Here is an 895116-nt window from a genome sequence, read left to right as displayed (position 1 = left end):
GCTCACGCAGGCCGAGATCGAGCGGGTGGATGCCGGGCACGGATCGCCGGCCTCCGAGCCGGGCGGCGAGATCGAGGGGGACGGGCGGACGCATGGGTCGGATCACGGCCGCTGACCCCCGGGCGCTCCGCGGCGTCGGCGTCGCCACCGGCCTCGCGGTCGTGGTGGTCGCATTCCTCCTCGCCGGTGTTCCCGCGGCCGGAGGTGCGCTCGCCGTGGTCGGCGGGATCGCCCTCGTCCGCCGTTCCTCTCGGGCGCAGCGGGCGAAGGAGGGGGAGCCGACCTTCCTGTTCGTCCTCCTCGCCCACGGAGACCGCTCCGCCCCGGGTCTGCTGCTGCGGCTGCCGTCCGGTGGAGGGGATGCCGGCCGACTGCGGGCCGGCGGATGGCGGGTGCTGGAGCCTCCGGTGAACGGTCCGCTGACGCCGCTCGGGCGGGTGGCGGTGGAGTTCGACGGCGACGACCGCCTGCGGGTGCGCGACCTCGCGGGGGTGCGGGGCGCGCACACCGAGGCGGCGCGGGAGAACGCCGTACCCCGCGGGTGGGGGACCGCCGCGCAGGAGCTCGGCTACGTCGTGCTGCTCGCGGTGCCCGAGGGGGAGGAGCACCCGCTCCGGCAGGACGGCACGGTGCGGGCGCCCACCCTCGGCGCGTATGCGCTCCTCCGCGGCACGCCGCCGGGGCGTCCGCGAGGCTGACCGGGAGGACTCAGCTCTGCGGTGCGTCGTTCCAGGACCAGATGTCGTCGCCCCGCAGCACGGCGTCTGCCCCGCCGTCGCAGTAGATCGTCTGCCCCGCCATGTGGGTGTTGGCCGGGCTCGTCAGCCAGACGAGCAGCTCGGCGATGGAGGACGCCGGCTGGTGGTAGTTCAGCGGCATCGGCACAGCGGCGTCCACCATGGCCAGGCCCTCGGGCGAGTCGAGCAGGCCGGCCGTCATCGCCGTGGTGACGGTGCCGGGGGCGACGGCGTTCAGCGGGATGCCCGCGCCCGCCCACGCCGGGGTGACGCTCTCACGACGGACCCAGCGCGACAGGGCGCGCTTGCTGGACGAGTAGTTGAGGAACCCGGCCTCGGGGGTTGCGGCCAGGCGGTCGCCGATCTCGATCGCGCGCGCCTCGTCGCCGGCGAGGGCGGCGTCGACGAGCTCGGGCGACACCGGCTGCAGCGAGGCCATCGACGACACCACGGCGGCGCGCGGTGCGTCGGCCAGGCTCAGCGTGGGCTGGAGCGCGGTCAGGAACTCGGTCACGCCGAAGAAGTTGATGGACATCGTCTTCGAGATCGGAGCCGAGATGCCCGCGCAGGCGATGACGGCGTCGATCCCGTCGTCTGCCGCCTCGACCACGGCGCTCGCCGCAGCCAGACGCCCCTCGTGGGTGGACAGATCGCCGTCGACCTCGACCCCGGCGAGGTCGACGCCGATGACGGTGTGGCCGTGCGAGCGGAGCAGCTCGGTGGTGGCGGCGCCGATGCCGGATGCGGATCCGGTGACGACATAGGTGCGGGTCATGAGGTTTCCTCCTTGATGGACACGACCGGCGGCGTGCCGGACAGTGCGGTGACGAAGCGGCCGAGCTGGCGGCGGAATCCGTCGATCTCGTCCGGTGACCAGCCCGCGAGCGCATCGTCGACCATGCGATGGCCGGCCTCGACTAGGCGCGCATAGGCCGTCCGGCCCGCGTCCGTCAGTCGAACCTCGACGGTGCGACCCGAGCGCACGGGGTCGACGACGCCCTGCGTCGCCATGCGGGCGACGAGCTTCGACGTGGTCGGCCGCGACAGCGTCGCATGCGCGGCCAGGTCGCCGAAGCCCATCGCGCCCCCGTTCATCCCGAGCAGGTAGAGCGCGCGGATGGCGGACGGGTCGAGGGCGACGTCGACGGCTTCAGCGACCTGGCGTTGCAGGTCGCTCTCACTCCATTCCGACACCACGCGGACGAGGGCCAGGTGGATGCCGGCGACGTCTTCGCCGGTGGTCATGTGTCCAGGGTACGCCTCAAAGTTGCCTCAGGCAACAGTCGTGATGTATCCCGCGCTGGCCGTGTCCTCCGCGAGCGTGAAGAAGTGCCGACCGCCCGCGCGCCGGGCGCGCCGCCACCGGCGCTGCTGCCCGTCGGCGTAGTCGAGCACGATCCACGCGGGCGGAGGTGTCCCCTGCGGGCCGAGCACGAATGAGCACGCGCCCAGGCCGGGGGAGGCGAGCTCGGCGACGAAGCGGTCGTCACCGGGGGCGAACGGCGCCGTGTCGTGAAGCTCCGCGGGCTGCAGCCGCAGCACGGCGTCGGCGTGTTCCTGGGTCTCCGTGCGGAGCCGGCGCCTCATGCGGCACCGCCCTGGCGCGCAGCCCACTCCCGGGTGTCTCGAAGGCCGTGCGCATCGAGGTAGGCGCGGATCACGTCCGCGGTCAGGCGGATCTGGGCCTCCGTGCCCATCGCCGCCTGCATGACGCCGATCGCGGGCGCCGGCTTGCCGTCCACCCGCTCGAGCGCCTCCCAGACGATGTCCTCGCGGCCGCCGCGGCCGAGAGCGTGCGGCATCGAGGTGAACCCCGTCCTCCGCTGGTCGGTGGGTCGTGTCTCTGGCATGGTGTTCCTCTCTCGGGGCGGGTGGGCAGGCTCGCGCCGAGGGACGGGGTCCCTCGCGAGGCGCACGCCGGACGGCGGGGTGGTCTCCCGGGGTCGGTGCGCGTGGTGCGGCGGCGCGCCCCGCGGGCGGCCCGGTGACGGGTGTGCGGAGCGGTCGGCCTGGCCGGTTGCTGTCCTCCGACGGTATCACGTTATTTTGAGTCATTCAAAAGAAGTGCGGGAGTGTCCACCCCGACGCGTGGGGTTCCGAGCGATTCCCGCGACCGTTTTTCTCCCGTTCAGCGGGAAATTTGACTTCCCTGTGCTTCCGAGTATGGTCGGGGGTTACGCCAGCCAGTCACAAAGGGGAAGCGCCATGTCAGGAAAGTCCACACCGGGTCGCGCAGGGAAGAAGGAGCCGCAGCTCTCGCTCAAGGAGAAGCGGGCGGCGAAGCGCGCGAAGAACGCACCCGACGAGTTCCTCAAGCCTCGCAAGGGCGCGAAGAGCTGAGGGCTCCGGCCCGGTGGGGGTGGCGGTCCTCCGCTGCGCCCACCGGGGATACCGGGGCGACGGCGAGCTGTCAACGGGCCTTGTCCTGAGCGCGGATCCGGCGCACTCTGGAGTCTCCGCCACGAGAGGAGCGCGTGATGTCGAACCCGGAAGCCTTCATGTACCCGGATGAGCCCCTGCTGTCGGAGGAGGCTCTGCGGCTCGCGGAGGAGGACGCCGCCGCCGAGTCCGAGGAGGAACCGTCTCGCGAGGGCGTCGCGGCGCACCTCGCCGAACGGGGCGGCGACGACCCCGATGCCCTTCAGGACGTGCCCGCCGGTGGCGCCGGTGCGGACGCCGGAGCCGGAAACGCGGCCCGCGTCGACCCGGCGTCGAAGAACCCCCCCGAACCCGCCTACGAGTCGACCCACAGCAAGGAGCCGGGCGTCGGTCCGCGGCACGCAGGCGACTGAGCCGCCACTCACCGGAAGATGCGGCTGATCCCGCTCTCGACCTGCGCGAGCTGGATGAAGACGAGGCCGCGCCACAGTGGAAGCAGCGGTGCCCGCAGTGCCCGCCGCACCGGACCGCGGGGCCTGGTCTCCCACGTCATCGTCGCGCGGAGCTGCGTCCCGCCGGCGGCCGGTTCGAGTGCCATCGTGAGGACGCGCGGATTCGCCTGGGGCGCGTCGGGGTACTCGAAGCGCCAGGTCACCGCCCCGGACCGCTCCTTCTCCTGCGTTACGTGAAGGCGATGGAACTCCGGCTTGCGATGCAGGGGTCGTCCGTCCGGGGTCGTCGTCGGGGCGAACGCCTCCCAGGGGCCGTCGTCCCCGGCGGGGAGGACGGTCGCGACGCTCTGCTCCCATTCCGGGAGCCGTTCAGGATCGGCGAGCACCGCCCGAACCTCGGTTTCCGCGGCCGGCACGAACATCGAGCGGGACCCGGTGATCCCCCCGGCCGCCCGCTCTTCGCCCGGTTGGGGGGAGCGCGCGGTGCCTTCGACCTCGTCGAGCTGCGCCGTGAGGTCGTCTTCCGTCACGGCGAGACGAGCGAGGATGGCGGCGATCAGGCCGCTGGGTTCTGCGAGCAGGGCCCGAAGCACGGCGGCGGAGTCCCCTCGCCGACCTCCCTGGGACGCGGCTCGGAGTACCGCGAGGGCACGCTCGGTCCAGTCGTAGCCGTCGGTCTCATGGAACACGATGCGGCCAGGGCCCACCGCCGGGGCATCGATCCCCATGGCCAGGAGCTGCCCTGCGTGCTGCGCCGCGACAGCGGCCCGGGTGGCATCGAGGCGGATCCCGGCCCGCCGGAGCACCTGCCCGCCGGTGTCGGCGTCGATCGTGAGCGCGAGCAGCAGGTGGTCGATGTCCGCGTCATGCACGCCGAAGCGCGACGCCTCCTCCATCGCCGCGAGCGACAGCGTGTGCATGGTGGCGGCGGCCTGCGTGAAGCGACTCATGCGTTCCTCCGCGGCACGGGGATGGTCGGATCGATGCGGCGGCTGTGCTTCTTGTGCACGGCCTGTCGCGTCACGCCGAGAGCGTCTGCGATGGTCTGCCAACTCATTCCGGCGCGGAGCGCGGCCTCCACCTGACGCAGCTCGAGCGCGTCGGCGAGGGTCCGGAGGGAGGCGACGGCGCGCAGGCCGGCGCGCGGGTCGGTCGTGTCCGCCGCAGCGCGGGCGATGTCGAGGGACTCCATACTGTCAACCTAGGTTGCTGACGCGCGGATTGTCAACCAGGGTTGCTCGAAGAGCCCCTCGACCGACCCGTCAGGCGGCGGAGGGGTGCAGTACGGCCTTGATGCAGCCGTCCTTCATCTCCTGAAACGTCCGGTACAGCTCCGGTGGGTGAGATCCGGTGGCTCAGTGGAAGGGGCAGCCGCGCCCGGATCCGGCACTGCGCACCCGTCCTCCGGACGCGGGCTTGGTGGGGAGGCGGCGGCGATTCACGTTGAGCCCCTCGTCGAGCACAGCCAGTTCCGGGTCGCTCAGGACGGCGACAGCGGCGGAGAGTCCCGCGATGACGAGCTTCTCCCCGGGGCAGCGGTGACCGGTGGCGACGTCGCCCCCACCCTGGGGGACGAAGGTCGTGATCTCCTCGTAGTCCTCCACATCGGTGAACCGCTCGGGGGCGAAGCGCTCCGGGTGGGACCACGACCGCTCGTCGGTGTTCGTGCCGAGGATGTCGAGGACGACCCGGCCGCCCACCGGGACCGTGACGCCGTCGATCTCGACCTCGGCGATGGTGCGACCAGGCAGCATGGGCACGAACAGTCCGGTCCGCCGCACCTCCTGCGCGAACATCGTCGCGAGCGTTCCCCCCACGAGCGATCCCCGCTCGGCGGTCTCGGCGGCGATCCGGGTACGCCACTCGGGATGGTCGTGCAGCTGCTTCGCGGCGAAGGCTACGAAACGTGCGGCGGCGATCATCGGACGGATGCTGTTCTGCAGCTCGACCCCGGCGACCCGGGCAGGCAGCAGCTCGCCGTGCTCGTCGCGATGCGCGGCCCACAGCGCGAGCGCCGTGCCCTCGGCGGACGGGAGCCGGCCCTCGCGGACCGCTTCGATGAGCCGACGCGCATGCCGGTCCGAGAAGACCCGGTTCGCGAAGGCCTCGACGTAGGCGGGGGAGTAGGGGGCGCCGAAGCCGTCGACGATCTGCGCGAGGCGCGCGGCCCAGCTGGTCTGCGCCGCCGGCGTGCCCGGGAGCCCGGCCCAGCGCATCATCGCGCGCCCGAACGCGCCGACGGCCGCGTCATAGGCGCTGCGGGTGCCGCCGGCGCGCCAGTCCTCGCGCTCGGCCGCCCATTCCCGTTCGAGGAACGGCGTGAGCCGCTCGACCTGCGCATCCTCGTACGCCGCCTCGACGAAGGTCGCCTTGCGGTGGCGGTGAGCGGTGCCGTCGAGCGCGTGCACCGACCCGTGCCCGAACAGCGGTTCGCGGATGATCCCCGGCATGGCACCGGCACGGGCGATGCGGCTCTCGTCGTAGAACAGCTCGACGCCCTCGGCGCCGCGGACGAACGCGGCCGGGTGCCCGAGGAGGCGCATCGGAGCCGACCGGGCGCCGGGGCGGGCTCGGCGCCAGATGCGCTCGCCGAAGTCATAGCCCCGGGTGAGCAGTGACGGCGAGTCCTCGTGCAGGATCGCGTCGACACCGCCGGACAGTCGGGAAGTCAGTCGCTGAAGCATGGTCCGACCCTGTCACGGGAGCTCGACGGGCCCCAAGGGGGCGGCGTCCTCGAGGCGTTTGTGCTAGCCGGGCGGTCGGGCAGGCCGATGTCAAGCACCTGTCCGACCGTCGTGCGGATCGCGCAGGATGGGACCGGAACGGAGGAACCATGGCCACCAACACCCGCGACCTGACGTGCAGCACCCATGACGTGTTCCACGTGCTGGCGAACGGCTGGCTGTACCCCGCGTGGGTGGTCGGCGCCTCTCGCATGCGCGATGTCGACGACTCCTGGCCGGCGGCGGGCGCCCAGCTGCACCATTCGGTCGGTACCTGGCCCGCACTCCTGGACGACACGACCGAGCTGGTGGAGTGGCACCCGCCGCACCGCGCGGTGATGCGGGCGCGCGGCTGGCCGGTGGGCGAGGCGCAGGTGACGATCCGTGCGCGCACGACCCCGACGGGGTGCCAGGTGCGCATTGATGAGGAGCCGGTCAAGGGCCCGGCGACGGTCCTGCCCCGGTTCCTGACCACGCCGATGCTCCGCTGGCGGAACGCGGAGACGCTGCACCGGCTCGGCTACCTCGCCGAGGGCCGCGCGTCCTGACACGCGTTCAGCGCGTCACGCTCCGGCGCGCATGAACTCCTCGGCGGCGCGCACCTGCTCCGCGGACGGACGGATGCCGGTGTAGAGGACGAACTGCTCCAGCGCCTGCCGCGTCGCGACCTCGGCGCCCGTGATCACGGTCTTGCCCGCGGCTCGACCGGCGGCGATGAGCGGTGTCTCGGCGGGCAGGGCGACGACGTCGAACACGACGGCGGCGGCGGCGATGGTCGGCTCCGGGAAGGCGAGCGCGTCGGCCTCCGCACCCCCGGCCATGCCGATGGGGGTGACGTTCACGATCACGTCGGCCGTCGCGTCTCCGGCATCCGCGCGCCAGGCGAACCCGTACAGCTCGGCGAGGGCGCGGCCGGCCGTCTCGTTCCGGGCGACGATCGTCACGTCCGTGAAGCCGGCGTCGCGGAACGCGGCTGCCGTGGCCTTCGCCATGCCGCCCGAACCCCGGAGGAGGACGGAGGACGCGGGGTCCAGGTCGTTCTCCGCGATCAGCTGCGCGATCGCCGCATAGTCGGTGTTGTGGGCCGTGAGCACGCCGTCGTCGTTCACGATCGTGTTCACGGAGTCGATGGCCTGCGCCGAGGGGTCCATGCGGTCGACGAGAGCGATGACGTCCTCTTTATAGGGCATCGAGATCGCACACCCGCGGATGCCGAGGCCGCGTACTCCCGCGATGGCCTGGGTGAGGTCGGTCGGGGCGAAGGCCTTGTAGATCCAGTTCAGACCGAGGGCCTCGTACAGGTGGTTGTGGAAGCGCGTGCCGTTGTTGCTCGGTCGTGCGGACAGCGAGATGCAGAGCGTCATGTCCTTGTTCAGCAGGGTCACCGAATCAGGCTACCGCCGCATCTGTCAAGGTCCATGGCGGCAGATCATGTCCTCCCCTATGGTGAAAGTGCATGCAAGGGGATCGATCGTCTACGCCTCTCCCCAGGAGGCGGAGGCCCTCCCCACGGGCCGGACGATCCGTGCATGCGATTGGGCCCTCTCGAGTAGTTCAGTCCCCAATGGACTCCTCGAGAGGGCCGCTCTCCGGCTACTCGCTACGAAGTTTTTTCAGATTTGTCCCCCAAAAGGGGGACAAGAAGGTCCCGGAGGGGTTAGGCTGTTTCTGACGCACCCTCCGGTCGTCTTCGGCCCTCATCGCTCCCCCCGCGGTGAGGGCCACACCATTTTCCGGGCGCATCCGCTCATGCAACATTTGGATTACCTTCTCGCAACGGCTATTCCGCCGGGGGTCCCCTCCACTAGCGTTAGCGATGTCGGTGCACCCCTGCGTCGGCTTCTACATCAGCAGAACAGGCAGTACATGAGCACCCAGGGCACGGTCAAGTGGTTCAACTCGGAGAAGGGCTTCGGCTTCATCTCCCCCGACGACGGAGGCGCTGACGTCTTCGCGCACTACTCCGCCATCCAGTCATCCGGCTACCGCTCTCTCGAAGAGAACCAGCGGGTCGAGTTCGATGTGGCGCAGGGCCCCAAGGGCCTGCAGGCAGAGAACATCCGCCCCGTCTGAGGCGGAAGCAACACCGGGAACTCCCCGTCGGATCCACGCGCAGGCGCTGACCCGGCGGGGAGTTTCGTCTTCCCTGACGGCCCTGGAGCCGGTCAGGGAAGCAGGAGTGCGCGCAGCTCGTCCACCGTCGTGACGCGGAACGCCGCGTCGTCACCCTCGTGCGGGTCGCTGAAGCCCCAGCCGACGAAGATCACGGGTACGCCGTTGGCGAGACCGCCCTCGACGTCGTGGTGCCGGTCGCCCACGAGGACCGGGCGGGAGGTGTCGGCACCGAGCGCGCGCAGCCGTCGCAGCGCCTCGGCCACGATGTCGGTCTTGGACGCGAGCGTGGCCTCGTCCGGCGTGGCACCAACGGTCGTGAGGAACGACGGCCGGAGTCCGAAGTGATCCACCAGGGCGTCGACCTGATTCTCCGGCTTCGAGCTCGCCGTCGCCTGGGGGACGCCCGCCGCGTGAAGGTCATGGATCAGCTCGGCGACCCCGGGGTAGGTCTGCACGTCGGTCGTGTACCCGTCGGCCTTGCCGAGGGTGCGGTAGAACGCCACCGCCTCGGCCGACTGCTCCGGCGTCATCCCGGCCTGGTCCTGGAAGGACTGGAACATGGGAGGGCCGATCCAGTGCACGAGCTCCTCGCGCGTCGGCGCCGGGTGGCCGAAGTGCGTCAGGGCGATGTTGAGGCGACGCAGGATTCCGACCGAGGCGTCGACGATGGTCCCGTCGACGTCCCAGAGCACACACGAGTAAGGCGAAGAGGGCATGCCTCCAGCCTAGGGTCCCGCGAACGGGTGCCCGCCCGTCCTGCACAGGTGTGCACGAAACGAGTTCGTCCACCGAACGCGGGAAGGCCCTTCACGCCGATCTAGAGTCGTGACAGCGGCGGGATCACGGGTGAGAATGGGGGCATGTACGTGTCGGTGGAAGTCATCACGATGCTGGCGACGGCCGCGACGACTCTCGTCGCGATCATCAGCGGATTCGGCTGGATGATCGGTCGGATGGACACGCGGTTCGCCGCGGTGGACGCGCAGTTCGACCGGATCGAGCACGAGCTCACCGAGGTGAAGATCGCGATCGCGCGGCTGGAGGGGCCGCAGCGCCGCCTGGTCTCGACGCGCTGAGGTCAGAAGAGGCGGGGGATGCCCGACTCGATGCCCTTCATGTCGTCGTAGTCGAGCACGAGGCAGCGGATGCCGCGATCCTCGGCGAGGACGCGGGCCTGCGGCTTGATCTCCTGGGCGGCGAACACGCCCTGCACCGGGGCGAGGTGGGGGTCGCGTCCCAGGAGCTCGAGGTAGCGGGTGAGCTGCTCGACGCCGTCGATGTCGCCGCGCCGCTTGACCTCGACCGCGATCGCCACGCCGTCGGCGTCGCGCACCAGCAGGTCGACCGGGCCGATGGCCGTGGGGTACTCGCGACGGACCAGGGTGGCGCCCTCGGCGACGCGGTCCACCTGCTCCGCGAGCAGGCGCTGCAGGTCGGCCTCGACACCGTCCTTCTGCAGGCCGGGGTCGATCCCGAGCTCGTGGCTGGAGTCGTGGATGACCTCGTAGATCTGCACACGGAGGGCATCGCCGGTCTTCTTGTGGGTCACGCGCCACACCTCGACCACGCCGGCGCCGGCCTCCTCCTCGCCCGGTTCCTCGGTCGCGAGCACGCACGGCGGGCTCATCCAGTTCAGCGGCTTGTAGCTGCCGCCGTCGGAGTGCACGAGCAGACTCCCGTCACCCTTGTGCACGAGCAGGCGGGTGGCGAGCGGAAGGTGGGCATTGAGCCGACCGGTGTAGTCGACCGAGCAGCGGGCGATGACGAGACGCACCCGACGAGCCTACTTCGTCGTCGCCGGTCACGCGGTCAGAGGAACGCGTCGAAGAGTCCGAGCTCGGTCGCGGCGGAGCGGGCGATGAGGAAGCCGATGATGCCGATGATCCACGCCGTGTTCTCCGCGCCCGTCCGCTCCATCCAGGCGGCGAAGCGCTCCAGCGGACGCTGCACGAGCGGGGCCGCCACGAGCCGGAGCACGAGGAGCACGAGCGCCGGGAGGATCATCAGCGCGCAGTATCCCGCGAGGGAGAGCACCCGGAGCGGCGTGTCGACGCCGGCGTCCGCGAGCATCGTCATCGCGACGATGTAAGGGAGCATCGTCGCGACCTCCACGAGTCCGGCGGCGATGGCGACGGCCATGACCGCGAACCCCCGGGTCTGCGGGTCGAGCAGACGTTCCCGCCATCGAGTGATCCGACCGGGACGCGGTGCGTTCGTCGCGGTGGCGGTCGAGGGAATGGGCGGTTCGCTGCCCGGCACGCCGTGGACGGTCGCCACAGTGGCCGCGGGCGCTCCGACCGGCGCCGGTTCCGCAGGCTTCGTCGGCATCACGAAGGCGGTGACGAGCAGCGCGGCGCCGACGACGAGGCGGGTGATCATGCCCGCGGGAGAGCTCAGGAAGTCGGAGGCGACGTCGACGAGGTTCACCAGGCCCCAGAGGAAGAGGAGGCCGACCACGAGATAGAACACCGCGATCGTCGCGAGGTAGAGGAGGATCCGCCCGGCGCGCACGCGTCCGGGGTGCAGGAGGAGGAAGACCGGGATGAGCAGCGTCCCGACGCTCAGACCGTCGATGAGCGCGAGCACGGCGAGGGAGAGGGGCAGCGGCAGCCCGCCGAAGAGTTCCATGCGTCCACGATCCCCGCGGCACGCCGAGCGCGGATCGGGCGAAAGTCGGGGTCGTCCGGATGCCCTCATCCTTTGGTCGGATGCGACACCGTCCGGGCCGTGGTTGCATGAGGGCATGCACGATCCCGCCGACGGAGGGCCCGCCGCCTGGTACCGGCGGCATCGGTGGTGGGTGGACCCGTTGGCCATGGCCGCCCTCGCGACGGTCATGGCCGCTCTCGGGTTCCACGGCCTCTGGGGGCCCTTCTCCCTGCTGTCGGAAGACGTCTCGCCGTGGTGGGCGCTGGTCCTCGCGATCCCGGCCTGCGCTCTGGCCCTCGGCAAGCGCCGTCGTCCGTGGACCGTGCTCGCCCTCGTCGCCGTGCTCTTCGTCGCGGACCTGCTCACGGTCGGCGGCGTCGGGACGCTCGTGGTGCTGCTGGACGTGCTGTGGACGGCGGCCTTCCTCGCCGGCCCACGCGGGCGCCGCGTGCTGCTCGTGCTCCTGGGCGCGGCGACCGTCGTCCTCTTCCTCGCCGCCCTGCTCTTCTCGGCGGCGACGCCCGCGGTCGCGGTGCTGTTCGCGGTGCAGTTCGGCGCGATCTTCGGTACGGACTACTGGTGGGCGGTCGCGGTGTCGCAGGCGCACGAGCTGGCCGACCTGCACCGTCAGCGGGCGGAGGACGCCGCAGCGACCGCCGCCCGAGATCGGGCGCAGGCCGTGCAGCGCGAGCGCGAGGCGATGGCGCGCGAACTCCACGATGTGGTGGCGGGGCACGTGATGGCCATGGCCATCCGGGCGGAGGCGGCGCTCGCCGCGCCCGCGGCACGGTCGGACGATCGCGCCGCGCTGCAGGCCGTGCGCGATGCCGGGCTGGACGCGCACGGAGCCCTGCGCACCATGATCGGGGTGCTGCGCCGCGGCGACGGGGCGCTCGCGCCGACCCCGGGATGGGCCGACCTCGAGGGCCTCGCCGCGGAGGCCCGACGCTCGGGCTTGGACGTGCGCCTCGCCGTCGAGGATCCGGGTGCGCTCGGCGGCGGCGGAGAGCAGGCGGTTGTGCGGGTGGTGCGTGAAGCGTTGGGGAACTGCGTCCGCCATGCGAACGGCGCCGTGGTCGACGTGGCCATCGGCCCTGTCGACGGTCAGGCGCACGTTACGGTGCGGTCGCGGGGCGGCGCGGCGACCGTCACCGCCGGGCAAGGCGGCGAGGGGTGGGGGCTGCAGATGCTGCGCGAGCGCATCACCGCGCTGGGCGGGACGTTCCGGGCCGGTCCGGAGGTCGACGGCTGGCTGGTCGAGGCGCGACTGCCGGTGGGGGGCCGGGCATGACCGCACCGACCGTGCTGCTCGCCGACGACCACGGCGCGATCCGCGCCGGCCTGCGCATCATGCTGGACACGCACGACATCACGGTCGTCGGGGAGGCCGCCGACGGCGAGGTGGCCGTGCGCAACGCCGCAGCGCTCCGGCCGGATGTCGTCCTCATGGATCTGCGCATGCCGGGACGCGACGGGGTCTCGGCCACCCGCGAGATCGTCGAGCGCGGACTGGGGGATGTGCTTGTCCTGACGAGCTTCGACGAGGACGAGCTCGTGCTCGCGGCGATCCGGGCGGGAGCGGTCGGATTCCTCCTGAAGACGGTCGACGCGCCGACTCTCGTCCAGGCGGTGCGTGCTGTCGCCGCCGGAGAGGGAGCGCTGGATCCGCGGGTCACCCGCCGCGCGCTCGCCGCGGTGGCGGCGTCCACCCCGGAGCCGGCGCCGATGACGACGTTCGCGCTGCCGGAGCTGACGCCCCGGGAGCGCGACGTCCTCGACGGGATCCTGCAGGGGTGGTCGAACGCCCAGCTCGCCGCGCGCCTGCGGATCTCCGTCCCGACGGTGAAGACGCACGTCTCGAACGTCCTCACCAAGCTCGGCGCGCGCAGCCGGTCGCACGCGGCCGCGCTCGTCCGCGGGGTCGAGGACTGAGTCAGCGCTGGCCGCTTAGATCTGAGCGTTGGAACGGTCCGGTTCTCCTACAGCGGCGCTCGGCGCGCTCTTGTAGCCCCTGCTCACAAGCAGGACACGCCGCCAGTACGACTGGGCTAGGAACACGGGGTCGTCTCGGCGTAGGGAAGCCCCTACCATCACGTTCGTAACGAACAGCGCGAGCAGGAAGAGGGGCCCGATCCACACAGCCTGCGCGCCGATGATGAGGCCAGCGACGACGACAACGCCCAGGACCAGGAGCCCCGCCACCCGACCCAGCCAGCGAAACGGTCCGACCGCGGTCGACGCGAAACTGATACCCACGCTCGCTCCGAGAAGCACGGTGAGGAGGTAGATGATCGGTTCGTTCACCATCAGCGGTTCTCCGTTCCCGGGCTGGACATCTCCGTTGTCGGCGCAGCGGCTTCGATCGTCGCAGCCACCACTTCGGCGTGGTCGACTGAGCCATCCGCCGCATTGGCCGGTGAAACCATCGTCACCGTAAGCGCAGCAACCGCCGTGACAGCGCCGACGATCCCAAGCTTCCTTCGCAACATCCCATTCGTTTCTGGCGCCAATGCCGAAGGCTGACGCGGAGCCACGGTAAGCAGCCGCCAACGGCACTGTCTGTCCACCATTCGGGGGACAGACTCTTGAACCCCTGAAAGGACGCGCTTCGTCACCGATATGAAGCATCCAGAGAACTGAAGTCCGGCCCCAACGCGGACACGCTCGGCACGCGCAGCCGGTCGCACGCGGCCGCGCTCGTCCGCGGGGTCGAGGACTGGGTCAGCGCTCGACGGTAGGAACCGCCGGAGCCTTCTCCTCGGCGCGCAGCGGTCGGGCGGCGCCGGAGAAGAGACCCGAGAGCACCACGAGCGCGACGAGGATGAAGAGCGTGTTGAGCAGTCCGATGTGCTCGCTGATGACCCCGAGCACCGGCGGGCCGCCGAGGAATGCCACGTAGCCGATGGTCGCCGCCGCGCTCACCCGTGCGGCGGCCTTGGCCGGGTCGTCCGCCGCGGCCGACATGCCGAGGGGGAAGCCGAGCGACGCACCGATGCCCCACAGCGCCGCGCCGACGAGGACCAGCGGCAGCGTGGGCGCGAGGATGAACAGCAGGATCCCGGTGGCGGCGGTCGCGGCCAGGATGCGCAGCACCAGCACCCGGCCGAAGCGATCGACCAGCGGTCCGCCGAAGAGGCGCACCACCGTCATGCCGACGGAGAACACCGCCAGGGCGACGGCGCCTGTGCCTTCCGCGAAGCCGTGTCCCTGCTCGGTGCCCAGGGCGATCCAGTCGTTGGCGCCGCCCTCCGCGAAGGACATGCCGAGCATGACGGTTCCCAGCAGGTACGTGCGCGGCTCGCGCCAGGCCTCGAGCGCGGTGTGCATGCGCTGGCGGAACGGGGGCTTCTCGTGATCCTCGGGGTCGAGCGCGGCCTCGCGCACGGGCACCTGGAAGAAGCAGACGACGGCGATCACGGCGATGAGGACGCCCATCGACACCGCGTGCGTGCCGACGTCGACCTGGAGGGACGCGGCGAGGGCGCCGATGCCGGCGCCGAGCACGGTGCCGAAGCTGAAGAACGCGTGGAACACCGGCAGGATCGTGCGGCCCATCTGCTGTTCGATGGCGGTGGCCTCGACGTTCATCATGACGTCGACGCAGCCGTTGCCGAAGCCGAAGAGCACCATGCCGATGAGGACCACGGGCACCGACCCGAAGACGGTCGCGCCGAGGCCGACGAGCGCGATGCCCGAGGCGAACGTGAGCATCGCCAGGAGCATGCCGCGCCGCGCACCGGTCCGCGCCATGACGGCGGGGCTGGTCGAGATGCCGAGGATGGACGCGACGCCCATGCCCAGGAGGATCAGGCCGACCTGCGCGTTGTCGAGGTCGAGTGCCTCCTTAATCCCCGGCACGCGGGAGGCCCAGGTCGCGATCGAGAGGCCGCTGGCGAGGAAGATGGCGAAGATCGCGGTGCGCCAGCGCACGAACTGCGAGCGGGTGAGGGCGGTGTCCATGGCGAACAGCCTATCGAATCGATTCGACCCTGCGTGACCGAACCGGGCTATCCTCGGAGTATGACCAGGGAGACGCCACGCCGGCCCACGATCGCCGATGTGGCTCGCGAGGCGGGGGTCTCCACCTCGACCGCGTCCGTCGTCTTCAGCGGCAAGGCCAAGGTCGCGCCCGCCACCAGGGACCGGGTGCTCGCCGCCGCGACCGACCTCGGCTACACGGGGCCCGATCCGCGCGCCGCCTCCCTCCGTCGCGGACGGAGCGGCATCGTGGCGGTGGTCCTGGAGGGGCATCTGCGCGCGGCCTTCCTCGACCCGGTGACAACCGCGATGATGGACGGCCTCACCGACGGGCTCGCCGATCTCAGCGCCGGGATCCTCCTCATGCGCGACGAGCCGGGCGAGGACGGCTCGGCCATCGCGAGCGCCCCCGTCGACGCCGTCGTGCTGATCGGATGCTCCGGACGCACCCGCGCGTCCCTGGAGATCGTGCTCGGACGCGGTCTCCCCGTCGTCGTCATCGAGGGGGACGCGGGGCTCGACGTCCCGCGCATCACCCTGGACAACGTCGCGGCCTCCGCCGACATCGCGCGGCACGTGCGCGACCTCGGGCATCGGGACGTCGCCCTCGTCACACTGTCGCTGGACGCCGAACGCGAGCGCACCCTCATCACACCGGAGCGTCTGGCGAACGCCACCGTCGATGTGACGGTCGATCGGCTCGCCGGCATGCGGGAGGTGTTCCCCGATGCTCCGGCGATCTCGGCGTCCGGCAGCCTGATCGACGAGGGCATCCTCGTCGGGCGGATGCTGCTCGCCGATCCGGACACCCGCCCGACCGCGGTGCTCGCGCAGAGCGACCTGCTGGCGGTGGGCGTGATCCGCGCCGCGGAGGAACTCGGGCTCCGGGTTCCCGAAGACCTCTCGGTCGCCGGGTTCGACGGCATCCCCCTGGACGGCCTCGGCGAGCTCACCCTCACCACGAGCGTGCAGCCGGCGGTCGAGAAGGGGAGGGCTGCGGGGGAGCAGGTCGCCAGGATGCTCCGCGGGGAGCCCGGCGTCACGCAGGACCTGCACTGCGTGTTCCGCGCCGGCACGACGACCGCGCCGCCCCCGTCGCGCTGACGGCGAGCACCGGTCAGGAGCGGGCGGGGCCGAGAGGAAGCGCCGCCGGCGCGTAGTCGAGGATGCGATACCGCCCGCACGCGATGACGGCTGTCGGGGCCGCAGTGGTCGGCACGTTCCAGGCCACCGTCTGCGCGTCCTCGATGAGGAACGACACCTCGCCCACCGCGAAGTCGCGACGATCGACGAGCCACGCGTAGCCGCGGAGCTCATGATCGACCTGCACGAGCCGGGCAGGGTCCGCCGCGTGCAGCTTCGGGAGCCGGACCGTCCAGAACTGTCCGGCACCGGTGCGCCCTGACGAGTCCACCCAGGCCGTGACGCACGCGAGGTCGGCGTCGGGCGCGCTCGCCGCCTGCACGATGCGGGGTACGGATGCGACGCCGCCGATGAGGAGGGCGGTGGCGACGACGGCGGAGACGACCTGCGCCAGCGTGGCTCGCCGCATCCGGACACGCGGCAGGGTGAGGAGGACGAGGACCGGGGCGAAGGCGAGCGGCTGCAGGTACCGCGCCGCGTGGGTTCCCGCCGCGATGCCGCCGAGGAGCACGACGAGCGGGAGTGCCCAGGCGGCCGTGGCCACCAGTCGGTCACCGGTGTCCGACGCGTGGGTCGTCCGCACGACTGCCAGGACCGTGAGCGCCAGCACGGCCACCGTGCCGAGCACCCCGCCGGGGGACGACAGCCGATCGATCGTGAGGCCGCCGTAGTACGCGGCGGAGTGAATCCATTCCGCCGGCTGGATGTAGCCGGCGCCGGAGTTCGCGATCCATGCCGAGAAGGGAATGCGACCGAGGAAGCCCACGATGCTGCCCCCGACCAGCGCAGCGATCAGCGCGAGACCCCGCCGCCTGACCGCGGGCGTGGTGAGACAGAGCCCGCCCAGGACGAGGGAGAGGGGCACCGTGGCCCAGGCGGCGAACAGCGGGTTGCTCAGGGTCGCCACCGCCGCGACGATCCCCAGGGACACCGGCAGCGCCGCACCTCCGCGGGGGCGATCGAGGAACCGCCGACACAGGCCGATGGCGAGGACCACGGCCACGACGGTCGCGGAATAGTACGTGGTCGTCAGCATCAGCGACGCGAGCTCGAGCGCGTCGCGGGACGGCCCGGACTCGGTGAGGACGAGGATCGCGAACGCCGCGAGGGCCGCGACCGACCAGGCGACGGGGGCTCTGCCGACGGCATGCCGCCCGGCGACGAGGCGGATCGCCCCGTAGAGCGCGAGGACGTTGACCACCGCGTTGGCTGCGAGCACGCCGTTCACGTCGAGAGGCACGACCGCGTCGAGAGCCGTGAAGACGGCGATCTCGGGGAGGAAGAGCACGCTGGACAGCGCCCAGTCGCCTCCGCCCCCGTCGAGGATCGATCGGCCGACGAGGGCCACGATCAGCGAGTCCCCGTCGTCGAACATCAGGACCGAGCGCGGCGAGGAAGCGAGGTGTCCGACGGTGACGAGCGCCAGGGCCAGCGCGGCCGCCCAGCCCGCCAGTTCGCGTCCCCAGACCCGCCGCATGCGACCACTCTGGCACGCGATCTCGAAGCTCGCGGGGCCGACAGGCGTCTCGGCCCGGTAAACTGGTCGGACACCGCCCGCCTGAGCCGTACGGCCGACGAGCCCCGAGGAGCCGCGTATATGCTGATGCTCCTCGCAGTGTTCCTTCTCGGGTCGCTCTTGATGCCCGTCCTGGTGCGCTGGTTGGGAGCTCAGGCTTTCGCCGTCGCCGCCCTCGTCCCGGCTGCCGCGTTCGTGCACGCGCTCGTGCTCACGCCGCAGGTGCTCGACGGTCCCGTCCCGTTCGTCTCCGTGCCGTGGATCCCGCAGCTCGGGCTGAACCTGTCCATGAACATGGACGTCCTCGGGTGGGTGCTCACGCTCATCGTCACGGGCGTCGGCGCCCTCGTGCTCCTCTACTGCCGCTGGTACTTCCATGACGAGGCCGCGGGCATCGGGCAGTTCGCCGGCGTCCTGCTCGCCTTCGCCGGCGCGATGTACGGCCTCGTCCTCACCGACGACCTCGTGATGCTCGTGATGTTCTGGGAGGCGACGAGCATCCTCTCCTACCTCCTGATCGGCCACTACCGACGCCGTGCCGCCAGCCGACGCGCCGCGTTGCAGGCGCTCCTGGTGACGACGCTCGGCGGACTGGTGATGTTCGTCGGCGTCGTGCTGCTCGTCGTCGACACCGGGACGTCGAGCATCCGCGAGATCCTCGCCATCGCGCCGACCGGCCCGATCGTCGATGCCGCGATCGTCATGCTCCTGATCGGCGCCATCAGCAAGTCGGCGCTGTTCCCCTTCCACTTCTGGCTCCCCGGCGCGATGGCGGCCCCGACTCCGGTCAGCGCCTACCTGCACGCCGCCGCCATGGTGAAGGCCGGCATCTACCTCATCGCCCGCTTCGCACCCATCTTCGCGTTCAGCCCGACGTGGCGGCCGATCGTGCTCACGCTCGGCATCCTCACCATGCTGCTCGGCGGCATCCAGGCGCTGCGGGAGACCGACCTCAAGCGCGTGCTCGCGTTCGGCACCGTGAGCCAGCTCGGCTTCTTCGCGGTCGTCGTCGGCTACGGCACGCAGGCGGCCGCCCTCGCCGGCCTCGCGCTGGTGATCGGGCACGCGCTGTTCAAGTCGGCGCTGTTCCTCATCGTGGGCGTGATCGACCGGCAGCTCTCCACGCGTGACGTGACCGAGCTCTCCGGCGTCGGCCGGCAGGCACCGGTCATGGCCACCGCCGCGTTCATCGCCGTCGCGTCGATGGCCGGCGTGGCTCCGACCATCGGATTCGTGGCGAAGGAGTCGACGCTGACGGCGCTCCTGGACGATGCGCTCGGCGGCTCCGTGTGGGGCCTCGTCGCCCTGATCGGCGTGGTCCTCGGATCCATGCTGACCGCGGCATATGGTGTCCGCTTCCTCTGGGGCGCGTTCTGGACCAAGCGCGATGCCGACGGACAGCGACAGCCGGACACGGTCTGGCCAGACCCACCCGTCGGTTTCCTCTCCGCGCCGATCATCCTCGCCGGCGTGACGCTCGCCGCAGGGATCGGCGCCCCGGCCCTCGACGTCGCCCTCCAGCCCTACGCGCTGACTGCCACGCCGGGACTCGACCACGAGGGGGCAGCCGTCGAGGGTCCGGGGCACCTCGCGCTCTGGCACGGCTTCGAGCCCGCCCTCGGCATCTCGATCCTCTCGATCCTGCTCGGCATCGGGCTCTTCCTCCTCACGAGGCGGACCGGGTGGGACCGTCGTCCGCGACTGCTGCCGTTCACGGCGGCCGACGCCTACTACGTGGTGATGCGCGGCATCGACCGGCTGTCGGTGCTGAGCACGACGCTCACCCAGCGCGGTTCGCTGCCGGTCTACGTCGGGACGATCTTCGTCGTCTTCGTCGCCGCCGAGGTCACCGCGCTCGTGGCGAGCGACATCGACCGCTATCAGCTCTCGCTGTGGCACACGCCGGCGCAGCTCGCCGTCGCGCCGATCATGGCCGTCGCGGGCGTCGTGGCGGTGCGTGCGCGCAAGCGCTACACCGGCGTCGTGCTTGCCTCCGTCACCGGCCTGGGCATGGTCGTGCTCTTCGCGACCAGCGGGGCACCGGACCTCGCGCTCACGCAGATCCTCGTGGAGACGGTGACGATGGTGACGTTCGCCCTCGTCCTCCGCCGTCTGCCGGCGCGGATGGGCGAGCACAACGAATCCGTCAGCCGGATCCCGCGCGCGCTGCTCGGCATCGGCGTCGGTCTGACCATGGCGTTCGTCGCGGTGGTCGCGACCCAGTCCCGCGTGGCCGATCCGATCTCCGCGATCTTCCCGGAGATCGCGTATGAGATCGGCCACGGCAAGAACGTCGTCAACGTGGCGCTGGTTGACCTCCGCGGCTGGGACACGATGGGCGAGCTCTCGGTGCTCGTGCTGGCCGCGACCGGTGTCGCCTCGCTCGTGTTCGTCACGCATCGCGCCGACCTCCTCGCGGCCACGAAGACCCTGCCGCGCTCGGTGCGCAAGTCGGCCCGGAGCCGGCCGCTCGTGGAGACCACGGACGGCGTGCGCTTCCAGACCGCGGAGAACCGATCGGCGCCGCGCGCCTGGCTCGTCGGCGGCCAGAAGATGAAGCCGGAGAACCGGTCGATCCTGCTCGAGGTGATCGTCCGCATCCTGTTCCACACGATCATCGTCGTCTCGATCTTCCTCCTCTTCGCCGGGCACAACCTCCCCGGCGGCGGCTTCGCGGGCGGACTCGTCGCGGGCATGGCCCTCGTGATGCGCTACATCGCCGGAGGGCGCTGGGAGCTGGGCGCCGCTGCGCCGACCGATGCCGGTCGTCTCCTCGGCGCGGGCCTGATCCTCGCCGTGGGCACCGCGGTGGTGCCGCTGTTCTTCGGCCTCGCACCGCTCACCAGCACCTTCTGGGAGTGGGAGATCCCCGGTATCGGGCACATGGAGTTCGTCACCTCGACCATCTTCGACATCGGCGTGTACCTCGTCGTGATCGGACTCGTCCTCGACGTGCTCCGCAGCCTCGGTGCGGAGGTCGACCGGCAGGCCGCGCTCCGCCCCGGCGAGAGCACCGCCGTCGACTTCTCCTCGCGGACCGGGGGGAACGGCTGATGGACGTCTCGCTCGCCCTCATCGCGATCATGGCCGTGCTCTTCGCCTGCGGCGTGTACGCGATGCTGGAGCGCAGCCTCACCCGCGTCCTCATCGGCTTCCTCCTGCTCGGCAACGCCACGAACCTGCTGCTGCTGATCGTCATGGGCGTGCCGGGCAACGCGCCGTTCTTCGGCACCGAGGGCGACCTGAGCGACCCGTTGCCGCAGGCCCTGACGCTCACGGCGATCGTCATCACCTTCGCCGTCTCGGCCTTCCTGCTCGCGCTCATCTACCGGTCGTGGCAGCTCGGCCAGGCGGACACGGTCGAGGACGACGAGGCCGACATCGCGCTGCGCGAGCGCACCGATGAAGACGAAGACCTCATGGACGACGAGTCGGAGACGGACGACGACGACGCCACGACCGACTTCGTGGGCGTGCAGACCGCGCCGATCACCGTCCTGCACATGCGCGACAACCCGGCGATCCACGATGACGCCCCGTACGACGCGCCGTACGTGCCCGAGCCGGAGCCCGAACCCGACGGCGCCGCCGACGGCGCTGCGGACCGGGACGACGACACGACAGACGGGGAGGGCAGGCCATGACCACGCTCGTCCCGCTCCTCGTCGCCCTGCCGCTCCTCGGCGCCGCGATCACCCTCGTCTTCGGACGCAATGCGCGCCTGCAGGTGTTCGTCACCGTCGCCACGCTCGCCGTCGTGTCCGTCATCGCGGCGGTGCTGCTCGTCGTGGTCGACGCGGGCTCCCCACTCGCGGTGTCCGTGGGCGGGTGGCCGGTGCCGTTCGGCATCGTCCTCTACGTCGACCGTCTCGCCGCACTCCTGGTTCTCGTCTCCAGCGTCGTGCTGCTCGCGGTCCTCCTCTTCTCCATCGGTCAGGGTGTGGCCGACGGGGCGGACGAGACCCCGATCTCGATCTTCAACCCCTCCTACCTGATCCTCGCCGCCGGAATCTTCAACGCCTTCATCGCCGGTGACCTGTTCAACCTGTACGTCGGATTCGAGATCCTCCTCGTGGCCTCGTACGTGCTCATCACCCTGGGCAGCACCGAGTCCCGCATCCGCACCGGCGCCGTCTACATCGTCGTCTCGCTGGTGTCGTCGATCCTGTTCCTCGCGTCGATCGCGATGATCTACGGCGCCCTCGGCACGGTCAACATGGCCCAGATCGCCGAGCGGATGTCGGAGCTCCCGCAGGACACGCAGCTCGTCCTGCACCTCATGCTCGTGGTCGCCTTCGGGATCAAGGCGGCGATCTTCCCCGTGTCGTTCTGGCTGCCCGACTCTTACCCGACCGCCCCCGCGCCGGTGACGGCCGTGTTCGCCGGCCTGCTGACCAAGGTCGGCGTGTACGCGCTGATCCGGACGGAGACCCAGCTCTTCGCCTCGAACAGCATCGACACGCTGCTGCTCATCATCGCGCTGGCGACGATGATCGTCGGAGTGCTCGGCGCCGTCGCGCAGGCCGAGCTCAAACGGATCCTGTCGTTCACGCTCGTCAGCCACGTCGGCTACATGATCTTCGGCCTCGCGATCGCGACCCCGGCCGCCATCGGCGCGACGGTGTACTACATCGTCCACCACATCGTCGTGCAGACCACGCTGTTCCTCGCGGTGGGACTCATCGAACGCCGGGCCGGCAGCACCTCCATCCTCAGGGTCAAGGGCCTGCTGAAGATCGCCCCCGTCATCGCGCTGCTGTACTTCATCCCCGCGATCAACCTCGGTGGTCTGCCACCGTTCTCCGGGTTCATCGGCAAGTTCGCCCTGTTCGAGGCCGCGGCCTCCGTGGGCACTCCGCTCATGATCGTGCTCATCTTCGGCGGCATCATCACCTCGCTGCTCACGCTGTACGCGCTCATGCGCGCCTGGAACCTCGCGTTCTGGCGTGAGGAGGAGGACTCGACCGAGACCGAGGGCCGCATCTCCTACCTCACCGGAGCCCCCGCCGCGGATGAGCAGCAGGAGCGCCGGCACATCCCGAGGATCATGACCGTGGCCACCGCGGGCATGGTCACCGTGACGGTGGCCCTGACGATCTTCGCGGGACCGCTGTACGCTCTGTGCGACCGTATCGGGGCGGGCCTGCTGCAGCCGGTCAACCTCGTCCAGCTGGAAGACGAGGTGGAGGGATGAGCCCCGAGACCAAGAGCGTCTGGCGGGACATCGGCATGCAGCTGCCGTTCCTCGCCTGGCTGATCGTGCTGTGGATGCTGCTGTGGGCCCAGTTCACGGTGCTGTCCTTCCTCACGGGGCTCGTGGTGGCGATCTTCGTGACGCGGGTGTTCCGCCTGCCCACGGTAGAGCTCTCCGGGCGCATCAACCTCTGGTACGGCGCGCTGTTCGTCGTGCAGTTCCTGTTCGCGATCCTCCGGGGCGCGCTCTCGGTGACCGTGCAGGTCTTCGACTTCCGCCGGCAGCCCGGTACGGCCATCATCGCGGTGCCCCTCCGCTACGCCGACGACCTCGTCCTGACGCACGTCGCCGTGGTGTCGTCGCTCATCCCGGGATCCCTCGTCGTCGAGGCGGATCGGGACCGCGGGATCCTCTACCTGCACGTGATCGGCGTGCGCAGCAAGGAGGATGTCGAGACGCAGCGGCAGGGTGTGCTCGGCTGGGAGAAGCGCATCGTCCGAGCGCTCGGCAATCCGACCCAGTACCGGGCGCTGAAGGCCGACGAGCGTGCCGGCCGCATCGACCCCGCGACGATCGGCGGTGCCCGATGAACACCTTGCTCCTCATCATCCTCGCCGTGTTCGGTGTGGCCGCGATCCTCGCCGTGATCCGTATCGTCCGCGGTCCGTCGATCCTCGACCGTGCCGTCGCCGCCGACGTGCTGCTGACCGAGGTCATGTGCGTGCTCGGCGCCGAGATGGCCATCAACGGCCACACCCGCAACATCCCCGTGCTCCTCATCATCGCGGCGGTCGGTGTGTTCGGATCGATCGCGGTGGCCAGGTTCGTCGCGAGAAGGGACAACACGACACCATGAACGTGTTCGGTCTGATGATCCCTGACGCCGTCGTTGACGTGGCGGTGCTCGTGCTCATCTTGCTCGGGGCGATCCTCTGCCTCTCCGCCTCCGTGGGCCTGCTGCACTTCCGGGACGTGCCCACGCGACTGCACGCCGCGACGAAGCCGCAGGTGCTCGGGCTGCTGCTGATCTGTGTGGCGATCGCCCTGTCGCAGCGGTCGATCGGCGGCGTGCTGTTCGGCCTCGTGCTCGTCGCCCCCGTGGTGCTCATGCAGTTCGCGACCGCGCCCCTGTCCGCGCACATGGTCGGGCGCCAGGCCTACCGCAACGGCACGATCGAGCAGCGGGGTCTCGTCGTCGACGAGCTCGCCGAGTCGAAGCAGACCCCTCCCGCCGCCGGCTGACCGCCTCGCCGCCGACGTAGCCGGTTTCGCCCGCTGTCGGTTCACAACTCAGGAGATCTGCGGCGTCATCGGGCCGCGCGTGCGCTCAGGTCGGATGGGGGACGGATAATCCTGAATTGTGTACGCCGTGCGCGGCCCCCACTTCTCCTCCACCGCCTCGCGATCCGGAGCGGACACTCCACATCCGGCCTCACTCCCCGTCCCGCCGTGTCGCGCCGGGCATCCTCCGGGATGTGATCGCCCACTTCGGACCCCGGTGCGCAACAGAGGTCTTCGACTCCACGGTCTTGACTCGAGCGGATCTTCGCTCCGCGGGGCTGAGGGGGCGCGAGCTGACCGCCCTGGTGCGGAGCGGGCGGCTTCTGCGACTGCGCCGGGACCGATACGCCCGCCCGGATGTGGATCCTGTCGTCGCGGAGGCCGTGCGCATCGGAGGTCGCGTCACCTGCGTCTCCCTTCTTCAGCTGCTCGGGGTGTTCGTGCTCGCGGCTCACGGTGTGCACGTTCAGGTCGATCCCCATAGCTCGCGGTTGGGGCGTCGAGACGCGGAGGCTCACAGGGTGCACTGGGCAGAGGACGGCGCAGCGAGTGCGCTGCACGTCACGTCCCTGGATACGGCCGTACGCCATGCCGTCCGATGCCAGTCGCCTCGGGCGTCGGTGGCCACCCTGGACAGCCTCCTCCATCAGCGCCTCATCACGATGGACGAACTGCGCGCGATCTTCGCTCGGCTGCCGCAGCGGTTCGGCGCGGTGCTCGCCCTGGCCGACGCGTCATCCGAGTCGGGGCCGGAGACGTTCGTGCGGCTCCTCCTCCGGTCGCTCGGTGCCTCATTCGAGACACAGGTCCACATCCCCGGCGTGGGTCGAGTCGACTTCGTCGTCGATGGATGGCTGATCGTCGAGTGCGACAGCCGCGCCTTTCACGAGGGATGGGCGAAGCAGCAGCGGGATCGTGCGCGGGACATGGCGGCTGCTCGTCTCGGCTATGTCACGATCCGGCCGCTCGCCGCTGACATCCTCTCCGACCCCGCAGGCACGCGAGAGGCGCTGCGGGAGGTTCTGGAGGCGCTCGGCCCCCGGCTCGTCGGCGCTGGCCGTTCACAACTCAGGAGAAAGGGCAGCCGCAGCCTGCCTCAGCCGCCGAACCGTCCCAACGCGCCGCGATCTCCTGAGTTATGAACGGCCTACGGACCCAAGGGGCGCGGTGAGCGATGCGAAGGGCTAGGTGCGGGCGGCGAAGGCCTCGATGAGGCGGGCGGCGGGCTCGGAGTCGCTGATGAGGGTGCCGTGGCCGTGGTCGGGGATGACGGCCAGCTCCGCGCCAGGGATCGCATCCAGGATCACCTGGCACCAGCTCATCGGGGCCAGCGGGTCGTCCTCGCCGCGCAGCACCAGGACCGGGCAGGCGATGCGGACGAAGGCCTTCTCCGGCTGGTGGACGATGGTCGCGCGCATCTTGCGGATGAGGTGCGGGCCACCGCGGAGGTACTCGCGGGCGCCGCGCCAGATCACGAGCGGCCGTTCCCCCACGAGATCCTGGAGCAGGTATCGGGCCTGCGCGCCGACGTTCCTGGCCGCCTTGTCGACGGTGGGTCCCGCCAGCACGACGCCGGCGACGAGCTCGGGATGCCGGGCGGCGAGCTCCGCGGCGATCTGACTCCCCATCGAGTGCCCGATCACCACGACCGGATCCGCGTCGACATGACGGAGATACGCGGCCACGAGGTCGGCGTGCCGCTGCATGGTCAGCGTGCGCGTGGGCTCCGGGGCCTCGCCGAAGCCGGGGAGGTCGAGCGCGATCACCCGCCCCTGCAGCCGCTGGGTGAGGTCGAGGTAGACGCTGCGCCCCATGCCGATGCCGTGCAGCAGGAGGTAGGTGGGCGGTCCGTCGCCGAAGGTCTCGGCGATCAGGGTCGCTCCGGCGTGCTCGAACTCGAGGAGGGTGGCCGGCGTCCCCTTCGGGGCGAGGTAGCTGGTGGGCACCTGTCCACGCTAGCCGAGCACCCTCCACGCGACTCTCAGCCGGCGGGGGTGAGCGTCAGGGTGTCGACCGCGGCCGCCGTCACGGCCTTCGGAGTGAACGCCCAGGGCCGCTGCACTCCCGTGGACCAGTCCTTCGTCTGATCGACGTAGTGCTCGTGGAACGCGTGACCGGAGGCGCCGGTGAGGTGGATCCAGGTCGAGTCGTCGAAGTCCGCGAGGTCGACGACCATGCGCATGGACGGGACGGTCGTGGTCGCATACGAGACGCCCAGCTGCCATCCCGTCGCATCGACCACGGACGCACCGCCCCCGACGGGGTAGGGGCCACGGTTGAACAGGGCCTCGATCGGCGCGATGCCGGACGACCCGAACGTGTCGCTGGTGAGGGTCAGGGCGTGCAGGCCGCCCCAGTTCCACCGGGCGACATCCGTGCCCTGGAGCCCGGACAGCTCGTCGTACGCCTCCTCGGCCGACAGCGCGAGCATGGCGTCTCGTCCCTCGACGTCGAGGCCGGGGTTGCTCCACAGCGGGTCCTCGGGATCATCGAGCATCGCCCCGACGACGGTGAACAGGCGGCCCTGGCCGTCGATGGGCAGGGGCTGCTCCCGCTCCACGAAGATGTTCTGCACCAGGTTCGACCACAGCACGTTCGCGTACGCGGCCCCGGCCGAGGAGGCGCTGTTCTGCGCGTCCCAGCCCCGGAGCAGCTCGACGGCCTGCTGCGGCCCCTCGCCCTCGACCTCGATGTCCCCCATCGCGGCGGCGAGCTGTTTGCCGATCCACATCTCGCCGTCCATCTGGATCTCGCGCATGTCGTCGGCCGTCAGCGGCCCGGCGGCGGCTCGGCGCTCGATGAGGTGGGCGATGCGGGCGGCGCGGTAGCCCTGGTCCCAGTCCCGGGAGAGGAAGTGCTCGTAGTCGTCGGTGACGATGGCGTTGTTGGCGGTGACGATGTACCCGGAGCTCGGGTTGTACGACACGGGCAGCTCCTCGAACGGGATGTAGCCGGTCCAGTCGTAGCTGCTGTCCCAGCCGGGCTGCGGCATCCAGCCGTCGCCGGCCCCGCGGATCGGCAGGCGGCCGGGGGTCTGGTACCCGATGTTGCCGTCGACGTCGGCGTAGATGAGGTTCTGCGCCGGGACGTCGAACAGGGAGGCTGCGCGGCGGAAGTCCTCGAAGTCTTGAGCGGTCGACAGCGCGAAGATCGCGGTCGCGGTGGTGCCGGGGTCGAGCGCCGTCCACCGCAGGCTCACGGCGTACTCGGCATCGTCGGACCCCGGGGCATCCGGCACGGTGCCCTCGGCGGTGAGTCCGGGGGTCGGGTCGTCCGCGATCGCCGTGAAGTCGTCCGTGAGGCCGGAGATGATCGGTCCGTGCACGGTGGACCGGATGGTGAGCTCGATGTCTTCGCCGCCGGCGACCTCGATGGTCTCCGTGCTCTCCTCCAGCGGCACGAGCTCGCCGTCCCGCCAGTAGGAATCGCCCTCGATGCGCTCGACGTACAGGTCGGTGACATCGGTGGTGAGGTTCGTGAAGCCCCACGCCACGCGCTGGTTGTGGCCGATGACGATGCCGGGGAGGCCGGAGAACGAGAACCCGCCCACGTTGAACGGGCAGTCGTCGTCCACCGTCGAGCACGTGAGCTGCACCTGGTACCAGACCGAGGGGAGGGAGGCGCCGAGGTGCGGGTCGTTGGCGAGCAGCGGCATGCCGGATTCGGTGAGGTCGCCGGAGACCACCCAGGAGTTGGAGCCGATGCCCTCGCCGACGTCGCCCACGAGCGCGCTCGCCGCTTCGATGACGGACGACGTCTCCTTCCACTCCACTGTGGTGAGAGCCTGCTGCGCCTCCCCGTCGTCCTCGGGCACGGTGAACGCCGCGGGCTCGGCGCCGGGCTCCAATGGCGGGACGGTGGAGATGGTGGGCACGATCACCGGGTTCCGGTCGAAAGGGTAGTCCGGGTAGAGCGTGCCGAGAAGTCCGTCCACGTCGGCCTCCGGATCCTCGGCGAGCTGCCCCGCGAGGAGCGCGCGCTCGGTCTCGTCCTCGACGTTGGTGCGGAGGTCCCAGGCCATCGCCTTCAGCCACGCCACCGAATCCGCGGGTTCCCACGGCTCCGGCTCGTAGTCGGGGTTCTGCAGCCCGAGCACCGCGTACTCGAGAGACAGCTCCGCTCCCGAGCGGGAGGACAGGTAGGCGTTGACGCCGTCCGCGTAGGCCTCGTAGTAGCCGCGGGTGACGTCGTCCATCGCCTCGACCTCGGCCTCTGCGGTGGTGCGCCAGCCCAGCGTGCGCAGGAAGGCGTCGGTACCGGCCTGGGAGGCGCCGAACAGCTCGGCGACCCGGCCGGAGGTGACGTGGCGGCGGAAGTCCATCTCGAAGAACCGGTCCTGCGCGTGCACGAAACCCTCGGCGAAGAAGAGGTCGTCGGAGGAGTCGGCGGTGATCGTGGGCACGCCGCTGGCGTCGCGCTGCACGGTGACGTCCGCCTTCAGCCCTGCGAGCGCGGTCGAGCCGGAGGTCTGCGGGAAGGAGCGCTGGATGGTCCAGGTCACGAAGAACGCGCCTGCGACGGCCACCACCACCAGCGCGGCGATCACGACGAACGCGATGCGTCCGATGCGGGCGCCCAGAGAAGGACGCGGGGAATCAGCGGACGCCGTCGAATCGGTCATCATCGTCGAGAACTCTTTCGGGTAGCCAGGTGGGACTCAGTCCCACCGAGCCCCAGTGCGCGTTTCACGGGTGCGCGCTCTCGCATCATAGCCGCCCCGCGCTCGCCGCGGGACGGTCCGCGGCGAGCGGAGGGCTCAGCCGATGAGGCTGGGCTGCAGATCGCGGAGCGTCCGGCGGTGCGTCATCCGGGTCACCCCGATCATCGCCAGCAGCAGCGCCCCGAGGAGCCACGCGCCGAGCACCGCCAGGTCCCAGCCTGCGCGGGCGGAGTCCCCGCCGTACATGAGCTGTCGCATCGCGTCGACGACGTAGCCGAGAGGCAGCACATGGTGCAGCGCGGCCAGGGGCGCGGGCAGCGTCTGCCAGGGGAATGTGCCACCCGCTGTGACGAGCTGCAGCACCATGAGCACGAGGCCGAGGAACTGCCCCACGGAGCCGAGCCAGACGTTGAGGGCGAGGATGATCGCGGCGAACGTGGCCGAGGCGAACATCATCACTCCGAGCGTGCCGAGCGGATGGTCGAACGTGAAGCCGAGCGTCAGCGCCAGGATGCCCATCAACCCGAGCATCTGCACGGCACCGAGCATCGCCGGGGTCAGCCAGCCCGCCAGCGTGATCCGGATCGGGGAGTGCAGCGCCGTGACGGCGCGACGGGAGATCGGCTTCACGATGAGGAACAGCGCATAGATGCCGATCCACGCGGAGAGGGCGGCGAAGAACGGGGCGAGGCCCGCGCCGTAGTCTTCGGCGGAGGCGACCTTGTCGCTGGACACCTTCACCGGGTCCGCGATCGTGTCGGCTTGCAGGGAGCGCAGGTCGGGGGTGGAGGCGGGGATCGCCTGCACGCCGTCGGCGAGCCCGTCGCGCAGCTCCGCGGTCCCGGAGGACAGCTTCTGCAGGCCGTCGCGCAGTTGCGCGGCGCCTGAGTTCGCCGCGGCCGCTCCCGTCGCGAGGGTGCCGGCGCCCCCGGCGAGCTCGCTCGCCCCCGACGCCAGGGACGCAGACCCGGCGGCGAGCTGGTCGACCTTCCCGACGGCGTCCTGCACCTGGGCGTTGCCCTCCTCGATCCGGGTGCCGAGAGGATCCAGGCGGGCGAGCACCGCATCGATCTCCTCGGGCGCGAGGCCCTGCTCGGTGAGGACGTCGGTGATGTCCGCGCGCACCTGCGGCAGCGCATTCGTCGCTTCCTGCACCGCGGCTCCGGCCCGATCGGCGACGTCGGCGAGTTGGCGGTTGCCCGCGCTCACCTGCTGGGCACCGTCGGCGAGCGTCTTGGCCCCGGAGGCGAGCTGCGCCGAGCCGTCGGCGAGCTTCGCGGTGCCCTCGGCGAGCGTCGTGCTCCCGGAGGCGGCGCTGCGTGCGCCGTCGACGAGCTGTGTGGCGCCGTCTGTCGCGGAGATCAGATTGTCGCGCACGTCGCTGAGGCCCGTCAGCAGTCGCTCCGCGGCCTCGCTGCCGACCATCTCGGCGACGGAGCTGCGGATCTTCTCGACGGCCTGCGATCCCATCGACGAGGCGAGGTAGTTGTTCGCGTCGTTGGTCTCCAGCTCGATCCTGGCCTGATGCGGATCGTCGCCCGCGGCGGAGGTGAGGGCGGCGGAGAAGTCCGAGGGGATCGTCACGGTGAAATCGACCGCGCCGTGGCGCAGCGCATCGGCGGCCTCGTCCTCGGTCATACGCTGCCAGTCGAAGGCGTTCCCCTCGATGAGGTTCTCCGCCACGTCCTCGCCGTAGTTGACGGTCTCATCGGTCGCCGGTTGCGTGCCGGTCGTCGGGGCGGGAGCGCCCTCGTCGTCGACCACGAGGGCCACGGGGACCTCGGAGAACTTCGCATACGGATCCTGGTTCGCCCAGAGGTAGAGGCCGCCGTAGAGGATCGGCACGCAGATCAGCGCCACCAGGGCGAGGATGCCCATCCGGCTCGCGGTCAGGCGGCGGAGCTCGGCGGCGATCATGGCGGGAACCTTCATCGCGCTTCTCCTTCCTCGTCGGTCGTGGGTTCGTCGTCGGTCGTGGGTTCGCTCTCCTCAGGGTCGTCGGTCGGTTCCGGACGCTCGAGCACCAGGGGCTCGATCGGTCCGGACGCGTTGATCGCATCGAACTCGTGCATACGCTCGAGGGCGACGGCGGCGGAACCGCCGACGATCACGAGCATCGCGTACCCGCGGTCCGCGAACTCGGCGGCGATGCGCCACCATCCGTCCGGGCTGCCGCCGTGACGATCCGGGGCGACGAGGACGATGCCCTCGACGCCTTCGCGGAGCACGGCGAGCTCGCACAGGATGCGCACGCGGGCGGCAGGGTCGACCGAGCCGATGGGGACGGAGGCGAGCTCCTGGTATCCGACCCGCGCGAGCCAGCGGCGGGCGTGGAGCGGGGTCGCGCCGCGTCCGGCGAACATCAGCTCCTCGCCGACCACCCCGGCGAGGGTGATGTCCGGGTGCGGGTCGCTGACGTCCGGGGCGTCCACGAGGGCGACGCGGCGGCGCAGCTCCTTCGGGTTCGCCGCCGCGTCGATCGTGACGCGGCCCGTGTCCGGGCGCATCCGCCCGCTCGCGATGAGGCCGAGCACGGTCGGCCGCTGCTCGGTCTCCGCGAGCGCGTAGCGGACGGCGCCGGAGTGGAACTCGAGACTCATGGACGGAAGCGCCTGGCCGGCGCGGCCCTTGCTGACGTCGTGCAGTGTGATCCTCATGCGCGGACCTCCTCGTGGTCGGCGGCGATGTCCGGGTGGGCGCTCAGCAGTTCGTCCGCCTCGCGCCAGGAGAGTCCGGCGATGCTGAGCACGGCCCGGACCGCGAGGTCCTCGGCGCCGCTGCTCTGCACGTCGGTGCGGGAGACCACGGTGCGCGCCATCTCCTCGATCAGCCGGGCGAGGGTGGGGCCGGCGAGGTCCGTCCGGAAGCTGCCGTCCTGCTGCCCCCTCCGCACGAGGGCGGCGACACTCCGGCGCAGCGGCGCGAGTGCCGCGGCGGTGTGCTCCACATGCGCCTCGTCGAGGGCGAGCGCAGCGGCGACCTGGATGTGCGCCGCCTCCTCCCAGAGCCGGGCGGCCAGTCGGGCCAGGGCGAGGCGGGCGTCCGGCTCGTCGATGGAGGCCGCGATGGCGTTGAAGCGCTGGGCGCCGCTGGAGACGAGTTCCCGGATCAGAGCGTCCCGATCCTCGAAGTGCCCGTAGAGGGTGCGGCGGGACAGGCCCGCGGCCCGGGCTATCGCGTCGAGGGAGGCGTGCGGGTCGGTGGCGAGGGCGCTGCGGGCCGCGGACAGGATGCCGGCGCGGTTCTCCGCGGCGTCGCGACGAAGAGCGCGAGTGGTCATCCGTCTATGGTAATAACGTGCACAAGACTGTGCAAGATAATTCAGGAACCTCGCAGTCTGCTGCTCCCGCGGCCGGCCGTCGAGGCTCCTCCGGGGCGGACCGTGGTATGTTACGCGTCGCGCTTCGGCGCATCCTCAGAGGAGAGACCGGTCCGGACCGGGACTCCGGCGGGATCGGTCATGGAACGGCGGGGGGACGCCATGATCGAGAAGAAGAACGATGTGCCTGCCGGGAGCGAGGCACTGGCGGGGGGTCGGCACGGTGGTCTGCAGGGCAGGCTGACCGATGCGATCGTCTCGGGCGCGCTCGCTCCGGGGACACGGGTGGACGAGCGCGGGCTCGCGGCAGCCTTCGGTGCCGGGCCGGCAGAGGTCCTCCGGGCCCTGGACGGCCTTGCCGCCGCCGGCCTCATCGCGGTGCGCCGCGACGGCACGCGGAGGGTGACCGCGCTCGATGGAGACCGAGCGCGCGATGTGGTGGCCCTGTTCGGTGACGTCTGGATCGGCTCGGTCCGCCGCACGATGGCACTGCTCCGCACCGACGACCTCGCGTATCTGGACGAGCTCGTCGACGATGTGGCGCTGGCGGTGCGGTGGCGCGACGGCTCGGCCTTCGGTGGCGGCCTGCGCGCTCTCGCCGTCGCTTTCGCCCGGATCGAGGGCAACACGGAGCGGGCTGAGCTGGTCGGGAGTCTGGGGACGCTTCTCGAGTGCGTCGCCCGTCGTGCCGGGAGCGTCTTCGACTGGACGGATGTGCGTACGTCGGTCGCCCGGATCGCCGTCGTGCTCTCCGAACGCGACGCCACGGCGATGCGCGTCGCCCTCATGGACCTGTTCGACGACGTGCTGCCGGGAATCGTGGACCGCGCGGTGACGCCGGCGCGTCCGCTCGCCGCGACGTCCTGATCGCCGGACGCGGGGCGGGCGCCCGGTGACCGGGAGCCCGCCCCGCGTGCTCAGTCGGTACCGGAGTCGAAGGCCGCGCGCTCGGAAGCGGTGTCGACGGCGTCCGCGAGGTTCTCGTCGGCCTCCGAGATCGAGCCGTGCACCGACTCGGTGATCTCGGCGGACTCGCCGGCGGTCACCCGGCCGACGAGCTCACCCGTCGCGCCGCCGACGAGGCCGAGGCCCGCGTACTGCTCCAGGCGCGCGCGGGAGTCGGCGATGTCGAGGTTGCGCATGGTGAGCTGACCGATCCGGTCCACCGGGCCGAAGGCGGCGTCGCCGACGCGCTCCATCGACAGCTTCTCCGGCCCGTATGACAGGTTCGGGGAGACCGTGTCGAGGATCGTCCAGTCGTCGCCGCGGCGCAGGCGGATCGTCACGGTGCCCGAGATCGTCGAGCCGACCCAGCGCTGGATGGACTCGCGGAGCATGAGCGACTGCGGCTCGAGCCAGCGGCCCTCGTACATGAGGCGGCCGAGGCGGCGACCCTGCTCGTGGTACGTGGCGAGGGTGTCCTCGTTGAGGATGCCGTTGACGAGGCGCTCGTACGCGATGAAGAGCAGCGCCATGGCCGGAGCCTCGTAGATCCCCCGCGACTTCGCCTCGATGATGCGGTTCTCGATCTGGTCGCTCATGCCGAGGCCGTGCCGCCCGCCGATCGCGTTCGCCTCCTGAACCAGGGCCACCGGGTCGCTGAATTCGACGCCGTTGATCGCGACCGGACGGCCGCCCTCGAACGTCACCGAGACGTCCTCGGTCTCGATGTCGACGGACGGGTCCCAGAACTTCACGCCCATGATCGGGTCGACGGTCTCCAGCGACACGTCGAGGTGCTCGAGCGTCTTCGCCTCGTGGGTCGCGCCCCAGATGTTCGCGTCCGTCGAGTACGCCTTCTCGGCCGAGTCGCGGTACGGGAAGCCGTGCGCGACGAGCCACTCGCTCATCTCCTGGCGACCGCCGAGTTCGGTGACGAAGTCCGCGTCGAGCCAGGGCTTGTAGATGCGCAGGCGGGGGTTGGCGAGCAGACCGTAGCGGTAGAACCGCTCGATGTCGTTGCCCTTGTAGGTCGAGCCGTCGCCCCAGATGTCGACGCCGTCCTCGCGCATCGCGCGCACGAGCAGCGTCCCGGTGACCGCGCGGCCGAGCGGCGTGGTGTTGAAGTAGGTCTTGCCGCCGGAGCGGATGTGGAAGGCGCCGCAGGAGAGCGCGACGAAGCCCTCCTCGACCAGCGCCGTCTTGCAGTCGATGAGGCGCGAGGCCTCGGCGCCGTACTCCAGCGCGCGTCCAGGGATCGAGGCGATGTCGTCCTCGTCGTACTGCCCGAGGTCGCCGGTGTAGGTGAAGGGCACAGCGCCCTTGTCGCGCATCCAGGCGACGGCGACGGAGGTGTCGAGTCCTCCGGAGAAGGCGATGCCGACGCGCTCGCCGACGGGCAGGGACTGGAGGACCTTGGACATGGCTCCCAGTCTATCGGCGGCGGCGTGTCGTCCCGTCTCGCCTCAGACGAGCCGCGTCATGACGCCCAGCGCCGCATAGGTGCCCAGCGCGCGGCGATCGCACGTGACGAGCGGGACACCGGCATCCCGTGCGGCGAGGCCGACGAGGCCGTCATAGACCGCCCCGCCGGAGATCCCCGCATCGGCGAGAACATCGACGGCGGTGAGCGCGGTGTGCTCCGAGAGTGACACCGAACGGGGAAAGGCGGTGCGGATGGCGAGCGCGGCGGCCGACGGGGTCAGTCGATCGGGCGGTGGCAGGCGGGTCAGGACGGAGTACGTCTCTGCCGAGGCGTGTCCGGCGAGGCCGAGGGTCGCACCGGCGCAGAAGGTCTGCACCGCGCCGTGCGCCGTGTGGTCTTCCACGACAAGAGCGACCGCCGCACTCGTGTCGAGGACGAAGTCAGCGCTGGTCGGCAAGGCGGAGCTCGCGAACGTCATCGGGTGTGAGGGTGGAGCCGGAAGAGCGGACGACGAGGCGGCCGTCTTTCTCGACGAGGTTGTCGGGGGCCTCGATCTCGATCCGGATGCCGTTGCCGTCGAGGACGAGGTCCACCGGGCCGGGAACCAATCCGACACGCTCGCGGAGTGTGGCAGGGATCACGATTCGACCTGCCTTGTCCATGGTTGCCTTCATGCCGAGAGAATACCATTCGGATGGGCGGCACGAGTGTCGGCTGCGTGAAGTGAGAGAGTGGGCGCACGGGAGGTCGGACATGGGTGGAGCGATTCTGTGGGGAGCCGTCGCGGCGGCTCCGCTGTTCGTCGGCGCGGTGCTCGCGATGCTGCGCACCTGGCCGCCGCGGTGGCTGGGCGTCGTCCTGGGGTTCGGCGCCGGAGCGCTGATGGCCTCGATCGCGTTCGAACTCTGGGAGGAGGGGCTCGACCGCGGCGGTCCCCTCCCGCTCGTCACCGGCGTCGCCCTCGGAGCCCTCAGCTACTACATCGCCGCCCGCATCCTCGACGCCAGGGCCGCGAGGAAGAAGGGCGAGGCCGGGGGAGGTCAGCTCGCGGTGGGGGCCCTCCTCGACGGGATCCCGGAACAGCTCGTCCTCGGCATCGGTCTCGCCTCGGGGGAGCCGGTGAGCATCGCGCTCGTCGTCGCCATCCTCGTCTCGAACCTCCCGGAGTCCATCGGCTCCGCCGCCGACCTGCTCGACGGTGGCATGCGACGGAGCAGGGTGCTGCTGCTGTGGGCCGGAGTCGCCGTACTGTGCGCGGCGGCCACCGTCGCCGGCTTCGCGCTGGCCAGCGTGACCGGCGAGGTCTTCCGCTCCGGGGCGAGCGGTTTCGCCGCGGGCGCCCTGCTCGTCATGCTGGTGGACTCGATGGTCCCGGAGGCGCAGTCGAAGGCGAAGGAGTCCACGGGGCTGGCGACCGTCCTCGGATTCGCGCTCGCCGCCGGTCTCGCCTTCGCGTCCTGAACGGATCGGCGGCTGGGCCGGCTCAGAGGCCGCTGTTGCGGGCGTCGCGACGGACGCTGCGCCCCGTGATGCGCTCGATGCGGAACGACAGCGGGAGATCCCGGTCTTCTCCGGCCCACGGATGCACCCGCGCCGACGCCGCGGCCGCGTGCTCCTCGGGTACCTGCGACAGGACACCGTGCATCAGCACGCTCCAGCCCAGGCCGCCGATCGGATCGTGGTAGTCGACCTCGAACGCGACCTCGGCCGACTCGCGGGAGAGGGCCGCCAGGTGGCCGTCCGGTGACGCGCGCAGGAGCAGCTCGTGCCCCGAGACGACGAAGTTCACCGGATGGATCTGCACCAGGCCCTCGTCGACGAATCCGATGCGGCCCACCGTGGTGGTCGCCAGCAACTCGTACGACTGCTGCTCGTCGAGTTCGTTGATCATGCGAACACTCCCTCCCCGTGTGCCGCCAGTGTAGCCACGGCGCCGCAGATCATCGAGGGCACCGGATCGGAATCACCCGGTGAGGTGTCAGGACGACCATGCCTCCAGCTCGACGGTGAGCTCGTCCCGTCATCCTCGCGCCGGGCGGGTGGTCACTCGAAGCCGGGGTAGTCCTGCAGTCGTTCCTCGAACTCCGCGCGGTCGGCCTCGCTCAGCACCTTGCCGGCGATGACCACGAGCTGGAGCCCCTCGACCGGCTCGCCGGTGCGTGCACTCTGCGCCTCCCGCGAGGTGCGGAAGCCGCCGTCGGCATCGTTCGACAGATCGTAGATGTTGGCGTAGAAGCGCAAGGGGTCGGGGTAGTTCTCCGTGTAGTACTCCCATGTCGTCTGCATCTGCGGGTCGTCGCTGCCGTAGAGCTTGGCGATCATGGACGGGTCGATGCCGGAGTTCGCGGGGTCGTTGAACGAGTAGAGATTCCACAGGCCGTGGGCTGCCACGACCTCGTCGATCGCGGCCATCACCTCGAGCTTGCGCGCATAGCCCTGCACGGGCTGCTCGGTCGCCCAGGCCGCGGTCGTGTACTCGGACAGCATCGACTCCCCGCCGTAGCCGTTGCGCTCCGGCCGGAGGTCCTCGTCGCCCACCTGAACCCACGTGAACCCGAAGTCGGCGGAGAGCCGCTCCCGGATGTCGGTGAAGAGAGCGTCGGCCTCGGCGCGCACCTCCTCCAGGGACTGCTGGGTGAGCGCCTCCTGCGGGGCCGTGCCCTTGATCCCCGGGTAGGCCTCCGCGTGTCGCTGTTCCGCGGTCTTCACGCCCTCGTAGTTGCCGGATGCCGAGGTGCGCAGCGCGCTGAGCCCCCCGACCGTCGCGACGTTGAACAGGACGGTCAGGACGAGGGCGACGATGCCCAGGCGGCGCCCGCCGGTGGTGAACAGCGCGGCGACGATCACGCCGAGCACCACGAGCTGCAGTGTGATCATCGTCACCCCGTACAGCAGGTCGGTGCCGCCGGCCACGAGCGTGCCGAACAGGATCAGGACGAAGAGGATGGCGGCCACCAGGGCGATCCAGCCGAGGGCGTTCGCCGCGGGCTTCTTCTCCTCGGTCGCCAGCAGGGAGGGGACGGGCGGCGTGGGACCGACCGGCTGCTGTCGCCGGGCGCCGCGGTACCCCCCGGGCGGCGGGACCGGCGGGGCGCCCTCGGTGCCGCCGACATAGCGGGCGCGCTGTCGCTCGCGATCGCTCACCACGGCTTGTCCGCTCCGGTGCCGCCGGGTTCGTCGCCCTGCTGCTGATCGCGTTCCTGCGTCCCCTGCTCGAGCTTGTCCTGGAGGTCCTGCAGCTTGTCCTCGGACGGCTGCGGCTCCTCCTGCTGCTCCTGCTGCTCCTGGGGCTGCTGTTGCTGCTCCTGTTCTTGTTGCTTCTGCTTGAGGCGGTCCTCGGTGCTGTCGAGGGTGTCCGTCATGTCGCGCTCGGGATCGGGAGACTGCTGCTGCGCCTCCTCGCTGTGGCACTCCTCCGGAGTCTCGACGGTGATCGTCAGCGCCTCGCCGTAGAGAGCCGTCGCGGCGGCGCCGTCTCCCTCGGCCCTGGCGGCATCGCCCATCCGCTCGATGACGAGGGCGAGGTTGACCCGGACCGGGCAGACCTCGAGCCCGGTCGCGAGGTCGAGTGAGCGCTCCAGCTCCGCGCGGGCGGCAGGGAGCTCCTCGGCACCAGCCAGTGCGGTGCCGACGTTGTACGGCGCCTTGTACGGTTCGAACCAGTTCAGGACGTCCTGTCCGCGCGCCGAGGCCTCGGAGCCGGCGAAGTCGTCGATGACGTACGCGGTGATGGCCTGGTGGGCGAACGCGTACATGCTCAGCAGTTTGCCCACGAAGAGCAACGCAGCGAGGGTGAGCGGGATCGTCCCGATCGCGACCCAGCGGCGGATGAGGCGCCGACGGCGGTTCGAGCGGAGGAGGGCTGCGGCGGCGTCGTCCTGCGCAGGCGTCACGACCCACCTCCTCCCCTGTCGTCGGCGTCTGAACATCCTATCCGCGACGATCGGGCGCGACGGGTACGGCGATACGAAGAACGCCGACCCCAACTGATCGAGGTCGGCGTCCGTCGCGTGTGCGGTCCGGTTACTGCGCAGCCGTGACGCGGAACGTGTCGAAGGCCACGCCGAGCGGCGCGGTCGCGCTCGCGGAGCGGCTGCCGCTCAGGCCCACGCCACCCGCCGGCAGCGGGGTGGTGTCGGTCGCTCGGAGCTGCCAGTCGGCGGGCTCCGCGGCATCGCTCGCCCAGAGCTTCGCGACGAGGGAGACCTTGTCCGTCCCCGTCACGGCCGCCCTGAGCGTGTAGGCGGTGCCCGGGGTGACCGTGACGCCGTTCAGTGCCCGGGTCGCGAGGACGGTGCCGTCGCGGTGGGCCACGAGCCAGACCGTGCCGTCCGGCCGGAGCCAGGCGCGGACGAGGTAGCGACCCGCGGAGGAGTCTCGGGCGATGACCCCGATGTAGGAGCCTCCTGTGCTCGACGGCTGATCGACGCGGAAGGTCGTCTCCAGCGCCGGGTTCGGCACCGACGGTGCGTTCAGCGTCGCGTGACGGGTGCCCCCTGCGGCCAGCTTCAGCTGTCCGGAGCCGTCGGCGACGCTGGCCGCGGCTGCGGACCCGCCGGCGATCTTCCACGCTCCGCCCGTGAGGGCTTCACCCCAGCCGGGACCGGCCGTGCGGTCGAACTCGTCGCTCGCGAGCGGCGCGGGTTCCGCCACCACGGCTTCCCGCGTGGTCGTGGCAGAGCCGCCGATGTCGTCCGTCACCGTGAGGGTGACGGTCCGCGTCCCGGCCGTCGCGTACGTGTGCGTCGCCGATGCTCCGTCACCGGTCGTGCCATCACCCCAGTCCCAGCGGTAGCTGCGGATGGTGCCGTCGGCGTCCGTCGATGCCGACGCGTCGGCCGACACCGTCAGCTCCGAGGCCGAGAGCGTGAACGAGGCCGTGGGCAGGGTGTTCGCCCCCTGCACGACGATCTGCTTCGTGACCGATCCCACGAGGTTCTGGCTGTCGGTGACCGTGAGCGTGACCGCGTACGTGCCGGGCTTCGCGTAGGCGTGCGACGGCGTCTTGCCCGTACCGGTCGTACCGTCGCCGAAGTCCCAGCGATAGTCCGAGATCGTGGTGGTCCCCGGCGGCACGGAGGTGCTCGCGTCGAACGCGACGTCGAGCCCGGTGACGGCTGCCGTGAAGGCGGCAACCGGAGCCGTGGAGCCCGTGCCGACGGCGTAGTGGGTCTTGACCTGTGCGGCGCTCAGTCCGTACGGGTAGACCGCGAACTCATCGACATTGCCGACGAGGTGGGCATCGCCGGCAAGGTTGGCAGGGGCGGCAAGAGTCTTGGTCGGCGCATTCGGCCAACCCTTCAGCCGGCCACCGCCAATCTTCCAGAACCCGGTGAAGTCCTGCGCTTTGGTGACGTTAGGGAGCTGGCCGTCGAGCTTCCCGTCGATGAAGAGCTTCATTCCCTCGGGGCTCACCGACGCCACGACATGATGCCAGCGGTTGTCGTTGTATGCCGTCGCGGTCGTGAGCACTTTGGTGCCGTCGTTGTAGACCCCGAAGTTCAGGCGGCCATCGTCTGACATGTAGACGGTTCGGTCGTAGTTCCTCGAGTAGAAGCCAGCGGCCGAACTCTCGAAGTCGAACAACACGCCGCCCGCGGTCGTCGAGGTCTTAAACCACATCTCGGCCGAGAACGATGACGGCGCCGCGGCTTTCGTGGTCGTGTCGACTCGTCCGGTCTCTGTCCCGTCGAGGGCTGTCGCCCCGGCCACGCCCTTCGGCACGCCTGATGACTGAGGCGTCGCTCCTGAGCGGAAGATGGGGTTGTTCGTACCTGCCACATCCTGCGCGACGGTTCCCAACGGGTAGTACAGCTGGGGTCCGTCAGCGAGCACGGCGTCGGAGTACGGAGGTGTCGAACCAGCCACCGTGACGGTCGCCGTCTTGCTCGTGACGGTGTTGCCGTTGCCGTCCGTGGCTGTGAACGTGTACCTCTGCTGCGAACCGGCCGGAGCCGTGTCTTCGAAGGTGATGGCGGGCAGGTTCCACCAGGTGGAGTCCGCCTTCGTGGTGAACAGCGGCGCGGTGGAGCCTTCGCGGCGCAGTTCATAGGTGAGCGTGAGGTCGTCCCGGTCCCAGTTGGACGGGATCGAGACCTTCACACGCCCGGGGGTGAGCGAAGTCGCTGTCGGCACCCACTTGTCGCCGGAGAGGCGGGGTCCGTCCTTCGGGCCGCCGGGAGGAGTCGTCGAGAATCGCACGAGTCCTTCGAACTGTCCGTTGTTGACCGAGCGGAACTCGCCGCCGATGGAGACCATGTTCCCGGTGCCGGTGATGGACAGTCCGGCCTGGCCCAGACCGGTGGTCGTGCCGACCGCCCAGTCGGGCGACCAGGCGTACGGCGACGGTGCCGGAGTGCCACCCCAGTCCTTGCGGCCCGGTGCCGTGGGCTGCGGAGCAAGCGTCCCCCTGGCATCGGCGGTGTAGGCCTCGGAGTACCGGTGGACGCGCGGACCCTGCTCCGGGTGGAGTCCCAGAGTTTCGCATGAATGCGTGTGGCTGGTCGTGTAGACGACCTTACCCGTGGAGTAGACGCCGTAATGGTCGCCGAGGCAGTCCGCGATCCAGCGCACCTTTCCGGTGCCGGCCTCGGCGGCGAAGGTGCCTTCCAGATTGCCCGTCGCCGCGTCGGCGTACCCCCAGCCGGTGCCGTACACACCGGTCGCGTCGGTGGCGAGACCGAAGGTTCCGGCCTTGCCGGCGTAGATGCCCGATCCCGCGCCGTTCTTGACCGTCTTAGCAAACTCCCACTCGGTGTTCAGCGCTCCGGTGGTCTTGTCGACGGAGGCGCTGCCGCGCATCTCGGTGTTGCCGTTGACCTGCGAGAAGCGCCCGCCGATGATCGTGTCCTCGCCTGCCGGATCCATGACCATGGCATCGACCTGGAGGTCGGTCTTCGGGGCCCAGGGCCGGAGCGCGCCGTTGGTGGTGTCGAACGCGGCCAGGTTCTTCCGCGGCGTGCCGTTGGCCTGGGTGAAGAGGCCGCCGGCATAGACGGTCGTCCCCGACGTCGCCAGCGCGTAGACGCCGGATCCGCCGATGGAGGGGACGAAGCCCGGGACGAGCTCGCCGGTCTTCGCGTCGATCGCGGCGATGTTCCAGCGGTCCTTGCCGTTGACCTTGTTGAACGAGCCGCCGATGTAGATGCGAGACCCGTCGGGCGAGGCGGCGACGGCCTTGATCACGCCGTTGACCTGCGGGGCGAACGGCAGCAGCGCTCCCGTGTCGATGTTGTAGGCGAGCACGTTCGAGCGAGCCGTCAGCGCGGTCCCCGGAGCGGCCTTGGGCTCGCGGGCGTTGTCGAACTTGCCGACCGCGTACACGATGGACCCGATCGTCGTCTGCGCCCACACGTACCCGTTGTCGATCTGCACGGTCGGGATCGGATCGGACGTGACGACGTTCTCGTCCCGCTGCAACAGCGGAGGCAGCCCCCCCGGATCGTCGGCGGCCGCCGCCGCGGCGGCACCCCCACCGAGGGCGACCAGGCCCGCGGCAACCATCACCCCCGCGATCGCTCCGGCCACGCCCGTGCGCGCGCGCTTCCAGACAGCACTCTTCCCCATGTGTGTTCCCCAGTCATTCCATGGCCGACCCCACGTCGGCACGACATCGTCGGACGATCGACCGCGAGAGCTCCCCCAGAGATGCTCGGACCGCGGCGGTTCGTACCGACGAACCCCCGCCGAAGGCACAGAAGCCCTCGGCAGGTAACACAATACCATCGCCGGGCGCGGAGTACACGCCGTGCCCGCACGGATGCCCGGGGTCTCGGGCGCTGTCAGGGGGTGTCGAGGGGAGCGGGCCGCGCCGCGCGGGGAGCGCGCAGGCCTCGGAGTCGCGCGACCAGGATCGTGGCGCGGGTGAGCTCCACGCCGAGAGCGGCGAGGACGACCAGCGCGGCGACCCAGTACAGCTCGACCACGTTCCCCACCTCGCCGGCGTCGGCATAGGCGGTGGTGCTCGACGGTGCGGCGGGGAGGGTCGGGGCGGCGTCCGCCTCCCGGTGCTCGTACCCGACGCCGAGCTGCCCGGCGATCGTCTCGAGGTTCCCCTCGTCGATGACGGAGAGGGCGTCCGCTCCCTGGTACTGGATGTACTCGGAGCCGTTCTGGTCGAGCCCGCCCGTCGTGACGCGCATGGGACCACCCTCCGTCGTGCCGTACCCGAAGACGGCACCCGCGTCGGTGTAGCGTGCGCTGTCGGCGAAGGACTCCGGGGTGGACCCCGTGGTCTGCTCGCCGTCGCCGAAGTAGAAGACCATGCGCGAACGGTCCGGCGACGACTCCGCCGCCGCGGCGAGGGTCTCGCTCAGCAGCGGAGCGGCCACGCCGATCGAGCTGCCGCGCGACTGGCTCGTGACCTCGGGGCGCAGCACGTCGAGTGAGCCGAGCAGGGCGGTGGTGTCGGTGGTCAGCGGGATCCGCAGCTGGGCTGCCGCATCCGAGGTGAGGAGGGCGAAGCGGGCGCCGGGGTACTCCTCTACGAGCGCGCGCGCGTCGGCGCGCACACCGTCGAGGCGGGGAGAGCCGTCGTCCCAGTCCTCGGCCACGATGCTCGCGGTGGTGTCGACGACGAGCACGATGTCGGTGTCGGTCGCCAGGGTCTGCGTGGAGCCTCCGGGCAGCCCCGGCCGCAGCAGCATCACGGCGCAGGCGAGCACCATCACGAGGCGCAGCGCCCAGAGGGACCGATGTACGGCGAGAGCACGTCGGTCGGTCACGACCTCGCCCCCGGCCCGCGGAGCGCGGACGAGCATCCAGACGGCCACGCCGGCGACGCCGGCGCACAGCAGCAGGATGAGGAGTACAGGGAGCACGGGCTGGAAGATCACAGGCGCACCCTCCAGACCAGCACGACGAAGCCGAGCGCGAGGACCGACAGGACGGCGATCCACAGGTTCGGGGTGTCCGTCCAGACCACCTGCGCCTCGCCGCGCAGCGCCGTGGCCTCCTGCTTCTGGACCTCGTCGATGATGTCCCCGACCGTCGTCGTGTCGCGGAGCCCGTACGCGGCGCCTCCCGTGGCCTCGGCGGCGGCGGCCAGCTCGGCGCTGACGTCGGCGTCCTTGCCCTCGACCGGATTGATCGCGAACACCCGCACGTCCTTCGAGGCCGCATACGCCGCGGCCTCGTCGAGCGACACGATCGAGGCGCCGTTGATCTCGTTGTCCGTCGCGAAGATCACCGATCGCGACCGGTCGTCGTCCGGGTGATCGAAGCCCATGGTGCAGGCCGCGAGTCCGTCGCCGATGAGGGAGGCGCCGTCGCCGTTCAGGGTGCCCAGCCAGTGCTCCGGGATCTCGTCCACGTAGTCGAAGCTCGACATCATGCTCGCCAGGTGTTCGCGGATGAAATCGTAGTCGTCGGTGAGGGGGAAGATCTGCACGGGGGAGCTGTTGAAGATCGTCAGGCCGATGCGCTCGCCCTCGAAGCCGTCGAGCAGCTCGTCGAACACCGAGAGCACCTCGACGTCGACCTCCGACATCGAACCCGACACGTCCAGGCAGAGCATGATGTCGCGGCTCGTGTCGACGGGTTGGATCGTCTGGGCGGACATCGGACGCGCGGCCACGACGCCGGCCGCCAGCGCGGCAACCGCCCCGAGGGCGAGCACGCCGGTCAGAGCGACGGCGCGACGGGACAGCGCCTGGCGGAAGGACGGCAGCGCTCGCAGCCGCTCCGCCCTGGCCACGCGAGCGGTATCCGCCGCGCGCCGGTCCCGATGACGGCGCAGGCCGACCGCGAGGCCGATCGCCACCGCGACGATGACGACCGCCGCAGCCAGGACCAGCATCCAGACGTTCGCTAGTGCCACGCGCGCACCACCGTCCTGGCGGCTTCGGCGCCGGCGACCGGATCGATGGCGGGTCCCTGCCGGAAGATGCTCGGATAGTAGTGGCGGCCCATCGCGTCGATGAGCGCCGGGTGCACGCCGCGGGAGACGAGGTCGTCGAGGGCGAGCACCGGCGCTTCCAGGCCGCTGTACTCATTGACGAACGTGCGCACGACGCGGCTCAGCTCCAGGTTCGCCTGCCGCGCGGAGAGACGGCGGTCCCGGTAGTCGTGCTCGACGCGGTCGATGCGGTCGAGGTACTCCGAGCGCAGAGCGGACAGCACGTCGAGCGTGGACGGCTGACCGGCATCCGAGGACGCTCCGGAGGCGGCGGTGCGGGGGCGCGTGAGCCGGAACAGCAGCCACGCACCGACGATCAGCAGGGCCAGGATGCCGAGCGCGAGCAGCATCCATCCCCACCCGTACTGCGCGGGCGGGTAGAGCTCGTCAGAACCGGGCATCGGACCTCCGGTTCAACAGGTGCAGAAGCTGCGGAACAGCGTCGTCCTGACCGTCGAGCGCGGCGTGACTGATCTCCATCCGTGTGAGCAGATCGGCGAGCCGGGCGGCGTCGGCCGCCCGCTGCGCACGGAGCTCGTTCACGATCGTGCGGTCGCCCTGGATGAAATCGGGGACCTCCCAGAGACTGTCGACGTCGGCGCGCAGCCGGGCGGAACGGTGGTCGAGCACCGGTTCGGCGTCGCGCAGGGTGAGCCAGAGCACGTCGTGCTGCACGCGCAGGCGGCGCAGCAGGCGCTCTGTCTCGGTGGTGACGGGGGCCTCGTCGGTGAGCACGACGACGATCATGCGCCGGGCGATCGTCCGCGTGACGAAGGACAGCAGGGCGTCCCGATCGCTGGGGGCCGCCGCGTCGTCGACCGCGCGGTCGATCGTCCGCAGCGCGTGTTCGAGGGCCCCTTCGCTGCGCCCCGGCGCCAGCCGGCGGACGCGGGAGGCGTCGCCGTAGACGACCGTGAAGTCGTCGCCGTGCCGGAGTGTCAGCACCCCGAGTGCTCCGGTCGCCAGGATCGCCAGGTCCTTCTTCGAGCGCTCGTCCGCGGCGAGAGCGGTCATCGAGCGTCCCGTGTCGACGACGAACATCACCGTGTGCATACGCGTGGCCCGTGACCGCTTGACCAACGGCATGCCGAGGCGGGCCGTCGCGCGCCAGTCGATGTCGCGCACCTGGTCGCCGTACTCGTACTTGCGCAGGTCCTCGAAGTCGAGGCTCCGCCCGTGCAGCAACGACGCGTAGGCGCCGTCGAGCGCGTGCAGCGACTTGCGGTTCGAGTGGATGAAGAGCTTGCTCTTCACCTGCGTGATGAGGCTGGGCATCGGGCGCGGGATCCCTGGACGTGTCGACGGGTCAGGGGGTGGGCACGGCGGCGAAGATCTGGTCGATGATCTCCTCGCTGCGGATGCCCTCGGCGTCGGCCTCGAACGTCAGCAGCACGCGGTGTCGCAGCACGAGGTGGCGCAGGGCGCGGATGTCCTCGGGGAGGACGTGGGTCCGGCCGCTGAGGAGGGCGAGGGCGCGGGAGGCCTGGAGGAAGGCGATGCTGGCCCGAGGGCTCGCGCCGTACTTGATGAAGCGGGCGCGCTCGTCCCCGATGTACGGCGCGGGATTCCGGGTCACATACGCGATCGACACGATGTAGTTGCGGATCGCGGGGTCGACGTAGATGCGGCTCGCGACGTCCTGCAGCAGGTGCACGTCGTCCAGCGTGACGGCGCTGTGCACGTGCCGGTCGGGGTCGAGCACGCCCGAGTCGATGCGGCTGAGGATCTCGAACTCCTCCGCCGGGCTCGGGTACTCCACGATCTCCTTGAGGAGGAACCGGTCCATCTGCGCCTCGGGCAGCTCGTAGGTGCCCTCCTGCTCGATGGGGTTCTGCGTCGCGATCACGAGGAACGGCTTCGGCAGCGGGTGGATCTCGCCGCCGATGGTGGTCTGGTGCTCCTGCATCGCCTCGAGCATGGCGCTCTGGGTCTTGGCGCTGGAGCGGTTGATCTCGTCGAGCAGCACGAAGTTCGCATGCACGGGACCGAGCACCGTGCGGAAGCTGCCCGTCGCGGCGTCGTAGATCTGGTTGCCCGTGATGTCGCTCGGCAGGAGGTCGGGCGTGCACTGGATGCGCTTGAACTTCGCCTTCACGGTGTCGGCGAGCGTGCTGGCGGCGGTGGTCTTGGCGAGGCCGGGCACGCTCTCCAGGAGGATGTGGCCGCCGGCGATGAGCGCCACGAGCAGGCTGGTGCGCAGACGTTCCTGGCCCACCATCTTGGCGGAGTAGGCGTCGGAGATCGTCTGCAGCACGGCACCGGCGCGCGCCATCTCGGCGTCGGTCGGAGCGGCGGCGGGGGCCGCGGCGGCGATCGGCGCGCCGGACGCGGGGGGCGGCGGGGGCGCGGAGATCGTCGGCGGGGTCTGCGCGTCGGCGTCGGTCATCGGTCTTCGTCTCCCTCGGTCACACGCGGGCCCGCACGGCGCGCCCCTCCGCCGACCAGCGTAATCGCATCCGCGCGGACCGACCTCGACCCGCGCGGGCGGCGCGCTCAGCGCGAGCGCCGCCCGCGCATGCGCGTGATGAGCACGCCGAGCAGGCACAGCGCGCCACCCACGAACATGAGCGGGGTGGGCACCTCCCCGAGGATCAGCCACGACAGGAGGATCGCGAGGGCCGGGACCACGTATGTCGTCGCGGAGGTCTTCCCCGCGGAGCTGCGCTGCAGCACGTACGCCCAGGTGGTGAAGGCGATGGCGGTGGGGAAGATGCCGAGGTAGACCACCCACAGCGTCGCGTCGAGGGGCGCCGTCTGCACGTCGGCGATCAACGCGCCGAGCCAGGGAAGCAGCGCGATCGTGCCGGCGGCCGCCCCGAGCCAGGTCAGCGTGGTGGCGTCGACCCCCGAGGTGAGCAGGTGCTTCTGCAGCAGGGTGCACCCCGCGTACATGACCGCGGCGAGAAGGGCCAGCAGGAGGCCCGTGAGGTCGGGGCCGGTGCTGCTGGTGGAGTTCATGCCGATGAGGACCACCCCGAGGAAGGCGATGGGGGCGCCGATCACGAGGGGGCGGGGGAATCCCTCCCGGAGGAAGAGACCGCTGAAGACGACGACCATGAGCGGCGCCAGGTTGACGACCATCGCGGCGGTCCCGGCGTCGAGGGTCCGTTCGGCGCTGTTGAGGGCCAGGTTGTAGACGCAGAACCATCCGACACCCCACGCGGCGATCAGCAGCCAGTGGCGGCGCTCCGGGAGCCGGATGCCGTGCCGCAGCGCAATGATCGTCAGCACGAGGGTGCCCACGGCCATGCGCAGCAGCGCCAAGGCCCCGGGGTCGTAGTGCGGCCCCGCGCCCCGGATCCCGATGAAGGCCGAGGCCCAGAGCACCACCGTCACCGCGGCCGCGAGCAGGACCAGGGCGCCGCGCGATCGCGCCGGCGAGCCCTGCGGGTCGAGCCGCTCCGATGCCCTGATGTCCTGTCGCACCGTCCGATCCTGGCACCGGCCGCCGACATCGGCGATGCGCGGAAGCGACAGCCGTCGTCGCATTCCCGCCAGCGTCGCCGCGGGGCGCTGCTAACGTCGAAGAGCAGCCACTGTCCGGGCAGGTCGAGCGTTCCGCTCCCACCGGGGAAGAACTGTCCTCCTCTCCCGGATACGGCTGCGCCCGATACATGACGGAAGAGTTTGAGGACGATACGTGACGAACAGTGAACGAGTAGCGATCATCGGCGCCGGCCCCTCGGGGATGGCGCAGCTGCGGGCCTTCGAGTCCGCGGCCCGCGCGGGGGCGGAGATCCCCGAACTGGTCTGCTTCGAGAAGCAGGCCGACTGGGGCGGCCAGTGGAACTACACCTGGCGCACCGGGCTGGACGAGTACGGCGAGCCCGTGCACTCCAGCATGTACCGCAACCTGTGGTCGAACGGCCCGAAGGAGGCCCTGGAGTTCGCCGACTACACCTTCGACGAGCACTTCGGACGGCCGATCTCGTCGTACCCGCCGCGTCCGGTGCTGTGGGACTACATCGCCGGGCGTCTCGCGAAGACGCAGGTGCGCGACCTCATCCGCTTCGAGACCGCGGTGCGCTGGGTGGAGTTCGACGAGGACCGTGAGGTTTTCCGTCTCACCAGCGAGCACCTGCCGACCGGACGCACGACCACGGAGGAGTTCGACCGGGTCGTCGTGGCCAGCGGGCACTTCTCCTTCCCGAACGTGCCGCACTTCGACGGCATCGAGACCTTCCCCGGATCCGTCGCCCACGCGCACGACTTCCGGGGCGCGGAGGCCCTCGCCGGGCGGGACGTGCTCGTGATCGGGTCGAGCTACTCGGCGGAGGACATCGGCAGCCAGGCCTTCAAGATGGGCGCCCGCTCGGTCACCGCGAGCTACCGGACCGCGCCGATGGGCTACGACTGGCCGGAGGGCTTCGAGGAGCGTCCGTGCGTCGAGCGCTTCGAGGGCCGCACCGTGCACTTCGCCGACGGCACCTCGAAGGAGGTCGACGCGGTCATCCTCTGCACCGGCTACCTGCACAAGTACCCGTTCCTGCCCGCGGAGCTCGCCCTGTCCTCGCCGAACAACGTCTACCCCGACGGGCTGTACCGGGGCGTGCTCTGGCAGGGCAACCCGCGCCTCGCCTACCTCGGCGCGCAGGACCAGTGGTTCACGTTCAACATGTTCGACGCGCAGGCGTGGTTCGTGCGCGACGTCATCCTCGGCCGCATCGCCCTGCCAGACGCGGGTGAGCGTGCCGCGTCCATCGCCACGTGGCGGAAGCGGTTCGCGGAGATCGACTCGGCGGCGACGGAGATCCGCTTCCAGGCCGACTACATCCGCGACCTGCTGGAGTGCACCGACTATCCGGCGTTCGACCTCGATCGCGTCGTGGAGATCTTCCTCGCATGGAAACACGACAAGAAGGCCGACATCATGGGCTACCGCGACCGCGTGTACCCCTCGGTCATGACCGGGACGCTCGCCGCCGCACACCACACCCCGTGGCTGGACGAGCTCGACGACTCTCTCGAGCGCTACCTCGAGGCCGACGCGCTCCTCGTCTGATCGCCGACCCACCCCCTTCCGGCCGTCCCACCCCTTTTCGTACGTTCGCAAGGGGGTGGGGCGCACGGGAAGGGGTGGGTCACAGCCGGGCCCGACGCCGCCCGATCCCCACGACGAGCGCGGCAGCGGCGAGGATGATCGCGGCGATGAGGAGGACCCAGAGCGCGACGCCGCCGTAGCCGCCGTTCAGCGCGGGATCGAGGAAGGGGTAGGGGTACCACCAGGGGTTGCCGGTCGCGGGTGCGGTCACGAGGTTCGCGCGGAGCAGCGTGTAGATCACCCACACGATGGGGAAGATCGCGGCGATCCCCACAGTGCCCCAGCTGAGTGCGCGACGACGCGGCGCGAACAGCACGTCGGCGAGCAGGACGAGCGGGATGACGACGTGCAGCACCTCGTTCGACCAGGCGACCGTGGCTCCCTGCGGCAGCGCGATCCCGCGGAGCAGCGTGTTGTAGACGACGCCCGTGACGATCATGTAGGTGCTCGCGCACACGAGGAGTGTCGCCAGCCACGTCGGCTCGACTCTCGCGTCGCGGTGCGTCAGCGCCCAGATCCCGCCGACGGCCAGCACCACCGCGGCCAGCACGTTGGAGAGGATCGTGAAGAAGCTGAAGAAGTTTGCGAACACGGTGGGCAGGTGCGCGCCCCACGCGGTGTCCGCGGCGAGGGCGATCTCCAGCGTGCGCACGAGCTGCGCCACGATCGCCGCCACCGCGAGCGCCGCCGCCGCGAGTCGGATGTAGGGCCACCACCGCGTCATCGCCACCTCCGTCGACACTGTAGCGGGATGGGAACCGCGCCCTCCCGGCACGATGCGGGATTAAAACCGTGCTTCCGACAGCCGGATCAGGAGCATATTCCGTCCCGTATCGAGCTTCCCGGAGGCTGTCGGAGGCCTGCCGATAGGATGGGAGCGCCCGAAGAGGGCCAGCTCATCGGCCGGTGCAAACCCGGCGAAAGCCAAGGGGTTACCCATGCCAGGAATCGTTATCGTCGGCGTGCAGTGGGGCGACGAAGGAAAGGGCAAGGCCACCGATCTGCTCGGTGAGCGCACCGACTGGGTGGTGAAGTTCAACGGCGGCAACAACGCCGGGCACACCGTCGTCGTGGGCGACGAGAAGTACGCCCTGCACCTGCTGCCCTCCGGCATCCTGTCGCCCGGCGTGAACCCGGTCATCGGCAACGGCGTGGTCATCGACCTCGAGGTGCTCTTCTCCGAGCTGGAGGCCCTGTCCGCCCGCGGCATCGACGTCTCGCGGCTCAAGGTCAGCGCGAACGCGCACATCATCACCCAGTACCACCGCACGCTCGACAAGGTCACCGAGCGCTTCCTCGGCAAGCGCAACATCGGCACCACGGGCCGCGGCATCGGTCCGGCCTACGCGGACAAGATCAACCGGGTCGGCATCCGCGTGCAGGACCTCTTCGACGAGAACATCCTGCGCCAGAAGGTCGAGGGCGCCCTCGACCAGAAGAACCACCTCCTGGTGAAGGTCTTCAACCGCCGCGCCGTCACCTGCGACGAGATCGTCGACGACCTGCTCTCCTACGCCGAGCGTCTGCGTCCGATGGTCGCCGACACCGGCTACCTCATCGACCAGGCCCTGAGCCGCGGCGAGGTCGTCGTGTTCGAGGGCGGCCAGGCCACGATGCTCGACATCGACCACGGTACCTACCCGTTCGTCACCTCGTCCTCGGCCACGGCCGGCGGCGCCTCGACCGGCTCCGGGGTCGGCCCCGGCGCCCTCGACCGCATCGTCGGCATCGTCAAGGCCTACACGACCCGCGTCGGCTCCGGTCCGTTCCCGACCGAGCTGTTCGACGAGCAGGGCGACTGGCTGCGCAAGCAGGGCTTCGAGTTCGGCACCACGACCGGGCGTCCCCGCCGCGTGGGCTGGTACGACGCTCCCATCACCCGGTACGCCACGCGCATCAACGGCATCACCGACCTCGTGCTCACCAAGCTCGACATCCTCACGGGCCTGGAGCAGATCCCGGTGTGCGTCGCCTACGACGTGGACGGGGAGCGGTTCGACGAGGTGCCGGTGAACCAGACCGACTTCCACCACGCGAAGCCGATCCTGGAGTACTTCCCGGGCTGGAGCGAGGACATCTCGACCGCGCGCACCTTCGAGGACCTTCCGCAGACGGCGCAGGACTACGTGCTCGCGCTGGAGGAGATGAGCAACACCCGCATCTCGGTGATCGGCGTCGGTCCGGAGCGCGATCAGGTGATCGTGCGCCACGACCTGCTCGACTGACCGGCATGACGCGGTTCTGGCTCGGGGGCTACGGCCCGGCGATGGAGGGCTCCGCCGAGGGGATCGGCGTGCTGGCAGGCGACGAGGGCCGTGAGGCCGCGACGCTCGCCTACCGCGGACCCGTGACGCAGACGCCGTCGCCGTCGTGGCTCGCGGCGCATCCGTCCCTCGATGTCGTGTACGCGGCGTTGGAGGGCGATGCCGCCGTGCAGGCGTTCGCGCGCACCCGGGAGCTGGCGCTGACGCCGCTCGGCGATCCGGTGGCGACGGGGGACGGCGTCTGTCATCTCGCGGTGTCGCCGAACGGCCGGACGCTCGTCGCCAGTTGCTACGGCGACGGACGGGTCGTCCGGTTCGCACTCGCCGCCGATGGTCGTCTCGTGCCGGCGAAGGAGGATGCGGCCGCGGCCCTGCGTGCCGCCCTGTTCGGCGACGGTGATCCGGAGGCGGCCCCGGCCACGCCCGCCGGGGACGGCATCGCCGCGGTCGACCCGTACGGCGACGCGGGCCGCGCATCTCACGCGCACGCCGCCGCCTTCCTGCCGGACGGCCGTGTGGCGACGACCGACCTCGGCTTCGATCTCGTCCGGTTCTGGCGCCTGCAGGGCACCGGGCTCGTCCTCGACCAGGAGGTCGTGCTTCCGCGCGGCACCGGTCCGCGCCACATGGTCGTGCATCCGAGTGGGCACCTGCATGTCGTGACCGAGTACTCCTGCGAGGTTTTCACGCTCGCCGCCGCCGCCGACGGCACCTGGGGCGTCGTCTCCTCGGCTCCGGCCAGCCCCATCGCGCAGGTCGGCGTGGACTTCCCCGCCGAGCTCACCCGCTCCAAGGACGGTCAGTTCCTCTACACCGCCCTCCGTGGCAGCAACACCATCGCGGCGCTGCGGGTGCGCGGCAGCGGCGAGGCCCTGGAACCGGTCGCGCTCGCCGACTCCGGAGTCGACTGGCCGCGACATCACCTCGTCTACCAGGGCAAGCTCCTCGTCGCCGGTCAGCGCTCCGACACCGTCACGCTGCTCGACCTCGATGAGCGGACGGGAGCGCCGCTCGGAGTCCGGCACGAGGCGCAGGCTCCCGCGCCGACAAGCATCCTCCCGCTGCGCTGACTCCCTGCCGGACCCGCGTCCATCCGGGACTTGACCTCAACCATTCTTGAGGTTCTAGCGTCGTCCTCATGACGACCGAGACCGGGCGCACCGCGCCGTCCACGCCCGCCCCGTCCCGCATCCTCGGCGGCGAGTTCGTCTGGATCACGATCGGCGCGTGCGCCCTCGTGTTCCTCGGCGCCTTCGAATCGCTGGCGGTCACCACGGTGATGCCGGCGGTCAGCGCCGACCTCGACGGCGAGCGGTTGTACGCGCTCGCCTTCGCCGGACCGCTCGCGACGAGCGTGATCGGCATGGTGGTCGCCGGCAACTGGTCCGATCGGCGGGGTCCCGTGGTGCCGCTGTACGCCTCCGTCGCCCTGTTCACCGTGGGGCTGCTCGTCGCGGGGCTCGCGCCGACCATGGAGGTTCTCGTCGCGGGCCGTTTCGCGCAGGGGCTCGGCAACGGCGGACTCATGGTGGCTCTCTACGTCGTGGTCGCCCGGGTGTACCCGACGTCCCTGCATCCGGCGATCTTCGCGGGGTTCGCCGCCGCGTGGGTCGTCCCCTCGCTGATCGGTCCGACGATCGCGGGTGCGGTCACGGAGGTGTGGAGCTGGCACTGGGTGTTCCTCGGGGTCGTGGTGCTCGTCGTGCTCGCGCTGCTGATGGTCGTCCCGGCCCTGCGCGGCCTCGCGCGCAGCGGAGACGCCGCCACGCCGTGGGCTCTCGGGCGGCTGGGGTGGTCGGTGCTCGCCGCCTCCGCCGTGCTCGCCCTCGACCTCGTCGGAGAGGTCCCGGTCGCCGGTCCGTTCCTGTCGGCGGCCGCGGTGGTGGTCGCGATCTCGGCGGTACGCCCACTCGTTCCCCGGGGCGCGCTCGTCGCCCGCCGGGGCCTGCCGTCGGTGATCCTGGTGCGCGGTCTGGGGGCGGCGGCGTTCTTCGGGGCGCAGATCTACCTGCCGTACCTGCTCACCGATCGGTACCTGCTGTCGCCGACCCTCGCCGGGCTCGCGCTGACCGGGGGTGCGCTCGCCTGGTCGGCGGCGGCGACCGTCCAGGGGCGGATGGGCGAGCGCCTGTCGAGCGTGACCGCGGTGCGGGTGGGGACGGTCCTCGTGGTCATCGGGATCGCCCTGATCCTGGTGATCACGGTCACGCAGGCCACCCCGCTGCTCGCCGCCCTCGCCTGGGTCGTCGCGGGTGCGGGCATGGGGTTGATGAGCCCGCGATCCAGCGCGCTCGTCCTCGCGATGTCCTCCCCGGCGGAGCAGGGGTTCAACAGCGGTGCGATGACCGTGGCCGACTCCTTCGGAAGCGCGCTCGCCCTCGCCGTCACAGGCTCGCTCTTCGTCGCGCTCGGGGCCGTTGCCGGAGTGGATGCGTTCGCGGGAGTGTTCGCGCTCGCCGCGGTGATCGGTGCGGCGGCGGCCGTCCTCGCCCCGCGGACGAGGAGTGTGGAGCCCGCTGGGGAGTGATTTGCGCGGGCTGTGCGGGCACCCCTACCCTGGTGAACGGTGTTCAGGTGAACACCGTTCAGGAAGGAACACCCGATGGCATCCACCTCCCGCGACACCTCCGCGACCCTCGGCCGCGTCGCTGTCTTCGCCGCGCTCATCATCGTGCTCGGCACGGTCGTCGTCCCGCTGCCCGGTGGGGTGCCCATCACCGGACAGACGCTCGCCGTCATGCTGGCTGGTCTCGTCCTCGGCCCCCGGGTCGCGCCGTGGTCCGTCGCCCTCGTCCTCGTGCTCGCGGCGGTCGGCCTTCCCGTCCTCGCGGGCGGACGCGGAGGTCTCGGGGTCTTCGTCGGCCCCACGGCCGGGTACCTGCTCGGCTGGATCGTGGGCGTCGTCGTCATCGGACTCCTGATGCGCACCGGTCGCCCGACCTGGTGGCGTGCCGCGCTCGCGGCCTTCGTCGGCGGTGTGCTCGTCGTCTACGCCTTCGGCATCCCCGTCCAGGCTCTCGTCACCGGCGTGCCGCTCGACCTCACGGCGCTCTCGACCCTGGCCTTCCTCCCGGGCGACCTCATCAAGGTGACCGCGGCGACCCTCATCGTCGTGGCCCTCCGTCGCGCCTACCCCCGGGCCTTCGCCGACCGTCGTCCCGTCCCGTCCGTCGTCGCCTGACCCTCGGACCGCCCCTGCCCGTCCCGTCGACTCCGGTCGTCCATGTTCCAGATGCACGACCGCGGCACGTCTGCCGGCGGATCGTCTCGTCCCTCTCGTGCGGCCGTCCCCAGGTCGTGCATCCGGAACGACGGATCCGGACCCGGATCCGAAACCGAAACCCGACGTCGGGAAGGACGGGCATATCGGCGGACGGGAACAACTCACCCGTGACTCGACGTTCCTCATGAGCGAGACTGGGCCACGGACCGCCGCGGCCACGAGAGGGGCGAGCATGACTGCTGCCGAGAAGACCGACGAATACGACCTCATCGTGCTGGGCGGTGGTCCGGTCGGGGAGAACGTGGCGGACCGTGCCGTGCAGGGCGGTCTCACCGCGATCATCGTGGAGAGCGAGCTCGTCGGCGGGGAGTGTTCGTACTGGGCGTGCATGCCGTCGAAGGCGCTGCTCCGGTCGGCCCAGGCGCTCCGTGCCGCGCAGCACGTCTCCGGCGCCGCGCAGGCCGTGACCGGCTCGCTCGACGTGCGCGCGGTGTTCGAGCGTCGCGACTCCTTCACGAGCAACTGGTCCGACGACGGACAGGTGAAGTGGCTGGAATCCGCTCACATCGACCTCGCCCGGGGTCACGGCCGGCTGACCGGGGAGCGCGAGGTCACGGTGACCGACCAGGACGGCGGCACCCGGGTGCTGCGCGCGCGTCACGCGGTCGCCATCAGCACCGGTTCGGATGCGATCATCCCGCCGATCGAGGGCCTGCGGGAGGCGTCGCCCTGGACAAGCCGCGAGGCGACCAGCGCCGAGGAGCTGCCCGACAGTCTTGCGGTCATCGGCGGCGGCGTGGTCGCGGTCGAGATGGCCACCGCGTACGCGGCGCTCGGCTCGTCGGTGACACTGCTCGCCCGCAGCGGGCTGCTGGGCGGAATGGAGCCCTTCGCCGGAGAGCGCGTGGCCGACGGCCTACGTGAGCTCGGCGTCGACGTCCGCACCGACACCGGCACGACGGCGGTGCACCGCGACGGGGACCGGGTGACCATCACCCTCGACAACGGGGAGACGGTGACCGCGGCGGAGGTGCTCGTCGCGACCGGACGCTCTCCTCGCAGCGCCGACATCGGGCTCGACGCGGTCGGACTCGAGCCGGGTCGCTGGATCGCGACGGACGACACCCTCCGCGTCCCCGGGCACGACTGGCTCTACGCCGTCGGCGACGTCAACGGCCGCGTGCTGCTGACCCACCAGGGCAAGTACCAGGCGCGTGCCGCGGGCGACGTCATCGTCGCGCGGGCGCAGGGCGACGCGGTGGACGACGCGCCCTGGGGCCGTCACGTCGCCACGGCCGACCACGCCGCGGTGCCCCAGGTCACCTTCTCGATCCCGGAGGTCGGGTCCGTCGGACTCACCGAGGCGGCGGCGAAGGATGCCGGGACCGCCGTCCGCGTCGTCGACTACGACCTCAGCTGGGTGGCGGGCGCGAGCCTCTATGAGGACGGCTTCGCCGGGCAGGCGCGCCTGGTCGTCGACACCGACCGGGACGTCGTGATCGGTGCGACGTTCGTCGGTCCCGAGGTCGCCGAGCTCGTGCAGGCCGCGACCATCGCGATCGTCGGCGAGGTCCCGATCGCCCGACTCTGGCACGCCGTCCCCTCCTACCCCACGATCAGCGAGATCTGGCTGCGGCTCCTGGAGGGCTACGGCCGCGACTCCGCCTGATCCGGGCAATCCGATTCCGGACGCGTGACGAACAGAACGCGCATTGTGTCCCAGATTGACGACCCCGCGCGCAACCCGGTGCCGGATGTCGCACCCGTCTTATACGCTCGTACCCACATCCGAGGAGGCAGGACCATGAAGGCTGTACTCGCAGGAAGCGTCATCGCCGAGGCCGACCAGGACGACCTCATCCGCATCGAGGGGAATTGGTACTTCCCGCCGGCAGCCGTCGCGCCGGACGCGCTCGTCGAGAGTCCCACCCCGTACACGTGTCCGTGGAAGGGCGAGTGCCAGTACTACTCCGTCCAGGTCGACGGAGAGCTGCACAAGGATCTCGCGTGGTCGTACCCGCACCCGTACCCGTCGGCGTTCGACCGGGTCGGCAAGGACTTCTCCGGCTACGTCGCCTTCGCCCCGGGCGTCGAGGTCTCGGCCTAGTCCGCCACGACGAACGACCGCACGTCCGCACGACCGTCGGAGAGACACCCTCATGATCGAGTTCCGCAACGTCACGAAACGCTTCCCCGACGGGACGCTCGCCGTCGACGACTTCAGCCTCGTGCTGCCCTCCCGCAAGACCACCGTGTTCGTCGGCTCGTCCGGCTGCGGCAAGACCACCCTGCTGCGGATGATCAACCGCATGGTGGAGCCGACGTCGGGGGAGGTCGAGATCGACGGGGAGAGCGTGCTGTCTGGCGACCCGGTCGCGCTGCGCCGGCGCATCGGCTACGTCATGCAGAACTCCGGGCTCATGCCGCACTTCACCGTGATCGACAACGTGGCCACCGTGCTGCGGCTGAACGGGGTGAAGCGCAAGGAGGCGCATGAGCGGGCCCGTGAGCTGCTCACGACGGTCGGCCTCGACCAGGCGCTGGCCGAGCGGTACCCGAGCCAGTTGTCCGGCGGCCAGCAGCAGCGCGTCGGGGTGGCCCGCGGGCTCGCCGCCGACCCGAACATCCTCCTCATGGACGAGCCGTTCGGTGCGGTCGACCCCATCGTCCGCGCCGACCTCCAGCAGGAGACCCTGCGACTACAGCACGAGCTCGACAAGACGGTCGTGTTCGTCACGCACGACATCGACGAGGCCTTCCTCCTCGGCGACCAGGTCGTCATCCTCGACAAGGGCGCCCGGATCGTGCAGGTGGGCAGTCCGAGCGAGATCATCGAGAACCCGGCCGACGACTTCGTCTCCTCGTTCATCGGAGCCGACCGCGGCCGCCGGGCGCTGCACCTCAAGCAGACCGCGCGCGGGACCGTGGTCGTCGACTCGGAGGGCCGCACGCAGGGAGCGATCGTCGATGCGCCGGAGGGCGTGGTCGACGGAGCCGACGCGCTGAAGGCGGCCCCGTGAACTGGGTCGGCGACAACCTCGGGCTGATCCTCGATCTGACCGCAGCTCACCTGCGCCAGAGCGTCATCCCGATCGTGCTCGGGTTCGTCCTCTCTCTTCCTCTCGGCTGGGTGGCATGGCGCTATCGGCTGGTGCGGGGACCGATCATCGCGCTGACCGGTCTGCTCTACACGATCCCGTCGCTCGCGCTGCTGATCCTCCTTCCCGCGGTGCTCGGCTACTCCGCGATCAACGAACCGAACCTCATCGTCGCCCTCACGATCTATGCGATCGCGATCCTCGTCCGGGCCGTCGCCGACGGCCTGGACTCGGTCGACGACGACGTGCGACAGGCGGCGACCGCGACGGGCTTCGCCGCCTTCCGACGGTTCTGGGCAGTGGAGTTCCCGCTCGCCGGACCGGTCATCCTCGCCGGGCTCCGTGTCACCGCGGTCAGCACGATCTCGCTGGCGACGGTCGGTGTGCTGATCGGCGTGCGAAACCTCGGCTATCTCTTCACCGACGGCCTCCAGCGCCGCATCATCGAGGAGGTGTTCGCGGGCGTCGTCGCCGTCGTCGTGATCGCTCTGATCGTCGATCTTCTTCTCGTGCTGGCCGGGCGCGCGCTGATGCCGTGGACGCGCACGGCGACGAAGACGGCGACCAAGGCCGCCGTGAGCCGGACGGCGGCGATGGGATCGGCCGCATGAATCTTTTCACCGATGCCTTCATCTGGCTTTTCTCACCCGACCGCTGGACAGGCCCGTACGCGCTGCCGGTGCTGTTCGGTCAGCACATCTTCTACACGGTGATCTCGGTCGCGATCGCGGCGGTCATCGCCGTCCCGCTCGGGTGGCTGATCGGGCACACAGGCCGCGGACGCGAGGTCGCCGTAGCGATTTCCGGTGCCGCACGCGCCATCCCGTCGTTCGGTCTCCTCATCCTCCTGGTGCTGCTGCTCGGGGTGCTCCGCACACCGGTCGCCGCCGTCATCACGTTCGTCCTCCTGGCGATCCCCTCGCTCCTCGCAGGCGCCTACACCGGGCTGGAGGCGATCGACCGCCGAGTCCTCGATGCCGCCCGAGCCATGGGAATGACAGAGTGGCAGGTGTTCTGGAAGGTCGAGGTGCCGCTCGGTCTCTCGCTGCTCATCGGCGGGCTCCGCTCGGCGCTGCTGCAGGTCATCGCCACCGTCACCATCGCGGCCTACGTGAACCTGGGCGGCCTGGGATGGCCGATCATCCAAGGTCTCCCCCTCCGCCGCTTCGATCAGGTGCTCGGCGGCGCGATCCTCGTCGCGGTGCTGGCGCTCCTCGTCGACCTCCTGCTCGCTCTCGCTCAGCACGCCGCAGTGCCCCGCGGCGTGCGCACGCGTCCGCAAAGACGCCGAACTCGGTCGACCGCTCGCGCGGTCGCGACCGCCTGACCCACAGCATCGTCCCCCAGAGAAGAGGAAGTCCCATGTTCACCGCACGCACATCTCGTTTCGCCCTTGCCGGCGGCGTCGCTCTCACCGCCGCGCTCGTGCTGGCCGGATGCTCCAGCAGCAATCCCCTCGACACCCCGACCGAGGAGTCCGGCTCGGGCGGCAGCGAGACCATCGTCATCGGCTCCCAGGCGTACTACTCCAACGAGATCATCGCCGAGATCTACTCCCAGGCACTCACCGCCGCCGGGTTCGACGTCGAGGAGAAGTTCAGCATCGGCCAGCGCGACGCCTACATGCCGGACGTCGAGTCCGGGGCGATCGACCTGTTCCCGGAGTACACGGGCAACCTGCTCGAGTACCTGGACAAGGATGCGACGGCCACCAGCCCGGACGACGTCTACGCCGCCCTGAAGGACGCGCTCCCGGACGGCCTCACCGCGCTCGACTACGCGGAGGCATCCGACCAGGACACCTACACGGTGCTCAAGAGCTTCGCCGAGGAGAACGACCTCACCTCGATCGCCGACCTCGCAAACGTCACCACCCCGGTCACGATCGGCGCGGCGCCCGAGTTCGAGCAGCGTCCGTACGGCCCTGCTGCGGCCAAGGAGGTCTACGGCGTCGACCTGGCGTTCTCGGCCACCGGTCCCACGACGCTGGAGTCGCTGCTCGCCGGCGAGATCCAGGTGGCGGACATCTACTCCGCCGACCCGGCATTCCAGACCGAGGACATCGTGGCGCTGGAAGACCCGGAGAACATCATCCTCGCCTCGAACGTCGTCCCCATCGCGTCCAGTGACGTGGCCGACGAGATCGCCGACGTGATCAACGGCATCAGCGCCAAGCTGACCGCCGAAGAGCTCGTCGCCCTCAACGTGCAGAGCACGGTCGACCAGAAGTCGGCAGAGGACATCGCGAAGCAGTGGCTCACGGACAGCGACCTCATCTGAGTCGTCTCCCCGCGAAGCGCCCGGCCCTCAGGGGTCGGGCGCTTCGTCGTCCCCGCCTGCCGGTGTGCACAGCTTCGGAGATCTCGCCAGACACGCCGTGGAGGACCCCCGGCTGACGGTGTGTCGCCCCGGGTCTCCGAAGTTGTGCCCGGGGGTGAGGCCCGGGGTCAGGTGCGGGAGTCCTGCTTCGGCACGACCACCTGCTTGACGATGATGAGGATCGAGGCGGTGACGGGAACGGCCACGAGGGCGCCGAGCAGGCCGAGGAGCGTGCCGCCGGCGAGGGCGCCGATGACGACGAGCGAGCCCGGCACGGCCACCGCCTTGTTCATGACCCGGGGGGTGAGCACGTATGCCTCGATCTGCATGTAGACGAGGTAGATCGCGGCGAAGACCAGCGCGGCGATCGGGTTCGTGAACAGCGCGAGGATGGTGCCGATCATCCAGAACAGCACCGAGCCGACGAGCGGGATGAGCGTGACGCAGAAGGCGATCGCGGCCATGAGTGGCGGGAACGGCAGGCCCAGCACGGTGTAGAGGATGAGGGCGAGGGTCGCGTTGCAGAAGGCCAGGACGACCATCCCCATCACGTAGCCGCCCACCGAGTCGGTGATCTGCTGGGAGATGTCGCCGGCGCGGTCGCGGTCGCGGGCCGGGACCAGACGCAGCAGACCCTGGCGCATGGCCGGCAGGGTCGCGAGGAAGTACAGCGTCAGCACGAGCACCACGATCGCGCCCGAGATCCCACTCGCGATGGACGCGCCCACCTGGAGCGCGCCGCCGCCGATCGTCGCGAGGTTTCCGAAGTCGGAGAGGAACTTCTGCACCTCCGAGACGAGGTCCTGGAACTGGTCGCCGAACTGGTTGTTGAGGGTGGCGTAGAGGTCGGACTTCGTGAAGTCCTCGATCATGCCGGGGACCGACTTCACGAACCCGGCGATCTGATCCACGACGATGGGCACGATCATCCACAGGACGAGGGCGACGACGACGATGAGAGCGAGGATCGTCACCACGACGGAGAGCGCGCGGGAGATGCCGCGGCGTTCGAGGAAGCGGACGGCCGGGTCGAGGCCGAGCGCGGCGAACAGGGCGAGTGCGATGTAGATGAGGACGGTGGAGAGGCTGTAGAGCGCGCTGCCGATCACGATCGCCCCGAGACCGCCGAGGGTCACGAGGAACCCGAAGACGAACGGCCGATCGATCCGCGTCCAGAACGAGCGGCTCGGCGTGGTCGGCTCGATCACCACGGGGACGGACGGCTTCGCGACGGCGTCGGGCGCCTCCACCGCGGCACCGACGAGCGCGGCGTCGACGGGGGCGGGGACGGAGTCCGGGGCGGGGCCGCGCTGGCCGTCGTGCGGAGCGGAGGCCGGCGACTGGTCGTTGCTCATGAGCACACGATAGCGGTGCCCCTCGTCGGAAGCCGGGTGATCTGCGGCTCTAGAGTAGGGGCATGACTGCCGCTGAGGATCCGAAGGCCGAACTGCTCCGGCTGCGTGCGAGCATCGACAACATCGACGCGGCCCTGATCTTCCTGCTCGCGGAGCGGTTCCGCGCCACGCAGCAGGTGGGCCACCTCAAGGCCGAGCATGAGATGCCGGCGTCCGACCCGAACCGCGAGGAGCAGCAGGTCGCCCGGCTCCGCGCGCTCGCGGAGGACGCCCACCTCGACCCGGAGTTCGCGGAGAAGTGGTTCAACTTCGTCGTGGCCGAGGTCATCCGCCACCACACCGAGGCCGCGGAGGGGCGCTGAGCCCGCGCGTCAGGCCCCGCGTGCGGCGAGCAGTCGATCCCGCACCTCTCGCCGCAGCACCTTGCCGATGAGCGACCGGGGGAGGTCGTCGACGGCGGTGATCCGGCGCGGCACCTTGTAGGCGGTCAGCCGCGTGCGGCAGAAGTCGCGGAGGCCCTCCATGTCGTCGGCGGCACCCTTCCGGAGGACCACGGCGGCTGCGACCTCTTCGCCGCCGCTCGACCGGGGAAGCCCGACGACGGCGGCCGCCACGACATCCGGGTGCGCTTCGAGCGCGTTCTCGACTTCGCTGGGTGAGACGTTGAAGCCGCCGGTGATGATGAGCTCCTTCCGGCGGTCGACGATGGTGACGAACCCGTCGGCGGAGACCTCGGCGATGTCTCCAGTGCGGAGCCAGCCGTCCGGCAACAAGGCCTCGGCTGTCTCTCCGGGACGACCCCAGTAGCCCTGGAACACCTGCGGACCGCGCAGCAGCAGCTCGCCGGGCTCGCCCGTGGGCACCTCGACATCGGGGTCGTCGGGGTCGACGATGCGGATCTCGGTGCTCGGGAACGGGACGCCGACGGTGCCGGGCCGCCGGGTCGGGCCCATCGGGTTGCCGAGGGCAACGGGGGAGGCCTCGGTCATCCCGTACCCCTCCACGAGCAGTCCCCCGGTCGCCTCCTCCCAGCGCCGCACCGTCTCGACGGGAAGGCTCATGGCTCCGGAGATCGCGAACCGCACCGTGGAGAGGTCCACCGTGCCGCGTCCGGCCGCGCGGGCCAGCTGATCGTAGATCGGCGGGACGGCGGGGAGGAAGGTCGGCGGGCTCGTGCGGGCGGCATCGGTCACGAGTCCGAGGTCGAACGTCGGGAACAGCACCACCTTCGCCCCGATGCTCAGGGCGAACGTGAGGCACAGGGTGAGTCCGTAGGCGTGGAAGAGCGGGAGCACGGCGTAGAAGGTCTCTTCGCCGTCGCGGAGCCCGGGCACCCAGGCCCGCCCCTGCATCGCGTTGGCCCGCAGGTTCGCATGGGTGAGGATCGCCCCCTTGGGGATCCCGGTCGTCCCGCTCGTGTACTGCAGGACGGCGGTGTCGCCCAGCGACGGCCCAGGGGTGCGGCGGGGGAGCCGGCGGTGCGACACGAGCTTCTTCCACGGCGTCAGGTGCCGCGCGCGTGGCGTGCCGGTCAGCTTCGCCCGCGATGCCCGGGCCTTCGGGACCGGGAGTCGCAGCAGGAGGCGCTTCGACAGGGGCATCGCCGCCGTGAGGTCGACGCTCACGATGTGGCCGACCCGGAGGTCGTCGGGGAACCCCGCGACGGTGTCGGCGACCTTGTCCCACACGATCGCGACGCGGGCCCCGTGGTCCTCGAACTGGTGGCGCAGCTCCCGCGCGGTGTAGAGCGGGTTGTGCTCGACGACGATCGCCCCGAGACGCAGGACCGCGTAAAACGCCACGACGTGCTGCGGGCAGTTCGGCAGCACCAGTGCCACCCGGTCGCCCTTCGTGACCCCGAGATGGCGGAGTCCTTCCGCGGCGCGGTCGATCTGCTCGCCGAGCTCCCGGTAGGTCGTGACGGCGCCGAAGAACTCGAGGGCGGGGCGGCGCGCATACCGCCGGATGCCGCCGGCCAGCATCTGCGGCAGGGTCTGCGTCGGCTCGTCGATATCGGCCGGCACGCCCTCGGCATAGGAGCGGAGCCAGGGACGGGAAGACAGCGGCGCGTCGGTCATGCCCTCATCCTCCGTCACGGACCTGTGCTCCGCCTCCCCCTTGCGCTCCCGCCCGTCCGGCGTGCAGTCACTCGTCTGCGAGGATGCCCATGACGATGGCGTCGACCCACTCGCCGTCCCAGCGCAGCGCCTCCCGACGCCGGCCCTCGACGACGAAGCCCGCCTTCTCGTAGGCGCGCTGCGCCCGCGGGTTGAACGCGTACACCTCGAGCTCCACCCGGTGCAGTCCCACGGTGTCGAAGGCGTGACGGATGACCGCGCGCGTCGCCTCCGTCCCGTATCCCGCGCCGAACCACTGCGGCCCCGCGAGGGCGATGCGGAACCCTGCGGAGAGGTTCTCCTCGTCCAGATCGCTGAGGACCACCTCGCCGATGTGCGCGACGTCTTCGCGACGGAGGATCGCCCAATCCGCCCGGTCGTCCCGGTCGGCGAGCGACCGGAGCCAGGTCTCGACGCCCTCCCGGGTGAAGCGCGCGTGGGTGCCGGTCAACCGCAGCACCTCGGGCTCCTGCAGGGCCGCCCAGGTGCCGTCGAGATGCTCGGGTCCGAGCGGCACGAGGTCCAGCCGCTCGGTCGCCAGGGCGGGGACGGGAGTGAGGGAGAGCGCCATCAGACGGTGAGCACCCGCCCCGTGACGATCCCCTCGACCGCGCGCACGTACGCCTGGCCGACCTCGTCGTCGGTGACGGGCCGGTGGCCGGGGAAGGTCGAGAAGTACCCGGGGGAGTTCGCCAGCACGTCGGGGGAGACCGCGTTGATGCGGATCCCCCGCGGGGCCTCGGCCGCCGCCGTGATCACGAACGACTCCAGGGCGCCGTTGGCCATCGCCGCCGCCGCTCCCGTCGCGATCGGCTCCCGCGCGAGCACGCCGCTGGTGAGGGTGACGGAGCCGCCGTCGGTCACGTGGTCGAGGGCGACCCGTACGACGTCGAGCTGCGCGAGGGTCTTCCCGGTGAAGGCGGCCAGATAGTCGTCGCGGTCGAGGTCGGCGAGCGGCTTGAAGGGCACCGAGCCCACCGCGACCACGACGGCGTCGACGGGGCCGACCCGCTCGAAGAGGCTGCGGATGGAGGCCGGATCGGTCACGTCCACGCTCTGCTCGCCGGAGCGGGAGGCGCGCACGACCTCGTGTCCGCGGACGTCGAGGGTGGCGGCGGCGACTCCGCCGATGCTGCCGGTTGCGCCGATCACGAGTGCCTTCATGCGGATTCCTCCCAGGACGGATCGAGACGACGGACGGCCGCCTCGCGGGATCGAGTCTCCCATCCCTTCCGGGCGGGAGGGGACGGATGACGGGCGCGTCCGTCAGCGCGGGCTGAACTCGGCGGCCACCACGCGGGTCGCCGCGCCCAGGAGGACGGCGTCGTCGAGCGCGCTCGGCACCACGGTCGGTCCGAGGGAGGGGTGCGAGGCGGCACGGACCGCGGCGGCCGTCGCGTCCACGAACTCCGGGGAGACGATCTCGTCGGGACCGCTCAGGACGATCGTGGGAAGGTCGACGGCGGCGGCGATGACCGAGAGCGACGTGCCGAGTCGGGCGCCGGCGGCGGCGAGCACCGCCCCTCGGTCCGCGCCCGGGGTCTCCAGGCGCCGGGCGATCGCGGGAGCCGCGGCCCACGCATGGACGCAGCCGTCGCGCCCGCACAGGCAGAGCTCACCGGGGTCGCCGCCCGCACCGACGTGCGCGAGCTCGCGGGCGCCGATGGAGCGTTCCACGGGGGCGCCGTCGTCGCCGACGACGCGGATCGCGGTGCCGATGCGGGTGCCGATGCGGACGAGGAGGAAGTCGGTGCCGACGGAACCGAACCGCTGCTCGGCGTCGGCCACGAGATCGGCGTCGTCGAAGAGGTGCACGGGGGCGTCGAGGATCTCCGCGAGTCGCGGTCCGAGACCGAGCAGCGCGGAGGAGCCGGTGGGCACGCCGATGCCGATGCCGAGCGCGGGACCGTCGGCGAGGGCCCGCAGCTCGGCGACGAGACCGGCGATTGTCCCGGCGACGTCCGGGGTGCGCGGCCGGTGGAGGCGGTGCGTGATGCGGCCGTCGGGTGAGGCCAGCGCGCCGACGATGTCGTCGGGCGCGGAGAGGTCGAGCGCAATGACCTGGACCGCGCGCTGGTCGAACTCGAGCATCACGGCGGGCTTTCCCGGCCGGGACTCCTGGCTCGGGCCGCTCTCCCGGATCACGCCGTCGGCGAGCAGGTCGCGCACGACCTCGGAGACGGTGGGGCGGGCGAGGCCGGTGAGGCGGGACAGATCCGCGCGACTCAGGGCCGCCTGCTCCATGAGCGTGCGGAGGACGAGGGCGCGATTGCGCTCCCGGATGCCGCGGGCGTGACCGTTGCCCGGTGTCTGCGCGGCTCGTGCCCGATCGGCGGGGCGCTCTAGGATCTGGGGGTAGCGCACGATGCTCCTCCCGATCGACGCTCGGGCTGACTAAGTTCAATGAATAAACTAACGGACCGAGCGTACGGAGCGGTACGCGCGCTGTCAATCGACGCCACCTCGGCCCCGAGAAGGAACTCGCAGATGTTCACCCACGACGACGCGCTGGACACCCAGGCGGCGGTTCGGCGAGCGAATCTGCGACGGGCGCTGCAGCTGGTCTTCCAGGCCTCTGGTTCCCAGACCCGCGCCGGCATCGCGCGGACGACGGGCCTCACGGCGGCGACCGCGTCGTCCCTCGTCGCGGAACTCATCGAGCACCGGCTCATCGCCGAAGGTGAGCAGGCGGTGAGCACGGGGGGCAAGCGCGCGACCACACTCAGCATCGACGCGGAGCACCATCTGATCCTCGTGCTCGTCGTCCAGCCGACCAGTGCGTACCTCGCGCTCGTCGCCCTCGACGGCTCCGAGGTCGAACGACGCAGCATCTCCTACACGATGCAGACCCGGGACCGGGTCCTCGACGAGACGGTCGCGGATGTCGTCGCCGCATACGGGTCGCGGCTGCTCGCGGTCGGTGTGCAGGTCCCGGGGACGACCGACGGGCGCACGGTCCTGGAGAGCGTGCAGCTGGAGTGGCACGAGGTGCCGCTGGCGGAGCGCTTCGAGAGCATCGCGGGCGTCCCGGTCCTCCTCGTCAACGACGTCGATGCCGAGGCCATCGCGGAGGCCGGACTCGACTCCGCCCCCTCGGGCTACCGGCTGTTCATCCACAGCGGCGGAGGCATCGGCGCCGCGGTCACCCTCGACGGGGAGCTCGCGCCAGGCCCCCGAGACCGTGCCGGGGAGATCGGTCATGTGCAGGTGGTGTTTGGCGACGCCGCCCGCCCGTGCCGCTGCGGGCGTCGCGGCTGCCTGGAGTCGGCGGCTGCGATGGGACCGATGCTCGGAGAGGAGTTCTCGGATGCCCTGGACGCCTCGGCGGTCCGTGCCCTCGTCGCCCGGGCGGATCAGACCCTGATCGACGACGGCGCGCGGGCACTGGCCCGGGCCATCAAGCTCATCGGGGCGCTGCTCGATCCGATCGAGATCGTCATCGGCGGCCCCGCGACTGAGCTCGGCCCTCGGTTCCTGGAACGGGTCCGCGCTGAGAGCGGCTACCCCGCGCGCGGCACCGCCGACGTGCCGATCCGATATGCCGACCCGCGCGTGGCCCCCTCCGCCGGTCCCGCGCAGGCCGCGCTCACCGCGGTCCTCGGCGTGCGATGGAGCCCGGAGCAGCTCCGCGCCGGCGGCCACCGCTCCTGATCCCGCCCCCTGACCTCTCCCCTCGGATGTTCCGGCTGCACGATCCGGGTGGGGGTGCACGCCCGGATCCGCCCGGACCCCCTGCACGCGCGCCGCGGTCGTGCAGGGGTGCCGGAGGGGAACCCGGGGACGGGAACCCGGACGGGCTACTTCACGCTGCCGGCGGTGAGGCCGCCGACGAGACGCTTCTCGATGAGCATGAAGAGGATGATGACCGGGAGGATCGCGACGATCGAGACGCCGAACACGTACTGCCAGCTCGTCTCGTACTGACCGACGAACTTCGTGAGCGCGACCGACAGCGGCTGGTTCTTGTCCGTCGACAGGATCACCAGCGAGGCGGCGAACTCGTTCCAGCAGGCCACGAACGTGAAAACGATCGCGGTGACGATGCCCGGCCAGACGAGCGGGAGGTTGATCCGGAACAGGACCGTCAGGCGTCCGGCGCCGTCGATCTGCGCCGCCTCGTCGACCTCCTTGGGGATGCCGGCGAAGAACGAGTGCATGATCCACACGGCGAACGAGAGGTTGAAGGCCGCGTTGATGAAGATCATGGCGGTCCAGGTGTCGCCGAGGCCGAGGACGGTGAACTGCCGGAACAGGCCCGACGTGAGCACAGCCGGCTGCAGCATCTGCGTCACGATCACGAGGAACAGGAACACCATGCGGCCGGGGAAGCGGAACCGGGCCGTGTAGTACGCCGCGGGGAGCGACACGAGCAGCACCAGGAGCGTCGCGAACACGGAGATGACGATGGTCGAGACGAGGTTGTACGGCAGCGGCGTCTCGGGTGTCGACCACATCGTGAGGTAGTTCTCCCAGTGCCACTCCACCGGGAGGTAGGTCGGATCGACCGAGCGGATCTGCGCCTTCGTCTTCACCGATCCGAAGAACATGATGAGGTACGGCAGCACGAAGATCGCGAGCACGAGGAACCCGGCGGCGGTGCGCAGGATCACCCGAGGCAGCGTCACCTGATCCGCGGTGTAGCGGCGCCGGCGGCCGGGGATCGGCGGGGTTCGTCGTCCGCGGGAGTCGGCGGTGGTCACGAGGGCGGTCTCGGTCACGGTCATGATCAGACCTCCTTCATGGGCTTGACGATCTTGACGTAGGCCGCGACGATCGCGATCACGATGAGGAAGGCCACGACCGACAGGGCGCTCGCGACGTCGACCTTCTTCTGCAGCTCGATGTACTTGAAGATGAGCGTCATGATCGTGTCGGCGCCGTAGCCCGGGATCGACCCCGTCATCACCTTCAGGATCGGCAGCGAGTTGAAGACGTTGATGATGTTGATGAGGATCGCCACGGCGAGGGCGCTGCGCAGCTGCGGCAGGACGATCGACCAGTAGGTGCGGGCGGCGCCGGCGCCGTCCATCTTCGCGGCCTCGATCGCGTCGGCGGGGACCGCCTGGAGCCCCGCGAGGATCGTGTAGGTCGTGAAGGGCAGCGACACGAACACCGCGATGACGATGGACCAGGCGAACGCCGTCGTCGGGTTCTTCGTCCAGCCGTAGCCCACCGCGTCGTCGGAGAGCCCGATGTCGTAGAGGAACTTGTTGAAGACCCCGAAGTACGGCTCGAGGCTGTAGTAGAAGACCATCGTGGTCATCACCACGGACGCGGCCCACGGCACGATGACCGCCATCCGCACGAGCTGGCGCCCCGGGAACGCCTTGTTGAGGATCTGCGCGAGGCCGAGCGAGATCACGACCGTGAACAGCACCACCGACACGACCCAGACGATCGTGCGGACGAAGATCGGCCAGAACTCCGGGAACGTGAAGACGGTCACGAAGTTGTCGAAGCCGACCGAGCCCTTGTCCAGGCCCGAGAGCGAGATGTCACGGGTGGAGTTGAAGAACATGACGCCGGCGGGGAACAGCACCACGCCGATGATGAGCACCAGCGCGGGGGCGATCCACGGCAGCGCTTGCAGGAGGTCCCGTCCGCCGGGGCGACCGCGCACGGCCGTCCCGGCGTCCGGAGTGCGGGGGCGGCCGGTGGCCGCCCCCGCGAGGTTCGAGGATTCTGTCGTCTGGCTCATGGGGGATTCCCGAACCTCTCCGTTCCGCGGGTCAGCCCGCGTCCACCTGGTCCTGGATCTGCTTCAGCACATCGGCCGCCGGCTGATCCTGGATCTGTCCGAACAGCGACTTGAAGGCGCCGTCCGCTGCCGACCACTTCGGGTTGGTCGACGGGTAGAACTGCGCGTCGGGCAGCACGTCGAGGAACGGCTTGAGGGACTCCTCGCCGGACAGCTCCTCGGCACCGGACTTCGTGACGGGGAGGAAGCCCTCCGCCTGCACCCACGGCACGTAGACCTCGGGCGAGTAGAAGTAGTCGAGGAACTTCGTGATCGCCTCCTGCTTGTCGCCGTCGTTCTCGAACGCCATGAGCTGGTCCATGACCCCGAGGGTGAACGGCGAGCCGTCCTTGGTCGGGATCGGCACGATCGAGTAGTCGAGGTCCGGGTTGTTGTCGGCGATCTGGCCGACCGTCGGCGGCAGGCCGACCTGCATGCCGATCTTGCCCTGGATGAAGATGTCCATCAGCGGGGAGCGCTGCGTGGAGCCGGGGTCGGCCTGGGTCGCCCCGGCGTCGATCATCTTCTTGATCTGCTCGGCGCCGACGAGGTTCTCCGGGGTGTCGATGGTGATCTCGGACGCGTCGCCGAAGGATCCGCCGCCGCCCCAGAGCCAGACGGCAGCCTCGGCCTGCGCCTCCTCCGAGCCGAGCGGCATGCCGTAGCCCGCGACACCGCCGCCGAGGGCGGACACCTTGGTCGCCGCGTCGAGCAGGGAGTCCCAGTCGGTCGGCGCCTCGACGCCCGCCTGGGAGAGGAGGTCGTTGTTGACGAACAGGGCGCGTGCGGAGGCGATCATGGGCAGGGCGTAGGCCGTGCCGTCGACCTCGGCGTTGGCGAGGAAGGAGTCCTGGAAGTCGGAGTAGACGTCGTCGGACACGACCTCCTCGACGGGGTAGAGCAGCTCGTCCTCGACGAAGCCCGCGAAGGGGCCGCCGTTGTAGATGTCGGGCGCCTCGCCGGCCTGGACCTTCGTGGAGATGACCTTCTCGAGGTTGTCCCACGACTGCACCTCGAGGTTGACCTTGATGTCGGGGTTGTCCTTCGTGAAACCGTCGATGACGTCTTCCCAGAGACCCTTCGTGGCGTCGGAGTAGCTGGGGACGAGCAGGTCGAGCGTGCTGGCGTCGTCGCCGCCGCCGCTGTCTCCTCCCGATCCACCGAAACCGCAGGATGCGAGCGACAGCGTGGCGACGGCCGCGACCGCTGCGGCCCCGTATCGCCGTGACTTGTTCATGGGCATTGCATTCCTCACTGTGGGTGCTGCTCCAGCGGGCGGGGTCCGCTCTCCGGAGAGGGGGGTGGTGCACAGTCGCAGAACACTCCACGCGACGGTGCGTGATGATCACGCCGCCGAGGTGGTCGCGATCGTCCGAGCGGGGGCTCGGGGGAACTCGTCCTGATTATTTGTCAGGCAAACAAACAAATCAAGATGTTGCTCTCTTGGGACGAAATACTATGATCGGATTACGCCCGAAACAATCACAAGTACGCAACAACTCGTCCGAAAGGCCTCATCATGACCGATTCGCTGCCCGGCGCGCACATGCGCGAAGAGCTCCGCTCCCAGCCGCAGATGTGGGCCACCGCCGCCGAGCTCACCGCGGAGCAGGCGCTGCTGCCGGCTCACGGGGCACGGGTCGCGGTCGTCGGCTGCGGCACCTCGTGGTTCATGGCCCAGTCGTACGCCGCCCTGCGCGAATCGTCCGGTCACGGCGAGACCGACGCGTTCGCGGCCTCCGAGGCCTTCGTGGACCGCGGCTACGATGCCGTCGTCGCCCTCACCCGCTCCGGCACCACGACCGAGGTGCTGGAGCTCGTCGACCGCATCAAGGGGCGCACCCGCACGATCGGCGTGATCGGCGACCCCGACTCCCCGCTCGTCTCCCTCGTCGACGACGCCGTGCTGCTGCCGTTCGCCGACGAGCAGTCGGTGGTCCAGACACGCTTCGCCACGACCGCGCTCGCCCTCTTCCGGGCGTCGCTGGGCGAAGACCTCTCCGGGGCCATCGCCGATGCGACGGCCGTGCTCGCCGAGGAGGGCGACGACATCGCGCTGCGCGACGCCGAGCAGTACACGTTCCTCGGGCGGGGCTGGACGATCGGCCTGGCCCACGAGGCCGCGCTGAAGCTGCGCGAGTCGTCGCAGTCCTGGACCGAGGCGTACCCGTCGATGGACTACCGCCACGGTCCGATCGCGATCGCCGCCCCGGGCCGGGTGACGTGGCAGTTCGGAGAGGCGCCGGAAGGACTGGCCACGGAGGTGCGCGCCACGGGCGCCCGATTCGAGCACCGCGCGATCGACCCGCTCGCCGACCTCGTGCGCCTGCACCGGACGGCCCTCGACCGTGCCGTGGCCCGCGGGCTCGACCCCGACCAGCCGCGCAACCTCACGCGATCCGTCATCCTGGATGCATGACGCCAGCGATCCCCGGAGCCGAGCGATGACCCCGAACGACGCCGGCGAGAAGCTCGCCGCGGTGCGCACGCTCGGTGCCGGGTCACCCGTCCTCGCCTTCGACGTCGGCGGGACGGACATCAAGTCGGCGCTGTTCGACGCGGACGGGCGGGCGCTCGGCCTCCGCCGCACGCCCACCCCCACGGCCGACGGCGACCGCACCCCCGCGCTGCTCGACCGGCTGGAGGTGCTCGCCGCGCAGCTCCGCGACGAGCATCCCGACGTGGTGCCTCGCGCCGCCGGCCTCGTGGTGCCGGGGATCGTCGACGCAGCCGCCGGGATCGGCGTGTTCGCGAGCAACATGGGCTGGCGGGACGCGCCGCTGCGCGCGCTCGCCGCGGAGCGTCTCGGCCTCCCCGTCGCGTTCGACCACGACGTGCGCGCCGCGAGCTGGGCCGAGCACGAGCTGGGCGGCGCGCGGGCCTACGACGACGCGGTGATCCTCGTGATCGGCACCGGCATCGCCGGGGCCCTGCTCGTCGGCGGCCGCCCCTACACGGCCGGGGGCTACGCCGGCGAGATCGGGCACTCCCCGATCGCCGACGGACCGGTGTGCCCGTGCGGTGCCCGTGGCTGTCTGGAGGCCGTCGCCTCGGCGGGCGCCATCGCGCGCCGCTACCGGGAGGCCACGGGGACGACCCCGGACGGCGCCAAGGACGTCATCGCCCGGGCGGCCGCCGGGGATCGGGTCGCCGCCGACATCTGGGACTCGGCGCTGGACGCGCTCACCCTGTCGCTCGCGCAGCTGACCGCCGTGGTCGCCCCTGAGGCCGTGGTGATCGGCGGCGGACTGTCGCGGGCGGGCGGCGCGCTCTTCGACGAGCTGCGCACCCGACTCGCTGCCCGCCTCAGCTTCCACCGCCTCCCCGCGCTCGTCCCTGCCGAGCTGTCCGGCAACGCGGGACTGATCGGCGCCGCCCTCCGCGCCAGGGAGCTGGCATGATCCTCACCGTCACCCCGAACCCCGCGCTCGACCTCACCTGGCAGGTCGACCGGCTTGCGGCAGGCGGGACGCACCGCGCCGACACCGGGGCGTCCCGCGCCGGTGGCAAGGGCCTCAACGTCGCCAGGGTCGCGCACGCCGAGGGGGCATCCGTCCTCGCGCTGACCACGGCCGGCGGTCCGGTCGGCGCGGAGTTCGCCGCGGAGCTCACGGCCAGCGGCGTGCCCCATGTGCTCGTGCCCGTCGCGGCCGACACGCGTCGCAGCATCGCCCTCGTCGACGAGGCCGCGGGCGACACCACGATCGTCAACGAGCGAGGGGTGAACCCGACAGATGCCGAGTGGGGCGGGCTCCTCGCGGAGGTCGTCGACCGGCTTCCCGGTGCCGCGGTCCTCGTCGTCTCCGGGAGCCTTCCGCCCGGGGCGCCGGAGTCGCTCGTGCCGATGCTCGTCGCGGTGGGTGCGGACGCCCGCGTCCCCGTGATCGTGGACACCTCCGGCCAGGCCCTCCTGAGCGCTGCCGACGCCGGAGCGACCGTGCTCAAGCCCAACGCCGCGGAGCTCGCCGAGGCCACCGGCATCGACGACCCCGTCGAGGGCGCGCGGTCGCTGCTGGCCCGGGGCGCCGAGCTCGTGCTCCTGTCGCTCGGGTCCGACGGCATGCTCGCCGTCACCGCGACCGATCTCCTGCACGCCCGACTCGACGAGCCGCTGGCCGGCAACCCGACCGGTGCCGGAGACGCCGCGGTCGCGGCCTGCGCCGTGCTCTCCGCCGAGGGTGAGCGCGATCCCGAGCGCATCCTCCGTCGCGCGACCGCGTGGTCGGCAGCCGCCGTCCTCATGCCGCTCGCCGGCGACATCTCCCCCCGCTGGCGCGCGCTCGAGGAGCAGCTCCGCGTCTCCCGCCCCGACCCTGCCTCCTTCCGGAAGGACCCTTCGTGACCCTCGTCTCCGCTCGGGAGCTCGTCTCCGCGGCCGCCACCGCCGGCACCGGCATCGGTGCGTTCAACGTCATCCACCTGGAGACCGCAGAAGGCCTCGTGCGGGCCTCCGCGCTCGCCCAGCTCCCCGTGATCCTGCAGATCTCGCAGAACTGCGCCGACTACCACGGCGGTCTGGAGCCGGTCGCCCTCGCGACGCTCGCCGCGGCGCGACGAGCAGAGACCCCGGTGGCGGTGCACCTCGACCACGCGGAGCGGCCGGAGCTCGTCGACGAGGCCGTGGCCCTCGGGTTCGGCTCGGTCATGTTCGACGGCGGCGCGCTGCCCTACGACGAGAATGTGGCGCTCACGGCCGAGGTCGCCGCCCGGGCCCGCGCGGCGGGAGTGTACGTGGAGGGCGAGCTCGGCGAGGTGGGCGGGAAGGACGGCGCCCACGCCCCCGGTGTCCGCACCGATCCGGACGAGGCGCGGGCGTTCGTGGCCGCGACGGGAGTGGACGCGCTCGCCGTGGCCGTGGGGTCGTCGCACGCCATGACCGACCGCACGGCCTCCCTCGACCTCGACCTCATCGCCCGCCTGCGTGCGGCTCTGCGCGGAGCCGCCGCGGACGGCACCGACGTCCCCCTCGTGCTGCACGGCTCGTCCGGGGTGGCCGACGCCGTGATCGCCGATGCCGTGCGCGCCGGCATGACCAAGGTCAATGTCTCCACCCACCTCAACGGCTTCTTCACGCGCGCGGTCCGCGAGGTGCTCGCCGCCGACGAGCGTCTGGTCGACTCCCGCAAGTACCTCGCTCCCGCCCGCGCCGCCCTCGCGGACGAAGCCGCCCGGATGCTGCGGCTGTTCGCCCTGCTGCCGTCGCAGAATCCCGCTCCGGTCGCAGAGGTTCCGGTCACGGCTGCGACCTCGACGCGAAACGACGACCGGTGAAGCGCGCGGCCCGACTGCACGCGATCCTCGACCTCCTCGCGGCGGACGGAGAGGTGACGGTGGAGGAGCTGGTGGAGCGGTTCGGGGCCTCCCCGGCCACCACCCGCCGCGACCTCGACTCCCTCGCCGAGCAGCGGCTGCTCACCCGCACGCACGGCGGTGCCGTGGCGCAGACCGTCGCCTACGAACTGCCCCTCCGCTACAAGAGTCATCTCCGCACGCACGAGAAGGAGAGCATCGCCCAGACCGCGGCGGCGCTCGTCACCCCCGGCATGGTGGTCGGGCTCTCCGGCGGCACGACGACCACGGCCATCGCGGCTGCGCTCGCCGCGCGCGAGGATCTGGCGGCGGAAGGCGGGATCACGGTGGTGACGAACGCGGTGAACATCGCCGCCCAGCTCGCCACCCGACCGGAGATCAAGGTGGTCGTCACGGGCGGGGTCATCCACGCGCGCACGTATGAACTTGTCGGCCCGTTCGTCGAGCAGCTCCTCCGCGGCGTGCGGCTCGACCTCGCCTTCATCGGCGTGAACGGGATGGATGCGGTAGCCGGGGCGACCACGCAGGACGAGCGCGAGGCGGCGGTGAATCGCATGATGGCGGAGCGGGCGCGACGGGCCATCGTCGTGACCGACGGCAGCAAGCTCGGGGCCGAGGCGTTCTCCACCATCGGCGGGGCGGACCTCTTCACCACGGTCATCACCGATCGAGGAGCCGACGAGGCCGCCCTCGACGCGCTGCGCGCTGCGGGCTACACGGTCCACCTCGCCTGAGGCACCCCGGACGCCCCGAGGGCCTCGGCGTCCCCAGATCGCCGAGGCCCTGCAGGAGCATCGCGGCTGCATACCGCGACGCTCCCGGAGCAGATGGTGTCCGTCTCGTCTTCCCGCTCCCCAGCGGCGTTTCCCCAGAACCGACGGCGCCTCCCTCGTGCCTCTCCCTTCGAGGCCTGTCGCTCGACACCTTCCGAAGAACAGGAGAAGGCCGGTGCGGTTCTGATACCTCGATCCGGGAAAAAAGTCAGAATCCGTTGCCGTGACACTGGAACGGGGCGGAAACCCCCGTCGTGAGCGCGGCGCTCGCCAGGGCGTCGGCGGCAGACGCGCCGGCAGAGAGGCCGTCGTGGACCGCGGTCAGGAGCTCGCACGCGTCGTCATCCGGCACCGTGACGGGGGCCGCGATCACCGCCTCCGCGCCCGCATGCAACCAGACGCGCGTCATGCCCAGGGCCTCCTCGCCCCAGCGCACGGAGGACCGCCCCAGCTCGCACGCTGAGAGGATCACGGTCCGCGGCACCCGGGCGATGAGGTCGACGTCGTAGCCGAAGAGCACCCCGTCGGCGAGTTCGAACCCGGAGAACAGCGGATTGTCGACCGCGTGACGCCCGTGCGCGGCGATATGGAGCACGTCGACGGAGGCCGCCAGCGCGGTGACGGCGGTCACGGTCGCGGTGGTGTCCTGCAGCATCCGGGTCGTCCCTCGTCCCGCCCACGACTCCGCCGCGCGCTGGACTTCTTCCGCCGCCCGCGGCACGCGCGGTCCCGCCGCGAACCCGACGCTGGGGGCCGAGGAAGCCGAGGCCTCCCCGTCGAGCCAGCGCGAGACCGAGGTCGCGAGGGTGAACGGCACTCCGTGCATGCCGGGGAGCATGGCCCACGGCACCCCGCCGAGGATTCCGGGAACGGTGATCACGAACCGCGCGGCACCCGCGGCGGCCCGACGCATCGGCGCGAGCAGCTCCTCGTCGAGGACCGCGAGGCGCGCCGCCAGAGCGCGCGCGGTCACCGGACCCATCGCGCCGTCCCGCGTGAGCGCGGCCATGTCGAGGTCGGCACGCAGGCCGTCGAGAGCAATCCGCACCTGCGGCCACGACAGGTCGACGAGGGTCGCGGCGTCCGGCTGCACCACCACCCCGTGCAGGCCGGTGCCGGTGTAGACGTAGGCCAGAACTGCCGTGTCGGCCGGCAGCAGGGCGGCGGCTTCGGCCAGCGTCCGGCGCTCCCTCGTCGCCCCGGAGCCCGTGGCGGACCACTGCCGCTCCCGCACCCGGTCGCGGAGCGCACGGACGGTGGGGTCGGTCGTCCAGTCCGCCCCCGCGAGGTCGGCGCGCAGCATCCGCAGCTCGGCGAGGTCGGCGGCGAGGGCGTCGTCATGCGGCGGGCGCACCGGGGCGACCTGCTGACTGAGGTGCCGGGCGCGCTCGGACCACTCGAAGAGCGTCGCCGGGTCGCGGCGGCGGACGGCCGCCGCGAGTCCCGTGAACACGAGGTCGCTGGCATGCATGGCGACGGAGGCCTGCAGGTCGAGGGCGCCGAACGACCGCTGCCACGCCGACAGCAGGTCGAGCCCGGTGGCCGCGGCGCGCAGCGCCTCGCCGTCGCGACCGCGTCCGGCGGCGCGGGCCGCGCGCACCTCCTGTGCGCGGAGTCGCAGCGGCGTCGGAGCCGAGGCGGGGACGCGCGGGAGGCGACCGGTGCCCTCACGACGAGCGGTCAGCCGCAGGGCCGTTGCCTCGGTGCGGAAGCCGCTCCGGTCGAGCTCCTGCGCCACCCGCTCCCACGCGGCGGCATCGAGGGGACGATCGGACCGGATCCGCTGTCGCGCTTCCAGCTCCACCGCCGCGGCGCGGGCCGCCCAGCCGCTGCTGCCGAGGGAGGTGAAGCGGCGGGCGGCCGTCCTCGCGGTGCGCGCGGCGGCCCGGGGATCGTGCCGGACGAGCGAGCGGGCGAGGTGGAACTCCGCTTCCCCGCGGGCCTGGCGCATCCGCTGGGCGCCGAACTGCACGGCCACCTGGGCGAGCAGGGCCTCTGCCTCGGTCGTCAGCCCAGCGTCGCGGAGTACCTCGGCGCGGTCGAGGTCGCTGATGGCGGTGGCGAGGGCGCTGGTGGCGGCGAACGTCGGCCGGGACTCGGCCATCAGGCGCAGCGCCGACACGAGGTCGCCGCCGAGGAGTGCGGCATAGCCGAGGTTGTGCGTGGCCTCCGCGAGGGAGTCCCGTTCGTCGTGCGCCTCGTAGATCCCGATCGCACGACGGAGATCGGCCATGCAGGAGTCGAGCTGGTGGCGCTGCATCCGCACCACCGCCCGGTTCATCAGGCAGTTGGCGAGCGCGGGGGTCTCAGCCCCGGCGCCGAGGGCATCGATCGCGGCGGTGAGGCTCGCCTCGGCCTCCTCCAGCCGTCCGCCGTGCATGAGGAGGGCGCCGAGCTGCCCGCCGAGGAGGGCGACCGTCTCGGCCTGCAGCCCGTCCCTTGCCAGCGCCTCCCGGCACAGCGCCTCCGCGGCCGCGGGCTCGCCGGTCTGCGCGAGCACGTAGGCGGTCGTCCCGTCGATGCGGGCGCGGAGGTCGGCGTCGTCGGTGCGGGCGGCGGCCTTCTCCAGTTCCCGTCGGGCGCGGGTGAACTGCCGGGCGTTGGCCGCCTCGACGCCGCGTCGGTGCAGCGCGCTCGCGGACAGGGGCATCCGTCCAGGATGCCGTGCCGGAGTGGCCGTGCGGAAGGGTGCGAGGTGTCAGGACCCCTCGTGCGGCGTCGGCAGCGACGTCAGGACGGCGGCGACGGCCTTCGCGGCGACGGCGGGCTTCACCCCCTCGGCCGGGACGGCGCCGAGCTGGGCCGCGACTCGGCCGGCGATGTACGGAGCCGCGAAGGAGGTGCCGCTCCACACCGCGAAGCCGCCGCGGTAGTCGTCCGGGTCGAGCGTCTCGCGCGGCAGCCCATCGATGTCCGCGCGGGTCGCCGCCTGCGCGCCGCCGACGAAGGCCGGCGAGGTGCTGACCACGGCGGCGCCCGGGGCGTACACCTGCACCCACGGGCCGACGTTCGAGAACAGGGCGACAGAGTGCGCCGACGGGTTCAGGGCGCCGACCGACACGTGCGGAGCGCCGTCGTCAGACGGCAGCCCGTTGTCGGCGCCGGGCCACGGCCACAGCGAGGCGGGGAACGAGGGCCGGTCGATCGCGTCGTTGCCGGCCGAGCAGACGACCACGCAGCCGAGCTCTCTGGCCTTCGCGAGCAGCTCGTACAGGGTCGTGCTGAAGAGTCCGTCGGTCGGGGTCTCGTGGTAGTAGCTGAGGGAGAGGTTGAGCACGTCGATCGGGAAGCCCGTCTTCGGGTCCTCGCGGTGCCGCCGCAGCAGTTCCACGACCTGCGCCACGGTCTCCAGGAGCGTGCTCTCGTCGACCACCCCGAGCGCGCCGGCGACACGGATGGAGAGGATGTCGGCGTTCGGTGCCGCCTGACGCACGAGGCCTGCGATGAAGGTGCCGTGCCCGGCGACCGCGTCGATCTCCCCGTCGAGCTGCCCGTACAGGTCGGGGTAGCGTTCGGGGTCGGCGTCGTCCGTGAAGCCCACGGGGACGCCGTCGAGCTCGACGTGCCGGGTGACGATGTCGGACGGCAGCCAGGCGTGCTCGCCGCAGCCGGTGTCGAGGATCGCCACGACCGGCCGTCGTCCGCGCTTCGGAGCGGCGGCGCGAGCCGGTGCGGGTCCGAGCCAGGTGACCGGCTGCCGCGCCCCGCGTCCGGGCTCCAGGTAGTCGTCGCTGCCGCCACCGCCGGGAGCGGCACCCCGGACGGGATTCGTCCGGGTGAACGGGTTTGTCCGCGTGAACGGGTTCGTCCGGGTGAACGGGTTGAGTCCGACCGGATCGATCGAGAGCACGTGCTCGAGGCTGGTCCGCGGCATGGTCGAGCGTGACAGCCGGCGCGCGCGCTGCAAGACCCGCCAGGCGTCGGGTGCCACGGGGGATTCGCCCCTGGTCGGCTCATCCGGCGTGGTCAGGCGCGCCCGCAGGAACCCCGCGACGCCCGGCACGAGCTCGCCGTTCCCGATCTCGCGCTCCGGAGACTCCAGTTCCAGCCGCCAGCCGAAGGAGTCCGCGGCATCCCTCAGGGCGCGCAGCTCGCGGTCGTACGCCTCCTCCTCGCCGAGGGCGCGCGTGATGAGCAGGCGCTCCGGCAGGTACGCGGTGGGGAACGCCCGGATCCCGTCCACCGGTTCCGTGCTGGGGTCGAGGGCGGTGCCACGGCGGATCGATCCCTCCGCGCGGTCCTGCCAGGTCCATCCCTGGGGCTGATCCATCGGTCATCCTCTCCGTGGGCATCGACGGCGACGGCGCCGGCGATGCGGGGTCACAACTCGAACTGCGGGGTCTCCAGGGTGCGGGTCTCGTCGCCGACCGTCGCGGTCAGGCGCACGCGGCTGAGCCCGGACGGCACCTCGTCGAACACGAATCGGCCCGTCTCCGCCGGGGTCGTCCGGCGCTCGCGCTCGCCCTGCAGCAACAGGATCTCCGCGGCGGCGGTGTCCACCCAGCCGTCGATCCGCCGTCGCCCGGACGCGGTCGTCGTGACGTGGAGGAGGATGCTCGTGCTGCCGTCGCTGAACTGCAGGGTGAGGGCGTCGGTCTCGCCGCGGACCGCGCCGCGCTGGCCTTCCACGAGCGTGAGCAGCGCGTACTCGCGGTTGAGCCCGTCTGCGGCGACCGCGGCGACCATCCGGTCGATCAGCCCGGCAGGGACCGGATCGACCTCTCTCCAGAGGCTGCGCAGGCGGGCGAACAGCCGGGCGTCGTCCTCATCGCTCATGATCGTCCCTCCGTCCGAGTGGCCGGGGCGTCGAGGAGGTCGCGGAGCTTCGCGAGGCAGCGGCTGCGAGTCGGGCCGATGCTGCCGACCGGCATGGAGAGGTCGCGCGCGAGGCGCGCGTAGTCCGGACGATCCTCGAAGGCGATCACCCGGAGCAGGCGCTGACACCGCTCGGCGAGGCGGCGGACGGCGGCCCAGAGCCGTCGGTTCTCGTCGTCGAGCGCGGCGTGCTCCTCGGCGGACGCTTGCTCCGGAAGGAGGGCGTCCAGGTCGTCGGACTCCGCGGTGTCGACGCGACCGTTCGCCTTGCCGACCTTCCAGGCCTCGCGGCGGGCGGTGGTCGTCAGCCAGGCGGAGACGGCGCGCGAGTCGGCGATGGCGCCGTGGCCGCGCACGAGCTGGAGCCAGGTCGTCTGCACGACGTCTTCCGCGAGGGTGCGTTCGAGGCCGTAGGCGCGCACGACGTGCCAGAGCACGGGCGTCATCAGCCGCACCAGGTCGTCCATCGAGCGGCCGTCGCCATCGCGCCACGCATCGAACAGGTCCGCGGCGCGTTCCCAGCGTGCGCGCCCGTCGTCGGATGCGGGATCGAAGGCGGCGCCGGGGGCACCGTCGATCATGAAGCCCATTGTGATCACACCTACCAGGAGCACGGCAAGGGCTCGGTGATACATGTCGCCGTCCAAGAATTCCGACGGCCCGATCCGTGGTGCCACGCCGCCCTCGCTAGCGTGGAGGGGTGATCGCTCTCGTCGTCGTGCTGTTCCTCAACGCCGGTTTCAACGTGCTCGTCTGGCCGCGGTTCTACACCCGCGTCGCGAAGGACCCGCGTGCCAGGGACGAGAACGGCAAGGCCACCCCGTTCCTCCGTGTGCACGTCATCCTCATCGCGATCGCGCTTGCGCTGGTCGTGGCCTCCGCGGCGGCAGGCATCACTGTGCTCGCGCTCGCGCCATGAACCGGTGGTCTCCTATCGGCTCTGATGTGACGGCCACCGACATCGATCGCGACCACTGTCCCGGGTGAGCCGCCGGCGAGATGTGTTCAGCTCTACGCGTTAGACGTCTCTGAACAAGACGAGAATCGGGAGAATCGGCACGGCGGTTGTCGCAGGATTGGTTGCTGAAGGGTGATTCGTGCGGATCGGTAGCCTGGGAGCATGCCGGAACTCTTCCGAAGTGCCGCCGGAAGCTTGCAGGAAGCCGGGTGGACGTTTGAGCCGCCGACGTCGATGGAGAACGGCGTTCCCTCCCCGCTGCGCGCGGCACCCGAAACGGTGATCCGCTGGGTGTCCTCGTTCTCACTCCTGTCGAGCTCAGACGAGACGGTGTGGTTCTTGTCCCGCGACGACTACTCGACCGGCGCGGAGGGGGCGTTCGCGTGGAACGAGTGTGAACTGCTGAGCATCCAGGCTGCGACGACGGATGATGAGGCGGTCGCGGTCTCCCGTTTCTGGAGGCGCCACGCACCCATCCTGCTTTCCGTTCGCAACGGATACGAGTACCTGGCGGTGCGAGACGACGGAGCAGTCGTCCACGGTTCCGAGCCAGAGTTCGAAGAAGCGGTCGTCGTGTTCTCTCACTTCGAAGATCTGCTGAGGTACACCACCGCGCGGCCGGCCCGGCGCGACCAGGTCGTCGACAGCTTGCTGTTCGGTGCCGCCGACGTCACTGGCCCGACGCCAGGCGACTAGCGCACTGTCTCCCGCTCAGTCCCCCTCGTACCGGGCGGCGTGCGCGGCCCAGCGAGACTCGACCGGGAGGCTGCGGAGGGCGCGGTTCCCGATCGCGAGGGCGGCGGCCACCACGCAGAGGGCCGCGCAGATGAGGATGGTGCCCTGTCGTCCGAGCCCGGCGAGGCCGAAGCCGGCGATGAGCGGGGCGAGAGGCATCGCGCCCATCGCGAGGACCCCCATGGCGCTGTTCGCGCGTCCCAGCAGACGTGACGGCGTGGCCACCATGAAGTAGCCCATCATCCCGGCGTTCAGGGCGGGGACGAGGAGCACCGTGGCACCGAGGACGGCGGCGACGGTCCACGGTGCCGACGCGAACGACAGCACGACGGCGCCGAGGGCGACCACTGCGAGCCCGCCGATCGTGAGCACGCCCGCCGGGATCCGGGGCACGAGGAGCGGGGCGACGATCGCGCCGACGAGCATCACGGCGCCGATGGCCGCGCTGACGGTTCCGATGAGGAGTTCGGAATGGCCTGCCTGCTGCAGCGCATAGACGGCCGTGGTGATCGCGGCGTTGAAGCCGAGGTTGACGATGGTCATGATGAGCATGACGCCGCCGAGGTCGGGGCGGGACAGCAGCCAGCCGAAGCCCTCGCGGAACTCCCGCCAGGCGTTCGGGCGCGCGGAGGGCGCGCCGCCGTCGTCCTCGTCCAGAGCGCCGACGTCGGCGATTCCCGCGCGCCGGACCTGTCGCCCGAGGAGCCCGGCGGTCACGGCGGCGACGAGGTGGCACAGGGTCATGGCCGCGCCGACGAGCCAGCCGCCCACCCCGAGGAGCAGGCCGCCCAGCGGGCCGCCGGTGAGCTGAAGGGCCGCATCGCGCCCCTGGTTCGCGGCCTGCGCGCGCCCCATCGCGTCGTCCGGGACGATCTCCTTCAGCGCGCTCTCGCCGGCGACGTCGAAGAGGCCGCTCCGCGCGGCCAGCAGCACGTCGATCACGAGGAGGGTCGCGAAGGTGAGGGAGCCGCCGAGGGCGACGAGCGTGAAGGCGCCGGCCAGCACGATCCCCAGAATCGAGCCGACGAGCATGAGCACGATGCGCCGGTGCCGATCCGCGATGATCCCGCCCACGAGCGTGAGCAGCACACGCGCCACCGTCCCCGCCGCCGCGATGATGCCGGCCTGTGCGGGGTCGTTCGTGATGACGAGCGCGAGGAGAGGGACGGCGAACCCGAAGAGCGCCGAGGCGAGCCCCTTGCTCGTGTCGCTGACGAGCCAGGTGAGGTAGCGCGTGTTCTGCCACAGGCGGTGGGGCGGGGTCGTCGTGCTCATGGCTCGACGATAGTTTCGCAAGAATAATTGCGCAACTGTTCGTGCGCATTTGCGTGACTAGGATCGGGGAATGGCTGACGACGCGGAGAAGACCTCTCGGGAGGACGCCGCCTTCATGACGTCGGCGATGCTCAAGGCCTACTCACACCCGCTGCGCCGGCAGATCCTGCGCCTCATGGCACGCCGTGGTTTCCTGCGCGCCGCGGACATTGCCGGCGAGCTCGACGTGCCGGCCAACAGCGCCAGCTTCCACCTGCGGGTGCTCGCCGAGGCAGGGCTCATCGAGGAGGCTCCGGAGCAGGCCAGGGACCGCCGCGACCGCGTGTGGACGGGACGCAAGGGGGCCCTCAACGTCGGCGGTCCGGAGAGTCCCGTCGCGGATCAGGCGCTCGGCGATGCGGTGGTCGCCGCGCTCGCGGAAGACCACGTCGACCTGCTGCGTCGGGTGGTGGCCTGGACGCCCGAGTACGTCTCCGGTCGCACCGCCGAGGTGCACGCGTCGTTCGTGCAGCGCACCATCCGGCTGACCGAGGCCGAGTTCGACGACGTGATGCACAAGATCAACGACGTGCTCTCCGCCGCCGACACCGCGCACGACGACACGGATCCCGCGGGGCGTCACTGGCAGCTGGACATCGTCGTCGCCGACGACACCATCTGACTCACTCGTCGTCCTCGCCCGGGCGCTCGCCGCTGAGGATGAGGATGCGGCGGAGGTGCATCGCCGTCAGCACGCCCGGTCCCATCGAGCTGCGCGCGTCGAACGTACGGTCGTCGACGCGCTCCAGCAGGAGTCGGATCGCCCGTGCCGCCTCCCCACGGCGGCGGTGCGCCGCGCTCGAGGCGGGGTCCTCCTCCGCGATGACGTCGGCGACGGCATGGCAGGCCGCCGACAACGGCTCAGGCAGGGCCGGGTCCAGGGGCATGGCCGCCGGACGCTCCCAGATCGTGTCGGCCGTCGCGTCGGCGATGTCCCGGATGAGGTGCGCGATGCGGTCGAGGGTGGAGAGCTGCTCGTGGATGGGGGCGGTGCCCGCCTGCCGGCGGCGCGCGCGCGGGTTGTAGCGGACGCTCTCGTCGGCCTCGGCCAGGGCGGCACGGAGGTCGGCGGTGGTCTCGGCGAGCGCTGCGGCATCGCCCGCCCACTGCGCGGTCTCCGGGGGCCAGGATTCCGAGACCGCTGAGCCGATGTCGTGGAGGTGCCCGGCGAGCTGTCGTCGGAACTCCTCCACCCGGGCCTCGGCCGATCCGATGAGCGGTGCGGGGGCGAAGAGGAGGTTCACCGCCAGACCGATCACGATCCCGACCCCCATCTGGGCCAGGTAGCCGAGGGAGTAGTCGTCCGCGTTCTGACCGCCGATGATGAGCACGAACAGCGCCGCCATCGGGACGTACTCCTTGCCGACGCCGAACCAGCCGGTGCCGGAGACGAGGACGCCGAGGCCGACGACGAGGGGGATCGTCCACCACGTCGGCCCGACGGTGAGCACGATCAGCGCGGCCAGACCGATGCCGGTGGCCAGACCGAACAGGGTCTGCAGGCTCGACCGCATCGACCCCATGAGCGTGGGGTACATGCTCACGAGCGCGCCCAGGGGTGCGTAATACGGGTACTCGTCGGTGACCCCCGGCATGTGCGGCGCGATCGTCCACGCGAGCCCGACGGCGAGCGCCGTCTTGACCACGAGGAGCAGGCGCGCGGGGCGGACGGCCTCACGGAGGGTGCGGGCGAGGTACGAGCGGCGTTCGCGGACGCGCAGGCGCGAAAGGTCGGGCGTCACGTCATCCTCTCCTCGCGGCGGTCGGGTGGTCCTGTCCGGCGAGGATAGGGCGGCGCGCGGCGTGCGGCCACCGGGTTGCCTCGGCTCCGGACGCCGGGTAGAGGGCGGCCGGACGCGGATGCCGCGACCGCGCGGGGTGCGCGGCCGCGGCATCCGCGGATTCCGGTCGTCGCGTCAGGGAGTCGCTCGACGGAACGCGAGGAAGGAGACGACGCTGAGGACAGCGACGACCACGAGTCCCCAGAGGGCGAGGCCCACGGCCCCGAGGTCGAGGATGCCGAGCCACACGTCGCCCCACAGCTCGAGCCGCGTCACGAGGAACACGACCCCGACGAGGAGGAGCGCCAGGGCGACGCCGACGATGGTGAGCACCATCGGGCCCCAGCTCTTGTAGATCGTCGCGCCGGTGAACCCGACCACGAAGAAGAACAGGGCGAGTGTGAAGTAGACGACGAAGGCGCCGAGCGGGCCGGCCTCCCACAGCCACGGCAGGTGGAACACCCAGCCGTTCACGCCGTAGCCGTTCGTGGCCAGCTCGATCGCGCCGCCGAGGAGGAAGAGGATCCCGAGCAGCGCGCTGCCGAGGATCGCGGTCAGCAGCGTTCCGATGAAGAACTCGCGCCGGGTGACGCTCATGGCCTGCGAGAAGGGGAAGGTCAGGGTCATGGCCGACAGCCCGATCGCGAAGAAGTACCACAGCGGCGCCTGGCCGCCTCCGCCGTACTTGGGGGCGTCGCCGGGGATCATCGCGTAGATGAGGACCGAGATCACCACGGCCGAGGCGAGGATGATCAGCGGCACCCAGACGAAGGTCTGCCGGTTGATGAGCTGCAGGCGGATGACGTTGAGTGTGCGTCGCATCAGCGGACTCCTTCCGTTGCGGCCTCGGCCCTCGTGGCGGCGCGGGTCTCGGCCTTCTGGGTGAGGCGGACGATGAGCTGCTGCAGGGACACGGGGGCGAGGTCGAGGCCGGCGGCCCGCACCTCCGCGCGGTCGTCGGCGGTGAGCGCACCGAGCACGGTGACCGAGGCGACGCGGCCGAGCTCGTCCCGGTGCAGCACCTCGCGATCGCCGACCCAGGCGTCGACCTTGGCGGCGTCGCCGACGACGGTCACGGCGCGGTCGCGGACGGCATCCGTGTCCTCGTTGAGGAGGATCTGGCCGTTGTCGATCACGATGACCTTCTCGATGAGGTTCGCGACCTCGTCGATCAGGTGCGAGGAGAGGATGATCGTGCGCGGGTGCTCCGCGTAGTCCTCCACGAGGCGGTCGTAGAAGATCTGCCGGGCGACGGCGTCGAGCCCGAGGTAGGGCTCGTCGAAGAACGTGATCTCGGCGCGGGAGGCCAGGCCGATGATCACGCCGACCGCGGAGAGCTGCCCGCGGGAGAGCTTCTTGATGGTCTGCTTCATCGGCAGCTGGAACTCCGCGATGAGCTCGTCCGCGAGGCTCTGGTCCCAGTGCGGGAAGAACAGGCGCGCGGCGGCGAACGCGTGCCGCGGGGTGGCATCGTCCGGGTACTTCTGGCTCTCCCGGACGAAGCAGATCCGGCCGAGCACATGGGCGTTCTCGTACGGATGCTCGCCGAACACCTTTACGGTGCCGGAGGATTCGAAGTTCTGGGCCGTGAGGATCGACATGAGTGTCGTCTTCCCGGCGCCGTTGCGGCCGAGGAGCCCGTAGATCGAGCCTCCCTCGAGAGCGAGCGACACGTTGTCGAGCGCCCGCTTCTCCTTGTAGCGCTTGGTGAGGTTCTGCACCTCGATGACGGCGGTCATGCGGGGTTCTTCCCTTCTGGGGTGGGGGCGGATGCGGCGCGCTGACGGAGCAGGTCCGCGAGGTCTTCCGCGCCGAGGCCCAGCGTGCGGGCCTCCGCGAGGAGCGGGTCGATGTAGCGGTCGGCGAAGGCCGCGCGGCGCTCGCCGAGGAGCAGTTCCCTGGCGCCTTCCGAGACGAACATGCCGATGCCTCGGCGCTTGTGGAGCACTCCCTTGTCGGTGAGCATGGCGACTCCCTTCGCGGCGGTGGCGGGGTTGATGCGGTAGAACGCGGCGAGCTCGTTCGTCGAAGGGGCCTGCGCCTCCTCGGCCAGCGAGCCGTCGAGGATGGAGTCCTCGATCTGCTCGGCGATCTGGAGGAAGAGCGGCTTGCCTTCTTCGATCACGAGTCCTCCGCGGTTGCTGGGTTACTTACTTGACTAAGTAACCACGGAACCAGGGCGGTGTCAAGCAACTGCTGCCTAGGCTGCGGGGGCGAGCTCGCGGCGACGCATCAGGGTCAGGGCCCCGGCGCCTCCCGCGACCAGGGCGAGCACGAGCCACCACAGGCCGCGTATATCCACGCCGCTGCCGTCCACCACCGGGGTCACGCCGAAGGGCGAGAGGTTCATCGTCCAGTCCGGCAGTCCGAACAACGGGCCGAACAGCCCGAACAGGGTCGCCAGCAGGACGAGGCTCCACGCGACGGCCGTCGTCGCGCGGGGGAGCAGCACGAAGACGAGCGCGGTGAGCACGGCGAAGACCGCCGCCGCGAGGGCCTGCCCCGCTCCTGCCACGGCGACGATGCGGTACAGCGGATCCGCGCCGCCGTTCACCCGGATCCCGACCCAGCCGGCGAGCACCGCGGCGGCGACCACGATCAACACCGCGACTACGCCAACAATCACGTAGTCGGCGAGCCAGCGCACACGACCGACCGGGGTCGCCAGCACGGCTTCGGCAGTGCCGCGCGCCTCCTCCTGCCGTGCGCGCACCACGATCTGCACGGCGCAGCACGCGGCGAGGATGCCGAGAAGGGTGAAGAACACGGTGACCACGACCTCGTCGAGCCCGCCCGTCGCTCCGCCGATGGTGGTAAGGATGTCGGCCACGGCCGGGTTCTCGCCCGAGATCCGGTCGACCAGTCCGCTCAGGGTGGTGGCGAGGATGCCGGTGATCGCCCCGCCGACCGCCCATCCCACGATCGCTCCGGACGTGAGCCGCCACACCAGCGCGTGAGGCGAGGCGAGCGCGGGCCGTGCCGATACCCGGCCGGGGCGCTCCGCGACGAAGCTCGCGTCGATGTCGCGCAGCGACTGCAGGGCGACGGATGCGCCGGCGAGCACGAGCCCGAAGGCCAGGCCGAGCAGCATCGGCCCGTCCAGGTCGGCGTCGTAGGGGCGGCTCTGCTCCACCCATCCGAAGGGGGACAGCCACGCCGGCCACGCGCTCGTCATGCTCGTGAGATCGTCGCTCGGTGTGCCCGCCGCGTTGCCGATCCCGCGGATCAGGAACGTCGCCACGAGCACCCAGACCGTCAGCGAGTTCGCGCCTCGGGAGGTGCGAATGAGCTGCGCGGCGAGGAGGCCGATGCCGAGGAACGCGACGCCGCACGATGCCGCTGCGGCCCCCGCCAGGACCGATCCTGCGAGCGGAAGGCCGGTGGCGACCAGCGCGAGCGCCGTGAGTAGGGCCAGGGCGACGTTCGCGAGGACGCCGTGCACGAGGGTGGCGATCGTCGGAAGGCGGCGCCCGGCCGGGGTGGCCCAGACGAGCTCCGCCCGTCCCGCCTCCTCGTCGCCCCGGGTGTGCCGCATGGCGAGGAATGTGCTCATGAGGGCGGCGAGGAACGCCAGCCACGGCAGCACCTCGAAGGCCAGGAACGCCCCTTCGGACGTGCCGGACGGCAGCCCGCGGAACATCAGGATCACCGGATTCGCGAGCGCGGCCGCGAGGATGTTCTGCCGGTCGGCGAGGGTGGAGTACGACTGGCTGACTCCGGCGTATCCGGCGAAGGCCATCAGCGCCGTGCCGACGATCCACAGCGTGAGCTGCAGCCGATCACGCCGCAGCCGCTGTCCCAGCAGCACGCCGAAGGCGGTCATCACGCACGATCCTTCAGTGCGCGGCGGGTGGAAGGCGCTTCGTGCTCCGTCTCGCCGTCCTCGGCCGCCTCGAGGCCGGCGAGGTCATCGCCGTAGTGGCGCAGGAACAGCTCCTCGAGCGAGGGCGGGGCGACGCGGAGATCGCTGATGCCCAGAGTGGCGAGGGCGGGAAGCACCGTCGCCGTGTGATCGCTGTCGACGGAGAGGCGGAAGCGGTCGCCGTGCTGCGCGGGGTCGTGCACGTCCGGGATGCGGCCGACCTGTTCGAGGGTCGCTCCGGCGGAGGTGAACGACACGTCGCTGCGGGTGAGATGACGCAGCTCCGACAGGGTCCCCGTCTCCACGACGCGGCCGGCGCGGATGATCGACACCCGGTCGCAGAGCTGCTCGACCTCGCTCATGATGTGGCTCGACAGCAGCACGGTCGCGCCGTTCGCGTGGGCGCGGGCCACTTCACGCTGGAAGATGACCGCCATCAGGGGATCGAGTCCGCTGGTCGGCTCGTCGAGGATGTAGAGGTCGGCAGGCACGGCGAACGCCGCAATCAGAGCGACCTTCTGCCGATTGCCCTTCGAGTACGCGCGGCCCTTCTTGCGCGGGTCGAACTGGAACGCGTCCATCAGACGCTTCTTCTCGTGCTGGTACGAGGCGTCTCTCGTGTGTGCGCCGCGGAGTCGGGCAAGCAGGTCGACGGCCTCGCCCCCGGACAGGTTCGGCCAGACGCTGACGTCTCCTGGCACGGACGCGATGCGTCGATGCAGGTCGACGGCGCGATCCCACGGGTCTTCGCCGAAGACCTCGACCTCACCCCCGGTGCGCCGCGCGAGGCCGAGGAGGATACGGATCGTGGTCGACTTGCCGGCCCCGTTCGGACCGAGGAAGCCGTGCACCTGACCCTGCTCGACGGTGAGGTCGAGGCCATCGAGGGCATGTACGTGCCCGTAGTGCTTCGCGAGGTCGCGGGTGGCGATGACGGTGGTCATGCGCGGAGCGTACGCCCGATCCACGACGTTGTGAATCGGGCGAAATCGACACATGCGAGATCCTTACGTGCCCCGCGTACAGTGGGCTGGTGCCGGAGTTCCCCTACAGCCGCCTGCGTCGCTGGCCCGACGTCGAGGCAGACAACCTCCAGGCCCACGATGCGACCGACCTCCTGCTCGTGGAACGCGCACTCGCGCTCGACGTGCCGGGGTCAGAGACGGTCGTGATCGGAGACGAGTACGGCGCGATCACGCTCGCTCTCACGGCGGCCGGGCGCTTCGGGATCCGGGTGCACCAGGACCTCGCGACCGGACGCCGCGCCCTCGCCCGCAACGCCGAGGAGCTCGGAATCGGCGGGTTCGCGCCGCACGAGCTCGATGCCGATCTGCTCGCCGGAGCGAGACTGGTGCTGCTGCAGCTGCCGAAGGCCCTCGCCGAACTGGAGGAGATCGCCGACGCCGTGGCTCGCTGGGCCGCCCCGGAGGTGGTGCTCGTCGCGGGAGGCCGCGTGAAGCACATGTCCCTCGGTCAGAACGACGTCCTGGCGCGGAGCTTCGCGCACGTCCAGGCCCAGCGGGCGGAGCGGAAGTCGCGGCTGCTCGTCGCCACCGAACCCCTCCCCGTACCGGGGTCCCCGCCGTTCCCGGTGTCGGCGCGGCACGGCGACCTCGTCCTCGTGGCCCACGGCGGCGCCTTCGCCGGACCCCGTCTCGACATCGGCACCCGCGCGCTGCTCGATGCGCTCGACCTCGACGGGAACGCCGGGCGCCGCGTGCTCGACCTCGGCTGCGGGACGGGAGCGCTCGCCGTGTCCTGGGCGCGTGCTCGCCCGCAGGACCGGGTCGTCGCCACGGACCGCTCGGCCGCCGCCGTCGCCTCCGCCCGTGCCACCGCGTCGGCGAACGGGGTGGCCGATCGGGTCGAGGTCACCCACGACGACGCGGGGTCGGCGCTCGCCGCGGGGAGCTTCGACACGGTGCTCCTGAATCCGCCGTTCCACCTCGGCGCCAGCGTGCACACCGGCGCCGCGACCCGCCTGTTCGAGGCCGCCGCGCGCCTGCTCCGACCGGACGGGGAGCTGTTCACGGTGTACAACTCGAGCCTCGGCTACCGGGCCGAGCTGACTCGGCTCATCGGCCCCACCGAACAGCTCCGGCGCACCCCGAAGTTCACCGTGACGCGTTCCGTCCGTCGCGCGTGAGCACGGTGCGCCGAGATTGCTAGACGCTCGTACTATCCCCCGGTCAGCGCCGGAAACCTGGGCACGTCCGCAGTGCAGGATTTGCCGCTGACCGGCCATTTCGTTACGTTGGTCTGCGGGCCTGACGGCCCATAGACCAGTCCGCGGTCACGTCCTTCCTTCGATGAGCTGTGCGGCGAAGAGGCGTGGGCGTACGGTCGATCCCCTCTGCGGCGGATCCGAAATCCGCCGCCTGTGCCGCCACAGCGAAGACGTCGAACGGCCTCGTGAGGATCACCCGGGCGTGACCGAAGCAGGCTCAGCCACCCGAAGGCCGAGCCGCAGGGGAAACGTGTCCGAAACAGCACTCGAAGCGCGCCATCTGTACAAGGTGTTCGGGAGGAATCCGAGCGCCGCCGTCCGCAGGCTGAAGGCTGGAGAGAGCCGCGCCGCCGTCGCCGACGCGGGGACCGCCGCCGTCATCGACGCCAGCTTCACCGTCAACCGCGGTGAGATCTTCGTCATCATGGGCCTGTCCGGATCGGGCAAGTCGACCATCATCCGCATGCTCAATGGCCTGCACGACATCACCGCCGGCACCGTCACCGTGGGCGGCGACCCGATCACGGGCATTCCGGCCGCGCGCCTCCGGGAGATCCGCCGCGACCGGATTTCGATGGTATTCCAGCACTTCGCGCTGCTGCCGCACCGCACGGTCGCCGCGAACGTCGCCTACCCGCTCGAGCTCAAGGGCGTCGGCAAGGCCGAGCGCCAGGCCAAGGCGGAGGAAATCCTCGCTCTCGTCGGGCTCGAGGGTCAGGGTGACAAGCTGCCGTCCGAGCTCTCCGGCGGTATGCAGCAGCGCGTGGGCATCGCCCGCGCCCTCGCCGCCGACAGCGACATCCTGCTCATGGACGAGGCCTTCAGCGCGCTCGACCCGCTGATCCGCCGCGAGATGCAGGAGCAGCTCCTGGAGCTGCAGCAGAAGCTCCAGAAGACCATCGTCTTCATCACGCACGACCTCAACGAGGCCATGTTCCTCGGCGACCGCATCGCCGTCATGCGCGACGGTCGCATCGTGCAGATCGGCACGCCGGAGGACATCCTCATGGACCCGGCGAACGACTACGTCGAGCAGTTCGTGCAGGACGTCGACCGTGCCCGTGTGCTCACCGCCGCGAATGTGATGGAGCGTCCGCGCCCCGTCGTCGCCGAGTCGGCCGGTCCTCGCACCGCGCTCCGCCAGATGCGCGACGCCTACATGTCGGCGACCTACGTGGTCGGCAAGGACCGTCAGCTCGTCGGCGTGGTCACCGACCGCGACGCCGTGAAGCTCGTGCGGCAGGGCGCCACGCGCCTCGACTCGATCATCAAGCCGGTGCTGCAGAGCGTCCGCGAGGACGACGTCCTCATGAACCTGTTCGTCCCGGCCGTCGAGTCGCCGTTGCCCCTCGCGGTGACGGATGCCGACGGCCGCCTCGCGGGTGTGATCCCGCGCGTCACGCTGCTCGCGGCGCTCGGTCCCGGGCCCGGAGCGACCGAGGAGATCCTGCTGCCGATGACCCCCATGCCCCAGGCCGAGATCGACGCCGTGCTCGACGACGGATGGACGGCCGAGCCCGGCCCTTCGACGAGCTCAGGGACCCAGGGCGGGTTCGCCTCAGGGACCCAGGCGGAGGAGGTGCGCTGATGGACGGTTTCCGCATTCCCGTGGGCGACTGGGTCGCCGCCGGCGTCGACTGGATCACCGCCAACCTCGACGGCCTGCTCGACGCGGTCTCGTTCGTGGTGAGCTTCCTCGTCGACGGCCTCACCCGTCTGCTCCTCACGCCGCACTTCGCCGTCATCATCGTGATCGCGGCGCTGATCGCCTGGCTCGTGCGCTCGTGGCAGCTCGCCATCGGCACGATCCTGTCGTTCGGGCTCATCGTCGCCATGGACCTCTGGGTGCCGGCTATGCAGACGCTCGCCCTGGTGCTCGTCGCCGCCGTCGTGGCCGTGCTTATCGCGGTGCCGCTCGGCATCTGGTCGGCGCGCAATGCGACCGTGCGCGCGACGCTCAAGCCGGTGCTCGACTTCATGCAGACCATGCCGGCCTTCGTGTACCTGATCCCGGCGATCGTGTTCTTCGGCATCGGCGTGGTGCCCGGACTCGTCGCCACCGTGATCTTCGCGCTGCCTCCCGGTGTGCGCCTGACCGAGCTGGGCATCCGAGGCGTCGACGCGGAGACCGTCGAGGCCGGACACGCCTTCGGAGCGACGCCGGGGCAGATCCTCCGCGGGATCCAGCTTCCCCTCGCGATGCCGACCATCATGGCCGGCGTCAACCAGGTCATCATGCTCGCCCTGTCGATGGCGGTCATCGCCGGCATGGCCGGTGCCGACGGGCTCGGGAAGATGGTCGTCGAGGCGATCTCGACGATCAACATCCCCAAGGGTGTCGAGGCCGGACTGGGCGTCGTGCTCATCGCCGTGTTCCTCGACCGGGTGACCGCCGCTCTGGGCGCGCCCGGCGAGAACCGCTCGTCGCTGCTCGGCATGCTGAAGCGTCGCGGTTCGTCCCGGCCCTCCGCTCCCGTGGCGTCGGAGCCCGCAGCCTCCGCGCCCGCCGAGGAGGCGTCGACCGAATCCGAGCTCGCCCGCGCCTGAGCCCGCGCGTCCCCGTCTCCGTCCCACCCCCTTTCGTCCGGTGCGGGACGGAGATGGGGCGCCGGGGCGCGGATCCCGGCACGGTTTCGATCCCGGCACAGCTGTCCCGCGGCCTCGTCCGCACCTCCTGAATCACATACGGAACGCAAGAGAGAGAGTCACATGAAGAAGAAGAAGATCCTGACCATCACCGCCCTCGGGGCTGCCGCAGCGCTCACCCTCGCCGGATGCAGCGGCGACGGCGCCGGCGGCACGAGCGGCGGCGGCGACGGCGCCGAGGACAAGGGCACCATCACCCTCGGGTTCCTGCCCTCCTGGACCGACGGCCTCAGCACCGCCTACCTCCTGCAGGACCAGCTCGAGAAGATCGGCTACACGGTCGAGATGAAGACGCTCACCGAGGCCGGCCCGCTCTACACCGGGCTCGCGCAGGGCGACGTGGACATGTACCCGTCGGCGTGGCCGGAGCTCACCCACGCCTCCTACATGGACAAGTACGGCGATGACATCGAAGACCTCGGCACGTACTACGAGAACGCCAAGCTGACCCTCGCGGTGCCGGAGTACTCCGAGCTCACCTCGATCGAGGACCTCGCGGGCAAGGGCGCCGACTTCGACGGCAAGATCTACGGCATCGAGCCGGGTGCGGGCCTGACCGCTCAGACCCAGAAGATGATGCCCGAGTACGGCCTCGACGGCGAGTACGAGCTCGTCACCTCGTCGACCGCGGCGATGCTCACCGAGCTGAAGACCGCGACCGACAAGAAGGAGGACATCGTCGTCACGCTGTGGCGTCCGTTCTGGGCCAACGACGCCTTCCCCGTGAAGGACCTCGAAGACCCGAAGGGCGCCATGGGCGAGGCCGAGGGTCTGCACTTCCTTGGCACCACCGGTTTCGCGGACGAGTTCCCCGAGGCGGCCGAGCTGATCAAGAAGATCAAGCTCGACGACGAGCAGTACGGCGCGCTCGAGGACCTCGTGGTCAACGAGTACGGCGAGGGCAAGGAAGCCGACGCGGTCGACGCGTGGCTCGAGGAGTACGGCGACCAGTTCGACTGGACCGTCACCAGCTGACACCCGTCGCACGTCTCGAAGGAGGGTCTCCCGCACCGGGAGGCCCTCCTCCGTCATGGGTGACCCTTTTCGCTCGCGGTCACGGTCATGGTCGCGCTCAGCTATTACGACAGCCCGGGTACTGTCCTGTATAGGCGGGATGTTGAACTAGATACAAGAAGAGGTATCTGATGAATCGACAGAACCGCTTCCCGCGCGTCGGTATCGCGAGCGTCGTAATTGTCGCCATGCTCGCTTCCTCCGGGGGTGTGGCAGCGAACGCGTCTGAAATCGACGGCACGGAGGAAGCCGTGGACGTCGTCTCAATTAGCGTGAAAGGGTCTCCTTGCGGTGGAGAAAACCATGACCAATTTGATGTTAGCGGCGCTGATGGTCGTGTCCACGGGCGCCTTGATGTCGACCGACCTTCGCCATATACGAGTGGTGCACGTAACGCTGTGGGGGCTCATGCTCTCAGAAGTCGCCCTCCTCGCTCTGCTGGTCTTCGTCGATGGAGCGAGTGCTGCGGGGTGGATGCCGCTGATCCTCTGTATCGCCGCGGGAGTGAACGTCGCATTGTGGATCGGAGCTTTCGTCCGGTCGTCGGGAGGAGCCGGTAGCGAGATCTGACACCCGTCACACGTCTCGAAGGAGGGTCTCCCGCACCGGGAGGCCCTCCTCCGTCATGGGTGACCCCCCTTACATTCCGGTGCCGAAGGTGGAAGCATGGCGCGGAACCGGCGGGTCGACCGGCCCGCGGACAGGGGGGTATGACCATGTGCACAGGGCTGAGCTTCACGACGGCCGACCACTACTTCGGGAGGAATCTCGATCTGGAGTTCTCGTACAACGAGACCGTGACCGTCACACCGCGGAACTTCCCGCTCCCGTTCCACCGGCTGCCGTCGCTGCCGACACACCACGCGATCATCGGGATCGCCACGATCGCCGACGGCTACCCGCTCTACTACGACGCGGTCAACGAGAAGGGGCTCGGCATGGCGGGGCTCAACTTCCCGGACAACGCGCACTATCCGGCGCCGGGGTCGGGGGACACCGAGGTCACGCCGTTCGAGTTCATCCCCTGGGTCCTCGGACAGTTCGAGACGGTGGCCGAGGTGAAGGAGGCCCTGCGGTCGGTGAGTCTCGTCGATATCAACTTCAGCCCGGAGTTCCCGCTGTCGCCGCTGCACTGGATCATCGCCGACAAGAGCGCATCGATCACGGTCGAGAGCGTGCGCGGCGGCCTCAAGGTCTACGACAACCCGTGGGGCGTGCTCACGAACAACCCCACGTTCGACATCCAGAGCTTCCGGCTCAACGACTATCAGCACCTCTCGAAGCGGCAGCCGGAGAACACATTCGCCTCGGACATGCCGCTGGACCTCTACAGCCGCGGCATGGGCGGGATCGGGCTGCCGGGAGACCTGTCGTCGTCGTCCCGGTTCGTGAAGGCGGTGTTCACGCGCATGAACTCGGTGTGCGGGACGTCGGAGTCGGAGTCGATCAGCCAGTTCTTCCAGATCCTCGGCTCTGTCGCCCAGCAGCGCGGGTGCGTGCAGGTCGGCGACGAGGAGAAGTACGAGATCACCATCTACTCGTCATGCGCCAACACCGCGACGGGCGTGTACTACTACACGACCTACGAGAACAGCCAGATCACCGGTGTGGACATGCACAAGGAGGATCTCGACGGCTCCGAGCTCGCGGCATACCCGCTCGTGAAGGGGCAGCAGATAGCGATGCAGAACTGATCTCCGCTCCGCGCAACCCCCTCATCGGGCGGGCGGCCGCGGCGTAGCCTGTGGCCGTGGACGGGTTCGCAGCGGTCGACTTCGGGTTCGCCCGTGAGGTCCTGCAACGGGGCATCGCGGCGCTGTACCTCGTCGCGTTCGTCTCGACGCTCAACCAGTTCCGCCCGCTCCTCGGTGAGCACGGGCTCCTGCCCGCGCCCGTGCTGCTGGACTGGGTGGCGCAGAAGCGCGAGCGCCGGAAGCTGCTGCACCCCACGCTCTTCACCCGCGTCCGCTACACGGACCGGCGCCTGGTCGCGCTGTGCGGGGCGGGGATCGGCATCGCCGCCCTGCTCATCGCCGGGGTGCCGCAGCTCGGACCGCCGTGGGTGCCGATGCTCGCCTTCCTCGCCCTGTGGTTCGGCTACATGTCGGTGGTGAGCATCGGGCAGACGTTCTACTCCTTCGGGTGGGAGATGCTGCTGCTGGAGGCGGGGTTCCTCGCGGCCTTCCTCGGCTCGAACGACCAGCCGCCGCCGACCGTGGTGATCGTGCTGTTCTGGTGGCTGCTGTTCCGGCTGGAGTTCGGCGCCGGGATGATCAAGATCCGCGGCGGACGCGAGTGGCGCGACCTCACCGCGATGACCTTCCACCACGAGACCCAGCCGATGCCCGGGCCGCTGAGCCGCCAGGCGCATCTGCTGCCGCGGTGGTTCCACACGCTCGAGGTCGTCGGGAACCACGTCGCGCAGCTCGTCGTGCCGTTCTTCCTCTTCGCCCCGCTGCTGTCCCTCTGGCTCCCCGGTCCGGTGCCGCAGATCGTCGGTGCCGTCGCGGCCGGCATCGTGATCGCGACGCAGCTGTGGCTCGTGCTCACCGGGAACTTCGCGTGGCTGAACTGGGCGACGATCGTGCTCGGGTTCTCCGCGATCGGCCTCCCCGGCATCGGGGCTCCGGAGCGGGTGCCGGAGACCTCGCTGCCGTGGACGGTGTCGGGCATGCCGCTGTGGTGGGTCATGACGACCTCGGCGGTCGGGGTGCTGTTCGTCGTGCTGAGCGTGCCCGCCGTGCGCAACCTCTTCGCGCGACGACAGCTCATGAACGCGAGCTTCCACCGCTGGCAGCTCGCCAACGCCTACGGAGCCTTCGGCACGGTCACGCGGGAGCGGATCGAGATCGTCGTGGAGGGATCGGACGACGAGGAGGGCCGGCACTGGCGCGAGTACGAGTTCCGCGGGAAGCCGGGGGACGTGCGGCGGATCCCGCGGCAGTTCGCCCCGTATCACCTGCGGCTGGACTGGCTGATGTGGTTCCTGCCGCTCGGGCACTCGCTGGACGACTGGTTCTCGGTGTTCCTGGTGCGGCTCCTGGAGGCGGATGCCCCGACGCTGCGGATGCTGCGCGTGGACCCCTTCCACGGGGAGCGGCCGCGATGGGTGCGCGCCGTGTCGTACCGCTACCGCTTCACGACCCGCGCCGAGCACCGTGTCGACGGCGCCGTCTGGGTCCGGACCGGTCGCCGCGTGGTGCTCGGTCCGGTCGGCCTCCGCTGACTTCGAGTCGCCCACTTTGCGGCACATCCCGGCCGGATGGAGCCATTCAGGCGATTCGAACGGCCGCCGAGCGCGGCGAAACGCCCCGGCCGGGGAGAAGTCCCCGGTCGGAGCGTTCCGTCTCGCTGGACGTCGATCAGCTGACCTTCTTCCGGTACGAGATGATCGCGAACACGTAGGCGACCACGAGGATCCCGACGCACCAGGCGAGAGCGACCCAGATGTCGGACCCGACCGGCTCCCCCGCGAACAGCGCCTGGATGGAGTTGACGATCGAGGTCACCGGCTGATTCTCCGCGAACCACTGCACCGGTGCCGGCATGGTGTCGGTCGGCACGAACGCCGAGCTGATGAACGGGAGGAAGATCAGCGGATACGAGAAGGCGCTCGCGCCGTCGACCGTCTTGGCGTTCAGGCCCGCGATGATCGCCAGCCACGTGAGTGCCAGTGTGAACAGCATCAGGATGCCGATCACTCCGAGCCAGGCCCAGACGCTCGCCCCGGTGCGGAAGCCCATGAGGAACCCGACCCCGAGGATGATCGCGAGGGTGATGGCGTTCGCCGTGAGAGACGTCAGCACGTGGGCCCACAGCACGCTCGACCGCGCGATCGGCATGGAGTGGAACCGCTCGAAGATGCCGCTCTGCATGTCGGTGAACAGCCGGAACGCCGTGTAGGCGATGCCCGACGCGATCGCGATGAGCAGGATGCCCGGCAGCAGGTAGTTCACGTAGTTCTCGGCGCCGGTGCTCTGCTGGAGCGCGCCGCCGAAGACGTACACGAACAGGAGCATCAGGGCGATCGGGGTGACCGCGGTGGTGATGATCGTGTCGGGGCTGCGGAAGATGTGCCGCATCGAGCGGCCGGTGAGCGTCGCCGTGTCGGCGGCGAAGTGCGTGGTCATGCTGCCTTCTCCTTTCCGGATGAGGGGCCGATGAGGGTGAGGAAGATCTCCTCGAGGGTGGGCTGCTTCTCGACGTACTCGACCTTCGCGGCCGGAAGCAGGCGCTTGAGCCCGGCGAGGGTGTCGTTCGCGATGATGCGGCCCTCGTGCAGGATCGCGATGCGGTCGGCCAGCTGCTCCGCCTCGTCGAGGTACTGCGTGGTGAGCAGCACGGTCGTGCCGCTGCCCGCGAGGTCCTTGACGACGTCCCACACCTCGATGCGCGACTCAGGGTCGAGGCCCGTGGTCGGCTCGTCGAGGTAGATGACCTCGGGGTCGCCGACCAGGCTCATCGCGATGTCGAGCCGGCGTCGCATCCCGCCGGAGTAGGTGCCGACCTTGCGGCCCCCGGCGTCGGTGAGGCGGAAACGCGCGAGGAGCCGATCGGCCACCGCACCGGCGTCGGGGAGATGCCGCAGCTTCGCGACCAGCACCAGGTTCTCGCGTCCGGTGAGGATCTCGTCGACCGCGGCGAACTGTCCGGTGAGGCTGATGCGCTCGCGCACTCCGACCGGGTTCGCCGCGACGTCGATGCCCTGCACCGTCGCCGTGCCCGCGTCGGCCCTCAGCAGCGTGGAGAGGATGCGCACCATGGTGGTCTTGCCCGCGCCGTTCGACCCGAGGAGGGCGAAGATCGATCCCCGCTCTACCTCGAAGTCGACGCCGCGCAGCACGTGCAGATCCTTGTACGACTTCTCGATGCCGTGCACCGAGAGGGCTGGCGTCGTCATGATTCCTCCTTCTTCTTCGCGTCGTCGAACGCCTTGATGAGGCGGGCGCGCTCCTTGTCGATCCACTGCGTCCCCCCGTAGGCGCGGGCGTACTCCTCGGCGTACTCGACGGGGTCGTCGCCCACGATCGCGCTGACCGGCGTGCCGTCGAGGGCGGCGCGCTCCCAGAGGTCGGCGAGGTCGAGGAACATCGTCACGATGGTGTCGCCGTCGGTGATGCCGCCGTAGTACAGGTAGTACCGGTACTGGGCGTTGGCGACCGTGCGGTACGGCTCCGGCAGAGCCTCGATCCGCGCCTTCGCCTGCTTGTACTGCTTCTTCTGCTCGAGCGATCCGGTGAGCGCTTCGATCCACTTGGCGGCCATATCAGTTCTCCTTGTTCGTGGTGTTCGTGGTGTGCAGTCGTTCGATGTGCGTGCGGAGGAAGTCCCAGGTCGTCCAGAACTCCTCCAGCTCCTGGCGGCCCTGCGGGTTGAGGGTGTACACCTTGCGGGGCGGGCCCTTCTCGCTCGGCACCTTCTCGACGTCGACGAGCTTCTTCTGCTCGATCCTGACCAGCAGGGCGTAGACGGTGCCCTCGGCGGTGTCGGTGAAGCCGTGCTCGCGCAGCCGGCTGGTGATCTCGTATCCGTAGGCCGGCTGCTCGGCGAGGAGGGCCAGCACGATGCCCTCCAGGGTGCCCTTGAGCATCTCGGTCATCTGCTTGCCCATCGTCCCCTCCTCTCGTTCTCGGTTTGGTACTCAGTGTTGCTGGGTACCGGTACAAAGTAACACTGAGTACCGGTACTTAGCAACACCGAATACTGAACTTCCTCATCCCTCTTCTCGCCGAGACCCCGGGTACGCGGCGAGACCCCGGGCTGCAGACGCGAAGGCCCCGGGGTGTCGACGACAACACGGGGTCTCGGCGGGACGGAGGGGGTTTAGGGGAAGAGGCGGCGGAGCAGGGGGAGGTCGTCGTCGTGGAGAGCCTGGGTGATCACGGCAGCCGTCTCCGGGGGCATGTCCTTCTCCAGGCGCTGCCACAGCCACCGCGCGGCACCCAGGTCAGCGGTGGCGACGGCGGTCGAGAACGCGGCGACGCCGTCGTAGTACGGGATGGTGGACGAGCCGGGCGGGGCGTTGTACGGCGAGTAGATGTCGACGAACGGAAGAGTCGGGTCCGGGCGGAGGTAGAGGACGTCGCCGGGTGCGATCGGCTCGAAGCCGCGCACATGGTTGAAGCTGCCGACAGTGACGTAGTCGACGCAGAAGCGCTCGCCGATCGCGATCAGACTGTCGCCGGACTGGACCTCGTAGGAGAAGATCCGCCCGTCCGCATCCTGGGTGACGGGACCGCGCGCCAGTTCCGACGCGCCCATGTCCACGAGCTCGCCGAGAAGCTTCGCATGATGCGCGGAGCCGTCGTCGCTGCCGATGTTGATGAACGCTTTGGTGGAGCAGTCCCCCGGTCCGCCGGCGGGCACGCTGATGCCGTCGCCCAGGTCGACGAGGTCGTCCTCGGCCGTGTCCTCGGCTTTCAGGGCCGCCGGGGTGGGGGTCGGGGACGGTGCGGCGGCGAAGCGCTCCGACGCCCACGAGGTGACGTCGAACACGGCGGACGCGGCGCTGACCACGACAGGAGCGGCCGCGACGACCAGGCCGGCGACGGCGACGGCGACGACGGCGGCGGTGATCGTGGTGGAGCGCTTCATCCCGGTCAGCATGGCATCGAAGCGTGCCGAGCACCAGAGGGGGAGGAGGCCCGGAGTGGTGGTGAAGGTCAGGGGCATCCGCACGCCGCCCGGGGTGAAAAGGAGGGGTGAATTCCCCGGAGATGGCCGGAGGGCTCCGTGGCGGCCGGGCAGGCTGGCGGAGGCCCGGACCGAGTCCACCCTGCCCGAAGGGTGCTCGGCGGTCGCCTGAGGGGGCGGGGGCTTCCGTGTGCGCGGATGCGTGCCGGAACGCGATGAATGGGGAGAGCAGTCATGGGATTCCGTGTTGCCCGCAAGGACCGCACGTCCGATGTCCTTCCGCCGGAGCGGCACAGCCGCCGGCGGGGCCGGACGAAGAGGCTGATCGGCGGTGTCGTGAGCACGGCGCTCGTCGCGTCGTCGATGGTCGTCGTCGGTGGGGCGCTGACCGCCGCACCCGCCGCCGCGGCCGAGCCGTTCCTCTGCACGCCCGGAGCGGTGTACGTGCAGAGCGCCACCGAGGTGCGCGAGTTCGCCGTGAACGAGCAGGGGGGTGCCCCCGGCGACGGCGGCACGCTCGGCTCCATCAACCTCGGCACGAACCACTCCAACAACGCCCTCGGGCTCTCGTCGACCGGGCGGTACGCCTACACGGTCACCAACGCCGCCGGTACCAAGACGCTGGCCAAGCACGACCGCGTCACCGACACGACCGCGCAGACGACGTTCACGCTGAACTCCTCGGTGCTGCGCGGTGCCGTGCACCCCGTGACGGGCGTCTACTACTTCGCCAGCGGCACGGTGAACGGCGCCATCAACCTCTACGCGTGGAACGAGAAGGTCACGCCGCAGGACTACGTGCAGGTCGGAACCCTCCGTCCGACCGCGGGCAGCAGTGCGTTCGGCGCCAACGGCGACATGGCCTTCAGCGCCTCCGGTCAGCTCGTGCTCGTCGCCGACAACTTCATCTACTCCTCCGACCTCCCGGCCACGCTCGAACCCAGCACCGCGACGATCGACGCCAAGCAGGTGCACGACATGGGTGCCGGGGTGCAGGGCAACGGCATCGCCTTCGGAAACCTCGGCCACATCTTCGTGTCGGTCTCCGGCGGCGGCAACCGCATCATCGAGGTCGACCTGCCGCGCGGGCAGACGGTCAACACGACCCAGCTGGGCACGTTCTCGCCGACCGATATGGCGAGCTGCACGTTCCCGAACACGCTGACGCTGAAGAAGGACCTCCCCGAGGGCCGTCACGCGGCGACCGATCAGTTCGGCCTCCGGGTGCAGTCGCCGGCCGGCTACCAGGTCGCGCAGACCGACGCCGTCACCCGCGGCGACCGCTCCGGTCTGCAGCCGGACTACGCCGGCCCCGTCTTCACGAACCAGGGGGACACCTTCCGGCTCTCCGAATCGGCGGCGGGCTCGACCGACCTCACGAAGTACGACGCGTCACTCGTCTGCCGGCAGGTGAACGCCGACGGCTCGACCACCCCGGTGGCCGTCACCGCCGACGGACAGGTCACCCAGCCGGCCGGCCCGCTCGGCACCGACGTCACGTGCACGTACACGAACGTCCGCCTCGCGCCGGACCTCGCGCTCCGCAAGACGTCCGACCCCGCCGACGGCACTGCCGTGCAGGCCGGCCAGCGACTGACCTACACGGTGCAGGCCGAGAACACCGGCAACACGCGCCTCGACCCGGTCACCGTGACCGACGACCTGTCCGGCGTGCGCGCGTTCGCCGAGTACCAGGGCGACGTGGCTACGGCGATCGACGGCGACCCGGTGCCGTCCGGCGCCGCCACCGTCACGGGCGACGACCTGGCCTGGACCGGCGCCCTCGAGCCCGGTCAGGTGCTCACGATCACCTACTCCGTCGTCGTCGACGATGGTGTGGAGGGCGAGCGCATCGCGAACCGCGTCACCGCATCCGGCACGCCGCCCGGGGGACTGCCTCCGATCACCCCTCCGGCCGTCACCACCGAGCACCCCGTCGCCGGCTTCGAGGTCGCGAAGACCTCCGATCCCGCATCGGGCACCGTGGTGGAGCCGGGCCAGACCATCGAGTACACCGTCACCGGCACGAACACCGGGGCGACCGTCCTCAACCCGGTGACCGTCACCGACGACCTCTCCGGTGTGCTCGCGAACGCTGCCTTCAACGACGACATCACGACCACGGTCGGCGGCACCGCCGTCACCACGGGCGGCGCGACCCTCACCGGCAACGCCCTCGGCTGGACCGGAACGCTCCAGCCCGGACAGACCGTGACGATCACGTACTCGGTGACGGTGGGCGACGACACGTCCGGCGAGATCCTGCGCAACAGCGTGACCGGAACGGGCACGCCGACCACCCCGAACCCGGGCGACCCGACCGGGCCGCAGGTTCCCGGTGAGCCGATCGTCCCGCCGACGGTCACCACCGAGCACCCCGTGATCGGCTCGGGCTTCACCATCTCGAAATCGGCCGACCCCGCCTCCGGCACGGCCGTGTCCGCGGGCGACACGATCACCTACACGATCACCGGCACCAACACGGGCGACACCGACCTCGATCCCGCGGAGATCGTCGACGACCTGTCGGGCGTGCTCGGCTCCGCCGGCTACAACGACGACGCCACGGCCGACCGCGGCTCCGTGCGGGTCGCCGACGCCACCCTGACCTGGACCGGCGCCATCCCGCGCGGGGAAGCGGTCACGATCCGCTACACGGTGACGGTGGACGCGGGTGTCGAGAAGGCCCTGCTGCACAACGTCGTCACCGGATCGGCCACGCCGCAGATCCCGACCGACCCCGCCGATCCCTCCGGTGCGAAGACCCCGGGGACCCCGATCGTCCCGCCGACGGCGGAGACGGAGCACCCCGTCGTCGACACCGGCTTCGAGGTCTCGAAGTCGGCCGACCCGGCCTCCGGCACCGCCGTCCGCGCGGGTGACACGATCACCTACACGGTCTCGGGCGTCAACACCGGCAACACCGTCCTCGACCCCGCGACGATCGTCGACGACCTCTCGGCCGTCCTCGCGAACGCGGAGTACGGCGGCGACGCGAAGGCCTCGGCCGGATCCGTCGCGCTCTCCGGCACGACGCTCACCTGGACCGGGACGCTCGCCCCCGGCGACCGCGTCGACATCACCTACACGGTGACCGTGGACGAGGATGCGACCGGCGTGCTGCTCCGCAACACGGTGTCCGGTGAGGGCACCCCGCTGATCCCGACCGACCCGACCGACCCGGAGAGCCCCACCACGCCGGGCACCCCGGTCGTGACCCCGCCGGCGACGACGGAGCACCCCGTCGCGACCCCCGGGTTCACCGTCACCAAGACGGCCGACCCGGCGACGGGCACGCGCGTCGACCCCGGCAGCGTGATCACCTACACCGTGACCGGCCGCAACACGGGCGACACCGTCCTCGACCCGGTCGAGATCGGTGACGACCTGCGCGCGGCGCTGGCCCACGCGTCGTACAACGACGACGTGTCCGCCACCCGCGGCGACGTCCGCGTGGCCGACGGCGCCCTCTCGTGGAACGGCGTGCTGCGCCCCGGCCAGGACGTCGTGATCACCTACTCGGTGACTGTCGATCCCACCGCCGGCGGCGAGACCATCGCGAACACGGCGACCGGAGAGGCGACCCCGCTGATCCCCGCCGACCCGAGCGACCCCGAGAGTCCCACCACCCCCGGCACGCCGATCACGCCGCCGCCGTCGAGCACGGAGCACCCCGTGAACGAGCCCGGCTTCAGCTTCGCCAAGACGGTCGACCCCGCCGCCGGTACCGCTGTCGACCCGGGTGCCGTGCTCACCTACACGCTGACGGCCGCCAACACCGGCCAGACGGCGCTCGACCCGGTGACGATCACGGACGACCTGTCGGGTGTGCTGCCGTACGCGACGTTCAACGCGGACGCCGTGGCGAGCATCGCGGGTGCCGCTGCGGGTGCCGCGACCCTGGACGGCACGGAGCTGTCGTGGACAGGGGCGCTCGCGGTCGGCCAGACCGTGACCGTCACCTACTCCGTGACCGTGAGCGCCGACGGCGTCGGCACCGTGATCGAGAACGCGGCGTCCGCGACGGCGACCCCGCCGGGAGGATCGACGATCACGCCGCCGCCCGGTGTCACGACCAACCCGGTCAACGAGCCCGGATTCTCCGTCTCGAAGCGCGTCGACCCGGCTGCGGGCACGGCGGTCGACCCGGGCAGCGTCCTCACCTACACGGTGACCGGTGTGAACACGGGCGAGACGGCTCTCGACCCCGTCACCATCGCCGACGACCTCTCCGGTGTCCTGGCGCACGCGGAGTTCAACGACGACGCGACGGCGACGATCGGCGGCACGGCGACGACCGCGCCGACGGTGGTCGAGGACCGGCTGTCCTGGACGGGTGCGCTGCAGGTCGGTGAGAGCGTCACGATCACGTACTCGGTGACCGTGCGCGCGGATGCGGGCGGCGCCGTCATCGAGAACTCGGCCTCCGGCTCGGCGACCCCGCCGGGTGGGGTGCCGCCGATCGAGACGCCGCCGGCGACGACCGAGAATCCCGTGAACGAGCCCGGCTTCGAGCTGCGCAAGTTCGCCGATCCCGCGTCCGGCACCCGGGTCGACCCGGGCAGCGTCGTCACCTACACGGTGACCGGCGTGAACACGGGCGAGACGGCTCTGGCTCCGGTCCGCATCCTCGACGACCTGTCGGGCGTGCTCGCCCACGCCGCCTACAACGGCGACGCGACGGCGACCCTGAGCGACGGCACCGCCCCTGAGCCCGTGGTCGTGGGCGACGAACTCACCTGGGCCGGTGACCTCGCGGTCGGCCAGCGTGTCACGATCACCTACTCGGTGACCGTGCACGGCGACGCCGGCGGTGCGATCATCGCGAACGCCGTCGAGGGCACGGCCACGCCTCCCGGCGGCGCCGAGCTGACCCCGCCGCCGGTGACGACGGAGAACCCCGTCGGCACCCCGGGCTTCACGTTCCTCAAGTCGTCCGACCCCGCGTCCGGCTCCGCCGTGGCGACGGGTAGCGTCGTGACGTACACCCTCACCGGCACCAACACCGGCGAGACGGGTCTGGACGAGGTCGTCGTCACGGACGACCTGACCGGAGTGCTGCGGCATGCCGACCTCCGCGGAACGGCGACCGCCACGGTGGGTGACCGTGCGGTGGCCGCGCCGACGATCGACGGCACGACGCTGCGCTGGACCGGCAGCCTTGCCGAAGGGGAGCGCGTCGTGATCACCTACGCGGTGATCGTGCACGCCGACGCGGCGGGTGCGACGCTGCGGAACGTGGCCACCGCCTCGGCCACGCCTCCCGGCGGTGAGACGATCACCCCGCCGACGAGCACGACCGAGAACCGGGTGCTGACGCCGCTCGCCCTCACGGGCGGACAGCTGGCCCCGTGGATCCTCGGGCTCGCGATCGCCCTGCTGATCGGCGGCGCGGTGCTGCTGCTGGTGCGCCGACGCCGCATGCAGAGCTAGCGGTTCCGGCAGAAGGCCCCGCCCGTCGTCTCCGACGGGCGGGGCCTTCGTCATCCGGGGAGGAGCCCGTGCCGGGCGGCCTGCTCCAGGGCTTCGGTGCGGTTGGCTGCGTCGAGCTTGCGATAGATGCTGCGGAGCTGCGTCTTCAGGGTGTTCGGCGAGACCCGCAGCTCCGCGGCGATCTCGGGCAGCGGCGCCCCTGTCGTGAGCGCATGCAGCACCACCTGCTCCCGTGAGGAGAGCTTCGGGCGCGCCGCGAACGAGGGCAACGCCGAGCGGATGGGCAGCGGCGGGTCGCCGACCGGAGCGAGGTCGGCCCGGACGGCGGCGAAGTCCTCGGCGCCGAGCAGGGCCAGCGGAGTGCGCAGACCTCGGTCGGCGAGCTGGGCGTGCAGCGCCTCGGTCACGGCCTGTGCGGCGGCGGGACTGACGCGGTGGAGGGCCGCACTGTGCACCGCCGCGGCCTCCGCGCGCTCGCGGGAGGTCGTCGGCTCGAGGCGCGTGGCGGCGAGCAGCCGCACCGCATCCGGAGCGCGACCGTCGATCAGGGCGATCCTGGCTCGTTCCAGGAGGGTGCCGAACCGGTCCGTCCCGGCGTCGCGCTGCTTGATGCCGCGCGCGGCACGGACATCGCCGAGCGCCAGGTGCAGCAGGATGCGGGGGCGGCTCAGCGCCTGGCGCGCCGACGTCGACCCGGCCTCGCGCCCGCGCATCCGGGCGAACGACTCCAGCCGCTCCAGTCCGCCGGCGGCCTCGCCGTCGTGTAGCGCGATCCAGGCTTCCACGGTCGCCATCGTGGTCCAGTGCTCGCTCGTCGCCCGGTGCGGCTCGAAGGCGCGCACGTGCTGCTTGGCCGTGGCGAGGTCGCCCTCTTCCACGGCGAGTATCGCTTCCGCGACGCGGTAGAACGTGCCGCGGTACCCGTCCAGCAGGGCGGGGTCCCACGAGCCGTCCCGGATGATCTCGACGTAGTGCCGCGCCTCCGGTAGGTCGCCGTTGAGGGCGTGGATCCCGCTGAGCAGGCTCACGGCGTGGAAGGCGTTGCCCGTGCCCTGGGACGAGGCGAGCGCAGCGGCCTCGTCGAAGAGGCGGACGGCCTGCTCCCGGCGACCGCCGTAGTACAGCGAGATCCCGAGGTGCGTGCACAGCAGCGGCATCTCGATCGCGTACTGCTGCCACTGCGACTCCGAGGTCTCCGTGTACACCGCCAGCGCGCGGGCTGCGACCTGCCCGGCCCGCTCGGGCATCCCGACCACCCGCAGCGCCGCGCTCTCGGCGGTCCAGATGAACAGGCGCTCCGTCGGCGAGAGGGCGCTCCGCCGGGCGTTCGCGGCGGAGATCGCCATCCGCAGGAGCTGCAGGCCGCGTACCCGTCGGAGTCGGTTGGCGTTGAGGCAGATGCCCAGCAGCATCGCCACCAGCGGCTCCTGCTTGAGCCGCGCGAGGGGCAGGTCGCCCAGCAGCGCCACGACCCGGCGACCGTCGTGATCCAGAAGGTGGCTCCAGCCCGACATGATGACGTGGGCGGCGAGGTGGAGGTCGTCCTCCTCCATCGCCAGGCGGAGCCCCTCGAAGGGGTCGTCGCGCCGCAGCGCACCCTCGATCGCGAGGCGCCGGAGCAGGCGGATCTCGGCCGGGAAGCGCTCCAGGAGATCGCGGCGCAGAAGGGCGCGAGCCGGCGCGGCGATCATGAAGGTCCCACGCCCGGATTCCGTCGACCACCGGCCGAAGCCGAACGCCTCGGCCTCGTCGAGGGCGGCACCGATGTCCGGATCACTGCTCAGAGCCTGCGCCAACGGCAGATCCACCGTGTCCGTGATGCTGATCCGGATCAGGCCCTCGAGGACGCCGGCGCCGAAGGTGCCCTCCTCCATGCGGCTGCGGAGGTAGTCGTCGACCGCCGCCGTCGCGACCTCCGCGATCGCCGTGTCGTCGGGGACACGGCCGCGGAGGGCGACGGCACGGATGACCGCCGCGAACCCGCCGGTGGTCTCGCGCACGGCGACGGCCGTGTCCTCATCGACGTCGAGCGCGCGGCGGATCTCATCCGTGTCGAAGGCGAGATCCTCCGGAGAGATCAGAGCGGTGTCGAGAACGAGGGCGATCCCGTCGCTGTCGAACGGGCTGGGGCGGTTCGTGGCGACGATCAGGCGGACGTGCGCCGGGACGGCGACCGTGCGGCACAGGTCGAAGACCGCATCCCGGTCGAGTGCGGCGGCGTCGTCGAGCACGACGACGAGAGGCTCCTCGTGGTCGCACAGGTACTGGGCGACGGCGGACCACCCCTCTCCGACGTCCGGGGCGGGGTGAGGGCTGCCGACGGCCTCGCCCGCGCCGCTCAGCACCCGCAGCAGAGCGGCGGCGAGGGCCGCGCTCGTCGCCAGCGCGGGCGTGACTGTGAGCCACACGACGCGGTCGGCGGAGGTGAAGGCCCAGCCCACCAGGGCGGTGGTCTTCCCGGAGCCCGCGGCTCCGCGCAGCAGCGTGAGCGGAGCTCCGTCGTCCAGCGCGGCGTTCACCCGCGGACGTCCGATGACGTGCGCGGAAACCCGCGGCAACCTCTTGTCCCCTTGCGCGCCGAAAGCCGGCATCGTCCCTCCCCAGGTACGCATCCCCACCCCTACGATATCCAACCCCCGCGTATGCCTGGTCGCGGCCGCGCACACCGCGCTGCCGTTCCGGCGCGACGCCCCCGTCCGCCCGGCCCGTGTCCTGCGTGCCGGGTCGCCCGCGGAGCCGGCATCGAGATCTGCATACCCCCACGGGGTACCATGAGCACATGGCCGGTCGTCGCGTGCTCCAGGGGGCGCTGCTCGTCGTCGTCCTCGTGGGCGGCGTCGTGCTCGGACTCCTCGGCATGCATGCGCTCGACACCCATGGCACGGCCGGAGCGCACGCGATGGCAGGCCACGCGGTCATGGCCCCCGAGAACCCGTCGGGGTCGTCGGCGCACGCCGCAGGTGGCGCCGAGACGGCTGTCGCCCCCGGAGACCCCGCGGGCGATGGCGGCGCGGCCTGCGTCCTCGCGCTGCTCGGCGGGCTGCTCGTGCTGCTCCGTCCCGCACGCAGTGCCCTGACCGGACCTCTCCTCCGCGTTCTCCGCTCGCCCGCGGAGGCGGCCGCCGCCCCCCTTCGTCCGCCCTCGCTCCACGTCCTCTGCATCAGTCGGACCTGATCGGCGCCGATGCGCCCGGGCTCCGTGTCCGCGGACGCCCTTCCGACAGACAGAGATGAGAGAGAAATGACGAATCGAACCACTGCCGCCGCTGCCCTCGTGCTGGCCGGAACCCTCGCCCTCGTCGGGTGCGCCTCGACCGCACCTGCCGGGCCGGCCGACCATTCCGGCATGGATCACTCGACCTCGGACGCCCCGCTGACCGGAGCGAACGAGGCCGACGCGATGTTCGCATCCATGATGATCGTCCACCACGAGCAGGCCGTCGAGATGTCCGACATCGTGCTCGCGAAGGACGACGTCGACCCCCGGGTCGCCGACCTCGCGGAACGTATCAAGGCCGCTCAGGGCCCGGAGATCGAGCAGATGCAGGGCTGGCTCGACGACTGGGGGGCCGAGGCGGGCGACCCCGCCGACATGGATCACGGCGACGGCATGATGAGCGACGACGACCTCGCCGCGCTGGAGGCCGCCGCGGGCCCGGAGGCATCCCGGCTGTTCCTGGAGCAGATGATCGCGCACCACGAGGGCGCGGTCGAGATGGCCGAGGCGGAGGTGGCGGACGGCGAGAACGCCGACGCCGTCGCCCTCGCGCAGGACATCGTCGACGCGCAGACCGCCGAGATCGCGGAGATGAAGGAGATCCTCGCCACGCTCTGATCCGGCACCGGGCCCCGCGTCGCCTCCGCGGCGCGGGGCCCATCGCCCGTCCGCGATCTGTCCTTTCCGCGCTGCTCTGTGCGTTTCGCACCACGTCGTGCACGCCGGCCACCGTCGCGAGGTCTACTGCTAGCGACGGGGGCGGCGCAGGCGGCGCAGCGGGGCAGACAGGCGGTGCCACAGCGTCGGGGCGGGCTCCTCGTCCTCCGCGGGCGGCGGGGCGACGGCGAACTGGACGAACTCCTCCGCGCCATGGTGCACGACGCGGTAGAGCGCCGTGCCGATGAGCACTCCGAGCGCGATCGACATGACGGAGACGAGGGCCGCGGTGAAGTCGGCGAGGCCGTTGTCGGTCGCCACCGCCTCGGTGAGCCCCACCAGCCCGGCGGCTCCGGGCACCAGCAGCCAGAAGGCCGGGAGGAACGTGAGCTGCGACGGGGCTCCGTGACGCAGCCCGGCGATCCAGAACACGACCGGGGTGACGGCGACCGCACCGACGAAGCCGCCGACCGCCGGGTCGATGAACTCGGTTCCCGCCCACTGGCCGAGGTACGCGACGACCAGGGCGAGCAGCACCCACCCGAACGTGGACGGCGGGGAGGAGAAGTGCAGGTAGTTGCCGAGCGCGAACACGAGGATGCCGAGCAGCGGCACCCACCAGGGGAGGTACGACGAGGAGGCGTCGAGGGCTTCGTACGAATCGCTCGAGACGCCCACCACAGCCCCCGCGGCGAGGATGCCGAAGGCGAGGAGCGCGAGCTGCACGAACCCGTAGATGAGGCGGGACGCGCCGGAGATCATCTGGCCCGCTGCGAGCTCCACCGTCGCCGTGGTCAGCACACCACCGGGGAGGAAGGTGACCAGCGGGGCGATCAGGAGGCGGATCGGGTCGCCGATCTCGATGACCTCCGCGAGCAGGAACACCGCGGCCGCGCACACGAAGGCCGCGGCGATGGGCATGACGAGCTGCAGGGTGGGAGAGCGCACGAGTTTGAGCAGGCCGATCCCGAACCCGAGGACGAAGGCGACGAGCGCCCCCTGCCAGGTGGGCGCGAGGAGGAGCGCGAGACCCGTCGTGAGGATGGCGTGCCCGAGCGTCCGGGTGAACCAGCCGAGGCGCGGACGCATCGCGCCGATCTCGTTCAGCCGGCGGATGCCGTCGAGCGGGTCGACCTCGCCGGTCTTGGCCTGCGCGATGAGGTCGTACAGCGCGGCGATCTGATCGAAGCGGAACGAGGCGTTCGTGGCCGAACGGAACGCGACCCGCTGCTCCTCCGCATCCCCCGTCTCCACGATGATGATGGTCGGCAGGACGACGAAGTCGGCGCCGTCGCCGCCCGATGCCGTGGCGACCTCGGCGATCGTGTCCCGGATGCGGTCGACGGACTCCGCCGACGCGTTCATGCCCTGAGCCAGTCCCAGCAGGAACTGTCGCAGCGCCGACCGGTCGACGACGTCGGTCATGTCACGTGAACAGGAACGACAGTGCCACCCCGACGACGATGGCCGTACCGACGTAGACGAGGTTCGGCAGCTGGAACGAGTGATCGAAGACGAACTTGCCCATCTTCGTCGTCCCGGTCTGGTCGAACGCGACGGTCGCCACCTGGCTGCCGTTGGCGGGCAGCGTGTAGATGCCCATCGCCGCCGGCCACAGTCCCACCAGCAGGGAGGCGGGCAGACCGATCGTGATGCCGATCGGGACGATCGCGTTCGTGGCGCTCGATTGGCTGGTCGTGAGCATGGCGACCGCGAAGAGCGCCAGTGCGAACAGCAGGGCCCCGAGGAAGGCGGACGAGCCGGAGACGACCGACCCCAGCCCGTCGACGATGAGGGTCTGGTTCGCGGCGACGAACGTGTTGGCGAGCCACGCGATGCCGAACAGGGCGATGGCGCCGACGATGCCCGCGGGGAAGGTGGACTGCTTCGGCACGTCGGCGGCCTTCACCTTGCAGAACACGAAGATCAGCGCGGCGATGATGCCCATGACGACCTCGATGATCACCGTGACGCTCAGGCGCAGCGGATCGCCGTTGTCGTCGGTGCCGATGACCGGACGGAGGTTCTCGAACAGGCCGAAGAACACGATCACCGCGACGCCGGCGAGGAACAGCGAGGCCGACAGCACGGCGGTCGGCGGGAGCTTGTTCTCGTGCGCGTCGACGGTGGGCGGCTTGATCTGTCCCTCCGCCAGGCGCTTCTGGTACTCCGGGTCGTCCTCGAGGTCCTTGCCGTGACGCATCATGACCAGCGCGGCGACGAGGAGGCCCGCGATCGATGCCGGCCACATGATGAGGAGCAGACCGCCGAGGTCGACGCCCTGCGGCGCCAGCAGCACGACCATCGAGGCGGTGGCCGCGGAGACCGGCGAGCAGAGGATGCCGACCTGCGAGGCGACGGCCGAGACCGACAGCGCCCGCTCCGGCCGGATCTTCTGCTGGTAGGAGACGTCGTAGATCACCGGCAGCAGCGGGTAGAAGATGTTTCCGGTCCCCGCGCCGACCGTGAAGAGGAACGACATCGCCGGTGCGAGGAAGACGACGGACTTCGGCCGTTTGCGGATGACCTTCGCCGCCACCGACACCATCCAGTCGATGCCGCCAGCGGCCTGCATGGTCGAGGCGGCGGTGATGACCGTGATGACGATGAACACGGCGTCGACCGGGGCGTTGCCGGGGGCCTCCCCGAACACGAACACGAGCACCGCGACGCCGACGAGGCCCCACACGCCCAGGCCGATCCCGCTCGTGCGGGTGCCCATGAAGATCGCCAGGACGACGACGATGAGCTCGGCGACGAGGATCCAGACGTTGTCGTTCACGACGACGGCCCCTTCACGATCGGTGCCGATCCGGAGAGGATCTGCACGGGCAGCTCGGTCTCGACGATCTCCCCGTCGACCGCCTCGACCTTCAGCGCCAGTGCGTTCTCGACCGGGCTGACCGCGGTGACGAACTCGCCGTTCTCGAAGTGGAGCGACTGCAGATTGCCCACCGCATAGCCGGTGGACAGCTCGCCGCTGAGGAGCGAGGCGTGGAAGAGCGGCCGGCGCTGGTCCTCGGCGTCGTAATGCGGACAGAAGCTGCCGTGCAGGAACCCGAGGCCCTCGGGGAGCACCTGCAGGGTGGGGCCATAGCTGTCGGTCGTGCCGCCCTCGAACCAGCAGATGCCGCCCGCGCTGCCGCCTGTGAACACGACGTTCGAGGAGGGGTCCTCCCACATCTCGCGCATGATCTCATCGAGGCCCTGACGCTTCCAGACGTCGAGCATGTTGGCGGTGTTCCCCCCGCCGACGTGGATGACGTCGAAGCCCTTCACGAAGCCGGCGAGGTCGTCGACCGCCCGATGGAAGAGCGGCAGGTGATGCGGCGCGCATCTGTCGGAGTCGTACGTGGAGTAGAAGCTCACGATGTAGGCGGTGTCGTCGCCGGTCGCGGTGCCGACGAAGAGGACTCGTGGTCGCTCCTTGCCGGTGAGCTTCAGGATGTACTCGTGCGTCGGATCGTTCCGACGTTCCATCATGGCCTTGCCGGCCCCCGTTGCGACGATGTGCGACATGCCCCCACCTCACTGTCGAGTGTGAATGCGCTCAACCTAGCGTCGCGGTGCAACCGCCGTCCAGAGCGGTCACCCTGGCCGGGTGAATCCGGGCCTCTCAGCCGAAGATGCGGGCCGTGCCCACCATGCCTTCCAGAAGGGCGATCGTACGGGCGCGGGGGCCCTCCGGCGCGATGCCGAGCACGCGGGCGAGCTCCAGAGCGAGGGCGGCGTGCCCGACCGCGCTGGGGTGGAACGGGTCGTTCATGAGGCCCCACGGCACGCCGCCGTTCCCCAGCTCCGCGAAGTGCGCGTGCTGGTCGACGAGGATCACGTCCTCCGCGGAAGCGACCCGGCGGACGGCCTCGGCGAAGTCGGCGATCCGCGCTCGCTCCGGCGCATTGCGGACGTCGATGGCGGGAGGCGTCTGGAGCACCGGGATGGCGCCGAGCCCGCGTACCCGGCGCACGAAGTCGTGCAGAGACGCGGCGTAGTCTTCTGGCGAGATGACCGGTCGCGGTCCGCCGTCGGAGGCGTCGTTGGTGCCGACCATGAGGGTCACGACATCCGGCTGCCAGGCCGCGACCCGACGCTCCCAGTCGTCGAGGATGTCGACGATCCGGTTGCCGCTGATCGCGGTGTTGAGGACGATGTCCCGGACGCGCTCGAGCTCGCCTCGGACCAGCTCGTGGAGGTGCTCCGGGTAGCTGCGCCCACCCTGGGTGTGCACCAGACCGTGGGTGATCGAGTCGCCGGTGATGACCCAGTTCAGCGGTGCGGGGTCGCGGAGGGCGGCGGCGAGGCGGCTCAGGTCGTCGGACGCGGTGGCGGAGGAGGCGGAGGGGGCGATCGGCACGTCTCAGAGCTTATCCGCCGCCAGCGCTCTGCTTCCGGACAGGGTGGCGTAATGCCCTGGCATCGTTCCCGTCCTGTTTCCCGAGGGGCGAGGCTGGGCACGTGAGCGCGGACGGGATCCGCGGCCCAGGACATCGTCGAATCCCCAACCAGACGATGTGGAGAAATCGAGTCCCTCGTGCGGCGGGCTGCTCCCCCGGCCCGCCGCACATCCCCGGTCCGGGAGACGTTCCGTCGGCCCATTCCGGAACGCCGATATACGCGCGGCTGCGAACACCGGCGACCCGCCGCATGAGGGGTACCGTCGTTCGCGGCCCGTTTGAGGGAGGGGAACCTTGCGGGCCGGGGGAGAGCTCCGCGGCATCGCCGCGAGCAAGGGTGCGCCGCTCCGTGCGGCGTGGAGACGCGCGGCGTGCGTCGTCGAGATCCGCAATCCGGCGGAGTCCGCGTAGTACGCCGGGCTTCACCGTGTCTCATCTTCGACCGTGCCCACGTCGCGTGCGCGCGGCTGTCACCGGAGGAACACATGCTGACCCATTTGCCACCCGTCCGACCCCGCTCGGGACGGAGGAGCCGCGTCGCCCGCCGCGTCGCGGCCTTCGTCGCGATCGTCGGAGGAATCGTCGGAGCCCTGCTCGCGCCCGTCGTCGCGACGGCGGCACCGCCGTACACGACCAGCGCCGCGGTGTCGTCGCTCGCCTTCACGGAGAAGGCCGTCGCGAGCGGTACCAAGGCCGAGCTCACCGGCACCTGGTCCCTGCCGGACAACCCGGTGGCACCGGCCGGGTTCGTCGTCGATCTCCCCGAGGATCTCCGCGGGCTGCCCGACGCGTTCCCGCTGCTCGACGCCGATGACCAGGAGGCGGGGAGCTGCGTGGCGACCGCCACCCAGCTCGTCTGCGACATCGACAGCACGTACCTGCAGGAGCACCCCGTCGGTCTCTCCGGGGGCTTCTCCTTCTGGGTGACCGTGACCACCGAGGTGACGGAGACCACCACGGTCACCTATGACTTCGGCGACGTCACGGCCGCCGTGGACGTGAAACCGGACCCCTTCGCCTGCTCGACGGACTGCGACTTCCGCGGTCGGACCAACTTCAAGAGCGGGGAGTATCAGAACTCGTCCGACACCATCGCCTGGGACGTCGCCGTCGGTGCGGGAGCGAAGGGCATGGTCGCGGGTCAAGAGGTCGTCGTCACCGACGTCATCGGTCCGGATCAGGAGCTCCTGCGCGAATCCGCCGCCGGCGAGCGCTACCCGTCGCTCTGGGTGGCCACCGGCCTGGAGACGCTCCCCAGCGGCCTGGTCGTGCCGGGGCCGATCACCGAGGTCCCGGCCTCCGATTACACCGTCTCCGCGGACGGCACCACCGTGACCTTCACCGCGCGCGAGGGGGCCTTCTACAACGTGCACTACCTCTCGCGCGTGACCGACGACGGCGCAGCCGGCAGCTACCGCAACGCCGCCGAGATCCGGGTCGGCACCGAGACCTCGTCGACGGTCACGTCAGAGGTCACCCGCCACGGCGGCTCGGGGACGGGGAACGGCACGCGGGTCGGGCGGTTCACGGCGCTGAAGACCCTCGCCGGTGAGGCGGCCGCGACCGAGCGGATCCCTGCCGAGACCCGGTACGTGCTGGAGTACGCGTATCCGGCGGGCCGGGGCTTCCCGGCGGGGTCCGGGGTGCTCACGCTCGAGGCGGGATCGTCGGTGACGAGCCCGGCGCTGCCGGTCGGTGCGGAGGTCACGGTCCGCGAGCGCGCGCCCGAGTCGGTGGCCGGCATCGCCTGGGGGACGCCGACGATCAGCCCGGAGCGGTTCACGGTAGGGAACGAGACCGTCGCCGTGAGTGTGCAGAACCCGGTGTCCGTCGTGCCGCCGCCGACGCCGAGCACGCCGCCGACGCCGGGCACTCCGACCACGCCGCCGACGCCGGGCACTCCGACCACGCCGCCGACGACGCCGGGCACTCCGACGACGCCCACCACGCCGGGAACTCCGGGCAGATCGCTGGCGTCGACCGGTGGCGAGATCGCGGTCACGGGTCTGGTCGCCGGGGTGCTGCTGCTGGGGATGGGGGGTGCACTGGCGGCCGCGCGACGCGCACGCCGCGGCAACCACTGATCGCACGTGCCGTGCGGGGTGCTGCCGATGTCTGTCGGCCGCACCCCGCATCGGCGCGAGAACGCACGGGCGAGGTCTGTCACCTCGCCGACTGATGCCCTGGGGGAAGGGAACACCATGAGCGACGAACGCAGAGACGAAGAGAGGGAACGCGATGCCGATCTGCTGGACCGCGTCCGTGGGGGGGACGAGCAGGCCTATGCGGAACTGTGGGAGCGGTACGCACCCGCGGCCGCGGCTGTGGCGCGCAGCTACTGGTGGTCGGCCGATGCCGACGACCTCGTCGCGGAGTCGTTCACCCGCATCTACCAGGCGATCCAGGCAGGGAAGGGTCCGACGGCCGCGTTCAAGCCGTACCTGTTCGCCACCATGCGCAACCTCGCCATCAGCTGGGGGCGTGCCCGTCGCGAAGTGCCGATCGAGTACATCGAGGCAGTGGAGGATCCGAACAGCACCGACGCCGCCGCGGACGCCGACTTCGACGCCTCCCTCGTCTCCCAGGCCATCCTGGCCCTGCCGGAGCGCTGGCAGGACGTGCTGTGGTTCGGCGAGGTCGAGCACCTCTCGATGCACGAGATCGGCAAGCGCCTCGACATCAGCGAGCGAGCCGCCGCGGTCCTCGCCTTCCGGGCCAGAGAGGGGCTCCGGCAGGCCTGGATCACCGCGCACGTCGCCAGCCGTCCGCCGGCATCGCGAGAGTGCCAGTGGACGATGGGGAAGCTGGGCGCGCACGCCCGCCAGCGACTCACCCCTCGAGACACCGCTCGCGTGCACGCCCACCTCGACGAGTGCGCCGAGTGCCGCGCGAAGGCTGACGAAGCCCGTCACGCCAGTTCGCGCATGTTGTCGGTCCTGTTCCCCGCCGGCATCGCCGTGGGGGTGGGCGCGCAGATCTGGCAGTCGTTGACCTCGGCGGGACTCTCCGCCAGCGCCGCACCGCTGCCGCCCGCGATCGCTGCCCCGGTCGCGGGCATCGCCGCGGCGAAGGCCACTGTCGCCATCGTGACCGCGGTCGCCACGACGACGCTGGCAGCGAGCGTCGTCGCCACCGTCGTTGGCGGCACCGCGGTGGACGCGACCCCCGCCGCCCGTCAGGTCGTGACGTGGACCGTGCCGACCCCGACGGCATCGCCCTCGGCGGCCCCCGCCCCGGTGGCGACGCCCGTCGAGACGACGAAGCCTCCGGTGGAATCCGAGCCGCCCGCCCCGGCGGAGCCTCCGGCGAATCCGGATCCGGAGCCGGCGCCGGACCCGGTTCCTGAGGCGACCGTGCCGAGTCCGCCGGTCCTCATCTCCGTCCCGGGCCAGGTCTCACGCACCAAGCTCCTGTCTGTCACCGTGGCCTGCGAGGCGGGCGCCGACCTGACGGTGTCCGCGTACGGCGCCACGCTCGCGGCGGGAACCTGCGCGGCGAACGAACGGTGGCAGGCGAGCTTCGAGGTCGACGCCTACCCGGTCCCGGCAGGGACCGCGGTGACCCTGAGTTTCGCGCAGTCCAACATCGCCGGAGTCTCCGGGGGCGCGATAGCTGAGGTGGTCATCGTGGATTGAATTTTGGACCGCGCGTAATAACCCCCGCGCAGTGCTGTCCCATAAGGGTTCGCCATCTCCGGATACCAGCGGATGAAGAGATCGAGATTGGAATCACACCGCCATGAGGAAACGATCGGGCGCCTTCGTGCTCGGATTGCTGCTCGCCCTCGGTGCCGTCGTCGCTGCGGCCCCCGCGACCGCTGCGACGGGAGCGGCGACCATCGTCGACGCGAACACCGGCAGGTTCACGCTGCCGGACGGCACGGTCGCCACGGCGACACTGTCGGGTGGCTCGCGCATCTTCGGGGGCGAGGGCAAGACGCTGAGCTCTTGGAGCGGCACGGACGCGATGTACGCCCCCGGCGTCTCGGCGAAGGACCTCGCGACGCTCAACGTGCATTCGAAGGCGAACTGCGGCACGGCGTCGCGGTGCGGTGAGGGGCAGCTCACGATCACGTTCGACCGCCCCGTCGACGACCCCGCCATCCACATCGCCGAGTTCGGCGCCGGGACCGGAGGTACCGGGATCGCCATCGCGGACGGCATGCGCTTCGCCTCCGCCGACGGCGGCGCCACCCGCGCGGTCGTCTCCGACGGCGCGACCTTCGTGGATGGAGGCGACGGGTACGTCCGTGGCGACCTCCGCATCTCCTGCACCGCGGCCTCGCGCCCCGGGGGCTGCGGAAGCTTCACCGTCCCGGGCACCCAGATCACGCGCATCGTCTTCGACGTCGCCCGCTTCGCCCTCGGCGGCACGCAGACGACCGCGACCGACGGCTACGCGCTCGGGATCACGGCCACCGCCACACCGGACCCGAAGCTCGCCGGTCTCTCGATCGCGAAGGTCGTCGACAAGGCGGCCGCCGCGCCCGGCGACACCCTCGACTACACCCTCACCGTCCGGAACTCCGGCGAGGCGGACGCCGGGCAGGTGCCCGTGACCGACACCCTTCCCACCGGGCTGCGTGATGTGACGGCCGATCAGGGCGGCGTCGTCGCGGACGGCACGGTCACGTGGACGATCGACTCCCTCCCCGCCGGCGGCACGAGCACGCTGCACGTCCGCGGGACGGTCGATCGCGCGGGTGCGGGCAGCACGCTCGTCAATCGCGCCGTGGTGAAGAACCCCGCCGATGCCGCGGCCGAGACGCCCGCACCCACGTCGGCGACGCCGTGTGCGGACGACGCGGGTGCCGCTTGCGCTGCCACGACGGTCGCCGCCCTGCCGGCGTTGTCGCTCGCGAAGACGGTCGACAAGCAGGTCGCCGGCCACGACGAGGTGCTGACGTACACCCTCGTCGTCGCCAACGCCGGCACGGGTCCGGCGACCGACGTCCCGGTGACCGACCTCCTGCCGCCTGCCCTGACCGCGGTCTCGGCCGATCAGGGCGGCGTGGTCGCCGACGGGACCGTCCGCTGGACCCTGCCCGAGGTGCCCGCCGGGGGCGAGGTCGCGCTGCACGTGACCGGAACGACCCCGGGAGGCCGGGACGAGGCGCAGCTCCTCAACCGCGCCACCGTGCAGAACCCTGCGGATGCGCCCGCCGGGACTCCGGCGCCGACGGTGACCACGCCGTGCCCCGACGACCCGCGGCAGGCGTGCGCCCTGACCGCGGTGGCCGCGCTCGCCTCGCTCGAGATCGACAAGACGGTCGCGCAATCCGCGGCGGTCGCCGGATCCATCCTCGACTACACGATCACCGTGTCGAACGTCGGCCCCGGCACCGCGGCCCAGATCCCCGTCGTCGACGACCTCCCGGACGGCGCACGGTTCATCGCCGCCTCGGCCGGGGGCGTCGCCGTGCAGGACCGCGTGGGCTGGGTGGTGCCGGAGCTCGGACCAGGGGAGTCTGCCACGATGACCCTGCGTGCCCAGCTGCCGCGCGACGCGGAGGGCACCATCGTCAACCGCGCCACCGTGGCCTACGACGAGTCGATGATCGCCGGTCTGCGGGCGGCAGCGGTCCAGGCCGGGATCGCCGTCCCGGGCGATCTGTCCGGCCTCCCCGCGCTGCCGCCGCTGTCGGCGGCGCACGCCTGCGCGGACGACGCGCAGTGGTCGTGCGCGGCGACCGTCGTCCGTGCCCCTGCGGCCGCAGGGCTCGCCCAGACCGGCGGCACGCCGCTCTCCGTCCTCCCCGCGATCGCGCTGCTGGCAGGTGGGGCTCTGCTCCTCATCGTCTCCGCGCGTCGCGCGACCCACCGATAACCACTGATCGCGTCAGCCACGGGGGACCTCCCTCCGGGGGCTGATCGAGGTACCCAGAAATGCACTTCTCACAGTCCACTTCGTCCGTTCCGCTGCCGAAAGGCTCCGTCATGATCGTCTTCGGGACCCGTCCCGAGATCATCAAGCTCGCCCCCCTCGTCCGGGAGTTGGGAGACGCCGCCTTCGTCGTCCATACCGGTCAGCACTACGACCCGGGGATGTCCCGGGTGTTCCTCCGAGCCTGCGGGATCGAGCGGGTCGACCTCCAGCTGCACGTCGGAGGTCTCCCGCGGGCCGCCCAGATCGGCCGCGCCGCCGAGCAGATCGCCGAGGCCATCACGCGCTTCGAGCCGGGGTACGTCGTCGTCCAGGGGGACACGAACGCCACCTTCGCCGCCGCTCTGGCCGCGAACGCCGCCGGAGTCCGCCTCGGGCACGTCGAAGCAGGACTCCGGGCGAACGATCGCCGGATGCCAGAGGAACACAACAGGGTGATGGTCGACCACATCGCCGACGACCTGTTCGCGGCGACCGAGGCGAACCGCGCCAACCTCCTCGCCGAGGGCATCGATGATGCGCGCATCCTGGTCACCGGCAACCCGGTGGTGGAGGCGGTGCGTGCGCAGCGCGCCGGGGCGGAGGGCGATGCCGAGGCGCTCGCCGAGCTCGGACTGACTCCCGCAGGCTACGTCCTCGCGACCGTGCACCGACAGGAGAACGTGGACACCCCGGAGAACCTCCTGGCCACGCTCCGTGCGTTCAATGCCATCGCGGCATCGGGGTGGCCCGTCGTGTTCCCGGTGCACCCGCGCACCAGGGCGATGCTCACCACGCTGGACGCCACGCATCTCCTGGACGCGCTGATCGCCGAGGAGCCGCTCCCCTACGAGCGGTTCCTCGCGCTCGCCGCGCATGCCGCCCTACTGGTCTCCGACTCCGGAGGCATCCAGGAGGAGGCGACGGTGATCGGGCGCCCCGTCCTCGTCGTCCGGGACTCGACCGAGCGCCCCGAGGCGCTGGGCTCCTTCACGCAGCTGGTCTCACCGCAGGAGCTCGCCGCTGCGGCAGCCACCCTGCTGGATGCGGTGGAGCCGACCCTCGCCCGACTCGCCACCGTGCCGTCGCCCTTCGGTGACGGCCAGGCCACTGCGCGCATCGCGGCGCACATCCGCACCACCGTCGTCCCGTCCCGCACCGAGGAGTCCTGATGTACAGCAACGCCCTGACCACCCCGCTCGCCACGGTCGGCGCCCTTGCCGCCACCGGGCCGGAATCCATGACGACCGTGGTCATGGCGGCGGGGATCGCGGTGACCGTGGGGGCGGGACTGCTCCTGCGCACCCGCCTGCTGCGACGATCGTCGCCGGCTCCTCGCCCGATCCGCCGATCCGTCGCACCGGAAGAGGACCCCGTGCAGGGGAGGACTCCCTGATGTTCCCGGTGCTCAACGCGTTCACGGTCCTGCTCGGCGTCGCGTTCGTCACGTACGTCCTGTTCATCCTCATCCCCTATCTGCGTTATCCGAAGACCGTTCCCGGTGACCCGGCGCACTTCGAATGGCACTTCTTCATCCCGTGTCGGGACGAGGAGGCGGTCATCGACACCACCGTGTCGCGGGCGCGGCGGGACTTCCCCGGGGCCCACGTCTGGGTGATCGACGACGACAGCGAGGATGCCACGGCGGCGATCGTCACGCGCTGGGCCGATGCCGACGAGCACGTGCATCTCGTCCAGCGACGGCGGCCCGAGGCGCGGACCGGCAAGGGCGACGCTCTCAACGCCGCCTACCATCAGCTCCTCGCCTGGCTTCCCGCCGACGCCGATCATGATCGGATCGTCGTCGTCGTCATCGACGCGGACGGCGAGATGGAACCCAACGCCCTCGAGATCTGCGCGGCCGACGACATCTTCGGCGACGAGAGCGTGGGGGCGGCGCAGATCGCGGTGTGGATGAAGAATCGCGACGACCCGAAGCCGTACCCGCACGGTGGTCGGTTCGCCAACATGTTTGCGCGGTTCCTGCTGCGGATGCAGGATCTCGAGTTCCGCACCACGATCGCCGCGATGCAGTCGCTGCGAGCCAAGACGGGGACGGTCGGGCTGGGAGGCAACGGGCAGTTCACCCGGCTCTCCGTGCTCGACGCGATCGGCGACACGTTCGGCGAACCGTGGCACGGCGCCCTGCTCGAGGACTACGAGCTGGGCGTGCACGTCGTGCTGGCGGGCTACCAGGTCCGCCACGTCTACGACACGCACGTGAACCAGGAGGCGCTTCCGTCGATCCGCCGCCTGCTCACCCAGCGCACCCGGTGGGCACAGGGGAACATCCAGTGCGTCAAGTACATCCGCGAGGTGGTGAAGTCGCCGTACGTCGACAACGCCGGGGTCATCGAGACGGTGTACTACCTCGTGCTGCCGTTCCTCCAGATGCTCGGCGGACTTTCGTTCCTCATCCTGTTCGGAGCTCAGGTCGGGTACTGGGTGCAGCAGCCGGAGCTCTTCCGGGTCGCGCTCGGCGACACCCTCGGCGTCCTCGGGCTGCTGTTCGCCTTCTCCGTCGCCCCGTTCGCCGTCTGGGGGTTCGTCTACAAGATCCGCTGCGAACCCCAGGCGAGCTGGTTGACGGCGCTGGGGTGGGGGCTCGGGGTGTGGCTCTACGTCTACTACATGTACATCTGCATCGCGCGGGCGTTCCTGCGCATCGTCCGGGGCAAGAACGGCTGGGCCAAGACACGCCGCAATGCGGAGGCCCACGTCGTCGTCAACGGATCCGTCGCCGTGGAGGCCTGATGACCACCGTCACCGAAACCCTGCCCCTGCTCCGCGCCCGTCGGCTGGATCGGGTGTCGCCGCCGAACCGTGCCGCGCGCGTGGTCGTGGCGCTGCTGATGCTCGCGGCGGGGGGAGCGCTCCTGGCGGTCAACACCACCTTCCGCGCCATCGAGGCGGTCGTCGCGACGTGGTTGCTCTCGCCGTTCGTCGAGGGTCAGCGTGCAGCGATCGGCGAGCACTACCTCGTGTGGACCCCGACCGGAGACCTGATCGCCCTGCAGGTCACGGTCGAGTGCACGACGCTGCTGATCGGACTCCCGCTCACGGCCGTCGCGGCGGTGATCCTCGCCTTCACCCGCGTGCGGTGGAGCCGGCTCTTCGGCGGGCTCGCGGCGATGTGGGGCATCGTCTTCGCGGTCAACATGCTGCGGCTCGTGCTGATCGGCTGGGCCACGCAGACCTGGGGCCTCGATCCCGGATACAAGGTGAGTCACGTCTTCGTGGGATCGCTCGTCGGCGTGCTCGGCTACGTCGTGGGACTCGTCGTGATGCTCCTCATCATCGGCGTCCGCGCACCGCAGCGCCGGTATTCCCGCCGCGCACGGGCGTAATCGTCCGTCATCGTCTCTGTCTCATCCGCGGCGAAGCACTCTGCTCGTCGTGTCCACATCAAGAAGAGAGGCTCATCATGAAGAGCATCCTCAAGACCGCATGCAGCGCCGGCGTCGGCCTGCTGATCGTCGGGGGCTCGATCCTCGGCGCGCAGGGGGCCATGGCCGCCGACGAGCCGGACTCCCCGAGCACCACGTCCAGCGGCGGGGTCTCCTCGGTCCGCAGCACGGAAGACCTCGACGGTCAGGTCTCGACGCGCGGCTACCTGGGTCGAGCCACCCAGACGGCCGCGACGGGCGTGACGCCGGGATCGGAGATCAAGGAAGGCGCGATCGTGCAGCTCGTCAACGACGAGCAGATCGACGGCGTCTACAAGGTGATCCTGCCGGTGCCGGAGCACACGACCTTCGTGTCGGCGACCAGTGGAGGCCAGCTCATCGGCAGCAATGTCGTCTGGACCTTCAACGTCGCGCACGACGGCGGCACCAGAGCCGTCACGCCGATGGCGACGTTCACCGTCGACGCCGACTACTGGGGTCCGCAGATCACCAACAACGCCACGGTGCTCTACACCGGTGGTGTCTTCACCGACGACCACCGCTTCACGTACAACTACAGCCACAGCTTCGCCGAGCGTGCTGCGGTGCCGGTGGCCGATCCGACCGTCGGACTCGCGGGGGCCGGGGTGATCGCGGTCGGAGCCGCGGGCGCGTTTGCACTGCGCCGTCGTTCCTCGGCGACCCGGTGACGGGCGCCGGACAGAGACGGAGGACGAGAGACCTGTGAAGAAGACATCCTTTCTTCGGGGTGCGCTGACCGTGGGGGTGCTCACCGCTCTGGCGGCGGGCGCCCTCGCGGGCGCCCCCGCCGCCTCGGCCGCCGACGTCAACGGCTGGAGCGGATCGGGAGACACCCGTACCGCGTCGGCCGCCGGCGCCACGGCCCGCATCACCACCACCGACAAGGTGCAGATCAAGAGCTCGGGGAACGTGGTCAACCTCGCCACGGTCCGCGACGGCGGAGAGCTCGGGCTCAACGTCATCGGCCTCAACGAGGGATACCCCTGCAAGAACGGCATCGAGTGCGTCCGCGGGAACGTCGTGATCGACTTCGGACAGAAGGTGACGAACCCGAAGATCACCCTCGCCAACCTCGGCGGTGACGTCTACTCCCTCGGCGGCGTGGTGCAGAGTTCGGCGAAGTACACGCTGAAGACCTCCGGGGTGAGCCTGCGCGCTGTGAGCGGGAACCTCGATGTGACATCGAACACGATCACCTCGACCTCCTTCGCCGCCAAGACCGGCACGGTCCAGGTCACCGGCACGGTCTCGAAGGTCGAGTTCCAGCTCAGCATGCGCTCGAAGGGCGCGTTCCTCGGACTCGTGCCGACGTGGACGAAGGTGCCGAGCGACCTGCACAGCATCGACATCGATGTGGACAAGCCCACGGCGCCCGCGCTGACGGTGGACAAGAACGACCACCGCGACTCGGCCGTGATCGGCGACCAGCTCTCGTACGACATCGTGGTGCGCAACACCGGCACCGGTGCGGCGAGCAACGTCGTCGTCAGCGACGACCTGCCTGCCGGGCTCACCGGGATCACCGCGGCGTACACCGCCGGCACGACCGGGACGGTCTCGATCACCGGGCAGCGCGTCCAGGGGACCATCCCGTCGCTCGCTCCCGGGGCGTCCTCGACGATCACCGTGAAGGCCACCGTCGGCGACGCGACGCCGATCGGGAACCTGCGCAACAACGCGTGCGCCGTGGCGACCTCCACGAACCAGGCGTGCGACTGGGACGACACCACCATCACGAAGAAGACGACGCCGGTGCTGACCATCAGCAAGGACGACGGTCAGGGTGATGTGAAGCTCGGCCAGAACCTGACGTACGACATCGTCGTGCGGAACACCGGAGACGGCGCAGCCACGAACGTCGTGGTCAGCGACCCGCTCCCGGCCGGTCTCGACTTCGTCTCGGGCAGCGGCCCGTCGGGAGTGACGGTGAGTGCCTCCGGGCGCACCGTGACCGCCAACCTCGGCACGCTGGCGGCCGGGCAGTCGGTCACGCTGAAGGTGAATGCCACGGTCAACCAGTCGGCGCCTCCCGGGGCGCTGACCAACCAGGCCTGCGTGGTCGCCGGGAACGCCGCGAACGTGTGCGCGACCGACACCGACACCGTCAAGCGCGAGTTCTTCCAGTACACGTTCAACTCGAACCCGACCGACCCGCAGCCCGGGCAGGTCGTGACGTACCGGCTGGAGTACGGCAACAACGGCAACGTCGACTCGGCGAACGCGGAGATCGCGTACGCGCTGGCCGGCATCCTCGATGATTCCAGCTGGAACCCGTCGAGCGTGACCGCCGATCGCGGCACCGTCACCGTGAGCGGCGACAGCATCGACTGGAAGGGACCCCTCGCCTCGGGTGAGACGGTCGTGATCACCTTCACCGGTGTCTGGAACGGGAACGGCGACGGCTTCGCCTTCCCCGACGTCACCTACTACGGCAGCGCGCGCTAGCCGGAACTCAGGCGGACGCGCGGGTGCAGGCCCCTCCTCTGGAGGTGGCCTGTGCTCGCGCGTCCGCCTGTTTCCGCGTGTGGCGGGTCAGTCGCGGTCGGCGCGACTGATGAGGTCCATCAGCTCGTCGAGCGTGTCGACGTCGATGACCTCGGTGCCGTCGGGCTCGCGCACCTCGATGCCGTCGACCTCCAGCTCCTCATCGAGCTGCACCAGGATGCGCGACTCCGGGAACTGCTTGGGGGCGACGAACGCCAGCAGCACGGCATCCGCGAACACGACGACCGACGTGGCCTCGAGGTCGTCCCGCAGGTCGATCTGTTCGACGACGGGCTCGTCGTGCACCGCATCCTCGATGTCGAGCGCGACCTCCTCGACGATCGCCCGCCAGCGCTTCTCGCTCATCGAGAGCACGCGCGCGATGGCCGCGACGAGCTCGTCCGGATCCAGGTCCTCCGCGCTCTCGTCGCCCTCCAGTTCGGGGTCGACGTTCACGGTCACGACGGTGCCGGCGGCATCCAGGCTCGCCCGACCGTAGACGAGACCGTTCTCGGACACGGGGTCTTCGAGCAGACCGCTCTCGACGATGCGGGACAGGAGGAGATCGAGCGCCATGCTTCCAGTCTCGCGCATCTCGCCCGCCGCGGCCCCTGGTTCTTTCGCGACCCGGATCGGGACCGCGCGTAACGGAACGCCCCCACCCGCCTCTTGTTCACCGGACCATCCCGACTCGACGGCCCCCGGCCGCGTTCGAAAGGCAGGCTGCTGTGACCCGTCGTCCCCTCTCCCGCGGCATCGGCGTGGCGCTCGCCGTCGGTGCCGCTCTCGCCCTGGCGATCCCGTCATCCGTGCTTCCGGCGGCCGCTGAGGTCGCCCCCGACGCCCCGGCCCTGAACTGGGTCGTGAACACCGCCCCCGGCGGCCCGAGCGAGGAGACGCTGCGCGCGGCCATCGCCGATGCGGGAGGGACGCTGCTGATCTCGTACCCGGAGATCGGGGTCACCGTCGTCCGGGCGCCCGAAGGGGCGTTCGCGACGCAGCTCCGCGCTCAGCCGTGGGTGCAGTCCGTCGGCCCCACCCGCACGTCGACCGCGCCGGACCGTCTCCCGGAGCCCGCGGCGTCGGCGGCGGGGGGCACGGAGGAGCCCGAGGCCATGCCCGCGGAGGGCACCGCGTGGGACACCGTCGCCGTCGGCGCGACGACCCCCGGCGGAGCCGGAGTCGTCGTCGGGGTGGCGGACAACGGCATCGACGCCGGGCATCCCGACCTCGCCGACCGCATCGACCCCGCACTCTCCGTCGGCTGCGGGATCAACGGCGTCCCTGACACCCGGCCCGTCGCATGGCAGCCGGCCGCAGGGCTCGTCGGAGCCCACGGCACCCATGTGGCAGGGAGCATCGCCGGCGCCGCGAACGGCTCCGGGATCCGCGGCATCGCCCCGGATGCGCGCGTCGCCGCCATCAAGGTCGACAACCAGGCAGGGCACATCTACCCCGAGGCCAGCATCTGCGCGACGATGTGGGCGGTCCGACACGACATCCCCGTCGTGAACCACAGCTACTACGTGGACCCCTGGTACGTCTGGTGCGCCGGTGAGGAGACACAGTCCGCCGCCCTGGAGGCCCTCCGCCGCACGTACGCCTATGCGCACGAGCAGGGCGTGGTCAGCGTCGCCGCCGTGGGCAACGAGGCGCAGGACCTCGCCACCATGACCACGGACGTCCTCAGCCCAGACGACGGCGCACCGGAACCGCGCCCCGTCGACTCCTCCTGCCTGAAGGCCCCCGCCGGACTGCCGGACGTGATCTCCGTCGCCGCCGCCGATCAGGACGAGACCAGCGGCACCGTCGTCATGGCCGGATTCTCCAACTACGGAGCGGGCAAGGTGACCGTCACCGCGCCCGGTGTGGTCTGGTCCGCGGTGCCTCGCCAGGATGACGGCTCGATCTACGCTCTGTTCCCCGGTACATCCATGGCCTCGCCGCACGTCGCGGGGCTCGCTGCTCGCATGCTCGCCGCCGACCCGACGCTCACTCCCGACGAGGTCACGCGTCGCATCAGGGCCACGGCCGACGGCGTCGCCGACGAGGGACCGGATCGGGTGGGCGCCGGACTCATGGACGCCGACATCGGCGCCTCCGTCCCCGCCGTCGGGGTCTACTCCCGCGTGGCGCTCACCGGGCAGTCCTTTCGGGTGACCGGCAGCGGACATCCGCCGCGGAGCACCGTCGAGCTCCGCGTAGGCACCGCCACCATGCCGGTGCAGACCGACGCGCAGGGACGGTTCGCGACCGTGTTCCCCCTCCCCGCGGATGCTCCAGCCGGGCCGAGCACCCTGATCGCCGGCGAGGCCAGTGCCCCCATCGTCATCCGCACCTCCCCGGCCACGCCGACCATCCTCACCCCGAAGACCGGGGCCACGGTCACCGCGACCACGACGACCATCTCCGGTACCGGCGTCCCGGGCTCCCGGGTCCGGGTGCACGTGCGCGACCGGGAGCTGACGCCGTTCCTGCGGTTCGTGACTGTGCGCGACGACGGCACCTGGACCGTCAACGCGCCGCTGACGCAGGGGACCTACGAGGTCGTGGCCAGGACGATCGTGGGCAGCGACACCTCGGCCACCACTGCGCCGGTCCGGTTCTCGGTGCACACGAAGTCGGCGATCGGCTACTCGGTCGAGCTCTCCCCGCAGCCCGGGGCTCCGCACGACACGCTCATCCTCCTCGATCTCGCGAATGCGGGGGCGGCGGGCGGACGAGCGGTCGTCGACATCGATCTGACGACTTTCGGGGACGTCGAGGTCCCGGTGCCGTCGGTGGGCGAGGTCGAGCGGACGGCCCGCGGGCTGCGGTGGACCCTCACGCTGGACTCGGCGGAGAAGGCCCAGCTGCAGATCCCCGCGGCCTCCGGCGACGTGCCGGCCTTCCCCGTGATCGCCGTGCGGTGAGACAGGCGGCCACGCCGGTTCAGGCGCTTTCCGGAAGCGATTGCCTGAACCGGCGTGACCGCCTGCGCGTCAGAGCCACCTCTTGTACTTGAACACCCCATAGAGCCCGACCGCGAACGCGGCCATCGCCCCGATCGCCATCGGATAGCCGAACGTCCAGTGCAGCTCGGGCATCACGTCGAAGTTCATGCCGTAGACGGTGCCGACGAGCGTGGGTGCGAAGATGATGGCCGCCCACGAGGAGATCTTCTTGATCTCGTCGTTCTGGGCGAGCCCGGCCTCCGAGTGCCGGCGTGCGACGAGCGCCGACTGCACCGTCAGGGCATTCTCCAAGATCGCGCGGAACGAGTCGACGCGCTCGTTCACGCGGATCGTGTGGTCGAGCACGTCCCGGAGGGAGCGCTGCAGCTCCTCGTCGATGCGGTACTTCTCCGACCCGCGGCGCAGCCATTCCAGCATGCCGCTCAGGGGGTGCACCGCGCGCTGGAAGTTGATGACCTCGCGGGAGAGCTCGTAGATGCGGCGGGAGAGGGCGTCGTCGTCGCTGTCGCCGAAGAGCTGGTCCTCGATCTCGTCGATGTCGTTCTCCAGGCCCGCCACCACGGGCTCGTACTCGTCCACGACCTCGTCGAGGATCGCGTAGAAGACCGCTTCCGGTCCCATCGCGAGCAGCTCCGGGTTGGCCTCCATCCGGCGGCGGACCGCGGCGAGGTTCGGCGACTCCGCGTGGCGGATCGTCACCACGAAGTCGGGGCCGATGAACAGGTGCAGCTCACCGAACTCGATCGACTCCTCCTTGTCGCGGTAGCGGGCGGGGCGCAGCACGGCGAAGAGTGTGTCGCCGTAACGCTCCACCTTCGAGCGCTGATGCCCCGAGAGCGCGTCCTCGACGGCGAGCGGATGCAGATCGAACTCGCGGGCGACGGAGGCGACCTCTTCCGGACTCGGTCGGTACAGGCCGATCCACGCGATCCCGCCGGCGGCGTCCAGCATCCGGTAGGTCTCGTCCAGGTTCTTCGGGGTCTCCACGCGACGTCCGTGGACGTACACGCCGTTGTCGATGAGCGCCATGATGCGGCTCCGTTCTCGCGGGCGCACGGAGACGCGTGTCTCGCGTGCGGGTTCGTCAGGGGGCGGGAGACGCCGCCGATGACTGCGAGGCGAGAGGCACGGACGCGGAGCAGGAGCTCAACGCGTGGGTGCCGGGAAGCGCGACGCAGCGAGGGCGGCGCCGTTACTATCGTCGGACATCGCCATCACCGCCTTTCCGTGCTTCTCCGGGGGCCAGCTTACCCCTCCGTTTCGAATCGCCCGAATGGCCCCATTCCGGCCGCAGATGCCGCCAAGTGCGCGATTCGAAAGGTCAGGGGACGATCGCGTCGATGTAGCCGCCGTCGACCCGGACCGCGGCGCCCGTCGTCGCCGAGGCGAGCGGGGACGCGAGGTAGGCGACCATGCTCGCGATCTCCTCCGGTTCGATGAGCCGCTGGAGCAGGGACTGGGGGCGGTGCACGCGCATGAACTCGCGCTGGGCCTCCTCCCACGACAGCTGCGGATCCACGAGCGAGTACACGAAGTCCTCCACTCCGCCGGTGTGGGTCGGCCCCGCGAGCACCGAGTTCACCGTCACGCCCGTGCCGGCCGCCTCTTTCGCGAAGCCCCGGGAGACGGCGAGCAGCGCGGTCTTCGACATCCCGTAGTGGATCATCTCCGCGGGGATCACGACCGCCGAGTCGCTGGCGATGTCGAGTACCCGACCCCAGCCGCGCTCCGTCATGCCGGGCAGGGTCGCGCGGATGAGCCGGACGGCGGCGAGCACGTTCACGTCGAAGTACCGGCGCCACTCGTCGTCGGAGATGTCGAGCGCGGGGGTCGCCCCGAAGATGCCGAGGTTGTTGACGAGGATGTCGACGTCTCCGGTGGCGGCGAGCACGCGGGCGGCGCCGTCCTCCGTGGTGACGTCACCCGGCGCGGCGACGAGGCCTCTGTCCGGATTCTCCTCCTGCAGCGCGGCGATGACCGACGACACCGTCTCGGGACTCCGGCCGTTGACGGCGACCCGTGCTCCCGCGTCGGCCAGGGTCGTGGCGATGGTGAGTCCGATGCCCTGGGTGGATCCCGTGACGAGGGCGGTCTTCCCGGCGAGGTCGATGCGCATGATGTCTCCTCCGTGTCGCTGCGGCCCCGGCTACAACGCCCGTCGCGTCGGTTTCATGCCCGCGCGCTCTCCTGCCATGGAAGGGGCCGGGAGTCGGGCGTGCGCGCACGGTCCGCGTGTGGAAGGCCCGAGTCTCGGACATGCCGTCTCCGTGCGGGACGGGAAACGGGCCCGGGACAGGAGCGGGAGGCGCAGGTTTGATCCTGCACCGCGGGACGCGGCGCGTGCGGGATGGGAAACGCGCCGGGGGTGAGCCGGGGAGGTGCTCTTCTGATCCCGCACCGTGGCGGGGGTGGGCGGACGGGCGAGGACGCACCCGGGACAGCGGGCCTGGCTTCGAGACCGCGTGCGGGACGGGAAACGGGCCTCGATGGACGGAAGTGGGGGCGTTTTTGATCTCAGGAGGTGGGTGCCCGGCGCGGGGGCGTGGGCGCGGGGGCGTGGGTGCGGGACGGGAAAGGTGCCGGGGGAGACGGGAGTGGGAACGTTTTCGATCCCGCACGGAGGGGGAGGAGGGTGGCGGGGGCGGGGGTCAGAGGGGGATGGGGGTGCCGGCGCGGGAGGCGGACTCCTGCGCGGCCTTCACGATCTCGACGGTGCGGATGCCGACACCGGCGTCGGGCTGAGGCTGACGGCCCGCGCGGACAGCCTGCACGAACTCCTCGAGCAGCAGGGCGTCGAGGTCGGCCCCGACCGGGGTCCAGGTCTCGCCGTGGGCATCGTGTCCGGCCACGCCCTTCGCGAAGGGGCTCACGGTCACGGTCCCGCGCTCGGCCACGACCTCGAGGGTGAGGCCGCCCCAGGTCGGCGAGCTCAGCGGCCAGCTCCACGAGCAGTCGATCGTGGCGATCACGCCGCTCGGGTACTGGATCGTCACGAGGCCCCCGGTCTCGACCGCGAGGTCGCGCTCGGCGTGCAGGATGCTGTTCGACACCGCGCGGACGGTCTGCGCCCGCTCACCCAGGAGATCGTCGAGGAGGTCGGCGCAGTGCACGACGTGGTCGACCAGGGCACCCCCGCCGGCGAGGGCGGGATCGGTGAACCAGGCCCGGTCCTGCGGGAGCTTGCCGTTGTTGATGCCGGTGACGCCGAGGATCTTCCCGAGGCGTCCGCTGCGCAGCTCGGCGACGGCATCGCGCACCGCGGGGGAGAAGCGCACCGGGTACGCCACCATGAGCAGCACGCCCGCCCGGTCGCAGGCGTCGCGCATCGCGATCGCGTCCTCGACCGTCGTCGCCAGCGGCTTCTCGCACAGCACGTGCACGCCGGCCGCGGCAGCCTGCTCGACGAGGGCGCGGTGACGGGAGTTCTCGGCGGCCACCACGACCGCGTCCGGACCCCAGGCGAAGGCCTCGTCGTAGGTCTCCACATAGGCCACCCCGAGTTCCGCGGCCAGGGCGGCACCGCGCGGAGCGTCGTCCGGGGCGGAGGCGCCGTCGGGATCGGCGGCGATCAGCTCGACATCGGGCATCTGCTGCAGCGCGTGCACGTAGCTGAGGGCGTGCGTGTGCGCGAAGGACAGCACGGCGATCCGCAGCGGACGGGGAGCGGTCATCGGGTGGCCTCCTCGGCGACGGCGACGGCGGGGGACGAAGCGGGGAGGGCGACCGGGGCTCCGGAGGCGATCGAGGCGTAGGCGGCCTCGGCGACCGCGACCGCCTGGATGCCGTCCTCCGGGGTGACGGCGGCCTCGCGTCCTTCCGCGATGGCGGCCACGAAGTCGGCGATCTCCGCGTAGTACGGGCTCTCCTCGGGTGACATCGGCGGCAGGTAGTCGGTCGCGCCCTCGACGAGCACGGCGTCGGTGCGCAGCGTGTGGTCCTCGGCGCTGTCGTAGCGCAGGCGCCCCTCGGATCCGGCGACCTCGACGCTCGTGCGGAACGGCATGCCGGGCTGCACCCAGCTCGCGTGCACGTGGCTGATGACCCCGTTGCGGTGGGTGAGCACGACATGCGCCGTGACCGGGGCGGGCACGCGGTCGTCGACCGTCGGCGGGTTCTGCACGGCGTAGACGCTGTCGACCGGCCCGGCGAACCACAGCGCCTGATCGATGTCGTGGATCATGAGGTCGCGGATGACGCCGCCGCCCGCCCGCTCCGAGAAGAACCAGGGGGCCTGCGGCGCGGCGCCCAGACGACGGAAGCGCTGCACGGCGGGGGTACCGATCTGCCCGGCGTCGATGCCGGCCTTGATCCGCGCGTACTCCCCCATGTAGCGCACGACGTGGGCGGGGAACAGCCGCACTCCCGCGGCGGCTGCGGCGGCGGTCACCTCGGCGGCGGCCTCCGCGGTCGCGGCGAGCGGCTTCTCGCAGATCACGTCGACCCCGCGGGCGATGGCCCGAAGGGCGAAGTCGGCGTGGGTGCTGCTCGGCGTGACGATGTCGACGACGTCGACCTGCTCCAGGAGTGCGTCGACGTCGGCCACGACCTCGAAGCCGTACTCGGCGGCGATCTCCTCCGCGCCCTCCTTCGAGGTGACGAAGCCCTGCACGCCGAGCGCCCGCCAGGCGTCGGCGTGCACGCGGGAGATCCCGCCCGCGCCGATGAGTCCGACCTTCAACGTGCTCACTGCTTCTCCTCGGGGTCGTCGCCGGCCGCGGGGTCGTGCGGCAGGGGGGTGATCGGTGGGGCGGGCATGTCCTCGATGCCGTAGATGTCGCCCGGATGCCGCTGGAACGCATGCACGACGGCGCCGTGGGCGGCCGCCTCCGCACCCAGCCGGGCCTCCGCGACGGGCACCTGGAACGGCAGTCCGAGGTGGCCGGGCAGGGCGGCGCGCAGGGGGTCGAGCAGCTGCTCGTGCGCGGCCGAGAGTCCGCCGCCGATCACGACCATGGCGGGGTCGACCGTCATGATCAGGGTCGCGATCCCATGGGCGAGCTCGTCGATGAAGCCGTCGAGCTCCTCCCGGGCGGCCTGCTCCCCGCTGCGCGCCAGGGCGAACACCTCGGCGGCCGTTGGGGCGGTGCGCCACGAGATCTGCCCGGTCTCGGTGTTCAGGCCCCGGAACGCGAGACGGCCGATGTCTCCCGCCGCGTTGTGGATGCCGCGTCGCGGACGGCCGCCGAGGATGAGTCCCATGGCGATGCGGTTGCCGACCGAGAGATAGATCACGTCGTCGACGAGCTGCGCGACGCCGAGGTGATGTTCCGCGACGGCCGCGAGCCGCACACCGTTGTCGACGGCCACGGGGCAGCCGAACGCCTGGCGCAGCTGCGAGCCGATGTCGATGCCGGACCACTCCGGGATGACGACCGAGGTGGTGACCCGCCCGTCGTCGTCGACGATGCCGGGCAGGGAGACGCCGATCGCCCGCAGGCCGGTCCGCGGCAGCGAGAGCGGGGCGAGCGTGCCCCGGACGTCGTCGATCACGGCGGCGAGCTTGGCCGGGCCGTCGGGTTGCTCCGCGACGCCGGGGAACGCCCGCTGGGCGATGACCACGCCCGCGAGGTCCGCGACGACGACCCGCACGCTCGCGACACCGATGTCCACGCCCACCACCACGCCGGCGGCGGCGTGGAAGGAGTAGCGGCGGGCCGGGCGTCCTGCGCCGCCGCCGTTCTGCGCCGGGGCGTCGACGAGGAGTCCGGAGTCGGAGAGCACCGCCACGGCGTTCTCGACGGAGGTGCGGGAGACCTCGAGCGACCGGGAGAGGTCGCTGACGGTCGTCGGTCCGGCGTCGCGCAGCCGGAGTGCGGACCGCGCCACGATCGAGAGCGTGCTGGTCGCGCCCATCGGGTCCCTCCTTCGTCTCCGCCGTTGGTGCGATCAAATTAGCACACCCGATTCTCAGATAGGGGATTGTTGTTCACGGCCGAGAAACACGGCCGAAACAAGCCTTTGAGAACTTGTGCTTGACGAATTATCCAAAGCCAATGTCATAATGAACCGTACTCAGCACGGTTTACGCAAAGGAGCACCATGCGCGTCAGCAAGATCACCGGCGTCGTCGCGGGAGTCGCGGCCGCCACCCTGTTGGCCGGATGTTCGGCCGGCGGAGGCAACACCGCAGAGGGCGAGCAGGACATCACGGTCTGGCTCTACCCCGTCATCGCCGACGAGGCGGTGCACAAGGACTTCTGGGACTCGACCATCGAGGCGTTCGAGAAGGAGAACGAGAACGTCACCGTGAAGTACGAGATCTTCCCGTGGGCGAACCGTGACGAGGCCCTGCAGACGGCGATCGCCGCCGGCAAGGGACCGGACGTCGTCTACCTCATCCCCGACCAGCTCGCGGCGTACCAGAAGTCGATCGCCCCGCTGAACGACCTGCTCAGCGAGGAGCGCCAGGGCGACCTGCTCCCCAACGTCAAGGAGTCGGTCACGCTCGGCGGCGACATCCTCGGCGCCCCGATCCTCACCAGCGCGCAGCCGCTCATCTGCAACGCGGCCGCGTTCGAGGCGGCCGGGGTGACCGAGTACCCGGAGACGTGGGACGACATCGCCGCGATGGCTCCGGCGTTCGTCGACAAGGGCATGTACGCCCTCAACTACCCGGCGTCGGCCGAGAACACCCTCAACCTCACCTACTACCCGCTGCTCTGGCAGGCCGGCGGCGAGGTCTACACCGAGGACGGCGAGGTCGGCTTCGACAGCAAGGCCGGCGAAGAGGCGCTCACCTTCCTGACCGACCTGGCCGAGGAGGGCGCACTCGACCCGGAGGCCCTCACCACCAACGTCCCGCTTGAGCAGACCGCCATCGCGCAGGGCAAGGTCGCCTGCACCTGGAACAACGCCGTGACCGAGGTCGCGCCGTTCTGGGGCGAGGAGAACGTCACGGTCCTCGCGCCGCTGACGGACAAGGAGTCCGTGGCCTACGGCACCGTCGGCTCGCTGTCCGTGCTCAAGGGCTCGAAGGCCCCCGAGGCCGCAGCCGCGTTCGCCGAGTTCGCGACCGGCGCCGACGTCGTCGAGCCGTACCTCAAGGCCGCCGGCTACTTCTCCGCGCTCAGCACCACCGAGCCGCTGTACGCCGACGACCCGCTCCTCGGCGAGGTCGAGAAGTACGTCCCCGACACCACGGTGGGCGAGCTCGACGCCAGCTCCCGTGCGCTCATGGGCGTGCTCTCGCCCGAGATCCAGGCCGCCCTGCTGGGCCAGAAGTCCCCGGCCGACGCCCTGAAGGACGCCGCGGCCGCCGCAGTCCCGCTGCTGCAGAAGTGACACCCCGGGGGCGTGCGGGTACCCGCCGCACGCCCCCTCTCTCCCGCCCCCCACGTGAGGAATCGACAATGACGACGGCCACCACGGCGCCGAAGCCCGCAGGGCGGGTCGCCCGGGTGCTCGCTCGACGGGAAGCGCGCGTCGCGTTCCTGTTCGTGCTCCCCGCCTTCCTGCTGTTCATCGCCTTCCGCTTCGGCCCGAGCATCGCGGGTGTGGCGCTGAGCTTCTTCGACTACGACATCTCCGGCGAGATCGCCTGGCGCGGCCTCGACCACTTCCAGCGCCTCGTCGCCGACCCGCTGTTCTGGCGGGCGCTGGGGACCACCCTCATCTACACGGTCTTCGCGGTGCCGATCGCGCTCGTGCTGTCGACGATCATGGCCCTCGGCGTGCGCCGCGCCTTCCGCGGCGCCCGGTTCTTCCGCTCGATCTTCTTCCTCCCCGTCATCACCTCGCTCGTGCTGGCCGGCTCGATCTTCGTCTGGATCTTCTCCGCCAACGGTCCCTGGTCCGCGCTGATGACCCCGCTCGGCCTCGGCGGCTCCTGGCTCGGCAGCACCGTGCTCGTGATCCCCGCCATCGTCGTCGTGGGCGTCTGGTCCCGGTTCGGCTACGGGATGATGATCCTCATCGCCGCCCTGCAGGACGTGCCGCGCGAGCTGGAGGAGGCGGCGCTGGTCGACGGCGCGAACGCCTGGCAGCGCTTCCGGTGGATCATCCTCCCGCACCTGCGCCCGACGTTCTTCTTCCTCGCGGTGATCGAGACGACGGCCGCCTTCCAGGTCTTCGACGTCATCTACGTGATGACCCAGGGCGGGCCGGCGAACGCGAGCTATTCGCTCGTCTACATGCTCTACGACCAGGGCTTCCGCTACTTCGACTACGGCTACGCGGCCGCGGTGGGCGTGGCCCTGTTCCTCATGACCCTCGTGGTCGCCCTCATCCAGCGCCTCGTGATCGGAAAGCAGAAATGACCGCCCTCCTGCAGCCGCCGACGCAGACGACCCCGCCCGCGACGCGTCCCGCCGCGCGGAAGCGCCGCTCATTCCGCGCGCTCGAGCCGACCGGCTGGGGCATCGCCGTCCGCTGGATCTGGCTGAGTCTCGCCGGCATCCTCAGCTTCTTCCCCTTCTACGCCATGGTCGTGCTGAGCCTGAAGCCGGGCATGCTCGTGGAGCTCCCCGGCTCGCTGCTCCCCTGGAACGACATCTCGTTCGAGGCGTACGAGCAGGTGCTCGCCGGGCAGAACATCCTCGTCTGGCTGTTCAACACGCTCGTCTACTCGCTCGTCTCGGTCGTGGCGGTGCTGTTCCTCTCCGCGCTCGCCGGCTACGCCTTCGCCAAGAAGCGCTTCCGCGGCAAGGAGGTCATGTTCTGGTCGTTCCTGGCGATGGTCATGGTGCCGTTCCACGTGACGCTGATCCCGACGTTCATCCTCATGGCGAACCTCGGCGGCATCGACACGTACTGGGGGCTCATCCTGCCGACGCTCGCGAACGCGCAGGCGGTCTTCCTCATGCGCCAGTTCATCCAGGGCCTGCCCGACGAGCTCTTCGAGGCCGCCCGCATCGACGGGGCCGGCGAGTTCCGCATCTTCCTGCGGATCGTGCTGCCGCTGTGCAAGCCGATCCTCGCGACGCTCGGGATCTTCGTCTTCCTCTGGCACTGGAACGACTTCCTCTGGCCGCTCATCATCGCCAAGTCCAACTCGATGTTCACCCTCACCGTGGGCATCTCGTCGCTGCAGCAGCAGGATGTGCCGCTCAGCACCATGCTCGCCGGCTCCGTCGTGGCGCTGCTGCCGATCTTCCTCGCGTACCTCATCGCTCAGCGGTACGTGCAGGAGGGCGTCACCGGCACCGGGATCAAGGGCTGAGAAGAAGGGAACCGCACGACCATGACGCAGTATGCTTTCGCCTCCGAGGCCGAGCTCGAGGAGGCGCTGGCCACCCCGAGCGACGGGCTCGTGGCCGACCTCGCCCAGGGCTCCGGAGACCTCGTGATCCTCGGCGCCGGCGGCAAGATGGGACCGACCCTGGCGATGCTCGCCCGGCGCGGCCTGGACGCCGCCGGCCGCACGGACGACGCCGTGTACGCGGTCTCCCGCTTCGGCGACGCCGCCATCCGCGAGCGCCTGGAGGCCGCGGGGGTGCGCGTCGTGCCGTTCGACCTCATCGAGAACGACGACCTCGCCGGTCTCCCCGATGCCCCGAACGTGGTGTTCATGGTGGGCGCGAAGTTCGGTGCCGCGACCAACGCCTCCTGGGCGTGGGAGGTCAACGCGGCTCTTCCCGACCGCATCGCCCGCCGCTACCGCGACAGCGCGATCTCGGTGCTCTCCACCGGGAACGTGTATCCGTTCGTCCCTGCCACCTCGGGCGGTGCCGCCGAGGAGACCACGCCCGCGCCGATCGGCGAGTACGCGCAGTCCTGCCTCGGTCGGGAGCGCGTGTTCGAGTTCGGGGCGCAGGAGCGCGGCACCAAGGTCGCGATCATCCGCCTGAACTACGCCGTCGACCTCCGCTACGGGGTGCTCGCCGACATCGGCAGCGCCGTGCACGCGGGGGAGCCGGTGTCCGTCGCCACCGCCAACGTCAACGTGATCTGGCAGGGCTACGCGAACGAGGTCGTGCTGCGGAGCCTGGTGCACGCCTCGACCGACCCCTTCGTGATCAACCTCACCGGTCCGGAGCTGCTCAGCGTCTCCTCGATCGCCCATCGTTTCGGCGAGCTGTTCGAGCGGGAGGTCGAGATCGTCGACGAGCCGCAGCCGACCGCGCTGCTCAGCGACGCCCGCCGCTGCATGGCCCTGTTCGGCTACCCGTCCGTCTCCGCCGAGGAGCTCATCCGCATGCAGGCAGGCTGGATCCGCGACGGGCTGCCGATGATCGCCAAGCCCACGAAGTGGGCCGTGCGGGACGGGAAGTTCTGATGACCGACGCCGCTTCGCACCCGGCGACCGTGCCGTCGCTGCGCCCTGAGGCCGCCGCGACCCTCGCCCGCGGTGCCGTGATCCCGGCCCATCCGCTCGCCCTCACCGCCGCGCGCACGCTCGACGAGCGGCGGCAGCGGGCGCTCTCCCGCTACTACCTCGACGCCGGGGCTGGCGGCCTCGCCGTCGGCGTGCACACGACGCAGTTCGAGATCCGCGACCCGGAGCACGCGCTCTTCGAGCCGGTGCTCGCGCTGGCCGCGGAGGAGATGGACGCCCGCGACGACGCGACCCTTGTGCGCATCGCCGGCGTGGCGGGCGACACGGCCCAGGCGGTCGCCGAGGCGGAGCTCGCCCGCTCCCTCGGCTACGACGCCGTGCTGGTGAGTCCCCGCGTCGCGGGTGCGGACGAGCGTGCCCTGCTCGACCGCGCCCGCGCCGTCGGCGAGGTGCTGCCGCTGGTCGGCTTCTACCTGCAGACCGCGATCGGCGGACCCGTGCTCGACCGCGAGTTCTGGCGCGAGTTCGCCGCGATCCCGTCCGTCGTCGCCGTGAAGGCCGCTCCCTTCGACCGCTACCGCACGCTGGAGCTCGTGCGGGGCGTGGCCGCCTCGGGGCGCGCCGACGAGATCGCGCTGTACACGGGCAACGACGACGCGATCGTCGCCGACCTGCTCTCCGAGTTCCACGTGCACTCCCCGTCCGGGCGGCGCACCCTCCGGTTCGTCGGCGGGCTGCTCGGTCAGTGGGCGGTCGGCACGCACGCGGCGGTCGCGCTGCTGGAGCGTGTGCACCGCGCCCTGGCGGGAGACGCGGAGGCGTACCGCGAGGTGGGACGCCGTGCCTCGGACATGGTGGACGTGAACCAGGCCGTGTTCGACCCGGGCAACGACTTCCACGGGGTCATCGCCGGGGTGCACGAGATGCTCCGCCAGCAGGGCCTCCTGGAAGGCATCTGGTGCCTCGACCCGGCCGAGGGCCTCTCCCCGGGACAGGCGGAGGAGATCGCCCGCGTCCGGCAGGCGTACCCGGAGCTCAACGACGACGCGTTCATCGCCGAGAACCTCGAGGCCTGGCTGCGATGACCGCCGGGACGAGCGCTCCGACCGTGGTCGCGGCATGCTCCGCGGAGCTGTTCGCCGAGTTCTTCTCGGCCGAGGACGCGGCCCGGCTGGAGACCGTCGCGGCGCGGCTCGGCGGGACGTTCGCGCGGGTGGACCGGCTCGCGGATGCGGTGCTCGACGAGGCGCGCGTCGTGGTGACGAGCTGGGGCGTGGGTCCTTTCGACCACGCGGTGCTCGCCACCCTTCCGAAGCTGGAGCTCATCGCGCACACCGGAGCCACGATCAAGCCCTTCGCGACCGACGCGCTCTTCGACCGCGGCGTGCGGGTGACGCAGGCCGGGGCGGGGATGGCCCGGTCGGTGGCGGAGGTGTCGCTGACGTTCACGCTCGCCCTGCTGCACCGGGTGCCGGAGATGCACGACGCGTTGCGCGCCGGCGACGGCTGGTGGGACGCGGAGGCCGTCGGGGTGCAGCACGAGATCCTCGGCGCTCCCGTCGCGGTCATCGGCGCCTCCCGGACCGGGCGGGCGTACCTCGACCTGCTCCGGGCGCTCGGCGCCGAGCCGCTGCTCGTCGACCCCACGCTCGACGCGGCCGAGGCGTCGTCCCTCGGTGCGGAGCTCGTGACGCTGGACGAGGCACTCCGCCGTGCGCAGATCGTCGCGGTGCACGCCCCCACCCTGCCGGAGACGCATCACCTCATCGGAGCGCGGGAACTCGCACTGATGCCGGACGGTGCCGGCCTGGTCAACACGGCGCGGTCCTGGCTGGTCGACGAGGCCGCCCTGCTCGCCGAGCTCCGTCGTGGCCGGTTGAGTGCCGCGATCGACGTGTTCGACGAGGAGCCGCTGTCCGCGGAGAGTCCCTTCCGCTCGGCACCGCGCGTGCTGCTCACCCCGCACCGTGCGGCAGGCACCAGGGAGGGCCGGCTGCGGCAGGGGCGCATCGTCGCCGACGAGCTCGACGCCTTCGCCGCGGGGCGCCCGCTCGTACACGCCGTCGACCGCGCCCAGCTCTCCTCGATGGCATGAGCGCCGTGGTCGTGCGGTCGGCGCGTGCGGAGGACCAGCCCGCTCTCGCGGCGCTGTGGGCGGCCGCCTTCACACCGCCCCTCGCGCCGGACCAGTGGCTCGTGGACGACGAGCGGCTGAGCCACACGCTCGTCGCGGAAGACGACGAGGGCGTGTGCGGGTCGATCTACGGCCTGCCGAAGCGCCTGCGGGAGTCGGGCGGCGGGGTGGCGCAGGTGCACGCGATCGGCAGCGTCGCGGTCGCCGAGCGGGCTCGTGGCCGGGGACTGGCCCGCCGACTCGTGGCCGCCACCCTGGACGCGGCGGGCGACGCCGACTGGGCCCTGCTGTTCACCGGAACTCCCGACGTGTACCGGTCGAGCGGCTTCACGACCTTCTCGATGCCCCGCACGATGGCCGGGCCGTGGGCGGCGTCGGCGACGGCCGTGGAGCCCGCCTCGGTCGCGCGCGAGTCCGTCGGACTCGGTGTCCTCGCCCCGCTCCGCGAGGTCTACGAGCGCTCCCGCACGGGTGTGGTCGTGCTCGCTCCGGTGCGCGGCGACCGCGACTGGACGATGGCGGAGGTGCGGCTGCGGGGCGCGACGCTGTACCGGGTCGCCGAGGCGCAGGCGACGGTCGGCTACGCGGTGGCGGAGGTGCGCGACGGCGTCGGGCTGCTGCACGAGAGCGCGACCGATCCCTCCGTGGCCGATCCGGACGCGGTGCGTCGCGTGGTGCTGGAGGCCGTGACCGCGGACTGGGCTGCGGCGGGCGTCCGCACCTGCGAGCTGGCCGTCCCCGCGCTCGCCGCGGAGGAGCGCGCCGTCCGCGCGTTCGCTCCGGCGGCCGTGCGGCAGGACGACCGCACCGGGATGATCCGCCCGCTGCGCCGCGAGGCCCGGGTGGACGGCATCCGCCACTTCACGGCGGGCGACTACTTCTGAGCATCCGCTCGGAGAGCGCTGGGGATCGGGGACTGATCGGTGACCGCGATCCGGCCGAGGGCCGGACGCCTGACCGCGGCGAGGACGCCGCAAGGAGGATGAGCATGACCCAGCTGGACACCACCACCGAGACCGCGGCGATGCGCAGTCGACGGATGCTGCTCGCCGGTTTCGGCGCCGCCGCCCTGGGCGGGGTTGCCGCGATCGGCGCCCCCGCCGCGGCTCAGGCCGCCGGACCCGTCGTGCCGCAGGAGTCGTCGGGCTCGAAGAACGTCGCGCACGGAGGCGTCGCCACCGCCCTCGCGACACGCAAGGGCAAGGACGGCGACCTCGTGCGCACGAGCGGCTACGCGACCCCCGGCGACGGCGGTGACGGGCTCTACCGCTTCGTGAAGAAGGACGCCCCCGCGGCCAACGGCGGCACGGTGCTCGCGGGGCCGAAGGGCGGCGCCTGGGTGCTCGTGCACGACGGCACGGTCGACTTCCGGAAGTTCGGCATCATGGACGCCTCCGCGCCCGCGGACGACGCGCTCGACGCGATGGTGGGCGACGCCGGGGTGCGGCGCGTGGAGGCGCACACCGACCTCAACTTCGTCCGCCGCCACAAGTTCTCCCGGTCGAACATCGCGTTCGACTTCGGGAATCACCTCATGACGACCGAGGGCATCGAGAACGCCGGGAAGGACGACCCCTTCGCGGCCGTCATGTTCTTCCGTGGCGAGGTGACCGACGCGGTGCAGGAGGCGAAGCTCGGCGAGGACGTGCCCGACCTCGCCGACATCTTCCCCGTCGCCGACTCGTCGTTCTTCGCGGTCGGGGAGTGGTACGCCGCCGAGGTCAACGCGCTGTCCGGTCGCTGGGAGCGCGAGCTGCAGCGGCTGGTCCAGGTGACCCAGATCGTCGACGGTCGGCACATCCGCGTGAACTACAAGAACGGCTGGCCGCTCGGCAAGGACCGCACGATGACGTGGCGGCACGTGAAGCCGGTGCAGGACGTGACCGTGTCGAACCTCAAGTTCCTCGGCAAAGGGACGGACGAGTACACCGGGTCGCACCCGCTGGCCTTCGAGTACGCGGTGCGCTGCGACGTGGACCACATCGACGGCACGGCGACCTTCTGGCCCCTGATCCAGCGCCGGTGGAACACGTACTTCACCACGGAGAGCTGCACGCTGAAGAACCCGACCTCCGTCACGTGGGGTGGAGCCGGCTACCTGACGCAGCAGATCTACTGCCTGTACGGGTATGTCGCGAACTGCCACACCGCCAACGCCCGGCACCTCAACGACTTCACCGCGAGCGCCTACTGCCTCGTGGAGAACTGCCACGGCGACGGCGACGACCAGGGTCCCTTCGTCACCCACGGCCAGTACGAGCACGACCTCACCTACACGGGCAACTCCGGTCTCATGACGTTCGCGAACTCCGGGGCGGCGTGGGGCTCGGCGGCCAAGCGCATCACCGTCCGCAAGCACGTGTGCTCGTGGTTCGTGGCGCGGGTGCGCATCACCGACCTGACGCTGGAGGACGTGCAGGTGATCGGCAAGCCCTCGCTCACGGGCTCCGGGATGCTGTGGATCAACGCGGACGGTGCGCAGCTGCGCGGCTGCACCGCCTCGGACACGCTCGTCATCACCCAGGCCTCCGACAACTCCGCCCGGCCGACCGTGATCGCCGACTCGCACTTCACGTTCGTCGCTCCCGGCGAGCTCACCAACGCGACGGTGAAGACGCCCGTGACCTTCGTCGACACGGTGCTCGACCGCGTCGGCGGCATGAAGATCAACGGGCCTGGAGCGGTCACCTTCCGCGGCTCGACCCTCAGCGCGGCGGACGACGCCGCCCCTATCGCCTCCGCGACGGGGAAGCTGCGTGTCGAAGGCTCCACGCTCCGCAACGCCCGCATCGCGGCAGCATCGAAGGACCGTCAGGTCGTCGAGATCGCGGGTTCCGAGGTGTCGGCGAAGGGCGGGACGACGGTGTCGCGGTCGGGCGCCGGGGAGCTGCACCTGACGCTCGCCGACAGCACCTTCCGGGCGGAGGGATCGACCACGCACGTCGCCGTGACGAGCGGCGCGACCCACTATCGCGCGGTCGGCAACCGGTTCGAGGGCGGCGCCCTGGAGCTCCGCGACGACGCGTTCGGGTCCGGCTCGACGCTGCTGCACACCGGCAACGTGGAGGCCGGCGTCACCCGCACGGCGTTCCCCGGCGAGGGCGACCGCGTCGTCGACACCGCCAACCTCGTCGTCGGCTGATCCTCCCGGGCACGACTTCGGAGCTGCGGCGCGACCCGCCGCCTCCCCGGCCCCGCCTACGGCGTGTCGCCGGGGGTCTCCGAAGTCGTGCCCGGGCGGTGCCGGGGGCTGTCCGGGTTCAGGAGCGAGTGCCGACGGCTGTAGGCGAAGTACACGACGAGTCCGATCACGAGCCAGACCCCGAACCGGAGCCACGTCTCGGGGTGGAGCTGCGAGATGAGGACGAGCGAGAAGCCCACGCCGACGATCGGGACCACGGGCATGAACGGCAGCCGGAACGTCCGCGGCGCATCCGGCTTCGTGTAGCGGAACACGATCACGGCGACGCAGACGACGACGAAGGCGGCGAGGATGCCGATGTTCGTGAGGTCGGCGACGGCGCGGATGGGGAACACCCCCGCGAAGAACGCCGCGCCCAGCCCCGCGATCCAGGTGACCCGCTGCGGGACGCCGCGGCGGTCGACCCGCGCGAACCAGCCGGGGAGCAGTCCGTCGCGGCTCATGCTGAACCACACGCGAGTGGCGCCGAGCAGGAACGTGAGCATCACGGTGAGGATCGACACGACGGCGAACACCGAGATGACGGAGGCGACGACCGGGAGCCCCACACCCGTGAACGCCGAGGCGAAGCCCGCCTTCGGATCGATGTCCTGGTAGTTCTGCATGCCCGTGAGCACGAGCGTCGCGGCGACGTAGAGCACCATCGCGATCACGAGGGACAGGATGATCGCCTTCGGCATGTGTCGACGCCCGTCCTTCGCCTCCTCGGCGGCCGTGCTCATCGCGTCGTAGCCGAACACCGCGAAGAACACCGTCGCGGCACCGGTGAAGACGGGGCCAAAGCCGTTCGGCAGGAACGGGTCGTAGTTGGCGGGGTCGATGAAGAAGACGCCGAGGACGACGATGAACACCACGAGGAGGATCTTGATAGCGACGGCGACGAGCTCGAAGCGGCCGAACGTGCGGGTGCCTCGGCTCAGCAGGAACGTCACGAACAGGCAGATGAGGATGGCCGGGATGTTGACCACGCCGCCCGGCTGGTCGGCGGTCTCGGTGATCGCGGTCGGCAGCTCCAGCCCGAAGCCGGAGAGGAACGCGTCGAGATAGCCGGAGATGCCGATCGCGACGACGGCGACGATGGCGACGTACTCCAGGAGCAGGTCCCAGCCGATGAACCAGCCGACGAGCTCGCCGAGCGCGACGTAGCCGTAGCTGTAGGCGGAACCGGCGCGCGGGATCATGCCGGCGAACTCCGCATACGACAGCGCGGCCGCCGCCGACGCGAGCCCGGCGATGAGGAAGGAGAGGACGACGGCGGGACCCACGGCGGGAGTCGTCGCGTCGCCGTGGGCGACGAGCCCGGCGAGCGAGAAGATCCCGACACCGACGATGCCGCCCACGCCGATCGCGGTGAGCTGCCAGAGCCCGAGCGTCCGGAACAGACCGCTCCCGCCCGACTCCTCTGTCATGTCGCTGACGGGCTTGCGACGCCACACGGACGTCGTGGGACGGGGTCGATCGGTCCGGGGCATCGTCGCCTCTCTCGTCAGGAACGGTAGAACGTTACCTCCCTGGATGAGGGGCCACAAGGCTCCGCCGGGATCAGTGGACGAGCTCGGCGATCCAGTCGGTGGCGATGACCGCTTCCCGGCGCTGGAAGTCGCGGAGCGTCGTCATCCCGTCCGGCGCGGGAAGACGGCACTTCTCGAACCAGGCGCCGCCCGCGGCGGACAGGAGGGCGACATGGTCCTGCGTGGTCGATCCGGCGAAGACGGGGTGATCGAGCAGGGGACCGACCTCGGCCGCGGCGTCCTCCACGCGGAGATCGAGCAGGTAGAGGAGGGCGTCCTCCCACCCCGCGCCGCGGGCCGCCCACGGCCAATCGAGCAGCCGTGCGCGGCCGGAGGCCTCGATGAGGATGTTGTCGGCCCGGAGGTCGGCGTGCAGGAACCGGTCGCCCGCGACCGCGGCGCCCACGCGTTCCGCCGCCGTGCGGAGGAGGTCGACGTTCTGCGCGCACCACGGCGTGGTCGTCTCCAGGAGCCCTGCCTCCTCCAGCCGTCGCCAGGATCCGGAGTCCTCGTGCAGCTCGTCGGCGAGGCGGGGAAGCGCGCGCGGCGCCTCGGCGGTGGCCAGGGCGGCGATCGCATCCAGGACATGCGCGGTGTCGGGCGCGGTGGCCGAGCGTTCCGGATGACGACCCTCGACGTCTTCGATGAGAAGCACCGCCCATCCGTCCGCAGTGAAGGCGTCGACGAGGTGCGCGGCGGGGAGGGAGCGGGGGATCGCGCCGAGCACCTCGGCCTCTCGCACGTAGAGCGCGAACGTCCCTTCCGCGGACTCCTGCACCGCCTTGACGAACAGCCGCCGTCCGTCGGCGAAGGTCAGCCGTGAGGCCAGTCCCGCGGAGAAGCCGCCGTCCTGCGACTGCGCCCGTGCCACCGGCGAACCGGCGAACTCCTCGACCCGGGCTCGGAGAGCGGGAGGGAGCTGGGTCCAGTCGAGGCGCGCCATCGCCCCAGCGTAGACGGCGGGCGCTCAGCCCCCGGACACGCCGACGAGCGCGGCGCTGCGCTGCCAGAGGGCCTCGGCGAGAGCCGGGTCGTGCACCTGCGGGTTCACCCGGGTGCTGAGGACGCGCTCGTCGTAGTAGCCGCCGGAGATCCAGGTCTCGCCCGGCGTTCCCTCGAGGAACCAGCGCAGCGTCGCGCCGCCGCGGTCGCTGCCGATGAGGACGAGGCGGCGCAGCGGGGTGCGGTAGACGAGGCGCATGATGCTCGACGACTCGGCGGCGAAGTTCGTCGCCACGGTGCCGGGGTGGAAGGCCACCGCGCTGAGACCCTGCGCATGGAACTTCTCGTGAAGGCTCTTCGCCATCAGGACGTTGGCGAGCTTGGCGTCGCCGTAGGCCTTGTTCGGCGAATACCGGCGGGTGTTGTCGAGATCATCGACGTCGAGGTGCCCGAAGAGGTGATGGGCGACGCTGGAGGTGTTCACGACCGCGCCGCGGGCGGCGAGCAGCTGCGGGAGCAGGAGGTTCGTCAGCAGGAACGGGGCGAGGTGGTTCACCTGCATCGTCTTCTCGTGCCCGTCGACCGTGGGGGTGCGGTCGCCGAAGATGCCGCCGGCGTTGTTGGCCAGCACGTCGATGCCCGCCGCTCCCACGGCGTCCGCGAGCTGCGCGGCGAGGGCGCGCACGTCGTCGAGGCGCGCGAAGTCCGCGGTGAACCACTCCGCGCCGGTCTCCGCCGCCACGGCCCGCATCTTGTCGGGCGAGCGGCCAACGAGGAGCAGGCGGTGCGGGGAGCCGGCGAGCTGGCGGGCGGTGGCGGCGCCGATCCCGTCCGAGGCTCCGGTCAGCACGATGGTGCGTGCGGCCACGGCGGCGCTCACTCGGCCGACGGCGTGATGCGGCGGACGGCCCTGGTCACGTGCTCGGCGATCACCGCGCGCGCCTGCTCCGGATCGCCGGTCGCGATGGCGTCGACGATCTGCTGGTGGCTGCGCACGTGCTCCTCCTGCTCGGCGGGGTCGAGGGCGGAGTTGGCCGCCTGGATGAACCCGGCGATCCGGCCGCGGAGCTGGGCGCTGAGCTCATCGAGGAACCGGTGTTCGGCGAGGTCGGCGAGGGTCTCGTGGAAGAGGCGGTCCTGGCGCAGGACCTCGGCCACATCGCCCGGAGCCGCCGCCGCCATGGCTTGGATGATGGCTTGCAGCCGCGCCGCCGACTCGTCGTTCCACCGCTCCTGCACCCGGATCGCCATGAACTGCTCCAGCACGATCCGCAGGCTCGAGATCTCCTCCAGGTCCTGCGCGCTGAGCTGGGCGACGCGGGCGCCGCGGCGGGGCTCGCGGGTGATGAGGCGCTCCTCGGCAAGCCGGGTCAGGGCCTCGCGCACGGGGATGTGGCTGACGCCGAGACGGTCGGCGAGCTTGCGCTCCACGAGGCGCTCGCCCGGGGCGAGCTCTCCGGAGTGGATCGCCGCCCGGAGCTCGTCCGTGACCTGCTCGGCGATGTTCTGATCCGACACGCTGCGCATCCGGGGCCCTTCTCGATCTCGCGCGGCCCGGTGCTCGTCGAGCGGGGGCTCCTTCGCTCGGTCGATGCTATGGCATGAGGGTGGGACTGGACAGGAAACCCGCGGTGCTAGATGCTATAGCAAAACCCGAAACCGATGACGAAGGAGTTGTCATGTCCGGCAGAGAGACCCTCGCGCAGGCGCGCGCCGCGGAGGACGCGGTGGGAGCCGCCGCCATGAAGAAGGCGATCTGGAGGCTGGGTCCGTTCCTCGGACTGCTCTACCTCGTCGCCTACATCGACCGGAACAACGCGGGCTTCGCGAAGCTGGAGATGACCGCCGCCCTCCAGATCACCGAGGCCGCCTTCGGCTTCGCGGCGGGCATCTTCTTCATCGGCTACCTGTTGTTCGAGGTGCCGAGCAACCTGCTGCTGGAGAAGTTCGGCGCCCGCAAGTGGATCGCGCGCATCATGATCTCGTGGGGCATCGTCGCCGCGCTGACCGCCTTCGTGCAGGACGCGACGCAGTTCGCGATCGCGCGCTTCATCCTCGGGATCGCGGAGGCCGGATTCTTCCCCGGGGTGCTGCTCTACCTCACGCTGTGGTTCCCGCGGCAGTACCGCACGCAGGTGCTCGCCGTCTTCGTGCTCTCGAACCCGATCGCCAACGCGGTCGCCGCGCCGCTGTCCGGCTGGATGCTGGAGCTGCACGGCCTGTGGGGGCTCGAGGGGTGGCAGCTCGTCTTCCTGCTCCAGGGCGTCCCGGCTGTGCTCCTCGCGTTCGTCGTGTTCTTCTGGCTCCCCGACCGTCCGCAGGACGCGCGCTGGCTGAACCCCGCCGAGCAGCGCTGGATCACCGACACGCTCGCCGCCGAGACCCAGGCGACCGAGCAACGGCACGGACGCCTCCGTCTGGGCGAGGTCTTCCTCAACGGCCGCCTCTGGACGCTTATCGTGCTGTTCTTCGGCGTCGTGTTCGGTGCGTACGGCCTGGGGATGTGGCTGCCGACGATCGTGAAGAGCATGGGCGACTTCTCGAACTCCACCACGGGGTGGCTCGTGGCGCTGCCGAACCTGTGCGCGGCCCTCGTGATGCTGCCGTGGGAGCGCGCCGCCCGGAGGCAGGGCAACATCCCGCTGCAGATCGGCATCACGCTCAGCATCACCGCCCTGTCGCTCATCGCGGCGGTGGCGGCGCAGGGCACACCGGTGCTCGCGCTCGCGGCGCTGTGCGTCGGGATGTCGGCGCTCTTCTCGACCACCCCGCTGTTCTGGAGCCTGCCGCCCATGGTGCTCACCGGCACGGCGGCCGCAGCCGGCCTCGCCTTCATCAACTCGGTCGGCAACCTCGCCGGCTTCGCGGGACCCTACGCGATCGGCTGGATCAGCGAGACCACGGGATCGGCGGTGTGGGGCCTGCTCCTCATCTCGGGGCTCACGCTGCTCGGGGCGACGATCGCCTTCGTGCTCAGCCGCCGCTCGGACTTCACGACGGCGCCCGACCTCGCCGTCGAGGCGTCCACCGCCCGGCGATGACCGGGCCGGGTCGGCGGTCGTGACGAGAACGTGACCCCGCCGGCCCGGTTCGCTCTAGACGCCCCTCCGCTTTTGCTACATGCTATAGCGTAACACCCTTACCCGAAGCACCACCCGACCTTGGAGGCACCCATGTCGCGTCGTCGTGTTCGGCTCGGCGGAGCAGCAGTGCTGCTGACCGCCGCGCTCACCACCGCTGGTTGCAGCACCTCATCCACCCCCGACGGCCAGGCGCAGGAGGGCGGCACGCTCACCGTCGCCGCCGCGCAGGGCATCCCGCAGCTCAATCCCGCCATCCGCACGTTCGCGTGGGAGGAGGTGCTGTTCCCGCTGCTGTGGAACGGCCTCACCAAGACCGACGAGTCCGGCGAGATCGTCGGCGATCTCGCCGAGAGCTGGGAGGCGTCCGCCGACCAGAAGACCTGGACGTTCACCCTCCGCGACGGCGTGACGTTCTCGAACGGCGAGGCCTTCACCGCCGACGACGCGGTGGCCGCGTTCGACTACTACCTCGACCCGGAGACGGCGACGCAGGAGAAGAACAAGATCTCGATGGTCACCGACGTCACCGCCCCGGACGAGAAGACCGTCGTGGTGACCCTGTCCGAGCCCATCGCGACCTTCCCCGCGGGCATCGTCTGGGTGAAGATGATCGACGTCGACGCGCTCGACACCATCGACAAGGAGCCCATCGGCACCGGTCCGTACGTCGTGGACGCCTTCACGCCGGACGACAGCCTCACCCTCGTCCCCAACCCGGAGTACTTCGGCGAGGCGCCGGCGCTCGACGAGATCACGATCGTGAAGGCCGCCGAGTCCACCGCCGCGGTCACCGGCCTCCGTTCCGGCGACATCGACGTGCTGTGGTCCGTGCCACAGGGCGACGTGGCGGGTCTGGAAGGCGGCGACATCGCCCTGGTGAAGCCCGAGAACCCGAGCCAGTGGCCGTCGTGGGAGATCGACACGACGTCGCCGCCCTTCGACGACGTACGCGCCCGGCAGGCCCTCGCCTACGCGACCGACCGCGAGGCCATCCTCGACGCGGCCTACTACGGCCAGGGCACGGTCTCGCCGACGAACAACGCGCTCGGCGAGGTGAACCCCTGGTTCGGCGGCGAGCTGACCGACTACTCCTACGACCTGGACAAGGCGAAGGAGCTGTTCGCCGCGGCCGGGGTGACCGAGGGCAGCACGCTCACCTGGTGGGGCGTGGCCGGTCAGTACCCCGAGTGGAACACGAGCGGCGAGATCCTGCAGGCGAGCCTGAAGGAGATCGGCATCACGCTGATCATCGACAACAACGACATCGGCACCTGGGTCGACGCGTTCTACCCCGCGGGCAAGAGCTACCCCGGGTACATCGTGCCGAACTTCCAGTCCACGCCGCCCGAGCCGGCCTACTCGCTGAACTTCTACCTGGAGGGGCGGTGCGAGTGCAACTGGGTCGACCCCGACTTCCAGACCGCGTTCGCGGATGCTGTGGCCGAGCCGGACGAGACCGCGCGGGCCGAGAAGTGGGGCACCGTGCAGACCATCATCAACGAGCAGGTGCCGCTCATCGTGCCCCTGCAGTCGACGGTCGTCACCGCCACCAGCACGGCGGTCGACGGCGTGTGGGTCGAGGGCGGCGGACAGCTGCACCTCGAGGGCGCGCAGCTGAAGGGCTGACGTGGTCCTCTCCGTCCTCCGGCGGGTGGCGATCAGCATCGCGATGCTGATCGCCACCTCGCTCCTCGTCTTCGTCGTGCTCCGGCTGCTGCCGGGCGACCCCGTCATCACCCGCCTCGGCTCGACGCCGGGCGTGGATGCCGAGACCATCGCCCGGCTGCGGGAGGAGGCCGGCCTCGACGCCCCCGTCATCGAGCAGTACCTGCGCTGGATCGGCGGCGTCTTCACGGGCGACTTCGGTCAGTCCTACTTCAACCAGTACTCGGTGACGGAGCTCATCGCCCAGCGCCTGCCCGCGACGCTGGAGCTCACGCTCATCGGCGTGCTCCTGGCCGTGCTCATCGCCACCCCGGCCGCCGTGTTCGCCTCGCTGCGTCCGCTCGGCGTGGTCGACCGGGTGCTCACCGCGATCTCGACCGCGGGCATGGCTCTTCCGCAGTTCCTCATCGGCATCGTGCTCATCGTCGTGTTCGCCGTGCAGCTCAAGGTGCTGCCGGCCCGCGGCTACACGCCGTTCGCGGAGGATCCAGCCGAGAACCTCGTGCGCATGATCCTCCCCGGCCTCACCCTCGCCTTCGCGGCGGCGCCGCTGCTCATGCGGTTCCTCCGGGCGTCGATGGTCGAGGTGCTGGACGCCCCCTACATCCGCACCGCGAAAGGCAAGGGACAGTCGGCGAGCGGCGTCGTGCTCGGCCACGCGCTCCGCAACGCCCTGATCCCCGGGCTCACGATGCTCGGCCTGATCGTCGGCTACACCCTGGGCGGCGTGGTGATCGTGGAGTACGTGTTCGGCGTCCCCGGACTGGGCTCGCTCGCCATCGACGCGGTCTTCAAGCGGGACTACGCGGTGCTGCAGTCGGTCGTGCTGCTGATCTCCGCGATGTTCATCCTCACCACGCTCATCGTCGACCTCCTCTACGGGGTGCTCGATCCGCGTCTTCGTGCAAGGAGCAGCCGTGGCTGACACCCTCACCCTCGCACTGCGCTCCGCGCGTCCCCGTCGCAGAATCGCGTTCGCGTCGTGGATTCCGGTGGCACTTCTTGCGCTGATCGTGCTGATCTGCGTCCTTGCCCCGCTCCTGGCCCCGTACGACCCCGCGGCGCAGTCGTCCGACCGGTTCGCCGGTCCCTCGGCGGCGCACCTCTTCGGGACCGACGAGCTGGGCCGCGACCTCTTCAGCCGCGTGCTCTACGGCGGCCAGCTCACCGTGTTCATCGCCGGGGGCGCGACCCTCGTGGCCATGGTCCTCGGCATCGCCTGGGGTATGGCGGCGGCGTTCGCCCGCGGCTGGGTCGACGAGATCCTCATGCGCCTCGCCGACACGGTCATGGCGATCCCGCAGATCCTCTTCGCGCTCGTCTTCATCTCCGCGTTCGGTGCCGACCCCGTCAAGCTCGCCGTGATCATCGGGGTGCTCCTCACGCCGACCACCGCGCGGCTGGTGCGGTCGTCGGTGCTCAGCGAACTGCAGGAGGACTACTTCACGGCCGCGGTGGCCTTCGGATCCACCCGTCGCCGGCTGCTCTTCGCCGAGGTGCTGCCGAACGCCAAGGGGCCGATCGTCGTGCAGGCGGCCATCAACGCCGCCAACGCGATCCTCCTGGAGGCGTCGATGAGCTTCGTCGGGCTCGGCATCGCGCCGCCCGAGGCCACCTGGGGCACGCTCGTGCAACAGGGCTACCAGAAGATGTACCAGTCCATCGGGTACGTGCTGTTCCCCGCCCTGTTCATCTTCGTCACCATCTGGCTGCTCAACGTGCTCGCCGACCAGTTCGGCGGCGATCGGAAGGGGAGGGGCCGATGACCGACCTCACGCCCGTCCTGCAGGTGCAGGACCTCACCGTCTCCTACGGCGACGTCATGCCCGTCCAGGGCATCACGTTCGCGGTGCGGCCCGGTGAGCGCATCGGCCTCGTCGGCGAATCCGGCTCCGGCAAGTCGCTCACGGCGCTGTCGATCATGCGGCTGAACGACGGGGCGACCCTCGGCGGCAGCATCCGGCTGCGCGACCGCGAACTGCTCACGCTGAGCCCGCGGGAGATGACCCGCGTGCGTGGCGGCGAGATCGCGATGGTCTATCAGGACCCGATGTCGTCGCTGAACCCGGTCCGCACGATCGGTCACCAGCTCGTCGAGGCGATCCGGCTGCACGACCGGGTCTCGGCGGCGGCCGCCCGCGCGCGGGCCGTCGAGCTGCTGACCGAGGTCGGGGTGCCGCTGCCCGAGGAGCGTCTGGGCCAGTACCCGCACGAGTTCTCCGGCGGGATGCGGCAGCGCGTGATGATCGCGATGGCCATGTCCTCTCGGCCCGCCGTGCTCATCGCGGACGAGCCGACCACGGCCCTCGACGTGACGACGCAGTCCCGGATCATCGACCTGCTCGACCGGCTCGCGGAAGACCACGGGACCGCGGTCGTGCTCATCACGCACGACCTCGGCGTCGCCGCCGGGTTCTGCGAGCGCATCCACGTGATGCGGCACGGGCGCGTGGTCGAGGAGGGCCCGGTCGACCGCATCTACGCGACCCCCGAGCACCCGTATACCCAGGCGCTCCTCGGCGCGGTCGTCGACCTCACAGTCGACGTGCAGCAGCCCATCCGCACCGCCGCGGAGGTGCTCGAACGCGGGACGGAGCCGCTCGCCGAGGCCGGATCGATCAGCGCGGTGGATCGGGCGCGGGAGTCCGGCGACGTGCTGGTGGACGTGCAGGGCGTGTCGAAGGTGTTCACGCTCGGCTCCGGGCGCCGGGTGACCGCGGTCGACGACGTGTCGTTCCAGATCCGGCGCGGCGAGACGGTCGGGCTCGTCGGCGAGTCGGGCTCCGGCAAGTCGACCGTGTCGAAGGCCGTGCTCGCGCTCGGCGGCATCGACGGAGGGTCGGTCGTCTTCGACGGGCAGCGTCCGCACGACCTCCGCGGCGAGGAGATGCGGCGGCTGCGCAAGCGCATGCAGATGGTGTTCCAGGACCCGTTCTCGGCGCTGAACCGGCGGCAGACCGTCGCGCAGATCATCGAGGCGCCGCTGCGCGCCCACGGCATCGGTACCCGGGCCTCCCGCGCCGAGAAGGTGCGCGAGACCATGCACCGCGTGCGCCTGGACGAGGAGTTCGCGCACCGGCTGCCGCGCTCGATGTCCGGCGGGCAGTGCCAGCGCGTGTCCATCGCCCGGTCGCTCGTGCTGGAGCCGGACTTCCTCGTGCTCGACGAATCGGTGTCGGCGCTGGACGTGTCGATCCAGGCGCAGGTGCTCAATCTGCTCCGGGAGCTGCAGGCCGAGCTCGGCCTCACGTACCTCTTCATCAGCCACGACCTCGCGGTGATCCGGTACATGTCCTCGACGGTCGCCGTGATGCAGCAGGGGCGCATCGTGGAGATCGGCGCGCGCGACGCGCTCTTCGCGAATCCGCAGCACGAGTACACGCGCGGGCTCATGGCGGCGATCCCCGTCGCCGACCCGGTCCTCGAGCGCCGACGGCGTGCGGAGGCCGCGGCGCTCTGGCAGGCCCAGGGCGGGCAGACGGGCGCGGTCCCCGCCGCGCTCGCCGGACGAGGAGGACGACGATGACCACCATGGATCAGGGGACGGGGTCCGCGGCAGACGCCGCCGGAGGCGCGGCGGTGCGGTCGACCGGCCGCCGGGCGCTCATGGCCGGGCTCGGCGCGGTCGCGCTCGGCACGGCGGGCGCGCTCGCGAGCACGGCACCGGCGCAGGCCGCCCTGGTCGCCGCCGGTGCCAAGGACGTCACGCGAGCGGAGTCCGTCGCCGACCTGGCCCGTCTCCGGGCCCGCGACGGCGAGATGGCGGTCGTCGCCGGGTACCGGAAGCCCGGCGACGCCGGGCTGCTGGTGTACGTGGGCAGCGAGAACGCGAAGACCGCGCCCAACGGCGGCACCGTGATCGCGGGGAAGCACGACACCCGCTGGGTCCTGCAGCACGACGGGACGGTCGACTTCCGGGTCTTCGGCATCACGGGACCGGAGAAGCCGGCCGACGATGCGCTCGCCGCGATGGTGAACGATCCCCGCATCCGCCGGATCGAGGCGAGCACCGATCTCCTGTTCCGGCGCCGGCATCGCTTCACGCGGTCGTACGTCGAGATCGACTTCGGCGGACACCTCATCACGACCGACGGCATCGAGAAGAACACGCACGACAACCCGTTCGGCGCCGTGATGTTCTTCACCGGGGTGTCGAAGGACGTCACGGTCGAGCATGCGCTGGTCGAGGCCTGGCCCGAGCTGACCGATGCGGTCGCCGTGCCGGATGCGTCCCGGTTCCCCGTCGACTCCTGGTGGGCGGTGCAGTGCGATCCCGTCGCCGGCGGAGGGGCGGACGAGCGCGAGCTGCAGCGCTTCGTGCAGGTGACGCAGCAGATCGACGCCACCCACATCCGCATCGACTACCTCAACGGCTGGCCGCTCGACAAGGGTCGGAAGCTCCTCTGGCGGCAGATGGAACCGGTCGCGGGCGTGCGCATCGCGAACATGCGGTTCCTCGGCGCCGGGCCCTTCGACGGTCCCACCGACGGCTCCTTCCCCGACTCCCGCGAGCTCACCGGCTCCCACCCCATCGCCTTCGAGTACGCGATCCACTGCGACGTGGCCGACGTGCACGCGAGCCGCACCTGGTGGCCCGTGATCATGCGGCGCTGGAACACGCACTTCACGACGGAGCGCTGCTCGGTGGAGAACCCGCCGACCGTGTTCTACGGTGGCGCGGGCTACCTCACGCAGCAGATCTACAGCCTCTACGGGCGCGTGAGCGACTGCACCTCGTCGAACGCCCGGCACCTGAACGACCTCACTGCCAGCGCCTACTGCCTCGTCGAGAACTGCCACGGCGACGGCGACGACCAGGGCGGCAACCCCTTCACCACGCACGGCCAGTACGAGCACGACCTCACCTTCATCGGCAACTCCGGGCTCATGGACATCGCCAACTCCGGGGCGCAGTGGGGCACCGCCGCCAAGCGCATCACGGTGCGCGACCACGTCTGCTCCTGGTTCGTCGCCGGCACCAAGATCAGCGATCTGACGCTGGAGAACGTGCGGGTCATCGGCCGCTCGACCTTCGACCCGCAGGCGACCATGACCATCAACGCCGACGGTGCCCAGGTGCGCGGCTGCACCGCGGGACTTTTGGCGATCGGACAGCGGTCGCAGCGCTCGTCGCGGCCGACCGTGATCGCGGACTCCACCTTCGCGCTGCCGAAGGACCAGGTGCTCGTGCAGACTCCGGTCACGGCTCCCGTGCGCTTCGTGGACTGCACGATCACCGGGATCGACGGGGTCAAGGCCCGTGGGTCCGGGCCGGTCGAGTTCGTGGACTGCCGCCTCAGCGGCCCGGCGGCGGGTGCGCCCTTCGAGCTCGGCGCCGCCACGGTCACCATCCGCGGCGGTTCCGTGCGCGACGTGCGCCTGACCGCGACCGCGGTGCGCGATCAGCTCGTCGCCCTGGACGGGGTCGACCTCTCCACGGAGCGGACGGACGGCGCGCTGCTGAGCAGGGCTGCCGGTGCCGGGGTCGTCACCTGGCGGGTGAGCGGGGTGACCTCGACGGTGCCGAAGGGCGCGGCGCACCTCGATATCGGGACCGGCATCAACCACGCCCGCGTCACCGGCAGCCAGTTCGTCGGCGGAGGACTGCGGCTGGCGGACGGGTTCGCCGAGCCGTCGACGCTGCTGTACAGCGACACCGTCGAGCGCGGCGTCGAGACCGCACTGCCGGAGGCCGCAGTCCGCGTCGTCATCGCGGACGTGCTGGCGAGCGCGTGACGGACGGCATCATGGACATCAGGGAGGACCACGCGTGAATCACACGGCAGCGGCGACGCACCTCGGAGACCGCATCCGCATCCCCCGCACGCGGGCGCGCATCGGCGTCGCCCGGCGCGACATCACGCCGCCCGTCGGCATCCGCGCCAAGAACTGGGGCCCGGCCGACTGGGAGCGGTCCGAGGGGGCGCATCGGCCGTTCGCGCTGACCGCGCTCGCGGTGGTGGCCGCGGACGAGCGGCCCCGGGTGCTGCTCGCCGTGGACGGCACGTGGTGGCGCCGAGTTGCCGATGAGCAGGGCGTGCGCGGGGCGATCCTCGACGGTCTGGGCCTCGAGCCCGATCAGCTCATGCTCTCCCTCTCGCACACCCACGCCGGGGCCGTGCTCTGCGCCGCGGATGCGCATCTGCCGGGCGGCGAACTCATCCCCGGGTACCTGGAGGCTCTTGCTGCCGCGGGCATCGCCGCCGGGCGGGAGGCGCTGGAGGCTGCGCGACCGGGACTGATCGAGTGGACCACGGGCACCTGCACCCTCGCGGCGGAGCGCGAGCTCGACCTCGACGGCCGCGCGCTCGTCGGCTACAACCCCCAGGGCACCGCCGACGACACGGTGACCATCGGCCGGATCAGCATCGACGGGGAGGTGCGGGCGACGCTGGTGAACTACGCCTGCCACCCGACCACCCTGGCCTGGCAGCACCGCGAGGTGTCTCCGGACTACGTCGGCGCCATGCGCGAGATCGTGGAGGCCGCGACCGGCGCACCGTGCCTCTTCGTGCAGGGGGCCTCGGGCGAGCTGGCCCCTCGGGAGCAGTACACCGGCGACGTCGCGGTGGCCGACCGGCACGGACGCTCACTCGGGCACGCGGTGCTCGCGGCGCTGGACGGGCTCCCGGTACCCGGCGAGGAGCTGACGCTGAACGGGGTCGTGGAGTCGGGTGCTCCGCTCGCGATCTGGACCGGGACCCCGGCGGACGGCGGCGACGGGGCGGCGGGAGTCGTCTCGGCCGTCGAGCTGCCGCTGCGCGACCTGCCCACCCTGGACGAGCTCGCCGAGGAGTGGAGGGACATCGACCCCCGGTCGCGGGAGGAGCGCCTCGGACGGGCGCGGAACCTCCGCGACGGCTACATCGACGGTCCGACCGTGTCGCATCCCGTGTGGGCGTGGCGGCTCGGAGACGCCGTGATCGTGGGGCATCCGGGCGAGGCGTACTCGCGGCTGCAGACGACCCTGCGGGAGCGGTTCCCCCAGACGCCGATCGTGGTGATGAACCTCACGAACGGCCCGGGCTTCGTGTATCTCCCGACGCGCGAAGCCTACGACCGCGGTGCCTATCAGTCCTGGCAGACGCCCTTGGCTCCCGGCGCCCTGGAGCTCCTGGAGTCCCACGCCGTGTCGGTCGTGGCCGGGTTGCTGGGGTAGTTCCCCGTCCGAATCGCCCACTTTGCTCCATTTCCGGCCGAGATCGAACCAGTTGCGCGATTCGAACGGGCTAGAGTTGCTATAGCAAATCCCCGAGGTAGAGGAGAGACATGACCACGCGCCCCGTCGCCATCGTCACCGGAGGCTCGGCCGGCATCGGCTGGGAGATCGGACAGCGACTCTCCGCGGACGGCTACCTCGTCGTCGCGACCGACCGCGTCCCCGGGCTCACCGCGGGCGAGAACCCCGCCGGGATCCTGTGGCGGGAGCTCGACGTCACCGACCATGCCGCCGTCGACCGGGTCTTCGGCGAGATCGAGGCGGAGCTCGGGCCCATCGAGGTGCTCGTGAACAACGCCGGCATCCAGCGGCACCGCGGGATCGAAGACCTCACGTGGGACGAGTGGTCCGCGGTCGTGAACGTGAACCTGCACGGGGTGTTCTCCGCGCTCCAAGCTGCCGGGAAGCGCATGCTCGACCGGGGCGAGGGCCGCATCGTCAACATCTCCTCCATCTCCTCGCGCGGCTCCGCGGGGCGGGCGCCGTATGCCACGACCAAGGCCGCCGTCATCGGACTCACCTCCACGGCGGGAGCGGAGTGGGCGTCGCGCGGTGTGCGGGTCAACGCGGTGGCCCCGGGCTACGTCGACACCGGGGTGTTCCGGCAAGGCGTCGAGCAGGGCACGCTGAGCCTCGACACGATCCTGTCCCGCATCCCCGCGAAGCGCCTGGCCGACGCGAGTGAGATCGCCGCGGCCGTGAGCTTCCTCGTGTCGGACCAGTCGCGCTACATGAACGGGCAGACCCTGTACGTCGACGGCGGGTTCATGGTGGACTACGGCGTGCCCCTCGCGAAGAAGCCCGAATGACCGCCGTCGCCCGGATCGACACGGCCACGGCGGTCCTCCCCCTTCCCGCGCCGCTGCAGCTCGGCGCGATGACGGTCACGCGGCGGGAGTATTCCGCGGTTCGGGTGACGGCGGACGACGGCACCACCGGGATCGCCTACTGCCTGTCGCGCGAAGCGCCGATGGCGGAGATCGTCGAACGCCTGGTGGCTCCGCACGCGGTGGGGCTCGACGCCGACGACCCGGCGGCCGCGTGGGACCGGATGCTCCGGGGCAGCGCGATCGTCGGACGGGTGGGACTCGTGCGGCGGGCGATCGGTCTCGTCGACATCGCCCTGTGGGACGTCGCGGCCCGTCGCGCCGGCGTGCCGCTGTGGACCCTGCTCGGCACCGGTGACGCCCCGCGGGAGGGGATGCTCGTCGCCGCGTATCCCTCTCCGCAGCGGCCGCCGCGGGAGATCGCGGACGAGGTGCTCGCGCAGGCGGAGGGCTGGGCACAGGTGAAGATTTCGCGCATTCCCGATCCGGCATACATGCGCGAACTGCTCGCGATCCTCGGCGCGGAGCTGCCGTCATCGACCGGACTCGTCGTGGATGTGGGCTTCGGCTGGCCCGACGCGGAGTCCGCTGTGGCGGAGGTCGCGCAGTGGGGCGAGCCGCGCCTGGCCTGGCTGGAGGATCCGCTGCTCCCCGAGGACGCGGCCGGTGTCGCCCGCATCCGCCGGGAGACCGGGCTGCCGGTGGCGGTGGGCGACGAGGTGACCGACCCCGCGGTGCTCCGGGGTCTCGTCGAGGTCGGCGAGGTCGACGCGCTGCGCCTCGACGTCGTCGCGATCGGCGGCATCACCCCCGCGCGCGAGCTCATCGGCTGGGCGACGGCGCGCGGTGTCCCCGTGTCCGGACACGTCTATCCCGAGGTCACGGCGCACCTCGGCATCCAGGTGGAGACCTTCGCCCGCGGGGTGAATCCCTACGACCCCGCACCCTCGTTCGTCACGGGCGGGCCGCAGTTCGCCGGCACCGTCACGCCGACCGCTGCTCCGGGGCTCGGCTTCGGCCTCGATCCCGCCGTCTTCCGATTCGAGAGGGACTGACATGACACCTTCCCCGCGCAGCGTCGTCGTCACCGGCAGCGGCAAGGGCATCGGCCGCGCCGTGGCCGCGCGGCTCACCGCCGACGGCTGGATCGTCGTCGGGCTCGAACGCTCGCCCGGCTCCGGGACCGTGGAGGAGGGCATCGTCGCCGAGGTCGTGCTCGGCGACGCCTCCGACCGCACGGCCCATCAACGCGCGGCGGCCGCGGCGCGCACCAAGGCTCCGCTGGCCGGCTGGGTCAACAACGCCGGCATCACGAAGCGCACGCCGCTGCACGAGCTCGACGAGACCGTCGTGCGCGAGATCATCGACATCAACGGCTTCGGCTACCTCTGGGGCTGCTCGACGGCCGTGTCCGCGTTCCTCGATCAGGGCGTGGCCGGGGCGATCGTGAACATCGGGTCGATCCACGGTCGCTCGAGCTTCGTCGACCACGCGGCTTACGAGTTCACGAAGGGCGGGATCGACGCCCTCAGCCGGAGCGTCGCCGTGACATATGGCGGAGTGGGCATACGGGCCAACACCGTCGCACCGGGCGGCGTGCGCACTCCGCATCTGGAGGCGCAGATCGCGCGGGCGGCCGATCCTGCGGCGGAGGAGCGCCTGCTCGCGGAGGGTCCGCCCATGGGACGCATCGCCCGGGCGGAGGAGGTCGCCGCGGTGACGGCGTTCCTGCTCTCCGACGAGGCCCCCTACCTCTCGGGCCAGTCCATCGCGGTCGACGGCGCCTGGACGGCGTCGTTCGGGGACATCACCCTCGACCCCGCGCTGCGGGAGCGGTTCGCGGCGCCCCCGGCCTCCTGAACTCCGGCCACGCCGATGTCCCCGGTCCGTGCGACGATCCGCTCGTCGACGGGAGAACGGGATGCGCGGGGAAGCGACGGTTCTGCACGCCGATCTCGATGCGTTCTACGCCTCGGTCGAGCAGCGTGATGCGCCGGAGCTCCGCGGGCGTCCGGTGATCGTCGGCGGCGGGGTCGTGCTGGCCGCGAGCTACGAGGCGAAGGCGCGGGGCGTCCGCACCGCGATGGGCGGCCGGCAGGCGCGGGAACTGTGCCCCGACGCCGTCGTCGTGCCGCCGCGGATGGAGGCCTACTCCGCGGCCAGCAGGGATGTCTTCCGCATCTTCCGCGACACCACCCCGCTGGTGGAAGGGCTCTCCATCGACGAGGCGTTCCTCGAGGTCGGCGGGCTGCGACGCATCGCCGGCACTCCCGAGGCCATCGCCGTCGGGCTGCGGGAGCGCGTGCGCGCCGAGGCGGGCCTCGCGATCTCGGTCGGCGTCGCCCGCACGAAGTTCCTCGCCAAGGTGGCGAGTGCGGTGAGCAAGCCCGACGGACTCCTCGTCGTCGAGCCCGACCGGGAGGAGGAGTTCCTGCTGCCGCTTCCCGTCGAGCGGCTGTGGGGAGTCGGCGCGGTGACGGCGGAGAAGCTGCACCGTTACGGCATCCGCACGGTCGGACAGCTCGCGGAGCTCGAGGCCGCGACCGCGGAGCGCATGCTCGGAAAGGCGACCGGAGCGCACGTCCATGCTCTCGCCCGCCTGCGGGACCCCCGCCCCGTGGACACGACCAGGCGCCGGGGATCGATCGGGTCGCAGAGAGCGCTCGGCGTCCGTCCGCGGTCGCCGGAGGAGCTCGACGTGATCCTCACCCAGATCGTCGACCGGCTCGCGCGGCGTCTCCGCGACGGTGACCGCGTGTGCCGCACGGTGGTGCTGCGGCTGCGCTTCGGCGACTTCACGAAGGCCACCCGTTCCCGGTCGCTGCGGGCGCCGACCGATCGCACCGCGCTGCTGCTCGCCGTCGCCCGCACGCTCCTCGCCGCGGCACAGCCCGAGATCAGCGGTCGCGGCATCACCCTGCTCGGCCTCTCGTTCACCCAGCTCGACGCGGCGGACAGCGTCCCGCCCGAGCTGCCGATCGACTGGGGCGACGAGTCCCGCCTCGACACCGTGCTCGACACGCTCCGCGACCGCTTCGGCTCCGCCTCGGTCTCCCGCGCCGCCCACCTCGGCCGCGACCCCGGTTGGTCGTCCCCGGTCCTCCCGGAGCATCACTGACCCCTTTCGAATCGCTTGACTGGTCCCATTTCGGCCGGAAACACAGCCAATCGGGCGATTCGAAGCGGGTCAGGCCTTGAGCATCGACGCCCGCGAGATCACGCCGTCGACCACGTCGAAGGTCGCGATGGTCTCCGTGGCGACGCCGGCGTTGATGACCCGCTCCTGTGCGACGAGCCAGCGGGAGCCGAACAGGACGCTCGTGTCGATCACGCAGGAGAGCTCCGGGTTCTGCAGCCGCGGTTCGTAGAAGGCGCGGATCGCGGCCGACCCGACGAGGGGCTCCGGCGCGACCCCGGTGACCACGGCATCCTCGGCATAGGTCGCGACGAAGGCGTCGAGGTCGTGGGCGTTGAAGGCGTCGAGCTGCGCCTGCACGGTGTCGAGGGCAGAACGGTCCTGGGCGGTGCGGTCAGTCAATGCGAACTCCTCCGTTGACGTCGTAGGTGGCTCCGGTGATGAAGCGGGCCCGCTCCGAGGCGAGCGACGCGATGATCCAGGCGACGTCCTCCGGCTGCCCGAACGCGCCGAGCGGGATGCCCGACTCGAGCTTCGCGCGGCCCTCGCCCTGGAGCTGATCCGTGATCGCGCTGGCGACCGGGCCGGGTGTGACGGCGTTGACGCGGATGCCCTCGGCGGCGAGGTGCCGGGCGAAGCTGCGGGTGATCGCGAGGATCGCCCCCTTGCTGGCCGCGTAGTGGATGCCCGTCTGCAGCGCGCCGACCTGCCCGGCGATCGAGGCGATGTTGATGACGGAGCGGTCGCCGCCCGCGGCGCGGAGCAGGGGGAGCGCCGCGCGGGTGAGGAGGAAGGTGCCGCGGGCGTTGGTCTCCAGGACGAAGTCCCACTCCTCGATGTCGATCTCGGGGTACGGGGTGTAGGGGCAGACGCCGCCGTTGTTGACGAGGACGTGCAGGTCGTCCCACGCCGCCGTGATCTCAGTGATGAGCGCCGCGATGGAGTCGGGATCGCGGAGGTCGAGGCGCGACACGTGGACGTCCGGGGAGCCCGCCGCGCGGCACTCCTCCGCCGCGCGGACGGCTTCGGCCTCGCGTCCGGCGTAGGTGATCCAGAGGGCGACGCCCTCGCGGGCGAGTTCGAGGGCGGCGGCGGTTCCGATGCCGGAACTGGCGCCCGTGACGAGTGCGCGGCGAACAGTCATGCCTAAACGCTATAGCAAGAAGCGGTCTCGCGACAGCGCTGTACGCGAGCTTGCTAGATGCTATAGCATCGCATCCATGACCGCGCCGCTCATCCTCGTCACCGACTGCGACCTTCCGGGAACCGTCATCGAAGACACCCTCCGCGCCGCCGGCCTCCGTGCCGAACGGGCCGCCTCCGGGAGCCCGGACGACATCGCCGCCGCCGGAGCCGACGCCGAGGCGCTGGTCGTGCAGTGGGCGCGCATCGACGGCCCCCTCATGGATCGCCTGCCGAATCTCCGCTTCATCAGCCGTGTCGGCATCGGCTACGACATGATCGACGTCGAGGCCGCCACGACCCGCGGCATCGCCGTCGCGAACACGCCGAGCTACTGCATCGAAGAGGTCGCCGCGCACACGGTCGCGATGATCATGACCCAGGCCCGCGGCCTCTCCGCCTACGACCGGGCCGTGCGGGAGGGCGTCTGGAAGGCCGTCGACGCCCGGCCGCTCGCCGTGCGGCCGTCCTCCACCACCGTGTCGGTCCTCGGATTCGGGCGCATCGGATCGATCGTCGCCCGCGGGTGCCGGGCGCTCGGCTTCCGCGTGCTGGTGGCCGACCCGTATGCCTCCGACGACGCCGTGCGCGACGCGGGCTGCGAGCCCGTCGACATCCCGTCGGCGATCGCCCGCGCCGACGTCCTCACGCTGCACGTGCCGCTGACGGACGAGACCCGCCACCTGATCGACGCGGCGGCCCTGGCGACGATGAAGCGGGATGCCGTGATCGTGAACACCTGCCGGGGACCGCTCATCGACGAGGACGCCCTGGCCGCGGCGCTCCGCGACGGCCGGCTCGCCGGTGCCGCTCTCGACGTCTTCGCGGAGGAGCCCCTCCCCGGCAGCTCCCCGCTGCGCGCGCTCGACACCGTGCTGCTCACGCCGCACGCCGCCTGGTACTCCCCGGAGGCTCTGGCGGATCTTCCCGTGCACGCCGCCGAGAACGTGATCCGCTCGCTCGCCGGCGAGGCCGTGCCCATCGTCAACCCGGCCTTCGCCGCCGCGCGCTGAGAGGACTCCCATGGAACTGCTGCGACTCGGCGCGATCGGCCAGGAGCGTCCCTACGTCCGCGATGACCAGGGAGTGGTGCGTGATCTCAGCTCCCTGACCCGCGACATCGACGGCGCCTTCCTCGCCGCGGACGGCATCGCCCGCGTGCGCGCGGCACTCGCCGACGGCTCCCTGCCGCAGGTGGAGACCACCGGGCTGCGCGTCGGTGCCCCTGTGGCGCGGCCGACCGCGGTGATGTGCATCGGCCAGAACTACGCGGCGCACGCGGCGGAGTCCGGCGCCGAGCCGCCCGCACACCCGGTGGTGTTCTTCAAGCACCCGAACACGGTCGTGGGTCCGGACGATGTCGTGCTCCTGCCGCCGGGAGCTGAGAAGGTCGACTGGGAGGTCGAACTCGCGGTCGTCATCGGCCGCACCGCGCGGTACCTGCCCTCCGTCGAGGCCGCGCGCGACGTGATCGCCGGCTACACCATCTCGAACGATGTGTCCGAGCGGGCGTATCAGCTCGAGGTCTCCGGCGGGCAGTGGTCGAAGGGGAAGTGCTCCGAGACGTTCAACCCCCTCGGCCCCGCGCTGGTGCCCGCCGACGAGATCGACCCCCAGTCGCTGCGCCTCCGGTCCTTCGTGAACGGCGAGCCGCGGCAGGACTCCTCCACCGCCGACATGATCTTCCCCGTGCTGCAGCTGGTGCATGAGCTCAGTCACTACCTCGTGCTCGAACCCGGCGACGTCATCAACACCGGCACTCCGCAGGGTGTCGCGCTGTCCGGACGCTTCCCCTACCTGCAGGACGGCGACGAGATGACCATCGAGATCGAGCGGCTCGGCCGCCAGCACCAGCGCACGGAGCGGGTCCGTCTCGGGTGAGGCCTGTGCCCGGGGCACGGTTCCTTTCGCTGAGTGCAACCGTGTCCCGGGTAGAGGCCTCTCCCACCGCTGTCGTCCGTGAACTCAGGCATCCGCGCGGGCTCAGGCGAGGGGAGGGGAAAGGTGCCTGATGCCGCGCGAGCGCCTGAACCCGCGGGCGGGTCAGCCGGCGAAGGGGAGGACCGGGAGGCCGTGCACCCCGGGACGCACCGCGAACACCGAGCCCGCGGCGGTGCCGTGATCGGACGGCAGGCCCTGCGCGGAGGTCGTGATGAAGAGCGTGCCGAGGTCGTCGCCACCGAACGTGCAGGCACTGACCTGGGGCACCGGCAGCACGATGTCCTCGCGCACGGCCCCGGACGGCTCGAACCCCCGCGCGCGGCTCCCGCCCCACAGCGCGACCCAGACACTGCCGTCTGCGGCGACCGTGAGGCCGTCGGGCACGCCGTCGTCTTCGGGGATGTGCGCGAACACCCGGCGCCCGCGGAGGTCGCCCTCGGTCACGTCGAACACGTCGATCCGGCCGGTGTCGGTGTCCACGTAGTAGACGCGGCGACCGTCCGGGGAGTAGCTGACGCCGTTGGACGAGGTCACGCGGGGGAGCACCGTGGTCACGTCGAGGGCGGCGTCGATGCGCAGCACGGTCCCCGCGCCTTCGGTGGAGTCCGTGGACATCGATCCGGCCAGGAGCCGCCCTCGGGGGTCGCAGCAGCCGTCGTTCATGCGCACCGGGCCGTCGTCGAGCAGCGTCGCGACGGGACGGGCCTCCGCGTCGGGGCTGTCGGCGAGGTACAGGGTGCGCGCGCCCACCGCCACGAAGCCCCCCGACGTCCGCGGGCGGAAGAACGCGAGGTACTCGTCGTCGACGTGCTGGCGGACGATCTCGTCGCCGCGGAGGGTGAGCAGGTCGCCCGCGTCTCCGTCGACCCAGCGCAGGCCGCCCCACCCGGGCCACCAGACCGGGGCCTCGGCGTGGACGGCGACCGGGCCGGTCACGTTCTCGGGAGTCATGCGCCCTCCGCCGTCCGCCGCGGGTCGGTCACGGGCAGCGGCTCCGGAACGGGGTCGGCATGATCCGCCGAGGCGGCAGGGGCGGACGGGAGCTCCTTCGCCACCTGCTTCTCGAGCACGGTCACGGCCTCATCGGAGAGCAGGATGAGGCCGTCGAGCTCCTCGCGCACCCGCTTGTAGGCGATGTTCCGCTCGGACTGCGTCGCCGACTCGTCCACGGCGACCTTGAGGAGCTGCTGCGCGCGGTCGAGGCGCTTGCGCTCGGCCTCGGTGAACGACGAGTCGCGCAGCCGCCGGGCGTCCTTCTCCGCGATCTCGAACGCGACCGCGTAGTCGCCCACGGCCTGCAGGTACTCTGCGATCTGCTGCTCCGTGAGCTTCGCGTCGGCGGCGGCCGGACGCAGCGCGTCCGCGGTCTTCTTCGCGCGCAGGAAGGCGGCCGTCAGCGGCTGGCGGCCGTCGCTCATCGCAGGGAAGGCGATGAGCTTGGCGACGTCGAGCTCGTAGTCCAGCCACCGTGCGGTGATCTCGTCGTGCTCGGCGAAGAGGCGGGCGAGCAGGTCGTCGGGCGCCGCGGAGGCCGTGGTGTCGACGACGGTAGGACCCCCGTGCTTCGCCTGCCGGGCGGCCGCGCGCGCCTCGATCTCGGCGGTCTTGACCTGCGCCTTCATACGCAGGGCCTCCAGCCGGCGCTCGTGCCGACGCTTGGAGCCGCGCTCCCAGGCCTTGGCGACCCCGCCGGCCATGCCCATGATCGGGAAGACGAGCCACCAGTAGTCACCCGCGAAGTTCCAGAAGCCCCGGATGAACTCGTCCATGATGGGTTCAGCCTACTGCGCGACCGCGGGTCGCCGGGGGCCCGCACGAGAGGGAGGACGGCCGCATGAAGAGCGTCGGCATCGTCGGGATCGAGAACAGCCATGCCACGGAGATCGTCCGCTTCCTGAACGCCGAGGCCGCGGACGTGCCCGTGCGGATCACGGCCCTCGTGGCAGGGGTGCCGGAGCGCACGCGGGAGCTGGCGGCACTCGGCGGCATCGGACGCGTCGTCGACGAGGCGGCCGCACTCTTCGGCACGGTGGACGCGCTCATCGTGACCGCCCGCGACGGTGCCGATCACCGCGCCCTCGCCGTTCCCTTCCTGGAAGCCGGGGTGCCGGTCTGGGTCGACAAGCCGCTCGCGGCGACCGTTGCCGATGCCGACGCGATCCTCGCCGCCGCGCAGCGTGGGCGGGCGCCCGTCACCTCTTCGTCCACGCTCCGCTGGCTCGCCGACACCGCGGAACTCGTGGCGGAGGCGGACCGCATCGGCGAAGTCCAGGCGGTCACCGTCACGGGGCCGGCCGATCCGGACGGCCCGTACAGCGGCATCTTCTTCTACGGCATCCACCTCGCCGATCTCGCCCAGGTGCTGCGGCCCGGCACCGCGGAGGACGTCGAGGTGCAGTTCCTGCCGGCCGGCGTCGTCGCCCGCTACCGGGTCGGCGGCGTGCCGGTGACGTTGGAGTTCGTCCGGCCGGAGGACGACCGGCAGGTGCCGTTCCGGGCTACCGTCGTTGGTCGCCGGGGCATCGCGAGCCGGGAGATCCCGATCGGCCCCGGGTATGTGCGACCCGGCGTCCGGGCCTTCGCCAGGATGCTGAAGACCGGCGAGCCTCCGGTTCCCGGGTCCGAGATGCGCGCTTCGATCGCCGTGCTCGAGAAGGTCGCCGAGGCCCTCGCCTCCCGCTGATCCGGGCACAGCTTCGGAGATCGGGCCCGGCGCGCCGTCGACAGGCCCTGGGCGACGGCGTGTCGCCTCCGGGTCTCCGAAGCCGTGCCCGGGGTCGGAGTCAGGCCTTCGTGAGGTCCTGCGCGAGCATGAGGATGATTCCGCTGGGGCCGCGGAGGTAGGTCAGCCGGTAGATGTCCCGGTAGTTCGCGACGCCGCGCAGGGGATGGAATCCGTGCCGGGCGGCGATGGCGAGGGAGGCGTCGATGTCGTCGACGGAGAAGGCGATCCGGTGCATGCCGATCTCGTTCGGCCGCGTCGGCTCCGTCTCGATCGCCTCGGGGTGGATGTACTCGAACAGCTCGATCTGCTCGTGCCCGTCCGGGGTCTGCAGCACGGCGATCCGCGCGTGGTTCCCGTCGAGACCGACCGCGGTGGACGCCCACTCGCCGCTGACCTCGTCCCGTCCGGCCACGGAGAGCCCCAGGTCGGTGAAGAAGGCGATGGTGGCGTCGAGGTCGCGCACGGCGATCCCGATGTTCTCGAGGGCGATGGCCATGCCCGCGATGCTACTCCGGCGTCAGCGACCCCGCTTTTCGGCGCAGGCCACGCAGTACTCCGCGAACGGGCGCACCTCCAGGCGCTCCGGGGGGATAGGTCGCCCGCAGTGCGCGCAGATGCCGTAGGTCCCGGCGTCCATCCGCACCAGCGCCTCGTTCACCTGGCGGAGCTCCGCCTGCGCCGCCTCGGCGAGCCCCGACAGCCGGGACCACTCCGACGAGAGCGTCACCCCCTCCGGGTCGTGCTCATCGTCGTCGTTCGAGCCCTCGCGGTCGTGCATGAGCTCCGCGAGCGTGGCCGCCGTCGCCGTGACGCGGGTTTCGGCCTCGGCGCGGCGCTCTTCCAACAGCGCTCGCAGATCCATCCGCCCACTCTAGGCCCGGGCGGCGACACTGGCGTCGCCCCCCGATCAGGCATCCCCGCGGATTCAGGCGACATCGACAGCAGGTGCCTGAACTCCCGCGCCTGCCTGCCCTCGCCAGAGAGCCTGCCCCGCGACTGCTCGCGCAGGATCAGGCATCCGCGCGGGTTCAGGCGACCCTGGTGACAGGTGCCTGAACCCGCGCGAATGCCTGTCCCGCGCGAACCAGACTCAGCCGCGGGTGCGCGGAGCCTCCACGGTGGGCACGGAGTCGGTGTGCACGCTGGGGTGGTCCCGCTCCAGCGCCGCGCCCTCCATGTCGACGTTCGGGATGATGCGGTCGAGCCAGGTCGGCAGCCACCAGGCCGAGCGTCCGAGCAGGTGCATGAGCGCGGGCATCAGCAGCATCCGTACCACGAACGCGTCGAGCAGCACGCCGAACGCGAGACCGAACCCGATGGAGCGGATGATGGTCGACTCCGAGAACACGAACCCGCCGAACACCGACACCATGATGAGCGCGGCCGCGATGACCACCGAGCGCCCGGCCCGGAAGCCCTGTGCCACGGCATCGCGCGCGGAGGCGCCGTGCACATAGGCCTCCCGCATCCCCGAGGCGAGGAAGAGCTGGTAGTCCATCGCGAGCCCGAACAGGATGCCGACGAGGATCACCGGCAGGAAGCTCAGGATCGGACCGGTGCTGTGCAACCCGATGAGGTCGGCGCCCCACCCCCACTGGAACACCGCGACGATGAGCCCGTACGTCGCGAAGAGTGACAGCACGAACCCTCCCGTGGCGATGAGCGGCACGAGCAGCGAGCGGAACACGACGATCATGATGAGCAGCGACAGGCCCACGACGACCACGAGGTACAGCGGGAGCACGCTCGCCAGAGCCTCGGAGATGTCGATGTTGGTGGCGGCCTGACCGGCGACGCCGAGGGTGATGCCGCCGTCGATCTCGGGGAGACCCCGGAGGTCCTGCACCAGCTTCTCGGTGGAGGCGCTGTTCGGGCCTTCGGCGGGCAGCACCTGGAAGGCGAGGAGCGTGTTGTCGTCCGACGTCGCGATGGGGGCCACCGCGACCACGTCGTTCTGCTCGGCGATCTTCTCCGCGACGGTCACCTGCGTGGCCAGCAGGTCGTCGTCGCTCACGGCGTCGTCGAGGGTCGCCGTCACCAGGAGCGGACCGTTCGCGCCCTCGCCGAACTGCTCGTCGACGGTCTGGAACGCGCGGTAGCTGGTGGAGTCGGCGGGTTCGCTCGACCCATCGGGGAGGCCGAGGCGCATCGACATCGCGGGGATCGCGATCACGAGCAGCGCGACGACGCTGACGAGGGCGGTGACGACCGCGCGCAGCGTCGACATCCGGCGCACGGGCTTCCCGGCCGCGTGCTCCTGGCCGATGGTCGCCCGCGCCGTGCGGCCGAGCAGACGGGTGCCGACGAGGCCGAGGATCGCCGGGGCGAGGGTCACGGCCACGAGCACGGCGACCGCGACGCAGACCGCGCCCACCGTGCCCATGAGGCCGAGGAACGGCACGCCCGTCACGTTGAGGGCGAGGAGCGCGACGATGACCGTGGTCCCCGCGAACACCACCGCGGTCCCGGAGGTACCCGTGGCGAGACCGATGGACTCGCGCACGGGCGACCCCGCCAGCAGCTGCTTGCGGTGCCGGTTCACGATGAAGAGGGAGTAGTCGATGCCGACCGCGAGCCCCAGCATCACGCCGAGGACGGGAGTGACCGAGGCCATGTCGACGACGCCGGAGAACGCGAGGGACGCCGTGACGCCCACGCCGACGCCGACCACGGCGGTGACGATGGGCAGGACCGCACCGATCAGCGAACCGAGCATGACGATGAGCACGACCGCGGCGAACGCGAGGCCGATGGCCTCGCCGACACCGAAGATCTCCGGCACGCCCTGGGCGATGTCGGTGCCGAAGTCGACCGTGACGCCGTCGATCTCCTCGTCCTGGAAGTGGGCGATGGTGCTCTGCTTGGTCTCCTCGGCGAGCTCCAGGCGCGGGTCGACGAAGGAGACGTTGACGATGGCCGTGGAGCCGTCCTCCGAGACGACGCCGATGCCGTCCGCGAGGTCGAGGAGGGATGTACCGAGCTCGAGCTGCTCCGCGTTGTCGGCGAGCTCGTCGCGGTTCGCGTCGATGGTGGCCTGCTGGGCTTCGAGCTGCGCGAGCTGGGCGTTCAGCTCCGCGAGCTGCGCGTCGAGCGCGGCGGTCTGCTCCGGCGGCGCGCCGGCGGCCTCGGCCTGAGCCCGCGCGCCTTCGAGCTGGGCGATCCCGGCCTCGAGCTGTGTCCGACCGTCGTCGAGCTGCGCCTGGCCGGCGTCGAGCTGGGCCTGCCCGTTCTGGAGCTGGGCCTGGCCGTCGGTCAGCTTCTTCGCCTGCTCGTCCTGCTGCCGCTGGGCGTCGAACGGGTCGACGACGGAGGCGACGCCGTCGAGGTCTTCCGCGCTCGCGGCGAGGTCGGAGATCGCCTGCTTCTGCTCGTCGGTGAAGGGCTCGCCGTCGTCCGTCCGATAGACCACCGTCCCGGTGCCGCCGGCGGTGTCCGGCAGCTTGTCGGCAAGCTGATCGGTGACCTCGCCGGAGGCGGTGCCAGGGATGTCGAAGCTGTTGCTCAGCGTGCCGCCGAAGGTGAGGAAGGCGCCGACGCCGAGCCCGAGGATCAGCACCCAGGAGACGATCACCGTCCACGCCTTGCGCGCAGCGAAAGAACCCAGACGGAACAGCAATGAAGCCACGTGATCTCCTTCAGACGAAAAGAGCATACGGCACGTCTCGTCTAGGGATCTGTGGCTATCCTGAACGCATGGTGAACGAGCATCGCAGCGGCCCGGTGCGCAGCACGGCGGCCCGCGAGGCGATCCTCGACGCGACGGCCCGGCTCTTCCACAATCAGGGATACGACCGGCTCACGATCGAGGGCATCGCCAAGGAGGCCAAGGTCGGCAAGCAGACCATCTACCGCTGGTGGCCGTCGCGCGGCGCCCTCATCGGGGAGTGCCTGGCCGAGGGACGCCTCATCCCCGTGGACTTCGTCGTGCCGGACACCGGAGACCTCTCCGCCGACGTGGAGACCTGGCTGCGGAGCGTCCTGTCGATCCTCGAGAAGCCCCAGGGCGGTGTGCTGCTGCGGTCTCTCGTGGCCGCGGCCACGGAGGATGCCTCGGTCGGCGCGCACCTCGGCGAGAGCCTGGGGGTGGAGAAGTACCTGTCGGAGCGTCTCCGCGGCGGCATCCGCGACGGTCAGCTGCCGGAGGACGCCCCGGTCGATCAGCTCGGTCGCGCCATCCTCGGGGCCATCATCGTGGAGTCCCTCGGCCGCGAGGCCCACGATCCGGGCTCCGTCGTCGCCCTGACCCGCTACCTCCTCGCTCACTGAGGTCGCGGATTCGCACGAGGTCGCACGGATTCAGGGAATCCCCGCGACCCGGGCGCGAATCTGCGACGCGGCCCGGATCAGCCGAGGAGCAGAGTGAGCACGGTCGCGCCGCCGCCGCCGAGGATCAGCGCCACGATGACGGTCCACGCGATGATGCGGATGCGCCGGTTGCGCTTCTCGCCGAGGTCGCCGTAGTCCTCGCTGAGGCCGTCGTTGCTCATCAGGCCACCGGCTCGGTGACGGTCGGACCGAAGTACGACGGCAGCGTGGCCCGGGAGCGCTCGCGGAGCTCGGCGGCCGAGACGGTGAAGACGTCCTGCACCTCGAGCTGCGGCTCGCTGTCCGTGACGCCGATGCGGGTGACGGGGTAGCCGCGTCCCTCGCAGAGGCCCCGGAACTTCACGTCGTCCTCGCGCGGCACGGTCACGATCACGCGGCCGGTCGACTCGGAGAACAGAGCGGTCGCGGCGTCCACGCCATCGCGCTCGATGATCTCGTTGAGCCAGACGCGGGCGCCGACGCCGAAGCGCATGACGCCCTCGGCGAGGGCCTGCGCGAGACCACCTTCGGAGAGATCGTGTGCGGAGGAGATGAGCCACTCGTCACGGGCCGCGGCGAGCAGTCCGGCGAGGCGCTTCTCGCCCGCGAGGTCGACCTTCGGCGGGCGGCCGCCGAGGTGCTGGTGCACGACCTCGGCCCATGCCGAGCCGGAGAGCTCGGTCGACGTGGTGCCGAGCAGGTAGATGTTCTGCCCCTCGTCCTGCCAGCCGGACGGGATGCGGCGGGAGACGTCGTCGATGATGCCGAGCACGCCGACGAGCGGGGTCGGGTGGATCGGCACGTCGCCGGTCTGGTTGTAGAACGAGACGTTGCCGCCGGTGACGGGGGTGCCCAGCTCGTAGCAGCCGTCAGCGAGGCCGTCGACGGTCTGGCCGAACTGCCACATGACCTCGGGGTTCTCGGGAGAGCCGAAGTTCAGGCAGTCGGTGATCGCGGTCGGCACGGCACCCGTGACGGCGACGTTGCGGTAGGCCTCGGCGAGCGCGAGCTGTGCGCCGGCGTACGGATCGAGCTGGCAGTAGCGGCCGTTGGCGTCGGTCGCGATGGAGAAGCCCAGGCCGGACTCCTCGTCGACGCGGATCATGCCGGCGTCGTCGGGGAAGCTCAGCGCCGTGTTGCCGAGCACGTAGTAGTCGTACTGGTTGGTGATCCAGCTCGTGTCGGCGAGGTTCGGGGAGGCGACGAGGGCGAGGAACTGCTCGCGCAGCGTCTCCGCGTCGTTCGCGCGCGGCAGGTTCTCCGCGGCGTCGGCCTGCAGGGCGTCGATCCAGGTCGGGTAGGCGACCGGGCGGTCGTAGACGGGACCGTCGACCGCGACGGTCGACGGGTCGACGTCGACGATGCGCTCGCCCTGCCAGTCGATGATGAGTCGTCCGTCGCCGGTGACCTCGCCGAGCACGGAGGTCTCGACCTCCCACTTGTTCACGACGGCCAGGAAGGCGTCGAGCTTCTCGGGGGCGACGATCGCCATCATGCGCTCCTGCGACTCCGACATGAGGATCTCCTCGGCCGTGAGCGTGGGGTCGCGCAGCAGCACGTTGTCGAGCGAGACGTGCATGCCGCTGTTGCCGTTGGCCGCGAGCTCGCTGGTCGCGCAGGAGATGCCGGCGGCGCCGAGGTCCTGGATCGCCTCGACGAGCTCGCCGCGGTACAGCTCCAGGCAGCACTCGATGAGCACCTTCTCGGCGAACGGGTCGCCCACCTGCACCGCCGGGCGCTTGGTCGGGCCGCCGTCGGCGAACGTGTCGGAGGCCAGGATGCTCGCACCGCCGATGCCGTCGCCACCCGTGCGGGCGCCGAACAGCACGACCTTGTTGCCGACGCCGGTCGCGTTGGCGAGCTTGAGGTCTTCGTGCCGCAGCACGCCCACCGCGAGCGCGTTGACCAGCGGGTTCGCCTGATAGACGCTGTCGAAGACCGTCTCGCCGCCGATGTTCGGAAGGCCGAGGCAGTTGCCGTAGAAGCTGATGCCGCTGGTCACGCCGTGGACGACGCGGGCGGTGTCCGGGTGGTCGATGGCGCCGAAGCGCAGCGCGTCCATGACGGCGACCGGGCGGGCGCCCATCGAGATGATGTCGCGGACGATGCCGCCGACACCGGTCGCCGCACCCTGGAAGGGCTCGATGAACGACGGGTGATTGTGCGACTCGGCCTTGAAGGTGACGGCCCAGCCCTCGCCGACGTCGACGACGCCCGCGTTCTGGCCCATGCCCACCATGAGGCGTTCCTTCATCTCGTCGGAGACCTTCTGGCCGAACCGGCGCAGGTAGTTCTTGCTCGACTTGTAGGAGCAGTGCTCCGACCACATCACCGAGTACATCGCCAGCTCGCCCGAGGTGGGGCGGCGGCCGAGGATCTCCTTGATGCGCGCGTACTCGTCGTCCTTGAGCCCGAGGGCGCCGTACGGCTGCTCCTTCTCGGGCGTCGCGATCGCGTTCTCGACGGAGTCGGGGACGTGCTGGGGGGAAGGTGCAGGGGCGGTGGTCACGCGCACTCCAAAGGAAGGGGCCGGCGGGGCGTCTTCAGTCTACCGGCGCGGTCGGGGCCGTTCTCTCGTGCGTGCCGTCGGACGTTGTCGGGGCGGGGAGGCGGCGGCGTCATGGCAGCTCGGCGATGGTCAGGCCCTGCGCGCGTGCGGCAGCGGCCAGCTCGCGGTCGAAGGTGAGGAGCGCAGTGACCACGTCGCCGAGTTCGAGCGCGGCGGCGAGGTGGAGAGCGTCCAGAGTGCGGAGCCCTGAGCCTGCCCGGATGGCCCCGGTCAGCGTCTCGTCGTCGAGGGAGACGAGCGCGACGCGGTCGAGGAGGTCGACGACGGCTTCGCGGTCGAGGGAACGGCGGTCGGCGATCGCGTGCAGCTCGACGGCGAGCAGGCGCGAGGAGACGAACTCGCTGCCGTTCGCGAAGGCGCGGACGACCGCTTCCGACCCCTCTTCCTCGATGAGTGCCTTCGCGGCCGCTGAGGTGTCGAGGTAGATCACGACCGGTCGGCTCGAAGCTCGCCGAGGATCTCCGTCACGGACAGCGAGTCCGGCACGGGGGCGTGGCGGAGCGGACCGCTGGCGCGGGGCAGCGTCACCCGCCCGTTGGCGATCATGCGCGTCCAGGCTGTCTCGGCGGGCGGCGACAGCTCGGCGATCGGGCGCCCGCGGTCTGTCACCGTCAGGTGCTCGCCGGCGGTGACACGCGCCAGAACCCGCGCGGTTTGCTGATTCAGTTCGGTCTTCGACACGGTGCCCATCTCCTCAGGGTAGGTCCAAAGTAGTAGAACTACTAGTTCTCGGATTCGTGGGTCCAGTGAACCATCGCTCGGCGACATTGCGAGGCTGCACGGACGGAGCTCCCCGAAGGCTCTGGATAACTCCCCCGCAGGGCGGCGTCAGGAGGAGGAGTGCGCTGCCGCGAACCGCTGCGCCAGCATCCCCGCCGCCTCGCGCAGCGCCTCGGGCCCGACCACCGTGAACGGTGCGTCGAACCGGGTCACCGCGGCGAGCACACCCGTCCACGACCAGGAGCCGACCGTGACGCGGCACGAGTCGTCCGACAGCGGCACCACGGCTCCGTCTCCGACCCACGGCGCCACGTCCCGCGCGGGCAGGGCGATGTCCACCACACCCGTGCACGGCCAGCGGTCCTCGGTCGTCGAGCCCTTGGCGCGGGCGGCGAGGAAGGTCTGCGCATCCGCGGCGGGCAGAGGTCGCGGCGTGAAGGAGGGGCCGGTCGGTGTCCGCGGCCGCAGTCGATCGAGGCGATACGTGCGCCAGTCGGCCGCGTCGAGGTCCCAGGCCAGCAGATACCACCGGCCCTCGCGCGCCACGACGGCATGGGGCTCGGTGCGCCGTGGCGGGCGGTCCCGCTCGGAGCCGTAGTCGAAGCGGAGCACCTTCCGGTCGCGTACCGCCGCGCTCGCCGCCTCCAGCACGGCCGGGTCGGCGCGGACCTCGGCAGGCGCTCCGGTGAAGCGGATCCCGTCGATGCGGTGGCGCAGGCGTGAGGGCATGACCTGACGGACGGTCGCGAGCGCGCGCTGGGCGGCCTCGGTGACCTCGACCCCGGTCGCGCTCTGCAGGGCCACGGCGATCGCCACGGCCTGCGCGTCGTCGAACAGGAGCGGCGGCATATCCGACCCTGCTTCGAGGCGGTAGCCGCCGTACGGGCCCTTGCTCGAGCCGATGCGGTAGCCGAGCGCGCGCAGTCGATCGACATCGCGGCGCACCGTGCGCGGCGTGACGCCGAGACGGTCGGCGAGTTCCCCGCCCGGCCAGTCGCGCGTCGCCTGCAGCAGGGACAGCAGCGCGAGCATGCGCGACGAGCTTCCGGTCATGGCTCCATTCTGCGACGGAAAGAGGACAAAAGCCGACCTCTACTGCTGTGAGGGTGGGGTCACACGGTCCGATCGGCGGACCGGGACACGGAGGACACCATGACTCTCACGACCACCACCCACCTCAACTTCCGCGGCACGGCTCGACAGGCACTCGACTTCTACCGCTCGGTCTTCGGCGGCGAGGTGACCGCGGCGACCTACGGGCAGTTCGGGATGCCGGACGGGGTCCCCGGGTTCGACACGCTCGTGTTCGGGCAGCTCGACGGACCCGTGCGGCTGATGGCGTACGACATCCCGGGCGCGGACGACGCCGCCGCGACTGCCGGCACCACCCGTCGCGAGAACGGGATGACGATCACGGACCGCTCCTTCTTCCAGTCGCTGCGGGCGGACTCCCTGGATGAGCTGCACCCCGTCTGGGACGTCCTCGCCGAGGGTGCGACCGTGATCGAGCCTCTGGCCGCCTCCGCGTGGTCCGCCGGTTTCGGCATGCTCACCGACCGCTTCGGCGTGACCTGGGTCCTCGACGTCGCCTGATCCCGTCGGAAGCTCGACCCACCCCCTTGCGCTCGTCCGCAACGGGCCGGGATGCGCGGAAGGGGGTGGGTCAACGAACGGCGCGCCTCCTGCAGCCGACCCGGCCCCTTGCGGTCGACCCGGCCCTCTGCGCTCGTCCGCAACGGGCCGGGCTGCACGCAAGGGGGTAGATCGGCGCCGCCGCGTGGCGGGACACGGCATGTCAAGGGGGTCTTGGTCGTCGGGTGCCTCCCGTAGAAAGGAGGAGACGAAAGGCAGGGTATGGCCGCAGGAGACATCGAGACCTTCTCGCGCAACGGCATCTGGTTCAACCGGATCCAGGGCGAGTCGCACACGCTGGGCAGCAGCTTCGAGTCGATGGAGGAGGCGGTGAAGGTCGGCCGTGGCGCGGCGACGGCGCGTCAGGTGCAGCATTTCGTGCGCACGGAAGAGGGGCCGTCCGACGACGTGGCCCCGAACGAGGCGCACCCGCGCGACCTCATCTGGTGAGTCGCGGATGATCCTGCAGGCCTGCGTGAACGGTGCCAGGGACGTCGCGGAGCATCCATGGCTGAGCGCCGACGAGACGGTGGTGGCCCAGGATGCCGCGGCGGCCGTCGACGCCGGCGCGACCGAGATCCATGTGCACCCGAAGGATGGCGGCGGCCGCGATTCCCTCGCCCCCGAAGACGTGCAGCGCTGGCTGGGTGCCGTCCGGGCCGCGGCGCCGGGCGTGCCCGTGGGCGTGACGACCGGAGCATGGGCCGAGCCCGATGTGGCTCGCCGGATCGAGGCCATCGAGGGCTGGACGGAACTCCCCGACTACGCCTCCGTGAACTGGCACGAGGCCGGAGCGGACGAGGTTGCCGCGGCGCTGCATCGACGGGGGATCGGCGTGGAAGCGGGCATCTGGGACGCGGCGGGGCTCGAGGCGTGGCGGGTCTCCCCAGTCCGCGGCGCGTGCCTGCGCGTGCTCGTGGAGCTTCCGGCGGAGGCCGCCGACATCGTTCGTCCGCACGCCGAGGGGCTGATCGCCCACGTGGCGCGCGAAGAGCCCGACCTGCCGATCCTCCTGCACGGGGAGGACCTGTCGGCCTGGCCCGCCCTCGATCTGGCCGCAGAGCGCGGACTCGACACGCGCATCGGCCTGGAGGACACGCTCCTCCTGCCGGACGGCGCCGCCGCTCCGAGCAACGCCGCCCTCGTCCGCGCCGCCCGCTCCCGCCTCCCCCGCTCCTAGCCCCGTCGCCCCACCCCGCCTGCCGTCGCATGGCGCCGGTGCGGGTGCAGATTCGTCCCTCTTTCCGCGGTTCCCGGTCCCTTTTCGCACTCCACATCTCAGGCCCGCTCGTGCGAGTGCAGAACCGCGCCTCACCGCGCGGACTCCCGCCCGTTTTCGCACTCCCCACCGCCGGAGCTGCCCCTGCCCCTCGAGTGATAGTGCAGAACCGCACCCCCGTCGCCGGTTCCGGGGCGTTCTCGCATTCTGTTCGGGAGGCGGCGGTCCGAACCGTGTCAGGACCTTCCCGGCGAGTACGAGCGCCCCTACGCTGGAGCGATGTTCGCCGGTGCCTCCGTCTACTTCCTGCTCGTCTACGTGGTCGTCCCGCTCCTCGCGCTGCTGCTCCTGTGGTTGATCATCTACTCGGCGGTCCGGGCGGCACTGACGGCGCATCGCCGCGCCCTCGCCGCGGAACGCACCACCGCGCCGGATACTCCCTGATCCTGCGCTTCCAGAGACCGCGCGCCGAATGCCTCGCCCTGGCGCCGGGTGCAGGTGCAGAACCGCTCCTCACGCTGGCGCGGCTCTGGCACGTTTCTGCGCTTCCGTGCCTGGGTCGCACCCCGGACCCCGGTGCGGGTGCAGAAACGTCCCTGGCCTCGCCCACCCCGGAGCGTTTTCGAGCTCGCCAACGGCGTGCGCGCCACTCTGCCCCGGTGCGGGTGCAGAAACGTCCCTCCCACCGCCCACCCCGGAGCGTTCCGCACTCCGCACCCGCATCCGCACCCCCGGGATCCCACGCGAGCGCCCCGGACTCACCCGGCACTCCACCCGCGCCAGTCAGGTCGGTCCACGATGCAGAAGCGGTTGCCCTCGGGGTCTTCCATGATGATGAAGTCCGCGTCGTCGTGCGGCGCGGACCTTCCTCGCCGATGCCGAGCTCACCCGCGAGGTTCTCGATGGGAACCTGACCGTCACGGAAGCCAGCCGGCGCGCCCGACGTGACCGTGCGGGCGTAACGGCAGCACGATTGGAGACCATCCGCACGTCAGCGACGGATGAGTGGCTCACACCAGCGTGGCTCATCCGCCGCGTGGAGTCGGTACTGGGGCAGATCGACGGAGACGTGGCGGCCGAACCGGGGCGGAGCGTTCCCGCTCGGTGGCATCTGACGGCCGAGGATGATGCGCTCTCGGTCGCCTCGTGGGCCAATCCGCCGACAGCCTCGACGCTAGGGCCTACGGACGGAGCGAATGATGATGTCTCTCCGTCGCGACTCTGGATGAACCCGCCCTGGGCGAAAGCGTCCCACTTCGTCCGGCGGCTTCTGCGTGAGGTCGATGCCGGTCGTGTCGAACGGGCCGTCGTTCTCTTGCCCGCCCGTCTCGGCGCCGAGTCTGTGGCGAATCTCACCGAACGCGGGTATCCCCGGGTCGAGCTGACGGGCCGCCTGCGGTTCGAGCCCGGGAGAGGCGCCGCACCGACGGCGCGGGGAGAGGCGCCGTTCGCGAGCATGCTTATCGGGGTGGGTATCGATGCGGATGCCATGCACGCGGCGTTCCATGACGTGGGAGTGGTTGTTCAGGCGGTCCGGCCTCGACGGGGCGAGGGCATCGCTGGCGGCTGATAGCCGGGGAGAGCTTCCTTCGCGATCTCGCAGAGCAGCTTCAGGATGTCGAGGCCGAGTGGAATGCAGCTCTCCAGCGTGCGTCCGGAAGGTGACGTGAGTTCAAGAAGCCCGATGCCGATGTCGAACAGCAGCTCAGCATGCGGGGCGAAAGGTGATGATGTGGTGGAAGCGGAACCATGTGGTCGTCATGCCACCCATATGCGCGGTGGGCTCCGGGCGGGTGTCCTCTCCGTTGTTGGAGGGCCCGCCGCCGCACTCGATGCGGCTGAAAGCACCACCCCGTGCGAGATATCGCTCCGATGCAAGCCGTCCGCGGCACCGTCGCTAGCCTCGAAACGGGCGGCTACGAAATCGGAGGAGTGTTCAGCATGCAGTGGGGTTGGAATCCGGACTCGTTCGCGGCGATGATGACGGTGCTCGCGTCAGTGGCCGCATTCTTCGCGGGCTGGGCCGCTTGGCGCGCGTACAGGCTGGAGCGGGCCCGCGAGGATCGCGCGTCAGCGGCGATGAAACGTCAGCAGGCTGAGATGGTCTCGGCGTGGACCGTGGTCCGCCGGAACGAGGATGGTGAGAACTACGTCGAACTGCGGGTTCAGAACCTCGGGTCCGCGCCGGTGTACGAGGTGACGCTCGGCATACAGCTCGGCAGCGTCTGCTCTTACGCGGCGAAGACGCGAGTGGTTCCGCCGAGCGGGCGGAACCCGATGGAGGTCCGGCTCACCGAGCGGGGGCTCGAGCGCTGGCTCACCTGGGCAAAGGGTCCCGCGCGGAAGCTCGCGCCGTATGTGGAGCTCACGTTCTGCGACTCGGCGGGAGCGTGGTGGTTCCGCGATACGCGAGGCGCCCTGGTCGAGATCGAATCCGGAAAGAGCTATCTCTACGACGAGTCGAAGACGAGAGTGCTCACGCCGTAGGCGTCGTCACCCTGTGAGCTTTCCGTCCCACCCCCACGTCCCTCAGGATGAACGCGACCGCCCGCTAGGAGCCGCGCACATCGACGCTCGCCCCGTCCGCCTCCCCGGACATGGCATCCACCGCACTTCCCGGGGCCGTGGTCATCGCCGCGATCCGCCGCGTCCTCCTCTGGTGGCTGGTCACCGCGTTCCTCTACCCCGTGTTCATGACGGTGCTGCTCGCGCTCGGTCGCGTGATGAGGTGGCCGGCGAGCGCGCGGCGCTGAGGACGCTGGAGTGGATGCTGCGCGGAGTCGGACTGTCCGTCGTGGTCGCGGTCGTCGTCTCGCACGTGTGGTTCGCGTTGATCCCGATCGATCAGTTCACCGGCGACTCCTGGGCCGTCTTCAGTCCGTTTCCGTTCGGCTCGATCGACGTCGAGACGACATCGACGGCGACCTCCTGACCGCTTACGCCCAGGTGACCGGGCGTGGGCAGTCCCGGTGCGGGCGCGAGGGCCTTTGCCACCCCGCGGAATGCCGGCATTTATTAGAACAAATCTTCGAAAGTCGAGCCTCTCGGAGATACAATGAAGCATGGCGAAAATGTCCGGGTTGCGCGAGGCGATGGATCGCCTCGACGAGGCGTGGGGCGCCTCGGGCGATGCGCTGGAGCTCTCCCGCGCGCAACTCGTCGACGTCGTCGACGCGATCGGACTTCTGCGGCGCCGACTCGATGCGCTGCACGTCGACGTGGCGGCCGGCATCGCTCGGGAGTCGCGCGCGGAGCTCGGGGCCGACAGCCTGGCGAAGCAACGCGGGTACCGCACGGCGGCGAAGCTCATCGCCGCGGTGACGGGCATCTCGACGGGAGAGGCGCAGCGCCTGGTGAAGGTGGGAGAGGCGACGTCACCGCGGAGTGATCTGCTCGGCGTGCCGCTGCCCGCGCGGTACCCGCTCCTCCGGGAAGCGCTCGCGTCAGGTGCGCTCGGAGCGCCGGCGGCGGCACTCCTCGTCGCCCTTCTGGATCGCTGCCGCGTGGCCGCCGGGATGGAGCGCATCACCGAGGCGGAGCGCGTGCTGACCGGTGCAGCCGAGGGCCTTGAGCTCGATGCAGTGCGCAAGCTCGTTCTCCGCGCCGAAGCGTGGCTCGACCCCGACGGCGTGGCGCCACGGGCGGAGGAGCAGCGCGCTCGGCGCGGACTGCGCATCTTCGAACGGGACGGCATGGTGCACCTGCACGCGCAGCTCGATGCCGAGACCGCGGCGCCGGTCGTCACCGCGATCCGGGGGCACGTGTCCGCCGTCTTCGCGGCCCGCCTCGACGCCCCGGACGCCGGTGCGCCGGACGCGGATCGGCGGACTGTCGCGATGATCCAGGCCGATGCGCTGGCCCTCTTCTGCGGGCATGTGCTCGGGTGCGAGCGCGATCGCGTGCCGCTCGCCGGGGCGACGGTGGTCGTGCGCGTGTCCCTCGAGGACCTGCAGGCCGGCACCGGGTCGGCGACGATCGACGGGCTCGACCAGGTGATCGACATCGGCGCTGCGCGGCGGATGGCGGCCAGCGGCGGCGTCATCCCCTGCGTCCTCGGCGGGGCGAGCGAGGTCCTCGACTGGGGTCGCGAGAAGCGCCTCTTCACGCGAGCCCAACGCCTGGCGCTGGTCGAGCGGGACGGCGGGTGCGCGATGTGCGGGCTTCCCCCGGGGATGACGAAGGCTCACCACCTCCGCTGGTGGCAGCGCGACCGAGGTCCGACCGATCTCGCGAACGGGATCCTGCTCTGCGAGACCTGCCATCACCGCATCCACGACAACGGGTGGGAGATCGTCATCGAGGGTTCCGGTGTGGCCGGCCGGCCGTGGTTCCTTCCGCCGCGGTGGGTCGACCCGCGGCGAACGCCGCGGCTGGGCGGACGGGCGCGCTTCGATGTCGCGGCGTGAGTGGGTAGCGGCTGCTCGCGATGCCGGGCGTCGGGGTCTCGGGCGGACGGCGCCCGAAGGGGGAGGGGTGCGCTGCGCTCGCCTGTCAGCGGCGAAGTCGGGAGCGGACGCGGCGGGCGGCACGCGCCAGGGCGTCGCGCCACGCGCCGCCCGGCCACTCGCGGCGCAGCCGCAGGCTGCCGTCCTCGTTGCGCACGAGTTCGACCCGCCGGCCCGCGAGGAGCGGCGACCTGCCGAGGTGTGCCGTCACGTCGGGAGCCGCTGTCAGCGGAGCGGTGAACATCCAGCCGGCGTAGCGCACGGCGACGGTGAGGTCGGCTTCGCGCGCACCGTCCTCGCGGAACACCTTCATGGGGTCCACGGCGATGGGCACCGCGTCGAGGCGCTTCGGTCGGCGCCCGCCGACCTTGCGCTCCGAACCCGCGGTGGACTCCGCGGCCTGGCCCGGCCCCGGGGTGTCCTGCGCGACCACGTCGACCCGGTCGGCGCGACGCTCCTTGCGGGCGTTCAGGAGGCCAGCCGGAAGATCCTCCGTCGTCGACAGCGGGAGGGACACCAGCCGGTCGGCGGAACCGACGGTCTCGAACACGAACGCCTCCTTGCCGTCCCGGAGCAGACGGACGCGCACCGTGAGCTGCAGGCCGCCGCGCGACCAGCGCGCCGCGGTCACGGTGGCGGTGCAGGTCGTCTCCGCTTCGAAGGCGGCGAAGGCGAGCAGGTCATCTCGGCGATCGGCGCGCAGCAGAGCGGCGCGGATGCGCTGCGGGAACGACAGCCCCGCGTCCACGCCGGGTCCGAAGCGGCGCTGCGCAAGCGGCACCACCACGTCCAGGAGGCGGTCGCGGTACTCCGCCGGATACTTCACCATCCGTCGCCCGGCGATCCGGTTGAGGATCTTGCCGCGGAACCAGTGCCGCAGCAGTCGATCCCGCACCTTCCCCGGTTCGGTGTTCGCCTCGACCACGTCGAGCACGGTCTCCAGATGCGGGAAGTACGACTCCGGCTCGATGCGGGCCGAGCTCGCGCTCCCCGGCTCCTTCACCCATGCGTAGCAGGGCTCGCTCGCCAGGACCGAGATCGTGTCGGCGGCGAAGTACGCCTGCATCACGAAGAGATGGTCTTCGAGTCGCACCTTCCCGTCGGGGAAGCGGATGCCGTTCTCCCGCAGGAACGCCGTCCGGAACATCTTGTGCGGCGTCAGCATCTCCAGGATCGGGTCTTCCCCGAGCACGGCGTGCGGGATGTCGCGCTGGAAGATCTTGGCGGGCAGCTTGCGTCCGATGCCCACCTCTTTGCCGGCCACGACATCGGATCCGTGCTGATCCGCATAGTCGCACAGCCGCTCCAGTGCCCGCGGGTAGAGCCAGTCGTCCTGATCGACGAACTGCACGTACGTCCCCCTGGCCTCTTCGACGCCTCGGTTGCGCGGAGTGCCCGGCCATCCGGAGTGCGGCAGCGAGAGCACGCGCACATGGGGGCGATCCTTCGCGATGCTCTCGAGCCGCGCGGCCGTGTCCTCCCCGGAGCCGTCGTCGCAGAGCAGGACCTCGAACGCCTCCCGCTCCAGTGTCTGAGCGTCGAGCGAGGCGATGAGGTCGTCGAACGAGGCCTTCGGCCGGAACACCGGCACCACCACGCTCACCCGCACGCGGCCGCCGGCCGCCTCGTCCCCGGTCGCACTGCTCATGGACGTCGTCCCCCTGTGATCATGGCTGGCCCGAATCTCCCCCGCCGGAGGTTCCAGCCAACCATCCCTTCCTGTGGAGCGCGCCAGGCTCGCGGTGGTCCCGGGTGTATGCCGACGCCGCGGAGGATCAGTGCAGGGTGAGACCGATCTCGAACGAGCGCCGCCAGGGGAGGGTCAGCTCCGCGATCCGCACGTCATCGGCGGGCAGCATCGACTCCAGCAGGGCCGTGAGCTCCGCACGGATGACGCGCTCCGCCGTCGCGACCTGCGCATCCTCGGCCATCGGGTAGATGTCGGGGAAGAGGGAGGGGCCCGCATCGGTGCGCACCACGGCCTGGTAGGCGAAATCGTCGAGCAGCCGCGTGAGCAGGGCGATCCGCGCGGCGCGCTCGTCGAAGGAGCCGGTGGCCCGGCCCACCACTCCGGCGGCGGCCACCGCGACGACGCTGCCGAGCGTGTTCCCGGCGGTGTTCCACCCGCCGAAGGCCTCCAGGCGCCCGAGCAGTCCGGCCTCGGACAGCGCGCGCACGAGCGCCTCATCCGCGCCGTTCGGGTAGCGCACGTCGGCCAGGGCCACGTGCTCCCCGGTGTCCAGACGCTCCCGCACGAGTGCGACCGTCCCCGCGACGGCCTCCGCGTCGACGACCTCCGGGCGCCCGCGGAACATGTCGTGCCGGTCGGGGTCCGGGGCGTGCAGCACGAGGGTGACATCGCCTCCCGCGGCGACCTCCTCGGCGCCTGCCGCGCGGATCTGCCGGCTCGCCGACGCCGCGAGCGACATGTTCTCGTAGGGCGGGATGCGCTCCATGCCGGCGGCGTCCGCGCAGGCGACCGAGAACGAGGCGGTCACCCCGGCGTTCGCCGCGAGGGCCCGGGCGACCAGCGCCGCGCCCACTTCGTCCGCCCCCGGGTACATCAGCACCTGGCGGCCCGACGGCAGCATCCGCATCCAGTGCCGGAGCCATACCTGCTCTGCACTGCCCGCGGCGAAGGGCGCGGTGTCATCGGCGGTGATCGCCAGGAAGTCGAGGGTCTCATCCTCCACGAGGCCGAGCGTGGAGAGGTTCACGATGTGGTTGCGCAGCCGCCGCGACGAGTAGTCGGAGACCACATCGGCCGGCACCGGGGTCAGTTCGTCGAGCGGCAGCACCTCGGTCTCGCCGAGCAGCCGGTGCGCGTCGCCGCCGAGCGCGTGGATCTCCTTGCCGTGCTCCGTCCAGTAGGTCGGCTCCTCGGCCGCGGAGTAGGAGTTGCTCGCCCGGGTCACCAGCGACACCGCCGAGATCGTCAGGTCGGGCCGCATCCGCCGCACCTCGCGCAGCACGTCCAGGCGCGCCAGCACGTCGCGGGTGGTGTCGTGACTCGTGCGGCTCGCGATGAGTCCCCCGTAGAGCAGCATGTCCACCGACACCACCAGGTGCACCGTGGCCGGGTCCGCGGCACGCTCGCGCAGCCAGGCACCCAGCCCGTCGGCGTCGCCCGCGGTCCGGTAGGAGGGGAGGATCGCGGCAGGCGGAACGTCGAGGGTCACCCCGGCAACGGCCGCGACGTCTCCCGGGAGCTTGACGTTCACTGGGCGGTCGTCGAGGGGCAGCAGCGCGATGCGCGGGCGGAGGATCGGGTCGGACACGAGGAGCCTTTCGTCGGTGAAGGGGTCGCAGATCGGGGATCAGGGGCGGGCGATGGAGACGAGATACGAGTAGCGGTCGCCGCGGTACACCGACTCGGCGTACTCGATCGGACGGCTGCGGGCGTCGTAGGTCGTGCGCTTCACGAGGAAGGCGGGGGAGAACGGCGGCGTCTGCAGCGCGGCAGCCTGCTCCTCGTCGAGGACGACCGCGTGGATCTCCTGGTCGGCGCGCACGGCGGTGATGCCGAAACGGGTGCGCAGGTCGTCGTAGAGCGAGTCGCCCTCGATGCCGTCCTCCAGGCCCGGCACCGCGTCGGCCGCGATCGAGCACACCTCCAGGCAGATCGGGATGTCGTCGGCGGTCCGCACCCGGCGGATCCGGACGACGGGCGACTGCGGGCTGAGGTTCAAGGCGTATCCTGCGGTCTGCCCGGCCGCCGCGGTGCCGACGTCGACGGAGAGGGAGCCGGGCCTCATGTTCCGGGCGAGCATGTCCTCCGAGAACGAGGTCAGCTCGAACGCCTTGCTGATCCGCGAGGCGCTCACGAAGGTGCCCGCCCCCTGCAGCCGGTACACGAGGCCGTCCCGTTCGAGCTCGTCGAGGGCGCGGCGCACCGTCTGCCGGTTCACCTCGAGCGACTCCGCGAGCTCGCGCTCCGTGGGCAGCTTCTCGTGGGGTGCGAGCCCCTGGTCGATGACCTCCTCCAGATGCCGCCGCACGCGTTCGTGCTTCGTGACGCCCTCGATCGCCGCCATGGTTCCCCCTCGTTTGGACTAACCCAATCTTGACGATCACGCGGGATTGTGTCAATGTCTCCTCTCAGCGGTTCTTAATTGGTCTATTCCAATCCTTTGCACGGTCAACGATGAGCGGAGAATCCCCATGCACGTGAAGCACAACATGCGCCGACGCGTCCTGGTCGCCGGGGCGGTGGGCACGGCGACGATCGTCGCCCTGAGCGGCTGCGCCGGCGGCGGCGGTGACGCGGACGGCCCCACCGAGATCACGTTCTCGTACCTGTGGGGAGGGGAGGAGGCGAAGGCGCTGGAGGCGATCATCGCCGACTTCAACGCCAGCCAGGACGACATCGTCGTCACGGGTGTCTCCAGCCCCGACACCCAGAAGCAGCTCACGTCGATGTCGTCGTCGAACGGTTCCTTCGACATCTCCGACAACTTCGGCAACACCGTCGGCGCCTGGGCTTCGAAGGGCATCCTCGCACCGCTCGACGAGGCGATCGCCGCCGAGGGCATCGATGTCGACGACTTCGTCCCCAGCGCCATGGAGCAGATGACCTACGACGGCACGATCTACTCGCTGCCGATCGCCATCCACAGCTTCCAGCTGCTCTACAACCCGCAGCTCCTGGAGGAGGCCGGGGTCACCCCGCCGACCACGATGGACGAGCTCGCCGCCGCCATCCCGAAGCTCACCAAGAAGGACGCGTCGGGCAAGATCACGCAGCTCGGACTCGGCTCGGCGAACGACAGCACCACCCTCACGACCCTCGGCTACGCGTTTGGCGGGAGCTGGGACGGCGACGACGGCCCGACCCCCGCGGAAGACGGGAACATCGAGGCCCTGCAGTGGTATCAGGACAACGTGATCGAGCCGGTCGGTGCCGACGCCATGGCCACGTTCGTGTCCGGTCAGGGCGAGTACCTCTCCGCGCAGGACCCCTTCTTCAGCGGCCAGGTCGCCATGATCATCGACGGCGAGTGGCGGTCGGCCAGCGCCGCCAAGATCGCCCCCGACTTCGAGTGGGGTGTGACCGCGATCCCCGCCGCCTCACCCGACCTGGAGAACAGCACGCAGGTCACCGCGAGCACCCTCTTCATCCCCGCGAACTCGAAGCACAAGGAGGAGGCGGCCACCTTCCTCGCCTACCTCGTGAGCGACGAGCCCATGGAGAAGTTCGCCGTCGCCCTCGGCAACCTCCCCGGCCGCTCCTCTCTCGCCGGCAGCGCCGCGTTCGACGAGCTGCAGGACTTCGGTGTCTGGGCGGAGGCCGCGTCCTCCCCGAACGCGAAGTCCCTGGCGAGCCGTCCGTACAGCGCCGAGTACGCGACCGACCTCGCGACCGCGTTCGACGAGGTCGTGCGACTGACCGCCACCCCGGAGGAGGCGATCGCGACCGTCGAGGAGCGCATGGCCTCCTACGCCTCGAAGTGAGCCGGTCCTCGTGACCACGGCAACAGCACCCCGGGTCCGGCAGGAGAACGCTCCTGCCGGACCCGGCGCTCCCGTCCGGCGGCGCCGCAGCCGCCGGACCACGCTGATCGGCCTGGCCTTCGCGTCGCCGTTCATCGTCGGCTTCCTGTTCCTGTTCGCCTATCCGATCGCGGCGTCGGCGTACTACAGCTTCACGGACTTCAACCTGTTCCAGGCGCCGGAGTGGGTGGGGCTGGACAACTACACCCAGATGTTCGCCGACGGGGTCTTCTGGAAGTCCCTCGCCAACACGGCCGTGCTCACGGTGTTCGGCGTGCCGCTCGCGATCGGCATCGCGCTCGCCGGCGCGCACCTGCTGAACACCCCCGTGCGGGGCCAGCCGCTCTATCGCGCGCTCGTGTATCTCCCGTCGATCGTGCCGGTCGTCGTCGGCGGCTACCTGTGGCGCTGGCTGCTGAACGCCCAGTACGGCTTCATCAACCACTTCCTGTCGTGGTTCGGCATCGAGGGGCCGGCCTGGCTGCAGCAGCCGGAGTGGACGAAGCCCGCCATCATCCTCATGTCGCTGTGGACCGTCGGCGGCACCATGATCATCTACCTCGCCGCCCTGCAGGAGGTGCCGAAGGAGCTGTACGAGGCGGCCGAGCTCGACGGTGCGGGGGCCTGGCGTCGCTTCACGAACGTCACCTGGCCCACGGTCTCCCCGGTCACCCTGTTCCAGGTGATCGTGAGCATCATCGGGTTCCTGCAGATCTTCACGCAGCCCTACATCCTGTCGCAGGAGCGCCTCAATCAGGCGGGCTCGGGGCCGGGGCAGTCGATGCTCTCCTACGCGATGTACCTGTACCAGAACGCGTTCGTGTTCCTGAAGATGGGCTACGCCTCCGCCATGGCGTGGACGCTGTTCATCATCACGCTCGCCGTGAGCCTCATCGTGCTCGCGACCTCGAGGAAGTGGGTCCACGATGGTGCACGCTGACATCTCCGCACCGGTGCGCCGGCCCCGCCGCACCCGGCGCACGCTCCGCCGCGTCCGGCAGCAGATCGCGGTGACGCTGCTCGCGCTGCTGTTCCTGTTCCCGCTGCTGGTGATGCTGTCGACCGCGTTCAAGACACCAGGCGACGTCTTCTCCTCCCCGCCCACCCTGCTTCCCGCGGAGTGGACCACGGCCAACTTCGCCGAGGCGTTCGCGCAGATCCCGGTGTGGCGCTACCTCGCCAACACGCTCTTCGTCTCGGGCATGAGCATCCTCGGCACGGTCATCTCCTGCCCCCTCGTCGCCTACGCGCTGGCGAAGGTGAAGTGGCGCGGTGCTCGTCCGCTCCTGATCCTCGTGCTCGCCACGATGATGCTGCCGCCGCAGGTCACGCTGATCCCGCTGTTCCTCGTGTGGAACGGGCTGGAGGCGACGAACACCTACCTCCCGCTCATCGTCCCCGCGTTCCTGGGCACGCCGTTCTTCATCTTCATGATCCGGCAGTTCCTCCTCGCGGTGCCGGACGAGCTGATCGAGGCCGCCCGTCTGGACGGTGCGTCCGAGTTCCGCACCTATGCGACGATCGTGCTCCCGCTGGCGCGTCCGGCCATCGTGACCGCCGCGATCTTCCAGTTCGTCTGGGCGTGGACCGACTTCCTCAATCCCCTCATCTACCTCAACGACCAGTCCACGTACACGCTGTCGATCGGTCTGTACGCCTTCTTCGGGGAGAACGACGTGGCCTGGGGGCCCCTCATGGCTGCGTGCGTGATGTTCACCCTCCCGGCGGTGGCGATCTTCCTCCTCGGACAGAAGTTCTTCATCGGCGGTGCCAGTGCAGGAGCCCTCAAGTGACCCATGAATCCCTCGCCCTCCTCCGCGGCCGGCTCGTCGCCTCGGTTCAGGCCTCCGCTGGTGCCCCCGCGAGAGACACCCACGTCATCGGCGCGCTCGCCGAGTCGGCGCTGCTCGGCGGCGCGAGCGGCCTGCGGCTGAACGGGCCGGAGGACATCCGTCGGGTGCGACCGGTGACCGATGCGCCGATCATCGGGCTCCACAAGGTCTGGAACGGCGTCCGCAACGTCATCACCCCGGAACGCGCGCTCGCCGCGGGGCTGGCGGAGGCCGGGGCCGACATCATCGCGGTGGACGCCACGACGGAGCAGCTCGGCACGGACTTCCGGCTCATCGGGGAGATCGCCGCGGCGACGGGGCGACCGGTGATGGCCGACGTGTCGACGGTCGCGGAGGGCGAGCGCGCCTGGGCGGCGGGGGCGGCGGTCGTCGGCACGACCCTGTCCGGCTACACCCCGCATTCGCCGCGTCAGGACGACCCTGACCTCGACCTCGTGGCCGCGCTCGTCGCCGCGGGGATCCCGACCATCGCCGAGGGGCGCTACCAGACCCCTGCGCAGGTGCGCGCGGCCTTCGACGCCGGGGCCTTCGCGGTCGTCGTCGGCGGAGCGATCACCGACCCGATTGCCCTCACGCGTCGGTTCGTCGCGGCGACGCCGGCCGCCCGGGAGCGGGTGTGATCGTCGGGGTCGACATCGGCGGCACGAAGATCGCCGTCGCCGGGTTCCGTGCGGAGCCGGGCGGGGCGCGCCGTCGCGCCACCGCCGTGCACACCCTGCCGACGCCGGCCCGGGAGGGTGGCGAGGCCATCGTGCGGGCGGTCGTCGAGGCGATCGATGCGATCCGCGGCGGGGAGCGGCTCGCGGCGGTCGGCGTGGGCACCGCGGGCGTGGTCGATCAGGACGGCGGCATCACCTCCGCGACCGATGCGATCAGCGGCTGGGCGGGCTTCCCGCTGCGTGCGGCGCTCGTCCGATCCCTCGATGCCCCGGTGGCGGTCGTCAACGACGTGCACGCGGCGGCGGTCGCGGAGGCCACGGCAGGGGCGGGTCGGGGAGCGCGCGGTCTGCTGATGGTCACAGTCGGCACCGGTATCGGGGGAGCCGTCGTCCTGCCGGACGGTCTCCGCGCGGGTGTGACCGGCACGGCGGGATCGGTCGGGCACACCGAGCTCTCCCTCCCTCCGGAGCTGGCCGGGCGTCGCTGCGGCTGCGGAGGGGTCGGGCACGTCGAGGCCGTGGCCTCCGGTCCGGCATTGGAGCAGACGTACCGCGAGCGCACCGGCGTGGCGCGCACATTGCGGGAGGTGGACGCGGCCGCTCGTGCCGGGGATGCGGTCGCCGAGGAGGTGATCGCGGAGGGTGCGGCGTTCCTCGGCCGCTCGCTCGCCGGGGCGCAGGCGCTCCTGGACATGGAGGTCGTCGCCGTCGGCGGCGGCGTGGCGGCCATCGGGGAGCGGTATCTCGCCGGGGTCGCCCGCGCCTACCGCGCGGCGGCGATGCCGGGGCCGTCGACCGCCCACGTGCGATCCGCGGAGCTCGGGGTCGATGCGACCGTCACCGGGGCCGCGGTGCTGGCACCGGTCTGAGTCCGGGTTCCCACCCCGCATTCAGCGTTAACGATATATCGTTGAGTATCGTTCACGACTGGGAGGTCATCATGAACAACGCATTCCCCTCCACCCCGTTCGGCGGCAGCGGCAACGGCAGCAACGGCGGCGACTTCGCCGGCGGCCTCGGCAACCTCTTCGGCGGCTCGCAGGGTCCGGCCGGAGCGCTGTTCGAGGCGATGGACCAGCTCCGCAAGTCGTTCGAGTCGCGTCCGTCCGGCGGGTCCCGCATGGCCCGCGGCGACGTGCGCGCCGCCGTCCTCTCGCTCCTCGCCGAGCGACCGATGCACGGCTACCAGATCATCAACGAGATCGCCGAGCGCAGCGGCGGCACCTGGAAGCCGAGCGCCGGCTCCGTCTACCCGACGCTCCAGCTCCTCGCCGACGAGGGCCTGATCGAGGCCGAGGAGCAGAACGGCCGCAAGACCTACGCCCTCACCGAGGCCGGCCGGGCCGTCGCCGCGGAGAGCACCGAGACCCCGCCGTGGGTGCCGTCCTCCGACAAGGACCGCAGCCGCGACGCCCGGTACAGCGCTCTGCCCAAGGCCGGGGTCGACCTTGCCGCCGCGGCCGCGCAGGTCGGGCGCAGCGGCTCGCCGGAGCAGGTGCAGCAGGCCATCGAGGTGCTCGACGAGGCCCGCCGTAGGCTGTACACGATCCTCGCTCAGGACTGACCGCGTCGTGCGGCCTCCGGCGCGGAACGGCGGAAGGATGACGCGATGACGGCAGCGGCGGCACAGGGTCCTCACCGAGCCCGGTACCGCCGCATCCTGTCGTTCGCGAGCCGTGAGTTCCTCAAGATCTGGTGGTTCGAGCTCGTCCTTCCGCGGTTCGGGCTGTCGTCCGTCGCGGATCGCACGCGCGCCCGCCGCATGCAGCGGTTCGCGCGCCGATTCCACACGCTCGCGATCGAGCTCGGCGGCCTCATGATCAAGGTCGGGCAGTTCATGTCCTCGCGCCTCGATGTGCTCCCGCCGGAGATCACGGCCGAGCTGGAGGGGCTGCAGGACGAGGTTCCCGCCGTGCCCACCCCGCAGATCCGGGCGCTCGCGGAGGCCGAACTGGGCATGCCGCTCGAGCGTGTGTACACCTGGTTCGACGACACCCCCGTCGCGGCCGCCTCCCTCGGCCAGGTGCACCGTGCCCGCCTCTCCGCGCTCGACGCGGAGGACACCGGGCTCGACGAGGTCGTGGTCAAGGTGCAGCGCCCGGGCATCGACGAGATCGTCGCCGTCGACCTCGCCGCCCTCCGCCGGGTCGCGCGATGGCTCACGCGGGTCCGGATCGTGGCCGACCGCGTGGACGCCCCCGCCCTCGTGGAGGAGTTCGCCGTCACGAGCCTCGAGGAGATCGATTACCTCCACGAAGCCCGCAGTGCCGAGCGGTTCCGCGAGAACTTCGCCGACGACCCGCGCGTGGCCGCTCCGGAGATCGTCTGGGAGCGCACGACCCGCCGGGTGCTCACGCTGTCCGACGTGACGGCGATCAAGATCAACGACACCGCGGCGCTCCGGGCGGCGGGCATCGACCCCTCCGCGGTCGCCGATGCCTTCGCCGAGGTCATGTTCGACCAGGTCTTCACGCACCGGTTCGTGCACGCCGACCCGCACCCCGGCAACATCTTCGTCACGCCCGTCCCTTCGACAGGCTCAGGGACCCCGGGGGGCTTCCGTCTGACGTTCATCGACTTCGGCATGATGGCCGAGGTCTCCGACAACCTCCGGCAGGGACTGCGGACCCTCCTCATCGCGGTGACAGCGCGGGACAGCCGCGGCCTCGTCCGCGCTGCGAAGGAGATCGGCGTGCTGCTCCCCACGGCCGACACGGGCGAGCTGGAGCGGGCGCTGACCGCCCTCTTCGCGCGCTTCGGCGGGATGGGGTTCGCGGAACTGAGCCGGGTCGACCCGCGGGAGTTCACCGACTTCGCCGAGGAGTTCGGCGACATGGTGCGGCGGCTTCCGCTGCAGCTCCCCGAGGACATGCTGCTCCTCATCCGGGCCGTGTCCCTCACCTCCGGCATGTGCAGCAGCCTCGATCCGGCGTTCAACGTGTGGGACGCGGCCGAGCCGTATGCCGCGCGGTTGCTCCGCGACGAGTCCGGCACCCTCATGCAGGACATGGCGGAGCAGGCGATGGCGAACGCGGCCACGACCTGGCGGCTCCCGAAGCGCATCGACGACATCATCACCCGCGTCGACGACGGCAACGTCTCCTTCGACACCTCGCGTCTGGAGCGCCGCCTCGACCGGCTGGAGGGCATCGCACGGCGGATCGCCTCCGGCGTGCTGTTCGCCGCGATGCTCATCGGCGGGGCGCTGCTCGTCGGTCCGCTCCCGCCGCTGGGCATCACCCTGCTGTGGGTCTCGGTGCTCCCGCTCCTCGGTGCCCTCTTCCTGGGCCGCCGCCGCCCCCGCTGACCCCCGCCAGGCCCCGCCCGGCGGCCCCGCCGGAACAGGCGAACGCGCGGAATCAGGCGCTCCTGCGCGGGAGCGCCTGATCTGCCGCGTTCGCCTGAGCCCGCGCAGGTGGAAAGATGGTCTCTCATGGACACGCCTGACGAGAAGCCCACCGAACGCTCCGCAGGATCCCCGACCCGTCCGCGCACCGACGCCGTCGTGACCGGGACGCACCGCCAAGCCGCGAAGGCCTCCGAGACGGCGCGCAAGATCGTCCGCGACATCACGACGGTCCCGCCGCGCAGCGTGCACCCGGCGCTGGTTCCCGGGGTGTCGGTCGAGGAGACGGGACGCACCTACCGCACCGATCCGCTCGTCTTCGGCGTCGCCGCCGCCTTCGCCCTCGCCTTCATCGCGTGGGGCGTGTTCGCGGGGGACAACCTCGCCGGCACCACGAGCACGGTCCTCGCCTGGGTGGTCGAGTACTTCGGCTTCTTCTTCACGACGATCGCCACGATCATCCTCGTATTCATGCTGTTCGTCGGCTTCAGCAAGTACGGGCGCATCCCGCTCGGCCGCGACGACGAGGAGCCCGAGTTCTCGATGTTCTCGTGGATCTCCATGCTCTTCGCGGCGGGCATGGGCATCGGCCTGGTGTTCTGGGGCGCCGCCGAGCCGCTGACGTTCTTCGAGAACCCGCCACCGGGCACCGTCGAGGCGAACACCCTCGAGGCCATGCACACGGCGCAGGCCCAGGTGCTCTACCACTGGGGTCCGCAGGCCTGGGCGTTCTACGCGCTCGTCGGTGGCGCCATCGCCTACGGCGCCTACCGCCGCGGGCGCACGCCGCTGATCTCCTCGATCTTCGCCCCGCTGCTCGGCGAGAACCGCACGACGGGTCCGGTCGGCCGCACGATCGACATCTTCTCCATCATCGTGACGCTGTTCGGCACGGCCGCCTCCCTCGGTCTCGGGGCGCTGCAGATCGGCCACGGTGTCGAGCTCGTCAGCGGCATCGGCCCGCTCGGCAACGGCATCCTCATCGCGGTGATCGCGGTGCTCACGGCGTGCTTCATCGCCTCCGCTGTCTCCGGCGTCTCCAAGGGCATCCGGGCGCTGTCGAACATCAACGCCGTCGTCGCGATCCTGCTCGCGTTCTTCGTGTTCTTCGTCGGTCCGACGCTGCTGATCCTCAATGTGATCCCGTCGGTCGCCGTGCAGTTCCTCGGCGATCTGCCGACCATGATCGGCCGCTCCGCATCGCAGGGCGAGGCCGCGCAGGCCTTCCTGTCGAGCTGGACGATCTTCTACTGGGCGTGGTGGATCTCCTGGTCGCCGTTCGTCGGCATGTTCATCGCGAAGATCTCCCGCGGACGCACCCTCCGTCAGTTCGTGTCGGTCGTCATCGTGGTGCCGTCCGCCATCTCGCTCGTGTGGTTCGCGATCTTCGGGACCACGGCGATCCAGCAGCAGATGGACGGCGCAGGGCTCACCGTCGACCCGCCGGAGGAGGTGCTGTTCGGGGTGTTGGAGAACCTGCCGTTCCCGCTCATCACCAGCATCGTCCTCATCCTCCTCATCGCGATCTTCTTCATCACGGGCGCCGACTCGGCCTCGCTCGTCATGGGCACGCTGTCCCAGCAGGGCCGCCCGGAGCCGTCCCGCTGGGTCGCGGTGGTCTGGGGTGTGCTGGTCGGTGTGATCGCGGCGGTGCTGCTCGTCAGCGGCGCCGAGGGCAGCGGACTGCAGTCGCTGCAGAACGCCACGATCATCGCGGCGCTGCCGTTCGCGATCATCATGACGTTCATGATGATCGCGTTCATGAAGGACCTGCGACGCGATCCGCTGATCCTGCGCGACCGCTACGCCCGGGCCGCCGTCCGCCACAGCGTCATGGCCGGGCTCGAGGAGTACGGCGACGACTTCGCCCTCGTGCCCGTCGAGTACGACCACTCGGAGGACGACCTCGCCTGGATCGACGAGGACACTGTCGATGACACCCTCGCCGAGGTGTACGAGGCCGCGACCGAGGCGATCGACATCATCCCGCCGGCCGAGGTGGACGCCGCCGTCGATGCCGCGATGGACGCCCCTGCCGACAAGGACTGAACGCGAGAGCTCAGGCGCTCACGCCGGGTCAGGCATGTCCTCTCGCAGGACGCCTGAAGCGGCGTGGTCGCCTGTCTCGGCGGCCGCGGTGATCCGGGCGGCCATGCCGGAGAAGATGAGCCCGTGGAAGGGCAGCACGGCGAGCCAGTACAGCCGGCCGAGGAGCCCGCGGGGGAAGAACACGGCACGCTGCTCGTAGCGGGCACCGTCGCCTTCGGGCACCGCGCGCAGTTCCAGCCACGCCTCGCCCGGCACCTTCATCTCGGCGCGGAGCCGCAGCAGATGGCCGTCCTCGGTCTGATCGACCGCCTCGACGCGCCAGAAGTCGATCGCATCCCCGACCCGGGCGGCGGTGCGGCTGCGGCGTCCGCGGCGCAGGCCCACGCCGCCGACCACGCGGTCCATGAGCCCCCGCACCGCCCAGAGCAGCGGCGACGAGTACCACCCGTTCTCCCCGCCGATCCCGAGGATGACGCGCCACAGCTCCGTGACGGACGCGCGGGTCGCGACGGAGCGCTTGTCCGTGAACACGGTGCGTCCGGCCCAGTCCGGGTCGCTCGGCAGCGGGTCGCTCGGGGCGCCGGTCACCTCGGCGTCCTGCCAGCTCGTCTCCACGGCGTCCGCGTCCACCCGGCCGAGGGCCAGCGCCACGGAGCGGCGATACGGCGTGAGTCCGCCCTCGGGCCGCGGGATGAGCGTGTCGACGGCGTGGTCCTTCATGATGCACTCGTTCTGCAGCGAGGCGACGAGGGGCCGGGCGATGGAGCGCGGCACCGGCGTCACGAGGTTCACCCAGTGCGAGGCGAGCTCGGGGGTCAGCACCGGAAGGGCCGCGATGGCGCGCTGCCGCAGTCCGGCCTCCACCGCGTACCCGTTCATCATCTGGCCGTAGCGCAGCACGTCCGGGCCGCCGATGTCGACCGCGCGATTCACCCGGTCGTCGACCCGTGCCGCACCGAGCAGGTAGTGCAGCACGTCGCGCACGGCGATGGGCTGGATGCGGTTGCGCACCCACTTCGGCGCCGGCATGTAGGGCAGCACATCGGTGAGGTGTCGGATCATCTCGAAGGACGCCGACCCGGAGCCGATCACCACGCCCGCCTGCAGGACGAGGGTGGGCACCCCGGACTCCAGGAAGATCTCGCCGACGTGGACCCGGGAGCGGAGGTGCGGGGAGAGCTTCACGTCGTCTGGATGCAGGCCGCCGAGATACACGATCCGCCGCACCCCGGCCCGGGCGGCCGCGGTGGCGACGGTGGTCGCCGCGCGCTCGTCGCTCTCCTCGAAACCCTTGCCGGCCGACATGGAGTGGATGAGGTAGTACACGACATCGACCTCGTCCATCGCGGAGGCCACGGCGTGCTCGTCGTCGGCGGACCCCTCGACGATCTCGCACTCCTCGCCCCAGCCGAAGGAGGCGGCGCGGACGGCGTCCCGCGCGAGGACCCGGACCCGGTAGCCGGCGTTCAGCAGGCGCGGGGTCAGACGGCCGCCGATGTATCCGGTGGCGCCGAGCACGAGGGCGCGGGGCGCGGAGCCGTCGTCGCGGGGGACCGCCCGCAGGGCGTCTTCGCGACCGGTGGGCTGGGTGAGCTCGCTCATGCTCCGAGCGTAGATCCCGGGGCCGACATGCGGTACGGGCTTGCGCCCCGGAGCGTCGCCGTCACGACATGGTCGCGGGCTTCCTGGACACGCGTCGTCCGCGGAAAGCGTCGGACTAGGCCGGCTCGTCCGCGAGGTCGGCGCCACCGTGCACGGCGTCCGCCTCGGCGGCCTCCTGGATCGCGGCGGTCATCCCGACGAGGAACCGCATGACGACCACACGCTCCTCATCGGAGAGGTCGTCCACGAGGGAGAGCATCCGACGGTGCATCGCACCGAGTGTCGCGCGCACCTCGTCGTCGCTGCTGACAGTGGGCACGACGATCCCGGCGCGGCGGTCGGTCGGGTGCGGTTCGCGGCGGGCGTGCCCGCCCTTCTCCAGCCGGTCGATGAGCGTGGTCGTCGACGCGGTGGAGATGTCGAGCATGCGCGCCAGATCGATGGGCCGCACGATGCGCCCGGCCTTCTGCTCGCGCAACAGGAACCGGAGGGCGACGAGGTCGGTCTCGTTCATCCCCATGGACGCGCGCGTGCGGGCGCGCATCGCCGTCTCGGCGCTGCGGTACCGCCGCAGCATGTTGAGCACGTCGACCGTGGTGGCGCGCTCGCTGTCGGGGTACCAGTACCCGGAGGCGTGGAACTCGCCGGTGCTGTCGGTCACGCGACCTCTCCTTCGTCGCTGGAACCGGCCTCCCGCTCGAGCATCTCCATCGCGCCGGTCTCGACCTCGGCTGGGACGATGCGCAGAAGCCCGCCCGTGATCGCATCGGTCTCGGCGCCGATGATCTGCTCGATCCGTCGTCGCGGGACGGAGGGGAACAGTTCCTCCAGACGTGCGAGCAGATCGGCGTAGCGGATGTACGACGCCTCCTCGAGACTCAGTGGCTCGGGCATGGCATCCTTTCGGGGGCAGGGTTTCCATCATCGCACCTCCGGAAGTCCCTGGTCGCACCCGATATCGCTAGACAGCCTTACTGTCAGGTTGTCGAGGTACCATGGGGGTTCGGGGAAGGAGGAACTCTGCATGGGAAACACGAGCACCGACGTCACGACCTCAGCGCTCGCGCGCGATGTCGATGACTTCCGTCGCGCCGACGCGCAGTTGAACCGCCGTCTCGCCGCACGGCGCGAACCCAACGATACCGACCGTGCGGCGATGCACTTCATCAGCACCGCGCCCGTCGAGAAGCCCGTCACTCCCCGTGAACTCGCCACCTACCTCGGCATCAGCACGGCCGCCGTCACGAGCGTCGTGCGACGGATGTCCGAGCGTGGGCAGATCGTCGTCGCGCCGCACCCCCTGGATGCGCGGTCCAAGGTCCTCCGGCCGTCCCTTCGCGATCTGCACGGACAGGGCGACGAGCTGGCGCAGCGCGTGGCCGCCATCGAAGGCGAGTTCACCGCAGAGGAGGCGACCGTGATCTCCCGCTTCCTGCGCCGCCTGACCGACGAACTCGGCGATCTCCCCTGATCGATTTGATTTAACTAGTTAAACTAGTAAACTATCCTCGTCCAGCTTTTCTGCCACGAGGAGAAGATCATGGGAACCCTCACTTACGCGAACCTCGCCGAGCCGATCGAGATCGACGACGAGCTGCTCGCCCACCTTCGCGCGGCCACCGTCACCAAGTTGCGTCGCAACGAGCCGTTCGCGCTCACGGTACAGACGGGCGCCGACCGCACCGAGACGCTGTGGATCCACGCGTCCATCCCGATCCGCTTCGTCGTCGAGACACCGGTCACCCTCCAGCGGCCGCTGCTGGCCCGTCTCATGCAGGCCGCGGGTTCGACCGGCGGGCTCGACCTCACCGACCCCGAGCTCGCGCTCGATGCGGTATCGCGCGAACTGCACGCGCTGTCCGCCTGATCACGGAGGGGTGCAGACCTGCCTCACCGCCTCGGGATCCTCTTCAAGGGCTCTCGGATTCCCGGACGGTGACGGCTACGGCGAGAACGGAGCGGGGGCTCTCGATCGCCGACCGCGGCATCCGGCCGCCGGGATTCGGGTTCCCGGCAGCCGGATGCCGTTTCTTCGTCAGAGGGCGGTGTAACCGCCGTCGACCAGGTGGTAGCTGCCGGTGATGAAGCTCGCGGCGTCGCTCGCGAGGAACACCACGAGGTTCGCGACCTCCTCGGCCTGGCCGAGGCGCCCGATCGGGTGCTTCGACACGAGGAAGTCCTTCGCCTCGTCGCCCATGTTCGCCAGGAGCGGGGTGTCGATGAAGCCGGGGCCGACCGAGTTCACGCGGACGCCCTGCGCCGAGTACTCGAGGGCGGCGGTCTTCGTCATGCCGACGACGCCGTGCTTGGCGGTGACGTAGGCGGGGGAGCCTGCGAAGCCGACGCTGCCGAGGATCGAGGCGATGTTCACGACCGAGCCGCCGCCATTGGAGAGGATCGACGGGATCTGCGCCTTCATGTTGCGGAACACGGCGTTGAGGTTGATGGCGATCACCTTGTCCCACGCGTCTTCCTCGTAGTCCGCGGTGGGTGCCGTCGCGCCGCCGATGCCGGCGTTGTTGACGCCGATGCGGAGCGGAGCGAGCGAGTTGGCGAGCTCGACCGACGAGGCGATCCAGGCCGGGTCCGTCGCGTCGCCGACCGACGCCTCCGCGGTGCCGCCGGCGGCGCGGATCTCCTCGACGACCGCGTTCGCGTGCTCCGCGTTCAGGTCGTTCACCACCACCGCCGCGCCGTTCTGCGCCAGCAGCAGGGCGACCGCGCGGCCGATGCCGCTGCCCGCTCCCGTCACGATCGCCGAGCGGTTCGAGACGTCGTACTGAGCCACTTTCGGGCTCCTTCCCGGGCGGGCGCGGTGCCGGGAGATCTTCTCGGACGGTCCGTCCTTCCCTCCAGCCTACGCCCGGAATACCGGTGTGGATTCATGTGAATGGAGATGCTCGGCCGCCTGGCTACGCTGTGGGAACCGTCTGCCGCGGGAGGACCGATTCCGGCGGGACGAATCCCGAGGAGGCGACCAGTGCACCCGCTCGCAGATGATTCGGAAGGCTCTCCGAGGGTCGACGTGTTCTCGCCCCTCGCTCTGGTCGTCGTCGGGGAGGGTCATGGCGCGGTCGTGCGCCGCCTGCGTGCGGCGCGGCCCGATGCGGTCGTGACGGGACTCGGGCCCGTCGATGCGGCTGCACTGGCGCACGCCTCCGCAACGGCTCATCTCGTGCTCGGCGTCGGCGATGTGTCTGGCCCCGCCTGGTGCGACGGGCTTCTCGCGGACGGCGACGAGGAGGGCCTGTCCCGCTTCCTCGCCCGAGCGGCGGAGGTCGAGGAGCGCCGGAGGGCTCGGCGACTCCCTCCAGACACGCCGCCGATCCTCGAGTCGTGGTCGCCGCGCTGGGCGGCGGATGCCGCTCGCCTCGGCGCCCGCGTCGCCTCGGCGTTCGACGGCGTCCCGGTGCGGGTCGATCACATCGGCTCGACGGCCGTGCCAGGGCTGCGCGCCAAACCGATCATCGACCTCCAGGTGGGGGTGCGCGACCTCGCGGACGCGGATGCCGCGGAGCAGCGCCTCGGGGACGCCGGCTTCGTGAACGTGCAGCGCATCGTGCCGGACGCGCCGGGCGTCTCCCGCGACAACGCGCGGTGCGGCGGCAACCAGGACGAGTGGGCGAAACGCCTGTTCGCGAGCGTGGACGCCAGGGCGCGGGCGATCGTGCATGTGCGGCGCGTCGAGGCGTCGAACGCGCGGTACGCCCTCCTGTTCCGGGACTGGCTGCGGGCGGACCCGGAGGCGCGCGACGAGTACGCGGCGCTCAAGACCGCGCTGGCCTCCGCGCACCGGGACGACCGCGACTTCGACGACTACGCGCGGGCGAAGGACCACTGGTTCGACCGGGCGCAGGGGGAGATGGAGGCCTGGGCGCGGGCGACCGGGTGGGTGCCGGGCAGGGCTGGGGCGTGAGTGCCGCGAAGCACTCTTGACACGCCCGCGACGCGGGTCTAACGTACAACCAAATGGTTGCACAAACGGAGTTGAGCGAAGCGGAGGTCGACCGTGTGTTCCACGCACTGGCGACGTCGACCCGGCGGGACATCCTGCGCCGGACGATCGAGCGGGAGCAGTCCGTCTCGACACTCGCCTCCGAGTACGAGATGTCGTTCGCCGCGGTCCAGAAGCACGTGGCCGTGCTGGAGGCGGCGAACCTCATCGTCAAGCGCGCCGAGGGACGCGAGCGGCTCGTCCGCGCGAACCCCGAGATGATCGCCCGCGCCAGGGCGCTCCTCGCCCGATACGAAGAGCTGTGGCGTTCGCGTATCGCCCGGCTCGACGATCTCCTGGCCGAGCCGTCCCCGCCCGCGGGGAAGCCGGCCTCCACCGACCCCACCAGCAGTCAACGCAACGAATCGCAAGGAGACTGACATGCCTGTCACGGACATCATCACGGATGCCGAGAACCTCACCATGACCGTCGTCGCCGACCTCGCCGCGCCCGTCGAGCGCGTCTGGGCCGCCTACACCGACCCGCAGCAGCTCGAGCGGTTCTGGGGTCCTCCCGGCTGGCCGGCCACCTTCACCCAGTGGGACCACACCGTCGGCGGCCGAGCCGTGTACACGATGAACGGCCCCCGCGGGGAGAAGGCCTCCGGCACCTGGGAGTTCCTGGAGATCGACGCGCCGCGCAGCTTCACGGTGCTCGACTCGTTCGCCGACGAGGACGGCACGCCGGACGCGAACCTCCCCTCCATGCGCATGACCTTCACGTTCGAGCCGACGGCCGAGGGCGCGCGCATGGTCAACACGAGCCATTTCGCGTCCGCCGAGGCGCTCGAGCAGGTCGTCGCGATGGGCGCGGTGGAGGGCACCCGGATGGCCATGGCCCAGCTCGACGCCGTGCTGCAGGACCTCCGCGACTACGCGCAGGGCAAGGGCACGCGGGTGGAGCTGCTGGATGACACGCACGTGCGCATCACCCGGCTCGTCGAGGGTCCGCGCGAGCTGGTGTGGCGCGCCCATTTCGAGCCCGACCTCATCCGGCAGTGGATGCTCGGCCCGGACGGGTGGGAGATGACCGAGTGCGTGTCGGCGACCGAGGTCGGCCAGTCGTACCGGAACTCCTGGGCGCCCGTGGGCGACACGGAGGGTGAGCCGTTCGGATTCGAGGGGGAGGCGCTGCTGATCGACGCCCCGAAGCGCGCCGTCACCACCGAGCGGATGCAGGGCATGCCGACCGAGACGCTCAACGACCTCAACCTCTACGAGGAGGACGGCGCGACCCTCGTCACGGTGCTCATCGAGTACCCCGACAAGGAGACGCGCGACATGATCCTCGCCACCGGCATGGCCGACGGCATGGAGGCCTCGTTCGCGCGACTGGAGCGGGAGCTGCTGTCCGTCTGACACCCAGGCACTCGCGCCGGAACAGGCGGTTCTCCTGGAGAGCCGCCTGTTCCGGCGCTTCTGCCTGTGCGAAAGCGGGATAAAGTGGCGGCACGATGAGGATCACGCGCCGTACCCTGCTCCTCGGCGCCGGAGCCGGTGCCGTCTCGGTGCTTCTCGCCTCCTGCACCCCGGAGCCGGAACCGACGCCGACTCCCACCCGCACGCGCGAACCGGAGCCGCCGCCCGGTGTCCCTGCCCCGAGCGGGAGCGTCCGCAGCACCTGGACCACCGACCCCTTCGCCCGGGGCGCCGCGAGCTTCACTCCCGTGGGGGTGCTCGCCGCGACCCGCGCGGCGCTCGCGCAGCCCGTCGACGACCGGCTCTTCTTCGCGGGCGAGGCGACCGACGACGAGGCGCCGGGTACCGTCCGGGGAGCCCTGCGCTCGGGCCGCCGTGCCGCGCGGGAGCTCATCGTCGCCGCCGAGGACGGCGAGCGGGTGGCCGTGATCGGCGCCGGGATCGCCGGGGCGACCGCGGCCGCGCAGCTCGCGGAGGGCGGCCTGGAGGTGACGGTGTTCGAAGCACGCGACCGCGTCGGCGGTCGGATCCTCTCCCACGCGGAGGACGACTGGCCGGTTCCGGTGCAGCTCGGCGCGTGGCTGTTCGGCGAGGCCGACGCGGAGCTGCTCGAGACGATCGACGAAGGGGACATGGACCTCGTCGACCTCGACGGCGCGCGGTGGCGCTCAGCCGAGGGTGACGTCGACCCCGTGGATCCGCAGCCCGTGGATGCCGCGGTGACGACGGCGCAGTCCGCCCCGCAGGACTCTTCCGTGGCGGACGCCCTGGTGGCGGCCGGCATCGACCCGGAGGACCCCGCGACCGCCGCGCTCCTCGCGCTCCTCGCGGCACGGACGGGTGCGGACGCCGCCGACCTGTCGAGCTGGTTCGCCCCGCCGCTTCCCGACGCGGCGCTGCAGGGAGTCGGCGACGACCTGACCCCGTTCATCGAGAGTGCCCTGGACGGGGTGAAGGTGGGGCTCAGCTCGCCGGTCACGCGCCTTGCGTGGGACGACACCGGGGTGAGTGTGCGCCTCGGCACCGGGGAGGCCCTCTCCTTCGACCGGGTGCTGCTGACGGTGCCCCTCGGGGTGCTGCAGGAGCAGGCCATCGAGTTCGATCCGCCGCTGCCGTTCGACAACCGCGGCGCCGTGTCCGCGCTCGGCATGGGCGCGATCGAGACGGTGTGGCTGCGATGGGACGAGCCCTTCTGGGACGGTGATGAGGCGATCTGGCACGCGGTCGGCGACGACATCGCGATCCCCACGTGGATCAACCTCCGCCCCTCGACCGGCGAGAACGTGCTCGTCGGGATCGTGGGCGGTGCGGCGGCGCGGGACTTCGCGGAGCTCGGGGACGCGGAGGCCGTCGAGGCGGCGCTCGCGTCGCTGGCGCTCTACGCCTGAACCGTCTCGCGTGCGGCCTCGGCCGGGGCACGCTCCTCGGGCGGAGGCTCGGTGGGTGCGCGATCCCACGGGTCCGGCAGGCGGCTGATGAGCACGAGCGCGGTCGCCACGGTGGCGAAGGCGGCCAGCGCGATCGCGCAGGAGACGGTGAACTCGACGGGACCGCTCACCTGCCGCGGGTCGAGGAAGTAGTACGGGTACCAGCCGATCAGTGGTCCGCGGATAAGCGTCGCGACGCCCCACAGCACCGGGTAGGCCAGGGTCACCGGGATCACGCGCCACGGCACCGCCCGATGTCCCGGGGCCAGGGCCCAGGCGGCGACCGTCACTGCGGGCAGCCAGAAGTGCAGCACCTGATCCGACCACGGCACGTCGATGCGGATCCCCCGGACTCCGGCCTGCCAGACGAGGATCGCGAACACGAGCCCCGCCGTGATGGTCCAGGTGAGCACGAGGGCGAGCGCCACCGTGAGCCACCGCGGGTCGCGGGCCCGACGCAGCGCGAGGACCCCGGCGACGGTGAGGAGGACGACGAAGGCGATGTTCGACTGGTTCGTCAGGTACGCGAAGAAGTTCTGGCTCGCGATGGTGTTCGACGCGAGTCCCCACGCGAGGCGGTGGATCAGCGCGATGAGGCAGACGGCGGCGGCGGTGAGCCGGAGCAGGCCGAAGACGGTGCGCCTGCTCACCGTCGCCTCGTCCTTTCCGCCATCCGCCGAGTCTACGGAGCCGACCCGGGGTGACGCCGCATCAGGCCGTCGCGCGGGTTCAGGCGCGGGCGGACGTGGGGGCCTGTTCTCGCGCGAGGGCCTGCTGTGGCGGAGCGGGTCAGCGGCGCGGGGCGCGCGTCGACCACAGGGCCAGCGCGATGAGCGCCGGCTGGAAGAACAGTCGCACGAAGCGCTTCATGTCGGTGTCGAGGCCGAAGCCGTCGCGATGATGCATCCACTGCGCCACGTTGCCGGGGAAGACCGCCGCGAAGAAGAGCGCGGCGACGGTGCCGACCGTGCGACGGCGGCGACGGGTGAAGAGGAGCGCGGATCCGAGCGCGACCTCCGCGACGCCGGACGCGAGCACCGTGGTGTCCGGATCGAGCGGCAGCGATTCCGGAACCTGCGCCTGGAACTCCTCGCGGGCGACCGTGAGGTGGGAGACGCCGGCGAACACGAGCGCGGCGCCGAGGAAGATCCGGCCGATGGTGCGGGGAGTCGACATGGTGCGAGTGTACGCCTCGCGGTCTCCGTCAGATCAGGCGGCGGAGCGCTTCTTCCAAGGCGATTCCCTGTGCCTCGGCGCGGTCGCGGAGACGGGCGTGCTCGTCGGGGGACAGCGGCACCTGCAGCACGATGGGGTCGTCCTGCGCGAGGTCGAGTCCGTCGAGGAGATCGGAGGTCTCGGCCCACAGCGGCGCGGCGAACTCCGCCTCCGCGACGGGGTTCGGGGTGCGGGACGAGGCTGCCGTCGCGGAGGATGCCGGGGCTTCCGCGGCGGCAGCGGCGACAGGGGCGGAGGCGGCGACGGCGGCTCCGGCATCGGTCGCGCGGGTGAACCCGGGGCCTCGACGCGGCTCCTGCTTCTGCTGATAGGCCTTGGCGGCGGCGTTCGCGCGCTCGTCGGCGGCTTCGTTCAGCGGGTGCCCGGCGTGGCCCTTGACCCAGGAGAACTCGACGTCGCGACCGCGCAGGGCCTCGTCGATCCCTTCGAGGAGGTCGCGGTTCAGCACGGGCCCGCCGTCGGACTTCCGCCATCCGCGGCGCTTCCAGCCCGGCATCCACTTCGTCACGGAGTCGATCACGTAGCGGCTGTCGCACTCGATCAACAGCTTCTCGTCGGTGCCGGCCGTCGCCCGGAGCAGTTCGAGGACGGCGCGGAGCTCGCCCTGGTTGTTCGTGCCGTGCGGGGAGCCGCCGGCCGCCCAGTTCGCGTCGTCGATGTACCAGGCCCAGCCGTTCGGGCCGGGGTTGCCCAGGGCGGAGCCGTCTGCGGCGGCGGTGATGGTCATCCGTCCACCGTATCGCTGGCCGCGGACGCCCTTTCGCGCCGCGGTCGCACGGATTCCCGCGGAACCTGCGACGGGAGTGCGAAACAGCGATGCCGTGCGGGCGTCAGTCCTCGGGGTCGGCGTTCTCGGTGCTCGCGGCCTCGGGGGCGGGCGGGGCGACGGGGAACACGATGGAACTCACCGAGGACGGGGTGTCGAGGCCGAGGGTCAGCGGGTCGACCGTCGGCGCGGCGTCGAGCGTGTCTGCGGCCGAAGTCTCGAGAGGCTCAGAGGGGAGTCCCCACTGCTTCTCTTCTTCCTCCGGCCGGTGCTGGAAGAGTCCCATGTGTCCATTGTCACCCCAGGGCGGCGCGAGGTCGCAGTTTCCCACCGAGGTCGCAGGGATCGGGCGGCATCCTGCGACGGGGGTGCGACTCTGCGATCGCGGCTCACTCCGCGCGCGCGGCCTCCCGCACGGCGTCGACGAGGGTGCGCCACGGACCGTCCACGGCGGAGTCGGGCAGCTCCCGCTCCCGGCGCTCGGACGGGGTGCGGGCGCGGATGCTCCACACGAACCGGTCGGCCCCGGGCTCCGTGTCGACGTCGTCGTCCCAGGGGCAGCTGTCGATGAGGCCGATCCATTCCTCGGCGTCCGGCGGCTCGGCCTCCACACGCCACTGGCGACGGATGCCGGCGAGACCTCCCGAGCGCACGACGGCGATGACGACGGGGGCGTCAGGCGGCGTCGGGTCCTCGGTCATCCTCATAGACTCCCACGGTCGTCCACGCGCGTCGAGCGGCGGCGACGGTCTCCTGATCGACCGTGGCTGCCGCGGCGACCGTGGCGTCGGCGAAGGCGGTGAAGGTCGCGGTGCTCGACAGCCCGCCGGTGAGTGCCCGGTACCAGACCATGCCGGCGCGCTCCCAGGCGTTGCCGCCGAGGTCGAGGGCGAAGAGGGCGAAGGCGCGGTTCGGGATGCCGGAGTTGATGTGCACGCCTCCGTTGTCCTCGGTGGTGCGCACGAATCCGCTCATGTGGTCGGGCTGCGGGTCTTTCCCGAGTTCATCGTCGTCGTAGGCCGTGCCCGGCGCGATCATGGAGCGCAGGGCCGACCCCTCCACCGCATCCGTGAAGATCTCCGCCCCGATGAGCCAGCTCGCCTTGTCGGCGGACTGCCCCAGGGCGTACTGCTCGGTGAGGGCGCCGAACACGTCGGCCACGGACTCGTTCAGTGCGCCCGGCTGGCCCTGATACTCCAGGTTCGCCGTGTGCTGCACGACGCCGTGGGCGAGCTCATGCCCGATCACGGTGAGCGAGCCGGTGAAGTGCTGGAACACCTCGCCGTCGCCGTCGCCGAACACCATGCGCTCGCCGTCCCAGAAGGCGTTGTCGTAGTCGACGCCGTAGTGGACGGTCGCGTCGAGAGGAGCGCCGGCGTCGTCGAGCGAGTTGCGGCCGAACGCGGACAGCAGCATCTCGAACGTCGCGCCCAGGCCGTCGAACGCCTCGTTGACCGCGGTGTCGGCGACGGGCTCGTCGTCTTCCGTGCGGACCACGGCCCCCGGGAGCTGCTGCGTGTTGCCGGCGTCGCTGATCGTGCGGTTCGGCGCATCCGAGAGCTGCGCGACGAGGTCGCCGTTCTCGTCGATCGAGAGGTCGATGCGGGCGCGGAACGGCGGGCGGCCCGCGGTGAGCGTCTGCCGGGCGGCGGCGGCGGCCTTCGGGAACCGACCCGACTCCGCCAGGCGCGCGAGCAGGTAGGAGGGGACGACGCCGGGATGCGGGAAGGATTCTGCGCTGCTCATGCGTCGACCCTACGCCGGGGATCGGACACGGCAGGAGACCCCCAGGACGGTCGCGTAAAATCGGCCTAATGACCGACGCGCCCGACGCCACCCCCGACCTGGGCCCCGGCATCGACCCCGACGACCTCGCCACGACGCTGCGCGTCCTCGCCGAGCTGCACACGATCGACAACGAGCACCCCGACTTCGTGGCCGTGCGCCACGCGACCGCGGCCATGTTCAAGGCGGTCAAGCGCGTGCGGCGCAAGGAGATCCGGGATGCGATCGCCGAGGCGGACAAGGCCGTCGTCGCCCGCACCGCCACCGGTGCCCCCGACCGCATCGACGACGAGACCCGCGGCAACGACCTCGCCACGAGCGTGGTGGACGCGCCCATCGCCGGCGAGCTCCTGAAGCCCCGCAACTGCTACATCTGCAAGCAGCCGTACACGCTCGTCGACGCCTTCTACCACCAGCTCTGCCCGGACTGCGCGCGCTTCAGCCACGGCAAGCGCACCGCCCGCACCGACCTCACCGGCAAGCGCGCCCTGCTCACGGGCGGCCGCGCGAAGATCGGCATGCACATCGCGCTGCGCCTCCTCCGTGATGGTGCGCACACCACGATCACCACCCGGTTCCCGCGGGACGCCGTGCGCCGGTTCTCGGCCCTGCCGGATGCGGGCGACTGGCTGCACCGGCTGCGCGTGGTCGGCATCGACCTCCGCGACCCCGCCCAGGTGATCGGGCTCGCCGACTCGGTCGCCGCGCAGGGCCCGCTCGACATCCTCATCAACAACGCCGCGCAGACGGTCCGCCGCTCGCCCGGGGCGTACTCGCTGCTCGCCGACGCGGAGCTCCAGCCGCTGCCGGACGGTCCGCTGCCGGAGATGGAGACCTTCGGGCACACCGTCGACCCGCACCCGCAGGCGCTGCAGGCGTCGGTCGACGCGCACCCGCTGCTCTCGGTCGCGGCGCTCGGCGGCACGGTCGCGGAGCAAGGCGGACAGGCGCTCACGGCCGAAGACCTCGCCCGGCTCGCGATGGCCCCCGGCTCCTCCTCGCTCGAGAAGCACGCGGACGGCACGGCGATCGATGCGGGCGGCCTCGTGCCGGACGTGAACCGCGTCAACAGCTGGGTGCAGTCCGTGGATCAGGTCGATCCGCTGGAGATGCTCGAGGTGCAGCTCGCCAACACCACCGCGCCGTTCCTGCTCATCAGCAGGCTGCGGGCGTCGATGGCCGCGTCGTCGTCGCGCCGGAAGTACGTCGTGAACGTCTCCGCCATGGAGGGGCAGTTCTCCCGCCGTTACAAGGGCCCGGGCCACCCGCACACGAACATGGCGAAGGCCGCGCTGAACATGCTGACCCGCACGAGCGCGGGAGAGATGCTGGAGAAGGACGGCATCCTCATGACCGCGGTCGATACCGGCTGGATCACCGACGAGCGCCCGCACTACACGAAGGTGCGACTGGCGGAGGAGGGCTTCCACGCCCCGCTCGACCTGGTCGACGGCGCCGCCCGGGTGTACGACCCCATCGTGCGCGGCGAGGCCGGCGAGGACATCCACGGCGTCTTCCTCAAGGACTACGAGCCCAGCCCCTGGTGACGCCCGTTCGAATCGCCTGAATGGTTCCATCCGGAGCCGGAAAGGGGCCAATCGGGCGATTCGAAAGTGGTCAGCCGGGGTAGGGGTGCGGGAACCAGACCGTCACGATGAGACCTCCGCCGGTGCGGGGCGTCAGCACGAGGGTGCCGCCGTGGGTCTGGGTGATGCGCTGGACGATCGCGAGGCCGAGGCCCACCCCGGCGTGCTCCGCCCCGCGCGTGCGCTCGGTGCCGCGCTGGAAGGGCTCGACGAGCGTCGCGACCTGGGAGGCGTGCAGTTCCGCCCCGGTGTTCTCCACGACGAGGGCCACCGCGTGCGGCAGGGAATGCGTGCGCACCGCGATGGATCCGCCGCCGTCCGCGCGGTTGTGGACGATCGCGTTGGCGACGAGGTTCATGACGAGCTGCGGCAGCAGAGCGGAGGAGCCGAGCACGGTCGCCGGCACGCCGGACACCTCCACCTCGACCCCGCGGCGGTCGGCGAGCGGGAGGAGGGCCTCGACGGATTCCTCCGCCAGGAGCGACAGATCCACGAGCGTCCGCGGGAAGGTACGCTGATCCGCTCTGCTCAGCAGCAGCAGCGCCTCGGTGAGGTCGATCGCGCGTGTGTTCACCTCGCGGAGCCGGTCGATCAGGGCGTCGACGTCGCGGTCGGGATCGGTGCGGGCCACGTCGAGGAGCGTCTGCGAGATGGCCAAGGGTGTCCGCAGTTCGTGCGAGGCGTTCGCGGCGAAGCGCTGCTGCTCGGCGACGTGTGCCTCCAGCTGCTCCAGCATCGTGTCGAAGACGTCGGCGAGGTCGCGGAACTCGTCGCTCGGGCCCTCCATGCGGATCCGGTGCGACAAGGAGCCCTGCGCCGCGAGCCGCGCGGCGTCGCCGATGCGGTCGAGAGGCGCCAGCATCCGTCCGGCGAGCAGCCAGCCGCCGCCGAGACCGATCGCGAGCAGGGCGACCATCACCAGCACGGCGACCGGCACGAACGCCCGGATCAGATCCGAGCGGTTGGGGACGAAGAACTCGACGACGGGGATCTGCACATCCGGCACGTACCTGAGGAGGTAGAGCGCCACGGCCCCGAGCAGCAGGAGCCCGGAGACGACGACGATGCCCGCGTAGCTCAGCGTCAGCTTGAAGCGGACGCTCAGCCCCCGCCGCCTAGGCATCCGCGTCGGCCCCGATCCGGTAGCCGACGCCGGGCACCGTGAGGATCAGCCACGGCTCGCCGAGGCGCTTGCGCAGCGAGGAGACGGTGATGCGGACGGCGTTCGTGAACGGGTCGGCGTTCTCGTCCCACGCCCGCTCCAGCAGCTCTTCGGCGCTGACCACCCCGCCCTCGGCATCGACGAGCACCTCCAGCACGGCGAACTGCTTGCGGGTGAGGGCGACGTAGCGGCCGTCGCGGTAGACCTCGCGGCGGAACGGGTCGAGGCGCAGCCCCGCGATCTCCAGCACCGGCGGCCGCGCGCGCTGTCGGCGGCGGTCGAGGGCACGCAGCCGCAGCACCAGCTCCCGCAGCTCGAAGGGCTTGGTGAGGTAGTCGTCGGCACCGAGCTCGAACCCGGAGGCCTTGTCGTCGAGGCGGTCGGCGGCCGTGAGCATGAGGATGGGGATGCCGCTGCCCGAGGCGACGATCCACCGCGCGATGTCGTCACCGGACGGACCGGGCACGTCGCGGTCGAGGATCGCGATGTCGTACGCGTTGATGCTCAGGAGCTCGAGCGCCGTGTCGCCGTCGCCGGCGATGTCGGCTGCGATCGCCTCCAGTCGCAGTCCGTCGCGGACCGCCTCGGCGAGGTAGGGCTCGTCCTCGACGATCAGCACACGCATGGCAGCGATCCTACGCAGTGCGGTATATCGCCGGCGTATGGAAAAGGGCATACGCCGTGGCAACCGCGGCCTCTCTTCGCTGGAAGCATGAACGACCTCCGCACCCCCCGAGCCGTCCGCGCCCGGCGCCGTCGGCGGATCGCCGCCACGGTGTCCGTGCTGGCGCTCGCCGTGGTCGCCGCCGTCGCCGTGCAGCAGTCGCTGTCGGCCGCGTTCGCCGAGACCGCCCCGATCGTCGCACCCGCCACCACGGGTTCCGATCCCGAGCCGCACGCGCCGACCGGGTCGGTGCTCGCCCCGAGCGAGGCCGACGGCGTGATCCGCGACGGCGACCAGCCCACGGTGTTCGACGTCGACAGGGTCGCTGTCGGCAACCTCGACCCCGCCCTGCTCGACGCCCTCCAGCGCGCCGCCACCGATGCGGAGGCCGACGGGGTGACGTTCCTCGTGAACAGCGGATGGCGTTCGGCGGCGCTGCAGGAGCAGCTGCTGCGCGACGCGATCGACGACTACGGCTCGGAGGAGGAGGCGCGCCGCTGGGTGGCGACCGCGGACACCTCGGCGCACGTCTCCGGTGACGCGGTCGACCTCGGTCCGCTCCCGACCCTCGACTGGCTCACGCAGCGCGGATGGCGCTACGGCCTCTGCCAGACCTACGGCAACGAATCCTGGCACTACGAGCTGCGACCGGAGGCCGTCGAGGACGGCTGTCCCGCACCGTACGCCGACCCCACCGAAGACCCGAGGATGCAGCGATGACGGCTCTGCTCGCGGAGGGGATGACCCTGTCCCGCCTCCACGCACCGACACTGTCCACCCTTCCGGCCGCCGTGGCCGAGAACCTCCGTCGTGTGCGGACCGCCGCCGCGGTGCCCGTCATGGCCGTGGTGAAGGCCGACGCCTACGGTCATGGCATGGTGGCCGTGGCGACCGCCGCCGTGGCCGCGGGGGCCGAGTGGCTCGGGGTCACCGACGTCGCCGAGGGGGTCGCGCTGCGCGAGGCCGGACTGCGCGTGCCGATCCTCGCCTGGCTGCACCCCGCGGGCATCGACGCGCCGCGCGCGGCCGCCGCCGGGGTCGACGTGGCCGTGGGTTCCGTCGAGGAGCTGCGTCAGCTCGCGGCCGATGCCGCGGCTCCGGTGCGCGTGCATCTGCATCTCGACACCGGGATGGCGCGGGGAGGGTGCCCTGTGGAGGACTGGGATGCGCTGCTGCGCACGGCGCGGGCGGCCCGGAGCCGGATCGAGGTCGTCGGGGTGATGGGACACCTCCCCCGCGCCGACGCCGCGGATCCGCGGGCGAACGCGGCCGCGGTGCTGCGGATGCGCCAGGGGAGGGACGCGGTCCTGCGCGCCGGCTTCGGACCGCTGCTCGTGCACCTCGCGGCTACCTCGGGTGCCCTGACCGATCCCGCGACGCACTTCGACATGGTGCGCGTGGGGGCCGCGCTCGTAGGGATCGACCCGTCCGAGACGGTCTCTCTGGTCGGGGCTTCGCGTTTCACCGCCCCGGTCGTGCACAGCGCCGCCGTGCCGGCCGGCACCGTCGTGGGCTACGGCGGGACGCACACGACGGCAGCGGCCACGCACCTGAGCGTGGTGGGGGTCGGATACGCCGACGGCATCCCGCGGGAGATCGCGCCGGGAGCGGGCGTGGAGATCGGAGGGGAACGGCATCCGATCGTCGGCCGGGTGTCGATGGATCAGATCGTCGTCGACACCGGGGGGAGGGCGTTCCCCCGAGGAGCGGTCGCGACGGTGTTCGGGCCGGACGGCGGCGCGGTGCCGTCGGTGCAGGAGTGGGCACGGTGGGCGGGCACCATCCCGCACACCGTCGTCACGGGCATCGGCCCGCGGGTGAAGAGGAGCGTGGCATGACGATGAAGGTCCTGGTCATCGGAGGGGGACAGAATCCCGAGCACGAGGTGTCGCTCGCCTCGGCGGCCGCGGTCGCCGCGGCGCTGCGGTTGGGGGGACATGCCGTCACGACCGCGACGATCGACCGCGACGGCGTGTGGCGGGCCGACGGCATCCCGCCCGGCGTGAGTCCGGCGGCATCGTTGCAGCAGGCCCTGCCGCTGCTCGCGGCGAGCGACGTCGTGTTCCCCGCGGTGCACGGTGCGCTGGGGGAGGACGGCGCCCTCGCGGCGCTGTGTGCGCTCGCCGGGGTGCCGGTCGTCGGCTCCGCGCTGGGGGCGGGCGCGCTCGGCATGGACAAGTGGGCCACGAAGCTCGTGGCCGAGGCCGTGGGGCTGCGCACCGCCCGGGGGCGGCTGGTCGCCGCGGAGGACATCGGCGACGTGGAGTTCGAGGGCGCCGTCGTGGTCAAGCCGGTGACGGCCGGCTCGAGCCACGGCGTGAGCCTGGTGACGGAGGAGGGCGACCTGCTCATGGCGCTGCGGGGGGCGGCGCGCTTCGACCGGCGGATCCTGGTCGAGGAGGTCGTGCACGCGCGGGAGATCGACGTCGCCGTGCTGCGGGAGAAGGGCGGGGTGCGGTGGGCCGCCCCGCCCCTGGAGATCCATGCCCCCGGGCTCTTCGACACCGCGACGAAGTACGACGGCACGGCCCGGTTCACGGTCCCGGCGCAGCTCGATGCGGCCGCCACGTCGGCGCTCAAGAGAGCCGCGATCGCGATGTTCGACGCCCTGGGGTGCGACGGGGTCGCCCGCATGGACTTCTTCCTCACGGACGACGGCCCCGTGCTCAACGAGGTCAACACGATGCCGGGGCTGACCGCGGCCTCCCAGGCGCCGCGGATGTTCGCGGCGGCCGGGGTGGACTACGTCGACCTCGTGGGCCGGCTCGTGCGCGCGGCCGTGTGAGAGGGCCTCGACACGGCGCCCGCGGAGGCGGATGCTGGGGACATGGCAGCCTTCGCAGCGGAGAACGCGTTCAGCGGTTTCAGCGTCGACGACATCGACGCGGCGAGAGAGTTCTACGGCACGACCCTCGGGCTCGATGTCGAGGTCAACGCGATGGGGTTCCTCGACCTGCGTCTGCCCCGCGGCGGGTCGGTCCTCGTCTACGCGAAGCCGAACCACACCCCGGCGAGCTTCACGATCCTGAACTTCCCGGTGGCGGACGTCGATGCCGCCGTCGAGGAGCTCAACGAGCGCGGGGTGCAGACCAAGATCTACGGCGACGACGAGTTCCCGTCGGACTCCCGCGGCATCGTCCGCGGGAACGGGCAGGGACCGGACATCGCGTGGTTCCGCGACCCGGCGGGCAACGTGCTCGCCGTCATGCAGGCCTGACGGGGCCCGCCTCGCTCACAGCCGGTCGACCGCCGTCACCGTCACGACCGCCTCGCCGGCCTCGTCCGACGCGGCGAGGTCGACCGTGGCGCTGATGCCCCAGTCGTGGTCGCCGGCCGGGTCGTCGATGATCTGCCGCGTCGTCCACGCGGTCGGCCCCTCCGTGAGCAGCAGCATGCGGGAGCTCCGGGCGTCCGGGCCGGTGCCGATGTCGTCGTGCTCGGCGAAGTACGCGTCCAGCGCGTCGGACCAGGCGGCGGCGCCGAACGTCGGGTCGAGCTCGGCCAGCGCGTCCACGTCCTCGCGGGCGGCGAGCTGCACCCGCCGGAAGAGCTCGTTGCGGACGAGCGTGCGGAAGGCGCGGGTGTTGCTCGTGAGGCGCTTCGGCGCCGGCGGCACGATCGGCTCGTCGGTCTCGCCGCGGGCGGCGGTCCCGGCGGTCAGCTCGCTCCACTCGTCGAGCAGGCTGGAGTCGATCTGGCGCACGAGTTCGCCGAGCCAGGCGATGAGGTCGTGGAGGTCCTCGTCCTTCCGCTCCTCGGGGATCGTCTGGGAGGCGGCGCGGTACGCGTCCGACAGGTACCGCAGGACGACGCCCTCGGAGCGGGCGATCTTGTAGAACGCGACGTACTCGCCGAACGACATGGCCCGCTCGTACATGTCGCGGACGACGGACTTCGGGTGCAGCGCGAAGTCGCGGATCCAGGGCTGCGCGGCGCTGAAGGTCTCGAAGGCCGCGTCGAGGAGCTCCTCCAGGGGCTTCGGGTAGGTGATCGCCTCGAGGAGCTCCATGCGCTCGTCGTACTCGATGCCCTCGCGCTTCATCGCGGCGACTGCCTCGCCCCGCGCGAGGAACTCCTGCTGGCTGAGCACGGCGCGGGGATCGTCGAGCGTCGCCTCGACGATCGAGATCATGTCGAGCGCGTACGACCCCGTCCCCACCCCCTGGTCCCCCGAGCCCGCCTGGTCTCCCGAATGCGCCTGCGTCCCTGAGCTTGTCGAAGGGTCCAGCAGGTCGAACGCCGCGAGGGCGAACGGCGACAGCGGCTGGTTGAGCGCGAAGTTGGGCTGCAGGTCGACCGTGAGCCGGACGCCCTTCGGCGCTCCGGGCACGCCCGTGTCGAACGTCTCCACGACGCCCGATTCCCGGAGCGTGCGGAAGATCGCGAGGGCGCGGAGGGCGAGCGCGCGCTGCCGGGTGCGCGGCTCGTGGTTGTCGAAGACGAGCCGGCGGACGTTCCCGAACACATCCCCGCCCCGGGCGATCACATTGAGCAGCATCGCGCTGGTGATCTGCATGTGCGAGGTCAGGGTCTCCGGCGTCGCATCGATGAGCTTCCGGAACGACGGCTCGCCCCACGACACGAAGCCGTCGGGGGCCTTCTTGCGGATGATCTTCCGCTTCTTCTTCGGGTCGTCGCCGGCCTTGCGGATCGCGGCGAGGTTCTCCGTCTCGTGCTCCGGGGCCTGGGCGACGACGGTACCAGCGGTGTCGTAGCCGGCGCGCCCGGCCCGGCCCGCGATCTGGTGGAACTCCCGAGCGTTGAGCTGCCGCATCCGCGTGCCGTCGAACTTCGTCAGCGCGGTGAGCAGCACGGTCCGGATCGGGACGTTGATGCCCACGCCCAGGGTGTCGGTGCCGCAGATGACCCGGAGGAGACCGCGCTGGGCGAGCTGCTCCACGAGTCGGCGGTACTTCGGCAGCATGCCGGCGTGGTGCACGCCGATGCCGGCCCGGAGGAAGCGCGAGAGCGTCTTGCCGAACGCCGTCGTGAAGCGGAAGCCGCCGATGAGGGCGGCGATCTCGTCGCGCTGTTCACGCGTGGCGACCTTCGTGCTCGACAGGGCCTGCGCCCGCTCCATGGCCGCCGCCTGCGAGAAGTGCACGATGTAGATCGGGGCCTGTCCCGTGTTGAGCAGGTCGTCGATGGTCTCGTGGATGGGCGTCGTCTCGTAGAAGAAGTGCAGGGGGACGGGGCGCTCGACCCCCGTGACCGAGGCGGTCTCCCGTCCGGTGCGGCGCGTCAGGTCGGCGGCGAGGGTGGTGACGTCGCCGAGGGTGGCCGACATCAGCACGAACTGCGCCTGTGGGAGCTCGAGGAGCGGCACCTGCCAGGCCCAGCCGCGGTCGGGGTCGCCGTAGAAGTGGAACTCGTCCATGACGACGAGGCCGACGTCGGCGGCATCGCCCTGGCGCAGGGCCAGGTTCGCGAGGATCTCCGCGGTGCAGCAGATGATGGGGGCATCGGCGTTCACGGCGGAGTCTCCCGTGACCATCCCCACGTTCTCGGCGCCGAACACGTCTGCCAGCGCGAAGAACTTCTCGCTGACGAGGGCCTTGATCGGCGCCGTGTAGTAGCTGCGGCGTCCGCCGACCATCGCCGCGAAGTGGGCGCCGACCGCGACGAGCGACTTCCCGGTGCCCGTCGGCGTGGACAGGATGACGTTCGCGCCGGAGACGATCTCGATGAGCGCCTCGTCCTGCGCCGGGTAGAGGCGGATGCCGGTCGACTCCGCCCACTCCACGAAGGTCAGGTACACCGCATCGGCGTCCGCCGCGTCGGGAACGAGCGAGGGTTCGAGCCGCGGCGAGGGAGTCATGGTCCTTCGATCATCCCATCTGCGTCATGTCGACGATCCCGTCACCCCGAGCGCGGTGAGCAGCTCGTACGCCGTGGAACGCGCATGCACGATCACGGTGCCGAGCTGCGACGACGAGGCCGACACCGAGAGCAGGAGCTGGCCGTACGGCGCGAGGATGAAGCTCAGCAGGGCCATCTGGTTCTCGCCGATGGACAGCGACACGATGGCCGACAGCGTCGGCTCCGTCCCTCCCGCGATGATCTCGGCTTCGGCCCGCGCGACCCCGAACAGCGAGCCGTTCATCGCTGCGAGCTGCTCGCCGCCGTCCTGGTCGACGCCGAGGGAGGCGATGTGGAGGCCGTCCGCGGTGCCGAGGACCGCGGTCGTCAGCTCCGGGAAGCGCTCCTCCAACTGCTGCAGCCTGGTCTGGGCCGAGGGGCCGACGATCCGCGACCACAGCGCCCAGTTGCCGGCGACGTCGGGGTGCATGCGGGACGGATCGGGCGTCGTGGCGGCGTCCTGCCGCCCGGCGGGTCCGGTCATGGCTTCTCCTCCGGAAGATCGAGAGCGGCACCGGCGACGCGCATCACGCTGTCGCGGTCGCGCGCGTCGGCCGCGAGCACGCGCGAGGCCGGGATGCCGTGTCGCGCGAGCACGGGGGCGAGATCGCGGCGGATGTCGCCGATCGTGCGTCCTGCCGCGTGGCTGACGGCGATCGCGACGCGATGCTCCTCACCCGCGAACACGCCGAGCCAGTCCTCGGCGTCGGCGACGAGGGTGTCGCGGTCGCCGCGCAGCCAGAGCAGCACCCGGGTGCCGGGGATCGAGACGCGCTGTCGTGCCGAGGCGAACCGCTCCTGCCCCGGGATGCCGACGAGTGCGATGGAGACCTCCGGCGTCGGCCGCCACGTCCCGTAGTCGAGCCCGACGGTCGTGGTGGTCTTCCCGTCCCCGCTCGCGAGCGACATCGGCACGTCGGTGTCCACCGGCGGCACGTCGCTCAGGGCGCGGACCGCGGTCGTCTTGCCCGCGCCCACCGGACCGGCGAAGATCACCCGGTACCGCTGAGGCAGGTCGGTCCGTCGCCGACGCGGGCGCCTCATCGTCCGCTCCACGGGACCGCTCGTCCGCTGTCGCCCTCTCCCGAGGCCGCTCCCCACGGCCCCATGGATCACGCGCCGAGGGCGGCGACCCGGCGGTTCACCGAGGAGCGCAGCAGGGCGAGGTTCGTGGCCTGGCGATCGGCGGCCAGGTAGATGAACAGGTCGTCGTCGAGCATCTTGAGCAGGTGCAGCTGCGTGTTCAGCGTCAGCAGCATGTCCTCGAGCTCGCCGTCGATGCCGAGGGCGTCGATCGTGCGCTTCTTGTTCTTCACGATCTCGCTGTTGAACGCGCTCGCGACCTCGAGGTCGAAGTCCGGGCGGACGGAGCTCGAGGCGAGCGGCAGCCCCGATTCGAGGTCGACGATCGACGCCCCGATGAATCCGTTGATGTCGCGTTCGATGTCCGCCAGCAGCGCGTTGAGCTGATCTTGCGTGGCCATGGTTCTCCCCAGTCGTCTTCGTCGCACGCAGCAGCGACCGCCCTGTGCGGTCGTCCCCAGCGCCGCGCGACCTGTGAAGTGTATAACGTTACTCGGGGGGCGGGTCAATCTCAGATCGAGGTTGCCGCGCGGAGGGCGATGCGGACCATGTCGCCGAACGTCTGCTCGCGTTCCTGGGCCGTGGTCTCCTCACCCGTGACGATGTGGTCGCTGACGGTGCAGATCGCGAGGGCGCGGCGTCCGTGGAAGGCGGCGAGCGTGTAGAGCCCTGCTGCCTCCATCTCCACGCCGAGGATGCCGTGCTGCACGAAGGGCGCGGTGAGCTCCGGCCGGGTGCTGTAGAACTGATCGCTCGACAACAGCGGCCCGACGTGCACCGTGGACGAGAGGGGCTCGGTCTCGCTGGCCTCCACCGCCGCGCGCAGCAGGGCGAAGTCGGCGAGCGGGGCGTAGTCGAGGCCGTGGAAGCGCACGCGGTTGATCCCGGAGTCGGTGCTCGCGCCGTTCGCGATGATGATGTCGCGTACCGCGAGCCTCTCGGTCAGCGCGCCGCAGGACCCCACGCGGACGATCGTCTGCACGTCGTACTCCGTGAACAGCTCCGTCGCGTAGATCGCCATCGACGGCTGCCCCATGCCCGAGCCCTGGACGGAGACCCGGTGCCCCTCCCAGGTGCCGGTGAAGCCCAGCATCCCGCGCGTCTCGGAGTACAGCTCGGCGTCGTCGAGGAAGGTCTCGGCGATCCACCTCGCCCGCAGCGGGTCGCCGGGGAACAGCACGATGGGGGCGATCTGACCGGGTTCCGCGGCGATGTGGGTGCTCATCCGCTCAGCGTACTCAGCCCTCGCGACGGCGGACGATCTCCCCGATCCAGAGGGGCGCGAAGGGGGAGGTGCAGCCCGGGGCCGTGGGGTAGTCGGCCAGGACCTGGAGCCGCTCGCCGATCTCCACCGCCCGCGCTCGCAGGTCCGGATGGAAGATGCCGATGTTCGCGAGGGTCTCGTTCATGGCCCACTGCAGGCGCGGCGGGGCCTGCTGCAGGTCGCGTTCGATGAGGTCGAGGAGGTGCGACAGGTCGAGGCCGGCGGCGTCCTTCGTCACCCGGACCGTCGTGAGCGACCACGCGGCCGCGGCGACGGTGGGATCGGCGTCGTCGAACCAGCGCCGGCGCAGCTCCTCGGCAAGGGGCGACTTCTTGAGCACATAGTTCACGAACCAGTCGTTCACCTTGGGTGGACGGGTCTCGCGCAGCATCGTGTCGAGCTCGTCGGCGGTGAAGTCGGCCGGGCGGCACACGAGCAGGGCCAGCAGCCGGGCGGACGTCTCGCCCGTCGCCCAGAGCTCCCGGGCGAGGGGCTGGTCGGTCTTGATGCGCTTCGCGAGAGCGCGCATCCGACTCAGGTTGATGCCGTGGTCGTCGCCGCGCTTCTCGTTCGCCGCGCGCTGCTTCGGGTCTTCCAGCGCCGCGAGCTCCGCCAGCGCCTCCTCCACTGTCATCCCGCCAGGGTAACCCCCGTCGACCCACCCCTTTCGGTGCGTCCCGGCCCGTTACGGACGCACTTACGGGGCCGGGAGGCGCGAAAAGGGGTGGGTCGGCGGGAGGTCAGTCCTCGTCGAGCAGTTCGCCGCGGATGCGACGGAGGTCTTCCATGAGGGAGCCGACGAGGATCCAGTGCTGCGAGGACGGCGGACGGATCACGAGCGGAGCGGTCAGTGCGGGGATGGCAGAGGTCAGCGTCTCGGGCTCCGCGGAGGGCGCCGTGGTCTGCACCGCGAGACGCACGTCGTGTCCGGCCCGGCGGAGCTGCTCGGCGATGGCGGCCACCGCGGGCTCCTCGCCGAGCCGGTCGTCGTAGTGGTCGAAGTAGGCGCGGGTCATGCCGATGGTCTGCGTGACGATGGGCGAGAGCCGGTCGAGCAGCGCCTTCAGCTCCTGCAGGTCGGCGCGATGGGTCGAACGCCGCGGATTCAGCGTGAGCGATTCCTCTCCGGCGGCGATGGCGGCGGCCGCGGCATCCTTCATGGGCCGCAGCAGTCGCACCTCGAGCATGAGCTCCTGCAGCCGCGCCGGCGTCTGCGGGGCAGGCAGGGCGTCCGCCAGGCGGTCGAGGCTCGCGGCGAGCTCCCGCCCCAGCAGCCCCACGTTCCGCCGCGCCGGCTCGACGAGCACCGGCGGCACGATCAGCGCGTTCACGACGATCCCGATGACCACCCCGATCAGGGTCTCCCCGATCCGCGCGACCGCATACTCCGGACTCGACGACCCGAGCGCCAGCACGAGCATCGCCGAGATCGCGACCTGATTGCCGGTGCCGGGGGACGCCCGGAAGATCCACGCCACGAGCATCGCGACGACGATCGCCAGCAGCACGATCCAGCTCGGCGAGCCGAGGAGCAGGCCGAGACCGACCGCGATGACCACCCCGACGATCACGCCGATGCTGCGCTCGAGCGCCTTCGACAGCGACTGGTTGACGCTCGGCTGTACGACCAGCAGCGCGGCGATGGCGGCGAACACCGGCAGCTGCCCGGGGAAGACCCAGCCCGCGATCAGCCACGCGGCGATGGTCGCCGCGGCCGACTTCACCACCTGCAGCAGGGGGGAGCGCTGGGAGGCGCGGATCGCGGCGGGGATGCGCATGACCTCCACGGTAGTCGCGCCGATGTCAACCCCATCGCCCTTCTCGCGCGGAGCAGGCTGAATGGAGGCACACGAACGACGAACAAGTGAGGAGCATCCCCATGGTGCAGATCATCGAGACCATCGACGTCGACGTTCCCGTCCGCACGGCGTACAACCAGTGGACGCAGTTCGAGAGCTTCCCGAAGTTCCTCGACGAGGTCGTCTCCATCACGCAGATCGACGAGACCCGCTCGCACTGGAAGGTGAACGTGGGGGGCGCGGAGCGTGAGTTCGACGCCGAGATCACCGAGCAGCACCCGGATGAGCGCGTCGCGTGGAACAGCGTCGGCGGCGAGACCGAGCACGCGGGCGTCGTGACGTTCCACAAGCTCGACGACAACACCACGCGGGTGACCGTCCAGCTCGACTGGGAGCCGGAGGGGCTGCTGGAGAAGGTCGGCGCTCTGGTCGGCGCGGGATCCCACGCGGTGAAGAAGGATCTGAAGAACTTCAAGGAGTTCATCGAGGGCCGCGGCGTCGAGACCGGCGCCTGGCGCGGTGACGTGGACGCCTGACGCCTCTGCGTCGAGGCCCGGGACCGCAGTCTGCGGCCCGGGCCTCGTCGCGTGTGGGGCTGCGGACGTCGGACGCGCGTGCTTGCATGGGCGCATGGACACGACGGAGCGTCTGCGCGGCGAGGGGCGGGCCGTCCTCGCGACCGTCGTCTGCTTCGTCGGGGGAGCCCTCGCCGGGGCGCTGCTCCTCGCCGGTCCGCCGCGGCCGCTGACCGGTGAGGGAGGTCTCGCGTTGCCCGCCGCGGGAGTCGCCGGCGGCATCGCGGCTCTGGCCTTCGTCATCAGCACGCTTCTGCACCGTCGGGGGGAGGCGACGGGGATGCCGCGCTGGCAGCGGGTCGTGTCCCGCCTCTCCGCCGCCGCTCTCACCGTGGCGCTCGGGGCCGTGACGGCGATGGGCGTGCTGCTCACCGCGGAGGTGCTCGCGGCGGGCCTGCGCGGTCTCGCGCTCGGAGCGATCGGCGGCGGGCTGCTCACGGGGGTCGCGGCGGCGGTCGGCGGACGACTCGCGTTCGGTGCGGGGATCGGCCTCCGGACCGCCGATCTCGCCGGGCTCCTGTTCGGGTTCCTCGTGATCGGCACGCTGTTCGCGATGGTGACCGCCGTCGACCCCCGGTGGTGGGCGGAGAACTTCTCGCAGCTCGGGGTGGGCTGGGCGTTCAACGGCACCCTCGTCGTGGCCGGGCTGCTGGTCGTCACCGTCGGCGCGTACATCGGCCGCGACCTGCATCGGCTGCGCGGCGACGACGCGCTGTCCAGGATCGCGACCGTGGTCGTGCTGTGGGCCGCGGCCGGACTCGCGCTCGCCGCCGTCGGGCTCCTGCCGCTGTATCGGGCCCCCGTTCCGCACGATATCGCGGCCGTCGCGGCGCTACTCCTCTTCCTCGGGGCTGCCGCCGCGACGACGCTGACCGTTTCCGGCCGACCACTGGCCCTCGTGGTGACCTCCGTCGCGGTGGGGGTGCTCGTGGTCGCGGCCGTGCTGCTGTGGTGGCCGCTCGGCTTCTTCCCGGTGACCGCAGTGGAGGCGGTCGTCGTCGGGCTCGGGCTGCTGTGGATGACGACGCTCGTCCGGGTGCTTGCGATCCTCGTGCCGGAGGGGACCCGTCCGTCCGCGCGGCCCTCGCTCTGGCAGGGCAGGCGGTCGCGCGAGCTCAGGCGGGTTCGCGCGCCAGGAGCCTGATGCGGCGTGGAGGCCTGCGTCAGCGTAAGGAAGGGAGGGCGGAGGGGGCGCGGAAGATAGGGCATCCGTCCGATGCCGAGGGGACACCTCAGAGCGGAGTGTAGGGATACACCGAACCGTCGAGGAGACACCATGTTCGAGCACCCCTATCTCAGCCACCAGGTCACCGTCTTCGAGCAGGAGCAGATCGAACGCGCGGTCGCCCGGCGCCGGATGCTCCTGGAGCACGCGGATCAGATCGTGCCGCGACCGGCGGGTCCGCTGCGCCGGTGGCTGCGCCGCCACGGACGCGGAACGCCGGCACCGCGGGCCTCCCAGACGGGAGCATGCGATCCGGCTCTCGCGCGATGACCGACGGCGTCGTGCTGTCCTTCCCCTCGGGCCCTTCGGATGTCCGTGGGGAGTGGCACGATGGGTCCATGGCCCCAGCCCCCACCGCCGCGATGGTCGGGCGTGACGCCGAGCTCGCCGAGATGCGCCGCCTGTTCGACGGCGTGCGCGACGGCGTGCCCGCCGCGCTGCTGGTCGAAGGGGAGGCGGGGATCGGCAAGTCCCGGCTGGTGCGGGAGTTCGCCACCGGGGTCGCCAATGCTGCCGACGTGCACGTCGGGTGGTGCCTCGACCTCGGCACCTCGCGTGCCCCGTTCGGGCCGCTCGCCGGCATCCTCCGCTCCATCGTCGAGCGCATGGGCGCGGACCGCGTGCGCGAGGCGGTCGGCGTGGGCGTCGAGGCGCTCGGCATGCTGCTGCCCGAACTCGTCGACGCACCCGCGCCCCGCGACCGCACGAGTCCCGAACGCCTGCGCGACGCGATCGCGTCCCTCATCGAGGCCGCCACGGAGCTGGCGCCGCACGTGGTCCTGATCGAAGACCTGCACTGGGCCGACGACTCCACGCTCGCGATCCTCTCCTTCCTCCTCCGCACGCTCGACCACGGCCGGCTCCTGCTGCTCATCACGTGCCGCACCGACGACGTGCGCCGGGGCGATGCGGTGAGCCGCTTCATCGGCGAGGCGACGCGCGCGCGACTGCTCGAGCGGATGACGGTGTCGCGTCTCGACGACGATGCGGTCGGCGAGCTCGTGGCCCAGATCACGGGCCGCGCACCGACGGCGACGGCGCTGGAGCGGCTGCAGGTGCGTGCCGAGGGCGTGCCCTTCTTCGTCGAGGAGATCGCCGGGTGCGCCCAGGGGCCCCTGCCGGAGAGCCTGCGCGACCTCCTTCTCGCCCGCTTCGACCGCCTCGGGGACGACGCGCGCCGCGTGGTGCAGGTCATGTCCGGCGCGGAGCGACCGCTCACGGATCCTCTGCTGCTGCGCCTCGTCGAACTCCCGGAGGATCGCGTCGAGAACGCCGTCCGCGAGGCCGTGCGCAGCGGCATCATCGTCGTCGGCGAAGACGACTACGGGTTCCGGCACGCGCTGCTGCGCGAGGCCGTGCACGACGATCTGCTGCCGGGCGAGCGGGCACGCCTGCATCGCGCCTACGCCGAAGCGCTGGAGGAGGGCGGTGGCGACGACGCGGCGGCCCTGGCGTACCACTGGCAGCTCGCACAGGACGACCGTCGTGCCATCGCGGCCGCCGCCGACGCCATGCGCCAGGCCAAGGCCCAGTACGCCTTCGCCAGCGCGGCGCGGTTCGGCGAGCTCGTCCTCGAACTCTGGCCCCTCGTGCCGGACGCGACGGAGGCGACGGGGTTCGCACGCCTCGACCTGCTCCATGTGCTCGGTTCCGTCCTGCGCAACGCCGGCGACGGCGAGCGGGCCCTGGCGGTCGCCAACGTCGCGCTGAGCGAGGTCGATCCGGCGGCGGTCGACCCGCGGCTGCACGCGCGGCTGCTGCGGAACAAGGCGCTGTACCTCGTCAACCTCGGTCGCCTCGGGGCCATCCCGCTCCTCCAGGAGGCGCTCGCGCTCGCGGAGCGCGTCGACGACGACGTGTTCCGCGCCGAACTGCTGAACCAGCTCGCGAGTCGCCGCATGATCGCGGGCGACCGCGAAGAGGCTATCCGGCTCGCCGACGAGGCCGAGCGTCGCGCGGCGGGCGCGTCCACGACGGATCAGCTCTCGATCGCGGCGAACGTCCGCGGCGGTTCGCTGGCCCACCTCGGCCGGGTCGAGGAGGGGGTGCGCGAGTACGGACGGGCGCGCGACCTCGCCGCCGGATCGACCGCGGAGATGCGCTACCGCGTCAACTACTCCGACCTGCTGACGCTGCTGGGCCGCTACCGGGAGGCGGTCGCCGTCGCGGAGGAGGGCCTGCGGCGAGCCCGTGAGCTCCGCGTCGAGCGCACCTCGGGCTCGATCATGGCGCAGAACATGATCGTGCCGCTGCTCGAGCTCGGCGAGATCGGTCAGGTCGAGGACATGCTCGCCCGGGACTTCCGGCAGGGCACGCTGCGGGTGTTCCGGATGTACGTGAGCATGACCAGGGTGCGGGTGCTCGCCTGGCGAGGTCGAGCGGCGGAGGCGGCGGAGACCCTGCAGGAGTGGCTCCCGGCGTTCGAGGAGACCGGGGTCTCGGAGCGGCAGATCTGGTACGACCGGATCACGATGCAGGTCGCCGTGGCAGAGAGCCGGGGCGACCTGCGCGGCGCGCTCGACGTGATCGGGGAGATGCTGCGCGACGACAGGCCGGCACTGCTGCATCAGCGGCGGCTGCTTCTGGAGGCGGGTGCTCTCGTGACGGCGCTGCGGGCGGGCGGCGCCGACGTCGGAGCGACGGTCGCGGCGGTCCGGGAGGCGTGGGAGGCGCAGCCGCCGGAACTCCAGGACGACGCGTGGTCGGCGGTGCTGCATGCCCTGCTCGACCCGGGTCCGGGCGCGGTCGACGAGGCGCTCAGCCGCGCGGACGGCGACGACGTTCCGGCGACCTTCCGCGTGGTGCTGCGGCTTGAGCGCGCCCGGCTGCACGTCGCCGCCGGAGAGCGCGCCGAGGCGGCTGCCCTGCTCGCCGCGGCGACGACGACTGCAGAGGGGCTCGGTCATGTGCCGCTGCAGCAGACGTTGGCGCGGTTCGGCGAGGCGGCCGGGCTGCGGTCGTCCGGGCCCCGCGAGGTCGCCGCCACGGAGCAGCTGACGGCCAGAGAACGGCAGGTGCTCGCCCTCATCGCGGAGGGGCTGAGCAACCGCCAGATCGGGGAGCGCCTGTTCATCAGCGTGAAGACCGTGAGCGTCCACGTCTCGGCGGTGCTGCGGAAGCTCGGCGTGAGCACGCGCACCGAGGCGGCGCTCGCCCATCGCGCGGCCGAAGAAGGGGAGGCCCGTCAGTCCGCCGTGGTAGCGTGACCGAGCATGCATGTCGGATCATCGGCATGGTGCAGGCCGCGTGAGCGGCCGGTCAACAGAAAGTAGAAAACACATGGCCACTGGCACTGTGAAATGGTTCAACGCAGAGAAGGGCTTCGGCTTCATCGCTCCCGATGACGGCACCGAAGACCTCTTCGCCCACTACTCGGCTATCGCCGGCTCCGGTTTCAAGGAGCTCCGCGAGAACCAGAAGGTCGAATTCGACGCTGAGCGTGGCCCCAAGGGCATGCAGGCGGCGAACATCCGCGCTCTCTGAGCGTGCGCTGACTTCCTGAAGCCGGCCGGATCCGTACGGGTCCGGCCGGCTTTTCGCTGCCCCGGCACTTTCGAATCGCCCACTTTGCGGCATCTGGGCGCCGGATGGGGCAAGGTGAGCGATTCGAAACGGGAGTGAGGGCGCCCTAACCTCCGTGTTAGATTAGGCGAGGCTTACCAAAGGCCGGACGCTCTCGCGTCGACACCCCATCTCCCATCCCGAAGGGAACGCCTGTGCGCACCTCTCGACTCCTCGCCCTCGGCGCGGCCGCCGCGCTCGCCGTGACGCTCTCCGCCTGCTCGTCCTCCGCGCCGGAGTCGACCGCGACCACCGGCGGCAACCCGGCCTCCGACGACGCGTTCCCCGTGACCATCGAGCACGTCTACGGCGAGACGACCATCGACGAGAAGCCCGAGCGCGTGGCGACCGTCGCGTGGGCGAACCACGAGGTGCCGCTCGCCCTCGGCATCGTCCCGGTCGGCATGAGCAAGGCCACCTGGGGCGACGACGACGACAACGGCATCCTCCCGTGGGTCGAGGAGAAGCTCGACGAGCTCGGCGGGGAGACCCCGGTGCTCTTCGACGAGACCGACGGCATCGACTACGAGGCCGTGGCCGACACCGAGCCCGACGTGATCCTCGCCGCCTACTCCGGCCTCACGCAGGAGGAGTACGACACGCTCTCCAAGATCGCCCCGGTCGTCGCCTACCCCGACGTCGCGTGGGGCACGTCCGTCGACGACATGGTCGAGATGAACGCCAAGGCCCTGGGGCTCGAGGCCGAGGGCGAGTCCCTGATCGAGGACCTGCACGCCGACGCCGACGCCGCCCTGGAGAAGTACAGCATCCTGAAGGACAAGAGGGTGCTCTTCGCCTACTTCGACCCGAGCGACCTGAGCCAGATCGGCTACTACACCGCGGCCGACACGCGCCCCGGGTACCTGCACGACCTCGGCCTGCCGCTCCCCGCGATCGTCGAGGAGAACGCGGACAGCGACCAGTTCTACCTCCAGGTGAGCGCCGAGGAGGCGCAGAAGTTCGACGACGTGGACGTGCTGGTGACCTACGGCGACGACTCCACCCTGGCCACGCTGCAGGCCGACCCGCTGCTGTCGAAGATCCCCGCCATCGCGGAGGGCCGCGTCGCGATCCTCCCGGACGCCACCCCCATCGCCGCATCGGCGAACCCGTCGGCGCTGTCGATCCCGTGGGGTCTCGAGGACTACCTGGCCATCCTCGCCGCGCCGCTCGCGAAGTAAGCTCCGCGTCCGCCCCCCAGCGGAGAGCCGTCGTGATCCCAGCACCCGTCCTCGCGTCGGACGCCGCAACCCTGCGGCGTCCGACGGTGGTGCGCACCCTCTGGCTGCTCGCCGGAGTCGGTGTGATCCTCGTGCTCGTCGTGCTCTCGGTGTCGTTCGGGGTGCGCGCGGTCACGCTCGACGACATCCTCGCGGCGCTCTCCGGCCAGACCGACACGATCGCCCAGGCCGCGGTCGTCAAGCGCATCCCCCGCACCGTGCTCGCGCTCCTCGTGGGGGCGGCCCTCGCCCTCGCCGGAGCGACCATGCAGGCCGTCACGCGCAACCCCGTCGCCGACCCCGGCATCCTGGGGGTCTCGAACGGCGCCTCGTTCGCGGTCGTCCTCGGCATCGCGTTCTTCGGGCTGAGCAACCCCTACGGGCAGATGGCCTTCGCGATCGTGGGCGCCGCGGCGGCGGCCGTCTTCGTGTACACCGTCGGCTCCCTCGGCCGCGGCGGGGCCACGCCGCTCAAGCTGGCCCTCGCGGGGGCGGCGACCTCCGCTGCGTTCGCCTCGCTCATCAGCGCGGTCATGCTGCCGCGGGTCGACCTGCTGCAGACGTTCCAGTCGTGGCAGATCGGCGGCGTCGGCGGGGCGGAGTGGCCCCGGATCGCGATCACCGCTCCCGTCCTCGCGGTCGGCGCCCTCATCTGCTTCCTGTGCGCCCGGGGGATGAACTCCCTCGCGCTCGGCGACGACATGGCCAAAGGTCTCGGCGAGCACGTGCTGCGCACCCGGATGCTGTCGGCGCTCGGGGCGGTCATCCTCGCCGGCGCGGCGACGGCCATCGCGGGGCCGATCGGGTTCGTCGGGCTCATCGTCCCGCACATGTGCCGGATGCTCGTGGGGACCGACCACCGGTGGCTGCTGCCCTTCTCGGCCCTCGCCGGCGCCGCGCTGCTCACCGCGAGCGACATCGTCGGACGCGTGATCTCGCCGTCGTCCGAGGAGATCCAGGTCGGCATCATCACCGCGATCATCGGGGCGCCGTTCTTCATCTGGATCGTCCGCCGGCAGAAGGTGCGGGAGCTGTGAGCACGACCGAGCACACCCTCGTCCGCGGCGACGAGTCCGCCGCCGCCCGCACCGCGCGCATCATCGCCGGTCGCCGGGCACGCCACCGCCGTCACGCGGTGGTCACCCTCGCCCTCGGGGTCGTCGTGATCGTGCTGTTCACGGTGGCGCTCATGGTCGGCAACACGTTCTACCCGCTCGACGAGGTCATCCGCGTGATCCTCGGTGAGACGGTGCCCGGCGCCTCGTTCACGGTCGGCGACCTGCGGCTCCCCCGTGCGGTCCTCGCGATCCTCACGGGCCTCGCGTTCGGCATGGCGGGCGTCACCTTCCAGACCATGCTGCGCAATCCGCTCGCCTCGCCGGACATCATCGGCATCTCGAACGGCGCCGGCGCCGCCGCGGTGTTCGGCATCGTCGTGCTCTCGCTCAACGGCCCGGCCGTCTCCCTCCTCGCGCTCGTCGGCGCCCTCGTGACGGCGCTGGCGATCTACCTCCTCGCCATCAAGGGCGGCTTCGCGGGCACCCGCCTCATCCTGATCGGGATCGGCGTCGCGGCGATGCTGCAGAGCGTCATCTCCTACCTGCTGTCCCGGGCTGCGAACTGGGACATCCAGACCGCGATGCAGTGGCTCACCGGCAGCCTCAACAACGCGTCCTGGGAGCGGGTGCTGCCGATGGCGATCGCCGCCGCGATCCTCGTGCCGGTGCTGCTCTCGCAGGGGCGGGCGCTGGGCACGCTCCAGCTCGGCGACGACTCGGCCGCGGGGCTCGGCGTGCGGGTCACCGCCACGCGCCTCGTCTTCATCCTCGGTGCCGTGGCCCTCCTCGCCTTCGCGACCGCCGCCACCGGGCCGATCGCGTTCGTTGCGTTCATGGCCGGACCCATCGCCGCGCGGCTCACCGGTCCCGGCGCCACGCTGCTGCTGCCCAGCGGTCTCGTCGGGGCGGTGCTCGTGCTCGGCGGCGACCTCATCGCCCAGTTCGCGCTCGGCGCGCGCTACCCGGTCGGCGTGGTCACCGGCGTCGTCGGCGCGCCGTACCTCATCTATCTGCTCATCCGTACCAACCGCACCGGAGGCTCGCTGTGACCGCCGCCCACCGCCTGTCCGCCGAGGGGGTCACCCTCTCGTACGGCGACCGCACCGTGGTCGAGGGCCTCGACCTGCAGATCGCGCCGGGGAAGATCACCACGATCGTCGGCGCGAACGGCTGCGGCAAGTCGACGCTGCTGCGCGCCCTCGCCCGCCTGCTGTCCCCGGGGGACGGGGAGGTCGTGCTCGACGGGAAGTCGATCCACGCCCGTCCGACGAAGGAGGTCGCGCGCATCCTCGGCCTCCTGCCCCAGTCGCCCGTCGCCCCCGAGGGCATCGCCGTCGCCGACCTCGTCGGTCGCGGGCGTCATCCCCATCAGCGGGCGCTGTCGCGGTGGAGCGCGCACGACTACGAGGTCGTCGCCGACGCCCTGGACGCGACCGGCATCAGCGACCTCGCCGACCGCAGTGTGGACGAGCTCTCCGGCGGCCAGCGGCAGCGGGTCTGGATCGCGATGGCCCTCGCGCAGGAGACCGACATCCTGCTGCTGGACGAGCCGACGACCTTCCTCGACGTCGCCCACCAGGTCGAGGTGCTCGACCTGCTCACCGACCTCAGCGTCGCCCGCGGCACCACGATCGTCATGGTGCTGCACGACCTCAACCTCGCCGCGCGCTACGCCGACGAGCTGGTCGCCATGAAGGACGGCCGCGTGCACGCGACCGGCGCCCCGCAGGAGATCGTCACCGCCGAGCTCGTGCAGGAGGTCTTCGGCCTCCCCAACCAGATCACCATCGACCCGGTCTCCGGCAAGCCGATGGTCACCCCCATCGGAAGGCATCATGTCCGCTGAATCCACCACGACCGAGCGCCCGACCTACATCCTCACCCGCGCCGAGGTGCGCGCCGTCTCCCGCGTCTCCCCGTCGTTCGTGCGGGTGACGCTCGGCGGCGAGGAGCTCAGCGAGCTGGGGACGCCAGGGGAGGTGTACGACAGCCGGGTCAAGCTCGTCTTCCCGCCCGCGTCCGGCGTGCTCGCCGAGATCGACCGGTCGACGCACGACTGGTGGGGTTCGTACCTGGCCGTCCCGGAGGAGGAGCGCGGCTCGATGCGCACCTACTCCGTCCGGGACCTGCGGGTCGACGACGACGGCCGCACCGAGGTCGACATCGACTTCGTGCTGCACCTGGAGCCGGGGCTCACGGGTCCGGCCTCTCGGTGGGCGAGCACGGCCGCGGTGGGCCAGGAGCTGTGGCTGGTCGGCCCGCGTCGGGGCGTCGTGGCGCACGGCGGAGCGGAGTACGCGCCGGGGGTGGCGACCTCGGTGGTCCTCGTCGGGGATGAGACCGCGGCCCCCGCCATCGCCCGCATCCTGGAGGACGCCCCGCGCGACCTCCGCGGCACGGCGTTCATCGAGGTGCCGTCGCCCGCTGACGTGCTCGCGATCGACGCGCCGGACGGGGTGGACGTGCACTGGCTGCCGCGCGACGCCGGCGAGCCGCACGGCCTCCGACTCATCCCCGCGGTGCTCGAGCACCTGGGCGACGATGATGCCGGGGACGAGATCCGCGTCACCGATATCGAGGGGGAGGACCTCCTCTGGGAGACCCCCGAGTACTCGAGCCTGGGGGAGGAGATCGCGCCCGACGACGCCGCCGGCCGCTACTTCTGGATCGCGGGCGAGAGCGGTGTCGTGACGACGCTGCGTCGGCACCTCGTGAAGGACCTCGGGATCGACCGCGCGCAGGTCGCGTTCATGGGCTACTGGCGCCGCGGCGTCGCGATGCGGGGCTGAGATGACCGACGCCATCGATCGCCACAGCCTCGCGGGGGAATCCCTCGTTCTCGGCTACGGCCGCACGCGCGTCGTGCACGACGTCTCCCTGCGCCTCGCGCCGGGCCGGGTGACCGCGCTGATCGGACCGAACGGCAGCGGCAAGTCGACCGTCCTCCGCGCCCTCGCGCGGCTGCACCGCATCGAGGCCGGGACCGTGCGCATCGGCGGCGCGGCGTCGCGCGACGCCGCCACGCTCTCCGCCAAGGAGTTCGCGAAGACCGTCGCGATGCTCTCGCAGTCCCGGCCGCACCCCTCCGGGATCGAGGTCTCCGACGTCGTCGCCTACGGCCGGCACCCGCACCGCGGACGCTTCTCCGGCGTGAGCGACGCCGATCGTTCCGCCGTGGCGCGTGCCCTCGCCCTCACCGGGCTGTCCGCGATGGCCGCCCGTCCGGTCGACCAGCTCTCCGGCGGCGAGCTGCAGCGCGTCTGGCTGGCGACCGCACTCGCCCAGGACACCGGGGTGCTGCTGCTCGACGAGCCGACCAACCACCTCGACCTGCGCTACCAGGTGGAGACCCTCGACCTGGTGCGGGAGCTCGCCGACGACCACGGCACCGCGCTCGGCGTCGTGCTGCACGACCTCGACCACGCCGCCTCGGTCGCCGACGACGTCGTGCTGATGCACCGCGGCCGGGTGCACGCGGCGGGGGCGCCCGCCGAGGTCCTCACCGGCGAGAACCTGTCGCACGTGTACGGCCTGCGCATCGACACCGCCCTCGACGAGGAGACCGGCCTGGTGCGGGTGCGTCCGCGCGGCCGCCACCACGGTCGCCTCCGCACTCCTTCCGCCTCCTGATCCCGACCTCTGAAGGAACCACCGATGAAGAAGACCTCCCTCGCCGTGCTCGCCCTCGGCGGCGCCCTCACCCTCGCGCTCGCCGGCTGCGGCACCACGCAGACGCCGTCCGCCCAGGGATCGGACTCCCCGACCTCGACGAGCGCGGACTGCACGGACGACGCCACGAGCACCTCGACCGGGGCGGTCTCCGTCACCGACGACCTCGGCCGCACGGTCGAGCTCGACAAGCCGGCCGAGCGCATCGCGGTGCTCGAGTGGCAGCAGATCGAGGACGCCCTGTCGCTGTGCGTGACGCCGGTCGCGGTGGCCGACGCCGAGGGCTACAGCACCTGGGTCACCGCGGAGGAGCTGCCGGAGGGCGTCGTCGACGTGGGCACCCGTCAGGAGCCGAACCTGGAGACGCTGTTCGGCACCGACCCGGACCTCGTGATCGTCGAGGTGAGGGCCGCGGACGACCCCATCGTCGCGCAGCTGGAGGCCTACGACGTGCCCGTGCTCGCGACGATCGGCGCCGATGCGAAGGACCCGATCGCCAAGATGCTGAACACCTTCGACCTCATCGCGCAGGTCACCGGTCGCGAGGAGCGCGCCGAGGTCGTCACCGAGGAGTTCCAGGAGCACCTCGACACCGCGAAGGCCGAGCTCGCCGACCGCGACCTCGCCACGACCGACTTCGTGTTCTTCGACGGCTGGGTCGACGGCGGCAACGTGGCGCTGCGTCCGTTCGGCCAGGGCTCGCTCGTCGGCGAGGTGGGCGAGGAGCTCGGGCTGACGAACGCCTGGACCGGCGAGGTCGACCCCGTGTACGGCCTCGGGCAGACCGATGTCGAGGGCATGACCACGGTCGGCGACGCGAACCTCTTCTACACCGGCACCGCGGATCCGGATTCGGAGAGCTTCGTCGACGCCCTCGCCGACAACCCCGCCTGGACCTCGCTCCCCGCGGTGGCGGAGGACCGCCTGACCGCGTTCCCGGCCGGTATCTGGACCTTCGGCGGCCCGCGCTCGACCGCGCAGATCATCGACGGCTACCTCGAGGTGCTCTCGAAGTGACGGAGACCCTCCGCCTCGACGACGCGACGGCGACCGCGGAGCCCGACGCCCCGGCGTCCGCCGTCCGCGTGGGGGCGGAGGGTCGGAAACCGGCGGTGTGGACGGGCGTCGGTGTGCTCATCGCGCTCGCCGTCGTGCTGGTCGCGGTCGCCTGCTGGCACCTCACCCAGGGCACGAGCGGCGCGGTGTTCGCCGACGCCGACGTCCTCTGGGGGTCGCGGGTGCCGCGGCTCGCCGCCGGTGTCGCGGTGGGCATCGCCCTCGGGGTCGCCGGCATCCTGCTGCAGTCCCTCGCCCGCAACGCCCTCGCGTCGCCGGACACGCTCGGCGTGACCGCCGGGGCCTATCTCGCCGTCACGGCGCTCGCCGCGTTCGGGATCGCCGTGCCGGTGTGGGCCTCCGGGGCGGTGGCGTTCGCGGGCGGCATCGTCGCCGCGGGCATCGTGCTCGGACTGGCCGGAGGGGCGGGGTCGTCCACGACCCGCCTCATCCTCGCCGGCACCGCGCTCGCGCTCGCCTTCCAGGCCGCGACCTCGACACTGCTCATCCTGTTCGACGAGGAGACCAAGGGACTGCTCGCCTGGGGAAGCGGGAGCCTGTCGCAGCTCGGACTCACCGCGTTCCTCCAGGCGGCTCCGGTCGTCGTGGTCGTCACGGTGCTGGCCCTCGTGCTCGCGCGGCGCCTCGACATCCTGTCCCTGGGGGACGACACCGCCTCGTCGCTCGGCGTGCCGATCCGGTCGACCAGGACCATCGGGATCCTCCTCGCTGTCACCCTCACGGCGGTCGCGGTGACGCTTGCCGGGCCGATGGGCTTCGTCGGCCTGTGCGCGCCGGTGCTCGCGCGGCTCCTGACGCGGGTGGTGCCGAGCCTGAACCGCCATGTGCTCCTGATCCCTGCGTCGGGGCTCCTCGGCGCCCTCGTCGTCATCCTCTCCGACGCCCTCCTGCGCGCGCTGATCGGCGCGGAGGCCGCGATCCTCATCCCGACGGGCGTCGCGACGACGCTGCTCGGCGCGATCGTGCTCGTGCTCATGGCCCGACGCCTCCGCGACGCCGGACCCACGCGCGAGCCTCCGCGAGTGCGCTTCGGGGTGCGCAGCCGCCTGCGCTTCCGGATCACCCTCGCCCTCGTCGCCCTCGGCGTGGTCGGGGTGCTGCTGCTCGGGCTGCTCGCCGGGCACACCTGGCTGCTGACCGGCGACATCGCGCTGTGGCTGCAGGGGCAGGCTCCCGCGCCCATCGCCTTCGCCCTCGACGAGCGGGCGCCGCGGATCGTGGCCGCCGTGGTCGCCGGCGCCGCGCTCGCCCTCTCCGGCGCCGTGATCCAGGGGGTGAGCCGCAACCCGCTCGCCGATCCGGGCATCCTCGGCGTCACCGGCGGCGGCGGTCTCGGTGCAGTGCTGGTGATCACGAGCATCACGTCGTCGGCAGGCGGGATGATCGTGGGGGCCGTCACGGGCTCGCTGCTCGCCTTCGCCCTCGTCTACCTGCTGTCGTGGCGGGGCGGCCTGAACGCGGACCGGTTCCTGCTGATCGGCATCGGGGTCTCGTACTTCACGGTCTCCCTTACGACCTTCCTCCTGCTGCGGTCGAACCCGTGGGACACCCCGAAGATCTACACCTGGCTCTCCGGGACGACTTACGGCCGGGTGTGGGAACAGGTCATCCCGCTGGCCATCGTCCTCGTGATCGCGGTGCCGTTCGTGGTGATGAGCCGTCGGGAGCTCGACGTGCTGTCGCTCGACGAGGACACGCCGCGACTGGTCGGCATCCGGCTGGAACCCGTCCGGTTGACGCTGCTGCTGGTGGCGGCCGTCCTCGCGGCGCTGAGCGTGACGGCGATCGGGGTCATCGGCTTCGTGGGGCTGGTGGCGCCGCACGCCGCGCGGGCGCTGGTGGGCGCACGGCACTCGCGGGTGATCCCGACGGCGGTGCTCCTCGGCGGGCTGCTCGTCGGCATCGCGGACACGATCGGCCGGACGGTGATCGCCCCCGCGCAGCTTCCGGCGGGTCTCGTGGTCGCGCTGATCGGCGCCCCGTACTTCGTCTGGCTGCTCTGGCGCTCCCGCTGACCCGCTTCGAATCGCCCGAATGGTCCCATCTCCGGGGGAAATGGGGCCATTCAGGCGATTCGAACGGGGTTACCGGGCCAGGAACTGCGTCAGCGCGGCGTTGACCTCGTCGGCGTGGGTCCAGAGGAGGCCGTGCGGGGCGCCCTCGACCTCGACGTACTCGGCCCCGGGGACGGCCTGACGGAAGCGTCGGGCGGTCGCGTCGATCGGCAGGATGTTGTCCTTCGTGCCGTGCAGGATCAGGGTGGGCTTGGCGGCGGCGGCCACGGCCTTCACGTCGTCGCGGAAGTCCTCGATCCAGGTCGGGACCACGGCGTACGCGGCGACCGGGGCGCTGGTGACCGAGAGGTTCCAGTTCGCGTCGACGACCTGCTGGCTGATGCGCGTGCCGAGGTTCTCGTCGAGGTTGTAGAAGTCCTTGTAGAACTGGGTGAACCAGGCGTAGCGGTCGTCCTTGGCTGCAGCTTCGATCCCGTCGAAGACCTCCTGCGGCACACCCTCGGGGTTGTCGTCGCGCTGCACGAGGAAGGGCTCGAGCGACGCGAGGAAGGCGAGCTTCGCGACGCGCTCGTGGCCGTAGCGGCCGACGTAGCGGGCGAGCTCGCCGGTGCCCATGGAGAAGCCGACGAGCACGACGTCGCGGAGGTCGAGGGTCTCGAGCACCGTGTTCAGGTCGGCGGCGAACGTGTCGTAGTCGTAGCCGGAGCCGACCTTGGAGGACTGCCCGAAGCCGCGGCGGTCGTAGGTGATGACGCGGTACCCCTGGGCGAGGAGTTCGCGGGTCTGGCGCTCCCAGCTGTGCCCGTTGAGCGGATAGCCGTGGATCAGGACGACGGGCTGGCCGCTGCCCTGGTCTTCGTAGTAGAGCTCGATCGGGGTGGTGTTCTCGGTGCCGACGGTGATGTAACCCATGATGTGTTCCTTTCGGTGCCGGTGAGAACGATCGTTCTCGCCTGATGTGATCAATCTAGAGAACGTTCGTTCTCGTGTCAAGTAGACTTCTGGACATGACCGAAGACGAGGCGCGCGAACGCATCCTCTCCGCCGCGGAGGAGCTCTACTACCGCAAGGGCTACGCGGCGGTCGGAATGGACGAGCTCCGGTCCGCCGCCGGCGTGTCGCTGCGGCGCGTGTACTCGCTGTTCCCGGCGAAGACCGACATCGTCGCGGCGGTGCTGGCCCGGAAGCACGCCGAGTGGGAGCAGGGGCTCACGGCGGCGGTGGCACAGAGCGGCGACGACCCGCGGGCCCGCCTTCTCGCGGTCTACGGCTACCTGGAGGACTGGTTCTGCAGCGACGGGTTCCGGGGCTGCGCCTTCATCAACGCGTTCGGCGAGCTCGGGGGGACGAGCCCCGAGGTCGCCGCGATCGTCCGCGCGCACAAGGCCTCGTTCCAGCAGTACATGGCGGAGCTCGTCGCGGCCACCGGTGCCCCGGCGGGGCTGGCCGCCCAGCTCTCTCTCCTCGCGGAGGGCGCGCAGAGCACGGCGGCGATCGGGGCTGATCCGGAGGCTGCCGTGCACGCACGCCGCGCCGCCGAGGTCCTGATCGACGCCGCCCTCGCTCCGGCCTGATGCCCATTCGCTAACTTGGTTAGCGAAAGGGTGGGACCCTGTCAAGGCCACTGCCTTCCGAGCTCACCCCGCGTAGGGTGCGGGCATGGAGACCTCGACGAAGGGCATCGCCCGCCAGAGCCTTGTGATCGCCGCCGCCGCGTTCATGCTGATCGCCGCGGCCATCGGCGCGGGCGCGTTCGGGGGTGACTCCGTCGACGAGCTGCAGAACGGTGCGCTCTCGGCCCAGGGGTCGTACCTCGCCCCCGCGGGACCGGCGTTCTCGATCTGGTCGCTCATCTACCTCGGACTCCTCGCCTACACCGTGTGGCAGGCTCTCCCCGCGCAGCGACAGGACGAGCGTCAGCAGGCGGTCGGCGGCTGGATCGCCCTCTCGATGGTTCTCAACGGCCTCTGGCTGGTGACGGCGCGGTACCTGACGCTGTGGCTCACCGTGCTCGTGATCGGGCTGCTGCTCGCGACGCTCGCGCGCATCATCGTGCTCCTCGGCCGGTTCCCCACGCGCACCCTCGCCGACCGCCTCCTCACCGACGGGGCGAACGGCCTGCACTTCGGCTGGGTCACGATCGCGACGGTCGCCAACACCGCCGCCTGGCTCACGCAGACCGTCCCGGAGATCGGGGCGGATGCCCCCGACGCCTGGGCCGTCGCCGTGCTCGTCGTCGTGCTGGTGATCGGTGCCGCATCGGCCTGGTTCACCGGCCGCCTCGCCCCGGCGCTGGCGACCGCCTGGGGGCTGAGGTGGCTCGCGATCGGGCGTCTCACGGGCGAGCCGGAGAGCACGCCCACCGCCGTCACCGCGATCATCGTCGCGGTCCTGCTCGTCGTCGTCGGCGTCGTGGCGGTCCTCCGGCGGCGTCGCCTCGCCGGCACGCGCGACCGCGCCCCGCTCGGTCGCTAGAGGACCAGACGGTACCCCATGCCCGACTCGGTGAGCAGGTGCACGGGCGTCGAGGGCTCCTGCTCCAGCTTCTTGCGGAGCTGCGACATGTACAGCCGGAGGTAGCCGGAGTCGGACACCTGCGCGCTGCCCCAGATCTCCTTGAGGAGATCCTGCCGGGTCACCAGCGCGCCCGGGTGCCGCGCGAGGTGCTCCAGCATCCGCCACTCGGTCGGCGTGAGGTGCACGCGGGTGCCGGCACGGGTCACGGTCTTCGTCGCGAGGTCGACGACGACGTCCCCGAACGCGACCACGGACTCCCCGTTCGCGGCGATCGCGCGGCGGGAGAGCGCCCGCAGCCGGGCCAGGAGCTCGTCGACCTGGAAGGGCTTCGTGACGAAGTCGTCCGCCCCGGCGTCCAGCGCCTCCACCTTGTCGGCCGAGCCCGTCCGCCCCGATACGACGATGATGGGCACGTTCGTCCAGCCGCGGAGGGCCTGGATCACCTCGATGCCATCGAGCCGGGGCATGCCGAGGTCGAGCATGATGAGGTCGGGATGGGTCTGCGCCGCGGCGGCGATCGCGGCGGCGCCGTCGGCGGCCACGACGACCTCGTAGCCGTGCGCCGCGAGGGTGATCCGCAGCGCCCGCACCATCTGGGGGTCGTCGTCGGCGATGAGGAGCTTCACTCCGTGCCCTCCGTGTCGGCGGTCCCTGCGAGCGGCAGGGAGATGACCATGGTGAGTCCGCCCCCGGGGGTGTCCTCCGGTGTCAGGCTACCGCCCATGCCCTCGGTGAATCCGCGCGACAGGGCGAGTCCGAGCCCCAGCCCGGTCGTGTTGTCGGTGTCGCCGAAGCGCTGGAACGGCTGGAAGATCGCATCCCGTCGTTCGGGCGCGATGCCCTCGCCGCGGTCGACGATCCGGAGCTCTGCCCGATCGCCCAGCCGACTGCTCGACACGAGCACACGGCTGCCCTCGGGGGCGTGCCGGTGGGCGTTGGCGAGCACGTTCACGAGCACCCGCTGCAGCAGCACCGGGTCGGCGTGGAGCGGCGGGAGGTCGGGGTCGAGCGTGAGCTCGACGTCGGCGGGGCCGAGGCCGAGCTCGTCCACGGCGGCGAGCACGGGGCCGGCCGCGTCGATCCGCTGAGCCGAGACCGCGAGCACCCCCGCCTCCACGCGGCTCACGTCGAGGAGGTCGGTGACGAGGGTGGAGAGGGTCGCGAGACTCTCGTCCGCGGTCTCCAGCAGCTCCGCGCGGTCCTCGGCGGACAGGCCGTGCGCGCCGCGGAGGCCGCCGATCGCCGCGACCGCCGAGGCCAGCGGCCGTCGCAGGTCGTGACTGACGGCGGAGAGCAGGGCGCTGCGCACCTGGTCCGTCTCGGCGAGGGCCTCCGCCTCCCGCGCCGTGGCTCGCAGGTCGGTGTGCTCGATGGCGGCGGCGAGCTGGGCGACGATCGCGTCGAGCAGGCGGCGCTCCGGACCGGCGATCGGCTCGCCGTTGAGCTCCAGCACGGCCCGCGGGCCCCCACCGGACGCGACCCCGACCGGGATGGTCGTGGCGCGGCCGTCCGGCACCGGCTCGCCGTCGCTCGCCAGCACGTCCCCGGACGGGGTGAGCAGCCGCACCCCGCTCAGCCCGAACGCCTCCCGCGTGCGGCTGACGAGGGCGAGCACGGCGTTGTCGCCGCGGAGCACGTTCCCGGCCACGGCCGCGAGCAGCTCCGCCTCGGCGGTCGCCCGTTGCGCGGTCCGCGCTCGGCGGGCGGCCTGGTCGACGATGAGGCTCACGAGGATCGCGATGATGACGTAGAGGGTGAGGGCGAGCACGTGCAGCGGGTGCGCGATCGTGATCGTGAACAGCGGGGCGACGAAGAGGAAGTCGAGGGTGATGCCGGAGAGCACGGCGGCGAAGACGGCGGGCCGGATGCCGCCGATGAGGGCGACGACCACGACGAGCAGCTGGTAGGCGAGCACCTCGGCCGTGATCGACTCCGGGCTGCGGAACGTGAACATCAGCCACGACAGCAGCGGGCCGAACACGAGGGCCACACCGAAGCCGAGGGCCTGACGCCGCCAGCCGAGCGCACCGCCGGTGATGCGGGGAAGGGCGAGACGGCCGCCCGCCGCGGCGTGGGTCACGATGTGCACGTCGATGTCGCCCGAGCGGCGGATGACCTCGGCACCGATCCCCGGTCCGGTGAGTGCGGCGGCGAGGCGGCCGCGGCGGCTCACGCCGATCACGAGCTGCGTGGCGTCGGCGCCCTGGGCGAACTCCACCAGCGTCGCCGGGATGTCGTCGCCGACGACCTGATGGTAGGTCCCGCCGAGCGATTCGACGAGGGAGCGCTGCGCAGCGAGGGCGCCGGGGGTCTCGTCGCGCAGCCCGTCCTGGGCGGTCACGTGCACGGCCAGCAGCTCCCCGCCGGCGGAACGGGCGGCGATGCGGGCCCCGCGGCGCAGCAGCGTCTCGCCCTCCGGGCCGCCGGTGAGGGCGACGACCACGCGTTCGCGTGCCTGCCACGCTCCGGCGATGCCCTGTTCGGCGCGATAGGTGCGGAGCGCGCTGTCGACCTCGTCGGCGAGCCACAGCAGGGCGAGCTCCCGCAGCGCGGTGAGGTTGCCGAGCCGGAAGTAGTGCGAGAGCGCGGCGTCGATGCGCTCCGCGGGGTAGACGAGGCCGGCGGCGAGGCGGTCGCGGAGCGTCTGCGGTGCGAGGTCGACGACCTCGATCTCGTCGGCGGCGCGGACGACCGCGTCCGGGATGGTCTCGCGCTGGGCGATGCCGGTGATCTTCTCCACGACCGCGTTCAGCGACTCGATGTGCTGCACGTTCACCGTGGTGACGACGTCGATCCCCGCGTCCAGCAGCTCCTCGACGTCCTGCCAGCGCTTCGGGTTCCGCGAGCCGGGGGCGTTCGTGTGCGCGAACTCGTCCACCAGCGCGATCTCCGGGCTGAGAGCGAGCACCGCGTCGAGGTCGAGCTCGGAGAGGACGACCCCGCGGTGGGCGTCCTCCCGGCGCGGCACCTCGGGCAGTCCGGAGGTCAGGGCGGCCGTGGCCGCACGACCATGGGTCTCGACGATCGCGATGACGACGTCGCGGCCCTCGTCGCGGAGCCTCCGGCCCTCGGCGAGCATCTCGAACGTCTTCCCGACCCCCGGCGCGGCACCGAGGAGGACGCGCAGTCGCCCGCGGCGGTTCCGGTCCGTCGCGGGGCGCGGCGGCCGCTCTGCGCTCATGCACCCTCCCGGTCGTCGAGTGCGAGATTCAGCTCCGCGACGTTGATGCGCTCCTCGCCGAGGAACCCCAGGTCCCGCCCTTGAATCCTAGACTCCACCAGCGCCCGGACCTCGTCTTCCGGCAGGTCGCGGGCGGCGGCCACCCGCGGCACCTGGAGCAGGGCGTACGCGACGCTGATGTGCGGGTCGAGACCGGAACCGGACGCGGTCACGGCGTCCGCGGGCACCGCGGACGGATCGACCCCCTCCCTCGCGGCGATCTCGGCCTTCCGTTCGGCGATCGCGGCGACGAGGTCGGGATTCTCCGGCCCGAGGTTGCTGCCGCCCGACGACGCCCCATCGTACCCGTCGCCGGCTGCCGAGGGGCGGGACTGGAAGTACTCCGGCAGGGCCTCGCCCTCGGCATCCGTGAAGGACTGCCCGATGAGAGCGCTGCCCCGGTCGCCGGGGAGCATCGAGCCGTTCGCCTGGGCGGGGAGGAGGAGCTGGCCGATGCCGGTGACGAGCAGCGTGTACCCGACGCCGAGGACGAGGGTGAGGACGAGCATCGCGCGGACGGCGACACCGGCGGTGCGCATCGTGGTGCGGGTGGTGGACGACATGGCGTTCCTTTCGAGCCCGGTCAGAAGCCGGGGAGGAGGCTGACGAGGAGGTCGATGAGCTTGATGCCCACGAACGGGGCGATGACGCCGCCGAGGCCGTAGACGAGCAGGTTCCGCTGCAGGATCTGCGAGGCGCTCGCCGGCCGGTAGGTCACGCCGCGGAGCGCGAGCGGGATGAGGAACACGATCACGATGGCGTTGAAGATGATCGCGCTCGTGACCGCCGAGGCCGGCGAGTGCAGCTGCATGATGTTCAGTGCCGCGAGTCCGGGGAACACGCCCATGAACATCGCCGGGATGATGGCGAAGTACTTCGCGATGTCGTTCGCGAGCGAGAACGTCGTCAGCGCGCCGCGGGTGATGAGCAGCTGCTTGCCGATGCGGACGATGTCGATGAGCTTGGTCGGGTCGGAGTCGAGGTCGACCATGTTGCCCGCCTCCTTGGCCGCCGAGGTGCCCGTGTTCATCGCGACGCCGACGTCGGCCTGGGCGAGTGCGGGGGCGTCGTTCGTGCCGTCCCCGGTCATCGCGACGAGGCGCCCGCCCTCCTGTTCGCGGCGGATGAGGTCGAGCTTGTCCTCCGGCGTGGCCTCGGCGAGGTAGTCGTCGACGCCGGCCTCGGCCGCGATGGCCTTCGCGGTGAGGGGGTTGTCTCCGGTGATCATGACCGTGCGGATGCCCATGCTGCGCAGCTCGTCGAACCGCTCGCGCAGGCCGTCCTTGACGATGTCCTTGAGGTGCACGACCCCGAGGATCCGCGCTTCCACAGGATGGGTCCCTGAGCCTGTCGAAGGGCCTGAGCCTGTCGTAGGGCCCTGCACCGCGACGACGAGGGGCGTGCCGCCGCCCGAGGCGACGTCGTCGGTGAGGGTCGTGAGCTCGTCATCGGGGGTCTGACCCAGCCAGGCCGCCACGGCCGAGGCCGCGCCCTTGCGGATCTGCGTGCCGTCGGCGAGGTCGAGACCGCTCATGCGCGTCTGCGCCGTGAACGGGACGACGACGGCATCCGCCGGGGCCTCGACCCGGATCCCCTGGGCGGCGGCGAGCTCGACGATCGACGCGCCCTCCGGCGTCGGATCGGCGAGGGAGGAGAGGGCGGCGGTGCGCAGCAGCTCGGCGGCGTCCACTCCGGTGAGCGGCAGCACGGTGTGGGCGCGGCGGTTGCCGTGGGTGATGGTGCCGGTCTTGTCCAGCAGCAGTGTGGTGACGTCGCCCGCGGCCTCCACCGCCCGCCCCGACATCGCCAGCACGTTGCGCTGCACGAGTCGGTCCATGCCCGCGATGCCGATCGCGGAGAGGAGCGCGCCGATCGTGGTCGGGATGAGGCAGACCAGCAGGGCGATGAGGACGGGGATGCTCACCGGCGACGCCGCGTACGACGCGATCGGGTTCAGCGCGAGGACCACCACGACGAACACGATCGACAGGCTCGCGAGGAGGATGTTCAGGGCGATCTCGTTCGGGGTGCGTTGCCGGCTCGCCCCTTCGACGAGGGCGATCATGCGGTCGACGAACGTCTCGCCGGGCTTCGACGTGATGCGCACGACGATCCGGTCGGACAGCACCCGGGTGCCGCCGGTGACGGCGCTGCGGTCGCCGCCGGATTCGCGGACGACGGGGGCGCTCTCGCCGGTGATGGCCGACTCGTCCACGGTGGCGATGCCCGCGACGATGTCGCCGTCGCCCGGGATCAGCTCGCCTGCGGTGACGATCACGAGGTCGTCGCGCTGCAGCTCCGCCGACGACACCGTCTCCGTCTCGGGCTCCTGGGTCTCTGAGCCTGTCGAAGGGCCCACCACCCGCCGCGCCATCGTCTGGGTGCGGGTGTTCCGCAGGCTCGCGGCCTGCGCCTTGCCGCGCCCCTCGGCGACCGACTCCGCGACGTTCGCGAAGAACACGGTCAGCCAGAGCCAGATCGCGATGCCCCAGGTGAACGCCGCCGGGACGGGAGTGCCGCCGGAGGGGGCGGGTCCGCCGAGGAAGGGCTCCGCGATCGCGAGGACGGTCGTGAACGCGGCGCCGACCCACACGAGGAGCATCACGGGGTTGCGCACGAGCGTCGCGGGGTTCAGCTTGCGGAGGGCGCCGGGGAGCGCCTGCGCGAGCTGGGCGCCGCTGAAGGAACGCGGCGGGCGGGCCGGGACGGCGGGGGCGTCCTGCTGTTCGGGAGGGGTGGTCAGGAGGGTCATGGTCAGAGTCCTTCGGCGAGCGGTCCCAGTGCGAGCACGGGGAAGTAGGTGAGGGCCGTCACGACGACGGTCACGGTGAGGAGCAGGCCGACGAACTGCGGCCGGTGGGTGGGGAGCGTGCCGGTCGTGGCCGGCACCCGCTCCTGCGCGGCGAACGACCCGGCGAGGGCCAGCACGAGCACGATCGGGAGGAAGCGCCCGAGCAGCATCGCGACGCCCAGGGCGGTGTTGAACCACGGGGTGTTCGCGGTGAGTCCGGCGAACGCGGAGCCGTTGTTGTTCGCGGCGGAGGTGAACGCGTAGAGCACCTCGCTCATGCCGTGCACACCGGGGTTGAGGATGCTCGTGGACTCCACGTCCTCGCGGATCCCGGGGATCGCGAAGCTCAGGGCCGTGCCGCCGAGGACGAGCGCCGGCACCACGAGGATGTAGAGGCTCGCGAGGGTCATCTCCCGCGGGCCGATGCGCTTCCCGAGCCACTCCGGAGTGCGGCCGACGAGCAGCCCGCCGACGAAGACCGCGACGATCGCGAGCACGAGCATCCCGTACAGACCGGAGCCGACGCCGCCCGGAGCGACCTCGCCGAGCATCATGTTCAGCATCGGCATCATGCCGCCGAGCGCGGTGTACGAGTCGTGCATCGAGTTCACGGCCCCGGTCGAGGTGAGGGTGCTCGCGCTGCCGAACAGGGTCGAGCCGAGGATGCCGAAGCGCTGCTCCTTGCCTTCCATCGCCGCCCCGGCGAGTTCAGGCGCGGCGCCGCGTCCCGCCAGCTCCAGGGCCGAGAGTGCGGCGAGCGAGGCGAGGAACAGGGTGCCCATGACCGCGACGATCGCGTACCCCTGGCGGTGGTCGCCGACCAGTCGGCCGAACGTGCGGGGGAGGGCGAACGGGATCACCAGGATCAGCAGCACCTCGAGGAGGTTGGTCCACCCGGTCGGGTTCTCGAAGGGGTGGGCGGAGTTGGCGTTGAAGAAGCCGCCGCCGTTGGTGCCGAGCAGCTTGATGGCCTCCTGCGACGCGACCGGACCGCCGGGGATCGTCTGCGTGCCGCCGGAGACCGTGGCGACGTCGGTGAAGCCGTTCACGTTCTGGATCACGCCGCCCGCGAGCAGGGCCACCGCGCCGATCAGGGCGAGCGGGAGGAGCAGCCGCCCCAGGCCGCGGGTGAGGTCGACCCAGAAGTTGCCGATCGTCGCGGAGCCGCGGCGCGCGAGCCCGCGGACGAGGGCGATGGCGATGGTGAGGCCGACGGCGGCGGAGACGAAGTTCTGCACCGTGAGGCCCGCGAGCTGCACCGTGTAGCCCATGGTCTGCTCGGGCGAGTACGACTGCCAGTTGGTGTTCGCGACGAAGGACGCGGCCGTGTTGAACGCGAGTCCCTCGGGCACAGCGGGCAGGCCGAGCGACGCGGGCAGGAAGGCCTGGAGCCGCTGCAGCCCGTAGACGAGCAGGAGGCCGACGAGCGAGAACAGCAGCACGCTGCGGGCGTAGGCGCGCCAGGTCTGCTCGGAGCGGGGGTCGACGCCGATCACCCGGTAGAGCCCGCGCTCGACGCGCAGGTCGCGGCCGGAGGTGTAGACGTGCGCGATGTAGTCGCCGAGGGGACGGTAGAGGAGCACGAGCACGACCACGACGGCCGTGATCTGGAGGACGCCGTACAGGAGGGCCGCGTCCATCAGAAGCGCTCCGGGGCGACGAGCGCCACGACCAGATAGACGACCGCGGCGACGGCGAGGACGGCGGCGAGGATCTCGAAGACGATCATGCGCGGTCCACCGCCTTGGCGATGAGGGACACGAGGGCGAACAGCGCCAGGGTCAGCGCGAGGTAGATGATGTCGAGCACGTCCTCGATCCAACTGCGCCGTCCCGCCGCATCCGCCGATCCTCACGGTTCCCCTACGCCCACCCCCCCGGATGCATGCGGGTTGCTCACGGAGACGGCCTTCGAATCGCGCACCTGGTCCCCAACCCGCCGCCGATGCAGCCAGGTGCGCGATTCGAAAGGGGGTGCCGGCCCTATGCTCACGAGGTGGGAATCAGACGGATGCGGATCGGGACGGGGACGGGGATCGTCGCCGGGCTCGTGGTGGTCGCGCTCGGGTGCGTGCTCACCGGGTTCCTGCCGCGGACGGACGCCGGTGCGCTCGGGGAACGGATCGCGCCCGTGCTGGGGTTCGTCGTCGCGATCACGATCGTCGCCGAGCTCGCCCGCGATGCAGCGGTGTTCGACGTCGTCTCCCAGCGCCTCGCGCGCTGGGGTCGAGGCCGCGTGGTGGTGCTGTGGGCGCTGGTGGTCGTGCTCGCGGTGGTGAGCACCGTGTTCCTCTCGCTCGACACGACCGCCGTGATCGTCACCCCGGTGGTGGTCGTGCTGGCGCAGAGCATCGGCGTCTCCCCGCTGCCGTTCGCCCTGGCCACCGTCTGGCTCGCCAACACCGCGTCCCTCGCGCTGCCGGTCTCGAACCTCACGAACCTGCTTGCCGCGCCCGCGATGGGGGAAGGCCCAGGGGCGTTCATCGCGCTGAGCTGGGCGCCCACGCTCGTGGGGATTCTGGTGCCCGTCGCGATCCTCACCGTCCTGCATCGACGCACGGTCTTCGGCGCATACGAGACGCCCGAGCCCCGACGCCCCGCCGACCCGACGCTGTTCTGGAGCGCCACCGGCGTCCTCGTCGTGCTGATGCCGCTGCTCGCGCTGACCCCCGACGTGTGGATCCCGGCGACGGTCGCAGCACTCGCGTTGATCGTGCTGTTCGCCGTCCGTCGCCGCCACGCCCTGCGGCTCTCGCTCGTCCCGTGGCAGGCGCTCGCGCTCGCCGCGTCGCTGTTCGTGCTGGTCGAGACCGCGCACGCGCAGGGGCTGCTCGACTTCCTGACGTCCCCGACCGCGAACGGCGACTCTCTCGGCGACCTGTTCCGGCTCGCGGCGCTCGGGGCCGTGAGCGCGAACGCGATCAACAACCTCCCGGCCTACCTCGTGCTCGAACCCGCGGCAGGGGACCCGGTCGCCCTGATGGCCCTGCTGATCGGCGTGAACCTCGGTCCGCTCATCACACCGTGGGCCTCGCTCGCGACACTCCTCTGGCACCATCGCGTGACGGCGCTCGGGGTCGAGATCCGCTGGGGTCGCTTCGCGCTCTGGGGGGCCGTCGCCGCGGTGCCCACCGTCGTCCTCGCCACGCTCGTCCTCTGACCCCGTTTCGAATCGCTTACTTTGCGGCAAATCCGGCCGCGATGGAGCAAAGTGGGCGATTCGAACGGGGGTCAGACGCGACGCATCTCGGCGGCCAGGGCGGGGTGGACGGCGTCGAACCGGGTGACCCGGAGCCGGAGGCCCACCGTGCCCTTCGCCGCCCGTCGGGTGCCGTGCTCGTCCTCCGCGAGGCTCCGCCCGTGCGGCTGCCCACCCACGAAGTGGTCGATGAGCCGCGTGAGCATGGCGTAGTTCTCCTCCGTGGTGAGGATCTCGGGGGTGCCGGCGAGGTGCGCGGTGACGTGGTTCCACGTCGGCACGAGGTCCCCCTGGCTCACGAGCACGATGTCGTCCTCGTCCTCGTCGAGCAGCACCGGGTAGTGCGAGGCGACGAGTCCGGCGGAGGCCGGTGAGACGAACGCCGCCCACGGGTGGGCGCGGATGAGGCGCTTCCCCTCGTCGGGGTCGGTCATGAGGTAGCGGGGGGTGTGACGCACGGCGCCTCCTGTCGGGTAGGGGTGGGGGTGGGACGAGAGCTGCGGGTGCGGACGGCGAGCCCGGCGCACACGACGACGGCGAGGCCGCCGAACACCGTGGCGATGCCGACGTCCTCATGGAAGAGGAAGGCGGCCCAGGTGATGCCCATGACGGGCTGCACGAGCTGGATCTGACTCACCTGCGCCATCGGGCCGATGGCGAGGCCGCGGTACCAGGCGAAGAATCCGAGGAACATGCTGACCGCGGCCAGGTAGGCGAACGCGAGCCACGCGGTGGGGCTGGCGACGGGCGGGGCGGCGACCCCGGCGACCACGGCCACCGCGAGCATCACGGGGGCGGCGAGGACCAGTGCCCACGAGATCGTCTGCCAGGCGCCGAGTTCGCGGGCGAGCAGGCCACCCTCCGCGTAGCCGACGGCCGCGGCGATCACGGCGCCGAACAGCTGGAGGTCGGCGGGGCGGAGGGCGCCGGGCGTGCCGTTCTGCACCGTCGCGAAGACGAGGGCCGCCGCGGACCCGAGAAGCGCGAACACCCAGAACGAGGGGGACGGGCGCTCGCGGGTGCGCAGCACGACGGCCACGGCGGTCGCGGCGGGGAGGAGGCCGATCACGACCGCACCGTGACTCGCCGGCGTCGTGGTCATCGCGAACGAGGTCAGCAGCGGGAAGCCCGCGACCACTCCGAGCGCGACGATCGCGAGTCGTGCCCACTGGATCGGGCTCGGCGGCTGTTGACGCGTGACGAGGAGGACGACCGCGGCGAGCACGGCGGCGACGACCGCGCGGGCGGAGCCGATGAACAGCGGTGAGAGTCCGCCGCCGAGCGCGATCCGCGTGAACGGGAGCGTGAACGAGAAGGCGACGACGCCCAGCAGTCCCCACCCAGGTCCGGCAGCGCGGGATAGCAGTGTTCCGTTCGGACGGATAACGCTACTGTGTTCTTTCATGAGTCAGGATAGCACCGCGCGCATCGTGGCTGGCCTGCGGGCGTGGATCGCCACCGCCGCCCCCGGCGCCCGCCTCCCCTCCAACCGGGCGCTCACGGCCGAGTACGCCGCGAGCCCGGTGACCGTGCAGAAGGCCGTGCAGCAGCTCGTCCGCCTCGGGCTCGTGGACGCGCGACCCGGCGTCGGCACCTTCGTCCGCGCCGCGCGCACCGTCCTACCGGCGGACTACGGCTGGCAGTCCGGAGCGCTGGGGGCAGCCGCCGTACGCCTGGACGGCCTCTCCTCGGCGCAGCGCCCGACCTCGCCGGACGCGATCGGGCTGCACTCCGGCTATCCGGCTCCGGATCTCCTCCCCGAGCGGCTGGTGCGCCAGGCCCTCGTGCGCGCCTCCCGGACCGCGTCCGCCCTCACCCGCTCGCCCGCAGCCGGCGAGCCCGGGCTGCAGGAGTGGTTCGCGGCGGAGCTGGCCGCGGCGGCCCCGGCGGGGATCACGGTGCCGACCGCCCGCGACGCCGTCGTCATCTCCGGGAGCCAGAGCGGGCTGAGCTCGATCTTCCGGGCGGTCGTCGGCGTCGGCCGGCCGCTGCTCATCGAGTCGCCGACCTACTGGGGGGCGCTGCTGGCGGCAGAGCAGGCGGGGGTCGTGCTCGTTCCCGTCCCTTCGGGGCCGCAGGGACCGGACCCGGATGCGGTCGACAGGGCGCTCGCCGAGACCGGGGCCCGGGCGTTCTACGCGCAGCCCACGTTCGCGAACCCCACCGGCGCGCAGTGGCCGGCGGCGACCGGGGAGGCCGTGCTCGACGCGGTGCGTCGCCACGGCGCCTTCCTCATCGAGGACGACTGGGCGCACGACCTCGGCATCGACGCCGACCCCCGCCCCGTGGCCGCCTCCGACCACGACGGCCATGTGGTGTACCTGCGCTCACTGACGAAGAGCGTGTCGCCGTCCCTGCGGGTGGCGGCGGTGATCGCGCGCGGCCCCGCCAGGGATCGCATCCTCGCCGATCGTGCGGCGGAGTCGGTGTACGTCAGCGGCCTCCTCCAGGCCGCGGCCCTCGACGTGGTGACGCAGCCGGCGTGGCGCACACACCTCCGCGGCTTCCGGGAGCAGTTGCGCTCGCGGCGCGACCTGCTGCTGTCGTGCCTGGCCGCGCAGGCGCCCACCGCGCTGGTGGAGGCCGTGCCGGTCGGCGGGCTGAACCTCTGGCTGCGTCTGCCCGACGGCACCGACGCCGCAGCCGTCGTCCGGGAGTGCGCGGCCCGCGGCCTCGTCATCGCGCCGGGGAGCGAGTGGTTCCCCGCGGAGCCGTCCGGTTCCTACGTGAGGCTCAACTACGCGAGCGCCGACCCGTCCCGTTTCCCCGAGGCCGCGACGATCCTCGGTGCGGTCCTCTCCGGAGGCTGAGCGCCGCCGTCAGGACTCGGACGGCGGCCCGGCGGGGCGGTGCGCCCGGCGCCCGGCCACCACGACGGGCCGTCCCGCCCGCTCCTGACCGGGCAGCGGACGCGAGCGCCGGCCGTAGATGAGCTCGGACGAATCGAGCAGCCACGGCACCAGGGTGATCGACACCCCGTGCACGAGCATGAGCTGGTTCGCGAGGCGGCGGGCGCGCCGGTTGTGCAGGAAGTTCTCCCACCAGTGCCCCACGATGTACTGCGGCAGGTAGACCGTGACGACGGAGGAGCCGTGCTTCTCGCGGTACTGCCGGATGAACTGCGTCACGGGCTGCGCGAACGAGCGGTACGGCGACTCGACGATCACGAGCGGCACCGGCACGAGGTGGTCGGTCCACTCCTGCTGCAGGCGGGCGGCGTCGTCCTGGGACACGGCCACGTGCACGGCGAGGGTCTTGTCGTGCTTGGCGGCGATGGCATAGTCGATGGCCTTCATGACCGGCTTCTGCAGATGGTTCACGAGGACGATGGCGACGTCGCCGGAGGCGCCGAAGCGGGTGGTGTCGTCGATGGCGATCTCGTGCTCGACGTCCCGGTAGTACCGCTTGACGCCGATCATGAGGAACGCGAGCACCGGGATGGCGAAGAACACGAGGTAGGCGCCGTGCGTGAACTTCGTGATCGTCACGATGACCAGCACGAGCACGGTCAGCGTCGCCCCGGCGGAGTTGATGAGCAGCCCCACGCGCGCGGAACGCCGGTCCGCGGCGCCGTCGCCGTCCGGTGGAACGGGCGCGCGCAGCGCCCGCCGCCAGTGCCGCACCATGCCGATCTGGCCGAGGGAGAAGGAGACGAAGACGCCGATGATGTAGAGCTGGATCAGCGTCGTCAGCCGGGCCTGGAACACCACGAGCACGGCGATCGCGGCGATCCCGAGGAGGATCATGCCGTTGGAGAACACGAGCCGGTCGCCGCGGGTGTTCAGCGACTTCGGGGCGTAGCCGTCGCGGGCGAGCACGGCGCCGAGCAGGGGAAACCCGTTGAAGGCGGTGTTCGCCGCGAGGAGCAGCACGCAGGCCGTGGCCGCCTGCACGATGAAGAACGGGATGCTGCCGCCGCCGAACGTCGCCGCGGCGATCTGCGCCATGAGGCTCGGCTGCGGGGTCGTGCAGTCGAAGCCGATGAGGTCGCAGGGGTTCTCGGCGTAGTGCACGCCGGCGATGAGGGCGAGCGCGGTGAGTCCGGAGAACAGGCAGATCGCGATGGTCCCCATGAGCACGAGGGTCGACTGGGCGTTGCGCACCTTCGGGGCCCGGAACGCGGGGACGCCGTTCGACACGGCCTCGACCCCGGTCAGCGCGGAGCAGCCGCTGGAGAACGCCCGGAGGATGAGCAGCAGCACGGCCGCCTGGCTGAGGCTCTCGGCCTGCACGGCGAACTCCGCGCTGGACGCGATCGGGGCGTCGCCGAGTGCCGTACGGAGGAGCCCGGTGACGATCATGATGCCGACCGAGCCGATGAACACGTAGGTGGGGATGGCGAACACGAGCGACGCCTCCCGAACCCCGCGGAGGTTCACGATGATGATGAGCACGACGAAGCCGACCGCGAGCTCCACGCGGAGCGGGTCGAGCGCCGGCACTGCCGAGATGATGTTGTCCACTCCGGACGCGACCGACACGGCCACCGTGAGCACGTAGTCGACGAGGAGGGCCGCGGCCACGATCACCCCGGGGATCTCGCCGAGGTTCTTCGACGCGACCTCGTAGTCGCCGCCGCCGGAGGGGTACGCCTTGATGAGCTGCCGGTAGCTGAGCACCACCACGAGCAGCAGCACGACGACCGCCGCTGCGACGAGCGGGGTGAACGACAGGAAGGTGAGGCCGCCGATGAGCAGGATCATCACGAGCTCTTGCGGGGCGTAGGCCACCGAGCTCAGCGCGTCCGAGGCGAAGATCGGCAGCGCCATGCGCTTGGGGAGGAGCTGCTCGTCCACCTGGGCGCTCGTCAGCGGGTCGCCGAGCAGGATGCGCTTGGCGCGCGGCGGAGCGTCCGGAGTCGGCCTCGTTTGTTCTGACACGTCCGGCGACACTACGCCGACCGGGGACGCCCTCACGCGATCCTCACGGAATCCCTACGGCCCGGTGGCGCTCCCTCACGGAATCCTCACGGCCTGCCGGTATCCTTGCGTCAGTGGGGGATCAGGTGGTTCTGGGGGTCATCGCCGTGGCGATCGGCCTGGCCGCGGGCGTCGTCCTCTTCGTGCCCTTCGACGCGATCAGCTACCGCCGTCGCGGACGCCTCTCGCTCGGCCGCACGCTGCTCTGGCTCGCGGCGCTCGTCTACTTCTGGGCCATCTGGACGTACACGCTGCTCCCGCTGCCCGACCCGGACGCCATCCGCTGCGTGGGGGCGATCACCGACCCGATGTCCGTGGTGCGCGACGTGCATAAGGCGTTCGCGGCGCCGGGCAACCCGCTGCGCCAGCCGGCCCTGCTCCAGCTCGTGTTCAACGTGCTGCTGTTCGTCCCGCTCGGGGCGTTCCTCCGCGTGCTGGGCGGACGCGGCCTCCCGACCGCGCTCCTCGCCGGCTTCGGGCTCTCGCTGCTCGTGGAGACCACGCAGCTCACCGGCGTCTGGGGTCTGTACCCGTGCGCCTACCGCTTCTTCGACGTGGGCGACCTGATGACGAACACGACCGGAGCCGTGCTCGGTTCGGTGCTCGCTCTCGTGGTGCCCCGGTCGCTGCGCGGCTTGCAGGCGCGGGCGGATGCCGATGAGCCGCGCCCGGTCACCCGGGGTCGCCGCGCGCTGGCGATGCTGTGCGACGGGCTCGCGAATGGCTTCGTCGTGCTCGCCGGGGGCGTCGGGGTGCAGCTCTGGCTCGAGTACGTCGTGCAGGACCGTCAGGCCGTTCTCGACGGCACCCTCGCCGGCACGGTGAGCACGGCGGCCGCCTGTGCGCTGTGGCTCGTGGTCATCCTGGTCACCGGCCGCTCGGTGGGAGACCTCGCCGTGCAGTTGCGCTACACCGGGTCGCGACTGCCGGCCGCGCTCGCCCGGCTGCTGCGCTGGGCGGGCGGCATCGGCGGACTCACGGCTCTCGGGATGCTCGGCGGGGTGTTCGACGCGCTCTCCTCGGTGCTGATCCTCGTCGCGATCGTGCTGCTGTTCACCACCCGCCAGGGGCGCGGCCTCCCCGGTCTGCTCTCCGGCCAGCACCTCGAGGACGCCCGCGTCACTGCGAAGAGGTGAGCCCCATTATGTACATAAGAGGTATTCTGTACGCATGAACACTCTCAGCCGCAGCGTGCCGTCGAAGGACCTGCGCGATCAGCTCGCTGACGTTCTCGGTGGTGTCGCGTACGGGGCGGAGCGGGTGGGGGTGACGCGTCACGGCAAGCTCACCGCGGTCGTGATCGGCGTCGACGACCTGGAGCTCCTGGAAGAGCTCGAGGCTGCGCGGGATGCGGCGGAGTTCGGAGCGGCGAAGGCGGCAGACGACGGGGGTCGAGTCTCGCTCGGTGACCTCCGTGCGGAACTCCCGTGACGCGGTACCGCGTCGAGTTCACCACCGCAGCGGCGAAGGAGGTCCGCAAGCTGGATCCTCAGCTCCGTCGGCGCATCCTCGCCGGGATCTCCGACCTCGAAAGGGATCCTCGTCCGCACGGCGTCCGCAAGCTCGCCGGGTTCGACAACGCCTGGCGCGTGCGGATCGGCGACTACCGTGTGCTCTACGAGGTCGAGGACGAGCGGGTGCTCGTCACCGTGGTCCGCGTCGCCCACCGCCGGGACGTCTACGACCTCTGACGGCATTCCGAATCCACAGGGGTTTCCGATCACGGATCGATAACGTCGTCCCCATGAGCGTGATCCCCGTCGACGAGCACCTGATCTCCGAGGCGAAGGAGCTCCGCGACCAGCTGCAGCGCTTCCTCCGCGAGTACGAGTTCGGGATGCGCGAGGTGGAGACGAAGATCTCGATCCTCCGCGACGAGTTCACCCACGACCACGCGTACAACCCCATCGAGCACGTGAAGAGCCGGCTGAAGTCGCCGGACAGCATCGTCGAGAAGATCGCCAGGAAGGGTATCGACGACCCGGACTTCGACCGCATCCGTGCCGAGATCACCGACATCGCCGGAGTGCGGGTGACCTGCAGCTTCGTCGCCGATGTCTACCGGCTGTTCGATCTGCTGACCGCGCAGGACGACGTGACCGTCCGCACGGTGAAGGACTACATCGCGAACCCGAAGCCGAACGGGTACAAGAGCCTGCACGCCATCATCGAGGTCCCCGTCTTCCTCTCGACGGGCGCGCTGTCCGTGCCGGTCGAGGTGCAGTTCCGGACCATCGCGATGGACTTCTGGGCGAGCCTGGAGCACAAGATCTACTACAAGTTCTCCAACCAGGTGCCGGCGCACCTCGTCGACAGCCTCAGCGATGCCGCCGACGCCGCCGCCGAGCTCGACACCCGCATGGAGCGGCTGCACCGCGAGGCCCATGGCGTGCCGCAGCGGCAGCTCGCGCCGCCGCCTCCGCCCGCGCCGGGGATCGTCGAGGTCTGAGCAGCCCGACCCGGCTCAGGCGAGGAACTCGCGGGCGGCCGCGGACATCGCCGTGACGCCGACCTCGATCGTCGGATGGATCTCCGGCGCGAAGAACGGCGAGTGGTTCGTGGGGATGTCCTTCTCCACGGTCCCCGCCGCGACGGCCTCGGCGAACCGGGCGGGGTCGACGCCGCCCCAGAACCAGAACACGAGCGGCACCTCGGCGTCGCGGGCGAACCAGGAGACGTCCTCGCTGCCGGTGAACATGCCGGGGTCGACGACGGCTGACTCCCCGAGCGCCCGACGCAGCGCCGACGAGACCCGCGCCGTCGCCTCCTCGTCGTTGATCGTCGCGGGGAGCGTGTGCTGCGTGTGGATCTCCGGCTCGCGCTCCGCCCCCGACGCCATCGCCTCGGCGCGCACGATCCGCTCGACGCTCGCCAGCACCTTCTCCCGCACGTCCTCGTTCGGGTAGCGGAGGCTGAGCTCCAGCTTCGCCTCGGCCGGGATGATGTTGTTCTTGAGTCCGGCGTGGATCGAGCCGACCGTCACCACGGCCACGCCCTGCGGGTCGATCTCGCGCGAGGTGATCGTCTGCAGGCGCATTACGGTCGCGGCCGCCATCACGACCGGATCGATCGTGGCGTGCGGGCGGGAGCCGTGCCCGCCGCGGCCGTGCAGGGTGACGGTGAGACCGTCCGACGCGGCCATCTGGGTGCCGCTGCGCACGCCGATGATCCCGGCGGGGAGCGGGGTGACGTGCTGGCCGAGCACCACGTCGGGCTTCGGGTAGCGGGCGAGCAGGCCGTCGTCGAGCATGGCCCTGGCGCCGGCGCCGTACTCCTCGGCAGGCTGGATGAGCACGACGAGGGTGCCCGACCATGCGGAGCGCTCGGCGACGAGCTTCTCGACCGCCCCGATCATCGCGGTGACGTGCATGTCGTGGCCGCACGCGTGCATGACGGGAACAGTCGTGCCTGCGGGGTCGACACCTCTCGCGGTGCTCGCATAGGCGAGGCCCGTCTGCTCCTCGACCGGGAGCGCGTCCATGTCGGCGCGCACCCACACGACCGGACCCTCGCCGTTGCGGAGAACCCCGACCACGCCGGTCACCCCGACGCCTTCTTCGACCTCGAGGCCCAGGTCGCGCAGGTGCTGGGCGGCGATGCCGGCGGTGCGCGTCTCCTGGAACGAGAGCTCGGGGTGCTGATGCAGGTCGATGTAGAGCGCTTCGAGGTCGATCGTCATGGCCAGAGCCTAGCCGGGTGTGCGCCGAGACCCCGGCGTTCCGCCGAGACCCCGGCTTCGCCGCGCCGGGAGCGCGGGGTCTCGACGGGAACGCGGGGTCTCGGCAGGGTCAGTGCACGTAGGACTCCAGGGCCGGTCCCGGACGCAGCACGGCGTTCACGATCGCCTGGATCGCGAACTCGCTCGTCTCGCCGAGTCCGATCACCTCGGGATGCAGGAGCCACTGGAGCTGCAGGCCGTCCATCACGGCGAGGATGGCGGCCGAGGCGGCGGCGACGGTCGCGGGTTCGGTCACACCCTCCTGGGCGCAGAGCTCCCCGAACGCTGCCGTCACCTCCCGGCGCAGGGTCGTGTAGCGCTCCTCGAAGTACTCGCGGCCGGGGTGGTCGTCGGTCACCGACTCGGAGGAGAGGACCGTGTAGGCCTGCACGATGCCCGGCCGCCTCTCGTTGGCGAACGCCGTGCGGACGAGGTGGAGGAACAGCTCCGGCCCGTCGGGGATGTGCTTCTCGGCGAGGTCGGCCACGTCGGCCTGGTCGCGGTAGGCGAGCACCTCGAGGAGGAGCTTCTGCTTCGACCCGAAGTGGTGCAGCACGCCCGCGTGCGTGATGCCGACCTGCTCGGCGACATCGGCGAGCGTGCCGTTCGTGGAGCCCTTGTTGCCGAAGATCTCGACCGCCGCCTTGAGGATCTGCTCGCGCTTCTCCCGCGTCGCCGGGCGCACCCGTACCGTGTGCACGTCGTCCGTCATGAGCCCACCTCCCGTCGTCCCGCTCTGCTTGCCAACCAACTTACTCCTCGGTAACCTCTCCACAGCTTACTTTCTCGACAGTAAGCAAAAGCGGCGGCCGGTGGCGATCCCTCGGCCGCGACGCCGCACAAGGACCCGTGCCCAAGGAGAAGCAATGAAGCTCACGAAAACCCTGATCGCCGCCAGCGCGGTCGCCGTCCTCGGCGTCTCGGCGCTCGCCGGATGCTCGGCTGGCGGTGGATCCGGCGACGGCGACGGCGCCGGATCCGCGTCCCTCACCATCGCGAAGCCGGACGGCGCGATCAGCACCGAGTCGAACAACCCGTTCGTCGGCGACTCCGCCGCGTCGAAGTACGGCTACGCCAAGGTCGTGTTCGAGACCCTGGCCCTGGTGAACCAGACGGGAGACCGCGGTACCACGCCATGGCTCGCCGAGAGCCTCGAGTGGAACGACGACTACACGCAGCTCACCGTCGTCCCCCGCGCCGACGTCACCTGGAGCGACGGCGAGCCGTTCACGGCGGACGACATCGTCTTCTCCTTCGAGACCGCCTCGATCCCCGCCCTCGACACCGCCGGCCTCAAGTTCGAGGGTGCCGAGGTCGACGGCGACAAGGTCGTGCTGAGCTTCGGCGACTCCAAGTACGTCAACCAGGCACGCGTGCTGCACGTGCCGATCGTCCCGAAGCACATCTGGGAGAACTTCGAAGACCCGGCCACCGACCCCGTCAAGGGTGACGACCTCGTCGGCACCGGCCCCTACGCGATGGCGAACTGGTCGACCGAGTCGGTCACGCTCGACGCGCGCGACGACTACTGGGGCGGCGACCTCGCCGTGCCCGAGCTGCACTACGTCTCGTACGGTGACAACACCGCCCTCACCACGGCCCTCGCGAACGGCGACGCCGACTGGGCACAGGCGTTCATCCCGCAGATCGAGGAGCAGTTCCTCTCGGCCGACCCCGAGCACAACAAGTTCCTCGCCTCCCCGACCACCGGTTCCGCCACGCTGTTCATGAACCTGCAGCAGAAGCCGTTTGACGACCCCGCCTTCCGTCAGGCGCTCGCCTGGGTGATCGACCGCGACGCCTACGTCGACATCGCGCGCGAGGGCGCCAGCGAGGCCGTCTGGTCGGTCACGGGCCTGTCGTCGATCCTCGAAGACGAGATCCAGCCCGAGTTCCAGGGCGTCGATTACAAGGTCGACGCCGAGAAGGCGCGTGACCTGCTGGAGACGGCCGGGTACACCTGGAAGGACGACGCCCTGATCGACCCCGACGGCACGCCCGTCTCGTTCACGCTCTCCGTCCCGTCCGGCTGGAGCGACTGGAACACCGCGCAGGAGCTCATCGCCGAGGACGTGAAGGACGGCATCGGTGCCGAGGTCAAGATCGACATGCCCGACTGGGGCGGCTGGGCCGATCCCCGCGACAACGGCACGTTCTCCGCGATCATCCACTGGCTGGAGGACAGCGGTACCGCCTACGGCCTCTACACCTCGACCATGGACCCGCGCTGGATCTCACCCGAGGGCAAGGCCGGCTTCAACTTCGGCCGCTTCGACGACCCGGAGGCGACCGCCGCGCTGAACACCTACGCCAACGCCTCGTCCGACGAGGAGCGGACCACCGCCATCGACACGCTGCAGACGATCTTCTCGGAGCAGGTGCCGGCCATCCCGCTGGGCGCCCACCCGCTGCTGGGTGAGTTCAACACGCGCAACTACGTCGGCTGGCCGTCGGAGACCGACACCTACGCGTCCGCCGACCCGACGCAGCCGAACATCGTGCAGATCCTCACGAAGCTGAAGCCCGCCGAGTAAGCACCACCCGAAGGGGAGCCCGGTCCGGTCACACGGCTCGGGCTCCCCACCAGGTCGACGAAGGACACCCCATGCCAGACCCTCTGCTCACCGTGCGCGACTTCTCCGTCGTGTACGACGTCGATCCGCCCGTCGAGGCGGTGAAGAACGTGACCCTCGAACTGCAGCGCGGCGAGATCCTCGGCCTCGCCGGGGAGAGCGGATGCGGCAAGACCACGCTCGCCTACGGTGTGCAGCGCCTGCTGCGCGCCCCGGCCGTCATCACCGGCGGCAGCGTGACGTTCCACGACGTGACCGGCATCGACATCGACATCAATGCGCTCGACGTCGACGCGATGCAGCGGTTCCGCTGGGACAAGGTGTCGATGGTGTTCCAGGGCGCGATGAACGCCCTCAACCCCGTGGCGACGATCGGGTCGCAGCTGGAGGACGTATTCGAGATCCACCGCCCCGACATGAACCGCAGGCAGCGGCGGGCCGAGGCTGAGGAGCTGCTCGAGATCGTCAAGGTCGGCCGTCAGCGGGTGCGCTCCTTCCCGCATGAGCTCTCCGGCGGCATGCGTCAGCGCGTCATGATCGCCATGGCCCTGGCGCTCCGTCCGCAGCTGATGGTCATGGACGAGCCGACGACTGCGCTCGACGTGCTGGTGCAGCGGGAGATCCTCACGCAGATCTCCCACCTGCGGCACGAGTTCGGCTTCTCGGTGATCTTCATCACCCACGACCTGCCGCTCCTGCTGGAGATCAGCGACCGGATCGCGATCATGCGCGAAGGCGAGATCATCGAGCTCGACACGGCAGAGCGCATCTGGACGCAGCCGGAGCACGAGTACACGAAGACGCTGCTGTCGTCGTTCCCCCGGCTCACCGGGGAGAGAGGGGTGCTGGTGCGATGACCACCCTCGAGTTCCGCCACGTCACGAAGGCGTACAACGTCCGAGGCGCAGGGCAGATCAAGGCCCTCGACGATGTGAGCTTCACTCTGACGTCCGGCCAGACGATCGGCCTGGTCGGACAGTCCGGCAGCGGCAAGTCCACGATCGCGAAGATCCTCACCCAGCTCGAGACCCCGACCAGCGGTGAGGTGCTGCTCGACGGCACGCCGATCCCGCGCCGCGGTAAGGGCCTGCGACGGTATCGCCAGCAGCTGCGGATGGTGTTCCAGGACCCGTTCGCCTCGCTCAACCCGTACCACTCGATCCGCTACCACCTGGAGCGTCCGATCCGTCTCGACGACGTGGTGCCCAAGAAGGACACCGAGAACGAGGTGCGTCGGCTCCTCGACCGGGTGCGCCTCGATGCGGACGCGGTGATCGACCGCCGCCCCCACGAGCTGTCGGGCGGTCAGCGACAGCGTGTGGCCATCGCCCGTGCCCTGGCCTCGCGGCCGTCGCTCCTCGTCGCCGACGAGCCGGTGTCGATGCTCGACGTCTCCATCCGGCTCGGCGTGCTGAACCTGCTCGCCGACCTGCAGCGCGAGGAGGGGCTCGGCGTGCTCTACATCACGCACGACCTGGCCACGGCCCGTCATTTCAGCGACGAGATCATGGTCCTCAACCAGGGGCGCGTGGTCGAGTACGGCACCGCCGACGATGTGATCCTCAACCCGCAGGACCCCTACACCCGCGAGCTGCGCGCGGCTTCCCCCGATCCGGAGAAGCACTTCGCCGCAGCGGCATCGAACGGAGGCGCGCAGTGAGCTCCGCTCTCCCCCAGCTCGACGACAACGACCTCGTCGCCCGCGATGCCCTCGAGGTCGGCACCACGGCGACCAGGGCAGAGCGCACCAGGCGACCGGTGCCGTGGCGCTTCTTCGCCGGTCGCGCGGCGTTCTACCTGTTCACGCTGTGGGCGGCGATCACGATCAACTTCTTCCTGCCCCGCCTCATGAAGGGCGACGCGGTCAGCTCGTACCTCGCGCGCAACCGCACCGTGAGCCCCGAGGCGGCGGAGGCCCTGCGCGTGCTGCTCGGCATCGACACCGACAAGTCCATCTGGCAGCAGTACCTCGAGTACTGGGGAATGCTGCTGCGCGGCGACCTCGGCATCTCGACCCTGCACGGTCTGCGGCCGGTCGCCGAGGTGCTCGCCGCCGCCCTGCCCTGGACGCTCGGACTGGTCGGCATCGCGACCGTCATCTCGTTCGCGATCGGCACGCTGCTCGGAGCCGTCGTGGGGTGGAAGCGCGGCAGCAAGCTCGACGCGATCATCCCGGTGACGACGTTCTTCAACACGATCCCGTACTTCTGGCTGGGACTCATCGCCATCGCGATCTTCTCCTCGACCCTGAAGTGGTTCCCCTCGTCGCACGCCTACGACAAGGGACAGTCGCCGGAATGGAGCCTCGACTTCATCGGCCAGGTGATCATGCACGGCACGCTCCCTGCGCTGACCATCGTGGTCGCCTCACTCGGCGGGTGGGTGCTCGGCATGCGCAACATGATGCTGACGGTGCTGGACGACGACTACATCACGGTCGCGCAGGCGAAGGGCATGCCCAACAAGCGGGTGCTCTGGGGCTACGCCGCCCGCAACGCGGTGCTGCCGCAGATCCAGAGCTTCGCGCTGTCGATCGGCTTCATCGTCGGCGGCACGATCGTGATGGAGATGGTCTTCAGCTATCCGGGTGTCGGCAAGCTGCTGCTCGATGCGACCAACGCCAAGGACTTCGCCCTCATGCAGGGCGTGTTCCTCGTGATCACGTTGTCGGTGCTAGTGGCCAACATCCTCGCCGATGTCGTCTACGCCTACCTCGACCCGCGCACGCGCCAGATGGAGTCCTGACATGACCGTTCCCACCACCGCAGCGAACACGGCGCCGGACGGATCGGCCGTCGTGTCCGGCATGCCCGAGACCGCCACGCTGCGCACCCCGCCGGCGGGAACGCCACCGCGCAAGACCTTCTGGTCGCAGCTCGCGCAGGCGTTCGCGATGTTCCGCAACCCCAAGTCGATCGCCGGGCTCCTCATCCTCGGGGCGTTCGTGCTCATCGCGATCTTCGCCCCGTGGATCGCCCCGTACGGACCGACCCAGAAGGACCGCACGGCACTGCGTCAGCCACCCTCCTGGGAGCACTGGCTGGGCACGACGCACATGGGCGAAGACGTCCTGAGCCAGATCATCTACGGCACCCGCGGGGTGATCGTCGTCGGCTTCCTCGCGGCGTTCATCGCCACGATCATCGCGATCACGATCGGTGTGATCGCGGGTTACGTGCGCGGCTGGAAGAGCGAGTCGCTCTCGGCGCTGACCAACGTGTTCCTGGTGATCCCCGGCATCCCGCTCATCATCATCATCGCCTCGCAGTTCGAGAACCCGCCGCTGATCGTGATCGCCGCAGTGCTCGGGATCACCGGATGGGCGTGGGGCGCCCGCGTGCTCCGCGCGCAGACCATGTCGCTGCGCAACCGCGACTTCATCCAGGCCGCGCGGGCGAACGGCGAGCCGCTGCGCCGCATCATCACGGTCGAGATGCTCCCGAACCTCATGGCGCTCATCGCGTCGAGCTTCGTCGGCACCGTGACCGCGGCCATCCTCGGTCTCACGACCCTGGCCTTCATCGGCGTGATCCCCGTCAGCAACCTGAACTGGGGGACCATCCTGTTCTGGGCGCAGCAGAACGGCGCCTTCCCGCGGCTGTGGTGGTGGTACGTGCCCGCCGGGCTGTGCATCGCGATCATCGGCGTCGCGCTCTCGCTCATCAATTTCGGCATCGACGAGTACGTCAACCCGCGACTGCGCTCGGCGGGCGAGCGGGCCAGGGCGATGAAGAAGAAGGGGCTGAACGTGAACGACGCCGTCACGGCCGTCCGCAGCGTGCCCCTGCCGACGAAGGCCCCCGATCCCGTATCGTCGGCGACTTCGCCGGGCGCTTCCGAGACGACCGACTCCTCGAACACCGCGACACCGCACACGAACCAGAACACGAAGTGATGACCTCTCAGACTCTGACCACGCAGCTCCCCTACCAGGACCCCGCTCTCTCGATCCCCGAACGCGTGGCCGACCTCCTCGACCGGATGACGGTGGAGGAGAAGGTCGGGCAGATGCTCCAGCTCGACGCCCGCGACGACATCGACGACCACGTGCTCCGGCGGCACGCGGGGTCGATCCTGCACGCCTCGGACGAGCGTCTGCGGCGGGCCGCCGCCCTGGTCGCGCAGACCCGACTCGGCATCCCGCTGCTCGTGGGCGAGGACTGCATCCACGGCCACTCGTTCTGGCCCGGAGGCACGATCTACCCCACGCAGCTCGGCATGGCAGCCTCCTGGGATCCGGCACTCGTCGAGCGCGTGGCGCGGGCGACGGCCGAGGAGGTCGCCGTGACCGGCATCCACTGGACGTTCTCACCGGTGCTGTGCATCGCCCGCGACCTGCGCTGGGGGCGGGTCGGGGAGACGTTCGGGGAGGACCCGTTCCTGATCGGCGAGCTGGCCTCGGCCATGGTGCGGGGCTATCAGGGTGACGGGCTCGACGACCCCACGGCCATCCTCGCCACAGCCAAGCACTTCGCCGGCTACTCGGAGACGCAGGGCGGACGCGACGCCAGCGAGGCCGACATCTCCCCGCGCAAGCTGCGCTCCTGGTTCCTGCCGCCGTTCGAGCGGGTCGCCCGCGAGGGCTGCCGGACGTTCATGCTCGGGTATCAGACGACCGACGGGGTGCCGATCACGCTGAACGAGTGGCTGCTCAGCGACGTGCTCCGCGGCGAGTGGGGCTACACCGGCACCCTCATCACCGACTGGGACAACGTGGGCCGGATGGTGTGGGAGCAGCGGGTGCAGCCCGACCTCACCCATGCCGCGGCCGCGGCCGTGCGCGCCGGGAACGACATGGTGATGACCACGCCGGGGTTCTTCGAGGGGGCGCTGGACGCGGTCGCTCGGGGACTCCTGCCGGAGGACGCGTTCGACGACGCGGTCTCCCGCATCCTCACGCTCAAGTTCGAGCTCGGGCTCTTCGAGGACCCGCGGCTGCCCCGCGACGACGTGTCCGCCGTGGTCGGCAGCGCCGCGCACGCAGACCTCAACCTCGAGATCACCCGCCGTTCGCTCGTGCTCCTCGAGAACGACGGACTGCTGCCGCTGGACGCCGCGGCACCGCTGCGGGTGGCGGTGACCGGGCCCCTCGCGGACGACGCTCAGACGCAGCTCGGCGACTGGGCCGGCGGCTCGGGCCAGGCGGGCTGGCTCGACGGACAGCCCCGCGAGATGATCACGACCGTGCTCGACGGCCTCCGTGCAGTGGACGCGTGGACGGTCACGCATGCACGCGGCGCCGACATCCTCACGCTCGCCGACGACCCCCGCGGCACGCACTTCCCGGACAACCAGCCGCGTCCTCGCGTGGTGCAGCCGTGCCCGCCGGATCCTGCGCTGATCGCGGAGGCGGTGGCCGCCGCCGAGGCCGCGGACGTCGTGGTCGCGGTGGTCGGCGATCGTATCGAGCTCGTGGGTGAGGGGCGGTCCACGGCCACGCTGGAGCTCATCGGCGGCCAGAACGCCCTGCTCGACGCGCTCATCGAGACCGGGAAGCCCGTCGTCGTGGTGCTGCTGGCGTCCAAGCCCCTCGTGCTCCCGCCCTCGGTGCAGCGGGCGGCGGCGGTGGTCTGGGCGGCCAGTCCCGGCATGCAGGGCGGGCGGGCGCTCGCCGACATCGTCACGGGTGCCGTGGAGCCCTCGGGCCGGCTGCCGATCTCGTTCGCACGGCACGTCGGGCAGCAGCCCACCTACTACAACCAGATCCGCGGTCAGCACGGCGACCGCTACGCCGACCTCACCCAGGCGCCCGCGTGGGCCTTCGGCGAGGGCCGGTCGTACACGACCGTGGCGTACGCGGAGCTGGAGCTGGAGCAGACGGAGCTGCTCCTCGGCGACACCGTGGTGGGGCACGTGACCGTGACGAACACGGGGGACCGGCCCGTCCGCGAGACCGTGCAGGCCTACGTGCGGGACGAGGTGACGAGCGTGAGCTGGACCGACCGCGAGCTCAAGGCCTTCCGGCAGGTCGACCTCGCGCCGGGGGAGAGTGCGCGCGTGCGGATCGAGGTCCCCGTCGCGGACTGCACGATCGTGACCGCCGCCGGCGTCCGGACCGTGGAGCCCGGTGCCTTCACGCTCCTCGTCGGCCCCAGCTCCCGCGAGGATCACCTCCTTTCCGCCCCCTTCGAGATCTCCCCGTCCTGATTCCTGACCCCTGATTCCCCGAGACCCCGCTTTCCCGCCGAGACCCCGTCGTGTCCGCGCGGCGGAGGCGGGGTCTCGGCGAGAGGTCGGGGTCTCGGTCTCGATTTGACCTCAAGTGCGCTTGAGGTTTTACGGTGGAGGGCGTGAGTGGGACAGAGAAGAAGTCGCGATGACGTACGTGATCGCGTTGCCGTGCGTCGACCTCAAGGACAAGGCCTGCATCGACGAATGCCCCGTCGACTGCATCTATGAGGGGGAGCGGTCGCTCTACATCCACCCCGACGAGTGCGTGGATTGCGGAGCGTGCGAGCCGGTGTGCCCCGTCGAGGCGATCTACTATGAGGACGATCTGCCCGACGAGTGGCAGGACTACTACAAGGCCAACGTCGAGTTCTTCGACGAGATCGGCTCGCCCGGCGGCGCCGCCCGCACCGGACTCATCCGTCACGACCACCCGCTCATCGCCGCGCTCCCGCCGCAGGAGGTGCACGAGTGACCCCGCGCATCGCCATCGTCGGCGCGGGCCCCGCGGGCATCTACGCCGCCGACCTGCTCCGGGCGCAGGTGCCGGAGGCGGCCATCGACCTGTACGAGAAGCTCCCCGCACCTTACGGGCTCGTCCGCTACGGCGTCGCCCCCGACCACCCGCGCATCCGCAAGATCATCGACGCGCTGCACGACGTGCTCCTCCAGCCCGGCATCCGGCTGCGCGGCAACGTCGAGGTCGGTGTCGATGTGACGGTCGACGAGCTCCGCCGGGCGTACGACGGCGTCGTCATCGCGACCGGAGCCGACCGCGACGTGGCGTTCGACGTGCCGGGAGCGGAGCTTCCCGGATCGTTCGGCGCCGCGGAGTTCGTGGCCTGGTACGACGCGCACCCCGACGTCGCGCAGGGTTGGGGCCTGGAGGCGGAGTCCGTGGCCGTGATCGGGGCGGGCAACGTCGCCCTCGACGTCACACGCATCCTCGCGAAGCACGCCGCGGCGCTGGAGTCGACCGACACTCCCGACCACATCCTCCACGCGCTCACCGCGAGCCGGGTCCGCGACGTGCACCTGTTCGCCCGTCGTGGCCCCGCCGATGTGCGCTTCTCGGCCCTGGAGCTGCGCGAGCTCGGGGAGCAGCACGACGTGGAGGTGATCGTCGATCCCGCCGACCTCGAGCTCGACGACCATGCCTCGCGCATGCTGGAGCAGTTCTCGCAGCGCCGCATCATCGTGCGCACGCTCACGGACTGGGCGCAGCGTCCGTCCGCCGGGGCCTCCCGGCGCATCCACCTGCACTTCCGGCATCGCCCGGTCCGCGTCGTCGGCACGGACCGCGTGGAGGGCATCGAGTTCGAGCGCACGGCCTCCGATCCGCTCGGCCGCATGGTCGGGACCGGCGAGCTCGTGCGGTACGAGGTCGGCGCCGTCTACCGGGCGATCGGCTACCTCTCCTCGCCCGTGCCCGGCGTGCCGTTCGACGCGGCACGGGGCGTCGTGCCGAACGCGGAGGGGCGGGTGCTCGATGCCGACGGCACGCCCGTGCCGGGCCTCTACGCGACCGGCTGGATCAAGCGCGGGCCGATCGGGCTCATCGGCTCGACCAAGTCCGATGCCGCGCAGACCGTGCAGCATCTCGCGGAGGACCTCGCCGCGACGCCGTCCGCCCGTATCGACCCGCACCCGCCCCTGGACCTCCCCGGCGTGGTGGACTGGGAGGGTTGGTTGCGCATCGACGAGGCCGAACGCCGCGCCGGAGCCGTCCGCGGCCGGGAGCGCACAAAGCTCGTCGACCGCGCGGCCATGCGCGCCCACGCGACCCCCACCCCCATCCCTCTCGAGGAGAGCACCCGATGACCCCCGACCCGCACACCACCCCGCACCCCGCCGCTCCGGTGCCCACGCCGGTCGGGGAGGGGCTCAAGGCGGCGTTCCGCACCCATCCCGCCGGTGTCGCCATCATCACGGCGCAGGGTCCGGACGGCCCCGTTGGTCTCACGGCGTCGAGCGTGTCGTCGGTCGCCGTCGATCCGGCGGCGATCGTGTTCTCGGTGACCAGGGCGACCGGCAGCGCCGGGGCCATCCTCGGCGCCGAGACCTTCGTCGTGCACCTCATCGACGACGAGCACTCCGCGCTCGCCCAGAGCTTCGCGGTGAGCGGTTCCGAGCGCTTCACGCCCGAGCAGGGCTGGACGACGCTGCCGACCGGCGAGCCGCACCTGGCGGAGGCCCGTGTCGCCCTGCGCTGCCGGGCGATCCAGACCGTGCCCGTCGGCTCGTCGACCGTGGTGATCGCCGAGGTGCTCGAGGTGCTCACCGGCCGCCCCGCCCGCCCGCTCGTCTACATCGACCGCCGCTTCCACGCCCTGTCCCACGACACCGCCCTCTGACCCCGTCACGAAAGGAACCACCATGTCTACTCCGTACACGCTCCCCGAGCTGCCCTACGACTACTCGGCACTGGAGCCGCACATCTCCGGCAAGATCATGGAGCTGCACCACTCCAAGCACCACCAGGCCTACGTGACCGGCGCGAACACGGCGCTGGAGCAGCTCGCGGCGGCCCGCGACAGCGGCGACCTCGGAGCGGTGAACAAGCTCGAGAAGGACCTCGCGTTCAACCTCGGCGGCCACATCAACCATTCCGTGTTCTGGCAGAACCTCTCGCCCGAGGGCGGCGGGGCTCCGGAGGGCGAGCTCTCGGCGGCGCTGGCGGACTCGTTCGGGTCCATCGACGGCTTCCGCGCGCACTTCACCGCGACGGCCCTCGGTGTGCAGGGGTCCGGCTGGGCCGTGCTCGCCTGGGACTCGGTGGGCGCCCGTCCGGTGATCTTCCAGCTCTTCGACCAGCAGGGCAACGCGCCGCTCGGCGTCATCCCGCTGCTGCAGCTCGACGTGTGGGAGCACGCCTACTACCTCGACTACCTCAACGTGCGGGCGGACTACGTCAAGGCGTTCTGGAACCTCGTGAACTGGCCCGACGTGCAGCGCCGCTTCGAGACGGCCCGCGCCGCCACCGCGGGTCTCCTCGTCCCCTGACCCCACCCCACCCCACCCCACCCCACCTTCGTCGACCCGGCCCCTTGCGTGCGCCCCGGCCCCTTGCGATCGTCCGCAACGGGCCGGGGTGGCCGCAAGGGGCCGGGTCGCGTTCAGGCGAGGGTGAGGAAGAGCTTCTCCAGGTCGGGGAGGGGGACGGCGTCGTCCTGCGCGGGGTCTTCCAGGCAGGTCTTCATGGCGGAGGCGATGATCTGGAACCCGGCCTTGTCCAGCGCCGAGGTCACGGCGGCGAGCTGCGTGACGACGGCCCGGCAGTCGCCGCCGCTCTCGACCGCGGCGATCACGGCGCCGAGCTGTCCCTGGGCGCGCTTGAGGCGGTTGGCGATCTTGCGCTGCGTGTCGGTGTCGACGGTGGTCATGGTCACTCCCTGAAGGCCGGCTGTGTGCTCCACTATACCCCCGGGGGTATAGTGGGTGGATACCCACCGGGGTATCGAGTAAGGAGAGAACACATGTGTCGAGCAGTCCGTTGCCGTACCTGCGGGAAGACCACCTGGGCGGGGTGCGGCCAGCACGTCGATGCCGTCCGTCGCACCGTGCCGGCGTCGGACTGGTGCACGGGCCATCCGAAGGACGAGGCCAAGGGCGGTCTCCTGTCCCGGCTGTTCGGGCGATGAGCGCGCCGCTCCGCGTCGTCATCGTCGGCGGTGTCGCCGGCGGCATGTCGGCGGCGACCCGGCTCCGGCGGCTCGATGAGTCCGCGGACATCGTCATCTTCGAGCGCGGGCCCGAGGTCTCCTACGCCAACTGCGGCCTGCCCTACTACGTGGGCGGTGTGATCGAGGGGCGTGACGCCCTCCTGCTGCAGACCCCGGAGTCGCTGCACCGCCGCTTCCGGCTGGACGTCCGCGTCCGTCACGACGTCGTCGGCATCGACACCGTGCGGAAGACGGTCGAGGTCGTCGATCTCGACAGCGGCCGCCGCAGCACCCACCCGTACGACCGCCTCGTGCTCGCCACCGGGGCCCGGCCGCGCGGCGATGAGCCGACCGGTGCCCTCCCGACGCGGAGCCTGCGGACTGTGGCCGATGCCGATGCGATCGACGCCGCCCTCCGCCCCGGACTGCCGGTGGTCGTCGTGGGCGGCGGATACACAGGACTGGAAGCCGTGGAGAACCTCGTCGCCCGAGGTGCCGCGGTGACCCTGGTGCAACGCGGTGCGCAGCTGCTCGCCCCGCTGGATCCGGAGATGGCCGCCCCTCTGGCGGCCGAGGTCCGGCGCCGCGGAGTCGACGTGCGGCTCGGCGTCGAGGTCGTGGCCACGGCCGCGGGTTCCGTGACCCTGAGCGACGGTGCCACCGTCCCCGCGGAGTTCCTCGTCGACGCCTCCGGGGTCGTGCCCGAGGCCGGACTCGCCCGCGCCGCGGGGATCCGTCTCGGCGAGACCGGCGGGATAGCCGTCGACGAGGCCTGCCGCACCAGTGCGCCCGACGTCTTCGCGGTGGGCGACGGGGTCGAGAAGGCCGACCTCATCGGCGGCGGTGCGGCGCTGGTGACCATGGCCGGTCTCGCCAACCGCCACGGCCGCATGGTGGCCGACGTCATCGCGGGGCGGGAGGAGTCGGCGCGCCCCGCCCTCGGCACCGGCATCGTGCAGGTGTTCGGCCTGGCCGCCGCGAAGACCGGGTGGAGCGAGAAGCAGCTCCGTGCCGCGGGTCGCGAGTTCTTCGCCGTCCACGTGCATCCGGCGTCGCACGCCGGCTACTACCCGGGCGCGGAGACCCTGTCGATGAAGCTCCTCGCCGACCCCGCCACCGACCGCATCCTGGGTGCGCAGGTCGTCGGTCGTGACGGCGCGGACAAGCGGATCGACGTCATCGCGACGGCGCTGCAGGCGGGCGTCACCGCTTCCGGGCTTGCGCACCTGGAGCTCGCGTATGCTCCGCAGTTCGGCTCCGCAAAGGATGCCGTGAACCTCCTGGGCTATGTGGCCGAGAACACCCGCAGCGGCACCACGCCGACCCTCCAGTGGCACGAGCTCGACGGCGCCCTGCGGGCGGGATCGACCCTCATCGACGTCCGCTCCGTGGCCGAGCATGCGAACGGCGCCATCCCCGGCGCGCGGAACATCCCGCTGGACGAGCTGCGCGACCGCCTCGACGAACTGCCCGAGGGGCCTCTGGTGGTGCACTGTCAGGTCGGCCTGCGCGGGCACATCGCCACCCGACTGCTGCGGCAGCACGGGCGCGCGGTGCGCAATCTCGACGGCGGCTACCGGACCTGGCAGGACGCGACCGCGGAGTGCTGAGCTCGACGCGTTCACAACTCAGGAGAATTGGCGCACCTGCGCCCGTCAGGGCCGGAACCGCGGTCTCCGCGCGCCGTACTCCTGAGTTGTGATCGCCGGACGGATCAGACGAGTCGCGCCGTCGTGCCGCGCACGTTGAGCTCGTACGGCAGCGCGGCGGGCGGCCGCACGGCGTCGGGGTCGGTGAGCTTCGCGAGGACCGCATCGGCCGCCCGCTCGCCCTGCCCGAGCGGGAACTGGTCGACCGTGGTGAGGCGGAAGAACTCGCCGAGCTCATGGCCGTCGATGCCCACGATGGACAGGTCGCCCGGCACCGCGAAGCCGAGGTCGCGGGCAGCGAGGAGCGCCCCGATCGCCATCTCGTCCGAGGCGGCGAACACCGCAGTGGGGCGAGGCCCCGGACGCCCGAGGAGCTGCTTCGCGGCGCGGTAGCCGCCCTCGACCGTGAAGTCCGCCGGCTCCAGGAACGCGGGGTTCAGCGGGATCCCGGCCGTGGCCAGCGCTCGTTCGAAGCCCAGCCGGCGGTTCGTGGGGATGTGGAAGTCGAGGTCGAACTCGGGGTTCGCGCCGATGTGGGCGATCTCCGTGTGCCCGAGCCCGAGCAGGTGCTCCGTCGCGAGCTGCGCCACGGCGACGTCGTCGACCGTGAGGGTGTCGAGCTTCGGGTTGGGCCCGCCGATCGCGATCACGGGGAGCCCGAGGTCGAGGAGCTGCTGGGTCTCGTCCTCGTCCAGCTCGATGGACACGGCGATCACGGCGTCCACGCGCTGGCGGCGCAGGAACGTGTCGAAGACGTGGCGGCGCACGTCATTGTCGGCGGTGATGTTGTAGAGCGTGATGTCGTAGCCGGCCCGCATGAGCGCGGCGGACACCCCCGACAGCACCGTGCTGAAGAACCAGCGGTCGAGGAACGGCACGACGACCCCGATGTTGCGCGTGCGCCCCGACGCCAGGCTCGAGGCGCGGGAGGACACCACGTACCCGAGGGAGGCGGCGGCCGCCTGCACGCGCTCCCGCGCGGACTCGGAGACATGCCCCCGGCCGCTCAGCGCACGGGAGACCGTCGCGGTGGAGACGCCGGCGAGCCGGGCGACCTCGTCGATGCTCGCCATCGTCTGTCCTTCGGATCGGAGACGCCCGTGGCACGCCCCGGGGGAGCGCGCCACGGGCGCAGCGGGTGTCAGGCCTTGGTGTACCAGACGGCGGTGTCGACGGGGATCTCGGGGCCGTCGAACGGCTGGCTGCGGAGCAGGATGACCGCGCCCTCCGGAAGGTCGAGCGGAGCCGCGCCGAGGTTCGCCAGCACGTGCACCTCGCCGCGGCGGAAGGCGACGGCATCGGGACCGGCGTCCTCCCACACCAGCGACCCGGTGCCGAATCCGAACTCGCGACGGCCGGCGAGCAGACGCTTGTACAGGGCGAGGGTCGACGCCGGGTCGACCTCCTCGACATCCCGGGCGTAGGCCGCCCAGTCCGCGGGCTGCGGGAGCCAGGAGAGGCCGGCGTCGTTGAAGCCGAAGGCGGGAGCCTCCGCCTCCCACGGCAGCGGCACGCGGCAGCCGTCGCGGCCGTAGCGCTCGCCGTTCGTGCGGAACCACGTCGGGTCCTGGCGGTATTCGTCCGGGATCTCCATGGCCTCGGGCAGCCCGAGCTCCTCGCCCTGGTACAGGTAGGCCGAGCCCGGGAGCGCGAGCATCAGCGTGGTGGCCGCGCGGGCGCGGGCGAGGCCGATGGCGGTGTCGGGCTTGTCCGGAGTGTTCGGGCCGATGCCCTCGCCCTGCGGGTTGTCGATCGTGAGCGCGAGGCGCGTGGCATGCCGGACGACGTCGTGGTTGGAGAGCACCCAGGTGCTGGGGGCGCCGACCGCGCCGAACGCGTCCAGCGACTCGCGGATCACGTCGCCGAGCGCCTTCGCGTCCCACGCCGTCATCAGGTAGGGGAAGTTGAAGGTCTGATGCATCTCGTCCGGACGCACCCAGAGCGCGGTCTCCTTCAGCGTCGGCATCCAGGCCTCGCCGCACAGGGCGCGGTCGCCGTCGTACTCGGCGAGCACCTTGTGCCAGTCCCGGTAGATCTCGTGCACGCCGTCCTGGCCCCAGTACGGCACGTTCGACTCGCCGCCGCCCATGGAGTCGGCGTCCGTCGGCGGCGTGTAGTCGGGCAGGCCCTCGGTCTTGATCATGCCGTGGGCCACGTCGACCCGGAAGCCGTCGACGCCGCGGTCGAGCCAGAAGCGCAGGATCGAGCGGAACTCCTCCTGCACCTCCTCGTTGTTCCAGTCGAAGTCCGGCTGCGTCGCGTCGAAGATGTGCAGGTACCACTGGCCGGGGGTGCCGTCGGCCTCGGTGACGCGCTGCCACATGCCGCCGCCGAACACCGACTCCCAGTTGTTCGGAGGCAGCTCGCCGTTCTCGCCGCGGCCGTCGCGGAAGATGTAGCGCGCGCGCTCCGGGCTGCCCGGCGCCGCCTTGAGCGCCTCCTGGAACCAGGGGTGCTGGTCGGAGGAGTGGTTGGGGACGAGGTCGACGATCACCCGGATGCCGCGGGCGTGCGCGGATTCCAGCATCGCGTCGAAGTCGGCGAGCGTGCCGAACAGCGGGTCGACGTCGCGGTAGTCGGCCACGTCGTAGCCGGCGTCGCGCTGCGGGCTCGTCATGAAGGGGCTGAGCCAGATCGCGTCGACGCCGAGCTCCTGCAGGGCATCGAGGCGGCTCGTGATGCCCGGCAGGTCGCCGATGCCGTCGCCCGACGCGTCCGCGAAGGAGCGGGGGTAGATCTGGTAGATGACGGCGCTGCGCCACCACTCGGAACCGGGGGCTGCGATCTGTTCGAGCTGTGCCATGCGATCAGGCTACTGCAAACGCTTACAGTCCCGCCACCACAGGTATCGAAACGGTTCGGCACCCTCTCTCGCCCCTCCCGCCGACCCACCCCTTTCCGTTCGACCCACCCCCTTGCGGACGGCCGTAAGGGGCCGGGAGGAGCAGAAGGGGGTGGGTCGACGGGGATGAGGGGATGAGGGTCAGGGCGTGGGCATGCCGCCGTTGACGTTCAGGGTCTCGCCGAGCACGTAGCTCGACTCCGGGGAGGCGAGGAAGACGTAGGCGGGAGCGAGCTCGGCTGGCTGACCCATCCGGCCGAGCGGGGTGTCCTGGCCGAACTGGGCGATCTTCTCCTGCGGCTGCCCGTCGCTCGGCTGCAGCGGGGTCCAGATCGGTCCCGGAGCCACGGCGTTCACGCGGATGCCCTTCGGCGCGAGCTGCTGGGCGAGGCCCTTCGTGAACGCGTTGATGGTCGACTTCGTCGAGGCGTAGTCGACGAGGATGTCGGACGGCGAGTAGGCCTGGATCGAGGTCGTGTTGATGATCGTCGAGCCGGCGGGGAGGTGCGGGAGGGCGGCCTTCGTGATCCAGAACATCGCGTACACGTTGGTCTTGAAGGTGTCGTCGAACTGCTCGTCGGTCACATCGGTGAGGGACTCCTGGAACACCTGCTTGCCGCCGTTGTTGACGAGGATGTCGAGTCCGCCGAGCGCCGCGACGGCCTCCGCCACCAGAGTGCGGCAGTACTCCGGGTCGCGCAGGTCGCCGGGGATCGTGGCGACGGTCGCTCCCGCCTCGCGGAGGATGCCGGCGATGCGGCTCGCGTCCTCCTCCTCTTCCGGGAGGTAGGAGATCGCGACGTCGGCGCCCTCGCGGGCGAACGCGATCGCGGTGGCCGCGCCGATGCCCGAGTCGCCGCCGGTGATGAGCGCCTTGCGGCCGGTCAGCCGTCCGGTGCCGCGGTACGACTCCTCGCCGAGGTCGGCCTTCGGGGTGAGGTCGGCGTCGAGACCGGGCTCGCGCATGTGCTGCTTCTGCGGCTGGATGTCGGCGTAGAGCTCGACCGGGTTGGTGAAGGTGTACTGGTCGCGGGACATGGGTGTCCTTTCCGGGAGGTCGGGGACGGGAGGACCATCGTGCGCGCCGCCCTCCGGGTCCGGCAAACGCCTTGCACGCATCCGGTCGCTTTGGTAGACGCGCATGTGGCCGAAAGACACTTCCCCCGGTGCCTCCTGTCATGACAAGGTGGCGAGCATCCCCCGTGTCGCTCGCGGCATATCCCCCGGGGGTCCTGTCGTCGAGAGGTCGTGATGTCCGCTTCCGCCCGCCGATCCGCGCCCTGGGCGGTCGTCGCCGCACTCGTCGTCGGTGCCGTGCTCGCCGGCGCCGCCCCTGCCGTGTCGGACGCGTTCGGCGCCCGTGCCCAGCCCCCGGCGGATCCGGTGAACGACCCCGCCGCCTCGGTGGCGCTCGCGTACGAGTTCCTCGACTCCCGGGTCGACGAGTTCTGCGACGGTGAGGGCCGCTGCCTGCCGCGCAGCTACCAGGGCGGGTTCTTCACCACGCCGTCGTGGGACTTCACCCCCTCCTTCGTGTACGACGACGCCCTCGTCGTGATCGCCTACACGGCCCGCGGTCTGCCGGACGACCTGCGTCGCGCCCGGTCCGTCGCCGACACCCTCCTCTTCGTGCAGGAGAACGACCCCGTCGGCGACGGCCGCGTCCGCACGTCCTACGAGCCGCACGGCATCCGGCAGGGGCGCATGGAGATCACCGGACCCGGCACGTTCACCGGCAACCAGGCCTGGGTGGGCATGGCGCTCGCCCGCCTCTTCCACGCCACCGGCGAGAAGGCCTACCTCGACGGCGCGGTGCGCATCGCGGAGTGGATCCAGGACAACACCGCCGACATGACGCGGGCGCCGTTCGGCTACACCGGCGGGCAGACCGATGCCGGGGTGCCGCTGGAGTGGAAGTCCACCGAGCACAACAGCGACATCGCCGGCTTCTTCACGCAGCTCGGCCAGCTCACGGGCGACGGGGTGTGGGCGGAGCGGGCGGCGGTGGCGGCCGGATTCGTCGCGGCGATGCAGAGCGCCGACGGGCACGTGGACACCGGGACGCTGCTCGACGGCAGCACGATCAACACCCGTCCCGTCCCGCTCGACGCCCAGACGTGGAGCCTGCTCGGCACCGGGGACGCCCGATACGGCTCGGCCGTCGACTGGACGCTCGCGCACCTCGTGGCCCAGGACGGTCCGTACCGCGGTCCGTCGATCAGCGACGCGGACGTGTCCAAGGTCTGGTTCGAGGGCAGCGGACACCTCGCGCTGGCGCTGCAGGACCGTGCGGCCGCCGGCGACCAGGCTCGTGCGGAGGAGTTGCTGGCCGACATCCGCCTGGTGCAGCGGGACGCACCGAACGGCGACGGCAAGGGGATCGTGGCGACCTCGACCGACGGACTCGACTCCGGCTTCGGCGACCTCTACTACGCGAGCCTGCACACCGGCACGACGGCCTGGTACCTGCTCGCGGCCGTGGGTGACAACCCGTTCCGTCTGCCCTGACCTCGCCTGTCGACCCGGCCTCTTGCGGTCGACCCGGCCCCTTCCGCGCGCCCGCAACGGGGTGGGACGCGCGCAGAGGGGTGGGTCGAGGGAGGCGTCAGGCGGCGACGCGGGCGACGGCGGCGATCGCGCTCGTGAAGAAGTCGAGGCCGTCCACGCCGCTGCGCATCGCGACCGCGGTGTCCGGACCGAAGCCGGGCTCCGTGGCGTGCTCGGGGTGCGGCATGAGCCCCACGACGTTGCCCGCCTCGTTCGTCAGCCCCGCGATGTCGCGCAGCGAGCCGTTCGGGTTCACGCCGGCGTAGCGGAACGCCACGAGACCCTCGCCCTCGACGCGGTCGAGCGTCTGCTCGTCGGCGATGTAGCCGCCGTCCGCGTTCTTCAACGGGATCACGATCTCCTGGCCGGTGCGGAAGGCGTTGGTCCAGGCGGTGTCGGAGTTCTCGACCGTGAGCTTCTGGTCGCGGCGCACGAAGTGCTGGTGGTTGTTGCGGATGAGTCCGCCGGGCAGCAGGTGCGCCTCGACGAGCATCTGGAAGCCGTTGCAGATGCCGAGGACGGGCATGCCCTTCGCGGCGGCGTCCTTGACCTCGCTCATGATGGGCGAGAGGGCGGCGATGGCTCCGGCGCGGAGGTAGTCGCCGTAGCTGAACCCGCCGGGGAGGACGAGGGCGTCGACGCCCTCGAGGTCGTGCGAGCCGTGCCACAGGGCGACCGGCTCGGCTCCGGCGATGCGGACGGCGCGCTGCGCGTCGACGTCGTCCAGCGAGCCGGGGAAGGTGACGACGCCGATGCGGACGGTCACTCCGCCACCTCGACGCCCACGACGTCCTCGATCACGGCGTTCGACAGGACCTCGTCGGCGATGCGGCGGGCCTCGGCGAGGACCTCGTCGGTGACCTCGCCCTCGACGGTGAGCTCGAAGCGCTTGCCGATGCGGACGTCGGTGAAGCCCTCGACGCCCAGGCGGGCGAAGGCGCCGGAGACGGCCTTCCCCTGCGGGTCGAGCAGTTCGGGCTTGGGCATGACGTCGACGACGATGGTGGGCATGACGGCTCCAAGAGTCGCGGGCGGACGGGCGGGTTCAGTCTACCGCTCGTCGATGCTCCGCTGAGACCCCGGGCTCGCGCCCACACCCCGTCCTGCGCGCGCCGCCACGCCGGGGCGTCGGCGAGAACCCGGGGTCTCAGGGTCAGGAGTGGAAGACGGTGTGGAGGTCGCCGATCGCCTCGCGGCCGCCGAGGCCGTCGATCTCGAAGAGCACCGAGATGCCGGCCACGTGGCTGCCGAGACGCTCCACGAGCTGGCGACCGGCGGCCAGGGTTCCTCCGGTGGCGAGCACGTCGTCGATGAGGAGGACGCGGGAGCCCGCGGGCAGGTCGTCGTGCATCTCGATGGTCGCCGTGCCGTACTCGAGGGCGTAGTCGACGGAGGCGGCGGGGCGGGGGAGCTTGCCGGCCTTGCGGATCGGGATCAGCCCGACCCCCGCGGCGATGGCGGCGGCCCCGGCGAGGATGAAGCCCCGCGCCTCGATGCCGGCCACAACGTCGAACTGCCCCGCGAAGGGCGCGATGATCGCCTCGGTCGTCACGCGGAGGGCCTCGGCGTCGGCGAGGAGTGGCGTGATGTCGCGGAAGATGATGCCGGGCTCCGGGTAGTCCGGGATGCTGCGGATCAGGGATTCGGCGCGGGTGAGGGCAGGGGAGAGCGTGGCTTCGGGCACCGGACAAGGGTACGCCGGTTGCGCGGGAGGGGCCTGCAGAGACGGCTCTCTTGACATCGTGGGAGCGCTCCCATAGAGTTCACGACAACCTTGTGGGAGCGCTCCCACAGGCCCCCACGCACCACCACCCGCACGACCCACAAAGGAGTGAACCGTGAACTCACGTGCCCGCACCCGGATCCTGGCGACAGCCGCCGTGGCATCCGTCTCCGCTCTCGCCCTGGCCGGCTGCTCCGGCAGCACCGGCGGCGACGGCGGCTCCGGCGCCAGCGCCGACGAGAAGGTCACACTGACCGTCACCACCTTCGGCACCTTCGGCTACGACGACCTCTACAAGGAGTACGAGAAGGCGCATCCGAACGTGACGATCGAGGCGACCAACATCGACACCGGCGGCAACGCCCGCACCGACGCCTTCACCAAGATCGCCGCCGGCTCCGGCCTCAGCGACATCGTCGCGATCGAGGAGGGCTGGCTCGGCGCCATCATGGACGTCTCGGACACCTTCGTCGACCTGCGCGACTACGGCATCGAGGATCGCAAGGACGACTGGGTCGACTGGAAGTACGGCCAGGCGACCGACGCCGAGGGCCGCGTCATCGGCTACGGCACCGACATCGGCCCGAGCGGCATCTGCTACAACGGCGCCGCGTTCGAGGCCGCGGGCCTGCCCAGCGACCGCGAGTCCGTCGCCGAGCTGCTCAACGGCGACTGGGAGAACTACTTCCAGGTCGGCGCCGACTACACGGCGAAGACCGGCAAGGCGTGGTACGACCACTCCGGCTTCGTCTGGAACGCCATGGTCAACCAGCTCGACGAGGGCTACTACACCGCCGACGGCGAGCTGAACGTCGAGGGCAACGACGAGCTCCAGGAGCGCTTCGAGCTCCTCGGAGCCGCGACCGAGGGCGGCCAGTCCGCGGCGCAGACCGCATGGGACTGGAACGGCGGCAAGTCGTTCGTCGACGGCACCTTCGCCACCTTCGTCTGCCCGGGCTGGATGCTCGGCGTCGTGCAGGGACAGGTCGAGGCCGGCGGCGGCGACGCGTCGACGGGCTGGGACTTCGCCGACGTCTTCCCCGGCGGTGCGGCCAACTGGGGCGGCGCCTTCCTCTCCATCCCCGAGTCGTCGGAGCACAAGAAGGCCGCGGCAGAGCTGGCCGACTGGCTGACGCAGCCCGAGCAGCAGGTGAAGCAGTCCGCCGCCGCGGGCAACTTCCCCTCGACCATCAAGGCACAGGAGTCCCTCGCCGAGGAGGCCACGCCCAACGAGTTCTTCAACGACGCGCCGACCGGTGCCATCCTCGCCGAGCGTGCCAAGGGCGTCGTCGCGCAGTTCAAGGGCGCCGATGACTCGGTGATCCAGGAGAACGTGTTCGGCCCGGCGCTGAGCGCGCTCGACCGTGGCGAGACCGACACGCAGGGCGCCTGGGACCAGGCGATCGGCCTGCTGAACGACCTCGTCGGCTGATGATCTCGCTTCGACAGGCTCAGCGACCCAGAGAGTGGGTGGCTGAGCCTGTCGAAGCCCGGCTAAGGACACGCCCATGACCCTCACCGCCCCGCCGGCGGAGCCGCAGGCCGCTGCCCCCGCCGCGACCGACGCGCCGCCGCGACGCTCCTGGCGCACCCGCGTCTCCCGTTTCGACCACCGCGCCTCGCCGTATTTCTACATCTCCCCGTTCTTCCTCCTCTTCGGGCTCATCGGCCTCTTTCCCCTCCTGTACACGGTGTGGGTCGCGCTGCACGAGTGGGATCTGCTGAAGGGCGAGGGGCCGTTCGTCGGCTTCGGCAACTTCGCGGCGATCCTCGGCGACGGCATGTTCTGGAACTCCATCCGGAACACGCTGAGCATCTTCCTGCTCTCCGCCATCCCGCAGCTCGCCGTCGCCCTGGTGATCGCGTACCTGCTGGACCGCGGACTGCGGACGCCGACGTTCTGGCGGATGAGCGTCCTCATCCCGTTCGTGGTCACGCCGGTGGCCGTGGCGATCATCTTCTCCAGCATCTTCAACGAAGCGGACGGACTGGCCAACAACCTCCTCAACCTCGTCGGCATCGCCGATCAGCAGTGGAAGCACGACACGGTCCTGTCGCACATCGCGATCGCCGTCATGGTGAACTTCCGCTGGACCGGCTACAACGCCCTCATCCTCCTTGCCGCGATGCAGGCCGTGCCGCGCGACCTCTACGAATCGGCCGCGCTCGACGGTGCCGGAGCGGTGCGGCGGTTCTTCGCCATCACGATCCCCACCATCCGTCCCACGCTGATCTTCGTCATCATCACGGCGACCATCGGCGGCCTGCAGATCTTCGCCGAACCGCGGCTGTTCGACGTCTCCACCGCGGGCGGCATCGGCGGCAGCGACCGGCAGTTCCAGACGACCGTGCTGTTCCTCTGGGAGCTGGCGTTCTTCCGCCGGAACCTCGGGGAGGCCTCGGCCGTCGCGATCCTGCTCTTCCTCCTGATCGTCGCGATCGGTCTCATCAACTTCCTGATCTCCCGGCGCATCGCCACCGGAGACGCCCCGAAGATCCGCGCGGCCCGACGCCGCATCCGCCCGACCGGGAAGGAGGCGGCGCGATGACCGCCACCCAGGCCCTCAGCGTGCCGGAGCGCATCCGCCGCCGGCGCGGTGCCGCGAGCGGGAGTGCCGGCCTCGGCAGCCGGCCCGGGTTCCTCACCTACGGACTCCTCGCCGCCTTCATCATCGGCGGCGCCTACCCGCTGTGGTGGTCGTTCGTCGTCGCGAGCGGGACGAACGCCACCCGCGGTGAGACCCTGCCCCTCATCCCCGGCGGCAACTTCCTCGCGAACGCGGCGAAGGTGTTCGACGCGATCCCGTTCTGGCTCGCGCTCGGCAACTCGTTCCTCATCTCGGCGATCATCACGATCTCCGTCGTGACGTTCTCGACCCTCGCCGGCTACGCGTTCGCGAAGCTGCGGTTCCGCGGACGGGACGGCCTCATGGTGTTCGTGATCGCGACCATGGCCATCCCCACGCAGCTCGGCATCATCCCGCTGTTCATGCTGATGCGCGAACTCGGCTGGACGGGGACGATCGGTGCGGTGATCGTGCCGACCCTCGTCACGGCGTTCGGGGTGTTCTTCATGCGGCAGTACCTCGTGGACGTGATCCCGGACGAGCTCATCGAGGCCGCCAGGGTCGACGGCGCGAACCAGTTCCGCACCTTCCTCACCGTCGGGGTGCCCGCGGCGCGGCCGGCCATGGCGATCCTCGGACTGTTCACGTTCATGACCGCCTGGACCGACTACCTCTGGCCCCTGATCGTGCTCTCCCCCCAGAACCCGACGCTGCAGACGGCGCTCAGCCAGCTGCAGTCCGGCTACTACATCGACTACTCGATCGTGCTCACCGGCGCGGTGCTCGCGACCCTTCCGCTCCTCGTGCTCTTCGTGATCGCGGGGCGGCAGCTGGTCAGTGGCATCATGGCGGGCGCGGTGAAAGGATGACCCCTATGACGCGTGCCTTCCCCTCGGATTTCCTCTTCGGCGCGGCGACCGCGGCCTACCAGATCGAGGGCGCCGCCTTTGAGGACGGACGGACGGCGTCGATCTGGGACGCGTTCTGCCGGGTGCCGGGGGCCGTGGTCGGCGGCGACGACGGGGATGTGGCATGCGACCACTACCACCGGTATCCGCAGGACGTGGCGCTGATGAAGGAGCTCGGCCTGCAGACCTACCGCTTCTCCACCTCGTGGTCGCGGGTGCGCCCCGACGGCGGCGCGGTCAACCAGGCCGGGGTCGACTTCTACAGCCGCCTCGTCGACGAGCTCCTCGCGGCCGACATCCTGCCCTGGCTCACGCTGTACCACTGGGACATGCCGCAGGCCCTGCAGGAGGTCGGTGGGTGGACGAACCGTGACACCGTCGACCGCTTCCTGGAGTACGCGGGCACCATGCACGACGCCCTCGGCGACCGCGTGAACGTGTGGACGACGCTCAACGAGCCGTGGTGCTCGTCCTTCCTCTCCTACACCGGTGGCGAGCACGCGCCAGGGCACACGAGCGTCGCCGAGGGGTTGCTGGCCTCACACCACCTGCTGCTCGCGCATGGTGCGACGGTGCGGGAGCTCCGCGGCCGCGACGCCTCCCTCAACCTGGGCATCACGCTGAACCACACGGTGGCCGACCCCGCCGACCCGCAGCGCCCCGCGGATGTCGATGCCGCCCGGCGGCTGGACGGCCAGTTCAACCGGTGGTTCCTCGACCCCATCTACCGCGGCGCCTACCCCGCAGACACCGTGGAGGACATCCGCGCGGTGGACCCCGAGGCCGTGGCGCGGTTCGAGGCGGCGGTGCACGAGGGCGACCTCGACACCATCGCCCAGCGCATCGACACACAGGGCGTGAACTACTACCACGGTGACCTCGTGTCCGGCACGGGTCCCGACGACGCGGCGGTGTCCAGCGGCCCGGAGACGGCGCACGTGACGCGGAGCCCGTATCCCTCGCACGAGGGCATCCATGCAGTCGAGCGCGGACTGCCGCGGACCGCCCAGGGGTGGGAGGTTCAGCCGGAGGGACTCACGCGACTCCTGCAGCGGCTCTGGACCGAGTACGCCGAGCCTGCGGGCGTGGTGCTCTCGGTGACCGAGAACGGCGCGGCCTACGACGACACCGTCGTGGGGGAGGACGGAGAGACCCGGGTGCCCGACGCCGACCGCACCGCGTTCCTGCGCGCGCACCTCGACGCCGTGCTGGACGCCAGGGACAGTGGCGTGGACGTCCGCGGATACTTCTACTGGTCCCTCTTCGACAACTTCGAGTGGGCCTGGGGGTACGACAAGCGCTTCGGGATCGTCCGCGTGGACTACGACACCCAGGAGCGGACGGTCAAGGACTCCGGCCGCGAGTACGCCCGCATCATCGCCGCCCGGTCCCTCTGACCCGTTCGAATCGCCTGAATGGCTCCATCTGCGGCCGAGATGGGACCAATCAGGCGATTCGAAGCGGGGATTTTCACGGCCTGGCTCCGGGTGGATGAGAATGGGGCGATGGAAGAGAGCATGCGGTGATGTCGCCTCGGGCGACCATCGAGGAGGTCGCGGCCGCCGCCGGCGTGTCCCGGTCGACCGTGTCGCGGGTCGTCAACGGGTCGACAGCGGTCAGCCCGGAAGCGCTCGCCGCCGTGCGCGCCGCGATCGACGAGCTCAATTACGTGCCGAACCGCGCCGCGCGCTCGCTCGCCTCCCGGCAGACGCACGCGATCGCCCTCATCGTCCCCGAGGACACGACGCGCTTCTTCGGCGACCCGTTCTTCGCGGCGATCGTGGCGGGAATCACCGGCGCCCTCCGCAGCTCCGACTACCTGCTGAACCTCCTGATCGCCAGCGACGACCCCGGCGACAAGATGACGAGCTTCGTGCGCAACGGCGGCGTCGACGGCGCGCTGATCGTGTCGCACCACACGAGCGACGCGTTCGTCGACCGGATCGCCGATGCCGTCCCCGTCGTCTACGGCGGACGTCCGGTGCGCCGGGCCGAGGGCGACTACGTGGTCGACGTCGACAACGTCGCCGGAGCGCGCGCGGCCACGCAGCGCCTCGTCGACATCGGACGCACCCGCATCGCCACGATCACAGGACCCCTCACGATGCCGTCGTCGACCGACCGCGTGCAGGGGTTCCGCGCCGCGCTGACCGCGGCCGGCCTGGCACCCGTCGCCGAGGAGGAAGGCGACTACAGCGAGGCGAGCGGGGCCGACGCCGCCCGCCGCCTGCTCGCGGGAGGGCGGCCCGACGCGATCTTCGTCGCCAGCGACCTCATGGCCCGCGGAGCGCTCACGGCGCTGCGGGGTGCCGGGGTGCGGGTGCCCGAGGACATCGCGCTCGTGGGGTTCGACGACTCGTCGGTGGCTCTCACCACCGATCCGCCCCTGACGACGATGCGCCAGCCGATGTACGCCCAGGGTGAGGCGATGACCCAGGTGCTCCTCTCCCGGCTCGCGGGGGAGGACCCGCCGCGCACCACCATCCTGCCGACGGAGCTTGTCGTCCGCGGATCCGCCTGAGCCACTCCGACGCCGGGCACGGGTGAGGCCCGATCGCGGACGACCGGGCCTCGGGGGGTGACGCACCTCTGGGACGAGAGCGTCAGTTCCCGTAGAGCGAGACGACGCCGCTGCGGTCGACGCTGGTCATCGACAGATCGGCCGAGCTGCCGTTGCACTGCGGGTAGTGCATGATCGACGACGAGTCGTACGGCGTGAGCGGACGCCAGTTGTTGTCCTCGAAGCAGGTGCCCGCCTCCGGGCGGGTGTGCTCGTGGCGGAAGCCGAGCACGTGGCCGAGCTCATGGCCGAGCACGTTCGTCGGCGTCCACGCTCCGGCGCTCCAGATCGAGTCGTCGATGAGGACGTTCTGCTGCCGGGCCGGCGTGCTGGGGAAGAACGCGCGGGCGATGTACTGCGTCGTGGCCACGGGTTCGACGGAGAAGACGACGGCGTTGTTCCGCGTGGTGCAGTTGGCGTCGGCGCTGCTCACGTAGCGGAAGTCGACCTTCGACGACGCGGACTCCCAGAGTGCCGCCCCACCCTGCATCGCCCGGACGACGTCGGCGTGCCGGCTGCCGAACTTCGTGCTCACGCAGTAGGTGAGATTGGCGACCTGCGAGGCCGACCACTTGTCGTCGATGTTGTTGACCGTGTTCACGATGAGGCCGTCGTTGAGGGTCTCGGGGCCGACCAGCCGGTCGTAGAACGCGCGCAGCTCCTTCTTGTTCGAGATGACCTCATCGCCGTTGACGACGTAGGCGCCGTCGACGTCCCGATAGGTCGATGCCGCGAACTCCTGGTACGAGGGCGCGGAGTCGTCGGGGGACGCGGCCGTGGCGGGGATGACCGCGCTGAGGCTGAGCGCGACCGCCGCGGTGGCGGCGAGCGCGAGTTTTCTGGTGAATCGCATGGAAGATCCTCTTCGATCTGAGCGGTGCCGCGCGCCCGGTGAGCGAGCGGACTCCGGCCGGAACGGTGAGCATCGCTGCCACCGCGGGGCCGAAGCCCGCTCACGCTAACCGCGCAATTTCCATGGGGTCAAGGCGCGACACGGCCCGTCGCCTGCTTTCTGCACTCAGGTCAGGAATCGGCCGAATCCGTCGCCGCCGAAGGTGCCGCCGCGGTTCGGTCGGACGTCGGCACCGGCGGTCGACGGGCGGGCCTGGTCGTCGGTCCCTCGTCGTAGGCCGGAGGTCGAGGATGACCACGGACGCGTCTCCGCCACCCCCTCCATCGGCAGAAGACGCACCCGTGGCCCGCTGCGGCGAACCCCCGCGCCGCGAGTGCTCGCACCCTCCATAGGTTGAACGAGCATTCAGTGATTAATCTATCCCGAGACGGCCCGTGAGGGAATTCCGCCGGACGACCCGGGAGGTGGACACCGCATGGCGCGATCGGATGCGCAGAATCGTCTGGCGCGCGAGCGTGCCAAGGAGACCATTCTCCAGGCGGCGATCGAGGTGTTCAGCGAACGCGGCGTCGCCGGGGCGGGCATCGCCGAGATCACGCGTCGCGCCGGTGTCGCCCAGGGGTTGGTGAACTATCACTTCGGCGGCAAGGATCAGCTCATCGGCGCCGTGATCGACCGGTGGTTCGAGACGGTGCTGGGGTTCGCGCAGGTGCAGGGGACGCCCGACGAGGTGCTCGCCGCGATCATCGACGGGGCGATCGGGGCGACGGCCTTCGCGATGCCGCTGCAGCGTGCGGTGCTCGCCATGCAGCAGCAGCCGCTCACCCATCGGCTGTTCGCGGAATCGGAGCAGCGCTACGCCGACGGCGCGACGGCGGCGGAGGATGCCGTGCGCGCCGTCTTCCGCGCCCGAGGCGCCGAAGACCCGGCCCTGGAGGAGGTCATGCTCCGCAGCACCCTGGAGGGGGTGTTCGTGAAGTACTGCGTCTTCGGCGACACGTATCCGCTCGAGGACGCGCGGCGCTGGCTGCACCGGCGGTACGGCCTGCCGGAGCCGACAGCCACCCTGCCAGGTGTGCCGACACCGCACGAGGGCGAACCCCGGCCGCGGGCGACGGCGGCGCTGCGGATCGACGCGTCCTGAGCCGCAGCGCTCAGTCGAGCTGCATCCGCGCGAACGCGCCGAGCACGACCCGCTCCGACTGCACGAGGTACCGCTCCAGCTCCGCCGCGCCGGCCTCCGCGCCGCGGGTGAGGAAGGTGTCGAGGACGGCGCGGTTCTTCCGGACGAAAGGCTCGTGCAGGGCGCGGGGGTCGTCGATCTTGAGGAACGCGAGCCGCAGCTCCGCCGCGACGTTCCGGTAGGTGCGGGCGAGACGCGGGCTGTCGGCGAGATCGACGAGGGCGACGTGGAACGCCATGTTCGCGCTGCCGACCGCGCGCCACGCGGAGGCGTCGTCTGTCGAGACACCGGCGACGGCGGCCTCGGCCGCGGCGACCGCGTCGGTCATGCGCTGCACGGCCGGGTGCTCGGGCTCGGACTGCCGGAGGGCCGTGCACTCGATGACGCGGCGAGCGCGGTAGATGTCGATGACGTCGGCGATCGAGGGAGAGGCCACCGAGACGCCGCGGTGCGGGATGTGCGCGACGAGCCCCTGTTCCGCGAGCACCCGGAACGCCTCGCGCAGGGTGTTGCGCGACACGTCGAAGCTCTCGGCCAGAGACGACTCCGACAGCCGGGAGCCCGGGGCGACGTCGCCGTCGATGATGCGCTGACGGAGCACGTCGGCGAGCGGGCCCTGCTGGTTCATGCCTTCATCGTAGGGGCGGTCGGTGCGGGAGATCGTGCCGATGATCACACGAAAGCAACCGCGCTGTAGCACGACGGAAACATGATTGTTGAACAATCAGGTTCTGTCCGTTCTACACTGGGGGTCACCCGACACCCACCAACGACGATGGGACCCCCCTATGTCCGAGCAGTCCGCCCCCGCCCTCACCCCCGAGGACGAAGCCCGCGCCGCCCACGCGAAGAAGCGCGCCGGCCGCAGTGCCGTCATCGGCGCCATCTTCCTCATGGCCACGAGCGCCATCGGCCCCGGCTTCATCACCCAGACCGCGACGTTTACCGCCCAGATGGGGGCCGCGTTCGCGTTCGCGATCCTCGTGTCGATCCTCGTCGACATCGCGGTCCAGCTGAACATCTGGCGGATGATCACCTCGTCCGGCAAGCGCGCCGGCGAGCTCGCCAACAGCGCCATCCCCTTCTCCGGCCACGTCATCGCCGTCCTCGTCGTCATCGGCGGGCTCGCGTTCAACATCGGCAACATCGCCGGCGGCGGCCTGGGCCTGAACGCCCTCCTCGGCATCGACCCGAAGCTCGGCGGCGCGCTCACGGCGGCCCTCGCGATCATCATCTTCCTCGTGAAGAAGGCCGGCAAGGTGATGGACGTCGTCCTCATCGTCCTCGGCGTCGGCATGATCGTGATGACCCTCGTCGTCGCCCTCATCGCCCAGCCGCCCATCGGCGACGCGCTGCGGCAGACCTTCGTGCCCGACCAGCTCAACTTCGCCACCATCACGACGATCGTCGGCGGCACGGTCGGCGGCTACATCACCTACTCCGGCGCCCACCGCTACCTCGACTCCGGTCACGTGGGCCCGCAGTACGCGAAGCCCGTCATGCGCGCCGCCGCCAACGGCATCCTGGTCACCGGCATCATGCGCTACGTGCTGTTCCTCGCGATCCTCGGCGTGGTGGCCTCCGGCGTGGCGCTCGACCTCTCCTCGCAGGCCGCCAACCCGGCCGGGCAGGCGTTCGGTGCGGTCCTCGGCGACGCCGGTCTGCGGATCTTCGGCGCGATCTTCTGGGCCGCCGCGATCAGCTCGGTCATCGGTGCCGCGTACACGTCGGCGACCTTCCTCTCGACGTTCACCGCCAAGCTCCGCGGGGGCTGGCCGCTGCAGCTCGCCACCGTCGCGTTCATCGTCGTGTCGCTGGCGGTCTACCTGGCGATCGGCACGGCCCCGGCCGCGATCCTCGTCTTCGTCGGCGGTTTCAACGGCCTGATCCTCCCCATCGGGCTGACGGTGTTCATGTACATCGGCTGGTTCCGCCGCGACCTGCTCGGCGACCGGAAGTACCCGATGTGGCTGCTCATCGCGGGCACCGTCGTGACCGCGCTCACCTGGTACATGGGCGCCGTCTCGATCGGCCCCATCTTCGCCTTCCTCGGAATCGGAGCGTGACATGGCGACCATCGACCTGAACTCGGACCTCGGCGAGAACGTCCCCGACCGGATCGTCAGCGACGACGCGAGCATGCTCGAGATCGTCACGAGCGCGAACGTGTCGTGCGGGTTCCACGCGGGCAGCCCGGAGGGGATCCGGGAGACCCTGGCCGCGGCCGTCGCCGGCGGCGTCGTGATCGGCGCCCACCCCGGGTACCGCGACTACGAGAACTTCGGGCGCACGAAGGTCGACATCGACTCGGCCACGCTGCAGGCGCACGTGGAGTACCAGCTCGGTGCGCTCCTCGGGCTCACCGCGGCGGTCGGCGGGCGGGTCTCCTACGTCAAGCCGCACGGGGCGCTCTACAACACCATCGCCCGCGATGAGCGGCAGTCGAAGGACGTCGTGGCGGCCATCAAGGCGATCGACCCCTCGCTCGTGCTGCTCGGTCTCGCCGGCGGCGTCGTGCTCGACGTCGCCGAGCGGGCAGGGCTCGCGGTCGCCGCGGAGGCCTTCGCCGATCGGGCCTATCAGCCGGACGGTCAGCTCGTCTCCCGCTCCGAGGCGGGGGCCGTGCTGCATGACCCCACCGCGGTGGCCGAGCGGATGGTGCGCCTGGCCGCGGACGGCGTGATCCGGGCGATCGACGGCACCGATGTGGCCGTGTCCGCGCAGTCGATCTGCGTTCACGGTGACAGCCCGGGCTCGGTGGCGATGGCCGCGGAGACGAAGCGCCTGCTGCAGGCGGAGGGCATCACGATCGCCCCGTTCGCCGGAGCCTGACATGGCCGTGCTCGCGACTCCCGCCCAGCTCGTCGACGCCCGCGCCGCCCGTGCGGCGCACCGCGCCGGCCACTCCGCCCCGACCAGCGGCGTCGCCCCGGGGCTGACCCAGGCGAACCTCATCGCGGTGCCAGCGGACTGGGCCTTCGAGACCCTCCTCTACGCGCAGCGCAACCCGAAGCCCTGCCCCGTCCTCGAGGTGATCGAGCAGGGGGAGGTGGAGTCGCGGCTCGCGCCGGGCAGCGACATCCGCACCGACATCGGGCGGTACCGCATCTGGCGGGACGGCGAGCTCGTGGAGGAGGTGTCCGACGCGACGGCGGCGTGGGACGAGCATCCCGACCTCGTCGCCTTCCTCATCGGCTGCAGCTTCACGTTCGAGACGGGGCTCGTCGAGGCCGGGATCCCGATCCGTCATCAGGAGCTCGGACGCAACGTGCCGATGTACCGCACGGCGGTGGACTGCACCCCGGCCGGACGGCTGCGCGGCGAGATGGTGGTCTCGATGCGTCCGATCGCCGCGGACCGCGTGGCCGATGCCGTGCAGATCTCCGGGCGCACCCCGGCGGTGCACGGTGCGCCGGTGCACATCGGCGACCCGGCGTCGCTCGGCATCGCCGATGTGATGGCGCCGGACTTCGGCGACGCCCCCGAGATCCGCCCCGGCGAGGTCCCCGTGTTCTGGGCGTGCGGCGTGACCCCGCAGGCGGCGATCATGGCGTCGAAGCCGCCGTTCGCCGTCACCCACGCCCCGGGGTACATGTTCGTCACCGATGTGCCGGATGCGGAGTACCGGGTCTGATGCGCATCCTCACGGCCTCCGACAGCGCGCTGCTCGTCGAGGCGGACGACCTCGAGCAGGCCATGCGGCTGAACCTCGCATGGAGCGACGTGCCCGGTGTCCTGGAGCGCATCCCCGGTGCCCGCACCGTGCTCGTGCGCTTCGACCCGCACCGCACCTCCGCCGCCGCGCTGGCCGAGACGCTCGCCGCGACCGAGGTCGATGCCGCGGCGCTGCCCGATGCGGGCGAGGTCACCATCCCGGTCCGCTACGACGGGGAGGATCTGGATGAGGTGGCCGCGCTCCTCGACGTCTCGGCGGAGGAGCTGGTGGCCCGTCACCTCGCCGCCGACTGGCGGGTCGCCTTCTCCGGCTTCGCTCCCGGCTTCGGCTATGCCGTGAGCGGCGATCCCCTCTTCGACGTGCCGCGGCGGTCGTCGCCCCGCACCCGGGTGCCCGCCGGCTCCGTCGCGCTCGCCGGAGCGTTCAGCGGTGTGTATCCGCGGGAGAGTCCGGGCGGCTGGCAGCTCATCGGACGGACCGCCCTGGAGATGTGGGACATCGACCGCGACCCGCCGGCTCTGCTCGCCCCGGGTCGCCGCGTGCGCTTCGTGCGTGCGGAGCGGGAGTCGGTCGCAGCGTCGCCGGCAGCGGCCGACGCGACGCGGGTCGCCCGTCGCGGGGACGGTCCGGCGGTCGAGGTCGTGCGACCGTCGCTGCAGCTCCTCGTGCAGGACGCGGGACGCCCCGGTTTCGCGGCGCTGGGCGTCTCGGCCTCCGGCGTCGCCGACCGCGTCGCGATGCGCGCGGCGAACCGGGCCGTGGGCAACACGCCGGCCGCGGCTGTGCTGGAGAGCGTCGGTGGGGCCGTGCTGCGCTTCCACGGCGCAGGCGTCGCCGCCGTCACCGGGGCCACGGGCTCGCTCACGCTCACCGACATCGACGGCATCGAGCGCACGCTCCTCCCCGGGGTGCCGTTCGCGACCGTCGACGGCGACGAGCTCACGCTGGGCCATCCCGAGCGCGGTCTCCGGTCCGTGATCGCCGTCCGCGGCGGCTTCGCTCCGGCGGCGGCGCTCGACAGCCGCGCGACCGACACGCTCGCCGGGCTGGGTCCCGCGCCGCTGACCGCGGGTGATCTCATTCCGATCGGGGCTGCCGCCGTGTCGGCCGTCGAGCCGGACCCGGTGCCGCGCGCGCTTCCCGCATCCGGGGAGCTGGCCTCGCTGGAGATCACGCTCGGCCCGCGCGACGACTGGTTCACGGCCGCCGGCGTCGAGGCGCTCACCGCGCAGGAGTGGACGGTCACGCCGCGCTCGGATCGGGTGGGCATCCGCCTGCACGGCGACGTGCCCCTGGAACGCGCGGTCGGCGGCGAGCTGCCGAGCGAAGGTGCCGTGACCGGGGCCATCCAGGTGCCGCCGGACGGTCAGCCCGTGCTCTTCCTCCCCGATCATCCGCTCACCGGCGGCTATCCCATCATCGGTGCCCTCACCGATCGCAGCCTCGATCTCGCCGCCCAGCTTCCGCCGGGTGTGCGGGTGCGCTTCACCGTCAAGGAGACCTCATGACCTCTGTGCTGATCGCCAACCGCGGCGAGATCGCGGTCCGCGTGATCCGCGCGTGCGCGGAGGCCGGCTACACGTCGGTCGCCGTCTACGCCGATCAGGACGCGGATGCCCTGCACGTGCGGCTCGCGGACGAGGCGATCGGCCTCGGCGGCGACACCGCGGCGACGACGTATCTGTCGGTCGAGGCGCTGATCGACGCGGCCCGCCGCAGCGGCGCGGACGCCGTGCACCCGGGCTACGGCTTCCTCTCCGAGAGCGCCGCGTTCGCGCGAGCCGTCGAGGACGCCGGACTCGTCTGGATCGGACCCTCGCCGGAGAGCATCGACGCGCTGGGCGACAAGATGACCGCGCGCCGGATCGCGCAGCGCGTGGGGGCTCCGCTCGCCGCGGGCACGGATCAGCCGCTGTCCGGGCCGCAGGAGGCGGTGGCGTTCGCCGAGGAGCACGGCCTGCCCATCGCGATCAAGGCCGCGTTCGGCGGGGGAGGTCGCGGGCTCAAGGTCGTCCGCGAGCTGGCGGAGGTCGCCGACGCGTTCGACGCGGCCACCCGCGAGGCGACCGCCGCGTTCGGTCGCGGGGAGTGCTTCGTGGAGCGCTTCCTGGAGAGCCCGCGGCACATCGAGGTCCAGGTGCTCGGCGACGGGCGCGGCGGCGTGGTCGTCGTGGGCGACCGCGACTGCTCGATGCAGCGCCGCAACCAGAAGCTCATCGAGGAGGCTCCTGCGCCCGGTCTCACGGAGGCGCAGCGGACGGCGTTCCACGACGCGGCACGGGCGATCTGCGCCGAGGTGCAGTACCGCGGCGCCGGCACGGTCGAGTTCCTCCTCGCCGCGGACGGCACGATCTCGTTCCTCGAGGTGAACACCCGGCTGCAGGTCGAGCACCCCGTGACCGAGGAGGTCACCGGGACCGACCTCGTCCGCGAGCAGTTCCGCATCGCGTTCGGCGAGGGGCCGTCGTTCACCGAGACCCCGGCGCCGACCGGGCATGCGTTCGAGTTCCGCATCAACGCCGAAGACCCCGGCCGTGGATTCCTGCCCAGCCCCGGACGGGTGGACGGCCTGCGGATCCCCGGTGGACCCGGCGTGCGGTGGGACAGCGGCATCGAGGCCGGAGACACCGTGCAGCCCGCGTTCGACTCGATGATCGCGAAGCTCATCGTGCACGCGGACACCCGGGACGCGGCCCTCGTGCGGGCGCGTCGGGCGCTGCGTGAGCTCGCCGTCGAGGGTCCGGCGACCGTGATCCCGTTCGACCTCCGCGCCATCGACGATCCCGCGTTCGCGACCGCGACCTTCGCCGTGCACACCCAGTGGATCGAGACCGTGCTGCTCCCGGTACTGGAGGCGCAGCCCCGCCCCGCGGTCGCCCCGGTCTCCGGGCTGCAGCGGTTCCCGGTGGAGATCGACGGCCGCCGCGTGATGCTCGGTCTGCCCGCGGAGCTGCTGGCCGGGATCGGCCGTCCGGCGGGAGAGGACGCGGCACCCGCGCCGTCGGCGGATTCCTCCGAGCTGCGGGCTCCCGCGCCGGGCACGCTCGTCCGCTGGCTCGTCGATGACGGGGCCGTGGTGGCAGAGGGAGACCCGGTGGCCGTGCTCGACGCGATGAAGATGGAGACCACGGTCACCGCGCACCGCGCCGGCACGCTCACCCCGCGCGCGGACACCGGAGCGACCCTCTCCGCCGACGCCCTCCTCGCCACGATCGCCTGACCCCCGCCCCCGGCCCACCCCGTCCCGTCCCGCCCCTTCGCGTGCGGAGTGCAAAAACACCCCTCCCACACCCCTCAGACGCCCCTTTCCGATCCCGCACCCGCTGACACCGGCGGCGCCTCCCGCGTGCGAGTGCGAATACGGTCCTCCCGCCCGCCGGGCACGCCCGTTCTCGATCCCGCCCCCTCCGACCCGGGAACATCCCGCGTGCGAGTGCGATGATGTTCCTGTCTGGAGAGTGCAAAACCGGCCCTCCCGCAGCCCGGGAGAGCCCCCTTGTGATCCCGCACGCGACTCGACCAACCAAGGCCGTGCGAGCGCGAAAACGCCCCCTCCTCGTGAGAGGAGGGGGCGTTTTCCATCCGGACCGTGAACGCCCCGGGCTCGCTCACGCCTCCGACACCCGGTGGGAGTGCGAAAACGGGCCTCAGCGGGGTGCGGGAGGGGCGAAAGCCGTCCCGCACGCTTCAGGGGACGGGACGCAACCTACGCGGGGTCGCCGCCGAGGGGGCCGACGGGCTCGAGGGGCTTCGGGTCGTCGGCGCCCGTCTTGCGCGCGCGGGCGATGAGGTTGCCCAGGTGGTAGATGAGCAGCGCCGCGACCGTCCCGAGCACGATCCCGCCGAAGGCGAAGTCGCCGAGCTGCATCGTGAACCCGGCGATGCCGATCACAAGGGACACCGCTGCGGTGTACTGGTTGACCGGACGCGAGAAGTCGACGCGGCTGTCCACCCAGATCTTGATGCCGATGATTCCGATGAGGCCGTAGAGCGCCGTCGTCGCCCCGCCGAGCACGCCCGCGGGGATCGAGTTGAACACCTCGCCGACCTTGGGCGAGAACGCCAGGAGGATCGCGAACAGACCCGCCACCCAGTACACGGCGGTGGAGTACACGCGGGTCGCGGCCATGACGCCGATGTTCTCGCCGTAGGTCGTGGTGCCCGAGCCGCCGAAGCCACCGGCGATGGTCGTGGCGACACCGTCGGCGATGAGGGCGCGACCGGTGTGACGGTTGATCGCGGGGTCTTCGGTCATGGTCGCGACCCCGCGCACGTGACCGACGTTCTCCGCGATGAGCACGAGCACGACGGGCAGGAACATCGCGATGGTCGACCAGGTGCCGGGCTCGACGAAGTCCGGGAACTGGAAGTGCGGGAGGCCGATCCAGGGGGCGTCTGCGATGAGCTCGGCGGGGGTCTTGTCGCCGCGGAGCGGGTTGGGCACCTCGAACGAGCCGTTGAACGCGGCCCAGATGAAGCCGACGGCGACGCCGAGGAAGATCGAGATCCGGCCGAGGAAGCCCCGGAAGAGCACGGCGAAGAGGATGATCGCGACGAGGGTGATCGTAGCCGTCACGGGGTCGAGCGCGAAGTTGCTCCAGGCGGTGGGGGCGAGGTTGAAGCCGATGAGCGCGACGATGGCACCGGCGACGACCGGGGGCATCAGGGCATCGACCCAGCGCAGGCCGACGAACTGCACGACGAGACCGACGACCGCCAGGAGCACGCCCACCGCGACCACGCCCGCGAGAGCCGAGCCGGTGCCGCCCGCCGCGACGGCCGCGGTGATCGGGGCGATGAAGGCGAACGAGGAGCCGAGGTAGCTCGGCAGCTGGTTCTTCGTGATGAGGAGGAAGAGCAGCGTGCCGATGCCGCTGAAGAGCAGCGTGGTCGACACGGGGAAGCCGGTGAGCGTCGGCACGAGGAACGTGGCGCCGAACATGGCGACCACGTGCTGGGCGCCGATGGCGATGGTCGCGGGCCAGGACAGACGTTCCGCGGGGGTGACGACGGCGCCGGGCTCGACGGTGCGGCCGTTTCCGTGCAGCTTCCACAAAGCCATGCGGGCTCCTCAGGGTTCGGGATCGGGGGCGGAGTGCTGGAGCAACACTACCGATTCCTGAGTGTTCCCTGTGCGTCCCGCGGCCGCGAGGAGCGCGGCGTCAGGCACCGAGGCAGTCGATGAGCTCGCGGTACCGGGCGGCCGTCCGCGCCACGACCTCCTCGGGCAGCACGGGGGGCTCGCCCTGCTTGTCCCAGTTCGCCGCGAGCCAGTCGCGCACGATCTGCTTGTCGAAGCTCGCCATCCGCTCGGCCGGGGTCGATCCCGTGCGCCAGGCCTCGGCGTCCCAGTACCGGGAGGAATCGCTCGTGAGCACCTCGTCGGCGAGGCGGAGGGTGCCGTCGGCGTCGGTCCCGAACTCGAACTTCGTGTCGGCGAGGATGAGGCCCTTCTCCTCGGCGATGGCCGCGGCCCGACGGTAGATCGCGAGCGAGGCGTCGCGGAGCTCGGCCGCCCGGTCCGCCCCGACGAGCTCGACGACGCGGTCGAACGTGATGTTCTCGTCGTGTTCGCCCATCGGTGCCTTGTAAGCCGGGGTGAACAGCGGCTCAGGGAGACGGTCGCCGTTCTGCAGGCCTGCCGGCAGGGCGATGCCGCACACGGTGCCGTGCTCCTGGTACTCGGCCCAGCCGGAGCCGGTGATGTACCCGCGCACGACGCACTCGATCGGCAGCATCTCGAGCGACTGGGCGAGCATGGCGCGATCGGCCACCTCCTCCGGCAGGTCGCCGTCCGTGAGATGGTTCGGAACGTCGAGCTGGGCGAACCACCAGCGGCTGAGGCGGGTCAGCAGAGCACCCTTGTCGGTGATGCCGGGGGAGAGCACGATGTCGAAAGCGCTCACCCGGTCGGACGCGACGACGAGGATGCGGGTGTCTGCCGGGTCCTCCGAGGCATAGAGGTCGCGGACCTTTCCGGAGTAGAGGTGTCGCCACCCGGGGATGGCCTGCGCGTTTCCTGCGGACGGTGTGCTCACCCGCCCATTATCCCGGTGATGCGTGCTCTTCCGCGCCGAGACCCCGCGTTCGCGTCGAGACCCCGGGGTGTGCGCGTCGCGACCCCGGGGTCTCGCCGGAAATACGGGGTCTCGGCGGAGGAAGGGCGGGTGTATAGTCCATGTGGACTATTTAGCGGGGGCGACAGCAGATCGGGGAGAGGCGTGGGGAAGAGCAGGGATGTGGTGGCGGGACTCACGCCCCTCGGGGTGATGGTGCTCGCGCTGCTTCGCGAGAGCGACATGCATCCGTACGAGATGGTGCGGCTGCTTCGCGCGCGTCACGACGACCGGCTCATCACCGTCACCAACGGCACGCTGTACCACACGGTCGCGCGGCTCCAGCGGGCGGGTCTGCTCGACGAGGTCGGCACGGATCGCGAGGGCAACCGACCGGAGCGGACGACCTACACCCTCACCGACGCCGGTCGGGAGGCGGTGGTCGCGTGGGTGCGTCGTGCCCTCCCCCGCATCGACCGCGAGACCGACGCCCGCGTCGCGCTCGCCGAGTCGCACAACCTCGACCGCGACGACGCCGTCGCGCTGCTGCAGGAGCGACGGGAGGCGCTCGTCGCCTCGTACGCGCTGCACCACGACGGCCTCGCCGCCGCCCGCACCAAGGGCGTCCCGCCGCAGGTCCTCGTCGAGATCGAACGGCAGGAGGCGCTGCTCGACGCCGAGCTCCGCTGGCTCGACACCCTCCTCACCCGCCTCGACGGCGACGAGCTCCGCTGGGGCCCCGACGCCTTCGACGACACCGACCGCTACCGCGCTCAGCGAAAGGCTGCACAGCAATGACCGATTCCCGCCAGACCTCGGGGCCCGAGACGGGGCCCTTCGCCGCCGGTCACGCGCCGAAGAGTCCGTGGCCGGCGCTCTGGGCCCTCGTCATCGGGTTCTTCATGATCCTCGTCGACACCACGATCGTGTCCGTCGCGAACCCGGCGATCAAGGCCGCCCTCGACCCCGACACGAACAACCTCGACAACGTCGTGTGGGTCACCAGCGCCTACCTGCTCGCCTACGCCGTGCCGCTGCTCATCACCGGACGACTCGGCGACCGCTTCGGCCCGAAGAACATCTACCTCATCGGGCTCGCGGTCTTCACCCTCGCCTCGCTCTGGTGCGGACTGTCGACGACGCTCGAGGGCCTGATCGCGGCCCGCGCGGTCCAGGGTCTCGGCGCCGCGTTCATGACGCCGCAGACCATGGCCGTCATCACCCGCACGTTCCCGCCGAACCGGCGCGGCGCGGCGATGGGCCTCTGGGGTGCCACGGCCGGCGTCGCCACGCTCGTCGGCCCCCTCGCGGGTGGCCTGCTCGTCGACGGCTTCGGGTGGGAGTGGATCTTCTTCGTCAACCTCCCCGTCGGCGTGGTCGCCTTCGTGCTCGCCTGGATCCTCGTGCCGAAGCTGAAGACGCACCCGCACCGGTTCGACCTCGTCGGCGTCGTCCTCAGCGCGCTCGCGCTGTTCCTCATCGTCTTCGGGCTGCAGGAGGGCGAGAAGTACGACTGGGGGACCATCGTGGGACCGATCTCGGTCTGGGGCCTCATCATCGCCGGCGTCGTGGTGCTCGCGCTCTTCATCGTGCAGCAGGCGCGCACCCGGAGCGAGCCCCTCGTGCCGCTGGCGCTCTTCCGCGACCGGAACTTCTCCGGCGCGAACGTCGCGATCGCCGCGGTCGGCTTCACGGTCACGAGCATGTCGCTGCCGATGATGTTCTTCCTGCAGACCGCGCGCGGCCTCACCCCCACCGAGGCCGCGATGCTGCTCATCCCGATGGCCGTGCTGTCGGGCGTGCTCGCGCCGGTCGCCGGGAAGATCCTGGATCGTGTCGACCCGCGCATCATCCTCGTCCCCGGTCTGCTCTGCGTCGCGGGTGCCTTGGTCTGGTACTCCGCACTGACCACGATGGACACCCCGATCCTGATGTTCCTGCTGCCGTCCGCGCTGATGGGCATCGGCAACGCGGGCATGTGGGGGCCGCTGGCGACCACGGCCACGCGCAAGCTGCCGCCGCGACAGGCGGGTGCCGGCGCGGGCATCTACAACACCACCCGCACCATCGGCTCGGTCATCGGCTCCGCCTCGATCGCCGCGTTCATGCAGTCGCGGCTGGAGGCGAACCTCCCCGGTCTGGCCGACGCTCCGGCCGGCACGGGCAGCGGCGCGCTGCCGCCGCAAGTCGCCGAGGGCTTCGCGGCCGGCATGTCCCAGACCCTGCTGCTGCCCGCCGGCGTCATCCTCATCGCGCTGGTCGCCTCGCTGTTCCTCCGCGGGCAGGATCGGAAGGACGAGGCCGTCGCCGCGACCCCTCCGGCTCGACCGCGATGACCCCGACACGCCGGTATCCACGCGGGTTCCGGCGCTGTTCGGGGTCGCGCCGAGATTCCGGCGCGCGAGAGGTGCGGGGTTAGGGTGGATGGTCGGCGGCCGCCGGGTCGCCCTTCCGAACCCCGAGGAGCACTCGACGTGAGCCGCCATCCATCCTCTCCGCCGAGCCGTCTGCGGCGGTTCGGCCGCACCGCCGGCGCGACCGCTCTCGCCGCGCTCGTCGCCGCCGGAGCACTACTCGCCGGAGCCGTGCCCGCCACCGCGGCCGACGACGGCGAGACCTACGTCATCGGCACCGACACGACCTTCGCGCCGTTCGAGTTCACGGACGAGTCCGGCGACCTCGTCGGCATCGACATGGACCTCCTGCGCGCGATCGCGGAGGACCAGGGCTTCGACGTGGAGATCCGCCAGCTCGGCTTCGACGCCGCGGTGCAGGCGCTGCAGTCGAACCAGGTCGACGCCGTCATGGCCGGGATGTCGATCACCGAGGAGCGCCAGCAGACCTTCGACTTCAGCGACCCGTACTTCACCAGCGGCGTGCAGCTCGGGGTGCTCGAGTCCAGCGACATCCAGTCCCTCGACGACCTGAACGGCAAGACCGTCGCGGTCAAGACCGGCACCCAGGGGCAGACCTTCGCCGAGGAGAACGCCGACGAGTACGGCTTCCGGATCACGCCCTACCAGGACACGACCGACATGGTCGATGCGGTCAAGGCAGGTCAGGCCGTCGGCTACTTCGAGGACTTCCCCGTGCTCGCCTACGGCATCCAGCAGGGGTCGGGCTTCCGCCTGGTCGGCGAGCCCGCGCTCGGCGGCGAGTACGGCTTCGCGGTCAACAAGGGCGAGAACGCCGAGCTCCTGGAGATGTTCAACGCCGGGCTCGCCAACCTGCAGGAATCCGGCGCGTACGACGAGATCGTGGACACCTACCTCGCGACGGGTGACGACGCGCAGGAGGCGCAGCCCACCGACATTATCTCGGTCGCGGTGAAGTACTGGCCGGCCCTGATGCAGGGTCTGTGGCTCACCATCCTCGCCACGATCGTCGCGGTGATCGCGGCGTTCATCCTCGGGATCATCTTCGGCTTCGGGCGCCTGTCGAAGTTCGCGCCGTTCCGCTGGATCGCGACGGCCTACGTCTACGTCTTCCGCGGGACCCCGATCCTGATCCAGGCGTTCTTCGTGTTCTTCGCCATCCCGCAGCTGATCCCCGACCTGAAGTTCGACCCGTTCGTGGCCGGTGCGATCACCCTGTCGCTGAACACCGGTGCGTACATGACGGAGATCATCCGCGGCGGCATCCAGGCCGTCGACCCCGGTCAGGCGGAGGCGTCGCGTTCGCTCGGCCTCAGCCACTGGAAGACGATGCGCAAGGTCGTGCTGCCGCAGGCGTTCCGGATCATGATCCCGTCGTTCGTGAACCAGGGCATCATCACGCTGAAGGACACCTCGCTCATCAGCGTCATCGGTCTCGCCGAGCTGACGTTCGTCTCGCGCCAGATCATCGCCTCGACGTATCTTTCGGCGCAGGTGCTGACGATCGTCGCCATCATCTACTTCGTCGTGATCACGCTGCTGACGCTGCTCGCGAACCGCCTGGAGAGGAAGGCCAACGCATGAGCAAGATCGAGGTCAGGGACCTGCACAAGTCCTTCGGCGACAACGAGGTGCTCAAGGGCATCGATCTCACGGTCGAGGACGGCGAGGTCATCGCCGTGATCGGCCCCTCCGGCTCGGGCAAGTCGACGCTGCTGCGCTGCCTCAACAAGCTCGAGGAGCCGACGTCGGGGCACGTGATCATCGACGGGGTCGACCTCACCGACAAGAGCGTGAAGCTGGATGAGGTGCGCCAGCGCATCGGCATGGTGTTCCAGCACTTCAACCTGTTCCCGCACATGACCGTGCTGGAGAACATCACGCTCGCCCCGGTCGAGCTCGGCCGCATGACGAAGGCCGAGGCCCGCGACCGCGCTCGGTCGCTGCTCGAGCGCGTCGGCCTGTCGGAGAAGGCGGACGCGAAGCCCGCGTCGCTCTCCGGCGGTCAGAAGCAGCGCGTGGCCATCGCCCGTGCACTCGCGATGGACCCGGAGATCATGCTGTTCGACGAGGCCACCAGCGCCCTCGACCCGGAGATGGTCGGCGAGGTGCTGCAGGTCATCCGCGACCTCGCCGAGGGCGGCATGACCATGGTGCTCGTGACCCACGAGATGGGCTTCGCCCGCGAGGTGTCCGACCGCACGGTGTTCATGGACGGCGGCGTCGTGGTCGAGGAGGGCACTCCCGCCGACCTGTTCGGCGCCCCCAAGAACGAGCGCCTCCAGGACTTCCTGTCGAAGGTTCTCTGACCCCGTTCGAGTCGCTCAAATGGCTGCATTCCCGGCTGGGATGCAGCCATTTGCGCTACTTCAACGCGGTCAGCGAGCGACGCGGGCAGCGATGTCGGTGCGGTGGTGGGACCCCTCGAGGCGGATGCGGCCGAGGGCGTCGTAGGCGCGGTCGCGGGCGGTGCGGAAGTCCGCGGCCACGGCGACGACGTTCAGCACACGGCCACCCGTCGCGATGAGCGAACCCCCCGGTGCGTCGGGACTCGCGGTCGCGGCGTGCACCAGTCGGACCCCCTCCACGGCGGCCGCATCGTCCAGACCCTCGATCGGACGCCCGGTCTGCGGCGCCTCCGGATACCCCTCGCTCGCCAGGACCACGGTGATCGCGACCTCATCGCGGAACACGGGCTCGGGCTGGTCCTCGAGGGTGCCGGAGGCGGCGGCGAAGAGGAGCTGCGACAGCGGGGTCTCCAGTCGCGGCAGCACGACCTGGGTCTCCGGGTCGCCGAAGCGCGCGTTGAACTCGATCACCCGCACGCCCTGCGGGGTGAGGATGAGACCGGCGTAGAGGAGGCCGATGAACGGGGTGCCCTCGGCGTCGAGCTGGCGGACGACCGGAAGGGCGACGTCGCGGGTGACCTCTTCCACGAATGCCTGCTCGCTGCCGAACTGCTCCGCGAGCCAGGGCAGCGGGGAGTACGCCCCCATACCGCCGGTGTTGGGGCCGGCGTCGCCGTCGAGGGCCCGCTTGAAGTCCTGGGCCGGGCTGAGCGCGCGCACGGTGTCGCCGTCGCTGAGGAAGAACAGCGAGACCTCGGGGCCGGACAGGAACTCCTCGACGAGGACGGGGCCGGCCGGGAGGTACTGCTCCGCGTGAGCCAGGGCCTCGGCGCGGTCGGAGGTGACGATGACGCCCTTGCCCGCGGCGAGCCCATCGGCTTTGACGACGTAGGGGGCGCCGAGGTCGTCGAACGCGGCCTCGACCTCGCCGACCGTGGCGGCCCGGACCGCGCGGCCCGTCGGCACGCCGGCGGCGTCCATGACCCGCTTGGCGAAGGCCTTGGAGCCCTCGAGCTGCGCGGCGGCCTTGCCCGGCCCGAACACGGGGATACCCCGTCCGCGGAGCTCGTCCGCGACGCCCGCCACCAGAGGGGCCTCCGGGCCGATGACGACGAGGTCGATCGCGTGCTCGTTCGCGAAGGCCGTCACCGCGGCGCCGTCCAGCGGGTCGAGGGCGACGGGTGTCGCGTCCTGCGCGATGCCGGCGTTGCCGGGGGCGACGAGGATCTCGTGCGCGGGGGACTCGGCGCGCAGCGCCAGGATGATCGCGTGCTCACGGGCACCGGAACCGAGGACGAGGATCTTCACCCGTCCAGCCTATCGAGGCGCGTGCGCGGGGTTCCGGTGGGTCCCGGTCAGAGCTCGATGGGACGCTCGTCCGCCGTGTCCCAGGGCACGGTCCAGCCGGTGGCATCGAACAGGGCGTCGAGCACCATGGCGGTGAAACCCCACACGATCGTGCCGTCGACGTCGAACGCGGGTCCGCGGAACGTGCGCCCGGCGCGGGACAGGGTCGAGGTGAAACGGGTCGCGGGGTCGAGGAGCTGGGCGACGGGGACGCGGAACACCTCGACGGTCTCCGCGTGGTCGACCGCGACGACGCGGGACGGCGACTGCCACCAGGCGAGCACAGGGGTGACGAGGTGGTTGCTCGCGGCGAGGGGGATCACGGGAAGCGTGGCGAGCACCTCGACTCCCGCGGGATCGAGGCCGGTCTCCTCCTCGGCCTCCCGGAGCGCGGTGGCGACCGCGTCGGCATCGGCCGCTTCGGCGCGTCCGCCGGGGAAGGAGACCTGCCCCGGGTGCGAGGAGAGGGTGGGCGCGCGGCGTTGCAGCAGCACGTCGAGGTCGCGGGCGACGGCCGCATCGACGGTCGGTGCGGGGATGCGGTCGAGGACGCCGAAGAGGATGAGCACCGAGGCGTCATGGGCGCGGCCCGGATCCGCGAGCGGAGGGATCGGCACGCTCCAGGAGTGGTCGGCCGCGGCGGCGAGCAGCTCGGCGCGGGCGCCCTGGGGATGCATGCTCATGCCATCGAGCTTATGACCGGGGCCGCCGCGGCGGATCTAGGGTGGGGGGATGGCCAGGAAGATCGACATCGTCGACGGACGCGCGGCGCTCGGTGCCGTGCGCGACGCGGAGGCCGCCGGGACGAAGCCGACGCGGCCGGAGCTCGCCACCGCGGTGCGCTACCTGCTGCAGCTGCTCGACGAGAAGGCGCCTGGCAACAGCGTCGAGGTGCGCGTCCCGCCGTTCGGAGCCGTGCAGGTGATTCAGGGGCCGCGGCACACGCGGGGGACTCCGCCGAACGTCGTGGAGATGGACGCCGCCACGTGGATCGCGGTCGCGACCGGCACGGAGGCATGGGCGGACGCCGCCACGGCCGGGCGCGTCCACGCCTCGGGCACGCGTGCGGATCTCACCGGAGTCCTCCCGCTGCGCCCCTAGCGCCGGGCAACGACGAGCGGCACCCCGGTGTGCGGGTGCGGGAAGACGTCGACGGGCTGCCCGTAGACCTCCTCGATCCGTGCGGCCGTGAGGACCTCGGCCGGCGTGCCGGTGGCGGCGACCCGACCGCCCGCCAGCAGAGTGACGCGGTCGGCATGCGCGAGAGCGGCGTTGAGGTCGTGCAACACGACCGCGACCGCGACCCCGGCCTCCGCCCGTCTGCGGATCACCCGCATGACGTCTTCGTGATGCTTGAGGTCCAGGGCTGCCGTCGGCTCGTCGAGCAGCAGGATCCCGGTGTCCTGGGCGAGTACACGGGCCAGCGCCACCCGCGCGCGCTCACCGCCGGAGAGCGAGGGGACGGAGCGCTCCCGCAGCGCCGTGACCTCGGTCGTCGCCATCGCCGTCGCCACGACGCTGTCATCCTCTTCGGCGACCGGGCTCCGCGCCCACGGCGTGCGTCCCATCCGCACGACCTGCTCGACCGTGAAGGGGAAGGTGACGGCGTTCTCCTGCAGCAGCACGGCGCGTCGCCGGGCGAGATCGCGGGCGCGCGTCCCCGCGACGGGGCTGCCGTCGAGGAGGACGGTGCCGGACACCGGAGCGACGTCCCCCGCGAGCACGCCGAACAGGGTCGACTTGCCCGCGCCGTTCGGCCCGACGAGGGCGTGCACCTCGCCGGCGTGGATGTCGATGGCCGTGTCGTCGAGGATGGCGCGTCCGTCGCCGACGCGCACCGTGAGCCCCTGGCCCCGCAGGCGCGGGCTCACGCCCATCCTCCCGACTGCCGCCGCGTCCGCACGAGAAGCCAGAGGAAGAACGGGCCGCCCACGAGGGACGTGATCATGCCGATGGGGGAGGTCCGCGAGCGGTACGGCCGTGCGCGCCACGAGGTCGGCGGCCGCGATGAGGAGGGCGCCGCCGAGGGCGGAGGCGATCACGAGCGGGAGGTGTGCGGGGCCGATCAGCATGCGCATGAGGTGGGGCACCACGAGACCGGCGAACCCGATGATCCCCGCGAAGGCGACTGCGGCGCAGACGAGCAGCGCCACCGTGACGATGACGACCATCCGCAGCAGCTCGACCGGCACGCCCAGATGTCGGGCGGTGCGCTCGCCGAGGGCGAAGAGATCCAGACCCGGCGCCACGATCAGGGCGACGACGACCCCGATCGCCACGAGCGGCGCGACGAGCTGGATGTTCGACCAGAGGGCGCCGTTCAGCGAGCCGAGCTGCCAGAACACGATCTGCTCGCGCGTCGAGGTCGTGCCGAGGAACGTGAGGAAGGCCATGCCGGCGCCGGCGATGGCGTTGATCGCGATGCCGGTGAGCAGCAGCGTGACCACCTCGGTGCGGCCCCCGGAGCGGCTCAGGAGGTAGACGGAGAAGACGGCCGCGAGACCGCCGAGGAAGGCGAAGGCGGGCGTCGTCCACATGCCGAAGGTGGCCAGGCCGAACGTGATGCTGGCCGCCGCCCCGAGCGCCGCGCCGGAGGAGACGCCGACGACGCCGGCGTCCGCGAGGGGGTTGCCGAAGATGGCCTGCATGAGCACGCCGGAGACCGCGAGCGCGGCGCCGACGAGCAGGCCGAGGACCAGGCGGGGGAGGCGGAGGTTGTAGATCACGCCGTCGTCGGTCGCCGCGGCCGGAGTCCCGGCGGTGTCGATGCCGAGGCCGCGCAACAGTACGTCCAGGAGCGCGGTCGGGGACAGGTCGTACTGCCCGCTGGTGATCGACGCGACGCTCGTGACGAGAAGGCCGATGACGAGGGCGACGACGACCGTCGCGAAGCGCTGTCCCCGATGCCGGGTCGGCGTCGGGGTGACGACCTCGCCGGTCACGAGGCCGCTTCCGGCGCGTACAGGGCCCGCGCGAGGGCGCTGATCACGTCGGCCGACCGGGGGCCGAAGCTGAGGATCTCGGCGTCCGCCATGTCGATCACGCGGCGATGTGCTCCTGCGGGGGTCTCGGCGATGGCGGGGATGCGTTCGAGGAGCCCGTCGACGCCGCCCACCGATTCCAACCCGTCCGTCATCATCACGAGTACGTCGGGCTGCGCGGCGACGAGTGCTTCCGCGGTCATCGGCTTCATGCCCTCCCAGCCGATCTCCTCCGCGACGTCGACACCGCCGACCGCATCGATGAGGGAGTCCGCCCCGGAGTCCTCGCCGAAGATGTAGTACACGTTGGCGCTCCCGCGTACGTACAGGAAGAGCATGCGGGCGCGGTCCGCCGCGGCGGACGGGGTGACGTCGGCGATCTCCGCGATGGCGGCGTCGAGCTCGGCGTCGAGGCGGGCGCTGAGCGCCGTGCCGCGCGTCGGGACGCCGAGGGCCGTGGCGATCTCCGTCACGAGCGCGGCGGTGGTGTCGATCCGTCGGTCGCTGGAGATGACCACGACCGCGATGCTCGCATCCCGCAGCTGCTGGCGGACCTCCTTCGGGCCGATCGTGGAGTCGGTGAGGACGACGGTCGGGGCCAGCTCGAGGATCGCCTCCGGGCTGAGCGTGTGCCCGGTCTTGGTGACGACCGGAAGGTCCTCGGTACCGGGGAACTGCGTGGACGCGTCGCGCCCGACGACCTGATCGCCGAGCCCGAGCGCGAACACCGTGGCGGCGATCGTGCCGGAGATGTCGATCGGGAGGATGCGCTCGACATCCGTGATCTCGACCTCGCGGCCTTCGCTGTCGGTCACGGTGACCGGGAGCGACGGGGCGGTGTCGTCGTCGACGGGGGCGACCGCGTGACTCGCGAGGCATGCGGTCGAGGGCCCCGTGGCCTCACGCACGTCGGCGACCAGATCGAGATCCGCGAGAGGGGTCGAGGCCTGTGGGCAGGCGTCGTCGACGACAGGGGTCTGCGCGGGACCGGAGTCCGACCCGGCGCAGGAGGCCAGTCCGAGAGCCAGCGCGGCGGCGAGAAGCAGGGCAGGAGCGCGTCGCATTAGGCAAGGCTATCCTAAAACTTGACGCCCTCACCGGCGCCCCTCTACGCTCAGGATCGGCGGCTTGCTTAGCCAAGCCTAACCAAACTCCACCTTCGCCCGACTGCCGTGCGGCACCGCCGGGAGCGCACGATCGATCGCGCCCCGCGGGCCGCGGAGAACCGTGAACGCCACAGCACACACCCCATCAGTGAGCACGCGCCTGCGTGTCCTGCTCGCCGCCCTCGTCTCCCTCGTCCTCGTCGCCGCCGGGGCGATGGTCGGCCCACCGGCCCACGCGACCGCGGCGACCGTCACCGCGGCGGTGTCGTCCGCCGACACCACCGGCCTCACCGTGCAGGTGCGGGCCGACGGTCTGCCGGACGTGACGGGCGTCTACGCCGCCCTGATCGTGTCGGGTACCGAGAGCGGCGTCTCCGCCGGCGGCGGCTACGCCGCGTTCGCGCTGCCCTTCCCGAGCGTGCAGCAGGGGGCCACGTCCTTCACGCTGCAGGCGCCAAACGCGTCCCTGGACCGGACGAAGACGTACGAGGTGCTCGTCTGGCAGCAGCACTCCGCGCCGTCAGCCGCCACGATCTACGGCCGCGGCGACGTCACGGTGACGCCGGAGCAGTGGGACACGATCTTCGGAACGACGCCCACCGCGCCGGGCGAGACGGAGCCGGGCGAGACCGAGCCCGGGGAGACGACTCCGGGTGAGACGGAGCCGGGGGAGACGGCCCCGGGTGAGACGGAGCCGGCGCCGGCCGAAGCCGCCATCGAGGTGTTCCTCGCCGACGGCACCACGCCCGCTGCGGGCGCTCGCCTTCAGGCGGGCGACGCGATCGTCGTCAAGGGCACCGGATACGACCCGACCGCGAACGTCGGCGGACGCGGCGTCCCGATCCCGTCGAACCTGCCCCAGGGCGCCTATGTGGTCTTCGGCAACTTCGCCGCGACGTGGCAGCCCTCGCAGGGGGCGTCGTCCTCGGCGCGTTCGGTCGGTGCTCAGGCCTGGGCGCTCGCCGAGGATGTGCTGACCCAGGTCCCGGCGCAGTACCAGGGTGCGATCCGCGCACAGTGGGTGGACATCTCGCCCGACGGCTCGTTCCAGGTCACGCTCACGCTCAAGGACACCCCGGCGACGCCCGGCTCCTACGGCGTGTACACCTACCCGGCAGGCGGTGTCGTCAACGCCGACCAGGAGCGCAGCGTCGCTCTGGACTACCGCATCGCCTCGGGGCTGACGACCACCGTGACCGCGGCGACGGCCGAGGACGGCCTCACGGTCACGGCCGCGGCGACGAAGCTCGGTGCCGTCACCGGTGCCTACGCCGCGCTGATCGAGAAAGGTACGGAGGCCGACGTCACCGCCGGAGGCGGCTTCCTCGCGATGCAGTACGTGCGCGGCATCACCGGCGGCGGCTTCAGCGCCGACCTGACCGCGGCCGCGAGTGCTCTCGACCGGTCGAAGGCCTACGAGGTGATCGTCTGGCAGCAGCACACGATGCCGAACGCGGACACCATCTACGCACGCTCCACCGTCACCGTCACCGACGCGCAGTGGCGCGCACTCCTCGGTGAGAAGCCGACCGAGCCGAAGCCCCCAGTCACGCCGAAGCCCCCGGTGACGCCGACGAAGCCGGCCGCGACCGTCCCCGGGGGGTCGCTGCGCTGGGCCATCTCGTCCTCGTTCACGAACTACATCACCGGACCGATCGCCCAGGGAGCGATCACCGTATCCGGGGGCGCCACGCGGTCCGGCGGCCAGTTCCAGTTCGGGCAGACCGTGGGCGGCGACTTCGACGCGGCTTCCGGACGCGGCAGTGTCGTCTACCGCGGCGCTGTGCGCTTCACCGGCCACCACGGGGTGCTCGACGTCACGGTCGCCGATCCGATGATCCGGCTCACCTCGGCGTCCTCCGCCACGCTGTTCGTGACGAGCGGGGGTGCGCAGGTGCCGTTCGCGACCCTCGACCTCTCCCGCGCCGTCCGCACGTCCGCCGGTGGCGCCGTCACCTACACGGCGGCACCTGCCGCCCTCACGGACGCCGGACGCGACCGCGTGCTCTCGGGGTACGGCACCACGCTCGCCCCCGTCTCGTTCACGATCGGCTCCGTCGCCGCCGCTCCGTCGGGCACGACGGGAACGGTCGCGGCGGCCGCGGTCGTCCCGAAGGCCACGCTCCCGACGACCGCGCCGACGGCGGCCGGCATCGAGGTCGACGAGGAGAACCTCGCCGCGCTCGCCGCCGGGAAGACGGCCACGGTCTCCGCCGCCGGCTTCCGTGCGAATGAGGAGGGCATCAAGGTGGTCGTGTACTCGACCCCCGTGCTGCTCGGCACGGTGACGGCCGATGCGGCGGGGGTCGCGACGTGGTCGGGTGCCCTCCCGGCCACGCTCGCCGACGGCGCGCACACGCTCACCTTCCAGGGTTCGGTCGATCGCGGTCTCGCGTTCACGCTCACCAGAGCGACCGCGGAGATCGGCGTGTGCACGGTCGAGGGGGCGACCCTGCACTGGGGCTACAAGGAGTCGTTCCGCACGTACATCGAGGGCATCGCGCGGGGCGGCTGGACGCTCACCGACGTCACCTACGAGTACCCCGCCTTCGTGTGGACGAACGGCACCGGTTCGCTGGATGACGAGGCGCGCACGGGTCTGGTCGCCTACGGCGGCAGCATCACCTTCACGGGCCACGACGGGGCGCTGAACACGACGCTGGCGAACGCGCGGGTCGAGCTCGCGGGCGACACCGGCTACCTCGTGTTCGACGTGACCGGGACCACTCAGGCCGGGGAGGCCGTGGCGCAAGAGGGCGTGCGTCTCGCCGAGTTCGCCCTCGCGGACGCCGCCGTCGTCGACGGCGCGCTGACCCTCGATGCGGTTCCCACGACGCTGACCCCGGCCGGTGCCTCCGCGTTCGGCACGTATGAGGCGGGCGAGGAGCTCGACCCGGTCTCCGCCGTGATCCCGGTCGACGGCGCCTGCGGCACTCCCGCCGACGAGGAGCCCGAGTCAGAGGCCGAGGCGGACGCGGCGGTGACCGCGATCAGCGCGCCGGTCGCCACCGAGGAAGCTCCGGTGTGGCCCTGGATCGTGGGCGGTCTGGTGGTCGTGGCGCTGGCCGCGACGGGCGGGGTACTGATCGTGCGTCGCACTCGGAGGGGGGAGCCGGCCGAGACGACGACCGAGGTCTGAGTCCGGCGGCTATCGGAACCGCCCTCCCCGGTGATCGGGGAGGGCGGTTCCGTGTGCGGCTGCGTACGCCCGCAGAGGGTGGGACAATGGAGGCATGCCCTCCCACGACACCCACCAGACCGTCGAAGCGACCGTGCGCCGTGTGCCGCGGTACGGCGTGCTCATGGGCATCGGGGTCGTGCTGGGCGTCATCGCCGCCGGCATCCTCACGATGGTCGGCAGCTTCGAGCAGTCGCAGGCGCTCGACGTCGTCTACCCGCCTGGTCAGGTCTTCGGCTTCCTGCTGCTGTGGACCGTGCCGATCGGGCTGGCGCTGGGTGGCGTGGCAGGCCTCATCCTCGAGCGGATCGCCCGCCGCCATGACCGCGTCGTGAGGGTCGACCGGGAGACCGTGGTCGACGAGGACGACACGACGACCGACCCCTCCTAGGCGAGCTCGGCGATCACCGGCCGGATGGCGGAGTCGAAGGCCACGACGTCCCGGCGGAGCCCGTCGGTCACCGCGACCGTGAGGTCGCCGATCCACCAGATCCCGCGCTGGGACAGCGGCAGCACCTGCACGTTCAGCTCGAACGAGTGCGCGCGGCGTCCGATGTCACGCTCGAACTCCGCGATCGCGCTCGCGTACGCCCGGTAGGCGTCCCCGCCGGTGTGGCTCTTCATCGACCCGACGTACCGGTCGTGCGCGGCGGTGGCGTACCGGAGGGCGGTTCCGGCATGCGGCCGGATCGCGGCGGAGAGCGCCTCGGCGCCGCTCGCCGGGAGGGCCACCAGGGTGTCGAAGCCGTCGATCAGTTCCAGGGGCACACCGGAGTGATGAGCCCGGGGCTCCACGGTCATGTCCCAGTACCCCTGCCACTGCGCTTCGACCTCGGGCGGGGCATCCGCCGCATCGGGGGCACGCACCGAGAGGTCGCGGAGGGACGGAAGGTCCAGCGGCGCCCTGATGCCCAGCAGCTGGCGCAGCGCGAGCGCGACGAGCACCGGAACGCTCGCGTCTTCGCGGATGAGCCACTGCGGCTTGTCGGCCATGGCCCCCATCGTAGGCGGGTGCGGCAACCGTGCGGAGTCCTGGCACGGTAATGCCCTCCGTGAGCCGCGTCACCGTCCGGACCGCCGCGCACGAGGCCGCGGGCGTCGCCGACACAGCGAAGGGCCAGGCCGCGGACGTCGTCGCCCACGAAGCGAAGGATCAGGTGCGAGACCTGTACCACCAGACCAAGACGGAGCTGTCGGAGCAAGCGGCGGCGCAGCAGCGCCGGGTCGCGGACGGACTCCGTTCCGTGGGCGGGGAGCTGGGCACGATGGCGGAGCGCTCCGACGGCGGTGTGGCCGCCGACCTCGTTCGCCAGGCGTCGACGCGGATCCAGGGCATCGCCGGCTGGATCGGCGACCGCGACCCCGGGTCGCTGCTCAGAGCTCAAGCAGTCGGCCACGCGTGCCGGCGGCGGGGCGGGGATGCTCGGCGGGGCGGGATACGGCGCACTCATGATGAAGGGCGCCGTGCGCTCGAGGGGCGACCGGGTCATGGGCGCTGCCGACGACGCCGGGGATTGGCTCGGCGATGCCTCCTCCTCGGTCGCCGATGCGGGGCGGCACACCGTCGCCAAGGCCCAGGGGAATCCGCTGGCGGTGGGCCTGATGGCCTTCGCCGCCGTCAAGGAGGAGGCCGCCGGCGCTGCTGCGCATGTCCGCGACGACGCGACCCACGCCGTCGACGAGGTGAAGAGCAGCGCGCAGGACGCCCGCGACAACGTCGCGGGCCAGAGCTGACATCCTTCGCCGTGCCGGAGCCAGGGCCCGACTCGCAGCGCCGAGTCGGGCCCTGGCCACGTTTCAGAGGCTGTCGGTGGGGAACGACGGCGGGCGCTTCTCGAGGAACGCCGCGATCCCGTCCCTGCTGTCGGCGAGCGCGAACGCGTCGCCGTACAGCCGGGTCTCCTCGGTGAAAGCTGCGGCGCGGCTCTCCGCGACGGCTGCGCGCAAGGCGGAACGTGCCAGCGCGGTCGCGGCCCGCGAGCGGGGCCTGCCTGCTGTGAGGGCGGAGAGGGCCTCGTGCTGCAGCGCCGCCGGCGTGACCAGACGTGTCGCGAGCCCGTGGGTCAGCGCCTCACTGCCGTCGAGCGTCCGACCGATCATCACCATCTCGCTCGCGAGGGCCGGGCCCACCCGTTCGAGGAGTCGGCGCACACCGCCGAACCCCGGAATGAGGCCGAGCGTCGGCTCCGGCAGGGCGAAACGCGAGTCGGCAGTGGTGAAGATCGTGTCGCAGGCGAGCGCCAGCTCCAGGCCTCCGCCCATCGCCGCGCCGTGTACGCAGGCGATCGTCGGGAAGGGGACGCTCTCGATGAGCGTCATCAGACCCTTCGCCCGCTCCGCGACGGCTCGCCCCGCGGCGCCGGGGTCGAGCGATTCCCGCCCCGCGCGGAGCTCGCGGAGGTCGGCACCGGCGGAGAAAGCCGTCCCGGAACCGCTGAGCACGACGCCCGCGAGAGAGAGGCCGGCCAGGTGGTCGACCGCATGCACGAGCTCCGTGATCATGAGCTCGGACAGTGCGTTCCTCTGCTCCGGCCTGCACAGCCGGACCTGAGCCACGGCATTCGCGATGGTGATGTCGATGGTCTCGTACATGGTTTTCATGAGTCCCAGATCGCTCCGAAGGCGGGGAGGCCCTCTCGTTCGAGTCCCTCGACGAGGGACCAGGTGGTGGTGGCGTTGGAGATGCAGATGACGGCTTCGGCACCGCTCGTCCGGACGGCCTGGCGTACCAGCGCGAGCAGATCTGGCTTGCCGTCGGCTCGCGTGTCCCAAATCAGCGCGTCAGGCACCGCGTCGCGGATCTCCGTCACGAGGGACGGACCGTATGTCTCGACGGGTGATCGCGCCGACCACACGAGGTGCGCGGGCGCGGTGCGGGCGAGCAGATGAGGCAGGCACGGTCCGATGCCGCTGCCGGTGGCGACCCAGACCACCTTGGTGAAGAGGCGGTCGATGTTGCCCACTCCCGCGGTCGGGATTCCCTTGACCCACAGGTGTCGGGGCTTGTCATCGATGAGCCGACTGGTCCAGTCGCCCGCGCGCGAGATCGCCAGTCGGAAGCCGGACTGCCCCGGCGCGGGGATGTTGGCGAACGCATGCCATTCCCGGAGCGGGCTGCGGCTGATCGCGGTCGACGATCCGGCGAACGGCGTGACCCCGTAGTCGAAGCGGGCGATCGCGACATGCCCGGAGGGTGTCTCGATCTCGACCGGCACGCGACGCAGCCGCAGCCAGGGGAGGGCGATGCTCACGGTCGTCGCCGCGAGCAGCCAGAGCGGAGCGGAGCCGAGATACTGCTCCGGTGTCGCCTGGGTCTGCGCGAGCATGCCGATGGTCTGCACCCATACGAGCAGGAGGAGCATCCACCCGCCGAAGCGGTGAGTGAGCTCGAACGCGTCGTGGTGGCGCGCGCGGGCAGAGGGAAGAGAGGTGACGAGCATCGATAGAAGGATGAGGGAGGCGAGAGAACTGGTCGTCAGGAACAGCGCGGACGCGCTCGCGGCGAAGGTGCCGACGGTGAACACGACGTACCAGGCGGTCGCGCCGATCGCTGCTCCGACGTGCACCCCGCCGAAGCTGTAGATCTTGCCGAGCGCCCACCGGGTGCGCAGGGGGAGCGAGTGGGGTGCCCCGGTCGCCAGGCGGAAGAGCAGGTTGATGACGTACTGCTGCCGGACAAGCGCCGCGACGAACACGTTGATCCCGGCCGCAGTGAAGGCCTGCTCCGGTGTCGGCTGCGGAAGGAGCGCGAACGCGAGCGCGTTGCCCGCGACGACCAGAGCGGCGAGCCGGTTGTACGGCTTCAGATACCGGGAACGGCGCAGGCGTGCCCACCGGGAGGCGGGAGCTCGCCGGCGGTCGAGTCGTGTCGCGGTGGTCGATGCGGTCATGCGGCCGCCCTCGTCGTGGTCGCGGCGGCCGCATCGAGGAGGCGCAGCACGGCCTCACGATCGACCTTCCCGCGCGGAGTCAGAGGAAGCCGATCCGCCGCCACGACCTCTGTCGGCACACAGTAGTAAGGAAGCAGCTCCGCGACGGCCGTCCGGGCCGCGTCGGGATCGACGGTGGCCGGGACGACCACCGCGGCGAGGTTGCGCGCGTCCCGGCGCACCGTCACCGCGGCGCTGCAACCGGGAGCGGATTCCAGAGCGCGGGAGACGGAGTCGAGTTCGACGCGGAATCCCCGCACCTTCACCTGATCGTCGGTGCGGCTGAGGTGCTCAAGTTCACCCCGCGGGGTCCAGCGCCCCACATCCCGGGTGCGGAACATCCGGCTGCCGTCCGCCGCGAACGGATCGGGGACGTATCGCTCCTCGGTGAGGTGGGGGTTGCCGATGTATCCGGCGGTGACTCCGGCGCCGCCGACCCACATCTCGCCGCTCTCGCCCTCCCGCACCGGCCGAAGGTCCGGGTCGAGGACGTACACGCTGGTCCCCGGAACGGGAGCGCCGATCGTGAGCGGGCGGCCGGGGTGGTGCTCCACGAGCGTGTTGATGATCGTGATCTCGGTCGGACCGCACGAGTTGAGGAATCGATGCTCTCGAGCCCACTCGTCGGCCAGGGCCTGCGGGCAGCGTTCCCCGGCGACGACGACGGTGCGTGCCGTGCTGCGATGGGAGGAGAGCGTGGCGAGAATGCTGGGCGTGGCGACCAGCACGTCGACGCGCTCCGCGGTGGCGGCGATGTCCGTGCCGCGGATCACCAGCGTGCCGCCGTGCACGAGGGCGCCGAACATCTCCCACATGGCCATGTCGAAGGCGATGTTGAGCACCTGCCCCACGCGTGTGCCCGCGGTGATGCCGAGATCGCCGGGAGCCTGGGTGAGGAGGTTGACGAGGTTGCCGTGACTCACCTGCACGCCGTTGGGGACTCCGGTGGTGCCGGAGGTGAAGATGACAGCGCAGGTGTCGGACGGGGTGGACGCCACGGAGAAGGCAGGCGACGTGGCCTCCCGCGGCTCGTCGATACGGATCACCTCCAGTCCCTCCGGCATGGTGCCGACGAAGCGCTCGGTGGTGAGCACGACGCGCATCCTCGCCTGCTCCGCGATCCGGCCCAGCTGCGCGCGCGGCGAGATGCGCGCGTCCTGCGGTGCGTACGCGGCGCCGGTCTTGAGCACCGCGAGGATGCCGATGACCATGGCGATCGAGCGTTCGAGGAAGACGCCGACCACGTCTCCTCTGCCGACCCCGCGCTGCCGGAGGTGCTGCGCCAGCCGGGAGGAGGCATCGTCGAGCTCGCCGTAGGTGAGTGAGGCTGAGAGATGCTCCACCGCGCATCGATCCGGGGCTTCCGCGGCACGGGCCTGGATCAGCGCGGTGATCGAGGTCGACGGCGCGGCGCTCGGCGCGCCGAAGGAGGGCGAAGGCAGGCGCGGTTCGTCGGGGCGCTCGGTGGGAATCGGTTCGATCATCGCTGGTCCTCTCTGTCCGGGACCTCGCATCGGGACCGGGGTCGCGATGCGAGGAGGGACCGCCCACGCTAAGCAGCCGCGAAGGCGGGCGGCGGACTTCTTTCGGGACCGTAAGGAGTGGCGACTGCGCGCGCCCGCGAGCTGCTATCCACGGCGCGTCCCCGCACGACGACGGAGCACGGCCCCGGCCGCCAGCGCGAGCACCGCCCCCGCGGTGAGCCCGATGAGACCGCCGGTGTCACCACCGGTCGCGGCCAGCCCTGCGGGCGGAGCGGGCGGCGTCGGCTCCGACGGGGAGGGCGGCTCCGCGGTGGTCGGGGGCGTGCTCGGGGAGGGCGGGGAGAGCGTGGTCGGGTTGGTCAGCTCGACCGCCGCGACCGATCCCGCGCCGATCGTGAGCCGTGCGCCTCCTTCGGTCGTCGTCACGCCGTCACCGCGGAACTGCGGGCGTCCCCACACGACACCGGGCACGGCCTCCGCGGTGTGCTCGGACAGCGTCACGACCGCGCCCGCTGGGATCTGCGCGACCTGGCGGGCGGTGCCGTCCGCGGGCAGCGTGAGCGTGCCGGTCACCAGGCCATCCGCGGTGGGGTAGGAGTAGTCGACGGCGAACGTCGTATCGACCGGGACGAGGCGTGCCCCGTCGCCGACGATCCGTTTCGCGACCGAGAACCCGCCGCGCCCGTCCCCTGCGCCGTCGCCGCCCGCCACGCTCGCCGTCACGGTGGCCGTGGTGGTCGTGACGCTCGACCCGGAGACGGTGTTGGCGAACACCTGGCCGTCGTGCGCATCCGCCGGCAGCTCGGTCCGATACGACAGCCGATACAGGCGGTCGGCCTGCGCCGGCGCCGTGAGCTCCACGGTGAACGCCGAGCTCGCGGGGCCCGGAGTGAGGATGAAGTCGGATCCCGCCGCGAGCGGGTGGAAGTCCGCCGGGTCGAACAGGCCGCCGGCCCACGCGTCGGTGGCGACCGAGCCGATGGCCACGGTGTCCGGTAGCAGGGTCAGCCCGGGCGTCGCGGTGTCGGTGAGGGTCGGCCGCTCTCCACTGAGGAGTCGTCCGGGCACCCAGATGTACCACTCGATCCTCCCGTCGGTGGTCTGCACGCCCGACTTGGTCGCGTCCGTCGGCACCGGCTCGGGACGCTGCGGGCCGACGCCGCCGCCGGGGATCTCCACGGTGATCGGATCCCCGTCCCCGGTGGTGAAGGTCACGGTGTCGACGTCGGTGGTCTCCTCCGCCTTCACCTGGAAGAACAGGGTGCCGCGGACGTTGTCATGGGTGAGGACGTAGTCGCTCAGCGTGCACGTGATCGCGCTCGCCGTGACGGTGCAGGTGCCGACGACGGCACCGTCCGGATCCCGCAGCGGGAATGTCGAGGAGACGCCGACGAGGCGGGGCGTCGTGGGAAAGGCGAGCGAGAAGGTGTCCCCCGGTTGCGCGCTGTCCGGAACCGCCCAGGTGCCCTCGAGTCGGAGCGTGTCGTACAGGTGGATGTCGCCTGTCGGTTCCACCACCGTCGCCGCTGTGATGGCATCCAACTCCGCCGCCTGCGCCGCCGGCGGCACCGCGAGCCCGACGAGGGCGAGGAGGGCGACGGCGCTGCTCGCCGCGCCCCGCCTTCTCCCGTGCCGTCGCTCCGTTCTCTTCGTCCGTATGCGCACAATCCACCTCTCCTGTTCTTTCCGGGACACCCGGTCGTCGAGCCCGCCCGATTCGCCGACAGACTCTCACATGTGTGAATGATTACGCTACAGATGAGGACGTATTGATGCCGCTCGATCCGCCCTGCCCGCGAAGAGGGCCGCGAGCCGACGGGGCGCCCGCGGGCGGTAGGCTGTTCGAGTGGCTGCCTCCCCCACCAACCCCTATTCCGAAGCCGGCGTCGACACCGCGGCGGGTGATCTCGCCGTCGAACTGATGAAGTCGTCCGTGCGCGCGACGCACGGCCCCGAGGTGCTCGGCGGTGTCGGCGGTTTCGCCGGTCTGTTCGACGCCAGCGCGCTCCGCGACTTCCGGCGTCCGCTGCTCGCGACCAGCACCGACGGCGTCGGCACCAAGGTCGCCATCGCGCAGGCCATCGACAAGCACGACACGATCGGCCAGGACCTCGTCGGCATGGTCGTCGACGACATCGTCGTGGTGGGCGCGAAGCCCCTGTTCATGACCGACTACATCGCCTGCGGCAAGGTCGTCCCCGAGCGGATCGCGGACATCGTGCGCGGCATCGCCGAGGCGTGCGCCGCGACGGGCACCGCGCTCGTCGGCGGCGAGACGGCGGAGCACCCCGGTCTCCTGGGCCCTCGCGACTACGACGTCGCCGGCGCGGCGACGGGTGTGGTCGAGGCCGACGCCATCCTGGGCGCGGAGCGTGTGCAGGACGGCGATGCGGTCATCGCGGTCGCCTCCAGCGGCCTGCACTCCAACGGCTACTCGCTCGTGCGCCACATCATCACCCGTGCCGGGATCTCCTACGGCGACAACGCCGAGGACTTCGGTTCGACGTGGGGCGAGGCTCTGCTCGAGCCCACGCGCCTCTACACGCTGCCGCTGCTGCGCTTGATCGAGGCCTCCCGCGGGGTCCACGCCCTGAGCCATGTCACCGGCGGCGGCATCGCGGCGAACCTCGCGCGCGTGCTTCCGCAGGGGAGCTGGGTCGAGGTCGACCGCAGCACGTGGTCGCCGAGTCCGGTCTTCCGCGTGCTGAGCGACATCGCCGGTTCCACGCTGGAGTCCGCCGAGGGCACCTGGAACCTCGGCATCGGATTCCTGGCCGTGGTGGCGGCGGACAAGAAGGACGTCGCGATCGCGGCGCTGAACGCCGAGGGCATGCCCTCCTGGCAGGTCGGCACGGTGGGCTTCGGCTCGCGTCCGGACGGCGAGTTCGAACAGGGCGCCAAGGGCGTCGATGGTGGAGCAGTGCGCCTCGTCGGCGCCTACGCGGACGGAGCGAAGTAAGAGCCCATGTGCGGCATCGTCGGAATGGTGGGCTCTGCCCCGGTCAATCAGGACATCTACGACGCCCTCCTGCTGCTGCAGCATCGCGGGCAGGACGCGACGGGCATCGCCACCGCCGAGGCGAACGGCGTCATGCACAACGCCAAGGCCCAGGGGATGGTGCGCGAGGCGTTCCGCACCCGCGACATGCGCGGACTGCTCGGCAACGTCGGTCTCGGCCACGTCCGCTACGCCACCAAGGGCACCGCGTCCAGTGAAGAGGAGATGCAGCCGTTCTACGTGAACGCGCCCTACGGCATCATCCTCATCCACAACGGCAATCTGACGAACACCCGCGAGCTCGCCGCCGACATGGCGCAGCGCGACCGTCGGCACCTGAACTCGTCCAGCGACACCGAGCTGCTGCTCAACGTGCTCGCCGGCGAGCTGCAGGCCACGACCTCCACGGTCGACCTCGACCCGGACCGGATCTTCGAGGCCGTCGCCCGGACGCACGACCGCATCGAGGGCGCGTACGCGGTTATCGCCGTCATCGCCAACTACGGCCTGCTCGCGTTCCGCGACCCGTTCGGCATCCGTCCGCTGATCCTCGGGCGTCGTCCGTCGGTCGTCCCCGGGGCCGAGGGCAAGGACGAGTGGGTCGTGGCGAGCGAGTCCCTCGTGCTGGAGAACGGCGACTACGAGGTCGTGCGCGAGGTCGAGCCCGGCGAGGCCGTGTTCATCACGAACGATGGCGAGCTGTTCACGAAGCAGTGCGCCGCCGAGACGCACCTCGCCCCCTGCGCCTTCGAGTACGTCTACCTCGCCCGTCCGGACTCCGTCATGAACGGCATCTCGGTGTACGAGTCCCGCCTGCGGATGGGCGACAAGCTCGCCGACACGATCGCGAAGCACGTGCCGATGGACAAGATCGACGTGGTCATGCCGATCCCCGACTCGTCGCGCCCTGCCGCGATGGAGGTCGCCCGCAAGCTCGGCATCGAGTACCGCGAGGGCTTCTACAAGAACCGCTACGTCGGCCGCACCTTCATCATGCCAGGGCAGGCGGTGCGCAAGAAGAGCGTGCGTCAGAAGCTCAACGCCATGTCCACGGAGTTCCAGGGCAAGAACGTGCTGCTGATCGACGACTCCATCGTGCGCGGCACCACCTCGAAGGAGATCATCCAGATGGCGCGGGACGCCGGAGCCGCCTCGGTGACCTTCGCCTCCGCCGCCCCGCCGGTCCGGCACCCGCACGTGTACGGCATCAACATGCCGTCGCGGCACGAGCTCATCGCCCACGGCCGCACGATCCCCGAGATCGCGGAGGAGCTGGGCTGCGACCACCTCGTGTACCAGGAGGTCGACGACCTGAAGGCCGCGATCACCGAGGGCTCCGCGCTGGAGGACCTCGACATGAGCTGCTTCGACGGCCGCTACGTCACCGGAACCGTCACCGACGAGTACCTCGCCTGGGTGGAGGGGTCGCAGACCTCTTGATGTCCGGGTCCCCGAGTGCGCCGCAGGGCCGACCCCTCTGGCAGGGGCGCGCCCTCGCGTTGATCGGGATCGTGCTGGTCGCGTTCTCGCTGCGGTCGGCGGTCGCCTCGCTCTCTCCGGTCCTCGATCACGTCGCCGAGGACTTCCCGGTGGCCCCCGTGATCGTGGGGCTGATCGGCGCCGCTCCGCCCGTCTGCTTCGCGCTGTTCGGGCTGCTGACCCCCCTGTTCGAGCGCCGGTTCGGGCTGGAGCGGATGGCGGTCGTGGCCATCGTGCTGATGGCGGCGGGTATGCTGCTGCGCGGCCTCGCCCCCGACTCCTGGAGTCTGCTCGCGGCGACCGCGGTCGTGTTCGCCGGCGTGGGGTCGGGCAACGTCCTGCTGCCGCCGCTGGTCAAGAAGTACTTCGCCGACCGGCTCGGCGTCATGATGACCGCGTACTCCACGACGCTCGCGGTCTCGACCTTCCTCCCGCCGCTGGTCGCCGTCCCCATCGCCGACTCGCTCGGCTGGCGGATCTCACTCGGCATGTGGGGTGTGGTGGCCGCCCTCGCACTCGTGCCCTGGGTCACCCTGCTGGTGCGCTCGCGCGGCGACGACCGCCCGGTGCCGACGGAGCTCCTCGTCCCCGACCCCACCGACGGCGTGGACGATGTGCGCGACGCGGTCGCCGCCTCGACCGGGCCGATCACGACCCAGTCGGCGAGTCCCCGCGTCTTCGGCCGGCTCTGGCGACTGCCGCTGGCGTGGGCGCTCGCCCTCGTGTTCGGCACGTCGTCGACCATGGCCTACGTCGCCTTCGCCTGGCTGCCGACCATCCTCGTCGACCTCGGCGGGGTGACCCCGGCGACCGCCGGCTTCCTGCTCTCGCTGTTCGCTCTCGTCGGACTGCCCTGCTCCATGCTCGTGCCGGTGCTCGTCGTGCGGTTCCAGGCCACCCGCCCGCTGTTCTTCGTGGCCGTGGTCGCCGGCCTGGTCGGGCTCGGCGGACTGCTGCTCTTCCCGACCATCGCGCTGCCGCTGTGGGTGGCGATCTTCGGGCTCACCGCGATCATGTTCCCGCTGAGCCTCGTGCTCCTGAGCATCCGCGCCCGCACGCCGGAGAGCGCCGTCGCCCTCAGCGGCTTCGTGCAGAGCATCGGCTACGCGATCGCGGCGGTGTTCCCGCTCCTCGTCGGCCTCCTCCACGACACCAGCGGAGGGTGGCAGGTGCCGCTTCTCGTGGTGGCGGGGGTGCTGGTCGTCTCGGTGCCCGCGGGGATCATCGCCGGTCGGCGCCGCACGATCGAGGACGAGTGGGAGCGGCGTCACGGCCGCTGGTGACGATCGCCGTCAGCGCGTGACGCGCGGTGGCGCGGTCGAGGAGCGCACGATGAGCTGCGGGTCGGTGGAGGGCATCTCGCCGATCGGGTCGTGGCCCTCGATCTGGGTGATGAGCCGCAGCGCGGCGGCGCGGCCCATGGCCTCGAACGGCTGACGGACGGTGGTCAGGGCGGGGGAGGCGTAGGCGGCGAGGGCGATGTCGTCGACGCTCACGACGGAGATGTCCTCCGGCACGCTGCGCCCGGCCTCGTGCAGGGCGCGGATGAGGCCGAACGCCATCTCGTCGCTGCTGACGAAGACCGCGGTCGCCTCGGGGATCGCGGCGATGGTCCGCCCGGCACGGTACCCCGACTCCGGGGTCCAGTCCGCCGGGATCACGGGCGGCGGGACGATGCCGCGCTCGCGGAGCGTCTGCTCCCAGGCCTCGCTTCGCTGCTGCGTCTCCGTCCAGTAGTCGTCGCCGGAGACATGCCATACGGTCTCGTGGCCGAGGTCGAGGAGATGCTCCACGGCGAGGCGGGCGATCGCGCGCTGGTCGACCGCGAGCGGGGCGTCCTCCTCGAGGGAGGTGCGCTCGCTGCGGGTGGCGGGCGTCCGTTCGGTACGCGCCCGCATCGCCGGCGTGTCCAGGGCGATCGGCACGCCGAGGATGATGCCCTCCGCTCCCTGCCTCTCCAGACGATCGAAGGCCTCGAGGAACGCGTCGTCCGAGGCGTGGTCGGCCACCGCCGCCGTGGTCACGGTGTAGCCGTTCGCCGCCGCGGCCTGCTGGATGCCGACGCCGAGCGCGGCGGAGGAGTAGCGGTCGGTCGAGACGACGATCACGCCGAGCACGCGGGTGCGGCCCGAGGCGAGCGACGCCGCCGCGGCGTGCACCCGGTAGCCGAGCTCCTCGACCGCGGCGAGCACTCGTCGCGCCGTCTCCGGCCGCACGTTGTCCTGCCCGGACATCACGCGCGAGACGGTCTGCGTGGAGACGCCGGCGAGGCGGGCGACGTCGACCTGGCTGGGGGCGCGGTCGTCTTTCGGACGGCGAGGTGACATAGCCCAATGGTAGCGATCCATCGGCGGAAAACCAGGGAGCGCGGACCTCGGCGATGCGATAATGTGAACGCAAACAATTCAGCTGGGAGTGCAATGTCCGACCTTCTCGCCGCGGCTTCCGACGGCTCCTCCACCGCCGTCGCCGCGCCGACCGCCGCCGCTGTCTCCGGCGCTCCCGCCCTGTCCTGGCACGACGGGGAGATCCTCCGCGACGGTGTGCCGCATCGCATCCTGTCCGGCTCGATCCACTACTTCCGCGTGCACCCCGACCAGTGGGAGGACCGCCTGCGCCGGCTCGCCGCGATGGGCGCGAACACGGTCGACACCTACGTCGCCTGGAACTTCCACGAGCGGGTCGAGGGGGACATCCGCTTCGACGGCTGGCGGGACGTCGAGCGCTTCGTGCGGCTGGCGGGCGAGGTGGGCCTGGACGTGTTCCTCCGGCCGAGTCCCTACATCTGCGCGGAGTGGTCGAACGGTGGGCTGCCCTTCTGGCTCACCGGCAGGGTCTCGGCGCTGCGGACGAGCGATCCCGCGTTCCTCGCCGCCGTCGACGCCTGGTACGACGCGCTGCTCCCGCGGCTCGTGCCCCTGCAGGCGGCGTACGGCGGGCCGATCGTGGCGATCCAGGTCGAGAACGAGTACGGATCGTTCGGCAGCGACGCCGCCTACCTCGCCCACCTGCGTGACGGGCTCCGCCGACGGGGGATGGTGGAGATGCTGACGACCGCCGACGGGATCACCCCGGACATGATCGCGCACGGGAGCGTGCCGGGTGCGATGACGACGTTCACGTTCGGCACCGGGGTGCCGGTGGCGGCCTCCCTGCGTCGGCACGGGGAGGCGCTCATGTGCAGCGAGCTCTGGGGCGGCTGGTTCGACCACTGGGGCGAGCGGCACCACGTGCGCTCGGCGGACAGCATGGGCGGGACGATCCGAGAGCTCCTCGACGAGGGCGGCTCGGTCAGCCTCTACATGGCGCACGGGGGCACCAACTTCGGCCTGTGGAACGGCGCGAACCACGACCTCGTGCTGCAGCCCACGGTGACCAGCTACGACTCCGACGCCCCGATCGGCGAGGACGGCACGCTCGGGGAGAAGTTCCATGCGCTTCGCGCGCTCTTCGCGCCCTACCGCGCGGACGGCCTGCCACCGGTTCCCGACCAGCCGCGGCGGCAGTCCGCGGCCTCCGCCCCGCTGGAGCCACGGGCGGGCCTGCTCGACGTCGTGCGGGCGACCCCTGCGGTGGGCGCGCTCTCGCCCCGCCCGCTCACCTTCGAGCAGCTCGGGGCGGAGGACGGCCTTGTCGCCTACGAGGCTGACGTGTCGTTCCCCGACGACGCGACGCTGACCGTCGACGGCCTGCACGATCGCGCGATCGTCTTCTTCGATGACCGCCGCCTCGGTGTGCTCGAACGGGACGGTGAGACGTCCCTCGCTCTCCCCGTTGACGGCGGCTCCGGTCGGCTGACGCTCGTCGTCGAGAGCCTCGGACGCATCAACTACGGGCCGTACACCGGCGAGGGCAAGGGCATCATGCGCGGGGTGATGATCGGCCGCCGCCTCGTGAACGGCTGGACGCATCGCCTCCTGCCGCAGACGGCACCGGTTTCGGACACCGTCGGGTCGGGCGGAACGGACGGCCTCGCCATCGCCGAGTTCGATATCGCTGAACCCCTCGACGCGTGGCTCGCCTTCCCCGGTGGCGGCAAGGGCCTGGTGTGGCTGAACGGATTCCTGCTCGGACGCTACTGGAGCGTGGGCCCGCAGGAGACGCTCTACGCCCCCGCGCCGCTGTGGCGTGCCGGCCGCAACGAGATCGTGGTGCTCGACACCGACGGCCTCGGGGCGATGGTGGAGATCCGGGAGGCGCCGTCCTTCGGGGAGACCGAGGAGTTCATCGGCTCCTGAGTGTCACACGGGCGCGGGTGGTGACCTTCGGCCAATGTTTGCGCATACTTAGCGCTCGACTCTTGTCTTAAGCCACAAGGTCGCTCTACGGTGATAGCGCAAACATCGGTTCCGATCGATGATCCACCTGCGGCGCACCGGGGCGTCCTTTCCTCCGGCCGTCGCACCGTTCGAGAGGCAAGACGTGTCGACACCTTCCCGACCGCCGCGCACCGCCGTCGCCGTCAGCTCCCTGCTGGCGACGGCCCTCGCGCTCGGCGGAGCGCTCCTCCCCGCGACCGCGGCACAGGCCGCCGATCTCGTCCCCGTCCCGCACGCGGACTACCGGCTGCACGCGGTGTCCAGTGAAGCCGACCCGTATCCGGCACCGCCTTCGCTCGACGGCACCGCTCTCGGGGCCTTCGACGGCGACTACTCGACCCAGTGGACGTCGCGGTACTCGGCCAACGCCCCCTTCCCGCACTGGATCTCCCTCGATCTGCAGCGGTCCCTCTCGGTGAAGGCGCTGGACTACTCGGTCAAGCGCGGCCAGAGCGTCGCGGCGAAGACCGTCGAGGTGTACGTCACGGATGACGCCGACGCCGCGCGCACCTCGCCGGCCGATGGGGGATGGGGCGCCGCCGCCGCGGCCGCGACGCTGCACGCGCCCACCGCGAACGACGAGAAGCAGCGCATCACGCTGGACACCGCGAAGGACGGCCGGTACGTCGCCCTCCTCATCATCGACGCGCAGGGCACCACGGGCGGCGGCGCCGGCGAGATCCAGGTGCTCTCCGACGAGGAGCTCCCGCCGATCGTCACCGAGCCGGAGACGCCGGAGCAGCCGGAGCCCGGGGACACCGTCGAGATCGCCGCGGGCGGCACCACGGCCACCGTCTCCTCCGCGTTCCCGCAGATCCTCGGCTACCGCGTGGGCGATGACCGCCTCGGCGGGCAGAAGAGCTCCCCGCGCACCTGGGCGGTCAACGGCACCGCCTATGCGTCGACCACCACCTCCACGGCGACGGCGACCGGCGTCGACTACGTCTCGACCCTGACCGGCCTCGACGTCACGGTGCGCAGCAGCATCCGCGTCGCGGCGAACGGCACGGTCGAGTTCGCCGTCACCGGAGTCGACGGCTCCGCCGCGGTGAACACCCTGGCGCTCCCCGACAACGCGTTCCTCTCCGCGACGGCCGCAGACGGCGCCGTCCTCGACCGCACCGTGATCAGCCCGAACAGCACCACGAACGCCGATGAGCACATCGCGGTGGGTGCGGCGACGGCCACTGGCACGAAGGGCGCGGCCTTCGCGTTCCTCGGCGACGGGACCCTCGCCGGCAGCGTGATCACGAACGCGACGACGCAGGCGTCCGGCGGCACCGCCTCGTGGAACACTCGGCTCACGACGCGGGTGACCGCTGCCGACGGCCGGACCGCGGAGATCGGCTCGAACACCTGGCTCATCCATCCGACCACCGCCGTCGACAGCCGGGTGACGACCTACGCCCTGCCGAAGGTCACGGTGCTCCTCACCGCCGACCGCAACGGCGACGAGACCGTGGACTGGCAGGACGCCGCGATCCGCTACCGCGAGGTCGACGCCCCGCGCCTCGGTGCCGACCGGGTGGCCGACCGCGTGGTCAGCCGCATCCCGTTCAACTTCGCCTCCAGCGCCACGAACTACTTCGACCTCGTGCTCGACAACACCAAGCGCATCGCGAACCAGACCGACGGCCTCGGCCAGTGGGTGCTCAACAAGGGCTTCGGCAGCGAGGGACACGACTCCGCGAACACCGACTACGGCGGGAACTACAACGAGCGTGCCGGCGGCCTCGCCGACCTCAACCGCCTCGTCGACGAGGGGGCGAAGCTCAACGCCGACATGAGCGTGCACGTCAACGCCACGGAGATCTACCCGCAGGCGGACGCGTTCGACGCGGCGATCCTCGACGGCACCCCGCCGTACAAGCCCGGCTGGAACTGGCTCGACCAGTCGTACTACATCAATCAGCAGACCGATCTCGGCACCGGACGCGTGCTCGACCGCTTCCAGCAGCTGCGGGACGAGGTGCCGGGACTCAGCGGCGTCTACATCGACGTGTACTACTCCAACGGCTGGGTGGCCGAGGAGCTCGCGGACGAGCTGAACGCCATGGACCTCGAGGTCGCGACCGAGTGGGGCGACAAGTTCGTCGACAGCACGGTCTGGTCGCACTGGCCGAACGACCTCGCCTACGGCGGCAAGGACAACAAGGGCATCAACTCCACCATGGTGCGGTTCATCCAGAACGCGCAGGCGGACGTCTGGAACGACGACGTCCTGCTGGGCCAACAGCGTCTCGTCGATGCCGAGGGCTGGGTGGGCAACCGCAACTGGGACGGCTTCATCGGCAACATCTGGTCGCAGAGCCTGCCGACGAAGTTCCTGCAGCACTTCGACCTGCAGACGTACGAGTCGGGGGTCGAGGCGACGTTCACCGACGACGTGGTGGCGCGGCTCGACGGCGGCACGCGGGTCGTCACGATGGACGGCGCGACCGTCCTGCGCGGCGACTCCTACCTGCTGCCGTGGCAGTCGCTGGAGTCGAGCGCCGAGTCCGGATCGCCCGTCGACGCGGACAAGATGTACTTCTTCACGGCCTCCGGCGGCGAGAAGACCTTCGGTCTCACGGACGCCTTCCGCGGCAACACGACCTTCGACGTGTTCGCACTCGGAGACCAGGGCCGCGAGAAGGTGCGCACCGTCACCGCGGTCGACGGCGAGCTCACCCTCTCGGGCGAGAAGGGGACGGCCTACGTCGTCGTGCCCCAGGGCGGGGCGCAGCGGGCGGCGATCGAGTACCGCGACGCCGGTCTGACCGATCCCGGGTTCAACGCGGGCGCGCTCGACGGCTGGAACCCCCGGGGAGAGGTGACCATCGAGCGCACGGACCTCGGTGCGGCGAAGAACGCCTCGCGGGGCGACAACATCGCGGTGTTCGGCTCGTCCGCCTCCTCGATCTCGCAGACCGCCACCGGCCTCACCCCCGGGGAGCGCTACGCGTTCTCCGCGCAGGTGCAGATCGATCCGACGGCCACGCGGGACGTGAGCGTCGCGGTCGACACCGGCGGCGGCGTCGTGAGCCGCACCTGGAACCTGTCCCCGACGTACAACTACATGCGCGCCGACTCCAAGGCCGGGCAGTACTACCAGCGCGGATCGGTGTCGTTCGTCGCTCCGGCCTCCGGCGAGGTGACCGTGTCGGTCTCGGCGGTCGCCGGCGACGCGGCCGTGCGGATCGACAACGCCAGGGTGATGGCGGACACGACGGCACCCACCGCGTCCGGCACCGTGTACTCGAACGACTTCGAGGGCAATCAGCCCGGGTGGGGCCCGTTCGTGAAGGGCGACGCCAACGGCATCGACGACCCGCGCACGAGCATCTCGCGGCGACACGACCCGTACACGACGAGCGACTGGCGCAACACGGCCAAGCCGTTCGACAGCGGAGCCCTCGCGGGGCTGGCGGTGGACAGCACCCTCACCGGTGAGCACTCGCTGATGTCCCACTCCGAGAACTCCGGCGTCGTCTACCGGACCGACCCCACGCTGGTGCCGCTGCAGGCCGGGCACACCTATCGCATCGGGTTCGACTACCAGGCCGGCGCGAGCGGGGCCTACCGCTGGCTGACCGGCACCGACGCCGTGCTCGACGGGGAGATCTCCTCGACGACCCTGCGTCGCACCCCCGTCGTGCAGGCCCTGGAGACCACCGCGTTCCAGGAGGACGTCATCGTGGGCTGCGGCGACTACACGTGGGTCGGCCTGGAGCGCGTGGGCGGCCCGGACGTCGACTTCGTCCTCGACGACTTCACCGTCACCGACCTGGGTCCGACCGAGGGCGGCACCCCGTGCGCCACGGTGTCCGGCGAGGCCGTGACCCTGAGTCCCGGGGCGCAGACACCCTTCACCACGACCTTCACCAACAGCGAGGACATCCTGGCGGAGAACGTCGGTGTGCAGCTCGACCTCCCGGAGGGCTACACCGTCGAGGTCGCAGACGGGTCGTCGAACCTGTTCGCGAAGGTCGCCCCCGGCGAGAGCGTGACGACGGACTGGCTGCTCACGGCACCGGCGTCGGCCGCGGGTTCCGCCGTCAGCATCGGGATCGCGGCCACCTATCTCGTCGACTGCGACGTGCGGACCGTGCAGACGGCGCAGGAGGCGGCGGTCGCCTCCCGTGCCCGCATCCCGAACGCGCAGATCACCGCGACCGCGAGCTCCGAGGAGACCGCGGGTGAGGACGGCACGGCGGCGAACATGCTCGACGGCAACGCCGGGACGTTCTGGCACAGCCGCTGGAGCAGCGACGCCCCCGGGTATCCGCACGTGCTCACGTTCGACCTCGGTTCCGCGGAGACGGTCGACGGCATCTCCTACCTCCGGCGCGGCGCGAACCAGAACGGTCCCATCAAGGGGTTCCAGGTCGCGGTCTCCACCGACGGGCAGACCTTCACCGACGTCGCGGCGGGAGAGTGGAAGAACGTCGCGGAGTGGCAGGATGTCGACTTCGCCGCGACGACCGCGCGATACGTGCGGGTGACGGCGACCTCGTCCATCTCGGGCACGCCGTTCGCGGCCGTGGCGGAGATGGCGGTGTACGGCGTCACGTCCCCGCAGGCGGGGCACGCCCCGGAGAAGCGACCAGCAGACGACCTCGGGGCGTGCGCCCCGGAGACCGATCCGGTGCTCACGCTCGGCGCGGATTCCGTACGGGCAGGGGAGACGGTCGAGGTCGTGCTCTCGGGCTTTGCGCCCGGCGCCGCCGTCTCGTTCTGGCTGGACGGCGTGCGGCTCGCGGACGCGACGGTCGATGCGCGCGGCGCGCTGACCACCCGCGTGCTCATCCCCGCGGATGCGACGGTCGGGAAGCATCGGTTCCTCGTCAAGGACGCCTCCGGCGCCGAGGTGGCCGGCGCCGCCCTCAAGGTCAAGAAGGCGAAGCCGGCGAAGGCGGCGGTCCTTACCCCGTCGGTCGGTACAGCGGCGGCCGGAGACTCCCTCCGCGTGCAGCTCCGCGGCTTCGACCCCGAGTCCGTCGTGCAGCTCTGGCTCCACTCGGAACCGGTCAGGGTGGGCGAGGTGACGATCGCCGCCGGCGGCAGCGCGGTCGCGACCGTCCTCATCCCGGCGGCCACGCCCGCGGGTGCCCATGCGCTCGTCGCGACGGACGCCGCGGGCGCCGAGCTCGCTCGTGCGGATCTCGCGGTCACCGGCGCCGCGACGGGTGCCGGCGGGGCTCTGGCCACGACCGGCGCCGACGGGATGACCTGGCTGGCGGTGGCTGCCGGGGCCCTCGCGCTGAGCGCCCTCGGCGCAGGGCTCTGGCGGCGGCGACGTAGCTGAGTCCCTCTGCTGCACACGAGAGGCCCGGGGTTCGCCCCGGGCCTCTTCTGCACGCGGCGGGGCGTTTCGCAGTTCTCCACGGGTCGGGGGTCCGGGGCCGAAGAGGGTGCCTGCGGTCCCCGATACTCGAGGGGTAGCCACGAAAGGAGCCGCACATGCATACTGTAAGCATGCCGAACGTCCTCATCCGCGACCTCGATCCGGGCGTGCATTCCGTGCTCGCCGCACGCGCGCGCGAGCGAGGACAGTCGCTTCAGCAGTACCTGTCGACGGAACTCGCCCGCCTCGCCTCGCGCCCGACACTTTCGGAGTTCCTGAGCCGACGAGCGCGGCAGCCGGAGATGACCGCGCTCACGCCGGAGAGCATTGTCGCCGCCGTGCACGAGGGGCGCGCCGGGCGGTGATCGTCGTCGACGCCTCGATCGTCGTCGACCTTGTCTGCACCGGAACGTCGACCGGTGTCCTGGGGTCGCGACTGGAGGACGAGTTTCTGCTGGCCCCGGAGCTGTTGCCGGTGGAGGTGGCCAGCGCTCTGAGGGGGCTCGAACGCGGCGGTGTCCTCGACGCCGCGGCGCTCGAATCCGCGGCCGGCGACCTCGCCCGCCTCCCGGTCGACCTGCACCCGACGCTCCCGCTGGTGCCGCGGATCCTCGCGCTGCGGGCGAACCTCACCGCCTACGACGCCGCGTATGTCGCGCTCGCCGCGGTGTTCGACTGCCCCCTCCTCACACACGACCGGAGGCTCGCGCGGGCGGCCTCCGGTCTGTGCGCCGTCGAGGTGCCTAGCCCTTGACGGCGCCGGCGGCGAGACCGGAGCGCCAGTACTTCTGCAGCGTGAAGAACAGGGCGATGAGCGGGATCACGCCGAGCAGTGCTCCGAGCATGACGGCGCCCTTGTCGGGGGAGAAGTAGCTCATCATGCCGTAGAGGCCGAGCGTGACGGGCTTGAGGTCGGGGCTGGAGATCATCATGAGCGGGAGGAGGAAGTTGTTCCACGTGGCCACGAAGATGAACAGGAAGATCGTCACCATCGCGGGGCCGAGCAGCCGCAGCACGATCGTGAAGAAGATCCGGGCCTCACCGGCACCGTCGATGCGGGCGGCCTCCAGCAGCTCCGTCGGCACCGACGACTGCGCGTAGACCATGCCGAGGAAGACGCCGAACGGCGAGACCGCCGAGGGGATGATGATCGCCCACACCGTGTTCGTGAGGCCGAGCGCCTGGAACTCGATGTACAGCGGCACCGTGAGCAGGGCGACGGGCAGCAGGAGCCCTGCCATGATGATGCCGACCGCGAGCTTCTTCCCGGGGAAGGCGAACTTGGCGATCGCGTAGCCGGCCATCACGGCGAACAGCGTGCCGATGATCCCGGCGCTGAGCGAGTAGAACAGGGAGTTGCCGACCCAACGCCAGAACAGCCCCTGGGTCCAGCCCATGAGGCTGTCGTAGTTGGCGGCGAGGTTCGGCTCGGCGAACCAGAAGCCGAACGTCGACGTGAGGTCGGCGTTGTTCTTCGTCGAGGCGACCACGAGCCAGAACACCGGCACGAGGAAGTACACGGTGGCGACGACGAGGGCGATGATGCCGAACGTGCGCGCGGCGGGGCCGGGAGCGATCGACGGGGGAGGGGCGTCCGCCGCCTGCGGCCTGCGAGAGCGCCGCTTCGTCGGCGGAGCCACGGTGACGAGTCGTGTGGTGGTCATGCGTCGCCCTTCCGCCGCTGGAGCAGTGCGTACACGATCGCGAGCACGCCCGCGATGCCGGCCATGAGCAGCGAGTATGCCGACGCCGGACCGCTGCCCGACGGCGACAGCTCGCCCATCATCGTGTTGTAGGTGAGCATCATCGGCGTGAAGTCCTTGCCCATCCAGGAGTTCGCGGCTTCCAGGATGACCGGCTCGTTGAACAGCTGGATCGTGCCGATGATCGACAGCAGCACGGCCAGTAGGGCGGCACCGCGCACGAGCGGCACCTTGATGCGGGTCGCGATCTGGAATCCGCTCGCGCCGTCCAGGCGAGCGGCCTCGTAGAGGTCGCGGGGGATGGCCTGCAGGGCGCTGAGGAAGATGAGCATGTTGTAGCCCGTGTAGGTCCACGTCGTCATGTTGGCCATCGAGAAGAGGATCGTCTGCGGCGACATGAGGTCGGTCCCCTCTGGCAGATACGGCAGGAAGGGCGACACCTCGGGCGTGTAGAGGTAGAGCCACATCATCGCCGCGATGATGCCGGGGACCGCGTACGGGAGGAAGAAGGCGAGGCGGAACAGGGCGGGGCGGCGCACGATGAACGAGTCCAGCAGCAGGGCCAGGGCGAGGGCCGCGATGATCATCACCGGGATCTGGAACGCCGCATAGAGCACGACCCGTCCCATGCCGGCCCAGAACGCGCCGTCCGTCGCCGCCGCGGCGAAGTTGTCGAGGCCGACGAAGGTGTCGACGAGCTCGCCGCCGCCGTACAGGCCGCCGCCGGCGGGTACCTGGGCGAAGAACGACGAGCGGACCGACACGATGATCGGGATGAGGAAGACGACGGCGAACAGCAGCGCGAACGGCGCCATGAACAGCCACCCGGTCAGCCCCTCCCGCCGGATCCGCGATCGCCTGGTCGACGGGGCGACGGGACGGCGCGCGGGAGGGAGCGTCGCCGCTGCCCTCGTCTCGGTCACTGTGGCCATGATGTGCCTCTCGCTCTCACGACGACGGCGGAGTGCACGATCGCCCGTGCACTCCGCCGTCGTTCATCCGATGATGCCGTCCGGTCCGGTCATTCCGCGACCGGGAGGCCGAGGTCCTTGAGCGACGCGACGGCCGTGTCCTGCGCCGTCGTGAAGATGTCAGCGACCGTGGCGGTGCCGCCGGCGGCCGCGGCGGCCGTCTCGTTCATGTTGGCCAGGGTCGAGAAGCCGGGGGCGTAGGGGAAGTCGGGGTTGAGGTTCTCGGTGGCGGTGCCGAGCTCGGCCAGCACATCCTGACCGCCGAACTGACGCAGCATCTTCTCGGGCGTCTCCACCTCGCCCTTCGCGGCGACGACGAGGCCCTGGGAGGCGAGGTCGTCGACCTGCGTGTTGAACCAGTCGTTGAACTCCATGGCGGCCTCGGGGTTCTCGCAGCCCTTCATGACCGAGACGCCGGAGCCGCCGTCGGGGCCGGTCATCGCCCCGGCGCCGAAGTCGGGGAGCTGGGCGACGCGCCACTGCCCCTCGGCCGGGGTGCCGTCCAGGGAGTCGAGGAGGAAGCCGGCCTCCCACGCCGCGCCGACGTGGCCGATCAGGCTGCCGTCGTTCAGTGCCGCCGTGAAGCCCTCGCCCCAGCGCTCGGTCGCGAGCGTCTGCTTGCCGTCGAGCAGACCCTGCCAGAAGGCGGCGACCCGCTCGGAGCCGGCGCCCTCGGCGTCCACCTTCCATTCCTCGCCCTCGGTGGAGAACCAGGTGTCTCCGGCGGCAGCCGCCTGTCCGGAGAGCCAGTTCTGCGCCTCGTCCGGAGTGAAGGCGGTGACGAACTTGCCGGCGGCGGCGGCCGTGGCGGAGGCGGCGGTCAGCTCGTCGAGCGTGGTCGGGGCGTCGAGGCCGAGCGCCTCGAACTCCGCGGTGTTGTAGAAGTAGACGAGGGGTCCGGTGTCCTGGGGGAGGCCCACGATGGCGTCGCCGACCCGCATGCCGCTGAACGCTCCGGCCGAGTAGTGGTCCTCGTACTTCTCGGCTTCCGCGGCCACGTCCTCCAGCAGACCCTTCACGTAGAGCTGCGGCACCTCGGAGTATCCGGTCTGCGCGAGGCACGGGCCGTTCCCGGCCTTGATGTCGGTCTCGAGCTTGAGGATCATGTCGCTGGCCTTGCCGTCGAACTTCGTGGCCTTGACCTGGATGTCGGGGTGCTCCTCGTTCCAGCGGTCGACGATCTCCGCGACCGTGGTCATGCCCTCGCCGTCGGGGAGGCGGTGCATGTACTCGATGGTGACGGGCTCTCCGCCGGCGTCGCCGCCTCCGGATGCGGCCGGAGCGCAGGCCGCGAGTCCGAACGCCGACACCGCGCCGAGGGCGACGACCGCGGCGACGCGGGGGGTGCGTGAGGTGGGTGCCATGCTGTTCTCCTCTTTGAGGTCATGTTCCTGCGGATCGCCCGAAGCGGGGACGCGGCGAGGGTGCGCCGTCGATCACATGCACATCAAATCAGAAAATGTTTGCGCTCACAAGACGCGGATCAGCGGTCTGGCGACGCATTCGCTTCGCCTGGCGGGAGCGCTGACATCGCCGCAGAGCCGAGCGCGGGTGGCAGTCGCACGCTCGACGGCCGGCGATCTCGTTCCCCGATCGCCGCCCGGGAACGACGAAACACCCGCACGAGCCATGCGGGTGTTTCGAACCGAGGGGCTACGCCTTCTCTAGTTCGTCTTCGTCTTCGTCCGCGTACTCGTCGGCCCACTTGTCGACGTAGGCGTCTTCGTCGGAGTCGCTCGAATGCGCGAGCTCGCGCTCCAGCGCCGAGTAGTTCACCGACGGACTGTACGCCTTGAGTTCGCGGGCGATCTTGGTGTGCTTCGCCTTCTGACGGCCACGGCCCATGCCTGAGACCCCCTCACGAGTTAAGCTGCGGGCAGACGGGCGCCCGAGTCATTCACGACACCGGCTCGAGGCCGGTAAGAGTAGCATTCAGGATAGCACGCGGGGAACAGACCCTGGCCGCGGCCAGGCCGGCGAAGGGAGCGATCTCCATGACCGACAGCACCTCCACTCCGCCCGACGAGGCCACGCAGAACGCCGCTCTGCAGAAGGCCGTGATCGTCGGGATGCAGCTCGACCAGGACCCGCACGTCCTCGATGAAGCCGTCCGTTTCGCCCGGCTGCTGAACGCCCCGCTCGTGGTGGCCCACGTCGACATCACCCGCTTCGTCACCTATGAGGATCCGGACGGCTACGTGCACTCCGCTCCCATCGACATCAACTTCGACGCGGGGGCTGCCGAGTTCGAGGCCGTCGAGGCGGCTGCGGCCACCATGCTCGACGGGAAGGGCGTCACCTGGACGGCGCGGCAGCTCGTCGGCGACCCGGCACTGGCCATCAAGCAGCTCGCCAACAAGCTCGACGCGCAGCTCATCGTGGTCGGCACCCGCAAACGCGGCATCGGGGAGTCGATCCGGGAGTTCTTCACCGGCTCCGTCGCGGCGCGGCTGGCGCATCGCCAGCATCGCTCCGTACTCGTCGTCCCCCTCGGGGAGTCCGTGCCGGACGAGCAGAAGGAGATCTGGCCGGAGTGATCCGTACGCGACGAGGCCCCGCCGACGGATGTCGACGGGGCCTCGTGCGGTCATGCCGGGGGCTCAGGAGCCCGGTCGGCTCAGCGCCACCGTCACGCTGCGGGCGGCCTGATCCAGTGCGTTCTCGAGGTCGGTGACCACCGACGCCGGGAGGACGCCGCCCTGGGCGACGTGGGTGCGCAGGTCGGTGCGGACGCGGGCGCGAAAGGCGTTCACCACGGCGTCGGCGCGGTGCAGCTCCTCGCGGCTGGTCAGTCGTGCCTCCTCGCTCGGGGTGCGCGGCTTGTTCTTCGCCGCCGCCCTGTCGTCCTTCGTCGCCGTCGCCAGGTCGGCGCGAAGGCTTTTCATCGCCTCCTGCACGCTTTGGCGCACCTCGTTCGCGATGAGGCGGACCGTGTCCGTGATGCCCGCCTCGATGTCGGCGAGGTCGCTCTCGCGGGAGGCGAGTTCGGCGCGTCCGGCTTCGGTGATCGCGTAGATCGTCGTGCGTCCGTCGACGGTCTTGGTGACCAGCCCCTCCTCCTCCAGCTTCGCGAGGCGCGGGTAGATCGTGCCGGCGCTCGGCGTGTACGTCCCGCCGGTGCGATCCGTGAGGGACTGGATGATGCCGTAGCCGTGCTGCGGGGACTCCGCGAGCAGCGACAGCAGGTACAGCCGCAGGTCACCGTGGGAGAAGACCGCGGGACTCATGCTTCCCACTCCGGGTCGTTCTCGATCGTCTGCGGAGCGCGGCGGAGGACCGTCACCCCTCCGGAGACGGAGTTGGCGCGGAGATCGACGAACCGTCCCGCGAGCTCCCCGGTGGTGCCGTTGTAGGTGGTCGGGCCGGACGAGCTGCGCTCGACGCCGTCGATGAGCAGGCGGCCGCTGAGCGAACGGATGACGTAGTTCGCCGCGAGGGACTCGTCGAGCCGCACCGTGGTGCCGCCGGAGACCGAGTTCACGGTGATGGTGTTGACGTCGCCCGCCGCGTCCACGAGTGTCGCGCCGGAGACGATGTCGACCGTGGCCTTGCGGATGGCTCCCGTGACGGCCACGTCACCGGAGACGCTGTTGGCGTTGAGCGAGCCGGTGAGGTTGCGGATCTGCACGTCGCCGGAGACCGAGTTCACGCTGAGGTCGCCGATGAGGGTGTCGACGATGATGTCGCCGGACACCGTGTTGAGACGGGTGTCGTTGCGGATGCCGGACACGAGGGCGCCAGCGCTCACGACGCCGAGGGTCAGGGCGATGCTGCGCGGGACGGCCACGCTCACCTCGGCGCGCGGGCCGCCGGAGCCGAAGTTCCGGAACACCTCCAGGAAGTTGTCCCAGCCGAGCTGCGGGTGGTCGATCTCGACCTCGCCGTCGCGGGACTCGATCCGGAGGTCTTTGGTGGTGACGCCGTGCACCTCGATCCGGATGCCGGGTTCGTCGTGGGCGATGACGTCGACCTGTCCGCCGACGAGGCCCACCTTGAGCCGGGTCGCGGAGGCGATGTCGATGACGCGTTCCTCGCCGGGGGCGATGAGCCACTTCTCGGTCATGTCTGCTTCTCCTGTGTCGAGGGATTCACGATATATCGTGTTGCCGTCACCATAACACGATATATCTCGATCCCGTCACCCCCCCTCCTTCGAATCGCCTGATTGGTCCCACTTCGGCCGGAAATCGAGCCAATCAAGCGATTCGAAGGGGGTTGACCTTGACGTAACGACAACTTCTACGGTGGAGGGGAACGACACGGAAGGGTGGGGGGATGAGCGAGCGGGACTGGTCGATCCAGGAGATCGCGCGATTGGCGGGAACGACGAGCCGGACACTGCGGCACTACGACGACATCGGGTTGCTGGCGCCGTCGCGCATCGCGGCCAATGGCTACCGGCACTACGACGCGGCGGCGCTCGTGCGGTTGCAACGGATCCTCCTGCTGCGGGAACTCGGGCTCGGACTGCCGCAGATCGCGGAGGTGCTGGGTCCTTCGACAGGCTCAGGGACCCAGGGCGCGGGCTCAGGGACCCGGACGGCGACGGAAGCGGCTGCACTGGAGACGCATCTCGCGCTGCTGCGCGAGGAGCAGACCAGGCTGGCACGGCAGATCGCGTCGGTCGAATCCACCATCACGGCATTGAGAGGAGGTGAGAACCTCATGGCAGAGAACATGTTCGACGGCTTCGACCACACGCAGTACAAGCAGGAGGTCGAGGACCGCTGGGGGACGAAGGCTTACGCCGACGGCGACCGCTGGTGGCGCGGGATGAGCGACACCGAGCGCGCCGAGTGGCAACAGCGCGTGGCCGACCTCGGACGCGACTGGATCGCCGCGGCGGAGAGCGGTATCGATCCCGCGTCCGCCGAGGCGCAGGAGCTGGCGCGCCGTCACGTGGCCTGGCTCACGGGCATTCCCGGCACTCCGGCCGCCGCGCTCCGGCAGGGACCGGACGCGGGCGCCAAGGCCTACGTGATCGGTCTCGGCGAGATGTACGTCGCAGATCCGCGCTTCGGCGCGAACTATGCGACGTCCGCGGGCGGCACCCACGGTGCGGAGTTCGTCCGCGACGCGCTCCGCATCTACGCGGAAGCCTCCCTCTGATCTGTCGAGCCACCCCCTTGCGTGCGACCCACCCCGCTGCGGTCGTACTCAAGGGGGTGGCTCGTACGCAAGGGGGTGGATCGGGGGAGGAGGGGAGGGCGTAGGGTCGTGCCATGACGGGGCGACGGAAGCGGGGGCGCGACGACCGCCCCGCGGCTGGAGCCTTCGCGGCGGCGGCGACGGCCTATGGGGCGAACTGCGCCCTCGGGCTCGCGGTGGCGGCCCGGCTCATCGACACGCGCCGCTTCCGCTGGGTGCACCACGCCCTCTACATCCTCACCTGCGCGACGACGGGACTCGCCGTCGTCGTGGGCCTCGCCACCCGCACCCCACGCACCCGTCGCGCCGCCCTCGCGCTCCTCCCCGCCGCCGTCCCCCTGGCCGCGATCCCCTACGCCGGGACGCACACCCGGCGGCACCCGCTCGTCGCCCTCATGGCAGCCCCCTTCGTCCTCGCGGGCCTCGTGGTCTCGCGCCTCCCCTCCGACCGGAAGTGACCGCATGGAACTCCTCGACGCCATCCGCCGCCGCAAGACCACCAACGGAGCGTTCCTGCCCGACCCGGTCTCCGAGGAACACCAGCGCATCCTCCTGGAAGCCGCCGGCCGCGCGCCCTCGCAGCTCAACAGCCAGCCGTGGCGCTTCGTCGTGATCGAGAACCGCGACACGATCGACGAGATCGCGCGCATCTCCGGCGAGAGCATGACGGAGGCGATGTCGAACGGCACGTTCTTCGAGCGGTACAAGCCGTACTTCCGCTTCAGCCAGGAGGAGATGGAGGAGAAGCGCAGCGGCATGCTGTTCGACAAGCTCCCCGCGCCGCTGCGGCCCTTCACGTCGCAGGTGTTCACCAAGCGCGGCCAGACTCTGATGAACACGTTCGGGGTGCCGAAGACCCTGGGCTCGGAGAACCGCAAGCTCGTCGCCGGATCGCCGCTGCTCCTGGGCGTCATGCTCGACCGCAGCGAGTACCGGCCAGGGCAGCTGTCGTCGTTCTACTCGGTGTTCAGCATGGGGGCGGCCATGGAGAACGTCTGGCTGACCACGGTCGAGCTGGGCATGGGCATCCAGTTCATCTCGTTCCCGATGGAGGTGCCGGGGCGCTGGGACGAGATCGTGCGGCTGCTGCGGGTGCCCGACGACCTGGAGCTCATGGCCGTCTACCGGCTGGGCTACCTGCCGCCGGAGCAGCGACGCCCGGCGATCGACTGGTCCAGCAGTCAGCGCAAGCTCGTATCGCAGTACGTGTTCCGCGAGGACTGCGACACCCCGCAGCAGGGCTGGGACGCGCCGCCGACCCGGTCCTGAGTCAGGAGCCGCCGGCCGCCCGCCGGACCTCGGGGAGATCGTTCAGCGCCGGTCCCTCGATGCGCGTGCCGTCCGCGGCGAACCGCGACGCGTGCAGCGGGCAGTCCCACGTGCACTCAGCGTCGTTCCAGTCGAGGATACCGCCGAGGTGCGGGCACACCGCGCTGACCGCTCGGGTCACGCCGTCGACCGTGGAGATGGCGACCGGGCGACCGCCGCGGTTCGCCACGACGCCCTCGCCCTCCGCGGGCTGCGGCACGGGGACCGGCGTGGTCTCGGCCTCGACCCAGCCTCTCGTGGCGGCGGCCGCCACCTTCGCGCCCTCGACGGCGCCGCGCGCGAGATCGGCGGGGACGGTGAGCCGGGTGCCGAGGCGCAGCATCCAGGACGGACGCTCGCGGCGCTTCGTCCCGATGATCTCCTCGGTGAGCCGCAGGGCCGCGGCGGGTGCGTTCGACAGCCCCCACTTCGCGTAGCCGGTGGCGATGCGGATGCGTCCGAGGCCGCGGGGCAGGGCGCCGACGAAGGGGATGAGGTTGTGCGACTGGTAGTCCTGCGCGGACCAGCGGTGCGTCTCCTCGGCATCCGGGAAGTGCAGACGGGTCCAGTCCACGAGGTCGTCGATCGCCGCGGTCTCGCCGTCCGAGCGGCCGACCGGATGCCCGTTGCCGCCGACGACCAGCTGCGCGGTATCGGCCGGGCCGTCGGCGGCGGACACCGGTCGGATGGACCGCGTCGGGCCGTCGGCCGAGATGAACGTCCCCTCCGGCACTCCGCCGGAGACCCGGAACGAGACGCAGTACGACCGCATCCCGGCGACCTTGGAGAAGTACAGGCCGCGGTCGAGGATCGGGGTCCCGGTCGCGAGGACGATGTGCTCGGCGAACATCGGCCCCGCCGTGGTCTCCACCCGGGGCTCCGGGAGGGCGTGGGCGCCGATCACGCGGACGCCGGTGTGCAGCGTGCCGCCCCCGGCGAGGAACTCCCTTGCGAGCGCGTCGGCGACGGCGACCGGGTCGATCGTCACCTGGGAATCGAGCGCCACCGCGCCCGCGACGGGGAACGGCGTCGACAGCTCGCTCGCGGTGAGCAGCCGCGTCGGCAGTCCCGCCTCCTGCGCGGCGGCATGCTGGGCTCTGACCGCCTCGAGCCCGTCCGGACTTTGGGCGTAGGTGTGGTCGGTCCGCTCGGTGTAGCTCAGGCCGGCGGTGTCGGCGAAACCGGTGAGCCACTCCATGCCCGCCCGGTTGGCATCGACGTACGCCTGGACGAGTGCCGCCGGATGGTGCTTTCGGATGGTGGCGAGCTGCTGTCCCTGGAGGAGGGAGAGCTTGCCGGTGTTGCCACCCGTCGACAGCTCCGCCACGTCCCCCGCATCCACGACAACGACGTCGAGTCCGGCGCGGGTCAGGAGCACCGCGGTGGAGAGGCCGGTGAGCCCCGCCCCCACGATCAGCACGTCGTGCGTCGCGCCGGGATCGAAGGCAGTGCCGTGGGGTGCGTCCTGATCGACCTTCCAGAGGGGCTTCATGCCGACAGTCAACGCCTCTCCCTGCCCCCACCCCAACGCCTTGACATCCGACGATCACGCTGTCATGCGGCGACTACAGTGGCGAGCGTGAGTCTCCGTCGTGTCCTGCTCGTCGCTCTCGGCGGCACGCTCGGGACGGCGGCGCGTCTGGGACTCGGGCTCGTCGCGGACGAGCCCGGTGGGTTCCCCCTCGCGGTGCTGCTCGCGAACGTGCTGGGTGCCCTGCTCATCGGTGTCGTGGCGGCGCGGCTCCCGGCCTCGGCGGAGCTGCGACTGCTGCTGGGCACCGGCGTCCTCGGCGGCTTCACGACCTACAGCGCCTTCATGACCGGGACGCTGGCCCTGTGGGGGTCGGCACCGCTCCTCGCTGCGGCGTATGCCGCGGGCAGCCTCCTCCTCGGTCTCCTCGCGGCAGCCGTGGGGCTCCGGCTGGGTCGGCCGCGCCGGGGAGGGGCGTCGTGAGTCCGCTGCTGTTCCTCGCGGCCGCGCTCGCCGGGGGCGTCGGCGCCGTCCTGCGCTATCTCGTCGATGTCGGCGTCGCCCGGCTCGTCGGCCGACGGTTCCCGTGGGGGATCCTCATCGTCAACCTCACCGGGTCCTTCGCGCTGGGACTCGTGACGACGGCGCTGCCCGACGCGGCGTTCGTGCTCGGCGCCGGTCTCCTCGGGGGGTACACGACCTTCAGCACCGCGATGCTGGATGCGGTCGCGCTGTGGCGCGACGGCGAGCGCGGCGCCGCGGTGTTCGACGCGGTCGGCATGCTCGTCCTCGGTCTCCTCGCCGCGGGACTGGGGCTGGCGCTGGGGGCTGCGCTCTAGATCGACGCTTGCGAAGAGCCGACGTGCCGCGCTACTCTCGCTGCTAATCGTTTAACGCTAAACGGTTAACATCGCGCACCCGCCTTCTCGTGCACCCGTCAAAGGAGACCTCGATGCCCCGCACCTCTCGCCGCGCCCTGGGCGCCCTCGCCGCCTCCGCGGCCGCCGTCCTGGCGCTTTCCGCCTGCTCCTCCTCCGCGACCGGGGAGTCGTCGGGCGGCGACGTCACCCTCAGCTACGCGATCTGGGACGAGAACCAGAAGCCCGCGATGGAGGACATCGCCGCCGCGTACACCGAGGAGCACCCGAACGTCACGATCGAGATCCAGGTCACGCCGTACAAGGAGTACTTCACCAAGCTCCAGACCGCGGTGACGGGCGGCTCGGCCGCCGACGTGTTCTGGATGAACGGCCCGAACTTCCAGCTCTACGCCTCGAACGGACAGCTCGCCCCGCTCGACGACGTGGACGCGGCCGACTACCCCCAGGGGCTCGTCGACCTCTACACCTACGAGGACGCGCTCTACGGCGCCCCCAAGGACTTCGACACCGTCGCGCTCTGGTACAACAAGGCGCTGTTCGACGCCGCGGGGGTGGAGTACCCGAGCGCGGGCTGGACCTGGGACGACTTCCGTTCCGCGGCCGCGAAGCTGACCGACCCGGCGAAGGGCCAGTTCGGCGTCGCCGCGAGCCAGTACGGCCAGGAGAACTTCTACAACTCCATCGCGCAGGCCGGCGGCGAGGTCATCTCCGCGGACGGCACCCAGAGCGGATACGGCTCCCCCGAGGCTCTCGAGGGCATCGAGCTGTGGACGGACCTCATCGCCGACGGCTCCTCGCCCACGGCGCAGCAGATGACGGACACGAACCCGGAGGACTTCTTCCTGTCGGGCAAGGTCGCCATGTTCCAGAACGGCTCCTGGGCCGCCATCGCCTACGCGGACAACGCGGACATCGGCGGCAGTGTCGACGTGGCCCCGCTGCCGGCGGGCCCGGAGGGCAACCAGAGCGTGATCCACGGCGTCGGGAACGTCGCGAACGCCAAGAGCGCGCACGTGGAGGAGGCCAAGGACTTCGCCGCCTTCGCGAGCGGCGAGCAGGCCGCGAAGATCCAGGCCGAGACCGGCACCGTCATCCCCGCGTACAACGGCACGCAGCAGGCCTGGGTCGACGCCCTCCCGCAGTACGACCTGCAGGTCTACATCGACGCGCTGGAGACGGCCGTCCCGTACCCGGTGTCGAAGAACACCTCCGCGTGGACGAGCATCGAGAGCGAGGTGCTGTCCCAGGTGTGGTCCGGAGCGGTCTCCCCGAAGGACGGCCTGCAGGATCTCGCCGCGCAGATGCAGACCGCGCTGGACGCCGAGCAGGAGTGACCGCATGACCGTCCTCGCGCCTCGCGCGGTCGCCCCCGCCGCCGGGCGGACCCCGGAGGCCCCGCCCTCCGGGGTCCGCCGGCGCCGCACGCCCGGTGCCTCGCCGTGGTGGGCCCTGGTGTTCCTGGGGCCCACCGCCCTGGGCCTGGCCGTGTTCTACCTGTGGCCGACCGTACGCACGCTCATCATCTCCTTCACGAAGTCGGGGCCGTTCGGCGGTGCGGAGTGGATCGGGTTCGAGAACTACGTGCGGCTGTTCCAGGACCCGGAGCTCCTCGGCGCTCTCCGCAACACCGCGGTCTACACGGTGATCGCGCTCATCGGCATCCCCCTCGCGGTCGGGATCGCCGCGCTGCTGAACACCACCGGCCTCAAAGGCCGCAGCGCCTACCGCACGCTCTACTTCATCCCCGTCGTCACCATGCCCGCGGCGATCGCGTTGGTCTGGCGCATGATCTACAACGGCGACTACGGCGTGCTGAACGCGGCCCTCGGCGCGGTCGGCATCGAAGGGCGGAGCTGGCTGACCGATCCGAACACCGCGCTGGTCGCGATCGCCGTCGTCGGCATCTGGGCCGGCCTCGGGACCAACATCGTCATCTTCATCGCCGGACTCCAGGGCATCCCCGACACGATCATGGAGGCGGCCGACCTCGACGGGGCGGGCCCCGTGCGCAAGTTCTTCTCCATCACGATCCCGCTGCTGTCGCCCTCGATCTTCTTCGTCAGCGTCATCAGCGTGATCGGGGCGCTGCAGGTGTTCGATCTCATCTACATGATGCTCGGGCGCAGCAACCCCGCGATGCCGAACACCCGCACCGTCGTCTACCTGTTCTACGAAGCGGGCTTCCTCGACAACGACCGCGGCTACGCCGCAGCCGTCGCCTTCCTCCTGCTGCTGATCATCCTCGTGCTGACGATCGTGCAGTTCCGGCTGCAGAAGAAGTGGGTGCACTATGAGTGACGTCTCCCTCGACACCCGCGCGGTCGTCGGGGCCGCCCCCGCACGATCGCGGAGCGCGGGCGCCCCCCGGAACCGCGGGCTGTGGATCGTGCACGTCGTGCTCATCGTCGGCGCCGCGCTCATGGTGTTCCCGTTCGTCTGGCAGCTGCTGACCTCGTTCAAGACACTGTCCGACTCGGTGCAGGTGCCGCCGTCGTTCCTCCCCCGCGAGTGGGTGTTCACGAACTTCGCCGAGGTGTTCGACTCGATGCCGTTCGGGCAGATGTTCCTGAACTCCGTGCTCCTCACGGTCGGCCGCACGGTCGGGCAGGTCGCCCTGTGCACCATGGCCGGCTACGCGTTCGCGCGCATCGCCTTCCCCGGCCGGAACGCCCTGTTCGTCGTGTTCCTCTCGGTGCTCATGGTGCCCTCGCAGCTCTACCTGCTGCCGCAGTACGAGATCATCCAGGCGCTCGGCTGGCTGAACACGCTGCAGGCGCTCATCGTGCCCGGGATCTTCAGCGCCTTCGGGACCTTCCTGATGCGGCAGTTCTTCCTCTCGATGCCGGCCGAGCTGGAGGAGGCGGCGCGCATCGACGGGGCGAATCCGTGGCAGACCTTCTGGCGGATCATGGTTCCGCTCGCGAAGCCTGGCATCATCGCACTTGTGGTGTTCACCGTGCTGTGGTCCTGGAACGATCTGCTGTGGCCGCTGATCGTGACGACCGATCCGGCGAAGATGCCCCTGTCGGTCGGACTCTCGCAGCTCGTCGGCATCCACGGCACCGACTACCCGGTGCTCATGGCGGGTGCCCTGCTGGCGACCCTGCCCATGCTGGTGACGTTCATGATCCTGCAGCGGCAGTTCATCCAGGGCATCGCGTTCAGCGGGACGAAGGGCTGAGACATGGCACAGCGTGAGCACGCCCCGAGCCGCCGACCGACCCTGCGGATGGTGGCCGAACGTGCCGGGGTGTCGACGGCGACGGTCTCGTACGTCTTCTCCGGGCGCGCAGGGGCGAGCGGCGCGGGCGTGGCCGAGGCCACCGCGGCGCGGGTGCTCGCGGCGGCGGACGAGCTGAACTACCGGCCGAACACGGCGGCCAGGGCCATCCGCACCGGTCGCAGCGGCATGGTGCAGCTCTCCCTGCACATGCTGAGCGATCCGTGGTCGCTGGCGGTGGCCGACGCCGTGAACGCCGAGGCGAACCGGCACGGGCTGACGACGCTGATCCTCGCCGACGGCGACTGGCACGCGGCGCTCGACCGCGTCGAGAGCGACGTGGCGTATCTCGACGGCGTCGGGCTGGACGAGGAGGACGCCCGACGGCTGGGCGACCTCGTCAAGCGCGGTCAGCGCCTCGTGGTGTTCTCGGAGCATCTGGAACCGGACGGCTTCGACGTCATCCGCTCGGACGCGATCCCGGGGTGCGAGCTCGCGATGGACCACCTGCTGGAGCGGCATACGGCGATCGGCTGCATCGCCGCTGAGGGTGCCGTCCGCCTCGCGGGAACCCAGGTCACGCGCTACACGCCGTATGTCGAGAAGCTCGCGGCGGCCGGCATCTCCCCGGATCCGGCGTGGACCGTGACCTATGCGGAGACCCAGGCCAGCGCCTTCACCGCCGCGATCGAGCTGCTGTCGCAGGAGAACCGCCCGGACGCCGTGTACGCGACGACCGACTTCGCCGCGATCGCCGCGATCAACGCCGCGCACATGCTCGGGCTCCGCGTGCCGCATGACGTCGCGGTGATCGGTGTCGGGAACACGCCGGACGCACGGCTCATCGCGCCCACCCTCACCACCGTCGGCCCCACGGACTTCTACGAGCGTCAGGCGCGGATCATCGTCGAGAAGGCGCTCGAGAGCGACCCCTCGCCCGGGGCGCTGCACGAGTTCCCCTGGGCCCTCGTCCCCGGCGGCTCGACCGACCTCGACGCCCCGGCAGCCCGCGGCCGCTGAGCCGCCCCCTTTTCTCCCCCTCTGTCACGAAGGACTTCTGTTGGACCTCCACATCGGCATCATCGGCTTCGGCGCGCGCTCCACCCTCCAGGAGGAGGTGCACCGGCCGGGGCACGGCTCCCGCATCACCGCCGTCTGCGACCTCGCCCCGCGCGCCCGGGAGGACGCCAGAGCGCTCGTCCCCGACGCGCTCATCACCGACTCCCTCGACGAGCTGCTCGCATCCGGCGTCGACGCCGTCATGGTGCTGACCCCGGACGACACGCACGCCGCCCTGACCATCCGGGCGCTGGAGGCCGGGGTGCCCGTCTTCTGCGAGAAGCCCCTCGCGATCGATCTCGCCGACGCCGACCGCATGCTGGAGACCGCGCGACGCACCGGCACCCGGCTCTACATCGGCCACAACATGCGGCACATGCCCGTGATCACCCTCATGCGCGGGCTCATCCAGGACGGGCGCATCGGGCAGGTGAAGGCCGTGTGGGTGCGGCACTTCGTGGGGCACGGCGGCGACTTCTACTTCAAGGACTGGCACGCCGACCGGAGCCGCACCACCGGACTCCTCCTGCAGAAGGGGGCGCACGACCTCGACATCATCCATTGGCTGGCGGGCGCGTACACCGAGCAGGTGGCGGCGATGGGCGGCCTGAGCGTCTACGGCGACATCGCCGACCGGCGGGACCGCACGGGGGAGCGGATGCCCGATTGGTTCAGCATGGACAACTGGCCGCCGACCGCGCTCACCGGACTCCACCCCGTCGTCGACGTCGAGGACATCTCGATGGTGAACCTGAGGCTCGAGGGCGGGATCTTCGCGTCGTACCAGCAGTGCCACTTCACCCCGGACTACTGGCGGAACTACACCGTGATCGGCACCGAGGGGCGCATCGAGAACTTCGGCGACGTGGCCGGCAGCGAGGTGAAACTGTGGAACCGTCGGCATGCCGGGGCGGCCGACGCGGATGAGGTGTTCGTCGTGCCCGAGGTGCCGGATGCGGGGCACGACGGTGCCGATGCGCTGCTCGTGGCCGAGTTCCTCCGGTTCGTGCGGCACGGCGGTCTCACGGCGACCTCGCCCGTCGCGGCGCGGGAGGCCGTGGCCGCCGGGATCCTCGCGACCGCGTCCCTCCGAGGCGATGGCTCCGCGATCTCCGTCCCCCCGCTCGCCCCCGATCTCGTCGCCTACTTCGAGCGAGGCCAGACCCCCTCTCCCTCCCCCGTCGCCTGACCCCCCCCGTCCCCCGGCAGGGGGAGTGCAAAATGGCACCCGAACCGCGGCTCCCAGGCACGTTTCTGATCCCGCAGCGAGGGGGGAGGGGGAGAGGGGTGGGGCTCTCAGGGAGTTCACACCGAAGCGAATGTACAAACGTACATGTACGGATGTCCAGGGGGTGAGCGATGGCGGAGAGCCCGCGTCGGCGGCGTGACCCCGAAGCACGCCGCCGGGAGATCGTCACGGCTGCCGCCGAGCTGATCGTCGAGGTCGGGGCCGACGCCATCACGCACCGCATGGTCGCCGCCCGCGCCGGAGTGCCGCTCGGGGCGACCACCCAGTACTTCGACACCCTCGACGACCTGCGCGGCGCCGCCTTCCGGGCCCTCGCGGACGAGATCGAGTGCCGGCTCGACGGGGTGCGGCAGACCCTCGCCGAACGCGGGGCCGGGGCCGACGTCATCGCCGCGCTCGTCCACGACAGCATCCACGACGGACACGCGGTGCAGGCGGATCGAGCGGTGGTCACGGCGGCCGTCCACGATCCGCGTCTGCGCGAGCTCGCGCGCCACCTGTCCGACCGCCTCGTCGACCTCCTGGAGCCGACCTATGGCGCCGACCGAGCCCGAGCGGCGATGATCTTCATCGACGGCGTCATGTGGAGCACGCAGATCCGCGACGTCGATCTCGAACAGTCCTTCCTCGAATCCGCACTGACGCGGATCCTCGGAGAACCTCTCTCCCTCCCATCCGCAGCGACCGCCATCCCCTGACACCGAGGACCCCGCCTTGTCGAAACTCGCCATCCTCAGCCTGAAGAACCGCGCCCTCATCGCGCTCGTGACGATCGTCGCCGCGGTGTTCGGCGGGCTCGCGCTGACCAACCTCAAGCAGGAGCTCATCCCGTCGCTCGAGCTGCCGGCGCTCGTGGTCATGACCACGTACCCCGGCGCCTCGCCCGAGGTGGTCGAGAACGACGTCTCGACGCCGATCGAGTCGGCCATCCAGGGGGTTCCCGATCTGGAGTCGACCACCGCGACGAGCACGACCAATGCGTCCATCGTGCAGGCGATGTTCTCGTACGGCACGAACCTCGCGACCGCGGAGCAGAAGATCCAGCAGGCGATCAACCGGATCTCCTCGCAGCTGCCGGAGGACGTCACGCCGCAGGTGCTCTCGGTCTCGATCGACGACTTCCCGGTGATCCAGGTGGCGGTCACCGGCTTCGACGACGCGGACAACGCCCAGGCGCAGCTCGAGAGCGTCGCGATCCCCGATCTGGAGGACGTCGACGGGGTGAACGCGGCCGAGATCGTCGGCGGCGTCGGACAGCGCATCACCATCACCCCCGACCTCGCGAAGCTCGCCGCCGCAGGGCAGAGCAGCGAGGCGATCAGCACGGCGCTGCAGCAGAACGGCACCCTCTTCCCCGGTGGCGAGATCACCGAGGACGGCGAGACCCTCACGGTGCAGACCGGAGCGAAGATCACCTCGGTCGACGAGATCGCCGCCCTGCCGCTCGTCGGCACCGCGGTCACCATCGGCGACGTCGCGACGGTGGCGCAGGTGTCCGACCCGGTGACCTCGATCTCCCGCGTCGACGGTGAGGACGCCCTGTCGATCTCCATCACGAAGCTTCCCGCCGCCAACACGGTCGAGGTGTCGCAGGGGGTCATCGCGGCCCTCGACGAGATCGGGCAGGCGCTTCCGAACGCGGAGTTCACGGTCGTGTTCGACCAGGCGCCGTTCATCGTGCAGTCCATCGACACCCTCGCCACGGAGGGTCTGCTCGGCCTCGTGATGGCCGTGCTCGTGATCCTCGTGTTCCTCATGTCGGTGCGCTCGACCCTGGTCACCGCGATCTCGATCCCGACCTCGGTCCTCATCACCTTCATCGGGCTGCAGGCGTTCGGCTACTCCCTCAACGTGCTGACCCTCGGGGCGCTCACGATCGCGATCGGCCGCGTGGTCGACGACTCCATCGTGGTGATCGAGAACATCAAGCGCCACTACGTGGGAGATGCGGACAAGGGCGACGCGATCCGTCTCGCCGTGCGCGAGGTCGCCGCCGCCATCACCGCGTCGACCATCACGACCGTGGCGGTGTTCCTGCCGATCGTGTTCGTGGGTGACATGGTGGGCGAGCTGTTCCGCCCGTTCGCGATGACGGTCACCATCGCCATGGTCGCGTCGCTCTTCGTGGCGCTGACGATCGTGCCGGTGCTGGCCTACTGGTTCCTCAAGCCCGGCAAGCCGCTCCTCGACGACCAGGGGAACGCGATCGACCCGGAGGACCCGGCGGCCCCGCCGACGCGGCTGCAGCGCGGCTACCGCCCCATCCTCGGCTGGACGCTGAAGCACTCGGGCATCACGGTCGCGCTCGCGGTGGTGGTCCTCGCCGGGACCCTCGCCGCCGCCCCGCTGATGAAGGTGAACTTCCTCAGCGACTCCGGACAGAACACCATGACCGTGACGCAGGACCTCGGGCCGACGGCGAGCCTGCAGGCGAAGTCCGACGCCGCCGTCCCCGTCGAGGAGGCCCTCCTCGACATCGACGGCATCGAGCACGTGCAGGCCTCCATCGGGTCGAGCGGCTCCGCGCTGCGCGACGCGTTCTCCGGCGGCGCCGGGATCACCTACTCCGTGCTCACCGACGGCGACGCCGATCAGGAGAAGCTGCGCGCCGAGGTGCAGGACGCCATCGACGGTCTCGGCGACGACGTCGGCGAGGTCACCGTCGCGGCGTCCGCCGGCTTCGGCTCCAGCGACATCGAGATCACCGTGTCGGCCGCGAGCGGCGACGACCTCGCCACCGCCACCTCCGCCGTGGTGGACGAGCTCGACGGCCGCGAGGGCATCGGTCAGGTGACTGACAACCTCGCCGAGGCGCTGCCGTACATCGCCGTGGTTGTGGACCGCGAGGCCGCCGCCCAGGTCGGGCTGTCCGAGGTCGCCGTCGGGTCGATCGTGTCGAACACGATGCGTCCCCAGCAGATCGGCTCGGTCGAGATCGACGACACCGCGCTCACCGTTTACCTCGTCAACCCCGAGCCGCCCACGACCGTCGCCGCCCTCCAGCAGCTCGCGATCCCCACCGCGGCCGGTATCGTGCCGCTGCAGGACATCGCGACCGTCGAGCAGCGCAACGGTCCCACCTCGATCACCACCGAGCAGGGACGCCGCACCGCGACCGTCACCGTGCCGCCCGCATCGGACAACCTCGCGGTCGCCACCCAGTCGGTCACCGAGGCGCTCGCCGCGGCTGACCTTCCGGACGGCGCCTCGGCCGAGGTCGGCGGCGTCGCCTCGCAGCAGGCCGACTCGTTCGCGCAGCTCGGCCTGGCCATGCTCGCCGCGATCCTCATCGTGTACGTGGTGATGGTGGCGACGTTCAAGTCGCTGCGTCAGCCGCTGCTGCTGCTGATCTCGGTGCCGTTCGCGGCGACCGGCGCCATCCTGCTGCAGATCATCACGGGCGTACCGCTCGGCGTGGCATCGCTGATCGGCGTGCTGATGCTCATCGGCATCGTGGTGACGAACGCGATCGTGCTCGTCGACCTCGTGAACCAGTACCGGGAGAAGGGACTGTCGACCGCAGAGGCCGTGATGGCGGGAGGGGAGAAGCGTCTGCGTCCGATCCTCATGACCGCGCTCGCCACCATCCTCGCCCTCACCCCGATGGCGCTCGGGATCACCGGGCACGGCGGCTTCATCTCGCAGCCGCTGGCCATCGTGGTGATCGGCGGACTCGTCTCCTCCACCGTGCTGACGCTCATCGTGCTGCCGACCCTGTACAACCTCGTCGAGGGGGCGCGGGAGCGCCGCCGGGCGCGGAAGGGCGAGCCGCACGACGATGGCGCCTCGGTCCCCGTCCACGCGGACGGCACGCCGGTCAGCCGGCGCGAGCTGCGCGAGAACCACGGCGAGTAGCCGCGCGTTCACAACTCAGGAGAAAGGCCCCGGTCCCGTCCGTAGGACGAGGATCGGGGCCTTTCGGCGTCGGTTCTCCGGAGTTGTGAACCGCGGTCAGGCGAAGGTGAGGCCCCACTCCACGGTCCAGGTCTCGCCGGGAGCGAGACGGCGCAGGCCCCGGCCGCTGTTGAACGCGTCGGCCGGCGCGGTCATCGGCTCGATCGCGACCGCGAGCGGGGTATCGGGGTAGTTCGTAGCCGTGTACACCTGCACGAAGTCGAAGCCTTCGCCCTGCCAGAGCGTGACGGTCCGGCCGTCGGGCGCGGTGAGGGTGCTCCGCACCCGGCCGTCCGGGTCGCGCTCGAGATCGGTGAACCCGGTGTCGAGCGAGATGTCGCCGACGCGGATGCCCTCGCGCAGCTCGGGATCGGCGGGACGGGTGCCGATCGGGAGCATGCGGTCGTCCGTCTCGAAGGCGGTGCGGGCGGGCACCCGGAGGACGAGGTCGTGCGGGTCGACGTCGCCGATCGCCGGGAACGGATGCGTGCCGACCGCGACGGGTGCGGGGGAGTCGGACCAGTTGGTGAGCGTGTGCGTGACCGTGATGCCGTCGGCGGTGAGGACATACGCGACGGACGTCTCGATAAGGTACGGATAGCCGGTCTGCGGGAAGACGGTCGCCCGCAGCGTCGCGGCCCCCTCCGTCTGCTCGATCGCATACGCCGTGAAGCGCAGCAGGCCGTGACTGGCGTTGTCCGTCTTCGGCTCGGTGATCGCGAGCTGGCGCACGGTGCCCTCGTCGTCCCAGCGGCCGTCGCGCACCCGGTTGGGCCAGGGCGTCAGCACGACACCCGAGCACGACGGCGTCGGGATGTCGAGCGGATACGGGGAGATGAGATCGACCTCGCCGATCCGGAGGGCACGGAGAGAGGCGCCGACTTGGGCGATCTGCGCGGTCACGTCGCCGAGGCGGAGGTGGACCTGGGTGCCGGTGGGAGAGACGGAGTTCACCTCGACATCGTAGTGCCGCGGGCCGCCGGAGTGCGGGGGTCTCCCAGGGATGCCGGGTAGACTGAGACGGTCGGCTTCGGACACCCGCGCAGGGCGCGGACGTTTTTCAGTGTGTGAAGTGTGAGTCCAGGGGCCGATGGTGCGCGTCGATCGACGCGAATCAACCATCACAGGAATGGCCCCGGCCGCAGATCGTCCGGACTCCGCTGGATCGGAGTGCTCGCGCGTGCGCGCAGCGCTGTTCTCGTGCGAGAACGCAAGAAGGACACCCGAATGCCCAAGAACCACAAGCCCCGCGGCGGTCGCGCCGCCGCGAACTTCGAGCCGCGCTACGGCGCCAAGAAGACCTCGTTCCACGACCGCCACCGTCCGGCCGGCGGTCGGGACACGGCTCGCGACGAGCGTCCCGCACGCGACGACCGCGAGGATCGCGCGACCGGCGGGTACGACCGTCGCCCCGGGAGCCGCAGCCCCGGGCACCGCGGCTACCGCCCGGAGGAGACCGAGTCCGGTGCTCCGAAGCGCCGCTGGAGCTCCCAGGAGCGCGCCGGTCGCGACGAGGCCCGCAGCATCCGCAACCGTGCGGAGTCCGGGCGTCGCGAGGCCCCGCACCGCCGCGACGACCGCGCCGGTGGCGGCCGGTTCGACGACCGCGCCGAGCGTCCGCGGTACAACGACCGGGCCGGCGCCGGACGGTTCGACGACCGCCCGCGGCGCGACGACCGCGGCGGCTCGCAGCGACAGGGGTTCCGCGACGGCGACCACCGCGACGGCGGACGCCCGCGCTTCGACGACCGCCGGAACGAGCGTCCGCGCTTCGACCGCGACGACCGTCCGCGGCGCGACGACCGCGGCGGCGACCGCACCCGCGGCAACGGCCAGGGGACCGAGCGTTCGTACGACGCCGCCCGTGCGCGCCGTGCCTTCGACCGTGACCGCACGCAGCGCTCCTTCGAGGGCGGGCGCGAGCGTCCGTCGACCGGAGGGGCCTACCGCACCGAGCGTCCGCGTCGGGACGAGCGTCCCCGTCGCGACGAGCGTCCGACCCGCAGCGACTGGAACGCGAAGCCGAAGGCGGCGTTCGAGCAGACCGACGACGTCGTCCACGAGCGCCTCGAGGCGCAGGCCGTGCAGGCCGTCGAGGTCGAGGGCGTCACGTTCGCCGACCTCGGCCTGGGCTCCAACATCACCGAGACCCTGAACAACATGGGCGCCGCGACGCCGTTCCCGATCCAGGCGGCGAGCATCCCAGCCGTCCTCGAAGGGCGCGACGTGCTCGCCCGAGGACGCACGGGTTCCGGCAAGACCATCGCCTTCGGGGCACCGCTCGTCGAGCGGGTGCTGCAGTCGCAGGCGGGCAAGCGTCGCGAGTTCGGCCGTGCGCCGCGTGCGATCATCCTCGCTCCGACGCGCGAGCTCGCGCTGCAGATCGACCGGACCATCCAGCCGATCGCCCGCAGCGTCGGCCTCTTCACGACGCAGATCTACGGCGGTGTGCCCCAGGGGCGCCAGGTGGGCGCGCTGAAGAAGGGCGTCGACATCGTCATCGGCACCCCCGGTCGTGTCGAGGACCTGATGAACCAGGGCAAGCTCGACCTGTCCGACTGCCGCATCGCGGTGCTCGACGAGGCCGACCACATGTGCGAGCTCGGATTCGTCGAGCCCGTGCAGCGCATCCTCCGCCGCACGGCCGAGGGGAGCCAGAAGCTCCTGTTCTCCGCGACCCTCGACCGCGAGGTCGCGGCGCTGGTGGACGAGTTCCTCGTCGAGCCCGCCGTGTTCGAGGTCGCGGGCGAAGACCAGGGCTCCAGCACCATCGAGCACCGGGTCCTCGTCATCGAGCACCGCGACAAGGCGGACATCCTCACGTCGCTCGTCGACCGCGAGGGCAAGACGCTCGTCTTCGCTCGCACGCGCGCCTACGCCGAGATGCTGGCCGACCAGTTCGACGACGCCGGGATCCCGGCCGTCTCGCTGCACGGCGACCTCAACCAGGCCAAGCGCACGCGCAACCTGGAGAAGCTGACCTCGGGTCGGGTGAACGTCCTCGTGGCCACCGACGTCGCCGCGCGCGGCATCCACGTCGACGACATCGACCTCGTGGTCCAGGCCGACGCGCCGGACGAGTACAAGACCTACCTGCACCGCTCCGGTCGCACGGGTCGCGCCGGGCGCTCGGGCCGGGTCGTCACGCTCATCACGCGGCAGCGTCAGCGCCGGATGACCGAGCTGCTCGGTCGCGCCGAGATCGAGGCCCCGTTCGAGCAGGCCCGCCTGGACGACGACGTGATCGAGGAGATCGCCGGGCGCGCGCCGTCCGCCGCCGAGCTCACTTCCTGACGCGTTCGGGATCAGAAAGGCCCCGGAGACTTCGGTCTCCGGGGCCTTTTCGCACTCTGCACCAGGCGGGTCAGGGGAGGGTGTGCTCGTGGAGGGACGTCGTGAGGGCGGTGCCGTTGAGGTCGAGGTAGAGGACGCGCTCGGTGACCGTGAGGGTCAGGGTGTTCCGGCGGGCGAGGTGAGGCGTGGCGGTGTCGACGAAGCCGGGATCGAAGCTGTAGACCCGGATGTCCTCGGCTCGGTGGATGCGCTTGTCGGCCCACGGCGCCATGACCTTGGCGGGATCGCGGTGCGTGTAGACCACGGTCCGGTCCGCGAGGCGGGAGGCGTGATGCAGCCGCGCGGCATCGGGAGCGCCCACCTCGATCCAGACCGTGACCCGGCCCGTGAGGTCGCGCACGAGCACGGCGGGCTCCTCCGTGTCGGAGACGCTGCCGCCGAACGCGATGCCCTCCGCGAACTCGAGTCCATACGCGAGCACCCGGGTGAGCATGTACGCGTCGGTCTCGGAGGGATGCCGGGCGGCGCGGAGCGACACGTCTTCGTAGACCCCGCGATCGGTGTCGGCGAGCTGCATCTCGAACGTGTGGACTGTCGAACCGATCGCCATGATCCTCGAGCCTACGCGGAGCTGCGCCCTCCGGCCGACCGGGTCAGAACAGCATCGGCTGCGGCGGGGTGGCGGCTGCGGCGCGACCGCTCGGCGTGAACATCACCGGCCCGGCCGCCGGGGTCTCCGTCTGCACGTGACCCTGTCCGGGGCGGAGGCCGCGCCGCGGATAGTCGTCTTCGTGCCGCCCGTCGAGCCCGTGCATCCGGATGAGCGGACGAGCGCGCTTGGCGAGCCACTGCCGATACGGCTTCGGCGCCTCGACCGACGCTCCGGGATAGAGGCCCCGATACGACGACACGAGGTCGGGACGGTTCTCGCCGAGCCACTGGAAGAACCACGGTTTGACGCCGGGGCGCAGGTGCAGGGCTCCGTAGATCACGCTCCGCGCTCCGGCGGCCTTGATGCGGCGGAGAGCGTCGTCGATCGCGGCGAGGGAGTCGGTGAGGTGCGGCATGATCGGCATGAGGAACACCGTGACGGGGAAGCCGGCGTCGGCGAGCGCGCGCACCGTGTCGAGGCGGGCCTGCGTGGTCGGGGCGCCCGGCTCGATCGCCTTCTGCAGCGCGTCGTCGTACATCGCGATCGACATCTGCACGTCGACCGGCACGCGCTGCGCCGCCTTCTTCAGCAGCGGGATGTCGCGGCGGATCAGCGTGCCCTTCGTGAGGATCGACATCGGGGTGCCCGACGCCGCGAGCGCCTCGATGATGCCGGGCATGAGGGCGTAGCGCCCCTCGGCCCGCTGGTACGGGTCGGTGTTCGTGCCGAGGGCGACCGTCTCGTGCTGCCAGCTCCCGCGGCGCAGCTCCCGTTCGAGCACCTCGACGACGTTGACCTTGACGACGATCTGGGTGTCGAAGTCGGCGCCGCCGTCGAGGTCGAGGTACTCGTGCGTGCCCCGTGCGAAGCAGTAGGTGCAGGCGTGGGAGCAGCCGCGGTAGGGGTTGATCGTCCAGGCGAAGGGCATGCGCGACGCCCCGGGGACGTGGTTGAGGGCGGACTTCGACAGCACCTCGTGGAACGTCATCCCGGCGAACTCCGGCGTGGTCACGGTGCGGAGGACGCTGGACCGGTTCTCGAGACCGGGCAGCGCCGCCTCGTCGCTGTCCGCGAGCTTCTGTCCCTGCCACCGCATCGTTCTATTCGAACAAAGAATCGAATCCAAGTCAAGCGAGTATGGCATCGATGTTCGAATGGAAGAATGGGCGCATGCCCACCTCGCCGTACGCTCAGCATGCGGCGCCGCGTTCCCCGATCCTCGGCCCCGCTCTGCCGGTCGGGCTGGCGGTGACCGCGCTGGGGGTGGTGCTGTCCCTCACCGGCGCGGCCGCGACCCCCGTGGCGTCGGAACCGCTCCCGCGCCCTGTCGCGGTGATGCAGGTGCCCGCGGTGCAGAACGCGGCGACACCCGCGGCCGATCCCTGCGCCGACACCGCGGTGCAGGAGGCGATCGCCGCGGGCGACGACGCCACCACGGTGGCCGCCTTCGGCGGCGGGGTGCCCTTCCGCGAAGCCGTGGTCGCCGGGAACGCGCCCTGTGTCTCGCTCAGCGATCCCGCCCGGATCTGGGTGGTGGTGAACAAGGGGCGCCCGCTCGATCCGGCCGCCTACGAGCCCGCGGAACTGGGCCAGGTGCCGCTGCAGATGACGACGCCGTCGGGCCGCGTGCGCGCGGAGGTCGCCGACGCGGTCGGGCGCATGGCGGATGCTGCCGCCGCCGCGGGGGTCGGGCGCATCGGCGCGAACAACGGCTACCGTTCCTACGGGCTCCAGGTCGCGACCTATGGCGCCCACGTGCGGGACCAGGGGCAGGCCGACGCGGACGCCGGCTCGGCACGCCCGGGGCACAGCGAGCATCAGACCGGTCTCGCCCTCGACGTCGTGGCCTGCGATGCCGGGTGCGGCGGCCTCGACGGCTTCGGGGCGACGCGGCAGAGCGAGTGGGTGGCCGCGCACGCCTGGGAGTACGGGTTCATCGTGCGCTATGAGCAGGTCGGCACCCCCGTCACCGGGTACGCTCCGGAGCCCTGGCACCTGCGCTACGTCGGCACGGAGCTCGCGGAGGCGTACCACGAGGGGGGTTTCCACACCCTCGAGGAGTTCTTCGGCCTGCCCGCCGCCCCCGACTACGCGCACTGATCGGCGCGTCCGCGACGTCGCTCGGCGTGCGCTGAGGCATCCCACAAACGCGGTACCCAGTCCCACTCGGGATGGGATGCATTCTCACAATCGCCTGTCCTGCCCCGTGTTCCCGCCGTAGACTCGCCGGAGCAACGACGCACGACACGTTCGGGAGGACGGCATGGAACGCGACATCTACGAAGAGGATCACGAGGCCTTCCGCGACCTCGTCAAGGACTTCGTCAAGCGCCACGTCACGCACGAGGCCATCGAGAAGTGGGATGCCGCCGGCGAGGTGGACCGCGCCACGATGCGCGCCGCCGGTGAGGCCGGCATCATCGGGCTCTCCGTGCCCGAGGAGTTCGGCGGCGCCGGGATGCTGCAGGACTACCGCTTCCGCGCGATCGTGAACGAAGAGGTCATCGCGGCCGGGGCGGGCTCGCTCGCCGGGGCCTTCGGCATCCAGGACGACCTGGCCGTGCCGTACCTCGTGCACATGGGCACGCAGGAGCAGAAGGAGAAGTGGCTGCCCCGCATGGCCACCGGCGAGGTCGTCGGCGCGCTCGCCATGACCGAGCCCGGCGCGGGCTCCGACCTCCGCGGCATCAAGACCACGGCGAAGAAGGTCGACGGCGGCTACCTCGTCAACGGTGCCAAGACGTTCATCTCGTCGGGCGCGACCGCCGACCTCGTCGTGACCTTCGTCAAGACGGGCGAGGGCAACCGGCCCGACGCGTTCAGCCTCGTCCTCATCGAGAAGGGCATGGAAGGGTTCGACAACGGCAAGAAGCTCTCGAAGATGGGCTTCCACGGTCACGACACCGCCGAGCTGTCGTTCAGCGACGTGTTCGTGCCCGAGGAGAACCTCATCGGCGGCGTCGAGGGCAAGGGCTTCATCCAGCTCATGATGAACCTCCCGCTCGAGCGCCTCTCGATCGGCGTGGCCGGAGCCGCCGCCGCGCAGGCCGCGCTCGACTGGACCGTCGCCTACACGAAGGACCGCGAGGCCTTCGGGGAGCGCATCATCGACTTCCAGAACAGCCGCTTCACCATCGCCGACATGTCCGCCACGGTCGACGCGCTGTGGGCCTTCATCGACCGCGCGCTGCTGGCCTACAAGGACGGCAAGCTCTCGGCCGAAGAGGCCGCGAAGGTCAAGTTCTGGGCGACCGAGCGGGAGTGGGAGGTGCTCGACGCCGGCGTGCAGCTCCACGGCGGCTACGGCTACATCACGGAGTACCCCATCGCCCGTGCCTTCCTCGACGCCCGCGTGCACCGCATCTACGGCGGCACGAACGAGATCATGCGCGAGATCGTCGGGCGTCAGATCGCCGGCAAGCGCTGACGTCTCCGGGCACAGCTTCGGAGATTCCCCTCGGCACGCCGGGGCGGCCTCGTCCGCCCCGGCGTGCCGTGCTGTGACTCCGAAGTCGTGCCCGGTCAGGGGATGAGCATGAGCCGGAGGGTGTCGAACCCGTCGAGCGTGACGGCGCCACCGAGCAGGGCGAGATTCTGCTCGCGGACCGCCTCGAAGCGATCCCTGGTCATCGAGTAGTTGTGGTGCGGGGTCGCCGCGTTCTCGCGGACCACCATCGTCGTGCCGTGGGGACGGTAGCCGACCCTCCGGGAGATTGCGTTCGAGGCGGCGTTGTCTGCGAAGGCGCCCGAGGTCACCTCTCGTGCCCCCAAGCCGTCGAACAGTGCGAAAAGCATCAAAGCTCTCATCCGTGTGCCGATGCCGCGGCCCTGATACTCGATACCGAGCCAGGAGCCCGTCTCCGCTCGGTGCCGCATGCCCCAATCGTCGGCGCTCACGCCCTGGACACCGACGAGGATGCCGTCCACCAGCACCCCGAGTTCGAGCATGAACCGTTCGGGAGCGATCTGGGAGCGGGCGTGCCACTGGTACGACAGGAGTCGGCGTACAACGGTGTCCGTGTCACCGCGAGTCCAGGGGACGGCGAAGGGCATCCGGCCCGGATCGTGCACGCCGCGTGCGGCGAGGTCGCCCAGGGTGACCAGCAGATCGTCATCCAGCCACCGCAGTTCGAGGTCTCCGGCACGCGCTCGCACCCCCGCGGCGGGCCAGCGGCGAACCAGGTCGGCGGCTGTCATCGCCACAGTATGGCATCGCTCCACACGCCGGTCTCCGGGCACAACTTCGGAGATTCCGGACGACATGCCGGGGCAGCCTCTTCCGCCCCGGCGTGTCGTGCCCTGTCTCCGAAGTCGTGCCCGGCCTCAGGCGAGGGGCTCGGCGGCGGCTTCGCGTGCGGCCTTCGAGGCGGGGGAGGCGGCGCCGATCTTCCAGTAGCCGCAGAAGCTGACGGCGTTCTTGTCGACGCTGCGCTCGCCGACGAGCTGCTTGCGGACGCCGGAGGCCAGGGCCTGCTCGCCGGCCGCGTACGCGTGGAACGGAGCATCGGGCAGAGCGGTGCGAGCGAGGGCGTCCAGGGCGAGAACCCCGGGCGGGATCTCGTGCGGCCGCACGATCCACACCACGTCGAGCCCCGACGGATGCGCGAACTCCAGGGCGTCCTCCGCGGACGGGACCTCGATGATCGCCGTGCCCGCGGCGTTGGCCGGCAGGGAGGCGCTGATCGACGCGATCGCAGGGAGGGCGGTCTCGTCGCCCACGAGCACCACCCGGTCGGTGCCCCGCTCGGGGTTGAACGTCAGGCCCTCGTCGATGATGAGGACGTGCTCGCCGGGGGCGCAGGTCTCCGCCCATCGGGAGGCCGGACCGGCGGTGCCGTCGGCCGCCGAGCCGTGCAGCACGAAGTCGACGTCGAGCTCGGCGCCGGTCTCGGGCGTGGCCGGGCGGTACGCGCGCACGGTGTAGTTGCGCATCACGGGGCGCTCGCCGTCGGGGATGCGGAGGAACTTCAGATACCCGAGCATCCGGTTCGCCTTGGCGGGCACCCGCTCGAGCCCGGCCTCCCCGCCGATCGGCAGGAACAGCCGGAACCACTGGTCGTAGCCCATCGGACGGAAGCGGTCGATCTCGCCGCCGCCCAGGGTCACCCGCACCCAGTGCGGCGCGAGCCGTTCGGTGCGGAGCACGGTGAGGTGCAGGAGCTCGGCCGTCTCCGGCTTGACCATCTTGCTGAATGCCATGCGGGCACCTTTCAGGGGAGCTGCCAGGGGAAGAAGACGACGAAGATCGCGGCCGACACGGCGAGCATGACCACGGTGAAGACGGTGTCCCTCGCGCGGAACGGCACGAGGTGCCGCTCCGTCCGGGTCGGATGCGCGCCGAACGCCCGGGAGTCCATCGCGAGGGCGACGCGCTCCGCGTGCCGGATGGCGCCCGCGAGCAGCGGGACGATGTAGCCCCACCCGCGCGCGATCCGGGCGAACGGGCCGCGGCCGCCGTGCGAGCCGCGCACCCGGTGCGCGGCGCGGATGACGGCGAGCTCATGGCCGAAGCGGGGCACGAAGCGGAAGGCGGCCAGGGCCGTGTAGCCGATGCGGTACGGCACGCGCAGCTGCTGCACGCTCGCACGCACGAGGTCGGAACCGCTGGTGGTGAGGCCGCCGACGAGCGCGAGCGCGACGATCGAGCCGAGTCGGAGCGCCGTGGCGGACCCGATGAGGAGGGCGCCGCCGTAGAGGGTCCAGTCGCCGATCGTCACGACGGGGGTGGTGTCGGCGACCAGGGCCGCGTCGACCCACAGCGAGAAGCCGACGCCGATCGCGACCATGCCCACGGGCAGGCCGAGCAGGAGCAGCGCGAGGAGGCGCCCCGTCACCCGCGCCCCGACGAGGATGAGGGCGTAGGCGAGCACGAGGAAGGCGGCGGGGGTGGCCAGGTCCCGCACGAAGACGAGGAGCAGCATCGCGGGGGCGAACCCGGCGACCTTCGCCAGCGGGTTGAGGCCGTAGAGGAACTGCCGCCGCGAGGTGGCCGTGAGCGGCGCATACGGATCGAGCGTGGTCATCGTCATGGCGACACCTCCCACCCGGCCGCGGTGAGCACACGCTGCAACGCGGGGACGCGCAGGCCGGCGGAGGGGAGGATCGCGGGATCGGCGAACAGTGCCGCCGTCGGACCGGCGGCCCGGACCTGCCCGTCGGCGAGGACGACCGTGTCGGTGGCGTGCTCGGCGACGAGCTGCAGGTCGTGGGTGACGATGACCACGGTCGTGCCGTCCGCCCGCAGGCTCTCCAGCAGCGCCAGGAGCTCGGCCGCCCTGGCGCGGTCCTGCCCGAAGGTGGGCTCGTCGAGGGCGAGGACACGGGGGCGGCTGATGAGGGCGGTGCCGACCGAGAGCCGTCGCTTCTCACCGCCGGAGAGGAGGAACGGGTGCACCCCGGCCTTGTGCGACAGCCCGAACCGCTCCAGCATCTCCGCCACCCGCGTGCGGACCTCGTCGTCCGGCACGTGGCGCAGGCGGAGACCGTGGGCGAGCTCGTCGAACACGGTGGCGGCGATGAACTGGTGCTCCGGGTTCTGGAACACGAAGCCGATGCGCGCCGCGAGTTCCCGAGGCGAGGCCGTCCCGGGGTCGATGCCGTCGACGGAGACCCGACCCCTCGGCGGCGGCACGACCCCGGCGAGAGCCTGGATCAGCGTCGTCTTGCCCGCCCCGTTCGCCCCGACGATCGCGGTGAGGCTCCCGGCGGCGATGTCGAGGTCGACCCCGTGCAGGATCTCGGTGCGGCGCCGTGCGACCGTGAGGCCGCGGGCCCGGATGATGGGCTCCCGGTCGGCGGGGCGAGGATCGCCGACCGGCACCGAGGACGCGGCGCGGGGGCCGGGAGGAAGTGCGGCGGCCAGCGCCTCGGGCGTCAGTGGCAGCGGGTCGAGGACGATCCCCCGGTCGCGGAGGCGGAGCGCGGCGAGCGTCGCGGCGGGCAGCCAGACTCCCATCGCCACGAGCTCGTCGGCGTGTGCGCGGATGGTCTCGGCCGCCGGACCGTCGAAGACCACCCGGCCCTCGCGGTCGAGCACGATGGTGCGCGTGACGAAGCGCATCGCGGCGTCGAGGTTGTGCTCGACGAGGAGGATGGCCCGGTCCCCGGCGGCCACGACCTCGGTCAGCGCCGCGTACACGTCGTCGATCCCCTGCGGGTCGAGGTTCGCGGTCGGCTCGTCCAGCACGATGAGCGGAGAGCCCATCGCGAGGGCGCAGGCGATGGCGAGACGCTGCCGCCCCCCGCCGGACAGGTGGTCGGGGTTATCGTCGCGGCGCTCCCACAGGCCGACGCGCCGCAACGCGTCCTCCACGCGGGCCCGCACGGTCTCCACCGGGAGCAGGAGGTTCTCCGGGCCGAAGGCCACCTCGTCGTACACCGTCCCTGTGACGATCTGCGCGTCCGGATCCTGGAAGACCATGGCGACGTGCGTGCTGAGCGTCGCGGTGTGCGCGGTGGTGGTGTCGATGCCGCCGGCCTCGACGGTGCCGGTCATGGTCGCGGGGAGCGCATGCGGGATGAGGCCGTTGAGAGCGAGCGTGAGCGTCGACTTCCCGGAACCGGACGGGCCGAGCAGCAGCACGACCTCGCCGGGATCGATGTCGAAGGTCACATCGCGGGGCGACGGGTGCACGGCGTCCGCGTGGGTGAGGGTCAGCTCGCGCACGCGGAGGAGGGGTGCGGATGGGCGCACGGCACGTCCCTGGTTCGACGGAGGGTGTGCCTCTAACTTAGCTGAGCCTTACCTGTGCTGCCAGCGGGCCCGGTGCGTGATCAGCGGCGCGCGACGCCGGCGGTGCGCAGCGCCGAACCGATGGCGAGGCCGATCGCCGTCCAGGCCACCGGGCCGAGCACGGAGATCGTCAGGTACAGCAGCTGGGCCCAGAGCGGCATGACCGCGAGGTTCGCTGCGAAGAACACCGCCACCGCCACGACGACGCCGATCACGACCGCCGAGACGAAGAACCGCCAGGCGCCCCAGGAGCGATAGCGGGTGAGGGCGGCGACACCCTCCTGGATGAGACCGAAGAGCAGCGCCGTGCCGATGAACCGCAGCGACCACGCCGGGTTGAAGGCGCTCGCGATGAGGGCGGCGAACACGTGCGTGATGAGCGCCACGAACGGCAGCCGCAGCACCTCCTGCGCGATGATGCCCGGCAGCACGTGCGAGCCCAGCACGAGGCCGTAGAGGAACAGCAGCGGGCTGGCCAGGAGGAGGGGAGTGACCCATCCGGCGATGCCGCCGAGGATGCCCGTGGCGACGCCGATCGCCGCGCAGATCAGCAGCACTCTGGTCGACAGGACGGAGGTTCGGGCCACGTCTCCAGCCTACTGGCGACATTCGGAGAGTCGGCCGCCGTCCATCCTGACCGATCGGCACGATCGGGGGCGACCATCGTTCAGTTCTCGATCCGGCGCCGAACGGCGGGGCTATCGTGAGCCGCGGTGCGGCGACGACGCGGCATCGGGATCATCGGATCATCAGGAGCGAGATATGGGTCGAACACCCCTTCGGATCGCAGCAGCCACCACCCTGGCGACGCTGTTCATCGCATCGACGGCAACCGCAGGCCACGCAGCGACCGGGGAGGTGACGCACCCCGTTCCGGTCGCGGGGACCCCCGGGCACTACATCGTGATCATGAAGGCCGATCCCCTCGCCAGCTACGAAGGCGACGTCAAGGGCCTGAAGGCGACGAAGCCTGACGAGGGCGAGCAGCTCGAGACGCAGTCGCAGGACGCGCGGCGCTACGTCAAGCACCTCGAGTCCGAGCAGAAGAGCCTCATCAACGACGTCGGCGTCACCCCGGACACGACCTACCAGGTCGTGCTCAACGGTTTCAGCGCCGACCTCTCGGGTGAGCAGGTGGACCGGCTCCGCGCCTCGAAGGACGTCCTCGGGGTGTATCCGGACGAGATCCGTCATCCTGATGCGCAGACCTCGACCGACTACCTCGGTCTCGGCGACGACCGCAAGGGCCGCGGCGGGGTGTGGCAGCAGACCGGAGGCGTGAAGAAGGCCGGCGAGGGCGTCGTGGTGGGTGTGATCGACACGGGCATCGCTCCCGAGCACCCCTCGTTCGAGGGCAAGAAGCTCAAGCAGCAGAAGAAGCAGAACAGCCGGCACAAGGGCACGGACCCGTACACCGACGGCACCTACGTCTACTTCGACAAGTCCGACGGCGGACAGTTCCGCGGCGCGATGGTCGATGGTCAGGACTGGGACGAGCGCGACTACTCGACGAAGCTCATCGGCGGGCAGTACTTCTTCGCGGGAGCCCAGGCGGCCGGGTTCGACTTCCAGTACGACTACCTCTCCCCGCGCGACGGCGACGGTCACGGCTCGCACACGGCGAGCACCGCCGCAGGCAACTTCGGAGTGGACGCCGCGATCGAGGGCGTCGACTTCGGAACGGTCTCCGGCGTCGCCCCCGGGGCGAAGGTCGCGGCCTACAAGGCCTGCTACGTCGGCCCGGACACGACCGTGACCACGGATGACATCTGCGCGCTGAGCGACCTCGTGGCCGCGATCGATCAGGCGGTGGCGGACGGTGTCGACGTGATCAACTACTCGATCGGCGGCGGCGCCGCGAGCACCGTGATGGCTCCCGAGGACCTCGCGTTCCTCAACGCCGCGGCCGCCGGTGTCTTCGTCGCGACCAGCGCCGGCAACGACGGCCCCGATCCGGTCACCGCCGACCACGCCTCGCCGTGGTACACCACGGTCGCCGCCTCCACCATCCCCACGTGGGAGGGAACCGTGCAGTTCGACGGCTTCGAGCAGGCCGGCGCCTCGGTGACCGTCCCGTTCGGTGAGAGCGTCTCCGGACCCTCCATCGCCGCCGTGGATGCCGCGGCGTCCGGTGCGGCGGATGCGCAGCTGTGCCTGCCGGGCACCCTCGACCCGGCGAAGGTCGCCGGACACATCGTCGTCTGCGACCGCGGCGGCAACGCCCGCGCGGAGAAGTCCCAGGTCGTGAAGGCCGCCGGGGGCATCGGGATGGTCCTGGTGAACGTGCCCGGCGGTGCGGACTCCCTCGACAACGACTTCCACGCCGTGCCCACCGTGCACCTGAACGCCGTGCACCACGCGGCCGTGCTCGCCTACGTGCAGGGCGGTGTCGATCGGCCGATCACCCTCGTCGGCGAGAACACCACCGGTGTGACCACGCCGACCCCGCAGATCGCGGGCTTCTCGAGCCGCGGACCGATGCTCGCCGACGGCACCGACGTCCTCAAGCCGGACATCGCCGCTCCGGGAGTGGCGATCCTCGCCGCCACGCACAACGCCCCGGGTGAGGACCCGACCTTCGGCATCCTCTCCGGGACGTCGATGGCCTCCCCGCACATCGCCGGCCTCGGCGCGCTGTACCTCGGCGAGCATCCGCGGGCGACCCCGGGCGAGATCCGTTCGGCCCTGATGACGACCGCGTTCGACACCGTGCTGCCCGACGGCTCGAAGAACACCAATCCATTCGAGCAGGGAGCAGGGCAGGTCGACGCGACGCGGTTCCTGAACCCGGGTCTGCTCTACCTCAACGGCTTCAAGGACTGGGCGGCCTTCCTCGACGGGAAGGGGCTGTCGGACTTCCCCGGCATCGACCCCATCGACGGCAGCGACCTGAACCAGGCATCGATCTCGATCGGGTCCCTGGCCAGCGCGCAGACCGTCACCCGCTCGGTCACGTCGACCGAGAAGGGCGTGTTCACGGCGAAGGCCTCCGTCCCCGGCGTGAACGTCACCGTCACGCCGTCCCAGCTCGCCTTCGACAAGCCCGGGCAGACGAAGACCTTCACGGTCACGTTCGACAGCACCACCGCGCCGGTCGAGCAGTGGGCCACGGGTTCGCTCACCTGGACGAGCAAGAAGAACACGGTGCGCTCGCCGATCGCGGTGTTCCCGGTCACGGCGGATGCCCCGGCCGAGGTCACCGGCAGTGGCGTCGACGGCAGCACGACCGTCGACATCATCCCCGGCCTCGACGGAGACCTGGCGCTGGGCGTCTCGGGTCTCACGCCGTTCCAGCTCCTCAGCGACCCGGACAACCCCGTCGAGGGGCACTCCGGGAACGAGAACTCGGGCGACGCGAACAAGGACGTGTCCTGGATCGTGGACGTGCCGGAGGGGGCCACCCTCTCGCGGTTCGACCTCGACTCGTCCGACGACGAGGGCAGTGACCTCGACCTCACCGTCTACCGGGTCGTGAGCCCCGACGACCTGCGCTACTACGAGCGCTGGCAGTCGGCGACGGGCTCGGCCGACGAGCAGGTGACGATCCCCGCACCGACCGCGGGCACCTACCTCGTCGTGGCGAACGTGTACTCCACGACCGGGCCGATGACGTGGGACATGACCCACGCCTCCGTGCTCCCGGACGGGGAGGGCTCGTTCACCGCGACGCCGAACCCGATCGCCGCGGTCCGCGGCGAGAAGACGAGCTATGAGCTGAGCTGGACCGGTCTGACCGCCGGGACCCGCTACCTCGGACTCGTCCAGTACGGCGACTCGGCCGTGCGCACCGTGGTGACGGTCACGACGCCCGCGGACGCCGCGCCGAAGCAGCCGACCCCCGCGCCGAAGCCGTCGCCGACTCCCGAGCCGACGCCGACCCCGGATCCGACTCCGACGCCGGGGCCGACTCCCGAGCCGACCGCGCCTCCGGAGACCGACGCCCCCGGGTGATCCGGGAGCGTCTGCACGACCCGGTCACGGCCGCACGAGGGAATCCCTCGTGCGGCCGTGCCGTCGTATCCAGGTCGTGCAGACGTGCCGGGGCGAGGACGGCCGGGCATCCGTTCGTCGCACGACCCCCGCCGCTCGTCGCAGCGTCCCCGGATCCGGAAGCGACAGCGGCACGCACTCTCTACCGTGGGGAGACGCAATGATGCGCCCCCAGAGGAGAACCCCATGACCGCACCTTCGTCGCGCCGCCGCGACGGCGCCGGGCTCGTCGACGACGACCCCGTCATCGAGACCGACCCGAACCTCCCACCCGTCGCCCTCTCCGCGGAGCACGAGGCCAAGAGCCGCCGCTGGACCCTGCCGAAGATCCTGCTGTGGACGGCCATCGCCCTCCTCGGCGGCGTCGCCTGGGTGATGCTCGCCATCGTGCGCGGCGAGACCGTGAACGCGATCTGGTTCGTGTTCGCCGCCGTCTGCACCTACCTGATCGGCTACCGCTTCTACTCCAAGGTCATCGAGCGGTACATCACCCGCCCCGACGACCGCCGCGCCACGCCCGCCGAGGTGAAGCAGGACGGCAAGGACTACGTCCCCACCGACCGCCGGGTGCTCTACGGTCACCACTTCGCCGCCATCGCCGGCGCCGGACCCCTCGTCGGCCCCGTGCTCGCGGCGCAGATGGGCTACCTCCCCGGCACCATCTGGATCATCGTCGGCGTCGTGCTCGCGGGAGCCGTGCAGGACTACACGGTGCTCTTCTTTTCGATGCGGCGCGGCGGTCGGACCATCGGACAGATGGCGCGGCAGGAGCTCGGCAAGATCGGCGGCACCGCGGCGATCATCGCCTCGCTGCTCATCATGCTCATCATCGTCGCGATCCTCGCGCTCGTCGTCGTGAACGCTCTCGGCGAGAGCCCGTGGGGCGTCTTCTCCGTCGCGATGACCATCCCGATCGCCCTCTTCATGGGCGTGTACCTGCGCTACCTGCGCCCGGGCAAGGTGACCGAGGTCTCGATCATCGGCTTCGTGCTGCTCATGGCCGCGATCATCGGCGGTGGCTGGGTCGCCGGCACCGAGTGGGGTCAGGCGATCTTCCACCTCGACCGCACCACGATCGCGTGGGGCATCATCATCTACGGCTTCATCGCCGCGGTGCTGCCGGTGTGGCTGCTGCTCGCGCCGCGTGACTACCTCTCCACGTTCATGAAGATCGGCGTCATCGTGATGCTCGCCGGCGCGATCGTCCTCGTGCGTCCGGAGATCTCGGTCCCCGCGGTCAGCATCTTCGGCGAGAACGGCATGGGTCCGGTGTTCGCCGGGCCGCTCTTCCCCTTCCTGTTCGTGACGATCGCGTGCGGCGCGTTGTCCGGATTCCATGCGCTGATCGCGTCGGGCACCACACCGAAGCTCGTCGAGAAGGAGCGGCAGACCCGGTTCATCGGCTACGGCGGCATGCTCATGGAGTCGTTCGTCGCGATCATGGCCCTCGTCGCCGCGATCTCGATCGACCAGGGCATCTACTTCGCCATGAACGCCCCGGCCGCCGCGACCGGGGGCACCGTGGAGGGAGCGGTCGCCTTCGTGAACTCGCTCGGGCTGACCGGGGTGAACCTCACCCCCGACATGCTCACGGGCACGGCGGCCGCGGTCGGCGAGGAGTCGATCGTCTCGCGCACCGGAGGGGCTCCGACGCTGGCGCTCGGCCTCGCGCACATCATGCAGCAGGCCCTCGGCGGACAGGCGCTGATGGCGTTCTGGTACCACTTCGCGATCATGTTCGAGGCCCTGTTCATCCTCACGGCGGTGGACGCCGGAACCCGGGTCGCCCGCTTCATGCTGCAGGACTCGATCGGCGCCTGGTTCCCGAAGTTCCGCGACGTCTCCTGGCGCCCAGGGGTGTGGATCTGCACCGCGATCATGGTGGCCGGCTGGGGAGCGATCCTCATCCTCGGCGTCACCGACCCGCTCGGCGGCATCAACACCTTCTTCCCGCTGTTCGGCATCGCGAACCAGCTGCTCGCGGCGATCGCGCTCGCCGTGGTGCTGGCCATCGTCGCCAAGCGTGGTCGCAGCTACTTCCGGTGGCTGTGGATCATCGCGCTGCCGCTCGCCTTCACCGCGGTCGTCACCATCACGGCCTCGCTCTACAAGATCTTCTCGCCGGTGCCGGCGATCGGATACTGGGCGAATCACTTCCGCTACCTGGAGGCGCTGAACTCCGGTGACACCACGCTCGGCGCGCCGGAGGTGCTGCAGGCCGTCATCCGCAACACCGCGGTGCAGGGCACGCTGTCGATCATCTTCGTGGTGCTCGCGATCATCGTCATCGTCATGGCCGTCATCGCGACCGTGAAGGCGATCCGCAACGGCGGCGGCGAGAACACCGAGGACCCGCCCGTCCCGTCGCGCCGGTTCGCCCCGGCCGGGTTCCTCCCCGACGCGGAGGAGCGCGAGCTGGAGAAGCAGTGGGAGCCGATCCTCGCCGAAGAGCGCGCGGCGGCACGGCACTGAGATGACCCACGCGATGGATCGGACGGATGCCGCGACCTCCCCGCTGCGGGCGCTGTGGAGCGCCCTCGGCCGGGTCGGCCGCGGCATCCGCTGGTACATGACGACGCTGATGGGCGACACCGCGTACGCCACGTACGTCGCCCATCACCGGCGGCATCATCCGGACGAGGAGCCGCTGACGGAGCGGCAGTTCTGGCGTCAGCGGATGGACGACCAGGACCGCAATCCCGGTGCCCGCTGCTGCTGAGCCCGCCGGCGCGTCCCTAGGCTGAGCGCATGAACGACGTCGTCCTCGCCGCGATCCTCGGCGCGCTCGGCGGCATCGCCCTCACGGCGCTGCTGCTGCTCGCCCGGCGGTTCGCCCGCGGGTCTGCCGACCTCGGCAGCGAGGCGGAGCAGGGAGCGCTGCGGGCGCTGCATCAGGCGAGCCTCGCCGCCCCGCACCTCCGCGGCGGACTGACCGGGCCGGATGCCGTCAAGGCCGCCCGGCACCTGCGCGCCCTGCTGGGCAGCGCCGCGGTCGCCATCGTCGGCGAGGACGACACGGTCACCCTCGACGGCGCTGCGGACGGGCTCGAATCCGCCGCCGTGCGCATCGCCGCCCAGGTGCGCGCGTCCGGGCGGAGGCAGGTGTTCCCCTCGCCCGCCCGGACGGACGACCTGGAGGCGGTCGGCGCGCCCATCCTCGTCGACGGGGTGACGGTCGGGGTGGTCGTCGCCTTCGCGTCCCCGGTGCGGGCCGCGCTCGTACGGGCGGCGGAGGAGGTCGCCGACTGGTGTGCGGCGCAGGTCGAGCTCGGCGGACTCGAGGCCTCCCGCACCCAGCTCGCCGAGGCGGAGCTCCGGGCTCTGCGCGCCCAGATCTCCCCGCACTTCATCTACAACGCCCTCACCGCGATCGCCTCGTTCATCACGACCGACCCGGACCGGGCCCGGGACCTCGTGCTCGAGTTCGCCGACTTCACCCGCTACTCCTTCCGCCGGCAGGGAGAGTTCACCACGCTCGCGGAAGAGCTGGGCAGCATCCACTCGTACCTCGAACTGGAGCGGGCGCGGTTCGGCGACCGCCTGCGGGTGACGCTGCAGATCGCGCCGGAGACCCTCGCGACGGTCATCCCCTTCCTCTCCGTGCAGCCGCTCGTGGAGAACGCGGTGCGGCACGGCCTGGAGCCGGGGGAGGGCGGCGGCGAGATCCGCATCACCTCCCGCGACGACGGCACGCACACCGAGATCCTCGTCGAGGACGACGGCGTGGGAATGGACCCGGACGGCCTGCGCGCGCTGCTCACGGCGCGCGAGGAGGGCGGTCACGTGGGCCTGCGGAACGTCGACACCCGGCTCCGCCAGGTCTACGGCAGCGGGGGCGGTCTGGTCGTGGAGACCAACGCCGGCGCGGGTACCCTGGTGCGCATGCGAGTCCCGAAATCGCAGCCCCTCCACGACCCGGACGACGACTGAGGAGCGGCATGATCGACGTCCTCGTCGCCGACGACGAGCAGCCGGCCCTCGACGAGCTCGTGCACCTGCTGCGCGCCGACCCGCGCATCGGTGAGATCCTCACCGCGGGCAACGGCGCCGACGCGCTGCGTCAGCTCTCCGCGCGTGCGGTGCGGATCGCCTTTCTCGACATCCACATGCCCGGCCTTCTCGGCACCGAGCTCGCCCGCGCGCTCCTCGGTCTCGCGGAACCGCCCGCGGTCGTGTTCGTCACCGCCGACGAGGCCCGCGCGGTCGAGGCGTTCGAGCTGCGCGCGGCGGACTACCTCCTCAAGCCGGTCCGGCGGGAACGGCTGCGGAGCGCGGTGGACAGAGTGGTCGCGCAGGAGGCCGCGCCGCGCGGCGAGGACGAGGTGCTGCCGGTGACCGTGGGCGCATCCGTGCGGTTCGTGCGGCGCAGCGACGTGCGTTGGGTGCAGGCGCAGGGCGACTACGCGCGGCTGCACACCGAGGACGACGGTCCCGGCCACCTCGTGCGCATCCCGCTCTCCGAGCTCGAGACGCGGTGGGCGCCGGCCGGATTCCTCCGCATCCACCGTTCCACCCTCGTCCGGATGGTCGCGGTGACCGAGGCGCGGCTGTCGGGCGGGGATCCCGTCGTGGTCGTCGGCACGACCGTGCTGCCGGTGAGCAGGAGGCTCGTCGCGGCGGTGCGGGAGGCTCTCGTGCGCGGAGAGGGGTCCGGATGACCGAGGTGCCGAAGCGGGTGCGGGTCACCGCGGACACTCCGCCCCGTCGCTCCTCCGCCGCCACCCGGGGGATCGCGCTGCCCGGAGCCCCGGTCGCGGAGGCCGACGCCGTCTACGCCCGTGCCCTGATGCGCAGTCAGCTCCGGCTCGCCCTCGGCACCGTCGCCGGCTTCGTGGTTGTCGTCGTCGCCCTGGCGCTCGGGATCGCGCTCATCCCCGAGGTCGACGCCGTCGTCCTCGGCGGGCTGCCGCTGTCGTGGCTCCTCCAGGCCTTCGCGTTCTACCCGGTGATCCTCGTGTTCGCGGTGCTGTACGTGCGTACGGCGGTCCGCAACGAGCGGCGGTACCGCGCCCTGCGGGACCGCGAGTGAACGCCGTGCTCGACCTCGTCGGGGTCGCCCTGGTCGTGATCGCCACCCTCCTCATCGGCGTGTACGGGCTGCGCGTGTCGCGCACGACGAGCGACTTCTTCGTGGCGTCGCGGACGGTGCGTCCGGTCTGGAACGCCTCGGCCATCAGCGGCGAGTACCTCTCCGCGGGTACCTTCCTCGGCCTCTCCGGGCTCGTGCTGCTGGACGGCGCCCGCGGGTTCTGGTTCCCCATCGGGTACGCCGCGGGGTACCTGCTCGTGCTCGTCTTCGTGGCCGCGCCCCTGCGCCGCAGCGGGGCGTACACGATCCCCGACTTCGTCGAGGCCCGGCTCGACTCGACCGCCGCGCGCCGCGTCACCAGCCTCGCGGTGCTCATCATCGGCTGGCTCTACATCGTGCCGCAGCTGCACGGCGCGGGCATCACGCTCGTCGTGGTCGCCGGGCTGCCGGAGTGGGTCGGCGCCGTGACGATCGCGGTGCTCGTGGCGGCGGCGGTCGCGGCGGGCGGCATGCGTGCGATCACCTTCGTGCAGGCGTTCCAGTACTGGCTCAAGCTCACGGCACTCCTCGTGCCGGTGGTGTGCATCGCGTTCGCCCTGAGCGGCGGCCCGCACGACGTCGATCCCGCCCTCGTCTTCCCCGCCGAGGCCGGGCCGTCCGGCTTCGACGCCTACGAGACCGCGTCGCTGCTGCTCGCGCTGCTCCTCGGCACGATGGGCCTGCCGCACGTCCTGGTGCGGTTCTACACCAGCCCGACCGGAGCCTCCGCGCGGCGGACCACCGTGATCGTCATCGCCATGGTGAGCGCGTTCTACGCCGTGTCGAGCGCGATGGGGCTCCTGGCGCGGATCGCCGCGCCGGACCTCGCGCAGCCGGGGATCGCCGACACCGTGGTGCTGCAGCTCCCGTCGCGGGTGTTCCCCGGGCTCGCGGGTGAGCTGCTGACGGCGCTCATCGTCGCCGGGGCCTTCGCCGCGTTCCTGGCGACCTCGGCCGGACTCGTGGTCTCGCTCGCGGGGGTCATCAGCCAGGACGTCTTCTCCGGCTCCGTGCGCTCCTTCCGGCTGTCCGCGGTGCTGTGTGCGCTCGTGCCGCTGGGGGTCGCGCTGCTCACGGTGCCCGCGGGACTTGTGTCGAGCGTGGGGGTGGTGTTCGTCGTGGCGGCGTCGACGCTCTCGCCCGTGGTGCTGCTGGGCGTGTGGTGGCGGGGTCTCACCGCGCGCGGGGCGGTCGCGGGCATGGTGTCCGGCGGTGTCGCGACCGGGCTCGCCCTGCTCGTGCACGCCGCGGTGGACGGGGTCGGCGTCGCGGCACCGTACCTCGCGCAGCCCGCCGCCTGGACGATCCCGCTGGCGACCGGAGTCACGGTGGCCGTGTCGTTGCTCGACCCTCGAGGGCCCTCGCCCCGCACGGACCGCTTCCTCGCCCGCGTGCACACCCCCGACCGCGCCTGAGTTTGCTTCTGCTTCCTGTCCTGCTTCCTGCCCCTGCTTCCGGGAACAGGCGATCACGCGGGTTCAGGCAGGTGAAAGCCCATCGAGCCTGAGCCAGCGTGAGTGCCTGAAGAGCGGGGTCGGTGTGGTCGGGTTTGGGGGCTTCAGCGCGACGGCAGGCACGGGCGCGAGAACAGGCAGGGAGGATCAGGAGTGCCTGTTCTGGCGGGAGTGCCTGTGTTGGCGTGGATGCCTGTTCAGGCGCGTCAGCGGGGTTGCGCGCGAGGGCAGGCAGTGGAGTGAGATCAGGCAGGGAGAGTCATGAGTGCCTGAATCAGCGGGAGTGCCTGTTCTGGCGGGAGTGCCTGGATCAGCGGGAGTGCCTGTGGGGAGCGGGTGCGGGAGTGGGGTCAGAGGGTGCGGCTGCGCGGCATCAGGCGCACCGGGGGGAGCGGCGGCGCGGGGATGCGCTGGTCGTGCCCCTCGACGACGCCGAACCGGGGGGATGCGGCCTCCCAGTCCTCGCGGGCGGCGGCGATCTCGTCGTGGGAGCGCCCGGCGAAGTTCCACCACATGACGATCTCGTCCTCGAACGGCTCACCCCCGAGGAGGAACAGCAGCCCGCCTTCGCTGCTGGTCACCTCGACGCCGTCGCGGGAATCGCCGAGGTAGATCATGTCGTTGCGGGTCATCGCGTGCTCGGGGACGGCGGCGTCGCCCTCGACGAGGAGCAGCGCGTGCTCCCACTCCGGTCGCAGCGGCAGGCGCACCGTGGTTCCGGCCGGCACGACGATCTCCGCCCCGACGATCGGCGTGTGCACGGTCGCCGGCGAGTGCACGCCCGCGAACTCGCCGAGCACGACCGTGGCCGTGGCGTCCGATCCGGTCGCGGCCGGGAGGGTCGTCGTCGGCAGGTCGGTGTGCCGCTCGAAGCCGCCGTCCCCGTGGCGCGCGGACTCCGGGAGCACGACCCAGAACTGCAGCGCATCGAGCGGAACGGGCTCGTCGCCGATGGAGTACTCCGAGTGCGAGATGCCGTTGCCCGCCGTCATGAGGTTGAGCTGTCCGCGCCGGAGGTCGGCATCGCTGCCCAGCGAATCACGGTGCCGGATCTCGCCGACCAGCGGCCAGGTCACGGTCTGCAGACCGATGTGCGGATGCGGCTCGACCCGCATCCGGGTCTCGGCCGGGCCGAACCGGTCCAGGAAGCACCAGGCGCCGATGGTGGGGAGGTTGCGATGCGGCAGCACCCGCAGCACCTCCATGCCGCGCACACCGCCGAGCGGCACCGCCCGGGGTTCGAGGACGAGGCGGCGCTGCCCGATCATTCCGCCCTGCCCGTGGGGTCCTCGTCCGCGCCGGCCGACTCCTTCTGCACCGGGCCGTCCGCCGTCGAGCCCGGGCGCTGCGGCCAGCGGATCTCGGCGCCGGGCACCTCGTGCGTCTGAAGGTACTTCGCGATGTACGGGCAGAGCGGCACGATCGCGTCGCCCGTCGACGCCACGTCGGTCAGCGCCGCCGCGGCGAGCTTCCCGGCCAGGCCCTGGCCCTGGAAAGCGGGGTCGATCTCGGTGTGCAGGAAGCGGATCGCGCCGGGGCGGGTGTCGAACTCGGCGAACCCGGCCAGCACGTCATCGGAACGGATCTCGTAGCGGGAGGCCTCGTCGTTGCGGGTCACGGTGATGTCGGTCATCGGATGCTCCTTCCGGCGTCTGGAACCAACCTACGCCCGGGATCGACAGTGCGGGCCTGTGGACGTCGCCGTGCCGCTGTCCGTCGGGGTGATTACGCTGGAGGGATGCCGCAGACTCCCCGAGATCCGTACGACGGATGGATCCCCGAGCCGGACGCGGCATCCGACCAGCCCTGGGACGACGGGTGGGAGCCGACCGAGCCGCCGGAGCCGATGGACTGGGAGCCGCAGGAGGCTGGCTTCGAGCCGCCCCTCGACTGGGGGCCGGGTCCGACGACTGCGGTGACCACCGCGCCGGCCGTCCGCCGCGCCGCGCCCAGCCGGTATGCGACGGCCCGCGAGGCACTGCACACCGTGTTCGGCTACGACGACTTCCGCGGCGACCAGGCGGCCATCGTCGAGCAGGTCATCGGCGGCGGCGACGCCGTCGTCCTGATGCCCACCGGCGGCGGCAAGAGCATCACGTATCAGGTGCCCGCGCTCGTGCGCGAAGGCACCGGACTGGTCATCAGCCCGCTCATCGCGCTCATGCACGACCAGGTCGATGCGCTGCGCGCCAACGGCGTGAAGGCCGCGTACCTCAACTCCACCCAGTCGATCGAGGAGCGCCGCGAGGTCGAGCGCGCCTATGTCGCCGGGGAGCTCGATCTCCTCTACGTCGCCCCGGAGCGGCTGTCGGGCGCGCAGACCACGTCCCTCCTGCAGCGCGGCACGCTCAGCGTCATCGCGATCGACGAGGCGCACTGCGTGTCGCAGTGGGGTCACGACTTCCGACCCGACTACCTCGCCCTCGGCGACCTGGGCGAGCGGTTCCCCGGCGTCCCGCGCATGGCCCTGACCGCCACCGCGACGCGGGCCACGCACAAGGAGCTCACCGAGCGCCTGCACCTCGACGCGGCGAAGCACTTCGTGGCGAGCTTCGACCGCCCCAACATCCAGTACCGCATCGTCCCGAAGGTCGATCCCCGCAAGCAGCTCGTGCAGTTCATCCGGTCGCAGCCGGAGGGGGCGGCGGGCATCGTCTACGCGCTCACCCGCAAGTCCGTCGAGCAGACGGCGACGTATCTCGCCGCGCAGGGTCTCGACGCGTTGCCATATCACGCCGGTCTGCCCGCCGAGGTGCGGGCGGCGAACCAGTCGCGCTTCCTCCGTGAAGACGGCGTCGTGATGGTGGCCACCATCGCGTTCGGCATGGGGATCGACAAGCCCGACGTGCGCTTCGTCGCCCACATCGATCTGCCGAAGTCGGTCGAGGGGTACTACCAGGAGACCGGCCGCGCCGGCCGTGACGGCGAGCCGTCCGTGGCGTGGATGGCGTACGGGCTCGGCGATGTCGTGCAGCAGCGCCGTCTGATCGATCAGAGTCCCGGCGACCGCACCTTCAAGATGCGGATGGGGCAGCACCTCGACGCGATGCTCGCGCTGTGCGAGACCGTGGCGTGCCGTCGGCAGAACCTCCTCGGGTACTTCGGCCAGGACTCGCAGCCGTGCGGCAACTGCGACACGTGCCTCGACGACACGGCGACCTTCGACGGGCTCGTCCCCGCGCAGAAGCTGCTGTCCACGATCGTGCGGCTCAAGCGGGAGCGGAATCAGGCGTTCGGCGCGGGCCACCTCATCGACATCCTCCGCGGGGCCTCGACCGAGCGCATCCGCCAGCAGCGGCACGACGCCCTCGCGACCTACGGCATCGGCGCCGACCTCTCCGACCAGGACTGGCGGAGCGTGGTACGCCAGCTCCTCGCCCGGGGCATCCTCGTCGCGCAGGGCGACTACGGCACGCTCGCCCCCGGAGAGGCCGCGGCGGGGGTGCTGCGCGGCGAGACCGCGGTTCCGCTCCGGAAAGACACGATCGGGCGCCCGTCGTCGCCGTCTCGCGCCCGGAAGGCGAGTGCCGCCGACGCCCTCGACGCCGGAGACCGGGAGCTGTTCGAGGCGCTGCGGGCCTGGCGGACTGAGATCGCCAGGGAACAGGGCGTCCCCGCGTACATCGTCTTCGGCGATGCCACGCTCCGTGCTCTCGCGGAGCATCGGCCCACGTCGCACGCCGACCTCGACGGCATCACCGGCATCGGTGCGAAGAAGCGCGAGGCCTACGGCGACGGCGTCCTCGCCGTGATCGCCGCCTCCTGACCCCGACCCACCCCCTTCCGCGCGAGCCACCCCTTTGCGGACGCTCGCAGGGGGCCGGGACGCACGGAAGAGGGTGGGTCGACGGAGCTACGCGGCGGAACCTGTCGCGAGCCGACAACGACGGGCGCGGACGGGGCGGCCGATGGTTGGAGGATGCGGACAGGGGACTTCGTGCCGTTTTGTCGCACACCTACCATGAGAGGCATCCACTTTCGTCTCTCCGAGAGGAACGCTCATGGTCGACGCCGCCGTCCGCCCTTCGACGACACCTGACCCGCGCGAGAGCGCGACCGCCCCGCGGATCGATGTCGCCCGCCTGAACGACGCCCTCATGGGCACCTGGGGCGACGTGCGCCGCCAGGCCCGCGAGATGATCAAGGACTCCGCGTTCTGGCGGAAGGACGAGCTCGGCAAGGACGACCACCGCGAGCGCGTGCTCAGTCAGCTCCACCTCCTCGTCGACAACAAGGCCGTGCACCGGGCGTTCCCGAAGCGCTTCGGCGGCGAGGAGAACAACGGCGGCAACATCGCCGGTTTCGAGGAGCTCGTCGCCGCCGACCCGAGCCTGCAGATCAAGTCGGGCGTGCAGTGGGGGCTCTTCGGCTCCGCGATCCTGCAGCTCGGCACGAAGGAGCACCACGACAGGTGGCTCCCCGGTGTCATGGACCTGTCGATCCCCGGCGCGTTCGCGATGACCGAGATCGGGCATGGCTCCGACGTCGCCGCGGTCGGCACCACCGCCACCTACGACCCGGAGACGGAGGAGTTCGTCATCCACACGCCGTTCCGGGGAGCCGTGAAGGAGTACCTCGGCAACGCGGCGCTGCACGGCATCGCGGCGACGGTCTTCGCCCAGCTCATCACCAACGGGGTCAACCACGGCGTGCACTGCTTCTACGTGCCCCTGCGCGGCGAGGACGGCGTGGATCTGCCGGGCATCGGGCGCGAGGACGACGGCCTCAAGGGTGGACTGAACGGCATCGACAACGGCCGGCTCTCCTTCGACCAGGTGCGCATCCCGCGCACGAACCTGCTGAACCGCTACGGCGACGTCGCCGCGGACGGCACCTACTCGAGCGCGATCGACAGCCCCGGCCGCCGCTTCTTCACGATGCTCGGCACCCTCGTGCAGGGACGCGTCTCGCTCGACGGCGCCGCCTCCTGGGCCTCCGCGCTCGGCCTGCACATCGCGATCACCTACGCCACGCAGCGTCGCCAGTTCGACGGTGCGGACGGGCAGGAGGTCGTGCTGATGGACTACGGCAAGCACCAGCGCCGTCTGCTCCCGCGCCTGGCCACGACGTATGCGCAGATCTTCGCGCACGACGAGTTCCTGCAGAAGTTCGACGGCGTCTTCTCCGGTCGCACCGACACCCCGGACGACCGGGAGGACCTGGAGACGCTCGCGGCGGCGCTCAAGCCGCTGTCGACCTGGCACGCGCTCGACACCCTGCAGGAAGCCCGCGAGGCGTGCGGCGGTGCCGGCTTCATGTTCGAGAACCGGCTCGTCGGACTCCGTGCCGACCTCGACATCTACGTCACGTTCGAGGGCGACAACAACGTCCTGCTCCAGCTCGTGGGCAAGCGGCTGCTGACCGACTACGCGAAGCAGTTCCAGGGCAAGGACGCGGCGGCGCTCGCGCGCTACGCCGTGGGGATGACCGCCGGCAAGGTGTTCCACGGCGCCGGCCTCCGTCAGCTCGGTCAGGCGGTGACCGACTTCGGTCAGGTCGCCCGGTCGGTGGAGCGCGGACTGCGCGAGGAGCAGCAGCACGACCTCCTCGCGGGCCGCGTGCAGCAGATGGTCGCCGACATCGCGACCCGGCTGCGTGCCGCCGGCAAGGACAAGGCGCTCGGGGCGCGGCTGTTCAACGAGAACCAGGCCGAGCTCATCGAGGCGGCCAGGGCGCACGGCGAGCTGCTGCAGTGGGAGGCCTTCACCGACGCCGTCCACGCGATGGACGACGCCGAGACGAAGAAGGTCATGACCTGGCTACGTGACCTCTTCGGTCTGCAGCTCATCGAGAAGCACCTCGCCTGGCACCTCATCCACGGACGGCTCTCCACCCAGCGGGCGGCGGCGGTGTCGAGCTACATCGATCGACTGTGCGCGCGGCTGCGTCCGTACGCCCTCGACCTCGTGGACGCGTTCGGCTACGAGCCCGAGCACGTGCGGGCCCCCATCGCGAGCGGCGCGGAGAAGCAGCGGCAGGACGAGGCCCGTGCGTACTACGCCGACCTCGAGGCCAGCGGTCAGGCTCCCGTCCTGGAGAAGACCCTCAAGCGGCAGAAGCGCTGAGCGGTCGGCCCGGGCTGTCCCCACGGCCCGGGCCCTCCGGACAGCGGATTCATCGGCGCGGGCGGATAGTCTCGGCGAGTACCGATCCGAGGAGCATCATGTCGACCGTCACCGCCTACGCCGCCCCCGCCGAAGCCGCCCCGCTCGAGAAGACCGTCATCGAGCGCCGGGAGCTGGGCCCGCACGACATCCTCATCGACATCGCCTTCGCCGGCATCTGCCACTCCGACATCCACACCGTGCGCGGAGACTGGGGTCCGCAGCAGTACCCGCTGGCCCCGGGACACGAGATCACCGGAACGGTCGCCGCGGTGGGGTCCGAGGTCACGAAGCATGCCCTCGGCGACCGCGTCGGTGTCGGCTGCCTCGTGAACTCGTGCCGGGAATGCGTGTACTGCCTCCGCGGTGACGAGCAGTTCTGCACGCAGGGCGCCGTCGGCACCTACGGGGCGGTCGACCGCGACGGCACGATCACCCAGGGCGGCTACTCGCAGCAGGTCGTCGTCACCGAGGACTTCGTGCTGCGGATCCCGGACGCCCTGCCTCTCGACGCGGCGGCTCCGCTGCTGTGCGCGGGCATCACCACGTACTCGCCGCTCCGGCACTGGAAGGTCGGCCCCGGCACGCGCGTGGCGGTGGTCGGACTCGGCGGCCTCGGTCACATGGGCGTGCAGATCGCGCACGCCCTCGGCGCGGAGGTGACCGTGCTGTCGCAGACCCTCGCGAAGCAGGACGACGGCCTCCGCCTCGGCGCCGACCGCTACTTCGCGACGGGCGACCGCGACACCTTCCGCGACCTGCGGGGCTCCTTCGACGTGATCCTCAACACCGTGAGCGCCGTCATCGACCTCCGCTCGTACCTCGGGCTGCTCGACGTGGACGGCACCATCGTGTGCGTCGGTGCTCCCGCGGAGGCCCTCGCCCTGAACGCGGGGTCATTGATCGCCGGACGACGCTCCATCGCCGGCTCGAACATCGGCGGCATCCGGGAGACCCAGGAGATGCTCGACTTCTGCGCGGAGCACGGCATCACCGCGCAGATCGAGGTCATCCCCGCCTCGGCCATCAACGACGCGTACGAGCGCGTCCTCGCGTCCGACGTCCGCTACCGCTTCGTCATCGACGCCGCCACCATCGCCGACTGACCCCGCCCCCGTCCTCTCTGGTACCGGATCAAAAACGCACCTCTGGTGCTCCCCTGAGGAGCGTTTTCCGTCCCGCATCCGGTCCCCGCCGCGTCCGATCCGACGCGGGATCAAGAGCGCACCTCCGGTGCCTCGCTGGGGAGAGATATCCGTCCCGCGACCCTCAAGTCCCTGGGCCGGGACGGAAAAGTCTCCGGATGAGGGCCGCGCAGGTACGGTTCTGATCCCGCGCCGCTCCCGGCAGGGCGCCCCGCGGAGGACGAGGTGCGGCAGCGACACCGGACGCACCAGGTCACGGCACTCCGATGCGCGAGGGTAAGGGGTCGGAGGCGCGGGTGCGGGACGGGGATGGTGCCGCTGGGGCGTTTCGGGGGATGCTTTTGATCCAGCGTCGGAGGTGTGTGTCGTGGCGGGATGGAGAACGGCCCTGGGGAGGCGAGGGGAGGGGCGGAAGTGAACTCGCACCTAAGACGGGGGGACGCGGGATGGGGGACGGGGACGCGGGGGCGGGAGCGGGGGCGTCGGTGGGGGCGGATACGGTGAGGGGATGACCTCCCTCCTCCTGGGGCCCGACTCCCGTGCGCGCTGCGCGTGGGTCGGCGACGACGCAGAATACCGGCGGTACCACGACGAAGAGTGGGGGACGCCGCTCCACGGGGACCGCGCGCTGTTCGAGAAGATGGCCCTGGAGGGGTTCCAGGCGGGACTGTCCTGGATCACGATCCTGCGCAAGCGCCCGCGGTTCCGCGAGGTGTTCGCGGGGTTCGTGCCCGAGGCTGTGGCGGCATTCGACGACGCAGACGTGGAACGCCTCCTGAGCGACACCGGCATCATCCGCAACCGCGCCAAGATCCTCGCGACGATCGGCAACGCGCGGATCGTGGAGTCGATGGCCGACGGGGAGCTGGACGCGCTGATGTGGTCGTTCGCCCCGCCGGCGACCGGAGCACGGCCACGGGAGTTCGCCGACGTCCCCGCCGTGACTGCCGAGTCGACCGCGCTGAGCAAGGAACTGCGGCGCCGCGGTTTCCGCTTCGTCGGGCCGACGACGATGTACGCCCTCATGCAGTCGGCGGGCATGGTGGACGACCACATCGAGGGCTGCTGGAAGGCCTGACCTCGCGTCGGAGAAGAACACGGGGCCATAGTCCCCCGCCCGATATACTCGGCACATCGGGGGATCCCCCGGCGCACGACGCCGGGTGGCTGCAGGCGCGCGGTCTCCCATCAGACCGTGAGGAGCAGGTGTGGCAACGCGCATGGCAGCGACACCGCCGACGCTGGCGGGGTACAGCTATGTGCGTCCGCTCGGGTCCGGTGGATTCGCCGATGTGTTCCTCTACGAGCAGGACATGCCGCGCCGCGTCGTCGCCGTCAAGGTCCTGCTCGCGGATGCCGTGAACCCCGAGGTCCTGCAGACCTTCAACGTGGAAGCCGACATCTCCGCGCGGCTGAGCGCCCACCCGTCGATCGTCACGATCTACCAGGCCTCCATCTCGGCGGACGGGCGGCCGTACTTCGCGATGGAGTACTGCCCCGACACGATGAGCGCGCGGTACAAGAAGGCTCCGCTCCCGCTCGCGGAGGTGCTCGACATCGGCGTCCGCATGGCCGGGGCTCTGGAGACCGTGCACCGGGCCGGGCTGCTGCACCGCGACATCAAGCCGTCGAACGTGCTCATCAACTCGCTCGGCGCGCCCGTGCTGGCCGACTTCGGCATCGCCGCTGCCGTCATCGAGGAGGGCGAGGGCGAGGGCGAGACCATCGCGATGTCCGTGCCCTGGAGCTCCCCCGAGGTGCTGCAGGAGCGCGTGTCCGGATCCATCCCCAGCGAGGTGTGGAGCCTCGGCGCGACGCTCTACACGCTGCTCGCCGGCCGCAGCCCGTTCGAGCGTGCCGACCGCGGCTCGAACTCGCGCGACCAGCTCACGGACCGCATCATCAAGGCGCGGTACACGGCGGTGCCGGTCCCCGGCATCCCGCCGATCATCGACGACATCTTCGCGAGCGCCATGCACCGCGACCCGGCGAAGCGGCCGGCGAGCATGGCGGAGTTCGCGGAGAAGCTGCGCTGGGCGCAGTACGAGCTCGGCATCTCGCCGACGGCCTTCGAGGCGGCGTCGGCGGAGTGGGCCGCGGCGGCGCCGGTGAACTTCTCGGACACGAGCGTCCGCGGGCCGGTCATCACGACGGTCGCGCCCGACTCGCGGAGAGCGGCGCGCGCCGCCCGTCCGCAGGCCGCACCCCGTGAGCGGGACGACGTCCCCGCGAGCACCCGTGGCCGAAGCCGGTCCCCCCTCGTCGTCGGTATCGTCGGCGCCGTGATCGGCGCCGCCGTCATCGCGGGGCTCGGAACCGCGGTCCTGTTCCTCACGGGGATCCTCTGATGGCGGCAGGCAACCGCACCGGCGCCGAGACGGCGACCCCGCCCAGGGGCAAGCTGATCGCGCTGATCTCCGGGATCATCGCGCTCGTGGTCGTCGTGGCGCTTGCGGTGACGGCGCAGGGGTATCAGTCGCAGGAGGTGCCGCGTCTCGAACCGGCGGTCTGGGTCATGCGCGATAGCGGGCAGTATGCGCGCGTGAACACCGAGCTCGCCGAGATCGACACGGTCCGCGACGTCGATGACCCCGAGGCGGTCTGGCAGAGCGGCTCCAGCACGGTGCTCTACGCACAGGGGAACCGACAGCGGTGGGACGTCGATCCGGCCAGCCCCGCCGATCTGCTCTCCGACAGCTCTGAGGAGGGGACGCCGCTCGCTTCGCAGCCGACCCCCGCCGGGACCCGCGACGTCCTCTCCGCCGGGGTCTACGTGGCCTACCGCACCGACACCGGACAGGTCTCGGTGTCCACCCTGGCACCGGGGGCGGGGACGGCCCTCGTCGATCCCTTCGCCGAGGTCGAGGTCGAGGAGGGGGAGGACCCGCCGACCTACACCGCCGATGCGATCGGGCTGTCGCCGGATGGCCTGCTCGTCCTCTACTCGGCGGACGAGGGGGCCGTGCGCCGCTTCGACATCGACGAGCACCGGTTCCTGGGGGATGAGTCACCCGTGGCCGATGCGCCGGAAGCCGGGGAGGGCCTGGCGATCGCGGTCGTCGGGGAACGCTGGGCGATGCTGCAGCCGACCTCCGGCGAGCTGTGGCTCTCCGGACGCGATGCGGCGGTCACGCTCGACGTCGCCGAGGACGCACGCCTGCAGCGTGGAGCCGCCGAGGGCGACGCCGTGCTCGTCGCCGACTCGGACGGCCTCGTCTCCGTCGACCTCGCGTCCGGAGAGGCCGACCGGGTGGCGGAGGCCTCCGGCGTCCCCGCCGCACCGGTCACGGTCCGCGGGGACACCTACGCGGCGTGGCTCGACAGCGGCGGCGGAACCCTGTGGAGCGCGGGAGAGACCACCCCGCTGCAGGTCCCGGACGAGACGCTGGATGCGGCCGCCATCGACCCCGTCTTCCAGGGGAACGGCGACCGCGCGGTGCTCGTCGAGACCGGGACGGGCCTCATCTGGACGGCGCCGGACGGCGTGCTGATCCCGCTCGAGCAGTGGAAGATCGAGGACGACACGGAGCAGCAGGAGGGCACGATCGTCGTCGAGGACGTGGCGGAGCAGCTTCCGCCGGTGGCCGTCGACGATGCGTTCGGCGTGCGTGCGGGGGAGCAGGTCCTCCTGCCGGTCCTCCTGAACGATCACGACCCGAACAAGAAGGACGTCCTCACGATCGACCCCGAGTCCGTCGCGGCCGGGCTGAGCGATCCCGCATTCGGGGAACTGGCGCTCGTGGCGGACGGGCAGTCGCTGGTCGTCGATGTGAAGGCGGGCTCCGGTCAAGCGAGCTTCACGTACGCCGTGACGGACGGTGCGGCCGTCTCGCCGCCGGCGACCGTGACGCTGACGGTCGTCGATCCCGGAGTCAACTCCGCCCCGGTCTGGTGCGGCGTCGACGCCTGCAAGCAGGAGTGGCCGACGCCGCAGATCCTCGCCGGCGGCAGCACGATCGTCTCCGCGCTCTCCGGCTGGGTCGACCCCGAGGGCGATGCCTTCATCCTGAGCGACGCCTACGAGACGGATCCCTCGGCACCGGTGATGGTGGCGCCGACGGACGACGGCCGCGTCGCCATCCGGCACACCGACCCGAACGCCGCGGATGCCGTGATCCCGGTCACGGTGGTGGTGCAGGACGTGCACGGTGCGACCGCGGAGAAGACCCTCGAGGTCCAGGTCAGCGGCAGCCCCGCCCTCCAGGCATCGGCCGTCGCGGTGACCGCGCGCGTCGGTGAGCGGCAGTCCCTCCGCATCTCCGATCATCTGTCCGGGGGCTCCGGGTCGTATCGCCTCGTCGACGCCGTCCAGACCGCCGCGACCGCGCAGGGCTTCGAGGTCACGCCCAACGCGGCGGCCGGCACGGTGGAGCTGACCGCGGCAGAGCCCGGCCAGTACGTGGTCACGTACACCGCGCAGGACGCCACGACCCAGGCCGAGCAGTCCGCGGTCATCCGCGTCACGGCGGTCGACGGGTCCGCTGCGCTCGCGATGGCGCCGTTGACGGCGTTCGTGCGCGAGGGCGAGGACACGACCGTCGATGTGCTCCGCGCGGTGCAGAACACCAGCGGACGGGTGCTGCTGCTGTCCGACGCCGTGAGCTCGACGCCCCAGCTCAACGTGCGCGTGGTCGGGAACGAGAGCCTGCGGGTGAACGGGACGACGGAGGACGGCGAGCCCGGCCTGATCGGGAAGGCCACCGTCACGGTCGCGGATGGCGCGGGCGGGGCCGTCCAGGGCACGGTGAGCGTGTTCCTCACCCCGCCGTCCACCGTCACCCGCCCGATCGTCTTCCCGGACGCGGTGACGGTGCGGGCGGGCTCGCTCACGCGCATCGAGGTCGCCGCCAACGACATCGCCCCCCGCGGGGAGCCGCTCCTCGTGCTCCCGGAGGTGACGGGGTCGGGCGAACCGGACGAACTCGTCTTCGCCGACCGCAACGCTCTGCGCTACCTGGCACCGAAGACGCCAGGCACCTATCGGCTGACGTACTCGGTCTCGCTCGAACGGAACCCTTCCCTGTCCGACGACGGCGTCGTGACGGTCACCGTCGTCCCGCCGGGGACGAACCGCGCTCCTACGCCGATCCCTCTCACCGGTCGCGTCCTCAGCGGGCAGACCGTGACGATTCCGGTACCGACGACCGGGATGGACGGAGACGGGGACCGCGTGGTGCTGTCCGGCGTCGACCAGCCGAAGAAGGGCGGGGGCACCGCGACCATCTCGGCCAGCGGCGAGGCGATCGTCTACCGGGCCCCGGCCGGGGGCGTGGACGGCGGACAGGTGTCGTTCCGGTACACCGTGCGCGACCCGCAGGGTGAGGAAGGCAGCGGTGCCGTCCGCATCGGCGTCCTGGACGCGGATGTCGAGGACGCCGCTCCGGTGACGTTCAGCGACTACGTCCGGGTCGAGGCGGGATCCCGCACCCCGGTCGTGCTGGACCCCCGGTCGAACGACCTCGACCCGGCGCAGAGCGAGCTCGAGATCACCGCGCTCGTCCCGAACGCGCCTCCCGTCAAGGGGAACCCGCTGTACGAGCGGCTGAATGCACTGATCGATTCCGACACCTCCCTGGAAGACGGCCGCGTCGTGCTGCGCGCCGGGGAGACGGCGGGGACGAACTCCTACTTCTACACCGTGAAGTCGACGCGGACCGGGAGCACGGCACAGGGGCTCATCGTGCTGACCGTGACCGAGGGCACGGTCGCCGATCAGCCGGTCGTGACGGACACGGTGCTCACGGCGCGCGACCGGGACGACCTCGTGGACGGTGGCCTCGACGTCGTCACGGACCGGGTGCGCTGGCCGTCCGGCGACGTCTCGTCGCTCCGTCTGAGCCTGTGGGGCGAACAGGCCGGGTACACGGTGAAGGGGAACCGGATCATCGGCCCCGCGCCGAAGGAGGGCGCACTGGTGCCCTTCCAGCTCACCGGAACCGCTGCCGGCGGACGGGACGTGACCGCCTTCGGCTTCCTGCGGATCCCGGCGTTCGACGACATGCAGGTCCAGCTCGTCCCCGGCGCGACGCCGGTCGTCGTCGACGAGGACGCGGCCGTCAGCTTCGCGGTGCCGGACTACCTCGATCTGCCGTCGTCGGATGCCGTGGAGATCGGCTCCGGAGCGTTCACCGCGCAGCGGGCTGCGGCCTCGTGCGCGGCCGACGGCCCCCGCACGGCGGAGTACCGTGCCGGGCGTGAGGCGCCGTGGTCGGACACCTGTCTGATCCCGGTGCGTCTGGACGGACAGAAGCGCTGGTCCTACATCGACGTCCCGGTCAGCATCCGTCCGTCCGAACCGCAGCTGCTGCTCTCCTCGATCTCGCACACGATCGCGCCGGGAGCCACGGAGAGCGTCGACCTCTACGCCAACATGGCCGCGTGGGAAGGCGGGCGCGAGGGCAACGCAGGCTCCCTCGAGTACCGGATCGTCTACTCGGGTTCGGCGTTCGTGGTCACGCAGAGCGGGGCGAAGCTGACGATCGAGGCGCGTGCCGACGCGCGACCGGGCAACACCGAGAACGTCAGCGTGACGGTGCCGCAGTATGGGCAGCCCTCAGCCTCCGTGCGTCTGGTCGTGGGCGCGGCCCCACCGGACGCTCCGCGGGGAGCGACCTTCACGAAGCAGTGCGTCGTCACCAGCGCCCGCTGCTCGATCGACGTCGTCGATGTGGCGGGCGAGTACGATCCCTTCGCCGGCAAGCCGGGATCCGGGCTGCGACTGATGTCGCTCGGGGCGGGATCGCGCTGCGACGTCGCCTCGCTCTCGACGGCGGGTGCCAAGACGATCACCGCGAGCTGGCCCGGTGGCGGGCAAGCGCCGGGCGGGCAGTGCGTGGTCTCGTTCGTCGTGGCCGACGCGCAGGGGCGGACCGGCACGGGCACCCTCACGCTCGACCTGCAGGGATTCCCGCAGGCGCCCGCGAGCGTGACCACCGTGGGCTTCACCCGCTCGACCGTCGTGCTGGAGGTGCCGCTCGGCGAGGCGCGCCGCGCCCACCCCGCGGTGTCGGGCGTGACCATCCTCCAGGACGGGGCAGCGGCCAATGCCTCCTGCAGTCCGGCCGGTGCCGTGTACCGCTGCACGGTGAACGGGCTGACCAACGGTGCGCCGCACACCTTCACGGCGGCAGCGGTCAACGCCGTCGGCACATCGGCCGCCACCTCCCCGCACACGAGCTGGGCCTATGCCGCCCCGGTCGTGGCGAACGCGACGGCCACGCCGGAGTATCGACCGGGAGTCTCCGACCGCGGGCGCGGGGCGGTGCGGCTATCGATCGACGCCGCCGACGACGCCGTCTCGTTCCGGATCGAGGAGACGGGCGAGGTCATCAACCGCACGGGGGCGACCACCACCGCAGACATCGCGCTGTCGCCGGGAGCGCAGACCCTCACGATCGTCCCGATCAGCCAGTTCCAGCCGCCGACCGGCGGCGGGAACGAAGGCGGCGGGTTCCGCACGTCCGTGACCGTCGCCGGCTCCGTGTACTTCGACCCGGCGACGACGCAGGCGTCGGCCGTCTCGAACACGGCGGTGAATGTCTCCGGCATCGCGGCACAGGCGAACGGCAGCACCAGGGGCGTCCAGGTCACCTATGTCGCGTGGCGATCGGGCAACGTCAGCTGCACGGCGAACGGAGATGGCACGCTGTCGGTCTCCGGCGGCGAGATCCGGTCCGAGTCCCCCTCTCTGCAGGGGCTGCGGCCGTACCAGCTGTACTACGTCAAGGCGTGCGCGTCGAACGGCTACGGCGTGGCCGAGTCGTCCACCACGACGGTCTTCACGTTCACGTTCGTCGACGGCCCCGGCGGCGACACCACCTACACGGTCGCGAAGGACCCCCGGCGCGACGGGAACCGCTACGACTACGGCCTGGCCTCGGCGCCGCGCATCGATGTCGAGAACGGCTTCGTCCCGCAGTACTACATGTACGGACAGTGGGTCGGCGACTTCGCGCTCACCCCGGACTCGTCCCCGGGGCAGGTCCGTGCCCGCGCCTGCCATGCCACCCAGAGCAATTCCTGCTCCGGCGAGGTGAACATCACCGCGACGACTGCGCCGACCGTCGTCAACGCGGTGTTCCAGCCCTGCATGCCCGTCGTCGAGGGCGATGTCGTGACGGTGTCCGCCGCGGCACGCGGCTCGTACATCCTCGAGGTGACGCCTCTGGTCGACACCCCCGGGACCTTCGACGCGAAGATCACGTGGACCGGAGCCTTCGCCACCCTGACCCCGATCACGCATCGCATCACGGGCCTGTGCCCCTGACCGCCGCGCACACCGACACGAATACTCTTTCCCTATGCCAGCCACCGCAGCAGCCCCTGTCACCATCGCTCCCGAGCAGGCCTCCTGGTTCGCCGAGACGTTCTCGATCCTGACCGGCAACATCGAGCAGGCGATCCTCGGCAAGCGCCACGTGGTCGAGCTCGTGCTCGCCACCGCCGTCAGCGGAGGCCACGTCCTCCTGGAGGACTACCCGGGAACCGGCAAGACGGCGCTCGCCCGCGCCGTCGCCCAGACGGTCAACGGGACCAGCAGCCGCATCCAGTTCACGCCCGACCTCCTTCCGGGAGATGTGACCGGCATCACGGTCTACGACCAGAAGGAGGGCACGTTCGAGTTCCACGCGGGGCCCGTCTTCGCGAACATCGTGCTCGCCGACGAGATCAACCGGGCGAGCCCGAAGACCCAGTCCGCGCTGCTGGAGGTCATGGAGGAGGGCACGGTCACGGTCGACGGCGTCACCCGGTCCGTCGGCTCGCCGTTCCTCGTGATGGCGACGCAGAACCCCATCGAGCAGGGCGGCACCTACCGGCTCCCGGAGGCGCAGCTCGACCGCTTCATGATCAAGACCTCGATCGGCTACCCCGACGAGGCCGCGACGATGCGCATCCTGCAGGGCGCCGGCCGGCCGAAGACGGTGCTCGACGGCATCGTCGACACCGACACGATCCTGACGATGGCGGAGATGTCGCGCGGGGTCTACGTGAACCCGCTGGTGTCGGACTACATCATGCGCATCGTCGACGCCACGCGACGGGCGTCCGAGGTCCGTCTCGGGGCCAGTGTGCGCGGTGCCCTGGCGCTGTCGCGCCTGGTGATGACGTGGGCAGCGAAGAACGGACGCACGTTCGTGACGCCCGACGACGTGCGCGAGCTCGCCGTCGTCGCCCTCGCGCACCGCCTCGTGCTCGAACCGGAGGCCGAGTTCGACGGGGTGACGGCGGTGGCCGTGGTCGGACAGATCCTCCTCGACGTCGAACCGCCGCGCGAGAACGGCACTGCGTGACCTTCAGCACCGAATCCCGCCTGACGCGGACGACCGCCGGCACGAGCACGTCGACGCGGACGTCCACCGTCACGCGCTACGACCGCACGCGCCGTGGTCCCGTGCGCGGCGCGGTCTTCGGCGCGCGTCGGGCGGTCCGCGCCGTGGGGCGGGCGACCAGCGCCACGGTCGGCTGGGTCCGTGAGACGGTCACCACGGCGGGCATGCTCGTCGCCGTGGCCGTGGTGCTCGGCGTGCTCGCCGGGCTGCTGTTCGGCTGGGTGGAGGCCTGGGCGGTCGCCACGATCGCGCTCGTGCTGCTGGTGGCCTGCGTGCCGTTCATCCTCGGCGCCCATGACTACCGGATCGATCTCGTGCTCGATCGCGACCGCGTCGTCGCGGGAGCCGAGATCGGTGCGACGCTCGACGTCCGCAACAACGGCGAGCGCCTCTCGCTCCCCGGCGTGGTGGACGTGCCGGTGGGCGAGGGACTCGTCGAGGCGCACGTGCCGCTGCTGCGGCCGGGCGCTCACCACCGCGAAGAGCTGACGATTGCCGCGCATCGCCGCGGCGTCATCGACGTCGGCCCCATGACCATCACCCGCGGCGACCCGATCGGGATCCTCCGCCGAGAACTGCGCTGGCCGGACGTGCAGCGCATCCATGTGCACCCGGTGACCGTGCGGCTCCCCAGCACCAGCGCGGGGCTGATCCGCGATCTGGAGGGCACGCCGAGCACCACCCTGGTGGACGCCGACCTCTCCTTCCATGCCGTGCGGGAATACGTCGTCGGCGACTCGCCGCGCCACATCCACTGGAAGTCGACGGCGAAGACGGGCACCCTCATGGTGCGGCAGTACGAGGAGTCCCGGCACGCGCGCATCGCCGTCATCCTCGACCTCGACCCCGAGTCCTATGCGAGCGACGACGAGTTCGAGAACACGGTCAGCGCCGCCGCCTCGCTGGCGCTGCAGGGCGTACGGGACGGCAGGGACGTGCTGTTCTCCGTGAGCAACGAGATCCCGGAGCACGGCCGTGCGGAGGTGCTGTCGATCCGCACGCTGCCGACGGTGACTCCCAAGGCGCTCCTCGACGCGACCTCCACGATCGATCAGACGGCGCGGGTGATGAGGCTCGAGGCCGTCACCGCTCTCACGGCGCAGTCGTACCCCGACCTCTCCATCGGATTCCTGCTCACCGGCTCCCTCCTGCCGATCGAGCGTCTGCGCCACGCGGCGGTGAAGCTCCCGGCAGCCGTGGAGGCCGTCGCGGTGCGCAGCGAGCTCGGCGCGCAGCCGACGATGCGGACGGCCAGGGAGCTCGCGGTGATGACCCTCGGTGCGCTCGGCGACCTCCCCCAGATGCTCGCCCGCGGAGCGCTGCGATGAGCGCGGCCGGGCCGAAGCGCGGACGCGCTGGATCACGACGGGGCTCCCCGCCCTCGGCCCTCACCCTCTGGTCGCTGGGGTACGTCCTGGTCGGCGTCCTCCTCGCCACGGCAGCCGCCTGGCCGGTGTACGAGTCGTCCCGCGCCCTCGCGGTGGGGATCATCGGCGGCCTCCTCGGCATGGCCGTCGCCGTCGTCACGCGTGTCCTGCGCTGGGGCACTCTGCTCGGGGCGCTCGCCGCCGTAGGGGTGTACCTGGTGGTCGCGGTGCCGCTCGCCATCCCGTCCGCTCTCACCTCTGTTCCCGCGTTCCTCGGCGGCGTGCGGGATGCGGTGCTCGGGGTCGTGCTGGGCTGGAAGCAGATGCTCACGCTGAACCCGCCGCTGGGGGAGTACCAGGCGGTGCTCATCCCCTTCCTCGTCGTGATGCTGTTCGGGGCGTTCCTCGCCACGCTCTTCGTCTGGAGCGGAGGCAAGTGGGCGGTGGCCGCGGTCCCCGTGGTCGTGGCCATGAGCGTCTTCGGCGTCGCCTTCGGTGTGAGCGGCACGTCCTCCCCGGTCTCCGTGGCCGGCGTCGAGCTTCCCGCACCGCGGGAATGGCTGGTCGGGGTGGCGGTCTTCGTGGTGTCCCTGGTGTGGCTCGTCGGCCGTACGCGCCTCCAGCGCGCCGCCGCGCTGCGGACCGTGGCCGCGGCCAACATCTCCCGGCGGGCGACCCCCGTCTGGCTCACCGCTCGCCGGCACCTGCTCGCCGGGGCGCTGGCGGTCGTCGCCCTGGGGGCCGGCTTCGCGATCGCCCCGGCGGCGGCCGGCTGGTCCGACCGCTCGGTGCTGCGCGACGAGATCGAACCGCAGGTCGTGGTGCAGGAGCAGCCGAGTCCGCTCAGCTCCTACCGCTCCTGGTTCTCCGGCGACACGCTGGACACTCCGGTGGTCGAGCTGGAGGGCGACCCCGGCCCCGTGGACCGCCTGCGCCTCGTGACCCTCGACGCGTACGACGGCGAGGACTTCCACATCGACCCCGACGACCGCTTCAGCCGCCTGCCGCGCTCCGCGCTCCCTGGCTCCGGCCGGGTGACGCTGGAGATCACGATCGGCGAGGCCTACCGGGGTATCTGGGTTCCGTCGCCCGCCGGTCTCGCGGAGGCACCTGCGTTCTCCGGCGGGCGTGCGGACGCGCTCGCCGACGGGTTCCATGTGGACGACGACGGTGACACCGCCATCACGATCGCGGAGGCGCCCGGCGGCGGGGAGGGCCTCGTGCCCGGTGATCGCTACTCGGTGCTGGTCGATGCGCCCGGTGAACCGGACCAGCTGACCGCTGTCCAGGGCGGTCGGTCGACCCTCGATGCCGATCGATACCCCGCGCTGGTCGAGTGGGCGGAGATGCAGGAGCAGCCGCGCACCGGTGCCGGCTACCTCGAAGTGGTGGACCGTCTCCGATCCCGGGGCTACCTGAGCCACGCGCTGCTCGAGGACGCCGCTGCCACGGGGTGGATCGCGGCTCTCCAGGAGTCCGAGGGGTACGCGTTCGCTCCCAGCTATGCCGGTCACTCCGCCGCCCGCATCGAGGAGCTGTTCACCGAGCTCACCGAGCAGGAACGTCGGGCGGGTCCCGACGCCGACCCCGAGCTGCTGGTGGCGGCGGTCGGCGACGACGAGCAGTTCTCCGTGGCCGCGGCCCTCCTCGCGCAGCAGTGGGGCCTGGAATCCCGCGTGGTGATGGGGGCGCGACTCGCGGCGGCCGAGGAGGTCCCGGGGATCCCGGCGTGCACCGACGTGTGCACCGGCGCGAACATGAGCGCCTGGGTCGAGGTGCGCGCCTCGGGGGGCGAGTGGATCCCCGTCGACGCGACGCCGCAGTATGCCATGCTGCCGAGCGCCATCACCGAAGGTGAGCAGCTCCCGGAGCACCCCACGGTTCCGGAGCAGCCGCGGTCCGAGGCTCTGGATCCCCCGCAGGCGCAGAGCGACGCGAACAACGATGCGCCCCCGCTGGAGGAGCCCGCCTCGGAGGTCCTCGCCTTCCTGCTGCCGATCCTCCGCGGAGTGGGTCTCGGGCTCCTCGCGCTGCTCCTGCTCGTCCTGCCGTTCCTCGTGCTCGTGGGCGCGAAGAGCCGGCGCGCGCATGCACGGCGCACGGCCGCGGACCCCGAGGTGCGCCTGGCCGGAGCCTGGGAGGAGCTCGCCGACGTGTACGCCGACCATGACGTGCCCATGGACGCGCAGGGCACGAGGATGCAGCGCGCGCAGACGAGCGGTCGCGAGGCAGCACAGCGGCTGGCTGCTCTGGTCGACCGCGCTGTCTTCGCCGAGCACCCGCCCACCTCCGACGACGCGACGGCCGCCTGGGCGATCGTGGATGCAGAGCGGGCGGATCTGGCGAAGACGGGGACCAGATGGCAGCGTCTTCGGACCCGGGTGCGGCCGACGTCTTTCGTCGCCAGGACGCGCTCCCTGCGCCTCCCCGGCTTCGGTGCGAGACCCGCGCTCGGTACGCTCGGATGGACCGGTTCACTGGATGACCGGAAGAAGGGGGACTCATGACCGCGCCCGCGGACTCCGGTCTGGCCACGATGCTCGTCATCATCGTCGGACTCGGGCTGCTCGTCGGACTGGCCGTCTACGTCTGGTACGCCCTCGCGCTGTCGCGCCTGTTCCCCCGCATCGACGGGGAGGGCTGGAAGGGCTGGGTGCCCGTTCTCAACGAGGCCGAGATCCTCGCGCGAGGGGGCGTGCCCGCCTGGTCGGTGGTGTTCTACTTCATCCCGCTCGTGCAGCTCTACGGCATCTACCTCAAGGTCGTCGCCACCCATCGCATCAACCGGCGCTTCGGGCGGGGCGCCGGCATGACCGTGCTCGCCATCCTCCTGCCGCCGGTGTGGGCGACCGTGCTCGCATGGGGTCCGGCGCCCTATCCCGAGGGGGATCGTCTCGCGGCCCTCCAACCGGGTCCGCGGCGCAGCGCCCCGCCGTCCGCGGCCCCCGCGCGCGACGCGTCGGGATACACGATCCCCTCCCTCGCCCCCGCGGGCAACGGATCGCCGGAGGCGCCGTCGCTGATCTTCCCGGACTACGCCGCGCCGCCCGCGGTCGCTCCTGCCGCGAGTGCCCCGCCGACCGCGAGTGCCCCGCCGACCGCGGGTGCGCCGCAGGGCGAGCCCGCGGCACCGAGGTCGTTCGCTCCACCGGCCTTCGCTCCGCCTGCCGCGCCGCCGGCTCCGTCGTCCTCGACGCCGTCTCCGTCGTTTGCACCACCGGCGCCGCCCGCGCCGTCTCCGGCGGCTGCTCCCGTTCCGCCTGCTGTCTCGATTCCACCTGCTGCCCCGGTTCTGCCCGAAGCGCCCGTGCCTCCGCCCGTGGCCGCTCCGGCGCCGCCGTCCCCGGCCGCGCAGCCGACGCCCTCGACTCCCGCGCACCCGACGACCGGCATCATGGCCGCGATGGGCGACGTACCGCCGGCCGCCCCGCAGCCCGCGCCGGCCCCCGCTCCCTCCGTGGTCTCTTCACCGAGCGAGGAGCCCGCTGCCCCCGCGCCGGCTCCGGAGGCGAATCGTGTCGTCCGACCCGTGCCGCCCTCGTTCCGTGACGGCGGTCAGCCCGAGGCCCCGCCGATGCCCATGATCCGCCCTGTCCCGTCCGCGACGGATGTCCCCGCGTCGGGGCAGAGCGCGCCGGTACCTGCCCCCGCCGTGCCCGAAGGCCTGGTCGCCGATGTCGACAAGACCGTGGTGACGCCGCGCCCGACCGACGACGACCTCGACGCCACGGTGGTCGTCGCCCGCAAGCGCGGCGTGCGGCGGGTCCTCGTGCTGGACGACGGCCGCCGGTTCTCGCTATCCGGCGCGAGTGTCGTGATCGGCCGGAACCCCACCGGGGAGCCGGGCGAGCAGCGGCTGGCCATCCCGGACACCACCCGTACGCTGTCGAAGACCCACGCCCGTCTGGTGGTCCAGGAGGACGAGTGGCGTCTGACCGACCTGCACGCCACCAACGGTGTCGTGGTGGTCGGGGATGACGGCTCGGAGACGCTCCTGGACTCCGGGGAGAGCGTGGTCGGCACCGGCCGGTTCATCCTGGGGGAAGTGGGCATGCACGTCGTCGCGGAGCGCGATTCGTGACCGTGGACTCCGTCGTCCTCCGGGTCGCGGCGCTGACCGACACCGGGCTCACGCGGGCGGCCAACGAGGACGCGGTCCTCGACGCGCGCCCGGTGTTCCTCGTCGCCGACGGCATGGGTGGGCACGACGCCGGTGACCGCGCCAGCGCGGCTGTCGTCGCCGCCTTCGAGCCGCTGCGCGGACTGCCGGTCGATGTCGGCGACATCAGCGACGCCCTGAGCCGAGCCGCGGCCGTGGTCGAGGACATCGCCGCCGCGCACACCCGCGGGGCGGGCAGCACTGTGACGGGTGTCGCGCTCGTGGAGCACGAGGGGGCGCCGCACTGGCTCGTCTTCAACGTCGGGGACTCCCGGGTATATCGGCACCACGGCACGGAGCTGGTGCAGCTCACGATCGACCACTCCCTGGGACAGGAGCTCGTCGATGCCGGTGAGCTCCGCCCTGAAGACCTGGCCTCGTTCTCGCGCCGCAACGTCATCACGCGCGCGGTCGGGGCCCCGGACAGCACGGCGGACAGCTGGCTGCTCCCCGTCGTCGACGGCGAGCGGCTCCTGCTGTGCTCCGACGGGCTGACCGGCGAGGTGAGCGATGAGGCCATCCGCGCGACGCTGACCATGAACGGCCGCCCGGAGACCGCGGCGGCGGCCCTCGTCCGCCGCGCGCTGCAGGGCGGAGGACGAGACAACGTGTCCGTCCTGGTGATCGACGTCGTCTCCGGCGGCGCACGCACGCGTCCCGACGACGCGACGGGTGGACGGGCCGCCGTGTCCGCCGTCACCGATTCGATGCTCGAGGGCACGACGGTCCCGGTGCGCGCGCGATGAGCGACGACGAGGCCGAGGAGACCGTCATCCTGACGCGGCGGGACCGCCGGCGTGCCGGAGCGGCGTCCGATGCGGCGCCTCCGGTCGCGGAGGTCGCGTCCGACGACGCGGAGGAGGCCATAGTCGACGCCACGGTGGTCGTCGATCGCTCCGCCCCTCCGGCGGCCGACGCCCCCGAGGACGCCACCGTGGCGGTCGCGCGTCCGGCTCGACGCCTGCGGCGGAAGAAGGATGCTGCCGCAGACGGCACCGCACCCCAGGCCGCCGGACCGCGGCTCCGCGTCGACTCCTTCGCCGCCCCGGACGGCGCACCGGCTCCCGCGATCTACAAGCCGCGTCCGGCTCCGCGCACTCCCGTCGCTCCGCCCGTCGTCGTCGGGGCGGCCGCGCCCACACGGGTGGTGGAGCCCGGGCTGCCGTCCGTCGCCAAGCAGGCGCAGCGGTGGAGCGTCGTCACCCTCGCCGCGACCGTCGGGGCGGGCGTCGTGTCGGTCGTCGGTCTCGTCGCGCTCGGCTTCGTCGTCTTCGGCTGAGGAGGCAGGCCCCGTGCGGTCCTCGCTAGGGTGGGACACCGGGAGAGGGGACGGACGGATGGATCAGGGTGCGAAGCGGTCGGCGACGACGAGCACCACGTCGCGCAGGCCGCGTGTCGCCGGTGTGTTCGCCCTCGTGTTCGGTGCTCTGACGACGATCGTCGCGATTCCCTCGCTCGTCGCGGCGTGGACCGATCCGGCATTCCTCTTCGCGGGTCTGGTGGCTCTGGCCGTCGCAGCGGTGTCGTTCCTCTTCGCCGGCTTCGCCTTCCGGTTCGTCCGGGAGCCGTCGACGAGGCTCACCGCGATGACCCCGCTGCTCTGGCTCGTCGCGGCGGCGCTCTTCGTCGGTGTGCTGGGCAGCATGGGGGCGTTCGTCTACGGTCAGGTCGTTCAGAACCCGCAGAGCGCGGCCGTCGGGCTGCTCCTGCTGCCGTTGGCGGGAGGTGCCATGGTCACCGGTGCCGCGCTCGTGGGCGCGGTCGTCAGGGCGCGACAGGCGGCAGCCGCCGGCCGCTGAGTCGGTCCGACTCTCACGCCTCGGGCTCCGGGCGGTCGAGGAGGCCGCCCTGTCGTTCCACCTCGGCCGCCGCGTCGGAGGGTATCTCCCGGCGTCGCCGGAGCACGATGAGGATGCCGAGGACTCCGAGCAGGCTCGCGCCGGCGATCGCGGCGATCAACGCCACCTCGCGGGTGAGGACGAACGGCGGCACCCCGTGGTCGGGCTCGACGCTCACGACCGGGGGCCGCACCGCGCTCTCCGCGGTGTCGAAGAAGGGGCTGACGGGTCCGCGGGTGGTGGGGTCGGGGAGGAGCTGGATGGCGGCGGACGGCTGGATGAAGCCCCAGCCGTTGACATCGTCGCGGTTGTCGGCGTCCGCGCGGAGCGCCGTGGCCGTCAGCCGATACGCCCATCCCGCCGGAGGATCGTCCGGATGCGCCTGGGCGACCAGCGCCGCCGCCGCGCTCACATAACCGGTCGCGAAGCTCGAAGCCGGGGCGTCGGAGGCGAACAGGCAGTCGCCGCCGCCCGTCGCCGCGGTGAGCACGTTCGCGCCGGGGGCCGTGACCCCGACCTGCGGACCGTGGATCGAGCTGTCGGTCGCGAGCCCCGTCGCATCGGCCGCGCTGACGCCGAGCGCCTGCTCGTAGGCCGCGGGATACCGGGCTCCGTCTTCGGCCTCGGGGTCGGAGGTCCGGTTGCCGCCACTGGCGACGACGAGCGCTCCGACGGCAGCCGCGTGCTCCACCGCGCCCCGCAGTTCCGGGGAGTCCGTCGCCTGCGACGAGGAGACGTTGATGATGTCGGCTCCGTTGTCGGCCGCCCAGTTGATGCCTTCGGCGAGACGCTGGGCGCTCGGGCCCCACCCCTTGTCGACGTCCTGCGGCGAATCGCTGCGGAACGCGCGCACCGACAGCAGGCGCGCGTCGGGGGCGAGCCCCACCACGCCGGAGCCGGAGACGGGCTGCGCCGCGATCTGCCCGGCGATGGCCGTGCCGTGCCCGGTCAGGTCGCTCAGGCCATCAGCGCGTTCCCCGTCGCCGACGAGGTTCACACCGCCGACGACGACGCCGGCGAGGTGCGGGTTGCCGGCGTCGATCCCGGAGTCGACGACCGCCACGACGACGCCCTTCCCGGTGGCGAGACGGTTCGCATCCTCCGCCCCGAGGGCCGCGAGTGCCGACGGGGCCTCCGGAGCGAACACCACGGTGCCGGGCTCACAGGCGCCGGTCGCCATCGACACGATCGTCGTGGGAGCGGTCGGCGCGGCCACCGCGGCGGCCGGCGTCCCGCACACGGCAGCACCCACCACGAGGGTGGCGAGAGCGGCGCGGCGGCGCATCACTCGTCCCCGGAGCCGGGCGACTCTCTCGCGGCCTCGGTGGTCAGCGCCGGCCCGGCGGCGAAGAAGTCGATCCACGCGCTCGGCACCCGCCCGACGTCGCCGGGGGTGTAACCGAGCTGGGTGAGCGGTCCGCTGGCGGCGTCCTCCGCCGATTCGTCCGGCACGGCGCCCGGGATGGCGTACGCGGTACCGGACTCGTCGACGAGCACGGCCATGCCCACCGCCTCGTCCGACGGGCCGCTCGTCTGCACGAGGGCCCCACCGCCGACCGTGACGGCGACATGGTCGCGGTCCTCTGGAAGCTCGGCGCTCGTGGACCCGAGGACGGTGCGGGCGTCGTCACCCAGGACCGCGCACGGGGTCTCGCCGGAGGGGAGCGGCGTCAGCGGAAGCGTGGGCCAATCGTCGCCACCGGCGTTCGGCACGGTGGGAACGTCGGCCACCTCCGCCGGGGACACCTCTTCCTCGTCCGCGCCGGCCTCCTGCGCGCTGCCGAGCAGGTAGAGCTGGTACGCCAGCGGGCTGAGGCGCGCGAGCTCTCCGGTCGCGAGGGCCACGTAGCGCTCGTCCGCGGGGCTGCCCTGCACGTGCACGATCGTGCCCGCCGTCAGGTCGGTCCCCGGCACCCGGGCGCCGACGGCGTTCAGACGGATCGGCTCGAGGTCGGCGCCGCTCTCGAAGAGGTTGAGCCAGCGTCCGTCGACCTCGATGACGTCGCTGGTGCCGAGGCCGACCGCGCGCAGCACCGCGTTGGCGTCGTCGGCGGGGACGGCGTAGCGGAGGCCGTCGGCGATCACGAAGAGCTCGTCGCCGCGCTGCACCACGGCGCCGGTGCCCGTCGACGGCTCCGCGATGGGCTTGCCCGACAGCGAGACAGCGGTCCCGGTGGAATCGTCGACGCACGCGGTCCATGCGGTGTTGATGAGGGCGCTCGGGGTGGGCAGGTCGTCAGGGGCGCCGAGGATGCCGATCGAACCGCCGACCGGGATGCCGTCGAGGGCTGCCTGATCCGTGCGCACGACCTTGAACTCGCCGGCGGGGATGAGCAGGCGGGCGCTGGCGGTGTTGATGACGGGGTACAGCGTCCCCTCGACCGAGACGTAGCGGGCGCCCGTGTTGGTGGCGACGATGAGGCGGTTGTTCTGCCAGTCGCCGGGGAGTCCCGGCTGCATGATGCCCCAGAACACGCCGACGAGGATCACGCCGACGGTGAGGGCGATGCCCGCGATGACGGCGCGCAGCGGCTTGGCCGGTTCGAGCTCCTTGCCGCCGGGGGCGCCGCCGGTGAAGGCGGAGAGGAGCCGTCGTCGGCTGAAGCCCTGGGCCTCGATCAGGTCCTTCTTGGTCGCCATCGGTCAGACGAGCCCCGCCGTGATGACCCCGAGCGGGAGCAGGAGGGCGAGCGCGACGACCTCGACCGTGTCGCCGAGCCGCGTGAGGCGGAGGCGGGCCTTCGGCGTGAGCAGCGTGAGCCCGATGAGCACCACGGTGGCGACCACGAGGATGAGCAGCATCCAGGTGCGCACGTCGGGGAGGGCGAGCGCGACGGTCACACCGGTCGCGGCGAGGCCGATCGCCCCGATCGCCATCAGCACGAGCACCCCGAGGCGGGCGTGCATCTGCCGCGACTGGAACATCATGCCGACGAAGGCGAGCACGCACAGCACGGCGCCCGTGACGCCGCTGGCGGCGACGAGCGGGGTCGCGATGAGGGCGGCGAGGCCGAGCGCGGCACGGAGCGCGATGAGCGTGCGGGTGCCGGCGGCGGCGCGACGCTTCACCTCCTCGGCGTCGATGGGCTGCGGCGCGGAGAACATGTCGGCGTCGCTCTGCGGCGAGATCACCCGGATGCGGGTGGAGCTCAGAGCCAGCCAGGGGATGCCGTTCGCGAGCAGCGCCGTGGTCGCGAGCATCAGCGCGTACGAGGCGAGCGGGTCGCCGAAGACCGCGGCCGCCGTGGCCGTGATCCCGATCGAGGCGCCGAGGGCGATGGGCACGAGGTGGATCTCGGGCTTGTCCTGGGTGACGGCCAGGCTGAGGCCCCCGACGACGACGAGTCCGAGCCCGAGAGCCGCGAGCGGCCAGCCCCAGATGCTCTGCGCGGGGACCGCGAGGTAGCCCGCGAGCCCGCCGTACGCCGCGGCGGTGAGTCCGAGCGCATGACCGGCCTCGGGCTGCCGCAGCCGCATCAGCACCGCGGCGGCGACGCTGAGCACGACCGCGCCCGACCCCGCGATGATCGCCGGGAGCAGAGACGTCGGCGGCGTCGCGACGAGGAGCACGGCGCAGAGGGCGAGGAAGGTGAGGCTGACGAAGAGAGCGGTGCGGGAGCTGTCCGCGGGGGTCCAGGAGTTGTGCTGCTCCGCGGTCGCGTCGATCACGGCTTCCACGACGTCGTCGTAGATGCGCGGCTCGCGCATGAGCCCGCCGCGTACCAGGGTCAGCAGCTCGCCGTCGTGCACGCCCTGGGCCGCAGCGCCGCGAGCGGGGTCGAGGGGCGTGCCGTCCGCCCGCTGCAGCGCGTATCCGCCGTGCGTGAGGGTCGGGTCCAGCACGCCGAGACTGCGGGCGAAGCCGGGGATGATCTCGACCAGGGGGACCTGCGATGGCACCCCCACGTCGAGCCTGCGGTCGTCGCTGACCACGGAGATCCGCAGCACGGTTCCTGCCACGGTGCCGCTCTGGCTCATATCGGTGGTGTCCCCCCACGTGTGCGATGCTCTCCCGCCGCAGGCGTTGCGGGGGTCCGGCCCGGACTCACTCTAGTTGACTGGCCAGATCCTATCTGTCGCCGTTCCGGGCCTTCGCCCCAGCTGATGGCTTCTCGGCGGCGGAAGTCACGGTGCCATGACCGAGAGGTCCTGTCTGAAGCGGCTCTCTTGTGGATTATCGTCGCGAACTGCTCTACGCTCCCAGATATTGCCGTGAGCCTTCGGGGGGAGCTTGCATGTCAGAGCGGATCATGGTCACTCAGGCCGGGATGGATGAGTTGATCGACCGGTTGCGCGACGCCGTCCGGCAGTACGCGAATCTTCTCGATGCTCTCGATCAGGAGGTCTCGACGCTGCGCGACAAGTGGACGGGTGAGGCTTCCGACGCCTACGACCGAGCGCAGCGCGAGTGGAGCGCCAAGCTGGTGGCGCTCAATGAGCTTCTGGCCGAGCACCGGAACACGAGTGTGAAAGCGCAAGAGATCTTCCAGGACACGCGACGGAAGAACGAGTCCCTCTGGGCATAAGCCCGTCCTACCGTTCCATCACGATCATCGGGAGTCCTCCATGTCTTGGAACCCTTACGGCACGGCGTCAGAGCAGGAAGAAGCGATCGTCGGCCACGCCGGGCACGATGACACCGAATCGGTGTCGGTCTTCTTGCTCGACGACGGCGACCTTCATGATCTGACCATCGCCGACGACTGGCGGTCGAGGATCGATCCCGAATCTCTCGCTCCTGCGGTGTTCATCGCCTACAGTCGCGCGGAGCGAACCCGTCTCGACGTCACGCGGGAGCGTGCGCGGCTCGAGACGGCGAGCACGCGTCACGGTGCAGTCGACGCTCGCGAGGGGGCATCTGTCCCCGACATCCCCGCCGAGCTGCTGATCGAGGTGAGTCGCGAACAGCCGGACTACGTCGCCACGTTCGAGGAGAAGCTGAGCGCCCGGCAGCCGCTGACCAGTGCGGACGGGAACGTCACCGTCACGGCGGTGGGTGGCTCGCTCGGAAACGTGACATTCGACTCGACCTGGCTGCGCTTCGCCGCAGGCCGAGACATCGCCGACACCGCGCGCCCGCTTGTGGCGCAGGCCATCCGCACCGGCGCTGAGGTGGCGCAGTTCATGCGCGACCGCTACCCGGCCGTGACCGAGTTCAAGCGCCTCCGCGCGCTCAAGGACGCCGCGCGTCGAGGACGAAGCTCGTGAGAGATCTCACTGTCGAACGAAGGGGAACCCATGACCGACCTGGACACTGATGCCGTTGTCGGCGACCTCCGCCTGGATGCGACGCGCTGGGACAGCGTATCGGGAGAGTTCAGCAAGGCGGTGACCTTGATGTCCGAGGGGGCGACGCTCCCCTTCGGAGCGTTCGACGGCATCACGCATGGACTCGGAGCCACGCGCGCATACGCGGACGTTCTGGAGCGCCTGCGGACTCTCCTCGATGGAGGCGTGGCCGAGACTGCTCGGATTGCGGAGGCTCTGCGCGGGACCGCGACGAACATCGAGTCCGCTGATCGGGAGGCCAGCGGTGGTTGATATGCGCGCACTCGCCGGGGCAGGGCGAGGCAGGGGCCGTCTTCTGCGTTCTACGGAGGGTATGTAACTGTGGGTGTTCCAACCAGCCAGGCAGACTTCGACGCTGGCGTCGAGAAGATCACACCCGAGATCCGCAAGGTCGAGGAGAAGATCGCGGAGTGCAAGACGGATGTAGAAGAAGTTGACTGGCCCTCAGGGTGGGAGCGTGTGGGCCAGGGGCTGCTCACGGTCCTGTTCCCGATCTCCGGCTTCTACTTTGCGTGGAAGGACATCGAGCGGCTGATCGCCGACCAGCCCGCAGTGCTGGCGAAGCTCGACGAGGCCGCCCGGGGTGCCGAGGCCATCGCCGCCGAGGTCGCGCAGCTGTTGAGCCCGGGCAACCCTTTCGCGCTGAAGGCGATGGCCAACGAATGGGACGCGATCAATGTCGTGCTCACCGGCGTCGTGGGGAGTCTCGGTGACGACAAGTTCTACGCGACATCGAGCTGGCAGGACGGCATGGGTCGTTACTATGCGAACGTGCCAGCCGGCCAGCGGGCTGCCCTCGAAGGACTGATTCCACACATCGACAACATGCGTACCTACCTCCGCACGCATTCGGACAACATCATCCAGCTGTGGTGGAACCTCTACGAAGAGGTCGTCGCGTTCGCTATCGATGCGATCCCGCTCGGAGCACAGTTCATTCAGGCGAACCCGATCAAGTGGCTGGAGATGGCGGAGCCGATCGCGGAGTGCATCGCGAGGGTGCTGGAGGCTGTACAGGCGGTGGTCGCGCTGATCTTCGAATTCGGGATGCAATCCAACAGTGACCTCGAGGGCTTCCGCGCGAGTGCATCGAACACCGTCGGCACCGACTTCGGGCGGTGGCCGGTAGCTCGCCTGTCATGACGTCGGTGTCTGCGCGGTGGGGTGCGGGCCTCGCGGTGGCTGTGCTCACGCTGTCGGTAGCGGGGTGCTCGTTCGGCAACGTGGCGAAGACGGGCGCGGAGCAGGTGGTGTCGACCTTCTTCCAGCGTCTCATCGAAGGGGACGCCCAGGGCGCGGGCGCATTGCTCAGTGATCCGTCCGTGGTGAGCCCCGTCGCGCTCGATGACGACGTATACGCCGACGCGGTGCGCCCCGTGGATGCTCGGGTGACGTCGGTCACGGGGTCGGATTCGGCGGCGTCGGTGACCGTCGAGTACCGCCTCGACGGCGACGACGAGCCTCGCACCCTGACCGTCAGTACGACGACGGTCGGGGGCGAGGCACGGGTAGAGCAGTGGGCGGATCTGGGACTCTACTTCGACGGGCAGGGTATCCCCGGGGACATCGCGATCGAGGAGTCGGGCGTCTTCGATCTCGCGACGACGGAGGCCTTGCGGCTTCTGCCGGGAGTCTATGAGCTCGACTACCCCGGAGAGCAGGGTCTCACCACGATCGATCCCGACGGGGGCGAGGGCGAGCCGTTCGCCGTGGAGTACCCCGTGGACCCGGAGACGATCCAGCCGCCGCCGGGAGCCGAGATGCTCTCGAAGATCCTGATCCTTCATCCGGTGCTCCGCGCCGATGCGGCGGTCGATATCGAGGCCGGCATCGACGACCTGCTGGCCTCGTGCACCGCCTCTGGGCTCGTCGGCGACGACTGCCCGTCGATCGTGGCAGATGGCGTCGCGAACGAAGGCTACAGGGGGACGGTCGACGGGGGATCTGTCGTCTGGAACCGGCAGGAGCCGCTCGCCCTGGCCGCCGGCCAGGAAGTGCGCGTGTCCGCTCCGTATGCGGTCAGCTTCCGCCGGCCGAGTGGTCCGCAGGAGGAGACGGTTGACGTCGAGGGCACCGTGCGGCGGGACGCCTCCGGTGCGATCGTCGTTGACCTCGACTGAGGCACCACGCACACCCGTGGTTGCGAAACTCATTTATCGATACACCGTGGAAATTTCGATACGGATCCGTCCAGGCCGTTGGAAATGGGCACCGACCTGCCTTAGCCTATGTGCGGAAACAGATTGTCGGGGGTTGTTCCGAAGTCGTCCCGTATCGGGAAGGCGCTCCCCCGCGTGTGTCCTCATGGGGACCGGAGGGAGTGAGAAATGACTGATGTCATCTCCGCAGAAGAGGGGGCTCTGCGTCGCGGAGCCCAGGCCGTGCGGGAGACGAAGTCCGGGATCGATCAGCAGACCAAGAAGGTCCGCGGTGAGATCGAGCAGCTGCGCGGGTTCTGGACGGGTGCGGCTGCCGCATCCTTCACCACGCTGATGTCGCGGTGGGACGAGCAGGCTCGTCAGCTCAACGAGGTCCTCGTGACGCTCGAGGATGCCCTCGCGGGCACCGAGCGCGACCAGGCCGCGACCGAAGAATCCCACCAGCAGACCATCGCGGGCCTCGGCTCGATGATGGGCGCCTGAGCGCAGACCGCAGAGATTTCAAGGAGAACATGATGCAGTCGATGTCCGTTCGCCCGGAGCAGGTCAACGCTCTCGCGGCGCAGATCCGCAGCGGGTCGCAGGGTATTCGTTCCGAGCTGGACCGCCTCGAGTCCGAGGTCAGCAAGCTGCGTGCGGCGTGGGATGGTGCCGCGCAGCAGGCCTACGACCAGGCGCAGGCCAAGTGGAACCGTTCGCTGAGCGAGATGCAGCAGCTGCTCACGCAGATCGCCGGGAAGACCGAGGAGATCTCGGGTCAGTACGTGCAGACCGACAAGTCGGCTGCGGGGCGCTTCGGCGCGTGAACCCGGGGCGCGGGTCTGGCGCAGCGATGCGTCGGGCCCGCGCCGTCTGCTGTGCTTTTCGGTGAGACGCCGGACGGTACAGCAGGCGTGACGGAATCGCCGGAGGAAGGAAGAGGGGGCGTCGATGAGCATCGCAGTCGACTTCGATGGAGTGTTCGCCGAGCTGAAGCGGCTTCTGCGCGAACTGCAGGAGTTTCCGAGCCCTGCAGAGGTGGCTGTCGCCGAAGGTGATGTGTCGAACACGACGCGTGAATTCCATCAGGCCGTCTCGGACGCCGCTAGAGAGATGGGAGCTGCGACCGAGCGGGCCCTTGAGAACCTGCAGAGTACGCATGACGCCATCCGGGCTGCTGTCCTCCAATTGGCCGAGCAGGATGCCGCCCTCGCGGATGAGACGAAGCTCATCGTGTCCCTCCTGGACTCCGCGGTCGAGCAGGCGGCGTCGTCGTCTCCGGTCGACGGCGGGTTGAGCGACGGCGTGAAGGTCGATGCTGGCGATTCCTCCACCGAGCCCCAGGACGCCGATTACTGATGCGGCGCGTGTACCGCGGGTTCGCCGCGACTGTCGGTATCACTGGGCTTGCGTTGGCTGTCCTGGCGCCGTCGGTTGCTGCCGCCGGAACGGCGGAATCCGGTTTGTGGTGGTTTGATCGGGGCAACATCCAGGCGGCTCACGATGCGGGTTTCGACGGATCCGGGGTGAAGGTGGCCGTGATCGACAGTCAGATCAACCCCGACGTGATCGGTCTTCGCGGCGCCGACGTGACAGTGCGAGAGCCGTCGTACTGTCTGGATCCCTCAGGAGCGCCGTATCCGGCGATCTCGACCGATTACGTCGCCGCGTCGCATGCGACGAGAGTGGCGTCGATGATCGTGGGGACGGGGGAGGCGCCGCCCGGGGGTGCCCCGGTGAAGGGCGTCGCGCCCGGGGTGGAGTTGCTGTTCTACACCGCGCCAGTCCTTGACGGCGTGGCGAACGAACGCGGCGAAGATGCCGAGTGTCTCCAGGAGGACGGCACCAGTTTCGACGAGGACGGTTGGGAAGGGCTGGATCACGCGATCTCGGATGCGGTGGCGGATGGGGCGGACATCATCTCCATTTCCTCGTTCGGTACCGACGCTTCGAAGGGCATCGCGGAGGCGTACGCCAACGACGTGGTGGTTGTCGCCGGCATGGGCAACGACGATGGCATCGACGTGTTGCCGGCCGCGTTGAACGGTGTGGTCGCTGTGCAGGCGTTCGGCGAGGACGGCAAGATCCAGAACGGGCAGTACGGGAAGCCCAATGTCAGCGACTACGTCGTCACGGCAGGACCGGGTATCGGTCTGTTGTTGCAGGGCGCGTCGGATTCGTGGGAGGCGCAGTCGCTCGGGTCCGGGACGTCGTACGCGACGCCGATCGTGGCGGGAATGCTGGCAGTCGTGAAGCAGAAGTACCCCGAAGCGTCGGCGGGACAGCTCATACAGAGCCTGATTCACAACACGGGCACGAAGGGCGAACACGACCCCGAGTGGAACTCCGGCACGGGATACGGCGCTGCGTCTCTCACCGGGATGCTGGCGGTGGATCCGACGAAGTATCCGGATGAGAATCCGATCTTCGATACTGATGATCCGAACGCCTCCCCGTCACTCGCGATGGTGAACGAGGTCAAGGCGGCACAGGATCGGGAGAATGCGACAGCGAGTCCACGACCCTCTTCCGCGCCCGGCGGGGCTGAGCAACCATCGGATGTGTCGGCGATGCCGTGGGTGATCGGCGGTGTCATCGTTGCCGTGCTGGTCGTGGGCGGCATCACTCTCGCGATCGTCTTGACACGATCATCACGTCGACGGACAACGGAACAAGGGGGCAACCATGGCCGGTAAGCAGAGCGGCGGGTACGAGGCGGAGCTGAATCGCATTCGAGCCCTGTCGGATTCGATCATCCCGAAGACGTCGGCGCTGATCCACGCGCTGGAGTCGCTGGACGGTGCGCTCGCGAAGGCCCGAAAGTCGGAATTCTGGACGGGGAGCTCGGCGGAAGCCGCTACGGCCGCTGTCGACGAGATCCGGGAGAAGTTCACCCGAATCCGGAACATCGTGACCGTGATCGATTCGGCCGTCGGCGAGGGCAACGAAGCACGGCGCACGGCGGCCTCAGCGGAACTTCCCTCAGCCGCAGTCGATCCGTTCTGGGCCAACGCAGCGAAGGGCGCTTCCTTCGTGGTCCACCCCGTGCTGGGACCGCTCGCCGCCGACAAGGCCTTGGACGTGATCGGAGACTTCCTCGGGAACCAGCGCGAGGAGGCGGCACGGAAGATCGTCGAGGCCGTCGAAAGGTCCCTGGTCCGCCCCACGAGGGATTTGAGCGCCGCGTCCAAAGAGCTCTCGGGCGTCGGCTTCGTTGAGTCCTCCGACGAGAGGATCGACGACGGGCCCACGGGTGGCCCAGAGATCGATGCCCCGAGGATCGGTTCCCCGGGAATCGGCGGCGTGCCGTCCGGCTCCGCCCCCGGTGTCGGCGGTACTCCGCCGCCCAGCGGCGGCATCGGCACCTATCAGCCGCCCGTTCCGACCCCTCCCGTGCACCCCACCTTCCCCACTCCGCCGACGAATCCGAGCGGACCGGGGATCGGATGGGACCCGGTCGTGCCGGGTGGCGAGGGCCCCGGGCTTCCCGGCGGGAAGGATCCTTCGATCGACTCTCCCGGCGGTGGTCTGCTTCCCGGCGGCCCTGGCGGCACGGGCGGCGGCGGCGGATACCCGACCAGTCCCGGGGGCTATGTCCCCGGCGGTGCGGGCGGCGGCGGCCTCGGCGGCATCGTGGGCGGTGGCGCCGGTGCGGCGGCGATCGCGGCGAGCTCGAAGATCGCCGGCTTCGGCAGCATGGGCGGACTCGGCGGTGCCGGCTTGGGGCCGGGCGCAGGCGCTGGGCTCAAGGCCGGTGGCGGTCTGCTCGGAAACTCCGCGGTCGGCGGCGTCGGCGGCGTCGGTGGAGCAGGAGGCCCTGGCGGTATGGCCGGTGCCGGCGGCGTCGGCGGGGCGGGTGCCTCGGGCACCGGGTCCTCCGGCGCGGCAGGTGCCGGTGGCCGACCCGGCATGGGCATGATGGGCGGCGCCGGTGGCGCCGACGAGGAGGAGAAGGCGAAGCGTTCGGGCCTCGGTGGTCCTATCGCGCCGAAGCTGGAGGACGACGAGGAAGCTGGCCCCCGCGCCAAGGGCGCTCGCGCCGGATCCCGCGACGAACCCACCGACTGAATGACGCCGCTCCGGTTCGAGAAGGCGCGGTACGAGGGTCGACGCGGGGGCATCGTGAACCCCGGGAACGCCGGAGGCGGTGCCCCGCAGCGAGAGTCGTGCGCAGTGGATAGGGTGCAGGTGTGTCAGTCGAGATCGTAGAGCGGCGTCGGATCGTCCTCCAGAGCGAAGACCGCCGCATCGACCTCTCCCTGCCGCTCGACGAGACGCTGGAGGACGCGCTCACTCTGAGCGGGATCCCCGACGCGGACCGGTTCGTCACGATCGGCCCCGGGGGATACGAGATCCCCGGCGACACCGAGTGCGAAGACCTCGTCGACGGCGGCCTCTACGCGCTCATCGACCGCACGGCTCTGGCTCCGCAGGCGCGCCCGGTGGAGAAGGCGACGGGCCCGACGCGCGTCGACCACGGCGCACGGTGGTGGCTGCTGGCCGTGAGCGGGATGCTGCTCGTGGCGGTCTTCGCCCAGGGCGCCGTCGACCCCCTGATCCGGCTGCTCGTCGCCCTCCTCGTCGCCGCGGGCGCGGTCGGTGGCGCCGTCGCGTGGGCGCGACGCGACTCCGCGGCGGGAGTGCGCGGCATCCTCGGGGTGCTCGCGCCCGTGCTGCTGTCGTTCGCTGCCGGCGCGCTCCTCATCCCGGCCGGGCTGGAGGACGCGTCGCACCTGTCGACTGCCACCGGGTTCCTCGCGGCCGGCATCACCACCGCGATCATCGCCGTCACGGCCAGGGCTCGGCCGATGCGCGCCGCGGCGGGGACGGCGACGGTGCTGCTCGTGGGCCTCGCCGCCGTCTGGGGCCTCGCCCTGCTGCTGCGGTGGGGGGAGGCGGAGGCCGCCGCCCTCTCGCTCGGCCTCGTGCCACTGGGCCTGCGTGCCCTCCCGAGCAGCCTCGTCAACCTGCCCGAGGGCTACTTCATCGACTACAAGCACTTCATGACCAGCCGGTGGACCGTGCGCGGGGCCATCCCCGACTCGGTCGGGCTGCTGCGTCCGGAGCGCATCACCGCGGTCGTCGACGAATCCTCCGCACGGCTCATCGCGGGCACCGCCGTGCTGAGCATCGTGGCCGCGGTGATGGCTCCGGTCGCGTTCCTGCGGCCCTGGCCCGACGACGCGTTCGTGGTCTCCGGCGGGATCGCCCTGCTCTGCTGCCTCGCGCTCGCCCTGCTGCTCACGCCGCGGCACACCACCTCGCGCCTCCTCCGGTGGTTCCCCCGTGCCGCGGCCGCGGTGGTCTGCCTCGTCGCCGGCATCCAGATCGCGGCGGCCCTCGGGAGCGGCTTCCATCTGCTGGGAGCGGCCATGCTGTTCCTCGTCGGGTTGGCGGCGGTCGCCGTCGTCATCCCGGTGTCCAAGGGCGCGAAGTCGCTGGTGTGGTCGCGGGTCGGAGACGCGTTCGAATGGCTCGCCGTCGCGCTCGCCCTGCCGTCGGCCCTGCTGTACGCGAATGCGCTCTCCCTGGTTCGTGGAATGATGGCCGGATGAGCGGGAACGGCCCATCACAGTCCTGGCCGAGCGGGGGTCCGATCCCGCCGATGGCGCCCGGCGGAGACCGTCCAGGGGAGATCCCCGCGCTGCCGCCCGCCCTGATCGCGGCGCCCCCGGGCGTCGACGGCACGCCGCTGCGCCAGACGCCCGCGCCGCCCACGCCGATCGCCTCGTCGCGACGTACACTCCCTCGCCCTGCCGAGGGACTCGGCCCCGCCTTCCGCGGAGCCCCCGCCGGCACCATCCAGCGGATCGCGGCCTTCACGCTCGACGCGGCCGCCGTGTTCCTCGCCTCCGCCCTCGTCCTCGTGTTGACGCAGAGCGTGCTGCTCGCCGGCCTCACCGTCTTCGAGCTCGCCCTGTTCCTCTGGGTGCTGGAAGCCCGGACCGGCCTCACTCTCGGCAACGCGGTGCTGCGCCTGCGCAGCGCCCGCGCCGACCGGCCGTGGTCGCCGGGGATCGGGCGCCAGTTCGTCCGCGGCATCATCACCGGCGCCGGCTTCCTCGTGGCCGTCGGCAGCTGGGTGGTCGTCGCCTCCAGCGCCTGGGATCGCGGCGGCAGACGGCAGTCCTGGGCCGACCGCGTCGCCGGCACCGTCGTGGTCGCCGTGCCCGCCAAGGCGGCCGTCGAGGCTCCGCCGACTCCCGCCGCGGTGGAGGCCGCTCCGCTCGCTCCGCCGCAGGTCGTGCCGCTGGTGGCGTCGCCGTCCGTCGTGGACGAGGACTCCCAGCCCACCGACGCCCGCGCGGCCTCCCGCCGCACCGAGACCCCGGAACCGGCGACACCCGGATCGGATCGGCCGCTCTTCACCGTCGCCCCCGCCCCGGCGCCGCAGACGGGTGCCGAGGCTCCCGCGCCGGAGACCGGGGCGCTGCTGCTCATCTTCGACACCGGCCAGCGGGTGCAGCTCGCCCTCCCCGTGGCCGCGAACCTCGGGCGCGGCCCCGTCGCCAGCGCCCACGACGACCGTCTCATCATCGTCACCGACCCCGACGCGTCGGTCTCGAAGACCCATCTGCGCATCGAGCACTCCCGCGGCCGCACCTGGGTGACCGACTTCGGTTCCACGAACGGCTCCGACGTCCGCAGCGACGACGGCCAGACGACCGAGCTGGTCGCCGGCGAGCGCGTGCTGCTCGACGACGCCGACCGTGTCCGCATGGGCAACCGCAGCTTCACCATCAGCCTCCTGCTAGGTACAGACAGCAGCGCCGGAGAGAGAGCATGACAGGACCCCGTCTCGCCCCGCCCCGCGTCCCCTCCGGGAGGCTCCCGGTCCAGGCCCCGCCGGAGCTGCAGCCGAACGACGGCGGCATCGGGATCCTCGGGTCGCTGCTGCCGATGCTCGGCAGCGTCGGCGCGATCGTCATGGTCACCATGTCGAACCAGTCCGTCACGGGTCTGCTCACAGGCGGCATGTTCCTGCTGTCCTCGCTCGGCTTCGTCGCCGTCAACGGCTGGCGGCAACGCTCCCAGCGGCAGGCGGCCACGCTCGGTGCCCGCCGCGAGTACCTGGCGTACCTCACCGAGCTGCGGCAGACCGTCCGCGTCGCCGCCCGCCAGCAGCGCCGCTCCGCGAACTGGCACCTGCCGGCGCCGTCGACCCTGCCGTACCTCGCGGAGGAGCGCACCCGCGTCTGGGAGCGCGGCGTGAACGACCCCGACTTCCTGTCGGTCCGGGTGGGCGTCACCGATCAGCCGCTGTGCGTCACGCTCGAAGCCCCAGAGCTCCCGCCGCTGGCGCAGCTCGACCCGGTCGCCGCCTCGGCCGCGCACCGCTTCATGCTGACGCACGAGGTCCAGAAGAACCTCCCGCTCGGGGTCACCCTCCGCGACTACGCCCGGATCGAGATCACCGGTGATGAGGACGAGACCAGGGCGCTGGCCAGGGCCATGCTGCTGCACGCGGCCACCATGCACGACCCGGACGTGCTGCAGATCGTCATCGCCGCGGACGCCGGCGTGCTCCCGCAGTGGGAGTGGGCGAAGTGGCTGCCGCACACGCACTCGCGCACCGTCCGCGACGGCCTCGGTGCCGCCCGCATGATCGGCTCGCAGCTGTCCGAGCTCGAGGACATGCTGCCGCCCGAGGTGCGCGAGCGCTCGCGCTTCGCCCGCGACGGCTCCGGACCGAAGACGCCGCACATCGTCATCGTCACGGACGGCGCCACGACGTCGTTCAACGACGCGCTCGTCACCGGCGACGGCGTCCAGGGTGTGACCGTGATCGACCTGCCCGCTCGGTGGGGCGATCTCGACGACCCGAACGCCCTGCGCATCGCGTTTGAGACCGGTGGTGCCGGCACGCGCGCCGAGCTCGTCAGCCTGCAGGTGCCCGCACGGCCGTTCGAGGCCGATGCGATCACCATCGTCGAGGCGGAGGCGACCGCCCGTCGGCTCATCGCCCTGTACTCGGGCGGCACCGCGATCGCGAGCAAGAAGAGCGCGACCGGCCAGGCCGAGCTCGTCGAGCTCCTCGGTCTTCCCGATGTGCGCGACCTCGACCTCGACGCCGCGTGGGCACCGCGACTGGAGCGCGACCGGCTCCGCGTGCCGATCGGCCAGACCGAGGACGGCAGCCCGCTCATCCTCGACATCAAGGAATCGGCGCAGCAGGGTATGGGCCCGCACGGCCTCATCATCGGTGCCACCGGCTCGGGGAAGTCGGAGGTGCTCCGCACACTCGTGCTCGCGCTCGCGATGACCCACTCGCCGGAGCAGCTCAACTTCGTGCTCGTCGACTTCAAGGGTGGCGCGACGTTCGCCGGCATGGCCGACATGCCGCACGTCTCGGCCATCATCACGAACCTCGGCGAGGAGATCTCCCTCGTCGACCGCATGCAGGACGCGCTCCAGGGCGAGATGGTGCGCCGACAGGAGCTGCTGCGGGCCACCGGTCCGTTCGCGAACGTGGCCGACTACGAGAAGGCGCGTCGCGGCGGACGCACCGACCTGGCGCCGCTGCCCGCCCTGCTCATCGTCGCCGACGAGTTCTCCGAGCTCCTTTCGGCCAAGCCGGAGTTCGTCGACACGTTCGTCAACATCGGCCGGCTCGGCCGCTCGCTGCAGGTGCACCTGCTGCTGTCCTCCCAGCGGCTGGAGGAGGGCAAGCTGCGCGGCCTCGACACGCACCTCTCCTACCGCATCGGTCTTCGGACGTTCTCGGCGGCCGAGTCCCGCACGGTCCTCGGCGTGCCGGACGCCTATCACCTGCCCACGCAGCCGGGCGCCGGCATCCTGAAGTCCGACACCGAGACGATGACCCAGTTCCGCGCCGCGTACGTGTCCGGACCACCGCCGCGTCGTCGTCGTCGGGCCTCGTCCGGCTCCGGCCAGAGCACGGGTTCGACCGCGGTCGAGCTGTTCACCGCCGCGCCGGTGTGGCGGGCGGAGGCGCCGGTGGACGAGCCGGAGGTCGTGGTCGACGCCGAGCCGGAGGAGAAGCGCAACACCTTCGAGATCGCGGTCGAGTCCATGAAGGGACGCGGCCCCGCGGCGCATCAGGTGTGGCTGCCGCCGCTGGTGACACCGGCCACCCTCGACCAGCTCTTCGGCGACCTCGTCGAGGACCCGTCGCTCGGTCTCGTCTCCCCGCGCTGGCGGAAGGCGGGAGCGCTCACGGTCCCGCTCGGCATCGTCGACGTGCCGCTGGAGCAGCGCCGCGAGAACCTCGCGGTCTCCCTCGGCGGCGCGGCCGGCCACATGGCGATCGTCGGAGCGCCGCTGAGCGGCAAGAGCACGCTCGCGCGGACGACGGTGGCCGCCCTGGCTCTCACGCACACGCCCCAGGAGGTGCAGTTCTTCGTCATCGACTTCGGCGGCGGCAGTTTCACCGGCCTGCAGGACTTCACGCACATCAGCGGCGTCGCGACCCGCTCCGAGCCGGACGTGGTCCGCCGCACGGTGGCCGAGGTCACCAGCCTGCTGAACGCCCGCGAGGTGTACTTCCGGCAGCACGGCATCGACTCGATCGACGCGTATCGCCAGCGCCGCGCGCAGGGCCTCACCGACGACGGCTACGGCGACATCTTCCTCATCGTCGACGGCTGGGGCACGCTGCGCGCCGAGTTCGAGATGCTCGAGCCGCAGATCCAGGCGATCGCCGCGCGCGGTCTCACCTACGGCGTCCACGTGGTCATCACCGCGGCGCGGTGGATGGAGATCCGGGCGAACATCAAAGACCTCATCGGCACCCGCATCGAGCTGCGCCTGGGCGACCCGACCGACTCCGAGGTCAACCGCAAAGCCGCGGAGAACGTCACGGCTATCCCTGGCCGCGGCCTCAACGACCGCGGCTTGCAGATGCTCACGGCGCTGCCCCGCGTCGATGGGGTGGACGACGCGTCGAGCCTCGCCGACGGGATCGACGACCTCGTGGCTCGCGTCGCGGCGGCGTGGCACGGACCGGCAGGGCCCAAGCTGCGGCTGCTGCCCTCGCGCATCAGCCATGCCGACCTGCGCGCCGTGGCGGCCGCGCAGTCGCCGGACGGCACGGAGCCCCGCGAACTGCTGCTGGGCATCGACGAGGCGAACCTCGCCCCGTTCTCGATCGATCCGGTCGCCGAACCGCTGCTGTACCTGTACGGCGACGCGGACTCCGGCAAGTCGTCCATGCTCCGCGGCGTCGTGCACGAGATCACGCGCCTGTACGGGCCGACCGAGGCCAAGATCTTCGTCGTCGACTACCGTCGTGCCCTGCTGGGCGAGATCCCGCAGGAGTACCTCGGCGCGTACCTCACCTCGCACGAGATGACCGAGGGCGGGATGAGCGAGCTCGCGCAGTTCTTCCGGAGCCGCATCCCCGGACCGGACGTCACGCCCGACCAGCTCCGCAGCCGGTCGTGGTGGAAGGGCGCGGAAGGGTTCGTCCTCATCGACGACTACGACCTCGTGGCGACCTCGCAGGGCAACCCGGTCGCGGTCCTCGCGCCGCTGCTCGCGCAGGCGGCCGATCTCGGTCTCCACGTGATCCTCACCCGCCGCACCGGCGGGGCGAGCCGCGCCGCGTACGATCCGATCATCCAGCGCATGACCGACCTGGGCGCGACCGGCATCCTGCTCTCGGGCAGCCCCGAGGAGGGCCAGCTCATCGGCAAGGTGAAGGCCGTTCCCGCGATCCCCGGCCGTGCGCAGATCGTCAGCCGCGATCGGGGCCTTGTCTCCGCGCAGCTGCTGTGGGTGCCGCCGAGCTACGAGTGACAATCGAGGAGAGACCGAGATGACCTTCGAACCGATGCCGGCCGCAGCGCCGATGGTCCCACCCGTGCTGTACCTGCCCCTGAGCGTGACGTCGACGCCGGAGGAGCAGCTCGTCGAGATCCGGGAGCTGAAGGACGGGCGGCGCGCACTGCTCGCCTATACCGCCCTCGACCGGCTCCTGGACCTCGCCGGCGAGCGGCAGCCCTGGGTCCTGGTGCGCACCGAGGACCTCGGTCAGATCAAGGAGGCGCAGCCCTACGACGTCGTGATCTTCGACCTCGACGTGCCCGCGTCCTACCGCCGGAACGGAGCCATCGCATGAGCCGCATCGCGATGGACCCGGAGGTGATGGCCGTCCATGCGGACATGCACGAGGAGGCGGTCGAGCTCATCGAGACGAAGCTCTCCGGCATTCCGACGGCCGTCGACGGCGGACTCGCCTCCGACACGGTCGCCGCCATCATGCAGCGGGTGGGGGAGGGCGTCGATGCCCTCTACCGGATCAACGGCACCCTGGGGGAGATCGTCCGCGCCATCGCCGACGACGCGGAGACGAACGAGCAGGACGTGATCGACCAGCTCGACCCGGTCGCGGCCATCGTCGAGGACCTCTGATGACGATCGACACGACCACGTACGGCGACGCCGACCAGGTGCAGGCGGCCGCGGACTGGCTCGACCCCGACCTGAAGGACGCCGCAGACGTCTCCTCCAACGTCACGACCTTCATCCCCACCGGCGTGCGCGGGCACTGGTACGGCGAGTCGGCGGACGACTACGTCACGATCCTCTCGCGCACGACCGACGCCGCGAAGGAGATCAAGGACCTCGCCCGGGACGCCGCCGAGAAGCTCCGGTCGTATGCCGGGCAGCTGCGGCGCATGAAGGAGGACTTCGCGACGCACCGCGACAATGCGCGGGCGGCGGGGCTCCCGGTCAACGGCATGATCATCGGCCGGCCGGTGTCCCTGATCCCGGTGTGCCCCACCTCGCGGGACGACCCCTACTGGGACGAATGGCAGGAACACCTCGACCGGATCGAGCTGTACAACGAGATCGCCGCCGACGTCGGCTCCTGGTGGGGCGAGCTCGAGGTCTGGATCAGCGAGAACCTCGACGGCTTCCTCGGGACCATGCCGAGCCAGTCCACGGCGGACAAGATCCTGTCCGGTCTGCGGGAGGCGAGCGGCGAGGTCCCGAAGATCTACCTCGAGGGCCAGGGCCTGGCGTGGGCGGAGACGGCGGCCGAGCTCACCTCCCACGCGGAAGATCTGCGTCTCGGAGCATCGGACTTCGTTCGCGAGCTGCGCTCCGGCAACCCTGCCGTCAAGGCCGCTGCCGAGGCCGCCAACCCCACCGGCATGCGGTGGGCGGCGGACGAGGCCGAGGATCTGGCCCGCGGACTCTCACGCGCGAGTCGGGCGGTGCCGTTCATCGGCTGGGGCGTCGACGCCTGGAACCTGGGCTCGGCGATGTCGTCGGGCGACGACCCCTCGTCCACCGCGGTGGAGATCATCGGCGGTGCGGCGGGTGGCGCGGCTGCGGCCGCCGGGGTCGCCGCGCTCGCGGCGGCCGGTGTCGTCACGCTCCCCGTCTGGGGTACGGCGGTGGTCGTCGGCGGGGCCGCGGTGGCGGTCGGTGCCGGTGCGGTGTGGGCGTACGAGAACTGGGTCCCGCAGGACGTCCGGGAGTCGATCGACGCCGGCATGGCAGATGCATGGGACGCCACGACGGACTTCGCGGAGGACGCCTGGGAGAACACGACCGACTTCGTGGGCGACGCCGGGCACAACATCGGCAAGGCGTGGAAGGGACTGTTCGGGTGACAGGTCAGCAGCAGTCGACGTCTCCGGAGACGATCTGGGTACCGGGTCATCCGGGGTGGCAGGGGCAGCAGCGCGCGACCACGGCGCTCACCGTGTTCGGCGTCGTGTTCGCCATCGTGGTCCTGCTGTTCAGCCTGATCCTGTTCGCCGATCCGGCTCCGGCGATGAAGGCCCTGGCGATCGGCGTGCTCGCGGCCGTCGCCGTGGGCGTCTGGCTGATGGTGGCGCACGCCCGTGTCTCCCGGGTCCGAGTCGTCCGGCCGGTCGTCGACGGTCCGGCGATCGCGTTCGGCGCCGCCGCGGGGATCGTCTGGCCGTTGCGCGCCCTCGCGCCCGTGGGAGCCCTGCTTCTCGCGGCGTGGGCATGGAGCATCTTCACAGTGCCCGCAGATCGACTGCCGCTCCTCACCCTGCTCCTCCTTCCCGTGGTCGCGCTGATCATGACGGTCGCCGGCATCAGGTCGTGGTTCCGGGCTCCCTCCGCCCATCGCCTGACGCTGCGCCCGGACGGGTTGCAGCTCCGAATCCCGCGCAACAACGCGGCCGTGGAATGGGACGAGGTCGTCGGGGCCGCTCTGGAGAGCAACCGCGTGGTGCTGCGGACGGCGACCGCGCCGCCGTCCTCGTGGGCGGCGGCCGACCTTGCCAGCGACCCAGTGCTCCTGGCCGAGCTCGTCACCTTCTACGCGAACCATCCCGACGCCCGTGCCGAGATCGGCGCGGGCACGCTCGCCCGTCTGCGGTCCGGGGAGTTCTAGGAAGACCTTTCCGTACACGCGAGGGTTCGACGGTGTGATCCCCGGCGGTCGTCGCCAGAGCGTCAATCCGTGAGGCGGAACTCGATGCTCGCGGTCTGTTCCGGGTCCTCGAACCGGACCGTGCCGGAGGTGAAGTTCGGACGACGTGCGCTGGGTTCGACAACGAATCCAGCGTTTGTTGCTTCGAGGAAGCGCAAGATGACCTCTTCACCGTCGCTGGAGAGGCGCCAGGCACCGGAGCCGCGGAAGTCGTTTTGCGTGTCTCGGTACTGGAGGGGGTTGAAGGAGGCATCGGTCATCGTGAATGTGCCGTCGCGGTTGATCGTGAGCGTGCCGTTGTCGTCGCCGACCGCTTCCCAGAGGCCGATGGGAGAGGTGATGTGTGGGGCGTGGGTGCAGCCGGCGAAGCCGAGCATCCCGAAGAGGGCGAGTACGGCTGATGGTGCGGCGCACGCGGTTGAGCCTCGACGTTGAGTCATAAGGTGTCAATCCGTGAGGCGGAACTCGATGCTCGCGGTCTGTTCCGGGTCCTCGAACCGAATTGTTCCGGAGGTGAAATCGACTTGTAGGTCTGCGGGGTCGACGGGGAAGCCGTCGTTCGTGGCCTCGTCGAACCGTAGGACAAGCGGGGGGTCGTCCGAGAAGGTTTCCCAGACACCGGAGCCGCGGAAGTCGTCTTGCGTGTCTCGGTGCTGGAGGGGGTTGAACGAGGTGTCGGTCATGGTGAATGTGCCGTCGCGGTTGATCGTGAGCGTGCCGTTGTCGTCGCCGACCGCTTCCCAGAGGCCGATGGGAGAGGTGATGTGTGGGGCGTGGGTGCAGCCGGCGAAGCCGAGCATCCCGAAGAGGGCGAGTACGGCTGATGGTGCGGCGCACGCGGTTGAGCCTCGACGTTGAGTCATAAGGTGTCAATCCGTGAGGCGGAACTCGATGCTCGCGGTCTGTTCCGGGTCCTCGAACCGAATTGTTCCGGAGGTGAAATCGACTTGTAGGTCTGCGGGGTCGACGGGGAAGCCGTCGTTCGTGGCCTCGTCGAACCGTAGGACAAGCGGGGGGTCGTCCGAGAAGGTTTCCCAGACACCGGAGCCGCGGAAGTCGTCTTGCGTGTCTCGGTGCTGGAGGGGGTTGAACGAGGTGTCGGTCATGGTGAATGTGCCGTCGCGGTTGATCGTGAGGGTGCCGTTGTCGTCGCCGACCGCTTCCCAGAGGCCGATGGGAGAGGTGACGGCGGGGGCAGGAGCGCAACTGACGAGGGTGAGTATCGTGGCAAGGACAAGAGCAACCGCCGCGATTGCTGAGCGGGCGCGGAGGATGAATGTCATGGGTACACCGTTTCGGTCCAGACGATGGTCTGATACTGGGGGGCGAACTCTCCGTTGCTAGCGTAGGCCGACGTCATGGCAGCCTCCACGAGGGGCACGTGGGCGCCACCTGTGCCGGGGATGCGCGTTGCGGAGTCGATGGTCGTGTCGTTGTTGATGATGTAAGTCACTGCCACGCCTCCGTCTGGCTGGGACTCTCCGGCGTGCACCTCCAGCTCATATGAGCCGAGAAAGGACTCGGGCAGGTTTTGGCCTCCGAGTAGGGAGCTGGGAATCCCGCTCGTGATGACGTTGAAACCGTCCTGAACGAGAACCGAGGGGTTGTCGCTGATGACCCGGTCGTAGAAGAGGGGGTTCCCGCCCTCGACTAATCTCGCACCGCGGAGCGCATCGAGTACGCGCACGCGAGCACCGTTGATGTGGTTGCTGTGCATCAGGGCGGTGACGAAGGGATCGTCGGGTCCGAGGACGACCCCGCGTGCACCGTCACGGCCACTGAAGAAGTCGTCGAGCAGTTCGCTTACCCTCCTGTTAGCGAGTTCCCGTGGGCTCCTGTCGGATGGGGTGGCAGTGCAGCCGAGGCCTCCCCAGGCTTCCGCCGCGGTTCGGGCGAGCAGGCCCGCAAGTATCCGGTCAGCTTCCCTCCGCTCATCGGCGAGGCGGGCGAGCTCGTCGGCTGCGTCCTGTGCGTCGATCGTCGCCTGCTGTTCGGCATCGAACCGCCGCGCGAGTCCCTCGGGGTCTGTGCCGAAGAGGGCCTCGCTGTGGACACCGTTGAGGATGAGCTCGGCAGCTTCGAGGCGGTGCTTCAAAGGTGCGGCTCGGCGAGCGATCTCGGCCACCGCATCAGCGTAGGCGAGGATCCCTTTACCGGCGATCCGCATCGCCTCCTCGGAGGCCTCCAGACGGTCGTGGAACTCGAGGATGCGGGCGCGGAACGAGTCGGCGCTCTCCCCGGTCCAGATGTCGTCGAGGTCGCGGAGAATGGCGGACACGGCCGATCTCGCGTCCGCGAGGTCCGACGCCTGCGAGTCCGTCCACTGCTTCGTTCTGTCGCACGTGTCGTCCACTCCGCTCGCCAGGCTTCGACCGGTGAGCGTGAGAACGCCATGCGCTTCGAACCACGTAGACACGAACATCTCCGCACCGGAAGAGACCAGGTCGCTGAGCGCTCCCGTGAGGTCGAACCCGCCATCGAGACGGGCTTTGCCGTGCGAGATGTCATGGAGCGAGCGCGCCACTCCGCGCATGCCACTGACGTCGATGTGAAGACCGTTGCGCACTGTTCCCCCGGAGACCCCCGCCCCGGATTCAGGCTAACGAGGAGGAGGACGACGGTGAAGAGAACCGCGACGCTGTATACCGGTGGCTCAGCGGGCGCCGGCGGCGTCGGCGAGATGACGCGCCTCGTGGCCGAGCACCTTCACGATGATCCCGTGGCGCCGGAGCTCGGCGACCGTGCGCGCGCCCTCTTCGGCGTCGAGCCCCAGGGCCCGGATGTTCGCCACGACGACCACGTCTCCGGTCCGGAGCGTCGAGATGAGCCGCGCGAGACGGTCGTTCCAGCTCTCCAGGATGTCCGGCGCCGGGTGACGGAAGCCCTCGATGGGCACACCGAAACGGGTGAGGTCGGCGCGCTGCTCGACGACCGACGGCATGCCCTCACGAGCGACGACGAGGCCGACCAGGCGGGAGCCCGCGGGGCGCGCGGTCCAGAAGTTGCGGTTCTGCTGCAGCTCCGTGAAGCACTTCGGGCACGTCGCCGCGTCGTGCGGGAGATGGAGCGGGCTCGTCAGCGCATCGTCGAGAGACGGCGTCGTGCCCGCCGGGTCCATCGTGTCGCTCATCCCGCACCTCCGCCCTCTATTCTGCCCTGCCGAGGCGCCCCGCGGCGACCGGATCAGAGCAGTTCGAGGGCGCGGACCGCGTCCCGCTCCTCCACGAGCTCCGCGACCGAGGCGTCGATGCGCTCGCGGGCCCAGTCGTCGATCTCGAGGCCCTCCACGATGCGCCACTCGCCGTCGACGGACTGCACGGGGAACGAGGAGACGAGGCCCTCCGGAACGCCGTATTCTCCGCGCGAGACGACGGCCGCGGAGGTCCAGTCGTCGGTCCCGCGGACCCAGTCGCGCACATGGTCGATCGTCGCGCTCGCCGCGGAGGCGACGGAGGACGACCCGCGGACCTCGATGATCTCGGCCCCGCGCTTGGCGACCCGGGGGATGAACGTCTGCTCCAGCCACGCCGGGACGTCGCCGACGATCTGTTCCAGGGCCTCCTGCACGGGCTTCCCGCCGACGGTCGCATGCGACACGTCGGGGAACTGCGTGGCCGAGTGGTTGCCCCAGATGGGCACCCGTCGCACCGTGTGCACGGGGGCGCCGAGCGTCTGGGCGAGCTGGGCCCGTGCCCGGTTCTCGTCCAACCGCGTGAGGGCGGTGAAACGGTCGGCGGGGACGCCGTCGGCGGCCGCCGAGGCGATCAGGGCGTTCGTGTTGGCGGGGTTGCCCACCACGGTCACGCGGACGCCGGGGGCGGCGTTCGCGGCGATGGCGGCGCCCTGCGGCCCGAAGATGCCGCCGTTCGCTGCGAGCAGGTCGCCGCGCTCCATGCCGGGACCGCGGGGGCGCGCGCCCACGAGCAGGGCGAGGTCGCAGCCGTCGAAGCCAACCGCGGCGTCGTCGGTCACCTCCACGTGCTCGAGCAGGTCGAAAGCGCCGTCCTGCAGTTCGAGCGCCGCACCTTCCGCCGCGCCGAGCCCCTGCGGGATCTCCAGCAGCCGCAGCCGTACCTTCTCATCCGGACCGAGCATGTCGCCGGCGGCGATGCGGAAGAGGAGCGCGTAGCCGATCTGTCCGCCCGCGCCGGTGATGGTGATCGTGGTGGCCATGTCACGAGCCTACGTCCGTCGCGGTGTCGGCGCGCGGAGTACCCTCGACGCATGACGTTCAATCCCGACGCCGACCTCTCCCGCAACACCACGCGCCGCCGCGGACGCACGGCGGCGATCGCGGGCGGCTCCGGCGTCGGCGTGCTCGCCCTCCTCGCCCTCATCGCCGGCCCCCTGCTGGGCATCGACCTGAGCGGACTCGTCGGGGGCGCGCCCGGGGGCGGGAGCGAGCCCGCCGGCGGTTCGGCCATCCAGAACTGCGACAGCGGCGCGGACGCGAACGCGAACGTCGACTGCCGCATGGCGGGGGCGCAGGTCGCGCTCGACGCCTTCTGGGAGGACAACGTGGAGGGCTACCAGGCTCCGCAGCTCATCGTCGTCGATGGAGCGACCTCCACGCAGTGCGGCACCGCCTCCAACGCGGTCGGCCCGTTCTACTGCCCGCCGGAGGAGACCGTCTACATCGACCCCACGTTCTTCCAGCTCATGCAGGAGCAGTTCGGGGCCTCGGCGGGGAACCTCGCGCAGCTCTACATCGTCGGGCACGAGTGGGGTCACCACATCCAGAACCTCCTTGGGACCATGGAGAAGTACCCGAACAACGGGACGGGTCCCGGCAGCAACGGCGTGCGCATGGAGCTGCAGGCCGACTGCTATGCCGGCGGCTGGCTCGGCCGCGCGACCGAGCAGACCGACGCCGACGGCGACCCGTACCTCGAGAAGCCGACGGAGGAGCAGATCCGCGACGCCCTGAACGCGGCGTCGACCGTCGGCGACGATCACATCCAGGAGCAGTCCGGACAGGTGAACCCGGAGACCTGGACCCACGGCTCCAGCGAGCAGCGTCAGCGCTGGTTCGCGGAGGGCTACCAGAACGGGCTCGATGCGTGCGGGCAGGTGTTCACCCTCCCCGCCGATCAGCTCGACCCGTAGACCCGGCGCTCTCGCCGTTGTCAGATAACGTGGACTCGGCAGGACCGCACGACCGGTTGGGGGACCGAACATGACGAACACCGAGGGGCTGTATCCGCCCATCGAGCCGCACGAGACCGGAGTGCTGCTCGTCGGCGACGGGCACCGCGTGGCCTGGGAGATCAGCGGCAACCCCGACGGCAAGCCCGTCGTGTTCCTCCATGGCGGCCCCGGCAGCGGCACCTCGCCGTGGCAGCGGCAGTTCTTCGACCCCGATGCCTACCGGATCATCCTTCTCGATCAGCGCGGATGCGGTCGGAGCACGCCGTCCGCCGCGGAGCCGGAGGCCGATCTCCGGCACATCACCACCGCGCACCTCATCGCCGACCTCGAGCTGCTGCGCAAGAATCTCGGCATCGAGACGTGGCAGGTGTTCGGCGGGTCCTGGGGCAGCGCCCTCGCGCTCGCCTACGCCCAGGCCCACCCCGACGTGGTCTCCGAGCTGATCCTGCGCGGGATCTTCACGCTCCGTCGCGCCGAGCTCGAGTGGTTCTACGAGGGCGGGGCGGCGGCGCTCTTCCCGGACCTGTGGGAGGACTTCATCGCGCCGATCCCGGTCCTGGAGCGCTCCCGGATGATTGAGGCGTACCACCGGCGGCTGTTCGACCCGGACCCGGCGGTCCATGAACCGGCGGCCCTCGCGTGGGCGGCGTGGGAGGCGGCGACCATCACGCTGCGCCCCGACCCGGAGCAGATCGCGGCGATGGCCGATCCCCGCCGGGCCGTCGCTTTCGCACGCATCGAGAACCACTTCTTCGTGCACCGCGGCTGGTGGGCCGAAGGGCAGTTGCTCGCGGGGATCGACGCCATCCGGCACATCCCGGCCGTGATCGTGCAGGGCCGCCACGACGTGGTCACCCCGACGATGACGGCGTGGGACCTGCACCGTGCCTGGCCGGAAGCCGACTTCCAGGTGGTCGACGACGCGGGGCATTCCGCCGCCGAACCCGGTATCCGCGCGGCTCTCCGCGCCGCGACCGATCGGTTCCGCCCCGAGGACTGACGCGTTCCCCCCCCTCAGGCGCGGAGCGCGCGCATCAGGGTCTTCACGAGGCCGAGGGCGCCGCCGTCCGCACGATGCCGGGTGAGACCCTCGCTCACGGCGGCACCGGTGCGGGAGGAGGCGAACCACGGCGGTTTCGGGAGGATGGTCATCCGCCCTCCGCCGTTCGCGACGGGAAGCGAGCGCGGGAACGGCCGGAAGGGGCCACGCAGCACGGAGCGCTCCACCTGGTCCAGGAGCAGGGCGTTGTGGACGATGCCGATGCCGCTGCCGACGTCGTCGATCGTGCCCCCGGGGAACGCGCCCCAGGTGAGCGTCGGTGTGATGAATCCGAAGGCGGTCCAGCCGTTGATCGCGATCGAGCCGTAGTGCAGGGCGGTGAGTGCGCGCTCGAACCCGCTGCCGAGCGCCTTCTCGGTCGCCGGGTCGATGAGCAGGTTCGCGCCGAGCGTGCCCTGCAGCTTCTCGTTCGCGTGGGCGACCGCGGCATCGAGGAACTCCTGGCCCGTCCCTGGCAGGGTCACCACGCCGAGGACCGGGGCGAAGTACTCCGTGTTCTCCAGGGCTGAGGGGTCGTCGTCGGCACCGATCTCGACGAGGAGCCGGTCGCCGAGCACGAGGGCGTCCGGGTAGTCGTCCGCAGCGGTCTGCATGCGGGAGGGGGCACCGGGGTACCAGATGGGGCGCTCCGGAGCGGTGGCGTAGGCGCGGCGCAGCGCGGCGCGGAAGTCGTCGGCCTGGTCCCAGTCGGCGGAGAGGATGACGACCTGCCCCGCGATGCAGTTGTGACCGCTGTTCTGCAGGCGCATGGTCGCGATGTGCTCGGCCTGATACGTGAGGTCGGCGGCCGTCCACTTCCCCGGCACGACGATGATGGGGGAGACCCCGCCGAGCTCCGCCGTGATGGGCTTCTTCAGCAGCGGGCGGTTCTCGCGACGGCGACGCTTCGTCGCGGCTGCCCCCTCGCCGGTCGACGGTCCCCAGACGATGGTGTCGAAGGTCGCCGCCGAGCCGGTGATGTGCACGTGGGCGATGCCGGGGTGCTGGGTGAGGTAGGCGCCGGCGGCGGGGCCCCCGCGCACGATCCGCAGCAGTCCCGGCTCGATGAGCGGGGCGAGCGCGCGCTTGTAGACGGGGACCAGGGCATCCTGCGTGGGGTTCACCTTCAGCAGGGCGGTGCGGTTGTGGGCGAGGAGTTCGTACAGCACGTCCAGCACGGGGATGGAGGTCACGTTCCCGGCGCCGAGCACGAGTCCGACGCCTCCGGACACCGTCGGCGTGCGCTGCGCCAGACCGGCCTTCGCGCGGGCGGTGTTCGGAGTGGTCCCCGGTTCGAGCCAGACCTCGCCGGTGAAGCCGGACAGCAGGAACCGGTCGAGGCCGGTGAGGGGGAAGGCATGCACGCGCGCGCGGCCGCCGGGTGCGCGGTCGACCCGGATGCCGTCGAGCGGATTCGCACCGTTCGCGATCCGGGTGAGCGTGGCGATCGAGGCGTCCAGTGCTCCGAGGACGCTGTACGGACCGCTCAGCCACTCCTCGCCGCGGAGCGGATGCCGCGCGTCCAGGCCCTTGGAGGCGGCGGCGATCGTCGCCCAGTCCTCGGCTGTTGCGGCGACGCTCGTGCGCACCTGCCGGAGCAATGTCGCGCGCTGCGCCACGGTGAGCGCGGTCCACACCGCCGTCCCCGTCTGCAGGTCGGCGACGGCGGCGTCGAGACGTTCCGCCTCGCCCTCGCCGAGGGCGGGGGTGGCAGGCGCTGTCGTGGGCGCAGAAGTCATCGGCGTCTCCTTCGAACGGGCTTTCAGCTTAGGCGTCCGCGCGGAGATCCGCCGAGTGCGAGGACGATCAGATGAGCGAGAGCTCGCGCAGCTTCGACTCCACGTCGGCGTTCGACGGCTCGACGTGGTGCGAGGCGTCGGGGTAGACGACCACGGGGATGTTCGTGCGGCCGGAGATGTCCTTCGCGATGTCCGCGGCATCGGGGTCGGCGACCAGGTCGACGTAGGTGTACGCGACGCCGAGCTCGTCGAGCTGCTTCTTCGTGCGGATGCAGTCACGGCACCAGTCGGCGCCGAACATCGTGATGGTGTCGGAGGCGGGGTTGGTCATGCGTCCAGCCTACGTCCGCGAGGGGCGGGTGGCTCCGAAGAAACCTGTGAGAGCGGCGGCGAGGGCCTCCGGCGCCTCCGGGTCCGCGCCGATGACGCGCTCCGGGACGTCCGGCTGGGCGAAGAAGAACCAGTGCCACCCAGGCGGAAGCGCTCATGGCCGAGTCGCTCGGCGACGGTGCGGATGTCTCGGGCGGCCCCGAGCCGCCGTGGCGCACGAGGATGTCCGCCTCCGCAGTCGGGATCCGCGTGGTCGTGAAGGCGGGGAACAGTGCCTCGTCGGAGCTGCTCATCGACCGGGGTCCGCTTCTTCCGGCAGCTTCTCGACCGGGACGATCACCACGTCCTGCACCTTCCAGTCCAGGCCGGCGATCCCCTCGGACGCGGCGGTCAGATCGGCCGTGCGGACGCCACGGTGATGCGGCACGACGAACGCCTCGATGTGGAACACCTGGCCCTGATCCCGCATGCGCACGGCAGCCTGATCCACCCAGGGGCGGCTGCGCAGGTAAGCGACGATATCGCGGGCCAGCGGATGCGGCTCCGCGCTGTCGAAGGTTCGGGCCCGCTGGTCCATGAGGTCGACGATCGCGGTCTTCGTGTTGCGGAAGCCGTCCCAGATGATGCCGAGCGAGATGAAGAGCGCCGCGGCACCGTCGAGCCACCAGACGCCGGCGCCCACGCCCAGCACGCCGACGATGGAGGCGACCGTCGTCTGCCAGTCCGCCTTCGCCATGTCGGCGTCGGCGTAGAGCAGCTTGTTGTGCAGGACGGGGGCGAGCTTGGCCTTTGCGGGACCGTAGAAGAACACCGGCCCGACGATCACGACGGCCATGACGGCGACCATCAGCCAGCCGAGCCAGATCGTCTGGCCGAACACCTGCACCGTGCCGATGGTCGGATGCTCCCCGCGGATGAGGCCGGCGACGGCCTCGACAGTGAGGTTCAGGCCGACCGCGAGGAGCGCGACACCGGCGACGAGGTGGCCGACGCCCATCGCGCGGTGGAGGCCGTAGGGGTGCTTCCGGGTGGGGCGCCGCCGCACGAACAGGAGCGCGAGGAGGAACGCGAACTGCGGGATGAGCGACAGCATGTCCTCGATCCACGCCGTGCGCATGGCCTGGGACTCCCCCACGACCAGAGCGATCACGGTGATCGTGATCGAGGTGTAGCCGATCGTGATGATCTCCCAGCGCACGGCCTTGCGCGTGGCCTGCTGCTGTTCCTCGGGGAGCTCGGTGCGCCCGAACTGCTTCGTCCCGGTCATCGATCGACCTCCTCGTCGAGAGAGGTCTCGAGGGTCGAGAGGAAGGCGTTCTCGCCGAGGGGCACGAGCATGACGAGCTCCCGATCGCCCGCGCCCTCGATGCCGGGATAGCCACGGGTCACGCCCACCTTGTCGATCCACGGGGTGTCCGACGTCAGTCCGCCGGCCGCGAGGTCGAGGTCGCCCGCCTCCAGCATGCCCACCAGGCTCTCCTCGGTCCCGACCGTCCACGTGACATCCGCGTCGATGCTCGCGGCGAAGGCGTCGACGAGATCCACGACCGGCCCGCGCGGCTCGCCGCCGTCGAACTCGACGAGGCCGGGCTCGGGCGAGGTGCCGACCCGCAGCTCCCCACCCGTGACCCGGTCCAGGGTGCCATTCGGGTCCGCGGGGACCGTCATCCCGCATCCGCCGAGGGCTGTGGCCACGACGAGGCCGGCCAGGGCGCCGATCAGGCGTCGTCCGGCGGAGATCCGTCGAATCCTGTTGCTGCTCACGGCGCAAGGGTGGCCCGCGGCGTCGTCACCGGGCAACGGCGTTGACGAGCGCCGCCGGGGAAGGCTAGTCACCCTTGAAGGTAAGGGTAGCCTTACCTATAGTGGAGACATGAGCAGCGCGTGCGAGCACCTGGAGGATCCGGACTGGGAAGCGATGGAAGGAGCGGTGCTGATCGCCGGCGATGCGGCCGATGTCGGAGCCATCGTGCGCGTCGCGTCGCGGCTCCCGTGGGATGCGCACGGCGTCATCCTCATCGAGGCGGCGGCCCGGATCCCGTTCCGGCACATCGATGTCCCCGCGGGGGTGTCGGTCCGCTGGCTCGTGCGGGCCGAGGGGGCGCGCGCCCACGCGCGTGGCGAGCGACTCGCGAACGCCGTCTACGCGTGGTGCCTGGAGTGGACGTGCAGCGAGCCCCCGGAGCACTGGACGGTGTGGCTCGGCCCGCACACGCCGCCCCACGTGGCGCGGATGGCGCGCAGCCTCCTCGGCGTCGCGAGCTGAGCCCGTCTCAGCGGGTCGCGCCGACCGCGGATGCCGTGGCGCCCGCGGTGATCGCGTCGAGCGCGCGGCGGAGCGCCGAGCTCGACGTGTGCGCGGTGTACGGGAAGTAGACGACCTCGACACCCACCTCCGCGAACTCGCTCTCCAGCCGCAGGCCCTTCTCGGTGCCGCGCCAGTCGTCGCCCTTGAAGAAGTGCGTGAAGCGCACGTCGCGCCAGGAGTCCATCTTCGACGGCGTCGTCTCGACGTAGACGTCGTCGACGAAGGAGATGTGCCGGACGATCTCGGCACGCTCGGCGGTCGGGATGACCGGCTCGATCCCCTTGACCTGACGCAGCATCTCGTCGCTCACGACACCGGCGATCAGGATGTCGCAGTGTTGTTTGGCGTGCCTCAGCAGATTGAGGTGCCCGACGTGAAACAGGTCGAAAGCTCCGACGGCATAGCCGATACGCGTCCCCATGATCTCCCCAGATCGATCATTCCCCAGTCGAACGGATCCCCACCCGTTCGGCGCGACTCCCACAGCCGCAGACGACACTCTAGCAGGAACATGTCCTGCGGCCCATAGGAACCCATGGAACGATGGATGCCGGAGCCGATGGGGCTGCGGAACGAAGGGGACCACGTTGGGGGCAGGGGTCACGGTCATCGTGCCGACGTACAACGAGCGCGACAACGTCGCCGAACTCGTGGAGCGGACAGCTGCGGCGTTGGCGGGGCGGGACGCCGAGATCCTCTTCGTCGACGACAGCACCGACGACACCACGGCCGAGGTGGAGCGCGTCGCGGTCGATGCCCCGATCCCGGTGCGGGTGATCCACCGCGCGGACAACGTCGGTGGCCTCGGCGGGGCGGTCGTGGTCGGCCTGGGAGCCGCGGACGCCGATGTCTGCATCGTGATGGACGGCGACCTCCAGCATCCGCCCGAGCTCCTGCCGGCTCTGCTCGACCGCTATGCGGCGGGGGACGCGGACGTGGTCGCGGCCTCCCGCTACATCGGCGGCGGCGACACCAGCGGCCTCGGCACGGCCGTGCGGTTCGGGGTGTCCCGCGCGGCCACCTGGCTGACCCGCGCGATGTTCCCCCGACGGCTCGCCCGCAGCACCGATCCGATGACCGGTTTCTTCCTCGTCGACCGGCGCCGGCTCGACCTGGCCACCCTGCGGCCGCAGGGGTTCAAGATCCTCCTGGAGATCCTCGCCCGGACCGATCTGCGGATCGCGGAGGTCCCGATGGAGTTCGCCGAGCGTCGGCACGGCACCTCGAAGGCGAGCCTCCGGCAAGGGGCCACGTTCATCGCGCACCTGGCCCGGCTGCGCTTCGGCAAGATGTCCCTCTTCGCGGCGATCGGCGTCCTCGGGGCCATCGCGAACCTCGCGATCATGTGGGCGCTGACCGCCGCGGGCGTGCCCTACGTGTGGGCGGCGATCATCGGCGCCGAGGTCACGATCATCGGCAACTTCCTGCTGCAGGAGCGTTTCGTCTTCGCCGACATGCGCACCGATGCTCGCAGCGCCGCCGTGCGCTTCGCGGCCTCGTTCACGTTCAACAACGTCGAGGCGGCGCTGCGCATCCCCGTGATGGCGCTCATGGTCGAGACGTGGCACATCTCCAGCGTGCTCGCGACGGCCCTGTCTCTCGTCGTGGCGTTCTTCGCCCGGTTCCTGTTCCACTCGCTCGTCGTGTACGCGCCCCGTCGGCGTCGGGAGGAGCGGCGGGCCGCGGGCGAGCCGGAGCCGGACACCGCGACCCTGCGCATCATCCGCGCCATTGACGCGGAGGCGATGAAGCCGGGCGAGCTCTAGGCGTCCGCGGACAGGTAGTCGGCGAGGGCGGCATCCGCGTCCCGCGGCGTCCAGCCGGTGGCCGTGATCCGGGCGAGGTCCAGGACGCTGTTGCGCGGACGCGGCGCGATCGGTCCGGCCTGGTCGGCGAAGTACTCCTCCGTTGTCACCGAGGTCACCGCGGCGGGGTCGTGCCCGGTCAGCCGGTAGACCGCGCGCGCGATGTCGGCCCAGGAGTGCGGTTCGCCGCCCCCGGTCACGTTGTAGAGCCCGAACGGCGCCGAGGCGTCGAGCAGATGCCGGATGGCCTCCGCGAGGTCTGCCGTGAACGTGAGTCGTCCGACCTGGTCGCCCACCACACGCGGGGCGACGCCCCGCCCGGCCAGCGAGGCCATCGTGCGCACGAAGTTGTGACCGTCGCCGATCACCCAGGAGGTGCGCAGGATGTAGTGGCGGGGCACGGTCGCGACGATCGCGTCTCCGGCGGCCTTCGTCTGGCCGTACACACCCAGCGGGCGGACCCCGTCCGTCTCGGTGTACGGCTCGTCTTTCGTGCCGTCGAACACGTAGTCGCTGGACACGTGCACGAGCGTGAGGCCGTTCTCGGTCGCGACCCGGGCGAGCGCGGACACCCCGGTGACGTTCGCCGCCCAGGCTTCTGCCCGGCCCTCCGCCGTCTCGGCACGGTCGACGGCCGTGTACGCGGCCGCGTTGATGATCGCTCCGTAGTCGCGCCAGCGCCGTGCGCGGGTCAGCCCAGGGTCGCGGAGATCCAGCGTCTCGCGGGTCGTGTACTCGACGTGCTCCGCGTCGCCGAAGGCCCTGCGCAGCGCCAGGCCGAGCTGACCGGATGCCCCGACGACGAGGATCTTCCGCGGGCCGATCGGGGTCACCTCGGCCAGTCGAGGATGCGCCCGATCCTTCGGGGAGATCTCGACCTGGTCGAGGGGGATCGGCCACGCGATCGCCGCCGTCTCGTCGGCGAGGTTCAGGAACGAGTAGGCCGCGTCGGGGGACCAATGGTCGTTCACCAGGTACGTGTAGGCGGTGTCCGCTTCGAGCGTCTGGTACGAGTTGCCGACGCCGCGCGGGACGAGGATCGCGCGCGACGGATCGATCTCCGCCGTGAAGACGCGGCCGAAGCTCTCTCCTTCACGAAGGTCGACCCAGGCGCCGAAGATGCGGCCGGTGGCGACGGAGACCCATTTGTCCCAGGGTTCCGCGTGGATGCCGCGGGTCGTGCCGACGGCGTCGTTGAACGAGATGTTGTTCTGCACGGGGCCGAAGTCCGGAAGACCGGCGGCGACCATCTTCTCGCGCTGCCAGTTCTCCTTGAACCAGCCGCGGGTATCGCCGTGCACGGGGAGGTCGACGAGGAGCAGGCCGGGGATCGGCGTCTCCGTGATCGTGAGCGCCTTGCCGAACGCGGTCATCACTGCCCCCTGGCGGCGTAGAACGACTCCGTAGCGTCCTTGGCCGGCGCCCACCAGTCCTCGTTCTCGCGGTACCACTCGATGGTCGAGGCCAGGCCCGATTCGAAGTCGGAGAACCGCGGTGCCCAACCGAGCTCGGTGCGCAGCTTCGTGGAGTCGATCGCGTAGCGCAGGTCGTGACCGGCGCGGTCGGTGACATGGTCGTAGGCGTCGGCCGGCTGCCCCATCTGCGTGAGGATCAGCTCGACGACGGACTTGTTGTCCTTCTCGCCGTCGGCGCCGATCAGGTACGTCTGGCCGATCTCGCCCTTCTCCAGGATCGTGAGGACGGCCGAGGAGTGGTCGTCGGCGTGGATCCAGTCGCGCACGTTCTGTCCGGCGCCGTACAGCTTGGGCCGGATCCCGCGCAGCACGTTCGTGATCTGGCGCGGGATGAACTTCTCCACGTGCTGGTACGGGCCGTAGTTGTTCGAGCAGTTCGAGATCGTCGCCTGCACACCGAACGAGCGCACCCAGGCGCGAACGAGCAGGTCGCTGCCGGCCTTCGTGGACGAGTACGGCGACGAGGGGTTGTACGGCGTCTGCTCCGTGAATCGTGCCGGGTCGTCCAGCTCCAGATCTCCGTAGACCTCGTCGGTGGAGATGTGGTGGAACCGGCGATCGTGCCGACGGGCGGCCTCGAGCAGTGTGTAGGTACCGATGATGTTCGTGTCGAGGAACGGACGCGGGTCGTGCAGCGAGTTGTCGTTGTGGGACTCGGCGGCGTAGTGGACGACGGCGTCGGTCCGGGCGAACAGGCTGTCGACGAGCGCGGCGTCGGCGATGTCCCCCTCCACGAGCTCGACCCGGTCGGCGGGCAGGCCCGCGAGCGAGGCGCGGTTGCCGGCATAGGTGAGCTTGTCCAGCACCGTCACCTGCGCGTCCGTGTGCGCGACGACGTGGTGGACGAAGTTCGATCCGATGAAGCCGGCACCGCCGGTCACGAGCAGGCGGGTCATCGAGCGCCCCTTTCGAGCAGTCCGAGCAGGTAGGTTCCGTAGCCCGACTTGACGAGGGCTTCCGCGCGCGTGCGCAGGGCCTCGTCGTCGAGGAAGCCCTGACGCCAGGCGACCTCCTCCGGCACACCGATCTTCATTCCCGTGCGGCGCTCCATCGTGCGCACATAGTCGGCGGCGTCGGTCATCTGGTCGAATGTCCCGGTGTCCAGCCACGCGGTCCCGCGCGGAAGGACCTCGACCTGGAGCTTGCCGCGCTCGAGGTAGGCCCGGTTCACGTCCGTGATCTCGTACTCCCCACGGGCACTCGGCGCCAGGTTGCGGGCGATCTCGATGACATCGTTGTCGTAGAAGTACAGGCCGGGTACGGCGTAGTTGCTCTGCGGCGCGGCGGGCTTCTCCTCCAGGGAGATGGCTTGGCCACCGGCGTCGAACGCCACGACCCCATAGGCCTCCGGCTCCGCCACCCAGTAGGCGAAGACCGCGCCGCCGTCGATGTCGGCGAAGCGCTTGAGCTGCGTGCCCAGGCCCGGCCCATAGAGCAGGTTGTCCCCGAGGACCAGGGCGACACTGTCGTCCCCGATGAAGTCCGCGCCGATCGTGAAGGCCTGTGCGAGACCGTCCGGCGATTCCTGCTGAGCGAACGAGAGGGAGACGCCGAACTGCGAGCCGTCTCCGAGCAGACGCTCGAAGTGCGCGGCGTCGTGCGGCGTCGTGATGACCAGGATCTCGCGGATCCCGGCGAGCATCAGCGTCGACAGCGGGTAGTACACCATCGGCTTGTCGTAGACCGGGATCAGCTGCTTCGAGACCCCCAGCGTGATGGGGTGCAGCCGCGTCCCCGAGCCGCCCGCCAGAATGATGCCCTTCATGTATCCCCCTTGTGAAACATCGATGCTCGTGGCGGCGTCACTGAGAGGACGGCCATCCCCTGCCGTCCGACGACCCCCACAGTCGTACGCTCGACTCTAGCGGAGAAGTCGCCCTTTACACCCCCCGGACCGAGGGCCATAGTGGGCCTCGTGGGATCCCAGGACAGCCCGGCGCTGTCCGTCACCTGGGCGCATCGTGCCGAGCAGTCGGCCTCCGTCTGGGCGCGCGCACACGCCAGGGGAGAGGTTCCGAGCGTGTGGCCGTACGGGCTGGACGCTCTCCGCGACCATGCCGTGGTGGAGGTGGACGAGCTGCCCGATCCCGGTCGGATCGCACGGCTCCGCGCACGTGCCGGCCTCGGCCCCCGACCCCGCGCGGGGCTCGCCATCGCCTGGGACGAGAACACCGCCTACCGCCTCCAGATCCTGCGGCCGCGGACGCGATACGCCGCGGGGGTCATCTGGCTCACCGACATGGCGGCGGCCGGTGCCGCGCCCGGTCGCTTGGTGACGATGCTGCGGGCGGCCACGGCGCTCTGGGTGCTGAGCGAGGCACAGGTCGTGCCCCTGCAGCGGCTCCTCGGGACCGGCGGGCCCCGCATCTTCGTCGTGCCGTTCGGGATCGACCACGAGTTCTTCGGCGCGCAGCCGCCCGCTGCCCGACCCCGGATCGTCAGCGCGGGCAACGACAGGGACCGGGATCCCGCGACGCTGTACGCCGCGCTCGCCCTGGTCCTCGCCGCACGCCCGGGCGTCGACGTCGTCGTGCAGTCGCCCTCCGCGTTGCCGCCTCCGGAGGGCGTCCGGCTCGTGCGCCGACTGCCGCACACCGAGCTCCGCGATCTCTATGCGACAGCGAGTGTCGTGGTGACCGCGACCCGCCCGAACCTGCACGCATCCGGGATGACGGTCGCTCTCGAGGCACTGTCCACCGCCCGCCCCGTCGTCGTCTCGGACACCCCGGGCATGCGTGACTACGTCAGCACCCGCACCGGTGACCTCGTCCCACCGCGGGACCCGGAGGCTCTGGCGGAGGCGCTGATCGGGATGCTCGACGATCCCGACCGCGCGGCCGCGCTCGGGCGGCAGGGGCGGATCGAGGTCGAGCGGCGGTTCACGACGAGGACGATGGTCGACGCGCTCGTCCGCGGTCTCATAGCTGACGGCTGAGGGGGCGGATCAGTCCCGTCCCCGGCGCTTGACGCGCACGGCGGCTCGGAAGGCGTCGCGGTGCGCGCGACCCGCATCCGCCCACTCGCGACGGGAGAGGTCGGGGGTCCCCGCGAGGGCGGACGCCGCCCGCCAGGACGAGACGAGCGTCTCGGCGTCGAGGTCGTCCCCGTCGTACATGTGCACCCACTCGGTGCCCACCTCGCGGGCGAGGGCCTCGTTCGCCTGGTTCCGCGGCACCAGCACCGGGCGGCCCATCGACAGGGCGGCCAGGACGCTGCCCGAGTTGTGCATGAAGCGGTACGCGAGCACGATCAGCTCGGACGACGTCGCGAGCTCCACGAGCTCTGCGTCACTGAGGAAGTCGAGGTGGAGGTCGACTCCGGGGAGCGCGGCGGTGCGTGCGCGGAGGTCGTCGGCGAGTTCCGGAGTGGACGGACGCCCGCCGATGCGCAGGCTCAGCGCCGGCTCGATCGCGACGGCCTCGCCGTAGGCGTCGATGAACCCGTCGAGGCCCTTGTACCTCCGGATCCCGCCGAACGACCCCAGCCGTCCGTGCACGCGCTCCGCGGACGGGTAGACCGCGTACCAGTCGCGGTAGTGCCCGTGCAGGATGAGACTGTGCGGGGTCCCGGCCGGCAGGGGTGTGGTCTCGTTGATGACGATCCGGTAGTCGGTGTGGCGATCGATGAACCGCAGCAGCCAGAGCCGCGGTGCGTTGTCGTCGGGGAGTTCCAGGTTGTGCACCGTGCGCACCACGGCGATCCGCCGCGACAACCGGTGCCGGAAGGCGAGCGCGGTCGTGAGCGCGAACTTCCCCGCGGACTTCCACCAGGTGGATCCGTGGAGCTTCGCCTCCGGCCAGTGCCAGTGGAAGGCGTCGTAACGGCCGAAGAGCGCGGTCTTCCAGGAGAATCGGAGGTGTTCCAGGCCTTCCGTCGTCCCGAGAGCCTCGTCGAGCATCTTGTTGTACGGATTCGTCGTGGGGCGCGGCGCGCCCAGGGACTGCATCACGCGGATGCTCGACGCGGATTCGGTCATCGTGTTGTCCTCCGAAGGGCGACGGTACTCGTCGTAGCGGCGGCCGAAGGCGGCCGCGATGGTGCCGCGACCGCGATGGATCAGGCGGGTGCCGCGGGCGTGATGGGTGATGTTCGAGGTGACGGCGCCGAGGGCCCGGCGCGCCGCACCGACGACGATCCGGGCGATGCCGCCGAGGACGGCGCGCACGCGGAGCACCCCGCGGCGCATCCTCCCGTGCGTGAGCTTCACCGCGATGCGGGTGCCGGCGTTCGCCGAGCTGAACGCCCGCTGGGCCGCCCACGCTCGGGTGAGTCGGGCGGCGACGACGAGGTCTTCCGTCTCGGACTCGTTGCACCAGACGATGCGGCCGCCGCGATCGACGAGTTCGCGGGTGAAGAGCGTGTCCTCGCCGCCGCCGAGCCCGAGAGACGGGTCGAATCGCACACCGAAGCGACGCACCGCGCGGAGATCGAGAAGGAGGTTCCCCGCGGCGGCGACCGGGAGCACGGTGCCGGTCGGACGCTGTGGACGGCGGAACGTTCCCGAGGCGAGCAGCCACGGATCGACGTCGTCGTCGAACACGGAGATGACGCGGCCCATGACGGCGTCGGCGTCGAAGGCGCGCCACGTCGCGATCAGCTCCGCGAGCCAGCCGGGGCGCGGAACCTCGTCGTCATCGATGAAAGCCAGCAGATCGCGGTCGGCGCACTCGTCGAGCAGCCGGTTCCGGGCCGCGACGATGCCCGGCGTCGGCTCGACGACGTAGCGGACGGGCAGGGCGGCGCTCGCGGCCACCTCGCGCGCGGAGCCGGCGTCGTCGTTGTCGACGACCAGCACCTCCACGTCCACGCCGAGATGCGTGCACTCCGCGATCCGGTCGGGGAGTGCACGCAGCAGCGCCGCCAGCAGCTCCGGCCGTCGGTAGGTGGGCACGCCGATCGTCACGGCGATCGCGTCGCCCGTCCCCGGTCCCCTCGTCATCCGCCTCATCCCCATGGCAGTCGTGCGCCTGTGTCCCCGCGCCGGCTCATCGTACCGTGAACGGCGGGTGCGCCGAGCCGCCTCTGGCGTATAGTCGGTGTCCTGGGAGTCGACGCCGGTCGCGACTCTGGGGAATTCGACCGGCGACCCGAGCGGACCGTGAGGGCGGATCCGGGGGGAGGATCGCGTGTCAATCGTGCACGGACGGCTGGCCGTCGTCGTCGTGAACTACGCCTCGGCGCGGCTGCTCGAGCGCAACCTGGTGCTCGTGGAGCGCGAGGCCCGAGCCGTCGACGAGGAGACGCTGATCGTCGTCGTCGACAACTGGGCGGGTACCGCGGAGCGCGAGGCCGCCGTCGCCGTCGCACAGGCGCATGGATGGACCCTCCTCACCCCCGAGACGAACAGCGGATTCGGCGGCGGCGTCAACATCGGGGTCGCCCGAGCGCTCGCCGACGGTGCGACCGACGTCCTCGTGATCAACCCGGACGCCCATATCGACCGTGCATCGCTCGCGCGCCTGGCCGCGGTCACCGCGGCCTCGCGCACGACCCTCGCCTCGCCGGTGATCACCGACTCCGACGGACGCACGTGGTTCGCCGGCGTCGACCTCCTGCTCGAGGACGGCACGATGCGCGCGCGCCGCAAACGCCGGGCGGACGACGTGCGCCCGTATGAGGCGTGGCTGAGCGGTGCCTGCCTGTGGATCACCCGCGAGGTGTGGGCGCTGTCGGGAGGCTTCGACGACGAGTACTTCCTCTACTGGGAGGACGTCGACTTCTCCCGCCGCGTGGTCTCGGCCGGAGGCACGCTCCTCCTCGTCGAGGACGCGACGGCCGTGCACGACGAAGGCGGCACGCAACGCGCCGAGCCCCAGCTCGCGAGGGCGAAGTCGGAGGGCTACTACTTCTACAACATCCGCAACCGGATGCTGTACGCGGTCCGGCACCTCGACGACGAGACCGTGCATCGCTGGCGCCGGTCGATACCCCGTACCGCCCGCGAGGTGATCCTCCGCGGCGGCCGCCGACAGCTGCTGCACTCCGCCGCTCCGCTCCGCGCCTACGTCCGCGGGGTGCGCGAGGCCCGGCGGATCTCGCGACTCTCCGGCACGGACTCGAAGGGAACGACATGGTCGTAGACGCCTACCGACAGCTCGCACGGGCGCAGAAGGGGCACGCGCGTGGTGCACCGGCCTACTCGGTCTACGTGAACCGCCGGCTCGGACGCGTACTCGCCGCGGTGGCGTTCCGGCTCGGTCTCACGCCGAACCAGGTGTCGATCATCAGCGCCGTCCATTCGTTTGCGGCGATCGGTCTCATCGCCTTCGCCCCGGTCACCGTGCCGTTCGGGCTGCTCATCGCGCTCCTCCTCGTCCTCGGCTACGCGTGGGACTCCGCGGACGGTCAGGTCGCCCGGCTCCGCGGCGGGGGGAGCCCGCAGGGCGAGTGGCTGGACCACTTCATCGACACGCTCAAGATCGCGTCGCTGCATCTGGCGGTGCTGATCGGCCTGTACCGGGTCCTCCCGGAGACGCCGTCGCTGCTGCTGATCCCCATCGTGTTCAGCATCGTCGCCACGACCACGTTCTCGGGCATGCTTCTGAACGACCTCCTCAAGGGCAAGCACGCCGTCGCGTCCACGCACGAGCGCGGCGGAGGCACCCTCCGGCGCTCGCTCGTGCTGCTGCCGACCGACTTCGGGCTGGTCTGCCTCGTCTTCGTGCTCTGGGGCTGGACGCCGGTGTTCCTCGTCGCCTACACCGCGCTCTGTGCCGCTGCGGTCCTGTTCCTCGCGCTCGCCGCGGTGAAGTGGTTCCGCGAGATCGGAAGGCTCGGTGACGCGGCATGACCGGCGGCTCGATCCTCATCGTGTGCGCGGCCAACGTCTGCCGCTCCCCCTTGGCCGAGCTGGCGCTGCGGCGCGGGCTGGGGGAGGGGTCCGCGTTCTCGGTGCGCAGCGCCGGCGTGCGCGCCCACGACGGCGACCCGATCTGCGCCGATGTCGCCGCGCGGCACACCGACGAGGGCTGGCAGGCGCAGTCGCGGGCGCATCGAGCCCAGGAGGTCACGCCGGAGATGCTCGCCGAGGCGGACCTCGTGCTGACCGCCTCGCGCGATGTCCGGGGGGAGCTGGTGCGAGCGGCGCCCGAGCACCGCGACCGGATGTTCACGCTGCGCGAGGCGGCGCACCTCGGGGTCGGCTTCCCATCCGGGGGGTCCGACGTGGTCGCCGACTACCTCGCGTACCTCGATCGGGCGCGGACACGCGCCGTGCCGCTCGGCGGCCCGCCGCGTCGCGGCGGTGCGCTCCGTCGTCTCCTCGACCGGCGCTCCGCCCAGGACCCGGCGTCCATCGCCGATCGGCATGGGAGTCGGGGCCACTCCGACACCATCACCGAGGTCGAGCAGGCCGTCGATGCGATCGCCGGGCAGCTCGGCGGGCACCGCCGACATTCCTCCTGAGCGGAGGGTTGTGGTTTTCGACGGACCGCACTAGCATTAGCCGACGCCGTGTTCTGCACGGCTGGGGGGAAACCGGAGCCGAGGGGGCTCTGGCTGGGGAATCTGGGTTCTGGGGAGCTGCAGTGTTCACTGTTTCAGCATGCCGTTCTGGGGACGGCTCATCTCGCGCACGACGTGCGCTGTTCATCGCGCCCGTCGTGGCGCTCGCGCTCGCCTTCGCCGGGTGCACGGCGGCACCGGACACCGCGGCGTCGCCGGAGCCCGAGGGCACGAGCACGACCGACTGGACGCCGCCGGCCGATCCCGAGGCGCAAGGGCCCACCGAGGCCCCTGCGCTGACCGAGGAGAGCGGCGCGCTGGACGCGGAGATCGCCCTGTCCACCGACATGGTCGTGACCGTCGACGACATCTCGACCACCGAGATCACGCCCGAGACGCCGGGCGAGTATGCCGGCTCCGCCGTGGTGGTGACCGTGAAGGTCGCGAACGAGTCGAAGCGGGCGCAGAGCATCGACTCCGCCGTCGTCAGCCTCGTCACCGACGACGGCGACGTGGGGGTGGCCACCACCGCGGGTCCGAACGAGCCGCTCCACGGGGAACTGGCCGCCGGCGACGACGCCACGGGAACCTACGTCTTCATGCTCGACCCCACGAAGGGCCGCGCCGTGAAGATCAGTGTGAACTATGCCGCCGGTGAGCCGGTGGCGACCTTCGCGGGCGAGCTCTCCTGAGCTGTGGACGCGACGACTTCCGCCGCGTCTCGTGCGTGACACTTTCAAAGAAGAAATCTGGGGCTGGGGAGCAACATGGGTAAGACATCCACTTCGAGGCGGGCGCTGAGCGCACTCGCGTCGGTCGTGACGGCGGCGCTGCTGATCACGGGCATGACCACGCTGGGGGCGACCGGGGCGGCAGCGGCCGATGCGCCGTCGACGCCACCGCCGCTTCTGCAGCGGAACGACGACGTGGTGACGTCGGACCCGATCCCGACCGTGCAGATCGACAACGGGTATGTGTGGGCGCAGACGACGATCGGCTCGACCGTCTACGCGGTGGGCAAGTTCGACAACGCCCGGGCACCTCTCGCCGCACCGGGGACGAGCCTGACCGCCCGTTCCAACGTCCTCGCGTATGACATCAACACGGGTCAGCTGCTCTCCTTCGCACCGCAGGTGAACGGCGTGATCAAGGCCGTGGCCGCTTCGCCGGACGGCAGCCGCATCTACATCGGCGGCTCCTTCAACGCCGTCAACGGACAGACGCGCTGGAACTTCGCCGCGCTGGACGCCGTGACCGGACAGCTCTTGCCCGGCTTCTCGCCCTCGATCGGCGGCAGCGGCGTGTACGCCCTCGCCACCTCGGGCTCGAGCGTCTACGTCGGCGGTCTCTTCACACAGGGCAACGCGACCCCGCGCAAGAACCTCGCGGCCTTCTCCTCGACGAACGGCGCGCTGCTCAGCTGGGCGCCGCAGACGGACCTTCAGGTCGACGCCATGGTGATGGACCCGGCGGGTCAGAACGTCATCGCCGCCGGTCGTTTCTCTCAAGTCAACGGCGACCTGACGATGCGCGGCACCGTCGCGCTCGACAAGACGACCGGTGCCGTGGACAGCGGATGGGCGCTGCCGCAGACGGTGAAGAACGGCTCGAACACCGGGGCGACCTCGGGCAAGGCGGGGATCTTCGGACTCGCGGCCGACGCCGGCGCCGTCTACGGCACCGGGTGGGTGTATGCGGACGCGGCCACGGGCAACCTCGAGGGCACCTTCGCGGCAGAGGCCGGAAGCGGCAAGGTCCGCTGGATCGCGGACTGCCTCGGCGACCACTACGGCGTCTACTCGACCGGCAAGACGGTCTACACGACCAGCCACACCCATGCCTGCAGCACGATGGGCATGCACCCGGAGCAGAACCCGCGTACGCACCGCTACTCGGAGGCGTACACCGCGGACGCCCGCGGTCTGCTGGGCAACCAGCCGGCGGCCGGCGGCACGTACAAGAACTGGGCCGGTACGCCGGCGCCCTCGGCCTACGCCTGGACACCGGACTGGGCTGTCGGCGTGACCACGGGAATGGGGCAGGCCGGTCTCTCCATCACCGGTGCCGGGAACATGATCTCGATCGGCGGTGAGTTCCGCTCCGTGAACAACGGTCGATTCGAGGGGCTCGTGCGCTTCTCCACCAACCCGCCCGGCGGCGCGAAGGACGGCCCTCGGCTGTCGGGTGCCAACTGGACCGGCACGGCGCAGTCGTTCATCCCCGGGCGTGCGCGGATCTCGATCCCCGCGAACTGGGATCGTGACGACCTCACCCTGACCTACGAGCTGCGCCGGACGGGGACCACCGCACCGGTGGCCACCGCCACCGCCCGCGGCACCTGGTGGGACCGCCCCTCGGTGAACCTCGAGGACAAGACCGCAGCTCCCGGGTCGACGCAGGAGTACACCGTCGTCGCGAAGGACAGTGCGGGCAACTCCGTCTCCAGCCAGGCGATGAGCGTGACCATCGCGGCCGGTGCGGTGTCGAACTACGTCAACGCCGTCACGGCGGACGGCCCGCAGCTCTACTACCCGCTCGGCACCGTCGCGCAGGACTGGGCCGGATCCAACACCCCCGTGTTCGGCACGGGAGTGACCGCATCGACGTCCGGTGTGGAGAACACCGCGACCGGCGCCTCGACCTTCACCGGGACGAACACGGGCCGTGTGGCCTCCGGAAGCAAGATCGCCGCGCCTTCCGAGTTCTCGACCGAACTGTGGTTCAAGACCAACACCACCAGCGGTGGCAAGTTGCTGGGCTACGGCGCCGCGGCGTCGGGTGAGTCGACCAGCTACGACCGTCACATCTACATGACCAACAACGGCCGCCTCGTCTTCGGTACCTACAACGGCAGCACGCAGACGGTGCAGAACGGCGCGGCGCTCAACGACAACCAGTGGCACCATGCCGTCGCGACGCAGAGTGCGGACGGGATGAAGCTCTACGTCGACGGCCAGCTCGTTTCGTCGCTCGCCGGGGCCACGACCGCGGAGAACTACACGGGATATTGGCGTATCGGCGGGGACAACCTCGCCGGATGGCCGTCCGAGCCCAGTTCCAAGTACTTCAAGGGATCCCTGGACGAGGTCGCGGTCTACCCGTTCGCGCTCACCCCGACGCAGGTGAAGACGCACTACGGCATCGGCAAGGGCTTCCAGGCACCCACCGCGGCCTTCTCCGCCACCCCGACCGACCTCGCCGTCGCGTTCGACGCGGAGGCCTCGGCGCCCGCGGGGTCGGCGACGATCGCCGGCTACAAGTGGGACTTCGGCGACGACTCGGCCACGGCGACCGGCAAGACGACGAGCCACACGTACGAGAAGTCCGGCACCTACACGGTGACGCTGACGGTGACGGACAGCAACGGGCTCGCCAGCACGGCGGAGAAGCAGGTCGTGGTGCAGGCGCCGAACATCCTCCCGACGGCTGCCTTCGAGACGACCGCGAACGGCCTGACGGTCTCGGCCGACGCGTCCGCCTCGGCGGACTCGGACGGCTCTCTCGCCTCCTATGCCTGGAACTGGGGGGACGGCACGACGTCGACCGGGCAGGTGGCCACCCACGTGTACGCCACGGCCGGCACCCGCACGGTGACTCTGACCGTCACCGACGATCGCGGCGGCAGCGCCTCCACCACTCGACAGGTGACGACCACGCATGCCGACCCGGTGGCTGCCTTCACGGCGACAGCCTCGGGGCTGAACGTCGACGTCTCCGCCGCGGGTTCGAGCGCGTCCGACGGCGCGACTCTGACCTACTCGTGGAACTGGGGCGACGGATCCCCCGCGGGCTCCGGAGCCTCCGCCGGCCACACCTACGCGAGCGCCGGGGCGCGCGAGATCACCCTGACGGTGACCGACAGCCTCGGGTCGACGGCGACGGCCACCAAGACGGTGACGCTGACCGCTCAGGTGTTCGCGGCATCCGATGCCTTCGGCCGTGTCGTCTCGAGCGGCTGGGGTGCTGCCGACAAGGGTGGCACCTGGGCGCCGGTGAGCGGCTCCGCCGCGGTGCTCTCCGTCGGCGACGGCGTGGGCAAGGTGAACCTGACGCCGGGTGAGACGAGGGAGATGCTGCTGCAGGGCACGTCGGTCCTCGACTCCTCCGCGCGCATCAGCTACACCCTCGCCTCCGGTCCTTCCACCGGGGTGGCGTACGAAGGACTGGGCGCTCGCCGTTCCGGGTCCGCCGGCTACCGGGCCCTCGCCTGGCACCGGGCCGACGGCACGACCTGGCTCGTGATCCACCGCAACGGCACCGCGATCGCCAGCACCGCCGTCTCCGGGCTCACCTGGAGCGCGGGCAGCTCGTTCACGCTTCTCATGGAGACGACCGGGTCGTCCACGACGACCATCCGCGCCAAGCTGTGGGCGTCGGGGTCGGCAGAGCCCGCGAACTGGCAGCTCACCACGACGGATGCGACTCCGGCCCTCCAGGTCGCCGGCGCCCCGACCGTGTTCTCTTACCGCGCGGGCAGCGCCACGGGCACCAACCTCGCCAGCTTCGACGACTTCACGCTGAAGAACCTCGGCACGCCGGCCCCGGAGCCCGAGCCGCAGCCCGAACCGGAGCCCGCGAATGTCGCTCCGGTGGCTGCCTTCACCGCGACCGCGACGAACCTCACGGTCGCCGTGGACGGCAGCGCCTCGACCGACTCCGACGGCACCATCGCCTCGTACGCATGGAACTTCGGCGACGGGACGACCGGGACGGGTGCGACGAGCAGCCGCACCTACACCGCGGCGGGGACCTACACCGTCACCCTCACGGTGAAGGACGACAAGGGGGCCACGCACACCACCAGCAAGCCGGTGACCGTGACGGCGCCTCCCGTCGAGCCCGAGCCCGAGCCGCAGCCCGAGCCGCAGCCGGCTCCGGTGGCCGACGACGGCTTCGACCGTACTGCGGGACCCGGCTGGGGCACCGCCACGGTCGGCGGGGCGTGGACGATCGCGGGCGGTTCGCAGGCGGCGGCGACGGTGGCCGACGGTCAGGCGAAGCTGAACCTCATCGCCGGGGACACCCGCCACGCGACGCTCAACACGACGTCGGCCGCCGACACGGTGCTCGAGACACAGTTCCGGGTCGACCAGGCCCCTGCGGCGGGCGGCGCCTACATCGGCGTGATCGCGCGGCAGTCGGCGGCCGGAAAGTACTTCGTCCGCGCCTGGCTGCGTCCCGACGGCACGGTCTGGCTCGTCGTGCACCGCGAAGGGACCGTCCTGCGCACGCAGGCTGTACCCGGGCTGGTCTGGGCGGCGAACACCTCGTACAACCTCGAGGTGTCCGTGACCGGGACGACGTCGGCGACGCTGTCCGCCAAGTTCTGGCCGACGGACACCACGAAGCCGGCAGCCTGGCAGATCACCACGACCGACGCGGCGCCCCTGGGTGCCGGCGCGGTGGGTCTGAGCGGCAACCGCTCCGGCAGCGCGACCGCGCCGCTGGGCGTGTCGTTCGATTCGTTCCGCGTCACCGCACCGCAGTAAGATCCTGACGCATGGCCACTGCTGTCCCGATCGCGCTCCTCGCCTTCGGCGGAATCGCGGCAGTGGCCATCGTCGTGTTCGCCCTCCGGCTGCTTCCGCGCGTCGCCTTCGCGGTGTGGGCCGTCGTGCTGTTCTTCGTACCGCTCTGGGTGGGTGTCAACCTCGGGTTCTACTGGGCGGGGATCACCCTGCTCACCGTCCTGCTGATCATCGTGAACTGGTCGGTCGTGCCGCTGCGCGCCGCCGACGCCTGGGTCGCGGCGTTCGTCCTCGTCGTGGTCGGCCTGTACGGGTTCGGCACTGTCGACCTCGCCTCCCTCGTCGCATCGCTCCTGGAGTGGGTGATCCCGTACATCTGGGGGCGCGTGGTGCTTGCGCGCGTGACGACCGACTGGATCACGTCGACGATCGCGGTCGTGGCCATCGTGGCAGCGGCGCTTGCGGTGGTGGAGTTCCTCACGTCCTTCAACCCCTTCGTCCTCATCCCCGGGTCGGGTGTGGTGTACGAGACGTGGAGTCCGCTCCAGGAGCGCGGTGGGGTGCTGCGTGCGGAAGGGGCGTGGGGGCATTCGATCGCGCTCGGCGCGGCATTGGCGATGTCCTCCGCGTTCGTCGTGGCGACCAGGTGGCGGCTGTTCCCGAAGATCACCGGCATCGTGCTCATCGCCACCGCCACGGTCTTCACCTTCAGTCGTGCCGGCCTGCTCACCCTGGTGCTCACCCTGGTCCTGTCCACCTTCCTCATCGTCGGCGTCTCGACACGCTTCCGGGTGACGGTGGCGGTGGCCGGAGTGATCGGTGCCGCGATCGTCATCCCCGTCATCGATTCCGTGTTCGGTGCGGCGGGGGAGGAAGCCGGGGGCAGCGCCGACTACCGCACCGACCTCCTGGTCCTCCTGGAGCAGGTGCAGCTGTTCGGCAACCCCGGCGACTGGCATTCCCTCGTCTCCGGCGACTACTACCTGGGGTACTTCGCGCGCTCGGTGGACAACGCCCTCGTGCTCACGCTGCTCCGGTACGGCTACGTGCCGACGCTGCTCATCATGGCGGCCCTCGTCTGCGCGGCGCTCCTGGCCGTGCGGCGGTCGACGCGGAGTCCTGCCGCCCTCGCTGTCGTCGGACAGCTTCCGAGCCTGGTCGTCGTCGCCCTCATCACGCAGTACAGCATGTTCCTGTGGTTCTGTGTGGGGCTCGCGGTGACCTGGGCGCGAGACGCAGGGACACGATCCACCGCGGCCGATACGGCATTCCTGCGCGATCTGGACACGTCGGCACCGCCGCCGACCCCAGCCGCTCCACAGGTGCGGCAAACGTGAGGGAGACGTGCAGATGGCTCCTCTAGAATCGAGACCTCAGGGGGAATGGGGAGTCATGGCCGAGAGCCGGGTCAGCCTGCGTGTCATCGCGGGCTCACTGCGTAAGTTCTGGTGGTTGATCGTGCTGTGCGGCGTCGTGGGCGCCGCAGGGTCATACGGATACGCGTCGCTGCAGACGCCGTTGTTCCAGGCGACCACCTCGCTCTACTTCGCGCTCAACCAGGGCACGAGCGCCTCGGATCTCAACCAGGGGTCCGTGTACACCCAGAGCCAGATGCTCTCCTTCGCCCAGCTGGCGACGAGCTCGCGGGTGCTCGACCCGGTGATCGAGGAGCTCGGTCTCGACACGACACCCCGCGCGCTCGCCAGAGACATCGAGGTCACCATCCCGCAGAGCACGGTCACCCTGCGCGTCACCGGCATCACCGACGACCCGGAATCCGCCGCCGATCTCGCGAACGCGGTCGCCGAACAGCTCATCACGGTCGTCAAAGACGTCGCCCCGAAGGACCCGCAGGGCGAGTCCACGATCACGGCCGAGGTCATCGACGACGCCGTGGTCCCGGAGTTCCAGTTCACCCCGAGCAAGCCGAGGGATGCAGCGCTCGGCGGGTTCCTCGGTGGCGTGCTGGGCCTCGCGGCCGCTGTGCTCATCGGAGTGCTGGACACGCGGGTCCGCAACGAGGAGGCGCTGACGCAGGCCGGGGGAGATCCCGTGCTCGGCGTCGTCTCCAAGTCGCCGTTGCTGGAGGCGCGGGGAATCGCCGTCTCCCAGGAGCCGCTCGGCCACACGTCCGAGGAGTTCCGGCGCATCCGGTCGGCGCTCGCGTATGCGAACGTCTCGTCCCGGGTGAAGGTGCTGCTGGTGACCTCCGGCATGCCTGCCGAGGGCAAGTCGACCGTGTCGGTCAACCTCGCGATGACCCTTGCGGCGCTCCGCAACTCCGTCCTCCTGATCGACGCAGACATGCGGCGTCCGCGCGCCCACGAGCACGCCGGTATCGACGGTTCGGTCGGACTCACCAGCGTGCTGCTCGACGAGGTCGAGTTCGAGGTGGCGAAGCATCGTGTCGCGGACACCACGCTCGACATCCTCCCGGCCGGTACCATCCCGCCGAACCCTGCCGAGCTGCTCACGTCGGCTCGCATGGCGCAGCTTCTCGACTTCGCGGCCGCGGACTACGACTACGTCGTGATCGACTCGCCCCCGACGCTCAGCGTCGCGGACGCCAATCTCCTGGCCACCCAGACGGACGGCGTGATCCTCGTCGTCGACGCCACGAAGACGAGGCGCGCAGCGTTGGAGAAGAGCATCAAGTCGCTGGAATCGGGCGGCGCACGCATCCTCGGCACGGTCCTCAACCGCGCACGTCCCGATCGTCACCGCAGCGAGTACTACAGCGAGTGACGCACCCGCGGTCCGCCGTGCGCGGGCACGCAGCATATCGGTGGAGGGGCTCGAAACGTTTGCCATCGCCTGGAGAGGCGGTTATTCTTCATGGGTTGCGAGGGGGCTCGCTCTTTGTCGCCGGGGTTGAAACTGCGGCGAAGCGTGGGTTGATCGTGCAGTCTGCCCCAGAAACGGTGACATCGTGTCCTTTCCGTTCCCTGTTCGTCTCTCGTCTGACGCCGCGCCCGCCGCGCCGCGTCCTCGCCATCGCCTGCTCGCTGGCGTCCTCGGCATCGCCGTCGCGCTCTCCGGAGCGCTGGTCGCCGCACCGGCGTCCGCGGCGGTCGCCGCCTCACCGTCCGTCCGGCCGGCAGCCACGTCCGCGGCGCCTCTGCTCTCGGACGACATGAACCGTACCGTCGCCTCCGGCTGGGGCGCGGCTCCCGTCGGCGCGTGGCGCGTGGTCGAGGGCACGTCGAGCGTCACGAACGGGCGGGGGATGCTCGCCAGCCGGAAGCCCGGGATCACGGCGCGGGCGACCGTGGCCGGGGTGACTGCGGCGGACGTGTCCAGCCGCTACACGGTGACCGTCCCCGCCCTCCCCGTCGGTGGCCCTCTCTACCTCGCCCAAGCCGTCCGCATCGTGGGCAAGGACTCGTATGGCGTGCGGCTGCGGGTGCACCCCGACGGCTCCGCCTACGTCTCCGTCGTCCGGATGACCGATCTCACGACGGTGCAGAATCTGAGTGAGCGGCGACTCCCGTTCGCCGTGACGAAGGGCATGTCGTTGCGCGTCGCCCTCGATGTGACCGGGACCAGCCCGGTGATGCTCGCGGCCAAGGCCTGGGTGGCAGGGGGCGCCGAGCCCTCCGCGTGGCAGGTGACACACGCCGATTCCTCGGCGGCCCGGATCACCGCCGCGGGGGGTTACGGCTTCGCGCTGTACACCTCGTCCGGGGCGAAGGCAGCCGCTCCGCTGGCGCTCGACGACATCCTGGTCACCGCGCCGACGCCGACGCCGACTCCGACTCCTGCGCCGACTCCGACTCCTGCGCCGACGCCGACCCCTGCGCCCGCACCGAACCCGGCTCCGGCTCCGCCGGCGAACCCGACGAACCCGGTCACGCCCGCCCCGCCGGCGACTCCGGCCGGCGTCCGCGGAAAGCCAGGTGCTGCTGCCCCCGGCACGCTGTCGTACCCGGCTCCCGCGACCGCGATCTACGCGGCGCCGGGCGGATCCGACGCCGCCGCCGGTACGCAGAAGGCGCCGGTGCGCACGATCGCGGCAGCGCTGCGGCTCGTGCCGAACGGAGGCACCATCGTGCTCCGGGGCGGGACCTACCACGAAGAGGTCATCGTGCCGCCGCAGAAACGGGTCACGATCCAGCCGGCTCCGAACGAGGCGGTCTGGATGGACGGGGCGAAGGCCGTCACCGGCTGGAAGGCCACAGGGAACACCTGGACGGTGGACGGGTGGGGGACGGCGCTCGACTCGAGCCCCACCTACACGAAGGGCGCGCCTGACAATGCCCAGGCGGAGTGGCGCTTCGTCGATCCCGCGTACCCCATGGCCGCGCATCCGGACCAGGTGTGGGTCGCGGGCGTGCAGCTGCGGGAGGTCGGTTCCGCCGCACAGGTGGTCGCCGGGACGTTCTTCGTCGACGACAAGGCGAAGCGGCTCGTGATCGGCACGGATCCCACCGGCAAGTCCGTGGAGGCGAGCGTCCTCACGCAGGCCCTCTCGATCCGCTCCGCCGGATCCGAGGTGCGTGGCATCGGCGTGCGGCGATATGCCACCAGCGTGCCCCAGATGGGGACGGTCATCGCCGCGGCGAGCGACATCACGCTGGCCGACGTGACCATCCGGGACAACTCGACGACCGGCTTCTACTCCTGGGCGCCCCGGACGACGCTGACGCGGGTCTCGTTGATCGGCAACGGGCTTCTCGGCGGTGGGGCCAGCCAGGCCGACGGCTTGAAGGTGAAGCAGATGCTCTCCGTCGGCAACAACGCCGAGCGCTTCAACCACTCCCCGGTATCCGGGGCGTTCAAGGTCACCCGGACGCGGGGTGTGACCGTCTCCGACAGCGCCTTCACCGGGAACGCCGGGCGTGGTCCCTGGTTCGACGAGTCGGTGATCGACATCGTCTTCACGGGCAACGACGTGATCGGCAACACCGGCCACGGCGTCATGGTCGAACTCTCCGAGCGGGCGGTCGTCGCGGACAACATCATCGCGCGCAACGGCGATTTCGGACTGTTCGTCCTGAACTCCGGAAACGTGAAGATCTGGAATAACACCTTCGTGGGCAATGCCAACCGGAACATCAGCATCGGTCAGGACGCTCGCCGAGCCTCCGACCCGAACGCGGCCGGCCATGATCCACGCACGCGGTACGCGCCGCTGGCGCCGTGGATCGTGCGCAACACCGTGATGTCGAACAACGTCATGGCGGAGAGCGCCGGCAACTGCCTGGTCTGCGTGCAGGACTACTCGACCACCTTCACGGGTGCGCAGATGATGTCGAGCGTGAACGGCAACCTCTATCACCGCACCGCCCCGGGCACTCCCCGATGGTTCTCGGCGTGGTCGAAGGGATCCGTCTCGCGGGATCCGGCGGTGGCCGACACCCTCGTGGCCTTCACGGCGGCGACGGGCCAGGACCGCCGCTCGCAGTTCGTACAGGGAGCCTCCGTGGTGTCCGCGACATACGCACTGGTCCCCGCGCAGGCGCAGCGGCAGGCCGCAGTGGCAGTGCCGGTCCCGGCGGATATCGCCTCGGTATCGCGACTCCCCGGCAACAGCGCGACGCTGGGAGCCCTGCCGCGGTGACGATCTAGGTATGGGTTCTCTTCTCGCTGTCGGCGCCCGCGCGCTGACGATGGTCATCGCGCTGGTGTGCGGCGTTCTCACGACACGGATGATCATCGGGGACGCGGGCGTCGGCAGCTTCGCCCTCTACACGCTGCTCACCACGATCCCGTCGCTGCTGACCTTCACCGACCTGGGCAGCGGCGCCGTGCTCGTGAACGCCGTGGCCACGAGCGACGACGTCCGGACGGACGAGAAGCTGCGCTACCAGCTGACCTCCGTCGGTCGGGTGCTGCTGCTGTTCGCCGCCTCCGCGATGGCGATCAACACCGTGCTCCTCGCCACCGGAGCCTGGGAGCTCATCTTCGGCGACGCCGGGCAGCAGCCGGGGGCGTCGCTCGCGGCGTTCTTCTGCGTGACCATCTTCTGCCTCGGGATCCCGCTCGGGATCTGGGCGCGGATCATGCTCGGGCAGCGGAAGAACCACATCGTGATCCTGCTGCAGGGTCTCATCTCGCCCCTCACTCTCGCCGGCGTCTGGCTGCTCCTCACGTTCGGCGGCGACGACCTCCACTCCTATGCGGCGATGGCGTCCTTCGCGGCGTCTCTCATCGTCTCGATCCTGGGCGTGCTCATCACCGCACGCACCACCTCTCCGCTGATCCCCGAGGCCGCACGCATGGTGCTGCGGCCGCGACGGTTCCCCGGCGTCCGGGTCATGGACGTCGGCTGGCCGATGTTGGCGCAGATGGTGACCTATCCCATCGCGGTGGGGTCGCAGCGGTATGTGATCGCTCAGCTCGGCGGCCCGACCGACGTCGCGGAGTACGGGGTGGCCGGCCAGGTCTTCTTCGCGCTCAACGGTCTCGTGATGGCCGGCGGACTCGCCCTCTGGCCGCACTTCGCGCGGATGCGGCACCAGGGCGACCTGCGCCGCGGGCCATTCCTGCTGTCCGCGCTGTTCGCCACGGCGGTCGCCCTCGCGACCGTCGTGGTGTGGCTCGTCGGTCCGTGGCTGTTCGGATTCATCACCCAGGGGGAGCTGGAGGTGCGGCCGACCACGATCTTCGCGTTCGGGCTCATGATCATGCTCACCGCGGCCGTGTACCCGCTGGGGATGTTCATCATGGACAAGCCCGGGATCCGTTTCCAAGTGATCCCGACGCTCAGCATGGCCGCGGTCGGCATCATCCTCGCGTTCGTGCTCACGCCGATCCTCGGCATCGTCGGACCGCTGATCGGGGTCGCGTTCGCGCTGCTGGTCTGCCAGCTGATCCCGTTCTCGATCTACATCGTGCGCAACCGGGCGCGGCTGACCGCCGACACCCCCGCATCGGTGTGATCCGCGGGGGTCAGTCCAGGACGCCGGCGGTGACGCCGGCGCGGTAGACCGCGGGAGCGTGCCGACGCAGGGCTTCGTCGCGACTCGCCGCGACGCCGGCCACGTGGTCGTCCCAGCGCTCGCGGACCTCCTCGAGCGCGGTCGCGATCGCGTCGGCATCGTCCGGAGCGACCAGGTGCGCCGTCGCGTATCCGCCCGCGGCCTCTCGCAGGCCGCTGCTGTCGCTCGCGATGACCGGGCGGAGACCGAGCACGCCCTCGACGGCCGTGTTGCCGAACGGCTCGTCCACCCGGGACGGCACGACCAGGACGTCGGCGTCGGCGAGGAAGGGCCAGATGTCGGGGTGGAAGCCGGCGAAGGTGACGGGGACGCCGGTCGCGGCGGCGCGTGCGCGCAGATCGCGCTCGAACCACTCGTACCCCTCGAAGACCGCGCCGAGCAGCGTGACCTCGACCGGACGGCCCGCCGCCTGAAGCGCGGCGGCGGCGTCGATGACGAGGTCGGGACCCTTCCGCGGCGACAGCCGGCCCACGTAGAGCACCCGGAGGGGACCATCGAGGCGGGGACGCGGCCGAGCAGGGTGCTCGGGTGATGCGACGCCGTTGGCCACCACGCGGGTCCGGTCGGCGAGAGTCGGCAGCGCGCGCCGGATCGTGTCCAGGCTGAAGCGGCTGTTCACCAGGGTCCGGGCGGAGGCGAGATGCGGCGCATAGAGAAGCCGGTTCACCAGCGGGTTGCCGGACGCTTCGGCCTCGTGCACATGGCTGACCGCGCGCGTGCCCCGGAGGCGGGCGACAAGAGGCCACTGCGGAATGATGATGGTCGACACATAGACCGCGTCGGGGCGGAGGCGTCCGATCAGCCGCCACGCGGAGCCGAGACCGCGGAACGTGTCGCGGAAGAGGCGCGGCAGTCCCCGCGGGGTGAGCAGGACCTTGCGCAGCACGAGCATCGGCAGGATGACGACCTCCGCGCCGGCCTCTCGCAGCGGCGCGACGAGGAGACCCGTGCTCGGCAGGGCGACCACGACGCGGGCTCCCGCCTCGACGAGGCCGGTCGCGCTCTCGAGGAGCATGCGGTCGGACCCGAACATCTCCGCGCCCGGATGCACCAGGAGGACGGTCTTGCGGTTATCTCCCGCGATCATCGGGCCGCGTCCGCGGGGGTGGGGACCCAGTCCGTGCTCCGTCGACGTGCCCGCCGGGCGGAGGAATGGATGCTGGAGCCCTCGGCGAGGCGGCGAGCGAGGTCTTCGTACTCGTCGGCCACGTCGTCCCACCGGAATCGGGTCCGGGCGATCTCCTGCACGGCTGCGGCATGCGCGTCGCGCGTGGCCACATCAGCCTCGGCGGCGGTCACATGCGCGGCGACGTCGTCCGCATCGGTGAAGAACCACCCGTTGCCGTCGAGCACCTCGCGGTTGAAGGGCACCTCGTAGCCGATCACCGCCGTGCCCGCTCCCATGGCACGGAGGAGCGACGGGTTGGTGCCGCCGACCGAGTGACCGTGCAGGTAGGTGGCGGCGTGGGCGTAGAGCGCGTCGAGGAGCTCCTGGTCGTAGACGCCGCCGACCAGGTGGATCCGCTCGTCGCCCTCGGCGGCGTTCCGGATCTCCTGGATGTACCCGGCCGCGTACGGCGCGGACCCGACGACCACGAGCGGCAGGCGCGCGGCGCTGGCCCGGTAGCCGCGGACGATCTCGAGCACGTGGTTCTCCGGCTCGAACCGCGCGACGACGAGGTGGTAGCCGCCGGGAGCGAGGTCCATCTCGGCCAGACGATGCGTCGGCGGCTCCTCGAGGATCGGCGCGCCGTAGCGGATCAGCTCCGTCGGCACGTCGAACTGGTGACGGTAGTAGTCGGAGATGCCGGGGGCATCGGCGATGAGCGCGTCGGCGGTGCGGACGCCGAACTGCTCGGCCCAGCGGTAGTAGGCCTTGCCGCGCGGACCCCACTTCGAACGACGCCACTCGAGACCGTCCATGTGCAGGGCGACGGGCGCCCGGCGCAGCCGGAGCAGGGGCAGGAACGGCGAGTTCGCGGCATTGAAGACGAAGGTCGCATCGGGGCGGCGGTGGACGAGCAGGTGCAGGGCCGAGAGCCCGGTGTGGCTGAGCGTCTCGACCTGCTTCACGGGGACGGCGGGGAGGTGCACCACCCGCATGCCGAGGTACTCCTTTTCCCGGTGCTCGGAACCGCGGGTGTACACGACGACGTCGTGCCCACGGTCGGCCAGGCGGCGGCCGACCTCCTCGATGGCCGTCTCGAACCCGCCGTAGGCGGCAGGCACGCCTCGGGTCCCCACCATCGCGATCGTGAGGGGTGTCGTAGTGCTCATCCGCTCAGTATGCCCCGCTCGGCTGCGCCATGACCTTCGCCGTGCGCCACATGATCTGAAGGTCGTTCATGACGGACCAGTTCTCCACATAGCGCAGGTCGAGCCGCACGCTCTCGTCCCACGAGAGGTCGCTGCGTCCGGAGACCTGCCACAGGCCGGTGATACCGGGCTTGATGTAAAGACGGCGGAACACAGTGCCGTCGTAGGCGGTGACCTCGCTCGGCAGCGGCGGACGCGGGCCGACGACGCTCATGTCCCCGACCAGCACGTTCCAGAACTGCGGAAGCTCATCCAGCGACAGCTTGCGCAGCACCTTCCCGACGCGGGTCACGCGCGGGTCGTCCTTCATCTTGAAGAGCAGGCCGGCGCCCTCGTTGTGGTCCTTGAGCGCCGCGAGCTGCTTCTCCGCGTCGGTGCGCATCGACCGGAACTTGACCATCTTGAACCGGCGGCCGTCCCGTCCCACGCGCTCCTGGAAGAAGAACACCGGGCCGGGCGAGTCGAGCTTGATGAGCGCGCTGAGCACCGGGGTGAGCAGCGCGATCGGGATCAGTGCGATCGTGGCGACGACGACATCGAGGGCGCGCTTGAGCAGGTGGACGCCGCCCTCGTAGGTCGGGATCTTCACCTGGATCAGCGGCAGACCGTCGACCTGGCGCAGAGAGATGCGAGGGCCTGCGACATCCGTCAGACGGCTCGAGAGGATGAGCTCGGCGGCGGTGCCCTCGAGCTGCCAGCTGAGCTGCTTGACGAAGTCGGGGGACCCCTCGGGGCGGCTCGCCACGATGATGGTGTCCGCCCCGAGCTGTGCCGCCGCGGCGGCGACGGTGTCGAGATCGCCCACGACCGGGTAGATGCTCTCCCCGATCCTGAGCGCGCCGGCATTGCGATCCAGCAGCGTCGTCCCCACGACGTGATAGCCGTTCTCCCCGCCCTTCTGCAGGGAGTCGATCACATACTCGACGTCCTCGGTGGCGCCGACCACCATCGTCCTCGACGCGAACCGCCCGGACAGGCGCTGCCGCTGCAGCCAGCGACGCCAGGTCCAGCGGGCGAAGAGGAGACCGAGCATGCCCACGGGGAGCGCGATGAAGAACAGCGGCTGCAGCCCTTCCCACTCCAGGAGCACGCCCGCGATGGCGGTGATGCCGAAGGCGAGCCCGGCCGCGTGTGCGACGCGGCGGTACTCGGTGGCCCCTGACCCGAAGATGGCGGCGGCTCGGCTGTTGAGCGCCGACAGCATCAGGTACCAGGCGAGACCCAGCAATGCGGCGTTGCGCACGGTCTCGATCACCGCGACCCCGTTGATCAGCTGGACTGCTGCCGTCAGCGCGACGGCGATCAGGATGACAGCCGCATCCGTGATCCGCAGCCGCATCCGATAGCGACGCTCCCACTGACGGCGTCGTTCGAGCGTCGCCGAGACACGCGGCGTGCTCGCCGCATGCGTCACCGACGCGGTCGCCCGCGGAGCCGTGATCGGCGTGAAACCCGTACGAGCGATGCTCAGAGCATCCTCGACGGAAGTCATGCCGAGGCCCCTTGAGCCGTGAATGTACGCAAATAACCCCAGTGCGCCATCGTTTCCCCAGTTTTCCCCAGACCGTGAACCCCACGTTCACGGACATGTCTGCGTCCCGACCCCTCGGGTCCTGCTGGTGCTTCCCGATCCCACATCGAGAAGGTGTCCTCGTCGTCCCAAACCGACGAGGCGTGCAGCAGGCACTGCAGACGGTGATCACTGTAGCGGATTCGGCCGCCGGATGGAAGCGCATGCCGCGCAGGAGGGGGATCCGTTCCGGCATACCGCCCGGGGAGAAGAAGCCGGGAGCTAGTCTGTCGCGGTGACTGCGCATCCGACTTCGACTCCTCGCTTCCGTCTGCAGCCCATGCGGCCGCGCGACCCCGGTCAGCCGCACCGCGCCGCGAGTCCGCTGGAGCTCTTCTTCGATCTCGTCTTCGTGGTAGCGGTGAGCATCGCGTCGGCGCAACTGCATCACACCCTGAGTCACGGCGACTTCCTCCACGGGATCACCTCGTACGCGATGCTCTTCTTCGCGATCTGGTGGGCGTGGATGAACTTCACCTGGTTCGCCACGTCCTTCGACACCGACGACTGGCCGTACCGGATCGCCACCTTCGTCCAGATGGCGGGCGTCCTCGTCCTGGCCGCAGGGATCCCCGGGGCCTTCAACGAGGGAGACTTCACCCTCCCGGTGATCGGCTACGTCGTGATGCGCATCGCCGTGGTCGCGCAGTGGCTGCGTGCGTCCCGGACCGCGGGGCCGCTCCGTTCCGTCGCGCTGCGATACGCCGGCGGCATCGCCGCCGTGCAGGTGCTGTGGATACTGTTCCTGCTCATCCCCTCAGGGCCCGTCCAGCTCGCGGCCTTCGTCGTCTTCGCCCTCATCGAGATCGCCGTCCCCGTGATCGCCGAGCGCCGCGACCAGACGCCGTGGCATCCGCACCACATCACCGAGCGCTACGGTCTGTTCACCCTCATCGTGCTCGGTGAGAGCCTTCTCGCCTCTGCCAACGCGATCATCGATGCGGTGGATGAGGTCGAGGCCCTTGGGTCGCTCCTGGCGATCTCGGCCCTCGCATTCGTCGTGACGGCGGCCCTGTGGTGGATCTACTTCTGGCCGCCCCACCACCGGTCCATCACCACCCTCGGCCGTTCCCTGCGCTACGGCTACACCCACTTCTTCGTGTTCGCGGCGGCTGCCGCCTTCTCCGCCGGCATCGAGGTGGAGCTGGATGTGCTGACGGGGGAGAGCCACCTCGCCCCGATGGCCGCCACGTTCACAGTGTCCGTGCCGATCGCCGTGTTCCTCATCGGCATCTGGTGGGTCGCCATCCGGGACAACGCCGACAGGGTCGTCAACACCGTCATCCCGGTGGGGGCGCTGCTCGTCCTGCTCGACCCGTTCGTGCCCGTGCCGGTGGCGCTGACGGCAGCGGTGATGGTCGCGATCGTGATCGTGCTGGTCATCCGGCCGCCCGTTGCTCGGGGAACCGTCGTCACGGATGAGTGATCCGCGGCGTCACACACTGGCGGCAAAGAGTTCCCGGCACTCGCGGCGCAGGCGCGCGATCGCCTCGCCGTCGCCGCGCAGGTGCCGGATGAGGGCGTGCTGGAGCATGCCGTCCGTGAGCGCGTACGCGAAGAGCGGCGTGAAGCGACAGGGTCGCCCGCAGAGCTCGGAGTAGCGCTCGACCACGCGCCAGATGGCATCCTGCAGGTCGGCCTCGACTTCGGCGATCGTGTCGCCGAAGCCCGACTCGAACAGGGACTGGTTGCGGAGGTCGTACCAGAGCCGGTGCAGGCGGGCGTCGTCGTGCACGCTCCTGGCGAGCTCCTCGGCGGCCCCGGCCGCCAGTTCCTCCGCGGTCTCGGCCCTCTCCAGCACGGCGAGGTAGCGGTCGCCGAGCCCTCCCTTGGATATCCGCACGGCCTCTGCGATGAGGTCGTTCTTGTCGGTGAAGTAATAGTGCAGCGACCCGTGGGAGAGCTCTGAGTGCTGCGCGATCTCCCGAAGGCCCGTCCGCGCGAATCCCCGCTCGGCGATCGCCTCCAAAGCCGCTTCGGCCAGCGCCCGTCGGCGCAGCGCGAACTTGTCCACCCCTGCGCGTTCCGCGCGCTTGTCCGCTGTCGTCATGCTGTCCCCTGGTCTCGTCCCCTTCGGAATCGGTGCGGGTAATGCTATGGCATCTCGCGCGCTCTGGACAGCTGTCCGGGAAAAACTTGACAGGTGCCAAGCGGCGTGTTCCACTGGATGGGCTACGGCCGTGCATGTCCCCTGCATGATGGCCGTCTTCGTGGCCGCGCGCGCGATTCACCCCATCGCCCCGGCCCTGCGTTGTCCGCCGAGTTCTTCGAGCGCCAGCGCCGCAGAGCGGAGCGATGTCCCCGCATCCTCCGCTCTGCTCCTGACTCCACAGGAGCCGCAGGGATCACGCATAGCTTCTTGATTGCTCACCCGTCGAGCATGGGGCAACGCCGCCGACGCTCGAGAGGAGCACATCATGAGCCGCATCCCCGAACCGACCCCCACCCCGCAGGGCCCCATGTACGAAGGACGGCTGCTGGACCGCGCGGACGAAGAGGTCGTCGACCAGGGCGTCGCCTTCGACCTCCGGACGTTGATGAGCCGTCGCGGGCTGCTGATCGGCGGCGGGCTCGGCCTCGGTGCCGTCGTGCTCGCCGCCTGCGCGCCTGCCGCCACCGGGTCGTCATCGAGCACGGCCGCTCCCACCCCCAGCACCACCGCGACCGCGACGGACGCCGCGGTCGCCGAGATCCCGGACGAGACCGCCGGTCCCTACCCGGGCGACGGCTCGAACGGCCCTGACATCCTCGACGAAGCCGGAATCATCCGCCAGGACATCCGCTCGTCCATCGACGGCGGCGCCACAGCCGACGGCGTGCCGCTCTCCTTCGAACTGCAGATCCTCGACCTCGCGAACGGCGGGATGCCGTTCGCCGGCGTCGCGGTCTACGCGTGGCACTGCAACGCGCAGGGGGAGTACTCGCTGTACTCATCGGGACTGGAGGACGTCTCCTACCTCCGCGGGGTCCAGGTCGCGGACGACGACGGGAAGGTGTCCTTCACCTCCGTCTTCCCCGGGTGCTACTCGGGGCGGTGGCCTCACATCCACTTCGAGGTGTATCCGGACGTTGCCGCGATCACCGACGCGTCGAACGCGATCGCCACGTCCCAGCTCGCGCTACCAGAGGACGCGTGCAGCGCGGTGTACGCGGAGACTGCCTACTCCGGATCGGCGGACAACCTGGCGCGGATCTCCCTCACCTCCGACAACGTCTTCGGAGACGACGGTGGCGTGTCGCAGCTCGCCACGACGACGGGGAGCGTCACCGGCGGATACACCGCGACCCTCGTGGTCGGTGTCGACACGACGACCACGCCGAGCGCCGGCGCCGCGCCCACGGGTGGCAGTGGTCGTCCCCCCGGAAGCTGAGGTTCTCGGCGCGTGGTTCGTGGATCTGCTAAGCTGATCGTGCAACGTGTGCGTTTCGCCCCCTCTCGGCCGCCTCGTCGCCACTGATCAGGGCCATCCACGGACCACGCACATCGACGCGCGCGGAATCCGCCCTCGGTCTCTTCACGTGCGGAGCGCGAGCGCGCCCGCCCCACAGCAATGAGCATGAGCATGAGTACCACCACCGTCCCTTCCTCCATCCCTCTCACCTGGAAACAGGCCGACGTCGACGTGCACGTCGCCACCCGCAACGGCGAGTTCGCCGGATTCGTCGAGTTCGACGGATCCGCGCACCGGCTGCGCGACGAGCGCGGCGCCGACCTCGGGTCGTTCCCGTCCCTCGACGAGGCCTTCCGCGCGCTCGACGCCGCGCAGCAGCCCGCCCGGCCGGCGGCATCGCCGGCCCTCCCTCGCACGCGCGGTCGGCGGCCGCGTCGAGCACGGGCCTGAGTCGTATGCCGCCTCGCGTATGCGAGCGCGGTTAGTGTGGCCACAGCGATCGGCAACCGCCCTTGGCTTCTTCAGCTCAAGGGCTCCCGATCGACAGGAGAGCATCATCTCCCGCACATCCTCCCCGACCGTCACCGCCACCCTCGGGCCGGTTCGTCAGACGTACGCCGGGAACGCCGAGTTCCCCCCGCTCACGCGGGCCTACCGCGATGTGCAGCAGGTCGTGAAGGAGACCGGGCTCCTGCAGCGCACCCCCGTGTTCTACACACTGGTCGGCGCGGCCCTCGTCGTCGCCTTCGCCGGCTGCGTCGCGGGCTTCCTCCTCCTCGGCGACAGCTGGTTCCAGCTCCTCATCGCCGCGGCCCTCGGTGTCGTCTTCACGCAGGTCGCCTTCCTCGCCCACGAGGCGGCGCACCGTCAGATCCTGTCCACCGGGCCGGCGAACTTCCGCCTGGCCCGCGTGCTCGCCGGCATCATCGGCATGAGCTACCACTGGTGGGATTCCAAGCACACCCGTCACCACGGCAACCCGAACCAGGTCGGCAAGGACCCAGACATCCAGGTCGATACCATCTCCTTCCTGGAGGAGGACGCGGCGCAGTCGCGCGGCATCGTCCGGCTCATCACGCGCAAGCAGGGGTGGCTCTTCTTCCCCCTCCTGACGCTCGAGGGGCTCAACCTGCACTACCTCGGCCTGAAGCACCTGACGACGCGGAAGAACGTGAAGGGCCGCTGGATCGAGCTCGGACTCATCGTGCTCCGGTTCGCCGTCCTTCTCGTGCCGCTGTTCCTCCTGCTCCCCGTCGGCATGGCCTTCGCGTTCCTGGGCGTGCAGCTCGCGGTCTTCGGCGTGTACATGGGCGCGTCCTTCGCCCCCAACCACAAGGGCATGCCGGTCATCGCTCCCGACGCCAAGCTCGACTTCTTCTCGAAGCAGGTGCGCACGTCGCGCAACATCCGCGGCGGATGGTGGGTGACGGGGCTGATGGGCGGCCTCAACCATCAGGTGGAGCACCACCTGTTCCCGAACATGTCGCGGCTGCACCTGTCGAAGGCACGCGGCATCGTGCGCGACTACTGCGCCGCCAACGGCATCCCGTACACGGAGACGTCCCTCGGGCAGTCGTACGCGATCGTCATCGCCTACCTCAACCGCGTCGGCCTGGCGGCGCGCGACCCGTTCGACTGCCCGGCGGCGGCACAGCTCCGCCGCGCCTGAGGCCGGTGGATACGGCGCCGCCATGCGAGCGTCCGGAGCCAGCTTTTCGCCGAGCCCTGACAGCCACCAATGAGTCGCAAGGTGGGCAAGGTTCAGCGGAAGGACAGTCCGTCGCAACTCACGGCATCGGCGAACCCTCCGGCGGCAATCGCGGTCTTCACACTCTTCACGTACGCGTCTCTGGGGATCACGGCTACCTCCGTCGTTGACGCCTCATCGACGACGGCATCGTTCGCGCAGCTTGACACGACCACCCAAGCAGACCGATCGCTTACTCCATCGACGAACGAGGATTCGAGGTCGACCCGCGGGGAGACGTCCTGGATAAGGATCGTGGCCTCTTCCCTCACATGGTCATACACAATTCCCAACGAGACCCCGACCGTCTCATCGATCTGAAGGCCCGATGGGGCACACCGGCTCAGGCAGACGACCACGCCGAGCGCCGTATACGCACATAACCTCGCTACAGCCCGCATGAGATCCCTGAGGAATACGGGTTGTAAGCCGTGAGAACGGAACTCGTTCCTACCGTCTTCCAATAGGTGGGGCCGATGCGCGGCCTGTACGACTCCTGTTTCTGAACCCTGTACGAGTGTCTGGTGCCGAGCGCCCGTGCCTTCCATACTTGGCCTGCTCTGAGGGCAGGGGAACTGCAGCCAACGGTCGTTGTCACCGAGCTCGCCGAACTGATGCTTAGCCCGGCGGCGACATCCGCGCGGCTGGCGCCGAGGCTCACCTGCACAGTTCGTGTCACGCTCTTACCCTTCGAGATGCTGCAGAGGCCACCAGTCGTGGTGATCTTGCAGCTCGCGAAGACGGCACCAGTCACATTCGCTGTCGAGGACTTGTTGATGATGTTGTACCGGTAAACGGCTGCGTTGGCCGCTTGAGCGTGTGCAAGGGAGAGCGCTCCGGCGCACACGATCGCGATTGCCGTGAGCGCGAGCTTGTGACGCGTTGATGAGCGTTGGCGGGATCGGGTAGCGGAAGCCATGTCGCGAAGATAGCTCAGCGGTCCGCCAGGCCGTCATGCCTGCAATTGCTTCATACCGGTGAAACCGGCATGCTGTCCGGAGACGACGAAGGGGCGAGCAGACACCTGCTCGCCCCTTCGTCGTCTCCGAGGGTGGATCAGCGCTTCGAGTCGTCCGTCTCGACGACGTCGATCGTGATCTTCTCCAGCGGACGGTCGTCGTCGAGCTCGTCGTCGAGGACCTCGTCTCCACGGAAGCTCTCGACGGACGCCTCGACGACGTCGTCCTCGTTCTCGTCGTCGTCCTCGTCGATCGTGGCCTCCGTCAGCGCGATCTCCGTGGGGAGGTTATCGTCGCTGAAGATGCCGTCGGGGCGGATGAGCTCGCGCACCTCGGCCATGAAGCTGGTGAGCTGCTGCTGCTGCCACCGCAGCTGACGGGCGCGGTCCTCGGCGTCGCGGAGGACGGTGGAGGTGTGGCCGGTCACCGCGTCGACGATCTTCTGAGACTTCACGCGGGCGCGCTCGAGGATGTCCCGTGCACGGACCTGCGCGTCGGCCTCGATCGCCTGTGCCTGCGAGCGCATGAGCTTCTCGTAGCCGTCGGCCTTCGCAGAGATGCGCTGGGCATGCTCCAGCGAGGCGGTGACCTGCTCGTTCGCGTCGGTCGTGATGCGCTCGGCGTGTGCGACGGCCTGGTTGTGCAGCACGAGGAACTCCTGCTGCGCGTCGTCCTGACGACGGGTGAGGGTCTCCTCGAACTCCAGCACGCGGGCGTTCATCTCGCGCACCTCGCGCTCGGCGTCCGCCCGCAGCTGCGTGGTCTCACGCGTGACGAGGGAGCGCAGTGCGGCAGCGCCCTTCTCGGCCTCGGTGCGGATGGCCGTGGCCTCCTGCGACGCCTGGCTGACCTTCTCCGCGGCGTGCGCGGCCTCGCGCTCGATGCGCGCCTCGTGGGCCGTGTACTCGGTCTCCATCTTCAGGCGCACCTGATCGGCGTCGCGCTGAGCCTGGGAGATGATGCGCTCGGCATCCGCCTCGGCTTCAGCGCGCTGCGCGGCGACTTCCTCGCGGGCCGAGGTCATCAGGCGGTCGGCCTGCACGGCGGCGTTCTGGATGAGGACGTTCGCCTGCTCCTCGGCCACCCGGAGGATCGCCTCGAACTGCTGGCGGGAGGGCGCCTCTTCGCCGTCGGCCTGCGGCATGTCGACGAGCTCGGAGGTGAGCGTCGCCACCTGCTGCTCGGCGTCCGCGGCCTTGGCGTTCGCGGCGGCGAGCTCGGCTTCCAGGGCCTCGCGTGCCTCTCGCTCTTCGGCTTTGAGAGCCTCGACCGACTCGGCCTCGCGGGCCTTCGCCTCGGCGACCTCATCGGCGGCCTGCTGGAGCTGGGCGTGCATCGATGCGAGCGCGGCGTCGACCTCGCCCTTGTCGTAGCCGCGGAATCCGATGGTGAACGCCGACGTGGACGTGGACGACGTGTCGCGCGGAGCCGTCTCGATCAGCTGATCGAAGAAGTCCGGCGACCGCTCGTCGTCGCGGGGTGTGCCCGAGGATTCGCTCATGGGTTCAAGCCTTTCTGGCGTGTCCGCGACACGAAGCGGACTTCGTTTCCGTGGACAGGATCGCAAGCTCGGGGGAGGAGGCCCCCGGCATGCGCCACGACCGGGTCGTCATCCGTCCCTGCGGGGCGCGGCGCGCGTCTAGCCTAATTGCGTCACCTGAGAATCGTGACCCTTTATTCCTGGGCCGGCGAGCGAGGATCAGGCCCGGCGGAACCAGCGCGCGTTGCGGTCGTCGAGCTCCGGGCCGCGCTCGAACACGGAGACGGGGCCGTCGCCCACCTCGATCCCGCGGGTCGCAGCCTCAGCGGCCGCGAGGGCGCGCAGCTCCCGCCAGAGGGGCGCGGTCTGCGGGAAGCCGAGGTACTCGCGGAAGGTCTCGACGCGCAGGAGAGTCCCCGCGCTGACGGGAACCAATCGCGCGACGGTGTCATCCGGTTCGACGAAGCGGACGCCCAGCGCGCCGTCCGGGAGCAGCGAGAAGCTCCGGCCTCGCGCCCCGACGACCACGCGCAGCAGCTCCGCCGTGGCCGTCGGGGAGGCGTGGACGAGGAGAGTGGCTCCGAGGTCGGCGAGGATCTCCTCCATCCGCGCGGCGGTGTACCGGGCTCCGGCGCGCTCGCCGGCCGACGATGCGCTGCGCCGTACCCAGCCGCGCAGGAAGGCTGCTCCCACGATGAGGCCGAGGATGACCAGGATGAGGACGAGGATCAGAGCGGTGTCCAGGGCAGCGACCTTCCGTGCTGAACGTCGGTGCGCGTCAGCGCGGGCCGGAGAGATGGTCCAGCTGGAGATCGCCGGAGGCGTTGAGCGCCTGCATGATCTCCTGGATGCGGTGCGGGTCCACGGCCGGCGGCTCCGCCTCGTCGAAGCCGAACTGCAGGGGGATGGCGGGATGGATCCAGACGCTCGCTCGCCGGTCGATGCCGCCCTCGGGAGGCTGCCAGGTCATCATGAAGCTCTCCTGACGACGCAGCTTGGTGGCGATGACGATCTTCAGATGCGCGAGCGTCTCGTCCTCGATGAGGATCGGATCCGAGTGCCCGTCGTACCGGAGTCTTCCCATGGTGCTGACGGTACACCCCCGTGGGGTCTCACGATCACCGGCAGGTGGCGGGCGGAACGGGGCGAAGGGGGTGGCGTTCGCGTGGCGGGGCGTCTGCCCTTGGTACGGTGACCGCGGAGGACACCACGTCCCCTGGGGCCGCCGAGCAAGAGAGAACTTCGAGATGAAGCGCACGTCCCGCTTGCGTCTTGGTCGCATCGGGATCGTCGCCGTGCTCGCGATCGCGCTGGGATCGTTGACACCGGCCCTCACCACGACCGGCTCCGCGACCGCGGCGTCCGACGGCTACATGGTCTATCCGGCTTCGGGCAACATCCAGTCCAAGGTCGGCGACGGATGCCTCGGCAACTATCGTGCGCACGACGGCATCGACATCTCCCGGAACGGCGGGACGCCGATCCTGGCGGCGTATGACGGCGTGATCAAGAGCCGCACGTCGAACGGCGGTTACGGCAACTACGTCGACGTGCAGCACCCGGGCGGCTACGTCACCCGGTACGCCCACATGGCGGCGCCTGGCTGGTACGCGCCGGGGACCAAGGTCTTGCGTGGACAGCAGATCGGCGTCGTCGGGAACACCGGCAACTCCGCCGCGTATCACCTGCATTTCGAGGTGTGGCTGAACGGCAAGGTTTACTCCCAGATCAACCAGGGCTTCACCTGCCTGTCGAACGTCACGCGGGGCGGGACGATTCCGTTGTTCTTCCCGGGTCTCGGGAGCGGCGACCCTGCGAACGTCGGTGCGGGCGACTTCACCGGGGACGACAAAGCCGACCTGCTCGTCGTCGCCGGCAACGGCGACCTGAGGATGCGTAACGGGAACGGGCGAGGATCCTTCTCCGCCCCCACCAGCCTTTTCGGCGCGGGATGGGCTGACTCCCGTCGGCACATCACGCACACGGACTTCAACGGAGACGGCAACGCCGACATCCTCGTAGCCCGCTCCGACGGTGTTCTCGAGTTCTGGGCGGGGACCGGGGCAGGGCAATTCCGGCCAGCGACGACGCCCGGGTCCGGGTGGTACGGGATGAGGCACGTCGCCTCCGGGGCGGACTTCACCGGCGACGGGCGGCAGGACGTTCTCGGAGTGTCCGAAGCCGGAACCCTGATCGTCTATCGGGGGAATGGCGCCGGCGGTTTCAGCCCACCCCACACCACGATCGGTGGGGGCTGGGAGGGCTTCCACTATCTCATCGCCGGAGACTTCGACGGCGATGGTCGAGGAGACATCGTCGCTATCGCGGGAGATGGCGTGCTGCGGCTGTACACGGGTGCATCCGGGCTGCGCGGACCGCGTCAGGTCGGAGTCGGTTGGCAGGAGTTCACGGAAGTCACCGGTGGCGTGGACTACAACGGGGACGGCCGGGCCGACCTGCTCGCTCGAACGGCTGCCGGGCAGCTTTACCTTTACCCCGGTAACGGGACGGGGGGATTCAGCGCCCGGGTTCTCGTCGCCTCGGACGCCGCCGACTACCTCGCGATCGAGTAGCCGCTCGCCGACCGCGCGTATCGTGGGCGCATGACCGCTCCGACCCTCGATGACATCGCGGCGGCGCTGTACGCCGGGCCGCCCGAGGAGTTCACGACCGCCCGGAACGCACGGGCGAAAGGCCTCGACGACCGCGCGCTCGCCGCGGAGGTGAAGGCGCTGCGCAAGCCCGCGGTCGCCGCTTGGGTCGTCAACGTCTTCGCGCAGGAGCGCGCCGCCCAGCTCGGGGAGGCCCTGGCGCTCGCGGCGGAGCTGCGCGAGGCGCAGGAGGATTTGGATGCTGCGGCGCTGGCGAAGCTCGGCCGGGAACGGCGCGCGCTGACCCGGCGCCTTGCCGAGACCGCTGCCGACCTTGTGGGGTCCCGGGGTGAACGCGTCACGGCGGCGACGCGGGATGCGGTGGAGCAGACGATCTCCGCGGCGTTCTTCGACCCGGATGCGGCTGCCGCTGTCGCGTCGGGGCGTCTCGTGCGGGCGTTGGAGCCTTCGGGTAACGCGGACGACCTCCGGGAGGCGGTCGCCGGCACTTTCCCGACGCTGCGGCCGCAGGCCCGGCGTCCTCCGGACGAACTGCAGGAGCGTCGGAAGCGCCGGGATGCCGAGCGTCAGGTGGCGGCTGCGGAGAAGGATCTCGCGGCGGCGGAGCGGGCCCTCGCGAAGGAGGACGAGATGGTGCAGGTGCTGAGTGATCGCGCCGAGGAGCTGGCCGACGGCATCGCCGAGCTGGAGGCGCAGATCGAGACGCTGCATCGGGAAGCCGACCGCGTCGAGCGCGACCGTCCCGCCGCGGAGGAGCGGCGCACCGCGGCCGTGGCGAAGAAGGATGCCGCCGCCGAGGCCGTGCAGGCGGCGCGCGCAGCTCTCGCCGACCTCTGAGCGGGCCTCAGCCCCGGGCGGCGGCCCTCTCTTCGTCGGAGTTCGGTGTCCACCCGAACCAGCCGTCGTCGGACGGGATGACGCTCCAGTCTCCGCAGACGAAGACGGTCTTCGCCTCGTACGCGGCGGGCCCGTCGTCGAACATCAAGGTCGGCGCAGAGGTCCGCTCCGCCTTCACGCAGTCGTCCGGCAGTGTGGCCGAGCTCGTCAGCAGGAGGACGGCGTCGTCGGCGTCTTCGATGGTCGACGTCCGGAGCGTGAGCGCGGTCGCGTCGTCCGGGACCCAGTCCGCGTCGACCGGCGAGTCCGCGCGGAAGGCGCCGGCGTCGTCGAAGGTCCGGGTCGACTGCTTGTGCAGGAGATCGTCGACGGCGGCGCATCCACCGAGCAGCAGGGTGCCGCCGAGGAGCAGGGCGGCAGCGGGGAGGAGGTGTCGTCGTGTCATATCTCCACTCTGCTGGCGCGGCTCGCGGGCGGCGTCCGTCGGCGGAGGTATCCCGCGTCACCCGGGGGAGTGATCTCTGCCGAAGGCCTCTCCGATAGCCTCGGGGGATGCGGGAGGAAGTCCTCAAGGGCGGCAATGCGAGCGGACCCGTCGTGCGGGTCGGGGACACCGTCCGCAAGGCATGGACGGCCGCGACCTCGCACGTCATCGCCTACGTGCAGGCGATGCGGGACGGCGGAGTCGAGGCGCCGGAGCCGCTCGGCAGAGACGCGCAGGGGCGGCAGATCATCGAGTTCGTCCCCGGCACCCGGCGATGGACTCCGCACCGCTCTCCGCCGCCGAGCTCTGTCGCGTGGGCGAGATGGTCCGCCGCATCCATGACGTCTCGACGCGGTACGTCCCTGCTGCCGACGCGATCTGGGAACCACCCCTCTCGGCGCCTGCGCAGGAGCTCATCTGCCACAACGACCTGGCGCCGTGGAATCTGATGCTCGGCGAACGCTGGGTGTTCATCGACTGGGACGGCGCCTCCCCGAGCACCCGCTCGTGGGACCTCGCCTTCTCCGCGCAGACGTTCGCGCTTCCCGATGCGACCAGAGATCCGCAACGCTCCGCCGAAGACCTCGCGGCTTTCGTCGACGGATACGGTGCCGACGAGGAGCTGCGCGCGGTGCTCCCGGACATGATGCGCCGACGCACGCAGGCGATGCTCGACCTGCTGCGCTCGTCCGCGGAGGTGGGGCGCGAGCCGTGGGGGACCATGTACCGAACGGGTCACGGGGCGCACTGGGCGGCGGTGCTCGACTACGTCACCGCACATCGGGGTGTGTGGCAGCGCGCGCTGGGGTGAGGTTCCGCCGGTCTGGTTCTCCTAGGGTGATCGACATGAGTGACGACCTCGGCCGCGCAGTGATCGCGGATCTGTGCCGGATCCCGAACCCGAGTCGATCGACAGGACGGCGTACGTCGACCTCGGCGGTGTCTCCCAGTTCGTCTCGATCCGCGGTCGCAGCACACGGAACCCCGTGCTCGTCGTCTGCCACGGCGGTCCTGCCCTGCCGTCGCTGCCCTCGTCGTGGGTCTGGCAACGAGGTGTGGAGGACTACTTCACGGTCGTCAACTACGACCAGCGCGCAAGCGGCAAGTCCGCGGGCTCCGTGTCCGAGGACATGGACCTCAGCGTCGACCGGTACGTCGACGATCTCGTGGAGCTGATCGCGTGGCTCCAGCGGGAGCTCGGCGTGCAGAAGGTCGGGGTGCTCGGGCACAGCTGGGAGACGGTCCTCGGACTCACCCTCGCCCGGCGGCGTCCCGACCTGCTGTGGGCGTATATCGGCGTCGGCCAGGTCATCTCCGGTCCCGAGAACGAGGTGGAGAGCTTCCGCCACGCGATGCGGAGTGCCGTCGCGGATCGGAACGAGCAGGCGATCTCCGAGCTGCGGGCGCTCGGGGAGTACCCCGGTGAGGAGCCGTTGACCGTCGAACGCATCGTGACCTGCCGGAGATGGGCGCAGTACTACGGCGGCCTCTCGGCGTATCGCTCCGACTTCGCGTACTTCACCGAGTCGCAGGAGCTGTCCCCGTATTACACGGACGCCGACCTGAGCCTCATCGGTGTCGGGCAGCGGGCGACCATGCCCGCGGTGCTGCCGGCCCTGCTCGGCTTCGACGCCCGCGATCAGACGGCGTTCGAGGTGCCGATGCTCCAGTTCCTCGGACGGCACGACTGGACGACCCCCGCCGGGCCGGTCGTCCGCTGGCTGGAGACCGTGACGGCACCGTCGACGCACGTCGTGTGGTTCGAGAACTCCGCGCACCTGTGCATGTTCGAGGAGCCCGGGAAGTTCCTGGTGAGTCTCGTGACCCACGCGCTGCCGCACGCGGTCGCCGCGGGCGACGCGAGGAAGGATGGCTCGGCGGACTCACCTGTGTCGGCGTGAGTCTGCGCGTCGCCTCCTCCCGTTCTCCCCTCTCTCCACCCCGCTCTGTTATCGCGTCAGAGATGGATGGGACCGGGGGAGGGAACCGCTGTCGGCAGGCCGGCATCGAGGATCCGCTCGACGATGCCGATAGCGCGGTCGCTGAGGCCGTCGCCCGGGTAGAAGTCCTCGTAGTGAGCCTCCGCCGCCTCCAATGTGGTGATGCCGCAGAGGCTGAGCAACTGACGGATGTCGTCCACGTCGCGTCCTGGCCGGTTGGCGCGGAGCTTCATGGCGAGAAGCGCGTCCTTCGAGGCGACCTGGATGATGACGCCGTCTCGGTCGTAGATCGTCTCCCACTCGACAGCTCGACGGCCGAACGTCGGCACGGAATCAGCGTGCTCTACAGCGAAGTTGAACCAGCCGACGCTCCACCCTCGTCGGTCCCCGACGCGCGAGGCCGCGGCGAGAACGGCTTCGTCACTTCCAGGGTTGATGTGAAGGGAATCGAGGTCTCCGGTGGCCCGGCGGTCGAAGTACCTGATGACGAGCGCAGCGCCACCGACAAGTCGGATGCCTGCGACTTCGCCAGCGGCATGAAGCTCGCCGACCAGGTCGCGGATGCCGGCGATGATGTCGTCGCGGTTCAGTGCGTCAGCCATCAGACGCTCGTCAGTGTGTCTTGCCAGACAAGGACACCACGCTCGAAGAATTCCGTGGGCACGTCGTCGGGCGCCGGGATCGGATCCGCCGGATCGACGTCCAGGGTACGGGGAACCTGGACCCGCCTGTTCGGGGCGTCGACCCACGCCGGAGTGGGGAGCCCCTCCTCGCGGAGGCGAAGATCCACGAGGGCTGCCAGGGCGGCGTCCCAGACGCGGTCGCCGGTCGGCTCGGGTTCCGCGAGACCGAGGACCCCGCGTACGAGGCCGTGCTCGGCGTTGAGGTTGTCGCTCAGCTGGATGAACTCGCGAAGTGCGCTGTGCTTGTCACCCGCTCGCAGGTACCCGCGGATCGCCGCCGCGATGGTTGCCGCGTCGTCCCGTCGCGTCGGTGCGGAGTACAAGCGGTAGCCGGCGCCACGGAGGAAGCGCTCGACTGTGCTGAACTCAGCCTCCCGGCCACCTTCCACCCGAGATACTCGGCCTTGGTCGACGTTGGTTCGCTCGGCGAGATCCTTCTGCGTGAGGCCGCTGCTCTTCCGCGCAGCGCGCACGAGCACTGATGCGTTGGTCATGTCGCCTCCCGTAGAAATGTCTTCTGAGCCATATTCTATGTCGGCGGGGATCGGGATGTGACGCCTCGGATCCGGGAAGCCGCGCCCCGTTCGTTCCAGGGCAAAGCAAAACCCCCGCCATGCAGAAGCTAGGCGAGGGTTTCTGGGCTGATTGCTCGGCTGAAAACGGGGGTGCTCGTTGGTCGATGCTTGCCCAGTGTCTCCGTGGCGCCCTTACCGTTGGTCGCGACTGCTTGAGCGCGTATGTTCAGTGGAGCTAGATACAGCAACCGAGGCGTCAGGGATTCGGGTCTGGCTCCATGCCCAGAATTTTTCGCACGTCGGCTAGCAATTCGTCGATTGACGAGTTTGGGACTCCTTCCGGCGCTGATTCGTCAACCGATTCATACCCGTCGACGGCGGTCGTAGGCTCCGTGGTGTTCACTTGAGTGCCTGACGGTGGAGCCTTGAACTCCGGGTGCAGCGCGTTCGCAAGATAGATGTGGGAGGGCCACCCATCGCTCTTTACGCATTCACGACAGAGTGTTAGCGCAACATGAGGTTCGACGCCCTGGTTCTCCAAACCGGCAAGCGCCTTGTTTACCCCTTCGTTGATCTTTCGGTCGATGGCGAACAGCGGGTACTCTCGGCCATTCCACACACCCTTCAAGGCGTGAGAGCCGCGAAACACAAGGTCAGCCAACGGGTGTCTTGTATCGGACACGCCCTCCGATGTGCTCACCGCAGCGAGCGCCCACACGACCTCCACTGCAAGGGTGAAGTAGCGCTCGTTACACATTGAAAACACCCGAAATCCAGTGTCGACAGACGGCCCAAAATAGTCGAACCGGTATCGTGATTCATCGCGTTCCAGCAGGGCTTGCTCGTTGAGATCAAGAACATCAGCGTCGGAGTCTTCCGACGAAGGATTGATGGGGATCGAAGACTCGCTGTCGGGACTAGGAAACGTTGCGACGAACGCCCCTCCTTTAGTGGCTAAGCTTTCGCCGAAGAGCGAGCTTTCCTCGTACCGGTTCATGGCGTCGATCCAGCAACGAACAGCGTGATAGATCTCGCTTTCGCTCGACACTCGTGCCGTGAAGATTAGCTCATCGCCAACCGCTTTCCATAACCTTAGGGGCACTTCAAGGTCAGTGCACTGATCGGTGATGTCGGCCAGCACCTGTGGGAACTCGCGATAGAAGCTCAGAAATGTCTTACGCCACAGGTCCTTGTTCTTTTGCTTGTACTGAGTTGACCCAACGATGTCGACAGATAGGAAAAGAACTGAGTGGGTCTCAAGCTGGGCCTCAGGCAAGGTCTAGAACCTCAGCACGAACACGGGCCGCCGCTGGAGAAACGTCGAAGCGTCGCGCCAGTGCCCACTCGTCCCCGCCGACTTCCTCGTGGGCGACACGGAACTGTTCTGCGGGCATCAGTAGCGCCGCGGCAAAGATGTTCGCCTCGGTCTCGGCCCGGCCTCGTCCCCCGCGATGGAAGACGGCTTCCCCGGTCGCCCGCGGCATTCTGTGATGCAGAAATAGGTGGCCGAGTTCGTGGGCCACGGTGAAGCGATCACGCCGGGCAGACGTTAGGCGCGGAAGGAAGATCTCGAATGTCCCGTCCGCGTGAGCGATTGAGGACTCGTCGCCCCACGGGTTCGGATCAAATGAGATTTTTCCGTTGACTCGCTCGAGGAGGGCGTCAAGGTTGGCCCGACCACTGGCATCATGCACGTCCGCCAGTGCGCTCAACGATTGAGCCAGCTGATTTATGGCGGCATTTGAGAGGTTTGCCGGCGGCGTAAGAGAGGTGCCCACACGCGGATTCTACCCCGAACCCAGGACATTACGCGGATGACAGGGCCTGCGCGGCCGAGGAGCGCCGCCCCCGTAGCAAAGCGAGGACCAGGCTGCGGTCAGTGAAGGGCGCGTCGCCAGGCCGCCGCGTTGCCTTGCGTCGGATGCACCAGATATCCGACCATCCATCTCGGAGCATCCGGAGCGAGAGCGGATCGAAACCGTTCTCGCTCCACGCCTGTGAACGTACTTCTTCGCTGCGAACGCTCGGCGCCGGCCAGTCCCGCGGGCTCAAGCGCCGCGGCAGATCATCGCCTAGTGGGTCACCCCGGTAGCCGTCAACACCAGGGCAAAGCAAAACCCCCGCCATGTAGAAGCTAGGCGAGGGTTTCTGGGCTGATTGTAATGATCAGCCTTGTGGCTCCGACCGGCATCGATCCGGTGACCTTTCGAGTAAGAGTTTCGCCCTATCAGGGGTTTCTGCGGACTTGCGGGTGCTTTGAACAGTCCTGATCGCGCCTGCTTTCGGTTGCCAGCGAGTGCCGCGAGCTGGCGGTGAATCTGCGGAATAGATGCGGGGTTCTGGACATTCGGTAGCGTCTGCTCCGTGTCGATGGTCGCGCTTTATTCTTTGGCCACGAACCGATCGCGGTCCTCGTCCAGGCGCGGGGTCGCCCACGGCACCGTTTCCGCGAGCGACGCGAACCGCTCGGTGGGGTCGTCCGGCGTCGTGGGCATGCCCTCACGGTACTCGTGTCTCGCCTGCGCGAGGACTCCGGTGTTGTCTCCGCGGCCGCCAAGATGGAAGCATGACGTTCCCGCTCAACGACGAGATCGCCGCCGCCTTCGCGCAGTTCTTCTTCGGCGGCGGTAGCGGGCCGAGCCACTCCACGCTGTCACGACTCTTCGCGGGCGCCGGATACGTCGACGCTGATCCCTACGACTTGAACACGCAGGCACCGAACAAGCAGCAGCGCGTCCTCGCGGTGTTCCGAGCGGCCGAGCGGCGGCCCGCGGGCGCGCTCGTTGACGGGATGCTCAACGCGCTCCGGCTCGACGGCGCGTTTGGAAAGTATGCCGACGACAAGCACGTCGCTGACCTGCACGCGGCGGTGACCCACGCCGGCTGGGCGCTCTCGGCGTACGGACGGCTCGAGTACGCGGGCGACATCCACCTCGAGACCGGCGGTCGCGCCGCGCTCGATGAACAGCTCGAGCGGCTGCGGCGGAACATCGACGACCCGGCGGCGCTGCTCGGCGGGGCGAAGGAGCTGCTCGAAGCCGTCGCGAAGTTCGTCCTCGAGGAGGGCAACCGCCTGCCGGAGCGCGCCGACTTCCCGGCGCTGGTGGCGCTCTCGTTCGAGAAGCTGGGGCTTCGCCCGGCGGTCGTCGACGACTCGGTCCCGGGCGCGAAGCAGGTCCCCTCGATCTACCAGTCGGCGAAGACCGTAGCATTCACCGTCAACGAGCTGCGGAATCTGCAGGGCACCGGCCACGGCCGGACGCTCCTCACCGGAGTGACTGCTGAGGCGGCGCGCTACGTCATCCGCGAGGTTGTACACGTCGCCGACCTGATGTTGTCGACGCACGACCGCCAGATGGGGCGGTAGGCAGGCGCGGCCGTCGGAGGCCTTCGGGCGCGGCTAAGCCACGTCGCTCAGTAACTGATTCACCCGGCTCCGGCTGACGCCGAGCGCCTCCTGGAGCTCCTTGATGGGCGTGCCAGCTGCGCGAAGCGCCTTGCACACCGCCGCTCGCTTGGCGAGCAGCTCGGCGTGCTCGGCCTCGTTCGCCTGCAGACGTGCGACGATGTCCACTGCCTCTTTCAGCAGGGTCACCCGTGTCTCGGCGCGCTCGACGGCGGTCATGCGAACACTGTATAGCCATATGCACATATCTGTACAACCTGCTGTACAGATATGTGCAATGAGCATTACACTGAGTGGATGCCCCAGCCCAGCTCGCGCCGCGCCATCAAGGCGCAGTCGGACCCCCGCCGTATCGTCGCAACTATGACGCGGTCAATCTCTTGCGCGAAATCGCACCTCGAGCTCGACGGGGCAGGCCGATGACGCTCATCACTGCCGCGAATGGCAATCTGTCAGCGGCGAGGGGGGCCAAGAAGGACGAGTTCTACACCCAGCTGGTTGACATCGAGAAGGAGCTCAGTCACTACCGGAAACACTTCGCCGGCAAGGTCGTCTACCTCAACTGCGACGACCCAAGGGTCAGCAACTTCTTCCGTTACTTCTCCGAGAACTTTGAGGCGCTGGGCCTGAAGCGACTCATCGCCACGTGCTACCAGAGCGAGGATCCGGGCCAGTTCAGCCGGGGCGACTCCTCGCGCGCTGTCTGGCTCGAGTACGACGGCGACAAGAACGGCAACCGCGTGCCGGACGCCAACGAGATCGGCGTGCGTCCTCTCAAGGGCGATGGCGACTTCCGGAGCGCCGAGAGCGTCGAGCTGCTGCGCCAAGCGGACATCGTCGTCACGAACCCGCCATTCTCGCTGTTCCGCGAGTTCGTCGCCCAGCTCGTCGAGCACGACAAGCAGTTCATCATCCTCGGGAACATGAACGCGCTCACCTACAAGGAGATATTCCCGCTCTTCCAGAACAACCAGATGTGGTACGGCCCGAGCATCCGCAGCGGCGACCGCGAGTTTCGCGTGCCAGCCGACTACCCGCTTGAGGCTGCAGGGACCCGGGTTGATGCGGAGGGAAACCGATACATTCGCGTCAAGGGCGTTCGTTGGTTCACCAACCTCGACTATGACGAGCGGCACCGAGACCTCGAACTGACTAAGCGATACCGCGAGGCCGACTATCCGCGCTACGCGAACTTCGACGCAATCAACGGCTTTAAGAACACTCGCGGAGAGCAACTGGCCGTGGCGGAAGTCGGTAGGTGGAAGATCCGCTGGAGGCCGCTGGTGGTCGGAAGGCTTCGAGCGATCCTCGCTCGCTCGGACGTCCAGGGCGCCTGGCTGACTACCTGGCTGGAGCAGCCGTGGTTACTCGACGAGTTCGAGGCTGCGCTCGGTCTCGACGGGCTGATGCCTCATCGCGCAGATCATCCCTCGGTGGATACTCGCGAGGGTAAGACGATCATCGACCAACGCTTTGACCAGAGCATCGCATTCGACTCGAACTCCGAGTGGTGGTGGAAGCGTCGGGCCGCTGAACTGCTTCTTGACCGTGTGCAGCCGGCGCGATTCGCATGGATCGACGATGAAATCGGGAACGTGGGCATCAAGGCCGACCCATGGGGACCGCAACAGAATCATCAGCGCCTGCTCCTGCGGACAAGGTCCTTGCCGGGGCTCCTGCCGCGCGATCTGCAGCGGGTCGAAAGCTGGCTGAATGAGGACGCTCCCTAATAGCGCCTTTGCCGAGGCCAGTAGCCAGTCGTGCCGCTGAGGATGCGGGGCAAAGGTGGCGCTGTCATTCGGGCGGTCAAGGTCTGCTGACTCGCGGGACGTCAGCCGCCCCGAATGCTCGGTCCGGGAGATGTGGTTGGGTGCCGCCGTAGCGCTCGTAAACACGTGCAGCGTATGCCTAACGCTCATTGTGGCCGCGTGCATGTTCCACGCGGCGCGTAGCGACGTCGCGGCCCATCAACCAGGATTCCGCAAAGGGGTGTTGCCCAACGGCTCAGGCGACTGAGCACCGCCGCTGGAGCCTGAATTGAGCTCCGCCCCTGGAACGGTCCGTACGTTTCGCTCTCAACCCCGAAAAATGGGGCTTCGCGCCGATAGTTCGGATAACTGTGAATATCGGCGGTTAGAAACACACCCCTTGAAGTGAGATGGGGCTGAGCACGAGCTTAACTGTCGGAACCGCGTTGAAGTGGCACAACCCCGCTTTGCGTGCCACGCCTGGCATTGCTGACAGCATGTGTCACCCATGCTCGGTGGCCACGCCGTTGTGCGATTCAGCCAAAACTGTTCACTTGTCGTTTCCGTGCGTATTGGGTTCGGCAGAGGGTTGCGGTGGGTTTTCGTCAGCGTGTCGTACGCTGCAGCAGTGCGCCCAGGTGACTGCCGAAGACGATCGTTTTCGGCGGGAGATGGACCCCGGAGCCTAGACCGAGGAATACCCTGAATATTGTTCGCGATGCTGCGCGGGTACTCGCTGCGGGAGCCGCGTGGCTCGGATGGGTATCCCCGGTTCTCGGGACCGTCATGTATATGTGGGGCGGGGCGCCATTCCATACCGGCGCGGTGAGTGAGCTGCGGGCGCGCACGCCCGGGCCTGTCGTCAGGATCGTCGCCTGTGCGACGCGGTCGCAGAGCGCGGCGTCATCGGGTCCGGTCAGTGGTTGTGCCGGGCGTCCTGGGCTTCGGGGTCACGCATAGGAACGCCCCGTAAATTGAAAACTGTGCCACTCGCCCCAACGGTCAATGCAACTCGTCCCGGTGGTTCTTGCCGCAACCGTGCTTCTCTCCGTGCGGTCGGAGCCGCGCTGGCCGCGGTCTTCATCGTCGGCCTGAGCGCCTGCGCGCCCGATCCGGTCAGTGAATCGTTTCTCAGCGGAGAAAACACGGGCTTTGTCTCCGGCGACGGTGCGATCGTAGAGATCCCTGAGGCTGACCGTGGAGACCCTGTCGACTTCGGCGGCATCACAGAGACCGGCGAGAAGCTTGACAGCGCTGACCTTGCAGGCGAGGTTGTGGTCGTTAATTTCTGGTACGCCGGGTGTGCACCCTGCCGTGTCGAGGCGGCCGACTTGGAGAGCGTCTGGCAGGAATACAAAGGGAACGGCGTCTCGTTTGTCGGGATCAACACCCGTGATCAGGCCGATACCGCCGCCGCATTCGCCAACGAGTTCGGTGTCACCTATCCGAGCCTGATCGATGCCGACACGGCGGAGGCCAAGCTCGCCTTCGCCAAAGTCGTTCCGATCGCCGCCACCCCGACCACTCTGGTGCTCGACAAGCAGGGCCGTGTTGCCGCGCGCATTATCGGTCCGATCGAGGGTACCTCAATCCTGTCCACACTCGTCGAGGACGCCCTCGCGGAGTCGTCGTGACGATCTCGGCGACGCTATGAATCCCGAAGCGATCATCGGATCCGGCGCGCTCTGGCTCGCAATCCCTCTCGCCATGCTCGCCGGACTCGTGTCGTTCCTGTCCCCATGCGTGCTCCCTCTCGTCCCGGGCTACCTCGGCTTCCTCGGGGGAACGGCCGCTCCGCGAGGCGCTGCGTCTCGCGGAGCTCGCTCAACAACCGGGGATGCCGGATCGCCGTCGCGAGGACGGCTACTGTTCGGAGTGCTGCTGTTCATCTTCGGGTTCAGCATCGTCTTCGTGTTCATCACGGCACTCAGCGGCACGGTGGGCGTCTTCCTGCTGCAGTGGGGTGACCTGATCACACGGATCCTCGGTGTGATCATCATCATGATGGGGCTCGTGTTCCTCGGCTTCTTCGGCTTCGCCCAACGTGAGCTGCGCTTTCACATCGATTCCAAGTACGGCATTGTCGGTGCCCCGCTCCTGGGCATCGCGCTGGGCATTGGCTGGGCACCCTGCATGGGCCCGACCCTCGCCGCCATCGTGGCGATCTCTTTCAACGCCGGCGATCCCGTGCGTGCCAGCTTCCTCGGGCTCGCGTACTCCCTGGGCCTCGGTATCCCGTTCCTGCTCGTCGCTCTCGGATTCGGATGGGCGACGAAGACAATCGGGTTCCTCCGCCGACACATCCGCGTCGTGAACGCCATCGGCGGGGTGCTGCTCCTCGCGCTGGGCGCCTTGATGGTAAGCGGAATCTGGACCGACATCATGTCCCGGCTGACGGCGGTGATGGGCACCGTCATCCTTCCGCTCTAAGACTGGCGAGGCAGCGGACAGTGAAGCGGTGAGTTCCGAGGAGAGCCTCTCGATGGCCGCCGATGCCTGCAGCCCCGATCGGTTTGGTGCAGACGATGTCAACGGCGGGATCCTGCGGTTGCAGTCATCGGGGATCGACTGGCGACCCACAACGGTCGTGGCGCCACCGAGTAGGGAATGAGATGGAAGCTTGTTCGCGCATCGCCCGCGGGGTGGGGAGTGGGCAGCCCATTAGCGATTGGTCATCCACTGCTGTACAGTCAGTGTGTGCTGACTATTACTTCCCGTATCGACGTGATGAACCGGCTTGGCCGGGCGATGGCAGATCCCACGCGCTCACGGATCTTGATGACTCTGCTCGAAGGACCCAGTTATCCTGCAGTGCTTTCGCGGGACCTGGTCCTTACCCGTTCAAACGTTTCGAACCACCTGACATGCCTACGCGATTGTGGCATCGTGGTCGCCGAGCCTGAAGGTCGCCAGACCCGCTACGAGATCGCCGACCCGCATCTTGCAGCGGCCCTCGTCGCGCTCGTCGATGTGACGCTGGCTGTCGACGCGCATGCGCCGTGCGTGGATTCAGCGTGCATGGTGGTTGGTTGCTGCGCGACGGGAGTGGACGCGTGAGCGCGGCGTGCGGCTGCGAGCACGAGCCCTCTAGTACTGCTGACGAAGAATCCGACGCGGTCGAGCAGCCCTGGTGGCGAGACCGCGGGATCATGGTGCCTGTTTTCTCCGGCATAGCGTTCCTGGTCGGACTGATTCTCGAGTGGTCGGGTCAGGAGATCCCGGCGCTGGTACTGTTCTGGATCGGCCTACTGCTGGGTGCGTCGACGTTCACGCCCGGTGCGATTCGGAAGCTCTTCAAGGGCAAACTCGGCATCGGGCTGCTGATGACAATCAGCGCCATCGGAGCAGTCGTCCTCGGCTACGTGGAGGAGGCCGCGGCCCTGGCGTTCTTGTACTCCATCGCTGAGGCACTCGAGGACAAGGCGATGGACCGCGCCCGCGGCGGGCTGCGTGCACTGCTCAAGCTCGTACCGGAGACAGCGACCGTCTTGCAGGGCGGCACTGCCGTGCACGTCCAGGCGAGAGAGTTGATGGTCGGTCAGGTCATGGTTGTCCGACCGGGCGAGAGGATCGCGACCGACGGGATCGTCCGCTCCGGTCGCTCCAGCCTGGACACATCGGCTATCACTGGCGAATCGATCCCGGTCGAGGTCGAGCCCGGCGATGTGGTCTCGGCCGGCGCGATCAACAGTGTCGGTGCACTGGAGGTCGAGACAACTGCGGCCGGCAGCGACAACTCGCTCACCACGATCGTTGAGCTGGTGGAGAAGGCGCAGACGGAGAAGGGTGAGCGTGCTCGTCTAGCCGACAAGATCGCCCGACCGCTGGTGCCAGGCGTTCTGATCCTCGCGGCGCTCGTCGCGATCATCGGTTCGGTGCTGGGCGATCCTGAGGTGTGGATCACCCGCGCGCTTGTGGTACTCGTTGCGGCGTCTCCGTGTGCGCTCGCGATCTCGGTACCGCTGACGGTCGTCGCCGCGATCGGTGCGGCGAGCAAGTTCGGTGTAATCATCAAGTCCGGTGCTGTTTTCGAGCGCTTCGGTACGGTCCGCCACGTTGCCGTCGACAAGACCGGCACACTCACCCGCAACGAACCGGCAGTCACCGCCGTCCTCACCGCGAACGGCGTGACGGAGGCTCAGGCCCTGGCGTGGGCGGCAGCGTTAGAGCAGCACAGCACGCATCCTCTGGCTGCCGCGATCACCGCAGCGGCCCCGGGTACTCTGGCGGCTGCCGATGTGACCGAGCAGCCCGGGCACGGCATCGACGGCACCGTTGACGGATCGAGAATCACCGTCGGCAGCCCCCGCTGGCTGGACGCCGACGACCTGACGGACCGGGTGGCGGGGCTCGAGGAGCAGGGCATGACCGTCGTGATCGTGCACCGTGACGGGTCCCCGGTCGCCGCGATCGGCGTTCGCGACGAGCTGCGTCCCGAAGTCCCCGACGTGGTCCGGACGCTGACAAGACAGGGCATCGGCGTGACGATGCTCACCGGCGACAACACCCGCACCGCTCGTGCACTGGCTGCGCAGGCCGGCATCACTGACGTGCGAGCCGAGATGCGCCCCGAAGACAAGGCGGCCGCGATCGGTGAGCTGTCGAAGGCAGGGGCGGTCGCGATGATCGGCGACGGCATCAACGACGCTCCGGCCCTCGCTGGCGCGGACATCGGTATCGCGATGGGCGCGACCGGCTCCGACGCGGCGATCGAATCCGCGGACGTCGCGTTCACCGGCCATGATCTCCGCCTCATCCCACGGGCGTTCGATCACGCCCGCCGAGGGCGACGGATCATCAACCAGAACATCATCCTGTCGCTGCTGATCATCACGGCACTGCTCCCGCTCGCACTCTTCGGAGTGCTGGGGCTCGCGGCCGTCGTCCTGGTCCACGAGGTCGCGGAGGTCATCGTGATCCTCAACGGGCTGCGAGCCGCCCGCGCACACACTCCGCGGCTGGAAAGCTGATGCTCGCAACCATCGGATCAGCGATCGGCTTGTTCGCAGCGACCAACATCGACGACATCGTCGTGCTCACCGTGCTGTTCCTCGCCTCAAGCCGGGGGAAGCCCCGGCCCTGGCAGATCGTCGCTGGCCAGTACCTCGGGTTCATCGCCCTCGTCGTGATCAGCGTGATCGCCGCGCTCGGCCTCACGATCGTCCCGGACGAATGGGTCGGTTTCCTCGGCCTGATCCCGCTCGGCATCGGTATCTGGACGCTTGTCGCCGGCCTGCGCCGCAACGGCGATGACGATGACGACGACGCCAAGATCACCGCGGTTGGAATGTGGGGTGTTGCGGGGATCACGATTGCCAATGGGGCGGACAATATCTCTTTGTACACGCCGATCTTCCGCACCACCGCACCCGGCGACGTCGCCGTCATGATCGTCGTGTTCCTCGTTCTCGTCGCCGTCTGGTGCGCCGCTGGACGGCTGATCGGCACCAACAAGGCTGTCACTGAGGGGCTGGAACGCGTCGAGCACTGGCTCGTCCCGGCCGTGTTCATCGGTCTGGGTCTGTTCATCCTGATCGAATCCGGCGTCATCGTTCGTCTGATTGAGGTCCTCGCATGACGTCGCCCGAGGCAGAAGCTCGCCCGTCCGCTCCGCGGAAATTGTCGCCGGCACAGCGCTGGCAACTCACTGGCGGAGCGCTGCTGATCGCCGCGGTTGTTGTTCTGATCGATCAGGGAACGAAAATGTGGGCGGAAGCAAGCCTCACCGAACGCGAGCGCATCCCCCTGATCGGGCGGCCTGGCTGGTTGCAACTTGCTTACAACCCCGGAGCGGCATTCTCCTTCGGGGAGGGCTACACCTGGGTCTTCGCGCTACTCGCCGTCGCCGCCACCATCGCAGCGATCGTATTCGCACTCCGAGTTCAGCGCCCAGGTTGGGCGATCATCGTCGGCGCGCTCGGCGGAGCTGCAGCATCACACGCAGGCGATCGTCTCTTTCGGGGCCTGGATTCGCCCGCGGACATGTCGTGGACTTCCTCGCCTATGGGAACTGGTTCATCGGGAACATCGCCGACATCGTGATCTTCGCAGCGGCGATCGCGGCGCACTCCTAGTCTCGGCGACCTTCTGCGGCAGCGACTGGACCAGCCCTCCGACGCGCGTGACCTCCGCGGCTTTGGCCGCTTCGTTGCTTTTGACTCGTTGGAAATCGTCCCAACCGAGATAGGACGCCGCGTACGGGGCGGACACGCCGGAGGTGATGCCGAAGCTGGCGAGAGCAACGGCGCTGAGGGCGCGATGTCCGAGCGCCCCGCGCCGGCTGATGCGCAGCTTCCAGAAGGAGTCGCGTTCAGCGGGGGTGGGCGCGCACCCGCAGTCCTCGGATGATGCAGCTGCTTCGTTCGCGATGTGGGCGTTCACGCTTTCCCTTCTTTCAGTCGCATGGATAACGTGTTCGCGCGTCCATCGTCTCCTGGGGGGCTGCCGCTTCCGTGGCACCTCGCCACATGTGACTGATTCGCGCTGGGTATGGTCGGCGCGTAACTGCGTCGTCGCTGCGACCCGATGGCCGGGGTCCGTACATCAGTCATGGCGCTGATCCTTCTTTCGGCGCAACTGTCGTGCGACGAGAGCTGTGGCGATGACGCCAACTCCGACCACGCCTACGGCGATGATGAGGGGAATCGCGATGGCTGTGGTTTCGTCCTGGGGTGGGGATGTCGGTGCCGACGACGGCTCTGAGTTTTCCGTTTCACCGCTCGTTGTGGGGGTAGGCGACGGAGTCGACTTACCGGGTTGAGCGCGGGACTCTTCATTTCCGCATGCTGGTTTGTCCCACCCGAATTCGGGGTCCACGCCTGTCGGTGCGTAGGTGAACGTGTAGCTCTCGGAGATGGGGTGCCCATCGCTGGAGACCGCGTTCCAGAGGACGGTGTAGACACCAGGTTTTCCGAGTCTCACCGGAGTGGTGAGGACGTTGCGGTCGATAGTCGAGCACGCGCTCTCGTAGTACAGACCATCGGGGCCTTGGACCTGCGCGAAGCTGGCCTGGCTGAAGTCGATGAGCTCTCCGCTGAAGGTGAGGGCGACGGCGTCGAGCTGTGTCACCGTCTCTTCCGGCGCGGGTACCGCGTCGAGGAGGTTATCGTGCGCCATGGCCGCGGGTGCGGGGGCGACGATGATGCTCAAGGCAATCAGGGTCATGATGCTGCCGGCGAGCCAGGTCGGGCGTCGGGTCGAGGTCACCGCGATGCGTCCTTTCGGGAGGTGTGCGTGGGGAGGGTAACTGAGTTTGTGCGCTGGGGGCGCAGCACCGAGGCTGCGATCAGGGCCGCGAGCAAAGCCGCGATTCCGACGATGATGATTCCTCCGACGCGCTGGTCCTGGAGCGGGGTGGATCCCCAGCTCCGTCCCATGGCGCCGAACCACTCGGCGACGATGAGGTCTGTTCGGGTGATGGTGGCGATGCCGATGAACACCGTCGTCAGAGTCAGAGTGATGAGTGCGGTGAAGGTCCACCGCCGAGATCGCCCGGGAGCGGGCACGGCGCCATTGCGCCGGAAGAGCGAACTGACGAAGAGGCACCCGATAACGAGGAGGTGCGTGATCATCCATTCGCTTCCGAGTTGGTCGTAAAGCGACCATCGGAAGAGGTCCGAGTATGTGATCAGCCACATCGTGGCGGTGAACAGTATGGCGGTGATGATGGGGTTGAGCGCCAGCCGAATTGTTCGGCTGGCGGCAACCCACAGAAGCCATTCGAGAGCTCCGCGGCTGTCGTCGTCCCGAGGATGTATGACGGTGAGTGCGAGCACGAGGGGCGCAGCGGAAACGAGAAGTACCGGTATGACGAGGCCGAGAAGTGCGAAAGAGAGGAAACGCATACTGATCAGAGGTTCGTCGTACACAGCGAGCGGGCCACTGGTGGTCCACACGAGCGCGCCCATCCCGATCACCCAGCCGATGGTGCGCCGCATCGGCCAAGGCTGCCCGAGACGTCTCATGCGCTCCACCCCGGCAAGGTAGAAGAACACCGCGAAACCTCCCACAATCACCCACAGCAGATCAATGCTCCACGCCGTGAACCATCGCTCCGTCGTGAATTCTGGCGGGACTGGGGCGTCGGTGAGGATCTCCGCGGCCGTGGTCTGAGGAATCGTGATCGTGTCCGCGGGTGCGGCTGTTCGGGCAAGGGCCGCGGCGGCGCCGCTTGCGATACCCATGAATGCCAGCTCGACGCACACGAACATCCAGAAGGTGTTGCGGCCCTCGCCCGCTTTTGCGATGAGTCGACCGCGGTAGGCGGCTCCGAGGATGCCCATCACCACCAGCGCGAGGATCTTTGCGAGCAGGATCAGCCCATACGGCGTGACGAGGTCGTCCCATCGTCCGAGGGCAGTGAGCGCCCGGGCATACCCCGATACGGCGACGACGACGAAGGCGATGAGTGCCAACGTCGAGTACCGTCGGAGTATGTCCTCGAGGGTGGACGATGGAAGGCCCGGACGGATCACGATGAGCAATGTGAGCCCGCCGAGCCACACCGCCGCCGAAACGATATGCAGGGTGAGAGACATGACTGCCGCGTCGTGGTTGGCCAGTTCCCCGGAGTGCCCCTGAGTGGACATCGGAATCAGGCTGATGATCGCGAGCATCGTTGTGACGAGCACGGCACCGTAGCCGCGCACCGCGAATGCGAGCACGGTCACGACCGACGCGAAGATGGCGGTGATGAGCCAAGATCTTCCAAGCTCGGTGTCGAGGAGGAAACGGCCCAGTTGTGCGCCGAACTCTGCCTCCAGGCTCACCTTCGGGTTGAACGAGGACAGGAAGGTGAGGAAGGTGACCGTCCCGCTCGCGACGGTAAGAATTGCGGCACCCGCCGAGGCAAGATTGAGCGCGGTGAGGAAGGGCTTCGTGCCGGATGCGAGAGCGAACAGAGCGAACACGAGTGGTCCTACCATTGCAGCGCCAGAGAGGTTGACGAGTAGTTTCGCGACCGGGAGGCCCCAGCGAACCACCGCGCCGGGGTCGCTGGTCAGCCTCGGTGCAGCTCCTCCGCCGATCACCAGCCCGATGACGACGGCGACGATTGCAGAGACGACGAAAATCGTCAGCCCGGCGACGCGGAGAATAGGAGGCGTCACGGTGTCGCTCCCTCCGTCGAAGAGGTTTCTTCGTCAGGGTCTTTCGTGATCGGTTCTGTGCACGCATCGTTCTTCGGAAGCTGCTGAATCGCTCCGGCAAGTGCTTGGAGAACGGCGTCGGCCGACAACGTCGTCGTGTCCACATACACTTGCGCTGCGGGCTCCCGCCCGTAGGTCGTCAACCGTAGATTTGGTGTCTCCGCTTCGTCCACGATCCAATCGACGCCCCCCAAACTCACACATTGCAGCGTGGTGGGAGCCGGTGAGTCCAGCCCGCAGGTGAGCAGCACGCTGGTGGGACTTCCCCATGCGCCAGTGGCTTGCGCGTCCGTCCACACCCGCGCCTGATCACCGATAGAGTCGGGTAGCCGGGCCGTGACCTCCGCGCACAACGGATCGTTCGCTTTCGGAGCCGCCTCGAGATGCACGGTGGGAGCGCACCCGCTGAGCAGAAGCAGCGCGCCGAACGCCGCACCAAGCGAGAGCGATTTTGTCTTCACAGCGTGTTCCCTTCGTGAAAACGGAAATCCTCGCCCGCTCGCTGCTGACGAGTAGCGGTGGTGACGAGCAGCATCAATACGGTTCCCATGCTCAACGCCCACCCGATCCACGGCATAAGAACCACCGCTGGCGTGGTCCCGGTATAGAGGGGCACTTCGGTGACGTTTGCGCCTTGCGTGTTCACCGCGAGCTCTGCAAGTGGGGTCCCATCAGGGCGGATGACCTGGCTCGTGCCGGTCGTCGACACGTTCACGATGCTTCTTCCGGTTTCGATGGCGCGCATACGCGCAATAGCGAGCTGCTGGAGGTTCTCATCTGTGCCTCTGAAGTCGGCGTTGTTCGTCTGGAACACGTACAGTTGTGCGCCCTTCGCCGCGCTGTCCTCAATGACGTTGTCGTAGATGACGTCGAAACAGATCGCCAGACCGACGGGAACACCGCCGACGTTCACGAGGGGCGTGTTTGAGCCAGGCGTGTACTCGCGCTGAATGAGTCCGATGAGGTCAGGAGCGATGGCCTCGTAGAACCAACGGTCCGGGACGTATTCGCCGAAAGGCACGGGGTTGGCTTTGTCGTGGATCTGCTGCGGTCCGGCGCTCGTCCACAGGATCGACGTATTGAAAGTATCGTCGCCGCGCACGGTCGCCGCATTCACCAACACCGGAGCGCCGGCGTCTGCTACGAGTCGGTCAAGCCGGTCGGTGACGTCTGCATCCTGGAAAGGATCCGCGTCGACTGCGCCTTCTGGCCAGACGAGAAGATCCATCCCCCGACCGAGGAGAGGAGCTGTCGCCCCTTCCTGAGCCCGCATGATGTCGCCGGGTGCTTTGGTGTCGAAGTAGCCGCTTGGTCCGTTTCCTTGCACCCATCCGACACGTATGGCACCTGCCTGCGTAGTGGGGAACAGGGGGGCGAGCGCGGTGGCAGTGAGAGCGAGAACTGCGACTGCTCCCGGTCGCCGTCGTCGATGAGCGAGTGCGTCCAAGCTGCTCGCGCAGATGAGGACCGTCAGGAAGGAGAGCCCGGTAGTTCCCACCCAGGAGGCGGCTTCCGCGAACGGGCTTTGAGTAAGGGTGAATCCGATCCGCGCCCAGGGGAACCCCGTGTAAGGGAAAGTTCCCATCACGGTTTCGCGCAGCACCCACACGCCTGCGATGAGCGCAGGCGTGATCATGGAATATCCGCACCGCGAGCGGCTGGTCATCACCCTATATGCGAGCGCAATCAGCATCCCACCGGCACCAAAGAGCAGCGATTCCAGTCCGGCCAACGCCACCCAGGGGATGGGGCCGAGAAATCGTGAGACCCAGACGAGGTGGGTGAAATAGAACGCGGCCCCGTAGACGAGGGCAACCAAGAACGCCGCGGGTAGCGAACGCCCGCGCAGTGTCCACAGGCCGATCGTCACACTCGCAAAGGCCACGGGCCACCAGCCGAGCTCCGGGTACGCAAGATCCAGCGCGGCGCCGGCGATAGCGGACGCGACTATCGCAACGGGCAACGGTACTGCCGTCGACATGGTGCGTGGATCGAACCCGATGTGACGACTACACCTCCTGCGGGAGGCGATTGGGCGCCTCACGACTGCATCAACGTTGAGGGTCATCAGAGTTCAGTTTGCTGAGGTAGGAGTTATACGCGTCGAGCTCTGAGTTCCCATGCAGATCGACGTACCGGTCTGCAGCAGCAGCAGCGGCCGTGTCGCTGCGGAACCAGCGGTGCATCACGTACACCAGCATCAGCACCGTGGGCGCTTCGCCATACGACCAAGCCAGCGCGCCGGCAAGCTGTTGATCTTCGAGGGGGTCGACGCCCAGGGCCTCCGTGGGTGCGACGAACGAACCGACCAGGATCGTGCTGGCCATCATGAGAAACACTCCGAAAAACGCGTGGAGTGCGGCTTCGGCGAACACATCGAGTGCCCGCGCTCCGTGACCCAACCTCACCGGGAGTGGATCCGAAGACAGGATCGGAATGGTGAACAGCACGCCGGCGAGGAGGAACGCCAACTCGAGCATGACGTGGCCGGCAGGCAGGGCGAGGATGACGTCCGCCGAGCCCGCGAGGTAGAGGCCGTAGAAGGCGAACAGGTAGAGGGGAACCGTGCACCACGGGCTGAGCAACCACCTGGCGGCGCGACTCCGAAGACCGGTATGCGCTGCCGTGAGGATCATCCGGCCGGCTCCACGGTGCGGTGTCGCTCGGAGGAGAAGAGTGCCCGGCGAGCCCAGAACCAGCAACGGCGGCACCGTCATCATCAGGGTCAGCTGCTGGAACATGAACACAGAGACAAGGACTTCTCCGTACGCCTCTACCCCAAGGCCAGTGACTGCCGCCAGGAGAACACATCCGAGAAGAAAGCTGACGGTCCGCCAGACGGACCAGCGCCGACCATGCATCCATAGGCGGACCGCTCCGACGAGATAGAGGGCCGCAAGGACTCCGGCGATGACGGGCAACACAGGAATGGTCAGATCCGCCGGCGCGAGCAAGGACTGCAGCGTTGGCGGAGTGTCGGGGATCGCGCCGCTCACAAGCATGGTGTTGACGCGAGGTTCCCGCAGATCATTTCCGGATCACCTTGATCGTCGCCCCCGCCGCCAGGAAGACCACAGCGGCGACGGGCTGAGCTATCTCCCACACGACACCGGAGAAGGGGAAGGGCATCACCGGATTCCAGAGCACAGCCACCGCGACGAAGATCGGTACCCACCACCAATGACGGGCCTGCACGGCGAACCATGCGATGATCAGCCCGAAAATCGACGCAACAAACAGGACGAGTGGCGCCCAGCCCGCCTGGACGAGCAAAGGCGCGAGAAACAGGATGGCGGCAGCGACGAGGCTGGGGGCGAGAGCATTGCGCTGATAGGTGGAGGGAACACGTTGTTTGGGGCTCATGGGCGGGCCATCTCTTCGGCTGGTGCGGGATCTGTGGATTCGGGGCGAGAAGGCGAGGAGTGTCGGCGACTGGCGCGCAGACCCGCGATCACAAGGAACACGGCGCCGATACCCAGGGCGACATCGGCCAGATTTCCGATGAAGAGGTTTCCGTAGGCGAGGAAGTCGGTGACGTGTCCGATTCCGAACGACGGGGGAGAGAAGAGGCGATCGATGAGGTTGCCGATCGCGCCTCCCACGATGAAACCGAAGCCGACTGCTGACCATGCGTTTTGGGTTCGCGTAGCGGCTCCCACGAGCAGAGTGGTCGCGATGACGCCGACGACAGTGATGACCCAGGTCGCATCTTCGCCCAACGAGAAGATCGCCCCCGGGTTGAACGCCAATTGAAGACCGAGCCAATCGCCGACCAGGGGTATGCGCTGATCCTGGCTCAATGAGCTCAGAGCGAGGGCCTTGGTTCCCTGATCGACCAAAGTGACGATCGCGGCGATGATCAACACCACGGCGAACCTTCGTGCCCGGTCACGCATCGTGACCCCCCTCCCCAGCCGCCGTATCTCTAGAAGCCTGGGCACGGTCTTGCTGGTGGCGCCGGCGTCCGGCCAGAATCACTCCGACGACGCCGAACCCGAGAATCACTGCCAGGCCGCCGACGAAGAACACGGGCAGCATCTCGGACTCTGCTCCGCCTGATGGTGTGCCACCGTATGTCTGCCTGGCAGGAGCGGGCTCTGGCTCCTCCGTAGTGTTGTCGGATTCTTCCGGGCTGGGACTGGGATTGGGGCTCGGCGTTGCGGGTGGCGCGGTTTTCGTACTCGGTCCGGGCTGTCCGACGGTGTACGAGAACTGCCCGCTGATCGGATGCCCGTCCCCAGAGACTGTCTTCCAGCGCACTGTGAACAGACCATCGGCGGCTTCCGGGGAGAGATGCTGAGTGATCGATTGACCGCTCACCGTCGGCGAATCGACAGCAACGTCTTCTCCGCCTTCATCAAGGACCTCGATGATCGTCGTGCCGGCCTCGTTGTTGAGGGTTCCCGTGAACATCAGTGAGATCTCATCAGGCGAGCCGCTGATGGTCGAGTCGGCAACGGGGTACGACGAGTCGAAGTTGTCGTCAGCGACAGCGACCGTCGGGGTGGCGACGACGACTGCTCCTGACAACAGCACGGCGGATAAGACAATGGCGGTGCGTCTGGGGAGGTTCTTATGCATGGGTGTCGTGCTCTCCGGGATGCGATTCGGGTTCGATCTGGAAAGTGGAGTGCTCGATGCTGACGGCGAAGTGCTCGCTGACGCACTCCTGAAGAGTTGTCAGCAACGCCGCGGAGGTCTCCATGGTGACGGTGTCGTCGACCACGACGTGGGCACTGAGGGTGGGGAGGTCCGTTGAGACCTGAGTCGCGTGCAGATCATGCACCGCGACCACGTGCGGAAGGGCAAGGATGTGGCGGCGGACATCGTCCAGATCGAGACCCGGGGGTGTCGATTCCAACAGCACACGTCCGGATGCTCGCAACAGGATGAGCGTGCGAGGGATGATGAGCAGGGCGATCAAGATACCGGCGACGGCATCGGCCTGATACCAGCCGAAAGCGGCGATGAGGATCGCGCTGGCGATCACGCCTACGGAGCCGAGGGCGTCGTTGACGACCTCGAGGAATGCGGCGCGCATGTTGAGATTGCGTCCGCGGCCGCTGAACAGGACGAGCATGGATGCGATGTTGGCGACCAGGCCGACGATACCGAAGAACAGCAGGCTTCCTGACGCGATCTCTGGGGGTTCGAAGAGCCGCCGTATACCTTCGACGAGCGCGAAGATGCCGACCCCGAGGAGCAGCGCTGCTTGGGCGAGTGCTCCGAGAACCTCGGTCCTTTGCAGGCCAAAGGTGTACTTGGGGGTGGGAGGGCGATTCATGAGATGCGCCGCGGTGACGGCCATAGCCAACCCGGTGACATCGGTGAGCATGTGCGCCGCATCGACGAGTAGTGCGAGGCTGCCGGTGATGATCGCCCCGATCACCTCGATGACGAAGACCGAGGAGGTGATCGCGAAAGCGATGATCAGACGATTGCGGGGAGTGGCGTCACCCACTCCGTGCGAGTGCCCTGCTTCTGTCATGGTGATCCTTTCAGGGGCGGTCGATGATGTTGGGGGCGACGATGGCAGCATCACTCCATGCCCCCGGAATCGTGTCTGCGCCGGTTCGGGAGTACTTCGGGATGCCGACCGTGAACAGTCCGGGAATATGCGTGTTGGCTTGTGTCCGAGCACCGGTGGGTTCCGGGGCGGGTAGCCACTTGTCGCCGGGTTCGTAGCCGGTAGCGAGGATCATGGAGTGCGGCTGCATCGTCGACTCATCGGCAAATGTCACGACGGCTCCGTCGGCCTCCACGACGGGGGGCGCGTGGCTCACGCCGGCCAGAGCGGTGGGCGCGGGGCCGGAACGAATCGAGTGGTTGCGGCGCAGCCTCGGCCAGATGGACCATCGCGCTGACGGCCGCGGTCGTTCTGTTCGGGTGGATAGAGTGACATCTCGCGAGTGAGCGAGTTCTTCGGCGATCTGTACGCCGCTGAACCCTCCGCCGACCACCAACACGGTCCCCGAAGGGATCTGGCCCGGGTGTAGGTACTGACTGGAATGTAGAACCGTTCCGGGTGCCGACAGATTCTGGCGCCAGGTAGGGACTCGGGGCACTGCCGCAGATCCTGTGGCACAGACAACGTTTCGCGTTTGCACGTCCCCGATGGACGTCGAAAGGTGCAACGTGGATCCGTCTCCGCGGCGTTCCACCTCGAGAGCGCGAACGCCCCAGAGAGGTTTCACGCCGAGCGTCTTCTCTACAGAAGCCAGGTAGTCGCTCATCTCGCGACCGCCTGGATGACGGCGATTGTCCCCGGGAAAGGGGAACCCGGGGAGAGTGCTGTTGCGAGCATCGCTGAGAAGCCTCATCGAGTGCCAACGGGTTGCCCAGCTTCGTTGACCGGTCGGCGCGGAATCGATGATGACGAAGTCTTTCTGTGCCTCCAGCCCATAGGACGACAGCGCGGACGCCATCGCCAATCCAGATTGGCCGGCCCCGACGATAATCGCTCGGCGATGCGATAACGAACGCACCATCACTGCGTCCCGTTCACCGCAGCTTCGATGCCGTCCTCGAGGTCCGTCCACTTCTCCAATACGACCTGCTCCCCGTCGATGAAGAACGTCGGAGTGCTGCTGACGCCGAGTCGCTCGCCCTCATCAACGTCGAACTCCACTCGTTGTGCGGTCGCCGGATCCGCGACCGCTTCATCGAAAGCAGCCATATCCAACCCGAGCTCCACAGCGAAACCCCGGAACAGGTTCGCACGCGACTCCTGAGCCTCACCCCACTGGGCCTGTGTTTGGAACAAGCGGTGGTACATGTCTTCCAGCCGTCCCTGCTGGGCCGCCGCTTCTGCCGCGATCGCAGCGTTCTTCGAGTTGAAGTGGCCAGGCAACGGGAAATACCGGATGACGTAGGTGATCTCCCCATCAAACTTCTCACGAAGGTCCTCGACCAGCGGGTAGAAGGCGCCACACGCCTCGCACTCAAAATCGAGGAACTCGACCACGGTGACCGCTGCGTCGCCGCCATCGTCGAGCACATGTGAATTCTCTCGCACCACCTGAGGGCCGTCGTTGCCTTCTGTCTCGGGCGCGGAGGCCCGATTCTCACTGAGAAGGACGTACACCAGCGCGACGACAAGGAGGACAACGACGAGACCCACCGTGACGAGGATCGCCTTTTGAGACGCTTTCATTTCTCTCCAACCACAACACAGCACAACGAACGTGAACCCCACCGAATGTGAAGCGCCATCGTGAGATGGCTGATCGATGTCAGGTGCGCGACAGAGAGAGTTGCGTGAGGGAAAGAGTTCGTGCAAACGGGCGGTCGGGTGCGGCCCTCATCTCGGGCATGCGCGGAAGTCGCTCGCGATTTCCGTTCGGCACGCGATTTACGAAGGCTCGAGCGACGATGAGGATCAGGAAGGAGCAGACGAGGCCAAACACGCACCCTGTAAGGCCGATCAGTGCGTTCGCGGAGGCGCCGTCTATCAGGAGCCGTTCCGATGAGGCGCCACCAGAACCATGCGTCGACGAGCCAACCGCACCATAGCTCGTAAGCTCGGTTTCCATCGATGCAGTCGAGGTAGCAGTGAGATATGGAGAGGCGTCCGCGTCGCGATGACCACCGGACCATGCTCCGACAATCAAGAGCAGGGCCAACCCAAGGCCTGTAATGATCTTCGTTATCAGGAGCTTGTCAACAGACGCCGCCTGGTTACGAGACCGGCCAGACGTGATCATTTCACGAGGATGTTACCAGCCTCGACAATCAAACCGTACGGGTACGCACCCTCGTGGACGAGGCCTCCTGGACTAGTACCTACTAGGGCCCTCCATGACTGACACCACCACCAAGCGCTCCGTCCTCTTCGTCGGTGTCCACAACGCCGGACGCTCGCAGATGGCGGCCGGATGTCTCCGCGACATCGCAGGCGACCGCGTCGAGGTCCGCTCGGCGGGATCCATGCCCGCCGAGCGGTCCAACCCGACTGCTGACGAGGCGATGGGCGTGCTCGGAATCGACAGCACAGCCGAGCAGCCCAAAAGTGCTGACAACCGAAGCCGTGCAGGCGTCTGACGTCGTCATCAGTATGGGATGCGGCGAGGCCTGTCCGTTCTTTCTTGGCAAGCGCTACGAGGACTGGAAGCTGGACGACCCAGCGCGCCAGGGTATCGACGCCGTCCGTTCGAACTGCGACGACATCCGCGCACGCATCGAACAACTCGAGAGTGAACTCACCTGATCTCGTGGGCGGGATGGCAATCCGGTGGTGCATCGTCAGGAATGTGTCACCGCAAAGCGCGTAGAGAATCCGACGCCGTCCCCGTCCGAGTGACATCTAGCGTCATCTCACCGCGCTTCCGACATTATCGCGGCCGATGCACTCGTTCTCAGTGGGGTGTCCGACTGAACGGACATCCGGACGGGTGCAGCGGGGGGCTCCAGCGCACAAGACGCAGAACCTCTGATGTTTATCTGATGTACTCTGGTCTCATGAGCACCGCGACTTTCACCGATCTCCTCCGTAAGCCGAAGGATGTCCTTGCCCACATCGACGAGGGCCAGGTGCGTATCACTCGTCGGGATGGCGATGACCTGGTGATCCTTCGTGGCCACGACCTCGACACGCTCGAGCTTGGCGTGAAGCTCTCCAGTGAACTGCTCCGCGCTATCGGGCGGAACAGGGGCGATGTCGGCGCTGCGCTGCGGGAGCTCTTCGCGTGGACGAGTGAGTTCGATGAGGGCGAGCTGGCCACTTACGCGAGCGAAATTGAGCGGCTGGTTTACTCCGCCAGCGAGTTGGGCACGTTTGAACGCCTGCTGCGTGCTCAGCACGAGTGGCGGGAGACTGCTGCGGCTTACGCCATGGGTGCGCGGCCGGCTAAGCCGATCGATCTGACGGAGACGTCTGCGCGGGTCGAGCGCCCGTAATGGCGGGAAGGCGGGGATCGTCGGTTCCGCGACCGACAAGGGTCAGCGAGTACGAGATCGTCTTCGGCGACGTCGCGGCGGAGCGCGGGTGGCGCGACCTTCGCGCGACCGCGAAGAACGCCCTCGCGGATGCCTGGGACTACCTGACCGCTCACCCGACGCGGTTCGACAGCTCGCGCTGCTACCAGCTGAAGGGCAACCTATCTACAGCGGTGGTGGGCGGGAGGACCCTGCCCGTCTGGCAGTACAAGGTCACGGACGGCGCGAGGCTTCGCTACGCGGTCGACGCTCCCCAGCCGAAGGGCAAGAAGCCGGGACGGGTGATACTCATCGAGGCATCCCCGTCGCATCCGAACGACACGGACTCGTCGAAGAACTTCCGGTAGGCGCGATCCTGAGTGAAGCTCGGCACGTTCCAGGAGGTGGTGGACAAGGCGCCACGCCTCGATGCAGTGTCCAGTGGAGTCGCCATCGCTATAGTTCAGTGTCCCGTGTATAGTCATCGTGTGCTGACTATTGCTTCTCGTCTTGATGTGATGAACCGGCTGGGTCGGGCGATGGCCGACCCGACGCGTTCGAGGATCCTGCTGTCGCTGCTGGATGCCCCGGGTTATCCGGCCGAGCTCGCCCGTGATCTTGAACTGAGCCGCACGAACGTGTCGAACCATCTCACCTGTCTTCGGGGCTGTGGACTGGTGATCGCGACGCCGGAGGGTCGTCGCACGCGGTACGAGATCGCAGATCCGCACCTGACGGTGGGCCTGCGGCATCTTCTCGACGCGGTTGTGGCGGTCGATGAAGGCGTGCCGTGCGTTGACGAGAAGTGCGAGTGCTGCGCATGAGCGCGGAGTGCTGCGGCGACGACGAGCCGCGGAAGACAGGCACCATCCACCGCGTCGAGTTGTCGCTACCGCAGGGGGGAGACGGCTGCTGCGGCCCAGAGGTCGTGCAGGCGGCGGCGGGCGTATCTGCTCATGATGACGGCGATGCGTGCTGCGGCCCCGCCCTGCCACCAGCCGCCGGCGCCGATCACGAGTTCGAGGTGCGTCCACCGTGGTGGCGGGACATCGCTCTACTGCCGTCGGCGCTGTCCGGTGTGTTCCTACTCGCCGGGTACGCGTTCGAGTGGACGGGCCTGGAGATTGCCGCACTGGTGCTGCAGTGGGCAGCTCTGCTCGCTGGCGCGTACACGTTCGTTCCCGGTGCGATCCGGCGCGTGATCCGTGGCCGGCTCGGTGTCGGTCTGCTGATGACGATCGCTGCTGTCGGCGCCGTCCTGCTCGGGCACGTCGGTGAAGCAGCGACCCTGGCGTTCCTGTTCTCCCTCGCTGAGGCGCTGGAGGACCGAGCGATGGACCGCGCTAAGGAGGGCCTGCGCGCACTGCTGTCACTGATCCCGGAGACGGTGCGCGTCTCACGGCTCAGTGGCGACATCACGGTCCCTGCTGCCGATGTGCGCGAGCTCGACATCCTCGTCGTCGGAGCGGGCGAGCGTGTGGCGACCGACGGTGTCGTCGTCGAGGGACGCTCCAGCCTGGACACATCGGCGATCACCGGGGAGTCCATCCCGGTCGAGGTCGGGCCCGGCGACGTGGTCGCGGCAGGTTCGGTGAACGGGTCGGCGACGTTGCGGATCGAGGCGACCGCGGATGGCCGCGACAACTCCCTCACGCAGATCGTCTCGCTGGTGGAGCAGGCCCACGCCCGCAAGGGCGATCGGGCACGACTAGCGGATCGGATCGCGCGCCCGCTGGTTCCCGTCGTCCTGATCGCCGCGGCGCTCGTCGCGCTGTTCGGCTTCGTCGTCGGTGACCCCTGGACCTGGATCGAGCGGGCACTGGTGGTCCTGGTCGCGGCGTCCCCGTGCGCGCTGGCGATCGCGGTGCCGGTCACCGTGATCAGCGCCATCGGCTCCGCGTCGAAGTTCGGCGTGGTGATCAAGTCCGGGGAGGCGTTCGAGCAGCTCGGCACGATCCGCGCCGTCGCGCTGGACAAGACCGGGACGCTCACCCGCAACGAACCCGCGGTGGTCGACGTCCGACCCGCCGACGGGACCAATCGCGACGACCTGCTCGCCTGGGCTGCCGCCATCGAGGCGACCAGCACGCACCCCTTGGCCGCCGCGATCACCGCGGCATCCCCGAAGGCGCTGTCCGCCATCGATGTCGTGGAAGAAGCCGGCCACGGCATCGCCGGCCGCGTCGACGGCACACTCATCCGCGTCGGGAACGCGCGCTGGCTTGACCCGGCCGTGCTCAGCACCGCCGCCGAAGGGATGGCTGCGGAGGGCATGACCGTGGTCGTCGTCGAAGCCGACGGCGCTGTCGCCGGGCTCATCGGCATCCGTGACGAACTGCGCCCGGAGTCGGCCGAGACCGTGCGGATGCTCCACAGTCAGGGCATCGAGACCGTCATGCTCACCGGCGACAACGAACGCACCGCCCGCGCCATCGCCGCCCAGGCAGGCATCGACGATGTGCGGGCCGAGCAGCTGCCCGCCGACAAGGCCCACGCGATCGAATCCCTGACCACCGTCCGCCCGACGGCCATGGTCGGGGACGGCATCAACGACGCCCCAGCACTAGCGACCGCCACGGTCGGCATCGCCATGGGACTGAAAGGTTCGGCGGCCGCCATTGAGTCCGCCGATGTCGCGTTCACCGGCCACGACCTCCGCCTCATCCCCGGCGCGCTCGCGCACGCGCGCCGCGGGCGACGCATCATGACCGCGAACATCGCCCTGGCCCTCGCCATCATCATCGTGCTCTTCCCGCTGGCGCTGTTCGGCGTTCTCGGTCTGGCCGGTGTCGTCCTGGTACACGAGATCGCCGAGGTCGTCGTCATCCTCAACGGCGTCCGTGCAGCCCGACGCCCCGCTGCTCTCCGAGAGCTAGCGCCGGCACCCGAGCCCGCACGCGCCTGACCAACCCTGCGGTGATATCGCCGTCCGAGCTGGAGCCATCCTTCGTGAAGACCCCCGTCAAAGTCAGCCTCATCACCGGTGCCGTCGTTATCGTCCTCGTGATCGCAGCTCTGGTCGTGGTCATGCTGACCCGGCCCGCTGCTCCCGACCCTTCCGGCTCGGCGGGCGCACTGCCCGGCGCCCGGACTGACTCGCACGTCCTGGACGACGCCGGCCCGGATGCGCCGACGCTGGTGGAGTTTCTCGACTTCGAGTGCGAAGCCTGCGGAGCGTTCTACCCGGTGGTCGAACAGATCCGCGCCGACTATGAGGGCGAGATCAACTACGTCGTGCGGTACTTCCCATTGCCCGGACACTTCAACTCCATGAACGCCGCCCTCGCCGCCGAAGCGGCAGCTCAACAGGGCAAGTTCGAGGAGATGTACGCTCGCCTGTTCGAGACCCAGGCTCAGAGGGGCGAGCAGCAGACCTCTCACACCCAGTTGTTCCGGACGTTCGCCGAAGACCTAGGCCTCGACATGGACTCGTACGACGAAGCAATCGCCGACCCCGCCACCAAGGAAAGAGTCGAAGCAGACCGCAACGACGGCCAGTATCTCAACGTCAGTGGCACGCCGACCTTCTTCCTCGACGGCGAGAAGCTCGAGCTCACCCAGCTCAGGGACCTCACGGATGCCCTCGACGAGGCCGTCGCTCGCTGACACTATCGAGCGTGCGCGAGGCCCGCCTCAGCGGACAGACTTTGAATCAGAGGATTTCGTCGACCAACCTCTCGATGCGTGCCCGGATCTCGTCTCGGATCGGGCGAACAGCCTCGATGCCCTGACCGGCAGGATCGTCGAGCTTCCAATCCTCGTAGCGCTTGCCAGGGAAGAACGGGCAGGCGTCGCCGCATCCCATGGTGATCACGACGTCGGAGGCCTGCACGGCTTCGGTGGTGAGGATCTTGGGCTGCTCGGCGGTGATGTCGATGCCCAGTTCCTTCATCGCTTCCACGGCGATGGGGTTGATCTGGTCGGCCGGCATGGAGCCGGCGGAGCGGACCTCGATGCGGTCGCCGGCGATGTCGCGGAGGAACCCGGCAGCCATCTGGGAGCGGCCGGCGTTGTGCACGCAGACGAAGAGGACGGAGGGCTTGGTGGTGTCGGTCATGAGGGCTCCTGTGGGTGGTGGTCAGTGCGTGAGCTCATCGACGAGGGCGCGGACGCGGTCCTCGATGTCGTCGCGGATGGCTTCGACGCCCTCGCGGGATGCGAGGGCAGGGTCGCCGACGGCCCAGTCGTCGTAGCGGACGCCGGGGATGATCGGGCAGACGTCGCCGCAGCCCATCGTGATCACCACGTCGGCGGCACGGACGGCATCGTCGGTGAGGGGCTTGGGGAAGCGTTCGGCGGCCAGGTCGCCTTCGATCTCGGCGAGGATCGAGCGGACGTGCGGATGGATGACGTCCGCGGGAGCAGATCCTGCCGAGCGGGCGACAACCCTGCCGGCGGCGAGCTTGTTGACAAGCGCGGCAGCGAGCTGCGAACGCCCCGCATTGGCCACGCAGACGAACAACACCTGGGGTACAGCGGAGTCGCGGTCGCGCGTGAGGTCGGCGAGTCGCTGACGTGCGAAGCGTTCGGTGAGCGGGACAAGCGCTCCCGTGACTATTGCCGTGCGGGCGAGTGACGTGTACGACTCACGAACGATGCCCAGCACGGTCTCCGGGGCGAGCTCGGGGACCTCGGCGGCGAGCTCATCGGCGAGGTGGGTGATCCGCGCATCGAACTCGGGGTGGCCGGCGCGGCCTTCGGCGTCGCCGTCTTCGCCGGGCGCCGTCATGGTCGCAGGCGCGAAGGAGTCCAGCAGAGCGGTGACGGCGCCCCGGCGGCTGGGGTTGATGCGGTACCAGACCCAGGTGCCGCGCCGTTCGGAGGTGAGCACGTCGACGCCCTTGAGGACCTTCAGATGGTGCGACACGGTGGGCTGTGAGACGTGTGCGAGCTCGGCGAGATCGCACACGCAGGACTCGCCTCGCGGATCGGAAGCGATCGCGGAGAGCATGCGCAGGCGCAGCGGATCCGACAGAGCCTTTAAGGTCGCGGCGACGGTGGACGCCGCCTCGTGGCCGATGGCGTGGGTAGCGACCGGGCTGCAGCTGTCGACGGCGTCGGTGAGCGTGACGTTCATGAGGTGATCCTTTCGCCGGTGTAGGGATCGGTGTGGAACCAAGCGCGCGCCGCCCAGAGGGAGACGTAGACGAGTCCAACGAGGACGGGCACCTCGATGAGAGGGCCGACGACGCCCGCCAGAGCCTGCCCGGAGGCGGCGCCGAAGGTGCCGATGGCGACGGCGATGGCGAGTTCGAAGTTGTTCCCGGCCGCGGTGAAGGCCAGCGTGGTGGAGCGGGCGTAGTTCAGGCCCAGGCTCTTGCCGAGCAGGAGCCCTGCGAACCACATCAGCCCGAAGTAGACCAGCAGTGGCAGCGCGATCCGCGCGACGTCCAGCGGGTTGGCCAGGACCGCATCGCCCTGCAGCGCGAACAGCAGCACGATGGTGAACAGCAGCCCGTACAGCGCCCAGGGGCCGATCACGGGGAGGAACTTCTCCTCGTACCAGGCGCGGCCGCGACGCTTCTCGCCGATCCAGCGGGAAGCGAAGCCGGCGACGAGTGGCACGCCGAGGAAGACCAGCACGTTCAGGGCGATCTGCCAGACCGAGATCTCCAACCCCTGAGTGTCCAGACCCAGCCAGCCGGGCAGGACGGTGAGGTAGAACCAGCCCAGCAGTGAGAAGGCGACCACCTGGAAGACAGAGTTGATCGCGACGAGTACGGCGGTCGCTTCCCGATCGCCGCAGGCGAGGTCGTTCCAGATGACGACCATCGCGATGCAGCGGGCGAGACCGACGATGATCAGCCCCGTGCGGTACTCGGGCAGATCTGGCAGGAAGATCCAGGCGAGGGCGAACATGACCGCAGGGCCGACGAGCCAGTTCAGCACCAGCGAAGACACGAGGAGCTTCTTGTCGCCGGTGACGGCCGCGATCTTGTCGTAGCGGACCTTCGCGAGCACCGGGTACATCATCACCAGCAGCCCGAGCCCGATGGGCACCGAGATGCCGCCGACCTCGAGGTGGCCGAGCAGGTCCGACAGAGCGGGGACGAATCGGCCGAGGAGAAGTCCTGCGACCATGGCGAGCCCGATCCACAGTGGCAGCCACTTGTCGAGGGTGGACAGACGCCGGACGGCGGCGGGAGCGGAAGCTGCGGTTGCGGTGGTCATGCGAGCAGCGCCTCGATCTTCTCGGCGATGACGGGCTTCGGGTGCGCGCCGATGAGGATGTCCGTGCCGGTGCCGTCGCGGAAGAAGCCGAGGGTGGGGATCGACGTGACGCCAGCGGCGGTCACGGTCTCGGGATTCCGATCCGCATCGACCTTGACGATCTTCACTCGTCCGTCGTACTCGGCGGCGAGCTGCTCAAGAAGCGGAGCGACCTGGCGGCACGGACCGCACCAGGTGGCCCAGATGTCGACGACGACAGGGATGTCGGAGTCGAGAACTTCGTCCTCGAACGTGGCGTCGGTGACGGCGGTGAGCGTGCTCATGCGAAGACCTCCTCGGCCTCGATCGGAGCGGCCGGGTCGTTCTCGAGGTTCGAGAGGTAGTGCTGGGCGTCCTGAGCGGCGGCGCAGCCGGTGCCGGCGGCGGTGATCGCCTGCCGGTAGGTGTGATCGACCAGATCGCCGGCCGCGAACACCCCGGGGATGTTCGTGCGGGTGGAAGGATGATCCACTCGGACGAACCCGCCTGCGTCGGTGACGACCTGTCCTGTGACCAACTCCGAGCGGGGGTCGTGGCCGATCGCGACGAAGACACCGGTCGCCGCCAGCTCGCGCTCGGTGCCGGTGACGGTGTCACGGAGGGTGACGGATTCGAGCTTCTCGTCGCCGTTCAGCCGGGCGATCTCGCTGTTCCATGCCACCTCGATCTTCGGGTGGTCAAGCACGCGCTGCGCCATGATCTTCGAAGCGCGGACCTCGCCGCGACGGTGCACGACGGTCACCTTGCATGCGAAACGGGTGAGAAACAGGGCCTCCTCCATCGCGGAGTCCCCGCCGCCGACGACGACGATCTCCTGCTCGCGGAAGAAGAACCCATCGCAGGTGGCGCACCAGGACACGCCTCGGCCGGTGAGTCGCTCCTCATCCGGCAACCCGAGCTTGCGATAGGCGGAGCCCATGGTGAGGATCACCGCACGCGCACGGAACGTCTCACCCGCGCCAGTCACGATGGCCTTGATCGGTCCGTCGAGGTCGACGCTGACTGCGTCGTCGAGGAGGATGCGGGCGCCGAACCGCTCGGCCTGCTGACGCATCGACTCCATCAACTCCGGTCCGTTGACGGCGTCGACGAACCCAGGGAAGTTCTCCACCTCGGTCGTCGTCATCAGCGCACCACCGGTGGTCACCGAACCGGCGATAACGACCGGGGCGAGGTTTGCCCGGGCCGCGTAGATCGCGGCGGTGAAGCCTGCGGGGCCCGATCCGATGATGACCAGCTCAATCTGTTGATTCGACATGAATCTATATTGACATTCTTCAAAGTAAGGCGCAATCGGCGGCGAGACAGTTCACGGACACTGCACCTGGATGCCAAGAAGCGACCTCCCAATCGGGAAGTCGCCCTCTCGTGGGTCGGTCAGACTGCGCCGACGGGCCTTGCGCCGATCTGCGCAGTACGGATGGCGTGCCGCAGCAGCTGGCACCCTCGGCGTCGAAGCCGCCGGCACCGCCGCAGACCCCGGTGTCGGGAAGGACGAGCTCGTTGCGCTCCGCAGCCTCGTGATCTCCGGCAAGGTGAGCTGCGACGCTGCGGACCTGCTCCTAGCCCGTGAGCGCCAGGAAGGTGGGGGCGCGGCCATAAGACTTCGCACCGACGATGAACAGGTCCTTCTCGGGCTGCGCGAGCTGGCGTGCGCCGGTGGCTCCGACGGAGCCGCAGGAGTGGATGTTCGGGTCGATCTCCGAGGCGATGCTGGCCACGGCGTCGAGCACTGGCGAGGATACGGCCATCGCAGCCGTCCTGGTCGACCGTGTGCACAACGAATGGCTGGCCCTTGCGGCCGCTGTCTACGTCTTTGTCGCGCCCCTGCCGCGCGATTCCCGTCACCGTTGTGCCGTAGAGGACGCGGTCACCCAGCACATCGACGAGTGGGGTGAGGTACTCACTCACCCACTCCGCCCCCGTCGGGTAGCCGTTTGCCGGCGCCGTCCCGGTCGGCTCGAGCAGGCGACGCGCTGCAGTGTCGGTGAGCTCCGGCCAGCCTGAGAAGAGGCGTGCATGACCCCACTCGGACACGGCAGCACCAGCGGAGGAGCCACGCTCGACGACCACGTCATCGACGCCACGTTCGGTTAGATGGGCGGCTGCAGCCGGATGGCCAGCCCAAGCCCGTCATCGATCACGATGGCATCCTCGATCAGTTGCTCGATTCTCAGCGTCAGGACGGCGCCTTTGACTACAGGCGCGCAAAGTCCTGAGCGTCCACTCGCCCAGAGCTATCCGAGGAGCATCGAAGGCATCCGCGGGGCCGCCTCGCTGGCTTAGCGGACGAGGCGTGCGATGGCCTGGGATGCTTCAGTGATCTTGGCCTCGGCAATGTCTCCGCCTGCACGTGCGGCGTCGGTGACGCAGTGGCGGAGATGGTCTTCGAGAAGACCGACAGCAACGCCCTGGAGTGAGCTCGTCAGCGCTGAGATCTGGGTGAGGATGTCGATGCAGTACTTCTCCTCGTCGACCATGCGGTGGATGCCGCGGGCTTGTCCTTCGATCCGTTTGAGACGGGCGAGATAGCGGGCTTTGTCGGTGATGTAGCCGTGTTCGCCGTGTTCGCCGTGTTCGCAGGCGGTGTCGGACTCGACCTGGTCGGTCTCGATGGTGTCGGTCATCGTGGTCTCCGGTTCTGGATTGGTTATCGGTTGAGGATCGCGCGGGCCGTGGTTTCCGGGCGAAGGTCGAGTCGCCGCAGGAGCTGCGCGTTGAGGGCAACCACGATGGTGGACAGGGACATCAGGATCGCCCCGACCGACATCGGCAGCACGAACCCGATGGGGGCGAGGACGCCGGCGGCGAGGGGTACGGAGATCAGGTTGTAGCCGGCGGCCCACCAGAGGTTCTGCTTCATCTTCCGGTATGCGGCGCGGGACAGTTCGATGACGGAGAGCACCGAGCGGGGGTCGTCGCTGGCGAGGATGACTCCGGCAGAGGCGATGGCAACGTCCGTGCCGGCGCCGATCGCGAGCCCGACATCGGCCTGGGCGAGGGCGGGGGCGTCATTGACGCCGTCACCGACCATCGCGACCTTGCGTCCCTCGTTCTGGAGCTCCTGCACCTTCGCGGCCTTGTCCTCCGGTCGGACGCCGGCGAAGACACGGTCGATGCCGAGGTCCTCGGCCACGGTGTGCGCGACGGCTTCGGCATCGCCGGTGATCATCACGACCTGCACACCCAGCGCGTGCAGTGCATCGACGGCTTCGCGCGATTCCGACCGCACCTCATCGGCGAGCTTGAGAGCGCCGATCACATGGCCGTCCTGAACCACGTGGAGGATGATCGCACCGTCATTGCGCCACCGCTCGGCAACGGGCAGCTCCTGCGCATCTTCCTCGGTGAGCAGGTGCGGTCCCCCCACCCGTACAACGGTCCCGTCGACGGTCGCGGTGACGCCGACTGCGGGAGAGGAGGTGAAGTCCGAGCTGCGGGGCACGTCGAGGTGACGGTCGGCGGCGGCGCGGACGATGGCCTTGGCGAGCGGGTGTTCACTGTCGGCCTCCGCGGCGGCGGCCAGGGCGAGCACCCGGTCGGTGTCGTTGCCTTCGACGACTGAGACCTCGGAGACGGTCGGTTCGCCCTTGGTGAGGGTGCCTGTCTTGTCGAACAGCACGGTGTCGACGGTGCGCATGCTCTCCAGCGCGAGCCTGTCCTTCACGAGTACGCCACCGCGTGCGGCGCGTTCGGTGGCGATGGAGACGACCAAGGGGATTGCGAGACCGAGTGCGTGGGGGCAAGCGATGACGAGCACCGTGATGGTGCGGATGACGGCATCATCGGGAAGCCCAACGAGCGTCCACACGATCGCCGTGATCACGCCAGCGCCGAGAGCGAACCAGAACAGCCAGCCTGCCGCCGTGTCGGCAAGGCGCTGCGCGCGCGAGGACGAGCTCTGTGCTTCGGTGACCAGGCGTTGGATGCCGGCGAGAGTGGTGTCGTCACCGGTGGCGGTAATCTCCACGCGCAGCCCGGAGTCGGTCGCCACAGTTCCGGCCGTGACCTGGTCATCGATACCGCGCGTCACGGTGCGGGACTCGCCGGTGACCATTGACTCGTCCATCGACGCGCGACCGTCGACGATGCGACCGTCGGCGGGGACGCTGCCCCCGGGGCGAACGATGACGACATCACCGACGACGAGTTCGGCAGGCGAGACCGTCACGACCTGGTCACCTTCGACGCGTTCTGCTTCGTCGGGCAGGAGCGCGGCCAGGGAGTCGAGAGCGGACGTGGTCTGCGCGAGGGACCGCATCTCGATCCAGTGCCCGAGCAGCATGATCACGATGAGGAGCGCGAGCTCCCACCAGAAGTCGAGCTCGTGGTGCAGCAGGCCGAGGCTCGCACCCCAAGAGGCGATGAACGCAACGGTGATGGCGAGTCCGATGAGGAGCATCATCCCGGGCTTGCGGTCGCGGATTTCGCTGACAGCACCGACGAGGAACGGCTTTCCACCCCAGATGTACATCACTGTTCCCAGTACCGGGGACACCCAGGCCAGGCCGGGAATGTCGGGGAGGGTGTAGCCGAGGATCATCGCGAACATGCCCGACAGCGCGACGGTGGGGACGGCGAGGATCAGCATGATCCAGAACAGGCGACGGAACTGTCCGACGTGGTCGCCATGCCCCGCATGACCCCCGTGTCCACCGTGAGCGTCGTGTCCACCATGTGCGTCATGGCCGGCATGCTCGCCGTGACCCTGGTGGCCCATCGGCGCGCCGCTTCCGTGCGGTGCAGTATCGGGACCGTCGTGGTGCACGGCGGTGTCGTGGTGAGGGGTGTGGACGGGGGGGTCTTCTGTGGCCGCGGCGGGGACCGATGGGGTGTGCCCGTGCGCTGCGTGTTCGTGGGTGTGATCAGCGTCGTCGCTGTGTGGCTGGCTCATGAGGCTATCCTCCTCGGAAACGATGAAGCTGTGCGGGGCGATCCGTGTGCCGCCCCGCACAGGTGAAGCGATGTCAGGCTGCGGTCACGTACTTGGCGGGGTCAGCGTCGAACAGGGGGCCGCAGGCGGCGCAGCAGAAGTAATAGCGGGTGCCCTCGTAGTCGCGGTAGAGGCCAGCGGCTTCAGCGTCCGCTTTCACGACGGTGCTGCCGACCATCACGGGGCATTCGGCGAGCTGTTCGGCGGACGGCGCGAGGAGGTCCTTGCGTCCGTCGGCTGGGACAGAGCCGTGGCTGTTGTGGCTGCAGCAGGATCCGGAATCAGACATGTGTGTTCCTCTTTCGTGATTTCAGTGGGTTCCGACGGTTGCGTTCCGCGTCGCATGATCACGCGGTGCGGGCGCGGCGGTCGGGGATGGGTCCGCCGCCTGGCTGCGGAACGTGCGCAGGCGGAGGCTGTTGCCGACGACGAAGACGCTGGAGAACGCCATCGCGGCGCCGGCGAGCATGGGATTGAGCAGACCGAGGGCTGCCAGCGGGATGGCGGCGACGTTGTAGGCGAAGGCCCAGAACAGGTTGCCCTTGATCGTGCCGAGCGTCTTCCGAGACAGACGGATCGCGTCGGCCGCGCTGCGCAGATCGCCGCGGACGAGCGTGATGTCGCTGGCCTCGATCGCCACATCGGTGCCCGTGCCCATGGCCAACCCCAGGTCTGCCTGGGCGAGCGCGGCCGCATCGTTGACGCCGTCTCCGACCATCGCCACGACCTTGCCCTCGCGCTGCAGCCTGGTGACCACGTCGACCTTGTCTTTCGGGAGCACTTCGGCGATGACCTCATCGATGCCGACCTCAGACGCGATCTGCTCGGCCACGGCACGGTTATCTCCGGTGAGGAGCACCGGTGTCAGTCCCAGCGCCTTCAGCTGCCTGATGGCTTCGGTGCTGGTCGGCTTGATGGTGTCCGCGACGATGAGCACACCGCGTGCTTCCCCGTCCCACCCCACGGCGACCGCGGTCTTGCCCTGACGCTCTGCTTCGCTCTTCGCGGCGGCGAGATTCTCGGGAAGGCGCTGGGACCAGTCCTCGAGAAGCGACTCGCGGCCGACAAGGACGGCGTGCCCGTCGACGATGCCCTGCACTCCCTTGCCCTCGATGTTCGCGAAACCCTCGGGTGTCGGAAGCGTGCCGACCTCTTGGACTGCGGCTTTGGCGATGGCCTGCGCGATGGGATGCTCGGAGGCGTCCTCCACCGCACCCGCCAGGCGCAGCAGCTCGCCGCGGTCGACGCCGTCAGCGGTGAACACGCCGGTGAGCGTCATCCGCCCTGTGGTCACCGTCCCGGTCTTATCCAGAACGACGGTGTCCACCCGTCGCGTCGACTCGAGAACTTCCGGACCCTTGATGAGGATGCCCATCTGCGCGCCGCGGCCCGTGCCCACCAGCAGTGCGGTGGGCGTGGCAAGGCCCAGGGCGCACGGGCAGGCGATGATCAGCACCGCGACCGCGGCGGTGAACGCCGCCGCGGCAGGGAATCCCGCGCCGAGCCAAGCGCCCAGCGTGGCGATGGCGATCGCGATGACAATGGGCACGAAGATACCCGACACCCGGTCGGCGAGGCGCTGCACCTCGGCCTTGCCCGATTGGGCGTCCTCGACGAGCTTCGCCATCTGCGCCAACTGGGTGTCCGACCCGACCCTCGTCGCCCGGATGACGAGCCGGCCACCGGCATTGACCGTCGCCCCCGTGACGGAGTCTCCTTCGCCGACCTCGACCGGCACGGATTCACCGGTGAGCATGGACGCGTCGACCGCGGAGGTGCCGGAGACGATCACACCATCGGTGGCGATCTTCTCGCCGGGCCGTACGACGAACTCGTCGCCCTCTCGCAGGTCCGCGATGGGAATGCGGGTCTCGGCGCCGGCGCGAAGCACAGCAACATCCTTCGCTCCCAGCTCCAACAGCGCGCGCAGGGCGGCGCCCGCCTGCCGTTTCGCCTTCTTCTCGAAGTAGCGTCCGGCGAGGATGAACATCGTCACCGCGGCACCCACTTCGAGGTAGATGTTCGCCGCCCCGTCCGACGGTGCCACGGTGAGCTCGAACGGGTGGGTCATCCCGGGGACGCCGGCCGTGCCGAAGAACAGCGCGTAGAGCGACCACAGTAAGGCGGCTATCGTCCCCATCGAGATGAGCGTGTCCATGGTCGCCGCACCGTGCCGGAGATTCGTCCACGCTGCCTTGTGGAAAGGCCAGGCCGCCCAAACGATGACGGGGCCGGCCAGGGCGAGTGAGAGCCACTGCCAGTAAGTGAACTGCAATGCGGGGATCATCGACATCGCAATCACAGGAAGGGTCAGCACGATGGAAGCGATCAAACGGTTCCGCAGGCTCACCAGCTCCCTATCCGGAGCGTCCTCACCGTCGACTACCGCGGACGGCTCCGGTGAGGGAAGGGCGGCCGTGTAGCCGGTCTTCTCCACCTCGGCGATCAGCAGCGCCGGGTCGAACCCGTTCGGTGCGGTGACCTTCGCCTTCTCCGTCGCATAGTTCACGGTGGCGGTGACACCGTCCAGCTTGTTGAGCTTCTTCTCGATGCGCATCGCGCACGACGCGCAGGTCATCCCGCCGATCTCCAGCTCCACGCTGGACGCGGCTGCTGACTGCGTATCCGTCATGATGTCTCCTCGATCCTTCTTGCAACTCGATGCGCACTGAGCGGGTCAGTGCCCGTCGTGCTCGGCGTCGTCTTCGGTGTCCGCCTGGTCGCCGGTGGCGGGGGTCGCCTCGAGTACGAACTGTGCGGTGTGGACCTGTCCGTCGACCTGGAAGTCCAGGTACAGCAGGTAGCGGCCGGTGGTGGGTGTCTCGGCGGTGAATTCCACCTCGGGGCCGGCCAGATCGCCCGGCTGTGGTTCCTCGCCGCGCGCGTGCACATGCAGATACGCCAGGTCGCCATCGCGCAGGGCAACGAGGTGGCCGAACGCACCGAGGTACGGCTCCAGCACCGTGACGGGTTCCCCGTCCCGAGAGACCTTGACAGTCAGTTCGCTTCCAGTTCCGGCGACCAGGTCGCCGCTGACGGTCACGTCGAAGCCGTCGACCGTGTCGCTTGTCTTGACGGCGACCTCGGGCTCCGGTGTCAGCTGCCCCGCCACATCGACGGTGCGGGAGAGCGTGGCGCTCACCCCCTCAGAGGTGAAGTCCGCATACAGCCGGTACGTTCCCGCGGTATCCCAGGACCATGGCAGCGACCAGACCCCGGTCCTCGGGTCGAGTTCGGGGTGCACGTGACGGTATTCACGCCCGTCGTTGCGGACCACGATCAGGTGCAACTGCTTATCGTGGGCCTCGTCGAAATCGGTGATCGGGACACCTGAGGGATCGCGGATGTCGAAGGAGAGTTCACCGTCCGTCTCGACGTTCGCCGGCGCCTGTACGGGGCTCATTGTGAATCCCGATGCCGCGCTCATCACTCCACTCACCCCCATCTCCTGATCGTCTTTCGTGCCAGCAGCATCCTCGGGCGCTTGCGCGTCATGCGAGGAATGCCCGGCGTCCGCCCATGCGGTCACCGTGCTGTCGGGCACGAGTGCGCCCGCGGCGGCGAAGGCGGCGCCGAAGACAACGACAAGGCCCGCGCCGTAGAGGCCGAGGCGGCCCGGGGCGTTCATGAGAGTCGGACCGCCTCGTACCCGGCCTCATCGACGGCCGCGAGCACGGCCGCGTCATCCACTGCGGAACTCGTCGTGACGAGAAGCCGGCCGGTCTGCGCACTCACTTCGATGTTCTCGACGCCGGGGACCTGGCTGACCTCGCCGCGAACAGCGACCTCGCAGTGGCCGCAGCTCATCCCGCTCACCTGGTACTCGCTCGTGCTCATGATGGCTTCCTTCCCTCGATTCGGAATACCCCGGTAGGGTACTGGTATGCCTAACCATATACCCACCCAGGGTATTCCGGTCAAGGGGGTGAAGGGAGCTTCTCATGGATAAGACCAGCTCGGATGTGCTCATCGTCGGCGCGGGCGCCGCGGGTCATTCTGCGGCGGTCACGTTGCGGCGCAGCGGTTTCGACGGGTCGATCCGGATCGTGCATGCGGAGCCGTTCGCCCCGTACAACCGCACGCTGGTGACCAAGGGCATCCTTCGTGGCCTGCTCACCCCGGAGCAATCCGCGCTGCCTGCCTTGGACTCGATCGATGTCGAGACGATCCCCGGCAGCGCTGTCGGGATGGAAGAGCGGGGCATCTTGCTGCACGATGGCAGACGGCTGATATTCGCAACGGCTGTCGTGGCGACCGGCGCCGCCCCGCGTCCCCTGCAGGCGACAGGCGTCAGCGAGGGGGTCTTCACGCTGCACAGCGCGTCCGACGCGCTACGCATCCGAGGGCATGCGGGTCCGACGTTCGAAAGGCGGGTTGTCACTGTCCTCGGTGCCGGGCTGGTCGGAGCAGAAGCAGCAAGCTACCTTGTGAGCGCTGGTGCCAGAGTGCATCTCGTCGCGCGCTCCGAAATCCCCTTGGCGCACAGCCTCGGGTTGCCGATCGCCACCCGGCTCCGCGATCTGCACGCTGCGCACACGGAGTTCCATCCAGGCCGGACAGTGCGCTCCATCTCGGCTTCCGGAAGCGGGGGTGACGTACTCCTCGATGATGGGACATCTGTATCGTCAGACGTGATCGTCCTCGCCCACGGAACAGTTCCGGCTGTCTCATGGATCCGCTCAGACGGTGCCGCGATCGAGGTCGATGACCGGCTCCGTGCCAGGACGATCCCGGCAGTGTATGCGGCCGGTGGGGTCGCCGCTCATGTCGGTCCCGACGGTTCGCTCTATCGTATGGATCATTGGGATGATGCGGTGGCACAAGGGGCTCACGCCGCCCGAGCGCTGCTTCATGATCTGCACGGCGGGGACGATCCTGGCCCGTACCGGCACGTTTCCGGGTTCACGGTGAATGTGCACGGCGTCACGCTGAGTGGAGCGGGCGTCGTCTTGCCGCAGGCGACCGCGGAAACGACGTCATCGGCCGGCGGCGGCCTCGTCTCGACCTTCAGGACCGCCGACGGCAAGAGGGCGGGTGCTGTCGGGTGGTCAGCGGCAAGGGAAATCCTGGCGGTCAAGCACGAGCTGGCAGGCGGCTTCTGAGTGTGCACAGGATCGATGTCGGGCACACAGGCGGCGGTGCTAGCGTCGTGAGGAACAGGAAGGATCGAGGATGCAGGTGACGGTTCGCGCCACAAGCCCGCAGTTGTCGCTGCGCACCCTGCTGATGCTCGGCACCGCGGCCGTCCTGATCATCGTCGGCCTCCTGGGCATGCACACCTTCACCGCGGAACCTGCCGGGCACGGCTCCTCGGGCGTCGCCCATTCCGCATCGACAGTCGCTCACGTTCCGGACGCCACGGCGAGCCTCGACGACGGTGGTGCCGCTGCCTGCGACGGGCCGTGCCACGTGACCACCGGACAAGGGCAGGGTCACGACGACATGGTCACCGCCTGCGTACTCGCGTTGCTGGCCGGCCTTCTGCTCCTCGTCCCACCGACGTTTGCCCGACGCTCCGGCATCTCCCTTCGCGAGGTGACCAGCTGGTTGCGGTGGGAAGCGACCGATGCCCTCCCTCGTGGCCCCTCGTTGACGGTTCTTTCGATCAGTCGAACTTGAGTATTCGCACGCCGACCCAACTGTGGGCGGCCCTGCGGCGCCCGTTGGCGCCGCCGCTTCAGCGAACTCTCATACGACTTACGAAGGAACGACCATGAACAAGAAGATCCCCCTCGCACTCAGCACCGGCGCTCTCACCCTCGCCCTGGTACTGACCGGCTGCGCCGACACCGGCACCGCGCCGTCCGGTACCAGCAGCTCACCGTCCGCGTCGACGTCCTCGTCGGCCTCAACCGAGGCTGACGAGATGTTCGTCACGATGATGATCCCTCATCATGAGCAGGCCATCGAGATGTCGGACATTCTGCTGGCCAAGGACGGCGCGGACCCGCGGGTGGTCGAGCTCGCCGAACAGATCAAGGCGGCGCAGGGCCCGGAGATCGACAAGATGCTCGGGTGGCTCGAGGACTGGGGTGTGGAGTACGACCCCGATTCGATGGGCGGCATGGACCACGGCTCCATGGGCGGCGACGACAGCATGATGTCCGAAGAGGACATGACCATGTTGGAAGACGCCGACGCGACCGAGGCCAGCCGTTTGTTCCTCGAGCAGATGATCGTGCACCACGAAGGCGCCGTCGACATGGCACAGACGGCGCTTGACGACGCGCAGAACCCGGACGTCCTCGAGCTCGCGCAACAGGTGATCGATGACCAGACGGCGGAGATCGCCACGATGAAGGACCTCCTCGGAGAACTGTAGAACCACGCGGGGCGGGCCGATTCCCGAACGACCCGCCCTGCGTTTCCCGCGCGATCGCCCCGCGCGAAGACCGACCCCGCGGCGCGCTCCCTGCTGCCCGCGTCACAAGCCTGGCCACCCTCCTGGCCGCTACCCGGAAACCATCATGAAACGATCATTTCTTCTCGCCGCCGCAACCATCCCCGTGCTGACGCTCGTCATTACGGGCTGTACTGCCGCGCAGTCCGACGAGCCCGATGCGACACCCCGCATCGACCACATCCACGGCATCGCCGAAGACCCCCGCGGTGACGATCTGCTCGTCGCCACGCACAACGGCATCTTCACCGTCACACCGGACGGGAACGTCTCCGGACCCGTCGGCGGCCATGACTTCGATGCCATGGGATTCACTGTCACCGGCGACACCCTGTTCGCCTCCGGACACCCCGGAGAGCAAACCCCGGCCGAGCTGGGATCCCCGAACCTCGGCATCATCCGTAGCGATGACTATGGCCTCAACTGGTCGCCCATCGCCCTGAACGGAACAACCGACTTCCACGTCCTCACCGCCAGCCCCGACGGAACCCTGTACGGCATCGCTTCCAGCCAAATCGACCTGCTCTCCAGCACCGACAACGGAACGAACTGGACCACCCATGCCCCTCTAGCGGCAGCCGACCTCGCCGCCACAGAGTCCGGGCTCTATGCCGCCACCGAAGAAGGACTGCTCGTCAGCACCGACGGTGGCGACACCTTCACCCCCGTCCCCGAATCACCCCTGCTCTACGCCCTCGTAGCACGCACAGACGGCACACTCGTCGGCGCCGGCACCGACGGGGTCCTCTGGGCCCAAGATCAGAACGGGACGTGGCAGCAGCTGGGGCCACTCGACGGAGCCGTTCAAGCCCTCAGCACCATCGATGACCGCATCATCCTCGTCGATGACCGAGGCATCGTTGGTGTCACTGTCGACGGCTTCACCGTCCTCAGCCCGGCCCGGTAACCGCAGCCCACTCACGAATCCACCATGAACGAACACAAGAATCCGTTCCGGAACTTCGTCTTCTTCATCACCGCGGCAACGATCGCCGTCGTCCTCCTCGCCTTCGCCACCTACCTCGCGATTGGAGCGATCCTCTGATGTCGCCGGACGCACGATTCGATCCGCTCCGCCTGTCCGCGCTCAGCCATCGTTCCGCACCGAGCAGGCCGCCACCTCGCCCGTCGCGTGCGTACCGACTGCACCGCCGACTTGTGCGGTTAGGGATTGTGCTCCTGGCAGCCGGACCCGCGCTCGTCCTGATCCATCTGAGCACCGATACACAATACGGAAGCCACAATGGCACTTGGTGGACGTACACGGTGGCGAGCTACGACGTCGCCATCATCACCACGATCATCGGGGTAGCACTGGTCTGGCGATCGCCGCCGGCCTCCGATGAACGGCGTGAATGACTGGCCGAATCGCGGCGTCAAGAGACAGGGACATCCCAACGTCTCATGACCTTGTCGATCTCGACGAGGCCGGCGAAGCGGGCAACGTCGCGTCCACCCATGACGCGGTTCCGAGCGAGCTTCGCCGGGAACTGCTTCAGGGGAGGGATCTCGGTCTCGTGTTGCGGCGAGGGTCTGGCGTTGAGCCTGGACGGTCGCCGCTAGCGCACGCCGGAACGGAGCCACTGATCGTGTAGCAGTTGGCTCATCGCCACGCGTGGTGTCAGGTCACCGTGTCGAGCTCCACGCCGTAGTCATCGGCGTTCTGCGTTATCGGCACGAATATCGAATCATCCCCGGCGTACTCAGCGAGCTCCGGCGGGCAATCGAGATCGCCGATCGAGAGCGCACGTTCAGGTGGCAAGAGATGGGCTTGTTCGAAGCCCTTGCCCGAGGGTCGACGATTCGGTAGCCGTCAGCGAGACTGGCGGAGATCGAGGCCGAGGGCAGACTCGGACCGCAGATCATCGGCCCCTCGATTGCGGGGCATCCAGCTCAAGAAGGGCGGTATCCATGACCGACGCATCCACTCCCCCAAGCGACACCGTCAACGATCTGACCAACCCACCCGTGCCGCCGGGAGCCTTGTTGCTGGAGCTCGTGCCGGTTCCGGTCACCGACATCGAACGAGCAAAGACCTTCTACCGAGACCAGCTCGGCTTTCGGCTCGACGTCGACATCAACCCAGAGCCCGGCGTCCGCATCGTCCAGCTCACGCCACCGGGTTCGGCATGCTCGATCACCCTGGCCGAGGGCCTGCCCACGCTCGACATGCCTCCGGGGACCCTGCGAGGGCTGCACCTGGTGGTCGCCGACATCGAGGCATCTCGTGCCGAACTGGTCGAGCGCGGCGTCGAGATCAGCGAGGTCGAGGACCTCGGCGGAGTGTTCTACGCCTTCTTCGCCGACCCCGACGGCAACACCTGGTGCCTGCAGCACATGCCCTGGCGATAGCTACGACGCCGGCGAGGGCGCCGGGGTCGGTTTGATGCGGCGGGTCGGCACACGCAGGAGGACGAGCGCGACAAGGTAGATGCCGCCGACGACGATCGCGATGTCGGCGACGTTGCCGATGAACAGATCGAAGTAGCCGATGAAGTCGATGACGCCACCGCGTGCCAGGCGGTCAGCGGCATGACTGATCGCACCGCCGAGGACCAGGCCCAGCCCGATTGCCCACCAGAGCGATCCCACCCGCCACAGGTAGACCGTGATGGCGACCGCGGCGGCAGCGGCGAGGAGTCCGAGCAGCCAGGTGAAGTCGGTGCCGAGGGAGAACGCGGCGCCACGGTTGACGGTGAGTTGGAACTCGAGAACCGGTGGCAGGACGTCCTTCGATTCTCCGCCCGAGAGCGCAGAGGCGGCCCAGATCTTGGTCCATTGGTCGACGGCGACGACGACCGCTGCGATGGCCAGCCCGGCGAGGAAGGACCAGCGCACTCCCGAGCGTCGGTTCGTGGTCGGTGACGTCACTGTGCAGTTCCCTCTTCGTGCGATAGCTCGTGCCGGGCCGGTTTTCGGTTACCGGCTTCACCAGACTATTCGCTGGGCTATGGCCGAGAGGTCAGGGCTTCGACGCCAGTCACACTTTCACGGGGAACGTCGCCAAGATGACCACACCGATGACAGCGAGAGTCAGGCCCAGAATGAAGAAGGTGCGCCGGCGCCATTCGGCGCGCTGGTTCTGGGACAGCGCCGCGAAGAACAGCACGAGCGCGAAGAGCACGGTGAGCAGAGCGTAGTTGTCTCCGCGCTGGTTGTTCACGAGTGCTTCGTCGAACTTGGCGTCCGCGCGCGCGTGCAGGTCTTCCGCTTCCTCGGTCCCCGGCGGAATGTACTCCTCCCTGGCGAGGGGCCCCTGGGATACGCGCCCCTCCGCCGTCCAGGCGTCGAACGCGATCCGGAACTCGTCCGTGAAGCGTTCCTCGATGAAGGTGACGAGTTCCTGGTCGTCGTCTGCGGTGGCGAGCACCCATTCGGTGTAGATGGTCAGATCGTATTGGCGCGCCGCTTGGGCCCTGCTTTCGGCGGAGGCGGCCTGGACACGTGCGCTGGACGCTTGGCTGAAGGCGATAGACATCTCACCGCCCCATTTCGACGCCTCGAATCCGCACCATGCGGTGATGACCGCGGTTATGGACAGCAGCACCACCGTGGCCACCTCCAACCACCGGCCGGGATGAGTGACTTTCTCGGTGGCGTCCATGCGCGCCGTCTTTTAGGGCAGCACGATCTCGAATGCCGGGTCTCCGGGGGTCAGTACGCCGAGCAACTGCTTCAGGACGCCGAGGTCGCCGCGCACGTCCAGGCCCTCGGCGTCGAGGTCTCCGCCGGCGAGGCGGATGAGCCGCTCCTTGGTGAGGGTGAGATGCAGTGCGGCATCTGTGGCGGGTTCGCGCTCGACGTAGACGAGCACGCCGTTGCGGAGCGTGACGTGGAACGAGCGGTCGAGATCACTGAGTGTGATGTCGAATCCGAGGTCGAGGTCCCAGGCGCGCGGGCCGTCGACGGTGATCGCGACGGCATCGAACAGCTGTTCCGGGGTGAGCTGCGCTCGGATGGCTGGGGCGTTGGTCACGGTCGGGGTACCGAAGTTTCCCTCGCGCAGTTCGGTCGCCCCGGAGAGGAAGAAGTTGCGCCAGGTGCCGTTCTCAGCGCCGTAGCCGAGCTGCTCGAGGGTGTCGGCGTAGAGCGCCTTCGCTTCCGCATTGTTCTCCTCGGTGAAGACCGCGTGGTCGAGCAGTGTGGCCGCCCAGCGGAAGTCTCCCGAGTCGAAGGCGGCGCGGGCGAGCTCGAGGACCCGGTCGATGCCTCCGATCGCGTCGACGTAGCGCTTCGCCTGCTCCTTCGGCGCGTGCGGCCAGAGCCGAGCCGGGTTCCCGTCGAACCAGCCCATGTACCGCTGGTAGATGGCCTTTACGTTGTGGCTGACCGAGCCGTAGTAGCCGCGGGCGTGCCAGGCGTTCTCGAGCGCGGGCGGCAGCTGGATCGCCTCGGCGATCTCGGCGCCCTGCATGCCCTGGTTCAGCATCCGCAGCGTCTGGTCGTGCAGGTACCCGTACAGGTCCCGCTGCAGACCGAGGAACTCACGGATCTCCGCGTTGCCCCAGGTCGGCCAGTGGTGCGAGGTGAACACGACTTCGGCGTCGTCGCCGTAACGCTCGATGGCCTCGGTGAGGTACTGCGACCACACGTGCGGATCCCGCACGACCGCGCCCCGCAGGGTGAGCAGGTTGTGCAGCGTGTGCGTGGCGTTCTCCGCCATGCACAGCGCCCGGTACTTCGGGAAGTAGAAGTGCATCTCGCTGGGCGCCTCGGTGCCCGGCGCCATCTGGAATTCGATCTCCAGCCCGTCGACGGTGTGGGTCTGCCCCGTCTCGGTGATCTCCAGCGTCGGCGCGAGCAGGGTCGCCTCCCCGGTCGACGTCGTCTGTCCGAGACCGGCGCCGACTGCCCCCTGCGGGCCGCGTGCGAGTGCCGCGCCGTACATGTACCCGGCGCGCCGGCCCATCGCGGTGCCCGCGTAGACGTTCTCTGCCACCGCGTGCTCGACCATGCCCGCGGGGACGATGATCTCGACCCCCGCGTCGACGTCGGCCTGTGAGACGATGCCCTGCACGCCGCCGAAGTGGTCGATGTGAGAGTGGGTGTGGATGACAGCGGTGATCTTGCGGTCACCGCGGTGACGCCGGTAGAGCGCCATCGCCGCGGCTGCGGTCTCCTTCGAGATCAGCGGGTCGATCACGATCACGCCGGTGTCGCCCTCGACGAATGACATCACCGACAGGTCGAGCCCGCGGATCTGGTACAGGCCGGGCACGACCTCGAACAGGCCGTGCTTGGCGACCAGCGTGCTCTGGCGCCACAGGCTCGGGTTCACCGTCTCCGGAGCATCACCCTGCAAGAAGTCATAGGTGGACGCGTCCCAGATGATATCGCCGGCGGCGTTGCGGATCGCAGGCTCGTCTAGCGTGCCGATGAATCCTCGCTCGGCCGCCGCGAGATCCCGCTCATCGTCGAACGGGAGCCGTGCCTGCAGCTCTGCCTGCTGTTGCCGGATGGTCTCTGATGCGTCGCGCTGACCCATGATGGTGCTCCCGTCTCCGAAGAACAGTTCACGACGAGTCTTGCGGTCACGAAAGACGGTGACAACCACCTTTCGTCTGAACCTTGTGCCGGCCGCTGTCACGCGGCATCCTGAGGTATCGGATCACCGCGGGCCCCCGCGGGTGTCCGGTTCTGGGGACGAGGCTGGGGAGGCCTCACGCGGGATGCCTCATGGGTGGCGACTCCCTCGGTCGCACGTGCGGCATCCCGCACACCCGGACGGACGCTGGCTGATACCGTCGGCGCATGCCCCGACGTATGGCGGACCCTGAGTTTCGACAGCAGCAGTGGGACGATCGCTATGCGCTGCACATCGCGCCGGTCAACGAGTACGTCGACGAACTGCGTGAGGTCGGCCGCGGGTGGGCGCCGTACGTCGCGCCCCTTCATGGTGGAGTCGAAGCGCGGGTGCTGAGCATTCTTCGCGATCCAGGGCCCGCGACGCAGGACGGCAAGGGTTCGGGCTTCATCTGCGTCGAGAACAACGACGGCAGCGCCGAGCTTCAGGCGGTCCTGCTCGAGCAAGCAGCGCTATCTCCGTACGAGCTGCTGCCGTGGAATGCGTACCCCTGGTACATCAACCGCGCCCCGAAGGCGGCTGAGCTGGATGCCGGCGTCCAGACGATCCTGCACCTGCTGGAACTCGCGCCGAGGCTGAAGGTCGTGCTACTCCAGGGTGGTGATGCGGATCACGCCTGGCGCCGGTTGCTTAGGCAGTCCCCTGAGATCGAGCGTGAGCGGGGTCTCACCGTCGTTCGGACGTTTCACCCTTCGCCGCAGGCTCTCTTCGTGCGGGATCTCGAGGAGAGAGCTGCACGCGTAAAGCGACGAGCCGACGCGTTCGTCGAGGTGGCAGGTCTGCTCGAGCCCGTGCGATCGACGCCATGACGGGCACGGGGAGCTCGCCACGCGAGCGCTGATGACCGTCCGGTAACGATGGTCATCAGCGCCTTTCGCGTCTCGCACTGAGAACCGAAGGTGTCAGTAGGCGCTGATACGGTCAGCGTCGACATCAACCTGCTCGGAGAGGCATCCCTTGAACATCACAGCACCCAAGCTCGGCGCGACCATCGCACTTCTGGCACTCCTCGGCATCAGCGCCGTGGGGTGCGCATCTCCCGAACCGTCCAGCTCGTCGTCTGGCGGCGAGTCCTCCTCGTCCGAGACCGAGCAGGTCCAGGAGGAGGAAGCTCCGGAGCCGGTGAGTCTGGAGGGCTCCTGGAAGCAGAACAACTCCAACTCCGAGGACGCGTGGCAGGAGGCCACGATCACCGGTGACACGATCGAGGTCCACTGGGTCGCCGACGGCGGTGACACGAAGTCGCTGTACTGGGCCGGCACCGTCGAGGTCCCGGCAGAGGGCGACTCGTTCACCTTCGATTCGGCGAACGACACGTCCAAGACCGAGTCCTCGATCATGGCATCGAGCGACGCGACCAAGACGTTCACGTACGAGAACGACGAGCTCAGCTACGAGGTCACCGCGATGGGCACCACGATGACCGTGCGCCTCAGCCGCGAGTAAGCACTTCGCTCACTAGTCGGCACAGCCCCCACGCTCTCGGAGCGAATGGGGGCTGTTCTGTTGCAGTTGGTGGCTCGTTCCAGGCGAGTCCCGACGGACACATGGTGTCGCGAATCTTCAAGCACGCTGGTTCTCGCGCCCCGTAACGTCGAAGCCATGACAGGAAGAGGACACCGTTGAGCGCGTTGATGGGCGAAGAGATCAGGACCGCGGAGGTCAGTGGCGACATGAGGACGGCAAGAGGAACGTTCGAGGTGTCGCTCGAGCCCGCGGAGCACGATCAGGCGGGCATCCGCCGAATGGTCATCACCAAGACATGGCGGGGTGACCTTGCCGGGCAGGGGGCCGGGACGATGCTCGCAGCTGGCGATCCGGCAACCGGAAAGGCGGGCTATGTCGCCGTGGAAACCGTTGACGGCGAGCTCGACGGGTTGCGCGGAGGCTTCGCGTTCCAGCAGTTCGGAACGATGACGGCACCCGACCAACAGCTGCGCTACGAGATCGTGCCCGGCTCGGGAACCGCGGACCTGGCAGGAATCACCGGAACGCTCGACCTCGAGATCATCGACGGGAACACCGCTACCTGTTGACCTACGCGCTGAGCTGACAGCACGGGTGAAGCGCAAGCGGCTCGCCTGTTGAAGGTGTCTCAGGCCTGACTGAGATTGCTCGCGGCTTCAGTCTGCTGGTCAGGCGCGGCGGCGTCGAAGACGCGCGTTCTGATGACCTGGTCGACGCCGACGAGGCCGGCGAGCTTCACTACATCGCGGCCGCCCATGATGCGGTTCAACATGAACTGCGGCGGGAAGAGGTCCAGCAGCGGGTTCTCACCGTCGAACGACCGCGAGGTCCTGGCGGCGAAGATGCGCGTGGTGTCGAGAGCTCTGAAGCTGTCGATCGAGAGGATGGACGTTCGGGGATCGGGCCAGATCAACCGGTCCAGAGGCTTCGCACCGGTCCAGTGCTGCTTGATGCGCTTCATCACTCCGACCGAGGCGTTCGTCGCGCCGACATACGCCTGGCGGTACTCGTCGAGCACCATGACGTAGAGGCCGGGCACCCCATCCCACTTCGTGAGATCGGTGACCTCGGTCATGCCCGGTTGGCTGGTGATTGCCGCCTGCAGCGCGGCATCGAACTCGGCAGTGTCGAGGGAGGCGAAGTGCGCCATGTTGAGGTCGTAGTTCGCCAGTGCCAGCTCCTGGAGGAACGAGCACCATGCGTCTGTGTAGATGCGGTGGTCGGGGTCCTCGTATCTGTCGTCGATCGCGTCCCAGAGATACGGGTCCTCCTCGCGGTACCAGCGTTGCAGGGAGGAGCGCTTGTTGATCCGGGCGTAGGTCTCGCGCGACATGCGGAGGCCGAGCTCGCGGCTGCCGCGGACCTTGAGTCCGAAGTGCACGGCGCTTTCGACCGGACTGGTGCCTGCTCGGCGACCACGCTGCGACGAGACGGCGACCCCCCAGATCTTCCGGGCTGGTCGCGGATGCCACCGGTGCCAGAAGAGCACGTGACCGGAGTCGACGAGCATCTGCAGGGACGCGTTCGCGTCGGCGCCGATGTCGACGTTGAAGATCCGCGCAGGGTCGAACTCGAGATGCTCGCCCTCGGGGATGATGCTCTGCTGGTTCAGCTCCCACGGATCAGCATCGAGCACTAGGTAGCCGGAGTCAGTCAGCTCTCGTCGCAGCTGTGCAGCGTGCTCGGTCGACGGCGCCCAGACGAGTGTCTCGCGCGGAGTAGCGGTGATCTCGAGTTCCACGATGGCGTTCAGCCCTCGGGGCGCCACGCGGCGGCCTCGGCGGCCATCGCGGCTCGAGCAGCCGAGAGCCGGGGGAGCCTGCCGGGGTTCTTGTCCAAGTTGATCGGTGGTGTGAGGCGCACGATGACGCTGGTCTCGACGTCGCCGAGCGGGACCCGCATGTCCGCTGGCGCCGGCCAGACAGAGAGCTGGAGGCGCGCGTGCATCCACTCGTTGAGGCGTGCGTCGCCGCCGTCGGCAAGGGCGTAGTTCGCGAAGCGCTCCGGCTTCGCGAGGTTGCGCGGGACCGCATGCAGATCGAGGAAGTCGCGCAGGAGGGCGGCGAACGACCGCCGGACCGTGGACCCGCCGGTGCGGGGCTTGGACTTCGGGTTCGTGGCGAAGTGACCGTTCAGGTCGCGCGAGACCAGGCTCTCCTCGGCCTTGCCGACGTACAGGGGATGATCCGGAGCCGGCTCAAGCTGGAGATCCCGCCAGGCCTGCTCGTCGCCGTAGATGGCGTACAGTCCGGGACGGGCGGGGACGAGTTGCGCGGCCTCCATGATCGCCCAGCGCTCTCCGGTGAGCGCGGCGACGGCAGGATTGGTGAGGTCGTGCAGGGAGTCAGCGCTCACGCCGAGGTCCTGCCGAAGTGCGCACGAACCTCGTCGGCCTGCTCGGGGGTCAGCTCCCAGCGCTGGTTCTTCAAGTGGTCGGGGTAGCGCTCGCGCAGATAGCGGCGCACAGTGATGCCGGGCCGATCACCGTCGTTGTGACCGAGTTCGCGGCCGAGCTCGGCGGGGGTGATGACGTCGTGCGATGCGCTCATGAGGTCATCATGCACGATGCCCTCGTTGACCGCATTCCCACGGATTGTCCTCGAAGGTCGGCAGTGTCCCGGGTTGTTCTCAGTGCTGCAGGCCATCTTCTCGCTGAGGTGCGGAGGAGCCAGCAAGACCATACCGATCGAGGTGCACACCGCGAAGCTCGGGGAAGGCATCGGAGACGCGCTTCGGTGGCGCGGGAGTCCGCGGCACCTTCGGGGCGGGGGTGTGCTGAGCCGCACTCTGCAAGCTGGACCGAACCATGTGCGAGGTGAACTGTCGCGGCCGCATCATCAGCCGGCCGTTCCATGCGGGACCGAGATCGATGAGGTGATGGTCGGAGGAGACGATCACGTCCGCGTCGACGGCGGGGTCCTTCGCGAGGGCGAGGATGTTATTGTCCTCGTGATTCCCGATGGCATAGTCGCGGACGACCGGGTCCACGATCGCGCCTCCGGAGTCGTCGCAGGCCTCGGCGACGAACTCGATGTACTTGGCCGTGGTTCGTTCAGACTGCCCGGAGGCGATCATCAGGCGGTGGACGTTCCGCAGGATGTGCGGCGAGGTGAACAAACGCACCTGCTGATCGAACGCGAGCGAGAGAGCGTCGGATGCCGCCGAAGGGGAGGGGAGCTTGTCGGGGAGCAGCATTCCGGTGCCGCTACGGATGTGGTCGAGGTAGACGTTGATGTCGTAGACGACCGCGATCCGAGGGCGCTCCCGCTGGCTGTTCATGAGGTTCCCAAGTCCTCGATGAGCTTGAGCGTTTCCTCGGTCGTGTAGACCTTGCCGCCGCGCTCTTCGAGCATCTCGGCGTGCAGATCGTTCATCTGCTGGACGCGGAGCTTCTTCTTGAACTCCTTCATGGCGACGCGCAGGAATTCGCTGCGGTTGCCGCCGCCGAACGCATCGGCGAGCTCCTGGAGCAAAGGGACGTCCGTCTCTTCGACGGCGAAACTGATCGGTCGTGCAGCCATTCGAGGCCTCCAAGCGTGTTAGTAATGCATTAGTAATGGTACGTCGAGAGGTCGACATCGACAAGAGTGGTCTCGAATCCCGCACGCAGTTCGCGGGATATCGGCCACCATTGCGATTCGGCTTAGATGCTGGCTGATATGTTCGGCGGCATGGCCCGCAAAATCGTGCATCAGCTCGTCGACGACATCGACGGAGAAGTCCTGGAAGTCGGATCCGGCGAGGCGGTGACCTTCTCCCTGAACGGCACCGCGTACGAGATCGATCTGTCCGAGAAGAACGCAGCAGCGTTGCGAGAGGCCTTTGAGCCGTGGATCGCGGCAGCCCGCCGGGTGTCCGCCGGCGGTACTCGCGGAGGCCGTGGGCGCCGGAACTCGCAGGGCGCCGCCAAGCGCGACCTCTCGGCAATCCGCGCGTGGGCGAAGGAGAACGGTCACCAGGTCTCCGACCGCGGCCGCGTCCCCGACGCGGTGCAGCAGGCGTACGACGCCGCGCACTGAGGCCGCCGTGGGAGAGGCGCGCGGGTTCGAGCAGGGGACGAACTGGAAGGCGAAGAACGCCGCGAGTATCCGTCTGCGCGTCGGCGACGGAAAGAAGCACCCGGTTCGTTCCTCTGATGGCGCCCCGCGGCTTACGTCTGAGGAGCAGCGGCGAGCGGACGTCCTGCGTGAGCAGGAGCGTGAACGCATCGCGAAAGAGCGCCAGGCGCGCGCGGGGCGCGCACGTGGGCAACGGCGTGAGGCCGGGCTCGACGCACGCCATGCTGAGCGCGATCACACACCAAAGGGGTGGGTGCCGGCGAACCGGCGAGGGTACGTCGATCCGCTCTCGCAGGCAGCTGATCCACGGCCGACGGCGCCGCTCAAGAAGAAGAAGTTCCGTCGCGGCCGCCGCGAGCTACAGTAGCTGAATCTCAGCGGTACTGACGAGCCTGCGCCGCGAGAATCGCTTCGCGCATCACGTCGCCGAGTTCGGCGACGATGATCTCGATGCCGGCGTCGCGGATGGAAGCCGTCAGCCACGCGCCCGGGCGATGCAGGTAGCTGGCCGCCGCCTCGTCAGCCACGGCGAGGATGAGCCGGGTCGCACCGAGCTTCTGACCGGCCCAGGCGAGTTTGAACGCGTCGGTGGCGAGCTTGCGGGGCTGCGCACCCTTGAGTGCGCCGATACGGGCGTAGGCCTCCACGAGGACCATGCGGTCTGGGGTCGCCCGTCGATCTCCATGTGGGCGTCATCGATCGCGATCCGAGCGGGAGTGAGCGCGACGCCCAGCTGCTCGGCGACGGCCGCGACGATCGCGCGCTCCGCCATGCGCTGCTCCGCCATGCGCTGCTCGGCCGAGTCGGAGGCGTGCGGGGTGGCGGATGACGGACTCATTCCGCGGCCACCAGGTCCGCGCACCCGATGGCGAACTTCGACGTATAGTCGACATGGCCACAGGCACTGCTTTCTGCAGCCTGGAGCTGGTCGCTCGAGACGGGCGCTTTGCCTGCAGCGGCGTGGAGAGCGTTCACTGCTGCGAGCATCTGCTCGCGTTCATAGAGAACCCATCCGAGCTCCGTGTTGCCGTCCTCGAGCTGGACAAATTCCTGGCGCCGATAGCGCGTCTGCTGAGCACGCGTGAGCGTAGTGCGAAGGTATTCGAGGTCTTGAGACCAGGTACGGGCGGTCATGACACCCTCCTTTCGGGTCTCTACGCCAAGCCGAGGCCTAGGGTCTTCGCGAACGACTCGAGCGTCACGGTGAGTCCAGGCGAGCTGAGTTCGATGTCCGCGGTCGGGCTCACCGGCAGGGCGTCTTCGGCGCGCTCCCACAGCGCCGCGGCGCGAGCCTCGGGGAGCTGCGGACGCTGCGCGATGGTGCGGGGGCGGTAGAAGACGCCGTCGACGTCGGGATATGCCTGGTGGATGGCGCGGGCCCACGGCCGGGACAGCGACCGATCGCCAGTGTTGATCTGATCGTTCCCGCCGACGTCCGTGACCCAGGTGCTGTCGATAAGGTCGAGGAGTGTGATCTCGCGGGTGGTCGCGAACAGCACGAACCGAGGCTGCGTGCCCCCGGTCCCTCCCGCTCCGACGCCACCGCGTTCGATGACGCCTCGGTCGCTGAAGCACTCTGATAGGCAAACGAGCAGGAGGCTCTGAACTGCCGTCTCCGGTGGAACCGTGATCTGGGGCGTGACGTAGGTCACGGCGTGGTTCGGATGGTGACCCACGGGATCGGGGTGGTGATCGAATCGGCTCCCCGTGGGCCCGAAGTGGCGGAGCTCGTGCCACCGGGCAGGGTGAGCGCCGCCGGCGTCGTAGATGCGTCCGAGGATCGTGCCGGCCGGCAGCGTACGGACAGCGCTCGGGGGGAGAGGATGCGGGAACTTCGATGCGTCGGGGGCAGGAAGCGCGCTCATCGGATCGAGAACGCCTGCTCGGCCAGCGCCGCGACAGGTTCTGCGGGCTTGCCGGCTGCGAGCCACTGGGCAGGAGTCAGCTCGCCGTCTCCCAGGTCGGGGTGAGCGTGAGTGAGGAAGTACTCCACGGCCACGGGGTTCGCCCCTTCGGGCAGCGCTCGGCTCACCGTTCCCCAGCCCGGGAGCTCACCGTGGTCGGTGAACTGGAACGTCGGGAACCGCAGGCCGCGGCCGGGGCCCGGGATCGCGAAGAGAGTCCCCTCGCCGTGGCGCTGGCGCACTCGGCCTTCGGTCACGTCGAGCAGTTCTGCGACGCGCTTAGTCGGCAGCGCCTCAGCGAGGATGTCCTGCTGGCGGAGGGCCGTGAGCACGCTGGGGCGCTCTTCGACAGGCAGCGCGTTCTCCGGCTCAACGAGCGAGCCGGCTGCGCGCAGTGCGTCCAGCTCAGCCTCCGTCAGCGACGAGTGCCCAGGCTCTTCCTCGAGCCGGAGCGCCTTGTTCACGCCCTGCAGGATGCTGATGAGGTGAGCGCGCCGACCGCTGGAGCCCAGCACGTTCAGCTCGTGCGCGAGCTCCTCGGCCTCGTGGTCCGTGAATTCCACAGGACCGACGATCTTGATGGTGATCTCGCGACCTTCGTCCGACCGAGTCGCCGTGAGGTATGCGCGTCGATCGCTGCGGAGGGGGTGTGCGGTTGCGTTCGACATCATCGGATCCTAACGGTCATTAGCGAGTATAGCTTGCGTAAGCGGCGGGGGGTCACTGTTGATGCAGAACCTCAGCGATCAGGTCGACATCGTCGTAGTCGGCGCGGCCGGGGCAGGCGCCCGTGACCTAGCTATCGACGTCCCGCGTCGATGTGTTCAGAGCGACGTGACCACGTAGCTGCGTGGGCCGGCGTGCGCGCAACGTGAGCTGCCCCGCGAAATAAACAAAGTAAATACGATTCGGCTCATCGAGTTCAGCATCGAGCCGGGTTCATCATCATCCAGGCCGCTGGCGGTCCAATGACACACTTAGCTCCATCGGCGTCCGCTGAGGTCTCATTCCCGTGATTAGAAGGGCAGAGAGGTCAGATTTGTGCCACGCCCGGAGACGAGTTCTGGGCGGATGAGCACAGGGCTCAGCGGAATGCTCCTACGGAGCTGGGGCGCTCGCTAAGCCCCCAGCAACCGGTTCGGGGCAGCGCGATCTGCGCCTCGAAGTGGAGAGCGCATGAGGCCAGTCGCTTCCGGGCTGCTCGCATCATCCCGCGGAGGGTGACGATCCGCCGGTCCATCAGCTGCGAACGACGGCGCCATCGCCTTGATCAGCGCGGTGCTTGTACCGTCGTCTTCCGCCGCGGATCTCGTTGAGTGGAAGTGGGCTGAACGCGAGGCCCGCGAGGTCGAGCACTCCTGCGTTGCAGGCAAACGTGTCCCGATCGAGACTGACCACGGTCCTGCCGTCCTCGCGCTCAAACTTACCGTAAACGTGCATATGGCCGTGCATGTGCAAGCGGGGGAGCGCAGCATCAGATACACGTTGCACACGCTCTCTCTGTGCAGCAGATACGGCCAACGCCTCGGGAGGAAAATCATGCGGATTGTTCGTGAGCAGCCGCTGCACCTCCGGTACCGCGATCGCTGGAGACTCGTGCGTGAGCATAAGGTCGGCCGGGCCGCCGGCAATCGCGGCGGCTTCCATCGGTTCCGTGATGAGTTCATCCTCGAACCAGTCCTTGCCCGCAGTTCGAAACGCCTTGTCGACGCTGGACGCGCCGCCGAGCGATAGCACCTCGCGTCCCGCGATCTGAAAACGGAACGGCCGGGGGATGAGCCACACGACGTCACTGACCCTGATCGCCATACCGGAGGCGCTTTCCTGCGCCGGGGTGATGTGGTTCCACTCTTCGTGGTTGCCAGGCGTGACCAGCACGCGCTCGATGCCTGTGCGCTTCGCCCAATAATCGACCGGGCCAGTCCCGGGCTGAGCATGCTCGAAACCGTAATCTCCGAGTTGAAGGATGGTGCGCAGCGATGGGTCATGCCGACGCATCGCGGGCAGCAGCGTTTGAATCCATCCAGCATTGCCGTGGAGGTCGCCCACGACCCACACGCGCTCATCCGGCAGGTCGAAGCTGTCGGCTGTCTCATGGATCTGCATCCATCCATCATGCCCGTGAGTGCCGACTCGGACATGGCGTCGACAACTCAACGTGGAGAATGCGAAACGGCCGAGATCAGTGGGCGCCGAGCGACCATATTGTGGTCATGTTCTGGCCACCCCTGCTGCCCAGCGAAATGCCGGTGTCCCGTTAGTGACCACGAACCGGCCTGTAAAGGACCAGCTGAAGCCCGTTTTTCGGACTGCCACTAGCGACTATGTAGTGTGGGCACCGTCGGACCACTATATGGACACGAGGCGGTCACCGGCCACCCACTGCACAGTGCTAGTCGCCGATGCTCCGTTCTTGGTGATCGGGCGCGGAAAGCTCCGCCTCTTCGAAGAGTGCGGGGAACCGCAGTCGCAGCGGGCGAGGCTTGGGGGAGGTCTCCTGATTCTCACCGGTGTTAGCCTGCGGCCGCGCCGATCGCGGTTGCTCGACGTCGTGCGGACGGTAGTCGGGAACCGTGACCTCCGTTTCTGGTTCCTCTGGGTCCGCGATCCGTGGCTGAGTTTCTCGGAGTTCCGACAGTCCCATTGTGCCCGGGACTGCGGGTAGCTCGGTGGGAGCGTGCGCACCGGAATTCTCGTGTTCGCTTGTCATCGCGTCGGCGTTTGACAGGGCTGTAGCCACCAGGCGTTGCGCGGCGCGATTTGCCTCCTGTGTCGCCTCGTCCAGAGCGATCATCATGCGTTTCTTGGGCGACAGTCGGCGTTCAACAGTCGTGTGTTGTGGCACGGACAATGTCACCGCGCTGTTGCGAGCGAAAGCGGTCTCAACAGCGTCCCTCTCGAAGGCCGTGCCGAGTGTGGTGCAGCGGCGTCGATCACTCGGCGTTGGATCGGCTGGGGTTCGGTCCGGATTCTCGCGAAGCATGCCGTACGAAATGCCACGGCCCTTCTTGCCGCGCTGTTCGATCTGAACGCCTCGGGTTCTACCGACTTCGACGAAGCTGTCCCAGTCGACAACGGCTGGATCGGCGAGCGTGTTCTCGATGCTCGCCCTCAGCACGGTGAGACTAAAAGGTTGCTTGTTGCGGGGCGCACCGAACTCATCCGCGAGGTCGCATTCTGTTTCCCAGATGATGTGCCGCTGCCATTCGCGAAGCTCACTGTCCGCGGTCGACCCGGCGCGGCGAAGACCGCTCGGCTCGCCCCGCTCGAAGCGCTCGTTCGCGTCGCTGAAGGCCTGCTTGAGGTCCGCTCGCTGCTCGAAGCCGCGCTGTTCAAGAACACGCTCATGTGCCTCGACAAGGCGTGCGTGCGTGACGACTGAACTGTTGAGACTGCGGCCGGTTTTGGTCTCGATGGAGTTCGCGACGAGGTGGTTGTGCACACAGCCTGTTCGCCCGTCTCGTTGTGTTACAACGAGCACCTGTCGGCCGGGGAACCTCTCTTCTGCGAGTGCTGTCCCGAGCTTCTGAGCCGTCAGCCAGTCGTCTGGCTCTTCGGGGTCCAACTCGTCCTTCGCGAAAGACTGGATGACGTGATACGCCTGGACGAACGCGCCAGGCTTGTCCTTACCCCACTTCTTGCGGACGTCGCGCATCTGCTGCTTCGCGACCGATACCAGCATGCCGCCCACGCCGGACGCCATGACGTACCGCTCGCCATCTTGCTCGGGCTTGTCATCGAGCGCATAGTTGATCAGCGCATCGGCCGACCGCGTCGAGCTCGCCACCACAACAGGCATAACTACACCGTCCCGCGCGGCGGCAGGCCATGGTCCACGAGGCGTGCGATGCGCTTCTCGATATCGTCGGGAACATCGCGTAGCTCAGCCACCGTAAGGAGAGCCTCCGAGACCTCCCCAGCGGTCACCGGGTCGCCGATATTCAGCCGCTTCGCGATCTGATTGAGGTTGCCGCCGATATGCGCGATGTGATTGCGAATCGGACCGAGCTCGTACCCGAGCCGATCGGAGATGTCGGCCAGGCCCCAGTCGGTCACGTTCGGGCCCTGGCGCTCGATAGCCAGCGCCCTCGCTTCCACCTCGGCGGCACCCTCACGGTCAGTAATGAGCAGGCGCAGAGCTTCGGAGAAGGAGACCTCTTCGAGGTCGCGTCCGGAGGACTTGGCCAAAGCTCGCCGCACGTCGTCGACGGCTCGTTCCTCGTCGTCGCTGAACCTCAGTGTGCGGCGCTTCGCAAAGTTGACGACCCTCTTCCTCGGACGACGCGGCGTCGCTTCGCTCGCCTTGCCGGTCCTCGTCATCAGGTCGTCCCCTTCGCTCGGTTCTTTGTGCAGTCTGGGCCTTTGCTTCCCCGCTCCGCGAGGGTGGTCCCAGACTACACAAATAACGGCAAGCAGTTTATCCGTCAGACATATCGCTGCGCTCCTGTCCTTGGATACTCCTTGGTCAGGCCTCCGGCCCGACACCCGGATGAAGGCTCCCGCCTCCACGCACAGGTCGTGGCGCCACCTTCCGAAACGGAGAAACCCCATCAGCGCCTCTTCGAGGGCAGATGGGGTTTCTCTACTCGCCGCGACCGCACGGGGCCGCGGGCGACGCAACGCTCAGGCGGCTGGCTGCTTGACCGCCGTCGGCGTGCTTGAAGTCGTCGCGACCAGGGCCGGAGAAGCCGCCTGCGGCGGTCTCTCAGCTGCCTGAGCAGGAACCTGACGATCACTGCCGACTGGTTGCGTCGTAGGCTGCTCCTCAATTGATAGCAGGACGGTGACAGCCTCGATGAGGCGAGCAGCGCGCTTGGCCTCGTCCTTATCGGACGTGACCTCGTAGCGGCCGTGCTTGCCATCACGAATGATGGGTGGTTCAGGCTGGACGTCGAGAAGCTCGTACAGCTGCTCGACGGCGTCACAGCGTGCGAACGCCGCGACCTTGATCGCGTCGTTCACGTTCTTGTCGTAGGCGTCCTGCTCGGCCTGCAGCGCGGCGATCTGCGCAGCTCGGAGCTGACTACGGGTCCTTCGCATGGTGTTCTCCTAACGGTGCGGTGTAGTGGTCAGCCCCGATCAACGGGGCTCGGTCTTAGGTGGGGCTACGGTCTCCTCGCCCCTACCCGGAGGTGCAAAGGGATCGCTGCCGACGTACTGGTCCAGGTCAGCAACGCTGATACCGAGAGCCGTGAGTTCGTCCGCGAGTCGTGAGGTCAGCGCTCGGGACCGCTGCAACGGCGTGTCCCACTCGGAGCGCCAGCCGGCAGTGCAGCCGGGCGTCCGGCAAGTGATAGGGAAGCCCGAGCTCGCAGCGGATCCGTGGTCGGTGGCGCATGAGGCGGTGGCCCCGTTCGCCATGAACCTAGCGATCCACGCTCGAACGTCTTCAGCGACGAACTCGCGGGTCAGTTTCACGCTCGCAAGATCCGCATCGGAGATGGCGGAATCCGGAGGCACCAGAACCCAAGTCTTGGAACGCTTGGTGGTCGGGTCCGGCTTGATCTCGTCGATCTGCCACCCTGCCTTTCGAAGATCCGGAGCCACTCGCCGGAGCTTGCCACTCATGCCACGAGGCTCGGGCCAATAGCGATCGTCCGAGGGTCTGCGCAAGAGCTCGTGAAGGGCCTTGCCGGTACCCGTCCAGCGACGTTTGATCGTCTCGGTGATCGCCACCAGGAACTGGTCGGTGCTCACGATGTCCTCGGCGACAGAATCTTGCGCCCGCCGGTAACGGCTCAGAGTGTCTGACCCCGTTGCATGATCAAGAGCGGCCAAGATCTCGGCGAAGTCCGCCATCCGAGGCTTGTTGCCGAGTTTCACGACGGGCAGCTGCTGCAAGGTCAGAACAACAAGGTCCAACAATGCACCCACCATCGAGGCGTAGCTCGCGTTCCAAGCGGAGTTCAACTCGCGTTCTGAGCGACGCCTGTCTGCGGGGATCACCTCAAGATCTCCCCAGACGCATCGCTCGGCGAGGTCGCCGTTGAGAACGCCGATATCGATACTGGTGAATCCCAGGACGCCCTGCACCTGCATGATGCGCACGTCGTCGTCGGTGTACAGCGCGCGGTCGACATCAGCTTCACCGGTCACGAATCGGCACAAGCCGTCCGACAACCAACGCGGCATCGACGACATATTGTCGAAGACCACGCCGCGCGAGTGAGCCCCGGCGTGAAGCAGCCGGTCCGCATCGTTCGGTGGGCGCCTCACCGGCGCGGTGGTCGGATCGAACAGGGAGAAGAGCCGTCGTGCACTACTGGTCTTGGCGGTTCCCTGTTCACCGAGCAGAGCCAAGGCCGGGCACGGAAGACCGACAAGGATCGTCGCAGCGACGAGCCAGCCGATGATCAAGCCGCGGTCCGAGGCCGGCAGATTGACGAACTCCCACAATGCGTCGAGGTTTCCGCCGCGCGCAGGGACGGGCAAAGGGGCGGTCACGGCGGTGCGGCGAAACAGCACGGGAAGGTCATCGTCGCCGTCGAGGATCTCCCAGCCGGCTGCCGTCACGCGGATGACCTGCTCACTGCGATCGCCGATGTCGATGAAGATCTCGTCGTCGCTGGGGCGCGCCGTGCGCAGGTGCAGCTTGATGGGCTCGAAACTCTCCTCCGCCTCGTACTCAAGCGCGCTCATCGCCTCAGTCAACGCGTTCTGCGAGGCTGTGCGAGCGGTCCGACGCCGGTACATGCCGCCGAGTTCCTTGCGGACGGAGCGTCTGCTGCCGAGGAGAGGAATCGCTACGTGACCGCCCTTGCGAACACCGAAAGGCTTGCCATCGGTATCGACGTGAAGGTCGTAGTGATCGAGGGCCAACTCAACGAGCTGCTGCGCGGTGGACCGCTTCCCGAGCGCCTCGGGGATATCGCGGTCTTCAGGTACGCTGGTGGTAGTCAAATGCAGGATCTCCTTTCAGATCCGCCATGGGGTCGCCGAGTTGCAGCTCGGTGGCCCTTTTTGTTTCTTCCGTATGGGTAGTGCTCGCTCAGGGTTCGAGCGTGATGTCGATCTTGTGGTTGCGGTCCCTTCGTATCCGCGCCTGCACCCTGCCGTGCGCGTGTTGAGCACCAGCAGGCCGCTTCGGGGGCGAGGCAAGAGCAGGCACGCTCCCGGGAGCCGAGGAAGATCGGTAGTGCGGAAGTCACCCCCGCACTTCTCCTGCGCGGACTGCACCTATTTCGCCTCCGAGGTGCCAATAGAGAAGTGATGGGGTTCCGTCCGCATCTCCGCTCCCGTGCGCGGGTTATCTAGGCGACGGCGGGGCGCGCCACGTGCGGAACACCACGCGGAACGTGTCGGTCCCGACAGTTGCCTCGAAGTTCCGCACGGTTTCCGCGCGCAATGGGTCCGGCGAGGACGCATCACATCGCCGGCTCGAGCTGCTCCTCGATCCAACGGTCGACATCGGCCTGACGCCAGCGAACAGCGGCGCCGATCTTCACGGCCCGGGGGAGCGGCTCACCGAGCGACCGCTTGCGGTAGATAGTCGACACAGACATGCCGGTCTGGGCGGAGAGATCGTGAACGTCGAGGAGGGTGTTCGTCGTCTGTGTCATGCGGAGTCCTTTGATAGCGAGTACCAGAAATTTGTAACTTGTGAGGTACCGTAACACAAGCTACATGATTCTGGTAACTTGTAAGCATGGAATCAATGGCATACGCGGAAGCGGTGGGCGGATTTCTTGCCGCCTACCGGCGGCGGCACGGGATTACCCTTGAGGCGATCGCGACCGTTGGACGCGATTACGGAGCAACGTGGAGCCTGTCTAGCGTCCAGGCGATTGAGCGGGGCAAGGCTGCGCCGACGGTTCCGACGCTTCTCACGCTCGCACTCGCACTTGGAAAGCTCTCTGGTGAGCCGCTTCGACTCGCCGACCTTCTTGGGGCTGCGGAGTTGCTGGAACGGCCGTACGAGCTCCGTGAGGATCAGCCCGTGCGGCGGGAGTGGGTCAACCGCGTACTGTCGGGCGCACCGATCGCGCTCGAGGATGGCGACTATGCGCACGTGGGCGCCGCGCCGATAGGTGGGGATCACGAGTGGGACGAGGAACTCGAGATGGCGGCCCTTGAGCATATGAGGGTGCACGGCAGGAAGTCCGAGTCGTATGACCAGGTGGATGCACAGTGGGGGGCCATGACGGAGGTGCCCGACCGTGACACGCGTCAGAGCGCTCGTCGGCCTAGTGTGAGCCTTGCAGAGTCTCGGGCGGCAAAGAAGCTTGGGATACGCCCACCTCTGCTTCAGCAGTACGCGGCGCGACTCTGGGGCCATTCCCTTGAAGTCGAGGCCCTGCTCCGTGCCGGCGAGGACAGCACGCCGCAGGCGCGTGGGCGCGTCACGCGTGTGCTCATTGACGAACTCCGCGCATCCACCGACGGTGAAGTCTGATGGCCAGACCTCGAATGGCGATCGGAACCTACGGCACCATCCACGTGGCCGAGGTTCAGCCGGGGAAGTGGCGTGCCCGCACGCGGTATCGTTTCGCGGACGGCAAATCCCGCCAGATCGAGAAGCACGCGCCGAGCAAGGCCAAGGCGACGGCCGCGCTGAGGCATGCGCTGACCACGATCGAGGCCGACCGCGGTGGCGAGCTGAAACCGGCAACGCACCTCCGCGCCCTCGGCCAGAGGTTCTTGGAGTCCCGGCGTGAGTTGGGGCGCTCAGAAGGCACGCTGGAGACCTACGGCTATGCAGTCACCGCTCATATCGCGCCCCGGATCGGCGACCTCTCAGTCGCCGAGGCCACACCTGAACGGCTGCAGAAGTTCCTTAACGCCGTTGAGAAGGAAGCCGGCCCGGGGGCAGCAAAGAACTGCCGATCGGCGCTGAGTGGCATGCTCGGCCTAGCGGTGCGGAACGGGGCTTTGTCGCACAACCCCGTGCGTGAGCTCGAGCGCGTCACCCAAAGGAAGAAGAAGGGCAGCACCGCAATCCCGTTGGACGAACTGCCGATGTTTCTCCAGCGCGTCCGTGAGGACGAGAAGCTCAACGAGTGGGACACGGTGGATCTGATCACGTTCATGCTCGCGTCAGGGTGGCGAGTGGCCGAGGTGTGCGCGCTCGAAGCGAGCGCTATCGACTTCGCCGCCGGCACAGCTTCCGTTGTCGCGCAGAATGTGCGTGTGAAGGGGCGGGGAATTGTGCGGCAGGAGTTCGCGAAGACCGACAAGTCCGCGCGTACCACCCACTTGCCGGAAGCGACCATGCTCCTCCTTCACAAGCGGCACGAGAGGCTGCGCGCCGATACCAACCTCATCTTCCCGACTCCGCTGATGCGCCCTCGCGATCCCTCGAACACGCAGCGGGAGCTTCGAGACCGTCGCGACGGCCTGGGGTACCCGGGATTGTCAACGCACGCGTTCCGAAAGTCGGTAGCCACGATTCTTGACAAGGCTGGACTGTCCGCGACAGAGATCGCCGACTACCTCGGACACGAGAACCCGAGCATGACCCAGGACGTGTACATGAACACCATCAAGGGCTCCACCAAAGCTGCAGGCATCATGGGCCAGAAGCTGGACGGGCTGATCTAATCCGGTGCGAGAAGCAGCCCGGGGCGGAGTGAGGAGAGGGCTTCCGCTCTACCCGATCGTAGTGTCCGTGGCTGCGGATACGATCCATCGATGACTGATGAGCAGCCGCCGGCGCCTGATCCTGCGAGCGGGCTGAATCTTGCGGACGAGCTGAACCGTGACTTCTATTCGCATTCACCATCGCAGTACCTGCGAACTCGAATCGCGTTGCTCGTCGCCCTCGGCGACGCCGATGCCGCCTTGCATCCCGCGCTCGTTGGAGGTGTCCGTGCGTGGGGTATGGGCGTCGAGCTAGAGGTGCCACTAGACGACGAAGAGATCGACGGATTCGCTGTGGTCGAGTCGATCTCGATCATGTACCTCGCGGCGGAGGCACTCCTGCGGTTGTACTTCGCGCACGTGGAACCGGAGCCTTGTCCGCCGCTGAAGCTCTCGTCGTTGACGAGCTTCGCGAAGTTCAAGCAGATGGCGGGCGACTTGTTGACCAGCCCTCCGCGCAATGAGCTATTGCGCGAGGTATTCCGCGGCAGGCTCGATGCGCCTGCTGAGGTATCCGCGGAGGCATGGACAGAGGACGCTGACGTCCTTCGATTTCTCTTGACTCGGGCAGCCGCGCTGCTCGCCCGCGAGGCTAACGTGTACAACTCGACGAAGCACGGGCTTGCAGTGCAACCTCGGAAATCCGGGCTGCGCCTCGGTAGCGAGGAGGACCCGAATGGCGTGATCATCGACCACCACGGACCGTCCATCCGGTTCCTCAGCAAGGGTCCTAGCGCCGAAGAGGGGGTGCAACAGTGGCGAGAGACGATCCAGTTCGCGTTCCCTTCCATCAACCTCGCAGTTGCATCCGCTTTCGCCGACGAGATCGACGCGATCCACGCGGTGGCGAAGGCGCGCTTGACTGGTGAACAGGGCTCAGTGACGATTCGTCAGCGAGCGTTGATTGACCACCTTCGTGCCGTGCCCTTCGCTAGCAACTACACGGGGCTTCTATCTCTGGGGATGCATCGAGACTTTGGGGTCAGGATTGGGCGCTAGTTGCGTTCGGGCGACGCTGCTGCCTGAGCCTGATAGTGCGGAGTTTGTGCGGAGTCCACGACTGAAAACCCCAGAGCCTGCCCGGAGGGAGGCAGTCGCTGACGCGGAAAAACCCTGATAAGCGCATAAAAGAACCCCCGCGATGTAGAAGCTACGCGAGGGTTCCAGTGGCTCCGACCGGCATCGATCCGGTGACCTTTCGATTTTCAGTCGAACGCTCTACCAACTGAGCTACAGAGCCGCGCGGCGATCATGCTGCCGCGTCCTAGACGAAGAGCCCTCTCCGAAGAAAGAGCTCGTCGCACGGAGCGACCCTGACGGGACTTGAACCCGCGACCTCCGCCGTGACAGGGCGGCACGCTAACCAACTGCGCTACAGGGCCATACTGGTGTTTTCAATTGTATCGGATGGAGTGACCCCAACGGGATTCGAACCCGTGCTACCGCCGTGAAAGGGCGGCGTCCTAGGCCGCTAAACGATGGGGCCGAGTCAGTCCCGGGGGACTTCCTTGCCGACGCTCAAGCATAAAGGATCATCCGGGCAAATCGCGAATCGAGCCCGGAACGCGCTTCCCCCGGGCGTGTTCGAGCGAGACCATGGAGGGTGCGGAGGCGCCGTTTCCGGCGCTCCGGGAGTCTGGTGCTGGTGTGAAGGTTGTTGTTACTGTGGCATCTGTGAAACCGGCGGAAGGGGCCGTGTGAACGACAAGACCACGCAGGATGCGGCACTCGCGGCATCCGCGGACTGCGGGTGTGCGCCCACCCCGACGGAGCGACGCACCCTCTTCGGCGACGGCATCAGCCGCCGCGGCGCTCTCGGACTCGGCGCGCTCAGCGTCGTCGCCCTCAGCGCGTTCGGCATCTCGTCCGGAGTCACGGCCGCCCACGCCGCGTCGTACCCGAGCTGGGACGACGTGCAGAAGGCCAAGCAGAACGAGGCCTCCAAGGCCGCAGAGGTGAAGCGCATCGAGGGACTGATCCAGTCCCTCACGCAGAAGGTCTCCGAGACGCAGGCCGCCGCCGAGGTCGCCTCGACCGAGTTCTACAACGCGCAGCAGGCCTACTTCGCCGCGATCGCCGAGGCCGATTCGCTGCAGGAGAAGGCGGACGCGCAAGCCGCCGTCGCCGACGAATCCGCCCGCAAGGCCGGTCAGGTCGCCGCGCAGCTCTACCGCAACGGCGGCGACGACACCTCGCTGGAGCTGTTCTTCGCGGGCTCCGCAGCCAACGCCGACGAGCTCCTCGCCCGCCTCGGGTCGATGGACAAGCTCCTCGAGTACAACCAGACCGTCTACAACGACGCGGTCGCCGCGCGGAACTCCGCCCAGTCGCTCAGCGACCAGGCGGTCGTCGCCCGGGACGAGCGCGACCGGCTCCAGAAGATCGCCGAGGAGAAGATGGTCGCGGCGCAGCAGGCCGCAGACGCCGCGCAGGCCGCGCTCGACGAGCAGTCCTCCAACCTCGCCACGATGCAGGCGCAGCTCGCCGCGCTGAAGGACACCACCGCGACCACCGTCGCCGGCTACCAGAAGGGCGTCGAGGAGCGCGAAAAGGAGCGTAAGCGCCGCGAAGCCGCCGAGGCCGCCGCGAACGCCGGGGGGAACAGCGGCGGCGGCGGGACCCCGGGAAGCGGCGGCTGGGTGCGTCCGCACGGCGGCTACCGCAGCTCCGGTTACGGCCCCCGCTCGCAGCAGTGCAACGCCAACGGCTGCTCGTCGAGCTGGCACTACGGCGTCGACCTCGCGAACGGCTGCGGCGCGGCGATCTACGCCGCCCACTCGGGCACTGTCGACGCCGCGTTCTACAACGGCGGGTACGGCAACTACGTCCGGATCCAGCACGGCGGCGGTATCGCCACCGGCTACGCGCACATCAAGCCCGGCGGCTTCGCGGTCCGGAACGGCCAGTGGGTGCGCGCCGGCCAGGTCATCGCGTATGCGGGCAACACCGGCGGCTCCTTCGGCTGCCACCTGCACTTCGAGGTCTACATCAACGGCCGGTACACGAACCCCATCGACTTCATGGCGAGCAAGGGCATCTCCGTCTGACGGACGGCTGGACAGCAGAAGACCCCCGGACGCCTGGCGTCCGGGGGTCTTCGCTTCGAAAGGCTCAGCGCCCCAGAGGTCAGCGACTCCGGTGGGGTCAGTGGCCCTGCTCGCCGAAGCGGACGATGGCCTCGTCGAGGATACGCTGCGCCTCGGCGGCGTTGCCCCACTCGTCGACCTTGACCCACTTGTTGGGCTCGAGGTCCTTGTAGTGCTCGAAGAAGTGCGCGATCTCCTTCTTCGTGTACTCGGCGATGTCGTCGATGTCCTGGATGTGGGCCCAGCGCGGGTCCTTGGAGAGCACGGCGACGAGCTTGTCGTCCCCACCGGCCTCGTCGCTCATCTTCAGCACGGCGACCGGGCGGACCTCGACGACGACGCCGGGGTAGATCTGGTGGTCGAGGAGCACCAGCACGTCGAGCGGGTCGCCATCCTCGCCGAGCGTGTTGTCGAAGTAGCCGTAGTCGGCCGGGTAGCCGAAGGTCGTGTAGAGCACGCGGTCGAGGTGCACTCGCCCGGTCTCGTGGTCGACCTCGTACTTCACGCGGCTGCCGCGCGGGATCTCGATGACGGCGTCGTGTGCGCCCATGCGTGTGCTCCTCAGGAAGATCGGTTGGATGCCGCCGACCAGCCTACTCGGGGGTCGCGGATCCGACCGTGACGGACGAGACGGTGCCCTAGCGTGGAGGGATGCCTTCCCTCGACCCCGCCGTCGCCGAGATCCGCCTCGCCGTGCGCACCGCGCTCGCCGATCTGCCGGAGGGCTCGACCGTCGTCGTCGCGGTGTCCGGCGGTGCCGACTCGCTCGCACTGGCGGCGGCCACCGCGTTCGAGGCCGCGAAACGCGGGGTGCGTGCGACCGCGGTGACGGTCGATCACGGCCTGCAGGACGGGTCGGCCGAGGTCGCCGCCGAGACGGCTCGCGTCGCCGGACGGCTCGGGCTCGAGGCGCTCGTCGTCCGCGTCGAGGTCGACGGCGACGGCGGGCCGGAGGCGGCCGCGCGGGATGCGCGGTACCGCGCGCTCCAGGACGCGGCGGGCGACATCGGCGCGCGGGCAGTCCTGCTCGGACACACCCTCGACGACCAGGCGGAGACCGTCCTGCTCGGGCTCGCGCGCGGCTCCGGGGCGACGAGCCTGCAGGGCATGGCGCCGGAGCGGGAGGACGAGGACGGCCTCCGGTGGCTGCGCCCGCTGCTCGGCGTGCGCCGCGAAGTCACCCGTGCGTTCTGCGCCGCGGCGGAGCTGCAGCCCTGGGACGACCCGCACAACACCGACGACCGCTACACGCGGGTGCGGGTGCGTCGCCACGTGCTCCCGGTGCTGGAGGCGCAGCTCGGCCCAGGCATCGCCGAGGCACTGGCCCGCACCGCCGAGCAGCTCCGGGAGGATGCGGAGGCGTTCGACGAGATGATCCACGAGACGATCGAGGACATCGTCGAGCACGCCGAGGCCGGCATCTCGGTGAGCGTCGCCGCGCTCGCCGCCAACCCCGCGGCGCTGCGCAACCGCATCATCCGGCTCGTGGTCGACAGCGAGTTCGGGGCGAGCCTGAGCCGCACGCAGACGATCGAGGTCGCCCGCCTCGTGACCGACTGGTCGGGTCAAGGGCCGATCGACCTGCCGGGGTGCGCCGCCGTGCGCCAGGGCGGCCGGATCGTGTTCACCGCCGCGACCCGCTGAATCGCGGACCGCGGCGGCGTCACGTCCTACTTCTTGCCGCCGAAGAGGCCGCCGAGGATTCCGCCGAGGTCGATGCCGCCGCCGGAGCCGCTCTTGCCGCCGCCGAGGAGGCCACCCAGCACATCACTCAGCCCGCCGCCGGAGCCGGAGTCGCCGCCGCCGAGGATGCCGCCGATGACGTCGCCGATCCCGCCGGAGCCCTCCGTGCCCGCGTCCGCCTTCGCCGTCTTGTCCTTCGTCGCGTTGGCGATGAGGCCCATCACGATCGGCGCGAGGATGGGGAGGAGCTTTCCGAAGTCGATGCCCGGGGTCGCCTTCGACTCCGTCAGCTCCTTCGTGACCTCCTTCTCCTTCCCTCCGAGGATGTGGGAGACGATCTTCTCGCCGTCCTCCTGATCGATGTCGTCGACCGTCGCCGGGCTCGACGCACCGCGGTGCTTGCCGAGAGCCTTCTCGATGGCCGCCGACCCCTCGGAGCTCTCCGCGTTCCTGGCCAGCCCGCCGAGCAGCACGGCGCCGCCCTGCTCGACCGCGACCTTGGCCTCGTCGCGCGACACTCCGAGCTTCTGCGCGATGTCGTCGAGGGGGACCTGGCTGAGGATGTCGTGAGTCGCCATGGGGATCTCCTTCCGTCGGGGCGTCCGCCCGCGTCACCGTCAGAGTAGTGCGGTGCCGCCCGCGCAGGGGAGGCACGCGCGCGAACGGAGCACACGGCCGCATCGCCTAAAATCGATCCATGCGCGCCGCGGAGATCCAGGACGACCTTGCACAGATCCTCGTCACCGAGGAGGAGATCCACGCCAAGCTCGACGAGCTCGCGGCGCAGGTCGCGAAGGATTACGAGGGCAAGGACCTCATCCTCGTCGGCGTGCTGAAAGGCGCGGTCATGGTCATGGCGGACTTCGCGCGCGCGCTGCCGTTCCACGCGCCGATGGACTGGATGGCAGTGTCGAGCTACGGCGCCAGCACGAAGTCGAGCGGTGTCGTGCAGATCCGGAAGGACCTCGACACCGACCTGCACGGCAAGCACGTGCTCATCGTCGAGGACATCATCGACTCCGGCCTCACGCTGAGCTGGCTCCTGGAGAACTTCGGGTCCCGTGGCGCGGAGTCGATCGAGGTCCTGGCTCTGCTGCGCAAGCCGGAGGCCGCGAAGGTCGAGATCGACTGCAAGTACGTCGGCTTCGACATCCCCGTGGAATTCGTCGTCGGCTACGGGCTCGACTACGCCGAGCGCTACCGCAACCTCCGCGACGTCGCCGTGCTGGCGCCCCACGTCTACAGCTGACGCTTCGACAGGTCCAGCGACCCAACGTCGGGGCGTTGCGCCGTGGGTGAACGCACAGCGGCCCCCTAGCACGGAGGCGATACGCTGATCCGACCATGGATGTGAAGAAGCTCACCCGCAATCCGCTGATCTACGTCGCTCTGATCGGCGTGCTGCTCTTCGGCGGATTCCTGCTGATCTCGAACCTCGGCGCGCCGAAGCAGATCACGACGCAGGAGGGGCTCGAGCTCCTCTCCGGCAAGACCGTGACCGAGGTCACCACCACCGACGGCGATCAGCGCGTGGACATGACGCTGTCGAAGCCGTTCGAGGGCTCCGAGAACGTCCAGTTCTACTACGTCGAGGCCCGCGCCGACGAGGTGGTCGCCGCGATCGATGCGGCCGCTCCGAAGGACGGCTTCAACGACGCCGTGCCGCGTGCGACCTGGTTCGACGGCTTCCTCTCCCTGCTGCTTCCCCTCGTGCTGCTCGGTCTGCTGTTCTGGTGGCTCCTGTCCTCCATGCAGGGCGGAGGCGGCAAGGTCATGCAGTTCGGCAAGTCCAAGGCCAAGCTCGTCAACAAGGAGACCCCGACGGTCACCTTCGCCGACGTCGCCGGTGCCGACGAGGCCATCGAGGAGCTCCACGAGATCAAGGAGTTCCTGCAGGACCCGGCGAAGTTCCAGGCCATCGGCGCCCGCATCCCGAAGGGCGTGCTGCTGTACGGCCCTCCCGGAACCGGAAAGACCCTCCTCGCCCGCGCCGTCGCCGGTGAGGCCGGAGCTCCGTTCTACTCGATCTCCGGTTCCGACTTCGTCGAGATGTTCGTCGGCGTCGGCGCCTCCCGCGTGCGCGACCTGTTCAGTCAGGCCAAGGAGAACGCTCCGGCCATCATCTTCATCGACGAGATCGACGCCGTCGGCCGTCACCGCGGCGCCGGCATGGGCGGCGGCAACGACGAGCGCGAGCAGACGCTGAACCAGATGCTCGTCGAGATGGACGGCTTCGACCCGAACGCGAACGTCATCGTGATCGCGGCCACCAACCGTCCCGACATCCTCGACCCCGCGCTGTTGCGCCCCGGCCGTTTCGACCGCCAGATCGGTGTCGACGCCCCCGACCTCAAGGGCCGCCAGAAGATCCTCGAGGTGCACAGCAAGGGCAAGCCGCTGTCGAAGAACGTCGACCTCGAGGTCGTCGCCCGCAAGACCCCCGGCTTCACCGGTGCCGACCTGGCGAACGTGCTCAACGAGGCCGCGCTGCTCACGGCCCGCTCGAACGCGCAGCTCATCGACAACCGCGCCCTCGACGAGGCCATCGACCGCGTGATCGCCGGCCCGCAGCGTCGCACTCGCGTGATGAAGGACAAGGAGAAGCTCATCACGGCCTACCACGAGGGCGGACACGCGCTCGCGGCGGCGGCGATGAACTACACCGACCCCGTGACGAAGATCACGATCCTGCCGCGCGGCAAGGCGCTCGGCTACACGATGGTGCTGCCGCTGGACGACAAGTACTCCGTGACCCGCAACGAACTGCAGGACCAGCTCACCTACGCCATGGGCGGTCGCGTCGCCGAGGAGCTCGTCTTCCACGACCCCACCACCGGTGCGTCGAACGACATCGAGAAGGCGACCTCGATCGCCCGCAAGATGGTCATCGAGTACGGCATGACGACGCAGGTCGGTCCGGTCAAGCTCGGCACGGAGGGCGGCGACATGTTCGTCGCGCGCGACATGGGCCGTGGCCGCGAATACTCCGAGAAGGTCGCGGAGCGCGTCGACGCCGAGGTGCGCGCGCTCATCGAGCAGGCGCACAACGAGGCGTACGCGGTGCTCAGCGAGAACCGGGACATCCTCGACCGTCTCGCCCTCGCGCTCCTTGAAGAGGAGACCCTCGACCACAACCGCATCGCGGAGATCTTCACCGAGGTGAAGAAGCTCCCCGAGCGTCCGCTGTGGCTGTCCAGCGAGGACCGCCCGGTCTCGGAGCGGCCGCCGATCGAGGTCCCGAAGAAGGACGTCTCGCTCGCCGCCTCCGTCGAGGCGCCGACGGCCCCGCCGCGTCCGCAGCAGGGCTCCGCCGGAGCGGGCAACCCTCGTCCCGCGACGGCGTGACGTGACCGTCGACAAGGGACGCGTCGAGCGGCTCACCAGGGAACTCCTGGAGGCGATCGGCGAGGACCCCGATCGTCCGGGGATCAAGCAGACGCCCTCCCGGATGGCCGAGCTCTACGCGGAGTTCTTCGCCGGGGTGGGCGAGGATCCCGCCGAGCCGCTCGCCCACACCATCAGCGTGACCCGCGGGCCGGCGCCGGACACCCTGCCGTCCGGCGCGGTGCTGCTGCGCGACATCCGCTTCCGCTCGGTGTGCGAGCACCACCTCCTGCCCTTCGCAGGGCACGCGCACATCGCCTACCTTCCGGGCGAGCAGGTCGTCGGTCTCGGTGCGCTCGTGCGCGTCGTGGAGATCCTCGCCGCGCGGCCGCAGGTGCAGGAGCGGCTGGGGGAGCAGATCGCCGACACGATCGCCGAGAACCTCGACGCGCGCGGCGTGCTCGTCGTGCTCGATGCCAGCCACGGCTGCGTGACGATGCGGGGCGGACGGCAGACCGAGGCGTCGACGCTGACCATCGCGGCGCGCGGGGTCTACACGGATCCCGTGGCACGCGCGGAGCTGGTGACCCTGATCGGCATGACCGTGCCGGGGGTCGGGACGTCGCGCGCATGACCGGTATCTGGGGCATCGTCAACGTCACCCCCGACTCGTTCAGCGACGGCGGGCGGTATCTCGACGCGGACCGCGCGGTCGCCCACGGCCTTCGCCTGCGCGCGGAAGGGGCGTCCGTCCTCGACGTCGGGGGCGAGTCGACCCGGCCGGGCGCAGAACGCGTCGGGGCGGACGAGGAACAGCGCCGCGTTCTCCCGGTCGTCGAACAGCTCGCGGCGGCCGGCGCCGTCGTCAGCATCGACACGCTCAACGCGTCGACCGCCGCAGCAGCCGTGCGCGCGGGAGCGCGCATCGTCAACGACGTCTCCGGCGGACTGGCCGACCCCGACATGCGCGCCGCCGTGGCGGAGTCGGGCGCCGATTTCGCGATCGGGCACTGGCGGGGCTTCTCCGCCGACATGTACGCGAACGCCGATTACCGCCGCGTCGCCCGAGAGGTGGCCGGCGAACTGCGCGAGCGCATCGGCGAGGCGGCGGCCGCCGGGATCGCACCCTCCCGCCTGATCGTCGACCCCGGTATCGGGTTCGCCAAGGCCGGTGCCCAGAACTGGGACGTGCTGCGGGGCCTCGACGAGATCGTGGGTCTCGGCTTCCGCGTGCTGGTCGGGACGTCGCGCAAGCGCTTCCTCGCCGACGTGCTGCAGGAGGCGGCGCCGGGCGGTGACGGCGTCTCCGAGGAGCGCCGGGATCTGGCCACCGCGGTGACGAGTGCGCTCGCGATGCGCGCCGGCGCCTGGGCGGTGCGCGTGCACGACGTCGCGGCCACCCGCGACGCCCTCGCGATCACCCGCGCCTGGGAAGGCTGAGTGCGAGGTCGGAGCGTCGCCGTACCCTAGAGGCATGGACTTCCTCGACGAGATCGTGCTGACAGGGCTGACCGTGTTCGGCCACCACGGCGTCTACCCGCACGAGCGGGAGAACGGACAGGAGTTCACGGTCGACCTCCGGTTGCGGCTCTCCCTCGAACAGGCCGCCGCGTCCGACGACGTGGCCGACACCGTGCACTACGGCGAGCTCGCAGAGCGGGTAGCCGCCGTCGTCGCGGGGGAGCCGGTGAACCTCATCGAGACCCTGGCCGAGCGGATCGCGGACGTCGCCCTCGGCGACCGCCGCGTGCAGCAGGTGACCGTCACGGTGCACAAGCCGCAGGCGCCGATCGCCCTGACGTTCGACGACGTGGCCGTGACGGTGCATCGGACGCGGGCTCCGGAGTCGCTGGAGGACATCACCACATGAGCCGCAACCTCACACGCCCGCCGGAGGTGCCGGGCCCCCGAGCTCCGCGCCCCGAGACGGTGGCGGTCGTCGCGCTCGGCGCCAATCTCGGAGACCGCGAGGAGACGATCCGCGCCGCGGTCGCGCGCATCGGCCGGCTGCCGCTCGTCTCGGACGTGCGCCTGTCGCGCCTGTTCGAGACGGTGGCGCTCCGCGTGGACGGCCCCGATCCGGACGCCCCCGGGTATGTGAACGCCGTGGCGCTGGTGACCACCCGGCTCGCTCCCGAGATCCTCCTCGGCATGCTGCACGCCATCGAGGACGAGAACGGCCGTGTGCGCGGCGAGCGGTGGGGCGATCGCACCCTCGACCTCGACCTCATCGCCTACGGCGACGTCGTCTCGGACGACCCCCGTATCCAGCTGCCCCATCCGCGGGCGGCGGAGCGGCTGTTCGTCCTGGAGCCGTGGCTCGACGTCGACTCCGACGCCGAGCTCGTGGGGCGCGGCCGGGTCGCCGATCTGGCGGCGGACCTTCGCGCGCGAGGCGAGGGATGAAGCGCACCTCCGCCGGACTTCTCGCCGTCCTCGCGCTCGTCGGCGCCGGAGCCGGCTTCCTCCTCGACCAGATGCTCACGGCGACGGGGCGGGCCACGTTCACGCCGTCCCTCTTCCTCCCGGTGCTGCTCGTCCTCATCGCCGGCGCGTCGCTCGGGGTGGCCTGGCCGGTGCGGCGCAGCGTCCGCTCCGGGGTGCGCATCGACCCGTTCCGTGCCCTCCGGGCCGCGACCCTCGCGCGGGCGTCCAGTCTGCTGGGGGCGATCCTGGCGGGCTTCGGCGCCGGACTGCTGGCCTTCCTCCTCACGCGCCCCATCGATCCCCCGATAGGGTCGACTGTGGCCATGGTGGCGCTGATCGCGAGTGCGGTCGTGCTCGCCATCGCCGCTCTCGTCGCCGAACAGTTCTGCACCCTGCCGAAGGATCCTGATGACTCAGAACCCAGAGACCGCGCCCCTGAACCCGGCGGAGGGCACTGACCTCGGCGCCCTCGACCAGGGCACCTACACGGGCCTGCGCACGGCGCGCAACGAGGCCCGCCTCGAGCTCGACGGCACCTGGCACCAGATCTCGCCGCGCTACGTGGTGTCGCAGATCGTGCAGAACGTCATCGTGCTGGCGCTCGTCGTGGCGGCGGCCGTCGTGCTGAACATCGTGCTCGAACAGGACTGGGTGTGGATCCCGGCGGGGGTCATCATCCTCATCACCCTCGTGACGCTGGTCATCCTCCCCCGTCAGGCGCGGGCGATCGGCTACATGCTGCGGGCGGACGACATCGTGTTCCGCAAGGGCATCCTTTGGCAGCGCATGATCGCGGTTCCGTACGGTCGCATGCAGCTCGTCGACATCACCCAGGGGCCTCTCGACCGGGCGTTCGGCATCTCCCAGCTCAAGATGGTCACCGCGGCGGCGACCACCGGCGTGCAGATCCCGGGCCTCACCCAGGCGGCGGCCGAGGCGCTGCGCGACACGCTCATCCAGGTCGCCGAGACCCGCCGGACCGGCCTGTGAGCGAGCCGCAGCTCCCCACGGCCGCGCCCGGGCAGACCTCCGCGGGCACGCCGTCGACGCACCTCGCGGACGGTGAATGGCACCGGATGCATCCGCTCACGCCGCTCTTCAAGGGCGGCCTGGCGCTCATCATCGTCGGCGGCATCGTGATCGCGAACATGCGTGACCGCGTCATCGCCTGGCTCGTCGGGCAGTTCGCGCCCGAGGAGGCGCACTACGACGACTACACCGGCGGCGACCCGGTGGACTGGGTGCTCGCGAACAACTTCGCCCTGATCGCGCTGCTGGGTGTCCTGGCGCTCGTCGTGGTGCTCGTGGCGATCTTCTGGTTCGTCTGGCGCTTCCAGCAGTTCCGCATCACCGGCGACCATGTCGAGGTGCGCAAGGGCATCATCTTCCGTTCCCATCGCCGTGCGCCCCTCGACCGCGTGCAGGGTGTGAACCTCACGCGGCCGTTCCCGGCACGCATCATCGGCCTCGCGAAGCTCGAGGTCGTCGGCGCGGGCACGGATGCGAACGTCGCGCTCGAGTACCTGGCGACGCCGCGCGCCGAAGGGGTGCGCGCCGAGATCCTGCGCCTTGCCTCCGGGGCGCGGGCCGCTCGGCAGGCGGCGTCGAACCCGGAGGGCGCAGCGACGCCGGGCGGGACCGCTCCGGCTTCGGCCCGGGCACAGCTCGTCGGCTCGATGAACGAGGGCGTCAACGGCCTGCTCGCCGGTGTGGACCTGCAGGATGTCGTCCCCGAGAGCGTCGTCAAGATCCCGGCCGGCCGGCTGATCGGCTCGCAGCTGATCTCCGGGCTGCTGTGGCTGGTGTTCTTCGGCGTGATCTTCGCGATCGCGATCGGCAGCACCCTCATCGGCATCCTCGTCGACGGCGATCCCGACGGCGGGATCGTCCTCCTCGGCATCGGTCTCGGCATGGGCGTTCCCATGGTCATCGCCGTGGTCGGTATCACGTGGGCGCAGATCTCCAAGTCGCTGCGCTACTCCATCGCGCCCACCCCCGACGGCGTGCGCATCACCTACGGGCTGCTCACCACCGTCACCGAGACCCTTCCGCCGGGCCGCATCTTCGCGGTCGAGGTGTCGCAGTCCCTGCTCTGGCGGCCGTTCGGCTGGTGGACCATCAAGATCAACCGGATGAGCGGCAAGAGCGCCGCGCAGCAGTCGTCGAGCAGCGGCCAGCAGTTCAACGTCGTGCTCCCGGTCGGCAAGCGCGCGGATGTGGAGCGGGTGCTGTCGCTCGTGCTCCCCGACGTGCCGGCCGAGAGCATCCCCGCGCTGTGGGACCAGGGCGTCGTCGGTCCGACCGACGCCGACCCCTACCGGACGATGCCGCGCCGGGCCTGGTGGCGGCGACCGTTCTCCTGGAAGCGTCACGGATACACCGTGACGACGGACGGCCTGCTGCTGCGCCGCGGCATCGTGTGGCGGAAGCTCGCGGTCTTCCCGCTCGCGCGTCTCCAGGGCGTGTCGCTGAGCCAGGGGCCCATCGACCGGGCGCAGGGAGTCTCCGGCGCGCAGGTGCACACCGTGCCGGGGCCGATCACCGGCCTCCTCTCCGGGCTCGAGCGGGCCGATGCGCTCGCGCTGCTCAACGAGGTCAGCGTCGCCGCAGCCGAGGCGGCATCCCGGGATCACACCCATCGCTGGAGCGAGCACGCCGCGACCGGAGACCCGGTGGCGCCGCCCGCTCCGCCGGTGTTCGGTGGTCCTGCGACGCCGGCGTCTCCCGCGTTCGGAGGGGCGGCATCCGCTCCGCCCGCTCCGCCCGCTCCGCCGGCTCCGTTCGCGCCGCCTGCTCCGCCGACCGGTGTTCCGGGTTCGGCGACTCCGCCGGTCCCGCCCGTCCGGACTCCTCCGGTGACGCCGCCGCCGGTCCCACCGGTCACGGCGCCTCCGGTCGCTCCGCCGCCCGCTCCGCCCGTCGCGCCGCCACCGCCGCAGACGGCTGCCCCCTCGACCTCTCCGGCGCCGACCGGTCCGACCCCTCCACCCACCCCGCCGGCGCGACCGGACACGTCGCGCGAGGAGTGAGAGTGGTGCGCGACGGGCGCCTCGGCGTCGGCATCGTCGGGGCCGGGCGCGTCGGTCCGGTGATCGGCGCGGCATTGGCCGGAGCCGGGCACGCGATCGTCGGGATCACGAGCGGATCGGACGACGAGCGCGCATCCGTTGTGCTCCCCGGCGTGCCGGTGCTGGACACCCAGGAGGTCGTGCGGCGTGCCGAACTGGTGATCCTCGCGGTCCCCTCCGCCGAGCTGCCGGCCCTCGTCTCGGGCATCGCGGAGCTGGGCGGGTGGCAGATCGGCCAGCTCGTCCTGCACACCGATCCGGCACAGGGCATCGAGGTCCTGCGTCCGGCGGCGGAGCGCGGTGCCATCCCGCTGGCGGTGCATCCCGCGATCACCTTCACCGGGACCTCGATCGATCTCCGACAGTTGCAGGCGGGATTCGCGGCGGTCACCGCTCCTGCCGCCGTGCTCCCGATCGCCCAGGCGCTGGCCGTGGAGATGGGGTGCGAACCGGTCGTCATCGCCGAGGCCGACCGCCCCGCCTATGCCGATGCGATCGCCACGGCCACGGAGTTCTCCCGCTCGATCATCGGCCAGTCGACCTCGCGGCTCCGTGAGATCGGGGTCGAGAACCCGGGTGGCTTCCTGTCGGCTCTGGTGCAGTCGACGGTCGAGCGGGCGCTGCGCGACGCCTCGGAACCGCCGCCGCTCGTCTGATCGCCTTCCCGGCGCGGCGTCTCGGACTCAGCGACCGCCGGAGAAGCCGCCTCCGCCCCCGCCCCCGGAGAACCCGCCGCCGAACGAGCCGCCGGTAGCGGACGAGGTGCCGGTGGACGGGGCCGAGTAGGTCGCGGCCGCCGTGGAGGAGCTCATGAACGCCACGAGCGACGTGCGGAGAGCGAAGGACGTGGGGTCGCCGATCCAGGTCGGGCCGTGCGCCTCCCGGCTGTAGGCACTCTCCAGCACCCGGCCCCACTCGTCCTCCATGCCGAACAGCATCGCGAAGGGGAGGAGGCGCTCGTACACATGGATGACGTCCGCCCCCTCCTCGGTGCGCCGTTCCGCGCCGGTGTAGGACTGCAGCATCCGCAACCGATCCTCCTCCGCGACCCGGATGAACTCGCGCACCCCCTGCAGATGCTCGTACGCCTGCGCACCTTCCGGCGTCAGGACCGTGTGCCGCGAGAAGGTGAAGAAGCTCGAGGCCGCGACGAGCAGTGTCCCGACGGAGATCGCCAGAAGCGCGGGGCCGGCGGACAGTCGTCCGGATGCCACGGCGATGATGGCGACGACGAGACCCGCCACGGCGAGGGCGATCGCCACGGACTGCAGGATGACGGCCGCGCGGCTGCGCACCCTGGTCGTCAGACCCCGGCGGGCGGCCTCTTCGTGACCCTTCGTCGTCAGCGCGGTCATCCGTGTCGCGAAGGCCTCGCTCTCGGTCGGCAGGTCCACGACGCCGTCCGCACCCGCGTGGAGGAAGAGCGCGTCGAGCGCAGCCTGATCGAGGGGGCTCGGCGCGCTGGCGTGGGGCTGTCGTCGCAGCCGGGGCGCATCGGCTGACGCGCCTTCCTCGATGCGCAGGGCGCCGCGGACGGCGAGGTGCACGATCTGGGCGGGCACCACGTTCTTGGCGCCAGGGAGGAGCGCGGCCGCGAGAAGGGGAGGCTGGTCGTCGGGGACGTCGTACTGCGCCACGATGATCCCGGTGGCGCGACGCCGACGTCGGGCGGCGCCCACGGCGACTGCCCATCCGATCGCGGACAGGCCCACGGCACCGGCAGCAGCGAGCACCGGCCCGAGGTCGGCGACGGGATCGGGCAGGCGGGCGGCCGGCTGAGTCACTGTGCCGGGATCGAAGCCGACGGCCACCGTCACCCCGTCCGCGGCGGGTAGAGGCCCGGCTTCGACGTGGAAGGAAGCGGCTTCTCCGTCCGTGATCGGTCCCTCCAGGTCGCAGGGCTCGGTGGATCCGGAGGGGCCGATGTAGCACTTCGTCGCGCCGGTGAGATGGGCGGTCAGCACGGCATCGAACCGGATGTCGGCCCGGAACGTCTCGATCGGTTGCGTGCTGTCGAGCGGGAGGAGATCCCAGTAGAACTCGTCTGCGGCGCGAGAACCGGACGGGTCGGGTGCGCTCCCGACGATGATGTCGCGCATCTCGTACTCGATGACGTAGGTGGTGAGACCGTGGACGAAGTCGTCGTCGCCGGTGAGGATGAAGAGGGTCCCGTCATCCTCGTCGGTCTCATACGGGACGGCGGCTCCGTCTCCATCGGTGACCGCGAGCACCCGGGTGTCGATGTCAGCGTTCTTGTATGCCGTCGCCAGGCCGCGCACGATGCCGCGGTTCTGGTCGGCGTCGGGGAATCGCGCGACGAGCGTCTCCGTGACCCGCATGTGCGCCCGGCCGTCCTCGTCGAGCCCGACGTCGTACACCGCGTCCCACGAGGCGTAGGAGAACTCATCCACATCGGCGGCGGCGACGAGGGTCGTCGGCGTCGCCGGGGCCACCGCGACGGCGACTTCCGGCGCGAGGACAGGGACGGTGGCGAGAGCGACGACGGCGCTCGCACGGAGGATCCGAGTGGGGGCCATGCTTCGAGGCTACCCAGCGCACCGCGCGGCGAGGACGTCCCGCGCCATCTCGGTAAACTGGGGAGGACTTCCAAGGAGCCCCGCACATGACTGACGCGCCCGCCGCGCCCGAATCGGCCTCGGCCGCCCCTTCCACCGAAGAGGACATCCACGAGCAGAAGGCCGTCCGCCTCGCCAAGCGCGAGCGTCTGATCGAGAAGCGCTCGGACGCCGGCGGCGGAGCCTTCCCTGTCGCGGTACCGGTGACACACAGCATCCCCGCGCTGCGTGCGGAGTACGGCGACCTCGAGCCCGGCGCCGAGACCGGCGTGGTCGTCGGCGTCGCGGGGCGCGTGGTGTTCAGCCGCAACACCGGCAAGCTCTGCTTCGCCACGCTCCAGGCCGGCGACGGCACCCGCATCCAGGCGATGATCTCTCTCGCCAATGTCGGCGAGGAGTCGCTCGCGGACTGGAAGGAGTACGTCGACCTCGGCGACCACGTCTTCGTGCATGGTGAGGTGATCTCCAGCCGCCGCGGTGAGCTGTCGATCATGGCGGACGACTGGGCCATCGCGTCTAAGGCGATCCTCCCGCTGCCCAACGCCTACGCCGAGCTCAGCGAAGAGGGGCGTGTGCGCAGCCGCTACCTCGACCTGATCGTGCGGGAGCAGGCGCGGACGACCGTGCGTGCGCGCGCGGCGGTGAACGCGAGTCTGCGGTCGACCTTCGCTGCCCACGGGTACCTCGAAGTGGAGACGCCGATGCTGCAGGTGCAGCACGGCGGTGCGTCCGCCCGTCCCTTCGTCACCCACTCCAATGCGTTCGACACCGAGCTCTACCTCCGCATCGCGCCGGAGCTGTACCTGAAGCGCGCGGTCGTCGGCGGTATCGAGCGGGTGTTCGAGATCAACCGGAACTTCCGCAACGAGGGTGCCGACTCGACGCACAGCCCGGAGTTCGCGATGCTCGAGGCCTACCAGGCCTACGGCGACTACAACCAGATGGCGGGCCTGACGCAGGAACTGGTCCAGCAGGCTGCGGTTGCCGTCGCCGGGTCGACCACGGTCACCTGGGCGGACGGCACCGAGTACGACCTGGGCGGTGAGTGGGACCGCATCTCGATGTACGAGTCCCTCTCGGCCGCCTCCGGTCGGACGGTCACGCCCGCGGACTCCGTCGACGACCTGATCGCCTTCGCTGAGGCGAACGGGGTCGATGTGCCGCCTCAGGCCACGCACGGGAAGCTCGTCGAGGAGCTCTGGGAGCACTTCGTGAAGGGTGACCTCGTGCGGCCGACGTTCGTCATGGACTTCCCCGTCGACACGTCGCCTCTCGTGCGCGAACACCGGTCCGTCGAGGGCGTCGTGGAGAAGTGGGACCTCTACATCCGGGGCTTCGAGCTGGCGACCGGCTACTCGGAGCTCGTGGATCCCGTCATCCAGCGCGAACGCTTCGTGGAGCAGGCGAAGCTCGCCGCGCGAGGCGATGTCGAGGCCATGCCGATCGACGAGGAGTTCCTGCGGGCTCTCGAGCACGGCATGCCGCCGTCCGGGGGCATGGGGATGGGCATCGATCGACTCCTGATGGCGATCACCGGCCTCGGGATTCGCGAGACCATCCTCTTCCCGCTGGTCAAGTAGAAGCGAGGCGCTCACGCTCCGCCCCGCCCGCGGAACGCCCACTCCGGCAGAACGGCGCCGCACATCATGGTGTCCAGCAGTAGCGCGAGGCTGTACCCCGGATCGATCTCTCTCGCCATGTCGAGGTAGCGACTCGCGTGCGTGGCACGGCCGAGCGCCCAGGAGAGCCAGGCCGCGACCGTGAGCGGGCCGGGGCGTGCTGCCCGGGGGGCCAGGGCGGTCGCATGTCGGACGGCGTGCAGCGCTGCACGGAGGCGCTCCCCGTCCGGCGCGGGGCCGCGGCCGAGGAACACCCGTCCGATGTCGTCGGGCACCCTGGTGCCGGAGGCGGCGAAAGCCAGCTGCGCCTCCATGGTGCGAATGCCCTGACGGTGATCGGTGGCCCACTGGGCGATCGCCGCGTCGCGCACCGGCGGACGTCCGAGGCACCACACGAGCGCTGCGGCGTCGAACGGCCGCAGAGTGTCGTGGTGATGGACGACGGACTCGAGGAAGGCGGGGATGTCGTCGAGGAGCGCGCACGCCGCGATCACCTCCGGCTCTGCGGAACCGGAGGTGTCGGCCTGCCCTGGCGCGAGGGCGGCGTCGAGGCCGCGCAGGATGCGTGCCACCTGGTCCTCCTCCGGGGCCTGGACAGCCGGGAGCCCCGCGCCGGAGAACTGATCGCCGGAGACGTCGCCGAGGGAGGAACCACCCGGCGGCGTAACGATGTCCGACAGGGGATACAGCGTCGGATCCTCGTCGTCGTAGCGGGCCCATCCCTCGGGCGTCACACACAGGGCCTCGACGGTACGCAACCCCGCTTCCTCGGCGCATCCGAGAAGGGTGTCCACCGTCACAGCTTGGGGGAGGACGAGGCCATCGGGCGTCGTCTGGGGTGGTTCATCGGTGTATACGACCACAGCCAGCGCATCGGTACCGGGGACGCGGCCGAGCAACTCGACGGCCGCTGCGGCGTAGTGCAGGAGAGGAACGGCAGCATCGGGTAGATCGAGGCGCATCGCCCCGTCGCTGCGGCTGCCGTGGAACGGGAGCAGGGCGATGCTCTCGTGCGGCGTGAACCCTGCGAGGGCGGGCACGATGCCGAGGAACTGGGCGGAGTCGGAGGCGCGGAGCACGGTTGTCATGAGGAGAGGTTCGCGTGCCCCCGTCTCCGTCGGAGCGGGGGCGGAGCGATGTGGATGAGAATCCTGAGAAGCGCCGTCTGCGCATGAGTAGTCGCTCGCGTACGATGGAGGTATGGACAACTTCTGGCTCGCCGCGGCATGGTCGCTCCTGCCGACGGTCGGCGTCAGCATCGTCTTCTTCGTCGTGCTCCGCGGGATCCTCCGGTTCGACCGCACGGAGCGGAAGGTCCACGCGCAGATCGAGGCCGAGGAACGCGCCGCGCGCGGACTGCCTCCGCGGGCCTGAGTCCGCCCCATCCGCTACTGTGAAGCGAGCGTGCCGGCTCCGGTGCGCCTCGGGGTGACGATCCCCGGCGTGGGTGAGGGGGCGTGATGACCGCGGAGTCCTGGGGCTGGTGGATTGCCGCCTTCGTGCTGGTGCTCGACATCATCATCCGCGTCACCGCGATCATCGTCATCCCGCGCAACCGCCGTCCCACCGCGGCGATGGCCTGGCTCCTTGCCGTTTTCTTCATCCCGGTGGTCGGCGTCTTCCTGTTCCTGCTGATCGGGAACCCCCGTCTGCCGCGCGCACGGCGCCGCAAGCAGGAGCAGATCAACGAGTACATCGCCGAGACCAGCGAGCACCTGCACTTCGGGACGCTGCGGCCCAACGCCCCCGCCTGGTTCGGGCCCATCGTGCAGATGAATCAGCGCCTCGGCGCTCTGCCGCTCTCCGGCGACAACGGCGCGCACCTCATCTCCGACTACCAGGAATCGCTGGACGAGATGGCGGAGGCCATCCGCACGGCGCAGGACTACGTGCACGTCGAGTTCTACATCCTGCAGTCCGATGACTCGACGGACAACTTCTTCCGCGCCCTCGAAGAGGTCGCGGCGCGGGGCGTCGCCGTCCGCGTGCTCCTGGACCACTGGGCGAACCGCGGCAAGCCCCGCTACCGCCAGACCATCGCCCGTCTCAACGAGATGGGCGCCGAGTGGCATCTGATGCTTCCGGTGCAGCCACTCAAGGGCAAGATGCAGCGCCCTGATCTGCGCAACCACCGCAAGCTGCTCGTCGTGGACGGCAACATCGCCTTCCTGGGATCGCAGAACATCACCGACTCCACCTACAACCTGCCGAAGAACATCCGGCGCGGTCTGCACTGGGTCGATCTGATGGTGAGGCTCGACGGACCGGTGGTGTTGAGCGTCAACGCGATCTTCCTCAGCGACTGGTACAGCGAGACCGATGTCGTGCTGGAGGAGATCGACATCTCTCACGCCAACATCGGATCGGGGGACCTGGACTGCCAGGTGGTGCCGTCCGGTCCCGGCTTCGAGGTCGAGAACAACCTGCGTCTGTTCCTCGCGCTCCTCTACGCGGCGAAGAAGCAGATCATGATCGTCAGTCCCTACTTCGTCCCGGACGAGGCCCTGCTGCTCGCGGTCACCGCGGCCGTCGACCGCGGTGTCGAGGTGCAGCTGTTCGTCTCCGAGGAGGGCGACCAGGCGATGGTCTACCACGCCCAGCGGAGCTACTACGAAGCGCTGCTGCGCGCGGGGGTGCGGATCTGGATGTACCGGAAGCCCTACATCCTCCACACGAAGAGCCTCACCATCGACGATGAGGTGGCCGTCATCGGGTCGAGCAACATGGACATGCGCTCGTTCGGCCTGAACCTCGAGGTCTCGATGCTCGTCCGCGGCGAGGAGTTCGTCGCCGAGATGCGCGAGGTCGAGGACAAGTACCGGTCGTTGAGCAGGGAGCTGACCCTCGAGGAATGGATGCAGCAGCCCCTGCGCTCCACCGTGCTCGACAACCTGGCACGGCTCACCTCCGCGCTGCAGTGACCGTGCATTCCGTCAAGCCCCGTTTCGGGCGGACGGACGCGCCGCTAGCCTGAGGGCATGACTCCCCGCAGGCTTGTGATCGCCGTGTCCTCCGCGCTCGCCGCGGCTCTCCTCCTCGCCGGCTGTACGGTCGGTCCCGGCGGAGCGGCACCGCACTCGACGTCCGACCCCTCCAGCGGTCCCGGGAGTGCGGGGAGCAGCGACGACCAGGACGACATGGATGCGACGCTCCTCGACGACGGACGGATGTTCGCCATCGTGAGCTGGGGATCCTCGACGTGCCTGCCCCAGGTCGACGACATCACCGCCGAGGGACAGCGGGTCTCGGTCACCCTCGTCGATCCGGACGCCGATGGGGCGACGGAGCAGGCCTGCACGGCGGACCTCGCACCGCGCGCGAGCCTGGGCGCGCTGCCCGAGGGCGTCGACCCGACGAAGGACATCACTCTCGTCGTGACCTCCGGCGACCTGCTCGATGAGATCGACGTCGATGCCGATCCCGATGCCACGGCGACACCGGGATCGTCGACCGAGTATCAGCCTTCGGCCGGCTGGTTCGACGACGGTGGGCTCGTCCTCCTGACCTGGGGCTCCTCCAGTTGCGCTCCGGTCGTCGAGACCGTCGAGGGCGACGGGTCCACGGGGACCGTCACGTTCGTCACCGACGAGAACCAGGTGTGCACCATGGACATGGCGCCGCGGGGCACGGTGATCGAGTTCCCCGAAGACGAGGTCGACGATGATGGTCCGTTCCAGCTGACCCTGGTCGGCGGCGGTCTGGAGGGCACGGTCGACGTGCGCTGAGGAGGCGGCTCTCAGAGGACGTGCACCGGGTGCCCGGTGGGCAGAGCCAGCAGAAGTGCGCCGGGATCGGCGCGGCAGGTGACGCGCACAGCCTCGCCGAACTCGTCGCCGTCGAGCTCGATGGGCGTGGGGGCGGGCGCCGCAGCTTCGGCGCGGGCGCCGCGGAAGTAGTGGACCGAGGCATCCGTGCCCCGGCGTTCGAGCACGAACCGTCCGGCACGGAACCGGCGCAGCACGGAGTTGTCCCACCAGATCTTGCGCCAGACGCCGAGCCAGCCGAGCACGCCGGTCGGCTGGATGACCGCGACGTCGAGGGTCGCGTCGGTGATGGACGCGTCCGGGATGAGGGAGATGCCGGCCGGGAGGGTGCCGCAGTTCGCGAACAGGATGCTGTGCACCTTCGTGGAGTGCAGGCGCCCCGTGCCGATCTGATAGACCGCACGGAAGGGCTTCGCGCGGGGAAGTGACCGGGCGGCGCCGTCGACGTAGGCGATCCAGCCGACCGACTTCTTCAGATCGGCACGGGTGTTCGCGATCATGTCGGCGTCCAGGCCGATGCCGGCGAGCACGACGAACGCATGCTCCTCCTCGCCGCCGTCCTCCCTGGTCATCCGGGCCCAGCCGATGTCGATGGGGTGGTGGAAGTCGCCGAGGGCGGCGCGGATCATCTCCGTAGGGTCGGCCAGCGGGAGACCAAGGTTGCGCGCGAGAAGGTTCCCGGTGCCGCTCGGGAGGATCGCGAGCGGCACGCCCGTATTGGCGATGGCTTCGGCGACCGCCCGCACCGTGCCGTCGCCGCCCGCCACGAGCACGACGTCCACTCCGCGCGCGAGCGCTTCCGCCGTCGCCCCCTGCCCCGCGTCCTCCACGGTCGTGGGGTAGAAGGCGGGATGGTCCCATCCGGCTTCGCGGGACAGGTCGCGGACCTGCGCGCGCAGACGCTTCCCGTCGACCTTCACCGGGTTGTACACGAGCGCCGCCTGCTTCCGAACGGGAGGACTCGTGGTCATGGCGCTACTCTAGACCGGCATCGTCCGAGGAGAGCGGCGCCGATGGAGGGACACCCAGCCGCCCGGTCCCCGGGCCCACACCTCGTAGACTTGCGGCATGATCGACCTCGCACTCCTCCGCGACAACCCGGAGATCGTCCGCCGTTCGCAGGCTGCCCGTGGCAATGACCAGAGCACCGTCGACGTCGCACTCGAGGCCGACCGATCGCGCCGCGCCGCGCTCGCCGCGTTCGAGGAGCTGCGCGCCGAGCAGAATGCCTTCGGCAAGCTGGTCGCGAAGGCGCCCAAGGAGGAGAAGGCCGCCCTGGTCGCGCAGGCCAAGGACCTCGCCGATCGGGTCAAGCAGGCCCAGCACGCGGCGAACGAAGCGGCCGAGGCCGCTGCGACGGCACTCGCGCGGATCGAGAACGTCGTGATCGACGGCGTCCCGGCCGGCGGCGAAGAGGACTTCGTCGAGCTGCGTCGCGTGGGCGAGGTGCCGGCCTTCGACTTCGAGCCGCGGGATCACCTCGAACTCGGGGAGATGCTCGGCGCGATCGACATGGAGCGCGGCGCCAAGGTCTCCGGCGCGCGCTTCTACTTCCTGCGCGGGATCGGTGCCCGCCTCGAGATCGCACTCATGAACCTCGCCCTCGACAAGGCGCTGCAGAACGGCTTCGTGCCGCTGATCACACCCACGCTCGTGCGCCCCGAGATCATGCAGGGCACGGGGTTCCTGGGCGAGCATGCCGACGAGGTGTACCACCTCGACAAGGACGACGACCTCTACCTCGTCGGCACCAGCGAGGTCGCTCTCGCCGGGTACCACAAGGACGAGATCGTCGACCTCGCGCCCGGCGCCCTCCGCTACGCCGGATGGTCGACCTGCTACCGCCGGGAAGCCGGCTCGCACGGCAAGGACACCCGGGGCATCATCCGCGTGCATCAGTTCAACAAGCTGGAGATGTTCGTCTACACGACCGCCGAGGATGCCGAGGCGGAGCACCTGCGCCTCGTCGCTCTGCAGGAGGAGATGCTGACCTCGCTCGGCCTCGCCTACCGGGTGATCGACGTCGCCGCGGGAGACCTCGGGTCGAGCGCGGCGCGGAAGTACGACATCGAGGCCTGGGTGCCCACGCAGGGCGCGTTCCGCGAGCTGACCTCCACCTCGAACTGTACGACCTTCCAGGCGCGGCGTCTCGACGTGCGATACCGCCCCGCGGCGGAGGAGGGCGGTACGGCGCCGAAGACCCAGCACGTCGCGACCCTCAACGGCACGCTCGCGACCACGCGCTGGATCGTCGCCCTGCTCGAGACGCACCAGCAGGCGGACGGCTCGGTGCGGGTTCCCGAGGTCCTGCGCCCCTACCTCGGCGGACTCGAGGTGATCCGCCCGCTCGCCGACGAGCCGAGCACGCGGTGACGGCCCCCTGGCTGGTCGGCCTCGACGTCGACGGGACCATCCTCCTGCAGGACGAGACGATGAGCCCCGGTGTCCCCGAGGCCATCGCCCGCGTCCGCGAAGCGGGGCACGTGGTGACCATCGCGACCGGTCGCAGCTGGATGGCGACCCGTCGCTACGTGGAGGAGCTCGGCCTCACCGCCGAGTACGTGGTGTGCTCCAACGGCGCCGTCACGATGCGCCGTGACGGCGACGAGTGGGAGCGCTGGCACGTCGAGACCTTCGACCCGACGCCGGTGCTCGCCCTGCTCCAGGAGCGCCTTCCGGACGCGCGCTACATGGTCGAGCTCGGGTCGGGGCAGCGGCTGTTCACCGAGCAGCTCGACGACTGGACGCTCGACGGCGGCCGCCAGGTCGACTTCGAGGAGCTCGGGGCCCTCCCCGTCTCCCGCATCGTCGTCGTCTCGCCCGGACACGACGAGGACGACTTCCACCGACTCGTCGCCGACGCCGGACTCAACGAGGTCTCGTACGCGATCGGCTGGACGGCCTGGCTGGACATCGCACCGCAGGGAGTGGACAAGGGCACGGCCCTGGAACGCGTGCGCGACGAGCTCGGTCTGGACGCCGCGCGCGTGCTCGTCGCCGGAGACGGGCGCAACGACATCGGCATGTTCGGCTGGGCACGCAGCGGCGGTGGGCGTGCGGTGGCCATGGGACAGGCGCCGGTCGAGGTGAAGGACGCCGCGGGGGAGATCACCGCGGACGTCGAGCAGGGAGGGCTCGCCAGCGCCCTGGACACGCTTCCAGCACCCGCCCAGGTCGACGCAGGAGAATAGAACTCGGCTAGACTCGCGCCTGGTCGGCAGATGTTTCTGTCGGGAGGGTTGTCCGAGCGGCCGATGGAGCTGGTCTTGAAAACCAGTGGGCAGAGATGTCTCGTGGGTTCGAATCCCACACCCTCCGCTTCCTGAGCGCGGTACCCCCGCCGTCGCTGAATTCGAAAGGGCCCGAGTGAGCGAGAACACCCGCCGCCGCCGCACCGTCGCGCGACATGGTCAGCTGCGCTCGCCCGGCGCCGTCAGCCAGCTCCTCCGGCTTCTCGCGATCAGCATGGCGGTGGTGCTCGTCAGCGGTATCGGCGTCGCGGCCTACTTCTACCTCGATTTCTCCAACACCGTCTCGGCGAACGCCGTCGACCTCGACGGCCAGGAAGACCTGCCGCCGGACATCGGGGAGTACAAGGGCGGCTTCAACCTCGTCCTCACCGGCGTCGACACCTGCGAGGACGATTACAAGCAGTACTTCGGCGATCGGTGCACCGGCGGGGATGCGGAGGGCACCCTCAACGACGTGAATCTGCTCGTGCACGTCTCGGAGGAGCCGCGGCGGATCACGGTCGTCAGCTTCCCGCGCGACCTGATGATCCCCATCCCGTCCTGTGAGGACGAGGACGGCAACGCCACCGCCGCGATGAGCAAGCAGCCCCTGAACGTCGCCTACACCGACGGCGGACTGAACTGCGTCGTCCGCACGATCTCGGCCCTCACGGACCAGGAGGTGCAGTTCGCCGCCTCCGTGACGTTCGGCGGGGTCATCGAGATCACCAACGCGATCGGCGGTGTCGACGTCTGCCTCGCCAACCCGATCCGCGACCGCTACACGGGTCTCGACATGTCTGCCGGCACGCACACCGTCCAGGGGCTCGAGGCTCTACAGTTCCTCCGCACCCGTCACGGCGTCGGCGACGGCAGCGACCTGGGCCGCATCGGCAACCAGCAGCAGTACATGTCGAGCCTCGCCCGCAAGCTCATCAGCGGCGAGGTGCTGGGCAACGTGCCGGTGATGCTGAAGCTCGCCAACACGGGCATCCAGAACCTCGAGACGAGCACGTCGCTCGCCGACCCGATGATGATCGTGCAGATCGCTCTCGCCGTGAAGTCGGTGCCGTTCGAGGACATCGTGTTCGTGCAGTACCCGACCCTGGAGGACTGGGACGACCCGAACAAGGTCGTGCCGAACGACGCGGCCGCCGCGGCGCTCTGGGACGCGATCGAGGCCAACGCCCAGCTGCAGATCACGCACGAGAACACCAGCAACGACGGCGTTGTCGTGCAGGAGCCGACGACACCCACCGCGCCCGCCGAGCCCACCACCCCGACGCAGGAGGCGACTCCGACCCCGACGACCGCTCCGGACGTCGTGGCGCTGCCCGATTCGATCAAGGGCAACTCCGCCGCGCAGCAGACCTGCTCGAACGGCAACGTGCGCTGATCGGCGCTCAGGCGCTCCGCGGGCGGTAGACCGTCGGCGGGTGCGTCGACGCCACGAGAGCACGAAGCTCCGAGAGCTCGGCGGGCGCCGCCCCGAGCGCTCGCGCCTGCACGAGGACGTTACCGAGAGCGGTCGCCTCGACGGGGCCGGCCAGGACGGGAAGCCCGGTGCGGTCCGCCGTCGCCTGGCACAGGAGCCGGTTGAGGGACCCGCCCCCGACGAGGTGGACGACGTCGAGGGGGTGCCCGGCGAGACCGCCCGCCGTCCGGACGGCGTCGGCGAACGCGGTGGCGATGCTCTCCACGACGAGCCGGACGAACGCCGGACGCGAGGCGGGGACGGCGGTGCCGCGGGAACGCAGGAGATCGCTGATACGCACAGGCATGTCGCCGGGGGGCGAGAGCCTGGGGTCGTTCGCATCGAACACCGCCGACGGCGGCGCCGCGGCAGCAGCCTCGGCGAGCAGCCACGACAGGTCGATGGGCGCTCCGTCCTCGGCTTCCCAGGCCCGCACGGTCTCGCTGAGGAGCCAGAGTCCGGTCACGTTGTGGAGGACGCGGAAGCGGTCGTCCACGCCGCGTTCATTGGTGAAGTTGGCGTCCCTCGCCGCCGCCGTGAGGATCGGCTCAACCCGCTCGACCCCGACCAGTCCCCAGGTACCGCAGGAGATGTACGCGGCGCGGGGCGAGGTCATCGGGACCGCGACTACCGCCGACGCGGTGTCGTGCGAACCCACCGCGATCACCGGCAGATCCACGCCGATGCGCTCCGCGATCTCCGGGCGTAGCCGACCGATGACCGTGCCGGGGTCGACGAGGTCCGGCAGGAGCGAGGCGTCGATGCCGAGGCGGGGCGCGAGCGCCAGGTCCCAGGTGCCGGACTCCACGTCCAGCAGTCCCGTCGTCGAAGCGTTGGTGCGTTCGGCGACGCGGGCGCCGGTGAGGAGGAAGGCGAGGAGGTCTGGGACGAGGAGCGCGGTGTCGGCGTCGTGCCGGAGCTCGTCCACCCGGAGCTGGTAGAGCGTGTTGAACGGGAGGAACTGCAGGCCATTGCGCGCGTGGAGGTCGTCGAACGGGACGAGGGCGTGCACCTCGTCCACCCCGCGGGCGGTGCGGTCGTCGCGGTAGTGGAACGGCTCCGCGAGGAGCTCGCCGGCCCGGAGGAGGCCGTAGTCGACCGCCCACGAGTCGATCCCGATCGACTCGATGCCCGGTTCCCGGCGGACCGCTTCGGCCAGGCCGTCGAGGACATGGGCGACGAGCGCGTCGAAGTCCCAGTGCAGACCATCGGCGCGGGCGACCGGGCCGTTCGGGAAGCGGGAGACCGGCTCGAGCTCCAGCACGCCCGGCCCCACGCGGCCGATCATCACGCGGCCGCTCGTGGCGCCGAGATCCACCGCTGCGACCGCACGGACGCGCCGTGCGGTCGCAGGCGAGCGGTCGTCGGTCATCGCAGGAACGCCGCGGCGACGCCGGAATCGACGGGGATGTGCAGCCCGGTGGTCCGGCTCAGCTCCGGACCGGTCAGCACGAAGACGGCGTCCGCGACGTTCTCCGGCACGACCTCGCGCTTGAGGATGGTGCGGTTGGCGTAGAACTGGCCGAGGTCCTCTTCCTTGACGCCGTACGTGGCCGCCCGGTTCGCTCCCCACCCGGAGGCGAAGATCCCGGAACCGCGGACCACGCCGTCGGGGTTGATGCCGTTGACCCGGATGCCGTGCTCGCCGAGTTCCACCGCGAGCAGCCGCACCTGGTGCGCCTGGTCGGCCTTCGTCGCCGAGTACGCGATGTTGTTCGGACCGGCGAAGACGGAGTTCTTGGAGGAGATGTAGATGATGTCGCCGCCGAGTCCCTGATCGATGAGCACCCGGGCTGCCGCCTTCGAGACGAGGAACGAGCCCTTCGCCATCACGTCGTGCTGGAGATCCCAGTCCTTCTCGGTCGTCTCCAGCAGCGGCTTCGACAGCGAGAGGCCGGCGTTGTTCACGACGAGGTCGAGGCCGCCGAACGCGAGCACCGCCTCGTCGATCGCGGCCTGCACGGCGTCGGCGTCGGCGACGTTGGCGGCTACGCCGATCGCGACGTCCTCGTTCCCGAGTTCGGCAGCCGCGGCCCTGGCCTTGTCCAGGTCGAGGTCGGCGACGACGACGCAGGCGCCCTCCGCGGCGAGGCGGGTGGCGACGGCCTTGCCGATGCCGCTCGCGGCGCCTGTGACGAGGGCGATGCGGCCCTGGTGGGACTTCGGCTTCGGCATCCGCTGCAGCTTCGCCTCCTCCAGCGCCCAGTACTCGATGCGGAACTTCTCGGCGTCGGAGATGGGGGAGTAGGTCGACAGTGCCTCGGCGCCGCGCATGACATTGATGGCGTTCACGTAGAACTCGCCGGCGACCCGCGCGGTCTGGGTGTTCGCCCCGTACGAGAACATCCCGACGCCGGGCACGAGGACGATGAGCGGATCCGCCCCTCGGATCGCGGGCGATTCGGCGGTCGCGTGCGCGTCGTAGTAGGCCTGGTAGTCGGCGCGGTAGGCGGCGTGGAGCTCCCGCAGGCGTTCCGTCTGCTCCTCCACGGTCGCCGTGGCGGGCAGGTCGAGGAGGAGCGGCTTGACCTTGGTGCGCAGGAAGTGGTCGGGGCAGCTCGTGCCGAGGGCGGCGAGGGCCGGGGCCTTCTCGGAGGCCAGGAAGTCGAGGACCACGTCGCTGTCGGTGAAGTGGCCGACCATCGGCTTGTCCGTCGACGCGAGACCGCGGATGGTCCCGGCGAGGGCGGCCGCCCTGGCGCGGCGCTCAGGCTCCGGCAGGGCCTCGAAGCCCGATCGGGTGCTGCCGAACGGTGCGGGAGACCCGTGCTCCGTGATGTACGCGGCGGCGGTGTCGATGATCCACAGGGAGTTCGCCTCCGCCTCCTCCGAGGTGTCGCCCCACGCCGTGATGCCGTGGCCGCCGAGGATCGTGCCGATGGCCTGCGGGTTCGCGGCCTTGATCTGCGCGATGTCCAGTCCGAGCTGGAAGCCGGGGCGGCGCCACGGCACCCAGACCACGCGGTCGCCGAAGATCGTTGTCGTGAGTTCCTCGCCTTCGGCGGCGGTGGCGATCGCGATGCCCGAGTCGGGGTGGAGGTGGTCCACGTGCGGGGCGTCGACCAGGCCGTGCATGGCGGTGTCGATGGAGGGGGCGGCGCCGCCCTTGCCGTGCAGGCAGTAGTCGAACGCGGCGACCATCTCGTCCTCGCGCTCGACGCCCGGATAGACGTCGACGAGCGCGCGCATGCGGTCGAGACGGAGGACGGCCAGGCCGGCCTCGGTCAGGGTGCCGAGGTCGCCCCCGGATCCCTTCACCCAGAGCAGCTCGACCGGCTGCCCGGTCACCGGGTCGATCTCGGTGCCCTTGGCGGAGGTGTTGCCGCCTGCGTAGTTCGTGTTCTTCGGGTCGGCGCCCAGGCGGTTGCTCCGCGCGATCAGTGCGGCGGCGGTGGGGTTCGTCATGCGAGTCCTCGGTTCGTGAGTGAAAAAGCCCGGTCGACGCCGGGGAGTCAGGGGAGCTGCAGGATCCGCGCCGCGAATCGGTCGATCGTCGCGGCGAAGGCGGCTTCCTCGGGGCGGTTGAGGTGCCCGTGGGTGGTACCCGGCTCGACGACGGCTGCGACCTCGACGCCGGCGGCGGCGAGGGAGCGGGCGAACGCCTCGCCGGACACACGGAGTTCGTCGGTCTCGTCGTTGACCATGATGGTGGGCGGGAAAGAGGCGAGTGCCGTCGGCTCTGCGGTGCCGGGGACGGCATAGACGTCCGCCGTGTCGGGGTCGCTCCCGAGGTAGTTCTCGTACATGCGGCGCACGAAATCGGGGGTGAACACGTCAGCGGAGGGGTCTCCGTCGAGCAGGGCACGCAGCTCGGGGTCGGGAGCGGCCTGCACCGCCTGCAGCGTCGGGTAGGCGAGGACGGCGAGTGCGGGCACGACGCCGCCCTCGTGTGCGAGGCGGAGCGCCGCGCCGGTGGCGAGGTTGCCGCCTGCGCTGGCTCCGCCGATCGCCCACGGTCCGGAGGCGATCTCTGACGACGCGGCCCAGAGGAAGGCCGCCACCAGCTCGTCGTGGGGGACGGGGTAGTGCACCCCGACCCGCTCGTCCGCACCGAGGCGTGCGGCCCACGCCGTCGTCACCGGGGCGAGGGCGTAGTCCACGCTCACCACGGCGATCCCGTGGTCGACGAACGCCCGTGCGACGGCGTCGGCCTCCGGCATGTCGATGTCCCCGCCCGCGAATCCGCCGCCGTGCGCCCAGACCAGGCCGTGGCGGCTCGGCGACTTCGGGGAGTAGACGCGTACGCGCAGCGGACCGTGCGGTCCGTCGAGGTCGTGGTCGCGGATGTCGTGGGCGGTCATCGGATCAGGCTCCCCAGCCTGCCTGCACGCCGCCCACGCGCTCCTCCGCGATCCGCTGCCCGTACCCGGAGGCCGCGTACGCCGCCATCGGGTCGGCGGGCAGCCCGCGCTCCTCTCGCCATGCGGACAGGGCCGGGCGGACGTCGGTGGAGAAGGCGTCCATGAAGACGGCGTTCGCCGTCAGCACGTCGCCGCTGCGCTGCGCGGTCGCCAGCGCTTCGCGGTCGACGAGCAGCGCCCGCGCGGTCATCTCCTGCACGTTCAGGACGGAGCGGATCTGTCCGGGGATCTTGTCCTCGATGTTGTGGCACTGGTCCAGCATGAAGGCGACGTCGGGGTTGTTCAGCCCGCCGCCCCGGATCACCTCGAACAGGATCCGGAACAGCTGGAACGGGTCGGCCGCACCCACGATGAGGTCGTCGTCCGCATAGAAGCGGGAGTTGAAGTCGAACGAGCCGAGCTTGCCGAGGCGCAGCAGCTGCATCACGATGAACTCGATGTTGGTGCCCGGCGCGTGGTGGCCGGTGTCGAGGCAGACCATCGCCTTGTCGCCGAGGGCGGTCACCTGCACGTAGGACGTCCCCCAGTCCGGGACGTCGGTGTGGTAGAACGCCGGCTCGAAGAACTTGTACTCGAGCACGAGGCGCTGGTGGTCGTCGAGGCGCGCGTAGATCTGCTGCAACGAGTCGTGCAGGCGATCCTGCCGTCCGCGCAGGTCGGCCTGACCGGGGTAGTTCGACCCCTCCGCCAGCCAGATCTTCAGGTCGCGGCTGCCGGTGGCGTCCATGACGTCGATGCAGGCCAGGTGGTGGTCGATGGCCTTGCGGCGCACGGCTGCATCCTCGTGGGTGAGGGCGCCGAACTTGTAGTCGTCGTCCTGGAAGGTGTTGGAGTTCACCGTGCCGAGGGAGACGCCGTGGTCCTCGGCATGACGGCGCAGGTCGTCGAAGGAGTCGACGATATCCCACGGGATGTGCAGCGCCACGGTGGGCGCGAGCCCGGTGTGGGCGTGGACCTGCGCGGCGTCCGAGATCTTCTCGTACGGGTCGCGGGGCGTGCCGGGAGTGCTGAACACCTTGAACCGGGTCCCGGAGTTGCCGAACGCCCAGCTGGGCAGCTCGATGCTCTGCTTCTCGAGCGCGGCGAGGATGTCAGGGGTGAGGATGCTCACGATGCACGGCCTTCGTTGTCGGTGGCGGGTGTGACGCTCTCGCCGGCGGCGGCGAGCTGGTCTTCGAGGTGGAACACCTCGGTGAGAGAGGTGGCGGCCTGATCGGGACGGCCGTCGAGGTCGAGGAAGAAGGGGGCCATCTCGGCCTCCCAGCGCGTGGCGACGGGTGAGGCGGCGAGGTACGCCTGCGCGGCCGCATCGTCATCGGTCTCGTAGTAGCCGAAGAGCACGCCGCCGCTTCCGAGGAAGAGGCTGTAGTCGCGCCGTCCGGCGGCCGCGATCTCGCGGAGCATCTCCGGCCGCACCGGGGTGTGACGGGCGAGGTACTCGGACAGCAGCTCGGGCTTCACCTGGAGCTGGAAGGCGACGCGGGTCATGCGATTCCTCTCGGGGTCCGGCCGGCGCTCGCGGGGAGCGCCGGCCGGACGGGCGACTCAGAAGTCGAAGTCGCCGATGTTGTCGGCGTCGAACACGAACGGGTCGCCCAGCAGGACGACGCCGTCGGCGCCGACGGTGTACTCGCCGAGGTCGCCGGCCTCGAAGGTGTCGCCCTCTTCGCCGGAGATGTCGCCGGCGATCAGGGCCTGGGCGGCGTAGGCGGCCAGGTAGCCGAGGTCGGCCGGGTTCCACAGCGCGAAGGCGGTGACGGTGCCGTCCTCCACGTACTCGCGCATCTGGTTGGGCGTGCCGAGTCCGGTCAGCGCGACCTGGCCCTTGAAGTCGGACGTCGACAGGTAACGCGCCGCGGCGGCGATGCCGACCGTGGTGGGCGAGACGATGCCCTTGAGGTCCGGGTGCGTCTGCAGCAGCGCGGCCGTCTTGTCGAACGACGTCTGGTCGTCGTCGTCGCCGTAGACCGTCTCGACGATCGTGATGTCGGGGTACTCGCTGGCGACGTACTCCTCCATCAGCTCGATCCAGGCGTTCTGGTTGGTGGCGTTGGCCGAGGCGGAGAGGATGGCGATCTCCCCGGCACCGCCGATCTGGTCGGCGATGAGGTCGATCTGCACCTTCGCGATGCCCTCGGAGTCGGCCTGGTTGATGAACAGGTCGCGGCAGTCGGTGTTGGTGTCGGAGTCGAAGGTGACGACCTTGACGCCGGCGTCCCTGGCCTCGTTCAGCGCGTCGCAGATGGCCTGCGGGTCGTTGGCTGAGACGACGAGGGCGCCGACCCCCTGCTGCGTGGCCGTATTGATGTAGCTGACCTGGGCGTCGGGCGTGGCCTCGGCAGGGCCCACCTCGGAGAACGTGCCGCCGAACTCCTCGACGGCCTTCTTGCCGCCCTCGCTGGATGTGTCGAAGTACGGGTTGCCGAGGTTCTTGGGCAGGAAGGTGATCGAGGCGTCCGCCCCGTCGCCGCCGCCGTCTCCCCCGCCGTCGGTGGAGCCGGCGCAGCCGGTCAGTGCGACCGCCGCCGCCACCGCGAGGGCGGCGAAGGCGGTGACACGCTTGCGTGCAAACGTCATTGTTCGTTCCTTTCGTCGGGAGATGCCGCGGATGCGGCGTCCATCGGTGCCTTCGTCGCTGTGGCGGCACCGGCGGGGGGTCTGCCCGGTCGGCGGCGTGCCTTCTGCAGCCAGGCCAGGAAGCTTGCGGCCACCACCGAGATCACGAGGAGCGTGCCGGTGATGATGTTGATGACGTCGGAGGTGACGTTCACCAGGCGGAGCGCACTCGCGAGCGCCCCGATGAGGAAGGCGGCAGCGATGACGCCGTAGATCTTGCCGCGGCCGCCGAAAACCGACACGCCGCCGAGCACGACGGCCGCGATGACCTGGAGCTCGAGGCCGGTGGCATTGTCGCCGCGGGCGCTGCCGTAACGGAGCGTGTAGAAGATGCCGGCGAACGCCGCGACGGCCCCGGACAGCACGAACAGGATGAGCTTCGTGCGCTCGACGTGCACACCGGAGAAGTGCGCCGCGTCCTTCGACAGACCGATCGCGTACACCCCGCGGCCGAACGGCGTGAAGTGCAGTAGGACCGCGAAGACCGCGACGAGCAGGAGGAACGGGAGCGTGATGACGGGGATCGGTGTGCCCGCGATCTTCGCCTTGGCGAGAGCCGTCCAGAACTCCGGGAAGTCGGTGACGGCGGCCGTGCCCAGCAGCCCGACGGCGAGGCCGCGGAAGAGGGCGAGCGTGCCGATCGTGACGGCGAGCGAGGGCAGCCCGACGACCGTCACGAGGAAGCCGTTGAACGCGCCACCGATCACGCCCACGACGAGGGCGGCGAGCGCGGCGAGCTCGAACGGGAGCCCCGCCTGCACCAGAGCGCCGGTGACGACGCTGGACAGTCCGACCATGCTGCCCACCGAGAGGTCGATCTCGCCGGTGATCATGATGAGGGTCATCGGCAGGGCGATCAGCAGGATCGGCGCGATGTCGAGCAGCAGGTAGGTCAGCGTGATGGGCTGCCCGAACCCGCGGATGCTGGAGGCCGAGACGATCGCGACGAGCAGGAGCAGGCCGACGATCGCGGCCTCGCGCGTGAGCAGCAGTCGGCGCCACAGGGGCTTGTCGTAGTCGCGGATGACGCGAGTGGTCGCGGTGGCGGTCGCGGTCGTCATGATTCGTCCCTCGCCTCGATGAGCCGCCGTCTCTGCCGCACCGCGAGCACGCGGTCGAGCACGATGGCGCCGATGATGAGCAGGCCGACGACGGCACGCTGCCAGAAGTCGGGGATCCCGAGGATCGGCAGCGCCCGGTTGATGGTCAGCAGCAGGACGGCGCCGATCGCCGCACCCCAGACCGAGCCGATGCCGCCGGTGATCGCGACGCCGCCGATGACGGCCGCGCCCACCGCGTCCAGCTCCCATCCCGCTCCGGCCTGGGAGTTGATGGTGCCGTAGCGGGCCGCGTAGAAGAGGCCGGCGAGTCCGGCGAGAGCCCCGGAGAGGACGAACGCGGTGAGCACGCGACGGGTGACCTGCAGGCCGTAGAGTTCGGCCGCCGCCGGGTCGGAGCCGATCGCGTAGAACTCGCGGCCCCCGCGGGTGTTCCTCATGTACCAGGCGGCGACGGCGAGCACGAGGACCGCGACGATCGCGAGGACCGGGATGCCGAGGAGCTGCCCCGTGCCGAGGGCGAGGAAGTCGCGCGGCATGTCGGAGGCGTTCACCCGGTCGCTGCCCGTCCACAGCACGTTGATGCCGCGATAGGCGTAGAGGGTGCCGAGCGTGATCACCATCGCCGGCACCTTGGCGTACGCGACGAGGGCGCCGTTGATGAGACCGAGGAGGGCGCCGAGCACCACCGCGGCGACCACGACCAGGACGATCGGGATGCCGGGGATGTCGATGAAGAGCCGACCGGTCAGGTACGCGGTCAGGCCCATCACGGAACCCACGGACAGGTCGACGTTCCGGGTGATGAGGACGATGGCCTGTCCCACGGCGACGAGCACGAGGATCGAGGGCGTCAGCAGCAGGTCGCGCCAGCCGTCGGCGCTGAACAGGAACTTGGGGTTGTTGAGGGTCGCGGCGGTCACCACGAGCACGAGGGCCAGGAGGATGCCGAACTCGCGGGCTCTGCCGAGACCGGAAATGCGCTTGGTAAGCGCGGAGACGGGGATGGCGGTGGTCACGAGCTGAGCTCCGATGCGTGCGTCGCGGCGAACATGACGTTCTCGGAGGTGGCCTCCGAGCGGGGGATCTCGGCCGTGATGCGACCCTCGCGCATCACGAGCACCCGGTCGGCCATGCCGAGCACCTCGGGCAGCTCGGACGAGATCATGAGGATGCCCATGCCCTGACCGGCGAGCTGGGACAGCAGGCGGTGCACCTCGGACTTGGTGCCGACGTCGATGCCGCGGGTGGGTTCGTCGATGAGCAGCACCTGCGGCTGCGTGGCGAGCCACTTCGCGAGGACGACCTTCTGCTGGTTGCCGCCGGAGAGCGTCGCGGCCACGGTGTCCAGGGCGTGGGTCTTCACCTCGAGCCGCGAGGCCCACTCCCGAGCGGCGCGGTTCTCCATCGCGGTGGTGAGCAGGCCGAGGCGGGCGAGACGCCGACGGATCGCGAGGGTGATGTTGCCGCCGACGCCGGCTTCGATGACGAGGCCCTGCTTCCGGCGGTCCTCGGGGACGAGGGCGAGACCGGCGCGCATCGCGTCCACCGGGCGGCGGCCGCGGATCCGGCGGCCCTTCATGCGCACGCTGCCCTCGCGGTACCCGTCCACGCCGAAGACCGCGCGGGCGACCTCGCTGCGCCCGGCGCCGACGAGGCCAGCGAGCCCGACGATCTCGCCCGCACGCACGGAGAACGAGATGTTGTGGAAGAGGCCGGGACTCGTCAGCCCCTCGACCTCGAGCAGCGGCTCGCCGATCGTCGCCTCCTGCTTCGGGAACAGCTCGGACACCTCGCGGCCGACCATCTGGTGCACGAGTTCGTCGACCGTGGTGTCCGCGATCGCGGAGGTCGCGATGTACGCGCCGTCCCGCATGACCGTGACGGTGTCGCAGAGCGCGAACACCTCGTCGAACCGGTGCGAGATGAAGATGAGGCCGCGGCCCTCGTCGCGCAGGCTCCGGGCGATCGCGAACAGCCGCTCCACCTCCACGCCGGAGAGCGCCGCGGTGGGCTCGTCCATGATGAGCAGTGTGGCGTCGAGGGAGACGGCCTTGGCGATCTCGATCACCTGCTGGTCGGCGATCGACAGGCCCTCGGCGGGGCGGTCGGGGTCGATGGTGACGCCGAGGCGGGTGAAGAGCCGCTCGACCTCGTGGCGCATGGCCTTGCGGTCGATCCGCCCGAACCGCCCGGTCGGCTGGCGGCCCATGAAGATGTTCTCGGTGACGGAGAGATCGGGGAAGAGCGTCGGCTCCTGGTAGATGACGGCGACGCCGGCGGCCTTGGACTGTGCGGTCGAGGTGAAGTCGACCTGCTCGCCGCGGAGACGGAAGACTCCGCCGTCGCGCTGGTAGAGACCGGCGACGATCTTCACGAGGGTGGACTTGCCGGCACCGTTCTCGCCGACGAGCGCGTGGATGGAGCCGGGGTGGACGGCGATGGTGCCGGAGCGCAGGGCGATCACCGACCCGAAGGCCTTCTGGACGTCGGCGAGCTCGAGCACGGGCGCCGTCGTGGGTGAGGACATCATTTCTCTCTCCATTGAGGGAATGAATCGTTTCAAACCCTGATGGACTTGAGACTAGGGGCTGTGTTGACGCGTGTCAATACGGCATGAGAGTCTGAGGCGATCCCCGCGGATGAGTCGTTTCAGCAGCGGGAGCCGGAGGGAGGGCGCCATGGCCGTCAGTGTGCGGGAGGTCGCCGAGGACGCGGGCGTCTCCGTCGGGACCGTGTCGAACGTGCTCAACCGGCCGGAGAAGGTGGCCGCGGAGACCGTGACTCGTGTGCAGGCGTCCATCGACCGCCTCGGGTTCGTGCGCAACGACGCGGCGCGGCAGCTCCGTGCGGGGCGCAGTCGGACCATCGGGCTGGTCGTGCTCGACATCCGCAACCCGTTCTTCGCCGAGGTGATCCGCGGAGCAGAGGAGCGCGCCGACCAGCACGGACTCTCTGTCCTCGTCGCCAACAGCGACGAGAAGCAGGAGCGGGAGGCGATGCATCTCGATCTCTTCGAGGAGCAGCGGGTGACCGGCGTGCTCGTCACACCCGTGGCCGAATCCCTGCCGCGGCTGGTGCGGATGCACGAGCGCGGGACGCACGCCGTGCTCGTCGACCGGGAATCGCAGGATGAGCGGTTCGCCTCTGTCGCCGTCGACGACGTCGAGGGCGGGCGCATCGCGACCGAGCATCTGTTGGCGGTCGGTCGTCGCCGGATCGCCTTCGTCGGCGGCCCGGTCGCGCTGCGCCAGGTCGCCGACCGTCTGAGCGGAGCGCAGGCGGCGGTGGCCGCGGCGGGGATCGGGCTGGAGTTCATTCCGACGTCCGCGCTCACCGTCGAGGAGGGGCGCCGGGCCGGTGCGCAGATCCTCGACCGCGCCCCCGGGAATCGCCCGGACGCGGTCTTCGCGGCGAACGACCTCCTGGCCCTGGGCCTCCTGCAGAGCCTGGTGATGACCGGCGATGCCCGTGTCCCCGAGGACATAGCGCTCGTGGGCTACGACGACATCGACTTCGCCGCGGCCGCCGTGATCCCGCTCAGCTCGGTGCGGCAGCCGGCCGCGCTCATCGGCTCGACCGCCGTCGACCTGCTGCTGCGAGGCCAGGACGAGGTGGCGCCGGCGCCGGAGCACGTGCTGTTCCGGCCGGAGCTCGTCGCCCGCCGTTCGACGACCGGGGAGTGACCGCGATCAGGCCGACGTCGGTGTGGAGCGTTGGGCGCTCGCACCCCGCATGATGCGGGCGACGGCGGTGATGAGGAAGAGCTGCCCGGTGATCCCCTCGGCGACGGCCACCGCCTGCACGCCCGGTCCGACGGGGACGAGATTCCCATAGCCCGTCGTGGTCAGTGCCGTGAACGAGAAGAAGAGCTGATCGCCGAGCGAGTCGTTGGCGGCATCGCCGAACAGCGGTGTCGGCAGCAGCAGCGACAGCAGGTTGTAGACGAAGGCGAAGAACATGCCGACGAGGATGTACGCGGTCACCGCGGCCAGGAGCGCCTCGACGTCGAGGCCTCGGCGGGTGACCTGGTGCGCGATGATGGCCCATGGCGCCACGAGCAGCGCGATCATGGAGGCGGCGGAGAGCGCCACGGCGAGGGCGGGGCTGTCCGTGGCGAAGAACGCCGCGAGGAGGGCGGCCAGGCCGGCGGCCGAGAGCACGACCCACGACACCCGCTGCACGAGGGCATGCGCCCTGGTCACGCGGAACACGATCGCGACCGTGACCAGCATCGCGAGGAACGCCCAGGGGCTGGGGACCGTGCCGGGCTGGGCCGCGCACAGTCCGTACGACACGATGAGGAGGGCGAGCACCGCGGCATAGCCCAGGGCGCCGCGCCTCGGGTCGGCCGGGGCGGCGAACCCCGCGCGGACGTGCGCTCCCGATGGCTCGGACATGGCGTCTCCTCTCGCGTCCGCGGGGGCCGGACCCTCGCAACGTGCGGCCAGTATCGCAGGGCATGCGGCCGGCTCCGGGGATCATCCGAGCCCGGCGGTTCGTGACCACGCGCCGGACCCGTTATGATGGTGGGGTGCATCCGTGCTCTCGAGCCGGATGCCTGGAGACGTCGCATAGTCCGGCCTAGTGCACCACCCTGCTAAGGTGGAGTCCCCTTACGGGGACCAGGGGTTCAAATCCCCTCGTCTCCGCACTGAGAAGCCCCGACGAGTCCGCTCGCCGGGGCTTTCGTGTGAGTCCCGCCCTCGCTGATGTCGGAACTCGGTCGTACACGCGTTTTTGACGCCGGCACGGACCTCACGAGTTCCTGCTCAGTGTCGACCGAAGCATGAAAGGACGGCAGGGGAATCGGCGCAGTGGGGGCGATCGAGTCACAAGTCGCGGTCAATCGCGATGCGCCCACCAACGAGATGGCCCGACTGGCGAGCATACAGGTGCAGCAATCAGGTGAGTCGTTGGGTCGACGGCTGTGGGTTTGAGGCTTCCTCCGCGGCGCGCTGAGTGACCGCGTCTGGCTCGCGCATGCACGAGACATCGAAGGAACTCCCGATTTGAGCTTGCCAGAACGGGAGGGAGTTGTCTGATGTCGGCAACGCCGACGGCGCTAAGATCTGGTCGCTTGCTAGAGAGCTGCAGCTTGATTTTGAGATATGGCGCCCCGGGTACATTCGATTGAAACTCTCGCTCCGGAGACGCTGGGCTCCGCAGACGTATTGCGCGCTACCTCCGACCTCGAGCGAGAGAGCCCTGAGTTCTCTAATCCGACTGGTTCGGTTCAAGCCGGGTACGTCAGCAGCAGGCGGTCCCGGACTACCTCAGCTTCGAGAGTCTCTCCAGTCATCTGAAAGCGACGGAGCATGCTTCGGCCGACTGTCACAGCAACTTCTGTCTCGAATAAGTGCTCTGGAAAGTCGTGCAGGACCGTGTGCAGACCGGACTTCTTCGTTCCGTCGATGCTGAGTGCAACCCGCACGCCACGCGACTTTGCCAGGTCGATCTGCTCGATCAAGTCGTGGAGGTTAAATGCTTGTGCGCCGTACAGGATTGTCTGACTGTCTGAATAGGGCGGATCGCAGTAAACGACGTCGCCGGCTTCGGCGCGGGCGATCGCGTCCCTGAAGTCCAGTAGATCGAACTTCACGTTCTGCGTGCGATGCGCCCACTCATCAACTCGGGCCGCGAACTTGTCCGCGGAGACTGGAGTGTGAGCACCGCAGGGTGTGCTCATGTAACCGTCGGCCTTCCGGAATCTGATGACGCCGCCGTAGCAGGATCGGCTCAGGTAGAGAAGATCTGCACCATTAGGCCTCGCGTTGTAGGAAGCGCGGGCTCGTTCGTAGAGCTCCAACTTCGTTTCGGGCGCCCAGCCCTCCCTGCGCTCTGCGTACCACCGCTTGACAGTCTCGGGGTCTGCTGCGAGTGTCTGCCAGATTTCCATCAGTGGAGGTAGGACATCAGAGCCATATCCACGCTCAGGTGCCAGGGTTCCAAGGATCGCGCCCGATCCGAGGAACACCTCGTGGTACGCCGCCATGTCCGTGGGGAACAGGTTCGCGATCGAGTGCGCCATCCGTTGCTTGTTTCCGATCCACTTCAGGAGTTGAGACCTGAAGGGAGCGACGACGCGCGGAAGTTCGAGGCCGGGGAGTGTCATTACATCGAACTTAGCACGTATCCCAATTTCGGATACGTGACGCCGCGGTGCCACGGTGAACCCGTGGACAAGCAGCAGCGGCGGGCGAAACTGGGAGAAACACTCGCTGCGATGCGTGCGGAAGCGGGTCTGAATCAGGCTGAGGTAGCGTCGCGCCTGGGTAAGCCGCAGTCCTTCGTCTCGAAGTATGAGTCGGCCGAACGCAGAGTAGAGCTCTCGGACCTAGAAGAGATCACAGGCGCGCTTGGTGCGCGTCTAGAAGACGTGATTGCCCGATATAGGGAGGCAGTAAATGCAGGCTGACCCACGATTCGGATCCCAAGGATCAGTGTTTTGGGCGTACGTCCGGGCGGTCACAGAGGCCTTGGGTTCGTCGCGGCCGCGTAGTGGTGTGATTACCGCTTTCACGCTGGCCGACATGCATCGTGCAATGGCCAAGCTGGGCCGTCCTACTGACGCGCTGGGGCCAGCTCTGGCGCCGAGCAACTTGGCTGTCCTGCTTGAGGAGTACTTCCAGTACCGGGCCGATATCCTCAACCACCAAGTGCGAGATGACTTGATGGTCACGAGCGAAGCCGCGGATCTCTTTAACCAGGTTGTTAGAGATACTGGGGCGGAGTACCTGGGCTCGTTGGTCAAGGATGACAAGGTATTCGCGATTGACTACCTCGTTCGGGAGAGCACGGTTCGGGTGCCCATGAACAAGCAGTCAGGCGCTATGAGGCAGCCTGCCTACTTGACCGGCATCGTTAACCTCATCGTCGCGCACGCTCTCGACGGGCGCCCGTGCGATTACGATCCGCGCGCGTTACCAGTGATTGACTTTGAGGGGACGCTCTACGCTGCGATGTCCCGTCGCATGGATGGGTCGATGCCGTCGACAGTGAATCCCCTGGCGATGTGGGAGATTAAGGAGTACTACTACACGACAAGCTTTGGGTCGAAGATCTCGGACGCCGTGTACATCACCGCTCTCGATGGCTACGAGCGCGCCGAAGTTGAAAGCGTTACCGGCGTTCCGATCGACCACATCATCATCGTTGATGCATACGATTCCTGGTGGACCAAGGGAAAGAGCTACAGCTGTCGCCTGGTGGACCTCGTAAACATGGGCAAAGTTGGTCACGCGATCTTCGGCAGGGAGACGGTTCGAGAGCTACCGGCCTTGGCTGCCGAGTGGGCCGCCCGTTGGGACGCGCAGATTAGTCGCTAGACAGCGGCATGGTGATGTCGTTTCGTCGACTAGGGCATAGATGCTATTCCCCGATCGCGTAGAGCGTTGCTCAGATCCTCCGGCGAGCCGCGTGTAGTTGCTTCGAGCGCACCAGAAACGCGATAGGTACCACACGAGTGCGTTTCTGCGCTCAGATTCGCCTGCCGAAACACGGCGCCACATGGTCTCACGCCTTCGCCCGTCGATGTCTGCTCCCAGTTGCGCCAGACCCTCCATCGGTTGCCTCCGTCCGCCAAGGGGTGTCAGGGGAGTGAGGTCGTCGAGTGTGTTGCACTAGCGCGGCGTCTCGTGCACCGACCCAAGACTCCCGCCCGGCAGGCGCGTCCCAAGGCACTGCTAAGGTGGAGTCCCCTCACGGGGACCAGGGGTTCAAATCCCCTCGTCTCCGCACGGAGAAGCCCCGACGAGTCCGCTCGCCGGGGCTTTCGTGTTCTCGCCTGCGGGTGGGTCCTCCTCACCCCTGCGCCCCCGGCGCCCAGGTCGGGTCGGGGGAGAGCGCGGCGGAGATCTTCCGGCTCGCCGCGCCGAGCTGCCGGGCCTGCGCCCGGGTCAGGGTGTCGAAGACGACGCGGCGGATGAGAGCCTGGTGTGCGGGGGTCGACTCCTCGACCTTCCGGTGGCCGGCGTCGGTGAGGAGGCCGAGGGTGAAGCGCCCGTCCTCCGCATCGACCTCGCGACGGACCCAGCCTTTCGCCTCCAGGCGGGTAACCGCACGGGAGAGTCGGGACAGCGTGCTGTTCGCGTAGCCGGCGAGGACGCTGAGGCGGAGCGTGCGCTCCGGCGCCGCATCGAGGGCGTAGAGGATGCCGTGCTCGAAGTGGGTCAGTCCGCTGTCGCGCTGCAGCTGCGCGTCGAGGGCCGTGGGGAGCCGTTCGAGGAGCGTCGCGAGTGCCGACCAGACGTCCATCTCTTCAGTGCTCAAGGGGGCGGGGGAGGATGACGACATTCCTCCACCGTAGCGGTCGAGCCGTGCTCTTCGCTTGCTCAGGAAAGTGAGACGTGATTAGTATGACTTGCTCAGGCAAGTTATGCGGGACGCCCGCGGAAGTGAGAGGGAGACGGATGGAACTGGGGCTGCGCGGCAAGAGGGCGTTCATCAGCGGATCGAGCCAGGGGATCGGATACGCGGTCGCGTCCGCTCTCGCCGCCGAGGGGGTCGATGTCGTGATCAACGGTCGTGACGAGGGACGGGTCGACGCGGCGGTCGGCGTGCTGGCACTCGCGCACCCGGAGGTGACCGTGTCCGGGATCGCCGCGGACTTCACCGACCCGTCGCAGGTGGCGCGGCTGACGGAGCGGCTCGGTGACGTCGACATCCTCGTCAACAACGTCGGTCTCTTCGGTCTCGCCGACTTCGCGGACGTCGCCGACGAGGACTGGGCGCGCTACTTCGAGGTGAACGTGATGAGCGGCGTGCGCCTCTCCCGCTCTCTCCTGCCGGGGATGGGGGAACGGGGCTGGGGGCGCATCGTCTTCGTCAGCAGCGAGTCCGGCGTCAACGTCCCGGCCGACATGGTGCACTACGGCGTGACGAAGGCCGCGATGATCGCGCTCGGGAACGGGCTGGCCAAACTCACCCGCGGCACCGGCGTGACGGTGAACACCGTCCTGGGCGGCCCGACCTACTCGGAGGGGGTCGCGGCGAGCGTCGCCGCGGTCGCCGAGGCCCGGTCCGTCTCCGAGGAGGTGATGAAGGAGGCGATCATCGGACAGAACACGACCACACTGCTGGGGCGCTTCCTCGATCCGGCCGAGGTCGCCGACCTCGTCGTCTACCTCTCCAGCGTCCGCGCATCGGCGACGAACGGCGCCGCGCTGCGGGCGGACGGCGGGGTGCTGACCGCGATGCTGTGAGCGCGGCCGGGCGAGTCGCCCGGGTGCCCCGGTTCGGGTATCCTCGCGGGCATGCCTGAACCGACCCAGACCCCGCAGCGCGAGACCTTCGGCTCGCGGAACGTGTTCATCCTCTCGGCGATCGGCTCGGCCGTGGGTCTCGGGAACATCTGGCGCTTCCCCTACGTCGCCTACGAAGGCGGCGGCGGTGCGTTCCTCATTCCGTACCTGTGCGCGCTGCTGACCGCCGGCATCCCGCTGCTGTTCCTCGACTACGCGATCGGCCACCGGTTCCGAGGCTCCGCGCCTCTCGCGTTCCGACGCCTGCACCGGGCCGCCGAACCGCTGGGCTGGTGGCAGGTGCTGATCTGCGTCGTCATCGCGGTGTACTACGCCGTGATCGTGGCGTGGGCGGGCATGTACACCTGGTTCTCCGCGCAGCTCACCTGGGGTGCGGGCAACGAGAACGACTTCTTCTTCGTCGAGTTCCTGAAGTCCGCCGACGTCGCGAAGGTCGGCCTGTCCGCGGAGTTCGTGCCGCAGGTGGGGCTGCCGCTGATCGCGGTGTGGCTGATCGTCATCATCATCATGGCGCTCGGCGTCAAGCGCGGCATCGGGCGCGCCAACATGATCCTGATGCCGCTGCTCACTCTCATGTTCGCGGTGCTCGTCGTGCAGGCCCTCTTCCTCCCTGGCGCCTTGGACGGTCTGAATGCGTTCTTCACGCCGAACTGGGAGGCGCTCGCCGACCCGGCCGTGTGGGCCTCCGCCTACGGCCACATCTTCTTCTCGCTGTCCGTCGCGTTCGGGATCATGGTGACGTACGCGTCCTACCTCAAGCGCAAGACCGATCTCACCGGCTCCGGACTCGTGGTCGCGTTCGCCAACTCCGGTTTCGAGATCCTCGCCGGCATCGGCGTGTTCGCCGCCCTCGGGTTCATGGCCCAGGCACAGGGCACGGATGTCTCCGGCGTCGCGACCTCGGGCATCGGTCTCGCGTTCGTCGCCTTCCCCACGATCGTGTCGCAGGCGACCGGCGGCTCGATCATCGGCGTGCTGTTCTTCGGTGCCCTCGTCTTCGCGGGGGTGACCTCGCTCATCTCGATCCTCGAAGTGATCGTGGCCGCCCTGCAGGACAAGCTCGGGTGGGGACGGGTGCGCACCACCCTCATCGTCTCCATCCCGCTCGCCGTCATCTCGATGGCCCTCTTCTCCACCACCACCGCGCTGTCGGTGCTCGACACCACCGACGCCTTCGTCAACGCCTTCGGCATCATGGCAGTCGCCCTCGTCGCGGTGATCGTGGTGGCGTGGGTGCTGCACAGGCTGCCGCAGCTGCAGGAGCACCTCAACCGGCGATCCAGCTTCCGGGTCGGGCTGCTCTGGCGCCTGCTCGTGGGGGTCCTGGCCCCGCTCGTGCTCGGCTACCTGCTGATCACGGAACTCCTGACGAAGATCGCCGAGCCGTACAGCGGCTACCCCGGCTGGTTCCTCGGCGTGTTCGGCTGGGGCATGGTCATCACCCTGGTGATCGGGGGAGTGCTGTTGTCCCTGGTGCCGTGGAGCAGGCGCTCGCGCGCCAAGGACGACGTCGGGTACGACGACTTCCTGGACCAGGAGGAGTACGCCGCCGACCCGGAGACGACGAGCATCGCCGTCCCGGCGGCGCAGACGAAGGGAGCGGGCGCATGACCACCACCGCGATCGTCATGATGATCATCGCCATGGTCACGGTGTGGGGCGGCCTCCTTGCGGCCGTGGTGAACCTCGCCCGTCACCCGGAGGTGGAGGACACGGAGCCGGCGGTCCCGGTCGAGCTCTGATCACCGACCCGATCGCATCGGGTCGGAACGGTCGGGTGCGCGGATGGGCGGCGGCGAGACGATGAGGGGGAAAGGAGGACCCCCGTGATCGGCACGCTCAACGCCCTGGTCGACCTCGTCGACGCAGACCGCGGTGAGGAGATCGACGTCGCCGCCTTCGCCCGCGCACACGGCACCACCGAGTACCACCTGCGCCGGATGTTCTCGGCGCTCGCCGGGATGCCGTTGACCGAGTACGTGCGGCGTCGTCGGATGACGCGCGCCGGCGCGGAGCTCGCCGCCGGCGCGCCGAGTCTGCTCGCCGTCGCCGTTCGGCACGGCTACGGGTCGACCGAGGCGTTCGCCCGGGCGTTCCGCGCCGTGCACGGCATCGGGCCGGCAGACGCGCGTCGGCACGGGGGCCCTCTCCGCACACAACCCACGCTCCGGTTCCGCCTGAGCGTCGAAGGGAGCACCCCGATGGATGTCACCATCAACCACCGCCCTGCGTTCGTCCTCGTCGGCCATGCCGCGGAGGTCCCGCTCGTCCACGTCGGCGTCAATCCGCACATCCAGGCGCACATCGCCGCCATCCCGCCGGAGGAGCACGCCCGCCTCAAAGCCCTCGGCGACGAGGAGCCCGCGGGCATCCTCGCCGTGACCGCCGACATCGATCCGGATGCCCTGGAGGGAACGCCGCTGACGTACCTGCACGGGGTGGCCGTGCGCGACGACACCGCGGTTCCCGACGACCTCGACGCCCTGCGCGTGGCGGAGGGCACCTGGGCCGTGTTCGGCGCGAGCGGACCGTTCCCGGAGACTTTGCAGAATCTGTGGGCAGCGACGGCGACCGAGTGGTTCCCGTCCAACCCGTGGCGGCTGCGGCCCGGGCCGTCGGTCGTCCGCTATCGCGAGTTCACCGGCGACACGGCCTCCTGCGAGCTCTGGCTCCCCGTCGAGCAGAGCTGACCGCGCATCGGGTCGGGCCCGAGGGCTCGACCCGATGTCCGTGGCCGGTGGCACACTGACCGCACGACGACCCGGAGGCAGGCCATGACGGCGATCGATCCCAAGAAGACGCTCGACGCGTATCAGGCGAAGCGGGGTGCCTTCCGTGTGCTCGAGGTGCCGCCGCTGACCTATCTGATGGTCGACGGCGCCGGCGATCCGAACACCGCTCCGGCCTTCTTCGATGCAGTCGCGGCGCTCTACCCCCTGGCGTACACCCTCAAGTTCGCCAGCCGGGCCGAGCTCGGCATCGATCAGGTCGTGATGCCCCTGGAAGGCCTGTGGCACGCGCCCGACATGGCATCGTTCACCACCCGACGCGACAAGTCCACGTGGCTCTGGACGCTCATGATCATGGTGGGCGACCACGTCACTCCCGCCCTGTTCGACCACGCGGTCGAGACGGTCGCGGCGAAGAGCGCGAAGAAGGGGGACGAGCTCCCGGCACTGGCCGCCGTCCGGCGGGAGGTCCTCGACGAGGGCCTCTGCGTGCAGACTTTGCACATCGGGCCGTTCGACGACGAGGGCCCCGTGCTGGAGGAGCTGCACGAGCGACTCGTCCCGGAGAACGGGTTGCGGCTGCGCGGGCGGCACCATGAGATCTATCTCAGTGACCGTCGTCGCACCGCCCCGGAGAAGCTGCGCACCATCCTGCGGCAGCCGGTGGAACGGATCACCTGAGCGCGTTCCGCACCGGGCGCTCGGAAAGCAACCCCCTGATTCCGGCGGTCTGCGGCGGATACTCTTCGAGGATGAGCACCGTCAAGCATGCGGCACGCGTGGCGAAGGACTCCACCGCGTTCCGGCGGACCGCCCGCGCGGGATTCGTGGTCCTCGGCATCATCCACATCATCATCGGCGCGATCGCCATCACGATCGCGGCCGGCGGGTCGGGGGACGCCGACCAGGACGGCGCGATGGAGCAGGTGCGCAACAACCCCATCGGCGGACTGCTGCTGCTCGCGATCGCCGTCGGTCTCTTCGCGCTCGCCGTGTGGCAGGTGGCGAGCGGGTTCCTCGCCGCCGACCCCGCCGAGACGAAGAAGTGGGGCAAGCGCCTCAAGCTCTTCGGCATCTCCGGCACCTACCTGGTGATCGCCGGCCTCGCGCTCGTCTACGCGCTGGGCGGCCGCGCGGAGTCCTCCGACGCCTCGAAGACCCTGAGCCAGGTGGTCCTCGCCGCACCCGGCGGGGTGGCGCTGCTCGTGGTGATCGGTCTCAGCGTCATCGGTGTCGGCATCGGCTTCATCATCGGCGGGATCATGCGCTCCTTCCGCAAGCTCATCGACGTGCCGACCGGAGCCGCCCGCGCCGGCGTGATGGCGCTCGGCATCGTGGGCTACATCGGCAAGGGCATCGCGGTGGGGGTCACCGGGGTGCTGTTCGTGGTGGCGGCCGTGACGCAGGACCCGGAACGCGCTGCGGGTCTCGACGCCGCTCTGCACAGCCTCCTCAGTCTGCCGTTCGGCCGGCTCATCCTCGGCGCCGTCGGCGTCGGCTTCGCCCTGTACGGCGCCTTCTGCATTGTGCGTGCCCGCCTCGCCCGCATGTCCTAGTTCGCCCGCGCTGCCGCCGGGCACGACTTCGGAGATCGTTGCCGACACGCGGCTCGGCAGCCGTGCAGCCCCGCGTGTCTCCTTCCGTCTCCGAAGCTGTGCCCGTCCGGAGCCGGGCCCCGGTCGCCCGGAAGATGGGAGACTGGAACGATGAGCGCTTCTCCCGGAGTCGACGTGATCACCCCGCTGACCGAGACCGAGGTGCAGCGGATCCGCGAGGACTTCCCGATCCTGCACACCCGCGTCCACGGCCATCCGCTGGCGTACCTCGACTCGGGGGCGACGTCGCAGCGTCCGGAGTCCGTGCTCGACGCCGAGCGCCGCTTCGCCACCACCATGAACGCGGCCGTCCACCGCGGCGCCCACACGCTGGCCGCCGAGGCGACCGAGCTCTTCGAGGACGCCCGCAGCACCCTCGCCCGGTTCGTGGGCGCCGATGACGACGAGATCGTCTGGACCTCGAACGCCACCGAAGCGGTCAACCTCGTCGCCTACTCGCTCTCCAACGCCTCCCTCGGCCGGGGTGGTGCCGCGGCCGAGCCTCTCCGGCTCCGCGAAGGGGACGAGATCGTCACCACCGAGATGGAGCACCACGCGAACCTCATCCCCTGGCAGGAGCTCGCTGCGCGCACCGGGGCTACGCTCCGGGTCATCCCGCTCGACGACGACGGGGCCCTGCGGCTGGATGCGGCCGCGGAAATCATCTCGGAGCGCACGAAGCTCGTGGCCTTCACCCACGTGTCGAACGTGCTGGGCGTGATCAACCCGGTCGAGACTCTCGTCGCGCTGGCCAAAGAGGTTGGCGCCCTCACCCTGCTCGACGCCTGCCAGTCGGCTCCGCACCTGCCGCTGGACCTCCACGCGCTCGGGGTCGATCTCGCCGTGCTCTCCGGCCACAAGATGCTCGGCCCCACCGGCATCGGCGCGCTCTACGGCCGTCGCGAGGTCCTCACCGCGATGCCCCCGTTCCTCACGGGCGGTTCCATGATCACGACGGTGACCACGACCGCGGCCGAGTACCTGTCGCCGCCGCAGCGCTTCGAAGCGGGCACGCAGCGGGTGTCCCAGGCGATCGCGCTCGCCGCCGCGGTCGACTACCTCTCCGCGGTCGGGATGGAGCGCATCGCCGCGCACGAGGCCGCGTTCGGGCAGCGTCTCGTCGAAGGGCTCGAGGCGATCGACGGCGTGCGGGTCCTGGGCGCGGGCATCGAGCTGCCGCGCGTGGGGCTCGCGAGCTTCGACGTGGCGGGGATCCACTCGCACGACGTCGGGCAGTTCCTCGACGACCAGGGCATCGCGGTGCGCGTCGGTCACCACTGCGCCCAGCCGTTGCACCGTCGGCTGGGTGTGACCTCATCGACGAGGGCGAGCACCTACCTGTACACCACCGCGTCCGAGGTGGACGCCGTCATCGAGGCGGTCGCCGGGGCGATCGCGTTCTTCGGGAGGGGCGCATGAGCGACCTGCAGAGCCTGTATCAGGAGCTGATCCTCGACCACTCGCGCACGCCGCACGGGTTCGGCCTCCGCGAGGAGATCCCCGCGCAGTCGCATCAGCTCAACCCGACCTGCGGCGACGAGATCACCCTGCAGGTGCATCGCAGCGCCGACGGCGGGGTGGAGGCGATCGCGTGGGAGGGACACGGGTGCGCCATCTCCCAGGCGTCCGCGTCGCTGCTCGCCGAGCTCGCCGAGGGCCTCACTGTGGACGAGCTCGAGGTGCGCATCGCTGCCTTCCGCGAGGCGATGCGCTCCCGCGGCACGATCGAGCCGGACGAGGAACTGCTCGGCGATGCCGCGGCGCTCGGGGGAGTCTCGCGGTACGTGGCGCGCGTGAAGTGCGCGATGCTCGCCTGGGTCGCGGCGGAGGACGCGCTCACGCGCCTCTGACCGCATTCGCCTGCCGTTCTCGACGGGAATAGCATCGGCCGGCAGGCGTTGGCCAGAGCATGACAACTCTCGGAATCATCGGAGCAGGCAACATCGGCAGCCAGGTCGCCCGTGTGGCGGTGGCCAACGGCTATGACGTCGTAATCGCGAACTCGAGAGGGCCGGAGACCCTGGCCGATCTCGTCGCAGAGCTCGGGCCGCGCGCGAAGGCGGCGACGGCGGAGGAGGCGGCCACCGCGGCGGACGTGGCCGTGGTGACGGTGCCGCTGCACGCGATCGATCAGCTTCCCGCCGCGCAGCTCGCCGGCAAGATCGTGCTCGACACTAACAACTACTACTTCGAGCGCGACGGGCACATCGAGGCCCTCGACAAGGGCGAGACCACCACGTCCGAGCTCGTGCAGGCGCAGCTCCCGGACTCGAAGATCGCCAAGGCGTTCAACCACATCTACGCCGCCGAGATCACCACAGACGGGAGCCCGGCCGGTACGCCGAACCGTCGCGCGCTGGCCACGGCCGGGGACGACGCGGAGGCCGTGGCCTTCGTCACCCGCTTCTACGACGAGGCCGGTTTCGACACGGTCAACGTCGGCCCGCTCAGCGAGTCGTGGCGCGTCGAGCGTGACCGTCCGGCGTATGTCATCCGGCAGAACGCGGAAGAGCTGGCGGAGAACGTCGCGCGGGCGAACCGTCTTCCCTGACGCGGCGCGCGCCCCGGTCTGGGATACCAAACTTGGCCAATCCCGGGCCGGGGTGCGACAATGCCCGGATGGCGGGGGCTGTGGGGGTAGGCGGGGAACTCGAGTCGGTCAGGGTCACGAGGATCCTCCGAGACGACATCGTGCTGGGTCGGCGCGCGCCCGGTTCCCGGCTGGTGGAGCGGGATATCGCCGCCGAGCTGAATGTGTCCCGACTCCCGGTGCGGGAAGCCATCCGCACGCTGGTCGCGGAGGGCGTCGTCGTCGCACGGCCCCGGACGTGGGCCGTGGTACGGGAATTCACCCATGACGACATCCGCAACTTCGCGGAGGTGCGCGAGGCGATCGAGACCCTCATCTTCGTGTTCGCGGCCGAACGCCACGATGCGAAAGGGCTCGCCCGACTGAGCGAGGCGTACGAGCGCGAGGTCGCCGCGGCCCGGGCCGGCGACGCGGAGACCGCCCGGACGGCGGCCGCGGCGTTCCATGAGGTCGCCGTCGACCTGGCGGGCAACGAGATGCTCGGCGAGCTCATCGCCGTGTTCCTGACGCGCTTGCGCTGGCTGTTCGGACAGCACGACGACCTGGAGGCGATGGCGGAGGAGCACCGCGTCATCCTCGAAGCCGTCCGTGCACGCGATGTCGAGGCGCTGCGACGGATCGTCCCCGCGCACCTGGCGAGCGGGCATTCCGCGGCCGAACGCCGGCTGACGCGTACGGTTTCCGGCTGACGCGCCACCCTCCAGGAAGACGCACCCCACCGCGCGGAGACCCGGTTGTATCCTTGTCCGGTCGGAGTCGGTCCGGTCTGTTCGCGCTGTCCTGGGGAGCGAGATGCGAAGTCTTGCTGTCGTCGTCGGGGGGATCCTCCTGCTCGGAGGTGCTGCGCTCCTGGTGGTGGCCGATCAGGAGCGCGCCGCCGGTGTCGCCGCCGTGAAGGCGGAGATCGCGCGGATCGAGCAGGTGCTCGCGGAGTCGCAGGCCGAGAACCTCGAACTGGCGGAACGTCTCACCGCTCTGCGGTCGCGCATCGCGGAGCAGGACGCCGAGCTGAACGACACGACGGGCTTCCTGCCGTGAGGCGGCGGGTGCTCGCAGTGACGGTGTCGGCGGCCGTGCTCGTCGCGGCGGCCGCCGTCGCGCGATCCGACGCGCTGGACCAGGAGCGCGCGGAGGCGGTGGCCGAGCTCTCCGTGCTGGCCAACCGGTCCTACGACGCCGCGCAGCGCACCGACCACCTGTCCGGCGCCGTGGCGCGGGCCGAGCAGGACGCCGAGGATCGGGCTGCCGTGCTGGCGGTGCGGCCGGCATTCCTGGAGGAGCTCTCGACGCTGGCCGCCGTCCTCCAGGGCGCGGACGGCAAGGTCGACACAGCGGCGCAGCTCGCGTCCGCCCGGTCCGCCCAGGAGACTGTGCGCGCCGAGCGCCATGACCCGGACACCGTGGTCGCGGCGACCGCGACGGTGGAGGCGCTCACGCAGAAGGTCGGCACCGAGGTGGCCGGGTGGCAGGCGTCGCAGAGCGCCGGTCTCGGCGGACCCGCCTGGGCGTCGAGCGGGCCGGACGGCTACGCGCGGGTGCGCGCCGCCCTCGACAGGGTCGGCGGCGGGGGCGTCGGACTGTACGAGTCGTCGGCCTGTGCGGGTGGCACCGCGCCCGCCTGCGCCAACAGCAACGGCTACATCAAGTACCGCGCCGACATCACCGGCTGGAGCGAGGGGCGCCTGAACTGGGCGATGGCGCATGAGCTGGCTCACATCTATCAGTTCCGGGTCTGGGGCACCCTCACCTCCTCGGACGCGTACGGGGCGATGTTCGGCGGCGATCCGGAGTTCCTCGCCAACTGCATGGCTGTCGTCCGCGGCTTCCCGGGGGCGGTCGGGTGCTCCGGTGAGCAGCAGGCCTGGGCCTCGGGTATCTGGGTCGGCGTCGTCGGCTGAGCCTCGGCCCGATGCCGCCTGCCGATGTCGGACGTCTGCGGCATGCTGATCCGGAGCGATTCCGGCCGAGACTGCGCGGCATCCATACCGGTACGCTCGAGAGGAGGAGGTGCCGGTGGGACGGACTGCGGATGCCATCGCCGAAGGCGTCGCGATCGCGACGGCCGCTGCGCGCCTCGCCGTGAAGAACCACATCCTCATCGGCACCATCGCCGAGGACGGCGTCTTCGACCTCGACAAGTACGTCGAGGACGCGAGGGCTGCGCTCGGGGCGATGGCTGCGGAGTCGGAGGAGGCCGCCGCCACGGTCACGGCTCTGCGCAAGCGCGCCCGCGGTCGGCATTCCGATCCGGTGGGCACCCACGACTACCGTGACCGCGACGTGCGCAATCTCCGGCGGCGGGCCAAGCAGTCGCTCGGCGTCGCACAGCGTCTGCGAGAGATGATGGACGACCGTGCCCAGCTGGAGAGCATCGTCGAGGAGGCGCGCGCGGCGGCCTGGGCCGATGTGCGGCACAACCTCGACCGTCGACTGCGCGTCGAGGGCATGCGACCTGACCAGGATCCCGACTACGCACGTATGCGCGAAGCGCGGATGCAGGCGCTGCGACTGGTCGATCTCCAGGCGCTCTCGTCGCAGCAGCGGGCCAGGGAGAAACGGCGGAAGAAGCAGGAGAAGGCGGCCGCGAAGGGCGACTGAGCCCTCGTTTCGCTTTCCGGTCTGGTCTGTTGTAGGCTGGTCGTCGGCCCGCTGAGCGGTAAAGCACCGCGGGTCCTGCGCCTCTAGCTCAATGGATAGAGCATCTGACTACGGATCAGAAGGTTGGGGGTTCGAGTCCCTCGAGGCGCACACTGTGTTGAGACAGTACGAAACCCCCGTCGCGGAAGCGGCGGGGGTTTTCGCTGTCCTGGGCACATGCGCTCCGGTCAGAGCAGGCTGGTGATCGCCGGGTCGCGCTCGGCGAGGTCGGCCGCCGTGGCCATGATGGCCGTGCGCATCGCGGCCACCGCGACCGCGGGGGTGACGTCGGAGCGATGGGCGAGACTGATCGTCCGGGACATCGCCGGGTGGTCGAGGCGCGCCGACCGCAGCGCGGGGCGTTCGTACAGCACCATCGCCGGGACCACCGCGACCCCGACGCCTCGTTCGACGAAGCGCAGCACCGCATCCATCTCCGCACCCTCCAGCGCGAGCGTCGGAGTGAGGTCCGCGGCACGGAAGGCGGCGTCCATCGCGGCGCGCAGCTCGTAGCTCTCATCGAACTGGATGAGCGGGAGGGTCGCGAGGTGCGCCAGGCTCACGGACGGGCCGTGGGTGACCGGCGGTGCGGCCGCCGACGAGATGACCACGAGCTCCTCCGCGAGCAGCGGGATGTGCGTGAGGCTGACTCCCGCGGGCACCGGCCCCTCGGACTGGGTGACGAGGGCGATGTCGACGGCACCGACGGCGAGCTGCTCGACGAGCAGCCGGGAGCCTCCTTCGGTGAGGTGCAGGTCGATGCCGGGGTGTGCGGCATGGAACGCGCTGAGGGCTTCCGCGACGAGGCTGATGCAGAGGGTGGGTGGAGCGCCGAGGCGCACGCGGCCGCGACGGAGTCCCGCGAGCTCGGCCACCTCGTCGCGGATGGCGTCGGCTTCGGCGAGCATGCGTTGCGCGCGGGGAAGGACCGTCTCGCCGGCGGCCGTCAAGGCGATGTGGCCGCGGGCGCGATGGAACAGCTCGGCGCCGAGCTCCCGCTCGAGGGTCGAGATCTGACGGCTCAGCGAGGGCTGCGCGAGATGGAGGTGCTCGGAGGCGCGGGTGAAGTGGCCGAGGCGGGCGACTTCGACGAACCCGCGGAGCTGCTCGAGGTTCATATCCATAGCGTACCCGCATGGTTTCCAGACGAACTATGCATTGGAGTTATTAGGATCGCCTAACTAGCGTCGAAAGCATGAATGCACCCGAACGACAGATCTCCACCACGGTCCTCGTGATCGGCACCGGAGGCTCCGGGCTCCGCGCCGCGATCGAGGTGGCCGAACACGGCGTCGACGTGCTCGCCGTCGGCAAACGTCCGCGGCAGGACGCCCACACGTCGCTCGCGGCGGGCGGTATCAACGCGGCGCTCGGCACGATGGACGCCGAGGACAGCTGGCAGCAGCACGCGGCGGACACGATCAAGGAGAGCTACCTCCTCGCCAACCCCCACACCGTCCAGATCGTCACCCAGGGCGCCGAACGCGGCATCCGCGACCTCGAGCGCTGGGGCATGGACTTCGCCCGCGAAGGCGACGGCCGCATCTCTCAGCGCTTCTTCGGCGCGCACACGTACCGGCGCACGGCCTTCGCCGGCGATTACACGGGCCTCGAGATCCAGCGGACGCTGGTCGCCCGTGCCGAGCAGCTCGACGTGCCCATCCTCGACAACGTCTACATCACCCGCCTCCTCGTGCGCGACAACGTCGTCTTCGGCGCCTACGGGTTCGACCAGGCGGACGGCACGCGCTACCTCATCCATGCGGACGCCGTGATCCTCGCCGCCGGTGGGCACAACCGCATCTGGCGTCGCACGTCGTCGCGGCGCGACGAGAACACCGGCGACTCCTTCCGACTCGCGGTCGAGGCGGGGGCGCGACTCCGCGATCCGGAGCTCGTGCAGTTCCATCCGTCCGGCATCATCGAGCCCGAGAACGCCGCAGGCACCCTCATCTCGGAGGCGGCGCGCGGCGAAGGCGGCATCCTCCGCAATGCACTCGGCGAACGGTTCATGGCGAAGTACGACCCCGAGCGGATGGAGCTGTCGACGCGGGATCGGGTCGCGCTCGCCGCCTACACCGAGATCCAGGAGGGGCGCGGCACCGTGAACGGCGGCGTCTGGCTCGACGTGTCGCACCTGCCCCGCGAGACCATCATGACCCGGCTTCCGCGCGTCTATCAGACGATGATGGAGCTGCAGATGCTCGACATCACGGCGGATCCGATCGAGATCGCGCCGACCGCGCACTACTCGATGGGCGGTGTGTGGGTGCGGCCGGACGACCACCAGACCGACGTCGGGGGGCTGTACGCGATCGGGGAGGCATCGAGCGGACTCCACGGCGCGAACCGTCTCGGCGGGAACTCCCTCATCGAGCTGCTCGTCTACGGTCGGATCGTCGGTCAGGCCGCGATGGCCCACGCCGCGGGGCTCGACGCCCAGCGCCGGTCCGCTGATGCGGTCGCCGCCGCCCGCGCCGAGATCGACGACCTCCTCGCCGCGGAGGGGCGCGAGAACGTGCGGGCTCTGCAGCGCGCGATCCGCAACCTCATGACGGAGTACGCGGGCGTGGTGCGGTCGGAAGAAGGCCTGAAGGCTGGACTCGCGGACCTCGACATGATCGAGGGGCGGATGGAGGACATCGGCATCCACCCGGACATCGCCGGATTCCAGGACCTCGCCCACGCTTTCGACCTCAAGGCCTCCGCGCTCGCGGCCCGAGCCACGCTGGAGGCGGCGCGGGAGCGTCGGGAGACACGGGGATGCCACAATCGCAGCGACTTCCCGGACACCGATCCCACGTTGCAGGTGAACCTCGTGTGGTCGCCGACCGCTGGCGTGACGCGCGAGGAGATCCCCGCGATCCCCGACGATATCGCCGAGCTCATGCGCGACGTCGACACGACCGGCAAGCTCGTCGAGTAGTCCGCCGAGACCCCGCCTTCGCGTCGAGACCCCGCCCTGCAGACGTCTGTAGGGCGGGGCCTCGGCGATAGTGCGGGGTCTCGGGGAGGGATCAGTCGACGCCGAGGCCGACGGCCTCGTGGTCAGGCTCCGGGTCGTCGCGCTTCGGGGCCTTCGGCTCCTCGCCGGGGGACTTCTCGGTGCTGGGCTCCTCCAGCTCCTCGGTGCTCGGCACCTCGGCCGGGTCCGCGTCCTCGGGGGAGTCCGCCTGCTCCGGCGTCGTCGCCTCGCCCTCCGCGGTGTCGGAGGCCGGGGTCGGGGTGGGGGTCTGCGCCTCGGGCGAGAGGTCGTCGTCCGCGGTCGGTTCGGGAGTGCTGTCGGTCATGATCGTCCCTTTCTGCGATGTCGTCCCCACAGCCTGCCTCGGACTCTCCGGGAGATGAAGGGCCTTGACGCGGACCTGCCGGCCGCGCGGTTAATCGCGGTGAACCGGAATCCCGAACTCGGCGTAGCCTGGAGGGGTGACTGCGTACGTCTCGGCCTTCGACCTCTTCTCCATCGGCGTCGGCCCGTCCAGCTCGCACACCGTCGGACCCATGCGCGCGGCCCTCGACTTCGCGCGGCAGCTCACCGCCTCCGGCGAGCTCGACCGTGTCAGCCGCGTCGAGTGCACGCTGTACGGCTCGCTTGGCGCCACCGGCATCGGCCACGGCACCCCGGACGCGGTGGTCGCGGGGCTTCGTGGTCTCGCACCGGAGACGTGCGACCCGGCGGCGGTCCGCGCGGCGTGGTCGGCGTACCCGGAGGGGGAGCCGCTGCAGATCGACGGCGCCCGAGCGGTGCCGTTCCGGAAGGACGACATCGTGTTCGCTCCTCGGACCCGACTCCCCGGACATCCCAACGCCATGACGCTCATCGCCCGTGATGCCGACGGGACCACCCTGTTCGAGCAGACGTACTACTCGATCGGCGGAGGTTTCATCCGGCGCGAGGGGGAGGAGGCGCACCTCGCGACCGGCACCTTCCCGCATCCCTACGCCGATGCCGCCTCGCTCCTCGCGGTGTGCGACGACCTCGGACTGTCCATCGCCGAGGTCGCCCGCCGCAACGAGACCGCGCTGCGGAGCGAGGAGGAGGTCGCCGCCGGCCTCGATGCGATCTGGGATGCCATGGCGGGCTGCGTGGACGCCGGTCTGCACGCCGACGGCATCCTTCCGGGCATGCTGCAGGTGAAGCGCCGTGCGGGCACGATCCGCGCGCAGCTCGAGGCGGTCGAAGCCGACGGGCACCGGGAGCTCCCCGGCGAGTGGCTCGGGGCTTTCGCGCTTGCGGTGAACGAGGAGAACGCGGCGGGTGGCCGCGTCGTGACGGCACCCACCAACGGCGCGGCGGGCATCCTCCCGGCGGTGGCGATGTACTGGTGGCGCTTCCTCGCCGACTCGGGACTCGGCGCCGGGAACGCGGTGACGCCGTACGGCGAGCTCGTCGGCAGCGCGCTGCTCGGCTTCGACGGAGCTCCGCCGTCGCCTCCCGCACTCGACGGCGAGGACGCGGAGATCGCGGAGGCCAACCGCCGCCGGGGCATACGCAGGTTCCTGCTGACGGCCACCGCCCTCGGGTCGCTGTTCAAGGCCAACGCCTCGATCTCCGGTGCCGAAGGCGGGTGCCAGGCCGAGGTCGGCTCCGCGTGCGCGATGGCCGCTGGCGGACTCACCGCGGTGATGGGCGGCACGAACCGGCAGATCGAGAACGCCGCGGAGATCGCGATGGAGCACCACCTCGGCCTCACGTGCGACCCGATCGGCGGACTCGTGCAGATCCCGTGCATCGAGCGCAACGCGATCGCCGCGTCGACCGCCGTCACCGCCGCCCGCCTGGCGCTCCGGGGCGACGGCAGCCATTACGTCTCGCTGGATGCCGTCGTCGAGACGATGCGCCAGACGGGTCTCGACATGTCGACGAAGTACAAGGAGACCAGCGAGGGCGGTCTGGCGGTGAACGTCATCGAGTGCTGATCTCGCCGACCCACCCCCTTTCGCGCGCCCCGGCCCGTTGCGTGCGCACGGAGAGGGGTGGCAGGCACGCAGAGGGGTGGCTCGACGGAGGAGGGAGAGGTGCGTTCGCGCAGGTGCTGTGCGAGGGACTGAAACGGGGACCGGGAGCGGCGACGACGCATCTGCTCGGTGAGCGAGGATCCGCGGGGCCGTAGGCTGACGGGCATGACCGAGCAGAAGGCGCCGAGACGACGCGGGCGCCCGCGCGGCGGCACCGACTCCCGCGAGCGCATCGTGTCCGCGGCCGTCGACGAGTTCGGGGCGCAGGGGTACGACGGCGCGACGGTGCGGTCGATCGCCGCCCGGGCTGGGGTCGACTCCGCGCTCGTCCACCACTACTTCGGCACCAAGGCCGACCTGTTCGCCGAGGCCGCCGGAATACCGCTGCGCCCCGACCTCGACGTCCCGGAGATCCTCGCGGGGCCGAAGGCCCAGGCGGGGGCGCGGCTCGTGCGCTATGTGCTCGACGCCTTCGAGAAGCCCGACGTGCGCCGCCGCGGGGTGCTGCTCCTGCGCACGGCGATCGGGAGCAGGCTGACGACCCCCCTGCTCGCCGGCTTCCTCTCCCGCGAACTGCTCTCCCGCGTGGCGCGCCGCCTCGATGTGCAGGACGCCGACCTCCGCGCCGCACTCGTCGCCTCGCAGATCGCCGGCATGCTCATCGGCCGCTACGTCCTGCAGCTTCCCGCGCTCGCCGGCGCCTCCGTCGACGAGCTCGTCGGCCGCGTCGGCCCCACCGTCCAGCGCTACCTCTTCGACTGACCCTCGCCGCGGCGGGCACAGCTTCGGAGATCTCGGCCGCCGCGCCGAGCCGCACGGGCCGCCGGCGGCGTGTCGATCCGGCGCTCCGAAGCCGTGCCCGCCCGAGAATCGTTTGACGCCCGACGAGGGGAGGCGCATAATTCATCGCATGATGAATAATGCGGCCGTCGAGATCACGCAGCTCCGCGTGCGGCGTGGGGCCGTGTCCGTGTTCGACGGCATCGATCTCGCCGTGCCCCGCGGCCAGATCACGGGTCTCCTCGGCCCCTCCGGGTGCGGCAAGACCACGCTCCTGCGGTCGATCGTCGGTGTGCAGCGGATCGCGTCCGGTGACGTGACCGTTCTCGGCGAGCCGGGCGGGTCTCGCCGGCTCCGGCACCGTGTCGCGTACGGCACGCAGGGCGCCTCGGTCTACGGCGATCTCAGCGTGCGGCAGAATCTCGCTTACTTCGCCTCGCTCCTGAAGGCGCCGAAGGGCGACGTCGACCGGGTCATCCAGGAGGTCGGTCTCGGCGCGCAGGCGGGGCAGCTCGTCGACGCGCTGAGCGGCGGCCAGGCGACGCGGGTATCGCTCGCGGTCGCGTTGATCGGCGCCCCCGAGCTCATCGTGCTGGATGAGCCGACCGTCGGCCTTGACCCCGTGCTGCGCGCGGAGCTCTGGACCCTGTTCCGCCGGCTGGCCGACCGGGGCGTCACGCTCATCGTCTCGAGCCATGTGATGGACGAGGCGGTGCGCTGCGACCGACTGCTGCTGATGCGGGAGGGGAGGATCATCGCCGACACCACGCCGTCGTCCCTGCTCGCCGACACCGGCACGACCGACGCCGAAGCCGCGTTCCTGGCGCTGATCGAACGCGACAGAGCCGCCGACACCGCGACCACCAGGCGCGCACGCCGAGAAGCCCAGGAACGCCAGGAGGAGGACGGGACATGAACGGCCGACGGTTGTTCGCGACCGCCGGCCGAGTGCTCACGCAGCTCCGACACGACCCGCGGTCCATCGCCCTGATGCTCATCGCCCCGAGCCTGCTCGTCGGTCTCTTCGCCTGGCTGTTCAGCGAGCAGGACGGCGTGTTCGACCAATTCGGTGGTGCCATCCTGGCGTTGTTCCCGTTCATCGTGATGTTCCTCATCACGTCGATCACCACCTTGCGCGAACGCCGTTCCGGCACGCTCGAACGGCTGATGACCACGCCGCTCGAGAAGGCCGACTTCATCCTCGGGTACGCGCTCGCGTTCGGGCTGATGGCTCTGCTGCAGGCGGTGATCACGGTCTCGTTCGCAGTCGGGGTGTGCGGGCTCGACGTGGACGGGCCGCTGTGGCAGCTGGGTCTCGTCGCGGTGGTCGATGCCCTGCTCGGCACGGCGCTGGGGCTCCTGGCGAGCGCGTTCGCCCAGACCGAGTTCCAGGCGGTGCAGTTCATGCCGTTGCTGGTGTTCCCGCAGATCATCCTCGGCGGTCTGTTCATGCCGCGGGACCAGATGCCCGACGTGCTGTATGCCATCTCCGACTGGCTGCCGCTGAGCTACGCGATCGACACGATCAACGCGGTCGCGGCGGGCGACGACGGCTGGGACGTGTTCGGCCCGCTGCTCGTCGTCGTGGCCTTCGCCGTCGGCGCCCTGGTGCTCGCCGCGCTCACGCTGCGGCGGCGCACACGCTGAGCAGCGATCCGGGCGCGCGGGTCAGCGGGCGGCGCGGTTCTTGGTGTGCTTCGTCGGCACGGCGGCCCACGGGTCTTCGGGCCAGGGGTGCCGGGGGTAGCGGCCGCGCATCTCGGCGCGTACCTGGGCATAGGGACCCGACCAGAACGAGGCGAGGTCGTCTGTGACGGCGAGCGGCCGCCCCGCCGGGGACAGCAGGTGGAAGAGCACGGGGACGCGGCCGTCCACCAACCGGGGAGTCTCCGCCCACCCGAAGCACTCCTGCAGCTTCACCGCCACGACGGGGCGTGCGGTCGGATCCCCGTCGGGTTCCGGGTAGGAGATGCGCACGCGGGAGCCGCTGGGCACCTTGAGCCGTTCCGGGGCGAGCGCATCGAGGTGCACCGCCTCGGGCCAGGGCAGCAGACGGCGAAGGGCGGACGTGAGGTCCAGCCGGCCGACGGGGGTGCCGGTCGCCAGAGCGTCGAGCTCCGGTGCCAGCCACGCGTCGAGGGATTCGAGCAGACCCGCGTCCGACACCTCGGGCCAGGGCTCGCCGAGCTCGCGTCGCAGCAGTGCGAGTCGACGCCGCAGGGCGTCCGCCCCATCGGACCACGTGAACATGCCGAGGCCGTCGCGTCGGAGTGCTCGGCCCACGGCATCCCGGCCTTCCGCGGCCGCGGCGCGCACCGGCACCGACGATCGCAGGATCGCACCGATCCGCCGTTCGCGGCGGGCCTGTACCCGACCTCCGACGAACTCGGCCTCGACACGATCGGTCATTAGAGGGCCCGATGCACGCTCCATCTGCTCCTCGGTGAGTACGGCTGCGGAGCGGATGACCGCACCGGAGCCGGCTGCCGCCCGGGACGAGGCTCGGGCGACGTCGGCCACGGCGAGCCATTCCGACGCGGCGAGGGGACCGCTCACTCCGGCCCGGGTGCCGGACGCCAGCAGGTAGGCCGCGCCCGATCCGGTGCGTTCGACACGGCGAGCGACACGCTCGGGGAAGGCCAGCGCGATGAGGAGACCGACGCCGTCGAGACCGGCGCGGGTGTCCGGCGCCGGAGCGACCAGGCGTTCCAGACGGCGCGCCTCCTCGCGCCAGCGGCGGGCTTCGGCCGTGCCCCCTCCGCGCAACGCGACGAGAGCGTGGGCGATGTCGGCATCCGGGACGCGATGGTCCCCGCCGAGAAGAGCCACGACCTCGGCCGCGAGCCGGCTCCCCGCCACGGGACCGCCGTCCCGCAGCGCTCTGGCCAGCCGCGGATCCGTGGGGATCCGTGCCAGCGCACGGCCTTCCGCCGTCGCTCGACCGTCGTCGTCGATCGCCCCGAGACCACGGAGCACGGCGACAGCCTCGGCGAGACTGTCGGGTCGCAGCGGTTCGATCATGCGCAGGCCCGCACCGCCCGGCGCGCCCCAGCACGCGAGGAGGAGGGCGGCATCGGTGAGGTCGGCCGTGGCGATCTCCGGGGAGGGACGCGCGGGAGCCGCGGCGTACGTGCGCTCGTCGACGCAGCGGACGACGGTGCCGGGGCCCTGGCGGGTCGCGCGTCCGGCACGCTGCACACAGGAGGAACGGGAAGCGGCGGTGGTGACCAGACCGGTCATCCCGCGGGACGCATCGCGCTGCGGCTGCCGTGCCAGACAGCTGTCCACGACCAGCCGCACGCCTGGCACCGTGAGAGACGACTCGGCGAGGGAGGTGGTGACGATGATGCGGGGTGGCTCTTCCGACGCCCGACCGCGGATCACGGCGTCCTGCTCCGCCGGCGGGATCTGGCCGTGCAGTTCCCGGACGTCGAAGACGCCGCTCAGCGAGCGGACGCGTCGGGCGATCTCCGACACCTCGCGGGCGCCGGGGGCGAAGACCAGCACGTCGGCTTCGGGGTCCGCATGGACCAGCTCGGCGGCTGCGGATGCGGTGACGCCGGCGACGTGGTCGAGAAATCCCCGGGTGACGCCCCGCTCGTCGAGGCGGGGCAGGGGACTCGGTGCCCAACGCTCGGTGAGCGGGAACGCCGGGACATCGTGGTCGACGATCGGCGCGGGAGTCTCCTCGGTGTCGATGACCGCGGCGATCCGCTCGGCGTCGAGGGTGGCAGACATCGCGATGACGACGAGGTCATCACGCAGCTCACGCACCTCCGAGAGCAGGCCGATGAGGAGATCGGTCTCGAGAGCCCGTTCGTGCACCTCGTCGATGATGACCGCACTGACGCCATCGAGTCCCGGGTCGTCGAGCATCCGTCTCAGCAGGACTCCGGCTGTGACGAACTCGACCCTGGTGTCGGGCCCGGCGGCGCGCTCGCCGCGGACGGTGAAGCCCACCCGGGAGCCGAGCGGTGTGCCGTCGAGGTACGCCAGGCGGCGCGCGGCGGCGCGTGCGGCGACGCGGCGCGGCTGGGTGACGATCACGCGACCGGTGCTTCGTGAGGCGAGAAGCGGTGGCACGAGAGTCGTCTTGCCCGTGCCCGGCGGCGCGGTCACGACCACGGATCCGCTCGCGTCGAGGGCTGCGGAGAGCTCGTCGAGGGCACCCGCGAAGGACAGACCGGCGCCGATGGCGGCGAGGTCGAAGGCGGCGCGCGTCATCCGTCCAGTCTGCCCGGTCGGGAGACGACGGATGCCGCGACCGTGTCGGTCGCGGCATCCGCAGTGAGGTGTCGACTACTCCGCGGCGGGAGCCGCGGGAGCGGGCGGTGGAGGGGTGGTCGGCGTCGAGACGCGGGGCGTGGGCGGGGGAGTCGAGGCTTCGGCGACTCCCGCTCCGAAACCGCGGCCGACGGCCTGTCCCTGGATGATGCCGGCGAGGTCGAGGCCGGTCGCGGAGTGCACGCTGTCGAAGACCGAACGCAGGGCCTTCGCGCTGTCGGCACCGACGACGTTGGACGCGCCGTCCTCGCCGGATCCGCCGACGATCGAGACGCTGCCGATCGCGGCGTAGCCCTTCGCGAACTCGGACATGATCGAGGGCAGCACCTCCAGAACGCGCTGCGAGAGGAAGGCGTCCTGGTTGGAGGCGATGGCCTTGGCCTCAGCCTCGACCGCGGCTGCTCGGGCCTCACCCTCGGCGCGGATCGCCTCGGCCTCGGCGTTGGCGCGCAGGCGACGGGCTTCGGCTTCCGCCTCCGCCTGGGCGCGCAGCGCGTCGGCGTCACCGGTGGCCTTCGCGATCGCGGCCGCCGCCTCACCGTCGGCGCGCGCCTTGTCGGCCTGCGCCTGCTGCTCGGCGATGCGCGTGCGCGCCTCGGCCTGCTTGACCTGCTCGATCGCCGCCGCCTCGGCTGCGCGCTCGCGCGTGTAGAGCTCGGCCTGGGCGCGGGTCTCCGCCTCGTACCGCTGCGCGTCCGCGACGCGCTTGACGTCGGCGTCGAGCTGCGCCTGCTTGTTCTCGGCCTGTTGCTGGAGCACGGCCTGCTCGGCCTGGGCGCGGGCGAGCTGCTCGGCCTGCTCCGCCTCGGCGCGGGCGCGGCCGATTCCGGCGTTGGCGTTGGCCGTGTTCGTGTCGAGCGCGGTCTGCTCGACGAGGTTCGCCTCCTGGTTCGCGATGTTCTTCTGGTTGATCGCGCGGTCGGCGTTGGTCTGCGAGATCTCCGCGGCCTGGCGCTTCGCCTGGATCTCCGGGGCACCGAGGGACTGGATGTAGCCGACCTTGTCGGTGATGCCCTTGATCTGGAAGGAGTCGAGGATGAGGCCCTGCTCGGCGAGCTCCTGGGAGACGTCGGCGGCGATCTGGTCGGAGAACTTCTTGCGCTCCCGCATGAGCTCCACGACGGAGAGCGTCGCGACGATGCCGCGCAGGGCGCCCTCGAGCTGCTCGGTGGTGAACTGCTCGATGGCCTTGTCCTGGGAGGCGAAGCGCTCGGCGGCCCGACGCACCAGCAGCGGGTCGGAGCCGATCTTCACGATCGCGACGCCGTCGACGTTGAGCGTCACGTTGTCGAGCGACTGCGCTTCGGCGTTGAGCGACACCTGCCGCGACCGGAGGGAGATGATCTCGTGGCGCTGGGTGATCGGGTTGACGAGCGACTTGCCGTTCACGATGACCGTGACGGGCGATTCCGACATCTCCGAGCTGCTCGTGCCGTCGGCGCCGATGACGGCACGCTGCACCTTCTGCTTGCGTCCGGAGATGACGAGCGCTTCGTCGGCGCGAGCGACCTTGATCCAGCTGCGTGCGAACAGCAGCAGGATCAGCAGGACGACGATCACGGCGACGACCGCGACCCCGACGATGGTGAGGATGCCGATGATTCCGGCGATCTCCATGGATGACCTCCCTGGTTCCCCCCGAGGGGGCGGTCCGATATGCCCACGGTCGATGTGGGCGTGCGCAACCCACCCTGCCAGAAAAGCGACGCCCGCCACCGTCGCGGCCGTCATGATCCCGTCGTCGGTGGAGACGCCACCGACCGCGGCGACTGTGGAGGGAGGGAGCCGTCAGCGGGTGCGGAGCTTCTCCGCGAGGTCGCGCAGCAGACGCAGCTCCTCGTCGTCGAGGCGTGACATCCGGTCGGCGATCGACCGGCCGTGCACTGTGGCGAGCGCACGGAACGCCCGGGCGCCCTCGTCCGTCGCGCGGATCAGGGCGCCGCGGCCGTCGTCGGGGTCGGCGCACTTCGCGACCAGCCCTCGAGTCACCATCCGGTCGACGAGACGGGAGACGCTCGGCTGGCTGATGAGCATGTTGGCGGTGATGTCGCGCAGGCGGGCGGTCATCTCCGGCGAGCGCGTCACCGTGAGCAACACGTCGTACTCGGCCTGCGTGATGTCGCCGGTGTCGAAGTCCGCCGCCATCTCGGTGAACAGTTCGTGCTGCGCGCGGAAGAGGCTTTCCCAGGCCTCCAGCGCGAGCTTCCGATCGGTCATCCTCACAGAGTACCGGGCGCAGTAAAGGGCCGGTCGGAGAGGCTCCCGACCGGCCCTTGTCCCTTGCACCAAGAGTGTCCTGCAATCACATGCGGTGGATGCCACAGCAAACATTCACCGTGCGATCACTGTATAACGGCGAGGTAACGAATGCAACGGTTTCATCACGATGAATCGGGCGGATACTGGAGGGGACGGTTTCGAGAGCCCCCGCCTCCGCACCGCGCGGCAGACCTCTCGACGCCAGGAAGAAGATGCTCATGAAAGCTCTCCGCTACGTCGAGATCGGCAAGCCCCCCGTGGTGGTCGACATCCCGATTCCGAAGCCCGGCCCTGGACAGGTCCTGCTTAAGATCACCGCGGGTGGTGTCTGCCACTCCGACGACTACGTCATGGGGCTCCCCGAGAAGGACTACCACGAGCAGGGCTATCCACTGCCGTTGACGCTCGGGCACGAAGGTGCCGGCATCGTGCATGAGATCGGCGAGGGCGTCGACTCGACACTGAAGGTCGGGGATGCCGTGGCCGTCTACGGGCCGTGGGGCTGCGGCCGCTGCCACAACTGCTCGATGGGCAAGGAGAACTACTGCACGAACGCCGCCGCCGAGGGCATCCGTCCTCCGGGCCTGGGCAGCCAGGGGTCGATGGCCGAGTACATGATCGTCGACGACGCGCGCCACCTCGTGCCGCTCGGGGATCTCGACCCCGTGCAGAACGTCTCGCTGACCGACGCGGGCCTCACCCCGTACCACGCGATCAAGAACTCGCTTCCGAAGCTCGGCGCCGGCACGGTCGCGGTCGTGATCGGCACCGGAGGGCTCGGCCACGTCGGCATCCAGATCCTCAAGGCCATCTCGGGTGCCACGGTCATCGCGCTGGACGTGAACGACGAGAAGCTGAAGCTCGCCACCGAGGTCGGCGCGGATCACGTGCTGATCAGCGACGCGTCGGCGGCCGAGAAGATCCGCGAGCTCACCGGCGGTCTCGGCGCGAATGCGGTGTTCGACTTCGTCGGCGCGAACCCGACGATCGCCCTGGCGCAGAGCGTGGCCGCGCTCGAGGCCGACATCACGATCGTGGGCATCGGCGGGGGCAGCATGACGCTCGGCTTCGGCTCGATCGCCTACGACGCGGCCGTGCGCATCCCCTACTGGGGTTCGCGCGCCGAGCTGATCGAGGTGCTGGACCTCGCCCGCGCCGGCAAGATCCACGTCCAGACCGAGAGCTACACGCTCGACGACGGCCCGAAGGCGTATGAAGACCTCGCGTCGAACAGCATCCGCGGACGCGCCGTCATCGTCCCCTGACGTCGGCCTCGAACGCCCGGGAGGATCTCCTCCCGGGCGTTCTCCGTTTTCGGGCGGCGCTCAGTCGCGGCGTCGCCGGTCGGCGAGGAGGGCGAGCGCCGCATCGATCGCGCTCGCCGCCGCGTCGGGGGCCACGCGCACGAGGGCGAAGGCGGAGACCACGAGCCCCGTACAGGCGTCCGCCAGGGTGTCGACCTCCGTTCCCGCGAGCTCGGGGAGAGCGGCTACGATGCCGCGGGCGAACGCCTCACGGAGCTCCGCGCGATAGGAAGCCACGACCCGGGCGACCGCGTCGTCGGTGCCGATGGGAGCGGCAGCGGTGTTGACCAGCAGGCAGCCGCTCGTTGCCGGAAGGCTGCCTGTCGTCAGCAGGGCCGCACGCAGTCCGCCGAGATAGGTCCTCAGGGCCTCCGGTGCCACGACCTCGCCCGTCAGCGGGGCGAGGCGCGGGCGGATGACCTCGTCCAGATAGCTCTCGACGGCGGCGTCGAAGAGTCCTCGCTTGGAACCGAAAGCGTGATAGATGCTGGAGCGGCTGAGGCCCGTCGCGCGCTCGAGCTCCGGCAAGGGCGCGCTCTCGAAGCCGCGCGCCCAGAACACGCCACGTGCCGCGCGGACCACCTCTGCGGTGTCGAAGGTCTGTGTGCGCCCCATCCGCCCTGCTCCTGCTCTTTTGTGAATCGCTTGATCCAGTATATATTGTAACGACCGATACAGAATGCGCGGCCGCGCCGCGTCGAAGGGGGACCGCCATGGTCATCGCAGGACTTGTGCTCACCGGCGTCGCGGCGCTCGTGCACGTCTACATCTTCTGGCTGGAGTCGTTCGCCTGGACCAGCGCGCGCGCTCGCCGCACGTTCGGCACCGGCACGGCGGAGGAGGCCGCACGACAGAGGGAGCTCGCCTTCAACCAGGGCTTCTACAACCTGTTCCTCGCGATCGCCGTGCTCCTCGGCATCGTCGTCTTCGCCACGGGAGCGACGGCCGTCGGCGCGACCCTCGTCTTCACCGGCGCCGGATCGATGGTCGCCGCGAGCCTCGTGCTGCTGCTGTCGAGCCCCGACAAGGCGTCCGCCGCCCTGAAGCAGGGAGTCATCCCGGCGCTCGGCGTCATCGCGCTCGCCATCGGCCTCCTCGTCTGAGTCAGGCAGCACCCCCCAGATCCTCACGAAGGAGAGAAATGTCCCACGCCATCAGCACCCAGATCCAGCTCGCCCGCCGCCCCGAGGGGTGGCCGACCCACGACGACTTCCGCACCGTCGAGGTCGAGTTGAGCGATCCGGCGCCGGGGGAGGTGCGCGTGGCGAACGAGTTCGTCTCCGTCGACCCCTACATGCGCGGGCGGATGAACGACGTCCGCAGCTACGTCGCCCCCTACGCCCTCGACGAGGTCATCGCGGGTGGCGCCATCGGCCGGGTCGTCGCTTCTGCGGCGGACGACCTCCCCGTCGGCACCGTCGTGCTGCACCAGCACGGCTGGAGCGATGTCGTGCAGGCGGACGCGTCGACCTTCCGGGCCGTGCCGGAGGTGCCGGGTATGCCGCTGTCGCTGCGCCTGCACATCCTCGGCATGACCGGCCTCACCGCCTACGTCGGTCTCACCGCGATCGCCGGACTCGCCCCGGGCGACACCGTCTTCGTCTCCGGCGCCGCCGGTGCCGTCGGCACGGCTGTCGGTCAGATCGCCAAGCTCCTCGGCGCGGGCCGCGTCATCGGCTCGGCGGGCTCGCCTGAGAAGGTCGCCCTGCTGACCGAGAAGTACGGCTACGACGCGGCGTTCAACTACAAGGACGGCCCGGTGCGCGAGCAGCTCGCCGCCCTCGCGCCCGAGGGCGTGGACGTGTTCTTCGACAACGTCGGCGGCGACCACCTCGAAGCCGCGCTCGACGTTATGAACGACGGTGGCCGGATCGCGCTGTGCGGCGCCATCACGAGCTACAACACCACCGAGCGCGTGCCCGGGCCCGACAACATGGCGAACATCATCACGCGCGGGCTCCGGCTCCAGGGCTTCACGCTGGCCTCGTACCTGCACCTGTCGCCGGAGTTCAGCGAGAAGATGACCCGCTGGTTCGCGGAAGGGCGGATCGCCTACGACGAGACCATCGTCGACGGTATCGAGAACACGGTCGACGCGTTCCTCGACATGATGCGCGGAGCCAACACGGGGAAGATGCTCGTGCGCGTCACGCCCTCCGCCTGACGTACGGAGCGGGCCGCCAGCGCTTTTGGGATATATTGCTTGAGACGTAGAACTTCACTCTCCATGACCCCCACTGGAGGCAGTGTGACACTCTCTGGCGGCCCCCTCGAACGCCGGTCGATGAGCGACGAGGCTTTCGTGCGCCTGCAGGATGCGATCATCAGCGGCGAACTCCAGCCCGGCGAGCGCCTGCGCGACTACGAGCTCGCCGAACGCCTCGGCACCTCGAAGACGCCGATCCGTCATGCCCTCGACCGCCTGGCCGACAACGGCCTCGTCGAGATGCAGCGCAACCGCTACACCCGCGTGGCCCCGATCGATCTGGAGCGGGTGCGCAACGCCGTCGACCTGTTCGGCGACATCTGGATCGGCTCGGTCCGTCACGTCATGCCGGTGATCCAGGACGACGATGTGGCCTACCTCGTCGAGCTGGCCGACGACATGGCGGCGTCGGTGCAGGCGCGGGACATCATCGCGTTCGGCGCGGCGCTCCGCAGCGCGGCGACGGGTTTCGCCCGGATCGAGGGCAACGCCACGCGCGCCAACTCCATCGAGCGCCTCGGCCCGCAGATCCGTCGGTTCACCCAGCACGCGAAGGACGCCGTGGACTGGTCCGCCGTCGAGGAGTTCGTCGGTGCGATCCGCGAGGCGACGTCGGAGCGCGACGCGGTCAAGACCCGTGCCGTGCTGGTGAGCTTCTTCGATGAGACGCTCCCGGCGATCATCGATCGGGCCGAGCAGTCGGGACTGGCCGAGATCTCGGAGTGATCGACGGCTGACGAACGAGGGCGACCGCACACCGCGGTCGCCCTCGTCGCGTCCGGGCTACGGCGTGAGGCGATGGACGTCGCGGGGGAACAGCGTCACCTCGCGGACATTGGCCGCCTCGACCAGGCGGCCCACCCAGCGCTCCAGTCCGATGGCGAAGCCGCCGTGCGGAGGCATCCCGTGCGCGAACGCCTCCAGGTAGCCCGCGTACGCCGAGGGCGATTCTCCTCGCGCCTCGATCGCGGCGACGACCTCGCTGTGCCGATGCAGCCGCTGTCCGCCGGTCACGAGCTCCAGACCGCGGAACAGGAGGTCGAAGCTGTTGCTCCCCTCCGCGTCGTCGGGCTGCGGATGCGTGTAGAACGGGCGTTTGCGCAGCGGGTAGCCCTCGACGGCCAGCACGTCGCTGCCGAACTCCTCCTTCGCCCACGCCCCGAGCGCGCGCTCGTGCGCCGGGGAGAGGTCCGGCTCGTCGGCCGGAGCACCGACCCGGCGCAGCGCGTCGCGGAAGTGCACGACGGGGATGTCCTCGGGGATGTCGGGGAGCGTCACGTCGAGCAGTGCGAGCTCGTCCGCCGCGTCGGTGCGTATGCCGCCGAGCATGCCGCGCAGCACGTCGCCGAGAAGGCTCAGGACGTCGCGGTGGTCGCGGATGAACCCGAGCTCGACGTCCAGCGACACGTACTCCGACAGATGCCGCACGGTGTCGTGCGGCTCGGCGCGGAAGACGGGCCCCACCTCGTAGACGCGTTCGAACACGCCGACCAGCTGCTGCTTGTAGAACTGCGGGCTCTGCGCGAGGTACCCGGTCCTGCCGAAGTAGTCGACGGGGAACACGTTCGCGCCCGACTCGGTCACGGTGTCGACGATCTTCGGGGTCTGCACCTCGGTGAAGTCCGCGGTGTCGAGGACCCGGCGGAACGCGCGCACGCTCGCCGCGGCGATCTGCCAGGTCGCGCGGCGTGCGGGGTGGCGCCAGGTCACCGCCGCGTGGTCGAGCAGTGTCGGCAGGCTCGTCTCGAGCGTCGGGCGCCACAGCTCCACGACCGGCGGTGCGGCCGGCTCCGACAGGCTCTCGATCTGCGGGTCGACGATCTCGACGCCGCCGGGGGCCTGCGGGTTCGCGGTGATGGTCCCCGTCACGCGGACCACGGTCTCCTCCGGAGGGAGGCCGTCCGCTGGATGCTCGGCGGGACGGACCACGACCTGCGCGAGTCCGGAGCGGTCGCGGACGATCAGGAACGCGACGGTGGCGAGCTCCCTCCGCCGATGGACGTGGCCGAGCAGCGTGACGCGGCGGCCGGAGACGATGTGCACGAGCTCCGCGGCGAGAGTGCGGGCGGGGTCGGGTGATCTCATTTCTCCTCCAGGTTGTGGGAGCCCTGGAGGTGTGGGCGGGGGCCAGATCGCGGTGCCACCACACCTTCGCCGGTGAGAAGCCGGCCTCTCGTCGGTACGCCGGACGCGCGGGGACCGCCTGCCCGGAGGCCGGGGGTCGTCACGCCCCGGCGGTCGCCGCGTCCAGTCTAGGGGCGTTCTCGGCAGATCCACAGAATCGCTTGGGTGCCGTCTCGTACCCTGGATTATCCAAGGGGAGTACTCCGACACGGTCGGGTCGTCATTACGGATGCGTCTGCATCCCGGCCTACCGGTCCCGCTCGGGATGGGGAAGACTTTGGCGCTGTTCCGTCACGCCCGAGTCTGGAGTACCCGTTGGAAATCACCCCCTTGATCTGGGTCATCACGATCGCGGTCACCATCGCGTTCTTCGTGTACGAGTTCTTCGCGCACGTCCGCAAGCCGCACGAGCCGAGCATCGGCGAGTCCGCGCGCTGGTCGATCTTCTACATCAGCCTCGCGCTGCTCTTCGGCGTGGGCATCGGCATGGTGTCCGGCTGGACCTACGGCGGCGAGTACTTCGCCGGCTACCTCACCGAGAAGGCGCTGTCGATCGACAACCTCTTCGTGTTCCTCATCGTGATGACGGGCTTCGCGGTGCCGAAGATCTATCAGCAGAAGGTGCTGATGATCGGCATCGTGATCGCGCTGATCCTCCGCGGCATCTTCATCGCCGTCGGTGCGACCCTCATCGAGAACTTCTCCTGGATCTTCTACGTCTTCGGCGCGCTGCTGCTCTTCCTCGCGTACCGGCAGGCCTTCAGCAATCATGAGAGCAACCCCGCGAACGGCCGCTTCATGACCTTCGTCCGTCGGCACCTCCCCGTCAGCGAGGAGTACAACGGCGACAAGCTCACGGTCGTCCAGAAGGGCAAGCGCTACGTCACGCCGATGCTGCTGACGATCATCGCGATCGGCTTCATCGACCTCGTCTTCGCGGTCGACTCGATCCCCGCCATCTACGGCCTCACCGACCAGGCGTACATCGTGTTCACCGCGAACGCGTTTGCCCTGATGGGGCTGCGTCAGCTGTACTTCCTCATCGGCGGACTGCTCGAGCGCCTGGTCTACCTGGCTCAGGGCCTCGCCGTCATCCTCGCGTTCATCGGTGTGAAGCTCGTCCTGCACGCCCTGCACGTCAACGAGGTGCCGTTCATCAACGGCGGCGAGCCGATGCTGTGGGCGCCCGAGATTCCGATCTGGTTCTCGCTGCTCTTCATCGCCGCGACCATCGCGGTCGCCACCGTCGCGAGCTTGATGAAGACGCGCCGGCACCGCAACTCCGTCTCTTCCCCGACCGATTCCACCCCCACCATCGACAAGGAGCACTCTTGAGCGCGCAGCGCTGTTCTGACTCTTCGGACTCTGACAGTACGAGCACCCGGTTCATCCCGGGTGCTCACCCCGCCACCGAGGAGGTCGCCCGCTGATGGGCGATCTGCTCTGGAACATCGCCCTCGTCCTGCTCTTCGTGCTGATCGGCGGTGTCTTCGCTGCGACGGAGATGGCGCTGGTCACGCTGCGCGAGAGCCAGCTCAACGCGATCGCCGTCCGCGGCCGTCGCGGAGCGAAGGTCGCCGCCCTCGCCCGTAACCCCAACACCTTCCTCTCTGCGGTGCAGATCGGCGTGACCGTGGCGGGCTTCGCGTCCGCCGCCTACGGGGCGACCTCGATCGCGCCGTCCGTCGCGCCGCTGCTGGAGGGCTGGGGTGTCGCGCCTCCGCTCGCGATGACCCTCGCCACGATCGTGCTGACGCTCATCATCGCGTACCTGTCGCTCGTGCTCGGCGAACTCGTGCCGAAGCGGCTCGCGATCCAGCGCAACGCGCAGTTCGCGTACGCGGTGGCACCGGCCCTGAACGGCTTCGCGACCGTCATGCGCCCGGTGATCTGGCTGCTGTCGGTCTCGACGAACGCCCTCGTCCGCGTGCTCGGCGGCGACCCGCACAAGACGAGCGACGAGCTCACCGATGAGGAGGTGCGCGACATCGTGGCGACCCACCAGGGCCTCCCCGACGACGAGCGCCGCATCCTCGACGACGTGCTCTCGCTGCGTGGGCGCCAGGTGAGCGAGGTCATGCGCCCGCGACCGGAGGTCGTGGCGCTCGACGAGGCTGGCACGGTCGGGGCGGCGGTGGAGCAGGTGCGCGAGCTGCCCTACTCCCGGTACCCGGTGTCGCAGACGTCGATCGACGACATCACCGGCTTCGTGCATGTGCGCGACCTCTTCGAGGCTGCCGCGGACGACCCGGAGCGTCCGCTGCAGGGGCTCGTCCGCGACATCCCTTACATCCCGTCCACGGCGGGGGTGCTGCCCACCCTCACCCGGATGCGGGCCGAGGGACACCACATCGCCGTCGTCGTGGACGAGTACGGCGGCACCGACGGTCTCGTGACCCTGGAGGACCTCGTGGAGGAGGTCGTCGGCGAGATCTTCGACGAGTACGACGCCGAGGTCTTCCTCTCCGCCGACGACGGACTGGACGGGCGCCTCAACCTGCAGGACTTCGAGGAGGCGACGGGGCTCGCGATGCCGCGCGGTTCCTCGGACACGATCGCCGGATTCGTCACGGAGCAGCTCGGACGGCTCGCCGTGGTCGGCGACACCGTCGAGGTGCCGGGCGCGACGATCCAGGTGGTCGAGATCGATCGCCGCCGCATCGCCCGCGTGCGCGTCTCGATGCACACCGATCCGGGTGCCGAGCGGGGCGTCGAGGACTGACGGCCGGCCGGGCGGCGGGGCGCGTCAGTCGCCTGCTCCGCTGCCCAGCTCGCGCAGGCCCTCGCCGAGGACCTCGGTCAGGAGCCGGGCGTAGCGACCGTCCGGGTCGAGGTCCGGATCGAACACGGTGATGCTCGCCCCGATCGCCTGCGGGGCGAGGGCGCGCAGGAGGGCGGTGAGGTCTGCCGCCCCGAGTCCGCCCGGGTCCGGGCTGTCGACGGCGGGCATCACCGACGGATCGAGCACGTCGACGTCGAGCTGCAACCAGTAGCGCCCACCCGCGGACGCGGCGGTCTCAGCCGCGACCGCGCCGGCCCCTCGTGCCAGGACGTCGGCCGCCGGCGTGACGCGCGCGAGGAGGCCGCGGGCCTCCGCCTGCTCCTCGTCGTCGTCGCGGTGCCCGATGTGGGCCGTGCGGGTGGCGGGGAAGTACGGGGCGAGTCCGTCGATGTCGGCGATCGCCGGCCAATGCTTGCCGACCGCGGCCGCCAGCGCTTCGCCGGCCACGCTCGCGCACTCGTCGCTGTTGCCCGGGTGGCGGAAGTCGGTGTGTCCGTCGATGTGCACGAGGCCCGCGCCTCCACGGCGCTTCACGGCGATCCCGGCGCCGACGAGGATGCCGCAGTCGCCGCCGATCACGAGCGGGGCGCGGCCCTCGTCGAGGATCTCGCCGATACGCGAAGCCAGACGGAGGGAGTGGTCGACGAATGCGGCCTCGTTGCGTACTCGGCCAGCGGGCCGCGTGGCGTCGTCGTCCACGTAGCGCCCGGCGAGGACGATGCCGCCGTCGCTCACTCCCCGGTCGGTGAAGCGCCGGAACAGCCCCGCTTCGCGAAACGCCTCCGGTGCCTTCGCGGAGCCGGGCACGCTGCCGGGCTCCGGAGGGCGCAGGCCGAGATTGCTGGGGGCCGACAGCAGTGTGATCATGCGCTCATCCTGCATCGGGCGTCCGACATCGCGACGCTCAGCGGATGGCGTAGACGGCGCTGCCGACGATCACCGCGATGACGGTCGTCCAGGCGACGATCGCGACGGCCTGCCATACGAGGATGCGCCCCTTGCCGATGCCGGACGCGGCGAGCATGGTGGCGGTGAAGTGCGTGGGCAGCAGCAGCGGTCCCAGCAGGCTCACCCCGGGGACGCCGTAGCGCTCGAACGCGCGCTGGAACTTCTCGCGGCGGGCGGACCCGCGTCCGGTCTCCGCCGGGACGCCGTCGGCCTCCAGGCTCGTCCCGCCGCCCACCGTCACCGGCTGCTTCGCCCGCGAGCGGTCCACGATGGCCCGGCGGGCGCCCGCGCTGGCGAGCACCAGGATCGCGACGCAGAGGAAGTTGCCGACCATCGCGGCGATGGCCGCGACCACGGGCGGGATTCCGCCGAGGATGCCGATGCTCGCGGCACCCTCGCCTTCGACGAACGGCACTGCCCCGGCGAGGGCGACGATGAGGGGCTGGACCAGGTCGGGGACCTGGGCGACGAGGTTCTGGAAGGTCTCGATGAGGTTCATGGGGGAAGCTCCGGGTGTCGGTGCAGACGGTCTCTCCGTCGCGATGACCCCAGTCCAGTCGATGCCGCCCCGGGGCGGCAGTGCCGCCGCGTCACCGCTCTCCGTGCGGTTCGCACCCGGATCCCGTGACATGTGTCACGCCTCTATCGTGGGGAGCGTGAGCAGTCCTTCCCCCGCCCTCTCCGATCCCGGTCCCGGTGCCCGCCAGCTCGCGCGGGGCATCACCGCCACCTGGTGGTACACGGTCGGCGGGGTGATCTTCATCGAGCTCATGCTGGTGGCCGCCTGGCTGGGCATCGCCGTGGCACTGGATCGCTCGGGCGTCGCTCTGCTCGTCGTGGGGGTCGGTGGGGTGCTCTGGGCGGCGTCGACCGTCCTGCTGCTGGTCGACTACCGTCATCGCGTCGACGCCGGCCCCGGGGTGGGCTGGGTGCGGCTGGCCGTGCCGACCGTCGTCGCCCTGATGTACGGCGGCGCGGCGGGGGCTCTGGTCGGCAGCTGGCAGCTCGCCGCGATGCCCGTGGTGCAGGTCCTCGTGCTGGTGAGCTGGCCCCGCGGGATCCGGGTGCGCGTGGCCGTGGCGGCGACGGTCGTGCTCGTCGCGCTCGCGCTGCTCGACTCGACCACGACCCTCGGTTCCGGGATCCCGGCGTGGGTGCCGGTGCTCTACGGAGTCATGCTCCCCGGGATGACCGTGAGCTCGCTGTGGTGGTGGGACGTGCTCGTGGCCCTCGACCGGGCACGCGCCTCGGAGGCGCGCCTGGCGGCGACGCAGGAGCGCCTGCGGGTGGCGACCGACGTGCACGACCTCCAGGGGCATCATCTCCAGGTGATCGCGCTGCAGCTCGAACTGGCGGAGCGCCTGCTGCCCACGGATCCGCAGGCGGGGATGGAGCAGCTCCGCGCCGCCAGGGCGAGTGTGGACGACGCGCGGCAGGGCACCAGGGACCTCGCCACGCGGTTCCGCTCCGTGCCCCTCGGCGACGAGCTGGCGAACGCCCGAGACCTGCTCGCGGCCGCAGGGCTGACGGTGGAGGCCCGGATCCACCCGGATGCGGACGCGGCACCCGTGGCCGACCTCGGCCCGGTGATCCGGGAGACGACCACGAACGTCCTGCGGCACGGACGCGGTGGTCACGCGCGCCTGATCCTCGACCGGACGGCGGACGCCTGGCGGTACGAGGTCGCCAACGACGCCGACCCCGCGTCCGAGGACGGGGCGGGCGGCTCCGGGCTCGACGGCGTCCGCCGGCGCATCGGCGAGGCGGGCGGCACGTACGAGCAGCGGCGGGACGCCGACGAGTTCGTCGTGACGGTCACCGTGCCCGCGCGCGCGGAGATCGTCCGATGATCCGGGTGCTGCTCGCCGACGACGAGGGCATGATCCGCTCCGCGCTCGCCGCCCTGCTGCGTCTCGAGGCCGATATCGACGTGGTCGCGGAGTGCGCGGACGGCGAGGAGGCCGTCGCCGCCGCCGTCCGGCTCGAACCCGACGTGTGTCTGCTCGACCTGGAGATGCCGGGACTCGACGGTGTGCAGGTCGCCGAGAGGCTCAACCGCACGATCGCGACCCGCTGCATCGTCGTCACCCGGCACGCCCGCCCCGGGGTGCTCCGGCGGGCGCTCGCCTCCGGCGTCTCCGGGTTCGTGCCCAAGTCGCGAGGTGCGGACGAGCTCGCCGCGATCATCCGCCGCGTCGCGGCCGGCGCCCGGTACGTCGATCCGGAGATCGCCGCGGATGCGCTGAGCGACGAGCGGTCGCCGCTCACCGATCGGGAACTGGATGTGCTCCGCGCCGGGCGTCGAGGGGAGACCACGGGACAGATCGCGCGGGCGCTCGCGTTGGCGCCGGGGACGGTGCGCAACCACATCTCCGTGATCCTCGGGAAGCTCTCGGTGAGCACCCGTCAGCAGGCCGTGCTCGTCGCCGAGGAGCGCGGCTGGATCTGAGCATCGTCACGCGTCCGTTCCGAGGGTCGCGGCCTGCGAGAATGGAGGCGCCGAGTCCCGAGCCGAGGAGCACACGTGCCGTTCATCTCCACCCGCGGCGGCATGCAGCCGCAGTCGTTCAGCGAGACGCTGCTGGAGGGCCTGGCGCCCGACGGCGGCCTGGCCGTCCCCGACGTCATGCCCGAGGTCGACGGCGAGACGCTCGAGCGCTGGCGTGCCCTGACCTATCCGCAGCTGGCGACCGAGGTGCTCGGCCTCTTCGCGACCGACATCCCGCGGGAGGATCTCGCCCGGATGACGGCGGCGGCGTACGCGGACTTCCCGGACGGCGTCGTCCCGCTGCGTCGCGTGGACGACGACCTCACGCTGGTCGGCCTCTCCGAGGGCCCGACCCTGGCGTTCAAGGACATGGCCATGCAGTTCCTCGGGCAGGTGCTGGAGTACACGCTCGAGCGCCAGGGCTCGGTCCTCAACATCCTCGGTGCCACCTCGGGTGACACCGGCTCCGCCGCGGAGCACGCCCTGCGGGGCAAGGAGCGCGTCGCGGTGTTCATGCTGTCGCCGCAGGGCCGGATGAGCGCGTTCCAGCGGGCGCAGATGTTCTCGCTCGACGACGCGAACGTGCACAACATCGCGGTGGAGGGCGTCTTCGACGACTGCCAGAACCTCGTGAAGAAGCTCGCCGGCGACCTCGACTTCAAGCGCGCTCAGCACCTGGGCGCCGTGAACTCGATCAACCTCGCTCGCATCACCGCGCAGACGGTCTACTACTTCTGGGCGTGGCTGCGGGCGACCGATGCCGGCGGGTGGACCGAGGTGTCGTTCACCGTCCCGTCCGGGAACTTCGGCAACATCCTCTCCGGATTCTTCGCGAAGCAGATGGGACTGCCGATCCGGCGCCTCGTCCTGGCCGCGAACGAGAACAACGTGCTCGACGAGTTCTTCCGCACGGGGGTGTACCGCCCCCGCAGCGCCGCCCAGACGCTCGCCACCTCGAGCCCCTCGATGGACATCTCGAAGGCCTCGAACCTCGAGCGCTTCATCTTCGAGCTCGTCGACCGCGATCCGGCGCGAGTGGTCGGTGCGTGGGACGACCTGGAGGCGCAGGGCTTCTTCGACTTCTCGGCCGAGCAGCCGCGCTTCGCCGAGGAGTTCGGCATCGTGAGCGGCACCTCGACGCACGAGGACCGGCTCTCGACCATCCGCGACGTGTACGAGGCCTCCGGCGAGGTGATCGACCCGCACACCGCCGATGGCGTGAAGGTCGCGCGGGAGTATGTCGAGCCCGGAGTGCCGATGCTGGTGCTGGAGACGGCCAAGCCCGAGAAGTTCGCCGAGACGATCCACGAGGCCATCGGGGTCGAGCTGGCGTACGCCCCCGAGCTCCGCGCCATGCTCGACGCCCCCCAGCACGTGACCGAGATGCCCGACGACGAGCACGCTCTCCGCGCCTTCATCGAGGAGAACGCTCTCCACTGACTCGCGAAACCCCGCTTTCGCGCCGAAACCCCCTGTCCCGGACGCCGGAGACAGGGGGTTTCGACGTGAACCCGGGGTCTCGGCGGGAAGAGAGAGGGACGGGAGGGGGACGGGAAGGGTGGGCAGGGTGCACAGGGGGAGGGGGGATTGAGGCGGAGTGCACATGTCGGGGAAGGCGGGGGATGAGTACCGTGGCGGGCAACCCGTATCCTCCTCCCGAAGGACTTCCCATGGCACGCACGGCGCACGCAGACGACTTCGCGCTCTCCCGAGTGACTCCCGAGGCCCGCAAGCCCTGGTTCGGAATCGCCGTTCAGCGATTCGGACAGGTCTCGGCCCTCTCGCAGTTCCTCCTCGGCGCGACCCTCGGTTACAGCATGACCTTCGGCGAGGCCGTCCTCGCCTTCCTGTTCGGCTCGCTCATCCTCGAAGTGATCATGTGCGTGGTCGGCTTCATCGGCCAGCGCGAAGGCCTGAACACCGCGCTGCTCGCCCGCTGGACGGGCTTCGGCGAGATCGGCGCCTCGCTCGTCGGCCTCGCCATCGGCATCAGCCTCATCGGCTGGTTCGGCATCCAGTCCGCGATCTCCGCCCAGTCCCTCGACGCCCTGATGCCCGGAGCCCTGCCGGTGTGGGCCTGGAGCCTCATCTTCGGCCTCGCCGTCACCGCGATCGTGGCCTTCGGGTTCGTCGGGATGCAGTGGCTCGCGAACATCACCGTGCCGCTGTTCCTGATCCTCGTGGGCTGGTCCGTCATCTCCGAGCTCACCCGCCACGACATCGGCGAGCTGCTCACCGGCCCCGCGCCCGGACCGACCATGAGCGTCTGGGCCGGCACCGGCATCGTGGCCGGCGGTCTCATCGTCGGCGCGATCATCACGGGGGACATGACCCGCTTCAACCGCTCCCGCGCCGACGTCGTCAAGCAGACGGTGCTGGGCGTCTCCCTCGGCGAGTTCGTGATCGGTCTCGCCGGTGTCCTCCTCGCCCACGCGGCGGCGACCGGCGACATCGTCGCGATCGTCACCTCGTCCGTCGGGTTCGTCGGCCTGTTCATCGTGCTCACCGGCACGCTGAAGATCAACGACTGGAACCTGTACTCCTCCACCCTCGGCCTGGTGAACTTCATCTCGACGGCCTTCGGCAAGAATCTGCACCGCGTCACCACCACGATCGTCCTCGGCGTCGTCGGATCGGTGCTGGCGGCCGTCGGCATCCTCGGACAGTTCACCGAGTTCCTGATCGTGCTCAGCGTCGCGTTCCCGCCGATCGCCGGGATCATGGTCGCCGAGTACTACGTGGTGCGCCGCTGGCGCCCCGAGCTGGACGCGACGCGCGAGGCCGGAACCCTGCCCGCCACCGCGCCGCGGATCGTCCCCGCCACGATCGTCGTCTGGCTGGTCTCCTCGCTGGTCGGCTACTTCGTGACCTGGGGCATCCCCTCCCTGCTCAGCCTCTTCCTGTCGATGGTGCTCTACATCGTCGCCGGCAAGCTCGGCTGGGTGCGCGGCGTCGGCGTCGCGACCACCCGGCAGGCGAGCCCCGTCGACAGCGCCCCCGCCGCGGTCTGAGCAGACCCGCCGGATACGAACCACCTCCACGAAAGCGAGCACCATGCACATCGGCATCGACGTCGGCGGCACCAACACCGACGCCGTCCTCATGGACGGCACCCGCACCCTGGCCGGGGTCAAGCACTCCACGACCCCGGACGTGACGAGCGGGATCGTCCAGGCCATCGAAGACCTCCGTGCGGGGCATTCCTTCGAGGGTGGCGACATCGACGCGGTGATGATCGGCACGACGCACTTCATCAACGCGCTGGTGCAGGCGAGCCGGCTCGCTCCGGTGGCGGCCCTTCGACTCGGCCTGCCCGCGACGCGGGCCCTGCCGCCGCTGATCGACTGGCCGGAGGTTCTCGTCGCGGCCACCCAGGCGCGCAGCTACCTCGCGCACGGCGGCTACGAGTTCGACGGCCGCCCGATCTCGCCGCTCGACCCCGACGAGATCCGCGCGCACGCCGAGGACATGAAGGCGCACGGCATCCGCTCGGTCGCCATCTCGTCGGTGTTCAGCCCGGTCAACCACGACCTCGAAGTGCAGGCGGCCGAGATCGTCGCCTCGGTGCTCGGAGAAGACGCCGCCATCTCGCTGTCGCACGAGATCGGTCGCATCGGACTGCTGGAGCGCGAGAACGCGACGATCATCAACGCCGCCCTCCGTGAGCTCGCGTCGGAGATCGTCGACGGGCTCACCTCGGCGGTCCGCGCGCAGGGCATCGAGGCGCCGATCTTCCTCAGCCAGAACGACGGCACGCTCATGGACGAGGACTACGTGCGCCGGTACCCGGTCGCGACCTTCGCCTCCGGCCCGACCAACTCGATGCGTGGGGCGGCGGCCACCAGCGGCCTCGTCGACTGCGCCGTCATCGACGTGGGCGGCACCACCGCCGACATCGGGCTGCTCATCAACGGCTTCCCGCGGGAGACGGCGAACGAGGTGAAGGTCGCCGGCATCCGCACGAACTTCCGCATGCCGGACGTGCTCTCCCTCGGCATCGGCGGCGGCAGCATCGTCGACGAGGAGACGGCCGAGGTGGGCCCGGCCTCGGTCGGATACCGGCTGACGACGGAGGCTCTGGTCTTCGGCGGCTCGACCCTCACGGCCACCGACATCGCGGTCGCCGCCGGTCGTGCGCAGGTGGGGGACCCCGCCAAGGTCGCGCACCTCGATCCCGCCTTCGTGGAGCGCGTGCTCGCCCGGATCGCGGAGCGGGTGGCGGAGGCGGTGGACCGCATGCGCACGTCGCCCGAGCCCATCGCGGTCGTGGCCGTCGGCGGCGGGTCCATCCTGCTGCCCGACGAGCTGCCCCTGTTCGGCACCGTGCATCGTCCGGAGAACTACGCGGTCGCCAACGCCATCGGCGCCTCGATCGCGCAGGTCGGCGGCGAGATCGACAAGGTCTACGCGATCGAGCCGGGCCGCCGCGACGAGACGATCGCCGAGGTGCGCGCAGAGGCCGTCGACAAGGCCATCGCGGCCGGCGCCAAGCCCGCGACCGTGTCGATCATCGACTTCGACGAGGTCCCCATCCCGTATCTTCCCGGCAACGCCACGCGCATCCGCGTGAAGGCCGTCGGCGACCTCGACATGGGGGCCTGACATGAGCACGACGATCACCGCCGCCGACATCGACGGTCTCGCCCGCGGCGCGGCCGTGCTCGGCACCGGCGGGGGCGGCGACCCGTACATCGGCGCCCTCCTCGCCCGCCAGGCCCTCGCCGCGGGAGACGTCACGGTCGTGGCGCTCGACGAGGTGCCGGACGATGCCCTCGTGCTGTTCGTCGCGATGATGGGCGCGCCCACCGTCATGGTGGAGAAGCTGCCGAGCCTCGCGGAGGTCATCGAGCCGGTCAAGGCGCTCGGCATCCATCTCGGCCGCCCGGTCACCCACATCGCCTGTGCAGAGGTGGGCGGGGTGAACTCGACGATCCCGATCGCCGCCGCCGCAGCGCTCGGGCTGCCCCTCGTCGACGCGGACGGCATGGGACGCGCGTTCCCCGAACTGCAGATGGTGCTCCCGACGCTGTACGGCGTGACGGCCTCGCCGCTCGCCTTCAGCGACGAGAAGGGGAACACGGGCGTGCTGCAGACCGCCGACAACTCCTGGACCGAGCGCATCGCCCGCGTCGCCTGCGTCGAGATGGGCTGCTCCGTCATGATCTCCGGCTTCTCGATGTCGGGTGCCGCCGCACGCCAGTCGCTGGTGGCGGGATCGCTGTCCCGGTGCATCGACATCGGCCAGCGGATCGCGGAGGCCCGCGAGGCGAAGACCGACCCGGTCGCCGCTGTCGTGGAGCTCCTCGGCGGCCGCGAGCTGTTCGGCGGCAAGGTCGCCGACGTGAACCGGGCCACGACGACCGGCTTCGCCCGTGGTCGGGCACGGATCGACGGAGACGGAGGCACCTCGCTCACGTTGCAGTTCCAGAACGAGCACCTCGTCGCGGAAGCGGACGGGAGGGTGCTGGCGACCACCCCCGACCTCATCATGGTGCTCGACGGCGAGTCGGGGGAGCCCGTCACGACCGAAGGGCTGCGCTACGGTCAGCGTGTCCGCGTGATCGCCGCTCCCGCTGACGAGCGCTGGCACTCGGACGCGGCTCTCGCGATGGTCGGCCCGGGGTACTTCGGCTACGACATCCCGGCGCACCGGTTCGACGGCACAGTCTCCGCCGGAGACGCCGCGGCGGGGGCCGCCGCATGAGCTGGGAGCTGACGGCGGCGGATCTGCCCGACCTCGCCCGCGGCGCGACGCTGCTCGGCACCGGCGGCGGGGGCGACCCCTACATCGGCAAGATGCTGGTGGAGCGGGTGCTCGGCGACGGGGCGATCACGATCCTCGACCCGGACGACCTCGCTGACGACCTCTTCGTCATCCCGACCGCGCAGATGGGGGCACCGACCGTGATGGTCGAGAAGATCCCCGCCGGCACCGAGCCCACGCTCGCCCTGCGCACCCTGGAGGATCACCTGGGACGCCGGGCCGATGCCACCATGCCGATCGAGTGCGGCGGGATCAACTCGATGATCCCGCTCATCGTCGCCGCGGAGACCGGTCTTCCGGTCGTGGACGCGGACGGCATGGGCCGGGCGTTCCCCGAGCTGTCGATGGAGACCTTCGCGGTCTACGGCGTGCACGGCTCGCCGCTCGCCCTCGCCGGAGAGCGCGGAGAGCGCGTCGTCATCGACACCGGGGACGACGATCGTCAGATGGAGTGGCTCGCCCGCGGCATCACGATCCGGCTGGGTGGCGTCGGTCACATCGCCGAGTACGCGATGAGCGGGGCCGACGTGCGACGCACGGCGGTGCCGCGCACCATCTCGATGGCCCTCGCCCTGGGGCGGGCGATCCGGCTCGCCCGGGAGGAGCACCGCTCGCCGTTCGAGGCGATCGCCGCGACGCTCGCGACCACGCTCTACCCGCATGTGCGCGAGCTCTGCGTCGGGAAGGTGGTGGACGTCGAACGACGGACCACCGAGGGCTTCGCGAAGGGGCGGGCGGTCATCGCTCCGCTCGGCGCCGCGGAGGACGACACGTTCGAGATCGCCTTCCAGAACGAGAACCTCACCGCGCGGCGGGGTGGGCGGCTCGTCGCGATCGTTCCCGATCTCATCTGCGTCGTCGACCACGAGACGGCCGAGCCCATCACCACGGAGGGCCTCCGCTACGGTCAGCGCGTCCGGGTGCTCGGCATCTCGACGCCGGCGATGATGCGCACTCCCGAGGCTCTGGCGGCCTTCGGCCCCTCCGCCTTCGGCCTGACCGAGGAGTTCGCTCCCGTCGAGGGGATGGTCGCGTCCTAGGCTGGATCCCATGAGGCTGGAGCGGGACGACCTGGAGGCGCTCGCCCGCGGGTACGCGCTGCTCGGTTCCGGCGGCGGCGGCTCCACGACGATGCTCGAACTCATCCTCGGTACGACCGCGCACTGGCCGCTCGAGATCGCGCCGGTGGACGCGCTGGATCCCGCGACGCCCTGCCTCGGCGTGGCCTTCGTCGGGTCGACGATGCTGCTCGGGGAGCGGATGCCCGGTGCCGCCCCCTTCGCCCCGCTGCTGCGCGCAGTGGAGAGGTGGCTCGGGCATCCCGTCCCGGCGGTGTGCTCGCTCGAGGGCGGAGGGATGAACGGCCTCGCGCCGCTCACTCTGGCCGGATCGCACACCGTGGTGGACGCCGACTGCACCGGGCGCGCGGTGCCGGGACTCGATCAGATGTCGCTGTTCGTCGACCGTGTCCCTGGGCTCGTGTTCGCGTGCGAGACCGGTGCCGACGGGGTGGCGCTCGTGGAGGCGACGCGGGCGATCGATGCCGAGCGCGTCGTGCGTTCGGCCATCGTCCAGGCCGGGGGAGTGGGGTGCGCCGTGCTCGCCGGGTTCACCGTCGGCGACCTGCGAGAGCACGCCATCGGCGACCACCTCGCCCGCGCGCTCGCCCTCGGCCGCAGCTTCCTGGCGCACCGGGCAGCACCGCTGCCGGTCCTCGCCGAGGTCCTCGGGGGGACGCTGCTCGCCGAGGGCCGCATCGTGACCACCGCGTCCTCCACGGCCGACCCGCACGTGAGCGCGGTCGAGATCGCCGGACTCGGCGGAGCGGTGCACCGCATCGTCACCCGGTCCGAGACCCTCGCGGTGCTCACCGATGGCCTGCTCGTCGCCGCGGCGCCCGAGATCATCGTCCTCCTGGACGCCGTGTCCCGAGACGTCCTCGAAGTCACCGAGCTGGCCCCCGGGCGCACCGTGGCGGCCCTCGCCCTCCCTGCTCCCCCATGGTGGAACGCCCGCCCGGAGCGCCGGGCCCGGGTGGTGCCCTCCGCCTATGGGCTCGTCGATCTGGACGCCGCGTGAGCGGGGCGCTCGCGCTGCCGGCGCTGCTGGCGCAGGAGGAGAACGGCGTCCTCCGCCACGTCGCGGGCCCCCGGGATGTCGCGTGGGACGCGGTGGTGGTGGAAGCCGGCGAGTCCGACCTGCCCGACGAGGGCACCGGCCGGCTCGCGATCCTCACGGCCGGGGCGCCGGTCGCCACCTGGCAGCAGGACGCGATGCTGCGCCGGGTCCGTGACCGCGGGATCACCGGACTCGCGCTCCCCGGCGCTGCCGATGTCGACCCCGGGGCGCTCCGCCTCGCCGACCGGATCGGTCTCGCTCTGCTCGACGTCGAGAGGCCGGTCCAGCTCGCCCGCGCCTGCTGGATGCTCATCGAGGCCAGGGACGCCCTCACGCTCACGAGGGTGCGCAAGGTCGCGCAGTCCTTCGAGTACGCCGCCGACGACCTCGGCGACCTGCTCGGACACCTCGCGGCGAACCTCGGTCTGGGCGTCGCCCTCGTCGACGCCGCGGGAGTGCTCCGTGAAGCCGGCGGACACCTGGATGCCGTGCTGCACGCGGCGATCCGCTTCGATGCCTGGAGCGACAGTGCCAGGGCGGGGGAGGGCGCGGCCGCCTCGGTACGGGTGGACAGCCCCGGCCGGTCCGGTCTGCGTCTCGTCCTGTTCGGCCACGGCTTCGGAGAGGCGCAGCTGCAATCGCTCCTGGTGGCCGCGGAGGTCGCCATGCCCGCGGTGGCCGCCCGCATCCTCATCGACGAGATCGCGGCGGTCAACGACGTCGCCGCGTCGTCGGGGCTGCTGCGGGACTTCGTCGAGCTCCGCGGAGCCGCCGATGCCGACGTCGAGCGGCGCATGGCGGAGCGGGGATGGCGCACCGGCGGGCATCACCTCGGGTTCCGCATGGTGGCGCGCAGCCGGGTGGAGCCGCTCGCGCTCCTCCGTGCGATCAGGCCCGGGCTCAGCGCGATCGACGCCGAGGCGCACGCGACCACGGCGGGTCGAGGCCTCAGCGGCTGGCTCTCCTTCGCTGAGGCCCCGGAGCCCGACCGCATCGAGCGGGCTGTGGCGGCACTGCGCGAGCTCCACCTCGCGGCACTGCGCGACTTCGCGGTGGCCACCGGGGTGGGCTCGGCACAGACCGGGCCGGAAGGACTGGCGGCGACCCTCGACGAGGCCGGCGACGCCGCACGGATCGCTGCGGCCCGGTCGGCCACCGGATGGTTCGTCCGCGTCGACAGCCTCGGGCTCGAACAGCTCCTGCTCGCCTGGACCGGCAACGACACCTTCGTCCCGGCCGCGCAGTCGCTGCTCGCCCCTCTGGCCGAGGGGAGCGGCGAGCTGCTCAGGACTCTGTCGGCGTACCTCGACCACGAGTCCGGAATCGCGGCCACCGCGGCCGCGCTCGGGCTGCACCGCAACACGGTCGCCGTGCGGATCCGACGAGTACAGGAGCTCCTCGGGATCGACATGAACGACCCCGAGGCGCGGCTGGCGCTGCATCTCGCCTGCCGGGCGGTGCTGCCGGGCTGAGTCCGGAGCACACCGTCCGGGGTCACTCCGGGTCGCCGTGCAGCATCCAGGCGATCCCGAAGCGGTCGATGAGCATCCCGAACGTGCCGCCCCACGGCGGGACATCGAGCGGCATCGTGATCGTGGCGCCTTCGGAGAGACGGTCCCACACCTGCCGGGTGACCTCCTGGGTATTGCCACTCAGCGACACGGAGACGCCCTGCGGCTTCTCGTAGGTCATGCCCTCCGGGGTGTCCGAGGCCATGAGCACCAGCCCGTCGGGGGTCGTGAGCTGCGCATGCATCACGAGATCCTTCTGGCTCGGATCCTGCACCATGTCGGGGAAGTCGCCGAAGACCGTGATGTCGAGGTCGCCGCCGAGGACTCCCCGGTAGAACTCCATGGCCTCGCGGGCCTCGGTGCGGAAGGACAGGTAGGGATTGAGGTTCGCCATGCGTGCTGCTCCTGGTCGCTCGACTGCGGAAAGACCCCCGCCCCACCTCAGTCTGCGCGCGCCGGCACCGCCTCGGCAAGCCAATCTGCGAACGTCTGGGTCCCGCGTACCGCTTCGGGTCCCGGCAGCGCCTTTCCCGCGCGCATCCCCGCCATCTGCGGACCGGGCACGTTCAGTGCCGGGATCCAGCCGCGGTACCCGATGCGTCGCGCGTACGCCCGCACCATGTCGGCGAGCTGCTCCTCGCGGGGGCCGGCGAGATCAGGCACGCGACCCCGCGCGTCCCCGGTCGCGAGCGTGACGAGCCGTTCGGCGACCTCGCGGGCCGCCACCGGCTGCGTGCGCGCACGCGGGGCGAGATGCAGCGGCCCCGCCTTCGCCCGAGCGAACATCTGCGCGGCGAACTCGTGGAACTGCGTGGCTCGGAGGATCGTCGAGGGGACGGCGGACGCGGAGACCAGCTTCTCCTGGGCCACCTTGCCCGCGTAGTAGTCGTAGGGGATGCGGTCGATGCCGACGATGGAGAGCAGGACGACGTGTCCCACGCCGGTGTCCGCGGCAGCGGCGAGGAGGTTCCCGGTGGCGGCCGTGAAGAACTCGATCGCCGTGCTCGCCTTCAGGGTCTCGACGCTCACGACATCGATCACGGCGTCGGCTCCGGCCAGCGCCGCCTCCAGCCCGCGCCCGCTGACCAGGTCGACGCCGTGCGAACGACTGAGCACGACGGCCTCATGACCGGCGCTCCGGACGGCCTCCACCGTGGGCGTGCCGACGACGCCGGTCCCTCCTGCGACGACGATCCTCATGCGTTGGTCCTCACTCCCGATCCAGCCCGAACGTGCGCTTCACGAGCGCCAGCACATCACGGTCGGACCCGTCGATGCGCGGTCATCTCGTTGCGTAGGCCGCCGATCTCGCTGCGCAAGACGCGGATGAACAGCATCGCCGATCATGGTCCAGATCTGCACACCGTCGATGGTCTCCATCCCCTCATCGTGACACCGGATCCTTCAGCCGCGCTCAGATGCTCTTGCGTGACCGGCCAGGCGAGCGGAGAATTCTGGATAGCGTCTAACATGTTACTTCGCGCGTTGCAGGGGTCGTGGCGTGACGTGCCCCGGGTCTTCCCCGAAGAGCAGAAGCCGATGAGAGGTCGTCACGTGAACACATCCCCTGCCGTTCCCTCCGCCAACGGCCCGACGGCGGACGGTTTCGTCGCGGGCTCCGGCACCCACCCGCACGACCGCGCAGTCGCCGCCGTGCGGAGACCGCGCATCGTGGGGGTCGACGTCGCCCGCGGCCTCGCTCTTGTCGGGATGTTCGGTGCCCATCTGGCGGTGGCGAGCGGGCCCGGGCTCACGCTCTTCGATCCTTCGAGCTGGCTCGATGTGGTCAACGGGCGCTCATCGATTCTGTTCGCGTTGCTAGCGGGCGTCTCGCTTGCCCTCATGACGGTGGGCATTCGCGATGCCACGGCGGACGAGCTCAGGAGGGTGCGTCTTCGGCTGGTCGGGCGAGGAGCGGCGATCTTCGTCGTCGGGCTCGGTGTCGAGCTGTTGGGGTCGGGCATCGCCGTGATCCTCACCCTCTACGGCGTCCTGTACGTCCTCGCCGCGTTCACGGTGCATCTGCGCACGAAGACGCTCCTCATCGCCGGAGGGGGACTCATCGTGCTCGGTCCACCGCTGCTCGCCCTCCTCGGAACGCTCTCTCCGGATCTCTCCGGTCCCGGACTGGCTCTGGTGGTGTTCGGGACCTATCCGATTACCGTGTGGGCCGCGCTTCTCTGCGCGGGGCTCATCATCGGACGCCTCGATCTGACGCGGGTGCGGACGGGGCTCATGATGGTGGTCGGCGGCACGCTGCTCTGCCTCGGTGCGTACACCCTCGGCGCCATCCTCGCTCCACCGCAGGGAGATGCTTCCTCGTCGACTGCTCCCTCCCCATCCAGCGGCATGGTCCCGGGGGATGAGATCGATATCTCTGGCCTGACGTGCAACAAGAGCGACGGCATCGTCGCCTGTGTCGCACCCGAGAGGGTCTCTCTGTTCGGCGGAGCCGACTCGGAGGATTCCTACTTCGACTGGGTCGTCTCCCAGGATCCGCCGGCGGCGATACTCAATGCGGTCACGGGTGTCTCGCCGCACTCCGGCGGTGTCCTCGAGATCGTGGGATCAGGCGGTTTCGCTGTCGCGGTACTCGGGCTCTGCCTCCTCGTCACCCGCTACGCTCGCTGGGCCGTGCTCCCGCTGGCCGCCTACGGTGCCGTACCTCTCACCGGTTACGTCGTCCAGGCGATCCTCATCCGTGCCGGCGCCTCGGCATGGCTGCCGAACCCCGTTCTCTCCTGGGTCGTGCTGTCGATCCTCATGATGATCGCAGCACTGATCTGGACCCGCACGGCGGGCAAGGGGCCGCTCGAACGGCTCGCCGCCCATGCGGCCGATGCCATGGCGCTGACCACGAAGCAGAAAGCTCAGCGCCGGCCAGGGCAGCGTTTCCCCTCCTTGACCTCGCAAGAAGAGTCGTCGTCGATCACACGAGGGGCGTGTGCCCCCGCAGAAGAGGAGGAATGATGTCGATATCACCGGGACCGCGCATGATGGCGGTCGGCGCAATCGCCGCTATTGCCGGCATGTTGGTCGCAGGCTGCACGGCGGCGCCTCCGCCCTCCCCGAAGACGACTCCCACCCCCGCATGCAGCGCGTCGCCCGTGACGCTGTTCTCGGAGTTCACGGAAGCCTTCAACGCGCACGACGCGGCGCAGCTCGCAGACCTGTTCACGGAAGACGCCAACTTCGTCAACATCTTCGGGCAGTTTATGCCCGGCCGAGACGGCATCGAGTCCGGTCACGCCGACGCCTTCGACAGCCGGATCGCCGTCGCCGACCTGAATCTGGACAAGGTAAAAGTCGTCGACGTCGACTCGGAGGTCGTCGTGATGTACGGGTTCTGGACGCTGAAGCAGCCCGACGGAGCCGACGCCGCCCTGAGCGTGCCGGACGGATCGGGCATCCTCACCGGGGTCGCGGAATGCGCCGGACGGGAATGGCGATTCGCGGCCGTCTCCAACACCCGGGTCACGCCGGCTCCGAGCTGAATCTCAGGCCCGTGGACGGGCTCGGACAGGATGATCATGAAGTGAGGCCCAGGCGGCGACACGCCCCGGGCGTCAAGCGTCCTTCGGCGGGTTGTACATGAACTCGAGCCGGATGCCGTCGGCGTCCTCGACGAAGGAGGCGTAGTAGCGCTCGCTGTACCGCGGGTACTCCTTCGGCTCGCGCACCGCGGTCCAGCCGGCGTCGAGGGCGAGGTCGTGGAGTCGGTCGACCTCGGCGCGCGATGGCACCGCGAAAGCCATGTGCTGCCAGCCGACGCGCCCGTGCCGGTGGGGCGCGGAATCGTCGTCCCACGTGTAGAGGATGATCTCGGTCTCCTCGCCGGTGTGCCAGGAGATCGAGTGATCGTCCTCGCCGCCGGGCTCGTAGCCGAGCGCGGTGAGCACGGGATGGAACTGCGCGCGTCCGCGTTCCAGGTCGGCGACGGTGATGCCCAGGTGATCGAGGAGAGCCATGCGCCCAGTCTGTCAGCGCAGCACCTCCGTGTCAGTGCGGAGCGTGGTACTCGGCTTCGCCACGCTTCCAGTAGCCCTTCACGACGGCGTTCGCGCTGTCCACGTCCCAGCGCCCGAGCAGGGCCCGGCCGGGCTTCACGATGGACTGCTCGGCGGCGATGAAGACGAACGGGTCGTCTCCCACGACGTCATCCGCGGTCAGCGCGTCGAGGAAGGCGATCAGTGCGGAGCCGGCCGGCGCGTCGCCGCGATGCAGCCACTCGACCGGCACCGGAGCGTCGATCTCGACCTCGCGACCCGCCGACACCGTCTCGATGACGATGCGTGCGGGGGTGCCCTCGGGGATGAGGGCGGCGAAGCGGCGGATCGCGGGGATGGCGGTCTCGTCGCCGACGAGGAGCCAGGATCCCGGCTCTCCGGTGAGGACGGCGGCGCCGCGCGGCCCGCCGACGCCGATGGTCGACCCGAGTGGGGCGTTCGCGGCCCACGGGGCGGCCACGCCCTGATCGCCATGCACCGCGAACTCGACGTCGAGCCAGTCGTCACCCCAGGCGAGGGGCGTGTACTCGCGGCTCGGGGCGGCACGCAGCTCCTCCACCGAGTCCACGGGGCCGCTCGGAAAGAAGAGCCGCATGTGGTCGTCGGAGCCGGGGGAGTCGAAGCCGGCGAGGTCGGGCCCGGACAGGCGGACGCGCACGAAATCCGGAGCGAGCCACTCGCGGGCGCTCAGCGTGACGTTGCGGAAGCGCAGCTCGAGGCCGCGACGCTCGATCGAGAAACCGGATTTCGTATCGCTCATAAAGTAAGGCTAACCTAAAAACCGACGCGGTCGGCTCGCCCGCCCGTCGGACCGGCGCTCCACGAGAGCGCACACATCCCCGCAGAACAGGAGTCTCTCCATGTCCGTGCCCAGAACCCTCACCGCCACGAGCGTCGCTCTCGTCGGCCTGCTCGCCCTCTCCGGCTGCGCGTCCGGCGGCGAAGCCGAACCCGACGAGACGACGGCGGGATCGCGGACCGTGACCATCGAGGACAACACCGGCACGCACGAGATCACCACGCCGCCGACCTCGGTCGTCGCTCTGGACAACCGGACGTTCCAGACCCTCTCCGACTGGGGCATCGAGCTCTCCGCCGGTGCCGTCTCCCTGATGCCGGAGACCGTCTCCTACGCGAAGGACGAGGACGTCGTCGACATCGGCCTGCACACGGAACCCGACCTCGAGGCGATCGTGGCAGCCGACCCCGACCTCATCATCAGCGGGCAGCGGTTCACGCAGCACAACGAGGCCATCGCGGAGCTCGTCCCTGACGCCACGATCATCGACCTGGAGCCCCGGGACGGCGAGCCGTTCGACGAGGAGCTCAAGCGGCAGACCACCGTCCTCGGCGAGATCTTCGGCACGCAGGACGAGGCCCAGAAGCTCGTCGAGGAGTTCGACGCCGCGGTGGACCGTGCGAAGGCCGCCTACGACGACGCCGACACCGTCATGGCGGTGAACACCTCGGGTGGGCAGATCGGCTACCTCGCTCCGACCGTCGGCCGGTCCCTGGGCCCGATCTACGACATGCTGGGCCTCACGCCCGCACTGCAGGTCGACGACGCGAGCGACGACCACCAGGGCGACGAGATCTCGGTCGAGGCCATCGCCGCCTCGAACCCCGACTGGATCCTCGTGCTCGACCGCGACGCCGTGTTCGCGGCGGAGACGCCGGACTACGTGCAGGCGGCGGAGATCATCGAGAACTCCGAGGCGCTCACCGGCGTCACCGCGGTGAAGGACGACCAGATCGTCTACATGCCCACGGATACCTACCTCAACGAGAGCATCCAGACGTACACGACGTTCCTCAACGACCTCGCCGACGCGCTCGAGAAGAGCGCCGACAAGTAAGGGCTGTGCGGCGGCGTCCCGACCGGGACGCCGCCGCCGGCATCCCCCCCATGACCTCTCCTCTCCTCACAGCGACACCGCGATCGTCGGCACGGCTGTTCGATCCGAAGCTGCTCATCGGCGTCCTCGTCGTGGCGGCACTCCTGGTGATCTCGCTCTTCACCGGCGTGTACGACATCGCCGGCGCGGACGACGGCGCGCAGATGTTCCAGATCACCCGCGTTCCCCGGACGATCGCGCTCGTGCTCGCGGGCGCGGCGATGGCGATGGCCGGCCTCGTGATGCAGCTGCTCACGCAGAACCGCTTCGTGGAGCCGACCACCACCGGGACCACGGAGTGGGCCGGACTCGGGCTCCTCACCGTGATGGTGCTCGTGCCGCAGCCCTCTCTTCCGCTGCGCATGGCCGGGGCCGTGCTCGCCGCGTTCGTCGGCACGATGGTGTTCTTCGCGTTCCTCCGGCGGGTGGCGTTGAAGTCGTCGCTCATCGTGCCCATCGTCGGCATCATGCTGGGCGCGGTGGTCGGCGCGATCACGACCTACTTCGCCCTCGTCACGAACTCGCTGCAGATCATCGGCGTCTGGTTCGCGGGCAGCTTCACCTCGGTCATGCGCGGCCAGTACGAGATGCTGTGGATCGTCGCGATCATCGGCGTCGTCGTCTTCCTCGTGGCCGACCGGCTGACGATCGCCGGGCTGGGGGAGGAGATCGCCACCAACGTCGGGGTGAACTACAACCGGATGATCCTGCTCGGCACCGCGCTGATCGCGGTGACGACCGGCGTGGTCACCGTCGTCGTCGGCAACCTCCCCTTCCTGGGGCTCATCGTCCCGAACATCGTCTCGATGGTCCGCGGTGACGACCTGCGCAGCAACCTGCCCTGGGTGTGTCTGCTCGGCATCGCGATCGTCACCGTCTGCGACATCATCGGCCGGACGATCATCATGCCGTTCGAGGTGCCGGTGTCGCTGATCCTCGGTGTCGTCGGCGCGGTCGTGTTCGTGCTCCTCCTCCTTCGGCAGCGTCGTCGTGGCTGAGCAGACGATGACGGCGACCAGGGCCCAGCGGACGGCGCGGTCGGCCGGGGCGTTCACGACTCCGCGGGCGCGCCGCCGCTACATCGTCGTGCTGGTGGTGCTCGGCGTGATCGCGCTCGGTTCCGCCTTCGGTCTCCTCGCCTGGGACAACCCTCTCCCCATCGGCACCCCCGGCTTCTGGCGCATCGCGCAGCACCGCGCGACCGCCGTGGTCGTGATGGCGCTCGTCGCGGTCGCCCAGGCCGTCGCCACGGTGAGCTTCCAGACGGTCACGAACAACCGGATCATCACTCCCTCGATCATGGGTTTCGAGTCGTTGTACCGCGTCGTCCAGACCACGACCGTGTACCTGTTCGGGGTCGCGGGGTTGGTGGCGATCCAGGGAGTCGGCCAGTTCGCGCTTCAGGTGCTCATCATGGTCGGGCTCGCCGTCGTCCTCTACGGGTGGCTGCTCTCGGGCCGGTACGGCAACCTCCAGATCATGCTGCTCGTGGGCATCGTGATCGGAGGAGGTCTCGGGGCGATCGCCACCTTCATGCAGCGGCTGCTCACCCCCAGCGAGTTCGATGTGCTCGCCGCCCGGCTGTTCGGCAACGTCTCCAACGCCGATCCCTCGTACCTCCCGCTCGCGATCCCGCTCGTGATCGCGGCCTCGACCCTCCTGTGGCTGCGGTCCCGCCGGTTGAACGTCCTCGCGCTCGGCCCCGACGCCGCGCGGTCGCTGGGGCTCGACCACCGCCGGGAGCAGTTCCTCGTCCTGACGCTCGTCGCCGTGCTGATGGCCACCTCCACCGCCCTGGTCGGGCCGATGACCTTCCTCGGCTTCCTCGTGGCGACGCTCGCCTACCAGTTCGCCGACACGCACGACCATCGGCTGATCTTCCCCGTCGCCGTCTTCACCGCGTTCTCGATCCTGGCGGGGGCGTACTTCGTCATGAAGAACGTCTTTTACGCGCAGGGCATGGTCTCGATCCTCATCGAGATCGTGGGCGGCACCGTGTTCCTCATCGTCATCCTCCGAAAGGGCAGACTGTGATCGCACTCGACGGCGTCCGCCGTGACTACAGCAGCGAGGTGGCGATCGGCCCCGTCGACCTCCGTATCCCGACCGGCGGGATCACGGCCCTCATCGGGCCGAACGGTGCCGGCAAATCGACGCTCCTGACCATGATCGGCCGGCTGAACGGGATGGACGCCGGAGCCATCGAGATCGCGGGGCTCGACGTCGCCTCGACGAAGTCGAAGGATCTGGCCAAGGTGGTCTCGATCCTCCGCCAGGAGAACCACTTCGTGACCAGGCTCACGGTGCGGCAGCTCGTGGGTTTCGGCCGCTTCCCGCACTCCCAGGGCCGGTTGACGAGGGCCGACGAGGAGGTCATCAGCCAGGCGATCGACTTCCTCGATCTGGGGGCGCTCGAGGGGCGCTACCTCGACGAGCTCTCCGGCGGGCAGCGGCAGCGGGCCTACGTGGCCATGGTCCTCGCGCAGGACACGGAGTTCGTGTTGCTGGACGAGCCCCTCAACAACCTCGACATGCGGCACGCCGTGCAGATGATGAAGCACCTGCGGCGCGCGGCAGAAGAGCTGGGGCGGACGATCGTCATCGTGCTGCACGATATCAATTTCGCCGGACACTACGCCGACCACATCTGCGCCATGAAGGACGGCCGGGTGGTGGAGTTCGGCACCCCGGCCGAGATCATGACGGACGACGTGCTGAGCCGCGTGTTCGACACCCCGGTGCAGGTCGTGGAGGGACCTTCCGGCCCCCTCGCCGTATACTACTGACCCGACCCGACGATCCGAGGGGCCACGAGGTCGTCGTTCTCCACGATCACAGCGGCATGCCGTTCCGGGGCGTCCTCTCGCAGGTAGTTCCGCTGACCCTCGACGTAGCGACGGTTGCTCGCCGCCTCCGGGTCCGGATCCGAGCCGTCGTGTCGTGCCATGCGCGCGGCGGAGACTCTCGCTTCCGGCGCCTTGATATGCGGCACTCCACCCCAAGAGATCGGCCTGAGTTCGAACGGCGGAGACACCGAGAGCGGTCTCGGAGAGGGCCAGAAACCAGAGGTAGCACCGCCTCGTATCCGGTGCTCGCGGTACGACCCTCAAATGCGGTTATGGGCTCAGAGCGCTCCGGCTATGGCTGCGAAGATCCAGGAAACGGCGACTGTCACAAGCGCCCCTCCGAAGAACCCAAGAATGGCAAGCCAGATCGCTAGCCGTCGATCAGTCCGTCGCTCCGTCGACCTGTCGGCTTGCTCGCGCTCGGCATACTCACTCAGGGCGTCCTTGACAGCGTCAGCGACATCCTGCGGTGAAATTGGCCGCTGGACTTTGACAGTGAAGAAATCCTTGATGCCGACTTCATCTGGAATCTCAATCATCACATCTGAAGCTGGGCCTTCGTTGGGGCCCGGTTCGCCGATCGTCTCAGATACGTGGCGCGCGATCAGTTCGGAGCGCGCGATCGCGTCTTTCTCCGCCAACTGCGCGGCGCGCTGCGCCCGTCGAGCACCGAAAGCAGAAACTGCCGAACCAATTCCCGCTGTAACGAACGCCGCCACGATGGGTACAAGGAAATCATCCACGACATCATCATTGCGGAAGTAGCCTTACCGATGCGATCGGGTACCTCCTGTCTCGACTGTCCGGCAGGACTGCGATATCGACGTGCAAAGAGAAGTGATTGAGCGCGAGCGGAGCGCCGCGGCTGGACGGTCCATCACATCGTTGGCCAGGGCAAAAGCGCCCGCTCACCCCGCCGTTCAACAGGCTCTAACTCTCCTAGCCTCGGAGCAGTACGGCACTTTCATCATGGCGAACCTCGATTGGTTGTCTCGGTCCGTCGTGGACTTCGGCTACATCCTGCGAACTGCGAAAAAGCAGGGTTGGAGTCTGATTGCCCTTGACCTCGGCATCGACATGACAAGGGTGATTGGGTAACTCGTCGCCGGGATCCTCATGCTAGTAGCCGAGTTGGAGGCGAAGATCATCGGAGAACGGACCAAAGCTCCCGCCGTAGCCAAAAGGAGCGCGGTATCGTTCCCGGACCTGTGTACGTTGTCGCTGCCGAGGTCGCGAAGCAGGTAGTCGCCAGGCACGCGGGCGGGCTGACCTTCAAGCGATCGGAGACGATCTCAGTTCAGCCGGCGTCGCGTCGCCGAAAGGAGGTCGGTGATATCCGACGAGCGTGCGACGCTGCGTAATTGCCCGACGTATGCCTCGTGGGTTATCGCGGCGGAGGAGTATCTCCGATGACATCGGTCGTGCGTACGGTCTTCTCCGCTCGCTCGTGATCTTCGTCTTCAGAATCTACGATCCCTGCGAGCCCTGCCAGTAGACAGGTGAGTCGGATTGCAGCATGGGCCGTGGCCAGGAGGCAAACCTCAAGCACCCACATGCCCGGTTCCGCGCCGAAACCGACCACGATCATCGCGGACACCAGCGCTCCAAATGCTCCGGTGAATGAGCTCAGCACGACCGAAATCCAGTTGGCTCGTAGGCGTCGCGAGCCTTTGCGTCGCAGTAGCCGGAACCTGTCGTTCTCGCTCCCCAAGCCGAAAACGACAACGACGCCTGCGAAGCCGCCAACCATGGCGCTGACGCCCGCGACACCAAGCGCGAGAGCAGTCAGCGTTCCCTGCACATCCCCAGCGGAGGTGTTCGCGAGGGCAGCCGCAACGTTCAGGGCCGTCCACGATTGTGAGGCGTAAAAGTGCGCCACAACCAGACCAACAATGAAGGCGCTGACGAACAAGGGGTAGTTGGCGAACCAGCCGCCAACCGCTCTAAGCAACTTCACGATCCTCTCCTTCCGAAGAGACCGAGGCTACGCCGAGGCTCCGACACTAGCTTTCGTCGCCGTCCCCGATCGCGATCTTTGCGGTTCCGCTGGTGCCAGCGGCTTGGAAGCCGACAGTGGAGCCGCCCTTGGTGAATTCAGTGATCGCCTGTCCCACCGCAGTCAGGATCGCTTCGTCTGTCGCGCGTTGACCCGCGGCGGTGTGGAACGTCACGTTCTTGGTGATTCGGTCCTTAAAGATGCTGCGCTCATCGTCGCGTACTAAGCGACCCTCATCGTCGATGTCTGCGAGTTTGACCTTGGCGTTCGAGCTGAAGGTGTTCCGTACAACCCAGAGGGCTCCCTTCCGGAGTGCATCTCGCACTGGGCCTGTGCCGCCTGAGCGATCGAGCGACCAGCGGAAGACCATCCGAGCCTCTTCGAGGGACTGATGCTGCGCATTGCGGAACGCATCGCCGACTGGTCCGCCTCCAGTTGCCGGAACGCTGACCCCTGCGTCCACGTGGACCTCGAGCATAACCGCGCCGTCAGCGCTCATGATCTTCTTCAACACGTCGGGATCGATCACGGGCACGAGTTCCAGCGAGTAGCCCTTACCTGCCAGTCCCAGCACGAGCGTGAGCCATCGGGAAATCGTCTCCGAGCGAGTTCCCTGGACGGCAGGGCTCATGACTGCGACCCGGCCATGGGTGCCGAACGGAACGAGGAAGGTTGGTTCCGAGACACGATCATCTGGGTCGTCGAAGTCCAACGGCTCCACGTCGCCGTTGGAGAGATTCGAGCGATTGAGCTGCTCGGCTAGATCTCGGATGCGCTCAATCTGAAGGTGCGGCAGCGCTGGCTTCTTGGGTGATACAGCGCGACCGAAGTAGTCGACTTCAAAGACTTTTCCGCTGCGTGCGGTGAGATCCCATTTGGCGAACGCGCCGATCACCGACAACCAGAAATCCGGTTCTACGCTCTTGCGTATATCTTTATCGTCGATGAGTACGGTGTCGTAGAAGCGCACAGTCTTCTTAATCGTCGCCATTGATGCTCCCCTCCGGCGAGACCCAGAATAGGGGGCGAACGTCGGATCAAGGGTGATCTGCTAGCTAGATCGCGCTCGCGTGTCGCCCGTTCTGGCCTCCGCGGTGGCGGCCCGTCTGCCCCCGTCGGCTAGGCGAGTCGTGGCTTCGAACACCGTCTTCCCCGAACTGTCCACGCCGTCGATGCCGACGAACACGTTGCGGCGGAGGCCCTCGGGCGACGGAATGCCCGAGGTCACTTCGGAGAGGACAGCTCGCCGGTCGGCGCTGGACTGCCGCTCCACGGCGTCAGAGCTCGACGCCATGGTCCTCGTCGTTCACGCCCGCGTTGTGACCGCGGCGGGACTCGTAGCCGAGGAACCAGCCGAACCACACGATCGCGGCGAGCAGCACGCCCAGCCAGACGTTCTGGAAGATGAGGCCGAGGACGACACCGGCGATCAGCAGGCCGACCGTGACGAAGATGCGCAGGGCGGTACGGGACATGCGCTCAGCATACGTCGGCCGCTGCGGGAACGGGCTGGTCAGCGTCGGCGGTGCTCTTCCGGGGCGAGCCGGGGTCCGCGCCGCGCCTCGGCGACGCCGCTCGCGAAGATGAGCCGGATGACGCGCTGCCGGTGGCCGGCCCAGGGTGCGAGCAGTTCGACCATGCCGGCATCGTCCGTGCGGTGCCCGGTCAGGGCATGCCCGACCTCGTGCGCCAGATGGTAATCGCCCACGCTGACGGCATCGGGGTCGCCCAGCGCGCGGATCCGGGTCTCCGCGGCGGTCCAGACCCCGACTCCGGGCAGGCTCGTGAGCACGCGGTCACGGTCAGCGCCGGTCGTGGCCGCTCGGACGGCAGCGGCGATGCGATCGCCGCGCTCTGCGGCCCGCACGATGGTCTTCGACTGCGGCGGCTCCACGCCGGCGCGATGCCATGCCCAGGAAGGGATGCGTCGCCACTGCGCCGCCGTGGGAGCGACGGCCATCGGTCGCGGCGTCGGCCCCGGTGCCGGGTCGCCGTAGCGCGAGACGAGGTACCTCCAGGCGCCGAAGGCCTGCATGGAGGTGACCTTCTGCTCGAGGATGCCGCAGGCCAGGGCATCGAAGACCTCGTCCGTGCGCGCGAGCCGGATGCCGGGGTGTCGCCGGGCTGCCTCGGCGATGAGGGGGTGCAGGGAGGGATCGAAGCCGGTCGGGTCGTCGCCGGCGCCGCACAGCGCCGGCACGAGGGCGAGGGCGTGCTCGGCGCCCGGACCCCAGGCGGTCGCCTTGACCTCGTTCCCCGACATCCGCAGCGCCAATGTCGACGGACCCTGTGGCGTGCGGACCGCGCGCCAGATGACCGGGCCGTCGAAGACCGTCGTCGGATCGGTGCCGCCGCGACGCAGCATGCCGACGGTGCGCCGGAGATCGAGCGGGTGCGGCGGGCGGTACGTCGTCTCCCGCGGGACATCCGCGCGGACGGCGCCCGCCGTCGCGGGGGCGGCGGCGAGGGTCATGCGCCCACCCTACGCGCGACTCCTGACACAGGCCTCCGGGCTGAGCAGAGCGGGTCAGAAGCGGTCGGGCGACGGGGTTCCGTGGCCGTAGCGGATGACGACGTCGGCATGACGGTCGAAGCGGTAGCCGATGCCGCGCACGGTACGGACGATGTCCTCGTAGCGGCCGAGCTTCGCCCGCAGTCGCCGCACGTGCACGTCGATCGTGCGCTCGCCCGGGGTCTCGTCGTCCTGGGCCTGCCACAGGGCGGCGACGAGTTCGCTGCGCTCGATCGTGCGCCCCTCGCGGAGGACGAGGTACTGCAGCAGCTCGAACTCCTTGTAGGTGAAGGCGGCGGACTCGCCGTCGATGAGCACGCGCTTGCGGGAGATGTCGACGGTGACGCCGGACTCCTCGGGCGTGGTCTCCTCCTCGGCGGCGGCCTTGGTGCGGGCGATCGCGCCGGGCTCCTGCAGGGCGAGACGCACGACGTCCAGGTCTCGGCCGCCGGAGCCGTGCGGGGCGAGGGCGACGGTGGCGTGGGTCTCGGCGCCGGGCGCGAGCTCGGCCAGCGTGCGGCGGAGGGCGTCGACGAGCAGCGGGAGGCTCACACCGGCTTCGGCGGCCTTGATCTCGTCCAGGCCGACGTACAGGGCGAAGCCGCGGGGCGAGCGGACGGCGGGGAGGTCGGCGCCGGCCGGGGCCAGCGGAGTCGACGACTCGGCGGGTCGGACGGTGCGGTTCGGGGCGGTGACGGCGGGACGCTCGAGAAGGGCGGAGTTCGACATGATGATGGGTCCTCAGGACGTGAGCCCGACGGGAGGGGGCTCGGATGCGTTGCACGAATGACCGGCGGAGCCGGGGAAGCGAGCACGGGTGTGTGCTCGGGACGCTGCTCTCGCAGATGGCGAGGAGTCAGGTCAGGCGAGGTGGCTGTTCGTTCAGCGACACATTCGGCAACACATGTCAACGCGACCGGGCATCATCATCCCGGCAGTCCCGTTCGCCTCCTGGGCGGACAAAGGGCGTGCGTTGATGGTCATGGGGGGATTATGTCCGATCGTGACGGGACATGTCAAAACGCCCGGGCGCGTCGCAAGAGGCGTAACGTGACACGGATGACGATCTCGCACACCGTCGGCGGCTTCATCCTGACCGACGAGAAGGACGCATCGCGGTACACCCTCACGCGCGACGGGAAGCTCGTCAGCGTGCTCGACTACCGGGACGACGGCCAAACGGTCGCGCTCACCCGGGCCTATACGGTCCCGGCATTCCGCGGAAACGGGTATGCCGGGAAGGTTGTCGAGGGGGCCGTGGCCGACATCGCGGAGCGCGGCGACCGCAAGGTGGACGCCGTCTGCTGGTACGTGGCGGAGTGGTTCGCCGCGCACCCCGAGCAGTCGGGCCTTCTCCGCACGCGCTGACCTTCGGCCTGTATGACGAACTGTTACGGCCGCCGCCTGCGAGGATGAGGGCATGAGACTCGCCGAAGCCCTCGCCGCCCGCGCCGACCTGCAGCGCCGCATCGAGCAGCTGCGGGCGCGCATCGTCGCGAACGCCCGGTATCAGGAGGGTGAGGAGCCCGCCGAGGATGCGGCGGCGCTGATCGAAGAGGCGGAGGGCGCGTTGACCCGGCTGCAGAGCCTGATCCGACGCATCAACGCGACGAACGCCCGCCTCGACCTCGGCGCGGACGGGACGATGACCGATGCGCTCGCCGCGCGGGACGTGCTGCGCCTGCGCCATGCCGTGCTCACGGACGCGGCGGCCGCGGCCTCGGGGGCGAGCGAGCAGTACCTGCGCCAGATGCGCTCGGAGCTGCGGCAGGTGTCGGCGCTGCCCGTCGCCGCGCTGCGTGCGCGGGCGGATGCGGTCGCCCAGGAGCTCCGAGAGCTCGACAACCGGATCCAGCAGGCGAACTGGTCGCACGACCTCGAGGAGGAGAGCGGAAGTCGGTAGTCGCGGCGGAGCGGGCACAACCCTCAGCCGGCGGGGCAAGCCGGCCCCTGTGGGCGGAGGGCAGCCCTGATCTCGCATCGCGCAGCCCCGCACGCCGCACAGGTGAAGGTGCACAGCGCATCTCGCATCACCACGTGCCGGTCGCCGCGACGAGGGTGGGTCAGGGGACCTTCCGCTTCCTCCTCGTGCCTCGGGAGACGGCGCTCCCGGCACGCCTCGGAGGGAATGTCCGAGGGTCTTCGTACCGTGGGGGTATGCGGATCCTGCACACCTCGGACTGGCACATCGGCCGGACGTTCCATGGCAACTCGACCATGGATGCGCTGGCCGAGGTGCTCGCCGCCCTGACCTCGCAGGTCAGGGAGCACGAGGTCGACGTCGTGATCGTCGCGGGCGACGTGTTCGACTCCGCCACGCCCTCGGCCGCCGCGTACACGCTGCTGGGCGACGCCCTCGTCGGTCTCCACGAGACGGGTGCGCGGGTGGTCGTCACCAGCGGGAACCACGATTCGGCCGCGCGGCTGGGGTTCCAGGCCCGGCTGCTGCGCGACGGCATCCACGTGCTCACCGACCCCCTCGCGGTCGGTACCCCCGTCACGATCGACGACGCCCACGGTCCGGTGCACTTCTTCGGGATTCCGTATCTGGAGCCCGCGATCGTCCGTCAGCATTGGCCGGAGGGCGACGCCGAGGGACGGCAGCTGCGCACGCAGGCGCAGACCATGACGCACGCCATGACCCTCGTCCGCGCAGGCATGCAGAAGCACGCAGGCCGTGCGGTCGCGATCGCCCACTGCTTCGCCGCGGGAGTGGAGCCGACGGAGGGTCTGGAGCGCGAGGTGCGACAGGGCGGTCTCGACGTCGTGCCGCTCCGGGCGTTCGACGGCCCCGACTACGTCGCACTGGGTCATATCCACGGTCGTCAGCAGGTGAGCGAGCGGGTGCGATACGCCGGCGCTCCGCTGCACTACAGCTTCGGCGAGCAGCAGAAGCCGCGCGGCTCCTGGCTCGTCGACCTCGACGCCGACGGACTCGCGGGCGTCGAGTGGCTGGAGCTGCCGGTTCCGCGGCGCCTGGTCACTCTGACCGGCACCTTCGAGGAGATCCTCTCCGCAGAGAACATCGCCGCGCACGACGACGCCTGGGTGTGCGCCGTCTACACCGACGCCGTACCGCAGACCGAGCCCACGCGTCGGCTCCGCGAGGCGTACCCGCACTGCGCCATGGTGCTCCATCAGCCCGCGGTGGTCGCGGGCATGCAGGAGCGCTCGTACGGTGAGCGGCTGCGCTCCGCGGTGACCGATGCCGAGCGGATCGAGGCGTTCCTCGAGCACGTGCGCGCCGGCCAGGGAGCCACCGAGGTCGAACGCGAGCTGATCCGTGAGGTGCTCGACGACCGGGTCCGCGCGGAAGCCCTCGTCTAGTGCGGCTGCATCGTCTGGAGGTCGAGGGCTTCGGGCCCTTCCGTGCGCGGCAGACCGTGGACTTCGACGCCTTCGCCGACGACGGGATCTTCCTCATCGCCGGCCGCACCGGAGCGGGGAAGTCGAGCATCCTCGATGCGGTCTGCTTCGGGCTGTACGGCGGGGTGCCGCGGTACGACGGCGGGGAGAAGAGGCTCCGCAGCGACCACAGCGAACCGGACGACCCCTCCGAGGTGGTCGTCGAGTTCAGCACGCCGTCTGGCCGCTACCGGGTCACGCGGTCCCCTGAATACCTCCGGCCGGCCCGACGGGGCGGAGGCCTGACGAAGCAGGCGGCGGCGGTCTCCCTGGAGGAGCTCACGGGTGACGGCTGGGTCGGCCGCGCGGCGCGGGCGGTCGACGTGGCGCACGAGCTCGACGACATCCTCCAGCTCAGCCGCGAGCAGTTCCTGCAGGTGATCCTGCTGGCCCAGAACCGGTTTTCGGAGTTCCTGCTCGCAGGCAGCAGGGACCGGCAGGCGCTGCTGCGCCGGCTCTTCGGCACCGAGCGTTTCGAAGACGTGCAGGCCCGGTTCGACGAGCGGCGGCGCCACGCCGAGCAGAGTCTCGGGGCGCGTCTCGCCACGGTGTCCGCCCGGCTGGACGAGGCCGAGCGCCTCGTGGCGGATGCCGACCTCGGGCGCGATGCCGGCGACGCCGACGGCGAGGTCGGACCGGAGGTGCCGGGGGGGAGCGTCACGACGGCCGATCGCCTGGCCGAGCTGGAACGGGCGCAGGCTCGCGCTGCGTACCGGGCGGAACGGCGCGCTGCCGAGCGCCAGGAGGCGGAGAAGCGGTTCGAGGCCGCCGATGCTGTTCTGGCCGCCGCACGGGAGGATCAGCGTGCCCAGAGCGAGCGGGACCGTGCCCGTGCGACGATGGCGCGCCTGGACGCCGAGGAGGAAGCCATCGCCGAGGCGAAGGCGGAGCTCGCCAGGGCGCGGGCGGCCGAGGTGCTGCGGTCCTCGATCACCGCGGCCGACCGTGCCGGGACGGCGGCTGATGACGCGGTGGCTGCGGAGAAGCGCGCACGGGCGGACTGGGATCAGCTCGGTGTCGAGACCGACGACCTCGATGCGTGGATCGCCGACCGGACACGGGCATCCGGGGTCTGGGAGCGCGCCGTCGCGCTGGAGGCCGAGACGCCGCGCCGCGCCGCCGAGCGCGTCACCGCAGAAGAGGCCGTCGCCGCCGCCGAGCGCCGGTGCGCCGACGGCGAGGCGGAGCGCGCGGCGCTGCCCGGACGGATCGCCGCCGTCACCGCGGAGCGGGACGACGCCCGTCGGCTCGGCGACCGGCTCCCCGCCATGGAGAGCGCGCGCGTCGCTGCCGAGCTCCGCCGGGAGGCGGCGGAAGAGGCGGCACGTCTGCAGCAGGAGTGCGCCGCGGCCGACCGGGTCCTCGCCGAGGCGACGTCCGCGCAGGCCGCCGCGCAGTCGGCTCTGGCCGATCTGCGTCAGCGCCGGATCGACGGCATGGCCGGCGAGCTGGCGTCCGCTCTGATCGAGGATCACCCCTGCCCGGTGTGCGGGGCGCGGGAGCATCCGACGCCGGCAGACCACAGCGCCGCGGTCTCCGTGGAGGATATCGCGGCTGCGGAGACCCGGAGGGACGAGGCGGCGCGCCGCGAGCAGCAGGCGAGCTCGACCTGCACGTCGCTGCAGGTCGAGCTCGCTGCGGCTCTGGCGCGCGCGGACGGACGAGACGTCGAGACGGCGAAGGCCGAGCTCGATGCCGCCGTGGCCGCCGAGAAGGAGGCGCTCGCCGCGGCCGAGGCAGCGGGGCTGCGCGACGGCGAGCTCGTCGAACTCGGCGCCCAGCAGAGCGCGCTCGAGGAGCGGCGCGTCCAGGACGAGGCGGCCCTCGCCGAAGCCCGCGAGCAGCTCGCCCTGGTCGTCCAGCGCGACGAGGCCGCCCGTACGGCGATCGACGAGGCGCGAGGGAGCTACGCGTCGGTGGCTGAGCGCCTGACGGAGGCCACCACCCACCTCGCCGTCGCACGCCGCCTCCTCGACGCCGAAGCCGAACGGGCGCGGAGGCAGCAGGCGGCCGCGGAGGCGGCTGCCGAGAGGGATGCCGCCCTCGACGCCTCCGAGTTCTCTGACGTCGAGGCCGCCACCGCGGCGCTGCGTCCGCCGGCGGTGCAGACGGAGCTGGACGAGCGGGTGACGACGCACGCGGTGCAGCGCGAGAAGGAGCGCGCCCTCCTCTTCGACCTCGAGCTGCGGACGCTGCCCGAGGAGCCCATCGACCTCGCGCCGGTCGAGCAGGCCGCCCGCGAGGCCAGGGCGGCGTGGTCGACGGCCGTCGACGAGGCCACCAGGGCGGCGGGCGACGCGGTGCGGCTGGCCGGCCTCATCGACGCCGCGAAGGACGAGCACGCCCGCACGGCGGAGGATGCCGCGGAGTTCGAGGTGCTCCAGGCTCTCGCGGACACGATCGCCGGACGCGGAGCGAACACCCGCAAGATGACGTTGGAGACCTTCGTGCTGGCGGCGGAGCTCGAGGAGATCGTCGACGCCGCGAACCGCCGGCTCCACGACATGTCCGAAGGACGCTACCGTCTGCAGCACTCCGATGCGCTGGCTGCGCGCGGTGCCGCCTCCGGACTGGGCATCGTGGTCGCCGACGCCTTCACCGGGCAGACCCGTCCGCCGCAGTCCCTCTCGGGCGGCGAGACCTTCCTCACCTCCCTCGCTCTCGCCCTCGGTCTGGCCGAGGTCGTGACGGCCCGCGCCGGAGGCATCCGCCTGGACACGCTCTTCATCGACGAGGGTTTCGGTTCCCTCGACGGCGACACGCTCGACGTCGCGATGCGCACGCTCGACGAGCTGCGGCAGGGCGGCCGCACGGTCGGCGTCATCAGCCACGTCGAGGCCATGCAGGAGCAGATCCCCGCGCAGCTCACGGTCCGTGCGCTGCCGAACGGACCGAGCGTCATCGAGACGCGCTGAGGTCAGACCCCGTACTCGGTGCGGATCACCTCGCGCAGCTCGATGCTGCACCGCGCGATGGCCTCGCGGAAGTCGGCCAGGGCGCCGTCCTCCGCCTGATCGGAGACGGCGCGGAACGCCCGGATGGGCACGCCGAACTGCCCCGCCACCCAGATGTAGGCGTAGGTCTCCATGTCCACCAGCGCCGCACCCATCGGCCGGATCACGGCGGTGACCTCGGCGTCGTTCACGAAGTGGTCACCCGTGGCGATCACGACGCCCTCGCGGCCCGTGGTCACCTGCGGCGGAAGCGAGACATGCCGTCCGACGACGCCGTCCAGGTCGATCACGTCGTGCTGAACAGCGGTCGCGATCTCGTGTACCGCGTACGCACGCCCCTTCTCGATGGAACCCGCGGTGCCGACGACGACGACCTCGTCGTAGCTCTTCGCGTCCAGGGCACGAGTCAGCGCGTACGTCGCCGGCAGCTTCCCCGGGCCCGTGACAAGGCGGTCGAAGCCGTCGAGCTCCTCGGGGAAGGCGGACAGTTCGGACTCGAGGGCGGCGACGAGGAGCTTCACCGTCACAGTCTGTCAGGTCGCCGCTGGATAGCTCGTCCGCGCGGTGGCGTGATCCGCACGAAACACGGAAGGGGGATACTGGAGCCGAACCGATGAGCGGAGGACAACGTGTCGTTGCAGAAGCAGATCGCGGAAGACCTGGGCGCCCGGCCCGACATCGATCCCGAAGCGGAGGTGGAGCGTCGCGTCGGCTTCCTCGCGGACTATCTGCGCACGACCGGCGCGAAGGGCTTCGTCCTCGGCATCTCCGGCGGACAGGACTCGACGCTCGCGGGGCGCCTCGCCCAGCTCGCAGTGGAGCGCGTGCGTGCCGAGGGCGGGGAGGCGACCTTCCTCGCCGTCCGCCTGCCCTATCGCGTCCAGCACGACGCCGACGACGCCCAGGCCGCGCTGGACTTCATCGCGCCGGACTCCTCGATCGAGGTGAACATCCAGAACGGCGTCGAGGGCGTCGAGAAGGACATCGAGTCCGCCGTCTCCAGCGACATCTCCGATTTCAACCGCGGCAACATCAAGGCGCGCCTCCGCATGGTCACGCAGTACGCGCTCGCCGGGCATGAGGGGCTGATCGTCATCGGCACCGACCACGCCGCCGAAGCCCTCACCGGGTTCTACACGAAGTTCGGCGACGGAGCGGCTGACGTCCTCCCGCTGGCCGGACTCACGAAGCGACAGGGGCGCGCCCTGCTCCAGTTCCTCGACGCTCCGGAGCGCTTGGCCTTCAAGGTCCCCACTGCCGACCTCCTCGACGACCAGCCGGGGCGCACGGACGAGGACGAGCTGGGGCTGACGTACGAGCAGATCGACGATTTCCTCGAGGGGCGGGAGGTCGACCCCGAGGTTGCCGGCCGTATCGAGGCGCGGTACCTCGCGACCCAGCACAAGCGTCATCTCCCGGTGACCCCCGACGACACCTGGTGGCGCTGACCGCGACCCGTCGTGCGGGACCGCCCGCTTTTCGCCGTGTCGGATGCCACGGATAGTGTCGAAGCAGCCGACAGAACGGGAGAATCGTGCGGATCGACACAGAGGCGCAGCGGGTCATCTGGAGCGCGAGCGACCTCAAGGCGGCCGCCGAGTGCGAGTTCGCATGGTCGCGGGCGATCGACGCGAAGCTGGGTCGGGTCCCCGCGGTCGAGGAGCCGGAGGACGCGACGCTCCTCCGCGCCGCTCAGCTGGGAGACGTGCACGAGCAGAACGTGCTCGACCGCTACATCCGGGAGCTCGGCGACGAACGGGTGCATCGGATCGCCAAGGTCTCCTCGAGCGATCCTGAGGCCCTCGCGGCCGCCGTCGATGAGACGCTGAGCGCTCTACGGTCCGACGCGCTGGTCGTCTTCCAGGCAGCCTTCGCCACCGACGAGTTCGTCGGGTTCGCCGACTTCCTCCGCCGCGATGCGGACGGGCGCTGGCGTGTGCAGGACTCCAAGCTCGCGCGAAAGGCCCGAGTGACCGCGCTCATGCAGCTCGCGGCATATGTCGACCAGCTCGACCGGCTCGGCATCCCCCGAGCGGATGAGGTCGACCTCATCCACGGGGACAACAGCGTCAGCACGCACGCGGTCGACGACCTCCTTCCGCTGTTCCGGGTTCGCCGGTCGCGGCTGCGGGCTCTCATCGCGGACCGCGCCGTGGCCGATGGTGCCGCCGGGGCGCCCCTCGCGTGGGGTGACGACCGCGGCGACCTGCGCGTGGTCGCCTGCGGGCGCTGCGCCACCTGCGAGGAGCAGGTGCTGGCTCACCGGGACCTCCTCATGGTCGCCCGCATGCGACCGGTGCAGCGAGCCCGTCTCCGCGCCGCCGGGATCCTCACGATCGACGACCTAGCTGCGGCGACGCAGGCCCCCGAGGGCATGAACGTCGACACCTTCGAGATCCTCCGCGCCCAGGCCCGGGTGCAGCTGCGGGCGGATGCCGAGGGCGCGGCGACGTACGACGTGCACTACGCCGCGGCGATCCACACCCTCCCGGTGCCCAGCCACGGCGACATCTTCTTCGACTTCGAGGGCGATCCGCTGTACACCGAGCCCGCCCCCGACGGCGAGGCGGAGTGGGGCATCGACTACCTGTTCGGCTGGGTCGACAACGCCGACCAGTACACCGCTCTCTGGGCGCACTCGTTCGCAGAGGAACGCCAGGCGCTGGAGACCTTCCTCGACTTCGTGAAGGTGCGTCGTGCCGCCCACCCCGGCATGCACATCTACCACTACGCCCCCTACGAGACCTCGCATCTGGTCGCGATGGCCGCCCGCCACGGCGTGCGCGAGGGCGAGGTGGACCGCCTCCTCCGCGAAGGCGTGTTCGTCGACCTGTACCCGCTGGTGCTGCGCACCGTGCGGGTCGGTTCGCGGTCCTACTCCATCAAGAAGCTCGAGCCGCTCTACATGGGGGAGGACGTGCGCACGAGCGACGTCCAGAAGGGCGACGACTCCATCGTGCAGTACGTCGCGGCGCGGGAGCTCGCGGCAGCGGGCGCGCAGACCGAGGCCGACGCCGTGCTCGCCGACCTCGCCGACTACAACCGCTACGACTGCGTCTCGACCCGCCGGCTGCGCAACTGGCTCATCGAGATCGCCCGCGCAGAGGGCGTCACGCCGGCCCCGCCGGACGATGCGGACGAGGTCATCTACGAGCCATCGCCGCGTTCGCTCGCTCTGCTCGGCGACGCGGAGCGTGCGGTGGAGGCCGGTGACGACGGGCTCGTGCACCGGATCGCGGCGGCCGCCATCGACTACTTCCCCCGCGAGGCGAAGAGCTTCTGGGTCGCGCACTTCCAACGGCTGCGGGAGCCGGTCACCATGTGGGACGGCACGCGCGATGTGGTGAAGGTCGATGCCACCCGCTCGCGGGTGCGCCGCGACTGGAGCATCGGCGAGGGGCGCCGAGTGCTGTCGCGGGAGCTCGAGATCCGCGGTGAGGTGTCCCCGGGCACGACGCTCGGCCCCGGCGCGCAGCCGTTCGCGCTCTACGACGTCCCCGCCCCGTTCGACACCGACGTCCCGTCGCGGGCCGTGCACGTGCCGCACGGGGTCACGGTCGTCGAGGTGCTGGACGACGGGTACCTCGTGGTCGAGTCCGCCGTGCAGGGACAGACCTGGGACGACCTCCCCGTCGCCCTCACCCCTGCCGCGCCGCCTCGGGTGGTGTCGCTGCAGCAGGCGATCGACGAATGGGCCGACGCGGTGCACGCGGCCGCCCCGGGCTTTCCCGAGGACGCGGCCACCGACATCCTCCGCCGCCTGCCTCCGCGCACGGTGTCGGGGAACGCGCTTCCGGCCGCCGGGGATGACACGATCGACGCGATCGTCCGCGGAGTCCTCGACCTCGACCGCAGCTACCTCGCGGTGCAGGGCCCCCCGGGCACGGGGAAGACCTATACCGGCTCCCAGGTGATCGCCCGACTCGTCAACGAGCACGGCTTCCGCATCGGCGTCGTCGCGCAGTCCCACGCGATCATCGAGACGCTGCTGGAGCGCGTCGTCGCCGACGGTGTCGCCCCGGGTCAGGTGGCGAAGTGCCCCAAGGATGCCGACGCCGATCCGGGCTACACGGTGATCCCGAAGACCGGGATGGCCGCCTTCCTCGCCGAGCACGAGAACGAGGGTGCCGTCGTGGGCGGCACCGCGTGGGACTTCAGCAACACGCAGCGGGTCGCCAGGGGAGAGCTCGACCTGCTCGTGATCGACGAGGCCGGACAGTTCTCGCTCGCCTCCACCATCGCGGTGGCTGCCGGTGCGCAGCGGCTCCTGCTCCTCGGCGACCCTCAGCAGCTGCCCCAGGTCAGCCAGGGCGCCCACCCGGAGCCGGTGGACACCTCTGCGCTCGGCTGGGTGATGGACGGCGATCCCGTCGTGCGTCCGGAGTACGGCTACTTCCTCGCCCGCTCCTGGCGCATGCACCCGTATGTCGCGGCTCCGGTGTCGAAGCTCGCCTACGCCGGGAAGCTCGCGTCCGCTCCCGGTACCGAGCGGCGCGCGGTCGAGGGCATCGACCCGGGCCTGCACGTGGTGCCGCTGCGGCACCGCGGCAACGCGACCCAGTCCCCGGAGGAAGCCGCCGAGGTCGTGCGTATCGTCCGCGACCTCGTCGGCCGCACCTTCCACGACAACGACGCCGAGGGCACCGTCCGCCCGCTGACGCCGGAGGACATCATCGTGGTGGCGCCGTACAACGCGCAGCGGCAGCTCGTGCACGACGCGCTCGCGGCGGCCGGTTTCGGCGGGGTCCCCGTGGGCACCGTCGACAACTTCCAGGGCAAGGAGGCGGTCGTCTCCCTCACGACGCTCGCCGCGTCGAGCGGTCGGGATGCCCCGCGCGGACCGGAGTTCCTGCTGCTGCAGAACCGGCTCAACGTGGCGATCTCCCGCGCGCAGGTCGTGGCCTACCTCATCCACTCGCCGGCGCTGCTCGACGACCTGCCGTACACACCCGAGGGGGTCGCGCGACTCAGCGCCTTCGCCCGCCTGGTTGGTGCGGCCGAAGAGGAGGGATCATGATGTCGTCCGTCGCCGGGTCTGCTCCCGTCGAGACGCCGACGGTCGATGAGATCCTGCGCGCCGCCGCCGCATGGGCGTGGTTTCCGCGCGGCAGCGAGCACGTCCGTGACGACCTGCTGCTCGTGCGCTACCCGGAGCGGTTCGGGAGCGGCGTCCGCGGCTCCCAGGTGACGTCGACGCGTCCCGCCGCCGAGGTGCTGGACGCGGCACTGGAACGCACCAGGGCCTGGGGCGAGAACGTCTTCACGTTCTGGACCAACCCCGCCGACGGCCCGGACCTCGAGGACGAGCTCCAGCGCCGAAGGGCCGTGCACTTCGACACCGTCACGGTGTTCGCGCGCCCGACCATCGGAGCCGAGGTCGACGTGCCGCCCGGGGTCACCGCTGAGGTCGTGCGCACGAAGGACCAGCTCCGCGAGGTCGATGCGATCAACGTCCCGGTCTGGGAGCAGCAGCCGCTGGACGACGACGGCCTGGACGCCGAGTTCGCCGAACTCACCGCAGCCCTGTCCGCCGGGGAGGGTTTCCGGGTGCTCGGCCGCATCGACGGCCGTGCCGTGAGCACCGGCGGGTGCACGATCGTCGACGGGTTCACTCGCCTGTGGGGAGCTGCGACACTCGACGCCGACCGCGGGCGCGGTGTCTATCGGGCGGTCCTCGCGGAGCGCCTGCGACAGAGCGCCGCGCGCGGGGCCGCAACGGCGCTCGTGAAGGGCCGCGTCTCGACCTCGGCGCCGATCCTCGCGAGGGCCGGCTTCACGCGTTACGGCGAGGAGCGCGGCTATCGCCTGACCCTCTGACGCGAGTCGAGAGCGCGAGTCGAGAGCGCGAGCGAGGTCAGACGGTGCCGTAGAGGCGGTCGCCCGCATCGCCGAGGCCGGGCACGATGTAGCCCTTCTCGTCGAGACGCTCGTCGAGCGCTCCGAGGACGAGGGTCACATCACGGTCGCCGGCCATCGCCTCGATCGCGGCCACGCCCTCCGGGGTGCCCAGCAGGCAGATCGCCGTGACGTCCTTCGCGCCGCGGTCGAACAGGAACTGGATGGCCGCGGCCAGAGAGCCGCCGGTCGCGAGCATCGGGTCGATCGCGAAGCACTGACGGTCGGAGAGGTCGTCCGGAAGCCGCTCGGCGTAGGTGGTGGGCTCAAAGGTCTCCTCGTCGCGGACCATGCCGAGGAAACCGACCTCCGCGGTGGGGAGGAGCTTGACGAGGCCTTCAAGCATGCCGAGACCGGCGCGCAGGATGGGGACGACGATGGGTCGCGGCTCGGAGATCTTCACACCCGTGGTCGTGGTGACCGGCGTCGTGATCTCGATGGGAGTGACCTTCACATTCCGCGTCGCCTCGTACGCGAGGAGCGTCACGAGCTCTTCGGTCAGCTGGCGGAAGACCGGCGACGGGGTGCGCGCGTCGCGCAGCACCGAGAGCTTGTGGGTGATGAGAGGGTGGTCGGCGACGTGAACACGCATGGATACAGGCTAATGCGCGCCGGGTCCGCGCACGACATCGGGTGCCGTGGCGGCCGCCTCGCGCTGCCGTAGGCTCGGGGCATGACCGCCGCCGACCGCCTCGCGATGCAGCGCGCACTCGAGCTCGCCGCCGAGGCCGCGACCGCGGCGGAGATCCCCGTCGGCGCCGTCGTGCTCGACGCGGAGGGCCGTGTCCTGGCCGAAGGGCGGAACACTCGGGAGGCCACGCACGACCCGACCGGGCACGCCGAGATCGAGGCGATCCGCGGCGCGGCATCGGTCCGCGGGTCGTGGAACCTCGACGGCTGCACGCTCGTCGTCACCCTCGAGCCCTGCGTGATGTGCGCCGGTGCGATCCTCCAGGCGCGCATCGGCCGCGTGGTCTTCGGGGCGTGGGACGACAAGGCGGGAGCGGCCGGCTCGATGTACGACGTGTTGCGCGACCGCCGCCTGCCCTACCGTGCCGAGGTGATCGGCGGCGTGGACGAGCACGCGTCCATCGCGCTGTTGCGCGCCTTCTTCGAGGACCGTCGCTGAACGCTCAGTCCGAGGACTTGAGGACGAAGACGTCCGTCGAGGGCTCCGGATCGATCGCGGGACGGTAGACGTCCGGCTCGATGTAGACGACCCGGGCGACCGGCACGGCGGCGCGGATGCGGGCCTCGATCTCGTCGATGTCGTCCGCGACCTCGCGCAGCGGCTTGTCGGCGCTGAGCGCGATCTTCGCGGCGACCATCAGCTCGTCGGGCCCCAGGTAGAGGGTCTTCATGTGGATGATCTTCTCGATCTCCGGACCGTCGTTGATCGCGTCCACGATGCGGTCGTAGTCGGCGGGGGTCGCGCCCTCGCCGACGAGCAGGCTCTTCGTCTCGACCCCCAGCACGATCGCGATGAGCACGAGGAGGACACCGATCATCACCGTGCCGAGGGCGTCGAAGACGGGGTTGCCGGTGAGGAGCGTGAGGCCGACGCCGAGCAGGGCGAAGGTGAGGCCGGTGAGGGCCCCGACGTCTTCCAGGAGGACCACAGGGAGCTCCGGTGCCTTGGACCGCCGGACGAAGGAGAACCAGGACTGGCCCTTCTCGCGGACGACATTGCTCTCGCGCACGGCGGTGCGGAGCGAGAACGACTCCAGGCCGATCGCGATGAACAGCACGACGAGCGGGAGCCACCACCAGGTCTGGTCGATCTCATGCGGGTGGGTGAGCTTCTCCACGCCTTCGTAGATCGCGAAGAGTCCGCCGACGGAGAAGAGGATGATCGACACGACGAACGCGTAGACGTAGCGTTCGCGTCCGTAGCCGAACGGGTGCGAGCGGTCCGCGTGGCGCTTCGCCTTGCGCCCGCCGAGCATCAGCAGGAGCTGGTTTCCCGAGTCGGCGACGGAGTGGATCGCCTCGGCGAGCATCGAGGCCGAGCCGGAGAGAGCCCACGCGAGGAACTTCGCGAGAGCGATGCCCAGGTTCGCCAGGAACGCCGCGACGATGGCCTTGCTGCCTCCGGATGCACTCATGCGACGAGTCTAGGACGGCAACACGGCCGTCACAGGAGCGCCCGCCGTAGGATGACGACATGGCTGATGCGCTCCCGTCCCTCGCGTTCCTCGGTGCCGGTTCGATGGGGGGAGCGATCCTCCGCGGTGTGCTCGCCTCGGGGGTCCCTGTGGACGGAGGGATCACCGCGACGAACCGCACGCCGGAGAAGGCGGAGGCATTCGCGGGCCTCGACGGCGTCACCAGCATCGCGCTGTCCGAGCGGCCGGAGGGCAATGCCGACGCGGTGGCCGGCGCACGGGTGGTCCTGGTCGGGGTGAAGCCGGCGATGGTCCCCGATCTCCTCCGTGAGATCGCGCCGCACCTCAGTCCGGAGACCGTCGTGGTGAGCCTCGCCGCGGGGGTCACGCTGCAGACCTTCGCGGACGTCCTCGGCCCGGAGGCCCGCGTCATCCGCTCCATGCCGAACACCCCGTCGACGATCCGCAAGGGGGTCACCGGTCTCGCGGCCGGCGCCGCGGCGACCCCCGACGACCTCGCGCTCGTGCGTCGTCTGTTCGAGACGGTGGGAGCGGTGGTGGAGGTTCCCGAGGCGCAGATCGATGCGCTCTCGACGATCTCGGGCTCCGGTCCCGCCTACGTCTTCCTCCTCATCGAGGAGTTCACCGCGGCCGCGCGGGAGATGGGCTTCTCCGACGCGGACGCCCGTCTGCTGGCGGAGCAGACGTTCATCGGCGCGACGGCTCTGCTGGACTCGACAGGGGAGGACCCCGCCGAGCTGCGCCGCCGGGTGACGAGCCCGAAGGGGACGACGGAGCGCGCGGTCGCCGTGCTCCAGGACGCCCACCTGTCCGACACCTTCGCCACTGCCGCTGCCGCCGCCCTCGCTCGCGCGAAGGAGCTTGCCGCCGGCGCCTGATCCCACCTGCCTGTTCCCGCGCGCTCCCACCCCGCGAGAACAGGCGATCACGCGAGTTCCGGCAGCCAGGACCCCTGGAGCCTGAACTCCCGCGAGTGCCTGTTGCGGCGAGGTGTCGCGGGAGCAGGCGACGACGCGGGGGCAGGCGATCACGCGAGTTCAGGCAGCCAGCAGCCCTGGAGCCTGAACCCGCGCGAGTGCCTGTTGCGGCGAGGGGCCGGGCGGCTAGGCGTCGCTGCCGACCTCGGCGAGCACCTCGGGCCAGCGCCGTTGCAGGACGCGACCGCCGAGCACCGTGCCACCCCAGATCGCGGCACCCCCGAGGACGACGGCGGCCGCGAGGCTCGCCCAGCCCAAGGGCGGGATCCAGATCGACGCGATCGCGAAGCCGAGGGCGGGACCGCCGAGCAGCAGCGTGATCGGCGACATGATGAGCATCGCGAGGAAGGACTGCGCGCCGCCGGAGGAGCCGCGGCCGAACGGGTTGGCCTCGGGTGCCGGAGCTCGCCCCGGCAGGAACGCCCCCACCCAGGATCCCGCGCCCGCCGACACCGCCATGAGCCCGAGCGCGGCGCCCAGGCTGCCCGGAAGCAGATCCGGACGTCCGGCCAGCAGACAGGTCACCACGCACAGGAGGATCGTGATCGGCACGGCGACCAGCGCGAACCCGAGCAGCCGTCCGACGCGGTCGGCCGTCCCGCTCACCCCGGTGAGGATGTGCAGCGCGACCGCGTCGTTGTCGTACGCGATCGCCATCTGCACGATGCTCCCGGCGAGCAGGGCGTTGATCGCCGGGATGAGGGTGATCGCGGGTGCGAAGCCGGTACTGTCCTGCTGCAGTCCGTTCATGAGCGCGAGTCCGAGGAAGATCGCGGGGAGCAGCAGGAGCATCACGATGTTGACGACCTGGCGCGGGTCGCGGCGAAAGTAGCGGAGCGTCCGTCCCGCGATGGCGCCGACGGGTCCCGCGGGCAGCAGGCGGTCGAGCACGCCTCCCGAGCGCACGCGTCCGCCCCCGCTCGACTGCAGGGGTGCGACGAGGCGCGCGGCGAGCATGCGGCGCGCGGCGACCCAGAAGACCGCCAGGGTGGCGGCGGCGACGAGCAGCCGCAGGAGGGCGGTGACGACGTCGCCCTGTGCCACGGCGGCGGGGACTCCGAACACGGCGGCGACCGGCGTCCACGCGGCGATCTCGGCGACCGCCGCGAAGGCGCCACCGACGTCGCGCACGGTCGACAGCGCCTGCAACCCGATGTTGAGGAGGAGGCCGGACGAGGCGAGCAGGACCACGCCGAGGGTGAGGACGAGGTCGCGCGTCCGCCGGCGGGCGAGCCATCCCGCGAGCAGTCCGCTGACGACGCGGGCGCCCAGCACGCAGGTCGCGAGAGCCACGGGGACCATGAGCACCGCGACCAGGAGGGCCGGAACGCTGACCGACCATCCCACGAGCATCAGCAGCAGGGCCAGGGCGGTGCCGATGCCGCCGATCGTCGTCATCCCCGCCACGACGAGACCGGGGAGGAGGGTGCGGGCGGTCACCGGAAGCAGGGCGAACCGCTCGGGTGCCAGCGAGTCGTCCGCACTGACGAGGATCGACCCGATCCACCACCCGAGCACGACGATGGCGCCGGTGAGCACCATCGCGGTCACGGCGACGTCCGGAGCGCCCACCCGCAGCGCGATCAGACCGACGGTCAGCAGTCCCAGCATGCTCAGCGCGACGAGACCCACGGTCACGAGGGTCACGATCATCCAGGGGTTGCGGGAGAGCTGATGCCCGAGCTGTCGCAGCCGCAGACCTACGAGGAGCGCAACCACGCGAGGGTCTCCGTTCCGAGGTCGTGCGCGCCGACGAGGCTGAGGAAGCGCTCCTGCAGCGTGAGTCCGGCCCGAACCTCGTCGAGGGCGCCGTGGGCGAGCAGACGCCCCTCGGCCACGATGGCGACGCGGTCGCACAGTGACTCGACGAGCTCCATGACGTGGCTGGAGAGGACGACCGTGCCGCCGCCGTCCACGAAGGAGCGCAGGATCTGCCGGATCGTCTGCCCGGAGACCGGGTCGACGGCTTCGAGGGGTTCGTCGAGGATCAGCAGCCGGGGCGCGTGGATGAGCGCGCAGGCCAGGCCGATCTTCTTCTTCATGCCGGCCGAGTAGTCGACGACGAGGGTGTCGCCCGCCTCCGTCAGGCCGAGGGCATCGAGGAGCTCGCCGGAGCGGGAGACGACCTCCGCCTCCGGCATGCCGCGCAGCAGGCCGGTGTAGCGCAGCAGCTCCGCGCCGCTGAGCCGGTCGAGCATCCGGATACCGTCGGGGAGCACGCCCATCCGCGCCTTCGCGGCGGCAGGGTCCTGCCAGACGTCGGCGCCGAGCACCCAGGCCGTCCCGGCGTCTGGGCGCAGGAGCCCGGTGGTCATCGCGAGCGTCGTCGTCTTGCCCGCACCGTTCGGGCCGAGCAGCCCCAGCATCGAGCCCGCGGGGACGTCCAGCGACAGCGCGTCGACGGCGACCTTCTGGCCGAACTGCTTGCGGAGCCCGCGGAGGGCGAGGACGGGCGGTGCGGGGGCGTGATCGCTCATGCCCCCATCCCACCACGGGCGTCGCAGAGGCCGCATCCACCGCGGGGAGGACTCCCGCCGCGGTGAGGACCCGGCTCAGCGGTCGAGGGCGGCGAAGCGCTCGATGTCGCTGTTCGTCCCGGAGACGATGATGAGGTCGTGGTTGGTCACGATCGTGTTGGCCTCCGCGTAGCGGAACGGCTTGCCCGGGCTCTTCACGCCGACGACGGTGACCTTGTACTTCGAGCGCACACCGGACTCGTTCAGACCGACGCCGCGGATGAACTTCGGCGGGTACATCTTGGCCAGGACGAAGTCGTCGTCGAAGCGGATGAAGTCGAGCATGCGCCCGCTCACGAGGTGGGCCACGCGTTCGCCGGCCTCGCGCTCGGGGTAGATGACGTGGTTGGCGCCCACGCGGGCCAGGATCTTGCCGTGCGACTGCGAGACCGCCTTCGCCCAGATCTGCGGCACCTTGAGGTCGACGAGGTTGGCCGTGATGAGCACGGACGCCTCGATCGAGGAGCCGACGGCGACGACCGCGACCTGGAAGTCCTGGGCGCCGATCTGGCGGAGGGCGTCGATGTTGCGGGCGTCGGCCTGCACCGTGTGCGTGACGCGGTCCGACCACTTCTGCACGAGCTCGAGGTTGTCGTCGATCGCGAGCACCTCGCGGTCGAGGCGGTCGAGCTCGCCGGCGCAGGCGGCGCCGAACCGGCCGAGACCGATGACGAGGACGGGAGCGTCCCCCCGAAGGACTTCAACCAACGATCGGCCTTTCCACGGGCAGTGAGTAGTACTGCGTGCGCGATGTCGCGGCGACTGCCGCAGCGAGAGTCACTGTACCAACGCGGCCCATGAAGATCGTCGCGGCCATGACGTACGAGGCGGAATCCGGAAGCTCCCCGGTGAGGCCCGTCGAGAGCCCGACCGTGCCGAACGCGGAGATGACGTCGAAGAGCACGTGGCTGATGTCGGCCTTGGTGATCTGTGCGATCACGATGGTCGACAGGGCCACGATCGTGGCGCCCCAGGCGACGACGCTGAGGGCGACGCGCTGCACGTCGCTGGGGATGCGGCGGCCGAACGCCTCGACGGACTGGCGGCCCTTCGCCTCGGACCAGACCGCGATCGCGAGGACTGCGAGCGTGGTCACCTTGATGCCGCCCGCCGTCGACGCGGACCCGCCGCCGACGAACATGAGCATGCTGGCGGCGAGCAGCGACGAGCCGTTGAGGTCGTCCATCTCGATGACGTTGAAGCCGCCGGAGCGGGTCATCGCGGAGAGGAAGAACGCCTGGAAGGTCGTGTCCGCCGCGTCCATGGACCCGAAGGTCTTGGGGTTGTCGTACTCGAGGATGAGGAAGGCGGCGGCGCCGAGAATGAAGAGCAGCACCGTGGTGACGATGGTCAGCTTCGAGTGCAGCGACCACCGCTTGACGTGCCAGACGTGCTTCGCGAGCGTGTAGATCACCGGGAAGCCGATGCTCCCGAGGAACACGCCGACCATGAGCAGCGACAGCACGAGGTAGTCGTCGGCGAAGACGGCCACCCCGCCGTCGTTCGGGGCGAAGCCGGTGTTGGTGAACGCCATCGCCGCGAAGTACGGGGCCTCCCAAAGCGCGGCGATCGGGTCGACCCCGGCCATCACCAGCGCCGGGTAGAGGAGGGCGGCGAGGGCGGCTTCGATGAAGAGGGCGGAGACGGCGACCGTGGTGAGCAGCTGGCCCACCTCGCCCAGACGCACCGTCTGGCTCTCGTTCACCACACCGCCGTGCGCGCGGAGCGGGTTCGTGTCGCCCGCCGCCATGAGCTTCGCCCGGAGCCCGAGGCGCTTCGAGATGAGCATCCCCATGAGGGAGGCGAGGGTCAGCACGCCGAGGGCGCCGATGTTGACGCCGATGAACACGACGACGTGTCCGAAGGGTGACCAGTGGTTGGCCATGTCGACGGTCGCGAGGCCCGTCACGCAGATCGTGGAGACGGCGGTGAAGAGGGCGTCGCTGAGCGGTGTCACCGTGCCGCTGGCGGACGCGATCGGCAGCGAGAACAGCACCGTGAACACGAGGATCAGCAGTGCGAAGACGGCGATGGCGAACCGGGACGGCGACGAGGTGATGAGGTGCTTCACCCGGCCGGCGGCTCCGGGGAGACCGGTGCGGGGGGACGACGCCGAAACGATGCCCGACATCGCTGCCCCCTTCTCCTGCGCCGTCCGTTCCACGGCCGCACCACGGCGCCTCTCGCCGAGCCTTCGTCATGGTACTCCGTGCCGGGGCGCACTACCCTGATCACATGACGGACATCTTCGACGTGATCGCAGACGGTACGAGGCGCGACATCCTCCAGCTCCTGCTCCGACGCACGTCCGAAGGCGAGTCCGGCACGAGCGTGAGCCAGATCGTGGCCGACCTCGGCATCAGCCAGCCCACCGTCTCGAAGCACCTCAAGGTGCTCCGCGACGCCGAGCTGGTCACCGTCCGCGAAGACGGCCAGCGCCGCTTCTACAGCCTTTCCGTCGCGCCGCTGGAAGCCGTCGACGACTGGCTGGTCCCGTTCCTCGTCGACGCGTTCGGCGATGCGGCGCCGGACATCGCGTACCCCGGCGCCCCGATCCCCGACGGAGCCGCACACGCGGCCGAGGTCGTCGGGCGTGCGGCCGCCTCCGCCAAGCACGTCGTCACGAACGCACTGAAGCGCCTCGGCGCCTGATACCGCGCCTCGCACCGGCGGAGAACCGCCCCCGACAGCAGGGGGGATGCCGTCGGGGGCGGTGTGCGGACCCCAGATCCGCGCAGACTCGGCAGGTGCCGGCACGGGTCCTGCACCGACACTGGCAGGGCTGTCTGAGCGATCGGGCAATGCGGGCTATGCGCGGGCTGGACGCCGGTGTGCCGGTTCGAGCAGGGCGGGCGCGCACATCGCGGTGTCGGCTGTCTCCGGCAGGATGAGCGCATGACGGACGAGTACCGCGCGCATTTCGACTTCGCGATCACCTTCGCCAACGGCGGCGGACTGCAGGGGCAGGGGTTCCGGCTCGACCTGCCGCGGAAGGACGTGACCGCTGCCGAGGTCTCCGGTCTGCTCGTGTCGCACCTCGGTCTGGCACTCGTGGGCGAGGTCGAGCTCCGCGACCTGCAGATCGTCGCCGAGCCGCACCGCGGCAGCCGTGGCGTCGCGGCTCCGGCTCGTGGAGACCGCACCGAACGGGTCGTGGACCTGAGCCACCCGATCGCGGAGGGCATGGTCACCTATCCCGGGCTGCCGGCGCCGACCATCACCCCGCACCTCACCCGCGCGGCGCTCGACCTCGACACCCTCGTGGACCTGCCCGCCGAGGTCTTCCACCTCCGCGACGCCCGGACGTCCGAACGCCGCGGTATCAAGGCGCCGACGCTCGCCGACCGCGAGCTCCGCGGCAGCGCGGTGCTCCTGGATACCGGCTGGAGCCGGCTGTTCGGCACGCCCGCCTACGGCACCGGCTCGCCCTTTCTCGCGGAGGACGCCGCGCGCTTCCTCGTGGACGCGGGGGTGAGTCTGGTCGGCATCGACGCGCTCAACATCGACGACACGGAGAGCGGCGGGGAGCGGCCGGCGCACAGCATCCTCCTCGCGGCGGGCGTGCACGTCGTCGAGCACCTCACCGCTCTGGATCGCCTCCCCGCGCGCGGGGCGCGGTTCACCGCGGCCCCTCCGGCGATCCGCGGGTTCGGCACGTTCCCGGTCCGGGCGTTCGCGACCGTGCCTACATCCCACTGATCACAACAGCCACGCGGGTTTACACGCGTCCCAGCGACCCCATAGAGTGTGCTCATCGAGAAAGGGGTACGTGGGATGCCCGAGGTTCCAGACGTCCGATTCCTGACGGTGGCCGAAGTCGCCGAGCTCATGCGCGTGTCCAAGATGACCGTGTACCGGCTCGTGCACGCCGGTGACCTCCCCGCCATCCGATTCGGACGGAGCTACCGCGTGCCGGAATCCGCCGTCGCGGAGGCTCTGCAGCGGCCCATCGCCGACGCCGGCTGACGGAGGGCGCGGGGCACCCTCCTGAGTTTGCTAGGATGATCCGAGGCATTTTTCGTGCTCGTACCCGGGTGTCCGATTCCGGCGACACCCAGCCCCTGACTTAGTGAGGTTTCCGTGGGTTCTGTCATCAAGAAGCGCCGCAAGCGCATGGCGAAGAAGAAGCACCGCAAGCTGCTTCGCAAGACTCGCCACCAGCGCCGCAACAAGAAGTAAGCGGCCAGACACCGAGCGCCTGTCTTCGGACGGGCGCTTTGTGTCTCTGCGCGCCGTTCCGCACCGCCGAGAGGATGTCATGAAGTCGATCACCGTCGCCGAACTCGCCGAGCGCTCCGGCACGCCCCTCATCGATGTACGGGAGGTGCACGAGTTCCAGGCCGGCCACGTCCCCGGCGCCGTGAACATCCCGATGTCCGAGATCGGCAACCGCCTGGACGAGCTTCCCGCCGAGTCGTTCGACGTGATCTGCCAGGCCGGCGGCCGCTCGGCCCGTGTGGTCGAGGCGCTTGAGGCCCGCGGCTACGACGCCACCAACGTCGAGGGCGGCACCGGCGAGTGGATCGCCCAGGGACGCGAGGTGGAGGTCCCGTCGTCGTGACGACGCTGACCCTCATCGGCAAGCCCGACTGCCATCTGTGCGCCGTGGCCTCCGAGGTCGTCGACGCGGTCGTCGCCGAACTGCCGGACGCCGCCGCGGAGCGCATCCAGATCGTCGAGGCGTCCATCCAGGACGACCCCGCCCTGTACGAGCGGTGGTGGGAGAAGATCCCCGTCGTCCTCATCGACGGACGACTGCATGCGCACTGGCGCGTGTCCCCCGACCGGCTGCGCGAAGCGCTGGAGGAAGCCGTCGGCGCGGAGGCCCGTGCCGACCAGAAGGAGCTGCGATGACCATCCGCCATGTCGTGACCTGGAAGCTCGCCGCGGAGGACGCGGAGGAGCGGCAGGCCCAGGCGGCCGAGGTCGCCCGCCGCCTCAACGCCCTCGACGGGGTCGTGCCGCAGCTGCGCAGCATCTGGGCCGGTGCGAACGACGTCTACCCCGACGCGAACTGGGACGTGACCCTGGTCGCGGACTTCGACTCCGTCGCGGACCTGGAGCAGTACCAGGTGCACCCCGCGCACGAGGAGGTCGCCGCATACATCCGCTCGGTCGTCTCCGGCCGTGTGGCGGTCGACGCCGAGCTCTGAGCGTCGAGCCGTGGCCCCCGGCACCGAAACACAAACGTAATGCGGCGCGAGGGGATGTCATTGGTCACGCGACGAGCCGCATGTTTAGATGAACTCCTACCCGTCCGTGGGCTCACCCGCCCCCCGACTCCCAGGAGCCGACATGTCCCGTCGTAACCTCTTCGCCGGCCTCGCGATCGCGGCCACCGCCACCCTCGCGCTCGCCGGATGCGCCACCGGCTCTTCCGACGCGGGCAGTGGCGGCGAGTCCGCTGCCGGTGACGACTACGGACTCATCGAGGCGGGCAAGCTCACTGTCTGCTCCGACATCCCCTACCCGCCGTTCGAGTTCGAGGGTGACAACGGTGAGTACACCGGCTTCGACATCGACCTCCTCGGTGCGATCGCCGAGCAGCTCGACCTCGAGCTCTCCGTGCAGGATGTGGGCTTCGATGCGCTGCAGTCCGGCACGACTCTCGCCGCCGGCCAGTGCGACATCGGTGCCTCGGCCATGACGATCACCGACGAGCGCAAGGCCAACATCGACTTCTCGGACCCGTACTACGATTCGCTACAGTCGCTGCTCGTGCGCACCGACTCGGGCATCGAGTCCATCGACGACCTCAATGGCAAGAACGTCGGCGTGCAGCAGGGCACGACCGGCGAGGCCTACGCCACGGAGAACGCGAAGGGCGCGCAGCTCGTGCAGTACCCGTCGGACGGCGAACTGTGGCCCGCGATGCAGGCCGGGCAGATCGACGCCATCCTGCAGGATCAGCCCGTAAACCTCGAGCACGAGAAGGCTGACTCCGCCTACAAGATCGTCGAGACCTACGAGACCGACGAGTCCTACGGCTTCGCGTTCGCCAAGGGGGAGAAGGACGAACTCCGCGAGGCCGTGAACGAGGCTCTGCAGGAGCTCCGGGACAACGGCGAGTACGACACCATCTACAACGAGTACTTCACGGCCAACTGAGTCGAGAGCTGAGTCGGTCGGGAGGACCTTGACAATGGCGTTGAGGCGCACCACGAAACAGAAGCTGTACCGGTACTCGATCTACGCGGTGCTGCTCGCGATCGTCGTCTGGGCGATCGTCAGCACCGACTGGGCGCGGATCGCGCAGCTTTACTTCAACCCCGAGGTCGCGGCGAAGATGCTTCCGGGCATCATCACCACGGCGCTCGTCAACACCCTGTGGTTCACGGCGGTGGCGTTCGCAGGCGGCTTGCTGCTCGGCATCCTGCTGGCGCTGATGAAGCTCTCGGTGATCGCGCCGTTCCGGTGGATCGCGACGGCGTGGATCGAGCTGTTCCGCGGTCTGCCCGCGATCCTCACGATCTTCGCGATCGCGTTCATCCTGCCGATCGGCCTCGGTGTGCCGGCGACCCGCCTCGGCGGGCCGGTCGTCCTGGGCCTGATCGGTCTGATCCTCGTGGCCTCCGCCTATATGGCAGAGACCATTCGGGCCGGAATCCAGGCAGTGCCGAAGGGACAGACCGAAGCGGCGCGTTCGCTCGGCATGTCGCCCATGAAGACGACCTTCTGGATCGTGGTCCCGCAGGGCTTCCGGATCATCATCCCGCCGCTGACGAACGAGTTCGTGCTGCTGCTGAAGGACACGTCGCTGCTGTTCGTCGCGGGCTCCTTCATCTGGTCGAAGGAGCTCACGAACTTCGCCCGCGACGCAGCGACGCAGAACGCCAACGGAACGCCGCTGATCATGGCGGCGATCCTCTACCTGATCGTGACGATCCCGCTCACGCGTCTCAGCGCGTGGCTGGAGCGTCGGATGGCGAGGACACGATGAGCACCGACCTGATCGACGTACAGGCCCCGGCGATCGCGATCCAGGACCTGCACAAGAGCTTCGGCGACAACGAGGTGCTCAAGGGCATCGATCTGACGGTTCTGGCGGGCGAGGTCGTCTGCGTGATCGGCCCGTCCGGTTCCGGGAAGTCGACGCTGCTCCGCTCGGTGAACCTGTTGGAGGAGCCCACGGGCGGCAAGGTGCTCATCGAGGGCATCGACATCACCGATCCCGACATCGACATCGACCGCGTGCGCACCCGTATCGGGATGGTGTTCCAGAGCTTCAACCTCTTCCCGCACCTCAGCGTGCTCGGCAACCTCACGATCGCGCAGCAGCGGGTGAAGAAGCGCTCGAAGGCCGAGGCGGAGAAGGTCGCCCGCGCCATGCTCGAGCGCGTCGGCCTCGCGGAGAAGGCCGACGCGTACCCCGGGCACCTCTCGGGTGGGCAGCAGCAGCGGGTGGCCATCGCCCGGGCGCTGTGCATGAACCCCGACATGATGCTGTTCGACGAGCCCACATCGGCCCTCGACCCCGAGCTCGTCGGCGAGGTGCTGCAGGTCATGCGGTCGCTGGCCGACGAGGGCATGACGATGCTCGTCGTCACGCATGAGATGGGCTTCGCGCGCGAGGTCGGTTCGCGGCTGATCTTCATGGACGGCGGACACATCGTCGAGGAGGGCGACCCCCGCGAGGTGCTGGCGAATCCGCAGCACCAGCGCACGAAGGACTTCCTCTCCCGCGTCCTGTAGTTCTCGCCTCGGGTGTCGCAGAGACCCCGGGCATTCGCCGAGACCCCCGGCTGCAGACGTCTGCAGCCGGGGGTCTCGACGTGAACCCGGGGTCTCGTCAGCCGCGGGGGCGCGCGACCACCGGGACAGGGGTCACCGCGATGCGGACGCGGTCACCGAACGACGGGTGCAGGGCGGGATCGTGTTGCACGCGGACGAGCTCGCCCGACTCCGTGCGCACGAGGGTCCGCCGCATGCTGCCGAGGAACGTGCTCTCCTCCACGAGGGCATCGGTGGCGGCGTCCTCCGCGGTGGTGAAGCGCACGTTCTCCGGACGGAGGTACACGTCGACGGGGCCGTCGGCGGGGGTCTGCAAGGGGAGACGTTGCCCCCACACGACGACGTGCTCGCCGTCCGCGACGCCGGAAACGACGCTGGAGAGGCCCACGAACGCGGCGACCTCGGCGGTCGCGGGAGTCGTGTACAGCTCTTCCGGGGAGCCGATCTGCTCGATGCGACCGGCGTTCATGACCGCGATCCGGTCCGACACCGCGAGGGCCTCCTCTTGGTCGTGCGTGACGAAGACGGTCGTGATGCCGAGCCGCAGCTGGATGCGCCGGATCTCGTCGCGGAGCTGCACGCGCACCTTGGCGTCGAGAGCCGACAGGGGTTCGTCGAGCAGAAGCACCCGGGGTTCCGTGACGAGGGCGCGAGCCAGGGCGACCCGCTGCTGCTGTCCGCCGGAGAGCTGATGCGGGAACCGGTCGGCAAGGTCGGCGAGGCCCACGAGGGCGAGCGCATCAAGGGCACGCCGCGCCGCCTCGGTCTTGCCGACACCTCGACGACGGAGCCCGAAGGCCGTGTTGTCGACGACGCGGAGGTGCGGGAAGAGCGAGTACGACTGGAACACCATCCCGATGTCGCGCCGGTTCGTCGGCACTCGCGAGACGTCCCCGCCGCCGAGGAGGACGGTTCCCTCGTCGGCGCCTTCCAGTCCCGCGAGCACACGGAGCAGCGTCGTCTTGCCGCAGCCGGAGGGACCGAGCAGCGAGACGAACTCCCCGGGGGCGATGTCGAGGTCCACGCCGTGCAGCACCCTCGTACCGCCGTAGCTCTTGACGATGCCGTGGAGCTCGACCCGCGTGCCGTCGCCGGCCTGGGCGAGCAGCAGGTTGTCCTTGGTGCGCGGGAGTGCGTGATCGAGGGTCATGAGCGGGCCTTTCGCGGACCGCGGGCGACGCGGCCGATGAGCAGGAGCAGGAGGAAGACGAACGACAGGGCGAGCAGTGTGAAGATCGCGGGCGCATACGGGTCCTGCTTCTGCACCACGACCATCGCCGTCTGGAAGACCTGCCGGTTGAGGAGGGACGCGATTGTGAACTCTCCGAGCACCACCGCGATGGAGATCAGCGAGGCGGCGAGCAGGCCCTGTCGGAGGTTCGGCGCGACAACGTGGAGCACGACCGTCGGCCAGCCCGCCCCGAGCGAGCGCGCCGCTTCGGACAGCGTGCGCAGATCGGCGGCATCGATCGAGGCCTGGATCGAGCGGAAGGCGAAGGGGAGGACGGTGACGCCGTAGGCGAAGGCGAGGGTCCAGGTGCCGGTGCCCACGGTCCGACCGATCTGCAGGTAGATCGGCGCGAGCCCCACCACGAGCACGATCGCGGGGATCGAGATCGGCAGGAGCGCGACGAACTCGAAGGCTGCCGTGAGCCGGGGGAAGCGGAGGTTCACGAGGATCATCGTGGGGGCCAGGAGGAACAGCACGATCGCCACGGTGACGACCGCGAGGACCAGCGAGTTCCCGAGACCCGTCCAGAGGGGCTTCAGGGCTGCCGACGCCGCGGGGTCGAAGAGGGCGGTCCAGTGCGCGAAGGAGAGCCCGTCCGTGCCGCGGAGCGTGAAGAGGAACGTCGACACGAGGGGCACCGCGAAGAACGCCCCGACGACGATGCCGATCACCGCACGGGTCGCGCGCGACGGGGCGAGGCCGTTCATGCCTGCCACCGCGCGGCACGTCGCTGGATGAGCGAGTACAGCGCCATCACGACCCCGACCACGATGATCATGCCGAGGGCGAGAGCGCCGGCGAGGTTCTCCCGGCCGAGCAGGGTCTCGCTCGTGAGCGCGGTACGGATCTGCAACGGGACGATCTGGGAGCCCTGACTCGCGAGCGCCGCGGCCGTGGCGTACGAGGAGAACGCGTTCGCGAAGAGCAGCAGCAGGCTGGCGAGGAACGACGGCGCCAGCACCGGGAGGCCGATCCGCAGCCAGAAGCTCGCCCTGCTGCCCCCGAGGGTGAGGTTCGCCTCGACCCACTGCGGCTTCAGGGCGGCGAGGGCGGGTAGGAAGGTGATGACCATGAGCGGCACCTGGAAGTAGATGTACGGAAGGATGAGGCCGGGCAGCTCATACAGCCACGTGCCCTCGGCGAAGATGTCGACGCCGAACGTGTCACGGAGGAAGACCGTGACCACACCCTGGATTCCGATCGTGGCGATGAAGGCGAAGGCGAGCATGACCCCGCCGAACTGCGCGAGGACCCCGGCGGCCGCGTCCACGGAGCGCCGCACGACGCCGTCCGGGTTCATGCCGAGGAGAGCGTAGGCGACGAGGGCGCCGACGAGGGCGCCGACCGCCGCGGTGAGCAGCGACAGCCCCGCCGAGTTCGCGAAGGTCGTGAGCACCACCGGGTCGCCGAGGGCGGCGACGTTCGTCCAGGTGAAAGCGCCGTCGCGGTCGAAGAACCCGGAGCCGATCGCGAGCACGGTCGGCACGGCGAGGAAGAGCAGCACGTAGGCGGCGAACGGTACGAGTCCCAGCCACGCCACGGACGGCGCCGACCGCCGGGCCCGCGTGTGCGACGCGGGTCCGGCGGCGGTGGCGGGGGCGGACGCCGCGGCATCCACCCCCGGTGCGACGACGGAGGTCACTGGACCGCCGCTGCCCACTTCTCGCCGAGCAGCGTGCCGGCGTTCTCGGACTGCTCCTCGGTCGGCACGACGGTCTCCTCCGGAGCGTCGGGGAGAGCGGCCGCGAGCTTCTCGTCGATCGTGCCGGCCTCGGTCATCGCCTCCATGCGCACCGGACGGGCGCCGCCCTTCAGCCACAGGTTCTGCACCTCGTCGCTGTAGAGGAACTCCTGCCACAGACGCGCGGCCGCCGGGTTCGGAGCGTCGACGTTGATGGCCTGGTTGTAGTAGCCCGCGTAGCCGGTGCCGTCGAAGACCACGACCTTCCAGTCCGGGTTGTCGGCCGTGTGCGCCGCGTTCAGGTAGTCCCAGTCGAAGACGACGGGGGTCTCGCCGCTGGCGACGGTCGCGGTCGTGACGTCGACCTTGAGGAGGTTCCCGGCCTTCTGCAGGTCGGCGAAGAAGTCGATGCCCGGCTGGAAGTCGTCCAGCGTGCCGTCCGACTGCACGGTCGCCAGGCCGACGGCGGCGAAAGCCGCTCCGGCCTGCGTCGGGTCGCCGTTGATGGCGACGGCGCCCTTGTAGTCGGCGGAGAGGAGGTCGGACAGCTCCGCCGGCGCCTCGAAGGCGGAGGAGTCGTAGCCGATCGACATGTAGCCGCCGTAGTCGCCGACGAAGAGGCCGGTGGGCTCCTTCAGCTCGTCGGGGATGTCGTCCCAGGTCTGGACCTTGTACGGGGCGAAGGCGTCGGTGTTCTGCAGGGCGACGGTCAGGCCGAGGTCGAAGACGTCGGGGGCGGTGTCGAGGCCCTTGTTCGTCTCGGCCGCCTGGATCTCCTCGGCGCTGGAGACGTCGGGCGAGGCCTCGTTGACGGTGATCTCGGGGTACTTCTCCGTGAACAGGTCGAGGATCTCGCCGTAGTTCGCCCAGTCGCGGGGGAGGGCGATGACGTTGAGCTGACCCTCCTCCTTCGCGGCCGCCTCCAGGTCGGCGAACGAGCCGAAGTCCTCGACGGAGGTCGCGCTCGCCGCGTCCACGGCGTCGTCACCGGCGGCCGGGGAGTCGGTCGCGGAGGCGCAGGAGGTCAGAGCGATGACGGCCGTGGTGGCCAGGGCGATGCCGGCGCCGATGCGTGCGCGGCGGATGGAGCGTGCCATGAGTGTCCTCTCGGTGTCCGGCGCTGTGCGCCGGTGTCGGGTTGCGAGAGGACACTACGAGGGGGAGGTAGCCGCAGGGAGCGGCTCCGGTGAACGGTCGGTGTCGCGCGGGTGGCGCGGGGATGCGCCGCGATTCAGCGCTGCGGGACGGTGTACTTGAAGCCGCGGTGCGAGCCCACGTAGCCGAGGCGCTCGTAGAAGCGGTGGGCGTCGGCGCGGGCGGCGTCGGAGGTGAGCTGCACCATGGCCGCACCGAGGGCGGGCGCCGCCGTGTCGCCGACCCAGCGCATGACCGCGGAGCCGATGCCCGAGGACCGCAGGTCGCTGCGGACCCGGACCGCCTCGACGAGCAGCCGCCGGGCGCCGCGGCGTGCCATCCCGGGGATCGAGGTGAGCTGGAGGGTGCCGACCACCGCGCCGTCGAGCTCGATCACGAGGAGGTCGTTCGACGGGTCGGCCAGGATCTCGCGGAGGCCGCGCTCGTACGCCGGGCGGTCCTCGTCGGAGGCCACATCGCCGCGGGCGGCGCTGATCGGGTCGTCGGCGAGCAGCGCGATGACGGCGTCGGCGTCGGCCTCGGTCGCCCGCCGCAGCACGGCGTCCCCGCTCCTCGATGCGAACGGATGCGGAAGCGGGAGAGCGGCGAGCATGAGCCCAGTCTGCCAGCGGTGGATGCGGGACGGCGCCCGCGGGTCTGGAATCATGGCGGAGTGGATATCGGCAGCCTCCTCGGTCTCGAGCAGCTCACCTGGGGGATGCTGATCCTCATCATCGTGGCGGCGTTCAGCGCCGGGTGGATCGACGCGGTCGTCGGCGGCGGAGGGCTGCTGCAGCTCCCGGCGCTGCTCCTCATCCCCGGCATCGCCCCGGTCCAGGCGCTCGCGACGAACAAGCTCGCCTCCGTGTTCGGGACCGCGACCAGCAGCATCACCTACTACCGCCGGGCCAAGCCCGACCTCCGCACAGCTCTGCCGATGGCGGTGATCGCGTTGATCGGCTCGTTCGGGGGTGCGGCGGTCGCCACGGTGCTGCCCCCGGCCGCCTTCAAGCCCATCATCGTGATCGCCCTGCTGGCGGTGGCCCTGTTCACGGCGCTCCGGCCGCAGCTCGGGGCGGCGACGCAGCTGCGCTTCCACGGGCACAAGCACCACATCATGGCCGGGCTCGCCGGGCTCGGCATCGGGTTCTACGACGGGATGATCGGTCCGGGGACGGGCACCTTCCTCGTGATCACTCTCGTCGCGCTGCTGGGCTACGACTTCCTGCAGGCGAGCGCGAAGGCGAAGATCGTCAATCTCGCGACGAACGCGGGGGCGCTGCTCCTCTTCATCCCGCACGGCTCGGTGCTGTGGCTGCTCGGGGGCATCCTCGCGGTCGCGAACGTCGGCGGCAGCTACCTGGGCTCGCGGATGGCCATCTCCCGCGGTACGACGTTCATCCGCGTGGTGTTCCTCGTCGTCGTGGTGGCTCTCATCGCGAAGCTCGGCGTCGACGTGTGGAACGAGAACCTCGCCCCCCTCTTCGCCTGATTCCCCCTTTCTTTCTTCGCCGAGACCCCGGGTACGCGACGAGACCCCGGGCTGCCAGCGGCAGCGTCCCGGGGTCTCGGCGGTAAGACGGGGTCTCGGCGGGTCAGGCCTCGTCCTCGGGGGTGAAGTCCACACCGGCCTCGGCGCGCTGCTCGGGGGTGATCGGCGCGGGAGCGGAGGTGAGGGGATCGAAGCCGTTCCCGGACTTCGGGAAGGCGATGACGTCGCGGATCGACTCGGTCTTCGTCAGGTGCTGGAGCACGCGGTCCATGCCGAGCGCGATGCCGCCGTGCGGGGGAGCGCCGAACTTGAACGCATCGAGGAGGAAGCCGAACTGCTCCTGCGCCACCTCGTCGCTGATGCCCATGACCTCGAAGACCCGCTTCTGGATGTCCTCGCGGTGGATGCGGATGGACCCGCCGCCGAGCTCCGAGCCGTTGCACACGATGTCGTACGCGTAGGCGAGGGCCGATCCGGGGTCGGTGTCGAACGTGTCCTCGAACTCGGGCTTCGGGCCCGTGAACGCGTGGTGCACCGCCGTCCAGGCACCCGCGCCCACCGCCACGTCTCCGGAGGCGACCGCGTCGGCGGCCGGCTCGAACATGGGAGCGTCGACGACCCAGGTGAAGGCGAACTCATCCGGGTTCAGGTAGCCGAGGCGACGGCCGATCTCGACCCGTGCGGCGCCGAGCAGCGCCCGGCTCTCCTTGGCGGCACCGGCGGCGAAGAACACGCAGTCGCCCGGCTCGGCGCCGACGAACTCCGCCAGGCCCGCCTGCTCGGCCTCGGACAGGTTCTTCGCGGCAGGCCCACCCAGGGTGCCGTCCTCGTTGAACAGCACGTAGGCGAGACCACGGGCGCCGCGCTGCTTGGCCCAGTCCTGCCAGGCGTCGAGCTGCTTGCGCGGCTGGCTCGCACCGCCGGGCATGCGCACCGCACCGACGTACTCGGCCTGGAACACGCGGAACGGGGTGTCCTTGAAGTACTCGGTCGCCTCGACGAGCTGGAGCCCGAAGCGGAGGTCGGGCTTGTCGGAGCCGTACTTCGCCATGGCGTCGGCGTACGTCATCCGCGGCAGCGGGGTCTGCACCTCGACGCCGATCGTCTTCCACATCGCCACGATGAGCGACTCCATGAGGGCGATCACGTCCTCCTGGTCGACGAAGCTCATCTCGATGTCGAGCTGCGTGAACTCGGGCTGACGGTCGGCGCGGAAGTCCTCGTCGCGGTAGCAGCGGGCGATCTGGAAGTACTTCTCCACGCCGCCGACCATGAGCAGCTGCTTGAAGAGCTGCGGCGACTGGGGCAGGGCGTACCAGCTGCCCGGGTGCAGGCGGGCGGGGACGACGAAGTCACGGGCGCCCTCCGGTGTGGAACGGGTGAGGGTCGGGGTCTCGACCTCGGTGAAGTCCTCGGCGTGCAGCACGTCGCGGATCGCCTTGTAGACGTCGGACCGCAGGCGCAGCGCGGAGGCGGCGGCCGGGCGGCGGAGGTCGAGGTAGCGGTACTTCAGGCGCGCCTCCTCGCCGACGGTCTCGGTGTCGGCCAGAGCGGTCGAGACCTGGAACGGCAGCGGGGCCGACTCGTTCAGCACCTCGACGTCGGCCGCGATGACCTCGATCTCGCCGGAGGGGAGGTTCGGGTTGGCGTTGCCCTCGGGGCGTCGCGACACCTCGCCGGTGACCTTGAGGACGAACTCGTTGCGCAGCGGGTGGGCGATCTCCTCGTCGCGGATGACGACCTGGGCGATGCCCGACGCGTCCCGCAGATCGATGAAAGCGACGCCTCCGTGGTCACGACGACGATCGACCCACCCGGTGAGGGTGACGGTCTGACCGATGTTCTCGGCGCGCAGGGAGCCTGCGGAGTGGGTGCGCAGCACGGAGGATTCCTCCTGATCCGGGGAAAAGATGAACCCGCCCAGTCTACGCGGGCGTCCCGGCCCTTCCCGGCCGGGTCACCAGCGCGGAGCAGCGGCACCTCAGTAGGATCGCCACGACGAAAGGCGGACCCCCATGCACCTCTCCATCTCGGACGGCAACGGCCTTCCCGACCTGTTCGGCGCGATCTTCTCGGGCACGACGGGACTCATCGCCCTCATCTTCTACATCCTCGTCGTGGTGGGACTGTGGAAGGTCTTCACGAAGGCGGGGTACCCCGGCATCCTCGCGATCATCCCGATCGTGAATGTCGTGTTCCTCGTGAAGATCGCCGGGATGTCGGGCTGGTTCGCCCTGCTCTACCTCGTGCCGATCGCGAACTTCATCCTCGGGGTCATCGTCGCGTTCAAGCTCGGCGCGCGCTTCGGCAAGGGCGGGGTGTTCTCCTTCTTCCTGCTGTTCCTTTTCCCCTACATCGGCTATCTGATCCTCGGGTTCGGCGACTCCCGCTACCGCGAGGTCTGACGTGGCGGCATCACTTCTGCACCTCGTTCGCCACGGTGAGGTGCACAACCCGTCCCGCGTGCTCTACGGACGGCTGCCCGACTATCACCTCAGCACTGCGGGGGAGGAGATGGCGCAGGCGGCGGCGGAGCACGTGGCGGGGCTCGGCGATCCGGTGACCGCCCTGTTCGCGTCGCCGCTGGAGCGTGCGCAGGAGTCGGCTGCCCCGTTCGCGGAGGTGTTCGACCTCGAACCCGAGACCGACATCCGTCTGATCGAGCCGACGAACGTGTTCGAGGGCACCCGGATGCGGCGGTCGCTGATGAACCCGATGAACTGGTGGCACCTGCGTCAGCCGTCGCTGCCGAGCTGGGGCGAGCCGTACGCGTCGATCGCGGAGCGCATGCTCGGGGTGATGGACGAGGCGTGGACGGCCGCGGCCGAGATCCCGACCGCGGGGGACATCGTGATGGTGTCGCATCAGGCGCCCATCTGGATCACGCACCTCCGCGTCGCCGGCCTTCCGCTGCAGCACGACCCGCGGACCCGCCGCTGCACCCTGTCGAGCGTGACCTCGTTCGCGCGCGTCGGCGACGTCTGGCGCGAGGTCTCGTACGCCGAGCCCGCCGCGACCGGCGGTGCTGTCGACGTCGGGGCCGTCTGACCCCCGTTCGAGTCGCCTGAATGGCCCCATCCGGCCGGGAGATGGGACCAATCGGGCGATTCGAAGTCAGAGGGACTGGAGCACCCCCACCGCGGCGAGCTGTCCCGCGGCGGCGGCGAGGAGGACCGAGGCCATCGGGCCGGGGAGGGTCGCGCGATGGGCGAGGTCGCCCGCCGCGAAGACCCCCGGAAGCGACGTCCTCCCGAACTCGTCGATCTCGATGGACCCCGACTCCAGGAGCTGCAGCCCGAGGTCCGCGGCGAACGACGCCCGGTGCCGCATCGTGCCGGAGGCCACGAACACACCCGCGACGTCGAGGTCGCCCTCCGCGCTGCGCACCCGCACCCCGTCTCCGTGCGCGGCGACAGCCTCGACCCGAGCGGAGGCCACCCGCACCCCGAGCTCCTCCAGCGCGACACGGTCCTCCGCGGCGAACGGCTCGCCCACCGGGACCACCGTGATCTCGCCGACGATACGGCCGAGCAACCCGATCAGATGGGCCGCCCGGGGAGCCGCCCCGAGGAGCGCGATCGGCTTCCCGGCGTGCTCGTGTCCGTCGCAGAACGGGCAGCTGAAGACCCGGACGCCCCAGAGCTCGGCGAGACCAGGCACCGGCGGGAGGTCGTCCGCGACGCCGGTCGCCAGGATCACCCGTCGGGCGTCGGCCGCCGACCCGTCGGCGAAGCTCACCGTGAAGCCCGTCCCCGCGTCGCCCGAGATCCGCTGCGCCGCGACGTCGCGCACCTCGACGTCCGCATAGGCCGCGAGCTCCGTGCGGGCCTGGGCGCGGAGGTCCGCCGGGGCCTTCCCATCGGCGAGGATCATGTTGTGCATGTGCCGCACGGTGCCGTTGCGGTACTCGCCGGAGTCCAGCAGGAGCACGGGCCGGTGCATCCGTCCGAGGGTCAGCGCCGCCTGGAGTCCGGCGGGGCCGGCACCGATCACGATCGCGTCGTACATGGGGGTTCCCTTCTCGCGTCTTGCGTTCGGCACCAGTCTGTGACTTCATGTCAACATGAAGTCAAGCGACCCGCACCCGTGGTCCGTCGGCGAGGTCGCCGCGCGGTTCGACCTGCCGACGAACGTGCTGCGGCACTGGGAGACCGTCGGACTGCTCCGGCCGCCCCGCGACCCGGCGGGCCGGCGTCGGTACGGCGAGGACGAGGTCGTGCGCATCGCCGTCATCCAGCGCAGCAAGGCCGCCGGGATGAGCCTCGACCAGATCGCCGTGCTCCTCGACGACGGCAGCGCCGGGCGGCATCAGGTGCTGCAGCAACATCTCGACGACCTCGACCGCCGGATGGAGGAGATGCGGCGATCGCGGGAGATGACCGAGCACGCCATGGGGTGCCGGGCGCACGACATCGCGACCTGTCCGCGGTTCCGCGCCGGGGTGGACGACGTGCTCGCGCGCTTCTGACTCCCCCCGGGGGTACCCGGCCGATGCATAGGAAGCTCTGCGTAAACTCGGAGACGTGTCCCGCGCTTCCAGGATTCACCCGATCCGCAACGGCCGCCCCTCCCGTCTTCGGCCCCTCGGCCGCCTGGGCGGAGCCGCGCTCGCTGCGGTGCTCGCCGTCGGTCTGAGCGCCTGCGCTCCCGACGCCGTGAGCGAGTCGTTCCTGAACGGCGAGAACACCGGCTATGTCGCGGCCGACGGCGCGATCGTCGAGATCCCCGTCGCCGAACGCGGCGAGCCGGTCGAGTTCGCCGGGGTCACCGAGCACGGCGAGGACTTCGACAGCGCCGACATCGCCGGGAAGGTCGCGGTCGTGAACTTCTGGTACGCCGGCTGCGCCCCGTGCCGCGTCGAGGCCCCCGACCTGGAGGCCGTCTGGCAGGAGCACCAGGACGCGGACGTGCAGTTCATCGGTATCAACACGCGCGACCAGGCGGACACGGCTGTCGCGTTCGCCGACGAGTTCGGGATCACCTACCCGAGCCTCATCGACGTGGACACCGCCCAGGCCAAGCTCGCCTTCGCGAAGGTCGTGCCGATCTCGGCCACCCCCACCACGCTCGTGCTCGACAAGCAGGGCCGCGTCGCCGCGAAGATCATCGGTCCGATCGACGGCACCTCCGTGCTCTCCACGCTCGTCAAGGACGCGCTGGCGGAGGACTCCTGATGTCCGCGAGGTCGTCGTGAACCCCGACGCGATCATCGGATCCGGAGCCCTCTGGATCGCGGTCCCGGTGGCGATGCTCGCCGGACTCGTCTCGTTCCTCTCGCCGTGCGTGCTCCCGCTCGTTCCGGGGTACCTCGGCTTCCTCGGGGGAGCCGTCACGCCGCGGAACACCTCGACGACCGGCGGCACCACGCAGACGGCGACGCGCAGCCGCCTCGTCCTCGGTGTGCTGCTGTTCATCCTCGGCTTCACCGTGGTCTTCATCCTCTACACGGTGCTCGGCGGCACCGCCGGCGTGTTTCTGCTCCAGTGGGGCGACCTCATCACCCGCATCCTCGGCGTCGTCATCATCGCGATGGGCCTGGTCTTCCTCGGGCTCTTCGGGTTCGCGCAGAAGGAGCTCCGCTTCCACGTCGACTCGAAGGCCGGCATGGTCGGTGCCCCGCTCCTCGGCGTCGCGCTCGGCATCGGCTGGGCGCCCTGCATGGGCCCCACGCTTGCCGCCATCCTCGCCCTCTCCTTCAACGCCGGCGATCCCGTCCGCGCAGGCTTTCTCGGCCTCGCGTACTCCCTCGGCCTCGGCATCCCGTTCCTGCTCGTCGCCCTCGGCTTCGGCTGGGCGACCAAGGCCATCGGGTTCCTGCGCCGCCACATCCGGGTCGTGAACATCCTCGGCGGCGTGCTGCTGATCCTGCTCGGCGTGCTGATGGTCACCGGACTGTGGACCGACATCATGTCGCGGCTGACGGCGGTGATCGGCAGTGTCGTCCTCCCGCTCTGACCGCTCCGAGAAGACCATGACGAAGAACAAGGGTGCCGTGACCAACGACTCCAGCGATCCGCTCCGCCCGTCCGACCACGTCGACGGCGACGACACCATCACCCAGCCGCGCCTCGGCTTCGTCGGCTGGCTGCGGTGGGGGTGGCGTCAGCTCACCTCGATGCGCACGGCGCTCGTCCTGCTGCTGGTCCTGGCGATCGCGGCCATCCCCGGATCGATCTTCCCGCAGCGGATGGCCGACCCGAACGGCGTGACGCAGTGGGAGCGCGACAACCCCGACCTGTTCCCGGTGCTCGACGCGCTCAAGCTCTTCGACGTGTACCTGTCGCCCTGGTTCTCGGCGATCTACCTGCTGCTGTTCACCTCGCTCGTCGGCTGCGTCATCCCGCGCATCAAGCACCACGCCAAGGCGCTGCAGGCCCGCCCGCCGCGCACGCCCGCGCGGCTGCGGCGCCTGGAGGACTACCGCGCCGTCACCCGCGACACGGTCGCCGACTCCGGCACGCGGACGGGGGACGCCGACGCGGAGGCCGCCGCCTCGATCGACGTCGCCACGAAGCAGCTCAAGGCACTCGGCTACCGCGTGGAGCGCTATGACCGCGGCCGCACGTACTCGGTGTCGGCCGAGCGCGGCTACTGGCGGGAGACGGGCAACCTGCTCTTCCACCTCGCCCTCGTCGGCGTGCTCGTGACGATCGGCGTCGGCGGCGGCTTCGCGTACACGGGCCAGCGCGTGCTCGTCGAGGGGGAGACCTTCGCGAACACGCTGCTCGACTACGACTCCATGAACCGCGGGCGCTTCGTGGCCGACGACTCCTTCGCGCCGTACTCGATGCGGCTGGACTCCTTCGACGTCACGTATCAGCCGTTCGGTGAGCCCGGCTCCGGCCAGGCCGGGAACTTCTCCGCGAACATGACCATCCAGGAGAACGGCGAGGAGCGCGAGGGCGCCGTCAAGGTCAACGAGCCGCTGGGCGTGGCCGATGACGACGTGTTCCTGCTCGGCAACGGGTACGCCCCGACGGTCACCGTGCGCGACCCCGAGGGCAACGTGGTGTTCCACAACAGCACGCCGTTCCTCCCGCAGGACAACAACATGACCTCGCTCGGCGTGCTCAAGGTGCCGGACGGCCTGGCCGAGCAGGTGGGCCTCGTCGGCTTCTTCTACCCGACCACCGGCGTGCTCGACACGGGCGCCTTCTTCTCCGCCTACCCCGACCTCACCAACCCCACGCTCACGCTCGACGTGTACACGGGCGACCTCGGGATCAACGACGGCGTGCCGCGCTCGGTCTACGTGCTCGACACCTCCGACATGACCAAGCTCACCGGACGCAGCACCGACGTCGAGTCGATCGAGCTCTCACCCGGTGAGACCGCGCAGCTGCCGAACGGCCTCGGCTCGGTGACCTTCGACGACGAGTCGCCGGAGGGCGCCACCGACTCCTCCGAGTCCGTCAAGCGGTTCGCCTCCCTGCAGATCCACCGCGACGAGTCCGGGGTGTTCGTGCTCGGGTTCGCGCTGCTCGCCCTCGGCGGCCTCATGCTGGCCCTGTTCGTGCCGCGTCGGCGCGTGTGGGTGAAGGCCACCGCGGCGGACGGCGCGGTCGACCTCGAGTACGCGGCCCTGGCCCGAGGGGAAGACCCCACGCTCGCCCGCGCCGTGGACGACCTCCGCGCCGGTCACGCCCGGCTGCTCGACGCCGCGGGCGGCACGATCGCCCGCACCCCTGAAGACGCCGACGAGGATGCCGCGGACGCCGCCGCGGACCCTGCGGCCCCGGCACCCGGAAAGTAGACTGACACCATGCTCGAGCTCACCGTGATCTCGCCCGTCCTGCTCTGGACGGCGATCGCGATCTACGCGGCGGCCTTCGTGGCCTATGCCTTCGATCTCGCGCGTCGCTCGCAGGCGACCGCCGACGCCCACACCGTCCGTGAGGGCGAGCTCGTGGCCGCCGGTCGTTCCGGTGGTGGCGTCTCCGCGCCGCTCGATGCGACCGGAGCCCCGACGGCGGCGCCGCAGCGGTTCGTCATGGCCCGCATCGGCACCTCGCTCACGGTGCTCGGCTTCGTGTTCCACCTCGCGGCGACCCTCACCCGCGGTATCGCCGCGGGACGGGTGCCCTGGGCGAACCTGTACGAGTTCGCGATGGTGGGCACGCTCCTCATCATCGCCGTCTACCTCGTGGTGCTGACCCGCCTCGACCTGCGCTTCCTCGGCACCTTCATCACGGGCCTCGTGGTCGTGCTCCTGGGCCTCGGCGCGACGAACTTCTACGTCGAGGTCTCCCCGCTGATGGACCCGCTGAAGAGCGTCTGGCTCATCATCCACGTGTTCGTGGCCTCGCTCGCCACGGCGTTCTTCGCCCTCGCCTTCGCGCTCTCGGTGATCCAGCTCATGCAGGCCCGACGCGAGCGGCTGCTCGGCGAGGGGGCGGCGAAGACCGGCCCCGGGTTCCTGCGCACCTTCCCGCCGGCGGAGCGCCTGGAGAGCCTGGCATACCTGTTCACGATCATCGGCTTCATCCTCTGGACCTTCACCCTCATCGCCGGGTCCATCTGGGCGTACTACGCCTGGAGCCGCTTCTGGGGCTTCGACGTGAAGGAGACCTGGACCTTCGTGATCTGGGTGCTCTACGCCGGATACATCCACGCCAGGGCGACGCGTGGCTGGCGCGGCAACCCCTCGGCCTGGCTCTCGATCGTCGGCTTCACCGCGGTGATCTTCAACTTCACCATCGTCAACGTCTTCTTCAAGGGCCTGCACGCCTACTCCGGCCTGAGCTGATCCCACCGAGCACAGCTTCGGAGGTCGCGAGGGACACACCGACGGGCGGGGCTCGGTGTCGGTGAGTCGTCCGCCATCTCCGAAGTCGTGCCCGCCGGAGCTGGGCTCAGCTGCCGAGGGGGATGACCTCGGCGTGCTCGACGCCGCTCTCGTACCAGACGAACTCGGCCTCCGTGACGACCTCCGTCGGCGCGGGGAGGAGCGGACGGACCTCGGTGGCGGCGAGCTGCTGCCAGGTCTCGGGATCGAGCGTCGTGCCGTAGAGCACCGAGAGGTGGAAGGTCCAGTCCTCGACGGAGAGCTCGTCGAGGCGGCGGAGGTCCGTCGGCCGGAGCACCTCCGTCAGCGAGGCGTACGCGTGCACGAGCGCGGGCGTGCGGGCGAGGCGCAGGATCACGATCTGCCACGGCGCGGGGAAGACGTCCACGGCGTCGGCGGTGAGCTCGAGAGGACTCTGTTCCGTGGCCCAGGCGCGGATCACGGCTCGCAGCTCCTCCCGACGCTCCGGCTCGAAGAAGCCTCGAAGCGTCACGTGCTCCGTGTGCGGATGCCGGAGCGGCGTGTCCAGACGACCGAGCGCGGCCTCCTGGATGGCCCGGTATTCCACGGCGACGGCCCCGGTCGGCCGGAGGACGAGATACTGCTGCCCGTCGAGACTCGCGAGTTGGTCCGGAGTGTCCATGAACGGTCGGCGCATGGCACGAGGGTACGGGGTGTCGCCGTCGCGTCCGTGCACTGTTTCGGAGATCGCCACACGACACGCCGCCGGAGCGGGGTGCCCGGCGGCGTGTCGTGCGTGATCTCCGAAGTTGTGCCCGGGGTCAGGCGGTGACGACGGCACGCGCCGTGGTCGTGCGGCGGACCGCGACGACCACCGTCGTGGCGACGAGCGAGAGCACGCCCCAGACGACGAGGGCGGCGACGGCGGCCCCGCTCGCCTCCACGAGACCCGCGAAGGCCGGTGCGGTCGGGAGGGCGGCCCCGATGCTCGCGAGCCAGTCGGGCACGGTCGAGATGAGTCCCGTCGCCACGGCGATGACACCGATCAGTGCGGCGATCCAGCGTCCGACGCCGCCGAACACCGCCACGAGGGCCTGGTTCACCGCGGCGAACACCACCCCGGCGAGGACGGCGGTCCCCGCGAACGCCCACCACTCCGCGACGTCGTAGTCGGCCACGATCTGCACGATGAGCGAGACGAGCAGACCCTGTGCCGCGCCGATCGCTGCGGCCGGCCAGAACGCGCGGAAGGTGAGGGAGGCGGAGGAGCGTCGTGAGGTGAGGGTGCGCGCCGTGTGGGCACGGAGCACGAGGAAGGACGCGAGGCCGCCGAACCACAGCACCACCGTGGTGAGCAGCGGGATCGCGGTGGGGCCGAAGAGCGAGCCCATCGAGGAGTCGGTCGCCACGGGGTCGGCGATCACCGACGCCAGCGACGTCGACTCCTCGTCGCTGAAGGACGGGAGGGAGTCGGCCGCGGTGCGCAGTCCGCCCGCGAGATCGCCGGTGCCGGTCGCGAGGGTGTCGAGACCGGTGGCGAGCTCCGTGCTGCCGTCGGCGAGCTGGGTCGCGCCGTCGGCGAGCTGCGTCGCGCCCGACGACAGCGCCCGCGCTCCCGCGGCCGACTGATCCACACCCTCTGTAGCGAGGCGGTTGAGCCCGCCGGCGAGCTCGGTCGCCCCGGCGCCCGCCTCGCCGAGCTGGGTGGCGAGCGTGGAGAAGGACCGCGGAAGCGCGGCGATTCCGCCCGCGACCTGGGGGCTGTTGAGGATGCCGGAGGCGGTCCCCGCCGACTTCGCCGCTGCCGCCGCCTTCGCGGCGAGGTCCGAGAGCTGCCCGCACTCCGCCGAGTCCGGGTCGGCGGCGCACGCCGTGGCCGCCATCGTCCCGAGACCCTGTGCGACCGTGGCCGAGTCCGTCGCGGCCGACTTCGCCGACGCGCCCGCCGACTGGATGCTACCGGTGAGCTTCTGGACGCCGGCGACCCGGCCCTGCAGCTCAGTCGCCGCGGAGGTGAGTCCCGCGCCGATCGTCCCTGCGCCGGTTGCCGCCTGCCGCGTCTGCCCCGCGATCGTGTCGAGGCCGGACGCGAGGGTCGAGGCCCCGGTGCCCAGCTCTCCGGCGCCCGCGGCGAGTTGCGTCGCACCCTCCGGGAGGGCCGCGGCGCCGGTCGCCGCGTCACGCGCCCCGTTCGCCAGCTCCAGGGCCCCGTCCGCCGCGTCGCCGATCTGGTCGCCGATGGTGGTGAAGCCGACGAGGATGTTCTCGGTCGTGGCCTCGGACAGCGTGGTGCCGAGCGTCGAGGCCGCCACGTCGGCGATCTGCCCGGTGATGAGGTCGTCCGCCACGAGGCCGTCGTCGGGCGTCGTCACCTGGATCGTCGCCTGCTCCGCGTCCCCGCCGCCGTCCGCGACCGCCTGACCTGCGGAGGTCGCCGCGGCCGAGAAGTCCTCGGGGATCGTGATGACGGCCTGGTAGGTGCCGTCGGCGAGCCCGTCGGCGGCGTCCTCCTCGTTGGAGATGACCCACGTGAGGTTCGAGTCGAGATCGTCCGAGCCCTCGACGAGCCCGGACGCGAGCTGCCGCCCGAGAGGCGCGGTCTGGCCGTCGATCTCGACGGGCTCGTCGAGGTTCACGATCGCCGCGGTCATGGAGTCGAGGCGCTCGGTCGGGTTGTAGAGCGCCGCCATGAGGATGCCGCCGATCGCGGCGGGCAGCAGCAGGACGCCGAGGATCGTGAGCCAGGTGATGGGCTTGCGTGAGCGGGCGCGCTCGAGGGGGAGGGTCATGCGGGCACCTCGGTCGTTTCTGCGGCGCTCGGGCGGGGCGCGCGCGTGTCGAGTACGTCGGCGGACGGCCATCCGGCGTCCGTGAGGAGGGAACGGGCCGCGTCGGGATCGACGGCGGTGGCGAAGACGGCGAGCTCTCGGCGCGACCTCGCATCGCGCAGCATCGCGGCGACCTGGTCGCGCTCGCCGCCGCGGAGCCGGTCCGCGCCGTCGATCACCACGAGCTCGGAACGACCGCGGAGGGCTTCGCGGAGGTCGGCGAGCACCGGGGCGTCGTCTCCCGCGAGCACGCAGCCCACGTGGGAACGGACCCAGGCCGCACGACCGGGGAGCAGGTGCCCGGCGACGCGGAGGCGTCCGTCGGCCGGGGCGATGCGGGCGCCGACGGTGAGCGCGAGGGCCCGCAGCGTCCCGGCATCCCCGCCACTCGCGACCAGGGCTGCGCCGGGCGCGAGCCGCAGCGACAGTCCCTCCGTCGCCGAGGGGCCGGCACCGAGCTCCAGGTCATCGGCCGCGACGAGCGACCCGTCGCCCGGCCACGCCTCGAGGTGCCGCTCGCGTTCCACCGCCTCGCCCTCGATGTCCACGCGGGGGAGGATCCGCTCCAGCCACGACGGGATCTCCCACGCGCGCTCGCCGAGGATCGCCATGAGCGCCGGGATCAGCGTCATGCGCACGAGGAAGGCGTCGAAGGCGATGCCGGCGGCGAGTCCGAGGGCGATGGGCTTGAGGGAGGAGTCGCCCTCCGGCACGAAGGCGACGAACACCGCGAACATGATGAGACCGGCCGCCGTGACGACCTTCGCCGAACCGGTGAACCCGCTCCGTACCGCGCGCAGCGCCGCGGCCCGTCGGGTGGCGCGGTTCACAACTCCCGCACCCTGGCGGAGGTCGGGATCGTGCACGAAGTCCTCGCGCATCCGCGACACGAGGAACACCTGGTAGTCCATCGCGAGGCCGAAGAGCACGCCCATGAGGATGATCGGCATGAAGCTGATGATCGGTCCGACCTTCGCGACGTGCAGGAGGTCGGCGAACCAGCCCCACTCGAAGACCGCCCCGACGACGCCGAAGGCGGCGACGATCGACAGCAGGTAGCCCGCCGCGGCGGTGATCGGCACCCAGAGCGAACGGAACACGATGGTGAGGAGGATCAGCGAGAGGCCGATCACGAAGATCCCGAACGGCAGCAGAGCCGCCCCGAGCTGATCCGAGATGTCGATGCCGACGGCGGTGAAGCCGGTGACCTTGAGGTCGATGCCGAACTCGTCCAGCCACTCGTCGTGGTGGCTGCGGAGCTCGCGCACGAGGTCGGCCGTCGCGGGGTCGTCGGGAGCCGTCTCCGGGATGATCTGGACGATGCCGGTGTCGGCTGTCTCGTTCGGCGTCGCGAGGGCGACCTCCTTCACACCGGGCACCTCGGCCACCGCGTCTCCGAGGTCTTCCATGAGACCGAGCGGATCGGTGGAGGTGACGATGGTGCCGGTGAGGATGAGCGGGCCGTTGAAGCCGGGACCGAACTGCTCGCCGACGAGGTCGTAGTTCTGTCGCGCCTCGGAGTCCTTCGGCAGGACGCCGGCATTGGGCAGGGCGAGGTCGAGGCTGAGAGCGGGGACGGCCACGATGCCGAGGCCGAGGACGACCGCGAGCGAGACGAGGACGGGGTGCTTCGTCACGCCCTCCACCCACCGACGGCTGCCGCGGGGCTTCGTGGCGGCGTCCTCCGCGGCCGCCTTCTTCGGGGTCTTCGCGCGCTTCGGTCGTCCGGCCACGCGGCCCTTGAGGAATCCGAGCAGGGCGGGGGTCAGGGTCACTGCGATCGCCACGGCGACCGCGACGGCCACGGACGCCGCGACGCCCATGGTGGTGAGGAACGGGATCCCCGCGAAGCCCAGGCCGATCAGCGCGATGAGCACGGTGACGCCGGCGAAGACGACCGCCGATCCGGCCGTGCCGACCGCGCGGGCGGCCGACTCCTCAGGTTCAACGCCGTCCCGGACCTGGTCCTGGTGGCGCGCGACGATGAAGAGCGCGTAGTCGATCCCGACCGCGAGCCCGAGCATCAGGGCGAGCAGCGGCGTGGTGGACGAGACGGTCGCGAAGGCAGTCGCCATGAAGATCCCGGCCATGGAGATGCCGACGCCGAGGATCGCGGTGAGCAGGGGGAGCCCGGCGACCACGAACGAGCGGAACGTGACGATGAGCACGAGCAGCGCGATGAGCAGGCCCACCGCCTCCGTGAGCGTGACGCCGGGGATCGAGATCGCGAAGAGGTCGCCGCCGAGGGAGGCCTGCGCACCGTCGGGGAGCTCTGCCGCGAGCTCGTCGACGGCGGAGCGCAGCGCGTCCTTCGTCTCCTCGGAGACGTCGGTGGACTCACCGTCGAACTGCAGGCGCACGATGGCCGCCGTGCCGTCGTCGTTGATCATGCCGTTGACCATCTCGTCGTACGGCGAGGTGGCGGCGAGGACCTCGTCGAGGTCGCCGAGCTCCGACACGGCATCCTCGATCGGCTCGCGGTACTCGTCACCGGTGATCTCGTCGCCGTCGGCGGCCACGACGATGAACTGCGCATTCGTGCCGCTCACCTGCGGGAAGGAGCGGGAGAGCTGCTCGAGGCCGGCTTGGGACTCGGTCCCGGGGATGGAGAACGTGTTGTCGGTGCCGGCACCGAGGACCACGGCTCCGGCTCCGGCGATGCCGAGCGCGAGGAGCCAGGAGACGAGGACGCGCCACGGGTGGCGGAAGGACCAGCGTCCGAGGGACGAGAGGAGTGTGGACACGCGATTCTCCGTGGGGTGCCGGGTGGATACACAGGTGTATCCGATACATAGATGTATCGTAAGGTCATCCGCCATCCGGAGTCTGTGCACCGGGTGTGAATCGTCGAGAGGGAAGGCCAGGAGGTTCCGATGTCGTCACCCGCCACCCGCAGCCGGGAGAACACGAAGGCGCGCCTGCTGGAGGCCGCCGCGCAGGTGTTCGCCGAGGCCGGCCTGGACGGTGCCTCGGTCGAGGCCGTCTGCGAGCGCGCCGGCTTCACGCGCGGGGCGTTCTACTCCAACTTCGACTCGAAGGACGAGCTGTTCCTGACCCTCGCGGCCGGTGTCGCCGACGCGAGGGTGGCAGCCGTGCGGACCCGCGTGGAGCAGATGCGTGCAGACGGCGAGCTCGCCGACGACTGCGACCCGAAGGATCTCGTCCAGCAGATCATGGAGCTCGGCAGCGACGACCGCCTGGGCGTGATGCTGATGAGCGAGATCCGGATCCGCGCCCTGCGCGACCCGCAGTTCGGCGAGGCCTACCTCGCCCAGGAGCGCGAGATGGTCGCGAGCATCGCGCGCATCGTGGAGGACATCGTGGAGGCGGCGGGCACGCTGCGTCTCCGGCTGCCCGCGACCGATGCGGCGCGCATGCTCATGATCCTCTGGGAGGGCATGACCGTCCGCGGTGCCATGGCCGGTCGTGACGACGCGGCCCTGCGGCACTCCGGCGGCGAGGAGCTTGGGCGGCTCGTGGAACTCCTCGTCGAGTCCTAGGCGCTGCGGGCTGCGACCAGCTCGTGGTGGCAGCGGGCCAGCCGGGCCAGCCACCACTCACGGCGTTCGTCCGCGGCGGCGAGCCGGGTGAGCGCTGCCGGGTCGGGGGTCAGGCGTCCCACCGGGATCGCTCCGTCCGCGGGGCGGAGGTCGGCGACGTCGTCCTGAAACAGGGAGGCCGTGCCGAGACCGCAGTCATAGTCGAGGGTCGGGAGGGCGGCGGCCAGGGCGGCCCCCTGGGAGAGCCCGATCGCGGTGTCCAGCGCGCTGGAGACGACCGCGGGCAGGCCGGCGGCGGTGACGATCTGCAGGGCGTGGGTCAGGCCGCCTAGGGGCTGCGCCTTGATGACGACGATGTCCGCCGCGCCCGCGCGTGCGACGGCGAGGGGGTCGCCGGACTTCCGGATGCTCTCGTCCGCCGCGATCGGGATGCCCATGTAGGCGATGCGCCGGCGCAGCTCGACGAGCTCGGGCACCGACGCGCACGGCTGCTCGACGTACTCCAGGTCGAACGGGGCGAGGGCGTGCACTGCGTGCTCGGCCTCGTCGACGTTCCACAGGCCGTTCGCGTCGACCCGGATGCGGCCCTCCGGCCCGAGCGCCTCGCGGACGGCCCGGACCCGGGCGACGTCGTCCGCCAGCGCCTGGCCGGGCTCGGCGACCTTGACCTTCGCGGTCCGGCAGCCGGCGAAACGCCCGAGGACCTCGGGCACGCGGTCGGCGCCGACGGCGGGCACGGTGGCGTTGACGGCGACGCGGTCACGCAGCGGTGCGGGCTGGGGTGCGTACGCGTAGTCGATCGCCGCCGCCAGCCAGGTTGCGGCCTCGGCGTCGTCGTACTCGACGAACGGCGAGAACTCCGCCCAGCCCTCCGGTCCTTCGAACAGCAGGGCCTCGCGGGTGTCGACGCCGCGGAAGCGGGTCTGCATCGGCAGGGCGACGACGCGGGCGGAATCGAGGAGCTCCGTGACGGCGGGGATCATGACCCCATTGTGCGCCACGACCCTCGGCAGCATGTCGCACGAAGGTGTGCCGTTGACAATGGTGTGTGACGCACACTACTGTGATCGACATGAACGAGGCACTCGACACGCATCTGCAGGAATTGCGCCGCGGCACCGTGGTGCTCGCCTGCCTGCAGCTGCTGCGTACGCCGGAGTACGGGTACGCGCTGCTCGAGCAGCTCGAGAGTCGGGGCTTCGCCACCGATGCGAACACGCTCTACCCGCTGCTGCGTCGTCTGGAGAAGCAGGAGTACCTGACGAGCGAGTGGAACACCGACGAGGCCCGGCCCCGCAAGTTCTACCGCACCTCGGAAGCCGGGACCCGGCTGGCCGACACCCTCACCGACGAATGGCGCGCGCTCACCACCGCGATCGCCTCCCTCACCCCCGAGGAGAACTGACATGACCGCGAGCACCCTCACCGAGCGCTACATCAGCGCCACGATCCGCAGCCTCGCGCCGGATACGCAGGACGAGGTCCGCGCCGAACTCGAAGCCGCCATCGCCGACGCCGTCGACGCGCGGCGGGAACAGGGCGAGAGCCCGGAGGAGGCGGAGCGCGCCGTCCTCACCGACCTCGGCGACCCGGGCATCCTCGCCGCCGGATACGCCGACCGCCCGCTGCACCTCATCGGTCCGCGCTACTACCTCACCTGGTGGCGGCTGCTGAAGCTGCTCCTGTTCATCGTGCCGCCGTTCGCCGCGGTGGGCGTCGCGATCGGGCAGCTCATCAACGGCGGCGGACCCGGAGAGGTCATCGGTGCGGTCGTCTCGGTCACCCTGTCCGTCATCGTGCACCTGTGCTTCTGGGTCACGCTCGTCTTCGTCGTGCTGGAGCGCACCGGCGCCGACACCGGCGTGCGCTGGAACGTGGACCAACTCCCCGAGCCCACGGAGCACGGGGCCGCCCGTACCGACGTGATCGCCTCGCTCGTGTTCCTCCTCGCCGGCATCGGCGCGATCGTGTGGGACGCGACGCTCGGATTCTTCCCGACCGGCGGCGACCCCATCCCGATCCTGGCGCCCGCGCTCTGGCCGGTGGGCATCGGCATCCTCCTCGCGCTCATGATCGCGGAGGCCGTCCTGGCCGTCGCCGTGTACGCGCGTCGGCGGTGGACCGTCGCCGCGGCCGTCGTGAACACCGTGCTCGCCGTCGCCTTCGCGGTGTGGGCACTCACCCTGCTCCTGCAGGGGGAGCTGCTGAACCCGGCCTTCCTGGAGTTCGTGTTCACGGACAACGGGGTGGAGGCCGACACGATGCGCGTGCTCACGGTGATCACCGGCGTCTGCCTCGTGGCCTTCCCGGCCTGGGACATCGTCGACGGGTGGATGAAGACGGCGCGTGCCCGGGGAATAGGCTGAAGACCGTGACCGATGCCTTCGTCTCCGACCTGTTCGATCCCGCCGAGTGGGAGCTGGCGCCTGGCGCCGAGCACTACACCGACATCACGGCGCACGTGAGCCGCGACGGCGGGGTCGCCCGCATCGCCTTCCACCGGCCGGAGGTGCGCAACGCCTTCCGCCCGCACACGGTCGACGAGCTCTACCGTGCGCTCGACATCGCGCGGCAGGACGCGCGTATCGGGGCGGTGCTGCTGACCGGCAACGGACCGAGCCCGAAGGACGGCGGGTGGGCGTTCTGCTCCGGCGGCGATCAGCGCATCCGCGGCCGCGACGGATACAAATACTCGGACGCGGAGACCGCTGTCGTCAGCGGAGCGTCCGCGGCGGCTGTCGGGCGGCTGCACATCCTCGAGGTGCAGCGGCTCATCCGCTTCATGCCGAAGGTCGTCATCGCCGTGGTCCCCGGGTGGGCGGCCGGTGGCGGGCACTCGCTGCACGTGGTCTGCGACCTGACCATCGCGTCGGCCGAGCACGCGCGCTTCAAGCAGACGGACGCCGACGTCGGCAGCTTCGACGCGGGGTACGGCTCCGCCTACATGGCCCGGCAGACGGGACAGAAGTTCGCGCGGGAGGTGTTCTTCCTCGCCGAGGAGTACTCGGCGCAGCGGGCCTACGAGGCGGGCGCCGTGAACCGCGTGGTGCCGCACGCCGAGCTCGAGCGCGAGGCGCTGAAGATGGCGCGCACCGTGCTGACGAAGTCGCCGACGGCGATCCGGATGCTCAAGTTCGCCTTCAACGCTGTCGACGACGGGCTCGCGGGGCAGCAGGTGTTCGCGGGCGAGGCCACCCGTCTCGCCTACGGCACGGACGAGGCCGTGGAGGGGCGGGATTCGTTCCTCGAGAAGCGCGCCCCCGACTGGTCCTCCTTCCCCTGGCACTACTGAGTCCGCACGAGAGACGGAGCCGACCGTGACCGCGCTGATCCCGACCGACGCCGAAGACACCGGGCTTCTGCGGGAGGCGCTGCTCCGGGCGCTCGACGAGGGACCGGCCCTCGGCTTCGGCATGCTCGCCGACGCCCCGGCGGAGGTGGACGACGGCATCGCCGCGGTGATCGCGACGTCCGGATCCAGCGGTGTCCCGAAGCGGGTGGCGCTGAGCGGCGAGGCCCTGCGGGCGAGCGCGGAGTCCACCGCCGCCCGCATCGGCAGCGGCCGCTGGCTTCTCGCCCTACCGGCCGGCTACGTCGCGGGGCTGCAGGTGATGGTGCGGTCGATCCTCGCGGGAACCGAGCCGACCCGGATCGAGGGGCGGTTCACGCCACGGGCGTTCGCCGAGGCCTCGCGGAGCATGCTGCACGCCACGACCGCGGGCGTCCTCCCCACCCTCTACACCTCCCTCGTCCCGGCGCAGATCGCGACGCTCTTGGACGCGACAGGGGAACCGGGGGTGCTCGCGGCGCTGCAGGCGTATGAGGCCATCCTCGTCGGGGGCCAGGCGCTCCCGGAGCCGTTGCGGGAGCGGGCGGCCGACCTCGGGGTGCGTCTCGTGCGGACCTACGGATCGACGGAGACCAGTGGCGGCTGTGTGTACGACGGCGTCCCGCTCGACACCGTGAACGTCCGGGCGGTCGACGGCGAGCTGCGGATCGCCGGCCCCATGCTCGCGGAGGGGTATCTGGGCGACCCAGCGCTGACCGCGCGCACCTTCGCGCGGGACGAGCACGGCATCCGCTGGTACCGGACGGGCGACCTCGGTCTCCTCGAGGACGGCGTGGTGCGCGTGCACGGTCGTGCGGACAACGTAATCGTGTCGGGCGGCATCAACATCTCGCTCGACCGGGTGGAGCGCATCGTCCGCGCCGTGCCAGGGCTGCATCAGGCTGTGGTCGTGGCAGTCGACGACGAGCGCTGGGGGGAGGCCTCGGTCATCGTCGCGGCGCGCGGCGAGGCCCTGCGGCGCAGCGAGTCCGAACAGCTCGCCCAGGCCAGGGAGGCGGTGGCCGGGGAGATCGGCGCCCACGCGCGTCCGTCCCGCCTGATCGTCGTTGACGAACTCGACGTCCTCTCCTCCGGCAAGCCCGACCGCGAGGCGATCCGCCGCATGGTCGCCTCGCTCTAGCCCGTCGACCCACCCCTTTCGCGCCGCCCCGGCCCCTTGCGGCCGTACGGAAGGGGCCGGGACTCACGGAAAGGGGTGGGTCGGCGGGAGTGCCAGACTGAGGGCATGGCCTCGTACACGCATGGACACCACGAATCCGTCCTCCGCTCGCACAGCGTGCGGGACATCGCGAACTCGGCGGCCTACCTTCGACCGCACCTCACGGCAGAGACCCGGCTCCTCGACGTGGGGGCGGGACCCGGGTCGATCACGGTGGACTTCGCGGGAGTGGTCGCGCACGTCACGGCGACCGAGATCGATGACGCCGCACTGTCCCTCTCCCGCGACCTCGCCGCCGCGCGGGGCGTCACGAACATCGCCTTCTCCGTCGAGGACGTGCACGCGCTGAGCTTCGCCGACGATTCGTTCGACATCGTGCACGCGCACCAGGTGCTGCAGCACGTCGCCGATCCGGTGCAGGCGTTGCGGGAGATGCGCCGGGTCGCGAAGCCTGGCGGACTCGTCGCCGCGCGCGACGCCGACTACGCGGGCTTCCTGTGGTTCCCGGTGCTCCCGGAGCTCGACCGCTGGCTCGCGCTGTACCGCGCCGCCGCCCGGGCGAACGGCGGAGAGCCGGATGCCGGCCGCCGCCTTCTGGCCTGGGCACGCGCCGCGGGCTTCGCGGACGTGACGGCGACGGCGTCGACCTGGTGCTACGCGACGCCGTCCGAGCGCGCCTGGTGGGGCGGGATGTGGGCCGACCGCATCCTGAAATCGGCACTCGCCAAGCAGCTCGTGGACCAGGAGATGGCATCCGCGGCCGACCTGCAGGAGATCAGCGACGCCTGGAAGCGCTGGGCCCACGACGGCGACGGCTGGTTCCTCGTGCCGCACGGGGAGATCCTCGCCCGCGCCTGAGGGATACATCCCCCGACGGATGCCGGCCCCAAGCTGCTCGCGTAGCGTGGGGGAGTGATCCGTCCGCTGTCCCGCACCGGCCTCGTCCTCGACATCGTGGGGGCGGTGCTGCTGTTCGCGCTCCTGACGCCGCTCGGGGTGGTGTTCTATGCGCCCCAACCAGACGTGGCCGGGTCATCGGCGGTCAACGTCATCGGTCTGATCTCGTCGTCGGTCTTCCTGTTCGGCGGGGTGGCGATCGGTCGTCTGGCCCCCGGTCTCGCGCTCGCCGCGGCCTGGGCCGGAGCCATCGTGCAGATGCTCGCCGGCTTCGGGCCGCTGCCGACCGACGTCGCGATCCTCCTCGTGTTGTACGCGACCTCCGCGTGGGGCACCCGCCGCGTGCTGTGGTGGGGGTTCGGGTCGGTGATCGTGGGCGGCATCGTCGCCGCGCTGTACATGGTCGTGGTCATCGGGGGCGCCATGCTCGGCTCCGGCAGCGGATGGGAGCTCGTGACCGGCGGCACTCTGCTCGTCGCGGCCTCCATCATGGCGCTGGGGTTCGCGTGGGTGTGCGGACTCCTCTGGCGGGTCGTGCTGCGCAACCGGCGCACGCGTTCGGCGCAGCTGCAGGCTGAGGCCCTGGCCGCCGAGGAGCAGGAACGGGTGCGCATCGCGCGGGACATGCATGACGTCGTGGCGCACTCGCTCGCGGTCGTCATCGCCCAGGCCGACGGTGCCCGCTATGCCGCAGCGGTGAAGCCGGAGATCGCGACAGAGACCCTCGGCACGATCGCGCAGACCGCCCGCGGGGCCCTGAGCGACGTGCGGATGCTCCTCACCCAGCTTCGTCATCGTCAGGGCGACGGTCCGCAGCCGACGCTCGCCGATCTCGAGACGCTGTTCGCCCAGGTGCGCCAGGCCGGCATCGAGCCGCGGGTCACGGTCGACCCCATGCCCCCCGGGGAGCCGCCGGGCGCCATCCAGCTCGCGGTCTACCGGATCCTCCAGGAGGCGCTGACGAACGCGATCCGCCACGGCGACGGCGCGGTGGACGTGCATCTCGCGTGGCTCCCGGATCGCGTCGACATCGAGGTGCGCAACACCGTCTCGCCGGAGTCGACGCCGGGGACCCCCGGAGGACACGGCCTCATCGGCATGCGTGAGCGGGCGCAGCTCGTGGGCGGTAGTCTGCAAGCCGAGCGCCGTGGTGCGCAGTTCGTCGTCCAGAGCAGCCTTCCGATCGGAGCCCCGCAGTGATCAGAGTCGCGCTGGTGGACGACCAGGCGCTGTTCCGGGCCGGGATCCGCATGCTCGTGGCCTCCCAGCCGGACCTCGAGGTCGTGGGGGAGGCGGGCAACGGCCGGGAGGCTCTCGACGTGATCGCGGCGACTCGGCCGGACGTGGTGCTCATGGACATCCGGATGCCGGTGATGGACGGGCTGACCGCGACCGCCGAGATCCTGTCCCGCCCGGAACCCCCGCGCATCGTCATGCTCACGACGTTCGACCTCGACGAGGCGGCGGCGCGGGCGATCCGGCAGGGGGCGAGCGGCTTCCTCCTCAAGGACGCCGATCCGGAGTTCCTGCTCGCCGCGATCCGGACCGTGCACGCGGGATCGAGCGTGATCGCGGCCTCCGCGACCCGCGAGCTGTTCGAGCACTTCGCGGAGGCTCCGAAGCCCGTGCCGCCGCAGTACGCCGAGCTGACGGAGCGGGAGCGGGAGATCTTCGCCCTCGCCGCCCGGGGTCTCTCGAATGCCGAGATCGCCGCGCGGGAGTTCCTCAGCGAGGCCACCGTGAAGACCCACATCAGCCGCATCCTCACGAAGCTCGCGCTCCGCGACCGCGTGCAGCTCGTCGTGTTCGCTTTCGAACACGGCCTCGCCTGACGCCGACCCACCCCCTTCCGTTCGACCCGGCCCCTTGCGGCGGTCCGCAGAGGGGTGGGAGGAACGCAAAGGGGTGGGTCGGGAGGACGCGGGATCATCCTCCCGATGTAGCGGGATGCTCCCGGCGGGCGACGCGGGGGACGGGAGCGCGGAAATAGCGTCGTCATCATGGAGATCACGACCACCGACCTCGGGCTCGCCGCCCGCGTCCAGCACCTGAAGAAGACCTACGGCTCGGGCGAGGGCACCGTCCGCGCGCTCGACGACGTGAGCGTCGGCATCCGCCGTGGACAGTTCACCGCCATCATGGGTCCGTCCGGATCCGGCAAGTCCACCCTCATGCACATCATGGCCGGCCTCGACAGCCCGACGGAGGGGCGGGCGTGGATCGGCGACACCGAGATCACGGGTCTCGGCGACCTGGACCTGACCATCCTGCGCCGCCGCCGGGTCGGGTTCATCTTCCAGGCGTTCAACCTCGTCCCCACGCTCGACGCCCTCGGCAACATCCTGCTGCCGTTCGAGCTCGACGGCCGCCGCCCCAGCGCCATCGAGCGGGCACGGATCGACGGGCTCATCGAGACGCTCGGCCTCGGCAAGCGCCTCGGCCACCGGCCGCACCAGCTCTCGGGCGGGCAGCAGCAGCGCGTCGCGATCGCCCGGGCGCTCGCCACCGCTCCCGACCTCGTGTTCGCGGACGAGCCAACGGGCAACCTCGACTCCCAGACCGGACGGGAGGTGCTGCGCCTGCTCGCGGCCGCCAGCCGGGAACACGGCCAGTCCATCGCGATGGTCACGCATGACGCGATCGCGGCGAGCCACGCCGACCGGGTGCTCTACCTCGGCGACGGCCGGATCGTGGCGGATCACCCGCGGCAGACCGCGGAGCAGATCTCGGCCTACATGCTCGCCGCGGAGGTGTCGGCATGACCGCGCTCGCCACGGTCGTCCCGGAGACGCGGACGACCGGTCCCCGGCTGGCCTGGCTCCGCGACCGCGGCATGGGCGCGAGTGTCCTCGTCGCCGGGCTCTCGTCCGCGTTCGGCGTCTTCCTCGTCGAGATCACGGCCTACATCGGCGCCGTGCTCCAGGCCGATCCGTTCATCGGCGACAGCGGCACGCTCGCGGTCGTCGTCGCGATCCTGTCGGTGCTGCTCACCGCCGTCGCGATGTACGTGGCCGCGATCGTCACGGCGAACACGTTCTCGACGATCATCGCGGGCCGCACCCGGCAGATCGCGCTCATGCGACTCATCGGGGCGACGGCTCGTGCGCAGCGGGCGGAGGTCGGCCGGCAGGGGCTCGTCGTCGGGCTCCTCGGCGCGGGGCTCGGCCTGCTCGCCGGACTCCTCCTCTCCGCGGCGGCCGTCCAGCTCGGCGGACAGCTCGTCGCCACCGCGCCGTCGTCCTTCTCGCTCGCCCAGCCCGCTCTCGCCCTCCCGGCGGTCGGTGTCGCGCTCACCACCTGGGCGGCCGCCTGGGTGGGGTCGCGTCGCGTGCTCGCGGTGACGCCGCTGCAGGCTCTGGGCGGTGCCGTCGAGCGCACCCGTGACGAGGTCTCCGGGCGCAAGGGCCGCCATGTCGGGGCCTGGGTCCTGCTGATCTCCGGCGCGGCTCTGCTCGCCGGCGGCGTCGTCCTCGGACTGGTCACACCGCTCGGCGTCGTGGTCGCGTTCTTCGGCGGCATCCTCTCCTTCACCGGGCTCGCTCTGGGGTCCGTGCTGTTCATGCCTCCGGTGCTCCGCCTCGTGGGGCGCCTGTTCGGGTCGAGCGCGACCGCGCGTCTCGCGGCTGAGAACGCCCTGCGGTACCCGGAGCGGTCGTCGCGGATGGCCATCGGCGTCGTCATGGGTGTGACCCTGGTGACGATGTTCGCGGTGGCGCTGGAGTCGTCGAAGCGCCTCATGACGAGCCAGACGACTGAGGAGATCCCACCGGAGTTCTTCGCCCCGTACGATGCGTTCGCCGCGATCATGATGGTGCTCGTCGCCGTCTCGGCCGTGATCGCCGCTGTCGGCCTCGTCAATCTCCTCACCATCGGCGTCGTGCAGCGGCGCCGTGAGCTCGGACTGCTGCGCTCGATCGGTCTGTCCAACCGCCAGGTGCGACGCATGGTGCTGCTGGAGGCGACGCACATCACGGTGGCGGCGACCCTCACCGGTCTCGTGCTCGGGGTGCTCTACGGGTGGATCGCGGCCCAGTCGCTGCTCGGCTCCGTGCCGGTCCTGCCGGAGTTCACGCCCGCGGGACTCGTCGCCCCGCAGGTGCCGTGGCTGCCGGTGGTGATCATCGTCGCCGCGACCGCGCTGCTCACGCTCGTGGCTGCCGCGACGCCGACCCGACTGGCGACCCGCGTGGCCCCGGTCGAGGCACTCGCCGCGGACTGACGGCTCTAGGCTGGACGGATGCCGTCGCCGTTCGATCAGTCCCCGTACCAGGTCCGACTCGACTGGGGGGTGTCCGGGCTCGCCCGCCTCGCGCCGGCCGACGTCGTCGTGGTGATCGACGTCCTCCGGTTCTCCTCGACGGTCGCCGATGCGGTGGCCGGGGGAGCGGAGGTCGAGCTGGCCGGAGCGCTCGACTGGTCGCGGAACGGGGCGGCGGTGGCAGCCGCCGCCCCGAGCGGGGCCACGGTCCTGCTGGGCGCGATCCGCAACGCCGGTGCCGTGGCGAGGGCCGTGCAGGTGGAGCAGGAACGCCGCCAGGGTCGCACCTCGGTGGCGCTGATCCCGGCCGGCGAGCTCGACGCCGCGGGGGAGCTGCGCGTCGCCGTGGAGGACCAGCTCGGGGCCGGAGCGATCGCCGCGGCGCTCACCGATCTCGGCATCGACCACACCGCCCCGGACGCCGCCGTGGCCGCGGAGGGCTTCCGCGCGCTGCGTCGTGCACTGAAGCACCTGATCGGGGCGACGGGCTCCGGTCGCGAGCTGCAGGCCGGGGTCTCGGCGACCCAGCGGATGCGGGCCGCCGGACTGGTGCCGACCAGCACCGCGGACGCCGCCGTCCTGGACGCGGTGGACGCCGTCCCCGTTCTGCGCGACGGGCGGTTCACGCGCTTCGAGTGAGCACGCGATCCGCGTAGGGTCGAGGAATGAGGTTCCTCCCCGCACTCCTCGTCGACGCCGTCCTCGTCCTCGTCTTCGCCGCCATCGGCCGCGCCTCCCACCAGGAGGACCCGGCAGGGTTCCTCCTCACGGCCTGGCCCTTCCTCGTGGCCCTGCTGCTGGGACACGCCGCCGCGCTGCTGCTCCCTGGGCGGCCGCGTCGGCCGTGGTCGCTGTCCTGGGGTGCGGTCGTCTGGGCGGTGACGGTCGTCGGCGGCATGCTGCTGCGGCTGCTCAGCGGAGACACCGCGGAGGTGCCCTTCATCATCGTGGCGACGCTCGTGCTCGCTGTGTTCCTGCTCGGCTGGCGTGGTCTCACCGCGCTCGTCCGTCGAAGCCGCGGCCACCGCGGCGCCGCGCCGGCCGAGGAGGACGGCTTCGCGTCCGAAGAGCAGCCGCGCTCCGGCGGTTCAGCCGTCTGACTGGGCGACCCCGCTCCCTCGGCCCTCAGCGGGGGGCCTGCGCGGCGAGGCGGGCGTCGGTCGTGATCTCGCGGCGCGTCCAGGCGAAGAGGTGCTGGGCATCGAACGTGCGGGAGCACCGGGCGCAGGACGTCGCTCGGCTCGGTCGGCGGTGTCGATACGTGACGTGACCGGCCGGGCAGCGGCCCACCCACGGGGCGAGCTCGACGGCGGTCTCCCCGCGGTGCGTCGTGCCGCCGACATAGCCCAGGTCGCGCGCCACGCGCTTCCAGGCGGGGCCGTGGGCGGCCTGGTGCCCGGCGAGGGCGTGGGCCACCTCGTGCAGGAGCACCTGATGGATCTCGTCGTCCTCGAAGCGGGCGGCGAGATACCGCGACACGGTGATGCGCTTGCGTGTGTAGTCGCACTGGCCGGCGCGACGCTTGGCGTGGTCGAAGTCGAACGACCAGCTGTCGTCGAGATGCAACCGGATCAGTGCCTCGCCCCAGACGCGCACGCGGTCAAGTTCCGCCATGCGCTCAGGCTAAGGCATGCCGCGGACACTCGGGCGCATCGGCGTCAGCCCGCGACGAGTTGCGCCGGACGACGGCGCTCCACGGCCTCGATGGCGAGGAGCACGGTTTCCAGCTCCCGGTCCTCCGCGCCGGACTCGCGCCGCAGGAAGAGCGACTGCTTGAAGCTCTCCCGCGCAGTCTCGTAGTCCTCGGCGTCGTAGGCGTTCTTGCCGTGGTGCTGATAGGCGAAAGCGGCGATCGACAGCCAGCGCTGCCCCTCCGCCTCCGCGGCGCAGGTCGCCAGCTCCTGCTCGGCGGCGGCGTATGCGCCCCGGTACTGCAGGATCGTCGCGTGCAGCACCCGAGCGCGGAGCACGTCCTTGCGGGTGCCGGCCATCCGGGCCTGCCGCACGGCTTCGTCGGCGAGCGCGAGGGCGTCGTCGAGGCGTCCCAGCACCTTGAGCAGCCAGACCCGCTCGAGCAGGGCGGGAAGGCTGCGCTGCTCCTCGATCTCGGCCAGGCGAGCGGCGCACTCATCGAGATCGACCCGTTCGCGGAGGCTCTCCTGGTCGTATCCCCGGATCAAACTCATTGCTCTCCTTCCGCGCGTCCCCGCACCTGTCCCCGTCCAGTCTGCCTGCCGCTTCCGTGCTCCTCGGGGCGGCGCGCCACGTCAGCGCAGGAACAGCGAGGCATCGGGCCGCGGGGACGCGACGGCGTCGGCGTCCGTGACGATCCGGGCGCCCTGGAGGAAGGCGCGGGCCTCGTCCCCCTGGGCGATCTTCGCGGGATGCGGACCCGCGGCGATCATCCGGGGCAGCCACTCCGTCGGGAGAGGGGCGGCGGAGGCGGCCACGACGAGGTTGCCGAAGCGGCGGCCCTTGAGCACCTGGGTGTCAGCGAGGATCCCGATCTCCGGGAGCACCTCGGCGATGGTCGCGGCCTGGCGACGGGCGAACGCGAGACCGGGGCCGTCGGCCACGTTGACGAGCAGGACACCGCCGGGGGCGAGCAGCGCGGCGAGCTCCCGGTAGAACTCCACGCTCGTGAGGTGGGCGGGCGTCTGCGCGCCCGAGTACACATCCGAGACGACGAGGTCGACCGTGCCGACCAGCGCCGACGGGAGCTTCCGGACCCCCTCCCTCGCATCGCCGATCCGCAGCCGGATGGCCGCCCCCTTCGGCAGCGGGAGGTGCTCGCGGACGAGCTGCACCAGCGGAGCCTCCAGCTCGATGACCTGCTGGCGTGACCCGGGGCGGGTCGCATCGATGTACCGGGGGATGGTGAGGGCACCGGCTCCGAGGTGCACCGCGGTGAGCGGACCGGGGTGGAGCTGGTCGATCACCGCCCCCATCCGCACGATGTACTCGAAGTGCAGGTGCGTGGGGTCGTCGAGATCGACGTGCGACTGCGGGGTGTCGTCCACGACGAGCTCGTAGCCGCTCGTGAACTCCGACGGGACGATCCGGGCGAGGCCGCCGTGGTCGAGGCGGGTCTGCGGGTGCTCGGCGTCCCGTGATCGCGTCCGTCCCATGCCGTCGAGCCTACGCCGCGCGGACCAGGGTCAGCGCTGGTTGCCCACCGCGCAGGTCTCCTGCTCGAGGGTCTGCCCCGACACCTCCGGCGGGAGCGTCGCGCGCGGGTCCGGCGTCGCGGTCGTTTCGGGAGTGGATTCCGTCTCCGGCGTCGTGGGCGCCGTGGGAGCGGGGGTGACGAGCTCGACGCCGCGGTGCGTCGTCACGTCGCCGGTGAGCTGGAGCGGCTGCCCGGCTCGCACCGCGTCCCACAGGGCGGCCGCGGCCGCCTCGTCCGGCACGACCTTGTCGTCGTCGAACGGATCGGCGATGTTCGGGTACTGCACGAACACGAAGTCGCTGAAGTTCACATCCTTGAGGGCGAGTGTGAGCTGGGCCAGGCGCAGCGGGTCGGCGAGCTCATCGCTGGGATCGATGTTGTCGGCGATGGCGTTCGTCAGTCGAAGCACCTTGGGGATGTCGGTCAGAGTGTCCTCGCTGAGCACCTTCTTGGCCAGCCGTGACATGTACTGCTGCTGGTTGGAGATGCGCGCGAGATCGCTCTCGTCCCCCACGCCGTGCCGGGTGCGGATGAACTGGAGGGCTTCCACGCCCGAGACCGTCCGCATGCCCGCGGGCCAGTCGATGCCGGTGTGACGATCTCGGATGCCGTCGCCGGCGATGCAGACCTCGACGCCGCCGATCGCATCCGTGACGGCCATGACGCCGTCGAAGCTGATCTTGGCGGCGAACTCGATGGGGATGTCGCCCAGTTCGCTCACGGTCTTCGCGATGCAGGAGAGGCCGGCGTGCTCGAACAGCGAGTTCATCGATGCCTTCTCCATCGCGGATGCGACGGAGCCGTCCTCACGGGTGCACTCCGGTACGGGGACGCCGAGGTCGCGGGGGAGCGAGACGACGGTCACGTTCCGGGGTGCGGCGGAGACGTGCACGAGGAGGTTCACGTCGTTCCGACTGAGTCCGTCCGCCTCGGCGCAGCGTTCGTCGAAGAGTGCGGTGGCCTTCGGGCCGCACTCGTCCGTCCCCACGATGAGGAGGCTGAAGGCCTTGTCGTCGGGATACGCGCCGAGGGTGGGCGGGTCGACCTGCGGGGCGCCCTCCAGGGTGACGGCCCCGTCGCCCACGCGGTTGAAGACGTCCCAGACGAGGAATCCCGCGACCGCCACGGTGGAGACGGGGACGACGGCGAGCCCGATCCCGAGGCCCCGCAAAATCCGAGAGGTCCGGCCGCGCGTCGACGGCGGTGCGTGCCGGGGGAGCGGAGGGCGGTCGGCGTCTGATCCACGGCGGGGCATGCGGGGAGCCTACCCCGGAGGCCTGATGTTACGGCGGTATGACGATTCTGGGAGGAACTTGCAGGGAATTAGTTAGTCGTGAATACTTTTTCCTATCCCCGGTACGCACCCGATGCACACCTGGACTTTCAAAGAGGAGATCCCCCCATGCACAAGCGCATTCTTCCGGCGGTGGCGCTCGGCGCCGCTGCCACGATCGCTCTGGCCGGCTGCGCCGGCGGCAGCGGCGACAACGGCTCGACCAACGGCGAGGGCCAGGAGCTGACGGTCTGGATCATGAAGGGGACCAACCCCGACGCGACCGCCTTCTACGACAAGGTGTCGGACGCCTTCGAAGAGGAGACCGGCGCGAAGGTCACCATCGAGGAGATCCAGTGGGCCGACGCCCACGACCGCTTCGTCACCTCGATCGCCGGCGGCACCACCCCGGACATCGCCGAGACCGGCACCACCTGGACCGCCGAGTTCGCCGACGCCGGCGCGCTCCTCCCGCTCGACGAGTACGTCGACGCCGAGGACGGCCTGCGCGACGACCTCGTCGAGGGCCTCGCCGTCGCCGGCACCTACGAGGACGAGCTCTACGGCATGCCGTGGTACGCGGGTGTCCGCTCCATCGTCTACCGCACCGACGTCTTCGAGGAGCTCGGTCTCGAGGCTCCGAAGACCTGGGACGACATCGTCGCCGCGGGCGAGGCCATCAAGGCCGCCAAGCCCGACATGCTGCCCTTCCCCGTCGCAGGTGACGCCGAGTTCCAGGTCTACCCCTGGGTCTGGGGCGCCGGCGGCGAGATCGCCACGAAGGACGGCGACACCTGGACCAGCGAGCTCGACAGCGCCAAGTCGCAGGCCGGCATCGAGTTCTACACGGGCCTGGCCACCGAGCACGGCTTCTCGTCGGCCGGTGCGACCACCTGGAAGGAGACCGACCTCCGGGACGCCTTCACGCAGGGCAACGTCGCGATGATGCTCTCCGGCTCGTGGACGCCGAACGCGCTCATCGAGGCCAACCCCGAGCTCGAGGGCAAGATCGGCGCGGCCGTGATCCCCGGCCAGGACGGCGGCATCGCTCCGTCCGTGCTCGGCGGCTCGCACCTGTCGGTGTTCAACACCACGAAGAACGCCGACCTCGCGTGGGAGTTCGTCAAGCTCATGACCACCGGTGAGTTCGCCGAGCAGTGGTCCGACGAGACCGGCTACTTCCCGGGCGTCCAGTCCGCGATGGAGGAGGCCCTCGCCTCGACCGACCCGCTGGTCGCTCCGTTCGCCGAGCAGATGGTCGACGGCGGCGCGTCCGTCCCGGTCACGCCGAACTTCGGCGCCGTGCAGGCGAAGAAGACCACCAACGCCATGATCCAGGCCATCCTCAGCGGGCAGAAGGACGTCGCGACCGCGACGAAGGACGCCGCCGCCGAGATGACCGAACTGCTCAACCAGTAAGGAACCACTCCTTCCATGTCGATGGTGCAAGCGCCACTGCCGGCCACGAAGGCGGAGCCCTCCTCCGCCTCCGTGGCCGGCGGCCGGAAGCGTCGGGGTCTCTCGATCGTCACGGCCCGCCCCTGGCTCCTCCTCGCCCCCGGGCTGATCATCCTCGCGGGACTCATGCTCTGGCCGCTCGTGCAGGTGTTCCTCTACTCGCTGCAGGACTACGGTCTGCGCGAGATCAACACCGGTGAGAGCAACTGGATCGGGCTGGCCAACTACGCCGAGGCGCTCACCAATCCGACCCTGTGGACGGTGGTGCTCCCCAACACGGTCGGCTTCGCGGCCGTCGCGGTGTTCACCACCGTCGCACTCGGAACCCTCGTGGCGCTGCTGCTGGCGCGCCTGGGTACCGTGTGGCGCACCATCGTCTCCAGCTGCATCATGGTCGCGTGGGCGATGCCCGCCGTGACCGGAACGTACGTCTGGACCTTCATCTTCGATGCCGACCGCGGCATCTTCAACAGCGTCCTGCAGGACCTCGGCCTCATCGACGGCCAGGTCAACTGGTTCACCAACCAGTGGTCGTTCTACGCGATCGTGCTGCTGAACGTCGTCCACCACGGCTTCCCGTTCGTGGCCATCACCGTGCTCGCCGGGCTCCTGGGCGTCTCGAAGGAGATGCTCGAGGCTGCGGCGCTCGACGGAGCCGGCGCATGGCGCCGCTTCTGGAAGATCATCTTCCCGACGCTCAAGCCCGTCTTCTCCGTCGTCATCATCCTGTCGACGATCTGGGACTTCAAGGTCTTCGCGCAGGTCTACCTCATGCCCGGCGGCAGCGGCGGCAACCGTCAGGTGCTCAACCTCGGCGTGTGGTCGTACGTGGAGTCGTTCGGTCAGAACCGCTACGGATTCGGCGCCGCGCTGGCCGTGCTTCTGACCCTCGTGCTGATCGGCATCACGATCGTCTACATCCGCTCCCTCATGAAGGAGGACGAGCTGTGAACCCCCGCCCCAGGCTCCGGTCGCGCATCGGACTCGGCATCGGCGTCGCCGCCGTCCTCGTCTTCACCCTGTTCCCCGTCTACTGGATGGTCTCCAGTGCGTTCGACGCCAAGGCGTCCAGCGGCGGTCAGTCGCTCCTCCCGCAGGAGTTCACGTGGGACAACTTCGCCTTCGTGCTCACGGAGGGCGGCTTCGGCACGTATCTGCGCAACTCGGCGATCGTGGCCCTCGTCACGGTGCTCGTCAGCGCCATCGTCTGCCTGCTCGCGGCGGTCGCCGTCGCGCGCTTCCGCTTCAAGTTCCGCACCACCGTGCTGATGATGATCCTCGTGGTGCAGATGGTGCCGCTCGAGGCGCTGGTCATCCCGCTGTTCCTCCAGGTCAAGAGCCTCGGTCTGCTCAACAGCATCATCGGCCTCATGGTGGTCTACGTGGCGCTGTCGCTCGCGTTCGGCATCTGGATGCTGCGCGGCTTCGTCGCGGCCGTCCCGGTCGAGCTCGAAGAGGCCGCCTACATCGACGGCGCGAGCTGGTGGCGGATGTTCCGCTCCATCCTGCTGCCGCTCGTGATGCCCGGCCTCGTCGCGACGAGCATCTTCAGCTTCATCACGGCGTGGAACGAGTTCATCTTCGCCATGACGATCCTCGGCGCGCAGACCGACCAGTACACGGTCTCGATCGGCCTCAAGTCGTTCTTCGGCTTGTACTCGAACGACTGGGGCAGCATCATGGCCGCCTCGACGATCATCACCGTCCCCGTCATGATCTTCTTCGTCATCGTGCAGCGCCGGCTCTCCGCCGGCATGGTCGCCGGGGCGGTGAAGGGATGACCGACGAGCTTGAACGTCTCGCGAACGGCGTGCTCTGGCCCGGGTTCCTCGGCACCACGGCCCCCGCCTGGCTCGTGGAGGAGCTGCGCGACGGCCTGGCCGGCGTCGTGTACTTCGGTCAGAACGTCGGTGAGGGGCTGTCCGCGCTGAGTGCGCAGATCGTCGACGCCAACCCGCACGCCCTGATCGGCGTCGACGAGGAGGGCGGCAGCGTCACCCGCCTGGAGTCCGGAAGCGGCTCCACCCTCCCCGGTGCCGCACAGCTCGGCGCCCTCGACGACGTCGTCGCGTCGGAGCGGACCGGGGCGGAGCTCGCCCGCCGCGTGCGCGCCGTCGGTGCGAACGTCGTGCTCGGTCCGGTCGCCGACGTCAACACCGACCCGCGCAACCCCGTCATCGGCGTGCGCTCGTTCGGGGCCGAGGAGGCGCTGGTGACGCGTCACGTCGTCGCCACGGTCGACGGCATCCAGGACGGCGGGGCGGCCGCGTGCGTCAAGCACTTCCCCGGTCACGGCGACACCCACCTCGACTCCCACCACGCCCTGCCTGAGATCGCTCTCGACGTGGCCGAGTACGAGCGCGTGCACCTCGAGCCGTTCCGCGCCGCCGTCGAGGCGGGGGTGGACGCGATCATGACCGCGCACATCGTCGTCCCCGCGTGGGGCGCGCAGCCGGCCACCCTCAACCCGCGCGTGCTCGGCATGCTGCGAGAGTGGGGCTTCCGGGGCGTCATCATCACCGACGCGCTGGACATGGCCGCGATCCGCGAGACCGTCGGACTCGGCGGGGGCGCCGCCCTCGCTCTGGCCGCCGGTGCCGACCTGCTGTGCATCGGCAACCCGACCAACCCCGGCGAGGCCGCTCTTCCCGACCAGGACCGGCGCGACTTCCTCGCCGCCCGCGACGGGATCGTCGCCGCGCTGCGGGACGGCTCGCTCTCCCGGGAGCGCGTCGAGGAGGCCGCCGCGCGGGTGTCGGCCCTCGCGAACCGACTGCGCATGAGCGCAACCCCGGACGAGGGAGCCGCCGCGTTCGACGCCGCCGAGATCGTCCGTCGGTCCGTGTCGCTCGCCGGCGATGCCCCCGAGGCCGCGGAGGCCCTGGCGGTGATCGATGCGCGACGTCGCTCGACGCTCGCGGTGGACAGCGCCGCATCGTACGTCGCGGAGGCGCTCGCGGGAGACGGCATCCGCGTGCGGCTCGACGTGGCCGCACGCCCCGTGGCCGAACAGGACGCCGTGATCGACGAGGTCGCCGCGGCGACCGGCACGACGGTCGTCCTCGTGGATCGACCGGATGCCGAGCCGGCGCAGCGGGCGCTGATCGAGCGGACCGCGCTCCGGGACCCGGATGCGGTCGTGGTGAACGTCGGTCTGCCCGTGCAGGAGCCGCTGCCGCTGCCGACCGTCGAGGTCGGCGCCGCCAGCCGGCTCGGCGCTCAGACCGCGCGGGACGCGCTCCTCGGCCGCTTCCGGCCGCGACAGAGGACGACCGCCGCCGGTTGAGACGGGATCAGCGCATGGACGACGACGTTCTGGCCGTGGTGCGGCGCTCCCTCCCCAAGCTCAGCGCGGCGGAGGGACGCGTCGCCGAGAGGATCCTCGGAGACCCCACCCTCGTGGTGGATCTCGCGATCAACGACCTCGCGCAGCTCTGCCAGACCTCGCTGTCGACCGTCGCGCGCTTCGCGCAGTCGCTCGGCTACAGCGGCTACCGGGAGCTGAGGGTCGCCGTCGCGCGGGCGGTCACCCTGGCCCAGGCGCAGCAGGCCCGGTTCGGACTCGACTCCACGGCGATCGACCGGGACGACGGACCGGCGGCGATCGCCGCGAAGCTCGCGGCGCAGGAGATCGACGCGATCGAGAAGACGGCCAGGGCCCTCGATGCGGACGCGCTCGACCGGGTGGCGCGGGCGGTGGTCGTCGCCCGGCACATCGACCTGTTCGGGCAGGCGGCGTCGTCGCTGACCGCCCAGGACCTCCAGCTCAAGCTCTCCCGGATCGGCTGCTCGGTGACCCACTCGGCCGATCCGCACCTCGCGGTCACCGCGGCCGCGCTGCGGTCCTCCGCGGATGTGGCGATCGCCTTCTCGCACGGCGGCGAGACGGCCGAGACGGTCCGTGCCCTGGAGGTCGCGCGGGCCGCGGGCGCCCTTGCGGTGGCCGTGACGAGCGCTGCCGACTCCCCGCTCGCGGCCCTCGCCGACGTCGTGCTCCTCAGCCAGGCGCAGGAATCGCCGTACCGGATGGCCGCCATGTCGAGCCGGATCGCGCAGCTCGCGCTCATCGATGTGCTGTTCGTGCGCATCGTGCAGTACCGGGGCGAGCACGTCGCAGTGTCGTTGCAGCGCACGCACGACGCGGTCCCGCCGCGGCACGGCCGCCACGCGGACTGAGCCGTCGCCGGATCAGTCGACGTGGTCGCGCGTGCTGGCGATCGCGCGCGTCGCGATGCGGTGGGCGCGGGCCAGGCTTCCATGCAGCGTCAGGCCGGTGAGGACGCCGGCGAGGAAGCCGGCGGCGAACGCGTCGCCCGCCCCGATCGTCTCCACCACCGGCACATCGAGGGCATCGCTCGCGGCGCGCTCGGCGCCGTCGAACGCCACGGCGCCGGCGGGGTCGGTCACGACCAGGTAGCGCGGCTCGGGGAACAGCGTGCGCAGGTCGTCCGGCGCGCTCGTCCCGAACACGGCCTCGGCGTCGGGGCGGGTGCAGAACAGGACGTCGGCGCGGTGGGCGAGATCGGTGAGGACGGCGCGTCCGTCGTCTTCCCGGCCCCGCCACAGCGCGGGGCGCCAGTTCAGATCGAAGCTGACGAGACGGCCGGGGCGCGGCGCCGCGACCAGGGCCTCCTGGGCCGCGCGTGCGGAGGGCGAAAGCGCAGGCGTGATGCCGGAGGTGTGCACGAGGGCCGCCGCGGCGAGCAGATCCACCGCCACGGGCGACTCCAGCGACGCCGGCGACAGCGCCGCCGCGGCCGACCCGGCACGGTAGTAGTGCATCGTCCCCTCCACGGCGCCGTCCGCCCGCGGTGAGAGCTCCTTGACGTAGATCCCCGTCGGTGCGACCGGGTCGACCTCCACGGCCCGATCGTCCACGCCGTGCGCACGGAGCTCGGCGGTGAGGAAGCGTCCGAAGCCGTCGTCGCCGACGCGGGACACGACCGCGGTGCGGATGCCGGCGGAGGCCAGCGCGATCGCGGTGTTCCACTCGGCCCCGGCGAGGGAGCGGTGGAACGTGCGGCAGGATTCGAGCGGTCCGGCGGTGGCGGCGACGAGGGCGACCAGGCCCTCGCCCAGGCACACGACGCGGGGAGTGGTGTCCGGCACGTTCTGGACATTACCGGATCACGGGCGGCCCCGCGTCGATACCGGATCGCAACATCGGACTCTTGGCATCCGCCTGGCCGCTGGGTACCTTCGAGGAATCACCGTCTCCGCGGCGACGATGCCCGGAGACGCGCAAGGAAGCGCCCGACAGGGAAGGTCATACACCCATGCACCAGTCAGCCATGCCTCGGCGAGGAATCGCCGTCATCACCGGAGCGACCATCGCCGCTCTCGCTCTCGCCGGATGTGTCGCCAGCGAGCGCGGGGACAACGGGTCGGAGGGTTCCGGTGATGTCGACGGCACGTTCGTCTTCGCCGCCTCGTCCGATCCCGCGAGCCTCGACCCGGCGTTCGCGCAGGACGGCGAGACCTTCCGCGTCTCGCGCCAGATCTTCGAGGGTCTGGTGGGCACGGAGCCCGGCACGGCCGACCCGGCCCCGCTGCTGGCGGAGTCGTGGGAGTCGTCCGAGGACGGCATGTCCCACACCTTCGCGCTGAAGGAGGGCGTGACCTTCCAGGACGGCACCCCGTTCAACGCCGAGGCGGTCTGCGCCAACTTCGACCGCTGGTACAACTGGACCGGTCTCGCCGCCTCCGAGGCCTTCGGGTACTACTACAACAAGCTCTTCAAGGGCTACGCCTCCAACCCGGAGGACGCGGTCTACAAGTCCTGCACGCCCGACGGCGAGAACTCCGTCACGATCGAGTTGAACAAGCCGTTCGCCGGCTTCATCGCCTCGCTGTCGCTCCCGGCCTTCGGCATGCAGAGCCCCTCGGCGATGCAGGAGTTCGGCGCGGACGAGGTCGGCGGCACCGCCGAGGCGCCGCAGCTGTCCGAGTACGCCATGGGCCACCCGGTCGGCACAGGCCCCTACCAGTTCGAGGAGTGGGCGCCGGGCGAGCAGGTCACGCTCAAGGCCTACGACGACTACTGGGGCGAGGCCGGCCAGATCGACGAGATCATCTTCCGCACCATCGACGACCCGACGGCGCGTCGCCAGGCGCTCGAGTCGGGCTCCATCGACGGCTACGACCTCGTGGGCCCCGCCGACACGAAGGCCCTGGAGGAGGACGACTTCACCATGGTGTCGCGTCCCCCGTTCACGATCCTCTACCTCGCCTTCAACCAGGCGATCCCGGAGCTGCAGGACCCGAAGGTGCGTGAGGCGCTGTCCTACGCGATCGACAAGGACGCGCTGATCAGCCAGGTCCTCCCGGAGGGCACCGAGAAGGCGACGCAGTTCGTCCCGCCGGTGGTCAACGGCTACAACGACGAGGTCACGACCTACGACTACGACCCGGAGAAGGCCAAGGAGCTGCTCGCGGAGGCCGGCTACGACGAGGCGAACCCGCTGGCGCTGGACTTCAACTACCCGGTCAACGTCTCGCGTCCGTACATGCCGGACCCCGAGCAGATCTACACCGTCCTGTCGTCGCAGCTCTCCGAGGTCGGCGTGGAGACCACCCCGGTCTCCGAGGAGTGGGTCGAGTACCTCGACCGCACCACCGGCACTTCCGACCACGGCATCCACCTGCTCGGCTGGACCGGCGACTACAACGACACCGACAACTTCGTCGGCGTGTTCTTCGGACAGAAGAGCTCCGAGTGGGGCTTCGACAACCCGGAGCTGTTCCAGGCGCTGACCGAGGCGCGCGGGGTCTCCAACCTCGACGACCAGACGGCGCTCTACGAGGACATCAACGAGATGGTCGCGGAGTTCATCCCCGGCGTCCCGCTCGCTCACCCCGCGCCGACGCTCGCCTTCGACCCGCGCGTCGAGAGCTACCCCGCCAGCCCGGTGAACGACGAGGTCTTCACGGACATCGTCCTCACGAAGTAGGCCTGACCATTTGATATGCCGAGCCCCGGTTCCGCTCTCGCGGGACCGGGGCACGGCGTACCTTCTGATCGACGGAGAACTCTGTGCTGCGCACCATCGGCAGGCGACTGCTGTTCCTCATCCCCACCCTGTTCGGGCTCAGCATCCTGCTGTTCGCCTGGGTCAGGGCCCTCCCCGGCGGCCCCGCGGTCGCCCTCCTCGGCGAGAAGGCCACCCCGGAGGCCATCGCCAGGGTCAACGAGCTCTACGGCTTCAACAAGCCCCTCATCGAGCAGTACTTCATCTGGGTCACCCGGCTGCTGCAGGGCGACTTCGGCACGTCCATCCAGACCAACCGGCCGGTCACGGAGGAGTTCCTCCGCCGTTTCCCCGCGACGATCGAGCTGAGCGTCGCGGCGCTCATCTTCGCGATCGGCGTCGGCATCCCGCTCGGGTACTGGGCTGCCCGTCGCCACGGCAAGTTCACCGATCACGCGTCGGTCGTGCTGAGCCTCATCGGCATCACGATCCCGGTCTTCTTCCTGGCCTTCATCCTCAAGTACGTCTTCGCCGTCCAGCTGGGGTGGCTGCCCTCGGACGGCCGGCAGGATCCCCGGATCGATGCGACCCATCCCACCGGCTTCTACGTCTGGGACGGCATCATCACGGGGGAGTTCGACGCCGCGTGGGATGCGATCCTCCATCTGATCCTCCCGGCGCTCGCCCTCGGCACCATCCCGCTCGCGATCATCGTCCGCATCACCAGGGCGAGCGTGCTGGAGGTGCAGAACGCCGACTACGTGCGGACGGGGCGGGCCAAGGGCGTGGGCTCGGCGACGCTGCGCAGCCGGTTCATCCTCCGGAACGCCATGCTGCCGGTCATCACGACGATCGGTCTGCAGACCGGACTGCTCATCTCCGGGGCGGTGCTCACCGAGACGGTCTTCGCCTTCCCCGGCATCGGGTCGTTCCTCGCGCGGGCCATCTTCACGCGCGACTTCCCGGTGCTGCAGGGGTTCATCATCTTCATCGCGATCGCCTACGCCCTCATCAACCTGGCCGTGGACGTGTCGTACAGCTTCATCGATCCGAGAGTGAGGGTGCAGTGATGTCCTCCTCCCTCATCCGAAAGGAGGCGCTCGCATGAGCATCGCCCTCCCACCCGCACAGGGCCCGTCCGCCGAGAGCGGCGGGAGCATCGACACCGTCGCGATCGCCCAGGCCGACCTCAAGGACGGCGGCGGCGGCTTCTGGCGCGACGTCTTCCGACGGCTCCGGCACAATCCGACGGCGTGGATCGGCGCGGTCATCGTGCTCCTCTTCCTGCTCGTCGCGGTGCTCGCGCCGGTCCTCGCTCCGTACCCCGAGACCGCGCTCCCGGGGGCGAAGGAGATCACGCCCACGCACATCCCCGGCCCGGGGGAGCTGCCGCAGTTCCCGCTCGGTCTGGACCGGTTCGGCGGCGACGTGCTGTCGAAGCTCATCTGGGGCGCGCAGGCGTCGCTGCTGATCGGCGTCGTCTCCACCGCGATGGGCCTCGTCGGCGGCATGATCCTCGGACTCCTCGCCGGCACGTTCGGCGGCTGGGTCGACACGGTCATCATGCGCGTCGTCGACATCATCCTCTCGGTGCCGAACCTCCTGCTGGCGGTGTCGATCGCCGCGATCCTCGGACAGACGCCGTACGCCGTGATGATCGCCATCGGGGCCTCCCAGGTGCCGATCTTCGCGCGCCTGCTGCGGGCGTCCATGCTCCAGCAGCGCTCCAGCGACTACGTGCTCTCGGCGCAGACCCTCGGTCTCGGCCGCGGCCGGATCACGATGTCGCACGTCCTCCCGAACGCGATCGGGCCCGTGATCGTGCAGGGCACCCTGACCCTGGCCACCGCCGTGATCGATGCGGCGGCGCTGTCGTTCCTCGGCCTCGGCGGCGGCGGCCCCGCGACGGCCGAATGGGGCCGCATGCTCACGTACGCGCAGGCGGAGCTGGCGATCGCCCCGTGGCTGGCGTTCCTCCCCGGCATCTGCATCGCCGTCACCGCGCTCGGCTTCACCCTGCTCGGTGAGGCCCTGCGCGAAGCCATGGACCCGAGGACGAGGGCACGATGAACATCCGCGACGAGGGCGCCGTGCGCGCCGCGAAGGAGAACGGCATGGCGGACGAGCCCCTGCTGTCGGTCGAGGGCCTGGCGGTGGACTTCGCCACCATGGACGGCGTCGTGCACGCCGTCGAGGGCGTCGACCTCGAGATCCGCCCCGGGGAGACCGTGGCGATCGTCGGCGAGTCCGGTTCCGGCAAGTCGACCACCGCGATGGCGATCATCGGGCTGCTCGCGGGCGGAGGGAAGGTGGCCGCCGGCAGCATCAAGCTCGACGGGCGGGACATCTCCCGCGCCTCCGAGAGCGAGTTGCGAACGATCCGCGGACGGGACATCGGCCTCGTGCCGCAGGACCCCATGTCGAACCTCAACCCGGTCGCGAAGATCGGCACCCAGGTCGCCGAGACGCTACTCGCCCACGGCCTCGCCACCCGGCAGAACGTGCAGGCCAAGGTCGTCGAGGCGCTGACCGCCGCCGGTCTTCCGGATCCGGAGCGCCGGGCCAAGCAGTATCCGCACGAGTTCTCCGGGGGCATGCGGCAGCGGGCGCTCATCGCCATCGGGCTGGCGTGCAAGCCGCGGCTGCTCATCGCGGACGAGCCCACCAGCGCCCTGGACGTGACGGTGCAGCAGACCATCCTCGACCAGATCGGCGAGATGACGAGGGAGCTGGGCACGGCCGTGCTCCTCATCACGCACGACCTCGGGCTCGCGGCGGAACGCGCCGAGCGGGTGATCGTGATGCACCGAGGCAAGGTCGTGGAGCAGGGCCCCGCGCGGCAGATCCTCGAGGATCCGCAGCATCCGTACACCCAGTCGCTCGTGAAGGCGGCGCCCTCGGTGGCGGTGGCACGGCTGCGCCCCGAGGCCTTCGTCCGCGGCGCTTCGACAGGCTCAGCGTCGCAGTCGGCCCCGGGGTCCCTGAGCTCGTCGAAGGGCAACATCGTCGAGATCGAGAACCTCACGAAGGTGTACCCGGTGCGCGGCAAGCACGAGGACTTCGTCGCCGTCGACGACGTCTCGCTCGCGATCCCGCGCGGGGAGACCGTCGCGATCGTGGGGGAGTCCGGATCGGGCAAGACCACGACCGCGCGCATGCTGCTCAAGGTCATCGAGCCCACGAGCGGCCTCATCCGCTACGAGGGCAAGGACATCTCGACACTGAGCCGCGCGGAGACGAAGGACTTCCGGCAGCGGGTGCAGCCGATCTTCCAGGATCCGTACTCCAGCCTGAACCCCATGTTCACGATCGAGCGTCTGATCGCGGAGCCGCTGGAGTTCTACAAGCGGGGGAGCGGGGCGGACCGGCGCACGCGCGTGCGACAGCTCCTGGACGACGTCGCGCTGCCGCAGTCGATGCTGCGGCGCTACCCGTCCGAGCTCTCCGGCGGTCAGCGGCAGCGTGTCGCGATCGCGCGGGCGCTGGCCCTGTCGCCGGATCTGATCGTGTGCGACGAGCCCGTGTCGGCGCTCGACGTGCTCGTGCAGGACCAGATCCTGCGGCTGCTGGGCGACCTGCAGCGCGAGTACGGGCTGAGCTACCTGTTCATCTCGCACGACCTCGCGGTGGTGCGGCTCATCAGCGACTACGTGTGCGTGATGAAGGACGGGAAGCTCGTGGAGGCTGCGTCGTCGGAGGAGATCTTCACGAACCCCCGCGACCCCTACACGCGCCGCCTCCTCGCCTCGATCCCCGGCAACGAGCTCAACATCGCGTCCTGATCGTCCCTGACCCGAGACCCCGGTTTCGCGCCGAAACCCCGCCCTGCCTCCGCGGCGAGGGCGGGGTTTCGGCGCGGAAGCGGGGTCTCAGCGGTCCCATTACCGCAGCATCGAAGATTGGTCAAGGATTGCGCTTGCCATGTCGCGAGATCGCGTCTATAGTTGGTAGTTGCGCTCGCTTCTCCCTGCCCTCATATGGTGGTCGGCATCTCGTGAGCTTCTGAGCGCACTCCACCTGACGACAAAGGAATCGAGAAGCCCTGCGGGGCTCACGGAGGTTATTCCCTTGGCTGCTGCTCCCAACGCATCCACATCCACCACCACCAAGAACGGACGCGGAGCTTCCCGTCTCTCGTTCGCCAAGATCTCCGACACGCTGACGGTCCCCGACCTTCTCGCCCTGCAGACCGAGTCCTTCGGTTGGCTGGTCGGCAACGACGCCTGGAAGGCGCGCGTGGCCGAGGCCAAGGCCGCCGGTCGCACCGACGTGAACGAGAACAGCGGTCTGGGCGAGATCTTCGAGGAGATCTCCCCGATCGAGGACCTCGGCGAGACGATGCAGCTGTCGTTCACGAACCCGTACCTCGAGCCCGAGAAGTACTCCATCGAGGAGTGCAAGGAGCGCGGCAAGACGTACGCGGCCCCGCTCTACGTCGAGGCCGAGTTCATGAACCACCTCACGGGTGAGATCAAGACCCAGACGGTCTTCATGGGCGACTTCCCGCTGCAGACCGACAAGGGCACGTTCATCATCAACGGCTCCGAGCGCGTCGTCGTCTCGCAGCTCGTGCGCTCGCCGGGTGTCTACTTCGACAAGACCCCCGACAAGACGTCCGACAAGGACATCGTCTCGGCGCGCGTCATCCCGAGCCGTGGTGCCTGGCTCGAGTTCGAGATCGACAAGCGCGACCAGGTCGGTGTGCGTGTCGACCGCAAGCGCAAGCAGTCCGTCACGGTCTTCCTCAAGGCGCTGGGCATGACCAGCGAGGAGATCCTCGCGGAGTTCGCCGGCTACACCTCCATCGAGGAGACGCTCGCGAAGGACACGATCGTCACCAAGGAAGACGCGCTGCGCGACATCTACCGCAAGCTGCGTCCGGGCGAGCAGGTGGCCGCCGAGGCCGCCCGCGCGCTGCTCGACAACTTCTACTTCAACCCGAAGCGCTACGACCTCGCCAAGGTCGGCCGGTACAAGATCAACCACAAGCTGGGTCTCGACACCCCGCTGACGGAGTCGGTGCTGACGGTGCAGGACATCGTCGCCACGATCAAGTACCTCGTGCGTCTGCACGCGGGCACCGAGGAGACCTTCGAGGGCATCCGCGGCGGCAAGAAGACCGAGATCCGTCTCGCGACCGACGACATCGACAACTTCGGCAACCGTCGCATCCGCGCGGTCGGCGAGCTGATCCAGAACCAGGTCCGCACGGGTCTGTCCCGCATGGAGCGCGTCGTCCGCGAGCGCATGACCACGCAGGACATCGAGGCCATCACGCCGCAGACCCTGATCAACGTGCGCCCCGTCGTCGCCGCGATCAAGGAGTTCTTCGGAACCTCGCAGCTGTCGCAGTTCATGGACCAGAACAACCCGCTCGCGGGTCTGACCAACAAGCGTCGCCTGTCGGCCCTGGGCCCCGGTGGTCTGAGCCGCGACCGCGCCGGCGTCGAGGTCCGTGACGTCCACCCCTCGCACTACGGCCGCATGTGCCCGATCGAGACGCCGGAAGGCCCGAACATCGGTCTGATCGGTGCGCTCGCGACCTTCGCGCGCATCAACTCGTTCGGCTTCATCGAGACCCCGTACCGCAAGGTCGTCGACGGTGTCGTGACCGACCAGATCGACTACCTGACCGCCTCCGAGGAGGTCGACTTCAACATCGCGCAGGCAAACGCGCCGCTCGATGCGAAGGGTCGCTTCCGCGAGAGCCACGTGCTCGCGCGCCCCAAGGGCGGCAGCGGTGAGGTCGACCTGTTCCTCCCGGAGGAGATCGGCTACATCGACGTCTCGCCGCGCCAGATGGTGTCGGTCGCGACCTCGCTCGTGCCGTTCCTCGAGCACGACGACGCGCAGCGCGCGCTCATGGGCGCCAACATGCAGCGTCAGGCCGTGCCGCTGCTGCGCAGCGACTCGCCGCTCGTCGGAACCGGTATGGAGGGCTACACCGCCATCGACGCCGGTGACGTGATCACCGCCGAGAAGGCCGGTGTCGTCTCCGAGGTCTCCGCGGACCGCGTCGTGGTCATGCTCGACGAGGGCGGGACGCAGGAGTACCACCTGCGCAAGTTCGACCGCTCGAACCAGGGCACCTCCTACAACCAGAAGGTCGTCGTCAACGCCGGTGAGCGCGTCGAGGTCGGAGAGGTCATCGCCGATGGCCCCGCCACCGAGAACGGCGAGCTCGCCCTCGGGAAGAACCTCCTCGTCGCGTTCATGACGTGGGAGGGCTACAACTTCGAGGACGCCATCATCCTGAGCCAGGACCTGGTGAAGGACGACACCCTCTCCTCGATCCACATCGAGGAGTACGAGGTCGACGCCCGCGACACCAAGCTCGGCAAGGAGGAGATCACCCGTGACCTCCCCAACGTCAGCCCGGAGCTGCTGAAGGACCTCGACGAGCGCGGCATCATCCGCATCGGCGCCGAGGTCCGCCCCGGCGACATCCTCGTCGGCAAGGTCACGCCGAAGGGCGAGACCGAGCTGTCGGCCGAGGAGCGTCTGCTCCGCGCGATCTTCAACGAGAAGAGCCGCGAGGTCCGCGACACGTCGCTGAAGGTGCCCCACGGTGAGCAGGGCACGATCATCGCGGTCAAGGAGTTCAACGCCGAGGACGGCGACGACGAGCTCGGCTCCGGCGTGAACCGCCGGGTCGTGGTCTACATCGCCCAGAAGCGCAAGATCACCGAGGGCGACAAGCTCGCCGGCCGCCACGGCAACAAGGGTGTCATCGCGAAGATCCTCCCCATCGAGGACATGCCGTTCCTCTCGGACGGCACGCCGGTCGACATCGTGCTGAACCCGCTCGGCATCCCTGGACGAATGAACTTCGGCCAGGTGCTGGAGACCCACCTCGGGTGGATTGCCAAGCAGGGCTGGAAGGTCGAGGGCACTCCGGAGTGGGCTGGGAAGCTCCCGCAGGAGGCGTTCGAGGCCGCACCAGGCACGAAGGTCGCGACCCCGGTGTTCGACGGTGCGAGCGAGGAGGAGATCTCCGGTCTCCTCGACTCGACGCTCCCGACGCGCGACGGCGTCCGTCTGATCGACTCGAGCGGGAAGACGCAGCTGTTCGACGGCCGCTCCGGCGAGCCGTTCCCGGCGCCGATCTCCGTGGGCTACATGTACATCCTGAAGCTCCACCACCTGGTCGACGACAAGATCCACGCCCGTTCCACCGGTCCGTACTCGATGATCACCCAGCAGCCGCTCGGTGGTAAGGCGCAGTTCGGTGGACAGCGCTTCGGTGAGATGGAGGTGTGGGCCCTCGAGGCCTACGGTGCGGCGTACGCCCTCCAGGAGCTCCTCACGATCAAGTCCGACGACATCCTCGGCCGCGTCAAGGTGTACGAGGCCATCGTCAAGGGCGAGAACATCCAGGAGCCCGGCATCCCGGAGTCGTTCAAGGTGCTCATGAAGGAGATGCAGTCGCTCTGCCTGAACGTCGAGGTCCTCTCGGCCGACGGCACGCTGGTCAACCTCCGCGACACCGACGACGAGGCGTTCCGCGCCGCAGAGGAACTCGGTATCAACATCTCCAGCCGCTTCGAGGCCGCCTCGATCGACGAGATCTAATCCTTCGACGGGCTCAGCCGTCCCCGCGATGGCTGAGCCTGTCGAAGCCCAGACTTCTCAAAAAGAATTTCCGACACAGGAGAACTAGTGCTCGAGTCCACAACCTTCGATGAGCTTCGCATCGGCCTGGCGACCGCAGACCACATCCGCGCGTGGTCCTACGGCGAGGTCAAGAAGCCCGAAACCATCAACTACCGCACCCTCAAGCCGGAGAAGGACGGTCTCTTCGGAGAGCAGATCTTCGGCCCGTCCCGTGACTGGGAGTGCGCCTGCGGCAAGTACAAGCGCGTCCGCTTCAAGGGCATCGTCTGCGAGCGCTGCGGCGTGGAGGTCACCAAGAGCTCCGTCCGTCGTGAGCGCATGGGTCACATCGAGCTCGCCGCTCCCGTCACCCACATCTGGTACTTCAAGGGCGTGCCCTCGCGCCTCGGCTACCTGCTGGACATGGCGCCGAAGGACCTCGAGAAGGTCATCTACTTCGCCGCGTACATGGTCATCTCGGTCGACGAGGACGCTCGCCACCGCGACCTGGGCACCCAGGAGAACAACATCCGTCTCGAGCTGAAGACGCTCGGCGACCGCCGCGACTCCAAGATCGCGGAGCGCCTGGCGAAGCTGGAGGAGGAGCTCGCGACCCTCGAGGCCGAGGGTGCCAAGGCCGACGCCAAGAAGAAGGTCAAGGACGCCGCCGAGAAGGAGATGTCGCTCATCCGCAAGGGTGCCGACGAGGCGATCCTGAAGCTGGAGCGCGTGTGGGAGGACTTCCGTACGCTCGAGGTCGGTGCCCTGCGCCCGGAGGACGACGTCTTCCACGAGCTGCAGGACCGCTTCGGCCAGTACTTCGAGGCCTACATGGGTGCCGAGGCGATCCAGCGTCGCCTGGCCGCATTCGACCTGGCCGCCGAGGCCGAGAGCCTGCACCTGCAGATCTCGGAGGGCAAGGGCCAGCGCAAGATCCGTGCGATCAAGCGCCTCAAGGTCGTCAACTCGTTCCTCGAGACCGGCATGAGCCCGGCCGCGATGGTGCTCGACGTCGTCCCGGTGATCCCGCCGGAGCTGCGTCCGATGGTGCAGCTCGACGGTGGCCGCTTCGCGACCTCCGACCTGAACGACCTGTACCGCCGCGTGATCAACCGCAACAACCGTCTCCGTCGCCTGATCGACCTCGGTGCCCCCGAGATCATCGTCAACAACGAGAAGCGGATGCTGCAGGAGGCCGTCGACGCACTGTTCGACAACGGCCGTCGCGGTCGCCCGGTCACGGGTACCGGCAACCGTGCCCTGAAGTCCCTGAGCGACATGCTCAAGGGAAAGCAGGGTCGCTTCCGCCAGAACCTGCTCGGCAAGCGTGTCGACTACTCGGGCCGTTCGGTCATCGTCGTCGGCCCGCAGCTCAAGCTGCACCAGTGCGGTCTGCCCAAGCAGATGGCGCTCGAGCTCTTCAAGCCGTTCGTCATCAAGCGCCTGATCGACCTCGGTCACTCGCAGAACATCAAGGCTGCCAAGCGTGCCGTCGAGCGCACCCGTCCCGAGGTCTGGGACGTGCTCGAGGAGATCATCCGCGAGCGTCCGGTGCTGCTGAACCGCGCACCCACCCTGCACCGTCTCGGCATCCAGGCGTTCGAGCCGCAGCTCGTCGAGGGCAAGGCCATCCAGCTGCACCCGCTCGTCTGCGCGGCGTTCAACGCCGACTTCGACGGTGACCAGATGGCTGTCCACCTGCCGCTGTCGGTCGAGGCTCAGGCCGAGGCCCGCGTGCTCATGCTCGCGTCGAACAACATCCTGAAGCCGTCGGACGGCCGTCCGGTGACCCTGCCCTCGCAGGACATGATCATCGGTCTGCACCACCTGACGACGGTCAAGGCCGGCGCCAAGGGCGAGGGTCGTGCCTTCGGCTCCGTCGGCGAGGCACAGCTCGCGTACGACGAGGGCACGCTCGACCTGCAGGCGAAGGTCCGCATCCGCATCCCGGGTCTGGCCTTCCTCGAGGGCGAGGCTCCCGAGGGCTACGAGAAGCACGGCCTGGTCGACGCTTCGCTCGGTCAGGCGATCTTCAACGACGCGCTGCCGAAGGGCTACCCGTTCGTCCGCGAGCAGGCCGACAAGGGCAAGCTGTCGCAGATCGTCAACAAGCTGGCCGAGGAGTACCCCAAGGTCGAGACGGCCGCCACGCTGGACCGCATCAAGGATGCCGGTTTCTACTGGGCGACCCGTTCGGGTGTGACCGTCGCGCTGAGCGACATCCTCACCCCGCCGAACAAGGCGGAGATCGTCGCGGGTTACGAGAAGCAGGCCGCGAAGGTCCAGTCCCAGTACGAGAAGGGCCTCACGACCGACGCCGAGCGTCGTCAGGAGCTCATCAAGATCTGGACCGAGGCGACCGACGAGGTGCAGGCCGCGATGAAGGCGCACTTCCCGGAGGACAACACCATCAACCGCATGGTGTCCTCCGGCGCTCGTGGTAACTGGCTGCAGATCCGGAACATCGCCGGTATGCGTGGTCTGGTGAACAACCCCAAGGGTGAGATCATCCCGCGCCCGATCATCTCCTCGTACCGCGAGGGTCTGTCGGTGGCGGAGTACTTCATCGCGACGCACGGTACCCGTAAGGGTCTGGCCGACACCGCTCTGCGTACCGCCGACTCGGGTTACCTGACCCGTCGTCTGGTGGACGTCTCGCAGGACGTCATCATCCGCGAAGAGGACTGCGGCACGTCGAAGGGCCTCGAGCTCCCGATCGCCGCTCCGAACTCGCAGGGTGAGCTGGTGCGCGACGCGAACGTCGAGAACTCGGTGTTCGCCCGCACGCTGGCCTCCGACGTGGTGAACGCCGCGGGCGAGGTACTGGCCGCTGCCGGCGACGACGTGGGCGACGTGCTCATCGACAAGCTGGTCGCCGCGGGCGTCGAGACCATCAAGGTCCGCTCGGTCCTGACCTGCGACTCCGCCGTCGGCGTGTGCGCGCAGTGCTACGGCCGTTCGCTCGCGACCGGCAAGACCGTCGACATCGGCGAGGCCGTCGGCATCATCGCGGCCCAGTCGATCGGTGAGCCCGGTACCCAGCTGACGATGCGTACCTTCCACACCGGTGGTTCGGCGTCGGCGGATGACATCACGCAGGGTCTGCCCCGCGTGCAGGAGCTGTTCGAGGCGCGTACCCCCAAGGGCGCGTCGCCGATCGCGGAGGCCGATGGCCGCATCACGATCGACGAGACCGAGAAGGCCAAGAAGGTCATCCTCACGCCCGACAACGGCGACGAGCCCGTCGTCTACCCGGTGCTGAAGCGTGCGACCCTCCTCGTCGAGGACGGCCAGCACGTCTCGGTCGGTCAGCCCCTGCAGGTCGGCACGCTCGACCCCAAGGAGGTCATGCGCGTCATGGGTGCCCGCGAGGTGCAGAAGTACCTCGTCGGCGGTGTCCAGGGCGTCTACCGCTCGCAGGGTGTGCCGATCCACGACAAGCACATCGAGGTCATCGTCCGCCAGATGCTCCGCAAGGTCACCGTCGTCGACCACGCCGACACGACCCTGCTGCCGGGTGAGATGGTCGACCTGAAGCGCTACCAGCAGATCAACCGCGAGGCCGTGGCCGAGGGCAAGCGTCCCGCGTCCGGTCGCCCGGAGCTGATGGGTATCACGAAGGCGTCGCTCGCGACCGAGTCGTGGCTGTCCGCTGCGTCCTTCCAGGAGACGACCCGCGTGCTCACGCAGGCCGCCATGGAGGGCAAGCGCGACCCGCTGGTCGGTCTCAAGGAGAACGTCATCATCGGAAAGCTCATCCCCGCCGGAACCGGTCTCTCGAAGTACCGCGACGTCACGGTCGAGGCCACCGAGGAAGCCAAGAGCGAGCGCTACCCGAACCGGATCTTCGCATCCGACGGCGCGTACGCAGACGGCGACTTCGGCTACGTCGACTTCGACGCGTTCTCGACGGACGACATCACCCCCGGTACCTACAACTGAGGTGTGAGTGAGCGAACGAAGGCCCCGGGGTTCTCCCCGGGGCCTTCGTCGTCTCTCGGCGAGGTCGGGGTGTGCACAGCGTCGGAGATCCGGCGCGGCGCGCCGCCGGTGGGGCTCATCCATCGGGGTGTCGGGCGTCATCTCCGAAGCTGTGACCGGGGCGAGCGCGGTAGGGTCGGCGAGTGAGCACTGAGACTTCCCCCGGCGGCGCGGCCGTCGTCATCGGAGACGCCTTGATCGACGAGATCCGGGATGACAGCGGCGTCCGCGAGTTCGTCGGCGGGGCAGCGCTGAACGTGGCGGTCGGGCTGCGCCGGCTCGGAATCCCGACGACCCTCATCGCGATGGTGGGGGAGGACGTCGCCGGCGCGCACATCCGCGAGTACCTGGCCGATCACGGCGTGCGGCTGATCGCGAGCGCGGCCCCGCACGGGTCGTCGCGGGCGGTCGTGACCCGGGCCGCGAACGGCGAGCCGAGCTACGTCTTCAACCGCGCGGCCCAGGAGCGGACCATCCGGTACGCGGACGAGGCGAGGGCCGCTATCGGCGACGCGGACATCGTGGCCGTGAGCTGCTTCCCCTTCGACGTCCCCGAGGAGGTCGACGCCCTCGCCGCCGCAGTCGAGGGCGCGCGGCTGGCGATCGACCCGAACCCGCGCACCGGCATGCTGTCCGACCGCGAGGAGTTCGTCCGCGGCTTCGAGCGGTTGGCCGCCAGGGCGGACCTGGTGAAGGTCGGCGCCGACGACGCCGCGGTGCTGTATGACGGCGACCTCGACGCCCTGCGCGCGCGACTCCGGGGCCTTGGCGTCGCGGCGGTGCTCGCGACGGCCGGAGCGGACGGTGCCGTGCTCGAGTCGGACGCCGGGTCGGTCTCGGCCCCGATCTCGGCGCTGCCGGGTCGCGTGGTCGACACCGTGGGGGCCGGGGATGCGACGCTCGCCGCCGTCGCTGCCGGCCTGGTGGAAGGCTCCCCGAAGGCGGCCGAGGGCTGGTCCGCCCTGCTCGAGCGCGCGATGGATGTCGCTGCCGCGACCTGCCGTGCAGAGGGCGGGCTGCTGCGCACGCCGGAGTCGCTGGCCGCCGCCGACCGCGGCCTGTACGGGAGCTGATGCCTCGATTTCTCGCGCCCGCTTCCGGCAGGTATGATTGTTCTTCGTGCCCCCGGTTGGCTGTTCAAGTCGGACGGGTGCGCTCTGGCGAGTTACCCAAGTGGCCAAAGGGATCTGACTGTAAATCAGCCGTCTTCGACTTCGGGGGTTCGAATCCCTCACTCGCCACCAGTATGGGAAGGCCCGGAATCCGAGAAAACTCGGTGACTGGGCCTTCTTCGTCACGAACGCTCTCTGCGACGGTCCGCGCCGCTCGAAGGGTCGGCGGACGGCGCGACGGACGGCGCGGGCCCGCCCGCGTGCTGCTGCCGGTACCGCGGCTACTCAGCGGCGAGGAGCCAGACTCGTCTAAGCGGAAGATCGGCGCGTATCGCCTCCGGGAGGTTCTCGTAGACCCGGAGTACGGCATCGACGACGTCTGAGGACGTCCACAGCCGAACGCGGAATCGTTCCCGCTGCAAGGAATGCCGGGCCGAGGATGACACACCGTCCCACGCGACCAGCAGACCCTGCTCGGCGCCCACGTGCTGCATGGTGCCGAGCAGGTCTCTCACTACAGGGTCGGAGACCTGGCCGCCTGACTTCACCTGAGCGATGAGCTTGGGGGAGTCCATGCCGAGCAGTCCGCGCCCCGCGACGATGTCTACCCCTCCATCGGCTCCGCCCGTCGATGCCTCGCAGACGAATCCTTCCGCTTCAAGCACTGCCTGTACGAGCACGGTGAGCTGGTGGCCTTTGAAGGTTTCTGAGATGCGGGTGAGGATCTGGTCGCGCGCTTGTTCGGCGATGTCCGGTAGCGCCTCCGGCTCGTCGACGTCGTCTTCGCCCTGAGCAGAGGGGGCATTGAGGCTTGGTGCGGGTTTGTAGGGCAACTGGCCCGGATCTGTGCGGGTCCTCATCAGCGTCTCGAGCCGAGCGACAGCATGGCCACGACTCGGGGCGAACACCGTCAGCGCGCTGCCCAACGTGTAGAGGAGGTCCTGCTTGATGGATGATCTCGGGAGGTCGGTCACGGCCCAATCGACCCGGATGATGTGCCGCTTGGATGGGTCTGCCTCGTCAGCGAGGTACTCGTAGCCACCGGTCACACAGCCGATGGCAACCTCACCGGTGGTCTTCATCGGCAGGGCCATGACATCGCCGGGTTGAATGCGGCCTCGTAGTGCCCACAACTGACCGGTGTAGTTCGCGCGCCGTCCGAGGGAGTCCTCAGGGAACGTTGCGGTGACGAGTGCCTGAATGTCCGCACGGGTACTGCATGGGGTGAGGTCTGGGACCTCGGCCCAGCCGCCGCCTGCGACGTTCTCGCTGAGCGCCCATGCATCGCGCTCTCCGTACCGTCCGGTCCGAACCACCCAGGCTGCCGTCATCGTGCACCTCCATCCATGAGCATGCCACTAGTTCCGTCCGCAGCAGGCATCGACGAGTTCAGCCCGCGCGCGGGTCTCAGGCGGCCGGAGAGCGCGACCGGCCTCACCTCTGCGCCGAGTTCCTAGACTGGAGCGATGCGACCCCTCACCGAAGCCGACGTCCGGGCCTCGTTCGTGAACGCGGACGCCGACGAGCTGCGCGTCATGGAGATGCCGCACGACTTCCTCCTCGTGGACTGGGACTACCTCGACTTCTTCGCCTGGCGTGACCCGAGCGCCGGCAAGCGCGGCTACGTCCTCATCCCGCACGAGGGACGCGTGGTCGGCGTCGTGCTGCGGGCTTCGGAATCAGGGCGTGGGCGCTCGGGCATGTGCAACATCTGCCACACGATGCAGCCGGGCAACCAGGTGGCGCTGTTCGCGGCGCGACGCACGGGAGAGGCGGGGGAGCGCGGCGACTCGGTCGGCACCTACATCTGCGCCGATCTGTCCTGCCACGAGAACGTTCGCCTGGCGCATCCGCTCGCCCCGAACGAGATCCGCGCGGCGGGACAGGTCGACTACCGACTCGACGGCACCCGGCGACGGATGGAGCGGTTCGTCGCTCGCGTCTGGGACGGCTCCTGAGCGCGACTAGCCTGGAGGCATCCGCCTGTGCTCGAAGGAGAAGCCATGAGTGATGCCATCCTGTTCGCCGTCGACGAGGGGATGGCGCGGCTGACGCTCAACCGTCCGACCCGCCTCAACGCCTTCAACGCCGATCTGGCTTATGCCTGGCGGGACGCGACGGTCGAGGCGACGTCGCGCGACGACGTGCAGGCCATCCTCATCGACGCGGCGGGACCGGCGTTCTGCGCGGGTGGTGACGTGATCGACATGGCGACGACCATGGGGTCGTCCGGGGCGGAGATCACCGCGCTGGCGGAGGTCATCAACACCGGGATCCGCGCGCTCACGGAGTCGAGCGTGCCGGTGGTCGCCGCGGCGCACGGGACGACGGCCGGCGGCGGACTCGGCATCCTGCTCGCCTCGGACTACGCGGTGGTGGGCTCCCGGTCGCAGCTCGGGAGCCTGTACGCGAACATCGGCCTCACGCCCGACCTCTCGGTGTCCGCCCAGCTCGCGCGGGCCGTCGGCCAGCGCCGTGCCCTCCAGCTCGTGCTGCAGGACCGACTGCTCACCGCCGCGGAGGCCCTCGACTGGGGCCTCGTGGCCGAGGTCGTGGAGGGCGAGGACGGCAGAACGGAAGCCGACCGGGTCCGCGCGCGGGCCGAGGAGGTGGCGCGGTTCTGGCTCGCCGGGGCCGTTGACGCGTACGGGCAGGCCAAGCGTCTGGTGCGATCGCAGCCGGAGCGCACGTTCGCCGAGCAGCTGAGCGAGGAGGCCCGGTCCATCGGCGCCGCCCTGGAGACCCCGGATGCACAGGCGCGGGTCGCGGCGTTCGCGGCGGCCTCCGCGAAGAAGGCTGGCTGACTCCTCCTCCCCAGCCGCGGCGGCTCACGATCTTCCGGCCGACCTGCGGGAAGCCGGAACAAGCGACCCCGCGCGTGGCAGGATGAAGGCATCGCCGCTCGACGAGAGGATCCCCATGTCCCATCCGGACACCGCCCGGCTGCAGCCGCAGAGTGACAAGAAGAACATGTCGCTGCTCATCAGGGGCTCGCTGTGGGTCGCCATCGGCGCTCTCATCGCCGCCGCCCTGGTCTGCGTCGTGTGGGTGCTGGTCGGTGATCAGAACGGCCTCATCGGTCGCGCCTTCCTCACGATCCTCCTGCTCGCCGCCTTCGCCGGGATCGCCATCCTCGAGGCGGGCCTCGCGCCGAACCGGCCGGACTGGCTCCAGCTCGCGAGCATGGTCACCTGGGTCATCGCGCTCCTCGTCGGCCTCGTGAAGATCTGGCTTCCGGAAGACGGCCTCTACTTCGGCGCCGAGCGCTTCTTCCAGCTGCTGCTCGTGATCGGGATCCTGCAGCTCGCACTGCTCCACGTGCGGCTGTTCACCCGTGCCGCGCAGCGCCATGTCACGACCTTCACGAAGGTGATCCACATCGTGACGATCGTCTTCCTCGGCGCCCTCGTCGCCCTGCTGGTCTTCTTCCTCGCGTTCCCCAACACCTTCGACTACACCGAGCTGTACTGGCGCATCGTCGTCGCCCTCACGATCCTCGTCGCCGTCGGGACGACGCTCATCCCGCTGCTGAACGCCCTGTTCGCGCCGAAGAAGGCCCCTGCCGCCCGGCCCGTCGCCTCCGCGCCGTCCTGGCCCACCTACGCCGACGGGATCACACCCCTCCCGGTCCTCCCGGACGGGAGCCCGGACTGGAATGCGTTCTACACGGGGTATCCCTCGGCGGCTCCGCAGGCGCTCGGCCAGGCGCCCGCCGCGGCGTTCCCTGTGGCGGCACCGCCCCTCGCATCGGCGGCTCCGGTCCTGCCCGACTTCGCGGCTCCTCCCGCTCCGGGGCCCGTGCCGCCCGTGCCCGACCAGCCTGCTCCACCGCAGCCGACTCCGCCCTCGTCGGCACCGGCCCACCCGGCCCCGCCCCAGCCGGCGTCGCCCACCCAGGGCGAGCCCCCGGCCTTCCCGCCGCCGCCGCCCGCACCCTCGCACCCGGCGCCGTGACCGACGTTCTCGAGCTCCGCGCGCTCGCGGCCGAGATCGCCGAAGAGGCCGGTGCGCTCGCCCGAGCCCGACGCCGTGAGGGCGTCCGGCTCGCCGCGACCAAGTCGACCCTCGCCGACATCGTGACCGAGGCCGACCGCGAGGTGGAGGCGCTCATCCGCGAGCGACTGCGCGCGGCGCGGCCGGCGGACGGCTTCCTCGGTGAGGAGTCAGGGGCGGCCGCCGGCGACAGCGGCATCACGTGGGTGGTCGACCCCATCGACGGCACGGTGAACTACGCCTACGGCATCCCGGCGTACAACGTGAGCATCGCGGCCGTCAGCGGTCCTGCGGAGCCCGACGCCTGGGAGGCGCTGGCGGCCGCCGTGCACGCGCCCGCTGTGGGGGAGACCTTCACGGCGGCGCGCGGCCACGGTGCCTGGTCGGACGGCGTCCGGCTCGCGGTGACCGAGGCGACCGACGCCGGTGCACTCCTGGCGACCGGATTCGGCTACGACCCGGCGACCCACGACGGCGACCTCGCGACGGTCCGTCGGGTGATGCCGATCGCGCGCGACCTCCGCCGCATGGGATCGGCGGCTCTAGACCTGGCTTACGTGGCGGCGGGCCGACTGGACGGATACTTCGAACGCGGGCTCAAGCCGTGGGATCACGCGGCGGGTGCCCTGCTCGTCCAGGAAGCGGGTGGGCGCGTGAGCCGGATCGACCGGGAATCGCCGCGGCCCTTCCTGATCGCGGGTGGCGTGACCCTGCACGACCGACTCCGGGATATCCTCGATGAGGAAAAACCCTGACCGATCCATGGCTTTCACAGGAGGATCGGGGTAGTGTTTACCCGATCGTTACTTTCACCACCCGAAGGTGAGAGTTGTCATTGCGCCCCCGAGCATCACGAACGACCGAGAGACTAGTTTTGCCCTTCGAGAACCCCCAGGCTGCCGCTGCGCCCACGCGCCGGTCCAGCCGCCCTCGCACTGCGGCCTCCGAGGCCTCGGCGAGCGGGTCGACGGCACCCCTCGCTGACGCGGAGACCGTGATCGCCCTCGCTGCTGTCATCCCGCTATCCCGTCGCGCTGCGCGTCAGCGCCAGGCCGAGGTGCCCCCGATCCCGGTCGCACCCGCGGAGCCCTTCATCGCCGCGGCTGCGCCCGCCATCGCCGATGTCCCCGCGGTGCCCGTCGTCGCCGAGATCGTCGAGAAGTCCGACGACGCGGTCCCGGTCGAGGACATCGCGCCGGCGTCCGAGCCCTTCGTCGCCGAGGCCGATGCCGAGGGGGACGCGTTCGAGCGGGCTTCCCGCGCCTTCCGCACCACCGGCTCCATCCCGACCGCGTCGACGTCCCGGCGTTCGGCCTTCGCCGCGAACACCGCATCGCAGGCCGCGCCGAAGATCGACACCGCAGGCCTCGCGGCCGTCGGCCCTCGCCGCACGCGCCGCATCCGCAAGACCCTCGCCGCGGGCGCCACTGTCGGCGCGATGGGACTCGCCGGGCTCCTGGCCGTATCCATGACCCTGCCCGCGGAGGCCGTCGCGGCCGCCCAGGGCGGATCGCTCGCCTCGACGTCCCTCGTCAGTGCAGCCGCCGCCGACGCGGCAAGCTCGGCGGAGGATGAGATCCAGGCTTTCGTCGCGCCGTCCGGCGTACAGAACGAGCCGCTCTCCCGCGCCGACAACTTCAGCACGGTCTCGCTCGTCGAGGTCGCCGCCGAGCAGGGCATCAACTACTCCGGTGACATCTTCACGAACGACCCGGATGCCGCCATCCAGTGGCCGTTCCTCGTGGGCGTCGGCATGAGCTACGGCTACGGCATGCGCAGCGGGCGCCTGCACGAGGGCATCGACTTCGTCCCCGGCAACGGTGCGCCCATCCAGGCCATCGCCGACGGCACCGTCCGCATCGCGACCGAGCAGGGTGGCGCCTACGGCGTCACGGTGTACATCGACCACGTCATCGACGGGTCGGTCATCACGAGCCACTACTCGCACATGCAGTACGGCTCGCTGCAGGTCAAGGCTGGCGACACCGTCAAGGTCGGCGACATCGTGGGCAAGACCGGCAACACCGGCCGCTCCTACGGTGCGCACCTGCACTTCGAGCTCATCGTCAACGGGACGACCATCGACCCGATGCCGTGGCTCAACAAGAACGCCGGACGCACGTCGCTCACCTCGGAGGAGTGACCACCTCGATTTCATGAGGACGCCACAGGGATGGTATTCTCGTGTGGTTGCCCCGCGAGGGGCAGCACGCCCCGATAGCTCAGTGGCAGAGCACTTCCATGGTAAGGAAGGGGTCGTCAGTTCAATCCTGACTCGGGGCTCGGAGTTCGCATCTGCGATGCGGATGCCGTGCGGCAGGGTAGCTCAGTTGGTGAGAGCGCACGACTCATAATCGTGAGGTCGCGGGTTCAAGCCCCGCTCCTGCTACAGAATGAAACCCCCGGTTCTCCGGGGGTTTTGTCGTATCCGGGACGGTGGTCGGGACGACCTAGGGGAGGGCTGTGCCGGTTTTGTGCCGGGTTGGGCCAGGGGCTTGGCTACTTCGTCCTCAGCGATGCACCTGGACGTGCTTTCCATCCTGCGCCAGCCGACAAGGCGCGACGCCATGGTGGAAGGCCGGACGCTCAACCCTGGTCGAGGTTGACGCCAAGCCTGTGAGCCAGCTCATCGAGCGGTGTGCTGTCGCCTACGGCAGAGCGCCGTCGAATGAGTTTCGCGATCGCTTCCTCCTCGCGGCGGAGGTCCTCGAGCCATGCGTCGATCAGTTCGAACTCGACCGGTGCGAAGCCGAATGCGTCCACGCCGATGTGAAACTCGTGCGAGCCATGCGGGCCGAATTCATGCTCGTGCGTGTGGCCGTGGATGAGCGGAATCCCGGTGTTGCCGGGGCGGTGTGAACTGTGTCGCTCTGCGCCAGTGGTGTCGCCCGCGTAGGGGTAGTGGCATGCGAGAAGGCGCGTGCCGTGGTGGATCCCGTCGAGGATTTCCGGGAGCACAGTCCAACCGGCATCCTCGTAGAGGGGGCGGAAGCGTTCGATCATGACGGCATTCATTTCGTCGACCGAGGCGAAGGGGCGTCCGGCCAGTTCGCTGATGCGAGCGTGCCCGCAGTGGTGATCGCTCGTCACGAAGTTCACCGAGTCGAAGTTGAACGGCTCATCACTCGTCAAGTTCGTCTCCGTCCTTTCCGTTCTCGCTATGCTCGTCACCCGCATCCGCGCCGGCATTGAGCACGAGGTTGAGTTGCTGCTCCACATCTGCGGCGATGGCGGACATCCGGTCAGCGAGCTCGGCGTGACGATTTTTCCTGTCTGAAGTGCCATGACTGTTTCCTCTCAGTTGGTAAGCGGTTTGCTCACTCAGTCAGCATGGCGCGTATTACTCAGTACGTCAACCTTTTTTGTCATCTATAGTCCATATGTCTCGCTGGCCACCGGATCGGCGTGCTGAGTAAGCTGAACGGATGGACGGAGCATCAGGCGCAGAGCAGGCCTTCCCCTCTGCATGGGGAGTCGTGCCAGAGCCGGTGCGCAGCGTGTTGCAGCGCCTCCAGGAGCGAGCTGCCGCGGCCGTGGAATCGATGGACACGGCCAAGATCGGGGGAGCGGCACCGCGCAACCATGACGCGTCGTTCCTCGAGATGTCCGCCGCCTCCGAGGCCGCCGATCGGGCGACGCGTGACTACCGGAGCCTGTTCAACGCGTACACGCACAAGTTCCACCAGCCGAAGCCGCCGATCGGCGAGCTCGCGGCCGCGCAGGGCGCCATCACCCAGTCGTTCGCGAAGCGGTACACGCCGAAGACGGTCGCTGCGCTTGAGTCGCTGCTGTCTCCCGAGCCCGACCTCGATGCGCTGAAGTACGGGATCCGCGCGCTCGGCTTCGAAGATCTTCGCGGGATCACCGAGGCGCTCGACCGCGCCATGACTGCGGCGGAGGCCGATCCGAAGTTCCGCCCGTGGCTCGCGTCGACGGAGAAGGCCCGCGCGACCAGCCGTGCGATCCAGCACGAGACTGGCGCCCTGTGAGAATTTTCTTTACTCGTTCAAGGCCGGCCTCCGGCCGGCTGCGCGGTTGGGAGCGCCGCTCTGCGGTGCGTCCGGTCCTCGCTTCGCTGCGGTCCGGGCGCTCCTCGGCGACGCTCCCAACCGCGAGGCGATTCGGCTCGCCGACACGCTCAAGGCAGGCCGAGCGAGGACCGCGGCCTGCTTCGAAGGCTGACCTGGCGACATGGTGCCGGGAGATAGATGGGATGGCTGTGCTCTGATGGCGATGAAGAAGTCCGACCTCTACAGCTCGCTGTGGAGCAGCGCCGACGAGCTGCGTGGGTCGATGGATGCCAGCCAGTACAAGGACTACGTCCTCACGATGCTCTTCGTGAAGTACGTGTCCGACAAGGCGAAGGCCGATCCGTTCGCCCTCATCGAGGTTCCCGAGGACGCATCGTTCGACTACCTCATCTCGCTCAAGGGCAAGCCTGACGTCGGTGACAAGGTCAACGTCGCCATCCGCAAGCTGGCCGACGCAAATGACCTTCAGGGTGTCGTCAACAACGCCGACTTCGACGATCGGACCAAGCTCGGCTCGGGCAAGGATCTCGTCGACAAGGTCTCCAACCTCATCGCGATCTTCCAGGAGATGGACTTCACCGGGACCCGTGCCGAGGGCGACGACCTCCTCGGGGATGCGTACGAGTACCTGATGCGTCACTTCGCTACACAGGCCGGCAAGAGCAAGGGTCAGTTCTATACGCCGGCGGAGGTGTCGCGCGTCATGGCGGAACTCCTGGAAATCCCCGCGAACACGCCAAAGTCGACGACCCTGTACGACCCCACCTGCGGCTCAGGGTCGCTGCTGATCAAGGCCGCCGACGCCAGCCCGAACGGCATGACCATCTATGGCCAGGAGAACGACAACGCGACCTGGGCTCTGGCGCGGATGAACATGATCCTCCATGGCAACGAGACGCATGACATCCGGCAAGGAAACACGCTGACGAAGCCTGAGTTCACGTTCGGCGAGCAATTGAAGACCTTTGACTATCTTGTCGCCAATCCGCCGTTCTCCGTCAAGACGTGGACGAATGGTTGGGAGAAGGACTACGGCCGGTTCGACGGGTTCGCCAGCCCGCCCGACAAGAACGGCGACTACGCCTTCCTGCTGCACATGGTGAAGTCGCTCAAATCCACTGCCCGTGGCGTCACCGTCATGCCCCACGGCGTGCTTTTCCGAGGCAACGCCGAGGCGACGATTCGCAGGACCCTCATCAAGCGCGGCTATATCAAGGCGATCATCGGCCTACCCGCGAACCTCTTCTATGGCACCGGCATCCCCGCCTGCCTCATCGTGGTCGACAAGAAGGATGCCGCCAACCGCACCGGCATCTTCATGATCGACGCGTCCAAGGCGTTCGAGAAGGACGGTGCGAAGAATCGCCTGCGCCCTCGCGACATGCACAAGATCGTTGACGCCTACGTGCGCCAGGCGGACATCGCCCGATACTCCCGCTTCGTGCCGAACAGCGAGATCGAAGACCCGAAGAACGACTTCAACCTCAACATCCCGCGCTACATCGACTCCTCAGAGCCGGAGGACATCCAGGACTTGCGTGCCCACCTCCAGGGCGGGATCCCCGACCGCGATCTCGATGACCTTGAGCTCTACTGGGACGCCTTCCCGGGCCTGCGCGAGGAACTCTTCAAGCCCCTGCGCGAGGGCTACTCGGAACTGATCGACAGCACGACCGACATCGAGTCGACCGTGCTGGGCTCCAAGCAATACCCAACCATCAATGCAGGGACCTCCGGCCAGGTCGATGACTGGTGGCAGGCCAGCCGTGCGGCGCTCGAAGGCATCGATGGCACGACGCGGTCGAACGACCTCGCCACCGAGCTGGGCGAGTCGCTGCTCGAGGCGTTCCGCTCGCACCGCTTACTCGATGAGTACGCCGTCTACGAGCAACTTATGGGCTATTGGAACACCTCGATGCACGACGACGTCGCCCTCATCGTCGGCGAAGGCTGGGATGCCGCGGCCAAGCCCCGCGCCGCGCGCACTTGGAAGGACAAGAACAACAAGACCAAGTACGAGGACGCCCACCTGACCTTGGGCACCGGCGCCAACGCCAAGCGCTGGGTCATGGACCTCATCCCGCCAAGCCTGATCGTCGCCCGCTACTTCGCCGCCGAGCAGGCGATGGTGGACAGGCTCACCGCGGACCTCGAAGCTGCCGCCCAGGCTATCGAGGAGTATACCGAGGAGCACGCCGTCGAAGACGGCCTGCTGTGGGAAGCCGTCGAGGACGACAAAATCAGCGCCGCCACGGTGAAGAAGCGCCTTCGCGTCGCGAAGGTGGAGAAGGCCGAGGCCGAAGAGATCGCGGCACTGAACCACATCACGAAGCTCTACGCCGCAGCGACCACCACCAAGAAGGCCGTCAAGGACGCCGTGGCCAAGCTCGACGAGAAGGCCCTCGCCCAGTACGGCAAGCTCACCACCGACGACATCAAGTCCCTGGTCATCGACGACAAGTGGGGCGCCACTATCGCGGCCGGGATTGCGGGTGAACTGGCGGCTGCCGTGCGGCGGTTCACAACCCGCCTGCGCGTCCTCGCCGGCCGCTACGAGGCGACCGTTGGTGATCTCGACGCTGCGATCGAGGCGCTCAGCGCCAACGTGAGTGAGCACCTCGCCTCGATGGGGGTCATGAATTGACGAGCGATAGCGAAGTAACCCTTGGCGAGATCGTGCGGCTCACAGGAGGCGTGATTCAGACTGGGCCGTTCGGTAGCCAGTTGCACGCGAGCGACTACCAGAGCATGGGCACCCCTGTCGTGATGCCGACAAACCTCGGGGACAACGTGATTCGAGAAGCGGGAATCGCGCGGATCGGTGATCACGACGTACGGCGGCTGGCCCGGCACAAACTCCGCGAGGGGGACGTAATTTTCAGCCGGCGAGGTGATGTCGGTCGGCGTTCGATCGTCCGGGCAGAGAACTCCGGATGGCTGTGTGGAACTGGTTGCCTCGCCGTGAAGTTTGGGCCGAACCGTGCCGACGTGAACCCCAAGTACGTGTCTCTCCTCATCGGGACACCGAGAGTGCAGACATGGCTCTTCGACAACGCGGTCGGCGGCACCATGCTCAACCTGAACACGTCAATCCTGAGCGCGCTGCCGCTGAGCCTTCCGCACCGAAACGAGCAGGATGCTGCAGTCAAAGCGCTTGAAGGTGCTTTCGCGCAGGAGTCTGCGCTGGAGCGGCTGATCGCGAAGAAGCGGGACATCAAACAGGGGTTGATGCAGGAACTCTTGACCGGCCGCACCCGCCTCCCCGGTTTTACGAGCGACTGGACGACGCTGAAGGTGGCGAGCGTCTCGCACCTGAAGGCTCGGATCGGTTGGCAGGGGCTGACGACTGAGGAGTACCGCGCATCGGGCACTCACCGACTTGTCGGCGGCACGGACTTCGCTGATGGCCGCATCAACTGGAACACGACGCCGTACGTCGATAAGTGGCGCTATGACCAGGATCCGAATATCCAGTTGCGGGCTGGGGACGTGCTCATCACGAAGGACGGAACGATCGGAAAGATCGCTCTCATCGACCGCCTTCCTGGGCCGACCACGCTCAACAGTGGCGTGTTCGTTCTCCGGCCGAAGCAGGGCGCCTACGACTCGGCGTTGCTCTTCTGCATGCTCCGGTCGCGTGCATTCGATGAGTTCGTTGCGGGGCTAAGCGCAGGCTCGACGATCAACCACCTATACCAGAAGGATCTGGTGACGCTCGAGTTTCGAGTGCCAGTTCGCATTGAGGAGCAGGCGGCGATCGCCGCTGTCATTCTCGACGTGGATGCGGAGCTCGCGGCGCTGGATCGTCGTCTGGTGTCCGCACGGAACATCAAGCAGGGCATGATGCAGGAGTTGCTGAGCGGGCGGACGCGGCTGGTGCCGGAGGTCGCAGCGTGAACGCCGTTGGTCAGATCGAACGGAAGACGCAGAATCGCGTCGTCAAGCTATTCCGTGAACAGCTCGGCTACGCCTACGGCGGCAACCGCAAGGATCAGGACAACTCGAACATCGACGAAGCACGGTTGCGCGCCAATCTCGCCAGTCGGGGGTACGACGAGGAGATCCGAAACCGCGCTGTCTCCCAGCTCCTAACAGCGGCGTCGCTCGGCGCGGGGCAGAAGCTGTACGACGGGAACCGCAGCTTCTACAAACTTCTCCGCTACGGCGTGAAGGCCAAGCGCGACGTTGGTGAGGTCACGGAGACTGTCTGGCCGATCGACTGGGCGAACCCGCTGGCCAACGACTTTGTCGTCGCGGAGGAAGTCACGATCAAGGGTGAGCACATCAAGCGCCCCGACATCGTGCTCTACGTCAACGGGATCGCCCTCGGCGTCGTCGAACTGAAGCGCTCCTTCGTCAGCGTCAGCGAAGGCATCCGGCAGAACATCGGCAACCAGAACCAGCACTTCGTCCGCCAGTTCTTCACCACCGTCCAGCTCCTGTTCGCAGGTAACGATGTCGAGGGTCTTCGGTACGGCGTGATCGAGACGCCCGAGAAGTACTGGCTGGAATGGAAAGAGCCTGGCGATGAGCCGAGCCCGCTGGATCGCTCACTGCTTCAGATGTGCTCGAAGGGGCGGCTCCTCGAAATCATCCACGACTTCATCGTCTTCGACGCAGGGGTGAAGAAGACCGCCCGTCACAATCAATTCTTCGGCGTCAAGGCCGTTCAGGAGCGGGTTGCCGACCGCGAGGGCGGCATCATCTGGCATACCCAGGGCTCAGGGAAGAGCCTCACGATGGTGTGGCTGGCGAAGTGGATTCGCGAGCACCAGGACGACGCCCGTGTGCTCATCATCACCGACCGCACCGAACTCGACGAACAGATCGAGAAGGTCTTCGGGGGCGTCAACGAGAAGATCTACCGCACCACCTCAGGCGCGGACCTCATCGGCCAGCTCAACCAGGCCCACCCCTGGCTTATCTGCTCACTCGTGCACAAGTTCCGGGGTTCCGACGACGAAGCCGTGGTCGATAAGGACAGCGACACGTTCCTCGCCGACCTCCACGCGAAGATCCCCGCAGGCTTCGCCGCGAAGGGGAACCTCTTTGTCTTCGTCGACGAAGCCCACCGCACCCAGAGCGGCAAGATGCACCGCGCCATGAAGCAGCTCCTGCCCGACGCCATGTTCATCGGCTTCACCGGCACGCCGCTGCTGAAGGCCGACACGGCGACGAGCATCGAGACGTTCGGCTCGTTCATCCACACCTACAAGTTCGACGAGGCCGTCCGCGACGGTGTCGTGCTTGACCTGCGCTACGAGGCGCGCAACATCGAGCAGGAGCTGAAGGGCTCCAAGCAGGTCGACACCTGGTTCGACACCAAGACCAAGGGCCTCACCGATCTGTCGAAGGCACGCCTGAAGCGGAAGTGGGGGACCATGCAGAAGGTCTTCTCCGCCAAGGCGCGTGCTGAGATGATCGTCCAGGACGTCCTGCTCGACTTCGCCACCCAGCCGCGCCTGGTCTCGGGACGCGGCAACGCGATGCTCGTTGGCGACAGCGTGTACCAGGCGTGCAAGTTCTACGAGCTGTTCTCGCAAGCCGGATTCAAGGGCAAGTGCGCGATCGTTTCCAGCTACGTCCCCAACGCCACCGCGATCTCCAAGGAGGACGCCGGCGAGGGCGACACAGAACAACTGCGCAAGTACGAAATCTACCGCAAGATGCTCGCCGACTATTTCGGCGTGCCCGCCGATGAGGCGGTCGGACGGATCGAGGAGTTCGAGAAGGACGTCAAGAAGCGCTTCATTGACGAACCCGGCCAGATGCAGCTGCTCATCGTTGTCGACAAGCTGCTGACCGGCTTCGACGCACCGAGCGCCACGTACCTCTACATCGACAAGAAGATGCAGGACCACGGCCTGTTCCAGGCCATCTGTCGCGTCAACCGTCTCGACGGCGACGACAAGACCTACGGCTACGTCATTGACTACCGGGATCTGTTTCAGTCGCTCGACAAGGCGATTACTGACTACACCTCAGGTGCGTTCGAGGACTACGCCAAGGAGGACGTCGAAGGGCTCCTCAAGGACCGCATTGAGCAGGCCCGGGCCGACCTCGACGAGGCGTTGGAGAAGATCCGCGCGCTATGCGAGCCGGTGAAGCCACCGAAGGGAACCCTGGAGTACCAGCACTACTTCGTCTCGTCCGAGCCAGGCGACGCCGAACAAATCAAGGCCAACGAACCCAAGCGCGTCGAGCTGTATAAGGACGTCGCACGGCTCGTCCGGGCGTTCGGGGCGCTCGCTAATGAGATGGACGTCGCTGGTTACGCGCCTGCCGAGGCCAAGTCGATCAAGGACGAAGTGGCCCACTACGTTGCCGTCCGCAACGAGGTCGAAGTCGGCGCGGGGGAGAACATTGACGTGAAGCAGTTCGAGGCGGGGATGCGCGCTCTCCTCGATACCTATATCCAGGCCGACCCGGCCGAGAACGTCGCCACCCTCGACCAGGGCCTTGTCCACCTCATCGTCGAGAAGGGGGCTGGCGCACTCGACAGCCTGCCCGACGGCATAAAGAAAAACCCCGAGGCTGCGGCCGAGACGATCATCAACAACGTCCGCCGCACCATCGTCGACGAACGGGCGATGAACCCGAAGTACTACGACAGCATGTCCAAGCTGCTTGATGACCTCATCGACCAGCAAAAGCAGGACGCCGCCGTCTACGCCGACTACCTCAATGGTCTTGTCGCGCTCGCGGCGCAGGTCGGGACTGGAGTGCCCACCGGGGCGTATCCCGGGTGGGCATCCACACCCGGACGTCGCGCCCTCGTTGACTTCGTCTGGCCGGCAGGCACCGTGATCGAGATCGAGAGCGTGTTCCACACCGTGCAGCAGCAGAAGGAGCACGACTGGGTATCGCACCCTATGAAGCGAAAGGCACTCGCTCGCGCGCTCCACGACGCGCTCCCCGCCGGGTTCCCGCCCGCAACGATCGACGACCTGCTCAACCTTCTCGAGAAGCACAATGAGTTCCGGTAGCGCGTACCTGACAGTTGCCGGGCTTGGCGTTGACGTGGTGTACAAGGACATCAAGAACATGCACATCTCGGTCTACCCCCCGGTGGGCCGAGTGAGAGTCGCTGCGCCTGAAAGCACAGGCGAAGATACGATCCGCCTCGCGATCGTGCAGCGACTCCCTTGGATCAAGCGTCAGCGTGAGGGCCTGCAACGGGCCGAGCGCCAGTCCACCCGCGAGATGGAGTCAGGCGAGACCCACTACGTGTGGGGACAGCGGTACCGCCTCGACGTTTCTCGGACATCCGGCAACCATCATGTCGAGGTCAAGGGGCAGACGCTCTGGGTAGTCACGCCCGAAGGATCGGACGCCGACGAGAAGCGAGCGACGCTTGACCGCTGGTACCGCCGCGAAGTGAAGGCTGCCGTCCCGACACTGCTCGACAAATGGCAGCCGGTCGTCGGCGCCGAAGTGGAGAAGATCGTCGTGCGCCGTATGAAGACCAAGTGGGGCACGTGCGTCGCGGGCTCGAGGACGATCTGGCTAAACCCGGAGCTGGCAAAGAAGAACCCGCGGTGCCTCGAGTACATCGTCGTCCACGAGCTGATTCATCTCCACGAGCGAACCCACAACGAACGCTTCATCGCGCTCATGGACGAGTTCCTCCCTGACTGGCGCGCTCGACGCGACGAGCTGAACGGCGCTCCACTCGCCGAGGAGGACTGGGAGTGAAGTGAGCCCACGCCGCCGCGTGCCGGTACCGTGCCGGGCGCTCGGCTGAAGTCGTGCACTACCAGCTTTGACCAACGAGTGCATGATCCGCGGAATTATGCGGCAATCGAGGACTAAGGGACACTCGTTGGTCAGGATCGGACTCATAATCGTGAGGTCGCGGGTTCAAGCCCCGCTCCAGCTACAGAATGAAACCCCCGGAACCTTCCGGGGGTTTTGTCGTCTCCGACCTCCGTGCCGGGATACCGTCCTCACCCTGCGCGGAGCGTCCTAGAGTGTGTGACGCGTCGGCCCCACAGTCGGCTCCGAGATGGCGGGCATCGAGGGACGAGGTCTGCCGTGTCTGCACCCGATCGCCGTACGAGCATCGTGTTCCGGGACGCCCGCCGAGCCCTGGAGGAAGCCGTCGCGGACGGGCGCGGTCATTGCCTCGGGCTCGAGACGCTCGCGCCGCAGGAGTCCTGGGACGTGCTGGTCGCCGAAGGCTACGGGCGCGCGTTGCTGACCGGCGCCCTCGCCGGGGCGCTCGGCGGGCTGCTGCGGCACGGCGTGACCGTCGCCGACGTGCTGAGCTGTCCTGCTGTCCCTCTCGGGGTCGAACTCGGGCCGACCGCCCTTCGACTCGTCAGGGGATGGCTCGCGGACGGTGTGGCCGAGATGGACGATGCCGCCGTATCCCGGACGACGGTGGCCGGCGTGGCCGACGATCTCATCGGTGCCTCCGACGCGGCCCTGGCCGTCGGCGATGCCCACCGGGTGGCCGTGCTGGTGTTCGCGATCGCGGCGGTCGGCACCCACGCCGTCTGGCGTGCGGCGTGACGCGCGCTGTAGCGCCGACCGCGGACGACGATCATCCGCACGAGACCTCGGTCGGCCGGTTCCGTAGCCGCCGGTCGGGCGCCGGGCCTCGACACGCCTTGTCAACCCCCTCGGTCCCGGTAGCCGGCCCGCCCAGACTGGCCGTCCGGATCCCCAACGTCAGGAGGCGCCATGTCCGACACGTCGAACAGCCAGGACGACCAGGAGGAGATCGAGGCCATCGGCGTCGACCCCGACTTCGTCACCACCGATCACGACCCCGAGCCCGACGAGCTTCCGGCGACGGGCGGCGGGGAGGACGACGACGACATCGACGTCGCCGACCTCCCCTAGCGCGGGCTACCTGCCTGTGGGCGCCGAGCCGGTCTCTCCCGGCTCGGCGTCCGTGCGTCCGGCATCGACGCGCCCGGCCGTGCGGAGCTCCGCCTCCAGACGCTCCGCCTCCTCGCCGCTGATCGCCTCACCGCGGGCCACGAGTCCGGCCTGATCCGACAGCGGGATCTGCTTGAGGAACAGCGACAGGATGAGCGCGAGGGCGATGAAGGGCACGAGGTACCAGAACACCGGGGCGAGGGCATCCGCGTAGGCGGTGACGATGCCGTCGCGCACCTCGTCCGGGAGGCTGTTCAACGTGGCGGGGTCGATCGTGGATGCGGCCTCGGACGCGGCCTCCGGGGATGCCCCGGCGCCGGCGAACACACCGAGGAGGTTCTCGGTCAGCCGCGTCGTGAAGATCGTGCCGAACACCGCGGTCCCCAGCGAGGCACCGACCTCGCGGAAGTAGTTGTTCGTGCTCGTGGCGGTGCCGATCTCGCCCGCCGGGACGGCGTTCTGCACGACGAGTACGACGACCTGCATGATGAGGCCGAGCCCGGCGCCGAAGACGAACAGGAACGCGCAGATCAGCCAGATCGGCGTTTCCGCCGACAGGGTGGTCATGGCGACCATCGCGATGCCGGTGATGATGGTGCCGAGGACCGGGTAGATCTTGTACTTCCCGGTCTTCGAGATCGCGATGCCGGAGAAGATCGAGGTCCCCATCAGGCCCACCATCATTGGGATCATCAGCAGCCCGGACGCGGCGGCGGATGTGCCGGACGACATCTGCAGGAACGTCGGGACGAAGCCGATCGCCGCGAACATGCCGATGCCGAGGACGAGGCCGATGGCGGTGGCGTTGACGAAGATCGGGTTGCGGAAGAGGCTGAGCGGGATGATCGGGTCCTGCACGCGCGACTCGGTGATGACGAACGCCGTCGCCGACGCCACGAGGCCGGCGCCCCAGGCCCAGGTCGCGAGGGAATCCCAGCCAAACGCGGCGTCGCCGCCGAAGTCGGTGAAGAAGATGAGGCAGGTCGTGGCGGCGGACAGGAAGAGCACGCCGAGGACGTCGATCGGCTTCTCCGCCTTCTTGCTGGGGAGCTTCAGGGCCACGAGGGCGATGAGGAACGCGGCGATGCCGACCGGGATGTTGATGTAGAACGCCCACTGCCAGGTCATGTGGTCGACGAAGAAGCCGCCGAGGAGCGGTCCGGCGACCGCGGAGAGGCCGAACACCGCACCGAGCGGGCCCATGTACTTGCCGCGCTCGTTGGCCGGCACGATGTCGGCGATGATCGCCTGCGAGAGGATCATGAGTCCGCCGCCGCCGAGACCCTGGAGGGCGCGGAAGACGACGAACATCCAGAAGTCCGTCGCGAACGCGCAGCCGACTGATGCGAGCGTGAACAGGGCGATCGCGACGAGGAAGAGCGACCGCCTGCCCAGCACGTCGCCGAACTTGCCGTAGATGGGCATGACGATGGTGGTGGCGAGCAGGTACGCGGTGGTGATCCAGACCTGATGGTCGACACCGCCGAGCTGGCCGACGATGGTGGGCATCGCCGTCGACACGATGGTCTGGTCGAGGCTCGCGAGCAGCATGCCCGCGATCAGGGCGCTGAAGATGATCCAGATGCGGCGCTTCGTGAGGAGGAAGGGCGCATCCGCGGTGGCGGTGGCGGACATCAGTGGTCTTTCTCTGAAGAGGCGTAGAGGTCGCGCGCGAGGCGCAGCCGGCGGGTGATGAGGTCGGCGAACGGTTCGGTGGAGTGGTGGTGCAGCAGTTGCTCCATGCACAGGCGCACGAGCGCGCCGACGGAGTGGACGAGCACCTCCGCGCGCAGCTCCGCGTCGGGCCCCGTGTCGATGCGGCGGGCGACGAGGGCGATGTCGCGCCGCTCGTGCTTCTCCTGCTGCTCGAACGCCGCGCGCAGCAGTCGCGGCTCCTGTTCGATGACGGCGAACAGTTCCGCGGCGTGCTCGATGGGGTCGAAGAGGGCGAAGCGCTCGACGGTGAGCTGCACGAAGTCGTCCAGGAGATCGCCGTCGCGCTCGAGGAAGACCGCTTCGAGCTCCTCCTGGCGGGAGTCGATGACGGCGAACCCGAAGACGGCGTTCTCCTTGCTCTCGAAGTAGTTGAAGAACGTGCGCCGGGAGACGCCGGCGTCGGCGCACAGCTCCTCGACCGTGAAGCCGGCGAAGCCCCGCTCGGTGGTCAGGCGGCGCGCGGCCTCGGTGAGGGCGCGCGTGGTCCGCCGCTTGCGCTGTTCGCGGGTGGATTCTGCACTGTTATCCATAAAGTGCAACTTTGCACTCTTAACCTTAGAGTGCACTGAGAGTCGCCGCCGAAAGGCGAACCGAAAATCGTTCGGAGAAGTTTGTGACATTCTGTGCTCCCCGACCGTCTTAGTGGTGTCGTGAGAACACGGCCCGCGCGGGAATCGCGTGGTCACACGGATGAAGGAGCTCGAGATGGCGAACGTGACTGGGGGCACCCAGCCCAAGGCTCAGGTCGTTCCGACGTCGCAGGGGGCGGCGGGGAAGACCACGATCGAGGATGCGGTGGTCGCGAAGATCGCCGGCATCGCGGCGCGGGAGGTCGACGGCGTCTACGCACTCGGCGGTGGCGCCGCACGCATGATGGGCGCGATCCGCGACGCCCTCAACACGACCGACCTCGCGCAGGGGATCAGCGTCGAGGTCGGCGAGACGCAGGTGGCCGTCGACGTGACGATCGTGGCGGAGTACCCGGTGTCCCTGCAGAAGGTGGCCGACCAGGTGCGGGCCGCGATCCACCGGGCCATGGTGGAGCTGGTGGGCATGGAGGTCGCCGAGGTGAACGTGACCGTCAATGACGTGCACATCCCGTCCGACGACGACGAGGCACCGGAGGCGCGAGTCCAGTGAACGCCTCGGTGATCGGCGGAGCTGCGGCCACGGTGCTCGCGCTGACCTGGATCGTCTGGGGGTTCTGGGCGTTCCTGCTCGTCACCCTCGCGATGCTCGTCGGCGCCGTCGTCGGCCGCATCGTCGACGGTCGCCTGGACGTGCGGGCGCTCGCCGACGTGGTGCGCGGGCGGCGATCGTCCTCATGAGCGTCATGCAGACGGACGGGCCGACGACCGTGGCGGGGGCCACGGTCGTCGAGGCCCGGGCGCTGCACCGGCTCGCGGCCGGAATCGTCCGGGATGCCACGCGGGTCGGCGCCGGAGACGTGAGCGTGCAGCTCGCGGACCGCCGCGGCGACCTGAGGGTGTCCGTGGAGGTTCCGGTCGTGCTGACTCGTCAGGGCACCGACCCCGTGAGCGCACGGGCGGACGCCGTCCGCGACGCCGTGGTGCAGGGAATGCGCGACCTGGCAGGGCGACGCGTGGGAGCGGTGGATGTGCGCTTCCGCGGCCTCCGACGGGAGATGCAGAGGAGAGTGAGATGACGGCGAACACAGCGACGGCGCGGCGGCTGCTGCGTCGAGAGGCGAGGGCGACCCGCCGGGGCCCGGCTATCGCGCTCGCCGTGGTGCTGACGGTGCTCCTCCTCGTTCTCCTGGGCGGCACAGTCGGCTGGTCCCTCGACGAGGGGTTCCGCACGCAGGTGCGGGCGTGGTTCGCATCCGTCGCCGCGATCGCGCACACGGCGCCGGCGCTGCTCACGGCGGGCGCCGTGCTCGTCGCGCTCGCCCTGCTCCTGCTCGGAGCAGCGGTGCTGCCCGGTCGTCGTGCCCGCCGCACGCGTCTCGACGCGCGGGCGGCGCTCGTGATCGACGACGGCGTGCTCGCCGACGCCGTCGCGGACGGCGTCGCACGCCGGATCGGCGTGCCACGCGGACAGACGAGCGTGACCGTGGGGCGTCGCACGGTGCTGATCCGGGTCACGCCGACGAGCGGTGTGCCGGTGGATCCGGCTGCCGCGGAGGACGCGGCGGGGCGCGTTCTGGACGAGGCCGGGTTCCGGCTCTCGCCGCGGGTGCAGGTGGCACCGGAAGGGGTGATCGCATGACGTCGGCAGGGACCGTCGCGAACCGGATCGTCCTCGTCGGAGGAGCCGCGATGCTCCTGGCCGGGGGCGTCGTCCTCCTCGCTGCGGGACTGCGGGGCGCGGGGGCGCTTCCGGCCCCCGCCGAGGATGTGCTCGCCCAGGCCGACGGTGTCGTGGCGTGGTCGGGGGCCTGGGGTCTCGAGATCCCGGGCGCCGGCTTCGTGCCGCTGTGGGCGCTCGCGGGGCTCGCCGCCGCGGTGCTGCTCGTCGTCCTCCTCCTCGCGTTCCTGCTCACCCGCAGGCCGCGGCGGGAGCGCACCCTTCTCCGGCTCGCCGGTGAGGGTGGCACCACCACCGTCGACCGGAGTGTGGCAGAGCAGCTGCTCGCAAGCCCCCTCGCCGATCGAGCGGACGTGCTGGCCGCCCGGGTGACGAGCCGGAAGGTCGGTCGCGACATCGCCCTCGGTCTCGTGGTGACGCCGCGCCCCGGCGCGGCCCTGGGGCAGGTGCTCGCCGCCGCCGACGCCGTCGTGCAGGAGTGGGACGCCGTCACGGGGACGCGGATGCCGCTCGTCGTGCACATCGCCGACCGCGGGTGGCGAGAGCTCTTCCGGTCGCGGCAGCGGATGCGCCGCTCGCTCGCGGCCACGCAGACGACGGCACCGCACGAGCGGAAGGCCGCACGGACGTCGACCCCGACCGTCGGGGTCGTGTGAGGAAAGGAGGCGCCATGAGCGCGGAGGACAAGATCAAGGCCGCAGCCGAGAAGCTGGCCGGCAAGGCCAAGGAGGTCGTCGGCGAGGTCACCAACAACGACAAGCTCGTCGCCGAGGGCAAGGCCGAGCAGGCCAAGGGCGACGTCAGGAACGCGGCCGAGGATGTCAAGGACACGTTCACCAAGTGACGGAAGGGGAGGAGACGCCCGGAGGGGCGTCTCCTCCGCCCGCGCGCGTCGGGTCGTCTCGATCCGATCCGGCGTGGGCTCCGAACGGCTGGTGAACCGTGAACGAGGGGTGGGGGAATGGCAGCCGATCGCTGGGGCGAGGCGCTGGAGCAGGCCGGGGACCGCATCGTCGCCGGTCGTGCGATGGATGGGGACGTCGCCGCGTTCGCGGTGCTCGTACGCAGGTACACCCCGATGATGAGGGCGTACACGCAGCGGATGCTCAACGCGTCGGCGGAGGTCGACGACATCGTGCAGGACGCGTTCGTGACCGCATGGCAGCGGTTCGGCGAGCTGGAGGATCCGGCGAAGGTCAAGAGCTGGCTCATGCGGATCGTGAGTCGCAAGGCGGTGGATTTCCTGCGCCGTACGCGGCCCGCCCTCGACGTGGACGAGCTCGATCGTCCGGCACCGCCGCAGACCACGCCTGATGCGGTCGTCGAGGCGCGAGCGGGCGTGGCGGCCCTCGGTGCCGCTCTGCGTGAGCTCCCGGAGGCCCAGCGCGAGTGCTGGGTGCTGCGCGAACTCGGCGGCTACAGCTACGACGAGATCGCCGAGGAGCTCGGCATCCCCGTCAGCACGGTGCGCGGACTGCTGTCCCGCGCGAGACGATTCCTGATCACACGGATGGAGGGGTGGCGATGACCGAGCACCACGAGGACGACCGGCTGCGCCGCCTCGGCCTGGAGCCCGCCGACCTGGACGGGTACACGATCGACGACCTCAGCGACTACCTGGAGGCCGGACGCACCCCGAGAAACCCTGCGATCGAGGAGTCTCCGGGGTGCCAGCTCGCCCTCGACGCCCTGGAGAGACTGCGGGGTCTCGGGACCGCGCTGATGGACGAGGAAGCGGCGTCCGCACCGCCCGCGGACGAGAGCTGGGTGGACCGGATCCTCAGCGGCATCGCGATGGACGCCCAGGCGGGACGCCGCATCCCCTTCGCCGACGACGATCCGGACGTGGACCTGGCCATCACCGAGGGCGCTGTCCGCGGACTGATCCGTGCCGCTGAGGAGGCTGTGCCCGGCGTGCTGGTCGGCCGGTGCCGGCTGGACGGCGACGTCACCGAGCCCGGAGCGCCCGTACGCGTGGCGATCGACGTGAGCGTGCGCCTCGGCGACCCGCTCCGCCGCGTCGCCGACCGCCTGCGCGCAGAGGTGGAGGACCGGCTGCGCCGTCATACCGACCTGCAGGTCGCGGCGATCGATGTCGCGATCACCGACGTCAGGGAGGGGGCATGATGACCGGCACCGAGCTGTCGAAGGAGGAGCGCGCGGGTCTCGCGCTCCGGATCGAGGCGGCGCTGCGCGCCTGCTCCGGGGTGCGCGGCGTGTACCGATCGGGGTCCCTCGTCTCCCACCTCCTGCGTGCGGGCGCATCGGTGTGGGGGAACGAGCGCGGAGCGGAACCGATCGTGGCCGTCGCCGCCGGAGCGGACGGTGTGGCGGTGGAGGCGGCGATCGGCGTCGACGGGCGGGTGCGCAGCGTCGCGACGCTGCGGCATGCCCGTGACGCCGTGGACGCGGTGCTGCGAGCCGAGGGCCTGCGCCGCGGCAGCATCACGCTCACCGTCGCCTACGTGCAGAGCGCCGTGGAGCCGGCGCCGGGGGAGCGCCGCCGTCGGTGACGGCGGCGCTCCGCGGGTCACACCAGGCCGCGGAGGCCCTCGACGAGCGGCGTCGTCGGGCGGCCGATGAGGCGGCGGAGGGTGCCGTCGGTGTCCGCGAGGGCGCCGTCGCGGATGCCGGCGTCGAGGGCGACGACGAACCCGGCGGTCCCCTCATCGAGGCCGGCGGCACGGAGCGCCGCGAGCTGCTCGTCCGCGGACAGCGGGACGAAGGCGACCTCGCGGCCGGTGACCGCTGTCATCGCGGCGGCCAGATCGGCGTAGGTCCACGCGACGTCCCCGCCGATCTCGTAGACGGCACCGAGGTGGCCGTCCTCGGTGGCGACGACGGCCGCGGCCTCGGCGTAGTCCTTCCGGTTGGCGGAGGCGACGCGGCCCTCCCCGGTGCCGGCGCTGAGGGTGCCGGTCTCGGCCGCGCGCGCGAGGTCGGCGGCGTAGTTCTCGGTGTACCAGTTGTTGCGGAGGATCACCGCGGGCAGGCCCGCGGCTGCGATGAGCTCCTCGGTCGCCTTGTGCTCGGGGGCCAGGACGAGCGAGCTCGTGCTGGCCTTCGGAGCGCTCGTGTAGATGAACTTCGACACGCCGGCGTCCTTCGCGGCCTCGATCACCGCCTGATGCTGCGCGACGCGCTGGCCCACCTCCGAGCCGGAGATGAGCACGACGGTGTCCACGCCGTCGAGCGCCGCCGCGACCGACGCCGGGTCGGTGTAGTCGAGACGGACGACGGGCACGCCGAGGTCGGCACCCTTGGCGACGTCGCGCGCGCCGGCGCGGATCGCCTGTGGGTCGATGCCGCGCTCGAGCAGCGCGGCGACGATGAGGCGGCCGAGGTGACCGGTCGAACCGGTGACGAGGATGGTCATGGGAGTCCTTTCGTTGCTGACTCCCCGGACGACCCCTGCGGACGTGCCGCGCATTCCTTTCGGTGGGTACCCACTTTTCGGTAAGGTACCCACATGACGGTGAGTTTTGCGCAGATCCGCGACTCGCAGCCCGCTCTCTTCGATCAGGGGTGCGGCACGCGGGTCGTCCTGGACCACATCATGAGCAAGTGGGGCGTTCTGGTGCTCTCCTGCCTCTCCGACGGCACGCGGCGCTGGGGCGAGCTGCGTCGGGAGGTCGACGGCATCAGCGAGAAGATGCTCGCGTCGACCCTGCGCACGCTCACCGACGACGGCCTGGTGCACCGCGAATCGCTGCCGACCGTGCCGCCGCACGTCGAGTACAGCCTCACCCCGCTGGGGCGTGACCTCATGGAGCGGATGCTGCCTCTGATGGAGTGGGTGGCGGCGCACGCCGATGGAATGCTCGGGCGCGACTGATCCACGGAATCCTTCGCGTATCCTCACACGGCACGTGGAATCCGTTGCCGGAACAAAAAGATTGACGGGATACCGCAGCCGGCCGTACTGTTCAGAACATGGCAACGACGCCCATCCACCTCGAACGCCCCGACGGCAAGGGCCTGGCTGCAGGCACCCTCGGCCTGTGGGGATCCACCGTCATCGGGCTCGCCTCCACGGCCCCCGTCTACTCTCTCGTCGCGACGCTCGGCTTCGTCGTGCTCGCCGTCGGCGCCCAGGCGCCGATCGCCTTCATCATCGCCTTCGTGCCGATGCTGCTGATCGCCTTCGCGTACCGCGAGCTCAACAACGCCGTCCCCGACTGCGGCACCACCTTTACCTGGGGCACGAAGGCCTTTGGCCCCTGGGTGGGCTGGATGGGCGGCTGGGGCGTCGCGGTCGCCGGCATGGTCGTGCTCGCAAACCTCGCGCAGATCGCCTCCGTCTACTTCTGGTCGCTGATCGGCCAGGACCTCGAGAACAACGACTGGCGGGTCGTCGTGGTGGCGGTGCTGTTCATCGCCGCGATGACCTGGGTGAGCTGGCGCGGCGTCGAGATCGGCGAGCGCATCCAGAACGTGCTCCTCGCGATCCAGTACCTCGCGCTGGCGATCTTCATCGTCGCCGCCCTCTGGCAGTTCTTCACGGGCGACGCCCCCGACGCCACGCCGTTCGCGTGGGAGTGGCTTAACCCGTTCGGCTTCACCGACTGGTCGGGCTTCACGGAGGCGATCCTCCTCGCGCTCTTCATCTACTGGGGGTGGGACACCTGCCTCGCCCTCAACGAGGAGACGAAGGACCCGAAGCGCATCCCCGGCCGGGCCGCGGTGCTCACCTGCATCATCCTTCTGGTGACGTACGTCGCGGTGACGATCGCCGCGATGATGTACGCCGGGCTCGGCGAGGACGGCACGGGGCTCGGCAACGAGGCCAACGCCGACGACTTCTTCCTGGCCATCAAGGACGGCCTGCTCGGACCGTTCGGCTGGGTGCTGGTGGTCGCGGTCATCATCTCGGCGATCTCGTCGACCCAGACCACCATCCTCCCGACGGCCCGCGGCACGCTCGCGATGGGCGTGTACCGAGCGCTCCCCGCGAAGTTCAAGGACGTGCACCCGGTCTACAAGACACCGTCGTTCTCGACGATCGTCATGGGCGTGGTGGCTTCCCTCTACTACGTCGGCATGACCCTGATCAGCGACAACATCCTCCAGGACTCGATCCTCTCGCTGGGCCTCGCGATCGCGTTCTACTACGCCATCACCGGCTTCGCCTGTGTCTGGTACTTCCGCGCCGACCTGCGCCGCTCGGCCCGCGACCTGTTCTTCAAGGGCATCTTCCCGCTGCTCGGGGCGCTGCTGCTGACCGGGGCGTTCGTGCAGTCGGCGATCGACATGTGGGACGTGGACTACGGCTACACCGTGCTCTTCGGCATCGGCGGCACGTTCGTGATCGGCATCGGGTCGCTCGCGATCGGTCTGGTCCTGATGTTCCTCTGGTACCTCTTCCCGCGGTCGAAGCGGTTCTTCCGGGGCGAGAGCCTGAACCGCGAGACCGAGGTGATGGTGCCCGAGGACCCGGGCGCGATGATCCGCTCGGTCGACGGCGGCATCTGAGGCGCAGGGTGCGCGCGAGGCTGTCCTAGGCTGGCCTCGTGCGCATCCGGCTCGACATCGCCTACGACGGCACCCATTTCCGCGGCTGGGCGACGCAGCCGACGCTCCGCACGGTGCAGGGCGCGCTGGAGGCGGCTCTCGCCCGGATCGTGGGCTCCGCGGTGCGGTTCGTCGTCGCCGGACGCACGGATGCCGGCGTGCATGCGAGCGGACAGGTCGCGCACGTGGATCTCGACGAGGCGCAGTGGGCGCGGATCCAGGCGCGCCACGGCCGCGCCGCCGAGGATCCGGCGGGCAGCATCGCGGCGCGGATGCGTGGGGTGCTCGGCGCCTACCCCGACGTGACGGTCATCCGCTCCTCTCTCGCCCCCGAGGGCTTCGACGCGCGCTTCTCCGCGGTCTGGCGCCGCTATCGGTACCGGCTCGCCGACGACCTCGCCGGGTACGACCCGCTGCGACGGCTCGACACCACCACCATCCGGGGCCGGCTGGATGCGGAGGCCATGGACGCCGCCGCCCGGACCCTCATCGGTCTGCACGACTTCGCGGCCTACTGCAAGCCGCGCGAGGAGGCCACCACCATCCGTACGCTGCTCGACTACCGGTGGCAGCGGGACGCGGAGGGCGTGCTCGTGGCCGAGGTGAAGGCGGACGCGTTCTGTCACAGCATGGTGCGGGCGCTGGTCGGCGCGTGCGCCGCCGTGGGGGAGGGGCGGCTCGATGTGGACGACCTCGTCGTGCTCCGCGATGCGTTGACGCGGACGAGCGCGTTCAAGGTCCTCGCCGCCCGCGGTCTCACGCTCACCGAGGTCGGGTATCCGGCCGACGAGCTGCTGGCGGCCAGGGCCGAGCAGACCAGGGCCCGACGCGACCGCGAGAGCGACTGAACGCCGGGCTCGGGAGCCGGGGCACAGATGGGGCGGGTAGCGTGGGGACGATCATGAAGGTCATCTCCTACAACCTGCGCAAGCACCGCGCCGCGGGCGAGCTCGCGGCGCTCGTCGATGAGCATGATCCCGACATCCTCTGCCTCCAGGAGTGCGACGTCCCGGAGCTTCCGGATCGGATCGGCGGTCTCGTCCTGGCGGATGCGACGCAGGGCAACAGGCTCGGCCTCGCTCTCTTCTATCGCGAGAGCACCTACCGTCTGCTCGGCATCCGCACCCTCGGCCTGAAGAAGTCGCTGCACGATCGCATCGCCAAGCCCGCGCACGAGCGGGTCCTCGGCGCCCGCCTGCGCGACATCGACGATGGCGGAGAGTTCATCGTGGCGTCCTTCCATGCCGCACCCCTCACCGCGCTGAACTCCTTGCGCCGGCACCAGATCCGCGCCGCGCTCGCCGAGCTCGCGACGCTGGGCGAGGGGCTGCCGCAGCTCATGGTGGGGGACTACAACTACCCCGTGTTCAAGGAGAACCTCGGGCAGGCGGTCCGAGACCAGGGCTACGCCCTGTCCCTCAGCGACGACCACACCTACACCCGCTACCGCGTCTTCCGCGGACACTACGACTTCGCGACCTCGTCCGGCTTCGAGATCGAGCGCATCACCACGCTGCCGCAGCGGTCCAGCGACCACCGCCCGATCCTCGTGACCGTCCGGCCGGACTGACGACGCCGGTCCGAGCCGGTTTGGGAATGCCGTTCCGGTGGCGTATGCTGACTCTTTGGTGCCCTTCCCTGCCTGCGGGGAAGATGCACATCCGAACGTGAGCCCTCCACTGGCGTGTTCCTCCCCATCGGGAAGAACCACCCCGGAGTGGGATTCACGAACACCTCCGTTCGACAAGAAAGCAGCACTATCGTGACGCGCACTTACACCCCCAAGGCTGGCGAAGTCCAGCGCGACTGGGTCGTCATCGACGCCACCGACGTCGTTCTCGGCCGTCTGGCTTCGCACGCGGCGACGCTCCTGCGTGGCAAGCACAAGCCGACCTTCGCCAACCACATCGACTCGGGTGACTTCGTCATCATCGTGAACGCCGAGAAGGTCGCGCTCACGGGTCAGAAGCTCCAGAAGAAGATGGCGTACCGCCACTCCGGCTACCCGGGCGGCCTCAAGGCCGTCAGCTACGCCGAGCTCCTCGAGAAGAACCCGGTCCGCGCTGTGGAGAAGGCCATCCGCGGCATGCTTCCGAAGAACAGCCTGGGCCGCCAGCAGCTGTCGAAGCTGAAGGTGTACGTCGGTGCCGAGCACCCGCACGCCGCACAGCAGCCCCAGCCGTACACCCTCGACCAGGTCGCCCAGTAAGCGCCGTACAGACTAAGGACATACTCGTGGCTGACATCCAGGACTCCACCGAAAACCTCCAGAACTTCTCGACGTCGACCCCGGAGACCGACGCGGTCGAGGCGGCTCCCCGCCCCGTGCTGAGCGTCCCCGGCGCCGCTGTCGGCCGTCGCAAGCAGGCCATCGCCCGCGTGCGTCTGGTTCCCGGCTCGGGCACCATCACGGTCAACGGCCGTACGCTCGAGGACTACTTCCCGAACAAGCTGCACCAGCAGCTCATCAACGACCCGTTCACCGCGCTGAACCTCGCCGGTGCCTACGACGTGATCGCCCGCATCTCGGGTGGTGGCGACTCCGGCCAGGCCGGCGCCCTGCGTCTCGGCATCGCGCGTGCCCTCAACGGCATCGACGCGGAGAACAACCGTCCGACCCTGAAGAAGGCCGGCTTCCTCTCGCGCGACGCCCGCGTCAAGGAGCGCAAGAAGGCCGGACTCAAGAAGGCCCGTAAGGCGCCTCAGTACTCGAAGCGTTAAGGTCCACTGCTCCGATGCCGATCTTTGGCACGGACGGCGTGCGAGGACTCGCCAATGGCATCCTCACCGCCGACCTGGCGCTCACCCTGGCCCAGGCGACTGCTGTCGTCCTGGGCCAGGGCCGTACGGCGGAGGCTCGCAAGGCCGAAGGCAAGCGACTCACCGCCGTCGTCGCCCGTGACCCGCGGGTCTCCGGGCACTTCCTGACCGCTGCGGTCGCCGCGGGCCTCGCCTCCTCGGGGGTCGATGTCCTCGAGGCAGGGGTCATCCCGACGCCCGCTCTGGCGTTCCTCGTCGCTGATCGGGATGCGGACTTCGGCGTGATGATCTCCGCATCGCACAACGCGGCGCCCGACAACGGGATCAAGATCTTCGCCCGCGGCGGCCGCAAGCTCCCCGACGTGGTCGAGCAGCGCATCGAAGAGGCCATGCACGGCGAGATGCTGCGTCCGACCGGCGCCGGCGTCGGTCGCATCGACCGTTTCTCCGACGCGGAGGACCGCTACGTCGTCCACCTGCTCGGCTCGCTGCCGCACCGTCTCGAGGGCGTCCACGTCGTGCTCGACTGCGCCCATGGTGCCGCTTCCGGAGTCTCTCCCGAGACGTTCCGCGACGCCGGCGCCGAGGTCACCGTGATCGGTGCCGACCCCGACGGCTGGAACATCAACGACGGCGTCGGCTCCACGCACCTCGACAACCTCGCCGAAGCCGTCGTCCGGCTCGGCGCCGACGTGGGCATCGCGCACGACGGCGACGCTGATCGCTGTCTCGCGGTCGACGCGCAGGGCAACGTCGTGGACGGCGATCAGATCATGGCGATCCTGGCTCTGTCGATGAAGGAGCGCGGACGCCTCACCGACGACACGCTCGTCGCGACGGTCATGAGCAACCTCGGTCTGCACGTCGCGATGCGCGAGCACGGCATCACGGTGCGCCAGACGGCCGTCGGCGACCGTTACGTGCTGGAGGACATGAACGAGGGCGGGTACGCGCTCGGCGGCGAGCAGTCCGGCCACGTCATCATGAGCGAGTACGCGACCACGGGCGACGGCCTGCTCACCGGACTCCACCTGGTGGCCGAGATGGCGCGACAGGGCAAGTCCCTCGCGGAGCTCGCTTCGGTCATGACGGTCTACCCGCAGCTGCTGATCAACGTCCGCGACGTCGACAAGGATCGCGTCGCCGAGGACGAGGTCGTGCAGCAGGCGGTGCGCGATGTCGAGACCGAGCTCGGCGACACCGGGCGCGTGCTGCTGCGCAAGTCCGGCACCGAGCCGCTCGTGCGCGTGATGGTCGAGGCCGCCGACTCCGAGTCGGCCCGGGCCTACGCAGAGCGTCTCGCGGCCGTCGTGCAGGAGCGCCTCGCGCTCTAGGACTGTCGTCTCCGAACCGGTCGGTCGCCTCGGCGGCCGGCCGGTTCGTCGTCTCCGGGCCGAGGCGGTCAGCCGCCGAGCTGTTCGATGTACCGCAGCAGCACGCCTTCACGCAGCGCCCAAGGCGAGACCTCCAGCTCCTCCACGTCCAGCGCGCCCATGGCGGCATGCAGCGACACCGCCGCCGCCACGATCTGGAAGGTCCGGTCGGGCGTGATCCCCGGGAGCTCCTGCCGTGCCGACGCGGGGAGGCGCGCGAGACGCGGGATCCACGACCCGAGGGACTCGCGGGGGAGCAGCATCCGCTCGATGCCCGACCAGCCGGGGACGGGGTAGCCGACGAGCCGGGCGAGTGAGCGGATCGCCTTGGAGGAGCCCACGACGTGGTCCGGTCGGGGGAGGCTGCGGAACCGCGAGGTGACCGCGTCGAGCGTCGTCAGGGCGTGCGCCCGGAGGCGCTCCACGTCGCCCTCACCCGGAGGGTCCTGCGGAAGGAACTGCACGGTCATGCGCCCGGCTCCGAGCGGGACGGACGCGGCGACGTCCGGAACCTCCTCGGCACCGGCGGCGATCTCCAGGGAGCCGCCGCCGATGTCGAGGAGCAGCAGCTGGCCGGCAGACCACCCGAACCAGCGCCGCACGGCGAGAAACGTGAGCGCGGCCTCGGTCTCCCCGTCGAGCACCTGGAGCGGCTGGCCGAGGACGGCCTCGATGCGGGCGATCACCTCGGCCCCGTTGCGGGCATCGCGGACGGCGCTCGTGGCCGTGGCGAGGAGCGCGTCCACGCGTTCCTCCTCCGCCACCCGGCGCGCCTGCGCGACGGCTGCTTCCAGGGCTTGCACACCCTGCTCCGCGATCGCCCCGTCCGGTGTGAGGTAGCGCATGAGGCGCAGCACGGTCCGGTCGCTCGTGGTGGCGAGCGGTCGTCCGCCCGGCCGCACGTCGGCGGCGAGCATGTGGACGGTGTTGGATCCGATGTCGAGGACTCCCAGGCGCACGGGATGAGGATACTCGCGCGCGGTTACGATGGACGACGTGACCACCGCCGACCCCACGCTGCCGCTGTCGCCGTACCGGGAGATCGGGCGCGCGGAATGGGCGCGTCTCGCCGCCGGACTCGATCAGCCCCTGACGGAGACCGAGGTCGTGGAGCTGCGAGGCATCGGCGATCGTCTCGACCTCACCGAGGTCCGCGAGGTGTACCTCCCGCTGAGCCGGCTGCTGAGCCTGTACGCGAGCGCCACGAAGCAGCTCGGTGCGGCCACCTCGTCGTTCCTCCAGGAGGACGACACGACCACGCCCTTCGTCGTCGGAGTCGCCGGCTCCGTGGCCGTGGGCAAGTCGACCATCGCCCGGCTCCTCCGCGAGTTGATGAGCCGCTGGCCGGGGACGCCGCGGGTGGAGCTGGTGACGACGGACGGCTTCCTCTACCCGAACGCCGAGCTCGAGCGCCGCGGCCTCATGGATCGCAAGGGCTTCCCGGAGTCGTACGACCGCCGGGCGCTGATCGAGTTCCTCACGGAGGTCAAGAGCGGAGCCCCTGAGGTGCGGGCGCCGTTCTACTCCCACATGCGCTACGACATCGTCCCCGATGCGCACGTCGTGGTGCGTCGCCCCGATGTCGTCATCGTCGAAGGGCTCAACGTCCTGCAACCCCCGCCCGCCCCGAACGACGTCGCGGTCAGCGACCTCTTCGACTTCTCGATCTTCGTGGACGCCGACACCGCCCACATCGAGAAGTGGTACGTCGACCGGTTCCTCGCCCTGCGGCAGGGAGCCTTCAGCAACCCGTCGTCCTACTTCAACGTGTTCGCGCACCTCACCGACGAGGAGGCGATCACGACCGCACTGGGATATTGGAACGAGATCAACATGCCGAACCTCGTCGAGAACGTGATGCCCACCCGGCACCGCGCGCGCCTGGTCCTGCGGAAGGGCGCGGATCACGACGTGGAGAGCGTGCTCCTGCGCAAGCTCTGAGCCCCTCCGGCGGCGCTGTATTGTTCGGACGACTCGCAAAAATTCCCGCTTACCCTTATCCCCATGTGTGGAATCGTCGGATACGTGGGCCCGCGGCCCAGCCAGGACATCCTTCTCGCCGGCCTCGCCCGGCTCGAGTACCGCGGCTATGACTCCGCGGGCATCGCCGTGATCGACGGCGAGGGAACGCTGGGCATGCGCAAGAAGGCGGGCAAGCTCGCCATGCTGCGCGACTCGCTCAGTGATGCGCCCCTCGCCGACGGCACCACCGGCATCGGGCACACGCGGTGGGCGACGCACGGCGGCCCGACCGACGTCAACGCGCACCCCCACCTCGCCGACGACGACAAGCTCGCGGTGATCCACAACGGCATCATCGAGAACTTCGCGGCTCTGCGCGACGAGCTCCTCGCCGACGGTGTCGCCTTCCGCAGCGAGACCGACACCGAGGTGGCTGCGGCGCTGCTCGGTCGCGAGTACGCCGGCAACGGGGGCGACCTCGCCCTCGCGTTCCGTGCTGTCGTCAACCGCCTCGAGGGCGCCTTCACCCTCCTCGCGATGCACCAGGACCACCCCGGACTCGTCGTCGGCGCTCGCCGCAACTCGCCGCTCGTGATCGGCCTGGGCGAGGGGGAGAACTTCCTCGGTTCCGACGTCGCCGCCTTCGTCGAGCACACCCGCAAGGCCCTCGCGATCGGCCAGGACCAGATCGTCTCGATCACCCCCGACGCGGTGACCGTGACCGACTTCGCCGGCACCCCCGTCACCGCCGAGCCGTTCGACGTGTCGTGGGACGCCGCCGCCGCCGAAAAGGGCGGCTGGTCGAGCTTCATGGCCAAGGAGGTCGCCGAGCAGCCGGAGGCCGTCGCCAACACCATCCGCGGCCGCATCCGCGACGGCCAGGTCGTGATCCCGGAGCTCGACGGTCTCGACGACCTGTTCGTCGGCATCAACCGCGTCATCATCACCGCGTGCGGGACGGCCTCGTACGCCGCGCTCGTCGGCAAGTACGCGATCGAGCAGTGGGCCCGCGTGGCGGTCGACGTCGAGCTCGCCCATGAGTTCCGCTACCGCGACCCGGTCATCGGCGCCGACACCCTCGTGGTCTCCATCAGCCAGTCCGGCGAGACCATGGACACCCTGATGGCCGTGAAGTACGCCCGCGAGCGCGGCGCCCGCACACTGTCGGTCTGCAACACGCAGGGCGCGACGATCCCACGGGAGTCGGACGCCGTCGTCTACACGCACGCCGGCCCGGAGGTCGCCGTCGCCTCGACCAAGGCGTTCTCGGCCCAGATCACGGCCCTGCTGCTGCTCGGCCTGCACATGGGACGGGTCCGCGGTGTGGTGGCCGACGCCTCGACCGATGTCGAGGAGCTCGCCGCGCTGCCGGAGAAGGTCGCCAAGGTGCTGGAGAGCGAGCACGAGCACGTCACCCAGCTCGCGGGCTGGATGGCCGACACCCGTTCGGTGCTGTTCCTCGGTCGTCACGTGGGCTACCCGATCGCGCTCGAAGGTGCGCTCAAGCTCAAGGAGATCTCCTACATCCACGCCGAAGGCTTCGCCGCGGGCGAGCTCAAGCACGGTCCGATCGCGCTGATCGAGCCGGGGCAGCCGGTGTTCGTGCTCGTGCCGTCGCCGCGGCACTCCGCGCTCGTGCACTCCAAGGTCGTCTCCAACATCCAGGAGATCCGCGCTCGCGGTGCCCGCGTGATCGTGGTGGCTGAGGAGGGCGACGCCGCCGTGCTGCCCTTCGCGGACGAGGTCATCCACATCCCGCTCGCCGGCCCCATGTTCGAGCCGCTGCTGGCCGTCGTCCCGCTGCAGATCTTCGCGATGGCGCTGGCCACCGCGAAGGGCCTCGACGTGGACCAGCCGCGGAACCTCGCGAAGTCCGTCACGGTGGAGTGACCGCCGACCCACCCCCTTCTGTTCGCCCCACCCCTCTGCGTGTGCACGCAGAGGGGTGGGGCGTTCGTAACGGGGTGGGTGGGGAAGCCCGAGTAGGCTGAACGCGTGATCATCGGCACCGGCATCGACCTCGTGGACATCCCGAGGTTCGAGCGCACGATGACCCGGACCCCTCGACTGCGGGAGCGGCTGTTCGCCCCGTCCGAACGTGAGCTCCGGCTGCCGTCTCTGGCCGCGCGATATGCTGCGAAGGAAGCGCTGATCAAGGCGCTCGGCGGCTCCGACGGGGTGCACTGGACCGAGATCGAGATCGCCTCCGAGCCCTCAGGACGACCGCATTTCGTGCTGTCCGGATCCACGGCCGAGGTGGTCGAGGAACGGGGGATCCTGACGCTGCACCTCACTCTCACCCACGATGCCGGCCTCGCCGCCGCGTTCGTCGTCGCCGAAGGAGTCCCGCTGTGACCGTCCCGTTCCGCGAGGCCACGATCGATCTCGATGCGATCGCCGACAACGTCCGGCACTTCCGTCGCCTCACCGGCGTGGAGGTGCTCGTCGTGGTGAAGGCGAACGCGTACGGTCACGGCGCGGCCGCCGCCGCCGTGGCCGCGCTCTCCGCTGGTGCGACACGGCTCGGCGTGGCCGAGATCCCGGAGGCGCTGGAGCTGCGGCGCCAAGGGGTGCACGCGCCGATCGTGGCGTGGCTGCACGCGCCGGGGGAGCGGTTCCTGGAGGCGGCGGCGGAGGGCGTCGAGATCGGCATCTCGTCGTACGACCAGCTGCAGGCCGCAGCCGCCGCCGCATCCGCGAACCGCCCGGTCGCCGTGCACCTGAAGCTCGAGACCGGGCTGTCGCGCAACGGCATCGCTCCGGACGGCTGGGCGACGGTGCTCGCCGAGGCCGCCCGCCTGGAGCGGATCGGGAGGGTCAGGGTCGTGGGGCTCTTCAGCCACCTCTCCAACGCCTCGCCGGCCGACGACCGCGCCGCGCTCGCCCGGTTCGAGGAGGGTGTGGCGCAGGCCGCTGCGCTCGGCGTGCGTCCGGAGATCCGCCACATCGCCGCCACCGCCGCCGCCATCGATCTGCCCGAGACACGACTCGACGCCGTGCGCATCGGCATCGGCACCTACGGCCTCTCGCCCTTCGACGACCGCTCGTCCGCGGAGCTGGGCCTGCGCCCGGCCATGACCCTGCGCGGGGCCGTGGCGGCCGTGCGGCGGGTTCCCGCCGGTACCGGGGTCTCCTACGACTACGTGCATCGCACGGACCGCGCCACCACCCTGGCGCTCGTGCCGCTGGGCTATGCCGACGGCGTGCCCCGCAGCGCCTCCGGGAGACTGCCCGTGTCGATCGGCGGGCGCCGCTATACCAACGTGGGCCGGATCGCGATGGATCAGTTCGTCGTGGACGTCGGAGACGCCCCGGTCGCGGTCGGCGACGAGGTCACGCTCTTCGGGGATCCGACCCTCGGCGTGCCATCGGCCGCGGACTGGGCGGAGGCCGCCGGCACCATCGGGTACGAGATCGTCACGCGCATCGGTCACCGGGTACCGCGGAGGACGACGTGAGCCTGGACCCGGCGTTCCTCGGACGACGCCGGATCGCCACGTCCGAGGAGATGGAGCAGCTCGGGCTGCGCATCGGCGAGCAGCTCGAGCCGGGAGACCTGCTCATCCTCACCGGGCCGCTGGGGGCCGGCAAGACCACCTTCACCCGCGGACTGGCCGAGGGACTCGGGGTCCGAGGGCCCGTGCAGAGCCCGACGTTCGTGATCGCCCGCACCCATCCGTCGCTCGTCGGTCGCGCCCCCCTCGTGCACGTGGACGCGTACCGTCTCGGGTCCGCGGCCGAGCTCGACGACCTCGACCTCGACCTGGAGCGATCGGTGGTGGTCGTGGAGTGGGGCCGCGGTATGGCGGAGGAGCTCGCCGACGCCTGGTGGGACATCGAGATCGAACGGCCCGTCGGGGCCGGCGAGGACGATGCCGACCTCGATCCCTCGGAGCTGGATGCGGACGCGCCGCGCTTCGTCACGATCGCCCGCGAGGAGCGCGCATGACGGCGGGGGAGCCGCTGGTCGCGGTCATCATCGAAGACGACCCCGGTGTGCGTTCGCTCCTGGATGAGGTGTTCCTCGCCGCGGGCTTCCGAACCGTGCAGGCGGGGTCAGGCCCGGAGGGTCTCGCAGCCGTGGCGGCGCACCATCCGATCATCACCACGCTGGACATCAACCTCCCGGGCATCGACGGCTTCGAGGTCGCGCGGCGCATCCGTCAGGTCAGCGACACGTTCATCATCATGTTGTCCGCCCTGGCCGACGAATCGGATGTGGTGCTCGGCCTCACCTCCGGCGCCGACGAGTACCTGGTGAAGCCCTTCCGGCCACGCGAGCTGCGGGCGCGGATCGAGGCGCTCCTCCGCCGCAACCGCTCGTCGGCCGTAGCCAAGGGGGCGCCGGAGGTCGCCAGCACCCCGCCGTCGAACGCCGCCACGGCGACCTCCGCCGCGTCGATCACCCCACTCCCGGCGGTGCCCGCCGGGGATGCCACCGTCGCCACGTGGCGAGGGCTCGTGCATCGCGACCTCAGCCTCGACCTCGACACGCGTCTCGTGCTCGTCGCCCAGCGCCCCGTCGAGCTCACCCCCACCGAATTCGACCTGCTCGCGGCACTCCTCGAGGCCGGCCGCAGGGTCTGCAGCAAGGTCGAGCTCGCTCGCGGACTGCGCGGAACCTCCGGCGACGCGTTCGACCGGGTGAGCGAACCGGACAAGCGGGCCATCGAGACGCACATGGCGAACCTGCGCCGCAAGCTCGGCGACAGCCCCACCGCCCCCCGCTACATCGAGACGGTGCGCGGTGTCGGGTACCGCCTCACGTCCGACGACCGCCCCGCCTGAAAGAAGGGGTCGAGGCCGCGGCTCCCCCACCGCGGCCCCGGATGCCTGCGAATCCCCACTCGCGCGGCCCCAGCTTCTGCGAAATCCCCAGTCGCAGCGTCGGCTCCCACTCAGAATCGTAGGACGGGAAGGCCTCCTGAAGAGCGAGAAGTGACGATCTTTGAGTAATCTTGCGTGAATGCTGAGGATCGACCGGGAGGCGGACCTTGATGATCCGCACGGTCTCGATCTGGCGGTGGCAGCTGGTGTTCACCGCGAGCATCGTGGCCATCGTGGTGATGGTCGCGGGCTTCAAGCCGCAGACCCTCGCGATCCCGCTGTTCATCGGCGGAATCGGGCTCATCGTCGTCACGACCCTCGTGGCGCTCATGGTGCCGTGGCGACGTCTGCCGCGGACGGCCGTGACCGCCCTCCCGCTGTTGGACGTGCTCGGGGTGGGGCTGACCACGAACGTGCCGGATCTCCGGCTCGGCTTCCTCTGGGTCTTCCCGGTGGTCTGGTTGGCGACCTACTTCTCGATGCCCTGGGTGTTCGCGGGCATCGTGCTCAGCGGTGGCTGTCTGGTGTTCTTCGCGGACCGCTCTGGCCCGCCGGAGGACGTGCTGCTGCGGGTGCTCACGGTCGTCATCACCCTGAGCTTCCTGGGCGTGACCGTCCGCATCGGCGCCCAGCGGTCCGGCGCGGCGCGCCGGCTCCTGCAGCGCCGCTCGGAGCAGGTGAACCGGGCGGCGGAGCGGGCCGAGACGAATCAGGAGCGCGTCACCCAGGTCATCGACGCGCTGGGCATCGCGCTGGTGGTGGTCACCTCCGCCGGTCGCATCCTGCAGATGAACGACGCCTACCGCTCGCTCTACGGCCGTGACCGCTTCGGCACGGCCCTCCCGTCCGCGTCCGTCGAGTACGACGGGCGCCGCGGAACGGCTCTGACGCCGGAGCGCACCACACTCGCGCGAGCCGCAGCGGGCGAGCAGATGCGGGAGGAGCGGGTGTGGCTGTACGACGGTGCGGGGCAGTGGCACGCCCTGGCCGTGTCCACGCAGCCCATCGCCGGCGCGCGGGAGGGGGAGCGCATCACCCTCGTCGTCATCGACGACGTCACCGCGCTCCTGGAGGCCGCCGAGGAGCGGCGGGCGTTGACCGCCGTGATCTCCCACGAGCTGCGCAACCCGCTCACCGCGATCATCGGCCACGTCGAGCTCCTGCGAGAGCGCGATGACCTCCCCGGCCGGGTGCCGGCGCAGATCGAGGTCATCGCGGACGCGGGGGAACGGCTCCAGGACCTCGTCACGAGCATGCAGGCCCAGACAGGACGAGTCTCGCACGATCCGTTCGAACCGGTGGACCTGCGCGTCGTCGTGGAGGAGTCCGCCGCGTCCTTCGCACCGTTGATGGGTGCCGCGCGGCAGGAGCTCGTGCTCGACGGGGCCGACCGGATGGTGATCACCGGCGACGCCTTCCGGCTCCGTCAGGTGCTCGATAACCTGCTCGGCAACGCCGTCAAATACACGCCTGCCGGCGGCCGCATCACGGTGCGGCTGGCGGAGCCGGACGGACATGCCGAGGTCACGGTGGCCGACACCGGGATCGGCATCGCCGAGGAGGAGCTGCCGCGGCTGTTCGAGCCGTACTTCCGCGCCGACAGCGCCGTGCGTGGCGGCATCGCCGGCACCGGGCTCGGCATGGGCATCGCGCGGGACATCGTGGTCGCGCACGGCGGCGCCATCCTCGTGGCGAGCGAGGTGGACGTCGGCACCACCGTCACCGTCCGTTTCCCCCGACGAACGAAAGAGGTCTCCGCATGACACCCCTTGTGCCCGTCAGCGTCGACGTCACCACGAGCATGGTCGCGGTGGTGACGGTGCTCACCGCGATCGTCGTCGGTCTCGCCACCCTGGCCCGGCCGAGCAGGGCGACCATCGTGTGGGGTGTCGCCTTCGGTATCGGGATGCTCGGCGCCTACCTCTGGTTGGCCGGCCATCACACCGGCAGCCCCGTGCTGCGCGCGGCCGCCTCCGCGATCGTCGTCTCCTTCGTGCCGCTCGTCTGGATCGGCGTGCGGATGCACTTCGGGCGGTCGGCGCCCTGGACGCCGGTCGTCCTTGCGCTCGTCGGGGTGCCCACCGCGCTGATCCTCACCGCGGGCACACGCTGGTATCTGCCGGTCTTCCACGTCGTCTTCCTGGCGATGGCGGTCTTCGCCGGTCTGCTCGCCTGGGAGCTGCTCCGAGGACAGCCGGCGTCGCGGGACGTCGTGCTGCCGCTCGCGCTCGCCGCGTGCGGCTTCGTCGTGGTCGCCGTCGTCAGCGCCGGGTCCGCCCTTGTCTCGGGAGGCGTGAGCACGGAGGAGCAGCTCAGCGCGCTCCGCGGCGTGAACGCGCTGGGGACGATCGTCGTGAGCACGTGTGCGGCGTTCACCCTCGTGCTCCTCGTGCGGGTGGAGAGCCCGGTACCGGGGGCCGACGGTGCCGCGGACCGTGCCAGGGAGCGCCTGCGCAAGGCGGCGGCGCAGAAGGACCCCGCGTGGTCGATCCTCGACATCCGTCTGGACGACCCCACCGACCTCCGCGAGGCGTCGAGCAGCGCCGGCTTCCGCCGCATCGCCGATCGCTTCCACGCGGACATCTGCGACGCGCTGCCGGCGACGGCCGATGCGGAGCGGGTCGCGGACGACCGCGCGATCGTCATCATCCACGGCAGCGACGAGGCGGTGCGGTTCCACCTGCGGGCGATCCTGGCATCCGTGTCGATCATCGACCTCGAGGCGCCGGCGAGCGGGATCCGCTCCTCCGCCAGCATCGGCTGGGCGACGGCGTCCGTCGCGGGATACGACTACGACACGCTCGTCGCGGCGGCCGCATCTGCGGCCGATCGGGCACGGCACGCCGGCGGGGATCAGTGGAAGCGGGCGCAGGAGTCCGACCTGACCGCCGTCTGACGCGGGGCCTAGGGGGTCTGCTTCTCGCGCCCCCGCGCGAGTGCCGCGGTGATCGCGTCGGCGGCGCTCGCGTCGGTGTCGGCGGCCGCGGAGACGTTCTCGGCGACGACGGCCTCGATGATCTCGGTGCGCTGGATGCGGGTCTCCCGCGGGGCCTTGACGCCGATGCGCACGCTGTCGCCCTTGATGTCGAGCAGCGTGACCTCGATCTCGCCGTCGATGCGCACGCTCTCACCGATCCGCCTCGTCAACACCAGCATTCGTTCAGCCTACTGGTGCGGAGGGGGCGGCCCCCAGCGACGCGGTGGAGGAGTCGCGGACCACGCCGATCGTCTCGATCGTCAGCGATGCGGACGTCGCCTCGGTGTAGGACAGGACGGGGAGGCCGTCGGTCTGCGCCGACACGAGCCGTCGCACGGCCGGACGCAGCGACGGGGCGCATACGAGCACCGGTTCACCGCCATCCGTCTGCGTGGCCACGGCCTGCTTCACCGACGCGATCACCGCTTCCATCCGCGGCGGGTCGAAGACGATCTGCGAGCCCTCGTCGCCGGGACGGAGGCTCTCCAGCATGGCCTGCTCCAGCAGCGGCGCGATCATGACGACGCGGAGAGTGCCGTCCTCCGCGAAGCGGGAGGCGATGGCCGGCCCCAGTGCGGCGCGGGCGGCCTCGATCAGTCCCTCCGGGTCGGTCGAGACCTTGGCACGCAGCGCGAGCGCCTCGTAGATGCGGCTGAGGTCGTTGATCGGCACACGTTCGGCGAGCAGCCCCTGCAGCACCCGCTGGACCTCCGCGAGCGACAGCAGCGCGGGCGTGAGCTCCTCGACCGCCGACGGCGAGACCTGCTTGAGCGCGTCGGTGAGCTGGCGCACGTCCTCCCGGGTGAGCAGCCGGGCGGCGTGCGTCTGGATCACGCTCGACAGGTGCGTGATGATGACGCTCGCCCTGTCGATCACCGTGGCCCCGGCGAACTCCGCGCTGTGTCGCATCTCCATCGGGATCCACTTGCCCTCGAGGCCGAACACCGGGTCCAGGGCGGCGGTCCCCGGCAGGCTGTCCAGACCCTGTCCGAGTGCCAGCACCGATCCGGTCGGCGCGGTGCCCCGCCCGGTCTCGACGCCGGCGATGCGGATGACGTAGGTGGCCTGGGGGAGTTCGATGCTGTCCCTGGTGCGCACGGGCGGCGTGACCAGGCCGAGGTCGAGCGCGATGCGGCGCCGCAGCGCCTTCACCCTGGCGAGGAGGTCGTCGGGGCCGCCGGTCACCAGATCCACGATGTCCGGCGCGAGGAGGATCTCCAGGGGGTGCACCCGCATGCGCTCGATGAGCTCTTCCGGCTGGTCTGCGGGCACCGGAGCGGGGGCCAGCGCGGCCTCCGCCTCCTCCCGCTTGCGCGTCGCGGTGATGCGCTGGGCGATCAGGAGAAGCAGGGCGCCGATCGCCAGGAACGGGAGCATCGGCATGTGCGGGATGAGCGACATCACGATGGCTGCGGATCCGGCGATGATGAGGGCGTTGCGCGACTGGCCGAGCTGCGTCGACGCCGCCGTGCCCATCTCGGCCTCGGCGGTCGAGCGGGTGACGATCATGCCGGTCGAGACCGCCATGAGCAGGGCGGGGATCTGGGTGACCAGGCCGTCGCCGATCGTGAGCAGGCTGTACGTGCTGACGGCCTGGTCGATCGACATGCCGTGCTGGACGAGGCCGATCGCGATGCCGCCCACGAGGTTGATGATGATGATCACGAGTCCGGCGATCGCGTCGCCCTTGACGAACTTGGAGGCGCCGTCCATCGCGCCGTAGAAGTCGGACTCGGCGGCCACCTCCGCCCGACGCTCCCTGGCCTCGGTGTCGCTGATGAGACCGGCGTTGAGATCGGCGTCGATGGCCATCTGCTTGCCCGGCATCGCGTCGAGCGTGAACCGGGCGCCGACCTCGGCCACGCGTTCTGCACCCTTGGTGACCACCACGAACTGGATGACGACGAGGATGAGGAAGACCACGGCGCCGATGATGAGCGAGCCGCCCACCGCGATCGCCCCGAACGCCTCGATCACCTGTCCCGCGTACGCCTCGCCGAGGACGAGGCGGGTGGAGGCGACGTTGAGCCCCAGCCGGAACAGCGTCGCCACGAGCAGCAGCGAGGGGAACACCGAGAAGTCGAGCGGCTTCTTCACGAACATCGACGTGAGCAGGATCACCAGCGCGAACATGATGTTGAGGATGATCAGCACGTCGAGCAGGAACGGCGGCACCGGGACGACGAGCAGCATGATGATGCCGACGACGCCGATCGGCACCCCGAGCGTGGTGAGAAGCTTCTTCATACGGTCCTCCGGTAGGGGAGCGAGTGGATGCCGCGGGCGGCGCCTCGGCGCCGGAGCGCGTCGACGAACACGAGGACCCGTGCCACGGCGTTGTAGAGGTCTTCGGGGATCTCCTGACCCAGCTCGCAGGCGGCGTGCAGAGCGCGGGCGAGGGTGATGTCGCGGACCAGCGGGACGCCCGACTCGAGCGCCTTCTCGCGGATCCGCTCGGCGATGACGCCGCTGCCCTTCGCGACGACCCGCGGGGCGGACGTGCCGGGGTCGTACTCCAGGGCGATGGCGATGTGCGTGGGGTTGACGACAACGACGTCGGAACCGGCGACCGCGGCGATCATGCGGTTGCGGCTCACGGCGAGCTGGCGCGACCGGCGCTGCTGGCGGATGAGCGGGTCGCCCTCGGAGTTCTTGTTCTCGTCGCGCACCTCGCGCTTGGTCATGCGCGTGTGCTTGCGGTTGCGGCGCATGACGACGAACAGGTCGATCGCGGCGAGCACCAGACCCACGGCGATGGCGGTCTGCAGCAGTGCCGCGGTGCCGTCCGCCGCGGTGCCGAGCAGCCGGGAGACCGAATGGGCGCCGCTCGCCGTGAGCACGGGCATGAGCCCGGAGATGACGACCCACAGGGCGAGGGCGATGGCGGCCGTCTTCAGCAGCGCCTTCGCCCCCTCCCACAGCGCCTGCAGGCCGAACACGCGCCGCACTCCGGAGACGAGGTTGAACTGCTCGTAGCGCCCTGACAGCTTCCGCAGGTGCACGCCGCCCTGCACCACCGCGCCGAACAGCGTCACGATCGCGACCGCCGCCAGCAGCGCTCCCAGCGTGGGCAGCACCGAGGCGAGGGCCCGCCCCAGGGCGGCGAGGGCGGCTTCCGGAGAGGGCGCCTGCATGAGTCCGGCGAGGGTCACCAGCTGCTCGGTGCCGGCGGCCGTGCCCGCGGCGATGGCGGCCGGCATCATGACGGCGGCGGCGCCGATGCCGAGCCATGCCGTGAGGTCCTGACTGCGGGCGATCCGCCCCTTCTGCCTGGCCTCGCGGAGGTGCTTCTCGGTGGCCTTCTCGCTGCGCTCGCCGCTGTCCGATCCGCTCACGGCGTCACCCCCTGCATCAGGCGGAACGCCTGGGTGGCGAGGGCGTCGACGATGCCGGGGAACGCGACGTACACGGCGCCCGCGAGCAGGAGGGTGAGGAGGATCTTGACGGGGAAGCCCATCGCGAAGGCGTTGAGCGCCGGCGCCACGCGCGTGATGAGCCCGAGCCCGACGTCGGCGAGGAAGAGCACGAGGACGAGCGGGCCCGCGATCTGCACGGCCGCCAGCACCATCTGGGACACCCCGTCCACGAGCAGCTCCGTCGGTCCCGCCACGCGGAAGATGCCGTCGACCGGCACCGCGTCGAAGCTGCGGGCGAGCCCGGCGAGGATGAGCTGATAGCCGCCGGAGGCGAACAGCAGCGTCAGCGCGGTGAGGTGGAACAGCCGGGTGAACTGCGCGCCGTTGACCATCGCCGCCGGATCGAAGGCCTGGGCGAGCTGGAATCCGCCGAACACGTCGATCAGGCTGCCCGCGGCCTGCACCGCGGAGAAGCACAGCAGCACGAGGAACCCGAGCAGGGCGCCCGTGAGGAGCTGGATCACGAGCGCGCCGAGGAACGGCCCGGTGTCCAGGCTCTCGTACCCGGGTGCGACGGCAGCCCCCACCGCGAGCGACAGTCCGATCGAGAGCATCGCCTTCACGCGCACCGGGATCGCGCCGTACGAGAACGGCGGGGCGATCATGATGAACGCCGTGATCCGCACAGCGGCAAGCAGGGTGGCCTCCAGCCACGCGAAGTCGATCGGGATGAACACGGGCTCATCCGCTCAACAGCGACGGGATGCGGGCGAACATCTCGTTCGTGAAGGCGATGATCTCGGCGATCATCCAGTTCCCCGCGATGAGCAGGGCGATGCCCACCGCGACGATCTTCGGCACGAACGACAGCGTCACCTCCTGCACCTGGGTGATGGACTGCAGCAGCGAGATCGCGAAGCCCACCACGAGGGCCGTGATCAGCATCGGGGCGGCGAGCTTGGCGGCGATCAGCAGGCCCTGGGCACCGATGTCGAGGACGGCTTCGGGACTCATCCCACACCTCCGTAGCTCTCCAGGAGCGCTTTGATGATGAGCCCCCACCCGTCGACGAGGATGAACAGCAGGATCTTGAACGGCAGCGAGATCATGACCGGCGGGAGCATCATCATGCCCATCGACATCAGCGCCGCCGCCACGACGAGGTCGATCACGAGGAACGGCACGAAGATCACGAAGCCGATGATGAAGGCCGCCCGCAGCTCCGAGATCATGAACGCCGGGATGAGCGTGTACATCGGCACGCTCGCGGCGTCCTCCGGGTTGTCCTGCCCGGCCATCCGGGTCATCAGCGCGAGGTCTTCCTCGCGCGTGTAGTGCAGCATCCACTCCCGCAGGGGGGCCTGCCCGACGTCCACGGCCTGCGTGAACGTGAGCGCGCCGTCGATGTACGGCTGCACGGCCAGTGTGTTGATCTCTGTCAGGACCGGCCACATGATGAACAGCGACAGGAACAGCGACAGGCCCGCGAGCACCTGGTTCGGCGGGATCGTCGGGAGCGACAGCGCGTTCCTCGTCATGGCGAGCACGACGAAGATCTTCGTGAACGACGTCATCATCAGCAGCAGCGCAGGGGCCACCGACAGGAGCGTGATCCCCAGCAGGGTGAGGATCGAGCCGGAGGGGCCGCCGTCGATGCCGTTGATGTCGATCGTCACACCCTCGCCGTCGTCCGGGGTGACCTCCGCGTGCGCGGCGGTGCCGGTGAGGGCGATCAGGACGACGGCGAGGAGGATCGCGACCGCGACGAGGACGAGCAGCCGCGAGGCGCGACCGCGATCGACGGCACGGGTCGCGGTCATCGTGCGCGCCGCAGGGCCTCGGCGGTCTGCCGCCAGGTGTCGGGGGAGAGGATGGAGCCGCGGAGCGGGTCGTTGCGGTGCCGCACGCGGCGACGGAGCTCCGGGACCGGGGCGACCGCCGGGGGCGCGCTCGTGAGTGCGGCGGCGGCGAGGATGCGGTCGAACTCGGCGTCGTCGGCCGTGCGGGTGGCCGGCGGGCGTGCCTCCTCGGACGCGGAGGGCTCCGGCCGCAGGGGCAGCCGGTCGACGACGCTCACACCGTGCTCGGTGACCCCGAGCACGTAACGGGCATCGTCGGTCTGCACGACCACGAGCTGCGCTTTCGGGCCGATGCCCTGCCGCCCGAGCACCGTGATCGCCTCGGCGTCGCGGCGCCGCGCCTGGGTCTTCGAGACCCGGCGCTGCAGGAACCAGAGCAGCCCGAGGACGGCGGCGAGCGACAGCCCGACCCGCAGCGCGAGCAGGAGGTCGTCCAGGGTCAGGCCTCGACGTTCTCGAGGATGCGGGTGATCCGCACCGCGTAGTCCTGGTCGACGACGACGACCTCGCCATGCGCGATCGTGCGGCCGTTGAGCTTGACGTCGGCGGGGGCGCCCGCGGAGCGATCGAGCTCCACGATGCGACCGGGCTCGAGGTCGAGCACGTCGCGGACCGCCATGCGGGTGCGGCCGATCTCGACCGTGAGCTCCATCTCGACACCCGCGATGCGGTGCAGGCGGCCGTCGGCTCCGGTCGGACGCGCCGGTCGATGCGTGATCCGGACCGCGAGCCGGCCGATGGTGCGCTCGGTGTGGTCGACGAGGTCGAAGAGCTGGGTCTGCGGGTCGGCGAACACGGCCGAGGCGTCGCCGACCGCGGCCTCGCCGAGCAGCCCGGGACCGAGGGCGGTCGCGGCGGCCTCGAGCGCATCCAGCAGCCGGTCGGTGAGCGGACGGTCCCTGAGACCGTCGACGAGGACGTCGGCATCGAGGAGCTGCACGGCGAGCTGGGCGCTCGCCTCGCCCACGAACTGCGCGACGACCGCCTCGCCGGTGTCGCCGGACACCTGGGAGGCGCGGGCGGTGACCGGTGCGGCGGTGGGCAGTCGCGCCGCGAACGCGGCGGCGACGGCGGACTCGTAGGCGGTGGTGCTGATCACGCGGACTCCTGAGCGGGGGCGGTTTCGGGGACGGTGGCGGTCACGACGCAGGCGAGGCGGGCGCCGGCGCTCCCGACGGCCGCAGTCGCGACGGTCTGGTCGCCGACGGTGAGGAGCATCGGGCGGTCGGCGGCGTGCGGCAGGGGCAGCAGATCCCCGACGGCGAGATCGAGCACCTCGCGGGGGAGCACGCTCCGCGGCGCCAGCCGGAGGGCGATCTCGACCGGAGTCGACTCCACCTGGCGGCGCACGAGGCCAGGGGTCTCGGACCGGTCGGCGTCGGAGGCCCGCACCGCGAACCCGGCGAGCACCGAGGCGGGCAGCATGATGCTCGCCGGCACCGTCCGACCGCCGTGGCGCATCGACAGCCGGGCCACGATCACCGGCTCCCCGGCGGCGGCGACCTGCGCGAACTGGGAGCTGTACTGAATGCCGGCGACGGCGACGCCGGCAGGCAGCAGGCCGTCGAGGCTGCTGGTGAGGTGATCGATCGCGTCTCCGATCAACGACCGGATCAGGGCCTGCTCGATCGGCGTGAACGTGCGGTCCTCGGCGGTGGTGGTGACCCTGCCGCCGACCATCTGCACGATCCAGGACGTCGCGGTCGGGATCGGAACCTGCACGATCAGACGCTCGTCGGAGTCCGGCAGCGCGCACACGATCATGGTCGTCGTCGTCGGCAGCGACTGTGCGTACTCGCCGTACGTGAGCATGCCGACGTGCTCGACGGCGATGGTCGCGCGCACGTGGATCTTGCCGCTGAGCTGGGCCGACCACTGACGCGCGAACGTCTCGAACGCGAGTTCCAGGGTGCGGGCGTGCTCGCGCGACAGCGTCGCCGCGCGTCCGAAGTCGTAGACCTCGACGTCGGCGGTCGCCGTCTCCGCGCGCACTCGCGAGCGCACGCCGTCATCCATCACCACGAACCCGACTATCGGGCGGTGATCGGCGTGCGTTAGGGGCGGGTCAGGGGGAGGTCTGCGCGGCACCCGCGGCCGGGATCAGCGCTCGCACCTCCTCGCTGGCGTCGGAGAGGATGACGATGTCCACGCGGCGGTTCTCCGCGAGCTGCTCGGGGGTGCTTCCGGCGGCCACCGGACGGGTGTCGCCGAAGCCGACGGACTTGAGGTGGGCCGGCGGCAGTCCGGCTGCCTCCACGAGGTAGCGCAGCACCTGGGTGGAGCGTCCGGCGGAAAGCTCCCAGTTGGTGGGGAACGGCGCGACCGACCCGCGGGCGTCGGCGTGCCCCTCCACGGAGATCTCGTTCGGGGCGGAGATGAGGACGGACCCCAGGGCGTCGAGCACCTGCGTCGCGGCCGGGCTGAGATCGGTGCTGTTGGTGGTGAAGAACGTCTCCGCGCTCACGAGCCCGATCGTCAGCCCGCGCTCGTCGATGGTGAACGTGACGTCGGTCTCCAATCCGCGCTCGGCGAGAACCTGGCGCAGCCGCTCGCGCAGCGCGGACAGCTCGTCGAACTCGCGCTGCGCCGCCTCCAGACCCGTGTCCGCGAAGTCCTCGCCCTCGTCGTCGATGAGCTCCGGAGGCACGACCACGCCGCTGGTCACGTCGACGTCGTCCGAGGGCTCCTGCCCGAAACCCGTCGCGAGCGAGGCGCTGAGGGCCTCGAACTTCTCCTGGTCCACGGTCGACATCGCGAACAGCACGATGAACATGCACATGAGCACCGTCACCATGTCGAGGTACGACGCCATCCAGCGCTCGTCCGGTCCGCTGTGCTCGGACTCCTGGACACGGCGTCGGGTGCGCACGCTCATGAGAAGAGGTCCTCGTGCGCCTCCGTCTCCGCGGGCTGCTCGCGCCGGCGGGAGCGGCCGGGGGAGCGGTCGGAGACGAGCGCGCTCAGACGTTCGCGGACGTGGGCGGGGGCGGCGCCGGCCTGGACGGCGAGCATGCCCTCCATCAGTACCGTCATGCGCTCCAGCTCCAGCTCACCGAGGCGCTGCAGGCGGCCGCCGATCGGGAGCCAGATGAAGTTCGCCGACAGCAGGCCCCACAGCGTCGCGACGAAGGCCGCGGCGATCATGGGTCCGAGGGTGTCCGGCTTGTCGAGCTTCTCGAGCACATGGGTGAGGCTGACCACGGTGCCGATGATGCCGACGGTGGGGGCGAATCCGCCGAGGGTCATGTAGAAGCGTGAGGCGGTGCGGTTCCGGGCGGCGGTCGAGGTGAGCTCGTCCTCGAGAAGCACCCGCAGATCCTCCGCGTCGGTGCCGTCGGCGATGCTCTGCAGGGCCTGCCGCAGGAACGGATCCTTCTCCTCGTCCAGGCCCTGCTCCAGCGCGAGCAGACCCTCGGAGCGTGCTTTCTCCGCATAGCCGACCACGGTGTCGATCGTGCTCTGGGCGGTGCGCCGCTCACCGCGGAAAGCGCGCGGGAGCGACTTCACGGCGTGCAGCGCGTCGCGCAGCGTGCCGCTGGCGAGGCCGACCGCGATCGTGGCGCCGAAGACGAGCACCATGGGCGCGGGCAGCAGGAGCGACCCGACCGTCGCGCCCTCCAGGTTGATCATGGCGATCAGGGCGCCGAACGCGAGGACGAGCCCGAGGATGAGGGACGGATCCATCAGGAATCCCCTCCTGCGACGGGAGCGCCGGGTCGGACGTCCTCGGTGCCAGCGGCGACCAGCGCCGCCGCGGTCGCGAGGACGCCGGCGCGGAAGCGGGTGATGCGGGCGATCACGTCGTCCATCGTCTCCGTGACGACGAAGGTCGCGCCGTCGACCATCATGATCGTCGTGTCCGGCGTGGCCTGGACACGTTCGATCAGGTCGGGGTTCACCGCGAACCGGGAACGGTTCAGGCGCGTGAGGACGATCATGGGCTCCATCCTGGAAAAAGCTCGCCCCGCCCGAGAGCGGGGAACCGACGGCCCGTCCTGGGCTGTCGGAGAGGACTGTCGGCCGGGCGCTGCGCCGCGTTAGCGCGGGGTCGGGACCGGAGGGGAACTTTCTCACGGCGGGCGCGTCGTCGCCGATAGGGACCAGGGGCGGGGGACGATGAGCAGCGGGCGAAGGGAGCCTTGTGCGGGATCGGAACGTGGAGAAGGCCGCGGCGACGGCGGCCGAGGAGTGCGGCTGCGCGCCGACGGCAGCCGAGCGCGGCGCGCTGTGGAACCAGCCGGTCAGCCGGCGCCATGCCTTCGGGATCGGCGCGCTGGGAGTGGTCGCGCTCGCCGCCTTCGGCGTCGGCTCGGGCGTCACCGCCGCGCACGCCGCGTCTTACCCGAGCTGGGACGACGTCCAGCGGGCGAAGAGCAACGAAGCGGCCAAGGCCGGCGAGGTCACCCGTATCCAGGGGCTGATCCAGTCGCTCGAGCGCAAGGTCGCCGAGACGCAGGCGGCCGCACAGGTCGCGTCGGATGAGTTCTACGAGGCGCAGCAGGCGTACTTCGCGGCGATCACGGAGGCGGAGACGCTGCAGGCTCAGGCCGATGAGCAGGCGGCGCTCGCCGACGAGACTGCGAAGAAGGCCGGTCAGGTCGCCGCCCAGCTCTACCGCAGTGGCGGCGACGACACCGCCCTGGAGCTGTTCTTCGCGGGATCGGGCGCCAACGCCGATGAGCTGCTGTCGCGCCTCGGCACGATGAACAAGTTCCTCGAGTACAACCAGACGACCTACGACAACGCCGTCTCGGCGCGCGACACCGCCCAGGCGCTGACGGCTCAGGCCGACGTCGCCCGGGACGAGCGCGACCGCCTGCAGCAGGTCGCCGAGCAGAAGATGGTCGCGGCGCAGCAGGCGGCGGACGCCGCGCAGGCGGCGCTCGACGAGCAGGCGGCGAACCTCGAGACCCTCAAGGCCCAGCTCGCGGCGCTCAAGGACACCACGACCAAGACGGTCGCGGGGTACCAGGCGGGTGTCGAGGCGCGACGGCGGGAAGAGGAAGCCCGGCGCAAGCGCGAGGCAGCGGCGGCGGCCGCGGCTGCTGCCGCCGCCGGCCGGGGGACCAGCGGCGGTGGTGGTGGCGGTGGTGGCGGCGGCTCGGCCGGCAGCGGCGGCTGGGTACGTCCGCACGGCGGCGCACGCAGTTCGAGCTACGGGCCGCGCACCCCCATCTGCGGTCCTCAGGGATGCTCGTCGAGCTTCCACTACGGTGCGGATCTCGCCAACGGCTGTGGGGCCGCGATCTACGCCGCCAACTCCGGCACGGTCGACTACGCGGGACCGAACGGGAACTACGGCAACTACATCCGCATCCAGCACGGCGGCGGCATCAGCACCGGGTACGCGCACATCAAGCCGGGCGGCATCAACGTGCGCAGCGGCCAGTGGGTGCGCTCCGGTCAGGTCATCGCGTATGCCGGCGACACCGGCCGCTCGTTCGGCTGCCACCTGCACTTCGAGGTCTACATCAACGGCGGGTACACGAACCCCGTGCGTTTCATGGAGCAGCGCGGCATCTACGTCTGACCCTGCCGAGACCCCGCTTTCGCGCCGAGGCCCCGCCATATCCACGTGGATACGGCGGGGCCTCGGCGCGAAAGCGGGGTCTCGCGGAAGAGGTCAGCGCTTGAGGTTCGTGAGCTCCTGCAACACCTCGTCGCTCGTGGTGATGATGCGGGCGTTCGCCTGGAAACCGCGCTGCGCGACGATGAGGTTGGTGAACTCCTGCGAGAGGTCGACGTTCGACATCTCGAGCGCGCCGCTGATGATGCCGCCGAGACCGCCGGTGCCGGGCTGTCCGAGCTCGGCCTGACCGGAGTTGCCGCTCGGGCGGAACTGCGAGGAGCCGACCTTCTCCAGGCCCCCGGGGTTCACGAACCCGGCCAGCGCGATGCGGGCCAGCACCTGGGTGTCGCCGTTGCTGAACGTGCCGACGAGGCTGCCGTCGTTCGTCAGCGCGTAGGAGCTCAGCGTGCCGGCCGGCTTGCCGTTCTGCTCCTTGATCGCGATGTCGCTGACATCGGCGAAGCCAGTCACACCGGAGAGGTCGACGGTGACGCCGCCCGAGACGATGCTCCCGGCGCCGTTCTGCACACCGTCGGTGAACGTCAGTGCGGTGCTCGCGCCCGCGCCGTCGGTGACGTCCCAGCCGGTTGCGCTGCGGGTGAACGTCAGCCGCAGGGTGGACGCGGAGCCGTCGGCGCCGTAGGTCTTGATGTCGCGCACGAGCGTCTCGCCGACCGCTGCCCCCGAGGGCAGGTTGCCGGTGGCCCGTGCCGTGGTGGTGGCGGCGGCCGGGCTGAGGGCGCCCACCGGGAGGGTGATGTCGCCGATGCCCTGACCGGGGACGATCGCGCCGTTGCGGGCGGTCCAGCCCTGGACGAGCGCTCCGCCGGCACCGACGAGTCGGCCGCTCGCGTCGAACGTGAAGCCGCCGTTGCGGGTGTACAGCGTCTCGCCGCCGGAGCGGACGACGAAGAAGCCGTCACCCGAGATCATCAGGTCGGTGGGCACGCCGGTCGGCTGCGGGGCGCCTCCCGCGAAGTTGGTGCTGATGCCGGCGACCTGCACGCCCAGCCCGACCTGGGCGGGGTTCTGTCCACCCGTCGCCTGCTGCGGCAGCATCGAGTTGCGCAGGAGCTGGGAGAGGGAGTCCTGGAACTGCACGGAGGACGCCTTGAAGCCGGTCGTGTTGACGTTGGCGATGTTGTTGCCCGTGACGTCGAGCATGGTCTGGTGCGAGCGGAGTCCGGAGATTCCGGAGAACAGCGAACGGAGCATGGTGGTGCCTTTCTGGGGAGCGGGGTCAGGCAGCGGTGCCGGGGACGAGGGAGACGCCGGAGACGGCGTCGAGGGGGATCGACTTCTCGCCGATGGTCACGGTCGGGATGGCTCCCGCATAGGAGACCGCGGTGACGATGCCCTTCTGGGTGACGCCGTCGGCATCGACGTACTGCGCCTCCTGCCCGAGGAGGGCGGCGGCGGTCTGACGCATGCTGAGGGCGAAGCTCTCGGTGCTGGTCGAGGCGAGCGCCGTCAGCTGCTCCATGGAGGCCAGCTGCGTGGTCTGCGAGATCATCTCGTTGGTGTTCATCGGCGAGCTCGGATCCTGATTGGTGAGCTGGGTCACGAGCAGCTTGAGGAACACCTCGGAGTCGAGGGTCTTCTTGCGCTCGGCCGCCGGCGTCGTGCTGCCGGTCTGCACGCCGGACGTCGGCGTGGCACCCGGGGGCAGGGTCCCGGTGATGGAGTCGACCGTGGTCATGGAGTCCTCTCTGGTCAGGCGTAGACGTCGATGCCGCCGAGCGGAGCGACGGGCGGTGCGGTCGGGGGCGGGGAAGTGGTCGACGTCGAGGTCGGGGGACGCGGGACGGGCTGCGGGCGCGGGCGGTCCTGGTCACCGTTCCCGGTCTGGCCGTGCGTCGTCGCGCCGTGTTGGGGCGAGGAGGACGAGCCGTCCCCCGTGCTGAGGCTGAGGGTGGCGTGCGGCGCGGCGACCGCGAGGTCCCGGCGGAGGTCGACGAGGAGAGCACGCAGGGCGTCCCTGCCGATCTCGCTCGGGGCCTGCAGCTCGATGCGGAGGGTGGAGCCGGCGATGTGGGCCCGCACGGTGACGGGACCGAGGTTCTCCGGCGAGACGGTGAGCGTGATCCGGTGGTCGCCATCGGGGGCCTGGGCCAAGGACAGCACCGGGGCCGCCACCTGGGGGAGCAGGGCTGGGCGGACCGGCGCGGGGACGGTGCTCGGCGGCGCGACGGCAGCAGTGGCCGTGGCGGCGACCGGGCTCGGCGCGCTGGCGGACCCGGCCGCGACCGGGTCGATGCTCGTCGTGCCCGCCGGCGTGGTGGTGACCGGCGCCGGAGCCGAGGGCGTCGGGGGCAGCGAAGAGGTCTCGGGGACGCTCGGGGCCGCGGTCGGGGGATCGAGCGTGGCCGTCGCTCCGTCCGGCGCCGGGCCGGCGAGGCGGGACATCCGGCCGTCCGACCCCGTGCTCGTCCCGCCGTCGGCGCCGGCGCGCGCACCCGCCGCTGCGTCGACGGACGAGGCGGGCGGGGAGGACACGACCGCTGCGATCGTCGGAGGCTGCGTCGTCGGAGCCGGCGACGGGAGAGCGGCGGCCGACCGGACCGCTTCGGCCTCGATCGGTCCGGCGACCGGCGCCCTGCCGGCCGCCGTGGGCCCCGCCTCCGCATGAGGAGACGTCGCCGCAGCGGAGACCGAGTCGATGGCGGGCAGGGCGAGCGCGTCGATGGCGGACAGCGCGGGCGCGTCGATGCCGGGGCCGGCCGGACCCGCGGGAGACGGAGGAGCCGGAGTGTGCTCTCCCGGCGGCGGCGTCGGGACCGCGGTCGAGTCGGCGTCCGACGGAGCGACAGGCAGCATCGATGGCGGAGCGATCACGGACCCGGAGGGCGACGGGGCGGGGAGCGGAGGCGGCGTGGCGACGGCACCGTCGGCGGGAACGGCTGCCGTGGTGCCGTCGCCGCCGGTGGCGACGTCGGCCGCAGGCCCCTCGGGCGACTCGGAGTCGGCCGGCTCCGTCTCCCGGACGGCATCGCGCACGGCATCGGCGAAGGCGGCGGCTCCGGGGGCGCCGCGGGGCACCGAGGCTGCGGGGCGTGCGGGGCGCACGTCCAGAGCAGCGATGAGGTCGAGGGCGGTCATGCCGGGTCCTCCGTCCGCGAGCGGGAGGCGATCTCGTCCAGTTCCGCCTGCTCCGCGCGCAGGTCTGCCGTCCGCACTGCTTCCGTGTGGTTGTCGGCGAGCCGTTCGAGACCGCGGAGAGTGCGCCGGGCGTCGGCGTGCTCGGCCCGCGCCTCGGCGACCGTCTCCTGCTGGAGGTCGGCGAGCGCCGTGAGATCGGCGAGCAGGGCGCGGCCGGAGACGCGGGCCGCGGCGAGTGCGGCGAGAGCACGCACGTCCACGGCCTCCGTATCGGTGCCGGCCAGATGCGCGCGCAGGACCCGGTCCCTGGCTTCGGTGTGCTGCGCGTCGATGACCGCGCGCGACAAGCGCTGCGCCGCCGCGCGTTCTTGGATCTCCCGGACGCGCAGGAGACCCGCGAGCGAGAATCCTCTGCTCATGACACCCCCTCGAAGGCGGAGACCAGGCCCTCCAGCCGCATCCAGGACTCCTCGATCGGACTGGTCTCGTCGAGCGGCTGCGTGAGGAACGCCGAGATGGCGCGCTCGTGCGTGATCGCCGCGTCGATGCGGGCGTCGGCACCGGCATGGTAGGCGCCGATGTCGATGAGGTCGTTGGCCCGGCGTCGCGCCGCGAGCACCGCACGGAGGGTGGCGGCGTGGTCGCGGCGCTCCCGGCTCGTGACCTTGCCGGCCACGCGGGAGACGGATCCGAGGACGTCGATCGCAGGGTGGTGCCCGGCGAGCGCGAGGGCGCGATCCAGCACGACGTGGCCGTCGAGGATCGAGCGGACGGTGTCGGCGATGGGCTCGTTGTGGTCGTCGCCGTCGACGAGCACGGTGTAGATGCCGGTGATGGAGCCGGTGCGGTCGGTGCCGGCGCGCTCCAGCAGCCCCGCGAGGAGGGAGAAGGTGGAGGGCGGGTAGCCGCGGGTGGCCGGCGGCTCGCCCGCGGAGAGGCCGATCTCGCGCTGGGCCATCGCGACCCTGGTCAGCGAGTCCATCATGAGGATCGCGTGTGCGCCCTCGTCGCGGAAGGCCTCCGCGATCCGGGTGGCGGTGAAGGCGGCGCGGATGCGGGCCATCGCCGGCTGATCCGAGGTGGAGACGACGACGACGGAGCGCGCGAGTCCCTCCGGACCCAGGTCGTCCTCGATGAACTCGCGGACCTCGCGGCCGCGCTCGCCGACGAGGGCGATGACGGTGACCTCGGCTTCGGTGCCGCGGGCGATCATCGACAGCAGCGACGACTTCCCGACCCCGGATCCCGCGAACAGGCCGACGCGCTGGCCGCGGCCGACGCTGACCAGGGTGTCGAGCGCGCGCACGCCGAGGGGAAGCGGAGTGTCGATGCGGTCGCGCTCCATGATCGAGGGCGTGTCGTGATCCAGGCTCACGTGCGGCGCTGCGAGGGGGCCCTTGCCGTCGATGGGGCGTCCGAGCCCGTCCAGGACCCGGCCGAGCAACGCGGATCCGGTGGGAACCCGAACCGGGCCGCCGCGCCCTCGCACCGGGGCGCCGACGGTGAGACCGGCGACCGGGGCGAGGGGCATGCACCGGAGGCCGTCCTCGCCCGTGGCCACGACCTCGGCGTCGATGCCGTCGAGTGTCAGCACGTCCCCCACGGCGCCGTCGAGGCCGCGGACCTGCACGCTGAGACCGCGCACCTGCGAGACCTCGCCGATCCGTTCCGGACGCGCCGCCGCGAGCACGGCGGTCCACGAGCTCACGGCGCGCCTTCCAGGACAGCGCGGCGCGCGCGGGCGAGGGCCGTCGCGACCCTGGCGTCGATCAGGCCGTGCTCCAGCTCGGCCACGGCGTCGCCGCGGGCGAGGGTGTCGTCGGCCACCAGCGCGATCTCGGAGACGCCCTGTCCTGCCTCCGCGGCGAGGATGCGGAGGTCTTCCGGGTGCACCCGGAGACGCCGGACGGCGGCTGCATCGGTGGCGTTCAGGGCGCGGCGAGCCGCGGCGGCCGCGGACGATCCTGCGTCGCCCAGTTCGGCCGCGAGGATGAGCTCCGCGAGGTCGATCGCGTGCGAGAGCACCTGTCCGGTCGCGGCGGACTCCAGCGCGGCCTCTCGGGCGGTCAGGGACCGGGCCGCGGCGTGCAGCGCGGCGACGGCAGCCGAGACGTCCTCAGCCCGGATGCGCTCCCTTTCCGCCTGTGCGGCCTCGGCCGCTCGTCGAGCAGCTTCGGCATCGGCCACCCCTGCCCGGAAGCCGGCGGCGTGCCCCTCCGCGTACCCGCGGCGGCGCGCACGCTCCTGCTCGGCCCGGTGGTCGGAGCCGCCGAGTCGGGGGAACGCGGCCGGCGCGAACGCGTCAGTAGACATATTCGTCCTCGTCGGCCCGCTGCACCGTGATGTCTCCCGCGGCCTCCAGCGCACGGATCGTCCGGACGATCTCGGCCCGCGCCTCCTCGACCTGGGAGACGCGCACCGGGCCCAGCGTCCGGGCCTCCTCGTCGAGGTTCTCGCGGTTGCGCTCGGACACGTTACGGCGGATGAGGTCGACGATGGGCTGCTGTGCGCCCTTGAGGGCGAGGGCCAGCGAGCGGATGTCCATGCCTCGCAGCACGCGCTGGGTGTCGCGGTCGTCGAGCTTGACGATGTCGGCGAAGGTGAACATGCGCGACCGGATGTCCTCCGCGAGGGCACTGTCGCGGTCCTCGATGCTGGCGAGCAGCGCCTTCTCGATCGTCGCGCCGGAGCGCCCGATGATCTCCACGAGCGGCTCGACTCCGCCGAGCACCTCGGGGCTGTCCCGCGAGGCGAGGCTGCCGGTGCGGGCCTTGAGGGCATCGGCGACGATCGTGATGGCCTCCTGCGAGGCGGTGCCCATGGTGGCGATGGCCTGGGCCACGTCGGTCCTGGCCGGATCGGGCAGCGCGGCGAGGACCGCGGCGGCCTGATCGGCGGGGAGATGGGCGAGCACGAGGGCGACGGTCTGCGGCAGCTCGCCGTCGAGGAGCGTGGCGAGATGCGCGGCATCGGCGGAGGCGAGGAAGTCGAAGGACGCGCTCATCGTCGTCGAGCCGACCCGGCCGAGCACCGCCGCCGCCCGCTCGGAGCCGAACGACGCCTCCAACAGGCCCGCGGCGATGTCGCGTCCGCCGCGCGCCGGCGGGAGATGCCCGGCGGCGATGCGATGGAACTGGCCGAGCGCCTGCACCGTGGTCTCCGCGTCGAGATCCTGCAGTCCGATGATCTCGGCGGCGACGGCCTCGGCCTCCGCTTCGGAGAGGTGCTTCATGACCTCGACGGCCTGGGCGCGGTCGAGGTTCATCAGGACGATCGCGGCCGTCTGCCGATCGGTCAGTCCGCTCATACCCGCGACCTGTCGTCGATGAGGGTGCGCAGCAGCTCCGCGGTGCGCTGCGGATCCTGACGGGTGAGCGCGGCGATCTCGGCGCGGCGGCGCTCCAGGCTGATCTGCGCGGGTTCGGGCTCCGGGTCGGGGTCGAGGTCGGGGACCGGCTCGAGGAAGGCGAGCGGTGTGGTCGGCGCCTCCAGCACGGCCGTCGGGGCGTCGGCCGAGAGCGCGGACAGCTCGGCGGGGCGGTCGCCGAAGAGCTGGTCGAACTCCTCCGCACCGCGTGCCTTCCGCCGCGAACGGACGATGAGCGCGGCGATCGCGGCGATGAGGGGGATGGCGATGGCGGCTGCGACGATCACGGTGTTCAGGAGAGCGGCCTGACGGGCACCTTCTTCGGCGTCCTTCGCCGCCTGCAGCGCGGCCTGAGCGGCCTCGGCGTCCGTCTGGCTGAAGGCGACGAGTTCGACGGCGAGCTCGTCGCCGCGGGTCCTGTCGATACCGGCCGCGGTGGCGACGAGATCGCTGAGCTGGGCGGAGCTGAGGTCGCCTCCGGCTCCGGCGTCCACGGCGACCGACACCGACTGCCGCAGCAGGGTGCCCGCGGGGGTGGAGGTGCTCTCGGTGGCCTTGTTGACGGCGTTGGTGCGCGTCTCCTCCGTGTTCGTGTAGGTGCCGTCGCCGTTTCCGTTCGGAACCGCGATGTTGTCCGGACCGAGCACCCCCGCCTCCGAGGTGGAGCCGTTGCTGTTCTGCTCGCGGACCTCTTCGGTGAGCGGGGGCGTGCCCTCGGCCGGGGTGTAGGTCTCCTCGACGCGTTCGTTCACGGAGCGGTCGATCTCGGCGACCACGGTCACGGTCGCGTTCCCCGGACCGACCACGGTGTCCAGCATCTGCTGCACGCTCGCGGCCACGCGGGCCTCGTAGTCGCTCGCCTGCTGGTCGAGGCCGCCGGTGGCTCCGCCGCCCACGGTCGACAGCGTGCGTCCGGTCTGGTCGACGACGGCCACGTTCTCCGGTTTCATGCCGCTGACGGCGGCCGAGGTGAGGTGCACGATGGCCTCGACCTGCTTCTGGTCGAGCGTCGTGCGTCCGGCGGTCTCCACGAACACGGAGGCGGTCGCGTCGACCGTCTCCGACACGAAGACGCTCTCCTCGGGGATCGCGAGCTGCACGGACGCTGCGGAGACGCCGTCGATGGCCGAGATCGTGGCGGCGAGCTCGCCCTCGATCGCGCGCTTGTAGGTGACCGACTGCTGGAACTCGCTCGTGGTGACGCCCATGTCGTCGAGCAGCGAGTATCCGGCGGATCCGGCGCTCGGCAGCCCGGCGGAGGCGGCCGCGAGCCGCTGGTCGTAGACGTCCTTCTCGGGGACGAGCACGGTGGCGCCGCCGTCGGCGAGCTCGTAGGGGACGGAGGCGGAGCGCAGCTGCTCCACCACGGCGTTCGCGTCGGAGGCGTTCAGGCCGGAGAACAGCGGCGTGTAGGTGGGGCGGCTGAGCCAGCTGGACAGGGCGATGATGCCGAGCGCGAGCACGGCGATGCCGATGATGGCGATGGTTCGCTGCGCGAGCGAGAATCCGGCGACTACCCGCCGCATCCGCTGGAACGCTCCGGTCACTGCCGGGGGCATCAGGCCTGCATCCGCATGATCTCGTTGAACGCGTCGACGCCCTTGTTGCGGACGGCGGCGACGAGTTCGAGGGTGACGGCGGCGCGCGAGGAGGCGATCATCGCGGCGTGGATGTCGTCGAGGTCGCCGGTCACGGCGGCGACCTTCAGGGTGTCGGACTCGGACTGCAGCGAGCGCAGCTCGTCGATCGCGCCGGTGACGCTGTTCGCGAAGGCCGTGTCGTCGCCGGTCTTCGCACCCGTCACGGGCGAGGTGGTCATGCCGAGGGACGAGGCGACGGCCTCGATGCCGGCCACGGCGCTCACGCGTTCCGCCCGATCTGCAGCGCCGCCTCGTAGGAGTTGCGGGCACGATCCACGATCGCCGCGCTCGCCTGGTATCCGCGCTGCGCGAGGATCAGCTGGCTCATCTGGTCTCCCAGGTCGATGTCGGGGTAGCGCACGTAGCCGTCGGCGTCGGCGAGCGGATGGTCGGGTTGGTGCACGAGCCGGCCCTCCGCGTCGCCCTGGACGGTCCCGGCGACGTAGACCCCGGGGGACTGGTCGCTGGTCTGCGCCAGGATGTACCGCGCTCGGAACGCCGCGCCGTCGGTCGGTGTCGCCGTGTTGATGTTGGCGATGTTGTCGCTGATGGCGTCCAGCCACTTCCGGTGCACGGTCAGTCCCGTGCCGGCGATCCCGATGGCGTCGAAGGTCATGACGTCCTCATCGCGGTGCGCATCGAGGAGAACGACCCGTTCACGGCCTGCGTCGCGAACTGGTAGCGCAGCATCGTGTCGATGCTGGACAGGGTCTCGGTGTCGAGGTTCACGTTGTTGCCGTTCAGCCTCGTCGGCTCGAGCGACGTCCCGACCGTGGCGGACACATCCCCGTCGCCGGCGGCGATCGAGTCGGCGAGCGCGGCCTCGAACTGCACGCGCTTGGCGTGGTAGTCGGGGGTGTTGATGTTGGCGATGTTGTCGGCGATGGCTCGCTGGCGCAGCGAGAGGCCGTTCAGCGCACTCGTCAGTGCGGTGATGGTCACAGAGTCGAACACGAACCGGCTCCCCGTGTGTGGGCGAAGTGGCCGTTCCCTGGCCGAGTCTTACGAGCGATCCGTGCTCTCGGGAGACTGTCGGCCGTCCGTGCGGTTTCGTTAGGAGGGCCGCTCACCCGTCCACGTCGAGGTAGGCGGGGGCATCAGGCGAGCGGGGCGCCGGCACCCGCCGGACGGCACCGAGGTGCTGCCGCAGCCCCTCGAGCTCGGAGCGGGCGCGCTCCATGGCGGCGTGCTGCCGGTCGATCACCGCGCGGGCGCGATCGGCCAGGTGCGGGGGGAGCGGGGAGGACGGCGGCGCCCAGGGGATGATGTCGTGCACCTCGACGGCGCCCGCCGGCGCGGCGAGGATCCGGTCGGCGTCCGCTTCGAGCCGGTCGAGCAGCGCGGCCCAGTCCTCGTCCGTCATGCGCGGCCCTCCGCGACGGCCAGGGCGGCAGCGTGCCAGGCGTCGCGCAGCGGCACGACGAGCTCGCGGCAGGCGTGCGTGCGCTCGGGATCGCGGCCGATGTTGGCGCCGATCAGCGTCTGGGACAGGAAGACGTACAGCGAGCGCAGCCCGGCGCTGCCGCTCCAGTCGTCGGTGAGGGACGACGACAGCTCGGCCACGATCGCCTGCGCGTGCTGGAGCTGGGTGTTGGCCTCGGTCCAGTCGGCCGCCCGCTGCGCCGTCTCGGCGCGTTCGATGTCGAGCAGGAGCCGGTCGTAGAGCATCGTGACCAGGCGCTCCGGCGGGGCGGACAGGATGGCGTCCTCGCGGTACCGCTGCTGGGCACGCAAGGCGGCGTTCATGCTCACGAGTCCGACCCGGAGCGGCTGCTCGGCAGCGCGTTGATCTGGGAGGCGAGGTACGACGACTGCGACTGCATCTGCGACAGCATCACCTCGAGGCGCGCGTACGTGCGCTCCAGCGACGCCTTGCGCTGCGCGAGGCGCACGTCCCAGCGCTCCATCTGCTCGCCGAGGCTCTTGACCTCGCTCTCCTGACCCGTGATCCGCGAGGTGAGCAGCCCGTCGTACTTGTCGGAGTACGAGGTCGCCGTCTGCTCCACGCGTGCCGCGACCGCGGAGAAGAGCGCGCCGACGGCCGCGGGGTCCTTCGCCAGCGCCTCGGAGAATTTCTCCTCGTCGAACGTGAGCTTGCCGTACATGTCGGTCGAGATGCCGATCGTGGACGGCGAGACGCCGTCCACGGGGTGCTGCACGGCGTCGGCGAGGGCCGTCCGCAGACCGCGGATGGTGCTGTCGCCGGTGAAGACGCCGAGAGTGGTCTTCTCGCCCTGTCCCGCGGCGACCGTCGCCTTCGAGCCGTTGTCGATGCGCGTGAAGATGTCGGTGAGGAGGGCGATGAACTCCCCGGAGGCCTTGGTCCTGGCCTCGCCGTCGACGGCGACGGTGACCGTGACAGGGGTGGTCGAGACGGCGGAGACCGTGACGTCGACGCCCTCGAAGAGATCGGTGAACGTGTTGCCGGACGAGGTGATGACCTGTTCGGCCGCGGTGCCGGCCCAGAGCCGCAGCTGCGCGTCCGTGCCCGTGGCGATGACGGCGGCGCCGGGCTCCGTGGACACGTCCGTGGCGGTGCCGGCGGTCACGGCGGCGAGGTCGCCCGCGTAGACGCGGAACCGTCCGGTCTCTCCGGATTCCTCGGCTCGGAGCTGCAGGCGGTAGACAGGGGTGCCGTCGGCATCCTTGCCGGCGGGGACGGCCGTGGCGAGGACACCGGTGTCGGCGTCGTTGATGGCCTGGGCGATGTCCTGCATCGACGTCGAGTCGGCCTGCACCTGGACGCGCTTGCCCGTGGCGTCCTCGAGCGTCAGGACGGGCGGGTCCGCGGGCCAACGGCTCGCGGACGCGGAGACCACCGTATGCGCCTGGGCGAGACGGTCGACGACGATGTCGGTGGACACGGGAGCGGCGCCGGTGCGCAGGGCGACCTTCACCGACTCGGACGACGCGCTGCCGGTGAAGCGGTCGAGACCGCCGGGCGCTGCGGCCTTCTCGGCGGCGGCGGCGAGGTTCTGCACGGCCGTGTTGAGGGTGCGCAGCTGCGTCATGACGACGTTCTTGTCGTCGATCTTGGCCTTGAGCAGCGTGCGGGGGATGGCGTGCACGTCCATGAGGGCCTTGATGACCTCGGTGGTCTTGAGCCCCGATACGAGGCCGTCGAGCGAGAGCGACATGCGGCTTCCCTTCTGTGTGCGGCGGGGCCCGGGCGACGGCCGAAGCCGTCACCCGGACCCCCGGAGTGATTCCGTGCGGCGGCGCGGATCAGCGCAGCAGCTGGAGCACGCCCTGGTTGGCCTGGTTGGCCTGGGCCAGCATGGCCGTTCCCGCCTGCGACAGGATGTTCGCCGACGTGAACTTGACCATCTCGGACGCCATGTCGGTGTCGCGGATACGGCTCTCGGCGGCGGCGAGGTTCTCGGCCGACACGTTGAGGCTGTTGATGGTCGACTCGAAGCGGTTCTGCAGCGCACCGTAGCCGGCACGAGCGGTCGAGACCGCCTGGATCTGCGTGTCGATGCCCGCCAGAGCCGCACCGTACGATGCCGCGTCGGTCATCGTCGCCGCGAGGGTCTTGATGTCGGCGCCGAGGGTGTCGAAATCGGTCAGGGCGACCGAGATCTGGTCATCGGCGGCGACGGAGCCCGCACCGACCTGGAACGTCAGCGTCGTGCCGCCCGAGAGCAGCTTGATGCCGTTGAAGTTCGTGCTGTCGGCGACCCGGGTGAGCTCGTCACCGAGGGTGTTGATCTCCTTCTGGATCGCCTCGCGCGACTTCGCGTTGTTCGAGTCGTTCGCGCCCTGAGCGGTCAGGTCGCGAACGCGCTGCAGGATGGAGTGCACCTCGGTCAGGGCGCCTTCCGCGGTCTGGATGACCGAGATGCCGTCCTGGGCGTTGCGGGCCGCGACGTTCAGGCCGTTGACCTGCGAACGCAGGCCCTCGGAGATCGCGAGGCCGGCGGCGTCGTCCGCTGCGCGGTTGATGCGCAGACCGCTCGAGAGCTTCTCGAGCGACTTCGACAGGTCGTTCTGCGTGTTGGACAGGTTGCGGTAGGCGTTGAGCGCGCCCACGTTGGTGTTGATCTGCATACCCATGAGGGTTTCCTCCGTGATGTGTTGAACAGGAGACCATCCGTGGTCTCCTGCCCTCACCTATCGGCGGAGGATCCGATCGCGTTAGGCGGGGGCGGCGGCGCGGAAGACGTCGCCGATCCGGACGCCGGCGGCCTCGGCGATGCGGCCGAAGTACGCATCCCGCGCGGCGGGCGACACCCGGGTGGTGGTCGTGGTCTCCGTGCCGCCCTCGGCGAAGTAGCGGTCCAGGGCGTCGCGGAGCAGGCGCACCGCCTCCGCCCGCTGCTGCGAGACGGCGGAGTGGGTGACGCCGAGTTCCTCGGCGATCTCCTTGACGGGGCGCTCCTCGACGTAGACGGCCACGACGATGCGGCGCATGCGCTCGGGGAGAGCGGTGATGGCGTGCTCGAGCACCTCTCGTCGCTCGCCGACCAGCGCGGACTCCTCCGGCAGGGGGATGTCGGCGACGAGGTCCCGGGTGGCGGGGTCGTCGAGCGGGGCGACCGTGCGCGCAGCGTCGGCGAGGGCCTCCACGACCGCCTCCTTGGGGGAGCCCATGGCGGTGGCGATCTCGGTGGCGGTCGCCGTGCGACCGAGCGCGGCGGTGAGGGTGTCGCGCACGGCGACGGTCTCCTTGATGCGCTTGCGGATGCCGCGGGATGCCCAGTCCATGGCGCGCATCTCGTCGGCGAAGGCGCCGAGGATGCGTCGGCGGGCGTATGCGCCGAACGGGACGCCGAGCGCGGGGTCGTAGGCGTCGGCGGCGGTCACGAGCGCGAGCGCGCCGACGGCGGCGAGTTCTTCGCGGGGGATATGGGTAGCCCGAGCATGGGTGTCTGCAGCGAGGTAGCCGACCAGGGGGAGGTTGGCCTCGACGAGGCGGTTGCGCTCAGCGCGCGACGACATGGGGGATGATCCACCTCTCTGGATGCACTCCGGAAGCTCATGGCGAGGGGTAGATGTCCATATCACAAGGTCCGAGATATGTCCATGGGGATAACTAACCGCCGCCAATCCACATAGTAACCTTAGGGGCGCGATGGCCGATAGAGATTTATGAACCGTTAATAGGCGGGCCGGTCGCACCTGCGTGGGGCGGGCGATCGCTGGGGACAAGGGGATCATGGGAGCCAACGAACTATCGATGCAGCTCTGGCGCGAGCGCGAGCTGCTCGAGATGCTGCTTTTCAAGCTCGACGAGCAACAGCTGCTGCTCGCCGCCGGCCGGTCGCACTGGATCCAGTTCGCGGCCAGGGAGATCGATCAGGTGCTCGACCGCCTGCGCGCCGCGAGCCTGGCCAGGGCCGTCGAGGTCGCCGGCGTCGCCGAGGAGTGGGGGGCTCCTCAGGACGCGACGATCGGGCAGCTCATCGAGCATGCCCCGGACGGGGCCTGGGGTGACGTCTTCACCGACCACATGCGCGCGCTCGTGAAGCTGACGGCGGAGGTCGAGCAGATGCGCGACGCCGCCGCGGAACAGCTCAGCGGGGTGCTCCGCGCCACCCAGGAGACCATCGCCGCTCTCGGCCAGGAGAGCGGCGAGTACACCACCCGCGGCGACCGCGCCCGCGAGGACGCCGCCCGCATCATCGACACCGAGATGTGACCGAGAGGGATTCATGTCGACCTTCAGTGGACTGACCACCGCCGCCAGCGGCCTCGCCGCCGCGCGCCGGGGCATGGATGTGGTCGGGCAGAACATCGCCAACCAGAAGACCGAGGGGTACACGCGGCAGCGCGTCGAGACCTCCTCCATCGCCGCCGTCGCGCAGACCGGGCGCTTCAGCATGGGTGCGCTGCCCGGACACGGCGTCTCCATCGACGGGGTGACCCGCCTCGGCGACGCGTTGCTCGACGCCCGGGTCCGCGACACCCTCGGCGCCTCCGGCTACTGGGCCACCCGCGCGCTCGCCGCGACGACCGCCGAGTCGGCGCTCGCGGAGCCGACGGACAAGGGCCTCGCCAACCGGTTGACCAACTTCTGGGCCGGCTGGCAGGACCTCGCCAACACCCCCGACTCCGGGGCCGCGGCCGCGAGCATCCTGGAGTCGGCGAAGGAGCTCGCCGCCCACATCTCCGGCGGCTACCGCACGGTCGCCGCGCAGTGGACGGCCGCTCGAGGGACCGCGGAGCGCACCGTCAGCCAGGTCAACGCCGCGGCTGACCAGATTGCGGTGCTGAACACCGAGATCCGCGAGGCTCTGGCCTCGGGGCGTTCGGCCAACGAACTCACCGACCGCCGCAACCTGCTCGCGGAGGACGTGGCCCGGCTCGCCGGCGCGACGGCGACTCTGGAGACGGACGGCACGCTCACGGTGCGCCTCGGCGGCAACGCCCTGGTCTCCGGCGGGGACGCCCGTCACCTCGCCCTGACCGGCTCGGCGACGATCGACGGCGCTCCGCGCGTCGGGGTCGTCTGGGAGTCGGTCCCGGATCTGCCCCTCGTGGTGGACGGCGGAGAGCTCGGCGGCTCGCTCGCGGTGCTCGCCCCGGCCGCCGACGGCGGGATGCTGGCGCAGCTCGCCGCCACCTACGACCGGGTGGCCACGGCGCTGGCGGAGTCGCTCAACGCGCAGCACCGCGCCGGTGTCACGGCGTCCGGACAGCCGGGTGGTGACTTCTTCACCCTCCCGGCGACCGGCTCTGCCGCGCTCGGGCTGCAGGTGGCCGTCACCTCGGCGGCCGACCTGGCCCTCGCCGCGCCCGGCGCGGGCTCCAAGGACGCGACGAACGCCGACCTCATCTCCCAGATCGGGCAGCGCGCGACTTCTCCGGATGCGCTGTGGACCGACCAGGTGACCCGCTTCGGCGTGGCCACCGCGGCCGACGTGCAGCGCGCGAAGGTGTCGGATGCGGCGGCGGTCGGTGCCGTCGGCGCGCAGCAGTCCGTCGCGGCCGTGGACGGCGACGAGGAGACGATCAGCCTCCTCACCTACCAGACCGCCTATCAGGCGGCGGCCCGCGTGCTCACCGCCGTCGACGAGGCCCTCGACGTCCTCATCAACCGCACGGGCGTCGTCGGACGCTGATCGGAGAAGCTCCATGATCTCTCGCGTGACCCAGACCACCATGACGCAGACGGCGATGCGCCAGCTGCAGTCCAACCTCTCCGAGCTCGCCCGGCTGCAGGAGCAGGCCACGTCGCAAAAGGCGTTCGCCGCGCCCTCGGACGATCCGGCCGCGGCCGCTGCCGCCCTCGCCCTGCATGCCGAGCAGCGGCGCACCGAGCAGTACGCGCGCAACATCGACGACGGCCTGGCGTGGGTGACCGCGGCCGACACGGCGATCACCTCCAGCACCTCGCTGCTCTCGCGGGTGCGGGACCTCACCGCGCAGGGTGCGAACGACGGGGCGCTGGACGCCGCGGCGAAGGAGGCCCTCGCGGTGGAGCTGGAGGGCATTCGCGACGAGCTGCTCTCACAGGCCAACACCCGGCTGCTCGGACGGTCCGTGTTCGCCGGGACCTCGGACACCGCGGCCTTCGCCGCCGACTACTCGTACAGCGGCGTCGCCGGCTCCGAGGTCACCCGCCGTGTGTCCGACGCGGCGGCCGTCCGCGTCGACACCGACGGGGCGGCGGTGTTCGGTACCGGCGACGACTCGGTGTTCGCTCTCGTCGACCGCATCGTCGCCGACCTCCGCTCCGGCAACAACGTGGGAACAAGGGTCGCGGAGATCGACGACCGCCGCACGGCGATGCTGGGCGTGCAGGGCGCGGTCGGCACCAGGCAGGCTCAGATCGAACGCGCCAAGGAGGCGACAGTGCAGAATTCCGTGTCCCTCGAGTCCCGCCGTGCCGCGGTCGAGGACGTCGACTCGGTCGAGGTGCTCATCCGCCTGCAGGCGCAGGAGCTCGTCTACCGCTCGGCGCTCGCCGTGAACGCGCGCGTGCTGCAGCCATCGCTGATGGACTTCCTGCGATGACCGCCGCGCTCACCTTCACGGCCCCGCCGCCCGGGCTGGCTCCGCACGTGGACTTCGCCCTCGCGCCCGTCGACGGCGCGGACGGGCTCTTCGCCATGCGGGCGGTCGAGGACGAGGCCCTGCGGCTCTACCTGGTCGACCCGAACACCGTCCTCACGGAGTACGCGCCGATCCTCACGGATGCGCAGGTCACCGACCTCGCGCTCGCCTCGGCGGACGACGCCTTCGTGCTCGTGGTCGCCCACCCCGCCGCCGAGGGCGTCAGCGTCAACCTGCTGGCGCCGGTCGTCGTGAACCGGGCGACGGGAGCGGCGACGCAGGTCATCCTCGAAGGTCAGGACTACCCCGTGCGGGCGCCGCTGGGCTGACCTGCGCGGGTGCCGGGGACCGGGCGTGACGGGCGGGGTGACGACTACCCTGGAGAGGTGATCCTCGCCGTCGACACCTCCCTTGGCACCGCCGTCGCCCTCATCGACCCGGACGGGACGCGTCGTGCCGAGGCCGCTACCGCCGATCCGCTGGGCCACGCCGAGGTGATCGGCGACCTGGTGCGCGACGTGCTCCGGGAGAGCGGGTCCGATGGCATCACGCACGTCGTGGCCGGAATGGGCCCGGGCCCGTTCACCGGGCTGCGGATCGGCATCGCGACCGCGCGGGCGTTCGCCCTCGGCCGCGCTGTCCCGGTCGTCCCGGTCCCGAGCCACATGGCGGCAGCGCTCACGATCCAGGCCACCGTGACCGGCCCGTTCGCCGTCGTCACCGACGCCCGCCGTCGCGAGGTCGCCGTCACCGTCTTCGACGGGCTGGACGAGGACGGGATCCCGCGCACGATCTCCGACACGGTCCTCGTGCGGGCCGCCGACGCCGACGAGCATCTCGCGGGCCTCCGCCGGGTGGACGTGACGACGCTGTCCGCGGTCGACCTCGCCCGGGTGGGGGCGCGGGCGCTCGCCGCCGGCCGGACCCTCGCCGGCGAGGAGCCGCTCTACCTGCGGCACCCGGACGTCACCCTGCCCGGTGCCCCGAAGAAGGTGGGCGCATGACGCTCCGGGACGCGCGGCCGGACGACCTCGACGCGATCATGGCCATCGAGCAGCGCTCGTTCCCGACCGACGCGTGGAGTCGGGAGACCATGGCGGGCGAGCTGGCGAGCCCGCACGGCCGCTACCTCGTCGACGAGCAGGGCGGGGCGATCGTCGGCTACGGCGGGGTCAGGGCCCTGCAGGGCGGCGCGGACGCCGACATCCAGACCATCGCCCTCCTCGCCGAGGTCCGAGGACAGGGACGCGGGCGCGCTCTGCTGCGTGCCCTGCTGCGGACGGCCGCGGCACGGGGCGCGCACGAGGTGTTCCTCGAGGTGCGCGCCGACAATCCGGCGGCCGAGGGGCTGTATCGCACGGAGGGCTTCGAGGAGATCGGCAGGCGCCCCCGTTACTATCAGCCGGACGACGTCGACGCGATCGTGATGCGTCTGGACCTGCGCCGCCATCCGGCGCCCGCCGATACGCCGGAGGAGGCGACCGCATGAGTGAGCCCCTGGTGCTCGGCATCGAGACGAGCTGCGACGAGACCGGCATCGGCATCGTGCGGGGCCGCACGCTGCTGTCCAACACGATCGCCTCCAGCATGGACGAGCACGCCCGGTACGGGGGCGTCGTGCCGGAGGTCGCGGCCCGCGCGCACCTCGAAGCGCTGCAGCCGGCCATCGACGCCGCTCTCGCCGAGGCCGACGTCCGCCTCGCCGACCTCGATGCGGTGGCCGTGACGAGCGGCCCGGGCCTCGCGGGAGCGCTCATGGTCGGTGTGGGGGCGGCGAAGGGACTCGCGGTCGCCCTCGACAAGCCGCTGTACGCGGTCAACCACCTCGTCGGCCACATCGCCGCCGACATCCTCACCCCGGAGGCGGCGCCGCTGGAGTACCCGACGATCGCGCTGCTGGTCTCCGGCGGCCACACCTCCCTGCTCCACGTGCGCGACCTCACGACCGATGTCGAGCTGCTCGGCGAGACCGTGGACGACGCTGCAGGCGAGGCCTTCGACAAGGTCGCCCGGCTGCTGTCGCTGCCGTATCCCGGCGGCCCCGAGATCGACCGGGCGGCGGTCGGCGGAGACCCGGACGCGATCCGCTTCCCGCGCGGGCTCTCCCGTGCCTCCGACCTCGCGAAGCATCGCTACGACTTCTCCTTCTCCGGGCTGAAGACCGCTGTCGCCCGCTGGGTCGAGCGCTTCGAGGCGGAGAACGCCGCCGCGGGCGCCGACGCGCGCGAGCTGCCGATCGCCGACGTCGCCGCCAGCTTCCGGGAGGCCGTCGTCGACGTTCTCGTCACCAAGGCGCTCAACGCCTGCGCGGACCTCGGGGTGCCGCGGCTGCTCCTGGGCGGTGGTGTGATCGCGAACCGTCGGCTCCGCGAGGTGGCGCTGGCCAGGGCCGCCGAGGCCGGCGTCACCGTGCGCATCCCGCCGCTGTCGCTCTGCACGGACAACGGTGCCATGATCGCCGCGCTCGCCGCTGAGCTCATCGCGTCGGGGCGCCCCGCCTCGACGCTCGGCTTCGGCGCTGACTCGACGCTGCCGGTCACCGAGATCCAGGTCGCGGAGGCGGTGCCGGCGTGAGCGGGCTCGCGCGCGGACCGGAGCCGGACGGGGCCATGCCCCGTGCGCGGGTCGAGCGCGCGAGCGGGCAGGTCGAACGTCCGGCAGGGACGGCGCGCCTTCCCGGGGCCCCGCGGGAGGGGTACACGAAGCTCCCGACGGGTCCGGTGGGCATCGAGCCGGTGGTCGTCAGCGGGCCCGACCTCGACCACGGGGAGGAGGACGCCTGGGAACCGGCGTCCGAGCCGGTGCCCGTGGACGACACTCGGCTGGCGCCGTGGGCGCTACTGGCGGCGATCGTCGCTCTCGGCGCATCGTTCTTCGTGGGGTGGGGGATCCCGGTCGCGGTCGTCGCCGTGATCGCCGCGATCATGTCGCTGCGCCGCCCCGTCGAGAACCGCGCGATCGCGCGCTGGGCGCTCGTGCTGGGTCTGTGCGCGACCGTGTACAGCCTGGGATGGCTGGTCTGGGCGGGCATGCAGTTCGAGAGGCTGGGCTAGGCGCGATGGCCGGAGCGGACGACGACGACGTCGAGGAGCGCAGGGCCCTGCAGCGCAAGGCGTACGGGCCCGGCGGGGAGCTGAGCGCCGCGGAGGCCGCCCGTCTGCGCGCGCTCGAGGATTCCCGGCGGACACGGCCCGTGGGTCCCCCTGCGGCCCCCTTGGCGACCGGTCCCGTCCAGGAGTCCCGGCCACCCGGCCCTCCGCCGTCCTCCGGGTTGTCGTCCGGTCCGCACGACGACGGACCTCCGACCCCGAGCGGCGATCCCGCGATGCCGGAAGAGGAATCCGAGGAGGTCGCGACCGCCCGGACCGACTCTCCGACTCTCCGGGCAGGGCGGGGCCGTCTCCTCGGGACACGTGTGCTCGCCGCGGTCGTGGTGCTGCTGCTCGGCGTCGGCATCGGCTGGTTGGCCTTCGGCCGGACCGGCGGAGCCGCTGTCGCCCTGAGCGCGGTGCAGCAGCAGTGGCAGTCCGAGCTCGTCGCGTCCGGACGGTACGACGCCGGCTCGGTGCGCGCGCTCGCCACGGAGGACGACGCGGTCGTCTGGACGGCGACGCAGAACGGTGGCGCGAGCATCTGCCTGGTCCTCCGGTCGGCGGAGAGCACGACGCCGAGCTGCAATCGGCGCGAGACCGTGCAGGAGGAAGGCCTGTGGGGCGAGGTGACCACGCAGCGCGACGACGACTACACGCGCCAGATCATGGCTCAGCTGATCCTCACACCCGACGGCGAACCGGCGGTGAGCGTCGACGTCTCGGAGTACGGGATCGGTGACGGCGGCGGGATCACGTACGCGAACGAGGCGGAGACCCGCGCGGCCGCGCGTCTGGTCGAGGAAGGGTTCGACCCGAACTCCATCTGGGTCGTCGGGTACGACGACGACGTCCCCATCTGGACGGCCTCCGCGCAGGATTCGGGGCGGCATTGTCTCGTCTACGACGGATCGACGGCCGACGCTCCGATGGCCTGCGAGGAGACCGAGACGCTGGCGGAGCACGACGGGCGGCTGCGGCTGCAGGTGACGGACATGACGACCGGGCAGGTGACGACGTACGAGCTGCCGACCAGCGCGCGCGTGCCGTCCTTCACGATCATCCGCGAGGGGAGCGACGCCGGTGCGGTCGGAGACTGACGGAGAGGACGCCGCGGCAGCGGAGCGCCGGGCGCTGGAGCGCGCGGCGTACGGCCGCGACGGCGGGCTCGACGCCGCAGCGGCCCGTCGGCTTCAGGAGCTTCAGGAGGGGCATCGTCGCCGGACTCCTTTCACGCAGGACGAGCGGACGGAGTCGTCATCCGTGGGCGACGACCCGCCGGAGGACGTGACCGCTCGCCGGGCGCCGGAGAACGTGCCGGCCGCGGAGGACACCCCTCCGGCCGCCCCGGACGACGTCTCCCGGACGGAGGCGCGGGCTGCGAACCGCCGCGGTCTCGTGCCGGTGCTCGTGGCGTCGGCGGCTCTCCTCGCGATCGGCGTGGGAGCCGGGTGGGCGCTGTTCGCCCCGCGGCCGGACGCGTTTCCGCTGACGGAGGCGCAAGAGGAGCGGCGGATCGCGCTCGCCGGTGAGGGCTACGACCCCGGCTCCGTGCGTCCGGTGGCGGAGGCGGAGGGCGCGCTCGCCTGGTTCGCCACGCAGGACGACGGGGCCAGCCGGTGTCTGATCCTCGACGTCGACAAGGACTCCCAGTCGACCTGTCTGGCGGAGGAGGAGGTGGGGCCGGGCCTGTACGCCTCGCTCCCCGTGCCGACCTCCGCAGCGGACGACGAGGAGGACTCCTTCTCCTTCGAGGGCGTGACGGCGGTCATGCTCTTCTCCACCGCGGACGAGCCGATGGTGAGCATCCAGCGCTGGGGAGGCGGCTCGACGCTCGTCGCCCAGTTCGGTGAGGCGGAGCGGGCGAGGGCGGAGGAGCTCGTCGGCGATGGCTACGACCTCAACCTCTCCGTCCTCGGATCCTTCCGCGAGCAGCCGGTCTGGCTCGGCGAGCGCCGTGCGGAGAGCGGGGCCGCCGAACGCTGCCTGATCGTCGACGCCGACGGCTCGCGCCAGTGCGCCACGGTCGACGAGGCCGTGCAGTCCGGGCTCCGCGTGCAGCTGCTCGACGTCGACCAGGAGACCGGGGAGCTGCTGTCGGCGTCCGTGATCGAGGTCGACTTCACGCGATGGCAGACGCCCTATCTCACCGTGACCTCGGGCCCCGCCGTGGTCGACGAGGCGACGGGCGAGTCGTACCTGGTGACCACCGGGCCGCCCGGGGATCCGATCCGTGTCGACATCCCGGGCCGGGAGTCGGAGGACTGACCATCCTCAGTCCGCGGCGGGCACCCGGTCGGCGAGGATCGCGCGTCGCTGATCGCCGAATCGCGCGAGGATCAGGGTCGCCTCGGCATCGCCTCGGAGGGTCAGCTTGCGCCGGAAGGCCGCGGGATCGACGTCCACCCCGCGCTTCTTGATCTCGATGCGGCCGATGCCGTGGGTCTTCAGGGCCGCGTTGATCGTCTTCGGCGTGATCGGCAGCGTCTCCCGGACGCGGAACGACTGCACGAACGGGCTCGTCAGGGCGGCGTCGGAGGTCAGGTACGCGATGCGCGGATCGAGCATCCCCGCGTCGAGGCTGCGGGCGACGTCGCCGATGAGACGGGCCCGGATGACGGCGCCGTCCGGCTCGTGGAGGAAGGCCCCGAGCGCACGGACGGGAGCGTCCTCGGCGTCTGCGGCGCCGGTGAGCTCGTGCGAGCGCTCGCCGCGGATGACGAGGGCGGAGCGCCGGACCCCGTCCCTCGCCAGCTCGCGCGACCACACCACGAGCTCGACGACGCTCCCCTCGGCGCTGACCCACTGCGTCTCCGCGTCCGTGGGCAGGGCGCCGCGGTCGTGGGCCGGGCCGAGCTTGATCCCGGTGGGGCGCTGCGCGGCGACGGCGAACGCCCAGTCGAGGGACGGCGAGTAGTCGTCGGCGGAGACGCGCCGGGTCTCGCTGTGCCCGGAGGTGCGGCGCGCGGGATCCATCCAGATCGCCCGGCCGGGGACCTGTTCTCCGAGGGCCTCCTCCGCGGTCGCGTGGCGCACCGTGGCGTCGTCGCCGAACGGGGCGAGGTTGTAGGCGGCGAGGGCCGCGGTCACCTCGTCGGCGTCCACCGCGTGCACCGCCAGCCCCGCGCCGGCGAATGCGAGGGCGTCGCCGCCGATGCCGCAGCCGAGATCCGCGACACTCGTGAGGCCGGCCCGGCGGATCCGCTGGGCGTGGCGAGCGGCGACGCCCAAACGGGTGGCCTGCTCGAGGCCGGCGCGGGTGAAGAGCATGCGGGCGGCGAACGGGCCGAACTTCGCCGCGGCCTTCGCGCGCAGGTGCGCTTGTCCGACCACGGCGGAGACGAGGTCGGGGGAGTGGCCCGCGGCGCGCAGCCGGGAGACGGCGGCTGCGGCCTCCGCGGTGGAGGTGACCGGCCCGAGCGCATCGAGCAGCTCCAGGCCGGCGGGGGTCAGCAGGGCGCGCAGCTCGGACATCTCCACCCTCCCAGCCTACGGCGCGCTCGCCGCTCCGACCCGGTTGGCACTCGCATTGCATGAGTGCCAGCCGACCGCCTACACTGGCATTAGCACTCTCGGGTTGAGAGTGCGAACGAGTCTTTGTGTCAGCGTCAAGAAAGAAGAGGTAGACCGTGTCGGTTTCCATCAAGCCGCTCGAGGACCGCATCGTCATCAAGCAGGTCGAGGCCGAGCAGACCACCGCGAGTGGCCTGGTCATCCCCGACACCGCCAAGGAGAAGCCCCAGGAGGGCGAGGTCGTGGCGGTCGGCCCCGGCCGTATCGACGACAACGGCAACCGCGTCCCGCTCGACGTCGCCGTCGGCGACCGCGTGCTCTACAGCAAGTACGGCGGCACCGAGGTGAAGTTCGGTGCAGACGAGTTCCTCGTCCTGTCGGCTCGCGACGTCCTGGCGGTCGTCGTCCGCTGATCGCACCACCCGGTTCGACGAGGGCCCGGATGCTTCGGCATCCGGGCCCTCGTCGGCTTCCGGAGCGGCGCGGCCCTGGTCCTTGCGGGCATAGGGTTGTGCGGTGACCCCCGAGACGACCCGCGCCACCCAGACGGCGGGCATCGCGTACGCCGGGAGCGCCTACCTGCTGTGGGGTTTCCTGCCGCTCTACTTCCTCCTGCTGCAGCCGACCGGTCCGTGGGAGGTCGTCGCCTGGCGGGTGCTGCTCTCCTTCGTCTTCTGTCTCCTGCTGCTCACCGTCACGAGGGGATGGCCCGCCCTCCTCGCGATCGTCCGGAGCCCGCGACTGCTGGGGTGGACGGCCCTGTCCGGCCTGCTCATCTACGTCAACTGGCAGGTGTTCGTCCTCGGCACGCTGAGCGGGAACGTCGTGGAGACGGCGCTCGGCTACTTCATCAACCCGATTACGACCGTGCTGCTCGGCGTCCTGGTGCTCAAGGAGCGCCTCCGTCGGCTGCAGTGGGTGGCCGTCGGCATCGCGGCCGCCGCGGTGGTCGTCATCGTCGTGGCGTACGGCCACGTCCCCTGGATCGCCCTGACGCTGACGGCCTCCTTCGGCCTGTACGGGCTCATCAAGAAGAAGATCGGCCCCGCCGTCGACGCGGTCAGCGGGCTGACGCTCGAGTCGTTCTGGCTGATCCCCATCGCGGTGGTGCAGCTCGTGATCGTGGCGACGACGCCCGTCGGGCTGACGATGGGGACGGCGGGCTGGTCGCACGCCGTGCTGCTGGCATTCGCGGGTGTGGCCACAGCCGTCCCCCTGCTGCTCTTCGCAGCCGGCACGCGTCGGGTCGACCTCGCCGTGATCGGCATGCTGCAGTTCCTCACCCCCGTCCTGCAGTTCCTGATCGGGGTCGCCGTGCTCCGTGAGCCGATGCCGCCGGAGCGCTGGATCGGGTTCGTCCTGGTGTGGATCGCGATCGCGGTCTTCATCGTCGACCTGCTCCTCGCCGCGCGGCGCGGCCGCCGGGACACCCCCGCCGCAGCGCTCTGATCCCGCCTGTCCACGCCCGGAATCGACGGTCCTGGATCGTTAACGCACCGAGATACTTGCCCCTCCTGCGCGCGGGGCGCACGCCCTAGTGTTAGAGCACCCGATTGTGGTCACCATCCACGTTCGTTTACGCAAGGGAGCATCATGAACGCACTGAAGGGCTCGCGCAGCGCGAGGATCTTCGCCGGGATCGCGCTGGTCAGCGCTTCCGCCCTCATCATCGCGGGCTGCAGCAGCACGCCGAACGCGGAGCCGTCGGACGGGGGTGGCGACAAGCCGGCCGCCGACCTGACGCTCAAGCTCGGTTCGCTGCTGCCGGCCACCGGTACGCTCGCGTTCCTGGGCGCGCCGATGGAAGCCGGTGTCCAGCTCGCCGTCAACCAGATCAACGAGGCCGACGCCGGCATCACGATCGACCTCAGCACGGCCGACGAGGGCGACCTCGACAACAAGGCCTACGAGACCTCCATCAACAACCTGCGCAACGACGACATCACCGCCATGATCGGCGCGGCGTCCTCCAGCGTCACCAAGCTCATCCTCGACGGCAACGCGGGTGCGGACATCCTCACGGTGTCCCCGTCGAACACCTCGCCGGACTTCACGGGCATCAACCCGCTGTACTTCCGGACCGCGCCGAGCGACAACCTCCAGGGTGAGGTCCTCGGCAACGAGATCGCCGAGGACGGCCACAAGACGCTGGGCATCATCTACCAGAACGACCCGTACGGCACGGGACTGTTCGAGGCGATCAAGGCCACGTTCGAGAGCACCGGCGGCGAGGTCGTCGCCGACGCGTCGTACAACCAGGGTGACGGTCAGTTCAACGCGCAGGTCTCGGAGATCGCCGCGGCGAACCCGGACGCGGTCGCGGTCGTCTCCTACGACCAGTTCGCCACCATCGCGCCGCTGCTCGGCAACGCCGGGGTCGACACCGGGTCGCTGTACCTCGTCGACGGCAACCTGAAGGACTGGGGTGCCGACATCCCGGTCAGCCTCGAGGGCTCGAAGGGCACCCGCGCCGGCGCTGAGCTGCCGCAGGACTTCCTCGACCAGCTGAACGAGGTCTGGACGGCCGAGGGCAACGACCCGATCGACGCCGTGACCTACTCGGCCGAGGCGTACGACGCCGTGGTGCTGATCGCCCTGGCGGCGCTGAAGGCCGGCTCGGTCGAGGGCCCGGACATCGCGGCCGAGATGATCACCGTCTCCGGCGGTGACGGCGACGGCGAGAAGTGCGACAACTTCGCCGACTGCGCCGCGATCATCAACGACGGCGGCACGCCGGACTACGACGGTCTCTCCGGCGAGATCACCTTCGACGAGAACAACGACCCGAAGGGTGCGGCTATCGGCGTCTACGAGTTCGACGCCGAGAACGTCACCTCGCGCATCAAGTAACCAACGGAGAAGGCCCCGGATGCTTCGGCATCCGGGGTCTTTTCCGTGCCCACGCCGATCTCAGGCGGCGTCTGTCCCCAGGGTGCCGAGGTAGAGGCCGATGACCTTCGGGTCGTTCAGCAGCTCCCGCCCGGTGCCCTCGTAGGCGTCCTTGCCCTGGTCGAGCACGTAGCCGCGGTCGCAGATCTGCAGGCACCGCCGAGCGTTCTGCTCGACCATGATCGTCGTCACGCCCGCCTTGTTGATGTCGGAGACGCGGATGAAGGCGTCGTCCTGCCGCACGGGGGAGAGGCCGGCGGACGGCTCGTCGAGCAGCAGCACGGACGGGTCCATCATGAGCGCGCGCGACATCGCGACCATCTGGCGCTCACCGCCGGAGAGCGAGCCGGCACGCTGCTTCAGACGCTTGCCGATCTCCGCGAAGATGCTGTTGACGAACTCGAGCCGCTCCGCGAAGATCTTCGGGTTCTGGTAGAGCCCCATCTCCAGGTTCTCCTGGATGGTGAGCGACGGGAAGACGTTGTTCGTCTGCGGTACGAAGGCGACACCGCGGCGCACGAGCTTATCGGCCTTGAGGCCCACGATGCTCTCGCCCTTCACGGTGATGTCGCCCTCGCGGACGTTCACCATGCCGAAGATCGCCTTGAGGAGCGTCGACTTGCCGGCGCCGTTCGGGCCGATGATGCCGATGAGCTCGCCCTGGCGGGCGACGAGGTTCGCGCCGTTGAGGATGTTCACTCCTGGCAGGTAGCCGGCGTGCACGTCCTTCAGCTCGACGATGATGTCGCCGGTCGCGGGGGTGCCCTCGGCGGGGATCGCGGTGCTCATGCCTTGTCCTCCTCGGCGGCGTCCTCGACCTCGGCCTCGACCTCGGCCTCGACCTCCGTCTCGATCTGCTCGCGGATGCGCTCCGCGTCGGCATCCGAGATCACCGGGAGACGGCCGGTGACGGCGCCGAGGTCCACGTCCTGATGGGCGCCCAGGTAGGCGTCCACGACCGCGGGGTCCTCCATGACGGTCTCCGGTGGTCCCTCGGCCACCACGCGACCCTCGGCCATCACGACGACCCAGTCGGCGATGTGGCGCACCATGTGCATGTCGTGCTCCACGAAGAGCACGGTCATCCCGAGGTCCTTGAGGTCGAGGATGTGATCGAGGAGCGACTGCGTGAGGGCGGGGTTCACCCCCGCCATCGGCTCGTCCAGCATCACCAGGCTCGGGTCGCTCATGAGGGCCCTGGCCATCTCCAGCAGCTTGCGCTGCCCGCCGGAGAGCGACGCCGCGAAGTCCTGCTCCTTGGCGTCGAGCTTGAAGCGCACAAGGAGCTCGTGGGCGCGCTGCTCGATCTCCTGCTCCTGCGTGCGCCAGAGGAAGGGGAACAGCCCTGCCCAGAAGCCCTCGCCGCGCTGGTCCTTCGCGCCGAGCTTCATGTTCTCCAGCACGGTCAGCAGCGACAGCGACTTGGTGAGCTGGAAGGTGCGCACCTGTCCCATTCGGGCGACCTTGAACGACGGGATACCGGACAGGTTCTTGCCGTCGTAGGACCACGTGCCGCTGTTGGGCTTGTCGAAGCCGCACAGGAGGTTGAACAGCGTGGTCTTGCCGGCGCCGTTGGGGCCGATGAGCGCCGTGATGGCGCCACGGGGGATCTCGAGGTGATCGACGTCGACCGCGGTCAGGCCGCCGAAGCGCCGCTGCACGGCGTCCACGACGAGGATCGGGTCGACCTTCTTGACCCCGGGGGCGGCGGGACCCGCGGCGAGGCCGGTGGTCTTGGCGCGAGGAGCGCTCTTCGCGGGCGTGACGGCCGCGTCGTTCTCACTTGACAAAGGTCATCTCCCTCTTGTTCCCCAGGATGCCCTGCGGGCGGAACACGACGATGAGCATCAGCACGATGCCGATGAGGATGTAGCGCACCACGTCGGCCTGAGCGCTCGTCATGGGCAGGTAGCCGGCCGTGGCCATCGCGGGCAGGAGCGCGCCGAGGAAGGCGAACACCACCCAGAAGAGCACGGCGCCGAGCGTCGGACCGAACACCGTGGCTGCGCCGCCGAGGAGCAGGATCGTCCACAGGAAGAACGTCAGCGACGTCGAGTAGCTGCCGGGGATGACCGCCGAGGGCAGGACGAAGACGATTCCGCCCAGCGCACCGATCACACCGCCCACCACGAGTGCCTGCATCTTGTAGGCGAAGACGTTCTTGCCGAGCGAGCGCACGGCGTCTTCGTCCTCGCGGATGCCCTTGAGCACGCGGCCCCACGGGCTGCGCATGAGCGCCCAGACCACGAGGATCGTCAGAGCGAGGGTGAGCAGACCGAACACCCGCACCCAGAGGTCGTTGGCGTTGTAGGTCCACGGCCCGAAGCCGTAGGTGCCCGGCGGGAACGGGTTGGCGTCGCGGAAGCTCTGGTGGTAGCCGGAGAGACCGCCGGCGGAGTTCGTCCAGTCCTTGAACAGCTCGGTGACGAACATCAGTCGCACGACCTCCGCGGCCGCGATGGTCGCGATCGCGAGGTAGTCGGCGCGCAGCCGCAGCGTCGGGATGCCCAGCAGCAGGGCGAAGAGCGCGCCGCCGGTGATGCCGACGAGCACGCCAAGCCACCACGGGAAGCCGAAGGTGAGGATCGAGATCGCGTAGCCGTAGCCGCCGATCGCCATGAACGCCGCCATGCCGAAGTTGAGCAGACCCGTGTAGCCGAAGTGCACTGCGAGGCCGGTGGCCGCGAGGGCGTAGGCGATCGTCGTCGGGCTGAACAGGTAGGAGGCGGTGTTGCCGAAGATGCTTCCGAAGTCCATGCGTCAGCCCAACCTTTCCTTGCGTCCGAGGATGCCCTGCGGTCGCACGAGCAGGATGATGATCAGCGCGACGAGGGCGCTGGCGTACTTGAGGTCGGTCGGCACCCCGAGAAGCGTCGAGACCTCGACCGCGAGGCCGACGATGATCGAGCCGATCAGGGCGCCGATCGCGGAGCCGAGCCCGCCGAGCGTGATGGCGCAGAACATCAGCAGCAGCATCTGCATGCCCATGTCCCACTTCACGCCGGGGCGGAAGTACGCCCAGAGGATGCCGGAGATCGCCGCCAGCGTGCCGGCCAGGATCCAGACGATGCGGATGACCTTGTCCACGTCGATGCCGGAGGCGGCGGCGAGCTGCGGGTTGTCCGAGATCGCCCTCGTCGCCTTGCCGGTGCGGGTGCGGGTGAGGAAGAACGCGACGCCGAGGATCACGATGATGCTCGTCGCCATGCCGATCATGTCGATGTACGACAGGGAGATCGGCCCGAGGCGGATCGGCTCCGGGCTGGAGCCGGGCAACTGGTAGGTGTTGCCGCCGATGATGTATTGCAGGCCGTAGCGCAGGGCCAGCGAGAGGCCGATGCTGACGATCATGAGCTGGACGACGCCCAGGCCCCGGCGCCGCAGCGGCTTCCAGATGCCGGCATCGAGCGCCCAACCGAGTGCCGCGCCGCCGATGACCGCGGCGATGATGCCCGCCCACAGCGGGAGCTGCCAGAAGGAGGTGACGACGAGCGTGACCACGGCGCCCCAGCTCACCATCTCGCCGTGGGCGAAGTTCGACAGGCGGGTGGTGCCGTAGATCAGAGCGGCGCCCATCGAGGCGAGCCCGAGCAGCAGCCCGAAGTTCAGGCCGCCCACCATGCGCGACAGGAGCTGATCGAGGAAGGAGACGGTCACCCGCTCGCCCTCGCCCAGGAAGAGGTTGACGATCTTCGTGCCGGTGAGCCCGAACTCCAGCTCGAACGAGGCGGTTGTGCCCGAGACGGGCTGGATCCCCTCGGGGAGCTGCGTCGCGTCGACGATCACACCGTCCGGCAGCGTCGACTCGTCGACCGTCAGGGTGTACGTCTCCTTCTCCGGCACGTACAGGCGCCACTTGCCCTCGGCGTCTGTCTCGGTCTCGGCGTCGAAGCCGTTGCCCTCGATCGTCATCACGACGCCCTCGACGGGCTCGTCCCCGTTGGTGACGACGCCGGCGAAGTAGAAGTCGGTGACCTCCTGACCGTCGTCCGTGGTCTCGGCGGAGGCCGCTGCGGGAGGGAGGAGGAGTGATGCCGCGAGCGCCATCAGGATTCCGAAGAAGGCGAAGGCCCGAGGGCGCTTTCGCGGTCCGGCGAGTGCTGTGGGTCCCACGCAACCTCCACTGTGAGTGCTGTCTCCGCGGGCTCGGGTCGAACCGCGGGGATGGACGACGCACTTGAGCGTAATGGGCGATCGGCGAATCACCTATCGTCCGGGCCAACGGTCCGGTAACGACAGGGTCCTGGGAATGTTCTCGGGCGTGTCTCGCTTAGAATCTCCATACGGGTCACGCCCGCGCACCGGCCGACGTCGACCCCCCATTCGCACCCGGATCCGCGCCACTCGCGCAGGAGGAGATTCCATGGACCAGCACGATCCCTTCGGCTTCGTCGGACTGACCTACGATGACGTGCTGCTGCTCCCCGGGCACACCGACGTCATCCCCAGTGAGGCCGACACGTCGTCCCGGATCACCCGACGGATCTCCGTCGCGACGCCGCTGCTCTCCAGCGCGATGGACACGGTGACCGAGTCCCGGATGGCGATCGCCATGGCCCGGGAGGGCGGCATCGGCATCCTGCACCGCAACCTCTCGATCGCCGACCAGGCCGCACACGTCGACCGCGTGAAGCGCAGCGAGTCCGGCATGATCACCGACCCCATCACCACGACGCAGGACGCGACGGTCGAGGAAGTCGACGCGCTGTGCGCCAAGTACCGGATCTCCGGCCTCCCGGTCGTGGACGACGAGGGTCGTCTGGTGGGCATCATCACGAACCGCGACATGCGCTTCGTCTCCGGCTTCGAGCGCCAGAGCACGTTCGTCAAGGACGTCATGACGAGGGAGAACCTCGTCACCGCCCCCGTCGGCGTCGCGGCCGGCGAGGTCATCGCGCTGTTCGCGAAGCACCGCGTCGAGAAGCTGCCCCTCATCGACGAGGATGGCAAGCTCGCCGGCCTCATCACCATCAAGGACTTCGACAAGAGCGAGAAGTATCCGCTCGCCACCAAGGATGACCAGGGTCGCCTGCGGGTGGGCGCGGCGATCGGCTTCTTCGGCGACGCGTGGGAGCGCGCCGAGGCCCTCCGCGACGCCGGGGTGGACGTGCTGGTCGTGGACACCGCCAACGGGCAGTCGCAGGGCGTGATCGACCTCGTCAAGCGCCTCAAGGCCGACGAGTCGTTCGCGCACATCGACGTCATCGGCGGCAACGTCGCCACCCGCGAAGGCGCGCAGGCGCTCGTGGACGCGGGCGTGGACGCGGTCAAGGTGGGCGTGGGTCCCGGCTCGATCTGCACCACCCGCGTGGTCGCCGGTGTGGGCGTGCCGCAGGTCACGGCCGTCTACGAGGCATCGCTCGCGGCTCGTCCGGCGGGCGTCCCGGTGATCGCCGACGGCGGCCTGCAGTACTCGGGCGACATCGCGAAGGCGCTCGTCGCCGGTGCCGATGCCGTGATGCTCGGCTCGCTGCTCGCCGGCACCGACGAGTCGCCGGGCGAGATCGTCTTCCAGTCGGGCAAGCAGTTCAAGCAGTACCGCGGCATGGGCTCGCTCGGCGCCATGCAGACGCGCGGCAAGCAGACCTCCTATTCGAAGGACCGCTACTTCCAGGCCGACGTGCCCAGCGACGACAAGCTGATCCCGGAGGGCATCGAGGGCCAGGTCCCCTACCGCGGCCCGCTCTCGGCCGTCGCCTACCAGCTCGTCGGCGGCCTGCGGCAGTCGATGTTCTACGTCGGCGCCCGCACCATCGAGGAGCTCAAGCAGCGCGGCAAGTTCGTGCGCATCACCTCGGCCGGGCTCAAGGAGTCGCACCCGCACGACGTGCAGATCGTCGTCGAGGCGCCCAACTACAAGAAGTGACCGCGACTCCCGCAGAGGGATGCACGAGGGGCCGGATGCGCTGCATCCGGCCCCTCGTCGTTCGCGGAGCGGTCAGCCGCAGCGATAGGTGACACCGCCGACGTCCCAGACGCCGGGGCCGAGTTCGGCGCACGTCCCGATGACGCCTGCCAGCACGGTCGCCAGCAGGATGATGCCGATGATCGCAAAGATCGTCAGGACGGCGCCGACGATGATGCCGGCGATCGCGATGCCCTTGGGGGCCTTCGCCTTGCCGAGCTGCACGGCGGCGATGATGCTGAGGATGAGGCCGACCGGCGGCAGCAGGAACGCCAGCACGAGGCCGATGATCGACAGCACCCGTCCCGGGGGTGATGTCGGCACGTCCTGCGCGTACGGGGCGCCGGGCGGGGGAGCGGCGGCGGCGGGGTACGGCGAGGGTGTGCCGGTGGGCGGCGGCGGGTTGTAGGGCGACGGGGCGTCGGGCGGCGGGGCGTCGGTCATGATCTCTCCTCGGTTCCGGTCGTAGCCCAGAGCGTAGCGACGGAGGGACGGGCATGCCATCCCCCTTTCGCAGCCCACGCGCCGCGCGTACGGTGCCGGTATGTGCCGAAACATCGTGCCTCTGAACAACCTCGAGCCCGCGGCCACCGACGAGGAGTGCCGCGAGGCTGCGCTCCAGTTCGTCCGCAAGATCTCCGGGACGACGGCGCCGTCGCGGGCGAACCGTGCGGTCTTCGATCGGGCGGTGGCCGAGATCGAAGTCGCCACGCGGCGGCTGCTCGATGATCTCGTGACCTCGGCGCCGCCTAAGAACCGCGAGGAGCAGGCGGCGAAGAGGCGGGCGCGATCGGCGGAGCGGTACGAGGCGATCCGGCTCTACCAGGAGGAGAAGCGGGCGGCGCGCGCGGGCTGAAGCGCTGCGGGCCGGGGGTGGAGCCCTGTGCCAGAATCGACGTACCCCGCTCGACTTTCCCTGCGGCCCGGTGATGAAGGCACCGCGGTCGTACCGCCGAATCCCCTCGGCAGGGAATCTCCCCAAGGAGAGCTGAACATGGCTGAGGTCCCCCCTCGCATCCTCGTCGTCGACGATGACCACGACGTCGCCCTTCTCGTGAAGACCGTCCTGGAGCGGCGTGCGGGCTGCGTCGTCGATCTCGCGGACGACGGGCGCTCGGCGCTCGAGAAGGCCGCGGCGGTGAAGCCCGATGTCGTCGTCACCGATATCGAGATGCCGGGACTCAGTGGTCTGGAGCTGCTCGCGGAGCTGCGCCGCCTCATGCCGACCGTGCCGGTCGTCGTCATGACGGCGCACGTCTCGGTCGAGTACGCGGTGTCCGCGCTCCGGGCGCAGGCCGACGAGTTCCTCACGAAGCCGCTCGACAACGCCCGGCTCGTGGAGTCGGTCACCCGGCTCGTCGAGGAGTCACGGCGTCGGACGGCGGAGGCGAAGACCGGTGAGGTCGTCCTCGCGATCGGAGCGCACCCCGACGACGTCGAGATCGGCGTCGGCGGCATCCTCGCAGCCCATGCGGCGGCCGGCGATCGCATCACCATCCTCACGCTCTCCCGCGGAGCGCGCGGCGGTGATGCGGACAGCCGCCAGCACGAGTCGCTCGCCGCCGCCGAGCAGGTGGGTGCCCGGCTGTTCGTGAAAGACCTCGTCGACACCGAGATCTCCGGCGGCGGGTCGACCGTCCGCCTCATCGAGGAGGTCGTGCAGGAGATCCAGCCGACCATCGTCTACACGCACTCGCACCATGACCGCCACCAGGACCACCGTGCGGTGAACGAGGCGACGATCGTCGCGACGCGCCGCGTCGGCACGGTCGCGTGCTACCAGAGCCCCTCCGCGACCATCGACTACCGGCCCACGCGCTTCGTCCGCATCGACCGCTTCCTGGGTGACAAGCTGCGGCTCCTGGAGTGCTTCCAGTCCCAGGCCGCCGCGAACCGCGAGTACCTCGCGCCGGAGTTCGTCACGGCCACCGCCCGCTACTGGTCGCGGTTCGGCGGCGGCGTGGCCGTCGAGCCGCTGGAGGTCGTGCGCGAGACCGCCGAGTTCATCGGCGCCCATGAACTGACCCGACGGGAGAGCTGATGACGAAGCGCGTACTGGTCACCGGAGCCGGGGGCCCCGCCGGAGTCGCGGTGATCCGCTCCCTGCTGCGCCGGTCCGATCTGACGGTCTTCGCGGCCGACATGGACGGCTGGGCGAGCGGCATCTACCTCGTCCCGCCGGCGCAGCGTCGTCTGGTTCCCCCGGGGCGGGACGCGGACTTCGTGCCGGCGATCGCGCGGATGGTCGCCGAGGACGGTCTCGACCTCGTGATCTCCACCGTCGACGTGGAGCTGATCGCGCTCGCAGACCGCCGGGACGAGCTGGCCCCCGCGGTCCTCGCCGCGCCGCCCGCCGACACGCTGCACACCGCCCTCGACAAGCTCGCCCTCGCGGAGCGCTGCGCGCCGACCGGTCGTGTGCCGCGCACCGTGCTCGCCGGTCCGGATGCCGCGGAGGTCGCGTGGGAGTTCCCCGTGTTCGCCAAGCCCCGGCAGGGGGCGGGCAGCCGTGGCGTGCGCCTCGTCCCCGACGCGGAGGCGCTCGCCACCCTCCCCACGGATGAGGGGCTGATCGTGCAGGACTTCCTGCCGGGCGAGGAGTACTCGGTCGATGTGATCGCCGACGCCTCCGGGGGCGTGGTCGCGGCGGTCCCGCGCACCCGCGCCCGTGTGGACTCCGGCGTCGCGATCGCCGGCCGCACCCTCCGCGACCCCGAGCTCGAGGAGACCGCCGCCGCCATCGCGCGGGCGATCGGCCTCGTGGGGGTCGCCAACGTGCAGCTCCGTCGGGACCGGGACGGGCGGGCCGTGCTGCTCGAGGTCAACCCGCGCTTCCCCGGGGCGCTCCCGCTGACGATCGCCGCCGGGGTCGACATCCCGTCGCTCGTCGCCGACCTCTTCCTCGGCCGGGAGATCCCGGTGCAGGTGCCCTTCCGTGAGGTCGCCTCCGTGCGCTTCCTGGAGGACGTGATCGTCGAGGTCGACGACGTGCTCGTGTCGGCGCACGCCGGTCACCAGGAGGAGCTGTGAGTCATCCCGCCCTGCGCGGAGACCACCACGTCCACTCCACGTTCTCCGACGACGCGGTCTCCACCCTGGAGGAGAACGTCGCCGCGGCTGCGGCCGTCGGTCTCGACACCGTCCGTCTCGTCGATCACGTGCGGCAGACCACGACCTGGGTGCCGGAGTACCTCGCCGCCGTCCGCGGCCTGTCCGTCCCGGACGGGCTGACGGTGCTCACCGGAGTGGAGGCGAAGATCCTCGACGCCTCGGGCGCGCTCGACATCCCGGCGCTTCCGGCGGGCATCGACCGGATCCTCATCGCCGATCATCAGTTCCCCGGTGCGGACGGCCCGCTCGGACCCACCGCCGTGCGCGAGCGCATCGCGTCCGGCTGGGCGCCGGCCGATGTCCTCGACCAGTTCGTGGACGCCGTGATCGCCACCATGCGCCGGCACCCCGGCAACCAGCTCGCGCATTGCTTCTCGATCCTGCCGAAGATCGGTCTCGCGGAGGAGGAACTCGGGGGCGAGCGCCTCGACGCGTGGGCGCGAGCCGCCGCCGAGACGGACACGCTCGTCGAGGTCAACGAGAAGTGGGTGTGCCCCGGCGCGGAGGCGCTGAACGCCCTGGAGCGCGCGGGCGCCGGCATCGTGGCCTCCACCGACAGCCACGTGGCCGCAGACGTCGGCCGGTACGCCCGCATCGTCCCGCTGCTCACCGGGACGGAAGGACGCTGATGCCCGAACTGACCTGGATCGAGACGGTCGTCGTCGTCATCCTCCTCCTCTGCGTGCTGATCGGCACGCTGCCGGTCGTCAACACCGGTCTGCAGTTCCTCATGCTGCCGCTGCACGCCTTCCGCAATCACTACGGCAAGGCCGCCCCGTACCACCCGAACGTGGCCGTGGTCATCCCGGCATGGAACGAGGGCCTGGTCATCGGCCCCGCGATCGAGCGGCTGCTCCAGCTCGAGTACCCCGCCGAGCGCCTCCGTGTCTTCGTCGTCGACGACGCCTCCACGGACGACACCCCGGCCATCGTGCAGCAGAAGGCGGCGACCTATCCGGGGCGGGTCGTCCATCTGCGACGCGAGAAGGGTGGCGAAGGCAAGGCGCACACGCTGAACCACGGCCTCGACGTCGTGCTCGCCGACCCGTGGACCGAGGCGGTGCTCATCATGGACGCCGACGTGATCTTCGCGCGCAACTCCCTGCGCAAGCTCACCCGGCACCTCGCGGACGAGGAGGTCGGGGCCGTCACGGCCTACATCGCGGAGGGCAGCAGGGACCGCAACTACCTCACCCGGTTCATCGCGATCGAGTACGTCATCGGCCAGCTCTCGGCACGGCGTACGCAGAACGTCGGGGGAGCGATCGCCTGCCTCGCCGGGGGCGCCCAGCTGCATTCCCGCGCGAACCTCGAGGCGATCGGCGGACGCATCCCGACGGGCACGCTCGCCGAGGACACCATGACGACCTTCGAGAGTCAGCTCCACGGCCGCCGGATGGTCTTCGAGCCGCACGCCGTGGTGCTCGCCGAGGAGCCGCGGACGATCGACAGTCTCTGGAAGCAGCGGCTGCGCTGGGCGCGCGGCAACGTGCAGCTCACCTCGATCTACAAGAGGCTCTGGTTCCGGCCGAGTCGCGACCACAACCTGGGCAGCATCCCCTTCGGGCTGGCCTGGTTCACGATCCTGCTGATGCCGGCGCTCCTGCTCCTCGCCGCCACCGCGATGATCGTCCTCCTGCTCCTGCACAGCGACGTCGCGGAGTTCGTGTTCCGGTTCATGTGGATCGCCGCGGCGGCCATCTACATCTTCTCGATGCTCTACTCCGTCCAGCTCGATCCGCGCATCGGGCGGCAGTCCTGGCGCGAGGCGATCATGTTCCCGGGGCTCGGGGCGCTGATCCTCATGGCCCTGGCGCTGTTCCCCTGGGCCCTGGACGGCCTGATCGGCGCGGCGGGGCAGGAGTCGACGGAGCAGACGCGGGTGCTGTGGCTGATGGCGTTCGCCCTCTGGGGGCCGGTGTCGATGCTCGGCATCTGGCTCGCGCGGGCGGTCGAGCCGCTTCCGGCCGGACGCTTCTTCGCGGGCCTGCTGCTCTACGTCTGCGGATACGGGTCGCTGCTGTGCGCGATCACCGCCGACTCGTACCTCAAGGAGTGGCGCCGCGCGGACGCCTCCTGGATCAAGACCGAGAAGATCGGACGGGTCGACTCATGACCGACGCACCTTCGCACGACGCCAAGGTGGAGGAGATCGCGGCCGACGCCCGGAAGGAGCGCCGCCTCATCCCGCAGGCGCTCCTCTCCCTCGCCGTCGTGGTCGTGATCGTCGTCGTCCGAGAGCTGCTCCTGCGATGACCGGACGGCCGCTCGCCCTGGTCGTCGAGGACGCTCCGGACCAGGCGACCCTCCTGGGGCGGTACCTCGACCGGGAGGGCTTCGACGTGTTCGTCGCGCCCGATGCGGAGTCTGCCATCGCCGCCTTCCCGGACATCGACCCCCAGGTCGCCGTCCTGGACCTGCTGCTGCCCGGCATCTCCGGGCAGGCCTGCTGCCGCCTGATCCACGAACGCTATCCGGAGTGCTTCCTCATCGTCAGCTCGGTGCTGGACGTCACCGAGTACCCGCCCGCGGACGCGGCCTTGCCGAAGCCGATCACCGGAGCCGACCTGCATCGCGCCGTGGAACGGGTCCCGCGATGAGGGCGACACCGCTGGAGCGCGCCGAGAACCGCTGGTACCGGGTCATCGACAACCCGAACCCGATCATCAAGCAGCTCCCGACGCTCGTCGCCGCCGCGACCGCAGGCGTGATGACCTGGGCCATCCCCAGCCTGCCGTTCACTGATATCGCCCTCGCGCTGGCCGGCCTGGCGATCGTCCTCGTCGCGACGCTCCACGCCGGAGTGCTCAGCGCGTTGCACATCCGGGAGGGCTGGATCGTGCTCCTGGTCCCGATGGTCGACATCCTGGGACTGGGGCTCTTCCGCGCGGGGACGGGAGGCGCGGCCTCGCTCTTCAGCTCGCTCGTGCTGCTCCCCGTGATCTGGATCGCGGCGGCGCCCGGCATCCGCTGGGTCTTCGTCGTCGGCGCGTTCACGTCGCTCGCGCTGCTGATCCCCTACGTCATCGAACCGCCGACGAACGCGGTGGTGTGGCTCCGCGGCGTCGTCGGCCCTCTCGTCTTCGCGGCCGTCGCGGCCGTGGTGAACGAGCTCTCGCGGCAGCAGCGCCTGCGGGTGCAGCAGGCGGAGGAGCTGGTCACGGAGCGGACCAAGGCGCTGTCCGAGAACGTCTCGATGATCGTGCAGCTGCGACAGAAGGAGCACGAGTACCGCGTGCTGCTCGACTCGTTCGAGGGCCTGTGGGCGTCGATCACCGCGCAGGCCGTGATCGGCACCGATCGCGAGGGGCGCGTCACGGCGTGGAACCCCGGGGCCGTCCGCCTGCTCGGGCTCTCTCACGACGAGGCTCTCGACGACGTGCGGGTCGATCGCTTCTTCTCGTCGTCGGCATTGGCGATGCTGGCCGAGGACACCGCCGCGCGCGAAGGGGATGCGGGGGCACCGCGCGTGCCCGGTGTGCCCGACGAGCGCGCGGACGTGCCGGAGGGCCTCTGCGAGCTCTTCGCCCAGGCGGACGCAGGGAACACGGTCGACGGCGACATCGAGGTCAGGACCGCGGGCGGCACGACGGTACCCGCCCGGGTGACCGTGACGCCGCACAAGGATCCGTCCGGCGCGCAGCAGGGGTACCTGTTCGTGCTCACCGATGAGACGAGAGCCGTCGAGGTCGCGCGCATGAAGGACGAGTTCGTGGGGATGATCTCCCATGAGCTGCGGACGCCGCTGAGCGCGATCATCGGCTTCCTCGACCTGCTGCAGAACGATCCCGGTCAGCCGCTCACGGAGGATCAGCAGGAGTTCGTCGGCATCATCGAACGCAACGCGAAGCGGCTGCTGAACCTCGTCGGCGACCTGCTCTTCACGGCGCAGGTGGAGTCGGGGCGGTTCCCCCTGGAACGGGACCAGGCCGACGTCGCGGAGCTCGTGCGCTCGGCGGTGGTCTCGGCGGGACCGCACGCGCAGCGCGAGGGGATCGAGCTGGACCTGCAGGTCGGCGACGAGCCGATCCCGCTGCTCGTCGATCCCGGACGCCTCGGGCAGGCGGTGGACAACCTCCTCTCGAACGCCATCAAGTTCACCCCCCGCGGGGGTCGGGTGACGGCCGCCGTGCGTCGCCTCGACGGCGGGGTGCAGGTCGCCATCGCCGACACCGGGGTCGGGATCCCGCAGGACGAGCAGCGCATGCTCTTCACCCGGTTCTTCCGCGCCTCGACGGCCACGCGCAACGCCGTGCCGGGGGTGGGGCTGGGGCTCACGATCACGCGCGCGATCGTGCTGGCCCACGGCGGCTCCATGGACGTGACCAGCGAGGAGGGGGTGGGCACCGAGTTCCGGTTCGTGCTCCCGGCGGCTCCCAAGACCGAGGTGCTGCAGACGCTCAGCCGCGCGGACTGACCACGCGAGGAAGGGCAGTGGTATCGTGGGTCGATGGATACCACCTTCGTCGCTCCGATGGGAGACCGCGGCCGTCTGGTGATTCCGGCTGAGCTGCGCGCGCGGCAGCACTGGGATCAGGGCGTTCCCCTCCTGATGATCGAAGCGGAGGGTGGCGTCGTCCTCCTCACTCGCGAACAGGCGAAGGCGCTGATCCGCCGTCAGCTCGAGGGGCAGAGTCTCCTGGAGGCTCTGCTCGCCGAGCGCCGCGCGGCCGCTGCGCAGGACGACGCGGCGTGAGGGTCCTCGACGCTTCGGCTGTGCTGACATTTCTCCAGGACGAGCCCGGTGCCGCCCGCGTGGAGAAGGCTCTCGATGGCGGCGTCATCGGTGCGGCGAACTGGTCGGAGGTGGCCCAGAAGGTGCGCGCCGCCGGGGCCGACTGGGGCATCGCCTCCGGACTCCTCCTCAGCTATCGTCTGACGATCGAGCCCGTCTCGCATCGCGACGCGGAAAGGGCGGCAGCGCTCTGGGCTCGGGGCACCGCGCTCTCTCTCGGAGCCCGGTTGTGCCTGGCGCTCGCCGAACGGATGGACGCGGCGGTGCTGACCGCGGACCGGGCATGGGGCGACGGCGGGCGCATCGAGCAGTTACGACCGTAGCTCGTCCCGGTCGTTGTGCAGCCGCGCGGACTGATAGCCTGGTCGGCTCGCTGTCCGCGGGCGGAAGGACGGCCACGCCTGTGGGGTACATCGACGCATCCGGGATCTCGCTGACGCTTCCCGATGGCAGACCGCTTCTCGACGAGGTGTCGTTCCGGGTCGGGGCGGGCTCGACGAGTGCTCTCATCGGACCGAACGGTGCGGGGAAGACGACGCTGCTGCGGATCATCCGCGGTGAGCAGCCGGCCGACGACGGGGTGGTGACCATCGACGGCGGCCTCGGCGTCATGGACCAGTTCGTCGGACACGGCGAGCCGGGCCAGACCGTGCACGAGCTGCTCGTGCGCGTGGCTCCGACGCGCCTCCGTGCCGCCGCGGAAGCGCTGGAGGCCGCGGAGAACGCCCTCATCGACCGCGACGAGCACGACACCCAGATGGCCTACGCCTCCGCGATCGCCGAGTACGCGGACGCCGGCGGCTACGAGCACGAGACCGTGTGGGACCAGTGCACCGTGGCGGCGCTCGGCGTGCCGTTCGAGCGGGCGCGCTACCGCGAGCTCACCTCCCTCTCCGGCGGCGAGCAGAAGCGGCTCGCCCTCGAGGCGCTGCTCCGCGGCCCGGACGAGGTGCTCCTGCTCGACGAGCCGGACAACTACCTCGACGTGCCGACCAAGCGATGGCTCGAGGAGCGCCTGCGCGCCACCGACAAGACGGTGCTGCTGGTCTCGCACGACCGCGAGCTCCTCGCCAGGGCCGCCGATCGGCTGATCACGCTGGAGCCCGGCGCGGCGGGGTCGACCGCCTGGGTGCACGGCGGGAGCTTCGCCACCTATCACCAGGCGCGCAGCGATCGGATGGATCGGCTCGACGAGCTGCGCCGACGGTGGGACGAGCAGCACGAGAAGCTCCGCGTCCTGGTGGCGAACCTCAAGGTCAAGGCGTCTGCGAACGACGGCTTCGCCTCCCGCTACCAGGCGGCGCAGACGCGATTGCGGAAGTTCGAGGAGGCGGGCCCGCCGGAAGAGCGACCCCCGGCGCAGGAGTTCGACATGCGCCTCCGCGGCGCCAGGACCGGCAAGCGCGCCGTCGTCGCGGACCGGCTGGAGCTGACCGGCCTCATGCGTCCGTTCGACGCCGAGATCTGGTACGGCGACCGTGTCGGCGTGCTCGGCTCCAATGGCTCGGGCAAGTCGCACTTCCTGCGGCTGCTGGCCCGCGGCGGCACCGACCCGGATCCGTCCCTCGGCCACGTGACCGCGGTCGCGGAGGAGCTCACCCCCGTCGCGCACACCGGTCGTGCGGTGCTGGGCGCCCGCGTGGTGCCGGGGCTCTTCGCACAGACCCACGCGCATCCGGAGTTCGTCGGCCGCACCCTGCTGGAGATCCTGCACCGCGGGGACGACCTCCGTGACGGCATGCCCCGCGACGCGGCGAGTTCGGCCCTGGACAGGTACGGCCTCGTCCGTCAGGCGCAGCAGCCGTTCGAATCGCTCTCCGGGGGACAGCAGGCGCGGTTCCAGGTGCTCCTGCTCGAGCTCTCCGGCGCAACCCTGCTGCTCCTCGACGAGCCCACCGACAACCTCGACCTGGAGTCGGCCGAGGCGCTGGAGGAGGCGCTCGGACGCTTCGAGGGCACCGTGGTGGCGGTCACGCACGACCGGTGGTTCGCGCGTTCCTTCGACCGGTTCCTCGTGTTCGGCACAGACGGCGAGGTCTACGAGTCCGACGAGCCGGTGTGGGACGAGCGGCGGGTGGCGCGTGCGCGCTGACCGCCGCGGAGGCCGCCGGGCGCCGGGTAGGCTGGACGGGTGACCATGGAGATCGAGCTCGGCCGAGGAAAGCGCGCGCGTCGCGCGTACACGTTCGACGACATCGCGGTGGTGCCCTCGCGGCGCACGCGGAACCCGGAGGACGTGTCCACCGCGTGGACGATCGACGCCTTCGGCTTCGAGATCCCGGTGCTCGGTGCGCCGATGGACTCGGTCGTCAGCCCGCGCACCGCGATCATGCTCGGGCAGCTCGGCGGCCTGGGGGTGCTCGACCTCGAGGGTCTCTGGACCCGCTACGAGGACCCGGAGCCGCTGCTCGCCGAGATCGCGGGCCTCGCGGAGGACCACGCGACCGTGCGCATGCAGGAGCTCTACTCGGAGCCCATCAAGCCCGAGCTCATCACCCGCCGCCTCGCCGAGATCCGGGAGGCGGGCGTCACCGTCGCCGGCTCCCTCACCCCGCAGCGCACGCAGGAGTTCTACGACACCGTCGCCGCGGCCGGGGTCGACCTGTTCGTCATCCGGGGGACGACCGTCTCCGCCGAGCACGTGTCGAGCGTGGCGGAGCCCCTGAACCTCAAGAAGTTCATCTACGACCTCGACGTGCCGGTGATCGTGGGTGGAGCGGCGACCTACACGGCGGCCCTGCACCTCATGCGCACCGGCGCGGCCGGCGTTCTCGTGGGCTTCGGTGGCGGCGCGGCGTCCACCACCCGCGCCACCCTCGGCATCCACGCCCCCATGGCGACCGCGGTGTCCGACGTGGCGGCCGCGCGTCGCGACTACCTCGACGAGTCCGGCGGGCGCTATGTGCACGTGATCGCCGACGGCGGTGTCGGCACCTCCGGGGACATCGTGAAGGCGCTCGCCATGGGCGCCGACGCGGTCATGCTCGGCGTCGCCCTGGCCCGCGCCACGGACGCCCCCGGTCAGGGATTCCACTGGGGTCCCGAGGCGCACCACCCCAAGCTCCCGCGCGGGCGACGCGTCGAGGTGGGCGGCATCGGAACGCTGGAGGAGATCCTCTACGGCCCTGCGCCCGTCGCCGACGGCACCGCGAACCTCATCGGCGCGCTGCGCAAGTCGATGGCCACCACCGGGTACTCCGACCTCAAGGAGTTCCAGCGGGTGGAGGTCGTGCTGGCCCCGTACGAGGCCTGAGGTCTCCGCATCACCGTGACCGCGCCTGCTCCCTTCCCGCCGACCCTCCGTGAGGTCATGCTGCGGGGACGCTGGATCGCGATGCTGCTGCTGTGCCTCGTCGTCGCCGGGGTGTTCGCCTGGCTCGGCCAGTGGCAGCTGGAGCGGGCGATCGAGACCGATCCGCCGGCGCCGGGGGCGACCGAGCAGGTCCGACCGCTCGATGACGTCGTCGCGCCGGGGGAGTACCTCCCCGAGCCCCTCGTCGGACAGCGCGTGGAGACCGAAGGCGTCTGGGTCCCCGGGGACTTCCTCGTCGTGGGCAGTCGCTTCAACGACGGCGTGGAGGGGTACTGGGTCACCGGCCAGCTCCGCGTCGACGAACGTGTGTCGTTGGCGGTGGCCATCGGCTGGGCCCCGGATCGGGCGGCCGCCGACGCCGCGGTGGAGCGCCTGGAAGCCGAGGCGGACGGAGGCGTGGTCGAGGTCGCCGGTCGCGTCATCTCGGATGAGGGTCCGTCGGTCCCGCCGCGCTCGGATCCGGAGCAGCTGGACCGGATGTCGCCGGCCGCTCTGCTGAGCCGTTGGCACGACATCGAGCAGCTCGACGTCTACCGTCCGTACCTCGCTTCCACGACCGCGACCGCGGGACTCGTCGACATCGCCTCCCCGGCGCCCGACGAGCAGTCGCCGGTCAACTGGCTCAACGTGTTCTACGCCGCCGAGTGGGTCATCTTCGCCGGCTTCGCGTTCTACCTCTGGTACCGCCTGGCGAAGGACGCCTGGGAGCGCGAGGTGGAGGAGTTCGACGAAGCGCAGGGGGCCGCGACCGTCTGACGGCCGTTGCGCATCCGCGCGGCTGACGCTGCGCTTCTGCGCGCCGCGACGGCTCCGTGTGAACCTTCGTCAGGGGGCGTCGCGGCCATTCGGTGAGCGCTGGATGACCAATGGGAAAACTCCGTTGAGGATGTCCGAACCGCTCCGTAAGCTCGCTCCATGTGCGCACGCTGGGAGTTCCCGATGTGTGCGATGACAGCGTCCTGAGCAGCGCCGGAACACGATCGAGGAGACAGCACCGATGATGTCCGCTCCTGAGCACGGGGAGACCCTGACCCCCGTCTCGCACCGCAGAATCCGAGGGCGCGTGGGCGCTCTCGCCGCGACGTGCGTCGCCGCCCTGAGCTTCGGCTCGCTGGTGGCCGCGCCTGCGTCGGCGAACACCGAGGGCACCGGGGTGGTGATCAACGAGGCCTACCTGTCCGGCGGAAGCGCGGGGGCGGCGTTCACGAACAAGTTCGTGGAGCTGTACAACCCGACGACGGCGCCCGTCACCCTCGACGGGATGTCCCTGCAGTACCGCTCCGCGGCGGGGACCGGCGCCTTCAACGGCGTCGCCCCGCTGAAGGGCACGATCCCCGCGGGGGGCTACTTCCTCGTGCAGGGGAACAGCAACGGCACCAACGGTGCTGCGCTGCCCACGCCCGACGCCACCACCACGCTGAGCCCGAGCGGCACCAACGGCACCCTGGCCCTCGTCGAGGGCACCGCCGCGGTGACGCTCACCCCCGGCTCGACGGTCGGCGCGGACGGCGTGATCGACCTCCTCGGCTACGGCACCTCGAACACCTTCGAGACGGCGGCCGCCGCCGCCCCCTCGAGCAACACCGACGTCCGGTCGCTGAACCGCACCGCGGGTGCCGACGCGGACGACAACAAGGCCGACTTCACGCTGTCGGCGACGATCACCCCGCAGAACTCCGGCGGTACCGACCCCGGCACCGACCCGGGGGAGGAGCCGGGCGAGCAGCCCACGACCGCCACGATCGCCGAGGTCCAGGGCACCGGCGACGTCTCGCCGCTCGCCGGACAGCGCGTCCGCGTCGAGGGTGTCGTCACCGCCGACCATCGCACCGGCGGCTACAAGGGCATCGTGATCCAGACGCAGGGCTCGGGCGGCGACAACGACGCGACCCCCGGCGCCTCGGACGGGGTGTTCGTCTTCCTGAACGCGCTTGCGCCCACGCTCGAGATCGGCGACCTCGTCTCGGTGACCGGCACCGTGAGCGAGTACTTCGGTCAGACCCAGATCGCTCCCGCCGCGGTGGCCGACGTCTCGGTCGTCACGGCCGGTGTGGGCGTGCCCGCCCTCACTCCGCTCCCGGACACCGTGCGCGGTGCCGACCGTGAGCAGTACGAGAACATGTACGTCGCTCCGACCGGCACGTACCGGCTCGCGTCGAGCCACCAGCTCTACAACTACGGGACGCTGTGGCTGAACGCCGGCGACGACCTCAACGTCAAGAGCACCGAGACCACGCGTCCCGGGGCCGACGCCGCCGCCATCGCGGCCGAGAACCGCGCCAACCGCATCCTGCTCGACGACGCCTGGTCCATCCAGGTGACCAACAACGGCCACCCGGGCCAGCAGCCGTACTTCACGGAGGACACGGTGGTCCGCAACGGCGACACCGTCGACTTCGGGTCCAACGGCTACGTGCTCCAGTGGGGCTTCGACGACTGGCGGCTGCAGCCGGTCGTCCCGATCGACGACGCGTCCCCGGCGGAGCGCAAGGTCACCTTCGAGGCGACCAACCCGCGCCCCGAGAAGGCCCCGGAGGTGGGCGGTGACGCGCAGGTGGCGTCGTTCAACGTCTACAACTACTTCACGACGCTGAAGAGCGAGAACGCCGACGCCCGCGGCGCGGCGAACGCCGCCCAGTTCGCGATCCAGAAGTCCAAGATCGTCTCGGCCATCAACGGCCTCGACGCCGAGATCGTCGCGCTCATGGAGATCGAGAACTCGGTCAAGCTGGGCAAGCCCGTCGACACCGCTCTGAAGGACCTCGTCGCCGGCCTCAACGCCGACGCGGGCTCCGACGTGTGGGACTACGTCCGCACGCCGAAGGCCCTGCAGGACCCGGCGACGACGGACTACATCACGAACGCGATCATTTTCAAGAAGGACGCCGTGAGCACGGTGGGCGACAGCGCCACCGTCACCGACGAGTCCGTGTGGGGCAACGCCCGCGAGCCGATCGCGCAGGCGTTCGACATCGACGGCCGCGTGGTCACCGTGGTCGCCAACCACCTGAAGTCGAAGTCCCCGCCGCGGGGCGCCGGGGCGGAGCCGGCCGACGGCCAGGGCTTCTTCAACGCCGATCGGGTGAAGCAAGCGCAGGCCGTCCTCGCCTTCACGGACGAGCTGGCCGAGACCAGCGGCAGCAGCGACATGCTGCTGATCGGCGACTTCAACGCCTACGGGCAGGAAGACCCGATCGACGTGTTCACCTCGCAGGGGTGGAGCGACGTGGCCGCCGACAAGGCCGCAGGGCAGTACACCTACACGTTCGACGGAGAACTCGGCTCGCTCGACCACGTGATCGCGTCGCCGTCGCTCGCCCCCTCCATCACGGGCGCCGGCGTCTGGGGCATCAACTCGCCGGAGTGGAGCGATCGCGGCTACGCGTTCGGCGCCACCGAGGAGGGCACCCCGTACCGGTCCAGCGACCACGACCCGATCATCGTCGGCGTCTCGTCGGAGATCCCGCCGGTGAACATCGACGTCGTGACGGTTAACGACTTCCACGGCCGCATCGAGGCCGACGGGGCTGCGGCGGGGGCCGCCGTGCTCGCCGGCGCGGTGCAGCAGTTCCGTGCGGCGAACCCGAACACGATCTTCGCCGGAGCCGGCGATCTGATCGGGGCCTCGACGTTCACCTCGTTCATCAACGACGACAACCCCACGATCGACGCGCTCAACGCCGCCGGTCTGGACGTGAGCGCTGCGGGCAACCACGAGTTTGATCAGGGCTGGGAAGACCTGCGCGACCGGGTGCAGGAGCGCGCGGACTGGGAGTACATCTCCTCGAACGTGTTCCTCACGGAGACCGGTGAGCCCGCGCTCGCCCCGGCCTGGGTCAAGGAGCTCGACGGGGTGCGCGTCGGCTTCGTGGGCGCCGTCACGGAGGATCTCGACTCGCTCGTCTCGCCCGAGGGCATCGCGGATCTCGAGGTGCGCAGCATCGTCGACTCCGTGAACGCGGTGGCCGACGACCTGCGCGACGGGGACCCCGCGAACGGCGAGGCGGACGTCGTCATCCTGCTCGTGCACGAGGGCGCGGAGAGCACCGCGCTGTCTGCGATCACCGAGGACTCGCCGCTGGGCGAGATCGTCTACGGCGTCGACGACGACGTGGATGCGATCGTCTCGGCGCACACGCACCTCGCCTACAACCACGTCATCGACGGCCGACCGGTCGTCTCGGCGGGGCAGTACGGCGAGAACCTCGGCCTCATGAACATCCAGGTCGACCCGAAGACGAAGGAGCTGCTTTCGATCACCAACGAGATCAAGCCCCTCACGTCCGCCGGCAAGCCGCTGTACCCGGCGGTGCCGGAGGTGCAGGCCCTCGTCGCCAAGGCGAAGGCGGAGGCCGACGTGCTGGGAGCGGTGAAGGTGGGCGACATCACCGCCGACTTCAACCGCGCGCGGCAGTCCAACGGCTCGGAGAACCGCGGTGGCGAGTCCACCATCGGCAACTTCGTCGCCGACGTGCAGAAGTGGTCCACGGGTGCGGACATCGCGCTCATGAACCCGGGTGGCATCCGTGCCAACCTGACCTACGCGTCGAGCAACGCCGAGGATCCCGACGGGAACGTCACCTATCGGGAGGCGGCGACCGTCCAGCCGTTCGCCAACACGCTGGTCACGCTGACCCTCACCGGGACGCAGCTGAAGGGCGTGCTGGAGGAGCAGTGGCAGCCGGCAGGCTCGGCGCGACCGTTCCTCAAGCTCGGCGTCTCCGAGGGCCTGGTCTACACCTACGATCCGACGGCGCCCGCGGGTTCGCGGATCACCTCGATCACGCTGAACGGCACCGCGATCGACCCGAACGGGGAGTACACGGTGGCGGCGAACTCCTTCCTCGCGGCGGGCGGCGACAACTTCGCCACCTTCAAGCAGGGCGCGGGCAAGCGGGACACCGGCAAGATCGACCTCCAGTCGATGGTCGACTGGTTCGACGCGAACAAGACGGCCTCGCCGGACCTCGCCCAGCGTGCGGTCGGTGTGACCGTCAGCCCGGCGGACGCCGACGGCTACCGCGCCGGCGACCAGGTGACGGTCTCGCTCTCCTCGCTGGCGTTCAGCGGTGGCGAGGCGGCCCCGGGAGCGGTCACGCTGTCGCTCGGCGACACCCAGCTCGCGGCCGGCACGGTCGACCCGACCATCGTGGACACCACCGACGAGGGCGGCCGCGCCACCCTCACCTTCACGGTGCCGTCCGGGGTGTTCGGTGAGCAGCAGCTCACGGTCGAGGTCCCGGCCACGGGCACGACGGTGCAGGTGCCGTTCACGATCGCCGGCGAGGAGGAGTTCGCGGGGACCATCGCGCTCGGCTCCTCGAAGGTGGCCGCGGGCAAGAAGCTCGACGTCACGGGCACGGGCTACCAGCCCGGCGAGACCGTCACGGTCGAGCTCCGGCCGAAGAAGGGCCAGGGAGTCCAGGTGGGAACGGTGCAGGTCCGTCAGGACGGCACGTTCAGCACCTCGGTGACGGTGCCGAAGAACGCCCAGCCCGGCAAGTACACCGTCGCGGTGGCGCAGGCCGACGGAGACGAGGCCACGGCCACCGTCACCGTCAACCGCGCCGGCGGCATCGGCGGAATCATCAAGGACATCGTCGACTGGCTGTGGGACCTCCTGACCGGATGGTTCTGATGCCGAGCGGCGGATGACGAGGCGGAGGCCGTCGGGGCGACCCGGCGGCCTCCGTCGTTCCCGCGGGGTCGGGGCGTCGCCCGCCGCCGACTAGACTGGGGGCATGCCCGAACCGAAAGTCGCCAGCTTTCCGGCGATCCGCGGTGCGCTGAAGTTCTACCAGATCGCGTCGATCATCACGGGAGTCATGCTGCTCCTGCTGCTCGCCGAGATGGTGCTGAAGTACACGCCGATCCACCTCGAGCTCTTCGCCGGAGGATCGGGCGGCCCGCTCTGGTTCGCCGGCGTCATCGCGGGACCGGACTGCCAGTGGTGGTCGCTGTTCGCGCCGTGGACGAACTCGTGCGAGATGACCTCCCTCGGGGACGGCTTCAACATCTCGCTGTTCATCCTCGTCGCCCACGGCTGGTTCTACGTCGTCTACCTCTTCGCGTGCTTCCGCATGTGGAGCCTGATGCGCTGGCGCTTCCCGCGGTTCATCCTGCTCGCGCTCGGCGGCGTCGTGCCGCTGCTGTCGTTCTTCATGGAGGCGGTCGTCGCCCGTGAAGTCAAGACCTATCTCGCCACCCGAGAGGCCGCCGAGGCCTCCGCGATCGCCCCGGAAGGTGTCCGTTGACCGAACAGTCCGAGACCCAGCAGCGCCCCGCGCTCGTCGTCGACTTCGGCGCGCAGTACGCGCAGCTCATCGCCCGCCGCGTGCGCGAGGCCGGGGTCTACAGCGAGATCGTGCCGCACACCGCCACGGCGGAGGAGATCGCCGCGAAGAACCCCGTCGCGATCATCCTCTCCGGCGGCCCCTCGTCGGTGTACGAGGAGGGCGCGCCCAAGCTCGACCCGTCGGTCTTCGACCTCGGCGTCCCCACGCTCGGCATCTGCTACGGCTTCCAGTACATGGCCCAGACCCTCGGCGGCGAGGTCGCGCACACCGGCCTCCGCGAGTACGGCGCCACGGATGCGGTCATCTCGGGTGACGGCGGCACGCTGCTCAGCGGGCAGCCGACCGAGCAGAACGTGTGGATGAGCCATGGCGACCAGGTCGCGAAGGCGCCCGAGGGCTTCGAGGTGCTCGCGACGACGGAGGCCACGAAGGTCGCCGCCTTCGCGAACGAGGAGCGCGGCTTCTACGGCGTGCAGTGGCACCCGGAGGTCAAGCACTCGGATCACGGTCAGCGCGTGCTGGAGAACTTCCTCCACAAGGGTGCGGGCCTCGCGTCCGACTGGAACCCCGACAACGTGATCGCCGAGCAGATCGAGCGCATCCGCGAGCAGGTCGGCGACGCCCGGGTCATCTCCGCGCTGTCCGGCGGCGTGGACTCCGCCGTCTCGACCGCTCTCGTGCACAAGGCCATCGGCGACCAGCTCACGGCCGTCTTCGTCGACCACGGGCTCCTCCGCAAGGGCGAGCGCGAGCAGGTCGAGAAGGACTACGTCGAATCCACCGGGGTGCGGCTCATCACGGTCGACGCCGCGGAGACCTTCCTCGGTCACCTCCAGGGCGTGACCGACCCCGAGGAGAAGCGCAAGATCATCGGCCGCGAGTTCATCCGCGCGTTCGAGAAGGTGCAGCTCGACCTCGTCGAGGAGGCGAAGGCCGACGGCGGCGCCCCGGTGAAGTTCCTCGTGCAAGGCACGCTCTATCCGGACGTCGTCGAGTCGGGCGGCGGTGCGGGCACGGCCAACATCAAGTCGCACCACAACGTGGGCGGTCTTCCGGACGACCTCGACTTCGAGCTCATCGAGCCGCTGCGGGCCCTCTTCAAGGACGAGGTCCGCGCGATCGGCCGTGAGCTCGGCATCCCCGAGGCGATCGTCGGGCGTCAGCCGTTTCCGGGGCCCGGTCTCGGCATCCGGATCATCGGTGAGGTCACCGCTGACCGTCTCGAGATCCTGCGTGAGGCCGACGCCATCGCCCGCGAGGAGCTGACCAAGGCCGGCCTCGACCAGGAGATCTGGCAGTGCCCGGTCGTGCTCCTCGCCGACGTGCGCTCTGTGGGCGTGCAGGGCGACGGCCGCACCTACGGCCACCCGATCGTGCTGCGTCCGGTCTCCAGCGAGGACGCGATGACCGCCGACTGGACCCGCCTGCCGTACGACGTGCTGTCGAAGATCTCGAACCGGATCACCAACGGCGTCCGCGACGTCAACCGCGTCGTTCTCGACGTGACGTCGAAGCCGCCGGGGACGATCGAGTGGGAGTAGGGGGCGCGATGCCCCCGGTCTCGGCACCGGTCCTCCCGGACGCCGAGTACCTGGTGCTGTCCAGCCGCCTGATCCCGGGTCTGGACGGCGGCTACACGATCGCCACGCTCGCGCGCGCCCGGATGCTCGCTGCCGCGGGCGCGGCGGACGGCGCCGGTCCGCAGCTGCTGACCTTCGATCCGGGGACGATCGCCGACCACGCCGAGCACCGCCGCGTCTTCGCGGAGCGCGGTGCGCTCACCGACCCCGATCGACTGCGCAACCTCTTCGACGAGGCCGTCGCACCGCAGGGCGGAGCCGCCGCCTGGCTGCGTGACGCCGCGGATGCCGCAGTGACGGCTGACCCTGACCGGGAGTACCGCGTGCTCGCGGATCCCGCGGGACGGCCTTTCGCAGCCCTTCCCGTCATCCCCGGCAACCCGGATTGGCACCTCACGGACGAGCCTGTCCTCGTCTACGACGAGAGCGGAGCGGTCGTCGGCGCGCTGCATGGCTTCCGCGGACTCTACGGTGCCTGGCTGGCGCACATCACGGCGGCGCTGGGGGAGCGTCCGATCGTCGTGATCTGCGAGTCACGCCAGCTCGGAGAGCTGATCGCCGACTGGCGCGACCCGCGCGTGCGCATCCTGCACCCCATCCACACCATGCACGTGGAGGCGCCCTACACTCCCGACGCCGGCCTGAACACGCTCTGGACGCGCTGGTTCCGCCTGGCCGACCGCTTCGATGCGGTCATCTGGCCGACCGCCACGCAGCGGGACGACGTCGTGGCGCGGTTCGGTGAGGCCGCCAACCATGTCGTGGTGCCGAACCCCATCGCGCCGGTCGAGCGCCGTGACGACCTGCGCGAGGAGGGCCTCGTGGTCGTGCTGGGTCGGCTCGCGGCCGGCAAGCGCATCGACCATTCCATCCGCGCCTTCGTCGAGGCGGACGTGCCGGGCTCCCGGATGGAGATCTGGGGCACGGGAGCAGAGCAGGAGCGGCTGGCGGCACTGATCGCCGAGCTCGACGCCGCGGACCGCGTGCATCTCTGCGGCTACACCGACGATTCCGCCACCGTGCTCGACCGGGCGTCCGTGCTGGTCACCTCCACTGCGTTCGAAGGGCAGCCGCTCGGCATCGTGGAGGCGCTCCTGCACGGCACGCCGGTGGTGTCTTACGACGTGCGGTACGGCATCCGGGATGTTCTCGGCGCGGGCGGCGGCGTTCTCGTCCCGGCGGGAGACATCGGTGCGCTGGGCGCTGCATTGCGGGGACTGCTGACCGATCCGGACCGTCTGGCGGCGCTGCGTGTCGAAGCGCCGGCCGTCGCTGCGGCGTGGAGTCCCGAGCGCTCCGCGGATGCACTGGTCGCGACCATCGCGGCCGCCGTGCAGGCGCCGTCGCGGCGCCGCTGAACCCGACCGTCGCGACCGCCGGGAGGTCGCGAGCGACTCCCGGCGGTCGCTGGCGTCATCGCGTGCGGCGTCTGCGCGCGGCCACGACCGTGGTGACGGCGCCGGCAGCCAGCAGCAGGCCGCCCAGCAGCAGAGCGACGATGGGGGCATCGCCACCCGTCGTCGCGAGATCACCGCGCTCGCCACGCGTGGCCCCGCTCCCGGGTGCCGTGACGCCGTCCTCACCCGCAGCGCCCGGGTTCGACGGGCTGCCGGGGTCCGTCGGTCCGGTCGGATCCGTCGGAGTGCCCGGATCGGTCGGGTCCACCGGCTCGTCCACGGCGACAGCCACCGGTCCACTCTCGACGGCGGCGGCATCCAACGCGGTCACCACCCAGGTCTCCGTCGCGGCGCGCGCGGCGGCGGGGGCATCGTCGGCGGGGAGGGGGAAGCGGAGCGACGCCGCGCCGCCTGCCCAGACCGTGTCCACCAGTGCGCCCGGCGTGGCGACGATCTGCGCCGGATCACCGGTTCCGCGATAGATCGCATACTGGCGGGCCTCTTGCGCGTCCCCGGCCTGCCAGCGGAGCTCGCCGTCGACGATCTCGGGTGCCGCTGGGGCGGCCACCTGTCCGTCCGAGAGCCAGGGCTTGGCCGGAACGAGCGTGGGGTGGGCGAAGGCCTCGCCCTCGAGGAGCTCGATCGCGGCGTTCTTGGCCTCGTGCTTGGGCTGCTGATCCGCGGGCAGAGCGGCCAGGTCGCTCGGCTTCATGTCGTTGTAGCTGAACAGGACGCTGCCCTCGATGCCGTCGAGCTTCTGGTTGTACCGGATCTGGTTCGGCACCTCCTCCGGGTTCATCCAGGCCTGCTCCCAGCCCCCGTTGTTGACGTGCTTGTAGAGCGCGTGGCCGACATAGACCTGGGTGCGGCTGCCTGCTGCCACGTCGCTCCACCACTGCGCGAGCTCCCCGTAGGGGGCGGCGGCCTGATCGAAGCTCCAGTAGATCTGCGGCACGATGTAGTCGATCAGCTCGTCCTGCACCCACCCGCGGGTGTCGGCGAAGATCGCCTGGCTGTACGTCTGCGACGAACTCGTCGGCGTGTGGGACCCGGCCGGGTCGAGCGCCTTGTGCTCCCAGATCCCGAACGGGCTGATGCCGAGCTGCACGGCAGTGCCGCGCGCCGCGTTGCCGGCGTCGATCGCGTCGCCGACGAGGGTGATCAGACCCGTGATGTTGTCGCGCCGCCACGCCTCGATGCCGGCGACGGTGTCGGGATAGCCCGCCGTGAGGCCGAACTCCTCGAACGTCGCGCGGTCCTCGCCCTGCGCGCCGAAGAACACGTTCTGGCCGTCGACGGTGATCCGGTACGGGTAGAAGTAGTCGTCGAAGTGGATGGCGTCGACGTCGTAGTTCTCCGTGATCTCGGCGACGGTGGCCGCGACGTACGCGGGAACCTCGGGCTGGCCCGGGTCCAGGAACAGCTTCTCCTCGAAGGACAGCACCCAGTCGGGGTGCTGCACGGCGAAGTTGTCGTCGGCGAGGATGCCGGCGTCGTTCAATGCCGCGATGTACTGCGGGATCGAGAGCGCTTTCACCTCGTCCGCGGTGAGCCCGAGGGCCGTGAGGATCCCCGGCGAGGTCATCTTCGCGTTGGTCACGCGATAGGGGTTCAACCAGGCGTGGAACTCCATGCCGCGCGCGTGCGTGGCCTCCACCATGCGCTGCAGCGGGTCGTACCCGGGATCGGCGCCCTGGGTGCCGGTGAGGAACTCGGACCACGGGTTGAGCGCCGAGGGGTAGTACGCGTCCAGCAGCGGACGCACCTGGAAGATCACGGCGTTCATGTTCCAGGAGGCGAAGTCGTCGAGCACCGTCGCGTAGCGGGCGTCGAAGTCCGCCGCATCCGCGGGCTTGCCGAAGTTCAGGTTGCCGATCGTGCCGACCCAGGCACTGGAGAAGCGGCGGTTCTCCGGGGTCAGCGTCGTGGGAATGGCGACCTGCTCGCCGGATCCCGGATAGGTGTACACGGGCTCCGTGCCGTAGCCATAGGCGCCGGAGGTGTCCTTGACGTACCGGGTGAGCGGCTCCTCGTCGGGGGCCGCTCCGGCGGTCGTGGGGAGCGCCAGCAGGAGCAGGGCGGCCGCGGCGGTGGCGGCGATGCGTCTCTTCATCGAGTCCTCGTTCGATCTGGAAAAGAATTTCCACTGAAAGGGGTTGAACTGAAACTCTATGCCGATGCGGCTCTCGGCAGAAGACCGGGAGGAATTTTTCGCCCGATGTCGATCTCCGCCGTTCCCGTTCGACGTCTGTGATGAGAGGGTCGAGGAACGGCCCTTCGGAACAAGGAGAACATCATGAAGTTCATGCTCATCATGCGCGCGACCGACGACGTGGTGGCGGCCTACCAGGAGATGCCCTTCGAGCAGGTCATCGAGGCGATGGGTCGTTACAACGAGTCGATGATGAAGGCGGGCGTCCTCGTCGCTGGGGAGGGCCTGACCGACGCGGCGGAGGGCTTCGTCGTCGACTTCAGCGCCGAGAAGCCGCTGATCACGGACGGCCCCTACGGGGAGACGAAGGAGCTCTTCAACGGCTTCTGGATCATCGAGGTCTCCTCGCGCGAGGAGGCCGCGGAGTGGGCGAGCCGGGCGCCGCTCGGAGCGGGATCGTTCCTCGAGGTGCGCCGGGTGACCGGCCCGGAGGACTTCCCCGCCGACAACGAGTGGATCGAGAAGGAGGCGGGCTGGCGGGAGGAGCAGGCCCGCCGCGCCGAGCAGGCGTGACGACGCTCCGCTGATGGACGGCTCGTTCGACCCCGTGGCGAACTCGGCCGCCTCCGCGCAGGAGGCGGCCGAGCGGGCCGTCGCGGCCGTGTGGCGAATCGAAGCCGCGCGCATCGTCGGCACGCTGACGCGGATGGTCGGCGACTTCGGCCTGGCGGAGGACCTCGCGCAGGAGGCCTTGGTCGCCGCGCTGCGGCAATGGCCCGCCGAGGGCGTCCCGCGGAACCCCGCCGCGTGGCTCACAGCCGTGGCGAAGCGGAAGGCGGTGGACGGATGGCGACGCCGCGAGCGGCTGGACGACCGTCTCGCGCTGATCGCGCACGACCTCGAACAGGAGCAGGCGGAGGGCCACGAGCTGCCGTGGGACCCGGATGCCGTGGACGACGATGTGCTGCGCCTCCTCTTCATCGCGTGCCACCCGGTCCTCTCTCGGGAGGCGCAGGTCGTGTTGACGCTGCGGGTCGTCGGCGGGCTGTCGAGCGAGGAGATCGCCCGCGCCTTCCTGGTCCCCACGGCGACCGTGCAACAGCGGATCGTGCGCGCGAAGAAGACGCTGGCGGCGGCACACGCGCCGTTCGAGGTGCCGCCGCGGGAGGAGCATGCGGCGCGGCTCGGCGCGGTCCTCGGGGTGCTCTACCTCATCTTCAACGAAGCGCACGCGGCCAGCAGCGGTCCGGAGTGGATGCGGCCGGAACTGAGCGACGAGGCCATCCGGCTCGCCAGGGTGCTCGCCGCGCTGCAGCCTCGCGAACCGGAGGTGCACGGTCTGCTCGCGCTCCTGGAGCTCACGGCCGCACGCTTCCCCGCACGGACCGACCGGAACGGGGACCCGGTGCTGCTCGCCGATCAGGACCGTCGGCGGTGGGACCGCAGCCGCATCGCGCGGGGGAGAGCGGCACTGGCGCGGGCGGACGGGCTCGGCCGTGGACGCGGGCCGTACAGTCTGCAGGCCGCCATCGCCGAATGCCATGCCGTCGCGCCGTCCGTGGAGGAGACCGACTGGGATCGCATCGTCGTCCTCTACGAGGCGCTCGGCCGGCTCACCCCGTCCCCGGTGGTGGAGCTCAATCGCGCGGCCGCCGTGGCCATGGCGACCGGGCCCGCTTCCGCGCTGAAGATGCTCGATGAGCTGGCTGCGTCCGGGGCGCTGCGCGGCTACCACCTGCTCCCGGCCACGCGGGGCGAGCTGCTGCGCCGACTCGGCCGGGAGAGCGAGGCACGCAGCGAGTTCGCCGTGGCCGCGGGGCTGGCCGGCAACGACCGTGAGCGCGGACTCCTGGAGCGCAAGGCGCGGGGAACGGCGAGCTGACCGTCCGCGGCACGAAAAGACCCGCCCCTCACGGATGCTCTCGCAGCCGTGAGGGACGGGCGTGGGTGACGCGGGGCGCGTCGAGGGGGGTCTGCGTCAGTCGTTGACCCGCTGGCCGCGGCCGGCGATGAGGCCGTAGATCAGCAGCACGATGATCGAACCGCCGATGGCGAGGAGCCAGGTGCCGAGGTCCCAGAACTCGGTGAGCGGACGGTTGAGGATCAGGCTGCCGAGCCAGCCGCCGAGCAGGGCGCCGACGACGCCGAGCAGCAGGGTGATGAACCATCCGCCGCCCTGCTTACCGGGCAGGATCAGCTTGGCGATGGCTCCGGCGATGAGGCCGAGAAGAAGAAAGCCGAGAAAACTCATGGTCAGCTCCTTGGGTCAGGAGCCCCGGGGTGCCGGGGCTTCGTGACACCTACTGTGCCCGGCCGCGGAATCGCGTGCCAACCCCTTGCGCGCTCCCTCCCGGATATGGCAAGAGGCCCGCCTCCCAGGGAGACGGGCCTCTCGTCGCGACGGGTCGCGCGTCAGTTGTTGCCGCGGGCGATGGCGATGATCCGAAGGATCTCGACGTACAGCCAGACGACGGTGACCATGATGCCGAAGCCGCCGAGCCAGCCGTACTTGCGGGGAGCGCCGTTGCGGACGCCCTGCTGGATCTGGTCGAAGTCGAGCACCAGCGAGTAGGCCGCCATGATCACGACGAGGACACCGATGATGAGGCCGAGCGGAATGCCCATGATCGGCTGGCTGAGCATGCCGAACGCGTTGGTGTTGACGCCGGTCCACATGAGAACGAGGTTCAGGAGCGAGAAGACCAGGTAGCCGATCATCGCGATCATGAAGATCTTCGTGGCCTTCTTCGAGGCGCGGATCTTGCCGCTCGCGAAGAGGGCGAGAGTCACGCCGACGACCGAGACGGTCGCGAGCGTCGCCTGGAAGACGATGCCGGGCCAGCGGACCTCGAAGAACGCCGAGATGCCGCCGATGAAGAGACCCTCGAAGGCCGCGTAGGCGAAGATCAGCGCGGGGCGGACCTTCTTGCGCGAGGTGAAGGTGATGACCATCGCCAGCACGAAGCCGCCGAGCGCCCCGAGGGCCCAGGGCAGCACGTTGACGGCGGCGGGGTTGTACGGGTCGTAGCGCGGCACGTCGAGGCCGCCGAGCGTCAGCACCCAGCCGACGACGGCGGTGACGAGGAGGATGCCGAAGAGGCCGGCGGTCTTCCACACGGTGTCTTCGACGGACATCCGGTCGGTCTCGAGCGCGCCTGCGGCGGGAGCGGCGTACATGCCCTCGAGCTGTGCGTTGGCGGCGGCATCCATCGCGCCGTGCTGGAGCGACGCGGCCTGCGCGCCCTGAGCGCCCTGGGGCGCACCCGGGTAGGTCGCGACGTTGCGCGGGTCCTGCTGCTGGAAAGCAGGATTGTTGAAAGCGAAGTTGCTCATCAGGTGGGCCTCACTCCAAAAGGGGGGTCGTAGGTCGCTTTCCTCCACGATACCCGTGAGGCGACACTCCCGGGGTGCCTTACGCTGTGAGCGTGCCCAGCAAATCCCCGCTCGTCATCGGGCACCGCGGTGCCCCGGGCCACCGACCGGAGCACACCCGTTCGTCCTACGAGCTCGCTCTCGCGACGGGGGTCGACGCGGTCGAGCCGGACGTGGTCGCCACCCAGGACGGCGTCCTGGTCGTGCGGCACGAGAACGAGATCTCCGGCACCACGGACGTCGCCGATCACCCGGAGTTCGCGGATCGCCGCACGACGAGGCGCGTGGACGGTGCCGCACTGACCGGCTGGTTCACGGAGGACTTCACCTGGGCGGAGCTGTCCACGCTGCGCTGCCGGGAACGGCTCCCGAAGCTCCGGGCATCCAGCGCCTCCTGCGACGGCACGGAGCCGATCCTGCGCCTGCGCGACGTCCTCGACCTCGTGCGGGCGGCAGCACAGGAGCAGGGCCGGCCGATCGGCGTCGTGCTCGAGGTGAAGCACGCCACGCATTTCGCACGCATCGGACTCGACCTCGCGCCCCTCATCGCGCGGGAGCTGCGCGACGCCGGGTGGGCGGCGGGGGAGCTGCCGCTGATCGTGGAGAGCTTCGAGTCGACCGTGCTCGGGCAGCTCCGCGCCGCGGGCGTCGACGCGAGCTTCGTCTACCTCATCGAGGCGGCGGGACAGCCGTACGACCTCCTCGTCGCCGAGGGGGCGAAGGTCCTGAGCTACCCGGAGACCGTGACCCCCGGGAATCTGGACCGCCTGGTCGGTCGGATCGACGGGATCAGCGTCGACAAGAAGATGCTCCTGGTGCCGGGCACGACGCTGGTCGCCGATGCGCACGCCCGCGGCCTGACCGTCTTCGCGTGGACCTGCCGCCCGGAGAACGCCTTCCTCGCGGCGCCCTACCGCGGACCGGGAGGCAAGAGCGCGTTCGGGCACTACGAGGCCGAGTGGGGCGTGATCGCCCGGCAGGGCGTGGATGGCGTCTTCGTCGACCACCCCGACCTCGGCGTCGCGTTCTTCCGCGGCTGACCCGCCGGCGTCAGAGCGTGCGGTCGAACGCGCCCTGACGAGTGGAGACGATCTCCTTGCCGAGCGGCATGAGCGACACCGGGACCATTTTGAAGTCGGCGATGCCCATGGGGATGCCGATGATGGTGATGCACAGCGCGAGTCCCGACACGATGTGGCCGAGCGCGAGCCACCACCCCGCGAGGATGACCCAGAGCACGTTCCCGAGGAACGACCCGACGCCGGCCGTCGGCTTGCTGACGACCTCGCGGCCGAACGGCCAGATGGCGTAGGCGGCGATGCGGAACGAGGCGATGGCCCAGGGGACCGTGATGATCGGGATGCACAGCAGCAGGCCGGCCAGCACGTAGCCGAGGAAGAGCGCCCAGCCCGCGAGGATGACCCAGATGATGTTGAGGATCGTGCGCATACAGCGATTGTGTCACCCGCGGCGCGGCACGGCTGGGCATCAGCCCGGAGGTCCCCGGCGCTCGCGCCCCGCGATGCCAGACTGACCGCATGACCGGAATAGTGGTGGATGACGTCAGCAGGGCGTTCGGGGACGTGCAGGCCGTGCGAGGGGCCACGTTGCGCGCAGAGGCGGGAAGGGTGACGGGTCTGGTGGGCCCGAACGGCGCGGGCAAGACGACGCTGCTCCTGATGCTCGCCTCGTTGCTCGCCCCCGACAGCGGGTCGATCCGCATCGGCGGCATCGACCCCGAAGCCGACCCGCTCGCCGCCCGTCGCGTGCTGGGGTGGATGCCGGATGCCCTCGGCGCCTGGCCCTCCCTCACCGCCCGCGAGACGATCGTGACCACGGCCCGGCTCTACGGGATCGACCGCGCGGACGCGGAGCGGCGGGCGCAGCACCTTCTCGGTCTCGTCGGTCTGGGGGAGCTCGCTGATTCCGCCGCGAAGGTGCTCTCCCGTGGGCAGAAGCAGAAGCTCGGCCTCGCCCGCGCTCTCGTCCACGACCCGCAGGTGCTGCTTCTCGACGAGCCGGCGTCCGGCCTCGATCCCGAGGCCCGCGTGCAGCTGCGGGTGCTGCTGCGCCGCTTCGCGGCCGAAGGGCGCACGGTCCTCATCTCCAGCCACGTGCTGTCCGAGCTGGAAGAGGTCGTCGACGACGCCGTCTTCCTCGTCGGCGGGGCCGTCGTGGACGCCGCTCCGGCGCAGAGCACGGTCCGCGCGTGGCGGGTGCGGCTTGCCGGCGCGACCGCGGAGCGTCTGAACGCGGACACCTGGCAGGTCGCCTCGGCCCTCGGACGGGCTCCCGAGTCCCTCGCCGTGGACCGCGGCGCCGTCCTCGTCGGCTTCCCCGGGGAGGATGACGCCGCCCAGTCACTGCGCCTCCTCGTGGAGGCGGGGCTGCCGGTCGCGGAGTTCGCGCCCGCGCAGAGCGATCTGGAGCATACGTTCCTCGCGCTCCGGCACCCGCACCCGCCCGCGGGGACGACCCCGCCGCCCCCGCCGCCTGCGGCACCCCACGGAACGGAGGCGGGAGCATGAGTCTCGCGAACATCGGCGTCATCGCGCGCCTGGAACTGACCCAGCGGCTGCGGAGCGTCGGCTGGTACGTGCTCCTCGGCATCTTCGCACTGGTGCTCCTCGGCGTCACCGGCCTGTCGTTCGCCGTGTACTCCTGGGGGGAGGACGTGGGGGCGGGCGTGTCGTCCATCGTCGTCAACGTGGTCCTGCTGCTCGTCGTGCTCGTCTCTCCCACGCTCAGCGGCAACGCCATCAACGGCGACCGGGAGGCGGCCACGCTCGCGCCGATCCAGGTCACCGCGGCGTCGACCGGCGACATCATGCTGGGCAAGCTGCTCGCGGCGATCGCGACGGGCGGCGCGTTCCTCCTGGTGGCGGTTCCCTTCCTCGCGGCGTCGCTGCTGGCGGGCGGGACCGATCCGATCGTGCTGTTCGTGGCGCTGCTCATCCTCGCCGTCGAGATCATCATCGTCGCCGCGATCGGCGTCGGCCTGAGCGGCCTCATCGCCCGGCCGCTGTTCTCCGTCGCGTCCACCTACCTCGTGGTCTCCGCGCTCGTCATCGGCACGATCATCGTCTTCGCGCTCGGCGGCCTGGCGGTGCGCAGCGAGGCGACGAGCTACAGCCGCCCCTACGACAGCAACGGCAACGTGGACTGCGAGAGCTGGGAGGAGTACACGTACGAGGCGCCGCGGTTCGACCTCGTGTGGTGGGCGCTCGCCGCCAACCCGTTCGTCGTGCTGGCTGATGCCACCCCCACCGAGTTCAGCACGGACGGCTATCCGGTCGATCTGTACGGGCAGATCAAGTGGGGCGTCCGCAGCGCGCAGCTCTCGCCGCTGGAGCAGCGCTGGGACGACTGCGATCCGGAGAGCGGTTCGCAGACGGCCGAGCAGGTGATCGACGAGACCGTGCCGAGCTGGTTCGTCGGGCTCGGCGTGCAGGTGGTGCTCGCCGGGGCACTGTTCGCGGGAGCGTGGGCCCGCACTCGGACGCCCGCGCGACGGCTGCCGCCGGGCACCCGCATCGCCTGAGCGGAAGAAGGGGGGATGCGCGTCGCGCGTCGAGCCGGTAGACAGGACACGCGGACCGACCGCCGCGACGGAAGGGCCGCATGAGCATCGCATTCCTCCTCACGACCCTGGTGGTCGTCGCCACCCCGGGAACCGGGGCGGTGTACTCGGTGGCGATCGGGATCTCCCAGGGGGCGAGGGCCGGCGTCGTCGCCGCCCTCGGCTGCACGCTGGGGGTCGTCCCGCACATGATCGCCGCGATCACCGGTCTGGCCGCGATCCTGCACGCCTCCGCCGTCGCCTTCGAGGTCATCAAGTGGTTCGGTGTCGCCTACCTGCTGTACCTCGCGTGGCGGACGCTGCGGGACACTGCGCTGATGTCGGCGGAGGAGGACGCCGTGCCCGTGTCGTCGTGGCGGATCATCCGCACTGCCGTCCTCCTCAACCTCCTGAATCCGAAGCTGACCATCTTCTTCTTCGCCTTCCTGCCGCAGTTCGTCGCCGCCGGAGGCACCGGAGCCACGGCGCAGATGATCGTGCTGAGCCTGGTCTTCATGGCGGTCACCTTCGTCGTGTTCGCCGCGTACGGGGTCTTCGCGGCGACCATGCGCACCCGCGTCCTCACCCGCCCGAAGGTGATGGCGTGGCTGCGGCGCTCCTTCGCGGCGACGTATGTGCTGCTGGCGGGGCGTCTGGCGCTCGAGACCCGTTAGGCCGGGACCTCGATGTCGGTGCCGCCGCCTAGACTCGAGAGGTCATGACCGAAGCCCCTCTCATCGTCCCCGGATCCGTCGGCCTGCAGTCCTCCGGCGCCCCCGCGCAGGACGACCTCCTCGCCGGCCTCAACCCCCAGCAGCTCGAGGCCGTCACGTATCGCGGCCCCGCCCTGCTCATCGTCGCCGGTGCCGGCTCGGGCAAGACGAGCGTGCTCACGCGCCGCATCGCCTCGCTCCTGCGCAGCCGCGAGGCGTGGCCGAGCCAGATCCTCGCCATCACCTTCACCAACAAGGCCGCCGGCGAGATGCGCGAGCGCGTCGAGGGGCTGATCGGCGACGCCGCGCGCGGCATGTGGATCTCCACGTTCCACTCCGCGTGCGTGCGCATCCTCCGCCGCGAGGCGCAGCAGTTCGGGTTCACGAAGAACTTCACCATCTACGACTCCGGAGACTCCCGCGCCCTCCTCAAGCGGCTGGTCAAGGAGCACGAGGCCGATGCCTACGGGCTCACCCCGGCGGCTGTCCAGGGGCGCATCTCCAAGCTCAAGAACGAGCTCTCCGATGCCGAGGCCTATGCGCGCCAGGCCAACATGAGCGACCCGGCTGAGCGCGTCTTCGTCGAGGTCTTCGCCGACTACCAGCGGCAGCTCCAGAAGGCCAACGCCTTCGACTTCGACGACCTCATCGGACAGACGGTCTACCTGTTCCGGGCCTTCCCCCAGGTCGCCGACACCTACCGCCGCCGCTTCCGCCACATCCTCGTCGACGAGTACCAGGACACCAACCACGCCCAGTACGCGCTCATCCACGAGCTCACCCGGCCGGTGTCCGGCGTCGGCTCGACACCGGAGCCGTATGCCGCCAACGGCATGATGATCTTCGAGCCTGACCCCGAGCCGGCGCCGGGAGCCGGCGAGGCCGGGGCGTCGCTGACGGTGGTCGGCGACTCGGATCAGTCGATCTACGCGTTCCGCGGTGCGGACATCCGCAACATCAGCGAGTTCGAGCGCGACTTCCCGGGAGCGAAGGTCGTGCTCCTCGAACAGAACTACCGCTCGACGCAGAACATCCTCTCCGCGGCGAACGCGGTCATCGGCAACAACTTCGACCGCAAGGACAAGAAGCTCTGGAGCGACCGCGGCGAGGGCGACAGGATCATCGGCTTCACCGGCTACTCGCAGCACGACGAGGCCCAGTTCGTCGCCGACGAGATCGAAGCGCTGCACCGCAAGGGCATGCCGTACTCGGAGATGGCCGTCTTCTACCGCACGAACTCGCAGTCCCGTGCGCTGGAGGAGATCTTCATCCGCTCGGCCGTGCCGTACAAGATCATGGGCGGCACCAAGTTCTACGAGCGCGCCGAGATCAAGGACGCGCTGGCCTACCTCGTCGCGGTTGCGAACCCCGCCGACGAGATGGCGGTCCGCCGCATCCTCAACAAGCCCCGGCGCGGCATCGGCGACGTCACCGAGACCGCCATCGCCCGCTTCGCCGAGGAGCACGGCATCTCCTTCCGCGATGCCCTGTCGCTGCCCGGCCAGCTCGGCGTCGGCCCGAAGATCCAGGCAGCCATCGCCCAGCTCGACGCCGTGCTCGCCGAGGCGACGGCGATCATGCTGCCGCCGACGGGGGAGGTGCCGCCGCCCACCTCCGTGGCGGACGGGCTCAGCCTGCTGCTCTCCAAGAGCGGCTACCTCGACGCGCTGCGCGCCAGCCGCGATCCGCAGGACGAGGCCCGCGTGGAGAACCTCGACGAGTTCGTGGCCGTGACCCGCGACTTCGCGCGCAACAACCCCGAGGGCACCATCACCGACTTCCTCACCGAGGTCGCGCTGGTCTCCGACGCGGACGACCTCGACGACGAGTCCGGATCGGTCTCGCTCATGACTATGCACACCGCCAAGGGACTGGAGTACGACGCGGTCTTCGTCACCGGCGTCGAGGAAGACCTCATCCCGCACCGCATCTCGGCGGGAGAGCCCGGCGGCCCGCAGGAGGAGCGGCGCCTGTTCTACGTGGGCATCACCCGCGCCCGCAAGCGCCTGCACCTGTCCCTGGCGATGACCCGCGCGCAGTTCGGCGAGGTGACCGTCGCCATGCCCAGCCGATTCCTGCAGGAGATCCCGGCCTCCCTCATCGACTGGCGGCAGTCCCCGGGCGACGTGAACTCCCGCGGAGGTATGCAGTCGCGTGCGCTGAACGCCCGTCGCTCCGGTGGGTCGGGCGACCGCTTCGGCGTGAAGGCCCTGCCCCGCGACTCCCTCAAGCCGCTCTCGACGGCGATGGACAAGATCCCCAACCGCGTCACCGCCAAGATGCGCGACAACGGCGACCTCGAGCTCGCCGCCGGTGACCGCATCCGGCACGACGACTTCGGCGAGGGAAGGGTCGACGCCGTCACTGGCGAAGGCGCCAAGCGCATCGCCCATGTCCGGTTCGACACGGCAGGGCAGAAGAAGCTGCTCATCAAGGTCGCCCCGATCCAGAAGCTCTGACGTCGCGGCGGAGAGGGCGGGGAGACACGGTTAGGCTGGCTCCCATGGCCCTCTTCTCCCGCCGCAAGAAGTCCGGCGACGACGCCGTCGCTCCCGCCCCCTCCGCCGCTCCGGCCACCGAGAGCGAGGAGGACGCGAGCACGGCGACCGAGGAGTCGGAGGCGTCGACGGCCGAGGCATCGCCCACCGTCGGCATCTCGGTTCAGGCGTTCCGCGGTGTCGGCGCCGAAGCCGGGCCCGAGGTCGCGCTTCCGGATCCGGAGGCCGCGGCGGCAGCCGCAGCGCCCGCTGCCGCGCCGACGCCGCCCAGCCCCACCGCGGAGCCTGCGGCACCGGCGGCCGAGCGGAAGCTCCCGCTCGCTCCCGCGCTCCCGCCGGAGCAGACCGAGACCGTGGCGGGCATGAAGGACAACGTCCTCCTGCGCGAGTCCCTGGCGCAGGTCGAGGCGGGCGCCTCCAACGAGCAGCTCCTCGGGGTGCTCCGCCAGGCTCTCCAAGGGCACCTCTACATCCGCGTGAACGGCGATGCCCGCGCGCAGATCAGCGAGGGCAAGCCGCTGGCCGTCGCCGTGGTCCGCGACGGGGAGCGCCAGTTCATGCTGGCGTTCAGCTCGGCGGCCGCCGTCCGGGATTCCGTGCAGCTCGAAGCTGATCCGTCCGCGACCTCCGCTGTCGCCCAGCCGACGACCTCGGTCATGCAGCAGGTCGTGTCCGGTGACTTCGCGGGCCTCATCATCGACAACGCGTCCGCGCCGCATCGTGTGGTGTTCCCCACCGAGCTCCTGCAGAAGACGCTCGAGCAGGCCGACGTCGACATGACCGTGAAGTCCCTGCTCGCGGCACCGCGGGAGCAGGACTCGCCCGCCAAGGTGGGCGAGGCTCTCGCCACGACGCGCATGTGGGTGGCCGTGAACGACGGATCCGGCACCGGGCAGGTCGGCATCGCCGAGGCGCAGACCGCCGACGGCCGCCGCTTCCTCCAGCTCTTCTCGCACCCGCTGGAGGTCATCGCGCTCGGCCGGGGCGACCGCCCACTGCCGTTCGAGCCGGACCAGCTCGCGAAGGTGCTGTCGAGCCACTCCGAGATGGCCGGCGTCATCATCGATTCCGCGGGGCCCTCCATGGTGGTGGAGCGCGACGCCCTCGCGCCGGTGCTCGTGCGCGCGGTGCGGATCGAGGACTGACGGCGCGCACACCCGGAGTCGCCAGGGGTTCCGCGGGTCGTGACCGCCCCCTAGGGTCGGAGCATGGCCTCTGAACGCGTGACCCTGACCGTCGCCGACACCGACGGAGAGCGTGAGGTCGCGCTCTCCAGCCCGAACCGCGTCGTCTGGCCCGACCTCGGCATCACCAAGGCCGAGCTCGCCGAGTATGTGCAGCTCGTGTCGGTGCCATTCCTCTCGGCGAACGGCAACCGGCCGGTGTCCCTGGAGCGCTTCCGGGACGGCGTGGGGGCTGCCGGAGGACCGCGTCCGGAGGGATTCTTCTCGAAGAACCCGCCCAAGGGCACGCCGGACTTCGTCGATGCCGTCACCGTGACGTACAACAGCGGCCGCCGCCATCCTCAGATCGTCCTGAACCGCACCAGCGCGATCGTGTGGGCGGTGCAGATGAACACCATCGTCTTCCATCCCTGGGCGTCGCTGGCGACCGATTCCGACAACCCTGTCGAGCTGCGGATCGACCTCGACCCGCAGCCGGGCACCGGCTTCGCCGAGGCCGTCCCCGCGGCCCACGCCCTGCGGGAGGTGCTGCGGGAGGCCGGCCTCGAGGCGTTCGCGAAGACGAGCGGCAACCGGGGCCTGCACGTCTTCGCCCCGATCGAGCCGACCCACGAGTTCCTCGACGTGCGGCATGCCGTGATCGCCGCCGGCCGGGAGCTCGAGCGCCGGATGCCGGAACGGGTCACGACGAACTGGTGGAAGGAGGAGCGCGGCGAGCGCCTCTTCGTCGACTTCAATCAGGCCAACCGCGACCGCACGATGGCCGGTGCCTACAGTCCGCGCGCCCTCCCCGGTGCGACCGTCGCGACGCCCGTGCACTGGGAGGAGCTCGACGACCTCGACCCGCGCGCCTTCACCGTGCGCAGCATCCCGCAGCGGCTGGCGGACGTCGGCGATCCGTGGGCCGACATGCAGGCGAAGCCCGGACGCATCGACACGCTCCTGGAGTGGTGGGAGCGCGACACGGCGAACGGCCTCGGGGAGCTGCCCTTCCCGCCGGAGTTCCCGAAGATGCCGGGCGAGCCGCCGCGCGTGCAGCCGAGCAAGAAGAACGCCGCGAACTGGGACGCCGACGGCAACCCCGTCGACGACTGAGCGGGCTCAGCTCAGGACGTCGGCGAGGTCGTAGCCCTCGACGGTGTCGAGCTGGTCGTACGTGCAGGAGCGGGCGTCGCGGTCCGGCCGCCACCGCTCGAACTGCACGGTGTGACGGAAGCGGGCGCCCTCGAGCTGGTCGTACCGCACCTCCAGCACCCGCTCAGGACGAAGCCGCACGAACGAGACATCCTTCGACCCGCTGAACCGCGAGCGCTCGCCCTCGCCGGTCACCGCCGCGCCGTCCTCGTCACGCTCGACCAACGGTGCGAGCTCCTCCACGAGCTGCTTCCGCTTCGCGTCGCTCCATGCCGCGACCCCGCCGACCTGACGCAGGGTCCCCTCGGCGTCGTAGAGCCCGACGAGCAGCGACCCGACCCCGGTGCCGGACTTGTGGATGCGGTAGCCGAGGGCGACGACGTCGGCGGTCCGCGCGTGCTTGATCTTGAACAGGGTGCGCTTCCCCGGTGCGTACGGCTGCGCCAGCGGCTTGGCCACGACGCCGTCGAGCCCCGCGCCCTCGAACTCCTGGAGCCAGCGGACGGCGGCGTCCCGGTCGCGGGTGGTCCTGGTCAGGTGCAGCGGGTGCTCGACGGACTCCATGAGCGTCTCCAGCCGGGCCCGCCGCGTCTCGAACGACTGGTCCCGCAGGTCGTCCTCCCCGGAGGCGAGCAGGTCGAAGGCGATGAACAGGGCCGGGGTCTCGACGGCGAGCTTGGCGACCCGGGAGGCGGCAGGGTGGATGCGCTGGCTGAGGGCCTCCCAGTCCAGACGCTGCGCGCCGTGCGGACCCGTGGCCACGACGATCTCGCCGTCGAGGAGGCAGGGCACGGGCAGCAGCTCAGGGATCGCATCGACGAGCTCCGGGAAGTAGCGCGTGAGGGGCTTCGCCCCGCGGGACCCGATCTCGACCGTCTCGCCGTCCCAGGCGATGAGCCCCCGGAACCCGTCCCACTTCGGCTCGTAGAGGAGCCCGCCCGGGGTCTTGTCGGGGTCAGGGACGGCCGCGACGGCCTTCGCGAGCATGGGGGCCGGGATCTCGTAGCGCATGCACCCATCCTGGACCGGGCGGCGAGCGGGGGAAAGGGCCGGGTCAGCCGAACAGGTCGTCCAGCTCGGCGGGCGTGCCGGCGTCGCGGAGCACGGTGTGTGCCGCGTGCCATCCGGCCATGCCGTTGACCGCGGGCCCGGGCGGAGTGGAGGACGACGCGAGGTACACGCCGCGCATCGGCGTCCGCCACGGGGCGGGGGAGAGGACGGGACGGCGCACAGCCTGACGTATGTCGAAGACGCCGCCGGAGATGTCGCCGCCGATCTCGGCCGGGTTGATCGCCTCACGGGAGGACGCCGGCACCGCGTGATGGGCGAGGATCCGGTCGCGGAACCCCGGCGCGAACCGCTCGACCTGCGCGGTGATGAGCTCGGTCGGGTCGAGGTCGGAGCCGTTAGGCACGTGGATGTACGCCCAGAGCACGGCCTTGCCGTCGGGTGCCCTGGTGGGGTCGAAGACCGACGGCTGGACGGCCAGGACGTAGGGGCGCTCGGACACGTGGCCGACGGCGACCGCGTTCTCGCTGTTCCACACCTCGTCCCTCGTCCCGGCCACGTGCACGGTCGGTGCGCTCCGTACGAGCTCGTTGGTCCACGGGACCGGGCCGTCGAGCGCGAAGTCGACCTTGGCCGCCGCGGCGCCGTAGCGGTAGCCGCGGAGCGCACGGGCGTACGACGCCGGGACGTCCGGGTGGGTGAGGGCGAGCCGGGGGGAGGTGTTGAGCAGGAGCACGTCGCCGCGGGCGGGGTCGCCCCAGTCCAGGGCGGCGAGGTCGGTGATGCGGACCCCGGTCTCGATCGTGCCGCCGTGGTCTTCGAGATCGGCGACGAGGGCGTCGGCGATGGCCTGCGAGCCGCCGCGGGGGTAGGGCCAGCCGCCGGCATGGGCGAGTCCGGCGAGCAGCAGTCCGGCGGCGGCGCCGGCGAGCGTGGGTTGCGGGGAGTTCGCGTGCGCGACGACTCCGGCCATGAGCGCGGCGGCTTCCTCCGTGCGGAAGGCGGCCCGTGCGAGGGGAGTGCCCTGATCGAGCATGCGGATGGCGTAGCGCACCGCGGTGACCGGGTCCTGCGGGAGGCGGAGGAGCTGGTTCCCGGTGAAGTCCGTGACGCCGTCGATGTGGGTGCTGAGGGGACGGAGCCGGCGCAGCCACGCGTCGCCGTCGATGCCGAGCTCGGCCGCGGTGCGCTCGATGTCGCGCCAGGCGATGGCGGCACGGCCCCCGTCCAGCGGATGGGCGAACGAGATCTCGGGGCGGATCCACTCGATCCGCTCGTCGAGCCCGAACGCCTGGAAGAACGGCGACGCCACGGCCGCAGGGTGGACGGCCGAGCAGACGTCATGGCGGAAGCCCGGGAGGGTGGCCTCCTGGGTGCGCAGACCGCCTCCGACCGTGTCCGCGGCTTCGACCACGCGCACCCGATAGCCGGCGCGGGCCAGGGAGACGGCGGCGGCGAGGCCGTTCGGTCCGGATCCGATGATCGTCGCGAGTGCCATGCGGCCAGTCTCGCACGCACGCCCGCGGTCGGCGGAGGGGGTTGCGCCGTGCGATCCTGGAAGGGATGAATGAAGTCCAGGGCCCGACCCCCGCCGGCACCTCCCGTCCGTACCGCTCGCTTCCCGAGGCGCTCCGCGCCCACCGCATCGATCCGGTGAACCATGCGTTCATCACCGAGATCGTCGAGGCCGCGGGGGTGACCTCGCTGATCGACCGTGGTCGGTACATCGAGGCGATCCGCCGCGAGGGGGCGGCGCTGCACATCGGCCGCACGTACACCAACGGCTTCACGGAGGACGAGGTCGTGACCGTCGGGTCCACCCGCCTCCGCCTGCAGCCCAGCGAGGGACGCGCGCCCTACTTCTACGTGACGCACCCGAGCGAGTTCGCCCCGCAGGCCCCGGTCAAGGCCAAGCGCTCCACGACGCCGCGCACCCCCGCCGCCCCGCGCACGCCCGCGGCCCCGAAGCCCGTCGAGCGCGACTACGGCGTGTGCGACGTGTGCTTCATGGTGAAGACCCCCGCCGGCGGCTGCGGCTGCGACTGAACTGCCGCCTCCTCTGCTTCGAGTCGCGCACTGTGCTGCATCCGGCCGCCGAATCCAGCACAGTGAGCGATTCGAAGGGCTAGGCGAAGGCGCTCATCCCGGTGATGTCGCGTCCGAGCAGCAGGGCCTGCACGGATTCGGTGCCCTCGTAGGTGTGGATGGCCTCGATGTCGGCCAGGTGCTGCATGACGCCGTTCTCCAGGAGGATGCCGTTGCCGCCGAGGAGATCCCGCGCCGTCGCGGCGATCCGCCGGGCCGCCCGGGTGTTGTGGAACTTCGCGAGCGAGGCCTGCGTCGGCCGCAGCGCCCCCGCCTGCTCCAGATCGGCCATCCGGCGGCAGTAGAGCTGCATCGCCGTCAGATCCTCCAGCATGTGCGTGAGCCGCTCCTGCACCATCTGGAACTTCGCGAGCGGCTTGCCGAACTGCACGCGCTGCTTCGCGTAGGCGAGCGCCGCCTCGTAGCAGGCCGTCGCGTGACCCAGCGCCGACCAGGCGACCCCGGACCGGGTGGCGTACAGCACGGTCGAGGCGTCCTTGAAGCTCTTCGTCCCCGGCAGCACCGCGTCCAGCGGCACCCGCACGTCGTCCAGGCGGATGTGGGCCTGATGGATCGCGCGGAGGGAGGCCTTCCCGCGGATCACGGTGCCGGTGTATCCGGGGGTGTCCTGCTCGACGAGGAAGCACCGCACCGCCCCGTGCTCGGCGGCGGACTCGTCCTCGACCCGTGCCCAGACGAACGTGATGCCGCCCGAGGCGCCGTTGCCGATCCACTTCTTGGCACCGCGGAGCACCCAGGAGTCCCCGTCGCGGCGGGCCACGGTCTCCAGCGAGACGGAGTCGGAGCCGTGGTCGGGCTCGGTCAGGGCGAAGGACCCGAGCACCGAGCCGTCGGCGAGTGCCGTGAGCCAGCGGTCCTGCTGGGCGGGCGAGCCGAACAGCGCGAGCGTCCGCAGCGCGAGCCCGCCCTGCACCGCGAGGATCGTGCCGAGGGAGCCGTCGCCGCGCGAGATCTCCATGTTGACCAGGCCTGCGGCGAGCGGGGAGAGCCGGGTCAATGCGGGGTGGTCGACGCCGTCGACGACGAGGTCCATCTCGCCCATGCGGCGGGCGGCGTCGAGCGGGTACTCGGCACGGTCCCACGCCTCGGCCATCTGCGGAGCGACCTCGTCGACATACGCCTTCGCGCGGTCCCAGGCCTTCCGGTCGGCGGCGGGGATGTCGGTGAAGACCGCGTAGTAGTCGCTGTCCTGTCGCCCGGTGACGTCGTAGGACGAGACGCGCTCGCCGGGGAAGGGAGAGGCTTCGGTGCTCATGGGTGCTCCTTCGTGACACCAGGTATCGTACTCCTCGATACTCGGTACCAGGACCGCCTCGGTCGACTCAGTCGAGCTCGGAGCGGAGCCTCCTCGTCACCTCGGCGATCGGCATCGACCGGGGGAAGACCGCCACGACCACGTCGTCCGGAGCGCCCGCGTCGGCGGCCTCGCCCACGCCGTACCGCCGACGCGCATCCGCGAGCGCGGTCTGGAGGGTGGCCAGCGGCACCTTCTTCCGTCCGCGCAGGAGCTGCCGCAGCACGTGGTTGTGCACCGCCGTCACGAGCGCAGCGAAGCCCACCGCGTCCAGCGGATCCACTCCCGGGAGGGCGCTGCGCAGGTATTCGTCGAACAGCCGCTCGTAGCGGAACACGGTGATGATCTCGCGTTCGCGGAGCACCGGCACCTCCCGCACGATCTGATAGCGCCGTCGCGCGAGCTCCGGGTCGTTCGCGAAGTGCGTGAACACCGACTCCGATGCGGCGCAGACCGCGCCCCACGGATCGTCGTGCCCCTCGTCGAGGAACTCCCGGAGCTGCTCCAGGAGGACTTCGTGATCGGCGAAGACCACGTCCTCCTTGCCGCCGAACTGCCGGAAGAAGGTCGACCGGGAGACGCCGGCGGCCTTGGCGATCTGCTCCACGGACGTCTGGTCGAACCCCTGGGCGCTGAAGAGTTCGAGCGCGGCGGCGACGACGCCCCCGGTGCGCAGCTCTGCGGATTCGTGCATGGCGAAAGCCTAGACCGCTGCGGCACCGGCGCCCGACGGCCCCGGCGAGAGCACCCCGCTGACGCGGTTCCAGAGCTGCACACGATGGGCGAAGTCGGCCAGCGCCTCCTGCTCTGCGGCGAACACCCGCAGCGACCCCTCGATCGGCTGCGCGCGCTCGTCCTGGATCCAGGTCTGGTAGCCCTCCCTGCCGTACGACACCACGACGGCGTTCGTCTTGCCCCGGGGGTCGTCGAAGAAGCAGAAGCCGACGGAGCCACGCGCGCGGAGGTCGGCGAGGACGGTGTCGCGGTTCATGCGGATGCTCCGGGGACGGCCAGCTCCCGGACCAGACCGAGACGCAGGTAGAACGTGAGGGGGAGGGGCAGCACGAGCTGGGTCGCGCCGCCGGGGTCGCCGAAGGCCGGGGCCACCGTGCCGCGGAAGATCGGGGCGTCCCAGCGGTAGTAGCCGATGTCCACCAGGTCGTCCAGGTCCCGTCGGAGGACGGCGTCCTCCGAGCGCTCGTACGCCGCGCGGAGGTGGACGCAGTCGCCGACCACGAGGAACTGGTGGTACGCCGCGGGGTTCTCGACCCAGGGCAGGGAGCGCTCCGGGTAGGCGGCCGGCCGTCCGTTCTCCACGAGGTAGACGTAGCGCGTGTTGAGCGGCCCGTACATGTCCCACACCTCCGCGCCGCGGGGGAGCGGCTCGCGATCGATGGCGACGCCGTCGGGTCCGATCCAGAGCTCCGTCATTCCCGGCCCTCGATCCGTCGGACGGCGTGCGCGTCCGACGCCCGGTAGCGGCGCGCGATCCGCAGGAAGAAGTCGAACGCCTCCGACTCCGAGTCGAAGCGGACGGGATCGTGGAATCTGCCGCCGCGCTCGTCCGTCTCCCACACGATCCACGCGTCGCCGTCGCGGTCGATCCACGCCGATGACTGTGGTCGACCGGTGGGGCCGAACCAGTTCGCGGTGGCGGTGAGCTTCTCATCGGCGATGATGCGCTGCACGTCGTCGGAGGTGAGCTCGGTCATGGAATCTCCTTCAGTACGCCGAGTGTGATCAACTGTGCGGCCGTGAGGGGAAGCTGGACCTGCACCCCGCCGCCCGTCGAGCCGAACCCGGGCGCGATGTCTCCTCGGTAGCCCTGCGAACCCAGATACTCGGGCTTGAATCCGCCCGCCAGGAGTTCGTCCTTGACGTGTTGCGGAGCGCGGTCGTAGACGCTTCGAAGATCGGACATGTCGCCGACCACTTCATAGCGGTGGTAGTGGGCCGGGTTCTCCACATACGGGAGGGACCGCTGATCGTAGGTATACGGGCCGTTCTCAGGCACCGGGGACGTGTAGCGGCCCTCCGGAGGGCCGTAGCGGTCGAGGACGTCTCCCACCTGTGGAGTGTGCGGCTGCCGGATCGGCTCGCCGCTCGCATCGAGCACGTACCCGTCGCCGGGAACCTGGCTCCAGTCGATGCTCCCGTCGGGCTGGAGCACGTCCGGTCCCTTGGGGATCTGGACGTCGGGCGGGAGCGTGCCGTTGTCCGCGAAGTCGTCGGCGTACTCCGGGTAGTTGCGGTCGAGGTAGGTCTGGATCTGCTCGTCCGTGAGTGTGCTCTGGTCGCGCACGCTGGGGCTCGCGGGGCCGGAGCTGCCGGGCGAAGAGCCGTCGGGGGACGAGCCCCCGGGGGAGCTGCCGTCAGGGCCGTGCGGGGCTCCGGGGCCGGACGGGCCATGCCCACCGCCCGGGCCGCGCGAGAAGAGGTCGCCGAGGCGCTGGAACAGCGACTTGAGCTCGTCGAGGTGCTTCGTGAGGGCCGTCACGGCGTCCACGAGCTTGAGCACGGTGCCGGAGATCCGGGCGGTCATGGCCGAGACGCGGCTCGTGGCCTGCGCGATGACGTACGGGGTGGCGGTGCCCAGCGACACGACGAGCGTGCTCGCATAGGAGATGAGGGAGCCGACCAGCTGCGACAGGGTGTCGCGCACCAGCTCGTGCACGATCTGCACGAGCATGGACGCGGTCTCCATGCCGGTCTTCATCCCGCCGGCCCAGGCAGCGGCCGCGGAGATGTGGGCGGCGACGTCGGACTGCAGCCGGAGGTAGGCCGCGATCGCCTCGCCCGACATCGAGCTGACGTCGGAGAGGCGGGCGTCGAGGGTCTCGCCCGCCTGCTGCAGCTGCTGCGCGATGTTGCCCCAGGTCGCCGCGAAACCGGCGACTTCGCCCGCATCGCCGGTCAGGTCGTTGAGCCAGCCCTTGAGCGGCTCGAGGTGGTCCATCAGCCACCCCAATCCGGCGGCGATCAGCGAGCCGAGCGGATCCATGGCCGTGGCCACGGTGTTCGCGAGGGCGGAGAAAGACGCCAGTCCTCCGGAGACCCAGTCCCCGCTCTCGATCGCGTTCACGAGGTCGTAGCCGTCCTCGAGCAGACCGGCTCCGCTGAACGGCGTCGTCGGGTCGATCGGTCCCGCCACCAGCGGGTTCGGCGGGGTCATCGGCGAGCGCCCTCCACAGACGACAGCAGCCCGCGGATCGAATCGAGCTGACGCTGCTCTCCCTCGTCGAAGTCGTCCGCCAGGCCGCGGAGCTGCTCCTCGGACTTCTCCAGCATCGTCGCGGCGGCGGTGATCGCGCCCGCGGCGATCGACGAGACGAGCTGCGCCGGGGGGACGAGGAAGGCGCACATCACGCCGAAGGCGCCGCCGCCCACGTTCATCGAGCCGGCGGCGTTCTCGGCGAGCCGGACGTCCGCGGCGATCTGCGCGACGCGCTGGGCGTGCTGGCGGACGGTCTCGGTGTCGACGGCGATCAGCTCGGCCATCAGCGGTACTCGATCTGCGGTCGGCCGTCCTGACTCGGGTCGGGGAGCTCGGCGATCTCCTCACGCAGATGTGCGACCGCCGCGTCCTCCGCGCCGAAGGCCTCCGCCGCGATCTCGACCGCCCGCGCGCCCGCCGCCTTCTGCGCGGTGGCGGCGAGGGTGACGATGAGGGCGCCGAGGGCGGCGGGGGAGCGCTGCAGAGCGGCGTCCGTGAGCGCGACGTCGGCGAGGCGCCCGGAGGCGTCCACCGTCACGGTGACGTCGCGGCCCGGAGAGGCCGCCTGCTCCCGCACGCCCGCGATGTCGTCGCGCACCTGCGCGGCCTGCGCTGCGCGGCGCTCCGCGTCCTTCACCTGCTGCTCGATGCGCGCGCGTGTCGCCACCGGATCAGACCAGTCGAAGGTGTCCGTCATCTCGTCTCCCCTGCCTCGACGCTCAAGAATCGTACCGGAGGCGTCGGCGCGTCGGGGAGGGCGTCGGGGCGTCGGAGCGTTCAGCCTGCGGTAGTAGGCTGGGGGACTGGTCGATGTCTCGACATCGAGAGAATCACCAGACCAGACCGCAGCCCAGTGAAGGAAGCACAGTGGATCTGTACGAGTACCAGGCACGAGACGTTTTCGAGAAGTACGGAGTGCCGGTCCTCGCCGGCATCGTCGCGGACACCCCCGAGGAGGTGAAGGCGGCTGCCGAGAAGATCGGCGGTGTCGTGGTCGTCAAGGCCCAGGTCAAGACCGGAGGCCGCGGCAAGGCCGGCGGTGTCAAGGTCGCCAAGACCCCCGACGAGGCGTACGAGGCCGCGAAGGCCATCCTCGGGCTCGACATCAAGGGCCACGTCGTCAAGCGCGTCATGGTCGCGCAGGGTGCCCGCATCGCCGAGGAGTTCTACTTCTCCGTGCTGCTCGACCGCGCCAACCGCTCCTACCTCTCCCTCTGCTCCGTCGAGGGCGGCATGGAGATCGAGCAGCTCGCCGTCGAGAAGCCCGAGGCGCTCGCCCGCGTCGAGGTCAACCCGCTGACCGGCATCGACAAGGACAAGGCGGTCGAGATCGCCCGCGCCGCGAACTTCCCGGAGGACCTCGTCGAGAAGGTCTCCGACGTGTTCGTGAAGCTGTACGACGTCTACAAGGGTGAGGACGCGACGCTCGTCGAGGTCAACCCGCTCGTCCGCACCGAAGACGGCGACATCATCGCGCTCGACGGCAAGGTCACCCTCGACGACAACGCCTCCGAGATCCGTCACCCCGAGCACGAGGCGCTCGAGGACAAGGACGCCGCCGACCCGCTCGAGGCCAAGGCCAAGGCGTCCGGCCTCAACTACGTCAAGCTCGACGGCGAGGTCGGCATCATCGGCAACGGCGCGGGCCTGGTCATGTCGACGCTCGACGTCGTCGCCTACGCCGGTGAGAACCACAACGGCGTCAAGCCCGCGAACTTCCTCGACATCGGCGGTGGCGCCTCGGCCGAGGTCATGGCCGCCGGTCTCGACGTCATCCTCGGCGACCCGCAGGTCAAGAGCGTGTTCGTCAACGTGTTCGGCGGCATCACGGCGTGCGACGCCGTCGCCAACGGCATCAAGGGCGCCCTGGAGACGCTGGGCGACACGGCCTCGAAGCCGCTCGTCGTCCGCCTCGACGGCAACCGCGTCGACGAGGGTCGCGCGATCCTCGCCGACTACGCGCACCCGCTTGTCACCCTGGCCGCCACCATGGACGAGGGCGCCGACAAGGCCGCCGAGCTCGCCAACGCTTGATCGCCTGAGACACAAGGAACCAGAGCTATGTCTATCTACCTCAACAAGGACTCCAAGGTCATCGTCCAGGGCATCACCGGCGGCGAGGGCACCAAGCACACCGCGCTGATGCTCAAGGCCGGCACCCAGGTCGTCGGCGGCGTCAACGCCCGCAAGGCCGGCACCACGGTCTCGCACACCGACAAGGACGGCAACGCCGTCGAGCTCCCCGTCTTCGGCTCGGTCGCCGAGGCCATGAAGGAGACCGGCGCCGACGTGTCGATCGCCTTCGTCCCGGGCGCCTTCACGAAGGACGCGATGATCGAGGCCATCGACGCCGAGATCCCGCTGCTCGTCGTCATCACCGAGGGCGTTCCCGTCGGTGACTCGGCCGAGGCCTGGGCGTACGCGCAGAGCAAGGGCAACAAGACCCGCATCATCGGCCCGAACTGCCCCGGCATCATCACGCCGGGTGAGGCGCTCGTCGGCATCACGCCCGCGAACATCACCGGCAAGGGCCCGATCGGCCTCGTGTCCAAGTCGGGCACCCTGACGTACCAGATGATGTTCGAGCTGCGCGACCTCGGCTTCTCGACCGCCATCGGCATCGGCGGCGACCCGGTCATCGGCACCACGCACATCGACGCGCTCGCCGCGTTCGAGGCCGACCCGGAGACCAAGGCCATCGTCATGATCGGCGAGATCGGCGGCGACGCCGAGGAGCGTGCGGCCGAGTACATCAAGGCGAACGTCACCAAGCCCGTCGTCGGCTACGTCGCGGGCTTCACGGCTCCCGAGGGCAAGACCATGGGTCACGCGGGTGCGATCGTCTCCGGTTCCGCCGGTACCGCGCAGGCGAAGAAGGAGGCCCTCGAGGCCGCCGGCGTCAAGGTCGGCAAGACGCCGTCCGAGACCGCCGCTCTCATGCGCGAGATCATCGAGTCGCTCTGATCTGAGCTACGCTTGACCTGAAGGCCCCGGGCTCCACCCCGGGGCCTTCGTCATACCCCCGGTTCCTGCCGGCCCACCTCCCTCAAGTCGCGCGATTGGTCCCATTCCGCGGCCGAATGGGACCAATTGCGCGATTCCGGCGAGCCGTCTGCCCCGGCCCACTCCTCCTGACGGTGGAGCTCCCACCTCCCTCAAGTCGCGCAAATGGCCCCATTCCGTGTCGGAATGGGGCCATGTGCGCGATTCGAAGCGGGGCTAGATCCCGACGCCGAAGAGGGCCTCGATGGGACCTCGGGCGAAGAAGATGAGGAAGCCGGCGCCGACCACCCACAGCAGCGGGCTGATGGTCTTGGCCTTGCCGGAGAAGGCGTGGATGAGCACCCAGCTCACGAAGCCCGCCCCGATGCCGTTGGCGATCGAGTACGTCAGCGGCATGACCGAGACCGTGAGGAACACCGGCAGGAGCACCCGGAAGTCGCCGAAGTCGATGTGCCGGATCTGGGCCATCATCATGGCGCCCACGATGATGAGCGCTGCGGCGGCGATCTCGGTCGGCACGATCGAGGTCAGGGGGGTGAGGAACATCGCGATGAGGAACACGATGCCCGTCACGACGTTCGCGAGACCCGTCCTGGCACCCTCTCCGATGCCGGCGCCGGACTCGATGAAGACCGTGCTGGAGGACGAGGAGGTCGCACCACCGGCGATCGCTCCGACGCCCTCGACCACCAGTGCCGACTTGATGCGCGGGAAGTCGCCGTTGTCGTCGGCGAGGTTCGCCTCCTTCGCCAGGCCCGTCATGGTGCCCATGGCGTCGAAGAAGTTCGTGAAGAGGAGCGTGAAGACGATCATCACGAGCGCGACGAGGCTGACCTTGCCGAGGTCGAACGAGAAGTCGACGGCGCCGATGAGGCTCAGGTCGGGAACGCTGACGGGGGAGCCGTTCAGTGCCGGGACGGTGAGGCCCCAGCCGCCGGGGTTGACGACATTGCCCTCGTCGTCGACGCCGCGGGCACCGATGTGCCAGATGGCCTCGACGATGACCGCGAGCACGGTGCCGCCGATGAGGCCGATGAGCATGCCGCCCTTGATGCGGAGCGCGACGAGGATGCCGGTGAGGAGCAGGGTGATCACGAACAGCAGGCTCGGCACCGTCGCGACGGAGCCGTTGACGCCGAGGCCGACGGGCGGCGACGAGGCACCGGTCGCGGTGACGAAGCCGGAGTTCACGAAGCCGATGAAGGCGATGAAGAGGCCGATACCGACCGTGATCGCGATCTTGAGCTGGAACGGCACGGCATCGAAGATCGCCTTCCGCAGCCCCGTGGCGGCGAGCAGCACGATCACGACGCCGTTGATCATCACGAGCGCCATCGCCTCGGGCCAGGTGACCTGGCCGACGACGGAGAACGCGACGAAGGCGTTGATGCCGAGACCGGCGGCGAAGCCGAACGGCAGGCGGGTGACGACACCGAAGAGGATCGTCATGATGCCGGCGGTCAGGGCCGTCGCGGCGCCGACGGCGTTGAAGTCGAGCATGTCGCCGGCGACGTCCGGCTTTCCGGACAGGATGATCGGGTTCAGGATCACGATGTACGCCATCGTGACGAACGTCACGAGGCCTCCACGGATCTCGGTGCCGATCGTCGATCCGCGCTTGCTGATCTCGAAGAAGCGGTCCAGGGTACCGGTGGGTCCGGTGGACACCGGGGCGGGTGGGGCAGTAGTCATCGGGAAACCTCCGGAGAAACGCTACCGTGTCGCCCGCCTCGCGCGCGCCCACGGGGGCCGAGAAGGAACTCGTCGTAGTCTCGAAGGCGCTATGCAACGCCTCCTCGTCGCGCTCCTCGCCGCCCTCGACGCCGCCATCACCGCTGCCGTCGGTCTGGCCGTGCTGCTGGCGCCGCTGACGCTCCTGTGGACGCTCGCTTTCGGCGTGACCGCCGACTGGGGCGCGCTGTGGCCGCTCACCGGAACGCTGTGGCAGTTCGGTCACGGCGTGCCGCTGGAGGTCGTGATCCCCGACGCCCTGCTCGTGACTCTGGCGATCCCCGCGGAGGCAGCGCGCTTCGTCGTCTCGGTCACACCGTTGGCGTTCCTGCTGCTCACCCTGCTCCTCGCCGCTCGCTCCGGGGGCCGGGCCGCTCGGTCCGGGGCCTGGGTGGGGGGATCGCTCTCGGGGACCGTCGTCTTCGCCGTGATCTCGACGGTCGTCGCTCTCACATCGGCGCTCGGGGCCGCGCAGGTCCCGCTGGCTCTCGCCATCCTGCTGCCCCCGGTCGTGTACCTCGTGGGCGCGGTGTGCGGCGCGGTGCGGGTGGCGTGGGAGGACGGCGACGGCGGGCTGCTCGACCGCATCCACGACATCCTGGACGCCCGGGAGGACTGGGCGCCGGTGCCCGCCGCGATCGTGCGGGGCGCCGCGTTCGCCCTCGTGGGCGTGACCGGCGCCGCCGCCCTGGCCGTCGCCCTGTCGGTCCTCACGCGCGGCGGAGAGGTCGTCGCGCTGTTCCAGGCGGCGCGGGTCGACGCCCTCGGGGCGACCGTGCTGACCCTCGGGCAGCTCGCGTACCTGCCGACCTTCGTGGTGTGGGCGGCCGCGTGGCTGGCCGGCCCCGGGTTCGCGGTCGGTGCCGGGACCGCTGTGTCGCCCGCCGGCACCCAGCTCGGCGTCGTGCCCGGCATCCCGGCGTTCGGCCTGTTGCCGGAGAACTCCTCGATCTGGATGCTCATCGTCATCCTGATCCCGGTGGCCGCCGGGGCATTCGCCGGGTGGGCCGTGCGCTCGCGGCTCGTGTGGGAGGGGACGCCGCTCGGCCTCCTGCAGCGTGTGGTGATCGCGGTTGGGATCGCCGCGGTCTCGGGCGGGGTCGCCGCGCTCGCCGCCGCCTTCGCGAACGGCTCGATGGGCCCGGGCCGACTCGAGGTCGTCGGTCCGGCGGTCCTGCCGTTCGCCGTGTCTCTGGGGGCGGAGGTGCTCGTCGGCGCGGCGATCCTCCTGCTGTCGCCCCGCAACCGCGACGAGCTCGCGGAGGAGCGCACCGACCGCTGGATCGCGGAGATGTCCGAACGGGGCTCCGAGGAGCATGCTGAGGACGACCGCCGCTAGGCGTTCCGGGCGCCCGGCGACGCCGGTCGGAGCGTCATCGGCTCGCCGGTAGACTGGGCGCGTGCTCACGGTCGCCGTACTCATCTCGGGCGCCGGCTCGAACCTTCGCGCCCTCCTCGAGGCCGCTCGTCACCCCGATTTCCCGGCCCGGGTCGTCGTCGTGGGGGCGGATCGCGAAGCCGACGGTCTGGCCCACGCCGAGGAGTTCGGCATCCCCAGCTTCACCGTGCCATGGCACGAGCACGAGAGCCGCGAGGCGTGGGGAGAGGAGCTCGGTCGTCAGCTCGCCGTCTGGACGCCGGACCTCGTGGTGCTCAGCGGCCTCATGCGCCTGCTGCCGTCCTCCCTCGTCGCCGCCTACGCACCGCGGATCATCAACACCCACCCCGCGTACCTCCCGGAGTTCCCCGGAGCGCACGGCGTCCGCGACGCCCTCGCCGCGGGTGTCCGGGAGACCGGCGCCAGTGTGATCGTCGTGGACGACGGGGTCGACACCGGCCCCGTCCTCGCGCAGGAGCGCGTGCCGATCCGGGCCGACGACACCGAGCACACGCTGCACGAGCGCATCAAGCCGGTCGAGCGCCGGCTCCTCATCGACGTCGTCCGGCGCATCGCGACCGGCGACCTCTCCCTGACCTCCGCCCCCTGACCCCCGACGCCCCCGCACGAAGGAGCCCATCATGGCCGGCCCCCGCCACGACCCCACGCTCTACCGCGATCGCGACACCGTGCCGATCCGGCGCGCTCTCGTCTCGGTCAGCGACAAGACCGACCTGCTCGTGCTCGCCGCTGCGCTCGCGGAGGCGGGCGTCGAGATCGTCTCGACCGGTTCGACGGCGTCCACCATCCGCGACGCCGGGTTCGAGGTGACGGATGTGGCCGCGGTCACGGGTGTCGCCGAGATGCTCGACGGCCGCGTCAAGACCCTGCATCCGAAGGTGCACGGCGGGCTGCTCGCCGACCTGCGCCTGGAGGACCACGAGCGGCAGCTCGCCGACCTCGACATCGCGCCGTTCGAGCTCGTCGTCGTCAACCTCTACCCGTTCGTGGAGACCGTGGCCTCCGGCGCCGAGGGTGACGACGTCGTCGAGCAGATCGACATCGGCGGCCCCGCCATGGTGCGCGCGGCGGCGAAGAACCACGCCAACGTCGCGATCGTCGTGTCGCCGCAGTCCTACCCGGCGATCGTCGCGGCTGTGGCGCAGGGCGGCACTTCGCTCGCCCAGCGGCGGGAGCTCGCGGCGCGGGCCTTCGCGCACACCGCGGCCTACGACACGGCCGTCGCGCAGTGGTTCGCCGAGGGCACGCTCAACGACCCGGGCGACCTCCCGGCGCACCTGACGATCCAGGCCGAGCGGCTCGCCACGCTCCGCTACGGCGAGAACTCCCACCAGCGCGGCGCCATCTACACCCGCGCGGGTGGACACGGCATCGCCCAGGCCACGCAGCTGCAGGGCAAGGAGATGTCGTACAACAACTACGTCGACGCAGACGCTGCCCTGCGCGCCGCCTACGACATGGTCAAGCCCGCCGTCGCCATCATCAAGCACGCGAACCCCTGCGGGATCGCCACGACGGCCCCGAACGCCCTCGACCCGATCGCCAGCGCGCACCTCCGCGCCCACGAGTGCGACCCCGTGTCGGCGTACGGCGGCGTGATCGCCGCGAACGGCACCGTGACGCTCAAGATGGCCGAGAACCTGAAGGACATCTTCACCGAGGTCATCGTCGCGCCGTCGTTCGAGCCCGCGGCCCTCGAGGTCTTCAAGGCGAAGAAGAACCTTCGTCTGCTGCAGCTCCCCGAGGACTGGCAGCAGGAGCGCATGGACGTGCGCCTCGTGTCCGGCGGTCTCCTGCTCCAGGACGCGGACCGCTTCCCCGACGACATCGTCTCCGTCGCCAAGAACTGGGAGCTCGTGTCGGGGGAGCGTCCGAGCGACGAGGAGATGGAGAACCTGATCTTCGCGTGGAAGGCCTGCCGGGCCGTGAAGTCGAACGCGATCGTGCTGGCGAAGGACAACGCGACGGTCGGCGTCGGCATGGGCCAGGTCAACCGCGTCGACTCGTGCCGCCTCGCGGTGGAGCGTGCGGGAGATCGTGCCGCCGGATCCGTCGCCTCGTCCGACGCGTTCTTCCCGTTCGCGGACGGCGCGCAGGTGCTCATCGACGCGGGTGTCACGGCGATCGTGCAGCCCGGTGGCTCCGTGAGGGACGAGGAGGTCGTCGATGCCGCGCGCAAGGCCGGCGTCACCATGTTCTTCACGGGGGAGCGCCACTTCTTCCACTGACCGAGACCCCGGTCTTCTGCCGAGGCCCCGGCGTGCGCACGTCTGCACGCCGGGGCCTCGGCGCGCAGGCGGGGTCTCGAGGAGGGAACCGCGATGTCCGATTTCCGCCAGCCGTAGCCGTGCGGGGGTGAGAGAGTGGAGGACGTGAGCTACTCCTTCGACGAGCGCTACCGGGCGATCAGCGCTCGGGACACCCGCTTCGACGGGCAGTTCGTCACCGCCGTGCGCTCGACCGGGATCTACTGCCGTCCGAGCTGCCCCGCGCGCACCCCCAAGCCGCAGAACGTCACGTTCTATCCGACGAGTGCCGCGGCGCATGAGGCGGGGTATCGCGCATGCAAGCGCTGCCTGCCGGAGGCCGCCCCCGGGTCGCCCGCGTGGGACGTCCGCGGAGACACCGCGGCCCGGGCCATGCGGCTGATCGCGTCCGGCGTGGTCGAGCGCGAGGGCGTGCCAGGACTCGCGTCGCGGCTCGGTTACTCGAGCCGTCATCTCACGCGACTGCTGACGACCGAGCTCGGCGCCGGACCGCTCGCACTCGCGAGAGCGCACCGCGCCCACACCGCCCGCATGCTGCTCGTGGGAACCGACATGCCCATCGCCGATGTCGCCTTCGCCGCCGGGTTCCACAGCATCCGCCAGGGCAACGACACGATCCGCGAGGTCTTCGGTCTCACGCCGGGGGAGCTGCGTGCCCGCCGCCGCACGCCCTCCGCGGCCGTACCCGGAACGATCGACCTCGTCCTGCCGTACCGGGGCCCCCTGGATGCGGCCGGAGTCTTCGCGTGGATGGCCGCGCGAGCCGTGACGGGGGTCGAGGAGGCCACGGCGACCTCGTTCTCCCGCCGCCTCCGGATGCCGGGCGGCCCCGCGTGGTTCGAGGTGCGTCAGGAGGAGACGGAGCGGCTGCACCTGCGGGCCCGGGTCGCGCAGCTCGGCGACCTCGCGCCGCTGGTGGCCACGGCGCGCCGCATCTTCGACCTCGACGCCGACCCCCTCGCGATCGACGAGGCCCTGGCCGCGCACCCGCCCCTCGCCCCCCTCGTGGCGCGGACCCCCGGCATCCGCGTGCCCGGGGCAGCCGATCCGCACGAGATGCTCATCCGCGCGATGATCGGGCAGCAGATCACGGTCGTCGCCGCCCGTACGGCGCTGACCGCCCTCACCGACGCGCTGGGGGAGCGGACCCCCGACGGCCTTCTGTTCCCGACGATGTCAGCCATCGCGGCCCACGGCGCCGAGGTGCTGCGGGGGCCCGCCGCCCGGATCCGCGCCGTCACGGGAGCCGCCGCCGCTCTGGCGGACGGGAGTCTGACTCTCACCGTGGGCGATGACGGCCCCACGCAGCGCGCCGCCCTCCTCGCGATGCCCGGCATCGGACCTTGGACCGCCGACTACGTGTGGATGCGGGTGCTCGGCGATCCGGACGTGCTGCTCCCCGGCGACGTGGCCCTCCGCGCCGGTGCTGCCGCGTCTGGGCTGCCCGCCGAACCGAAGTCCCTCACCGCCTGGGCGGAGCGCACCGCACCGTGGCGGAGCTATCTCAGCGCGCACCTGTGGCGTGCCGCACCGATCCGTCCTGCCGGACCGCGGCGCAGATCCGCCGTCCGGCCAACCCACGGCATCCCATCCGACACCGAGGAGACCCCATGACCGCTCTCATCCAGACCCTCGAGACCGCCGACGGTCCCTTCACGATCCTCGCCGACGAGCGCCAGCGGGTGCTCGTGTCCGGCTGGACGGACGACGTGGAGGCCATCCTCGGCCGGCTGCCCGCCCGGGTCCGCCCCGACGCCGTGCGCGAGGCCGAGACGGACGCGGCGGGCGCTGTCCGCGCGTACTACGCGGGCGACGTCGCGGCGATCGACGCGGTCGCGGTCGCGCAGACGGGCACCGCCCTCCAGCTCGCCGGCTGGGCGGCGCTGCGCACCATCGCGCCGGGGGAGTCCCTGACCTACACGGGCTTCGCGGCCCGACTCGGCAATCCCCAGGCGGTGCGGGCGGCGGCGTCGATCTGCGCGCGAAACGCCCCGGCCCTGTTCGTGCCCTGCCATCGGGTGCTCCGCACGGACGGCTCCCTCGGCGGCTTCGCCTGGGGGCTGCCCGTGAAGGAGAGTCTTCTGGCGCGCGAACGCGCCGCCCGCTGACCGCTCGACCCGAAGAGCCCGCCCCGAACGGGGCGGGCTCTTCGCCGTCCCGGGAATTCCCCTTGCGCTCAGCTCGTTCACAGGAATAGGCTGATGGGCTGTCGCGCCAACCGGACGACCTCGCCGAGCCCTTGAGGAGGACACCATGACCACGATCGCCACCGCGCGGATCGCCACCCTCGGCTCGACCCCGGCGCGCCCGCTCTCCTAGAGCCTCCGCCCCTCTTCTGCACCGGATGCCGGGCTCCGTGAGCTCGCTCTCGCATCCGTTCCCCCGCTCTTCTCCCCTTCGACTCCTCTGAGAGACATGTCTTCCTCGTCTTCCGCGCAGAATCCCTCCCCCTCGTCCACCCTCTCCACGCCCGCCGCGCTGTGGCGGCTCAAGCCGTTCGTGAAGCCGGTCATCTGGCGTCTCGTCGGCGGTGCCGCCAGTGCGCTCGCGGCGGCCCTCATCGCGCTGATGATCCCCATCGTGCTCGAGCAGATCATCGGCGGGCCGGTGCAGTCCGGAGCGCTCGACGCGATCATCTGGGGAGCGCTCGCCGTGTTCGCCCTCGGCCTCGGCGAGGCCCTCATGGTGTGGCTCCGTCGGCAGTTCGTGCTCTTCCCCGCCACGCAGGTGGAGTACCGCATGCGCACCGAGCTCTACTCGCGCCTGCAGACCCTGCCGGTCGCGTTCCACGACCGGTGGCAGTCCGGGCAGCTGCTCAGCCGCATGATGCAGGACATCGGCCTGATCCGCCGGTGGCTCGCCTTCGGGCTCGTGCTCCTCGTCGTGAACGTGCTGACGATCCTCATCGGCTCGGTGCTGCTGTTCCGCTGGCACTGGCTGCTGGGCACGATCTTCCTCGTGACGGCGGTCCCGCTGTGGATCCGCGGGTACCTCTTCGAGAAGCGCTACGGCGCGCTCACCCGGCGCAGCCAGGACCAGGCGGGCGACCTCGCCACGAGCGTCGAGGAGAGCGTGCACGGCATCCGCGTGCTCAAGGCGTTCGGCCGCGGCACGCACGCCCTCCGCCGCTTCAGCCGGCAGGCCGAGACGCTGCGCGAGACCGAGATGAGCAAGGCCGGGGCCATCGCCTCGATCTGGTTCTGGCTAGACCTCATGCCGCAGATCGCGTTCGGCCTCAGCCTGATGTCGGGCATCTGGCTCATCTCGCAGGACGCGATCACGTCCGCGGAGCTGTTCGCCTTCTTCGCGATGGCGGTCGTGCTGCGCTGGCCCATCGAGTCGATCGGCTTCCTCTTCTCGTTCATGCTCGACGCGCGCACGGCGACGGACCGCGTCTTCGACATCTTCTCGGAGACGAACACCATCACCGATCCGGAGAACCCGGTGCACATCGAGAACCCGCGTGGCGAGCTCGCGTTCGAGAACGCGCACTTCCGCTACCAGGATGCGGCGCCCGACGAGCGGGACCTGCTCGACGGGATCGACCTCGTGCTGCGTCCGGGCGAGACCATGGCGCTCGTGGGTCTCACCGGCAGCGGCAAGACGACGCTGACGACCCTGCCGACGCGGCTGTACGACGTGACGGGAGGGCGGGTCACGCTCGACGGCGTCGATGTGCGGGACCTGACGCTCGCCGAGCTCCGGGAGCACATCGCGATGGCGTTCGAGGACGCGACGCTCTTCTCGGCCTCGGTCCGCGAAAACGTCCTGCTCGGCCGCGCCGACCTCGACGTGCACAGCCCCGAGGCCGAGCGCGTCCTGCGCGAGGCGCTCGACGTGGCGCAGGCCGCCTTCGTGGACACGCTCCCCGAGGGCGTCGAGACGGTGATCGGCGAGGAGGGACTGAGCCTGTCCGGCGGACAGCGCCAGCGGCTCGCCCTGGCCCGCGCCGTGGCAGCCAACCCCCGGGTGCTCGTCCTCGACGACCCGCTGTCGGCGCTGGACGTCGACACCGAGGCGCTCGTGGAGGAGGCGCTGCGGCACGTGCTCGCCGACACCACCGCGATGATCGTCGCGCACCGTCCGTCCACCGTGGCCCTCGCCGACCGTGTGGCGCTGCTGGAGGACGGCCGGATCACCGCCGTCGGCACGCACGCCGAGCTGCTGAAGACGAGTCGGCACTACCGTCACGTCATCTCCAGCCTGGAGGCGGAGGAGGCCGCCCGCACCGGAGCCATCCCGATCATCCGCGACGAGCAGGCCGAGATCCACGAGACCGTGCAGGACGGCATCCGCGAGGAGGCCGATGACGAGGCGCCGGGAGGCGCCCCCCGATTCGCAGGAGAGGAGGTGCAGCGATGAGCTCCCTCACCGGAACCCAGGACGAGGACCGCTCCCGCCTCACCACGGAGGAGAGCAGGGCGATCCGCCGCCGCTCGCTGCGGCTGCTCGGCTCGCTCGTGCGTCCGCTCAAGCCGCAGATCGTGCTCGCCGCGACGGTGCTCGTGATCTCGACGGCGCTGCAGGTGGCCGGACCGATCCTCATCAGCATCGGCCTCGATCGGGCGCTCCCCGCGGTGCTCGACGACGCCGACTGGATGCCGACGTTCGTCGTCGGCGGGATCTACCTGCTCGCGGGTGCTCTCGCCGCCGTGCTCATCGCCTGGTACGTCATCATCGCGGCGAAGCTGACCCAGGCCGTCCTGCTGGACCTGCGCAAGCGCATCTTCCTGCACACCCAGCGTCTGAGCCTGGAGTTCCACGAGTCGTACACCTCGGGGCGGATCATCTCGCGCCAGACGAGCGACCTGGACTCCATCAAGGAGCTCCTCGACGGCGGCCTGAACGAGCTCGTCTCCGGCGTGCTCTTCGGTGTCTTCACCTTCATCGCGCTGTGCGTGTGGGACTGGCAGTCCGGTCTGATCCTCGCGATCGGCGGCGTGCCGCTGTTCTTCCTCATGCGCTGGTTCTACTCGCGCTCGCAGCTCGTGTACCGCGAGTCCCGGGTGATCAGCGCGAAGGTGATCGTCCAGTTCGTGGAGACCATGACGGGCATCCGCGCGGTCAAGGCCTTCCGGAAGGAGCCGCGCAACGACGAGGCCTTCCAGGGCGTGGCCGGCGAGTACCGCGACGTGAACCGCCGCTCGATGCTGTTGTTCGGCACGTTCGAGCCGGGCCTCATGGGCGTCGCGGCGCTCGTGCTCGGCGTCGTCGTGCTGTGGGGCGGCATCCGGGTCTCGGAAGGAGCGCTGACGGTCGGCGTGCTGCTGTCCGCCGTGCTGTACGTCCGCAACTTCTTCGCTCCGATGCAGGAGATCGCGATGTTCCTGAACTCCTACCAGTCCGCCACCGCGGCGCTGGAGAAGGTGTCGGGCGTCCTGGAGGAGGTGCCGACGGTGCCGGACCCCGAGAAGCCGGTGGACCTCTGGGAGTCCCGGGGGCACATCCGCTTCGACGAGGTCACCTTCGCGTACAACGAGGACACGACGATCCTGCCGAACTTCTCGCTCGACATCCCCGCCGGGCAGACGATCGCGCTGGTCGGGACGACGGGAGCGGGCAAGTCCACGCTGGCCAAGCTCATCTCGCGGTTCTACGACCCGTCCGCGGGGACGGTGACCCTCGACGGCGTCGATCTGCGGTCGCTGCACCCGAAGGATCTCCGCCGTGCGATCGTCATGGTCACGCAGGAGGCGTACCTGTTCAGCGGAACCGTCGCCGACAACATCGCGCTCGGGCGCCCGGATGCGACGCTGGACGAGATCCGCGAGGCGGCGCGGGCGGTGGGCGCCGACGCGTTCATCTCGGCCCTGCCGGACGGCTACGACACCGACGTGAACAAGCGCGGTGGTCGGGTCTCGGCTGGGCAGCGACAGCTCATCTCGTTCGCCCGTGCCTTCCTCGCCGACCCGGCGGTGCTGATCCTCGACGAGGCGACGGCCTCGCTGGACATCCCGTCCGAGCGGCTGATCCAGGACGCACTGCAGACGCTGCTGGCCGACCGGACGGCGATCATCATCGCGCACCGGCTGTCGACGGTGGCGATCGCGGATCGCGTGCTCGTGATGGAGCACGGCCGGATCATCGAGGACGACACCCCGGCCGCCCTGATCGGCGGAACCGGGAAGTTCGCCCAGCTGCACGCAGCCTGGCAGGAGACGCTCGTCTGACGTCGTGACGCGACAGCGGCCCCGGCATCCGTGCGGATGCCGGGGCCGCTGCATCCGGGCGCGGGCGCCCTGCGGTCGGTAGCATCGAAGGATGGACCCCTTCCTCCTCGTCGCGGAGTGGTGGTGGCTCGCGCCGACCGCCGCCGCCGGGGTGACCGCGGGCGCGATCGGGGTGCGTCGTCGCAACACCCGCAGCGGCCGCCGTCTGGAGTACGACGCCGCCCGGCACGACCTCCGCGAGGCGCAGCAGCGCGCGGTGGTCCGACGGACGGCGCTGAAGGTGGCACGAGCCGACCTCGCGCGGGTCTCCGCCGAGCGGTCCGCGCAGCGTGCGAGTGCCGAGCAGGTGTCCGGCGCCCGGCGCATGCTCAAGGAGCGCGAACGCGACGCCAGGGCGGCTGCGGCCGACGTCCGCGCCCGGCGCGTCAGGGTGAACGCCGCCCGCGCCGCGATCCCCGCCGGCTCCGCACCGCGGCCGCTGGAGCGGCTGTACGCGGAGCACGACGCGGTGACGGCGCGATGGATGCGGTACGAGACCGACCCCGCGCTGCAGATCACCTACCCCGAGATGACCGACGTGAAGCGCCCGGAGACCGCCGCCTACCTCCGGGCCGCCGGCGCCGCGGTCGAGGCGCGTCGGCAGACGACGGGCCGCGTGACGGCCGCCGAGTACGCGGCCTACCGCGACGCCGTCGCGGAGCTGGAGCGGGCGTTCGAGGCCGCCGAGCACGCCGCGAAGGTCCAGACGGGGGAGGCGCCGGCCACACCGGCCTGGCAGGACGCCGCGCAGGACATGCTGCACCGCTCCGCCGAGGCGATCGACCGGGCGGCGGGTGCCGCCGCGTCCGCGCTCGCCGCGTGGAACAGCCGTCGGGGCAAGGGCACGCCTCCGGACGGCAGCGGTCAGCGCTGAGGAGGATCGAGAGGACGCCGCCCGGCAGGGTCCGAGGGCGACGGAGTCTCGATGGGGGAGGGGATTCGAGAGCCCGCCGCCGGTCTCAGGAGGGGACGCGGATCTGGGCGATGACCTCGCCGTAGGCCGTCTCCCCGACGGGTGTGAACCCGACGCGGCGGAAGAAGGCCTCCGGGCCGTCCTCGCCGGCTTCGTAGATGACGTTGACGTGGTCGACGCCGCGGTTGCGCGCCTCGTCGATGAGGTTCTCGACGGCGAAGCGGCCGATGCCGCGACCCTGGTCGTCCGCGTCGACGTTGATGCGCCACAGCACGGAGCGGAAGTGCTCCTCCGGCGCCTCGTCGTCGAAGTTGGCGCTGACGAAGCCCACGACCTCGTTGCGGTCCAGGATCACCCGCTGCCAGGAGGTCTGCGGGTTGATGACGGTGGCCGCGATGCCGTACGAGACGGGGGCGAGGAACTGCTCCTGTCCGGGCTTGAGCGACAGGTTGTTCACGGCGACGATCGTCGCGGCGGAGAGTTCGACCATGCGCAGTTCGGACATGCCCCCAGGCTAGCCCCTCCGCTCACCGCATTCATCACTCGGGCGGACTTTTCACGGACCGTTCGTCCGAGGGAGTCTCTTCGGCGGGACCGCCGCTTCGGGGCCCGGGACGCTCAGGTATCTTGGTATCGAGACAAATAGCCCTCGTGAACGGAGAACGTCCCGGTGACCGACGACGCCATCATCTACACCTACACCGACGAGGCACCGGCACTGGCCACCGCCTCCTTCCTGCCGATCATCCAGGCCTACACCGGCCAGGCGGGTATCGAATTCGAGACGCGGGACATCTCTCTGGCCGGCCGCATCCTCGCCGCGTTCCCGCAGAAGCTCACCCCTGAGCAGCAGGTCGGCGACGCGCTGGCGGAGCTGGGCGGCCTCGCCACGCTCCCCGAGGCGAACATCATCAAGCTGCCGAACATCTCCGCGTCGATCCCGCAGCTCAAGGCCGCCATCGCGGAACTGCAGCAGCAGGGCTACGACGTCCCCGACTTCCCGGACGAGCCCTCGTCGCTGGAGGAGAAGGACATCCGCGCCCGCTACGACCGCATCAAGGGCTCCGCGGTGAACCCCGTCCTGCGCGAGGGCAACAGCGACCGTCGGGCCCCGCTGGCGGTGAAGAACTACGCCAAGAAGCACCCGCACCGCAACAAGCCGTTCGCCGAGGGTTCGAAGACCCGTGTCGCGACCCTGGGCCACGACGACTTCAAGCACAACGAGCGCTCCTGGGTCGCCGCGCACGACGACGTCCTCTCCTTCCGCCACACCGCGAAGGACGGCACCGTCACGGTCCTCAAGGAGGGGCTCAAGGTCCTCCCGCGCGAGATCATCGACGCCACGTTCCTCTCCGCGAAGGAGCTGGACGCGTTCCTCGCCGACACGCTCGCGGAGGCCAAGGCCGACGACGTGCTCTACTCGGTGCACCTCAAGGCCACGATGATGAAGGTCAGCGACCCGATCATCTTCGGTCACGTCGTGAAGGCGTTCTTCACGGACGTCTTCGACCAGTACGGCACGCAGCTCGCCGAGGCCGGACTCAGCGCGAACGACGGCCTCGGCTCGATCCTCGCGGGGCTGGCGAACGTCGCCGGTGGCGACGAGATCGCCGCGGCGTTCGACAAGGCCATCGCCGAAGGGCCGCGCCTGTCGTACGTGAACTCCGACAAGGGGATCACCAACCTGCACGTGCCGAGCGATGTCATCGTCGACGCGTCCATGCCCGCGCTCGTCCGCAACGGCGGCAAGCTCTGGGGCAAGGACGGCGAGGAGGCCGACACGATCGCGGTCATCCCCGACTCGTCCTACGCGAGCGTCTACCAGGCCGTCATCGACGATGTGATCGCGAACGGCCCGCTCGACCCCGCCACGATCGGCACCGTGCCGAACGTGGGCCTCATGGCGCAGGCCGCTGAGGAGTACGGCAGCCACGACAAGACGTTCGAGATCGCGGCCGACGGCATCGTTCAGGTTCTCGACAGCGAGGGCACCGTCCTCATCGAGCACGAGGTCGGCAAGGGCGACATCTGGCGCGCGACGCAGACCAAGCACATCCCGGTCATGGACTGGGTCAAGCTCGCGGTCGGCCGTGCCCGCGCGACGGGTGCCCCCGCGGTGTTCTGGCTCGACGCGAACCGCTCGCACGATGCGCAGATCATCGCGAAGGTGCACCAGGGCCTCGCCACGCTCGACATCAAGGGCCTGACGATCACGATCCTCGCGCCGGAGGAGGCGACGCGGTACACGCTCGCCCGCATGCGGCACGGCCTGGACACCATCTCGGTGACCGGCAACGTGCTGCGCGACTACCTCACCGACCTGTTCCCGATCCTCGAGGTCGGCACGAGCGCCAAGATGCTCTCCATCGTGCCGCTGCTCGCCGGCGGTGGACTGTTCGAGACGGGTGCCGGCGGCTCCGCGCCGAAGCACGTGCAGCAGCTGGTCGAGGAGAACTACCTGCGCTGGGACTCGCTGGGCGAGTTCTTCGCGCTGGCCGCCTCTCTCGAGCACTTCGCCGACCGCACGGGCAACGAGAAGGCCCGCGTGCTCGCGGAGACGCTCGACGCCGCGACCGGCACGTTCCTCGAGGAGGACCGCTCGCCCGGCCGTGCGCTCGGCACGATCGACAACCGCGGCAGCCACTTCTACCTCGGCCTGTACTGGGCGCAGGAGCTGGCGAAGCAGACGAAGGACCCGGAGCTCGCCGCCGCCTTCGCGCCCGTCGCCGAGAAGCTCGCCGCCAACGAGGAGACGATCGTCTCCGAGCTGAACGCGGTGCAGGGCTCCCCGGTGGAGATCGGCGGCTACTACCGTCCGGACGAGAAGCTCGTGGCCGCGGTCATGCGCCCGTCCGCGACGCTGAACGAGATCGTCGACGCCCTGCGCTGAGACGACGGAAGGGGGCGGATGCTGCGGCATCCGCCCCCTTCTGCTGTCTGCCCTCCGCCGCGTTCGCCCGGCGGCCTGGGACTCGCGATCAGTTGTAGACGGAGACCTCGAGGCCCACGGGGGACCAGTCGTAGACGTACTTGGCGAGGTCGATCGGCAGGTTCACACAGCCGTGGCTCATCCGGTTGCCGAAGTTGTTGTGCCAATAGGTGCCGTGGAAGCCGATGTTCGGGGCGAACCACGTGATCCAGGGCACGTCCTCGGTGCAGTACGGCGCCCCCTCGTAGCAGCCCATGTCCTGCATCGCCGTGTGCGCGAACACCTTGAAGTTGCCGGTCGGCGTGGGCGTTCCGGGAAGGCCGGTCGACACGGCCCAGGACTGCACCACCTTGTCGTTCTCGAACAGGTAGGCGCGCTGTGTGCTGAGGTTGATCTCGGCGCGGCGGAACAGGTTCGTGGTCTCGAAGGGGGTTTCCGTCACGGAGAGGGCGAAGACGCCGTCTCCCGCGGCGAGCTGCGTCGCGAAGTCGTCGGCGATGCCGGCGGTGTCGCCGAGGGCGCGTCCGGTGGCGCCCTCCTTCTCGGCGCGCAGCACGTTCCCCGCGGAGTCGACGATGTTGGTCGCGTTGACAGGGGCGCGGTCCACGGCGGCGGCGAGCGTGTCGACGGTGGTCTGGATCGCCGCCGGGTCCGCCTCGATCCGCAGCTGACCCGCGTCGTCGACCACCGTCAGCCAGGACGCGGCGACCGCGGGGGAGACCGGGACGGTCCGTTCCTTCCCGACGTAGAAGCCGATGGAGGAGAGCATGGTGTTGAGCGTGGTGGCGGTCGCCGTCGCGTCCTCGTCGGACACCGCGGGCAGGGCCTCGGCCGGGCCACCGGGGTACTCGAACGTCGTGCGGCCGTCGCCGACGGCCTCGACGAACGCGGCGTTGAGATCGGCCACGTCGATACCGGTGCCGGGAACGGAAGGTGTCACGGTGTACGTGCCCTTCGCGGCGTCGAAGACGACTCCGGCGTCGACCGGGTCGACGAAGCTGTCGGGGATCGCGCCGCGGAGAGCTGCGGTGGCGGTCTCCTGGTCGAGCACGATGTCGGCCGACACGGGGTCACCCATCCACGACCCGAGGTTCCACATCGGGTGGGCGGCGAACGCGGCGTCGGCGAGGGCCGTGGCGTCGGCGCTCGCGCCCAGGTCGGCGCCCGTGAGTACAGCGTCGTCACCCTCGCCCGTGAGGGTGACCTCGGTCTGGGCGAGGTGAGAGCTGATCGCCTCGGCTGCCGCGCCCGGAGTCATCCAGCCCACGGGGATGCCCGCGACGGTGGTGCCGGGGGCGATGAGGATCATCGAGGCGGCGCCGGCGCCGAGCGCGACCACGCCGAGGCCGAGACCGATCCACAGGCCGAGGTGGCGCTTCTTCGGGGCGGGCTCGACGGGAGCCCAGGCCAGGGACTGCTCGCCGGACTGCGGCGGGGCCGTATCGGTCGCCGCCTCCGGCGTCAGGACGCTCGTCGGGGTCGCATCGTCGGGCTGTGCCCCCGTTGCAGCGCCCGGCGTGGAAATCAGATCGGTCACGAACTACACCCCCCGCAGTCTCGACGTGTCCTGTCGTCCATGGTACGGGATGGCTGGTAACGGGGAGGCAACGGTCCTGATAAGGTGTCTCCCCGTTCGCCGGGGCAGGCGGGATCAGTCGACGACGGCGAGCCCGTCGATCTCGACGAGCATCTCCTCGCGGGGAAGGCCGGTGAACACCGTCGTGCGCGAGGGCAGGACGCCACTGGTCGTGTGGGCCTCGACGAAGGCGCCGTAGGCCTCGTTCATGATCGGGAAGTCCTCGCGCTTGGTGAGGTAGACGCGCAGCATCACGACATCGTCGAACGTGGCGCCGGAGGCCTCAACGATGGCCTTGACGTTCTCGAGCGTACGGGTGGTCTGTGCCGCGACGTCGCCCGGGTACAGATACTCGTTCGTCTGCGGGTCGACGGGGCCCTGGCCGGAGACCTGGACGATCGGGCCCTTGCGGACGCCCTGCGAGAAGGTGTGCGCGGGAGCGGGGGCGGCGTCGGTGGAAACTCGTGTCTTCGCGGTCATGCCGCCAGCCTAGTAGCCTTGTTAGATGCCTCTACAAATTCCGGATCCCGTCCTCGGCGCCTGGGCGAAGGGGTTCCCGGCGCACGCCGCGGGGCTGCGTCTGTCGGAGGTCGGCGCGGCCGGTCTGCACCTGTCGGACCTCGGCACGCCCGTGCTCACAGTGCATGCCGACGCGATCGCGCACAACGAGGACACGGTGTTCGGCTGGGCCGCGCGCGAGGGCGTCCGTCTCGCCCCGCACGGCAAGACCACCATGGCGCCGGCGCTCTGGCAGCGGCTGCTCGATGCCGGAGCCTGGGGGATCTCGGTCGCCACGCCGTGGCAGGCCCGCGTCGCCGTCGACGCCGGCGTGCCGACGGTGCTCATCGCCAATGGGGTGACGGACGGCGCCGCGGCCCGCGAGCTCGGGGCGATGCTCGCTGCCGACGAGGGCCTGCGGATCCTCTGCGGCGCGGACTCCCTCGCCGGTGTCGCGATCCTCGCCGATGCGCTCGCCGACGCCGCGCGGCCGCTGGACGTGCTCGTGGAGCTCGGCGGCGCGCAGGGACGGACGGGGGCGCGGACCGTGGCCGAGGGCGAGCGGATCGCCGCGGCGATCGCGGCCGCTCCTGGACTCCGCCTGGCCGGTGTGACGGGCTACGAGGGGCCCTTCGGTCCCGATCGCTCCGCGGCCTCCGTCGCCGCGGTGGACGGCTTCCTGGCCACTCTCGTCGAGCTGCACCGCCGTCTCGACTACCCCGACGGTCCCCGCCCCGTGCTCAGCGCGGGGGGCAGCTCCTTCCCCGATCGCGCCGCCGCGGTCCTCGGCGCCGCGGGAGGGGACGCCGAGGTCGTGCTGCGCTCCGGTGCGTTCCAGATCCACGACGACGGCTTCTACTCCCGCATGTCGCCGTTCGGTCCGCTGACGGACACCGCCCCGCTGCGCTCGGCGATGCACGCATGGTCACGGGTGGTCTCGCAGCCCGAGCCCGGCCTCGCCCTGCTCGACGCCGGGCGGCGCGACGTGCCGTTCGACATCGACCTCCCGGTGCCGCAGTCGGTCGCCGGTGCCGTAACGGCACTGAACGACCAGCACGCCTTCCTCCGCCCCGCCGAGGGGGCGACCGTCGCGGTCGGCGAGGTCGTGCGGCTGGGTCTCTCGCATCCGTGCACCGCGTTCGACAAGTGGCGCGTCGTCGCCGTGATCGACGACCCTGACGCCGGGGACCCCCGGGTGATCGACGCGGTGGCGACATGCTTCTGAGCGCCGAGAAGGCCGCCGCCGGCTTGGTGCGCATCTATCGTCGGGCGACCGTCGTCGACGGCACCGGCGCGCCGCGCTTCGTCGCGGACGTCGCGGTGGAGGGGGCCAGGGTCGTCGCCGTCGTCCGCGACGGCGACGGGACGACGCTCGAGCTGCCGGACGGCGCGGTCGAGGTCGAGGCGTCCGGCCTCGTCCTGGCACCCGGCTTCATCGACATGCATGCGCACAGCGACCTCGCGGTGCTGCAGGGCGCCGCGCACGACGCCAAGATCCGGCAGGGGGTCACGACCGAAGTGCTCGGGCAGGACGGCCTGGGCTACGCGCCGCTGGACGAGGCGACCGCCGCCGTCATCCCCGCCCAGATCGCGGGCTGGAACGGGCGGCCGGCCGTGGTCCCGTGGCGGGCGATGGACGACTTCCTGCGGGCGATCGACGCTGCCGCGGTGGCCAACGCCGCGGTGCTGGTTCCGCAGGGCAACCTCCGGATGATGGTGGTCGGGCACGACGACCGCCGGGCGACCCCCGCCGAGATCGCTGCCATGGCCGAGATCCTCGGGCAGGCCCTGGACGCCGGGGCCTTCGGCATGTCGAGCGGTCTGACCTACACCCCGGGGATGTACGCCGACACCGCGGAGCTCGAAGCCCTCTGCCGGGTGGTGGCGGAACGCGGCGGCTACTGGGCGCCGCACACCCGCAGCTACGGCCGGGCGGCGCTGGACGCGTATCGCGAGGCCATCGAGATCGGCCGCCGCACCGGGTGCCCCGTCCATCTCACGCACGCGACCATGAACTTCGCCCCGAACCGCGGGCGCGCTGCCGAGCTGCTGGCCCTCGTCGACGAGGCGACGGCCGACGGCATCGACGTGACGCTGGACACCTACCCCTACCTTCCGGGGGCGACGACCCTCGCCGCCCTCCTGCCGAGCCGGCTGGCGGCGACCGGCGACCTGCTCGGCGTCCTGGCAGCCCTCGACGCCGAGGGGCGCGAGGCGGTCCGCGTCGAGCTGGAGGAGATCGGCTGCGACGGGTTCCACGGCGAGGCGGCGGACTGGTCGGCGATCCAGATCTCCGGGACCGCCCACCCCGATCTGGCCGGACTCGTCGGCCGGACGATCGCCGACATCGCGGCGGAGACGGGGCAGCGCGCCGTCGACGTCGTGATCGACACGATCCTCGCCGATGCCGGCGCCACGGGCGTGCTCATGCACATCGGCGACGAGGACAACGTCCGCGCCATCATGCGGCACCCGCGGCACTCCGGGGGCAGCGACGGCATCCTCATCGGCGCGCGGCCGCATCCGCGCGGCCGCGGCACGTTCCCGCGCTACCTCGGGCACTACGTCAGGGAGCTCGGGGTGCTGAGCCTCGAGGAGGCGGTCCGTCATCTCTCCGGCAACCCGGCCGCCCGCCTCGGACTCGACCGCGGCGATGCGCCACGAGGTGTGCTCCGCGAGGGCGCCACCGCCGACCTGGTGCTGTTCGACCCGGAGGCGATCGCCGCCGGAGCTACCTTCGACGACCCGCACGGTGCGCCGGAGGGCGTGCGCGAGGTACTCGTCGGCGGGGTGCCGGTCGTCATCGACGGCGACCCCACCGGTGCGGTCGCCGGTCGCGCGCTGCGGATGCCGCCACCGGCGCCGCGCGCGACGGTGCCGCACGTCGCCGCAGAGATCGACTCGCTGGCGCCGGGTTTCCGGTGGACGCCCTCGACCCCGATCCTCGGCGCACCGGAGCTGGCGGCCGCGGTCGCACGGCTCGGCGGCGGGGGAGCGGACGACACCCTGCCCGCCATCCGCCTCCTGATCGATGAGAAGCTGGGTACCGCGGCGCCCGCGGCAGGGCGCCACGGGGCCGAGGCCTTCCGGGTGTCGGTGACGGCCTCCGGGGTCGAGATCGCGGGGGCGACGCCGGAGGGGGTCTTCCGCGGCGCGACCACGCTCCGCCAGCTCCGCGACCCGGACCACGACCCCGCCCTCCCCGCGACGATCCCGGCAGGGCGCTGGGAGGGCTCTCCCGCTTACGCCTGGCGCGGTGTGATGCTCGACGTGGCGCGCCACTTCCGCCCCGTGGAGGACGTGCGTCGCCTCATCGACCTGCTCGCCGATCACCACCTCAGCATCCTGCACCTGCACCTGACGGACGATCAGGGATGGCGCTTCGAGGTGCCCGGCTACCCGCGTCTGACCGAGGTCGGCGCGCGGCGCGAGGCCACGCAACGCGGTCACGGACCGGAGGCCACGGTCGAGCCCGGCGTGCACGAGGGCTTCTACACGTCCGCCGAACTGCGCGACCTCGTGAGGTATGCGGAGGAGCGCTTCGTGACGCTCGTGCCCGAGGTCGAGCTGCCGGGACACATCCAGGCCGCGCTCGCCGCCTACCCGGAGCTGGGCAACCTCGACGTGGGGACGCCTCCCACCGGGCCGTGGGAGTGTTTCGGCGTGAACGCCCGCACCCTCGCGCCGACCGAAGAGGCGCTGGCCTTCGGTCGTGCCGCCGTCGACGCGCTGTGCGACGTGTTCCCGTCCGCATGGATCGGGATCGGCGGTGACGAGGTGCCGGTGACCGAGTGGGCGGAGAGCCCGGCCGCCGCCGCGCGCATGCGGGAGCTGGGGCTGGCCACGGCGCACGACGTGCAGCCCTGGTTCACGGCGCACTTCGTCGACCATGTCCGCCGCCGCGGGCGCACGGCGCTGGCCTGGGACGAGGTGCTGGAGGGTGACGTTCCCGAGGGCGTCCGCATCCTCGCCTGGCGCGGACCGGTCGCGATGCGCGAGGCGCTGCGCCGGGGGATCCCGGTCGTGGGGTGTCCGGATCTCGAGGTCTACCTCGACTACCCGCAGTCCGAATCGACCGAGGAGCCCATCCGCGTCGGTCCGCCGCTGACCATCGAGCGCGCGTACACCTTCCGCGTCGTCGACGGGGCGGTCGGCGGGCAGGCGAACGTGTGGACGGAGCACCTGCCGAGCAGGGACCGGGTCGACTTCGCGATGTTCCCCCGTCTCGCCGCGATCGCGGAGCGGCTCTGGGAGGGGGGAGAGCCCGCCCCGTTCGCCGACTTCGCGCGGCGGCTGCCCACGCACCTGCGGCGCCTCGCCGCCGCGGGGGTGCGGTATCGTCCGCTGGACGGTCCGTCGCCCGAGCAGCGGCGACCGGGGATTCCCGGCAAGCCGATGACGGTGGAGACCAGGGAGGGGATCGTCGCCGGCCTCGTCGAGCGCCTGCTCCGCCGGGCCGCAGACGAGGATCCGCGGTCAGCATGATGTCACGTTTCGGTAACCCTGCCCGCGGAATCGCGCGGGACAGTTGCACAATTCCTGTTCGTAAGGTCTACTAACAAACATGTCCGTTTCGGATGATCAGCGCCCCGCGGCGACGACAGACTTCGTCGCCGCGAACGCGCACGCCTTCGGCCCTGCGCGGCATCTCCGTTCGCGCACCAAGGTGCTCCCCGAGCACGCCCGCGGCCACAACCGCGCACTCGTGCTGCAGACGCTCTACCACTCGGGGGCGATGAGCCGCGCTGACCTCTCCCGCGAGACGGGCCTCACGCGGGTCACGATCTCCGACCTCGTCGCGGAGTTCATCGCCGACGGCATCGTCGTCGAGATCGGCGTCCGCGAGGCGGTCGGCCCCGGAAAGCCGCCGATCCTCATCGACATCGACCGGGTGGGGCATCAGATCATCGGGCTCGACCTGTCAGGACCGACCGCGTTCGAGGGGGCCGTGCTCAGTCTCGACGGCGACGTCCTGGAGCGGCGGCAGGTGCCGCGTCCGGAGACGCCGGACGGCGACGCGGCGTACGATGCCCTCCGCGGCCTCGCGCAGACCCTCGTCGAGATCGCCACGCAGCCGGTGCTCGGCGTCGGCATCGGCACCCCGGGTGTCGTGCGTCCGGACGGCCTCGTCCTCAGCTCGCCCAACCTCGGCTGGACCGACTTCCCGCTGGAGGCGAAGCTCAGCGCCGACCTCGACCTGCCCGTGCTGGCGCGGAACGACGCGAATGCCGCGGTCCTCGCCGAGTACACGTTCGGCGAGGCGGAAGCCGACTTCATGCTGATCAAGATCGGCCGCGGCGTGGGGGCCGGGCTGATCACCGGCAGCCAGCCGCTCCTCGGCAGCCGTTTCGCCGCGGGCGAGATCGGTCACGTCGTCGTCGGCACGGACGGCGGCCCGCGCTGCGCGTGCGGCAAGATCGGCTGCCTGGAGGCCTGGCTGAGCGTGAGTCGCATGCAGGAGGCGCTCGACGCCGACCCGGCCGCGCGCGAGGAGATCCTCCGCGACTCCGGGACCCGCATGGCGATCGCGATCGCCCCGATCGTCGCCGCCCTCGACCTGTCCGAGGTCGTGCTCTCCGGGCCCGCCGAACTGCTGGACGGCACGCTCATCGACGCGGCCGTCGAGACGCTCCACGCGCGGACGCTCGAGGGTGTGTTCGAGGACGTCATGGTGCGGCTCACCCGTCAGGACGACATCGTGCTCCGGGGCGCCGCAGTGATGGTGCTCTCCGGGCAGCTGGGGGTGTCGTGACCTCCGCGACCATGACCGGGAACGGCATCCGATGATCGTCCCCGCCTCGGCCGACCGCGCCGGTCGGCCCCTTCGCGTGGGCCTGGACGTCGGCGGCACCAAGATCGACGCCGTCGCCGTGGACCCGGCCGGAACGATCCTCGCCCGCCTGCGTCGCCCGACCGGGTGGGGGGAGGACGCCGTCGTCGACAGCATCGTCTCGACCGTCGCCGCCCTCGCTGAGGAGAGCGGGCTGCCGCTGTCCGCCGTCGGATCCGCCGGCATCGGCATCCCCGGCCTCGTGGACGTGGAGAGCGGACGTGTGCTGCACGCCGTGAACCTCGGCGTGGAGTCGCTCGACCTCGCGGCGCGCGCCGAGCAGGCGCTGGGCGTCCCCTTCCGAGTGGAGAACGACGTGAAGGCGGCCGCGCTCGGCGCCGCCGTCCTGAGCGACGTCGCCGGCTCGATGGCCTACCTGAACCTCGGCACCGGCGTCGCGGCCGGCATCGTCGTCGACGGCCGCATCTGGCGTGGGGCGCGGGGGACCGCGGGCGAGGTCGGGCACCTCTCCGTCGACCCCCGCGGGAGATTGTGCGGCTGCGGACAGCGCGGCTGCGTGGAGACGTTCTGCGGCGGCGGGGCGCTGGCCAAGGCCTGGGGGCGCCCTGGCGCGCTGCCGGTCAAGGACATCGTGGAGGCGGCCGACGCCGGCGATCCGCACGCCCTTGCCCTGCAGGCGGACCTCTTCTTCGGGGCTGCGGCGGCCGTGCGCGTGCTCGTGCTGTCGGCCGACGTCGAGACCGTGGTCATCGGCGGCGGTCTCACCGCGCTCGGCGGTCGACTCGCGGACGGCATCCGTGCCGCCCTGCACGCGGGCGCCCAGGCGTCACCGTTCCTGAAGTCCCTGCGGCTGGATGAGAGAATCGAACTGCTCCCCGCGGGTTCCCCCGCCGCCGCCTTCGGCGCCGCTCTGGTGGGCGCATCCATTTCTGAGAAGGAGATCGTTCCGCATGGCTGAGGTCGTCATCGTCGAGAATGCCGAGGCCGCCGGTGCCCTGGTCGCCACCGAGATCGTCGAGCTCATCGACCGTCGTCAGGACGCCGTCCTGGGGCTCGCGACCGGATCGACGCCGTTGCCCGTCTACCAGGCACTCCGCAGCCGCCTGGCGGGGCGCGACGTCTCGCAGGTGCGGGGCTTCGCGCTCGACGAGTACGTCGGGATCGACCCCTCCCACCCGGAGAGCTACCGCTCGGTGATCACGCGCGAGGTGGTCGAGCCGCTCGGCCTCGACCCGAAGCGCATCCACGTGCCGAACGGCGCGGAGGCCACCATCCAGCACGCCGGTGAGGACTACGACGCGGCCATCGCCGCGGCCGGCGGGGTCGACCTGCAGATCCTCGGCATCGGCACCGACGGGCACATCGGGTTCAACGAGCCCGGATCCTCCTTCGCCTCCCGCACGCGGGTGAAGACGCTGACGGAGCAGACCCGCGAGGACAACGCCCGCTTCTTCGACTCGATCGACGATGTGCCGATGCACTGCATCACGCAGGGCCTGGGGACCATCCTGGAGGCGCGCCACCTCGTGCTGCTGGCGTTCGGCGAAGGCAAGGCCGAGGCCGTGGCCGGTGCGGTCGAGGGGCCGCTCACCGCGCTGCTGCCCGGGTCGGCCATCCAGCTGCACCCGCACGCGACCGTCGTCGTCGATGAGGCCGCCGCCTCGAAGCTGCAGCTTGCCGACTACTATCGCTACACGTTCGCGAACAAGCCGTCCTGGCAGGGCATCTGATCCGAGGCGCTAGCGCGCTCCGGTCGGCCACGCGAGCGGCAGCAGGTGCTCGACGCTGAGCGGGGCCAGCGGGAGCGCCGCGGCGTCCTCCGGGGTGATCCAGCGCAGTTCGGCGAGCTCGGCCTGCACGCGGACCCCGTCGGGATCGATCGAGGCCGAGAACGCGTCGGCCACGACGCGGTGACCCGGTTCATTGGCGGCTGCCGACTCGAAGCGACCCAGAGGGCGCAGGTCGGACTCCGTGAGTTCGAGGCCGAGCTCCTCCTGCAGCTCGCGGATGAGGGTCTCGACGGGGGACTCGCCGGGCTCCGGCTTGCCTCCGGGCTGCATGAAGCGGGTCGTGCCGTGCTTGCGGACGACGAGGACCCGCCCTTCCGCATCGACGATCACGGCCGCGCTCACGTGGATGTCAGGCATCGGGAGAGAAGACCTTTCCGGGGTTGAGGATGCCGAGCGGGTCGAAGACCGCGGCGATGTCGCGCTGGAGGCGCCACTGATCGTCACCGAGCTCGTCGGCCAGCCAGCGCCGTTTGAGGACGCCGATGCCGTGCTCGCCGGTGAGGGTGCCGCCCAGCCGGATCGCGGCGCGGAAGAGCTCGTCGGCCGCCGCCCACACCAGCGGCGGGGTCTCCGGCCCCTCGAAGATGAAGTTCGGATGCAGGTTGCCGTCGCCGGCATGGGCCACGGTCGGGATGACCATGTCGTACTCGCGCTCGATCCGGGCGATCTCGTCGAACATGGCCGGCATCGCGCTCCGCGGTACCGAGACGTCCTCGATGAGCGTGGTCCCGAGTGACGCCATCGCTGCGTGCATGGAACGGCGGATCGCGAGCAGACGATCGCCCTCGACGGGGTCGTGCGAGACCACGGGAACGCCCTCGTGGTCGCTGAGGATGCCGGCGATGGCCTCCGCCTCCGCACGCGCGGCGGGACCGTCGGTCTGGATCGTGAGCTGGGCGGCGCCCGGCGTCGGCGCAGGGAGGGCGAGCAGGGCGTGGACGGCGGCGAGGCTCGCGGCATCCATGAGCTCCATGATCGCGGGCTGGATCCCCGCGGCGGTCACCGCCGCGGATCCTGCGGCCGCCGCGCGCACGCCCGGGAAGGTCGCCGTAACCGTGCAGGTCTCGCCCGGCACCAGGCGGCGCAGCTTGAGCGTGGCCCCGACGACGACGCCGAGCGTTCCCTCCGACCCCACGACGAGGGCGGTGAGGTCGAGCCCGGTGACGCCCTTCACGCTGCGGTGCCCGAGGTGGAGCAGGCGGCCGTCGGCCAGCACGAGATCGACACCGAGCACCGCATCGCGGACGACGCCGTACTTCGCGCAGAGCAGTCCGCCGGCTCCGGTCGCGATGTTGCCGCCGACGGTGGAGATGTCGCGACTGGCGGGATCGGGCGGCCACCAGAGTCCCTGGGTCGCCAGATGCGCGTTGAGGTCGGCGTTGAGGATGCCCGGTTCGACCACGGCGAGGAGATCGTCCTGTCGGACCTCGAGGATGGCGTCCATGCGGCGGAGGGAGAGGACGATCTCCCCGTCTCCGGCATTGGCGGCTCCGGCGAGTCCGGTTCCGGCACCGCGCACGACGACGGGCGTGCGCGTCGCGGTCGCGATCCGCATGGTCTGCTGCACGTCGTCCACGCTCTCCGCGTGGACGACGGCCAGGGGAAGGCCCACCGCGGCGTGACCGGAGCGGTCGGCTCTGGTCACGCGCCGCGTCTGCTCGCTGACGTCCACGCGCGCCCCGAGGGCGTCGCGGAGCAGCGAGACGACGCTCACGACCGTGCGCTCATGCCAGGGCGCGGCGCCCGCTGAGGACCCCGGCGACGACGGCCACCAGCGCGAAGGCCGTGCCGATGAGGGCCTGGCCCATGGACCACCACGCGATGGTCACGCCGACGTAGATGAAGAGCTCGACGACCGCGCGGAGGAAAGGGTGCACGCGGAGCACGGGGCGCGGAGAGAGGAACAGCGCCCACAGCAGCAGGGCGACAACGGGGGCGCCGACGCCGATCACGATGTTCCACGGCAGATCCCAGCTCGCGAACCCCCACAGGGCGAGCGAGGCGATCGCCGCGATGAGGACGATCACGCGCACGATGTCGAGGGCCGTGAGGGCCGGACGGTCGACGCCGGCGACAGGGGAGGAATCCGGGGTCATACGTCCAGTCTATTCCGCGACCGGAGCGTCCTCCGCCGGGGCTTCTGTCGCGGCAGGGTTCGCGGCCGGTGCGGGCGCGACCGGTGCAGCTTCGGGGGCCGGTGCGGGCTCCGTCGGCGTGGCCTCTGCGGGTACTGGAGCGGCCTCGACGGGTGCCGCGACCTCATCGACCGGTGTCTCGGCAGCGGCGACAGGCGCTTCGGGTGCCGGGTCGGCATCCTCGACGACGACCGCCGGCTGCTCCACGGGATCGATGGCCGCGGTACGCTCGTCCGCGCCTGCTCCCTGGGGTTCGAGCGAGTAGAGCGAGGTGGTTGCCGATGGGCCGGCCTCGCCGGAGGGCAGCACGTAGCGGAAGGTCACCGGCACGAGGCTGGCCAACAGGAACTGGTCGAGGGATGCGCGCAGCTGAACGAAGCCGGTGCCATCCTCGCCGAGGACAGTGCTGTCGCTCTCCTGACCGTCGAGCAGTGCCTGAACGACGGTGCCCGGTGCTCCGACGACCGGCACGAAGTAGTACCAGTGCAGATCGTCGCCGAACCAGACGTCGGCGGTGCTCCAGGTGGGCGGGTCCGTGGGGATCGCGGGGTCCACCGGGTCGACGGGGTCCACTGGATCGACCGGGTCCACCGGATCGACGGGGTCCACCGGGTCGACGGGGTCCACCGGATCGATCGGGTCCACGGGAGCGACGGGCGGCAGCGTGGCCTCGGGAAGCACAGGAGTCGTCACCGGGGCAGCGGGAGCCGCGTCGGGTCCGGTCTCCGAAGAGACCGGCGGAGCCGCCTCCTCCTCGGCGGGCGGAGCCGGCGGCTGCTCGACGTCCGGCGTCTCGATCACCACGGGCTCGTCGAGGTCGAGCGACGAGTCCGGCGCGATGTCGGTCGTGATCGACGACGGATCGGTGTCGGAGGCGCTGGGCAGCGATGTCGCCGGGTTCGCACCCGTGAGTCCGGGGACGATCGCCGCAGCGGCGACCACTCCGGCGACCACGAGGGCGGCGGACCCGGCACCGACGACGGCGCCCATGCCGGTGAAGACGCCACCCGTGCTTGCGCCCGTGCCCGCGCCGCCGGCGGACCCGGCTCCGGATCCGGCTGCGCCGGAGCCGGAGGTGGCTGCCGCGGCCTGGCCGATGCCGCCGTCTCCGACGAAGACCGCACCCGGAATGGTGGACGACATCCCCGCCACTGCCAGGACCGGCGCACCGCCCTGGAGAGCCGCGAGGTACCCCGAGGCGCCGGTGGCGCCGAGGACGAGCGGGAGCAGGACGAGGGCGAGGCGCGTGGAGACGTCCTTGGCCTCGGCCGCGACGATCATGCAGCGGGCGCACTCGTCGAGGTGCAACTCGAGGCGACGGTGGTCGCGGGTGGCGAGGTTGCCGCGCGAGTAGGCACCGAGATGCTCGATCGTCCACTGGCACTCCGAGCCGGGGCTCGCGCTGCGCAGGTGCGCCTGGATCCACGCCTCTCGGAGCCCTTCGCGGGCGCGGAAGGCGAGCTGCGACACCGCGCCGGCCTTCATGCCGAGGAGCGGAGCCACCTCCTGGGGCTTCATCTGCTCGATCTCGGTGTACCAGAGCACCTCCTGCCAACGCGACGGGAGGCTGCGGAAGGCCTGCGCGGTGAGGCTGCGGTCGAGGGCCTCGTTCGTGGCGTGCTCGGTGCTGTCCGGGTCGGCGACCGTGTCGAGCTCGTCGATGGCGGTCTCGCGGCGTGCGCGTCCCCACGCGGCGGCGGTGTTGCGGATGCTGGTGAAGAGGTAGGCGCGGAACGAGCCGTTGGGGCCGCCGCCCTTGAGGATCGCCTGGTAGATGCGGGTATAGGACTCCTGCACCAGGTCGTCCGGATCGATCGAGGATGTCACCGATCGCGCGACGGTCATGCCGGAGGGGTAGTGCCGCCTCCAGAGTTCCCCGAACGCCCCCTTGTCGCCGGAGCGGACGCGGAGGATCAGATCGGCATCGCCGATGGTCTCGTCTGGTGTGGTGTTCTCTCGGTGCACGGTCATCCATCTGGTCCCGGGGCACACAGCCGTCCCCAGGAAGAGAGACGCGAGAAGGCGTCTTTCATTACGCGGTCTCTCCATTGTCTCGCGAAATCGGCATGGTGGCCAGCCCCGGCACGGACTCGGAGGAGATGCTCGGGAGGGCTCCGCGGCGCCCGGCGCGGACCGCCCGAAAAGTTTTCTGAACTTTTTTCCGAGAACCGCGTAATGAACCGGGCGCCCCTTCGTCTCATCCCGTAGAGACAGCCGAAATGGACTCCACCGGGGGGCGGAGTTCCGGCACTGGTGCGGGGGGTACTGCACCAGTGGGCGGGTCGGGATCCTCGGGGGAGGAGCTCCCGGCCCCGCCCGCTCGAGCGGGAGGGAATGGGCCGCCGATCTGGGGAGAACGGCGGCCCACCACTCCCACACCTGCGAGACGCACGTCACCGATCTGGGGAGTCCGGTGACGCCGTCTCGTCCGATCGACCGGAGACCGCAGCGCTGCGCGTCGCGCGGAGCGCTGTCGTCCTAGGCGGGCAGCGCCGGTCCTGTCCAGACCCGCGCGACGCGCAGCTCCGCGTCCAGGAGCACGGCATCGCCGAGCAGGCCGGACCGCAGCGCGCCGAGGTGCGCCTCGCGTCCGATCGCGCGGGCCGGGGTCTCCGTGAGCGCCCGCACGGCCTCCGCAAGGGGGACGCCCGCCGCCACCGCTCGCTGCAGCGCGACGTCCTGGGTCAGGGTGGAACCGGCGATCGAGCCGGTGTCGTCCGCGCGGGCCACGCCGTTCTCGACGGTGACCTTCACCGCACCGAGGTCGTACGTGCCGTCGGCGCTCCCGGCCGCGGCCATGGCGTCGGTGATGAGCGCCACGCGGTGCGGCGCCGCGTCGAACACGAGCTTGACGACGTGCGGGTCGAGGTGCACGTCGTCGGCGATGGCCTCCAGGATCACCCGATGGTCGGCGGCTGCAGCCAGCACCGGTCCGGGTGCGCGGTGGTGGATCCCCGGCATCGCGTTGAACGCGTGGGTCAGCAGCGAGGCGCCGGCCTCGAAGGCGGCGACGGCCATGGCGGCGTCGGCGTCGGTGTGCCCCACCGCTGCCGCAGCGCCCGACGCGACGATCTGACGGACAGCGTCGATCCCGCCCGGGAGTTCCGGGGCGATGGTGACCTGACGGACGGTGCCTTCTCCGGCCTCCAGGAGACGGGCGACATCGGCCGGGAGGGGGTGCCGCAGCAGCGAGGGCTCATGCGCGCCGTGGTGCCCCGGGTCGAGGAACGGCCCCTCCAGGTGCGAGCCGAGCACGTCCGCATCGGTTCTGGTCAGGGCGGCGATCAGGGCGACGCTGCGGGTGAGGTCGTCCATCGTGCCGGTGACGAGCGAGATCACGGCCCTGGTGGTGCCGTGCTCGCGGTGCAGATCCCGTCCGGTACGAATGGCGTCCACGCCGTCGTCGTACGCCGCGCCCGCTCCGCCGTGACCGTGGATGTCGACGAAGCCCGGCGTGAGCAGCGCGCCCGGGCCCGCCACGGCCGCGCCGTCCACGACCTCCGTCGCCGGCTCCCAATCCGTCCCCGTGCCGCGCGCGACGACGACACCGTCCTCGATGCGCACCCAGCCGTCCTCGACGATCTCCCCGCGGTCGACGAGGCGGACGGAGTGGATGACCAGGGAACCGGTCGCGGAGGAGAGGGTCTTCAACGGGCGCTCCAGGGGATCTCGGGGACGGGGTGGAAATCGACCCCCTCAGCCTTCCACAGCGGCGCGAGGGTGCCGACCCGGGCGCGGAAGGACTCCCACGTGCGGCCCACGCCTTCGCGCGGCGACCACGCGATCTCGGCCTGCGCGGCGGCTCGGGGGAACACGAGCTGCTCCACCTCGTCGAGCGTGCGGGTGGTCTCGGACCACAAGGGCGCCTCGATGCCGAGGATCGCCTCGTCCGGCACGGCGAGCACGGCGGTCGGCTCCCACTCGTACGCGCGACGGACGTCGATGATCGCGGCCCAGGTGAGGCCGAGCGGGAACTCGGCGGTGTACTTCATGTCGAGATAGGTCGCGTCCGCCGCCGACATGATCAGGGCTCCGCCGCGCTCGACGAAGTGCACGGCCTCCTCGGCGTGCGTGCCCGTCGGCGTCGTCATGCCCCAGTACTGGCCGATCGTGCCGCGGGCGATGCCGGCCGCCGACCCCATCTCGTGCCACGCGACCGGGGTCTTGCCCTCCTCGACGACGATCGCCGTCGCGCGCTCCGCGAAGAGGTCGAAGTCGGCCTGCGGTGTGCCGAGGGACTCGTCGCCGCCGATGTGGATGTAGGGCCCCGGGGTCATCTCGGCGAGCTCGCGGACCACGTCGCGGACGAACCGATACGTCTCCTCCTCGTGGATGCGCACACTGGAGTGCCCGACGCCCCAGCCCAGGTAGGGCTCACCGGCCACGGGGAGCGGCTGGCCGAGCTGCTCGGACTGGGCGATCAGCGCGTCGTTCAGGACCGGGGCCTCGACCAGCTCCGGGTAGGCCACGCCGATCGCGTGGGTGTGGCCGGGAAGGTCGATCTCGGGGATCACGATCATGTGGCGCGCGGCCGCGTACGCCACGATCTCGCGATAGTCGTCCTTGGTGTAGAAGCCGCCGGGGGCGCCGTCGGCCGCGGTGGCGGCGGCCCGCTCGGTGAGCAGCGGCCAGGAGTCGATGTGCACGCGCCAGCCCTGGTCGTCGGTGAGGTGCAGGTGCAGGTGGTTGAACTTCAGTGCGCTGGTGCTGTCGATGAACCGCTTCACGTCGTCGACGCCGAAGAAGTGCCGCGCCACGTCGAGCATCACGCCCCGGCGGGCGAAGCGCGGGGCGTCCGCGATGTCGGCGCGGAGCAGCGCCCAGCCGGCGTCGTCCTCCCGGAGCAGCTGCAGCAGCGTCTGGACCCCGTAGAAGAGCCCCGCCTCGTCGGCGCCGATGAGGATGGCGCGGTCGCCGACCTCGAGCGTGTAGCCCTCCGGCGCGGACGAGGCCGCGTCGACGAACAGCTCGATCTCGGCGGGGCCGGAGTCCACCGCGGTGAGGCGGAGACCGGTGCGGCGTTCGACGGCGTCGATCAGCTGTCCGGCGGCGGGGGAGGAGCCGAGCACGCGCGTCGTCGCGGCGAGCGGCAGACGTCCCTCCCTGGCCTTCGCGGACACCGGAGCGGGGACGAGGGGCAGATCAAGAGGTAGGACCATGAACAAAACCTAGCCGTCGAAACGCCGCAAGGGAACAGGGGGATCGAAACGATTCTGCAGACGGCGGGTATGACGCTCGAAACGACCGCGTGCGCGGCGTCGCGCATCGGCTATGCTCGTAGACGTCGCGACTGGCGTCTGGGTGGACAACCACCGGGGAGCGACTGACCACGGAATTCGACCGCGCGCCTGGGCCGATAGGAACACCCTTTTCGAATCCGTCGTCAAAAGGAGCACGTCATGACCGACCGTTACTTCAACGCCCCGCTGTCCGAGGTCGACCCGGAGATCGCCGAGGTCCTCGATCGCGAGCTGAAGCGTCAGCAGACCTTCCTCGAGATGATCGCCTCGGAGAACTTCGTCCCCATCTCGGTCCTGCAGTCGCAGGGCTCGGTGCTCACCAACAAGTACGCCGAGGGCTACCCCGGCCGCCGCTACTACGGCGGCTGCGAGGAGGTCGACGTCGCGGAGGAGCTCGCCATCTCCCGCGCCAAGAGCCTGTTCGGCGCCGAGTTCGCGAACGTCCAGCCGCACTCCGGTGCGTCCGCGAACGCCGCGGTCCTGCACGCGATCGCCCGCCCCGGCGACACCCTGCTCGGCCTCTCGCTCGACCAGGGCGGCCACCTCACGCACGGCATGAAGATTAACTTCTCCGGCCGCCTGTACGACATCGTGGCCTACGGGGTCGACGCCGAGACCTCGACGATCGACATGGACGAGGTCCGCCGCCTCGCCATCGAGCACAAGCCCACCGTCATCATCGCCGGGTGGTCCGCCTACCCCCGGACGATGGACTTCGCCGCGTTCCGTGCCATCGCCGACGAGGTGGGCGCGATCCTCTGGGTCGACATGGCGCACTTCGCCGGCCTCGTCGCCGCCGGCCTGCACCCCAACCCGGTGCCGCACGCGCACGTCGTGTCCTCGACCGTGCACAAGACCATCGGCGGCCCGCGCTCGGGCTTCATCCTCACCAACGACGCCGACCTCGCCAAGAAGATCAACACCGCGGTCTTCCCCGGTCAGCAGGGCGGTCCGCTCATGCACGTGATCGCGGCGAAGGCGACCGCCTTCAAGCTCGCCGGCACGCCGGAGTTCAAGGAGCGCCAGGAGCGCGTGCTGCGCGGGGCGAAGCTCATCGCCGAGCGCCTGTCGCAGCAGGACGTGAAGGACGCGGGCATCGCCGTGCGCTCGGGCGGCACGGACGTGCACCTCGTGCTCGTCGACCTCCGCGACGCCGAGATCGACGGCAAGCAGGCGGAGGACCTCCTCCACGACATCCACATCACCGTGAACCGCAACGCCGTGCCGAACGACCCGCGTCCGCCGATGGTGACCTCGGGCCTGCGCATCGGCACGCCCGCGCTCGCGACCCGCGGCTTCGGCGACGCCGAGTTCACGGAGGTGGCCGACATCATCGCCCTCGCGCTGCTCCCCGGTGCCGACATCGAGGCGCTCCGCGCCCGCGTGGACGCGCTCGCCGCGGCCTTCCCGCTCTACCCGGACCTGCAGCAGTGACCGCGGTCGTCCTCGACGGCAAGGCGGCGGCGGCCGAGATCCGCGCCGAGCTGACGGAGCGGGTCGCTGCGCTGAAGGAGAAGGGCGTCACCCCCGGCATCGCCACGGTGCTGGTGGGAGCCGACCCCGCCTCGCAGCTCTACGTGGGCATGAAGCACCGGCAGTCCGAGGCGATCGGGATGAACTCGATCCAGCGCGAGCTGCCGGCTGACGCCACCCAGGCCGACGTCGAGGCGCTGATCGACGAGCTCAACGCCGATCCCGCCTGCCACGGGTACATCGTGCAGCTGCCGCTGCCGAAGCACCTCGACACCGACGCGATCCTGGAGCGGATCGATCCGGCGAAGGACGCGGACGGGCTGCACCCGACCAACCTCGGGCGCCTCGTCCTCAACGTCAACGCGCCGATCCACACGCCGCTGCCGTGCACCCCGCGCGGGGTCATCGAGCTGCTGCTGCGAGGCGGCTACGACCTCAAAGGCAAGCACGTCGTGGTCGTCGGTCGCGGTGTCACGATCGGGCGTTCGATCGGGCTGCTGCTGACCCGTCGCGACCTCAACGCCACGGTCACGCTGACGCACACCGGCACGGTCGACATGCCGCGTTACCTCCGCGAGGCCGACGTGATCGTGGCGGCGGCCGGCGTGAAGCACCTCATCCGCGCCGAGGACGTCAAGCCCGGAGCCGCGGTGCTGGACGTGGGGGTCACCCGCGAGACCGATCCGGAGACCGGGAAGAACCTCGTCTTCGGCGACGTCGCTCCCGAGGTCGCCGAGGTCGCCGGGTACCTGTCGCCGAATCCGGGAGGGGTGGGGCCGATGACCGTCGCCCTGCTCATGACCAACGTCGTCGAGGCGGCCGAGCGGACGGTCTGACCTCCGCGCCGCGTCGCAGATTCACACGAACGCCGCAGGGATCCTCGTGATCCCTGCGGCGTTCGTGCGTTTCCGCGGACTCAGCCCTGGCCGTGCAGTGAGCTCTCCACGCCGCTGATCCGGGCCTGCTCGTCGAAGCGGATCGTCGCGGTGCCCGAGGCGTCCGTCACCGTGGCGCCGGAGAAGGACTCGTCCGTCCAGGTGAGGGTCCAGCCGGCGAGACGCGCGAGGTCCCAGACCGCCGTGCGGGCGTCGGGGAGGGGCGTCTGCGCGAGGGTGCGGGGCAGGGCCACCACCGTGTCGGCGACCGTGAGCGGGGCGAGCGGGGCGTCGAGCAGGAACACCGCGCGGGTGCCGCCGTCGACGGGAGCCGAGTAGTCCGGTGAGCTCCACCGCCACGCCGCCGATCGTGTGCGCCGCGCGGGCGATCCAGTCCGCGTCGCCCGCGGCATCGGCCGGGAACGGGACCTCGGGGGCGGTGAGCTCGGCGATCCCGTGCTGCTCGCCGTACGCGCGGAGCTGCGCTGCGACACCCTGAGGGTCGCCCTGGGGGTGCGCCCAGGCCCACAGCAGCGAGCGCGGGCCGGGGGCGATCGTGGCGATGAGGTGCGCGCGGGTCACGAGCTGCCGGGTCGGGTCGTCGTTCGCGGTGAAGGTCAGCGTCCCCGCCGCGAGGTCGGCGTCCCACCGGTGCTCGCCGAGGGCGTCGGCGGCCGCGGAGAGGGCGTCCTGGCGGAGCGCGGTGAAGAGGGCGGCACGGTCGGCGAGGGGCTGCAGCGGGGGGAAGGTCATGCCCACAGTCTCGCCGGGATTGCTATGAATCCGCCACTCCCGCGCGCTCCGGGACGGCCGCCGCGGGCCGCCCCATCCGCCACACCGCGGGGACGAGCAGCGTCACCAGGGCGATCGCCGCGTAGAGGACCGCGGAGGTGGTGAGCACGGCGGCCGGCTCCGCGTGCGTCACGAGCCAGCCGTACACGAGCGTGCCGATGGGCATCACGACGAAGCTGCCGAGCATGTCGTAGCTCGCGACCCGCGAGAGCTTCTCCCCGGGGATGTTCTCCATCATCGCGAGGTTCCAGCCGGTCGCGAAGACCTCGGCCCCGGCTCCGGCGATGAACGCCGCCATTGCCAGCAGGACCACGGCCGGATGCACGCCGAGGAGGGTGAGCGGCAGCGCGAACGCCGCCATCCCGATCATCCCGTAGCGCAGGGGCCGGCGGAGCGGGAACCACATCAGCAGCAGGGTCATCACCAGGACCCCCGCGCCCTCCGCGCTCACGACCCACCCCCAGCCGGAGATGCCGAGGCGATCGTCGTTCTTCGCGATGTACGGACCGACGACGCCCCAGGCACCCACGTGGATCGCGTTCATGATCATGAAGGCCAGCACGATGGTCCACAGCCAGGAGCGGCTCCAGAACTCGTGCCACCCGACCCGGAGGTCGTGGAACATCGTGGTGCCGCCGGAGGCCGCGGGCGGCGGGAGCTTCACGAGCGCGAGGACCGGGATCGCGAGCAGCCACCCCGCCGCCTGCACGACCATGGCCCACGCGGGTCCCGCGGTGGCCACCAGGACCCCGGCGATGACCGGGCCGCCGATCGTGACGGCCGAGCGGACGAACGACAGCATCGCGTTCGCCTGCTGGAGGTGCGCGGGGGTGGTCAGCTGCGGGATGATGCCCTGCATCGCGGGGAGCACGAACGCGGACGAGGCGCCGTTGATCGCGGAGAGCACGGCGAGGAGCGGGACCGTGGCCGTGCCGGTGAACAGCAGAGCGGCCATCGCCCCGACCGACACGATGTCCACGACGTAGCAGGACTGGATGATGAGGGCGCGGGGGAGGCGGTCGGCGACGACCCCTCCGAACAGGACGAACACGATGTTGCTGATCGTGAAGGCCGCGAGCACGATCGAGAGCGACCGGGCGTCGTTGTCGATCTCGAGCACCGCGAACGCCAGGGCGATGGCCGACATCGAGCCGGTGACGAGCGTCAGGGCACGCGCGAGGAAGAACCACCGGAAGTTGCGGTCCTGCGTCGCCGCCAGTCTGTGCACCGGCTCATCCTTCCCGCCCGCTTCGAATCACGCAAATGGCCCCATTCCGGCCGCGGATGGAGCCAGGTGCGCGACTCGAAGTCAGTAGCTGGGGCGGCCGGAGGCGTCGGAGCGGGGGAGGAAGCGGGCGGCGAGGGCCTCGGAGGCCCGGGCGAGGAGCGCGACGTCGGCGCCGACGGCCACGAAGTCCGCACCCGCCGCGAGGTACGCGTCGGCGGCGGACGGGTCGAAGGCGTTCACACCCACCGGCTTCCCGGCGGCGTGGACCGCGGCGAACACCGACTCCACGGCGGCGACGACGTCCGGATGTGTCTGCTGTCCGAGCAGGCCCATCGACGCGGACAGGTCGGAGGGGCCGACGAAGACCGCGTCCACCCCGTCGACCGCGGCGATGTCGGCGGCGGCCTCGACCCCCGCGGCCGTCTCGATCTGCACCGTCAGCGACACGTGCTGCGCGGACTCCTGCAGGTAGCGGTCGACGCGGTTCCAGCGGGCGCTGCGGGCGAGGGCGCTGCCGACCCCGCGGACGCCCTCGGGGGGATAGCGGGTCGCGGCCACGGCGGCCCTGGCCTCGTCGGCGGACGACACCATCGGCACGATGAGGTTCTGCGCACCGAGGTCGAGCACCTGCTTGATCGCGACCGCATCGTTGAAGGGCACCCGGACGAGAGGCGTGATCGGATAGGCCGCGACCGCCTGGAGCTGGGTCAGCACGGACTCGAGCGTGTTCGCCGAGTGCTCCATGTCGATGAGCAGCCAGTCCAGACCGGAACCCGCCGCGACCTCGGCCAGCAGCGGGCTGCCGGAGCACACCCACATTCCCACGAACGGGTGGTCGGAGTCCGCCAACTGCGCGCGGAAGGACGGATCTAGACGAAGCGGCATGTGATGGTCCCCATCGGTCCGAAGTCGCACAGCACCTCGTCGCCGCGCGACACCCACATCGGGCGTGTGAACGATCCTGCCAGGATGATCTCGCCCGCCTCCAGACGCGCGCCGTGCTGATGGAACTTGTTCGCGAGCCACGCGACCCCGGTGGCGGGGTGGCCGAGCACCCCGGCCGCGACGCCGGTCTCCTCGATCTCCCCGTTGCGCGACAGCACGCCGGGCACCCACCGCAGGTCGATCTCGTCCGGGCGCTTGCGCACCGTCCCCAGCACCATCGCCCCGTACGCGGCGTTGTCGCTGATGGTGTCGACGATCGTGCGGCCCTCGAGCTCGATGTGCGAGTTCAGCACCTCGAGGGCCGGCACGGCGTAGTCGATCGCGGCGAGGGCATCCTCCAGCGTGCAGTCGGGGCCCTCCAGCGGCTCCTTGAGCACGAACGCGAGCTCGACCTCGATGCGGACGTTGGAGAAGTGGTCCGTGGGGATCTCCGCGCCGGATTCGTACACGGTGTCGTCGAACATGACGCCGTAGTCGGGCTCGGTGATCCCCGTCGCCTGCTGCATGGCCTTCGAGGTCAGGCCGATCTTGCGGCCGACCAGCCGACGGCCAGCCGCGACCTGCGAATCCCGCCACACGCCCTGGATGGCGTAGGAGTCCTCCACGGTCGCCTCGGGGTACCGGGCGGTGATGCGCGGGATGACCCCGTGCGTGCGGTCGGCCTCCGCGAGCTCCGCGGCGATCTGCGCGATCGTCTCCTCAGACAGCATGAGCGTCTCCTAGAGCTGGTGGCCGAGCTTGTACTCGCCCTGCTTGTACTCGGGCATCGAGGTCTCGCCCTCGTCCGCGCGGGTGTAGGAGAAGCCGTCGGCGCCGATCGTCACGGCCATCTCGCTGGAGTCCGTGCGGGCGACGACGGGCTGCGGGTTGCCGTCGAGGTCGAGCACGAGCGAGGCGTCGGTGTACCAGGAGGGCACCACCGGGGTGCCCCACCAGTCGCGGCGCTGGTTGTCGTGCACGTCCCAGGTGACGACCGGGTTGTCCGGGTCGCCGGTGTAGTAGTCCTGCGTGTAGATCTCGACGCGGTGGCCGTCGGGGTCGCGCAGGTAGAGGTAGAACGCGTTGGAGACGCCGTGCCGGCCGGGGCCGCGCTCGATGGCGTCGGAGCGGCGCAGCGCCCCGAGCTTGTCGCAGATCGCGAGGATGTTGTGCTTCTCGTGCGTCGCGAAGGCGACGTGGTGCATGCGCGGACCGTCGCCGCCCGTCGCCGCGGTGTCGTGCACGGTGGGCTTGCGGCGCATCCACGCGGCGTACACGGTGCCCTCGTCGTCCTGGATGTCCTCGGTCACGCGGAAGCCGAGGTCCTGGTAGTGGCGCACCGCGCGCGGCACGTCGGGGGTGACCTGGTTGAAGTGATCGAGGCGCACGAGCTCGCCGGGGGTGTGCAGGTCGTACCGCCAGGACAGGCGCTCCACGTGCTCGGTGGCGTAGAAGAACTCGTACGGGAAGCCGAGCGGGTCGACGACGCGCACGGAGTCGCCGATGCCCTTCACGAAGCCGTGCTCCTGACGACGGACGTCGCAGCCGAGCTCCGTGTAGAACTCCACGGCGCGGTCGAGGTCCTCCGCGGCGCGCACCCGGTACGAGAACGCGGCGACGGCGGCGATCGGCCCTTGACGCAGGACGAGGTTGTGGTGGATGAACTCCTCGGTCGAGCGCAGGTAGATCGCCTCGTCGTCCTCCTCGGTCACGTACAGGCCCAGGATGTCGACGTAGAACTGCCGCGAGGCGGCCAGGTCGGTCACGACGAGCTCCATGTACGCGCACCGCAGGATGTCCGGCGGCGTGCTCTTCGGCGTCGCGACGGGGTTGTCGCTCTGGATCGGGGCCTCCTGGCTCACGTAGTAGCCGGAGGAGGTGAGGGTCTTGGCGGTCTTGTCGGTCATGTCAGCGTCCTTGCTTGTGTCCGGGGGCGTCAGTTCTTGCCGAACGTCGGGTTGTGCGGGGTCGAGGCGAGAGTGATGTGCACGCTCTGCTGGTCGGTGTAGAAGTCGATGGAGCGGTAGCCGCCCTCGTGGCCAAGGCCCGACGCCTTCACGCCGCCGAACGGCGTGCGGAGGTCGCGGACGTTGTTGCTGTTCAGCCACACCATGCCGGCCTCGACGGACTGCGCGAACGTGTGGGCGCGCTTGAGGTCGTTCGTCCAGATGTAGGCCGCGAGGCCGTACTTCGTGTTGTTCGCGAGCGCCAGCGCCTCCTCGTCGGAGTCGAACGGGGTGATCGCGACGACCGGGCCGAAGATCTCCTCCTGGAAGATGCGGGCGTCGGGGGCGACGTCGGCGAACACCGTCGGGGCGACGAAGTTCCCCTCCTCGAAGCCCTCGGGACGACCGCCACCGGCGACCAGGCGGCCCTCGGTCTTGCCGATCTCGACGTAGGACATCACCTTGTCGTAGTGCTCGGGGTGCACGAGAGCGCCGACCTCGGTCTCGGGGTCGTGCGGGTAGCCGACCTTGACGCGCTTCGCCTGCGCGGCATAGCGCTCCACGAACTCCTCGTAGATCGAGCGCTCCACGAGGATGCGGGACCCGGCGGTGCAGCGCTCGCCGTTGAGGGAGAAGACGCCGAAGATGGTGGCGTCGACGGCGGCCTCCAGGTCGGCGTCCGCGAAGACCACGGCGGGGGACTTGCCGCCGAGCTCCATCGACAGGCCCTTGAGGAACGGCGCGGCGTTGCCGAAGATGATCTGCCCCGTGCGGCTCTCGCCGGTGAAGGAGATGAGCGGCACGTCGGGGTGCTTCACCAGCGCGTCGCCGGCGTCTTCGCCGAGGCCGTTGACGAGGTTGAAGACGCCCTGCGGCAGGCCTGCCTCCTCGAAGATGCCCGCCCACAGCGAGGCGGACAGGGGCGTGAACTCGGCCGGCTTGAGGACGACCGTGTTGCCGGTGGCGAGCGCGGGGCCGAGCTTCCAGGACTCGAGCATGAACGGCGTGTTCCACGGGGTGATGAGCCCGGCGACGCCGATCGGCTTGCGGTTGACGTAGTTCATCTGCTTGCCCGGCACCTTGAAGGCGTCGTCGGCCTGGGCCACGATCAGGTCGGCGAAGAAGCGGAAGTTCTCGGCGGCGCGGCGGGCCTGACCGAGGGCCTGCGTGATCGGCAGCCCGGAGTCGTACGACTCCAGCTCCGCGAGCCGGGCGTCGCGCGACTCCACGATGTCGGCGATCCGGTGCAGCACGCGCGAGCGCTCGCGGGGGAGCATGCGCGGCCAGGGGCCCTCGTCGAAGGCGCGCTTGGCGGCGGCGACGGCCCGCTCGATGTCGGCCTTCTTGCCGGCGGCGGCCGTCGTGTAGGTCTGGTTCGTCACCGGGTCGAGCACGTCGAACGTGTCGCCGTCGATCGAGTCGACGAAGGCGCCGTCGATGTAGTGCTGGATGTGGTCGGGCAGGTCGGCGGGGATGCGGGAGTCGGTCATGATGCTTCTCCTTCGGCGGGGACGGAACGGGTGTGCAGGGCGTCGAGGAACGCGTCCCTCGTGCGCCACCGGTGGTTGCGGGCGGCGAGCTCGATCTCCAGCGGCTCGGCGCCGTCGCGGATCAGCTCGAGGATCTGGGTGTGCTCGTCGACCGAGTGGTGGGCGCGGCCGGGCACGTAGGCGAAGGTCGAGTCGCGGATGCCGGACAGCCGGGCCCAGCCGCGGTGCACGAGGTCGAGCAGGTGCGGGTTCGGGCACGGCTCGAACAGCACGGAGTGGAACTGCCGGTTGAGCTCGGTGAACGTGTGCGGGTCGAAGTGGTCGAGCAGGCGGCGCATGCGCTCGTTGACCTCCGCGGCCTGCGCGAGCGCGTCCGCGTCGAGCAGGGGAGCGGACAGCGCGGTGGCCGCCCCTTCGACCAGTCCGAGCGTTTGCATGGTGTGGGCGTACTCGCCCTCGTCCACGAGGGTCACGCGGGCGCCGACGTTGCGCTCGAAGGTCACGAGACCCTCGGCCTCCAGGCGCCGGATCGCCTCGCGCACCGGGACCACGCTCATCCCCAGCTCCTCGGCGATCGGACCGAGGACCAGGCGGTAGCCGGGGCCGTAGGTGTGCGCCGAGATGCGCGCGCGGATCCAGGCGTACGCCTGCTCCGACTTGCTGGTGCTCTCGACCGTGCTCACTTCCGCTCCGCTCCGGTGCCGGTCGCCTGCTCGTAGCGGGCGCGCCACTCGGCGTTCATCGGGAAGAGGCCGTCGACCGGGTGCCCGGCGGCGACCTGCTCGGCGATCCAGGCGTCCTCGATCTCCTGGGCCACGGCGTCGGCGGCGACCTCGGCGGCGAGAGCCGGCGGGATCACGATCACGCCGTCGCTGTCGCCGACGATGATGTCGCCGGGCTGCACGGTGGCGCCGCCGCACGAGATCGTCACATCGACGTCCCACGGCACGTGCTTGCGGCCGAGCACCGAGGGGTGCGCGCCCTGCGAGAAGACCGGAAGCCCGATCTCGGCGACGGCCTGGAAGTCGCGGACGCCGCCGTCGGTGACCACGCCCGCCGCGCCGCGGGTCTGCGCGCGCAGGGCGAGGATGTCGCCGAGCGTGCCGGTGGTCGCGTCGCCGCGGGCCTCGATGACGATGACCTCGCCTTCCGCGACCGCGTCGAACGCGCGCTTCTGGGCGTTGTACCCGCCGCCGTGGCTGCGGAAGAGGTCTTCGCGGAACGGCACGAAGCGCAGGGTCTTGGCGGTGCCGACGATCTTCGTGCCCGGGAGGTTGGCGGAGACGCCGTCGATGAAGCAGGAGTGGTGTCCGCGCTTGCGCAGCTGTGCCGAAAGGCCGGCGGTGGGGGCTTCGAGAAGCTGGGCGCGGAGCTCAGGGGTGAGTGTGGGCGCGGTGTCCTCGGCAGGCAGGCCGGCGAGCTCGCGGGAGCCCCAGGCCTCGGTGCGCTGGAGGTCGTCCACCGCGGGAAGCGAGCCGAGGTCGCCATCGAAGGGGACATCCCCCTGCGTGACCGTCGTGATCAGGCGGCCGGAGGTGGGGGCCCCGGGGGCGTCCGGGGCGTCGACCTCGATCTCGACCACGTCCCCGGGGACGATGACCGACGAGCCCGCGGGGGTGCCGGTCAGGATCACGTCGCCGGTCTCCAGCGTGAAGTGCTGGGAGAGGTCGGCGACGAGCTGGGCCAGCGGGAAGATGAGCCCGGCGGTGGTGTCGTCCTGGCGGAGCTCGCCGTTCACCCAGGCGCGCACGCGGAGGGCCGCCGGATCGACCGTGCGGGCGTCGATCAGCTCCGGGCCGAGCGGGGTGTACCCGTCGCCGCCCTTGGAGCGGACGTTGGAGCCCTTGTCGTTGGCGCGCAGATCGTAGAGGCCGAGGTCGTTCGAGGCGGTCACCCACTGCACGTGGTCCCAGGCGTCGGCGAGGGCGACCCGGCGGGCCGGGGCGCCGATGATCAGCGCGATCTCCCCTTCGAACGCGAGCAGCTCGGTGCCGGCGGGACGCTCGACGGTGCCGCCGGAAACCCCGACCGAACTGGCCGGCTTGAAGAAATAGGAGGGGTGGGCGGGGCGTCGACCGCGCTGGTCGGCCCGCGAGGCGTAGCTCAGGTGGATCGCGATGATCTTCCCCGGGCGGGCGATGGTGTCCGTCACGGATGCGCCTCCTCGCGCTCGTCAGGACGCGTTGTGCGTCGTATCCGAAATCATATATCATCGTCTCACCCCTCGGCAAGCAGATCGGATTCACGTCCGGGCGCGCCGTGACAACGCGGTCACAAGCACAAAGGAGACACCCCATGAGCGGGCAGTCACAGGGTGGGTTCACGCCCACCGGAACCATCGCGACGGCGGCCGACCGGCGTCGTGTCGTCTTCGCCACCGTCGTCGGGACCACCGTCGAGTGGTACGACTTCTTCATCTACGCCACGGCGGTCGGGCTGGTCTTCGGACAGCTCTTCTTCGCGCCGCTCGGCGCCAACAGCGCTCTCGTCGGCTTCGCCACGGTCGGTGTGAGCTTCCTCTTCCGTCCCCTCGGCGCGTTCCTCGCGGGCCACTACGGCGACAAGCTCGGCCGCAAGGTCGTGCTGATGTGGACGCTGATCCTGATGGGCGCCGCCACCGCGCTGATCGGTGTGCTGCCGACCTACGAGACCATCGGCGTGATGGCCCCGGTGCTGCTCGTGCTCCTGCGCATCGTGCAGGGCATCTCGGCCGGCGGCGAGTGGGGCGGCGCGGTGCTGATGGCCGTCGAGCACGCCCCGCGGAAGAAGCGCGGCATCTTCGGCGCCTCCCCGCAGATCGGCGTGCCGCTCGGGCTGCTGCTCGCTTCGGGCGTCATGGCGCTGATGACCGCGATCGCTCCGGGAGACCAGTTCCTCGCGTGGGGCTGGCGCGTGCCGTTCCTGCTGAGTGTCGTGCTGATCCTCGTCGGCTACTACGTGCGGCGTCGCGTGGAGGAGAGCCCGGTCTTCGCCGAGCTCGCCGAGCGCAAGGAGAAGGCGAAGATGCCGATCGTGCAGCTGTTCCGCAAGCACGCGCTGCTCGTGATCATCGCGGCGCTGGTCTTCGCCGGGAACAACGCCGTCGGCTACATGACCACCGGCGGCTACATCCAGGGTTACGCGACCGACCCCGAGGGGCCGATCGGCCTCGAGCGTGGACCCGTGCTGTGGGCCGTCACCGGCTCGGCGGTCACGTGGCTGCTCACGACCCTGCTCGCCGGATGGGTGTCGGACCGCCTCGGCCGCCGCACGACCTACCTGATCGGCTGGGTGCTGCAGCTGGTCGGCGTGTTCACGCTGTTCCCGCTCGTCAACACCGGCGAGATCGGCCTGCTGTTCGCGGGGCTCGCGATCCTCACCATCGGTCTCGGCTTCACGTACGGCCCGCAGGCCGCGCTGTACACCGAGCTGTTCCCGGCCAGCATCCGCTTCTCCGGCGTCTCGATCTCCTACGCGATCGGCGCGATCGCCGGTGGGGCGTTCGCGCCGCTCATCGCCACGGCGATCGTGAAGGCCACCGGGTCGACCGACGCGGTCACCTGGTACCTCGCCGGCATGACCGCGCTGGGGCTCATCGCGACGCTCCTGCTGCGCGATCGCTCCGGCATCCCGCTCGGCCCGGATCACGAGGAGGAGCAGTCGGTCAGTCCGATCCGCGGGCTCGCGAAGGTCTGACCTCCCTGCCACGAGAGCGCACGTCCCCTGAGGGGCGTGCGCTCTCGTGCGTCCCCGCTCAGCCGTCGAGGGCCTCGCGGATGAGGTCGGCGGAACGCCGGAGCCGCGCGGCGATCTCCTCGTCGTCCAGGTCGGCTGCGACGTGCACGACCGCGATCGCGGCGGGACGCTGGCCGCGCAGACGCAGCGGGACGGCGACGGACTGCACCGTGGGGATGACCTCGTCGTGGCTCGTGGCATAACCGCGTGCGGCGGCGGTGTCGACGTCGGCGCGCAGGGCGGGGGCGATGTCGACGGGCACCTCCGTAGCGTCGAGTTGCGCGAGGATCGCCTTCCCGGGGGCGCCGACCGTGACGGAGTGCCGTGCACCGGGGCGCTGGGCGACGCTGGCGACGGCGTGTCGCGGCTCGACGCTGGCGAGCGTGATGCACTCGGCCCCGTCGAGGACGGCGAGGAAGCAGGTCATGCCGAGCTCGTTCGCGATGGCGGTGAGCTCCGGCAGGGCCTCGGCCTGGAGGTCGTGGGCGACGCCGGCGGCGAGAGCGGCCATGCGGGCGCCGAGGCTCACGGCGCCGCTCGCGTCGCGGATCACGAGACCGTGATCCTCGAGGGTGCGGAGGAGGCGGTAGGCGATGGAGCGATGCACCTCGAGGCGTCCGGCGATGTCGTCGATGGTCAGCGCGCCGCGGGCGTCGGCGAGCACCTCGAGGATGCGGATGCCGCGGCTCAGCGTCTGCGAGGCGGGGGCGGCGGGGCGCTCGGACATGGCTCTCCTTGCGATGCGCGAGGCACCGGTCTAGGCTGTGTTCAATAGTAGAACACTGTGTTCGAATATAGAACACTGCGTTCCTGGACGCAACACCCGACGAAGACGTCCGGAAGGAAATCGACGACGATGCAGTTCCACCACCACGGCTATGTGTCCGGAGACCCGCGCGTGCAGGACGCCGCCGGCACCGGGATCGACCGCCCCGCTTCCCTGCCCGACGAGGTCGACGTCCTCATCGTCGGCTCCGGCCCCGCGGGCATGCTGCTCGCGGCGCAGATGTCGCAGTACCCCGACATCACGACCCGCATCATCGAGAAGCGCGAGGGTCGCCTCGTCCTCGGGCAGGCCGACGGCATCCAGCCGCGCAGCGTGGAGACCTTCCAGGCCTTCGGCTTCGCCGAGCGCATCATCGCCGAGGCCTACAACATCGGCTGGATGAACTTCTGGGGCCCCGACCCCGAGCACCCCGATCGGATCGTGCGGACCACCCGCACCGCCGACTACGCCTACGACATCTGCGAGTTCCCGCACCTCATCGTCAACCAGGCCCGCGTGCTCGACTACTTTGCCGAGGCGGCGGCAGACGGCCCCGGACGGATCGTGCCGGACTACGGCGTCGAGTTCCTCGGGCTCACCGTGCGCGAGGAGGGCGAGTACCCGGTCGAGGTGCGCGTCCGCCATGTCGGGGAAGCGGACGAGCGCGTGGTCCGGGCGAAGTACGTGGTGGGCTGCGACGGCGCCCGCAGCGGGGTGCGGCAGGCGATCGGCCGCACGCACGTGGGCGCGAGCGCCGCGCACGCCTGGGGCGTCATGGACGTGCTCGTCAACACCGACTTCCCGGACTGGCGCACCAAGTGCGCGATCAACTCGAAGGCCGGCAACATCCTGCACATCCCGCGGGAGGGCGGCTACCTCAGCCGCATGTACATCGACCTCGGCGAGGTCGCGGCGGACGACGATCACCGCGTGCGGCAGACGCCCATCGAGGAGATCATCCGCCGCGCCAACGCGATCCTCCACCCCTACACGCTCGACGTGAAGCAGGTCGCCTGGCACAGCGTCTACGAGGTCGGCCACCGCGTGACCGACGGCTTCGACGACGTGGACCCCGGCGCCGACCGCAGTCCGCGCGTCTTCCTCACCGGCGACGCCTGCCACACCCACAGCGCGAAGGCCGGCCAGGGCATGAACGTGTCGATGCAGGACGGGTTCAACCTCGGCTGGAAGCTCGGTTCCGTGCTGAGCGGCCGTGCGCCCGAGGCGCTGCTCGCCACGTACGGCGCCGAGCGTCGTCCCGTCGCGCAGCAGCTCATCGACTTCGACCGCGAGTGGTCCAGCCTCATGGCGCGCAAGCCCGAGGAGATCTCCGACCCGAACGAGCTGGCCACGTACTACCTCGCGACGGCCGAGTTCCCGTCCGGGTTCATGACCCAGTACACGTCCTCCATGATCACCGGCACGGACGCGCACCAGGCGCTCGCGGTCGGGTATCCGTTGGGCAAGCGCTTCAAGTCGGCGGAAGTCGTGCGGGTCGGGGACGGCAACGTCGTCCACCTCGGACACCACGCGAAGGCCGACGGCCGCTGGCGGGTCTACGCGTTCGGCGACCGCACCGGCGAGGCACTCGCCGCGTGGGCGGAGGAGGCGGCGCCCGTGTTCGCACGGTTCACCCCGGCGGACGCCGACGCCGACGCCGTGTTCGACGTGAAGGCCGTGTACCAGCAGCCCTTCGAGGAGGTCGAGGTCACGACGACGCCCGAGCTCTTCCAGCCGAAGACCGGCCCGCTCGGACTCACCGACTGGGAGAAGGTCTACGCGGCCGGCCCGAGCAAGTGGTGCGGCACGGACATCTTCGAGGCGCGGGAGCTGTCCCGTGACGGCGTCGTGATCGTCGTGCGTCCGGACCAGTACGTCGCCGCGATCCTCCCGCTGGACGGGGTGGACGAGCTGGCGGGCTTCCTGGACGGGGCGCTGCTGCCCGCGCGCTGAGGTCTCCGGGTGCTGAGGTCTCCGGGCGTCCGACGCCTCTGGCGGGTGTCGGAGGCCGCGCGTACTGTGAGGGCCGACGGGTGACGGAGCCCGACAGGAGGAGTGCGTGATGGACTGGAAGATCGAACTCATCTTCGTGCCGGTCAGCGATGTCGACCGGGCGAAGGACTTCTACGTGAAGATCGGCTTCCACGCCGACCATGATCAGGTGCCGTACGAGGGCCTGCGGTTCGTGCAGATGACCCCGCCGGGATCGGCCTGCTCGATCGCCTTCGGCACGGGGCTGGACACCGGCCTGGCACCGGGGCAGCAGAACACCATTCAGGTGGTCGTCCCCGACGCCGACGAGGCTCTCGCGCACCTGCGGGGTCTCGGTGTGGAGGCCGAGGGTGTGGACGAGCAGGACTGGGGCCGCTTCGTGCGTTTCGATGACCCCGACGGCAACACCTGGACCCTGCAGGAGCTCCCGGACTACAGCGCCCAGGGGTGACGACGATCCCCGGGCCGGGGCGGGGTCGTGTGCCGTCACAGATGCACGACCTCGGGACGGATGCACGACCGGAAACAGTGTGTGGTCGTGCAGATGGAACGGAGTCGTGCAGGTGTAGGTGGGCTCGGCACGCTGGTCCCGTGTCGGGGCGGAGATGCACGACTGGGGACGAGTGCACGACCAGTGGTGAGTGCACGACCAGTGGTGAGTCGTGGTCGGGCACCCGTCACCGTGTCGTCCTCCTGTGCGTCATGCCCACGTGTGCCGTATGTCGCGCCCGGGCGGTCGATGTCTCGTCGGCCGCGACGGATGCACGACCGGGCGACGGATGCACGACCTCGGGCGGGTACCGGTCGTGCAGACGGCCCCGGGTCGTGCAGGTGGAACCAGGGACGTGCAGAGTGGAACCGGGGACGTCCGCGCGGAACCAGGTCGTGCGGGTGTGCCAGTCAGGAAGTGCCGGAGTCGGGAGACGGGTGCACGACCGGGCGACGGATGCACGACGGGGGGAGGGGGTGTGGTCGTGCGAGCGGAACCGAGTCGTGCGCGCGGTCCGGGATCAGGGACGCCGGGGATCAGGGGAGGCGCGTGGCTCCGCCCGACACGACGAGGCCGCCGGAGCCCGGGATCGCGACGCGGAGTTCGCTCGGGCGGCCGACGTGGGCACCCTGACGGATGCGGACGGTGTCGCCCGGATAACCCTGCGCGCGGAGGTAGGCGCCGACCGAAGCGGCTGCGGACCCCGTCGCCGGATCCTCGGTGATGCGGCCCACGGGGAAGAGGTTGCGGGCCTCGATCTCGGCCGGATCCTCGGCGTGCAGCACCGTCACCGTGCCCTGCCAGCCCTGTGCGCGCATGAGGGCCGCCACGTCGGCGGGGGAGAAGCGGAACTGCTGGAAGAGCTCCCGGTCGGCGACGAAGACGATCGGATGCCAATTGCCCGCGAACGCCTCGCGGACCGGGAAGCGCGGGTCGACATCGGCCGGCTCCATCCCGAGGAGCGCGAGGAGGCGGTCCCGCACGACGGGGTCGAGGTCGCGGACCTCCGGCTCGACGCTCGTGAACGACACCGTCACCCGGCCGTCCGCGTCCGCGAACGATTCCAGGGACACGGCCCCTGCCGCGGTCTCGAACACGACCGTCCCCGGACCCTGCCGCTCAGCGAGGGCCACCGCGGTCGCGACCGTCGCATGCCCGCAGAACGGCACCTCCGCGGCGGGCGACCAGTAGCGCACCCGGAAGCGGGAGCCGTCCGCCGCGGCGTCCTGCACGAACGCGGTCTCCGAGTAGCCGACCTCGGCCGCGATCCGCTGCATGTCCGCCTCAGCGAGCCCGTCCGCGGCGAGCACGACGCCCGCCGGGTTGCCGCCGTCCGGCGTCGCGGCGAAGGCGCTGTAGCGCAGGACCTCGGGAGCATCCGTCATTCCGGGAGCCTATCGGCCCGCACGGGTCAGGAGTTCACGCGGATGATCTCCTGCTGGTACGGCGCGATCACGTCGCCGGAGATCCGGAGGTCGAGGACGAGGAAGCGCCGGGTCGCCGGGTCCTCCTCGGCCCACGCGGCGAGGCGATCCAGGTCGCCGAGCGTCCGCACGACGACGCCCTCGGCGCCGACCGCGGCCCCGAACGCGGCGAAGTCGACCTCGGGGATGCGCATCGGACCCTCGGCCAGGCCCTTCAGTCCGTAGAGGTTGACCTCGGCCCCGTACGCGGCGTCGTTCCAGACCACGGCCATGCCGCGGCCGCCCGCCGCCCGCACGGCCGATTCGAGGTCGGCGATGGCCATGAGACCGCCGCCGTCGCCGGAGGTGAGCACGATGGTCGCGTCCCGACGGGCGAGGGCCGCGCCCACCACGCTGGGCCAGCCCTGTCCGATCGACTGGAACGCGGTGCCGATCATCATCATCCGGTCGGGCGCGGCGACCGGCCAGTACATGTTCGCCCAGCCGATGAAGTGCCCGCCGTCCGAGACCACGACGCGGTCGTCGGGGAGGAGCTCGGCGATCCGGCGCGCGGCGGAACGCGGGTCGAGGCGGCCGTCCGGCGCGAGCTCGTCCCCGGGCTCGTACGCACGGGCCGCGGCGACATCGACCGTCTCCCGCCACGGGCGGGTGGGCACAGCTGCGGAGCCTGCGCCCGACACGCCGCCAGAGGCGGGGGTGGCCCCGGCGAGTCCTGTGGCATCTCCGAAGGTGTGCCCGGGGGAGGAGGGGGAGGAGAGGCGGGCGACGAGGGCCTCGGCGGCGAGACGGGCATCGGCGCGCACGAAGCCGCCGACGTGGGCGTGCGTGGCGGCCGGAGCGGTGTCGATCTGGAACACCCGGGTGCCCGGGGCGAAGAGGTCGCCGAAGCGCATCGTGAACTGGTTAAGGCTGGCGCCGAAGACCACCGCGACGTCGGCCGTCCGCACGAGCTCCATCGCCCCCTCGGCGCCGAAGCCGCCGGTGACACCGAGGTCGTACCGGGCGTCCGGGAAGATGCCGCGGCCGAGGGCGGAGGAGGCGGTGAGGGCCCCGGTCTGTGCGGCAAGCGCCCCGAGAGCCTCGCCGGCGCCGGCCAGCCAGGCCCCGCGCCCGGCGAGGAGGAACGGACGCTCGGCGTCGCGCAGGGCGGCGGCGATCTCATCCAGCATGCCCTCGGCGAAGTCCCCCCGCGGGGCGAGCGGCGCGGGGAGCCGGGGCGCCGGGGCCGCAGGCACCGCACCGGCTTCGAGGGCGGCGACGTCGTAGGGGATGGCGAGCACCACGGGCACGCGATAGGTGAGGGCGTGCTCGACGGCGATGACGGTGGTCGCGGCGGCATCGGTCCGCCCGACGGTGTAGGTGCGGGCGCCGACGGCCGAGGCCAGAGCGATCTGGTCCACGTCCCACGGCCGCGGACCCGAGGTCGGCTCGTCGCCCACCACGAGGACGAGCGGCACGTGCGCCTGCACGGCCTCGGCCAGCGCCGTGATCGTGTTCGTGAAGCCGGCGCCGTAGGTGGAGGTGCCCGCGGCGATGCGGCCGGAGGCGCGGAAGTGCGCGTCGGCCGCGACGACCGCGCCCTGCTCGTGGCGGACGGCGGTGAAGGTGGCGTCGGTCTGCGTCTCGAGGGCGTCGAGGAAGTAGGCGTTGCCGTTGCCCATGACGCCGAAGACGGCATCGACGTGCTGGGCGAGGGTGAGGGCGACGTGCGCGGAGACGGAGGGCATGGGGAAGCCTTTCGAGACAGGGACGGAGAAGGGGAATCCGTATGTGTCTCGCCCTCGCGGCGATGCGAGGTGCTTCGTGCCTCTTTTTCAGGCACCGGCGGGGCCGGACCTGCTCAGTCTAGCGGCGGCTCGGACGGAGCGGATGCGCGAGAATGGACCGATGACGGATGCATCGATCGAGCGCGAGACGCTCACGTGGGACGGCTTCGGCGCGGCGACGCGCGATCTGGCGCGGAACATCATCGCGACGGGCTTCGAGCCGGAGGTCGTGGTGGCGATCGCGCGCGGCGGCCTGCTCCCGGCCGGCGCCATCGCGTACGGACTCGGCGTGAAGAACTGCGGCGCCATCAACGTCGAGTTCTACACCGGCATCGGGACCGTGCTGGACGCCCCGGAGGTGCTGCCGCCCGAGCTCGACATGGCCTATCTCGACG

General features: G+C 70.3%; 846 protein-coding genes, 9 tRNA genes, 4 pseudogenes and 1 riboswitch (1 of these 860 running past the window's edge). Of the genes and pseudogenes, 490 read left to right on the top strand and 369 right to left on the bottom strand.

The annotated features are described in order from the left end of the window. Positions 1–92 precede the first annotated feature (92 nt). Positions 93–698, top strand: a complete 606-nt coding sequence (locus BK819_RS04455) for a hypothetical protein (RefSeq protein ID WP_071328025.1) — start codon at positions 93–95, stop codon at positions 696–698. 10 nt (positions 699–708) lie between these two features. On the opposite strand, the gene BK819_RS04450 is transcribed toward BK819_RS04455, so the two are convergent. Genes BK819_RS04450 through BK819_RS04435 form a run of 4 tightly spaced genes read right to left on the bottom strand, consistent with a single transcriptional unit; the run spans position 709 to position 2587 of the window. Further along, a complete protein-coding gene (locus BK819_RS04450; protein WP_071328024.1) occupies positions 709–1512 on the bottom strand; it encodes an SDR family oxidoreductase in 804 nt (267 codons plus the stop codon). After that, positions 1509–1982 carry a MarR family winged helix-turn-helix transcriptional regulator gene (locus BK819_RS04445; RefSeq protein ID WP_062637668.1) on the bottom strand — a complete coding sequence of 158 codons (474 nt, stop codon included), beginning with the start codon at positions 1980–1982 and terminating at the stop codon, positions 1509–1511. Before BK819_RS04445 ends, BK819_RS04450 begins: the two co-directional genes overlap by 4 nt. A gap of 27 nt (positions 1983–2009) precedes the next feature. Then, positions 2010–2324, bottom strand: coding sequence for a hypothetical protein (locus BK819_RS04440; protein WP_071328023.1), 315 nt, complete (start codon positions 2322–2324; stop codon positions 2010–2012). Then, a complete protein-coding gene (locus tag BK819_RS04435; protein WP_071328022.1) occupies positions 2321–2587 on the bottom strand; it encodes a hypothetical protein in 267 nt (88 codons plus the stop codon). Before BK819_RS04435 ends, BK819_RS04440 begins: the two co-directional genes overlap by 4 nt. A gap of 355 nt (positions 2588–2942) precedes the next feature. Between BK819_RS04435 and BK819_RS16965 the strand changes: the two genes are divergently transcribed. Together BK819_RS16965 and BK819_RS04430 are read left to right on the top strand one after the other, a co-directional pair. Beyond that, complete coding sequence (locus tag BK819_RS16965) at positions 2943–3077, top strand: hypothetical protein (RefSeq protein WP_256209374.1); 135 nt, start codon at positions 2943–2945, stop codon at positions 3075–3077. Between the two features lie 137 nt (positions 3078–3214). Then, positions 3215–3529, top strand: a complete 315-nt coding sequence (locus BK819_RS04430) for a hypothetical protein (RefSeq protein WP_071328021.1) — start codon at positions 3215–3217, stop codon at positions 3527–3529. Between the two features lie 8 nt (positions 3530–3537). On the opposite strand, the gene BK819_RS04425 is transcribed toward BK819_RS04430, so the two are convergent. The 3 genes from BK819_RS04425 to BK819_RS04415 all read right to left on the bottom strand — a co-directional run bounded on the left by BK819_RS04425 (position 3538) and on the right by BK819_RS04415 (position 6252). After that, complete coding sequence (locus tag BK819_RS04425; RefSeq protein WP_071328020.1) at positions 3538–4518, bottom strand: SRPBCC family protein; 981 nt, start codon at positions 4516–4518, stop codon at positions 3538–3540. Continuing rightward, positions 4515–4760 (bottom strand): hypothetical protein, encoded by a 246-nt coding sequence (locus tag BK819_RS04420; RefSeq protein ID WP_071328019.1) that lies wholly within the window; start codon positions 4758–4760, stop codon positions 4515–4517. Before BK819_RS04420 ends, BK819_RS04425 begins: the two co-directional genes overlap by 4 nt. A gap of 163 nt (positions 4761–4923) precedes the next feature. Continuing rightward, a complete protein-coding gene (locus BK819_RS04415) occupies positions 4924–6252 on the bottom strand; it encodes a cytochrome P450 (protein ID WP_083391652.1) in 1329 nt (442 codons plus the stop codon). Positions 6253–6401: 149 nt separating this feature from the next. On the opposite strand from BK819_RS04415, the gene BK819_RS04410 reads away from it, so the two are divergent. After that, positions 6402–6839 (top strand): SRPBCC family protein, encoded by a 438-nt coding sequence (locus tag BK819_RS04410; RefSeq protein WP_071328018.1) that lies wholly within the window; start codon positions 6402–6404, stop codon positions 6837–6839. A 15-nt stretch (positions 6840–6854) separates the two neighbouring features. On the opposite strand, the gene BK819_RS04405 is transcribed toward BK819_RS04410, so the two are convergent. Continuing rightward, positions 6855–7676 carry a shikimate 5-dehydrogenase gene (locus tag BK819_RS04405; protein WP_256209373.1) on the bottom strand — a complete coding sequence of 274 codons (822 nt, stop codon included), beginning with the start codon at positions 7674–7676 and terminating at the stop codon, positions 6855–6857. Between the two features lie 481 nt (positions 7677–8157). Here BK819_RS04405 and BK819_RS04400 point away from each other — a divergent pair, with 481 nt between their 5' ends. Continuing rightward, a complete protein-coding gene (locus BK819_RS04400; protein WP_017203899.1) occupies positions 8158–8364 on the top strand; it encodes a cold-shock protein in 207 nt (68 codons plus the stop codon). Between the two features lie 92 nt (positions 8365–8456). Here the strand turns inward: BK819_RS04400 and BK819_RS04395 are convergent, their stop codons facing one another. Next, a complete protein-coding gene (locus BK819_RS04395; protein ID WP_060923430.1) occupies positions 8457–9122 on the bottom strand; it encodes an HAD hydrolase-like protein in 666 nt (221 codons plus the stop codon). Positions 9123–9266: 144 nt separating this feature from the next. On the opposite strand from BK819_RS04395, the gene BK819_RS04390 reads away from it, so the two are divergent. After that, positions 9267–9482 (top strand): hypothetical protein, encoded by a 216-nt coding sequence (locus BK819_RS04390; RefSeq protein ID WP_071328017.1) that lies wholly within the window; start codon positions 9267–9269, stop codon positions 9480–9482. Positions 9483–9484: 2 nt separating this feature from the next. On the opposite strand, the gene nucS is transcribed toward BK819_RS04390, so the two are convergent. Both nucS and BK819_RS04380 read right to left on the bottom strand, forming a co-directional pair. Continuing rightward, positions 9485–10180, bottom strand: a complete 696-nt coding sequence (gene nucS / locus BK819_RS04385; RefSeq protein ID WP_060923428.1) for an endonuclease NucS — start codon at positions 10178–10180, stop codon at positions 9485–9487. A gap of 35 nt (positions 10181–10215) precedes the next feature. Continuing rightward, positions 10216–11034 (bottom strand): GAP family protein, encoded by an 819-nt coding sequence (locus BK819_RS04380; RefSeq protein ID WP_071328016.1) that lies wholly within the window; start codon positions 11032–11034, stop codon positions 10216–10218. A 115-nt stretch (positions 11035–11149) separates the two neighbouring features. Here BK819_RS04380 and BK819_RS04375 point away from each other — a divergent pair, with 115 nt between their 5' ends. Then, entirely contained in the window at positions 11150–12346 is a 1197-nt protein-coding gene (locus BK819_RS04375; protein ID WP_071328015.1) for a sensor histidine kinase, read from the top strand. Next, positions 12343–12987, top strand: a complete 645-nt coding sequence (locus tag BK819_RS04370; RefSeq protein WP_071328014.1) for a response regulator transcription factor — start codon at positions 12343–12345, stop codon at positions 12985–12987. The genes BK819_RS04375 and BK819_RS04370 overlap by 4 nt, the downstream gene beginning before the upstream one ends. Before the next feature lie 15 nt (positions 12988–13002). On the opposite strand, the gene BK819_RS04365 is transcribed toward BK819_RS04370, so the two are convergent. Both BK819_RS04365 and BK819_RS04360 read right to left on the bottom strand, forming a co-directional pair. After that, a complete protein-coding gene (locus BK819_RS04365) occupies positions 13003–13362 on the bottom strand; it encodes a hypothetical protein (RefSeq protein ID WP_071328013.1) in 360 nt (119 codons plus the stop codon). Between the two features lie 414 nt (positions 13363–13776). After that, complete coding sequence (locus tag BK819_RS04360) at positions 13777–15015, bottom strand: MFS transporter (protein ID WP_071328012.1); 1239 nt, start codon at positions 15013–15015, stop codon at positions 13777–13779. 60 nt (positions 15016–15075) lie between these two features. Between BK819_RS04360 and BK819_RS04355 the strand changes: the two genes are divergently transcribed. Then, entirely contained in the window at positions 15076–16137 is a 1062-nt protein-coding gene (locus BK819_RS04355) for a LacI family DNA-binding transcriptional regulator (protein ID WP_071328011.1), read from the top strand. A gap of 13 nt (positions 16138–16150) precedes the next feature. Here BK819_RS04355 and BK819_RS04350 read toward each other — a convergent pair whose 3' ends face one another. Beyond that, complete coding sequence (locus BK819_RS04350; protein ID WP_071328010.1) at positions 16151–17653, bottom strand: hypothetical protein; 1503 nt, start codon at positions 17651–17653, stop codon at positions 16151–16153. Between the two features lie 120 nt (positions 17654–17773). Between BK819_RS04350 and BK819_RS04345 the strand changes: the two genes are divergently transcribed. From BK819_RS04345 to BK819_RS16500, 7 genes are all read left to right on the top strand, one after another. After that, entirely contained in the window at positions 17774–20746 is a 2973-nt protein-coding gene (locus BK819_RS04345) for a Na+/H+ antiporter subunit A (RefSeq protein WP_071328009.1), read from the top strand. Further along, entirely contained in the window at positions 20746–21336 is a 591-nt protein-coding gene (locus BK819_RS04340; protein WP_256209372.1) for a Na(+)/H(+) antiporter subunit C, read from the top strand. The genes BK819_RS04345 and BK819_RS04340 overlap by 1 nt, the downstream gene beginning before the upstream one ends. Further along, positions 21333–22886: a Na+/H+ antiporter subunit D gene (locus BK819_RS04335; protein WP_060922025.1), complete on the top strand. Its 1554-nt coding sequence runs from the start codon at positions 21333–21335 to the stop codon at positions 22884–22886. Before BK819_RS04340 ends, BK819_RS04335 begins: the two co-directional genes overlap by 4 nt. Further along, positions 22883–23476 (top strand): Na+/H+ antiporter subunit E, encoded by a 594-nt coding sequence (locus tag BK819_RS04330; protein ID WP_071328008.1) that lies wholly within the window; start codon positions 22883–22885, stop codon positions 23474–23476. The genes BK819_RS04335 and BK819_RS04330 overlap by 4 nt, the downstream gene beginning before the upstream one ends. Further along, positions 23473–23742 carry a monovalent cation/H+ antiporter complex subunit F gene (locus BK819_RS04325; protein ID WP_025105196.1) on the top strand — a complete coding sequence of 90 codons (270 nt, stop codon included), beginning with the start codon at positions 23473–23475 and terminating at the stop codon, positions 23740–23742. Before BK819_RS04330 ends, BK819_RS04325 begins: the two co-directional genes overlap by 4 nt. Further along, positions 23739–24128 (top strand): monovalent cation/H(+) antiporter subunit G, encoded by a 390-nt coding sequence (gene mnhG / locus BK819_RS04320; protein ID WP_071328007.1) that lies wholly within the window; start codon positions 23739–23741, stop codon positions 24126–24128. The genes BK819_RS04325 and mnhG overlap by 4 nt, the downstream gene beginning before the upstream one ends. A gap of 659 nt (positions 24129–24787) precedes the next feature. Then, complete coding sequence (locus BK819_RS16500; RefSeq protein WP_143049240.1) at positions 24788–25309, top strand: endonuclease domain-containing protein; 522 nt, start codon at positions 24788–24790, stop codon at positions 25307–25309. 42 nt (positions 25310–25351) lie between these two features. Here BK819_RS16500 and BK819_RS04310 read toward each other — a convergent pair whose 3' ends face one another. The 5 genes from BK819_RS04310 to BK819_RS04290 all read right to left on the bottom strand — a co-directional run bounded on the left by BK819_RS04310 (position 25352) and on the right by BK819_RS04290 (position 32107). Beyond that, positions 25352–26113: an alpha/beta fold hydrolase gene (locus BK819_RS04310; protein WP_071328005.1), complete on the bottom strand. Its 762-nt coding sequence runs from the start codon at positions 26111–26113 to the stop codon at positions 25352–25354. Between the two features lie 35 nt (positions 26114–26148). Further along, complete coding sequence (locus BK819_RS04305; protein ID WP_083391651.1) at positions 26149–28791, bottom strand: penicillin acylase family protein; 2643 nt, start codon at positions 28789–28791, stop codon at positions 26149–26151. A 132-nt stretch (positions 28792–28923) separates the two neighbouring features. Further along, on the bottom strand, positions 28924–30759 hold the full coding sequence (locus tag BK819_RS04300; protein WP_071328004.1) for a YhgE/Pip family protein: 1836 nt from the start codon (positions 30757–30759) through the stop codon (positions 28924–28926). Next, on the bottom strand, positions 30756–31484 hold the full coding sequence (locus tag BK819_RS04295) for a hypothetical protein (protein WP_071328003.1): 729 nt from the start codon (positions 31482–31484) through the stop codon (positions 30756–30758). The genes BK819_RS04300 and BK819_RS04295 overlap by 4 nt, the downstream gene beginning before the upstream one ends. Further along, positions 31481–32107, bottom strand: coding sequence for a TetR/AcrR family transcriptional regulator (locus BK819_RS04290; protein ID WP_071328002.1), 627 nt, complete (start codon positions 32105–32107; stop codon positions 31481–31483). Before BK819_RS04290 ends, BK819_RS04295 begins: the two co-directional genes overlap by 4 nt. Positions 32108–32308: 201 nt before the next feature. On the opposite strand from BK819_RS04290, the gene BK819_RS04285 reads away from it, so the two are divergent. Beyond that, complete coding sequence (locus BK819_RS04285; protein WP_177173785.1) at positions 32309–33013, top strand: GntR family transcriptional regulator; 705 nt, start codon at positions 32309–32311, stop codon at positions 33011–33013. 50 nt (positions 33014–33063) lie between these two features. On the opposite strand, the gene argG is transcribed toward BK819_RS04285, so the two are convergent. From argG to BK819_RS04270, 3 genes are read right to left on the bottom strand one after another with little or no spacing between them, the layout of a single operon-like run. Continuing rightward, positions 33064–34509: an argininosuccinate synthase gene (gene argG / locus BK819_RS04280; RefSeq protein ID WP_071328001.1), complete on the bottom strand. Its 1446-nt coding sequence runs from the start codon at positions 34507–34509 to the stop codon at positions 33064–33066. 42 nt (positions 34510–34551) lie between these two features. Further along, positions 34552–34989, bottom strand: coding sequence for a PIN domain-containing protein (locus tag BK819_RS04275; protein ID WP_256209371.1), 438 nt, complete (start codon positions 34987–34989; stop codon positions 34552–34554). Beyond that, the gene (locus BK819_RS04270) at positions 34952–35185 is read right to left on the bottom strand and encodes an AbrB/MazE/SpoVT family DNA-binding domain-containing protein (protein ID WP_256209370.1); all 234 of its coding nucleotides are present in this window, start codon (positions 35183–35185) and stop codon (positions 34952–34954) included. The genes BK819_RS04275 and BK819_RS04270 overlap by 38 nt, the downstream gene beginning before the upstream one ends. A 79-nt stretch (positions 35186–35264) precedes the next feature. Between BK819_RS04270 and BK819_RS04265 the strand changes: the two genes are divergently transcribed. Continuing rightward, positions 35265–35972 carry a ZIP family metal transporter gene (locus tag BK819_RS04265; protein ID WP_071327999.1) on the top strand — a complete coding sequence of 236 codons (708 nt, stop codon included), beginning with the start codon at positions 35265–35267 and terminating at the stop codon, positions 35970–35972. A 22-nt stretch (positions 35973–35994) separates the two neighbouring features. On the opposite strand, the gene BK819_RS04260 is transcribed toward BK819_RS04265, so the two are convergent. The 10 genes from BK819_RS04260 to BK819_RS04215 form a co-directional block, all read right to left on the bottom strand. Next, positions 35995–36402, bottom strand: a complete 408-nt coding sequence (locus BK819_RS04260; RefSeq protein WP_071327998.1) for a pyridoxamine 5'-phosphate oxidase family protein — start codon at positions 36400–36402, stop codon at positions 35995–35997. A 152-nt stretch (positions 36403–36554) separates the two neighbouring features. After that, positions 36555–37655, bottom strand: coding sequence for a DUF4064 domain-containing protein (locus BK819_RS04255; RefSeq protein WP_256209369.1), 1101 nt, complete (start codon positions 37653–37655; stop codon positions 36555–36557). Continuing rightward, entirely contained in the window at positions 37652–38404 is a 753-nt protein-coding gene (locus BK819_RS04250; protein ID WP_256209368.1) for a hypothetical protein, read from the bottom strand. The genes BK819_RS04255 and BK819_RS04250 overlap by 4 nt, the downstream gene beginning before the upstream one ends. Positions 38405–38534: 130 nt before the next feature. Then, positions 38535–42077, bottom strand: a complete 3543-nt coding sequence (locus tag BK819_RS04245; protein WP_256209367.1) for a PKD domain-containing protein — start codon at positions 42075–42077, stop codon at positions 38535–38537. Positions 42078–42292: 215 nt separating this feature from the next. Then, positions 42293–43345 (bottom strand): VWA domain-containing protein, encoded by a 1053-nt coding sequence (locus BK819_RS04240; RefSeq protein ID WP_071327995.1) that lies wholly within the window; start codon positions 43343–43345, stop codon positions 42293–42295. Next, the gene (locus BK819_RS04235) at positions 43342–44328 is read right to left on the bottom strand and encodes a VWA domain-containing protein (protein WP_256209366.1); all 987 of its coding nucleotides are present in this window, start codon (positions 44326–44328) and stop codon (positions 43342–43344) included. The genes BK819_RS04240 and BK819_RS04235 overlap by 4 nt, the downstream gene beginning before the upstream one ends. After that, positions 44319–44807, bottom strand: a complete 489-nt coding sequence (locus BK819_RS04230) for a hypothetical protein (protein ID WP_071327993.1) — start codon at positions 44805–44807, stop codon at positions 44319–44321. Before BK819_RS04230 ends, BK819_RS04235 begins: the two co-directional genes overlap by 10 nt. Then, positions 44794–45681 carry a DUF58 domain-containing protein gene (locus tag BK819_RS04225; RefSeq protein ID WP_071327992.1) on the bottom strand — a complete coding sequence of 296 codons (888 nt, stop codon included), beginning with the start codon at positions 45679–45681 and terminating at the stop codon, positions 44794–44796. Before BK819_RS04225 ends, BK819_RS04230 begins: the two co-directional genes overlap by 14 nt. 31 nt (positions 45682–45712) lie before the next feature. Next, on the bottom strand, positions 45713–46792 hold the full coding sequence (locus BK819_RS04220) for a MoxR family ATPase (RefSeq protein WP_177173784.1): 1080 nt from the start codon (positions 46790–46792) through the stop codon (positions 45713–45715). A 107-nt stretch (positions 46793–46899) separates the two neighbouring features. Then, positions 46900–47832: a DMT family transporter gene (locus BK819_RS04215; RefSeq protein WP_071327991.1), complete on the bottom strand. Its 933-nt coding sequence runs from the start codon at positions 47830–47832 to the stop codon at positions 46900–46902. Between the two features lie 214 nt (positions 47833–48046). Between BK819_RS04215 and BK819_RS04210 the strand changes: the two genes are divergently transcribed. Beyond that, positions 48047–49408, top strand: a complete 1362-nt coding sequence (locus BK819_RS04210) for an NAD(P)-binding domain-containing protein (RefSeq protein ID WP_083391648.1) — start codon at positions 48047–48049, stop codon at positions 49406–49408. A gap of 79 nt (positions 49409–49487) precedes the next feature. On the opposite strand, the gene BK819_RS04205 is transcribed toward BK819_RS04210, so the two are convergent. Beyond that, positions 49488–50171, bottom strand: coding sequence for a Pr6Pr family membrane protein (locus BK819_RS04205; protein ID WP_071327989.1), 684 nt, complete (start codon positions 50169–50171; stop codon positions 49488–49490). 214 nt (positions 50172–50385) lie between these two features. On the opposite strand from BK819_RS04205, the gene BK819_RS04200 reads away from it, so the two are divergent. The 10 genes from BK819_RS04200 (at position 50386) to BK819_RS04155 (ending at position 60312) form a co-directional block, all read left to right on the top strand. Then, positions 50386–51672, top strand: coding sequence for an adenylosuccinate synthase (locus tag BK819_RS04200; RefSeq protein ID WP_071327988.1), 1287 nt, complete (start codon positions 50386–50388; stop codon positions 51670–51672). A gap of 5 nt (positions 51673–51677) precedes the next feature. Next, on the top strand, positions 51678–52781 hold the full coding sequence (locus tag BK819_RS04195) for a beta-propeller fold lactonase family protein (RefSeq protein WP_071327987.1): 1104 nt from the start codon (positions 51678–51680) through the stop codon (positions 52779–52781). A 68-nt stretch (positions 52782–52849) separates the two neighbouring features. Continuing rightward, positions 52850–54238 carry an MFS transporter gene (locus tag BK819_RS04190; RefSeq protein WP_071327986.1) on the top strand — a complete coding sequence of 463 codons (1389 nt, stop codon included), beginning with the start codon at positions 52850–52852 and terminating at the stop codon, positions 54236–54238. 75 nt (positions 54239–54313) lie between these two features. Further along, the gene (locus BK819_RS04185; protein ID WP_071327985.1) at positions 54314–54892 is read left to right on the top strand and encodes a biotin transporter BioY; all 579 of its coding nucleotides are present in this window, start codon (positions 54314–54316) and stop codon (positions 54890–54892) included. A gap of 274 nt (positions 54893–55166) precedes the next feature. Continuing rightward, complete coding sequence (locus BK819_RS04180; protein WP_071327984.1) at positions 55167–56603, top strand: NAD(P)/FAD-dependent oxidoreductase; 1437 nt, start codon at positions 55167–55169, stop codon at positions 56601–56603. 135 nt (positions 56604–56738) lie between these two features. Further along, positions 56739–57041 (top strand): DUF427 domain-containing protein, encoded by a 303-nt coding sequence (locus BK819_RS04175; RefSeq protein ID WP_071327983.1) that lies wholly within the window; start codon positions 56739–56741, stop codon positions 57039–57041. A 52-nt stretch (positions 57042–57093) separates the two neighbouring features. Next, the gene (locus tag BK819_RS04170; RefSeq protein ID WP_071327982.1) at positions 57094–57954 is read left to right on the top strand and encodes an ABC transporter ATP-binding protein; all 861 of its coding nucleotides are present in this window, start codon (positions 57094–57096) and stop codon (positions 57952–57954) included. Continuing rightward, entirely contained in the window at positions 57951–58643 is a 693-nt protein-coding gene (locus BK819_RS04165) for an ABC transporter permease (RefSeq protein ID WP_071327981.1), read from the top strand. Before BK819_RS04170 ends, BK819_RS04165 begins: the two co-directional genes overlap by 4 nt. Continuing rightward, positions 58640–59359 (top strand): ABC transporter permease, encoded by a 720-nt coding sequence (locus BK819_RS04160; protein ID WP_071328089.1) that lies wholly within the window; start codon positions 58640–58642, stop codon positions 59357–59359. Before BK819_RS04165 ends, BK819_RS04160 begins: the two co-directional genes overlap by 4 nt. A 35-nt stretch (positions 59360–59394) precedes the next feature. Next, on the top strand, positions 59395–60312 hold the full coding sequence (locus BK819_RS04155; RefSeq protein ID WP_071327980.1) for an ABC transporter substrate-binding protein: 918 nt from the start codon (positions 59395–59397) through the stop codon (positions 60310–60312). Positions 60313–60479: 167 nt separating this feature from the next. Here the strand turns inward: BK819_RS04155 and BK819_RS04150 are convergent, their stop codons facing one another. After that, positions 60480–61706 carry an AI-2E family transporter gene (locus BK819_RS04150; RefSeq protein ID WP_071327979.1) on the bottom strand — a complete coding sequence of 409 codons (1227 nt, stop codon included), beginning with the start codon at positions 61704–61706 and terminating at the stop codon, positions 60480–60482. Positions 61707–61768: 62 nt separating this feature from the next. Between BK819_RS04150 and BK819_RS04145 the strand changes: the two genes are divergently transcribed. Then, on the top strand, positions 61769–62068 hold the full coding sequence (locus BK819_RS04145) for a chorismate mutase (protein WP_071327978.1): 300 nt from the start codon (positions 61769–61771) through the stop codon (positions 62066–62068). Positions 62069–62077: 9 nt separating this feature from the next. Here the strand turns inward: BK819_RS04145 and BK819_RS04140 are convergent, their stop codons facing one another. From BK819_RS04140 to BK819_RS04125, 4 genes are all read right to left on the bottom strand, one after another. Further along, a complete protein-coding gene (locus BK819_RS04140) occupies positions 62078–63784 on the bottom strand; it encodes a long-chain-fatty-acid--CoA ligase (RefSeq protein ID WP_071327977.1) in 1707 nt (568 codons plus the stop codon). 67 nt (positions 63785–63851) lie between these two features. Further along, on the bottom strand, positions 63852–64394 hold the full coding sequence (locus BK819_RS04135) for a GNAT family N-acetyltransferase (protein ID WP_071327976.1): 543 nt from the start codon (positions 64392–64394) through the stop codon (positions 63852–63854). Beyond that, positions 64394–64987 carry a short chain dehydrogenase gene (locus BK819_RS04130; RefSeq protein WP_071327975.1) on the bottom strand — a complete coding sequence of 198 codons (594 nt, stop codon included), beginning with the start codon at positions 64985–64987 and terminating at the stop codon, positions 64394–64396. The genes BK819_RS04135 and BK819_RS04130 overlap by 1 nt, the downstream gene beginning before the upstream one ends. A gap of 102 nt (positions 64988–65089) precedes the next feature. Then, positions 65090–66187: an ROK family transcriptional regulator gene (locus BK819_RS04125; protein ID WP_071327974.1), complete on the bottom strand. Its 1098-nt coding sequence runs from the start codon at positions 66185–66187 to the stop codon at positions 65090–65092. 123 nt (positions 66188–66310) lie between these two features. On the opposite strand from BK819_RS04125, the gene BK819_RS04120 reads away from it, so the two are divergent. Further along, positions 66311–67474, top strand: coding sequence for an ROK family protein (locus tag BK819_RS04120; protein WP_071327973.1), 1164 nt, complete (start codon positions 66311–66313; stop codon positions 67472–67474). 146 nt (positions 67475–67620) lie between these two features. Here BK819_RS04120 and BK819_RS04115 read toward each other — a convergent pair whose 3' ends face one another. From BK819_RS04115 to BK819_RS04105, 3 genes are read right to left on the bottom strand one after another with little or no spacing between them, the layout of a single operon-like run. Then, positions 67621–68547: a carbohydrate ABC transporter permease gene (locus BK819_RS04115; RefSeq protein ID WP_025104200.1), complete on the bottom strand. Its 927-nt coding sequence runs from the start codon at positions 68545–68547 to the stop codon at positions 67621–67623. Between the two features lie 2 nt (positions 68548–68549). Next, positions 68550–69521: a carbohydrate ABC transporter permease gene (locus BK819_RS04110; RefSeq protein ID WP_060923387.1), complete on the bottom strand. Its 972-nt coding sequence runs from the start codon at positions 69519–69521 to the stop codon at positions 68550–68552. 31 nt (positions 69522–69552) lie between these two features. Next, positions 69553–70803 carry an extracellular solute-binding protein gene (locus BK819_RS04105; protein ID WP_256209365.1) on the bottom strand — a complete coding sequence of 417 codons (1251 nt, stop codon included), beginning with the start codon at positions 70801–70803 and terminating at the stop codon, positions 69553–69555. Between the two features lie 276 nt (positions 70804–71079). On the opposite strand from BK819_RS04105, the gene BK819_RS04100 reads away from it, so the two are divergent. From BK819_RS04100 to BK819_RS04080, 5 genes are read left to right on the top strand one after another with little or no spacing between them, the layout of a single operon-like run. Beyond that, positions 71080–71979 carry an SIS domain-containing protein gene (locus BK819_RS04100; RefSeq protein ID WP_071327972.1) on the top strand — a complete coding sequence of 300 codons (900 nt, stop codon included), beginning with the start codon at positions 71080–71082 and terminating at the stop codon, positions 71977–71979. A gap of 25 nt (positions 71980–72004) precedes the next feature. Continuing rightward, positions 72005–72961: an ROK family protein gene (locus BK819_RS04095; protein WP_071327971.1), complete on the top strand. Its 957-nt coding sequence runs from the start codon at positions 72005–72007 to the stop codon at positions 72959–72961. Then, the gene (locus tag BK819_RS04090; RefSeq protein ID WP_071327970.1) at positions 72958–73902 is read left to right on the top strand and encodes a 1-phosphofructokinase family hexose kinase; all 945 of its coding nucleotides are present in this window, start codon (positions 72958–72960) and stop codon (positions 73900–73902) included. The genes BK819_RS04095 and BK819_RS04090 overlap by 4 nt, the downstream gene beginning before the upstream one ends. Continuing rightward, positions 73899–74831 (top strand): class II fructose-bisphosphate aldolase, encoded by a 933-nt coding sequence (locus BK819_RS04085; protein ID WP_071327969.1) that lies wholly within the window; start codon positions 73899–73901, stop codon positions 74829–74831. The genes BK819_RS04090 and BK819_RS04085 overlap by 4 nt, the downstream gene beginning before the upstream one ends. Beyond that, positions 74828–75604 (top strand): DeoR/GlpR family DNA-binding transcription regulator, encoded by a 777-nt coding sequence (locus BK819_RS04080; protein ID WP_071327968.1) that lies wholly within the window; start codon positions 74828–74830, stop codon positions 75602–75604. The genes BK819_RS04085 and BK819_RS04080 overlap by 4 nt, the downstream gene beginning before the upstream one ends. 247 nt (positions 75605–75851) lie before the next feature. Here BK819_RS04080 and BK819_RS04075 read toward each other — a convergent pair whose 3' ends face one another. The 4 genes from BK819_RS04075 to BK819_RS04060 are packed head-to-tail and all read right to left on the bottom strand — an operon-like array spanning position 75852 to position 81039. Then, on the bottom strand, positions 75852–78293 hold the full coding sequence (locus tag BK819_RS04075; protein WP_071327967.1) for a CHAT domain-containing protein: 2442 nt from the start codon (positions 78291–78293) through the stop codon (positions 75852–75854). Positions 78294–78341: 48 nt separating this feature from the next. Next, the gene (locus BK819_RS04070) at positions 78342–79913 is read right to left on the bottom strand and encodes a S8/S53 family peptidase (RefSeq protein ID WP_071327966.1); all 1572 of its coding nucleotides are present in this window, start codon (positions 79911–79913) and stop codon (positions 78342–78344) included. Between the two features lie 50 nt (positions 79914–79963). Next, complete coding sequence (locus BK819_RS04065) at positions 79964–80419, bottom strand: hypothetical protein (protein ID WP_062637543.1); 456 nt, start codon at positions 80417–80419, stop codon at positions 79964–79966. Beyond that, the gene (locus BK819_RS04060) at positions 80416–81039 is read right to left on the bottom strand and encodes an RNA polymerase sigma factor (RefSeq protein ID WP_256209364.1); all 624 of its coding nucleotides are present in this window, start codon (positions 81037–81039) and stop codon (positions 80416–80418) included. Before BK819_RS04060 ends, BK819_RS04065 begins: the two co-directional genes overlap by 4 nt. A 119-nt stretch (positions 81040–81158) precedes the next feature. Between BK819_RS04060 and BK819_RS04055 the strand changes: the two genes are divergently transcribed. Both BK819_RS04055 and BK819_RS04050 read left to right on the top strand, forming a co-directional pair. Beyond that, entirely contained in the window at positions 81159–81377 is a 219-nt protein-coding gene (locus tag BK819_RS04055; protein ID WP_071327964.1) for an SCO4848 family membrane protein, read from the top strand. 201 nt (positions 81378–81578) lie between these two features. Continuing rightward, complete coding sequence (locus BK819_RS04050; RefSeq protein ID WP_025104187.1) at positions 81579–82112, top strand: hypothetical protein; 534 nt, start codon at positions 81579–81581, stop codon at positions 82110–82112. 15 nt (positions 82113–82127) lie between these two features. Here the strand turns inward: BK819_RS04050 and BK819_RS04045 are convergent, their stop codons facing one another. Further along, complete coding sequence (locus BK819_RS04045; protein ID WP_071327963.1) at positions 82128–83426, bottom strand: MFS transporter; 1299 nt, start codon at positions 83424–83426, stop codon at positions 82128–82130. A gap of 70 nt (positions 83427–83496) precedes the next feature. On the opposite strand from BK819_RS04045, the gene BK819_RS04040 reads away from it, so the two are divergent. After that, positions 83497–84087, top strand: coding sequence for a transcriptional regulator (locus BK819_RS04040; RefSeq protein ID WP_071327962.1), 591 nt, complete (start codon positions 83497–83499; stop codon positions 84085–84087). A gap of 1 nt (position 84088) precedes the next feature. Here BK819_RS04040 and BK819_RS04035 read toward each other — a convergent pair whose 3' ends face one another. The 6 genes from BK819_RS04035 to BK819_RS04010 form a co-directional block, all read right to left on the bottom strand. Next, positions 84089–85207: an aromatic acid exporter family protein gene (locus tag BK819_RS04035; protein WP_256209363.1), complete on the bottom strand. Its 1119-nt coding sequence runs from the start codon at positions 85205–85207 to the stop codon at positions 84089–84091. 174 nt (positions 85208–85381) lie between these two features. Continuing rightward, positions 85382–86068 carry a hypothetical protein gene (locus BK819_RS04030; RefSeq protein ID WP_071327961.1) on the bottom strand — a complete coding sequence of 229 codons (687 nt, stop codon included), beginning with the start codon at positions 86066–86068 and terminating at the stop codon, positions 85382–85384. Continuing rightward, the gene (locus BK819_RS04025; protein ID WP_071327960.1) at positions 86068–86985 is read right to left on the bottom strand and encodes an ABC transporter ATP-binding protein; all 918 of its coding nucleotides are present in this window, start codon (positions 86983–86985) and stop codon (positions 86068–86070) included. The genes BK819_RS04030 and BK819_RS04025 overlap by 1 nt, the downstream gene beginning before the upstream one ends. Next, complete coding sequence (locus tag BK819_RS04020) at positions 86982–87371, bottom strand: GntR family transcriptional regulator (RefSeq protein ID WP_025104181.1); 390 nt, start codon at positions 87369–87371, stop codon at positions 86982–86984. Before BK819_RS04020 ends, BK819_RS04025 begins: the two co-directional genes overlap by 4 nt. A 75-nt stretch (positions 87372–87446) precedes the next feature. Further along, positions 87447–89069 (bottom strand): ABC transporter permease, encoded by a 1623-nt coding sequence (locus BK819_RS04015; RefSeq protein ID WP_071327959.1) that lies wholly within the window; start codon positions 89067–89069, stop codon positions 87447–87449. Next, positions 89069–90052 carry an ABC transporter ATP-binding protein gene (locus BK819_RS04010; RefSeq protein ID WP_071327958.1) on the bottom strand — a complete coding sequence of 328 codons (984 nt, stop codon included), beginning with the start codon at positions 90050–90052 and terminating at the stop codon, positions 89069–89071. Before BK819_RS04010 ends, BK819_RS04015 begins: the two co-directional genes overlap by 1 nt. A gap of 89 nt (positions 90053–90141) precedes the next feature. On the opposite strand from BK819_RS04010, the gene BK819_RS04005 reads away from it, so the two are divergent. From BK819_RS04005 to BK819_RS03975, 7 genes are all read left to right on the top strand, one after another. Then, entirely contained in the window at positions 90142–91254 is a 1113-nt protein-coding gene (locus tag BK819_RS04005) for a class I SAM-dependent methyltransferase (RefSeq protein ID WP_071327957.1), read from the top strand. Between the two features lie 331 nt (positions 91255–91585). Further along, on the top strand, positions 91586–92923 hold the full coding sequence (locus tag BK819_RS04000) for a glycine betaine/L-proline ABC transporter ATP-binding protein (RefSeq protein WP_071327956.1): 1338 nt from the start codon (positions 91586–91588) through the stop codon (positions 92921–92923). Further along, a complete protein-coding gene (locus BK819_RS03995) occupies positions 92923–93882 on the top strand; it encodes a proline/glycine betaine ABC transporter permease (RefSeq protein WP_060923286.1) in 960 nt (319 codons plus the stop codon). Before BK819_RS04000 ends, BK819_RS03995 begins: the two co-directional genes overlap by 1 nt. A 162-nt stretch (positions 93883–94044) precedes the next feature. Further along, entirely contained in the window at positions 94045–94956 is a 912-nt protein-coding gene (locus BK819_RS03990; protein WP_071327955.1) for a glycine betaine ABC transporter substrate-binding protein, read from the top strand. Positions 94957–95286: 330 nt separating this feature from the next. Beyond that, a complete protein-coding gene (locus BK819_RS03985; protein ID WP_143049239.1) occupies positions 95287–95565 on the top strand; it encodes a hypothetical protein in 279 nt (92 codons plus the stop codon). A 146-nt stretch (positions 95566–95711) separates the two neighbouring features. Further along, positions 95712–96689, top strand: coding sequence for a choloylglycine hydrolase (gene bsh, locus BK819_RS03980; protein WP_071328086.1), 978 nt, complete (start codon positions 95712–95714; stop codon positions 96687–96689). Positions 96690–96745: 56 nt separating this feature from the next. Beyond that, complete coding sequence (locus BK819_RS03975) at positions 96746–98221, top strand: lipase maturation factor family protein (protein WP_071328085.1); 1476 nt, start codon at positions 96746–96748, stop codon at positions 98219–98221. Between the two features lie 136 nt (positions 98222–98357). On the opposite strand, the gene BK819_RS03970 is transcribed toward BK819_RS03975, so the two are convergent. The 5 genes from BK819_RS03970 to BK819_RS03950 all read right to left on the bottom strand — a co-directional run bounded on the left by BK819_RS03970 (position 98358) and on the right by BK819_RS03950 (position 101667). Next, positions 98358–99125, bottom strand: coding sequence for an ABC transporter permease (locus BK819_RS03970; RefSeq protein ID WP_071327953.1), 768 nt, complete (start codon positions 99123–99125; stop codon positions 98358–98360). Continuing rightward, on the bottom strand, positions 99122–99895 hold the full coding sequence (locus BK819_RS03965; protein WP_071327952.1) for an ABC transporter ATP-binding protein: 774 nt from the start codon (positions 99893–99895) through the stop codon (positions 99122–99124). Before BK819_RS03965 ends, BK819_RS03970 begins: the two co-directional genes overlap by 4 nt. Next, positions 99892–100260 (bottom strand): DUF1048 domain-containing protein, encoded by a 369-nt coding sequence (locus BK819_RS03960; protein ID WP_071327951.1) that lies wholly within the window; start codon positions 100258–100260, stop codon positions 99892–99894. Before BK819_RS03960 ends, BK819_RS03965 begins: the two co-directional genes overlap by 4 nt. A gap of 1 nt (position 100261) precedes the next feature. Beyond that, positions 100262–100606, bottom strand: coding sequence for a PadR family transcriptional regulator (locus BK819_RS03955; RefSeq protein ID WP_071327950.1), 345 nt, complete (start codon positions 100604–100606; stop codon positions 100262–100264). A 212-nt stretch (positions 100607–100818) separates the two neighbouring features. Continuing rightward, positions 100819–101667 carry a LysM domain-containing protein gene (locus BK819_RS03950; protein ID WP_071327949.1) on the bottom strand — a complete coding sequence of 283 codons (849 nt, stop codon included), beginning with the start codon at positions 101665–101667 and terminating at the stop codon, positions 100819–100821. Between the two features lie 195 nt (positions 101668–101862). On the opposite strand from BK819_RS03950, the gene BK819_RS03945 reads away from it, so the two are divergent. After that, positions 101863–107061, top strand: a complete 5199-nt coding sequence (locus BK819_RS03945) for an isopeptide-forming domain-containing fimbrial protein (protein WP_071327948.1) — start codon at positions 101863–101865, stop codon at positions 107059–107061. Positions 107062–107111: 50 nt separating this feature from the next. Here BK819_RS03945 and BK819_RS03940 read toward each other — a convergent pair whose 3' ends face one another. Further along, positions 107112–109673 carry a LuxR C-terminal-related transcriptional regulator gene (locus BK819_RS03940; RefSeq protein ID WP_256209362.1) on the bottom strand — a complete coding sequence of 854 codons (2562 nt, stop codon included), beginning with the start codon at positions 109671–109673 and terminating at the stop codon, positions 107112–107114. 167 nt (positions 109674–109840) lie between these two features. Here BK819_RS03940 and BK819_RS03935 point away from each other — a divergent pair, with 167 nt between their 5' ends. Together BK819_RS03935 and BK819_RS03930 are read left to right on the top strand one after the other, a co-directional pair. Further along, positions 109841–110236: a DUF6153 family protein gene (locus BK819_RS03935; RefSeq protein ID WP_071327946.1), complete on the top strand. Its 396-nt coding sequence runs from the start codon at positions 109841–109843 to the stop codon at positions 110234–110236. A gap of 66 nt (positions 110237–110302) precedes the next feature. Then, a complete protein-coding gene (locus tag BK819_RS03930; protein WP_071327945.1) occupies positions 110303–110896 on the top strand; it encodes a DUF305 domain-containing protein in 594 nt (197 codons plus the stop codon). Positions 110897–111025: 129 nt separating this feature from the next. On the opposite strand, the gene BK819_RS03925 is transcribed toward BK819_RS03930, so the two are convergent. The 4 genes from BK819_RS03925 to BK819_RS03910 form a co-directional block, all read right to left on the bottom strand. Next, on the bottom strand, positions 111026–112360 hold the full coding sequence (locus BK819_RS03925) for a threonine/serine exporter ThrE family protein (protein ID WP_071327944.1): 1335 nt from the start codon (positions 112358–112360) through the stop codon (positions 111026–111028). 1 nt (position 112361) lies between these two features. Then, positions 112362–113717, bottom strand: a complete 1356-nt coding sequence (locus tag BK819_RS03920; RefSeq protein ID WP_083391646.1) for an anaerobic C4-dicarboxylate transporter family protein — start codon at positions 113715–113717, stop codon at positions 112362–112364. Then, positions 113714–114454: a peptidase E gene (locus tag BK819_RS03915; RefSeq protein WP_071327943.1), complete on the bottom strand. Its 741-nt coding sequence runs from the start codon at positions 114452–114454 to the stop codon at positions 113714–113716. Before BK819_RS03915 ends, BK819_RS03920 begins: the two co-directional genes overlap by 4 nt. A gap of 97 nt (positions 114455–114551) precedes the next feature. Continuing rightward, complete coding sequence (locus tag BK819_RS03910; RefSeq protein WP_071327942.1) at positions 114552–115289, bottom strand: SGNH/GDSL hydrolase family protein; 738 nt, start codon at positions 115287–115289, stop codon at positions 114552–114554. Between the two features lie 525 nt (positions 115290–115814). On the opposite strand from BK819_RS03910, the gene BK819_RS03905 reads away from it, so the two are divergent. From BK819_RS03905 to BK819_RS03865, 9 genes are all read left to right on the top strand, one after another. After that, a complete protein-coding gene (locus BK819_RS03905; RefSeq protein WP_071327941.1) occupies positions 115815–117413 on the top strand; it encodes a DUF5979 domain-containing protein in 1599 nt (532 codons plus the stop codon). A gap of 117 nt (positions 117414–117530) precedes the next feature. Beyond that, positions 117531–118964, top strand: a complete 1434-nt coding sequence (locus BK819_RS03900; protein ID WP_071327940.1) for a sigma-70 family RNA polymerase sigma factor — start codon at positions 117531–117533, stop codon at positions 118962–118964. Between the two features lie 103 nt (positions 118965–119067). Continuing rightward, positions 119068–121155, top strand: coding sequence for a DUF11 domain-containing protein (locus BK819_RS03895; RefSeq protein ID WP_071327939.1), 2088 nt, complete (start codon positions 119068–119070; stop codon positions 121153–121155). Between the two features lie 110 nt (positions 121156–121265). Beyond that, a complete protein-coding gene (wecB, locus tag BK819_RS03890; RefSeq protein ID WP_256209361.1) occupies positions 121266–122363 on the top strand; it encodes a non-hydrolyzing UDP-N-acetylglucosamine 2-epimerase in 1098 nt (365 codons plus the stop codon). Further along, entirely contained in the window at positions 122363–122587 is a 225-nt protein-coding gene (locus BK819_RS03885) for an LPXTG cell wall anchor domain-containing protein (RefSeq protein WP_071327937.1), read from the top strand. The genes wecB and BK819_RS03885 overlap by 1 nt, the downstream gene beginning before the upstream one ends. Then, positions 122587–123945, top strand: coding sequence for a glycosyltransferase family 2 protein (locus BK819_RS03880; RefSeq protein ID WP_071327936.1), 1359 nt, complete (start codon positions 122587–122589; stop codon positions 123943–123945). The genes BK819_RS03885 and BK819_RS03880 overlap by 1 nt, the downstream gene beginning before the upstream one ends. Beyond that, positions 123945–124538 (top strand): exosortase/archaeosortase family protein, encoded by a 594-nt coding sequence (locus tag BK819_RS03875; RefSeq protein WP_071327935.1) that lies wholly within the window; start codon positions 123945–123947, stop codon positions 124536–124538. The genes BK819_RS03880 and BK819_RS03875 overlap by 1 nt, the downstream gene beginning before the upstream one ends. Before the next feature lie 77 nt (positions 124539–124615). Then, positions 124616–125287 (top strand): hypothetical protein, encoded by a 672-nt coding sequence (locus tag BK819_RS03870; RefSeq protein ID WP_071327934.1) that lies wholly within the window; start codon positions 124616–124618, stop codon positions 125285–125287. A 34-nt stretch (positions 125288–125321) separates the two neighbouring features. Continuing rightward, a complete protein-coding gene (locus tag BK819_RS03865; protein ID WP_071327933.1) occupies positions 125322–127064 on the top strand; it encodes an isopeptide-forming domain-containing fimbrial protein in 1743 nt (580 codons plus the stop codon). Between the two features lie 87 nt (positions 127065–127151). Here the strand turns inward: BK819_RS03865 and BK819_RS03860 are convergent, their stop codons facing one another. Next, on the bottom strand, positions 127152–127679 hold the full coding sequence (locus BK819_RS03860) for a cytochrome C5 (RefSeq protein ID WP_071327932.1): 528 nt from the start codon (positions 127677–127679) through the stop codon (positions 127152–127154). Between the two features lie 152 nt (positions 127680–127831). On the opposite strand from BK819_RS03860, the gene BK819_RS03855 reads away from it, so the two are divergent. Next, positions 127832–130015, top strand: coding sequence for a S8 family serine peptidase (locus BK819_RS03855; protein WP_071327931.1), 2184 nt, complete (start codon positions 127832–127834; stop codon positions 130013–130015). A gap of 69 nt (positions 130016–130084) precedes the next feature. On the opposite strand, the gene corA is transcribed toward BK819_RS03855, so the two are convergent. The 5 genes from corA to BK819_RS03830 form a co-directional block, all read right to left on the bottom strand. Beyond that, positions 130085–131086, bottom strand: a complete 1002-nt coding sequence (corA, locus tag BK819_RS03850) for a magnesium/cobalt transporter CorA (protein ID WP_071327930.1) — start codon at positions 131084–131086, stop codon at positions 130085–130087. Between the two features lie 292 nt (positions 131087–131378). Continuing rightward, complete coding sequence (locus BK819_RS03845) at positions 131379–132173, bottom strand: SDR family NAD(P)-dependent oxidoreductase (RefSeq protein ID WP_071327929.1); 795 nt, start codon at positions 132171–132173, stop codon at positions 131379–131381. A 532-nt stretch (positions 132174–132705) separates the two neighbouring features. Next, a complete protein-coding gene (locus BK819_RS03840; protein ID WP_071327928.1) occupies positions 132706–133728 on the bottom strand; it encodes a Gfo/Idh/MocA family protein in 1023 nt (340 codons plus the stop codon). Continuing rightward, positions 133725–134744, bottom strand: coding sequence for a Gfo/Idh/MocA family protein (locus BK819_RS03835; RefSeq protein ID WP_071327927.1), 1020 nt, complete (start codon positions 134742–134744; stop codon positions 133725–133727). Before BK819_RS03835 ends, BK819_RS03840 begins: the two co-directional genes overlap by 4 nt. Continuing rightward, on the bottom strand, positions 134741–135910 hold the full coding sequence (locus BK819_RS03830; RefSeq protein ID WP_071327926.1) for an ROK family transcriptional regulator: 1170 nt from the start codon (positions 135908–135910) through the stop codon (positions 134741–134743). Before BK819_RS03830 ends, BK819_RS03835 begins: the two co-directional genes overlap by 4 nt. A gap of 186 nt (positions 135911–136096) precedes the next feature. Between BK819_RS03830 and BK819_RS03825 the strand changes: the two genes are divergently transcribed. The 8 genes from BK819_RS03825 to BK819_RS03790 all read left to right on the top strand — a co-directional run bounded on the left by BK819_RS03825 (position 136097) and on the right by BK819_RS03790 (position 145546). After that, on the top strand, positions 136097–137338 hold the full coding sequence (locus BK819_RS03825) for an ABC transporter substrate-binding protein (RefSeq protein WP_071327925.1): 1242 nt from the start codon (positions 136097–136099) through the stop codon (positions 137336–137338). A gap of 68 nt (positions 137339–137406) precedes the next feature. Next, a complete protein-coding gene (locus BK819_RS03820) occupies positions 137407–138312 on the top strand; it encodes a carbohydrate ABC transporter permease (RefSeq protein ID WP_062633348.1) in 906 nt (301 codons plus the stop codon). Next, on the top strand, positions 138309–139214 hold the full coding sequence (locus BK819_RS03815; RefSeq protein WP_060923532.1) for a carbohydrate ABC transporter permease: 906 nt from the start codon (positions 138309–138311) through the stop codon (positions 139212–139214). Before BK819_RS03820 ends, BK819_RS03815 begins: the two co-directional genes overlap by 4 nt. Before the next feature lie 21 nt (positions 139215–139235). Further along, entirely contained in the window at positions 139236–140270 is a 1035-nt protein-coding gene (locus BK819_RS03810; protein ID WP_025104150.1) for an NAD(P)-dependent oxidoreductase, read from the top strand. Beyond that, a complete protein-coding gene (locus BK819_RS03805) occupies positions 140270–141355 on the top strand; it encodes a dihydrodipicolinate synthase family protein (protein ID WP_071327924.1) in 1086 nt (361 codons plus the stop codon). The genes BK819_RS03810 and BK819_RS03805 overlap by 1 nt, the downstream gene beginning before the upstream one ends. Further along, the gene (locus BK819_RS03800) at positions 141352–142365 is read left to right on the top strand and encodes a hydroxyacid dehydrogenase (RefSeq protein WP_071327923.1); all 1014 of its coding nucleotides are present in this window, start codon (positions 141352–141354) and stop codon (positions 142363–142365) included. Before BK819_RS03805 ends, BK819_RS03800 begins: the two co-directional genes overlap by 4 nt. Continuing rightward, the gene (locus BK819_RS03795; protein WP_071327922.1) at positions 142362–143288 is read left to right on the top strand and encodes a GNAT family N-acetyltransferase; all 927 of its coding nucleotides are present in this window, start codon (positions 142362–142364) and stop codon (positions 143286–143288) included. The genes BK819_RS03800 and BK819_RS03795 overlap by 4 nt, the downstream gene beginning before the upstream one ends. 104 nt (positions 143289–143392) lie before the next feature. Next, positions 143393–145546, top strand: a complete 2154-nt coding sequence (locus BK819_RS03790; RefSeq protein WP_083391644.1) for a peptidase C14 — start codon at positions 143393–143395, stop codon at positions 145544–145546. Between the two features lie 56 nt (positions 145547–145602). On the opposite strand, the gene BK819_RS03785 is transcribed toward BK819_RS03790, so the two are convergent. The 4 genes from BK819_RS03785 to BK819_RS03770 all read right to left on the bottom strand — a co-directional run bounded on the left by BK819_RS03785 (position 145603) and on the right by BK819_RS03770 (position 149586). Further along, a complete protein-coding gene (locus BK819_RS03785; RefSeq protein ID WP_256209359.1) occupies positions 145603–147015 on the bottom strand; it encodes an APC family permease in 1413 nt (470 codons plus the stop codon). A 133-nt stretch (positions 147016–147148) separates the two neighbouring features. Next, on the bottom strand, positions 147149–148060 hold the full coding sequence (locus BK819_RS03780) for a phosphotransferase (protein WP_071327920.1): 912 nt from the start codon (positions 148058–148060) through the stop codon (positions 147149–147151). Between the two features lie 24 nt (positions 148061–148084). Further along, positions 148085–148927, bottom strand: a complete 843-nt coding sequence (locus BK819_RS03775) for an SDR family NAD(P)-dependent oxidoreductase (RefSeq protein WP_071327919.1) — start codon at positions 148925–148927, stop codon at positions 148085–148087. 8 nt (positions 148928–148935) lie between these two features. Then, positions 148936–149586, bottom strand: a complete 651-nt coding sequence (locus BK819_RS03770) for a GntR family transcriptional regulator (RefSeq protein WP_071327918.1) — start codon at positions 149584–149586, stop codon at positions 148936–148938. Between the two features lie 152 nt (positions 149587–149738). Here BK819_RS03770 and BK819_RS03765 point away from each other — a divergent pair, with 152 nt between their 5' ends. From BK819_RS03765 to dinB, 11 genes are all read left to right on the top strand, one after another. Continuing rightward, positions 149739–151100 (top strand): MFS transporter, encoded by a 1362-nt coding sequence (locus BK819_RS03765; RefSeq protein ID WP_071327917.1) that lies wholly within the window; start codon positions 149739–149741, stop codon positions 151098–151100. A gap of 132 nt (positions 151101–151232) precedes the next feature. After that, positions 151233–152768, top strand: coding sequence for an ABC transporter substrate-binding protein (locus BK819_RS03760; RefSeq protein ID WP_083391643.1), 1536 nt, complete (start codon positions 151233–151235; stop codon positions 152766–152768). Position 152769: 1 nt separating this feature from the next. Beyond that, positions 152770–153732: an ABC transporter permease gene (locus BK819_RS03755; protein WP_025104137.1), complete on the top strand. Its 963-nt coding sequence runs from the start codon at positions 152770–152772 to the stop codon at positions 153730–153732. Next, on the top strand, positions 153725–154573 hold the full coding sequence (locus BK819_RS03750) for an ABC transporter permease (RefSeq protein ID WP_218138554.1): 849 nt from the start codon (positions 153725–153727) through the stop codon (positions 154571–154573). The genes BK819_RS03755 and BK819_RS03750 overlap by 8 nt, the downstream gene beginning before the upstream one ends. Then, a complete protein-coding gene (locus tag BK819_RS03745) occupies positions 154570–156333 on the top strand; it encodes an ABC transporter ATP-binding protein (RefSeq protein ID WP_071327914.1) in 1764 nt (587 codons plus the stop codon). The genes BK819_RS03750 and BK819_RS03745 overlap by 4 nt, the downstream gene beginning before the upstream one ends. After that, positions 156330–158543, top strand: coding sequence for a peptidase C14 (locus tag BK819_RS03740; RefSeq protein WP_256209358.1), 2214 nt, complete (start codon positions 156330–156332; stop codon positions 158541–158543). The genes BK819_RS03745 and BK819_RS03740 overlap by 4 nt, the downstream gene beginning before the upstream one ends. Before the next feature lie 34 nt (positions 158544–158577). Continuing rightward, positions 158578–159966, top strand: coding sequence for a hypothetical protein (locus BK819_RS03735; RefSeq protein ID WP_083391642.1), 1389 nt, complete (start codon positions 158578–158580; stop codon positions 159964–159966). 110 nt (positions 159967–160076) lie between these two features. After that, the gene (locus tag BK819_RS03730; RefSeq protein WP_071327913.1) at positions 160077–160835 is read left to right on the top strand and encodes an SDR family NAD(P)-dependent oxidoreductase; all 759 of its coding nucleotides are present in this window, start codon (positions 160077–160079) and stop codon (positions 160833–160835) included. Next, positions 160832–161908, top strand: coding sequence for an enolase C-terminal domain-like protein (locus BK819_RS03725; protein ID WP_071327912.1), 1077 nt, complete (start codon positions 160832–160834; stop codon positions 161906–161908). The genes BK819_RS03730 and BK819_RS03725 overlap by 4 nt, the downstream gene beginning before the upstream one ends. A gap of 1 nt (position 161909) precedes the next feature. After that, positions 161910–162713, top strand: a complete 804-nt coding sequence (locus BK819_RS03720) for an SDR family NAD(P)-dependent oxidoreductase (RefSeq protein WP_071327911.1) — start codon at positions 161910–161912, stop codon at positions 162711–162713. Positions 162714–162774: 61 nt separating this feature from the next. Continuing rightward, complete coding sequence (gene dinB / locus BK819_RS03715) at positions 162775–163971, top strand: DNA polymerase IV (protein WP_071327910.1); 1197 nt, start codon at positions 162775–162777, stop codon at positions 163969–163971. A gap of 69 nt (positions 163972–164040) precedes the next feature. On the opposite strand, the gene BK819_RS03710 is transcribed toward dinB, so the two are convergent. Further along, complete coding sequence (locus BK819_RS03710) at positions 164041–164391, bottom strand: nuclear transport factor 2 family protein (protein ID WP_071327909.1); 351 nt, start codon at positions 164389–164391, stop codon at positions 164041–164043. After that, positions 164384–165133, bottom strand: coding sequence for an SDR family NAD(P)-dependent oxidoreductase (locus tag BK819_RS03705; protein ID WP_071327908.1), 750 nt, complete (start codon positions 165131–165133; stop codon positions 164384–164386). The genes BK819_RS03710 and BK819_RS03705 overlap by 8 nt, the downstream gene beginning before the upstream one ends. Before the next feature lie 76 nt (positions 165134–165209). Between BK819_RS03705 and BK819_RS03700 the strand changes: the two genes are divergently transcribed. Next, positions 165210–166184, top strand: a complete 975-nt coding sequence (locus BK819_RS03700) for a C-terminal binding protein (RefSeq protein WP_071327907.1) — start codon at positions 165210–165212, stop codon at positions 166182–166184. A 10-nt stretch (positions 166185–166194) separates the two neighbouring features. Continuing rightward, positions 166195–167052 (top strand): fumarylacetoacetate hydrolase family protein, encoded by an 858-nt coding sequence (locus tag BK819_RS03695; protein ID WP_071327906.1) that lies wholly within the window; start codon positions 166195–166197, stop codon positions 167050–167052. Positions 167053–167214: 162 nt separating this feature from the next. Here BK819_RS03695 and BK819_RS03690 read toward each other — a convergent pair whose 3' ends face one another. Both BK819_RS03690 and BK819_RS03685 read right to left on the bottom strand, forming a co-directional pair. Beyond that, positions 167215–168063, bottom strand: a complete 849-nt coding sequence (locus BK819_RS03690; protein WP_071327905.1) for an SMP-30/gluconolactonase/LRE family protein — start codon at positions 168061–168063, stop codon at positions 167215–167217. Continuing rightward, a complete protein-coding gene (locus tag BK819_RS03685; RefSeq protein ID WP_071327904.1) occupies positions 168060–168881 on the bottom strand; it encodes a hypothetical protein in 822 nt (273 codons plus the stop codon). Before BK819_RS03685 ends, BK819_RS03690 begins: the two co-directional genes overlap by 4 nt. Positions 168882–168946: 65 nt before the next feature. On the opposite strand from BK819_RS03685, the gene BK819_RS03680 reads away from it, so the two are divergent. Beyond that, positions 168947–169795: a Gfo/Idh/MocA family oxidoreductase gene (locus tag BK819_RS03680; protein ID WP_071327903.1), complete on the top strand. Its 849-nt coding sequence runs from the start codon at positions 168947–168949 to the stop codon at positions 169793–169795. A 100-nt stretch (positions 169796–169895) separates the two neighbouring features. Here BK819_RS03680 and BK819_RS03675 read toward each other — a convergent pair whose 3' ends face one another. The 3 genes from BK819_RS03675 to BK819_RS03665 all read right to left on the bottom strand — a co-directional run bounded on the left by BK819_RS03675 (position 169896) and on the right by BK819_RS03665 (position 173462). Continuing rightward, complete coding sequence (locus BK819_RS03675; protein ID WP_071327902.1) at positions 169896–170333, bottom strand: VOC family protein; 438 nt, start codon at positions 170331–170333, stop codon at positions 169896–169898. Positions 170334–170354: 21 nt separating this feature from the next. Then, complete coding sequence (locus BK819_RS03670; RefSeq protein WP_071327901.1) at positions 170355–170699, bottom strand: TraR/DksA C4-type zinc finger protein; 345 nt, start codon at positions 170697–170699, stop codon at positions 170355–170357. A gap of 228 nt (positions 170700–170927) precedes the next feature. Continuing rightward, positions 170928–173462, bottom strand: a complete 2535-nt coding sequence (locus BK819_RS03665; protein ID WP_071327900.1) for an MMPL family transporter — start codon at positions 173460–173462, stop codon at positions 170928–170930. Positions 173463–173530: 68 nt separating this feature from the next. On the opposite strand from BK819_RS03665, the gene BK819_RS03660 reads away from it, so the two are divergent. Further along, on the top strand, positions 173531–174103 hold the full coding sequence (locus tag BK819_RS03660; RefSeq protein WP_071327899.1) for a TetR/AcrR family transcriptional regulator: 573 nt from the start codon (positions 173531–173533) through the stop codon (positions 174101–174103). 77 nt (positions 174104–174180) lie between these two features. On the opposite strand, the gene BK819_RS16755 is transcribed toward BK819_RS03660, so the two are convergent. From BK819_RS16755 to BK819_RS03640, 5 genes are all read right to left on the bottom strand, one after another. Further along, on the bottom strand, positions 174181–174324 hold the full coding sequence (locus BK819_RS16755) for a hypothetical protein (protein ID WP_168428964.1): 144 nt from the start codon (positions 174322–174324) through the stop codon (positions 174181–174183). Beyond that, the gene (purL, locus tag BK819_RS03655; RefSeq protein ID WP_071327898.1) at positions 174324–176651 is read right to left on the bottom strand and encodes a phosphoribosylformylglycinamidine synthase subunit PurL; all 2328 of its coding nucleotides are present in this window, start codon (positions 176649–176651) and stop codon (positions 174324–174326) included. Before purL ends, BK819_RS16755 begins: the two co-directional genes overlap by 1 nt. Positions 176652–176760: 109 nt before the next feature. Then, a complete protein-coding gene (locus tag BK819_RS03650; protein ID WP_071327897.1) occupies positions 176761–177141 on the bottom strand; it encodes a PIN domain-containing protein in 381 nt (126 codons plus the stop codon). Then, on the bottom strand, positions 177138–177401 hold the full coding sequence (locus tag BK819_RS03645) for a type II toxin-antitoxin system Phd/YefM family antitoxin (protein WP_071327896.1): 264 nt from the start codon (positions 177399–177401) through the stop codon (positions 177138–177140). The genes BK819_RS03650 and BK819_RS03645 overlap by 4 nt, the downstream gene beginning before the upstream one ends. A gap of 138 nt (positions 177402–177539) precedes the next feature. Beyond that, positions 177540–178484, bottom strand: coding sequence for a YafY family protein (locus BK819_RS03640; RefSeq protein WP_071327895.1), 945 nt, complete (start codon positions 178482–178484; stop codon positions 177540–177542). Between the two features lie 99 nt (positions 178485–178583). On the opposite strand from BK819_RS03640, the gene BK819_RS03635 reads away from it, so the two are divergent. From BK819_RS03635 to BK819_RS03605, 9 genes are all read left to right on the top strand, one after another. After that, the gene (locus tag BK819_RS03635; protein ID WP_071327894.1) at positions 178584–179024 is read left to right on the top strand and encodes a VOC family protein; all 441 of its coding nucleotides are present in this window, start codon (positions 178584–178586) and stop codon (positions 179022–179024) included. Between the two features lie 261 nt (positions 179025–179285). After that, positions 179286–179513: a hypothetical protein gene (locus tag BK819_RS03630; protein ID WP_071327893.1), complete on the top strand. Its 228-nt coding sequence runs from the start codon at positions 179286–179288 to the stop codon at positions 179511–179513. A 7-nt stretch (positions 179514–179520) separates the two neighbouring features. Continuing rightward, positions 179521–180243, top strand: a complete 723-nt coding sequence (locus tag BK819_RS03625) for a 3-keto-5-aminohexanoate cleavage protein (RefSeq protein WP_071327892.1) — start codon at positions 179521–179523, stop codon at positions 180241–180243. A 318-nt stretch (positions 180244–180561) separates the two neighbouring features. Further along, entirely contained in the window at positions 180562–180726 is a 165-nt protein-coding gene (locus BK819_RS16750; RefSeq protein WP_158698493.1) for a hypothetical protein, read from the top strand. A gap of 529 nt (positions 180727–181255) precedes the next feature. Further along, positions 181256–181852, top strand: coding sequence for a DNA N-6-adenine-methyltransferase (locus tag BK819_RS17095; protein ID WP_177173783.1), 597 nt, complete (start codon positions 181256–181258; stop codon positions 181850–181852). 302 nt (positions 181853–182154) lie between these two features. After that, on the top strand, positions 182155–182769 hold the full coding sequence (locus tag BK819_RS03615) for a hypothetical protein (protein WP_143049237.1): 615 nt from the start codon (positions 182155–182157) through the stop codon (positions 182767–182769). Between the two features lie 110 nt (positions 182770–182879). Then, complete coding sequence (locus BK819_RS16745; protein ID WP_177173782.1) at positions 182880–183035, top strand: hypothetical protein; 156 nt, start codon at positions 182880–182882, stop codon at positions 183033–183035. Continuing rightward, positions 183011–183214 (top strand): hypothetical protein, encoded by a 204-nt coding sequence (locus BK819_RS16740; protein ID WP_071327889.1) that lies wholly within the window; start codon positions 183011–183013, stop codon positions 183212–183214. The genes BK819_RS16745 and BK819_RS16740 overlap by 25 nt, the downstream gene beginning before the upstream one ends. Before the next feature lie 130 nt (positions 183215–183344). Further along, positions 183345–184688: an HNH endonuclease signature motif containing protein gene (locus BK819_RS03605; protein WP_256209356.1), complete on the top strand. Its 1344-nt coding sequence runs from the start codon at positions 183345–183347 to the stop codon at positions 184686–184688. Positions 184689–184773: 85 nt separating this feature from the next. Here the strand turns inward: BK819_RS03605 and BK819_RS03600 are convergent, their stop codons facing one another. From BK819_RS03600 to BK819_RS03590, 3 genes are all read right to left on the bottom strand, one after another. Then, entirely contained in the window at positions 184774–186375 is a 1602-nt protein-coding gene (locus BK819_RS03600) for a glycosyltransferase family A protein (RefSeq protein WP_071327887.1), read from the bottom strand. Between the two features lie 127 nt (positions 186376–186502). Continuing rightward, positions 186503–188005, bottom strand: coding sequence for a DUF4127 family protein (locus BK819_RS03595; RefSeq protein ID WP_177173781.1), 1503 nt, complete (start codon positions 188003–188005; stop codon positions 186503–186505). 39 nt (positions 188006–188044) lie between these two features. Continuing rightward, on the bottom strand, positions 188045–188761 hold the full coding sequence (locus tag BK819_RS03590; protein ID WP_071327886.1) for a GntR family transcriptional regulator: 717 nt from the start codon (positions 188759–188761) through the stop codon (positions 188045–188047). 127 nt (positions 188762–188888) lie between these two features. On the opposite strand from BK819_RS03590, the gene BK819_RS03585 reads away from it, so the two are divergent. The 8 genes from BK819_RS03585 (at position 188889) to BK819_RS03550 (ending at position 198124) form a co-directional block, all read left to right on the top strand. Beyond that, positions 188889–190178 (top strand): ABC transporter substrate-binding protein, encoded by a 1290-nt coding sequence (locus BK819_RS03585; protein ID WP_071327885.1) that lies wholly within the window; start codon positions 188889–188891, stop codon positions 190176–190178. Positions 190179–190188: 10 nt separating this feature from the next. Next, entirely contained in the window at positions 190189–191157 is a 969-nt protein-coding gene (locus tag BK819_RS03580; RefSeq protein WP_083391638.1) for a carbohydrate ABC transporter permease, read from the top strand. After that, a complete protein-coding gene (locus tag BK819_RS03575) occupies positions 191144–192010 on the top strand; it encodes a carbohydrate ABC transporter permease (protein ID WP_025104068.1) in 867 nt (288 codons plus the stop codon). Before BK819_RS03580 ends, BK819_RS03575 begins: the two co-directional genes overlap by 14 nt. Further along, positions 192007–192690, top strand: a complete 684-nt coding sequence (locus tag BK819_RS03570) for an N-acetylmannosamine-6-phosphate 2-epimerase (RefSeq protein WP_071327884.1) — start codon at positions 192007–192009, stop codon at positions 192688–192690. Before BK819_RS03575 ends, BK819_RS03570 begins: the two co-directional genes overlap by 4 nt. Next, a complete protein-coding gene (locus tag BK819_RS03565) occupies positions 192687–193598 on the top strand; it encodes an ROK family protein (protein ID WP_071327883.1) in 912 nt (303 codons plus the stop codon). The genes BK819_RS03570 and BK819_RS03565 overlap by 4 nt, the downstream gene beginning before the upstream one ends. Positions 193599–193669: 71 nt before the next feature. Then, a complete protein-coding gene (locus BK819_RS03560; RefSeq protein ID WP_071328078.1) occupies positions 193670–194293 on the top strand; it encodes a PadR family transcriptional regulator in 624 nt (207 codons plus the stop codon). Between the two features lie 45 nt (positions 194294–194338). Then, positions 194339–196036: an AarF/ABC1/UbiB kinase family protein gene (locus BK819_RS03555; RefSeq protein WP_071327882.1), complete on the top strand. Its 1698-nt coding sequence runs from the start codon at positions 194339–194341 to the stop codon at positions 196034–196036. A gap of 126 nt (positions 196037–196162) precedes the next feature. Then, positions 196163–198124, top strand: coding sequence for a BCCT family transporter (locus BK819_RS03550; RefSeq protein ID WP_071327881.1), 1962 nt, complete (start codon positions 196163–196165; stop codon positions 198122–198124). 18 nt (positions 198125–198142) lie between these two features. Here BK819_RS03550 and BK819_RS03545 read toward each other — a convergent pair whose 3' ends face one another. The 3 genes from BK819_RS03545 to BK819_RS03535 form a co-directional block, all read right to left on the bottom strand. Then, positions 198143–199726, bottom strand: a complete 1584-nt coding sequence (locus BK819_RS03545; RefSeq protein ID WP_071327880.1) for an SDR family oxidoreductase — start codon at positions 199724–199726, stop codon at positions 198143–198145. 115 nt (positions 199727–199841) lie between these two features. Next, the gene (locus tag BK819_RS03540; protein ID WP_071327879.1) at positions 199842–200387 is read right to left on the bottom strand and encodes a MarR family winged helix-turn-helix transcriptional regulator; all 546 of its coding nucleotides are present in this window, start codon (positions 200385–200387) and stop codon (positions 199842–199844) included. Next, a complete protein-coding gene (locus tag BK819_RS03535) occupies positions 200384–200620 on the bottom strand; it encodes a hypothetical protein (RefSeq protein ID WP_071327878.1) in 237 nt (78 codons plus the stop codon). The genes BK819_RS03540 and BK819_RS03535 overlap by 4 nt, the downstream gene beginning before the upstream one ends. 130 nt (positions 200621–200750) lie before the next feature. Here BK819_RS03535 and BK819_RS03530 point away from each other — a divergent pair, with 130 nt between their 5' ends. Together BK819_RS03530 and BK819_RS03525 are read left to right on the top strand one after the other, a co-directional pair. Next, entirely contained in the window at positions 200751–201197 is a 447-nt protein-coding gene (locus BK819_RS03530) for a MarR family winged helix-turn-helix transcriptional regulator (protein WP_071327877.1), read from the top strand. Between the two features lie 69 nt (positions 201198–201266). Next, entirely contained in the window at positions 201267–201593 is a 327-nt protein-coding gene (locus tag BK819_RS03525; protein WP_071327876.1) for a hypothetical protein, read from the top strand. Positions 201594–201761: 168 nt separating this feature from the next. Here the strand turns inward: BK819_RS03525 and BK819_RS03520 are convergent, their stop codons facing one another. Then, positions 201762–202514 (bottom strand): SDR family NAD(P)-dependent oxidoreductase, encoded by a 753-nt coding sequence (locus BK819_RS03520; protein ID WP_071327875.1) that lies wholly within the window; start codon positions 202512–202514, stop codon positions 201762–201764. Positions 202515–202751: 237 nt separating this feature from the next. On the opposite strand from BK819_RS03520, the gene BK819_RS16310 reads away from it, so the two are divergent. From BK819_RS16310 to BK819_RS03500, 4 genes are all read left to right on the top strand, one after another. Beyond that, the gene (locus BK819_RS16310) at positions 202752–203642 is read left to right on the top strand and encodes a GrpB family protein (protein ID WP_256209355.1); all 891 of its coding nucleotides are present in this window, start codon (positions 202752–202754) and stop codon (positions 203640–203642) included. Positions 203643–203695: 53 nt separating this feature from the next. Continuing rightward, on the top strand, positions 203696–204100 hold the full coding sequence (locus BK819_RS03510; RefSeq protein WP_060921761.1) for a metalloregulator ArsR/SmtB family transcription factor: 405 nt from the start codon (positions 203696–203698) through the stop codon (positions 204098–204100). Between the two features lies 1 nt (position 204101). Continuing rightward, complete coding sequence (locus BK819_RS03505; protein ID WP_071327874.1) at positions 204102–205079, top strand: SRPBCC family protein; 978 nt, start codon at positions 204102–204104, stop codon at positions 205077–205079. A gap of 95 nt (positions 205080–205174) precedes the next feature. Next, complete coding sequence (locus tag BK819_RS03500) at positions 205175–206527, top strand: FAD-dependent oxidoreductase (RefSeq protein ID WP_071327873.1); 1353 nt, start codon at positions 205175–205177, stop codon at positions 206525–206527. Here the strand turns inward: BK819_RS03500 and BK819_RS03495 are convergent. The 6 genes from BK819_RS03495 to BK819_RS03470 form a co-directional block, all read right to left on the bottom strand. Next, complete coding sequence (locus BK819_RS03495) at positions 206518–207216, bottom strand: Pr6Pr family membrane protein (RefSeq protein WP_071327872.1); 699 nt, start codon at positions 207214–207216, stop codon at positions 206518–206520. The genes BK819_RS03500 and BK819_RS03495 overlap by 10 nt on opposite strands. 139 nt (positions 207217–207355) lie before the next feature. Then, positions 207356–207742: a DoxX family membrane protein gene (locus BK819_RS03490; protein WP_071327871.1), complete on the bottom strand. Its 387-nt coding sequence runs from the start codon at positions 207740–207742 to the stop codon at positions 207356–207358. A 28-nt stretch (positions 207743–207770) separates the two neighbouring features. Further along, the gene (locus BK819_RS03485; protein WP_071327870.1) at positions 207771–208529 is read right to left on the bottom strand and encodes a ribonuclease H; all 759 of its coding nucleotides are present in this window, start codon (positions 208527–208529) and stop codon (positions 207771–207773) included. Between the two features lie 103 nt (positions 208530–208632). After that, positions 208633–208854 carry a hypothetical protein gene (locus tag BK819_RS03480; protein ID WP_071327869.1) on the bottom strand — a complete coding sequence of 74 codons (222 nt, stop codon included), beginning with the start codon at positions 208852–208854 and terminating at the stop codon, positions 208633–208635. A gap of 103 nt (positions 208855–208957) precedes the next feature. After that, on the bottom strand, positions 208958–209269 hold the full coding sequence (locus BK819_RS03475; RefSeq protein WP_071327868.1) for a protealysin inhibitor emfourin: 312 nt from the start codon (positions 209267–209269) through the stop codon (positions 208958–208960). Next, positions 209244–210314 carry a M4 family metallopeptidase gene (locus BK819_RS03470; RefSeq protein ID WP_071327867.1) on the bottom strand — a complete coding sequence of 357 codons (1071 nt, stop codon included), beginning with the start codon at positions 210312–210314 and terminating at the stop codon, positions 209244–209246. Before BK819_RS03470 ends, BK819_RS03475 begins: the two co-directional genes overlap by 26 nt. Before the next feature lie 68 nt (positions 210315–210382). On the opposite strand from BK819_RS03470, the gene BK819_RS03465 reads away from it, so the two are divergent. Continuing rightward, on the top strand, positions 210383–211900 hold the full coding sequence (locus tag BK819_RS03465) for an SDR family oxidoreductase (protein WP_071327866.1): 1518 nt from the start codon (positions 210383–210385) through the stop codon (positions 211898–211900). Positions 211901–211970: 70 nt separating this feature from the next. On the opposite strand, the gene BK819_RS03460 is transcribed toward BK819_RS03465, so the two are convergent. After that, positions 211971–213062 (bottom strand): HAMP domain-containing sensor histidine kinase, encoded by a 1092-nt coding sequence (locus BK819_RS03460; protein WP_218138553.1) that lies wholly within the window; start codon positions 213060–213062, stop codon positions 211971–211973. Next, positions 213055–213726 (bottom strand): response regulator transcription factor, encoded by a 672-nt coding sequence (locus BK819_RS03455; protein WP_025104044.1) that lies wholly within the window; start codon positions 213724–213726, stop codon positions 213055–213057. The genes BK819_RS03460 and BK819_RS03455 overlap by 8 nt, the downstream gene beginning before the upstream one ends. A gap of 87 nt (positions 213727–213813) precedes the next feature. Between BK819_RS03455 and BK819_RS03450 the strand changes: the two genes are divergently transcribed. Genes BK819_RS03450 through BK819_RS03435 form a run of 4 tightly spaced genes read left to right on the top strand, consistent with a single transcriptional unit; the run spans position 213814 to position 216982 of the window. Beyond that, a complete protein-coding gene (locus tag BK819_RS03450) occupies positions 213814–214485 on the top strand; it encodes a M15 family metallopeptidase (RefSeq protein ID WP_071327865.1) in 672 nt (223 codons plus the stop codon). Continuing rightward, positions 214482–215603: an alanine racemase gene (alr, locus tag BK819_RS03445; RefSeq protein WP_071327864.1), complete on the top strand. Its 1122-nt coding sequence runs from the start codon at positions 214482–214484 to the stop codon at positions 215601–215603. The genes BK819_RS03450 and alr (BK819_RS03445) overlap by 4 nt, the downstream gene beginning before the upstream one ends. Then, positions 215600–216550, top strand: a complete 951-nt coding sequence (locus tag BK819_RS03440) for a D-alanine--D-alanine ligase (protein ID WP_071327863.1) — start codon at positions 215600–215602, stop codon at positions 216548–216550. The genes alr (BK819_RS03445) and BK819_RS03440 overlap by 4 nt, the downstream gene beginning before the upstream one ends. Positions 216551–216592: 42 nt before the next feature. After that, the gene (locus BK819_RS03435) at positions 216593–216982 is read left to right on the top strand and encodes a VOC family protein (protein ID WP_071327862.1); all 390 of its coding nucleotides are present in this window, start codon (positions 216593–216595) and stop codon (positions 216980–216982) included. Positions 216983–216997: 15 nt separating this feature from the next. Here BK819_RS03435 and BK819_RS03430 read toward each other — a convergent pair whose 3' ends face one another. The 7 genes from BK819_RS03430 to BK819_RS03400 form a co-directional block, all read right to left on the bottom strand. Continuing rightward, on the bottom strand, positions 216998–219583 hold the full coding sequence (locus BK819_RS03430; RefSeq protein WP_071327861.1) for an RNA helicase: 2586 nt from the start codon (positions 219581–219583) through the stop codon (positions 216998–217000). A 24-nt stretch (positions 219584–219607) separates the two neighbouring features. Next, positions 219608–220108, bottom strand: a complete 501-nt coding sequence (locus BK819_RS03425; RefSeq protein ID WP_071327860.1) for a hypothetical protein — start codon at positions 220106–220108, stop codon at positions 219608–219610. Further along, positions 220105–220668, bottom strand: coding sequence for a hypothetical protein (locus BK819_RS03420; protein ID WP_071328075.1), 564 nt, complete (start codon positions 220666–220668; stop codon positions 220105–220107). The genes BK819_RS03425 and BK819_RS03420 overlap by 4 nt, the downstream gene beginning before the upstream one ends. Before the next feature lie 68 nt (positions 220669–220736). Further along, complete coding sequence (locus BK819_RS03415; protein WP_071327859.1) at positions 220737–221108, bottom strand: hypothetical protein; 372 nt, start codon at positions 221106–221108, stop codon at positions 220737–220739. A gap of 110 nt (positions 221109–221218) precedes the next feature. Continuing rightward, a complete protein-coding gene (deoD, locus tag BK819_RS03410) occupies positions 221219–221932 on the bottom strand; it encodes a purine-nucleoside phosphorylase (protein WP_071327858.1) in 714 nt (237 codons plus the stop codon). Between the two features lie 13 nt (positions 221933–221945). Then, positions 221946–222605, bottom strand: a complete 660-nt coding sequence (locus tag BK819_RS03405; RefSeq protein ID WP_071327857.1) for a DNA alkylation repair protein — start codon at positions 222603–222605, stop codon at positions 221946–221948. Positions 222606–222711: 106 nt separating this feature from the next. After that, the gene (locus BK819_RS03400) at positions 222712–223749 is read right to left on the bottom strand and encodes an aromatic acid exporter family protein (protein WP_071327856.1); all 1038 of its coding nucleotides are present in this window, start codon (positions 223747–223749) and stop codon (positions 222712–222714) included. Between the two features lie 101 nt (positions 223750–223850). Between BK819_RS03400 and BK819_RS03395 the strand changes: the two genes are divergently transcribed. The 13 genes from BK819_RS03395 to BK819_RS03335 all read left to right on the top strand — a co-directional run bounded on the left by BK819_RS03395 (position 223851) and on the right by BK819_RS03335 (position 238170). Beyond that, entirely contained in the window at positions 223851–224306 is a 456-nt protein-coding gene (locus tag BK819_RS03395) for an SRPBCC family protein (RefSeq protein WP_071327855.1), read from the top strand. Positions 224307–224400: 94 nt separating this feature from the next. Continuing rightward, the gene (locus BK819_RS03390) at positions 224401–225489 is read left to right on the top strand and encodes a hypothetical protein (RefSeq protein ID WP_256209354.1); all 1089 of its coding nucleotides are present in this window, start codon (positions 224401–224403) and stop codon (positions 225487–225489) included. A gap of 132 nt (positions 225490–225621) precedes the next feature. Beyond that, positions 225622–225840: a hypothetical protein gene (locus BK819_RS03385; protein ID WP_071327854.1), complete on the top strand. Its 219-nt coding sequence runs from the start codon at positions 225622–225624 to the stop codon at positions 225838–225840. Between the two features lie 68 nt (positions 225841–225908). Beyond that, the gene (locus BK819_RS03380) at positions 225909–228776 is read left to right on the top strand and encodes a helix-turn-helix transcriptional regulator (protein ID WP_177173780.1); all 2868 of its coding nucleotides are present in this window, start codon (positions 225909–225911) and stop codon (positions 228774–228776) included. A gap of 73 nt (positions 228777–228849) precedes the next feature. After that, positions 228850–229053, top strand: coding sequence for a cold-shock protein (locus tag BK819_RS03375; RefSeq protein ID WP_025104028.1), 204 nt, complete (start codon positions 228850–228852; stop codon positions 229051–229053). Positions 229054–229286: 233 nt separating this feature from the next. Beyond that, entirely contained in the window at positions 229287–230312 is a 1026-nt protein-coding gene (locus BK819_RS03370; protein WP_071327853.1) for an iron-siderophore ABC transporter substrate-binding protein, read from the top strand. Positions 230313–230344: 32 nt separating this feature from the next. Beyond that, a complete protein-coding gene (locus tag BK819_RS03365) occupies positions 230345–231388 on the top strand; it encodes an iron ABC transporter permease (protein ID WP_071327852.1) in 1044 nt (347 codons plus the stop codon). Then, positions 231385–232458, top strand: a complete 1074-nt coding sequence (locus BK819_RS03360; protein ID WP_071327851.1) for an iron chelate uptake ABC transporter family permease subunit — start codon at positions 231385–231387, stop codon at positions 232456–232458. Before BK819_RS03365 ends, BK819_RS03360 begins: the two co-directional genes overlap by 4 nt. After that, positions 232455–233255 (top strand): ABC transporter ATP-binding protein, encoded by an 801-nt coding sequence (locus BK819_RS03355; protein WP_071327850.1) that lies wholly within the window; start codon positions 232455–232457, stop codon positions 233253–233255. Before BK819_RS03360 ends, BK819_RS03355 begins: the two co-directional genes overlap by 4 nt. Then, a complete protein-coding gene (locus tag BK819_RS03350) occupies positions 233245–234198 on the top strand; it encodes a siderophore-interacting protein (RefSeq protein WP_071327849.1) in 954 nt (317 codons plus the stop codon). The genes BK819_RS03355 and BK819_RS03350 overlap by 11 nt, the downstream gene beginning before the upstream one ends. Before the next feature lies 1 nt (position 234199). After that, positions 234200–235039 (top strand): ABC transporter ATP-binding protein, encoded by an 840-nt coding sequence (locus BK819_RS03345; RefSeq protein WP_071327848.1) that lies wholly within the window; start codon positions 234200–234202, stop codon positions 235037–235039. A gap of 24 nt (positions 235040–235063) precedes the next feature. Further along, positions 235064–236095: an iron-siderophore ABC transporter substrate-binding protein gene (locus BK819_RS03340; protein WP_071327847.1), complete on the top strand. Its 1032-nt coding sequence runs from the start codon at positions 235064–235066 to the stop codon at positions 236093–236095. After that, entirely contained in the window at positions 236092–238170 is a 2079-nt protein-coding gene (locus tag BK819_RS03335) for an iron ABC transporter permease (protein ID WP_083391635.1), read from the top strand. The genes BK819_RS03340 and BK819_RS03335 overlap by 4 nt, the downstream gene beginning before the upstream one ends. 69 nt (positions 238171–238239) lie before the next feature. Here the strand turns inward: BK819_RS03335 and BK819_RS03330 are convergent, their stop codons facing one another. Then, entirely contained in the window at positions 238240–239082 is an 843-nt protein-coding gene (locus tag BK819_RS03330; protein WP_071327846.1) for an alpha/beta fold hydrolase, read from the bottom strand. 95 nt (positions 239083–239177) lie between these two features. Between BK819_RS03330 and BK819_RS03325 the strand changes: the two genes are divergently transcribed. Then, on the top strand, positions 239178–239744 hold the full coding sequence (locus tag BK819_RS03325; protein WP_071327845.1) for a TetR/AcrR family transcriptional regulator: 567 nt from the start codon (positions 239178–239180) through the stop codon (positions 239742–239744). 85 nt (positions 239745–239829) lie between these two features. Beyond that, a complete protein-coding gene (locus BK819_RS03320) occupies positions 239830–240645 on the top strand; it encodes a TspO/MBR family protein (protein WP_071327844.1) in 816 nt (271 codons plus the stop codon). Here BK819_RS03320 and BK819_RS03315 read toward each other — a convergent pair. From BK819_RS03315 to BK819_RS03290, 6 genes are read right to left on the bottom strand one after another with little or no spacing between them, the layout of a single operon-like run. Continuing rightward, positions 240642–241313, bottom strand: a complete 672-nt coding sequence (locus BK819_RS03315; protein WP_071327843.1) for a response regulator — start codon at positions 241311–241313, stop codon at positions 240642–240644. The genes BK819_RS03320 and BK819_RS03315 overlap by 4 nt on opposite strands. Further along, positions 241310–243868, bottom strand: a complete 2559-nt coding sequence (locus BK819_RS03310; RefSeq protein WP_071327842.1) for an ATP-binding protein — start codon at positions 243866–243868, stop codon at positions 241310–241312. Before BK819_RS03310 ends, BK819_RS03315 begins: the two co-directional genes overlap by 4 nt. Then, entirely contained in the window at positions 243865–244470 is a 606-nt protein-coding gene (gene kdpC / locus BK819_RS03305) for a potassium-transporting ATPase subunit KdpC (RefSeq protein WP_071327841.1), read from the bottom strand. Before kdpC ends, BK819_RS03310 begins: the two co-directional genes overlap by 4 nt. Before the next feature lie 20 nt (positions 244471–244490). Next, a complete protein-coding gene (gene kdpB, locus BK819_RS03300; protein WP_071327840.1) occupies positions 244491–246659 on the bottom strand; it encodes a potassium-transporting ATPase subunit KdpB in 2169 nt (722 codons plus the stop codon). 2 nt (positions 246660–246661) lie between these two features. Further along, positions 246662–248338, bottom strand: coding sequence for a potassium-transporting ATPase subunit KdpA (gene kdpA / locus BK819_RS03295; protein WP_071327839.1), 1677 nt, complete (start codon positions 248336–248338; stop codon positions 246662–246664). Continuing rightward, the gene (locus tag BK819_RS03290) at positions 248338–248427 is read right to left on the bottom strand and encodes a potassium-transporting ATPase subunit F (RefSeq protein WP_036292752.1); all 90 of its coding nucleotides are present in this window, start codon (positions 248425–248427) and stop codon (positions 248338–248340) included. Before BK819_RS03290 ends, kdpA begins: the two co-directional genes overlap by 1 nt. Positions 248428–248708: 281 nt before the next feature. Here BK819_RS03290 and BK819_RS03285 point away from each other — a divergent pair, with 281 nt between their 5' ends. After that, complete coding sequence (locus BK819_RS03285; protein ID WP_071327838.1) at positions 248709–249857, top strand: SLC13 family permease; 1149 nt, start codon at positions 248709–248711, stop codon at positions 249855–249857. A 71-nt stretch (positions 249858–249928) separates the two neighbouring features. On the opposite strand, the gene BK819_RS03280 is transcribed toward BK819_RS03285, so the two are convergent. Together BK819_RS03280 and BK819_RS03275 are read right to left on the bottom strand one after the other, a co-directional pair. After that, complete coding sequence (locus tag BK819_RS03280; protein ID WP_071327837.1) at positions 249929–250354, bottom strand: FMN-binding negative transcriptional regulator; 426 nt, start codon at positions 250352–250354, stop codon at positions 249929–249931. Beyond that, positions 250327–251301: a DMT family transporter gene (locus BK819_RS03275; protein ID WP_083391634.1), complete on the bottom strand. Its 975-nt coding sequence runs from the start codon at positions 251299–251301 to the stop codon at positions 250327–250329. The genes BK819_RS03280 and BK819_RS03275 overlap by 28 nt, the downstream gene beginning before the upstream one ends. Between BK819_RS03275 and BK819_RS03270 the strand changes: the two genes are divergently transcribed. Further along, positions 251300–252706, top strand: a complete 1407-nt coding sequence (locus tag BK819_RS03270) for a PLP-dependent aminotransferase family protein (protein ID WP_071327836.1) — start codon at positions 251300–251302, stop codon at positions 252704–252706. The genes BK819_RS03275 and BK819_RS03270 overlap by 2 nt on opposite strands. Positions 252707–252715: 9 nt before the next feature. Here BK819_RS03270 and BK819_RS03265 read toward each other — a convergent pair whose 3' ends face one another. Beyond that, the gene (locus BK819_RS03265) at positions 252716–254665 is read right to left on the bottom strand and encodes an APC family permease (RefSeq protein WP_371259810.1); all 1950 of its coding nucleotides are present in this window, start codon (positions 254663–254665) and stop codon (positions 252716–252718) included. Between the two features lie 224 nt (positions 254666–254889). Between BK819_RS03265 and BK819_RS03260 the strand changes: the two genes are divergently transcribed. From BK819_RS03260 to BK819_RS03245, 4 genes are read left to right on the top strand one after another with little or no spacing between them, the layout of a single operon-like run. Beyond that, positions 254890–255951 carry a VanZ family protein gene (locus tag BK819_RS03260; protein WP_071327834.1) on the top strand — a complete coding sequence of 354 codons (1062 nt, stop codon included), beginning with the start codon at positions 254890–254892 and terminating at the stop codon, positions 255949–255951. A gap of 34 nt (positions 255952–255985) precedes the next feature. Continuing rightward, positions 255986–256246, top strand: coding sequence for a type II toxin-antitoxin system prevent-host-death family antitoxin (locus BK819_RS03255; RefSeq protein ID WP_071327833.1), 261 nt, complete (start codon positions 255986–255988; stop codon positions 256244–256246). After that, positions 256243–256506 (top strand): type II toxin-antitoxin system RelE/ParE family toxin, encoded by a 264-nt coding sequence (locus BK819_RS03250; protein ID WP_071327832.1) that lies wholly within the window; start codon positions 256243–256245, stop codon positions 256504–256506. Before BK819_RS03255 ends, BK819_RS03250 begins: the two co-directional genes overlap by 4 nt. Positions 256507–256559: 53 nt before the next feature. Then, positions 256560–257264, top strand: a complete 705-nt coding sequence (locus BK819_RS03245) for a GTP pyrophosphokinase family protein (protein WP_025104005.1) — start codon at positions 256560–256562, stop codon at positions 257262–257264. A gap of 15 nt (positions 257265–257279) precedes the next feature. On the opposite strand, the gene BK819_RS03240 is transcribed toward BK819_RS03245, so the two are convergent. Next, positions 257280–258494 carry an amidohydrolase gene (locus BK819_RS03240; protein WP_071327831.1) on the bottom strand — a complete coding sequence of 405 codons (1215 nt, stop codon included), beginning with the start codon at positions 258492–258494 and terminating at the stop codon, positions 257280–257282. A 109-nt stretch (positions 258495–258603) separates the two neighbouring features. Continuing rightward, complete coding sequence (locus tag BK819_RS03235) at positions 258604–259245, bottom strand: TetR/AcrR family transcriptional regulator (RefSeq protein ID WP_071327830.1); 642 nt, start codon at positions 259243–259245, stop codon at positions 258604–258606. Between the two features lie 154 nt (positions 259246–259399). Here BK819_RS03235 and BK819_RS03230 point away from each other — a divergent pair, with 154 nt between their 5' ends. The 10 genes from BK819_RS03230 (at position 259400) to BK819_RS03185 (ending at position 270277) form a co-directional block, all read left to right on the top strand. After that, a complete protein-coding gene (locus tag BK819_RS03230; RefSeq protein ID WP_071327829.1) occupies positions 259400–261067 on the top strand; it encodes an ABC transporter substrate-binding protein in 1668 nt (555 codons plus the stop codon). Positions 261068–261138: 71 nt separating this feature from the next. Continuing rightward, entirely contained in the window at positions 261139–261963 is an 825-nt protein-coding gene (locus BK819_RS03225; protein WP_071327828.1) for an ABC transporter ATP-binding protein, read from the top strand. Further along, positions 261960–262766, top strand: a complete 807-nt coding sequence (locus BK819_RS03220) for an ABC transporter ATP-binding protein (RefSeq protein WP_071327827.1) — start codon at positions 261960–261962, stop codon at positions 262764–262766. The genes BK819_RS03225 and BK819_RS03220 overlap by 4 nt, the downstream gene beginning before the upstream one ends. Continuing rightward, positions 262763–263851, top strand: coding sequence for an ABC transporter permease (locus BK819_RS03215; protein ID WP_071327826.1), 1089 nt, complete (start codon positions 262763–262765; stop codon positions 263849–263851). The genes BK819_RS03220 and BK819_RS03215 overlap by 4 nt, the downstream gene beginning before the upstream one ends. Before the next feature lies 1 nt (position 263852). Then, positions 263853–265001 (top strand): ABC transporter permease, encoded by a 1149-nt coding sequence (locus tag BK819_RS03210; protein WP_071327825.1) that lies wholly within the window; start codon positions 263853–263855, stop codon positions 264999–265001. Continuing rightward, positions 265001–267253, top strand: coding sequence for a glycoside hydrolase family 3 N-terminal domain-containing protein (locus tag BK819_RS03205; protein WP_071327824.1), 2253 nt, complete (start codon positions 265001–265003; stop codon positions 267251–267253). Before BK819_RS03210 ends, BK819_RS03205 begins: the two co-directional genes overlap by 1 nt. A 169-nt stretch (positions 267254–267422) precedes the next feature. Then, positions 267423–267749, top strand: coding sequence for a ferredoxin (fdxA, locus tag BK819_RS03200; protein ID WP_025103996.1), 327 nt, complete (start codon positions 267423–267425; stop codon positions 267747–267749). Beyond that, a complete protein-coding gene (locus tag BK819_RS03195; RefSeq protein ID WP_071327823.1) occupies positions 267746–269095 on the top strand; it encodes an FAD-dependent oxidoreductase in 1350 nt (449 codons plus the stop codon). The genes fdxA and BK819_RS03195 overlap by 4 nt, the downstream gene beginning before the upstream one ends. Continuing rightward, complete coding sequence (locus BK819_RS03190) at positions 269092–269628, top strand: flavin reductase family protein (RefSeq protein WP_174521465.1); 537 nt, start codon at positions 269092–269094, stop codon at positions 269626–269628. Before BK819_RS03195 ends, BK819_RS03190 begins: the two co-directional genes overlap by 4 nt. Before the next feature lie 22 nt (positions 269629–269650). Further along, positions 269651–270277, top strand: a complete 627-nt coding sequence (locus tag BK819_RS03185) for a superoxide dismutase (RefSeq protein WP_071327822.1) — start codon at positions 269651–269653, stop codon at positions 270275–270277. A 113-nt stretch (positions 270278–270390) separates the two neighbouring features. On the opposite strand, the gene BK819_RS03180 is transcribed toward BK819_RS03185, so the two are convergent. Further along, entirely contained in the window at positions 270391–270657 is a 267-nt protein-coding gene (locus BK819_RS03180; protein ID WP_025103992.1) for a metal-sensitive transcriptional regulator, read from the bottom strand. A gap of 254 nt (positions 270658–270911) precedes the next feature. Between BK819_RS03180 and BK819_RS03175 the strand changes: the two genes are divergently transcribed. Beyond that, positions 270912–272546 (top strand): FAD-dependent oxidoreductase, encoded by a 1635-nt coding sequence (locus BK819_RS03175; RefSeq protein ID WP_071327821.1) that lies wholly within the window; start codon positions 270912–270914, stop codon positions 272544–272546. 104 nt (positions 272547–272650) lie between these two features. Here the strand turns inward: BK819_RS03175 and BK819_RS03170 are convergent, their stop codons facing one another. The 3 genes from BK819_RS03170 to BK819_RS03160 all read right to left on the bottom strand — a co-directional run bounded on the left by BK819_RS03170 (position 272651) and on the right by BK819_RS03160 (position 276465). Beyond that, the gene (locus tag BK819_RS03170; RefSeq protein ID WP_071327820.1) at positions 272651–273658 is read right to left on the bottom strand and encodes a LacI family DNA-binding transcriptional regulator; all 1008 of its coding nucleotides are present in this window, start codon (positions 273656–273658) and stop codon (positions 272651–272653) included. A 68-nt stretch (positions 273659–273726) separates the two neighbouring features. Continuing rightward, positions 273727–275388 (bottom strand): glycoside hydrolase family 13 protein, encoded by a 1662-nt coding sequence (locus BK819_RS03165; protein ID WP_071327819.1) that lies wholly within the window; start codon positions 275386–275388, stop codon positions 273727–273729. Positions 275389–275568: 180 nt separating this feature from the next. Continuing rightward, positions 275569–276465, bottom strand: a complete 897-nt coding sequence (locus BK819_RS03160) for an SDR family oxidoreductase (protein ID WP_060923499.1) — start codon at positions 276463–276465, stop codon at positions 275569–275571. Positions 276466–276678: 213 nt separating this feature from the next. On the opposite strand from BK819_RS03160, the gene BK819_RS03155 reads away from it, so the two are divergent. Beyond that, entirely contained in the window at positions 276679–277935 is a 1257-nt protein-coding gene (locus BK819_RS03155) for a hypothetical protein (protein WP_071327818.1), read from the top strand. A gap of 97 nt (positions 277936–278032) precedes the next feature. Here the strand turns inward: BK819_RS03155 and purQ are convergent, their stop codons facing one another. The 3 genes from purQ to BK819_RS03140 all read right to left on the bottom strand — a co-directional run bounded on the left by purQ (position 278033) and on the right by BK819_RS03140 (position 279658). Beyond that, on the bottom strand, positions 278033–278740 hold the full coding sequence (gene purQ / locus BK819_RS03150; RefSeq protein WP_071327817.1) for a phosphoribosylformylglycinamidine synthase subunit PurQ: 708 nt from the start codon (positions 278738–278740) through the stop codon (positions 278033–278035). Then, positions 278737–278985: a phosphoribosylformylglycinamidine synthase subunit PurS gene (gene purS / locus BK819_RS03145; protein ID WP_025103985.1), complete on the bottom strand. Its 249-nt coding sequence runs from the start codon at positions 278983–278985 to the stop codon at positions 278737–278739. Before purS ends, purQ begins: the two co-directional genes overlap by 4 nt. 142 nt (positions 278986–279127) lie before the next feature. Then, positions 279128–279658, bottom strand: coding sequence for an adenine phosphoribosyltransferase (locus tag BK819_RS03140; protein WP_071327816.1), 531 nt, complete (start codon positions 279656–279658; stop codon positions 279128–279130). A gap of 154 nt (positions 279659–279812) precedes the next feature. Here BK819_RS03140 and BK819_RS03135 point away from each other — a divergent pair, with 154 nt between their 5' ends. The 5 genes from BK819_RS03135 to BK819_RS03115 all read left to right on the top strand — a co-directional run bounded on the left by BK819_RS03135 (position 279813) and on the right by BK819_RS03115 (position 285693). Continuing rightward, positions 279813–281129 (top strand): ABC transporter substrate-binding protein, encoded by a 1317-nt coding sequence (locus BK819_RS03135; protein ID WP_071327815.1) that lies wholly within the window; start codon positions 279813–279815, stop codon positions 281127–281129. A gap of 76 nt (positions 281130–281205) precedes the next feature. Next, on the top strand, positions 281206–282246 hold the full coding sequence (locus BK819_RS03130; protein WP_071327814.1) for a carbohydrate ABC transporter permease: 1041 nt from the start codon (positions 281206–281208) through the stop codon (positions 282244–282246). Next, positions 282243–283133 (top strand): carbohydrate ABC transporter permease, encoded by an 891-nt coding sequence (locus BK819_RS03125; RefSeq protein WP_071327813.1) that lies wholly within the window; start codon positions 282243–282245, stop codon positions 283131–283133. The genes BK819_RS03130 and BK819_RS03125 overlap by 4 nt, the downstream gene beginning before the upstream one ends. A gap of 5 nt (positions 283134–283138) precedes the next feature. Beyond that, positions 283139–284569 carry a GH1 family beta-glucosidase gene (locus tag BK819_RS03120; RefSeq protein WP_071327812.1) on the top strand — a complete coding sequence of 477 codons (1431 nt, stop codon included), beginning with the start codon at positions 283139–283141 and terminating at the stop codon, positions 284567–284569. Positions 284570–284697: 128 nt separating this feature from the next. Continuing rightward, the gene (locus BK819_RS03115) at positions 284698–285693 is read left to right on the top strand and encodes a LacI family DNA-binding transcriptional regulator (protein WP_071327811.1); all 996 of its coding nucleotides are present in this window, start codon (positions 284698–284700) and stop codon (positions 285691–285693) included. 82 nt (positions 285694–285775) lie between these two features. Here the strand turns inward: BK819_RS03115 and BK819_RS03110 are convergent, their stop codons facing one another. Beyond that, positions 285776–286585 carry a M57 family metalloprotease gene (locus BK819_RS03110; protein WP_071327810.1) on the bottom strand — a complete coding sequence of 270 codons (810 nt, stop codon included), beginning with the start codon at positions 286583–286585 and terminating at the stop codon, positions 285776–285778. A 475-nt stretch (positions 286586–287060) separates the two neighbouring features. On the opposite strand from BK819_RS03110, the gene BK819_RS03105 reads away from it, so the two are divergent. After that, complete coding sequence (locus BK819_RS03105; RefSeq protein ID WP_071327809.1) at positions 287061–287729, top strand: TetR/AcrR family transcriptional regulator; 669 nt, start codon at positions 287061–287063, stop codon at positions 287727–287729. Positions 287730–287739: 10 nt separating this feature from the next. Here BK819_RS03105 and BK819_RS03100 read toward each other — a convergent pair whose 3' ends face one another. After that, positions 287740–288396, bottom strand: a complete 657-nt coding sequence (locus BK819_RS03100; RefSeq protein ID WP_071328070.1) for a GntR family transcriptional regulator — start codon at positions 288394–288396, stop codon at positions 287740–287742. Positions 288397–288556: 160 nt separating this feature from the next. Here BK819_RS03100 and BK819_RS03095 point away from each other — a divergent pair, with 160 nt between their 5' ends. Genes BK819_RS03095 through BK819_RS03075 form a run of 5 tightly spaced genes read left to right on the top strand, consistent with a single transcriptional unit; the run spans position 288557 to position 294664 of the window. After that, complete coding sequence (locus BK819_RS03095) at positions 288557–289834, top strand: NRAMP family divalent metal transporter (protein WP_071327808.1); 1278 nt, start codon at positions 288557–288559, stop codon at positions 289832–289834. A 1-nt stretch (position 289835) separates the two neighbouring features. After that, entirely contained in the window at positions 289836–290600 is a 765-nt protein-coding gene (locus tag BK819_RS03090) for a LamB/YcsF family protein (protein WP_071327807.1), read from the top strand. Between the two features lies 1 nt (position 290601). After that, positions 290602–291402, top strand: coding sequence for a putative hydro-lyase (locus BK819_RS03085; protein WP_071327806.1), 801 nt, complete (start codon positions 290602–290604; stop codon positions 291400–291402). After that, the gene (locus BK819_RS03080) at positions 291402–292952 is read left to right on the top strand and encodes an urea amidolyase family protein (protein WP_071327805.1); all 1551 of its coding nucleotides are present in this window, start codon (positions 291402–291404) and stop codon (positions 292950–292952) included. Before BK819_RS03085 ends, BK819_RS03080 begins: the two co-directional genes overlap by 1 nt. Beyond that, positions 292949–294664 carry a biotin carboxylase N-terminal domain-containing protein gene (locus tag BK819_RS03075; RefSeq protein WP_071327804.1) on the top strand — a complete coding sequence of 572 codons (1716 nt, stop codon included), beginning with the start codon at positions 292949–292951 and terminating at the stop codon, positions 294662–294664. The genes BK819_RS03080 and BK819_RS03075 overlap by 4 nt, the downstream gene beginning before the upstream one ends. Positions 294665–295150: 486 nt before the next feature. On the opposite strand, the gene BK819_RS03070 is transcribed toward BK819_RS03075, so the two are convergent. Both BK819_RS03070 and BK819_RS03065 read right to left on the bottom strand, forming a co-directional pair. After that, the gene (locus BK819_RS03070) at positions 295151–296506 is read right to left on the bottom strand and encodes a uracil-xanthine permease family protein (protein ID WP_071327803.1); all 1356 of its coding nucleotides are present in this window, start codon (positions 296504–296506) and stop codon (positions 295151–295153) included. Positions 296507–296606: 100 nt separating this feature from the next. Continuing rightward, positions 296607–297482, bottom strand: coding sequence for a phosphoribosylaminoimidazolesuccinocarboxamide synthase (locus BK819_RS03065; RefSeq protein WP_071327802.1), 876 nt, complete (start codon positions 297480–297482; stop codon positions 296607–296609). A gap of 183 nt (positions 297483–297665) precedes the next feature. Here BK819_RS03065 and BK819_RS03060 point away from each other — a divergent pair, with 183 nt between their 5' ends. From BK819_RS03060 to BK819_RS03045, 4 genes are all read left to right on the top strand, one after another. Continuing rightward, positions 297666–298298: a PadR family transcriptional regulator gene (locus BK819_RS03060; RefSeq protein ID WP_308195654.1), complete on the top strand. Its 633-nt coding sequence runs from the start codon at positions 297666–297668 to the stop codon at positions 298296–298298. Then, the gene (locus BK819_RS03055; RefSeq protein ID WP_071327801.1) at positions 298295–299836 is read left to right on the top strand and encodes a DHA2 family efflux MFS transporter permease subunit; all 1542 of its coding nucleotides are present in this window, start codon (positions 298295–298297) and stop codon (positions 299834–299836) included. Before BK819_RS03060 ends, BK819_RS03055 begins: the two co-directional genes overlap by 4 nt. A 138-nt stretch (positions 299837–299974) precedes the next feature. Then, a complete protein-coding gene (locus BK819_RS03050; protein ID WP_143049236.1) occupies positions 299975–301459 on the top strand; it encodes an amino acid ABC transporter substrate-binding protein/permease in 1485 nt (494 codons plus the stop codon). Then, positions 301456–302184, top strand: coding sequence for an amino acid ABC transporter ATP-binding protein (locus BK819_RS03045; protein ID WP_060922441.1), 729 nt, complete (start codon positions 301456–301458; stop codon positions 302182–302184). Before BK819_RS03050 ends, BK819_RS03045 begins: the two co-directional genes overlap by 4 nt. A gap of 69 nt (positions 302185–302253) precedes the next feature. Here the strand turns inward: BK819_RS03045 and purD are convergent, their stop codons facing one another. Both purD and BK819_RS03035 read right to left on the bottom strand, forming a co-directional pair. After that, on the bottom strand, positions 302254–303531 hold the full coding sequence (gene purD, locus BK819_RS03040) for a phosphoribosylamine--glycine ligase (RefSeq protein WP_071327800.1): 1278 nt from the start codon (positions 303529–303531) through the stop codon (positions 302254–302256). A gap of 47 nt (positions 303532–303578) precedes the next feature. Next, on the bottom strand, positions 303579–304253 hold the full coding sequence (locus BK819_RS03035) for a CoA pyrophosphatase (protein ID WP_062766139.1): 675 nt from the start codon (positions 304251–304253) through the stop codon (positions 303579–303581). Positions 304254–304302: 49 nt separating this feature from the next. On the opposite strand from BK819_RS03035, the gene BK819_RS03030 reads away from it, so the two are divergent. Beyond that, positions 304303–304671, top strand: coding sequence for a sterol carrier family protein (locus BK819_RS03030; protein WP_071327799.1), 369 nt, complete (start codon positions 304303–304305; stop codon positions 304669–304671). Here BK819_RS03030 and BK819_RS03025 read toward each other — a convergent pair. From BK819_RS03025 to BK819_RS03015, 3 genes and pseudogenes are all read right to left on the bottom strand, one after another. Further along, entirely contained in the window at positions 304668–305447 is a 780-nt protein-coding gene (locus BK819_RS03025; protein ID WP_218138552.1) for a heme ABC transporter ATP-binding protein, read from the bottom strand. The genes BK819_RS03030 and BK819_RS03025 overlap by 4 nt on opposite strands. Beyond that, positions 305438–306512: pseudogene (locus BK819_RS03020) on the bottom strand (FecCD family ABC transporter permease). Before BK819_RS03020 ends, BK819_RS03025 begins: the two are co-directional and overlap by 10 nt. Further along, complete coding sequence (locus BK819_RS03015; RefSeq protein ID WP_071327797.1) at positions 306509–307615, bottom strand: hemin ABC transporter substrate-binding protein; 1107 nt, start codon at positions 307613–307615, stop codon at positions 306509–306511. The pseudogene BK819_RS03020 and the gene BK819_RS03015 overlap by 4 nt, the downstream one beginning before the upstream one ends. A gap of 190 nt (positions 307616–307805) precedes the next feature. Between BK819_RS03015 and BK819_RS03010 the strand changes: the two genes are divergently transcribed. Together BK819_RS03010 and BK819_RS03005 are read left to right on the top strand one after the other, a co-directional pair. Next, positions 307806–310796, top strand: coding sequence for an HtaA domain-containing protein (locus BK819_RS03010; RefSeq protein WP_071327796.1), 2991 nt, complete (start codon positions 307806–307808; stop codon positions 310794–310796). Positions 310797–310890: 94 nt separating this feature from the next. Continuing rightward, entirely contained in the window at positions 310891–311226 is a 336-nt protein-coding gene (locus BK819_RS03005) for a hypothetical protein (protein WP_071327795.1), read from the top strand. On the opposite strand, the gene BK819_RS03000 is transcribed toward BK819_RS03005, so the two are convergent. Continuing rightward, positions 311223–311828, bottom strand: a complete 606-nt coding sequence (locus BK819_RS03000) for a zinc-binding alcohol dehydrogenase (RefSeq protein ID WP_083391632.1) — start codon at positions 311826–311828, stop codon at positions 311223–311225. The two genes, BK819_RS03005 and BK819_RS03000, sit on opposite strands and share 4 nt — an antisense overlap. 456 nt (positions 311829–312284) lie before the next feature. Between BK819_RS03000 and BK819_RS02995 the strand changes: the two genes are divergently transcribed. Then, a complete protein-coding gene (locus BK819_RS02995; protein WP_143049235.1) occupies positions 312285–312569 on the top strand; it encodes a hypothetical protein in 285 nt (94 codons plus the stop codon). A 63-nt stretch (positions 312570–312632) separates the two neighbouring features. Here the strand turns inward: BK819_RS02995 and BK819_RS02990 are convergent, their stop codons facing one another. From BK819_RS02990 to BK819_RS02975, 4 genes are all read right to left on the bottom strand, one after another. Next, the gene (locus BK819_RS02990; protein ID WP_071327792.1) at positions 312633–313427 is read right to left on the bottom strand and encodes an enoyl-CoA hydratase/isomerase family protein; all 795 of its coding nucleotides are present in this window, start codon (positions 313425–313427) and stop codon (positions 312633–312635) included. A 5-nt stretch (positions 313428–313432) separates the two neighbouring features. Then, entirely contained in the window at positions 313433–314725 is a 1293-nt protein-coding gene (locus tag BK819_RS02985) for a hypothetical protein (protein WP_071327791.1), read from the bottom strand. After that, the gene (locus BK819_RS02980; protein WP_071327790.1) at positions 314722–316248 is read right to left on the bottom strand and encodes an amino acid adenylation domain-containing protein; all 1527 of its coding nucleotides are present in this window, start codon (positions 316246–316248) and stop codon (positions 314722–314724) included. The genes BK819_RS02985 and BK819_RS02980 overlap by 4 nt, the downstream gene beginning before the upstream one ends. A gap of 144 nt (positions 316249–316392) precedes the next feature. Further along, entirely contained in the window at positions 316393–317790 is a 1398-nt protein-coding gene (locus tag BK819_RS02975; protein WP_143049233.1) for a DUF5979 domain-containing protein, read from the bottom strand. Positions 317791–318094: 304 nt separating this feature from the next. On the opposite strand from BK819_RS02975, the gene purM reads away from it, so the two are divergent. From purM to BK819_RS02960, 3 genes are read left to right on the top strand one after another with little or no spacing between them, the layout of a single operon-like run. Then, on the top strand, positions 318095–319207 hold the full coding sequence (gene purM, locus BK819_RS02970) for a phosphoribosylformylglycinamidine cyclo-ligase (protein ID WP_071327788.1): 1113 nt from the start codon (positions 318095–318097) through the stop codon (positions 319205–319207). A gap of 6 nt (positions 319208–319213) precedes the next feature. Further along, positions 319214–320686 carry an amidophosphoribosyltransferase gene (purF, locus tag BK819_RS02965; protein ID WP_071327787.1) on the top strand — a complete coding sequence of 491 codons (1473 nt, stop codon included), beginning with the start codon at positions 319214–319216 and terminating at the stop codon, positions 320684–320686. Then, positions 320686–322008 (top strand): CynX/NimT family MFS transporter, encoded by a 1323-nt coding sequence (locus BK819_RS02960; RefSeq protein ID WP_071327786.1) that lies wholly within the window; start codon positions 320686–320688, stop codon positions 322006–322008. The genes purF and BK819_RS02960 overlap by 1 nt, the downstream gene beginning before the upstream one ends. A 9-nt stretch (positions 322009–322017) precedes the next feature. Here BK819_RS02960 and BK819_RS02955 read toward each other — a convergent pair whose 3' ends face one another. Then, complete coding sequence (locus tag BK819_RS02955; RefSeq protein ID WP_071327785.1) at positions 322018–323052, bottom strand: LacI family DNA-binding transcriptional regulator; 1035 nt, start codon at positions 323050–323052, stop codon at positions 322018–322020. Positions 323053–323145: 93 nt separating this feature from the next. Here BK819_RS02955 and BK819_RS02950 point away from each other — a divergent pair, with 93 nt between their 5' ends. From BK819_RS02950 to BK819_RS02935, 4 genes are all read left to right on the top strand, one after another. Beyond that, positions 323146–324963 carry a beta-galactosidase family protein gene (locus tag BK819_RS02950; RefSeq protein ID WP_083391630.1) on the top strand — a complete coding sequence of 606 codons (1818 nt, stop codon included), beginning with the start codon at positions 323146–323148 and terminating at the stop codon, positions 324961–324963. A 184-nt stretch (positions 324964–325147) separates the two neighbouring features. After that, complete coding sequence (locus BK819_RS02945; protein WP_071328067.1) at positions 325148–330331, top strand: endo-alpha-N-acetylgalactosaminidase family protein; 5184 nt, start codon at positions 325148–325150, stop codon at positions 330329–330331. Positions 330332–330501: 170 nt separating this feature from the next. Continuing rightward, the gene (locus BK819_RS02940) at positions 330502–330735 is read left to right on the top strand and encodes a hypothetical protein (protein ID WP_071327784.1); all 234 of its coding nucleotides are present in this window, start codon (positions 330502–330504) and stop codon (positions 330733–330735) included. Continuing rightward, positions 330732–331124: a type II toxin-antitoxin system VapC family toxin gene (locus BK819_RS02935; RefSeq protein WP_025104708.1), complete on the top strand. Its 393-nt coding sequence runs from the start codon at positions 330732–330734 to the stop codon at positions 331122–331124. The genes BK819_RS02940 and BK819_RS02935 overlap by 4 nt, the downstream gene beginning before the upstream one ends. Here BK819_RS02935 and BK819_RS02930 read toward each other — a convergent pair. The 4 genes from BK819_RS02930 to BK819_RS02915 all read right to left on the bottom strand — a co-directional run bounded on the left by BK819_RS02930 (position 331114) and on the right by BK819_RS02915 (position 334889). Then, positions 331114–332034 (bottom strand): carbohydrate ABC transporter permease, encoded by a 921-nt coding sequence (locus BK819_RS02930; protein ID WP_071327783.1) that lies wholly within the window; start codon positions 332032–332034, stop codon positions 331114–331116. The two genes, BK819_RS02935 and BK819_RS02930, sit on opposite strands and share 11 nt — an antisense overlap. Further along, positions 332031–333005: a carbohydrate ABC transporter permease gene (locus BK819_RS02925; protein ID WP_083391629.1), complete on the bottom strand. Its 975-nt coding sequence runs from the start codon at positions 333003–333005 to the stop codon at positions 332031–332033. The genes BK819_RS02930 and BK819_RS02925 overlap by 4 nt, the downstream gene beginning before the upstream one ends. Before the next feature lie 89 nt (positions 333006–333094). Further along, the gene (locus tag BK819_RS02920; protein WP_071327781.1) at positions 333095–334408 is read right to left on the bottom strand and encodes an ABC transporter substrate-binding protein; all 1314 of its coding nucleotides are present in this window, start codon (positions 334406–334408) and stop codon (positions 333095–333097) included. A gap of 289 nt (positions 334409–334697) precedes the next feature. Next, positions 334698–334889: a DUF3073 domain-containing protein gene (locus BK819_RS02915; RefSeq protein ID WP_025104705.1), complete on the bottom strand. Its 192-nt coding sequence runs from the start codon at positions 334887–334889 to the stop codon at positions 334698–334700. Between the two features lie 149 nt (positions 334890–335038). Between BK819_RS02915 and BK819_RS02910 the strand changes: the two genes are divergently transcribed. After that, entirely contained in the window at positions 335039–335581 is a 543-nt protein-coding gene (locus tag BK819_RS02910; protein ID WP_071327780.1) for a universal stress protein, read from the top strand. Positions 335582–335644: 63 nt separating this feature from the next. Here BK819_RS02910 and BK819_RS02905 read toward each other — a convergent pair whose 3' ends face one another. Together BK819_RS02905 and BK819_RS02900 are read right to left on the bottom strand one after the other, a co-directional pair. Next, positions 335645–336271, bottom strand: coding sequence for a PadR family transcriptional regulator (locus BK819_RS02905; RefSeq protein ID WP_071327779.1), 627 nt, complete (start codon positions 336269–336271; stop codon positions 335645–335647). Continuing rightward, a complete protein-coding gene (locus BK819_RS02900) occupies positions 336268–337107 on the bottom strand; it encodes a DUF4097 family beta strand repeat-containing protein (protein ID WP_071327778.1) in 840 nt (279 codons plus the stop codon). Before BK819_RS02900 ends, BK819_RS02905 begins: the two co-directional genes overlap by 4 nt. A gap of 212 nt (positions 337108–337319) precedes the next feature. Between BK819_RS02900 and BK819_RS02895 the strand changes: the two genes are divergently transcribed. The 3 genes from BK819_RS02895 (at position 337320) to BK819_RS02885 (ending at position 339461) form a co-directional block, all read left to right on the top strand. Further along, positions 337320–338153 (top strand): MerR family transcriptional regulator, encoded by an 834-nt coding sequence (locus BK819_RS02895; RefSeq protein WP_071327777.1) that lies wholly within the window; start codon positions 337320–337322, stop codon positions 338151–338153. Between the two features lie 113 nt (positions 338154–338266). After that, on the top strand, positions 338267–338650 hold the full coding sequence (locus tag BK819_RS02890) for a hypothetical protein (RefSeq protein WP_071327776.1): 384 nt from the start codon (positions 338267–338269) through the stop codon (positions 338648–338650). Positions 338651–338654: 4 nt separating this feature from the next. Then, on the top strand, positions 338655–339461 hold the full coding sequence (locus BK819_RS02885; protein WP_071327775.1) for a nitroreductase family protein: 807 nt from the start codon (positions 338655–338657) through the stop codon (positions 339459–339461). Position 339462: 1 nt separating this feature from the next. On the opposite strand, the gene BK819_RS02880 is transcribed toward BK819_RS02885, so the two are convergent. Further along, complete coding sequence (locus BK819_RS02880; RefSeq protein ID WP_071327774.1) at positions 339463–340992, bottom strand: FAD-dependent oxidoreductase; 1530 nt, start codon at positions 340990–340992, stop codon at positions 339463–339465. Positions 340993–341079: 87 nt separating this feature from the next. On the opposite strand from BK819_RS02880, the gene BK819_RS02875 reads away from it, so the two are divergent. The 9 genes from BK819_RS02875 to BK819_RS02835 all read left to right on the top strand — a co-directional run bounded on the left by BK819_RS02875 (position 341080) and on the right by BK819_RS02835 (position 351235). Then, complete coding sequence (locus BK819_RS02875; protein ID WP_256209351.1) at positions 341080–341454, top strand: CrcB family protein; 375 nt, start codon at positions 341080–341082, stop codon at positions 341452–341454. Next, positions 341451–341810, top strand: coding sequence for a CrcB family protein (locus tag BK819_RS02870; RefSeq protein ID WP_071327772.1), 360 nt, complete (start codon positions 341451–341453; stop codon positions 341808–341810). The genes BK819_RS02875 and BK819_RS02870 overlap by 4 nt, the downstream gene beginning before the upstream one ends. 113 nt (positions 341811–341923) lie before the next feature. After that, positions 341924–343186: a sugar ABC transporter substrate-binding protein gene (locus BK819_RS02865; RefSeq protein ID WP_071327771.1), complete on the top strand. Its 1263-nt coding sequence runs from the start codon at positions 341924–341926 to the stop codon at positions 343184–343186. Between the two features lie 4 nt (positions 343187–343190). Continuing rightward, the gene (locus BK819_RS02860; RefSeq protein WP_071327770.1) at positions 343191–344150 is read left to right on the top strand and encodes a carbohydrate ABC transporter permease; all 960 of its coding nucleotides are present in this window, start codon (positions 343191–343193) and stop codon (positions 344148–344150) included. Next, positions 344143–345033 carry a carbohydrate ABC transporter permease gene (locus BK819_RS02855; protein WP_071327769.1) on the top strand — a complete coding sequence of 297 codons (891 nt, stop codon included), beginning with the start codon at positions 344143–344145 and terminating at the stop codon, positions 345031–345033. Before BK819_RS02860 ends, BK819_RS02855 begins: the two co-directional genes overlap by 8 nt. 3 nt (positions 345034–345036) lie before the next feature. Beyond that, positions 345037–346092, top strand: a complete 1056-nt coding sequence (locus tag BK819_RS02850; protein WP_071327768.1) for a LacI family DNA-binding transcriptional regulator — start codon at positions 345037–345039, stop codon at positions 346090–346092. A gap of 40 nt (positions 346093–346132) precedes the next feature. Next, entirely contained in the window at positions 346133–347320 is a 1188-nt protein-coding gene (locus BK819_RS02845; RefSeq protein ID WP_218138551.1) for a Gfo/Idh/MocA family protein, read from the top strand. A 170-nt stretch (positions 347321–347490) separates the two neighbouring features. Next, positions 347491–348078, top strand: coding sequence for a TetR/AcrR family transcriptional regulator (locus tag BK819_RS02840; protein ID WP_071327767.1), 588 nt, complete (start codon positions 347491–347493; stop codon positions 348076–348078). A gap of 16 nt (positions 348079–348094) precedes the next feature. Next, positions 348095–351235, top strand: a complete 3141-nt coding sequence (locus tag BK819_RS02835; protein ID WP_143049232.1) for an efflux RND transporter permease subunit — start codon at positions 348095–348097, stop codon at positions 351233–351235. 96 nt (positions 351236–351331) lie between these two features. Here the strand turns inward: BK819_RS02835 and BK819_RS02830 are convergent, their stop codons facing one another. After that, on the bottom strand, positions 351332–352228 hold the full coding sequence (locus tag BK819_RS02830) for an aldose 1-epimerase family protein (RefSeq protein ID WP_071327766.1): 897 nt from the start codon (positions 352226–352228) through the stop codon (positions 351332–351334). 273 nt (positions 352229–352501) lie between these two features. Between BK819_RS02830 and BK819_RS02825 the strand changes: the two genes are divergently transcribed. After that, on the top strand, positions 352502–354568 hold the full coding sequence (locus BK819_RS02825) for a DEAD/DEAH box helicase (RefSeq protein ID WP_071327765.1): 2067 nt from the start codon (positions 352502–352504) through the stop codon (positions 354566–354568). 70 nt (positions 354569–354638) lie between these two features. Here BK819_RS02825 and BK819_RS02820 read toward each other — a convergent pair whose 3' ends face one another. Together BK819_RS02820 and BK819_RS02815 are read right to left on the bottom strand one after the other, a co-directional pair. Further along, complete coding sequence (locus tag BK819_RS02820; protein WP_071327764.1) at positions 354639–355178, bottom strand: YaeQ family protein; 540 nt, start codon at positions 355176–355178, stop codon at positions 354639–354641. Between the two features lie 43 nt (positions 355179–355221). Further along, positions 355222–356316, bottom strand: coding sequence for an Rv2578c family radical SAM protein (locus BK819_RS02815; protein ID WP_071327763.1), 1095 nt, complete (start codon positions 356314–356316; stop codon positions 355222–355224). 74 nt (positions 356317–356390) lie between these two features. Between BK819_RS02815 and BK819_RS02810 the strand changes: the two genes are divergently transcribed. After that, positions 356391–357320, top strand: coding sequence for a M15 family metallopeptidase (locus tag BK819_RS02810; RefSeq protein ID WP_071328065.1), 930 nt, complete (start codon positions 356391–356393; stop codon positions 357318–357320). 163 nt (positions 357321–357483) lie between these two features. Beyond that, positions 357484–358647, top strand: coding sequence for an acyl-CoA dehydrogenase family protein (locus BK819_RS02805; RefSeq protein WP_062637336.1), 1164 nt, complete (start codon positions 357484–357486; stop codon positions 358645–358647). Positions 358648–358742: 95 nt separating this feature from the next. Here the strand turns inward: BK819_RS02805 and BK819_RS02800 are convergent, their stop codons facing one another. The 5 genes from BK819_RS02800 to BK819_RS02780 form a co-directional block, all read right to left on the bottom strand. After that, positions 358743–359417 carry a GNAT family N-acetyltransferase gene (locus BK819_RS02800; protein ID WP_071327762.1) on the bottom strand — a complete coding sequence of 225 codons (675 nt, stop codon included), beginning with the start codon at positions 359415–359417 and terminating at the stop codon, positions 358743–358745. 126 nt (positions 359418–359543) lie between these two features. Next, positions 359544–360419: a siderophore-interacting protein gene (locus tag BK819_RS02795; RefSeq protein ID WP_071327761.1), complete on the bottom strand. Its 876-nt coding sequence runs from the start codon at positions 360417–360419 to the stop codon at positions 359544–359546. A gap of 11 nt (positions 360420–360430) precedes the next feature. Beyond that, positions 360431–361249 carry an energy-coupling factor transporter transmembrane component T gene (locus tag BK819_RS02790; RefSeq protein WP_071327760.1) on the bottom strand — a complete coding sequence of 273 codons (819 nt, stop codon included), beginning with the start codon at positions 361247–361249 and terminating at the stop codon, positions 360431–360433. Then, complete coding sequence (locus BK819_RS02785; RefSeq protein WP_071327759.1) at positions 361246–362913, bottom strand: ABC transporter ATP-binding protein; 1668 nt, start codon at positions 362911–362913, stop codon at positions 361246–361248. The genes BK819_RS02790 and BK819_RS02785 overlap by 4 nt, the downstream gene beginning before the upstream one ends. Before the next feature lie 80 nt (positions 362914–362993). Then, entirely contained in the window at positions 362994–363539 is a 546-nt protein-coding gene (locus BK819_RS02780) for an ECF transporter S component (protein WP_060923064.1), read from the bottom strand. Between the two features lie 175 nt (positions 363540–363714). Between BK819_RS02780 and BK819_RS02775 the strand changes: the two genes are divergently transcribed. The 7 genes from BK819_RS02775 to BK819_RS02745 all read left to right on the top strand — a co-directional run bounded on the left by BK819_RS02775 (position 363715) and on the right by BK819_RS02745 (position 373425). Beyond that, positions 363715–366903 carry a S8 family peptidase gene (locus BK819_RS02775; RefSeq protein ID WP_071327758.1) on the top strand — a complete coding sequence of 1063 codons (3189 nt, stop codon included), beginning with the start codon at positions 363715–363717 and terminating at the stop codon, positions 366901–366903. Positions 366904–367128: 225 nt separating this feature from the next. Continuing rightward, complete coding sequence (locus tag BK819_RS02770) at positions 367129–369414, top strand: carbon starvation CstA family protein (RefSeq protein ID WP_025104668.1); 2286 nt, start codon at positions 367129–367131, stop codon at positions 369412–369414. 1 nt (position 369415) lies between these two features. After that, the gene (locus BK819_RS02765) at positions 369416–369661 is read left to right on the top strand and encodes a YbdD/YjiX family protein (protein WP_083391627.1); all 246 of its coding nucleotides are present in this window, start codon (positions 369416–369418) and stop codon (positions 369659–369661) included. A 29-nt stretch (positions 369662–369690) separates the two neighbouring features. Then, positions 369691–370872, top strand: a complete 1182-nt coding sequence (locus tag BK819_RS02760) for a sensor histidine kinase (RefSeq protein ID WP_071327757.1) — start codon at positions 369691–369693, stop codon at positions 370870–370872. 8 nt (positions 370873–370880) lie between these two features. Beyond that, positions 370881–371600: a LytTR family DNA-binding domain-containing protein gene (locus tag BK819_RS02755; RefSeq protein ID WP_071327756.1), complete on the top strand. Its 720-nt coding sequence runs from the start codon at positions 370881–370883 to the stop codon at positions 371598–371600. Next, on the top strand, positions 371597–371971 hold the full coding sequence (locus BK819_RS02750; RefSeq protein ID WP_071327755.1) for a heavy metal transporter: 375 nt from the start codon (positions 371597–371599) through the stop codon (positions 371969–371971). The genes BK819_RS02755 and BK819_RS02750 overlap by 4 nt, the downstream gene beginning before the upstream one ends. After that, positions 371968–373425 carry a cation acetate symporter gene (locus BK819_RS02745; protein WP_071327754.1) on the top strand — a complete coding sequence of 486 codons (1458 nt, stop codon included), beginning with the start codon at positions 371968–371970 and terminating at the stop codon, positions 373423–373425. The genes BK819_RS02750 and BK819_RS02745 overlap by 4 nt, the downstream gene beginning before the upstream one ends. Positions 373426–373814: 389 nt before the next feature. Here BK819_RS02745 and BK819_RS02740 read toward each other — a convergent pair whose 3' ends face one another. Both BK819_RS02740 and BK819_RS02735 read right to left on the bottom strand, forming a co-directional pair. Continuing rightward, on the bottom strand, positions 373815–374732 hold the full coding sequence (locus BK819_RS02740; protein ID WP_071327753.1) for a pirin family protein: 918 nt from the start codon (positions 374730–374732) through the stop codon (positions 373815–373817). Then, the gene (locus BK819_RS02735; RefSeq protein WP_071327752.1) at positions 374729–375097 is read right to left on the bottom strand and encodes a GNAT family N-acetyltransferase; all 369 of its coding nucleotides are present in this window, start codon (positions 375095–375097) and stop codon (positions 374729–374731) included. The genes BK819_RS02740 and BK819_RS02735 overlap by 4 nt, the downstream gene beginning before the upstream one ends. 105 nt (positions 375098–375202) lie before the next feature. Here BK819_RS02735 and recQ point away from each other — a divergent pair, with 105 nt between their 5' ends. The 13 genes from recQ to BK819_RS02670 all read left to right on the top strand — a co-directional run bounded on the left by recQ (position 375203) and on the right by BK819_RS02670 (position 397367). After that, positions 375203–377230: a DNA helicase RecQ gene (recQ, locus tag BK819_RS02730; RefSeq protein ID WP_071327751.1), complete on the top strand. Its 2028-nt coding sequence runs from the start codon at positions 375203–375205 to the stop codon at positions 377228–377230. A gap of 235 nt (positions 377231–377465) precedes the next feature. Further along, complete coding sequence (locus BK819_RS02725) at positions 377466–379529, top strand: acyl-CoA dehydrogenase (protein WP_071327750.1); 2064 nt, start codon at positions 377466–377468, stop codon at positions 379527–379529. A gap of 98 nt (positions 379530–379627) precedes the next feature. Continuing rightward, positions 379628–380674: an NAD(P)-dependent alcohol dehydrogenase gene (locus tag BK819_RS02720; RefSeq protein WP_071327749.1), complete on the top strand. Its 1047-nt coding sequence runs from the start codon at positions 379628–379630 to the stop codon at positions 380672–380674. A gap of 547 nt (positions 380675–381221) precedes the next feature. Further along, on the top strand, positions 381222–381791 hold the full coding sequence (locus tag BK819_RS02715; RefSeq protein ID WP_071327748.1) for a DNA-3-methyladenine glycosylase I: 570 nt from the start codon (positions 381222–381224) through the stop codon (positions 381789–381791). A 130-nt stretch (positions 381792–381921) separates the two neighbouring features. Continuing rightward, the gene (locus BK819_RS02710; RefSeq protein ID WP_371259804.1) at positions 381922–383061 is read left to right on the top strand and encodes a serine/threonine-protein kinase; all 1140 of its coding nucleotides are present in this window, start codon (positions 381922–381924) and stop codon (positions 383059–383061) included. Next, complete coding sequence (locus tag BK819_RS02705) at positions 383061–388979, top strand: Ig-like domain-containing protein (protein ID WP_071327746.1); 5919 nt, start codon at positions 383061–383063, stop codon at positions 388977–388979. Before BK819_RS02710 ends, BK819_RS02705 begins: the two co-directional genes overlap by 1 nt. Positions 388980–389013: 34 nt before the next feature. Continuing rightward, a complete protein-coding gene (locus BK819_RS02700; protein ID WP_060922371.1) occupies positions 389014–390003 on the top strand; it encodes a MoxR family ATPase in 990 nt (329 codons plus the stop codon). After that, positions 390000–391370, top strand: a complete 1371-nt coding sequence (locus BK819_RS02695; protein ID WP_071327745.1) for a DUF58 domain-containing protein — start codon at positions 390000–390002, stop codon at positions 391368–391370. Before BK819_RS02700 ends, BK819_RS02695 begins: the two co-directional genes overlap by 4 nt. After that, positions 391367–393916 (top strand): transglutaminase domain-containing protein, encoded by a 2550-nt coding sequence (locus BK819_RS02690; RefSeq protein WP_071327744.1) that lies wholly within the window; start codon positions 391367–391369, stop codon positions 393914–393916. The genes BK819_RS02695 and BK819_RS02690 overlap by 4 nt, the downstream gene beginning before the upstream one ends. Continuing rightward, positions 393913–395490, top strand: a complete 1578-nt coding sequence (locus tag BK819_RS17070) for a DUF5684 domain-containing protein (RefSeq protein WP_071327743.1) — start codon at positions 393913–393915, stop codon at positions 395488–395490. The genes BK819_RS02690 and BK819_RS17070 overlap by 4 nt, the downstream gene beginning before the upstream one ends. After that, positions 395487–396314 (top strand): PP2C family serine/threonine-protein phosphatase, encoded by an 828-nt coding sequence (locus tag BK819_RS02680; protein WP_071327742.1) that lies wholly within the window; start codon positions 395487–395489, stop codon positions 396312–396314. The genes BK819_RS17070 and BK819_RS02680 overlap by 4 nt, the downstream gene beginning before the upstream one ends. Beyond that, positions 396311–396847, top strand: coding sequence for a hypothetical protein (locus BK819_RS02675; RefSeq protein ID WP_071327741.1), 537 nt, complete (start codon positions 396311–396313; stop codon positions 396845–396847). Before BK819_RS02680 ends, BK819_RS02675 begins: the two co-directional genes overlap by 4 nt. 58 nt (positions 396848–396905) lie before the next feature. After that, the gene (locus BK819_RS02670) at positions 396906–397367 is read left to right on the top strand and encodes a hypothetical protein (RefSeq protein ID WP_071327740.1); all 462 of its coding nucleotides are present in this window, start codon (positions 396906–396908) and stop codon (positions 397365–397367) included. A gap of 13 nt (positions 397368–397380) precedes the next feature. Here BK819_RS02670 and BK819_RS02665 read toward each other — a convergent pair whose 3' ends face one another. Genes BK819_RS02665 through eccD form a run of 3 tightly spaced genes read right to left on the bottom strand, consistent with a single transcriptional unit; the run spans position 397381 to position 401384 of the window. Then, positions 397381–398691: a S8 family serine peptidase gene (locus BK819_RS02665; protein WP_071327739.1), complete on the bottom strand. Its 1311-nt coding sequence runs from the start codon at positions 398689–398691 to the stop codon at positions 397381–397383. Continuing rightward, on the bottom strand, positions 398691–400046 hold the full coding sequence (eccB, locus tag BK819_RS02660) for a type VII secretion protein EccB (protein WP_071327738.1): 1356 nt from the start codon (positions 400044–400046) through the stop codon (positions 398691–398693). Before eccB ends, BK819_RS02665 begins: the two co-directional genes overlap by 1 nt. Before the next feature lie 3 nt (positions 400047–400049). After that, positions 400050–401384, bottom strand: a complete 1335-nt coding sequence (gene eccD / locus BK819_RS02655) for a type VII secretion integral membrane protein EccD (RefSeq protein ID WP_060923226.1) — start codon at positions 401382–401384, stop codon at positions 400050–400052. A gap of 257 nt (positions 401385–401641) precedes the next feature. Between eccD and BK819_RS02650 the strand changes: the two genes are divergently transcribed. The 17 genes from BK819_RS02650 (at position 401642) to BK819_RS02570 (ending at position 418175) form a co-directional block, all read left to right on the top strand. Beyond that, the gene (locus BK819_RS02650; RefSeq protein WP_071327737.1) at positions 401642–401932 is read left to right on the top strand and encodes a WXG100 family type VII secretion target; all 291 of its coding nucleotides are present in this window, start codon (positions 401642–401644) and stop codon (positions 401930–401932) included. Between the two features lie 40 nt (positions 401933–401972). Next, a complete protein-coding gene (locus tag BK819_RS02645) occupies positions 401973–402614 on the top strand; it encodes a hypothetical protein (RefSeq protein WP_071327736.1) in 642 nt (213 codons plus the stop codon). A gap of 30 nt (positions 402615–402644) precedes the next feature. Beyond that, positions 402645–402947, top strand: coding sequence for a hypothetical protein (locus BK819_RS02640; RefSeq protein ID WP_071327735.1), 303 nt, complete (start codon positions 402645–402647; stop codon positions 402945–402947). A gap of 69 nt (positions 402948–403016) precedes the next feature. Continuing rightward, on the top strand, positions 403017–403838 hold the full coding sequence (locus BK819_RS02635) for a hypothetical protein (protein ID WP_071327734.1): 822 nt from the start codon (positions 403017–403019) through the stop codon (positions 403836–403838). Continuing rightward, positions 403835–404815 carry a hypothetical protein gene (locus BK819_RS02630; protein WP_071327733.1) on the top strand — a complete coding sequence of 327 codons (981 nt, stop codon included), beginning with the start codon at positions 403835–403837 and terminating at the stop codon, positions 404813–404815. The genes BK819_RS02635 and BK819_RS02630 overlap by 4 nt, the downstream gene beginning before the upstream one ends. A 207-nt stretch (positions 404816–405022) precedes the next feature. Next, positions 405023–405337 (top strand): WXG100 family type VII secretion target, encoded by a 315-nt coding sequence (locus tag BK819_RS02625; protein ID WP_071327732.1) that lies wholly within the window; start codon positions 405023–405025, stop codon positions 405335–405337. 41 nt (positions 405338–405378) lie between these two features. Next, a complete protein-coding gene (locus BK819_RS02620) occupies positions 405379–405660 on the top strand; it encodes a WXG100 family type VII secretion target (protein ID WP_081811619.1) in 282 nt (93 codons plus the stop codon). A 124-nt stretch (positions 405661–405784) separates the two neighbouring features. Then, positions 405785–406192 (top strand): hypothetical protein, encoded by a 408-nt coding sequence (locus BK819_RS02615; RefSeq protein WP_071327731.1) that lies wholly within the window; start codon positions 405785–405787, stop codon positions 406190–406192. Further along, positions 406192–407529, top strand: a complete 1338-nt coding sequence (locus tag BK819_RS02610; RefSeq protein WP_083391626.1) for a S8 family serine peptidase — start codon at positions 406192–406194, stop codon at positions 407527–407529. The genes BK819_RS02615 and BK819_RS02610 overlap by 1 nt, the downstream gene beginning before the upstream one ends. Beyond that, positions 407519–408901 carry a hypothetical protein gene (locus BK819_RS16735; protein WP_071327729.1) on the top strand — a complete coding sequence of 461 codons (1383 nt, stop codon included), beginning with the start codon at positions 407519–407521 and terminating at the stop codon, positions 408899–408901. The genes BK819_RS02610 and BK819_RS16735 overlap by 11 nt, the downstream gene beginning before the upstream one ends. A 122-nt stretch (positions 408902–409023) precedes the next feature. Continuing rightward, complete coding sequence (locus BK819_RS02600) at positions 409024–410388, top strand: hypothetical protein (RefSeq protein WP_071327728.1); 1365 nt, start codon at positions 409024–409026, stop codon at positions 410386–410388. A 50-nt stretch (positions 410389–410438) separates the two neighbouring features. Beyond that, complete coding sequence (locus BK819_RS16730; RefSeq protein ID WP_071327727.1) at positions 410439–411620, top strand: FHA domain-containing protein; 1182 nt, start codon at positions 410439–410441, stop codon at positions 411618–411620. Further along, the gene (gene eccCa, locus BK819_RS02590) at positions 411617–415591 is read left to right on the top strand and encodes a type VII secretion protein EccCa (protein WP_071327726.1); all 3975 of its coding nucleotides are present in this window, start codon (positions 411617–411619) and stop codon (positions 415589–415591) included. Before BK819_RS16730 ends, eccCa begins: the two co-directional genes overlap by 4 nt. A gap of 19 nt (positions 415592–415610) precedes the next feature. Continuing rightward, on the top strand, positions 415611–415913 hold the full coding sequence (locus BK819_RS02585) for an SAV_915 family protein (RefSeq protein ID WP_071327725.1): 303 nt from the start codon (positions 415611–415613) through the stop codon (positions 415911–415913). Next, on the top strand, positions 415910–416206 hold the full coding sequence (locus BK819_RS02580) for a hypothetical protein (protein ID WP_062635420.1): 297 nt from the start codon (positions 415910–415912) through the stop codon (positions 416204–416206). The genes BK819_RS02585 and BK819_RS02580 overlap by 4 nt, the downstream gene beginning before the upstream one ends. Next, positions 416206–417417 (top strand): hypothetical protein, encoded by a 1212-nt coding sequence (locus tag BK819_RS02575; RefSeq protein ID WP_025104634.1) that lies wholly within the window; start codon positions 416206–416208, stop codon positions 417415–417417. Before BK819_RS02580 ends, BK819_RS02575 begins: the two co-directional genes overlap by 1 nt. Continuing rightward, positions 417414–418175 carry a hypothetical protein gene (locus BK819_RS02570; RefSeq protein WP_071327724.1) on the top strand — a complete coding sequence of 254 codons (762 nt, stop codon included), beginning with the start codon at positions 417414–417416 and terminating at the stop codon, positions 418173–418175. The genes BK819_RS02575 and BK819_RS02570 overlap by 4 nt, the downstream gene beginning before the upstream one ends. A gap of 62 nt (positions 418176–418237) precedes the next feature. On the opposite strand, the gene BK819_RS02565 is transcribed toward BK819_RS02570, so the two are convergent. The 6 genes from BK819_RS02565 to BK819_RS02540 form a co-directional block, all read right to left on the bottom strand. Continuing rightward, positions 418238–418591, bottom strand: a complete 354-nt coding sequence (locus tag BK819_RS02565; protein WP_071327723.1) for a hypothetical protein — start codon at positions 418589–418591, stop codon at positions 418238–418240. Positions 418592–418660: 69 nt separating this feature from the next. After that, on the bottom strand, positions 418661–419014 hold the full coding sequence (locus BK819_RS02560; protein WP_071327722.1) for a hypothetical protein: 354 nt from the start codon (positions 419012–419014) through the stop codon (positions 418661–418663). Between the two features lie 69 nt (positions 419015–419083). Then, positions 419084–419497, bottom strand: coding sequence for a hypothetical protein (locus tag BK819_RS02555; protein WP_071327721.1), 414 nt, complete (start codon positions 419495–419497; stop codon positions 419084–419086). Further along, positions 419494–420738 carry a WXG100 family type VII secretion target gene (locus tag BK819_RS02550; protein WP_143049230.1) on the bottom strand — a complete coding sequence of 415 codons (1245 nt, stop codon included), beginning with the start codon at positions 420736–420738 and terminating at the stop codon, positions 419494–419496. The genes BK819_RS02555 and BK819_RS02550 overlap by 4 nt, the downstream gene beginning before the upstream one ends. Before the next feature lie 129 nt (positions 420739–420867). Beyond that, a complete protein-coding gene (locus BK819_RS02545; protein WP_071327719.1) occupies positions 420868–421344 on the bottom strand; it encodes a dehydrogenase in 477 nt (158 codons plus the stop codon). 53 nt (positions 421345–421397) lie between these two features. Then, entirely contained in the window at positions 421398–422387 is a 990-nt protein-coding gene (locus BK819_RS02540) for a malate dehydrogenase (RefSeq protein ID WP_071327718.1), read from the bottom strand. Positions 422388–422438: 51 nt separating this feature from the next. Here BK819_RS02540 and BK819_RS02535 point away from each other — a divergent pair, with 51 nt between their 5' ends. Together BK819_RS02535 and pip are read left to right on the top strand one after the other, a co-directional pair. Then, the gene (locus BK819_RS02535) at positions 422439–423320 is read left to right on the top strand and encodes a neutral zinc metallopeptidase (RefSeq protein ID WP_071327717.1); all 882 of its coding nucleotides are present in this window, start codon (positions 422439–422441) and stop codon (positions 423318–423320) included. Between the two features lie 70 nt (positions 423321–423390). Beyond that, positions 423391–424362: a prolyl aminopeptidase gene (gene pip, locus BK819_RS02530; RefSeq protein ID WP_071327716.1), complete on the top strand. Its 972-nt coding sequence runs from the start codon at positions 423391–423393 to the stop codon at positions 424360–424362. 14 nt (positions 424363–424376) lie between these two features. Here pip and BK819_RS02525 read toward each other — a convergent pair whose 3' ends face one another. The 4 genes from BK819_RS02525 to BK819_RS02510 all read right to left on the bottom strand — a co-directional run bounded on the left by BK819_RS02525 (position 424377) and on the right by BK819_RS02510 (position 428234). After that, entirely contained in the window at positions 424377–426140 is a 1764-nt protein-coding gene (locus BK819_RS02525; RefSeq protein WP_071327715.1) for an aldehyde dehydrogenase family protein, read from the bottom strand. Positions 426141–426207: 67 nt separating this feature from the next. Beyond that, positions 426208–426471: a glutaredoxin domain-containing protein gene (locus BK819_RS02520; protein ID WP_071327714.1), complete on the bottom strand. Its 264-nt coding sequence runs from the start codon at positions 426469–426471 to the stop codon at positions 426208–426210. Between the two features lie 288 nt (positions 426472–426759). Beyond that, on the bottom strand, positions 426760–427737 hold the full coding sequence (locus BK819_RS02515) for a cation transporter (protein ID WP_071327713.1): 978 nt from the start codon (positions 427735–427737) through the stop codon (positions 426760–426762). After that, a complete protein-coding gene (locus tag BK819_RS02510) occupies positions 427734–428234 on the bottom strand; it encodes a hypothetical protein (protein WP_256209350.1) in 501 nt (166 codons plus the stop codon). The genes BK819_RS02515 and BK819_RS02510 overlap by 4 nt, the downstream gene beginning before the upstream one ends. A 109-nt stretch (positions 428235–428343) precedes the next feature. Here BK819_RS02510 and BK819_RS02505 point away from each other — a divergent pair, with 109 nt between their 5' ends. After that, on the top strand, positions 428344–428736 hold the full coding sequence (locus BK819_RS02505) for an SIP domain-containing protein (protein WP_071327712.1): 393 nt from the start codon (positions 428344–428346) through the stop codon (positions 428734–428736). A 7-nt stretch (positions 428737–428743) separates the two neighbouring features. Here BK819_RS02505 and BK819_RS02500 read toward each other — a convergent pair whose 3' ends face one another. Then, positions 428744–429199, bottom strand: a complete 456-nt coding sequence (locus BK819_RS02500; RefSeq protein ID WP_071327711.1) for an adenylyltransferase/cytidyltransferase family protein — start codon at positions 429197–429199, stop codon at positions 428744–428746. A 166-nt stretch (positions 429200–429365) separates the two neighbouring features. On the opposite strand from BK819_RS02500, the gene BK819_RS02495 reads away from it, so the two are divergent. Next, a complete protein-coding gene (locus BK819_RS02495) occupies positions 429366–430544 on the top strand; it encodes a glycosyltransferase (RefSeq protein ID WP_256209349.1) in 1179 nt (392 codons plus the stop codon). On the opposite strand, the gene BK819_RS02490 is transcribed toward BK819_RS02495, so the two are convergent. The 3 genes from BK819_RS02490 to rfbA are packed head-to-tail and all read right to left on the bottom strand — an operon-like array spanning position 430541 to position 433823. After that, positions 430541–431956 carry a bifunctional dTDP-4-dehydrorhamnose 3,5-epimerase family protein/NAD(P)-dependent oxidoreductase gene (locus BK819_RS02490; protein WP_071327710.1) on the bottom strand — a complete coding sequence of 472 codons (1416 nt, stop codon included), beginning with the start codon at positions 431954–431956 and terminating at the stop codon, positions 430541–430543. The two genes, BK819_RS02495 and BK819_RS02490, sit on opposite strands and share 4 nt — an antisense overlap. After that, positions 431956–432954, bottom strand: a complete 999-nt coding sequence (gene rfbB / locus BK819_RS02485; RefSeq protein ID WP_060922256.1) for a dTDP-glucose 4,6-dehydratase — start codon at positions 432952–432954, stop codon at positions 431956–431958. Before rfbB ends, BK819_RS02490 begins: the two co-directional genes overlap by 1 nt. Beyond that, positions 432951–433823, bottom strand: coding sequence for a glucose-1-phosphate thymidylyltransferase RfbA (gene rfbA, locus BK819_RS02480; protein WP_071327709.1), 873 nt, complete (start codon positions 433821–433823; stop codon positions 432951–432953). Before rfbA ends, rfbB begins: the two co-directional genes overlap by 4 nt. A 150-nt stretch (positions 433824–433973) precedes the next feature. Between rfbA and BK819_RS02475 the strand changes: the two genes are divergently transcribed. Then, the gene (locus BK819_RS02475; protein WP_071328063.1) at positions 433974–434993 is read left to right on the top strand and encodes a glycosyltransferase family 4 protein; all 1020 of its coding nucleotides are present in this window, start codon (positions 433974–433976) and stop codon (positions 434991–434993) included. A 9-nt stretch (positions 434994–435002) separates the two neighbouring features. Here the strand turns inward: BK819_RS02475 and BK819_RS16955 are convergent, their stop codons facing one another. Next, positions 435003–436997 carry a glycosyltransferase gene (locus BK819_RS16955; RefSeq protein ID WP_256209348.1) on the bottom strand — a complete coding sequence of 665 codons (1995 nt, stop codon included), beginning with the start codon at positions 436995–436997 and terminating at the stop codon, positions 435003–435005. A 187-nt stretch (positions 436998–437184) separates the two neighbouring features. Between BK819_RS16955 and BK819_RS02465 the strand changes: the two genes are divergently transcribed. From BK819_RS02465 to BK819_RS02425, 9 genes are all read left to right on the top strand, one after another. Further along, complete coding sequence (locus BK819_RS02465) at positions 437185–438138, top strand: glycosyltransferase family 2 protein (RefSeq protein ID WP_256209347.1); 954 nt, start codon at positions 437185–437187, stop codon at positions 438136–438138. Then, positions 438129–438848: a CDP-alcohol phosphatidyltransferase family protein gene (locus BK819_RS02460; protein WP_071327708.1), complete on the top strand. Its 720-nt coding sequence runs from the start codon at positions 438129–438131 to the stop codon at positions 438846–438848. Before BK819_RS02465 ends, BK819_RS02460 begins: the two co-directional genes overlap by 10 nt. Beyond that, a complete protein-coding gene (locus tag BK819_RS02455; RefSeq protein WP_071327707.1) occupies positions 438845–439462 on the top strand; it encodes a hypothetical protein in 618 nt (205 codons plus the stop codon). Before BK819_RS02460 ends, BK819_RS02455 begins: the two co-directional genes overlap by 4 nt. Positions 439463–439659: 197 nt before the next feature. Beyond that, positions 439660–440193: a DUF4352 domain-containing protein gene (locus BK819_RS02450; RefSeq protein WP_071327706.1), complete on the top strand. Its 534-nt coding sequence runs from the start codon at positions 439660–439662 to the stop codon at positions 440191–440193. A gap of 75 nt (positions 440194–440268) precedes the next feature. Next, a complete protein-coding gene (locus tag BK819_RS17065) occupies positions 440269–444990 on the top strand; it encodes a PKD domain-containing protein (RefSeq protein WP_071327705.1) in 4722 nt (1573 codons plus the stop codon). A gap of 11 nt (positions 444991–445001) precedes the next feature. Beyond that, on the top strand, positions 445002–446306 hold the full coding sequence (locus tag BK819_RS02440) for a hypothetical protein (protein ID WP_071327704.1): 1305 nt from the start codon (positions 445002–445004) through the stop codon (positions 446304–446306). Between the two features lie 55 nt (positions 446307–446361). After that, the gene (locus BK819_RS02435; protein ID WP_071327703.1) at positions 446362–447714 is read left to right on the top strand and encodes a polysaccharide biosynthesis tyrosine autokinase; all 1353 of its coding nucleotides are present in this window, start codon (positions 446362–446364) and stop codon (positions 447712–447714) included. 184 nt (positions 447715–447898) lie between these two features. After that, positions 447899–450529 (top strand): right-handed parallel beta-helix repeat-containing protein, encoded by a 2631-nt coding sequence (locus BK819_RS02430; protein ID WP_256209346.1) that lies wholly within the window; start codon positions 447899–447901, stop codon positions 450527–450529. A 10-nt stretch (positions 450530–450539) separates the two neighbouring features. Further along, positions 450540–451850 (top strand): hypothetical protein, encoded by a 1311-nt coding sequence (locus BK819_RS02425; RefSeq protein ID WP_071327701.1) that lies wholly within the window; start codon positions 450540–450542, stop codon positions 451848–451850. 10 nt (positions 451851–451860) lie between these two features. On the opposite strand, the gene BK819_RS02420 is transcribed toward BK819_RS02425, so the two are convergent. Genes BK819_RS02420 through BK819_RS02410 form a run of 3 tightly spaced genes read right to left on the bottom strand, consistent with a single transcriptional unit; the run spans position 451861 to position 455718 of the window. After that, a complete protein-coding gene (locus BK819_RS02420) occupies positions 451861–452997 on the bottom strand; it encodes a glycosyltransferase (protein WP_071327700.1) in 1137 nt (378 codons plus the stop codon). Next, complete coding sequence (locus tag BK819_RS02415; RefSeq protein ID WP_071327699.1) at positions 452994–454187, bottom strand: DUF1972 domain-containing protein; 1194 nt, start codon at positions 454185–454187, stop codon at positions 452994–452996. The genes BK819_RS02420 and BK819_RS02415 overlap by 4 nt, the downstream gene beginning before the upstream one ends. A gap of 4 nt (positions 454188–454191) precedes the next feature. Continuing rightward, complete coding sequence (locus tag BK819_RS02410; protein WP_071327698.1) at positions 454192–455718, bottom strand: sugar transferase; 1527 nt, start codon at positions 455716–455718, stop codon at positions 454192–454194. Between the two features lie 358 nt (positions 455719–456076). On the opposite strand from BK819_RS02410, the gene BK819_RS02405 reads away from it, so the two are divergent. Next, positions 456077–457222: a low temperature requirement protein A gene (locus tag BK819_RS02405; protein ID WP_071327697.1), complete on the top strand. Its 1146-nt coding sequence runs from the start codon at positions 456077–456079 to the stop codon at positions 457220–457222. Positions 457223–457231: 9 nt separating this feature from the next. Here BK819_RS02405 and BK819_RS02400 read toward each other — a convergent pair whose 3' ends face one another. Next, on the bottom strand, positions 457232–457846 hold the full coding sequence (locus BK819_RS02400) for a TetR/AcrR family transcriptional regulator (protein ID WP_025104606.1): 615 nt from the start codon (positions 457844–457846) through the stop codon (positions 457232–457234). Between the two features lie 367 nt (positions 457847–458213). Here BK819_RS02400 and BK819_RS02395 point away from each other — a divergent pair, with 367 nt between their 5' ends. The 3 genes from BK819_RS02395 to BK819_RS02385 all read left to right on the top strand — a co-directional run bounded on the left by BK819_RS02395 (position 458214) and on the right by BK819_RS02385 (position 460857). Next, on the top strand, positions 458214–459167 hold the full coding sequence (locus BK819_RS02395; protein ID WP_071327696.1) for an intradiol ring-cleavage dioxygenase: 954 nt from the start codon (positions 458214–458216) through the stop codon (positions 459165–459167). A 192-nt stretch (positions 459168–459359) separates the two neighbouring features. Beyond that, positions 459360–459638 (top strand): hypothetical protein, encoded by a 279-nt coding sequence (locus tag BK819_RS02390; RefSeq protein ID WP_071327695.1) that lies wholly within the window; start codon positions 459360–459362, stop codon positions 459636–459638. Positions 459639–459744: 106 nt separating this feature from the next. Then, positions 459745–460857, top strand: a complete 1113-nt coding sequence (locus BK819_RS02385; RefSeq protein ID WP_071328060.1) for an acyl-CoA desaturase — start codon at positions 459745–459747, stop codon at positions 460855–460857. A gap of 1134 nt (positions 460858–461991) precedes the next feature. Here the strand turns inward: BK819_RS02385 and BK819_RS02370 are convergent. The 3 genes from BK819_RS02370 to BK819_RS02360 form a co-directional block, all read right to left on the bottom strand. Next, entirely contained in the window at positions 461992–463395 is a 1404-nt protein-coding gene (locus BK819_RS02370) for a cell division initiation protein (RefSeq protein ID WP_071327692.1), read from the bottom strand. Between the two features lie 198 nt (positions 463396–463593). Next, positions 463594–464067: a hypothetical protein gene (locus tag BK819_RS02365; RefSeq protein WP_143049229.1), complete on the bottom strand. Its 474-nt coding sequence runs from the start codon at positions 464065–464067 to the stop codon at positions 463594–463596. A gap of 85 nt (positions 464068–464152) precedes the next feature. Then, a complete protein-coding gene (locus BK819_RS02360; RefSeq protein WP_071327690.1) occupies positions 464153–464458 on the bottom strand; it encodes a hypothetical protein in 306 nt (101 codons plus the stop codon). Positions 464459–464621: 163 nt separating this feature from the next. Here BK819_RS02360 and BK819_RS02355 point away from each other — a divergent pair, with 163 nt between their 5' ends. Next, complete coding sequence (locus BK819_RS02355; protein ID WP_071327689.1) at positions 464622–465947, top strand: VCBS repeat domain-containing M23 family metallopeptidase; 1326 nt, start codon at positions 464622–464624, stop codon at positions 465945–465947. 30 nt (positions 465948–465977) lie between these two features. Beyond that, positions 465978–466823 (top strand): hypothetical protein, encoded by an 846-nt coding sequence (locus tag BK819_RS02350; RefSeq protein WP_071327688.1) that lies wholly within the window; start codon positions 465978–465980, stop codon positions 466821–466823. A 7-nt stretch (positions 466824–466830) separates the two neighbouring features. Here the strand turns inward: BK819_RS02350 and BK819_RS02345 are convergent, their stop codons facing one another. Further along, positions 466831–467268 (bottom strand): hypothetical protein, encoded by a 438-nt coding sequence (locus BK819_RS02345; protein WP_071327687.1) that lies wholly within the window; start codon positions 467266–467268, stop codon positions 466831–466833. A gap of 181 nt (positions 467269–467449) precedes the next feature. Here BK819_RS02345 and BK819_RS02340 point away from each other — a divergent pair, with 181 nt between their 5' ends. Beyond that, positions 467450–468118: a phosphotransferase gene (locus BK819_RS02340; protein WP_083391620.1), complete on the top strand. Its 669-nt coding sequence runs from the start codon at positions 467450–467452 to the stop codon at positions 468116–468118. Between the two features lie 73 nt (positions 468119–468191). Then, positions 468192–469208 carry an alpha/beta hydrolase gene (locus BK819_RS02335; RefSeq protein WP_071327686.1) on the top strand — a complete coding sequence of 339 codons (1017 nt, stop codon included), beginning with the start codon at positions 468192–468194 and terminating at the stop codon, positions 469206–469208. Between the two features lie 56 nt (positions 469209–469264). Here BK819_RS02335 and BK819_RS02330 read toward each other — a convergent pair whose 3' ends face one another. The 4 genes from BK819_RS02330 to BK819_RS16300 all read right to left on the bottom strand — a co-directional run bounded on the left by BK819_RS02330 (position 469265) and on the right by BK819_RS16300 (position 472223). Beyond that, entirely contained in the window at positions 469265–469849 is a 585-nt protein-coding gene (locus tag BK819_RS02330; RefSeq protein WP_083391619.1) for a hypothetical protein, read from the bottom strand. Continuing rightward, entirely contained in the window at positions 469849–470424 is a 576-nt protein-coding gene (locus tag BK819_RS02325; protein ID WP_071327685.1) for a helix-turn-helix transcriptional regulator, read from the bottom strand. The genes BK819_RS02330 and BK819_RS02325 overlap by 1 nt, the downstream gene beginning before the upstream one ends. A gap of 277 nt (positions 470425–470701) precedes the next feature. Further along, on the bottom strand, positions 470702–471721 hold the full coding sequence (locus BK819_RS16475; protein ID WP_143049228.1) for a hypothetical protein: 1020 nt from the start codon (positions 471719–471721) through the stop codon (positions 470702–470704). After that, the gene (locus tag BK819_RS16300; RefSeq protein WP_083391618.1) at positions 471714–472223 is read right to left on the bottom strand and encodes an ImmA/IrrE family metallo-endopeptidase; all 510 of its coding nucleotides are present in this window, start codon (positions 472221–472223) and stop codon (positions 471714–471716) included. The genes BK819_RS16475 and BK819_RS16300 overlap by 8 nt, the downstream gene beginning before the upstream one ends. Positions 472224–473011: 788 nt before the next feature. Here BK819_RS16300 and BK819_RS02320 point away from each other — a divergent pair. After that, positions 473012–473812, top strand: coding sequence for an abortive infection family protein (locus tag BK819_RS02320; RefSeq protein WP_029266269.1), 801 nt, complete (start codon positions 473012–473014; stop codon positions 473810–473812). Between the two features lie 33 nt (positions 473813–473845). On the opposite strand, the gene BK819_RS02315 is transcribed toward BK819_RS02320, so the two are convergent. Then, on the bottom strand, positions 473846–474070 hold the full coding sequence (locus BK819_RS02315) for a hypothetical protein (protein ID WP_029266267.1): 225 nt from the start codon (positions 474068–474070) through the stop codon (positions 473846–473848). Positions 474071–474270: 200 nt separating this feature from the next. Here BK819_RS02315 and BK819_RS16295 point away from each other — a divergent pair, with 200 nt between their 5' ends. The 7 genes from BK819_RS16295 (at position 474271) to BK819_RS02285 (ending at position 481641) form a co-directional block, all read left to right on the top strand. Next, positions 474271–475581, top strand: coding sequence for an adenine-specific methyltransferase EcoRI family protein (locus BK819_RS16295; RefSeq protein WP_083391617.1), 1311 nt, complete (start codon positions 474271–474273; stop codon positions 475579–475581). 1001 nt (positions 475582–476582) lie between these two features. Further along, positions 476583–477233, top strand: coding sequence for a TlpA disulfide reductase family protein (locus tag BK819_RS02305; protein WP_029266249.1), 651 nt, complete (start codon positions 476583–476585; stop codon positions 477231–477233). 16 nt (positions 477234–477249) lie between these two features. Next, complete coding sequence (locus BK819_RS02300; RefSeq protein ID WP_029266247.1) at positions 477250–478029, top strand: cytochrome c biogenesis CcdA family protein; 780 nt, start codon at positions 477250–477252, stop codon at positions 478027–478029. Positions 478030–478296: 267 nt separating this feature from the next. Next, positions 478297–478656 (top strand): helix-turn-helix transcriptional regulator, encoded by a 360-nt coding sequence (locus BK819_RS16290; protein ID WP_083391616.1) that lies wholly within the window; start codon positions 478297–478299, stop codon positions 478654–478656. After that, positions 478653–480569, top strand: a complete 1917-nt coding sequence (locus BK819_RS02295) for a cation-translocating P-type ATPase (RefSeq protein ID WP_062635479.1) — start codon at positions 478653–478655, stop codon at positions 480567–480569. Before BK819_RS16290 ends, BK819_RS02295 begins: the two co-directional genes overlap by 4 nt. Continuing rightward, entirely contained in the window at positions 480569–481177 is a 609-nt protein-coding gene (locus BK819_RS02290; protein WP_029266243.1) for a cadmium resistance transporter, read from the top strand. Before BK819_RS02295 ends, BK819_RS02290 begins: the two co-directional genes overlap by 1 nt. Further along, on the top strand, positions 481174–481641 hold the full coding sequence (locus BK819_RS02285; protein ID WP_231868230.1) for a signal peptidase II: 468 nt from the start codon (positions 481174–481176) through the stop codon (positions 481639–481641). The genes BK819_RS02290 and BK819_RS02285 overlap by 4 nt, the downstream gene beginning before the upstream one ends. Before the next feature lie 501 nt (positions 481642–482142). Here BK819_RS02285 and BK819_RS02280 read toward each other — a convergent pair. The 12 genes from BK819_RS02280 to BK819_RS16470 all read right to left on the bottom strand — a co-directional run bounded on the left by BK819_RS02280 (position 482143) and on the right by BK819_RS16470 (position 492277). Continuing rightward, positions 482143–482805 (bottom strand): copper resistance CopC family protein, encoded by a 663-nt coding sequence (locus BK819_RS02280; protein ID WP_051667920.1) that lies wholly within the window; start codon positions 482803–482805, stop codon positions 482143–482145. Beyond that, entirely contained in the window at positions 482802–484706 is a 1905-nt protein-coding gene (locus BK819_RS02275; RefSeq protein WP_062635481.1) for a cytochrome c oxidase assembly protein, read from the bottom strand. Before BK819_RS02275 ends, BK819_RS02280 begins: the two co-directional genes overlap by 4 nt. Further along, positions 484703–485206 (bottom strand): DUF3515 family protein, encoded by a 504-nt coding sequence (locus BK819_RS16285; RefSeq protein ID WP_036331304.1) that lies wholly within the window; start codon positions 485204–485206, stop codon positions 484703–484705. The genes BK819_RS02275 and BK819_RS16285 overlap by 4 nt, the downstream gene beginning before the upstream one ends. Further along, positions 485203–486726, bottom strand: a complete 1524-nt coding sequence (lnt, locus tag BK819_RS02270) for an apolipoprotein N-acyltransferase (protein ID WP_051667918.1) — start codon at positions 486724–486726, stop codon at positions 485203–485205. Before lnt ends, BK819_RS16285 begins: the two co-directional genes overlap by 4 nt. Positions 486727–486796: 70 nt before the next feature. Continuing rightward, the gene (locus tag BK819_RS02265; RefSeq protein ID WP_029266234.1) at positions 486797–487747 is read right to left on the bottom strand and encodes a cytochrome c oxidase assembly protein; all 951 of its coding nucleotides are present in this window, start codon (positions 487745–487747) and stop codon (positions 486797–486799) included. Positions 487748–487772: 25 nt separating this feature from the next. Beyond that, positions 487773–488108 carry a DUF6804 family protein gene (locus tag BK819_RS02260; protein WP_029266233.1) on the bottom strand — a complete coding sequence of 112 codons (336 nt, stop codon included), beginning with the start codon at positions 488106–488108 and terminating at the stop codon, positions 487773–487775. Beyond that, positions 488105–488614: a signal peptidase II gene (locus BK819_RS02255; protein WP_231868231.1), complete on the bottom strand. Its 510-nt coding sequence runs from the start codon at positions 488612–488614 to the stop codon at positions 488105–488107. The genes BK819_RS02260 and BK819_RS02255 overlap by 4 nt, the downstream gene beginning before the upstream one ends. A gap of 19 nt (positions 488615–488633) precedes the next feature. Further along, positions 488634–489326 carry a copper resistance CopC family protein gene (locus BK819_RS16280; RefSeq protein WP_029266231.1) on the bottom strand — a complete coding sequence of 231 codons (693 nt, stop codon included), beginning with the start codon at positions 489324–489326 and terminating at the stop codon, positions 488634–488636. Then, positions 489319–490233 (bottom strand): cation diffusion facilitator family transporter, encoded by a 915-nt coding sequence (locus BK819_RS02250; protein ID WP_029266230.1) that lies wholly within the window; start codon positions 490231–490233, stop codon positions 489319–489321. The genes BK819_RS16280 and BK819_RS02250 overlap by 8 nt, the downstream gene beginning before the upstream one ends. A 10-nt stretch (positions 490234–490243) precedes the next feature. Next, the gene (locus BK819_RS16275; RefSeq protein WP_029266228.1) at positions 490244–491233 is read right to left on the bottom strand and encodes an NAD(P)/FAD-dependent oxidoreductase; all 990 of its coding nucleotides are present in this window, start codon (positions 491231–491233) and stop codon (positions 490244–490246) included. Continuing rightward, on the bottom strand, positions 491233–491898 hold the full coding sequence (locus tag BK819_RS02245; RefSeq protein ID WP_029266226.1) for a thioredoxin domain-containing protein: 666 nt from the start codon (positions 491896–491898) through the stop codon (positions 491233–491235). Before BK819_RS02245 ends, BK819_RS16275 begins: the two co-directional genes overlap by 1 nt. Before the next feature lie 79 nt (positions 491899–491977). Beyond that, positions 491978–492277 carry a hypothetical protein gene (locus tag BK819_RS16470; protein WP_143049227.1) on the bottom strand — a complete coding sequence of 100 codons (300 nt, stop codon included), beginning with the start codon at positions 492275–492277 and terminating at the stop codon, positions 491978–491980. A 265-nt stretch (positions 492278–492542) separates the two neighbouring features. On the opposite strand from BK819_RS16470, the pseudogene BK819_RS02240 reads away from it, so the two are divergent. The 6 genes and pseudogenes from BK819_RS02240 (at position 492543) to BK819_RS02215 (ending at position 497264) form a co-directional block, all read left to right on the top strand. Continuing rightward, a pseudogene (locus tag BK819_RS02240) lies at positions 492543–492951 on the top strand (heat-shock protein HtpX). 251 nt (positions 492952–493202) lie between these two features. Then, positions 493203–493640 (top strand): hypothetical protein, encoded by a 438-nt coding sequence (locus tag BK819_RS02235; protein ID WP_136025417.1) that lies wholly within the window; start codon positions 493203–493205, stop codon positions 493638–493640. Beyond that, positions 493640–494026, top strand: coding sequence for a hypothetical protein (locus BK819_RS02230; protein WP_029266222.1), 387 nt, complete (start codon positions 493640–493642; stop codon positions 494024–494026). The genes BK819_RS02235 and BK819_RS02230 overlap by 1 nt, the downstream gene beginning before the upstream one ends. Before the next feature lie 120 nt (positions 494027–494146). Next, on the top strand, positions 494147–494482 hold the full coding sequence (locus tag BK819_RS02225) for a helix-turn-helix transcriptional regulator (protein ID WP_029266220.1): 336 nt from the start codon (positions 494147–494149) through the stop codon (positions 494480–494482). Continuing rightward, positions 494479–496563 (top strand): cation-translocating P-type ATPase, encoded by a 2085-nt coding sequence (locus tag BK819_RS02220; protein ID WP_231479865.1) that lies wholly within the window; start codon positions 494479–494481, stop codon positions 496561–496563. Before BK819_RS02225 ends, BK819_RS02220 begins: the two co-directional genes overlap by 4 nt. Positions 496564–496607: 44 nt before the next feature. Further along, positions 496608–497264: a thioredoxin domain-containing protein gene (locus BK819_RS02215; protein WP_029266216.1), complete on the top strand. Its 657-nt coding sequence runs from the start codon at positions 496608–496610 to the stop codon at positions 497262–497264. A 46-nt stretch (positions 497265–497310) separates the two neighbouring features. Here BK819_RS02215 and BK819_RS02210 read toward each other — a convergent pair whose 3' ends face one another. The 12 genes and pseudogenes from BK819_RS02210 to BK819_RS02155 all read right to left on the bottom strand — a co-directional run bounded on the left by BK819_RS02210 (position 497311) and on the right by BK819_RS02155 (position 508638). Beyond that, positions 497311–497715 carry an arsenate reductase ArsC gene (locus tag BK819_RS02210; protein ID WP_029266214.1) on the bottom strand — a complete coding sequence of 135 codons (405 nt, stop codon included), beginning with the start codon at positions 497713–497715 and terminating at the stop codon, positions 497311–497313. Positions 497716–497736: 21 nt separating this feature from the next. Then, positions 497737–498735 carry a metalloregulator ArsR/SmtB family transcription factor gene (locus tag BK819_RS02205; protein WP_029266212.1) on the bottom strand — a complete coding sequence of 333 codons (999 nt, stop codon included), beginning with the start codon at positions 498733–498735 and terminating at the stop codon, positions 497737–497739. After that, positions 498732–499829 carry an ACR3 family arsenite efflux transporter gene (arsB, locus tag BK819_RS02200; RefSeq protein ID WP_029266210.1) on the bottom strand — a complete coding sequence of 366 codons (1098 nt, stop codon included), beginning with the start codon at positions 499827–499829 and terminating at the stop codon, positions 498732–498734. The genes BK819_RS02205 and arsB overlap by 4 nt, the downstream gene beginning before the upstream one ends. After that, positions 499826–500152 (bottom strand): thioredoxin, encoded by a 327-nt coding sequence (gene trxA, locus BK819_RS02195; protein ID WP_029266209.1) that lies wholly within the window; start codon positions 500150–500152, stop codon positions 499826–499828. The genes arsB and trxA overlap by 4 nt, the downstream gene beginning before the upstream one ends. Beyond that, a complete protein-coding gene (gene trxB / locus BK819_RS02190) occupies positions 500149–501126 on the bottom strand; it encodes a thioredoxin-disulfide reductase (RefSeq protein WP_029266208.1) in 978 nt (325 codons plus the stop codon). The genes trxA and trxB overlap by 4 nt, the downstream gene beginning before the upstream one ends. Positions 501127–501145: 19 nt before the next feature. Further along, positions 501146–501980: pseudogene (locus tag BK819_RS16725) on the bottom strand (hypothetical protein); the annotation flags it as partial. Between the two features lie 170 nt (positions 501981–502150). Further along, on the bottom strand, positions 502151–502495 hold the full coding sequence (locus tag BK819_RS02185) for a metal-sensitive transcriptional regulator (RefSeq protein WP_029266204.1): 345 nt from the start codon (positions 502493–502495) through the stop codon (positions 502151–502153). 23 nt (positions 502496–502518) lie between these two features. Further along, complete coding sequence (locus tag BK819_RS02180; protein WP_371259800.1) at positions 502519–504762, bottom strand: heavy metal translocating P-type ATPase; 2244 nt, start codon at positions 504760–504762, stop codon at positions 502519–502521. Positions 504763–504835: 73 nt separating this feature from the next. Next, positions 504836–505090, bottom strand: coding sequence for a YHS domain-containing protein (locus BK819_RS02170; protein WP_029266198.1), 255 nt, complete (start codon positions 505088–505090; stop codon positions 504836–504838). 21 nt (positions 505091–505111) lie between these two features. Beyond that, positions 505112–507433: a cation-translocating P-type ATPase gene (locus BK819_RS02165; protein ID WP_029266196.1), complete on the bottom strand. Its 2322-nt coding sequence runs from the start codon at positions 507431–507433 to the stop codon at positions 505112–505114. Positions 507434–507478: 45 nt separating this feature from the next. Continuing rightward, positions 507479–508429 (bottom strand): hypothetical protein, encoded by a 951-nt coding sequence (locus BK819_RS02160; protein ID WP_029266194.1) that lies wholly within the window; start codon positions 508427–508429, stop codon positions 507479–507481. Next, positions 508426–508638 (bottom strand): heavy-metal-associated domain-containing protein, encoded by a 213-nt coding sequence (locus BK819_RS02155; RefSeq protein WP_029266192.1) that lies wholly within the window; start codon positions 508636–508638, stop codon positions 508426–508428. Before BK819_RS02155 ends, BK819_RS02160 begins: the two co-directional genes overlap by 4 nt. Before the next feature lie 104 nt (positions 508639–508742). Between BK819_RS02155 and BK819_RS02150 the strand changes: the two genes are divergently transcribed. The 5 genes from BK819_RS02150 (at position 508743) to BK819_RS02130 (ending at position 513553) form a co-directional block, all read left to right on the top strand. Next, complete coding sequence (locus BK819_RS02150) at positions 508743–509903, top strand: FAD-dependent oxidoreductase (protein ID WP_051667917.1); 1161 nt, start codon at positions 508743–508745, stop codon at positions 509901–509903. A gap of 70 nt (positions 509904–509973) precedes the next feature. Beyond that, positions 509974–510420, top strand: coding sequence for a DUF6153 family protein (locus BK819_RS02145; RefSeq protein WP_029266188.1), 447 nt, complete (start codon positions 509974–509976; stop codon positions 510418–510420). A gap of 94 nt (positions 510421–510514) precedes the next feature. Further along, a complete protein-coding gene (locus tag BK819_RS02140; protein ID WP_029266186.1) occupies positions 510515–511123 on the top strand; it encodes a DUF305 domain-containing protein in 609 nt (202 codons plus the stop codon). A gap of 145 nt (positions 511124–511268) precedes the next feature. Continuing rightward, the gene (locus BK819_RS02135; protein WP_029266184.1) at positions 511269–512108 is read left to right on the top strand and encodes a F510_1955 family glycosylhydrolase; all 840 of its coding nucleotides are present in this window, start codon (positions 511269–511271) and stop codon (positions 512106–512108) included. A 1004-nt stretch (positions 512109–513112) separates the two neighbouring features. Next, positions 513113–513553, top strand: coding sequence for a VOC family protein (locus tag BK819_RS02130; protein ID WP_036331298.1), 441 nt, complete (start codon positions 513113–513115; stop codon positions 513551–513553). Here the strand turns inward: BK819_RS02130 and lspA are convergent, their stop codons facing one another. The 3 genes from lspA to BK819_RS02115 all read right to left on the bottom strand — a co-directional run bounded on the left by lspA (position 513554) and on the right by BK819_RS02115 (position 516686). Continuing rightward, positions 513554–514072 (bottom strand): signal peptidase II, encoded by a 519-nt coding sequence (lspA, locus tag BK819_RS02125; RefSeq protein WP_081859717.1) that lies wholly within the window; start codon positions 514070–514072, stop codon positions 513554–513556. Positions 514073–514181: 109 nt separating this feature from the next. After that, complete coding sequence (locus BK819_RS02120; protein ID WP_051667916.1) at positions 514182–514805, bottom strand: hypothetical protein; 624 nt, start codon at positions 514803–514805, stop codon at positions 514182–514184. Positions 514806–514817: 12 nt separating this feature from the next. After that, positions 514818–516686 (bottom strand): alkyl/aryl-sulfatase, encoded by a 1869-nt coding sequence (locus BK819_RS02115; protein WP_036331343.1) that lies wholly within the window; start codon positions 516684–516686, stop codon positions 514818–514820. A 266-nt stretch (positions 516687–516952) separates the two neighbouring features. Here BK819_RS02115 and BK819_RS02110 point away from each other — a divergent pair, with 266 nt between their 5' ends. The 3 genes from BK819_RS02110 to BK819_RS02100 all read left to right on the top strand — a co-directional run bounded on the left by BK819_RS02110 (position 516953) and on the right by BK819_RS02100 (position 518821). Next, entirely contained in the window at positions 516953–517594 is a 642-nt protein-coding gene (locus BK819_RS02110) for a uracil-DNA glycosylase (RefSeq protein WP_029266173.1), read from the top strand. Positions 517595–517742: 148 nt separating this feature from the next. Beyond that, entirely contained in the window at positions 517743–518231 is a 489-nt protein-coding gene (locus BK819_RS02105; protein WP_029266170.1) for a hypothetical protein, read from the top strand. A 176-nt stretch (positions 518232–518407) separates the two neighbouring features. Then, positions 518408–518821 carry a DUF3224 domain-containing protein gene (locus BK819_RS02100; protein ID WP_197462133.1) on the top strand — a complete coding sequence of 138 codons (414 nt, stop codon included), beginning with the start codon at positions 518408–518410 and terminating at the stop codon, positions 518819–518821. 59 nt (positions 518822–518880) lie between these two features. Here the strand turns inward: BK819_RS02100 and BK819_RS02095 are convergent, their stop codons facing one another. The 5 genes from BK819_RS02095 to BK819_RS02075 all read right to left on the bottom strand — a co-directional run bounded on the left by BK819_RS02095 (position 518881) and on the right by BK819_RS02075 (position 521773). Further along, the gene (locus tag BK819_RS02095) at positions 518881–520020 is read right to left on the bottom strand and encodes a hypothetical protein (RefSeq protein ID WP_062635485.1); all 1140 of its coding nucleotides are present in this window, start codon (positions 520018–520020) and stop codon (positions 518881–518883) included. Continuing rightward, complete coding sequence (locus BK819_RS02090) at positions 520002–520607, bottom strand: GIY-YIG nuclease family protein (protein ID WP_029266166.1); 606 nt, start codon at positions 520605–520607, stop codon at positions 520002–520004. The genes BK819_RS02095 and BK819_RS02090 overlap by 19 nt, the downstream gene beginning before the upstream one ends. Further along, a complete protein-coding gene (locus BK819_RS02085) occupies positions 520604–520801 on the bottom strand; it encodes a hypothetical protein (protein ID WP_071327683.1) in 198 nt (65 codons plus the stop codon). The genes BK819_RS02090 and BK819_RS02085 overlap by 4 nt, the downstream gene beginning before the upstream one ends. A 79-nt stretch (positions 520802–520880) precedes the next feature. Further along, the gene (locus BK819_RS02080; RefSeq protein ID WP_029266162.1) at positions 520881–521531 is read right to left on the bottom strand and encodes a hypothetical protein; all 651 of its coding nucleotides are present in this window, start codon (positions 521529–521531) and stop codon (positions 520881–520883) included. Beyond that, a complete protein-coding gene (locus BK819_RS02075; protein ID WP_029266161.1) occupies positions 521528–521773 on the bottom strand; it encodes a hypothetical protein in 246 nt (81 codons plus the stop codon). Before BK819_RS02075 ends, BK819_RS02080 begins: the two co-directional genes overlap by 4 nt. Before the next feature lie 150 nt (positions 521774–521923). Between BK819_RS02075 and BK819_RS02070 the strand changes: the two genes are divergently transcribed. Further along, on the top strand, positions 521924–522271 hold the full coding sequence (locus BK819_RS02070) for an Lsr2 family protein (protein ID WP_029266159.1): 348 nt from the start codon (positions 521924–521926) through the stop codon (positions 522269–522271). Positions 522272–522684: 413 nt separating this feature from the next. On the opposite strand, the gene BK819_RS02065 is transcribed toward BK819_RS02070, so the two are convergent. Continuing rightward, the gene (locus tag BK819_RS02065) at positions 522685–522966 is read right to left on the bottom strand and encodes a hypothetical protein (protein ID WP_029266155.1); all 282 of its coding nucleotides are present in this window, start codon (positions 522964–522966) and stop codon (positions 522685–522687) included. 29 nt (positions 522967–522995) lie between these two features. On the opposite strand from BK819_RS02065, the gene BK819_RS16720 reads away from it, so the two are divergent. Then, positions 522996–523139 (top strand): hypothetical protein, encoded by a 144-nt coding sequence (locus BK819_RS16720; protein ID WP_156040315.1) that lies wholly within the window; start codon positions 522996–522998, stop codon positions 523137–523139. 5 nt (positions 523140–523144) lie between these two features. Here BK819_RS16720 and BK819_RS02060 read toward each other — a convergent pair whose 3' ends face one another. From BK819_RS02060 to BK819_RS02020, 9 genes are all read right to left on the bottom strand, one after another. Continuing rightward, on the bottom strand, positions 523145–523444 hold the full coding sequence (locus BK819_RS02060; RefSeq protein WP_029266153.1) for a hypothetical protein: 300 nt from the start codon (positions 523442–523444) through the stop codon (positions 523145–523147). 20 nt (positions 523445–523464) lie between these two features. Next, a complete protein-coding gene (locus BK819_RS16460; RefSeq protein ID WP_143049226.1) occupies positions 523465–523809 on the bottom strand; it encodes a hypothetical protein in 345 nt (114 codons plus the stop codon). A 362-nt stretch (positions 523810–524171) separates the two neighbouring features. After that, a complete protein-coding gene (locus BK819_RS02050; protein ID WP_143049225.1) occupies positions 524172–524777 on the bottom strand; it encodes a hypothetical protein in 606 nt (201 codons plus the stop codon). 676 nt (positions 524778–525453) lie between these two features. Beyond that, positions 525454–526320 carry a metallophosphoesterase gene (locus BK819_RS02045; RefSeq protein ID WP_051667912.1) on the bottom strand — a complete coding sequence of 289 codons (867 nt, stop codon included), beginning with the start codon at positions 526318–526320 and terminating at the stop codon, positions 525454–525456. Positions 526321–526606: 286 nt separating this feature from the next. Further along, positions 526607–528013, bottom strand: coding sequence for a relaxase/mobilization nuclease domain-containing protein (locus tag BK819_RS02040; RefSeq protein ID WP_029266145.1), 1407 nt, complete (start codon positions 528011–528013; stop codon positions 526607–526609). A 2-nt stretch (positions 528014–528015) separates the two neighbouring features. Further along, positions 528016–528534 carry a plasmid mobilization relaxosome protein MobC gene (gene mobC / locus BK819_RS02035; RefSeq protein ID WP_029266142.1) on the bottom strand — a complete coding sequence of 173 codons (519 nt, stop codon included), beginning with the start codon at positions 528532–528534 and terminating at the stop codon, positions 528016–528018. Between the two features lie 303 nt (positions 528535–528837). Continuing rightward, a complete protein-coding gene (locus tag BK819_RS02030) occupies positions 528838–529254 on the bottom strand; it encodes a hypothetical protein (protein ID WP_029266140.1) in 417 nt (138 codons plus the stop codon). A gap of 39 nt (positions 529255–529293) precedes the next feature. Further along, positions 529294–531114 (bottom strand): hypothetical protein, encoded by a 1821-nt coding sequence (locus BK819_RS02025; protein ID WP_051667911.1) that lies wholly within the window; start codon positions 531112–531114, stop codon positions 529294–529296. Between the two features lie 464 nt (positions 531115–531578). Further along, positions 531579–531773 carry an AlpA family transcriptional regulator gene (locus BK819_RS02020; RefSeq protein ID WP_062635491.1) on the bottom strand — a complete coding sequence of 65 codons (195 nt, stop codon included), beginning with the start codon at positions 531771–531773 and terminating at the stop codon, positions 531579–531581. 95 nt (positions 531774–531868) lie between these two features. Here BK819_RS02020 and BK819_RS02015 point away from each other — a divergent pair, with 95 nt between their 5' ends. From BK819_RS02015 to BK819_RS02005, 3 genes are all read left to right on the top strand, one after another. Next, positions 531869–532606: a helix-turn-helix domain-containing protein gene (locus BK819_RS02015; RefSeq protein ID WP_062635493.1), complete on the top strand. Its 738-nt coding sequence runs from the start codon at positions 531869–531871 to the stop codon at positions 532604–532606. Next, positions 532606–533751, top strand: coding sequence for a tyrosine recombinase XerC (gene xerC / locus BK819_RS02010; RefSeq protein ID WP_051667910.1), 1146 nt, complete (start codon positions 532606–532608; stop codon positions 533749–533751). Before BK819_RS02015 ends, xerC begins: the two co-directional genes overlap by 1 nt. Positions 533752–533841: 90 nt before the next feature. Next, positions 533842–534789: a hypothetical protein gene (locus BK819_RS02005; protein ID WP_029266130.1), complete on the top strand. Its 948-nt coding sequence runs from the start codon at positions 533842–533844 to the stop codon at positions 534787–534789. A 168-nt stretch (positions 534790–534957) separates the two neighbouring features. On the opposite strand, the gene BK819_RS02000 is transcribed toward BK819_RS02005, so the two are convergent. The 3 genes from BK819_RS02000 to BK819_RS01990 all read right to left on the bottom strand — a co-directional run bounded on the left by BK819_RS02000 (position 534958) and on the right by BK819_RS01990 (position 535276). Continuing rightward, positions 534958–535030 (bottom strand) — tRNA-Phe (locus BK819_RS02000). A 68-nt stretch (positions 535031–535098) separates the two neighbouring features. Next, positions 535099–535172: transfer RNA gene (locus tag BK819_RS01995), tRNA-Asp, on the bottom strand. Positions 535173–535203: 31 nt separating this feature from the next. Then, positions 535204–535276, bottom strand: a tRNA-Glu gene (locus BK819_RS01990). A gap of 211 nt (positions 535277–535487) precedes the next feature. On the opposite strand from BK819_RS01990, the gene BK819_RS01985 reads away from it, so the two are divergent. Next, positions 535488–536837, top strand: a complete 1350-nt coding sequence (locus tag BK819_RS01985; protein WP_071327681.1) for a M23 family metallopeptidase — start codon at positions 535488–535490, stop codon at positions 536835–536837. Positions 536838–536934: 97 nt separating this feature from the next. On the opposite strand, the gene BK819_RS01980 is transcribed toward BK819_RS01985, so the two are convergent. Next, positions 536935–537426, bottom strand: a complete 492-nt coding sequence (locus BK819_RS01980) for an inorganic diphosphatase (RefSeq protein ID WP_071327680.1) — start codon at positions 537424–537426, stop codon at positions 536935–536937. 101 nt (positions 537427–537527) lie between these two features. On the opposite strand from BK819_RS01980, the gene tilS reads away from it, so the two are divergent. Further along, positions 537528–538520, top strand: a complete 993-nt coding sequence (tilS, locus tag BK819_RS01975; protein ID WP_071327679.1) for a tRNA lysidine(34) synthetase TilS — start codon at positions 537528–537530, stop codon at positions 538518–538520. Between the two features lie 26 nt (positions 538521–538546). On the opposite strand, the gene BK819_RS01970 is transcribed toward tilS, so the two are convergent. Next, positions 538547–539137, bottom strand: coding sequence for a DUF937 domain-containing protein (locus BK819_RS01970; protein WP_071327678.1), 591 nt, complete (start codon positions 539135–539137; stop codon positions 538547–538549). A 119-nt stretch (positions 539138–539256) separates the two neighbouring features. Here BK819_RS01970 and hpt point away from each other — a divergent pair, with 119 nt between their 5' ends. The 10 genes from hpt to BK819_RS01920 all read left to right on the top strand — a co-directional run bounded on the left by hpt (position 539257) and on the right by BK819_RS01920 (position 548034). After that, positions 539257–539808, top strand: a complete 552-nt coding sequence (hpt, locus tag BK819_RS01965) for a hypoxanthine phosphoribosyltransferase (RefSeq protein ID WP_071327677.1) — start codon at positions 539257–539259, stop codon at positions 539806–539808. A 95-nt stretch (positions 539809–539903) separates the two neighbouring features. Beyond that, the gene (gene ftsH, locus BK819_RS01960; RefSeq protein WP_071327676.1) at positions 539904–541904 is read left to right on the top strand and encodes an ATP-dependent zinc metalloprotease FtsH; all 2001 of its coding nucleotides are present in this window, start codon (positions 539904–539906) and stop codon (positions 541902–541904) included. Between the two features lies 1 nt (position 541905). After that, positions 541906–542517 carry a GTP cyclohydrolase I gene (folE, locus tag BK819_RS01955; RefSeq protein WP_071327675.1) on the top strand — a complete coding sequence of 204 codons (612 nt, stop codon included), beginning with the start codon at positions 541906–541908 and terminating at the stop codon, positions 542515–542517. After that, the gene (gene folP / locus BK819_RS01950; protein ID WP_071327674.1) at positions 542514–543323 is read left to right on the top strand and encodes a dihydropteroate synthase; all 810 of its coding nucleotides are present in this window, start codon (positions 542514–542516) and stop codon (positions 543321–543323) included. The genes folE and folP overlap by 4 nt, the downstream gene beginning before the upstream one ends. Positions 543324–543357: 34 nt before the next feature. Continuing rightward, on the top strand, positions 543358–543753 hold the full coding sequence (gene folB / locus BK819_RS01945; RefSeq protein WP_071327673.1) for a dihydroneopterin aldolase: 396 nt from the start codon (positions 543358–543360) through the stop codon (positions 543751–543753). Further along, entirely contained in the window at positions 543750–544289 is a 540-nt protein-coding gene (folK, locus tag BK819_RS01940; protein ID WP_071327672.1) for a 2-amino-4-hydroxy-6-hydroxymethyldihydropteridine diphosphokinase, read from the top strand. The genes folB and folK overlap by 4 nt, the downstream gene beginning before the upstream one ends. Next, on the top strand, positions 544286–544768 hold the full coding sequence (locus BK819_RS01935; RefSeq protein WP_071327671.1) for a DUF3180 domain-containing protein: 483 nt from the start codon (positions 544286–544288) through the stop codon (positions 544766–544768). Before folK ends, BK819_RS01935 begins: the two co-directional genes overlap by 4 nt. Continuing rightward, entirely contained in the window at positions 544719–545300 is a 582-nt protein-coding gene (locus BK819_RS01930) for a PH domain-containing protein (protein WP_071327670.1), read from the top strand. Before BK819_RS01935 ends, BK819_RS01930 begins: the two co-directional genes overlap by 50 nt. Next, positions 545297–547339 (top strand): PH domain-containing protein, encoded by a 2043-nt coding sequence (locus BK819_RS01925; RefSeq protein WP_071327669.1) that lies wholly within the window; start codon positions 545297–545299, stop codon positions 547337–547339. Before BK819_RS01930 ends, BK819_RS01925 begins: the two co-directional genes overlap by 4 nt. Before the next feature lie 2 nt (positions 547340–547341). Further along, positions 547342–548034: a DUF2520 domain-containing protein gene (locus tag BK819_RS01920; protein ID WP_071327668.1), complete on the top strand. Its 693-nt coding sequence runs from the start codon at positions 547342–547344 to the stop codon at positions 548032–548034. Between the two features lie 27 nt (positions 548035–548061). On the opposite strand, the gene BK819_RS01915 is transcribed toward BK819_RS01920, so the two are convergent. Continuing rightward, positions 548062–549915 carry a DUF2207 domain-containing protein gene (locus BK819_RS01915; protein WP_071327667.1) on the bottom strand — a complete coding sequence of 618 codons (1854 nt, stop codon included), beginning with the start codon at positions 549913–549915 and terminating at the stop codon, positions 548062–548064. A gap of 86 nt (positions 549916–550001) precedes the next feature. Here BK819_RS01915 and lysS point away from each other — a divergent pair, with 86 nt between their 5' ends. After that, the gene (lysS, locus tag BK819_RS01910; RefSeq protein ID WP_071327666.1) at positions 550002–551534 is read left to right on the top strand and encodes a lysine--tRNA ligase; all 1533 of its coding nucleotides are present in this window, start codon (positions 550002–550004) and stop codon (positions 551532–551534) included. An 11-nt stretch (positions 551535–551545) separates the two neighbouring features. Here lysS and BK819_RS01905 read toward each other — a convergent pair whose 3' ends face one another. Beyond that, complete coding sequence (locus tag BK819_RS01905; protein ID WP_071327665.1) at positions 551546–552661, bottom strand: DUF4192 family protein; 1116 nt, start codon at positions 552659–552661, stop codon at positions 551546–551548. 112 nt (positions 552662–552773) lie between these two features. On the opposite strand from BK819_RS01905, the gene BK819_RS16715 reads away from it, so the two are divergent. The 3 genes from BK819_RS16715 (at position 552774) to BK819_RS01895 (ending at position 555298) form a co-directional block, all read left to right on the top strand. Further along, positions 552774–552947, top strand: a complete 174-nt coding sequence (locus BK819_RS16715) for a hypothetical protein (protein WP_167627854.1) — start codon at positions 552774–552776, stop codon at positions 552945–552947. Between the two features lie 86 nt (positions 552948–553033). Further along, positions 553034–554494 (top strand): cardiolipin synthase, encoded by a 1461-nt coding sequence (gene cls / locus BK819_RS01900; RefSeq protein ID WP_071327664.1) that lies wholly within the window; start codon positions 553034–553036, stop codon positions 554492–554494. Between the two features lie 57 nt (positions 554495–554551). After that, positions 554552–555298, top strand: a complete 747-nt coding sequence (locus BK819_RS01895; protein ID WP_071327663.1) for a hypothetical protein — start codon at positions 554552–554554, stop codon at positions 555296–555298. Between the two features lie 11 nt (positions 555299–555309). On the opposite strand, the gene BK819_RS01890 is transcribed toward BK819_RS01895, so the two are convergent. After that, complete coding sequence (locus BK819_RS01890) at positions 555310–556308, bottom strand: diacylglycerol kinase family protein (RefSeq protein WP_071327662.1); 999 nt, start codon at positions 556306–556308, stop codon at positions 555310–555312. Positions 556309–556405: 97 nt separating this feature from the next. Between BK819_RS01890 and serS the strand changes: the two genes are divergently transcribed. The 4 genes from serS to BK819_RS01870 all read left to right on the top strand — a co-directional run bounded on the left by serS (position 556406) and on the right by BK819_RS01870 (position 559963). Beyond that, on the top strand, positions 556406–557710 hold the full coding sequence (gene serS / locus BK819_RS01885) for a serine--tRNA ligase (RefSeq protein WP_071327661.1): 1305 nt from the start codon (positions 556406–556408) through the stop codon (positions 557708–557710). Beyond that, entirely contained in the window at positions 557707–558528 is an 822-nt protein-coding gene (locus BK819_RS01880; RefSeq protein WP_071327660.1) for an HAD family hydrolase, read from the top strand. Before serS ends, BK819_RS01880 begins: the two co-directional genes overlap by 4 nt. Before the next feature lie 42 nt (positions 558529–558570). Continuing rightward, a tRNA-Ser gene (locus BK819_RS01875) sits at positions 558571–558655 on the top strand. A gap of 48 nt (positions 558656–558703) precedes the next feature. Further along, the gene (locus BK819_RS01870) at positions 558704–559963 is read left to right on the top strand and encodes an LCP family protein (protein WP_071327659.1); all 1260 of its coding nucleotides are present in this window, start codon (positions 558704–558706) and stop codon (positions 559961–559963) included. A gap of 7 nt (positions 559964–559970) precedes the next feature. Here the strand turns inward: BK819_RS01870 and BK819_RS01865 are convergent, their stop codons facing one another. The 9 genes from BK819_RS01865 to BK819_RS01825 are packed head-to-tail and all read right to left on the bottom strand — an operon-like array spanning position 559971 to position 570609. Continuing rightward, positions 559971–561413 carry a rhamnulokinase family protein gene (locus BK819_RS01865; protein ID WP_071327658.1) on the bottom strand — a complete coding sequence of 481 codons (1443 nt, stop codon included), beginning with the start codon at positions 561411–561413 and terminating at the stop codon, positions 559971–559973. Further along, positions 561410–563446: a bifunctional rhamnulose-1-phosphate aldolase/short-chain dehydrogenase gene (locus BK819_RS01860; RefSeq protein ID WP_071327657.1), complete on the bottom strand. Its 2037-nt coding sequence runs from the start codon at positions 563444–563446 to the stop codon at positions 561410–561412. The genes BK819_RS01865 and BK819_RS01860 overlap by 4 nt, the downstream gene beginning before the upstream one ends. A 47-nt stretch (positions 563447–563493) precedes the next feature. Further along, on the bottom strand, positions 563494–564342 hold the full coding sequence (locus tag BK819_RS01855; RefSeq protein ID WP_071327656.1) for an alpha/beta hydrolase fold domain-containing protein: 849 nt from the start codon (positions 564340–564342) through the stop codon (positions 563494–563496). Positions 564343–564346: 4 nt separating this feature from the next. Next, positions 564347–565513 (bottom strand): L-rhamnose isomerase, encoded by a 1167-nt coding sequence (gene rhaI / locus BK819_RS01850; protein WP_071327655.1) that lies wholly within the window; start codon positions 565511–565513, stop codon positions 564347–564349. Continuing rightward, the gene (locus BK819_RS01845; protein WP_071327654.1) at positions 565510–565890 is read right to left on the bottom strand and encodes an L-rhamnose mutarotase; all 381 of its coding nucleotides are present in this window, start codon (positions 565888–565890) and stop codon (positions 565510–565512) included. The genes rhaI and BK819_RS01845 overlap by 4 nt, the downstream gene beginning before the upstream one ends. 57 nt (positions 565891–565947) lie before the next feature. Continuing rightward, entirely contained in the window at positions 565948–566979 is a 1032-nt protein-coding gene (rhaS, locus tag BK819_RS01840) for a rhamnose ABC transporter substrate-binding protein (protein ID WP_071327653.1), read from the bottom strand. Continuing rightward, positions 566976–568079: an ABC transporter permease gene (locus tag BK819_RS01835; RefSeq protein WP_071327652.1), complete on the bottom strand. Its 1104-nt coding sequence runs from the start codon at positions 568077–568079 to the stop codon at positions 566976–566978. The genes rhaS and BK819_RS01835 overlap by 4 nt, the downstream gene beginning before the upstream one ends. After that, a complete protein-coding gene (locus BK819_RS01830; RefSeq protein WP_071327651.1) occupies positions 568076–569095 on the bottom strand; it encodes an ABC transporter permease in 1020 nt (339 codons plus the stop codon). Before BK819_RS01830 ends, BK819_RS01835 begins: the two co-directional genes overlap by 4 nt. After that, complete coding sequence (locus tag BK819_RS01825) at positions 569092–570609, bottom strand: sugar ABC transporter ATP-binding protein (RefSeq protein ID WP_071327650.1); 1518 nt, start codon at positions 570607–570609, stop codon at positions 569092–569094. The genes BK819_RS01830 and BK819_RS01825 overlap by 4 nt, the downstream gene beginning before the upstream one ends. Before the next feature lie 148 nt (positions 570610–570757). Here BK819_RS01825 and BK819_RS01820 point away from each other — a divergent pair, with 148 nt between their 5' ends. Further along, a complete protein-coding gene (locus BK819_RS01820) occupies positions 570758–571762 on the top strand; it encodes a LacI family DNA-binding transcriptional regulator (protein ID WP_071327649.1) in 1005 nt (334 codons plus the stop codon). Between the two features lie 6 nt (positions 571763–571768). Here BK819_RS01820 and BK819_RS01815 read toward each other — a convergent pair whose 3' ends face one another. Further along, on the bottom strand, positions 571769–572476 hold the full coding sequence (locus BK819_RS01815) for a potassium channel family protein (protein WP_083391615.1): 708 nt from the start codon (positions 572474–572476) through the stop codon (positions 571769–571771). Between the two features lie 163 nt (positions 572477–572639). Between BK819_RS01815 and BK819_RS01810 the strand changes: the two genes are divergently transcribed. Continuing rightward, positions 572640–572728: transfer RNA gene (locus tag BK819_RS01810), tRNA-Ser, on the top strand. 584 nt (positions 572729–573312) lie between these two features. Here the strand turns inward: BK819_RS01810 and BK819_RS01805 are convergent. Then, positions 573313–574191 carry a Dam family site-specific DNA-(adenine-N6)-methyltransferase gene (locus tag BK819_RS01805; RefSeq protein ID WP_071327648.1) on the bottom strand — a complete coding sequence of 293 codons (879 nt, stop codon included), beginning with the start codon at positions 574189–574191 and terminating at the stop codon, positions 573313–573315. A 63-nt stretch (positions 574192–574254) separates the two neighbouring features. Between BK819_RS01805 and BK819_RS16265 the strand changes: the two genes are divergently transcribed. Continuing rightward, the gene (locus BK819_RS16265) at positions 574255–574494 is read left to right on the top strand and encodes a helix-turn-helix domain-containing protein (RefSeq protein ID WP_218138550.1); all 240 of its coding nucleotides are present in this window, start codon (positions 574255–574257) and stop codon (positions 574492–574494) included. Between the two features lie 127 nt (positions 574495–574621). After that, positions 574622–575404 carry a hypothetical protein gene (locus BK819_RS01800; protein ID WP_143049224.1) on the top strand — a complete coding sequence of 261 codons (783 nt, stop codon included), beginning with the start codon at positions 574622–574624 and terminating at the stop codon, positions 575402–575404. Between the two features lie 475 nt (positions 575405–575879). On the opposite strand, the gene BK819_RS01795 is transcribed toward BK819_RS01800, so the two are convergent. After that, positions 575880–576347: a MarR family winged helix-turn-helix transcriptional regulator gene (locus BK819_RS01795; protein ID WP_256209343.1), complete on the bottom strand. Its 468-nt coding sequence runs from the start codon at positions 576345–576347 to the stop codon at positions 575880–575882. 140 nt (positions 576348–576487) lie between these two features. Here BK819_RS01795 and BK819_RS01790 point away from each other — a divergent pair, with 140 nt between their 5' ends. The 14 genes from BK819_RS01790 to BK819_RS01730 all read left to right on the top strand — a co-directional run bounded on the left by BK819_RS01790 (position 576488) and on the right by BK819_RS01730 (position 587001). Continuing rightward, positions 576488–577279, top strand: a complete 792-nt coding sequence (locus BK819_RS01790) for an SDR family NAD(P)-dependent oxidoreductase (RefSeq protein WP_071327645.1) — start codon at positions 576488–576490, stop codon at positions 577277–577279. A 51-nt stretch (positions 577280–577330) separates the two neighbouring features. After that, positions 577331–578950: a sodium-dependent transporter gene (locus BK819_RS01785; RefSeq protein ID WP_071327644.1), complete on the top strand. Its 1620-nt coding sequence runs from the start codon at positions 577331–577333 to the stop codon at positions 578948–578950. Continuing rightward, positions 578947–579081 carry a methionine/alanine import family NSS transporter small subunit gene (locus BK819_RS16260; RefSeq protein ID WP_083391612.1) on the top strand — a complete coding sequence of 45 codons (135 nt, stop codon included), beginning with the start codon at positions 578947–578949 and terminating at the stop codon, positions 579079–579081. The genes BK819_RS01785 and BK819_RS16260 overlap by 4 nt, the downstream gene beginning before the upstream one ends. Before the next feature lie 84 nt (positions 579082–579165). After that, positions 579166–580029 carry a GyrI-like domain-containing protein gene (locus BK819_RS01780; RefSeq protein WP_071327643.1) on the top strand — a complete coding sequence of 288 codons (864 nt, stop codon included), beginning with the start codon at positions 579166–579168 and terminating at the stop codon, positions 580027–580029. Between the two features lie 84 nt (positions 580030–580113). Further along, complete coding sequence (locus tag BK819_RS01775; protein ID WP_071327642.1) at positions 580114–580749, top strand: GyrI-like domain-containing protein; 636 nt, start codon at positions 580114–580116, stop codon at positions 580747–580749. Positions 580750–580820: 71 nt separating this feature from the next. Beyond that, positions 580821–581624 (top strand): DUF1206 domain-containing protein, encoded by an 804-nt coding sequence (locus BK819_RS01770; RefSeq protein ID WP_071327641.1) that lies wholly within the window; start codon positions 580821–580823, stop codon positions 581622–581624. A 150-nt stretch (positions 581625–581774) separates the two neighbouring features. Then, complete coding sequence (locus tag BK819_RS01765; protein ID WP_071327640.1) at positions 581775–583082, top strand: aminotransferase class V-fold PLP-dependent enzyme; 1308 nt, start codon at positions 581775–581777, stop codon at positions 583080–583082. Continuing rightward, the gene (sufU, locus tag BK819_RS01760) at positions 583079–583513 is read left to right on the top strand and encodes a Fe-S cluster assembly sulfur transfer protein SufU (RefSeq protein ID WP_025104553.1); all 435 of its coding nucleotides are present in this window, start codon (positions 583079–583081) and stop codon (positions 583511–583513) included. Before BK819_RS01765 ends, sufU begins: the two co-directional genes overlap by 4 nt. 59 nt (positions 583514–583572) lie before the next feature. Next, the gene (locus BK819_RS01755) at positions 583573–584214 is read left to right on the top strand and encodes an NADPH-dependent F420 reductase (RefSeq protein WP_071327639.1); all 642 of its coding nucleotides are present in this window, start codon (positions 583573–583575) and stop codon (positions 584212–584214) included. 68 nt (positions 584215–584282) lie between these two features. Further along, positions 584283–584942 (top strand): GntR family transcriptional regulator, encoded by a 660-nt coding sequence (locus tag BK819_RS01750; RefSeq protein ID WP_071327638.1) that lies wholly within the window; start codon positions 584283–584285, stop codon positions 584940–584942. A gap of 103 nt (positions 584943–585045) precedes the next feature. Continuing rightward, positions 585046–585291 carry a hypothetical protein gene (locus BK819_RS01745; protein ID WP_025104550.1) on the top strand — a complete coding sequence of 82 codons (246 nt, stop codon included), beginning with the start codon at positions 585046–585048 and terminating at the stop codon, positions 585289–585291. Positions 585292–585299: 8 nt separating this feature from the next. Beyond that, positions 585300–586151 (top strand): hypothetical protein, encoded by an 852-nt coding sequence (locus BK819_RS01740; RefSeq protein ID WP_256209342.1) that lies wholly within the window; start codon positions 585300–585302, stop codon positions 586149–586151. Between the two features lie 115 nt (positions 586152–586266). Further along, positions 586267–586851, top strand: coding sequence for an asparagine synthase (locus BK819_RS01735; RefSeq protein ID WP_083391611.1), 585 nt, complete (start codon positions 586267–586269; stop codon positions 586849–586851). Positions 586852–586928: 77 nt separating this feature from the next. Next, a tRNA-Arg gene (locus tag BK819_RS01730) sits at positions 586929–587001 on the top strand. Between the two features lie 77 nt (positions 587002–587078). Here the strand turns inward: BK819_RS01730 and BK819_RS01725 are convergent. After that, entirely contained in the window at positions 587079–588014 is a 936-nt protein-coding gene (locus tag BK819_RS01725) for a LysR family transcriptional regulator (RefSeq protein WP_177173779.1), read from the bottom strand. Positions 588015–588085: 71 nt separating this feature from the next. Between BK819_RS01725 and BK819_RS01720 the strand changes: the two genes are divergently transcribed. After that, positions 588086–589816 (top strand): L-aspartate oxidase, encoded by a 1731-nt coding sequence (locus BK819_RS01720; RefSeq protein ID WP_071327634.1) that lies wholly within the window; start codon positions 588086–588088, stop codon positions 589814–589816. Positions 589817–589907: 91 nt separating this feature from the next. On the opposite strand, the gene BK819_RS01715 is transcribed toward BK819_RS01720, so the two are convergent. Beyond that, positions 589908–590180 (bottom strand): hypothetical protein, encoded by a 273-nt coding sequence (locus tag BK819_RS01715; protein WP_071327633.1) that lies wholly within the window; start codon positions 590178–590180, stop codon positions 589908–589910. Positions 590181–590316: 136 nt separating this feature from the next. Between BK819_RS01715 and BK819_RS01710 the strand changes: the two genes are divergently transcribed. From BK819_RS01710 to BK819_RS01695, 4 genes are all read left to right on the top strand, one after another. Then, positions 590317–591810, top strand: a complete 1494-nt coding sequence (locus BK819_RS01710) for an L-serine ammonia-lyase, iron-sulfur-dependent, subunit alpha (RefSeq protein WP_071327632.1) — start codon at positions 590317–590319, stop codon at positions 591808–591810. Positions 591811–592014: 204 nt separating this feature from the next. After that, positions 592015–592611 (top strand): TetR family transcriptional regulator, encoded by a 597-nt coding sequence (locus BK819_RS01705; RefSeq protein ID WP_071327631.1) that lies wholly within the window; start codon positions 592015–592017, stop codon positions 592609–592611. Positions 592612–592759: 148 nt separating this feature from the next. Continuing rightward, a complete protein-coding gene (locus BK819_RS01700; RefSeq protein WP_143049223.1) occupies positions 592760–593545 on the top strand; it encodes an ABC transporter ATP-binding protein in 786 nt (261 codons plus the stop codon). Beyond that, on the top strand, positions 593542–594276 hold the full coding sequence (locus BK819_RS01695) for an ABC transporter permease (protein ID WP_071327630.1): 735 nt from the start codon (positions 593542–593544) through the stop codon (positions 594274–594276). The genes BK819_RS01700 and BK819_RS01695 overlap by 4 nt, the downstream gene beginning before the upstream one ends. A 21-nt stretch (positions 594277–594297) precedes the next feature. Here BK819_RS01695 and hrpB read toward each other — a convergent pair whose 3' ends face one another. The 3 genes from hrpB to BK819_RS01680 all read right to left on the bottom strand — a co-directional run bounded on the left by hrpB (position 594298) and on the right by BK819_RS01680 (position 599130). Further along, positions 594298–596853 carry an ATP-dependent helicase HrpB gene (gene hrpB / locus BK819_RS01690; RefSeq protein ID WP_071327629.1) on the bottom strand — a complete coding sequence of 852 codons (2556 nt, stop codon included), beginning with the start codon at positions 596851–596853 and terminating at the stop codon, positions 594298–594300. A gap of 75 nt (positions 596854–596928) precedes the next feature. Next, complete coding sequence (locus tag BK819_RS01685; protein WP_071327628.1) at positions 596929–598530, bottom strand: SPFH domain-containing protein; 1602 nt, start codon at positions 598528–598530, stop codon at positions 596929–596931. 171 nt (positions 598531–598701) lie between these two features. Continuing rightward, positions 598702–599130 (bottom strand): MarR family winged helix-turn-helix transcriptional regulator, encoded by a 429-nt coding sequence (locus BK819_RS01680; RefSeq protein WP_025104537.1) that lies wholly within the window; start codon positions 599128–599130, stop codon positions 598702–598704. A 260-nt stretch (positions 599131–599390) separates the two neighbouring features. Between BK819_RS01680 and BK819_RS01675 the strand changes: the two genes are divergently transcribed. Then, complete coding sequence (locus BK819_RS01675) at positions 599391–600437, top strand: NAD(P)-dependent alcohol dehydrogenase (RefSeq protein WP_071328057.1); 1047 nt, start codon at positions 599391–599393, stop codon at positions 600435–600437. 60 nt (positions 600438–600497) lie between these two features. Here the strand turns inward: BK819_RS01675 and BK819_RS01670 are convergent, their stop codons facing one another. Continuing rightward, entirely contained in the window at positions 600498–601091 is a 594-nt protein-coding gene (locus BK819_RS01670; protein WP_071327627.1) for a TetR/AcrR family transcriptional regulator, read from the bottom strand. 98 nt (positions 601092–601189) lie between these two features. Here BK819_RS01670 and BK819_RS01665 point away from each other — a divergent pair, with 98 nt between their 5' ends. The 3 genes from BK819_RS01665 (at position 601190) to BK819_RS01655 (ending at position 603408) form a co-directional block, all read left to right on the top strand. Next, entirely contained in the window at positions 601190–601579 is a 390-nt protein-coding gene (locus BK819_RS01665; RefSeq protein WP_071327626.1) for a DUF1304 domain-containing protein, read from the top strand. Between the two features lie 38 nt (positions 601580–601617). After that, on the top strand, positions 601618–602640 hold the full coding sequence (locus BK819_RS01660) for an NADP-dependent oxidoreductase (RefSeq protein ID WP_071327625.1): 1023 nt from the start codon (positions 601618–601620) through the stop codon (positions 602638–602640). Between the two features lie 120 nt (positions 602641–602760). Beyond that, positions 602761–603408 (top strand): GntR family transcriptional regulator, encoded by a 648-nt coding sequence (locus tag BK819_RS01655; protein ID WP_071327624.1) that lies wholly within the window; start codon positions 602761–602763, stop codon positions 603406–603408. Positions 603409–603465: 57 nt separating this feature from the next. Here BK819_RS01655 and aspS (BK819_RS01650) read toward each other — a convergent pair whose 3' ends face one another. Beyond that, entirely contained in the window at positions 603466–604767 is a 1302-nt protein-coding gene (aspS, locus tag BK819_RS01650; protein ID WP_071327623.1) for an aspartate--tRNA(Asn) ligase, read from the bottom strand. A 354-nt stretch (positions 604768–605121) separates the two neighbouring features. Here aspS (BK819_RS01650) and BK819_RS01645 point away from each other — a divergent pair, with 354 nt between their 5' ends. After that, on the top strand, positions 605122–606141 hold the full coding sequence (locus BK819_RS01645) for a TerC family protein (protein WP_071327622.1): 1020 nt from the start codon (positions 605122–605124) through the stop codon (positions 606139–606141). A 94-nt stretch (positions 606142–606235) separates the two neighbouring features. Further along, positions 606236–607528 carry a hemolysin family protein gene (locus tag BK819_RS01640; RefSeq protein ID WP_071327621.1) on the top strand — a complete coding sequence of 431 codons (1293 nt, stop codon included), beginning with the start codon at positions 606236–606238 and terminating at the stop codon, positions 607526–607528. A 24-nt stretch (positions 607529–607552) separates the two neighbouring features. Here BK819_RS01640 and BK819_RS01635 read toward each other — a convergent pair whose 3' ends face one another. Together BK819_RS01635 and BK819_RS01630 are read right to left on the bottom strand one after the other, a co-directional pair. Beyond that, positions 607553–608455, bottom strand: a complete 903-nt coding sequence (locus tag BK819_RS01635; RefSeq protein ID WP_083391610.1) for an arginase family protein — start codon at positions 608453–608455, stop codon at positions 607553–607555. A gap of 37 nt (positions 608456–608492) precedes the next feature. Continuing rightward, positions 608493–609035, bottom strand: coding sequence for a small multidrug efflux protein (locus tag BK819_RS01630; protein WP_071327620.1), 543 nt, complete (start codon positions 609033–609035; stop codon positions 608493–608495). A gap of 157 nt (positions 609036–609192) precedes the next feature. On the opposite strand from BK819_RS01630, the gene BK819_RS01625 reads away from it, so the two are divergent. The 9 genes from BK819_RS01625 to BK819_RS01585 all read left to right on the top strand — a co-directional run bounded on the left by BK819_RS01625 (position 609193) and on the right by BK819_RS01585 (position 620378). Then, a complete protein-coding gene (locus BK819_RS01625; protein WP_071327619.1) occupies positions 609193–610386 on the top strand; it encodes a sensor histidine kinase in 1194 nt (397 codons plus the stop codon). Continuing rightward, the gene (locus tag BK819_RS01620; protein WP_025104505.1) at positions 610383–610985 is read left to right on the top strand and encodes a response regulator transcription factor; all 603 of its coding nucleotides are present in this window, start codon (positions 610383–610385) and stop codon (positions 610983–610985) included. The genes BK819_RS01625 and BK819_RS01620 overlap by 4 nt, the downstream gene beginning before the upstream one ends. 75 nt (positions 610986–611060) lie before the next feature. Further along, entirely contained in the window at positions 611061–612464 is a 1404-nt protein-coding gene (gene thrC, locus BK819_RS01615; protein WP_071327618.1) for a threonine synthase, read from the top strand. Positions 612465–612694: 230 nt separating this feature from the next. Beyond that, positions 612695–614035, top strand: a complete 1341-nt coding sequence (locus tag BK819_RS01610) for a cytosine permease (protein ID WP_071327617.1) — start codon at positions 612695–612697, stop codon at positions 614033–614035. Between the two features lie 43 nt (positions 614036–614078). Continuing rightward, positions 614079–615626 (top strand): hydantoinase/oxoprolinase N-terminal domain-containing protein, encoded by a 1548-nt coding sequence (locus BK819_RS01605; RefSeq protein ID WP_071327616.1) that lies wholly within the window; start codon positions 614079–614081, stop codon positions 615624–615626. 1 nt (position 615627) lies between these two features. Beyond that, the gene (locus BK819_RS01600; protein ID WP_071327615.1) at positions 615628–616728 is read left to right on the top strand and encodes a DUF917 domain-containing protein; all 1101 of its coding nucleotides are present in this window, start codon (positions 615628–615630) and stop codon (positions 616726–616728) included. Continuing rightward, complete coding sequence (locus tag BK819_RS01595; protein ID WP_071327614.1) at positions 616725–617828, top strand: DUF917 domain-containing protein; 1104 nt, start codon at positions 616725–616727, stop codon at positions 617826–617828. Before BK819_RS01600 ends, BK819_RS01595 begins: the two co-directional genes overlap by 4 nt. A gap of 10 nt (positions 617829–617838) precedes the next feature. Continuing rightward, on the top strand, positions 617839–618867 hold the full coding sequence (locus BK819_RS01590) for a DUF917 family protein (RefSeq protein WP_071327613.1): 1029 nt from the start codon (positions 617839–617841) through the stop codon (positions 618865–618867). Beyond that, on the top strand, positions 618864–620378 hold the full coding sequence (locus BK819_RS01585) for a helix-turn-helix domain-containing protein (protein ID WP_071327612.1): 1515 nt from the start codon (positions 618864–618866) through the stop codon (positions 620376–620378). Before BK819_RS01590 ends, BK819_RS01585 begins: the two co-directional genes overlap by 4 nt. A gap of 22 nt (positions 620379–620400) precedes the next feature. On the opposite strand, the gene BK819_RS01580 is transcribed toward BK819_RS01585, so the two are convergent. Genes BK819_RS01580 through BK819_RS16710 form a run of 3 tightly spaced genes read right to left on the bottom strand, consistent with a single transcriptional unit; the run spans position 620401 to position 621797 of the window. Continuing rightward, entirely contained in the window at positions 620401–620811 is a 411-nt protein-coding gene (locus BK819_RS01580) for a VOC family protein (protein WP_071327611.1), read from the bottom strand. Between the two features lie 47 nt (positions 620812–620858). Beyond that, on the bottom strand, positions 620859–621617 hold the full coding sequence (locus tag BK819_RS01575; RefSeq protein ID WP_071327610.1) for an SDR family oxidoreductase: 759 nt from the start codon (positions 621615–621617) through the stop codon (positions 620859–620861). A gap of 39 nt (positions 621618–621656) precedes the next feature. Continuing rightward, positions 621657–621797 carry a hypothetical protein gene (locus BK819_RS16710; protein ID WP_177173774.1) on the bottom strand — a complete coding sequence of 47 codons (141 nt, stop codon included), beginning with the start codon at positions 621795–621797 and terminating at the stop codon, positions 621657–621659. 174 nt (positions 621798–621971) lie between these two features. On the opposite strand from BK819_RS16710, the gene BK819_RS16705 reads away from it, so the two are divergent. Both BK819_RS16705 and BK819_RS16700 read left to right on the top strand, forming a co-directional pair. Then, positions 621972–623387: a hypothetical protein gene (locus tag BK819_RS16705; RefSeq protein ID WP_071327609.1), complete on the top strand. Its 1416-nt coding sequence runs from the start codon at positions 621972–621974 to the stop codon at positions 623385–623387. 137 nt (positions 623388–623524) lie between these two features. Further along, entirely contained in the window at positions 623525–623911 is a 387-nt protein-coding gene (locus BK819_RS16700) for an SgcJ/EcaC family oxidoreductase (protein ID WP_071327608.1), read from the top strand. Positions 623912–623983: 72 nt separating this feature from the next. On the opposite strand, the gene BK819_RS01560 is transcribed toward BK819_RS16700, so the two are convergent. Next, a complete protein-coding gene (locus BK819_RS01560) occupies positions 623984–624385 on the bottom strand; it encodes a VOC family protein (RefSeq protein ID WP_071327607.1) in 402 nt (133 codons plus the stop codon). A 31-nt stretch (positions 624386–624416) separates the two neighbouring features. Next, positions 624417–625184, bottom strand: a complete 768-nt coding sequence (locus BK819_RS01555; protein ID WP_071327606.1) for a siderophore-interacting protein — start codon at positions 625182–625184, stop codon at positions 624417–624419. Between the two features lie 100 nt (positions 625185–625284). Between BK819_RS01555 and BK819_RS01550 the strand changes: the two genes are divergently transcribed. The 4 genes from BK819_RS01550 to BK819_RS01535 are packed head-to-tail and all read left to right on the top strand — an operon-like array spanning position 625285 to position 629105. Next, positions 625285–626280, top strand: a complete 996-nt coding sequence (locus tag BK819_RS01550; RefSeq protein WP_071327605.1) for a siderophore ABC transporter substrate-binding protein — start codon at positions 625285–625287, stop codon at positions 626278–626280. Between the two features lie 50 nt (positions 626281–626330). After that, positions 626331–627317, top strand: a complete 987-nt coding sequence (locus tag BK819_RS01545) for an ABC transporter permease (protein ID WP_071328055.1) — start codon at positions 626331–626333, stop codon at positions 627315–627317. A gap of 7 nt (positions 627318–627324) precedes the next feature. After that, the gene (locus tag BK819_RS01540; RefSeq protein ID WP_071327604.1) at positions 627325–628353 is read left to right on the top strand and encodes an iron chelate uptake ABC transporter family permease subunit; all 1029 of its coding nucleotides are present in this window, start codon (positions 627325–627327) and stop codon (positions 628351–628353) included. Then, on the top strand, positions 628350–629105 hold the full coding sequence (locus BK819_RS01535; RefSeq protein ID WP_071327603.1) for an ABC transporter ATP-binding protein: 756 nt from the start codon (positions 628350–628352) through the stop codon (positions 629103–629105). The genes BK819_RS01540 and BK819_RS01535 overlap by 4 nt, the downstream gene beginning before the upstream one ends. Here the strand turns inward: BK819_RS01535 and BK819_RS16455 are convergent. Both BK819_RS16455 and BK819_RS16450 read right to left on the bottom strand, forming a co-directional pair. Continuing rightward, on the bottom strand, positions 629099–629266 hold the full coding sequence (locus BK819_RS16455; protein WP_177173778.1) for a hypothetical protein: 168 nt from the start codon (positions 629264–629266) through the stop codon (positions 629099–629101). The genes BK819_RS01535 and BK819_RS16455 overlap by 7 nt on opposite strands. A 177-nt stretch (positions 629267–629443) precedes the next feature. Then, positions 629444–629908: a hypothetical protein gene (locus tag BK819_RS16450; protein WP_143049220.1), complete on the bottom strand. Its 465-nt coding sequence runs from the start codon at positions 629906–629908 to the stop codon at positions 629444–629446. Positions 629909–629969: 61 nt separating this feature from the next. Here BK819_RS16450 and BK819_RS17090 point away from each other — a divergent pair. Beyond that, positions 629970–630263: pseudogene (locus BK819_RS17090) on the top strand (recombinase family protein); the annotation flags it as partial. Positions 630264–630549: 286 nt separating this feature from the next. Here BK819_RS17090 and BK819_RS01520 read toward each other — a convergent pair. The 5 genes from BK819_RS01520 to BK819_RS01495 form a co-directional block, all read right to left on the bottom strand. Continuing rightward, positions 630550–631122, bottom strand: a complete 573-nt coding sequence (locus tag BK819_RS01520) for a hypothetical protein (protein ID WP_071327600.1) — start codon at positions 631120–631122, stop codon at positions 630550–630552. A 46-nt stretch (positions 631123–631168) separates the two neighbouring features. After that, complete coding sequence (locus BK819_RS01515) at positions 631169–632152, bottom strand: hypothetical protein (protein WP_071327599.1); 984 nt, start codon at positions 632150–632152, stop codon at positions 631169–631171. A 286-nt stretch (positions 632153–632438) separates the two neighbouring features. After that, positions 632439–632636 (bottom strand): hypothetical protein, encoded by a 198-nt coding sequence (locus BK819_RS01505; protein ID WP_025104487.1) that lies wholly within the window; start codon positions 632634–632636, stop codon positions 632439–632441. A 38-nt stretch (positions 632637–632674) separates the two neighbouring features. After that, positions 632675–633634 (bottom strand): DNA-3-methyladenine glycosylase, encoded by a 960-nt coding sequence (locus BK819_RS01500; RefSeq protein WP_071327597.1) that lies wholly within the window; start codon positions 633632–633634, stop codon positions 632675–632677. Positions 633635–633688: 54 nt separating this feature from the next. After that, positions 633689–634402 (bottom strand): winged helix-turn-helix domain-containing protein, encoded by a 714-nt coding sequence (locus BK819_RS01495; RefSeq protein WP_071327596.1) that lies wholly within the window; start codon positions 634400–634402, stop codon positions 633689–633691. A gap of 330 nt (positions 634403–634732) precedes the next feature. Here BK819_RS01495 and BK819_RS01490 point away from each other — a divergent pair, with 330 nt between their 5' ends. The 4 genes from BK819_RS01490 (at position 634733) to BK819_RS01475 (ending at position 639993) form a co-directional block, all read left to right on the top strand. After that, positions 634733–635041, top strand: a complete 309-nt coding sequence (locus BK819_RS01490) for a GNAT family N-acetyltransferase (RefSeq protein WP_071327595.1) — start codon at positions 634733–634735, stop codon at positions 635039–635041. A 52-nt stretch (positions 635042–635093) separates the two neighbouring features. Next, the gene (locus tag BK819_RS01485) at positions 635094–635576 is read left to right on the top strand and encodes a DIP1984 family protein (RefSeq protein ID WP_071327594.1); all 483 of its coding nucleotides are present in this window, start codon (positions 635094–635096) and stop codon (positions 635574–635576) included. A gap of 254 nt (positions 635577–635830) precedes the next feature. After that, the gene (locus tag BK819_RS01480; RefSeq protein WP_071327593.1) at positions 635831–637000 is read left to right on the top strand and encodes an exonuclease SbcCD subunit D; all 1170 of its coding nucleotides are present in this window, start codon (positions 635831–635833) and stop codon (positions 636998–637000) included. Next, on the top strand, positions 637000–639993 hold the full coding sequence (locus tag BK819_RS01475) for an AAA family ATPase (protein WP_071327592.1): 2994 nt from the start codon (positions 637000–637002) through the stop codon (positions 639991–639993). The genes BK819_RS01480 and BK819_RS01475 overlap by 1 nt, the downstream gene beginning before the upstream one ends. Before the next feature lie 2 nt (positions 639994–639995). Here the strand turns inward: BK819_RS01475 and BK819_RS01470 are convergent, their stop codons facing one another. Beyond that, positions 639996–640553, bottom strand: a complete 558-nt coding sequence (locus BK819_RS01470; RefSeq protein WP_071328054.1) for a nucleoside phosphorylase — start codon at positions 640551–640553, stop codon at positions 639996–639998. Positions 640554–640661: 108 nt separating this feature from the next. Here BK819_RS01470 and nadE point away from each other — a divergent pair, with 108 nt between their 5' ends. The 3 genes from nadE to BK819_RS01455 all read left to right on the top strand — a co-directional run bounded on the left by nadE (position 640662) and on the right by BK819_RS01455 (position 645849). Continuing rightward, complete coding sequence (gene nadE, locus BK819_RS01465) at positions 640662–641480, top strand: ammonia-dependent NAD(+) synthetase (RefSeq protein WP_071327591.1); 819 nt, start codon at positions 640662–640664, stop codon at positions 641478–641480. A gap of 86 nt (positions 641481–641566) precedes the next feature. Next, the gene (locus BK819_RS01460; RefSeq protein ID WP_071327590.1) at positions 641567–645049 is read left to right on the top strand and encodes a bifunctional RecB family nuclease/DEAD/DEAH box helicase; all 3483 of its coding nucleotides are present in this window, start codon (positions 641567–641569) and stop codon (positions 645047–645049) included. Continuing rightward, positions 645046–645849, top strand: coding sequence for a GNAT family N-acetyltransferase (locus tag BK819_RS01455; RefSeq protein ID WP_256209341.1), 804 nt, complete (start codon positions 645046–645048; stop codon positions 645847–645849). Before BK819_RS01460 ends, BK819_RS01455 begins: the two co-directional genes overlap by 4 nt. 37 nt (positions 645850–645886) lie before the next feature. Here the strand turns inward: BK819_RS01455 and upp are convergent, their stop codons facing one another. Beyond that, complete coding sequence (gene upp / locus BK819_RS01450; RefSeq protein WP_025104476.1) at positions 645887–646519, bottom strand: uracil phosphoribosyltransferase; 633 nt, start codon at positions 646517–646519, stop codon at positions 645887–645889. An 81-nt stretch (positions 646520–646600) separates the two neighbouring features. Here upp and BK819_RS01445 point away from each other — a divergent pair, with 81 nt between their 5' ends. Then, the gene (locus BK819_RS01445) at positions 646601–647056 is read left to right on the top strand and encodes a nucleoside deaminase (protein ID WP_071327589.1); all 456 of its coding nucleotides are present in this window, start codon (positions 646601–646603) and stop codon (positions 647054–647056) included. A gap of 4 nt (positions 647057–647060) precedes the next feature. Here BK819_RS01445 and BK819_RS01440 read toward each other — a convergent pair whose 3' ends face one another. Beyond that, positions 647061–648032 carry a cation diffusion facilitator family transporter gene (locus BK819_RS01440; protein WP_071327588.1) on the bottom strand — a complete coding sequence of 324 codons (972 nt, stop codon included), beginning with the start codon at positions 648030–648032 and terminating at the stop codon, positions 647061–647063. A gap of 59 nt (positions 648033–648091) precedes the next feature. On the opposite strand from BK819_RS01440, the gene proC reads away from it, so the two are divergent. Next, positions 648092–648931 (top strand): pyrroline-5-carboxylate reductase, encoded by an 840-nt coding sequence (gene proC / locus BK819_RS01435; RefSeq protein WP_071327587.1) that lies wholly within the window; start codon positions 648092–648094, stop codon positions 648929–648931. Between the two features lie 225 nt (positions 648932–649156). Here proC and BK819_RS01430 read toward each other — a convergent pair whose 3' ends face one another. The 4 genes from BK819_RS01430 to BK819_RS01415 all read right to left on the bottom strand — a co-directional run bounded on the left by BK819_RS01430 (position 649157) and on the right by BK819_RS01415 (position 653677). After that, complete coding sequence (locus BK819_RS01430) at positions 649157–650749, bottom strand: hypothetical protein (protein WP_071327586.1); 1593 nt, start codon at positions 650747–650749, stop codon at positions 649157–649159. After that, positions 650731–651507 carry an ABC transporter ATP-binding protein gene (locus BK819_RS01425; protein WP_071327585.1) on the bottom strand — a complete coding sequence of 259 codons (777 nt, stop codon included), beginning with the start codon at positions 651505–651507 and terminating at the stop codon, positions 650731–650733. Before BK819_RS01425 ends, BK819_RS01430 begins: the two co-directional genes overlap by 19 nt. A 75-nt stretch (positions 651508–651582) precedes the next feature. Then, on the bottom strand, positions 651583–652254 hold the full coding sequence (locus tag BK819_RS01420; RefSeq protein ID WP_025104470.1) for a TrkA family potassium uptake protein: 672 nt from the start codon (positions 652252–652254) through the stop codon (positions 651583–651585). After that, positions 652247–653677 (bottom strand): TrkH family potassium uptake protein, encoded by a 1431-nt coding sequence (locus tag BK819_RS01415; RefSeq protein WP_071327584.1) that lies wholly within the window; start codon positions 653675–653677, stop codon positions 652247–652249. The genes BK819_RS01420 and BK819_RS01415 overlap by 8 nt, the downstream gene beginning before the upstream one ends. A 104-nt stretch (positions 653678–653781) precedes the next feature. Here BK819_RS01415 and BK819_RS01410 point away from each other — a divergent pair, with 104 nt between their 5' ends. The 10 genes from BK819_RS01410 to BK819_RS01370 all read left to right on the top strand — a co-directional run bounded on the left by BK819_RS01410 (position 653782) and on the right by BK819_RS01370 (position 659238). After that, positions 653782–654198, top strand: coding sequence for a helix-turn-helix transcriptional regulator (locus BK819_RS01410; protein ID WP_025104468.1), 417 nt, complete (start codon positions 653782–653784; stop codon positions 654196–654198). Between the two features lie 243 nt (positions 654199–654441). Further along, positions 654442–655245 carry a cyclase family protein gene (locus BK819_RS01405; RefSeq protein ID WP_071327583.1) on the top strand — a complete coding sequence of 268 codons (804 nt, stop codon included), beginning with the start codon at positions 654442–654444 and terminating at the stop codon, positions 655243–655245. Positions 655246–655320: 75 nt separating this feature from the next. Next, positions 655321–655512: a helix-turn-helix domain-containing protein gene (locus BK819_RS01400; RefSeq protein ID WP_025104463.1), complete on the top strand. Its 192-nt coding sequence runs from the start codon at positions 655321–655323 to the stop codon at positions 655510–655512. A gap of 114 nt (positions 655513–655626) precedes the next feature. After that, positions 655627–655725 (top strand): 30S ribosomal protein bS22, encoded by a 99-nt coding sequence (locus BK819_RS16250; protein ID WP_003792170.1) that lies wholly within the window; start codon positions 655627–655629, stop codon positions 655723–655725. A gap of 79 nt (positions 655726–655804) precedes the next feature. After that, entirely contained in the window at positions 655805–656107 is a 303-nt protein-coding gene (locus tag BK819_RS01395; protein WP_025104462.1) for a rhodanese-like domain-containing protein, read from the top strand. Next, positions 656104–656400, top strand: coding sequence for a glutaredoxin family protein (locus BK819_RS01390; RefSeq protein WP_071327582.1), 297 nt, complete (start codon positions 656104–656106; stop codon positions 656398–656400). Before BK819_RS01395 ends, BK819_RS01390 begins: the two co-directional genes overlap by 4 nt. After that, positions 656397–656699 (top strand): Dabb family protein, encoded by a 303-nt coding sequence (locus BK819_RS01385; RefSeq protein WP_071327581.1) that lies wholly within the window; start codon positions 656397–656399, stop codon positions 656697–656699. Before BK819_RS01390 ends, BK819_RS01385 begins: the two co-directional genes overlap by 4 nt. A gap of 142 nt (positions 656700–656841) precedes the next feature. After that, positions 656842–657654: a basic amino acid ABC transporter substrate-binding protein gene (locus tag BK819_RS01380; protein ID WP_071327580.1), complete on the top strand. Its 813-nt coding sequence runs from the start codon at positions 656842–656844 to the stop codon at positions 657652–657654. Positions 657655–657688: 34 nt separating this feature from the next. Further along, positions 657689–658486, top strand: coding sequence for an amino acid ABC transporter permease (locus BK819_RS01375; protein ID WP_060921705.1), 798 nt, complete (start codon positions 657689–657691; stop codon positions 658484–658486). Continuing rightward, the gene (locus BK819_RS01370) at positions 658483–659238 is read left to right on the top strand and encodes an amino acid ABC transporter ATP-binding protein (protein WP_060921706.1); all 756 of its coding nucleotides are present in this window, start codon (positions 658483–658485) and stop codon (positions 659236–659238) included. Before BK819_RS01375 ends, BK819_RS01370 begins: the two co-directional genes overlap by 4 nt. A gap of 97 nt (positions 659239–659335) precedes the next feature. Here the strand turns inward: BK819_RS01370 and BK819_RS01365 are convergent, their stop codons facing one another. From BK819_RS01365 to BK819_RS01345, 5 genes are all read right to left on the bottom strand, one after another. Continuing rightward, on the bottom strand, positions 659336–660427 hold the full coding sequence (locus BK819_RS01365; RefSeq protein ID WP_071327579.1) for an ABC transporter ATP-binding protein: 1092 nt from the start codon (positions 660425–660427) through the stop codon (positions 659336–659338). Continuing rightward, positions 660424–661215, bottom strand: a complete 792-nt coding sequence (locus BK819_RS01360; protein ID WP_071327578.1) for an ABC transporter permease — start codon at positions 661213–661215, stop codon at positions 660424–660426. Before BK819_RS01360 ends, BK819_RS01365 begins: the two co-directional genes overlap by 4 nt. Then, positions 661212–662150, bottom strand: coding sequence for an ABC transporter permease subunit (locus BK819_RS01355; protein WP_083391607.1), 939 nt, complete (start codon positions 662148–662150; stop codon positions 661212–661214). Before BK819_RS01355 ends, BK819_RS01360 begins: the two co-directional genes overlap by 4 nt. Next, positions 662147–663286: an ABC transporter substrate-binding protein gene (locus BK819_RS01350; protein ID WP_071327576.1), complete on the bottom strand. Its 1140-nt coding sequence runs from the start codon at positions 663284–663286 to the stop codon at positions 662147–662149. The genes BK819_RS01355 and BK819_RS01350 overlap by 4 nt, the downstream gene beginning before the upstream one ends. A 134-nt stretch (positions 663287–663420) precedes the next feature. Beyond that, positions 663421–663936 carry a GNAT family N-acetyltransferase gene (locus BK819_RS01345; protein WP_071328052.1) on the bottom strand — a complete coding sequence of 172 codons (516 nt, stop codon included), beginning with the start codon at positions 663934–663936 and terminating at the stop codon, positions 663421–663423. Positions 663937–664041: 105 nt separating this feature from the next. Here BK819_RS01345 and BK819_RS01340 point away from each other — a divergent pair, with 105 nt between their 5' ends. After that, positions 664042–664815 carry a TSUP family transporter gene (locus BK819_RS01340; RefSeq protein ID WP_060921721.1) on the top strand — a complete coding sequence of 258 codons (774 nt, stop codon included), beginning with the start codon at positions 664042–664044 and terminating at the stop codon, positions 664813–664815. 103 nt (positions 664816–664918) lie between these two features. On the opposite strand, the gene aspS (BK819_RS01335) is transcribed toward BK819_RS01340, so the two are convergent. Then, positions 664919–666697, bottom strand: a complete 1779-nt coding sequence (gene aspS / locus BK819_RS01335; protein WP_071327575.1) for an aspartate--tRNA ligase — start codon at positions 666695–666697, stop codon at positions 664919–664921. A 133-nt stretch (positions 666698–666830) separates the two neighbouring features. Between aspS (BK819_RS01335) and BK819_RS01330 the strand changes: the two genes are divergently transcribed. Together BK819_RS01330 and BK819_RS01325 are read left to right on the top strand one after the other, a co-directional pair. After that, positions 666831–667220, top strand: coding sequence for a DUF5684 domain-containing protein (locus BK819_RS01330; RefSeq protein WP_025104449.1), 390 nt, complete (start codon positions 666831–666833; stop codon positions 667218–667220). Between the two features lies 1 nt (position 667221). Continuing rightward, positions 667222–667863 carry a histidine phosphatase family protein gene (locus BK819_RS01325; protein WP_071327574.1) on the top strand — a complete coding sequence of 214 codons (642 nt, stop codon included), beginning with the start codon at positions 667222–667224 and terminating at the stop codon, positions 667861–667863. Between the two features lie 66 nt (positions 667864–667929). Here the strand turns inward: BK819_RS01325 and BK819_RS01320 are convergent, their stop codons facing one another. Beyond that, positions 667930–668823, bottom strand: coding sequence for an NAD(P)/FAD-dependent oxidoreductase (locus BK819_RS01320; protein WP_071327573.1), 894 nt, complete (start codon positions 668821–668823; stop codon positions 667930–667932). Between the two features lie 55 nt (positions 668824–668878). Between BK819_RS01320 and BK819_RS01315 the strand changes: the two genes are divergently transcribed. From BK819_RS01315 to ccsB, 5 genes are read left to right on the top strand one after another with little or no spacing between them, the layout of a single operon-like run. After that, positions 668879–669283, top strand: coding sequence for a MerR family transcriptional regulator (locus BK819_RS01315; RefSeq protein ID WP_060921714.1), 405 nt, complete (start codon positions 668879–668881; stop codon positions 669281–669283). Between the two features lie 55 nt (positions 669284–669338). Beyond that, positions 669339–669989, top strand: a complete 651-nt coding sequence (locus BK819_RS01310; protein ID WP_082749996.1) for a TlpA disulfide reductase family protein — start codon at positions 669339–669341, stop codon at positions 669987–669989. Between the two features lie 16 nt (positions 669990–670005). Continuing rightward, positions 670006–670770, top strand: coding sequence for a cytochrome c biogenesis CcdA family protein (locus BK819_RS01305; RefSeq protein WP_071327572.1), 765 nt, complete (start codon positions 670006–670008; stop codon positions 670768–670770). 16 nt (positions 670771–670786) lie between these two features. Then, positions 670787–672568, top strand: coding sequence for a cytochrome c biogenesis protein ResB (locus BK819_RS01300; protein WP_071327571.1), 1782 nt, complete (start codon positions 670787–670789; stop codon positions 672566–672568). A gap of 9 nt (positions 672569–672577) precedes the next feature. Beyond that, the gene (gene ccsB, locus BK819_RS01295) at positions 672578–673561 is read left to right on the top strand and encodes a c-type cytochrome biogenesis protein CcsB (RefSeq protein WP_071327570.1); all 984 of its coding nucleotides are present in this window, start codon (positions 672578–672580) and stop codon (positions 673559–673561) included. 106 nt (positions 673562–673667) lie between these two features. On the opposite strand, the gene BK819_RS01290 is transcribed toward ccsB, so the two are convergent. The 3 genes from BK819_RS01290 to BK819_RS01280 form a co-directional block, all read right to left on the bottom strand. Further along, positions 673668–674258 carry a 2'-5' RNA ligase family protein gene (locus tag BK819_RS01290; RefSeq protein WP_256209340.1) on the bottom strand — a complete coding sequence of 197 codons (591 nt, stop codon included), beginning with the start codon at positions 674256–674258 and terminating at the stop codon, positions 673668–673670. A 124-nt stretch (positions 674259–674382) separates the two neighbouring features. Beyond that, positions 674383–676350, bottom strand: coding sequence for a YhgE/Pip family protein (locus BK819_RS01285; protein WP_071327569.1), 1968 nt, complete (start codon positions 676348–676350; stop codon positions 674383–674385). After that, on the bottom strand, positions 676347–679133 hold the full coding sequence (locus tag BK819_RS01280; RefSeq protein WP_071327568.1) for an efflux RND transporter permease subunit: 2787 nt from the start codon (positions 679131–679133) through the stop codon (positions 676347–676349). Before BK819_RS01280 ends, BK819_RS01285 begins: the two co-directional genes overlap by 4 nt. 129 nt (positions 679134–679262) lie before the next feature. On the opposite strand from BK819_RS01280, the gene BK819_RS01275 reads away from it, so the two are divergent. Then, a complete protein-coding gene (locus BK819_RS01275; protein ID WP_071327567.1) occupies positions 679263–679889 on the top strand; it encodes a TetR/AcrR family transcriptional regulator in 627 nt (208 codons plus the stop codon). Here the strand turns inward: BK819_RS01275 and BK819_RS01270 are convergent. Continuing rightward, positions 679886–680872: an o-succinylbenzoate synthase gene (locus tag BK819_RS01270; RefSeq protein WP_071327566.1), complete on the bottom strand. Its 987-nt coding sequence runs from the start codon at positions 680870–680872 to the stop codon at positions 679886–679888. The two genes, BK819_RS01275 and BK819_RS01270, sit on opposite strands and share 4 nt — an antisense overlap. Positions 680873–680961: 89 nt before the next feature. Between BK819_RS01270 and BK819_RS01265 the strand changes: the two genes are divergently transcribed. The 11 genes from BK819_RS01265 to BK819_RS01215 all read left to right on the top strand — a co-directional run bounded on the left by BK819_RS01265 (position 680962) and on the right by BK819_RS01215 (position 690652). Next, the gene (locus tag BK819_RS01265; RefSeq protein ID WP_071328049.1) at positions 680962–681294 is read left to right on the top strand and encodes a PadR family transcriptional regulator; all 333 of its coding nucleotides are present in this window, start codon (positions 680962–680964) and stop codon (positions 681292–681294) included. 1 nt (position 681295) lies between these two features. Beyond that, positions 681296–682255, top strand: a complete 960-nt coding sequence (locus BK819_RS01260) for a permease prefix domain 1-containing protein (RefSeq protein WP_071327565.1) — start codon at positions 681296–681298, stop codon at positions 682253–682255. Positions 682256–682260: 5 nt separating this feature from the next. Beyond that, positions 682261–683181, top strand: coding sequence for a 1,4-dihydroxy-2-naphthoyl-CoA synthase (locus tag BK819_RS01255; protein ID WP_071327564.1), 921 nt, complete (start codon positions 682261–682263; stop codon positions 683179–683181). A 25-nt stretch (positions 683182–683206) separates the two neighbouring features. Then, positions 683207–684358 carry an AMP-binding protein gene (locus BK819_RS01250; RefSeq protein WP_083391606.1) on the top strand — a complete coding sequence of 384 codons (1152 nt, stop codon included), beginning with the start codon at positions 683207–683209 and terminating at the stop codon, positions 684356–684358. A 105-nt stretch (positions 684359–684463) separates the two neighbouring features. Beyond that, the gene (locus BK819_RS01245; protein ID WP_071327563.1) at positions 684464–685255 is read left to right on the top strand and encodes a class I SAM-dependent methyltransferase; all 792 of its coding nucleotides are present in this window, start codon (positions 684464–684466) and stop codon (positions 685253–685255) included. 54 nt (positions 685256–685309) lie between these two features. Then, a complete protein-coding gene (locus tag BK819_RS01240; protein ID WP_071327562.1) occupies positions 685310–686494 on the top strand; it encodes a sensor histidine kinase in 1185 nt (394 codons plus the stop codon). Continuing rightward, positions 686491–687126 (top strand): response regulator transcription factor, encoded by a 636-nt coding sequence (locus BK819_RS01235; protein ID WP_083391605.1) that lies wholly within the window; start codon positions 686491–686493, stop codon positions 687124–687126. Before BK819_RS01240 ends, BK819_RS01235 begins: the two co-directional genes overlap by 4 nt. Positions 687127–687294: 168 nt before the next feature. Continuing rightward, complete coding sequence (locus tag BK819_RS01230) at positions 687295–688056, top strand: ABC transporter ATP-binding protein (protein ID WP_025104429.1); 762 nt, start codon at positions 687295–687297, stop codon at positions 688054–688056. Then, positions 688053–689513, top strand: coding sequence for an ABC transporter permease (locus BK819_RS01225; RefSeq protein ID WP_071327561.1), 1461 nt, complete (start codon positions 688053–688055; stop codon positions 689511–689513). Before BK819_RS01230 ends, BK819_RS01225 begins: the two co-directional genes overlap by 4 nt. Before the next feature lie 18 nt (positions 689514–689531). Continuing rightward, positions 689532–690191, top strand: coding sequence for a 2-phosphosulfolactate phosphatase (locus tag BK819_RS01220; RefSeq protein ID WP_071327560.1), 660 nt, complete (start codon positions 689532–689534; stop codon positions 690189–690191). 26 nt (positions 690192–690217) lie between these two features. After that, positions 690218–690652, top strand: a complete 435-nt coding sequence (locus BK819_RS01215) for a DUF3054 domain-containing protein (protein WP_071327559.1) — start codon at positions 690218–690220, stop codon at positions 690650–690652. Positions 690653–690677: 25 nt separating this feature from the next. Here the strand turns inward: BK819_RS01215 and BK819_RS01210 are convergent, their stop codons facing one another. The 4 genes from BK819_RS01210 to BK819_RS01195 form a co-directional block, all read right to left on the bottom strand. After that, positions 690678–691166: a SprT-like domain-containing protein gene (locus tag BK819_RS01210; RefSeq protein WP_025104425.1), complete on the bottom strand. Its 489-nt coding sequence runs from the start codon at positions 691164–691166 to the stop codon at positions 690678–690680. A gap of 44 nt (positions 691167–691210) precedes the next feature. After that, positions 691211–691738, bottom strand: a complete 528-nt coding sequence (locus BK819_RS01205; protein WP_071327558.1) for a hypothetical protein — start codon at positions 691736–691738, stop codon at positions 691211–691213. Positions 691739–691819: 81 nt separating this feature from the next. Beyond that, positions 691820–692680: a spermidine synthase gene (locus BK819_RS01200; RefSeq protein WP_071327557.1), complete on the bottom strand. Its 861-nt coding sequence runs from the start codon at positions 692678–692680 to the stop codon at positions 691820–691822. A 30-nt stretch (positions 692681–692710) separates the two neighbouring features. Next, a complete protein-coding gene (locus BK819_RS01195) occupies positions 692711–693976 on the bottom strand; it encodes an LCP family protein (RefSeq protein WP_071327556.1) in 1266 nt (421 codons plus the stop codon). A 147-nt stretch (positions 693977–694123) separates the two neighbouring features. Between BK819_RS01195 and BK819_RS01190 the strand changes: the two genes are divergently transcribed. From BK819_RS01190 to BK819_RS01170, 5 genes are read left to right on the top strand one after another with little or no spacing between them, the layout of a single operon-like run. Continuing rightward, positions 694124–695413, top strand: a complete 1290-nt coding sequence (locus BK819_RS01190; RefSeq protein ID WP_071327555.1) for a sugar ABC transporter substrate-binding protein — start codon at positions 694124–694126, stop codon at positions 695411–695413. Between the two features lie 15 nt (positions 695414–695428). Next, positions 695429–696403: a carbohydrate ABC transporter permease gene (locus BK819_RS01185; protein WP_025104420.1), complete on the top strand. Its 975-nt coding sequence runs from the start codon at positions 695429–695431 to the stop codon at positions 696401–696403. After that, on the top strand, positions 696400–697233 hold the full coding sequence (locus BK819_RS01180) for a carbohydrate ABC transporter permease (protein WP_025104419.1): 834 nt from the start codon (positions 696400–696402) through the stop codon (positions 697231–697233). The genes BK819_RS01185 and BK819_RS01180 overlap by 4 nt, the downstream gene beginning before the upstream one ends. Next, the gene (locus BK819_RS01175; protein ID WP_071327554.1) at positions 697230–698738 is read left to right on the top strand and encodes a glycoside hydrolase family 3 protein; all 1509 of its coding nucleotides are present in this window, start codon (positions 697230–697232) and stop codon (positions 698736–698738) included. Before BK819_RS01180 ends, BK819_RS01175 begins: the two co-directional genes overlap by 4 nt. A 14-nt stretch (positions 698739–698752) precedes the next feature. Then, positions 698753–699628 carry a MurR/RpiR family transcriptional regulator gene (locus BK819_RS01170; RefSeq protein WP_071327553.1) on the top strand — a complete coding sequence of 292 codons (876 nt, stop codon included), beginning with the start codon at positions 698753–698755 and terminating at the stop codon, positions 699626–699628. Between the two features lie 12 nt (positions 699629–699640). On the opposite strand, the gene BK819_RS01165 is transcribed toward BK819_RS01170, so the two are convergent. After that, positions 699641–700561, bottom strand: coding sequence for a sugar kinase (locus BK819_RS01165; protein ID WP_071327552.1), 921 nt, complete (start codon positions 700559–700561; stop codon positions 699641–699643). Positions 700562–700728: 167 nt separating this feature from the next. Between BK819_RS01165 and BK819_RS01160 the strand changes: the two genes are divergently transcribed. The 8 genes from BK819_RS01160 (at position 700729) to BK819_RS01125 (ending at position 715238) form a co-directional block, all read left to right on the top strand. Then, positions 700729–702402: an ABC transporter substrate-binding protein gene (locus BK819_RS01160; RefSeq protein ID WP_071327551.1), complete on the top strand. Its 1674-nt coding sequence runs from the start codon at positions 700729–700731 to the stop codon at positions 702400–702402. An 83-nt stretch (positions 702403–702485) separates the two neighbouring features. Further along, a complete protein-coding gene (locus BK819_RS01155) occupies positions 702486–703490 on the top strand; it encodes an ABC transporter permease (RefSeq protein ID WP_060922593.1) in 1005 nt (334 codons plus the stop codon). A gap of 34 nt (positions 703491–703524) precedes the next feature. Next, the gene (locus BK819_RS01150; protein WP_071327550.1) at positions 703525–704490 is read left to right on the top strand and encodes an ABC transporter permease; all 966 of its coding nucleotides are present in this window, start codon (positions 703525–703527) and stop codon (positions 704488–704490) included. Beyond that, a complete protein-coding gene (locus tag BK819_RS01145) occupies positions 704487–706202 on the top strand; it encodes an ABC transporter ATP-binding protein (protein ID WP_083391604.1) in 1716 nt (571 codons plus the stop codon). Before BK819_RS01150 ends, BK819_RS01145 begins: the two co-directional genes overlap by 4 nt. Positions 706203–706488: 286 nt before the next feature. Beyond that, entirely contained in the window at positions 706489–709992 is a 3504-nt protein-coding gene (locus BK819_RS01140) for a DNA-directed RNA polymerase subunit beta (RefSeq protein WP_071327549.1), read from the top strand. A gap of 87 nt (positions 709993–710079) precedes the next feature. Next, complete coding sequence (gene rpoC, locus BK819_RS01135) at positions 710080–713955, top strand: DNA-directed RNA polymerase subunit beta' (RefSeq protein WP_071327548.1); 3876 nt, start codon at positions 710080–710082, stop codon at positions 713953–713955. Between the two features lie 182 nt (positions 713956–714137). Next, positions 714138–715067: a PfkB family carbohydrate kinase gene (locus tag BK819_RS01130; protein WP_071327547.1), complete on the top strand. Its 930-nt coding sequence runs from the start codon at positions 714138–714140 to the stop codon at positions 715065–715067. An 86-nt stretch (positions 715068–715153) separates the two neighbouring features. After that, positions 715154–715238 (top strand) — tRNA-Tyr (locus BK819_RS01125). Between the two features lie 149 nt (positions 715239–715387). Here the strand turns inward: BK819_RS01125 and BK819_RS01120 are convergent. After that, entirely contained in the window at positions 715388–716437 is a 1050-nt protein-coding gene (locus BK819_RS01120) for a restriction endonuclease (protein WP_071327546.1), read from the bottom strand. A 135-nt stretch (positions 716438–716572) separates the two neighbouring features. Here BK819_RS01120 and BK819_RS01115 point away from each other — a divergent pair, with 135 nt between their 5' ends. From BK819_RS01115 to BK819_RS01085, 7 genes are all read left to right on the top strand, one after another. Continuing rightward, positions 716573–717064: an FBP domain-containing protein gene (locus tag BK819_RS01115; RefSeq protein WP_071327545.1), complete on the top strand. Its 492-nt coding sequence runs from the start codon at positions 716573–716575 to the stop codon at positions 717062–717064. 45 nt (positions 717065–717109) lie between these two features. Further along, positions 717110–717910 carry an enoyl-CoA hydratase/isomerase family protein gene (locus BK819_RS01110; protein WP_071327544.1) on the top strand — a complete coding sequence of 267 codons (801 nt, stop codon included), beginning with the start codon at positions 717110–717112 and terminating at the stop codon, positions 717908–717910. Positions 717911–718025: 115 nt separating this feature from the next. Continuing rightward, positions 718026–719060 carry a hypothetical protein gene (locus BK819_RS01105; protein ID WP_071327543.1) on the top strand — a complete coding sequence of 345 codons (1035 nt, stop codon included), beginning with the start codon at positions 718026–718028 and terminating at the stop codon, positions 719058–719060. Next, positions 719057–719854 carry an inositol monophosphatase family protein gene (locus BK819_RS01100; protein WP_071327542.1) on the top strand — a complete coding sequence of 266 codons (798 nt, stop codon included), beginning with the start codon at positions 719057–719059 and terminating at the stop codon, positions 719852–719854. The genes BK819_RS01105 and BK819_RS01100 overlap by 4 nt, the downstream gene beginning before the upstream one ends. Positions 719855–720093: 239 nt before the next feature. Beyond that, positions 720094–721242, top strand: coding sequence for a M23 family metallopeptidase (locus BK819_RS01095; protein ID WP_256209339.1), 1149 nt, complete (start codon positions 720094–720096; stop codon positions 721240–721242). 68 nt (positions 721243–721310) lie between these two features. Continuing rightward, positions 721311–721382, top strand: a tRNA-Thr gene (locus BK819_RS01090). Between the two features lie 32 nt (positions 721383–721414). Further along, positions 721415–721488 (top strand) — tRNA-Met (locus tag BK819_RS01085). Positions 721489–721685: 197 nt separating this feature from the next. On the opposite strand, the gene BK819_RS01080 is transcribed toward BK819_RS01085, so the two are convergent. Continuing rightward, entirely contained in the window at positions 721686–722231 is a 546-nt protein-coding gene (locus BK819_RS01080) for a hypothetical protein (RefSeq protein ID WP_071327540.1), read from the bottom strand. Positions 722232–722524: 293 nt separating this feature from the next. Between BK819_RS01080 and BK819_RS01075 the strand changes: the two genes are divergently transcribed. The 7 genes from BK819_RS01075 to BK819_RS16695 all read left to right on the top strand — a co-directional run bounded on the left by BK819_RS01075 (position 722525) and on the right by BK819_RS16695 (position 731977). Next, the gene (locus BK819_RS01075; protein WP_143049219.1) at positions 722525–723088 is read left to right on the top strand and encodes a hypothetical protein; all 564 of its coding nucleotides are present in this window, start codon (positions 722525–722527) and stop codon (positions 723086–723088) included. A gap of 238 nt (positions 723089–723326) precedes the next feature. Continuing rightward, positions 723327–725774, top strand: a complete 2448-nt coding sequence (locus tag BK819_RS01070) for a class I SAM-dependent DNA methyltransferase (RefSeq protein ID WP_071327538.1) — start codon at positions 723327–723329, stop codon at positions 725772–725774. Continuing rightward, positions 725771–727027, top strand: a complete 1257-nt coding sequence (locus BK819_RS01065; protein WP_143049218.1) for a restriction endonuclease subunit S — start codon at positions 725771–725773, stop codon at positions 727025–727027. Before BK819_RS01070 ends, BK819_RS01065 begins: the two co-directional genes overlap by 4 nt. Then, entirely contained in the window at positions 727024–730116 is a 3093-nt protein-coding gene (locus BK819_RS01060) for a type I restriction endonuclease subunit R (protein WP_071327536.1), read from the top strand. The genes BK819_RS01065 and BK819_RS01060 overlap by 4 nt, the downstream gene beginning before the upstream one ends. Then, on the top strand, positions 730103–730825 hold the full coding sequence (locus BK819_RS01055; protein ID WP_071327535.1) for a M48 family metallopeptidase: 723 nt from the start codon (positions 730103–730105) through the stop codon (positions 730823–730825). The genes BK819_RS01060 and BK819_RS01055 overlap by 14 nt, the downstream gene beginning before the upstream one ends. 339 nt (positions 730826–731164) lie before the next feature. Continuing rightward, complete coding sequence (locus BK819_RS01050) at positions 731165–731644, top strand: hypothetical protein (protein WP_143049217.1); 480 nt, start codon at positions 731165–731167, stop codon at positions 731642–731644. Positions 731645–731815: 171 nt separating this feature from the next. After that, on the top strand, positions 731816–731977 hold the full coding sequence (locus BK819_RS16695) for a hypothetical protein (RefSeq protein ID WP_177173776.1): 162 nt from the start codon (positions 731816–731818) through the stop codon (positions 731975–731977). A 6-nt stretch (positions 731978–731983) separates the two neighbouring features. On the opposite strand, the gene BK819_RS01045 is transcribed toward BK819_RS16695, so the two are convergent. Both BK819_RS01045 and BK819_RS01040 read right to left on the bottom strand, forming a co-directional pair. Beyond that, on the bottom strand, positions 731984–733651 hold the full coding sequence (locus BK819_RS01045) for an MDR family MFS transporter (RefSeq protein ID WP_071327533.1): 1668 nt from the start codon (positions 733649–733651) through the stop codon (positions 731984–731986). After that, complete coding sequence (locus BK819_RS01040) at positions 733651–734262, bottom strand: TetR family transcriptional regulator (protein ID WP_071327532.1); 612 nt, start codon at positions 734260–734262, stop codon at positions 733651–733653. The genes BK819_RS01045 and BK819_RS01040 overlap by 1 nt, the downstream gene beginning before the upstream one ends. Positions 734263–734437: 175 nt before the next feature. Between BK819_RS01040 and BK819_RS01035 the strand changes: the two genes are divergently transcribed. The 9 genes from BK819_RS01035 (at position 734438) to BK819_RS00995 (ending at position 738513) form a co-directional block, all read left to right on the top strand. Next, on the top strand, positions 734438–734872 hold the full coding sequence (locus tag BK819_RS01035; protein WP_256209338.1) for an Asp23/Gls24 family envelope stress response protein: 435 nt from the start codon (positions 734438–734440) through the stop codon (positions 734870–734872). After that, on the top strand, positions 734869–735060 hold the full coding sequence (locus tag BK819_RS01030) for a DUF2273 domain-containing protein (RefSeq protein WP_025104398.1): 192 nt from the start codon (positions 734869–734871) through the stop codon (positions 735058–735060). The genes BK819_RS01035 and BK819_RS01030 overlap by 4 nt, the downstream gene beginning before the upstream one ends. Beyond that, positions 735057–735398 carry a hypothetical protein gene (locus BK819_RS01025; protein ID WP_071327530.1) on the top strand — a complete coding sequence of 114 codons (342 nt, stop codon included), beginning with the start codon at positions 735057–735059 and terminating at the stop codon, positions 735396–735398. The genes BK819_RS01030 and BK819_RS01025 overlap by 4 nt, the downstream gene beginning before the upstream one ends. Then, entirely contained in the window at positions 735395–735961 is a 567-nt protein-coding gene (locus BK819_RS01020; protein ID WP_071327529.1) for a hypothetical protein, read from the top strand. Before BK819_RS01025 ends, BK819_RS01020 begins: the two co-directional genes overlap by 4 nt. Next, the gene (locus tag BK819_RS01015) at positions 735958–736656 is read left to right on the top strand and encodes a hypothetical protein (RefSeq protein WP_071327528.1); all 699 of its coding nucleotides are present in this window, start codon (positions 735958–735960) and stop codon (positions 736654–736656) included. Before BK819_RS01020 ends, BK819_RS01015 begins: the two co-directional genes overlap by 4 nt. 14 nt (positions 736657–736670) lie before the next feature. Continuing rightward, positions 736671–736844 (top strand): CsbD family protein, encoded by a 174-nt coding sequence (locus tag BK819_RS01010; RefSeq protein WP_071327527.1) that lies wholly within the window; start codon positions 736671–736673, stop codon positions 736842–736844. A 117-nt stretch (positions 736845–736961) separates the two neighbouring features. Continuing rightward, positions 736962–737528, top strand: a complete 567-nt coding sequence (locus BK819_RS01005) for an RNA polymerase sigma factor (RefSeq protein ID WP_071327526.1) — start codon at positions 736962–736964, stop codon at positions 737526–737528. Continuing rightward, on the top strand, positions 737525–738127 hold the full coding sequence (locus BK819_RS01000) for an Asp23/Gls24 family envelope stress response protein (protein ID WP_071328045.1): 603 nt from the start codon (positions 737525–737527) through the stop codon (positions 738125–738127). The genes BK819_RS01005 and BK819_RS01000 overlap by 4 nt, the downstream gene beginning before the upstream one ends. Further along, complete coding sequence (locus tag BK819_RS00995) at positions 738124–738513, top strand: hypothetical protein (protein ID WP_256209336.1); 390 nt, start codon at positions 738124–738126, stop codon at positions 738511–738513. The genes BK819_RS01000 and BK819_RS00995 overlap by 4 nt, the downstream gene beginning before the upstream one ends. 17 nt (positions 738514–738530) lie before the next feature. On the opposite strand, the gene BK819_RS00990 is transcribed toward BK819_RS00995, so the two are convergent. Further along, entirely contained in the window at positions 738531–739376 is an 846-nt protein-coding gene (locus BK819_RS00990; protein ID WP_071327525.1) for an SDR family oxidoreductase, read from the bottom strand. A gap of 93 nt (positions 739377–739469) precedes the next feature. Between BK819_RS00990 and BK819_RS00985 the strand changes: the two genes are divergently transcribed. From BK819_RS00985 to glmM, 7 genes are all read left to right on the top strand, one after another. After that, on the top strand, positions 739470–739835 hold the full coding sequence (locus tag BK819_RS00985; RefSeq protein WP_071327524.1) for a helix-turn-helix domain-containing protein: 366 nt from the start codon (positions 739470–739472) through the stop codon (positions 739833–739835). A gap of 98 nt (positions 739836–739933) precedes the next feature. Further along, positions 739934–741472, top strand: a complete 1539-nt coding sequence (locus BK819_RS00980; protein ID WP_071327523.1) for an APC family permease — start codon at positions 739934–739936, stop codon at positions 741470–741472. Positions 741473–741510: 38 nt separating this feature from the next. Next, positions 741511–742359 (top strand): tRNA pseudouridine(38-40) synthase TruA, encoded by an 849-nt coding sequence (gene truA / locus BK819_RS00975; protein ID WP_071327522.1) that lies wholly within the window; start codon positions 741511–741513, stop codon positions 742357–742359. A 53-nt stretch (positions 742360–742412) separates the two neighbouring features. After that, positions 742413–743081, top strand: coding sequence for an endonuclease/exonuclease/phosphatase family protein (locus BK819_RS00970; RefSeq protein ID WP_071327521.1), 669 nt, complete (start codon positions 742413–742415; stop codon positions 743079–743081). 192 nt (positions 743082–743273) lie between these two features. Further along, complete coding sequence (rplM, locus tag BK819_RS00965) at positions 743274–743720, top strand: 50S ribosomal protein L13 (protein WP_071327520.1); 447 nt, start codon at positions 743274–743276, stop codon at positions 743718–743720. Positions 743721–743746: 26 nt separating this feature from the next. After that, the gene (rpsI, locus tag BK819_RS00960; RefSeq protein WP_025104384.1) at positions 743747–744232 is read left to right on the top strand and encodes a 30S ribosomal protein S9; all 486 of its coding nucleotides are present in this window, start codon (positions 743747–743749) and stop codon (positions 744230–744232) included. A 14-nt stretch (positions 744233–744246) separates the two neighbouring features. Next, positions 744247–745605: a phosphoglucosamine mutase gene (gene glmM / locus BK819_RS00955; RefSeq protein WP_071327519.1), complete on the top strand. Its 1359-nt coding sequence runs from the start codon at positions 744247–744249 to the stop codon at positions 745603–745605. Positions 745606–745673: 68 nt separating this feature from the next. On the opposite strand, the gene BK819_RS00950 is transcribed toward glmM, so the two are convergent. After that, positions 745674–746603, bottom strand: a complete 930-nt coding sequence (locus tag BK819_RS00950) for a Ppx/GppA phosphatase family protein (protein ID WP_071328043.1) — start codon at positions 746601–746603, stop codon at positions 745674–745676. Positions 746604–746631: 28 nt separating this feature from the next. On the opposite strand from BK819_RS00950, the gene coaA reads away from it, so the two are divergent. The 8 genes from coaA (at position 746632) to BK819_RS00910 (ending at position 755329) form a co-directional block, all read left to right on the top strand. Continuing rightward, positions 746632–747585 carry a type I pantothenate kinase gene (gene coaA, locus BK819_RS00945; protein WP_071327518.1) on the top strand — a complete coding sequence of 318 codons (954 nt, stop codon included), beginning with the start codon at positions 746632–746634 and terminating at the stop codon, positions 747583–747585. 63 nt (positions 747586–747648) lie between these two features. After that, positions 747649–749496 carry a glutamine--fructose-6-phosphate transaminase (isomerizing) gene (glmS, locus tag BK819_RS00940; protein ID WP_071327517.1) on the top strand — a complete coding sequence of 616 codons (1848 nt, stop codon included), beginning with the start codon at positions 747649–747651 and terminating at the stop codon, positions 749494–749496. A 105-nt stretch (positions 749497–749601) separates the two neighbouring features. Continuing rightward, complete coding sequence (locus BK819_RS00935; protein ID WP_071327516.1) at positions 749602–749961, top strand: holo-ACP synthase; 360 nt, start codon at positions 749602–749604, stop codon at positions 749959–749961. Continuing rightward, a complete protein-coding gene (alr, locus tag BK819_RS00930; RefSeq protein ID WP_071327515.1) occupies positions 749958–751064 on the top strand; it encodes an alanine racemase in 1107 nt (368 codons plus the stop codon). Before BK819_RS00935 ends, alr (BK819_RS00930) begins: the two co-directional genes overlap by 4 nt. After that, positions 751061–751555 (top strand): tRNA (adenosine(37)-N6)-threonylcarbamoyltransferase complex ATPase subunit type 1 TsaE, encoded by a 495-nt coding sequence (gene tsaE, locus BK819_RS00925; RefSeq protein ID WP_240743056.1) that lies wholly within the window; start codon positions 751061–751063, stop codon positions 751553–751555. Before alr (BK819_RS00930) ends, tsaE begins: the two co-directional genes overlap by 4 nt. Then, positions 751552–752394 carry a response regulator transcription factor gene (locus BK819_RS00920; protein WP_071327514.1) on the top strand — a complete coding sequence of 281 codons (843 nt, stop codon included), beginning with the start codon at positions 751552–751554 and terminating at the stop codon, positions 752392–752394. The genes tsaE and BK819_RS00920 overlap by 4 nt, the downstream gene beginning before the upstream one ends. A gap of 209 nt (positions 752395–752603) precedes the next feature. Next, positions 752604–754196, top strand: coding sequence for a cell wall metabolism sensor histidine kinase WalK (locus BK819_RS00915; protein WP_071327513.1), 1593 nt, complete (start codon positions 752604–752606; stop codon positions 754194–754196). Further along, entirely contained in the window at positions 754193–755329 is a 1137-nt protein-coding gene (locus BK819_RS00910; RefSeq protein WP_071327512.1) for a hypothetical protein, read from the top strand. Before BK819_RS00915 ends, BK819_RS00910 begins: the two co-directional genes overlap by 4 nt. A gap of 8 nt (positions 755330–755337) precedes the next feature. Here BK819_RS00910 and csrA read toward each other — a convergent pair whose 3' ends face one another. The 12 genes from csrA to BK819_RS00850 form a co-directional block, all read right to left on the bottom strand. Beyond that, on the bottom strand, positions 755338–755589 hold the full coding sequence (gene csrA, locus BK819_RS00905) for a carbon storage regulator CsrA (RefSeq protein ID WP_025104370.1): 252 nt from the start codon (positions 755587–755589) through the stop codon (positions 755338–755340). A gap of 4 nt (positions 755590–755593) precedes the next feature. After that, entirely contained in the window at positions 755594–757657 is a 2064-nt protein-coding gene (locus BK819_RS00900; RefSeq protein WP_071327511.1) for a flagellar biosynthesis protein FlhA, read from the bottom strand. Next, the gene (locus BK819_RS00895) at positions 757654–758745 is read right to left on the bottom strand and encodes a flagellar biosynthesis protein FlhB (protein WP_071327510.1); all 1092 of its coding nucleotides are present in this window, start codon (positions 758743–758745) and stop codon (positions 757654–757656) included. The genes BK819_RS00900 and BK819_RS00895 overlap by 4 nt, the downstream gene beginning before the upstream one ends. Continuing rightward, positions 758742–759503 carry a flagellar biosynthetic protein FliR gene (locus BK819_RS00890; protein WP_071327509.1) on the bottom strand — a complete coding sequence of 254 codons (762 nt, stop codon included), beginning with the start codon at positions 759501–759503 and terminating at the stop codon, positions 758742–758744. Before BK819_RS00890 ends, BK819_RS00895 begins: the two co-directional genes overlap by 4 nt. A 4-nt stretch (positions 759504–759507) precedes the next feature. Continuing rightward, entirely contained in the window at positions 759508–759780 is a 273-nt protein-coding gene (gene fliQ / locus BK819_RS00885) for a flagellar biosynthesis protein FliQ (protein WP_025104366.1), read from the bottom strand. Next, the gene (gene fliP, locus BK819_RS00880) at positions 759777–760586 is read right to left on the bottom strand and encodes a flagellar type III secretion system pore protein FliP (RefSeq protein ID WP_071327508.1); all 810 of its coding nucleotides are present in this window, start codon (positions 760584–760586) and stop codon (positions 759777–759779) included. Before fliP ends, fliQ begins: the two co-directional genes overlap by 4 nt. Beyond that, positions 760583–760993: a flagellar biosynthetic protein FliO gene (locus tag BK819_RS00875; protein WP_256209376.1), complete on the bottom strand. Its 411-nt coding sequence runs from the start codon at positions 760991–760993 to the stop codon at positions 760583–760585. The genes fliP and BK819_RS00875 overlap by 4 nt, the downstream gene beginning before the upstream one ends. 71 nt (positions 760994–761064) lie before the next feature. After that, entirely contained in the window at positions 761065–761724 is a 660-nt protein-coding gene (fliN, locus tag BK819_RS00870; RefSeq protein WP_071327506.1) for a flagellar motor switch protein FliN, read from the bottom strand. Then, positions 761721–762641 carry a flagellar motor switch protein FliM gene (locus BK819_RS00865; RefSeq protein WP_071327505.1) on the bottom strand — a complete coding sequence of 307 codons (921 nt, stop codon included), beginning with the start codon at positions 762639–762641 and terminating at the stop codon, positions 761721–761723. The genes fliN and BK819_RS00865 overlap by 4 nt, the downstream gene beginning before the upstream one ends. Positions 762642–762690: 49 nt before the next feature. Further along, the gene (locus BK819_RS00860; RefSeq protein WP_071327504.1) at positions 762691–763500 is read right to left on the bottom strand and encodes a flagellar motor protein MotB; all 810 of its coding nucleotides are present in this window, start codon (positions 763498–763500) and stop codon (positions 762691–762693) included. After that, entirely contained in the window at positions 763497–764309 is an 813-nt protein-coding gene (locus tag BK819_RS00855) for a motility protein A (RefSeq protein WP_071327503.1), read from the bottom strand. The genes BK819_RS00860 and BK819_RS00855 overlap by 4 nt, the downstream gene beginning before the upstream one ends. Then, on the bottom strand, positions 764309–764563 hold the full coding sequence (locus tag BK819_RS00850; RefSeq protein WP_071327502.1) for a flagellar FlbD family protein: 255 nt from the start codon (positions 764561–764563) through the stop codon (positions 764309–764311). Before BK819_RS00850 ends, BK819_RS00855 begins: the two co-directional genes overlap by 1 nt. A 218-nt stretch (positions 764564–764781) precedes the next feature. Here BK819_RS00850 and BK819_RS00845 point away from each other — a divergent pair, with 218 nt between their 5' ends. Continuing rightward, on the top strand, positions 764782–766155 hold the full coding sequence (locus BK819_RS00845; protein ID WP_071328041.1) for a M23 family metallopeptidase: 1374 nt from the start codon (positions 764782–764784) through the stop codon (positions 766153–766155). 93 nt (positions 766156–766248) lie between these two features. On the opposite strand, the gene BK819_RS00840 is transcribed toward BK819_RS00845, so the two are convergent. From BK819_RS00840 to BK819_RS00765, 16 genes are all read right to left on the bottom strand, one after another. Continuing rightward, entirely contained in the window at positions 766249–767409 is a 1161-nt protein-coding gene (locus BK819_RS00840; protein WP_060923655.1) for a flagellar hook protein FlgE, read from the bottom strand. 25 nt (positions 767410–767434) lie between these two features. Then, positions 767435–767893: a flagellar hook assembly protein FlgD gene (locus BK819_RS00835; protein ID WP_071327501.1), complete on the bottom strand. Its 459-nt coding sequence runs from the start codon at positions 767891–767893 to the stop codon at positions 767435–767437. 14 nt (positions 767894–767907) lie between these two features. After that, positions 767908–769293, bottom strand: coding sequence for a flagellar hook-length control protein FliK (locus BK819_RS00830; protein ID WP_071327500.1), 1386 nt, complete (start codon positions 769291–769293; stop codon positions 767908–767910). Next, positions 769290–769712 (bottom strand): hypothetical protein, encoded by a 423-nt coding sequence (locus BK819_RS00825; RefSeq protein ID WP_071327499.1) that lies wholly within the window; start codon positions 769710–769712, stop codon positions 769290–769292. The genes BK819_RS00830 and BK819_RS00825 overlap by 4 nt, the downstream gene beginning before the upstream one ends. Beyond that, entirely contained in the window at positions 769709–771001 is a 1293-nt protein-coding gene (locus BK819_RS00820) for a FliI/YscN family ATPase (RefSeq protein WP_071327498.1), read from the bottom strand. The genes BK819_RS00825 and BK819_RS00820 overlap by 4 nt, the downstream gene beginning before the upstream one ends. Next, positions 770998–771606 carry a FliH/SctL family protein gene (locus tag BK819_RS00815; protein WP_071327497.1) on the bottom strand — a complete coding sequence of 203 codons (609 nt, stop codon included), beginning with the start codon at positions 771604–771606 and terminating at the stop codon, positions 770998–771000. Before BK819_RS00815 ends, BK819_RS00820 begins: the two co-directional genes overlap by 4 nt. Further along, entirely contained in the window at positions 771596–772600 is a 1005-nt protein-coding gene (gene fliG / locus BK819_RS00810; RefSeq protein WP_071327496.1) for a flagellar motor switch protein FliG, read from the bottom strand. The genes BK819_RS00815 and fliG overlap by 11 nt, the downstream gene beginning before the upstream one ends. Further along, positions 772597–774219 carry a flagellar basal-body MS-ring/collar protein FliF gene (gene fliF / locus BK819_RS00805; RefSeq protein WP_071327495.1) on the bottom strand — a complete coding sequence of 541 codons (1623 nt, stop codon included), beginning with the start codon at positions 774217–774219 and terminating at the stop codon, positions 772597–772599. The genes fliG and fliF overlap by 4 nt, the downstream gene beginning before the upstream one ends. Next, positions 774219–774479 carry a flagellar hook-basal body complex protein FliE gene (gene fliE, locus BK819_RS00800; RefSeq protein WP_051582258.1) on the bottom strand — a complete coding sequence of 87 codons (261 nt, stop codon included), beginning with the start codon at positions 774477–774479 and terminating at the stop codon, positions 774219–774221. The genes fliF and fliE overlap by 1 nt, the downstream gene beginning before the upstream one ends. A 41-nt stretch (positions 774480–774520) precedes the next feature. Next, on the bottom strand, positions 774521–774916 hold the full coding sequence (locus tag BK819_RS00795; protein ID WP_071327494.1) for a flagellar basal body rod protein FlgC: 396 nt from the start codon (positions 774914–774916) through the stop codon (positions 774521–774523). Next, positions 774913–775254, bottom strand: coding sequence for a flagellar basal body rod protein FlgB (gene flgB / locus BK819_RS00790; RefSeq protein WP_025104347.1), 342 nt, complete (start codon positions 775252–775254; stop codon positions 774913–774915). The genes BK819_RS00795 and flgB overlap by 4 nt, the downstream gene beginning before the upstream one ends. Positions 775255–775366: 112 nt before the next feature. Beyond that, positions 775367–775663 carry a hypothetical protein gene (locus tag BK819_RS00785; RefSeq protein ID WP_062635827.1) on the bottom strand — a complete coding sequence of 99 codons (297 nt, stop codon included), beginning with the start codon at positions 775661–775663 and terminating at the stop codon, positions 775367–775369. Then, the gene (fliS, locus tag BK819_RS00780) at positions 775660–776046 is read right to left on the bottom strand and encodes a flagellar export chaperone FliS (protein WP_062635829.1); all 387 of its coding nucleotides are present in this window, start codon (positions 776044–776046) and stop codon (positions 775660–775662) included. The genes BK819_RS00785 and fliS overlap by 4 nt, the downstream gene beginning before the upstream one ends. 2 nt (positions 776047–776048) lie before the next feature. Next, positions 776049–777437, bottom strand: a complete 1389-nt coding sequence (gene fliD, locus BK819_RS00775; protein ID WP_071327493.1) for a flagellar filament capping protein FliD — start codon at positions 777435–777437, stop codon at positions 776049–776051. Between the two features lie 88 nt (positions 777438–777525). After that, on the bottom strand, positions 777526–778356 hold the full coding sequence (locus BK819_RS00770; protein ID WP_071327492.1) for a flagellin: 831 nt from the start codon (positions 778354–778356) through the stop codon (positions 777526–777528). Positions 778357–778437: 81 nt separating this feature from the next. Next, positions 778438–779241 carry a sigma-70 family RNA polymerase sigma factor gene (locus BK819_RS00765; RefSeq protein WP_060923201.1) on the bottom strand — a complete coding sequence of 268 codons (804 nt, stop codon included), beginning with the start codon at positions 779239–779241 and terminating at the stop codon, positions 778438–778440. A 217-nt stretch (positions 779242–779458) separates the two neighbouring features. Between BK819_RS00765 and flgN the strand changes: the two genes are divergently transcribed. From flgN to BK819_RS00715, 10 genes are read left to right on the top strand one after another with little or no spacing between them, the layout of a single operon-like run. After that, complete coding sequence (gene flgN / locus BK819_RS00760) at positions 779459–779941, top strand: flagellar export chaperone FlgN (protein WP_025104341.1); 483 nt, start codon at positions 779459–779461, stop codon at positions 779939–779941. 13 nt (positions 779942–779954) lie between these two features. After that, complete coding sequence (flgK, locus tag BK819_RS00755; RefSeq protein WP_071327491.1) at positions 779955–781364, top strand: flagellar hook-associated protein FlgK; 1410 nt, start codon at positions 779955–779957, stop codon at positions 781362–781364. Between the two features lie 25 nt (positions 781365–781389). Then, a complete protein-coding gene (gene flgL, locus BK819_RS00750; protein WP_371259797.1) occupies positions 781390–782259 on the top strand; it encodes a flagellar hook-associated protein FlgL in 870 nt (289 codons plus the stop codon). Then, entirely contained in the window at positions 782256–782627 is a 372-nt protein-coding gene (locus BK819_RS00745) for a flagellar assembly protein FliW (protein WP_071327489.1), read from the top strand. The genes flgL and BK819_RS00745 overlap by 4 nt, the downstream gene beginning before the upstream one ends. Positions 782628–782684: 57 nt before the next feature. Continuing rightward, on the top strand, positions 782685–783302 hold the full coding sequence (tsaB, locus tag BK819_RS00740; RefSeq protein ID WP_071327488.1) for a tRNA (adenosine(37)-N6)-threonylcarbamoyltransferase complex dimerization subunit type 1 TsaB: 618 nt from the start codon (positions 782685–782687) through the stop codon (positions 783300–783302). Further along, positions 783299–783787: a ribosomal protein S18-alanine N-acetyltransferase gene (gene rimI, locus BK819_RS00735; protein ID WP_071327487.1), complete on the top strand. Its 489-nt coding sequence runs from the start codon at positions 783299–783301 to the stop codon at positions 783785–783787. The genes tsaB and rimI overlap by 4 nt, the downstream gene beginning before the upstream one ends. Further along, entirely contained in the window at positions 783784–784872 is a 1089-nt protein-coding gene (tsaD, locus tag BK819_RS00730) for a tRNA (adenosine(37)-N6)-threonylcarbamoyltransferase complex transferase subunit TsaD (RefSeq protein WP_071327486.1), read from the top strand. The genes rimI and tsaD overlap by 4 nt, the downstream gene beginning before the upstream one ends. After that, a complete protein-coding gene (locus BK819_RS00725; RefSeq protein WP_256209335.1) occupies positions 784869–785351 on the top strand; it encodes a hypothetical protein in 483 nt (160 codons plus the stop codon). Before tsaD ends, BK819_RS00725 begins: the two co-directional genes overlap by 4 nt. A gap of 5 nt (positions 785352–785356) precedes the next feature. Continuing rightward, entirely contained in the window at positions 785357–786487 is a 1131-nt protein-coding gene (locus BK819_RS00720) for a hypothetical protein (protein ID WP_071327485.1), read from the top strand. Then, positions 786471–787655 (top strand): hypothetical protein, encoded by a 1185-nt coding sequence (locus BK819_RS00715; protein ID WP_071327484.1) that lies wholly within the window; start codon positions 786471–786473, stop codon positions 787653–787655. Before BK819_RS00720 ends, BK819_RS00715 begins: the two co-directional genes overlap by 17 nt. A 6-nt stretch (positions 787656–787661) precedes the next feature. On the opposite strand, the gene BK819_RS00710 is transcribed toward BK819_RS00715, so the two are convergent. After that, complete coding sequence (locus BK819_RS00710) at positions 787662–788867, bottom strand: SAM-dependent methyltransferase (protein ID WP_071327483.1); 1206 nt, start codon at positions 788865–788867, stop codon at positions 787662–787664. 149 nt (positions 788868–789016) lie between these two features. Between BK819_RS00710 and groES the strand changes: the two genes are divergently transcribed. The 3 genes from groES (at position 789017) to BK819_RS00695 (ending at position 791750) form a co-directional block, all read left to right on the top strand. Next, on the top strand, positions 789017–789313 hold the full coding sequence (gene groES / locus BK819_RS00705; protein ID WP_017203655.1) for a co-chaperone GroES: 297 nt from the start codon (positions 789017–789019) through the stop codon (positions 789311–789313). A 103-nt stretch (positions 789314–789416) separates the two neighbouring features. Further along, on the top strand, positions 789417–790349 hold the full coding sequence (gene rarD, locus BK819_RS00700) for an EamA family transporter RarD (RefSeq protein ID WP_071327482.1): 933 nt from the start codon (positions 789417–789419) through the stop codon (positions 790347–790349). A 144-nt stretch (positions 790350–790493) separates the two neighbouring features. Then, positions 790494–791750, top strand: a complete 1257-nt coding sequence (locus tag BK819_RS00695) for an ABC transporter substrate-binding protein (RefSeq protein ID WP_071327481.1) — start codon at positions 790494–790496, stop codon at positions 791748–791750. A 60-nt stretch (positions 791751–791810) separates the two neighbouring features. On the opposite strand, the gene BK819_RS00690 is transcribed toward BK819_RS00695, so the two are convergent. From BK819_RS00690 to BK819_RS00675, 4 genes are read right to left on the bottom strand one after another with little or no spacing between them, the layout of a single operon-like run. After that, positions 791811–792578 (bottom strand): ABC transporter ATP-binding protein, encoded by a 768-nt coding sequence (locus BK819_RS00690; RefSeq protein WP_071327480.1) that lies wholly within the window; start codon positions 792576–792578, stop codon positions 791811–791813. Continuing rightward, entirely contained in the window at positions 792575–793579 is a 1005-nt protein-coding gene (locus tag BK819_RS00685) for an ABC transporter ATP-binding protein (protein WP_071327479.1), read from the bottom strand. The genes BK819_RS00690 and BK819_RS00685 overlap by 4 nt, the downstream gene beginning before the upstream one ends. Then, entirely contained in the window at positions 793569–794546 is a 978-nt protein-coding gene (locus BK819_RS00680) for a branched-chain amino acid ABC transporter permease (protein ID WP_025103732.1), read from the bottom strand. Before BK819_RS00680 ends, BK819_RS00685 begins: the two co-directional genes overlap by 11 nt. A 3-nt stretch (positions 794547–794549) precedes the next feature. After that, positions 794550–795836, bottom strand: a complete 1287-nt coding sequence (locus BK819_RS00675) for a branched-chain amino acid ABC transporter permease (protein ID WP_143049241.1) — start codon at positions 795834–795836, stop codon at positions 794550–794552. A gap of 316 nt (positions 795837–796152) precedes the next feature. Here BK819_RS00675 and guaB point away from each other — a divergent pair, with 316 nt between their 5' ends. Next, positions 796153–797655 carry an IMP dehydrogenase gene (gene guaB, locus BK819_RS00670; RefSeq protein ID WP_025103734.1) on the top strand — a complete coding sequence of 501 codons (1503 nt, stop codon included), beginning with the start codon at positions 796153–796155 and terminating at the stop codon, positions 797653–797655. A gap of 72 nt (positions 797656–797727) precedes the next feature. Here the strand turns inward: guaB and BK819_RS00665 are convergent, their stop codons facing one another. Continuing rightward, positions 797728–798138 carry a hypothetical protein gene (locus tag BK819_RS00665; RefSeq protein WP_071327478.1) on the bottom strand — a complete coding sequence of 137 codons (411 nt, stop codon included), beginning with the start codon at positions 798136–798138 and terminating at the stop codon, positions 797728–797730. Positions 798139–798238: 100 nt separating this feature from the next. Here BK819_RS00665 and BK819_RS00660 point away from each other — a divergent pair, with 100 nt between their 5' ends. The 17 genes from BK819_RS00660 (at position 798239) to BK819_RS00585 (ending at position 818087) form a co-directional block, all read left to right on the top strand. Next, positions 798239–798550, top strand: coding sequence for a DUF2277 domain-containing protein (locus BK819_RS00660; RefSeq protein WP_071327477.1), 312 nt, complete (start codon positions 798239–798241; stop codon positions 798548–798550). A gap of 138 nt (positions 798551–798688) precedes the next feature. Continuing rightward, the gene (locus BK819_RS00655; RefSeq protein WP_071327476.1) at positions 798689–799735 is read left to right on the top strand and encodes a response regulator; all 1047 of its coding nucleotides are present in this window, start codon (positions 798689–798691) and stop codon (positions 799733–799735) included. Beyond that, the gene (locus BK819_RS00650; protein ID WP_071327475.1) at positions 799735–800724 is read left to right on the top strand and encodes an ATP-grasp domain-containing protein; all 990 of its coding nucleotides are present in this window, start codon (positions 799735–799737) and stop codon (positions 800722–800724) included. The genes BK819_RS00655 and BK819_RS00650 overlap by 1 nt, the downstream gene beginning before the upstream one ends. Then, a complete protein-coding gene (locus tag BK819_RS00645; RefSeq protein ID WP_071327474.1) occupies positions 800721–801434 on the top strand; it encodes a PHP domain-containing protein in 714 nt (237 codons plus the stop codon). The genes BK819_RS00650 and BK819_RS00645 overlap by 4 nt, the downstream gene beginning before the upstream one ends. Further along, positions 801434–802921, top strand: a complete 1488-nt coding sequence (locus BK819_RS00640; RefSeq protein ID WP_071327473.1) for a glycosyltransferase — start codon at positions 801434–801436, stop codon at positions 802919–802921. Before BK819_RS00645 ends, BK819_RS00640 begins: the two co-directional genes overlap by 1 nt. Next, positions 802918–803061 (top strand): hypothetical protein, encoded by a 144-nt coding sequence (locus BK819_RS16690; RefSeq protein WP_177173775.1) that lies wholly within the window; start codon positions 802918–802920, stop codon positions 803059–803061. The genes BK819_RS00640 and BK819_RS16690 overlap by 4 nt, the downstream gene beginning before the upstream one ends. Further along, positions 803058–803405 (top strand): response regulator, encoded by a 348-nt coding sequence (locus BK819_RS00635; RefSeq protein ID WP_071327472.1) that lies wholly within the window; start codon positions 803058–803060, stop codon positions 803403–803405. Before BK819_RS16690 ends, BK819_RS00635 begins: the two co-directional genes overlap by 4 nt. After that, on the top strand, positions 803402–805222 hold the full coding sequence (locus BK819_RS00630; protein ID WP_071327471.1) for an ATP-binding protein: 1821 nt from the start codon (positions 803402–803404) through the stop codon (positions 805220–805222). Before BK819_RS00635 ends, BK819_RS00630 begins: the two co-directional genes overlap by 4 nt. 33 nt (positions 805223–805255) lie before the next feature. Then, positions 805256–805501, top strand: coding sequence for an AbrB/MazE/SpoVT family DNA-binding domain-containing protein (locus BK819_RS00625; protein WP_083391601.1), 246 nt, complete (start codon positions 805256–805258; stop codon positions 805499–805501). Next, positions 805498–805863, top strand: a complete 366-nt coding sequence (locus tag BK819_RS00620) for a type II toxin-antitoxin system VapC family toxin (RefSeq protein WP_071327470.1) — start codon at positions 805498–805500, stop codon at positions 805861–805863. Before BK819_RS00625 ends, BK819_RS00620 begins: the two co-directional genes overlap by 4 nt. 80 nt (positions 805864–805943) lie before the next feature. After that, on the top strand, positions 805944–807632 hold the full coding sequence (locus BK819_RS00615; RefSeq protein WP_071327469.1) for an ABC-F family ATP-binding cassette domain-containing protein: 1689 nt from the start codon (positions 805944–805946) through the stop codon (positions 807630–807632). A gap of 45 nt (positions 807633–807677) precedes the next feature. Further along, on the top strand, positions 807678–808793 hold the full coding sequence (locus tag BK819_RS00610) for a GuaB3 family IMP dehydrogenase-related protein (protein WP_071327468.1): 1116 nt from the start codon (positions 807678–807680) through the stop codon (positions 808791–808793). Between the two features lie 57 nt (positions 808794–808850). Next, positions 808851–809609: an SURF1 family protein gene (locus BK819_RS00605; RefSeq protein WP_083391655.1), complete on the top strand. Its 759-nt coding sequence runs from the start codon at positions 808851–808853 to the stop codon at positions 809607–809609. Positions 809610–809916: 307 nt separating this feature from the next. Next, positions 809917–814491, top strand: coding sequence for an ExeM/NucH family extracellular endonuclease (locus BK819_RS00600; protein WP_256209333.1), 4575 nt, complete (start codon positions 809917–809919; stop codon positions 814489–814491). Positions 814492–814594: 103 nt separating this feature from the next. Beyond that, positions 814595–815107: a DUF3817 domain-containing protein gene (locus tag BK819_RS00595; protein WP_060922041.1), complete on the top strand. Its 513-nt coding sequence runs from the start codon at positions 814595–814597 to the stop codon at positions 815105–815107. Then, a complete protein-coding gene (gene guaA / locus BK819_RS00590; protein WP_062635878.1) occupies positions 815104–816690 on the top strand; it encodes a glutamine-hydrolyzing GMP synthase in 1587 nt (528 codons plus the stop codon). Before BK819_RS00595 ends, guaA begins: the two co-directional genes overlap by 4 nt. Before the next feature lie 8 nt (positions 816691–816698). Further along, the gene (locus tag BK819_RS00585; protein WP_071327466.1) at positions 816699–818087 is read left to right on the top strand and encodes a glycosyltransferase; all 1389 of its coding nucleotides are present in this window, start codon (positions 816699–816701) and stop codon (positions 818085–818087) included. 55 nt (positions 818088–818142) lie between these two features. Here the strand turns inward: BK819_RS00585 and BK819_RS00580 are convergent, their stop codons facing one another. After that, the gene (locus BK819_RS00580) at positions 818143–820239 is read right to left on the bottom strand and encodes a family 10 glycosylhydrolase (protein ID WP_071327465.1); all 2097 of its coding nucleotides are present in this window, start codon (positions 820237–820239) and stop codon (positions 818143–818145) included. A 183-nt stretch (positions 820240–820422) separates the two neighbouring features. On the opposite strand from BK819_RS00580, the gene BK819_RS00575 reads away from it, so the two are divergent. Further along, positions 820423–820851: a YciI family protein gene (locus BK819_RS00575; RefSeq protein WP_071327464.1), complete on the top strand. Its 429-nt coding sequence runs from the start codon at positions 820423–820425 to the stop codon at positions 820849–820851. 13 nt (positions 820852–820864) lie between these two features. Beyond that, positions 820865–822160, top strand: a complete 1296-nt coding sequence (locus BK819_RS00570) for an RNA polymerase sigma factor (RefSeq protein WP_071327463.1) — start codon at positions 820865–820867, stop codon at positions 822158–822160. Positions 822161–822256: 96 nt separating this feature from the next. Here BK819_RS00570 and BK819_RS00565 read toward each other — a convergent pair whose 3' ends face one another. Together BK819_RS00565 and BK819_RS00560 are read right to left on the bottom strand one after the other, a co-directional pair. Next, positions 822257–822529: a GlsB/YeaQ/YmgE family stress response membrane protein gene (locus BK819_RS00565; RefSeq protein ID WP_025103755.1), complete on the bottom strand. Its 273-nt coding sequence runs from the start codon at positions 822527–822529 to the stop codon at positions 822257–822259. 161 nt (positions 822530–822690) lie between these two features. Continuing rightward, entirely contained in the window at positions 822691–823611 is a 921-nt protein-coding gene (locus BK819_RS00560) for a Bax inhibitor-1/YccA family protein (RefSeq protein ID WP_071327462.1), read from the bottom strand. 92 nt (positions 823612–823703) lie between these two features. Here BK819_RS00560 and BK819_RS00555 point away from each other — a divergent pair, with 92 nt between their 5' ends. Further along, on the top strand, positions 823704–824690 hold the full coding sequence (locus tag BK819_RS00555) for a glycerophosphodiester phosphodiesterase family protein (protein ID WP_071327461.1): 987 nt from the start codon (positions 823704–823706) through the stop codon (positions 824688–824690). A gap of 10 nt (positions 824691–824700) precedes the next feature. Here the strand turns inward: BK819_RS00555 and BK819_RS00550 are convergent, their stop codons facing one another. After that, positions 824701–825099: a YccF domain-containing protein gene (locus BK819_RS00550; protein WP_071327460.1), complete on the bottom strand. Its 399-nt coding sequence runs from the start codon at positions 825097–825099 to the stop codon at positions 824701–824703. Positions 825100–825188: 89 nt separating this feature from the next. Between BK819_RS00550 and BK819_RS00545 the strand changes: the two genes are divergently transcribed. From BK819_RS00545 to ligD, 6 genes are all read left to right on the top strand, one after another. Further along, a complete protein-coding gene (locus tag BK819_RS00545; RefSeq protein WP_071327459.1) occupies positions 825189–826178 on the top strand; it encodes an ABC transporter ATP-binding protein in 990 nt (329 codons plus the stop codon). Then, positions 826175–827191: an ABC transporter permease gene (locus BK819_RS00540; protein WP_071327458.1), complete on the top strand. Its 1017-nt coding sequence runs from the start codon at positions 826175–826177 to the stop codon at positions 827189–827191. The genes BK819_RS00545 and BK819_RS00540 overlap by 4 nt, the downstream gene beginning before the upstream one ends. A gap of 80 nt (positions 827192–827271) precedes the next feature. Further along, the gene (locus BK819_RS00535) at positions 827272–827883 is read left to right on the top strand and encodes a LysE family translocator (RefSeq protein ID WP_071327457.1); all 612 of its coding nucleotides are present in this window, start codon (positions 827272–827274) and stop codon (positions 827881–827883) included. A gap of 44 nt (positions 827884–827927) precedes the next feature. Beyond that, positions 827928–830381, top strand: a complete 2454-nt coding sequence (locus BK819_RS00530) for an ATP-dependent helicase (protein ID WP_071327456.1) — start codon at positions 827928–827930, stop codon at positions 830379–830381. Between the two features lie 44 nt (positions 830382–830425). Next, positions 830426–831565 (top strand): SseB family protein, encoded by a 1140-nt coding sequence (locus BK819_RS00525; protein ID WP_071327455.1) that lies wholly within the window; start codon positions 830426–830428, stop codon positions 831563–831565. A 63-nt stretch (positions 831566–831628) separates the two neighbouring features. Further along, on the top strand, positions 831629–832699 hold the full coding sequence (gene ligD, locus BK819_RS00520) for a non-homologous end-joining DNA ligase (protein WP_071327454.1): 1071 nt from the start codon (positions 831629–831631) through the stop codon (positions 832697–832699). A gap of 6 nt (positions 832700–832705) precedes the next feature. Here ligD and BK819_RS00515 read toward each other — a convergent pair whose 3' ends face one another. Next, positions 832706–833749, bottom strand: a complete 1044-nt coding sequence (locus BK819_RS00515) for an ATP-dependent DNA ligase (protein WP_025103765.1) — start codon at positions 833747–833749, stop codon at positions 832706–832708. A gap of 43 nt (positions 833750–833792) precedes the next feature. Further along, positions 833793–835244 (bottom strand): NAD(P)/FAD-dependent oxidoreductase, encoded by a 1452-nt coding sequence (locus BK819_RS00510; protein WP_071327453.1) that lies wholly within the window; start codon positions 835242–835244, stop codon positions 833793–833795. A gap of 65 nt (positions 835245–835309) precedes the next feature. On the opposite strand from BK819_RS00510, the gene BK819_RS00505 reads away from it, so the two are divergent. Next, complete coding sequence (locus tag BK819_RS00505; RefSeq protein ID WP_025103767.1) at positions 835310–835792, top strand: hypothetical protein; 483 nt, start codon at positions 835310–835312, stop codon at positions 835790–835792. 79 nt (positions 835793–835871) lie between these two features. Here BK819_RS00505 and BK819_RS00500 read toward each other — a convergent pair whose 3' ends face one another. From BK819_RS00500 to BK819_RS00465, 8 genes are all read right to left on the bottom strand, one after another. Then, on the bottom strand, positions 835872–837107 hold the full coding sequence (locus BK819_RS00500; protein ID WP_071327452.1) for an acyl-CoA dehydrogenase family protein: 1236 nt from the start codon (positions 837105–837107) through the stop codon (positions 835872–835874). Between the two features lie 67 nt (positions 837108–837174). Further along, on the bottom strand, positions 837175–837840 hold the full coding sequence (locus BK819_RS00495; RefSeq protein WP_071327451.1) for a TetR/AcrR family transcriptional regulator: 666 nt from the start codon (positions 837838–837840) through the stop codon (positions 837175–837177). A 9-nt stretch (positions 837841–837849) separates the two neighbouring features. Then, on the bottom strand, positions 837850–838137 hold the full coding sequence (locus BK819_RS00490) for a hypothetical protein (protein WP_071327450.1): 288 nt from the start codon (positions 838135–838137) through the stop codon (positions 837850–837852). Next, positions 838134–838577, bottom strand: a complete 444-nt coding sequence (locus tag BK819_RS00485; RefSeq protein WP_071327449.1) for a glycohydrolase toxin TNT-related protein — start codon at positions 838575–838577, stop codon at positions 838134–838136. Before BK819_RS00485 ends, BK819_RS00490 begins: the two co-directional genes overlap by 4 nt. Further along, a complete protein-coding gene (locus BK819_RS00480; RefSeq protein ID WP_071327448.1) occupies positions 838574–838858 on the bottom strand; it encodes a hypothetical protein in 285 nt (94 codons plus the stop codon). The genes BK819_RS00485 and BK819_RS00480 overlap by 4 nt, the downstream gene beginning before the upstream one ends. Beyond that, positions 838855–840318: a TNT domain-containing protein gene (locus tag BK819_RS00475; RefSeq protein ID WP_071327447.1), complete on the bottom strand. Its 1464-nt coding sequence runs from the start codon at positions 840316–840318 to the stop codon at positions 838855–838857. Before BK819_RS00475 ends, BK819_RS00480 begins: the two co-directional genes overlap by 4 nt. After that, positions 840315–840644, bottom strand: coding sequence for a type VII secretion target (locus tag BK819_RS00470; RefSeq protein WP_071327446.1), 330 nt, complete (start codon positions 840642–840644; stop codon positions 840315–840317). Before BK819_RS00470 ends, BK819_RS00475 begins: the two co-directional genes overlap by 4 nt. After that, on the bottom strand, positions 840644–841057 hold the full coding sequence (locus tag BK819_RS00465) for a YbaB/EbfC family nucleoid-associated protein (protein WP_062635924.1): 414 nt from the start codon (positions 841055–841057) through the stop codon (positions 840644–840646). The genes BK819_RS00470 and BK819_RS00465 overlap by 1 nt, the downstream gene beginning before the upstream one ends. Positions 841058–841227: 170 nt before the next feature. Here BK819_RS00465 and sucC point away from each other — a divergent pair, with 170 nt between their 5' ends. Further along, positions 841228–842394 carry an ADP-forming succinate--CoA ligase subunit beta gene (gene sucC, locus BK819_RS00460; RefSeq protein WP_071327445.1) on the top strand — a complete coding sequence of 389 codons (1167 nt, stop codon included), beginning with the start codon at positions 841228–841230 and terminating at the stop codon, positions 842392–842394. 27 nt (positions 842395–842421) lie between these two features. Then, a complete protein-coding gene (gene sucD, locus BK819_RS00455; protein WP_025103778.1) occupies positions 842422–843324 on the top strand; it encodes a succinate--CoA ligase subunit alpha in 903 nt (300 codons plus the stop codon). Between the two features lie 255 nt (positions 843325–843579). Here the strand turns inward: sucD and BK819_RS00450 are convergent, their stop codons facing one another. Beyond that, positions 843580–845055 carry an NCS2 family permease gene (locus BK819_RS00450; protein ID WP_071327444.1) on the bottom strand — a complete coding sequence of 492 codons (1476 nt, stop codon included), beginning with the start codon at positions 845053–845055 and terminating at the stop codon, positions 843580–843582. A gap of 91 nt (positions 845056–845146) precedes the next feature. On the opposite strand from BK819_RS00450, the gene BK819_RS00445 reads away from it, so the two are divergent. The 8 genes from BK819_RS00445 (at position 845147) to BK819_RS00410 (ending at position 855843) form a co-directional block, all read left to right on the top strand. After that, positions 845147–846433 carry a DUF6350 family protein gene (locus BK819_RS00445; protein ID WP_256209332.1) on the top strand — a complete coding sequence of 429 codons (1287 nt, stop codon included), beginning with the start codon at positions 845147–845149 and terminating at the stop codon, positions 846431–846433. Positions 846434–846494: 61 nt separating this feature from the next. Further along, on the top strand, positions 846495–847082 hold the full coding sequence (gene purN, locus BK819_RS00440) for a phosphoribosylglycinamide formyltransferase (protein ID WP_071327443.1): 588 nt from the start codon (positions 846495–846497) through the stop codon (positions 847080–847082). A 31-nt stretch (positions 847083–847113) separates the two neighbouring features. After that, positions 847114–848721: a bifunctional phosphoribosylaminoimidazolecarboxamide formyltransferase/IMP cyclohydrolase gene (purH, locus tag BK819_RS00435; protein ID WP_060923212.1), complete on the top strand. Its 1608-nt coding sequence runs from the start codon at positions 847114–847116 to the stop codon at positions 848719–848721. A gap of 135 nt (positions 848722–848856) precedes the next feature. Continuing rightward, positions 848857–850374: a DNA-3-methyladenine glycosylase 2 family protein gene (locus tag BK819_RS00430; RefSeq protein ID WP_071327442.1), complete on the top strand. Its 1518-nt coding sequence runs from the start codon at positions 848857–848859 to the stop codon at positions 850372–850374. Beyond that, complete coding sequence (locus tag BK819_RS00425; protein WP_071327441.1) at positions 850371–850868, top strand: methylated-DNA--[protein]-cysteine S-methyltransferase; 498 nt, start codon at positions 850371–850373, stop codon at positions 850866–850868. Before BK819_RS00430 ends, BK819_RS00425 begins: the two co-directional genes overlap by 4 nt. A gap of 307 nt (positions 850869–851175) precedes the next feature. Next, a complete protein-coding gene (locus BK819_RS00420; RefSeq protein WP_071327440.1) occupies positions 851176–853122 on the top strand; it encodes an ABC transporter ATP-binding protein in 1947 nt (648 codons plus the stop codon). After that, the gene (locus tag BK819_RS00415; protein WP_071327439.1) at positions 853119–854930 is read left to right on the top strand and encodes an ABC transporter ATP-binding protein; all 1812 of its coding nucleotides are present in this window, start codon (positions 853119–853121) and stop codon (positions 854928–854930) included. Before BK819_RS00420 ends, BK819_RS00415 begins: the two co-directional genes overlap by 4 nt. A gap of 91 nt (positions 854931–855021) precedes the next feature. Then, positions 855022–855843, top strand: coding sequence for a hypothetical protein (locus BK819_RS00410; protein ID WP_071327438.1), 822 nt, complete (start codon positions 855022–855024; stop codon positions 855841–855843). Positions 855844–855928: 85 nt separating this feature from the next. Here the strand turns inward: BK819_RS00410 and BK819_RS00405 are convergent, their stop codons facing one another. Continuing rightward, entirely contained in the window at positions 855929–856387 is a 459-nt protein-coding gene (locus tag BK819_RS00405) for an N-acetyltransferase (protein WP_071327437.1), read from the bottom strand. A 165-nt stretch (positions 856388–856552) separates the two neighbouring features. Between BK819_RS00405 and BK819_RS00400 the strand changes: the two genes are divergently transcribed. Then, the gene (locus tag BK819_RS00400) at positions 856553–858772 is read left to right on the top strand and encodes an NADP-dependent isocitrate dehydrogenase (RefSeq protein WP_071327436.1); all 2220 of its coding nucleotides are present in this window, start codon (positions 856553–856555) and stop codon (positions 858770–858772) included. Positions 858773–858860: 88 nt separating this feature from the next. Here the strand turns inward: BK819_RS00400 and BK819_RS00395 are convergent, their stop codons facing one another. Continuing rightward, the gene (locus tag BK819_RS00395; RefSeq protein ID WP_256209331.1) at positions 858861–860348 is read right to left on the bottom strand and encodes a L,D-transpeptidase; all 1488 of its coding nucleotides are present in this window, start codon (positions 860346–860348) and stop codon (positions 858861–858863) included. Between the two features lie 114 nt (positions 860349–860462). Next, positions 860463–860867 (bottom strand): RidA family protein, encoded by a 405-nt coding sequence (locus tag BK819_RS00390; RefSeq protein ID WP_025103791.1) that lies wholly within the window; start codon positions 860865–860867, stop codon positions 860463–860465. A 25-nt stretch (positions 860868–860892) separates the two neighbouring features. Between BK819_RS00390 and BK819_RS00385 the strand changes: the two genes are divergently transcribed. The 5 genes from BK819_RS00385 to nagB all read left to right on the top strand — a co-directional run bounded on the left by BK819_RS00385 (position 860893) and on the right by nagB (position 868406). After that, positions 860893–862110, top strand: coding sequence for an alanine racemase (locus tag BK819_RS00385; RefSeq protein WP_083391599.1), 1218 nt, complete (start codon positions 860893–860895; stop codon positions 862108–862110). Then, on the top strand, positions 862101–865370 hold the full coding sequence (locus BK819_RS00380) for a family 20 glycosylhydrolase (protein ID WP_071327435.1): 3270 nt from the start codon (positions 862101–862103) through the stop codon (positions 865368–865370). The genes BK819_RS00385 and BK819_RS00380 overlap by 10 nt, the downstream gene beginning before the upstream one ends. Before the next feature lie 79 nt (positions 865371–865449). Beyond that, positions 865450–866637 (top strand): ROK family transcriptional regulator, encoded by a 1188-nt coding sequence (locus tag BK819_RS00375; protein ID WP_060922844.1) that lies wholly within the window; start codon positions 865450–865452, stop codon positions 866635–866637. A 31-nt stretch (positions 866638–866668) separates the two neighbouring features. Then, on the top strand, positions 866669–867634 hold the full coding sequence (locus tag BK819_RS00370) for an ROK family protein (protein WP_071327434.1): 966 nt from the start codon (positions 866669–866671) through the stop codon (positions 867632–867634). After that, positions 867627–868406, top strand: a complete 780-nt coding sequence (gene nagB, locus BK819_RS00365; RefSeq protein WP_071327433.1) for a glucosamine-6-phosphate deaminase — start codon at positions 867627–867629, stop codon at positions 868404–868406. Before BK819_RS00370 ends, nagB begins: the two co-directional genes overlap by 8 nt. Before the next feature lie 9 nt (positions 868407–868415). Here nagB and BK819_RS00360 read toward each other — a convergent pair whose 3' ends face one another. The 6 genes from BK819_RS00360 to BK819_RS00335 all read right to left on the bottom strand — a co-directional run bounded on the left by BK819_RS00360 (position 868416) and on the right by BK819_RS00335 (position 875760). After that, positions 868416–868823 carry an NUDIX domain-containing protein gene (locus tag BK819_RS00360; protein WP_071327432.1) on the bottom strand — a complete coding sequence of 136 codons (408 nt, stop codon included), beginning with the start codon at positions 868821–868823 and terminating at the stop codon, positions 868416–868418. Next, entirely contained in the window at positions 868816–870180 is a 1365-nt protein-coding gene (locus BK819_RS00355; protein WP_083391598.1) for an FAD-binding oxidoreductase, read from the bottom strand. Before BK819_RS00355 ends, BK819_RS00360 begins: the two co-directional genes overlap by 8 nt. 10 nt (positions 870181–870190) lie before the next feature. Continuing rightward, a complete protein-coding gene (locus BK819_RS00350; protein WP_071327431.1) occupies positions 870191–870562 on the bottom strand; it encodes a YrdB family protein in 372 nt (123 codons plus the stop codon). Between the two features lie 9 nt (positions 870563–870571). Next, positions 870572–872572, bottom strand: coding sequence for a sigma-70 family RNA polymerase sigma factor (locus BK819_RS00345; RefSeq protein WP_071327430.1), 2001 nt, complete (start codon positions 872570–872572; stop codon positions 870572–870574). A gap of 507 nt (positions 872573–873079) precedes the next feature. Further along, the gene (locus tag BK819_RS00340) at positions 873080–874252 is read right to left on the bottom strand and encodes an N-acetylglucosamine-6-phosphate deacetylase (protein ID WP_071327429.1); all 1173 of its coding nucleotides are present in this window, start codon (positions 874250–874252) and stop codon (positions 873080–873082) included. Further along, on the bottom strand, positions 874249–875760 hold the full coding sequence (locus tag BK819_RS00335; RefSeq protein ID WP_083391596.1) for a family 20 glycosylhydrolase: 1512 nt from the start codon (positions 875758–875760) through the stop codon (positions 874249–874251). Before BK819_RS00335 ends, BK819_RS00340 begins: the two co-directional genes overlap by 4 nt. Before the next feature lie 117 nt (positions 875761–875877). Next, positions 875878–875962: riboswitch (ZMP/ZTP riboswitch) on the top strand. A gap of 38 nt (positions 875963–876000) precedes the next feature. Here BK819_RS00335 and glyA point away from each other — a divergent pair. Continuing rightward, a complete protein-coding gene (gene glyA / locus BK819_RS00330) occupies positions 876001–877275 on the top strand; it encodes a serine hydroxymethyltransferase (RefSeq protein WP_071327428.1) in 1275 nt (424 codons plus the stop codon). After that, positions 877272–878150, top strand: a complete 879-nt coding sequence (locus BK819_RS00325) for a bifunctional methylenetetrahydrofolate dehydrogenase/methenyltetrahydrofolate cyclohydrolase (RefSeq protein WP_071327427.1) — start codon at positions 877272–877274, stop codon at positions 878148–878150. Before glyA ends, BK819_RS00325 begins: the two co-directional genes overlap by 4 nt. A gap of 21 nt (positions 878151–878171) precedes the next feature. Here BK819_RS00325 and BK819_RS00320 read toward each other — a convergent pair whose 3' ends face one another. The 8 genes from BK819_RS00320 to BK819_RS00285 form a co-directional block, all read right to left on the bottom strand. Next, on the bottom strand, positions 878172–878942 hold the full coding sequence (locus BK819_RS00320) for a DUF6882 domain-containing protein (RefSeq protein WP_256209330.1): 771 nt from the start codon (positions 878940–878942) through the stop codon (positions 878172–878174). Between the two features lie 22 nt (positions 878943–878964). After that, positions 878965–880209: an MFS transporter gene (locus BK819_RS00315; RefSeq protein ID WP_071327426.1), complete on the bottom strand. Its 1245-nt coding sequence runs from the start codon at positions 880207–880209 to the stop codon at positions 878965–878967. Positions 880210–880290: 81 nt separating this feature from the next. After that, positions 880291–881094, bottom strand: coding sequence for an HpcH/HpaI aldolase/citrate lyase family protein (locus BK819_RS00310; protein ID WP_071327425.1), 804 nt, complete (start codon positions 881092–881094; stop codon positions 880291–880293). Beyond that, entirely contained in the window at positions 881079–881864 is a 786-nt protein-coding gene (locus tag BK819_RS00305; RefSeq protein ID WP_071327424.1) for a fumarylacetoacetate hydrolase family protein, read from the bottom strand. Before BK819_RS00305 ends, BK819_RS00310 begins: the two co-directional genes overlap by 16 nt. A 9-nt stretch (positions 881865–881873) precedes the next feature. Further along, positions 881874–883040, bottom strand: a complete 1167-nt coding sequence (hpaD, locus tag BK819_RS00300) for a 3,4-dihydroxyphenylacetate 2,3-dioxygenase (RefSeq protein WP_071327423.1) — start codon at positions 883038–883040, stop codon at positions 881874–881876. Positions 883041–883069: 29 nt separating this feature from the next. Further along, positions 883070–884569, bottom strand: a complete 1500-nt coding sequence (gene hpaE / locus BK819_RS00295; protein WP_071327422.1) for a 5-carboxymethyl-2-hydroxymuconate semialdehyde dehydrogenase — start codon at positions 884567–884569, stop codon at positions 883070–883072. Further along, a complete protein-coding gene (locus BK819_RS00290) occupies positions 884566–885252 on the bottom strand; it encodes a GntR family transcriptional regulator (protein WP_071327421.1) in 687 nt (228 codons plus the stop codon). The genes hpaE and BK819_RS00290 overlap by 4 nt, the downstream gene beginning before the upstream one ends. Beyond that, entirely contained in the window at positions 885249–886721 is a 1473-nt protein-coding gene (locus BK819_RS00285) for a fumarylacetoacetate hydrolase family protein (RefSeq protein ID WP_071327420.1), read from the bottom strand. The genes BK819_RS00290 and BK819_RS00285 overlap by 4 nt, the downstream gene beginning before the upstream one ends. Before the next feature lie 143 nt (positions 886722–886864). Here BK819_RS00285 and BK819_RS00280 point away from each other — a divergent pair, with 143 nt between their 5' ends. Next, positions 886865–888244: an MFS transporter gene (locus tag BK819_RS00280; RefSeq protein ID WP_071327419.1), complete on the top strand. Its 1380-nt coding sequence runs from the start codon at positions 886865–886867 to the stop codon at positions 888242–888244. 58 nt (positions 888245–888302) lie between these two features. On the opposite strand, the gene BK819_RS00275 is transcribed toward BK819_RS00280, so the two are convergent. Beyond that, a complete protein-coding gene (locus BK819_RS00275; RefSeq protein WP_071327418.1) occupies positions 888303–889010 on the bottom strand; it encodes an IclR family transcriptional regulator in 708 nt (235 codons plus the stop codon). 129 nt (positions 889011–889139) lie between these two features. Between BK819_RS00275 and BK819_RS00270 the strand changes: the two genes are divergently transcribed. After that, a complete protein-coding gene (locus tag BK819_RS00270; protein ID WP_071327417.1) occupies positions 889140–891002 on the top strand; it encodes an FAD-dependent monooxygenase in 1863 nt (620 codons plus the stop codon). A 109-nt stretch (positions 891003–891111) separates the two neighbouring features. Then, on the top strand, positions 891112–891492 hold the full coding sequence (locus tag BK819_RS00265; protein ID WP_071327416.1) for a VOC family protein: 381 nt from the start codon (positions 891112–891114) through the stop codon (positions 891490–891492). 575 nt (positions 891493–892067) lie between these two features. Here the strand turns inward: BK819_RS00265 and BK819_RS00260 are convergent. Both BK819_RS00260 and BK819_RS00255 read right to left on the bottom strand, forming a co-directional pair. Then, positions 892068–892916, bottom strand: coding sequence for a PhzF family phenazine biosynthesis protein (locus tag BK819_RS00260; protein ID WP_071327415.1), 849 nt, complete (start codon positions 892914–892916; stop codon positions 892068–892070). 26 nt (positions 892917–892942) lie between these two features. Further along, the gene (locus tag BK819_RS00255) at positions 892943–894682 is read right to left on the bottom strand and encodes a thiamine pyrophosphate-binding protein (protein ID WP_071327414.1); all 1740 of its coding nucleotides are present in this window, start codon (positions 894680–894682) and stop codon (positions 892943–892945) included. A gap of 160 nt (positions 894683–894842) precedes the next feature. On the opposite strand from BK819_RS00255, the gene BK819_RS00250 reads away from it, so the two are divergent. Then, on the top strand, positions 894843–895116 hold the 5' portion of the coding sequence (locus BK819_RS00250; protein ID WP_071328033.1) for a phosphoribosyltransferase. 236 nt of this gene lie beyond the right edge of the window; the window shows 274 of its 510 coding nt (coding positions 1–274); it begins with the start codon at positions 894843–894845; the stop codon falls past the right edge of the window.

Origin of the sequence: Microbacterium sp. LCT-H2, from assembly GCF_001866135.1 — a bacterium.
Taxonomy (GTDB): domain Bacteria; phylum Actinomycetota; class Actinomycetes; order Actinomycetales; family Microbacteriaceae; genus Microbacterium.
This window is presented reverse-complemented; position numbering and strand designations above follow the sequence as displayed.

What these genes read in the sequence shown, in the direction of transcription:
- corA (WP_071327930.1), bottom strand. Translation starts at nt 131,086, where the DNA reads ATGGCGCTCATCGACAACGGCGTGTACGTCCACGGACGTCGCGTGGAG.
- BK819_RS00765 (WP_060923201.1), bottom strand. Translation starts at nt 779,241, where the DNA reads ATGTCGTCGCGCGCTGAGCGCAACCGCCTCGTCGAGGCCAACCTCCCC.
- BK819_RS03585 (WP_071327885.1), top strand. Translation starts at nt 188,889, where the DNA reads ATGCACGTGAAGCACAACATGCGCCGACGCGTCCTGGTCGCCGGGGCG.
- BK819_RS01380 (WP_071327580.1), top strand. Translation starts at nt 656,842, where the DNA reads ATGTCCCGTCGTAACCTCTTCGCCGGCCTCGCGATCGCGGCCACCGCC.
- BK819_RS00380 (WP_071327435.1), top strand. Translation starts at nt 862,101, where the DNA reads ATGCTTCTGAGCGCCGAGAAGGCCGCCGCCGGCTTGGTGCGCATCTAT.
- BK819_RS01580 (WP_071327611.1), bottom strand. Translation starts at nt 620,811, where the DNA reads ATGGCGAACCTCAATCCCTACCTGTCCTTCCGCACCGAGGCCCGCGAG.
- BK819_RS02650 (WP_071327737.1), top strand. Translation starts at nt 401,642, where the DNA reads ATGTCAGAGCGGATCATGGTCACTCAGGCCGGGATGGATGAGTTGATC.
- BK819_RS00475 (WP_071327447.1), bottom strand. Translation starts at nt 840,318, where the DNA reads ATGACCCCGCCGAACCCGCTGGTGGCGGGACCGATCGACCCGACGACG.
- BK819_RS04410 (WP_071328018.1), top strand. Translation starts at nt 6,402, where the DNA reads ATGGCCACCAACACCCGCGACCTGACGTGCAGCACCCATGACGTGTTC.
- BK819_RS03170 (WP_071327820.1), bottom strand. Translation starts at nt 273,658, where the DNA reads ATGGCGAGCATCGACGAGGTCGCCCGGCTCGCCGGCGTCTCCACCGCG.
- BK819_RS04160 (WP_071328089.1), top strand. Translation starts at nt 58,640, where the DNA reads ATGAATCTTTTCACCGATGCCTTCATCTGGCTTTTCTCACCCGACCGC.
- BK819_RS04390 (WP_071328017.1), top strand. Translation starts at nt 9,267, where the DNA reads ATGTACGTGTCGGTGGAAGTCATCACGATGCTGGCGACGGCCGCGACG.
- BK819_RS02030 (WP_029266140.1), bottom strand. Translation starts at nt 529,254, where the DNA reads ATGCGAAGGACCCGTAGTCAGCTCCGAGCTGCGCAGATCGCCGCGCTG.
- BK819_RS02390 (WP_071327695.1), top strand. Translation starts at nt 459,360, where the DNA reads ATGAGTACCACCACCGTCCCTTCCTCCATCCCTCTCACCTGGAAACAG.
- BK819_RS02735 (WP_071327752.1), bottom strand. Translation starts at nt 375,097, where the DNA reads ATGACCGACATCACCGTGACCCGCAACGACGAGGCCTCCCGCTACGAG.
- BK819_RS04105 (WP_256209365.1), bottom strand. Translation starts at nt 70,803, where the DNA reads ATGCCCATGAACAAGTCACGGCGATACGGGGCCGCAGCGGTCGCGGCC.
- BK819_RS04060 (WP_256209364.1), bottom strand. Translation starts at nt 81,039, where the DNA reads ATGATCGACGGTGCCCCCGGCGCCGCCTTCGATCCCGCATCCGACGAC.
- BK819_RS03285 (WP_071327838.1), top strand. Translation starts at nt 248,709, where the DNA reads ATGCGGATCGGGACGGGGACGGGGATCGTCGCCGGGCTCGTGGTGGTC.
- BK819_RS03625 (WP_071327892.1), top strand. Translation starts at nt 179,521, where the DNA reads ATGATCCTGCAGGCCTGCGTGAACGGTGCCAGGGACGTCGCGGAGCAT.
- BK819_RS03275 (WP_083391634.1), bottom strand. Translation starts at nt 251,301, where the DNA reads ATGAAAGAACACAGTAGCGTTATCCGTCCGAACGGAACACTGCTATCC.
- BK819_RS03990 (WP_071327955.1), top strand. Translation starts at nt 94,045, where the DNA reads ATGAAGAAGAAGAAGATCCTGACCATCACCGCCCTCGGGGCTGCCGCA.
- BK819_RS03725 (WP_071327912.1), top strand. Translation starts at nt 160,832, where the DNA reads ATGACCGCCGTCGCCCGGATCGACACGGCCACGGCGGTCCTCCCCCTT.
- BK819_RS04330 (WP_071328008.1), top strand. Translation starts at nt 22,883, where the DNA reads ATGAGCCCCGAGACCAAGAGCGTCTGGCGGGACATCGGCATGCAGCTG.
- BK819_RS02985 (WP_071327791.1), bottom strand. Translation starts at nt 314,725, where the DNA reads ATGACCGCATCGACCACCGCGACACGACTCGACCGCCGGCGAGCTCCC.
- BK819_RS00505 (WP_025103767.1), top strand. Translation starts at nt 835,310, where the DNA reads ATGAATGAAGTCCAGGGCCCGACCCCCGCCGGCACCTCCCGTCCGTAC.
- rfbB (WP_060922256.1), bottom strand. Translation starts at nt 432,954, where the DNA reads ATGACCCGCCTGCTCGTGACCGGCGGTGCCGGCTTCATCGGATCGAAC.
- BK819_RS02020 (WP_062635491.1), bottom strand. Translation starts at nt 531,773, where the DNA reads ATGACACAGACGACGAACACCCTCCTCGACGTTCACGATCTCTCCGCC.
- alr (WP_071327864.1), top strand. Translation starts at nt 214,482, where the DNA reads ATGACGGCTCTGCTCGCGGAGGGGATGACCCTGTCCCGCCTCCACGCA.
- xerC (WP_051667910.1), top strand. Translation starts at nt 532,606, where the DNA reads ATGGCCAGACCTCGAATGGCGATCGGAACCTACGGCACCATCCACGTG.
- purH (WP_060923212.1), top strand. Translation starts at nt 847,114, where the DNA reads ATGGCCGGCCCCCGCCACGACCCCACGCTCTACCGCGATCGCGACACC.
- BK819_RS01260 (WP_071327565.1), top strand. Translation starts at nt 681,296, where the DNA reads ATGACCGCGAGCACCCTCACCGAGCGCTACATCAGCGCCACGATCCGC.
- mobC (WP_029266142.1), bottom strand. Translation starts at nt 528,534, where the DNA reads ATGACGAGGACCGGCAAGGCGAGCGAAGCGACGCCGCGTCGTCCGAGG.
- BK819_RS01290 (WP_256209340.1), bottom strand. Translation starts at nt 674,258, where the DNA reads ATGCGCCGACCGTTCATGGACACTCCGGACCAACTCGCGAGTCTCGAC.
- BK819_RS02150 (WP_051667917.1), top strand. Translation starts at nt 508,743, where the DNA reads ATGGATAAGACCAGCTCGGATGTGCTCATCGTCGGCGCGGGCGCCGCG.
- BK819_RS01275 (WP_071327567.1), top strand. Translation starts at nt 679,263, where the DNA reads ATGTCGTCACCCGCCACCCGCAGCCGGGAGAACACGAAGGCGCGCCTG.
- BK819_RS00565 (WP_025103755.1), bottom strand. Translation starts at nt 822,529, where the DNA reads ATGAGTTTTCTCGGCTTTCTTCTTCTCGGCCTCATCGCCGGAGCCATC.
- BK819_RS03730 (WP_071327913.1), top strand. Translation starts at nt 160,077, where the DNA reads ATGACCACGCGCCCCGTCGCCATCGTCACCGGAGGCTCGGCCGGCATC.
- BK819_RS03205 (WP_071327824.1), top strand. Translation starts at nt 265,001, where the DNA reads ATGACCTCTCAGACTCTGACCACGCAGCTCCCCTACCAGGACCCCGCT.
- BK819_RS03500 (WP_071327873.1), top strand. Translation starts at nt 205,175, where the DNA reads ATGAGGATCACGCGCCGTACCCTGCTCCTCGGCGCCGGAGCCGGTGCC.
- BK819_RS03800 (WP_071327923.1), top strand. Translation starts at nt 141,352, where the DNA reads ATGACCGCCGGGACGAGCGCTCCGACCGTGGTCGCGGCATGCTCCGCG.
- BK819_RS03130 (WP_071327814.1), top strand. Translation starts at nt 281,206, where the DNA reads ATGACCCTCACCGCCCCGCCGGCGGAGCCGCAGGCCGCTGCCCCCGCC.
- BK819_RS01805 (WP_071327648.1), bottom strand. Translation starts at nt 574,191, where the DNA reads ATGACACTCCCCGGCCTCGAACTTCCGCGCGTCGTCGCTCCCTTCAGG.
- BK819_RS02805 (WP_062637336.1), top strand. Translation starts at nt 357,484, where the DNA reads ATGGAACGCGACATCTACGAAGAGGATCACGAGGCCTTCCGCGACCTC.
- BK819_RS00650 (WP_071327475.1), top strand. Translation starts at nt 799,735, where the DNA reads ATGACGAAGCGCGTACTGGTCACCGGAGCCGGGGGCCCCGCCGGAGTC.
- BK819_RS03220 (WP_071327827.1), top strand. Translation starts at nt 261,960, where the DNA reads ATGACCACCCTCGAGTTCCGCCACGTCACGAAGGCGTACAACGTCCGA.
- BK819_RS04440 (WP_071328023.1), bottom strand. Translation starts at nt 2,324, where the DNA reads ATGAGGCGCCGGCTCCGCACGGAGACCCAGGAACACGCCGACGCCGTG.
- BK819_RS02675 (WP_071327741.1), top strand. Translation starts at nt 396,311, where the DNA reads ATGAGCGACGACGAGGCCGAGGAGACCGTCATCCTGACGCGGCGGGAC.
- BK819_RS01245 (WP_071327563.1), top strand. Translation starts at nt 684,464, where the DNA reads ATGGCCTCGTACACGCATGGACACCACGAATCCGTCCTCCGCTCGCAC.
- BK819_RS03505 (WP_071327874.1), top strand. Translation starts at nt 204,102, where the DNA reads ATGCCTGTCACGGACATCATCACGGATGCCGAGAACCTCACCATGACC.
- BK819_RS03895 (WP_071327939.1), top strand. Translation starts at nt 119,068, where the DNA reads ATGAGGAAACGATCGGGCGCCTTCGTGCTCGGATTGCTGCTCGCCCTC.
- BK819_RS01070 (WP_071327538.1), top strand. Translation starts at nt 723,327, where the DNA reads ATGGCGATGAAGAAGTCCGACCTCTACAGCTCGCTGTGGAGCAGCGCC.
- BK819_RS03935 (WP_071327946.1), top strand. Translation starts at nt 109,841, where the DNA reads ATGGCCGGTCGTCGCGTGCTCCAGGGGGCGCTGCTCGTCGTCGTCCTC.
- BK819_RS03405 (WP_071327857.1), bottom strand. Translation starts at nt 222,605, where the DNA reads ATGACAGTGGAGGAGGCGCTGGCGGAGCTCGCGGCGCTGGAAGACCCG.
- BK819_RS01725 (WP_177173779.1), bottom strand. Translation starts at nt 588,014, where the DNA reads ATGGATATGAACCTCGAGCAGCTCCGCGGGTTCGTCGAAGTCGCCCGC.
- BK819_RS01715 (WP_071327633.1), bottom strand. Translation starts at nt 590,180, where the DNA reads ATGACCGACAGCACTCCCGAACCGACCGCGGACGACGACCTCTCGCCC.
- BK819_RS03535 (WP_071327878.1), bottom strand. Translation starts at nt 200,620, where the DNA reads ATGCCCGAGCCACTGAGTCTCGAGGAGGCGTCGTACATCCGCTACGCC.
- BK819_RS03785 (WP_256209359.1), bottom strand. Translation starts at nt 147,015, where the DNA reads ATGACAGAGGAGTCGGGCGGGAGCGGTCTGTTCCGGACGCTCGGGCTC.
- BK819_RS16730 (WP_071327727.1), top strand. Translation starts at nt 410,439, where the DNA reads ATGGCGCCCGGCGGAGACCGTCCAGGGGAGATCCCCGCGCTGCCGCCC.
- BK819_RS02320 (WP_029266269.1), top strand. Translation starts at nt 473,012, where the DNA reads ATGACGTTCCCGCTCAACGACGAGATCGCCGCCGCCTTCGCGCAGTTC.
- BK819_RS00575 (WP_071327464.1), top strand. Translation starts at nt 820,423, where the DNA reads ATGAAGTTCATGCTCATCATGCGCGCGACCGACGACGTGGTGGCGGCC.
- BK819_RS02705 (WP_071327746.1), top strand. Translation starts at nt 383,061, where the DNA reads ATGGCGGCAGGCAACCGCACCGGCGCCGAGACGGCGACCCCGCCCAGG.
- BK819_RS01665 (WP_071327626.1), top strand. Translation starts at nt 601,190, where the DNA reads ATGGTCATCGCAGGACTTGTGCTCACCGGCGTCGCGGCGCTCGTGCAC.
- BK819_RS02285 (WP_231868230.1), top strand. Translation starts at nt 481,174, where the DNA reads ATGACGTCGCCCGAGGCAGAAGCTCGCCCGTCCGCTCCGCGGAAATTG.
- BK819_RS04025 (WP_071327960.1), bottom strand. Translation starts at nt 86,985, where the DNA reads ATGACCGCCGTCATCGAGGTGCAGAACCTCACCAAGCGCTACAAGGAG.
- BK819_RS02260 (WP_029266233.1), bottom strand. Translation starts at nt 488,108, where the DNA reads ATGAGCCCCAAACAACGTGTTCCCTCCACCTATCAGCGCAATGCTCTC.
- BK819_RS01695 (WP_071327630.1), top strand. Translation starts at nt 593,542, where the DNA reads ATGAACGGCCGACGGTTGTTCGCGACCGCCGGCCGAGTGCTCACGCAG.
- BK819_RS03575 (WP_025104068.1), top strand. Translation starts at nt 191,144, where the DNA reads ATGGTGCACGCTGACATCTCCGCACCGGTGCGCCGGCCCCGCCGCACC.
- BK819_RS04265 (WP_071327999.1), top strand. Translation starts at nt 35,265, where the DNA reads ATGGGTGGAGCGATTCTGTGGGGAGCCGTCGCGGCGGCTCCGCTGTTC.
- BK819_RS01790 (WP_071327645.1), top strand. Translation starts at nt 576,488, where the DNA reads ATGGAACTGGGGCTGCGCGGCAAGAGGGCGTTCATCAGCGGATCGAGC.
- rfbA (WP_071327709.1), bottom strand. Translation starts at nt 433,823, where the DNA reads ATGAAGGGCATCATTCTGGCGGGCGGCTCGGGGACGCGGCTGCACCCC.
- BK819_RS03915 (WP_071327943.1), bottom strand. Translation starts at nt 114,454, where the DNA reads ATGTCGCACATCGTCGCAACGGGGGCCGGCAAGGCCATGATGGAACGT.
- BK819_RS01210 (WP_025104425.1), bottom strand. Translation starts at nt 691,166, where the DNA reads ATGGCGGAACTTGACCGCGTGCGCGTCTGGGGCGAGGCACTGATCCGG.
- BK819_RS03860 (WP_071327932.1), bottom strand. Translation starts at nt 127,679, where the DNA reads ATGGCGCTCGATCTCCTCCTGTCCCGCATCGTCGAGAGCGGTCTGCTC.
- BK819_RS03615 (WP_143049237.1), top strand. Translation starts at nt 182,155, where the DNA reads ATGCAAGCCGTCCGCGGCACCGTCGCTAGCCTCGAAACGGGCGGCTAC.
- BK819_RS00515 (WP_025103765.1), bottom strand. Translation starts at nt 833,749, where the DNA reads ATGCGCTACGAGATCCCGGCCCCCATGCTCGCGAAGGCCGTCGCGGCC.
- BK819_RS03045 (WP_060922441.1), top strand. Translation starts at nt 301,456, where the DNA reads ATGAGCAAGATCGAGGTCAGGGACCTGCACAAGTCCTTCGGCGACAAC.
- BK819_RS01115 (WP_071327545.1), top strand. Translation starts at nt 716,573, where the DNA reads ATGCGACCCCTCACCGAAGCCGACGTCCGGGCCTCGTTCGTGAACGCG.
- BK819_RS04010 (WP_071327958.1), bottom strand. Translation starts at nt 90,052, where the DNA reads ATGACCACCGTCATCGCCACCCGCGACCTCGCGAAGCACTACGGGCAC.
- BK819_RS04295 (WP_071328003.1), bottom strand. Translation starts at nt 31,484, where the DNA reads ATGAGGATCACACTGCACGACGTCAGCAAGGGCCGCGCCGGCCAGGCG.
- BK819_RS02815 (WP_071327763.1), bottom strand. Translation starts at nt 356,316, where the DNA reads ATGCGGTGGCAGGGACAGAAGCTCGCGGACAGCGACGAGGCGGCGCTG.
- BK819_RS02555 (WP_071327721.1), bottom strand. Translation starts at nt 419,497, where the DNA reads ATGACATTCATCCTCCGCGCCCGCTCAGCAATCGCGGCGGTTGCTCTT.
- BK819_RS00830 (WP_071327500.1), bottom strand. Translation starts at nt 769,293, where the DNA reads ATGACCGCCCTCGACCTCATCGCTGCTCTGGACGTGCGCCCCGCACGC.
- tilS (WP_071327679.1), top strand. Translation starts at nt 537,528, where the DNA reads ATGCCTTCCCTCGACCCCGCCGTCGCCGAGATCCGCCTCGCCGTGCGC.
- BK819_RS02610 (WP_083391626.1), top strand. Translation starts at nt 406,192, where the DNA reads ATGCGGCGCGTGTACCGCGGGTTCGCCGCGACTGTCGGTATCACTGGG.
- BK819_RS01230 (WP_025104429.1), top strand. Translation starts at nt 687,295, where the DNA reads ATGGAGATCACGACCACCGACCTCGGGCTCGCCGCCCGCGTCCAGCAC.
- BK819_RS01445 (WP_071327589.1), top strand. Translation starts at nt 646,601, where the DNA reads ATGACCGCCGCCGACCGCCTCGCGATGCAGCGCGCACTCGAGCTCGCC.
- BK819_RS02910 (WP_071327780.1), top strand. Translation starts at nt 335,039, where the DNA reads ATGACCGACAGCACCTCCACTCCGCCCGACGAGGCCACGCAGAACGCC.
- BK819_RS03430 (WP_071327861.1), bottom strand. Translation starts at nt 219,583, where the DNA reads ATGACTCCCTCGCCGCGGCTCGAACCCTCGCTCGTTCCCGACGCGGCG.
- BK819_RS02630 (WP_071327733.1), top strand. Translation starts at nt 403,835, where the DNA reads ATGACGTCGGTGTCTGCGCGGTGGGGTGCGGGCCTCGCGGTGGCTGTG.
- BK819_RS00450 (WP_071327444.1), bottom strand. Translation starts at nt 845,055, where the DNA reads ATGACTACTGCCCCACCCGCCCCGGTGTCCACCGGACCCACCGGTACC.
- BK819_RS02895 (WP_071327777.1), top strand. Translation starts at nt 337,320, where the DNA reads ATGAGCGAGCGGGACTGGTCGATCCAGGAGATCGCGCGATTGGCGGGA.
- BK819_RS03700 (WP_071327907.1), top strand. Translation starts at nt 165,210, where the DNA reads ATGACCGCGCCGCTCATCCTCGTCACCGACTGCGACCTTCCGGGAACC.
- BK819_RS02080 (WP_029266162.1), bottom strand. Translation starts at nt 521,531, where the DNA reads ATGAACAGCCAGCGGGAGCGCCCTCGGATCGCGGTCGTCTACGACATC.
- BK819_RS02525 (WP_071327715.1), bottom strand. Translation starts at nt 426,140, where the DNA reads ATGACTTCTGCGCCCACGACAGCGCCTGCCACCCCCGCCCTCGGCGAG.
- BK819_RS01660 (WP_071327625.1), top strand. Translation starts at nt 601,618, where the DNA reads ATGTCCCACGCCATCAGCACCCAGATCCAGCTCGCCCGCCGCCCCGAG.
- BK819_RS02990 (WP_071327792.1), bottom strand. Translation starts at nt 313,427, where the DNA reads ATGTACGAGACCATCGACATCACCATCGCGAATGCCGTGGCTCAGGTC.
- BK819_RS04015 (WP_071327959.1), bottom strand. Translation starts at nt 89,069, where the DNA reads ATGACCGCCTTCGGCGTGCTGCTGGGACAGCGGCTGCGGCGTGATCGG.
- BK819_RS04180 (WP_071327984.1), top strand. Translation starts at nt 55,167, where the DNA reads ATGACTGCTGCCGAGAAGACCGACGAATACGACCTCATCGTGCTGGGC.
- BK819_RS04120 (WP_071327973.1), top strand. Translation starts at nt 66,311, where the DNA reads ATGTTCACCCACGACGACGCGCTGGACACCCAGGCGGCGGTTCGGCGA.
- BK819_RS00665 (WP_071327478.1), bottom strand. Translation starts at nt 798,138, where the DNA reads ATGACCGACGCCCCGCCGCCCGACGCCCCGTCGCCCTACAACCCGCCG.
- BK819_RS16715 (WP_167627854.1), top strand. Translation starts at nt 552,774, where the DNA reads ATGGACAACTTCTGGCTCGCCGCGGCATGGTCGCTCCTGCCGACGGTC.
- BK819_RS03955 (WP_071327950.1), bottom strand. Translation starts at nt 100,606, where the DNA reads ATGGGCAAGCAGATGACCGAGATGCTCAAGGGCACCCTGGAGGGCATC.
- BK819_RS01785 (WP_071327644.1), top strand. Translation starts at nt 577,331, where the DNA reads ATGCCTGAACCGACCCAGACCCCGCAGCGCGAGACCTTCGGCTCGCGG.
- BK819_RS00835 (WP_071327501.1), bottom strand. Translation starts at nt 767,893, where the DNA reads ATGACCACGGTCGACTCCATCACCGGGACCCTGCCCCCGGGTGCCACG.
- BK819_RS00425 (WP_071327441.1), top strand. Translation starts at nt 850,371, where the DNA reads ATGACCGCTCTCATCCAGACCCTCGAGACCGCCGACGGTCCCTTCACG.
- BK819_RS03530 (WP_071327877.1), top strand. Translation starts at nt 200,751, where the DNA reads ATGGGAAACACGAGCACCGACGTCACGACCTCAGCGCTCGCGCGCGAT.
- BK819_RS01055 (WP_071327535.1), top strand. Translation starts at nt 730,103, where the DNA reads ATGAGTTCCGGTAGCGCGTACCTGACAGTTGCCGGGCTTGGCGTTGAC.
- BK819_RS03455 (WP_025104044.1), bottom strand. Translation starts at nt 213,726, where the DNA reads ATGCGTGTGCTGATCGTCGAGGACGAGCCCTACCTCGCCGAGGCGGTC.
- BK819_RS04225 (WP_071327992.1), bottom strand. Translation starts at nt 45,681, where the DNA reads ATGCCCAGCCTCATCACGCAGGTGAAGAGCAAGCTCTTCATCCACTCG.
- BK819_RS03845 (WP_071327929.1), bottom strand. Translation starts at nt 132,173, where the DNA reads ATGCGCATCGACCTCGCCGGGAAGACCGCCCTCGTCACGGGATCCACC.
- dinB (WP_071327910.1), top strand. Translation starts at nt 162,775, where the DNA reads ATGCGCGGGGAAGCGACGGTTCTGCACGCCGATCTCGATGCGTTCTAC.
- BK819_RS00900 (WP_071327511.1), bottom strand. Translation starts at nt 757,657, where the DNA reads ATGAAGAAGCTTCTCACCACGCTCGGGGTGCCGATCGGCGTCGTCGGC.
- BK819_RS03470 (WP_071327867.1), bottom strand. Translation starts at nt 210,314, where the DNA reads ATGAGCAGCGCAGAATCCTTCCCGCATCCCGGCGTCGTCCCCTCCTAC.
- BK819_RS03950 (WP_071327949.1), bottom strand. Translation starts at nt 101,667, where the DNA reads ATGCCCCTGACCTTCACCACCACTCCGGGCCTCCTCCCCCTCTGGTGC.
- BK819_RS03760 (WP_083391643.1), top strand. Translation starts at nt 151,233, where the DNA reads ATGTCGCGTCGTCGTGTTCGGCTCGGCGGAGCAGCAGTGCTGCTGACC.
- BK819_RS02505 (WP_071327712.1), top strand. Translation starts at nt 428,344, where the DNA reads ATGAGCAGCGCGTGCGAGCACCTGGAGGATCCGGACTGGGAAGCGATG.
- BK819_RS01455 (WP_256209341.1), top strand. Translation starts at nt 645,046, where the DNA reads ATGATGTCGTCCGTCGCCGGGTCTGCTCCCGTCGAGACGCCGACGGTC.
- BK819_RS02435 (WP_071327703.1), top strand. Translation starts at nt 446,362, where the DNA reads ATGGCCGAGAGCCGGGTCAGCCTGCGTGTCATCGCGGGCTCACTGCGT.
- BK819_RS02235 (WP_136025417.1), top strand. Translation starts at nt 493,203, where the DNA reads ATGAGCACCGCGACTTTCACCGATCTCCTCCGTAAGCCGAAGGATGTC.
- BK819_RS04050 (WP_025104187.1), top strand. Translation starts at nt 81,579, where the DNA reads ATGCCGGAACTCTTCCGAAGTGCCGCCGGAAGCTTGCAGGAAGCCGGG.
- BK819_RS03390 (WP_256209354.1), top strand. Translation starts at nt 224,401, where the DNA reads ATGGACACGACGGAGCGTCTGCGCGGCGAGGGGCGGGCCGTCCTCGCG.
- BK819_RS00410 (WP_071327438.1), top strand. Translation starts at nt 855,022, where the DNA reads ATGGACCCCTTCCTCCTCGTCGCGGAGTGGTGGTGGCTCGCGCCGACC.
- BK819_RS03325 (WP_071327845.1), top strand. Translation starts at nt 239,178, where the DNA reads ATGACCGAAGACGAGGCGCGCGAACGCATCCTCTCCGCCGCGGAGGAG.
- BK819_RS01485 (WP_071327594.1), top strand. Translation starts at nt 635,094, where the DNA reads ATGAGACTCGCCGAAGCCCTCGCCGCCCGCGCCGACCTGCAGCGCCGC.
- folB (WP_071327673.1), top strand. Translation starts at nt 543,358, where the DNA reads ATGGACTTCCTCGACGAGATCGTGCTGACAGGGCTGACCGTGTTCGGC.
- serS (WP_071327661.1), top strand. Translation starts at nt 556,406, where the DNA reads ATGATCGACCTCGCACTCCTCCGCGACAACCCGGAGATCGTCCGCCGT.
- BK819_RS02960 (WP_071327786.1), top strand. Translation starts at nt 320,686, where the DNA reads ATGTCCGGGTCCCCGAGTGCGCCGCAGGGCCGACCCCTCTGGCAGGGG.
- BK819_RS01915 (WP_071327667.1), bottom strand. Translation starts at nt 549,915, where the DNA reads ATGGCCCCCACTCGGATCCTCCGTGCGAGCGCCGTCGTCGCTCTCGCC.
- BK819_RS00995 (WP_256209336.1), top strand. Translation starts at nt 738,124, where the DNA reads ATGATGACCGGCACCGAGCTGTCGAAGGAGGAGCGCGCGGGTCTCGCG.
- BK819_RS02950 (WP_083391630.1), top strand. Translation starts at nt 323,146, where the DNA reads ATGTCCGACCTTCTCGCCGCGGCTTCCGACGGCTCCTCCACCGCCGTC.
- BK819_RS02185 (WP_029266204.1), bottom strand. Translation starts at nt 502,495, where the DNA reads ATGACCGACACCATCGAGACCGACCAGGTCGAGTCCGACACCGCCTGC.
- BK819_RS02440 (WP_071327704.1), top strand. Translation starts at nt 445,002, where the DNA reads ATGGCCACTGCTGTCCCGATCGCGCTCCTCGCCTTCGGCGGAATCGCG.
- BK819_RS02120 (WP_051667916.1), bottom strand. Translation starts at nt 514,805, where the DNA reads ATGGACGCCACCGAGAAAGTCACTCATCCCGGCCGGTGGTTGGAGGTG.
- BK819_RS03925 (WP_071327944.1), bottom strand. Translation starts at nt 112,360, where the DNA reads ATGACCGACGTCGTCGACCGGTCGGCGCTGCGACAGTTCCTGCTGGGA.
- BK819_RS04305 (WP_083391651.1), bottom strand. Translation starts at nt 28,791, where the DNA reads ATGATGACCGATTCGACGGCGTCCGCTGATTCCCCGCGTCCTTCTCTG.
- BK819_RS03605 (WP_256209356.1), top strand. Translation starts at nt 183,345, where the DNA reads ATGGCGAAAATGTCCGGGTTGCGCGAGGCGATGGATCGCCTCGACGAG.
- BK819_RS01550 (WP_071327605.1), top strand. Translation starts at nt 625,285, where the DNA reads ATGTCCGTGCCCAGAACCCTCACCGCCACGAGCGTCGCTCTCGTCGGC.
- BK819_RS03830 (WP_071327926.1), bottom strand. Translation starts at nt 135,910, where the DNA reads ATGGGCGCGACCAGCACGCTCTCGATCGTGGCGCGGTCCGCACTCCGG.
- BK819_RS03175 (WP_071327821.1), top strand. Translation starts at nt 270,912, where the DNA reads ATGAGCGCGCCGCTCCGCGTCGTCATCGTCGGCGGTGTCGCCGGCGGC.
- BK819_RS00375 (WP_060922844.1), top strand. Translation starts at nt 865,450, where the DNA reads ATGTCCGTTTCGGATGATCAGCGCCCCGCGGCGACGACAGACTTCGTC.
- BK819_RS03110 (WP_071327810.1), bottom strand. Translation starts at nt 286,585, where the DNA reads ATGCGATTCACCAGAAAACTCGCGCTCGCCGCCACCGCGGCGGTCGCG.
- mnhG (WP_071328007.1), top strand. Translation starts at nt 23,739, where the DNA reads ATGAACGTGTTCGGTCTGATGATCCCTGACGCCGTCGTTGACGTGGCG.
- BK819_RS04380 (WP_071328016.1), bottom strand. Translation starts at nt 11,034, where the DNA reads ATGGAACTCTTCGGCGGGCTGCCGCTGCCCCTCTCCCTCGCCGTGCTC.
- BK819_RS02820 (WP_071327764.1), bottom strand. Translation starts at nt 355,178, where the DNA reads ATGGCGATCGGTTCGACAGTCCACACGTTCGAGATGCAGCTCGCCGAC.
- BK819_RS03100 (WP_071328070.1), bottom strand. Translation starts at nt 288,396, where the DNA reads ATGAACCAGCAGGGCCCGCTCGCCGACGTGCTCCGTCAGCGCATCATC.
- BK819_RS02880 (WP_071327774.1), bottom strand. Translation starts at nt 340,992, where the DNA reads ATGAAGCCCCTCTGGAAGGTCGATCAGGACGCACCCCACGGCACTGCC.
- BK819_RS02360 (WP_071327690.1), bottom strand. Translation starts at nt 464,458, where the DNA reads ATGGGAAGACTCCGGTACGACGGGCACTCGGATCCGATCCTCATCGAG.
- BK819_RS03385 (WP_071327854.1), top strand. Translation starts at nt 225,622, where the DNA reads ATGTTCGAGCACCCCTATCTCAGCCACCAGGTCACCGTCTTCGAGCAG.
- BK819_RS00660 (WP_071327477.1), top strand. Translation starts at nt 798,239, where the DNA reads ATGTGCCGAAACATCGTGCCTCTGAACAACCTCGAGCCCGCGGCCACC.
- BK819_RS02940 (WP_071327784.1), top strand. Translation starts at nt 330,502, where the DNA reads ATGCCGAACGTCCTCATCCGCGACCTCGATCCGGGCGTGCATTCCGTG.
- BK819_RS00850 (WP_071327502.1), bottom strand. Translation starts at nt 764,563, where the DNA reads ATGATCGTCCTCACGCGCCTGAACCGTTCCCGGTTCGCGGTGAACCCC.
- BK819_RS04260 (WP_071327998.1), bottom strand. Translation starts at nt 36,402, where the DNA reads ATGATCAACGAACTCGACGAGCAGCAGTCGTACGAGTTGCTGGCGACC.
- BK819_RS00990 (WP_071327525.1), bottom strand. Translation starts at nt 739,376, where the DNA reads ATGACCATCCTCGTCACCGGTTCGACCGGTCACCTCGGCCGCCTCATC.
- BK819_RS03395 (WP_071327855.1), top strand. Translation starts at nt 223,851, where the DNA reads ATGGTGCAGATCATCGAGACCATCGACGTCGACGTTCCCGTCCGCACG.
- hpt (WP_071327677.1), top strand. Translation starts at nt 539,257, where the DNA reads ATGCGCGCCGCGGAGATCCAGGACGACCTTGCACAGATCCTCGTCACC.
- glmM (WP_071327519.1), top strand. Translation starts at nt 744,247, where the DNA reads ATGCCGATCTTTGGCACGGACGGCGTGCGAGGACTCGCCAATGGCATC.
- hpaE (WP_071327422.1), bottom strand. Translation starts at nt 884,569, where the DNA reads ATGACCGACTCCCGCATCCCCGCCGACCTGCCCGACCACATCCAGCAC.
- BK819_RS01680 (WP_025104537.1), bottom strand. Translation starts at nt 599,130, where the DNA reads ATGACCGATCGGAAGCTCGCGCTGGAGGCCTGGGAAAGCCTCTTCCGC.
- glyA (WP_071327428.1), top strand. Translation starts at nt 876,001, where the DNA reads ATGACCGACCGTTACTTCAACGCCCCGCTGTCCGAGGTCGACCCGGAG.
- BK819_RS01865 (WP_071327658.1), bottom strand. Translation starts at nt 561,413, where the DNA reads ATGACCGACGACCGCTCGCCTGCGACCGCACGGCGCGTCCGTGCGGTC.
- BK819_RS01300 (WP_071327571.1), top strand. Translation starts at nt 670,787, where the DNA reads ATGACGAAGAACAAGGGTGCCGTGACCAACGACTCCAGCGATCCGCTC.
- BK819_RS01495 (WP_071327596.1), bottom strand. Translation starts at nt 634,402, where the DNA reads ATGTCGAACTCCGCCCTTCTCGAGCGTCCCGCCGTCACCGCCCCGAAC.
- BK819_RS02565 (WP_071327723.1), bottom strand. Translation starts at nt 418,591, where the DNA reads ATGCTCGGCTTCGCCGGCTGCACCCACGCCCCACACATCACCTCTCCC.
- folP (WP_071327674.1), top strand. Translation starts at nt 542,514, where the DNA reads ATGACCGGTATCTGGGGCATCGTCAACGTCACCCCCGACTCGTTCAGC.
- BK819_RS01345 (WP_071328052.1), bottom strand. Translation starts at nt 663,936, where the DNA reads ATGCTCGCCGCTCTCCCGCTTCCGCATCCGTTCGCATCGAGGAGCGGG.
- BK819_RS01190 (WP_071327555.1), top strand. Translation starts at nt 694,124, where the DNA reads ATGCACAAGCGCATTCTTCCGGCGGTGGCGCTCGGCGCCGCTGCCACG.
- BK819_RS00270 (WP_071327417.1), top strand. Translation starts at nt 889,140, where the DNA reads ATGCAGTTCCACCACCACGGCTATGTGTCCGGAGACCCGCGCGTGCAG.
- BK819_RS02665 (WP_071327739.1), bottom strand. Translation starts at nt 398,691, where the DNA reads ATGCGCCGCCGCGCCGCTCTCGCCACCCTCGTGGTGGGTGCTGCCGTG.
- BK819_RS00525 (WP_071327455.1), top strand. Translation starts at nt 830,426, where the DNA reads ATGGCCCTCTTCTCCCGCCGCAAGAAGTCCGGCGACGACGCCGTCGCT.
- BK819_RS03380 (WP_177173780.1), top strand. Translation starts at nt 225,909, where the DNA reads ATGGCCCCAGCCCCCACCGCCGCGATGGTCGGGCGTGACGCCGAGCTC.
- trxB (WP_029266208.1), bottom strand. Translation starts at nt 501,126, where the DNA reads ATGTCGAATCAACAGATTGAGCTGGTCATCATCGGATCGGGCCCCGCA.
- BK819_RS03810 (WP_025104150.1), top strand. Translation starts at nt 139,236, where the DNA reads ATGACGCAGTATGCTTTCGCCTCCGAGGCCGAGCTCGAGGAGGCGCTG.
- ftsH (WP_071327676.1), top strand. Translation starts at nt 539,904, where the DNA reads ATGGATGTGAAGAAGCTCACCCGCAATCCGCTGATCTACGTCGCTCTG.
- BK819_RS03600 (WP_071327887.1), bottom strand. Translation starts at nt 186,375, where the DNA reads ATGAGCAGTGCGACCGGGGACGAGGCGGCCGGCGGCCGCGTGCGGGTG.
- BK819_RS02145 (WP_029266188.1), top strand. Translation starts at nt 509,974, where the DNA reads ATGCAGGTGACGGTTCGCGCCACAAGCCCGCAGTTGTCGCTGCGCACC.
- BK819_RS03160 (WP_060923499.1), bottom strand. Translation starts at nt 276,465, where the DNA reads ATGTCCCGCGACCAGTACACCTTCACCAACCCGGTCGAGCTCTACGCC.
- BK819_RS03640 (WP_071327895.1), bottom strand. Translation starts at nt 178,484, where the DNA reads ATGACCGGAAGCTCGTCGCGCATGCTCGCGCTGCTGTCCCTGCTGCAG.
- BK819_RS04220 (WP_177173784.1), bottom strand. Translation starts at nt 46,792, where the DNA reads ATGACCGACGCCGACGCGCAGACCCCGCCGACGATCTCCGCGCCCCCG.
- BK819_RS03235 (WP_071327830.1), bottom strand. Translation starts at nt 259,245, where the DNA reads ATGACGGACGACGTGCACACGGTACGGGTGCGCCCGGCGACGCGGGAG.
- BK819_RS04200 (WP_071327988.1), top strand. Translation starts at nt 50,386, where the DNA reads ATGCCAGGAATCGTTATCGTCGGCGTGCAGTGGGGCGACGAAGGAAAG.
- BK819_RS02210 (WP_029266214.1), bottom strand. Translation starts at nt 497,715, where the DNA reads ATGACCGACACCACCAAGCCCTCCGTCCTCTTCGTCTGCGTGCACAAC.
- BK819_RS01410 (WP_025104468.1), top strand. Translation starts at nt 653,782, where the DNA reads ATGACGGACATCTTCGACGTGATCGCAGACGGTACGAGGCGCGACATC.
- BK819_RS04365 (WP_071328013.1), bottom strand. Translation starts at nt 13,362, where the DNA reads ATGGTGAACGAACCGATCATCTACCTCCTCACCGTGCTTCTCGGAGCG.
- BK819_RS01045 (WP_071327533.1), bottom strand. Translation starts at nt 733,651, where the DNA reads ATGTCCGCCACCGCCACCGCGGATGCGCCCTTCCTCCTCACGAAGCGC.
- BK819_RS03490 (WP_071327871.1), bottom strand. Translation starts at nt 207,742, where the DNA reads ATGTCGACTCCCCGCACCATCGGCCGGATCTTCCTCGGCGCCGCGCTC.
- BK819_RS02775 (WP_071327758.1), top strand. Translation starts at nt 363,715, where the DNA reads ATGGGTCGAACACCCCTTCGGATCGCAGCAGCCACCACCCTGGCGACG.
- BK819_RS03590 (WP_071327886.1), bottom strand. Translation starts at nt 188,761, where the DNA reads ATGGCGGCGATCGAGGGCGTCACGAAGCACGAACGCGTGCGGCGGCAT.
- BK819_RS01350 (WP_071327576.1), bottom strand. Translation starts at nt 663,286, where the DNA reads ATGGCACGCTCCATCCGCCGCGCACGCATCGGCGCCGGCATCGCCCTG.
- BK819_RS02810 (WP_071328065.1), top strand. Translation starts at nt 356,391, where the DNA reads ATGCCCACCTCGCCGTACGCTCAGCATGCGGCGCCGCGTTCCCCGATC.
- BK819_RS02640 (WP_071327735.1), top strand. Translation starts at nt 402,645, where the DNA reads ATGACCGACCTGGACACTGATGCCGTTGTCGGCGACCTCCGCCTGGAT.
- BK819_RS16690 (WP_177173775.1), top strand. Translation starts at nt 802,918, where the DNA reads ATGACCGACGCACCTTCGCACGACGCCAAGGTGGAGGAGATCGCGGCC.
- BK819_RS03120 (WP_071327812.1), top strand. Translation starts at nt 283,139, where the DNA reads ATGACGCGTGCCTTCCCCTCGGATTTCCTCTTCGGCGCGGCGACCGCG.
- BK819_RS02955 (WP_071327785.1), bottom strand. Translation starts at nt 323,052, where the DNA reads ATGTCACCTCGCCGTCCGAAAGACGACCGCGCCCCCAGCCAGGTCGAC.
- BK819_RS01315 (WP_060921714.1), top strand. Translation starts at nt 668,879, where the DNA reads ATGAAGTCAAGCGACCCGCACCCGTGGTCCGTCGGCGAGGTCGCCGCG.
- fliS (WP_062635829.1), bottom strand. Translation starts at nt 776,046, where the DNA reads ATGAACGCCGCCTTGCGTGCCCAGCAGCGGTACCGCGAGGACGCCATC.
- BK819_RS00275 (WP_071327418.1), bottom strand. Translation starts at nt 889,010, where the DNA reads ATGTCCGAGCGCCCCGCCGCCCCCGCCTCGCAGACGCTGAGCCGCGGC.
- BK819_RS01490 (WP_071327595.1), top strand. Translation starts at nt 634,733, where the DNA reads ATGACGATCTCGCACACCGTCGGCGGCTTCATCCTGACCGACGAGAAG.
- BK819_RS04350 (WP_071328010.1), bottom strand. Translation starts at nt 17,653, where the DNA reads ATGCGGCGGGTCTGGGGACGCGAACTGGCGGGCTGGGCGGCCGCGCTG.
- BK819_RS02180 (WP_371259800.1), bottom strand. Translation starts at nt 504,762, where the DNA reads ATGAGCCAGCCACACAGCGACGACGCTGATCACACCCACGAACACGCA.
- BK819_RS01620 (WP_025104505.1), top strand. Translation starts at nt 610,383, where the DNA reads ATGATCCGGGTGCTGCTCGCCGACGACGAGGGCATGATCCGCTCCGCG.
- BK819_RS02220 (WP_231479865.1), top strand. Translation starts at nt 494,479, where the DNA reads ATGAGCGCGGAGTGCTGCGGCGACGACGAGCCGCGGAAGACAGGCACC.
- BK819_RS02670 (WP_071327740.1), top strand. Translation starts at nt 396,906, where the DNA reads ATGGATCAGGGTGCGAAGCGGTCGGCGACGACGAGCACCACGTCGCGC.
- BK819_RS02135 (WP_029266184.1), top strand. Translation starts at nt 511,269, where the DNA reads ATGAAACGATCATTTCTTCTCGCCGCCGCAACCATCCCCGTGCTGACG.
- BK819_RS03510 (WP_060921761.1), top strand. Translation starts at nt 203,696, where the DNA reads ATGGTTGCACAAACGGAGTTGAGCGAAGCGGAGGTCGACCGTGTGTTC.
- BK819_RS02085 (WP_071327683.1), bottom strand. Translation starts at nt 520,801, where the DNA reads ATGAGCGCATCGCACGACGTCATCACCCCCGCCGAGCTCGGCCGCGAA.
- BK819_RS01825 (WP_071327650.1), bottom strand. Translation starts at nt 570,609, where the DNA reads ATGATGTCCTCACCCACGACGGCGCCCGTGCTCGAGCTCGCCGACGTC.
- BK819_RS04175 (WP_071327983.1), top strand. Translation starts at nt 56,739, where the DNA reads ATGAAGGCTGTACTCGCAGGAAGCGTCATCGCCGAGGCCGACCAGGAC.
- BK819_RS01670 (WP_071327627.1), bottom strand. Translation starts at nt 601,091, where the DNA reads ATGGGGCGCACACAGACCTTCGACACCGCAGAGGTGGTCCGCGCGGCA.
- BK819_RS04185 (WP_071327985.1), top strand. Translation starts at nt 54,314, where the DNA reads ATGGCATCCACCTCCCGCGACACCTCCGCGACCCTCGGCCGCGTCGCT.
- BK819_RS02160 (WP_029266194.1), bottom strand. Translation starts at nt 508,429, where the DNA reads ATGAACGCCCCGGGCCGCCTCGGCCTCTACGGCGCGGGCCTTGTCGTT.
- BK819_RS00385 (WP_083391599.1), top strand. Translation starts at nt 860,893, where the DNA reads ATGCCTCTACAAATTCCGGATCCCGTCCTCGGCGCCTGGGCGAAGGGG.
- BK819_RS00465 (WP_062635924.1), bottom strand. Translation starts at nt 841,057, where the DNA reads ATGACGGACACCTTCGACTGGTCTGATCCGGTGGCGACACGCGCGCGC.
- BK819_RS03765 (WP_071327917.1), top strand. Translation starts at nt 149,739, where the DNA reads ATGTCCGGCAGAGAGACCCTCGCGCAGGCGCGCGCCGCGGAGGACGCG.
- BK819_RS02165 (WP_029266196.1), bottom strand. Translation starts at nt 507,433, where the DNA reads ATGACGGATACGCAGTCAGCAGCCGCGTCCAGCGTGGAGCTGGAGATC.
- rimI (WP_071327487.1), top strand. Translation starts at nt 783,299, where the DNA reads ATGACGCTCCGGGACGCGCGGCCGGACGACCTCGACGCGATCATGGCC.
- BK819_RS02245 (WP_029266226.1), bottom strand. Translation starts at nt 491,898, where the DNA reads ATGAAAGCGTCTCAAAAGGCGATCCTCGTCACGGTGGGTCTCGTCGTT.
- BK819_RS02060 (WP_029266153.1), bottom strand. Translation starts at nt 523,444, where the DNA reads ATGACCGCCCGTACCTGGTCTCAAGACCTCGAATACCTTCGCACTACG.
- BK819_RS01160 (WP_071327551.1), top strand. Translation starts at nt 700,729, where the DNA reads ATGCACCAGTCAGCCATGCCTCGGCGAGGAATCGCCGTCATCACCGGA.
- BK819_RS02615 (WP_071327731.1), top strand. Translation starts at nt 405,785, where the DNA reads ATGAGCATCGCAGTCGACTTCGATGGAGTGTTCGCCGAGCTGAAGCGG.
- BK819_RS01415 (WP_071327584.1), bottom strand. Translation starts at nt 653,677, where the DNA reads ATGTCGGGCATCGTTTCGGCGTCGTCCCCCCGCACCGGTCTCCCCGGA.
- BK819_RS03720 (WP_071327911.1), top strand. Translation starts at nt 161,910, where the DNA reads ATGACACCTTCCCCGCGCAGCGTCGTCGTCACCGGCAGCGGCAAGGGC.
- BK819_RS16295 (WP_083391617.1), top strand. Translation starts at nt 474,271, where the DNA reads ATGACGCTCATCACTGCCGCGAATGGCAATCTGTCAGCGGCGAGGGGG.
- BK819_RS02620 (WP_081811619.1), top strand. Translation starts at nt 405,379, where the DNA reads ATGTCCGTTCGCCCGGAGCAGGTCAACGCTCTCGCGGCGCAGATCCGC.
- BK819_RS03550 (WP_071327881.1), top strand. Translation starts at nt 196,163, where the DNA reads ATGGACACGCCTGACGAGAAGCCCACCGAACGCTCCGCAGGATCCCCG.
- BK819_RS02005 (WP_029266130.1), top strand. Translation starts at nt 533,842, where the DNA reads ATGACTGATGAGCAGCCGCCGGCGCCTGATCCTGCGAGCGGGCTGAAT.
- BK819_RS03790 (WP_083391644.1), top strand. Translation starts at nt 143,393, where the DNA reads ATGACCCAGCTGGACACCACCACCGAGACCGCGGCGATGCGCAGTCGA.
- BK819_RS00605 (WP_083391655.1), top strand. Translation starts at nt 808,851, where the DNA reads ATGCTGCGGGGACGCTGGATCGCGATGCTGCTGCTGTGCCTCGTCGTC.
- BK819_RS04370 (WP_071328014.1), top strand. Translation starts at nt 12,343, where the DNA reads ATGACCGCACCGACCGTGCTGCTCGCCGACGACCACGGCGCGATCCGC.
- BK819_RS02420 (WP_071327700.1), bottom strand. Translation starts at nt 452,997, where the DNA reads ATGATCGCGGGAGATAACCGCAAGACCGTCCTCCTGGTGCATCCGGGC.
- BK819_RS00305 (WP_071327424.1), bottom strand. Translation starts at nt 881,864, where the DNA reads ATGCTGTCTGAGGAGACGATCGCGCAGATCGCCGCGGAGCTCGCGGAG.
- BK819_RS04140 (WP_071327977.1), bottom strand. Translation starts at nt 63,784, where the DNA reads ATGACCGACGCGCCGCTGTCTTCCCGTCCCTGGCTCCGCTCCTATGCC.
- BK819_RS00265 (WP_071327416.1), top strand. Translation starts at nt 891,112, where the DNA reads ATGGACTGGAAGATCGAACTCATCTTCGTGCCGGTCAGCGATGTCGAC.
- BK819_RS02140 (WP_029266186.1), top strand. Translation starts at nt 510,515, where the DNA reads ATGAACAAGAAGATCCCCCTCGCACTCAGCACCGGCGCTCTCACCCTC.
- BK819_RS00675 (WP_143049241.1), bottom strand. Translation starts at nt 795,836, where the DNA reads ATGGCGCTCGCGGCATCACTCCTCCTCCCTCCCGCAGCGGCCTCCGCC.
- BK819_RS01855 (WP_071327656.1), bottom strand. Translation starts at nt 564,342, where the DNA reads ATGACCGCCCACGACATCCGCGACCACGACCTCGACGGACCGCACGGT.
- BK819_RS02045 (WP_051667912.1), bottom strand. Translation starts at nt 526,320, where the DNA reads ATGCAGATCCATGAGACAGCCGACAGCTTCGACCTGCCGGATGAGCGC.
- BK819_RS01595 (WP_071327614.1), top strand. Translation starts at nt 616,725, where the DNA reads ATGAGCTGGGAGCTGACGGCGGCGGATCTGCCCGACCTCGCCCGCGGC.
- BK819_RS03210 (WP_071327825.1), top strand. Translation starts at nt 263,853, where the DNA reads ATGACCGTTCCCACCACCGCAGCGAACACGGCGCCGGACGGATCGGCC.
- BK819_RS03030 (WP_071327799.1), top strand. Translation starts at nt 304,303, where the DNA reads ATGGCCAGGAAGATCGACATCGTCGACGGACGCGCGGCGCTCGGTGCC.
- BK819_RS03820 (WP_062633348.1), top strand. Translation starts at nt 137,407, where the DNA reads ATGACGACGGCCACCACGGCGCCGAAGCCCGCAGGGCGGGTCGCCCGG.
- BK819_RS01705 (WP_071327631.1), top strand. Translation starts at nt 592,015, where the DNA reads ATGACCGAGCAGAAGGCGCCGAGACGACGCGGGCGCCCGCGCGGCGGC.
- BK819_RS03680 (WP_071327903.1), top strand. Translation starts at nt 168,947, where the DNA reads ATGAAGAGCGTCGGCATCGTCGGGATCGAGAACAGCCATGCCACGGAG.
- BK819_RS03560 (WP_071328078.1), top strand. Translation starts at nt 193,670, where the DNA reads ATGAACAACGCATTCCCCTCCACCCCGTTCGGCGGCAGCGGCAACGGC.
- guaB (WP_025103734.1), top strand. Translation starts at nt 796,153, where the DNA reads ATGGACCAGCACGATCCCTTCGGCTTCGTCGGACTGACCTACGATGAC.
- glmS (WP_071327517.1), top strand. Translation starts at nt 747,649, where the DNA reads ATGTGTGGAATCGTCGGATACGTGGGCCCGCGGCCCAGCCAGGACATC.
- BK819_RS16695 (WP_177173776.1), top strand. Translation starts at nt 731,816, where the DNA reads ATGTCCGACACGTCGAACAGCCAGGACGACCAGGAGGAGATCGAGGCC.
- BK819_RS03240 (WP_071327831.1), bottom strand. Translation starts at nt 258,494, where the DNA reads ATGACGATCGACCTCGAAGCGCTCTACATCGACCTGCATCAGCACCCC.
- BK819_RS00390 (WP_025103791.1), bottom strand. Translation starts at nt 860,867, where the DNA reads ATGACCGCGAAGACACGAGTTTCCACCGACGCCGCCCCCGCTCCCGCG.
- fliG (WP_071327496.1), bottom strand. Translation starts at nt 772,600, where the DNA reads ATGAGCGGACTGACCGATCGGCAGACGGCCGCGATCGTCCTGATGAAC.
- BK819_RS00260 (WP_071327415.1), bottom strand. Translation starts at nt 892,916, where the DNA reads ATGACGGATGCTCCCGAGGTCCTGCGCTACAGCGCCTTCGCCGCGACG.
- BK819_RS01370 (WP_060921706.1), top strand. Translation starts at nt 658,483, where the DNA reads ATGAGCACCGACCTGATCGACGTACAGGCCCCGGCGATCGCGATCCAG.
- BK819_RS01185 (WP_025104420.1), top strand. Translation starts at nt 695,429, where the DNA reads ATGTCGATGGTGCAAGCGCCACTGCCGGCCACGAAGGCGGAGCCCTCC.
- BK819_RS02230 (WP_029266222.1), top strand. Translation starts at nt 493,640, where the DNA reads ATGGCGGGAAGGCGGGGATCGTCGGTTCCGCGACCGACAAGGGTCAGC.
- BK819_RS04420 (WP_071328019.1), bottom strand. Translation starts at nt 4,760, where the DNA reads ATGGAGTCCCTCGACATCGCCCGCGCTGCGGCGGACACGACCGACCCG.
- coaA (WP_071327518.1), top strand. Translation starts at nt 746,632, where the DNA reads ATGGACGACGTGACCACCGCCGACCCCACGCTGCCGCTGTCGCCGTAC.
- BK819_RS01340 (WP_060921721.1), top strand. Translation starts at nt 664,042, where the DNA reads ATGCTGATCCTCATCATCGTGGCGGCGTTCAGCGCCGGGTGGATCGAC.
- BK819_RS01515 (WP_071327599.1), bottom strand. Translation starts at nt 632,152, where the DNA reads ATGGCGACGATTAAGAAGACTGTGCGCTTCTACGACACCGTACTCATC.
- BK819_RS03770 (WP_071327918.1), bottom strand. Translation starts at nt 149,586, where the DNA reads ATGCGCAGCGTGTCGGATCAGAACATCGCCGAGCAGGTCACGGACGAG.
- BK819_RS03185 (WP_071327822.1), top strand. Translation starts at nt 269,651, where the DNA reads ATGTCTACTCCGTACACGCTCCCCGAGCTGCCCTACGACTACTCGGCA.
- BK819_RS03115 (WP_071327811.1), top strand. Translation starts at nt 284,698, where the DNA reads ATGTCGCCTCGGGCGACCATCGAGGAGGTCGCGGCCGCCGCCGGCGTG.
- BK819_RS02265 (WP_029266234.1), bottom strand. Translation starts at nt 487,747, where the DNA reads ATGCTTGTGAGCGGCGCGATCCCCGACACTCCGCCAACGCTGCAGTCC.
- BK819_RS01640 (WP_071327621.1), top strand. Translation starts at nt 606,236, where the DNA reads ATGGGCGATCTGCTCTGGAACATCGCCCTCGTCCTGCTCTTCGTGCTG.
- BK819_RS03840 (WP_071327928.1), bottom strand. Translation starts at nt 133,728, where the DNA reads ATGACCGCTCCCCGTCCGCTGCGGATCGCCGTGCTGTCCTTCGCGCAC.
- BK819_RS02325 (WP_071327685.1), bottom strand. Translation starts at nt 470,424, where the DNA reads ATGACCAACGCATCAGTGCTCGTGCGCGCTGCGCGGAAGAGCAGCGGC.
- fliQ (WP_025104366.1), bottom strand. Translation starts at nt 759,780, where the DNA reads ATGAGTCCCGAAGCCGTCCTCGACATCGGTGCCCAGGGCCTGCTGATC.
- lnt (WP_051667918.1), bottom strand. Translation starts at nt 486,726, where the DNA reads ATGTCGACGGCAGTACCGTTGCCCGTTGCGATAGTCGCGTCCGCTATC.
- BK819_RS16280 (WP_029266231.1), bottom strand. Translation starts at nt 489,326, where the DNA reads ATGCATAAGAACCTCCCCAGACGCACCGCCATTGTCTTATCCGCCGTG.
- BK819_RS00630 (WP_071327471.1), top strand. Translation starts at nt 803,402, where the DNA reads ATGAGGGCGACACCGCTGGAGCGCGCCGAGAACCGCTGGTACCGGGTC.
- BK819_RS00445 (WP_256209332.1), top strand. Translation starts at nt 845,147, where the DNA reads ATGCAACGCCTCCTCGTCGCGCTCCTCGCCGCCCTCGACGCCGCCATC.
- BK819_RS00495 (WP_071327451.1), bottom strand. Translation starts at nt 837,840, where the DNA reads ATGCACGAATCCGCAGAGCTGCGCACCGGGGGCGTCGTCGCCGCCGCG.
- BK819_RS03330 (WP_071327846.1), bottom strand. Translation starts at nt 239,082, where the DNA reads ATGGGTTACATCACCGTCGGCACCGAGAACACCACCCCGATCGAGCTC.
- BK819_RS03945 (WP_071327948.1), top strand. Translation starts at nt 101,863, where the DNA reads ATGGGATTCCGTGTTGCCCGCAAGGACCGCACGTCCGATGTCCTTCCG.
- BK819_RS02415 (WP_071327699.1), bottom strand. Translation starts at nt 454,187, where the DNA reads ATGAGCACTACGACACCCCTCACGATCGCGATGGTGGGGACCCGAGGC.
- BK819_RS03125 (WP_071327813.1), top strand. Translation starts at nt 282,243, where the DNA reads ATGACCGCCACCCAGGCCCTCAGCGTGCCGGAGCGCATCCGCCGCCGG.
- BK819_RS01635 (WP_083391610.1), bottom strand. Translation starts at nt 608,455, where the DNA reads ATGATCACACTGCTGTCGGCCCCCAGCAATCTCGGCCTGCGCCCTCCG.
- rhaS (WP_071327653.1), bottom strand. Translation starts at nt 566,979, where the DNA reads ATGACGTTTGCACGCAAGCGTGTCACCGCCTTCGCCGCCCTCGCGGTG.
- BK819_RS01835 (WP_071327652.1), bottom strand. Translation starts at nt 568,079, where the DNA reads ATGACGACCGCGACCGCCACCGCGACCACTCGCGTCATCCGCGACTAC.
- BK819_RS03165 (WP_071327819.1), bottom strand. Translation starts at nt 275,388, where the DNA reads ATGGCACAGCTCGAACAGATCGCAGCCCCCGGTTCCGAGTGGTGGCGC.
- BK819_RS01750 (WP_071327638.1), top strand. Translation starts at nt 584,283, where the DNA reads ATGGCGGGGGCTGTGGGGGTAGGCGGGGAACTCGAGTCGGTCAGGGTC.
- aspS (WP_071327623.1), bottom strand. Translation starts at nt 604,767, where the DNA reads ATGAGATCACCCGACCCCGCCCGCACTCTCGCCGCGGAGCTCGTGCAC.
- BK819_RS04290 (WP_071328002.1), bottom strand. Translation starts at nt 32,107, where the DNA reads ATGACCACTCGCGCTCTTCGTCGCGACGCCGCGGAGAACCGCGCCGGC.
- hpaD (WP_071327423.1), bottom strand. Translation starts at nt 883,040, where the DNA reads ATGACCGACAAGACCGCCAAGACCCTCACCTCCTCCGGCTACTACGTG.
- BK819_RS04145 (WP_071327978.1), top strand. Translation starts at nt 61,769, where the DNA reads ATGACTGCCGCTGAGGATCCGAAGGCCGAACTGCTCCGGCTGCGTGCG.
- BK819_RS01205 (WP_071327558.1), bottom strand. Translation starts at nt 691,738, where the DNA reads ATGAGTTTGATCCGGGGATACGACCAGGAGAGCCTCCGCGAACGGGTC.
- BK819_RS04040 (WP_071327962.1), top strand. Translation starts at nt 83,497, where the DNA reads ATGGCTGACGACGCGGAGAAGACCTCTCGGGAGGACGCCGCCTTCATG.
- tsaD (WP_071327486.1), top strand. Translation starts at nt 783,784, where the DNA reads ATGAGTGAGCCCCTGGTGCTCGGCATCGAGACGAGCTGCGACGAGACC.
- BK819_RS01195 (WP_071327556.1), bottom strand. Translation starts at nt 693,976, where the DNA reads ATGCCCCGCCGTGGATCAGACGCCGACCGCCCTCCGCTCCCCCGGCAC.
- BK819_RS03480 (WP_071327869.1), bottom strand. Translation starts at nt 208,854, where the DNA reads ATGGGACTCTTCCAGCACCGGCCGGAGGAAGAAGAGAAGCAGTGGGGA.
- BK819_RS04030 (WP_071327961.1), bottom strand. Translation starts at nt 86,068, where the DNA reads ATGCGACGCACACTCAACGTCATCCGCCTGCAGCTCATCAACCGGCAG.
- BK819_RS02800 (WP_071327762.1), bottom strand. Translation starts at nt 359,417, where the DNA reads ATGACAGCCGCCGACCTGGTTCGCCGCTGGCCCGCCGCGGGGGTGCGA.
- BK819_RS02720 (WP_071327749.1), top strand. Translation starts at nt 379,628, where the DNA reads ATGTCGACCGTCACCGCCTACGCCGCCCCCGCCGAAGCCGCCCCGCTC.
- BK819_RS00815 (WP_071327497.1), bottom strand. Translation starts at nt 771,606, where the DNA reads ATGTCTACTGACGCGTTCGCGCCGGCCGCGTTCCCCCGACTCGGCGGC.
- BK819_RS01270 (WP_071327566.1), bottom strand. Translation starts at nt 680,872, where the DNA reads ATGATCCCCGCCGTCACGGAGCTCCTCGATTCCGCCCGCGTCGTCGCC.
- BK819_RS04345 (WP_071328009.1), top strand. Translation starts at nt 17,774, where the DNA reads ATGCTGATGCTCCTCGCAGTGTTCCTTCTCGGGTCGCTCTTGATGCCC.
- BK819_RS00485 (WP_071327449.1), bottom strand. Translation starts at nt 838,577, where the DNA reads ATGACGGAGCTCTGGATCGGACCCGACGGCGTCGCCATCGATCGCGAG.
- BK819_RS01400 (WP_025104463.1), top strand. Translation starts at nt 655,321, where the DNA reads ATGCCCGAGGTTCCAGACGTCCGATTCCTGACGGTGGCCGAAGTCGCC.
- BK819_RS03265 (WP_371259810.1), bottom strand. Translation starts at nt 254,665, where the DNA reads ATGGCGCTGCCGATCTTCGCCTCGGACGCGCTGAGCTCGGTGGCCTAC.
- flgN (WP_025104341.1), top strand. Translation starts at nt 779,459, where the DNA reads ATGGGAGCCAACGAACTATCGATGCAGCTCTGGCGCGAGCGCGAGCTG.
- BK819_RS02770 (WP_025104668.1), top strand. Translation starts at nt 367,129, where the DNA reads ATGACCGCACCTTCGTCGCGCCGCCGCGACGGCGCCGGGCTCGTCGAC.
- BK819_RS00680 (WP_025103732.1), bottom strand. Translation starts at nt 794,546, where the DNA reads ATGGACTTCGGAAGCATCTTCGGCAACACCGCCTCCTACCTGTTCAGC.
- BK819_RS02765 (WP_083391627.1), top strand. Translation starts at nt 369,416, where the DNA reads ATGACCCACGCGATGGATCGGACGGATGCCGCGACCTCCCCGCTGCGG.
- BK819_RS00415 (WP_071327439.1), top strand. Translation starts at nt 853,119, where the DNA reads ATGAGCTCCCTCACCGGAACCCAGGACGAGGACCGCTCCCGCCTCACC.
- BK819_RS01970 (WP_071327678.1), bottom strand. Translation starts at nt 539,137, where the DNA reads ATGGCGACTCACGACATCCTCAGCCAGGTCCCCCTCGACGACATCGCG.
- BK819_RS02645 (WP_071327736.1), top strand. Translation starts at nt 401,973, where the DNA reads ATGTCTTGGAACCCTTACGGCACGGCGTCAGAGCAGGAAGAAGCGATC.
- BK819_RS00855 (WP_071327503.1), bottom strand. Translation starts at nt 764,309, where the DNA reads ATGGATCCGTCCCTCATCCTCGGGCTCGTCCTCGCGTTCGGCGCCCTG.
- BK819_RS04355 (WP_071328011.1), top strand. Translation starts at nt 15,076, where the DNA reads ATGACCAGGGAGACGCCACGCCGGCCCACGATCGCCGATGTGGCTCGC.
- BK819_RS04135 (WP_071327976.1), bottom strand. Translation starts at nt 64,394, where the DNA reads ATGGCGCTCTCCCTCACTCCCGTCCCCGCCCTGGCGACCGAGCGGCTG.
- BK819_RS01720 (WP_071327634.1), top strand. Translation starts at nt 588,086, where the DNA reads ATGAATGCACCCGAACGACAGATCTCCACCACGGTCCTCGTGATCGGC.
- csrA (WP_025104370.1), bottom strand. Translation starts at nt 755,589, where the DNA reads ATGCTGGTGTTGACGAGGCGGATCGGTGAGAGCGTGCGCATCGACGGC.
- trxA (WP_029266209.1), bottom strand. Translation starts at nt 500,152, where the DNA reads ATGAGCACGCTCACCGCCGTCACCGACGCCACGTTCGAGGACGAAGTT.
- BK819_RS02515 (WP_071327713.1), bottom strand. Translation starts at nt 427,737, where the DNA reads ATGACCGGGACGAAGCAGTTCGGGCGCACCGAGCTCCCCGAGGAACAG.
- BK819_RS02840 (WP_071327767.1), top strand. Translation starts at nt 347,491, where the DNA reads ATGGCGGAGAGCCCGCGTCGGCGGCGTGACCCCGAAGCACGCCGCCGG.
- BK819_RS01845 (WP_071327654.1), bottom strand. Translation starts at nt 565,890, where the DNA reads ATGACCCGCGTCGCCTTCCAGCTCCAGGTGAAGCCCGAGCTGCTGTCC.
- pip (WP_071327716.1), top strand. Translation starts at nt 423,391, where the DNA reads ATGACGAACACCGAGGGGCTGTATCCGCCCATCGAGCCGCACGAGACC.
- BK819_RS01895 (WP_071327663.1), top strand. Translation starts at nt 554,552, where the DNA reads ATGACTCCCCGCAGGCTTGTGATCGCCGTGTCCTCCGCGCTCGCCGCG.
- BK819_RS02130 (WP_036331298.1), top strand. Translation starts at nt 513,113, where the DNA reads ATGACCGACGCATCCACTCCCCCAAGCGACACCGTCAACGATCTGACC.
- BK819_RS00795 (WP_071327494.1), bottom strand. Translation starts at nt 774,916, where the DNA reads ATGACCTTCGACGCCATCGGGATCGCCGGCACGGGACTGACCGTGCAC.
- BK819_RS03465 (WP_071327866.1), top strand. Translation starts at nt 210,383, where the DNA reads ATGACCGACGCGCCCGACGCCACCCCCGACCTGGGCCCCGGCATCGAC.
- BK819_RS01225 (WP_071327561.1), top strand. Translation starts at nt 688,053, where the DNA reads ATGACCGCGCTCGCCACGGTCGTCCCGGAGACGCGGACGACCGGTCCC.
- BK819_RS03015 (WP_071327797.1), bottom strand. Translation starts at nt 307,615, where the DNA reads ATGCGACGCGCTCCTGCCCTGCTTCTCGCCGCCGCGCTGGCTCTCGGA.
- BK819_RS16260 (WP_083391612.1), top strand. Translation starts at nt 578,947, where the DNA reads ATGACCACCACCGCGATCGTCATGATGATCATCGCCATGGTCACGGTG.
- BK819_RS00255 (WP_071327414.1), bottom strand. Translation starts at nt 894,682, where the DNA reads ATGCCCTCCGTCTCCGCGCACGTCGCCCTCACCCTCGCCCAGCACGTC.
- BK819_RS02425 (WP_071327701.1), top strand. Translation starts at nt 450,540, where the DNA reads ATGGGTTCTCTTCTCGCTGTCGGCGCCCGCGCGCTGACGATGGTCATC.
- BK819_RS02110 (WP_029266173.1), top strand. Translation starts at nt 516,953, where the DNA reads ATGCCCCGACGTATGGCGGACCCTGAGTTTCGACAGCAGCAGTGGGAC.
- BK819_RS01145 (WP_083391604.1), top strand. Translation starts at nt 704,487, where the DNA reads ATGAACATCCGCGACGAGGGCGCCGTGCGCGCCGCGAAGGAGAACGGC.
- BK819_RS02290 (WP_029266243.1), top strand. Translation starts at nt 480,569, where the DNA reads ATGCTCGCAACCATCGGATCAGCGATCGGCTTGTTCGCAGCGACCAAC.
- BK819_RS02490 (WP_071327710.1), bottom strand. Translation starts at nt 431,956, where the DNA reads ATGACCGCGTTCGGCAAGGCGCTCACGATCACGGAGACGCCGATCCCC.
- BK819_RS03670 (WP_071327901.1), bottom strand. Translation starts at nt 170,699, where the DNA reads ATGGATCTGCGAGCGCTGTTGGAAGAGCGCCGCGCCGAGGCCGAAACC.
- BK819_RS01385 (WP_071327581.1), top strand. Translation starts at nt 656,397, where the DNA reads ATGACCATCCGCCATGTCGTGACCTGGAAGCTCGCCGCGGAGGACGCG.
- BK819_RS00535 (WP_071327457.1), top strand. Translation starts at nt 827,272, where the DNA reads ATGAGCATCGCATTCCTCCTCACGACCCTGGTGGTCGTCGCCACCCCG.
- BK819_RS03555 (WP_071327882.1), top strand. Translation starts at nt 194,339, where the DNA reads ATGACGGCAGCGGCGGCACAGGGTCCTCACCGAGCCCGGTACCGCCGC.
- BK819_RS02015 (WP_062635493.1), top strand. Translation starts at nt 531,869, where the DNA reads ATGGCATACGCGGAAGCGGTGGGCGGATTTCTTGCCGCCTACCGGCGG.
- BK819_RS00785 (WP_062635827.1), bottom strand. Translation starts at nt 775,663, where the DNA reads ATGACGGACGAGGACTGGGCCGCGCTGCTCGACCGGCTCGAAGCGGAC.
- BK819_RS01375 (WP_060921705.1), top strand. Translation starts at nt 657,689, where the DNA reads ATGGCGTTGAGGCGCACCACGAAACAGAAGCTGTACCGGTACTCGATC.
- BK819_RS01505 (WP_025104487.1), bottom strand. Translation starts at nt 632,636, where the DNA reads ATGTCCCGTACCGCCCTGCGCATCTTCGTCACGGTCGGCCTGCTGATC.
- BK819_RS01105 (WP_071327543.1), top strand. Translation starts at nt 718,026, where the DNA reads ATGTCCCATCCGGACACCGCCCGGCTGCAGCCGCAGAGTGACAAGAAG.
- BK819_RS04195 (WP_071327987.1), top strand. Translation starts at nt 51,678, where the DNA reads ATGACGCGGTTCTGGCTCGGGGGCTACGGCCCGGCGATGGAGGGCTCC.
- BK819_RS03685 (WP_071327904.1), bottom strand. Translation starts at nt 168,881, where the DNA reads ATGGACGAGTTCATCCGGGGCTTCTGGAACTTCGCGGGTGACTACTGG.
- BK819_RS03740 (WP_256209358.1), top strand. Translation starts at nt 156,330, where the DNA reads ATGACCACCATGGATCAGGGGACGGGGTCCGCGGCAGACGCCGCCGGA.
- BK819_RS03660 (WP_071327899.1), top strand. Translation starts at nt 173,531, where the DNA reads ATGGTGAACGAGCATCGCAGCGGCCCGGTGCGCAGCACGGCGGCCCGC.
- BK819_RS02795 (WP_071327761.1), bottom strand. Translation starts at nt 360,419, where the DNA reads ATGGCATTCAGCAAGATGGTCAAGCCGGAGACGGCCGAGCTCCTGCAC.
- BK819_RS00335 (WP_083391596.1), bottom strand. Translation starts at nt 875,760, where the DNA reads ATGGTCCTACCTCTTGATCTGCCCCTCGTCCCCGCTCCGGTGTCCGCG.
- BK819_RS03805 (WP_071327924.1), top strand. Translation starts at nt 140,270, where the DNA reads ATGACCGACGCCGCTTCGCACCCGGCGACCGTGCCGTCGCTGCGCCCT.
- BK819_RS02580 (WP_062635420.1), top strand. Translation starts at nt 415,910, where the DNA reads ATGAGCCGCATCGCGATGGACCCGGAGGTGATGGCCGTCCATGCGGAC.
- BK819_RS03270 (WP_071327836.1), top strand. Translation starts at nt 251,300, where the DNA reads ATGAGTCAGGATAGCACCGCGCGCATCGTGGCTGGCCTGCGGGCGTGG.
- BK819_RS02700 (WP_060922371.1), top strand. Translation starts at nt 389,014, where the DNA reads ATGCCAGCCACCGCAGCAGCCCCTGTCACCATCGCTCCCGAGCAGGCC.
- fliD (WP_071327493.1), bottom strand. Translation starts at nt 777,437, where the DNA reads ATGTCGCTCTCGCTCGACGGCCTCGTATCGGGGCTCAAGACCACCGAG.
- BK819_RS00635 (WP_071327472.1), top strand. Translation starts at nt 803,058, where the DNA reads ATGACCGGACGGCCGCTCGCCCTGGTCGTCGAGGACGCTCCGGACCAG.
- BK819_RS01800 (WP_143049224.1), top strand. Translation starts at nt 574,622, where the DNA reads ATGGCCAAGCTGGGCCGTCCTACTGACGCGCTGGGGCCAGCTCTGGCG.
- BK819_RS03930 (WP_071327945.1), top strand. Translation starts at nt 110,303, where the DNA reads ATGACGAATCGAACCACTGCCGCCGCTGCCCTCGTGCTGGCCGGAACC.
- BK819_RS04425 (WP_071328020.1), bottom strand. Translation starts at nt 4,518, where the DNA reads ATGAGTCGCTTCACGCAGGCCGCCGCCACCATGCACACGCTGTCGCTC.
- BK819_RS17065 (WP_071327705.1), top strand. Translation starts at nt 440,269, where the DNA reads ATGGGTAAGACATCCACTTCGAGGCGGGCGCTGAGCGCACTCGCGTCG.
- BK819_RS02455 (WP_071327707.1), top strand. Translation starts at nt 438,845, where the DNA reads ATGACCGGCGGCTCGATCCTCATCGTGTGCGCGGCCAACGTCTGCCGC.
- BK819_RS02750 (WP_071327755.1), top strand. Translation starts at nt 371,597, where the DNA reads ATGACCGAGGTGCCGAAGCGGGTGCGGGTCACCGCGGACACTCCGCCC.
- BK819_RS02855 (WP_071327769.1), top strand. Translation starts at nt 344,143, where the DNA reads ATGAGTGACGTCTCCCTCGACACCCGCGCGGTCGTCGGGGCCGCCCCC.
- BK819_RS04115 (WP_025104200.1), bottom strand. Translation starts at nt 68,547, where the DNA reads ATGACCGTGACCGAGACCGCCCTCGTGACCACCGCCGACTCCCGCGGA.
- BK819_RS04075 (WP_071327967.1), bottom strand. Translation starts at nt 78,293, where the DNA reads ATGCCCCTGTCCGCGAGCGCGCTGCACCGACGCGGCGTCGAGGCGGCC.
- BK819_RS03025 (WP_218138552.1), bottom strand. Translation starts at nt 305,447, where the DNA reads ATGGGCGTGAGCCCGCGCCTGCGGGGCCAGGGGCTCACGGTGCGCGTC.
- BK819_RS02885 (WP_071327775.1), top strand. Translation starts at nt 338,655, where the DNA reads ATGGAACTCCTCGACGCCATCCGCCGCCGCAAGACCACCAACGGAGCG.
- BK819_RS02115 (WP_036331343.1), bottom strand. Translation starts at nt 516,686, where the DNA reads ATGGGTCAGCGCGACGCATCAGAGACCATCCGGCAACAGCAGGCAGAG.
- ligD (WP_071327454.1), top strand. Translation starts at nt 831,629, where the DNA reads ATGGCCTCTGAACGCGTGACCCTGACCGTCGCCGACACCGACGGAGAG.
- BK819_RS03070 (WP_071327803.1), bottom strand. Translation starts at nt 296,506, where the DNA reads ATGGCTTTGTGGAAGCTGCACGGAAACGGCCGCACCGTCGAGCCCGGC.
- BK819_RS04275 (WP_256209371.1), bottom strand. Translation starts at nt 34,989, where the DNA reads ATGACGTTCGCGAGCTCCGCCTTGCCGACCAGCGCTGACTTCGTCCTC.
- BK819_RS04205 (WP_071327989.1), bottom strand. Translation starts at nt 50,171, where the DNA reads ATGACGCGGTGGTGGCCCTACATCCGACTCGCGGCGGCGGCGCTCGCG.
- BK819_RS04360 (WP_071328012.1), bottom strand. Translation starts at nt 15,015, where the DNA reads ATGGACACCGCCCTCACCCGCTCGCAGTTCGTGCGCTGGCGCACCGCG.
- BK819_RS01980 (WP_071327680.1), bottom strand. Translation starts at nt 537,426, where the DNA reads ATGGGCGCACACGACGCCGTCATCGAGATCCCGCGCGGCAGCCGCGTG.
- BK819_RS00560 (WP_071327462.1), bottom strand. Translation starts at nt 823,611, where the DNA reads ATGAGCAACTTCGCTTTCAACAATCCTGCTTTCCAGCAGCAGGACCCG.
- BK819_RS02040 (WP_029266145.1), bottom strand. Translation starts at nt 528,013, where the DNA reads ATGCCTGTTGTGGTGGCGAGCTCGACGCGGTCGGCCGATGCGCTGATC.
- BK819_RS02315 (WP_029266267.1), bottom strand. Translation starts at nt 474,070, where the DNA reads ATGACCGCCGTCGAGCGCGCCGAGACACGGGTGACCCTGCTGAAAGAG.
- BK819_RS00970 (WP_071327521.1), top strand. Translation starts at nt 742,413, where the DNA reads ATGAAGGTCATCTCCTACAACCTGCGCAAGCACCGCGCCGCGGGCGAG.
- sucD (WP_025103778.1), top strand. Translation starts at nt 842,422, where the DNA reads ATGTCTATCTACCTCAACAAGGACTCCAAGGTCATCGTCCAGGGCATC.
- BK819_RS02355 (WP_071327689.1), top strand. Translation starts at nt 464,622, where the DNA reads ATGAAGCGCACGTCCCGCTTGCGTCTTGGTCGCATCGGGATCGTCGCC.
- BK819_RS03885 (WP_071327937.1), top strand. Translation starts at nt 122,363, where the DNA reads ATGTACAGCAACGCCCTGACCACCCCGCTCGCCACGGTCGGCGCCCTT.
- BK819_RS03960 (WP_071327951.1), bottom strand. Translation starts at nt 100,260, where the DNA reads ATGGCCGCCAAGTGGATCGAAGCGCTCACCGGATCGCTCGAGCAGAAG.
- BK819_RS03155 (WP_071327818.1), top strand. Translation starts at nt 276,679, where the DNA reads ATGTCCGCTTCCGCCCGCCGATCCGCGCCCTGGGCGGTCGTCGCCGCA.
- BK819_RS01820 (WP_071327649.1), top strand. Translation starts at nt 570,758, where the DNA reads ATGGCCGTCAGTGTGCGGGAGGTCGCCGAGGACGCGGGCGTCTCCGTC.
- fdxA (WP_025103996.1), top strand. Translation starts at nt 267,423, where the DNA reads ATGACGTACGTGATCGCGTTGCCGTGCGTCGACCTCAAGGACAAGGCC.
- BK819_RS03460 (WP_218138553.1), bottom strand. Translation starts at nt 213,062, where the DNA reads ATGCCTAGGCGGCGGGGGCTGAGCGTCCGCTTCAAGCTGACGCTGAGC.
- BK819_RS01175 (WP_071327554.1), top strand. Translation starts at nt 697,230, where the DNA reads ATGACCGACGAGCTTGAACGTCTCGCGAACGGCGTGCTCTGGCCCGGG.
- bsh (WP_071328086.1), top strand. Translation starts at nt 95,712, where the DNA reads ATGTGCACAGGGCTGAGCTTCACGACGGCCGACCACTACTTCGGGAGG.
- BK819_RS16455 (WP_177173778.1), bottom strand. Translation starts at nt 629,266, where the DNA reads ATGGCACGACACGACGGCTCGGATCCGGACCCGGAGGCGGCGAGCAAC.
- eccB (WP_071327738.1), bottom strand. Translation starts at nt 400,046, where the DNA reads ATGGCGACCAAGAAGGACCTGATCGAGGCCCAGGGCTTCAGCCGACGA.
- BK819_RS01035 (WP_256209338.1), top strand. Translation starts at nt 734,438, where the DNA reads ATGGCGAACGTGACTGGGGGCACCCAGCCCAAGGCTCAGGTCGTTCCG.
- BK819_RS04325 (WP_025105196.1), top strand. Translation starts at nt 23,473, where the DNA reads ATGAACACCTTGCTCCTCATCATCCTCGCCGTGTTCGGTGTGGCCGCG.
- BK819_RS02535 (WP_071327717.1), top strand. Translation starts at nt 422,439, where the DNA reads ATGACGTTCAATCCCGACGCCGACCTCTCCCGCAACACCACGCGCCGC.
- BK819_RS01480 (WP_071327593.1), top strand. Translation starts at nt 635,831, where the DNA reads ATGCGGATCCTGCACACCTCGGACTGGCACATCGGCCGGACGTTCCAT.
- BK819_RS00865 (WP_071327505.1), bottom strand. Translation starts at nt 762,641, where the DNA reads ATGGATGACGGCGTGCGCTCGCGAGTGCGCGCGGAGACGGCGACCGCC.
- BK819_RS03320 (WP_071327844.1), top strand. Translation starts at nt 239,830, where the DNA reads ATGGAGACCTCGACGAAGGGCATCGCCCGCCAGAGCCTTGTGATCGCC.
- BK819_RS04095 (WP_071327971.1), top strand. Translation starts at nt 72,005, where the DNA reads ATGACCCCGAACGACGCCGGCGAGAAGCTCGCCGCGGTGCGCACGCTC.
- BK819_RS03870 (WP_071327934.1), top strand. Translation starts at nt 124,616, where the DNA reads ATGAAGAGCATCCTCAAGACCGCATGCAGCGCCGGCGTCGGCCTGCTG.
- BK819_RS04045 (WP_071327963.1), bottom strand. Translation starts at nt 83,426, where the DNA reads ATGAGCACGACGACCCCGCCCCACCGCCTGTGGCAGAACACGCGCTAC.
- BK819_RS00610 (WP_071327468.1), top strand. Translation starts at nt 807,678, where the DNA reads ATGGAGATCGAGCTCGGCCGAGGAAAGCGCGCGCGTCGCGCGTACACG.
- BK819_RS01015 (WP_071327528.1), top strand. Translation starts at nt 735,958, where the DNA reads ATGACGTCGGCAGGGACCGTCGCGAACCGGATCGTCCTCGTCGGAGGA.
- BK819_RS04450 (WP_071328024.1), bottom strand. Translation starts at nt 1,512, where the DNA reads ATGACCCGCACCTATGTCGTCACCGGATCCGCATCCGGCATCGGCGCC.
- BK819_RS01765 (WP_071327640.1), top strand. Translation starts at nt 581,775, where the DNA reads ATGAGCGCTTCTCCCGGAGTCGACGTGATCACCCCGCTGACCGAGACC.
- fliE (WP_051582258.1), bottom strand. Translation starts at nt 774,479, where the DNA reads ATGACCACCTCGCCCGTGACGGGTGCGAAGACCGGCGACGACACGGCC.
- BK819_RS00320 (WP_256209330.1), bottom strand. Translation starts at nt 878,942, where the DNA reads ATGACCTTCCCCCCGCTGCAGCCCCTCGCCGACCGTGCCGCCCTCTTC.
- BK819_RS01000 (WP_071328045.1), top strand. Translation starts at nt 737,525, where the DNA reads ATGACCGAGCACCACGAGGACGACCGGCTGCGCCGCCTCGGCCTGGAG.
- BK819_RS04110 (WP_060923387.1), bottom strand. Translation starts at nt 69,521, where the DNA reads ATGAGCCAGACGACAGAATCCTCGAACCTCGCGGGGGCGGCCACCGGC.
- BK819_RS01440 (WP_071327588.1), bottom strand. Translation starts at nt 648,032, where the DNA reads ATGAGTGCATCCGGAGGCAGCAAGGCCATCGTCGCGGCGTTCCTGGCG.
- BK819_RS03245 (WP_025104005.1), top strand. Translation starts at nt 256,560, where the DNA reads ATGAGCGTGATCCCCGTCGACGAGCACCTGATCTCCGAGGCGAAGGAG.
- BK819_RS03180 (WP_025103992.1), bottom strand. Translation starts at nt 270,657, where the DNA reads ATGACCACCGTCGACACCGACACGCAGCGCAAGATCGCCAACCGCCTC.
- BK819_RS03900 (WP_071327940.1), top strand. Translation starts at nt 117,531, where the DNA reads ATGAGCGACGAACGCAGAGACGAAGAGAGGGAACGCGATGCCGATCTG.
- BK819_RS01700 (WP_143049223.1), top strand. Translation starts at nt 592,760, where the DNA reads ATGATGAATAATGCGGCCGTCGAGATCACGCAGCTCCGCGTGCGGCGT.
- BK819_RS01025 (WP_071327530.1), top strand. Translation starts at nt 735,057, where the DNA reads ATGAGCGTCATGCAGACGGACGGGCCGACGACCGTGGCGGGGGCCACG.
- BK819_RS03255 (WP_071327833.1), top strand. Translation starts at nt 255,986, where the DNA reads ATGAACACTCTCAGCCGCAGCGTGCCGTCGAAGGACCTGCGCGATCAG.
- BK819_RS02460 (WP_071327708.1), top strand. Translation starts at nt 438,129, where the DNA reads ATGGTCGTAGACGCCTACCGACAGCTCGCACGGGCGCAGAAGGGGCAC.
- BK819_RS02865 (WP_071327771.1), top strand. Translation starts at nt 341,924, where the DNA reads ATGCCCCGCACCTCTCGCCGCGCCCTGGGCGCCCTCGCCGCCTCCGCG.
- BK819_RS03780 (WP_071327920.1), bottom strand. Translation starts at nt 148,060, where the DNA reads ATGGCGCGCCTCGACTGGACCCAGCTCCCTCCCGCTCTCCGAGCCCGG.
- BK819_RS02395 (WP_071327696.1), top strand. Translation starts at nt 458,214, where the DNA reads ATGAGCCGCATCCCCGAACCGACCCCCACCCCGCAGGGCCCCATGTAC.
- BK819_RS00470 (WP_071327446.1), bottom strand. Translation starts at nt 840,644, where the DNA reads ATGGCCGAGCTGATCGCCGTCGACACCGAGACCGTCCGCCAGCACGCC.
- BK819_RS03075 (WP_071327804.1), top strand. Translation starts at nt 292,949, where the DNA reads ATGACCTCTGTGCTGATCGCCAACCGCGGCGAGATCGCGGTCCGCGTG.
- BK819_RS03970 (WP_071327953.1), bottom strand. Translation starts at nt 99,125, where the DNA reads ATGACCACGCACTTCGCCGCCGACACGGCGACGCTCACCGGCCGCTCG.
- arsB (WP_029266210.1), bottom strand. Translation starts at nt 499,829, where the DNA reads ATGACCACCGCAACCGCAGCTTCCGCTCCCGCCGCCGTCCGGCGTCTG.
- BK819_RS02500 (WP_071327711.1), bottom strand. Translation starts at nt 429,199, where the DNA reads ATGGGGACGCGTATCGGCTATGCCGTCGGAGCTTTCGACCTGTTTCAC.
- BK819_RS01600 (WP_071327615.1), top strand. Translation starts at nt 615,628, where the DNA reads ATGAGCACGACGATCACCGCCGCCGACATCGACGGTCTCGCCCGCGGC.
- BK819_RS00860 (WP_071327504.1), bottom strand. Translation starts at nt 763,500, where the DNA reads ATGAGCGTGCGCACCCGACGCCGTGTCCAGGAGTCCGAGCACAGCGGA.
- BK819_RS02850 (WP_071327768.1), top strand. Translation starts at nt 345,037, where the DNA reads ATGGCACAGCGTGAGCACGCCCCGAGCCGCCGACCGACCCTGCGGATG.
- BK819_RS16735 (WP_071327729.1), top strand. Translation starts at nt 407,519, where the DNA reads ATGGCCGGTAAGCAGAGCGGCGGGTACGAGGCGGAGCTGAATCGCATT.
- BK819_RS03400 (WP_071327856.1), bottom strand. Translation starts at nt 223,749, where the DNA reads ATGCGCATCCCCGCCGCGATCCGCGCCTCCCAGCGCTCCCCCCTGCTG.
- BK819_RS01020 (WP_071327529.1), top strand. Translation starts at nt 735,395, where the DNA reads ATGACGGCGAACACAGCGACGGCGCGGCGGCTGCTGCGTCGAGAGGCG.
- BK819_RS00480 (WP_071327448.1), bottom strand. Translation starts at nt 838,858, where the DNA reads ATGACCGAGCTCACCTCCGACGACGTGCAGCGCATCATCGCCGATGAG.
- BK819_RS00920 (WP_071327514.1), top strand. Translation starts at nt 751,552, where the DNA reads ATGACGGCGGGGGAGCCGCTGGTCGCGGTCATCATCGAAGACGACCCC.
- BK819_RS04400 (WP_017203899.1), top strand. Translation starts at nt 8,158, where the DNA reads ATGAGCACCCAGGGCACGGTCAAGTGGTTCAACTCGGAGAAGGGCTTC.
- BK819_RS02155 (WP_029266192.1), bottom strand. Translation starts at nt 508,638, where the DNA reads ATGAGCACGAGCGAGTACCAGGTGAGCGGGATGAGCTGCGGCCACTGC.
- BK819_RS02915 (WP_025104705.1), bottom strand. Translation starts at nt 334,889, where the DNA reads ATGGGCCGTGGCCGTCAGAAGGCGAAGCACACCAAGATCGCCCGCGAA.
- BK819_RS01150 (WP_071327550.1), top strand. Translation starts at nt 703,525, where the DNA reads ATGAGCATCGCCCTCCCACCCGCACAGGGCCCGTCCGCCGAGAGCGGC.
- BK819_RS01405 (WP_071327583.1), top strand. Translation starts at nt 654,442, where the DNA reads ATGACGGACGAGTACCGCGCGCATTTCGACTTCGCGATCACCTTCGCC.
- BK819_RS01285 (WP_071327569.1), bottom strand. Translation starts at nt 676,350, where the DNA reads ATGACCCTCCCCCTCGAGCGCGCCCGCTCACGCAAGCCCATCACCTGG.
- BK819_RS02170 (WP_029266198.1), bottom strand. Translation starts at nt 505,090, where the DNA reads ATGTCTGATTCCGGATCCTGCTGCAGCCACAACAGCCACGGCTCTGTC.
- BK819_RS01110 (WP_071327544.1), top strand. Translation starts at nt 717,110, where the DNA reads ATGAGTGATGCCATCCTGTTCGCCGTCGACGAGGGGATGGCGCGGCTG.
- BK819_RS00695 (WP_071327481.1), top strand. Translation starts at nt 790,494, where the DNA reads ATGAACGCACTGAAGGGCTCGCGCAGCGCGAGGATCTTCGCCGGGATC.
- BK819_RS04130 (WP_071327975.1), bottom strand. Translation starts at nt 64,987, where the DNA reads ATGAAGGCACTCGTGATCGGCGCAACCGGCAGCATCGGCGGAGTCGCC.
- BK819_RS03485 (WP_071327870.1), bottom strand. Translation starts at nt 208,529, where the DNA reads ATGACCATCACCGCCGCCGCAGACGGCTCCGCCCTGGGCAACCCCGGC.
- BK819_RS01590 (WP_071327613.1), top strand. Translation starts at nt 617,839, where the DNA reads ATGAGGCTGGAGCGGGACGACCTGGAGGCGCTCGCCCGCGGGTACGCG.
- BK819_RS03475 (WP_071327868.1), bottom strand. Translation starts at nt 209,269, where the DNA reads ATGACCGAGGACCCGACGCCGCCTGACGCCCCCGTCGTCATCGCCGTC.
- BK819_RS02625 (WP_071327732.1), top strand. Translation starts at nt 405,023, where the DNA reads ATGACTGATGTCATCTCCGCAGAAGAGGGGGCTCTGCGTCGCGGAGCC.
- BK819_RS16745 (WP_177173782.1), top strand. Translation starts at nt 182,880, where the DNA reads ATGGCATCCACCGCACTTCCCGGGGCCGTGGTCATCGCCGCGATCCGC.
- BK819_RS04455 (WP_071328025.1), top strand. Translation starts at nt 93, where the DNA reads ATGGGTCGGATCACGGCCGCTGACCCCCGGGCGCTCCGCGGCGTCGGC.
- BK819_RS02925 (WP_083391629.1), bottom strand. Translation starts at nt 333,005, where the DNA reads ATGGCCACAGTGACCGAGACGAGGGCAGCGGCGACGCTCCCTCCCGCG.
- BK819_RS01040 (WP_071327532.1), bottom strand. Translation starts at nt 734,262, where the DNA reads ATGGATAACAGTGCAGAATCCACCCGCGAACAGCGCAAGCGGCGGACC.
- BK819_RS03415 (WP_071327859.1), bottom strand. Translation starts at nt 221,108, where the DNA reads ATGGCCACGCAAGATCAGCTCAACGCGCTGCTGGCGGACATCGAACGC.
- BK819_RS02585 (WP_071327725.1), top strand. Translation starts at nt 415,611, where the DNA reads ATGACCTTCGAACCGATGCCGGCCGCAGCGCCGATGGTCCCACCCGTG.
- BK819_RS00550 (WP_071327460.1), bottom strand. Translation starts at nt 825,099, where the DNA reads ATGCGCACGATCCTCAACATCATCTGGGTCATCCTCGCGGGCTGGGCG.
- BK819_RS00640 (WP_071327473.1), top strand. Translation starts at nt 801,434, where the DNA reads ATGCCCGAACTGACCTGGATCGAGACGGTCGTCGTCGTCATCCTCCTC.
- BK819_RS03965 (WP_071327952.1), bottom strand. Translation starts at nt 99,895, where the DNA reads ATGACGACGCCAGCCCTCTCGGTGCACGGCATCGAGAAGTCGTACAAG.
- BK819_RS04300 (WP_071328004.1), bottom strand. Translation starts at nt 30,759, where the DNA reads ATGAAGGTTCCCGCCATGATCGCCGCCGAGCTCCGCCGCCTGACCGCG.
- cls (WP_071327664.1), top strand. Translation starts at nt 553,034, where the DNA reads ATGACCGCGGAGTCCTGGGGCTGGTGGATTGCCGCCTTCGTGCTGGTG.
- BK819_RS02920 (WP_071327781.1), bottom strand. Translation starts at nt 334,408, where the DNA reads ATGGCACCCACCTCACGCACCCCCCGCGTCGCCGCGGTCGTCGCCCTC.
- BK819_RS03345 (WP_071327848.1), top strand. Translation starts at nt 234,200, where the DNA reads ATGACCGACGCCATCGATCGCCACAGCCTCGCGGGGGAATCCCTCGTT.
- BK819_RS03035 (WP_062766139.1), bottom strand. Translation starts at nt 304,253, where the DNA reads ATGAGCATGCATCCCCAGGGCGCCCGCGCCGAGCTGCTCGCCGCCGCG.
- BK819_RS02890 (WP_071327776.1), top strand. Translation starts at nt 338,267, where the DNA reads ATGACGGGGCGACGGAAGCGGGGGCGCGACGACCGCCCCGCGGCTGGA.
- BK819_RS02405 (WP_071327697.1), top strand. Translation starts at nt 456,077, where the DNA reads ATGCGGCCGCGCGACCCCGGTCAGCCGCACCGCGCCGCGAGTCCGCTG.
- BK819_RS03350 (WP_071327849.1), top strand. Translation starts at nt 233,245, where the DNA reads ATGTCCGCTGAATCCACCACGACCGAGCGCCCGACCTACATCCTCACC.
- BK819_RS02345 (WP_071327687.1), bottom strand. Translation starts at nt 467,268, where the DNA reads ATGACACGACGACACCTCCTCCCCGCTGCCGCCCTGCTCCTCGGCGGC.
- BK819_RS01365 (WP_071327579.1), bottom strand. Translation starts at nt 660,427, where the DNA reads ATGACCCTCGATCACGCACTCCCGCGCACCAAGGACAACCTGCTGCTC.
- BK819_RS03225 (WP_071327828.1), top strand. Translation starts at nt 261,139, where the DNA reads ATGCCAGACCCTCTGCTCACCGTGCGCGACTTCTCCGTCGTGTACGAC.
- BK819_RS03090 (WP_071327807.1), top strand. Translation starts at nt 289,836, where the DNA reads ATGGCGACCATCGACCTGAACTCGGACCTCGGCGAGAACGTCCCCGAC.
- kdpC (WP_071327841.1), bottom strand. Translation starts at nt 244,470, where the DNA reads ATGTCGTCCACCACCCGCACCACGATGCGCACCGCCGGTGTCGCCGTC.
- BK819_RS03795 (WP_071327922.1), top strand. Translation starts at nt 142,362, where the DNA reads ATGAGCGCCGTGGTCGTGCGGTCGGCGCGTGCGGAGGACCAGCCCGCT.
- BK819_RS02725 (WP_071327750.1), top strand. Translation starts at nt 377,466, where the DNA reads ATGGTCGACGCCGCCGTCCGCCCTTCGACGACACCTGACCCGCGCGAG.
- BK819_RS04435 (WP_071328022.1), bottom strand. Translation starts at nt 2,587, where the DNA reads ATGCCAGAGACACGACCCACCGACCAGCGGAGGACGGGGTTCACCTCG.
- BK819_RS16955 (WP_256209348.1), bottom strand. Translation starts at nt 436,997, where the DNA reads ATGACGAGGGGACCGGGGACGGGCGACGCGATCGCCGTGACGATCGGC.
- BK819_RS02900 (WP_071327778.1), bottom strand. Translation starts at nt 337,107, where the DNA reads ATGACCGAGAAGTGGCTCATCGCCCCCGGCGAGGAACGCGTCATCGAC.
- BK819_RS03525 (WP_071327876.1), top strand. Translation starts at nt 201,267, where the DNA reads ATGGGAACCCTCACTTACGCGAACCTCGCCGAGCCGATCGAGATCGAC.
- BK819_RS16755 (WP_168428964.1), bottom strand. Translation starts at nt 174,324, where the DNA reads ATGAGCAACGACGGCCTCAGCGAGGACTACGGCGACCTCGGCGAGAAG.
- BK819_RS03635 (WP_071327894.1), top strand. Translation starts at nt 178,584, where the DNA reads ATGACTCTCACGACCACCACCCACCTCAACTTCCGCGGCACGGCTCGA.
- BK819_RS02825 (WP_071327765.1), top strand. Translation starts at nt 352,502, where the DNA reads ATGCCCAAGAACCACAAGCCCCGCGGCGGTCGCGCCGCCGCGAACTTC.
- BK819_RS03055 (WP_071327801.1), top strand. Translation starts at nt 298,295, where the DNA reads ATGACCGATTCCCGCCAGACCTCGGGGCCCGAGACGGGGCCCTTCGCC.
- BK819_RS01560 (WP_071327607.1), bottom strand. Translation starts at nt 624,385, where the DNA reads ATGGCTCTCCTCGATCACCTGGGCATCACCGTCGCCGACCTGGAACGC.
- BK819_RS03815 (WP_060923532.1), top strand. Translation starts at nt 138,309, where the DNA reads ATGACCGCCCTCCTGCAGCCGCCGACGCAGACGACCCCGCCCGCGACG.
- BK819_RS01815 (WP_083391615.1), bottom strand. Translation starts at nt 572,476, where the DNA reads ATGTCCGAGCCATCGGGAGCGCACGTCCGCGCGGGGTTCGCCGCCCCG.
- BK819_RS01215 (WP_071327559.1), top strand. Translation starts at nt 690,218, where the DNA reads ATGAGGTTCCTCCCCGCACTCCTCGTCGACGCCGTCCTCGTCCTCGTC.
- BK819_RS01575 (WP_071327610.1), bottom strand. Translation starts at nt 621,617, where the DNA reads ATGAGGATCGTCGTCGCAGGAGGGACCGGCGTCGTCGGCACGCCCACG.
- BK819_RS01545 (WP_071328055.1), top strand. Translation starts at nt 626,331, where the DNA reads ATGACCTCTCCTCTCCTCACAGCGACACCGCGATCGTCGGCACGGCTG.
- BK819_RS04230 (WP_071327993.1), bottom strand. Translation starts at nt 44,807, where the DNA reads ATGCCCGGTTCTGACGAGCTCTACCCGCCCGCGCAGTACGGGTGGGGA.
- BK819_RS03375 (WP_025104028.1), top strand. Translation starts at nt 228,850, where the DNA reads ATGGCCACTGGCACTGTGAAATGGTTCAACGCAGAGAAGGGCTTCGGC.
- BK819_RS01265 (WP_071328049.1), top strand. Translation starts at nt 680,962, where the DNA reads ATGAACGAGGCACTCGACACGCATCTGCAGGAATTGCGCCGCGGCACC.
- BK819_RS01425 (WP_071327585.1), bottom strand. Translation starts at nt 651,507, where the DNA reads ATGAGCGATCACGCCCCCGCACCGCCCGTCCTCGCCCTCCGCGGGCTC.
- BK819_RS04285 (WP_177173785.1), top strand. Translation starts at nt 32,309, where the DNA reads ATGATCGAGAAGAAGAACGATGTGCCTGCCGGGAGCGAGGCACTGGCG.
- eccD (WP_060923226.1), bottom strand. Translation starts at nt 401,384, where the DNA reads ATGAGCCAGAGCGGCACCGTGGCAGGAACCGTGCTGCGGATCTCCGTG.
- lysS (WP_071327666.1), top strand. Translation starts at nt 550,002, where the DNA reads ATGACTGACGCGCCCGCCGCGCCCGAATCGGCCTCGGCCGCCCCTTCC.
- BK819_RS00345 (WP_071327430.1), bottom strand. Translation starts at nt 872,572, where the DNA reads ATGACCGTGCACCGAGAGAACACCACACCAGACGAGACCATCGGCGAT.
- BK819_RS02860 (WP_071327770.1), top strand. Translation starts at nt 343,191, where the DNA reads ATGACCGTCCTCGCGCCTCGCGCGGTCGCCCCCGCCGCCGGGCGGACC.
- BK819_RS03290 (WP_036292752.1), bottom strand. Translation starts at nt 248,427, where the DNA reads ATGATCGTCTTCGAGATCCTCGCCGCCGTCCTCGCCGTCGCCGCGGTC.
- BK819_RS03880 (WP_071327936.1), top strand. Translation starts at nt 122,587, where the DNA reads ATGTTCCCGGTGCTCAACGCGTTCACGGTCCTGCTCGGCGTCGCGTTC.
- BK819_RS04415 (WP_083391652.1), bottom strand. Translation starts at nt 6,252, where the DNA reads ATGCTTCAGCGACTGACTTCCCGACTGTCCGGCGGTGTCGACGCGATC.
- hrpB (WP_071327629.1), bottom strand. Translation starts at nt 596,853, where the DNA reads ATGACGCGCGCCGCCTTCGACCTCGCCGCCATCGGCGCCGGTCTGTCC.
- BK819_RS04070 (WP_071327966.1), bottom strand. Translation starts at nt 79,913, where the DNA reads ATGGATCAGCCCCAGGGATGGACCTGGCAGGACCGCGCGGAGGGATCG.
- BK819_RS04090 (WP_071327970.1), top strand. Translation starts at nt 72,958, where the DNA reads ATGATCCTCACCGTCACCCCGAACCCCGCGCTCGACCTCACCTGGCAG.
- BK819_RS01745 (WP_025104550.1), top strand. Translation starts at nt 585,046, where the DNA reads ATGCGAAGTCTTGCTGTCGTCGTCGGGGGGATCCTCCTGCTCGGAGGT.
- BK819_RS01320 (WP_071327573.1), bottom strand. Translation starts at nt 668,823, where the DNA reads ATGTACGACGCGATCGTGATCGGTGCCGGCCCCGCCGGACTCCAGGCG.
- BK819_RS02300 (WP_029266247.1), top strand. Translation starts at nt 477,250, where the DNA reads ATGAATCCCGAAGCGATCATCGGATCCGGCGCGCTCTGGCTCGCAATC.
- BK819_RS03340 (WP_071327847.1), top strand. Translation starts at nt 235,064, where the DNA reads ATGAAGAAGACCTCCCTCGCCGTGCTCGCCCTCGGCGGCGCCCTCACC.
- purF (WP_071327787.1), top strand. Translation starts at nt 319,214, where the DNA reads ATGTGCGGCATCGTCGGAATGGTGGGCTCTGCCCCGGTCAATCAGGAC.
- BK819_RS16470 (WP_143049227.1), bottom strand. Translation starts at nt 492,277, where the DNA reads ATGGAAACCGAGCTTACGAGCTATGGTGCGGTTGGCTCGTCGACGCAT.
- BK819_RS04155 (WP_071327980.1), top strand. Translation starts at nt 59,395, where the DNA reads ATGTTCACCGCACGCACATCTCGTTTCGCCCTTGCCGGCGGCGTCGCT.
- kdpB (WP_071327840.1), bottom strand. Translation starts at nt 246,659, where the DNA reads ATGACCCTCCTGACCACCCCTCCCGAACAGCAGGACGCCCCCGCCGTC.
- BK819_RS00720 (WP_071327485.1), top strand. Translation starts at nt 785,357, where the DNA reads ATGGCCGGAGCGGACGACGACGACGTCGAGGAGCGCAGGGCCCTGCAG.
- BK819_RS00350 (WP_071327431.1), bottom strand. Translation starts at nt 870,562, where the DNA reads ATGACCCCGGATTCCTCCCCTGTCGCCGGCGTCGACCGTCCGGCCCTC.
- BK819_RS00360 (WP_071327432.1), bottom strand. Translation starts at nt 868,823, where the DNA reads ATGCCTGACATCCACGTGAGCGCGGCCGTGATCGTCGATGCGGAAGGG.
- BK819_RS02540 (WP_071327718.1), bottom strand. Translation starts at nt 422,387, where the DNA reads ATGGCCACCACGATCACCATCACCGGCGCGGGCGGACAGATCGGCTAC.
- BK819_RS01540 (WP_071327604.1), top strand. Translation starts at nt 627,325, where the DNA reads ATGACGGCGACCAGGGCCCAGCGGACGGCGCGGTCGGCCGGGGCGTTC.
- BK819_RS17070 (WP_071327743.1), top strand. Translation starts at nt 393,913, where the DNA reads ATGACCGCGCCCGCGGACTCCGGTCTGGCCACGATGCTCGTCATCATC.
- recQ (WP_071327751.1), top strand. Translation starts at nt 375,203, where the DNA reads ATGCCGCAGACTCCCCGAGATCCGTACGACGGATGGATCCCCGAGCCG.
- BK819_RS03425 (WP_071327860.1), bottom strand. Translation starts at nt 220,108, where the DNA reads ATGACCGGACCCGCCGGGCGGCAGGACGCCGCCACGACGCCCGATCCG.
- argG (WP_071328001.1), bottom strand. Translation starts at nt 34,509, where the DNA reads ATGTCCAAGGTCCTCCAGTCCCTGCCCGTCGGCGAGCGCGTCGGCATC.
- BK819_RS04395 (WP_060923430.1), bottom strand. Translation starts at nt 9,122, where the DNA reads ATGCCCTCTTCGCCTTACTCGTGTGTGCTCTGGGACGTCGACGGGACC.
- BK819_RS02340 (WP_083391620.1), top strand. Translation starts at nt 467,450, where the DNA reads ATGGACGGCCGCGACCTCGCACGTCATCGCCTACGTGCAGGCGATGCG.
- BK819_RS02250 (WP_029266230.1), bottom strand. Translation starts at nt 490,233, where the DNA reads ATGACAGAAGCAGGGCACTCGCACGGAGTGGGTGACGCCACTCCCCGC.
- BK819_RS02350 (WP_071327688.1), top strand. Translation starts at nt 465,978, where the DNA reads ATGACCGCTCCGACCCTCGATGACATCGCGGCGGCGCTGTACGCCGGG.
- BK819_RS04375 (WP_071328015.1), top strand. Translation starts at nt 11,150, where the DNA reads ATGCACGATCCCGCCGACGGAGGGCCCGCCGCCTGGTACCGGCGGCAT.
- BK819_RS01630 (WP_071327620.1), bottom strand. Translation starts at nt 609,035, where the DNA reads ATGAACCTCATCGAGACCTTCCAGAACCTCGTCGCCCAGGTCCCCGAC.
- BK819_RS00825 (WP_071327499.1), bottom strand. Translation starts at nt 769,712, where the DNA reads ATGAGCAGAGGATTCTCGCTCGCGGGTCTCCTGCGCGTCCGGGAGATC.
- BK819_RS03230 (WP_071327829.1), top strand. Translation starts at nt 259,400, where the DNA reads ATGAAGCTCACGAAAACCCTGATCGCCGCCAGCGCGGTCGCCGTCCTC.
- eccCa (WP_071327726.1), top strand. Translation starts at nt 411,617, where the DNA reads ATGACAGGACCCCGTCTCGCCCCGCCCCGCGTCCCCTCCGGGAGGCTC.
- BK819_RS03705 (WP_071327908.1), bottom strand. Translation starts at nt 165,133, where the DNA reads ATGACTGTTCGCCGCGCACTCGTCACGGGCGCCAGTTCCGGCATCGGA.
- BK819_RS00690 (WP_071327480.1), bottom strand. Translation starts at nt 792,578, where the DNA reads ATGAGCACCGCGATCCCCGCCGAGGGCACCCCCGCGACCGGCGACATC.
- BK819_RS00545 (WP_071327459.1), top strand. Translation starts at nt 825,189, where the DNA reads ATGACCGGAATAGTGGTGGATGACGTCAGCAGGGCGTTCGGGGACGTG.
- BK819_RS03190 (WP_174521465.1), top strand. Translation starts at nt 269,092, where the DNA reads ATGACCCCCGACCCGCACACCACCCCGCACCCCGCCGCTCCGGTGCCC.
- BK819_RS00840 (WP_060923655.1), bottom strand. Translation starts at nt 767,409, where the DNA reads ATGCTCCGTTCGCTGTTCTCCGGAATCTCCGGACTCCGCTCGCACCAG.
- BK819_RS01905 (WP_071327665.1), bottom strand. Translation starts at nt 552,661, where the DNA reads ATGACAACCGTGCTCCGCGCCTCCGACTCCGCCCAGTTCCTCGGCATC.
- BK819_RS00910 (WP_071327512.1), top strand. Translation starts at nt 754,193, where the DNA reads ATGACACCCCTTGTGCCCGTCAGCGTCGACGTCACCACGAGCATGGTC.
- BK819_RS04190 (WP_071327986.1), top strand. Translation starts at nt 52,850, where the DNA reads ATGACGACCGAGACCGGGCGCACCGCGCCGTCCACGCCCGCCCCGTCC.
- BK819_RS02690 (WP_071327744.1), top strand. Translation starts at nt 391,367, where the DNA reads ATGAGCGCGGCCGGGCCGAAGCGCGGACGCGCTGGATCACGACGGGGC.
- BK819_RS02370 (WP_071327692.1), bottom strand. Translation starts at nt 463,395, where the DNA reads ATGAGCGAATCCTCGGGCACACCCCGCGACGACGAGCGGTCGCCGGAC.
- kdpA (WP_071327839.1), bottom strand. Translation starts at nt 248,338, where the DNA reads ATGGACGCGGCCCTCCTGTACGGCGTCCTCCAGATCACGGCCGTCGTG.
- BK819_RS04335 (WP_060922025.1), top strand. Translation starts at nt 21,333, where the DNA reads ATGACCACGCTCGTCCCGCTCCTCGTCGCCCTGCCGCTCCTCGGCGCC.
- BK819_RS00570 (WP_071327463.1), top strand. Translation starts at nt 820,865, where the DNA reads ATGGACGGCTCGTTCGACCCCGTGGCGAACTCGGCCGCCTCCGCGCAG.
- BK819_RS02575 (WP_025104634.1), top strand. Translation starts at nt 416,206, where the DNA reads ATGACGATCGACACGACCACGTACGGCGACGCCGACCAGGTGCAGGCG.
- folK (WP_071327672.1), top strand. Translation starts at nt 543,750, where the DNA reads ATGAGCCGCAACCTCACACGCCCGCCGGAGGTGCCGGGCCCCCGAGCT.
- BK819_RS00580 (WP_071327465.1), bottom strand. Translation starts at nt 820,239, where the DNA reads ATGAAGAGACGCATCGCCGCCACCGCCGCGGCCGCCCTGCTCCTGCTG.
- BK819_RS02755 (WP_071327756.1), top strand. Translation starts at nt 370,881, where the DNA reads ATGATCGACGTCCTCGTCGCCGACGACGAGCAGCCGGCCCTCGACGAG.
- BK819_RS16710 (WP_177173774.1), bottom strand. Translation starts at nt 621,797, where the DNA reads ATGGAGACCATCGACGGTGTGCAGATCTGGACCATGATCGGCGATGCT.
- BK819_RS03310 (WP_071327842.1), bottom strand. Translation starts at nt 243,868, where the DNA reads ATGAGCGCAGAGCGGCCGCCGCGCCCCGCGACGGACCGGAACCGCCGC.
- BK819_RS03080 (WP_071327805.1), top strand. Translation starts at nt 291,402, where the DNA reads ATGCGCATCCTCACGGCCTCCGACAGCGCGCTGCTCGTCGAGGCGGAC.
- BK819_RS01075 (WP_143049219.1), top strand. Translation starts at nt 722,525, where the DNA reads ATGGACGGAGCATCAGGCGCAGAGCAGGCCTTCCCCTCTGCATGGGGA.
- BK819_RS03645 (WP_071327896.1), bottom strand. Translation starts at nt 177,401, where the DNA reads ATGGGCACCGTGTCGAAGACCGAACTGAATCAGCAAACCGCGCGGGTT.
- BK819_RS02995 (WP_143049235.1), top strand. Translation starts at nt 312,285, where the DNA reads ATGATGAAGGGCGCCGTGCGCTCGAGGGGCGACCGGGTCATGGGCGCT.
- BK819_RS01685 (WP_071327628.1), bottom strand. Translation starts at nt 598,530, where the DNA reads ATGGAGATCGCCGGAATCATCGGCATCCTCACCATCGTCGGGGTCGCG.
- BK819_RS01890 (WP_071327662.1), bottom strand. Translation starts at nt 556,308, where the DNA reads ATGACCACGAGTCCTCCCGTTCGGAAGCAGGCGGCGCTCGTGTACAAC.
- BK819_RS02410 (WP_071327698.1), bottom strand. Translation starts at nt 455,718, where the DNA reads ATGACTTCCGTCGAGGATGCTCTGAGCATCGCTCGTACGGGTTTCACG.
- BK819_RS02715 (WP_071327748.1), top strand. Translation starts at nt 381,222, where the DNA reads ATGACCTCCCTCCTCCTGGGGCCCGACTCCCGTGCGCGCTGCGCGTGG.
- BK819_RS00280 (WP_071327419.1), top strand. Translation starts at nt 886,865, where the DNA reads ATGAGCGGGCAGTCACAGGGTGGGTTCACGCCCACCGGAACCATCGCG.
- BK819_RS00655 (WP_071327476.1), top strand. Translation starts at nt 798,689, where the DNA reads ATGGCTGAGGTCCCCCCTCGCATCCTCGTCGTCGACGATGACCACGAC.
- BK819_RS01755 (WP_071327639.1), top strand. Translation starts at nt 583,573, where the DNA reads ATGACAACTCTCGGAATCATCGGAGCAGGCAACATCGGCAGCCAGGTC.
- BK819_RS02070 (WP_029266159.1), top strand. Translation starts at nt 521,924, where the DNA reads ATGGCCCGCAAAATCGTGCATCAGCTCGTCGACGACATCGACGGAGAA.
- BK819_RS04430 (WP_071328021.1), top strand. Translation starts at nt 3,215, where the DNA reads ATGTCGAACCCGGAAGCCTTCATGTACCCGGATGAGCCCCTGCTGTCG.
- BK819_RS01675 (WP_071328057.1), top strand. Translation starts at nt 599,391, where the DNA reads ATGAAAGCTCTCCGCTACGTCGAGATCGGCAAGCCCCCCGTGGTGGTC.
- fliF (WP_071327495.1), bottom strand. Translation starts at nt 774,219, where the DNA reads ATGCCCCCGGCAGTGACCGGAGCGTTCCAGCGGATGCGGCGGGTAGTC.
- BK819_RS02400 (WP_025104606.1), bottom strand. Translation starts at nt 457,846, where the DNA reads ATGACGACAGCGGACAAGCGCGCGGAACGCGCAGGGGTGGACAAGTTC.
- BK819_RS00540 (WP_071327458.1), top strand. Translation starts at nt 826,175, where the DNA reads ATGAGTCTCGCGAACATCGGCGTCATCGCGCGCCTGGAACTGACCCAG.
- BK819_RS04065 (WP_062637543.1), bottom strand. Translation starts at nt 80,419, where the DNA reads ATGAGCGATGAGGACGACGCCCGGCTGTTCGCCCGCCTGCGCAGCCTC.
- BK819_RS00625 (WP_083391601.1), top strand. Translation starts at nt 805,256, where the DNA reads ATGGATACCACCTTCGTCGCTCCGATGGGAGACCGCGGCCGTCTGGTG.
- BK819_RS16750 (WP_158698493.1), top strand. Translation starts at nt 180,562, where the DNA reads ATGTTCGCCGGTGCCTCCGTCTACTTCCTGCTCGTCTACGTGGTCGTC.
- BK819_RS00595 (WP_060922041.1), top strand. Translation starts at nt 814,595, where the DNA reads ATGCCCGAACCGAAAGTCGCCAGCTTTCCGGCGATCCGCGGTGCGCTG.
- BK819_RS03995 (WP_060923286.1), top strand. Translation starts at nt 92,923, where the DNA reads ATGGACGGTTTCCGCATTCCCGTGGGCGACTGGGTCGCCGCCGGCGTC.
- BK819_RS02065 (WP_029266155.1), bottom strand. Translation starts at nt 522,966, where the DNA reads ATGGTCCTCGTGGAGGCCTACGCCCGTATCGGCGCACTCAAGGGTGCG.
- BK819_RS01610 (WP_071327617.1), top strand. Translation starts at nt 612,695, where the DNA reads ATGGCACGCACGGCGCACGCAGACGACTTCGCGCTCTCCCGAGTGACT.
- BK819_RS03545 (WP_071327880.1), bottom strand. Translation starts at nt 199,726, where the DNA reads ATGAGCGAGCTCACCCAGCCCACCGGTCGCGAAGACGCCCTGCGGGCG.
- BK819_RS02930 (WP_071327783.1), bottom strand. Translation starts at nt 332,034, where the DNA reads ATGACCACCACACGACTCGTCACCGTGGCTCCGCCGACGAAGCGGCGC.
- deoD (WP_071327858.1), bottom strand. Translation starts at nt 221,932, where the DNA reads ATGAGCACCCACATCGCCGCGGAACCCGGTCAGATCGCCCCCATCGTG.
- BK819_RS04100 (WP_071327972.1), top strand. Translation starts at nt 71,080, where the DNA reads ATGACCGATTCGCTGCCCGGCGCGCACATGCGCGAAGAGCTCCGCTCC.
- BK819_RS00510 (WP_071327453.1), bottom strand. Translation starts at nt 835,244, where the DNA reads ATGGCACTCGCGACGATCATCGGATCCGGACCGAACGGCCTCGCCGCC.
- BK819_RS01200 (WP_071327557.1), bottom strand. Translation starts at nt 692,680, where the DNA reads ATGGGACGGACGCGATCACGGGACGCCGAGCACCCGCAGACCCGCCTC.
- BK819_RS03440 (WP_071327863.1), top strand. Translation starts at nt 215,600, where the DNA reads ATGACGATGAAGGTCCTGGTCATCGGAGGGGGACAGAATCCCGAGCAC.
- BK819_RS00585 (WP_071327466.1), top strand. Translation starts at nt 816,699, where the DNA reads ATGCCCCCGGTCTCGGCACCGGTCCTCCCGGACGCCGAGTACCTGGTG.
- BK819_RS04150 (WP_071327979.1), bottom strand. Translation starts at nt 61,706, where the DNA reads ATGAGCAACGACCAGTCGCCGGCCTCCGCTCCGCACGACGGCCAGCGC.
- fliP (WP_071327508.1), bottom strand. Translation starts at nt 760,586, where the DNA reads ATGACCGCGACCCGTGCCGTCGATCGCGGTCGCGCCTCGCGGCTGCTC.
- BK819_RS00745 (WP_071327489.1), top strand. Translation starts at nt 782,256, where the DNA reads ATGACCGCCGCGCTCACCTTCACGGCCCCGCCGCCCGGGCTGGCTCCG.
- BK819_RS04245 (WP_256209367.1), bottom strand. Translation starts at nt 42,077, where the DNA reads ATGGGGAAGAGTGCTGTCTGGAAGCGCGCGCGCACGGGCGTGGCCGGA.
- BK819_RS01005 (WP_071327526.1), top strand. Translation starts at nt 736,962, where the DNA reads ATGGCAGCCGATCGCTGGGGCGAGGCGCTGGAGCAGGCCGGGGACCGC.
- BK819_RS03000 (WP_083391632.1), bottom strand. Translation starts at nt 311,828, where the DNA reads ATGGCCGACAAGCCGCAGTGGCTCATCCGCGAAGACGCGAGCGTTCCG.
- BK819_RS03690 (WP_071327905.1), bottom strand. Translation starts at nt 168,063, where the DNA reads ATGACTCCCGAGAACGTGACCGGCCCGGTCGCCGTCCACGCCGAGGCC.
- BK819_RS00985 (WP_071327524.1), top strand. Translation starts at nt 739,470, where the DNA reads ATGACGGTGAGTTTTGCGCAGATCCGCGACTCGCAGCCCGCTCTCTTC.
- BK819_RS02740 (WP_071327753.1), bottom strand. Translation starts at nt 374,732, where the DNA reads ATGATCGGGCAGCGCCGCCTCGTCCTCGAACCCCGGGCGGTGCCGCTC.
- BK819_RS03420 (WP_071328075.1), bottom strand. Translation starts at nt 220,668, where the DNA reads ATGAGGCGCCCGCGTCGGCGACGGACCGACCTGCCTCAGCGGTACCGG.
- BK819_RS04270 (WP_256209370.1), bottom strand. Translation starts at nt 35,185, where the DNA reads ATGAAGGCAACCATGGACAAGGCAGGTCGAATCGTGATCCCTGCCACA.
- BK819_RS01010 (WP_071327527.1), top strand. Translation starts at nt 736,671, where the DNA reads ATGAGCGCGGAGGACAAGATCAAGGCCGCAGCCGAGAAGCTGGCCGGC.
- BK819_RS01500 (WP_071327597.1), bottom strand. Translation starts at nt 633,634, where the DNA reads ATGACCCTCGCCGCCGCCCCCGCGACGGCGGGCGCCGTCCGCGCGGAT.
- BK819_RS03435 (WP_071327862.1), top strand. Translation starts at nt 216,593, where the DNA reads ATGGCAGCCTTCGCAGCGGAGAACGCGTTCAGCGGTTTCAGCGTCGAC.
- BK819_RS00420 (WP_071327440.1), top strand. Translation starts at nt 851,176, where the DNA reads ATGTCTTCCTCGTCTTCCGCGCAGAATCCCTCCCCCTCGTCCACCCTC.
- BK819_RS03105 (WP_071327809.1), top strand. Translation starts at nt 287,061, where the DNA reads ATGGCGCGATCGGATGCGCAGAATCGTCTGGCGCGCGAGCGTGCCAAG.
- BK819_RS02790 (WP_071327760.1), bottom strand. Translation starts at nt 361,249, where the DNA reads ATGACGATGACCACGCTCGATCCGTATGCGCCGCTCACGGCCACCTCG.
- BK819_RS01775 (WP_071327642.1), top strand. Translation starts at nt 580,114, where the DNA reads ATGACGGCGATCGATCCCAAGAAGACGCTCGACGCGTATCAGGCGAAG.
- BK819_RS01655 (WP_071327624.1), top strand. Translation starts at nt 602,761, where the DNA reads ATGAGCGACGAGGCTTTCGTGCGCCTGCAGGATGCGATCATCAGCGGC.
- BK819_RS02075 (WP_029266161.1), bottom strand. Translation starts at nt 521,773, where the DNA reads ATGGCTGCACGACCGATCAGTTTCGCCGTCGAAGAGACGGACGTCCCT.
- BK819_RS03675 (WP_071327902.1), bottom strand. Translation starts at nt 170,333, where the DNA reads ATGGCCATCGCCCTCGAGAACATCGGGATCGCCGTGCGCGACCTCGAC.
- BK819_RS02560 (WP_071327722.1), bottom strand. Translation starts at nt 419,014, where the DNA reads ATGCTCGGCTTCGCCGGCTGCACCCACGCCCCACACATCACCTCTCCC.
- BK819_RS01555 (WP_071327606.1), bottom strand. Translation starts at nt 625,184, where the DNA reads ATGAGCGATACGAAATCCGGTTTCTCGATCGAGCGTCGCGGCCTCGAG.
- BK819_RS02205 (WP_029266212.1), bottom strand. Translation starts at nt 498,735, where the DNA reads ATGAACGTCACGCTCACCGACGCCGTCGACAGCTGCAGCCCGGTCGCT.
- BK819_RS00370 (WP_071327434.1), top strand. Translation starts at nt 866,669, where the DNA reads ATGATCGTCCCCGCCTCGGCCGACCGCGCCGGTCGGCCCCTTCGCGTG.
- BK819_RS03905 (WP_071327941.1), top strand. Translation starts at nt 115,815, where the DNA reads ATGCTGACCCATTTGCCACCCGTCCGACCCCGCTCGGGACGGAGGAGC.
- BK819_RS01860 (WP_071327657.1), bottom strand. Translation starts at nt 563,446, where the DNA reads ATGACGAACCCCACCGCCGCCGCACTGATCGCGCGGAGCAACCGCCTG.
- BK819_RS04170 (WP_071327982.1), top strand. Translation starts at nt 57,094, where the DNA reads ATGATCGAGTTCCGCAACGTCACGAAACGCTTCCCCGACGGGACGCTC.
- sufU (WP_025104553.1), top strand. Translation starts at nt 583,079, where the DNA reads ATGAGCGACCTGCAGAGCCTGTATCAGGAGCTGATCCTCGACCACTCG.
- BK819_RS02760 (WP_071327757.1), top strand. Translation starts at nt 369,691, where the DNA reads ATGAACGACGTCGTCCTCGCCGCGATCCTCGGCGCGCTCGGCGGCATC.
- BK819_RS03630 (WP_071327893.1), top strand. Translation starts at nt 179,286, where the DNA reads ATGGCCGCAGGAGACATCGAGACCTTCTCGCGCAACGGCATCTGGTTC.
- BK819_RS00310 (WP_071327425.1), bottom strand. Translation starts at nt 881,094, where the DNA reads ATGCCGCTTCGTCTAGATCCGTCCTTCCGCGCGCAGTTGGCGGACTCC.
- BK819_RS03695 (WP_071327906.1), top strand. Translation starts at nt 166,195, where the DNA reads ATGGAACTGCTGCGACTCGGCGCGATCGGCCAGGAGCGTCCCTACGTC.
- BK819_RS01930 (WP_071327670.1), top strand. Translation starts at nt 544,719, where the DNA reads ATGACTCAGAACCCAGAGACCGCGCCCCTGAACCCGGCGGAGGGCACT.
- BK819_RS01120 (WP_071327546.1), bottom strand. Translation starts at nt 716,437, where the DNA reads ATGACGGCAGCCTGGGTGGTTCGGACCGGACGGTACGGAGAGCGCGAT.
- BK819_RS03085 (WP_071327806.1), top strand. Translation starts at nt 290,602, where the DNA reads ATGGCCGTGCTCGCGACTCCCGCCCAGCTCGTCGACGCCCGCGCCGCC.
- BK819_RS04445 (WP_062637668.1), bottom strand. Translation starts at nt 1,982, where the DNA reads ATGACCACCGGCGAAGACGTCGCCGGCATCCACCTGGCCCTCGTCCGC.
- BK819_RS01395 (WP_025104462.1), top strand. Translation starts at nt 655,805, where the DNA reads ATGAAGTCGATCACCGTCGCCGAACTCGCCGAGCGCTCCGGCACGCCC.
- BK819_RS00980 (WP_071327523.1), top strand. Translation starts at nt 739,934, where the DNA reads ATGGCAACGACGCCCATCCACCTCGAACGCCCCGACGGCAAGGGCCTG.
- ccsB (WP_071327570.1), top strand. Translation starts at nt 672,578, where the DNA reads ATGCTCGAGCTCACCGTGATCTCGCCCGTCCTGCTCTGGACGGCGATC.
- BK819_RS03005 (WP_071327795.1), top strand. Translation starts at nt 310,891, where the DNA reads ATGCCCTCCCACGACACCCACCAGACCGTCGAAGCGACCGTGCGCCGT.
- BK819_RS16965 (WP_256209374.1), top strand. Translation starts at nt 2,943, where the DNA reads ATGTCAGGAAAGTCCACACCGGGTCGCGCAGGGAAGAAGGAGCCGCAG.
- BK819_RS01220 (WP_071327560.1), top strand. Translation starts at nt 689,532, where the DNA reads ATGCCGTCGCCGTTCGATCAGTCCCCGTACCAGGTCCGACTCGACTGG.
- BK819_RS00770 (WP_071327492.1), bottom strand. Translation starts at nt 778,356, where the DNA reads ATGGGTATGCAGATCAACACCAACGTGGGCGCGCTCAACGCCTACCGC.
- BK819_RS03875 (WP_071327935.1), top strand. Translation starts at nt 123,945, where the DNA reads ATGACCACCGTCACCGAAACCCTGCCCCTGCTCCGCGCCCGTCGGCTG.
- BK819_RS00490 (WP_071327450.1), bottom strand. Translation starts at nt 838,137, where the DNA reads ATGAACCGCGACACCGTCCTCGCCGACCTCCGCGCGCGTGGCTCCGTC.
- BK819_RS03745 (WP_071327914.1), top strand. Translation starts at nt 154,570, where the DNA reads ATGACCGACCTCACGCCCGTCCTGCAGGTGCAGGACCTCACCGTCTCC.
- BK819_RS02905 (WP_071327779.1), bottom strand. Translation starts at nt 336,271, where the DNA reads ATGAGTCCCGCGGTCTTCTCCCACGGTGACCTGCGGCTGTACCTGCTG.
- wecB (WP_256209361.1), top strand. Translation starts at nt 121,266, where the DNA reads ATGATCGTCTTCGGGACCCGTCCCGAGATCATCAAGCTCGCCCCCCTC.
- BK819_RS01170 (WP_071327553.1), top strand. Translation starts at nt 698,753, where the DNA reads ATGGACGACGACGTTCTGGCCGTGGTGCGGCGCTCCCTCCCCAAGCTC.
- BK819_RS00500 (WP_071327452.1), bottom strand. Translation starts at nt 837,107, where the DNA reads ATGAGCACCGAAGCCTCTCCCTTCCCCGGCGAGCGCGTCTCGTCCTAC.
- BK819_RS01935 (WP_071327671.1), top strand. Translation starts at nt 544,286, where the DNA reads ATGAAGCGCACCTCCGCCGGACTTCTCGCCGTCCTCGCGCTCGTCGGC.
- BK819_RS00405 (WP_071327437.1), bottom strand. Translation starts at nt 856,387, where the DNA reads ATGTCCGAACTGCGCATGGTCGAACTCTCCGCCGCGACGATCGTCGCC.
- BK819_RS01330 (WP_025104449.1), top strand. Translation starts at nt 666,831, where the DNA reads ATGCACCTCTCCATCTCGGACGGCAACGGCCTTCCCGACCTGTTCGGC.
- BK819_RS01605 (WP_071327616.1), top strand. Translation starts at nt 614,079, where the DNA reads ATGCACATCGGCATCGACGTCGGCGGCACCAACACCGACGCCGTCCTC.
- purS (WP_025103985.1), bottom strand. Translation starts at nt 278,985, where the DNA reads ATGCCCACCATCGTCGTCGACGTCATGCCCAAGCCCGAACTGCTCGAC.
- BK819_RS03095 (WP_071327808.1), top strand. Translation starts at nt 288,557, where the DNA reads ATGTCCGAGCAGTCCGCCCCCGCCCTCACCCCCGAGGACGAAGCCCGC.
- BK819_RS01770 (WP_071327641.1), top strand. Translation starts at nt 580,821, where the DNA reads ATGAGCACCGTCAAGCATGCGGCACGCGTGGCGAAGGACTCCACCGCG.
- BK819_RS04340 (WP_256209372.1), top strand. Translation starts at nt 20,746, where the DNA reads ATGGACGTCTCGCTCGCCCTCATCGCGATCATGGCCGTGCTCTTCGCC.
- nagB (WP_071327433.1), top strand. Translation starts at nt 867,627, where the DNA reads ATGGCTGAGGTCGTCATCGTCGAGAATGCCGAGGCCGCCGGTGCCCTG.
- BK819_RS03825 (WP_071327925.1), top strand. Translation starts at nt 136,097, where the DNA reads ATGCGCGTCAGCAAGATCACCGGCGTCGTCGCGGGAGTCGCGGCCGCC.
- BK819_RS00530 (WP_071327456.1), top strand. Translation starts at nt 827,928, where the DNA reads ATGACCGAAGCCCCTCTCATCGTCCCCGGATCCGTCGGCCTGCAGTCC.
- BK819_RS01360 (WP_071327578.1), bottom strand. Translation starts at nt 661,215, where the DNA reads ATGAACGGCCTCGCCCCGTCGCGCGCGACCCGTGCGGTGATCGGCATC.
- BK819_RS02980 (WP_071327790.1), bottom strand. Translation starts at nt 316,248, where the DNA reads ATGATCGAACCGATTCCCACCGAGCGCCCCGACGAACCGCGCCTGCCT.
- BK819_RS03450 (WP_071327865.1), top strand. Translation starts at nt 213,814, where the DNA reads ATGAACGACCTCCGCACCCCCCGAGCCGTCCGCGCCCGGCGCCGTCGG.
- proC (WP_071327587.1), top strand. Translation starts at nt 648,092, where the DNA reads ATGGCTGATGCGCTCCCGTCCCTCGCGTTCCTCGGTGCCGGTTCGATG.
- BK819_RS03940 (WP_256209362.1), bottom strand. Translation starts at nt 109,673, where the DNA reads ATGCGTACCTGGGGAGGGACGATGCCGGCTTTCGGCGCGCAAGGGGAC.
- upp (WP_025104476.1), bottom strand. Translation starts at nt 646,519, where the DNA reads ATGCGTGTTCACGTCGCCGACCACCCTCTCATCACCCACAAGCTCTCG.
- BK819_RS02520 (WP_071327714.1), bottom strand. Translation starts at nt 426,471, where the DNA reads ATGACCAACCCCGCCTCCGACACCATCACGATGTTCGGCGCCGACTGG.
- BK819_RS02330 (WP_083391619.1), bottom strand. Translation starts at nt 469,849, where the DNA reads ATGGCTGACGCACTGAACCGCGACGACATCATCGCCGGCATCCGCGAC.
- BK819_RS16275 (WP_029266228.1), bottom strand. Translation starts at nt 491,233, where the DNA reads ATGGTGCGTTCGTTATCGCATCGCCGAGCGATTATCGTCGGGGCCGGC.
- flgK (WP_071327491.1), top strand. Translation starts at nt 779,955, where the DNA reads ATGTCGACCTTCAGTGGACTGACCACCGCCGCCAGCGGCCTCGCCGCC.
- BK819_RS00915 (WP_071327513.1), top strand. Translation starts at nt 752,604, where the DNA reads ATGATCCGCACGGTCTCGATCTGGCGGTGGCAGCTGGTGTTCACCGCG.
- BK819_RS02545 (WP_071327719.1), bottom strand. Translation starts at nt 421,344, where the DNA reads ATGAGCGACACGATGGACCCGGCGGGCACGACGCCGTCTCTCGACGAT.